We start from the raw sequence: 670,004 nt of genomic DNA, 5'->3' as shown, positions 1-670,004 counted from the left end.
GCTTTCCGGCGGAAGGAACCGAATCCGGCTGGTGGGTCAGCCCCTATCATTTCGGCATCGACCAAGGCCCCGTGGTGCTGATGATCGAGAACTACAGGACCGGCCTGCTGTGGAACATCATGCGCCGCTGCGAGCCGATGGTGGTAGGATTGCGACGGGCAGGCTTCTCCGGCGGCTGGCTCTGACGGCCAAAGCAACAAAGGTACTCTGATGGACAGCCAGCCAGTGCCGATCAGAACAACCGCACTTCGCTTCGCACGGGCTGTCCGGATGCTGCTGACCTCCGAGGTCGGAGGCCGTGCCAAGTTGATGTTTGCCGGGCTTATTGCGCTGCTTTTCGGTCTGAACGGCCTCAACGTCGTCAACAACTACGTCGGCCGAAACTTTATGACGGCGATCGCCGAGCGCCAGATGAACGAGTTCATTCGGCAAGCGGTTTTCTACGTCTGCGTCTTTGCCGTTCTCACCGTCACCGGTGTTATCGCACGTTTTGTCGAAGAACGGCTGGCGCTGCTGTGGCGTGAATTCATGACGAGACGCGCCGTCGATCTCTATTTGGAGGAGGAGACCTATTATCGCGTGGAAGTCTCGGGGACGCTAAGCAATCCGGACCAGCGGATATCGGAGGACATCCAGGCGTTCACCGTCACCACGCTTTCCTACATCATCATGCTGTTCAGCAGCACGCTGACGGTGGTGACGTTCTCAGGCGTGCTCTGGTCGATCAGCCCGCTGCTCTTTGTCGTCGCTGTTTTCTATGCCGCCTGCGGCTCGTATATGACGATCGTGCTCGGTCGGCCGCTGATCGGCCTGAACTATGAGCGGCTCGACAGGGAGGCGAACTTGAGGTCGAGCCTCATGCACCTGCGCGAAAACGCAGAAGCGGTGATGGTGACCAGCGTCGAGGGGCAGCAGAAGACGCGATTGCTAGATCGCCTCGATGCCTTGGTCGTCAACATCTTGACGATTACCGCCGTCAATCGCAACCTGGCCTTTTTTACCAGCGGCTACAACTGGATGATCCAGATCATCCCGGATTTGATCATCGCTCCGGCTTTCATGCGCGGCGAAATCGAGTTTGGGGTGATTACCCAATCAGGTGCAGCCTTCGCCATGCTTGTCGGCGCATTCTCGCTGATCGTCAGGCAGTTCAACTCGATCTCGAATTTCGCCGTCGTCGTTTCTCGACTGAGCGCCTTGCTGGAGGCGATCGAGGAAAGCCGAAAAAGCAGCGTCTCGAGCATCGAACTGGTGAAGCAAGACGGCGATCTGGCCTTTGACCAGGTAACGCTGGGATCGGCAGTCACCCACCCATTGCTTCGCGATCTGTCGCTGTCGATCCCAATGGGAACGCCTGTGCTGATCTCAGGGCCGCATGCGGCCGCGGGGGCTGCGCTCTTCCGGGCCACCGCGGGAATTCCGACCGCCGGCACCGGGCGGATCGAGCGCCCGGAAAGTCTGATGTTTCTGCCGCAACGACCCTATCTGCCGCCGGGTCCTCTTCGGCAATATCTTCTGCCGCCTGGAAGTTCCGAAGGCATCTCCGATAGCCAGGTGCTCAATGTCTTGCGCAGCCTCGGTCTCGATGGGCTCGCCGATGGTGCCGAGGGGCTGGAGAAGGAACAGGATCGGGATATGTCCTTGGGCGACCAGCAGCTCCTGGCCCTCGCCAAGGTGCTTCTCGCCAGGCCACGGTATGTGTTTCTCGACCGGATCGAGGCAACGCTTGGTCGTGAGGCCTTGCGCAACACCCTGCGCCTTCTCCGCCAGAGTTCGATCACCTGCATCAACAACGGCGAGGAAGGCGATACACGCGACCTTTACGGCGCCTTCCTGGATTGCCGGGAGGATGGCAGCTGGACGTGGAAAGCCGATCGGACTTGATCAGCCCCATCCCGGCACGCAGTCAAGGCCGAGACCTGACCGGCATGCCCCGCCTGAGCGATCGCCCGATGACCGATTCTGACGCCGGCACTTACCGCGGCGCGACGATGCCCTGGTAGTAGTCGCCATCACCGCCGACGACCCGCGGCGGACCATTGTAGGTTTGTGAACAGGCGGCCAGCGTGGTGAGCGCAAGCAACAATACGATCGTTCTCATGAAGTCCCCTTCTGGCCTGCATGCCGGCTATGTCCTTGAGACTTGGGAGAATCTGAGGCGGAGCCGGTTAGAAAACAAGTACTGAAATGGTGGTATAACAAAATCTATGATCGTTGAAGATGCAATCTTCAACGATTGCCGCCCGCTATGGGGCGGCAATCCGGACACGGTCAACAATGGATGAATAGCCCGCCTAGATCGGGCGCTGCCGGTCGGTCTGTTCGCGCTCTCTCCAGTACTGCAGCCGAAGTCGCGGCGCCATGATCCAGGCGATGAACGGCGTGACGAGGAAACAGCTGACGACCACGATCGGGATCGCATATTTGGCGTTGGCCGTGAGGGCCGGTACCGACAGAACGATCAGGATCCCGATGGCGAACAGGATGGCGTTGATCATCAGGCCGACCATGATCGCGAGTTGCAGGCGGACGGACATTTCGACCTCCCGAAGCTTCGGGGCGCTACGCCCCTTAAGCGTGCATTTGCGCGGCGGATTGTAGCAGACCGCTCTCATTCGCGAAATGGTGGAGTTCGCGCGGCGTCTCGCCCCTGTCGCGGGCGCAAATCTGCTCTATGCTTTTAGGCGAGCGATTGAAGACGCACGCGCCGGCCCGGCAAGGCTCGGGGAACGTGGTCGATCCGCGCTCGCCCAAAGGAGATCGCATGACGAGCCCATACGAAACGCTCGGTGTCAGCCGCGACGCGACGCAAAAGGACATCCAGAGCGCCTATCGCAAGCTTGCCAAGAAGCTGCACCCGGATCTCAATCCGGGAGACAAGGGCGCGGAGGACCGCTTCAAGGCGGTTTCAGCGGCCTATTCCTTGCTTGGAGACGAAGACAAACGCGGAAAATACGATCGCGGAGAGATCGACGAGACCGGAGCGGAAACGCCGCCCCGGCACTACTACCGCGACTATGCCCAATCAGGCGATGCAGGGGCACGTTACGAAAGCGCGCATGGCTTTTCTGATTTTGCCGAAGCGGACGATATCTTTTCGAGCTTCTTTTCACGGCGCGCGGGCGGGCAGCAGCAGCGCCAGCGCGGTCGCGATACCCATTTCTCGATGGAGATCGCATTTCTCGACGCGGCCAACGGCACCAAGACCCAGATCACCCTGCCCGGCGGCGGACCGGCGCTCGACCTGACCATTCCGCCCGGCACGCGCGATGGCCAGACGCTGAGGCTGCGCGGCAAGGGAGAACCGGGTCGCGACGGCGCACCGGCTGGCGACGCGCTGATCGACATTCGCGTCCGCCCGCATCCGCTCTTTGCCACGGATGGTGACGACGTGCGCTACGAGGTGCCGATATCGCTGAGCGAGGCCGTGCTCGGCGGCAAGATCCGCGTTCCGACGATCGATGGTGCCGTGAACGTTTCGATCGCTCCGCACACCAACACGGGCAAGACGCTGCGGCTGAAGGGCAAGGGACTGCACAAGCCGGGCGGTGGCCATGGCGATGCCTATGTCAGCCTGAAGATCGTGCTGCCGCAGGCCCCCGACCCGGCGCTTTCCGCCTTCGTCGAAGGCTGGGCCGCCGGCAAGACGGAAGATCCGCGCAAGGGCATGGGAGGATGACCTATGAACGACCGTGAATTTTGCGAACATCTCGATATCGAGGTCAAGGTTCTGCGCATCTGGGTCGAGCAGCGCTGGCTGATGCCCCAGGAGGCTGACGCCGGCTGGCTGTTCGAGGATGCCGACCTTGCGCGCGCGCGTCTGATCCAGGATCTGACGGGCCCCATGGGGGTCAATGACAACGGCGTCGACGTGGCCATGCAACTGCTCGACCAGGTCCACAGCCTACGGGGTCGCCTAGCGGTGTTGATGAACGCCATTCGCTCCCAGGAGCCGGCGGTTCAAAAGCTCATCTTGTCGAGCGCCGAGGAGGATTAGGCAACGGCCGGCTCGTTCAGCAGCCCGATCGTTTCGGCGACAAACAGGGTATCGACGAACTCCGTAAGGTCGACGATCCGATCGTCCCGGAACGTGAACTTGTCGATGATTTCGGTTCGCTCGCGGGTCTGCGACGGGATGAAGCGAACAAAGCCGGCGCGGTGGACGATGACGGTATCGCCATCGGCATAGCAGCCGACCATCTCCATCTCGCTCAGGTCCCAGTTCTTGACGAGCGTCGAGAAACTGTCGCGCACTGTTTCCGGCGTGTTGACGGCCAGTGCCAACGTGCCGAGCCTGCCGCTTCCCACGATGCGGAAGCTGAAGTTCGGATCGAGTTGCGCCATCATGGTGTCGAGGTCGTTGACATCGCGGGCGAGATAAAGGGCCCGCACCCTGAATTCCAGCATGCTTCGCTCAGTCATGACAGCCTCCCCGTTTCTATTAGAACGAGTGTGTTTTAACTTTAGCGATCGCGCAAGTATTAGTGGTGTTCCGCCCCGCTTCGCACCGCTCGCAGTGACCATCGTTAGAGTTTTCCTAAAATGCAACCACCAGTTTTTACCCGCCTTCAGGTGAAACTGAGCGACAAGAATGGATTGCTAACGGGAAGGCAGAGAAAACGTGACACAGGTCGTCACAGTATCCGCAACGACGGCGGCTTATGCGGCGGAAGCGCTGAAGCCGTCTGCACGTGTGCGTGGCGACGGTCCGACCGATGAAGCGATCACGTTGCTCTCGGCGCGGCGCACCGAAGAGCCCAAGTTGACGCCGGTCTCGATCCCGAAGACCAAAGGCGCCCTGCCCCTCTCCTTCATGCTGGCCACGGCCGACGGCCGTCTGCCGGAGCGCTCGGAAGCCGAAGCCCTGCGCCGCTATCTCGAATTCATGCGCGATGACGACGGTGGTTCCGAGAAGCAGGAAAACGAAGGCCGGCAGGATGAGCCTGCCGGCCAGGAGGATGAAAGCGACGCCGCCTGAGGCGGAATCGCGATTTCTCGGGTCAATGATGCTTTTGGCCGCCGGCTGCCTCACCGCCCTTTGCCGAGCCGACCGGGAACGTTGCATCGACCTTGCCGGCCTTTTCGAAGACGAGCGTGACGGGAACCGTATCGCCTTCCTTGAAGGGCGTCTTCACGTCCATGAACATCAGGTGCAGGCCGCCGGCCTTGAGCTCCACCGTTTCGCCGGCCGGCAATGCCACGCCGTCGTCGAGCTTGCGCATCCGCATCACGTCGTTTTCCATCTTCATCTCGTGGATCTCGACACGCGCGGCCGCAGGGCTCTCGACAGCAACGAGCCGGTCTTCACCTGCCCCACCGTTCTTGATCGTCAGGAAGCCGCCGCCGACCTTGGCGCCCGGCAGCATGGCCTTCACCGAGCCACCGGAGATATCGAGATCGCCGACCCTCGCCGAGCCGCCGGCCGCAGCCATATGTCCGCCATGGCCGGCGTGCGGATCGGCGGCATCGGCCATCGTCACCGTTACGGTCGGTGCCGGGCTTTTCAGGTCATGTGCGTTCTGGCCCTCGGCAGCCACCTGGTCCCAGACGACCTTGCCTTCGGTGCCGCAAAGCTGCGTGGTCGGGAAGGCCAGCACAGTCTCCTTGTCGAAGCCCGAGACTTTACCGCGCACGACAAAGGTGTCGTAGTATTCGTTGGGAAGATTGCCGCCCTTCCACCGGATCTCCAGTGGGCCGGACGAGACCTTCTTGCCGTGATTGTCATAGGTCTTCTGGTAATCGCCCTTGATGATCTCGATTTCCCAGCCGGGCTTCGGCTGCGGTTGGGCGAAGACGAAGCCTTCCGGCAGCTTGATCTGTACTTCCGTCGTCGGCTTGCCGTCGCAGCCATGCGGAACCTGCAGCACCGCCTTGAAGGTGGTTTCCACCGGCGCCGTGTCTTTCTCGAAGGTGGCATGGGCGTGGGCGATGCCGCTTGCGGCAAGGGTAAGGCCGAGCGAAAGCGAAACGATCCTGGTCTTTGTCATGTCGTAATCTCCTGACCACGCGCCGGGCTTTGCCCGATGTCCGGTGGTCCAAGCCGCTTGAACGCGGCAAATTGTATTGGGATGCGAGAGGAGAATTACGAACGCGCCGGAGGCCCGCGCGAAGGCGGCAGCAACCGCAGATGCTGATGGGGCGTCGCGTATTCAGCGACAGCTGTCGAAACCTGCCAGGCGCCCGTTTCGGCGCGAACGTTCTCGGTTGGCGGAGCCGGCAGCAGGATAGAGCCCGAAAGACGGCAGGCCTCGCAGACCGGGGCCATCGCCTGGCCCTTGCCGCTTTCATGGTCGACGCCATCCATGCCGAAGCAGATTTCGGCGATCGTTCCGTCAGGCAGCTGATAGGCGGAAATTTCGGCCGGGCTGAGCGTCTTGGCGCTGAGCGGCTTGTGGGCAAAGGTCAGGAAAACGAGCGCAAAGACGGCGATCAGCCGCACTGCTATCCCGAATTTTCCGTCGCGCCCTGTCATGGTTATCCCCGGTATCTGTCTTGGGTTATCCTCAACCGGAGAAGAATGCAAAGGCAGAATTGCCGCACCCTGCCCGGCTGCGTCTTTTGGTCATGCGACAAAAATGTGTTTCGGCGCGACACCGCCCCCTTGCCAAGCTCTGGCCTTCGCCGTTATCTGGAGACGATCTTGTTGGGAGAAGCCGGTTCACTCCGGTGCCGAAGGAGCAACCGCCCCGGAAACTCTCAGGCCAAAGGACCAGCAAGGTGCCGGTAGGACTCTGGAGAGAAGCGTTTTTACGCTCGCCGAAGGGATAACAATCTCAGGCAAAGGGACAGAGGGGGCTCGAATCGACGGCGATTGACGCCGGAAGTGTGAGCCGGCGCGGGAGCGCCAGACCTGGAGGCCGGATTTGGAAAACAATCCTCATTTGAAACAGACGCCGCTGCATGCGCTGCACCTTTCGCTGGGCGCGCGCATGGTACCCTTTGCCGGTTACGACATGCCGGTGCAGTACCCCGATGGCGTGATGAAGGAACACCAGCACACCCGTGTTGCTGCCGGTCTCTTCGATGTATCGCATATGGGCCAGGTCATCGTTCGGCCGAAGTCCGGCAAGATCGAGGACGCGGCCCTGGCGCTCGAAAAGCTGGTGCCGGTCGATGTGCTCGGCCTTGCCGAGGGCCGCCAGCGTTATGGCCTCTTCACCAATGCCGAAGGCGGCATCCTCGACGACCTGATGATCACCAACCGCGGCGACCATCTCTTCCTCGTCGTCAACGCCGCCTGCAAGGACGCCGACTTCGAGCTCCTGAAGGCCGGTCTCTCCGATACCTGCGACGTGACGATGCTCGACGATCGCGCGCTGATCGCGCTTCAGGGCCCGCACGCCGAAGCCGTGCTCGGAGAACTCTGGGCTGATGTCTCCGCCATGCGCTTCATGGACGTCGCCGAAGCCGACCTGCATGACGTCACGTGCATCATTTCCCGCTCGGGCTATACCGGCGAAGACGGTTTCGAGATCTCCATTCCCGTTGCCTCCGCCGTCGATGTCACCCAGCGCCTGCTCGAACATCCCGATGTGAAGCCGATCGGCCTTGGCGCCCGCGATTCGCTGCGCCTTGAAGCCGGTCTTTGTCTCTATGGCAACGACATCGACACCACCACGACCCCGGTCGAAGGGGCGCTCGAATGGGCACTGCAGAAGGCGCGCCGCGCCGGTGGCGCCCGCGAAGGTGGTTTTCCCGGTGCCGATCGTATCCTCGGCCAGTTCGCCACTGGCGCGTCGCGCCGCCGCGTCGGCCTGAAGCCCGAGGGACGCGCGCCGGTTCGCGGCGGCGCTAACCTCTTTGCCGATGCCGAGGGCAAGACCCCGGTCGGCCAGGTGACCTCGGGTGGCTTCGGCCCCTCGGTCGATGGCCCGGTCGCCATGGGCTATGTCGATGCCGGCCATATCGAGAACGGCACCACCCTTTTTGCGGAAGTGCGCGGCAAGTACCTGCCGGTGGCGGTCGCCGCCCTTCCCTTCGTCAAACAAACCTACAAACGCTGATCAGGAGAGAGCGCACATGTTGAAGTTCACTGAGGAACACGAGTGGCTGAAAATCGAAGCTGGTGTCGCAACCGTCGGCATCACCGAGCATGCCGCCGGCCAGCTCGGCGATCTCGTCTTCGTTGAACTGCCGGAAACCGGCTCGAACTTTGCCAAGGGCGATAGCGCCGCCACCGTCGAATCCGTCAAGGCAGCTTCCGACGTCTATTGTCCGCTTGACGGCGAAATCGTCGAAGTGAACCAGGCGATCGTCGACGACCCGTCGCTCGTCAACAGCGACCCGCAGGGTGCTGCCTGGTTCTTCAAGCTGAAGCTTGCCAACCCCAGCGATGCCGATGCCCTCCTTGAGGAAGCGGCCTACAAGGAGCTCGTCGCCTGATGAGCATGCCCAAGGATTTCACGTTTACGGACTACAAGCCGTATGACTTCGCCAATCGGCGTCATATCGGTCCGTCGCCGGCCGAAATGGACGAGATGCTGAAGGTCGTCGGTTACCCGACGCTCGATGCGCTGATCGACGACACCGTGCCGCCGTCGATCCGCCAGAAAACGCCGCTTGCCTGGGGCGCGCCGATGACCGAGCGCGAGGCGCTCGACAAGATGCGCGAAACGGCCAACCGCAACCAGAAGCTCGTGTCGCTGATCGGCCAGGGCTACTACGGCACGATCACGCCGCCAGTCATCCAGCGCAACATCCTGGAAAACCCGGCCTGGTACACGGCCTATACGCCCTACCAGCCGGAAATCAGCCAGGGCCGCCTCGAAGCGCTGCTCAACTACCAGACCATGGTCTGCGACCTGACTGGCCTCGACGTTGCCAACGCGTCGCTTCTCGATGAAGCGACCGCAGCCGCTGAAGCGATGGCGATGGCCGAGCGCGTTTCGAAGTCGAAGGCCAAGACCTTCTTCGTCGACGAAAACTGCCATCCGCAGACGATCGCGCTTCTGAAGACCCGCGCCGAGCCGCTCGGCTGGCAGATTGTCATCGGCAATCCCTTCGCCGATCTCGATCCGGTCGACGTCTTCGGCGCGATCTTCCAGTATCCGGGCACCTACGGCCATGTGAACGACTTCACCGGCCTGATTGCCCGTCTGCACCAGACTGGCGCTATCGCGACCGTTGCCGCCGATCCGCTGGCGCTGGCGCTTCTGAAGTCGCCTGGCGAAATGGGCGCCGATATCGCCATCGGCTGCACTCAGCGCTTCGGCGTTCCGGTCGGCTATGGGGGTCCGCATGCGGCCTATATGGCCGTCAAGGATGCACACAAGCGCTCGATGCCCGGCCGTCTCGTCGGCGTCTCGGTCGATGCGCGCGGCAACCGCGCCTATCGCCTGTCGCTGCAGACCCGCGAACAGCACATCCGCCGCGAAAAGGCGACGTCGAACATCTGCACCGCGCAGGTTTTGCTCGCCGTCATGGCCTCGATGTACGCCGTCTTCCATGGACCGAAGGGCATCAAGGCGATCGCCCAGAGCGTTCACCAGAAGACCGTTCGTCTCGCCATGGGCCTCGAAAAGCTCGGCTACACGGTCGAGCCCGATGTGTTTTTCGACACGATCACCGTCGAAGTCGGCAAGCTGCAGGGCATCATCCTCAAGACCGCAGTCGCCGAGGAAGTGAACCTGCGCAAGATCGGCGAGACCAAGATCGGCATCAGCCTCGACGAGCGCTCGCGCCCCGTCACGCTCGAAGCCGTCTGGCGCGCCTTCGGTGGCGACTTCAAGGTGGAAGAGTTCGAGCCGGGGTACCGCCTGCCGCAGCCGCTGCTGCGCACCAGCGAATACCTGATGCACCCGATCTTCCACATGAACCGCGCCGAGAGCGAGATGACGCGCTACATCCGCCGTCTGTCGGACCGCGACCTGGCGCTCGATCGGGCGATGATCCCGCTCGGCTCGTGCACGATGAAGCTGAACGCGACCGCCGAGATGCTGCCGATCACCTGGCCGGAATTCTCGGAGATCCATCCCTTCGTGCCGAAGGATCAGGCGGCTGGCTACCAGCACATGATCGAGGACCTGTCGGAGAAGCTCTGCGCCGTCACCGGCTATGACGCGATCTCCATGCAGCCGAACTCCGGTGCACAGGGCGAATATGCCGGTCTCCTGACGATCCGTGCATACCACCTTGCGCAGGGCAACGCCCATCGCGACGTCTGCCTCATCCCGACCTCGGCGCACGGCACCAACCCCGCGTCGGCCCAGATGGCCGGCATGAAGGTGGTCGTCATCAAGGTCAGCGAAAACGGCGACATCGACATGGATGATTTCCGTGCGAAAGCCGAGCAGTATGCCGAAAATCTCTCGTGCTGCATGATCACTTACCCCTCGACGCACGGCGTGTTCGAGGAGAACGTGCGTGAGGTCTGCGAGATCGTGCACAAGCACGGTGGCCAGGTCTACATGGACGGCGCCAACATGAACGCCATGGTCGGCCTTGCCCGCCCCGGCGACATCGGTTCCGACGTCAGCCATCTCAACCTGCACAAGACCTTCTGCATTCCGCACGGCGGCGGCGGTCCCGGCATGGGCCCGATCGGCGTGAAGGCGCATTTGGCGCCATACCTGCCCGGCCACCCGGAAACGGACGGCCAGGACGGCGCGGTTTCGGCTGCTCCCTTCGGCTCGGCCTCGATCCTGCCGATCTCCTGGAGCTACTGCCTGATGATGGGTGGCGAAGGCCTGACCCAGGCGACGAAGGTGGCGATCCTCAACGCCAACTACATCGCAGCAAGGCTGAAGGGCGCCTACGAGGTGCTCTACAAGTCGTCGAAGGGGCGTGTCGCGCATGAATGCATCATCGACACCCGTCCGCTGGTCGAAAGCGCCGGCGTGACCGTTGACGACGTCGCCAAGCGCCTGATCGACTGCGGTTTTCACGCCCCGACCATGAGCTGGCCGGTTGCCGGAACTCTGATGATCGAGCCGACCGAATCGGAAACCAAGGCCGAGATCGACCGATTCTGCGAGGCAATGCTTGCCATCCGCGAGGAAGCCCGTGCGATCGAGGAAGGTCGCATGGACAAGACCAATAACCCGCTGAAGAACGCTCCGCACACGGTCGAAGACCTGGTCGGCGAATGGGATCGCCCCTATTCGCGTGAGCAGGCCTGCTACCCGCCGGGCGCCTTCCGGGTCGACAAGTACTGGTCGCCGGTCAATCGTGTCGACAACGTCTTCGGTGACCGCAACCTCGTCTGCACCTGCCCGCCGCTCGAAAGCTACGCGGAAGCCGCAGAGTAACGACATCGACCGGCGGAGCAGCAATGCTCCGCCGGTTGTTTTCTCCGGCGCGGCTGCGCCCGGACGGATGCGCGCCTGTGCGCTCGACCCCATTCCCCAAAAAACGTGGCGTGTAATACGACGGCGTGAAGACAGCTGACCTATCGGCGCGCGCTCATGCCCGGTGGCAGGATTGTACTTTCGACCCAGAAGCGAATGAACGCCTCGGCGAAGCGACGATATGCGATGACCGAGGACGGCTTTGCCGCATAGGCATTGGCGCCGGCACTGTAGCAGTGAAGCACGTCGGCCGGATTGATCGAGGACGTCAGCACGATGATCGGGATGAGCGCAGTGGCACGGCTCTTGCGCACGCGCCTTAGGAGCTCGATCCCATCGCTGCCGGGCAGCTTGATATCCATCAGCATGTAGTCGAAGTGCCCGCTGGAGAGCTGTTCCACGGCCTCGTCCGCGTCGGTCACCAGGACGAGTTCGATCGATTTGTCGATCTGGGCAAAGGCGCGCATCACGAAACGCGCATCGTGCGCGTCGTCTTCCACCAAGAGCAATCGCTTTGGCGTCGAGGTCACCTTGTTCCGCCCTACTTCGCCTTCCTCAGCCACCTCGGAAGCAACACGATGAAACGTGCGCCTTCTCGGAAGCTCGTGTCAAGGCAGATCGAACCGCCATGGCTTTCGGCGATGCGTTTGGCGAGCGACAAGCCGATTCCCGTGCCGCCATAGACCGTCTCATCCTTGTGCAGCCGCTGGAACACTTCGAAGATGCGCGTCGCAAACCGCGGATCGATGCCGATGCCGTTGTCCTCTACGACCAGTTCCACCGTTTGGTGCAAAACGCTGCCGTGGATGCGGATGACCGGGGGGCGGTCGGCGTGCCGGTACTTGATCGCATTGCCGACGAGGTTCTGGACCAGGCGGCGCAGCAGCTCGGGATCCCCTTCCAGTTCCGGCAGTGGGCCTACCTCGAAGGTTGCGTTTGCGTCGTTTGCGTCACCGGCGAGAATCGTCAACGTCTCCGAGACGACGTCGCTCAGCCGCACCTGGGTCCAGTCGGTGATGCGATGCGCGATCTGCGCATAGTCGAGCAGGCTGTCGACCACGCGGTTCATCCGCCGGACGCTGTCGCGCAGGTGCCGGGCATTTTCCGCAAGTTCGGTCTGATTGCCTGCCTTGATGTCGTCTTCGATCATCTCGGAGAACATCGAGATGTGCCGAAGCGGCGCCTTGAGATCGTGGGAAACGGTGGCGGTGAACTGATCGAGTGCCTCGTTCTTGTGTTCCAGTTCCTGCCGTTGCCGCTCGAGCGCGAGCTCGGCGCGCTTCAGATCCGTGACATCGACACGCGCGACGACCGTGTTGCCATCCTTGGCCTTGATGTTCTCCACCCTCAGCCAGCGGTCGTCGGCATAGCGGTGAATCTTCGGCTTTCCGTCCGGATAGCGGAAATCGCGCAGACGCGAGGCGATCCATTCGTTGCCTTCGCGCGTCCCCGGCAAGGCGTCCGGGTAGTGACCGCCCTGGCGCGCCAAGAGCAGGATTTCCTCGGCGGTGATGCCGGGCTTGAGTGCTGGACCGGCAGGCCCGCAGATCGCCTGATAGGCCCTGTTATAGACGACCAGCCGTTCCTCCCTGTCGAAGATGGCAAAGCCTTCAGGCATTGCTTCGAGGGCCGCATTCAGCATCTCGGAAGCCTTCTGCCGTTCGCTCACCGCTTCGGTCAGGTCCGAAACGTCTCTGATGATACCGATAAGCGCCAGTTCCTCGCCTTGGTCGTTGATCAGGGGCGTGGTGCGCAGATGTCCGGAAAATGTCGAGCCGTCACGCCTGATATAAAGATAGTTCGAAGTCCGGGGGGCGGTTTCGTCCACGCGCGCCGCCCGGTTCTGCAGGCGCTTGGCATATTCCGCATCGGTCGCGTAGATCAGGCGCACGGATCTGTCGATGAACTCCGCGGCCGGATAACCGAACTGGCGAAGTGCTGCATTGTTCGCGGAACGGATGATCCGCTCGGCGTCGATGATGATCACGGGATCGGGAAACGTTTCGTAGAGCGCCTTGAAGACGAGATCTTCGTTCAACGCCGCCATGTCCCTCTCCCTATTCCATAGATGTGTATCTCAGCAGAAAAAAGGCCCGGCGAAAACCGGGCCGACCTATTCAATTGAAGGAATGGTAAAACTCAGTTGGCGCGCACTACGGCGTCACCCTGTGCCGCAAGCGCGGCCAGATCGGCCGGCTTCAGCTCGACCGATTCGCCGCATCCGCAGGCGGATGTCTGGTTGGGATTGTGGAAGGTGAATCCGGAGCGCAGCGTCGTCACTTCGAAATCCATCTGCGTGCCGAGCAGATAGAGCACGGCTTCCGGCGCAATCCAGACCTTGGCGCCCTGATGCTCGATCAGGTCGTCCTTGGGGTTCGGCTCGGTCACGAGATCGACGGCATACTCCATGCCGGCGCAGCCACCCTTCTTGATGCCGACGCGAATGCCCTTGGCATCGGCGCCGGAATTCTCGACGATCGCGCGCACGCGGCCGGCAGCGGCATCGGTCAGGCTCATCACGGCAAAGCCCATGGGCTCATTCTCCTTGTCGTCACCGGGGTAAAGGCCCGGCGCCTTACAGAATCAAATGTAGTATCCGTGCCTTAACGGATCAATACGCGAGGCTCAGTACCACCCGACGGCGACCTGTGCTTCCTCTGACATGCGGTCCGGCGTCCACGGCGGATCGAAGGTCATTTTGACCTCCACACCCGAGACGCCCTCGACGGCGCCGACGGCGTTCTCGACCCAGCCCGGCATCTCGCCCGCCACCGGGCAGCCGGGTGCTGTCAGCGTCATGTCGATCTTGACCATGCGGTCGTCTTCGATGTCGATCTTGTAGATGAGACCGAGTTCGAAGATGTCGGCCGGGATTTCCGGGTCGTAGACGGTCTTCAGCGCCGCGATGATGTCGTCGCTGAGGCGCGCAATCTCTTCGGTTGGGATCGCCGAATGCACGATGCCCTCGCGGACGTCGACCTTTTCTTCCGTTGCATCAAGGCTCATGTCGGCCTCCTGGACTTTCTCTAGTGGTTCAGCAGATTGGGATAAATCCCTGAACCTTTTACAAACTTCTTAGGCGAAGAACTTTCGTGCATGCTCCAGCGCGTCGACCAGCGCATCGACCTCGGCCCGTGTGTTGTAGAGCCCGAAGGATGCACGGCATGTGGAGGTCACGCCGAAACGTTTCAAGAGCGGCTGGGCGCAATGGGTACCGGCGCGAACAGCGACACCGGCACGGTCGATCACCATCGACACATCGTGCGAATGAATGCCGGCAAGCTCGAAGGCGAAAATGCTGCCCTTGTCGGGCGTGTTGCCGAAGACCCGCAGCGAATTGACCGACGAGAGGCGCTCGCGCGCATAGGCCGTCAGATCGGCTTCATGCGCCTGGATCGCTGCACGACCAAGCTTGTCCATGTAATCAAGCGCATAGCCAAGGCCGATTGCCTGCACGATCGGGGGCGTGCCGGCCTCGAAGCGGTGCGGCGGATCGTTGTAGGTAACATAATCCTCGGTCACCACCTCGATCATCTCACCGCCGCCGAGGAACGGTCGCATCTCCTTCAGCCGGTCCGTCTTGCCGTAGAGCACACCGACACCGGAGGGGCCGTAGAGCTTGTGGCCGGTCATCACGTACCAGTCGCAATCGATGTCCTGGACGTCGACCGGCATGTGCACGGCGCCCTGGCTGCCGTCGACGAGTACAGGGATGCCGCGCTCGCGGGCGATGCGGCAGATTTCCTTGACCGGAACAACGGTTCCGAGCGCATTCGACATATGGGTGATGGCGATGAGCTTGGTCTTGTCCGTCAGGCACTTGACGAAATCTTCGACGTGCAACGCGCCGTCGTCATCGACCGGGATCCAGACGAGCTTGGCGCCCTGGCGTTCGCGGATGAAATGCCAGGGAACGATGTTGGAGTGGTGCTCCATGATCGACAGCACGATCTCGTCGCCCTCGCCGAGCTTCGGCATGCCGTAGCCATAGGCGACCGTGTTGATCGCCTCGGTCGAAGACTTGGTGAAGATGACGTTGTCGACCGACGGGGCATTGAGGAAGCGGCGCACCTTTTCGCGTGCCGCCTCATAGGCTTCCGTCGCGGCATTCGACAGGAAATGCAGGCCGCGATGGACGTTGGCGTATTCGTTGGAATAGGCATGGGAGATCGCATCGATCACGACCTGTGGCTTCTGTGCCGATGCGCCGTTGTCGAGATAGACGAGCGGCTTGCCGTAGACGGTTTTCGACAGGATCGGAAAATCCTTGCGGATCGTTTCGACGTCGTAGGCGGGCACCGGTACAGAGTGTTCCATGTCTTCAATCCAATTTCGCCACGTCGCCGCGCGTCCCTGAGGACGCGCTAAGCGCACTGCAACATGTTGAAGTCCTGCGCAATTTTACCCCAAATCGACGCCGATTTAAGGAATTACGCAGACAGCCCGTCAGGCGTGCTTGTCGAGCCAGGTCGAGATGACCTCTTCCAGCGCCTCGACCAGCGCCTCGTCATCTTCCAGCTCTTCGACGATCTCGGCAACAAAGGCATTGACGAGCATGGCCCGAGCCTTGTTTTCCGGAACACCGCGCGCCATCAGGTAGAAGAGCTGCGTGTGGTCGATATCGGCAACCGTCGCACCGTGGCCGCACTGCACGTCGTCGGCGAAGATCTCCAGCTCAGGCTTCGCCGAGAGATCGGCGTCGTCGGACAGAAGCAGCGTGTTGCATGCCATCTTCGCATCGGTCTTCTGCGCGTCCTTGGCAACCAGGATCTTGCCCTGGAACACGCCCTTGGCACGATCGAACACGACGTTGCGGATGATCTCCGTCGACGTGGTGTGCGGTACGTTGTGGCCGAGCGTGAAGGTCACGTCCGTGTGGCTCTCGCCGCCGAGCAGGTTGATGCCGCGCAGTTTGAAATCCGCACCCTCGCCGCTCGTCTTGCCATGGATCTCCTGGCGCACCAGCTTGCCGCCGGCGTTGATCACGAAGAGATGCAGCTTGGCATTCTTGCCGAGGTCGAAGCGGATCTGGCCGAGATGGGTATCGGCAGCGCCCTGCTGCTGCAGGATGATCCAGATGACATCGGCACCGTCGGCGAGCGTAATGTCGCTAACGGAGGAGACGAAGCTCTCGCCGTCTTTGGTCGACAGATGCCGCTCGATCAAGGTTGCCTTGGCGTTGGCGCCGAACGTCACCGGGAAGCGCGTATGCGCCTGGCCGACACTCTGTACCAGCTGAATTTCCAGCGGATTTTCGACCGTTGCATCATCGCCGACGGCGATTTCGAGACCGCCGCGCACGAGACCGCCGTTGATGCGGCCGATCGCGTCGTCAAAGCCGAGCACGGCGAGGCCGGCCGTGGCCGAACCGTCGAGCAGGCTGTCGACATAGGAGCGCACCGTCACGCCCTCGGGAAGGTTGCCCTTGACCTCGGCCTGGCCGTTTCGGACCGAAAACACCGTCGAGCCCGGAACCAGCGCGTCGACGCGATCGGCAAAAGCCGTCGGATCGGTAGCCGGCACCGCGCGCAGCAGCGTGCGCAGGTCGGTGTAGTGCCAGGATTCGACACGGCGGGTCGGCAGACCCGCAGTCCTCAGTTCGTGCACCAGCGTGTCGCGAACCGAAAGCACCGAACCGTCACCCGGCAGATCGCCGATCTGCGCGGTATAGGCGTCGACGAGCGCCGTCTCGGCCGCCGTCATCTTGATTGCCTGTTGCATATTCATTCGAACACTCCTTCAACAGGCTCTAAGCTGCGGCCTCGATGATATCCGCGTAGCCGTTGGCTTCGAGTTCGTGCGCCAGCGTCTTGTCGCCCGACTTGATCACCTGGCCCTTGTAGAGGACGTGCACCGTGTCGGGCACGATGTAGTCGAGCAGGCGCTGGTAGTGGGTGATGACGACGACGGCGCGATCCGGCGAACGCAGGGCGTTGACGCCGTCGGCGACGATCTTCAGCGCATCGATGTCGAGGCCGGAGTCGGTTTCGTCGAGCACGCAAAGCTTCGGCTGGAGCAGCGACATCTGCAGGATTTCGGCGCGCTTCTTCTCACCGCCGGAGAAGCCGACGTTGAGCGGGCGACGCAGCATTTCCGGTGCGATCTTCAGCTCGGCAGCGGCTTCCTTGACGCGGCGCATGAATTCCGGCGTCGTCAGCTCGTCTTCACCGCGATACTTGCGCTGTTCGTTCATCGCCACCTTCAGGAACTGCATGGTGGCAACGCCCGGGATTTCGACCGGGTACTGGAAGGCAAGGAAGATGCCCTTGGCCGCACGCTCGGACGCGTCGAGTTCCAGGATGCTTTCGCCGTTGTAGAGGATGTCGCCTTCGGTGACTTCGTAATCTTCGCGGCCCGACAGGATGTAGGAGAGCGTCGACTTGCCGGAGCCGTTCGGGCCCATGATGGCGGCAACTTCGCCGGCCTTCACGGTCAGGTTCAGGCCACGGATGATCTCGGTGCCGTCTTCGGCGATGCGGGCGTGCAGGTTCTTGATTTCAAGCATTTCTATCGTCCTCTTGGGAAACGAACGTTCGTTCGCGCGCAAACTCTCGGTGCGCGCCATTCAATTTTCAGTCCAGGGCCTTAGCCCACCGAGCCTTCAAGCGAGATGCCGATCAGCTTCTGCGCTTCGACGGCGAATTCCATCGGCAGTTCCTGGATGACTTCCTTGACGAAGCCGTTGACGATCAGCGCGATCGCCGCTTCGGTCGGGATGCCGCGCTGCAGGCAGTAGAACAGCTGGTCCTCGGAAATCTTCGACGTCGTGGCTTCGTGCTCGAACTGTGCCGTCGAGTTCTTCGCCTCGATGTAAGGAACGGTATGCGCGCCGCACTTGTCGCCGATCAGCAGCGAATCGCACTGGGTGAAGTTGCGGGCATTCTCGGCCTTGCGGTGGGCCGAAACCTGGCCGCGATAGGTGTTTTCCGAGACGCCGGCAGCAATACCCTTGGAGACGATGCGGCTCGACGTGTTCTTGCCGAGGTGGATCATCTTGGTGCCACTGTCGATCTGCTGGTGACCGTTGGACACCGCGATCGAGTAGAACTCGCCGCGCGAACCGTCGCCGCGCAGGATGCAGGACGGATACTTCCAGGTGATCGCCGAACCGGTTTCGACCTGCGTCCAGGAGATCTTGGAGTTCTTGCCACGGCAATCGCCACGCTTGGTGACGAAGTTGTAGATGCCGCCCTTGCCTTCCTTGTCGCCCGGATACCAGTTCTGGACCGTCGAGTACTTGATCTCTGCGTCATCGAGCGCAACGAGTTCGACGACGGCGGCATGAAGCTGGTTCTCGTCGCGCTGCGGTGCGGTGCAGCCTTCGAGATAGGACACGTAGGCGCCCTCTTCGCAGATGATCAGCGTGCGCTCGAACTGGCCGGTGTTCTTCTCGTTGATACGGAAGTAGGTGGACAGTTCCATCGGGCAACGAACGCCCTTCGGCACGTAGACGAAGGAGCCGTCGGTGAAGACTGCGGAGTTCAGCGTCGCATAGTAGTTGTCGGTCGTCGGAACGACGGAACCGAGATACTTCTTGACGAGATCAGGGTGCTCGCGGATCGCCTCGGAGATCGACATGAAGATCACGCCGGCCTTCTTCAGCTCTTCCTTGAAGGTGGTGACGACCGAGACGCTGTCGAAGACGGCATCGACCGCGATCTTCGACTTCTGCACGCCCGCGAGGATTTCCTGTTCCTTCAGCGGAATGCCGAGCTTTTCGTAGACCTTGAGGATCTCGGGGTCGACTTCGTCGAGCGACTTCGGGCCCGTCACGCCCTTGGGAGCGGCGTAATAGTAGATCTCGTTGAAGTCGATCTTCGGATAGCTGACGCGCGCCCAGGTCGGCTCGTCGAGCGTCAGCCAGCGGCGATAGGCCTCAAGACGCCATTCCAGCATCCATTCCGGCTCGTTCTTCTTCTCGGAGATGAAGCGAATGATGTCTTCCGAGAGACCCTTCGGGGCCTTCTCGACTTCGATGGTCGTCTCAAAACCGTATTTGTACTGGTCAACGTCGATCTGACGGACCTGATCAATGGTCTCCTGCACGGCAGGCATGTCGTTCTCCAATCTTGCCGGATCCAAGGTCCGGCAGCTTGTCAACACGATGCGCTTGGCACACCGCTTATGTAATGGCTAAAAGGCGCTTTTCACCCTGTTTGCCAAGCGGAAAATTGCTTTTCCGCAATTTCGTCCGGTCGTTCCGCTCAGGCTGCTTGCCCGGGCGCCCGTCTCCTTGCTGCTACCTTTGCAAAGACCGCGGCGCAACGGTCGATATCAGCCTGTGTCGTGCCCTCGCCGATCGAGATCCGAAGTGCGCCCTGGCGCGGATCGTAACCCATCGCCGTCAGCACGTGGCTCTGCCCGACCTTGCCCGAGGAGCAGGCGGAACCCGCCGACAACGCCACACCTTCGAGATCGAAGGCAATCTGCCCGGTCTCGGCCTTGAGGCCAGGAAGCGTGAAGAAGATCGTGTTGCCAACGCGCGAAACGTCGCGGCCGTGAATAACCACGTCGGTTGCCGCGGCCAGCATCTCGCCTTCGAGCATGTCGCGCAACGCGCTGACCACGCCCATTCGTTGGCCGACATCTTCGCCGACCTTCCGGGCGGCCGCTGCAAAGCCGGCAATCGCCACCGGATTTTCAGTCCCGGAACGGTGCCCCTTTTCCTGTCCGCCGCCGCGGATCAGCGGTGCGGGCATCATAACCTCGCCGCGCGCCACCAGCGCGCCGGCGCCCTTCGGGCCGCCGATCTTGTGCGAAGAGACGATCAGGAAATCGGCGCCGAGGTCTTCAATCGAAAGCGGCACGCGGCCGGCGGCCTGCACCGCGTCGACGACGAGAATGCCGCCATGGGCGCGAACGATCTCGGTGATCTCGGCGATCGGCTGGATGATGCCCGTCTCGTTGTTGACCAGCATGACGGCAACCATCGGCAAGCCGAGCTGGCGATCATGCGCGGATAACAGCCCCCTCAGCACCGGGAGATCGACGACGCCGTCTGAAATCACCGGGATTTCGCTGAGGGCTTCGCGCGGAAAGCGTCCGCCTTCGCGCACAGCCGGGTGCTCGATCGCCGAGGCATAGAGCCGGCCGATCTTCAGCGGCGTGCGGCCCATGCGGAAATCGGGCGTAAGCACCAGGTTGGCCGCTTCCGTGGCGCCGCTGGTAAAGATGACGCTGCCAGGCTTGGCGCCGCAGAGCGCTGCCACGTCGCGACGGGCGTTTTCGATCAGCGTGCGCAACGCGCGGCCCTCTCCGTGAACGGAAGAAGGGTTGCCAAGGAGGTCGAGCGCCGACAGGCAAGCCTCGCGCGCTTCGGGCAGAAGCGGCGCCGTGGCGTTCCAGTCCATATAGATGCGTGAACTCGACATGATTTCCTTCGCTAGATCAACAGGACACAGGCCCGCAACCTCTGGCGATGCATTTTCCTTGAATTTTCCGCGCCGCTTGCCTTATGAGACGAAGCACAAGGCGGAATGCCCGCACAGAAGTTTTGAACGGTTCTAAACTAGGTTTTAGAAAAGCTGACTGCTTTCGTCAAGACTCATCGCGATCTGAACCCAAGATTCGAACCAGGAACACTCCCGGAGAGCCAATGCCCGAAATCATCTTCAACGGACCCGCCGGCCGCCTCGAAGGCCGTTATCAGCCTTCGAAGCAGAAGAGCGCGCCGATCGCCATCATCCTGCACCCGCACCCGCAGTTCGGCGGCACGATGAACAACCAGATCGTCTACCAGCTCTTCTATATGTTCCAGAAGCGCGGCTTCACCACGCTCCGGTTCAACTTCCGCGGCATCGGTCGCAGCCAGGGCGAATTCGACCACGGCGCCGGCGAGCTTTCGGATGCGGCATCGGCGCTCGACTGGGTGCAGAGCCTGCATCCGGATTCGAAGAGCTGCTGGGTTGCCGGCTATTCCTTCGGTGCCTGGATTGGTATGCAGCTCCTGATGCGCCGCCCGGAAATCGAAGGCTTCATGGCCGTCGCGCCACAGCCGAACATCTACGACTTCTCGTTCCTCGCGCCCTGCCCGTCCTCGGGCCTGATCATCAATGGTGATTCCGACAAGGTCGCGCCGGAAAAGGACGTCAACGGCCTCGTCGAGAAGCTGAAGGCGCAGAAGGGCATTCTCATCACCCACAAGACGGTGCCCGGCGCCAACCACTTCTTCAACGGCCAGGTCGAAGGCCTGATGACGGAATGCGAGGACTACCTCGACCGTCGCCTCAACGGCGAACTGACACCGGAGCCGGCCGCCAAGCGTATTCGCTGAACACCCGGGCCACGTACAGGAGCGCCGCGTACCCCTTCGGGTGCGCGGCGTTTTTTATGGACAAATGCGCCCCATGGTCGTGCGCCCGAAGGCTGCAACAACTCTCACCCGATAGGATGAGTTTCAGCGCCGTGTGATCGGCGTATAGTGCAAGTCTAGGCTGTCTGGGTGGGGCAGAGCCGAGCAGCATTCACGGGAGGGAGCCATGCCGCAGGTGTCGAATGTGTCGGCGTGCGAGCCGAGGTGGCTAACCCTGCCAGCCACTCCGCAGCCTCCTGCTGGCGGACGAGAGGGTGTTGTCGAGCGCGCGGACGCCAGGATCTGGCACGCGGTGTATGGTTCAGGTGCTCCCGTCATTTTGCTACATGGCGGGCTCGGCAATTCCGACTATTGGGGGCTTCAGGTCACGGAGCTCGCCAAAACCTGTCAGGTCATCGTGATGGACAGCCGGGGTCACGGACGCAGCTCCCGAGGTAGTGGGAGCATGAGCTATGATCTCATGGCAGGCGATGTCATGGCACTGATGGCTCACCTGAGGTTGCCAAAGGCGGTTATCATCGGCTGGAGCGACGGCGCGATTATCGGGCTCCTGCTGGCGATGCGGCATCCCGATCTCATAGCCGGTGTCTTTTCCTTCGGGGCGAACAGCAATCCATCCGGAACACACGATTTTACCAAGAGCGTCGTCTTCAACGCCTATATCGCGCGAACGGGCGAAGAGTACACCCTGCTGTCGTCGACGCCAGGCGGATTTAAGCGCTTCTTCGACGAGATGATGGCGATGTGGACTTCGCAGCCGAACATCACGGCCGACGACCTTCAGAAAATCCGGGTCCCTGTCTGGGTGGTGGATGGCGACCATGAGGAAGCCATCAAACGGGACGACACGCTGTTCATCGCCGACAACATTCCGGGGGCCGGCCTGTTGATCCAGCCTGAGGTCAGCCATTTTTCGATACTGCAGAACCCGCACCAGTTCACCGAAGACATCCTCCGGTTTCTCCGAGAGAAATGCATCACCTAGACGCCGGTCGTCTATGACCGCCCGATCCAGTGTGGAACGCTTGGGTTGACGACCGTGGTCGGTGCTTCGGCACATTCGACACGGTTGCGACCGTTGGCCTTGGCTGTATAGAGCGCCTCGTCGGCGCGCTGTATCACCGGATCGAGCGCCTCGCCGATGCCGACGGCCGTGACGCCGAAGCTCGCCGTCACCCTTGCTGCTTCCGGAAGTCCGCCGATCTGCTGGGACATGATCGCCGCACGCATGCCGTGGGCGACGACGCGCGCTTCGGATAGATCCGTGCAGGGCAGAAACACCGCGAACTCTTCGCCGCCGAGACGGCCGGCGACGGCGCGGTTGGGCATCACGTCCATCAGCACCCGGGCGAATCGGCGAATGACTTCGTCGCCCGTGAGGTGGCCATAGGTGTCGTTGACCAACTTGAAGCGATCGAGGTCGGCGAGAATGACTGTTCCCGGCGTCTGGGTGGTGCGGGCGTGCAGGAGCGGCATGACCCGTTCGATGAAGCCACGGCGATTGTAGAGGCCGGAGAGCAGGTCGATTTCCGAGCGCGCCTGCGCGTCGTCGACAATCTCCTTGACCATCACGCCGAGCATGGCAAGGCCGGCGCCGACGATGAGGATCGCACCGAGCGCCTGCGAGATGAGCGCAAACGGGCTGGAAACATAGTCCTGGGCCGTTACGCCCGAGCCTGCGACGACCGCGGCATAGATCTTTACGAGGTAGTAGGCGGCCGAGAGCGCCAGCAGGCCGAACAACAGCCAGTCAAAGAAGGTGCGACGGCCGGAGCGAAGGACGACCGATGCCGTCCACGCCTGGATCACGACAAAGGGCGCCTGGTACGGGATCGCATGCTCCCAGGTGCCTCTCGGCAGGTCGTAGATCGCCAGGTCCAGGGAAACGCCGGCGACGAAGAAGGCGCCGAGCAACGGCACGCGCACCGGCACTTGATAGAAAAGGCCGAGGCCAAAACGCAGAAGACAGAAGCCGCCGAGCACGCAGGCAAAGGCGCTGACGGCAAAGAGCCGCGGGGTCGAGGAAAAGGGAACGATCGTTTCGCAGACGGCTGCAAGCGAGGCGACGGCAAATCCGGCAGCGCACCAGAGCGCCGCACGCCGCTGCCGGCTCTTTGCGGCAATGATGAGAAATGCGGCCGTGAAGATCTGCGCGATGATGAAATTCACGGCCAGCAGAGAAATCGCACCACCCATCGACGAACCCGAAACCCTCGTGCGGCACCAAGCCGCTCCTCGCCACCTCCAGTGGCAGCGGCTGAGATCCTAATTCGCTGTTGCGAAAATTTGATTAATCCGTTGGGATGACGGACTTATGGCGAAACGCGAGATCAACTTCAAGTTCTTGCCGCGCGCCGGCCGCCGCTGACCGGTTGCCGCACGCCCGTCGTTCCCGGATAGGTAAGCGGCAGGCCTCGCAAGGCACGCACGGCGAGGTAGGCCCAGGCCTCGGCCTCCATCGAATCGCCGTTGAAGCCCACCGCCTCCGCCGCAAGCACTGTCGCGCCCTCTACTTCGGCAAGCGAAGCGAGGTCACGCATGATCACGGGATTGAGCCGGCCGCCGCCGCAGACGACATAGGTGACTGGCCGCTGTGGCAAGTGCCCCGCCGATTTGATGATCGCTGCCGCCGTGACATGGGCAAGCGTACGTGCGCCGTCGGCAAGGCCGGCATCGCTTCCGGCCGGTGGTGCAAAATCGTTCCGGTCCAGCGAGCGGCGCGTGGCCGCGGTGAAGAAGGCATTGGTGAGATAGCGTTCGGCAAGCGCCGGCAGCACCGTTCCCTCGCTGGCGATCATGCCGCCCTGGTCGAAGGGAATGCCGGCATGCGCTTCGACCCACTGGTCGATCAGCGTGTTGCCGGGACCGCTGTCATAGGCAATGAGCGTCTCGCCTTCGCCAATGAAGGTCAGGTTGGAAATGCCGCCGATGTTGACGAAGACAACCGGTGCTGGAAGGCCGGCCGCGCCTCGCGCCAGTGCTGCGTGGTAGGCGGGGATCAGCGGCGCACCCTGCCCTCCATATTCCATGTCGTTGGCGCGCATGTCGTAGACGACATCGATGCCCGTTTCTCCGGCAAGGAGCGCGCCGTCGCCGATCTGCACCGTCAGGGCCTCGTCTGGGCGGTGCAGCACGGTCTGTCCGTGAAAGCCGAGCACGTCGATATCAGCCGCCGACAGGTTGTTCTGTTTGAGGAAGGTCCTGACCGCTTCTGCGTGTCGCAGCGTCAGGTCGCGCTCAAGCGGATCAAGGGCGCCCGGCCTTTGGTCGCGTTGCGTGATCGCCTTCGCTTCGACCAGTCCCTGCTTCAAACGATCCCGAAATTGCGCGTCGTAGGGAAAGCTGGCAGATGGTCCGCGCTCGACGACGGTCTCCCCGTCGGTTCGCAACAGGGCCACGTCGATGCCGTCCATGCTCGTGCCACTCATCAGGCCGATTGCGGTTCTTGTCTGTGTCATGCGGGTCAATATTTCCAGAATCACTTTTGAAGTGATTATGCGCAAAAACAGTGCTAAACGCCCGTTCGTTCAAAAACTCCCCCCGCAAGAGAGACAGATCATGTCCGGTTTCAAGTCCGATTTCCTTCACACCCTCAGCGAGCGTGGCTTCATCCACCAGATCTCCGACGAGACTGGCCTGGACGAACTGTTCCGGAAGGAAACCGTGACGGCCTATATCGGCTTCGACCCGACGGCGCCGAGCCTGCATGCCGGCGGCCTGATCCAGATCATGATGCTGCACTGGATGCAGGCGACCGGCCACCGGCCGATCTCGCTGATGGGCGGCGGCACCGGCATGGTCGGCGACCCGTCCTTCAAGGACGAGGCTCGCCAGCTGATGACGCCGGCGACGATCGACGCCAACATCGCCAGCATCAAGACGGTGTTCTCCAACTACCTCAGCTATGGCGAAGGCCCCAAGGACGCGTTGATGATCAACAACGCCGACTGGCTGCTCGGCATCAACTACCTCGAATTCCTGCGCGACGTCGGCCGTCATTTCTCGGTCAACCGCATGCTGTCCTTCGACAGTGTCAAGACGCGGCTTGATCGCGAGCAGTCGCTGTCCTTCCTCGAATTCAACTACATGATCCTGCAGGCCTACGACTTCGTCGAGCTGCACAAGCGCACCGGCTGCCGCCTGCAGATGGGCGGCTCGGACCAGTGGGGCAACATCATCAACGGCATCGACCTCGGCCACCGCATGGGCACCGAGCAGCTCTATGCCCTGACCTCGCCGCTTCTGACCACCTCGTCGGGCGCAAAGATGGGCAAGTCGGTCAACGGCGCCATCTGGCTGAACCCGGACATGCTGTCGGCCTATGACTTCTGGCAGTACTGGCGCAACACCGAGGATGCGGACGTCACCCGCTTCCTGAAGCTCTACACGACCCTGCCTATGGCCGAGATCGATCGGCTCTCCGAGCTTGGCGGCTCTGAGATCAACGAGGTCAAGAAGATCCTGGCAACCGAGATCACCGCCATGCTGCACGGCCGACCGGCCGCCGAGCAGGCGGCGGAGACCGCTCGGAAGACTTTCGAGGAAGGCGCGCTCGCCGCCGACCTGCCCTCGGTCGAGATCCCGACTGCTGAGCTTGAAGCCGGCCTCGGCCTGCTGACGCTGATCGTACGCGCCGGTCTTGCCGCTTCCAACGGCGAGGCTCGTCGCCATGTCCAGGGCGGTGCCGTCAGGATCAACGACGAGGCCGTCAGCGACGAGCGTCGGATCATCGGCACCGGCGACGTGACCGCCGACAATGTCGTCAAGCTGTCGCTCGGCAAGAAGAAGCACATTCTGGTGCGCCCGGCCTGAACCGGAGCGCCACTCAAGAATTTGAAGGGCCGGCCCGACAGCGCCGCGCGTCTGTTAAGACGCGCAAAGGTCGCTGTAGAACTTTGAAGTGCTGCATGTTTTGTCCTTAAATCGGCGACGATTTAAGGACATGCAGTGCGTCGGCCTTCTTCATTGGAACTCGAAGATGCTGCGGAAGACGCCCGGCGCGATGATCGACAAAGGATTGATCGTCAGCTTCGGCTGGTTGAACGGGCCGTTGAGCTTGAAGGTGATGCCGAGCAGGCCGCGGTCGCGGCCGTTGCCGAGCAGTACGCCGATCAGCGGCAGTTCGCCGAAGATGCGGTTCAGCCCATAGGCCGGCATGAAAGTGCCAGTCATGTCCATGATGCCATTGTTGTCGCGCACCGTTCCCTGGAAGGTCGCGCCGACATCGGTGCCGCGCAGTACACCGCCTTCGACGCGAATCGCGCCGCGATCGAGCGCCAGTTGCGCGAAGCCGCGTTCGAAGCGGGCCGAGCTGACGTCGATGTCACGGCGCACGGCCTGGTTCAGGCTTCGGCCGTCGGCACCGGTGGGCGTCGACACCATCGATTGCAGGCGCTGCTCGCCGACCAGCTGGAACTTTCGGATATCGACGCTGCCGCGCCAGGAGCGTCCGCCACGGTCACGCAGTTTGAGATTGAGCAGGCCGCCGCGCATGTTCTGGTAGATGTCGGCAAACCGCGCCAGCGCGCCGGCATCGCCCGTGGTCAGCTCTAGCGTGTTGTCGGCACCGGCCTTGGCGAGCCGGGCCACCAGCGCCTGACCGCTGCTCGTCACGGCCGAGAGGTTGACGTCCTCGATCTGACGTCCGCGCTCGCCGTAGACCAGATTGACGTTCGAGAGCGATTCGCCATTGAAACCGGTGACGCGATCGAGCTGGGCCTTGATGGCAATGTCGTCGCCACCACCCTGGTTCTGGTCGCTTCCGGTCTTCAATTGCGCCAGGATCGGCCTGATATCGGCTGCAGCGCCGCTGAGCGACGCCGTGTAGCCGCCCCTGGTGCGGTCGATGGAGACCTTGAAGTCGTCGCCCTGCGCCAGGCGGACATTGTCGAGATCCGCCGAGAGCAGACCGCCATCGTCGATCTGCAGCTTGCCGCGCGCACCAAAGCCGTCGCCGGCAACCGCGAAATTGCTGATTGTTGCGATCTTGCCGTCCATCGAGGACGTGAACTGCGCCTCGGCCGGAATCCCGACGCCCTTGCTCCAGCCGATCCAGGGAAGCGAGAGCTGGGCTTTCGTGAGGGCGATCTCTGCCGTCTGCCGGCTCGCCTCGTCGATTGCAACATCGATCGTGATCGGTCCGGAAACGATCCGAGAAAGCCCAGGTATCAGTTTCTGCCAGACACCCTGCTCCAGCGAGCCCGAAATCTCGCGCGAGCGCTTGACGGTCGAACCGGAATCGACCGGTTCCGTCAGCGCGACCTTGACCTTCGCGCCTTCGATACGGGCATCCGCATCGAGGACCGCCTGCTGGTTATCGACCCGAAATGTGCCGACGAGATCCTCTACGGCGCGCCCGAACATGGCCTTCTGGACCGTGACCTTATCGAGCTGCATCTGTACCTGATAGAGCGGCTTCGGCGGCTTCTGATCCGAGATCAGGCCGAAACGGGCGCCCACGACGGCCGACAGAGGACCGCTGAAATCTTCCGGCAGCAGCGGGGTCTTTTGCAGCGCCTGAATCGGCTTGTAGCTCACGAGCTCGGCGATCGCATCGGCATCGCCGCCAACCTCGATCTTCATCTCCGCCATCAGTGGTTTCGTGTAGACGTCGGGAAGGATGAAGTCGCCGCCGTTGAGCGCGACCGCGCGTCCAGACGGGAAGAAGGCAGTCCCCTTCTCGATCTCGGCTGTCATGCGCTGGCCGCTCAGCTTGAACTTGCCGGAGGTGTCGCGCAGCGGGGGTATCTCGCCGGTGATGTTGATGCGCGTGTCGTCGATATCGAAGTTGATATTGAGCTCCTGCTCGTTGAGCTTGAGCTCGCCTTCGTTGGTGGCGATCCGCCCCTCGGCGACCGATACTTCGATGCGGGCATTGGTGACCGTGCCGCCGAAGAGGTTGGCGATCGCCCAGCGCCGCGCGCCCTTGGCCAACCACCACGGCCACAATTGCTTGACGGCGGTCGCCTCCATGCGATCGCTGACCGAGGCGAAGCTGATCTGCGGTGATGTCTTGCCGAAGGCGACGGAAAGCGATCCGAACATCGAACCGAGCGGGGTCGACACGGCGAGCTGGTCGAAGATCAGTTGGCGCTTGTCCGACACAAACCGGCCATTTGCCTTGGCATCGAAGATCAGTGGCGCGTCGGCGACGTCTTCCGGGGCGGAGCTTGCGTTCTTGAGCAGGAGGTCGATGGCAAACCCCTTCTCCGTTGCGCCGGCAATCTTGTCGAGGTCGATAATCGCCCCGGTAAACGGAAAGGTCGAACGGCCGATCTTGACGGCCGACGGCAGAATTTCGACGGACGAGCGCTCGAAGTCATAGGCGACGTCCATTTGCGAGGCATTGAGCGTCGAGACGAGGTTGCCCGCGTGGAACTCGCCCTTGGACGTGCGCACTGTCACGCGCAGATCCGGTTTCGCATTGCCCGCGGCCCGCGTCGCCTTCAGCGACAGCCCGGCCGATGCGACGACGCCGAAGGGCGGCTCCGAGCCGACTTTACCGTGGTAGAAGAACGGTGCGAGCGGCAGATTGGTGATCGACGCTTCGAAGCCGGTCATGTGCCCCTTGTCGCCAAGGGCGTCGGCGCTGAGATCGACGTCCACCCCGTCGACGGTGACGCTGCCCTTGACGCTCATCGAGCCGCCGGCGTCACGGTTGAACTCGAGCGCGTTGGCGACGACGGGCACGACGCGATCGCGGGAGCCGATGACGGAGAAGCTGAAATCCGACAGCGTGACCTTCTGGCTGCCGCGGCCGGCCGCCATCTGCGATATGCGGTCGACGTGGGAGAAGATTGCCTCCAGCGTATCGCCAACGTCGGCAATGCGGATCTTGGTGAGATCGAGCGGTTCGCCGCGCGGCAGCAACCCGGAATCGAAATCGCCGCCTTCCGCTTCGAGGTTGGAGACGGCGATGCGTCCGGTCATCAACGCCAGCGGGTCGAGCGCGATCGAGATCGCGCGGAGCTTGGCGACCGGCTGGCCTGAGGACGCTTCGCTGAGCGCCACTTCGCGGGCTCTGAGCGCAATCGCGCCGCCCGCGGTCATGCGCACCACAGTGCTGCCGACCTCTACGCGGTAGGCATCGCCGAGCGCTGCATTGAGTGCGGTGCGGGCGCGCGCGTTAAGCGTGCTGTCCATCACCCCGCTTTCGATGACGACAATGAGGATCGCCGCGATGGAAAGTGCGAGCAGCGATGTCAGCAGTGCGATCTTGGCACAGAAGCGCGCGGCTTTGTTCTTGCGCGGCGCGTGCACGATCATGGGTTCGTGCGCCTGCGCCGAAGGCAACGCATGCAACGCGACGATGTCTTTCTTGCGAAAGCCGACTTTTTCGCCGCGGATCTCACTCATCAGCGCGGGCGTCCTCCATACGATACGAGCTTCGTCGTCGCCCTCCGTCTCTGTCATTTCGGGGCGACCACTTCTCGCTTCTTGTAGACCACATGTCATCGTGCCGAGTCACCAAGGGACGCGGGACCATGCTGTGGAAAGCGACCACCTGCGATGGAATTCGCGCGCGCAGGCGACTGCAACGTTTCGTAGCGGCCCATGCCGTCCGAAACCTGTCGAATCTAGCACAAATGCGCTGGACGGCAGTCGACGATTTTCGCTATGCCCAAGAGCGCCGCGTGCCTTGTGGCGCGCAAATGTCGCTCGACTAGCTTGAGCACTGCACGTTTTGCCCTCTGGTCGGCAAAGACCAATGAAAACATGCAGTAGCGCCCGATTGTCTGCAAAACTTGGCGGAAGGAAGGTTTAATCATGGCAAGACCCGGTCCCGGAGATGTCGCTCCCGACTTCACCCTGCCGCGTGACGGCGGCGGTACGATTTCGCTCTCGGCCCTGCGCGGCCGCCCGGTTGTTCTGTTCTTCTATCCGAAGGACGATACGCAGGCCTGCACGCTTGAGGCGATCTCGTTTTCGGAATTTGCCGACGACTTCGCCGCAGCCGGCATCGCCCTGATCGGGCTTTCGCCCGACTCGGTGAAGAAGCACGACCGCTTCGCCAAGAAGCACAACCTGACGGTGCCGCTCGCTGCCGACGAGGAGAAGTCGGTCGTCGAAGCCTATGGCGTCTGGGTCGAGAAGATGATGTACGGGCGCAAGTACATGGGTGTCGAGCGCAGTACCTTCCTGATCGGCGCCGACGGTGTCGTCGTCAGAGTTTGGGAAAAGGTGAAGGTGGACGGCCACGCCCGCGAGGTCCTTGACGCCGCAAAGGCGATCTGAGGGCGCCGATGACGGAGTTGCCCGTGCTCCACAGCCTGCGGGGCGGTGCAGTCGAAGCGATCCGCGCCGCCGACCTCGAGGTCAAGACGGCGCTCGCGCAGGAAGCCGCCCGGCGCTGGCAGCGCCGCACGCTGTCGCTGCGCTCGCCGCTCGACCGGCCGGTGCCGGTGCGCCCGGGCCGACCGGACAAGCCGGTGCTGACGCCACCGACGCAGGTCAAGCGCCGGTCTCTCGGTTCGCTGAAGGGCCGAATCGCACTTCTGCACTCCATCGCCCATATCGAATTGAACGCCGTCGATCTCGCCCTTGATATCGTCGCCCGCTTTGCAACCGAGCCGGTGCCCAATTCCTTCTTCGACGGCTGGATGCGTGTCGCCTTCGAAGAGGCGAAGCACTTCCGCATGGTCCGCCAGCGCCTGAACGACCTCGGCGCCGACTATGGCGACCTGCCTGCCCATGACGGCCTCTGGCAGGCGGCGCACGATACGCGCAACGACCTGACGGCGCGGCTCGCCGTCGTGCCGCTCATTCTCGAAGCGCGCGGTCTCGACGTGACGCCAGCGCTTCAGGCCAAGATGCGCGAAACCGGCGACTTCGAGAGTGCGGCCGTGCTCGACGTCATCTACGAGGACGAGAAGGGCCACGTCGCCGTTGGCGCCAAATGGTTCCGCTTTCTCTGCGCCCGCGAGAAGAAGGACCCGGCAGCGACCTTCCAGCAGCTGGTGCGCGCCAATTTCCGCGGTCCCCTGAAGGCGCCGTTCAACGATATCGCCCGCGCCGAGGCCGGCCTGACGCCGTCGTTCTACCGCTCGATGACCGCTTCGACCAATCGATAGCGGACATCACCTTCCCGCAATCTTGCTTACCGATTGTTAACCCTAACAAAGTGTAATGATCCCCAGGTGATGCGAGGCAACGCGCACATGGCGGGAGAGAACGGGTGTCTGGACATCAGGCAAATCGTACCTTTGGAAAACGCAAGCAGAATCACGTCCTGATCCTGGCCAGCGGCGACAAGGTCCGGCACATGACCGTGCGCCCGTGGATGGCGGCGATCGCTGTCTCCTTTGCAGGCGTCTGCAGCATCGGCTATCTCGCGGCCACTTCCTATCTGGTTTTGCGCGACGACCTGATCGGCGGCACGATTGCCCGCCAGGCCCGCATGCAGCATGAATACGAGGATCGGATCACCGCGCTGCGGGCGCAGGTCGATCGGGTCACCAGCCGGCAACTGCTCGACCAGCAAGTGGTCGAGGAAAAGGTCGAGAAGCTGCTGCGCCAGCAGATGGCGCTGACCTCGCGCAACGGAAAGCTCGGCGCCCTGGTCGAAAGGGCCGAAAATTCCGGCGTGACGACCGCAACCGATGCGCCTGCGGCCGTCGAGCCGCTTGCCTATGAAAAACGCGCCGATGCGAGCAGCAGCGGCAGTGTCAAGGCAATTGAGAAGCTGATGGGACTGAACGTTGCGCCGGTCAGTGCTGCAGCTGTCCCCGCCCTCGCCTATGCAGCACCCGATGCCGGCGAATCAAGTTCCGACCGCGCCGACCGGATTTTCTCAAAAGTGACGCTCTCGCTGAAAGATGTCGAGCGCGAGCAGATGACGCGGGTCCAGCGACTGACGGACGGCGCGGCGAAGACGTCGGATGCGATTCGCTCGATCGTCGGGCGCACCGGTGTCGACCTGCCCGTTGACGATGTCGCCGAGTTGATTCCGGCCAACGACATATCCGGCTCCGCCGAGACGGCGATCGGCGGCCCCTTCGTCGAGCCTGTGAACGATGACGATTTCGGCCGTTCGCTTGCCGCGCTCGATACAGCACTCCTGGAGCTAGACCGCACGCGCGCCGAGGTCCGCAAGCTGCCCTTCGGCAACCCCTCGCCGGCCAGCGACATCACCAGCGATTTCGGCAACCGGCTTGATCCGTTTCTCGGGCGTCTGGCGCTGCATGCCGGCATCGACTTTCGCGCAACGGTCGGCACGCGCATCCGCTCGGCAGCGCCTGGAACGGTGACCAATGCAGGGTTGACGGGCGGCTATGGAAACATGGTCGAGATCGACCACGGCAATGGTGTCGCGACGCGCTACGCCCACCTTTCCACCGTGCTGGTGAAAGCCGGCGACCGGGTGAAGGCTGGCGAAGTCATTGCCAAGTCCGGCAACACCGGGCGCTCCACCGGACCGCACCTGCACTATGAAATCCGGCTGAACGGCAATGCCGTGGATCCCATGCGGTTTCTGGATGCGAGCACCAAGCTTGCAAGCTATATGAACTGACGCTACCGCGCGGTTCCGCTTGACAAGAAATGCGACAGATTCGCCACTATTTACCTTTTACTGCTTCAACGTGCTGGATTTCTTGACTTTCGGCGGCGTTCAGCTTAAGAGCGCGGCCACGTGCTCGTGCGTTTTCCATCGATCGATCAGTGTTCTATTGAACCGGAACGGAAACAGATTTCCCTTTGACCAATTTTGCTGACCTTGGCCTGAGCCAAAAAGTTCTCTCCGCTGTCACCGATGCGGGCTACACAATCCCGACCCCGATCCAGACAGGCGCTATCCCGCCGGCGCTGCAGCGTCGTGATATTCTGGGCATCGCCCAGACGGGCACGGGCAAGACCGCTTCGTTCGTGCTGCCGATGCTGACGCTGCTCGAAAAGGGCCGCGCCCGCGCGCGCATGCCGCGTACGCTCATTCTGGAGCCGACGCGCGAACTCGCCGCACAGGTCGCAGAGAACTTCGACAAGTACGGCAAGAACCACAAACTCAACATCGCGCTTCTGATCGGCGGCGTGTCCTTCGACGAGCAGGACCGCAAGCTTGAGCGTGGCGCTGACGTGCTGATCTGCACGCCCGGCCGCCTGCTCGACCACTTCGAGCGCGGCAAGCTGCTGATGAGCGGCGTGGAAATCCTGGTCATCGACGAAGCCGACCGTATGCTCGACATGGGCTTCATTCCCGATATCGAGCGCATCGCCAAGCTGATCCCGTTCACGCGCCAGACGTTGTTCTTCTCGGCGACGATGCCGCCGGAAATCCAGAAGCTTGCCGACCGCTTCCTGCAGAACCCGGAGCGCGTCGAAGTCGCCCGCCCGGCTTCCACGGCTCAGACGGTGACGCAGCGCTTCGTTGCGGCGCATGCCAAGGATTACGAGAAGCGCGCGGTACTGCGTGATCTGATTCGCGCCCAGGACGAACTGAAGAACGCGATCATCTTCTGCAATCGCAAGAAGGATGTCGCCGACCTCTTCCGTTCGCTCGACCGCCACGGCTTCTCCGTCGGTGCGCTGCATGGCGACATGGACCAGCGGTCGCGCATGACGATGCTGGCCAACTTCAAGGACGGCAACATCAAGCTGCTCGTCGCCTCCGACGTTGCGGCCCGCGGCCTCGATATCCCTGATGTCAGCCACGTCTTCAACTTCGACGTTCCGATCCATGCGGAAGACTACGTCCACCGCATCGGCCGTACCGGCCGTGCCGGCCGCTCGGGCGCGTCCTTCACGCTGGTGACCAAGCGCGACACGAAATTCTCCGACGCCATCGAAAAGCTGATCGGCCAGAAGGTCGAATGGCTGAACGGCGACCTTTCCAATCTGCCTGAGCCGATGGAAAGCCACGATACCGGCCGCCGTGAACGCGGTCGTGATGGCCGCAAGGACCGGAAAAAAGATGGGGATCGCGGCTCCAAGGCCCGTTCCGATCATAAATCCGATACCGTGCGCGCCGATAGTGAGGCCGAAATTGAAACAGTCGTGGAAAGGGCGGAATCGGTGAAACCGGCACGCAGCGCAGAGAACAAGCAGGCACAGAACAACCGTGGCGATCGTCCGGTGCGTGCATCGAACCCTGCCAACGACGACAATCGCGACCGCCGCAACCGTCACCGCCGCGACTATGACGACGGCCCGACGCCCGTCGGCTTCGGCGACGAAATCCCTGCCTTCATGCTGATTGCCGGCAAGGCCTGATCCGAAAGGATGGGCCAGCCGGGCATCGATTTTCCGGGCTTCGGCTGCGGACTTGTCATCGTGCGCGATGGCAAGATTCTGCTCTACAGGCGCGTCAATGCGCCTGAGGCCGGGCATTGGAACATCGTTGGCGGCAAGGTAGATCACATGGAGCGTTCGCAGGCTGCGGCCTGCCGCGAGGCCGAAGAAGAATCCGGCCTCAAGATTGGCTCGACCGAATTCCTCTGCCTCAGCGAACAGGTGATCGACGCCGACCGCCAGCACTGGATCTCTATGATCTATGTGACCCGGGATTTCTCAGGTGAACCTCAACTCACCGAACCGGACAAGCTTTCCGAATTCGGCTGGTTTAGCCTCGACGCCCTGCCCCAACCGCTATCCCGCTTTACCGCCGATGCCGCCGAAGCCTTGCGCAGGCATGAACAGGGCGTCGCCGCATAGCAGCCGCCCACCGGGGCCGGTGTTCTTCGTGCGTCCCTCGTTCTGTGCATTGCTGGTGCCGCTGTCGGCGGCGTTCCGCGGGCACCAACGGATCCGGCCGATGTCACTTAGGCGCGACGATGGGAAACGTGGTGATCGTGTCAATATTTTCATCTGAGGCGCAGCTGCCGCGCATAGGCTGGACGGCCTACTTCCTGGAGCGTAGCGCCGCCTCATAGGCAAGCCGCACCCACCGCGCCATCTCGTCGGGATCGTCGAATGCGTCGTCCGGAATGCTCCAATAGGGCATCTTCACCGGCTTGCCCTTGCCGTCATAGGCCCATTGCCGCGAACCGGCCGCCTCCAGCGCCGGCGCTGTTTGCTCGTCGCCCTTCAGCAGAATTTCGCCATCGACCTCAAGGGCGAAGATCACACCCTGGCAATAAATGCCCTTGCCGCCGAACATCCGCTTGATGGTCACCGGCCCGAGGACTGCGAACATGTCTTCGATTGCGGCATTATCCACGCGTCTGTTCCTCCAAGATACCGCCGGCGGCGACGATCTGTTCCGGCGTGTCGAGATCGAGGCGCGCCGCCGCGCCGAGTTCGACATCGATGACCGGCAGCCCGCTCTTTTCGATAATGTGCCTTGCACCAACGTCTCCGACCAGTTGCTTGATCGCCGAAAATGTCTGTCGCGGCAGGATCACCGGATTGCCGCGCTGTCCGCCTGCGGTCGCGCGGATGATGGAGCGGCCACCTTCGGCGACGAAACGTTCGATGAGACGGCGCAGATCGTCGCCGGTAATCCCGGGCATGTCTGCAAGCATCACCAGCATGCCCGGCGCCCGCACCCCGACTGCCGAAAGCCCGGCCGTCAGCGAAGAGGCCATGCCCGAAATGTAGTCGGGGTTGGAAACGAACGTCACCGGCAGCCCTTGCAGCGCGTGGCGGATATCGGCCTCGCGGTGGCCGGTCACGACGCTGACCTTGCCCGGAGCGGCCTTAAGCGCGGCTTCGACGCTGCGGCGCACGAGCGGCACGCCATCGAATGTTGCGAGAAGTTTGTGCCCGCCGTCAGCGCCCATACGGCTGGCCCGGCCAGCGGCCAGAACGACGACTGAAACCGAGCCGGATGGCAACTCCGTTGCATGTTCGCGTGGCTGCGGCCGGGTCGAGATCTCACTCAACAAGCCGCCGACGCCAAGGCCGGTAATATCGTCGAAACTCGGCCACTCGCCGGCAAGGATCCGGTCGAGGATCCAGTCGAAACCATTCTCGCGCGGGCTGCGGGCGCAGCCGGGTGCACCGATGACCGGCGTTTCGCCGACGCGGCCGAGAACGAGAAGATTACCGGGGTCAACAGGCATTCCCACATGATCGACCACGCCGCCGGCCCGCCGGATCGCCGCCGGAATGACGTCTTCGGGATCGGCGACCGCCGAGGCGCCGAAGACGATCAGCAGGTCGTGCGTTGATCGCATTTCGGCGATCGCCGCCCCCACGGCGTCTTCCCTATGCGCGACGCGCCGTTCGGTGAAGAGTTCGCTTCCGGCCTGTCGCAGCCGTGCTGCGAGGATGGCATGGGTCTTGTCCATGACCTGGGATTTGAGATTCGGCAACTCCGTTGCTATCAAGGCCGCGCGGCGCGGCGCAAACGGCTTGACCTCGAAGGCGCGATGGTCGCGCAGAAGCCTCTCCGCCTGCTCGACGAAGGCGCCGGCGACCGCAAGCGGGATGATCTTGATCGTTGCGACCATATCGCCGGGCTGCACCGGCATATGGTCGTCGAGACAGGCGAAGGTGATGGAGGGATCTAGGCGGTTCAAGCGATCGACAATTTCGCGGCTCGCAACGAAGAGGCCGGCGACCTCGGAATAGACGTTGACGCGGCCGGTCGCTGCCCGCGAAAACCGGAGATGATCGGGGGCTACGGCCGCGGCAATGCGCGTGGCTGCCTCGTCTTCCGGGAGGTCACCGGCATCAAGGCGGGCGGCCACCACCTGCTCGACGCCTGCAGCGGTCAAAGCGACGATGTCGGCGGCTGTGACCCGGTGCCCCTTCGGCAGCCTGGCATCACCGACCTTCACCGCATGTGCGAGCATCGCGCCCTCTGCTTCTGCGACCTTGATCGGGCCGAACCTCATACTCCACTCCCTGCGGAAGCAACGTCCCGCCGTCGCAGCGCCTCGATGATTTCGGCGAGGATCGCAACCGCGATTTCGGCGGGACTTGCCGCGCCGATATCGAGACCGATCGGCGCACGGATGCGGGCCATGTCGGCATCGGCGACACCCGCATGCCGCAGTCTTTCGATCCGTGTGGCATGTGTCTTGCAGCTGCCGAGCGCACCGACATAGAAACAACCGGCCGACAGTGCCGCCCGGATCGGTTCGTCGTCGATCTTCGGGTCATGCGTCACGGCGGCAAGTGCTGTGAAGCGGTCGAGCGGTCTGAGTTTCAGGGCGTCCTCCGGCCAATCGGCGATGAGGTCGACGCCGGCAAAACGTTCCGGCGTGGCAAAGGCCGTACGCGGATCGATGATGGTCATGTCGAAGCCGGCAACGGGCGCAAGCTGCGCCAGGGCCTGTGAAATATGCACCGCGCCGATGACGAGGATGCGCGGCGGCGGCAGGTAGACATTGAGGAAGAAGGAGCCCTGCCCGGTTTCGACGATCCCGGCCCGGCCGGACCGCAAGGCACGGGCAACGGCTTCGCGCCAGGGTTCTGGACAGTCGTCGCCTTCGAGGTAGACGCGGACACCACCGGTAAGATCGCTGACGGTGACGGCGGCGCGGCGGGCTGCGCGCGCAAGATTGAGTGTTTCCAGGATCGCCTGTTCCATCGTCAGCCGTTAACCCGTTCCACGAGGACCCGGATCCGGCCGCCGCAGGAAAGCCCGACGCGCCAGGCGGTCTCGTCCGCGACGCCGAAGTCGAGAACGCGCGAGGTGCCAGAGGCGATCACGTCGGCCGCTTCGGTGATGACCGCGCCCTCGACGCATCCTCCCGAAACAGAGCCCTGAAAATTGCCCTCACTATCGATCACCAGATGGCTGCCGACCGGCCGTGGCGCCGAGCCCCAGGTCTCGATCACCGTTGCGATCGCCACCCGGCGTCCTTCCTTCAGCCAGGCTTCGGCGATGTCGAGCGGATCGAGAACATTGACTGCCTGCCTCATGCCTGCCACCTCCCATGCGCGCCGGTCACCGTGGCCCGGCCAGGATCAAGGAACCGCCGCGGGTCCGCCTGGCGGGAGCGCTGCCCGGACAGCGCCTTCACCAGTTCGCCAATCGATTCAAGATTGTGCACGGCCCGGAATTCGTCAACATGCGGCAGTATCGCCCGCACACCGCGCGCCCGCGCCTCGAAGCCGTCGAAGCGCAGCAGCGGGTTCAGCCAGATCAGCCGCCGACAGGATCGGTGCAGGCGGTCGATTTCGATTTCGAGATCGGCGACATCATCGCGCTCCAGACCGTCGGTGATCAGAAGCACGATCGCGCCCTGCCCGAGCACGCGCCGCGACCAGCGCCGGTTGAACTCATGCAAGGTCTCGCCGATGCGCGTGCCGCCGGACCAGTCCTTGACCGCAGTGACGCAGTCGTCGATCGCCGCATCGGGATCACGATTGCGCAATTGGCGCGAGACATTGGTCAGCCGGGTTCCGAAGAGGAAGGTATGAACGCGCCGCCGTTCCTCGGTCAGCGCATGCAGAAAGTGCAGAAAGATGCGGGTGTACTGGCTCATCGATCCGGAGATGTCGGCGAGCACGACAAGCGGCGGATGGACGACGCGCCGCTCCCGAAACCTCGGAAGGATCAGTTCGCCGCCAAAGCGCATGGCGTCGCGCATGGTGGCGCGCGGGTCGATGCGGATTTGACGCTTCGAGGGGCGGAAGCGCCGCGTGACGACGCGGTCCATCGGTAGCGTCAATGCCGAAAGCGCGCGCTTGGCCTCGGCGAGCTCGGCAACGCTCATCTGCGCGAAGTCAGCCCGGCGCAGAAGCTCGCGACCGGAGACCGTGAAACGTGCATCGACTTCGATCTCCGGCTCGTCGCGCGGCGGTCGATCGGCCTCGTGACCAGAAAGCAGCGCGTCGCTGACGCGGGTCTCGCCTGCCCGGCGCTGCTGCCGTTCGCTCTCGCGTTCCGGCGCCAGCGGCGACATCATCGCGATCATTTTTTCGACGAGACCGCGCGACCGCCAGAACAAGCGAAACGCCTCGTCGAAGACCGGCTGGTCCTCGTGACGTTTGACGAAGACGCATTGCAGCGCGGCGTAGAACGCGTCCCGTCCACCGATCCCGATCAGCGCCACCGCATCGATGGCGTCGGCGATGGCGCCTGGCCCGATCTTGATGCCGGCGCGCCGGAGCGCGCGCGCGAAGAAGACAATATTGTCGGCAAGCCGTCCGTCGCCTGCCGCGATTTGCGGGGGAACATCGTCCCTGTGCTGTTCCCGCGCCTCCGTCATCAGCTTGCCGCCAGCAATTCCGCCTTGACCTCGGAGAGCAGCTTTCGCCCCTCTGCCCCCTCTATCCTGGCGATGTCGTCCTGGTATTTGAGTAGGGTGCCAAGCGTATCGGCGATCGTCTCTGGATCGAGCGCCAGCCGGTCGAGTTCCGTCAGCGCCGTTGCCCAGTCGATGGTTTCGGCAACGCCCGGGTTCTTGAAGAGGTCGATCGTGCGCAGCCGCTGCACATAGGCGATGACTTCCCGTGACAAGGTGGCATTGCAGCCGGGAACCTTGCGGCGAATGATCTCCAGTTCCTGTGCCGCCTTGGGATAATCGACCCAATGATAGAGGCACCGGCGCTTCAGTGCGTCATGGATCTCGCGGGTGCGATTGGTGGTGATGATGACAACAGGCGGTTCGTGCGCCCGGATCGTACCAAGTTCCGGAATTGTCACCTGGAAATCGGACAAAACTTCCAGCAGGAACGCCTCGAAGGCTTCATCTGTCCGGTCGAGCTCGTCGATCAGGAAAACGGGCGCGCGCACCGAATTGGAGGAAATGGCCTGCAGAACAGGACGGCGGATCAGGAAACGTTCGGAGAAGATGTCGCTTTCGACCCGCTTGCGGTCGACCTTGCCGGATGCTTCCGACAGGCGGATTTCGAGCATCTGCGCCGGATAGTTCCACTCGTAGACCGCCGAGGCGACGTCGAGCCCCTCGTAGCATTGCAGCCGGATCAACGGCCGGTCGAGCGCCTTGGCCAGAACCTTGGCGATCTCCGTCTTGCCGACGCCGGCTTCGCCCTCAAGAAAAAGCGGGCGCTTCATCCGGAGTGCAAGAAACAGCACCGTCGCCAGCGCCGTGCCGGCGAGATAATCATGTGCCTCCAGCAGTGCCATCGTCTCTTCGATGGACTGTGGCAGGCCCGTTGCCGCCTGTGCCATGTCTCCTCCACCACGGCCCGAATCGATCGCTGGATGCTGGAAGGGGGCAAAATCCACCGGCCAACTCAACGACTTAGAGCGATCTTCTCATGTTGCGATGAGCAGTCGACCGCTGAGCAAAAAACTTATAGCGAGTGGTATCCGCGGTCCACATAAATGAGCGGCGGGCGGGACGGCCCGATCGCGACGTCGACGACCTCGCCAAATAGCACCAGATGCGTGGCGATCGTCTTCACCTCGACCAGACGGCAATCGAAAGCGGCGGTGGCATTGACGAGGATTGGCGCACCGGTCCTAAGCCGCGTCCACTGTCCGAGCGCAAAACGCAGATCCATGTCGAGCTGGTCGCGGCCGGAGAAGCCATGGGCAAGCGCCCGGTGCTCGTCGCCGAGCAGGTTGAGTGCAAAGCTGTCGCTGCGCGTGAAGATATCGTTGCGCGGATTGGCGCCGTTCAGGCAGACGAGAACCGTCGGCGGGCTATCGGAAACCGAGCAGGCCGCAGTCACAGTGACGCCGCGCCGCTCGCTGCCGTCAGCGGCGGTGATGATCTGCACGTGACCGGCCAGGCGGCTCATCGCGTCGCGATAACTGATAGGGTCCAGCCGGGTCTTCTCCAACACATCTTTCTCCGGGCGATGTCAGGCACATACATAGACGCTGGCGGAAAATATGAAACCCGCCGGAGGGAGAATCTTGCACATCTGCGACGTGGCCGTGACGCAGATTGAACCTTCTTCGCCAGGAGCGGCATCTTTTCCTTTGACGCCGGGAGGCACATCCTTAAAACATGCGGCAACGACCGTGCCTCGCGTCTGACGCGAGCGGCAACGGAACAGGAAGCTGTGGTGGCTCGCCGTAGGACTTTGCCCCGGATCGGTTCGGTCGGGAAAGCTTGCGGCGGCGGAGTAAGTGAATGCGTCGATCCATTGTCAGCAGCCTTATCCTTGCCGGACTGGTACAGGCAACGCCGGCTTTGGCGGCCGGCATCAAGGTGGCGGTCGTGGCGCCTGTGGAAGGTCCGTTCGCGCCGCTCGGCAAGCAGATTGTCGACGGCGCCGGCTTCAAGGCCGGTGATCGCGGCAGCGAGATCGTCGTCATTCCCGAGACCTGCGATACCGCCGGCAGCGAGGCACTGACCAAAGCGCTGCTTGCCGCAGGTGCGGAGGCCGCAGTCGGCTTTCTCTGCACCGAAAGCCTGGATGCGGCGCTTCCGGCACTGACCGAGGCGGGCTTGCCGGCGATCACGCTCAGCGTGCGCTCCGATATCCTGATGGAAGACGCGCTCAAGAACAAATGGCCGCTCTTCCGCCTCGCACCGAGCGGCAATGCCGAGGCTACGGCGATCGTCGATGCCATCGTCAACCGCTGGAAGGACAAGCCCATCGCGCTCGTCGACGATGGGACAATCCACAGCCGGGAACTGGTCGAGGCGGTGCGCGCAGCACTCGCCGAAATCGGCATGACGCCGGTCTTCAGCGACACCTACCGGCCGGCGCAGGAGCAGCAGATCAACCTCGTGCGGCGCCTGGTGAAAAGCGGTGCAACCCACGTCTTCACTGGCGGCGACCGGCAGGATACCGCCGTGATCGCCCGCGATGCCATTGGCGAAGGCGCGAGCCTTACCTTGCTTGGCGGCGATGCCTTGAATGCGGCCGATCTCACTGTCCCGCTTGCCGATGGCGTGCTTGCGGTAACGCTGCCGGATGCGGCGCAGTCGCCGGAGGGCAAGCCCTTTGCCGACGAAATGCGCGCCGCCGGCATCGAGCCGGAAGGCTATGTGATGCCGGCTTTCGCCGTGATGGCTTTGCTGGAGGAAGCCAAGGACCGGGCAGCACAGGACGACAAGTCGCTGATCGAAGCGATCGCCGGCAAGGGGCCCTACCCGACCGTTCTCGGCCTCACCGCCTTCAACGCTGGGCACGAGCGCGCCGACAATCCCTACCGTTTGATGCAGTGGCAAGGCGGCCATTTCGCGCCCGCGGCCGCTGAAGGAGCCGCCCCATGATGCGTCCCGGACCGCTGAACCTGATCACCGATGTCAAAGGTCTGACGGTCGGCAACGCCGAGGACCATCGCCTGAAATCGGGCGTCACCGCGATCGTCTGCGACCCGCCGGCGACGGCTGCGGTCCAGGTCCTGGGCGGTGCGCCGGGAACCCGGGAGACCGACCTGCTCGATCCGCACAATACGGTACAGACGGTCGATGCGCTCGTTCTTTCCGGCGGTTCGGCCTTCGGGCTCGATGCGGCGTCCGGTGCTCAGGCGGCGCTCAGGGAAATGGGTCGCGGCTTCGCCGTCGGCCCACACCGGATACCGATCGTACCGACGGCGATCCTCTTCGACCTCATCAACGGTGGCGACAAGGATTGGGGCCGCTTCCCGCCCTATCGCGAACTCGGCTTCGAGGCCGTCGGGCGGGCCGGCGCGACATTTTCGACCGGTTCGGCAGGCGCCGGCACAGGCGCGCTGACCGCGAGCCTGAAGGGCGGTCTCGGTTCGGCATCCACGGTTCTGCCGAACGGTATCACCATCGGCGCCCTCGTCGCCGTCAATGCGCTTGGATCCGCCACCGTCGGCAACACCGGGCATTTCTGGTCTGCGCCCTTCGAACTGGAGAGCGAGTTCGGCGGACTTGGCCTGCCCCACCCGATGCCGGCCGATGCGGCCGACATCCGCATCAAGTTCCGCGACCGCCAGGCCGCCGTCGCCAACACGACGATCGCGGTCATAGCGACGGACGCCGTGCTGACGAAGGCCGAAGCCAAGCGCCTGGCGATTGCCGCCCATGACGGCTTCGCCCGCGGGCTCTGGCCGGCGCACACGCCGCTCGACGGCGATCTGATCTTCGCGCTTGCGACCGGCGCCAGCGGCAAGACGCCTACAACAGAGGATTTCATCGATCTCGGCGCCGTTGCAGCCTCGACCATGGCGCGCGCGATCGCCCGCGGCGTCCACGACGCAACGCCGGCGGAAAACGATCTCATGCCCTGCTGGTCAGAGCGTAGCTGACGCAGCTTTGATCGCAGGCATGTTGTTTGCGAGGCTCGGCGGTGCTATTCCCGCGGAAAACACGCTGGAGTGCGCCATGACCCACCCTATCCGCATTGCCCCGTCGATCCTGGCGGCCGATTTCTCCAAGCTCGGCCAGGAGGTTCGCGATGTCGTCGATGCCGGCGCGGACTGGATCCATCTCGATGTCATGGACGGTCATTTCGTGCCGAACATCACCTTCGGCCCGGATGTCATCAAGTCTCTGCGCCGCTACACCGATGCGACGTTCGACTGCCACCTGATGATTTCGCCGGCCGACCCGTTCCTCGAAGCCTTCGCCAAGGCCGGCTGCGATATCCTGACGGTGCACGCGGAAGCCGGTCCGCACCTGCACCGCTCGCTGCAGACGGTCCGGTCGCTCGGCAAGAAGGCCGGCGTGTCGCTCAATCCGGCAACGCCAGAAAGCGCGATCGAATACGTGCTCGATCAGCTTGACCTGATCCTCGTCATGACCGTCAATCCGGGCTTCGGTGGGCAGAAGTTCATCGACGCCACCGCGGAAAAGATCCGTCGCATCAAGGCGATGATCGGCGATCGACCGATCGAGATCGAAGTCGACGGTGGCATTGCGCCTGAAACGGCAGCCATTGCCACCGGCGCCGGCGCCAATGTTCTCGTTGCCGGCTCGGCGATCTTCAAGGGCGGCTCGGTCGAGGCCTATCGCTCGGCGATCGAAGCGATCCGTGCGCCGGCCGAGAAGGCTTATCGATGACGACACGCGCGGCAATTTCCGGCCTTTGTTGCCTGGCCGCGGCCGCCGCTGCATCGCCGGCGCTTGCTGGCGACTATGCCGCGCTGCAGCCGATAGGCTTTTCCGCCGATGGCAATGTCTTTGCCTTCGAGGAATATGGCGTTCAGGACGGCTCCGGCTTTCCCTATTCGACCATCTATGTGATCGACACGCGCAATGACAGCTTCCTGCCGGGTGCACCGGTGCGCGCTGTCAGTCGCGAAGATGGCAGCCCGCTGTCGAAGGCGCGCCATGAAGCCCGCCGTCGGGCTGCGCCCCTGATCGATGCCTATCGCCTGGCCGATGCACCCGGGTTGCTCGCAGCCTTCAACCCGATCACGGAAACCAACGCCAAGCCGCACTCGCTGACCTACGATGCCTTTGCAGCCGATGAAGCGTTCCGCGAGACCTATACGGTAACGCTCGAGGAAAAAACCTTCGAGCCGGACGGCATCTGCAAAGACTTCCTGAAGGAAGCCAAGGGTTTCCGTCTGTCGATGACGATGAAGGCGGGCGCACCGGCAAGCGACATGCTTCAGGACGACAGTCGCATACCGGAAAGCCGCCGTTGCCCCACCGGCTACCAGGTGGGTGGCGCCATCACCCACCGCAACGACGACGGTTCGGAAACCCATGTGATCATGGTGCTTGTGAAGTCGCTCGGCTTTGAAGGCACGACGGACGGGCGCTGGATCGCGGTCCCGACGCGGATCGCGAAATGAACGAAGCGGCCGCCAGCGTCGAAGCGAAAGCAGGGCGTGCGGCGGTCGGTGCCCGGAAGCGGACCCGCGTTGCCCGGTCCGTGCCGAGCGTTCCGTTGCTGCTCCTTGGCGCACCCTTGTGGAGCGCGTCGATGACGCTATCGGCGTGGTTTGCGCTGTGGCTGCGGGAACGGGACGTGACCTTTCATCTGGCCGAACTTCTTTGGGTCTTCGGGGCCGGCGCTTTGCTCGCCTGGCCGCCGGCGCTGTTTCTCGCCCGCTTCGCGGCGATCGGACGCGGAATAGAAACGCGTTTCGCCGCCTATCTCTTCTTCCTTTCGCTCGGCACGATCGGGATGACGGCATTGCTCTTTGCGCTCGACTACCGCGAGTTCTATGCGCAGTGGCACGCCCCGATCGGAACCACGACCTGGCTCTTCCAGTTCGCCTTTACGACGCTGATCGCCTTCTACCAGTTTCTCGTCATGGGCCTTCGCCTCTATTTGCCGATCGGCGGTGTTATATTGCTCGCCGTCTGCCTGTGGCTGGCGAGCGATCGCCGTGCGCAACGGCGTTGAGCTTCGCGGCTATCTTTGCTAGAGGCACGACCATCCCTCCACTGACGACGAAAGCTTAAGCCCATGATCCCCCGTTACTCCCGACCGGAAATGGTGGCCATCTGGTCGCCGGAAACGAAATTCCGCATCTGGTTCGAGATCGAGGCCCACGCCTGCGATGCGCTTGCCGAAATCGGCGTGATCCCGAAGGATGCTGCGCGCACGATCTGGGAAAAAGGCGGCGCTGCCACTTTCGACGTCGCCCGCATCGACGAGATCGAGGCCGTCACCAAGCATGACGTCATTGCCTTCCTGACGCATCTCGCCGAATTCGTCGGCCCGGACAGCCGCTTCATCCACCAGGGCATGACCTCGTCCGACGTTCTGGATACCTGCTTCAACGTGCAGCTGGTCCGCGCGACCGACCTGCTGCTGGCCGACCTCGACAAGCTGCTCGAAGCGCTGAAACGCCGCGCTTTTGAACACAAGGATACTGTGACGATCGGCCGTTCGCATGGCATCCATGCCGAGCCGACCACCTTCGGCGTCAAGCTGGCGCTCGCCTATGCCGAGTTCGACCGCTGCAAGCAGCGCCTGCTGGCCGCACGCGAAGAAGTCGCCACCTGCGCGATCTCCGGCGCCGTCGGCACTTTCGCCAACATCGACCCGCGCGTTGAAGAACACGTAGCCGAGGCGCTCGGGCTGAAGCCGGAACCGGTTTCGACCCAGGTCATCCCGCGCGACCGCCATGCCATGTACTTCGCCACCCTCGGCGTCATTGCCTCGTCGATCGAGCGCCTGGCGACGGAAGTCCGTCACCTGCAGCGCACCGAAGTGCTCGAAGCGGAGGAGTATTTCTCGCCGGGCCAGAAGGGCTCGTCGGCGATGCCGCACAAGCGGAACCCGGTTCTGACCGAAAACCTCACGGGTCTCGCCCGTATGGTTCGCGCCTTCTCGATCCCGGCCATGGAAAACGTTGCGCTTTGGCATGAGCGCGACATCTCGCACTCCTCGGTCGAGCGCATGATCGGCCCGGATGCGACGGTGACGCTCGACTTCGCGCTCGCTCGTCTGACCAGCGTCATCGACAAGCTGCTCGTCTACCCCGAGAACATGATCAACAACATGAACAAGTTCCGTGGGCTCGTGCATTCGCAGCGCGTGCTGCTGGCACTGACGCAGGCCGGCGTGTCGCGTGAGGACGCCTACCGCCTCGTGCAGCGCAACGCCATGAAGGTCTGGGAACAGGGCAAGGACTTCCTCGAAGAACTGCTCGCCGACGCGGAAGTTCGCGCGGCCCTTTCCGAGGAAGATATCCGCGAAAAGTTCGATCTCGGCTATCACACCAAGCACGTCGACACGATCTTCAAGCGCGTCTTCGGCTGAGGTTCCGCGCTGAGCGGACGGCCGTAGGCCTTTGGTTTTGTTGCCATGCCCGCATTTGGAGCACCTCGCTCAAATGCGGGCATTTGCGTTAGCAGGAAATTCACGCATTGCGTGCAAAGCTCAGGGTCTGTCAATCCAGGTTCTGAGGATCACATGGCCTACAAGGACAGTGTCGAGCGGGCGACGCAGCGCACGCAAACGAAAATTACAGGTACGGTGACCGTCAAGTCCGGCTCCAGCAGCGGCATCGTCAAGGACCTTTCAGCCGAGGGCATCTGCTTTCAGCTGCTCTTCGACATCGGCGCCAAGACGGGACAGGAAGTGACGATCAGAAGCGAGGAACTCGGCTTCCTGACCGGCATGGTGCGCTGGTATCGCGGCGACAAGATCGGCATCAAGCTCAACCTGTCGTCCAACACCGCGGCGCAGATCTCATCTTACTACAAGCATTTTCGCTAGGCCGGACTTCTCGGCGACACGCCACAAGCGCCGCAGGTCGATCGACATGCGGCGCTTTTTTTATGAGCGGTTACATTCGCCTTCGGCTGTCGGCGATCAGTGTGAACGCGCGCGCGGACCGGGCTCCACCATCTTGCGATAAAGGTGCCAGGTGGCGTGTCCGAAGATCGGCATGATGACGGCGAGGCCGACGAAGACCGGGATCGAGCCGATAACCAGACCGGCGGCGATAATGAAGCCCCAGACGGCGACGGGCACCGGGTTGACGAGCGTTGCGCGAATGGAAGTCTCGACCGCCGATACGGCGCCGACGTCCCGATCGATCAGCAACGGAAACGACACGACGGATGTCGCCAGAACGATGACGGCGAAGACGAAGCCGACAGCGTTGCCGACGAGGATCAGGTTCCAGCCCTGGTCAGTACCGATGATACCGTTCCAGAAGGCTGCAATCGAATCCGGCGGTTCCGCCCCGAAGATCTGCACATAGAGCGCCTGGGCGACCAGCAGCCAGATGATGAAGACAACGAACAGCATGGCGGCGACAGCCATGATCGACGGCAGCGCCGGAGAGCGGTGCAGGCGAAGGGCGTGCGGCCAGGAGTAGTCCATGCCGAGTTCTCGCCGTCGGCTGATTTCATAAAGCCCGATCGCAGCGACTGGGCCGATCAGAGCGAAGCCGGAGACAAGAGGATAAAGCAGCGGCAGCATGTTGGCGCCCGCGCTCCAGGTGATCAGAACGACACCGGCGATCGGGTAGATCAGGCAAAGAAAGACGTAGTGCGATGGTTTCTCGCGAAAATCGTCAAAGCCCAAGCGTAAGGCGTCGAATACATCCGCGACGCCAATCTTTTTTATTCCGGGATGGGCGACACTCGCGTCCGCTCCCGACAGGACATGGAATGTTGTCATGGCTCACACTCCTCAACGAACCAGAGCGGCCACGGAACAAAGATGCGACGAACCAAGCCGCACCATCCGCGACCGTCCCTTCGATTATACAGAAAATGCGACCGCTGTCGCCTGCCGCCTCTCGCCACGTTAAGCGGCCTATTGGAACGCGAACATCGGGCTCGTCGGGCAGGCTCCCATGGGTGGCTTCGAGGCCCTGACGCACGGGTAATGCTGAAGGTCTTGACTTCCGCGCCTTTCAGCGCCACATCGCGGCCACCATGAAAGTATCCGACGCTCATATCCTCATCGTTCCAGGCTACACCAACTCCGGACCGGAGCACTGGCAGACCCGCTGGGAGCGCAAGATGTCGACCGCACGCCGCGTCGAGCAGGCGGAGTGGGCAAAGCCTGTCCGCGAGGATTGGGTGGCGCGCATGATCGAAGAGGTCAATGCGGCGGAAAAGCCTGTGGTCATCGTCGCCCATTCGCTTGGCGTCGCAACCGCCGTGCACGCCCTACCCCATTTCACCAAGCCGATCGCCGGCGCCTTCCTGGTGGCGCCTCCTGATGTTGCCAACCCGGCGATCCGTCCGAAGCATCTGATGACCTTCGGTCCTTACCCGCGCGATCCGCTTCCCTTCCCGTCGCTGATGGTCGCCAGCCGCAACGATCCGTTCGGTTCCTACGAGCATGCGGACGACATCGCCAACGCCTGGGGTTCGCTGCTCGTCGATGCCGGAGAGTCCGGCCACATCAACACCGAGTCCGGCCACGGGCCATGGCCGGAGGGAACGATGGTGTTCGCCCAGTTCTTGAGCCGGCTTAAACCCTGACGCGCCCGATCAACCTGTCGACGCCTTATTAATCCGACGTTCATTGTCCGCGGTCATCATCGCCGGCACGACGCGACTCGTCTCATGATGGTGCCGAGCGCTGTCGAACCTTGATCTGCGCCGGCATTGACCGGATCGTTCCGCTTGGTTGCCCGGCCGCAGATACTGGACATGGGAAGTGGCCGTAAACGAACGTCTCACCAAAGGTGCGCAAGGCGCACCGGCGCATCCGGATGCTCTGACGCAGGCCACCTTGGAACGGTTGCCGGCAGGCGCTGTCGTTGTCGATGCGCACGGACGGATCCTGGCCGCTAACGTCCTTGCCGGCGAAGTGTTCGGCCGCACGCTTGTACAATTGCGACACGCCTTTCTGAATGACTTCGTGGCGGAAGAGGACCGGTCGCGCGTGCCGCCGCGCGCCACATCGACGGTCGCCGAGACGATCCATTTCCTTGGTCCCGACCGCTGCGTGCCGATGCTCGTTGCCTGTTCGCCGGTACGGTTCGCGGATGAAGCCGCCTCGCTGCTGCTGATGTTGCCGGCCGATGACTTCGTCAACGAGATCGCCGGATTGCGCAACGACGAGACCCGCTGGAAATATGCCCTCGACGGCGCGCTTGAGGGTGTCTGGGATCACGACTTCGAAACCGGAGACCTGTTTTACTCGGCCACCTGGAGGCGGCTTCGTGGCCTGTCCGAAGACGCCCAGGTGGATGGTACCCTTGAAAACTGGATCCAGAACGTTCACCCCGACGATCATGCGCATGTGCGCGCCGCGATCGAGCGGCAGGATTCCGGCGAGGCGATCTTCAACACTTTCGAGTATCGAGAGCGTCACGCCGACGGTCACTGGATCTGGATCGAAAGCCGCGGCGCCTCGGTTGCCTACTGGCCGGATGGCAGGCCGAGCCGCATCATCGGGACGGATACCGACATCACCGCCCGCAAGGAGGCGGAGGCCCGGCTCGAGGAGGTCTCCCGCCGACTGAGGCTGGCGCTCGGCGTCTCGAAGATCGGCGTGTTCGACTTCAATCTCGATGCACTGCGCGACGACTGGGACGAGCGCATGTTCGAGATTTATGGTCTCGACCCCGCCGATGGCGCACCAAGCTCTGAGACCTGGGAAAACTCCCTTCACCCCGACGATCGCGATGCCGTGGTTCTCAGAACCAACGAAGGCATCGCCTCGGGTAAACCCTACAGCAATGCTTTCCGTATCGTGCGCCCGGACGGTTCCGTCCGCCACATCCGCTCCAATGCCGCGACCTATGTCGATCATCTCGGAACGCGCAAGCTCATCGGCGCCAACTGGGACGTTACCGAGGACATCGCGCTCCAGGAAGAACTGCGCCAGGCGAAAGCCTCGGCCGAAGCGCGCAACCGTGAACTCGAGCAGGCGCGGATCAGGATCGAGTACAACGCGCTGCACGATTACCTGACCGACCTGCCCAACCGTCGCTACCTGGATCAGATGCTGACGGAGAATGTCGCAGTCAACGCGATTCTGCATATCGATCTCGACCGCTTCAAGCAGATCAACGATACGCTTGGACACCAGGCCGGAGACGCGATGTTGACGCATGCAGCCGCGATCCTGCGTGCCCACGCCCGTCACGACGATTTTATCGCCCGCATCGGCGGCGACGAGTTCGTCATCCTCTGCCGCCGGGACCGCGACCTGCCTCAGCTGACCGAGCTTGCCGAGCGCATCGTCCATGCCTTCCGCCGCCCCATTCCCTATGACGGTCAGCTCTGCCGCCTGGGCGCAAGCATCGGCATCGCCTTCAAGGGGGGCGAAGACATCGACGCCAAACAGCTGCTGATGAATGCCGACATCGCCCTCTATCGGGCAAAGAGCGTCGGGCGCGATCGCGTCGAGGTGTTCTCCGAGCTCATTCAAACCCAGATCCTCAACGCCAAGCGCATCGGCGACGATATTCGCCAGGCGATCGAGGAAGGGCAGTTCACCGTCTATTACCAGCCGCAGTTCCATGCGCGCTCGCTGGAGATATCCGGCGTCGAGGCGTTGGTGCGGTGGAACCACCCGGAGCGCGGCATCCTCACCCCCTTCCATTTCCTGAAGGTGGCCGAAGAGATCAACGTCCTGCCGGCGATCGACAGGAAGGTGGTCGAGCTCGCCTATCGCGACTTTCAGTCCTGGCAAAAGGAAGGGCTCGGCGTTCCCAAGATCTCGGTCAACATGTCGTCGCCGCGGCTGCGCGACCCAGGATTGATCGCCGATCTGCGCGACATGCGGATCCCGCCGGGCATCCTTTCCTTCGAGCTGCTCGAGTCCATCTTCCTCGATGACCCGGAAGACGAAATCGCCGGGACCATTTCAGCTCTCGGCGACCTCGGCATCGAAATCGAGATTGACGATTTCGGCACCGGGCATGCCTCGATCATCGGCCTGCTCAACCTCAATCCGGCCCGGCTCAAGATCGACCGGGCGCTCGTTGGACCGATGACCGAAGGTGCCAAGCAGGCAAAGCTGGTGCGGGCGATCGTCGACATCGGCCACTCGCTCAACATCGCTGTCGTCGGCGAAGGCGTGGAGACCTGGGAGCACGCGGCGATGCTGCGGGATCTCGGCTGCGACGTGCTGCAGGGCTATGCGCTTGCGCGGCCGATGGATCGGCTGGAGCTGGAGCAGCGTTTGCGTCGCGGCTGGAAGCCGGTGTTCGGCGGTCCGGACAAATAAAAACCGCCCGGCCAGATGGACGGGCGGCGCTTCAATGAATGCGGCAACAGCCTTTCGGCTTACTTGCTCTGGAGCTGCTGGACGGCTTCGCCGAGCAGTTCGAGCATCCGCACGCGGATCTGCTCTTCGGTCTGGGCAACGCCTGCCGCGTCGAAATCCGCCTTGATCTTGCGAACGACGTCTTCATGGCCGGCTTCTTCGAAATCGGCAGCCACCACTTCGCTGGCATAGGCGTCGGCGTCGGCCTTGCCGAGCAGGCCGGCGGCCCACAGACCGAGCAGCTTGTTGCGACGCGCTTCAGCCTTGAACCTAAGCTCTTCGTCCATCGCAAACTTTGCTTCGAAGGCCTTTTCGCGATCCTGCATCGACGTCATCAATCAATCTCCCTGAGAATTCCATGTCTGAAATCAGTTTATCGCCATAAATCAAAACGCGGGTCAAACTGCAATGTGAACTTTTCCGGTTTGATGACTTTCATGTTACCCTTTGTGCGGTTCCTCAGATCGCATTTGATCAAGGATCAGGACATCGCCGCTTCGTGAGGCGGCAACAACCTTGGCGCACTTTGAGAAGGCGCGCGGCGCCCCATGCAAATCAGGGGAACGGGCAGATACGCCGATTGTGAAATCGGTTCTTTTCGGCTATGGACCCCGAGAGATGTTCCACGCGCGTCCCGAGAGCGCCAACAACTACAGAGACAAAATCCATGAATCGTCGCCGCCGTATCTACGAGGGCAAGGCCAAGATCCTCTATGAGGGTCCAGAGCCGGGCACGCTCATCCAGTTTTTCAAGGACGACGCGACCGCCTTCAACAAGAAAAAGCACGACGTCATTGACGGCAAGGGTGTGCTGAACAACCGGATTTCCGAGTACATATTCACGCACCTCAACAAGATCGGCATCCCCACGCACTTCATCCGCCGCCTCAACATGCGCGAGCAGTTGATCAAGGAAGTCGAGATCATCCCGCTTGAGATCGTCGTGCGCAACGTCGCCGCCGGCTCGCTGGCCAAGCGTCTCGGCATCGAGGAAGGCACGGTCCTTCCCCGCTCGATCATCGAGTTCTACTACAAGGCCGATGCGCTCGAAGACCCGATGGTCTCCGAAGAGCACATCACCGCGTTCGGCTGGGCAAGCCCGCAGGAACTCGACGACATCATGGCGCTCGCCATCCGCATCAACGACTTCCTCTCGGGCCTGTTCCTCGGCGTCGGCATCCAGCTCGTCGATTTCAAGATCGAGTGCGGCCGGCTGTTCGAAGGCGACATGATGCGCATCGTGCTTGCCGACGAGATCTCGCCGGACAGCTGCCGTCTCTGGGACATCGAGACGCGCGAGAAGCTCGACAAGGATCGTTTCCGCCGCGACCTCGGCGGCCTCGTCGAGGCCTACCAGGAAGTCGCCCGCCGTCTCGGCATCATGAATGAGAACGAACCCGTGCGCGGCACCGGTCCGGTTCTCGTGAAGTAACTTCGGGGAAAATCAAAGTGATAAAGGCACGTGTAACCGTGACGCTGAAGAACGGCGTTCTCGATCCGCAGGGCAAGGCAATCGAAGGTGCGCTCGGCGCACTCGGCTTCGACGGCATCGGCCAGGTTCGCCAGGGCAAGGTCTTCGACCTGCAGATCGAATCCGCAGACAAGGCCAAGGCCGAGGAAGACCTCAAGGCCATGTGCGAAAAGCTGCTCGCCAACACGGTGATCGAGAACTACAGCATCTCCTTCGCCTGATCCTGCAGGCGACGGAATCGTTCCGCGTCTTCGGGCGCGGAACCAGACGTTACGAAATGCCGGAGCAGCCGCTGGTCCCATCGGGAACGCCGCTGCCATAGTTGCAGCAGATGCCAGGCTCTTCGGAGCGCGCCATCAAGATTGATCTCGCCGTATCGGAGACAGAGATATGAAGTCAGCCGTCGTCCAGCTTCCGGGCCTCAACCGCGACCGCGACATGATCGCGGCCCTCACCAAGATCTCCGGCAAGGCGCCTGTCACCGTCTGGCAGACCGAGACCGATATTCCGGATGTCGACCTGATCGTCATTCCCGGCGGTTTCTCCTATGGCGACTACCTTCGCTGCGGTGCGATCGCTGCGCGCATGCCGGTCTTGCAGGCGATCAAGGCCAAGGCGGAAAAGGGCGTGAAGGTTCTCGGCGTCTGCAACGGCTTCCAGATCCTCGTCGAGGCCGGCCTCCTGCCCGGCGCGCTGATGCGCAATGCCTCGCTGAAATTCGTCTGCCGCGAGATCAAGCTCGAAGTTGTCAACGCCGACACCGACTTTACCCGCGCCTATTCCAAGGGCCAGGTCATCCGTTCGCCGGTCGCCCATCACGACGGCAACTACTTTGCCGATGCCGAGACGCTGAAGACGATCGAAGGCAATGGCCAGGTGGTCTTCCGTTACGCCGAAGGCACCAATCCGAACGGTTCGATGAACGATATCGCCGGCGTCATGAACGCTACGGGCAACGTTCTCGGCATGATGCCTCATCCGGAAAACCTGATCGAAGCCGCCCATGGCGGTTCCGACGGCCGCGGCCTCTTCGCGTCTGCGCTCGAAGTAATCGCCGCTTAACCATCCGGCTGTAGAAGGCATCCGACCCATCCCCATTTGCGAGCGAGACCGTCGATGCCTTCATTTGCCCCTGCACGCCTGACCGGCCTTGTCTGCACGGCCTTCGGCCTAATGCTTCTGGCCTCGTGCCAATCGCCGAAGCCGCCGGCCCCGAGCCCGAACACGGCGGCGCTGCCGACCATGGAGCGCGTGGCGCTCGGCGCCAACAGCTGCTGGTTCAAGTCGGGCGATGCGGAATTCAAGTCTTATCGCCTGGCGCCCGAGCTCAATTCCTTCTCCGGCCGTCCGCGCATCTTGATCGTGCCGCGCAAGTCGCCGGAGGCACGCCCCCTCGCCGTCGTTCAGGCCGAGGGCAATCCGGCCCGCCTGCAGGCCTTCGGGCCGCTGATGAGCGAGCCGACGGGAACGCGCATGGCCGCAGACATCAAGCGCTGGGCCGCTGGCGGACAGGGCTGCAAATAGCCCCAAGCTGAACTTGTCGAATTGATTAAAGGGCCGGTTGACCTCAAGGTTGCCGGCCCTTTGCATTTCGGACAGTCGGTCCTATCCGATTAGCGCCAGAATGGGACAGTCGATTCCTGACGCGCGTCCTTCTCCGAAACGCCGATATCCTTGAGCTGCCACTCGCTCATCTCCCCGAGCGCCAACCGGCCGCGTCGCTTCGCCGCCAGCTCGCAATAGCGGGTCCAAAGCCGCTTCAGCAGACCCTCGCGTTCGTCCGAATAGTCGCCGCCCAGTAATGTGCCGGTGCAGCCCACGGACGTCGCTTCCGGGCGGGACAAACAAATTGTATCTATTGTACTCATTGACAACCCCAATGCAGCGATTGCTATCGTTGTCTTGGTGATAATTGACATATTTTCCGCTGTAATCTAAAGAATTGTCACTATGACAAATTGGCTCCCCGACATTCAGCAGGGTCACGGTCCGCTCTACGCACGGATCGCCGATCAAATCGAATTGGCAATTGGCAACGGGGCCTTGCCCGTCGGTGCCAAATTGCCACCGCAACGCAACCTCGCCTACGATATCGGGGTGACAATCGGCACGATCGGGCGCGCCTACAATATTGTCCGCGAGCGCGGGCTTGTGAGCGGCGAAGTCGGGCGCGGCACCTATGTGCTCGACCATCCCGAAAGCCGGCCGCCGGAGCAGGCGGACCCGCTGACGACGTCCCTTGCCGGCACCCGGCCCCTGGTCGCGCCCGTTGGCAAGCTCAGGTTCGACAGCACCGCCGCGCCGGATATCGGCCAGGGAACGGTGCTGAGCGAAGTGTTGAGCGAAATCAGTCACGAGCATCACGCCGATATTGCCAGCTACGCGCGGAACTTCCCGGATCACTGGTTCGAGGCAGGCTGCCAATGGCTAGCGCGCGGAGGGTTTCGTCCTAAGCCCGAAAACATCGTGCCGACGCTCGGTGCGCATGCGGCCGTCGTTGCCGTAATCGCGGCGGTGACGGCCCCAGGCGACCGCATCGCCTTCGAGACGCTCACCTATTCGCAGGTCAGCCGCAGCGCCGGCCTGATTGGTCGCCGCACGACGCTGGTCGAATCCGACGCCTTCGGCATGATCCCCGACGACTTCGAGCGCGTCTGCGCGCAGCAGCATCCGAAGCTCGCCTTCCTGATGCCGAGCGCGCAGAACCCGACAGTGGCCGTCATGCCGCTCGCCCGCCGCCAGGCGATCGCCGATATCGCCCGCAAATACGGCGTCTGGCTGGTGGAGGATGATCTTTACGGCGCCATGACCGGCGATCAAACGCCGCTGCTCGCCGAGCTTGCGCCCGAACGTACCTTCCTCGTCGGCGGTCTTTCGAAGTCGGTTGCCGCAGGCGTTCGCGGTGGCTGGGTCGCCTGCCCTCCGCATTTCGGCCAGCGCATCCGCATCGCCCACAAGATGGTCAGCGGCGGCCTGCCGTTCATCCTGGCGGAACTCTGCGCCCGGCTGGTGCTCTCCGGCTCGGCTGCAGCCTTGCGCAGCCAGGGCATCGAGGAGGTTCGCGCCCGCGAAGCAATGGCGCGCGAGGTCTTTGAGGGTATCGAGTTCGCGTCCCATCCCTGCATTCCGTTCCTCTGGATGAAGTTGCCTGACCCCTGGCTGTCAGGAACCTTCAAGCAGGCGGCTCTTCAGGATGGCGTCCTCGTCGACGACGAGGACGAGTTCAAGGCCGGCCGTACCGATCGCGTCTTCCATCGGATCCGCATCGGCTTTTCCTCGCCACCGCAGCGCGCCGAGGTGAGAGCCGGATTCCAGACGCTGAAGCGGCTGCTCGACAGCGGCCGAGCCGGCTACGACAGTTTCGAGTGACTATCGAAATCGACGGGGTGACTTTCGCGCAAGCTTCCGCATCATACTGTTTTAGCAGTCTTGCGTAGATGATTCGCCCTCAAGGATTTCGCATGCCGCTATCGCTTCGCCCGGTTCCGTCCCGCCTGATTGCATCCCTTCTTTTCGTCACGACCACCTCCGTCATCGCCGCGCCGGCGGCGGCTCAAGATGGTGTCTTCGACGAAATGCGCTTCGGCGTGACGACATCGATCGCCAGCGGCGGCAAGCAGGAAGACGGCGTGTTTCCGTCGTTCACGCTCTACTTCGATCCGTTCAATGCGGACGGCGCCGCGGATCTCGGCGAAAAGCTGCTGCGTCCACGCGTCTATACCGGTGCTGCCGTGGCCACGTCGTCGAACGGCGTCAACCAGGCCTATGCCGGCCTGAGCTGGACCTTCGACATGACGCAACGCCTCTTCGTGGAGTTCGGCGCGGGCGGCACGGTTCACGACGGCGATCTCGACGATCCCAACGGTTCCGGTCCGCAACTCGGCTGCCGCGTCCTCTTCCGCGAATACGCCGCCGCGGGCGTGCGCCTCGACGAACACTGGAACGTCTCGGCGACCGTTGAACATGCGTCGCATGCCAATCTCTGCGACGGTCCCAACAACGGCCTGACACGCGCCGGCCTCGCCCTCGGCTACAAGTTCTGACGCAGGCCTGCGCAGTCGCGCTCAACAAAGCTTCATACGGCATCAACCGCTGTTGATCGCCCGTATTTTTCTGTCGCGCCGCGCCGCAGCATAGGTTAAAGAAGCCGCAAAGCGCCCCCTGTTTCTGTTGCGGTTCGCACGCGCCATATTCCTCATTAGTGGATTGCGCGCCGCCCGAAGGATTTGACGGTCGACGATGACGATTTCCAACACCCGCCCCATCACCCCGGACCTCATCGCATCGCACGGGCTGAAGCCTGACGAATACGAGCGCATCCTCGGCCTGATCGGGCGCGAGCCGACCTTCACCGAGCTCGGCATCTTCTCGGCCATGTGGAACGAGCACTGCTCCTACAAGTCTTCCAAGAAGTGGCTGCGCACGCTGCCGACCAAGGGGCCGCGCGTCATCCAGGGCCCGGGCGAAAACGCCGGCGTGGTCGACATCGATGACGGCGACTGCGTCGTCTTCAAGATGGAGAGCCACAACCACCCGTCCTATATCGAGCCCTACCAGGGCGCGGCAACGGGCGTCGGCGGCATCCTGCGCGACGTCTTCACCATGGGCGCCCGTCCCGTCGCAGCGATGAACGCGCTGCGCTTCGGTTCGCCCGACCACCCGAAGACCCGCCACCTCGTTTCCGGCGTCGTTGCCGGTGTCGGCGGCTACGGCAACTCCTTCGGCGTTCCGACCGTCGGCGGCGAAGTCGAGTTTGATGCCCGCTATAACGGCAACATTCTGGTCAACGCCTTTGCCGCCGGCCTCGCCAAGAGCGATGCCATCTTCTACTCCAAGGCCGAAGGCGTCGGCCTTCCGGTCGTTTATCTCGGTGCGAAGACCGGCCGCGACGGCGTCGGTGGTGCGACCATGGCGTCCGCCGAGTTCGACGAGTCGATCGAAGAGAAGCGCCCGACCGTTCAGGTCGGCGACCCCTTCACCGAAAAGTGCCTGCTCGAAGCTTGCCTCGAGCTGATGACGACCGGCGCCGTCATCGCCATCCAGGACATGGGTGCAGCCGGCCTCACCTGCTCGGCCGTCGAAATGGGCGCCAAGGGCGACCTCGGTATCGAGCTCGACCTCGACACCGTTCCGGTGCGCGAAGAGCGCATGACCGCCTATGAAATGATGCTGTCGGAAAGCCAGGAGCGCATGCTCATGGTGCTCGAACCCGCCAAGGAAGAGGTCGCCAAAGCGATCTTCGTCAAGTGGGGCCTCGATTTCGCAATCGTCGGCAAGACGACCGACGACCTGCGCTTCCGTATCCTGCACCAGGGCGAAGAGGTCGCGAACCTGCCGATCAAGGAACTGGGCGACGAAGCGCCGGAATATGATCGTCCCTGGACCCCGGCCAAGACCGCGGCACCGCTCGCAACCAACGACATTCCGGCAGCCGACGTCGCCGACGCGCTCGTCAAGCTCGTCGGTTCGGCCAACAATTCGTCGCGCCGCTGGGTCTACGAGCAGTACGACACGCTGATCCAGGGCAACTCGCTGCAGCTGCCGGGCGGCGACGCCGGTGTCGTGCGCGTCGAAGGTCATGCCTCCAAGGCGCTTGCCTTCTCCTCCGACGTGACGCCGCGCTACGTCGAAGCCGATCCTTACGAAGGCGGCAAGCAGGCGGTCGCCGAATGCTGGCGCAACCTGACGGCAACCGGATCGCTGCCGCTGGCAGCCACCGACAACCTCAACTTCGGCAATCCGGAACGCCCTGAGATCATGAGCCAGCTGGTTCATGCCATCAAGGGCATCGGAGAAGCCTGCACCGCACTCGACTTCCCGATCGTGTCGGGCAACGTCTCGCTCTACAACGAGACCAACGGCCAGGCGATCCTGCCGACCCCGACCATCGGCGGTGTCGGCCTCATCAAGGACTGGTCGAAGATGGCGCGCATCCGCTTTGCCACTGAAGGCGAAACGATCCTCGTCGCCGGCGCGCCGGCCGGTCTCGGCTCGCACATCGCCCAGTCGGTCTATATGCGCGACGTTCACGGCCGGACCGATGGCCCGGCGCCCCATGTCGATCTGGCGCATGAGCGCAAGGTTGGCGACTTCGTCCGCGGCCTGATCGTCGACGGTCTTGTAACCGCCGTGCACGATTGCTCGTCGGGCGGCCTGGCACTTGCCGTTGCCGAAATGGCGATGGCTTCGGGCATCGGCGCCTCGGTCGACGCTGTTGTCGGCCATGATCCGATCGCGACCTTCTACGGCGAAGACCAGGGTCGCTACGTCGTGACGGTTGCCGCCGGCGCGCTCGACGCGGTTGCCGCTCGTGCCAAGGCTGCCGGCGTCTCGCTCCCCGTCATCGGCAAGACCGGCGGCGACGCCGTCAAGCTTGGCGACGCCAGGGCCGTCTCGGTTGCGGATCTCCGCGCCGCCCATGAAGGCTGGTTCCCGGACTTCATGCAGGGCGACCTCGCGCCTGAAAACTGAGAGATCGATGACGGGAGCCGCACTTTCTGCGGCTCCCGTTATCCCTATTGCGTGCCTGCTTGCAGGCGCTGCCGAGGGCGATCATTTGATCGTGTCGGCGCTGGCAACTGCCCTCCCTCACCCAATTCAGCAATTGCGTTCCGCCCCTGAATCGTGGTTCCCTTGTTTCATGGACAACGTCGGCAGGCTGCTGACGTTGCAGAATAAAAAGGGAGTTGGCGTATCATGCCCATGACACCAGGCGACATCGAAGACATGATCAAGGCGGGGATTCCCGGAGCCAAGGTCACGATCCGCGATCTGGCCGGTGACGGCGACCACTATGCCGCCGAAGTCGTGGCCGAGGCGTTTCGTGGCAAAAGCCGCGTGCAGCAGCACCAGATGGTCTACAACGCACTGAAGGGCAATATGGGCGGCGTGCTGCATGCCCTGGCACTTCAGACGAGCGCGCCGGAGTAAGCTGGCGTGGCTGACCTGATCAAGGAACTCGTCAGCGGCGTCGTTGACAGCGCGCTCAAGGAAATTCTGAGGAAGACCGGCGTCAAGCGCACGACCACCAAGCGGACGAAGCGCCGGACGCGGCCGGCGGCCTCTGGCGGCGGCATCCTCGCGGATATCCTTGAAGCCGCCATCCGCAAGCCGGCGAAGAAACAGGTCAGCCGGCGGAAAACCTCGGCGGCGCGCAGCAAGACGCGGCGCCGCACGGCTTGAGTGGTATTAAAACCACATCTTGAGGCCCATCAATATTTGTTGCGATTGGGTGGTGAAAATCACCAATATGCATGCTATCTAAGACCCGATCGATATCCGGCCCTTGAAGCCGGCGCAGGAAGGAAGACAGGATGAGCGGAATTCACGAATTCATCGACAACGAAGTCAAGACGAACGATGTGGTGCTCTTCATGAAGGGTACGCCGCAGTTCCCGCAGTGTGGCTTCTCCGGTCAGGTGGTCCAGATTCTCGACTACATCGGCGTCGACTACAAGGGCATCAACGTGCTCGCCGACGCGGACCTGCGCCAGGGCATCAAGGACTATTCCAACTGGCCGACGATCCCGCAGCTCTACGTCAAGGGCGAATTCGTCGGCGGTTGCGACATCGTGCGTGAGATGTTCCAGGCCGGCGAACTTCAGTCCCACCTTTCGGAGCAGGGTATCGCCGTCAAGGGCGCTGTCGCCTAACTCAAGGACGCCTTGTCCCGATCCATCGGAGAAGGCGGGCAACCGCCTTTTTTGATTCGGACGTCTCGTCCGGATCTCGATTTTCGTTGTCTTCCCAAAGGCTTTGCGCGCTTGGTTCGCGCAATGACCGTTTGAATGTTTGTGAAAGCAGGCTTCCTTCCTGAAACGTTTCCGGCGTTCTGCAGCGAGGCCTGGGGCCGCATTTTCGGCCTGTCATGAAGCAGTCGCGATCGTTCGGCATAAGCAGCAGCGGTTCCCGCTCCGGCCTCCCGGCACGGAAATGACCCCGTCGCTGCCGATCGATGCTCCCGCCGCTTCCTGCAGGCCCGGTCCATGTGGTGCGGCTTCTCGGTCGCTCCCGCCTGACATCCCTGTGCCGACCGGCATTTAGCCAGCCGACATCCTTCTTTTTCCGGAGCGGTCCGGACCCAGACCTGTTTCGCTTGGCGCCCACCGCGCCGCTAGGACTTTTGAAATGACAAGCACGACCAACGACGATGCCCTGCCCGGCCTCACGAAATTCCAGTTCATCGCGCTGATGGCCACACTGATGGCGACGAACGCGATTTCGATCGACATCATGCTGCCGGGCCTCCAGGAAATCGGGGCCAGCCTGGGCGTGGCGTCGGAAAACGAGCGGCAATACATCATCACCGCCTACCTGCTCGGCATGGGGGTGGCGCAGCTGTTCTTCGGCCCACTGTCGGACCGGTTCGGGCGCAAGCCGCCGCTTCTGGCGGGCCTTGCCCTTTATGCCGTCTGTGCGGTGGCAATTGCCATGGTGCCGACCTTCGGCCTCATGCTCGCCCTTCGCTTCGTGCAGGGCGCGGGTGCGGCTGCTACGCGCGTCATCACCATCTCGATCGTCCGCGACGTCTATGGCGGCCGGCAGATGGCCGAGGTGATGTCGCTGGTCATGATGGTGTTCATGATCGTGCCTGTGATCGCCCCGTCGATCGGCCAGCTCATCATCAGCTTTGCCGAGTGGCATATGATCTTTGTCATCGTCGCGCTTTATGCGGTGATGAACATCGCGATCGTGCTGTCGAAGCTCGGCGAAACGCTTGATCCGGCCCACCGCCGCGCCTTCACGCCGTCGGTAATCCTCAGCGGTTTCCGCATCGTGCTGACCAACCGGTTGTCGCTGCTTTATACGCTCGCGACCTCGGTTATCCTTGGCGCGCTCTTCGGCTTCATCAACTCGGCGCAGCAGGTGCTGGTCGGCGTCTACGATCTGGGCGTGTGGTTTCCGCTTGTCTTTGCGGCTTTTGCGAGTATGATGGCAGTCGCTTCCTTTACCAACTCCCGCCTCGTCCGCCGCTTCGGCATGCGGCCGTTGTCCCATGCGGCCCTCTGCGGCTTTACGCTCGCAAGCTTCATCTGGATGTCGGCCTCGCTCTATGCGCCGCTGCCCTTCCCGGTCTTCGTGGTCCTCTATTGCGCCACGATGTTCCAGTTCGGGCTGATCGCGCCAAACTTCAACGCCATGGCCATGGAGCCGCTCGGCCATGTCGCCGGTACGGCCTCTTCGGTTCTCGGCTTCATGCAGACGATCGGCGGGAGCGTGATCGGAGCCTTCATCGGCCAGTCCTTCGACGGAACGGCCACCCCGCTTGCCACCGGCTACTTCACCGTCGCGGCCATCGGCCTCGTCTTCGTGCTCATCGCCGAACGCGGCAAGCTGTTCAAACCGCACCATCAACCGGCCGGCTGATCTCTAAAGCGCCAACTGTCGCTGTCGCGCTCTAAACCGCCGGCCAGCCTTTTCCAAAAATTGAATTTACGGGTTTTCCCAATGTCCACCATCACCAATCAATCCGAACATGTCGACGGGGTCTCGGGGGCCGAGCGCCTCAACATGGGCATCGTCGAATTCATCATCACCATCGCCGTCATGACGGCGAGCGTCGCCATCGCCATCGACAGCATGCTGCCGGCTCTGCCGGCAATCGGCCAGTCGCTGAACGTCGCCAACACCAACGACAGCCAGCTGGTGATCGGCGTCTTCTTCCTCGGCTTCGGCATCTCGCAGATCTTCTTCGGCAGCCTGTCTGATGCCTTCGGCCGCCGCAAGGTGCTGCTCGGCGGCCTCGCCTTCTTCACGGTGTCGATGTTTGCCGCCGCCCTCACCCAGAGCTTCGAGACGCTGCTGATCCTGCGCTTCATCCAGGGCATCGGTGCTGCGGCCATCCGCATCACCACCATGGCGATCGTGCGCGACTGCTTCGGCGGCCGCGAAATGGCGCGCGTCATGTCCTATGTGATGATCGTCTTCATGATCGTACCGATCGTCGCTCCGTCGATCGGCCAGCTCGTCATCCTCTATGCCAACTGGCACTGGATCTTCATCCTGATCGGCGTCATCGGCGCAATCCTCTTCGTCTGGGCCTTTTCCCGCATGAAGGAGTCCCTGCCGCGCGAAGAGCGCATGCCGCTCTCCGTCGGTGCGGTCGCGTCGGGTTTCAAGACCGTTCTCACCAACCGCATCACTTGCGGCTACATGATCGGCATGACGATGTTTACCGCCGTCATCTGCGCCTACATCGTCACGGTCCAGCAGATCTTCGGCGAGGTCTACGGCCTCGGTGACTGGCTGCCGATCGCCTTTGCAGGTACGGCCGGCGGGATTGCTGTCGCCAACTTCGCCAACGGCTTCTTCGTCCGCAGCTTCGGCATGCGCCGCATCTCGCATGTCTCGATGATCCTGTTTACGCTGATCTCGGTCGCGGGCTTCGTGATGTCGCTCTCCGGCACGCCGGCCTTCGTCGTCAGCTATCTGATGTTCTCGGTGCTCCTGATGTTCTTCGCGGTCATCGCGACGAACTTCACCGCGATCAGCCTGGAGCCGATGGGTCACCTTGCCGGCACCGCTACGGCGATCACCGGCTTCGTCTCGACGACCGGTGGCGCGCTCATCGGCGGCGCCGTCGGCCAGCTCTTCAACGGCACGCTGCAGCCGCTGTTCGGCGGCTTCGCCCTCTTCGGGGCCCTGACCATCCTGGCAACGCTCTGGGCCGAGAAGGGCAAGCTCTTCACCCATCCTGGCGACAAGGACGTCAGCATGGATCACGGCGGCGGCCATATGTAACCGGCCGCCGTAAGGCAAACAAAAAGCCCGCCCGGAGCGATCCGGGCGGGCTTTGTATTTTGGGCTGCTTCGAACGGCTCAGACCGTGAAGACCTCGCGGCGCAGCGTCTCCCAGCTCTCCTTGTCGGTGGCAAGCAGCAGGCCACCATTGAGATGCGACGGCAGATAGGGCGAGCCGTCGAAGCGGGCGGCATAGGCGCCGGCTTCCTGCGAAATCAGCGTGCCGGCCAGGTGGTCCCACGGCATCAGCTTCTGGTACATCAGGAAGTGGATGTGACCGCCGGCAAGCATGCGATATTCATGCGCGGCGCAGCGGTAGCTGGTGGCGATGCGAACCTTGGCCATGTTGGCCATGACTTCGCGGCGTGCTTCCTGCTTGTAAAAACCGGTCGAGGCACCGCCGACCATGGCCTCGAGCGGCACGCCTGCGGTGACCGACAGGCGCTCCTGCGATCCATTGGCGCGGCACATCCAGGCGCCGGAGCCCTTCTCGGCGATCACCCAGTCGTTGCCGAGCGGATCATAGATGATGCCGGCAACCGTCTCGCCCTTGGCGACGACGCTTGCCATAACGCCGAAGAGCGGCACGCCGGCGGCGAAATTGAAGGTGCCGTCGATCGGGTCGACGACGACGGCGAGATCGGCATCGGCGAGCTTGTCGAGCAGCGCCGGGTCGGCCGCAACCGATTCTTCGCCGACGAAAAGTGCGCCCGGCGCGACGTCTTCGATGCGTGCCTTGATCAGCCGTTCGGCCGCTTCGTCGCCTTCGGTCACGAGGTCGATCGCTTCCGATTTCACCCTGACGTCGCCGGCTTCAAGATTGCGGAACCGCGGCAGGATCTCTTTGACCGCCGCTTCCTGCAGCAGATTGGCAAGGCCGGCAATGTCGACGGAATGGCTCATTCTTTGGGCTCCGGTGTGAGGGACTGGAAATCGAACAGCTTGGGATCGAGCAGGTGCGACGGGTTCACGTGGCCAAGCGCGCGCAGCATCGTGTCCTTGCGGCCCGGCATGCGTCGCTCAATATCGGCCAGCATCACCTTCATCGCATTGCGCTCGAGGCCGTCCTGCGAGCCGCAGAGGTCGCACGGGATGATCGGAAACTCCATGGCCGCCGCGAACTTGGCGAGATCGTCCTCGGCCGCATAGGCGAGTGGCCGAAGCAGCATCAGGTCGCCCTCGTCGTTCAAGAGCTTTGCCGGCATCGAAGCCAGCCGGCCGCCGTGGAAGAAGTTCATGAAGAAGGTTTCGAGAATGTCCTCGCGGTGGTGGCCGAGCACCAGCGCGTCGCAGCCCTCTTCACGGGCGATGCGATAGAGGTTGCCGCGGCGCAGCCGCGAACAGAGCGAACAGTAGGTCGCCCCCGTCGGCACCTTCTCTTTCACGATCGAGTAGGTGTCGCGATACTCGATGCGATGCTTGACGCCGATCGATGCCAGGTATTCCGGCAGGATGTGCTTGGGGAAGTTCGGCTGGCCCTGGTCGAGGTTGCAGGCAATGAGCTCCACCGGCAGCAGCCCGCGCCATTGCAGGTCCATGAGCAGCGCCAGCAGGCTGTAGCTGTCCTTGCCGCCGGAAAGGCCGATCAGCCAGCGCTTGGCGCCCTTCAGCATGCCGAAGTCGTCGAGCGCCTGGCGGGTCTGGCGAAGAAGGCGCTTGCGCAGCTTGTTAAACGAGACGGAGGACGGCATACGGCTGAACAACGGATGCGCGCCGGCGTCGATTTCGGTCTCAAAAATGGTTTCGGCCTGGTCTTGCGACGCGTTGAGCGAAAGGTCCATGGCGGGGATCCTGTGCGGCAGGCAGGCGCAACCGGCGCCCGGCTAATCTTGGGCCAGCACTTGCCTGCTCCAGCCGTCAAGATCAAGGGAAATCGGCCGCACCGTGCAGATCGCCCTAGTCGGAGGAGTTCAGGGACCGAAGACCGACCAGCCAGTGCGCGCCGCGAGCATTTCGAGCGCCAGCGATCCGAGCAGCGAATTGCCGTTTTCGTTGAGGCCAGGCGACCAGACGGCAACCGACGCCTTGCCAGGCGCCACCGCCAGAATGCCGCCGCCAACGCCGCTCTTTCCCGGCAGGCCGACGCGATAGGCAAAATCGCCCGAGCCGTCATAGTGGCCGCAGGTCAGCATCAGTGCGTTGATGCGCCGCGCCCGCTGGCGCGAGACGACGTTATGGCCGGTCAGCGGATTGCTGCCGCCGGCGGCCAGAAACAGCCCGGCTTTCGCAAGCTGGCTGCAGGTCATGGAAAGCGCGCAGTGATGGAAATAGACGCCGAGCACGTGGTCGACGGGGTGGTCGAGCTTGCCGAAGGAGCGCATGAAATTGGCAAGCGCGAAGTTCCGATAACCGGTGGCCGTCTCCGAACGCGCGACCTCATGGTCGATGACGATCTGGTCGTCGTCGGCGAGATAACGGACGAACTGCACGATCTCGCCGATCAGTTCCCGCGGCGTATGGCCGGCAAGGATCAGGTCGCTGATGGTGATGGCGCCGGCATTGATGAAGGGGTTGCGCGGCTTTCCGCCCTCTTGCTCGAGCTGGACGATCGAGTTGAAGGCGGAGCCTGAGGGCTCGCGGCCGACACGGTGCCAGATGTTCTCGCCGTGCTTGCCGAGCGCCAGCGTCAGCGTGAAAACCTTGGAAACGCTCTGGATCGAGAACGGCACCTCGGCATCGCCGACGCGATAGATCTGGCCGCCTGTGGTCACGATCGCCATGCCGAAATGCTTGGCGTCGACGCGCGCGAGCTGCGGAATGTAGTCGGCGACCTTGCCCTGGCCGAACCGGGGGCTCAGCTCCCGATGAATGTCGTCGATGATCGCCTGCAGATCCTGCGGCTTCTGCTCTTCGGGCATCGGGCTTCCCTCTTGGTCATCGCTTTCGGATCGAGGCGACGATAAGGCGCTTATTCGCTGGGGTCCGCGGTAGCGCGGATGCTGATCGGCACTGACAAAAAAGCCGCCCGTTTCCGGGCGGCTTTCGAAGTATCACAAGGCGAGAGCCTCGGATTAACGCGAATAGAATTCGACGACCAGGTGCGGTTCCATGACGACGGCGTAAGGCACGTCGGAGAGAACCGGTACGCGGACGAAGGTCGCGACCATCTTGTTGTGATCAGCTTCGATGTAATCCGGAACGTCGCGTTCAGCGAGCGAAACCGATTCGAGAACGGTTACGAGCTGCTTGGACTTTTCCTTGACTTCGATGACGTCGCCCGGCTTGCAACGGTAGGAACCGATGTTGACGCGGACGCCGTTGACCTTGACGTGGCCGTGGTTGACGAACTGACGGGCAGCAAAGACCGTCGGAACGAACTTGGCGCGGTAGACGATCGCGTCGAGGCGCGATTCGAGCAGGCCGATCAGGTTTTCCGGGGTGTCACCCTTGCGGCGGTCAGCTTCGGCGAAGATCGCGCGGAACTGCTTCTCGCGGATGTCGCCGTAGTAGCCCTTGAGCTTCTGCTTGGCGCGCAGCTGTACACCGAAGTCCGAGAGCTTGGACTTGCGGCGCTGGCCGTGCTGGCCCGGGCCGTATTCGCGGCGGTTTACCGGGGACTTCGGACGGCCCCAGATGTTTTCGCCCATACGGCGGTCAATTTTGTACTTGGACGATTCGCGCTTGCTCATCGCATTTCCTTTCAAATAGTTACACCGGCCTGTTTCCAAACCGGATCAAGGAAACACGCCCTCCTCTGAACCCATTTTCGGGGCTCTGACAGGTTTCTCACGATCACGCAGACGGAGAAGCCACGGGACATGTCAAATGAAACACCGGACATTTCTGCCCGGCGTTGGGGCGGCTTTAGTGGGTCCAGCCCCTGTTGTCAAACAAAATCGTGACAAACAGCCGTTGATCAGGCCGGACCACTCGGTGGCGCTTGCTCCAACGAAATCAGCAGTTTCCTGAGGAGCGCCGCCAGCGCCGTGCGGTCTTGCTTGCTCAGCACCTCGAGGTAGCGCGACTCGCTCGCCATGTCGGCGCGAAAGGCGGTTTCCGCAAGGGCTATTCCCTTTTCCGTCAGCCCGACGACGCTGCTGCGGCCGTCGGACGCCGAGCGTTCCCGCTGGATCAATCCTGCCTTCTGCAACCGGTCGAGCCGGTGCGTCAGTCCACCGGACGAAATCATCAGCAGCGTATAGAGATCCGTCGGCGTCAGCCGGTAAGGCGGGCCGGATCGCCGCAGCGTCGAGATCACGTCGAACTCGCCGCGGTCGATGCCGAAAGAGGCGAAGGTCTCCTCGATCGAGGGGCGCACCAGATTGGAAAGCCGGTAGGCGCGCCCGAGGATGGCCATAGGCTCGGTATTCAGGTCGGGCAGTTCGGCCGCCCACTGCGCTTGCAGACGGTCCACATGGTCCCTTCCCTCATTCTCATTCTGCATCGTTCACCTCGGCATCGGTCAATATATCTTGACGAGAAGATAGTTTCGGGTAATATCTTCTCGTGAAGATAATTCATTCCCATTGGGAAGCCAACCCGGACGACGATGGAGGCCAGCATGTTTCATGTCATTCCCCTTACAGAACAGAAGCAGAGCCCAAACCGCACGATCCTGTTTGAAGGTGGGCAATTCGGCACGCCGATCTCGCTGTTCCTGATGGATGCCGAGCCTGGCCAGGGGCCTGCCCTTCACGTTCATCCCTATCCGGAAACATGGATCGTGCACTCGGGCGAAGCGGAGTTCACCGTCGGAGAGCAGAAGATCATGGGTAAGGCCGGCGATATCATCGTCGTCGATCCGGAGACGCCGCACCGCTTCGTCAATACCGGCACCGGCCGCCTGCAGATGACCTGCATCCACGCGTCCGATCACGTCATCCAGGAATGGGTCTGACGCCACGACACCGTAACGCGCCAGCGCCGTCTGAGCGTGGTCGGAATAGCTGATGCCTTTACGCGAAAGGTCGAGGTTCACTCAGCCGCAGCGGCAGCCGCAGCCGTCACATCCGGCCCGTTGGCGTCGCCTGGAGCGGTCTCGCTGCCAAGGTCCGGGAACGCGACGATACGCTTTCCAGCAAAATCCGCATGGATGACGATCAACCCATGCTCCTCGAAGTAGCCGAGCAGACGGCGGGCCCGCCTTGCGGAGTGCGTGCCATAGGCGCGCGCGATCATCGCGTCGGAAGGGCACGGCAGGCCGCGGACGGCCGCCTGCGCCATCATCAGGAACACGGCCTGCAAGTCCTCGGTAACGCGATCGGCAAGCTGCAAGGCCTGCGCCCAGGATTCTGTTCCCGCCGTCTCCGCGTCGATGCCGGAGCGCGCGACGGCCATCTTGCGGCGGAAGGCGCTCAGCGACAGGGCTGCACCGGATGGCAGCCGACGAATGCGGCATCGCACCAGAAAATCCTGGAACAGTTCTGCATCGGGGCGGAAGGCTGCTTCCGGATTGCTGAGGATTTCGACAAAGACGCTGTCGAGCAGGCTCTCTTTTTCCTCGGCGGAAAGTTCCGGCTGCGCCTGCCTTGCCTCGACCGGCGCGGCAGGCTCGGGCCGCGGGCGGGAGAGCTCGGCCAGGATGTCGGTCGTCGGGCGCGGCGGCGCAACGGCGCGGCGCATGATCGGCCGCGTCAGCTCCTCCGGATCCGGCGTGAAGATCAGATCCTCGACGTCCTGCGGCGCCTCGGGCAGCGGCATCAGCTTCGGGCTCGTCGAGCGCGCCGAGGTCTCGACCGCGCCGATCGTCACCTTGAGCGGCCGGCGCGACAGCGCCGGGCCAAGCGCGACGAAGGAACCGCGCTTGAGGTCGCGGAACATTTCCGCCGTGCGCCGGTCCATACCGAGCAGATCGGCGGCGCGCAGCATGTCGATGTCGAGGAAGGTGCGGCCCATCAGGAAGTTCGAGGCTTCCGCCGCCACGTTCTTGGCGAGCTTCGCCAGGCGCTGCGTGGCGATCACTCCGGCAAGGCCGCGTTTGCGGCCGCGGCACATCAGGTTGGTCATGGCGCCGAGCGAAATCTTGCGCACCTCTTCGGTGACGTCGCCGGCAACCGACGGCGCAAACATCTGCGCCTCGTCGACGACGACCAGCACCGGATACCAGAACTCGCGATCCGCATCGAACATGGCGTTCAGGAACACGCCGGCATTGCGCATCTGCTGCTCGATATCGAGACCTTCAAGCGAGAGCACGCAGGAAACACGATGCTGGCGAATGCGGTTGGCAATGCCGATCAGCTCGGCGTCGGTGCGTTCACCCTCGACCACGACATGGCCGAACTTGTCGGCGAGCGTGACGAAATCACCCTCAGGGTCGATGATGCACTGCTGCACCCAGGGCGCGGACTGTTCCAGCAGCCGGCGCAACAGATGCGACTTGCCCGAACCGGAATTGCCCTGCACCAAGAGACGGGTGGCCAGAAGCTCCTCGATATCGAGCGAGGCCGATGTCCCTTCGGACGTCGCTCCCATGTCGATGCCGACCTTCATTTCCACCTCGTCATGTTAAATCTTACGCAGGTCCGGATGCGATACCGTTGCGCACTGTGCCTGAATACTCTTGATTGATTCTCGATCACGCGGAGACCGCCTATCGGGCGACACCTAGCACGGATTTCCCGGAAATCCTGCCGTCGGCGCACATAACCCACAGGGAATACGCTTAGGAAAGTCTCCTTGGAAGAGGACCGGATGTAGAATTTGGCGGTCACAATATAAAGTTGAATATCGTACTTTTGCGAGAAGGCACGGACGCCCATATGCGATTTGGTCGAAGCGATTTGCCGTGGCAGGTATGCAGCACCACGAAACAGCGCAGCAGATGGAACTGAACAATCTCGATCGCCGTATGCGCGATGCTTACAAGGACACGCAACGGGTCGCCGCGAAAGACGACGCCGAACGCGCCAGCCGCATGCGCTTTCGCGCCGCCTGCGTGCTAGCTGTTCTGATTGGCCTGTTGCTGGCGATCTTCTTTTAACCGTGCCGGCCATAGGAACGCATGAACGGGGCACTACCCGATCGCTTCGGCATGCCCTGCTCGCTTTTCCCCGATGGCATCAAGTGCCACCGTCAGGCCAAAGCCCTGCATCAGCCGCCGGGTGGCGAAATCCGGTTTGCCGGAGGTGAAGATCGCCGGGTCCTGGCCGTTCAGCGGCTCGAAGCCGTTTGGCTGCGGCACGAGCGAGCGCGCCCGTCTGGCAATCGCTTCGGCCGGATCCAGCCAGTCGACCGGCCAGGGTGCCAGCCTGCGGAAGACGTTCGCCATGAAGGGATAGTGGGTGCAGGCAAGCACGACGATATCGGTCTTCCTGCCGTCCATGTCGACAAAACACGGTGCGATCTCGGCTAGTACCGTTTCGTCGTCCAGTTTCTCGCCGCGGATATAGGCCTCCGCCATCTTGGCGAGGTTTTCGGAGCCGACGAGCCGCACATGGCATTGGCTGGCAAAGGACTGGATGAGATCGCGCGTATAGGCCCGCTTGACGGTACCCGGGGTCGCAAGCACCGAAACGAGGCCGGAGCGTGTGCGCTCTGCCGCCGGCTTGATCGCGGGCACCGTGCCCACAAAGGTCATCTGAGGAAAGGCCGCGCGAAGATCTGCGCCGACCAGCGTGAAGGCGGTGTTGCAGGCGATCACGCAAATTTCCGGATCATGCTCGGAAAGCAGCCGGCCGAAGAGCGCGATCACGCGCTCTTTCAGCGCCGCCTCTTCCCAGCCGCCATAGGGAAAGCCGGCATCGTCGGCGACATAGATGAAATGCCGCTCGGGCATCAGCACCCTCGCCTCACGCAGCACGGTCAAGCCACCGATGCCGCTGTCGAAGACGAGGATGGGTTTCAGTTCACTCGCTGTCACCTTTGTCTCGCGCTTTCCTGCTGTGTTCGCCCGGAGCGCCGGAGCCGCGCGGGTTTTCCCGCGTGAACCGGTCGAGCGAAGAAATGACGCCGCGCAGCACCTGGATTTCGGATTCGGTGAAGGACGGCCTGGTCAGAACCGCGCGCAGGTTCTCGACCAATTTCGGCTTTTTGTCGGCGGAGCGGAAGTAGTTGCGCGCCTCAAGCGCTTCCTCGACATGCTCGAACAGACCCTGCAGGTGTTCCTTGGTCGCCGGCCGCTGCTCGATCGCCTGGAACGAGGTCTGGTCCTCAGACTCCATGCCGGTCTTCAGCCACTCATAGGACATCAGAAGCACGGCCTGGGCGAGATTGAGCGAGGCGAAAGCGGGATTGACCGGAAAGGTCACGATCTCGTCGGCCAGAGCCACCTCTTCGTTGGTGAGGCCCGTGCGCTCGCGTCCGAACAGGATGCCGGTTTTCTCTCCGGTCTGGAAGCGCTGGCGGAGCGTGCGCGCCGCGACGATCGGCGAACGCACCGGCTTGTAGCCATCGCGGTCGCGGGCGGTCGTGGCATAGACGAAGTTGAGATCGGCGATCGCCTCTTCGACCGAACCATAGAGCTTGGCAGCGTCGATCACGTGGTCGGCACGGCTTGCGGCTGATCGTGCCTTTTCGCTCGGCCAGCCGTCGCGCGGATTGACGAGCCGAAGCTCCGCCAGGCCGAAATTCGCCATCGCGCGGGCGACCATACCAATGTTTTCGCCGAGCTGCGGATAGGCGAGAATGATCGCCGGTCCTTCCGCCAGAAGTTCGCGCTCGCTGTTCGTTCCTGCCATTTCCTTAGCCTTCGCCTTTCGTTCGGCGTTTCCCTTGCACAAATGCCGGCGAAATTAAAGTCCACTACAAATGAAGCCGGTTGAGAGACACCCCGATCATTTCCAGACCAAGCTCCGCATCATCCTTTGAAATCGGCAGGTGGCGATCGACCGGCGCACCGATCCGGCCGACCTGGTAGAAATAGGCCGAGGCCTTGTCGCGCACCGTCTGGACGAGCGCGAGATTGGCGTCGATGTCCGCCTTGAAATCGGTTCCTTCCAGCTCCGCATCCGTGCCGACACGCCGCGCGAAAACTCGTGCCCAGTAGGTGCACGCCATGAAGATCGCCAGCGCCTGTCGCACATGACCGGGACGCGTCACCAACTGCCAGGGAAGCCCGAGCGGCTTTGCGGCGGCGGCCAGGTCACGATAGGCGCGGTCGAGCGCCTGCGAGCGGGTAATGAGCACCAGACCCGATGCCCCGTCCCGCGCCGCCTGCAGCAGGCCCTTGAGTTCGTCGCACCAGGTTGCGACGGCGGCATCGAGCGTCGTGCGGGTGCGCGTCGGAAACACGACGAAGGCGACCGCCGCACCGGCGATCGAGCCTATCATGGTTTCCTCCAGGCGCAGTTGCAGCAGATGCGGGCTCAGCACGCCCATCAGGCTATAGACCAGCGACAGAACGACGGAGATGAAGAAGGTCATCGTCGCATAGGAGACAGCGAGGAAATAGAAGGCGAGAAAGACGCAAAGTGCGCTGAGCGGCAGCACCAGGTAGATATTGCCGGCTACCAGCGTGCCGACGATGATGCCGACCACAATGCCAAACAGGGTGCCGGCCGAGCGCTGCAGCGCCTTGACCGCCGTATCGCCGCGCGAGCGCGTGTTGGTGAAGACGAGAAACGCCGCAAGCACCGCCCAGAACCAACGTTCCCGCGACAGCATCAACCCGAACACCATGGCGATGCCCGAAGCGAGCGTGATCTGGATCGCCGCCTTCAAGGCGGGATCGTTCAGCGACGGCCTCCAGCGGGCGGCAACGCCGCTCAAGTGCAGTGGCGGCTCTTCCAGATCGGCCGGCGTCAGCTTTGCAAGGCTTCGGGCGAGCCTTTGCCGGACGTTGCGCAGCCACAGCAGCGCCTTCACCGTTTCTTCGCGGCGCGGAGCGGCATCGCCGAGCCGCGCGATCTCCGCGTCGATCCGCCCGCCGTCGCGCGCCACCATCGCCTCCACCAGTGCCGGCGGCGGCATCGATTGGAAGCTGACGACCATCACGCTTTCGGCCGCAAGATGCAGGTCGAAGAGGTTGATGACGAGGTCGGAGGTCGTAAGGCCGGGCTGCGGTTCCGGCCGCCGGTTTTCCGTCGGAATGAAGCTTTCGGCCATCAGCACCGCTTCCTTCAGCCGCTCTTCGGCCGCATGCAGCTGACGACGATCGGCCGGTGACAGAACGGGCTTGCGGGCGATCTCCGCCAGTTGCAGCAGCATCTGGTCGACGCGACGCTGCACGCTTGCGGTGGCGCGCAGGAGGTCGCGATAGCGATCATCCGGCAACAGCCGCGTGCGGACGAGATGCGCGACGGTGGCCGAGACCGCCGCCCCGAAGAACAGGGCCGGCAACTGATCGAGCGTTGGCCTCAGATAGGCGCCGGTGAAATAGGACATGAAGGCGAACATGCCGACGGCAAAACCTCGGGGGCCGAAGGAGCGGCCATAGACCGCGAGAAAGATGATCAGCAGGAAGACGACGTCGGAAACGTAGCGGTGATTCTCGAGAACCGACGCAAGCCCGACCATCGAAACGCCGACGAGGACCGCGATGATGCGGGTGAGCCGCTGGCCGGCAATGGTGCGATCGCGCACCGCCAGTCCCCCTTCGATCGACAGCGACGCCGCAAGCCCGAAGGCGGCCGGCGGCAGCGGTGCGACGAGGTAATGAAACGCCATCAGCAGCAGGATGGAAACGACGATCGTCGCGGTGATGCGCGAGGCCTGCCGCAGGCGGGAGAAGGCCGGATCGTTGGCAAGAAGCCAATCGCGCATACGGGAACGAAGTGCCATCGGAAGCCTTTGCCTGTCCCGCGGCCGCCTGTGGACGCGCGCCGCTTTCGCCGGTTCTTCCTGCATAGCGGCAGACGCGATCTTTGCAAGGCCGGCGCGACGAAAGCAGGCGTCGAAAAGCGGTGGCGAAGAGCCGTCCGAGGTGCGTCTCCACCTCCATCCAAAGTTTCAGCCAAGCATGCTTTGCCTTGTCGGTTCTGAGTGCTATAGGGCACAGGATTTTTCAGAGAGGAAGGGACATCGCTCCCGCTGTCCCGCATAAGCTACGAGGCATATTCATGGCAAAGATCAAGGTCGCCAATCCGGTCGTCGAACTCGACGGCGATGAGATGACCCGCATCATCTGGCAGTTCATCAAGGACAAGCTGATCCATCCCTACCTCGACGTCGATCTGGAATATTACGACCTCAGCGTCGAAAACCGCGATGCTACTGAAGACCAGGTAACGATCGACGCCGCCAACGCGATCAAGAAGCACGGCGTCGGCGTCAAGTGCGCCACGATCACGCCGGATGAAGCCCGCGTCGAGGAGTTCAAGCTGAAGAAGATGTGGAAGTCGCCGAACGGCACGATCCGCAACATCCTCGGCGGCGTCATCTTCCGCGAGCCGATCATCTGCAAGAACGTTCCGCGCCTGGTTCCGGGCTGGACCAAGCCGATCATCGTCGGCCGTCACGCCTTCGGCGACCAGTACCGCGCCACCGACTTCAAGTTCCCGGGCAAGGGCAAGCTGACGATGAAGTTCGTCGGCGAAGACGGCAAGGAAATCGAATACGACGTCTTCGACGCACCGTCGGCCGGCGTTGCCATGGGTATGTACAACCTGGACGATTCGATCACCGAATTCGCGCGCGCTTCGTTCAACTACGGTATCCAGCGCAAGGTTCCGGTGTACCTGTCGACCAAGAACACCATCCTCAAGGTCTATGACGGTCGCTTCAAGGACATCTTCCAGCAGGTCTTCGACGCCGAATTCGCCGAGAAGTTCAAGGAACTGAAGATCTGGTACGAACACCGCCTGATCGACGACATGGTCGCCTCGGCCCTGAAGTGGTCCGGCGGCTACGTCTGGGCATGCAAGAACTACGACGGCGACGTGCAGTCGGACATCGTCGCCCAGGGCTTCGGCTCGCTCGGCCTGATGACCTCGGTCCTGATGACGCCGGATGGCAAGACGGTTGAAGCCGAAGCCGCGCACGGCACCGTTACCCGCCACTACCGCCAGCACCAGAAGGGTGAAGAAACCTCGACCAACTCGATCGCCTCGATCTTTGCCTGGACCCGTGGGCTCGCTCATCGCGCCAAGCTCGACGGCAATGCCGAACTCGCAAAGTTCTCCGAAACGCTTGAGAAGGTCTGCGTCGACACCGTCGAAGCCGGCTTCATGACCAAGGACCTGGCGCTCCTCATCGGTCCCGATCAGCCGTGGCTCTCGACCACCGGCTTCCTCGACAAGATCGACGAGAACCTGCAGAAGGCCATGGCTGCCTGATAGGCTCCAGTCGAAGAGACAACGAAACCCGGCCTCGCGCCGGGTTTCTTTTTTGGACCAATCAAAATTCCGGAACGCGGATCGGCGCCGGACTGCAGCCGGTACGCGCACGACCTCAAGGCGAGCACGGCCATGCTACCGGCAGCGACTGCTAGAACATGTCGCGGCTGCTGCTGCGCGGATCGTCGCTGACGATATGCGGGTCGTAGATCCCGCCTCTCGCGCTCCGGCGCCATGGCCGGGCCGGATCGACGGGGTCCCTGCCGATATCCGCCACGACGATCGATGGTCCATCCCCGCTGCATCGGGCCGCCCATTGCCCGTCGGGCGAAACAATCCCTGAAGGAGCCGTCAGGCCGGGCTGCGCGAGAACCGCAAAACTCGCCCAATAGCGATTGATCGAAGCGTGCCCCTGCACCTCGGCGGCAAAGGCAATGTCGTTCGCCAGAGCGCCGCCGGAGGTCGAAAACAGCACGCAATCGACGTTCAGCTGTTCGTATTCGCCGAAAATCTCGGGAAAGTGGCACTCGATGCCGAGCGCGCAGCCGAAGCGGACGCCGTCGACCTCGAACGTCAAAGGGATCGTTCCGGGCGTGTACATGAACGAGACCTTGGTGTTCGACAGCATGCGCTCGTCGTAGCGTGTCGCGACCGCCCCCTTGTCCGAGATCACATAGAGGCTGTTGTGCGGGCGATGCGGTTCGGTGAGCTTGTGAACGGATCCAAGGACCGTCCATAGGCCGAGGTCCCGCGCCAACGTCCGTATGGCATCAAGCTCTTTGCGCAGAACCGTCCACTCGAAACGGCGCCAATCGGACTGGCCTATTTCGCGCGGACCGATCGTCGACATGATGCGCTTGTTCGGAAAGCACGTTGCGCCCTCCGGGAAATGCAGCACCCGCGCGCCGGCCCGATGCGCCTCCCGCATCAGGTGTCGGATCCCTTCGCCGGCGTGGTGAAGGGCCGCCGCATCGCGGGGATCGTCGAAATAGCCGGATTGCGCCACGGCCAGGCGCAGCAATCTTGGTTGCGCCACCAAGTCTTCCGCCGAAGCCTGGCGAAGATGCATGAGTGCAGTCGTATAGGATTCGCCGGTCTTGGCGGCACGGGCGCGCACGCGCCGTTTGAAATTTCGGTTTTCAGTCATCACAGGGCCTTTCGCGTCTCGGGCAAGTTCCCCAGCAACCGGACCCGAAACGGTGGGACCGAGATTGCGACCCGAGACTGAAGTCCCTTTGCCTCCGTGAAAGGATCGTGCTGGGGACGATCTTTGGAGGTTCGGCGCAGGCCACGCCGAACCAAAAGGTGCCGCCCGGACACTGATTCGTCAATTGCGGGTGTGTGCTCGGGTGTCTGTCACTTCAAAGGCAGATAGATCTCGCTCAAGAGTTCGGTCGGCGCAACTTCGCGGGGATTGTTGAGATATTTCTCGAACATCAGGCTGTCGCGGATATCGCGGCCGGACTGCGGCAGCCATGTGCCGTAGAGCCATTGGTAGGCCTTCGGCATATCCGCGTAAGGGCCTTTGTGGCGAAGCACCGCATAGCGGCCGCCGTCGAGATGCTGCGGGGTCAACGGCGCCTCCGCCGGCATCGGTCCGCGCGCGCTGACGCAGGCAAAGGAGCGCAGTTTTTCCGCCGGCACCAGTTCCGGATCGTCGAGGTAGATGCCGATCATCTCCATGTCCGGCCGGAACAATTGCCGTGAAAAGAGGGTGCCATAGAGCGTCTCGAACGCCTTGCCGATCTCCATATAGGAGCCGGTGTGGGCGACGCCGACGAGGTCGAAGGCTTCGACGTCCTTCAGGGTGACTTCATACATGTCTGGAATTCCTTCCGTTGAAGCGGTTTCAAAGGCGACATGGCTCCCCTCCTTGCGGTATCGCGCCGGCGGCAGCCCATAGGCGGCCTTGAAGGTGCGGTTGAAGGATTGCAGATTGGGATAGCCAGAGCGCTGCGCGATCGTTTCGACAGGAAGATCGGTCTGGGCGAGATCGGCCGCTGCCCGCTGCAGCCGCAGCCGCTTCACCGTTCCTGCCAGCGTCTCGCGGTGAACGGCCCGGTAGATCCGGTGCCAATGGTGCGGCGACAGACAGGCAATCTCGGAAAGGCGATCGAGGTCGAGATCGCCGTCGAGATGACCGTAGATGTAGTCGCTGACCCGGTGCAGACGCCGTTCATAGGTCGCCCACGCTACCCGCTCTTCCATGTCCAACCTTTCGCGCTTTGCTCACGGATGGGTAGACCATAGATCAATTTGACAAATCCTGCGGAGTTGCGGGCGTGCTTCGACAGAGATTTGTACGAGCCTTCCGCGATATAGGACCCCAGAACGGTGCCTTGGCCAGCAATCACGTTTCGGTTTGACCGTCAGAGGCGCCGAGGCTCTGTTCGTGTGGGCTGGTGATCCGGCGGGGTATGACACGCACGGCCGGAGGGGGCTCGCGGGACCGCGAGCGTGAAGCTACACAAGCCCTGCCCGATGCAAACAAAAAGGGCGCCGCAACGGACGCCCCTTTTCCTATTCTGCTGCGGGTACCAATCAGCCGGCGAGTGCGACGGCCACCGCTTCGATCGCTTCGGCCGCCTTGTCGCCATCCGGACCGCCGGCCTGGGCCATGTCGGGACGGCCGCCGCCGCCCTTGCCGCCGAGAGCGGCGGATGCGACGCGAACCAGGTCAACGGCGCTGAGCTTCGAGGTCAAGTCGTCGGTCACGGCAACGACCGCGCTTGCCTTGCCATCGCCGGAAACGCCGACGAAGGCAACGACGCCGGAGCCGAGGCTCTTCTTGCCGTCATCGGCCAGGCTCTTCAGATCCTTGGGCTCGACGCCCGAAACGACCTTGCCGAGGAAGCGAACGCCGGCGATTTCGCGGGCGGCATCGGCCGAACCCGCTTCGCCGCCACCACCGAGTGCCAGCTTCTTCTTGGCCTCAGTCAGCTCGCGTTCCAGCTTGCGGCGCTCGTCGAGCAGCGCCTCGACGCGGCCGAGCACGTCGCCCGGCTGAACCTTCAGGGTGTTGGCGAGCGTCTTCACGCGCTCGTCCTGCTCGTTCAGATAAGCGCGTGCCGCTTCACCGGTCAGCGCCTCGAGGCGACGAACGCCGGCGCCGACGGCGCTTTCCGAGACGACGCGCACCAGGCCGATGTCACCGGTGGCAGACACGTGCGTGCCGCCGCAGAGTTCGACGGAATAAGCGCGGTTGGCCTTGGAGCCGTGAATGCCGCGGCCCATCGAGACGACGCGAACCTCGTCGCCGTACTTCTCGCCGAAGAGCGCCATCGCACCTTCGGCAATCGCATCATCGACGCTCATCAGGCGCGTGGTCACCGGCGTGTTCTGGACGATGATCTCGTTGGCCATCTCTTCAACGACCTTCAGCTCCTCGGCCGTCATCGGCTTCGGATGAGAAACATCAAAGCGCAGGCGTTCCGGCGCTACCAGCGAGCCCTTCTGGGCCACGTGGGTGCCAAGCACTTCGCGAAGCGCCTCGTGCAGTAGGTGCGTTGCCGAATGGTTGGCGCGCAGGCGCGAGCGGCGGGCGTGATCGACGTCGAGCTGGGCGGCTTCGCCGGTCTTGACCGTGCCTTCGGCCACGGTCGCGAAGTGGACGAAGAGCCCCTCGCCGCGCTTCTGCGTGTCGGTGACGGTGAGCTTGCCGCTTTCCGTCGTGATCGTGCCGGTATCGCCCATCTGGCCGCCCGACTCGCCGTAGAACGGCGTCTGGTTGAGCACCACCTGGACGGTGTCGCCCTTGGCGGCGGTTGCTACGACAGCGCCATCGCGCACGATCGCCTGGATCACGCCCTCGGCGGTCTCTGTGTCATAGCCGAGGAAATCGGTCGCGCCGTGCTTTTCCTTGAGCTCGAACCAGATGGTCTCGGTCGCAGCTTCACCGGAACCGGCCCAGTTGGCGCGGGCTTCGGCCTTCTGGCGCTCCATGGCAACCGAGAAGGCGTCGGTATCGACGGTGATGCCCTTGGCGCGCAGCGCGTCCTGGGTCAGGTCGAGCGGGAAGCCGTAGGTGTCGTAGAGCTTGAAGGCGGTTTCACCGTTGAACTGGTCGCCTTCAGACAGATCGGCAGATGCGTCGGACAGCAGATTGAGACCGCGCTCCAGCGTCTTGCGGAAACGGGTTTCCTCAAGCTTCAGCGTCTCGGAGATCAGCGCTTCGGCGCGCACCAGTTCCGGATAGGCGCGGCCCATCTGGCCGACGAGTGCCGGCAGCAGCTTCCACATCAACGGATCCTGGGCGCCGAGCAGCTGCGCGTGACGCATCGCACGACGCATGATGCGGCGAAGCACGTAGCCGCGGCCTTCGTTCGACGGCAGCACGCCGTCGGCGATCAGGAAGGCAGACGAACGCAGGTGGTCGGCAATGACGCGATGGCTGGCGCGACGGTCGCCCTCAGCCTTGACACCGGTCGCTTCTTCCGAAGCCGCGATGAGCGCGCGGAAGAGGTCGATGTCGTAGTTGTCGTGTTCGCCCTGGAGAACGGCTGCGAGACGCTCGAGGCCCATGCCGGTATCGATCGACGGACGCGGCAGGTTGACCCGCTCTTCCTTGGTGATCTGCTCGTACTGCATGAAGACGAGGTTCCAGATCTCGATGAAGCGGTCGCCGTCTTCGTCGGCCGAGCCCGGGGGGCCGCCCCAGATATGGTCGCCGTGGTCGTAGAAGATTTCCGAGCACGGACCGCAGGGACCGGTATCGCCCATGGCCCAGAAGTTGTCACTGGTCGGGATGCGGATGATGCGATCGTCGGAGAAACCGGCGATCTTCTTCCAGAGATCGAAGGCCTCGTCGTCGGTGTGGTAAACCGTGACCAGCAGGCGCTTGGCGTCGAGGCCATACTCCTTGGTGATCAGGTTCCAGGCGAGCTCGATCGCGTTCTCCTTGAAGTAATCGCCGAAGGAGAAGTTGCCGAGCATTTCGAAGAAGGTGTGGTGACGCGCGGTGTAGCCGACATTGTCGAGGTCGTTGTGCTTGCCGCCGGCGCGAACGCACTTCTGCGCCGTAACGGCCGTCGAATAGGGACGCTGCTCCAGGCCGGTGAAGACGTTCTTGAACTGCACCATGCCGGCATTGGTGAACATCAATGTCGGGTCGTTGCGCGGCACCAACGGGCTCGACGACACGACCTCGTGACCGTTCCTGCGGAAATAGTCGAGAAAGGTCGACCGGATTTCATTCACGCCGCTCATCTTGCGTCCTATTCTTAAGCACCGATTCCGGCCCGCGTCCGGCCCACGCCGCGCCACTAAGCCATTGTCCCTAAACCCTGCGGCCACCCGTGGTGACCGCACCCTCCAACGCGCTGGGTCGCCGGAACCAAAGGCTTTTATCGCTCACATATCCGACTGTCCAGACGCCAGCAAAAAACCGGCCGCCCACGGGACGACCGGTTTTCTGGTAACCTCAGTGGGCCGAGCGGCTTATGCTTCCGGCGGCTCGTCACCGTCGTCCGCTTCCGGACCGCCATTCTCGAGGAACCGATCAGCGATCAGGCCGGCGTTCTGGCGCAGCGCCGTCTCGATTTCGCGCGCGAGATCCGGATTGTCGCGCAGGAACGTCTTGGCGTTCTCGCGGCCCTGGCCGAGACGCTGGCTGTTGTAGGAGAACCAGGCGCCAGACTTTTCGACGATGCCGGCCTTGACGCCGAGGTCGACCAGTTCGCCGGTCTTCGATACGCCCTCGCCATACATGATGTCGAATTCGACCTGCTTGAAGGGAGGCGCCATCTTGTTCTTGACGACCTTGACGCGGGTCTGGTTGCCGACGACCTCTTCGCGCTCCTTGACCGAGCCGATGCGGCGGATGTCGAGGCGAACCGAGGCGTAGAACTTCAGCGCGTTGCCGCCGGTGGTGGTTTCCGGCGAACCGAACATCACGCCGATCTTCATGCGGATCTGGTTGATGAAGATGACCATGCAGTTCGACTTGGAGATCGACGCCGTCAGCTTGCGCAGCGCCTGGCTCATCAGGCGGGCCTGCATGCCCGGCAGGCTGTCGCCCATTTCGCCTTCGATTTCGGCGCGCGGCACGAGCGCGGCGACCGAGTCGACGACCAGCACGTCGATCGCGCCGGAACGCACCAGCGTATCGGTGATCTCAAGCGCCTGCTCTCCGGTGTCGGGCTGCGAGATCAGGAGGTTTTCGAGGTCGACGCCGAGCTTGCGGGCATAGACCGGATCGAGCGCGTGTTCGGCGTCGACGAAGGCGCAGATGCCGCCCTTCTTCTGTGCTTCGGCGACGGTCTGCAGCGCCAGCGTCGTCTTACCCGAGCTTTCCGGGCCGTAAATTTCAACAATGCGGCCCTTCGGCAGGCCGCCAATGCCGAGCGCGATGTCGAGGCTGAGAGAGCCGGTCGAAACCGTCTCGATCTCAATGATGCTGTCCTTCCCACCGAGCTTCATGATCGATCCCTTACCGAACGAACGTTCGATCTGGGAAAGTGCCGCTTCAAGTGCCTTGCTTTTATCCACCGATTTGTCCTCTACGAGCCGCAAAGAGTTTTGTGCCATTTGGTCCACCTTTAGGTTATTGAAGCTACCGAGGCAATGAAGCCGCCGCAGGAGTTTTTGTACATGTTTTGTTCCGTATTTGCAAGAGCGCGACAACACATTGAAAAACAATAGCTTTCAACGATACGTTCGATTCTTGTTCACGGAACGAAACCAGAGTTTTCGAATGTTGGCGCCAGCCCTTCGAACCTGCCCGGCAAGGCTCGGCCGATTCGCCTGCGCATGAGACTTTGAGCAGGTCGGGCGCGTGGCGCTTTGCGACGCGGCATTGCAGGATGCCAACAGATATTCGGCCGATCGGCCAAGCAGAGGAACATTCATGACGCAAGCTGACATCGCCGTTTTCGGTGGCGCGCATATCGACAGGCGCGGCCGTATATCGGGAACGACAGCGCCCGGATCGAGCAATCCGGGAAGCTGGTTCGAAGAAGCGGGCGGCGGTGGTTTCAATGCCGCGCGCAACCTGGCGCGGCTTGGCCACAGCGTGCGCATGATCAGCACCCGCGGCGGTGATGCGGCCGGCGAGATGGTGACCGTAGCCGCGGCCGCCGCTGGCGTCATCGACAGTCCCCTCACCTTTCTTGACCGCCAGACGCCGAGCTATACGGCGATCCTCGAAAACGACGGCAATCTGGTGATTGCGCTCGCCGACATGGAACTCTACCGGCTGTTCTCGCCACGGCAGTTGCAGCGGCGGGCGCTCCGCGAGGTCATCGCCGCGAGCAAGCTGGTGCTGACCGACGCCAACCTGCCGGAAGAAACGATCGCCGCACTTGCCCAGTCGGCTGCCGGCAACGGCCGCCTCGTCGCCGGCATCGCTGTTTCGCCGGCCAAGGTCATCCGCTACCGGCCGTGCCTCTCGCATCTCTCGTTCCTGTTCATGAACGAATCCGAGGCGCGGGCGCTGACCGGCAAGGAGGCGGCCGAGGCGGAAGAATGGCCGGCCCTGTTGCGCGGTCTCGGCATCAACGGAGGCGTCGTGACCCGGGGCGGCCGTACGGTCGTTGCCTTCGAGGGCGACAGCGCCTGTGTCGTCGTGCCGCCGGCCCTGCCCGCCCTTGCCGACGTCACCGGCGCCGGCGACGCGCTCGCCTCCGGCTTCCTTTCCGCCCGCCTTGCCGGCCGCAACATCGCCGATTGCCTGCGGCACGGCATCGCAGCCGCCGGTTTGACGTTGCGTTCTCCCTTGGCCGCATCCGAAGAGATGTCCGCGGCCAATCTCGAACAGGCGCTGGCCCTTGTGCCCACGCCCCAAATGCTGTCATGACATTTGCCAGCAGAACTCCCAAGGAAAGACCATGACCAAACCCGCTTCCCCCTTCCTGCCGATGGAATATTCCGACGAGGTCGCAGCCGCCAAGGCGCGTGGCGCGCCGATCGTGGCACTGGAATCGACCATCATCACCCATGGCATGCCCTACCCGGGCAACCTGAACATGGCCCGCAGCGTTGAAGCGATCATCCGCGAACAGGGTGCCGTGCCGGCGACCATCGCCGTCATTCATGGCGTACTGCATATCGGCCTTGACGATGCCAAGCTCGAAGAACTGGCCAAGACCCAGGGCGCGATGAAGGTCTCGCGCGCCGATCTCGCCTTCGCGATCGCCGAGCGCCGCACCGGCGCGACCACCGTCGCCGCGACGATGATCGCTGCTGCCCGCGCCGGCATCCGCGTCTTTGCGACCGGCGGCATCGGCGGCGTGCACCGTGGAGCGGAGCTCTCCTTTGACATCTCCGCCGACCTCGATGAACTCGCCCGCACCGGTGTCATCGTCGTCTGCGCCGGCGCGAAGGCGATCCTCGACATTCCGAAGACGCTCGAAGTGCTCGAGACCCGCGGCGTTCCGGTCGTCACCTATGACAGCGAAATCTTCCCGGCCTTCTGGTCACGCGACAGCGGCCTCAAGAGCCCGCTGATGCTGAACAGCCCGGCCGCGATCGCCAACTTCCAGACCATGCGCGAGCTGCTCGGCGTCGAAGGCGGCATGCTGGTTGCCAATCCGGTTCCGGAAGCTGCCGAGATCCCGCGCGAAGAGATGGAAATCTATATCGCCCGCGCGCTCGACAATGCCGAGAACGACGAGATCACCGGCAAGGCGGTCACGCCCTATCTGCTCAGCAACCTCTTCGAAATGACCGAGGGCCGCAGCCTCGAGACCAACATCGCGCTGGTCGAGAACAATGCCCGGCTTGCCGGCGAGATCGCCGTCGCGTTGAACGTGAAGTAATCCGGTAAGAAACGGCGAGAAATAGAGAAGCCCGGCCCGCAAGCGCCGGGCTTTTTACATTGGCGAAGGCTGACGATGCGTTGGAAGTTTGATCAAGCACCTGATGTTGCCTGCGTTACCTGCCGTTCGGTGCTCGCGGGGCACCCGGTTCTCGTCGCAACACATGGCGAAAGTGCTGGTGGTCGCGACGGCGGAGGTCGTCAAGCGCCACACCGACCTTGACGAGATCGCCGATCTTCCTCCCGGCTGGTCGGCAACGCGCGCCTCGGCCAATGATCCTTGGTCAAGGCAGCAGAACGACTAGGGGCGGAAGCCTAACGTACCCAGCGCCGGACCCCGGTCGATATTCCCTGGCGTTCAATGGCCCTAGGAATCGAGCATTTCGCGCACGGATACCGCCAGCTGCTTCAGCGAGAACGGTTTGGGCAGGAAGCCGAACTTGGCATCCGCCGGCAGGTTGCGGGCAAAGGCGTCTTCGGCATAGCCCGAGACGAAGATGAACTTCAGGTCCGGGTATTTCTTGCGCAGTTCGGTCAGGAGCGTCGGTCCGTCCATTTCCGGCATCACCACGTCGGATACGACGATATCGACGGCGCCGTTGAGCTCGTCCATGATGTCGAGCGCCTCGACGCCGGAGCCCGCTTCGTAGACGGTGTAGCCGCGCGTTTCCAGCATGCGCTTGCCGCCGCGGCGAACAGCCTCCTCGTCCTCGACGAGCAGCACGACTGCCGAATCGCCGGTGAGATCGGTCGGCTCCTCGTTCTTGACCACGGGAGCCGCTATCGTCTGCACCACCGGCGCAGCAACGGTTCCGGTGCCTGCCTGCGCGGGCTCCTCGGGCGCAACCGGCACCTCGATATGGCGCGGCAAGAGGATGCGGAAGGTCGTGCCCTTGCCCACTTCCGATTCCGGATAGATGTAGCCGCCCGACTGCTTGACGATGCCATAGACCATCGACAGGCCGAGACCAGTTCCCTTACCCACTTCCTTGGTCGTGAAGAACGGCTCGAAGATTTTGTCGAGGATTTCGGGCGCAATACCTGTTCCCTGGTCGGAAACTTCCACCATCACGAAGTCTTCGTCCGGCAGCTCACGGCGTCCGAAGGCCGAAACCTCCGCCGCCGGCAGATTGCGGGTGCGAAGTGTAATGATGCCGCCTTGGGGCATCGCGTCGCGGGCGTTGACCGCGAGGTTCAAAAGCACCTGTTCGAACTGGCCGAGATCGGTCCGGACCGGCCAGAGATCGCGGCCATAGTCGACCTCGACCTTGACGTTCGTTCCGGTCATGCGGTCGACCAGCATGCGCAGGTCGCCGATCACGTCGGTCATGTTGAGCACCGTCGGCCGCATCGTCTGCTTGCGCGAGAAAGCAAGCAGCTGCCGCACGAGAACAGCGGCACGGTTGGCGTTGCGCTTGATCTCCATCAGGTCGGCGAAGCTCGGGTCGGCCGGCCGGGCAGACAGAAGCAGGTGGTCGGAGGACAGCAGGATCGCCGTCAGCACGTTGTTGAAGTCGTGCGCGATGCCGCCGGCAAGCGTGCCCACGGCGTTCATCTTCTGCGTCTGCGCCATCTGGTTTTCGAGCGCTTTCTGCTCGGTAATCTCCAGCGCATAGATGATCGCCGCTTCCTCCGGCGCCTGATCGGTCTGGTCGATCACGGCATTGACGTAGAAGCGGAAATGGCGCTCGCCATCGGTCGGGTGCAGCGCGTCGATCGGCGCGATGTCGCCCTGCCGGTCCTTGGCGGCCGCCAGCGCGTCGTGCAGGCGAAGCTTCTCGGTTTCGTGCACCACGGCATCGATCAGCGCGCCGCGCTCGACGTCGTCCTGCGAGACGAGACCGGAAAACAGCTTCAGGAACGGCGCGTTGGTGCGCAGGATCCGGCCATTGCCGTCGACCGAGGCGATCGCCATCGGCGTATTGTTGAAGAAGCGGGTAAAGCGCATCGCTGCGCTCGACGCCGACTGGTCGCTGTCCTCGCCGCCCTCGCGCGACATGACGATGGTGCGGCTTTCGCCGGGCGCGCCGTCGCGGGTCGAGGAGACACGGTGGATCATGCGCACCGGCAGGCTCTGGCCGTTCAACTTGCGCAGGTCGAGGTCGAGCATCTTGGTCTTCTTCAGACCCGGTTCGGCCTGCACCGCCTGGACGAGCGTCAGCCCCTCACCGGCCACCAGATCGCCAATACTTATCGAGCCCGGCTGGAACTTGGTGAGATCAATGCCGAGCCAGTCGGCAAGCGTGGCGTTGATATAGAAGATCTCGCCCTTGCGGCCGGCGGAGAAGAAGCCCGCGGGTGCGTGATCAAGATAATCAATCGCGTTCTGCAATTCCTTGAAGAAGCGCTCCTGGTCATCGCGTTCGGCGGTGATGTCGGCGATCTGCCAGAGATAGAGCGGATTGCGCTCGCTGTCTTCGAGCGGCAGCACGCGTGCCTTCAGCCGGAACCAATGGGCGCCGGAGCCGGTGGCCGCACCGGTCGCAAGCGGCTTCAGCAGGCGGAATTCCTCATGCCCCTGCTTGCCCTCGTGCAGGCCGTTGGTCAGCCGGTAGATTGCTTCCGTCGCCTCGCGATTGCGCGACAGGATCGTTTCGAGTGACTGGATGCCGGCAGCGTTCCTCGCGCCCGTGAGCGCGCCATAGGCGGCGTTGGCGTAGATGATCCGGCCCTTCCGGTCCGTGACGATCGTGCCGTCCTCATGCGCATCGAGAAAGGCGCGCGCCAGTTCGTCCGGGCGCGATTGCGGCATCACCTCGATGAAGCCGATGACCGAGGACACGAGAAAGAAGATGCCGACCATGGCGAGAACGCCGAGGATGCCGAGCACGATCTCGTTTTCCATCTGGTTCCGGAAGATCACGAAGGCGATGGCCGAGACGGTGAGGACGATCGCGAGCAGCACGATCCGCAGCACGGTTCCGGGCCTGACGCCACGGTCAACAACCGGCATCTGGTAGTCGCCTGACTGCCGCAATTTCGTCATCGGGTCCTCTTACGCGGCCGGCGCCGCGCGCGGCGCGGCCCAGCCCTTCCGGCCGGCATCCGCTCAAACCGCCGGGCAAAATCGGCCATAGCCGACACGCCCTCGATCATTCGGACAAGAATCATCTTTAACAATCAGAGATAACAGCAAAAAGCACCTGTGCGGAAGCATTCGAGCCAATTCACAGGGAATGTCGGCGAAGTGCTTGTCCGAGCCCGAAAAAAGCCGTCAAATACTGCCACTCGAAAGGCAGAAGGAGTTCACCCTATGATGGAAACGATCATCGCCGACAACGGCAGCCGGTTCGTCGTCGCCGCTGCAGCGGTCGCGATTGGACTTTTGTGCCTCGTGGCCGTGCTCTGGATCATGCGCAACCGTCCTTCCTCGCCATTCATCCGTGGCGGCAAGAACCGCCAGCCGCGCCTGGCCGTGCTCGATGCTGCCGCTGTGGACACCCGGCGCCGTCTCGTGCTCGTGCGCCGCGACGATGTCGAGCACCTGATCATGATCGGCGGGCCGACGGATATCGTCATCGAAAGCCGGATCGTCGCCGGCGGCGACGAGCGCCCGGCCGTCAGCGAACGCTCTGCTGTCATCGAACGCAAGGTGGCCGAACCGGTGGCTGAAAGCCGTCCGGCAGTCAGGGAACCCGTTCAGCAGCCCGCGCCGACAATGCAGGCCGAACCCGTCGTCGCGACGCCGGTTCGCCCCATCACCCGGACAGAGGAACAGCCGGTCGCTCGCGTCGAGCCGGTGGCGCCCATGCGCGTTACGGCCGAACAGCGCCCGGTGGCAGCACCTGCCCTTGCTGCAGAGCAGCGCCCTCTCGCTCGCCCTGTCGCCCAGCCCGCACCCGAGAGCCCGTCTATCACCTCCGTCGCAGCACCCGCGGTCAACGTCGATGCAGCCATGAACCGCCCTGTGGCAATGGCGCAGGCTGTACAGCCGCAACCCATTCAGATGCAGCCGGCCCAGCAGCTTCAGCGCCCCGCAGCGATCATCCAGTCGCAGCCTCAGCTCCAACCGCAGCCGGCTCCTGCGACCGCCCTTTCTGATTTCGAGCGCCTTCTCGACGCGGAGATCACCGGCGACCTGCAGCGCCTGGGTCCGGCAACATCGGTCACTCCGGAAAACCGTGCGCCGGCCCATTCCGGCCGTCAGGAGCCGACGCTTGGCGCGCCTGTCGCCGACGGCGGTCATAAGGAGCCGACAATCGAAGAAGAGATGAACCGCATGCTGGCCGACATCTCCGCCGGGCGGAAGCCCTGATTGCCGCATTGGCCTGACGGCGACGTCAGGCATCGCGACGGCAGCGAGATACTTGTCTGAGCCCAGGCATCGAAGCGAAGAGCCGCTTCGTTGCTTCGGAAGAAATTCGGGACAACGGAAAAAGGCGCGGTTTGACCCGCGCCTTTTTTCAGACTGTTACGAAAGCCCGAAAGCTTATTCGTCCCGGTAGACCTTTTCCCGCCGCTCGTGGCGCTCCTGCGCCTCGATCGAGAGGGTCGCGATCGGACGGGCGTCCAGTCGCTTCAGGCCGATCGGCTCGCCTGTTTCTTCGCAGTAGCCGTAGGTACCTTCGTCGAGACGCTGCAACGCCGCATCGATCTTGGAGATCAGCTTGCGCTGGCGGTCCCTGGCTCTGAGCTCGATTGCCCGATCAGTTTCGGAAGAAGCCCTGTCTGCGAGATCCGGATGATTGGCGCTCTCCTCTGCCAGGTGATCCAGTGTCTCGCGTGCCTCGCGAAGGATGTCGTTTTTCCAAGCGTTCAACTTGGCCCGGAAGTACGCCCGGTGGTTGGCATTCATGAATTCATCGTCCTCGGAAAGGACGAAGGTACTAAGATCGATCTTCTCACTCAACGCGATTCTCCTGAAGAACATCTCATTGCGGCGGTGTATAGACCTATGGAAGCTGTGATTCAAGCCTCGCAACAGACACTCAACCGTATTTTAATGTTGCTAGCGTTTCAGGCTAACTGACGAATATTTCATCAAAATTACACATCGGATCTTGATTTCCAACTTGCGCCCACCGAAGCCGCCTCCTCTGCTCGCTGAAAAGTGACAATGACGTGTTTGCGCCATTTTACCGTCCATTCACGACCGCGGCAAAGCGCAGCACCGGCAGTCCCCGAAAAAATCACGGCGGCCAGCTTGATCTTTATTGTGCGTGCGGGGAAAGGTGACGGTCTGCCGGCCGACATGAAAGCCGGCAAAATTCTACCCTGTCGCTGCAACCGGCAGGCAACGCCGGAACCGATCGATGCAAGACAGCGCCCCCAAGGCTCTCCGCCTCTACCTCCTGCGGCACGCCCGTTCCGGCTGGGCACTGCCGGGCCAACGCGATTTCGATCGGTCGCTGGACGAGGTCGGCTACATCGATGCGGAGCGGCTTGCCCAGACGGCCGCAGACCAGGGCATCCGCCCCGACCGCATCCTCTGTTCGACGGCGGTGCGCTGCCGCGAAACGGCCGAGCCGTTCTTCCGCACGGTCAGCGAAGAGCTGGATATCCGCTACATCGATGCGCTCTACTCCGGTCCGACGAGCGTCTATCTCGACCTCATCGATGCGCACCGGCATGTAAACGCGCTGATGCTCGTCGGCCACAATCCGATGATCGAACAATTGCTCTGCAGCCTGGTGGGCGACGAGGCCGCCCGCGAGGCGCTTCCCGATGGATATCCGCCGGCTGGCCTGGCCATTCTGGATCTGCCGTCTGACGCTACCTCCGCCCGCCTGGTATCGCTGCTGTTGCCGACGCCATGAAGGCGCACCGTAAGAAGAAATGACACGTGCGCGTTGCGGCGCCGCAATTAGTGCCTATATCGCGGAGGCAGCCCGCAGCCGATCGTCGTTCGGCGGGCCTGACGATGCGAACGACCCCGGGAAACACGCCGCAAGAAAGACCAAGACTTGGCGCCTAACCTGACCAGCTTCAAAGACGACGCGCTGATCGCGCTCGACAACCTCACCGACCGCGCCTCCGGCCTCGTCAATCCCTCGATCCGGCTCGGCGTCACCGGCCTGTCCCGTTCGGGAAAGACCGTCTTCATCTCGTCCCTGGTGCACAATCTGCTGAACGGCGGGCGCCTGCCGGTGTTCGAGGCGGTGCGTTCGGGCCGGGTCTCGAAGGTCAGGCTCGAGCCGCAGCCCGACGATGCCGTGCCGCGTTTCCAGTATGAGGATCATATCGCAGCCCTGGTGCGCGATCGCATCTGGCCAGACTCTACGCGCGCCATCTCGCAGCTGCGCATCACCCTTGAATATGAGAGCGCCAGCGGCTGGAACCGGCTGTTCTCGCCGGGCCGGCTGTCGCTCGACATCGTCGACTATCCCGGCGAATGGCTGCTCGACCTGCCCCTGCTCGCGCAGGACTTCCGCGAGTTCAGCAACAATTCGGTGGCGCGCGCCCGTGCACCTGGCCGTGCGAAGTTGTCGGCCGAATGGCTGACGCTTGCGTCGTCGGCTGGCTCGACGGCGACCGCCGACGAAAGCAGCGCCCGCCGGCTCGCCGAGAGCTTCACCGGCTATCTCAGGGCCTGCAAGGCGGACGAACGCTCGCCCTCAACTCTGCCGCCTGGACGTTTCCTGATGCCGGGCGACCTCGAAGGTTCGCCGGCGCTCACCTTCTCGCCGCTTCCGGACCTACCCGAGGGCCGTGCACCAAAGGGTTCGCTCTGGGCGATGATGGAGCGGCGCTACGAAGCCTATAAGAAACATGTCGTCAGCCCGTTCTTTCGCGAGCATTTCGCGCGCCTGGACCGGCAGATCGTGCTCGTCGATGCCCTGCAGGCGATCAACAACGGCCCGGAGGCGCTGCTCGATCTCGAGCAGGCGTTGGCCGACGTGCTTGCCTGCTTCCGTCCGGGGACCAACAGCTGGCTTTCGTCCTTGCTGACGCGACGGATCGACAAGGTGCTGATCGCAGCAACCAAGGCGGATCACCTGCATCACGAAAGCCACGACCGGCTGGAGCGCATCGCCGCGCGCCTCGTCGATCGCGCCGCCGAAAGCATCGGATTGAGCGGCGCCGGCCTCGAGGTCATGGCGCTCGCATCGGTCCGGGCCACCCGCGAAGCGACCGTCAACCACGACGGCCATGCGCTGCCGGTCATCGTCGGCACCCCGATTGCCGGCGAGAAGATCAACGGCGAAATCTTCGATGGAGAAAGGAAAACAGCGATATTTCCCGGTGACTTGCCGGAAGATCCTGAAGTTCTTTTCAAGACGATGGGGACCCGGTCCGGCGCGAGGACCTATCTCGAAAGCGCTCATCCGCTGCCGGAACTCAGCTTTGTTCGCTTCCGCCCGCCACATCTTGAGGAAACCGGCGGCGGCTTGAAACTGTCGGTGCCGCATATCCGCCTCGACCGGGCCATGCAATTCCTGTTCGGAGACCGGCTCGCATGAGTGACGACAGCAACGGTCGCAGCCGCCGTCCCGGCGCCTTTTCAGTTGGCGAAGACAAGCCCGCCGAGGCCCGTCCGCAGCTGCGCGCGCGGCGCGCGCCCGCAAGTTTCGACGACAATGTGGTGCTGACACCCGATGCGGAAGACCCTTTCCGTGAGACCACGCTTGCGGTGGAGGCCCTCGCCTTGCCCGAAGCAAGTCCTCGCAAGCGCCGCCTGTCAGTTGGCAAGATCGCGACCGGCGCACTCGGCATCATCCTGTCACTGGCTGCCGGCCTCTGGGTCGACCGCCTGCTTCGCGATCTCTTCGCGCGTGCCGATTGGCTCGGTTACGCCGCACTTGCCGTCGTCGCGATCGGACTGCTGGCGCTGCTGATCGTCGTTGGCCGCGAATTTTCGGGGCTAATGCAGCTCACGGCGATCCAGAAGCTGAAAGCGGAAACGGAAGCGGCGGCCGCTTCGGCCAGTGCGAAACCCGCGCGCGCGGCGCAGGCAAAGCTCGTCCATCTGCTGGCCAGCAATCCGCGGACGGCGCGCGGGCGCACACGGCTGAAGGAAAGCGAAGGCGAGATCATCGACGGTCCGCACGTGATCGAACTCACCGAGCGCGAGCTGCTCAGCCCACTCGACCGCGAGGCGCGGCGCCTCATTCTCGCGGCTTCCAAGCGCGTGTCGATCGTCACGGCGGTCAGCCCGCGGGCGCTCGTCGACCTCGGCTACGTCCTCTACGAATCCGCCCGTCTGATCCGCGCCATGGCCGAACTTTACGGCGGTCGCCCCGGCACGCTCGGTCTGCTGCGGCTGATGCGTGACGTCATCGCTCATCTGGCCGTCACCGGCTCGATTGCCGCCGGCGACAGCCTGATCCAGCAGGTGCTCGGCCACGGGCTGGCTTCGAAGCTCTCGGCGCGCCTGGGCGAAGGCGTCATCAATGGCCTGATGACCGCACGCATCGGCATCGCCGCGATGGACCTTTGCCGCCCGATGCCGTTTCGCGCGCTGAAGCGTCCCGGGATCGGTGATTTTCTCGCCGACCTCAGCCCCGGCGCCGGACGCGTGATTGGCGAAAGCGGCGAGAAATAGCGCGGTCGCGAAACTAGATCCCCGCATACCAGTCGTAGCCGAGATCCTCCCAATAGCCGCCGCGCCCTCGACCGAAGGGCGCGAGATCGGCAACGACTTCGATCGCCTTGATGTACTTCGCCATCTTGTAACCCAGCTGGCGTTCGACCCGGACGCGCAGTGGAGCGCCGTTGGCAACCGGCAAAGCCGCACCGTTCAGGGCATAAGCGAGGATCGTTTGCGGGTGTCGCGCATCGAGCATATCGATCGATTCGTAATAGGCGACGGAGCCGCCAAGGCCGAGCGGCATGCTGTCGAAGCAATGAAAGACCACGTAACGCGCCTCGGGCTTCACCCGGGCTTCATCGAGGACGCGAGTAACGGCAACGCCGCTCCACTTGGCGATGCAGCTCCAGCCCTCGACACAGTCGTGTCGGGTGATCTGGGTGCGCGACGGCATGTTGCGCAACTCTGCAAGCGTCAGGTGAAGCGGTCGCTCGACCAGGCCGGAAACGCGAAGCCGGTATCCGGCAAAGCCGTCCTGCTTCAGCGCGAGATAGGTCGCATCACCCGGGTCGGTGGAGCCGTTCGGTCGTTGCCCCTGCCGGATCTCGCTCTCGGCAAATTCCGGCGCCAGCCGCTCAGCCGGCACCAGCAGCCGCTGTGCTCGGTAAGTAAGGCTGTTGGCGGATGCGAGAAAGTCGCGCACGCGACTGCCGCCGCCAACGAAGCCGTCGAGCGCGTCGCACCCGGCAAGCGGCAACGACGAGACCGTAGCCCCCGCCGCCGCCAGGAAGCGCCGGCGACTGAGGAGGAACGTGCTCATGTTCTTCCTCCCCGGTCCATCGAACGCCTGATGCGATAACGCCCAGTAATCATCGACCGCATCTCGTTGATCGGACCGGCGGCAAAAACCATGGCGATGTGCACAGTGAAGAAGCCGACGAGCAGAAGCATCATGACGAAATGGATCGTGCGGGCCGACTGCCTGCCGCCAAAGAGTTGAACCAGCCAGGGCCAGCCGGCGTCCATGCCCGGCGACATCGTCAGCCCTGTCGCGATCATGAGAGGAAAAAAGACCAGGAGAACAATGCCGTAGGAGAGTTTCTGCAAGCTGTTGTAACGCCCGTGATGTTCGAAGCGAAACTGCAGATGCGCGATGAAGGTCGCGGGCAAGGCGCGGATGTCGGCCAAAGCGGGAAGAATGTCCCGCCGCAGGTGACCGTTGATCGCGCTTGCGACCAGCCAGATGGAATAGACGACGGCAAACATCCAGGCGAAGAAGAAGTGCACGACGCGGCCGGTGGCGAGGTCCTGGTAGGACGGCAAGGTCAACCAGGCCGGAAAAGCCCGATAGGCCCGCTCCTGTTCCGGCCCGCTGACGCCCAGGACACCAGTGGTGTCAACGCTCAGCCCCAAGACTGTCGTCAGGCCGCGAACCTCGCCGCTTCGTTCACGCACAGGCCCAATCGACAGGATGCTGATGTCGAAGGCAAAACCCGACTGCTGCCCGACATAGAGTGCCGGGTGCGCGTTGAAGATCTGCAGGCCGCTGAGAAACAGAAAGAACAGCGCGCCGGCCCATCCCCAATGGGTAAGCCGGGTTGTCAGCCGGTGCCGCGATATCACCAGGCTCTGCTGTGCGTCTGACGCGGTCGATTCGGAATCATGTCCTGCTGTAACCATGGGAAATCTCCCGTTTCCCATGGTTATACGTAGCGCGATTGGGGCAAGTTTCATGTCCCCGCACAATGCTCGCCGAAATCCGCCAACCCACTGTATTTCCTAAGCCAAAAATGCTGTGGTCAATCCGCTTTTCGGCCACAAAGAAGCCGCGCCGCGCACCGCGCAGAAACTGTCCGTTAACCATTTGCGCGCAAATGTGGCTTTCAGTTTCGGACGTTGACCCATCAAGGATCGTTTATGTTCTCGCGCCCTTCTTTGATCGCTCGCGGCGCTGCCGCCTTCGCGCTTGCAGCCACCGTCGGCCTTGCGACACCGGCTTTTTCCGGCGCCAAGGACAAGGTCTTTTTCGAGAAGGTCGCGGGCCAGTGGAAGGGCCCGGGCGAGATCGTCGCGGGCAAGTACAAGGGCACCAAGTTCACCTGCGATCTCTCGGGCGAACCGGTTGCGGGCGATGACACCGGCATCAAGCTCGACGGCTTCTGCCGCGTCGGCGTGTTCAAGCAGCCGATGTCGGCGCTGATCACACAGAAGGGCAACACCTATACCGGCAAGTTTCTCGACGGCGCCGAGGGCAAGGGCCTGGATATCATTTCCGGCAACGTCGCCAAGGACAAGGTCGTCGTCGGCATCAATCGCAAGAAGCTGAATGGCGCCATGATCGCCCGTCTGCAGGACGACCAGACGATGAACATCACCATTTCGGTCAAGGTCGAAGAAACGATGGTGCCGGTCATCGGCGTCAGCCTCAACCGCCAGATCGACGCGATCGCTGTCGGCTCGATCAAGTAACGTTCAACACCCGAATAAACGACGAAGCCCCGGCATCGACCGGGGCTTTGTCGTTTGTGGATTATGTTGCGGTCCTGTTCAGGCGCCTGCGCGCCACCAGCTCATGTCACCATCCGCAACCTCGATGCCTGCGACGTCAGCCTGCTGCAGCCAGTCGCCGACCGGACGGCCGCCAACAGCCATGTCGGCGGCGAAATCGGCAAGCGGCATCAGTACGAAACCGCGCTCGGTCATCCTCGGATGTGGCAACTCCAGCCGCCCGCCCGCTTGCGCCACGCCCTCGAAGGTCAGCACATCGATGTCGAGCGTGCGCGGCCCCCAGCGCTCGTCGCGAACCCTCTTCATCGACCGTTCGATATCAAGGCAGGCGTCGAGCAGGGCTTCGGGCTCGAGCGTCGTGTCGACCTTGGCGCAGGCATTGTAGAACCAGGCCTGGTCCGTCTTGCCCCAGGGCGGCGTGCGATAAAGGCGCGAGACGGCCTTGACCACGCAGTCGTCGCGGGCATCGAGCAGGCGAAGCGCTTCGGCCATCGCCTTGCGGGGATCGCCGAGATTGCCGCCAAGCCCGAGTGTCGCTGCCCGCCAACTCACCTCAGACGACATGCTCGACCGTCACTTCGACATAATCGAGCACACCCGGAACCGGCGCATTCGGCTTGCGGATCGACACCTTGGCGCGCTTGATCTGCGGGAAGCGCACGCAGAGCGTCTTGGCCACTTCCAGCGCCAGCGCCTCGATCAGATAGCGGCGGCGGCCGGTGACGATGCGCTCGATCTCCTGGAAGGCGATGCCGTAATGCACGGTGTCTTCGATCGAGTCGTCGACCAGCGCCGTTCCCTGTTCGACTTCGAGCTCGGCATCGACGAAGAAGCGCTGACCGAGAAGCTCCTCCTCGTCGAAGACGCCGTGGCGCGCGAAGAAGGCGCAGTTCTTGAGGGTGATGATATAGGTCGCGCTCATGCTTCTCAGTCCCATCGGCTTTCTTGGATCGCCATGATTGCGCGGTCGAGCCGCTCAGCAGTCATGCGCGTGATTGGTAGTCACAGGTTCAGGCGGAATGCGGACGAGATAATCTCACCTCGCTCTGGCGTGCAGCATAGCATCCGCCATCGCCAGTGCATCCTTGCTGTTTGCGACATCGTGTACGCGGAAAATTGAGGCGCCGGCAACGCGCAAAAGAGCCGTTGTCGCGGCCGTCGCCATGTCGCGATCGGCCGCCTCTCGGCCGCTGACCGCGCCGACGAAGCGCTTGCGCGACGTTCCGACCAGGAATGGCAGCTCGAAACGGTGCAACTCTGCGAAGCGCGCCATCAATTCCAGGTTCTCATCCGTGTCCTTGGCGAAGCCGAAGCCCGGATCGAGAATGATGCGATCCCGCTCCACGCCGGCAGCAGCCGCGATCTCGAGCGACCGGTCGAGAAAATGAAACTGATCGGCGATCACGTCTGCGAGTTTTTCACGGCCCCGGCCCGTATGCATGACGCAGATGCCAGCGCCGCTCTTGGCGGCGACAGCGGCAATGTCGGGTTCGCGCTGAAGGCCGTGCACATCGTTGACGATATGCGCGCCGGCGTCGACCGCAAGCTGGGCGGTCGAGGCTCTGTAAGTGTCGACGGAAATCAGCGCATCGGTATCACGGGCAAGCGCTGCGATGACAGGCAGGATCCGCGCCTGTTCTTCCTCGGCGCTGACGGGCGCCGCATCGGGGCGTGTGGATTCACCGCCGATATCGAGGATCAAGGCGCCCTCCTCCAGGCAGCGCATCCCTTGCGCCACCGCGGCAACGGCATCGATAAAACGGCCGCCATCGGAAAAAGAATCCGGGGTAACATTGACGATCGCCATCAAAACGCCACGCGGCCCCAGTTCGAGGCTGCGTCCATGCGCCAGCTTCCAGCTAAATTTCTGAAATGGATTGTAAGTCATTTTCCCTCACCATCCGCATACGGCCGGGAGCCATCGTTTTGCTGTTGCGCCAGCGCTGGCTATGCCCCAAGCTTGATTGAAGTTCAACCGAAGAGAACCACGCATTGATGTCCCGAGTACGCGTCCCGTTCAAAGTCGCCCTTCTTGCTCTCCTGGTTGCCGCCCCGCTTGGCACGGCCTCGGGCGAAACCGTGGTGAACAAGAGCTTCTCCTATTTTTCGATCGGCGGCCGGACTGCGGAAGAACTGGACAAGGCACTCTCGGCCAGCGGCCCGATGATGAAATCGACCGGCGCACGGCATCCGGGCGCGACCCGCATCAAGTTCGGCGGCTCGATCACCTATGTCAGCCGCAACGGACGCTGCGCCGTCGGCTCGGCCCGCGTCACGCTCAACACGCGCATCATTCTGCCCAAATGGAAGTATCGCCGCCAGGCCGGACGTGACCTCGCCCTCGTGTGGGACACGCTGTCGAGCGACATCAAACGCCACGAGGAGCGCCACGCGGAAATCGCCCGCAATCACGCGCGGCGGATGGAGAAGATGTTCCTGGCGCTGAAGCCGCAGGACACGTGCGAAGAGATGCAGGAAAGCGTTGCCCGCGTCAGCGCAACCGCGATAGAGGCGCATGACAAGGATCAGGCTCGCTTCGACCGCACCGAAGCCGCCAACTTCGACAAGCGCATGATCCGTCTTCTGCAATACAGGCTGGAGACGCTGAAGAAAGCGCAACAGTAGATAGCAAAGCCGGAACCCAGAAGAAGAGCCTGACTATAGTCACGGCTCGGGCCATTTCGGCGGCAATACCCACAGTATTTTATTGGTGAAATATAACGATGGCTGCCGGCCGGCGACTCATCTATATTCAAACCAATGAGAGAGGGGCCGGGACAAAGACTAGCCCCACAAATTGAATAGGTTATGCGCGACGCGATTGCGGCGCGAAAAGCTTAGATGTTGCCTTTACTTTGAATTGCGCAACGTTGTTCACTTGAAAAGAAAAAAAGAAATCGAACAGCGGAGCCGGAACGGGTTCTCCTGGCGTGTCTTGGTGCAGCAGATGTTCCCTCCCTCATCTGTATGCGATGCGCCCTCCTCGCCTCGCTTGTCCAACGACCGGCGAGGCGCTTTTTTTGTGCGGAGGTCTGAAAGAAGGGGCGTGGGACGCAGGCGTTAGGCCTGGCGCTCCGGCACGTGCACGACGAGACCGTCGAGCGCATCGCTCATCTTGATCTGACAGGAAAGCCGCGACGTCGGGCGGACGTCGTAGGCAAAGTCCAGCATGTCTTCTTCCATGGCTTCCGGAGCGCCGACGGTCTGAGCCCAGGCATCGTCGACGTAGACATGACAGGTCGCACAGGCGCAGGCTCCGCCGCATTCCGCTTCGATGCCGGGAACCGAATTGCGAACGGCGTTTTCCATGACCGTCGAGCCGTTCTCGACATCAAGTTCGTGGCGCGCGCCATCAAAGGCAACGATCGTAAGTTTTGTCATGTCTCTTTCCGGAATGTACTGGTGGATTGGCCGGGCGCAAGGCCTGTTGAGAAAAGAACCCCCGCGGGCGCAAATTCAGGGAAAGTTCTTCCAACAAATCGGCCGGCCAGTCAACAACGGCCGTCATTCTGTGCGTCGCCGCGGATCGCGCCGGTAGCAATGGCTGCCGGCACGGCGCCCTCTATGCGAGGCGCGGGCATCGTGCGGCAGACAGGGGTCGGTTAGGCCCCCTGTCTGCTCGGGAGCCGCTAGCGGCAGAGCTTCAGAATGAAGAGCTCGGCTTCGAGCACGGCCGATGCGAGCTGGTCGCAGAGCGAGGCTTCGGCCGGATTGTGTTCGATCGCGCCGGCAACGCTTGCAACGTCGACGGCACCAACCGCAAGGGCTGCGCCCTTTAGCCGGTGGGCTGCCTGGGCACGGGGCGTGCCCTCGCCTTCGGCGATTTCCTTCAAGACCTGGCGCGCCTGGCGCGCAAAGAGTTGCAGCACTTCGATTTCGAGCGCCTTGTCACCCATCGTCTGGACGGCGAGGTGAGCAAAGTCGATCGGCTTTTTGCCTGACGCAGAAGAGTTTCCCGGACTATCCGGGGCTTCAAAGGCAATCCTGAGGGCCGCCATGAGCCAATTTTCCTATTGTTTGTTTGATGTTGGCCTGTTTCCGGCATCGCTTCATCGGGAGCGGTGCCGCCGCCCGCACTGTTCAGACTTCCATCTTCGGCGGGCTCCGGCACCTATTGGCTCAAATCCGGGCGCAATATAGGCAGTATTTTGGGAAAATGGTTAACGTCCGTTAAACTCTCTGATTTCCTTATCTTTTCCGGCTTTTAGACCTGCATCGCATTAAGATTTCATTAGGATTTTAATCAACCCCAAGCGCTCTTAATTGTAAGAACCCAGCTAATGTGTCACTACGATACGCTTAGGAACGGACCCGCGTACGAAAATGGCAACCGTTCCGGTGGATAAGCTCGACGCGTGGTCCCATTCGGCCACAAATGCGACTATCCGTCGAGGCAATGCAGTGGGTGATCAGTAGGGTATTGCGTAGATCCGATGCGCGTATCTTGCCGTCACCGCCCATGAGGAAGAGACCCTGCCCGCTAACGGGCCAGAGGCGCTTTCCATTCTGGGCAAAAGGTAATGAGGCGTATCCCTATGGCGACGAAAAAGAGCAATGAGTCGATCGACGAAAAGGCGTTCCAGGCTCTGGAAGCTGCCCTGAAGATTGATTTCGACGAGCTTGCATCGAGCCCGAATGACAAGACTTCCTTGGATGATCCGGAGGAAAATGTGTCTCAGCCCACCAATCAGGCGGCGACGCCCGATCAGAATAAGAAAGCACGGCCTCAGCCGGAACAGTCCCGCGGGGCACGTGCTGCAGAAGCGGCCAAGACGCTCGCTCCGGAACCTGCGCCCAAGTCCCCGTCCCTTTCCGCCGCCAACGACGATGGTCGCCGTTCGCCGGCTGCGATGCTGCGTGCGCTCGACGTGCGCTCCAATCGCGCCGCGATCCGCGTTGCTGCGCTGGTGTCCGTCATCTGGGCGGTTGCCGGCCTCGGTGTCGCCAACCTTCTTTACGGGCCGCAGATCTGGCAGATCCGTTCGCTGAGCGACCTTGCCGCCACCCCTGGCGCCGTCGGCGTCGCGATCGGCATCGTGCTGCCGATCATGCTTTTCTTCTCCTTTGCCATCATGATCGCCCGCGCGCAGGAACTGCGCAACGCCGCGCGCTCGATGGCGGAAGTCGCCCTGCGCCTTGCCGAGCCGGAAACGGCTGCTGCCGATCGCGTCATGACGGTCGGCCAGGCCGTCCGTCGCGAAGTCTCGGCGATGAACGAAGGCATCGAACGCACGATTGCCCGCGCCACCGAACTCGAAACGCTGGTTCATTCCGAGGTCAACGCGCTCGAACGCAGCTACAGCGAAAACGAACTGCGCGTGCGCACGCTGGTGCAGGAACTCGGGCTTGAGCGCGAAGCCATCATCGGCCATTCGGAGCGTATCCGTTCGGCCATCTCCGGTGCGCATGGCAAGCTGAAGGACGACCTGGAACAGGCAAGCGAAGACATTGCTTCGCGCATTGCAATTTCGGGCGAAGCCTTTGCCTCGCTTATCGACACCCGCGCGGCTGCCCTCAGCGAGAAGTCGGACGGCGCCTTGCAGTCGATCGGCAGCATGCTGACGACCCGCACCGATGCGCTGCTTTCGGGCCTGACCGCTGCCGGCCTTGGTCTCAGCACTGAATTTGACACCCGGCTTGACCAGCTCAGCGACACGCTGACGAAGCGCGGCGAAGACCTGCTCAGCCAGTTCGAAACGCGCGCCTCCTCGCTTGACGCCAGCACCGAGAAGCTGAATGCGGCGCTCAACGAACGCGCCCGCCAGCTCAACGAAACACTGATCGCCCGCACCCGCGACCTCAACGAAAGCCTGAGCGTCGGCCAGCACGCCATCACCGGTGGTCTCGACCACGTGCTCGCCTCGCTCAACGCCACGCTCGACGAAAAGGGCGCGAGCTTCCGCCAGAGCCTGCGCTCCAGCGCCGACGACGCGATCATGGACCTCGACCTTCGCGGCGGCTTCTTTGAAGAGAAGCTGCAGACGACCGTCGGCCAGCTCGCAACCGCCTTCGACGAGCGGTTCCACGAGTTTGCCTCCGCCTTCGACAAGCGTGCGAGCCTGCTCGACACCAAGCTCATGGAAAGCCTGCACCGCATCAACGAGACCGTCTCCGGCGGTTCGGAAGCGATCGGCGGCGCGCTCGACAGCAGCATCGAGAAGATCGGCTCGGCGCTTTCCGACCAGTCGCTGACGCTTGCGACCACGCTCGGCGCGACCCAGGACTTCATCGAAGAGACGATTGCGAGCCGTACCACGGAACTCGGCAACATGATCGGCGATGCGCACACCCGCATCGACAGCGTGCTCTCCGAAAAGACCAGCGGCCTCATGGGTGCCCTCACCCAGGCACAGGACCGCATCGAAAACGGCTTCGGCCAGCGTGCGGACGCACTTTCGAGCGCACTGACGACGAGCGAACAGCGCCTGACCGAAGGTCTCGACAGCCGTACCGCTGCCTTCGTCGACGGCCTGCAGGCCGCGCACGCCCGCATCGAGCAGACCCTGCACGGCTCGACCGACGAGATCACCAGCGCCATCGCTGCCAGCCAGCACCGCCTCGACAACACCCTGTCGGAACGCACGCTCGCGCTTTCGACGATCCTCTCCATGGGCGCGGACTCGATCGACACCGCCGTCAGCGGCACGGCTGACCGGCTGGAGCGCGTCCTTTCCGAACGCGGCGAAGCGATCTCCGACGCGCTCACCAACCAGACGACGGCGCTTGACGGCGTACTCGCCGAGCGCGCCGCCGCCATCACCTCGACGATGTCGTCGCGTGCCAACGAGATGGCCAATACGCTGAGCCGTCACGCCGAAGACGTGGCCGACAGCCTGACCTTCCGGGCAACCGCCGTCGCCGAAACCATGACCGACCGCGTCGGTGATATCGAGCAGAAGCTCTCCGAGAGCGTCAACACGATCGCCGAAAACCTCGGCGGCCGCGTCAGCCTGATCTCCGATACGCTCACCCAGACGAGTGCCCGCATCGCCGAGGATCTGAGCGGCCGTGTCAGCAAGATCTCCGATACGCTGACCGAGACCAGCGCGCACATCGCCGATGCGCTGACGGCGCGCACCACCGAAGCGACCGCGTCGCTTGCCGGCAAGGCAGCGGAAATCGAGGAGACGCTGAGCGGCCGCGCCGAGCACCTGCGCGATACGCTCTCGTCCACGCACGAACAGATCCGCGTCACGCTCGACGACCGCATCAACGCCATCAACCTTGCCGTCGGCCAGGGCCGCGAGCAGCTCGAAGGCATGCTTGCCGATCAGTCGACCGCGATCGCCACGACGCTCGCCACCAGCGCCGGCATGCTGGAAATGTCGCTCGAAGAGCGTCAGTCGGCACTCGCCAGCGCCATCGACCGCAGCGGCGAAGTGCTCGACAGCCGTATGCGCTCGACCACGGGCCATATTGCCGAGCGCCTGGCCGAAACCGCCAACCAGATCAGCCTGGCGGCCGACAGCCTCACCAACCGCGTTGACCTGTCGATCAACGGCCTCAACGATCGCCTTGACGATACCGGCATGCGCGTCGAAACCACCCTCGGCGCACTCGAAGAGCGCATGCGCGAGAGCGCCGGCAACATCAGCTCGATCGTCGATGAAACCGGCATGCATCTCGAGACCCGCGTTGGCGTCCTCGAAGACCGTATTCGTGGCACCGTCGGCAACGTCGGCGCCGTGGTCGACGACACCGGCGCACGGATCGAGAGCAATCTCGGTGCCCTCGAAAACCGCATTCGCGGCAGCGTCACCAATGTCGGCTCCGTCGTTGATGATGCGGCGGCCCGTGTCGAAGGTGGCCTCAGCGCGCTCGAAGACCGTATCCGTGGCAGCGTCAGCGGCGTCAATGCGATCGTCGGCGAGACCGGTGCACTGATCGAAAACAGCCTCGGCGTCCTTCAGGACCGCATCCGCGGCAGCGTCAACGACGTCAACACTCTGGTCGACGATACCGGCCTGCGCCTGGAAGTCAGCCTCAGCTCGCTGGAAGACCGGGTTCGCGACAGCGTCGGCAGCGTCAACCAGATCGTCGACGGCGCCGGACAGCGGATCGCCGACAGCCTTGGTGACCGCGCTGGCGACATCGACCGCATGAGCGAAGTTGCGGCAACCCGGATCACCGGCGCCATCGAGTCCGGTGCGGAACGCATCGCCGAACGCCTCGGCACCATGGATCGTGCCCTCAACATCGGCCTAGATAACGTCAACCGCACGATCGAGGGCAAGGCGGCCGTTCTGGTCACCAGCCTGCGCGGCGCCGTTCACGAGGCAACGCAGGATATCGACGCTGAAGCCAATCGCCTGGAAGGCAAGACGTCCGACATCGTCGCCAATCTGCGCAGCGCAGTCGGCGGCGTGGCTGAGGACTTCGATGCCGAAGCCGTGCGCCTGGAAGACAAGGCAGCCGGTCTCGCAAACACGCTCCGCAGCGCCGTTGGCGATGTCGCGCAGGAACTCGACGCAGAAACGCTGCGCATGGAAGACAAGGCTGCCGGCCTCGTCAACACGCTTCGCAGCGCCGTTGGCGACGTCGCCCAGGAACTCGACGCAGAGGCACTGCGCATGGAAGACAAGGCCGCCGGCCTTGTGAACAGCCTGCGCGGCGCCATCAGCGGTGCAGCTCAGGAAATCGACGCGGAAGCTGTCCGCTCGGCCGGGCTGCTGTCGAAGGCAGGCGACGATTTCGCCTCCGCGCTTGCCGCTCGCCAGGCAGACTTCGCCAACACGATCGACCAGACGGCAGCCGCCACCGCCGCGCGCCACGCCGAGCTTGCCAACTCGATCGAGCAGAAGGCGGCAGCGACCGCTGCACGTCATGCCGAGCTTGCCCGCTCGATCGCCGACGCGGCCGACACCGCAAGCGCACGGCTGGCCGCAACGCACAGCCAGATCGCCAACCACGCCGACAACATCCACCAGGGCCTCAGCAATACGGAGAAGGCGCTGGAAGCCCGTGGCGAAGCAATCCGCACCACGCTCGACGAGCGCACCCGCGAACTCAACTCGATGCTCGCCGGCCGCTCGATGGAGCTGTCGCGCCTGATCGACGAGCAGGCACGCCCGGTCATCGACCAGTATGCCGCCACCGGCCGCGAGGCAGCCGAGCGCATCGCTGCCGTGACCCAGGAAAGCGCCGACCGCCTGCGTGCGGAAAACGCCGCCCTCGTCAACGCCATCGCCGAGCGCACGGGCGAGACGCTGAACGCGATCTCCTACCGCGCCGAAGAGACGGCAAAGGCGATGAAGATGGTCGAAAACCGTCTGCAGTCGACCGCCCTTGGCCTGATCGACCAGCTCGCCAACAACAATGCGGCCATCGCCACGGTCATCGACCAGGCGAGCAGCAACCTCGGCGAAATGGACCAGCGTCTGGAATCGACGATCGCCCGCGTGTCGGAATCGACCCGTCAGGCCTCCGACATGCTGTCGACCTCCACCCGCCTCATCGAAGGCAAGGTCGACAAGCTCTCCGATATCTCCGCCTCGACCCTGTCGCAGATCGGCGGCATTGTCGGCCGGTTCGAAGACCACTCGCGCGTTCTCGGCCAGGCCTCTGACCTGCTCGGCGCGGCCCAGTCGAACCTCGTCAGCACGCTCGAGGAACGCCAGGATGCGCTTCGCACCCTGTCGGTCGGCCTCGTGCAGCGCTCGGAAGAGATCGAACGCACGATGCGTGCGCTCGAAGGCTTCGTCGACGGCGCCTTCCAGCGGGCCGAAGAACGCTCGGGCCACGTTGCCGGCAACCTGCGCAGCGGTATCCAGCAGTCCTTCGCCGATGTCGGTCGCCTGCTGACGAGCGCCGAACAGCGCGCGGCAGAAGCTGCTGAATCGATGCGCAACACGCTCGCCCAGGCCGGTGACGAAGCCGGCGCCTCGGTCGAGCAGGTCTTCAGCCGTGCCGAAGAGCGTTCGCGCCAGATCGCCAACACGCTTCGCTCTGGCGTCGAGACCTCGTTTGCCGACGTCAACAAGACGCTCTCCTCCGTCGAAGGCCGTGCGCTCGGCGCATCGGAAGCCCTTCGCCAGGCGATCGCCAAGGTCGGTGAAGATGCCGGTGCCTCGATCGAGGGTGCCTTTGCCAATGCCGAGGAGCGCTCCAAGGAAGTCGCCTCGCGTCTGCGCGGCAGCGTTGCGGCCTCGGTGTCCGACATCGAGCGCATGCTTGCCGAAAGCGGCAAGAAGTCCGATGGCGTCGCAGACCAGCTGCGTGACGCCGTTCGCGTCGCGATCGACGAGGCGATCGGCCGCTTCAGCGGCGCGACTGACGAAATCCGTCGCTCGGCTGGCGAGATCCGCAAGGAACTCGACATGACCCGCGAAGAGCTGAAGCGCGGTGCCTTCGACCTGCCGGAAGAAGCCAAGGAAAATGCGGCCGTCATGCGCCGTGCCGTCGGCGAGCAGATCAAGGCGCTGCAGGAACTGTCCGACATCATCGGCAAGTCCTCGACGCAGCTCGAAGTGGCCCAGCCGCTGCGCCAGCAGCCGGCCGCCACTCCGGTCGCCCGTCCCGTGCAGCAGCAGGCAGCCCCGCAGCCGCAACCGGTCGCACAGCCGCAGCCCCAGCCAGTGGCACAGCAGCCGGTGGCACAGCAGCCGGTAGCGCAGCAGCCCGTCATCGAGCAGCCGCGCCGTCAGGAACCGGCGCCGGCGCTGCGCGGCAGCCTCGGTATCGAGCAGCCCGCCGTTCGCCAGCCGGCGCCGACGCAGGCTGTGAGCAACGAGGTCGCCGAAGGTGGTGGCTGGATGCGCGACCTGCTCCGTGCGGCGTCGCGCGAAGAAGCACCCTCGCCCGCGCCGCAGCGTCCGGCCGAGGCTCAGCCGACCGCACGGGCCGGCGACAGCCGCAACCCGCGCCACGTGGTTGAATCGCTGAACTCGCTTTCGGTCGATATCGCCCGCGCCATCGATCATGATGCGTCGGTCGATCTGTGGCGCCGCTACCAGCGCGGCGAGCGCGACGTCTTTACGCGTCGCCTCTACACGCTGAAGGGCCAGCAGACCTTCGACGAGATCAAGCGCAAGTACGACCGCGAGCCGGAATTCCGCACCGCTGTCGACCGCTACATCGCAGATTTCGAAAAGCTGCTCGCCGATGTCGCCCGCAACGACCCGGACAAGCGCATCACCCAGACCTACCTGACGTCGGATACCGGCAAGGTCTATACTATGCTCGCCCACGCCGCCGGCCGCTTCAGCTAAGCGAGCCCCGATAGAAACAATCAAAACGGCCCCGTCTTGCGACGGGGCCGTTTTCGTTTGCAGGGATATCAGAGAAGAAAAGCGACGGATCACTTCCGCTAAGATACTAGCGATCCCTTGTGATGCAGAGCGCTCCTTAAGGCGCTCCCGGCACGCGTACGACCGGACTCCGCCCCTTCTCGCAAGTTCGGGCCACTACCCGCTAATCATGGCTGCGCGAGCGGGATTTGGGTTCGTAGGCGGGTGTCGTGAACAACGGGCTGTCGACATGCTTTAGCCGCGCCTGGCGACGCGTGCTGACTGGACCGGCTCAACGCAGTGGCGAACAGCCGCCGACATTGGCGGGCTTGACCCGGCCCGCCTGCAGATCCTTCAGGTAAGGCTTGTTCGGGTCCGGTCCGCCGAGCACGCCGTCGTAGGTCGCACGGTCGATGTTGAGCATGCGGCCGGTTGCGGTGAAGCTGACCATCTCCTTCTTGTTGACATAGGCCGAAGCGACGTTCAGCCGGCAAAAGAACGTCTTCTCGCCGTTTCCGACCACCCAGCCCCAGGCGCCGGACTTGCCCCTGGAGAGCTTGCCGGTGGCGTAGCCTTGCTTGGTGAGCGTCGCGTAACTCTCGGCCTGTGCAATACCGGGAACAAAGGCAAGGGCTACCGCGGCGACCGCCGCCAGGCGCTTGAAAGAAATAGACATCGAGATTCAACCCCCTTGAAGAAACAATAACGCAGCCTTCTAGGCGGGCGCCAAGGGTCGATGCAACCATAACATGCGGTCGTCCTTAACGTGCATCCGGACGGCCAGACACTCAGCCGCAGGAATGGATGTTGACATCATCGCGCTCTGCATCTGAAGTTCGTCCGATGGATAGGGAACTGCCTTGCACGACACAGCCGATTGAAATCTGCGATTGGTCCTCCGATTGGGCGGAGCGGTTTGCCACCAAGGCGAAGACGATCCGCCAGGTTTTGGGCGATCATGCCTTGCGTATCGACCATATCGGCTCCACCGCAATCCGTGGTCTGGCTGCCAAGCCGATCATCGATGTTCAGATTTCAGTTGCCGATCTGGAGTCCCTCGACGTGCTGGCGGAAAAAATGGCGGCGATCGGCTACCTGTGGCGGCCGCAGAATACCGATCTGACGAAACGCTACTTTCGTGAGCGCCCTGCCGACGAACGCACGCACATCCACGTGCGCCGAGCGGGAAGCTGGCAGGAACAATGGTCGCTGCTGTTTCGCGACTACATGCGCGCCCATGCCGAGGAACACGGCCCATACGTCGAGCTGAAGCGGGCATTGGCATGCCGACATCGCCACGACCGGGCAGCCTATACCGAGGGCAAGTCGGAACACTTGTGGCAGGTCATTCGACGCGCGGATCGGTGGGCTGCGGCAAGGGGCTGGAGACCAGGTCCTTCCGATGCATAGGAGCTGCGGATCGACAGGCCGGTCTTCCGCTGCCCCGGCACAGCCTTAATCCGAGATCGGTGCGGTGGCCAATGATCGGCCGAATACGGTAGCGGCTGTCTGCATCGCAAGCCTGTCCTGCGAGCGACTGGTCTTTAGCCGCCTGCCCTTCGCCAAAGGAATGCGTGAAGCATCGCGAACTTGCTGCAGGTCCGGCCAAATTCCTCGCCCAAGGTCAACGGTGTCGAGATGCACGGTGGCAAACGAAAAAGGCCCCGGACGAACCGGGGCCTTTTTCGTTGGGTCTTGGTCGTACCGGCCTGAGCCGGAGCCGATCAATGTTCCTTGTTGGCGTAGACCGACTTCTTGGTGAGGTACACCAGGCCGGTGAAGATCAGCAGGAACACCATGACCATGAAGCCGGTGCGCTTGCGCTCTTCGAGGTGCGGCTCGGCGGCCCACATCAGGAACGCCGAAACGTCCTTTGCGTACTGGTCGACCGTCTGCGGCGTGCCATCGTCATAGGTGACCTGGTCGGCGGAGATCGGCTGAGCCATCGCCAGCGCGGCAGCGTTGGCGAAGTACGGGTTGTAGTGCGTGTCTTCAGCCACTTCGATGCCCTGCGGCGGATCCTGGTAGCCGGTCAGCAGCGCGTGGATGTAGTCCGGGCCGCCTTCCTGGTAGGGCCAGAACATGTCGAAGATGAACTGCGGGAAGCCGCGCTCGATGCCGCGAGCCTTGGCGATCAACGAGAAGTCCGGCGGAGCTGCACCGTTGTTCGATGCGGCAGCCGCTTCCTTGTTCGCGTAAGGCGACGGGAAGTGGTCGGAGGCGACAGCCTTGCGGGTGAACATCTCGCCGTCGGCGTTCGGGCCGTCCTGAACTTCGTAGTTCGCCGCAAAGGCCTTTACCTGGCCTTCCGAATAGCCCAGGCCTTCCAGCGTGCGGAAGGAAACCAGGTTCATCGAGTGGCAGGCAGAACAGACTTCGGCGTAGACCTTCAGGCCGCGCTGAAGCTGACCCTTGTCGTAGTGACCGAAGGGACCGGCAAAGCTCCAGTCCTGCTGTTCCGGCTTGTGGATCGGATAGTGGGGCGTACCGCCGCCATGCTCCTCGCCGCCCTTCGCCTCTTCGGCAACAGCCGTACCGAGACCGAGACCAGCGACGACAGCGAGTGACAGAATGCCTGTAACAAGCTTTTTCATTGTTGTGGGTTCCTTATCAATCGCTGTTCTGATCAGGCGCGCGCGGCAGCCGGCTGCGCCTTGGCATTCTGCTTTTCCAGCACCGCTTCGGTGATAGAGTTCGGAATGCGCTTCGGCGTCTCGATCAGACCGAGGACCGGCAAGATGACGAGGAAGAAGCCGAAGTAGTACAGCGTGCCGATCTGCGACATCACGACGTACAGGCCTTCCGCCGGACGCGAGCCGAGCCAGCCGAGCAGGATGGCGTTGGCCACGAAGACCCAGAAGAACAGCTTGTACCACGGACGGTAGACGGCCGAGCGGACCTTGGACGTGTCGAGCCAGGGCAGGAAGAACAGGATGATGATCGAGCCGAACATCACCAGAACGCCACCGAGCTTGGAGTCGATCGGGCCGACATTGAAGGTGATGGCGCGCAGCATCGCGTAGAACGGCAGGTAGTACCATTCCGGAACGATGTGAGCGGGCGTCTTCAGCGCGTCAGCCGGAATGTAGTTGTCCGGGTGGCCGAGGAAGTTCGGCTGGTAGAAGACGAACCAGGCATAGATGATCAGGAAGACGGAAACGCCGAGTGCGTCCTTCAGCGTCGCATAGGGCGTGAAGGGCACGGTGTCGGTCTTGGACTTGACTTCAACGCCGGTCGGGTTGGTCTGACCTGTTACGTGCAGGGCCCAGATGTGCAGGACGACGACGCCGGCGATCATGAAGGGCAGCAGGTAGTGCAGCGAGAAGAAGCGGTTCAGCGTCGGCTGATCAACGGCGAAGCCGCCGAGCAGGAACTGCTGGATCCACTCACCCACCAGCGGGAAGGCGGTGAAGAAGCCGGTGATAACGGTCGCGCCCCAGAAGGACATCTGACCCCAGGGCAGAACGTAGCCCATGAAGCCGGTCGCCATCATCAGCAGGTAGATGACCACGCCGAGGATCCAGAGGATTTCGCGCGGAGCCTTGTACGAGCCGTAGTAGAGACCACGGGCGATGTGCAGGTAGACGGCGATGAAGAAGAAGGATGCGCCGTTGGCGTGCATGTAGCGCAGCAGCCAGCCGTGATTGACGTCGCGCATGATCTTCTCGACCGAGTTGAAGGCGACGGTCGTTTCAGCGGCGTAGTGCATGGCCAGCACGATACCGGTCAGGATCTGGACGATCAGCATGACCGAGAGCATGGCACCGAAGGTGTAGGCGTAGTTCAGGTTCCGGGGAACCGGGTAGCTGATGAAGCTATCGTGAACGAGACGCGGCAACGGCAGACGGGAATCAACCCATTTCTCAATGCCAGTCGTCGGCGTGTAGGTTGAATGTTCAGCACTCATTATCAGTAGTCCCCTCAACCGATCTTGATAACTGTGTCGGATACGAACGAGAAGGTCGGCACGTGAAGGTTCTCCGGCGCCGGACCCTTACGGATGCGGCCGGCCGTATCGTAGTGCGAACCGTGGCAGGGACAGAACCAGCCACCGAAATCACCGGCCTGGCCAAGCGGCACGCAACCGAGATGGGTGCAGGAACCGATCATGACGATCCAGTTTTCCTTGCCTTCGCCGGCGGAACGATCGAGGTCGCTCGCGGAAGCGTCGGCCGGAAGGTTGGCGTTGCGCGCAACCTGGTCCTTAAGTTCGTCCAGCTTGACGGCCTTTGCCTCCTCGACTTCCTTCTCCGTACGGTTGCGGATGAAGATCGGCTTGCCGCGCCATTTCGCCGTCAGCGACATACCGGGCTGAAGGCTCGATACGTCAACCTCGATCGAGGCGAGCGCGAGCGTCGATGCGTCCGGACGCATCTGGTCGATGAACGGCCAGGCGACGGCACCAGCGCCGACGACGCCTGCCATACCGGTAGCCAGATAAAGGAAGTCGCGGCGAGTGGGCTCGCCCAAGGCCTCGCTTGAAGTGTCGTGTTCGCTCACGGCTAAACCATCCTCTCACGCAATATTGCGGAAACCGCATCCGCCCCCGGCGAAATTCCTGCCCCTTGCGGTTTGATCCAGGTCAAGGAACCACGCCCTATTCATAGTGCTGTCGCCCCATCGCCTTGCAGTTGCAAATGCGACATCGGCACAGAATCCGAAAAGAATCGGCGCGCGCACAGCACGCAGAATCCCCGTCAATCCGGCGCGTTCTATGCTTGATCGCAAATTATGTCCAGCCTTGACAAGGGCATGTGGGCAGATTGTCGCGGGGAAAAGCGCGGCCAATTGGCACAAGGACTTGACGGCCATCAGTTGGGCGGAATTTGCGCCCGCCGGATGGGCTTGAAGGCGTCCGTAAAGCGCCCTACTCCGCCGCCTCTTCCCGGGCGAGAAATCCGCCGGACTGGCGTGACCAGAGCCCGGCGTAAAGCCCGCCGCGGGCGACAAGTTCGGCGTGCGTTCCCTGTTCGACGATCCGCCCCTTGTCCATTACCACCAGCCGGTCGAGCGCGGCGATCGTCGACAGCCGATGCGCGATCGCGAGCACCGTCTTGCCCTGCATCAGGCGGTCGAGATTGGACTGGATCGCCGCTTCGACTTCGGAATCGAGCGCCGAGGTCGCCTCGTCGAGCACGAGGATCGGCGCATCCTTTAGCATCACCCGGGCGATCGCGATGCGCTGCCGCTGTCCGCCCGAAAGCTTGACGCCGCGCTCGCCGACATGGGCGTCGAGCCCCTTGTGGCCGCGCTGGTCCTGAAGGTCGGCGATAAAGTCGTAGGCTTCGGCTTTCCGCGCCGCAGCGATCAGTTGCTCCTCGTTCGCGTCGGGACGGCCGAAGAGGATGTTGTCGCGGATCGAGCGGTGCAGAAGTGAAGTATCCTGGCTGACCATGCCGACCTGGGCGCGCAGCGACTCTTGCCTGACGGACGCGATATCCTGGCCGTCGATCAGAATGCGCCCGCTTTCAAGATCGTAGAAGCGCAGCAGGAGGTTGACGAGCGTCGACTTGCCGGCTCCGGAACGGCCGACGATGCCCACCTTCTCGCCCGGGCGCACCACGAGCGAGAAATCGTCGATGACGCGGTCGCCCTTGCCGTAGTGGAAGCGGACGTGCTCGAAGCGGATTTCCGGCTTGCTCACGGCCAGTTCCGTCGCGTCGGGCCGATCGACGAGACCGATCGGCTGAGAGACCAGTTCGGCCGAGTTCTGGATCGTGCCGATGTTGCGCATGATCGAGTTGAACTGCGTCATCATGCGGCCAAGCAGCATGTTGAGCCGGAGCACCAGTGCCAGCGTGAAGGCGACCGCGCCGGAACTGATCGAGCCTGCGAGCCAGAGATGGATGGCGTAGACCGCGATCGCCGTGATCATCAAGCCGGAAAGCAGTGCCAGCGAGGCGCGCACGGCCGTCAAGAGCCGCGTGAACGGGATGACCGCGCGCTGGAACCGGTCGAAGCCGCCGCGGATATAGCGGTCGTTCTCCTCGTCGCGCCCGAAGAGCTTCAATGTCTGGATGTTGGAATAGGCATCGACCATGCGGCCGTTCAGCATCGACGCCATTTCGGCGGTATCGCGGGCGTGCTTGCGGATGCGTGGAACGAAAAAGCGCGCCAGCACCAGGAAGACGACGATCCAGAAGCCGACCATCGCGGCCAGACGCCAGTCGAGCTGCGCCACCAGCGCCATGGTGGACGCCGTGTAGATGACGATGAACCAGACGACCTGCAGCAGCGAGACGAGCAGGTCGCTCGTTGCCTGCGCGCCGGCCCAGACCTTGGTGACGATGCGGCCGGAAAAGTCGTTCTGAAAGAAGGTCAGCGACTGCCTGGCGACGTGCACGTAGGATTGCCAACGCACCAGGTTCAAAAAGCCTGTCGTGATCGCCTGTTCTTCGACGAGCGCCGCCAACGACACCGCGATGAAACGGAAGACCATGACCGTCAGGAGCATGAACAGAAGCTCCGGGCCATTGGCGGCGATCAACCCGCTCCAGCCAGCTTCCGGCTTCACGGTGTCGAGCAGATCGACGAGCCGCCCGACGAAGTAGAAAAGACCCGCCTCCAGCATGGCGACGAGGCCGCCGAGCACAGCCATAGCGATGAACGGTCCCTTGGCCTGTCTGGCGTAGAACCAGGCAAACCCCCAGAGCGATTTCGGCGGCTGCAGGCGCTCGCGCGGTGCGAAGGGCTTGATCCAGTTCTCGAAGAGGCTGACGATGGCGCTGAGCATGGTTCCGATATAGGCGGTTCGGCAGGAACAGCAATCGGTTTCGACACAATTGCAGATTACAAATGCGTAACGTCTAACAAAGAGGCCCGCCGCTCTTTCGAACGGCGGGCCTCAGGTTGCTTACTCTGCGGCCTCTTCCTTCTCGACGTCGTCGGCGATGAAGCCACCCGACTGGCGAGACCAGAGGTCGGCGTAGAGACCGCCATGGGCAACGAGCTCGGCATGCGAGCCGGTCTCGACGATGCGGCCGGCCTCGAGGATCACCAGTCGGTCCATCTCCGTCAGCGTCGACAGGCGGTGGGCGATCGCGATCACCGTCTTGCCGGCCATCAGCGCGAACAGGTTCTCCTGGATCGCCTGTTCGACTTCGGAATCGAGCGCCGAGGTCGCCTCGTCGAGGATCAGGATCGGCGCGTCCTTCAAGAACACGCGCGCGATCGCGATACGCTGGCGCTGGCCGCCGGAGAGCTTGACGCCGCGTTCGCCGACCTGCGCGTCCAGGCCCTTGCGGCCCTGGTTGTCCTCGAGCCCCTGGACGAAGTCCCAGGCGTTCGCCTTCTTGGCCGCCGCAATGATCGCCTCGTCGTCCGCTTCCGGATGGCCATAGGCGATGTTGTCGCGAATGGAGCGGTGCAAGAGCGAGGTGTCTTGCGTCACAACGCCGATCTGCGAGCGCAGGCTGTCCTGCGTGACGGTGGAGATATCCTTGCCGTCGATCCGGATCGCACCGTCCTCCAGGTCGTAGAAGCGCAACAGCAGGTTCATCAGCGTCGTCTTGCCCGCACCCGAGCGACCGACGAGGCCGATCTTCTCACCCGGCTTGATGTCGAGCGACAGGTGATCGATGACGCCCTTGGCCTTGCCGTAGTGGAAGCGGATGTTGTCGAAGGCAATCGCCCCCTTGTCCGCTGTCAGCGCCTTGGCGTCCGGCTCGTCGACGATGTCGTGCGCCTTGGTCATCATGCCGATGCCGTCATAGACCGTGCCGATATTCTCGAACAGCGCCGAGACTTCCCACATGATCCACTGCGACATGCCGTTGATGCGCATCGCAAGGCCGACGGCGATCGCGATCGCGCCGACGGAGATCGCACTCGTCAGCCACAGATGGATGCCAAGCGCTGCGATCGCAAAGAGCGCGATACTGTTGTTGGCATAGACCAGCACATGGAACAGCGTCACCTTGCGCATCTGGCGATGCACGGTGTCAAGGAAGCCGTCCATGCCGTCGCGCGCATAGCCTTCCTCGCGGCCGGCATGCGAGAACAGCTTGACCGTACCGATATTGGTGTAGCTGTCGACGATCCGGCCGGTCATCATCGAGCGCGCGTCCGCCTGCTCCTTGGAGATCTTCTGCAGCCGCGGCACAAAATAGCTGACGATGCAGATGTAGATCGCCAGCCAGATGCCGAGCGGGATCACCAGCCGCCAGTCGGCGGTGGCGACGACGGCGAGCATCGTGATGAAGTAGCTGACGACATAGACGAAGACGTCGAGGATCTTCATCACGGTTTCGCGCACGGCTAGCGACGTCTGCATGACTTTCGTTGCCACGCGTCCGGCGAACTCGTTGGCAAAGAAGGTCATGCTCTGGCGCAGCAGGTAGCGGTGCATCTGCCAGCGGGCGATCATCGGATAGTTGCCGAGCAGCACCTGATGCATGATCAGCGAATCGATCGCCACGAGGCCCGGCAGGCCGATGAGGACGAGCGCACCCATCCAGAACAGCCGTCCGCCTTCGGCGGCGAGGAAGCTCTCGCGGTCGGCGCTCGACAGCCAGTCCACCATGTTGCCGAGGAACTGGAACAGCGCCACTTCGCCAATGGCGATCAGCGCCGTACAGACGGACATGATGATGAGCCACGGCGCAGCCGGCTTGGAGTAGTGCCAGCAGAAGCCGAACAGAGTCTTCGGCGGAACCGTCGGCTCCTCCGGCGGATAGGGATTGAGGCGGGATTCAAACCAGCCAAACATAACATTGCTCCTTCAGAGTATTTTGAAGGAAAGCGGGATTTCGCCCCGCATTCTTATGATGAAAAAGTCAGTCCGGAAATGCAGCCCGCAAAGGGCTTCGTCTTCCGGAGTCCCGGAAGCGCGTCGATCTCGGTTAAAAGATAGGTCGCGGAACCGGTCAGGCCAAACGGTGGCCCACTACTCCAGGAAGGCGTGTCAACATCAATACATTCATGTTTGCCTCCGTCGGTTCGCGTTGAAGAGGTCCGATCTCTACCCTTATTCGCGCTCGCATGCCAGATTGTCGCAGGCACTTTCTTGCCCAATTTTTCATCGCTCCGACCGCTGTTGCCGTTTCGGCACAGATTAGCGCAGGCAATATGAGCGACCTCAAAAGCAAGCAGCGCCGGATGTTTCGCAGCGGAGAACAAGGATGATCGCTTCATCGGACGCGCCTCCTGACCTTCAAGGTGTCGGCTTTCTCCTGCGGCGCCCCGCGAGGGTGACGCAGACGCGCGCCTGAGGCTCGGCCGCCATCCGGATATCTACCGGATGTTCGGTTCGGGCAGGTCGTTTCCCGGCCTCTTCGGCCACGGTGAAGCGGCCGCCTGGGTAACGCGCATCGCCGAACATCCGGCCGCCTGGATCATCGATCAGGACGGCCTTGTCGGCGAAGTGCGGCTCGACAACATCAACCGCGCCGATCGCCGCGCGAACTTCGCCATCGGCATTTTCGATCCGGATCGCCTTGGCAAGGGTCTTGGCACGGCGGTCATCAAGCGGGTATTGGCCTATGCCTTCGACGAACTTGCCCTCCATCGGGTCTCGCTGAGGGTCCTCGCCTTCAACGAGCGGGCGATTGCGGCCTATCTCAAGTCCGGTTTCTCGATCGAGGGCCGCGAACGCGAATCGGCGTTGATCGACGGTGAGTGGCACGACGACATCATGATGGGCATCCTGGCTGCGGATTTCGATACGCGGCGCAACGCCCCTGCAAACGAGTAACCTGACGTGAGCAATCTGCGCATCGCCCTCTACCAGCCCGATATTCCCGGCAATACCGGCACGATCCTGCGCATGGCCGCCTGTCTCGGGCTTTCGGTCGATGTGATCGAGCCGGCCGGCTTCGACCTCTCCGACCGAAACCTGAAGCGCGCCGGCATGGACTACATCGCGTCGGTGGCGCTCACTCGTCACGTCAACTGGGAGCGCTTCGAAGAGTGGCGCTCGGCGAGCGGACGTCGGCTGGTGCTCGCCTCCACCAAGGCTGCCCTGCCCTATACGCGCTATGATTTCCGCCCAGACGACATCCTGCTTTTCGGGCGGGAAAGCGCCGGCGTGCCCGATCACGTGCACGAGCGCGCCGATGGCCGCATCCTCATTCCGATGGCCGACGGCCAGCGCTCGCTGAACATCGCGATCTCCGCCGCGATGATTGCGGGCGAAGCGATCCGGCAGGTTTCGCCGATTTGATACCGTCTCCATAGCCGTCTCCTTGGCGGCAGGCCGAGCCTTTGAGAGCCCGGCCGAGAGCCCTCGTTTCCAACGTTACGCCGCGACTTCGTTGTAAGGTTTGCTCTTGCGCGCCTGCTTCAGCACCCGCGCCCACCAGGTCAGGCGATCCATCATCAAAAACAGCGGCGCGCGGAGCTCCTCCGGTTTATAGAGGTTGCCGGCAGCATCGAACTTCGACCACGCCTTCGGGAAGGCCACGCCGTCGCGCAGTGTCACCGTGTGCAACTCTCCAAACACCTGGCGCAATTGCTCGACCGCGCGAATGCCGCCCGAGGCGCCGCCGTAAGAGACGAAGGCGACCGGCTTTGCGTGCCAGGGCTCGTAGACAGAGTCGATCAGTTCCTTCAGCGCCGCCGGGTAGCCGTGGTTGTATTCGGGCGTAACGACGATGAAGGCATCCGCCTCGGCGATCTTGCGCTCCAGCCATTCGCCGGGATTGACCGCCGCGCCAAGGCCGCGCGACGTTCTGAGCCGCGCCGGGTCGATGATCGTCAGCGAGAAGGTGTCGGAAGCCGATAGTTCCCGGATCAGCCAATTGGCGACCGTGTCGCAGAAGCGACCCTGCCGCGCGCTGCCATAGATCACGGCGAGGGTCATTTTCTCAGTCATGGGGATCAAGCTCCTGTTGTCTCAGTCAGGGAGCCAATGCTATAAAACCTCAAGATTAGTTGAGGTCAATAGCCGTTATGACGATTGTGAAACAAAGCGAACTGCGCCGCGAACTGACCGTGGGCGAAGTGGCGGAGCGCAGCGGCGTCGCCGTCTCCACCCTGCATTTCTACGAGGCCAAGGGCCTGATCCGCAGCAACCGCACCCGCGGCAACCAGCGCCGCTATCCGCGCGGCGTGCTCAGGCGCGTCGCCGTCATCAAGGTGGCGCAGCGCACCGGCATTCCATTGTCGGAAATCCAGGACGCTTTGTCGGTTTTGCCGGACGATCGTCCGCTGACGGTCGAGGATTGGGGCAGATTGTCCGAAAACTGGCGCGAACAGCTGAACGAACGCATCGCCAGCCTGATGGCGTTGCGCGACCATCTGACGAGCTGCATCGGCTGCGGCTGCCTGTCGCTGCGCGAATGTCCTCTGCGCAATCCGCACGACGTGCTGTCGATGGAAGGCGCCGGCCCAAGGCTCATGGATGAAGACAGCCACCCTTGAGCGGCCGCCACGACCAAAGGTGCCTACGCATCGTCATTGTGCGGAAAAGAAGATGAAGAACTAAGAGGTCGAGTTGCGATAGTCCTTCCTCTTCTCGCTCTCATCCTGTTCTCATGGTTCTATTATCTTGACGATCGCGCATGCGCCGCAGGGGATCAGCAATGCGTCGTCAATACATTCCTGGCGCTTGCCCTGGGGACCATGATACTCGGGCTTGTAGCCATCATTAATCTATTGATTCTTCTCGGAAAAACTCTGATTTATATTCAGGATCGAAATCGAGGTTGAGCGCTGTGCTACCTTGGCTCGCAGGGAATCTGGCGCGTTTGTTGACGTGACCGGTGATCTCTGAAAAAGCGGCAGGGCGATGCATCAATCCGCGGTCGGCAGGCGGCGCATCGTAAACTCGATCTCGTCGCCCTCGAGCTGGCGCCAGCTTTCCACCTCGGTCCAGTAGGCGGCCTTCGGCCAGGTGTCGAACCATTCCCGCGCTTTTGCACGGGCAGCACTGCGATTGAGCCGAAAGGTTTCCCGCACGAAAAGGCCGTCGCCTCGTGTCGGATTGTCCCGGCGATGCCGGGCGATCTGCCGCCGCAATCCATCGAGCGGCGGGCCTGCAGGTATTCTTGCCATGGGCTATACCTCTGGATTGTAAGATAGTGAGGCAAGCCTGCCTTTGCCAGAGCTTTGTGTAGGCGGGTTTCGCCGGGGCCAAGGACACGCCGCGACCGAGTGGCCGAAGCGCTGGACCGCCGTTGCCATCAGCGCCAAAGTGTGAACTGTGGCGACTTCAATCGAATCGGCGGCATCTCATCGGGAAATCCCGCCAACAGGACGTAATTTCATGGAACGACCGCAGCTACCCCAGGGGCTCCCCGCAGACATCGAAGATAAGAAGGCGGAGGCGCGTGCATGGTTCGAAGGGCTGCGCGACACCATCTGCGCCGCCTTCGAGGCGGTGGAGGATGAGCTGACCGGGCCGCTATCTGACCGCGCCCCCGGCCGCTTCGTTGCCAAGGACTGGAGCCGTGAGGATGGCAAGGGCGGCGGTGGCCGCATGTCGATGATGGAAGGCCGCGTCTTCGAAAAGGTCGGCGTGCACACCTCGACCGTCTACGGCGAGTTCTCGCCCGAATTCCGCAGCCAGATCCCGGGTGCAGCCGAAGATCCCCGTTTCTGGGCTTCGGGCATTTCGCTGATCGCCCATCCGGTCAATCCCAACGTGCCGGCCGTTCACATGAACACCCGCATGGTGGTGACGACCAGCAACTGGTTCGGCGGCGGCGCCGACCTCACTCCGGTGCTCGATCGCCGTCGCGTCATGACGGATCCCGACACGCAGCTCTTCCACCGCGCGATGGAGATCACTTGCGGGCGCCATGCGGTCGCCGACCATGCCAAGTTCAAGAAGTGGTGTGACGACTACTTCTTCCTGCCCCATCGCAACGAGGCGCGCGGAACCGGTGGCATCTTCTACGACTGGCTGCATTCCTCGGAAGAGCAAGGCGGCTGGGACGCCGATTTCGCCTTCACCCGTGATGTCGGCAAGGCGTTCGCCATCGTCTATCCGAAGATCGTGCGCACCAATTTCAATGCGCCCTGGACCGAAAACGACCGCGACGAACAGCTGGTGCGCCGCGGCCGCTATGTCGAGTTCAACCTGCTCTACGATCGCGGCACCATCTTCGGCCTGAAGACCGGCGGCAATGTCGAGTCGATCCTGTCGTCCCTGCCCCCGGTGGTCCGCTGGCCGTAATCTCGCCGGCAGTCCACAAAATGAGAGAAGCGCTCCACCGCGCAGACGCGCTTCTCTCCGGACCATTCACAGCGTGTCCGAACCTATGAGTGGCTCACTGACCACGGTCGTTCCGAACGAAGATCTTTGGACCTTCCCTGACGTCACTTGCAGATCCGCACCTTCTTCCAGAAGACCTTACCGTCGGCGCCATAAGCCCGTTCGGTTTTGACGACGCAGCTCGGTTTGCAGCCGTAGCTATAGTTCGCGGCCTTCGCCGGCATGGCCAAGGCAAGTGCCATCGTCGTCGCCAGAGCCATGGCGAAGCAAGAACTGCGCATTGTGTATATCCCCGTGTAATCCGACCGCGACGGAGCCGCCCGTCGCCTGAAACGAGCCATCGCACGGATCAGTCCCACCCCGCTGTTTCGAATGAAACAGGCGAACAAAGCCCGCTATCAGGCGTTTCACCTTCGTCGAGCGAGGTGAAAACAATGATCTTCAAGAAACGGACATTCTACGGCGATGAACCGGAGCGGCAGGTGGCCGATCACCCGGCCGAACTGGAGCGCCGCGTCGCCCATCTCCTGGCGGTCACGCCCGGCCTCGATGCAGCCGATGTCACTGTTACCGCCAAAGGCAACACCATTGTGCTTGCCGGTTTCGTGGCGACCGAAGGCGAAGTTTTCCGCGCCGAAGAGGCAGCAAAACAGGTGCAAGGCGTCGCGGAAGTGATCAACCGGATCGAGACGGTCACCGCGAGATAGAAGCGTCCTCGGTTCCTCAGATGGAGCCGAGCGTCCAGCTGACGATTTCTGCCGAAACATTGGCGAAGGCCTGATCCATGGCCTTGATGAAGGCCGTGTTGCCCGTGCCCCTGACCGCGGCCGTGGCGCGAAACGCCTTTTGCGCCAGCACCGTGCCGTTGCGATCGTTGAGGATCTTGGCGAAGATTTCGACATTGGCCGTGTCGGCGCCCTCGGTCGAAATCTCGAAGGCGCGGATTTCGGTGATGACCTGGTAGTCGATCGCCAGGCCCTGGCCGGGCTTGCCGACGCCGCCGATCTTGCCTGTGTCCTCGAAGGCCTGCACGAGCTTCGCCTGTACCAGCTTCGGCAGGCGGTCGCTCCACTGAGCCTTGGCGAGATATTGCAGTTCCGCGCCGGAGAGGCGGATGACGACCTGATCGCTGTCGAGTGCCTTCAGAGCCGTCGGCTCCGGCACGAGGATCTGCTTGCCGGTCGATGCGCGACCTTCGACGGCTGGCCTCGCCGAAAGACTGTAGGTGTCGTTGGCCGCTTTGGTACCGCAGCCAGCAAGTCCTGCTGCCAGCATGATCATCAGGGCGGAGCGCCACGCTCCCGCTACTCGCACGCCCACCAGCCCTGGAAAACTCATACTGCCGTTACCTTTGTCCCACACAACTTCGGCGCATTCCGGATCGAAACACACCACCCGGCCCCACGCCGGCTGTGCCCACCGACTCAGCGTCGGGTGCGGCCATCATATTGCTTTACCGTCTCGCCGCCAAAGAGAAGGCGTTGCGGATCCTTGTCGAACGTCGAGATCGTGTTCTCGAGGCTCTGCACCGTGCGGCGCGTATCTGTGACGAGCGCCTCGACGTCGCGCAGCCCCGAATTCGAGAAGCGCTTGAGGTTCTCCGCAATCGGGCCGATCTGGGCGTTCAGATTGTCCGCCATCTTGCGGAACGAGGCGAGCGTCGCGCGGGCGTCAGCCGAAAGCGACGGCGCGTCCGCATCGCCGAGGAAACCGTCGACCTTGACGAGAATGCTGTCGACCCGGTTGGCCGAAGCGTTCAACTTGCTTGCCAGCTGCGTGACGTCGGTGATCGTGCGGTCGATGTCCTGCTGGCGCGCCGTGATCTTGTCGGCGAACTGCGAGATGTTGGCCACCGTCTTGCGGGCGTCCGCCGTCGCCGCTGTGATGTCGTTGACGACGAGCTCCACCTTCTGCTTGTCGACCGAGGCGACCAGCGTATCGACCCGCTCCAGCGTTTTCTGGGCGTTCTTGCCGAATTGCTCGTAGGTTTCGACCGTGCGCCGGAAGGCAGCGATGGTTTCGGAAACGCCGCCCGAGGCAGCCTTCAGGTCGGTGCTGATCTGCTCGACGTTCGAGACGATCTGATCGATCTTCTTCGGATCCACCGATTTCACCAGAGTTTCGGCAGATTCCAGAGTCGAATCGAGCTTCTTGGACGCAGCACTCACCGAACCGGAGAGTTCCGTCACGCTCTTCAGGAAGTCATCGATCGCGCCGGAATTGTTCGCGAGCGCATTCGAAAACGTCTCGGCATTGCCGATCGTCTTGGTCAGCGGACCGCGCACGTCGGTGACGAAGCCCTGGATGTCGGTGATGGCGCTGTTGGCGCGGTCCATAATCTGGTCGGCCGTCGCGAGCAGGCTGGTGACGCTCGACTGGTCCGCAAGGATACGCGCCTGCGTACCCTTCTCGATCGCGGTCTTCAGGATGTTTTCGTCGCCCTTGTGGCCACCGCTGAGTTCGATATAGGCCGCACCGGTCAGGCCTTGCACTTCCAGCGTCGCCTTGGTTGACTTGAGCACCGGCGCGTCGACCGAAACCTCGGTCAGCGCGATCGAATAACGCGGATCGTTGGCATCGATCGCGAGGTTGCGAACCGTGCCGACGGGAATGCCGTTGAAGCGCACCGGAGAGCCGACCGAAAGGCCGTTGGCCGACCCCGGAATGTTGACCACCAGCTCGATCATCTCGCCGCTACGGCCATACTGCGACATCCAGTAGACGAAGCCGAATGCGGCTGCGACCACGAACACCGTGAAGAAACCGACAATGGCGTAGTTCGCTTTCGTTTCCATTCGTACCGACTACCTTCGTGGCCGCTTCACCGGCTCTACCTCCGATCTCGACGCCTGGGCATCAAAATCGGCTTCTCAAGATTCATTGATCGTTCCGCACGATCGATCGTGCCCGCTTGCCACGGAAATAGGACTGCACCCACGGATCGTCGCAGGCCAGCATGTCTTCCACCGTGCCTTCGACCAGGACCTTCTTCTTGCCGAGAACCGCGATGCGGTCGCAGACCGAAAAGAGGCTGTCGAGGTCGTGAGTCACCATATACACGGTCAATCCCAGCGTGTCGCGCAGCTTGGCGATCAACTCGTCGAACTCCGCCGCCCCGATCGGATCGAGCCCCGAGGTCGGCTCGTCGAGGAAGACCAGGTCCGGATCGAGCGCCAGCGCGCGCGCAAGTGCGGCGCGCTTGATCATGCCGCCCGAAAGCTCGGACGGGTACTTTTCCGCCGCCTCCGGCGCAAGGCCGACCAGCTCGATCTTCACCCGCGCCAGCTCGTCCATGAGGCTCTGCGGCAGGTCGAGATATTCGCGCATGGGCACCTGGATGTTCTCGCGCACCGTCAGCGCCGAAAACAGCGCTCCGTGCTGGAAGAGAACGCCAAGACGCATGTCGAGCGCGATGCGTTCGCCCTCGGTGATGTTGTCGTAGTCCGCGCCGAGGATTTCGATCTTGCCGGACCGCTTCGCAAGCAACCGCAGAACCGTGCGCATCAGCACCGACTTGCCGGTGCCGGACGCTCCGACGAAGCCGAGGATTTCGCCGCGGTAGATCTCGAGGTTCAGCTTGTCGAGCACGATGTTGGAGCCGAAACCGACCGTCAGGTCGCGAACGGAAAGCACGGGCTCGCGCCCGTTCGCCTCGGTCGGCTGGTACCCCTCGCGACTCTTTTCGATTGGGTTCACGCTGTTCTCCGCATCAGAAATCAATGGCCGCGTAGAACATGGCGAAGAGCCCGTCGATCAGGATCACGACGAAGATCGACTTGACCACCGAAGACGTCACGTGGCGGCCGAGCGACTCCGCGCTGCCGCCAACCTTCAAGCCCTCGACGGCTGCCACGACCCCGATGATGAGCGCCATGAACGGCGCCTTGATCATGCCGGCGGCGATCGACGAAAAATCGATGGCTTCCTGCAATCGGGCGAGGAAGGTTGGGATCGTGATGCCGGAATAGCCCCAGGCAACGAGCGCCGCGCCGACGAGCGCCGCGAAGTTTGCGATGATCGTCAAGAGCGGCAGCGCGACGGTCAGCGCCACGAGGCGCGGAAATACGAGTACGCCGACCGGGCTCAGCCCCATCACCTTCAGCGCATCCACCTCTTCACGCATCTTCATCGAGCCGATTTCGGCGGTGATCGCGCTGCCGGAGCGGCCAGCGATCATGATCGCGGTCAGCAGCACCCCGATTTCACGGAGCTGCAGGATGCCGACGAGATCGACGACGAAGACCTCGGCGCCGAAATAGCGCAGCTGGAACGCGCCCTGCTGAGCGATGATGGCGCCGATCAGGAACGACATCAGCGTGATGATCGGCACTGCCTTCACGCCCATGCGGTCGATCTGGTGAACGATCGCCGCCGGCGAGACGCCGCTGTGCCGTCCAAGCTTAAGCTGGGCGCCGCGCACCGCGGACCCCAGGATGTACATCGCAGCGACGATATCTTCCCACGTCGCCGCCATGACCTCGCCGACCGGGGCGAAGATGCGCTGAAACAGCGGCAGCCGTTCGCCGTTCTTTTCCGGCGAACGCAGTTCAGCCGGCAGGGCGTCGATCAGCTCGACATAGCGCTGTCCGCCTTCGGCGAAGTGAACGTTGTCGCGCGACGGGCCGACGACACGGGTCATGAAGCGGCGGATGATCCAGGCGCCTGCGGTATCCATCGCCGTCACGCCGGACAGATCGAACTGCGCGGCCCCGTCGCCCTTGCGCGCAAGGCCGTCGAGCTTTGCCGCCATCGCTTCGGCCGTCTCGTGCCGCCAGGTGCCGGTGAAGACATAGCTTCGCCCGCCGCCACTCTCGGACAGCGCGACATCGGCGGTCATCTTGCGGGTGGCTTGCGACACGTGTCTTCTGTTATCCCGATTTGCCTCTGCAAAACTCGTCCAATCTCGATAGATTTGAGGACAAGATTGTGCAGCAGACCTAAAGTGTTACCACGACTGTTGCGCGTCCGACCGGAGGCAACGACTGTGTAAAGATTCGTAAATCCTTCCACCGTCATAACGGCTCGCACCTTTGCTGTCACCCGAACGTTGCGGCGCTATGACGCCGGGCCAACAGATTACCTGCCGGAGACGCTTTCATGTCACTTTCCCTCGATGCCACCGTGGAACATTTCCCGATTGCGGGCACGTTTACGATCTCGCGCGGCTCCAAGACGACGGCAAGCGTCGTCACTTGCCGCATCGGAGACGGTGTCCATACGGGCTCCGGCGAATGCGTTCCCTACGGCCGCTACGGCGAGACGATCGACACGGTGCTCGCCGAAATCGCCGCCATCCGCCACCACATCGAGGCCGGGCTCAGCCGCGCCGATCTGCAGCGCGCGATGAAGCCGGGTGCTGCCCGCAACGCCGTCGATTGCGCGCTGTGGGATCTGGAAGCAAAGCAGAAAAACAAGTCGGCCCATGTTCTTGCCGGCATTTCTTCACCGGAAGCATTGACCACGGCCTATACGCTTTCGCTTGCCGAGCCCGACGCGATGCGCGAGCAGGCCGCCAAATATGCCCACCGCGCGCTCCTCAAGGTCAAGGTCGGCACGTCGGATGATGCTGCCCGCATCCGTGCGGTGCGCGCCGGCGCACCGGAAAGCCGCATCATCCTCGACGCCAACGAGGGCTGGACGCCCGAAACGCTTGCCTATCACTTTGCGATCTGCGCCGAGGAACGGATCGACCTGATCGAGCAGCCGCTTCCCGCCGGCCGCGACGAGGCGTTGGCAACGATCGCCCGTCCCGTTCCGATCTGCGCTGATGAAAGCGTGCACGCGACCGGCGACCTCGCTGCTCTCGTCGGGCGTTACGACGCCGTCAACATCAAGCTCGACAAGACCGGCGGCCTGACCGAGGCACTGCGCATGCGCGATGAGGCGGTCTCGCTCGGGCTCAAGGTCATGGTCGGCTGCATGGTCGGCAGTTCGCTCGCGATGGCGCCGGCGATCCTGGTGGCTCAAGGCGCGGATTTCGTCGATCTCGACGGGCCGCTGCTGCTGGCGCAGGATCGCGAGCCCGGCCTGCGCTACGAGGCCTCGCTTGTCTTCCCGCCGGAGCCGCGCCTCTGGGGTTGAAGATACCAGGCAGCGACGGCAAAGCAGCAGCCGGCAAAGGCGACGACCGACATCGAATAGAAGCCGTTCACCCCGTACCAAGCGTAGAAATAGCCGGACAGGAACGTGAAGATCGCGGTGAAGATACCGGTATAGAAGAAGTAGAGCCCCTGCGCCGACGCTTCCTGTGATTCCACCACCCGCTCGACCAGCTTGTGCTGCATGCCGGTGTGCATGATCGCATAGGTGAAGGCGTGGAAGCACTGCAGGATGAAATAGCCGCTGAAGCCGAGATCCATCGGGAAGATGATCCAGCGCACCACGGCGAGAAAGCAGCCGGACAGGATCATCACCCAGACGCTGAAACGGCGGCTGATCGCCTTGGCGAAGATGAACATCGTCACTTCCGCCGCGACGCCCGCGCTCCAGAGCAGGCCGATCTCGGTACCGCTGTAGCCGATGTGCTGCCAATAGATCGCCGAGAAGGCAAAGAGCATCGCGTGGCTGGCGTTGACCAGCGTCACCCCGATCAGAAGCAGCTGCAGGTCGAGCTGCCGCAGCGACTTCGGCGGCGGCTCCGTCAATGCCGTGATCGGTGACGGCCGCCGCGGCTTGCCGACCCGTGGCGCGGCATAGGCCATGATGATCGTCAGGCCGAAGCCGATCGCCATCGCCGGCAGCACCATGTCGCTGCCGAAGATGCCCACCATCCAGCCGCCGAGCATCGTCGCGCCGATGAAGGCGACCGAGCCCCAGAGCCGCATATGGGCGTAGTCGAAGCCCCAGCGCCGCACGCCTGAAAGCGCGATCGCCTCGACGATCGGCACATAGGGAGAATAGACGGCCGACTGCAGCGTATAGATCAGCAGCACCGGCCAGAATTCGCGGAAATAGAACAGAACCACGGCCGTTGCGAGCGACAGGAAACCGGACCAGATCAGGACGATCGCCCGCTCGCCGAGCCTATCGGCAATGACGCCGGCGATCGGCGCCGTGATGACGCGCACGAACATCGGCAACGCCAGAACGACGCCGATCTCGAAGTCGCTCATCGACAGCGTGCTCAGCCACATCGGGAAGTATGGCATCGCGAAGCCGTTGACGATCAGCGGCGCACAGAAGAGCAAAGCAATGCGAAGCGCAAAATGGCGCGGCGGAGGGCCCACATAGGCGGGCGCTTGGAAGGGAATCATCGTCTGACCTGATGGCTGTGCCCGATCTCTAGCACGAGCCGGGCGCCCCTCGCCATAACCTAGTTTTCGCGACAGGAATATCGCTGCGCCGCGAAGGTCAGGCCGCGCGCTGGGTCAGCAGTTGGGCGAGCAGTTTGTCCGCTTCGCCAGAGGCTTCGCCCTCGCTGGCGCCACCGCGCATCTGGTGCCAGGTGATCAGTTCCATCGTGCCGTCGTGGTGCTCGGCAATCGCCGTGCAGCTTTCCACCCAGTCGCCGGTGTTGATGTAGCGGATGTCGCCGATCTCCTCGATGACAGCATGGTGGATATGACCACAGATCACGCCCTGCGCATCGTGACGGCGCGCCTCATCGGCGACCACCTTCTGGAACTCGCCGATGAAGTTGACGGCGTGCTTGACCTGGAGCTTCGCCCAGGACGAGAACGACCAATAGGGCATGCCGAGACGTCGGCGGACCGCAGCAAGCCCGATATTGATGGCGATCGCCGTGTCGTAGGCCCAATCGCCGAGATAGGCGAGCACGCGAGCGTTGCGCACGACGACGTCGAATTCGTCGCCGTGCAGCACGAGATATTTACGGCCGTCGGCCCCCTCGTGCATGTAGCGTTGCGCCACCTCGATGCCGCCGAAATGCACGCCCGGAAAGTCGCGCAGGAATTCATCGTGATTACCGGGGATGTAAACGATGCGGGCGCCCTTGCGCGCCTTGCGCAGGAGCTTTTGCACCACGTCGTTGCAGTTCTGCGGCCAGTACCAGCTGCGCTTCAACCGCCAGCCGTCGACGATGTCGCCGACCAGAACGATCGTCTCCGCTTCATGATGCCGCAGGAAGTCGAGCAGGTAGTCGGTCTTGGCGGCCTTCGAGCCGAGATGGACGTCCGAGATGAACAACGTCCTGAGCTTTCGTGCGGAGTTGTCTTGCTGCGCCGCCATCATGCGAGCCTCGTCTTCAGGTTATGCTTTCTGCCTTCGTGAAACCAGACTCGTGTTTCAGGAAGATGACATCAACATTGCGTCACCGGTCCCCCCGCTGAAATCAGCACTGCAAAACTGTACCTCGCTTCGAATTCATGCCAAAAGGCACGACCACGAATGAGGAATGTGAGAGCATGAATACGGGCGACAAGACGAAATCCCATACCGGTCCGGCCAGCGGCGACATCGACCAGCAGGCCCTTTTCTTCCACCGTTACCCACGCCCGGGAAAGCTCGAAATCCAGCCCACCAAGCCGCTTGGCAACCAGCGCGACCTGGCGCTTGCCTATTCGCCAGGGGTTGCAGCCCCCTGCATCGCCATTCGTGACAATCCGGAAACAGCCGCCGATTACACAGCGCGCGCCAACCTGGTCGCGGTCATCTCCAACGGCACGGCCGTCCTCGGTCTCGGCAATATCGGTCCGCTGGCTTCCAAGCCCGTCATGGAGGGCAAGGCCGTCCTCTTCAAGAAGTTTGCCGGCATCGACGTCTTCGACATCGAAATCGACGCGTCGAGCATCGAGCGCATGGTCGACGTAATCTCGGCGCTCGAGCCGACCTTCGGCGGCATCAACCTTGAAGACATCAAGGCGCCCGAATGTTTCGAGGTGGAGCGGCGCCTGCGTGAAAAGATGCAGATCCCGGTCTTCCACGACGACCAGCACGGAACCGCGATCATCGTCGCCGCCGCCATCCTCAACGGCCTCGAACTCGCCGGCAAGGACATCGCGACCGCCAAGATCGTCACCTCGGGCGCAGGTGCCGCCGCACTCGCCTGTCTCAACCTTCTCGTGACGCTCGGCGCCAAGCGCCAAAACATCTGGGTCCATGACCTCGAAGGCCTCGTCTACAAGGGCCGCGAGGTGCTGATGGACGAATGGAAGTCCGTCTACGAGCAGGATAGCAGCAACCGCGTGCTTGCCGACAGCATCGGCGGCGCTGACGTCTTCCTCGGCCTTTCGGCCGCCGGCGTCCTGAAGCCGGAACTGCTGGCGCAGATGGCCGAAAAGCCGCTGATCATGGCGCTCGCCAATCCGACGCCGGAAATCATGCCGGAAGCCGCCCGCCAAGCCCGTCCGGACGCGATGATCTGCACCGGCCGCTCGGACTTCCCGAACCAGGTCAACAACGTTCTCTGCTTCCCGCATATCTTCCGCGGCGCGCTCGACTGCGGCGCAAGCACGATCAACGAAGAAATGAAGATGGCGGCCGTACGCGCCATCGCCGGTCTTGCCCGCGAAGAGCCCTCCGATGTTGCCGCCCGCGCCTATTCCGGCGAGACCCCGGTCTTCGGCCCGGACTACCTGATCCCCTCGCCGTTCGATCAGCGCCTTATCCTGCGCATCGCGCCGGCGGTTGCGAAGGCAGCCGAGGAAAGCGGCGTCGCCACCCGTCCGATCCAGGACTATGACGCCTATCTCGACAAGCTGAACCGCTTCGTCTTCCGCTCGGGCTTCATCATGAAGCCGGTCTTTGCCGCCGCCAAGAACGCCCAGAAGAACCGGGTTATCTTTGCCGAAGGCGAAGACGAACGCGTGCTGCGCGCCGCCCAGGTGTTGCTCGAAGAAGGCACGGCCCGCCCGATCCTGATCGGCCGTCCGCAGATCATCGAGACGCGCCTGCGTCGCTATGGCCTGCGCATCCGTCCGGATGTCGATTTCGAGGTGGTCAACCCCGAAGGCGATCCGCGCTACCGCGACTATGTCGAGGACTATTTTGCCCTCGTCGGCCGTCTCGGCGTCATCCCGGAAGCCGCCCGCACGATCGTGCGCACCAACACGACCGTCATCGGCGCGCTCTCGGTCAAGCGCGGCGAAGCCGATGCGTTGATCTGCGGCGTCGAAGGGCGCTACAGCAAGCACCTGCGCGACGTATCGCAGATCATCGGCAAGCGCGACGGCGTGCTCGATTTCTCGGCCTTGAGCCTGCTGATCTCGCAGCGCGGCGCAACTTTCTTCACCGACACCTATGTGAGCTACTGCCCGAGCGCCGAAGAGATCGCCCAGACGACGGTCATGGCGGCACAGGAAATCCGCCGCTTCGGCATCACCCCGCGCGCCGCCCTCGTCTCGCATTCGAACTTCGGTTCGCGCGATTCGGAGAGCGCCACCAAGATGCGCACGGCGCTGCAGCTCGTGCGGGAACTCGCGCCGGATCTCGAGGTCGACGGCGAAATGCACGGCGATGCCGCGATCTCGGAAGCGTTGCGCCAGCGCGTCATGCCGGACAGCAGCCTGTCGAGCGAAGCCAACCTGCTGGTCTTCCCCAATCTCGATGCCGCCAACATCACGCTCGGTGTCGTCAAGACCATGACCGACAGCCTGCATGTCGGCCCGATCCTGCTCGGCTCGGCGCTTCCCGCCCATATCCTGTCGCCGTCGGTCACCTCACGCGGCGTCGTCAACATGGCGGCCCTGGCGGTGGTCGAAGCCAGCCATCCGGGTTGAGATGGCAACGCGGAGATCGCCACCGGTCTTCGCTGCATTCGGGCGCCATGCCGGCGCCGGCAAAACCGTATCCGGATGTCGCACCTGCTTCAGGCGCGGCATCGCTGGTTTTGCAGATCACCCGCGAATCAGCCCCTGTCACGCGGCCGATCGACAACTACAATCAAGGCGTGCGCAATTGGTCTTATACACCAATCGGGAAAGTTTGCGCTGGACAAAAGGTGAACCTCTAACCATGCTGGGGCCTCGGACGAGATTCGGTGTTGTGGCATGACTGAGCAGCAGGCTGTCCTCGACATGCTGGAAATCCTGGAATGTGGCGGCTGCGTCGAGCCCGCTCATTTCTTCACATTGATGCGTCGAACCTTCCGCATTGCCCATCTTCTCTATCTCGAAGCCGAGCCCTATGCGGACGAGCTCAAGGTTTGCCGGCTGCATCACACCTTCGGCGCCTACGCTGCCGAGATTTACCATGCCCGCAGCCTTCACCGGATCGATCCGATCCTGAAGCTGGCGCTTGGCGGCGTGCGGCCGGTGGAATGGACGATGGCGCGGCATCGCTTCCCGGAATGCGAACCGTTGTTCCAGGCAGCCCAGGAAATCGGCATATCCACTGAGGGCGTCGCCTTGCCATTGCCCTCGCCCGCCGGGCGCATGGCGTTGCTCGCAATCAACGTCAACATGACAGCCGGCGAATGGACGACCTATCGCCGCCATCACCTGCGCGATTTCCAGCTGGCCGCCAATCTCTTCCATGCCGCCATGCTGGAGCACGGCGCCATGGCCGGCAGCATTTCGACCCGAGAGATGCGGTTGACCGGCCGCGAGACCGAGGTCCTGACCTGGGCCGCCGCCGGCAAGAGCTATTGGGAAATCGCCACGATCCTCGGTATTTCCGAGCGCACCGTGCGCTTCTTCATGACCAATGCGCGACGCAAGCTGAATGTCGTTTCCAACACTCAGGCTGTGGCACAGGCCGTACGACACGCTCTGATACCCTCCGTTTGACACCCGACAATACGCCTCCACCGAAACCCCTCGAAATCTAGTGGCAAATATCGCGCATTTGAACTGTCGCTAGCGACAGTTACGCAACCGCCGCGAGCCTGACAGCATCGCCCCATCCCCAAACTCGGATGGAGAAAACGATGATCAGGATCCTGAACGGAAAGACCCGCGCACAACACCCGGCGGCCGTCGACGACATGTTCCGGTTGCGCAAGCGCGTCTTCCACGACTTCCTGAAATGGGACGTGCAGACCGAAGGCGACTGGGAAATCGACAACTACGACCAGGCAAACCCGCTCTACGTCCTGTCCTATGCGCCCGATACCGGCCGGCTGCGCGGCGCGCTTCGCCTCCTGCCGACACTCGGCCCAAACATGCTGGACGATACCTTCCCGATCCTGCTTGGCGATAATCCGGAAATCCGCAGCGCTTCGGTCTGGGAATCCAGCCGCTTCTGCATCGAGCCCGAGATCTCGCAGGACCGCGCGTCGAACCAGGTGACGGTCGCGGCCGCCGAACTGATGTGCGGCGTCGGCGAGCTGGGCCTTGCTTCCGGCATCAGCCACATCGTCACGGTGACGGATGTGTTCCTGGAGCGCATGTTCCGGCGCATGGGATGCCCGGGCGAGCGTATCGCCGAACCGCATCGCATCGGCTCCGTTTTCGCGGTTGCCGTCGCCTGGGAAGTAACGCCGGATCTGCTCACGCGGATGAAGGCGGTCGCTGCCATCGAAGGTACCGTGCTCGAACGTCCGATGTCGCTGGAAACCGCCCGCGCCGCCTAAGCGCGTCAGTCGATCTGCGCTGTTAACGCAAACCGTCGCTTGTCGTTGCACGATCACCGACAAGCTCTATGATGGAGGCGAAACAGGAATGCCGCTGGCAGCCACCCGCAGAAGGTCGGCGCCGACCTGGCAACAGGAAGAGACTTTCGCCCGTGTTCACGCGCATGAAACACGTCGCTGCGGCCCTTGTGCCTCTGGTTCTGATCGGTGCCGGTCCGTCACTGGCATCGACGGCCTGCGACCGACTGAACGCGCGGCTCGCGCAACTGCCTGACTACGTCGCCAGCAATGCCGATGCGCGCGACTACGCAAGCGCGATCTCGCGGCAGAATATCGAGCTGCGGCGGGCAAAGAACGACCGCCGCCGCGCGGGTTGCGGTGGCGGCAACGCCATTGGCTTCGACGGCGGCGACCCCGACACCTGCTACGGCCTCAACAGCCTGATCGCCGAGATGGAAGACAATCTGCGCATGCTGAAGTCCGAGCGCGAGCAGATCGTCGCCGGCGGCAGCGACGACAGCCGGCGCCGCATCCTCGCCGCGCTGGAGATCAACGGTTGCTATGGTGACCGCGAGGAGTTCGCAAGCGTGGAACCGGACGTGCCGGAAAGCCACCGCAACATCGTTGCCGACCTGCCGCCGGAAGACGCCTACGGCCCGATGCTCGGCCGAGGCGAAGACGGCTACGCACCGCAGGAGCGCTACTATAGCGGCACGCTCAGAACCATGTGCGTGCGTACCTGCGACGGCGCCTTTTTCCCGGTTTCTTCAGATGCGACGCCGGCCGATTTCCCGCGCGACGAGCAGGCCTGTCGGGCGCGCTGTCCGGGGGCTGAGACCGAGCTCTATTTTCACGACCTCAACACGGAAGAGAGCGACAAGATGGTCTCGGCCGTGACCGGCCGTCCCTATACCGAAATGCCCAACGCCTTTGCCTATCGCACCCGCGCCGTCGGAAAACCCGGCCAGTGCGGCTGCCAGATACCCCAGACCGCCTCGACCACACCGAAGGCAAACGGAACGAAGATCGGTGACGACCAGTCGTCGATCATCGTCATCGAGACCAAGAAGCCGGAAGCGGCGAGCAATACCGCCAAGGCGCCGGCCGAAGAGCGGCCTTATGATCCGTCGAAGAACAAGGTTCGCGTCGTCGGCCCGACCTACCTGCCGCAGGAAGAAACCGCCATCGACCTCAAGCATCCGAAGGGACCGGCCTATCAGCCGGTCCAGAATTGATCGGACGAGGCCTTACGCCTTCTCCTTGCTGCGTCCCCATCCGTCTTCGAAAACCAGCTCGTCGAGCGGCAGGCGCTGGCGCCAGCCCTTCACGGCGAGTTCCGGCTGCTGATAGAGGCGATCGACATAGCCGAGGCAGAGCCAGGCAACGATCTCGATATGATCTGGGATGCCGAGAATCGCCTTGATCTCGGCCTCGTGGAAAATGCTCACCCAGCCGACGCCCACCCCTTCGACCCGCGCCGCAAGCCAGAGGTTTTGCACGGCGCAGACCGTGGAATAGACGTCCATCTGCGGATTGTGGGTGCGCCCGAGTACGACGGCACCGCCGCGCGTGCGGTCGCAGGTGACACAAATGCTGAGCGGCGCCTTGCGGATGCCTTCGAGCTTCAGCGCACGGTACTTGGCCTGTTGTTCCGCCTCGAACATCAGCGCGGCCTCGTCATTGGCGCGGCGAAACGCCTGCCAGACGCGCTCACGCGTTTCTTCCGCCCGCACCAGCACGAAGTTCCACGGCTGCATGAAGCCCACGGACGGGGCGCTGTGCGCAGCGGCCAGCAGGCGCCCGATCAGATCATCCGGCAATGGCGCGGGCAGGAATTCATCGCGCACGTCGCGACGTGTCTCGATGGCACGGTAGACGGCCTCCCGCTCTGGCAGCGAAAAGGCGCCGGCAGCCGCAAGGCCGCCCTTCGGTTCAGTCAGCATCGTTCGATCCCCAACAATGCGAAAACCTCCCGCCGTCCACGCGGGGTTCGGTCTATCTCGCCAGGCCGGTCTTCTGACTTCGGTTCAACCGATCACCTCGCCTTCCCAGATCGCTTGAAGATCCAGTGGCAAAACCTTGAATCAATTCAAGGCTCTCTTAGACGCGATCGTCCCCGTCACAGCGTTGGGCACGTTCCGGAATGACACCGGATTCCCGATTCTCCCGCTTTCGCGGGCACCTGACGACGGCACTAAGTGCACAGCCGTTTGAGAAAGACAAGCGGCGCCAACCCGGCCGAGACATGGCACGCCACTTTCCGCCGGCTACTGTCGAGCTTAGTCGTTTGCCTCCACCTCAAAGCGGAGCGACCGGATGTGGCGAACCGTCATAGGCGCCCCAGACCGACTGATCGAAGCAAATCACCGATCCGGTCATCAGCCCGGACTCGGCCGACGACAGATAGGCGCAGGCCCGCGCCACTTCGGCCGGATCGACGAGCCGACCGAAGGGCTGGCCGGCCGCCGCCTTTTCGAGCCAATCGGCAGCCGCGCCATGAAACTCGCGCTGGATGCGGTCTTCGCCTTCGGACGCCATCCAGCCGATATTCAGCCCGTTGACGCGAATGCGGTTGCGAAGAAGCGCATAGGCCGTGTTTTTGGTCAGCGTTTCGAGGGCGCCTTTCGACGAACAATAGGCGGCAATGAACGGCTGGCCGGCCATCGCCGACATCGAGCCGATGTTGACGATCGTGCCCTCGGTCTTCTCCCGCCGCATGATCTTCACCGCCTCCTGCATCAGGAAGAACGGCGCGCGCACATTGATCGCGAACATGCGGTCGAAGAGTTCGGGCGTGGTGTCGAGGATCGTGCCACGGTCGGTAATAGCTGCGGCGTTGACCAGCGCATCGACCCGGCCGAATTCCGCGTCGCAAGCGGCGACCACCTTGCGGGCGTCCTCTACTTTTTCCAGATCGGCCTCGACATAGACGACTTTCGCGCCACTTGCCTTGCCGATCTGCTCGGCCTTCGCCCGCCCCTTGGCGGCGTTGCGGCCGCAGATGACGATGCCTTCAGCGCCGCGTTCGGCGAAAAGGCCAGCAATCGTCGCGCCCAGTCCCTGCGTACCACCGGTGACGATGGCGATCTTGCCTTGCAATTGTCCACTCATCGAATTCCTCCCTCGGAAATGATCGTTTGAAACGGCTGCGGCTCCCGGCTGAAACACACCGGGAGCCTGTCAAATTGTAACTCGCTCGTCAGCTCAGCTTGCGCTTCGCCTGCGCCTCCAGCACCGAGAGAAACTCTTGTTCGCCCGTCCCCGCAGTGAGAGCCTCGCGCATCAACTGCGCCTGCGTCTTCGGCGCCAACCCGCCGAGTGGCGGATCCCGGTCGAGATTGGTAGGGAACGAATAGCCTTCGGCACAGGAGGAGATCGCGTTGGCCGCTTCCGCCTGCGTCAGCGTCCCGTCCGCCAGCAAGGCCCGCAAGGCCGGATAGAGCGTCGCGCTCATGGTCAGTCGGTCAACGGTTTCCATTGCGCGACCGAAGGCCGAAGACACCTGCAGCAGGTTGGCCACGCGGCGGATATCCCGGGAGCGGTTGGTGCCGGCGGCATGGAAGAGCGCCGGGTTGAAGAACACAACGTCGCCCTTTTCGAGCGGAAGCTGCACATGGTGTGCGTCGAAATAGGCGCGGAATTCCGGCCGGTTGAGCGCCAGATAGCCCGGCACATAGGTTTGGCTATAGGGCAAGAACAGCGTCGGTCCGCTTTCGAGCGGCATGTCGCAATGGGCAACCGCCCCCTGCAGCGTCAGCACCGGTGAAAGCCTGTGCACATGCGCCGGATACTGCTCGATCACGGCCGCGGTCTGGAAGCCGAGGTGATAATCGCGGTGCGCCGATTGCGCCGCACCGCCAGGATTGACGCGATTGACCTGCGCCGTCATCTGGTAGTTCGGCCCGAGCCAAGCCTCGCTGACGAGCGCTATGACGGCATTGCCGTAATAGGAGGCGAAATTCTCCGGCGCGTTCAGGCAGTGCTTTTCCAGCGAGTTCCAGATGCGGTCATTGGCGCCGGGTTTGGCGAAGTGATCGCCGCCGCCGCTGTTGCTACGATGTTGCTCGTCGATGATGGCGTCAAAGACCCCGCTTGCGACGTCGATTGCTGTCGTATCGGCAAAGGCGCGCTTGAAAACCGCCACGCCAGGCCCGGTCACCAGTACCTCGCAGATCTCCGCCAAAACAGAACGCCGCGCCTCGGCATCGCCGCACGCCGCAATCAGCGCGGCGCTGTCATAAATCAGGATATTCTTTTCGCAGCCGGCAGCATGGGGGTAGTCGGACAGACTGGTTTGGCGTTCGACTTCCGTCCGGAACGATTCGAGATCGCAAGCCTCTTCGGTGAGCCAGACGCGGTCGATCCGCTGGCGCGCTTTGTTGTCGGTCTTCATCGCGTTTCCTCCTCTGGAACATCCTGATGAACACCACTATAGGCGGCGGCAAAACATGATATAGAGCAAGAATCCATCAAAAATCCATCAGGAGAGCAAGGCGATGGCCCATCCGTTTCTGGTCAAGGACATCGCCTTTCAGGCCGGGCTCAGCACCGCGACCGTCGATCGCGTGCTCAACGAGCGGCCGGGCGTGCGCCGCCAGACGGAGGCCCGGGTTCGCGCAGCCATCGAGGAATTGGAGAAGCAGCAGGCCGGCCTCGACATCCAGGGGCGCAAGTTTGCGATCGATATCGTCATGGAGTCGCCACAACGCTTCACCGATGCGGTGCGTCGCGCCTTCGAGAGCGAGGCGATGACCTTCGCGCCCACCGTCTTTCGCTGCCGGTTCCACTTCGCCGAGACGATGCGCCCACAGGAGATCGTGCAACTGCTCGACCGAATCCGGCTGCGCGGGACCGACGGCCTGGTGTTGAAGGCGCCGGACGTGCCCGAGATCGTCGCCGCAGTCGCCCGTTTCGAGATGGGCGGCACGCCCGTCGTGACGCTGGTAACCGACCTGCCCCATTCCCAGCGGACGGCCTATGCCGGCGCCGACAACCGGGCGGCGGGCGAAACGGCCGCCTACCTCCTCGGGGAGCGCTTTTCCGGCGCGCCGGCAACTGTGCTGGTGACCCTTTCGAGCGGCCGCTTTCGTGGTGAGGAGGAACGCGAGATCGGCTTTCGCCGGGTGTTGCGCGAGCGCTATCCGGCAATCCGGATCGTCGAGATCAGCGAAGGCCACGGCCGCGACAGCGAAACCGGCCGCCTGGCTCACGCGGCGCTCTCGGCCAATCCCGATATCAACGCGGCCTATTCGATCGGTGGCGGCAACCGCTCCGTCCTTGCAGCCTTCGAGCGCCTCGAGCGTCACTGCGCGCTCTACATCGCCCATGATCTCGACGAGGACAATCTGGCGCTGTTGCGGGAACGGCGCATTCACTTCGTGCTGCATCACGACCTCAGGACCGATGCGCGCACCGCCTTTCGCACGATGATGCTGCCGCCCGGCGCCCAGGCGCCGGCAATCGGCCCGCAGCTCTCCGCCGTGGTGGTGATCACGCCCTACAATGTTCCGGAGTAACGCTGCTGCCGATCCGCGGGTAGCGTTCAGGCCGCCGACTGGCCGTCGTTCTTCTCGGCCGGTAACACCATGTCGTCCGCCGTTTCGAAGCGGTTGCGGCCGCGCCGCTTGGCCAGATAGAGCGCTTCGTCCGCAGCCAGCAGCAACTGGCGTGCCGTCAGGCCATGCCGCGGCGCAAAGGCGATGCCGGCGCTGCCGCCGACAACGAGCATTTGGCCCTCGAAAGCGACCGGCGTCTGCGCGTCGGCGATCAGGCCGGCCGTCAGGCTGCAGGCGTCGGCCTCGCTGCAATCGCCGAGAATGACCGCGAATTCGTCACCCCCAAGCCGCGCGACCGTGCCCTTCGGGCCAGCCCGGTTGCGAAAGCGTTCGGCCATGGCCACCAGCACGGCATCGCCGGCGGCGTGGCCGTGGCGGTCGTTGACCTCCTTGAATTCATCGAGGTCGGCATAGACGAGCGTGAACGGATGCGTCGATGCCCGCAACAGGGCCGCCGCCAGCATGTCGTCGAAGCCGCTGCGGTTCATCAGCCCCGTCAGGCGATCGTGCTTGGCAAGGTGCCGGTTCAGCGCCTCGCTCTGCTGCAGGGCGGCAAAGAGCGTCGAGAACCGCAGCGCCACGAAGGCCATCAGCAGTGCTGCGACGATCGCCATGATAATGACGCTCGGCAACAGCTCCGCGCGGACGAACCCACCGGGCGATTTCGGCACCCAGGCGGCCACGAGACAGGACGAATCGGAGCAGCGCCCGACAGACGCATAGGCAGTGCCTGCAGGCCGCTCGTTGAGCGGAACAAAGGCCAGCCCGCGAATACCCAGCCGTGCCGCGATCTCGCGCGTCATTTTCGGCGTGACCGGCCGAACGGCGACCATCAGCACCGGATCGCGCCGTTCCGCCGGAACCACCAATGTCTCGGGGACGACCGCCTGCACCACGGCAACGCTCATGCGCCCACCGATCTCGCGCAGGTCCACCGCGTGGATGCCGGGCACGGCCGGCATCACGGACTGCGCATCCGGCGTCGTGACATCGAGATTGTAGGTGCCGTCGTTGTTCCTGAGCGCATTGTCGTAGCGGCGCTTGGCTTCGTCTACGAGATCGTCGACCTCGTCGAGCGGCACGCGGGCCACCTCTGCCGGAACCGATGCGCCGTCCTTGAGCGCCGTCGAAACGGTGCGGGCCGGATCCGTGAAGATGATCCAGGAGAAGCCGTAGTCTTCCCAAAGCCAGCCCGAAAGCTCGTCGGCGACGAAACTCTCGCTGACATGCCCCGTCGCCAGCTCCTCGTAGGTCTTGTCCCAGAAGGACACCTGCGCCTGGAACTGAACGACCGCATCCATCTGGTGGCGCAGCTCGTTTGCGACAAGCCGACGCTCGGCCGAAAGGCCGAAGCGATCGGCCTCCGTGACGGACCGGTCGAGGACATAGATGAGGCTTGCAATGACCAGGACCGCGACCAAGGTACAGGCGGCATGGATCGCCCAGACCGTCTTGTCCCGTTTTGCCTGCCGCAACGCCTTTTCCACCACGCCAGTCCCCCTCGTCCGTACCGGCCCTGCCGGGCATACTAGCACTTGTGGAGGTGCGATGCGCAACGATGGCAGCCGATACTGCCGGCACCCTAGCGACCAAAATCGAAGTTTGGCTTAAATAAGCTGGTGATAAAATACTTAACGATTTCAACCGACTGAATCGCCCGACAATCAGCGGTCGCAGCGGGGATCAGGAGAACGCGGGCGACTGCCCGCGCCTCCCTGTGCGCATCCTATTGCGAGGCGGCCGCCGAAGCGCGCAGCAAGGCGACGATCTCCGCATTGCCTTGCTCCAGGGCAAGATCGCGTATCGACGGGCCGGCGGCGCCATCGCGCACGCGTGCATTCGCGCCCCTTTCGAGAAGCAGCCGCACCGTTCCTGCCTGCCCGTTGATCACGGCAACGGCAAGCGGTGTCATCCAGTCGTGCTGTGGCTCCGGCCTGCCGCGCCCGCGGAACGTGCCGAACGGCGTTTCGATCAGATCCGGCTGCCGGTCGAGGATGTCGGCGAGGCGCGCGGCCACGCCAAAGGACGCAGCTGCGAAGATGTCGAGCGGCTGATCCTTCAGGAAAGTGACCATCGCGTCCTTGCCGTTGTATTTGGCCCAGCCGATCGGCGGTGCATGATGGTAGGGGTCGCGCGCCAATGGATCGGCGCCGTGATCGAGCAGGCGCCTCGCCATCGCGACATGCCCATGCAACGCCGCCTCGTGCAACGGCGTGCGCGAGGTCATGCGGTTGACGTCGAAGCCGAGCGAGAGCATCAGCGCCACGGCGTCATGCCGGTCCTCACCCGCCGCCTCGTGCAGAATGGCGGGGTGTGCAGCCTGGGTTCGAGCGACAAGTGTCGGATCCCTATCGACAAGTTCCCTCGCCTCGTCGGCCTTCACTTCCCCAACGGCACGGGCCAGCCGGTCGACATCCTCCAGCGGCGCTTCGGTCGCGCCGCGCGACACGAGGTATTGTGCCAGTGCCGGATCGCCGCCGAGCTCCGCCCATTGATAGGGCGTGCGCCCCTTGATCGGGCGATTGACGTCGGCGCCGTGCGCAACAAGCAGCCGGACGCGATCGGACATGCGTTTTTCCAGTGCCCAGGCAAGGTGATAGTCGAAGACGCGTTCGCCATTTTCGACCAGGCCGCCATCGTTGCGCACCAGCCAGTTGTTGCGGTCGTCGGCATTAAGGCCATGGTCGAGAAGCAGCTGGAGGCAGGAATTGTCCGGTTCGAACATCCGGTTGTAGAGCGCCTGGCTGTCATTGGCTCGGGCACCGGCATTAAGCAGCAGCCGCGCAAAGACAAGGCAATCCGGGTGCGGTGGCTGCCGCTCCGGTCCCGCCTCGCCCTCGCCGAAGACGCCGGTCAAAGCCGTGAAACGATACTGGCCGTCGTCGAGCCAGTAAACGTTCGGATCGGCCCCGCGCGCAATCAGGCGGGCGCCCGCCGGCAGCGACGAGCGGCCGGGAACGCGGGCATATGCGGCGTAGAGCAACGGCTCCCAGTCGAACGGACCGCCGCGCTTCTCTGCGAGTTTCGGGTCGCGATCGAGAAAGCGGTCGATCGCCGCGGCGTCGCCGAGCGCAGCGGCCACGTGAATGTTGTCCCCGGCAATCTCAGGATGGTCCTTGAGAAGGTCGAGTGCCTGAGCGAACCGCTCGGGATCGGCAGCGACGTCGCCGAAATAGGAGACTGTCGCCAGAGCGAGAAAGCGGTTTGCGACCTGTTCGGTCGACGGCGTGCCGGCCTCGGCTTTCTCCAGATGCCGCTTCAGCCGCGTCCAGCTGGCAAAGCCGAATTCGCGGGCAAGCACCAGCTGGGCATCCTGAAGGCCCATTGCGGTCGGTTCGGAGAAATAGGGAAGCGCCCGCTGCCTTGCACTGGCATCGCCAGCCTTGACGGCCTTCAAAAAGGCCTTGGCCTGCTTGCGGATCGCATCGAGGGTAATCTTCGCGGAAAGATCGCGCGTGATCATGAAAGACCTCCTTTCATTCACGTCCGGTATCCGCGCCCACAGACTGAAAAGAGGTGTGGCAACCAAGTTCAGTGAAACAGGTGGGCCTTGCCCTTCCCGCGGATCGGATGCGCCCTGCGAACGACCTCATCGCTAGCATGGCCTCGATATACTTGTCCAGCGCGGTCAGCTTTCCGGTTCGTAGCGGACGAAGGCGAAACGATCACCCGCGGGCGCCCAGTTGGGAACGTTGATCGTTCCCTGCCCGCCGAAGAGCTCGAACAGGATGCGGGCATTGCCGCCGTCCAGGTCCATCAGCCGCAACCGGACATCGAGATCCCTCGGATGATCGAAGACGTCGCCGTCATAGGAAAGCACGAGCAGGTGCTTACCGTCAGGCGACGGATGCGGAAACCAGTCGCCATAGGGGCTGTCGGTGATGCGCGTGACTTCGCTGCCGTCCGGGCGGATCCGCCAGATCTGCATCTGGCCGGTACGGCTCGAGTTGAAATAGATCCATTCGCCGTCTGCCGACCAATCGGGCCCGTCGTTGCGGCCCTCCCCATGGGTGAGCCTTCGCTCCTCGCCGCCGTCGACGGAGATCGTATAGATGTCGAAGACCTGGTCGCGGATGCCGCAATAGGTCACCGTGTTCCCGTCGGGCGACCAGCCGTGCCAATAGGAAGGCAGGTTGCGGGTGACGAGCCGCGGCGTGCCGCCTTCGACCGGCAGCAGGTAGATCGCCGATTTCCCGAACTCGGTCTTGTCGCTGATCGCGATCGTCGTGCCATCCGGGGAGAGGCCGTGGTCGTTGTTGCAGAGCGTCGCAAAACCGGTATCGATCTCCACCGGTTCGGAACCATCAAGGCCAAGCCGATAGAGCCTGCCGTCACCGTTGATGATCAGATGTGAGCCGTCCCGCGACCAGTTCGGTGCCTCGACCAGCCGGTCCGTCTGCCAGACAACCCGCGTTTCACCTGTTGCGATGTCATGGATCTCGACGGAACTCCGCATGCTCTTCTCTCCCGGACGAGGCCGCTATTTCTTGTCTTCACCCGCCGGCAGAGTCGCCAGAACCTTGGAACAGACCGATTGCATCAGAACGGAATCGCGTCGGTCCCGCAAGGTGGTGACCAGACCCCAGGCCAGCAGGAGCAGGATGCAGATGAAGGCAACGCCGACGACGGTGAGGCTTCCGGTCGCAAGGCCATAGACCCCAAAGATCGCAGGCGTCGCGAAATAGCCGATCTGCGCCGATAGCTGCCGGCCGGCGGAAACGTCGCTTGCCGACCACAGTCGCAGGAGCCGGATCTCCTCGTCCGTAAAATCTGGACGGCCCTGTCGGCCGTCCGTCTCTTCGGCGAGGATATCCATCGCCTAGCCCCGGTCGCGGAAGCGGTTGGTGATCGGGTAGCGGCGGTCGCGTCCGAAGTTCTTCTTGGTGATCTTGACGCCCGGCGCCGATTGCCGGCGCTTGTATTCGGCGATGTAGAGCAGATGCTCGACCCGGTGAACGGTCACCTCGTCATGGCCGCGGGCGACGATCTCGTCCGTCCCCATTTCCTTTTCCACCAGGCATTCGAGAATGTCGTCGAGCACCGGATAGGGCGGCAGCGAATCCTGGTCCGTCTGGTTGGGACGAAGCTCGGCCGAAGGCGCCTTGTCGATAATGTTCTGCGGAATGACGATCCCGGAGGGACCAAGCGCGCCCGGAGGAACCGTGGTATTGCGCCAGCTCGAGATGGCATAGACCTGCATCTTGTAGAGGTCCTTGATCGGGTTGAAGCCGCCGTTCATGTCGCCATAGAGCGTGGCATAGCCGACCGACATCTCCGACTTGTTGCCCGTGGTCACAACCATCGAGCCGAACTTGTTGGAGATCGCCATCAGGATCGTGCCGCGGGTGCGGCTCTGCAGGTTCTCCTCGGTGATGCCGGATTCCGTGCCTTCGAACGTATCGGAGAGTGCGCTGAGGAACCCTTCGACCGGCTCGGAGATCGGCACGATGTCGTAACGGCAGCCGAGGGCCTCGGCGCATTCCTTGGCGTCCTTCAGCGATTCCTGCGAGGTGTAGCGGTAGGGCAGCATGATCGTGCGCACCCGCTCTTCGCCGAGCGCATCGACGGCGAGCGCTGCGCAAATGGCGGAATCGATACCGCCGGAGAGGCCAAGCACGACATTCTTGAAGCCGTTCTTGTTCACATAATCGCGGAAGCCGAGCATGCAGGCGCGGTAATCCGCCTCCTCCCGCTCCGGCAGGCGCGACTTCAGGCCGAGCTCGCAATGCCAGCCGCTCTCGCCCTTCTTCCACTCCACGATCGAGATCGCCTCTTCGAACTGGCTCATCTGGAAGGCGAGCGACTTGTCGGTGTTGAAGGCGAAGCTGGCGCCGTCGAAGACCAGTTCGTCCTGGCCGCCGAGCTGGTTGGCATAGATCATCGGCAGGCCGGTCTCGATCACCTGCTTCAGCACGACCTGATGGCGCACGTCGACCTTGCCGCGATAATAGGGCGAACCATTCGGCGACAGCAGGATTTCAGCACCGCTTTCGGCCAGCGTCTCGCAGACGCCGAGATCGCCCCAGATGTCCTCGCAGATCGGAATGCCGATGCGCACACCGCGGAAATTGACCGGTCCCGGCATCTCGCCCGGATCGAAGACGCGCTTCTCGTCGAACTCGCCGTAGTTCGGAAGATCGACCTTGTCGCGGATCGCGATCACCTTGCCATCGTCGAGTACTGCCACGGCGTTATGTCGGCCGGTCTTCGACAGGCGCGGGAAGCCGATGATGACGCCCGGGCCGCCATCGGCCGTTTCGGCGGCCAGCTTTTCGACGGCCTGGAGGCAGGCCTTGAGAAAGGCCGGCTTCAGAACAAGGTCTTCCGGCGGATAGCCCGAAATGAACAGCTCCGTCAAAAGCAGGAGATCGGCGCCCTGTCGCGCCGCATCGGCGCGCGCCTCACGCGCCTTGGCCAGGTTTCCGGCGATGTCGCCCACGGTCGGATTGAGCTGGGCAACGGCGATACGAAGGAGCGAGGGGGCGTTTTTATGGGCGGTCATGAGCGGGCCTGTCGGTCTGTCCTGAACGATTGCATCTGACTTTCGCAATGTTCTTTAGCGCAATCTGCGGGAAAATACCCACAGCCAATCGCAGCCACGCGAAAAAAACCGAAAACTTCTGTTTTTCCCGGTCCTTATACTGGGCCGTTCGTGCGGCTTCACGCCACGAAAAGCCACCCTCCATTCCCGTTAAGAAACCATTCATCCCCTGTTCAAAATGACGGGCGTATGACAGTTACACGACGCATTTATGAAATTGGAGAATATGTTGGCCAGTATCGATTCCGCTGTCGCGCGAGGCTCACGTGTCTATGCCGACCGACCCGGCTTCGCCGCACGGCACGCCAAGACGCTCGCTTCCACGCGCAGCGCCCTGTTCTCCCTGTTCGTTGCAACTGCCCTTGTCTTCGCCGTTGAACTGATCGTCCGTCAGTCGCTGACCGACACCCTTTCCTATGTCCTCGACCCGACGCGCCCGGCGCTGACGACCATCGGCATATTTTTTCTCATTCTGCTCGCTGTCGACGGTATTTTCGGCCGCGAGCACAAGTCCGCCGTGGTGATCGCGCCGCTGGCACTTCTTCCGGCCGTCATCTGCCAGCAGAAGCAGGTGTTCCTGTCCGATCCGCTCTATCCGACCGACTTCCTGTTCGGCCGCCAGATCATGGAGCTGATGCCCGTGCTGGTGAAGGACCGTCCGTGGACGGCGGTCGGCATCGCGGTCGGCCTGGTTGCCACCGTCGTCGCCATCGCCCTCCTGTTGCGCTTTGCCTGGCGGACCTTCCCGAAGCTGACGACCCGCGAGCGTGTCGCCCGCCTCGCCTTCGCGCTGCCGCTGCTCGTCGCCTTCTGGAACATCATGGATTACAACCAGTTCTCCTGGATCCGTGATCGCCTGAAGGTCATCCCGATCATGTGGGACCAGACCGAGAACTATAAGCACAACGGCTTTGCGCTCGCCTTTGCGATCAACCTGCCGATGGCCAATGTCAGCGCGCCCGCCGGCTACATGGCCGACGCGATCGACCGCATTCCGGTGAAGCCGCTTCCCGCCGGCACCTCGCACCGCGGCAAGCCCGACGTCATCGTGCTGATGAGCGAATCCTTCTGGGATCCGACCCGCCTGCCGAACGTCAAGCTGTCGCCCGACCCGATGCCGACGATCCGCGAAATGCAGTCGGGCAACGTCTTCTCGCCGGAGTTCGGCGGCATGACCGCCAACGTCGAGTTCGAGGCGCTGACCGGCTTCTCCAACGCGTTCCTGCCCTATGGCAGCATCCCGTACCAGCAGTACATCCGCAATCCGATCCCGTCGCTTGCCACTTTCTTCCGTGGCGAAGGCTACGTCTCGCGCGCCATCCATCCGTTCCAGAGCTGGTTCTGGAACCGCACCGCCGTCTACAAGGCCTTCGGCTTCGACATGTTCAAGTCGGAAGAGAACATGCCACCGATGCAGAAGCGCGGCATCTTCGCCTCGGACGACTCGCTGACCAACGAGATCATCCGCCAGGCCGACGCGATGGACGACCCGTTCTTCTTCTTCGCCGTCACACTCCAGGGCCATGGCCCCTATGAGGCCAACCGCTACGCCAACAACACCATCAAGGTCGAAGGCGACCTGCCCGAGGCCGACCGCCAGGTGCTTGCCACCTACGCGCAGGGCATCAAGGAGGCTGACGACAGCCTGAAGAAGCTGATGGACTGGGCCAAGAACCGCGATCGCGAAACGGTTATCGTGCTTTTTGGCGATCATCTGCCGCCGCTTAACACCGTCTATACCAGCACCGGTTTCATGAAGGGTGTGACGGCGGAGCGCAAAGGTTCGAAGGAACAGATGAAGGCGCAGCATGAAACGCCGCTCGTCGTCTGGTCGAACAAGACTGGCCCGAAGAAGAACGTCGGCACCATCAGCCCGGCCTTCCTCTCCTACCAGATCCTCAAGCAGTCCGGTTACGAGCATCCCTACTACACCGGCTTCCTCGGCAAGGTGTATGACCAGTACCGCGTCGTCGACCGCTACATGCTGATCCGCAAGAATGGCAAGGAAGTCGCCGAGTGGTCGCGCCAGCCGAAGGTGCCGGCACTCCTGCGTGACTACCGCTTCCTGCAGCACGACATGATGTTCGGCGACCGCTTCTCGACCGACCGGTTCTTCAAGTCACACGCTGATCTCTTCGCCAGCGTCGAGACCCACTGATCGAAGACCGGAGCGGACAGCAACCGCTCCGGTCTTTGCGGCATTTTCGCGTACCGCCTGATTTCCTTGCGGCGCTGACGCGCTAGATTGTCTCCGGCCAACTCCGGAGATCGCCATGCCGCACTTCAATGACATATCGAAACAGCTTTTCGGCAAGCCGCTCAGCGAGCTCGGAGAGATCGAGCGCCGCATTCTTACCCATGCCCGGGACCGACGCACGCTCGCCACCGATTCACATGCCGCCTTCACGGCACGGCTCTCCTTCGGCGACAGGCTCGCAGACAACATCGCCCGCGTCGGCGGCTCCTGGAGCTTCATCATCGGCTTCTGCGGCTTACTCGTCTTCTGGGTTTTGCTGAACACCATTCTGCTCGCCACCGGCGCCTTCGATCCCTACCCCTATATCTTCCTCAACCTGATGCTTTCGATGCTCGCCGCGCTGCAGGCTCCGGTCATCATGATGTCGCAGAACCGCCAGGCGGAGCGCGACCGCTTCGCTGCCTCGAAGGATTACGAAGTCAATCTCAAGTCGGAAGTCGAACTGATCGCGCTGCATCACAAGGTCGACGACGTGTTGCTGCGCGAGATCTCCGAATTGCGCGCGGACCTGGCGACGCTCAACCGGCAGCTCGAACGCTATCGCACGCCCCCAGGACAGGAGTGACCGGACCCGGGCCGAACCGGGACGATGCGCTGGCGATAGGCAAGCCTGCCCTCGCGCGGATCCGGCGCCCGGACGCGGGCGCGCAGCCGCCGCGACAGGGCGAAAACTAGCTCATTTTCATAAATACTAATTCAACTGTGAATACACATTTTGCAACATTCGCGAAATGCATGGGGATTCAACAACTTATCGGAGTATGAAAAAATTAATATTTGAGGATCACGTTATGGGTGCAGGGACATTCAAGAAATACAGCAACGTGGGTACGCGGAGATGCTGCAATGTCCAACTTCAAGCGCCTGATAGGCGGCCGGGACGGGGCCGCTGCGATCGAATTTGCAATAATAGCACCACTCTTCTTCATGTGCGTGCTGACCCTGATCGCCTATGGCGTCTATCTCAGTGCCGCCCATTCCATTCAGCAGATTGCTGCCGATGCCGCCCGCACAGCCATCGCCGGCCTCTCCCAAACCGAGCGTGAACGGCTCGCGACCGACTATATCCGTCGCACGACGATGGATCAGGCCTTCATCAAGTCGTCGCGCATGACCGTCACCGTCAGGGACGACGCCAACAACGCAAACCAGTTCACCGTCCGGATCAAATACGACGCCGGCGACCTGCCGATCTTCAACCTGTTCACATTCGCCATGCCGAGCGAACAGATCGAGCGCTTCGCAACCATTCGCATCGGAGGGGTCTGATATGCTGTGGAAACCCATACGCTCCCTCGCCCGAGCCCGTAGCGGCAACATCGGTATCTCGGCCGCCCTGGCCATGCCGTTGGTGATCACGTCCATGGCCCTTGCGATCGACTACGGCTACCTAACCGTCCAGAAGCGTGAAATGCAGTCTTCGGTCGATCTCGCTGCGATCGCGGCAGCGGCCAACGTCTCCGCCGCCGAGAAGGCCGTGCTCAACCACTTCGCCAACAATGGCCTGAACTACGGCGTGTCGACGCCGAACGGTTTGTTGACCATCGACGGCAAGACCCTGCCGCCCGGTGACATCAGCACCGCCAAGCTTGATGGCGTCGCGACCGTAACGCGCGGGCGCTACGTCCCCGATCCGTCGGTCGATGCCGGCCAGCGCTTCATCAAGGACGCCACGCCCACGGACGCCGTGCAGGTGATGCTCGAAAGGAAGGGAGACATCTTCCTCGCCTCGATCTTCAGCGCCCCGCCGGACCTCAGCGTCTACGGCACGGCGGCGAGTTCGAAGATCGCGGCCTTCTCCGTAGGCTCCCGTCTTGCAAGCCTCAATGATGGGCTGCTCAACTCCATCCTCGGGCAGATGCTCGGAACGACGATCTCGCTCAAGGTCATGGATTACCAGGCGCTCATCGACGCCGATATCGATATCCAGCCCTTCCTGAAGATCATTGCGACCAGGCTCAACCTGACGGCTGCCTCCTATGAAGACGTGCTCAAGGCAAACCTGACGATGCCGCAGCTGCTTGCCTCCATGCGGCTGGTCCAGGGCCTGTCCGGAACGGTCACGACCGCACTCAAGAGCATCGAGCTTTCGACCTCGAACGACAAGCGCACCTTCACCTTGGCGCAGATCCTCAACCTCGATCCGAAGAAGAGCCTGCAGGTCGACGCCGGCTCCGATTGGGCGATGCGCGTAAGCGTGCTGCAGATCGTGTCGGCGGCTGCAGCCATCGCCAACGGCGAAAACCAGATCGCCCTCAATGCCGTGGCCGGCCTTCCCGGCATCGCATCTGCCAAGGTCAAGCTTGCGATCGGCGAGCCGCCCGTCGAAACGCCAAGCCACCGCCTCGGCACGCCCGGCGCAGCAATACGCACCGCCCAGACCCGCCTTGCCGTCGAAGTCAACGTCGATGGCCTGGCCGCCCTTGCCGGCATTCGCATCCGCCTGCCGATCTATGTCGAACTCGCCTATGCGGAAGCCAAGCTCGCCGACATCAGGTGCTATGGCGGCACGCCCGAAAATGCTTCGGTCAGCGTCGATGCGGTGCCCGGCATTGCCGAAATCGCCATCGGCGACGTCGATCCGGCGGTCCTGTCCAACTTCTCGTCAGACGCGCGGGTACAAAGAGCCAAGCTCGTGGACGCCCTGGTGGTCAAGATCGATGCGCTAGCCCATGTCGAGGCGCAAAACCTCAAGCCGACGCGCCTGAGCTTCAGCCCGTCCGAGGTCGCGGCCCGGTCGATCAAGACGGTCTCGACCAAGGACATCCTGACCTCGACGACGCAAACGCTCCTCAACAATCTCGACCTGAACATACAGGTCCTGTTCCTGACGCTCGGCAGCCCGACCATCGTGCAGCAGGCATTGGCCCAAACGCTCGGAGCCGTCACCAAGCCGGTCGACGATCTGCTCTACAACCTTCTGCTGCTCGTCGGCGTACGGGTCGGCGAGGCCGATGTCCGCGTCACCGGCGTCAAGTGCCAGTCGCCGGTCCTCGTGCAGTAGACCCGTTCAAACGGGGCGTTCGACGGCCACCGTCAACGCCCCGTTGAACAAATTCGGTTGCTGACACGTTATGCACAAGGTAGCCCTAGTAAAAGGAATGCAGCTGAGCGCGGCTGGCCGGCGGGGCACCGAGAATGCCCTTCACTTGGCGGGCCGCGCAAGCATTGGGGGTGTGCGCAGCAGATGCATGTGATGGCAGAGCAGGAAGGCGCAGCGCGGGATGGCTCGCTCGCCTTCACCGCGGAAGGTTTTCTTTGTCATCCGGAGTTACGCAACGTGCTCCAGGCGAGCGCGCGCGATCTGATGGCGGCCTACGACATGTTTCCCCGCATCGCTCGCCTTGTCGCCTCCCACCAGAAATGGACCCTCAGCCAGGCCGTCTACGCCCTGCACCTCGAGCGTGAGCCCGGCAATCCCGAAACGGGGGTTACGACCGCCCGCCTTCTCAAGTTCATCCATGAGACCGGCGGCGCCAGCCGCAATACCGCTGCTGCCTTCATCGCCGAACTGCTGACCTACAAGCTTTTGCGCGACGCGGAGGGCGGCCGGGGTCGCAAGAAGATCCGTCCGCTAGAGCCGACGGAAATCAGCGAAGGCGCCATGCTGCGCTGGTTCATGAGCCAGATGGGAACGCTCGATCGCTTCGACGGCCAAGGCCGTGTCGCCCGCGTCGAAGCCGACCGCACGGTTTTCGAACGGGCTCAGCCGATCGCCGCCCGCCTGCTGCTTTCGGATCGCCGGTGGACCCAGCCGCCGGAAGGTGTCGCGGCTTTCGTCTGGACCGAGTGCGGTGGCCTCCTGCTCGACGATCTCATGGCGCGGCCGAAGAGCCTTGAGCCTGTGGATGGTAAAGTCTGGCTGGAGGCGAACCTCTCGGATCTCGCCACGCATTACATGATCTCGAACACCCATATCCGGCGCATCTTCACGCGGGCCCAGGATCTCGGCTTGCTTGGAAGAGCCGATGAGGGGCAGCGCGGCCTGTTCTGGTTGAGTGAGCGGCTGATCGAGGAATATTGCCAATGGCAGGCAGTTAAGCTTGCCGGCCTTGCCAACGGCTTCGAGCAGGCCGAGCGACAGGCGGCAAACCCGCCGGCCTGAACCTCAGACGCGGCCGGCTGCGAATTTCGGCAGGTCGTCCTTGATCTCGTAGAAATCGCCCTGATCTTCGCAGAAGATATGGTAGCCCGGCTTCAGCACCGTCGGCTTGTCAAAGGCGCCCGCGAGGATCGAGGTGTAATCCGAACCGTCCGCCTTCCAGAACAGCGCTGACCCGCATTGACGGCAAAAGCCCCGGCTGGCGCTGTCACTGGCCCTGTACCAGGTTACGTTTTCCGCGCCCTTCAGCTCGAAGTCCTGGTCCTGCACGTTGGTGGCGGCGTAATAGAGCCCGGTCTGCTTCCGGCATTGGCTGCAGTGGCAGAAGATCAGCTCGCGCAGCTCGCCGCGCGCTTTGAAGCGAATGGTGCCACAAAGGCAGCCCCCGTGATGAATGTCCTGCATTGCCCCTCCCCAGGTTCATGACCCCTCGATCCTGCCATGGAGCGTGCCGCCGCAAGCGACAGCCCGCGCCGCGCCCTGCTCCAGACACGAAAATGCCGGGCCAGCTTCCAGAGCCGGCCCGGCATTGTCAAATTCAAAACATCCAAGCGACGTTCAGAAAACCTGAACAATGCCAGAGATTTAGATCAGCCGTTGACGACCATCTTCTTCTCGTCGCGGCCGCCCTTCATGCGTTCGGCGAGCAGGAAGGCGAGTTCCAGCGCCTGGTCCGCGTTGAGGCGCGGGTCGCAATGGGTGTGGTAACGGTCGGCGAGATCGTCGCCCGAAAGCGCACGCGCACCGCCGGTGCATTCCGTCACGTCGTTGCCGGTCATCTCGATATGGATGCCGCCCGGGTGCGAACCCTCGGCGCGGTGGATCTGGAAGAAGCTCTCCACTTCCGACAGGATCCGCTCGAACGGACGGGTCTTGTAGTTGTTGAGCGTAATCGTGTTGCCGTGCATCGGGTCGCAGGACCAGACCACCTTCTTGCCTTCGCGCTCGACCGCACGGATGAGGCGCGGCAGATGCTCGGCCACCTTGTCATGGCCGAAACGGCAGATGAGCGTCAGGCGGCCGGCTTCGTTGGCCGGGTTCAGAAGGTCGATCAGCTCCAGCAGGCCATCGGCCGTCAGCGACGGACCGCACTTGAGGCCGAGCGGGTTCTTGATGCCGCGGCAGTATTCGATATGCGCATGGTCGGGCTGGCGGGTACGGTCGCCGATCCAGATCATGTGGCCGGACGTGGCGTACCAGTCGCCCGAGGTCGAGTCGACGCGCGTCAACGCCTGCTCGTAGCCGAGCAGCAGCGCCTCGTGGCTGGTGAAGAAATCGGTCTCGCGCAGGCTCGGGTGGTTTTCCGAGGTGATGCCGATCGCCTTCATGAAGTCCATGGTCTCGGAGATGCGGTCCGCAAGCTTGCGGTAGCGTTCCGCCTGCGGGCTGTCCTTGACGAAGCCGAGCATCCACTGGTGCACGTTGTCGAGGTTGGCATAGCCGCCCATTGCAAACGCGCGCAGAAGGTTCAGCGTCGCAGCCGACTGGCGGTAAGCCATGATCTGGCGTTCCGGGTTCGGAATGCGCGCTTCCTCGGTGAACTCGATGCCGTTGATGATGTCACCGCGGTAGGACGGAAGCGTCACGTCACCCTGCTTCTCGATACCCGAGGAACGGGGCTTGGCGAACTGGCCGGCGATACGGCCGACCTTGACCACCGGCTGCTGCGCGCCGAACGTCAGAACGACGGCCATCTGCAGGAAGGCGCGGAAAAAGTCGCGGATCGTGTCAGCGCCGTGCTCGGCAAAGCTCTCGGCGCAGTCGCCGCCCTGCAGCAGGAAGCCGCGGCCTTCGGCGACATTGGCGAGGGCACTCTTCAGACGACGGGCTTCGCCCGCAAACACCAGCGGCGGATACTTCGCGAGGCGCGCTTCGGTCGCCTCAAGCGCTGCCAGGTCCGGATATTCCGGCACCTGCTGGATGGGTTTCTGCCGCCAGCTGTTTGGAGTCCAAGTCTGTGCCATTTCGATCACCTGTTGTCTGCCGCGGATCCAACCGCGCGGGTCACGCCCTGACGGCCAATGGCGGCCGCCCGGTATTCTGAAATTTCACTCAACATCCGCTCGCCCTGCCCCGGTCACTTGGCCGAGCCTCGTGCCCGCCCAGCCGGAAACGCCGCGGAATGCGGGCTTATAGACGTTAAGGAAACGCTTGGAAAGCCATCCTACCAGAATTCATTGCTTTGCAGGGCGCCCGGGGCGCAACGATATTTCCGCGGAGCGCACGATCCCGAAAGTCTTACTCCCTATATCGAAAGAACGATGCGCAGTTTCAATGGGATAGTGGCATCCCTGATGCTACAGCCGCCGCCAAGATAGGCGACAGATTGTTCAGCGATCGTGCCCGGCGGCTTGCGGCCGGCAATGGCTGGCCCTCACGTCCCAGCGCGCGCCTGTGCGTTCGGTGAGTGGCGCATCGGAACGCGTCAAGCGCGCGTCCGATCTGCGCCGGTTAAGCAGAAAAGAGAAGGCCGGCAGCACCCAGTGCAGGCCACGCCACTCCGGTCCGTCGAGCGGATCATCCAAGCCGTTGCGTGACCCGCGGCGACGTTCACGCTGCAGAACCGTCCACATGACCGCCCAATGTTCAAACATGGTCTCGCCTCCTTTGCCTTGAGACAATGGGAGACCTAATGTCTTCGCCGGCAGCGTTGTAGGCGCACCGTTGAAAGACGTCTTTCATCCGCGAACGGAAGTCAGGGCGGACGACCCGCGCTACTACGAGACAATGACCGCCATGGAGTGCTTATGGCCGAGGCAGCCTGGGACGATTTGAAACTGTTTTATCACGTTGCGACCGAGGGTGGCTTGAGCGGGGCTGCCACGCGAACGGGGTTGAGCGCGCCGACCATCGGCCGCCGCATGCTCGCGCTCGAGCGAGCGACCGGCAGGGCACTCTTCATCCGCAGCCAGCAAGGCTATCGCCTCGCCCACGATGGCCAGATCCTGCTCGAACATGTCCGTGCCATGCGGAATGCCGCCGCAAATATCTCCGACTGGCACCGCGACGCCTTCGCCCTGCCGATCGTCTCGGTCGCAAGCGACGCCTGGGTCGCAGGTTTCGTCGCCGATCATTCAACCGATATCCGCGCCGCTGGCGACAGTTTTCGCTTCTGCTGCAAGCATGCGCATCGCGGCCTCGACTTGACCTTCAGAGAGGCCGATGTGGCCGTCCTGTACGAACAGCCCCGCTCCGGCAACGTGGCAGTGCGCCGCTCGGTGAACATCGCCTATGCCGTCTATCGCGCCGGCAACATGCCGGAGCGCGAGGACTTTCCCTGGATATCGATTGGCACCGAAGTTGCCAGCTCGCCGGCTGAAAAATGGGTCTTTGAAAACCGCGAGCAGCAGATCCATACCTGGACCGACAGTGCCGCCCTTCTCGTGCGGCTGATCCGCAATGGCGCCGGCCGCGGCGTCCTGCCCGCCTTCGTCGGCGAAGGTGATCCATTCCTGAAGCGCGAAGGCGAATTGATCGAGGGCCTGACGCATCCGTTGTGGATCGCGGCAAACGACGACGACCGGCGCCGTCCGGAAGTCCGGACGGTCATCGATCGCCTCGCCGATCTTTTCAAACGCGAGGAGGCGCGGTTTGCAGGAGCTTCCGCCTGAGGCGGCTCAGACCCGCTCGCCCTTGCGGATGCGATAGGACGGCGAATACATCGTTACCAGCTCTTCCGCCGCCGTCGGGTGCACCGCCATCGTCCGATCGAAATCGTCCTTGGTGCAGCCGGCCTTCAGCGAAATACCGAGCAGCTGCGCCATTTCGCCAGCGTCATGGCCAAGGATGTGAGCTCCGAGCACCTTGCGGTCGGCGGCATTGACGATCAGTTTCATGATCATCTTTTCCTTGCGACCCGAAAGCGTCGCCTTCATCGGCCTGAACTCGGCGCGGTAGACTTCGAGTTCGTCGAACCGGCGCGCCGCTTCCTCTTCGGTCAGACCGACGGTACCGATTTCCGGCTGCGAGAAGACGGCAGTCGCGATCAGATCGTGGTCCGGCGACACCGGATTGCTCTTGTACTCGGTCTCGATGAAGCACATCGCCTCATGGATCGCGACCGGCGTCAGCTGAACGCGGTCCGTCACATCGCCAAGCGCATAGATGCCGGGCGCGCTGGTGCGCGAGAAGGCGTCGACGATGATGGCGCCGCGCTCGTCCGTCTTGACGCCGGCGGCCTCCAGGCCGAGACCTCTGGTGTTCGGCACACGCCCGAGCGCCAGCATGACCTGGTCGGCGACGATGTCGCCGTGTTTCATCGTGTGCGCGACGCGCTTGCCGTCGGCGTCGAGCGCAACGGACTGGATGATGTCCTCGCAAAGGATGCGGATGCCCTTCTCCTCCATCGCGACGTGCAGCCCGCGGCGCAGGTCATGGTCGAACCGCGAGAGAATTTCCTTGCCGCGATAGATCAGCGTCGTCTCGACGCCGAGGCCGTGGAAGACATTGGCGAACTCGACGGCGATGTAGCCGCCGCCGGCGATCAGGATCGACTTCGGCAGTTCCGCAAGGTCGAAGGCTTCGTTGGAGGAAATGCAGTGCTCGTGGCCGGGCAGCGCGTCATGCGGGGTCGGATGACCTCCGACGGCAATGACGATGCGTTCGGCCGTTACCGTCTTGCCGCTGTCGAGCAGGCGAACCGTGTTCGGGCCGACGAGCTCGGCGCGCGTATGCAGGATTTCGGCGCCCGCATTGTTGAGGCCCTTCTGGTAGAGCCCTTCGAGCCGGGTGATTTCCTGCTCCTTGGCGGCGACCAGCTTCTTCCAGTCGAACGTGCTTTCGCCGACCGTCCAGCCGAAGCCCGCTGCATCTTCGAAGTGCTCGGAAAACTGCGACGCGTAGACATAAAGCTTCTTCGGAACGCAGCCGCGGATAACGCAGGTGCCGCCATAGCGAAACTCTTCCGCGATCGCGACCTTCTTGCCGAGGCTTGCCGCCAGGCGCCCGCTGCGCACGCCGCCCGAACCGCCGCCGATTACGAAAAGGTCATAGTCGAAAGCGGGCATGGGCAGTCTCCTGAAAGCAAGCGGGCCGAAATGGCGATCTGAAAAGCGCGCCGAACGATCCTGGGCCGACACGCAACCGGGCGCAGCCGATGGCCGCGTCGCAGGCACATATAGTGGAGCCTCCGGGCAAAAGAAAAGCCCGGATCGCTCCGGGCTCCTCGAAACGTGATGAAGGCGCTCGGCGCCGCAGCTTATTGTGCCGGCGCCTGAACTGCACCTTCGGCTGCTGCCGGCTGGGTGGAGCCGACCTTCTCGTCGAGCGACTTGGTCGCTTCCTGGGTCAGGTCGCGCGATACGCCCGATGCCCAGATGTCTGCGGCCTTCAGGAGTTCGCGGGATGCGATCGGGCCGTCGTTCAGGAGCTTCTTGCCGGCGGCCGAGTTGTAGAACTCGGTGATCGCGTTCAGCTCTTCGAGCGAAAAGGTCTTGGCGTAGATCGTCGCGGCTTCGTTCTCGAGATCGGCGCGGCGGGCGGCAAGGCTCAGCGCCTTGTCGTCGACGGTCGCGGTGATCAGTTCCTGATGGTTCGGCGATGCCTGGATCAGCGTGTTCTTCAGACGCTCGGCAAGGTTCGGCAGAATGTTGTCGAAGCTGTTGGTTACGCCGAGAGCAGCGATCGTCGCGCGCGCCGCCTTGATCTGGTCTTCGGAGACGTCTTGGGCCTTAACCGCCGGAACGGACGCGGACAGCAGAACCGCGGTGGCAGCGAAAGTGCGGACAAGACCTGCGAGTTTGTTCATTTTTACCCTTGCTCCTGTGTTTGTCGCATGCTGCCCGGGCGATTGCCGCCGCCAGGCCCGCATGTATGGAAACCTGTTGTCTTCACCGCTCCTGCCCCTGACGGGGCAGCGAAGCCGGCTCAGGACGCAGTCAGCGTGCGTGCCCCTTGCGGCCCGGCAATGATTGCCAGCGAAGCGATGCCGATGAAAAGCCCGTGCTCGACGACGCCGGGAATGGCATTCAGCTCCCCGGCGAGCGCATCTGCATCAGGAATACGGCCAAAAGATGCATCGAGAATGAGGTGCCCGCCGTCCGTCAGGAAGGGGCCGTCATGGGACTGGCGCACAGTGATATCGCCGGAAAGTCCGAGGCGCGAGGCAACCTTTTCGATCGCGATCCGGGTTGCCACCTGACCGAAAGGATTGACCTCGATCGGAAGCTTGAAGGCGCCGAGAACGTCGACCACTTTCGTCTCGTCGGCAATCACGATCATGCGCTTGGACGCAGCCGCAACGATCTTTTCGCGCAGCAGCGCGCCGCCGCCGCCCTTAATCAGACGCAGCTGACCATCGACCTCGTCGGCGCCGTCGATCGTCAGGTCCAGTTCGGGCAGCTCGTCGAGCGACTTCAGCGAAACACCGAGTTCGAGGCAGAGCCGCGCCGTGCGCTCCGAGGTGGGAACGCCTTCGATGCGAAAGCCCGCTGCAACCTTCTCGGCCAGGAGCCGCACAAACTCCTCGGCCGTGGAACCCGTGCCGATGCCGAGACGCATGCCGTCTTCGACATATTCCAGCGCCGCGGCCGCGGCTTTGATCTTCATTTCGCGGGCGTCCATGCGCCGATCGCTCCCTTGTGATTCGCACGGGCAGCAGGCCGCAATCAGCGAACGGCCGCCCGTTTTCCGCTGTGACACTTACACGCCCGACGACGCAAACAAAAGTCAAAATGAAATCGGCACTCAGGATTCCGTGTGCTTGCCGGCGTCGCTTGCCATTGCAATCGCCGATGAGTTCGCCTACCCGATCAACAACGGTTTTCAGCGCCAAGAGGTTTTCTCCTTGTCTTCTCCCATTGTCGTCTTCGACCTCGACGGAACGCTCGTCGACACGGCGCCAGACCTGGTCGCCAGCCTCAACCATGCGGTTACCCAGGCCGGCGTCGAGCCGGTCACCTACGGCGACCTCACCCATCTCGTCGGCCACGGTGCCCGCGCCATGATCGAGCGCACCTTTGCGATGCGGCAAAAGCCGCTGGCCGAAGACATGCTGGAATGGCAGCTGAAGGAATTCGTCGATTTCTACCACGGCTCGATGCCGGGCGATTCGCTGCCCTATCCGGGCCTGGTCGACGCGCTCGACCGCCTATCCGGCGCCGGCTTCAAGCTCGCGGTCTGCACCAACAAGCCGGAAAAGCTCGCCACGCGTCTGCTCGAACGGCTCGGCCTGATCGAGCGCTTCGCCGCGATATCGGGTGGCGATACCTTCGAAGTGCGCAAACCGGATGCCGCCCACCTGCTGCGCACGGTCTCCAATGCCGGGGGCCTGGCGACCCGCGCCGTGATGGTCGGCGACAGCCTCAACGACTTCCTCGTCGCCCGCAATGCTCAGGTGCCCTCGATCGCCGTTCCCTTCGGCTATTCCGATGTTCCGGTCGAAAGCCTCGACCCCACCGTTGTCATCAGCCACTTCGACGAACTGACCCCGGATCTGGTCTCGGGCCTGTTTTCCAAATAGCAGACAAGAAAAAGGCCGCTCGAAGCGGCCTTTTTCTTGCTTATCCTTCCGCCCGGCGTGCGCCGCGCGTCGCCTCGAAGGCCCGGTTCATATACATGTCGCGCTCATAGACGTCGTTGAAGTACTCGACCACGCCGTCCTTGTTCGGCCAAGCCGTGAAGTAGGCGACGTAGACGGGAACCTTCACCGGGACCTGCAGCGCCTTGTTGCGGCCGCCGGCGATCTCCTTGCCGACATCGTCGACGCTCGTGCCGAGCACGGCTGCCGCCATAAGGCGCGGATCGGCAAGCCGCACGCAGCCATGGCTGAGCGCGCGATTGTCACGCTTGAAGAAGCTCTTCGACGGCGTGTCGTGCATGTAGATCGCGTGACTGTTGGGGAACAGGATCTTCAACTCGCCAAGCGCATTGTCGCTGCTCGGCGGCTGACGCACGGCAACAGATGCGGTCGAGCCGTTCCAGTTGACCGATGCGGACGGGACCGGGCGACCGCCGACCTCGACCTGGTAGCCCATCCGGTCGAGATAGTTCGGGTCGCTCCTGAGCTTCGGCAGCATCTCGTTGACGATGATCGACTGCGGCACGCCCCAGTAGGGGTTGACCTCGACCGTCTGGATCTCGTCCTGGAAGAAGTAGGTCTGGTTCGCCTTGGACCCGACGACGACGCGCATGGAGAACTGCTCGGCGCCCTTGTCGGCGTAGGTGGCGGTAAAGGCCGGCTGGTTGATGAAGACGTAGCGGTCGCCGAGACCATCCGGCAGCCAGCGCGCCTGCTCCATGGCGATTTCGAGCTTGTTGATCTTGGAGGCGACCGTGTCGCCGCCCGTCAGGATGCGAAGCGACGCCTGGCCGACGACACCGTCGGCCTTGAGCCCGTGCTCCTGCTGGAAGGCCTCCACCACAGCAACCAGCTCCGGCGTGTATTCCGGGGTGCCCTGGTAGGCGGCAAGAACCGTGGCATGATCGGCCTTCAGCTTCTCCGAGCCCTTGAGGCGGATACCTGCGATGATGTTGGCGAGCTCGGGATTGCTCTGACCCGGCTTCAGCAGCGTGCCGGGCGCGATTTCGACGCGCTGCTCGACGCTCTGCTCGGAGCGCAGCTTCACCAGTTCGGCAGAGAGAGCGGCAAATTGCGCGCTCTTCGGGTTCTGCTCATTGAGAAGCGCGGTCATGTCGCTGCTTGCCGACATCTTGTCGAGAAGCGGCAGCAGATCCACCGTCTTGCGCTTGAAGTCGTGGTAGCCGGAGATCTTGTTCGGGTCGATGCGACCGCGCACCGTGTCCTGCACGTAGCTGAGCGTCGCTGCCGAAAGCGCGATCTCGAACTGCACAAGCTCTTTCTCGCGGGCGATCATGTCGCCGCGATCGAACGTGTCGGAGGGCACGCTGACGGCATAATCCTGCGGATCGAGGCCGACCTTGGCGGCGTCGGCAAGAACGGCAACCGCCGCCTTCGCCTTGGCGTTGACGCCTTCGGCGCCAATCCAGATGTAATCCATGCGGGCGCCGTAATGGGCTTCGACCGCCTTTGCGACGTCACCCGAGGCGCGCACATTGATGCCGGGAAGGAACTGCCGCGCGTCAGCCAGCGGCATGCGCAGCACCGGCGGCAGCGCGTCGTTGCGCACGGAGCCGGTGACCAAGGGATCGAGCAGCTTGTCGGTTGCGATCCGACGCAGCGGCTCCGCCTTGTAGGTATAGTATTTCGGACCGGTGATCTTCGGCAGCGGCTTGGCCGCCTGCTGCGGGTCAGCCATCGTGCCGACGCCGGGGAGCGGCTGGGTCGGTTGCACCTGCTGTGCCTCGGGCTTTTTTCTGCCTGCCCGAATGAAATCGCCGAACGTGAAGGCCGAAGCCGGCCGCGCGTCCATGGTCGCGATCGCACAGCCGCTCATGAGCGCCACGATCGCTGCCGTCTTAAGAACTCTCATATGAAACTACGTCCCCGTATCGCGTTGTCGCCGAATTCGGCTGAAGCCAGATTCTCGCCACGCCCTCGTGCGCTAAAAGTTATAGAAAAGGATGGTGAATGAAAAGGAAACGCGCCGATAACGATCGTCCTCGAACCTCCGTTTAGAATCTCCCCAACGCCTCATTTGCAGGACGTTCAGCGAGCGATAAAAATTTGATCCCACTGGATTTTATTTCGCTGCGCAAGTTGGCACGGGCGGCGGCCGGCGATCGGCGCTGGAAAAGAAGATGGCGTCTGTGACCGAAACATCACAACGCCGCCAAACGCCCGGCAAGGGCCGAATCACGGTGACGCGGCATGCACCCGCCACGCCCAAGGGGTTTCAAACGATTGTAGCATAGCCAGCCATGGACCGCCCCTTTACAAGCTCCAGCCGTCGGGGCAGAGAGAGGCCCGGCACCCTGGAGAGATCGGCCACACGGCCCCTCGCCCAGGCTTGATGAACCGCATGATCAAGGCAGGTATCACGATGACATCGACGCGCACGGAAACAGATACGTTCGGCCCCATCGAAGTGGCAAATGACCGCTATTGGGGCGCCCAGGCCCAGCGTTCGCTCGGCAACTTCAAGATCGGCTGGGAAAAACAGCCGGCCTCGATCGTCCGGGCGCTCGGCATCGTCAAGCAGGCGGCCGCCCGCACCAACCAGGCGCTCGGCCGGCTGGATTCGACCGTCGCCGACGCCATCGTCAAGGCTTCCCAGGAAGTGATCGACGGCAAGCTCAACGACCACTTCCCGCTCGTCGTCTGGCAGACCGGCTCCGGCACGCAGTCGAACATGAACGCCAACGAGGTGATCTCGAACCGAGCCATCGAACTGCTCGGCGGCGTCATGGGCTCGAAGAAGCCGGTGCATCCGAACGACCACGTCAATATGAGCCAGTCGTCGAACGACACCTATCCGACGGCCATGCACATCGCCTGCGCCGAGCGCGTCATCCATGACCTGCTGCCGGCGCTGAAGCACCTGCACAAGGCGCTCGAAGCCAAGGTCAAGGCGTTCGACCACATCATCAAGATCGGCCGCACCCACACCCAGGACGCAACGCCGCTGACGCTCGGCCAGGAGTTCTCCGGCTACGCGGCGCAGGTCGCCTCCTCGATCAAGCGCATCGAAATGACGCTGCCGGGCCTTTGCGAGCTCGCCCAGGGCGGCACGGCCGTCGGTACCGGCCTCAACGCGCCTGTCGGCTTTGCCGAAAAGGTCGCCGAAGAGATCGCCAAGATCACCGGGATCGCGTTCACCTCGGCGCCGAACAAGTTCGAAGCGCTCGCCGCCCATGATTCCATGGTCTTCAGCCATGGCGCGATCAATGCGACAGCCGCCGCCCTCTTCAAGATCGCCAATGACATCCGCTTCCTCGGCTCCGGCCCGCGCTCGGGTCTTGGCGAACTGTCGCTGCCCGAAAACGAGCCTGGCTCGTCGATCATGCCCGGCAAGGTCAACCCGACCCAGTGCGAAGCCCTGACCCAGGTCTGCGTCCAGGTGTTCGGCAACCACGCCGCACTCACCTTCGCCGGCAGCCAGGGCCATTTCGAGCTCAACGTCTTCAACCCGCTGATGGCCTACAACTTCCTGCAGTCGGTGCAGCTGCTGGCCGATGCGGCCGTGTCCTTCACCGACAATTGCGTCGTCGGCATCGAGGCACGCGAAGACAACATCAAGGCGGCACTCGACCGCTCGCTGATGCTGGTGACGGCGCTTGCTCCGAAGATCGGCTACGACAACGCCGCCAAGATCGCCAAGACCGCCCACAAGAACGGCACGACGCTGCGCGAAGAAGCAGTCGGCGGCGGCTATGTGACGAACGAAGAGTTCGACGCGGTCGTTCGTCCGGAAACAATGATCAGCCCGGCCTGATCCATTTTGATACACCACGGCGCCTCCAAGGCGCCGTGGCTTTGATGTCGCGAACGCACTGTCGATCGGCAAAATCTGCCGTGATCGGTCATGATGCGGTGGCGCAACGGCGGCAAATATTAAGACTTCGCAAATCATTTGCCCCTAAAAATAATGACCGATAAGCAGCGTTTCATATTAGGGGGTTTGCAGATGCAAACGGCAAGCTCGGGCAAGGCTCAGACGCCCGATATCGCAGCGCAGGTAACCCATGCGATGCGCATGATGGGCGTGGCCCCCATCCCCCGCAACTACGAGCTCTATTACGAAGCCTATCTCGGCTCCAACCCGCAATTGTCGAAGGAGCTGGCAGCGCTCGGCAGCCGCGCGACCCAGGAAGAACTGGATGCAATCGGCGCGCAGTACTTCAGCCACATCCATCGCTCCACCGGCATCGAACGCGCCCACACCACGCTTGCGGCCAAGCTTGCCGAACTCGTCACCCTGTTGCGCGACGAGCAATATGCGCTCGAGAACTACAACAAGGTTCTCGACGAGGCCTATGTCAACATCGTCAGCAAGAGCGCGTCGAGCGCCGATATCCTGCGCAACGCAATCGGCATCCTGACCGACGCCACGGCCGAGACGATGAGCCAGGGCAAGGAACGCGTCGAGACTGTCGTGCAGAAGTCCTTCGAGATGGAGGTCATTCGGCAGGAACTCGACGAGTACAAGCGTATCGCCAACACCGACTCGCTGACGCGGCTCGCCAACCGCCGTGCCTTCGACGACAATCTGGCGGCCGTCTACAATAACGAGCACCTGCGAAACTTCACCGGCCTGCTCGTTGCCGACATCGACCATTTCAAGAAGGTCAACGACACCTTCGGCCATCCGGTCGGCGACAAGATCCTTGCGACCGTCGGCGGCGTACTGCGTGCCAACCTGCGCCGCGAAGCCTTCGTCGCGCGCACCGGCGGCGAGGAGTTCGCCATCATCCTCGGCGACAGCAGCCAGGAAGAATGCCTCCAGATCGCCGACCGCATCCGCACCGTGCTGGCCGCAACGCCCTTCCGCAACTCCAAGACCGGCGTCAATTACGGCCCGATCACGCTGTCCGTCGGCGTCTGCATGGCGACGGCCGCCGAAGACCCGGTCGACCTCTACAACAAGGCCGACATCGCGCTCTACTCGGCCAAGAACGCCGGCCGCAACAAGACGGTTCTCTTCGAAGACGGCATGCGCAAGGAATCCGGCCGCAACTGGCTGATCTACCGCCGCTGAGACCGCAGTGCCTACCTGAAATGAAACCGACAACGGGCGCCTTCACGGGCGCCTTTTGCGTTTCATGGGCGCCCGCTTTCCGCTCAAATGCGTTACCGGCGGCAGGAATCGGCGCCTGCGGCGCGAGCGATTGCGATGATCTCCGGCCGGTACTCGAAGTGCATCGTGTCGAAGTGATACCAGCGGCCGCCCCAGATGAAGCCGTGTTTCTCGAAGGCTTGGACGATGTCCAGCGGATAGCGGTTGCGATAGCCGCCCCTGGCTTTTCCCGCCCAACGCCAATAGTCGGCAAAGCGCGTGTTGATATCGATGGCCGCACCGAAGCTGTGGACCGACAGCGTCGCAGCGCCGGCAATTGGCCGCCAGTTGAAGGTACCGGCACTCGGGCTGAGATACCGCTTGAGTTCGGCTTGCCGCGAAAGGTCCGCAATAACAGCCTTCAGCGCCGCCGCCATCCCGTGCTTCCTCGTCACTTGCAGCCGTTCGCCGAACCAGTCCACGCTCACGAGATCCCGCCGGACGGCTGCAGCGCTGCCGCCATAGAGCCGTTTCAGCAGCGCTTCGCTGCGGATGCGCCCCGGGTCGAAATCGACCGCCGGTGGCGTCGCACAGGCGCCGAGCGGATAGATCTGCGACAGGCTGTCCTCGACGTCTCCTGCCGCGAGTTTCTCGGCATGCCTTTTCGCTCGGCCGTCGTCGATGATGATCGGCGGTCCGCCATCCCTGAGGACCAGGGCATTATTCTCGATGCGCTCGATGGCATCAGGGTAGCGGGCTGCCAGCAGCCTGAGCTTCTCCGACAGCAACGGCTCGGTGGCAGACGCCTTGCCGATTAGGAGAGCGAGCAGGAGTGCACCTGTCATTGCTTGCCGCAGCACCCTCGCCTCCAGCCTCTGTGCTTGGCCAATCGTGCCGATCAGCCGGGACGCAGCCTACCACATGGTCTTGGCGGCGCGCTCCGGCCATTCGCGGTCATAGGTGTCACGGTCGAAATCCGCCTTGGCGGCCTTCAGAAGCGTGCCAGGCGTCGGCAGCGATGCCGGATCGAGGAAGCGGTCTGGGTTCCAGAGCTGGGCGCGCATGACGGCGCGGGCGCATTGGAAATAGACCTCACCGATCGTCACGACGATAACGCTGCGCGGATGTTTGCCGTCGACCTCGAAGCTTTCCGTCAAGCCAGGATCGACACTGAGGACCGCCGTGCCGTTGATTCGCATCGTCGTGTTCGAGCCGGGGATCAGGAACATCAGCGCCAAGCGCGGATCGCGCACGATATTGGCGAGCGAATCGACGCGGTTGTTGCCGCGCCAGTCCGGAATCAGCACCGTCCTGTCATCGGCAATCCGCACGACGCAATCATCGTCCCCGCGCGGCGAGCAATCCAGGCCCTCCGGACCGACGGTCGCGAGCGCGCAGAAAGGCGATGCCTCGATCATCAGCCGGTATTCAGCCGTCAGCGTCTTGGTGACCTTGGCCACCGATGCTTCGCTGACGCCGCCGTAGAGCGCGTTGAGTTCCTCGACCGAGGCGATGATCGACATACCGTCCTCCAATGCTGCCAGATTTCCCCGGGGAACGATCAGGGCGCTGATTTGCGCGCCGAATCCCAGGCCAGTGACCCTTCGGCCGATAGCATGACAGACTGATGACGAGGTCAACGAAAAATAGTCAGGCGGCGGCTTTTTGATCTTCCGCGTGTATGAAGGCGTTGATCCGCGCAATCACCGGTGCGGCCGAAACAATGCGCCTGTGGCCAAAACCGTTTGCCCAGTGCATCTCGACATTCGGCCCGGCCGCCGCATAACGGCGCGCATGGTCGGCGGAGACTTCCTTGTCGTCTTCCGCATGGATGATGAGCGTCGGCACGGCACGCGCCTGGATCACGCGCGCGGCATCGAAATCATCAAGGCGCCGTCCGGACAGACGCTCGACCACGCCTTCGAAAGCCGCCTGCGCCTTTGGCGACAGGCGAAGAATTTTTCCGAACCCTTTGAAAAGCCAAGTCATCTCGCTCGGCGCGCCGATCAGCACCAGCTTTCTCGGCATATGGCTGTGCACGTCGCAGACGATGCCGCCGGCCGCACAGGCCAGGCTGCCGCCGCCGAAGGAATGGCCGACACAGACGTCGAAATTGCCGAAATGCCGCCAGGCCGCGTCGATCGCTCGAACCGCCGCCGGCATCGTCAGCGTGCGCCCCGGCGAAGCGCCGTGCCCTGGCCAATCGAGCGTCACCACCTCGGCGCCGCCCTTGACCAGGCCGTCGATCATCGCCGCCAGATAGTCGCTGCGCGATCCCCAGCCGTGCACGAGGAGAATGCGCTTGGTGTTGGCAGCCTCGCGCGGTGCGGCGAACTTGCGCGCCAGCACCCAGCCGCCGGCATAGGAGAGCGTCACCGGCTGCCCCCTGGCGATCACCGGAGCTGCAGCCGCAAGCGCCGCCCTTTCCTTGGCATTCTTCGGCCTTCTGCCGGGCGTGAGGGTGAACAGCCTGAAAGCGAGCCGCCCGGCCGCCTCGGGTGAAAACGCGTCGACGCCTTTCAGCGCGTTGCGGATGACCTTGATCGCAAAGGATGCCATAGTGAGAATCTCTAAAAATGTTCAATGCTGAACATAATTGTACAACGATGAACAAAAATCAAGTGACCACAGAACATCATTTTCCCTGGGACCACCCTCGCTTCCGCAGCTGGATCGCGGTTGCCCGTGCCTGCCAATTGATGCAGCAGACGGTAACCCGCGAGATCGCCCATCTCGATATCAAGCCCCCGCATCTCGACATCCTGATCAATCTCTACCGGTTCGACGGCATCTCGCAGCAGGAACTGGCGCGCAAGCTCCTGGTCGGCCGCTCCAACATGAGCATGCTGCTGCCGCATCTGGAAAAACGCGGCCTGATCCTGCGTCGCGGTGACGAGAAGGACAAACGGGTGCTCAGGCTATCGCTGACGCCCGAGGGCCGCACGCTGACGGAGGCCGCGATGGAGATCCACACGGCGCTGATCGAAAGATTGCTCGACGATGAGTCGATCGATGACTGCCTGGTGGTCACCCGCTCCATGGAGCGGCTGATCGGCCTGCTCTTGCGGGAGGAAGGCGAATTGGCCTGAGGTGGGCGCCACGCGGCCGTAGCGCCCCTGAAACCACACGCGGGCGCACGGTCGTCGTCAGCGAGGCTTCTCGGCCTTGTCCCGTGACATGCCCTTCTCCACGAGCTCCTGCTCGTAGCCGGCAAACAGTTCCGCACCCTTTTCGCCGAGTTCGCGCAGGTAGTTCCAGGTGAAGATGCCGGTGTCGTGGAAGTCGTCAAAACCGATGCGCACCGCATAGTTGCCGGTCGGCTGCACCGAAATGATCTGCACGTTGCGCTTGCCGGGCACGGTCACCCGCTGACCGGGACCATGGCCCTGCACTTCGGCCGACGGCGAAAGCACCCGCAGCATCTCGGCCGAGAGATCGAAGGAGGCTCCGTCGTTGAACGTCACCACAAGCCGGTGGCGATCCTTCGACACCCGCAATTCCGTCGGCCAGACTTCGCTCATTTCGCTGCTTCCTTTCGCGTACGACAAACCGGATGCCGGCCATTCGCCGTAATCTGCGTCCCCCGATGCGGCATTGCTCTGAAGGACAGCAATGCACTAGCGCAGAAATCGGCGCGCGAGAATTACCCGTCTCTTCCGATCAACACTTTGCGACAGTATGCGCCTTGACGCGACGATCTTCGACGACGACATTGAAGGGGCTGGGAGAAAGACGCTTGAACACAGCAACGATAGACAGATCTGGCGCTCTGCCGCTGGAGCAGAAGACAGCCCCGATGATCGACCCCTTCGGCCGGGCGATCACCTATCTGCGCGTGTCCGTTACCGACCGCTGCGATTTCCGCTGCACCTATTGCATGGCCGAGCACATGACCTTCCTGCCGAAGAAGGATCTGCTGACGCTCGAAGAATTGCAGCGTCTCTGTTCCGCCTTCATCGAGAAGGGTGTCCGCAAGCTCAGGCTCACCGGCGGCGAGCCGCTGGTGCGCAAGAACATCATGTTTCTGGTGCGCGAACTCGGTCGCGAGATCGAGGCCGGCCGGCTCGACGAGCTGACGCTGACGACCAACGGCTCGCAGCTTGCGAAATATGCCGCCGAGCTTGCAGACTGCGGCGTCAAGCGCATCAACGTCTCGCTCGACACGCTCGACCCGGCAAAGTTTCATCAGATCACCCGCTGGGGCGATCTCTCCAAGGTTCTGGAAGGCATCGACGCAGCCCAGGCCGCCGGCCTGAAGATCAAGATCAATGCCGTTGCGTTGAAAGGCTTCAACGACGCAGAGATTCCCGATCTCATGCGCTGGGCCCATGGCCGCGGCATGGACCTGACCTTGATCGAGACCATGCCGATGGGCGAGATCGAAGAAGATCGGACCGACCACTACATGCCGCTGTCGGAAATGCGCCGGCAACTGGAAGAGCAGTTTACCTTCTCGGAGATTCCCTATCGCACCGGCGGCCCTGCCCGTTACCTCGAGGTGGCGGAAACCGGCGGAAGGCTCGGCCTGATCACGCCGATGACGCATAATTTCTGCGAGAGCTGCAACCGCGTCCGTCTCACCTGCACCGGCACGCTCTATATGTGCCTCGGGCAGAACGACGCGGCCGACCTGCGCACAGCGCTGCGCGCTTCCGAAGACGATGCCTATCTCAGCCAGGTGATCGACGAGGCGATCGGCCGCAAGCCGAAGGGCCACGACTTCATCATCGACCGCGAGCACAACCGCCCGGCGGTTGCCCGCCACATGAGCGTCACCGGCGGCTGATCTTTCATCAGGATACCAATTTGGAAGAACAACCGGCAGGCGGCCCCTCAACCGCCTGCCGGCACCTTCTCCGCGCAGGTGGGGAGAAGGGAATGTGGGGCACATCTTCGTGTCCCCACGTATTCCGCGTGTAAGTGGATAGCGCCTGTATGGGCGCGCTTGACCGTCCGGCACGTTCCCTCGCCCCGCCTGCGGGGAGAGGTTTGGTCAGCGGGTGCCCAAGCCGCCCGCCCGGACACTCAAGCCGCATAGCTTCGATGCCCCTGTCCGCGGGCGCCGATACCGTCCGTCCCGGTACGGAAGCGTTCGATCTTGTCGTTGAGCGCTTCCACCTGCCGGCGCAGGCCATGGATCTCGGCGGTGTTTTCCTCGACCATCGCGGCGTTCTGCTGGGTGATCATCTCGACCTGATGCACCGCCGAGTTCACCTCGTTGAGACCGGTGTACTGGTCGGCGGCCGAAGCCTCAATGTTGCTGACGAGGTCGTGGATCGTGCCGATGTGACTGTTGATCACTGTCAGCGCGTCGCCGGTTTCCTGGACGAGAGCGACGCCACTTCTCACCTGTGCCGAGCTTTCGGAAATCAGCCCCTTGATCTCGCGGGCAGCCCCGGCACAGCGCTGGGCGAGTTCGCGCACCTCCTGCGCCACCACCGCAAAGCCGCGGCCCGCCTCGCCTGCCCGCGCCGCCTCGACGCCGGCGTTGAGCGCAAGCAGGTTCGTTTGGAAGGCGATCTCGTCGATGACGCCGATGATCGTGCTGATCTTCTCCGAGGAGCGGTTGATCTCGGCCATGGCATCGATCGCCTTGGCGACCACCTGGCCGGAATGCTTGGCGTAGGAGTTGGTCTCGCCGACCGAAACCGTCGTCTTGCGGGCGCTTTCGGCCGTCGCGCGGACGATATCGGTCAATTGACGCAGCGCCCGCGAGCTTTCCTCGAGGGCTGCCGCCTGCTGCTCGGTCCGGCGCGCCAGATCGTCAGCCGACGCGGCGAGATTGCCGGTGCCACCGGTGATCTCGCCGGTGACAACGCGCACGTCGGCAAGCGTCGCCCGCAGCGCCTCGACCGCATTGTTGTAGGTGCGGGCCATGATCACGTAATCGGCGGGCAGATCCTCGGACATGCCCTCTTCGAGATCGCCATCGGCAAGTGCTGCTAGTACGTCGGAGAGCGCGTTCAGCGCCTGCATCTGCTCGGCCTCGATGCGGGCGCGCTCAGCAGCCCGGCGCGTTTCCTCTTCTGCAGAAAGCGCGCGCGCGGCCTCGGCCTCACGACCAAGCCGGACATTCTCGACCGCATTGTCGCGGAAGACGGCAACCGAGCGCACCATGTCGCCGATCTCGTCGCCGCGGTTGCGGCCTTCGATGGCAACGTCGAGGTCACCATTGGCAAGCCGCGTCATCGTTTCGGTCACGCGCTTCAGCGGACCGCGCAGCGTCTCGACCAGCATCAGGCCACCGATGATGGCGAGCAGCGTGCCGGCGATCATCGCCACGATCGAAACGTCGGCCGAACGCTGGCTGTCGACCTTGCCGGCCTCCTGGGCGCTGCTGACGAAGCTTTCGAGCGTCGTGCTGGCGGCTGCGACCATCGTCGCCGCTTCGGTCTTTGCCGTTTGCCAGCGGCCGCCGACGTCAATCAATGCAGCGGTGTCCTTGTCGATGTTGTCGAGCGACGGGCCGAGCTTACCCGGAAGGTCGCGAAGGGCAGCGTTCTTGCCGCCGAGTTCGCCGAGCTTGGCTGAGGTTTCGCGAACCGCCAGGATGTCGGCCATGACAGGCTCGCGGCCGGCGGCATCGAGCTTGCGATGCAGTTCGCTGATGTGCAGCCGCGTGCTGTCGAGGCCCTTGAAGGTGTCGCCCATCAGCGCGATCAGGGTCTTCAGCTGCGAGATCTCGGCATCCATGCCGACGAAGCGCTTCGCGGCCGTGTCGGAATTCTTTGCGGCCTCCTTGGCAAAGTCCGCTTCGTATTTCGAGAACTTGCTGAGGATCGGCACCAGCGCGTTCTTCTTCGCCTCGTTGTCATCGCCGCCGGCAAGGGTCGCCTGCACCTTCGTTGCCTGATCCTTCAGTTCGGCAATCGGCGCCTGCACCTTTTCCGAGGCGATCTTTTCCGCCTCTTCGATCTGCTTCATGAGATGCGGCAGAAGCTTGTTCGCCTGGTCGATCTTGGCGTCGGGGTTGACGGCCATGGTTACCGGCAGGCGGAATTTCTTGATGCGCTCCGCAAGGCCCTGATAGGCGGCGGCATCGAACAGCAACGCCTTGGCAAAAGCTTCCTTCTCACCCGATTCCTTGCGGATGATGTCGATCTGCTTGTAGGCGCCATTGCCCTGTTCGGTCATGTCGGCAAGAGCCTTGTCGAGCGACGCCGTCACCTGGTCGCGCTCGAGCTTGGTCGCCCAGAGCTTGTCCGTCTGGCTGCGCATGGCTTGACCAAGCGTAAGCACCGAAGCGATTTCCGCCTTGTCCTCGGCACGGGTCAACAGGCCGTCGAGCGTCTTCACGCCGCTTTCCTGTTCGTCGATCTGGGCCGACAGTGCCGTGCGCGTCTCCTCGCTCGGCGCATCGGCAAAAGCCTGCAGCGCGCCGCGCAGCGCCTGGAAATCCGAGAGATTGTTGATGGTTTCCCGCGTCACGGTCATATGGCCGTTGAGCGTGCGGGCAGTGAAGAAGCCGATGAGACCAATGCCGGCGATAAGCGCCACGAGCGGAACCACGAAAAGCAGCACCTTGGTGACGATACGCAGCCGTTGCAGCAAGCGATCGATGAAAGACATTGCGCACCCCTGATTATTCTTATGGGAAGCAGGCCCGCGCGGCGGTTTTTCTTGGTGGAAACACCGATGGGCCATCGGCCGGAAGCTCTCCCAAGCCTCAAGCAAACGTCCCTGGAATGGCCACCCTGCAAGGTTTATTGCGGCGCCACCCCGCCGATCGCGTCATGCGAATGGATGCGGAATTGTGGCGACGATAGGCAGCGAAACTTAAGATTCCGCGAATAAGCTTATGTTCGAGCACACCGGCTTTACCGGCATGCGACAGTCTTTCCGGCAATGGTTCTCCCTCGAAGGCAATCCTTCTACTTGTCGGACAAGAAAAGTCGGAGCGGCATGCGATCCCGTTTGCACAACCCGGCAGCCAATGCTTAAACATTAGGCGATCCATTCACGGATTCGCCTCCCCATCCGCCGGCAGCGCAGGCCGCTTGCCCGGCGTCGCAGGACAGCCAGCATGCAAGCCTCCACCAATTTCCGCGGCATTCTTTTCATGTGCCTGGCGATGGTCACGTTCTCGTGCAACGACGCGCTCGTCAAATCCGTCACCGGCGCAATGAATGTGGGGCAGATCATCTTCGTGCGCGGTTTGCTGACGACGCTGATGGTCGTGCTCGCCGCCTGGCATTTTCGCGCCTTCCGGCCGATCGGAACGCTGATGCGGCCGGTGATCCTGCTGCGAATAGCCATGGAGGCGCTGGCCTCGGTCACCTATATCTCGGCCCTCGGCCAGATCCCGCTCGCCAACGCCTCGGCAATCATGCAGGCGCTTCCGCTGGCCGTCACGCTCGGCGCCGCACTCTTCCTCGGCGAACCGGTCGGCTGGCGCCGCTGGACCGCGATCATCGCCGGCTTCATCGGCGTGCTCATCGTGCTCCGGCCGGGCCCCGAGGGCTTCACGCCGGCGGCGCTGACCGTGGTTGGGTGCGTCTTCGTCACCGCCACCCGCGACCTCTGTACCCGCCGCATCGGCCACGACGTGCCGGCGCTCTACATCACCGTATCGACTTCGCTCGTCACCACCCTCGTCGGCGCCTTGCTCATCCAGCCGATGGGCGGCTGGCAGCCGATGTCGACGACGACCTTCAGCCATATCGCTGCGGCAAGCGTTCTGCTGATGCTCGGATACCAGACGATCGTGCTGGCGATGCGGGCCGGCGACATTTCGGTGATCGCCCCCTTCCGCTACACCAGCCTGATCTGGTCGATTGCGATCGGCATCTTCTTCTTTGCCGAGGTGCCGGATCACTGGATGCTGGTCGGCGTCGCGATCATCATCGGTTCGGGTCTCTACACCTTCTATCGCGAGACGCTGCGCGGTCGCAAAGCCGTCGCCCAGCGCTCGCTGACCGGCCCACTGGAATAGGAGCCGACAATGCCCGGAAGCCGTCCCTCGCCCCTGATCAGCGCATCCCTGCCCGCCGTCGTCCTTGGCGGCGGATTGTCGCGCCGTATGGGCAGCCCGAAGTTCGGCCTTCAGCTGGGCGGCCAGACGATGTTGACGCGCATCGTCGCCCGGCTCCGGCCTCAGGTGACGAGCGTCGCCGTCAACCTCAACGTCGATCCGGCCGGCGCCATCGACAGAGGCGTGCTCGTCATCGCCGACACAGTCCCCGGTTTTCTCGGCCCGCTTGCCGGCGTGCTGACAGCCATGCGCCATGTCGCGGCGACCAATCCGACGGCAAGCCACGTCGTCGTTGTTCCGACCGATACGCCGTTCTTTCCGGATGATCTCGTCACCCGAATGGTTGCCGGCCTGACAGAGCACCAGCAGATTGCCGTTGCGGCATCCAACGGGCAGATGCATCCGTTGTTCGGGCTCTGGCCGGTCGCCCTTGCGGACGAGCTTGAGACCTTTCTGACCAGTGACCCGAAGCGCCGCGTCCGCGCCTTCATCGAACGCCACCCTTCGGTAACGGTCGATTTTCCGCTTATCGCGACGGCAGAAGGCGCATTCGATCCGTTCTTCAACGTCAACACGCCCGAGGATCTGACCGACGCGGCGCAATGGTTGCGTTTCTTCGAGGATGACAAAACATGAGCGCCATGAAGATCTTCGGCATCGCCGGCTGGAAGAATTCGGGCAAGACCGGCCTGATGGTACGGCTCGTCACCGAGCTAACGCGGCGCGGCTACATCGTCTCCACCGTCAAGCACGCCCACCACGACTTCGATATCGACAAGGTCGGGGCCGACAGCTACCGTCACCGCGAGGCCGGCGCCCATGAGGTGACGATCGTCTCCGGCACGCGATTTGCCATCATGCACGAATTGCGCGGCGCCCCGGAGCCAAGCTTCAAGGAGATCCTGGCGCGGCTCGCGCCTTGCGATCTCGTCCTCATCGAAGGCTACAAGCGCGAACCGATCCCGAAGGTCGAGGCTCGTCGTCTGGAGTCAGCGAACCGCGAGCCGCTGGCGCCCACCGACCCCCACATCTGCGCAATCGCTGCCGATCATCCGGTAGAAGGCTCCGATCTGCCAGTGTTCGAGCTCGACGACACGGCGGCAATTGCCGATTTCGTCGAGAAGGTCACAGGGCTACAGCGCAAAGGCGTCTGAAATGCGCGAAGGCGCTGCAGGCTCAACGCTGTGAGGCACGGCGATACTCTTCAGGCAGCTTCGCCAGCAACTCCTGCGCTTTCTGCATCCCTTGCGCGGCCGCCTTGGCATACCACTCGGCCGCGGCTGAAAGATCCTGCTCCACCCCATCGCCTCTCGCATAGGCGATACCGAGAAAGAATTGGGCGTCGGCATTTCCTTGCTCCGCCGCCTTGCGGAACCACCTGACGGCAGCCGGAGCGTCAATCTCCACGCCGATGCCATTGAGATAGGCGATGGCGAGATTGAACTGCGCCAAGGCATAACCCTGGTCAGCCGAAAGCTTGTAGAGCCGCGCCGCCTCCTTCGCGTTCTTCTCGATACCTTGGCCATTCGCATACATGACCGCCAGGTTGAATTGCCCTTTGGGATCTCCGCGATCGGCAAGCATCAGGAACCAGCGGTGCGCCTCGGCGTAGTTTTCATCGACGCCGGCACCCGTCAGGTACATGGCGCCGACATTCATCTGCGCTTGCGGGTTTCCCTGTTCTGCCGCCTTCAGGAACAACTCGAATGCCTGAGCCTCGTCCTTCTCGACCCCGCGACCCAGCATGTAGAAGATTGCCAGATCCACCTGCGCCGAGACCATGCCCCGGTCCGCCGCCATGCGGCACCACTTCACCGCCTCCCGATCGTCACGCCCGACGCCGAAGGCGCGCGCGTAGATCGTGCAGAGGAGATTCTGTGCCTGCCCGTTTCCGGCATTCGCAGCAAGCCGCAGCCAGCGATCACCCTCCTTGGTATCGACCCGCCCCGCCTCGCTGTTGAAATAGAGCCTGCCGGCATTCACCTGCCCTTCGATGTTTCCCTGCTCGGCTGCTCGCACATACCAGTTGAGCGCCTCGGGAACGCTGCGTTCGACACCGGTGCCTCTCTCATACATAACGCCGAGATTGTACTGGGCGCGGGGTTCCCCGCCGATCGCGGCGCGCGACTCCCAGCGATAGGCCTCCGCGTCATTCCTCAGCGTACCGTTGCCCCGCAAATAGGCGACGGCAAGATTGTGCATGGCCGCAACCAGCCCCTGGTCCGCAGCCTTCCGATACCATTCGAAGGCCGCGGCCGGATCGCGCGCCGTTCCGCGCCCCTCCTGAAGCATGTAGCCGAGATTGTATTGGGCCGCGGCATAGCCCTGCTCCGCTGCCAGCCGGTAGTAGGCGATGGCCTGCGCGTCATCCTTGGCGACACCCAATCCCTGTTCGTAGTGAACGCCGATATTGTACTGGGCGGCCGGCGTCTTCTGATCGGCTGAAAGCCGAAACCAGCGTAGCGCCTCGACATAGTTCTGCTTCACACCTTCGGCACCGTTGAAGTAGATCGAGCCGAGCAGGAACTGGGCTTTCGCGTTGCCCTTCGCTGCAGCCCTCCCGTACCAGCCGATGGCTTTCATGACATCGTGGGCAACACCTTCGCCGGTCTGATAGCGCATGCCGAGATCGACCTCGGCCTCAACGTCACCGGCCTCGGCGCGCTCCAGCACCTGCTCGAATGGTGGCAGAGCCGTGCCTGCGCCATAGGCACGCGTAGGCAAGGAAGCCTCCACGAGCAGTGCGATAACGAGCCCGAAGACGACACGTTTCATCCACCCCTCCAGAACCAGTCGCATAGGGAGAGAAGCCTAGGGGGAGGAACCGGCAACGGAAAACGGATTTCGACGGGCCGCTACTTTGCGTCGAGCAGCGGCCTCGTGGTCGACGAGACATGAACCGCCGCGGAGGGCGCGCCGCATTCACGGCCCACACTTGCGGCTTACGCCAACGGCCTCGGCGTGCGGATATTTTCCAGAATCAGCCGTTGCTGGCGGTCAGTTCGTCGCGCCGACGGTCATTTCGTCCGGAATGTCGTTCAGTCGCACGAAGCTGTAGCCCTTCGCCTTGAGGTCGAGGATGCCGCGGGCAACGCCGGCGCCGGCGGAATGGGTCGGTTGGTTGATATGGGCGATGATGACGTCGCCGTCCTTGGCGGCGCGAATGCGCTTCTCCGCCATCGCCGCACCCAGCAGCGAGCCACCGTCGCCGTTCACCGAGTAGCCGGCTATGCGGTAGCCCATGGCGCGGATCTGGCTCATCGACGAATGGGTGTATTTGGCCGTCGCGCCGCGAAACCACTTCGGCGCCGGCAGGCCATGGGCCTTGATAGCGACAGCACCGCCACCGACTTCGGCGGCGACTGCCGCCTCGGAGCCGGCTGCCGCGATGCCATAGACGGAAATCTTCACGTCGATCGGCGGCACGTGCATGGCGCCGTGGTCCTCGATCTCGAACAAATCCGGATGCGCTTTCATCACCTCGACGACGAGGCCGTTGCGCTTCAGCCAGCGCGCGGTGACGAAGATCGTCGCGGGGATGCGGTTTTCGATCAGTGTGCCGAGGATGCGCATGTCGGTGGTGCCGCTGCAGGCGTCAAGCGTCAGCGCCACCCGCGGCGCTCCGCCCTTTCCCTCGGGATTGGCGGGCAGACGCAGATCCGGCTCGACGAGCCCGGGCGCGGCGATGGCCGAATGGGCCAGCGTGGTGGCGGCAACAAGCGCGAGAACGAAGGCTTTCATGGCAATCCGAGGAAGAAAAATCTGGGAAGGAATGTCAAACGACGGAAACCCGCCTTTTACGAGGCGGGTTTCCTGCTCTTATCCGGGCAGTCCTGCCCGAAGCTTGATCCGCACAGCGCCAATCATTTTGGCGCTGCGCGCGCCTTGTTAGCGCTGCGCGAAGCCCTGTTAGCGCTGTGCGACCGGGCGAACCAGCGGGGTCACACGGCGAATGGTGACGCGACGGTTCTGCTGCTCGGCGTCCTGGGTGCGAACCTTCAGGAAGCGCTCGCCATAGCCCTGGGTCGCCAGGTTTTCCGGCGGAATGCCGTAGACCTCGGTCAGCAGCGAGGCAACCGATTCGGCGCGCTTGTCGGAGAGCACCAGGTTTGAGCGGTCCGAGCCAACGGCATCGGTGTGGCCTTCGATGAAGAAGGTTTCACCCGGGTCCTTGGCGAGGATCTTCTCCATCGCGGCTGCGACCTTGCGCATGGTCTTGGCCTGCGACATCGACACTTCGGCGCTGCCCGTCGGGAAGGTGATCGTGTCGAGGTCGACGCGGCGCACCTTGTCGCGCAGGCGGGCGGAGTGGCGGACTTCGTCCATGGTGTAGACGCGCTCGACACGCTCGACCGGCGGCTCGGCCAGGAACTCGTAGTAGTCGCGATCCGGATCGTCGGAAACGTCGGCGATGTAGTCACGAACCGGAATGCGCAGGCGCATCGGCGGCAGTTCGTAGCCGACGTCGATGATCGCCGGACGCGGACCCTCGTCACGCTCGGGCGCATAGATCATCAGGTATTCGTTGCCGTCGCGGTCGACACGCGAGCGCTGCAGGATGTCGCCGTAACGGTTGTAGACGGTGACGATCCGGTAGCCGCCCGGACGCACGATGGTTTCGCGGGTACGACCACGCGGAAGCTGATCATAGTAAGTCTCTTCCGCATCGTAACGCAGGCGCGGACGGTCGTCGCCACGCACGAAGATCTGGTCGCCGACACCGAGGATCACCCGGTTGTCGACCTGCTCGACGATCTTTACCTCGGTGATGTTGTTGGTGATGTTGTTGACCGTCGTGTTGTTGTTGATCACCGTGTTGTTGATAACAGTGTTGTTGACGATGTTGGTCGTCTCCGGAACCACGAAGACCGGAGCCTCATCGACGCGCGTCCCCTTTTCGTTGAGGTTCGCTTCGATCTTCTGCGGTAGGTCGGCCGGCATCTCGGCAGCGATCGCAGCCTGCGCTGCGGCATCGTCGGCGGGTGGCGGGGCGTCCTCTTCCTTGGCGCGCAGTTCTTCACGCAGCTTCTGGCGCTCTTCGCGCGCCTGGTTGCCGCCGGCATTGTCGGCGTCCTTGTCGCTGTCGAGCACGGCAGCACCGTTTTCGACCGGCAGCACGACGGTTTCGTCGGTCGCGGCCGGATCATCGGCGATCTTCACCTTCTCTTCTTCGGTGCGGGTGTCGACCACTTCCGGAGCCGGCTGCTGCACCTGCGGCTGCTCGGCTGTTACCGGCTGCTCCGTGCCGGGCACGGGCTGACCTTCGCCGGTCTGCGGCTGCTCGGTACCCGGGACTGGCTGTCCCTCGCCCGTCTGCGGCTGTTCGGCACCAGGCACCGGCTGTCCCTCGCCCGTCTGCGGCTGTTCTGCACCAGGCACCGGCTGTCCCTCGCCCGTCTGCGGCTGTTCTGCACCAGGCACCGGCTGGCCTTCGCCGGTCTGCGGTTGTTCCGCGCCAGGCACAGGCTGGCCCTCGCCAGTCTGCGGCTGCGGCTCGACGGCGGGAGCGGTTTCGCCACCAGCCTTCGGCTCTTCGGCAGCCTTCTGCTCTTCGGCAGCCTTCTGCTCTTCGGCAGCCTTCTGCTCGTCAGCAGCCTTCTGCTCGTCAGCGGCCTTCTGTTCGTCAGCAGCCTTCTGTTCGTCAGCGGCCTTCTGCTCTTCAGCGGCCTTCTGCTCGTCGGCGGCCTTCTGCTCTTCAGCGGCCTTCTGCTCTTCAGCGGCCTTCTGCTCTTCGGCAGCCTTCTGTTCGTCAGCGGCCTTCTGCTCGTCGGCGGCCTTCTGTTCCTCTGCAGCCTTCTGCTCTTCGGCCGCCTTCTGCTCTTCAGCAGCCTTGCGGGCAGCCTCTTCCTCAGCAGCCTTCTGCTGCTCGGCAGCCTGACGTGCGGCTTCTTCTTCAGCAGCCTTCTGCTGTTCGGCAGCCTGGCGCGCAGCTTCTTCCTCAGCGGCCTTCTGCTGCTCGGCGGCCTGGCGCGCTGCCTCTTCTTCAGCGGCACGCTGCTGCTCGGCGGCCTGACGGGCAGCCTCTTCTTCAGCAGCACGCTGCTGCTCGGCGGCCTGGCGTGCGGCTTCTTCTTCAGCGGCGCGCTGCTGTTCGGCAGCCTGGCGCGCGGCTTCTTCTTCCGCCTGGCGCTGCTTCTGCAGCAGCAGTTCCTCGTCGGATTGGCCACCGCCCTCCTGTGCAACCTCGAATGGCTTCATCAGGCTGTCGGCCACCGCGGGCGGAACCGCCACGGACACCGACAGCACCGGCAGCGCGACGGTCGCGAACAGCTTGGATCGAATCGACATTTTGTCTTCCTTCCTCTTCCTGGGAGGTCCTGGCCCGCATCCTCTCGTCAACCTGTGACACGCTGAAGAAGAGAATGCGAACACGAATACTTACGGGGCCTTGACCCAAGGTTTCGGCTTTTTTGTGTTGGCCACGAGACGCGCGGTCCAACGCAACGCCCAAACCGCGAACCGGTTCCTTGACAAGGGCTAGCGGAGGCAAGATTAACCGCCGCTGAACGCCCCGTTCATGTTTCTCCCGCGCGGAAAACCACAATCATCGGTCGAAACTTGATTCCCGTTGAGCGCCTTCGCTTTCCTGTTGATTTTTAGTGGAAAAGAGTACGAATATCGCCACAACCGGCGGCAGACGCCCCGGCTGAAATTGGCATCCGCGAAAAACAACAATGCCGGATGTCGACCAACAGAGAGGACTATCATGCGTATTTCCAAGCGGCTGGCAGCCGCCGCATCGGCTGCCGTTTTCGTGCTCATGGCAGGCTCGGCCATGGCCGACGGCGAAAAGGTCGTGATCGGCACGGAAGGCGCCTACCCGCCCTTCAACAACCTGGAAGCGGACGGCACGCTGACGGGCTTCGACATCGACATCGCCAAGGCGCTGTGCGTGGAAATGAAGGCCGAGTGCACTTTCGTGACGCAGGACTGGGACGGCATCATTCCGGCGCTCATCGCCAAGAAGTTCGACGCCATCATCGCGTCCATGTCGATCACCGCCGAGCGCAAGGAAAAGGTCGACTTCACCAACAAGTACTACAACACCCCGCCGGCAATCGTCGTGCCGAAGGATTCGCCGATCACCGAGGCAACCGCAGCCGCCCTTCAGGGCAAGGCGCTCGGCGCGCAAGGCTCGACCACCCATTCCAACTATGCCGAAGCGCATATGAAGGGTGCCGAAATCAAGCTCTATCCGACGGCTGATGAGTACAAGCTCGACATCGCCAACGGCCGTATCGACGCAGTCATCGACGACGTCGTCGTGCTCTCGGAATGGCTGAAGACCGCTGACGGCGCCTGCTGCAAGCTGCTCGGCACCCTGCCGATCGACCCCGTTATCAACGGCGACGGCGCCGGTATCGCGGTCCGCAAGGGCGACGATGCGCTGCGCGAGAAGTTCAACAAGGCGATCGAAGCGATCCGCGCCAACGGCAAGTACAAGGAAATCAACGAAAAGTACTTCCCATTCGACGTTTATGGCAGCTGATTGACGGTTTCCGGTGCGATTTCCTAGTGAATCATGCCGGAAAAACGTCGGTTGATGCGAAAATTGCAACGGCGGATGGCTTGCCCTTCCGCCGTTTTTGTTTGACAAGTGCCTAAAACAAAGCGCGATCGATACGCATAAAAACAGCGCAAAAGGGGAAATCTCTGACATGAGCGGGTTGTTTGCCGGCTTCTATTCCATCCTCTCCTGGATCGGATCGATCGTCGATCCATTCTGCGGCCCGGTCGGGGTCTTTACCTGGCTCGCACCTGGCACGCTTCTCGCCTGCGGTGACACCGGATGGGGCGACGATATCGCCCACGGCTTCGTCATTACCGCGAGCCTTGCCATCGCAACGCTGCCCGTCGGCCTGTTGATCGGCTTCTTCATCGCGCTGGGCAAGCAGTCCGAAGAGCGCACGGTTCGGCTCGCGTCGAACATTTACACGACGATCTTCCGCGGCCTGCCCGAACTGCTGACGCTCTTCATCGTCTATTACGGCTTGCAGATCCTCGTTCAACAACTGCTGGCATCGCTCGGCTACGACGGTCCGGTCGAGATCAATGCCTTCTTCGCCGGCATGATCGCACTCGGCGTCGTCTTCTCCGCCTATTGCTCGGAGGTGCTGCTGTCGGCTTTCAAGGCCATCCCGCATGGACAATACGAAGCCGGTGACGCCCTTGGCTTGCATCGCGGCCGCACCATGCGCCTCATCATCCTGCCGCAGCTCGTGCGCATCGCCCTGCCCGGTCTCGGCAATCTCTGGATGGCGCTGCTCAAGGACACCGCCCTCGTCTCGGTCGTCGGCCTGACCGACATCCTGCGCCAGACCGGCATTGCCGCCCGCGTGACCAAGCAGGCCTTCGAATTCTACGGTGTTGCCTGCGTGCTCTTCCTGATCCTCGCGATGATTTCCTCGATCGTCTTCTCCTACATTGAACGGCGAACCAAACGTGCGGAGATGGGCCGATGAGTGTCGTTGCAACGATGATCCCGCCGCAGGCGCCGCCGCCGGTTCCGCCGAAGCCCTACACGCTCACCCGCTTCGTCGGCAGCGTTGCGCTCGGCATCTGGCTGGCACTCGGCGTCGGTATCTTCCTGACCGTGGTCGGCGGCTGGGATCCGGACAAGTTTGCCAAATACGGCCCGCGCTTCATCAACGGCCTCGGCGTCACGTTGATGCTGGTCGGCCTTTCGATCGTCATGGGCGCCATCCTGTCGCTGCCGATCGCCTTTGCCCGCATGTCGAAGAACAAGGTCCTGTCGTGGTTCGCCTACGGATACGTCTACTTCTTCCGCGGCACGCCGCTGCTGGCACAGCTCTTCCTCATCTACTACGGCCTCGGCAGCTTTCGCCCGCAGCTGGAAGCGGTCGGCCTGTGGTGGTTCTTCCGCGACGCGTGGAACTGCGCGATCTTCGCTTTCACGCTCAACACTGCGGCCTACCAGGCGGAAATCCTGCGCGGCGCGATCGAGAGCGTGCCGCGCGGCCAGCGCGAAGGCGCTGACGCGCTTGGCCTTCCCCAGCGCGTCGCCTTCTGGAAGATCATCCTGCCGCAGGCAATGATCGTGGCGCTGCGCCCCTACGGCAACGAGATCATCCTGATGATCAAGGGCTCGGCGATCATCGCGATCGTCACCGTCTTCGATCTCATGGGCGAAACCCGCTATGCCTTCTCGCGTACCTTCGACTTCCAGATGTATATCTGGGCAGCCATTCTCTACCTCATCATGGTCGAGATCCTGCGCAACATCTGGAGCCTGCTGGAAGCGCGGCTGACCCGCCATCTGAAGCGATAGGCTTTCTACGTCGGTTTCGAACAAAGCTTGGCAGCACTCCCTAAGAGAGGCTGCCAAGCTTTTGTTATTTCACGAGAAAGTTTCACTTCGGGACAAATATTAGCCCTTGATTAACAAATCAGGCGTTTCATCATAGGGACCAACCTTTGCGAGAAGTGAGGTCCACATGACGAACGAGATGGAACTTCAGCTCAAGGGCTACGGACTGACGACGGCGCAGATCCTCTACCACCTGCCCGACCATCCGGCCTTCCTGCAAACCTATATCTGGCAGCACTACGACATTGCGCCGGACTTCCCCGAAATGCGCAGCTTCCTGAAATTCTGGGAAGAGAAACTGGACGGGCCGCTGCATTCGGTGCGCTACGTGCACCGCAAGCTGATCTCGGCCACCGAATGGCGCGCACTGAAGGGCGAGCTCATTCTGCACTGAGAGCCGCCGACGGCGACCGCTCTCTGTCACCAGGGACCCTGGATCGGCGAGGCGTGACGCCCGGCGCCCTCAGACATGCACCTCCCCATGCGCGAGTTCGCCTTCGCGCGGCTCCTTGTGCAGCGAGCCGTAGAGCACCAGCCCGTAAAACACGATGACACCAACAATCACCGGCCAGCCGGGCAAGGGACCGAGGGCCGCATTCTGGGCGACGTCCATCCAGGAGCGCACGTGGCCGAAGGGCTCGCCATTGGTGGAGATCTTCGGCGAGGAAATCTTCAGCGCCCACGCGAGCAGCAGGATCAGATACATCCAGCAATAATTGCGCTGCAGCCGGCGGCAAAGCGCCTCGCGGTAGCTCATCAGGAAAGCGGGCTTGCGCAGGCTCTTGGCGATCGACGCCGCCCAATTGAGGTTCGGCGTGCCATCGGGCGCCAGGATCTGGGCGAAGTAGCCGCGCTCCAATTGCCGTACCCGGGCGCGATAGACGTCGAAGAAGCGATAGCGCCGGGCTTCGATCAGGAGCAAGAGCGTAATCAGCAGCATGGCGAAGAGCAGCACGCCATGATGCGACGACGGTGTCGACAGCGAGACCGAGAGCAGCGCCGCAACGACGGTGATTGCCCAGTTGGAGGTCCGGTCGATGCGGTCGCGCCAGCCGGCCATGCGCCCCATTTCGCCGCGATAATAGTGTACCACCGCGTTGATCTGCTCCTGCGACGTCTGCGGCAAGGGCGGGCCTTTCGGCTCCTTCGTTTCGGCGCTCAAGATCAGCGGCCCAAGCTCGGCGGACATCGGCATTCCTCCCGTCTTTTCTTATGCTTGCGATGATGACTCCTTTCCTGTCGCCGATAAATCCCGATGGCGCCGCATGGCGACGTTTTTCGTCCGGAAGGCCAAGGAAATCCTGCCACTGACCGCCAAAACGCCAGATCCACGCCCGCAAACCTTTCGCCGACGGCGATTGCCAAAAACCGGCTGCGGACGTAAGAAGCGCCCATGACCCAGAAAAGCACGAAAATCGACGAGGAAGCGCTGGCCGAGGCCTATAACCGCGCCCTCTCCCTGGAAAAGTCCGGCAAGTTCGATGCCGCGGCGCAAGCCTATGCCGAAGTGCTGGCGCTCGATCCGGAAGACCACGGCGGCGCTGCCGTGCGACTGGCTTCGATGGGACGCGGCGAAACGCCGGTGAAGGCGCCCGATGCCTATGTCGCCACGCTCTTCGACCAGCATGCCGAAGTCTTCGACAACGTGCTCGTCGACCAGCTCGGCTACTGCGTGCCGCTCCTCGTCCGCCAACGCCTGCAGGCGCTTGAACTCGGGCCCTTCGACCGCGTGCTGGATCTCGGCTGTGGCACGGGCCTGACCGGCGGCGCGCTCCGCGACATGGCCGAAGACATCACCGGCGTCGACCTCTCCGAGAACATGGTCGAGATCGCCCACGAAAAAGACCTCTACGAGACGCTTTACGTTGCAGAGGCGGTCGACTTTCTCGACGACAACGACGACGAGCCCTTCGACCTGATCGTCGCCACCGACGTGCTTCCCTATATGGGCGCGCTCGAAGCGCTGTTTTTCGGCGCGGTCGACAACCTCGTCCCGGGCGGCCTGCTAATCTTCTCCAGCGAAACCCTGCCCGCAGAGACCTTCGCCGGCCGCAATTTCATGGTCGGCCCGCACCAGCGCTTTGCCCATGCCGAGAGCTACCTGCGCGACCGTCTCGCCGCCACCGGCTTCGAGATCGTCGAGGTCGGCGACATCACGGTGCGCCTGGAAGAAGGTGAGCCGATCGCCGGACATCTGGTGGTCGCGCGCTTCAAGCCCTGATCGGGCCATGACAGCATCATGAGAAGGGAGCATCGCACGATGCTCCCTTCTCTCTTTTCCGCACCCGCGCCATCGGCTACACCAAGGCGAAAGCAATGGGAGTATTCGGAAAATGGCAAAGGTTGCATTCATCGGTCTCGGCGTCATGGGCTACCCCATGGCCGGTCACCTCAAGGTCCGCGGCGGTCACGAGCTGACGGTCTATAACCGCACCTTCGCCAAGGCCGAAAAGTGGGCGGCCGAGTTCGGTGGTCGCGCGGCGCGCACCCCGGCAGAGGCGGCCGATGGCGCCGATTTCGTCTTCTGCTGCGTCGGCAACGACGACGACCTGCGCTCTGTAACGACGGCCAAGGACGGCGCCTTCGAAAAGCTGAAGGCCAACGCCGTCTTCATCGACAACACCACAGCCTCCGCTGAGGTCGCCCGCGAACTCTACGAAGCGGCCAAGGCCCGCAATGCCCACTTCGTCGATGCCCCGGTCTCCGGCGGCCAGGCAGGCGCCGAAAACGGCGTTCTGACGGTGATGTGCGGCGGCGACGAAGCCGCCTTCGATCGCGCCAAGCCGATCATCGAAGCCTTTGCCCGCATGGTCGGCCTGATGGGTCCGGCCGGTGCCGGCCAGATCACCAAGATGATCAACCAGATCTGCATTGCCGGCCTCGTCCAGGGGCTCGCCGAAGGCATCCACTTCGGCAAGAAGGCGGGTCTCGACATCGAGAAGGTCGTCGACGTCATCTCCAAGGGGGCAGCCGGATCCTGGCAGATGGAAAACCGTCACAAGACGATGAATGCCGGCAAGTACGACTTCGGCTTCGCCGTCGACTGGATGCGCAAGGACCTCGACATCGTGCTCGCCGAAGCCCGCCGCAACGGCGCCAAGCTGCCGGTGACCGCGCTGGTCGACCAGTTCTACGGCGATGTGCAGGAAATGGGCGGCAACCGTTGGGATACGTCCTCGCTGCTCGCCCGCCTCGAAAAGTGAGCCTTAGCCCGTCCTCGACCGCGGGCGAGATCATCGCTCACCTGCGGTCTCTCGGCTCTGAAGACAATCTCGCCGGCATGGCGCGTTTCGGTATCGTCACCGACACTGCCATCGGGCTTTCCAACGTCGAGCTGCACAAGATCACCCGGCTGGTGAAGACCGATCACCGCCGGGCGCTGGCGCTCTGGCAATCCGGCATTCGCGAGGCGCGGATCCTGGCCGCCTTCACCGCCGATCCGAAAGTACTGACGCTCGACGAGGCGCGCCTTTGGGCGGAAGATTGCAATTCCTGGGAAGTGGTCGATACCGTCGCCGACCTTTTTATTGCCGCGCGCTTCGAGCGCGAACTGATTCCGGAATTTTCAGCCGACGAACGGGAATTCGTCCGCCGCATCGCCTTTGCGATGATGGCGATGGCAGCGGTTCACCTGAAGAAAGAACCGGACGCAGCGCTTCTCGCCTGGCTGCCGTTGATCGAGCAGCATTCCGGCGACGAGCGTAACTTCGTGAAGAAAGCGGTCAACTGGGCGCTCCGGCAGATCGGCAAGCGCAACGCCGCCTGCCACGGCCCGGCCCTTGCGCTTGCGAAGCGACTGGCGGAAAGCTCGAACCGCGCCGCCCGCTGGACGGGCAAGGACGCGGTTCGCGAACTGTCGAACGACAAGATCCTGGCAAGGCTTGGCCTCCCCTGAGTCTGCTAGCTGAGGTCAGTCCTCGCTGGACTTCGCCTGGTCGATCATCATGTAGTCGAGCGGCAGCTCGGTCGTATACTTGATCTGCTCCATGGCGAAGACGGAGGAAACGTCGCGGATCTCGATCTTGGCGATCATGCGCTTGTAGAAGGCGTCATAAGCGGCGATGTCAGGCACGACGACACGCAGCAGATAGTCCACGTCGCCACTCATGCGGTAGAACTCGACGACTTCCGGAAATTCGGACACGACCTCGGAGAAGCGGCGCAACCACTCCATCGAATGGGAGTTCGTACGGATCGACACGAAGACCGTGACCTTGGTGTTGATCTTCACCGGATCGAGCAGCGCGACGCGGCGGCGGATGACGCCGTCCTCTTCCATCTTCTGGATACGCCGCCAGCACGGCGTGGTCGAAAGCCCGACCTTCTTGGCGAGGTCGGCAACGGCCAGCGTGGAATCCTCCTGCAGCAGGCGCAGGATTTTGCGGTCTAGGCGATCCATAAAAGTCCCTCTCGAATTATTTTTCCCTCTATAGCGCGAAATTGATGAAGATAAAGAAAATTGTTTCAGTTCGTGAGAACGAAAACACGTTCACGCAAGAAGGGCAGCACGTCCGTTTCGAACCAGGGATTTCGCTTCAGCCAGCCGGTGTTGCGCCAGCTCGGATGCGGCAACGGCAGGATCGCCGGCACGGCGTTGCGCATCGCGTAGCGCCGCCAGTTCCTCACCGTCTCGGTCATCGATTTCGGACAGTCCGGGCCGATATGCCAGCGTTGCGCATAGTGGCCGATTGCCAGCACCAGCTCCACCTGCGGCATCTGCTCCATCACCCGGTGGCGCCAGAGCGGCGCGCATTCGCGCCGCGGAGGCAAGTCGCTGCCATGGGCGTCATAGCCCGGAAAGCAAAAACCCATCGGCACGATCGCGAATTTCTCCGGATCGTAGAAGCTCTCGCGATCGACAGCCAGCCATTGCCGCAGCCGATCGCCGGACGCATCGTTGAACGGCAGACCGCTGTCATGCACGCGCAGTCCGGGCGCCTGCCCGGCGATCAGGATGCGCGCCGCAGTGGAGATCACCGCCACAGGCCGCGGCTCGTGCGGCAGCCGGTCGGCCTCGCCGCGCAGCGGGCTGTCGCGACAGATGCGACAGGCCGAAATTTCCGCCCGCAACCGATCGAGTTGAGCAATGCGGTCGTCAGGCATCGGCGATACCGGAAAAAAGTGCGGTCAGGCGTTCGAGCAGCCAGCTGCGGATCGCCGCAAGCCAGCCATCGATGAGGTGCGGCCCCTCGTCGGGATGACCGTTCGTCCGGCGCCACTCCTGCGGTTTCACGAATTCGCCGGCCCAGAGCCCGTGCTGCTCCCGTTCTGCCCTTGCCTCCTCAGCCTCATAGCGCCCGTAGCTCACCGCATAGCCCGAAAGCACCATCTCGCGCCCGACATCGCGGTTGGCCGCATCGCAAACACCGAGCTCGCGGCCGTATTTGTCGCGGCCGTGAAACCGACAGCGCACATCACCCGCCGAGACGAGCGCCCGCAATCTGTCGCGCGCCTCGCGGCCGCAGTCCCAGGCGACGCCGTCGCGCTTGCAGGTCTGGTCGAGCTCCGGCGCGTCGATGCCCTCGATGCGGACGCGTTTACCGTCGATCCGCAGGCTGTCGCCGTCGCTCGCGATCGCCGCGCCCCGTGCCGAACCGGTCGCAGATCGCTCTCCGACGGGCAGCCTGTCGGCGACAAACGCGCCGATCGCCAAGAGGATGAGAATGATCCATCCGCCGGCCATGCCGCCACGTCCGCCGGACGGCGCATGACCGCGGGACCTGCCGCGGCCCTTGGGAAACCGATATGTCGTCCGTCCGAATTTCACGCCTGCCCTAACCTCGATTGCCGCGGGACTGCCTCGCAGACCAGCGCGTCATAAACATGGTCGATTCCAAAAGATTAGAGAAGGAACCTCACATGCAGCGCGATCCATCACGACCTGAACACGGCTGCGCCACAATGGTTGTCGAATCCTTCACGCACCGCAGCAACTTCTTAAGGATTGCTCACTAGACTGCAACGCAATCGCAACCGTCGCATATGAGCATGAGTATCGCTGCCAGCACATCGACCGATAAGATTATCGTCGACAAATCGCGTAGCCATCGAAACAAGGCCGTTTCGAGGACGGTCCGCGCGACGCGCGAGCGGCTGCAGACAGGCTCGTCGGTGCCCTCGGGCTTCGAGCGCGAGATGCTCAATCTCTACATCGACAGTGCTCTGCATGGCGCGATCGCCATTCCGGTGCTTGTTACGCTGATTGCGGCGGTCGGCATCTATCTCTCCGGCAATTTCGGTTTCGTCCTCTGGGCGGTCATGACGCTCTCGGCCCATGCCGTCACGCTCTTCTTTGCGCGCAAGGCACGCCGGGAAGACATCAGCGCCGAGAAGGTTCCGGTCTGGCGCCGCCGCTTCCTGCTCGGCCAGGTGCTGATGGGCCTCTGCTGGGCGACCTTCGTCGCACAGGATTGCGCGAGCTGCGGCAACGTGCGCTTCGGCTTCTTCGAGGGCACGGTGCTGCTGGTCGCGCTTGCTGCGACCGCTATGGGCACGTTCCTGCTGCGCAATGCGCTCCTTTACACTTTCGCCCCGGTCGTGGCAGCCCTCGCCTTTGCATCGCTCACGACCGGCGACGTGATCTATATGGGGCTCACCGGCGTCATCTCGCTGTCGCTGCTCTTTCTGGTGCTGATGACGGACCGCATGAACCGCGCAAGCGTGCACATCCTCTCCGTTCAATCGGAAAAGGACGACCTGATCGCGGAACTTGAAGTTGCAAAGTCGATGTCCGACGAAGCCCGCCGGCGTGCCGAAGAAGCAAACCTCGCCAAGTCGCGCTTCCTCGCATCCATGTCGCACGAGCTGCGCACGCCGCTGAACGCCATTCTCGGCTTCTCCGAGGTGATGTCGACAGAGGTTCTGGGCCCGCTCAGCAACCCGACCTACAAGGAATACACCAACGACATCCACCGCTCTGGCGAGCACCTGCTGAACCTCATCAACGAGATCCTCGACCTGTCGCGCATCGAGGCCGGCCGCTACGACCTCAACGAGGATTCGGTCAGCCTGGTCGATATCGCCGAGGATTGCATCGGCATGGTGCAACTGAAGGCGCGCGCCAAGAACATCACCATCCACCAGCAGTTCGAACACGGCATGCCCTCGGTCTGGATCGACGAAAAGTCGATGCGCCAGGTCATTCTCAATCTGCTGTCGAATGCCGTGAAGTTCACCAATACCGGCGGCGAAGTCACCTTCAAGGTCGGTTGGACCGCGGGCGGCGGCCAGTATCTCTCGATCAAGGACAACGGCCCCGGCATTCCCGAGGAAGAAATCCCGATCGTGCTCTCGGCCTTCGGCCAGGGCTCGATTGCCATCAAGAGCGCCGAACAGGGCACGGGTCTCGGCCTGCCGATCGTCCAGGCCATCCTCGCCAAGCACAATGGCGAATTCATCCTGCGCTCGAAGCTGCGCGAAGGTACAGAGGCGATCGCCATCCTGCCGGCGCGCCGCGTGCTCGAAAGCCTGCCGGCGATCGAGGATGTCGCAGCCCCGGTTCGCCGCCGCAAGAGCTTCGCCTGATCCATGCACATCGAAACGCAGCGCCTGAGGCTTCGGCCCTGGGAAGAACGCGATATCGCGCCTTTCGCGCTTGCCAATGCCGATCCTGAAGTCCGGCGCTACTATTATCCGGCCATTCTGACGCGCGACGAAACGGCAACGATGATTGCCGACTGCGCCCGCCATCTCGCCGACCGCGGCTTCGGCTTCCTCGCCGTTGAACGCAAATCCGATGGCGCGCTGATCGGCGGTCTCGGCCTTTCTGAGGCTGGAGACGAAATCCCCGGCGGACCGCAGGTCGAAATCGGCTGGATCCTTGCCCGCCCCTACTGGCGGCAAGGATACGCGCTGGAAGCGGCGAGCGCCTGCCTGGACCATGCATGGCGCACACTCGGCCTTGCCGAGGTTATCGGCTATACCTCGCGCATCAACCAGCCTTCGCGGGCGCTGATGGAAAGATTGGGCATGCGCTCGGATCCGGCCGATGATTTCGACGACGTCACGGTACCCGGGGGCAACCCGCTGCGTCCGCATGTGCTTTATCGGGTGAAGGCGCCGGCCCGTTAGCCGGTCAGTTCATGAAGCCGTCGAAGATCACGACATAGGCGGCATAGACACCGTTGGCGACAATCAGGCAGAGGCAGGCGAAGGAGCCGAGATCCTTGGCGTTCTTACCCATTTCCGAGATTTCGGGAGAAACGCGATCGACAATTTCCTCGATTGCCGTGTTGATCGCCTCGAAGGCCATCATCAGCAGGAACAGGATCGCCATCGCCACATATTGGAAGAAGGTTGCGCCGACGATGATGAAAGCGATCATCGCGGCGGCAAAGGCGATCAGCTCGTGGCGAAAGGCAGCCTCGCCGATCAGCCGCTTGGCGCCGCCGAGCGAATAGCTCGCAGCGGCAAAGAGATGCCGAATGCCGGTCTGCTTCTCGACAGGACCCGTCTGTCCAATGCGGTGCGTGGTGTTCTTGGCGTCCATTTCGTCTCGACAGGGCTTGAAACTGTGCTTGCTTCGACATCGTGATTGAGGCGAATGCAAGGCGGTCTCGGTTGCAGGCACCCAAGACTATAGCTAGGGCGCGCATTTGCGCTTTGGATAGGCGAGAAGGACGCATCCATCAAGGCCCGGCACGCGACAGCTTCGCGCCCGTGACAGGCCTTGGACAGAACCCGGCCGGCCTTCCTGCAAAGCCCGGCCGGAACTTCACTATTCCTTGTTGCTGACGCCGGCCTGGGCAAAGGTCGCCATGCCGCTGTGGCAAGCGGCCGCCGCCTTGACGATACCGGCGGCAAGGGCCGCGCCCGTGCCTTCGCCAAGCCGCATGCCGAGTGCCAGCAGCGGCGTCTTGCCGAGCTTCTCGATCGCGCGCAGATGCCCCGGTTCGCCCGAAACATGGCCGATCAGGCAATGGTCGAGGGCCGACGGGTTGGCCGCCTTCAGGATCGAAGCCGCAGCGGTCGCCACGTAGCCGTCAATGATGACAGGTACCTTCTGGACGCGGGCGGCCAGGATGGCGCCAGCCATGGCCGCGATCTCACGACCGCCGAGGCGACGCATCAGTTCGAGCGGATCGGACAGGTGATCGCGATGCAACGCCACGGCCTTTTCGACCGCGGCGATCTTGCGCTTCAGCACCTCGCCTTCGGAGCCGGTACCCGGACCGACCCATTCTTCGGCCGTGCCACCATAAAGGCCGAGATTGATCGCGGCCGCGATCGTGGTGTTGCCGATGCCCATTTCGCCGATGCACAGAAGATCCGTGCCGCCAGCAATCGCCTCCATGCCAAAGGCCATGGTCGCGGCGCAATCGCGCTCGGACAGCGCGGCTTCCTCGGTGATATCACCGGTCGGGTATTCGAGTGCGAGGTCGAAGACCTTCAGCCCGAGGTCGTGGCTGACGCAGATCTGGTTGATCGCAGCGCCACCGGCGGCAAAATTCTCGACCATCTGTGCGGTGACGGATGACGGGAACGGGGTCACGCCCTGGCGGGTGACGCCGTGGTTGCCGGCAAAGATCGCCACCAGCGGCCGGTTGACCACCGGCGCCTTGCCCGTCCAGGCGGCGAGCCAGAAGGCGATTTCCTCGAGGCGGCCGAGCGCGCCCGGCGGCTTCGTCAGCTGGGCGTCCCGCTCCCGCGCGGCAACAAGGGCTGCCGCATCCGGGCCCGGCAGGTTGCGCAACAATTCGCGAAAATCATCAAACGGCAGGCCGCTAGCACTCATGGGAGGAATCCTTGCATCATCGTGAAGCTCTATCTACGCCCCTCATAGAGGGCGCCGAAAATTCGGGCAACGACATTTGCGCCAATCGGCGTCGCCGTCTCGATCCGCGAACGGTCGCAGACGGCCTATGAAAGGTCTGGGAAAAGTGTGCGCGGCCCTCGCGGGTGCGCCCGACCGGCTTGCGAGACTCGCCGCAGTCGGCGAGTTTGGCAGCGGCCGGGTCAATGGCCGCAACCTTGGAGGAGCCATGGGCTTCGTTGGCGATTTCTGTGACGATGTGGCGCGGTCGATCGGCTTTCTCAGCCGCATCCCGATGCCTGCGCGCCATTTCGAAGGTTATGACGGGCGCTTGAGCCGTGCCGTGCGCGCCTTCCCGTTCGCCGGCCTGGCGATCGCACTGCCATCGGCGGCCGTCGCCATGGCCCTCATGGCGCTGCAGGTGAGCTCGCTCTTTGTCGCCTTTGTCGTCGTCGCCATCCAGGCGCTTGTCACCGGCGCGTTGCACGAAGACGGGCTTTGCGACACGGCCGATGGCTTTGGCGGCGGTCGCGACCGCGAAACGGCGCTTGCGATCATGAAGGACAGCCGCATCGGCACCTATGCGGCCGTCGCCCTCATCCTCTCCTTCGGCCTGCGCGTCTCGGCGCTCGCCTCGATCCTGCCGCTCTTTTCGCCGCTGGGCGCCGCCATGGCGATCCTTGGCGCAGCGTGCCTCAGCCGCGCCGCCATGGTCTGGCACTGGTCGTCGCTTCCGCCGGCGCGCAGCGGCGGCGTCGCGGCCTCGGCTGGCGAGCCGGAACCGGCGGCCACGCGCTTCGCGATTGCCTTCGGACTTCTTGTCGCAATGCTGCTCTTCTATCTCGCGCAGGTCCCGGCGCTCGGCGTCATCGCGGCGCTCGTCGCATTCCTTGCCACGGTCAAGGGCTTCGCTCGGCTGGCGATGCGCAAGATCGGCGGACAAACGGGCGACACGATCGGGGCGACGCAGCAACTGACCGAAATCGCCGTGCTCGGTGCCCTTGCGCTGACGGTTTGAAACATCGATATATCAAGGGAAAACTGAGCACGCCCATGGAATCTCCCTGCATTCTCGTCTGTTCGATCGATGACAAGACCGGCTACTGTTTCGGCTGCGGCCGTACCCGCGACGAAGTCGGACGCTGGACGCTCTATACCGATGCCGAACGCCGCGCGATCATGAGCGCGTTGCCTGCGCGGCTTGAGACCGTCGAACGCAAGCCGCGGCGCGAAACCCGACGCACGCGCATGGCGAGGGAACGCGGCGAAGCATGACCCGTCTTGCCATCCTGCTCTCGATCCTGGCCATTGGCCTCATCCTGCTGATCATCAACCACGACACCGGCCGCACCATGGGGCTTGCCAATGACCAGTTCGGGCAACTGGTCTCGCTCGGCGCCATCGCCACGCTGATCGGCGCCGGCATCCTGCAGAGCCGCCACCGCTTCGGCGAAGGCCTGCGTCAGATCGCCATCTGGCTCTTCGTCGTTCTGGCGCTGGTCTCGGCCTATGTCTACCGTTTCGAGTTGGAGGGCTTCGGCAACCGCCTGCTCGCCGGCCTCATCCCCGGCCGCGCCACCATCATCACCGACAGCGAGGGACAGCAGGAAGTGGTGCTGCAGAAGATGCTGAACGGTCATTTCGAGACCACTGCGACGGTCGACGGCAAGGACATCAGCATGCTGGTCGATACCGGCGCCAGCAACATCGCGCTCACCTATGAAGATGCGGAAAAGATCGGCCTCGACCCGGCCAACCTCAACTTTATCGTCACGGTCATGACAGCCAATGGCCGGGCCCAGGCAGCCCCCGTGATGCTTCAGGAGATCTCGATCGGCCCGATCACCCGCCGCAACATCGGCGCAACGGTCGCAGCCAAGGGCAAGCTCGATCAGAGCCTGCTCGGCATGAGCTTCCTGTCGACGCTGGAGATGCTGCAGATGCGTACCGACGAGCTGCGTCTGCGCGACTGACCGGCATCGGCCCCGGCGCGCGGTCGTGCCACGCATAGAAGCAAGGGGAGCACGGCATGGATTTCATGCGACTGCTGAAGTCGATCGAGGAACTGCTCTATGAGCTCGTCTGCTGGCTGCTGTTTTATCCGCTCACCCTGTGGCGCACGCTGCGCCACCCGCAGGCGATGATGCGCTATGCCGACGTCGAGCTCGGCGACGACCTGCCGGAGCAGTACTCGGATGCGCTGAGCCCGCCGCTTTTTCTGCTGATCACGCTGCTCTTGGCGCATGGGCTGGAGCTCGGCCTCGTCAGCCGCGCAGTTCCCTGGGCGCCGACGTCGCTGCTTGCCTCCGACTCCAACCTGCTGATGTTTCGGGCTGTCGCCTTCAGTATTCTGCCTCTGCTGATGGCCGTGAAGCTCTTGCGCAACAAGGGTGCCAAGCTGACACGCGAGACGCTGCGTCCGCCCTTCTTCAGCCAGTGCTACGTCACGGCACCCTTCGCTTTTGCCATCAGCCTCGGTGGCCAATTGCTCTTGGCCGGGCACAACGCCTTCACCACCGTCGGCGCCGCCTTCGTGGTCGCTTCGATCGTCTGGTACATCGTTGCCGAAACGCGCTGGTTCATGGCCGACCTCGGGCTCTCCGCCGTGCGGTCGCTCCTCCACGTCGTGGTCACGATTCTTCAGGCGCTGCTCGCGATGGCCGTCGCCAGCACGATCATCGCCTATGCCAGCGGAGCCGTGCCGGCGCTAGTACCCTGACGACCGATGGAAGTCAGTTACGCAGGCGGTAGCCGGTGCGGAAGATCCAGGCGAGCACCGACATGCAGACAGTCAGGAAGGCAATGATGATCACCGCGCTGAAGATCGGGTTGACGTCCGACACCTCGAAGAAGCTCCAGCGGAAACCGCTGATGAGGTACAGCACCGGGTTGAAATGGCTGACGGCCTGCCAGAAGGGCGGCAGCATCTTCACCGAATAGAAGCTGCCGCCGAGGAAGACGAGCGGCGGGATCACCAGCATGGGGATCAGGTTCAGTTGCTCGAAATCCTTGGCCCAGATGCCGATGATGAAGCCGAACAGGCTGAAGGAAATCGCCGTCAGCACGAAGAAGAAGACCATGACGAAGGGATGAGCGATCGTCAGATCGACGAAGAGCGATGCCGTCAGGAGAATGATCGTGCCGATCATCATCCCCTTGGTCGCCGCGGCGCCGACATAGCCGAGCACGATCTCCACCATCGAGACCGGCGAGGAAAGCACCTCGTAGATCGTGCCGGTGAATTTCGGGAAATAGATGCCGAAGGACCCGTTGCCGATGCACTGAGTCAGAAGCGTCAGCATCATCAGGCCGGGCGTGATGAAGGCGCCATAGGAAACGCCGTCGATCTCCTGGATGCGGCCGCCGATCGCCGCGCCGAAGACGATGAAATAGAGCGACGTGGAGATAACGGGCGACACCACGCTCTGCAGAAGTGTGCGGCGTGTGCGGGCCATCTCGAAGAAATAAATCGATTTGATCGCTTCGATGTTCATCGCCCTGCCCCCACGATTTCGACGAAAATGTCTTCCAGCGAGCTCTGTCGCGTGGAAATGTCCTTGAGCCTGATGCCGGCTTCGGCCAAGGCGGCGAGCAAGGTGGTGATCCCGGTCCGCTCGGCGCTGGTGTCATAATCGTAGATCAGACAATGGCCGTCGCCTTCGAGCGTCAGGTTGTAACCCGAGAGCACGTCAGGCACGCCATCCAGCGGATGGGCGAGATCGACGCGCAACTGCTTGCGCCCGAGCTTCGACATCAGCGCCGCCTTGTCCTCGACCAGCAGGATCTCGCCGCCGTTGATGACGCCGATGCGGTCGGCGATTTCTTCCGCCTCTTCGATGTAGTGTGTCGTCAGGATGATCGTCACGCCCGAGGCGCGCAGCCGCTCGACCACGTCCCACATGCTCTTGCGCAGGTTGACGTCGACGCCGGCCGTCGGCTCGTCGAGGAAGAGGACCCGCGGCTCATGCGACAGCGCCTTGGCGATCAGCACGCGCCGCTTCATGCCGCCCGAAAGCTCGCGCAGCATGTTGTCCTTCTTGTCCCAGAGCGACAGGTCCTTCAGCACCTTTTCGATATGGGCGGGGTTCGGCTTCTTGCCGTGCAGCCCGCGGGAGAAGGTGACCGTGTTCCAGACGGTTTCGAAAGCGTCGGTGGTCAGCTCCTGCGGCACGAGCCCGATCATCGCGCGGGTCTCGCGGAAATCGCGCACCACGTCGTGCCCCCCGACCATCACCGTTCCGCCGCTCGGATTGACGATACCGCAGATGATCGAGATCAGCGTCGTCTTGCCGGCGCCGTTCGGCCCGAGCAACGCCAGGATCTCGCCTTCCTCGATATCGAGGCTGACGCCCTTCAGCGCCTTGAAGCCGGAGGCATAAGTCTTCGACAGATTGGAAACGGAAACGATTGGCGCCATGAAAACTGATCCGGAAGGAGGGGCAGAGTCTTGAGGTCCCGCCCTATATGGGACAATTCATTCCGATTTGCAGCCGGCTGGAATGAAAAAACAAGATGACTGTGCGTCAACGCGGCTGAGACAGTCCCGTATCGGCGCCCGCTCCGGCCGATGTCTGCCTCGGGAGCTTGCGGTCAACCAGCCGGTCATGGATCAGCATCCCGGCCAGCATTGCCACCACGAAGAGGGTGGTTGCCGGCAAGCCAAGCGACAGCGAGGCGAGCGCCGGGCCCGGGCAAAGCCCGACCAGCCCCCAGCCGACGCCGAAGATCGCCGAGCCGACGATCAGTCGCCGGTCGATGACCTGATTGTTGGGCAGATGAAAGCTCCCGTCGAACAGCGGATGTTTCAACCGGCGCGTCACCAGAACTCCGAGCGCCGAAACGAAGACAGCGCCGCCGAGCACGAAGGCAAGGCTTGGGTTCCAGTTGCCGGTTATGTCAAGAAAAGCCCGCACGCGGGCCGGATCGAGCATTCCCGACAGCGAAAGACCGAACCCGAATACGACGCCGGAGACGAGCGTCGCGGCAAGGCGGAGCAAGGCGCTGTTCATCCGAAGAAACCCGCAACGAAGACCGTGACGATCGCCGCTCCCATGAAGGTGGCGACCGCGGCGATCGATCGGCGCGACAGCCTTGCAAGCCCGACAACGCCATGACCGCTGGTGCAGCCCGAGCCCATGCGCGAGCCGAAGCCCACCAGCAGGCCCCCAACCACGAGAAGCGGCCAGGAGGCCGTCACAGTCACCGACGGCCAGGCATCGAAAATGAGGCGGTACAACACCGGTCCGGCAATCAGCCCCAGTACGAACAATGCGCCCGACGAAGCCTGTACGCCCTGCAGCAGGCGCCCTGCGATGCCACTGATGCCGGCCACCCGGCCAGTGGCCACCATCAGGATCGCCGCCGACAGGCCAATCAACAGCCCGCCTACCAGCGCATTCCCGTATTCATTCATGCTTTTGAACCATCTCGACAGAAGATCTGATAGAGCGAGCCGACGAGGCGCGCCACCTTGTCGTGGCTGAGCCGATAGAAAACCTGCTTGGCCTGCCGACGGGTCGCGACAATGCCGGCATCCCGCAACACCGTCAATTGCTGTGAAAGCGTGGGCTGGCGAATGCCCAGCATTTCCTCGAGCGCCGCGACAGAATGCTCGCCTTCGAGCAGCGCGCTCACGATCAGCAACCTGTTGCGGTTGGCAAGTGTCCTGAGGATTTTAGAAACTTCGGCGGCATGCACAGCCATATCGCTGCGCATCCCCGGAAATTGCATGACCGTTCCCATTTCGTCCTCCTGTGGCGTCAAGGAGTGAGTAGGGCCCCCAATGCTTGTAGCGGCCAACCAGACACTATCCAAGATTGTTATACGAAATAATATAATATCGTATTACTTATTACAAAACCAGACGAAACGGAGAGATCGGCACGGCCTCGCCAACCCGAGGTTTTCTCATCTGCAGAAAAACATATAGAAAATTCAGTCTGTTACAATTGGATCCGAAAATGCCGAGAATCGCCATATTTGGGGCAACCGATCGGAACGCGACCCGGACGAGTAAAACCTAAAGTATAATACTACTTATTTAGAGAATCAGGTCGATTCGCAGATCTTCGCCGACAGCCGGCCAGGAACGCACTCGAACGAAAAGCCGGCGCAAGATTTGCTCGGCCGACCACAGCAATCACGCCCAGCTGTCACGAAACCGTGACGCTCTTCGATCAGTTTGCATCGCGCGGGCCGCAACATCGCCCTTTGATTTGCGCTCGTGATTTGCAGGCCGGAGCCTCCCCCTTTTGCTCCGGTCGTTGGGCCGGCCTCCCCGCCGGCCTCTTTTTTTGCCGGCTTCCGAGCTTCGATAGCCGGCAGCTGGAAACCACTGGTGCCAACCGGCTGAACACCTAATCGCAGTGCCGATAGCCGGTCTTGCGCGTCCTCAGGTCGAAGTGGAAATGGTCCTTGTGGAACGGGTCGCTGCCCGGGCCGAGTACGGTGTTGAAGTACTTGCAGCTGTCGGAACGCACGGCCTTCAGCAACGCCTTCTCGCGGAAGGCGAAGAAGCCCTTCTTGCGCACGTCGATTTCCTTGCCGTTCTTCAGCACGAACTTGCCGACATCGATGGCGTTGCCGCGCGCATGTTCCGACATCGGATTGCCGCGACGCGAATTCATCGTACGGCAGGAGTAGCCGCCAAGCGGTTTGATCGTCTTGATGCCGGACCAGTAGCGGTAGCGTGACGACGGGGCGAGTTCGTACTTCACCCACTTCGCGAAAGCCTCGGTCACCTCGCAATTGAGCTTGACCGCCGGCTTCACACCGATGCCGCCGGACAGCCCGCTGAGTTCGATCGGATAGTCGATGCCGCAGGACGGACCGTTGCTGATGCGCGGAATGTCGCGGAAGGTGACGCCGAGCTTTTTCAGGCGCTGGCGGCAAGCAATCTCGGAACCGGGCATCGCGCCGGTATATTCGGGCGTCGACATCGGATTGTTGGCGCGCGGCAGGAAGGCGACCTGCTGCGGCTCCTGCGTGCGCTGAAGGCGCTGCTGTTCCATGGCGCGGGCGCGCTGCGCCTGTTCGGCGGCCATCTTGTCCGGCGACAGCGGCGGCAGATCCGGGTCATAGCCAAGGTTCGCTTCGGCCGGCGCGGCGCTGTTTGCACCGCCGAGTTGGCGCACATTCTCGTCACCAATGCCGCCGACCACCGGCTGGCTGGCATTGCCCTCGGCAATGTCGTTGCTCTGCTCTTCCGCAAGCCCCACCACCGGCTGCTCCACGCCGAGCATCGCATCCATGTTGACGCCCTCTTGGGGAATAGCGCTCGAGCCGGCGCTTGCCGGCTGCGCGCCCGTCGCCACCGCCTCGTCGCTATCGAGCATCGGAAGCGCGCGGCGCGTCTGCTGAGGCGCCGCGTGCTGCGGATTGGTCTGGAAGGTCGAGGGCTGCGTGGCGGCCGGATAGGCGGCCACCTCCTCTGCCGGCACGGCATCGACAGGAACCGGCCCGATCGACCCGACCCGCGCCCCGCCATCGATGCGGCCGGGCGGCGAAAGCGCGTCATCGGTCGAGCAGGTGACGAGCGAAAACGAAAGAACGAGCGCCGTCAGCGGGCGATGGAGACGAGTAACATAGGCCATACCGAACTGCGCCTTCCTCCAGGCGGCCCGAAAAAGACCACCGTCATCGCCCCGCTGCCCCTGCCGCCGCCACCGCGTTCAATTGGCACGCAATGGTTGCTACAGCACCTGCAATTGCTGCCTTTTGCCTGTGTCGCAAACCGGGCACAGCGGACAAAAAGCCTGATTTGCCTGGCATTTTATTCAAATACGGTAAACGAAGGCTTGCGCGCCAACCGCTGGAAATGGGGTGTCCGCGCTGCGAATGGTCCATCCATACCGACAAAAAAGAGTCCTCGTCGGACGCGGGCTCGCATGCTGAAGGCGTGATCGCTTAGGCCTTAGCGGCACTCGCCGCGATGGACGATCTGGAAACCGGCACCGCCCGCCTCGCAGGCGTTGGAGAAGGTTTCGATGCGGCTGCCACGCTGGCCGCAGACCGGGGCATATTCGCGGGTGCAGAACTGGCCCTCGGATGGACGGTCGTCCTCCCTGCGGCATTCGCCGCGGCCGATCACCTGGAAGCCCTCGGAACGCGCCTGGCAGGCGTTCGAGAAGGTCTGCGTGCGGCGGCCGCGCTGGCCACACACCGGATTGTATTCCATCGTGCAGGCCTGCGGCTCGCGATCCGGCGGGCGATAGTCCGGACGGCACTCGCCGCGGTGGATGACGTTGAAGCCGTCGGCGCGCGCCTGGCAGGAGTTCGGGAAGCTGCGCATACGATTGCCGCGCTCGCCACAAACCGGCGCATATTCCATCGTGCAGGCCTGCGGGCGCGTGGGCCTCGGCCCCGGCCGCGGCTCGTCGACGACGACGGTACAGGCGGAAAGAAACCCGAGCGCCAGCATCATGAGCGCGATCGGCCGGGTCAGAAGTAGTTTGAGAAGTGCCATGGTGTCCCCTCTGGTGCAGCGGCCGGCAACCGGAGCGACGCCCCGTCGAACACCTCCCGCTTCTCGCGTATCTATCCCCGGCGGTGCTGAGGTCAAGACGGAGAATGTCTCCGTGCACGACAACCGGTGTGACGACGGCGGCACCTAAACGCGTATCCTTGCGACAGCATTGCGGCCGACCCCGAATGGAAAACCCGCGCGGCGTAGCGCGCGGGTCGCAATCGACAAACCTGTGGCGTCAGGCGGCGCGGCCGTAACCCGCGTGCGAGCCTGAAGGCTGCAGCCGGAACTTCGTCAGCAGCGACTTCAGCTCGCGGCTTTCGGCCGCCAGCGTCTGGCTCGCCGCCGTGGTTTCCTCCACCATCGCCGCGTTCTGCTGGGTCATCTGGTCCATGCTGTTGACGGCGACATTGACCTCCTGCAGCCCGGTCGCCTGCTCCCGCGCGGCCGTGGCGATCGACGCCACCTGCTCGTTGACCCGGTTGACCTGCGCCTCGATCTCCGAGAGCGCCTCGCCTGTGGAGCGAACCAGATCGACGCCGGCGCCGACCTCGCGCACCGAGGCGCCGATCAGTTCCTTGATCTCCTTGGCGGCTCCGGCCGAACGCTGCGCCAACTCGCGCACTTCCTGTGCGACGACGGCAAAGCCGCGGCCCGCCTCGCCGGCGCGCGCTGCCTCGACCCCGGCGTTGAGCGCCAGCAGATTCGTCTGGAAGGCGATCTCGTCGATGACGCCGATGATCTGGCCGATGCGACCGGACGAGCTTTCGATGCGCCCCATGGCGTCGATGGCATTGCGCACGATGCCGCCGGACTTTGCGGCGCTGGTCCTGGTCCGGTCGACCATCTCACGCGCTTCGTTTGCCCGTTCGGAGGCATGGCGAACCGTCGAGGTGATTTCGTCCAATGCCGCGGCCGTCTCTTCAAGGGCGGCTGCCTGCTGCTCCGTCCGGCGGGAAAGATTGTTTGCCGCTTCGGAAATATCGCCGGCGCTGGCGGTGACGATCTCGGTCGAATGCGAGATCGAGCCGATGACATCACGAAGGGCTGCGACGGCCGTGTTGAAGTCGTCCCGCAGCTTGCCGTATTCCGGCGCGATATGGCTGATCTCGGCGGTGAGGTCGCCACTCGCCAGGAGTTCGAGCGCCGCACCAACGGTTTCCATCGTCTCGGCCTGCGCCTCAGCCGTCGCCCGCTGGCGCTGCTCGTTGCCGCGCCGCTCGGAACTCAGTCGCTCCTGCTGTTCTGCCTCACGCGAGCGCAACTCCAGCCGTTCGCGCACCGAGTCACGCAGGACAACGAGGACCTTGGCCATCTGGCCGATCTCGTCGCCACGGTCGGTTTCCGGCACCTCCGAGGACAGATCTTCGTCGGCGATCGCCCGCATCGACGCCTTCAGCTTTTCGACCGGCTTGACGACGCTGCGCACGATCGCCAGTGCCGCCATCAGGATGGCAAGAGCGGCGGCGGCAAGAATGCCGGCAACCTGCCAGGCGCGGTCGCGGAACATCGCCGCCAGGTCGTCGGCATAGACGCCGGTCCCGACCACCCAGCCCCAGGGCTTGAAGCCGGCAACGTGCGAATACTTCAGCACCGGCGCGTCTGCACCCGGCTTCGGCCAGTAATAGTCGACGAAACCCTGGCCGCTCTTTTCGACGGTCTTTACGAACTCGACGAAGAGCTGCTTGCCGTTGGGATCCTTGTTTTCGGTGAGGTCCTTGCCGTCGAGCTCCGGCTTGATCGGATGCATGATCATGGTCGGATGCATGTCGTTGACCCAGAAATAGCCGCTGCCCTGGTAGCGCATCGCCTTGATCGCTTCGAGCGCGCGCTTCTGCGCCTCCTCGCGCGGCAGCGTGCCGGCCACTTCCAGCTTGTGATAGGCGTCGAACACGGCGATCGCGTTCTCGTCCATCGCCGCAAGCATCGCCTTTCGTTCGCCGACGAGCTTTTCCTGCGCCTGGAACAGACCGAAGGTCAGCGCCGCCGCCATGGTCAAAAGCGCGAATGCCACCAGCGCGTAGAGACGCGCCGAAATCCTGAATTTCTTCATTGCCAATCCCCTGCCCCTCGGCGCTCCCCGCGCCGCCCCAAATCCTGGCGCCGCGGCATAGCCGGCAGGCACTCCCAGAACCTGCAGGTTAGGATGAGGTCTTTGCAAAGCTCCTAACGAGGAACCCCTAAATTTGGCATTCCTCATTCACCCCCTGCGAAAGTATAACGAGCCGGCACCTCAAGGACGTTGCCGGCATTTGTGCGGCAGCGGGGTCTTCCCTCCACAAGTGCGCTCGGGTTACATCTTGTCTCCAACAGGGAGACAGGCTGCATGACCGAACAGACGAGACCGACCGGCGAACTCACCTTGCGCACGCTCGCCATGCCGGGCGATGCCAATGCGGCGGGCGACATCTTCGGCGGCTGGGTGATGGCGCAGATGGACCTGTCCTGCGGCATCCGCGCGGCAGAACGCGCCCGCGGCCGCGTCGTGACGGCGGCGGTCAAGGAAATGGCCTTCGCGCTGCCCGTCAAGATCGGCGACACGCTCTGCATCTATACGGACGTGGTCAAGGTTGGCCGCACCTCGATGACGCTCAAGGTCGAAGCCTGGGCGCAGCGTTATCTCTCGCATCTGATGGAAAAGGTGACGGACGCGATCTTCGTGATGGTCGCGCTCGACGAGAACGGCAAACCGAAGCCGGTGCCGGCGGAAGAATAGGAGCGCGGCGCATGGAGCCTGCCCATACCGACCCGGAGATCTTCTCGCATATCCGCGTCGTCATGGGCATGATCGTCAGCCTGAGTCTCGCTCGGCTCTTGAGCGGCATTGCACTCTTCGTCCAGCATCCCGGCAAGACGCGCGTCTACTGGATCCACCTTGGCTGGGTCCTGTTCATGTTCGTCTTCCTCGTGCACTTCTGGTGGTGGGAGTTCCACCTGCACTCGCTGGCGGTGATCGATGTCAGCGTCTACCTCTTCGTCGTCCTCTATTGCTGCGTCTTCTTCTTTCTCTGCGTCATGCTGTTTCCAACGACGCTCGACGACTACAGCGACTACGAACACTATTTCATGTCGCGCCGGGCCTGGTTCTTTGGTGCCCTGGCGCTTGCCTTTGCGGTCGATCTCGTCGACACCGCGTTGAAGGGAAAGGCCTATTTCGCGTCCTACGGCTTTGAGTACCCGGCGCGCAACGCCGCCTACATCCTGCTCTGCATTGCCGCCGCCTGGACCCCGAGCCGCCGCTTTCACGCGGTCTTCGTCGTCGCAGCCGTCGCCTACCAGCTCGTCTGGATGTACCGGGCTTTCGATCTTCTCGATTGAGACGCGGCAGGGCCGTCGTTGAGGATTTCCGTCCAGTGGTCTTGATCCAGCGGCACGGCAGTGCTTTATCCGTTAGTCATATCTATATCTCGCATATGCAGGTCGGGGGACTGTTGCATCATGGAAATCTTTACCGCTGCCGGCCTGGCGGCGCTTCTTCAAGTCATCGTCATTGACCTCGTTCTCGCCGGCGACAACGCCGTCGTGATCGGTCTTGCCGCCGCTGGCCTGCCGACGGACCAACGCAAGAAGGTCATTCTCGTCGGCATCATCGCCGCCACGGTGCTGCGCATCGCGCTTGCCAGCGTCACGGTGCAACTGCTCGAAATCATCGGCCTGCTGCTCGCCGGCGGCATCCTGCTGCTTTGGGTCTGCTGGAAGATGTGGCGCGAAATTCGCGAACAGCAGGCAGCAAACGCTGCGGGCGACAGCGGACAAGGCTCCGAGGCGCCCAGGAAAACCTTCATGCAGGCGGCCATCCAGATTGTCGTCGCCGACGTCTCGATGTCGCTCGACAACGTGCTCGCTGTTGCCGGCGCTGCCCGCGAACATCCGACGATCCTGGTAATCGGCCTTGCGCTTTCGATCGCCATGATGGGCATCGCCGCCGGCTTTATCGCCCGGCTGCTCAACCGCTATCACTGGATCGCCTATATCGGTCTCGTGATCATCCTCTATGTCGCGCTCGACATGATCTATCGCGGCGCAGTCGAAGTCTGGCCGCATCTGGCCCCGGCCGTGGCGGCGGTGATGTAGTTACCGCAACGCCGACGACAAACCGCTTTTCGCTGAAAAGGCAGGGTTTACGCCCTGCCTTTTTCTTTGTGTCCGTTGGGGGTGCGTCAGCCCTTGAAGATGAAGGAAGCACCGGCCGCGATCAGCGCGAAGCCGACCAGATGGTTCCAGCCGATCGACTCCTTCAGCCAGAAGACGGAGAAGGCTGCAAAGACGATCAGCGTGATCACCTCCTGCATCGTCTTCAACTGGGCCGCCGAATAGACCTGGTGGCCGATGCGGTTTGCCGGCACCGCCAGGCAATATTCGAAGAAGGCAATGCCCCAGCTGGCGACGATCGCCATGTAAAGCGGCGACGACGTGTACTTCAGGTGCCCGTACCAGGCAAAGGTCATGAAGACGTTGGAGATCAGGAGCAGAAGAACGGGCCAGAGATAGGCCGGAGAAAGGGTGAACGACATGAAGAACCTCGGCGTGCGAATCACGCTGTGACGATGCGCCGCCGCCCCGTAGGCGCGCAAGTGCCGCCGCTTCTCCGGCGTAAAGACCTGCCTTGGAAGGCACCGACCCACTATTTTTTTGATGTCTGATGCGGCGAATCGCCGTTTCGCATCAGCTATTTCGGCGATTAGCAATCCCTGCCCTAATATTTTACGGGTTTTGCCACAATTTTGCACCGGCGCATGGTGAATGAAGCTTTGCTGCCCGACGGGGCAGACAGGGGAATACCACACTTCGAAACGGCAGTTGCCGTGAAGCTGGCTCCGCGTTTTGCCGCGGTTCGCCGACGTGCCCGATGCGGCGTTTTTCAACGCCTGCACGCGCGCGTCCGCTGATATCTCCCCGCCCAACATTGGAAACCGTTGAGCAACCGGGTGCCATGCCGGCGATTGCCAGGCCGCCCCGACCGTTCGCACCAAGCAACTTGTCAAGGAGACCTGACCATGAAGGTCCTGGCGTTTCTTGCGGCTGCCTATGTCGCGCTACTGACACCTGATTTCGCCAATGCGGGCATGCTTGCCCAGGCGCAGCAATACAAGGGCCTGCACGAGGTCAAGAACAACAAGACCCTTCGTGCAGCGCTCGGCATCAACCCGGCCCGCACCCCCTGGTGCGGCCATTTCATGGGCATGGTCGCCCGCAAGGCCGGGCGCAGTCCGCCGCAGAGTTTCGGCATCGCCCGTTCCTGGCTGCGTTTTGGCGCGCCCGTGAAGCTCTCCTATGCCCGTCCCGGCGACGTCGTCGTCGTGCGCACCGGCCGCGGCTATCACGTCGGCATCCTGTCCATGCTGTCGAAATCGACGGCCCAGCTGATCGGCGGCAACCAGTCCGGCGGCGTCAGGGTCTCGCAGTTCGCACGCGGCCAGGTGGTCGCCATCAGACGGTAGCGCGGCCACAACCGCGCCCGAGCGAGCTTCTTTCAGCGCCGGCTTTCCGGAATGCTGGCTTGCGCCCTCAGACGAACTTCAGCCGCATGGCACAGCGCCGCTCTGCCGGCAGCCCGTGCGCCGCCTCGTTGGCAAGGATTTCGGCAAGACGCGGATCGAGTTCGCCCGCATCGAGCGTCACAAAGCCGAGCTTGCGATAGAAGTGCTCGTTCCAGGCAAGATCGCGGAACGTCGTCAGCGTGACGGCGGCGCGTGACGTCACGCGCGCATGCGCGATTGCCGCCAGCATCAGCGTGCGCCCAAGCCCCTGCCCCTGACGTTCCGCCTCGACGGCAAGCTGCCAGATGTGCATGGCATCGTCGGCAACCGTAGCGCAAAGAAAACCGATCGGCCGATCGGAGGCGTCGACCATTACCACCGATAGTCCGGTGCGCAGGAATTCGCGATGAGCTTCTGCCGATTGCACGTCGTCGTCGGCAATCCAGGCAAGCTCGGGGACGGTGCGGAACACCTCGCCGGAGGAGCGCTCGATGGCGGGCAGAAGAGAAAGGTCGCTTTCGCGTGTGGGTCGAATCAGCGGCATGGTGGCGCCATCCTACCGCTGCACAGCGCCGCGTCGACCCCGCTGCGTGTTCCCTGGCTGACCGCCACGCCGCTTAAAGCGGCAACGCCATCAACATCTCGTCGAAATAGGCATCGTCGACCCGCAGCGCGCGCTGTTCCAGGCCGTATTCGACAAATCCCGCCTTCCGGTAGAGGCTGAGGGCAGCGGCGTTCGACGAGACGACTGTCAGCAACAGCCGCTCCACCTTGCCCCGCGCTTCGGCGATAATCCCGTCGACGAGCAAACGCGATAGCCCGGTTCCTCGTGCCTCCGGCAAGACGTACATGCCCCAGAGGGTCCCCTTGTGCTTTGCCTTTGTCGCCGTCTGGATCGCGAGGCCAGCAACACCCATGAGCTTTTCATCGCTATCGAAGGCGCCGAGGACGAAGCCGCTATCAAGCCGTTCCGCTGTGACCTCGATCGGCCGGCTGGCCTCATCCTCGTAAGATGAACCGAAGGCTTCAGGATGCTTCAGCAGGCCGTCTAGCCGAACTGCCCGATAGGCCTCGGCATCACTGGAGGTGAGCCGGCGAATGGAAAAAGGCGCCATCACTGTTGATCCCGAGCGCGATAGAGGTTGCCGGCCTGAACCAAGCGCGGCGGCATGAAGGCCGCGAACCTTGCACAATCGGCCGCTCCGCGGAAGCACCGGCGAGTACAATCTCGCGTAGAAGCCGCGTGGAGCATTTTTACGCATTGAGCAGCGTCTTCAGGCCCGATCAGGGCGATTTACGCTTCTCGGACTTTCTAATTTAAGTTACGCTTAATTTCCTTCTGACCAGATGCCGCAGGAGGGGCCCGCCGCCTTGGAACGGAAGCTCGCCGTGATCCTTGCTGCCGATGTCGCTAGTTACAGTCGCCTTGTCGCGACCGACGAGGAAGGCACGCTTGCGACCCTGGCCACCTACTGCGAGACGATTTCCGGCCTTGCTGCGGAGCACGGGGGCCGCGTCTTCGGCGCGGCCGGCGACAGCTTGGTCGCGGAATTCCAGAGCGCCGTGCAGGCCGTGCGGGCGGCGGTCGCCATCCAGCGAACCCTTCAGCGCCGCAATGCCGACCTACCGCCAGAAAGGCGCATGGAGTTCCGCATCGGCCTCAATCTCGGCGACGTGGTTGTCGACGGCGGCAATCTGCTCGGCGACGGGGTCAATGTCGCCGCCCGGCTCCAGCAGGTGGCGCAGCCGAACGACATCTGCATTTCCGGCGCGCTCCACGACCAGATCGAAGGCAAGCTCGAGTTTCCGATGCAGCGCCTCGGCGAGCGCGCGCTGAAGAACATACCGCGTCCGGTCCTGGTCCACCGCGTCGAGTGGCGCGAGAACCCGGCGGGCGGCGACTTGCCCGGCATGCCGCTTTCCCTGCCCGACAAGCCATCGATTGCGGTGCTGCCCTTCGTCAACATGTCCGGCGATCCCGAGCAGGATTTCTTCGCCGACGGACTGACTGAGGACATCATCACCGCACTGTCGCTTTACCGATGGTTCTTCGTCATCGCGCGCAACTCCTCCTTCGCCTACAAAGGCCGCGCCGTCGACGTCAAACAGATCGGCCGGGATCTCGGCGTGCGCTACATCGTCGAAGGCAGCGTGCGCCGGTCCGGCTCCCGCGTGCGCGTTACCGGCCAGCTGATCGAGGCCGAGACCGGCAACCACCTCTGGGCACAGCGCTACGAGCGTGAATTCGCCGACCTCTTCGCCATTCAGGACGAAATCACCCAGCATGTGGTCGCGGCAATCGAGCCGGAGATCCTGATCGGCGAAAACCGGCGCGCGCAATTGCGGGGCACCGACAATCTCGGCGCCTATGAATGCCACATGCGCGGCACCCTGCTGCACAACGCGCAGGATTCCGCCGCGCATTTCGACGAGGCGATCGAATGGCAGCGCCGCGCCATCGCCCTCGATCCGGAATTCGGCCGCGCGCACATGATGCTCGCCCGCTCGCTCTTTGCCCGCTGCTTCTTCGGCTTCAGCAAGGACATCGACCGCGACAGCGCCGAGCTGCAGGCGGAGGCCGCGCGCGCGGTGGTGATCGACGATCACGACCCCTATTGTCACTATGTCATGTGTCTCGCCAACTTCGCGGCCCAGCGGCCGCACGCCGCGGTCGAGGAAGCGCAACAGGCGATCGACATCAACTCCAACTTCGCGCTCGCCCACATGGCGCTCGGCTGGGCGCGCATCTATATCGGCCGCTTCGCCGAGTCGCTGGACCCGCTGCACAAGGCGCTGCGGCTGAGCCCGCACGATCCGCTCACCTATCTCTTCCTCAACCGCATGGCGCTCGCCCACTACCATCTCGGCAACTACGACGAAGCCCTGCGCTGCGCCGAACGGGCGCTGCTTTTGCGCCGCACCTATTTCAACCTGGTGATGCTGATCACCTGTCTCGGCCAGCTCGACCGCATCGATGAGGCGCGCAAGCTTCTTCCGGAAGCGATCGCCAACGCACCGAACGACGTGCCGCGCTACTGGCGCTTCTTTACCGCCTATGTCGATCCTGCCGACCACGCGCATTTCAATGACGGGCTCGTCAAGGCGGGCCTGCCCATGGTTCCGTAGGCCGCCATGACACGATCGCAACTGTTCGGGGTTCTGATCGGCATGACGGTGGTGGCGTTCTTCACCATTCTGCGCGCCCAGGATCCGCAGTTGCTGCGCCAGGCGCGCGACGTCACCTTCGACGAATACCAGCGCATTGCGCCGCGCCGCTTCGAGCCCATGCCGGTCAAGATTATCGACATCGACGAGGCGTCGCTGCGCGAGCTCGGCCAATGGCCCTGGCCGCGCGATCGGCTGGCGAAGCTGACCGACCGCTTGAGCGAGATGGGTGCGGCCGCGATCGCCTTCGACGTGCTCTTTGCCGAGCCGGACAGATTGTCGCCGCGCACCGTGGTGCGCGATGTCGGCGGTGTCGATCCGTCCTTCCTTGCCGCCCTGCCGGACAATGACGAGATCTTCGCCGAGGCGATCCGCGACAAGCCCGTGGTTCTCGGCTTCGGCCTGACCAACGAGGGCAGCTACCTGCCGCCGGTCAAGGCCGGCTTTGCCCTGACCGGCGAAAGCGCCAACGAAGCGCCGCCACGCCTGCGGGCCGCGACGCCGCTCAGGCCGCAGCTCGAGGCCAATGCCGCCGGCCTCGGCCACATCAGCCTCAATCCCGGCTCGTCCTCGGCGGTGGTGCGCACCGCCCCGCTATTCCTGAGCGACGGCCAGCAGTTCTATCCGAGCCTGGCCATGGAGGCCCTGCGGGTGGCCCAGGGTGCTTCGACCTATGTGCTGGCAGCCGCACCCGACGTCGCCAACACGCTGACCGCCGTCAAGATCGGCGACTTCGTCGTACCGCTGATGTCGACCGGCGAGGTCTGGCTCTATGTCACGCCGGACACGACGGAACGCTATATCTCGGCGCGCCGCATTCTCGCCGACGGCGAGCCTTCGCCGGATATCCGCGCCGGCATCGAAGGCAGCATCGTCTTTATCGGCACTTCGGCGGCCGGACTGCAGGATGTGCGCACCACCGCGCTCGGCCAGAACGTGCCCGGTGTTTCGATCCACGCGCAGATCGTCGAGCAGATCCTGTCGGGTCGCTATCTTTCGCGCCCGGATTGGGCGAACGGGCTCGAAATCCTCTCGATCGCGCTCGCCGGAACGTTGCTGGTGCTGCTCACCACCTTCGTCAGCCCCGTGGTCGCACTCGTCTGCGGCATGGCGGTGACGGCGCTGGCGCTCGTCGCCTCCTGGATCGCCTTCTACTATGGCGGACGGCTTTTCGATCCGCTGGCGCCGATCCTCGCCGCCTCGATCACCCATTTCGCGGCCACCGCCTACCGCTTCCTGGTGACCGATCGCGAACGCCGCGAGGTGCGGCAGGCCTTCGGCCGCTATCTCTCGCCGTCGCTGCTCTACCGCATCGAGCATACGCGCAATGCCCTCAGCCTCGGCGGCGACGATCGCGAACTCACCGTGATGTTCGTCGACGTGCGCAGCTTCACCGAAATGAGCGAGCGCATGACGCCGACCGAGGTCGTCGCCTTTCTCAACACGCTGCTCGATGCGCTGAGCCGGCATGTGCTGGCCAACGAGGGCACGCTCGACAAGTTCATCGGCGATTCGATCATGGCCTTCTGGAATGCGCCGGTCGACGTCGCCAACCATCCGCAAAAGGCAGTGCGTGCAGCGCTTGGCATGCGCGAGACGCTGGCGCGGCTGAATGCCGACAATGCCTTCGGCTTCGGCGCCGATCAGGAAGTGCGCATCGGCATCGGCATCCACACCGGGCTTGCCTGCGTCGGCAACATGGGCGCCGAGACGCGGTTCAACTATTCCGCCGTCGGCGACACCGTGAACATCGCCGCGCGCATCGAAGCGGCCTGCAAGGACGTCAACATCGACATTCTGGTGTCCGAGGCGACCGCCCAGGCTCTGCCGGACCATGCCATGCTCGACGCCGGCTCCCTCGGGCTCAAGGGCAAGACGACGCGAACGCGGGTCTATGCCGTCGCCGGCGACGAAAACCTCGCTGCCTCGCCCGCCTTCGCGGATCTGCGCGGCCTGCACGATCGGCTGGTCGCCGCACTCGGCGCTCGGACGCAGACCAGCCGCAGCATCATCAACGCCGCCAAGCTGAAGGCAGCGGCGCTGACGCCGGCACTCGCCGGTTTCTACGCCCGGATCGGCCGCCGCGCCGACCATTTCGCCCAGACGACCGACGAGAATACCAAGCGTCCTGCCGAATGAGCTTGCCAACGGCAGCCGAAAGCCACCTCACGGAGCACATGCGGAAACGACCGCAGCCTTCTGATTCAGAGCAGTTTTCAAGAAACACGGCTCACCAGAGGAAGGCGGCGAGGCGCACCGGCTCGGCTTTGAGATCAGGCGCGCGCCAGCAAAGCCTTCGCCGCCCCTTCAATCGTGGCTTGGGGCCTGATCCTGCGTCCCCTGATCCTGGCTCGGTTGATCGCCGCCACCGCCATCTTGCGGTCCTGGGTCGCCGGGGTTGTTCGGCTGCGGCCCGGGATCACCCGGGTTTTGCGGCTGCGGGCCGGGATCGCCCGGGTTCTGGGGCTGCGGTCCGGGATCGCCGGGGTTCTCCGGCTGCGGGCCCGGATCCCGGGGCTTTTCTTCCGGCGGCGGCTTCTCTTCACGCGGCTTTTCTTCAACGCGAGCCGGTTGCTCTGGGATGGTACGGGTGGTGCCCTCGAACTGCGCCGCGCGCAGCCCGCAACCGCCGCCCACCCAGCCGATCGCTCCGGACAGGCGTTGACCTCCGGAGAGGAACGGCAGCGCCTGGGCATTGCCCAGGGATTTCAACGTCGTGCGGCTGACCCGTTTCGGTTCGGTGGCCCTCCGGCCAGGCTTGGCGACAACGCAATCGCAGCGCTGCGTCAGCTGCCGGCAGCCGCCTGGACCGCAGAAATCCGCCGCGCCGCTGAGCAGCACCACCGCGGTGGTGCCATCCGGGCCGACAAAGAAGTCGAAGGCGGTGCCGCGCACCCCGATGGTGCCGGCCGGCGTGACGATTTCATAGGCGGAATGGCCGGATTTGCCGCTGATCCAGCGGAACGTGCCCTTGGCGGCCATGATGGTCAGCTTCTTCACCGACTTCTTGTCGTCATAGACGAACTTGTCGATGACGACGGAAGACCCCCAGCCGACGGCAAGCTTGGTGCCGTCCTCGAAGACGAACTGCCCGAGCCCGGACTTCGATGTCGATATCCGTTCGTTCTTGTAGACAGGGTCTCTGACCGCAATCGCACCCCGCGCACCGTTGACCGCTGTCCGGATCTCCACTGCCTTGCCGACCGGTTCGGCGGCAAACAGGGACATCGGACCAAGGACCACGGCACAAAGCCCAAGTGCGGCACCACGCAAGCAGAACATGGCACCCTCCAAAGAACTATTGTTATCACGCGGCAGGCTTGGCTGTCTTCTCGCCCAATCGGGGTAACGCTGCGTCAGGCGCGCAACCGTAAGGGTTACAATGCGACAGGAATCCGACCCGCCTCGGTTGAAGCCCGCGATTCAAGGCGCAAACGGCGCCGGAATCGACTTCGGCAACCGGGGCGAAATGTTGCCCTTTTGTACTCCCTCGCCTCTTCACTTTCGGCCGGACTCTCTCCATATTCCCCGCCATGACCAAAGCTCCGAAGAATGCCCCGCCGAAGCCCTCCACCCCGTCCGGTTTCGAAGAAGCGCCGCAGGCGCCTTTGTCAGGCACGCCGCTTTCCGGCAATGTTTCCGACTGGGTGAAGCAGCTTGAGGCGGACGCGGAAGCCTCGGCCTTCGAAACCCAACGCCAGATCGCCTCCAAGGCCGGCAAGCACCGCAAGACGGTGGAGATCGCCGCCTCCAAGGCGGCGCGCAAGGCAGCAGGCGCCGATGACGAGGCGGTGCCGAAGAAGGCGGGCAAGAAAGGCAAGGTCGAGATCGTTGGCAGCAAGTCGGCGCGCGGCACCTCCATGGGCGGTTCGACCGACCCGAAGACCCGCGCCGCCGCCGGCCTCAATCCGGTGGCCGGCCTCGACGTCTCGCTGGAAGACGCCGCCAAACTGACCTCCACCTCGGGCGTCACCGCCACCGTCGAGGCGCTTTCGGCGCTGATCGAAAGCGGCAACCCGCTGTTCAAGGACGGCAAGCTCTGGACGCCACATCGCCCTGCCCGGCCGCCGAAATCCGAGGGCGGCGTCGAAATCCGCATGGCGTCGGACTACCAGCCGGCCGGCGACCAGCCAACGGCGATCGCCGATCTGGTCGAGGGCCTGAACTCCGGCGAGCGCAGCCAGGTGCTGCTCGGCGTCACCGGCTCGGGCAAGACCTTCACCATGGCCAAGGTGATCGAGGCGACGCAGCGCCCCGCCGTCATCCTCGCGCCGAACAAGACGCTCGCCGCCCAGCTCTATTCCGAGTTCAAGAACTTCTTCCCGGATAACGCGGTCGAGTACTTCGTCTCCTACTACGACTATTACCAGCCGGAAGCCTACGTGCCGCGCTCGGATACCTTCATCGAGAAGGAATCCTCGATCAACGAGCAGATCGACCGCATGCGCCACTCGGCCACCCGCTCGCTGCTCGAGCGCGACGACTGCATCATCGTCGCCTCGGTCTCCTGCATCTACGGTATCGGCTCGGTCGAGACCTATACCGCCATGACATTCCAGATGAGCGTCGGCGACCGGCTCGACCAGCGGCAATTGCTCGCCGACCTGGTGGCGCAGCAGTACAAGCGCCGCGACATGGACTTCCAGCGCGGCTCTTTTCGCGTGCGCGGGGATACCATCGAGATCTTCCCGGCCCACCTGGAGGATGCCGCCTGGCGCATCTCCATGTTCGGCGACGAGATCGACGCGATCACCGAGTTCGATCCGCTGACCGGCCAGAAGACCGGCGACCTGAAATCGGTAAAAATCTACGCCAACTCGCACTATGTCACCCCGCGCCCGACGCTGAACGGCGCCATCAAGGCGATCAAGGAAGAGCTGGTGCATCGCCTCGCCGAGCTGGAAAAGGGCGGACGCTTGCTCGAAGCGCAGCGGCTGGAGCAGCGCACCCGCTACGACATCGAGATGCTGGAGGCGACCGGCTCCTGTGCCGGCATCGAGAACTATTCGCGCTACTTGACCGGCCGCAATCCCGGCGAGCCGCCGCCGACGCTGTTCGAATATATCCCCGACAACGCGCTGCTGTTCATCGACGAGAGCCACGTCTCCGTCAGCCAGATCGGCGGCATGTATCGCGGCGACTTCCGCCGCAAGGCGACGCTGGCCGAATACGGCTTCCGCCTGCCCTCCTGCATGGACAACCGCCCCTTGCGCTTCGAGGAATGGGACGCAATGCGCCCCGACACGATCGCCGTTTCGGCGACGCCCGGCAGCTGGGAGTTGGAGCAATCCGGCGGCGTCTTTGCCGAACAGGTCATCCGCCCGACCGGCCTGATCGACCCGCCGGTCGAAGTGCGCTCGGCGAAAACCCAGGTCGACGACGTGCTTGGCGAAATCCGCGAGACGGCCGCCGCCGGCTACCGCACGCTCGTCACCGTGCTCACCAAGCGCATGGCCGAAGACCTCACCGAATACCTGCACGAACAGGGCATTCGCGTGCGCTACATGCACTCCGACATCGACACGCTGGAGCGCATCGAGATCATCCGAGACCTGCGCCTCGGCGCTTTCGACGTGCTCGTCGGCATCAACCTGCTGCGTGAAGGCCTCGACATCCCCGAATGCGGCTTCGTCGCCATTCTCGATGCCGACAAGGAAGGTTTCCTGCGCTCCGAGACCTCGTTGGTCCAGACCATCGGCCGTGCCGCCCGTAACGTCGACGGCAAGGTCATCCTCTACGCCGACCAGATCACCGGTTCGATGCAGCGCGCCATGGACGAAACCAGCCGCCGCCGCGAAAAGCAGATGGCCTATAACGAGGCCAACGGCATCACCCCGGAATCGGTGAAGGCGAAGATCTCCGACATCCTCGATAGCGTCTACGAGAAGGACCACGTCCGCGCCGACATTTCCGGCGTCGCCGGCAAGGGTTTCGCCGACGGCGGCCACCTCGTCGGCAACAACCTGCAGGCGCACCTCAACGCGCTGGAAAAACAGATGCGCGACGCCGCCGCCGACCTCGACTTCGAAAAGGCCGCGCGCCTGCGCGACGAGATCAAACGCCTCAAGGCCGCCGAGCTGGCCGCGATGGACGACCCGATGGCACGGGAAGAGGCACGGTCGCAGGAGGGTGGCAAGCGGTCCGGCTCCTCGACGTCATCTTCGGGCTCGACCCGAGGATCCAAATCCACCGACGACAAATCCCTATTTCAGAAGCCGTCCCTCGACGACATGGGCCCAGGCACGGACACGGAGACCCCACTGTTCCGCAAGCCCGACCTCGACGAAATGGGCCGCGACGTCGCGACACCCGCCGGCGCGGACAAATCGCTGTTCCGCCGGAACACCCTCGACGAAATGACCGTCGGCCGCACCGAAAAGCCTGTCATCGGCCACGTCCCGGAAAAACCGATCCTGACGCGGGCGAAACCGGGTGTCGGGTCGTATGAGGACCCGGCAGACCAAAAGCGGCAGAAGGGTCGGACGAAGGGGAAGACCGGGCGCCCGGGGCGGTGAGGTAGAACTTCGATGGAGTGGTTTGCATGACGAACGCTGAGAACAATCTCCGCGAACTGATCGATGGGGAAGCGCCGCTGCCGTTGTCGGCATGTTGTTAATCGGGCCAGTCTTCGCCGGCTTTGTGATATCGCGTTTCATCGCAGGTGAACTGCCCGGCCACCACACGCTTACCGTCGCCGAACACCAAATCCTGTTTTATTTGATAATCTCGGCGCTAGGTTATGGCGCCTTCAAGACGATGCAGCTCAGCCTGTTGTTCGTTGTCGCTCACTTCGGCGGCCGGTGGAAGCTTTAGAAAAAGTTGATTGAGATGACGGTCGGCCGGGCACAATACTCTGCGATCGTCAAGACTCTCGGAGAGCGCCCCGGCCAACTCCGACGTACTCACGGTGGCGCAGGGAACCTTGGCCTTGCCGCCTCCCCCAATCCCCGCTACAACCACCGCATGATCAAGACCGCGCTCATCGCTGCCACCTATTATGCGACGTCTCCATAGGGAGCGGCGCGTTTCGATCATGCCTTGAAACAAGCCGCCGTCAGGCGGCTTTGTTTTGTTCAGTGCTCCCTGGCGGCATAGCCATGGAGAGTACCGATGACCCATTCCGACAGCCCCACCGATGCCTTTGAGCCGCGTTCGGCGATCGCCCGGACGCTGGTCGAGCGCGGTTATATCAACCAGGTGACCGATCTTGCGGGCGTCGACGGCGCCTTTGCGGCCGGCGTCGTGCCGGTCTATGCCGGTTTCGATGCGACGGCGGACAGTCTGCATGTCGGCCATCTCATGCCGATCATGGCGCTGCGGCGGATGCAGCAGGCCGGTCACAAGCCGATCGTGCTGATCGGCGGCGGCACCACGCGCATCGGTGATCCGAGTTTTCGCTCGGCGGCGCGGCCGATGCTGTCGGAGGAGGAAATCGCGGCCAATGTCGCCGGCATAAGGAAAGTGTTCGAGCGGCTGCTGACCTTCGGCGACGGCCCGACCGATGCTGTCATGGTCAACAATGCCGACTGGCTCGACCGGATGGCCTGGATCGACATGCTGCGGGATGTCGGCAAACATTTCTCCGTCAACCGCATGCTCTCCTTCGACAGCGTCAAGTCGCGGCTGGAGCACCAGGAGAACCTGAGCTTTCTCGAGTTCAACTACATGATCCTGCAGGCGGTCGATTTCCTCGAGCTGTTTCGCCGCACCGGTTGCCGGCTGCAGCTTGGCGGCGGCGATCAGTGGGGCAATATCGTCGGCGGCGTCGATCTGTTGCGCCGGATCGAGGGCGCGGAGGTCTTCGGCATGACGACGCCGCTTCTGACCACCGCCTCGGGCGTCAAGATGGGCAAGACGGCGGCAGGCGCGGTCTGGGTCAACGAAGACCGCCTGTCGCACTACGACTACTGGCAGTTCTGGCGCAACGCCGAGGATGCCGACGTGGTGCGCTTCCTCAAGCTGTTCACCGAACTGCCGCTCGACGAGATCGAAAGGCTCGGTCGCGCCGAGGGGGCGGAACTGAATGCGGTGAAGGAGCGGCTTGCCAACGAGGCGACGGCACTGGTGCATGGGCGGCAAGCGGCCGATCATGCACAGCAGACGGCGCGGCAGGCTTTCGGGCAAGGCGAAGCCGCCGCGGGCTTGCCGACCGTCGAACTCGACGACGCCGAGCGCACTGCCGGCGTGATGCTGATCGACCTGCTCGTCCGGGCCGGGCTGGCGGCATCGAAGAGCGAAGCGCGGCGGGCGATCTCAGGCCGCGGTGTCCGCATCGACGGCGAGGTCATCGAGGATGGCGACGGACTGCTGACCGTCGACGGGCGCCCGCTGCGGCTCTCGCTCGGCAAGAAGCGCCATGTGGTGGTGAAGTAGCGGTTCTCCGCTACGACCACAGCCTCACCGCCCTCGACCCGGCGCTTGTTTTGGACCCTCCTCGCGCCACATCTGCGGCGCGAGGGGATGCGTCGGCAAACCAAAGCGCCTGTGTGCGCTGGCTCGGCATCTCCTGCCGCGCCGACGCGCGGCAGCTGGATCTCTGTGACACGCACAGAGATGCGGGTGGAGATGATGCAGCCGCAGAAATCGTGGCTTGGGCGTGACGACGGTAACCGGCGGCGCTCTTATGAAATCGGCTCGCAGCGAACCACCTTGGCCGAAGACGTGCCGGGATTACCCGACCGCCCTCATTGCTGTGCCTGTCACAGGAGTCCAGCAGCGCCGCGTCTGCGGCGCGAAGGGCCTACTGCCAAAAAGTTTGCCGGAACGAGCCACCGCAGTTTTCCGCCGTGCGGCCGCATTGGTACGGGATCCCTGTGACGAGCAGAGATGGACGGGGCTGCAGCCGCCAAGATCGCGGCTCCAACGGCCCGGACAACACATCGGGGCTGTGGCGGGCGGCATCATGGCGCCAACGCCGCTCGAAAGTGAGCCCGCCCACGGCCACGCCGACGTCGCGGCGATCAGCCCACCGCAACCGCCCTCGCCTCGACCTGCCCTGCGTCGTCGCCAAACTCCTCGCCCCACTTGCAGAGCGCATCCGCCGCCACGTTCAGCGCGGCACCGCGTTTGGTCAGCGAATAGACCACCTTTGGCGGCGTTTCCGGATAGGTGGTGCGGCTGACGAGGCCATCGGCTTCCAGTTCGCGCAGTTGCTGCGCCAGCATCTTCTCGCTGATGGCGGGCATCGCCTGACGCAGGCGGCCGAAGCGGCGCGCGGCCTTGCCGAGTTCGCAGAGGATATCGACCTTCCACTTGCCCTCGATCGCCCGCAGCGCGGTCATGAAACCGCAGTTTTCCATGGCATCCGTCACGTCATCCTCCCTTACGCCGGGGTAACCACTTACCCGCGCGTGCGTATTGCGACCCGATGGTCCCACCTTACGTCTCAGCCGCGACGACAAATGCGTCGCCTCGAACAAGCGAAGCGGGATGCGCGTAGGGAGCGCCGATCCCGCACCAAGGATATGGAGACTGGATATGCAACCTGCAATCAGCGTTTTGGGAATGGGGCGGATGGGGTCGGCATTGGCGCATGCGCTGCTCAAGGCCGGGCACCCGACGACGGTGTGGAACCGTACGCCGGCAAAGACCGCGCCGCTCGCCGCAGCCGGAGCCGAAGTGGCGGCCAGCGTACGCAACGCCGTCGCAGCCTCCGACATCGTCATCGTCAATGTCAGCGACTACCTGGCGACGCAGAGCCTGCTGCGCGACCCTGACGTCACTGGCACCCTCAAGGGCAAGCTGATCATCGAGCTGACCTCCGGCACGCCCGACGGCGCCCGCGAGGTGCAGGATTGGGCCGGGCGACATGGCATCCGCTACCTCGACGGTGCGATCCTGGCGACGCCCGATTTCATCGGCACCGAAGCGGGCACGCTGCTCATCTCCGGCCCGGCCGCAGCGTTTGAGGAAAGCCGCGCAGTGCTCGGCGCGCTCGGCGGCAATGTGCAGCATATCGGCGCTGATCCGGGCCTTGCCAACGCGCTCGACAGCGCGGTGCTCGCCCTGATGTGGGGCGCGCTGTTCGGCGCGCTGCAATCGATCGCCGTCTGCCGCGCCGAGGCGATCGATCTCGAAACGCTTGGCAAGCAATGGTCGGCGACGGCGCCTGTCATCGATGGCCTCGTCGCCGACCTGATCGAGCGTAGCGCCGCCGGGCGCTATACGGCCGACGACGACACGCTTTCCTCGGTCTCGCCGCACTATGGCGCCTTCCACCATCTGGTCGAGCTGATGGCCGCCCGCGGCATCGACCGGACGATCACCGACGGCTACGAGGCGATCTTCCGCCGTGCCATCGCCGCCGGCCACCTGCACGACGATTTTGCATCGTTGTCGCTGTTCATGGGGCGTCCGTAACGCGTAGGTGACGGGGCGCGCGCCGTCCGCTGTGCCGCCCCGCGCCACAATCTTTCAGATTTGCGCTTTAAGCCTTTGATCCATCGCCGCGTTCTGCGCCTGCCGCGTCCTTGCTCCGCGTGCGGCGGTGCGCACTCACTTCGCGGCCTCCGCACCGCCCCCTTCGCCTGCCGGCTTGAGTACTCCGACCAAGGTCTTGCCGTCGGTGAAGTAAGGATCGCCGCCGCCGTTGCGACCCGATGTGGTGGCGCCGATGCCGGGGATCTCATAGGTCGATGCCACCTGCCCGGCCTTGTCGAGGTCGTCGATGACCAGATTGCGTTCGGCATCGAGATCGGGGCCGATGTGGTGGGTGATCTGGCCGGTATCGTGGCTGAGGCCGACGCCGCGGTCGAAGCTGGCCGAACCGAGCCAGAGCGGGCCGCTGCCCTCCACAGGCTTGGTCGTCTGCCAAAAGCGCACATGGTTGCGCTGGTCGGCGCTGTGGCCGACCGGCTTCTCGAAGGCCAGGTCCTGCTTGCGCCCCTCATAGAACAGCGGGCTGACGGGCGCGTCGAGATCCGGCCGGTCGAGCACGACGCTGAGGCCGATATCGACCGAGGAACTGAGCGTCACCTTGTCGGCGGCGTCCCATCCGGCCGCGGCGAAGGCGCGGATGATCTGCTCCTTGGAGCCGACCAGCCCGACATTGATCGGGTCGCCGGGAATGCCCTGCTCCGTGGAAGTTACCATGGGATTGAGCGGAGCCCTGCGCCTGGAATCATGGAAGACCCAGAGTTCTGGGACGAGAAAATAGCTGACCGCGAGATAGGCGGCGAGCATGGTCGCCAGCAGGAAAACGGCTGCACGCATGTGTGAGCGGCTCATGCCACTCTCCTTCGCTCCAGACGATGGCAGAGGTCCCGGCTATCGGACACAGACGAAGACTATGGCACCGATGGAGGCGACTGCACAGCGGTGCCACAAAGGCGAAGGCCGGTGATATCAACGCCGCCGAACGCGCCGGCCGACAGCCAGGTGTTCGGATCACGGGTGTCGTCGTCGTCCCGGCGTACTTACCACAGGCAAAGTCGAGACGGCGCCGCCTACTCCGCCGCGTGCGCCTTCACCTCCAGCGCCTCAAGCTCGTAGGAATACCCCTCCAGCATTTCATAGGCCTGCTCGATCGTCTTGATCTGCTCGTCGGTGCTCTTGATCGCCTCGGCGATCGAGCGCGAGCGGGCGCGCAGCATCGAGCCGAGCACGTCGGTCTCCGGCCGGCGGCCGAGGCGGTCGAGGTGCTTGCGCACGCGGGCCCGGTGGCGCTCGAGTTCGAGGATATGGAAGCGGCTCTTGACGATATCGTCCGAAAGCTTGCGCCGCATCGCGGCGACAGGATCGAAGCTGCCGGGCTCGCGCTCGTCGAGGATGAACTCGTTGACCAGCGTTTCGAGCATCATCAGGCCCTTGAGATCGCGCGCGTCGGCCAGCTGCGGATCGTAACCGGTGTCGTCATAGACCTTGCGGCGCACCGGATCCTTGAGCAGCTCATAGGCCACCTGCAGTCGCGCGAACTGTTCGGGATCGCCGCCGGAATCCGGATGCGCGGATTTCGCCGCCTTGCGATAGGCGTTGCGGATCGCCTGATTGTCGGCGTCGCGTTCCAGTCCAAGCAGTTCGTAAGGGTCGATCACGCTGTCCCTCTCCGTATGTCACTCTCGCCACCAGCAAGACCTGGCCGGCGCACTCTCACCAATTCAGCCCCGGCGATACTTCGTCCGCACGGCGACACCTCGTCCGCACGGCGATACTTCGTCCGTCCTCGCGGCCGCCCGTCTGCGCCACTGGCTACGCCATCGGCGGTCAAGACGGAACCAACCTTCGGTAAAACCTGCGCGTTATCCCGGGGATGCGCAAGTGTTATGGAGAGGCGCAAGCCTTCCCCCCGGCAGTCCGCCCCCAAAACGCAAACGCCCGTTGGCGGCGCGCACGTTCCGTCGAGGTCGGGACGAAATTGTGTCCGGAAACCGTCCGTCCCCGATTTTTCTCCCTGCCCGGAAAGCGACGGTCGAGAACCGGCCAAAGCCCTGCAAAGACAGAGGCTGGACGGCTTCCCGCGGCGCACAAGGCGCTTGCCTTTTTCTGCAAATCCTGTCACTTCTTGCCCCGTTCGGGCGATTTCTATCCCGGAGACTGGACTTTCAACTGCGCCCGGCCTTGTGTCGGGACCGCCGGCAGCGGCACCGTAGACGTCTTTTCCCCGATATCGTGACCACTCGACGCCTTTCCGCTTGCAAGCGGAAGACGAGATGCCCACATCCCCCAGGGGGCGCGGGCAACGCAAATTGACTGAAGGAAAAGGACTTCTTCCATGGCCACCAAGGGCATCGTAAAATTCTTCAACCAGGACAAGGGCTTCGGCTTCATCACGCCGGATGGCGGCGCGAAGGACGTGTTCGTACACATCTCCGCCGTTCAGGCCGCTGGCCTCGCTACGCTCAAGGACGGCCAGCAGGTCACCTTCGACACCGAGCCGGATCGCATGGGCAAGGGCCCGAAGGCCGTCAACATCCAGGCTGCCTAAGCCGGATCGTCCAGTCGGACACTCATTTGGAAACGGCGCTCCGCAAGGGGCGCCGTTTTCGTTTGGGGCGCGCCTCAACCCCCACGGATCCGTTCCTAAACCCGGCCTTATAGGCAGCGCGTCTCCAGACGCAGCTCCAGCCCCTCCGTCATGCTTGCGCTCGACCCGAGCATCCAGAACCAGAGGCGCCATCTTCTCTCGACGCAGCAAAGCCTGCGCCGGACGCGCGGCCCAATGAGCGCTCGGGCAAACTCGAGGACGACAAACCGAGAGGTCTGCGGCACTTACCCTCGAACGCCCCGCGGGCGCCCGCACACTCGACGACCGCCTACTCCGCCGCCTGCTTGGCCGCCGTCGCCTCGAAGACCGCGTCGAAGGCCGCGTGGATTACGTCCGGCCCCGCGCCCTGGCGGGTCGCATCGGAGGACAGGATCTGGCGATAGCGTCGCGCACCCGCCCAGCCCTGGAACAGGCCGACCATGTGGCGGGTCACGTGGATCAGCCGGCCGCCATTGGCGATATGCGCGGCGGCGTAATCGGCCATGGCGTCACGGACCTCCGCCCAGAAATCAAGATCGAGACGATGGCCGCGCTCTGAGAAGGTGGCGCCGTCTTCGACGATTGGCTTGGCGCCAGTCAGCGGATGCGAGAAATGGCGATCGGCCGCTGTCAGCATGGCGCTGTCGTGATAGGCAGCGCGGCCGAGCATGACGCCGTCCAGATGCGGAAGCTGCTCACGCGCCTGATTCAGGGTCTGAAGACCGCCGTTGATACCGATGAAAAGATTGGGATTTTCCTGCTTCAGCCGATACACGAGGCCATAGTCGAGCGGCGGGACCTCGCGGTTCTCCTTGGGGCTCAGGCCCTGTAGCCAGGCTTTGCGGGCATGCACCCAGACGGCGTCCGTGCCGGCATCGATCACCTGCGCGACGAGCGTGCGCAACGCCACTTCCGGATCCTGGTCGTCCACCCCGATACGGCACTTGACCGTAACCGGGATTTTTACCGCCGCCTTCATCGCCGCAACGCAGGCGGCAACCGTTTGCGGCTCCTGCATCAGACAGGCGCCAAACGTGCCGGATTGCACCCGGTCCGACGGGCAGCCGACATTCATGTTGATCTCGTCATAGCCGAAGCCTTCGGCGATCCGTGCCGCCTCCGCCATCTTCGCCGGATCGTTACCGCCGAGCTGCAGCACCACCGGATGCTCGGATACGTCAAAGCCGAGCAGCCTCTGCCTGTCCCCCCGCAGGATCGCCTCGGCGACGATCATTTCCGTATAGAGCAGCGCATGCTTCGATAGCTGCCGCGCGAAAAACCGATAGTGCCTGTCTGTCCAGTCGATCATGGGCGCAACGGCGAAGACCGGTGCGTTGAAATACGCCTTTGTGCGCGCAGCTTTTCCTGCGGTCTCAGTCATCTTTCGTGCGTCTCTTGTTCAATGGCCGCGGCAAGGGCAGCGCCGAAAATTCGCGCATGCCGCCAGCAAGCATTATCTAGTGTTGCCGGGCTTATATAACGCGACGCCGAAGAAAGCGAGCTTTAGACACCTACGGCAATGAGAGGCAACGAGGAGGCTTCAGCAACGCGACCCGTCACCCAAAGGGAACGATCGTCCAGCGGTAGCGAATGCTGCGCAAGAGGAACGGCGGCAACGCCGCCACCTGCAGTGACAGTCGCTTGCACTCGCGCCAGAATTTCTGATGTATCTTGAGCTTCAACTTCACGCGAGCCGCTGCTCCGGCCGGCTTGCGGATCGTGCTTCCATGCGCCGGGTCGGCGCTGTCGAGAAGCATGCCCTGGATGCAGACGGCCGGATAGAGCTGATGAATGCGGCAGTCGTCCGGCCGCGGCACCTCATCGTCGAACATGAAATGATCGACAGGGCATGGAAACGCCCCTTCCGAAAGCTCAAGCAGTCTTTTTGCATAGTCCCGAGAGATGACATAGCCGCCCGTGCCGACATGGCATCCCCGCAATGCATGGATCGTGCGCCCGGCATCGGCGAGCACACGGGCACGGCTGAGAAACACCTTCTGCCGGAAAGTTTCGATCTTCAGCAGGCCCACCTCGGCCGGGATCCAATCCGATGACGACAGCGCCTGGGTTGCGCTCGGCGAAAAGAAGACATCGTCCTCGATCACCGCGCCATAGGCATCGCTCCCTTCCGCGATGATGGCCCAGCACTTCCGATGGCTCATGAAGCAGGCGATTTCAGCCTTGTTCATCCTCTTCCACTGCTTCGACACCGGCTGCATCGCGAACACGGCGTCATCGAGCTCTCGCCCGTCAACGGCAGCCACGCGCTCAAAATTCAGGCCGAAGGTGGAAAACTGGCTTCCGATGTGGATCAGTCGCTCAGGGGAACGGTCGAGATTGATCACCAGGCAGCGCATGGATACCCTTGCTTCCTTCCATCTTGACGTGTGTCGGCCGAAGGCGCACGCCGCTTGGTCAGCCTATCGCGCCCGATCCAAGGAACTGCGAAAAAACGCTCCGAAATCAACGGCAGGGTAACCGAACGCATCATCGGGATTCGTACAACTGCGCGACGAGCTACCACGGATTGCACCGCGTCACAACGATCAGCGCTGCAGCGACAAGCGCCTGCGTTGCGACAACTCCCCTGAGCTCCTCGCGATACGGCACGGACGAGGCCTCCAGCAAGGTGCCGGCAACACGGCCGGCGTGAATAGCGTCCTGCCGACGGCGGCTCCGCGCCGGGCATGGTTTCCACTTTGTTAAGAAGAATCGCACATCTTGCCGCCTCGACTGGATCGTCATCGGAGCGAAACATGAGCTACGATTGGAGCGGCGCACGGCGCCGACGGACAATAGCGACCGTCATCGGCGCCGCATTTCTGCTGCTGGCGCTGGCGGCCACGGTCGCTGCCGCGGTTGGCACGAGCCTTTTTTGAGCGACAGGCGCTTTTTGCGCCTTCGTTTCACAAAAGACGAAACTCGCGATTGCCAACGGAAAGAAGGCAGATGATCAGCTCGCTTCAGCCCCGCCGCTACGCACAGCACGGGGTTGACGGCGACCGCGGACAGGACTAGGGCAGCGTTCCTGTATCGTTACCGGTCACAGGAATAAGGACAGACGGCATGAAACGCGCGATCGCGGCACTTCTCACGCTTCTCTTGGCCGGGTGCCAATCGATGGAGTTGGAGGCGCCTGAGGTCGCAAAACCCCGGCCGACCGCCCCATCCGTTCCGACGCTTTCGGGCGATGCGCTCCAGGCCTTCCTCGTCGGCAAGACGCTGCGGTACAATCTCAACGGCGTCAACTCCACCTTCTTCCCCGACGGCCGCTACGGTTATCGTGACTACGAGGTGCGCGATGGCGGCAGCTACACGATCACCGGCGACGAGGTCTGCATCACCTTCGAGGATGGCGGCCGGCGCTGCGACCAGTATGCGCAGATCGGCTCCGACTATTACCGGATCGAGGAAGGCGGTCGCCGAACCAAGGTGGACCGCGTCGTCCCGGCGGCCTGACAATCCCGACGGCAACGGGCGTGCCCGTATAACCCCTCATTCCCGAGGGGTTCAATTCGCCGGCCTTCTGCCATAGTGCGCGCGGGAATGCGGCCTTGTGGGAGGGACGGGTGGCCCCATTGCGAGCGACACAATGCCTGGCGCTGTCGAAGGCCGACATGGAGCGGTTGCAGCGCGTCTTTGACGCGCTTTGCATCGAACAGGGCTGGGCGCGAGACGGGGAGCCTGCGCGGCGGCATGCCAGGATGCTGATCGACGACTATCTCGCAGGCAATACCAGCGAAGGACGCCTGCTTATTGCCGGTCGCGCCTTCGCCGAAAGCTTGCAGCGTGGCATCGCCAGATAACGCCAATCGTGGCACTCGCGCCAGGCGGAGCGGCCGCCGGCGGCAGCCTGTCCTGCCATAACCGAAAAGCTGCTTACAAAAGCGAACTCCTGCGCTACATTAGCAAGATCGACTGCCGACCTTCTCGAGAGGAGCCAGAGGCCGGCGGTCGCAAATGCCGATGTTCATTGAGATGATCTCGAGGAGGAGACGCATGCAATTAGTCTGGAAACAGCCGATCGAACTCGACTTCGTTAGCGGCGATTGCCGCACCGTCAAAGGCCCCTCAGACGCCCTCGCCTGCCTTGCAGACCACTGGCCTCGCCGCGGACCATTCTATGTCGCCGCCCGCAGTGCCTGCCGCGCCGCCATCGACGGCCGTCGCACCGCAGAAGAGGCCCGATCGCTGTTCATCTCGGCCGCCGAAGAAGCCGAGTTGCCTACGCACTAACGCGCCTACCGGCGCTGAACGAAAGGTGCCGCTGGAAGGCGGCGAGCGTTTGCCATCGAGCAAGCGACACGATGACTTTTTTGATTGAAAGCTTCGGCCATTGACGGCCGCGTACGATTATTCAGGCTCCGGGCATTCGCCCAGCAAACGCATCATTTCAGCACATTACTGCCCAATCTCGGGTGATTTTTCCAGAAATGGCCCGATTTCTGTCGTGAAGCATTCATTTCTTTCTACTATATTCTGAGGTGCCTCACAAAAACCAATTTCGGAGCGCCTTAGTCCCATTAAGGGAATTCAAGAAAAACGATATACGGGAGAGAACATATGAGCGAGAGCAATCTCTATCGCATCGTTGAAGTCACCGTGAAGCGTGAAGGTGGCCGTCGTGATCTCGGCATCATGACCGTGCGCCAGGCCCTTGAGCTTCCCCAGGTCCCCAGCCTCGAATACAGCCATCCTGAACTCAACTCGCGTTCGGACGGTCGGTTCCTGACCCGAGACCAGCTTCAGGCCTACGCTCATTGCGCCTGACTTTGCCGATGATGGCAACCTTTCGGATGCCGTGATCGCGCGCGCCCAGGTGGGCGCGCCTTAATCACAATCTTCGTCCCCAATCCTTGTTCTTAATTTTTCTGCGGATCGATTCCGATTCGCGGATTTATGCAGTAACGTCCGGATTCTCTCTTGCCTCGCCTCAACCGAAATCGGCCAACGGCGAACGCCCAACAAACGCGCGGTGCTCTTCCTGTCGGTTGCGACAGGCGGACGCCCAAGACCGGACGATCATGGAAACAATCATCCCCCCACCGCTTCCCGTGCTGCTGCCGATTTCCGGCAGCCTCGTCGGCTTTCCGGTTCGCCGGGTCTATTGCGTCGGCCGCAACTATGCCGCCCACGCGATCGAAATGGGCCACGACCCGGACCGCGAGCCGCCGTTCTTCTTCCAGAAGAACCCGGACAACCTGCTTGCAGCCGGTAGCGCCTTCCCCTACCCGCCCTTGACCACCGACGTTCATCACGAGGTCGAACTGGTCGTCGCCCTGAAACGTGGCGGCAGCAACATCGCCGTCGAGGACGCGCTCGATTGCGTCTACGGCTATGCCGTCGGCATCGATTTCACCCGCCGCGACCTGCAGGCGGAGGCGAAGAAGGCTGGCAAGCCCTGGGCTGCAGCCAAGGCGTTCGAGCATTCCGCCCCGCTCTCGGCGATCGCATCGGCCGAAACGATCGGCCATCCGCTCAACGGCAATATCTGGCTGAAGGTCAACGGTGAACTCCGCCAGCAGGGCGATCTCGACCAGATGATCTGGAAAGTGCCGGAAATCATCGCCGAACTCTCCAAACTCTTCACGCTGGCCCCCGGCGACGTCATCATGACCGGCACGCCCTCGGGCGTCGGACCGGTCGCGCGCGGTGACGAGGTCACCTGCGGCGTCGATGGGGTTGCGGCGCTCGCCGTCAGCGTCGTCTAACCGGCTCACTTCCGGCAGGCGGCCCGCCGCCTGCCGGCCGGCCCCGATCGGGCATGTTGCGAAAGGACAGAATGGATGCCGCTTTACGCCCTTGGATCACTTCGCCCACAGACGCCGCCGAAGGGCAGCTATTGGGTGGCCCCGGACGCCAATGTCATCGGCCAGATCGAGATCGGCGAAGAGGTCGGCATCTGGTTCGGCGTAACCCTGCGCGGCGACAACGAGCCCATCCGGCTCGGGGCGCGCACCAACATCCAGGAAAACGTCGTCATCCATGTCGATCCCGGTTTCCCGGTGACGATCGGCGAAGGCTGCACCATCGGGCACGGCGCCATCATCCATGGCTGCACCATCGGCGAAAACTCGCTGATCGGCATGGGCGCGACCGTGCTTAACGGCGCCAAGATCGGCCGCAACTGCCTGGTCGGCGCCAATGCGCTCGTCACCGAAGGCAAGGAATTTCCGGATAATTCGTTGATCGTCGGCGCGCCGGCCAAGGCGATCCGCACGCTGGATGATGCGGCGGTCGAAGGCTTGAAACGCTCGGCAGCGCATTACGTCAAGAACTGGCGGCGTTACGCCGCCGACCTCACCCGGCTGGACTGAGCGCCAAACACCTCAAGGTAAGCTTTCCACGGGCCCTGAAGGAGTTGCCCTTATGCGCAGCTCTGGCAATGGCCGCGGATCTCGATCGTCGTCTTCTCGGTCTTGAAGTTCTGCGCCCGCGTCAGCGTCGAAAGCCGCTGCTCGATCGCCTCGTCATGAAACTCGGTCACCTGGCCACAGCCTTCGCAGATGGTGAAGGCGGTGACGCCGTGATCGTGTTCGTGGTCATGCGGGCAAGAACAGGCGACGAAGGCATTCAGGCTTTCCAGCCGATGCACGAGGCCATATTCGAGCAGTTTGTCGAGTGCGCGGTAAACCTGCAGCGGGGCGCGGAAGCCGTGATCGCGCAGCTTGTCGAGAATGGTGTAGGCGCTCATCGGCCCTTCGGAGTGGCTGAGCGCATCCATCACCAACGTCTGGTTCTTGGTCAGTTGCGGCGTAGCCATTAGTGGTGCCCTCCAGGCGTGGAATGATGCGCCGCCTCGAGCGGGCGGCGGCCGATCGGTAGCAGACTCAGAACGAAAAGCCCAACCGCGGCAACAACGATAGACGGTCCCGACGGGGTATCCCAGTGAAGCGAGCCGAAAAGTCCGCCGGTGACGGCGAGCGCGCCGATGACCGATGCGAGTACCGCCATCACTTCCGGCGAGGTCGAGAAGCGCCGTGCCGTTGCCGCCGGGATGATCAGCAGCGAGGTGATGAGCAGAATGCCGACGATCTTCATGGCGATCGCAATCACCAGCGCCATCAAGAGCATGAAAAAGAGCCGCGTGCGTTCGGGCTTCAGCCCCTCGGCTTCCGCCAGTTCCGGATTGACGGTGGAGGCGAGGAGCGGCCGCCAGAGATAGACAATCGCGAATATGACGAGGATGCCGCCACCCCAGATGATGTCGATGTCGGACTCGGAGACCGCCAGAATGTCGCCGAAGAGGAAGCCGACGAGATCGATGCGCACCCAGGTCATGAAGGCAACGATGACGAGGCCGAAGGAAAGTGCTGAATGGGAGAGGATGCCGAGCAGCGCATCGGTCGACAGCGCCCCGCGCCGCTGCAGGAAGAGAAGCAGCACCGAGACGACGGCAGCAACGATGAAGACGCTGAGCATCAGGTTGAGCTCGAGCAGCAGCGACAGCGCCACGCCGAGCAGCGCCGAATGGGCCATGGTGTCGCCGAAATAGGCCATGCGCCGCCAGATGACGAAGCAGCCGAGCGGCCCGGCCATGACGGCAATGCCGATGCCGGCGATCAGCGCGCGCACGAAGAAATCGTCAAGCATCGCGCTTCTCCTTCACGTCATAGCCGTGCAGCCGCGAATGGTGGCCGCAGCCGCAATCCTCGCCGTGGTCGTGCACGTTTTCCTCGTCGTCGTGGTGATGGCCGTCACCGGGATAGCAATGTTCGGTGATCGAACCGTCCGCATGCAGCACCCGGCCGTCGGGCAAATGGGTGTGGTCGTGGTGGTGGCTGTAGACCGCAAGCGTATTGGCGGCCCGCCTGCCGAAAAGCTTCTGGTATTCCGGGCTCTGGCTGACCGCCTGCGGCGTGCCGCGGCAGCAGACATGGCCGTTGAGACAAACGACCGTATCGGTCTCGGCCATGACGATATGCAGGTCGTGCGAGATCAGGAGAATGCCGCAGCCTGTGCGGTTGCGGATCTGCTTGATCAGTTCGTAGAGCGCAATCTCGCCGCTGAAATCGACGCCCTGCACCGGCTCGTCGAGCACCAGCAGGTCCGGCTTGCGGGCAATCGCGCGGGCGAGCAGCGCGCGCTGGAACTCGCCGCCGGAGAGATGCTGCACCTCGGATTTCGCCAGATGCAGCACGCCCGTCGCCGACAGCGCCTCTTCGATCTCCCGCCCCTTCAAGGGGCCGGTCAGCGTCATCAGTCGCTCGACCGTCAAAGGCAGCGTCCAGTCGACGGCAAGCTTCTGCGGCACGTAGCCTACTTTCAGGCCCGGCTTGCGCTCGACATAGCCCTCGTCCGGTTTCAGCACTCCGATCGCCGCCTTCGCGGTCGTCGATTTGCCCGAGCCGTTCGGGCCGATCAGCGTGACGATCTCGCCCGGGCTGATCGAGAATTCGACGCCACGCACCAGCCAGCGACCGTTGCGGCGCACGCCGGCATTGCTGAGATTGACCAGCGGCAGCGCTTCTGGGGAACGGAAATTCAGCATGAAAAAATTCCGGATTGCATGGTTGCCACTGGCTATCGCACACGTTATAGCATAACGCAATTGATGTAATAACATTACATGACAACTTCAAGGCCGGCAACGGCCCGTTGGAGTAACAGTTTTGCATGCCCGAAGCGCGCCTGGCCGATGTGGCAGGCACGCCAATCAAGCCCGGAGAACCCGATGAAATCGACATCCGCCCTGCTTTTTGCCTCTACCATGCTTCTTGCGGCACCCGCCGCAGCGGACAGCCCCAATGTGGTGGTTTCGATCAAGCCGATCCACTCCCTTGTCGCCTCGATCATGCAGGGTGTGGGCGAGCCGTCGCTAATCGTCGAGGGCGCCGCCTCGCCGCACACCTACAACATGAAGCCTTCGAACGCCTCGGCCCTGCAGGCGGCAAAGGTGGTCTTCTGGGTCGGTCCCGGCCTCGAAGCCTTCCTCGACAAGCCGCTCGACGCCTTGAGCAGCGGCGCAAAAGTGGTGGAGCTCAGCGAAGCGCCAGGCATCGAGAAGCTGAAATTCCGCGAAGGCGGTGCATTCGAGGCGCATGACCACGGCGACGAAGGCCACAGTGAAGAAGGCCATAGTGAGGAAGGCCACAAGCATGCCGAGGGCGAAGCGGGGCACGATCACGGCCATGACCATGACCACGATCACGGCCACGGCGATGCCGATCTGCACATGTGGCTCGATCCTATGAATGCCAAGGCGATGGCCGCCGAGATCGAAAAGACGCTCACTGAGGCCGATCCTGCCAATGCCAGCGCCTACAAGGCCAATCTGGACGCTCTGAACAAGCGCCTGGATGCGCTCGACGCCAAGCTCACGGAAACCGTGGCACCAGTGAAGGACAAGCCCTTCGTCGTCTTCCACGACGCCTACCAGTATTTCGAGCACCGCTATAAGGTTCGCGTCGCCGGCTCGATCACCGTCAGCCCTGAGGTCCTGCCCGGTGCGGATCGGGTGTCGCAGATCCATGCCAAGATCAAGGAACTCGGTGCCACCTGCGTCTTTGCCGAGCCGCAGTTCGAGCCGAAGCTGATCAATGTGGTGATCGAGGGAACGCCGGCGAAATCCGGTACGCTCGACCCGGAAGCCGGCACGCTGGAGGCCGGCCCGGATCTCTATTTCCAGATGATGGAAGGGATCGGCACCTCGCTGAAGACCTGCCTCGCCTCGGCAAGCTGACCCGTCCTCCCAAGGCGGTATCGGTGGGCGTTCGCTTGGCTCGGCTATACGGGCGCCCGCCCCTCTCTCTATCATTCTCGGGATTGGCCATCCTCGGCGAGATGGGTGCAGAACCGGGCCGCCTGCTGGAACCTCGGGTCAAGGAGGATTGACGGAAAGACTAGCCACAGGCGACCGAGAGATTGGAACGACGACCTGCCGGCAAGTTGGGTTCAGCCCAGAGGTCCGGTGCCAAACTTCGCACTCGTATCAGGCGAGCAATCGCGCTCGCCTTTTTTACCGGCATTATTCGTAACGATATAACATACAGGAACCAATCGATGGAAAAGCTCCCTGTCACCGTTCTCTCCGGCTTTCTTGGCGCCGGCAAGACGACACTGCTCAACCACGTGCTTTCCAACCGCGACGGGCTGCGCGTCGCCGTCATCGTCAACGACATGAGTGAGGTCAACATCGATGCGGCGCTGGTGCGTGATGGTGGTGCCAGTCTGTCGCGCACGGAAGAGCAACTGGTGGAAATGACCAATGGCTGCATCTGTTGCACGCTGCGCGACGATCTCCTGAAGGAAGTCCGCAACCTCGCCGAACAGAACCGCTTCGACTATCTGCTGATCGAATCGAGTGGCATTTCCGAGCCCCTGCCCGTCGCCACCACCTTCGATTTTCGCGACGAGGACGGTGAAAGCCTGGCCGATGTCGCGCGGCTCGACACGATGGTGACGGTGGTCGATGCCGCGAACCTGCTGGCCGACTATTCCTCGCTCGATTTCCTCGCCGACCGTGGCGAAACGGCGGGCGAAGGCGATACACGCACCCTCGTCGACCTCCTGGTCGAGCAGATCGAGTTCGCCGATGTGGTGGTCTTGAACAAGGTCGGCACTGCGACGCCCGAGCAGGTGGATGCCGCGCGCAAGATCATCGTCGGGCTCAATCCCGATGCGCGGCTGATCGAAACCGATTTTGGCAAGGTGAACCTGCGCGAGGTGCTTGGAACCGGCCGCTTCGATCTCGCCAAGGCCGAAGAACATCCGCTCTGGTACAAGGAACTTCACGGCTTCAAGGACCATATCCCGGAGACCGAGGAATACGGCATCCGCTCCTTCGTCTACCGCGCCCGCCGCCCGCTCGATCCCATGCGCTTCCAGGCCTTCCTCAACCGTTCCTGGCCGGGCGTGCTTCGCGCCAAGGGCTTCTTCTGGCTCGCCACCCGACCGCATTATGTCGGCGAGATCAGCCAGGCCGGCCCGCTTGTGCGGACCGGCAAGATGGGGCTCTGGTGGTCGGCCGTGCCTCAGGAGCAATGGCCGCGCGAACCAGGTTTCCTGAAGGCGGTCGGTCCCTACCTGGACCCGGTCTGGGGTGATCGTCGCCAGGAGATCGTCTTCATCGGCGCCGACCCGATGGACGAGGCGGAGCTTCGTGCCGAACTCGATGCCTGCCTGATCGCCGACGAGCGCTTTCGTCCGGAACGTTGGCGCGATCTTGCCGACCCCTTCGCCAGCTGGTCGCCACGGGCCGCCTGATGGCAGACCCCGCGCGCGTACCGCGCCGACCACGCTTCACCTGCATGGCGCTCAACGCCGCCGGGCGGCCGGTGCCGATGTTCGATCCGTTTCTGGGAGATGAACCCGCAGATGGGGACGCGCCGGAAGCGGCAGGCGCTATCGAACTCCTGCTTTTTGGCGACCGGCAAAACCCACGCGCCGGTTACCGAAAAGGCGAAGGGGCGGCGTGAAAACGCCGCCCCTTCGCTGAACCCAGAGTGCCTTATCAGCGTGCTGCCGCCAGGCCGACAATGACGCCGGTGGCAAGGCTGATCAGCAGGAAGTCGTTGCCGGACCGTACCCATTGCTGGCCGCGCGGCGGCTGGCGAAGCTTGTAGTAACGGTAGTCGCGCACCTGCGCCATGTGGCGGCGCTCGGCCGGCGACAGGCGATGGCCGCGCGCCCAGCGCTCCTTCTTCTTGACGATCACCCGCTTTTCGATCGTGACGTGCTTGTCGACGTGACGATCCACGCGGCGGTCCATGTGACGATCGTAATCGCGATCGACGGGTCGACGCGAACGATCATAGTTCTGCGCCACCTCGAAGGATCCTGCCGGCTGGGCAAGGGCTGCGACCGGCGTAATCAGAACGGAGCTGGCGACGAGCGCGATCAGGAGACGTTTCATTCGGGTGTCCTTTCATTGTCTGCACCCGAAAATTAGACCCCGCTTCCTGAACCGAATATGAAACTCTACATTACAAATGCGTAATGATATCCATCACTTATTCCATAATTCTAATGTTTACGGATCAACTTGCCGCAAGGCTGACGTAGCGGAAGCGGTCGAAATCGGCAGCCTTGCCCGCGCCTGAGGTGTCGAAGGCGAACATGCCGGCGAAGGCCCCGGTGAAGGATCCATGCTCGCCGCGGCCGCCCTCGTCGGAGACCACGCCCGCATCGAGAACCGGGCCGATCGGCTGCCAATCCACCGCTGCGGTCGCCCGCCAGAAGAACTGCAGGTCATTGTCGCGAACGTCCATGGCAAGGTCGATCGGACCATCGGGAATGGCGATGCCGCTGCCGACGGGGAACTGCAGCCGGCCGTGCGGAAAATCGCCGGGGCATGAGAGGATCGTCAGCGCCCGGCCCAACGTTTCGTGCCAGGTGATGCCGAGCGCATGGAACTTGTGGCGATTGTAGTAATGCGTCACACCTGCAACCTGTTGGTAGGTTACGGCCGTGAAATCGACCGTCGTCTCGGCGCGGAAGGAATGATGCTCTTGCCGCCGCGCGACCAGCGCCTGCTCGAACCAGCTGCCGATGCTCTCTCTGCCGAACAGCCTGAGGTGGCCCGGCCGCCATTCGAGCGAGAAGATCCGCTCCGGTTCCGGCGTACGCAGCCATTGGAACTCGACGGGCAATGCCTGGCCGTCGAAATGCGTTTCCGTAACCACCGGTGTCGCCACCTGCCCCGCCGGTCCCGGCGCCGGCACGAGCACCTCCGGCACCGGGCCGCCGTTTTCGAGATAGAGCCAGCCATCATCGCGCCAGACACATTTTTGCAGGGCCGTCTCGCGACCGAGCGTACAGCGGCGTCCGGGAGGCAGCGGTCGGCCGGTCAGATGCGTATGATAGGCCTGCCCATCTGGCGTCTCGACATATTGGCCGTGGCCCGCGCGCTGCAACGGCGCTTCGGGGTGGTCCTTCGACGTGATCAGATAGATATCCGGATGCATCTCATAGGGGCCGTCGATCGCGCGTGAGCGGGCCATGGTGACGGCGTGGTCGTAGCCGGTTCCGCCTTCCGCCGTCGTCAGATAATACCAGCCGTTTCGCTTGAACAGATGCGGCCCCTCGACGAGGCCGAGCGGTGAGCCGGCAAAGATGTTCTTCACTGGGCCGACGAGCCTGCGTGTCCGTTCGTCCCACTCCTGCAGCAGGATGCCGTCAAAGGCCGGATGTTTCGGCGAGCCGCCGAAGCTTTCGGTGCGGTGGTTCCACTGCATGTTGAGGAACCACTTGCGGCCGTCGTCATCATGGAAGAGCGACGGGTCGAAGCCGGAGGAATTGACGTAGACCGGATCCGACCAGGTCGCCTCGATCGCCTCAGCCGTGACGATGTAGTTGTGCGCGTCCTTGAAGTTGCCGTCGAAGCGCTTGACGTCGGTGTAGACCAGCCAGAACAGGCCATCGTCATAGGAAAGACACGGCGCCCAGACGCCGCAGCTATCCGGGTTGCCGCGCATGTCGAGCTGGCTTGCCCGCTCCAGCGGCCGGCGGACGAGTCGCCAGTTCACCAGATCCCGCGAATGGTGGATCTGCACACCCGGGTACCATTCGAAGGTGGAGGTCGCGATGTAGTAGTCGTCTCCGACACGGCAGATCGAAGGGTCCGGGTTGAAGCCCGGCAGAATGGGGTTTCGGATCATGGCAGTCATGGTTCAGGCGTCCTCCCTTGGCGGCGCCATCCGACCTCAAAAATCATACAAATTCAAGCCTGCAACGTTGCAGTAATTCGCGCGTCGTATCGCCTGTGCCCGGCTTTCCACATCGATTCGCTTGGCGATGTGCACCTTAAGGCGGCTGACGATCGCCGTGCCTCGCCGTCTGCAACCGGATTGCACAAACAATGGGCAAAGCGCTGGATCACCCTATTCTACTTTAGTCGGAGGCGGCCGAACTACACGGGAAAATCGCACCTCAGACTTGAACGTGCGCTTGAAATCGGCACTCTGGCTATGCTTGGCACAAGAACCATAAAAGCCATCGCGGGGAGGAAATCGATGAGAGCTTTGCTCGGCTTTAGCCGACTTATAGACACGATCACGGAATTTATCGGAAAGAGCGTTTCATGGCTGATCCTGGCCGCTGTTCTCGTCAGCGCCGGCAACGCAGTGATCCGCAAGATCTTCAACATGTCGTCGAATGCCTGGCTCGAGGCGCAATGGTATCTGTTCGGCGCCGCCTTCATGTTTGCGGCCGCCTATACCCTGAGCCAGAACGAGCACATCCGCATCGACGTGGTCTACGGTCAGTTCTCGCGCCGCGTGCAGCATTGGATCGACCTTCTTGGGCACCTCCTCTTCCTGATGCCCTTCGTGCTGCTCGTGCTCTATTACCTCTTCCCCTATGTGAAGATGTCCTACGTCTCGGGCGAGGTCTCATCATCCGCCGGCGGCCTGATCATCTGGCCGGCCAAGGCCATCCTGCTCTTCGGCTTCCTGCTGCTGGCCTTCCAGGGCGTGTCGGAGATCATCAAGAAAATCGCGATCATGACCGGAAACATGGAAGACCCGACACCCTATGTGCCGACCCATGCGCCGCTTGACGATGTCCTGTCTCCGGAGACCCGTCCATGATCGAATTCATTGCTGAAAACCTGGCGCCGATCATGTTCGCGTCACTGATCGTGTTCCTGCTTTTGGGATACCCGGTCGCCTTCTCGCTCGCCGCCAACGGCCTGCTTTTCTTCATCATCGGCGTCGAACTTGCGCCGCTGTCGGATTCGATCAATCTCTCCTGGCCGTTGCTCAACGCACTGCCTGACCGGTTCTGGGGGGTGATGTCGAACGACACATTGCTCGCCATCCCCTTCTTTACCTTCATGGGGATCGTGCTCGAGAAATCGGGCATGGCGGAAGACCTGCTCGACACGATCGGCCAGCTCTTCGGCCCGATCCGCGGCGGTCTTGCCTATGCGGTCATCTTCGTCGGCGCGCTGCTTGCAGCCACGACAGGCGTCGTTGCCGCCTCGGTCATCGCCATGGGCCTGATCTCGCTGCCGATCATGCTGCGCTACGGCTATGACCGGAAGGTCGCCTCGGGCGTTATCGCGGCTTCCGGCACGCTCGCCCAGATCATCCCGCCGTCACTCGTGCTCATCGTTCTTGCCGACCAGCTCGGCCGTTCGGTCGGCGACATGTATGCCGGCGCGCTGATCCCGGGCCTGGTGCTGACCGGACTGTACATGGTCTACATCCTGATCATGACGATCCTGAAGCGTGATTCCATGCCGGCCCTGCCGCTGGAAGCCCGCACGCTGGGCTCCGGCGTTACCTCGCTGTTCATCGCGCTCGCGGTCGCAGCCGGCATTGCCTATGCCGCCCACGTCTATCTCTACCCGACCCAGGGCGAGAACGCCGATATTCTCGGCGGCACAGTGGGCGTTGCCTTCATCTATATCGTCGCCCTGCTCGACCGCGGCCTGAAGATCAATGCGATGTCGAGGCTTGCCCAGCAGGTCATCATCGTGCTGATCCCGCCGCTGGCGCTGATCTTCCTCGTCCTCGGCACCATCTTCCTCGGCATCGCAACGCCGACCGAAGGCGGCGCCATGGGTGCAGTCGGCGCGCTGATCATGGCGGCCGCCAAGGGTCGTCTCAATCTGGACGTCGTGCGCGGCGCACTGACGGCAACGACAAGGCTTTCCGCCTTTGTGCTGTTCATCCTGATCGGTGCGCGCGTCTTCTCGCTCACCTTCTATGGCGTCAACGGCCATATCTGGGTCGAGCACCTGCTGACGGCGATGCCGGGCGGCGAGACCGGCTTCCTGATTGCCGTCAACCTGCTCGTCTTCTTCCTGGCGTTCTTCCTCGATTTCTTCGAGCTCGCCTTCATCATCGTGCCGCTGCTTGCGCCCGCTGCCGACAAGCTTGGCATCGACCTCATCTGGTTCGGCGTGCTCCTCGGCATCAACATGCAGACGAGCTTCATGCATCCGCCCTTCGGCTTTGCGCTGTTCTACCTGCGCTCGGTCGCCGCCAAGGTGCCCTATCTCGACAAGATCACCGGCAAGTCGATCCAGCCCGTTACGACCGGCCAGATCTACTGGGGTGCCGTACCCTTCGTCGGTATCCAGATCGTGATGGTGGGCCTGACGATCATGTTCCCGCAGATGGTAATGCACTACAAGGGAACCGGAACGGGCGTCGATCCGAACACCATCAAGATCGAGGTGCCCGGCTTCGGCGCCGGCGGTGGCGGTCTCGGCCTGCCCGGCGGCCTGCAGCTTCCAGGCGGCAGCCCGCTCGACCAAAAGCCGGCCGATCAGGGTGGCGCCCAGCCGCAGACCGCTCCGTCGAACGACCTCAGCCAGCCTCCGTCGTTTGGCAGCCCGGGTGCCCAGCCACAACCGGCCCCCTCAAACGACCTCAGCCAGCCGCCGTCGTTCAAGTAGGACCGCTGGCAGACAGAAAAGCAAAGGGCGGCCGATAAGCCGCCCTTTCCATTTCTACAATCGCTGAGACGACGACCGAACTCGTTCAATCCAGCCGCTTGGCCGGATTGTCGCGGTACCAGTCGACGATCATCGGCATCGCCTCCTCGAATGGACCGCAGACATAAACGTTGAGCAGCCCCATGCGCGCTTCGCTCTCGTTCTTGAAGTCATGCATCGTCCCGCGCGGGATGACGAACAGCGAGCCCTTCGGCTTCTGGTGCCAGATGTCGCCGACGAGCACGCTCGCCGTGCCCTCGATCACGTAGAAGATCTCGTCGTTGTCGTCGTGCTTGTGGGCGCCCGGTCCCTCGTGCCTGGCATCGAGCCACCATTCCGAGACCGAAAATCGACCAGCGGTTTCAGCGCCGTCGGCTTTGAAGACGGCCTGGATGGCGCCCATGTCGTAGCGGCGGCCCTCGTTAGGGCCGAGCACGATCGATTGGCCTTCGATTGGCATTGCACCTTCTCCCCTTTGCTCGAGGGCGCAACCATACCACGAAAGTGCATGGGCTCCGGCTGCCGCTTTTCGGGCTCGCCCGGCGCAGGCCATGCGCGATTGCTTGCAGGAGTGGCAGCCGAAACGCAAAGGCCGCCCGCGACGGATGTCGCGAGCGGCCGGGATCGTCTGCAACAGGCGAAAGCTTAGAGCTTGCCGCCGCGCTGCTGGATCATCATGAAGGTGTCGTAATTGTATTCGGCGATCTGGGCGTTGAGGTAGTACTCGCCGCGGAAGGCCTTGATCGAGTCCCAGATCTTCTTGAAGGTCGGGTTCGAGGCTTCCATCTCGGCATAGACCTCGTTGGCCTTGTCGAAGCAGGCTGACAGGATTTCGGCGCTGAACGGGCTGAGCTTGGCACCCGAAGCCACCAGGCGCTTGATCGCCGAGGGGTTCAGGTAATCGTACTTCTGCAGCATGTTCGCGTCAGTGGCGTGGCAGGCGGTGCGCAGCAGCGACTGGTAGTTCTTCGGCAGTCCTTCGAACGCCGCCTTGTTGAACATGGCGTGGACCGTCGGACCACCTTCCCACCAGCCGGGATAGTAGTAGTAGGGCGCAACCTTGTAGAAGCCGAGCTTCTCGTCGTCATAGGGGCCGACCCATTCGGCAGCGTCGATGGTGCCCTTTTCGAGCGCCGGGTAGATGTCGCCGCCGGCGATCTGCTGCGGCACGACGCCGAGCTTCTCGACGACCTTGCCGGCGAAACCACCGATGCGCATCTTCAGGCCCTGCATGTCGGCAACCGTCTTGATTTCCTTGCGGAACCAGCCGCCCATCTGCACACCGGTGTTGCCGCCCGGGAAGCCGACGAGGCCTTGCGTGCCGAGGAACTCGTTGAAGAGGTCGATACCGCCGCCATGGTAGTGCCAGGCGTTCATCCCGCGCGCGTTGAGCGCGAAGGGAACGGCTGCACCGAGCGCCCAGGTCGGGTCCTTGCCCCAGTAATAGTATGCGACCGTGTGGCAGGCTTCGACCGTACCGGCAGCAGCCGCGTCAGCGGCCTGCAGGCCTGGAACGATTTCGCCGGCAGCGAAGACCTGGATCTGGAAAGCACCGTCGGTTGCCTCCGAGACGTATTTCGACAGCACTTCGCCGCCGCCATAGATCGTGTCGAGCGACTTCGGGAACGACGACGCCAGGCGCCAGTTCACCTTCGGGTTTGCCTGCGCGATGGCCGGCGTCGCAAGCGCGGCTGCACCTGCGGCCGCCAAGCCGCCGAGGCTTGCGTTTTTAATGAATGAACGGCGATCCATGGTTCCTCCCCTAGTTCTCGCCAAAGGGCGGGCGCAGCGCGCCTCTACCCATCAATCCACCCTGCCCCTTCCCGGACAAACGGTGGCTCTCCTCCTCGTTACCCGCCGAAAGCGACTGAGATCAGCACCGCAACCGGCAGGCATTGTCGCACCTTACAGAAACACCGGACCATGTCCAGAAGCCGCTTTCCGGCGTTTATTCGACTTTTGTCTAATATGCCGGAAAGCGATGTGCTTTGCCTAAAATGCAGGCAAATCAATATTTTCGGTCGAAATCAGAGCTCGGCCGACTTGGCCCAGAGGTTGATGTCCGCCTCGCGCGCATAGAGATCGATCTCGGCCAGTTCGTTGGCCGTGAACGTGTCGTTTTCGAGCGCCTTGACGCAATCGACGATCTGCTCGGAACGGCTGGCGCCGATCAATGCCGAGGTGATCCGGCCGTTGCGCAGCACCCAGGCAAGCGCCATCTGCGCCAGCGTCTGGCCGCGCTTTTCGGCGATACCGTTCAGCTTGCGGATGTTGTCGATGATCTCGGGGCGGATGAAGTCCTTCTTCAGGAAGTGGTTCTGCGCCGCGCGGCTATCAGACGGGATGCCGCCAAGATACTTCGTCGTCAGCATGCCCTGGGCGAGCGGCGAGAAAACGATCGAGCCGATGCCGAGATCTTCGAGCGTATGGATCAGCCCATCGTCCTCGATCCAGCGGTTGAGCATGGAGTAGCTCGGCTGGTGGATGAGGCAAGGCGTGCCGAGATCCTTAAGGATCGCGGCGGCTTCGCGGGTGCGCTGCGAGTTGTAGGAGGAAATCCCCACATAGAGCGCCCGGCCCGAACGCACGATATGGTCGAGCGCACCGCAGGTTTCTTCGAGCGGCGTCTCCGGGTCGAAACGGTGCGAATAGAAGATGTCAACATAGTCGAGGCCCATGCGCTTCAGGCTCTGGTCGCAGGATGCGATCATGTACTTGCGGCTGCCCCATTCGCCGTAGGGGCCGGCCCACATGTCGTAGCCGGCCTTGGACGAGATGATCAGTTCGTCGCGCAAGTGCGCGAAGTCCGTGCGCATGATTTCGCCGAAGGCAGTCTCGGCCGAGCCCGGAGGCGGGCCGTAATTGTTGGCGAGGTCGAAATGGGTGATGCCCAGATCGAACGCCGTGCGGCACATGTCGACCTTGCGGTCATGCGGTGTGTCGCCACCGAAATTGTGCCAGAGCCCCAGCGAGATCGCCGGCAACTTCAGGCCGGAACGGCCGAGACGGTTATATTTCATGGTGTCGTAGCGGTTTTCCGCCGGTAGCCAGGTCATCGCACAATCCTCCGCGATCGATCTCCGGATGGCGAACCCGTCCGCCACCCGCAAAAATGAAACGGTTTCCGTAGCGGTTGGCCGCCACGGAAACCTCAGTTCACAAAGGTCTAAACCTCTCCGGTGTCGCTATGAAGCGGCAGCGACGCGATTTCCCGACATTTCTTCTTCGGTCTCGCGCAAGAGCGCCCGAGCTTCCTCGATGCCGAGGGCGGCCGGCTGGGTGCAGGTGGTGGAGAGTTCGATGAAACGTCCCTCCTCGCCAGATTTCAGGATCGACACCATGACGTCGACGCCGTGCAGCGCGCGGTCGAGCGAGCAGCGGGCATCGCGGCCTTCGAGGATGGCGAGCGCCATGTCGGCAAGGCCGGCGGTGCGGTAATTCGCCATCGGCCCCTGCGGATGCTCCTGGTTGGCAACACCGAAAGGATGATCCCAGGGCTCCAGCGGCTCGATTTTCTTGTCGCGGCCGCTTGCTTCCACCGTGCCGCCGAAGAAGTTCGGGTCGGGCACGTAGAGCGAGCCTTCGGTGCCGTAAAGCTCCATGTTGGCATGGCGGTGCGACCAGACATCCCAGCTGGCCGACAGCGTGATCGTCGCGCCGTTCTCAAATTCGAGCAGCGCGTGGATGTTGGTCGGCGTCTTGACCGGGATCACCTCGCCCTTGCGCGGTTCGCTGGTGATCGTGCGGGTCGGGTTGGCCATGGTGGCGAGCGCCGCCACGCGCTTCACCGGGCCGATCAGGTTGATCAGGTTGGCGATGTAGTAGGGACCGAGATCGAGGATCGGGCCGCCGCCGGGCAGGAAGAAGAAGTCCGGGTTCGGATGCCACATCTCCATGCCCGGGCTCATGACGTGGCAGGTGCCCGAGGTCACCCGGCCGATCTTGCCCGCGTCAACATAGCTACGGGCAAGCTGATGCGCGCCGCCGAGGAAGGTGTCCGGCGCGCAGCCGACGGAAAGGCCCTTCGCCTTGGCGATCGCCCTCAACTCCTCGCCCTGCTCCAGGGAGAGCACCAGCGGCTTTTCCGAATAGACGTGTTTGCCGGCTTCGAGGATTGCCTTGGAGACCGGATAGTGCGCGTCCGGAATGGTCAGGTTGACGACGATGTCGACATCGGGATTGGCGAGCAGCGCCTCGATGCTCTCAGCTTTAACGCCGTATTCGGCCGCCCGCGCCTCGGCTGCCGCCGGATTGATGTCGGCGCAGGCGACAACCTTGATGCCCCGGAAAAGCGGGGCAAGCTTGAAGTAGGTGGTGGAGATGTTGCCGCATCCGATGATGCCGACGCCAAGTTCCTTGGTCATGGATAAACCTGCTTCTCAATAGGATTGGATGGAGGCGAGCGAACGCTTGGCGAAGCGCTTGAAATCACTCGGGTTGTCGTGCTCGGCGATGAAGTAGCGGGCCTTCGTGCCGGAAAGTGCCGCAAACAGGCCTTTCCAGTCGACCGTGCCCTCGCCGACATCGGCCCAGCCGTCCTCGTCCTTCTTCTCGCCTGTCGGCGCGATGTCCTTCACATGCACGGCGGTGATGCGGTCGCCATACTTCTTGATCCAGGCGATCGGATCGGCGCCGCCGCGGATGATCCAGGCGATATCGGCCTCCCAGGAGAGGTCCGGTCCGCCCGCAAAGATCAGGTCCTGCGGAATATTGCCATCCGGAAGGGCCGCGAACTCGAAGTCGTGGTTGTGCCAGCCGAAGATCAGCCCGGCATCACGATAGGGCTTGCCGGCCTTCTGCAGCCGCTCGCCGAAGGCGCGCCAGCCGGCGGCATCGGTCGGGCGCTGGTCGGGCATCAGGTAGGGGCAATAGATCGCCTTGATGCCGAGCGCCTTGGCGATTTCGAGCACGCGGGCCGGATCGCTTTCGAGCATGTCCAGGCCAAAGTGCGCGGTCGGCATGGCGAGACCATTGTCGTCGAGACCTTCCTTGAAGCTGGCGATCTCGGCGTCGCTGAGCGCTGCGTAAAGCGCGCCGTAACCTTCGACCTGGCTGTAGCCGGCGTCGCCGAGTGCTTTCAGCACATTGGCGAAAGGCGGGAAATTGCGAGCGCTATAAAGCTGGAAACTGACGTCCTTCATGAAATCCTCCTCGATTTCGTCCTGGGGGTCTTGGGATAGTGGGATCTTGGGGTTGTTGGGGTCTCGGTATCACCTGAGCCAGGTATCGTAGTCCGACACCAAGAGGTGGGCGGGGCCTGCGTCCTCCTCGATCGCCGAGAAGCGACCGACCGGCTCGCGGAAATAGTTGTCGGTGAGATCGTCGTTGACGGTCGATACTTCGCCCATCAGCACGTCGGCGCCCTCGGCCCAGAAGGCGTGCCAGTTGCCAGGGAGAAGCGTGATGCTTTCACCGGCCTTGAGCTTCAGCAGGTCGCCAGCTTTCAGCGTGCGCAGCCGTGCATCGGTCGCCACAACGACGTCGCTCTCCTCGTCAACCGAGCCGTCCGGTTTGGAATTGTACATCTGCAGCACCAGCGAACCGCCGCCACGGTTGATGATGTCCTCGGTCTTGACCGCGTGACGGTGCAGCGGGTTGACCTGGTCCTTGGCGGTGATCATCAGTTTCTCGGCGTAAACCATGCCCTGCCCGGTCTTCAGATTGGCGGCATTGCCGTTGCGCAGCGTGAAGAGCACCAGCCCGAACTCCTCGAAGCGGCCCTTGCCATAGTCGGTAATGTCCCAGCCGAGCCGGGCATCAAAGATCGTCGGACTGTCGGAAGCGACGCGCGCCTTCAGTTGCTCCGGCGACCAGTAGGCAAAGGGTGGCAGGGTGAAGCCGAAGCTCTTCATGAAGGCATCGCTCTCGGCGATGATGTCGTTGACGTGGCTGCGTTTCATGGCGGTCAACCCTTTCCCTGGCAGGATTCGAGATCGAAGGCGGAAAAGCGCGGCAGCGCACCTGCGTCAAACGGCACCTTCGGGGTAAAACGGATGACCTTCGTCTCGCCGGCCAAGAGGTCGAAGGCGTTGTCGGAATAGCGCCCGGCGACATCCGCCTCGATCATCACATGCAGCGCCAAACCGCTCGCCTTGACCGTGACGTCGAAGGCGCCTTCGCCTGCGGGCGCGACATCGAGTGTCAGGCCGGACGGCTTGAGGTCGAGCGCCTTATAGGTGCCGTTGACGTGGTGCCCCTCACCGCGCATGCCGTTCGATGCCTCGAACGACCAGAACAGCAGGTCGCCTTCCGGAATGTCGAAAGCCGCGATCGTCGCCAGCGTTGCTGCCCGGTCCGGGCTGCAGGTACCGGCGACCGCCGCGAGCGGCGTGCGCTGGCCATCGAGCGAAACCAGGAAGGTCTGCAGCTCGACGGTCACCGGCTCTGCCGTATCGTTGACCATCGAGAAGGCGATTTCCTTTCCATCTGCCGATGGGATCGCTGCGACCGAGACCGGCTGGAAGAAGCGACGGACCATGTAGTGCATCGCCTTCCAGCTGCCGCCATAGTCGAGGCTCGACCAGGAGGCGACCGGCCAGGTGTCGTTGAGCTGCCAGTAGAGCGTGCCCATGCAATGGGGCTTCAGCGAGCGCCAGTAGTCGACGGCCGTGCGGATCGCCAGCCCCTGCTGCACCTGGCTGAGATAGACGAAGGCCGGAAAATCCTTGGGGAAGCGGAAGTAGCGGAACATCGTGCCGGCGATGCGCTCGTTGCCGCCGACATTCTTCTGGTGGCTCTCGATCACGGGCGACGCGATATTGAGGTCCTTCTCGGCCGCAAACTGCCGGATGACCGGCATCGACGTATAGGACTGGAAGCCGAACTCCGAGCAGAAGCGCGGCCGCACGGTGCGGTAATTGTCGAAGGACTTGTTTTCGTGCCAGACCGACCAATAGTGCATGTCGCCGGAACCATCGGCATGCCAGGCGTCGCCGAAGTCGAGATATCCCGACGCCGGGCTCGACGGCCACCAGATCGCTTCGGGCAGCGCCGCCTTCAGCGCCACCTCGATGGTGCGGTTCAGCCGGTCATAGGAGACGAGATAACGGTCGCGATCCTTGCGCGGCTCTTCGAACCAGGTGAGCGCGCCGACGAGCTCGTTGTCGCCACACCAGACCGCGATCGACGGATGCGACGACAGGCGCTTGGCCTGGTAGTCCACCTCGGCTGCGACATTCTCCAGGAAATCCGGCGTCGAGGGATAGAGGTTGCAGGCGAACATGAAGTCCTGCCAGACCATGAGGCCCAGCCGGTCGCACAGATCGTAGAACCAGTCCGGCTCGTAGAAGCCGCCGCCCCAGACGCGGATCATGTTCATGTTGGCATCGACAGCCGAGGTCAAAAGGTCCTCGACGCCTTCGCGCGTCACCCGCGACGCCAGCGCATCGGCCGGGATCCAGTTGGCGCCCTTGCAGAAGATCTCGCGGCCGTTGACGCGGAAGGCGAAGCGGCTGCCGGCCTCGTCCTTGTCGGTCAGAAGCTCGACGGTGCGGAAACCGATCTGACACGTCACCTGCTCCTGCGGCACCTCGACGGTCAGCCGCGACAGGTCCTGCTCGCCGCTTCCAGCCGGCCACCAGCGCTTGGGCTCGCTTACGGTGAAGACATGGGTGATGCGGGTCTCGCCCTTGCCGACGGCGCAATCGAGCCGTTCGCGGTCCTCGTCGAGCGAGAAGTGCACCGGCACAATGCCCGGCCCATAGGCAAAGAGCGTCAGCGTCACCACCAGATCGACGCTGCCATCCTCCAGCCAGACCTGCTTGCTCGTCACATGCTCGATGCGGGCGATCTCCAGCCGGCAAAGGGCGATCTTTCCGTAGACGCCGAGCGGCGCGATCGCGAGGTTCCAGTCCCAGCCGAAATGGCACTGGGGTTTGCGCAGCATATTGCCGTTGGCGATCGGTGAATTGCCAGGGTGATAGGGCACGTAGAAGGGCTGCTCCGCCTGCCGCCGCGCGCCTTCGGCAATCGAGGAATGCAACACGATGCGGATGCGGTTCTCGCCTGCAACCAGCATCTTCGAGACATCCGGGCGATAGCGGCGGAAGCAATTCTCCGCTTCAAGCACCAGCTTGTCATTGACGAACACCGAGGCAACCGTGTCGAGGTATTCAAGGTCGAGATACCAGTAGCCGGCAATGTCGTCGGCACCGACCGTGACCGTGCGCTCGATCACCCAGTCCTTGTGCGCCACCCACTGCACGTCGTTCTCGTTGCGCCCCACATACGGGTCGTCGATCACGCCGGCCTTCAGCAGCGCCGAATGCACATCGCCCGGCAACTCCATTGCCAGCGCATGGCTATTGTCGACGGAAGAAAGTTGCCAATCCCCTGCGAGATCGAGACGAATGGCGGTGCGGGTGAAATCCTCAGAGAGCATGCGCATGGTTCCATAGATCGACCGGCCACGCCGGCACAGTCATTGCTGGGAGGTGCCGGGCAGAAGTGGCCGCCCGGCATCTCCTTATTTCAGAGTCGGTTCTCGCTTGTCGCATCGAAGATCGAGGCGACGCCCATGTCGAAGGAGAGCGTGACCGCCGTGCCCGGCGCATAGCGCCGCTGGCCGGCGATACGAACCGACATCGACTGTCCGGCAAGCTTCAGCCACAGCAGATTGTCGGCGCCCATCGGCTCCTCGATATCGACGACCGCCCGGTGCGAGGCCGGCGCGCCACTTGCCGCTTCGTCGACGCGCACATGCTCGGGCCTCAAGCCCAGCACCACCTTCTGGCCATGCACGAAGGGCGCGCGCGACGGATAGGCCGACACGTCGAAATCGACGCCGTTGGCGTGGACGTAGGCGCGCTGGTCGCGCAGCTGCAGTTCGCCGCGAAAGAAGTTCATCGACGGCGAACCGATGAAGCCGGCGACGAACAGGTTTTCCGGCGCGTTGTAGATCGTCATCGGATCGGCAAGCTGCTGGATCACGCCGCTCTTCATGACCGCGATGCGGTCGGCAAGCGTCAAGGCCTCGATCTGGTCATGGGTGACGTAGATCATCGTGTTCTTCAGCGACTGGTGCAGCCGCTTGATCTCGACGCGCAGTTCCGAGCGCAGCTTGGCGTCGAGGTTGGAGAGCGGCTCGTCGAACAGGAACACGTCGACATCGCGCACCAGCGCCCGGCCGATCGCCACACGCTGGCGCTGGCCGCCCGAGAGTTCCGAAGGCTTGCGCTTCAAGAGCGGCTGGATCTGCAGGATCTCGGCGGCGCGGCTGACGCGCTTGTCGATCTCTTCCTTCGGCACCTTGGCGACCTGCAGGCCGAAGGAGAGGTTCTTCTCCACCGACATCTGCGGATAGAGCGCGTAGGACTGGAACACCATGCCGATGCCGCGGTCCTTGGGCTCCTCCCAGGTGACGTTCTTGTTCTTGATGAAGATCTGCCCGTCGCTGACATCGAGCAGACCGGCGATGCAGTTGAGCAGGGTCGACTTGCCGCAGCCGGACGAGCCGAGCAGCACCAGGAACTCGCCGTCCTTGATGTCGAGGTTGAGCGTGTCGAGCACAGTGACGGCACCGAAGCTCAACGACAGGTCTTTGACCGATACGCTGACGTTTTGCATGTTGTTACCCTTTCACTGCGCCGGCGGCGATGCCGCGGACAAAAAGCCGTCCGGAGACGAAGTAGACGAAGAGCGGAACCGCCCCGGTCAGGATCGTCGCCGCCATGTTGACGTTGTATTCCTTCACGCCCTGGACCGAGTTGACGATGTTGTTGAGCTGAACCGTCATCGGGTAGTATTCCGGCCGGGTGAACACGACGCCGAACAGGAAGTCGTTCCAGATGCCGGTGACCTGCAGGATCATCGCCACGACGAAGATCGGCAGTGACATCGGCAGCATGATCTTGAAATAGATCGTCCAGAAGCCGGCGCCATCGACGCGCGCGGCCTTGAACAGTTCCTCCGGCAGGCCGGCGAAATAGTTGCGGAAGAGCAGCGTCAGGATCGGCATGCCGAAGATGGTGTGCACGAGGATGAGGCCGGTGAGCGTGCCGTAGATGCCCATTTCCCGCAGTACGATGACGATCGGATAGATCATCACCTGATAGGGAATGAAGGCGCCGACAATCAGGATGGTGAAGAACAGCTCCGCCCCCTTGAAGCGCCAGTTGGCGAGCGCATAACCGTTGACCGAGGCGATCGCGATCGAGACGATCGTCGAAGGAACGGTGATGCGCACCGAGTTCCAGAAGCCGCGCGAAAGGCCGTCGCAGTTGAGCCCCGTGCAGGCGCTCGCCCAGGCCTTTGCCCAAGGCTCGAAGGTGATTTCAACCGGCGGGGCAAAGATGTTGCCGAGCCGGATTTCCGGCATGCCCTTGAGCGAAGTCATGACCATCACGTAGAGCGGCAGCAGGTAGTACAGCGCCACGACGATCAGCGTGCCGTAGATCATGATGTTGCGGCCAGACAACGCCCGGCGGGGCTTGGCGCCGCGGGGGCCGGCGACGACCCGGTTTGTCTGCGCCTGCAGTGCGGCCTCTTCAGTCACCGAATTGAAAGCAACGATATCAGACACGCTTGCGCCCTCCCCCGAATTCCAGATAGGCCCAAGGCACGATGATGATGGCGACGGTGATGAGCATCATCGTCGAGGCGGCAAAGCCCTGACCGAGGTTCTGCGCCTGGAACATGTAGTCGTAGACATACTTTGCAGGCACTTCCGACGCGATGCCGGGACCGCCGCTCGTCTGCGCCACCACCAGGTCGTAAACCTTGACGATGCCGCTGGCGATGATCACCAGCGTGGTGATGAAGACGCCGCGCATCATCGGAATGACGACGAAGATGTAGGTCTTCCACATGGGTATGCCGTCGACGCGCGCGGCCTTCCAGATGTCCTCGTCGATGCCGCGAAGACCTGCGAGCATCAGGCACATGACGAGCCCGGTGCCCTGCCAGAGGGCTGCGATCAGGATGCCGTAGATGACGATGTCGGCATTATAGAGCGGGTCGAAGGTGAAGCTTTCCCAGCCGAGCGAGCGCACCACCGACTGGATGCCGAATTCCGGATTGAGCAGCCATTGCCAGACCAGGCCCGTCACGATGAAGGACAGGGCGAAGGGATAGAGCATGATGGTGCGGAAGGTATTTTCGAAGCGGATCTTCTGGTCCATCAATGCGGCCAGCACGAAGCCGATCAGCAGGCTGAAGATCAGCGAGAAGATGCCGTAGATTGCCAGATTCTGCACCGAAATCAGCCAACGCGGCGCCGCCCAGAGGCGCTCGTACTGATCGAGGCCGACGAATGAGAGCCGCGGCAACAGCTTGGAATTGGTGAAGGAATAGACGACCGTCCAGATCGTGCCGCCGAGGAAGATCACCACGGCCGTCAAGATCATCGGGACGGAGGCAATCTTCGCGTTCAGGTTCCGCAGCCACTGGTTCGGTCGGCCCGAACCTTGTGTGTAACCCGCCATGTTTCGTTCCTCCGGAACTGCATTGGGTTTCGGACGATGGGCAGCCCCGCGCACTCAGCGCGTAGCGCTCTGCCACATCAGGGCGACAACCACTCCCATGGGGCCCGCAAACGCATCACGCGCGGACGACCGGCACATCCTGCCGAATGGGAGGCTTTGACCGGCCTCGTTTTCAAAGAGGCCGGCCAAGGCAGTTGCGGTTACTCCGCGTTCGCGATGATGTCGGCGAAGCGCTTCTGCGCGTCTTCCGGCGTGATCGACGGGTTGGCGAAGAATTCGGAGAACAGGTCTTCCTTCTGCTTCTGGCTGTCGGCCGAAAGCAGCTGGTCAGTACCCTGGATCACGTTGCCCTTGGCAAGAATGTCCAGCCCCTTCTTCATGCAGTCGTTGGCAGCCGCCAGATCGACGTCGCCGCGCACCGGCAGCGAACCCTTCTTGAGGTTGAAGGCGACCTGCGTCTTCGGATCGAGCAGCGTCGAGGCCAGCGCTTCCTGCGCCTTCGACTTTTCCTCGTCCTTCAGAAGCGGGAAGTAGAAGGCGTCGCCACCGGTCGAGATGATCTCGTTGACGCCGAGGCCCGGCAGGCAGGTGTAGTCGGTTCCGGCCTTCTGACCGGCAAGCGCGAATTCACCTTGCGCCCAGTCGCCCATGATCTGGCCGCCGGCCTTGCCGGTGATGACCATGTTGGTCGCCTGGTTCCAGTCCTGGACGTTGGAGCCCTTCGACATGCGGCGGGCATCGTCGGCAGCCTTGAAGACCTTGGCGATCTCAGGACCCGCTGCCACTTCCTCGTCCTTGTCGCCGAACACCTTCTGGAAGGTGTCCTTGCCGGCGATCGCCACCATCAGCACGTCGAAGGCGCCGGCTGCCTGCCACGGCTGACCGCCGACGGCGAGCGGCACGATGCCTGCCTTTTCGAGCGCGGGCGCCGCGGCCACGAATTCATCCCAGTTCTTCGGAACCTCGACGCCGGCCGTCTTGAAGGCCGCATTCGACAGCCACAGCCACTGCCAGGAGTGGATGTTGACCGGGGCGCAATAGATCTTGCCGTCGATCGTGCAGGAATCGAGCAGGCTCGCCGGCTTGATGATGTCCTTCCACTTCTCGCGGGTTGCGACATCGGTGAGATCACGCATCAGCCCGGCCTGAACCAGTTCCTCGGCCTGGCGACCATGGTTGAACTGCGTGGCGCCCATCGGGTCGCCACCGGTGATGCGGCTGATCATGATCGGACGGGCGGTACCGCCAGAACCGGCGATCGCGCCGTCGACCCAGCGATTGCCTGTCGCATCGAAGGCCTTGGCGAGTTCCGCGACCGCGGCAGCTTCGCCGCCCGAGGTCCACCAATGGGTCACTTCAAGATCGACAGCGTTGGCTGCGCTGAGCGGCAGGGCCACGGCGGCTGAAAGCACGGCGGCGAAAGAACGTAAATTCATGAGTCTCCTCCCTCACTGTAACGTTACCGTAAAAAACTTAGTGCAATCGATTACAGGACGCAACACCCACCACAATCGATTTAAACAGAATTTTAAAAAACACCCATTGCGTGCATACGGCAGCCGCGTTCCAAAGCGCTTTGCGCGCAATGGCGGCACCCACGCGGCCAGCAGGAATCCCTTACATCGCGCTGAAATACATATATTTTCCGCAACAATGGCGCACCGGCATCGGAGGCGCCATCTCGCAAGTGCAAAAAGCATGCGCCAAAACTTCCGATTCAACCAGTCCGCTCCATCTTTCGCAGCGCAGCAACGAAAACGCTCGACATCGCAACTGTATCGTTACAGATTTGAAGCAAATTGAGCCATCCAAAGCAGCATAGCCGCCACCGACTTTTCGTATATAACGCGATGACGTGACAGGGCGACGGCGCGGCGGATGGAACTGAACCGACGCGTTTCGCTGCCGGACGGGCAATCTGGCGGCGGGCGGCAAGAGAGTGGGCGGGTGACGGCAATGGACAACAAGACGAAAAACAGGCCGCAGACACTGCCGGATGGAGCCCGTCCGACACTGAAGACGATCGCCTTCATGACCGGGCTCGGCATCACTACGGTTTCGCGGGCGTTGAAGGATGCGCCCGATATCGGTGCGGAAACCAAGGAGCGTGTGCGGCTCGTCGCCAAACAGATCGGCTACCAGCCGAACCGCGCCGGCGTGCGCCTGAGAACCGGCAAGACCAATGTCATCAGTCTCGTATTGACGCTGGAAGAAGAGATCATGGGCATCACCAGCCCGATGGTCGTCGGCATCACCGAGATCCTTGCCGGCACGCCCTACCACCTGGTCGTCACCCCCTATAGCGCCGTCAAGGACGCGCTGGCGCCGATCCGCTATATCCTCGACACGGGTGCCGCAGACGGCGTGATCATTTCGCGCACCGAGCCGCACGATCCGCGCGTGGCGCTGCTCACCGAACGCGGGCTGCCCTTCGTCACGCACGGCCGCACCGAAATGGGGATCGTTCACCCCTATCACGACTTCGACAACGAGCGTTTCGCCTACGAGGCGGTACGCAAACTGGTGGCGCGCGGCCGGCGGAAGCTGGTGCTGCTCGAGCCGCCGCCGCACCTCACCTTCTATTCACACATGCGCGCCGGTTTCGAGCGTGGGCTTCGCGATTTCCAGGCGGATGCAGTCGGCTTCCACCAGACCAACATTGACCATTCGCTGGTCGAGATCCGCGACGCCTTCGAGCCCCTGATGCGCTCGGCGGACGCGCCCGACGGCATCGTTTCGGGCAGCGGCTCCGGTGCGATCGCTTTGATTGCCGGCCTGGAAATGGCCAAGAAGAAGCTCGGCGAAGACTGCGACATGGTCTCGAAGTCACCGAGCGACTTCCTGCGCTGGCTGCGCCCGGAAGTCATGACCATGTACGAGGACATCCGCGTGGCCGGTCGGGAACTGGCCAAGGCAGTCATCGGCCACATCGACGGCCAGCCGCCAGAAACGCTGCAGAGCCTCAGCCAGCCCGAGTTCCAGCCGCCGATCACGCGTGGCTTGCGCGCCTAGGAACGGCTGAAAACAGCCCTCAAGTCTTGCTTGTGACGCAGAAACCTGCGACAGGCCGGGGCAACAATTGGGCGCGACTGCGCCCCGCTCCTCCCTTCAGGCTACCGCAGACATGATCCGTATCGAAAACATCAGCAAGCAGCTCAGCCACCGCATCCTTTTCATCGAAGCCTCCGCCGCGCTTAACCGCGGTGAAAAGGTCGGCCTCGTCGGCCCGAACGGCGCCGGCAAGTCCTCGCTCTTTCGCATGATCACCGGCGAGGAAATACCGGACGAAGGCCAGGTCGCCGTCGATAAGGGCGTCACCATCGGCTACTTCAACCAGGACGTCGGCGAGATGTCCGGCAACAGCGCTGTTTCCGAAGTGATGAACGGCGCCGGACCGGTGAGCGAAGTCGCCGCCGAGCTGCGCGAGCTCGAAGCCGCCATGGTCGATCCGGATCGCCTCGATGAAATGGACGCGATTATCGAGCGCTACGGCGAGGTGCAGGCGCGCTACGAAGAACTCGACGGCTACGCGCTCGAGGGCCGCGCCCGCGAAGTGCTGGCGGGCCTGAGCTTTTCCCAGGAGATGATGGACGGCGACGTCGGCAAGCTCTCGGGCGGCTGGAAGATGCGCGTGGCGCTTGCCCGTATCCTGCTGATGCGGCCCGACGTGATGCTGCTCGACGAACCGAGCAACCATCTCGATCTCGAAAGCCTGATCTGGCTCGAAGACTTCCTCAAGAACTACGACGGCGCACTGATGATGACCTCGCACGACCGCGAGTTCATGAACCGCATCATCACCAAGATCATCGAGATCGACGCAGGCCAGCTCAACGCGTATTCGGGCGACTACGGCTTCTACGAGCAGCAGCGCGCCCAGAACGAGAAGCAGCAGCAGGCGCAGTTCGAGCGCCAGCAGGCGATGCTCGCAAAGGAGATCAAGTTCATCGAGCGCTTCAAGGCGCGCGCCTCGCACGCCTCGCAGGTCCAGAGCCGCGTAAAGAAGCTCGAGAAGATCGACCGGGTCGAGCCGCCGAAGCGCCGCCAGACGGTCAACTTCGAATTCCGCCCGGCGCCGCGCTCCGGCGAAGACGTCATCAACATCAAGGGCGTGCACAAGAAATATGGCAGCCGCAGCATCTATGAAGGGCTCGACTTCATGGTGCGCCGCCGGGAGCGCTGGTGCATCATGGGCATCAATGGTGCCGGCAAGTCGACGCTGTTGAAGCTCGTCGCCGGTTCCACCGAGCCGGACGAGGGCAACGTCGCGCTCGGCGCCAGCGTCAAGATGGGCTACTTCGCCCAGCATGCGATGGACGTGCTCGATGGCGACCGCACGGTGCTGCAGCAGCTCGAAGACACCTTCCCGCAGGCCGGCCAGGCGCCGCTGCGCGCGCTTGCCGGCTGCTTCGGCTTTTCGGGTGACGATGTCGAGAAGAAGTGCCGGGTGCTTTCCGGCGGCGAGAAGGCGCGCCTGGTGATGGCGATCATGCTCTTCGACCCGCCGAATCTGCTTGTTCTCGACGAACCGACCAACCACCTCGACCTCGACACCAAGGAAATGCTGATCAAGGCGCTCGCGGACTACGAAGGCACGATGCTGTTCGTTTCGCACGACCGCCACTTCCTCGCAGCCCTTTCCAACCGTGTGCTGGAGCTGACGCCCGAGGGCATCCATCAGTATGGCGGCGGTTACACGGAATATGTCGAGCGGACCGGCCAAGAAGCGCCGGGTCTTCGCAGCTGAAGCAAAGCAAGCTGGGCGTCGCGCGCCGGCGCCCAGCATTTCGCAGTCACCGCCTTCCTCGGCGGGACCGAGGACCTGCAAGCAGAACCCAAACGCATAACGCGACCCTGCTCTAAATCGGTACTGAAAAAACTAGGTTCTTGTGGCGCTGCCGTGGCAACGCCCACCGATCCTAACTTATCGCGCCGTGAAATCGATGGGACTTTGGTCCGACTCTTGCTGCCAAAGGTCTGAGTGTCATTGCCGCGCCATGCACCGGTCACATATTGCACGGGCTGGGGCGCCATCGCAGCAAACAAAAAAGCTGCCAATCACTTCAGACAGGTGATGTTCGGCATGACATCGAGAATTGCATGGAAAGACAGGCTGACTGACCGCGCGTGGGCCTTCCTGTCCAATCCCTTGACCATCGGCATCTATCTTGCGTTCGCCATGCTTTGCGCCTTCGTCGGCAGCGCAACGACCGGTGTCCCGGCCTATCTGCTTATGGCCATCGGCTTTCTGCTGGTGATCTTTGTCGATCCGCCAAAGAGGCTGGGTAGGCTGCGGCAACGGCGCCGCCGCTCGTCACCGGCAAACACGGTTACGCCATTCCCGCGTCGCACGGATGAGCGCGAAACGATGCGGGGTTCGCAGCGCCCTGGCGAACGCAGCCGAACCCGCGACGACCGCCACGCTTCTCGGCGCTAGCCGCGCCCGCCAGGGGTCTTTGGGACAACTGGCGTCACGCGGTGCACAAGCCTCAGCCCGCAACAATCGGCCCTTTCGGCCGTTTTCCGTCTGACGTACATTCCCATGAACGGACGCATGACGTCCACGGTGCAGCCAAGCCATCCAGCATGAGATGGCGATGAAAGCGCGTGGGCACGATGAAGACGAAACACTACGTGCTGCAAATCTTTCGCGCCGCCTTCACCGACAGGCTGGTGCTGATCATCGTTGTGCTGATGATTGCCTCGCTTTTCGCCGTCCTGCCGATCAAGTCCTGTTCCAATCCCACCGCGTCAGGCGGCGGGGGAACCACAGAACGATCTGTACCCGTCTCGATGACAGGCTAGCACCCCGTCCAGGCAAAACGAGACCCAAACGAAAACGGGGCGACCCGAAGGCCGCCCCGCATTGATCTGTTTACCCGAACGGTCAGGCGTTGAGGCCGCTGCCCCACGGGCCATGATGGCTGTCGGCACCGTCGACGCGGTCAAAGCCATGGGCGCCGAAGAAGTCGCGCTGCGCCTGGATGACATTGGCCGTGCCGCGGCCGCGGCGGTAGCTGTCGAAGTAGCCGAGTGCGGAAGCGAGTGCCGGAACCGGCAGGCCGCCGAGAACGGCGGCCGAGACGACGCGGCGCAGTGCCCCGTCGGTGTCCTTCACCATGGCGGCAAAGGCCGGCGTCACGATCAGGTTGGCGGCGTCAGGCGCCTTGGTGAAGGCGGTGGTGATCTCGTCCAGGAACTGCGAGCGGATGATGCAGCCGGCGCGCCAGATCTTGGCGATCGTCGGCATCGGCAGGTTCCAGTTGAACTCCTTGGACGCGGCCGACATCACGGCAAAGCCTTGCGCATAGGCGCCGATCTTGGCGGCAAGCAGCGCGCTTTCGAGATCCTTGATGAAGGCTGCCTTGTCGGCAACCTTGAACTCGCCGACTTGGGGAAGGCCGAGGATCTTTTCGGCGGCTTCGCGCTCGTCCTTCATCGAGGAGATGCTGCGGGCTGCAACCGCCGCCTCGATGCCGGTTGCCGGCACGCCCATGTTCTGCGCCTCGATCACCGACCACTTGCCGGTGCCCTTCTGGCCGGCCTTGTCGAGGATCAGGTCGACGATCGGCTTGCCGGTCAAAGGATCGGCAGCCTTCAGCACCTTCTCGGTGATCTCGATCAGGTAGGAATTGAGGCGGCCCTTGTTCCAGGTGCCGAAGACTTCGCCAATCTCGCTCGCCGACATCTTCAGGCCGTCGCGCAGGATGCCGTAGATTTCGGCGATCATCTGCATGTCGGCATATTCGATGCCGTTGTGGATGGTCTTGACGAAGTGGCCGGCGCCGTTTTCGCCGAGCCAGGCGACGCAAGGCACGTTGTCATACTTGGCGGCGATCGAGGTCAGCACGGTCTCGACGCGCTTCCAGGACTCTTCCTTGCCGCCGACCATGATCGACGGGCCGTGGCGCGCACCTTCCTCACCGCCGGAAACACCCATGCCGATGAAGGTAAGACCCGAATCCTTCAGCGCCTCGAAGCGGCGCATCGTGTCGCGGAAGTTGGCGTTGCCGGCATCGATCATGATGTCGCCCTTGGCGAGATACGGCTTCAGGATTTCCATCTGCTGGTCGACCGGCTCGCCGGCCTTGATCATGATGATGATCGGACGCGGCGGGCGGATGGCGGCGACAAACTCTTCAATGGTTTCGCAGGGCACGATCTGGCCCTGGAGGTCGCCGGCCTCCGCGTAGAATTTGTGCGTCGCTTCGACGGTGCGGTTGAACACCGCGATCTTGTTGCCTTTTTCAGCGATGTTGAGCGCCAGGTTCGAGCCCATGACACCGAGACCGATTAGGCCGATTTCCGCCTGTGACACGTGATTGCCTCCATTGGACAGAAGTGCCGGGCGCGATCGGGATAAACGCGTCTGTGCCGGCCCTTCGAATTGAACTTCGCCCCCTCGCGCGGGGCTCTGTCGAAGGCCCAGGCGCGAGAAGCGACGGCGGAGGTTGTTTTGGCATTCAAATCGATTAAGGACAAGTGATTACTGACGAAATCACTTCTTTTCAGGCTTGCCATCGCCATCGTCGAGCACCCGCCAGGAGGCGCCTTCGAGGTCTTCGTATTGGCCGCTCTTCAGTGCCCAAAGGAAGGCGACGAGGCCAATCCCACCGAGAAACAGCGCGATGGGAATGAGATAGATCAGCGTGTTCATGAGGCGCTCCCTACCGGCCGCAGCGTGACAGGTGCCTTCTGTTCGGCGACCTCCGTGACATTGCCGGTCGCCGCGCGCAGGCGCAAGGCGTTGGCAACGACGATCACCGACGAGGTTGACATGGCGACGGCCGCGATCAGCGGTGTGGCATAGCCGAGGATCGCGATCGGGACGGCGATGACGTTGTAGCCAATCGCCAGGGCAAAGTTCTGGCGGATCAGCCGCCCGGCCCGGCGCGACGTATCGATCGCCATCGGCACGGCGTTCAGCCCCTGGTGCAGGAAGACGAAGTCTGCCGCCTGGCGGCCAACATCGGCGGCCGTTGCCGGCGCCATCGAGACGTGCGCGGCGCGCAGCGCCGGCGCGTCGTTGATGCCGTCACCGACCATCAGCACGCGGTGACCACCCTCAGCGGCGGCCGCACATTCATCGACCTTGCCGCGTGGCGTCAGTTCCGCCTTGAAGCGCTCGATGCCGGCCCGCTTGGCAAGGGCGGCGACGACCGGCGCACGGTCGCCCGAAAGAATGCCCGTCGAAAGGCCGAGCCGTCCAAGTTCCTCGATGCTCTCGCGGGCGAACGGCCTGAGCCGGTCCTCGAAGCGGAAGCAGGCGAGTTCGCGGCCATCGAGCGACAGGATCACTTCCGACTGGCCGGTCGCCTCGCCGGCATCGCCGCAGGCAAAGGCGCGGCTGCCAAGCCGGTAGAGACCGGTTTGCGTCTGCGCTTCAATGCCGGCACCGGGGATTTCGCGGATGTCGCCATTGACGACGGGCGCGATCGCCGCCGCATCATGAATGGCCATCGCCAGCGGATGGCGCGAATGCACGGCGAGCCCCGCCGCCGTCGCGAGGATCGATGGCTGAATGTCCCCGCCATTGACGAGCCGCGGCTCGCCAACCGTGAGTGTTCCGGTCTTGTCGAGCAGCACCGTATCGATCTCGGCAAGCCGCTCCATCGCCGAGCCGTCCTTGACCATGACGCCGTTCTGGAAGAGCCGTCCGGCGGCAATCACCTGCACGACAGGTACCGCAAGCCCGAGCGCGCAGGGGCAGGTGATGATCAGGACCGCGACGGCGACCAGCATCGCATGATGGAAATCGCCGTTGACGAACATCCAGCCGATGAAGCTGAGCAGAGCCAGCAGATGCACCGCCGGCGAATAGTATTGTGCCGCGCGGTCGGCGATGCGGCGGTAGCGCGCCCTGCCCCCTTCGGCGGCTTCCATCAGCCCCATGATCTCGGCAAGCAGCGAGTCGCGTGCCGCCGCCGTCGCCTCGATCGTCAGCGGTCCTGTGAGGTTCAGCGTACCCGCCTCGACGGCGTCGCCGACCTTGACCGGCGCCGGCGCGCTCTCGCCATTGACGATCGAGCGATCGAGATCGCTGGCGCCCATGAGGATGCGGCCGTCAACGGGTATGCGCTCGCCGGCAGCGATCGCCAGTTTCTCGCCGGGCTTGATCTCGTCGACAGGGCGATACTCGCGTCCGCCCTCGGCATCCACCACCATGGCGCCGCGCGGCGAGAGCCTCGCCAGGCTGCTGATCGCCGAGCGGGCGCGCCCGCGCATCATATGGTCGAGCGTGCGGCCGATCAGCAGGAAGAAGAGCAGCATCACCGTGCCGTCGAACCAGGCATGGGTGCCGTGAGTGATCGTCTCGTAGAGCGAGATCGAATAGGAGAGCGTTATCGCCAGCGCAATCGGCACGTCCATGTTGGTACGGCCGTGCTTCACCGCGTTCCAGGCGGACGCATAGAAGAAGCGTCCGGCATAGATCAGCGTCGGGGCGGCAATCAGCGCCGAGATCCAGTGAAAGAGATCGCGGGTCGCCGCCTCCGCCCCCGACCACACCGAGACCGAAAGCAGCATGATGTTGGCCGAGGCAAAACCCGAGACGGCAACGGCGCGCACGAGCTTCTTCAGCGTCTGATCGCCGTCTTCCTCGCCCGGCGCGAAAAGATGGGTCTCGTAGCCGCGCGAACGGATGGCCCGCGCCAGTTCCCGCGGATCGGTACGGGCGCCATTTACCTGTTCCTTCCAGATGATCGACACGCGCCGGGACGAAAGGTTCACGCGCGCCCGGTCAACCTCCGGCCGTGTCTTCAAGGCGCCCTCGAGCGTAGTAATGCAGGCGCCGCAATGCACGCCGGGCACGCTCAAATCCGTCTGGCGCAGGCCGCCGCCGAGCGACCGGCTCATCAACCACAGCTCTTCCGTTGTCGGCAGTCCCTGCCCGGCCCTGTCGATCTCCAGAGCCATTTCGGTTCCGGGAGCACAGCAGCTCATTTCGCAGCTCCCGGCACCATGAAGCGGATGGCCTGGCGGTAGACGACGGTCTCGCCTGATGTCGCGGTGATATCGGCGATCCACTGGCCGCGCTTCAGCGCGGTTTCGGCAACGAAGACGCCCTCGCCCTGATGCGCCATCTCGACCGTGACGTCCTCATGCTCCTCGACCGGGCGTTTCAGCACAGCCACCACCTTGTCGGCAGTCATCTCCGGGTTGCCCCGGCGCGTCAGCGTGTAGCGCAGCGCCTCGTTTTCGACGCTGAGCTTGCCGTCGAGGCCATCGGCGACAAAGGCCTTCGCTTCCTTCACCTTGCCGTTGAACTGTTGGCTCGCGACATAGGTGTTTTGCACCACCAATCCGCTCCAGCTATGGCTGGCGTTCCAGGCCATGATCAGATTGACGGTGATGATCGTGCCGAAGAACAGCACCATGACGCCGAGCATGTGCCAGCCGGTGAAGGGCCGCGGTGCCTTTGCCTGTTTTGCCCCTGCCTGGTTTATCGTCATTTTGCGGCTCCCGGGCTGTTGAAGTTGGCCTTGTAGACGTCGCGCTCATGGCTCGACGGATCCTCGACGATCAGGCTGAAACCGTCGTCCGCCTCGCCAAGCTTGTCCTTTGGCAGCGTCACGAACACCTTGACTGCCGTCACCTTGTCCGGATCGACACCGAGGGCGAAGGTGCGGCCGTCGCCCGCTGCCTGGCCGGCGATGCGCATCGTAGCAGAGGGCATCCCGTCGATTGCGAGCGTGATCGTGCGTTGTTCCGGGATCATGTTCAAGAGCTTGACCATGTAGCCGTTGCGCACCGAACCATCGGATTCGACGACGAATTGCGGGTTGCGGTCGTGCAGCACGTTGAGTTCCAGCCGGTCGCGCGACAGGAGCGCATAGAGCAGACCGATACCGACCAGCGTCCAGACGCCGAGATAGACGAGCACACGGGGCCGGAAGACGATCTTCCAGTTGAAGTGGCGAACCTTGTCCGAAAATGCGCCGTCGGCGTTGCGCACCCGACCCGGATCGATCGCCGCCGTACCGCCATTGGTAGCAAGCGCCATATTGGCGGCATAATCGTTGAGCGTCGCGTAGGAAATCAGCCCGCGTTCACGGCCGAGCTTGTCCATGACACCGTCGCAGGCATCGATGCAGAGCGCGCAGGTGATGCATTCGAGTTGCTGGCCGTCGCGAATGTCGATGCCCATGGGACAGACGACGACGCAGGCGTTGCAATCGACGCAATCGCCGACGGCCTCCCCGGCAGCGACGGCCTTTTTCTGGTGGCGCGAGCGCGGCTCGCCGCGCCAGTCGTTATAGGTCACGACCAGCGAGTTTTCGTCGAGCATTGCCGCCTGGATGCGCGGCCACGGGCACATATAGGTGCAGACCTGCTCGCGCATCAGTCCACCGAAGACATAGGTCGTCGCCGTGAGAATCGCGACGGTCATGTAGGCGACCATGGGCGCTTCCAGCGAAACGAAGCTTTTCAAAAGCGTCGGCGCATCGGCGAAATAAAAGATCCAGGCGCCGCCCGTGGCAATGCCGATCATGATCCAGATCGAGTGCTTCGACACGCGCTTGACGATCTTGTCGAACGTCCAGGGACCGGCATCGAGCTTCATGCGGGCATTGCGGTCGCCTTCGATATAGCGTTCGACCACCAGGAAGAGATCGACCCATACCGTCTGCGGACAGGTATAGCCGCACCAGGCGCGGCCGACGGCAGACGTCACCAGGAACAGGCCGAAGCCGGCCATGACGAGCAGGCCTGCGACGAAGAAGAACTCCTGCGGCCAGATCTCGATGAAGAAGAAATAGAAGCGCCGGGCGGCGATATCGACGAGCACCGCCTGGTCCGGCGCGTGCTCGCCACGATCCCAACGGATCCAGGGCGTCAGATAGTAGATGCCGAGGGTCACCAGCATCACCAGCCACTTGAAGCGGCGGAAGCTGCCTTCGGCACGCTTCGGGAAGATCTTCTTGCGCTTTTCGTAGAGCGGCTTGCGCACATGCGCCGCATTGACCGGTTCGGCCTCGTGACGTTCGACGGAGGCTGGATTTGCGGCGGATTGTGGGCTCATTTGTGGGAAATCCCCGGATATGTCATGTATTGCACCACGTTTTGCCTGATTTGGCGGCCGAAAACGTTGATCTGTGTCAAGTTTGCGGGCTAAAGCGCCAGCATGCGGCGAAAGGTCCAGGCGCTCGAAAGAGATGCCAGGCTCAAAAGTAGTAAACGGCCTTTCCCATCCGATCCGCACCGCGGTTCGCCACATCACCACACCTTGCAATACCAATGAGGAACCGCATGGACACGATCATCGGCTTTCTGAACACGATCTTTTGGGGCTACGTGCTGATCTACGGCCTGCTCGCCGTCGGCATCTACTTCACCCTGCGCCTCGGCTTTCCGCAGATCGTGCATTTCGGCGAGATGTTCCGGGTCTTAAGCAGCGGCGGCTCGAAGGATGCGGCCGGTATCAGCCCGTTCCAGGCGCTGACCGTCAGCCTCGCCTCGCGCGTCGGCACCGGCAACCTCGCCGGCGTTGCCGTTGCGCTCTATCTCGGTGGTCCCGGTGCCACCTTCTGGATGTGGATGGTGGCGCTCGTCGGCATGGCGACGGCCTATGCGGAAAGCGCGCTGGCGCAGCTCTACAAGGTGCGCAACGAAAACGGTCAATATCGCGGCGGTCCCGCCTTCTACATCGCCCGCGGCCTCAACGCGCCCTGGGCGGCGACGATCTTCTCCGTCTGCCTGATCCTTTCCTTCGGCCTCGTCTTCAACGCCGTGCAGGCCAATTCCATCGCGGACGCCGTCCAGGGTGCGTTCGGTGTGCCTAAGATCGCCGTCGGTATCGCGGTTGCGACCATCTCCGGCATCGTCATCTTCGGCGGCATCCGCCAGATCGCCCGCGTCGCCGAAATCGTCGTGCCCTTCATGGCGATCGCCTATCTCCTGACCGCGATCTACGTGCTCGTCGTCAACGCGTCGATTGTGCCGAGCGTGCTGTGGACGATCATCTCCAGCGCCTTTGGCCTGCAGGAAGCGGCAGGCGGTGTCGCCGGCGGCGTCACGGCTGCGATGATGAACGGCGTCAAGCGTGGCTTGTTTTCCAACGAAGCCGGGATGGGCTCGGCCCCGAACATCGCGGCCGTCGCCACGCCCGTGCCGCACCACCCGGCGTCGCAGGGCTTCGTGCAGTCGCTCGGCGTCTTCATCGATACGATCCTGATCTGCACCGCGACCTCGGTCATGATCCTGCTGTCGGGCACCTTGGAACCCGGTTCCGGCGTCACCGGAACGCAGCTGACGCAAGCGGCCATGAACGTGCATATCGGCTGGGCTGGCAGCTACTTCATTGCCATCGCGATCTTCTTCTTCGCCTTCACCTCGATCATCGGCAACTATTCCTATGCGGAGAATGCGCTCACCTATCTCGGCGGCGCCAATCGCGTCGGCGTTCTGGTCATGCGCTGCGCCGTGCTCGTCATGGTCGTCTGGGGTGCGTCCGAAAGCATTACCACCGTGTTCGACGCGGCAGACGCCTCGATGGGGCTGATGGCGACGATCAACCTCATTGCCATCGTGCTCCTCTCCGGTACCATTGCCAAACTGACGAAGGACTATTTCGCCCAGCGCCGGCAGGGTCTCGACCCGGTGTTCCATGCGGCCGACTATCCGGAGCTGCAGGGCCAGATCGACGGCGAGATCTGGTCGCGCCAAGAGGCGGCCGGCACGGTCCGAAGCGTGGAGGACAAGGCATGGACGGCGCCCACGGGCCGCTGAGACAGACGGAGCCGGCTCCGGCAGAGCCGACACTGGCCAAGCGGCGCGGTATCTATCGAGAGTATGCCGCGCCCGGCGCACTCGGCGGCCATGTCGAATGCCTCTGGCGCCACCAATTGCCGGAGGGGACGGCCGGCCCCATCGCGGTCGTACCCGACGGCTGTGTCGATATCCTCTGGTCCAGGCACGGCCTGGCGGTTGCCGGGCCCGACCGGGTGGCCGCCTTCCCCGTCTTCGCGCCGGGCACCGACATCATCGGCCTGCGCTTCCGCCCGGGCATCGCGGCGTCCTTCCTGCACACATCGCTTTCGCAGATCATCGGCGCGGTCGTTCCGCTCGACGCCTTCTGGGGTCCAGCCGCGCGCAAACTCGAAACCAGGATTGAGGACGCGCCCGATGCGGTCCGCCGCGCCGAGATGCTCACGGAAGCGGTGCTTGAGCGCCTGCCGGCCGTCTCGCCGCCATCAGGCGATATCGCCGCCACCCTCGCCCATCTGCGGCAGAGCCATGGCTCGTCCGACAACAACCCCATCCGCGCCCTCGCTGCCGTCACCGGCACCAGTGAAAGGACGCTGAGGCGCCGCTGCCACGAGCATTTCGGCTACGGCGCCAAGACGCTCGACCGCATCCTGCGCCTACAGCGCTTCCTCGGGGCATGCCAAAGGGAACCATTTGCCACGCTCGGCCTGCTTGCGCTCGATGCCGGCTATGCCGACCAGGCGCATCTGTCGCGCGAGGCCAGGCAGCTGACCTCGCTCTCACCCGCCGGAATCCGCCGCCAGCTCGTCGGTGACCGGCGGGCGGCCTGACTGGCCGTTTCGTTCAAGACCGGTCGGGCGACCCGTGCTACTCCGTCATGCAGGAGAACAAAGCATGGCAACACTTGAAGCAAAGATCGTTCACATCACCATCGACCGCGACTGGCGCGACGTCTATGCCTTCATGGCAAAGCCCGAGAACATGCCGCGCTGGGCGTCCGGCCTGTCGTCGGGCTTGACCCGCGAGGGTGATCACTGGCTGGCGCCGGGTCCGCTCGGTAATGCCCGCGTGCGCTTTGCGCCTGACAACGCCTTCGGCGTCACCGACCATCTCGTCACGCTGGAAGACGGCACAGAGGTCCACAATGCGCTGCGCGTCGTGTCGAACGGCGACGGCGCGGAGGTGATGTTCACGCTGCTGCGGCAGCCGGGCATGAGCGCCGAACAATTTGCCGGCGATGCCGGCTGGGTGGCGAAGGATCTCGCCACCTTGAAATCGATCATGGAATCCGGAGAAGACAGGTAGAAAAATGGGTAACAAGGGCAACGACAGCCGCATCGACTATGTCGAGTTCAATGTCTCCGACATCGCCGCCACCAAGGCCTTCTACGGCAGCGCCTTCGGCTGGACCTTCACCGACTACGGCCCGGAATATTGCGAATTCCAGGACGGCCGACTGACCGGCGGCTTTACCACCACCGGCCCCGTCGGCAGCGGCGGACCGCTGATCATCCTCTATGCCGACAAGCTCGAGGATATGCTCGCCCGCGTCGAAAAGGCCGGCGGCAGGATCGTCAAGCCGATCTTCACCTTCCCTGGCGGAAGGCGCTTTCATTTCGCCGACCCGGATGGTTACAAACTGGCGGTCTGGTCTGCGCAGTAAGCAGGCCCATGAAGGCGCGGCACTGAAACGACCCTTAGACACTGGCGAACGGCCGCTCCCCTCTCGTCCCTCATCTCTGTGCTCGTCACAGAGATCAGCGGCCGTGCGTCTGCAGGGCAGAGATGCCAAATAAAAATGCCGGCACCCGCCCTTCTCGCGCCGCCGACGCGGCGCGACCGGATTTCTGTGACGAGCACAGAAATGAGGGAGATGTTGGTGAGGCCGTCACATTGGCTGACCAGCAGCTAGTCGGTCCATTGCAACCGCACCGATTCCCTGTGGACACGCCCTCCCGCTTTACGCCGGTTTAATCTCTACACGTCAGAATTGCGCGAGACGAACACGAGGGTGCGCAAGAGCATGGCAGACACGCATGGTTTTCTGAAGAACTCCGTCATCATCGGCGCGCATCCCGATGACGAGTTGCTGTGGTTCACCTCGATCCTCCGAAAAGTCGACGAGGTGATCATCCTTTACCGCGATATCTGGTCGGAGCCGCAGATGGGCGACGCACGCGCCGCTGCGATCAAGGCCTACCCCCGCGGCAACGTGCGCTTTCTGGAAATGGAAGAAACCGGCTCCTTCGATTGCGCCGACTGGACGAACCCGAAGCCCGGTCCCTTCGGCATGGAGTTCGGCACCGAAGGCACACGCCGCGAAGCCAAGCGCATCGTCAAGAAATCGCTGTCGCAGATCATGCCCGGCAGCTTCCGCCACTCCACCCGGCCGATCGCTCAGGCTTACCGGGACAATTACGAAACGCTCTATCGCACGCTGCTGCCGCTCCTGAAGCCCGACATGAACGTCTTCACCCACAATCCCTGGGGCGAATACGGCCATGAGGATCACGTCCAGGTCTTCCGGGTGCTGGACCGGCTGCGCGACGAGATCGGCTTCAAGCTCTGGATGTCGAACTATTGCACCGAGCGCTCCATGCCGCTCGCCATGCAGTATTTCAGCCGCAGGCCGCAAGACTATATCCGTCTGCCCGCCGACAAGGGCTTCGCCGAGCAGGTGGCAAACATCTATCGCCAGCACGGCTGCTGGACCTGGCGCGACGACTGGATCTGGTTCGACGACGAGTGCTTCATGGAAGCGCCGTCGAGCAAGCCGGAAAGCGGCGGTTTTCACCTCCTGCCGATGAACCTTTTCAACTTCGGCACGGTCGTGAGAAAGCCGGTCAACACCTCGCTGCTGCTCGGCACGGCGCTATCGAGCGTCGTGGTCGGCGCTACCATCGCCGCAGCCCTCGAATAAGAAGGCCCGGCGCCTGCCGCTTCGGGCGTCGCCATCAGGCAAGCGCCGGCTCGGCGAAGTAAACCACCATCCGCAGATGCCGGTGCTCGTCCACAACCAACGTCTCGTGGCGAAAACGCAGGCGCTCGCTCCCGGCATCGATCAGAGACCCGATCCCGCGACGGACCTCGTCAACGCCAGGCGCTGCCCACCAGCGCCTGAAATCGGCCGACAGGTCCTTCAGGCTTTCGACCAGGGCCAGCATCGACGGATCATCCGGCGCCACGGCAAAATCGTATCGGAACTGGGCAAGCAGCTTCGGCGCGTCCTCGCGCCAGGCAGGCATGCGCCTCCGTATCTCGGGATCGGCAAACACCATTTGCAGGATATTGCCAAGCTCCGGCTGCCGGGCGCTAAAGCCGAACAGAGCGTCTGCCGCAGCGTTCCAGGCAACGACATCCCAGCGCAGGTTGATCACATGGGCCGGCCGGACCGTGAGCTCGTCCAGCAACGTCTGGATCAGCGGCGAAACGGTGACGCGATGATGTGCCTCCGGCGGTGGCGGCCGCTTGTGGGCAAGCAGGAACAGATGGCTGCATTCGGCGTCGTCGAGCTTCAGCGCTCGCGCCACATTCAGCAGGAACGCCTCCGACACTTTGATGTCGCGCCCTTGCTCGAACCACGTGTACCAGGTGAGCCCGACACCGGCGAGCGCTGCCACCTCCTCCCGCCTGAGGCCCGGGGTGCGCCGCCGCCCGGTGAAGGCAAGGCCGGCATCGGCCGGCGTCAGCTTCGCCCTGTGTCTCGTCAAAAACTCCGACAGCTCGTTCTTGCTTCGCTCAAGACTTCGTTCGTTCACGCTATTGCTCTCAGTAATAGGATAACTACTTAAATTGTAACAGGATGATTGTGCCCTGAAGATGTGGTCTCCGCAACCAGCCCAAGCGAAGACGGAGGCCACTTTTGACAATTCTCAGCGACCGACCATCCCACCTCACCGACCATGCCGATCCCGGTGAAACGCGTGCGGGCCTGCGAGAATGGGCCGGGCTCGCCCTGCTCGCGCTCCCCACCATCCTGCTCGGGCTCGACCTGACGCTGCTGCATCTCGCTTTTCCGGCGCTCGCGGCGGATCTGAAGCCCACCAGCACCCAGGCGCTCTGGATCGTCGATGCCTACGGCTTCATGATCGCCGGCTTTCTGATCACGATGGGAACGCTCGGCGACCGCATCGGTCGCCGCAAGCTCCTGATGCTGGGCGCGGCCGCCTTCGCAGTCGCCTCGGTGCTTTCGGCCTATTCCACCAGCGCCACCATGCTGATCACTGCACGCGCGGCACTCGGCGTTGCCGGCGCAACGCTGATGCCGCCGACCCTGGCGCTGATCAGCAACATGTTCCTGAACCCGCACCAGCGCGCGCTTGCGATCGGCGTCTGGGCGACCATGTTCGCGCTCGGCATGGCCGCGGGGCCGATCGTCGGCGGCATCCTGCTCGAACGGTACTGGTGGGGGGCTGCCTTCCTCGTCGCACTGCCGATCGTCGGGCTGCTGCTCATCGTCGCGCCGTTTCTGCTGCCGGAATATCGTGCCCCGCAATCGGACCGCCTGGACATGGCCAGTGCGGCGCTGTCGCTGGCGGGGCTGCTGCCCATCGTCTACGGCATCAAGCAGATCGCCAAGAATGGCCTTGGGCTCGGCGCCACGCTCGGCCTGACCATCGGCCTCGTCGCCACGCTCCTCTTCATCCGGCGACAACGCCGGCTTCGAAGCCCGCTGATCGACCTCGAGCTCTTCTCCGACCGCGCCTTCCGCACCGCGCTGTTGATCCTCCTGATCGGCCTGACGGCTGTCGGCGGCACGATGCTGCTCGTCACCCAGTATCTGCAGCTTGTCGTCGGGCTTTCTCCGCTGTCGGCGGGCCTGAGAATGGGCCCCTCGGCGCTCGCCATGCTTTTGGCCGGCATCACCGCACCGCTCATCGCCAGGCGCTTCGGCCCCGGCCCCGTGATCGCAGCGGCGCTGGCGCTATCCGTGGTCGGCTACCTCCTGCTCGCCCAGCTCGGCCATACGCCATACGGGGTCGGGCTGGTAACCGCCGCATTTGCGCTCGTCTATCTCGGCCTTGGAACCATTGCCGCGCTTGGCACCGATCTCGTCGTCAGCGCCGCGCCGGCCGAAAAGGCGGGCTCGGCCTCGGCTCTCTCCGAGGTGGTGCAGGAACTGGGCCTTGCAGTCGGTATCGCCACGCTCGGCAGCCTGACGACGGCCGTCTATCGCGCCGAAATGGCCGGGCAGACGCTGATCCCCGGCGAGATCGGCAACAGGCTGTCGGACAGCCTCGCCGGCGCCGTATCCGTCGCGACCGAGCTACCGGCGGGCATGCTGGAGCAAGCGCAGGCCGCCTTCATGACCGGCTTCAACGCAGCCGCCGCCGTTTGCGCCGTCGCCATCGCGATCATGGCGACGCTGGCCGTGGTTTCGTTGCGAAGGCGTGTCGGCGAAAAGGCGAGATCTTGAGAGGACACGTCGGCCATTTCATTGACATCTCCCCTCAATGGCGAAACGTCTCCAGATGAAAAAGGCCGCGCCCTTTGGCGCGGCCTTTTCGACTGGATGGATGAGAGCTGCCCCTCACTGTCCTGCCGGACATCTCTCCCCGCCTGGCGGGGAGAGAAACGCTGGGGGCACCCGCCCGGCATCAAGCCTGAAAAGTCTGAGCGGTAGCCCACTCAAGAACGTGATGGGCGGCTCCATCGCCAACCTTGCTTTTAACCTGGCGAGGCTAGCGCGGCTTGCGCCCTTCTCCCCGCCTGGCGGGGAGAAGGTGCCGGCAGGCGAATGAGGGGCGCCACCATCACCTACGGATGCGTGGCAGGTCCGCAAGCCCCTCGTTCCTCTTACTCGCCGCCACCCAGCGAATGCACGAAGATGGCGAGCTGCTTGACGGTGGTGTCGCCGAGGCGCGGCAGCCAGGCGGGCATGACGCCGTGCTTGGGCGCCTTCATCTGGGCGACGATCGCCTGTTCGCTCGAGCCGTTGAGCCACAGCGCATCGGCAAGGTTGGGCGCGCCGAACTCACGGTTGCCCTTGGCGTCGGCACCGTGGCAGGAGGCGCAGTTTGCCTCAAACAGCGCCTTGCCCGGCTCTACCATGGAGGCATTCGACGGCGTGCCGGTGAGGCTGACGACATAGGCCGCCGCCTGCTTGATCTCTTCCGGCTGCAGGATTTCCGCGAAGGACGGCATTTCCGAGACGCGGGTGTCGTCGTCGCCGTTATAGCGGATGCCGTGGGCGATCGTCTGGTAGATCTCTTCGGGCTTGCCACCCCAGAGCCAGTCGTCGTCGTTCAGGTTCGGGAAGCCGGCAGAACCGGCCGCACCCGAGCCGTGGCACTGGGCGCAGTTGACCTTGAAGGCCGAGGCACCGCCGGAAACGGCGAAGTGCTGCAGCTGCGGATCGGCCATGATGTCGGCGAGCGAGCTCGACGCGATCTTCTCGATGTTGCCGGCCTGCGCCGCCTTGGCGCTGGCAAGCTCCGCACTCACCTCGGCGCGGCTCGAATAGCCGAGCACGCCCTTGGTGGCGTCGGTCAGAAGCGGCACGGCCGGATAGACGATCATGTAGCCGACCGCCCAGACGATGGTCGCGTAGAAGGTATAGACCCACCAGCGCGGCATCGGGTTGTTAAGCTCGCGGATACCGTCCCATTCGTGGCCGGTGGTCTCGACGCCGCTGATTTCGTCGACGTGTTTGTCCGCCATTCTATTAATCCTCCTTCAGGGGGATGGCTGCGGCATCATCGGCGGCCTTCTTGGCGCCGGGCCGGAAGATAAAGGCGACGACGCCCAGGAAAAAGAGCGTCATGGCAAGGAGCGCCCAGCTATCGGCGAACTGGCGCATGGCCGTGTAGGTTTCCATGGTGCGGTCTCCTTAGCGATAGCCGGTGGTGTCGTCGTAGGTGGAGAAGTCGACCAGCGTGCCGAGCATCTGCAGATAAGCGATGAGCGCGTCCATCTCCGTCAGCTTCTGCGGATCGCCGTCGAAGTCGCCGAGCTTGGCCTTCGGATAGCGGCCCTCGACGCCGGACGTGTCGGCGTTCGGATCTGCCTGCGCCTTGATGTCGGCAAGCGCGTTGTCGATCATCTCGTCCGTGTAGGGCACACCGACCGCCTTGTTGGCCTTGAGGTTCGCGGCGATGTTGTTCACATCGAGCGGCGTCGCCTTGAGGAAGGCGTAGCTCGGCATCACCGATTCCGGCACCACCGAGCGCGGCTCGATCATGTGCTGCACGTGCCACTCGTTGGAGTAGCGGTCGCCGACGCGCGCCAGGTCCGGCCCAGTGCGCTTCGAGCCCCACTGGAACGGATGGTCGTACATGGATTCCGCCGCCAGCGAGTAGTGACCGTAGCGCTCCACTTCGTCGCGGAACGGGCGGATCATCTGGCTGTGACAGACATAGCAGCCTTCACGCACATAGATGTCGCGGCCGGCAAGCTCCAGCGGCGAATAGGGACGCATGCCCTCCACCTTCTCGATGGTGTTTTCGAGGTAGAAGAGCGGCGCGATTTCCACGATGCCGCCGACGGAGACGACGAGCAGCGAGCCGACGAGCAGCAGGGTCGCGTTGCGTTCGAGCGTCGCGTGTTTGTCGAGAATGGACATTCTCTATGCCCTCCTATTCCGCAGCCTTGAGCGCGGGCGTCGCACCGAAGATCGGGGCTTCATCGCGCACGCGGCCGAGGATGGTCATGGTTACGTTGAAGGCCATGAGCAGAGCTCCGGCGAGGAAGAGTGCGCCGCCAAGGGCACGCAGCACGTAGTAGGGAACCATGGCCGCGACCGATTCCGCGAAGGAATAGACGAGGAAGCCCTGGTCGTCGTACTCGCGCCACATCAACCCCTGCTGGATGCCGGCAACCCACATGACCGCCGCGTAGACGACGATGCCGAGGGTGGCGAGCCAGAAGTGCCAGTTGACCATGCGCACGCTGTAGAGGCGATCGCGGTTCCACAGCTTCGGAACGAGATAGTAGATCGCGCCGAAGGTGATGAGGCCGTTCCAGCCGAGCGCGCCGGAATGCACGTGGCCGATGGTCCAGTCGGTGTAGTGGCTGAGCGAGTTGACCGTCTTGATCGACATCATCGGACCTTCGAAGGTCGCCATGCCGTAGAAGGCAACGGCCATGACCATCATGCGGATGATCGGGTCGGTACGGATCTTGTCCCAGGCGCCCGAGAGCGTCATCAGGCCGTTGATCATGCCGCCCCAGGAGGGCATCCAGAGCATGACCGAGAACACCATGCCGAGCGTCTGCGCCCAGTCGGGCAGCGCGGTGTAGTGGAGGTGGTGCGGACCCGCCCAGATGTACATGAAGATCAGCGACCAGAAGTGGATGATCGACAGGCGGTAGGAGTAAACAGGGCGATTGGCCTGCTTCGGAATGAAGTAATACATCATGCCCAGGAAGCCGGCCGTCAGGAAGAAGCCGACGGCATTATGCCCGTACCACCATTGCGTCAGCGCATCCTGCACCCCGGCAAAGGCCGAGTAGCTCTTGGAGCCGAGGAAGGAGACCGGAACCGCCAGGTTGTTGACGATGTGCAGCATCGCGATCGTGACGATGAAGGCGAGGTAGAACCAGTTGGCCACATAGATATGCGGCTCCTTGCGCGTCAGCAGCGTGCCGAGAAAGACGGCGAGATAGGCGACCCAGACGATCGTCAGCCACAGGTCCACATACCATTCCGGCTCCGCGTATTCCTTCGACTGGGTGATGCCCAGCAGATAGCCGGTGGCGGCCATGATGATGAAGAGCTGGTAGCCCCAGAACACGAACCAGCCGAGATTGCCGCCGAAAAGGCGGGCACGGCTGGTGCGCTGGACGATGTAGAAGGACGTTGCGATCAGCGCGTTGCCGCCGAAGGCGAAGATCACCGCCGAGGTGTGCAACGGCCGCATGCGGCCGAAGTTGAACCAGGGCTCGATGTTGAGGTCCGGGAAGGCAAGCTGGAGTGCAACCACAACACCGACGAGAAAGCCGACGACGCCCCAAAAGACGGTGGCGATCACGCCGTACTTGACCACCTCGTCAAAATACTCCGACTGGGGTGGCGGCGGTGACGCCCTGCCCGCGGAAGCCGGGCTGAACTCGATGCGGCGCATCAGGAGGATGGTGCCGGCAAGAAGCGTGAAGAACAGCACCCACATATGGGCTTCGAAGTGCCGGTCCTGGGCAAACCCGGCGCCGACAAGCGCCAGGAATGCACCGACCCCGAGCAGGATCATCTCGAATGTGTATTTCATGGTTGGGTCCCCAACTTTATCCGAACGCACGCGACAACACCCCGAAACGAGGGGTGTCACCGCAGCTTGCCCGAAAGTGTCAGAATCGGGGCAGCCCGGCCTTGATTCAGATCAAGGCTTTGTCACCTCGTTTGGATCATCCTCGGCAAACAATAGGGAGCGCCGTGGGAGCTGGCGTCTGAAGCCGATGAAAAAGACTTTTGAAGACGGACGAATCCGCAGCCGGCTGGACCCGGCCCCCCGGCGAGAGTCCGTGGCCGAGCCGTTTGCCTGGCTTGCCCGCGCCCACGAGGAGCAGCTTGCGCTCTGCAATTGCCTGGAGGAAATCGCCGACAGCCTGCCTGCGGAAATCGACCGGCAGAAATGCCTCTATGCCGCAAAGGTGCTGGAGCCGCTGATCCGCGAGATGCATTCGGGCGAAGAAAACCTCGTCTTCTCCTGGATCGAGCGCACCTACCGCGGCGATCCGACCCTCGGCGCGACGCTGGAGCGGCTGAAATACGAACACTGCGAGGACGAGTGCTTCGCCGAGGAGTTGACCGAAATGCTGGAGCGCCTCGGCGCTGCCGACCAAACGGTCAATGCCGAGACCGCCGGCTACATGCTGCGCGGCTTCTTCACGAGCCTCAGGCGGCACGTCGGCTTCGAGCAGGAATGTCTGCGCAGCATCACCGCGCCGGTCGGATAAACCGGCCTTTGGGGGCAGCGCGCCGCAAAACGGACACGTCAGGCGGCCGTTATCCGGCCGCGCATCCCTCATGCATTTTCGATTGATACCGCCGGAACCGGCGCCTCAGGCCGCGATCGCGCGGCGGCGGTCGGCATGTTCCTGGATCACTAGAATAGCGCCGATGAGCTTGCCGGTGCTCGACATGCACGGCGTCAGCCGGCAGCGCACGACGACCGTGCGCGCGTCGACCGTCTTGGCGAAGGTGTAGTCCACCACCTCGCCGGCGAAACACCGGTCGAGATAGGATTTCACCCGAAGCTCGAACCGCTGGATGCCGATGAACTCGACAATATGCCGGCCGATCAGGTCCATCGGGCGGCTTTCCAGATGCTCGGCATTGCGCGGATTGGTGTAAAGATAGCGGTAGTCGGGCGTGATCACCGCAAGCCGGTCCGGGAAGCTGTCGAGGATCGCCTCGTTGAGCAATCCTTCGTCCGCCCTGCCCTTGTTCGGCTGCGCCGGCAGGCGCTCCAGTTGCAGGTCGGCGAGGTTCTCCGCACCGGTCGCCGCGAAGTAGCGATTGATCAGCGATTGCAGCAACTGCGAATGGCGCAGCACGCAGGAAATGTCGTCGGCTTCGACGCGCAGAATGTCGATCAGGAACTGGAACTGAAGCCGGGCATCTTCGACGCTCACCGCCTTCTCGTCGTAGACGGATCTCAAGATCGGATCCAATTCGCGATCCAGAATGCTGATCAAATGCTCGTCTGCCGTACGAACGGCATACTGCAGCTGCGAATATTTGAACCAGAACAGCTCAATCAGTGCGTTCAATTCGAAACCCCAATTCCCCCACGGCAAAACCGCTTCGATGCACTTACAAAACAGGCGTAGATGCTCAGGACACTGATCTGGTTCTTGACGTTTCCCCCACCACTTCCGCGTAAAACCGCACTGCTCGGGTCATCCAAAGCGCTTGCAGGCATTTTCTCACGCGACAGGCATAAGTTTACACTCATTGCGATAGCGTTCAACAGCAGAAAGAAAAACTTAACGTTTACGCACGTTTTCGAGGGAAGATCGGCGCCGATGCCCCCGCGTACTTGGCAAAACGCAAAGCCCGGCACACGGGGTGCCGGGCTTGCAGGAAGATCAAGCCTGCTTGCGCAAGACGCAATCTGGCTGGGGTCGCGGGCGAAGGAGAATCAGTCTTTCAGGTAGCGCTTGATGTGCCAGCGGTCGTGATACCAGAGCCATTGGCCGGGATACTCCCTCACCCAGCTTTCCACCTTGTCGTTCAGAACCTGCGCCGTAGCGGTCACGTCGACGCTGCCGTCGGCCTTGCGTGGGATGGCGATCGCCGGTTCGATCTCCAGGCGGAAACGGCCACCCGGCAAGCGGATGCAGCGGGCCGGATAGACCTCGCAGTTGAACTGGCGGACGAGCTTGGCGAGCAGCGGGTTGGTCTGCACATCCTGGCCGAAGAACTTGGTCTTTAGACCCTTGCGGAATTTCTGGTCGACGAGAACCCCGACGCCCTGGCCGCGCTCCAGCTGGCGGGCGAGCGCAAAGGACGAGCCCGCATGCGACGGCACGAGCTTGCCCATGCGTTCTGCGCGGAAGTTGAAGACCTTCTCGGCCACGTATGGGTTGTTCGGCGGCCGGAACAGCACCGTCACGTCGAGCCCGAAGGCTGAGCCGGCGACCGGCAGCATTTCGAAATTGCCGCTATGCGCGGTAAAGACGATGAAGGGGCGCGGATTGTCGCGAAGCTCGAGGAACAAGGGAATGCCCGAGACTTCGATGCGCCCGGGCGTCGTGCGCTCCGGGTCGAAATCGAAGAGACGGTCGAGGAACACGTATTCGGCCGCCATGCGGCCCATGTTGCCCCAACTTTCGAGCGCGATCTGCTCGATCTCCGCTTCGCTCTTTTCCGGGAATGCATTGCGCAGGTTCGTCAGCGTCAGCTTCTGACGGCTGGTCTTCGGGCCGATGAACCGCAGGGCGCGATCCATGAAGTTGATCGCGCCGTCAGCGGGAAACATCTTCAGGATCGTCAGAAGCAGAAACACGAACTGCGCAATCAGCCACTGGCGGAAACGATCCGCCGCCAGCACCAGCCGTGTGATCAGCATGCGCACGTCGATCAATCCATCTTCAGGATGATCTTGCCGAAGATCTGGCGCGATTCCATGCGCTCCAGCGCGCGGTCGATCTCGTCGAGGCCGATTTCGGTGTCGATGACCGGATGTACGAGGCCGCGCGCCATCTTCTGCATGGCGTTCGCCATGTTTTCCATGCGGCAGCCGAAGGAGCCGAGCAGCTTCAGCTGCTGCTGGAACAGCATCATCAGGTTCATGTCGGTGGACACGCCCGAGGTCGAGCCGCAGGTGACCAAGCGGCCGCCGCGCTTCATGCAGAGCATCGAGCCCGCCCAGGTGTCCTTGCCGACGTGTTCGAACACGACGTCGACGCCCTTCTTCTTGGTAAGCTTGCGCACCACGCCCTCGAAGCGGTCGGTGCGGTAGTTGATGACGTGATCGGCGCCGAGCGCCTTGGCCTTCTCGATCTTGTCGTCGGAGCCGACGGTGGTGATCACGGTGCAGCCGATCTTCTTGGCAAGCTGGATCGCCGCCGAGCCGATGCCGGAACCGCCAGCATGCACGAGGATGGTTTCGCCGGGCTCAAGCTTGGCGTTGTCGAACAGCATGTGCTCGACGGTACCGAAGGTGACCGGAGCAAGGGCTGCAGCGACCGCGTCGACGCCCGGAGGTGCCGGTACCAGCAGGCGCGCCGGCAGGTTGATCTTTTCCTGCGCGAAGCCGTCGAGGTGGAAGCCGTGAACGCCGCCGACATGTTCGCAGAGGTTGTCGCGGCCTTCCTTGCACGGACGGCAGAGGCCGCAGGTGCGCGCGCCGTAGATCGAGACGAGCTGGCCCGGAAGCACGCTTGAAACACCGGGACCGATGCTGTCGACGACGCCTGCTGCCTCGGCGCCGATGACGAGCGGCATCTTGCGCTTGGCGAATGCCATGCCGCGCCAGCCCCAGACGTCGATATGGTTGAGCGCAACCGCCTTGACGCGCAACGTCACCTCGCCCGGGCCGGGTGCTTCCGGTTCCGGAATGTCGGTGATTTCGAGCTTGCGGTCATCGAGCAGTTGCAGGGCGCGCATGGTTCTTCCTTTAAATGTTCAGATCGACAGGCGGCATATACACGTCTTGTGGGCATGTCGCCATTCTACAGAGAGCGGCGCGTTAGCCCCCTCTGCCCTGCCGGGCATCTCCTCCACAAGGAGGAGATTGGATGTGGCACCCCTTTGCCCTTCACGAAAAGCACCGAAATCGGGCCTTGTTATTGGAGCGATCGGCCGGCCGCGCGTCGATCTCCCCCTTGTTGGGGGAGATGGCCGGCAGGCCAGAGGGGGTATTTCGTTTCACCAGGTCGGCTCAAGCGGGCTCGGCCGTCATCACCAGGCTGGCGTTCTGGCCGCCGAAACCGAAGGAGTTCGACAACACCGCAGACACCTGCTGGCTGCGTTTCACGTTCGGCACCACGTCGAGCACGATCGCCGGATCGGGGTTCTGGTAGTTGATCGTCGGCGGCAGCGTGCCCGTCAGCATCGTCTGAATCGAGAACACCGCCTCGACCGCGCCGGCGGCCGTCAGGGTGTGGCCGATCATCGACTTGTTCGACGAGACCGGGATCGACGGCAGATGCTCACCGAAGACGGCAGACATCGACAGATATTCCATCTTGTCGTTTTCAGGCGTCGAGGTGCCGTGCGCGTTGATGTAGCCGATGCCGCCTTCGTCGATGCCGGCGTCGGCAAGGGCCGCGCGGATCGTCGCAATCGCCGGGCCGCCGTCGGGCGACGAGCGCGTGCGATGGAAGAGATCGGCCTTCTCGCCGCAGCCCTTCAGGATGCCGTAGACGCGGGCGCCGCGGGCAACGGCAGCTTCCAGCGATTCGAGCACCAGGGTCGCAGCGCCTTCGGCGATGACGAAGCCGTCCCGATCCTTTGTGAAGGGCTTGGAGGCCTTCTCCGGCGGATCGTTCTGGGTGGAGAGCGCGGAAAGCAGCGCAAAGCGGATGAGTGCTTCGGCGCTGACCGAACCATCGGTCGCTACCGTCAGCGCACGATCGGTGCGGCCCTGGCGGATCGCCTCGACGCCGAGCTGGATCGCGGTCGCGCCCGAGGCACAGGCCGTCGAGAGCGTCACCGGCAGGCCGCGCGTGCCGAAGCGATCGGCAAGGCGCTCGGAGATCGAGCCGAAGAGCACGGCCTCATGGAACACCGGATCGGCCTTCTGGCGCATCGCGGCGAGGAAACGGTTGTACGCATCGCCCGGCTGTTCGGAAGGCGGCGAGCGGTCGGCAAGCTCGAAGCGCGCGCTCCATTCCGGCTCGATCGGCGGGGCGGCCAGAAACAGCGGACCGTTGAAGTCGCCGGAAAGCCCGGCCTGCGCCAGCGCTTCCAGCGTCGTCTCGCGCGCCATGGCGTAGGAGCGCTCGACGGAGTTGGCCGCCGGCACCTCGATGAAATCGACCATGCCGGAGATGCGGGTGTTGAGACCCTCCGTCGGGAAACGGGTGATCTTGCGGATGCCGGAGACGCCGCCGGTCAGCGCTGACCAGTTGTCTTCCAGGCCCTGCCCGAGCGAGGTGATGACGCCCATGCCAGTGACGGCGACGATCGGACGACCGAGATGATCCTTGTAAGCGTTGCTCATCAATCGTTCCTCTTATTCGGCCGAAAGGACCGCGACGCCTTCGCCGCGTGAATGACCGACGGTGGTCACGACCGCCGACCGGGCAGCAGCCGTCATCGGCTTTTCGAAGCTGCCGTCGAAGGCCGGTACCTTGGCGCCGTGGCCAAGCGTGAGTGCAGCAAGCGCGAGGCCCGCCGGAAACTGCGCCTCGATGCTGTGCCCGACGACGCCGCCATAGGCACGCACCGGCGCGCCGGCCAGCTTGGCCTGCAGGAACGCCTTTTCGCTGGCGACGAGATCATGAAAGCCTGACGTGCCGGAAAAGACCACGGTGCCTGCCGGGTCGAGCTTTTCGGCCGGTTTCGCAAGGTCCGCAAGGCGTGCTTCGAGCTTGCCGTCAGCGCGGCTGCCGCGGTCGCTGCCGATCGCGTCGATCGTCGCATAGATGCGGGCACCACGGGCTTCGGCGTACTCGCGTGATTCCAGCACCAGGAAGGCTCCGACCGACCCGGGGATCATGCCGCCGCCGTTGTCGCGGCTGCGCGACCAGATCGGGTGCCAGTCACCGGTCGCCTGGCCCTGGATCGCCTCGATCATCAGCATGATGTCGAGGCGCTCGGCCGAAAACGCGCCGCCGACGAGCGTATGGGTCGACTGGCCGGCCTTGATCCGGGCAAAGGCGGTTTCGATCGCCGAGATGCCGGCCGCTTCCTCGCCCATGAAGGTGCGCGACGAACCGGTGACCTTGTGCACGATCGAGATGTTGCCGGCGAGCAGGTTCGAAAGCTGGGCCAGGAACAGCGTGGGGCGCAGTTCGGTCGTCAGCTTTTCATTGAGGAGCTGTTCGCGGTCGTTGCGCTTCAGCGCCTCGTCGACGATCAGCGAATCGACGTTGATGTCACGCTCGCCGCCGCCGGCAGCGACGATCATGTCCATGCTGCCGCAGGCTTCGAGATTGTCCTTGAGACCGGCGTCATCGAGAGCCAGGCCCGCGGAAAAAACGCCGAGACGCTGCCAGTTTTCCATCTGCCGCTGGTCGCCACGCTTGGCGATCTGCTGCGACCAGTCGATCTCCGGCAGCGGGTGCACCGGATAGGGGCTGAACTTTTCGGTCTCGACGCGCACGGCCGGCGACGTGCCGGCGGTAAGCAGCGCCAGATGCGGCTCGACGCCGACGCCCTGACTGGTGACGATACCGACGCCGGTAATGACAACGTCGTTTGCAGATTTGCTCATCTTACTTCTCCGAACCGGCTGCCGCCGAAAGCGCCGCCATCAGACCCACTTCTCCAGCCCGCTTGCGCACGATATCGCCGAGCGGAACCTGATCGAACGGCATCGTTCTCAGTTTCAGCTGGGCATCGCAGACCTTCTTGCCGCCAGAGGTGATCTTCGCCTTGGTGACGGCGAAGCCCGAACCTTCATGCTCGAGGAAAGCCTCGATCTCGAGTTCGGCCGAGGGCTCGACGAAGGTCCGCATCTTGGCGCCGTCGACCGACATCAGGAAGGGCATGGCGGCGAAATTGGTGGCGGCGAGCACCAGGAAACCGGAGGCCTGCGCCATGGTCTCGATCAGAAGCACGCCGGGCACCAGCGGGTAGCCTGGGAAATGGCCTTCGAACACCGGGCTCTTCTCCGGCACGACGGACCGCGCCGTCAGCCGGCCAGCCGAAAGATCGACCGTTTCGACACGGTCGATCATCTGGAAGTATTCAAGGAGCATTGAGGCTCACCCTGTTGGTTTCGGGCTCAAGTAAAAACGCCAATGCCGCCTGTCAAGCGCGGGGCGCGACGGGCGGCATTGGAAATCGAGTGGCAAGGCTCGGGCGAAAGCCCGATCAGCCCTTGGCAGCCCGCAGTTCGTCGATCTTGGCGCAGAGGTTCTTCAGAACGAAGTATTCTTCGGTCGAAACCTTGCCTTCGTTGACTTCCTGCGTCCACTGCTCGAGCGGAATCTTGATGCCGAATTCCTTGTCGATCGCAAACACGATGTCGAGGAAGTCCAGGCTGTCGATGCCGAGATCGTCGATCGTGTGGCTTTCCGGCGTAATCGTCTCGCGATCGATCTCGCTCGTTTCCGCGATAATGTCGGCAACCTTGTCGAATGTAGCTGTCACGCGCATACCTCTAATATTTTAAGTCGAGTCTCGGCGATCCTATAGGTAAATGCGCCGCAAAAGCCAATGGCCTTGATGGCAAAGGCTTTCGAATTGGAAAACGGTGTTGCGACAGAGCATGGGGTCAGACGGCCACCGAATGCCGGCCCCGGCCGTTGCCGAGATAGGCGTCGAAGGTGGCTGCAACCGAGCGGGCAAAGGGCCTGCCGCGTTCAGTCAGGCGGAAAACCCCGTTTTCGATCGTCGTCAGCCCATCCACGTCGCGCGCCCGAAACAGCCGTGCCTCCTCGATCACAGCCCCTGCCAGCCCGGGAAACGCTTCCTCAACCTCAGCAAAGGAGAAGGCAAAACGGCACATGACGTCGGCAATCACTTTTGCTCTCAAAGTGTCGTCCGGTGTGAAGCGATAACCGCGGACCGCAGCGAGCCCCGTGTTTTCAACATGGCGCAGATACTCACCGGTCGCCGGCATGTTCTGGACATAACCTTGACGAAACTGGCCGATCGCGGAGGCGCCAAGCCCAACGAGCGTTTCGGCGGCATCGTCGGTATAGCCCTGGAAATTGCGACGGAGACGCCCTTCCCGGCTGGCCCGCGCCAGGCTGTCGTCGGGCTTCGCAAAATGATCGATACCGATGGCCTCGTAGCCGGCGGCATCCAGCATTTCGGCCGCGCGGCTCATCTGCGCGAAGCGCTCGACGATGCCGGGCAGGCTTTCGTCCGGGATCATCTTCTGATGCGTCTTCATCCACGGCACATGGGCGTAGCCGAATAGTGCGACGCGATCGGGGTCGAGCGAAAGCACTGCCTCCATGGTGCGCTCAAGCGACTGCAGGCTTTGATAGGGCAAACCATAGAGCACGTCGCAATTGACCGAATGCACGCCCCTTAACCGTGACGCCTCGATCGCGTCACGCGTCTGCTCGAAGGTCTGGATGCGGTTGATCGCCTTCTGCACGACGGGGTCGAAATCCTGGATGCCGAAGCTCGCCCGCGTCATACCGATCTCGGCCAACGCATCATGGCGCGCTTCGTCGAGATCGTTCGGATCCATCTCGACGCTGATCTCGCAATCAGCCGCGAAGGTGAAGTGATCGGTAAAGGCGCGTTTCAGCGCGATCAGGTCGTCGGGCCTGACGAGCGTCGGCGAGCCGCCGCCGAAATGCAGGGCCGTTACCTTGGCTTCGCGGCTCACCCGCCCGCCAATCTCTGCAATCTCCCGATGCAGGCCCGTGAGGTAGGTTGCCACCGGATCATACCGCAGCGTCTGCTTGGTATGGCAAGCACAGAACCAACAGAGCCGGTCGCAATAGGGCACGTGAGCATAGAGCGAGATCGCCTCATCCGGACCGATCGCCCCGAGCCAGCTTTGATAGTCAACCGGCCTCACCGCTTCGGAAAAATGCGGCGCGGTCGGGTAGCTGGTGTAGCGTGGCACGGGGTTCGCATGCTTGAGGATTAGCGCGTCGTCCATCAGTCTCTCCGCTGTCATGAAAACGGCTTAGGACGGATCGGCAATGAGGCCTTTGATTTTGATCAAGCCGGCGAATTAACACGTTAAAATTGACAATGCTCAAGCCAGCATGAGACATTGTTTCGCGCTTTCGGAATTAGCACCTGTCAACTCTTGATTTAACGACCCGCATCCTCTTTGGTCATCCAGGGAGCAATGGAATGCAGGTAGAAAGAATTGCAGATCGTGAACGAACATCGCCGCAAGGATATCCATAATTCGGACGTTCCAGCCGTCTGCTCCGCCTGCGAGGCGCGCCATGGCGGCGTTTGCGGTACGCTCTCTCCGGATCAGCTTCTCGACCTCAGCCGTCACTCCACCCGCCGCAGCATCGAGCCCGGCCGCGAGGTCATCGGCCAGGGAGAAACCACCGACAGCTACGCAAATATCATCTCCGGCGTCGTCAAGCTCAGCAAGGTGCTGGCCGACGGCCGCCAGCAGATCGTCGGCCTGCAGTTCGCCCCTGATTTCATGGGCCGGCCCTTCACCCGCGAAAGCGCGCTGACGGCGGAAGCGGCTGTCGACACCGACATCTGTTGCTTCCCGCGCAACGTCATCGAGCGGCTGGTCTCCGAGGCTCCCGGGCTGGAACACCGGCTGCACGAGCAGGCGCTGAAGGAACTGGACGAAGCGCGCGACTGGATGCTCACCCTTGGCCGCAAGACCGCGCAGGAGAAGGTCGCAAGCTTCCTCTACATCATCGCGACTCACGTCGACCCAGAAAACGGCACCTCGAACGTGTTCGACCTGCCGCTGTCGCGCGCCGACATCGCCGACTATCTCGGCCTCACCATCGAGACCGTCAGCCGCCAGATCACCAAGCTCCGCAAGGAGAACGTCATCCGCATCGAAAACAGCCGCCACGTCACCGTGCCGAGCCTCGACCGGCTGATGCATGTGGCAGGCATCGACTGACGGTCGCCAGCGGCTCTTGGCTGCCTCATCAAGTGCCCGACAGAATTGCCCTCTCCTCGGGTTTAACCCGAGGAAAGCCAAGCGATCACGTTGAAGATGGGGACGCGTGTTCTACCGTTCACTTCTTACGAAACGCTCGACGATGAAGCGGAAACGGTGCCTCGGATCCCTTCTCCCCTTCAAAACAGAGAGAAGGTCCCGGCAGGGGGATGAGGGGCTGGCTAGGCAGGCGTCACCGCGTAATTACGATCCGCGTGTTCTTCAGCCCATGTTCCCGCGTCAGCGCAAAAAACTCCGCCGCGTTGTTTGGATGCAGCCGCACGCAGCCGTGCGATGCCGGGCGGCCGAGCCGCTTGATGTCGTAGGTGGCGTGGATGGCGTAGCCGCCGTTGAAGAACACGGCATATGGCATCGGCGCGTCGTCGTATTTGCGTGAACGGTGATTGCGAGAGAGCCATTTGGCGCTCCAGCTGCCGCGTGGCGTCACATAGCCCTTGCGCGCCGTCGACACCTTCCAGCGATACATGACGACGCCGTATTGCCGCACGGTCATCGTCTGCGACGACAGGCTGATATCGGCAATGAGATTGGCGGCGTTCGCGGGTTGAACGGCAAACTGCAGCAGAGCGGCAATCAGCGCAGTCAGAAAGCTTTTGCGCATGCTTCTCTCTCCGGGAAGACGAACACGTACCGGTGGAACCAAACGTTCCAGGAGAATAACTGATCGAATATGATACGATCTTAATACATATGGAAAGCAGAGTCTTAATGCGAAGGTCAACTTCCGCGATCAAATCATTGCGATTGCAAGAACAAACCCGGCCATGACCGTGCAGGCGCCATAAAATACAGCAATACCGGCGTCGATGTCCTCGCTTGTTGCAACCGCTCGGCCCGGACCGTTGATCATCGGTTCGCTGACCTTGACGCCGCCATAGATCCGCGGACCGGCAAGCTGCAGATCGAGCGCGCCGGCCATGGCCGCTTCCGGCCAGCCGGAGTTCGGCGAGCGGTGCAGACCATGGTCGCGAAGGGCCACGGTCAGCGCATCCTTGGCGGCGCTTACGCCACGATGGATCAGCGCACCGGCTGAGATCAAAAGGATCGAGAGCCTCGCTGCCGGCAGGTTGGCGAGATCGTCGAGTCGGGCCGAGGCCCAGCCGAAGTGCAGATATTTTGGCGACTTGTGGCCGATCATCGAATCGGCGGTGTTCAGCATCTTGTAGGCAAGAAGCCCCGGCAGGCCGGCAACCGCGTACCAGAAGGCCGGCGCCACGACGCCGTCGGAGAAATTCTCGGCAAGGCTTTCGATCGCGGCACGGCAGACCGCCGGCTCGTCGAGCGTCTTTGGATCGCGACCAACGATCATCGACACGGCGGCACGCCCGCCTTCCAGCCCGCCCTGTCGCAAGCCCCCGGCCACGCGACGCACGTGATCGGCGAGGCTCTTCTGTGCCAGGAAGATCGCGACCACAACCGCCTCGAGCAGAAAGCCGAGCGGTCCGAGGACGGCGAACAGGCGATGCAGCAGATGGCCGAACCAGGCGCTGATGCCAAGCAACAAAAGGATCGCGACGACGCCACGAAATTTGCGCGCGCTATCCTCGAGGTCCTCCCGGTTCAGCCGCGCGTCGAAAAAGCCGATGGCCTTGCCGAAAAACACGACCGGATGCGGCACGCGCGCCCAGAGCCAGTCCGGATCGCCGACAACGCGGTCGATCACCAGCGCCAGCGCGAGAATGAGCAGGATCGTCTCCGACACCTCAGAGCTCCATACGGGCAAGCGCGTCCGCCAGCCGTCGGTCACCGGCCGCGTCAGGCGCAAGACCGATCCTGAGCCAGGTCGGGGCATAGTCGAACTTGCGCGCGAGAATATGGGCCTCGCAGAGCCGCTCCTGCAGCAGAGCCGCCCTGGGATGCTCGACCAGCACGAATAGCCCCGTGCCGCCGATACGGTTGAGCCCTGCCCCATCGAGAGCTGCATCGAGGCCGGCGCGACGCTCGAGGATGCCCGCCGCGATCGCTTTCGTATCGCCCTGCATCAGCGCTTTCGAGATCGTCAACGCCGGGCCGGAGACAGCCCAGGGGCCGAGCCAATCGGCAAAGGACGCAAGCACTGGCTCGGTCGCAACGACGAAGCCGAGGCGCAGGCCCGCAAGGCCGAAGAACTTGCCGAAGGAGCGGAAGACGATGAGGTTGCCTTGCCCTGACGCGTGACCAGCGACACTCAGTTGCGGCTCAAGATCGCCGAAGGCCTCATCGACCAGCAGCAGTCCGCCGCTCGCCTTCTGCCTTGCGGCGATCGCCAGAAGCTCCGCCGGCGCCAAGGCGCGGCCGGTCGGGTTGTTGGGGTTGACGACGATGACAAGCCCATGTTCGGCCGTGAGCGCGTCGGCATCCGCGACGCGATCGACAGCAAAGCCGGCCGCTTCAAGCACGCGGGCATACTCGCCATAGGTCGGCCCGAAGATCGCGACTTGCCTGTTGGCCGGAGCAAGACGTGGCAGGAGCTGGATGACCGACTGGGTGCCCGGCACCGGCAAAGGCAGCACGCCGTTGGTGCGGTAGTAGTCGGCGGCGGCGCTCCGTGCATCATCCACCGTCTGCCGATCCGGCAGCCGGTGCCAGGCGCGCTCAGGGACCGCTGGCAAGGCCACGGGGCATGGATTGATGCCGGTCGACAGATCGAGCCAATCTTCGGGCCGGCCGCCATAGCGCGTAGAGGCCTCGGTGATGCCGCCACCATGAACGATCGGTGCGCTCATGCAGCACCTGCGACGTCGATCAGATGCATGAAGGAACCGGCGACAGGGCCGCGCCGGAGGCCCGCCTGGCCGAGATCCTCGCCGGCGGCGTCGCTGACCGCAAACAGCCGATCGGCCGCCCCTTCGGCGACGATGGTCGCATAGTGGAATTCGTGCGCCGTCATGGGTCCATCGAAGAAGGCGTTGTCGACAGGCACGACGCGGCGATAGCCGAGGTGCCGCCTGCGCTCGGCAAAACTGGTTACGAGCGGCAGCAGGCCGAGCATGTCGTAGCGTGTGCCATCGGCAGCGACAAGCCCTTCACCGAGCACCATATAGCCGCCGCACTCGCCGAAGATGCGGGCGCTGCGTTCCGCCGCGGAATGCATGCCGGAACGGAATCGGGCGGCGGCGCTCAGCTGCCCCGCATGCAGCTCCGGATAGCCCCCCGGAAGATAGACGGCATCCGCTGCCGCATCCGGCGCCTCGTCGGCGAGCGGCGAGAAGAAGGAAATCTCCGCGCCGCCTTGCCGCCAGCCGTAAAGCAGGTGCTCGTAGCAGAAGGCAAAGGCGATATCGCGCGCGACCGCGATGCGCTGACCCAGCGGCTGCAAACGCTCGGCATCGGCCGCCGCGGGCACCTGCGGGAAAATCGTCGCGATCAGGCGGATGGCGTCGAGATCGCAGGCAGCCTCGACCCGCGCGGCCGCCGCCTCGATGAAGCCCTCAAGCGCTGAGTGTTCGCCCGCCTGCACGAGCCCGAGATGGCGCTCCGGCAGTTGCAATGCGCTGTCCTGCCGGAGCACGCCGAAGACAGGCATGCGCACCTTGCCGAGCGCATCGCGCAACATCATTTCATGCCGGTCGCTGCCGACCTTGTTGAGGATGACGCCGACCACCCGGATATCGTCGCGATGATCCGCATAGCCGCGCACGAGGGCGGCAACCGACTGGGACATGCGGGCGCAATCGACCACCAGAATGACCGCAAGGTTCAGCGTCGCGGCGAGGTCCGCTGGCGTTCCCGAGCCGTCGGCAGCACCGTCATGCAGTCCCATCATCGCCTCGACGATCAATGTGCACCCGCCGGAGGCGGCATGCGACGCATTGGCAAGCAGCAGTTCCGGGCGCATCGCCCAGGGGTCGTAGTTGAAGCAGGGCTCGCCGGTCGCTGCCGCGTGGAAAGCGGGATCGATATAGTCCGGCCCCGCCTTGCCGGGCGCGATCGCCACGCCGCGCCTCTTCAGGGCGCGCATCAGCCCGAGCGTCACCGTCGTCTTGCCGGAGCCGGACGCGGGCGCGGCAATCAGCAATCCGCTCATGCCGGGTTCCTGAGAATGCGATTGGCGAACGGGTCGGCGGCAAGCTTGCGCCCGTCGAGCGCGCCGATCCAGTCGAGTGCTGCGCGCAGCCGCACCACCTCGCCGACGACGACGATCGCCGGCGGCTCCAGCCCTGCCGCCGCAACATCGGCCTCTGCACGCGCAAGCGTCGTTTCCAGCACCGCCTGCTGCGGTGTCGCGGCGTTGCAGACGAAGGCGACCGGTTCGTCCGGCGAGCGGCCGCCGGCAATGAGGTTGGCGGTGATCGCGCCGATATGCTTCATCGCCATGTACATGACGATGACAGGCGAGCCGCTGGCGATGCCCTGCCAGTTGATGCGATCCGGCACCAGGCCGGAGGAATCATGGCCAGTCAGGAAAGTGACCGCGTGGTTGACCTCGCGATGGGTCACGGGAATGCCGGCATAGGCAAGCCCGCCGATACCGGCGGTGATGCCGGGCACGATTCGGAACGGCACCTGGTGCTCGACCAGCGTCAGCGCCTCCTCGCCACCGCGACCGAAGACGAAGGGATCGCCGCCTTTGAGGCGCAGCACCCGGTTGCCGGCGCGCGCGAGTTCGACGAGGCGAAGCGAGATGTCGCGCTGCTTTGGCGACGGCTTGCCGCCACGCTTGCCCGCAAACTCCAGCACGGCGCCCGGCCGCGCGAGCTTCAGGCAATCCTCGTTGACCAGCGCATCATGCACGATCACATCCGCCTGGCGCAGCGCATTGGCCGCATGCAGCGTCAACAGGCCGGGATCGCCGGGGCCGGCGCCGACCAGCCAGACCGAACCTTTTTCGAGCGCCGGCAATCCGGCAAAGAGGTCGTCGATCATGCGTGCTGTCCCACCTGTATTTCGGCGCCACCCAAAGGCACGCCTGACGCGCTATCTAAAGAACCGGATTCCACTTGAGAGAAACCCCGGGCAAAAGATTGATTCAATTCAACAACATAAGAACGCATCAGACAGCCTCCGCCGCCTGGATGCGCTTTTCGGCGCGCAAGGTCGCCGGCCCGGCAAGTGCGGCCGTCGCATGGGCGGAGACGATCTTCTGCACAATCAGCACGGCTTCGCGACCGGCGCCGACCAGCGCTGCGCCCTCGGCAACGCCATGACAACCCGTGTAGGCAAAGACGATCTCGGAGGGGTTGGCGAGCCGGGAAGCTTCGGCTTCGAGCGTGGCGGCATCGTAGAACGCGGCCGGAACCGCGAAATGCTGAGCGGCCGCCAGGATCGCCGGCTCCTCGGCGCGAGCATCGAGCGAGGCGACCAGCCGCAGATCGCCGGGCGCAGCACCGGCATCGGCAAGCGCACGCTCGGCAAGGGCGATCACCTCTTCAGCCGGCGTGCGACGCTCGCAGCCGAGCCCGAGCACCAGCCTGGCTCCTGCTTTCGTCGTCTGTGCAGAGTGTTGGCCCGATGGCATCGGCGGCCGGCTCCCTTCGTTGTTCTCCTTAACGAAGCGCCGGCTGGGACGATCCGTCCCGGCCGATCTGGACAGCACCGGCTGATGGCCCCCTGACTGGGTCGGCCGCACCGGACGCTCTTTCAGTCCGCCAAAGCGGACGCCGTCGCATATCCTTCATTTTTACCGGAGCGCGGAAGGCCGGTCAAACCGGATTGCGCCATCGCCATGTCGCGTTTGAGGAAGATCGTCATCCGCCTGCCGTATCGCAAGGACAGCCCTTCTTCGGCACCATGCGGGCGAGAGCGCCTCCATCCAGAAAGACAGCGAGCCGGAACAAGGCTTTGAATCTTTGTCGGTTTTTCAATTTCGACACCTGCATGGACAGCAACACCGCGACGGAAGGCTTTGCAAATCGCGCCGGGCTCTGACACAAGGCGGAAAATCCCGCCTGACAGCTCTCCTCTCGAGTCCCCGCCGTGCAAGATCTCGCCTTCCACCTGCTCGCCTTCCTGTTCGTCGCCGCCTTCATCGCAGGCTTCATCGATTCGATCGCCGGCGGCGGTGGCATGATCACCATTCCGGCCATGCTCATTGCGGGGATCCCGCCCTTGCAGACGCTCGGCACCAACAAGCTGCAGGGATTGTTCGGCTCCGGCTCGGCCACGCTGTCCTATGCCCGGCGCGGCCACGTGAACCTGAAAGAGCAGCTGCCGATGGCGCTGATGTCGGCCGCCGGCGCCGTGCTCGGCGCCCTGCTCGCAACCATCGTTCCCGGCGACGTGCTGAAGGCGATCCTGCCCTTTCTGCTGATCGCCATTGCGCTTTATTTCGGCCTGAAGCCGAACATGGGCGACGTCGACCAGCACAGCCGCGTCACCCCCTTCGTCTTCACGCTGACGCTGGTGCCGCTAATCGGCTTTTATGACGGCGTCTTCGGCCCCGGCACCGGCTCGTTCTTCATGCTCGGCTTCGTTACCCTCGCCGGCTTCGGCGTGTTGAAGGCGACGGCGCACACGAAGTTCCTCAACTTCGGCTCCAACGTCGGCGCCTTCGGCGTCTTCCTCTTCTTCGGCGCCATCCTCTGGAAGGTCGGCCTGTTGATGGGCCTCGGCCAGTTCCTCGGCGCCCAGGTCGGCTCGCGCTATGCCATGGCCAAAGGCGCCAAGATCATCAAGCCGCTGCTCGTCATCGTCTCGATCGCGCTCGCGATCCGGCTGCTCGCAGATCCGACGCATCCCTTGAGGATCTGGCTGGGGCATTGAGGCGCGGCGCGCTCGGCAAATTCTGCGCTGTCCTAACGGCCGCAACCGCGCAGCCTGTGAGGCGTGGCTGGGCCACACCGGCGGGCAAAACCGCACATGCATGTCCGTTCTGCGATCGTGGATGACCGGTTGACCGGGTCGACATGGCGCAGACATGCTTGCCGATAGACGGCAGCACTCTCATTCCGGCGCCAATGCACGGGCCTTTGCGAGAAGGGTCTCGTCGCCGTCGCCCAAGACCTCCAGCAAGCGCTTCATCTCGGCGCCGAACACTTTCCAGAAATTCGGATCGCCGGCTTTGATCGCTATCGCATTGTCGATCAGGTCGGCGAGCTTGACGGTTTTCGCCGCGGCGGGCGCCGATGCGAGGTGCTGGCGATCCAGTTCCTTGCGCACCTGTCGGTTGCCGTGGAACGGAGTGGATATGTCGGTGAGCCACGCAACCAGTGTTGCGACCTTGGGGCCGAACGCTTCCTTGATCTCCAGCAGCGTCGCGTCGGTATCTTCGACCGTATCGTGAAGCAGCGCTGCGGCGATCATTTCGGGCGTATGGGGCACGCTTCGAACAATCTCCGCCACCGCAATCGGATGAACGATATAGGGCCGACCGTCATACTTACGCTTCTGTTCGCCGTGTGCTCGGGTTGCAAACTGGAGCGCGCTGTTCTCGAGATCGGTCATTATTTTGCGTTCAACGCCGGCTTCCATCACCTAAACCCAATCCCAAGCTTTCAGAACGAACCAGGCGACCCGTGATTTCTATCGCCGTCAGGCGTCGCTTCGAGCGACGCACGCTTGCCTGCCCGCGCGAAGGTCGCGGGCGGTCAACGCCTGACAGTTATGCCAAGATCAGGCGCACCGGATTTCGACCAGCACGAGCACTGCTCTCCGACCGGACCTGCGCCATAGCTGCATTCGTTCTCCCGCGTCTTGCAAATCCGTGGACGGCGCGCTTCGGCGAGCGCCTTGGCCTTGGCTTCATCCGCAGCCCTTTGCTTGCGCGTCGTTTTAGTTTTCGGTTTCGCCTTCTGGCTGGTCGTCGTTTCTTGAGCTCGTGACGCCCCGCTCTTCACGGTTTGCGCCTGCCCCGCCACACCTGATGACAAGAACAGCAAGACCGATGCGACACCAACCGCAGCTCTGAGAGTATTCTTCAAGGTTCACCCGTATTTAGCCTGTCGACGGTCTAACATGGGTGCGGCCTCCTGCCTATGCAATCGCTCGGCGGAAGGAGCAGCCGTCAAGACTCGAATTTTGCCGACCTTCCGACACGGCGGGGGCGACGATGACAGCCTCCAACGCTTGGCAATAAGATCCGGTAACCACGACGAAAGTCGGACAGCTCCGGCGCTTGAACCTCTAGTTACTAGAGATTGCAAGGTGATCAGAATGCTTCGCCGGGTAGACGCTCAAATGGGCCGCCTACCCGTCGTGCGCTCCTGTCTTGTCAGCTCGCTCCAGAGGTTTCCATGTCCACCACCCTTCCCGCCATCCTGATGCTCGTCGTGGGATTGTCCACGCTCGCGCTGGCGATCCTCCGCCGTGTGCAATCCGGCCGCTCGCCGGTCGTGCTGACCTATGGCGACGATGCGGAAGGGTTTGCGGGCAGGCTTTTCCGCCTGATCGTCGCAGCGCTGGTGATCCACCTGCTGGCGGTCGCCATGCTCCCGGCCTCCGTCGATGCTGCCCTCGGCCGGATCCCGGCGCTCGACACCCCCATCCTTCACGCCGTCGGCCTGGCGCTGATGACGCTCGGCGGCGGGCTGACGATGCTGTCGCAATGGGCGATGCGTCATTCCTGGAAGATCGGCATCCCTGAAAAGCAGGACGCGCCGCTTGTGACCTCAGGCCTCTATGCCTTCTCGCGCAACCCGATCTATGTCGGCATGGTGACCGCGCTGATCGGCACGGTGCTGGCGGTGCCCAACGTCATCTCGGTGGCGCTGGCGCTCTCCGCCTGGATCTCGATTTCCTACCAGATCCGCATGGAGGAAACTCACCTCGCCAAGGTCTTCGGCGACGCCTACGGTGCCTATTGCAGGCGTGTCCGCCGGTGGGTCTGAAGCAGGGTTCACCCTCAGGCTGCGACGCTTCCAGCGTCTGCCGAACTGCGCGACTTGGCCCGACGGATCAGGAAGGCGCTCGCTCCAATTGCCGTCAACCTCCATCCCGTCCTCCCGCTCGTCACAACCACTGCATGTGTCGGGATTACGGATTGATTGAGGCGAGCATTCAGTGAACAGGCACCAGAGCAGGCGCGCTCAAAACACCGCCAGCAACAGCGCCCCGGCGGCAATGAAGGCGACGCCGAGCCAGTTCATCAGGTTGAGCTTTTCACCGAGGAAGAGCACGCCGAAGATTGCGACCATGACGATCGAGAGCTTGTCGATCGGCGCCACGCGGGCGGCGTCGCCGAGCTTGAGCGCGCGGAAATAGGCAAGCCAGGAGGCGCCGGTGGCAAGACCGGACAGCGCGAGAAACAGCCAGGTGCGTCCGGAGATTTCCGATGGCTTTTGCCACTGCCCTGTCGCCGCCACGATGGCGGCGATCACGCAGAGGATGACGACGGTGCGGATCAGCGTTGCGAAGTCGGAGTTGATCTGCGCAACCCCGACCTTGGCAAACACCGCCGTGAGCGCAGCGAAGGCGGCCGAAAGCAGCGCCCAGAACTGCCAGCTCTGGCTCATCAAAACTCCACGCCCTGCTGCGCCTTGATGCCGGAACGGAACGGATGCTTGATCAGCTCCATCTCAGTGACGAGATCGGCGATTTCGATCAGGTCTTCTTTCGCGTTGCGGCCGGTGAGCACCACATGCGTCATGTGCGGCTTTTCTTCCTTCAGGAAGCGAACCACTTCGGCGACGTCGATGTAGTCGTAGCGCAGAGCAATGTTGATCTCGTCGAGCAGCACCATCGAGTTGCGCTCGTCACGGATCAGTTCCTTCGCCTTCTCCCAGGCCTTTTCAGCCATCGCAACATCGCGGGCGCGATCCTGCGTTTCCCAGGTGAAGCCCTCGCCGAGCGTATAGAACTGGCAGACATCGCCGAAATGCTTCTCGATCAACTCGCGCTCGCCGGTTGCCATCGCACCCTTGATGAACTGCACGACGGCGCAGGGCATGCCGTGGGCGATATGGCGGAAGATCATGCCGAAGCCGGCGGTCGACTTGCCCTTGCCCTTGCCGGTGTTGACGATGATCAGACCCTTCTCGTCGGTCTTCGTCGCCATGATCTTTTCGCGCGCTGCCTTCTTCTTCGCCATCTTCATGGCGTGGCGGGCATCGTCCTTCTCGGCCGGGGCTTCGCCGCCTACTGTCGTCTCGTCGCTCATGATCACTCCCTCAGTTCTCAAGTTCGGGATGGGCAGACGCCCTCGTCCCGCTTCGGTTCCTTTTCGCACTTCACTGAGCAGCGAAACGGAACCAGGTCCTTGTTTGCAAGCAATTCCGGACGGATTACCGCCAGCCCGGAACCGCTCTATTCATTGCCGGCACGAAGCCGGGTTGCTGCCGTGCCGATGCCGGCAAGTTCAAACCGCGCCGAATTCGAGCGCGGCGTCCAGAGATTGCGGTCGATTGCTTCAAGCAGGCGTTCGGCAAGCTCGGCAAAGGCGGCCGGGTTCTTGTCGCGCATGAAGTCAGCCACGCGCTCGTCGACAATGAACGCCTGATAGGCGGCCTCGAAATGATGTTCGCGCACCGCACCCGTGGTCGCGGCAAAGGCGAACATGTAGTCGACCGTGGCAGCGATCTCGAAGGCGCCCTTGTATCCGTGGCGCATGACGCCATCGATCCACTTGGGATTGACGACGCGGGCCCGGACCACGCGGCCGATCTCTTCTTCGAGCGACCGGATCACAGGCTTTTCCGGACGGGAATGGTCGTTGTGGTAGATCGCCGGACGGTGACCGCCGAGCTGTTCGGCGGCAGCGCTCATGCCGCCTTCGAACTGGTAGTAGTCGTCGCTGTCGAGCAGATCGTGCTCGCGGTTGTCCTGGTTCTGCACCACCGCCTCTATCGTGCGCAGGCGCTCCTCGAAAAGATCGCGCTCGGCCTTGCCCTCCTCGCCGGCGCCATAGGCATAGGCGCCCCAGGTAAGATAGGCCTCGGCGAGATCGGCTTTGGTTTCCCAGCCCTTCTCGTCGATCAGCGCCTGCAGGCCGGCGCCATAGGCACCGGGCTTTGCGCCGAAGACGCGGTAGGAGGCTCGACGCGCGGCCTCGGCAGCCTCGACACCTTCCGCTTCCAACCGTCGGCTTTCCGCCCGCATGCGTGCGGCGATCATGTTGTCGGCATCGTCTTCCTCGAGCGCGCCGACGGCGCGGATCGCCTTGTCGAAGAGCGCGATCTGGTCCGGGAAGGCATCGCGGAAGAAGCCGGAAATGCGCAAGGTCACGTCGACGCGTGGGCGGCCGAGGACTGCGAGCGGCACGATCTCGTAGCCCATCACCCGGCGAGAGACCATGTCCCAGGTGGGCTTGGCGCCGATCAGCGCCAGGGCCTGGGCGATGTCGTCGCCGCCGGTGCGCATGTTCGCCGTACCCCAGGCGGTCAGGCCAAAGGAGGACGGCCATTCGCCATGGTCCTGCAGGTAGCGGCGGATCAGAAGCTCGGCCGATTTCTTGCCGAGCTCATAGGCAGCCGGCGTCGGCACCGCGCGGCTATCCACAGAGTAGAAATTGCGCCCCGTCGGCAACACATCTGGCCGGCCACGCGTCGGCGCGCCCGATGGACCGGGGGCGACGAAGCGGCCGCTGAGACCGGTGAGGAAGCCGGTCATCTCGGCGGCACCCGAGTTTGAAATCGACGGCTTCAGGCGCGTTTCGATTTCGCCGAGCACGGCGCGGGTGTTGGCCCAGTGGTCCGGGCAAGCCAGTTCACCCGACACGAGATTTGCGGCAAGCAACTCGATGCGCTCAACCGTATCGCCGGCGGTGCGCCAGGGGGTGTTCAAGAGGTCAGCGAGGATGGACGGTTTCGGGCCTGACCAGGTGTCGGACATTACGCAGTCGAGCGGGTCGAAGGGTTGGGCGTCGCGTGCGGGGTTGCCCCCCGCCGAGGTGGGAATAGCAAACCCACGCAGCCCCGCATCCGCTGCGATCGCCCGCTGCAGGCTCTGGTCGCCGCCCTCGCCGAGACCGCGGGGCACGCGCGCCAGCGCTACGGTGAGGTCCGTCAACAACCGCCCTTCCGGCGCGACGCCGAAGATGTGCAGGCCGTCGCGGATCTGCATTTCCTTGAGGTCGCAGAGATAGGCGTCGAGCTTTTCCAGCGCCTTGTCGTCGCTGTCGCCCCTGTCGATGCCGGCGTCGCTGTCGAGGCCGATGTCGCGCACGAGGTCGAGGATCTGGCGGCTGAGCAGCCTGAGGCGGCGCGGATCACCGCCGGCGGCGTCGTAATATTCGTCGACGAGCGCTTCCAGATCCTTGAGCGGGCCGTAGGATTCGGCGCGCGTCAAGGGCGGGGTCAGGTGGTCGATGATGACGGCGCTGGTGCGGCGCTTGGCCTGTGTACCTTCGCCTGGATCGTTGACGATGAAGGGATAGATGTGCGGCAGCGGCCCGAAGATCGCTTCGGGATAGCAGGTTTCCGCCAGCGCCAGGGCCTTGCCCGGCAGCCATTCGAGGTTGCCATGCTTGCCCATGTGGACGATCGCCTGCGCTCCGAACTGCTGGCGCAGGAAGGCGTAGAAGGCGAGATAGCCATGCGGCGGCACGAGGTCCGGCGAATGGTAGCTTTCCTTCGGATCGATGTTGTAGCCGCGCGCCGGTTGGATGCCGACGATCACCTCGCCGAAGCGGGCGAGCGGCAGCGCGAAGGCGCCATCGAGGAAGAAGGGATCGGCCTCCGGCACGCCCCAGCGACCGGTAACTTCATCCTTTATCTGTTTCGGAAGCGAATCGAAGAACGTTTTGTAATCGTTCAGCGAAATACGCTCGCGGATTTCGCGGTCATGGCTCGCCGCATTGGTCGGCCCGGCCATCAGATAGCGGATCAGCGCGTCGCCATCGGCGGGAACCTCACCGACCGCATAGCCTTCCCGCGCCATGGCGCTAAGCACCTCGACGGTACCGGCCGGCGTGTCGAGCCCGACACCGTTGCCGAGGCGACCGTCGCGGTTCGGATAGTTGGCCATGACGATGGCAATGCGGCGCTCGGGGGGCTCTGCCCGGCGCAGCTTCGCCCAGTTGACGGCAAGATCAGCGGCAAAGCGCACCCGGTCTTCGAGCGGCTCATGGCCGACGATATTGGCCTCCACCTTGGCGTCATAGATCGACGCCGCCTTGAAGGAGACGGCGCGCGCAAGGATGCGGCCATCGACTTCGGGTAGTGCCACGTTCATGGCGAGGTCGCGCGCCATCAGCCCCTGCGGCGACGTTTCCCATTGCGCCCGCGACGAGCCGGAGAAAATCACCTGCAGCACCGGCGCACCGGTCGATTCCAGCACCGTCGGCTGACGGTCGGCACCGGGCGACGAGACCGCAAAGCCAGTGGCGTTCATCACCACGTCGGGTGCGGCCTCGGAAAAAATCGCCTGCAGCGTGCCGACGGAAACGGCATCCTTGAGGCTTGACACGAACACCGGCAGTGCCCGCACACCTTCAGCCTCCAGCGCATCGATCAGCGCCTCCACCGGCCGTGTCTCGCCACTCTGCACGAGCGCGCGGTAAAAGCAGATCCCAACCGTCGGGGGTTCGAATCCCTCCCTCGCTACCATCCGTCCCTGAACAAGGGACTGCCATTCGCTGACGCCGATCACGCCAGCACCCGGCCACCAGATGCCGGCCTTCAACAGGGGCTTTGCCGGCTGCGGCTTCTCCGCACCTGTGACCAGTGCGGCCGCATAGTCGAGAAACAGCCCGGCATTGTCCGAGCCGCCTTCGGTGAAGTAAGCCCAAAGGCGCTGGCGGTCGTCGGCTGCGACGGTGGAGAAAGGCTCCAGCCCCGGATCCGGCTTGTCGTCACCCGGCAGAACCGCGATCTCGAAACGATGGGTGACGGCAGCCGCATGCAGGGCTTCCAGCAGATAACGGAAATAGCTGGCGCCACCGAGCGGCCGGACGACGATCAGCTTGGCGTGACGCGCCGTGCGCTCGACGTATGTGTCGACCGACATCGGGTGCATCAGGCTCATCAGGCTGGCGATGCGCAGGCTCAAGCCTCCGTCGCGTCGGCCGTGAGCCGCGGCGATCGAGGAGAGCTCGGTGTCGGCGGCCGAGAGGAAAAGGATATCGGCCGGCGTTTGCCCAAGGTCGATCGCCTCGTTGCCGTCGGCGATCGTTCCTTTCTGGGCGAGAAGCAGATGCATTCGTCTTGTCCGGTGGGGCAATTCCGAACGAAAACGCTAAAAGCGTTTTCCATCCGGAACTGCATCATTTCAATGCGTTAGATCATTTCACTCAAAGAACGATCTAGACGAGCGCGGTAATCGCAGCGCGCACCGCCGCCTCGTCCATGTCGTGCAGGCCGATGACGACGAGGCGCGTACCGCGCTTTTCGCCGGCGCCCCAGGCGCGGTCGTAATATTGGTCGATGCGGGCGCCGACCGCCTGGATCAGGAGGCGCATCGGCTTGCCGGGCACGTCGGCAAAGCCCTTGAGGCGCAGAACGTCGTGCTCCGCGATCACGCCCTTCAGGCGATCGATGAACGCCGAGGGATCGGCGATCGAACCGAGCTCGACGACGAAGCTGTCGAACTCGTCGTGATCGTGCTCCTCACCTGCCTCGTCCATCTCGTGATGCGACTTGCGGTTGGCGATATCGCTTTCCGTGCCGACACCGAGGCCAAGCAGGATGGCAGCGGCGACTTCGCCGTTCTTCGCCTCGATCATCGTCGGCTTGCGGCTGGTGCGCGAAGACACCTCGTCGCGTACGGCCTTGAGGCCGGAGGCATCGATCAGATCGGTCTTGTTGAGAACGATGAGATCGGCAGCCGTCAGTTGGTCCTCGAACAGCTCCTCGATCGGGCTTTCGTGATCGAGATTGTCGTCCTCGACGCGCAGCGCATCGACCTTGTCGTGGTCGTCGGCAAAGCGGCCAGCGGCAACGGCGGCGCTGTCGACCACGGTGACGACGCCATCGACGGTCACTTCGCTGCGGATATCCGGCCAGTTGAAAGCGGCGATCAGCGGCTGCGGCAGGGCAAGGCCCGAGGTTTCGATGATGATGTGGTCAGGGCGGTTTTCACGCTCGAGCAGCTTCGTCATGGTCGGGATGAAATCGTCAGCCACGGTGCAGCAGATGCAGCCATTGGTAAGCTCGATGATGTCGTCCTCGGTGCAGGCCTCGGCACCGCAGCCCTTCAAGACATCGCCGTCGACGCCGAGATCGCCGAACTCGTTGATGATCAGCGCGATGCGCTTGCCGTCGGCGTTCTGCAGCAGGTTGCGGATCATCGTCGTCTTGCCGGCGCCGAGGAAGCCGGTGATGACGGTCGCCGGGATCTTGCCCTGGTTGGCTCTCGCAGTGGTCATGGATCAACCCTTCATTTTCAGCGGCAAACCGGCCGCGACAAAGTAAACTTCAGCGGATTTCTCCGCAACGATCTGGTGAAGCCGGCCGGCATGGTCGCGAAACTCGCGGGCCATGCGGTTCTCGGGCACGATGCCGAGGCCGACCTCGTTGGAAACAAAGACGAGGCGCGCCCGCGCCTCAGGCAGATACGCAACAAGGGCGGCGAACTCCGCCGTCATGTCGCGCTCTTCCAGCATGAGATTGGTGACCCATAGCGTCAGGCAGTCGATCAGGACCACATGGCTGGGATCATCGATGCGTCTGAGGATGCCGACGAGATCGAGCGGCTCCTCATGCGTCGTCCAGCCCTCGCCGCGGCGCGTCCGGTGATGGTCGATGCGCTCGCGCATTTCGTCGTCCCAGGCGCGGCCCGTGGCGACATAATGCATGGTGAGGCCGGACGCTTCGACGAGCCTCTCGGAAAAGCTGGACTTGCCGGAACGGGCGCCGCCAAGGACCAGCACGGGCCCGGCGCTGAGACTGCTCATCGTGGCTGCCTCAACATTCCCAAATCAGCCGTCGGTGGCAAAAGCCATCGGACGCGCCACGGGCGCGTTCTTGAAAGCATCTGCGAGCCAAAACAACCTCCGTGATGGCGTTGGAGACAAAAGTCCCCTCGGGCGGAATGCCCATGCCGGATGGCAGGTCTCCTGGCTCACGGCGTCACGGGCCGAACATCGCCTCGCCCTTAAAGGGCAAGGTTCCGATGTCAGGGCCCGAGCGGCCCGCCTCACCTTCCCGGCGTCTTTCCGGTGCCACAGCGAACCTTTGCGCGTCGTCTCCGACGCATGGGTGCTGTGAGGGACATCGTGAAAGGCGGACGATTCGTAGAAGAAGAGGCGTCCAAACCCGGCTGATCACGATGCCACGCCAGTGGCTTTTCCGGCTTGATCCCCGACCTGCCCCGATTGCCCGTGCAACCGGCCGACAGCCCGGCACCAAACCCGATGGCGAACCCTGACCGTTCTACAGTCGCGGGGTCGGCTGCGATAAGGATGCCCGATTTGGGTCCATCCGTCACATTCCCAATTATTCCCCCAGATCGCCACGACAAGGGGGAACCATCCAACGCCTGATGATTAGGAAGCGGGCAGCCCAAAGTCAATCGACGCATGCGACGCCTCCCCGGCCGAGTTGCGCCACGCGACGATTTGTCGGGCGTCAGGCACGACGGCGGTGTGAAGGGAACCGATGTCGAAACCTAGTGCTATGGATAGCAAACTGCTGCTAACACCTGTGTCAAGATGCCGAGGGCGAATCTCGCCAGAAAGGGAACCTTTCGAGTGGATACCGAGCTGCGCCGCGTCGTCCTCATCGTCTCCCTGTTGAACCTCGGCTATTTCGGGGTGGAACTCCTTGTCGCGCTTTCGATCGGCTCGGTGTCCCTGATGGCCGACAGCGTCGACTTCCTCGAAGACGCCTCCGTCAACATGCTGATTTTCTTTGCTCTGGCCTGGACGGCGCGAACCCGCGCGCGGGTCGGCATGGCGATGGCGTTCATTCTACTGGTACCGGCGCTGGCCTTCCTTTGGACGGCCTGGGCGAAGTTCATGGATCCGGTCCCGCCAGAGCCCTTTGCCCTTTCCCTGACCGGACTTGGGGCGCTGGTGGTCAACCTCTTCTGCGCCTATCTGCTCGTCGCCTACCGTCACACGAGCGGCAGCCTCACGCGGGCAGCATTTCTCTCGGCCCGCAACGATGCCTTCGCCAATGTGGCCATCATCGCCGCGGGTCTGGCGACAGCCTATCTGTGGCAGTCGGCCTGGCCGGACCTGATCGTCGGCTTGGGGATTGCCCTGATGAACCTGGATGCCGCGCGGGAAGTCTGGGAAGCCGCAAGCGAGGAGCACGATGTCGCAGCGTAGTTCCGTCGGATAAGCTCGTTGCTCCTGTTGGGCCCGACGTACCGGACCTGCTGGCTGACCGTTGCCGCGTCCCTAGTGCCTGAGCAACTCGTCCAGCCAGCGACGATCGAGCACAGCCTCCAGTTCGTTCGCGACATCGTCGAGCGCCGCATCGACCGATTGGCGGTAGTTGTTGGCGCCGCCTTCGATGCCGAAACTCTTGAGCAGCGCGCCACGATAGGCGTCGCTGGTGAAGAGCCCATGCAGGTAGGTGCCCATCACGCGGCCATCGGCCGAAAGCGCGCCGTCGGCGCGATTGTCGATGCGCACCGATGGCCGGCCACAGTCTGCACCTTGCGTCTTGCCAAGATGGATTTCGTAGCCTTCGAGCGCCACATCATGCTCCAGCGACCAGGCGCGGCTGTTGCGCACCGTCTTTTCCGGCGCCATCTCGGTCTCGACCTCGAGCAGCCCGAGACCCTCGACCGCACGTTCGCCGCCCTCGATGCCGAGCGGATCGGTGACGCGCCGGCCGAGCATCTGGTAGCCGCCGCAGATGCCGATGACCCGGCCGCCCCGGCGCACATGACGTTCGAGGTCACGGTCCCACCCTTGCGCGCGGAAATCGATGAGGTCGCCGATGGTCGATTTCGACCCGGGAATGACGACGAGGCCAGCGTCGACCGGAATGGGACTGCCAGGCCGCACGAAGACGAGATCAATCTCCGGTTCGGCGGCGAGCGGATCGAGGTCGTCGAAATTGGCGATGCGCGACAGTACCGGGACGGCAACCTTCAGCGCCCGCCCCTCGCCGCGCGTCAGCTTCTCCAGCACGACGGAATCTTCCGCCGGCAGGCGTGCCGCCGCCTTCAACCACGGCACGACGCCGAAGCAGGGCCAGCCGGTGTAGCGGTTGACGGCAGCAATGCCGTCGTCGAACAGCGTGACGTCGCCGCGGAACTTGTTGATGAGATAGCCGGTCACCATGCGCCGGTCTTCCTCGGGCAGGATCGCATGCGTGCCGACCAGCGAGGCGATCACCCCGCCGCGGTCGATGTCGCCGACCAGCACGACCGGCACGTCGGCCCGTGTCGCAAAGCCCATATTGGCGATGTCGCCGGGCCTGAGGTTGATTTCGGCCGGCGAGCCGGCGCCTTCGACCACCACGAGATCGGCACCGGCCGATATTTGTTCGAAACTCTCCATGACGGCGCCCAGCAGCTTGGGCTTGAGCGCCTGATATTCCCGCCCCCTAGCCTGCCCGGCGACCTTGCCCTGAACGACGATCTGGCTGCCCACGTCCGACTGCGGCTTCAGGAGCACCGGGTTCATGTGCACCGACGACGGCACGCGCGCGGCCAGCGCCTGCAGCCATTGCGCGCGGCCGATCTCGCCACCGTCGTCGGAAACGGCGGCGTTGTTCGACATGTTCTGCGGCTTGAACGGCCGGACCTTCAGGCCCTGATTGGCGGCAAGCCGGCAGAGCCCCGCCACCAATACCGATTTTCCGACATCCGAGCCGGTTCCCTGCAACATGATCCTGCGTGTCATGCGGCCATCGGTAACACTGAAACGGGCAGCGGCAAAGGTCTGTTTCGACACGATTTCGCCGCAATTGACAAAGCCTTTTCACGCATTGTTTCGCGCTTTCGCAAGGCTTGTCGAAAATGTCGCGGCCGATAGCCAGAATGCGACATGGCGTGGCGAGTTTGGCATTCAATTTTTTGCAGCGCACACCTATATCAGCGGCATAGCAACACGCCCCGGAGGATAGGCCTCCGGCCTCTCAAGGTTCATGTCCATGCTGTATATTTTCAGCAAGCCCAATTTCGTCCAGATCGCCTGGAACTCGAAGGTTCCGTCCAGCCAGTCGCGCGTGCGCAACCTCGTCGTCGACGCGCCCTTCGGCCCGCTCGGCGTCATCCGCACGTCGAACGTCGGCTAAGGCCAGCGATCGGGGCGGAAGCCCCTTCGAGCTCTCCTCCCAGAGCCTCCTCCACCGCCCCTCCGGGGCGGTTTTTTTATGTCCGGCATTGGCCCTGAAATGCGAAGGCCGCATCAACCTCTTCAGGAGGGATGCGGCCGCCAAAAAACGCCTGGTCACTTCGGAAAAACACACCGAAGGTTCGCTCAAAGTCCGGGACGCACAAACCTGATCCGGACCGGCGGCAGTCCCCCGCCGCGAGAAGAACAATTAGCTGGACATCGTTACCGGATGGTTAGTGAGGATTTAACCAAAGATGAATTCCGGACTTTTTTGTAAATTTTTCGCGACATGCGCGCCATTTGGCGTGACGCAATCACGACAGGAAACGTCAGGATCTCGACAGGGTTCTGAGGTCCGTGGCGCCCAGCGCCATTTTTTGCGGCAAGAATTGTCGCTATTGCTTAAATTCGGGGTCTCTCACGCACAAAATACGCGCTTCGGCGATGTCGCAGACAGAACGCACGAGACCCCGTCCTTCCCGGTCAACCGATTGAAGAGGTTGATTTCTCAGCGAGAAACCTTAGGCTTGGTTTGCGGTATAAGAGGAGATTGGCTGGCGACAGGGTTCCGCGGCCAGGGCTGAATACGAACTCCCGCACCGTCCGCAGCAAGGGTGAACCCTGGCTTGTTTGATGCCGAACCCCCGGCTGCATCGTTGTTTCGGGTGACGGAGGATGTCGCGTCCGCCGTGGATTCCCGTTTGGATCTTGGCTGCAAAATAAGACTGGGAGGTCTTGCAACATGAAGAAACTCCTCGCTTCCACCATTCTCGCCGCTGGCCTCTATGCCATGGCGGGTTCCGCGCAGGCCGCGGAATGCGGTGAAGTCAGCATTGCCGAAATGAACTGGGCTTCTGCCGGCGTCGCCGCCCAGGTGGACAAGTTCATTCTGGAGAACGGCTACGGCTGCACGGTGACGCTGGTCACCGGCGACACCATGCCGACCTTCGCTTCCATGAACGAAAAGGCGCAGCCCGACATGGCGCCGGAACTCTGGGTCAACGCCGTGCGCACGCCGCTCGACGCTGCGATCAAGGAAGGCCGTCTCATCGAAGCCGCCAAGATCCTGAGCGAAGGCGGCGTCGAAGGATGGTGGATCCCGAAATTCCTCGCCGACGCGCACCCGGACATCAAGACGGTGCAGGACGCGCTGAAGCACCCGGAGCTCTTCCCGGCACCGGAAGACTCGTCGAAGGCCGCCGTTCACAATTGCCCGTCCGGCTGGAACTGCCAGGTCTCGACCGCCAATCTCTATCGCGCGCTGAACGCGGAGAAGGACGGCTTCCTGCTGGTTGATACTGGCTCGGCTGCCGGCCTCGACGGCTCGATCGCCAACGCGTTCGAAAAGAAGACCGGCTGGCTCGGCTACTACTGGGCACCGACCGCCATCCTCGGCAAATACGAGATGACCCGCCTCTCCTTCGGCGTCGATCACGACAAGGCCGATTGGGACGCCTGCACCGCCGTGCCGGATTGCCCGAGCCCGAAAGTCAATTCCTACCCGGTTTCCGACGTTTACACCGTCGTGACCAAGTCCTTCGCCGACAAGGCGAGCGTCGCCATGGACTACGTCAAGGCGCGCAAGTGGGACAATGGCACCGTCAACAAGGTTCTCGCCTGGATGGACCAGAACCAGGGCACCAACGAGGACGGCGCCAAGCACTTCCTCGCCGAGTTCCCGGATATGTGGACACAGTGGGTGAGCCCGGAAGTGGCCGAAAAGGTCAAGGCAGCGCTCTGACCGAAAATGACGGCAGGCGGACCGTGGAATCGGCCGCCTGCCCGTTCCGGTTTTGATGCCGGGACAGGGAACGATGGGGCGTCCTTGCGGGTTTCGTTTGAACGTTCATCGTCTCAGAGGCGGCGAACCGGGAGCCTTCGCGTCGCTATCAGGTAAGCGGGCGACACATTTCGCTGCCACAGTTTAAGTGCCGGGACCCAAAGAGGTCACCCAAGTGTGCGCCGTCACCGACCCGTTCGATGCCGAGACGCGGCCGGCTTAAAAAAAACTTCCGGCCAAGAAGGGGAAACAAATGGCCTCCATCTGCAGTGTCTTGCCAGCGTTGCTCTGCAAGTTCCCTGCCATTGACGAGAGCACGATCCGGCTCGCCCGCAAGGCTGTCGATGATAGCTTCAAGGGCTTCGTGCGATCCTATGGTAACGCCATCGACACGGTGGTCCAGCCGCTTCAATGGTTCCTGAACTACCTCGAAAGCCTGTTCGTCGGCTCCCCCTGGATTGTGATCCTGGCGGCGATGACCGCGATCGTCTATTTCGGCAGCCGCAACATCAACGTCACCATCGGCACCGCGCTGTCGATGATCGCCATCGGTCTTGTCGGGCTTTGGAATGACACCATGGTCACGCTCGCCATGGTCACCGTCTGCACACTGATCTCCATCCTCATCGGCATTCCGATCGGTATCCTGATGGCGCGCTCGGACCGGGTGCAGTCCTTCGTCAATCCGATCCTCGACGTCATGCAGACGATGCCGAGCTTCGTCTACCTGATCCCGGTCGTCATGATCTTCGGCATCGGCAAGGTGCCGGGGCTGATCGCCGTCGTCATCTACGCGGTGCCGCCGATGATCAGGCTCACCAATCTCGGCATCCGCCTCGTCGACAAGGAAGTGCTGGAAGCGGCCGACGCCTTCGGCTCCTCGACCTGGCAGAAGCTGAAGAACGTGCAGATGCCGCTGGCGTTGCCGACCATCATGGCCGGCATCAACCAGACGATCATGATGTCGCTGGCGATGGTCGTCGTCGCATCGATGATCGGCGTCGGCGGCCTCGGCAAGAACGTGCTGCAGGCGATCGCCAACCAGTTCTTCACCGTCGGCTTCCTCAACGGCTTTGCCCTTGTCGGTATCGCCATCATTTTCGACCGTACCAGCCAGGCCTTCGGCAAGCGGCTGCAAAAGCACTCGGAGGTTATCCATGGCTAGTCACGCGATCGAGGTGAAGAACCTCTACAAGATCTTCGGCCCCCGCGGCGTCGACTTCGTCGATGCCGTCAAGAAAGGCATGGGCAAGGCCGAGCTCAACGAGCAGCACGGCCACGTGCTCGGCCTGCAGGACATCAACATTTCCATGCCCGCCGGCAGCGTCATGGTGGTCATGGGTCTCTCGGGCTCCGGCAAGTCGACGCTGATCCGCCACATCAACCGGCTGATCGACCCGACCGCCGGCGAAGTGCTCTATGACGGCGTCGACGTCTGCAAGATGAACGACAACGATCTGCGCGAATTCCGCCGCCACAAGACGGCGATGGTGTTCCAGAAGTTCGCGCTGCTGCCGCACCGCACCGTGCTCGACAACACGGTCTACGGTCTCGAAATTCAGGGTGTGGAACGCAAGGAGAGCGAGAAGCGCGCCCGCGGCTGGATCGAGCGCGTCGGTCTCAAGGGCTTCGAGAACCATTACCCGAACCAGCTGTCGGGCGGCATGCAGCAGCGCGTCGGTCTTGCCCGCGCGCTGACCAACGATGCCGACATTCTCTTGATGGACGAAGCCTATTCGGCGCTCGACCCGCTGATCCGCGTCGACATGCAGACGGTGCTTCTCGACCTGCAGAAGGAACTGAAGAAGACCGTCGTCTTCATCACTCACGACCTCGACGAGGCGCTGCGCCTCGGCGACAAGATCGCGATCCTGCGCGATGGCCGCGTGGTGCAGCAGGGCACCGGCCAGGAAATCGTGCTGTCGCCGGCCGACGACTACATCACCGCCTTCGTCAAGGAAGTGAACCGCGGCCGGGTGATCAATGTCGAGACCATCATGCGGCCGATCTCCGGCAATGCCGAAGGCGTGCCGCTTGCAACCGGCACTGTACTGGAATCGGCGGCGCGCACGATGACCGCTGCCCGTGTGGGAACCGCCCACGTGGTCGATGAAAACGGCCGCCCGATCGGCGCCCTCGACCTTTCGACGGTCATCGCCGCGATGGTCACGCCGGTCAGCCACGAGGATCGCGCTGCGGCTTGAGACAAGCGATGATTGGGGCAGCGACCGACGCGGCCCCTCATCCGCCAGTCGGAACCTTCTCCCCGTCATGACGGGAAGAAGGGACTCGTAGCGCCCGCTCGCCTGGACACGAACGCCGTCGTATCCCGTCCGACTGGACGTCGTCGCGGATGGTGGCCCGATGTGAAACGCGGCCGTAGCCCTCGTCCCCTCGCCCCGCCCGCGGGGAGAGGGTTAGAGTGAAGGGCAAATCCCAGTGGTCTGAGAGATCAGTTCGTGGTGGTCGTCGCCGCTGAAGCAGCCGGTTCGGTAACGCTGGCAGCGCTTGCGTCTTCCTTCGGTGGCAGGAACTTGTCGAGCAGCGCGATCATGTCGTCGTCGCGCGACTGCGCCGTCTTGCCGCCCATGACGACGGCGACGAGGCGGGTGTCGCCGCGCTTGGCCGAGGTCACGAGATTGTAGCCGGAGGCGTCGGTGTAGCCGGTCTTGATGCCGTCGACGCCTTCGTAGCGCTTCATCACGCCGTTGTGGCCGCGCAGCTTCATGCCACGAAACTCGATCGTCTTGTTGGCAAAGAGCTGGAATTCCTGCGGAAAGTCGCGCATCAGCGCGAGGCCGAGCGTCGCCATGTCGCGCGCCGTCGTCACCTGGGCCGGGTCCGGCAGGCCGTTGGCGTTCTTGAAGACAGTGCTGGTCATGCCGAGTGTCCTCGCCTTGCGGGTCATCATCTGGCCAAAGGCGGTCTCGTTGCCGGCGAGCGTCTCACCGATAACGACGGCTGCGTCATTGGCCGAAAGCACGACCATGCCCATGACCGCTTCGCGCACGGTGATCTGGCGACCGGCGCCGACGGCAAGCTTGAACGGCTCCAGGCTGTTTGCGTGCTCGGAAACCGTCAGCTTCTGGTCCCATTGCAGGGTGCCGCTGCGCAGCGCTTCGAAGGCGAGATAGATCGTCATCATCTTCGTCAGCGACGCCGGGAAGTTCAACTCGTCGGCATTGTCGGCCTCAAGGATCGAGCCAGTGTCGGCGTTGACGACAAAATGGGCCTGCCCGGCGGCGGCAAAGGATGCGCTGCCAAGCAGCAGGCTTACGGAGACCGCCGCGGACGCGACCATACGGATAAGGGACTGCATATCGTGTTTTCTCGTTTCGACGCTATCGAACGACCTCGGAACGAAAATCGAGATCGAATTATGGAAGACGGACCGCGAAATACGGCAAGGGCCGCGTTTTCCACACGGCCAATATACCCTAGCCTTTTAAGGGCATGGCGACCGGGCGGCAAGCACCTGCGGCAATCGGCGCGCAAATATCGGGACCGGCGATGCCGCGACTGCCGATCCCGCCCGGGCGGCCCGTCCACCGTTTCACCGAGGTTTAACCTGATTGCGCCAAGGTGCGGATCTCCCAAGGCCGGCCCTGTCCGAACGACAGGACCGCCCGGGGTCATGATCACCGATGCCGAACCGCGTCCCAGTCATTCGTTTTTTAAGCCGCCATGCACCCGAACACAGCCACGGCAGACACCTCCACCGCGCGCCAGCGCGTGCCGGAGGCGTTCGATGCCGGGCTGGCGGAACTCGTCAACGGCCTTGCCGCGCTGCTTTCGGGCCTTGGTCTGTTCCTCATCGTCTTCACGCTGATCCCGTTTCAGGGCGCGGTGACGACGGATCCGAACGCGGCGAACGAAGGCAACATCATCAACCAGGTCGGCTACCTGGTGCTCGGCGCGGTCTATCTCTTCTCCATGCTGCTCACCGTCGACCGGCGGGTGCTCGCCCGCCTCGTCTCTCCGGCCTGGATCGCGATCTTCGCCATCGCCTACCTCTCCTGCCTGCAGTCCTATGACCCGGCCGCCTCCGCCCGCGGCCTGACGCTGAGCCTCGTCGCCATGATCATGGTGGCGGGCGTGCTGGTGCTGCCGAAGAGCGAGCGCGATTTCGTCAACGCCGGCGCCAATGCGATCCTGCTTCTGATCCTGATCGACTACGCCGCTCTCTTCGTGGCACCCGACCGCGCCATCCATTCGGCCTTCGGCGACGAGCCCTGGCATGCCGGTTTCTGGCGCGGCCACCTCCTGCACAAGAACGTCTCGGCGCCGGTCTTTTCCATCCTCTGCATGTTCGGCATTTATTGCCTGCGCGCCGGCGCGCCGCTTCGCGGCTGGGCGATCACGCTGCTGGCGGCCAATTTCGTGCTGCACACGGGATCGAAGACGACGATCGGATTCCTGCCGATCGCGATCGGCCTCGTCTTTGCCGGCCGCGCGGTGCGCAGCCCCGGGCTGATGATCCTTGCCCATCTCGCCATGTCAGTGCTGGTCTTCGGCCTGACGCTCGGTACCATCTATTCCGACATGCTGCTTTCGATCACCAAGGGGCTGATCGACGATGCGACCTTCACCGGCCGCGACGACATCTGGAAATTCGCGAGCGCCAGCATCGCCGAGCGCCCCTGGCTCGGCCAGGGCTATGCGAGTTTCTGGCTGTCGCCCGTGATCATGGGCATGGAGGCGAATTTCGAGGCGAGCTGGGACGTGCGCGGCATCGTCACCGGCCACAACAGCTATCTCGACGCGGTGCTGATGTTCGGCCTGCCCGGCGGCATCCTCATGACCACCCTGCTTTTCGTCAAACCGCTCTTCGACTACGCACGGGCCTATCGCCGACCGCAGGGACGCATCTTCGCCGATTTCTGCGTCATGGTGGTGATCTTCATGACCTACAACGCCATGCTCGAAAGCTTCTTCCTCAATCGCGCCGATCCGATGTGGCTGCTGACAGCACTTGCCGTCTTCGGCCTTGGGCTCGCCGGCCGCATGAGCATGCGCGCCGAACCGGAAGCCTCCCGTCGCTGAACGCTTGCCAAGACATAAAGATATCTTTATATCTTGTTGCAATCTATTCTAGCCGGGAAAAACCGATGACCGCAGCCTCCAATGCCCTCTCCGCTCTCATCGCCGAAAAAGGCGTTCTTCTCGCCGACGGCGCCACCGGCACATCGCTCTTTGCCATGGGCCTCGAAGCAGGCGAAGCGCCGGAACTCTGGAACGAAACGAAGCCGGAGAACATCACCAAGCTGCACCAGGATTTCGTCGACGCCGGCGCCGACATCATCCTCACCAACACCTTCGGCGGCACCCGTCACCGGCTGAAACTGCACCAGGCCGACGACCGCGTGCATGCGCTGAACAAGCGCGCCGCCGAGATCGCCCGTGCGGTTGCCGACAAGGCATCGCGCAAGGTCATCACCGCCGGCTCCGTCGGCCCGACCGGCGAACTGCTGATCCCGCTTGGCGCACTTTCCTATGAAGATGCGGTTGCCGCCTTCGTCGAGCAGATCGAAGGCCTGAAGGCGGGCGGCGCCGAAGTCGCCTGGATCGAGACCATGTCTTCGCCGGATGAGATCCGTGCGGCCGCCGAAGCGGCCGCCAAGGTCGGCCTTCCCTACGTCTATACCGGCTCGTTCGATACCGCCGGCAAGACGATGATGGGGCTGCACCCGAAAGATATCCATGGCGTTGCCACCGAGTTCGGCGACGGCCCGGTCGCCGTTGGCGCCAATTGCGGCGTCGGTGCTTCCGACATTCTCTCCTCGCTGCTCGACATGACGGAGGCAGCACCCGAGGCGACCGTGATCGTCAAGGGCAATTGCGGCATTCCGGAATTCCGCGGCTCCGAGATCCACTATTCCGGCACGCCGCCGCTGATGGCCGAATATGTGCGCCTTGCGGCCGATGCCGGCGCCAAGATCATCGGCGGCTGCTGCGGCACCACCTGCGGCCATCTCGCCGCCATGCGCGTCGCACTCGACGAACATGTGCGCCGCGAACGCCCGACGCTCGACCTGATCATCGAAAAGATCGGCCCGCTGCGCAACAAGACCGCCAACGAAACGGCGGCCGCGCCTGCCCGCGAGCGCCGCAGCCGCCGCGCCTGATCAAGCCAGGCAAGGCAAATCGACAAGCAAACGCCCCGGCATCGAAAGATCCGGGGCGTTTTCGTTTATGCGTCGATGTGGCGGCTGTCTTAAAGCGCGGCGTTGTCGAAGGCCTTGGCGTCCGTTGCCCGCTCAGCCACGGGCCTGCCCTTCGCCGCCTCGATGAAAGCTCGGTAGAAATCGAAGGCGCGTCCCATCTGGCGGGACCCTTCCTTGGAGAAGTGCCCGAAGTCCTCGAAGAGCGCGACGCCCTTGTCCTCGATCTTGCAGGTGTCGTCGTCGCAGAGATAGTCCATGAAGCTGACGACGGGATATTCGTCGGCGATATCCGCAACCACGTTCAGGACATCGCGGTCATATTCGCGAACGGTTTTTAGCACCGGCTCGCAGTGCCGGTCCGACAGGCCGAGCAGACGGGCTCTCGCAACGCAGAGCCCGGTATCGCGGCCGTCATGCGGCGTCGGCGCGACGAAGACGGGTTCGAAGCCGTTCGAGCGCAGCCAGGCAAAGGTTCCCCGCAGGCCGTCGATGAGAAGCTTCGTCTCGGTCGTCACCTCGCTGCGGCCATCGACCAGCACCTTCTCCTCCTTCAGGTACTGGCTGAGCTGCGAGGACAGAACGACGTAGCGGATCGACCGGTTGGCAAGCAGGAAACGGCGGACCTCTTCGTTGTAGCGGGCGCAATCGTCGGACCAGTCGCGACTGAGCCGCGGCATGATCGGCGACAGGTTCAAAAACGGCCCGCAATTATTCTTGGCAAGCTGCACCAGCCGCACGTCCGGCTTCGACGCGATAATGCCGTCGACGAGGTGCCGGGCGAAGGAATCGCCCCAGACGGCGACCTCGGGTTTCGGGTTAGAGGCGCAGCGCAGGTCGGCGACGGCATCGCATTTCTTGCCGAGGCCGACGCTCGGCTCCGAAAGCTGCGCAAGTTCGCGGTTCCGGGCGGCGAGACCGTCCGAACCGTCGAGCGTGAAGCCGAAGGCGATCGCCGCCGATCCGGCAGCAAGCGTGGCGCCAAACACCGCGCGACGGCTGAAGCGGCCCGGCTTGCGGAAGGGCTGCTCGACGAGACGCCAGCTGAGATAGGCAAGTACGAAGCAGAGCGCGATCAGGAGCGCGTAGCCTTCGGCCGGAATGTCCTCGATCGACCGCAAGCGCGCGAAGGCAAAGACCGGCTGATGCCAGAGGTAGAGGCTGTAACTGATGAGCCCGATCGCGACCAGCGGCTTCAGCGACAGCAGCCGGCCAACGACGGTATCGCTGCGACCGAAGGCGAGAACCAGCGCCGTGCCCAGCACCACCGGCACGGTCGTCGAGCCGGGATAGAAGGCCGATTCCACCACGAACAAATAACTCGCGACGATCGCCAGCAGACCGAGGGCTGACAGAAGCTCGCGGCTGCCTTTCGAAAGATCGAGCTTTTCGACGCCGACGAGCGCAAGCAGCGCACCGACGCCGAGTTCCCAGAACCGGCTTGGCAGCAGGTAGAAATTCGCAGCCCGGTCCAGGTTCGCAAAGACCTGGGTCGCCGCAAAACTCAGGAGCACGAGCGCCGCCACCACCTTCAACAGCGTTGCCCGCGAGAAGCGGTGAAGCAGCAAAAGCAGCAGCGGGAAGACCAGATAGAACTGTTCTTCGACCGCCAGCGACCAGGTGTGCAGCAGCGGCAGCAGCGCCGTGCTCGGCGCGAAATAGCCGGTCTGGTCCCAGAAGAAGAAATTCGAGGCGAACAGGTTCACCGCATAGAGGCTCTTGCCGAAGCTGTTGAGTTCCTCCGGCAGCATCCACATCAGCGCGAATGGAATGCAGACGGCGCAGACCAGGAGCAGCGCCGGTGCAAGGCGACGGGCACGCCGCTCGTAGAAACGGGCGATGCTGAAGTTCCCGTCGCTGATCTCGCGGTGGATGATCGCGGTGATGAGATAGCCGCTGATGACGAAGAAGACATCGACGCCGGAAAAGCCGCCAGAGACAAGGCCGAAACCGGCATGGAACAGGAGGACCGGGACGACGGCAAGCGCGCGCAGTCCATCGATTTCGGGTCTGTATTGCATCAGCAGAGGAAACACTCGGTGGCGGGGGCCGCTCGTTAACACAATCTTGACAATGGAACCATTGTCGCGCGGTCCGTATCCACATGCGTGCGTTCCAAGGTTCCCGGGGCATACGCCCGGGAGCGGGACCTGCGGGTAACTAGCAGGTCGAAGATGGCGACACTGGGGCTATCGCCGAATATGTCGGCGCCAGGCATCGAGCCCGACCTCGATATCCTTGCGGCCGAAACCGACGCGGAAGCGATCGGTGGCGACCGGCAGCAGATCGGATACAAAGAGGCTCGACGGCAAGAGCAGAACGCCAGCCTCCTCCACCAGCCCCCGGCAATGGCTCTCGACGCCATCGGCACCGAGATAGCGGGCAAAGCCGACGCAGCCCCCGTCAGGTGCCCGCCACTCATAGAGATCCGGGAATTCCGCAAAGAAGGCGCCGAGCCTCTCGAGATTGGCGGCAACGAGCGCCCGGTTGCGATCGAGGATAACGGCACGCCCCTTGAGCGCGATTGTCGCCAGCACTTCCGACGGCCGCGAATTGCAGATCGACAGATAGTGCTTCATCTTCTCCATGCGTTCGAGAAGCGCATGGTCGCGGCAGGCGATCCAGCCGATTCTCAGGCCCGGCAGGCCATAGGCCTTGGACATGACATTCAGCGAGATTCCACGGTCAAAAAGTTCGGCCGCCTGCGGCAGGCGCAGCGAGGCGTCACGCTCGAGCCCGCGATAGACCTCGTCGCTGAAGAGATGAATGCCGCGCTCCGCGCAGAGCTTGGCGAGCGCCGCGAAGGTTTCCTGGTCGGCAATGGCGCCGGTCGGATTGTTGGGGAAATTCACACAGATCAGCTTCGTGTTGGGTTTCAACGCCGCACGCACGTCGGCGATATCGAGCCGCCAATTGTTCTCGGGGCGAAGCGGCACGCCGGTCACCGCGCCGGCGATCGTCACCGGAAGGGTCTCCATCGACTGGTAGTTCGGCACCGTCACGATCGCGTGGTCGGCCGGCCCGAGCAGCGCCAGCATGGCGCAATAAAGCCCCTCCTCCGCGCCGGCAAAGCAGAGGATATCGGCAGCCGTCAGCCCTTCATAGGTCGCAGCGATCGCTGCCCTCAGCGCCGGTGCGCCATAGGTCTCGGTATAGCCGAGCGTGATGTTGTCCCAGGCGGCGCGGTCCTCCGCGTCGGCAAGCGCCAGAAGATCGCTCATGCTGGTCGTCTGGCTGTCGCTCGCGGTCATATGGTGGCGGGCGCTGAACTCCCAGCGGGAGAAATGGGTTTCGAGCCGGAAATCGGGCAACGTCGTCATGGATATTTCCTCCTCTCGCGGCTGAGGCGCACGCGAACGGTTATGGGTCAGGCAAGTCCGAAGAGCCGCGAAGCGGTCTCTGTCCGAAATATTGCGCGCAGCAATCAGGGCGCCTCGCCGCGGGCCGCAGCGAGATAGTTGTAGATCGACGCGCGCGAGGCGCCGATGAGGCTGGCAAGGTGATCGACCGCGTTGCGCGTCTGGAAGAGGCCGCGTTCGTCGAGCGCTGCCACCAGCGCCACGCGATCGACGCGCTTGAGCGCCGAGAGCGCCAGCCCCCGCTCCTTCAGCCAGCCATGCAGAGTCGCGTTGATCTCCTCGCGCCAGTCGCGCGAAAACAGCGCCTGCGGCTTCGGCTGCTCGGCGCCGGCGAAAGCCGAGAGCAGCTTCACCGCCTGATCGATCATCGACATGTCGAGATTGATGCAAAGCAGGCCGACCGCGTCGCCCGTCCCGTCGCGCAGAACGGCTGAGATCGACTTGAAGCGCCGGCCATCCCCGCCGGTCTTCTCATAGGGACCAAGCACTGCGTCAGTGCTGCCGAGGGCTGAAAATTCCTCTTCGATCAGCGAGTCTTCGCCGACCGCGCGACCGGAGAAACAGTTCCAGATCCCCGCGATCGTACCGGTTCGGAGATCGTGCAGCACAACCTCCCCATGCGGATAAAGAAGCGCGCTGATCGCAGCCGCCGTCGGCGCGTGCGTTGCAAGGATCGAGGTGAAGGCGGGTGCTATGGTCATGGCTCGCATATGCCCATACCTGGACTATTTGTCAATATTAGACTATATGTTCAAGACCTGCATATTCGCCACCGCTTGCGCACCCGTGACCGCTGGCCTATCCCCGATGAAAGAGAGATTCGCTGCTTTGCAGCGGTTCAACGTGCCACACCGCGCCTTGCGTCCCGCAGAACGCACCGCGCGGCCGCAGACGGGAGACAGTGACATGAACGCCGGCCCAGCCTCCTTTCCCGACCGGGACACAGTCGCCGAAAAATTCGGGAGTTTCAGCGAAGCCGACCAGTCCTTCCTGCGCCTGCTGATGGAAAACCCCGAGCAGGACGAGCGCCTGATGGACGGCCTCTACCGCCACCTCGACATCGCCTCGGAGGCGAAGTTCCTGAATTCGCTGAAACTCGAAAAGCTCGGCCAGTGGCTCGGCAGCCATGCACCGGCGCGGCTGCAGATGCGCCTGATGGAAGCCGGCCGCTCCAGCCAGCATGCAGCCTACCAGGCGTTCAAGGCGGGCCTGTCGAAGGCCGGTGGGCTGGAACGCGCCTTTCCGAAGGCGTGAGGCGACAGGGGATCGACGCTCGCGCGTGACGGGTGCCCCCTCACTGTCCTGCCGGACATCTCTCCCCGCAGGCAGGGAGAGAGCCGCTAGGCGCACCCTCCGGTGCCAGGCCTCAACGTCAGCGACAATCTCAGCCTTCACGGTGAGCGAAACGGTTGCCACTTGTTCCCCTCTCCCCGTCATAACGGAGAGAAGGTGCCGGCAGGCGGATGAGGGGCAAACCCTGACCACGCGGTTGAGGGCTGCCCCCACCCGACATCACTTGCCGGAACCGCCGAGCCCCTTGGAGAGCCGCACCAGATTGACGAATTCGCTGCGATAGCCGAACGGATCGGCGCCCTTGGCGGCTGCGGCGAGATCGATGACTGCGTCATAGGAATAGTCAGCGAGCGCCGTCACGCCTGCAAGCTTCTGCCCGAAGGCCGCCACTGCCACCGAGAAGCGCACGTCATTGGACGCCTCGGCGAGCGACGGCACCGCATTCGCCTCGGTCACCGGCGTGGTGATCAGCTCGCTCTTGTCTCCATCCGGCTTCTTGTAGCGGATCTTCAGGAAGGCGAGTTCGCCGCTGCTTGCGCTCACCTCTGCCGCCGGCTTTTCCGCCTCTGCATAGCGCAGGTCGTCGTTGAGCACCGCCGGGCTGCCCTTCGGCGTCACCTCGTAGATCGCCGTCACGCTGTGACCGGAACCGATGTCGCCGGCGTCCACCTTGTCGTTGTTGAAGTCCTCGCGCTTCAAGGCGCGTGTCTCGTAGCCGATCAGCCGGTATTCGGCGATCGCGGCCGGATTGAACTCCACCTGCAGCTTGACGTCCTTGGCGATCGGGAAGAGCGAGGACCCCGCCTCCTCCACTAGCGTCTTCTGCGCCTCGGCCAGAGTATCGATATAGGCGGCCGTGCCGTTGCCGTTCTGGGCGATCGTCTGCATCAGCGCGTCGTTATAATTGCCGCGGCCGAAGCCGAGCACGGAGAGGAAGATGCCGCTTTTGCGCTTCTCCTCGATCAGCCGCTTCAGGTCCTCGTCGCTCGACGGGCCGACATTGAAGTCACCATCCGTCGCCAGCATGATGCGGTTGACCCCGCCCTTGACGAAGGCCTTCTCGGCAAGCCCGTAGGCCGCGTCGATGCCTTCCGCACCGGCGGTCGAGCCGCCGGGCTGCAAGGTATCGATCGCAGCGAGGATCTTTGCCTTGTCCTTGACCGCCGTCGGCTCCAGCACGGTTCCGGCGTTGCCTGCGTAGGTGACGATCGAGACCGTATCCTCGGGCTTCAGCTTCTCGACCAGCAGCCGGAAAGCGCCTTTCAAGAGCGGCAGCTTGTCGGGCTCGTCCATCGAGCCCGATACGTCGATCAGGAAGACGAGGTTCGCCTTCGGCGCTTCCGCCGGCACGACGTCGTAACCCTTGATCGCCACATGCAGCAGCCGCGTGCCACCATTCCACGGCGTCGGCGTCAGCGTCACCGTCGCCTTGAAGGGTTCGGCAGCGCTTGCCGGCCGCGGCCAGTCATAGGGAAAGTAGTTGACCATCTCCTCGACCCGCACGGCGTCGCGCTCGGGCATCTGCCCTTCCATCAACGAACGGCGCACGAAAGCATAGGATGCCGTGTCGACGTCGACCGAGAAGGTCGAGACCGGATCGGTCGCAACGCTCTTCACCGGATTGGCGTCGGCCTTGCCGAAGCGCTCGCGGTTTTCCACGGGTGCCGGCTGCATCTCATCCTGAATCGTGGGCGCCGGCAGGTATGTCATCTGCGGCTGCGCACCGCCGACTGCCGAGAGCGGAGCGACGCTGTCGCGCGCAACACTGTTGGCCATCGCATCGGCCTGCGCGGCAGGAGCCGCAGCCTCGCTCTCGGCCTCTACGGTCGCGGGCACCTCCACGGTTTTCGCTTCCTGCTGGCGCGCGCGTTCGTCGGCGGCCGCCTTCCTGGCGGCGACCTGGGGCTCCGGCTTTTGCCGCGCCTCTTCCTTGGTGAGTTCACCCTTCAGCGCGATCTCCTGCGCAGGCTCGCCGAAGGGCGCACCGTCGCGCGTGAGTTCAAACGTCAGGAAAGCGGCGGCGGGCACGACGAGAAGGGTTGCCAGTGCCGATCCTGCAAGCAGTTTCCGGTTCATGATGGGGCTCCATATCCGGTTGAAGATGGAGCTTTGACGAACCGGCCGAACCGATCCTTGGGTGGCATTCGAATTTTCTTGCGGCTCGTCGAAGGCCTGCATGGCCAAGGCGAGCGCACGGGCGCGCGCTTCCGCAGAAGCCTTCGGCGGGTTCATCCGGCCAAGCTTTTCGAAATCGTCGCTCATGGTCACACTGCCTCCTTGCCGAGCAATGTCTTCAGACGCTTGCGCGCTTCATGCACATGCCAGGATATGGTTGCCTCCGAACAGCCAAGCACGTCGGCGGCCGCCGCATGGCTCAAGCCTTCGGCATAAACGAGCAGCACCGCATCGCACTGCTTTTCCGGCAGTTCCCGGACCGCGGCCCAGAGCGCCTCGCGCTGCTCTTCGTCGGGATCCTGAGGGGGCGCTGCCGTCGCCTGCTCGCTGGCATAGGCCCGCATGCGGCTGTTGTCGCGCACCTGCCGCCGCCTATGGTCGCGCGCGGCGTTCAGCGTCAGCGTATAGAGCCAGGTGCGAAACCGGCTGGTGCCGCGAAAGCCGCGAATGGCGGCACCCAGCCGCAGGCAGACATCCTGGGCGATGTCCTCTGCGTCAGAGACGTTTCCGGACCATCGCCAGGCGACCGCATGGACAAAATCATAGTGTCGCTCGACCAGCTGGCCGAAAGCCTGTCGGTCTCCACCTACCGCCTTCTCGACGAGTTCAGCGTCCAAATCCGTGCCCGCCCTCACCTCATTTGAACCTTAGACGTTGCAGGCTGCCCGTTCCTTGGGTGGGCGGCACATTTTTTTTCGGGGGAGGAGGAAAAGTGTGCGGTTTTCCGCCCGAATCCGCGCCCAAGGAAAGTCAGCGTGGAAATTTTCCGACGACGGCGATGATCGGCCCCATCGGAAACAGCCGATCGTGGCGGTTGATATCAGGCGCATAGACGCTCGAAATCGTGCCGTCGAGGAAGAGCGCATTGGGGCAATCCAATGTATCGCGAAACAGCGTCGCGAAATCGTGGAACCGCACCGGGCGCTTCGAGACGACGAAAACCACCTCGCCCTCGGCCGTCACGCCGACGCCGTTGCGGGTCTTGTAACTGGTGCTGTCGGGCAGGAAGCGAGGATGCAGCGTGCCGTCGATGACCAGCATCGGCCCGGATTGCGTGGCAAATCGCGGCGTGAGCCTGGCGTCGCGATAGGCGTCCGCCGCCATTACCCCCGCTTTGCCGTCGTCGACATAAAACACCCCGTTCGGCAAAAGGTGGAAATTGCCCCAGCCGGAATTGGTGTTGAGCGGCGCCTGCTCGCGCCCCTCCTCGATATGCAGGCCGACCGGCGACAGATCGTCGTGATACATGCCGCCGTTCATGGCGAAGCGCATATATTCTTCGCGATGGCGCAGTTCGAGCGACAGCGCCCGGAAGGAGCGGAAGGGCACGCCCGCCTGATCCTTGTTGTAGAGGCGGATATCGGTTGTCGCCGGATCGAAGCTGCAGGCGACATAGTCCTGGCCAAGGTGGCTGACATCGCGGCAGGCGCCGAGCGCAGGCCCGGCAAGACCGGCCGAAAGAACGGCACCGACGAGAAAGGGTTTTGGAAAAAGCGGCATGGCGAAAGGTCCAATCGAATCAGCCGCCAAGCATGCCTGAGATTGCGGCTTATTCTGGCGCGGGCACAGGCGAAATCATACGCTTGGCGACTAGCCGCCGACGATCGCCGCCATGGTGGTGACGAGACCGGCGATGCCGGCGAGACTTGCAAGGCCGAAGATCGCGCAAAGGCAGGCAAAGCCGCCGACGCCTGCAAGCAGATAGGATTTGGGATCGCGGTTCAGCACATCCTGCGACAGCGACAAAAGCAGCCGCTTCTCTCTGAGCGTCGTTGCCACCTTCACCGCATGGCGCCTCGCTTCTTTCTGGACCTCGCCGTAATTGTTGCCGATCGCCCAGAACGTGAGGAACAGGCCGAGCGCGCTGACGGTCAGCGCAAATTTCCTGAGGATGTCGATGGCATCGGGCAGAAGATCGCCGGTGAGAACCGATCGGTCCACCAGCGCATCGAAGCCGGCAATGCAGGCGGTGATGACGGCCGCATGGCCGGCGCCGATCGCCAGCAGGCGCTTGAAAGCGTCCCCCAAAACCTGGCTGTTGGCCGCGTGAATACTGTCAAGCCGAGATATCTGCGCTTGCACGTCCTCGCGCGACAGGTGCGGAGGATAGTTGCTCACGGATACGACTGGGCTACCTCTCATACGATGGACTCCAACGCCACGCCGTCCAGATCGTTATAAATTCGATAATATTACCTTTCCACGACACCTCCAATTTTAGTCATTTTGGAGATTTGCACCATCTTTGCGCGCCAGAGTGGAGACCGGCGCTCACACTTCAAGCGCAGACATATGGAAGCGCAACTGCTCGGGCGGGTAGCGATATTGGCTCCCGATGGGACAGGCAGCGCGCGATAGACAGCCATTCGCAAGGCAGCCCGCCCTGCCCGCGTCCGTGCGCAGATGGCCGCGACAACGCCCGACATCGAAGCGTTCCCCTGCAAGCGCCGACGCCGGACAGCCCGAGATGCACGGCTTTTCGAGACAGTGGTCGCAAGGGTGGCTGGCGCTCGCTTCACCTGTCTCGCCAAGCGGGATACCGAAAGCAAGTGCGCCGCGGTAACCGTGCCACAGGCCGAAACGCGAATGGATGAGAATGCCCAGCGGTGACGGTTTCAGGCCTTCGGCCCTCATCGCCCACTGCTGGAACGGCTGCCACGGGGGATCCGACGGAAAGAAGGCGGTCGCCCCCTGCTCGCCGGCGACCGGATTGATGACGGCCTTCGACCAATTGTCGAGCGGATCGGCGCCGCCGCCATCCGACCGGGCTTGCCGCCACGCGCTGAACGGCTGCCACAGCGAACCGCCGATATTGCCAATCAGCACCACGCTTGCCGCAAGGCGGCCATCGACGAGCAGCGGTGCGGCCTCACCGGAGGCGAAATTCACGGTTCCGCGCAAAAAAAGACCGTGCGGCGCCAGCGCCGCACGGATCGTTTCGATTGTCTTGTCCGCTGTCGCGGAAGGCGCCGTCATTTCGGTTTCGGCCCCTGGTGTTCGTAATGCGGGCGCCAGACCTCCTTCTGGATCATGTCGGCCACCTGCGCCGCGCCGCCTTGCTCCCTGGCTCGCTCGGGACCCTTTCAGGTGAACGCGTCGGGCATCGAGTCCTTGCGGCTGGCGATGAAGGCCTTGAGCTTTTCGTCGATCTCAGGATCGAGGTAAGGCGCCTCGTAATGTTCCAGCCAGCTGCGGCACAGCGCATTGGCGCGCTGTTCGATGCGCTTTTCGCCTTCCACTTCCCACTGTTCGAAGGAGTTGTTGTCGGCAAGCGGCGAACGGTAGAACGCCGTCTGGAAGTTGGCCTGGGTATGCGCGCAGCCGAGATAGTGGCTGCCCGGACCGACTTCGCGGATCGCGTCCAGCGCCTGGGCGTTTTCCGAGAGGTCCACGCCTTCGGCCATCTTCTGCATCATGCCGAGCTGGTCCTGGTCGATCATGAACTTCTCGTAGGACGAGATCAGACCGCCTTCGAGCCAGCCGGCAGCGTGCAGCACGAAGTTGGTGCCGGCAAGAAGCGTCATGTTCAGCGTGTTGGCCGATTCGTGCGCTGCCTGCGCGTCCGGAACCTTGGAGCCGCAGAGCGAACCACCGGTACGGAACGGAAGCTTCAGGCGACGCGCGAGCTGGGCTGCGCCATAGGAGACGAGCGACGGCTCCGGCGTGCCGAAGGTCGGCGCGCCCGACTGCATCGAGATCGAGGCGGCAAACGTGCCGAAGAGCACCGGCGCGCCCTTGCGGATGAGCTGGGTGAAGGAGGCACCAGCGAGAACTTCTGCAAGGATCTGCGTCAGCGTGCCGGCGACCGTCACCGGGCTCATGGCGCCCGACAGGATGAACGGCGACAGCACGCAGGCCTGGTTATGGCGGGCGTAAACCTTGAGCGCGCCCACCATGGTCTCGTCGAAGACCATCGGCGAGTTGGCGTTGATGAGGTTCAGCGTAACGCAGTTGTTTTCGACGAAGTCGTCGCCGAAGACGATCTTCGCCATGGCAATCGTGTCTTCCGCCCGCTCCGGCGCCGTCACCGAGCCCATGAAGGGTTTGTCGGAATATTTGATATGGCTGTAGACCATATCGAGGTGGCGCTTGTTGACGGGGATGTCGACCGGCTCGCAGACCGTGCCGCCGGACGAGTGCATCGACGGCGCCATATAGGCGAGCTTCACGAAGTTGCGGAAATCCTCGATCGTCGCATAGCGGCGATTGCCTTCCAGATCGCGCACGAAGGGCGGGCCGTAGACCGGCGCGAAGATCGTCGCCTTGCCGCCGACCTGGGCGCTGCGCTCCGGATTGCGGGCATGCCAGGTGAATTCGGACGGTGCCGTTTTCAGAAGCTCGCGGCAGAGACCCTTGGGGAAATGCACGCGCTGGCCGCGCACGTCGGCGCCGGCCTGTTTCCAGAGTTCGAGCGCCTCGGCGTCGTCACGGAACTCGATGCCGATTTCCTCGAGGATCGTATCGGCATTGCGCTCGATCAGCTGCAGGCCTTCCTCGTCGAGCACCTCGTATTCGCGAATCTTGCGCTGGATATAGGGCAAAGACGGCCCCGGGCCGCCGCCGGTGCGCGATGCGCGCCTTGCTGCTGCTCCCCGTCCCTCGCCGCGTGCGCGGCGACCGCCGCCTTCAACCGCGCCCTGATCTGTCACGTCGCTCATTCGCTTTTCCTCTCCCGCGCATCACTTTTTGCGCCTTCAAGCATCATTTGACCTTAATGCTACCAAGCATCAGGGGCCTTGCGGGTCTCAATGCGCCAAGGCGTGGCGCAACTCGAACACTGCCGAGCGGCGACAAGGGGGCGTAAAAACCGCGTGGCGCGAATATATTGTTTTTGTTAAGAATATACAGGCGGCAAAAGAAGCCGCCCTCCCGTCGCTTTTTGTCATATGCGACGTCGCTTTCGAAAACAGATTTTTAGACATCGACCGCTATGGATTGATGGACGCGTCCGAAAATTTCGCGCGACCGTGCCAGGAACCGAGGAACCCCAATATGGCAGACGATGAAATCATTCTCGAGGACCTTTCCGACGAAGAACTCGTGCAGCAGATGCACGACGACCTCTATGACGGCCTGAAGGAGGAAATCGAGGACGGGACCAACATCCTGCTCAAGCGCGGCTGGACGCCTTACGACGTCCTGACCCAGGCGCTGGTCGAAGGCATGCGCATCGTCGGCATCGACTTCCGCGATGGCATCCTGTTCGTGCCGGAAGTGCTGCTCTCGGCCAACGCCATGAAGGCCGGCATGACCATCCTGCGCCCGCTTCTCGCCGAAACCGGCGCGCCGAAGCTCGGCAAGATGGTGATCGGCACCGTCAAGGGCGACATTCACGACATCGGCAAGAACCTCGTCGGCATGATGATGGAAGGTGCGGGCTTCGACGTCGTCGACCTCGGCATCAACAACCCGGTCGAAAACTATCTCGAAGCGATCGAGCGCGAGCAGCCGGATATTCTCGGCATGTCCGCGCTTCTGACCACCACCATGCCCTACATGAAGGTCGTCATCGACACGCTCAAGGAAAAGGGCCTGCGCGACGACTACGTCGTTCTCGTCGGCGGTGCGCCGCTCAACGAGGAATTCGGCAAGGCCGTCGGTGCCGATGCCTATTGCCGCGATGCGGCGATTGCGGTCGAAACCGCCAAGGACTTCATGAAGCGCAAGCACAACCGCCTGGCCGGCTGAGCTTCGGACAATCCGAAATGACAAAGCCGGCCGCGTGGGTGAAATCCGCGGCCGGCTTTCCTATGTCTGGCGAGCGTGCCTGGCAGGTTTGCCGGGTTAGTTGACGGAGTTTGCCACCTTCTTGCCGGCCGACTGTGTCGCGTTGACCGTGTTTGCGGTATCCTGTCCGATGCCGCGGATGGTGTTGCCGCAGGCGGTAAGCGTCGAAAGGGCGACGAGAACGGCGCCGACGGTTGCAAGGGTCTTTACTGTCATGGTCAGGGTCCTTCCCGCTGATAGCCACATGGAATCAAGATGGAAAAAGTATCGCCCGCAATAGAACGTGCACAACCGGAAAAAGTTCACGTGATCGGTTGCGGCGCCATCGCCCGCGAAATCCTGGCGATCTGCGAGGCGAACGGGCTTGGCCATATCGACCTCAACTGTCTGCCCGCCATCTGGCACAACACGCCCGACAAGATCACCCCGGGCATTCGCGACGCCATTGCCAAGGCCCGCGCCGAAGGCTTCGAGCGCATCTTCGTCGCCTATGCCGACTGCGGCACCGGCGGCCAGCTCGACCGACTTCTGGAGGAGGAAAAGGTCGAGCGTATCCCCGGTCCGCACTGTTACTCCTTCTTTGCCGGCAACGATGATTTCGCCCGCCGTTGGGACGACGACCTCACCGCCTTCTTCCTCACCGACTTTCTCGCCCGCCAGTTCGAGGCCTTCGTCATCGAACCGCTCGGCCTCAACCGGCACCCGGAGCTCCGGGACATGTATTTCGGCCACTACCGCAAGCTCGTCTATCTCTCGCAGCAGGAGGATGAAGGCTTGCAGGAGAAGGCGAGGAAGGCCGCCGAGCGGCTCGGGCTCGAATACGAATATCGGTTTACCGGTTACGGCGATCTGACGACGTCGCTGCTGACGGCGTGAATTAGCGACATCATCAAGCTGAAATCGCAGACCCGAAACAGAGACTTTACGTCGAATCCAATATAGGGTACCCCCCTATATAATATTGGAGGCATCGACATGGGCAATCACGACCGCGACCATCATCACCACCACGGACACCACGGGCATTCGCATGACGACGCGCGCGTGCTCGCGGCCAGCCATGATCACGTCTTCCTCGGCGGCAATCACGAGCGTAACGAGCGGCGGACCTGGATTGTCATCGCGGTGACCGCAACGATGATGGTGATCGAGATCGCAGCAGGTCAGATCTTCGGCTCGATGGCGCTGGTTGCCGATGGCTGGCACATGTCGACCCATGCGGCCGCGATGCTGATCGCAGCGCTTGCCTATCTCTATGCACGCAAGCATTCGAACAATCGCCGCTTTACCTTCGGCACGGGAAAGCTCGGGGACCTCGCCGGCTTTTCGAGCGCCATCGTGCTGGCCCTGATCGCGCTTCTGATCGGCTGGGAGAGCCTGCGCCGCCTCAACGCTCCGGTGACGATCGATTTCAGCGAGGCGATCCTCGTCGCTGTTGCCGGCCTCATCGTCAATCTCGTCTGCGCCTGGCTCTTGAAGGACGATCACGACCATCATCACCACGATCATCACGGCCACCACCATGGGCACCATGGTGGGCAGGATCGCAACCTGCGCGCCGCCTATCTGCACGTCCTTGCCGACGCGCTGACCTCGGTGCTCGCCATCGTCGCCCTTGGTCTCGGCGCAATCTATGGCTGGCTGTGGCTCGATCCCGCCATGGGCGTCGTCGGCGCACTTGTCATTGCGCGCTGGTCGTTCGGCCTCCTTCGCGATACCGGCGCGACATTGCTCGACTATATCCCCGATGGCGAAGACCTGCCGGACGAGATCGGCGAGATCGTCGCCAGGGAAGACGCCGAGATCGTCGATCTGCACGTCTGGCAACTCGGGCCCGGCCACCACGGTGCAATCGTCTCGCTCGTCGCCGACAACCCGCGGGCACCGTCCTATTATCGCGAAAAGCTTGCCGCCATTCACGATTTGTCGCATGTGACCGTGGAGGTGGAACCACGGGCCGCATAGCGGCGGCGCCCGAAACCGGAGTTTGCGATGACCCATACCATCCGCGAGAAGCAGAAGCTCATCAACAGGGTCCGGCGCCTGCGCGGCCAGATGGAGGCGGTCGAGCGGATGCTGGAGGAGGAGAAGGGCTGCGCCGAGGTCATGCAGGTGATCGCCGGCATCCGCGGCGCGGTCAACGGGCTGATGGCGGAAGTGGTCGAAGACCATATCCACATGCATGTCGCCGCAGCCGAGCTGTCGCAGAAGGACCGGCAGGAAGCGGCGGCCGAACTGGTGGATGTGGTGCGCGCCTACCTGAAATAGCGTCGCTGCCGCGCACTTTGTTTAAGGTCACACCGTTGCCGCCGAGAACCATGCTGTGCTCGGCGATGGCGACCGGTCATGCTTTCTGCCAGCTCACAGACTGACCGCGAAGTCCTGCCGGTCGCACGCTTCCGGCCGCAACAGCACGTCGTCCGCCTGATCGCCGGTGATCGCGTTCCGTCAGGGGCCGACGATCCGGCTTCCGCCCGGGCCCCCTCATTGCCGGGCCCCTTGCGAGGTCCCCTCCTTCGCCGTCTGAACTCTTAATTTGAAACCATGTTCGCGCCAGCCCGTTTAGCTGGCGTAACTCATCCCTGTCGCTTCCTCAGCCGCCTGACAATTGGCCGTCTTTGCGCCAAGCACGGAGCCAGAACGCGGGAGCGTCCCATGACCAAGAATTTCACGAACGACAAAAAGAGACTGCTTCACGGCTGGGATGCGGTCTACGATCTCGAAGAGTTCATTCTGGCCTATCACTTGGCACCGCTGGCAGCGCGCGACATCTTCGCAAAAGTCGGCCCGCGCAGGCTCGATCTGGCGAATGCGATGGATGCGCGCAGCACAGCGACGGGCGACGAAGCGAAACGCGCGCTCCGCCAAAACATACCTCCCGGTGCTTGAGTGAAGTTCGTTGCGCTGGCGCGACAACGCGTGCAGGGTGCTTCATCGACGGCGATTGAAGCGGGCGCCGTCGCCTACGGGCCTTCGTGCCTGGGCCCCAACCAAAGGAGGACGCAATGTCTTCCAGCAATCCAGAACATTATCTTCACTCCGACGACCTCAGCCTTCTGGTCGAGGTACTCGCCGCTGCCGGCTACTACGGAACGACCACGACGGCAGACCCGGGCGGACGGCTTGCCGCCACGCGCTTCCTGATTGCGGCACTCGAAAGCGGCGTCGACAGCCACGCCACTCCGGAGGCGGCGCTGGCCGAGCCGGGCACTGCCGCGGAGTTTCCGAGGGCCCCTTCCCGTCCGGCGCCTTATGAGCAATTCAGACAGGCTGCAGTTGATCGAAAGACCGGCAGCGTGCCCCGCTGAGCCACCATCGTGGGTTTCCAGCCCACCCATCTAACCCCTATCTTCCGGCGGCCGGGGCGGAAGCTGGATCGTGCCCCTGCGTATGCGGTCTTTGAGATTGAGAATATCGAGAAGATCATCCGCTTCGTCGCGCGGCAAGTTGGACATCAGATAACCGTCAACAACAACCGGTTGCCCGGTGAAGACATCGACAACCGCCCAAACATTGTTGGCTTCGACCTTGAGACCGTACCTTAGTGTTGTCATCAGCCCAGTCCGTAATCGGGGTTTACCGCCTGCCCTTGCTCAGCCACATGCGGCATGGCGGGGCGATCGCTCGCATTGCCCTGAGGTGGCCTGAAGGCCCAGACAAGAAAAACCGACAGGGCGACCAGAAACAGTGAGAAGACCAAACGGGAGGACATCGCGCCTCTCCTTCATCGAATGAGGCCATCGCGGCTGGGGGGTGTCACGCGGCTGGGGAAAGAAAGCGCGCAATAACCTTCTGCAGGGTCTCGGCAGCCGCTCGGTTCAGCGCGACCTCGATCTGGCCGTCGTCGCATTCCAGGCAGAGAGTGCCGATCAGCGGCGCCTTGTGCAGGGTGATGATTTCGCTCTGGTAGAGTTTGTTCGGCTCGGACATGACAGTCTCCAGTTCCAAGCGACGAGCTTAACACATCCTCGATCGGCACGTGGCTTTTATCACGCGAGCAGCGAGAAACTCGGGAGAAACACCGGCGTCGCGCCAAAAACACTTTAAATCTGCGTCGGCAGACACACGCGCCTCAATTGAAACTCAATCGACGCGCAATAGTATATCCAAGTAAATTTGGCCGATGTGGCTTTCGCGGTATCAGAATTTCTAACCGCACCTATTCTCCTAAATTTTCGAACGACACGCAAGCTTCGGATCCAGTGCTTGGTCCATGCTTCGCCTCGAAGCACATCGCGCATTGTAACGTCTGTTCGTTCCCCGAACCTTGGTTGATCGGTCGATAACCGGCTCATCGCAGCCGACCGACCGTGCCTGCCCACACCTAAAAGGACTGAGACCACTATGAACGCTTTATCTTTTACGAAACGCATCATCCGCGGCCCCCGCGACCAGTCGCCGGTTCACCGCTTCCAGGTCGGCCAGCTTGTTCGGTCGAAGGGAGCGCTGACCAGAGAGTCGATCATCGGGGACACCTACCGCATAACCGCCACGCTCCCCATCCGCGACAATGCGCCCCAGTACCGCATACGCAGCAGCGACGAATGCCATGAGCGCGTGACCGATGAAGGCAATCTCGAACTGATTCGTCCCGCCGATGAGCGAATGGCCCTGGCCGAACGGGCCTTCAAGTCCAGACACGCCCTTTAGATCCAAACCATCTTCCTAACAGATCAGCTGCAGGAGGCGATCATGAAGTACCACATACCGGCTCAGATCTATCTATTCGACTACCGCGGCCTGCTTGCCTGGATCGCCCTTTCGCTGGCGGTCGCCGTCGTCGTGACCACGATCCTTTTCGGGCGGATCTTGTGACGGCCCGTCTCTGGCCGGCCTGGCTTACCGCCAAAAGGATTACGACCATGCCGCTGACCTTTCCGAACCCATGCCGAAGCTTCGATGAAGCGCGCAAGGCCGTACGTTTCCTTGGCCACGATGGCATGTTCGAAGTGCCCTTCTATGTTGAGGCGGCCGCCCTCTCCCGTGGCGCGCCCACCCGGACGACCGAAGCAGCCTGCTTGCTGGCCTTCGATGCCGCGCGCAACGCAATCCACGAGGCCGCGACGGCAGCCTATGCCAAGGGGCGCCGGACGATCTATGTCCTCACCGCCGATGACTTTCGCTAGGTCCCGGGCCAAAACGCAGCACCCGTTCGACCAACACCCCTTGGCCTAGCAGGGGTCTCCGCCTTATGCGCAACGCCCCGCAGCGGCCGAAAGGGCGTGGCAATCTCAACCGCACTGTTGAAATGCGTCCTGCTCTCCTGTGGGCGACGCCATGGCGAGCGCTTGTCGCCGGCGCCTTTGCTATTATTATTCCGCCAATTCCAAACCCGTACCCGTGCATGCCACACCCGGCAGTTTCACGGACCTTCTGAAATCACCAGGCGACAGAACTTTCATGAAACTTGGATTCATCGGCACCGGCGCACTCTCCTCGGCGATCGTCACCGGCCTCAAGACGCTTCCCGGCGAGATCACCACCGTCGTCCTTTCGCCGCGCAACGAAGAGATCGCTGCGGGCCTTGCCGCCCGCTTTCCTGACGTGACTGTCGCTGCCGACAATCAGGCGGTGCTCGACGCCTCAGACACGGTCATGCTCGGCGTCCGGCCGCAAATCGCCCGCGACGTGCTGCCGACCTTGCGCTTTCGCCCGGATCACCATGTCGTCAGCCTGATCGCGACCTTCTCCTGCGCCGAGATCGCCGCCATGGTCGGCCAAGTGAAGCGGGTGACCAAGGCCTTGCCAATGCCGATGATCGCGATCCGCCAGGGCCCGACGATCATCTTCCCGCCGGATCCGGATATGGCGGCGTTTTTCGGCCGGCTCGGCACGGCGATCGAAGTAACAAGCGAGAGCGAATTCGATGCGCTAAGTGTGGCGACCGCCACCTATGCCAGCTACTTCAAGTACCTGGAAACGATCCATAGCTGGCTAAAGGACAACGGCGTCGACGAAGCGAAGGGCCGCGCGTATATCGCCAGCCTGTTTGGCGCGCTCGGCCAGGCGCCGGAAACGACCCCGGACGCGAGCTTCGCGCATCTGGCGCAGGACTACGCGACACGCGGCGGCATCAATGAGCAGGTGCTGCGGGAGTTGACGGAGCACGGCACCTTCGAAAAATTCAGGGAAAGTCTCGGCGGCATCCACCGGCGGATTACCGCAGCGTCGTGAGCCACTGGCGCAACGGAAAAGCCCCTCATCCGGCCTGCCGGCCACCTTTCTCCCCGCAAGCGGGGCGGAGGAAATTCGCGGCACCCACTCCGCCAACAATAAACACCACGATTTCCGCCTCGCTGCGGCTCCGCTCGGCGAAACTAAGATCGGGGCACGTCCCCTCTCCCCGCCTGCGTGGAGAGGATTAGGGTGAGGGGCAATCCGGTTTGCAAGGACTCCGGCTAGCCTCGTCCACCGATGCTGACCGAAGCGCAGCGGCTTACGTGAGCGCTCGCCCCTGCAACGAAAAATAAGCTCTTCCTAATCCCTATATCTGCGCTACCCTGCGTTACATCTCAGTGCGCGACGGCTGCGTCTTGGGACGGGAGGCGCCAGTGAAAATCCTCGACTATCTGCCCTACGCCATCGGCTGCGCCGCCGGGCTGCTGCTGTCGCTGGTCGTCGGCGCGGTCTGCAGCCTCTCGGATGACGTGAAGATGGTCGAATCCGTCGCCCTCGTCGTGCTCGGTGGCGGTGTCGCCGAATGGTACTGGAACCAGTTAAGCCGGCGGTAACGGGCAAGCCTTCATAACTCGGCCCTGTTCATCCGCGGGGCCGCCATGACCGACATCGCCAGCCAAAATCAAGCCGCAGGCGGACGCCCCGGCCGCGTCGTCGTGGTGACCGCGGGCGGCGAGAACCCCTGGATCATGATCAACGCGTTCTCCGCGCATTTCGCCGACGTTGCAGTCGTCGAGGAGCAGCCGGAATCGAAGGGCCTGTTCCTGCGCCGCCGCGCACACAAGCTCGGCTGGCTGACGGCGCTGGGGCAGCTTGCGACCATGATCGCCTCGCGCTTCGGCAAGCGTTTTACCCGCAAGCGCGCGGACGAGATCTTCGCGACTTACAGGGTCTCGGGAAAACCCGATCCGTCGATCCCGGTCAAATCCATCGCCTCCATCAACGACACGGACGCCATCGCCCAAGTGCGCGCGCTCAAACCCGATGTCGTCTTCCTCATCAGCTGCCGCATGCTGAAGGCCGAAACACTGACCGCCATCCCCTGCCCGGTCCTCAACTTCCACGCCGGCATCAACCCGGCCTATCGCGGCCTGATGGGCGGTTACTGGGCGCGGGCCAACAACGACCTCGAAAACTTCGGAGCGACCGTGCATCTGGTCGATGCGGGCGTCGATACCGGCGGCGTGCTCTACCAGTCGCGCCAGAAGCCTGCCCCTCACGATACGATGCACACCTATCCGCTGCTGCAGACGGCGGCTTCCACGGATATTGCGATTGCCGCCGTCGGCGATGCGCTCGCCGGAAAGCTGCAGGTCATCGATGTCGCAGGCCCGTCACGGCAATGGTATCATCCGCCGATCTGGACCTGGATATGGAACGGCCTGAAGCGCGGCATCTGGTAGGCTGACAAGCCGCCCCTTACCTCCTTCCGACATCGGCTAAAAGCCTGAAACTGCGGGTAATCCGTGCCGATGGTTCCTGGCTGCAACAAGCGCCTCAACTGCGACTTGCGCATCACCGCCAAGACGTCTGATATGGCATCCGCGCCAGCGTCGTTTTTGGACATATCCGACGTCGTGGCGAGATGAGCCCGGACGCCGGTACATGCGCATTGTCGCAGAACGAGGAGAACAACACCCCATGGCAGATCGCATTATCGTCTACTGGCGCGACATTCCGGCTCAGGTCATCATTAAGAAGGGCCGCACGACGGCGAAGCGCGAGCTGTCTCTGCGCTTCACCGAAGCGATCGACATGTGCGCCATGCGCACCGGTGCGGCTGAAACCGACGACTACCTCGCCGAATGGCGCAAGGCCGATCCGGTGCCGGTCTCCGACGATCTGGAAACGGAAGCCGACCAGGCCGCCGCCGAGCTCGAAGCCGCCTATGACCGCGAACGCCTCGTCGCCCTCGTCAAAGCCGGAGGCCGCGACAATGGCTGACGCCAAACCGCCGAGCGAGCCGAAGGTCATGAAGGGCAACGCCGCCCCGGCCGCCAAGGCCGCAACCGGCGCGTTTACGCCGTCTGGCGTTTCGCCGAGCCGCCGCTCGCGCCACAAATATACGGTCCGCCTCTGGGCGGTCCGCAACTCCCGCTTCCTCGAATGGTTCTACCACCGCTTCGCCGATCTGTTCCTGCTGCTTCACCCGCTGTGGAACGCCATCGGTTATGGCCGGGTCGAGCGTCCGGTGACCTTCGTCGAGCGCCACGTGAAAGGCTTCCTCTTCGACTGTCGCATGTGCGGCCAGTGCGCGCTGTCCTCGACCGGCATGTCCTGCCCGATGAACTGTCCGAAGCAGCTGCGCAACGGCCCCTGCGGCGGCGTGCGCGCCAACGGCAATTGCGAGGTCGAGCCGGACATGCCCTGCGTCTGGGTGCAGGCCTGGAAGGGCTCGCAGAACATGGAGAAGGGCAACGCCATCATGAACGTGCAGAAGCCGGTCAACCAGTCGCTGCGCGAAACCTCGTCCTGGCTGCGCGTGACGGCGGAAGCCGCAGCGCGCCGTGAAGCGGCATCCAAGGAAGGCCAGGCATGAGCCCCGACATCAATCCCTTCGATCCCGGCGCGCCGCTCGAGCCCCTGCCCGGCCATTCCTCCCGCGGCCGTCTTGAGCGGGTTTTGCGCCGCGGCGAGTTCGCCGTCACCGCCGAACTCAACCCGCCTGACAGTGCAAACCCGCAGGACGTCTACGAGCGCGCCGCGATCTTCGACGGCTGGGTCGACGGCATCAACGCGGTCGATGCCTCCGGCGCCAACTGCCACATGTCCTCGGTCGGCATCTGCGCCCTTTTGACCCGCATGGGCTACGCCCCGATTATGCAGATCGCCTGCCGCGACAAGAACCGCATCGCCATCCAGGGCGACGTGCTCGGCGCCTCCGCCATGGGCGTGCAGAACATCATGTGCCTGACCGGCGACGGCGTGCAGGCCGGCGACCAGCCAGGCGCCAAGCCCGTCTTCGACCTCGACTGCATGTCGCTGCTCGAAACCGTCCGCATCATGCGCGACAACTCGAAGTTCCTTTCCGGCCGCAAGCTGACGACACCGCCGCAGGTATTCCTCGGCGCTGCGATCAACCCCTTTGCCCCGCCTTACGATTTCCGCCCCTATCGTCTCGCCAAGAAGATCGAGGCCGGCGCGCAGTTCGTCCAGAGCCAGTACTGCTTCGACGTGCCGATGTTCCGCGAATACATGAAGAAGGTGCGCGACCTCGGTCTGCACGAGAAGTGCTATATCCTCGTCGGCGTCGGGCCGATGGCATCGGCCAAGACCGCCCGCTGGATCCGCTCCAACGTGCCGGGCATCCATATTCCGGACAGCGTGATTACCCGCCTTGAGGGCGCGCAGGACCAGAAGAAGGAAGGCAAGCAGCTCTGCATCGACATCATCAACGAGGTGAAGGAGATCGAAGGCGTCTCCGGCATTCACGTCATGGCCTACCGCCAGGAAGAATATGTCGCAGAAATCGTGCATGAATCGGGCGTCCTGAAGGGCCGCCGCCCCTGGAAGCACGAGACGCTGCCGGAGGATGCGATGGTTGCCGAGCGCCTGGAGCACATTCGCGAGGGCAAGGAAGAAAACCAGCAACAGATGGCCGAAGCCGCGGCCCATCACCCGCACTGACCGCAGACAAACTGGCGCCGGCCACAAGGCGCCTATCATCGACTTCACGGGCGTGATTACATAGACGCCAAATGACAAAGGACCCTGCATGACCCGGACCATCGTCGCTTCCGCCACCCGCGAGATCATCATCGGCTTCGACCAGCCGTTCTGCGTCATCGGCGAACGCATCAACCCGACCGGCCGCAAGAAGCTGGCCGCCGAAATGATCGAGGGCAACTTCGACACCGTCATCAAGGACGCGCTGGAACAGGTCGCCGCCGGTGCGACGATGCTCGACGTCAACGCCGGCGTGACCGCCGTCAACCCGAACGAGACCGAGCCGCCGCTCTTGGTCAAGACACTCGAAATCGTCCAGGGCCTCGTCGACGTGCCGTTGTCGATCGACAGTTCGGTGACGGCCGCGATCGAGGCGGCACTGCGCGTCGCCAAGGGCCGCCCGCTGGTCAACTCCGTGACCGGCGAAGAGGAAAAGCTCGAAGCGATCCTGCCGCTCTGCAAGAAGTATGACGTTCCGGTCGTTGCCATCTCCAACGACGAAACCGGCATTTCCGAAGATCCGGACGTGCGTTTTGCCGTCGCCAAGAAGATCGTCGAGCGCGCCGCCGACTTCGGCATCAAGCCGCACGACATCGTCGTCGACCCGCTGGTCATGCCGATCGGCGCCATGGGCACCGCCGGCCAGCAGGTCTTCGCACTTCTGCGGCGTCTGCGCGAAGAGTTGAAGGTCAACACCACCTGCGGCCTGTCCAACATCTCCTTCGGCCTGCCGCACCGCCACGGCATCAATGCCGGCTTCATTCCGATGGTCATCGGCGCCGGCATGACGTCGGCGATCATGAACCCCTGCCGCCCGCAGGAAATGGAAGCCGTGCGTGCGGCAAACGTGCTGAACGGCACCGACCCGAACTGCACCCACTGGATCAAGACCTACCGCGACCACAAGCCGGCCGAAGGTGGCCACGTGGTTGCGGCAGCACCAGTGGCAGCCGCCGGTGGCGGACGTCGCGGTGGCCGCGCGGCCCGCACGGGTGGTGCGGCTGCCAGCGAGTAGTTCCTGGATCGGCGCTGATACGCTCGAGGGAGAAGGACGATGAGAAGCCAGTTGCGCCTCCTTGCCGTCGTTCTCCCTCTGGTCGTTATCGCCAGGTACACACTGTTTGACGATGCGGCCGAGTTTCAGCGGTTCTACGCCGCGCTCCGCACCTATGGTGCGCCCGTGATCATCGTGACGGCTGCCGTACTTGGAACAATAATGATCGCCACCGTCACCAGGAAGGTCTATCTCGGTCCGCAGGAGCAGGTGATCAAGGCTTGCCTCTGGGGCAGTTCGGCCGTGCTGGCCGCGACTCTTGCCTATACATTCGCAGTCGTAAAACTTGCCGGGGCGCCGTAGCAACGCACGTCGGTTCATCCATCCGCCAACGCAAAGTGGAGATCACCATGACACGCAGCCTACGCCTGGATGCCGCCACCCTCTGGTTCGAGGCCCCCTTCGTCATCGCCGTCCGACTGCAGGAGATGCAGATGGCGGCGCTCACCGGCAAGACCCAGGACGTGACCGAGCTTCATCGCATGGTCTCCGAGAAGATCGCCGCCACGGCCGAAAGCGTCATGGCCGTGAACATGGCCCTTTGGAAGGCCGCCTTCGACAACACCTTGCGCCTGATGACCGGCGGCACGGCGTCTGGCCACGGAACGGCGATTGCGTCCGCAGCCCTCAGGCCCTATGGCAAGCGCGTGCGCAGCAACGCCCGGCGGCTGTCGCGCAAGTAAGCCTGACGCGCCGCCGTGCCCCACGCCTAACTGTTTGAAACAGAAGCTTCCATGTCGGGATTGGACAACTGTCGGGCATTGTTCCGGTGCAGTCTGAAGCCGTTTACCCGTGCTTCGCTTGACCCATTGAAGCGGACCTGACGAAAGACCACAGAGCATGCGCATTGAAGGTACCTCCGAGATCGAGACCAACATGACCGAAGCCGCGCAAAAGGACCCTCTCGTGCTGTTCATGCCTTCGGGCAAGCGCGGCCGCTTCCCGGTCGGCACGCCGGTTCTCGATGCGGCGCGCAAGCTCGGCGTCTATGTCGAAAGCGTGTGCGGCGGGCGCGCCACCTGCGGACGCTGTCAGATCGTGGTGCAGGAAGGCAACTTCGCCAAGCACAAGATCGTCTCGTCCAACGACCACATTTCTGAAAAGGGCGCCAAGGAAGATCGCTACGAGAAGATCCGCGGCCTGCCCGACGGCCGCCGCCTCTCCTGTTCCGCCCAGATCCTCGGCGATCTCGTCATCGACGTGCCGCAGGATACCGTCATCAACGCCCAGGTCGTGCGCAAGGCCGCAACCGACCGGGTGATCGAGCGCAACGCCGCCGTTCAGCTCTGCTATGTCGAGGTGGACGAGCCCGACATGCACAAGCCGCTCGGCGATCTCGACCGGCTGAAGGTGATGCTGGAGAAGGACTGGGGCTGGAAGGATCTGCTGATTGCGCCGCACCTGATCCCGCAAGTGCAAGGCATCCTGCGCAAGGGCAACTGGGCCGTCACCGCTGCCATCCACCGCGACATGGATAGTTCGCGCCCCTTCATCGTCGGCCTGTGGCCGGGCCTCAAGAACGAGGCCTACGGCGTTGCCTGTGACATCGGCTCGACGACGATCGCCATGCATCTGGTGTCGCTGCTCTCGGGTCGCATCGCCGCCTCGTCCGGCGCCTCCAACCCGCAGATCCGGTTCGGCGAGGACCTGATGAGCCGCGTCTCCTATGTGATGATGAATCCTGATGGCCGCGAGGCGATGACCAAGGCCGTGCGCGAGGCGGTCAATGGTCTCATCGGCAAGGTCTGCGCCGAGGGTGAAGTCGACCGCCACGACATTCTCGACATGGTCTTCGTCGCGAACCCGATCATGCACCACCTCTTCCTCGGCATCGACCCGACGGAACTCGGCCAGGCGCCGTTCGCGCTCGCCGTGTCAGGCGCGCTGCAATATTGGGCGCATGAGATCGATATCGACGTCAACCGCGGCGCGCGCCTCTACATGCTGCCCTGCATCGCCGGCCATGTGGGCGCTGATGCGGCGGGAGCAACCCTCGCCGAGGGGCCCTATCGCCAGGACAAGATGATGCTGCTCGTCGATGTCGGCACCAATGCCGAAATCGTGCTCGGCAACAAGGACCGCGTCGTCGCCGCTTCCTCGCCCACGGGCCCGGCCTTCGAAGGTGCGGAAATTTCGTCGGGCCAGCGCGCCGCCCCCGGCGCGATCGAGCGCGTGCGCATCGATCCCGTAACGCTGGAGCCGCGCTTCCGCGTCATCGGCGTCGAAAAATGGTCTGACGAGGAAGGCTTTGCCGAGGCGGCCGCATCAGTCGGCGTCACCGGCATCTGCGGCTCGGCGATCATCGAGATCGTCGCCGAGATGTATCTTTCCGGCATCATCTCCGAGGACGGTGTCGTCGATGGAGCCATGGCGGCAAAAAGCCCGCGCATCATCCCGAACGGCCGCACCTTCTCCTACCTCCTGCACGAGGGTGAGCAGCGCATCACCGTGACGCAGAACGACATCCGCGCCATCCAGCTCGCCAAGGCAGCGCTCTATGCCGGCATCAAGCTGCTCATGGAAAAGCAGGGCGTCGACCACGTCGACACCATCCGCTTTGCCGGCGCCTTCGGCTCCTTCATCGATCCCAAATATGCGATGGTGCTGGGCCTCATCCCGGACTGCGATCTCGACGACGTAAAGGCCGTCGGCAACGCCGCCGGTACCGGCGCACTGATGGCGCTCTTGAACCGCGGCCACCGCCGCGAGATCGAGCAAACTGTCAGCAAAATCGAGAAGATAGAGACGGCGCTTGAATCAAAATTTCAGGAGCATTTCGTCAACGCCATGGCGATGCCGAACAAGGTCGACAGCTTCCCGAAGCTTTCGACCGTGGTCACCTTGCCGGAGCGCAAGGTGAGTAGCGATGACGGTGAAGGCGGCGGACGGCGGCGGAGGAGGAGCCGGGAGTAGTCCGGTAACCATTCCGAGCTCTCACAAGTCTCTGACGTGTCGAAATACGACAACCGCCGTATGTCTTCGTTCTCACAGCAGGTCTACGCCGAGGTTGGCGCGCTTTTGCGCGTGCTTTGAACCAAGGAGAGACCAATGAAAATCATCATCGCAGTCGCGGCATCGCTCGCATTTGCCGGCTCCGCCTTCGCAGCGAGTTCGCTGGGGGCCGCTGAAAATCAGCCGACCGCCAAAGCCATTGAAGCAATAGAGTTGGCGGGCGGTAGCGGGAAACCCAACACGACGCCGGGCACGGGCAGGTCCAACCTCACGCGCGGCAAAACATCGTACTTTGGTTGACGCAAACGAAGGGCGGCACCAGCCGCCCTCTCGCCATGAACGTGGCGGCCGACCGCACAAGCGAAAGTCCTCGTTTGGTCGCGCATCGGGCTATTATGCTGTTTGGTGAATGTGGACACTGGAGATTTCAGCTTGCCTTAATTCCGGCGGCGGGCGACGGTCTGATGAAACCTATTCCTTAAACTGGCATCCAGAACCCATGAACGACAAAATTCTCGATACCCTGACCGGCATGTACTTCACAGTCGACGATCCCGATGGCACCTATGGCACCGGTCAGATCATCCGGCTTGCCGCCGAGGGGATCTACTTCATTCGCTACGACGGCAACGAGGTGGAATTGCCGATGGAGCTCGTTTCGATCGGCGAAATGCTGCAGACCACCGAAGAAGACTACAAGCTCTGGCGGTTCTTCGACACGACCGAGGAACGGGACAAGTGGATCGAGTGGCTGGACGCCCCCTCGAAGCCGCGCGTCGTCTCGCTGGTGCGGCCGACGCCTGCTCCGACGAAATAGGGCATCGTTGGAAGGTGACCGGGGCGGCTTTGCCGCGCCGGATTGGGCTTGGCGCGGTGGCTGCCGCGCCTCCCTCAAGGCTGGATCGAGGAAGGTTTTCTTAAGCCCTTCCATGAACCGACCATAGTCCGGCCGGAACAGGGCATAGGCGGTGGCTGCGGCATCGAACCAGTTTCTGGTCCCGACTTCAGCGGCCACCGGAAGCCTCCTTCTCCTGACGATGGGGGCGGCCCTTCAGGCGGCTCGCGAACCCTTCCCGCTCCAGCGCCGCCCCGAGCGCCTGTAGCACCGCAAGAACCGGATATCCGATTTCCAGCTCGAGGCTCCGGATCGCCAGGAATGTCATCTGCCGGTGCGGCTCCAGAGTTGTCAGGAGCGCGACGCCCTTTTTCGTCAGCCGCAGGCCGGTCTTCCTGCCGTCGCCGAGGCCGCGCCGGGCAAGGAGCCCGCCCTTCAGGCACCCTGATCGACGCGTTCGCTGACATATCGCAGGAGTTCGCCGAGGTGCCGAGGTCTGGCACTGGCAAACACCCAGGGGCTCTCCCTCACCGAAATGGCCTAACCCATTTGGATCATGACGAAATCAGCGAATGATCCTATAGGCCTAGACGGCCGTTCACCGCCCTTTGTGTTATGCTTTAAGGGAGGGAGTAGATCCATGGCACCCACACGATCCGATGTTTCCGAACGCGTAAAGGCGATCCTCGTCGAGCTGCTCGGCGTGAAGGCTTCCGAAGTGAAAGACGATGCCGAGATCGAAGAGGATCTGGGCGCCGACTCGCTCGAAGTGTCTCAATTGGCGATGTTGGTGGAGGAAGAGTTCGAGATCTATCTGACCGACGACTCTGTCGAAAAGCTCGTCACGGTCGGCGACCTGATCGACTTTGTGCTCGCGTCGAAAACGCTGAAGTGATCATCCGGCAATAAAAAAGGCCGGGGCGAAACCGCACCGACCTTCCTCACCATCGCTCTTACACCAGTGCCAGTACATCCGTGGTCAAAAGTCTAAAGCGACGCGACAGTTGCGAGCGGCGAACACATTCAGCGCTCATAAGCAAATGTCGACAGATGGGCTTATACGAAGCGATTGTGTTCGAAAGATGTCCACACGCGCTGCGCGTCGCTATTAAATAAACAGCCCTGCCAACCGCCTCGCAAGCGCGCGAGGAAGCGCCGGGCATTCCAAACACAGAAAGCACCGCGCGTTCGACGGAACGCGCGGTGCTTTGGTTGAGAGGGCGAACCGACCCGCATTACTGCGGCGTCAGGTCGAAGCCGAACCACTTCTCCGACAGGCGCTTGATGGTACCATCGGCCTTGGCAGCGGCAATTGCGTCGTCGAACAGCGCCTTCAATTCGGGGTCGCTCTTGCGCAGGCCAACGGAGCTGCCGGCGCCGAGAAAGCCGCCCTGGAAGCGGGGGCCGGTGATGACCATGTCGCTGTTGGCGGGCTTTTCGACGGTCGTCTTCAGGTAGCCCATGGACGCCATGACGAAATCGACGCGGCCGGCGACGAGATCGAGATCGTGCTGCTCGGTCGTCTTGTATTCGCGCACCTCGACGACGTCCTTCAGATATTCGTCGATGAAGCGCGCCGCGATCGAGGCGGTCTGGACGCCGATGGTCTTGCCTTCGATCAGCGGCTTCAGCTCGTCGACCGCCTTGCGCGCGCCGGCCTCGTTGGAGGCAAGCGAGAAGAGCTCGCCCTTCATCGGCAGCGTTTCGAGATCACCGCCCTTCAGCGTCGCGAAGGCCTGGCCGGTGCTGCCGTAGGACATCGAGAAGTCGATGACTTCCTTGCGCTTCTCGGTGGCCGACATGCCGGCCATGATCGCGTCGAACTTGCCGGCGTTGAGCGCTGGGATTATGCCATCGAAGGACTGCGCGATGACGGTGCATTCGACCTTCATGTGGTCGCAGAGGATCTTGCTGAGCTCGATCTCGTAGCCGTCGAGCGTGCCGTCCGCCTTGGTCAGGTTATAGGGCGGAAAGGCACCTTCGGTGGCGATCGTCACCTTCGTCCATTTCTTGTCTTCGGCCTGCGCCGGCATGGACATCAGCCCCGCGGCAACGGCAAGTGCCGATGCCATGATTGCGGTGGTCTTTTTCATTGCAGCATTCCCCTTTTGTGGATGTTGATTGCTTTGTTTTTCGGCCCGCCGATCACGACAGGCTTCAACTCTTGATGAACTGGCGGAAGCGTTCGGACTTCGAATGGGTGAAGACCTCGTGCGGCGGCCCCTCCTCCTCGATCGTGCCCTTGTGTACGAAGACGACGCGGCTCGAGACGTCGCGGGCAAAGCCCATCTCGTGGGTGACGACCAGCATGGTGCGCCCCTCCTCCGCCAGACCGCGCATGACGCGCAGCACCTCGCCGACCAGTTCCGGGTCGAGCGCCGAGGTCGGTTCGTCGAAGAGCATCGCCTTCGGGCGCATGGCAAGCGCACGGGCGATCGCGGCGCGCTGCTGCTGGCCGCCGGAGAGATGCGAGGGATAACGGTTGCGCTTGTCGGCGATGCCGACCTTGGCAAGCAGGGCTTCGGCCTCCTCGATCGCCTCGACGCGCGGGCGCTTCAGCACATGCACCGGCGCCTCGATGACGTTTTCAAGCACGGTCTTGTGGGACCAGAGATTGAAGCTCTGAAACACCATGCCGAGTTCGGAGCGGATGCGGTCCACCTGTTTCTGGTCGGCCGGGCGGCTGCGCCCATCGTTCGATGTCTTCAGCCGGATCGCCTCGCCGGCGACCTCGATCGTGCCCGAATTCGGAACCTCCAGCATGTTGATGCAGCGAAGCAGCGTCGACTTGCCGGAGCCGGAGGATCCGAGGATGGAAATCACCTCGCCCTCGCGCGCGTCGAGCGACACGCCTTTCAGCACCTCGACCGGGCCGAAACTCTTGTGAAGGTCGTGCACGCGGATCGCGACCGGTGCGGTGACGGCGGCGGACATGTTCAATGGGCTTCTCCCTTGAGTTCGGCGGAGATCGGCAATGGCGCGCGCAGCTGCGGGTTAAACCGGTGTTCGGCAAACGCAACGAGCCGGGTCAGCGCGAAGTTGATGGCGAGATAGATGAGACCGGCGACGACGAAGACCTCGATCACCCGGTAGCTCTCCGAGATCAGCTTGGCGGCGACGCCGGTGATTTCCATCAGCGTGATGATCGAGGCGAGCGAGGTCGCCTTGACCATGGAGATCATCTCGTTGCCGTAACCGGGCAGTGCCTGGCGCAGCGCCTGCGGCATGACGATGCGGCGAAAGATCATGAAGCGTCCCATGCCGCAGGCCCGCGCTGCCTCGACCTGGCCGTGCGGAACCGAAAGGAGGCCGCCGCGGATGATTTCGCTCGCATAGGCGGCCGTGTTCAGCATCAGCGCCAGCACGGCGCACCAGTAGGGTTCGCGCAGAAGCGGCCAGAAGATGCTGTGGCGGACGGCGGGAAACTGGCTGAGGCCGTAATAGATCAGGAAGATCTGCACGAGCAGCGGCGTTCCGCGAAACAGGAACACGTAAGTGCGGGCAAAGAGATCGAGCGCAAGAATGCCCGACAGACGGGAGAGCGCCAGCCCAAGAGCCAGCACCGAGCCGAGCGCGATCGATGTCGCGGCAAGCTCCAGCGTCAGCGGCAGCGCCGCCGCCAAGCTCCAGAAGGTTTCGAGGGCAAATTTGATATCCATCAGCCCCTCCTGACGCCGCGCGAGAACCGGCGCTCGGTAACCTGAAGAACGAGGCCCGACACGGTCGAAATCGCGAGATAGATCATGGCTGCGATGAAGAAGAAGTCGAAGGGACGGCTGGTCGATCCGGCGCCGATCTGCGCCTGACGCAAGAGTTCGACGACACCCGTGACCGAGACCAGTGCTGACTCCTTCAACACCACCTGCCAGACATTGCCGAGACCGGGCAGCGCATAACGCAGCGTCAAGGGTGCAATGATGCGGCGAAACTTGAGGAGCCGGCCCATGCCGCAGGCGGTTGCCGCCTCCAACTCGCCCGGATGCACGGCGCGGAAGGCGCCGCGATAGACCTCGGTCTGCTGGGCGCCTGAGGTGATGCCGACCGCAAGCGCGCCGGCGATGAAACCGGGGAAGCTGACGAAACCCTCCGCACCGAACAATTGGCCGACGGCCGTCACCACGGCGCTGCCGCCGAAATAGAAGAGATAGATGACCAGGAGGTCGGGAATGCCGCGAAGGACAGTCGTGTAGGCCTCGGCGCATCCACGGACGACCGGGCCGCCGGAGATCTTCGCCCAGGCGCCGAAGGTGCCGATGAGGCCGCCGATCGCAAAACCGGCAATCGCGATCAGGATCGTCATCCAGGCGCCGGCGGCAAGCGCCGGCCCCCAGCCGTCCGGCCCGAAGCTGATGATGTCGAGGAAACCGGGCTCAGTCATCGCAGCGCCTCCCTTCGCTTGTCGATCGATGACTTAACCATGGCTCACCCCGGGGATCGGCGGGTCGACATCGTCAGGAATGGGATTGACGAAGGGCGTGCCCTCGAGCCGCGAGGCATGGTCGGCCTTGGCGGCGGCAATGAGCGCGGGATCGAGGATGAGCTCCACCGCCGTGCTCGCCATCACCTTGGCCGCGTGCTCCATGCCCTTGTGGGCAGCCGGCAGCTTGCCTTGCGCCACCAGCTGCCAGGAATGGCCGGGCGTGCCGATCGCGTAGGTCGCGCCGCGCATCTGCACGGTCGGCACCACCCAGCTCACCGTTCCGACATCGGTGGAGCCGACAAGCGTGCCGGCGCCGTTTTCCGGCGGAAAGATCGTGTCGCAGAGCGAAACGCCCCGTCGCAGCTTGAGCCCGAAACGCTCGAAGGCAGAGGCGATTTCCTCGCCGGTAAAGGTCTCCTGGAACGTTGCCGCCGTCCGCCGATCATCCTCGTCGAACTGCGGCGGTCCCAGATGCTCAAGCTGGCGGTGCATCAGCGCTTCGAGCGGGGTGTTTCCGACGAGGTTGGCGTCGCCGCTGACGATCTCGTCCGTGACCGTGGTGCCCGTCATCAGCGCCGCGCCCTTGGCAACGCTGCGGACACGTTCCACGAGATCGAGCAGTTCCGGCAGGCTGCGGGCGCGCACGAGATAGCGCGCCTTGGCGCGGGCCTGCACCACGTTCGGCGCGTTGCCGCCGGTGTCCGTCACCGCATAGTGGATGCGCGCCGACGATGGCATGTGTTCGCGAAGATAGTTGACGCCGACATTCATCAGTTCGAGCGCATCGAGCGCGCTGCGGCCGAGATGGGGAGCAGCCGATGCATGCGACGCCCGGCCGCTGAAGCGGAAGTCGAGCTCGTTGCAGGCAAGCGAAATGGGGTTGTTGACGCCGGCAAAGGGTGCGGGGTGCCAGGAAATCGCGATATCGACATCGTCGAACACGCCAGCGCGCACCATGAAGCCCTTGGACGAGCCGCCCTCTTCCGCCGGGCACCCGTAATAGCGCACCCGCCCCTTGATGCCGCTGGCCGTGAGGTAATCCTTGACGGCGGTCGCCGCCATCATCGCGCCGGCGCCGAGCAGATTGTGGCCGCAGCCATGGCCATTGCCGCCGTCGACCAGAGGCCGCTCCTCGGCAATGCCGGCCTCCTGGCTGAGGCCCGGCAGCGCATCGAACTCGCCGAGAATGGCGATAACCGGTCCGCCCTCGCCCGCCTCGCCCATCACCGCCGTCGGCATGCCGGCGATGCCGCGCGATACGCGAAAGCCCTCGGCCTCCAGCAGTGCGGCGTGTTCGGCCGACGAGGAAAACTCCTCGTAGTTGGTTTCCGGCGTATCCCAGACCCGGTCGCTGAGCACGAAGAACCGCTCGCGCTTGGCTTCGAGGAGGTCCCAGACGGCATCGGCATTTTTCATCGTTTCTTGACTTCCGCAACAATAGTAACCAGCATTGGCGCCAATTTATGATAACATTTTTGGATACACAAGAGGGTCCTGAAACATTTCGAGCGATGTGCACAACGGCGAGAGGCAGGCAGGGAACGCCGCTCTCCCGCATTGAATTGTTCAGGACGGCATCATAGTTTCTCCAAAAATGGAGCCAATTCCGCTGCGGCGGGCGATGCGAGGCACGGCCGGGGACCTGGGACATGCACCAGCAACGTGCGTCAGAGGCCGGTGACAGGCGGAAAGAGAGTGTAAGGCAGGAATGAGCGACGATCTGACGGAAATGCTGGCGCCCGAGGAAAAGCCCGGGGACAAGAAGGACGTTACCGACCTCCTGCTGCACGACATTCTGACCGGGACCCTGCCGGCCGGCGCCTGGCTGAAGCAGATCGACCTGGAGCGCCGCTACGACTGCACGCGGCCGGAGGTGCGCCGGGCGCTCGACCGGCTGTCGCAGCGCAGGCTGGTGCAGCACAATCCCAACCGCGGCTACCAGGTCTATGAACTCGACGACCAGCGCACGCAGGAAATCAGCGATATCCGCGTGATTCTCGAAACCGGCGTCGCCGACCGCATGGTTGCCAATGCAACGCCCGCCACCATCGCCGAACTGAGGCAACTCGCCCGGCAGTTCGACGAGATGTCGTTTCGCGGCTCCATCATGGAGCACTATGACGCCAACCTCGCCTTCCACCGCGCCCTTCTCATGCTCTCGGGCAATTCCGAACTCGTCGACGTCGTTGCCGAAATCCGCCAGCGCACCGTATCGGCCCCGGTATCGCAATGGCGCACCCGCGCCCGCATCGAGCAATCGGCCCGCGAGCACCACCTGATGGTCGACGCGCTGGAAGCCCGGGATCTGCCCGAACTGAAACGGCTGATCGAAATCCACATCCGCCAGGCACCGATCAAGGTGTGAGCGAACCCTCGTCGCTCAAGGGCGAAAGTTATCCGCCAAAGAGGATCGTCACCGCCACCAGAACCGCGCCGATCGCAGCCATCGCAAAGGCCATCGGCCAGGGGCTTCGGCCCATGTAGCGGCCGAGGCGCGCGCCGATGACGAAGAGCATGACGAGCGCAATGGCGTTGGAGGCGCGCATGGCGAGCGCGACATTGTCCGTCAGCAGGAAGGGAATGCTTGGCGGCAACGTCGAGGCGACGACCAGCAGAAAGATCGCGACGGCTGCCTTAAGGTCGTGTGCGGTCACAACCCGGTGCCGGGGGTCGGCGGAGAGCGCCCTCACCCGGACAAGCAGCGCTTCCGTTTCCTTGGGCGAAGAGACGCGGCGCACATCGTCCGGCAGGCTTTCGAGAAACAGTTCGCGGGCGCGATCGAGCCGCTCAGACCTGAGCCTGTCGAGAAAACCGCGCCGTCGCACACGCTCCACCACCGTCGTCAGCACATACATGACGCCGTCGACGATGCCCCAGGCGATGTTGCAGCCGAGGGCGGCGACGAGCACGGCATTGACGCCGCCCTCGCCGGCCGTGACCGTGCTCATGGTTCCCGTGAAGGACAGCGCCATCAAGAGGCCGAAGATGATCTCCGACAGGCGGTCGATCGGATCGAGGACGCGCGACCGTTCACTCATGGCCGGGCACCCGACGAAAGTGGCCGGGACGACATGAAGGCGGCGGGCAGCGACCGGGAAGAGCGCAACCGCGATATCTCCCCTTACTGGACCTGCAGATCGGCGAAGGCGTCGCGCACATGGTCGGCGACCGCCAGTACAGGCGCCGGCGCATCGCTGATCACCTGCAGGCCGATATTGTAGTGGCCGAGATCCGGCAGGCCGTCGCGCTCGCCGAGTTGCACCATTTCCCCCTGGACGAGGTAACGCGGCAGCGGCGCGATCGCGAGACCGGCAAGCACGGCGGCGCGCTGCCCGGTGGTATAGGCGCTGAGGAACGCAATGCGGAACTTGCGACCGGCGCGCGCGAGTTTTTCTACCGCATCCGCCCGCCAGACGCAGCCGTCCTCCCACATCGACACCGGCAGCGGATCCTTCAGATGCGCGCTGCCGCATTTTGCGCCGGCCCAGACCAGCTTTTCCTGCATCAGAATTTCGCCATTGCGGGGCGTTCCCTCGGTCAGGCTGTTGAAGATGGCGATATCGAGCCGGTGCTCATCCACCTTCTTGCGCATGGCGTTGCTCATGCCGATCGACACATCGACCGTGACGTTCGGATAGGATTCGGCGAAACGCTTCAGCACCTCGGGCAGGATGCGCTCGCCAACGTCCTCAGGCGCGCCGACGCGCACGACGCCGTTCATATCCGGCAAGAGAAAGCGGGAAACCGTTTCGTTGTTGAGCGACAGCAGGCGGCGGGCAAAGCCGAGCAGCAACTCGCCCTTCGGCGTCAAGGTGACCGAGCGCGCGTCACGCAGGAACAGCGTACAGCCGAGCATCTCTTCGAGCTTCTTGATCTGCATCGAGACAGCCGACGGCGTGCGGTAGACGGTTTCGGCGGCGGTGGTGAAGTTGCCGGTCTCGGCAATCGCGATGAAAGTCTTCAGCACGTCCATTTCGAGAAGCGGAAGCGCATGGCGCATCAGCATGTTCATGGCGTCAACCTCATTCAAAAAAACTGAAAGATAGCTTCACTTCATTTCGTTTGATTGAACATCAGCAATAGCCGATAGTCAAGCTCAAGGACGACGCAGGAAGGAGAAACGCATGTCCACCGCAGCCCTTGTTATCGCCGCTTCGAAGAGTTCCCTCCGTAACAGCCGCCTGCCGCAGGCAGTGGTAAAAAAAGAGCATAGCAGGAGCAACGACATGGTCCTCAACGCCCTCAATCAAATGATCGCCGTCCTCGACGGTGTTGCAAGGCAACGACGCGAAAAACAGATCGCGCGGAATCGGGTGGAAGCCCGGCGCGAACTCGCCAAACTGCCACAGAGAGTCCGTGACGACGTGATGTTTGCGGACCCGCTAATCAATCACCATGTTTGATGAAAGGCATCAAACATATTCGTTGGAATGATAAGTCAGGTTAGGCCATAAATACCATCATGGTCGCGACCGGCTGAGACACTCAGAAGGAGCCATGAAATGTCCAACACTCAGTTTTCATCGGCCTCGGAACGGGCATCCTCCCACTCGTCCCTTCCGGGTCTCTTCAATCTGCAGGTTCGTGCCTGGGCAGTATGGAAGCGTTATCGCCAGGAACGGGCCCTCGAGAACCTGTCCTATGACACGCTGAAGGACATCGGCTTCCCGTCGGTGGACGATGCGGTGCATAAGACCGAACAATGAATGACGGCGTGATCTGTCCCTTCTGAGGGCGTCACGAACCGGATGAATCGAAGGGCATCGCCGACAAGGCGGTGCCCTTTTCCTTTGCGTTCGAACGTGTCGTCGCGCAATCCGAAACGCAATGCGGCCTAGGTCAGCAACTCTGCGAGAAGCGACGGCCGACTGAGGAAACAGCCGGCGACAAGCCCCACGAACCCGAGCGCCAACGACCCCACGATGCCGTGGCCCAACCATCCGGCGTGGGCACCGATGGCGGTTGTCGCGACGATGACCGAAACAGTCCACAGGGCCTTCAGCAGCGAAACGGCGCGCCTCAAAGCTGTCGGCTGATTCCGCCCCACGCAACGTACCCTTCCAAAGAGACCGTCGCATCGCAGGTAGTGTCGAAAGCACGAGCCGCCAATGGTGTGTGATCATCGGCCGATTTGGCTCGCACCTCTACTCGCGGTGCCGTTAATCAGGCTAGCGAGCGATCGCACGAGGTTCACTTGTCTTTTACCGACACCCGCGCCAGCCGTGTGAAGCGTCGCAATCGGCAAACACAACCTTGGAGAGCGCTTTGCGAATGTTGCGTATCTCTGGCAGTTCTTGTCCGATAGCGTCAACAGCGCTGTAAAAACTGTCGCTTTCCTTACAAAAGCCTGAAAGCGGGGCCGAGCCGCCTTTCACCGCGCGATGTCGCAATGCGAAATCTCTTTGCGGTCGCTGCTATCCATGCGAATGTCGCAAACAGACAAGCCGAAGAGTATCTTCCAAGCGACGAATATACCGCATCGCCAAGCATGGGAAGCCTCATGAACAAGCCACTGACCAAAAAGCGTTCTCTCGTCTTCTTCCTGGTGCCGAACTTTTCCATGCTGCCCTTTTCGGCGGCGATCGAAACGCTCCGCATCGCCAACCGCATGCTCGGCTACGAGGCCTATTCCTGGCGCCTCGCTTCGTCCGACGGCGAAAAGGTCCTGTCGTCGAGCGGTATCGCGCTCGAGGTCAACTCGTCGCTTGCAGACGAGCGCAAGTTTCTCGGCGGCGAAAACCGCCCCTCGATGGTGCTGGTCTGTTCCGGCATCTATGTCGAGGACTTCAACAACAAGTCGGTCAATGCCTGGCTGCGCGAGGTCTATAACCGCGGCGTCGCCGTCGGCAGCCTCTGTACCGGCGCCCATGTGCTGGCGTCGGCCGGTCTTCTGACCGGCAAGCGCTGCGCCATCCACTGGGAAAACCTGCCGGGCTTTTCCGAAAGCTTCCCGCAGGTCGACGTCTATGCCGACCTCTACGAAATCGACAGCAACATCTACACCTGCGCCGGCGGCACCGCCTCGCTCGACATGATGCTGAACCTGATCGACCAGGATTTCGGCGAGAGCCTCGTCAACCGCGTCTGCGAACAGGCGCTGACCGATCGCGTGCGCGGGCCCCATGACCGCCAGCGCCTGCCGCTGCGCGCCCGTCTCGGCGTGCAGAACGCCAAGGTGCTGTCCATCATCGAACTGATGGAGGCAAACCTCGCCGAGCCGCTTTCGCTGCTCGAAATCGCTGAGGGCGCCGATCTCTCCCGCCGCCAGATCGAGCGCCTCTTCCGCCAGGAAATGGGCCGCTCGCCTGCGCGCTACTATCTCGAAATCCGCCTCGATCGCGCAAGGCACCTCTTGATCCAGTCGTCGATGCCGGTGGTCGAAGTGGCCGTAGCCTGCGGCTTCGTCTCCGCCTCGCACTTCTCCAAGTGTTATCGCGAACTCTACAACCGCTCGCCGCAGCAGGAGCGCGCCGACCGCAAGCTGACGCTGCAGATGGCGCGATAAGCGGCAGATCATATGGATCAGACAAGGGCGGAGCTTCTCCGCCCTTTTTCGTTGGTGACACTTTCCGCTTGTGCCGTCATGACGCTTGCACGCGCCGCTGTTTTGGATTGAATGGTCGGCGTTTCAGCGGAGCGAGGAGCACAACGAACGATGGCCCCCGTGGAGATCGATCCCGCCAAGGTTCACGAATTCAAGGACTTCCAGAGCTTCTACGACTGGCTCGCCGCTCACCACCAGAGCGAAACCGAAGTGTGGATCAAGACCCACAAGGTCAGCTCCGGCCTCGCCTCGGTCACGCCCAAGGAGGCGATCGACGCGGTGCTCTGCTGGGGTTGGATCGACGGCGTGCGCAAGGGGCACGACGACAGGAGTTTCCTCCAGCGCTATTCGCCGCGCGGCAAGAAGAGCATCTGGAGCCAGATCAATGTCGACAATGTCTCGCGCCTGATTGCCGAGGGCCGTATGACCGAGCACGGGCTCAAACAGGTCGATGCCGCCAAGGCCGACGGCCGCTGGGACCGCGCCTATGCCAGCGGCAAGGACATGCAGATCCCCGACGACCTGCAGGCGGCGATCGACGCTGAGCCCGAAGCCCGCGAAATGCTTGGCAAGCTCAGCGCACAGAACCGCTTCGCGCTCGCCTTCCGCACCCACAACATGAAGACCGAAGCCGGGCGCAAAAAGAAGATCGAGACCTTCGTCGAGATGCTGAAGCGCGGCGAAACGATCTATCCGCAGAAGAGCAAGTAAAGCGATTGCGGGGCACGACCGAAAGGTCGGCCTTCGTCCTGGCGGACCGGCATAGCCCGAGACCGATCCGGCACCGGCAAGGCTCGACGCCCGACGGCCCAAAGCTGTTTGCACGCTCAATCTTGGCAATATCCGGCTTGATCATGCCCGGCATCGCCACCGTCACGCGCTTGGCACGTGCAGGCGCGAAAAATGAACGCCGAAGGCGACACGCGTTCTGTCGGACGCACACAAACGTCGCCTTAGCCCTTTGACTTACAGCCCGGCGTCACTGACCGGCGCGGCCGAAGCGCGCGGCACCACCTCCGACGAAGCGTAGGACCGGCGGACCAAAGCGGTTGTCACCCTCCTCGCTCGCGAGGAAGCCCAACATGACGAGGCCCAAGAGCGGCCCGACGACCGGGACGAACAGCGCAAGGTTCCACCACCCGGGACGGCCATGGTCGTGCCAGCGCTTGGTGTTGACCGTGAAGCCGAAATAGAAACTCGCGGCGATGATGAGGATGACAAGCATATGCATAAGGCTGAAGCCCGCGGCATAATTGTCGACGCCCGAAAGCGCCAACAACGCCCCGCCGGCGAACATCGCGGCTATCGCCGCAATGCAGATAACGATCTGCGCCAACCACCAGGCCTGACGTCCGATACGGCCATGAACACTCGTAAACATCTGTAAATTCACGTCGTCTTCCCCCCCAACAGCCAGTGCGTTTCCAAGTGCCCCCGCGCCGGCCAGCCTTGTCATCCTATAAAAGGTTCCCTCATAAACGGGTAGATGTCTTCGCGACAAAAAGCGCCCCATGGTTGCGCAGGGAGGCGGCCTTGTGCCTGGCATCTCGAGCGTCGCTGGAGGCGGGGCATGGCCCGCCTGCGGCATCCACAACTTGCGGGTCCTGCACCCACGAGACAGCCGGCTTCTAGCCGTGAAACGCCCGCTCCAGTTCGGCGATATCGAGCTTGATCATACCGAGCATCGCCTCCGTGACGCGCTTGGCGCGCGCACGGTCGGAATGGGCGACCATGTCGCCGAGCACCCTTGGCACGATCTGCCAGCACAACCCCCAGCGGTCGCGGATCCAACCGCATTGTTCGATCTGTCCGCCGTTTTCGCTGATCGCGTTCCAAATCCGGTCGATCTCCTCCTGGGTATCGCACTGGATCATGATCGAGAAGGAATGGTTGAACGGATCGAGGGGCCCGGCTTCGAGCGCCAGGAATTCCTGGTTGCCGAGCGTGAACTCGATGGTCGTCACGCTGCCGGGCGGTCCGCTCGGGCTTTCCGCCGGCAAGGTGGTGACGCGGATGATTGCCGAATTGGGAACGAGCGAAACATAGAAGTCGACGGCCTGGCGCGCCTCCTTCGCAAACCAGAGATTGGAAACGACATTGGTCATGATTTGGTCCTCCTCGTGCCGCCTGATCATGTGCGGTAACCGAAGGACGATCGACTTCGTTCCAAGCCGACAGGTGACGGATCATTATTTCCGAGGGTGGGCCTGCCGGTCTGGCCCGGCAGTTTACGAGGCCAGCGCGTCGAGCAGCGCCAACTCGGAAATCACCCGGTTCCGGCCGGCATGCTTGGCCATGTAGAGAAACTGGTCGGCGGCATGCAGGTAGTTCTCGAAGGCCTCCGAGGTCTCGATCGTGGCAAGCCCGATCGAGACGGTAATCGTCAGCTCCTCGTCGTCGGCGACGATGCGGGATTTTGCGAGTTCCAGGCGCAGCGCGTCGCAAAAGGCGAAGGCGCGCCGCACGTCGCAGCCGTTGAAGAGGATGCCGAACTCCTCGCCGCCGAGGCGGGCGAGCAGATGGTCCTCGCCAACGAGCACGGAGAGGCGCTTGGCCACATGCTTCAGCACGATGTCGCCGATCTCGTGGCCATAGGTGTCGTTGAGGCGCTTGAAATGATCGATATCAAGCACGGCGATCGCCGTCGGCTCGCCGCGCCTGAGGCACTGCTCGACCAGCCGCGGCCCCGCCACGAAGAAGTGACGGCGGTTGTAGAGGTCGGTGAGGTAGTCGCTGGCCGCCTGCCGCTGCAGCGTCTGCAGCCGCTTCTGCACACCGGCCGCCTGCGCAATGCGCCCATTGAACTCCGCTTCGAGGAAGGGCTTCTGAATGAAATCCGTACCGCCCGCTTCGAGGAAGCGGGCACCGGCACGCCGGTCGCCGCTGTCAGAGAGACCGATGACCGGCACCGCGCCGTCGCCCCGCCGCCGTTCCACCTCGGCAAGCAACGCTGCGCCGGACATGTCGGAGAGATCAAGGTCGGTGACGACGAGATCGACGGCCTCGCCGCTATCAAGTACCTGCAGCGCATCGGCGGCAGATGCGACCTCGCAGACGGAAATCCGCTTGCGCCTCAAGATGCCGGCCAGTTCGCTGCGCGAGGCGGCATCGGAATCAGCAAGCAACACCGTCGTCTTGCCGTTGGTCAGCGCCCGATCAACGGCGCCAATCAAGAGATTGATCGATTCCGGCTGGTGCTTGATGACACAATCGAGCGCGCCCCGCCTGAGGATTTCCTCGCGCGTATGGTCGTTGAAGGCCGCGGTGAAGACGACGGCCGGCACCTGGTTGTCGAGGATGAATTCGAGCGCCTCGCAATTGGGCGCATCCGGCAGGTTGAGATCGAGAACGGCGAGCGAGAAGCTCTCCGGCGCCTGCTCCAGCGCTTCCTTCAGCGCCGCCAGCGAGTTGCAATGGGTAACGCGAATGCCGTGGACGGACTCAAGCCCGTACTTCAGCGCCGTCGCAAACATCCGGGAATCTTCGACAAGCAGCATGCGCTTGTCACTGTGCTTCTGCACAGAATTCACCCGGCCTGGCGTGCGGCGCAATCTCACGTCCCTGCAACCCCTCTCGAGCCACAGGCGTGCTTCCCTCAAGGGGTGACGCTGGCTCCCGAAATCTTCAACCCGGCCACTTGCCGCGCCTGGCCTTTCGGCCGGCGTGATCCGTGTGACCGGATTCCCCGCTCCTGCTGCGGCGGATTGAAGACCGTTCGGATTGCAATTTCGTTAATACGGCAACCTGTGCGCGGCGTTTTTGGTGCGCCCACCCAATAATTCTTAGGGGTTTTTACCCATCCTGCTTTGATGGTTAAGCAGGAACCCTAACTTTTTCACTGAGTGTGCGGATCTTGGTCAGCGTATCCAGGTTCTGGTTGACGCGGCAGTAGAATTCCTCGTTGACGAAGGGACGAACGACGAAGTCGTTGCCGCCCGCCTTGAGGAAGCGCGCCGACAGAAGCCGGTTGGTCGACGACGAAACACCGATGATGCGCAGCTGGTGCGGCCCGTAGGAACTGCGAATGCGCCGCGTCAGCTCGAAGCCGTCGATATCAGGCATGTTGTAGTCGGTGATGACGAGGCCGATATCCGGATTGTTCTTGAGGAGCTCCAGCGCCATCGCGCCGTTTTCGGCCGAGCTGGTGCGGAAGTTGTAGCGCTTGAGCTGCGTCGTCAGCAGCGCGCGTGCGGTCGGGCTGTCGTCGACGATCAGCACATGGTGCTTGTGGTTGGTGAGGAACCGGCAGACCGATTCCGCCAGCATGTCGACGGCAAAGACGCTGTCCTTGATGACGTAGTCGACGATCTCCTTGGCCAGGATCTTCTCGCGCGTCGATTCCTGGAACGAGCCGGTGAAGACGACGGTCGGCACGCTCATCTCGATCAGGTAGTTGAGCGCCTCGCCGTTTTCGGCCCCCGGCAGGTTGATGTTGGAGATGGCGAGCGAGGCCGGGAATGTCGCGTTTTCGACGGCGAACTGCAGATCGTCATAGTCGCGGCAGACGATGACATCGATGTCGAACAGCTCTTTCAGCCGCTTCGAGACCATCGAGGAAAAGAGGTTGGAGTCCTCGGCAAGCACGATGCGGTGCTCGGCAAGGGATTCGCCGGAATAATACATTCCGGAAACGCCAAAAAATGACATTGAACGCCTATGTGAAAGAGTGTCCCCCTACAGCTCCGCGCGTTCTTCATGCCCGCCTAGTCGCTGTAACTTGCAGGCGCCATGCTAGAGGAGAAAGGCTTTCTTCGGTGTTAATAAGCGGCCGGCGAATTAACGAGACCGGCGTGCCGGCTTGAGACGTCCGGCCGCCGTGACGCCGGCTTTTCTCATGCCTCCGGGGCTCGGCCACGCCGCGTCTCGGCGGTCCGGCGGATGACCTCGGCGATCTCCGGATTGCTGCTCGACAGCATCTGGAAATCCTCCGAATAGAGCGACAGCAAAGAGACCTCTGTGGCAGCCGTGACGGTCGCAGAGCGCGGCTCACCCGATATCAGCGCCATCTCGCCGAAGAAACTGCCGGGCCCCAGCTCGACCGGCGTCGGTGACGGCGTTGCAATCGTCACGCGCCCCTCGACGATGAAGTACATCTGGTCGCCCGGCTCGCCCTTGCGGCAGATGATGCTACCTGCCGGCACCGCCCGCGGCCGCAATGCCCTGACGATCTCGACGAAGGCGGCCGAGCCGAGCTTTTCGAACAGCGGCACCGCCGCGACCAGCTGCCAGTTGCGCACGAAATCCTGGCGGCGCACTTCTTCGAAAAACCCGGTGGCGAGAATGCCCGCCCAGAGCGCAAAGATGCCGATACCGCTCATCATCACCAGACCGGCAAGCACCCGGCCGGCCAGCGTCTGCGGGATCTCGTCGCCATAGCCGGTGGTCGACAGCGTCACCACCGCCCACCACATGGCCTGCGGAATGCTGCCGAACTTGTCCGGCTGGATGTCGCGCTCGATCAGATAGGCGACCAACGATGCGCCGAAGAGCACGATGCCGAAGAGCGAGGTGACGCCGACGAGATTGGGCGCGGCGCGCGCCACCACCCGGCCGAGCAGCCGGAAGAAGGTGGAATGGCGCAAGGGCTTCAAGAGCCAGACTCCGCAATAAAGGCTCTGGTCGCGCGGATCGGCGAACAGGAAGGCGGCCAGCGGAACGACGACGGCCACCATATCGATCACGAGATGCGGCATCAGCGCGCGACGATCCGCCGTGGGCCAGGCGGCGAGCGTATCGGCCAGCTGCAGCACATAGAAAAGCCAGAGGCCGCCAAGCACCACCTCCAGCGACAACCGCGCCGTCGCGCCGATATTGCGCGTCGTCAGCGCCGCGACGGCGGCAAGCCCGAGCGCTGCCAGCAATCCGTTGAGTGGCGTGGAAATTCGTAAGGAAGGCCGTGCCGACATTCACTCCCCCAGCGTCCGCTCGCCGACGACGCCTCGGCCGGACGGGGGCGGCAACGCTTTGATCTAAAGCACAATTCACTGCATGAATCGATGCTCATTTAAGGGGATTCAAATTTGTAGCGAAACGGGCCTAGTAGCGGGTGTCGGCCGGCTCCTCGTCGCCGGTGCGTTCGCGATCTTCCTGGTACTGCGCGGCACCCTCCACTGGCCGCAGCCAAGGCTCCCGGCGCTTGATCCAGAGTTCGTAGTTCGGCTTCAGCGGCGTCGGCGCCTGGGACAGGATCCCGAGCTTGACCTCCGCCTCGCGCGCGTCGACCGAAAAGACGCGCGAGCCGCAATGCGAACAGAAGCACCGACCCTGGAAATCCGAAATTTCGCCCGAATATTCAAACTGTTCCGCGGGCCAGATGCCATAAAAGGTGAAGGCGGATCCGCTCTCCTTGCGGCAGTCCATGCAATGGCAGATGCCGACCCGGATCGGTTCGCCGCGCACCGAGAGCGCGACCCGACCGCAAAGGCATTTTCCCGATAGCGCCGTCATTGATCCTATCCTCTGTCGCAACCACTGATGCCAGACCAGGGAAACGACGTGGTCGGTTGTTCGGTTCCCGCGCTTGTTGCCGGCATCAAGATGCGCTCTGAGATCGCCTGAACCCGACTGTCTTGGCGGAACCTTTCGCCGTTTGACGTCTTCTGCCGGTATGCCAAACGGAGGTACGAACCATGGCACATGCCGACGAACAGGAGATTATCGACCTCGAACAGGAATTCTGGCGAACCATTGTGGAGAAGGACACCGAGGCATCCGTGGCCATGCTGCCCGAACGGTCGATCGTCGTCGGCGCGCAAGGCGCAGCGGTGCTCACGCCGGACGACTATCGCAGAATGGCAGAACAGGCCGAGCGTTCCTGGAAGCTCAAATCGTTCCGCCTCGACGACGTCAGCGTGGTCTTTCCGCGCGAGGACGTCGCCGTCATCGCCTATACGGTGACGGAAGAGATGGATGTGGACGGGCAGCCTTTGACACTGAAAGCCGCCGACGCCACCACCTGGATACGCGAGAACAGCGGTTGGCAGGCCTGCCTGCACACGGAGTCAGTGCTTGGCGATCCCTTCGGTCGCGACCGCAAGGTAGCCTGAGGAGTGCTGGCGAGGTGGAGCGTAGCGAATGACGGGAAGGCGGTCGGCCGCTTTCCCCTCCACCAATCCTCACCGATAAACCGTCTGCCCCGGCGCCCGTTTTCGGTGTAGGATGCCGGCATGAGTGAAGCCCAGCCTCTGTTCGATATGCTGCGCCAGACCGTGCAGCCTGAAATCGCCGGCGTATTGGAGCGATTTGTCCGGGAAGCGCCGGACCGCAAACTCGGCCGCATCAACGCACTCGCCTTTGCCGCCGAGCACGGGCTCGACGAGGAGAAGGCGATCGCCGCCTTCCTGCATGCTTCCCGCCTCGGCCTTTTCGAGCTTTCCTGGAATGTGCTTTGCCCCGGCTGCGGCGGCGTGCTCGATGCCAACACCTCGCTGAAGACCGTGCAGAGCGACACCTATACCTGCTCGCTCTGCGCCGCCGGCTATGAGCCGACGCTGGACGAGATGGTGGAGGTGACCTTCACCGTGAACCCGCGCATACGCCACATCGAGGCCCACAGCCCGCACGAACTGACGCCGCTCGAATATTTCCGGCAGATCTACTGGGGCTCCGGCATCGAGTTGCCCGAGGAGGGCTACGAGGCCCAGGTCGACGATTTCATGATCGAGGCGCTGGAATTGCCGCCCGGCGAAAAGGCGGTGATCTCGCTGCAGATGCCGGCGGAATTCATCATCATCTTCGAGCCGGTCACCCATGCCGCGCAGTTCATCGACGTCAAGGGCGAGCCGACCAAGGAGCGGCGCACGCTGTCGCTCGTCTTCGATCGCGGCCATCGCCACGACGAAGCGCTGACCATGCAGCCCGGTCCCTTGCGCATCCAGGTGGAAAACCACACGGATGTCCGCACCCTGCCCTCGGTCTGCATCGCCAACGACGCGCTGCACGATATCCTCGGCCGCCGCCGGCCGTTCCTGACCGCCAAGCGGCTGCTCTCCAACCAGACCTTCCGCGACATCTACCGCACCGACACGATCGACGTGGACCAGCGGCTGAAGATCACCAGCCTCACCTTTCTCTTCTCCGACCTGCGCGGCTCGACCGAGCTTTACGAGCGGGTCGGCGACCTCGCCGCCTTCGATCTGGTGAAGACCCATTTCAGCGTCGTCAACGAGATCGTTGCGGCGGAAGCCGGCGCGGTCGTCAAGACGATCGGCGACGCCGTCATGGCCACCTTCCCGACGCCGGACCGGGCGGTTGCGGCCGCCATGCGCATGCGCGATGCCATGCGACAGCTGAACGAGGACCGCGGCTCGGAAGACCTGCTGCTGAAGATCGGCATCCACGAGGGACCGTGCATCGCCGTCAGCCTCAACGAGCGGCAGGACTATTTCGGCCAGACGGTCAACATCGCCTCTCGGGTCCAGCACCTCGCCAGCTCGCGCGAAATCTTTGCGACCGGTTCGGTGCTCGACGATCCGCGCGCCTCGAGCCTGCTCAGCGATCGCGGCCTCAACCCGCAATCGCACAATGTCGCGCTCAGAGGCATCACGAACGAGATCAGCATTTTCTCGATCCCGTGAGGCTGGCCGGGAACGCCCATATCCCGCGAGCGGCGATCAGCGTTCGGGCAAGCCGGCTTGCCGTAGCGCCTCGGCCATCTGATGCTGCCACTGCGGTATCCTCTGAAACCAGGGCAGTGCCCGATACCGTTCGATCGTGAACCCCGGCTCTGCTGCCAGCAGCTTCTGCGCCGCCCATCGGGCGGTCTCCATGTCCCCGGTCATCGCCGACCAGGCCGCGAGGTGGCGATAGGACCAGGTCACGTCAGGATAGTTGTTGACGACGTCCTGGGCGATCGCGATGGCTTCTGAGAGAGCCCCTTGCATGGCCATGGAAAAAGCCATCCCCAGTCTCATGTTGAATGCGAGCGGGTCTCTCGGGCTCAGCGTCATCCCACGCCGGAACCGCTCCGTTGCGCGTGCGGGATCGTCCGTGAAGATCGCGATCCAGCCGAGCCGAGCCCATGCCCAGGCATTGTTCGGATCAAGCGCCAGCGCCTTTTCGATAAAGGTGGCGGCGCGATCCTGATCGCCGCAGATGCTCATTGCCGCGCCAGCCGCAGTCAAAGCGGTCGGATCGTCGCTGATCGAGCCTGCACCTTCGATCGCTGAACGCGCCTGATCCAGTTCCTGCTCCGGCCGGTCGGTCCATAGGTAGGAGGCGCTCGAGGCATGGCACCACGCCAGAAGCGCATGCGCGCGGCCGTAGCCGGGATCGACCAGGATCGCCTGCCGAAGCAGTTCGATCGCCTGGTTGTTGCTATCCCTGCGGCGCCCCCATAGATTGGGGAAGGCGCGCATGACGAAATCATAGGCGCGCAGACTGGCCGGCGGCTTGCGCTTGGCAAGCTCGATCTCGGCATCGCGGATGGCCGGATGAATGGCGCCTGCCACCTGCGCGGCGATCCGATCCTGGAACTCGAAAATATCCTCGATTGCGCCCTCGTAGCGATCCGACCAGGATTGGGTCCGCGTCTCGGCGTCGACCAGTTGCACGGAAATGCGCAGCCGGTCGCCACCGCGGCGCACGGTGCCTTCAACCACATAGGTGACACCGAGCTCCCTGCCGACGTCACGCACGTCGACGAAGCGCCCCTTGTAGGTGAAGGCGGACTGGCGCGCGATGACGAAGAAATCCCGGACGCGCGAGAGCGCCGCAGTGATCTCCTCCACGACACCGTCGACGAAGTACTCGTCGCCTGGACCGCTCAGATTGTCGAAGGGCATGACGACGAGCGACGGCTGGTCCTTGCTGCGACCGGCCAGCGGCGCCCCGTCGAGGACGCCACCTCCGACAGCGATCTCGTCTTGCCAGTCGACCCGGAAAACCAGAATGGGCCGGGGGATGTTCTTCAAGGTCCGTTCGCCGAGGCTGGTCAGCGCGAAGGGCACCTTGCCGTCGAGATGTTCGCGCACCGCCCCGGAAATACAGATGCCCGACGGGACGGCGATCTCCTGCAGGCGCGCGGCGATATTGACTCCGTCGCCAAGCAGATCGTCTCCCGACACGACGATGTCGCCGAGATTGACACCAATGCGAAACTGCAGGTGGCGTTCGGGGGGCAGATCCTGCGCATCGAGAAGACCGCGCTGGATTTCCACCGCGCAGCGGACGGCCTGAACAGCGCTTGGAAACTCGGCGACGAGACCATCGCCGGCACTGCCGAAGATGCGGCCGCCATGGTCATCCACCAATTCGGCAATCCGCCCCCGGCAAAGGTCGAGCGCGCGAAGCGTGTTCTCTTCGTCGAGCGCTGCGAGGCGACTGAAGCCGGCGACATCGGCCGCAAGGATGGCTGCGAGCTTTCGATCCACAACGGTGACCGCTCCTGCGGCGGAGGATTTCGTTGTGTTTAATATGCGCGAATTTTCGAATATTCACAGATACCTGTGGCAAGCGAGAGCGGATCAAGACCGCAGCCGGTCAAGAAGGGCCCCCGGCAGCCGTGCCGCGTAACAGCTTGTCCTACTGCGACCTGTCGGCCGCCTAGACCACGGGCGGTATCAAGGTCAACACGTCGCCATCATCCGGAATGAGCAGCCTGGGCAAGGCGATGCCGTGGGCGCTGGCGGCGGCGCGGAGATCACCTCGGCTGACCGTCGCATGGTCGAGCGCCTCCATGTGCGTTGCAACCACGATGCTCTTCTTGGAGGCCTCGCAGACCGCGATCGTCTGTGCCGCATCCATCACGATCAGGGCGCCGTCCCAGCGTGCGCCGCAGGAATGGGTGACGATCACATCCGGCTTCGTATCGTGGATGGTCTTTTCGATGGCCGGATAGAGCACCGTGTCGCCGGCCCAGTAAACCGTCGGCTCGCCCTTGGCCTCAAGGCTGAAACCCATGACCGGCCCCATGTCCTGAACGACAGGACCAAGGCCGTGGCTGCCGTCACGTCGGGTGAGCTTCAGGCCCTGCCACTGCGCCTTGCCGAGAAGGGGCGTGACGTCGCGAAAACCAGCGCCACGGATCGCCTCCTCGTCGCCCGGCTGGCAGAAGATCGGCAGCCCCTTCGGCAAGCGATGCTTGGCGGTGTCGTCGAAGTGGTCCTCGTGCAGATGCGAGATAATGACGAGTTCGACCCCGGCAAGAATGGTATCGGTGTCGAACGGCAGCCCGACCAGCGGATTGGGCGCCCGCCCCGCAAAGGACGGCAGGCTGTCCTTCGGCCCTAGAAAGGGATCGATCAGCACCGTGTGACCGGCATAGTCGAGCTTGAGTGTCGCGTTGCGGATAAGCTGGAGCTTCATGGGGTGTCCTCCCTTGCCGGAACCGGCCTTGACCATCGCGGCGATCCTTGCGCATGCGGCAGCGAAATCAAGCCCTGAAATGACGCGCGAGGGTTGAGAAACGCCGCCGCCCTTCACGCCAACCCCGTTCGATGGCGCCAGCATGCGCTGTCCGCTTTACCGCCAGCCGCAATCCCACGGCTGGCCCCTTGCGGTGCGATGACAGGCAAAGGCCCGGCCGCAGGAATGGGTGGCGGAAATCGTCATGCGGCCCCGGCCCGAGCCGCGGGCAAACATCTGCCGGAACGCGACATCGGCATTTGCGGGGCAATTGGCAAAGCTCTTTTTCTGCAGTTCGGCCGGTGGGCTGATCGCGCGGGTGCCGGTGTTTTTCTGCGGTGCCTTGATCGTGCCTTGCGTCTCGCCTGGTTGCGGCAGCTTCGCCTCGCGCCGGATCGTGACGCAGCGCCCATCCTTCGCCTCTTCGTTACGGCCGCAAGCAAGCGGGCAGATCCGCACCTTCTCCGACTTCAGGCGACCGAGCACGTCGCTGGAGGGTTCGAGCGTCGCAAGGTCGACCTTTGCGAACTTGCCGAAGGCTTCGAGCGCCTTGCGGCTGCCGGCACCCCAGACGCCATCCTCGCTGCCGGCGCGACAGCCCAGCCGGTTGAGCTCAACCTGTACGGAACGGGCCAATGTCGTGTCGTCGGCATTGGGCGCGGCCAGCGCCGGATCGATGGCCGCCACGGCCTGGCCACCCGATCCGCCGGGCACGCCTTCGGATGTAGGCACTGAAGCCCGCTCGATGATCTTGATCTTTGCCTTGGCGAGCGATGCGAACGCACCGTCGGGATATTGCTGCAGATAGGCGTCGAAGAGGTCGCGGTCGGTCGCATCCTTGATCGTTTCCCAATAGGCAAGCTCGGCGGCCTCACCCGTCGCGGGCGCCTCGGCCGGCGCCGGCTTGCCGTCAACGACGGGCTTCAGCACCACTTCGCCGGTCAGCGAGGAATTGTCCCAGGGCACCTGCTTGCCGCCGGTTGCCGCCAGCACGTCGCGGCGCACGTCGATCAGTTCGCGGGTAATGTCGCGCCCCGGCTGGCCGAGATGTTTCAAGAGCGCCGATGTGAACGGCGAATTGCGCCCCGATCCGTCGAGGGCAACATTGCCGGGCTGGGTGGAGAAAGCGATCAGCGTGCCGATGCCGGTGCCGACCTTGGCCAGACCGCGGCCGACCGAGGCGGAGCGCGTGCCCATCGAGCGGGCGAGATTGACCGCTAGCGGATTGTCGCGGCAGGCGTCGAGCAGGATGATATTGACCCGTGTACTGCGCTCCATCGCCGACAGGATCAGGTTCATCGGCACCGCCTCGAATTCGAGATCGACAGAGGAAGCGAGCGTGGCATCGACGGGGGCGAGATAGTTTTCGCCGTTCACCTGCAGGCCGTGGCCGGCATAGAAGAACAGCGCGAGGTCGGCGCCGTCGAGCCGGCCGACGAAGTCCCGCACCGCACGGCGCACGCCCGAGAGGTCGAGATCGGCGCCCGTCACCACCTCGAAGCCCAGCCCTTCGAGCTTTGCCGCCATGTCGCGCGCGTCATTGCCGGGATTGGGCAAGGTGGCCACATGCTGATAGGCGGAATTGCCGATGACCAGCGCCACACGCTTTTCGGCCAGCGCCTCCGATGCGAAAAGCACCAGCAGAACGGACAAGGCGATGCGAAGGAATGGCATGGCTCCCCCCGGCAATGCGCGGATGATCGCGACCACGCGCGTCACCCCAACGCCCAAGCGTGCTACCGGCAATGCAGCCTGTCAATGCAAGGAGAGTGTCCGGCAGGCCCGAGGCGGGCTTGCCCGCCCGAACGAATGAGAGCTTCGGCGCCCGCGCCCATCCCTTGGGATTAGGCTTGGAGCGAAGAAAGCACCGCGACCGTTACTAGAGGGGTTGCCGGCGCCATCAGCGACGGCACCTGCCGAGCTATCGAGCGAATGGAGTGCCGCCCGACAGCGGCGCGCCTGCCGCGCCGCTGTCGCGGAATGAAAGGTTACTTGACGACGACGTTGCCGTTGACGATCTCGACGTTCTCATCGCCCTGCAGGCCGATGCGGTCACCGCTCGGCGCGGTGACGAAACAGCCGCTGGGGCAGATCATTTCGGTCGCTCCGGATGCGATCGCCACTTCCACACGGCTTTCACCCTCGACGACGATCAGAACGGCGGTCTCGCTGTCCTTGTTCGTGACAGTCGCGGCACTGGCAGCACCGGCCATCGGCGCGCCGGCTATCAGCAAACCGGAAAGCAAAGCAATCACAAATTTCTTCATCGCCCATCGACGCCAGACGCGCCGCCCTCTTGCCGAGCCGGCCGCCCCGTCGGTTACGCGACGCTGCGCCGGCCACCTCTTCAGCCGATGACCAGCGTAATCGGTCACCAGAAGAATTGCATGCTTTTTATGGCAGGCCGGCTGAATAGTGGCTGAACGGTCCGTTTATCAGCGGTTTGGGTTTGCCCGGCGGCTGGCGCTCCGGCGGCTGCTTGCCCCCTCCACTTCGCGCTCCTCGTCGAGCGGCGCCGCAGCGGCAGTTTTCTTGTCCGAAGCGGCAGACTTGGCTGCGGCCCTTTCCTCGGCGGAGGTGGCGCCCTTCGGCTCGCCGACCTCTTCCGGGTGGTGGCTTTCGATGCCGGTCTGGTCCTCGACCGGCACGTCCTCGATCTTGACCGGGAACGGCGCACCGATGCCCTCGTCGCGGAAGCGTTCGTAGATCGACACACGCAGGTCGTTGCGCACGCCGCCGCCGGTCAGGACGTCGGCCACGTAGATGCGCAATTCGAAGGTCATGCGGTCATCGCCAAAGGCGGTGAAGCCGACGCTCGGCGACGGGTTCTTCAAGACCATGGGATGGGCGGCCGCGATCTCGGCGAGCAGCTCCATGATCCGGCGCGGCTCGCTGGCATAGGTGACGGTGATGGCGATTTCGGAGCGGCCGAGCTTGTTGCGGTGCGTCCAGTTGCCGACCGAGGCGTTGATGAGCAGCGAGTTCGGCATCATGATCGACTGGTGCTGGAAGGTCTCGATCTCGGTCGCGCGAACAGAGATGCGCTTGACGAAACCTTCCGTCGTGCCGCTGACGATCCAGTCCCCCACCTTGAACGGGCGCTCGACGAGCAGGATGAGCCCCGAAACGAAGTTCGAGACAATGTTCTGCAGGCCGAAACCGACACCGAGCGAGAGAGCACCGGCAACGAGCGCGAGGTTGGAGAGGTCGATGCCGGCCGCCGACAGGCCGATCAGCCCCGCAAGCCCGACGCCGGTATAGCCGATGCCGGTGCGGATCGAATTGCGCACGCCCGCATCGACCCGGCTGCGTGCCATGATGTTGCCGTCGATCCAGCGCTGCACGAAACGGGTGACGGCGTAGCCGAGCGCGAAGAACAGGATGCCGGCGAGGATGCCAACCAGCGAAATCGTGATCGAGCCGATCTTGATCTCGGTCACCATCCGGTAGGCCCAGGACTCGATGTCGGCGACCTGGAAGCCCCACTGCAAGAGGATCAGCGGGATGAAGAACATCACGACCAGCGCGTAGATGCTGAGGCCCGCGGCAAGGCCGATCTGGTCGAGCGCCACCTGTTCGAGATTATAGCGCCGCTCGAGATAACGCCCGGCGGTGGTCTCGGCAAAGGCGCCCTGCTTGGCAACCGCCCGGCCGGTGAGGATGCCGATATACATCGTGACGAGGATCGCGCCCGTAATGATGATCTGCGTGGCGATGAAGCGGGCAAGACCGACATAGCCCGACACAGCGGCAATGATGAGCAAGGCGCCGGTCGCGAGCAGCACGAAAGACACCACCCGCGGCCAGGCGCGGCCATGGGCGTCGAAGGATTCATCCTTCCTGAGCGTCGGCTTGATCCAGGCCGAAGCCATGATGATCAGGCCGATGACGATGGAGGCAATGTAGCTCTTGACGACGGTCAGGACGACAGGCGAACCGAGCGCCTCGCTGACGCCGCCGAAGAGGTAGTCGAGGCCGTTGACCAGCGCCATGGCGAAGATCGCGATCATCAGCATCCGCGCGCCGCGATCGGAAACCCGGACGAGCCGCCAGCGCGAATCGCGCGGCGACAACACGGCCTGAGCGAGCCTCGTCACGAAGAAGACGACGACGGCGACCCCGAGCGTGATTGCAATGATCGGTGCGATATCGGAACGCAGCACGTTGAAGCCGCGCAGGAACAGGAAGCTCGAGACCGCGAAGGCTGCCGACGCGATGGTCGGGATCAGTGTCGACCAGAATGCGACGGAGAGCCGCCGGAAGTAGCTCGGCTCCTCATCGGTAATGTCATGCTCGATCAGCGGGCGAAAGAGCCTGCGGCTGCCGGAAAGGAACACGAGCGCCGCCAGCAGCGACAGGAACAGCGCCGTCAGGAGCGGCACGCGCTTGTAGTTCCAGGCAAAGCTCAGCCAGCTCCCGACGCTGCGCGACAGCACCCGGGTCTCGTCCGCCGTCGCCGTCAGCGCGTCGTCGAACATTCCGGTCGACACTTCGGTGTTCTTCAGGAGCGTATTGGAAAACAGCGCGCGCCTTGTCGCGGTAATGGCGTTGGACAGCTTCGTCGCCTGCACCGACAGGCCTTCCGCCTCGCCGGTCAGCGCATTGATGGCACCACGTTCGGCCATCAGCCGCTTGCGCTCGGCCGTCACAATGTCGGCTTCGGGCGGTTGCCCCTCGGCCGGCGGATCGCCAAGTTCGGTCAGCCGCGCCTTGATTTCGTCCAGGCGCGGGCGGGTCGAAACCGAAACGCCGATGATCTGTTTGGCGAGCGCGTCGACCTGAACCTTGAGGTCGGCAAGCACGATGTCGTCGTCCTTGGCTTTCTCGACCCGTTCGGTCAGTCCCTTCAGTTCCTCGTCGGCCTTGGTCAGCTGCTCGGCCGCCTGGCTCTGGGCCGGCGGCGTCGCATCCGCCGGCAAGGCATCGGCCGCCGGCTGGGCATTCTGGGCAGGCTGTGTGGTTGTCGCCGCAGGTTCCGTGGCACCGGGGGTCGCCCCGTTCTCCGCTGGCTGCGCCTCCTGCGCCGGCTTGCCGGCAGCAGGCTGGGCGGCGGTCTGGGACGATTGTGCCCCTTGCGGCGATTGCGCCGGCTGTGCCGATTTCTGGCCCGCCTGCCCGTTTGCCTGTGCGGTTTGTTGCGCTGTCGGCTGCGCCGCCTTCTGGGCCATGACCGGGCCGCCCACGGCAAGCGCCAGCAGGCAGACGAGAATGGCGGGCAGTTTTCCGACAGAACGCAATTTCATGATCCTTGCAGATTGAGACCGTGGTCCGGAATCGCTCCGGCCGTCTTCATGTTTCGATGTGAATACGAAAGACGGCGGAAAGATGCAAAGAACGGCGATAAATCCCCGTCAGCGCCCGCTTTCCCGTTAAAAACCGGCGCCGGGCTGCGCCAGATAGGCAAGTTCGGCCTCCGTCGAGGGCCGCGCCAGGAAGGCGTTGCGATGCGGGAAACGACCGAACTGCTCGATCACCTCGCGGTGCCGGATGGCATAGTCGAGATAATCGGCATCGCCGAGCTCGGTAAAGAGCTTCACCGACATGGTCTGGTCGGTAAGGTTTTCCGAATGCTCGAAGGGCAGATAGACGAAGGCGCGCCATTCCGGCTTGATCGCCATGTCGGCACCGGCGCCAACGGCGAGCTTGGCCTCGTGCAGTGCCAGGCAATCGGTGGCAAAGGCGAGCGGCGTGCCGCGAAACATGTTGCGCGGCATCTGGTCCAAAAGCACGATCGCCGCCAGCCGGTTTTCCGGGCTCGCGCGCCAGATCTCGTCGACACCACGGGCCAGCGCCAGGTGCGACGCCTGGAAGCGGCGGATACAGGCCTGGTCGAGTTCGTGGCTCGTCCCGAACCAGTCGTCATAGGTGAGTTCGCCAAACCAGAAATTCAGAACGTCCTGCGGCGTGCAGATGTCAGCTTCGTTCGCCATATGCTCCTCATGCGGGCCAATCGCCGATCCCTCGGCTGCGCTAACACATAGGCCGGAACCGGCCCTTGTCCATAACGTGTTCCTACCCGCCTTACGCGCGTCGCTTCAGGATGGCAATGAAGGCGATGCCGCCGACGAGCCCGGTGACGACGCCGATCGGCATGTCCTCCGGCGCCATGATGACGCGGGCGGCCAGATCCGCAAGGATGAGCGTCAGCGCCCCGAAGAAGGCCGAGAGCGGAATGACCCGCACGTTGTCGCTGCCGGCCAGAAGCCGCACGAAATGTGGCACCATCAGCCCGACGAAACCAATCGCGCCGGAAAAGGCGACCATCACCCCGGTCAGAAGTGCGGTGACGACGAACAGCGTCAGCCGGAAGCGGCGCACGGGAATGCCGAGCGTCATCGCGGTTTCGTCGCCCATGGCGAGCGCATTGATTTCGCGCGCCCGGATCATCAGCCAGCCGAGGGAGGCGAAAAGCACCACGCCGGGATAGACGAGCTGCGACCATTGCGCCAGGCCAAGACCGCCGAGCATCCAGAAGATGACCGTATGGGTCGCCCTCGGGTCCCCAAGGAAAATCATGAGGTTGCCGACGGATGTCAAGACGAAGGCGACCGCGACGCCGGCCAGCACGAGACGGTCGGCGCTGCTGCCGAGCACGCGGGAGACGAAGGCGACGAGCACGGTTGCGAGCAGCGCGCCGGCAAAGGCAAAGAGCGGCACCGTGGCAAGACCGAGGATCATGCCGGTGTGCAGCAGCGCCACGATCGCGCCGAGCGCGCCGCCGGAGGAAACGCCGAGCAGATGCGGATCGGCAAGTGGATTGCGCGTGACCGCCTGCAGCACGGCGCCAGTCAGCCCCAGCCCGGCGCCGACGAGGCCCGCCAGCATGACGCGCGGCAGGCGCACGTCCCAGACGATGCTCTCGCGCCCCGCCGACCAGAAAGCCTCGACGCTGCCCGGCGAAATCTTGCTGGCGATGATCGACCAGACGGTCGCAACCGGGATCGGCGCCGAGCCGAGCGATACGCCGGCCGTGACGGTCAAGGCCAGCAGCAAAAGCGCCGTCATGAGACCGGCACCCGCCTTCAGCGCCCGTGCCGGCGCTAGGCGTGAAACGGCGACGGGACCAGGCGACGCATCCTCAGCCAGCATCGCTTACAGGCCCTCGCCCTGAAAGGCCTTGGCAAGCCTGGCAATGGCGTCGATGTTGCGCGGGCCTGGCGTCGCCTCGACATAATCGAGCACGACGAAGCGATCGTTCTTGACGGCATCGACATTCTTGAAGGCCGCATTGTTCTTCATGAAGGCGATCTTGTCCTCGGCCTTCACCTCGCCGTAGTTGACGATGACCACCACTTCCGGGTTGCGCTCGATCACCGGTTCCCAGGAGATTTCCACCCAGCTCTTTTCCACGTCGTCCATGATGTTGGCGCCGCCGGCGGCCTCGATCATCGCCGTCGGAATGCCGAAGCGGCCGGAAGTAAACGGCTTCTCTTCGCCGGAATCATAGACGAAGACCCGCGTCGGGTTAGCCTTGCCGGCGGTCGCCTTGGTGATTTCGGCAAGCTGGCGGCGATAGCCGTCAACCAGCGTCTCGGCGCGATCCTCGACGCCGAAGATGCGGCCGAGATTGAGAAGATCGACGAACATGTCGTTCATATCAGGCTTCTGCTTGGCCATCACGTGGATGCAGGATTCGGTCAGCTCGTAGACGCCGATCTTGAAGGGCGCCAATGTCTCGGGCGTGACCTCGCCGCCGACCTTCATGCCGTAGTTCCAGCCGGCAAAGAGGAAATCGGCATCGGCGTTGAGCAGCACTTCCTTGGTCGGATATTTCTCCGAAAGCTCCGGCAGTTCCTTGACGCCTTCGCGCAGCTTCTCGTCCAGCGTCTTCCAGCCGGAAACGCCGGTATAGCCGACCATGCGGTCCTGGAGCCTCAGCGCCAGCATCATCTCCACCAGGTTGACGTCGTTGGCGATCGCGCGCTTCGGCGCCGCGTCGAAGGTCACCTCGCGGTTGCAGCTCTTGACGGTGACCGGATAGGCGAGCGCCGGCGTGGCGGCGGCAAGCACGAAAAGAAGGGAAAATGGGGCAATATTGATCTTCATGAAATCGATCCCTGTCGAGGAAGTGAAAAGGAAAAGCGGGCGCCGCCGGCAGCGGCATTGTGAACGGTGGCGGTGACGCCGAAGGCGGCCGAAAGCTCGCTGGGGCTGAGCACCTCTTCGGGCGGGCCGAAGGCCGTCAGCCGCCCGGCGGTCAAGATCGCGACATCTGTCGCAAACTCGGCGGCGAGGTTGATGTCGTGCAGCGTCGAGACGATCGTCAGCTTCAGCGTTTGCAAGAGCTCGAGGATTTCGAGCTGGTGGCGGATGTCGAGATGGTTCGTCGGCTCGTCGAGGATGATGATGCGCGGTTCCTGTGCCAGCGCGCGGGCGATCAGCACCCGCTGCTTCTCACCGCCCGAAAGCGTCGAGAACTGGCGACCGGCAAGATGGGCGAGATCGAGATGCGCGAGCGCGTGCTGCACCCGCTCGCGGTCGAAATCGTTCCAGCCGCTCAAGCCCTCCCGCCGCGGAATGCGTCCCATCATCACGACGTCGCGCACGCTGAAGGGAAAATCGCCGGGCATCTCCTGCAAGACGACGGCGATTGTCCTTGCCGCCTCGCGGGCCGAGATCGACCAGAGATCGACGCCATCGACCGAAACACGGCCGGCATTCGGCTGCACCGCCCGGTAGAGGCAGCGCAGAAGCGAGGTCTTGCCGGCGCCATTCGGCCCGAGGATCGCAAGCCGGCTGCCGGCCGCGATCGCAAAGCCGATGTCGTTGACCAGCGTCAGGCCCGAACGCGGCCCCCAGCGAAGGCCCTCGACCGTGAGGGCTGCACCCGTTGCGTTGCAGCTCATGGGTTCGTTCCTCTGCGCGACCTCATTGGAAGTGCCCGCCGAGATCTTCGGAGACGAGCATCGCCGCGGGAATGCGGGCAAGCGTCTTGCCTTTCAGCCCGCGCGGCCGTTCCGCCGCCCGCGTCATGCCATCGCCACGCTCGGCATAGGTTGTGGCAAAGCGCACGAGATCGTCGATGTCCTCTTCCGGCGAGACGTCGCCGAAGAGATAGGTCGCCTTCCCCGTCGCCTGGAAGGCGATGGTGCAGGGCCGCGTGCAGGCCGCCATGCAGACCGTTCCGGCGATCGAGAAATCGCGATCGAGCGGTGCGCCGAGCGCTGCGATGCTCAGGTTGAGCCGCTTGATCAGCTCGGCACCGGGCACGCATGGGCCGCCGGTGAAGCGGCAATCGGTGCAGACCGTTATCTTGTGCTGTCGGAAATTCGGCTCAGCCATTCCTGCCCTCCGCCGGACTGACGGCAAGAGATGGCGAAACGGCAAGAGGACGGAAAACCGTCGTATGAAAGCCAGTTCTTTTCCATCGGAACACCCCGTCCGTTGTGGTTGATCGGTTCGATGGCAGGTCTCCTGGCTCGCGGGTCGTGGCGCATCCACGTCTTCCCGGTCTTCGACCAGTGACATGGTGTGAATGCGCTTTCCGCTCACAGTTGCGGGGGCAGCCACGGTCTCGGCCCCATCAGGGTCGTCCGTTCCGTGTTCCCTTTTCAGCCGCTTCCGCATTGTCGCGGACGCAGCACCATCAACGCCTTCCTCGCATGAATCGGCGGATGAGACAACCGCACGACACAGGCGGGAGGGATCTATCAACATGCGGCGTTTCGTCATGCGAGGTTTGTTATAAAATAACATTACGTAGCGCAAGTCGAAAATTGGGCGCCGGACACAATCCGACGCCCGCGATAGCGACCACGCTAAAAGACGTGCCGTGCTACCTCAGAACTCCGGCGGCAAGAGTTCGGCCGTCAGCGTCACCGCGACAGAGGCGTTGCCCGGCAGGTTGCGCACGCCGCAGACGGAGCGAACATGGCCAGCCCTTTCGCCAAAGGCGGCCGCCAGAAGCTCGGAAGCACCGTCGAGTACCTTCGGGTGCTCCAGGAAATCCTCAGTGCAGGCGACATGTCCCTCCAGCCGGACGATCTGGCGAATACGCTCGAAACGGCCGAGATGCTCATGGATCTGCGCCAGCGCGTTGAGCACTGCCAACTCTGCGGCCTTGCGCCCCTCGTCGATGGTCACATCGCGCCCGAGCAGCCCCGTATGCACGAAGCGCCCGTCCAGCAATGGCCCCTGCATCGAAACATGAAGCATCTCACCCGCCTCGATCACCGCGCGATAGGCGCCGAGCGGCCTCGGCGGCGTCGGGAGCTGAACGCCAAGTGCGCCGAGCCTTCGGATAACCTCGTCCATCATTGCTTCCCCTCCTCGTCACCTTACGAACCGGCCGCCTTGCGGAGACGACACCGCTTTTTTCTCAAGCCCACGAAATTCTGCCGCCCCTATCGCAAGCAGCAAGACGCGCCGTTCCGTGCCCAGCAACTTTTCCAAGCATAACCAAGAGAAAACGCCTCATGCCTCACGTTGGGAGATAACGTTACGAATTACAACACCAGAGTTGAAGTGCCATCGCGATCCGGGCCAGTGCCGCGGTCTTGCGATCGAATGCGACCGACACATCGCGGCGGCCTCGATCCCCAACCCCAAGTAAAAACGCTGAAATGTAACATACGTTACGCTCACGTAACCCTATGCCCGTTGAGAATTTCGACGACCGAAGCGACAATTGCCGGGATTAAGATTGGGCATCGACAAGCCTCGGAAACAAGCTCAACTTAGCCGCGCAGATCCCGAAATGAAGTGACGGCAACTCAACTTTCAGAAGGGAATAGCATCAGTGAATCCCATTGATTTCTTCGTCGACACGCTTCGGACCTATCCGCCTGTCGCCGTCTTCCTCGCCCTCGGCATCGGCTTCCTCATCGGTCCGATCAAGGTCGCGGGGTTCAATCTTGGAAATGTCACCGCCACGCTGCTTGCGGGCGTTCTCATCGGACAGCTGGGTATCCAGGTTTCCGGCGACCTGAAATCCACCCTGTTTTTGATTTTCCTCTTCGCCGTCGGCTACGGCGTCGGGCCGCAATTCGTGCGGGGCTTGAGCACCGATGGACCGAAACAGATCGCCTTTGCGCTCTCCGTGCTGGTGCTGTGCCTCGTCGTTCCCTATCTCTGCGCGCTGATTGCCGGGCTGCCGCTCGGCTATGGCGCCGGCATGTATGCCGGCTCGCAGACGATCTCGGCTGCAATCGGGGTTGCGACCGACCAGATCAATTCGCTCGGGCTGACGCCGGAGCAGGCCAAGACCTTTGCCGACCAGATCCCGATCGCCTATGCGGTGACCTATATCTGGGGCACGATCGGCTCGGCGATCATCCTCGCCCAGCTCGGTCCCAAGCTTCTTGGCATCGACCTTCCGGCGGCCTGCCGCGAATACGAGGCCAAGCTCGGCGGTGGCAGCGAAAGCAGCGAGCCCGGCATTACCCGCGCCTATCACGACTTCGGCCTCCGGGCCTATCGCGTCGACGCGGCAAGCGGGCTCACCGGGAAACCGGTCAAGGACATCCTTCCCGGGATCCGCGTCTTCGTCGAGCGCCTGCGGCGCGGCGACCAGATCATCGAGGCCGATGGCAACACCGTGCTGCAGCCGGGCGACGTCGTCGCCTTTTCGGGCCGGCGTTCGCTGCTCGTCGAAAACCTCGACAACAAGCTGCTCGAGGTCGAGGACAAGGAGCTGCTCAACGCGGAAGCCGAAGTCCTCGATGTCTACGTGACCAGCAAGGCGCTCGCCGGCAAGACGCTGGCGGAAGTCAGCACCATGGATTGGGCGCGCGGCGTCTATGCCCGCAAGATCATCCGCTCGCTGGTCGAGATCCCGGTGCTGCCCGGGACGACGGTCGAGCGCGGCGACATCGTCACCATCGGTGGCGCGAAACGCCATGTCGAAGCGGCGATCAAGGCGCTCGGCTTTGCCGACCGGCCTGTCGAGACGACCGACATCGCCTTTCTGGGCTGGGGGCTTTTCATCGGCGCGATGATCGGTGCGCTGACGATCACGATCGGCGGCATCCCGATCGGCCTTTCGACCTCCGGCGGCGCGCTTCTGGCGGGCCTCGTGCTCGGCTGGCTGCGCACCACCTACCCCGCCTTCGGCCGCATCCCGTCACCGGCGCTGTGGCTGATGAACACGCTCGGCCTCAACATCTTCATCGCCGTCGTCGGGATCGGCGCCGGCCCGGGCTTTGTCGCGGGCCTGCAGGAGGTCGGCATTTCGCTGTTCATCTGGGGCGTGGTCGCCACGTCGATCCCGATGATCGCTTCGGTGCTCCTCGGCCACTATGTCTTCAAGTTCCACCCGGCGATCCTGTTTGGCGCCTGCGCCGGTGTGCGAACGACGACGGCAGCGCTCGGCATGATCCAGGAGGCGGCCAAGAGCAAGGTGCCGGCGCTCGGCTACGGCATGCCCTACGCCATCGGAAACACGCTGCTGACCATCTTCGGCCTCGTCATCGTCATCATGCTCGCCTGAGGCGAACGGGCGAAGCCGACCATCGTTCAAAATGCATAGATCACAGGGAGTGTGGACCATGTTGGACAGAAATTTCTACGACAGCCTATCCGATCTCAGCCCGTTCGAAATCAAGGACGAACTGATCAAGCTCGCCAAGTCGAGCTCACAGAAATCCGCCAAGGCTTTCCTCAATGCCGGCCGCGGCAACCCGAACTGGACGGCGACACGCGCTCGCGAAGCCTTCTTCCTGCTCGGCCAGTTTGCGCTGACGGAAGCCAAGCGCGCCTATTACGACCCGAAGGCCGGTGTGGCCGGCATGCCGCCGAAGGACGGCGCCCACGCGCGGTTCGAAAAGTGGACGAAGAAGCTGCTGCAAAACACGGCCGACTGGGACGAAGAGGATGAAGGCATCCCGCCGGCAAAGACGCTTTCCGACGCCGTCAACTACGCCATCACCACCTTCCGCTTCGATGCGGACGCCTTCGTGCACGAGCTCACGGACTCGATCATCGGCGACAACTATCCGGTTCCCGATCGGGCGCTGCACCACAACGAGATCATCACCCACGAATACCTGATGTGGGCGATGTGCGCCGGCCACCGACCGAAGGCAAAGTTCGACCTTTACCCGGTCGAAGGCGGCACCGCCGCCATGTGCTACATCTTCAAGGCACTGAAGAACGCCCGCCTGCTTAACGCCGGCGACACGATCGCGCTCGGAACGCCGATCTTCACGCCCTATCTCGAAATGCCGGAGCTGGAGGACTACGATCTCAAGACCATCAACGTCAGCGCCGAGCAGGAGGACCGGTTCCAGTTCACCGACGAAGACATCAAGGCGCTGGAGAACCCCAAGGTGAAGGCGTTGTTCCTGGTCAACCCCGGCAACCCGTCCGCCGTGGCGATGGATCCGGATTCGATCAAGCGCCTTGTCGACCTCGTCAACAAGAAGCGCCCCGACCTGATCGTGCTGACGGACGACGTCTACGGCACCTTCGTTCCGGGCTTCCAGTCGCTGCTTGGGCATCTGCCGCGCAACACGATCGGCGTCTACTCCTATTCGAAGTACTTCGGCTGCACCGGCTGGCGCCTCGGCGTCATTGCCGTCGCCGAGGACAACATCTTCGACGAGAAGATCAAGGCCCATGGTGAACCGATCCAGAAGCTCCTCGAAAAACGCTACAAGGCGATGACGCCGAAGCCGCGCGAGGTGAAGTTCATCGACCGCATCGTCGCCGACAGCCGCGACGTGGCGCTGAACCACACCGCCGGCCTGTCGCTGCCCCAGCAGGTGATGATGACGCTCTTCGGCCTGGTCGAGCTGATGGACGTCGAGAAGGCTTACCAGAAGGCCTGCATCGCCATCTGCACCAAGCGCTTCTGGAACCTGATCGAGGGCATGGGGGTCGAGTCCAATCCGGGCATCTATTTCGACCACTATTACGGCATCATCGACTTCGAGTTCTGGCTGCGCAAATATGTCGGCGAGGATGTCGTCACCTGGGTGAAGGACAACATCCACCCGCTCGACATTCCCTTCCGGCTTGCCGAGGACCACGGCATCGTGCTGCTCAACGGCTCGGGTTTCGATGCGCCGAGCTGGTCGGCACGCGTCTCCTTCGCCAACCTCAATGACGAAGCCTATTCGCAGATCGGCCGCGCCGTGCGCTCGGTGGCGCGCGGTTACGTCCAGACCTACCAGGCCGCCAAAGGCCTGAAGATCAGCTAGCCGATCGGGCGGCCGGCAGCCATGCCGACCGCCCTTCCCCAACGCCTGGCCAGTGTTTCCTTCGGCCGACAAGCATCCCCGCATCTCCGGCTGGCGACTTTCTTTCCGCCGGCTCAGCGACCAGCGCATCATCCAGCTGAAGCGGCTTTCTTCGGCTTGGCACCGGGAGGAACCGCCGCGTGATCGACCACCTGTTCAGCATCCTGCGGGCGCATCCGGAGCTTGCCCTGTTCCTCGCGCTCGGCATCGGCTACGCGGTCGGCAAGATCACCATCTTCGGCGTCACCATCGGCGCGGTCACCGGCTGCCTGCTGGCGGGCGTGCTGATCGGCCAGACGGGCGCCGTGCTCTCCAACGACGTCAAGCAGGCGTTTTTCCTGCTCTTCCTCTTTGCCATCGGCTACCGCACCGGCCCGCAATTCTTCCAGAGCCTCAACGCCGACGCGCTGCCGCAGATCGCCGTCACCGTCACGCTCTGCGTCGTCGCGCTCGCCGTTGCGATCGTGCTCTCGATGCTCTTTGGCTTCGATCTTGGAACCGCAGCCGGCGTGCTCGCCGGCGGCGCGACGGAATCGGCGACCGTCGGCGTGGCGATCGACACCTTCCGCAAGACGGCACCGACGCCGGAAGCGGCGAGCCAGTTCGAATCCGCCGTGGCGACCGGCTTTGCCGTCGCCTATCTCGTCGGTGTCGTGACCGCCATCCTCGTCCAGTCGCAACTGGCGCCACGGATGTTCGGCCGCAGCCTCAAGGAGGCCTGCGCCGAGCTAGAAGCCGAACTGAAGATCGCGCCGCAGACGAGCGGCGACACCGCACGGCGCGAAATCGAGGCGCGCGCCTTCGTCATCGCCGACGCCCTCGTGGGGCTGACGGTCGCGGAAGCCGAAGCGCGCGTTCCCGAAAACCAGAAGGCCTATATCGAGCAGATCCGCCGGGGCGAGGAGATCATCACCCCAACGCCCAAGGAGCGCCTGCAGGCTGGAGACATCATCGCCGTTGCCGGTCTTCGCGGCTTCCTCGTCGAATATTCCAGCCGGATCGGCACCGAGATCGACGACCGCACGCTGCTCGATATCCCGGTTGAAGTGCTCGATATCGTGGTGACGAACAAGGAGGTTGCGGGAAAACGCCTGTGGCAGCTGAGGCAGCAGCCGGAAGCGCGCTCGGTGTTCCTGCGCGGCATCCTGCGCGCCGGCCAGCCGATCCCGATCTTCCCTGGCCTCACCGTCCGCCGTGGCGACGTGATGTCGATTGCCGGCGCCAGACGCCATGTCGAGGAGGTGGCGAAGCTACTCGGCTATGCCGACCGTGAGACCACCGCAACCGACATGGTCTTTGTCGGCGTCTTCATCTTCCTCGGCGGCCTCATCGGCATCCCTGCCCTGAAACTCGGCGCGCTCGAAATCGGCCTCGGCGTCGCCGTCGGCGTGCTGATCGCGGGCCTTTGCGCCGGCTGGCTGCGCTCGGTCCGGCGCACCTTCGGTTTCGTGCCGGAGGCAACCCTCTGGTTCTTCGACAGCGTCGGGCTGTGCGCCTTCATCGCCTGCGTCGGAATCTCGGCCGGCCCGAGCTTTGTCGCCGGCCTCGTCCAGTCCGGCCCGGCGCTGGTCATCGCCAGCCTGCTGATCTGCCTGATCTCGCATCTGGCCGCACTTGCGCTCGGCCGCTGGGTCTTCGGCATGAACGAAGGCGTGCTCGCCGGCACCTGCTGTGGCGCCGGAACCTCAGCCCCGGCGCTTGCCGCCGTGCAGGAAGCGGCCGGAAGCAAGGTCCCGACACTCGGCTACGGTCTCGGTTACGCGATCGGCAACGTGCTGCTGGCGCTCTGGGGCGCGGTTCTCGTCACCGTTCTGGCGTAGCGCAGCGAGGCACCGCTCGGTGTCGAACTGCGAGAAGGTGCGGTTGCGAGGGGGCCAGCCGACCCCGGCAACGCCGCCGCGGCGCGCCCTCTCGTTACGACACAAGAACGCGGGGCCCAAAGCTGCAGCGCCCGCAAATTGTGTCGAACGCGCCCGTCCGACTGCCGACCTCCAGGGGCTAGACGCCTTCCAGAAAGTGCGCTTTCTGCGCCGGATAATAGTCCGAAAATGACGGCAAAGCCTTGCCGGCGCGCGCGGCGACCAGCATATCGAGGTAATATTCCCAGCCCGGCCCGACGTCGCCTGCGAGTTTCGGGTCGCTCAAATGTTGAACCAGGCGCAGCTCCGTCGTGCCCCCCGTCTGCGTAAACGTCAACGCGATGCGCCACTCGCCGGCGTCATCCTTCATCACCACGACCAGGCGGCGCGGCGCGGCGCACTCCTCGATCAGGACATCCGTCCATGGCTGGCTTTTCTCATGGAGCAGTTGCAGCCGCACGGTCTTGCCGGGCCCCGCTTCGCCTTCCCAGCGGCCGAACCAGAGCGCGGTGCTCTCGGACTTTGTCACGCTCGTCCAAACGTCGGCGATGGGTGCATGAAACGTGCGCGTCAGGATCAGGTCATTGCCACTGACGTGGCCGGTGGGCTTGGGGCTCATGCCATCTTCTCCCTGCACGGATAGGCAAATCTGCGGCGGGCGCTACCGCGCGTCTACCTGTACACGGTAGCGGCTATTTATGCGAGCACCCCTGCCGGCGAGGCGCCAGTCGCACCAGACCTAGCGCAGCGGCCACACCAGCATCAGTGTCGGGATGCTGACGATCACGATCACCACCGACAGCGGAAGGCCGAGACGCGGATAGTCGCTGAACTTGTAGCCGCCCGGCCCCATGACCAGCGTGTTGCACTGGTGGCCGATGGGGGTGAGGAAATCGCAGCCGGCGCCGATGGCAACTGCCATCAGGAAGGCTTCCGGCTTGTAGCCGAGCGCGCCGGCGAAACTCGCGGCGATCGGCGCCATAACGAGCACGGTGGCGGCATTGTTGAGGAAAGGCGTCACCGCCATGGCGGCGAGCAGGATGATCGTCAGCGCGCCGGCCGGCGGCAGGCCTGCGGCAACCGTGCCGAGCCAGGCCGCAATGACATCGGTGCCCCCGGTCGTGCGCAAGGAATCGCTCACCGGGATCAGCGCCGCCAGCATCACCAGGATCGGCCCATCGACCGAGCGATAAAAATCGCGCAAGGGGATGATACGGAAGACGACCATGGCGAGGGCTGCCGCGAAAAAGGCGATCGGCACCGGTACAAGTCCAACTGCCGTTGAGCCCATCGCGGCCGCCAGAACCAGAAGCGGCAGCGGTGCCTTTCGCGTCGTGCCAAGCAGGATCTCGCGCTGCGCCAGCGGCAGGCAGCCGAACTCCTGCAGGAAGAGCGTCAGTTCGCGCCGCGCGCCCTGCAGCACGATTATGTCGCCTGCCCTCAAGCGAATGCTGCCGAGCCGCTGCTTCAGCCTCTCGCCCTGGCGGCTGACGGCGAGCAGGTTGATGTTGTGGGTGTTGAACAGCGCCAGGCGCTGTGCCGACATGCCCTCGAGCGGCGAACCGCTGCCGACGACAGCTTCGATCGCCTCGATCTCGTCCCCGGCCTTTTCCCGCCCATGCGGCGCGCGGTCGCCGGCAATCTTCAGCTTGCCTTGCGAGACGATGCGATCGAGCGCTCCCGGACCGCCTTCAAAAATCAGGATGTCCTCGGCTTCGAGGGTAACGTCGGGAAGCGGCGCCAGATGCAGGCCGCGGCGAAAGATGGCGATGACGACAGCGCCGCCGTCGCCCAGTTTCACCAGATTGCTGAGCGCCTTGCCGATCGCCGGCGAACCGGCGGCAACAACCGCCTCGGACGTATAATCGGTGATCTCGATCGCCGAATGGACGGAGACCTGGCTGCTGGAGCGCTGCGGCACCAGCTTGTAGGCAAAGAGCAGGAAGATGCAGCCGACCAGCGCCAGCGTCGCGCCGACGGGCGTGAAGTCGAACATCGTGAAGCTCTCGCCGGTCAGCTCCTGGCGCACGCGTGAGACGACGATGTTCGGCGACGTGCCGACTTGGGTCATCAGCCCACCGATCAGCGAGCCGAAGGCCATCGGCATCAGGAAAACCGAAGGCTGGACATTCGACCGCCGGGCAAACTGGAAGGCGACCGGCAGCATGATTGCCAGCGCCCCGATGTTCTTGATGAAGGCGGAAAGCACTGTCACAGTGATGACCAGCAGTGCGAGCTGGGCCCGGACCGACGAGATGTTCGGCAGGAACCGCTGGATGGCGGCGTCGACGATCCCCGAGCGCGCCACCCCGGCGCTGACGATCAGGGCGCTGCCGACGATGATGACGATGTCGTCGCTGAAACCATCGAAGGCATGATCGTAAGGCACGATGCCTACGGCGACCGCCAGCATCAGCGCCGAACAGGCGATCACGTCGTATCGAAACCGCCCCCAGATAAAGAAGACCATCATGGCGCCGATGACGAGAAACGCGAGAGACTGTTCGGCGGTCATGCAATATCCGGGTTCAGCAAAGAGACTGGGCGGGACGGAACGTGCGGCCGACACAAGCCGAAACGCGCAATCCGCGCAGAAGTTCACAGCAGAAGTTCACATAAGACGTAACCCATGTTTCGGCAAATCGGAATTCATCTCAGCGACAAATCTGGGCATGAGTGCGAAGCGCATGGACCGCCGGCCGCGCCCGGCGGCGAGGCGACAGCCCCTGCCGCCCGCTACTCGATGGTCCCGAATACGGCCGTCTCCAGCGTATCGATCGCCTCGTCCCGCTTCTTGCCCTTCATCAGAAATCTAACCATCCGCCAGGCGTCTCGCCCGCGCAGCGCAATGGTTATCTCGGCGGTGGCGTCCGGTTCCTTGAGCGACTTCATCGCCAGGCGCCCCTTGGCCGTTGATCATAACCGGCGTCCAGTCCGCGCTCGCCTCGTATCCCGCCCTCGCCTGCAGTTCGGCGAGCACAGCGTGGCACTATGTGATCGGGTCGAGCGACACGGGCCCGTGAGCGACAACATTTTGCTGGTGATGATCGCGCGGGACGAGCTTTCACCGGATGTGCTGGTTTGGCGGCAGGGACACGGGGAGTGGATCCCGGCCTGCGACATGGCCGAAATCAAAGCGGCCGTCCGCCGCGCGACGCCAGGACCTGGGCCGTCCGCCGACGCGCCGCCGCCATCGCCCGAATATCCGCTTGCCCGGCCATGGCCCCGTTTTCTGGCGCGCATTTTCGAAATGCTGCTGCTTTACATACCGGCTGCCTTGGTGGCCCGCCGCCCCTGATGCAGACCTTCGTCAATCCGGTGACCAGCAGGCAGACGACGTTCGAGGCCGCCTGGCTCGTCGAGGATCTCTCGCGGGACAACATGCTCTTTGCGATCAGCTCGGACCAGGCAAGCGGCGGCGTCTATTTCGGGCACGAGCAGGTCCCGGCAACAATGAGCGAACGGCTATATGCGGAGGTGCCATTTCGCCCCCAAAGGCGCGTCCAAAAAACCTCGGAACGCACCCGAACGCTAGGTTGCGCGCAAGCCAGCCGCAACTATCGCAATCAGGCATTCCACAACTGGGACAAGCCGTGAACATTTGCAAGCATTGCTTGCCGGAATCCGCATGACAGAACTTGGAAATTTCCGTTTAAGCGCTACATTTTAGAAGAGAGTGCTGGACCGCACCGGCAACGATCGTCCAAGGCGTTTCCGCCTGACGCTTGACGCCGTGTGGGCCAGGCTCAGCCATTCTGAGGATCGCCGACATGAAACACGCTTTTGCCGCCCTCTCCGTCGTGCTGCTTCTCAGTGGCTGCACGGCGACCACCGGCCCCGACATCAGCTACGGTTACTCGCCGAACATGCAACCGATTCCTGGCAGCATCACCTATGGCGGGCAACCGCGCACCAAGCTGAAGAAGGCACCCGTCGGCAGCATCGTCCCGCACCAGTTCATCGATTCCTACGGCCGCAAGGTCTACGAGACCTATATCATCGAGCCCGACCGTTCGTTGCGCCTCACCAGTCGCCGTTGGGCGCCGGACTTCCTCGGCTTCGACGACTGATCGAGATCACCTCACGGATCAGGCATCGCCGCTGAACTGCGCGTGCACCCAATCGCGAAGCACGCGGGTCGCTGGCCGGTCCGCCATGCGCGGACTGTAGACCAGGTCGTATCGGTCGCTTTCCAGCGTCAGGTCGAACGGCTGGACGAGAATGCCGGAGGCAAGCTCCTCGGCGACCAGCGTGAGGCTCAAGAGGGCAATTCCCTGCCCGGCGATGGCCGACTGCACGGCATGGATCTCGTCGGTAAAGGAAAGCCCCGCGCCGGCCTCGACATCGGTGGCGCCAGCCCGTTCCAGCCATTGCCGCCAGACCGGCGCGCGCGCATCGTGGCGGCGCAGCGTGCCCCAATCGTAGTGGATGAGCGTCGCGTGCTTGAGGTCCGCGGCACTGGCCGGCGCCAGTCGCGGCACGCAAACCGGGGCGAAACGATCGGCGAACAGCGGTTCGGTTACGAGGCCCGGATAATCACCGCCGCCAAGGCGGATCGCAGCATCCGCATCCACCTCCAGATCGACCATCCGGTGGGAGGCGTCCAGCCTCAGCGTCCACTCGGGATAGGCTTCGCGGAAGGAACCGGCAAGCGGCGCCAGGCGCTTGGCGACGAAGGCGACGGTGGACGTCAACCGCGCCACCTTGCTCGCCTCCTGCCGGCGCATGTCGGCGATCGCCTGCTCGAAACGGTCGAGGCCATCACGCAGCACCGGAAAGAGCACCTTTCCCGCAGTGGTCAGCCGGACCTGCCGCGTCCCTCGTTCGAAGAGCTTGGTCTCCAGCATCTCCTCCAGCTGGCGGATCTGGTGGCTGACGGCAGTGGCCGAGACGTTCAGTTCCTCGGCCGCCAGCTTGAAGCTCATCCGCCGGGCGGCCGCTTCAAAGACCCTGAGTGCGCCGAGCGGCGGCAACTTCCTCATGATTTCCTCAATGGATGAACTCAGCTCATCTGTTGGCTGAGAAATCACTCTTTGTCAGCCGCCGAATGCCCCAGCATATTAGGATCAACAGCCAAGGCAACAGCGCCAAGCTGAGAAAATCTCAAGCATGAAAGGACATCTTATGTCTCTCGAACAGGTCGTCACCCAGCCGGATCCCTACGCGCCCTTCCTGCTTTCCCAGGCGATCAAGGCCAATGGCTTCGTCTTCGTCTCCGGTCAGGCGGCAATCGGCGACGACGGCAAGCTCGTCGGCGTCGGCGACTTCGACCGCCAGGCCGAACAGGCGTTCCGCAATCTCGACCGGGCGCTCAAGGCGGCGGACTCTGGGTTAGACAAGATCGTCAAGGTCACGATCTTCCTGCGCTCCATGGAGAATTTCGCCAAGATCATCGAGCTGCGCCGCACGTGGTTTTCCGCCCCCTATCCCGCCGACAGCATCATCGAGGTCTCCTCGCTCTATTCACCGGACGCGCTGATCGAGATCGAAGCGATCGCGCTCGATGGAGGCAAGTGACATGAACGCACCGTTTGGCATCGCGTCCCCCGCCTTCACCGGCACCCGTCTCAAGCGGCTTGATTTCGCCAATCGCCTGTCCGTGGCGCCGATGACCCGCATCAGCGCCACGGCGGCCGGCGCGCCCAGCGAGCGCATGCAGCACTATTACCAGCGCTTCGCCCGCGGCGGCTTCAGCCTGATCACGACCGAGGGCATCTACACCGACAAGGCCTATTCCCAAACCTACAAGGACCAGCCGGGCCTGACCGACCGGGAACAGGCTCTCGCCTGGCGGCCGATCGTCGAGACGGTCCATGCGGAGGGCGGGCGAATCTTCGCACAACTGATGCACGGCGGCGCGCTGGCGCAGGGCAACCCGCACAGGCCCGAGACGGTGGGCCCCTCCGCCGTCCGGCCGAAGGGCAGCCAGTTGACCGGTTATCACGGCGACGGCCCCTATGCCCTGCCGCGCGAAATCAGCGATGCCGAAATCGCCGAGGCGATCGAAGGGTTCGCCAGTGCCGCCCGGTTTGCAATCGAGGTTGCCGGTTTCGACGGCATCGAGATCCACGGCGCCAACGGCTATCTGCTCGATCAGTTCTTCACGGACTTTTCGAACCGGCGGGCGGATCGTTGGGGTGGAGATATCGTTGAGCGGCTCGGCCTGTCGCTCGAAGTGCTGAAGGCAGTGCGCGTGGCGATCGGCCCCGACGTCCCGCTGGGGCTGCGGCTCTCCCAGGGTAAGGTCAACGACTTCAGGCACAAATGGGCAGAACGCGAACAAGGTGCAGCCCGCGTGTTCGAGGCGCTCGCCGAAAGCCCGGCAGACTTCGTGCACTTGACCGAGTTCGAAGCCTGGAAGCCGGCCTTCGAGGGCGGCGACGCCTCGCTCGTTTCCCTCGCCCGCCGCCACGCGCCGCGCCTGTTCATCATCGCCAACGGCAGCCTGCACGATCTCGCCCGCGCCGAGGAGGTGATGGAAGCCGGTGCCGACATGATCGCGCTTGGCCGCGGCGCGCTCGTCAATCCCGACTGGCCACAGCTCACCGCGAAACGCACCGCTCTGCGTCCGTTCGACCTGCCGTTCCTTGCGCCGATCAGCGATATCAAGGACAGCGAACTGGCTCTCTGAATGCAGAGAAACGGGCGCGCCCCGCAGGAGGCGCGCCCGTCAACTGTCCTAGTGATTGCCGGCTCCAGGCGGTCACCCCGCCGCCACGAAGCGATAGGCCGCCCCGTTGCGCTCCGCCCGCCCGATCCCCGGATAGGCCCAATGATAGCCAAGCAGCGCCAGCCGCTCCGACGCGGCCCGGTCGATCAGGGCCTTGCGGTTCTTCAAGGCCAGCTCCGCATCCGTGTCGAAGCCGAAATGCCAGTCGGGGTGCTCAAAGAAGACGATGTTGCTGGTGACCGCATCGCCCGTGATCACCAAGCCCTCATGTCCGGCGCCGTCACCGCCGGAAAGCTGAAGCGAGATATGACCGGGTGTGTGGCCCCGCGTGTCGAGCACCTGCATGCCGCTGACGATTTCGTCGCCGGGCTTCAACAGGGTCAGCCGGTCCTTGACCGCAAAGAGATCGCGCTGCGCACCCTTGGCAAAGCCATGAAGCACCTGCGGCATGGTCTTTTCGAAGTTGGGATCGGTCCAGAACCGCCATTCCCCCTCCGAAACGAAGTACTGCGCATTCGGAAAGGCGAGCGTGCCGTCGGCGCCAACGGTGCCGCCCGCATGGTCAGGATGGGCATGCGTCAGCACCACCTTCGTCACCGCACTCGGGTCGATGCCGGCCGCAAGCAGATTGGCGTGAAGCTTGCCGGCGCTCTCCTGGAAACGTGTGCCCGAGCCGTCGTCGACCACGATCAGATCGTCGCCAGTGCGAATGACCGGAATATTGGTATGAAACGGCGCCTTTTCGGGAGTGCCGCCAAGCCGGCGCATGATCTCCGGCCGCTCTTCCGCCGTTGCATCCGGCAGCACGATGCTGACCGGCAGCATGATGAAGCCGTCGCTGACGACGGAAATATCGAAGCCGCCATGCCGGAAACGTTTGATATCTGCGGCATGGGCACCTTTCGGCAGCAGGGCGGAGGCTGCAAGCGCACTGGTGCCTGCAAGGAATTCACGACGGCCGGGGCCGGAGACGTCGGTGGGATTGTGGGAAGAGGTCATGGCTCTGATCCTTGGCTGAAGCGTTTGACATAGGGTGCCAGCGCCACCTGTGAGGTGGCACCGGCGAACAACCATCAGGCCTTGGCGAAGGCGAGCAGGTCGGCGTTGAGCTGGTCCTTGTGGGTGTCGGTGATGCCGTGCGGTGCGCCGGCGTAGACCTTGAGCTCCGCATGCGGCACCAGCGTCTTCGAGGCCCGTGCCGCCGCATCGATCGGCACGATCTGGTCGTCGTCGCCATGGATGATCAAGGTCGGCACGTCGAACTTCTTCAGGTCCTCGGTAAAGTCGGTCTGCGAGAAGGCGACGATCGAGTCATAGGTGTTCTTGTGTCCCCCCATCATGCCCTGCAGCCAGAAACTGTCGATCATGCCCTGAGAGGCGACCGCGCCCGGGCGGTTGAAGCCGAAGAACGGACCGGACGCGATGTCGCGGTAGAGCTTCGAGCGATCCTTCAGGCTTGCCGCCTGCAGGCCGTCGAAGACTTCCTTCGGCAGGCCGCCGGGGTTCCTGTCGGTCTTGAGCATCAGCGGCGGCACGGCCGAGATCAAACCGGCCCTGGCGATCCGGCTGGTGCCGTGGCGGCCGATATAGCGGCTGATTTCGCCGCCGCCAGTCGAAAACCCGGCAAGGAAGATACCCTTCAGATCGAGCGCGTTGATCAGATCCGCGAGGTCGTCGGCATAATGGTCCATGTCGTTGCCGTCCCAGGGCTGCGACGAGCGGCCGTGGCCGCGGCGGTCATGGGTGACGACGCGGAAGCCGTTGGCGGCAAGGTGGAAGGCCTGCGCTTCCCAGCTGTCGGACGACAGCGGCCAGCCGTGGCTGAGCACGACGACCGGGCCATCCTTCGGACCCCAGTCCTTGTAATAGATCTCGACGCCATCGCGGGTGATGATGCGACTGCCCATGGTGTTTTCTCCCTTAGTGCCGGAGGCGCCGGCGGTTGCTGCGGTGGTGGATGCGGCCTTGGCCGACGTGTTCATGGCATTGACCGCGGCTGCCGTGGCGGCAGCGCCAAAGGCGGCCGAGAGAACCGTGCGGCGGGAGATGCCGTTGGAAACGCTTGCGGAAATTGCTTTTGCCTGTGTCATTGTCCTCACCTCTTTGATCTCTGTTGCTCGGGCTTCCATTCGGCGGAAGCGATGGTTGAATTGATAAATCGGTGGGCCTAACCTCTCGACCGGCAAAGCTGACAACGATGGGGGCAGAAGTGACAAAACGACCCGAAAACGAGCCGGCGGAGATCGGCATCGTCGTCTATCCCCGCGCCCTGATGTCGGCGATCCATGGGCTGACCGACATGTTCCAGGTGGCGAGCATGCAGTCGGTGGAGCAAAGCGGCAGAGACGCGCCGCAAATCCGCATCAGTCACTGGAAACTTCAGGAAGATGGCTCGGTGTCGAAATCGCGCGACACCCACGAAGGCCCCTCCTCGGGCCTTGTGGCCCTGATCCTGCCGCCGACGCTCTCCGATCTGCCGATCGGCGATCGCATCGGTGCCCTGCCCGCCTTCGTGCGCGAACAGCATCAACGCGGCGCGACGATCTGCTCCGTCTGCGGCGGCGCCTATCTGCTGGCAGAGTCCGGCCTCGCCACCGGTCGCACCATCACCACCCATTGGTCGCATCAGGACCTGATCTCCAACCGCTACAGCGACATCCGCGTCGACACCGACAGGCTGCTGATCGACGAAGGCGACATCATCACCGCCGGCGGCATGATGGCCTGGATCGACCTCGGCCTGAAACTCGTCGACCGGTTCCTCGGAACCGACGTCATGCTGGCAACCGCACGCTACATGATCATCGACCCCGGCGCGCGCGAGCAGAGCTATTACAGCGTCTTCGCCCCGAAGCTCGATCACGGCGACACGATCATCCTGAAGATCCAGCACTGGCTGCACGGCGCCAACACCAAGGGCGTGACGCTGCAGATGATGGCCGACCGCGCCGGTCTCGGCGACCGCACCTTCCTGCGCCGTTTCCAGAAGGCGACCGGCTTCAACCCGACCGAATATTGCCAGCGGCTACGGATCGCCAAATCCCGCGATCTGCTGGAGCGCTCACATCTCTCGATCGAGCAGGTTGCCTGGCAAAGCGGCTATGACGACACCAACGCCTATCGCAAGATCTTCCGCAAGATCCTGGGTCTCTCACCGAAGGAGTATCGCCTTCGCTTCTCGGTTTCGGAGAGCGTCCGCACTTTGGGCGCTCCGGCAAATCCGATACCGGCCGTGTGATCATCGACGGGCGAAACCCTTTAGAGCACCAAACGCAAAAAGCGCCGCGCACCCTTTCGGGTGCGCGGCGCTTTGATTAAAAGACGTAGGTCAAGCAGCCCTGAGCGCTAGGCTCTTCCGGCAATCACGAACACGATCCGCCGGATCGCTTCGGCAAAACTGACACCGAGAGCCATCGCAGCAATTCCCGTCACTCCTAGTGCGCCAATACCCATGAGCTTCCACCGCCTGACGTCATCGGTCACCGGCTTCATATCGGAGATTTCGGCACCGATAGCGGAAGCCGACGCTTCCAGTTCGTTGACCCGCTCGGCGAGTTCATCCATGCGCCGGTGGACGCTGGCTTGACTGGCGGCAGATTTATCCTCCGCCCGCCTGGCGCCATCCTCGATCCGATGAATGGACTCCTGCAGGCCGCGCATGCCGGCAACCAGTTCTCCCAACTGGCGATGAACAACGATATCGATTTCAGCCAGCGACATGATGGTCTCCCCCGTGCTTCGCGCATTCGGCCTTCGTCCAGATATCCGCGGCACAAAGGCCGACGACCGTGCGATCGATCCGGCGCTGATCCGCTGGCGATGCTCCGCGCGCGCCGACAAGATCAGTTCCGACCACGGCGCGCAGCCCGGGAGCACTGGCCGGACGCGAAGTCCCACACCCTGCCAGCATCAAGGCAGGAATCGTAATCAAGGCGCTTCCCACGAGCGCGGCTCTGAGCGTCATTGTTCTGCCTTTCGATGGCATTGGCGTAGGATCGTGCGCCGTCTGCGCGGATTTCATGAATGAGCCAGACGAGACCCGAGACGATGAGGCCGGCGATGAGAAGCTTCGGCCAGGCAAACATCATTTCGCCCAACCAAGGCGTCGCGCCAGCACGTACCAGCACTCCGAGAGAATGCCCGCACCAAGGCCGATACCTACCTCCATCAGCATCTGCACGTCGGGATCATCGGCAAGCACCAGCCCCGCCTCCGGCGCCAGCAGCCCTTTAGCCACGAGCAGCCCCGCGCCGTAGCGCAGCAGGATACGGATGACGACAGCACTCATTTCGTCCACCGCGCAAGAAACCCGGCAACCGCCTCAATGAGACGGCGCAGGCGATTGAATTTGGCCCCGTGCGAAGCGTTGACGCTTTCCATGTCGGGCGCCCTTTCGACCGAGCCTGGCCGCAGCACGACAACAACGGAGGGATCGGCCGAAGCGCTCTCGCGACCATATCCGGCCGCACGCAGCGCCGCCTCGAAGGCGCGGCCGTAGGCCTCGATCTTCGGCCCGTTCTGCCTGATATCGCCGTTGATAATCGCGCGTGAGGCGGCATAACGATAGCCGGTCGCCGCCGCCGAACGGCTATCGTCCGTGTCGAAATCAGTCAGTCGCTTGCCCGTGAAAAGCCCGTGCACCATGCCGTCGAAAAGAATGCGAATGGCCGTTGCCGGATCACAGGCACGATCCGGCATCTCCACCAGACCAAACTTGCCATAGTTCGCGCGACCGGTAATTTGCGCCAGCCCTCGCCCGCGAAAGACCCACCCGTCGTCGTCTTCGACATTGCCAAGCCGCCCGCCATAGACCCGGTTCGCAAGCTTGCGCGGATTGCCCGCGTAGGGTTCCGCGCTAGCAAGCGTCGGAAATCGCGCCGGCCATACTTGCATGAGCCGCCTTGCCGAGTAGTTCAGATTCTCCTCGACCGACCGCATTGTACCGCCGGTTTCGTGATGGACCTCGGCGAGAATTGCGGCCAGATGGCAGAGGCCTACCGCACGCCGGCGCCCCTCCAGGACGACCGCGTCCAGGCTTTCGAACTGCTTTGCAGAATAGGACTTGAATACACCCGACGCGGGATCGCGCAGGGCCGCGTAAAACGCTGCTCTGTTCATGGATTCACCTCTTGGAGATCTTCCGATTAAAGCGCGGTGGCCGCCACCCACAGGGCATCGATCTGGGTGTCAGAAAGACCAAGCGCCGTACCAACGGTCCCGATCAGCGGATGCAACCGGTTGAACGTGGTCGCATACTCCCACTCGATCTGAGCCTTGTCCTGATCCGAACCAGCGGGCATCCCCGCGATTGCTGCGGTCACGGTCGACGGCGAGATGTCGGCATTCACCAGTCCCAGGCGGAATTGGCGGGCGGTCAGACTGGGCATCCGCTGCCGCAATTCGTCTTCCGTCGGTGGATCGGGGGGGATGTACGGCTCGATCTGGAAGCCGGAATTATCGAGCAACCACTGGCGGATCAGGGGATTAACCATGACGACTCCTACTGTTGATATTGAAGGCAACGGGCCCCGTTCCACGGTCGTGGAAGCAGGCTCCTGGAAGGTCTGATCGATTTTCGTTCGCCGGCCCGCGGTTCGGGCCTCGAGGCCGCGACGGGCCTCGCTGGCGTTAGGTTTCACCACCGCGGCTAGAGAACCTTCCGATCGGTAAAGGCCCAGGCGGCGTTATCCGCCTTCACCCGGGCAAAGCGTTTCATCATCAGCGCATAGCGAGATGCCGAAATCACGTCGTCGCGTTCCTTGACGATCCGGCCGTCCTTGCGGTGGTAGAGCCTGAACTCCTCGAACCAGTCGCCACAGGTCGAAAACACCTTGAAGCGACCGGTCTGCATGCGCTGCAGCATGTCGGAGACCCCCGCCTCGACACCGTTGGTGCCGTCGTCGAAGGTCGCGCGCTCGGGCAGCATCACGAGCCCCTGCCCGCGATATTGCGCCGCCAGTTGCTCGCCCGAGCCCTTGTCGTGCTGCAGCCCGTCATGCGGCCAGGCCCAGGGCAGCCAGGGCCCCCAGGGCTTCAGGCTCGCCGCATGGATGATCGGCGTCGCCTCGCGCTCGCGGTAGCAGCGGGTGACGTAAAAGACATCCGCATCCCGGTCCCAGGCGCAAAGCGCTGCGGCAAACGGGTGATCCCAGCCGAAATCGAGCCCGCCGATCTGCACCCAGTGCCTGGGAACCTCGAATGGCTCGACCCGGATCTGCTCTTCCGTCACCGGGAAGATTCTTCCCGACCCGAGCGTCGGCACCCCCTTGGTGCGCGCTTCCTTCTCATGCGCGGGGTAGCTGGCGATGATCTTCGCGCGCTCCTCGGCCGAATAATGTTCGGCATCGTCGATCGTCATCGTCACCACGGTCCGGTCGTCTGATGGTTCCAGCAGATAGCGGCTGACGACCGAGCTCATGCCTTTCAGCGGCGTAAACGTCACGGCGACCGAGCCACCGGTCGCATTGGTGCGGGTGATGCCTTCGAAATAGACGTCTTCCGGCGGCTCCTCGTCGAACCAGAGATAGTCGACGGTGTTCGCCTGCCATTTCGCCCGGCCCTGCTCGTAAGCCTTCAAGAGCAGCGTCGAGGTGCCGCCCGAAGTGTGCCGCACGGTCACGCTGTCGAGCGCGCCGGAAGCGCTGGAGCGCCGGGTCCAGCCTGAGATCGCCGCCTTCGGCAGATAGCCGGTGCCCCAGTCCTCCTCGCTCATCGGCGGGCCGACGAGCAGCCGCTGCACGCCATCGCGTGTCAGCTCGTGCGATTCCGAACCGCCGATCATCGTGATCGGCCGGTCGAACCGTCGGCCCGCCCACCAAGAGGGATAGTCGCCTGTCAGATGCATTGCCGCTTCCGCGGCGCCGGCAAGCGTCTTGCCGAGCTGGTTGCCGGCCATGAACAGCCGCTCGCGAAAGGTAGCGCCTGCCTCATGAAATGCCGTCTGCTTCGTGTAGGGCTGGTAATAGCGCAGCCTATTCGTGTTCTGCCTGCGCCCGATCTCCATCGTCAGTTCCATCCGCTCCCGAAGCAGCAAGGAAAGGCCTGATGGTCTGGTCGAGCTTGCGGATCCGCTCGAGGAGTTGTTCATCCGTCATCTCGCCCATCTGGTTTGGATTGATGGTCACGTCCTTCGGCATCAGCGCCGCTATCGTCTTCAGGAAGTCGTTTGGGTTCTTCTCGATCAGCGCGTGGATCGCGGCCGCCCCTCGGCTCTCCCAGGCCGAAAGCATGTCCTCGAGAAAGAGTTCGCCGAGCTTGGTGCGCACTGCCTTGCGCGTCCGCGCCCGGGGGACGGCCCCACCCCCTCCGGCGCGCGGCAGAAAGCGCCCGGTCTTCGGGTCCTTTGCGGGTTTCACTGTCATGGGATTTGCTCCGGGGCACGAGGCGATTGCTCCTCCTGCGCACGTTGGATCGGCCGCCGCTTGACCAAAAGTTGCATTCTGCCATCAAAGCCGACCGGTAGCGGCGGGCTTTGGAGGCGATCGCAGGTGATCCGGCGTTTGTGGACGAAACTGCTTGGCATGTTCGCGAGGCCGGCTCCGGCCCTGGCCGAAGTCGACGAGCCGACATCTCCGAAGGTCTCGGCGCCCAAGCTGGGAACGCCAATGCCTGCGGGAGACACCATCGTGTCGCCGCGGCTGTTCAAGCTAGCAAGCGTGACAGCCGATCACAGAAAAATGCGTGTGTCACGCCGGATGTCACGCTTGCAACCTTGACTTCAGGTTGCATTCGGTCATCAATACCGCTCACCGGGTTGCCCCACATCGGGTGCTTCTGGCGCAATGCATCGCAAGCGCTCCTGCTCTACCGGCAGTGGCCAGGGAAAAGTCAAATTAGTTCAAGATTTTAAGCAGTTTTTCAGCCTAGCAGTCCAGCCGCGGGAACCATGCAATGAATGCAACAGGTGCCAGATGATCCGCAACACGTTCAGCAAGTTGAAGACCATTTTCACCCCGCGGCCGTCCGCAACGAATATCTCGCCCAGGTTGCTTGAACTGGCGACGTCAGGAAATGTCGATGCCCAGGCGAAACTCGCCGAAATCTATTTCAACGATGGCGGCGCGGAACACTATGCCGCCTCGCTTCATTGGAACCGCCAGGCCGCCCGCCAGGGTCATCCGGCTGCCCAGGCCCGCCTCGTGACCATCTATCAGAGAGGCCTCGGCGTCGAGCGCGATCCGAAGGAAGCCTCGCGCTGGCTGCGCAGCATCGGGCAGCCCCGCCCGCGACATGAGACCGGCGCCTCCGTCACCGGCAAGATCGCCAAGCAGGAAGCCTAAGGCTTTTCGCGTAAAAGTGGGCAGCGGTATTGCCGCAACGACATGCATAAAAACAAGATCTTAAAACCTGTCGCGTGAGCCCTTTCCACGCGACCAGCTTTAGGGCTTTCGCACCAGAACATGCAGCGATCTTGCGACAGCAGCATGCGGGCGCCGAGGACGTGAAGCCCAAGTGCGGATCCGAAAAATCGCGAAGCGCCGTGACGCCGTAGCGGCCGTCGTCACCCGCGTCTCAGCGGTCGCAGCCGGCGCCGGCGCGGATTTGAGTTTTTTGGATATCGGCATCAGCGCCCAGGCAAGGCCGCGCCAATCCGCCGGAATCAAAAAGGCCGCTTCAATGACGAAACGGCCAGCCTGTAATATCCTTAGCCCGCTTCCGTTCGCTTGGCAAGCCCCTTTGCCAAAATTTGTTTCCGTTTTGTTCGTTTTCTTCCTTTACCCCCGCCCCGCCTCTTTGCCAGCCCATGTGCGCGATCGGTGGTACAATCGCGAGCGCCATGCAAGGCCGCTGGCGCCATGTCTCCTTCCTCAACGGATCCGGGGCCGGCGGCGGCATGGTTGATCCGTTTCGATGCGGAAGCGGTTGATGCCGCTCCCACGACCACGGGAGGTACCCATGACACGACAATACCTGATCGCCGCTCTTTGCGCGGCGCTTCTTGCGGCTGCCGGCTGCACCACCGACCAGGCGAGTCGCACCAGCACTCCTGCTCCGAGCCCCAGTTACCAGGGCATGCAAGGCGTCCAGGGCATGAGTCAGGGCGGCGGCGGTGCTGGCGGTTATTGAGGTCGCTGATGCTTCGTAGACGGCGAAGCTGGCGGGGCTCGTCGTTGGTCCAGATCGCCCGCCCGCAGTGTCGCTCCCGTGCAAAGCCTCGGCCGAACGCACCGCGCACCGAAGCCAATCGGATTGAACATCTTGGGCCGACATGCGTTGAGTAACCATGACGCGCATTCTCGCTGCCGCGCCATTTGTTTGCGCGCATTCTGTGTTAAGCTTCCCCTCGGGAGGAAAATGCCATGGAGAATTTCTTCGCACTCGCCGCCATCGTCGTCGGCTCCGCAATCCTGGGGCTCGCGCTCGCCTACGGGTTTCGTCGCAAGGACGCGCACCGCCCTCCCGAACATGACGACGCCCGGTTGAAGTTCTAAAAGACGTTGACGTTCTGGAAGACCGGGCTTTTCCGACCTGCCGGTCCGCGGCCGCTCCGCTTGTCTGCCTCTTCGCGGGGTTGCCGCAATGAGCGATTCCTAGCAGACGCCTCCCCTGCAAACGCGCGACCGGTTTTTACAATTCCCGCTAGAATGGACGCGGCAGAGTTCGCCCCGATATCATCGACAGGATGTCTGGCTCGATAGCGCGTGCTTGGGATGCCGATTGCATCGCGGACCAAGACTTGAAAAACGACAGGAGCCGGATGCGATGTCCCCCAATCCGCACGGCCACGCCCCGTCATTGAGCCACCTTCAATCTTGAGATCTTGAACGCCCAGACCGGAACCTTTTCCGCTCGCCTCGGCTTATTCCTGGCAAACCGCCAGCAAGGAGATGCGACGATGAACAAGGCAAACCCGAAATCCCGCGACCGAGAGACACCGGAAGACGTGCCCCCGTCTGGCGAAACACGCGCAGTGCCGATCGGTAAGATCCCGCCGCTCCCCGTCGACCAGCTTCCCGCGGGAGACCATCCGACGCCGGTCGATCAGGGTCGCGTGTCGCCCGTTCCGAGCCGCGACGAAGCCAATGTCGATCCGGACGATGCACTGCCTGACGACCGCGAAGAGAAAATCCTCGAGGATGATCCGGGGCGCGAGAAAACCCGCTTCGACGAGGAGATGCCGCGCAGCAGTCGATAGAGGCTGCGTTCCCACCCATGCCGGGCCGCGTTCCCTCAGCGCATGTGAATGCCAGAAAACAAAAAAGAGGCCCGCCGGTCAGCGACCGGCGGCCTCCTTAAAACACGCTCGCCTCAGAAGTAGGGCGAATAGCACTGCTGGCGCGGGCCACCATAGGGTTGGAACGAGTTGTCCCAGGCGCGGTAGGAGCGATAGCGCGCATAGCACCAGTCGGCATGGCGCGGGTTGACGCCGGTCTCGTAGCGACGCGCTGGCGGAGCGGCGATCGCGCCACCGATGATGACTCCGGTGCCGAAGGCCGCCAGCGGATACCACCAGCCGTCATTGTGGCGGCGATAGCCGTAGCGCTCGTAGCGATAGCCGCGGTGGCCGTTATAGTAGCCATAGCGGTAGCCGCCGTCCCAACCCGGACGCGGACGATAGCCGCCATGCCAGCCTGGCCGCGGGCGGTAACCGCCATCCCAGCCGGGGCGCGGGCGATAGCCGCCGTGCCAGCCCGGCGGACGCCGGCGATGGTGACCGCCGTTCCATTCCCGGTGCTGCACCAGTTGAACGTCGCTCTTCTGCACCCGCTCGATGGCAACAGCCGGCAGGGCGTTTGCCGGCGTGATGCCCGAAAGAGCCGTTATCGCCGCAAGCACGACGATGCCAATCTTCTTCATTTCATCACCTGTCCGTTTGTAACAGGTGCGAGTTTTGGCCGGGGCGACGTGAACCCACAATGAATGCGACAATCCTAATATGGACCGCAACTCATAGGTAGCATCGCAATACTCCAGGGTGACACTGCCGCCCGGCAAGCCCGCCATCCCCGGCGATGGCCTGCCATACCCGGGTTGCCCCTGTCATCCCCTCAGGTGCGCGCGCCCGCCTTGCCGCGCAGCTTCAGCGCATGGGCGATCAGCGTCTCCACCACCTGGCCGTAGGCGATGCCGTCGGCTGCCAGCGCCTTGGCATACATGCTGATATTGGTGAAGCCGGGAATGGTGTTGATTTCGTTGATCATGAGGCTTCCATCGGCGCGCAGGAAGAAGTCCACCCGCGCCATCCCCGCGCAGTCAAGCGCCCGGAATGCCCGCGCGGCCATGTCCTTGGCCTCGGCGATCACCTCCTCGGAGAGTTTGGCGGGCGCCTGAACGACTGCGCCGCCGGCATCGACATATTTGGCGTCGTAGCTGTAGAAACCGTGGCTCGCAGCCGGAATGATTTCGCCCGGTCGCGAGACGGTGAGCTGTCCCTTCGCATCCTCCAGCACCGAGCACTCGATCTCGCGGGCCTGAACGAACTCCTCGATCAGCACCTTGTCGTCGTGCCGGAACGCCTCGTTAAGCGCCGCCTGAAGCGCGTCCAGACTGTCGACGCGGCTGACGCCGACGGAAGATCCCTGCCGCGCCGGCTTGACGAAAACCGGCAGTCCCAGGCTTTCGAGGATGGTCTCGCTTGAATAGGCGTCGCCCGCATGAAGGCCGATCGCCCGCGCAACGGCAATGCCTTCGGCCACCAGCAGGCGCTTGGCGAGCGCCTTGTCCATGGCGACCGCCGAAGCCGCGACACCGCAGCCGACATAGGCGACATCGGCTGTTTCCGCATAGCCTTGCACCGTCCCGTCTTCGCCGAAGGGACCATGCAGAACCGGAAAGATCAGGTCGATCGCCGGCAGCAGCCCTTGGCGGCCGTCGGCCGCGATGGTGACCGCCCGCCCCCGCCCGCCGGGGATTAGCGCCACCTGCGTTCCCGACGCGGGGATCGCCTTCGGCAGTTCCCCGTCTTCGAGATCGACCAGCATCCAGCGGCCATCCCTGGCGATCCCGATCGGCACGATCTCGTAGCGCGTCCGATCGAGCGCCGCGACGGCGTTGCGCGCCGACATCAGCGAAACCTCATGCTCCGCCGACCGGCCACCGAACAGCACGGCAATGCGCAACTTACCTGTCATGATCCTTTTCCCTCCAGAATCGTGGTGCATCGTGCGCAACCAAGCGAGCGAAGATGGCAAGAAAAGGTCGAGAGAGGCGGCATCAGCGTGGAAGGAATATTTTCCTTAAGGGCACCCTTGCCGCTTGAATTCCGCCGAACGAAATACAATTGATGCGCGAACACTGGTTTGAAGGAGAAGCTGCCGATGGCCGAGGTCCTCGTATTCCACCATGCCCAGGGGCTGACACCCGGCATGCACGCTTTTGCCGGCGACCTGCGCGCGGCCGGGCACGTCGTCCACCTGCCCGATCTCTTCGAAGGACGTACATTCGCGAGCATCGAGGAGGGCGTTGCCCATATCGAGGCGGTCGGCTTTGAAGAGATGCGCGAGCGCGGCGTGCGCCTCGCCGATGCCCTCCCCGAAAACCTCGTCTATGCCGGCTTCTCCTTCGGTGTCCTGCCGGCTCAGAAACTCGCCCAGACCCGCCCCGGCGCCCGCGGCGCCCTGCTCTTTTACTCCTGCATCCCGATCATTGGCCAGTGGTCCTTCGGCCCCTGGCCGGCAGGCGTACCCGTTCAAATCCACGGCATGGACAACGACCCGATCTTCGTCGGCGAAGGTGATGTCGACGCCGCCCGCGAGATCGTCGAGAAGGCAGAGGACGCCGAACTGTTCCTCTATCCGGGCGACCAGCACTACTTCGCCGACAGCTCGCTGCCCTCCTATGACGCGGCGGCAACTGCGCTGGCGATGAAACGGGTACTTGCCTTCCTCGAGCGGATCTGACCGGCGCCTCGAAAGCCCGACGATCGAGCGGCGCTGCCGTGATCAGACAGCGCCGCTCCTCATTTTCCGGTTCAGTTGCCGGTCGGCATCGGCAGACTGAAGCCTTCCTTGCCGAGCTCATCGCGCAGCCACTGGAACTGCTGATACTTCGAGATTTCGATCGGACCGGTATAGGTCCCGCTTTGAAGCTTGCGCGGTGGATATTTGACGTAGGTCATCATCAATTGCTTGATGGAGTCGCTGATGGTCACCATCGTCCAGGTGCGCTCGGTGTAGTTGTTCATGAAGATGTCGTAGCGCTCCTGCGGGTCCTGCCAGAGGTCGAAGATCTGCGGCACCGTCGCCACATATTTGTTCGGACCCTTCCAGCCCTGATTGCTGTCGACGGCAAGGCCGCCGGTCGCCTGTCCATTGTCGCCACGCAGGTTGAACACCGCCTTGTAATTGCCGACGCGGGCAGCGCCGGGAGACAGTTCGTTCTCGGTGAAATAGAACCATGAGTTCCGTTCCGACTTGCCGGTTCCCAGAAGCACTGGCGACATGTCGAAGCTGTCGAAGATGATCGGCTGGCCCTCGCGGTCCTTGTCCGGCAGAGCGACACCGGCAACTGAAGCAAATGTGGCCATCAGGTCGAGGCCGCCGACGATGTCATGGTTCTTGGAGCCGGCCTTGATCTTGCCCGGCCAGACGGCGATGGCGGGAACGCGGTTGCCACCCTCGCGCACCGTGCCCTTGGTGCCACGAAACGGCGTATAGCCGGCGTCGGGATAGACATCCTGCCAGGCGCCATTGTCGGTCGTGTAGAAGACCAGCGTATTCTTGTCGAGGCCGGTCTCGCGCAGCTTGTCCATGATGCGGCCGATGCGGGTGTCCAGCTCGACGATGCTGTCGGCATATTTCGACTTCGACAGCGATTTATGCTCGAACTCGGGCGCCGGCATGTTCGGCTGGTGCACCTTCATGAAGTTGACGTCGATGAAGAACGGCTTGTCGGATTTCGCCGCGTCGTCGAGAAACTCGATGGCCGCCTTTTCGACGTAGCTGTCGAAATAGGGGATGCCGACGACCCCTGCCGCGCCATTGACCGTGGGCGTGTCGATATACTGGCCGTTGATCTTGAAGTCCTCGACCGCCGTTTCGCCGGCCTTACCGGAGAGCGCGCCCTTGGTGACCTTCTGGAACATGGCCCTGAGCTTGGGGTCCATATCCGGGAACCAGGTCGGGTCGGCGTAGGTGTAGGCGTTGAGGTGGTAAAGGCCGCAATACTTCATGACGTCGAAGCCATGGGCGTTCGGCAAGGCATAGTCCGCCTCGCCCAAATGCCATTTGCCGGTGAAATAGGTCTGGTACCCGCCGAGCTTCAACACGGAGGCGAGCGTCCATTCGGCCGCCGGAAGACCGCCGCCTTCCCCCTGGAATGCAACCGTCGTCATGCCGCTGCGGTTGGGAATACGCCCGGTGATCATGGCGGCGCGACCCGGCGTGCAGCTCGGCTGGGCATAGAAATCATAAAACAGCATGCCCTGTTCGGCCAGCTTGTCGATGTTGGGTGTCGGCATGCCTCGTCCTTCACCGCCGCCATAGGGGCCGAGGTCTCCGTAGCCGGTGTCATCGGAAACGATCAGAAGGATGTTGGGTTTTGGTGTCGCTTGCTGCGCACGCGCCGGGGTTGACAGGCCAGCGACAATGCTCAGCCCTGCCACGCACGACGCCAGAAGTTTCATCGGAAAAGTCCTCGACACGCAGCGGGACGAATTTGAATGATCAGATGCCTTTATCATTGTCAGGTTCCTTCCTGCGATGAGCCATCGCGCGAAAAACTGATCTGGGAAGAAGCACGTCTCCATTGAGGTTCGACGCGCAAAGCCATGCCTGAATTTTCAAACAAATTTCGGCTGCCAAAACGGCAACTCACGACCGATTGCGAAAGGCCGTTGCCGTCTGCGCGGGCATGCTGCTCCTTTCGCGCGGGCAATCAAGTACGTAACTGTAACGAACGCCATAAACGTGGGCGCTCAACCGGTGGCGCAGTGACCGCATCGGGCCGAAATCGACCGGAAACGAGCCTCCCTTGAGCCGCGAACGGACCTCATTCTTGGATTTGCCTTGCAGAAAGATCCAGGCACTGGAAATCTGATACAAATACGCAATACTGAAGAAATCCGAGGTGACCGCAAATCATTCTCGAACTTTCAAATAATATTGCTGCAAGAATTGAAATTGTTTTGGAGTAACCGTGCTGATCTACTCGGACGAAAATCTTGAAGTCATCCATCGACCGGGTTCATCCCCCTATCTGCTGGTGACCTTCAACGAGATGGAGATCCAGGCAAACGGCAGCCGCTACTGGGGCCAGCGCTTTTGCGAGAAGGCCGACATCTCAGCCCTCGGCTTCATCAGTAGGCGGCCCAACTGGTTTCCGGCGGCAAGCGTGGTCAAGGCGGTCGAAGCCGCAGCACCCATTCTGAATGCAGCTCCCGAGCGCATTCTGTACGGCCATTCGCAGGGTGGTTATGCGGCGCTTCGCTATCGCCGGCGCTTCAATGCCACCACGGCCATCGCCTTTTGCCCGCAGGTCTCGATCGACCCGAAATCCGTCCCCTACGACAATCGCTTCCTCCGGCATTTTTCGCCCGATCTGCACGCCAATATGGGCATTTCGGCCGATCAGGCCGCCGGCCGCGCCTTCATTTTTTATGATCCCTTCCACGCGATAGATCGCCGCCACGCCGAGCGCATCGCAGCACTTCAGGCCGAAACGCATCTCGTGCGCGTTCACATGACCGGCCACGGCACCGTCCGTGTCTTTACCGGCACCGAGCGTGCCCTTTCGCTGATCGCCGCCTGCAGAACCCATGACGTTTCGCGCCTACGGGGTCTTGCCCGCGCCGCCCGGGTCGATGCGCCCATGCGTCCCTATCAGGTCGCCGTCGCCGCCATGGCCCGGCATCCCGCCTGGTCCGACGCGCTCGACGCCCGCTTCGGCGACCGTTTTGCGCCAACGGAGCGGGTCAACTTCCTTTATCACCGCGCCAATCGCCACATCCGCGACGGCGATCTCGTCACCGCACGCAATATGCTGGCGAAGGCTCTCGCCCTCCTGCCCGGCGATCCCGCCCTCACGCACCGGCTGAAGGAACTCGACGCTCGCATCCTGCGCGAACGGAAGGTTGCGAGGAGCCTCGTAGGGTAGGATAGGCGATGTTATTCGGCCGGCTGCGCGTTGCTTAGCTTTCCTCGTGGGGCGGCGGAGATAGACCTCATCGACGGCTGCCAGGAGAGAGCTTTCGGTTGAGGTAGACAAATTGAACTCGAACATAAGAAACCGGGCAAGATGTTCGGCGCAGCTTCCCTCCCGCGGTATCTGGTGCTCCGCGCAGGTCGCCTCGAACACACACCGCAGCAGCTCGATTTCCGCGACGCTCATCAAGACATTTCCATTCGCGTCAGACACGGGCGTTTACCTCGCCTTCTTCAGGCCCGCTGTGGTGCGTTGAGAAGCACAGCGGAGGCCAAATTGCTGGTCGAGGCCGGCCATAGTCCAGGAGCCGATATACAACCGCGCTCCCGTCCAGGACCCGTCACGTTCCACACGCCTGCCATATTGATCGAGTTCGCCCGTGTTGCCGGTTGCCCCACCGTTTCGCAGCCAAAGCGCGAGGCCAATCTGATGTGTGCGATGGAGCGGTTTCATTGGCGTCTATCTCCTTGTCTTGACGCAGATCAGTTGCTCTACAAAAGCCGGTGGCGCTCCTGCGTATCCCGGCTGCGCTTCAATATGCCGGAGCTGTCATGACGTTCCTGCGGCCTTTCGCATGCCTTTTGACTGGCCGGCTTTGCGACCGTCAGCACAAGACCACGGTGACGGATTTCAGGTTTAACCCGGAATAGTCGCTTCAATGTTTCGACATAGCGCATGGCATTCCTCAGTGGCTGCGGGTCATTCCCCAGTCGATCGGTTCCAGATTGCTTTCAGCGCTGACCCGCTCCTGTCCGAGTTCATCGTTGCGAATTCGATATTGAGGGGCGTTGTCGCGTAGCGGCATCTTTGCGGTGATGCGATAGGTTTCGGCGGTTCTCGGTGAGAGATGATGACGGTCTCGCAGGCGAACGGACAGTCCGACGGGATAGCGATGTTCGGACATGGTTTTATCCTCACTGTCCGGGCGCATCTGATATCTCGGCGCCGCTGAGCGCGACCAAACGCGCCAACTCGTCGGGTTCGATTTGTATCAACCGCATTCGGTAGTGGTTCTCGACTGTCGCGGGCAACTTGATGAAGGTGGCAACACGGCGGTAGGCGAGCCAGGAAAGCCCTTCGATCGGCACCTCGTCGTCATCGATTTCGTAGGCGCCGGCGACGATCGTCTCATCGACGCCCGGCAATCTGAACGGTCGGTCGAAATGGATTGTCCGGTGAATCGTTCGGTCGAACATGACATCTCCTCCCGATACCGGCAGTCGCCGGCACGCGATCTCGTTTGATACCGCTGCGTGCGGCAGCGCTACGACGCGGCGATCTAAGGGGGAAATGGCGGGTCGAGGTTCTGACGCCGCGAGAAGCCAAGCAGGCTTAAATCGATTTAATCAGGGTGCGCGTCAATTGAGGTCTATTCAAGGCCAAGATGAGGCAGACCCTTCGTGGCCTGGATACCCGGGCGCAGGCGGCTGGCGACCGCTGACGAAGCAATCGGCCGCATCAATGACGCGAAAGTCTCGCATGCGGTCAACGAGAAAGCCCGGGGCGAAATCGCACCGACCTTCCTCATCATCGCTCTTACACCAGTGCCAGTACATCCGTGGTCAAAAGCCTAAAGCGACACGGCAATTGCGAGCAGCGAAACGTTCAGCGCTCACCTGCATGATGTTTTCCTACGAACCGGAGGTGGCCGCCACGACTGAGGGAAGAGCCTTCCGGGGATAATCGTTACCGTGCCTGAGAGACCGGCGCGCGCCCCATCCACACGGCTCCGGTCGCGTCCGCCCGCCCCTCAGGCCGGTTCGAGCGTCGCGTGTTCAGCCGAACATGCGACGCTCGTCGCGGTGCGCAGCCGCGCTGACGCGAGGGCATTCGAACCCGCCATCGCGGCAAGCGGCGCGGCGAAGCGCGAGCCGGGCTTGAAACCGCGCCACTGGCAGCGGCCGATCCGCGCCGCTCGCTTTCACGCCCCTTCCTTTTCCCGCGAAAGCCCCAGCTGCCAGTGCAGCTCCATCAGTCCGCGCTTCAGCCAGGCGAGCTGCGGTTCCGGCATGGTGCGCAGCATCTCGTAGTCCATGATGCAGACGTTGAAGACAGTGGTCTTCACCTGCGGCCCGTCCGGCAGTTTCAAGAGCACGCCTTCCAGCTCCATCATCCGGTTCGCCGCCTGGCGGGCGCCGCGGGCGCGCTCGGCGCTCGTCTCGCCGGCAAAACCCTTCACGTCGAACAGCGATTGGGCCCGCACGCTCGGGAAAGGAATGCCGGTGAGGCTGTAGTAGCGCGCCATCTGCCGGCTGTATTCGTCGCCCGCCTCGCGCTCATGCGCCGTCAGCTTGCCGTCGAGGAACATGCGACCGAGCGTGTAGCCGGCAAAGGGGCTGGCAACATCGGCATCGCGTCGGCCGGAAAAATGCATGCGCCGGCGCGCGTCCAGCGCCACGGAGCAGACCTCGCGCTCGCTTTCGCCATGCTTGATCTGCCCGCCCGGATAGCGCGCCACATTGGCCTTGCGCGGCCGGCCCGCCCGGCTGGCGCGCTTGATGCGGATGCGCTCTGCCTTGGATGTCATGGTCTCTTCTCCTTTTGCAATCTGCATGTGCCCTCGCCCGCTGCATGTGTCTGCGGCCGCGGGCGGGACTGAAATTCGTCGGAAAATTAAAATGCCGGCGCGCCGATCCCGTCGGCACCGGCATTCGCGGGCAAGCGGCCCGGCTGCTGGGTCCGTCCGCGCCGCCGCGCATTGCCGGGCTCGCGCTTGTTGACGGCGTGCAGCACCGAGGTGTGGTCGCGCCGAAAGATCCGCCCGAGCGCCGGCAGCGATAGATCCGGGCGCTCGTCGTAAACGGCGGTCATGCAGCGGTGCCGCGGCTCGACCAGCCGTCGCTCGCGGCCAACCCCGATGATGTCCTCGAAGCTGATCCCAGGATAGGCGCCAAGCACCTCCTCGATGATCGCCCGCACCGGCCGGCGGTTGAACAGATCGCTGTTTGCCGCGGCCGTGGCACCGCAGATCAGCCGCGCCTGAGATAGGATGCGCGCCTCGGCATCGGCAAGCGCCAGTTCCAACTCCTGGATCCGGCTCGCCTGCGCCCGAACCTGAACGGCGACGATGCCGACGAGATCGTCGAGCGTCGCCGGTTTTGCAGCGGCGCTCCCCGCTTCGTCCCCCGAGAGCATCCTTTCCGCCGACCCTTCCGCTGCGCGGCCCGGTGCCTGTCCTGTCGTCAATTCAGTGCCTTCAGACCGCATGGAAAGCCTCCCTCGAAACGGCTGGATTGAGATTTGCACGCTCGACGCCGGACACGAGCCAGTCGCGAAACGCATTCCGCGCCGCCGGATTTTGCGGGGCCGTATCATCCGGCTGCCTATCAGCTGCGCTTTCGGTCGGGACGTTCGCGCCTTGCGCCCGCCCGTCGGTGGAAACTGCATCGCGCCCGGCCTTCGCTGCCGCATGCGCCTGACGGAAGCTTTCGACCATCGCCCGCACCCGGCTGCGGCTTGCCGGCGATCGCAGATCGTCGGCCGGGCGCGGCGTCAGCGCCGCAACCATCTCGCGTTTGCGGGCAAGATCCGCCCTGAGACCCAGCGCCTCCGCCTTGGCGAGCGCTGCCAGCACCGGCGGCTTGGGAATCGTGCCGAGAAGCACGTTGGGATTGGCGGCATAGTCGCCGCGGATCAGTTTCTGCGTCGCCGCCGAAAGCCCCGAGGCCGGCACGCCCGAAAGCGCATAGTGGTAGACCGCAATGATCTTCCTCGGCTCGATCGTCGGGGGCATGGTCATGCCGGCCGTCTGCATCGCATCGAGGCTGCGCAGCACCGCCGCCTCGTTGACGCAAGCCAGCCGCTCAGTGAGCGCGGTAATCTCCCGGCCCAAGGTCGAAAGCCGGGCCTCCGCCGGCGAAATCATCATCTCTGAACAGGTCATTGTTCTCGTTTCCGTTCAGTTGGTTTTCGATTGTCTGCCTGCATTCCCGCTGATGGCGGGCAAAGGCGGTCTCGTGCGGCGGCGCCTGGGGGTGATGGCCGCGACGAGCCTGTCCGCCACCGCGCAACCCGCGGCCGCCGGCATTGCGCATCCAGTTTCGCCAGGTGGCGGCCCAGTCGAGCTTGGTCGCATCGCGTCCGGATTTGGCGCGCCAGTAGTCGCGGAACTTGTCGAACTCGACGCCGGCCTCGGCCCGGCCGAAGCCGAGGCCGGCGGCAAAGCCCCAGTCAGGCTCGAAATCTTCAGGCAGCCGCATCGCCCGGCCGCTCCCGTTGCGCCGCGAGCCTGCCGGATCCGGAACGGCTGCAGCCGGAACCGGCCGGTCGGCGTCCCCACCCGGATTCGGGTCGGGAGAGTTAGTTTCTTTAGGGGGTGTGGGGGAGCTTTCTTTATCAGAGAGGGCACCGTCGGCCGTCACCGTGACATCGCGTGACGTCACGCGGGCCCGACGGCGCTGCTGCCTTTCGCGGTCGCCCGCCCGGCGGCGCTCGATCTCGGATACGTGCCCCGCCTCGGCAGCGCGCACGGCAGAAAGGATCATCTCGGGCGACGCGCCCGATTGAACCAGGGCTTCGACGATTGCGGTAATGCGCATGCGCTCAAGCCCTCGCCGGCCGGCGGAAAGGAGAGCGCACCACCTGGCGGGAGAAGACGCCCGCCACCCCGCTAAGACGACGAATCCCGGCCTTGAAACCGACGTCCCCGGTCGCCAGCCGCCCCGGAGTTTCACGTGTCGGCAAGACCCCGCGCCCTCCCGGCGCCTTCCCTGTCAAATCATTGTCAGCCATGCCGCTTCCCATGCCTTCCCCTTTGGCCGTGCCCATTGGCACGGCCATTCGTCGCGCCTGCCGCGCGCCCGCTTCCGATTGTTCTTCCCGTCACCGGCCAGTCGCCTCGCCGCCCACCGTCAGGCAAGCAGCCGGTCGCCTTCGCCGTCCCCTCCCGGTGTCAGGGGCCACGCCTCCGCCGAAGGAGGCACTTCAACGGCCGAAACCCGTGACCTTGGCGCCGCCGGCGCGCACTGGCTGCGCGCCGGCTGCTCGACACCGACGTGGCGCACGTCATCGACCACGGACCGTCATCGGCCCGCGTGGCAACCATGCGCCGGCGCGCCGGCATCGATTGGAAAAGCGAGAGGTCGCCGGGGAGGAAACGACGGCCTCTCGCCTGGACCACCGCACAAGATGCGGCGATCGATGCTGAATGCGCCCCCTGGTCGGCATCGGCTGAGACGGATCGATCATCCGCATCCAGTCCGCTTGCTGCCCACTGGGCGCCGTGACGGTTGCTGCAGCGGTTTCTGCCGCTCATTTCCGTTGACATCCTATTCATAGTAGGATTTCTTATTGCCATCAAGAGGAAAAATCCTATTGGACGACGGAAACGGAATCTGGGATGCCAGTGCCATGGACGAATTGCGCCACCTCATCCGGGAAGCAGTCGACGCGAAGAAGACGACCTATAAGGATCTGTCGATCGCGATCGGGAAGAACCATGCCTATATCCAGCAGTTCGTGGAGCGGGAGACGCCGCGGGAACTGCGCGAGCGCGACGCCCGCGCGATCGTCGAGCTGATCCAGGGGGCTGCCGCCGCCGGCGAAGCCGCGCCCAGACGCGCGCCGGGTTTTGCGCCGCAGATCGTGCCCGGCGAGCAGCTCGTCGGCCATCGCGACCTGCCGATCTTTGCGGCCGCGCAAGGCGGCGACGGCCATGTGATCGTCACCTTCGATGCGGTCGAATATGTCAAGCGCCCGTCCGTGCTCGAGGGCGTCAAGGGCGCCTACGGCATCTACCTCACGGGCAGCTCGATGATCCCGGCCTATGAGCCGGGCGACATGGCGCTCGTCCACCCGCACCTGCCACCCACGCGCGACAAGGACGTGGTGCTCTACCACGTTCCCCCCGCCAACGATGCCGAGGCAATCATCAAGCGGCTCGTCTCGTTCAACGACCGCGAATGGACGCTGAGGCAATACAACCCCTTCCTGGAGTTCACCGAAAGCCGGGTCGAATGGTCCTTCTGCCACCGGGTCGTCGGCAAATACAGCGCGCGGTAAGCGGGGCGAGCACCACAAACAATCACAGGATTTTAAAGAGATTGAGCAGCAATCCGGTCGGGATCGCCGAGCAGCCGCCCGTTAAGGCACGCCGCAATCTTCCGGGCCCCTCGTCGCGCTTTAAGTCTTTGATTTCTCGCCCATCGCCGCCGCAACAGCACAAATAAGCGAGTTGCCTTAGTCGGAACACCGATCGACCAAGGCCTGAAAAGCAGCGTCAACCGCTGTCCGAGGGCTGCTTGCGACCACCCAGATCGGATCGGCCGCAGCGACGACCCTATCACCGGAACCACCAAGGTCAGCCGCCCGAACCGCCTCGAAAATGGCGCAGGCGCGCTTGCTCCTGCGATTGTACGCAAGCTCGAACATGGCCTCTGGAGGCCCGGCAGGATCGGCAAACACCTGCACGACATAGGCCCGAAATCCGCGCCTGTCGTCGCAAAAATTGATCTGTCGCAGGAGAACGGGGCTCAACTCGGCCTCGTCAACCGGAATGGGCGAAGACCAATATTGACCGGTAGACGGCTCGCCGGTTGCACGACTGTCGACGGACATCATTTCACGCCTCCCAACATTGCACGACGACATTACCACGGCGCGCCCGGCTCGTAACCAATGAACATTGAGTGGCTCCCAAGCGGTGAGCGCCTTCTTCGACCGCTCACGGATGTGACCGTTACGGGCCACCCCTGCCCGGCGACAGCCGTCACGCCGCCATCGCCTCCTCGATCTCCGTGGGCAGGTCGCCGATCGTAAAGAGCACCCTGGCATCCTCGAACTCACCGGTCGCCAGGTCGCCCGAGCGGCTGAAGGCGATCACCCCCACCTTGGTCGCCGCGAGCCTTTCGGCCAGCCGCTGGGCATGCTCGGGTCCGGTCGCCTGCACCGGATCGTCGGCGAGAAATGCGCCGCGGCTCCCCAGTGTGAAGCTCTGAACGACGAAGTAGGTGATCATCCCATGCTCCTTTTCCGCCACCTGGAATGGCGGCCCCACAGTGGCGCAATCACCCGAACAAAACAAGAACAAACAGTGCGTCATCGACAACTTGAACAAGGCAATTCCTGCCGGCAGTGTTTTTCCTATTGACTGGAAGATAGGATTTTTCCTATATCTACATCAGAAACACAGCCGGAGGGGCCGACAGGAAACCCGCGAAGGGTGTTCCAGTGCGCACCTCGAACAGACGAGGTGAACGATGTCGGATGCGATCTCCGTGGGCGCCGCAACGGCGATGAGCGCAGCACCCTTTCTAAAGCGCCGAGAAATCATTCTCGCCATGATGACGCTCGGTGCCGGCACCTTCTGCGACGAGACCGACACGACGGGCACCACCTACCGAACCGCAGCCGACTGGCTCGATGTGCATGACGGCGAGCATGTGGAGCGGCTAATCCGCTTCGATCTCGACGCGCTTCACGGCGAAGATGTTACCGAGACCGTCGCCGATGCCTGGCTGAACGGTTTCGACCAGAGCCCCGAGCAGGAACACAGACTGCCCGCTTTCGTGCGAACGTCGCAAGCATGGGAACGCTGGTGCGCCGATTTCAGCGCGCAGTGCGCGCCTTTCGGCCAAACCGCCCACGGCACCCTCAACCACCGCCAGCAGTTCGGAACCAGCCTGCGATGACCGTCACGCTCGACAGATCCGCCCTCTTTGCAGCCATCGAAGCCTTCTGGGAAACCGAAGGCGGCAACGATCGCGGCATCGAGGCGGCGATTTCGGCTTACCTGCAGCGCCAGGGGCTCACCACCTTCGACGGCATGGCGACGCGCAAACGCGCCGCGCTCGCCGCCGCCGCCGCCCGGCCCGCCTGACCTTCGCCTGCCCGGACGCCCCACACGCCCAATATTGGCAATCTCCAATCATTTGCGAACATGCTAATAGACAGCAGAGGCATCGCGGAGGAGACAGTCCATGCCAAGGCTTGCGCAACTCTATTTCAAGACCGCAATCATCTTCCTGATCATCGGCCTCTGCATGGGCCTGCACATGGCGATCAGCCAGGACCATGCAGCAACGCCGGCCCATGCCCATACGAACCTGCTCGGCTGGGCGACGATGGCGATCTTCGGCATCTATTACGCGCTCAACCCGGCCAAGGCCGAGCGGCGGCTCGCGCTGATCCAGTATTATGTCTACACGTCAGGCGTCGCGGTACTCGTGCCCTCGCTCTATCTGATGACGACAGGCAGGCCCGAGATCGAGCCCATCGTTGCCGCCGCGTCTATCGTCGCCTTCCTCGGCGTGCTGCTGTTTGCCGTGGTGATCTTCAGCAGCGCTGAAAGTCCCGCGCGCGCCAGCACCGCCCCATCGCGGTAGGCAGCCCGGGGCGCCTCGTCTCGCGTCACTTCGATGTCGATTTCAGCACGCGATGGGTCGCATCGTCCAGCGCGTGGCCGGTTTCGACACCGTCCTGCCGAAAGCCGCGCGCCGTGTTGGCGCAAGCCGAAAGCACAAGCACCGCCAGGCACAGGAACGTCAGCATCGCCTTTGACATGATCGTCTCCGTCTTTTCCTCCAATCGGAAATGAAGCGCCGACCGGCAAAGTCAATCGATAGCCATGAAAACCGACCAGTGAAGCGACCACAGGGGCGCGCCTGCCCGCCCGTGCGCGGGCCACTTTATTTTGGCAACCGTACCAGAATCAGCGAATCCGGCCTTTCCCGCTCCGGCGGATGCACGTTAGCTTCCGTACCGCGCAGTACGTTCTTTCTGGACTGCGCTTCCCCGCACCCCGAGCCATTTTGGGTGCCTGCTTGCCCCGCCCTCGTGCGGGGCTCTTTCTTTCTAGGGACCTGCCGGGTCGTTACCAACCGGTCTCAATCAACCTTGAACACTGCGTCGCCGACAAAGACGATGACATATTGCCCGCCCTCACCCTCGCGCGCCCAGCCCTGCAGCACCGCTGCATAGGGTGCGCGCTTCCATGCGTCCGGATGATCCGGATCGACGAGAACCGTGACCTGCGGTCCCTGGCGATAGATCATCATATGCGAACGCGCCGGATCCCACGCCTCGCCCAAGGTCTCGTCCGTACGCCAGAGACAGAGAAAGTCACGGCAAAGCTGCGGCCGGTCCTCATAGATCCGGCATCCAGCACCCGTGCAATGCCGACACCAGGCATTGGCCGGCTTCTCCAGCGCATCGATATCCGGCAGGCGACAGCAGAGCGTACAGGTGCCGCAGGCGCGCTCGGCGAGCGGGGTGGCGTGGGAGGGCGCAGTCATGGGCCGACACCTATCACCTTCACGCCCCACAGGCGAATGGCATTTGCCGTCAAAGCGCGCGTGCGCCTCGCGAGCAGAAGCATCACTGGCTCAAGGCGCAGCCCTCAAAGGCTTTCATAAGCCTTGCGCTACCGTCAAGGCGGACTCTGCAACCCGGAGAGTACCGTCAGCCGATGCGCGGGCAACCACTGCGATTGGCAAGATACAGCCTAGCGTATTCTCCGCGCCGGCCTATGCCTTCGACGATGATGCGGTTGCGGGTCATGGCTGCAATCGCGGGATCGCGCATGCCATAGCCATAAGCGCGGCGGATGGCCTGTCGTGGGCTGCAGCCACGCCGCTCGCGATAATATTCACCCTCATCATCGTAGCGACGATCCTGGCGATAACCATCATCGTCGCGACCAGGCCCGATATAAAGATCGAGCGATTGAGCCGACGAAACCGATGGCAACGCGGTCACTGCGCTAACGCCTATCAGGGTCGCTACCAAAAATCTGCTGATCACGTGTCGCATATTATCCTCCTGCACTCGCCCGTCGTTGAGTCGTTCCTCAAGCTAGCTGAGTGAACATGAATGGAAGAGTAACAAACGACTGCTCGAAAAGTTGCGCCCCGACCCGCGAAGTGTGGCAGCCGGCGGTCTTTTAGTACTTCGGCGGTGATCATCCGCCGCCGCGATGGAAGTGAAAGGTCTTCCGGTCAGTTTCGCCCTGACGGAAGCCCTGGACCAAGAGCGCCTGCTTCAGTTCTTCGACCTTCGCCTCGCCAATGACATGCGGATGAAGTTCGACGAGGATGTCCTTGACCGTTCCGAAGTCGCCGATGCGCAACAGTTCATCCTCGGTTCCCTCGACGTCCATGATGAGAACATCGGGTTGGTAGCGCTTAATAACCTCGGAAAACACGTCGCTTTCGATCTCGACCTTCGCTCCGGCCAGCTTGCGGTCGTAGGCGCTGGAGGAAATGATGTTCTCGCTCTGGAAGAACGAAATTGTCCGCCCGTCGACCGTCATCGCCTTCAGCCGCAAGGTGGGTTCAAGCCCGTTGAGCCGGAAATTCTCGCGTATGAGCGACTCCAGTGTTGCATTGGCCTCGTAGGTCACCACGTTCGCGCCGCCGCAGACCTTTGTCGCAAGCAGCGCGATGAAGCCAACGCCGGTGCCGACCTCCAGCACCTTGGAGCCCGGCTTCAGGATCCTCAGAAGGATGTTTCGTTCAGTGTCCTCGTAAACCTCGCGAAACATCAGATCGCGCACGACCGCGGGAACGCGCGCCGAGTCGGACACCAGCCTGATACCATCGATTGTCACCGTCCGCGCATTGGTGAGGTAACGGAATTTCTTTCGAATCGAACGAAAAAGACGCTTCATGCTCTGCCCCAGGACTTTTCATCGCCACATAGTACGATTTGGCGCGAAACGTAAGAGACCTTGCACAAACCGCCGGCCAGCATTTCGTTCACAACCTCGCGTCCAACGAAAGTATGACATTGTGCGGTTGCCTCACTGGTGTTTTTCACCCAAGCCGCCTTATATTATGCGTGAAAAATACATAGCGGAATGTGAATGACAGACATTACCTATCCTTTCAGGGATCGATCCGACGCAGAGAAAATCGCGGACCGAAGCATTTTTGATCGTCTTATCACCCTGTACGAAACGACGAAGGTCGAGCGACGCGAGCGAACCAAGAGCCGCGAAATCGACTTGCGATGTGTCAGCCCGCAGGGCCAGACCTCGCTTTATCCCGACGATCTACCGCTGGTGTTCCTTACCCGCAACGATGCCAAGCTGATGCCAGGATTTCTCGCGCACTACCGCGCCCTCGGTGTCACCCGCTTCATCTGTGTCGATGACGCTTCGACAGATGGCACACGCGAGTTTCTGCTAGATCAGCCCGACGTCGACCTGTGGGCCTCGGCGCTGCGCTACAAGGAAGCTCGGCGTGGTCGGCTCTGGAGGGAGGCGCTATTTGCGCTTTATGGCGATGACCGCTGGTATGTGAATGTCGATTCCGACGAATTCCTGATCTTTGACGATTGCGAAAACCGCACGCTGTGGTCGATCATCCACGCGCTTGAAGAACTCAAGATCACACGCCTGCCGGCACCGATGCTGGACATGTATCCGGTGGATTTGGCTGCCGCCGACATCAATCAGCTGAAGACCCATGCGCCGTGGGAAGTCGCCGATCACTTCGACAGCCTAGGCTACACGTTGGCAACGACCAAGCGCGCCATAACCGTCAAGGGTGGCGCCCGTCACCGCGAGTTCGATTCCGACCTGGAACTGATCAAGTATCCGCTGATCTTCTGGGACGAGCACTGTCGATTCGGCCCCAGCATCCACCAGCCGCTTCCCTATCAGCGCAACTTCTCGTCAGTTCTCGGCGCTTTGTTGCACTTCAAGTTCTTTGCAGACTACCAGAAGGTCATCACCGATGCGGTCGCCGACGGCCAGTATTTCGACGGTTCGGCGGCCTACGCCAAGATGACGGATGCGCTTGCAGGGACCGGTGCGCTGCAGCTCGTCTCCGCCTCGTCGGTGAAGTTCGAAGGTTCCGGACAATTGCTGCGTCTCGGCTTCATCACCCCAGTCCCCAAGGGCACGCCCGCCAAGGCGCCTCGCGGTTAGTCGCCAGCGTAGGCCCGGCTCTTTTTTTGCGCGGCTGCATGTCTTTGCGTCAGTAGCCGCCGGCGGATGTCGGCGGCTACTGACGGAGCGTGCGTTGCATTCACGGACGCGCGTGATCGGCTTCTTCGGATGGACGCATCTTCTTCTCGCCACGGACCGCGACCTTGCGCGCCGGGGAACCGACATAGATTCCAAGCGGATCCGTGCGCCCTTTGACAACGCTCCCAGCGCCGATCACACAGCCGCGCGAAATATGCGCACCATCGAGGATTACGGCACCGGCACCGATCCAGACATCATCCTCAATGACGATGCCGAGGCGCGTTTCCGGCTGCACCTTGATGGGCCGATCGGGATCATCAAAACCGTGGTTGGCGGGGATGACGACGACATGGGCTGCGATGCGCACCCAGTTGCCGATCGTCAGGCCACCGGAACCGTAGAGGATCGAATAGGGGTTGAGGCTGAAATGATCGCCGATGGTCACGAAACCATCATTGCCCTCGATGATCGCCCCGCGCTTGATATCTGCGTGCTCGCCGATCGAAATCCGCCCCCGGCCGGGGTCGATGGTCGCGCCCCGGATCCGGCATCGCGCGCCAATGTTCAGGCGGTTTCGATGGCGCAGCCGAAGCCAGATCGCCTTCAGTTCGTTCAGTGTCATTTCGCTCCAATCGCGATGCATCAAGGCTCTGCTGCCTGTCTTCTTAAATCGCCCTTAAGTGAAGGCAAAGACATGCAGCATTCAAAAATGCCCTTTGCGCACCCGACAGGATACGGCAGTACCGCAAAGGCCGGCGTTTCCCACAGGGCGCCTGCAACCACCGCCGATCCGCCTGCACGTGCGACATGGCTAAAATATGCTCGATTGCGTCCATGCGACGCCGTTTCATCAAATTCAACCGAACGGCGAAGGTCGCCCGTTGATAATTCGACCGACCGCTCCATTTACCCTCGTGAAGGCACTTAACCTAAGGAGAAGTCTGCATGAACCGAAACACAGTCATCGGTATCGTGGTTGTGGTCGTGCTCATTGTTCTTGCGGTCATGTTCCTCAAGCCGGGGGCAAACCAGCAAGCAACCGAGACCGCGCCGGCAACAACGACGACACAGCCCGCGACGACCGATCAGCCGGCAACCACGACACAGCCACCGGCAACGACTGACCAGTCGACGCAACCCGCGACCACGCAGCCGTCAACGACGCAGCCGTCGACCAGCCAGTAACCGAGAACCACGACCACCCGTGCCGAACCGGCGGCCAGCGGGTGGCCGCACCACAAGGCCAAGAGGCACCGTGGCACAGCCACGGTCGGGCGGCCATTTGCCGCCCTTGATAGCCGCGACACCGGCGGTGCTGCGGCCTACACGGTTTGGTGGGGTCCGTATTCCCAAAGAGAGAGTCGGCACAGTTTCAGGCTTTCGTCCCAGGTCTCGCGCTGGCAAGCGGCGATCGTCTTGGTCACGTGATCCCTAAGGACGGCGAAACTGTAGCGCGGAGCCTCAATGTACCGGGTGTCCGGGGCTCGCCGTCGCCTGTTGTTCGGGGTGACGACCAGAACCGAAAAACACCCCGCCCAGCTGTCCTCCTTCGTGCCGATATCCAGCTGCAGCAGGAAGCACACGTCATCGGGCATCGGCCGTTCCGGACCGGCGTCGGCATCGAAGTCGAATAGCGTGCCACACTCCAGGTCGCTGCTGAAGGCCCACTTCAGGTCCAGTTCCCTAAACATCAGTCGCTGCCCGGACGGCCGTCGGGCTTAGAAACAAAAACAACGCCAGCGCCACAGGGGCGACTGCTCCCCAGGCGCCAAGTGCCCTGCCAAGTCCGCCGGCTGCAACCGAATATCCATAGAGAAACAGGAAGGCGAGCCCCGAATTGGCAACGCCGAGATCGACCAGTCGTCGCAACGTCAGGAAAACCGCATAGCCGCCGCCGAAAATCAACGCCGATTTCGCTGGCCACCCTACTTCGTCAGCCGCCGCGAACGGAAACAGGGCTGCCACGAGCAAGGCGCACAGCGCGATGCCGAGCAGATAGTCCAATCGACCAAGCGGGACCGTGGAGAGCAATATTCTTCTGACCCTTGCAAATCGCATCCGCCACGCCCGCACTAATTGAATGCAGGCGATATACACATCGCAGCCGCAAGGTTCTACTTCGATGTCCCACCGAGCTCGGAAACGCCGGGGGACGCGGCGCACCGATCGACAATTCCAAAGCCGCTCGACCTTTTCGGCCAAGCCATTGCCGTCTGTTCCCCTATCGCCCGCCAATGCTATCAATTCGGAACCCACCCATGGAGCCCCCGAATGCGCGTCGTCTTCCTCTCTTCGCTGCTGCTTCTGTCCTCCTGCATACCGCACATCCCGGAGGACGTTCTCGACGCCGGCTGGTGCAGGGAGATGGCGGCGGCAAGGGCGAAGGCGACCGGCAAGGGGCGGGAAAACCTTGCCGCGGCGATGATCAAGCATGACTGCGCGGCCAAGCTCGCCGCGCCAGTCCCCCAGTGAGCCGATTGCCCTCTGAGCCGTTGTTCATCGGCCACCGGTTGCTGCGGGAAAAGAGGCCCGCTTGACGCGGGCCTCAGTTGTGTCTCGTCACCGGATAGCCCACCGGCATCTGCCAGAGCGAGATGTCGGCGATCTCCGGCTTCTTCACGCCCTCTCCCGTCTCTGCGCCGATATCGCGCAGCATACGGTCGGAGAGGTGGCTGAGCTGGTTGAGCGTCCGCCGACGCCCCCAGGCAGCAAGCAGGAAAGCGCCGACCGTGCGGCGGAAGCCGAACGTTCGAAAAAGGTCGTCCATGATCGCCGGCAAGGCGCCAGCGGTGGTCAGTTGCAATTCGCGCATGATTTTTCCCGCCGCGCAAAGCGGTCGGGTCCTCTAGATTATGGATGCGCGCGGACACGGAACTACGTTCCGGAAGCCGGTCACATCAAGTCAAAATGGAAGATACGAAAAGGCGGAACTCAGGACGCAATTATGCGCCGAAGTAATACACAGGATTACGGCACACTCGTCGTGACGGGTGAACCATTCCACCAGAGGCGCGCATCTGAACAAAATTGATATTCATCGTATGCCTCCTCTAGTTTGAGCTCCGATTTGGCGAAAATTACACAGGATTACTTTGTCGGCAAGAGGACAATCTGCAGACGCAGGATTGAGGATGCGCCTGTTGCATGACGGCAACACCAGCAATGCTGCGGCCGGCTTTGTGAGCCTCGCCACCACCCCTGGTTCGGGCGTGACCGTCGTCAACGGAAACGATCCCAATTGCACCGCCAATTGAACGGAGCCTGCTGATCTCGAAAACATAGGGGCGGCCGACGCCGAACGGTGCCGGCGGCACAACCGGCCGAGGGTCGGTCGCGCCGGCCGCGACGCCTTGTGGCCCGCACTTGAGGATCCGTGATCCAGCCCTTATGGAACAGACATCAATTCGGCTCAGACCAGACGGATGTTTCCATGAATTTCGACGTTCAGGACCTCAAGGGCGCCTGCCACTGCAAAACGGTTCGCTTCAATGTTCGGCTGAGGAATGGCCTCCATACGGCCCGCCGCTGCACCTGCTCATACTGCCAACTGAAGGGCGCGGTTGCCGTCTCGGCGGCCAAAGACGGCGTGACTGTGCTTTCGGGCGGCGAGGCGCTGACCAAGTATCAGTTCAACACAAATGCAGCAGAACACTTCTTTTGCTCGAAATGCGGCATCTACACCTTTCACAAGCCGCGCTCCAACCCCGATTTCTACGGCGTTAACGCAGCCTGCCTGGAGGGCGTGAGCCCCTTTGATTTTGAAGAATTGCCGGTCAACGACGGCATCAATCATCCGATGGACACCAAGGGCTCAACCGGCCCCCGGCTCGCCGGAACCCTTCGATATTTTCCGGCCAAGTGATTCACGAGCCCTGCAAGACACGGTTCGACGGCGGCCCGGCCGTCGCGCGTGCTTGGCGACTGATCGCCGGAGGACCAATCACGCTGGCCCAGCCCTGTCTTTGCGATCCTCATCCGCCGCCCGTCCCACGGTTCAGCGGAATGCGCGCCACCCACTGGGGTCGCAACATCGAACCGGTATATTTTGCAGCGGAAACGGGGCGTGACTTCTGCCCAGAAGCCCGGACACATGCGATCGGCGTAAATATAGGAATTGTAATCTAATCAGCGCTTTAGGAGAAGTTTTGGTGGGTGATCACGGGCTCGAACCGTGGACCCGCTGATTAAGAGTCAGCTGCTCTACCAACTGAGCTAATCACCCATCCGTGGCGTCGCTTTAGCGCACGACCTCATCACACTCAAGAGGGTATTTGCATCTCGCAATGATAAACTCACAGCCGTTTCCGCCGGAGCGGTCGGAAACGGCTAGATTCTTGCCTTCAATCATCCCCGTCGTCAGCGCACGTCGATGAAGTTGCCCCTGAGGTCGAAGCGGCAGTTGAAGAAGGTGACGCCGCGGCCGCCATCGTAGTTGCCCTGCACCCAATAGTAGCGGCCGCTTCGGAAGGCCATATTGACGGTGATCCGGTTGGGACGCACGCCGAAGGCGGCAGACGCTTCGCCCTGGCAGAAGCGCGGCATCATTCTTGCGTCGACACGATCCGGCTGCTGCGTGTCGTCGTATTGCGGCGGGCGTTCCGGGCGTGGCCGTGTGTTGCCGCCGGCAGACGTGACACGGCAGACGCCGTTGCCGGCGCCCCGGCGCGTATAGCTGATTGAAGGCGAACCATCGCGGTTGACGCTGATCGAGATCGTGGTTCGTCCCTGGCTCGCCTCGTAATAATCGCTGCTGAACCGCTTCAGACGGGCCTGGCTGCCATTGATGAAGACGGGACCGCCCTGATCGGCGTGGACCCCGATACGGCCGGGGCAGGTGGCGTTGAAGAACGGCACTTCGGCCCTCGCCTCGGTGGCGAAGCCGGCAAGGATACCGACGAGCATTCCTGTGGCGATCGTGCTGCGCATGGGGATACCTCTCCAATCATCGCTCGTTTCGTGTGCCCGGCTCGCTGCAGTATGCCGACCATGCGCCTCGCGTCAAACGGGTCTTTTGTCGCGTTTCCCCTGTGGCCTGTATCCGCAGGGATGCGCGAGGGGTGGCCGGAACGCGCCCGGTTGATAGCGGGCGAGTTCTCCACAGGGGTTGCTCTAGCCCCACGAGATTTTTCAAAAGATTTTCACAAAGGCGCTGGACAACCAAACCGAACGCCTTTATACGCCCCCTCACGACAGCAGCGGGACACACCGCAGCGGTCGCGGATGGGTGATTAGCTCAGTTGGTAGAGCAGCTGACTCTTAATCAGCGGGTCCACGGTTCGAGCCCGTGATCACCCACCAAAACTTCTCTTAAGACGCTGATTAAGCTGAATTTCCCAAGTCTTATGCCGACGCCTCAGACGTAGAGTTCGCCGGCCGCAATCTTCACCGCATGGCCGCCGATGCGGGCGTTGCTGATTTCGCCGCCCGAGATGTCGAGATGCAGATGGATGAAGGACGGCCGTCCCATTTCCACGCCCTGCTCGACCAGCACCGGATGATGGCCGTCGACGAACTGGTCGAAATAGTGGATCGCGCCGGAAAGGGCGGCAACGGCCGAGCCGGTTGCCGGATCCTCCAGATTGCCGGCACCAGGGCCGAACTTGCGGGCGTGAAAGCGCGCCGTGTGGTTCACGCCGCCGCGACAATAGACGTAAGCCGCGGCCAGCCGTCCCTCGGCCATCGGCGTCAGTTGCTCCCAGCGCAGCGAATCGAACTCGATCGACGAAGCCGCCGCCACATCATGCACCGGCACCATGACGAAGGGTGCGCCCGCGCTCCAGAACGACGGCACGTGATTCTCGAAACCGATCTGCGAGAGTTTCAGGCTTAGCGCATCGGCGATCGCCTGCCGGTCGAAGCGTGCGTCGAGCCTGACCGATTTTCGCGGCAGGTCGAATTCGGCAAAGCTCGCCTGCCCGGGCTTGAGCCGCACGGCGCAGCGCACCGGCCCAACCTTCTCCTCCAGCACCTGCACGAGGTCGAAACCTTCCTCGGTCGCGCCACGCTGGGCCTCGGCGATCGCAATTGCCGCACCGACGGTCGGATGGCCGGCAAAGGGCAGTTCCTGGGCAGGCGTGAAGATCCGGAGCTTCGCCGTGTGCGCCGCACCGCCGGGCCTGCGGATAAACACCGTCTCCGACAGGTTGAATTCCTGCGCGATCGCCTGCATCGCTTCATCGTCGAGCCAGTCGGCACCGAAGACCACGGCCAGCGGATTGCCTTCCAGTCGCCTGTCGGTGAAGACGTCGTAGATCGCGTAGCTGAGCGCCATTCATGTCCCCTTGCGAATATGCGCGAACTTTGCAGCGTCGGGACGCGGGCGGCAAGGCTTAAAAGCGCCGGTACACAGCTCGGCGCGGATCACGTTTTCTTTAGCTCCGGCTCCGGCAGCACGCTTCGCCGCTCACGCGGCCAAAAACCCTCCCGGCCGCAACCGGCGCGCATCCGCCGCCGCGCGGCCGCGTGGCGACTCCCGCTAAAACGCACAAATACAAGGAGATGCGACGTCCCGTTGATTCGAAATCAGAGCGGCTTCTCGCGCCGAAACAGCCAGTCGAGGATCGGCGGTATGAAGGGTGGATAGTTGTGCGCCACGGGATCCGGGCCGAAAACCGCGATCGCCTCGTCAATCTCCGGCTCCGGGTCCGCGGCAATGTGCTCCGCCACGCGCGCAACCAGCGCTGCCGCCTTCTCCGGATAGCGATAGACGCGGATGAGCGTCACGGCGCGGCCCATATGCAGCAGGTGATAGCCGGGCTCCACCGTCGCGAGCGAAAGGTCTATGCCGGTTTCTTCCATCGCCTCGCGGCGGATATTGCCGTCGATGTCGCAGCCGCCATCGACGATATCCTCGGGCTCGAGCGAACCGGAGGGGCTGTAGACCCGGCCCGGATTGGCCGTGTGCCCGCCCATGCGCACGAGGATCAGCGCACCGTCGGAAGAAAGGATCGCCGGCATGGCAAAGAGATGAAAGGCACTCTTTGCTCGCGTCTTCCGCCACCAGAGAAAGGTCGAATAGGGCACCACATGCCCCTCGCCCCGCAGCCGGCCGTCCGCGATGCGAAGCGCCCTGAGCAACACCATCCGCCCGTCGAAGAGGTGCGGGTTGGCGGTAATCTCCCGTTGCCAGTTTTCCTGCGCGCGCTCCACCTGCTCCTGATGAAACGGATGCGCCGCGCCGGTGACGCGGACATCCACCGCATCGATCGGGATGATGACGCCTTCATCCGGCCAGGCGTCCGTGTTGCTTTCAAGCGCGCTCATGCTCACACATCCAGGGTGATGGCCACGGGGCAATGGTCGGACGCCTTCGGCCGGTCCCAGCCGGTGCGCGGATAGCGCTCCACCTCCAGATCAGGCGGAAAGATCGTGCGGAACGGCTGGCCGCCGCGAATGACCTCGGGCACCTGGTGCGCGTTGCGCTTGGCAAGCGCCGGCGAAAGCCAGATATAGTCGAGCTGGCAGAGATGCCGCTCCTGCGGCCCGCGGCTGTGGAACAGCGTCCAGCGATCCATCACCGGACGGCGCAGCATCGGGTTCTCGACAAAGCCGTCGCGGGTGAAGACGTCAAGCGAACTCGTCTCCTCCTCATGCGGCACGAACTGGTAGCCGGTGCGCCGGTCGCCGAGGATGTTCACCTTCTCCTGGTAATCGTTCATGTCGCCGCAGATCGCGAACATCTTGTCGGCCGTCTTCCCGCGGCCGAAGCGGCTTTCGATGATGTGGCGCACGGCCGAGGCTTCGGCCACGCGCAGCGGCATCGTCGCCTGCCGGCCGTCGAGCCCTTCGCGCGCCGGCCCCATCGACTTGAAATGCACCACGTAGAGCGTCAGCGGCCGCCCGCCGATCCTTAAGTCCAGCTCCAGGCAGTCGCGCTTGAAGATCCGGTCGGCCGGCCGGTTGGTAAGCGCTATTCTGTCGTTGAAGAGGTCGAGGTCCTCATAGGTCAGCCCCGCATGGCTCTTCACGTCGAGGCATTCGATCGGCTGGCCGTCGCGCGTCTCCTCGCGCATCAGCACGGCGACGTCGATCCCGCGCGAATCATTGCCCTCGATCAGGTACTTCTGGCGATAGCCGTTGCCGACCATGCGAAAAAGGTAGTTGTATTCGAAGGCCTGCAGCGAGGCCATGTTGTCGGCTTCCTGCAGGCAGAGGATATCGGCATCGCAATCGGCGATCGCCAGCGCCGACATCTGCCGCGTATCGTCCGTATGCGCAATCGTGCGCGCCTCCTCCAGCCGCTGGTACTCGGCTTCCGTCTTCACGTCGAAGAGCCGGAGCACGCGGTCCTGTTTCAGCTGGTTGCGAAAGCCGGAAAAATCGAAGCGGCTCAAAAGGTTTTCGATGTTGAAGGTGGCAAGGCGAAGCGACATTTATCAATTCCGTGGCATGAAATGCGGGGAGCTTAAGCAATTCCAGGAAAAGTGTGAAACGGTTTTCCGTCCGGAATCGCGCCATCTCAAAAAGCAATTCCAGGAAAAGTGTGAAACGGTTTTCCGTTCGGAATTGCGTCATCTCAAAAAGCAATTCCAGGAAAAGTGCGAAGCGGTTTTCCGTCCGGAATCGCGCCATCTCAAAAAGCAATTCCAGGAAAAGTGCGACGCGGTTTTCCGTTCGGAATTGCGTCGCCTCAAAAGCAATTCGAGGAAAAGTGCGAAGCGGTTTTCCGTCCGGAATCCATTGAAATCCCGTACACACCGGCGGCCTCCAGCTTCGAGCGCGACCTATCGCGTGGGACCGCCGCCGCAAATATGATCCATGTCATCCAGAACACGAACCAATGTGCTCATATGGCATTATCGCGTTGTCTCTTGCACTTGTTGGAGGATGGGGTTGAACACGGAAATCGAAATCAAGCTCGAGCTTCTCCCTGAAGATCTCGATCGCTTCGCCGCATCCGGGCTTCTGGGTGAGCCGGCGCGCGTCGAAAGCCAGCGGTCCGTCTATTTCGATACGCGCGCCCGCGACCTGTTCCAGTCGGGTTTCACGCTGCGCATCCGCACGGTCGGTTCTGCCCGCACCCAGACGATCAAGGCGACGGGAGCGAGCGCCTCGGTTTTCGCCCGGCCGGAATGGGAGCAGCCGCTGGACAGCGACGAGCCGGTGGTCGACCACACCACGCCGCTTGCCGCCCAGTTCGACCTCGAGCCAGGCGATCTGCAGGCGCATTTTGCCGTCGATGTCGAGCGCACCACCTGGAAAGTGAAACAGGATGGCGCCGACGTCGAGGTCGTGCTCGACCGCGGCCTGATCACCGCGGGCACCCGCCAGACCGCGATCGGCGAGATCGAACTTGAGCTCAAGGACGGCGCGCCCGAGGCGCTCTTCACGCTCGCCCGCCGTATCGAGGCGATCGTTCCCATCCGCTTCGGCGTCATGTCCAAGGCGGAGCGCGGCTTCCGTCTCATCGATGCCGAGCAGATGGTCTTCAAGGCCGAGCCGGTCGAACTCGACCGCGAGATGCGGGTGGCAAAGAGCTTCCGCACGGTCGCCCTTGCCTGTCTTCGCCACCACCGCCTGAACGAAGACGTGCTGCGCGTGCGCCAGAACCCGGAGGCCCTGCACCAGGCTCGCGTTGCCCTTCGGCGCCTGCGATCGGCCTTCTCGCTCTACAGGGATTTGCTTCAGGACGACGAAAGTACGCGCCTGAAAGGCGAGCTGAAGTGGCTGGCGGGCGTCTTCGGCAAGGCCCGCGACGTCGACGTTCTCCTGGCCCGCGCATCCCAGCCGGAACTTGTCGAGTGGCTGAAGACGGCCCGCGCCGCCCGCTATCGGGAGGTGTTCGCGGCGCTCGATGACGGACGCGGCCGCGCCCTCATGCTCGATCTCCACCAGTGGCTGCACTGCGGCGCCTATCTTTCATCGCCGCCCGCCGAACTTCACGATAGGCCCGTGACCGATTTTGCCGAGGCCGTGCTCGACCGCGAGCGCCGGAAGCTGAAGAAGCACGGCCGCGCGCTCGCCAAGATCAACGACGAGGAGCGGCACGAGGCCCGCAAGGACGCCAAGAAGCTGCGCTATGCCGCCGAATTCTTTGCGACACTGTTCGACGACAAGCGTGGCGCCAGGCGCCACAAGCGCTTCACGGCCGCAATGGCCGCACTGCAGGATGAACTCGGCACGCTCAACGATCTGGTTTCGGCGCCGCATGTGCTCGGCGAGATCGGCCTCGAAGATCACCCGGACGCCGGAACGCTCGTCGTTCAGGCCAACAAGGACAAGCTCATCGACCGCGCGCAGGCTGCGCTCGACGACGTGATCGACGTCAAGCGCTTCTGGCGTTGAGCACGCCGGGCAAACCGACGTCGGTTTATCCCGGCACCTTGGCCCCCCTCATGCCGCAACCGTGATCTTCGGCGGCTGCCAGGTGCCGTCGAGGATCGCGTCCTTGCCCCAATAGGCGCGAATGTAGAGCGAGAAGATTCCGTGCGGCGCCGGCAACCAGTTGCTGTCCTTCTCCCCGCCGGGGCGCTCGGCGCTCACATAAAGCGTCAGCGAGCCGTCGGCATTGCGCTTCAGCCTGTCGCTCTTGGTGCCCAGCGAATAGCGCTTGAAGTCGTTGGTGTGGAAGAGGTGCTTGTCGTCATAAAGGGTCAGCGACCAGAAGCCGTTGACCGGCGGTTCCTGGCCGGGCGCAAAGGTGATCTCGTAGAGTTTCACGCCGGTCAGCTGGTCGCCGGCGCCGTCGAAGTCGGTATAGAAATACTGCGTCTCGCTCGGCCGGTTGTTGAACATGTTCGACTTGGCGGTGCCGGTCCGGTTGAAGTAGTCGATCCCCCATTGCGCATTGTTGACCGAGCGGTTCCAGCCATTGCCGGCCGGCAGCCCGTTGCGCTGCCATTCCAAGAAGGGGTGGATGACCTTGTTCTCGGTCTCGATCGCGGTGTCGACGAGCATGCCCCGAAGCTCGGGATCCCGCTCGGCCGCGTCGAGCAACAGGCGGAACTGGGCAAAAAGCGCCTCCTCCCCCGGCAGCGGATCGACCGCGGCGATGGCGTCGCCGAACTGGTCGAAGAACGTCTCCGGCGTCACCCATTTGGTTTCGGCGTCGGTCGCGCCGCCGTTTAAGGGCGGAGCCGGAATGTCGGTCAGCTTTGCCCATTCGATCGTCTTCGCCTCGCCGGTAAACTCTTTCAGCGGATAGAAAACCACCTGGTTGATCAGCGGCTGGACCGCCTGGTTGTCGTCGCTCACATCGGTCTGGAAGATGCGGGGAATGGCGCTCGCAAGCGATGTCGGGGAGCGGATGATGTCGGTGATGCCGGCGGGCTTCAGCCCGTCCCAGTCGGGGCCGACAAGAAGATAGAAGCCGGGCCGCGTGCCATAGGGCTTGCCGAGCTGGCCGAACTGATCGGTGCGGGCATCGTAGAGCGAATAGAGCCAGAAGCGGTCGCCGAAGTCGGGCACCTGCGCGACGACGGGCTCATCGTCGAGCTCGAAGAAACCGAGGCCATAGACGACGTCCTGGTTGGGGCATGTGACGAAGGTTTCCGACGGCTCGATATAGTCGTGCAGCATGCCCACCTGGCCGCGCGGGGCCACCGGCGAAAGGCCACCGAGCAGACCCGCATAAGGCGCCTGGGTGACCTTGGCCCTGCGGTTCAGCATGTTGACGATCGGCCAGCCCCAGATATAGGCCATCTGCCCGATCGTACGGGCATAGCCTGGATGCATGGCAACGCCGGTCACCGGCAGCGTCGGCGCTCCCGGCCCGAGCGCTTGCTGCGCCTCGGCGGGCGTGGCCGAGGTAACGACCGAGGCGGCGGTCAAAGCCGCCGGAACGGCCGCGCCGGCACCGATCGCGGCAAGCGAGGCTGCTCCGATCCCGCCTTTCATCATGTCGCGTCGAGTGATTTCAAGATTGCTGCCGGATGTTTTCATCATCGTCTCCAGGCGTCCTGATCAATCAGCTTTCGAAAGGCACCCGCACAGGCGCCCCGTTTTTGGCACACCGTCCATCTCGCCCGGCTTCGTCCTCGCGCCGGAAAACCGGCCTTTCGCCCTCACCCGTGACGGTTCAGGACACGGATCGCTCGCAAGAATGGTTCTCTGTTTTTTTTCCTCAACTGCGGCATTTCAATGCCCAGCAGCACGGATCCGCACAGGGCCGTCGGACACCGCGCGTGAGGACCGCTATCCTGCCGAAACAAGCCGTTCGGCGAAAGTACGTAACTGTTAAAATACGATGCAAACGATCACGCAAAGCAGGGCGATCTTCCTTTCACCGATCGCCCCGCCTTGAGGAACCGTCGCAGGCTCAGCGGCAGCCGTCCTGCGCCGCTATCGCCCTTTCGATCCTCAGCGCCAGGTCATCACTCACCGGCACCATCGGTAGCCGCATCTCCGGGCTGTCGATCAGCCCCGCGCGCCACAGCCAGTGCTTGATCGGCCCGGGGCTCGGCTCGGCAAAGAGCAGCCGCGGCAGGTCGGCAAGGCGCTGCCATGCGGAAAGCGCCCCCGCCTGGTCGCCGGCAAGCAGCCTGTTGCGAACATCGGCGAAGGCTGCCGTCTGGACATGGGCGGACGCCGTGATCCCGCCTTCGGCCCCTTGCGTCAGCGCCGTGTAGAACAACGGGTCCTCGCCGGTCAGTACGGCGAAATCGCGCGGCTTGTGGCGCAGCAGATCGAAGGATTGCGTCGCATCCGCCGAACAATCCTTTACGCCGACGATGTTTCTCCGTTCCGCCAGTTGCAGCATCGTCTCGTTGCCGAGGTTGACGCCCGTCCGGTAGGGAATGTTGTAGATCAGGATCGGCCGGTCCGTGGCATCAGCAAGGGCCGAGAAATGCGCAAACAGCCCCCGCTGCGACGGCCGCGTGTAATAGGGGCAGGCAATCAGATAGCCATCGACGCCCCAAGCGGCCATCCGCTCCAGCGCCCTCACCGACTTCCGCGTATCGCTGCCGGAAAGCCCGAAATAGACCGGGATGCGCCGGCCGGATCCAGCCAGGGTCTGATTGGTGATCGCAACCACCCGCTCGCACTCCGCCTCGTCGAGCGCCATGCCCTCGCCCGTGGTCGCGCCGAGAATGAATCCATCGATCGGCTCGGCCGCATAGTGGACGACCAGCCGGCGGAGCGAGCGCTCGTCCAGTTCACCATCGCGAAAGGGCGTGATCAGCGGCAGCCAGAGGCCGCCAAGGCCCGGCGATTGTGTTGAAGCTGTGCTTTCCATGAAACTCCATCTCCTTGAAGAAACCGGAGACGGAGAGCGCAAGCGAAAACCCCGTCCGAACCGGCGGGGTCGATCTGATCCTTGTGCTTGCTATGCTCTGCGCGCAACGACCGACAGCCCCGGGTGCGGGGCTTTTTTCGCAGTCGTCAGTTTGGCGAGGCGGCAGGTCATGAGCGCGAAGGTCGAACAGTCCGGCTGCATTGTCAAGGAGGACCCGCTCCTAGCGACGACGTGCCTGCGCTCCCCGATCGTCGCAGCAACGCCTCGATCTTGAAATTTTCAGTTGTTTACAGTTACTTGGCCGCATCAAATCCAATCTTGCAGCAGGCCTGGCGAAGGCTGCTAAAGATTGCATGACGCCGTGCGCGGCACGCGCTTCGACAGGCTGATACAGCGCTCGCCGGCAATCCAATCCGCTTAGCCCAAACTTGAGCTTCCGCTCAGTCCGGACATGAGCTTCCGCTCAGTCCGGACATTCCGCGCCGGTATCCACCCAGGCTGTGATCAGCGCGGCGAACTCCGGTTGCGAACCGGGCGGCGCACTGCGGCCCTCACCCGGATGCCAGGCCCAGCCGACCAGGTGATCCTCGCCCATGTGCTTGATGAGATCGGCATGGGAGCGGTTGCCGTTACGCTCGGTGTCCTTCACCTGTTCGCAGATCTCGCGAACGGTGAGGCCCTGCCAGGCCATGCTTTCGGGCGCCAGCTGCCAATGGGCGTTGCCGGGGATGGACTTCAGCCGGCTGCCGACGATCGCCCGGTTCTCCGCGCCGTGGCAGGTGCTGCAGGCAAGGCCGGCCGGCCCCATCGAACTGTCGGCGGCGATCATCAGTGGCACATGCGGATGCATGTCCTCGCCCTGCGTCGGGCTGCGCGTTGCCGGGTGACAGTTGATGCAGCGCGGATGGGTGAGCACCCGGCTCGCCTCGGCAAAGATCGCCTTAGAGCGCTGGCGCGCATCGGTGATCGAGGCAAAGTCGGCCGCGCCTTTCAAGGCGCCGCCGCTGGCGGTTTCGGCAAAACCGCTGACCGGCTCGAAAGTGGCGATGAGACCTGCCGCCACGAGCGCGGATGCAAGCGAAAGAGCAAGGGCGGGCCTGTTCATGGTCACACCCTCCTCAGGTCGCCCTGGTCGATCGGCAGGGTTCTGAGCCGCTTGCCGGTCGCCATGAAGATCGCGTTCAGAAGCGCCGGCGCCACGCCGGGCGTGCCCACTTCGCCGATGCCGCCGGGCGCCTCGGCGCTCGGCACGATATGCACCTCGATCGGCGGCGTCTCGTGAATGCGCAGGACAGGCGCATCGTCGAAATTCCCTTCGACCACCGCGCCGTTTTCGACGGTGATGCGCCCGTAAAGTGCCGCACTCAGGCCGTAGACGACACCGCTCTGGATCTGTGCTTCGACCGTGTCCGGGTTGATCACCTGGCCGCAATCGACCGCGCAGACGATACGCTCGGTCTTGAACCTGCCGTTCCCGTCGAGGCTGACTTCGGCGACCATCGCCGCGAAGCTGCCGAAATCCTCGGCAACCGCGATACCCCGCCCCCTGCCCTTGGCAAGCGGGGTCGACCAGCCGGCCTTCTCGGCTGCAAGGTCGAGCGCGCCGAGCAGCCGCGGCTTGTGCTGCAGCAGCCGCCGTCGGTATTCGAGCGGATCGATGCCCGCCAGTTCCGCCAGTTCGTCGATTCCGCATTCGACCGGGGGAATGTTGCGGGTGGCGCCGACACCACGCCAGTTACCGGTGAGCATGCCATCCGGCGCCTCCTGGCGGGCAAAATCGGTCTGCCTGTTTTCGATCGCATAGGGCGTTTCGGCCCCCGCCATCTGGTCGAGGTCGACACCGTCCTTGGTAAAGCCCGGGAACCAGCGCGCCATGACCGACGGGCCGATGACCCGGTGCCGCCAGGAGACCGGCATGCCGTCGGCCCCGAGCGTCGCCGTCACCTTGCTGTAGTTGAGGTAACGATAGCAGTCGTGACGGATGTCCTCCTCCCGGCTCCAGGTCACTTTCACCGGGCCCTTCACCTGCTTGGCGATCTTCGTCGCGAGGATCACGCCGTCGACATCGAGCCTGCGGCCAAAGCCGCCGCCGAGCAAGTGGTTGTGCACCAGCACCTTTTCGACCGGCAGGCCGGTAACGTCGGCCGCCGCCTGCCGTGCCCGGCTCATGATCTGCGTCCCCACCCAGACCTCGCAGCCATCGGGGCGCACATGCACGGTGCAATTCATCGGCTCCATGGCGGAATGGGTCAGGATCGGCATGCGGTAGACGAATTCGTGCACCGGCCCATGCTCGGCCTCGGCCTTGGCGACATCGCCTTCGCTGACATGCGGCAGGGCCTTGCCGTCGATCGCCGCATCCATGAGGTGCTCGAGTTCGGCTTGCGAAACCGAGGCGCTCGGCCCCGGATCCCATTCGATCGAAAGGGCCGCGAGCCCCTTCCGCGCAGCGCCGGTATTGTTGGCGACGACCGCGACGGCCTCCTCGATGCGGACCACCTGGCTGACGCCCTTGATCGCCATGGCCGGGGCCTCGTCGACTGAGCGCAGCTTGCCGTTGAAGTGCGGACAGATCGCGATCGCCGCATAGGAGACGCCATCCGGGCGGGCATCGATGCCGAATTTCGCGGTGCCGTTCACCTTCTCCGGGCTGTCGAGACGATGCACCGGCTTGCCGATCACCCGGTAGCTGGACGCCGGCTTCAGCGGGACCTCCTGCGGCACGACTTCAGAGGCCGCAGCCGCAATCAGGCTGCCATAGGCGGCGCGCCGGCTGCCGGCGGTCTCGACCACATGTCCCGCCTCGGCCTTGCAGGCGTCGGGCGAAACGCCCCAGTCGCGCGCCGCAGCACCGATGAGCATGATGCGGGCCGCCGCACCCGCCTTGCGCATCTGCTCGTAGACACCGCGGATCGCAAAGGAACCGCCGGTGATCTGGTCGCCCAGCAGCGGATTGGCATATTGCTTGGGGTCGGCCGGCGCATGTTCCAGCACCACCTGGTCGAGCCCGACCTCCAGCTCTTCGGCAAGCATCATCGCGACCGCCGTATAGATGCCCTGCCCCATTTCCACCGAGGGCATGACGAAGGTGATCTTGCCTTCCTGGGGAATGCGGATGAAGGCGTTCGGCGAAAAGGGCTCGCCCGCTGCGACGGCCGCCTGCGGCCTGAAGCTGATCACCAGCCCCGCACCGGTCAGCGATGCGCCGATCAGAAGCTGGCGGCGCGATAAGGAAAGGTTCGTTCTGTCGAAGATGGACATGGCATCACCCCCGCGCCGCAAGCTTGATGGCTGCACGAATGCGCGGATAGGTGCCGCAACGACAGATGTTTCCGGCCATGACCGCATCGATGTCGTCGTCGGTCGGCGTGGGATTGGCGGCAATGAGCGCGGTCGCCGACATGATCTGCCCGGATTGACAGTAGCCGCACTGCACCACGTCGATGTCGAGCCAGGCCTGCTGCACCCGTTTGCCCTCGGGCGTGTCGCCGATCGCCTCGATCGTGGTGATCGATTTCTCCGCCGCCTCGGACACCGGCATCACGCAGGAGCGCGCCGCCTGCCCGTCGACATGCACCGTGCAGGCGCCGCACATGGCGATGCCGCAGCCGAATTTGGTTCCGGTAAGCCCTATCGTGTCGCGCAGGACCCAGAGCAGAGGGATATCGCCGTCCACATCGACGGCATAGCTCTTTCCATTGACCGTGAGGTTGTAAGGCATGCGACCATCGGCCCCTCAGGGCCGCTCCCCTGTACATGCGAAGGCGCGAAAATACCAACAAGGCGGACGATCGGCCAAATTACATTCTTGTGAGGTCCCGTCGGGAAAATCCCTCCGCCACCGCCGCCGGACGCCATGCGTAGAGGAACGAGCGCTGCTGAAACGAAATCGGGATGCGCCGCGGCTGGTGACCAGCTCAGGCACATCCCGATGATATCAATAGGTTTTTTTAAGCGGAAATCAGAGGAGATTGGTCTCGACGTCGATGTTGCCGCGCACTGCCTTGGAGTAAGGGCAGATATCATGGGCGGCGTGGATGATGTCGTGCGCAACGTCGCGGTCGAGACCATCCAGGCGAACGTTCAGGCGGGCACGCAGGAAATAGGAGCCGTCGTTGACGTTGAGATCGATCTCGGTATCGACCTGCGGCCCGGCCGGGAGCTTCACCTTGCGCTGCAGCGCTGCGAGCTCGATCGCGCCCAGGTAACAGGCCGACCAGGCGGCGCCGAACAGGTTTTCCGCGGCCGGATGCGGCTGGGTGAGCTTGAGTTCCAAAGTGCCGTCTTGGCTGATGGTGCCGCCGTCGCGGCCGCTGGTGTTGTGGGTCTTGCCGGTGAAAAGAAGCTTCTCGGTCATGTCATTTCCTCTCTGTTTGATTTTTTATCGGATCCGCTTTAATCGGATGCGATGTTTATAGATGAAGCGTGAGGCACCGTCAACACCATTGCGATTTAATCGGATACGATTTATATTAAGTGCAGACAACGAAAAGGAAAAAAGATTCCCATGTCCACGTCCAAGACTGCCAAGGACCCTGGCACTGCATCGGCCAAGGGCGGCAAGAAGCTTTCGAACTTCCTGTGCTTTGCGATCTACTCGGCAAATCTTGCCTTCGGCCGCGCCTACAAGCCCCTGCTCGACAAGCTGGGCCTCACCTATACCCAATACGTGACTCTCGTGGCGCTGTCGGAAGAGGACGACCAGACGGTGAGCACGCTTGGTGAAAAGCTCTTTCTGGAATCGAACACGCTGACGCCGATCCTGAAGAAGCTCGAGGCTGACGGTTACCTTCAGCGGCGCCGCGATCCCGCAGACGAACGCCAGGTGCGGCTGACGCTGACGCCGGCCGGCCAGGCGGTGGTGGATGCCGAGCCGGGTGCTGCGCTGACCGACGTGATCGGCCTCGGTGACGACTTTGAGACGGTGCAGCGGTCGGTGGCAAAGCTACGCGACAACCTGCTAGGCGCTGGTCAGCCCGGAAACCGGAAATAGTGAAGGTCGCTGAAACGCCCGCCTGCCGCTGCCGCGATTATCGCTCGCGCAAAGGCCGGCACGGCGATTGGAGCGGCCAGCATCACACGCAAGGGCGGCTCTCCGCCGTCCTTGCCGCTTGGCCGGATCAGGCACTCAAGCGCTCACGCGGCACCATCATTTCCGCCGCTTTGGCGTAACCGCCGTCCATGCCGTCGAGAAAATGTAAGTGCGCATCCGGTCGCGCCGACGGCACAAGGCAGGTCATCAGCGCGTGGCTCTGCCGATGCAGCCCGAAGATCACCTCGCCCCGCGCCTTGGCGGCCGCAAGGATCGCCTCGATGCGGTCGATCTGCTCCGTCGTGCAATCCACCGTCAGGCGCAGACCGTCGTCATATTTGCGAAAATCGGAACTGGCGGCCACTCCCGCCCAGCGCTCGGGCGCAACCCGCACCCGCGCGTCCTTCGGCACACCCATTTCCTCCGGCAGAGGATGCGACTGCCGCGGCCCTTGATCGAAGACAGCGATCACCGCGCGCGCCACCGCGGCAAAGCGCTCGGGCGTCACGTCGTCGGCGGGTTCGGCCAGCAGCGACAGGATCTGCCCCTGCCGGCTTGGAAACGGCCGCCATTCGCAGGCAAGGCCGGTCAGATCCGGTTCGGCACCATGGCTTTCCGGCGAAAGCAGGTAGTGCCCCTCTTTCAGCTGCCGCTCCGCCCATTTAAGCCCACCGCCGGCAAACATCGCATAGGTCGCGTTTTCCGATGCGGCATAGCGGGCGATGCGCACATCCTGGCCATGTTCCCTGATATCCCGGACCGTCAGCAGGCCGACGCGCAAATCGAGACCAAACCGGTCCCTTGCGAAGGCGGCGAGCTGCCGCAGCGCCGAAGCTGCCATTGCCGCCCCGCCGGGCGCCAGCGCAAAGGCCGCGCCATCGCCGCGAAACACGAAGGGAAAATCAAAATCGCCGCGCGCATTGCCGATGGCGGCAATCGCCGAAGCGCCGACATAGTTGACGTCCTCGTAGCGCCCGGCCCGGATCGCGCCGGTGGAATTCACGACGTCGGTGATGCCGATCAGCCAGTCATCGGGCAGCGGCTCGTAGACATCGGGATCGAGCACGCGGGAAAACTCGCGATAGGCGCGAACGGGCGTAGCGTCACCAGTGTTGTGCATGTCCATTCTCCGTACCGACGAACCGAGCAAACCTCTTGGCCGCCTGCCTCCGGCAAGCGCCTCCGATCATCCGGCACCGCCAAATTAGATCGGACGCGATATAAATACCGAGCAACAGCGGAATGTCAAGATGACACTATTAAATCGGATACGATAATAATAGCCATTAATCCACGCGATCAAGCCGATACGCTAAAGGTCAGGAAATCGCCACGACCTCGAGCTCCTGGTCGCCGACCGTGACGAGGTCGCCCACTGCCTTGCCCATGAGGATGCGTGCCACCGGCGAGACATAGGAGATCGATCCCGCCTTGGGGTCTGCCTCGTCCTCGCCGACGATCCGGTATTTTTGTACCCGCCCGTCGTCCCGGCTGAAGGTCACCGTGCTGCCAAAGGCGACGATCTCGTTGGAGGCAGGTTCGGGCATCAGCTGTGCGGTGCGCAGCCGTTCGGAGAGATAGCGCACGTCCCGCAAGGGTCCCGCCTGCTGCCGCCGCTTTTCGTTCACGTCGTCGATCGTGGCTGCCGCTTCATAGGCGACCCGCGCCTCCTGCATCTGGGCCTCCAGCGCCGTCAGCCCCGCCTTTGTCACCAGGTTCGGATGCGGCGAAACCGCCCGGTCCGGCAGCAACGTTTCGGCGGCGGTTTCGGCACTTTCTTCCTTGGTGAAGGCAACGCTCAATCTTCAAAACTCCGTATCGCGGGCAAGAGGCCGGCTTCATATCGGCCCCGGACCGGCCTATCAACACTATAAGCCGCTTGCCCGCCCGCCGGCCACCGGAATGTCCATCTGCTGCCGCGTGGCCGAAGCCGGGCCGCGATTGCACCACGCGTGCATCCTGCCCTCTCCTAGTCGCCGCCGGAGACCACCAGCTTTTGCTTGGCGCCGCCGCCCGAACGCGCAATCGCATCCACCACCCGCACACGGAACTCCGCGGGTTCGGCTTCGACCGCCTCGAGTGCCGCACGCACGCCCAGTTCGACGGCAGCGTGGACGGCGGCCGCATCGGCGCCTTCAAACACGGCGATCGCGATTTCCAGACCATCCGGCAGTTGCACGAACTGGAATTGCCGCACCCCGGCCGCACCCGTCAGCGGCGAGCGAAGCCGGTGGGCGTGCACATTGACCGTTCCGCCACCGCGCCTGGGCAGCCGCAGCGTCTCTTCCCTCCGCCCGGCAATCGACCCGATCCGCCAGAACGGCAGGCCGCAGCGGCACGGCTCGGTCGCCATCGCCACGATGTCGGAGATCTCGTAGCGCACCAGCGGCAGCGCGCGATTGGCAAGGGTCGTCACCAGCAGCTTCGCGCCCTCCACGCCGTCGGGTACCGGGCGGTCGTCTCCGTCCACCACCTCGAAGACGAAACTGTCTTCGGCGAGATGCAGCCCGTCGCCAAGCAAGCATTCGTGGCCCATGGGTCCCGCCTCGGTGCAGACGTAGCTGTCGGCGATGGCCGCCTGCCAGGTCTCGGCCGCAAGCTCGCGCACCTCCTCCGTCAGCGTCTCGGCGCTGGTTCGGAAAAGCCGCGGCCTGATCTTCAGCCGCCCCGCCTGCTGCTCGCCCACCAGGACACGCACGAAGGACGGATAGGTCGAGATCACCTCGGGCTGGTTCAGGTTGAGGCCCTCCACGATCTCCTCGATCGGCATCAGCACGTTGAACCGGGGCGCCGGCGGCCTCAACGCCCGAAGCTCCACGCCGATATGGTAGGAAATATGGACCGGCGACGAGGCGAATATGGCAACACTGCGCGTCGTCTCGTCGATGCCGACGATCGCCTGGAAACGCACCATGTTGGCGATGGCCGATAGCCAGGCTGCGGGATCGAAGACCGCGACCCCACGCTCGCCGGTCGTGCCGCCCGTGGCAACGGCTCTGTATTCACCAAGCAGAAGCGAGCCGGAAGACTGTCCGCCGAGATGCCCCTCGACCAGTTGCCGGCTCAGCCTCGGGTCGGTAACGATCCGGTCGAAATTCTCCATAAGCGCCCGCTTCGTCAGCACGGGCAGATCCTTGAGTGCGGCCCCCTTCGCCAAGCGGTCGCCAATGGTTTCGCGATAGTAGGGTGACGCATTGACCGCATGCTTCAGGGCGGATTGCAGCGCGCCGCCTTGAAACGATCGCAACTGCTCCCGCGACCATTCCGAGCGCAGCAGACGCTCCTGTGCCGTCTTCAGCAGAAGGTCGCGATCGAGCGTCGGAGACGCGGCGGTGACTGGCGACATCGGATCAATCCTCGTGTCCTGCTTCAGCCTGGAACCGCGCCAACTGCAACCGGGCACGGTCAAAAGGTCGGCATGCGGACGAACCGTCGCTCCGGCAGATGGAACCGGAGCCCCTTGCCGCGGAAAGAGGAAACGGTCCGCCTGCCCGCTGCAACCGGGATTTGCGGCGAAACGTCCAATTGCACCTCAGGGCCTTGATTGTATCGCGAAAGCGGGGATCTATGCGACTGCAACGCGGAATACCCGCCCCGCCCCCAGTCTCGACGCAGGGCGACCAGGCTTCGGCCGGATTCGTCGCGGCACGATCAGGAGGAGAAAAGCAGTTGGCCGAGCCGTTTGTCGTCTACGGAGCCTCAGGCTCAGGATCGGTTCCGATCGGGGCCGTTTTGAGCCTCATCGGCGTGCCCTACCGCGTCGAGGAACACGCCCCCTGGGAAGGAAAGCAGGAGGCGGACAGGCTGGCGCGCATCAATCCCCTGCGCCAGGTTCCGGCCCTCGCACTCCCGACCGGCGAACTGATGACCGAAAGTGCCGCGATCCTGATCTGGCTTGCCGACGCACACCCTCAGAGCCGTCTGGCCCCGGCGATAACCGACCCAAAACGGCCGGCGTTTCTCCGATGGATGACCTTCGTATCCGCCGCCACCTACGCGCTCTACTGGATCACCGACGACCCGTCCCGCATCGCCGAACGGGAAGAGGACCACGCAACCGTCAAGGCCCGCGTGTTCGACCGCGTCGCCCATTGCTGGCAGCGAATGGGCGCGGAACTGCAACCGGGCAAATATCTTCTCGGCGATGAACTGTCGGTCCTCGACCTCTACGTCGCCACCGCCTCGCGCTGGTCACCCGGCCGCCGCCGCTTCTACGAGGTCGCCCCGACCCTTGCCGACATCGTCCGCCGCGTCGATACCGATCCGAAGCTCGTGACGCTCTGGACGGAACGCTTTCCGTTTACCGAGGGCTGGGAGCGTTGAGGGCAGGAAACCTCGTTGATGTCGTCGCTGCAGCCGCAGCGCGATGGACATCCGGCCGCGACCGCTCAGAGCGGCATTCTGCCCTCCACGATGGCCCTGAAATAGGCCACGCCGAAAGGAATGGCATCGTCATTGAAATCGAACCGCGCGTCATGCACCGACGCGCTGTCGCCATTACCGATCAGCATGATGTTGCCGGGGCGCGCTTCGAGCATGAAGGCAAAGTCCTCCGAGCCCATCAGCGGCTCCAGGGCGTCGTTGACGTGCGCGTCTCCGACCAGGGATCGCGCCACGCTGACGGCAAAGGCGGTCTCTCTTCCATGGTTCACGGTCGGCGGAAACATGCGTTTGTAGGTGACCGTGGCGCTGGCTCCGTAGGCCTCGGCAATCCGTTGCGCGATGGAGGTAACGCGCGCCTCTATCAGATCTCTCGTGCCGGGATCGTAGGTCCTGGTCGTCCCGCCCATCTCGGCCGATTGGGGGATGACGTTGCCGGCCTTGCCTCCTGCCATCCAGCCGACCGTGACCACGGCGCACTGACGCGGATGGACGTTGCGGGAGACGATCGTCTGCAAGGCCAGAAGTATATTGGCGCCGACCACCAGCGGATCGACGCTGACGTGCGGGGAAGCGCCATGCGCGCCCTTGCCGTCGACCCTGATCCTGAAGCCATCGGCCGAAGCGGCCAGAGGTCCACAAGCGGTGGCAAACTGCCCGATCGGCAAACCGGGCTCCGTGTGCATGGCATAGATCTCGTTGATTCCGAAACGCTCCATAAGGCCATCGTCGACCATGGCCTTGCCACCGCCGCCGCCCTCTTCGGCCGGCTGAAAGACGACCACGGCCGTGCCGTCAAATGCTCGCGCCTCGGCCAATTCCCGCGCGGCCCCCAGCAGCATCGCCGTGTGGCCGTCATGACCGCAGGCGTGCATGACGCCCGTTGTCCTTGACGCCCAGGCGGCCCCGGTCGCCTCCTCGATTGGCAAGGCATCCATATCCGCCCGCAGGCCAATCACCCTGCCGCTTGACCGCTTCTGGCCGTGGATAACGCCCACGACGCCCGTCCGACCGATGCCGGTCACGACCTCGTCGCATCCGAACGCGGCGAGTTTGGAACGCACGAACTCCGCCGTCCTGTGGACGTCGAACTGCAACTCCGGATGGGCATGAATGTCGCGCCGCCAGGCAACGACATCGCCATAATCGGAACCGACGGCCGGCATGGAGCCTCCCTTTTCCTGAGTTTGCGGCTGCAAATGGCTCGGCGGTGAAAGATATGGCGTTTATGAAGGGATGCAACCTGCGCCCTCTATACAACCGATCGGCTTGTCACGTGGCGACCGCATGATATGCATTCGGCCTGTTCACCATGAGCACCCCATGACCGACGAAGCCCCACCACCGCTCCTGACCGAAGACGACCTGCGCCATATTACCCGCTGGGCGGTCCTGTGCGCCGCGCGCGCGCTGCCGGTCTTCGAGGCGGCGGTGCCGGGCGATACCCGGCCGCGCGAGGCGATCGCCGCGGCTGTCGCCTTTGCCGAGGGTGGTCCGCGCACGGCCGTCTTGCGCAAAGCCGCCTGGGGCGCCCAGGCAGCGACGCGCGCGGTTGACGATCCCGCCGCCAAGGCTGCCGCCCGCGCGGCCATTGCTGCGGCCGGTGCGCCCTATACCCATCCGATCGAAACGCCGCACCAGATCAACCATGTGCTCGGCCCGGCTGCCTACGCCATCCAGGCGCTCTCGATCGGCGCGGCGGACGAGGCCGCCACCATCGAAGCCGACCTTCGGCAACTGATCGCCGCCGCGTCGCCGGAGATCCATCGCATCGTCGGCAAGTTGCCGGGACGAAAGCCCAGCAAAGGCGCGTTTCACGCCCTGCTCTACCGGCTCGACACGGCGCTGCGTCGCTGATCGCGGATCAGGAACCCTCGCTCCGCCACCCATTTGCAGGCCCCCGATCCGTCGGGTCTCCCCGCTCCTTTTTCGCCTCGTCACTGAGCCAGGCGATCACAGTTTGAAGGCTGAGCGACTTTCGGTAGCGCGGCCAGACCAGATAGAAATCCGAGGGCCCGGTCATCGAGCCCTCGAACAACCGGATGAGCCGCCCCTCGGCGAGATCGCGCGCGACGAAATCGCGGTTGGCAAGAACGATCCCCTGGCCTGCCGTCGCCGCCTCGATCGCGTGCGAGGTCTGGTTGAAGCTGATGCCCTTGAACGAGGCCTGCCGGCTGCCACCGAAATGCCGCTCGATGAACTCCGGCCAGAAATTATGGGCGTCGTGCAGCAGCGTGTAGCCGGCCAGTTCCTCGGCGGTTTTCGGCGCCGGCCGCCCGGCAAGCAGCATCGGGCTGCAGACCGCGACGATCTCCTGCTCGAACAGCAGTTCCACCGCAAGCCCCGGCCCGAAGGGTGGCCGCCCGTAGCGCACGGCGAGATCAACGCCATCGGCCTGGAAGCTCGACATGCGGTCGGTCGCCAGAATATGCAGGTCGAGATCCGGATGCCGCGCGGTGAAATCCGGCAGGCGCGGGATCAGCCAGCGCGACGCGAAGGACGGGGTGGTGCTGATCGTCAGCCGCACCGGCTGGGGCTTCAGCCCGTCGGTCGCCCGCGCGATGATCTCCAGCGCCCGCCTGACATCGGCGATATAGGCGCGTCCCTCGCCGGTCAGCGCCAGCGCGCGCGGCAACCGCTCGAAGAGCTTGACCCCAAGCTCGGCCTCGAGCCCGCGGATCTGCTGGGCGACGGCCCCTGGCGTCACGCCCAGTTCCTCGGCTGCCAGCCGAAAGTTCAGGTGGCGCGCGGCCACCTCGAACACTTTCACCCCATTCAGCGAAGGGAGCTTTCCCGGTGCATCACTCATCGGATAGTTTTTCTACTGCCATATGAAAGCGAAATTGCTTCGTCGTCGCATGGAGGAGATGGTATTTCAATGGCAGCACCCGCGAAAGCGGCATTCCACGGATATGGATGAGGAGATTGGTAAAATGGCAGTAGAAAAAGTGGCCGTAATCACCGCCGGCGGCTCAGGCATGGGTGCCGAGAGCGCCAGGCGTCTGGCAGCCGACGGCTACAAGGTTGCGATCCTCTCCTCCTCCGGCAAGGGCGAGGCGCTCGCCGCCGAGCTCGGCGGCATCGGTATCACCGGCTCCAACCAGTCGAACGATGACCTGAAGCGTCTTGTCGATGCGGCCATGGAAAAATGGGGCCGGATCGACGTGCTGGTCAACAGCGCCGGCCATGGCCCGCGCGCCCAGATCCTCGAAATCACCGACGAGCAATGGCACACCGGCCTCGACGTCTACCTGATGAACGTCATCCGCCCGGTCCGCCTCGTCACGCCGATCATGCAGAAGCAGAAGGCGGGCGCGATCATCAACATCTCCACCGCCTGGGCCTTCGAGCCCTCGCCGATGTTCCCGACCTCCGCCGTCTTCCGCGCCGGTCTTGCCTCCTACACCAAGATCTTCGCCGACACCTATGCGGCCGACAATGTGCGCATGAACAACGTTTTGCCCGGCTGGATCGACAGCCTGCCGGCGACCGAAGAGCGCCGCGATGCCGTGCCGATGAAGCGCTACGGCACCAGCGCCGAGATCGCCGCCACCGTCGCCTTCCTCGCCTCTGATGGTGCCGCCTACATCACCGGCCAGAACCTGAAGGTGGATGGCGGCCTGACGCGTTCGGTCTGAACGCGAGCCACCTCTTTTACTCCCGTCGCGCGCCTCTCAGGGGCGCGCGCCAGCCATTGTCGCACCCCGCTCAGGCCGTCACGGCCGGCGCGGCGTTGATGGCAGCATCGGCAAGCCGATCGCCGGCGGGTGCCCTCAACGGCATCGTCAGGGTCACGCGGAAATGGGCCGGGGAGACCGGTCCGGCGATGAGCGAACCGCCCTCGGGGAAGCGCGCCTTGACACGCTCTTCGACATTCGCAAGCCCCACACCGAGCCCGGATCGCTTGACCATCGGCAGGACTTCGCCGGCATCGGACACGTTGTCGACCGAAAGCTGCAGCCGGTCTTCCTCCTGCGACGCGCTGATCGTGATCTTCAGATCGCCGGACGAGTGCCCGAGCCCATGCTTCACGGCATTCTCGACGAGCGGCTGCAGGATCAGGCTCGGCACCAGCGCCGTTCTCAGCTCCTGCGGAATGTCGAGCGTGACGCTGATGCGATCGGAGAACCGCTCTTTCTCGATCGCCAGATATTCCGATTGCAGCGCCAGTTCCTCCGAAAGCGCCAGATCCCGCAGAGGATCCATCTCCAGCGTCTTTCGCAGAAACGACGACAGCGAAAGCACCACGCGGCTCGCCTGAGAGGAGGCGCCCTCCTCGATCAGACCGACGATCGAGTTCAGCGTGTTGAACAGGAAGTGCGGATTGATCTGGTAGTAGAGCGCCTGCATCTTCGCGGTCAGCGCCTCTTCGCGCGAGATCGCCAGCCGGCGCTCCTGCGCCCGGACCTTCAGATTGTACATGTAGGCGATGAAGAAGCAGGACCAGCCGAAGAACAGCGAGACGCCGTAAAACAGCGTGTAGCAGAAGTTCTCGATCGTATAGTCGACACCGACTGCGGGCTTCACATAGGTGAACAGGTGATAGTCGATGGTGGTCGCAACCGTCGACGCCAGAATGGACAGGACGGCCGACACGAAAACCTGGGCTGCGATGTTCCGCGCGCGCATCATCGCCACGATGTGCGAAATCATCAGCGTGATCAGCACGCAAACCAGCGACACGACGAGCTTGATCGGCGCGTAGTCGACCGGATTGACGCCCAGCACCACCCAGAGCCCGCCGGTCATGAAGAACTCGGCCGCCCAGAAGGAGAGCACGAGCTTGATCACGCGTGAGAAGAACGCCGCGGCGCTCGTGTCCGAATGGTCCATGTCGAAGGTTTTTCGGTAGAAACTTCCAAGCACCATTATTCCGGCCACCATCCGCATTCGGTCATTCGCGTCGTTCAATCTATTTGCCTCAATTAGCGAAAATCAACCAATGCAGGCAAATCAACCTTTGTACGCCACAGGAATAGAAGGCGCTGCGGGCGCGCTGAGGTTCCCCTGCGCGGCCACACAGACGCCAGCATAGTGGTCAAATCGGCCCCCTCAGTCGCTTGGCCGGGCCACCCTCCGTGCGCATGTTCGTCGCTATCCCGTTGTCTTTCCTTGAGAAGCTCCTATTTCCCTGACGAAACCGCGAAAAAGGAGTTCCGCATGAACCGAAACGGCCTCTATCTCGTCATCGCCCTGCTTGCCGTCGCCGTCGTCGGCCTCGGCATCTATGTCTACCAGGAAGAGACGAAGCCGGGCGTCGAGATCAAGATCGGCCAGGACGGCGTTTCGGTTCAGGAAAACTAGGACGCAGGCAACAGGCGCGAACGACGAAGCGGGAACGGACCTCAACCGGCCGCCGCGTGAACGCGTTGCGCTGCCAGAGCCGCCTGTTGACCATGGCAAACGCCTCGCCCTATACCGAACCTGCTCGCCTGAACTGAGCAGAGGAATTGTCGATGCTGGAGCTTGTTCTCACCCACTGAGCGTCTCGATCGGTCGAGACGCGAAACCGCGCCACCGGCGAACGATACCCGTCGTTCGCGGTCGACAGCGCGCGACTGAAGGGTTTCAAGAACAGGTTTTTGACAATGACCACCATCGACATACGCTCCGAACGAGCGACTGACATCGCAACCATCCGGCAGATCACCAAGGCCGCTTTTGCGCCGATGGCCTATAGCAGCCAGACGGAGGCCGAAATCATCGACGCGCTGCGCAACGCCGGCGCCTTGACGATCTCGCTGGTCGCCCTCGACCAGGGCGAAATCATCGGTCACGTCGCCTTCTCCCCGGTCACGATCGACGGGAAGGACAAGGGCTGGTTCGGTCTCGGCCCCGTCTCCGTCAGGCCCGACCACCAGAAGAGCGGCACCGGCGGCAGGCTGATCCGCGAGGGCCTTGCGCGCCTTGCAAAGACCGGCGCCAAGGGCTGCGTCGTCCTCGGCGAGCCCGACTACTACAAACGCTTCGGCTTCGAGAACCACGCCGCCCTGCGCCTTGAAGGCGTACCGGCCGAATACTTCATGGCAAAGGCGTTCGAAGGTCCGGTACCGTCAGGGCGCGTCAGCTTCCACGCGGGCTTTGATGCAAGCTGATTGACCTGACGACATGCCTCGGAGCGCGATGTGGAAGCACATCGCGCTCCGATACTCGCCTGCTTCCTCGTCGCCGAGAAGGGACGCCTGTTCGGCGACGCCAGCGTCAGCACCGCGCCGGCGCTGGACGCATGAGCATCTTGATTTTGCATCCCGAATGACTGTCCATGGCGACACCCGTCGCGACTCGCTGCTGCCAGGCGATCACGAGAGACCGCGACATCCCGAAACGCCAAAGGTGCCGCGTTGACTGCAAGCCCTTCCTTCACCGCCGCGCTGCTGCTTGCGGCCGCATCCGCCTCTGCGGCGATGGCAGGCGAGACGAGCACCGCGCCCTCGGGCACCTATTGCGGCCAGCTTTCCTCCGCCGGCGTGCTCTCGGACGCCGAGACGCATTTCGAAACCGCTGCCGATGGCACGGTCGTCGGCAAATACGTGTTTTCCGATCAGGGCCAGTCCGTCGACGGTGAACTCGCCGAAACCGGCGACGATGGCGACGGCAGCGATCTCACCCGAAGCTTCATGTGGCGCGACAAATACGGCTACGGCCAGTTGATCGTCACCTTCACGCCGGATTTCTCCGAATTCGACGGCAAGTGGAATGCCGGCGGATCCGAGTTCCTGCCGTGGAACGGCCGGCGGTGTCATCAGACGATCAGCTAGAGCGCGCCAACAAAGCGAGCCCAAACCGCATCGCCGCCTCACGCCGCAATCACCGCCCGCATCAGCCCCTCCAGCCAGTCGGCAAACACCTTGAGCCGGCGCGACAGATGCTGGCGGTGCGGGTAGAGCAAAGCCATCGGCATCGGCGCGGCGACGTGATGCGGCATCACCTCGACCAGCCGGCCCTCTCGGATGTGATCGATCACGTCATAGGCCGGGATCTGGATGAGGCCGAGGCCGGCGAGGCAGCAGGCGATGCTGCCTTCGGCGCTGTTGACGCTGACCCGGCCGGCAACCGAAACCGTGCGCGCCTCGCCGTTCTCCATCCATTCCCAGTCCTCCACCCGGCCGCTCGAGGGTGAAGCGTAGTTGACCGCGACGTGGGCGCTGAGATCGTCGGGCGTCTCCGGCGTGCCGTGGCGCTCGAGATAGTCGGGGCTTGCGACATTGATCAGACGCAGCGCGCCGAACGGCCGGGCAATCAGGCTCGAATCCTCGCGCGGTCCGACACGCAGCGCGCAGTCGACGCTTTCCTCGATCAGGTGCACCGCCCGGTCGGTCATGCCGAGATCGATGTCGATGCCGGGGTACCGCGCCAGGAACTCCGGCAGCGCCGGCGCCACGATCAGCCGGCCGATGCGGCTCGGCAGGTCGACCCGCAGTCGTCCGGTCGGGCCGGAGGTGTCGCGGCGAAACAGGTTCTCCGCCTCGTCCATATCGGAAATCAGCCGCAGGCAGCGCTCGTAGAAGGCTGCCCCATCCTGCGTCGGCGCAACCTTGCGCGTGGTACGATGGAGAAGTCGCGTGCCGAGCCGGGTTTCGAGCGTCTGCACCGCCGCCGAAACCGAGGAGCGCGGCAGGCCCAGCGTGTCGGCCGCGCGGGTAAAACTCGCGCTTTCGACGACACGGGTGAAGATGCGGAAAAGCTCGATCCTGTCCATGCCGGCGCGCGACGCCTCACTCCCATTGTTCGTAATTCCTGACAAGTCATGTCACGTTCGGGGACTTTATGCCAGCAGCGCCGACGATATTCTCCTGGTCGCGATGCCGGTCGCATCACCGACCGCTCACGTCGGCGGCGATAAGGCCCGCACCCTATGAAGCAAGAGACACGACGTTCGCAACGAGCGGCGGTCGCACAGGCGGCCCGTACTGGAGAGCGGGGCGATTTCGGGCAAATGCGTAGCCCCGCCGCCGAACGAAAGCATCCGCCATCCGGCGCACAACAGGAGAAACCCATGGCAGACCACAGCATCAACGGCAAAACCGCCCTCATCGCCGGCGGCGCGAAGAACCTCGGCGGCCTGCTCGCACGCGATTTTGCCGCACACGGCGCCCGTGGCGTCGCGATCCATTACAACAGCGCGGCGACGAAGGCGGCAGCCGATGAAACCGTGGCGGCGATCAAGGCGACCGGTGCCGCGGCCCACGCCTTCTCCGGCGATCTCACCAGCGCCGCCAATGTCGAAAAGCTCTTTGCCGACGCCAAGGCGGCGCTCGGCAGCATCGACATCGCCGTCAACACCGTCGGCAAGGTGCTGAAAAAGCCCTTCGTCGAGATCACCGAGGCCGAATACGACGAGATGAGCGCGGTCAATTCGAAGTCCGCATTCTTCTTCCTGCGCGAGGCCGGCAGGCACGTCAGCGACAACGGCAAGGTCTGCACGCTGGTCACCTCGCTGCTCGGCGCCTTCACGCCCTTCTATGCGGCCTATGCCGGCACCAAGGCGCCGGTGGAGCACTTCACCCGGGCAGCCGCCAAGGAGTTCGGCGCGCGCGGCATCTCCGTGACCGCGATTGGACCCGGCCCGATGGATACGCCCTTCTTCTACCCGGCCGAAGGCGCCGACGCCGTCGCCTATCACAAAACCGCATCGGCCCTTTCGGCCTTCTCCAGGACCGGCCTCACCGACATCGAGGACATCGTCCCCTACATCCGCTTCCTCGTCTCGGACGGCTGGTGGATGACCGGCCAGACGATCCTGGTGAATGGCGGCTACACGACGAAGTAGGCCGGAGGACCTGGCACCGGAGCATCCCGCCCAGTGTCTCTCTCCCCGCTTGGCGGGGAGAGATGTCCGGCAGGACAGTGAGGGGGCAGCTTCGGCGCAGGGCAACCCTTGGTGAGCGGCGGCCCTGGCGCGGCCCAGTCCCCATCCCGCCCCACAAAATTCGATTGGAATTTTAGAACGTTATGTAATGTGATGGACAAGGCCGCAGGGCGGACAACCGATTTTGATGGATGAATTTCATGCTGCGTTTCCACTTCCTCTGCCGCCATCTGCTGGCGGCCCTCGTTCTCGTCCTGACCCTCGCCCTGCCCGCACTCGCCGAGACGACGCCTCCGCCGGTCACCGTGATCCTTACACCCGGCCAGAGTGCTGCCGAGATCGAGGAGACCTTGCGCGCCGCCGCCAAGGCCGGCGGGTCGGTGACCGTCGAGTGGCGCGACGCTGCGGCGCAGGCCTCGGGCGAAACGACGACGCCCGCTGGCGCTGGCGTCGCGGCACCGGCGCCCGCGTCGGGGGGCGCGGCCACGCATCAGGCTGCACCCGCAACCACGACGCCTGAACCAACGTCCTCGCCCGATCAGCCGGACACGCTCGACACGCTTTCCGCTCGTTTTGTCAATGGCTTGCAGATGGGCGTTGCCGGTATGTCCGGCATCGCCGGGGTGATGGCTGACGTTGCGGCAGGCATCCGCGCCGAGGGCTGGTCGGTGGTTTCGGTAACAGCCGTGGCCCTGCTCGCCGTCGCAGCCGGCCTTGCCGCCGCCTTTGCCAGCCGGCTCCTCATCCACCGGCTGTTCGGCGCCTCGTTCGAAGTGGTCGATCTGCTCCACCGCATGCGCGCCTCGCTGATCCGGCTTGGCTTCGACATCGCCTATCTGGCGATCATCGCCGTGGCCGCGCATGCCGTTGCCCGCCTGTTCCTGACGCCGGCCACTGCCTCTGCCGAACTCGCCCACGCCCTCATCACCATCGCCCTCGCCTCCGTGGTCTATGCAGTCGGCGCCCGCTTCCTGTTTGCGCCGACGCGGCCCGAGATCCGCCTGCTCGATATCGCCCACCCGCGCTTCCACGCCAACATGCTGACCGCCTATGGGGCGATCGGCGCCATCCTCGGCGCCAGCCTGCGCTTTGCCCACCAGCGCGGACTGGAGAATGCTGCAACCGATGGCTGGCTGTTGATCGGCGTGACCCTGTTGACGCTGTTGAAACTCTATTGGTTCATCGCCGGCGCCGGCGATATCCGCACGGTGTTTGCCGGTGAAAACCCAGGCCCGGTGCGCCGCGCCATCGCCTTCGGCGTGCCCGAATTCTATGCGGCAAGCGCCATCGTGCTCTGGCTGATGAGCGTCATCGTTGCCGGCAGCCCGAACAGCGCCGCCTGGAGCTTTGCCGGCGGCACGACACAGATCATCCTGCTCGCGCTTCCGATCCTTGCCTTCGGCATCCATTCGCTGGCGGGGGCTGCCGCCGAGCGCCGGCGCACGCCGGCCTCCCACGCGCTGCACGCGGCGATTTCGGGCAGCGTCCAGACGGCGCTTGCCGGCGCCATCTGGCTGATCGGCCTGCATCTGATCATCACGCTCTGGCGCCCGGTGCTCGTCCAGCATGATACGGCCGGTGCCATCGGCTGGATCGTCATCCTCGAGCGCATCAGCCTTGCGGTGGTCGCGAGCTGGGTGATCTGCAGTTTCCTCTGGAAGAGCTTCGAGGCCTTCGCGCCCACCGCCCGCCTCGCTTTGCCCGGCGACAGCGAGGACGATACGGTGGTCCACCAGCAAAGCCGGATTTCGACCATCCTGCCGCTCGTCCGCAACCTCATCTTCGGCGGTATCTTCGCCGTCACCAGCCTCGTCATCCTTTCCGCACTCGGCATCAATATTGCGCCGCTGATCGCCGGCTTCGGCGTGCTGGGTCTCGCCCTTTCCTTCGGCTCGCAGACGCTGGTGAAGGACGTCGTCTCCGGCATCTTCTTCATCGCCGACGATGCCTTCCGCGTCGGCGAATATGTCGATACCGGCAAGCTCAAGGGCACGGTCGAGCGCATCTCGCTGCGCTCGCTCCGGCTGCGCCACCAGAACGGCCAGATCCACACGATCCCCTATGGCCAGCTTCAGGCGGTCACCAATTTCAGCCGCGACTGGAGCACGGTGAAGTTCGAGTTGAAATTCGAGCGCGATGCCGACCCCGAGAAAATCCGCAAGACCATCAAGAAGGTCGGCCTTGCCATGCTGGAGGATCCCGAGATCGGCGGCGAATTCCTGGTGCCCTTGAAGATGCAAGGCATCCAGGACGTCACCGAAAACTCGCTCGTCGTGCGCCTCAAGTTCACCGCCCGCCCCGGCAACCCCAGTATCCTGCAGCGCGAGTCGATGAAGCGCCTGCTGCCGGCGCTGCGCGAAGCCGGCCTCGACCTCGCCTCCAACGCCGTCACCGTGCGCTCCGGCGCTGCCGGTGCAGCCGAGGCGGAAGCGGCCGCCGCCAACCTGGCGCTGGCGAAAAAGCCGCCAGCGGCCGAAACGGCGGAGGCGGAGGGATAAGCAGGCAGTCGATGGCGACAGCGGCATGGACATGCCGTGTCCGCCAACGGCACGCGTCCTCCACCGATCTCGGTCCGGCGACGAGGACACGCAATCATTCAAGTGCCGCGACGACCTTTGCGTGTATGGTGGGTCGCGCGGGCGCGGCAGCAGCGCCTTTCGATGGAGCGTCAGGAATGGATAACGATCACCTCTGGTACTGTCTCGTCGGCACGAAGGACACCAACACCGGCATGGCCCGCTTCCTGCTGGCCGTCGGCGCATTCATCGTGCTGTTCGGCGTCGTCTTCTGGATCCTCGGCCTGTAGAGCCGTTCGGCGGCCATCTCTTCAAATCGACATCGAAGGTCCAGAAGCCCGAGGAGATGCGAAGCGCTCCTCACGCGTCCGAATTCACGCGGCTACGCCCCTTCAGCCGCTCGTTGAACTTCTCGGTGGCCGGCCGCAACTCCGATCCGTCGTTCTCGCGTAACCGCTTCAACACGGCCTGTAGCTCCCCGGGGAAATCTCCGGCCTAGGACGGGCTGGAGCACACCGAAAAGCTGCATGCCTCCCCGATTTCCCGCTGTCCCCACGGGAACAATAGTCGGCCCCGCCCATTTGCTAGAACAGGTTCAACAAAAGGCCGGAAGGCCTTTGACCGGAAAGCACAGGGCTTCCGGATCGATCACCGCCCGGCGCAACGAAGGATCAAGGCCAGGCAAGAAGGAAGTCGGAGCAACGCCATGCGCATCATCCTGGTAGCCCTTGTCGCCTCAGTCATGAGCATCCTGGTGTTCAAATATGCCGATCATTCGCTTGGCAACACGCAGATCGTTGCAACAGCCGAACAGCTCGCCGCCCTTTAAGAACCTCCCCCTGATCGTGCTGCCGGTAGCAGAACGATGCTCCGGCCCGGCGCCACAGCTCTCCATCCTCCCCATCTCTGGCTGAAGACGGCACTCGCACTCGAAGCGCCACCACAGGGATTGCTTTGTCCAGTCGGCGCGAAGGACATCGGTCGCGGCCCGCCGACCCTTACCGTTTCCATCCCAGGCGTCTCTGGCAGCTGCCCCGCAGGCGCAGCGACATAACCCCGCCACCGATCGTGCCCTGCCCGCCCTTCCCCGCTCCGGCCGAGGGCGCAATTGGGAGCGCCCAATTTCGCAACCTCTAATAGACACCGAACGATGGGAGAACGGTCCAAGCACGAAAGTGGTTTTCCCGTAGCCTCCTCCCCCAAATGGGGGAGGAACATTTCGTGAAACCACTCGACGCGTAAGCGCGCCTCTTGCTAACCGCTAAAGTTGTCTTACATAGGCATGGGCAACAATTTATACGATTGAATAAATGGACTTTCGTCTCGTCGCCGGCGGCATGTTTGTCGCTCTGCTGTGCGCAATCGCCATCGTCCTGTTCGCGCCGCGAACCGAGCAATATTTGAGCTATTCCAAATATGAGTGGACGATCTCCGCGTTGCGCAAGCGCCCGGGCGCGCAGCGGCAATATGTAGAGGCATGCGTATCGGAGTACCTGCCCGACCTGAAGGACAATGCGCTTGAGGGAACGCCCTATTCCAGCCGGAAGGAAATGGCGGAGGACGTCTGCCGGCGCTACTTCAAAGTGTTCATCGATGGCAGGCTGACCTTCGCCGAGTTCAACCGCTCGATGTACGAGGAGCTTCCATTCTCCGTGGTCGAGGAGGCTGAGCGCCGGGAGCCACGCCCTCCGCGCAGCAAGTGAAGGCCAAAGGCCTCGCCTCTGCACTCGCCGTAGCTGTTGGCTAACCCAGAACTTGGCGGCCGTCAGCCATGCGGGCGCCGGCGCTCGTGTTGAAGCGTCCCGGCGGTTTCTCGCAAACGGATCATGTCCCGATCCGCGCCCAAGGCATCGGAGGCGGCCATCCCACAAGCCGGCGCATTCACTGCGCGAGAAGACTAGGACGCCGGGCATCCGGCGGCGCCGTCCGACGGTCGCCGGCAAACAACGGCCCGCCATGCGGCGCCAGTTCCAGCTCGGCAAGCCGGATCAGCTCTGCTGCCTGTCCTGCGCCCGCGTGGCGCAATGCCGTGTCGAAGCGTTCGGCAAGCGACGCGTCCGCCCGGACGAGCAACCGCGGCAGCCATTTGCCGCGCCCAGACCATTGCCCGCGGCCAAGCAGCATCAGATCGGCGAGCGGCTTCGTCAGTTCGGCGGCAATGGCGCGGATCTCGGCGGCCGGGCGTGCATCGCGCAGATCATCCACCAGATCGGTGATCTGGTAGCGTAGTCCGTCGCGTATCTCAGGCGTCAGCGGCGCCGGCCCTCGTTCCAGGCGCTGTTGCGCCCCGGCCTGAAGCGCTTCGGCACGCGCCCGCTCAGGCCCGATAGCAACGCCGCCCGCCACCATGTCCGCAAGCACCGGGCAACCGCCCGCCATATCCTGGTCGACAAACCAGTTGAGCGTCTCGAAGTCGTGCACGAAGGCCTCGATCGGAAAACCGTCGAAATGGAAGCTTTCCCGCCAGGCGGCCGGCAGGGCCTCGTGCAGCACCACCAGGTCGATATCCGAGGTCTGCGTACCCTCGCCGCGCAGGATCGAGCCCGCGACGATCGCAAAGATCGCCTGCGGAAAGCGTTCCGCAAGCACCGCCTCAGCCGCCATCACCGCTCTCGCCGCACGGCCTGGTGCCGCTGGCGCGTGCTTTGCCGCCTCATGGGCGGGCACACCCTCGTCGCTCATTCGAGCCTCCAAACGCAAGGACCCTCCCGATATGGCGTCATCACATCGGGAGCGTCCTTGAAGCAGGCGATGGATGCGTATGCTATTGCAGCGTGCGGGTCGGTGCAGGTTCTGCCGCCGGCTGGCCGACGGCGGCACCGGCCGGGTTGGCGGATGAGCGCGCGCCGTCGAGGCCGGTCGCAACGACGGACACGCGGAAGGTACCGTCGAGCGTACGGTCGAAGATCGAACCGACGACGATGTCGGCTTCGTCATAGACCTCTTCGCGGATGCGGGTCGCGGCTTCGTCCACCTCGAACAGCGTCATGTCCATGCCGCCGGAGATCGAGATCAGCACGCCGCGGGCGCCGCGCATCGACACTTCGTCGAGCAGCGGGTTGGCGATGGCGGCTTCGGCCGCCTTCAGCGCGCGGCCCTCGCCGGTCGCCTCGCCGGTGCCCATCATCGCCCGGCCCATGCCCTTCATGACAGATTTCACGTCGGCGAAGTCGAGGTTGATCAGGCCTTCCTTGACGATCAGGTCGGTTATGCAGCCAACGCCCGAATAGAGCACCCGGTCGGCAATCACGAAGGCATCGGCAAAGGTGGTCTTGGCGTCAGCGATGCGGAAGAGGTTCTGGTTGGGGATGACGATGACGGTATCGGCCGCCTCGCGCAGCCGCTCGATGCCCTGCTCGGCCGTTTCCATGCGGCGCTTGCCTTCGAAGCTGAAGGGCTTGGTGACGACGCCGACCGTGAGGATGCCGGCCTTGCGTGCCGCCGCCGCAATTACTGGGGCCGCGCCCGTGCCGGTACCGCCGCCCATGCCGGCGGTGACGAAGCACATATGCGTGCCGCCGAGGTGATCCATGATCTCGTCGATCGATTCTTCCGCCGCCGCCCGGCCGACATCCGGCAGCGAGCCCGCGCCGAGGCCTTCGGTCACGGCGGCGCCGAGCTGGATGATGCGCGACGACTTCGACATGGCGAGCGCCTGCGCGTCGGTGTTGGCGACCACGAAATCGACGCCCTGAAGCCCTTCGTTGATCATGTTGTTGATGGCGTTGCCGCCACCGCCGCCGACCCCGATCACGGTGATCTTCGGGCGCATTTCGGTGATCGTGGGCTTCTTGAAATCGGTCATGGCTTGTCTCCTAGAGCCAGCGCCTTGCAGGCGCCCGGCAGCGGCGAATCGGGCAGCTTGTATTTTAGGAATTGAAAAAAGCCATGGAGAAGGCAAGCAAAAAGGGCGACGCGCCTATCCACATATGAATTTTAGCGGGGGCGCAGAGGCGAGAATTCGGCCGTCGGGTTTCGTCGGCACAATGGAGAAATCTACAAAATAATCAATGCTATGGCATATGCCATCCCCTCACCCTGACCCTCTCCCCGCCTGCAGGGAGAGGGAACGCGGACGACGGCCGGCTCCCAGGTCGAGACCTGCCGACGGGCAACGCGGCTGCCACATTGGCCGAAGGAACGAGCGGCCGCCACGTCCCTCCTTCTCCCCGCGACAACGGGGAGAAGGTGGTCGGCAGGCCGGATGAGGGGCCGATCTCGCCACCCTAAGACTGCGCGAAACCGCCCCTGCCACAGGCTATCCCTTAAGCCTCAAAACTCGGCCGCGAACGCACCCGCTCGAGCCAGCGCTGGACGTTTTTTGCAGAAGCCGGGATTTCCATGCCGAAGACCTCGCAGAGCCAGGCGGTGACCCCTGCGGTGATGTCGGCGATCGAGAATTCGTCGCCTGCCAGGAACGGCCTTCCATCCGAGAGCTCATCGTCGAGCCAGCCCCATTTCTGCGGCACCGCCGCCCGCTCGGTCTCGGCAAAGGCCGGAAACTGCGTCAGCCGCTCGGCAAAGAACGCGTCCGAATGCAGCGCCACATTGCCGACGGTACCGAGGATCACCAGTTCGGCGCGCCGGTTCCACATCTCCACCTTGGCGCGGCTGACGGCGTCATGGCCGAAGAGCTGCGGCTCGCGCGTGGTCTCTTCGAGATAGCGGCAGATCGCGACGCTCTCGGTGATAACAGTGCCGTCGTCGAGTTCCAGCACCGGGATCTGACCGAGCGAATTGACGGCGAGAAACTCCGGCGCCTTGTGCTCGCCCTTGGCGAAATCGACATCCACCATCGGCAGCGAGATCCCCTTCTCCGCCATGAAGATGCGCACGCGATACGAATTCGGTCCCATGCCCTGATAAAGCTTCATCTTATCCTCCTGTCGATGAGGCGACCGCCCCGTTCCTCCTCAACCGCATAAAAGCGGAACACCGGTTGTTTATAACAACCAGTTTCATTTAACTCAATGGTTTATTTCAGTAGGCAAGAATTCTTTTTCGCGAACGCTATCGGCTTGTACCGCCGCTTCGCCGGTCGTCAGACAAGGTTTCGGGACAATAGCGTCCTATAGCGCTCGAAGGCGTCCCGCTTTCGCCGCCAGTGATCGAGATGCCCGTCCCGTTTCAGCCGCTCGGTCGCGGCCGCGCCGATCATTGCCAGCATCGCCGCCTCGTCGCCCATATGCCCGAGCACATCGGCGACCATCCCAAGCAACGCATCGTCTAAGGCAAGACCGTAGGTCGCGCACAGCCGTTTCAGCCGCCGGCTGCCATCATCGAGATCCGCCAGCGCCGCGGCCTTCAAGTCATCGGAATGGAAGGAAAGCGGCACGGTCCAATAGGCGAGATAGGCAAGGTCGCGCAGCCGCGGCCCGGGACCGGCGAGATCGAAGTCGATGATCCCCACCGGTTCGCCGGCCCGAAAAACGAGATTGTACGGCGCAAAATCATTGTGGCAAATGACCTCCCATCGACGCCGATCCGGATATCTAAAGGCCCAGCGATCCGCCGCGCCGAAGTCGAATTCGGCCGTCGCGTCATGATAGGCGCGAAGCAGCCGCCCTGCGGCAATCAGCGCATCCTCGCAAAGCCAGATGTCGGAAGAGACACCGGCATCGCCTTCAACAAAGCTCAGCATCTCTCGTCCCTGGCCGTCGAGGCCCAGGAACCGCGGCGATCCCGCAAAACCCTTTGCCTCGAGACGGAGGAGCAGCCGGTGAACGGTCGCGCTCTCAGGGCGCGTGGCGCGGCGCACCGTATCGCCCACGCGCACGACGCCGGCATTGACGTTCCCGCCCGCAAGCGGCGTTTCCTGTATCGGCGTTTCGGATGTCATCGGACCGTTCGAGAGGCTGGAGGCGAAGCTGGTCGAGGATCGTCTTCGGATCACCCCCTGTCAACGAACCGTTCCCATCGACGGCCCGGCCGATCGCTGTCCTTGAATCTGCCGGGCGATCATGCTTGCCTCTTCCAAACAGGAGCTTGCCATGTTCGCCCGATCCGCCGTCGCCTGCCTCGTCCTCGTCCTTGCCACTGGTCAGGCCAATGCCGCCCTTGCGCCGAATTTTCAGCGTGCCCGCGAACTGAACGCGGTCATCAACGCGGTCGCCGTCGCCGTTCCCAAACACCCGATCGACAAGGTCATCAGCCAGGGCCGCGACCGTTATGCCGTCGTCGCCGGCAAATGCACGGTGATCGCAAGGATCGTCGGTCTGCCGGCAAAGCCTGGCGTTGTCGGCCCGCGCCAGTTCGAGGTCGAACTCGACAAACCCGATTGCGACTGACGCCAACCCGACCTAGAGCCGCCACCCCTGGCTCATCACGAAGCGCGCCATGTCTCCCGGCATGATCGCCCTGTCGCCATAGGCCTTCAATGACTGACCGTCCGGCAAAGCCAAGGTCAGGGCAAAACGCTCGCCCTCGAACACGCAGGAGACGACGCGAAGCGCCATCCCCTCGTCGTCGCGGCGCACATGTTCCGGGCGCACGAGGACGTCGCGCACGGCGCCATCGCCTGCGCCTTCCATGCCGACGCCGGCAAGCGCTGACCGCAGCGTTGGCCAATCCATCGCCCGCGGCATGCCCTCCGGCACGGCGAGCTTGAGCACCGAGCCGCGGCCGATCAGGCCGCCGACGACGGCGCCTTCGGGTCTTGCGTAGATCTCGGCCGGCGGCGCCATCTGCATCAGCCGCCCCTCGGACATGACGGCGACATCGGTTGCGAGCGCCATGGCTTCCGCCTGGTCGTGCGTGACATAGATCATCGTCGCGCCCGAGCGCTCGTGGAAGATGCGGAAGGTCTCCTCCATCGACTTGCGTAAGTGCTGGTCGAGATTGGCGAGCGGCTCGTCGAGCAGCACGACGTCCGGTGAGGTCACCAGGCAGCGGGCAAGCGCCACGCGCTGGCGCTGACCGCCGGAAAGGGCTGCCGGCCGGCGGTCGGCATAGTCGGTGAGCTTTACCAGCGCCAGAGCATCGGCGACGCTCCTTTGCCACGCCGAGCCTGAAATGCCGCGGACCTTCAGCGGATAGCCGACATTTTCGGCCACCGTCATATGCGGCCAGAGCGCATAGGACTGGAACACCATCGCCATGTTGCGCCGCTCCGGCGGCAGCGCCCGTGCAGCATCCGAAAGCCGTCTTTCGCCAAAATCGATCGATCCGTCGCTGGGCTGCTCGAAGCCGGCGATCATGCGCAGCACCGTCGTCTTGCCGCAGCCGGAAGGCCCGAGCAGCGCCAGGAAGCCGCCTTCCCGCACGGTCAGCGACACATCGGAAACCGCCGGTCGGCCGCCGCCGAAATGCTTGGTGAGGTGATTGAGGATCAGTTGCGCCACGGCAGCACGCCTTCCGGGAGATAGTTTGCGAGAGCCTCGAGCGCGGCCATCAGCACGACGACCATGACGACCACGAGCACGGAAAGGGCTGCGGCCAGGTCCGACGAGCCGCTGTCGTCGAGATTGAAGATGGCGACGCCGAGCGTCTGGGTGCCGGCCGACCAGAGCAGCGCCGAGACCGTCAGCTCATTGGCGGCAATCAGGAAGACGAGGATGATCGCCGCACCCGCGGCCGGCGCTACCAAGGGCAGGATCACGTCGGACATCCGCCTGAAGAAGCCAGCACCGGCGAGACGCGCCGCCTCTTCCAGCGATGGGTCCATCTGCAGGAAAGCACTCATCACCGGCTTGAGGCTGACGGCGAGGAACGAGGAGAAGTAGGCAACCAGGATGATCCAGATGGTGCCATAGAGCGAGACCTTGAGGATCGGCAGAGGTGCGGCAAAGGTAAGGATGAAGGCGACGGCCAACACGATGCCCGGCAGCGCATAGGGGATCTCGATGAGGATGCCGAGCGTATTGGCAAGCCACCCCTTGCGCCGCGTCATGAGATAGGCCGCGGGCACCGAGACGGCGAGCAGGCCGAATGCGGCCGTTGCTGCAAGGAACATCGAATTGCCAAGCGCCTTCAGCGTCATCGACTGGCGGAAGAGAATTTCTTCGTAAGCGCGCAGCGACACCGTCTGAAGGTTGAGCGGCACGCCATAGGCCGGCACCAGCGAGCTCGCGACAAGAGCGGCGAGCGGTGCGACCAGCACGAGAAGCAGGATCGCCACGAGGACCAGCTCGACGACCGGGCGGAAGCGGCCGAGCGAAAAGGCGGCATTCGACCCGGAAAGGCCGATGATGCGGTAATCCCTGCCGACAAGCGCCTTCTGCTGCAGGATCAGCCCGGCAGCCGCGATCATGGCGATGAGGCTGGAGAGCAGCGCGATCTCGCCGAAGGTGCCGGCGCCAAAGCTGGCGAGCCGCGTATAGATCAGGGTCGGCAGCACCTCGATGCCCGCGGGAATGCCGAGGATCGCCGGAATGCCAAAATTGCCGACGCCGGAGACGAAGGCGATCGCCGCACCGGCAATCAGTCCCGGCAGCGACAGCGGCGCGACGATGTCGCGAAAGACACGGAATGGCGTGGCCCCGGCAAGCCGTGCCGCCTCCACCCCGTCGCGCGGCGTGGCGGAAAGCCCGGCTTTCAGCGCCAGGAAAACCAGCGGCGCATGCTGGACGCCGAGAAGCAGCGAAATGCCTGCCAGCGAATAGAGCGGCTGCGGGCTGCCGAGCGGCGGCGCAATCCCGAGCGTCTTTAACAGCGGGCTCGCCGGCCCGGTCATCTCCACCCAGGCAAGCGCCGTCACCTGCGGCGGGATCATCATCGGCAGCATGAAGGCAAAGCTGAGCGCAAGCTTGCCGCGCACATCCGTCAGCGCCACCGAGAAGGCGAAGAGCGCGCCGATGACAACGGAGACGACCATGCCGCCGGTCGCGGTTATCAGCGTGTTGCGGATGGCGGCAAAGGTTGCAGGTTCCGTGAGCACGCCAATCGACCGGCCCGAAATAAGCCCGGCAAAGCCGGCCTTCGCCAGGCTGAAGAGCGGCAGCAGGCAGAGGAGAAACAGGCAGCCGAGAACGAAGGGCACCAGCCAGCGCGGCTCGGCGGCGGGGCTCGCCCCTGCCCGCACCTTGGGCGCGCCCATCGTCCGGCCGTGAAAGGAAAGGCGCAGCCAGCGGGGCCGGCTGCGCGCATCGTTGCGTTCAAGCATTCCCGGGATCAGTTCGTACCGAAGATGCCGGAGAAGGTTTTGAGATCCGCGTCGGAGTTCTTCACGGCCTCGGCCGCATTGACCGGCAGCACCTTGATCGTCTCGCGGGCCGGATAGCCCGCAGGCAGCGCCACGCCGTTGCGGGCCGGGATATAGCCCATCTTCACCGCCGTCTTCTGGCCCTCCTCGGACAGCAGGAAGTCGACGAACTTCTTCGCCGCCTCGACGTTCTTGGCGGTCTTCAGGATGCCGACGGGCTCGGTCACGGCAGACACGCCCTCGGCCGGGAAGACGAATTCCACCGGCGCGCCCTTGGCCTTCTCGCGGATCGCCATGAAATCGACGAGCATGCCATAGGCCTTCTCGCCGGTCGCAACCGCCTTCAAGACGCCGCCATTGCCGCCGGCAGCCGTAGCACCGTTCTCGGCGAGCGCCTTGTAATAGTCCCAGCCGAGGCCATCAATGCCGGTCAGGGTCTGAGCGTGAATGAGAGCCGCACCCGAGGTCAGCGGGCTCGGCATGGTGACGAGGCCCTTGGCCTCCGGCTTGCTGAGATCCTGCCAGCCTTCAGGCTTCATGGCGGCGGAGGTGTTATAGACGATGCCGGTCGTGATCATCTTGGTGGAGTAATAGGCGCCGTCGGCATCATAGAGCGCCGCGTCGTAGCTTGCCGCTTCAGGCGACTTGTAGTCGGCGAGATGGCCTGCTTCCTTCAGCCGCTGCATGGTCACGGTGTCGGCGATGAGCAGCACGTCGGCCACCGGATTGCCGGCCTCGATCTCTGCCATCAGCTTGGCCATGATCTTGGTCGTGCCCTCGCGCACCCATTCCACCTCGATGCCGGGATTGGCGGCCTGGAACGCGTCGACCGTCGCCTGCGCATCCTCGTTCGGCTGGCTGGTATAGAGCACCAGGCTCTCGGCATAGGCCGCGGTCGAAAGCAGGCCTGCGACAACAGCGCCGGCAAGGACGGAGACAAACGATTTCATGGATACACCCTCGTGTTGAAACTGGCGCCGAGGGATAGGGCCACCCTTTTACAGGGGTATGACAGAACCGGGGGACGCGCGATCTGTGGGTCCCGATGCAGGTCGCGCAAATGTGCGCAGCGGTTTTGCGGCGACGACGTGCATAAAAACAAGAGCTTCACGCGATGAGCTTTAGCGCGCGCCCGTCGACATCTGGCTGCGGTGGAGCACATAGGCATTGGCCAGTGTGTAGAGGAACTCGCGGTCACTGTAGTGCGCATAGTGGTCCAGCCTGTAGACGCGCGCGAAATTTCGGGCAGCGACCTCGAACTCCGGTCCGAGCGCATTGTCGACATCGCCAAAATAGAAGCCGATGGCCTTCAGGTATTTCTGAATGAGGCGAAGGTCGCCCTCCGCCGACTGGATGGTCAGCTTGTTGAATTCGTTGGTGGTGAAGATCGACAGGTCGTCATTGGTGTTGCGGTGCTCGAAGGTCATGACATAGCCGAGGTTCTCCGCAGCGATGAAGGCGTGCATCGTCTTCAGGATGACGTTGTACTCGACCGGCCGGCCGCTCAAGGGCGCCATGCCACGGTTGAAGAGCAGCATCATCGAGGCGATCCTCGACGTCATGGAAAAGGGACTGCTCGGCGAATAGCCGAGCACCTCGAAGACGCAGCCGGCGGCCTGATAGTCCTCGGCCGGATCGAGCACCCGGCGCAGATACTCGTTGTCCACACCGATAATCCGGTTGTCCTTGCCATAGTGAAGCCGGCCCTTGATGGGAGCGCCCTCTTGGGTCGCGGCCTGGCCCGCCTCGACGGCCAGCTCGCGAATGGCCATGCCGAGTCGGCCCATCAGCATTGTCGCGATTAGCGCCTCGACAGCGGCCTTTTCCATGCCGTTTCGGGGAATGACCGCACTGCCGTGGCCGACATAGGCATCGAGCGCGCCGAAGCTTGCTGCGAATTCTCCCTGGAGTTGGCCATACCAGTTAGGCAAAAGCGCCTTCAGCGCAAAGCTTCGCCTCTCCAGCTTCCGCCACAGCGCCGCAAAGTCGTTAATGGTGATCTCGAAGACATACGGAATATCGAGTGCGGCATTGAATTCGTCTGCCATTGAGTACCTCCCGAAGCACTCGGCACCACCACCTGCAATAAAGGATCCCCCAGGCTACACTCACATATCGGCCGAATGCGGCATAGTCATCCAAACGGGTTAGTGCGGCGCGGCATGCGCTGGCTCCGCACAAAACAATCCACACTGGAGTTTTCAAAAAAAATTCGCGGCCATGTCACACCGGCCGTCGCTCGCTCGTCATGGTATCGGAACCAACGAAAGGAAACGGAACCATGACTGCCAAGATCGACCTTTTCGCCGCTGCCCCGCAACTGATGAAGAGCTGGACCAGTGTCTCGATGGCCGTTGCCGCGAGCCTTGACGCCACTATTATCGAACTCGTGAAAATCCGCGCCTCGCAGATCAACGGCTGCGCCAACTGCATCAACATGCACACCCAGGAAGCCCGCGAAAAGGGCGAGACGGAACAGCGCATCTACCTGCTTTCCGCCTGGCGCGAAGCGCCCTGCTATTCCGATCGCGAGCGCGCCGCGCTAGGCTGGACAGAATCGCTGACGCGGCTTTCGGAAGGCCACGGCCATGAAGCGGCCTATCAGGCGCTGAAGGACCATTTCACCGAGGAGGAACAGGTGAAGCTCACGCTGATGATCAACGTCATCAACGGCTGGAACCGTCTGGCCGTCGGCTTCGGCCTCTGGGTCGATCCGGCCGCCGCCAAGGCCGCCGCGCAGGCTGCCGCCTGATGGCGGAAAGCGCCCATGAGGACGCAGCGGCGGTTTTCGACCCGCTGCGTCCGAAGCTCGTCCGCGTCGCCTACCGCATGCTCGGCTCGGTCGCCGATGCGGAGGACATGGTGCAGGAGGCCTTCATCCGCTGGATGGGGGCCGACCGCACATCCGTGCGCGAGCCGGAGGCGTTCCTGCGTCGCACCGTCACGCGGCTCTGCCTCGACCAATTGAAATCCGCGCGGCTGAAGCGCGAGACCTATGTCGGCCCCTGGCTTCCCGATCCGGTCGTCGAGGAGGAGCCGGAGGACGACGTCACCCTGCCCCTGATGCTGGCACTCGAACGGCTCTCGCCGCTTGAGCGCGCCGCCTTCCTGCTGCACGACGTCTTCGGCCAGAGCTTCGATGAGGTAGCGGCAACGATCGAGCGCGACGCCGCCGCTTGCCGCCAGCTTGCCGCTCGTGCCCGCACCCATGTGCGCGAGGAACGCCCCCGCTTCCAGATCGAGCAGCAGCGCGGCCTGGAACTCGCCAACGCCTTCTTTGCCGCCTCCCGCCACGGCGATATGAAAACGCTCGGCTCCATGCTCGCAGCCGATGTCAGCGTACATTCCGACGGTGGCGGCAAGCGCCCGGCCGCCCTGCAGCCGATCCTCGGCTTCGACGCCGTGATGAAGGTGCACGCGCAACTGGCCGCCCTCTTTGCCAAGCACGGCTCGACGCTCGTGCGCGCCGGCTTCATCAACGGCCTGCCCGGCTTTGTCACCCGGGAGGCCGATGGCGAACTGCAGACGACTGCGCTGGAGATCGAGAACGGCAAGGTCGTGGCGATCTACGTCGTGCGCAACCCGGACAAGCTGGTGCATTTGCACTAGGGTCGGTATTGCCCGTCGAAGCTCTCCTGCGCTTCGGCACAAGGCGACCGGCTCAAGGCGGCCGTCTCAATCGGCCCGCCGAAGGCCCTCTGCATAGAGGCCTAAGCTGGTGCCGCGACCAATGACTATGATGCGCCCACCCGGTTCGAGACCTCTCCTGAGCTCGTCGGGAACGCGGCAAAGGCTGTTGAAGAGAAACGGGACGTCTCGCAATTCGACCGGTGAACGGCATTCGCTAGTGCCGTAGCGACCCGGGTCCACCACCGTATACGGGAGTTCGACCTGATGGCCCGCGATAATGGCAAGAATCATCGGGCCCGCGAACACCACCGTGTTGTTTCCAAAGAAGTAGCCAATAAACGGCCATCCAAGGAGCGCGGCGGCTTTCTTTATTTCACTGCCCCGAATCCTGTATTTGCTTTTGCAGGTGAGCCACAGCATTCCCGCCGCAAATGCCACGCCCCCGAAAATTCCGGGAATGGTTGTCGTTGCTAGCCAATCTGCCGATGGCAAAAATTGATAGCCAACCATTTTCGCAAGTACAGGCAGTGCGCCGAGTGTCACCAGGACTGTGCCCAGGAAGCGGGCCGTACCTGGCAGCTTCTGCTGCACCATCTCTTCGTTCGCCAAAGCCATTAGCCGGACCGCATTTTTCGAGAGGGTTCCATCGTTCCTTCGCACGCCAAGGGTTGTGACTTCAAGGTCAACAACCAGCAGCAAACCCTTTCTGCCGATATGGCTGGTGGGCCAACTTCGTAAGGCAGGTGGTCGCCACATGGAATGCGACGCCACGCTGCTCCAGAACCAAAAATCAGGCCGCTTGCTCGGCCCCGGCACCCGCGCTCACAGGAATCCGCGCGATCACCTTGATCTCGAAATCGAAACCGGCGAGCCAGTTGACGCCGATGGCGGTCCAGTTGGGATAGGGCTTTTCGCTGAAGATCCGGTTCTTGACGGCCATGATCGTCTCGAACTGGTGTTCGGGGTCGGTGTGGAAGGTCGTCACATCGACGATGTCGTCGAAGCTGCAGCCGGCTGCCGCGAGCGTCGCTTCGAGATTGTCGAAGGCGCGTTCGACCTGGCGTTCGAAATCCGGCTCCGGGGTGCCATCCTCACGGCTCCCCACCTGCCCCGAGACGAACAGCAGGTCCTGCGACCGGATGGCCGCGGAGTAGCCGTGCGCCTCGTAGAGCGCATGACGATTTGCCGGAAAGATTGCGTTGCGTTTGGTCATCGGTCTGATCCTTCTCGTAAATTGAGGACGCGCAAACGGGCGCGCGCTGCCGTTTCAGGCAGAACTTCACAAAACCCGCTTCATTTGATATACGGAACGTATCTGAAATAGCGAAATACGACGCGTATGTCAAATCCATATACGCGCCGTATCTGAATTTGAGGTCAATGATGGCCAGAAGCCGCCAGGAAACGATGGAGGAAAACCGCGCGAAGCTGATTTCGGCCGGCCGAAAGGCCTTTGCCGAAAAGGGCTATGCGGCGGCCTCGATGGATGAGTTGACCGCCGATGTCGGGCTGACGCGCGGCGCGCTCTATCACAATTTCGGCGACAAGCGCGGGCTCCTGGCCGCGGTCGTAACGCAGATCGACGGCGAGATGGCCGCCCGCGCCAAGGCGATCGGGGCAGATGCGGCAGCCGGTGACCACTGGCAGGCGATGCTTGCCGAAGGGGCGGCCTATATCGAGATGGCGCTCGATCCCGAAGTCCAGCGCATCGTTCTGCTCGATGGCCCGGCCGTGCTCGGCGACCCCTCGAAATGGCCGAGCCAGAACAGTTGCCTGCTGGCGACGAAGCGATCGGTAGAGCAACTGCTGGACAAGGGCGTGCTGAAGCCGGTCGATCCGGAAGCGGCCGCGCGGCTCTTGAGCGGTGCCGCCCTCAACGCTGCCCTCTGGGTCGCCGCCAGCGACGAGCCGAAAGCGGTCTTGCCGAAGGCGATCGAGGCCTTCCGCGCCATGGCCACCGGCCTGCTGGCGGAGCGCTGATCCGCCGCGCATGCCGTTGAATGGTCGTCGCGGCGGCAAGGACTAACGGGCGTTCGCGCCCACCAGCTCCCAGAGGTCGATGCCTCCCGAGCGCCCCTTCACGTGCACCATCCCCATCGCGCGGAAGTCGAAGAGGTCGGCAACCGCAGACTGCACCGCCCCGCTCACCAGGATCGACGTGTTGAACTCCTTGTTCAGCCCCTCGAGCCGCGAGGCGACGTTGATCGTGTCGCCCATGGCCGTGTATTGCTGCCGCGCGATCGCGCCGAAGCTGCCGACGACCGCCGGCCCCGTATGCACGCCAAAGCGCGTGAACAGCTCCGGCCGGCCGCCTTTGCGGTTGGTCTCGTTCAGGCGATCGACCGCCGCCTTCATCGCCAGCGCGCAATGACAGCCATTCTCGATGTGCTGCGGATCGGCAACCGGCGCGTTCCAGATGACGAAGATGCTGTCGCCCAGATACTGGATCACGGTCCCGTGGTACTGCTCGGCCACCGTGTTCAGCATCTCGAAATAGGCCGAGAGAATATCGACGACTTCCTCCGGCGAATGCTGTTCGGAGATGGTGGTGAAGTCGCGCACGTCGGTGAAAAGCGCCGTCACCTCCTGCCGCCTGCCCCGGACCGCCGCCCCGCCTTCGGGGTCGATGATCCGGCGCACCACCTCGCGCGGAACATAGAGCGCAAACTGGACGATAGCGCGCCGGCTGGCGGAAAGCGCGCCGCCAAGCGTATTGATCTCGGTGATCCAGGAATGCGGGGCGTCCGTGCCGGCAAAGTTCAGGTCACCGATCCGCCGCGCCTCGTCGGCGAGGTGATAGAGCTTGCGGCTGATCACGCGTGACAACATGAGCGAGCCGACCACGCCGGCCACCAGCACGGCTGCGGCAATCATGAGGTTGCGCACCAGGAGCCGGTTTGCCTGCACCACCAGATCCTGCAGCGGCACGACGATCGCGACCGAGCTGCCCTTGAAGAGGCCGGATACGCTGACGGGTGCCATCTGGACCAGATAGCGCTCGCCGGCAAAATCGGCTTCGGCAAGACCACCGCCCGCATAGGCGGGATCCTTGCGCAGCCCGGCGACGACGTCGAGGCTGGGATCCAGGCTGCGCATGCCGGCGCCGCCACCACCCGACCAGGCGCCGAGGATTGTGCTCATGACCGCGGGATCGGAATGGGCGACGAGGTTGTTGTCGCTGCCGATGACATAGGACCGGGCCCGCGGTGAGATCTCGCGCGCATCGAGAAGGCGGCTGATGGTCTGAAGGTGGATGTTGGTGCCGACCACGATCCCCTCCTTGCCCTTCAGCGGAACGGCGAGCGCCAGCGTCGGAACCTTCAGCGTTCCCGTGACATAGGGCCCGACGGAAACCGGACCGCCGGCTCGCAACGCCGTCTGATACCAGGGGCTCTGCCGCGGGTCGAAATTGGTGCGCTCGAACGGACGCTCCCCGATCGTCTGCGCCGCAGCGTCGAGGAACCGAAGGGTCGAGACGGTGCCCGCGTCCTTGGCATGCGCAAGCAACCGAACGGCAAAGGCGGTGCCTGCCGGTGCCGCCAGACTTTGGCGAACATAGTCCCGCCCCGTGTTGATCACCTGCAGGTAGGATCCATCAGGATAGCCGGCATAGACGCTCGTCGCGTTGGAAACGCTTCTGAGCACCTCCAGGAAGAACTGCTCCTTCGGCTGCAGGTCGCCCGGCGGCGCGACGGCCAGCTGCGGCACGGTGGACGCAAGCGCGACCGCCTCGTGGCCGCCCTCGAGCGCATTCCTGTAGCTCTCGATCAGCCTCAGGCTCATCTCGCGCATGTGCTTTTCGCCGGCAAGGATCGCCGCCTGCCGCCCCTGGCTGAACGCCATCCAGATGATCGGCGTCGCCGTTAAGATGAGCAGCGCCACGACGAGCACGCTGAGATGCACCCTGAGAGGCCTGGACCAGTTCACGCAATTCCCCCGAAACGCGACTGTATGGAGGCGACCCTAGCACCTGCCCTGGCGAGGAGGAATGCATATTCTTTCAAAGAAATAGGCCATTTCAATCTCTGATGAGAGAATGAAACGGCCCGGTACAGGTGACGGCTTTTCGAGCGTCAGTTCAGCGGAATGGCGTTGCCGTCCTTGCTGTCCTGATAGACGGAGGAGAGATCGTCGTATTTCGCCCGGATCGCCTCGGCGCGGGCCTTGAGTTCCTGGCGTTGCGGCTCGGGCAGAGCGTCGATCAGCGCGTGGATCGACTGGCCCTTCCAGAAGGCATTGGTGCGGTTGTAGCCGCCCGGCTCCAGCGTGAAGACCTCCTTCAGGATCTTCAGGTCATGCGGAATGGAGAAACTGTCGCGGGAATCCTCGTGGCTGAAGAAGTAGAAGAAATTATCGAAACCCGCCCAGGTGATCGCCGAAAGGCACATCGAGCACGGCTCATGCGTCGAGAGGAAGATGAGGTCGCGGCTGTCCGGCCGCTTCTCGCCCTCGATCTCGTAGAACCGCTTCAGCGTGTGCACTTCGCCGTGCCAGAGCGGGTTTTCCGTCTCGTTGTTGGTTTCGACAAGCACGGTCGAAAGATCGGATTTGCGCATCAGCGCCGCGCCGAAGATCTTGTTGCCGGCGGCAACGCCCGCTTCCGTGGCCGGAATGATGCCCTTCTCCATCGTGTGAAGCAGCGCATCGAGCAGCGCGTAATTGTCGGTCTCACGTGTCATTCCCAATGTCCTTTCGTTGGGTTTTTCAATCAACGCCAGGAAAAACAGGAAGCGGTTTCCTGCCCGGAATGGCGGGTTTCACAAGCAACTCCAGAAAAAGTGCGAAGCGGTTTTTCGTCCGGAGTTGCGTGTCTCAAAACAATCCCAGGAAAAGTGCGAAACGGTTTTCGTCCGGGATTGCGTAATTCAAAGCAACCCCAGGGAAAGCAGTCTGGGATTGCATCATTTCAGGGAGCTTGCCGGTTCAGTGCGCCTCCGCCGCAATCAGCGGCACCTCGGTGCCCTTGGCATCGTAGAGCTTGCCGTTGAGGAAGTAGTCGCCGTCGTGCAGCCTTGCGATGTCCTGGTAGCGGATCGTGCGTTCGGTTGCAGCCACGAAGACCGACTGCTGGTCGGAATTGCCTGCGGTGAAGTGATTGAACAGGAGGTTGAGCAGGATCGCCATGACGGCCGCCGACGAGATGCCCGAATGGAAGATCGTGGCGACCCAGGCCGGGAAATGCTCGTAGAAGCCGGGGGCCGCAATCGGGATCATGCCGAAGCCGATCGAGGTCGCGACGATCACCAGGTTCATGTTGTTGTTGTACTCGACCTTGGACAGCGTGCGGATGCCGCTTGCCGCAACCGTGCCGAAGAGCACGATGCCGGCGCCACCAAGCACCGAGGTCGGCACCGAGGCGACGACGCGACCCATGATCGGCAAGAGGCCGAGCGTTACCAGGAACAGGCCGCCCGTTGCCACCACGTAACGGCTCTTCACGCCCGTCACCGCCACGAGGCCGACATTCTGGGCAAAGGCGCTCTGGGTGAAGGAGCCGACGACCGGCGCGAGAATGCTCGACAGCATGTCGGCACGAAGGCCGTCACCAAGCCGGCGCGAATCCACCTTGGTTTCGACGATCTCACCGACGGCGAGAATGTCGGCCGAGGTCTCGACCAGCGTCACCATGATGACGATCAGCATCGAGATAACAGCCGCAAGTTCGAAGGTCGGATAGCCGAAATGGAAGATCCTCGGCAATGCGAAGACCGGGCCGTTTGCAACTTGCGAGAAATCGGTCATGCCGGCGACATAGGCAATGCCGGTACCGATAACGATCGACAGCAGGATCGAAAGCCTGGAGATCGAAGCGTTGCCGAGTTTGCTCAAGAGCAGCACGATGATGAGCGTGACCGCCGCAAGCTGGATATTGGCGGTACTGCCGAAGTCCGGCGCCGCCTTGTTGCCGCCCATCGCCCAGAATGCCGCAACCGGCATCAGCGTCAGGCCGATGGTGGTAATGACGATGCCGGTGACGAGCGGCGGGAAGAAGCGGGTGATGCGCGAAAACACCGGCGTGATCAGAAGGCCGATCAATGAAGCCGCGATGACCGCGCCAAGGATCGCCGGAATGCCGCCATTGCCGGAAATGGCGATCATCGTGGCGACACCCGAGAACGAGACGCCCTGCACCAGCGGCAGGCGGCTGCCGAAGAACGGCACGCCGATCGTCTGCAGGATGGTGGCGAGGCCACCGGCGAAAAGCGAGGCGGTGACGAGCAGGCCGACATCGCTGGAATTCAAGCCCGCCGCCTGGCCGAGGATCAGCGGAACGGCGACGATGCCGCCATACATGGTCAAGACGTGCTGCAGGCCATAGGCCAGATTGGCACCAATGCTCAGCCGTTCGTCTTCCGGATTTTGCGCCGGATTCTGGGTATGCGTAGTGTCCTCTGAAATGCTTGCCAAGGGTATCTCCTCCATACCTTCGCGATATGTCCCGTCTCCAGCGGGACAACCAAAAGGGTACTGAAGGTAGGCAAATCTCGCTTTCCTAAAAAAGGCGAAACACCTTTCGGGTTTTGGGCGGGAATGGTTGGGGCGGGAATATCTGCCGCAATCGGCCTTTTTTAAGCGGTTTCCGACGCTTTCAACCGCAAAATCCGATCGCCAGGGGCAATCTGCTCCACCGATAGGCCATTCAAAGGAGAGCAGAGATCATCGCATTGCGCAATGGTCGCGGCGCTCTCGTACCGCTTTCCCCGCCGATCGAAGGGGCACAATGAAGCCGAGGCGGCCGCCGGCGTTCACCGCCCGTGTCACCGTTGCCTTCACTGCGAAAGTTCCAGCCCAGCACCAGTTGGACGCGACGGCCCCTAGAGGCTGCAGCCCGGATGCTTGTAGAGATCGGCCTGCGACAGATCCGGCGGGCATGGCGTGCTCTTGCCGCTCCCTTGGCCGCAAGCCGAGGGCTTGATCTGCGAGATCGCCGAGTAGTGTCCCTGGGAAACATGCACCCGGACGCAGGTCTTGGTGCCGGCATTCCACCAGGTATTGTTGCCGCCGACGTCGACATAGCCCCTGGACTGCATCTCGCTCTCGGCGCCAGGCGCGCGTGCGCCGACGAGATCGGCGATATCGGCCGGCGATTTGGCAAGGGTTGCTGTCGGAAGGGACATCAATGCTGCTGCTGCGATTGCGACTGTGAAACGCATCGGACGAATTCCTTCTGAGCAAGAAGAGGCTGTTCGCATGCTAGCGCGACTGTATTAGCAGAGGAGAAAATGGATGGCGAGAACAATCACGCAACCTGCGAATGCGCGGCGACAACCACCGGCCGTCGCCGCTCGACGGCAGGCAAAGGCCGCCGCTCAGCCTGATATCGGAGGCAACGCGGGCGCATCAAGCCCGCGGAACGGATCGCGCCAGGCGTCGACCGCCTCGAGCTGCCCGGCCCAGCGCGCAAGTGCCGGATAGTCCGCGAGCGGCAGCCTTGCCACATCATTGTAGGGCAGGAATGTCGCCATGCGAAAATCGGCGTAGGAGACCGCCTCGCCGACCAGCCAGGCGTGAGCGGAGAGTTCGGCATCGAGCAGCCGGGCCGCCTTGTGGAACGCCTTCATCCCCTCCTCCACCATGGCCTCGTCACAAGTGCCGATGCCGTAGCGCAGCTTGGTGCCGCGCTCCCAATGCACCATGTCACAGGCCTTCACGAAGTTCTCCTTGCCCCAGCTGATCCAGCGGATCATCTCCGGCTCGTCGTCATCCCTTCGCCAGAGGTTGGAGCCGACCTGGCGAGAGAGAAAGCAGGCGATCGCATCCGCCTCCCACAGCGCCCGGCCGGGACGCTCCAGGATCGGCAAAAGCAGGTTGGGATTGAGCGGCCGATAGCGGTCCGCCTGCCCCGGCGCCAGCGGCTCGGCATATTCGAACGCGACCTCTGCCTTCAGAAATCGGGCCGTGGCGACCGCCAGGCGCGGATTGGGGTTGCGGCTGAAATAGAGCTTCATGCGGCTTGGTCCTCCGTGTGCACATCCTGAAGACGCACGAATGCTGCGTTTGCCGACAGAGACCGAGACAAAATCGACCGGGACTCTAGCCGGCGCCGGGCGTGTGACGTCCGCGCCAGAGCAAGACCGACAGCACCGCATGAACTGCGATCGCAGGCCACAGAAGGACGCCGGTGGAGCCATCCGTCAGTCCGAACCAGGCCAGATAGAGCGTGACGGCCGCACTGTAGATCAGCATGCCGATGAGGCTTGAGTTCTTCCAGCAGGCAACGCCGAGTGCGATCAGGGCAATTCCCGCCACCCGGGCCGTCGGGATCGCCGGCCCGGTGAGTAGCTCGCCAAGCAGCATCTGCCCCACGAGCGAAGGCGCCACCACCAGTGCGAGCCCTGTTGCCATCTCCCCGAAGGCGGCGAGATCAAGCACGCGTATCATCGGAACGCACCTCTGCCAGTCGTTTGTGTCCGGGCCTTGCGATGCAAGGTCGCCAGAGCGTCCCATGTGCGTTCACGTGAACGCACCGCGCTCTAGGGCGTTGCGTTTGGCTTCAATTCGAAAGTCAGTTTGTCGATCTTGCCCGTAAAGCGGAAGGGCGTGTCGTAGCGGTGTTCCAGAAGGGCGACGCCGGTGCGCGTGTCGAGACCGACGTCGAAGGTCTCATCCTCGGGGAAAGTGACCGGGATGCCATGATCGATGCTGTTCCTGGCGACCTCCTTGCCGTCCACCGACAGAACGCCGGTGCCCCCGGCGCCAAGTCCCTTTCCATCCGACTTGAAGTCGAAGACGATCCTGTGTTTGCCGGGTTCGAGTTCCGGTCCTTCCCACAGGGTGCGCTTGAGGTCGAGGAGATTGTAGAGGAACACGACCTTCCCACTGCCGACACCGAAGTCGCCCTGGCTGAGGAAGAGGCCGTAACCGCCAAAGCGGCCACCCTCGGTGACGATCATGCCTTGCGCACCGTCGTCGGGTATCTCGACATCGGCCGTAATCGTATAGGACTTGTTCAAGGTGCTCGGCGCAGCGCTGGCCGGCACACCACTCAGTTCGCCGCGGTAGGTGAATTCCGTACGGCCGGCCGTCAGGTTCGGCCGCAGGGCGTTCCAGCGTGCGAGCGTCGAATTGTCGAGCGGCAGCACGTTGTACTTCTTCGCTTCGGCATAGAAGAGGTCCTGCAATTCCTTGAGCTTGTCAGGCATTTTGGCGGCAAGATCGGTGAATTGCGTCGGGTCTTCATCGACGTTGTAGAGTTCCCAGTTGTAGCCGGTGATCACGTCGGGCGGCGTCTTGGTGCTGAGTTCCCACGGCAATGTCGCGGGCGTCGTCGCGGCGACCCATCCGTCGTGGTAGATCGCGCGGTTTCCCAGCATCTCGAAGTACTGGGTCTTGTGTTCGGTCGGCGCAGCGGCATTCGCCTTGTCCCATGTGTAGGCCATGCTGACGCCTTCGATCGGCTCCTGTTTGATGCCGTTGATCGTCTCCGGTTGCGGGATGCCTGTCGCCTCCAGGATCGTCGGCACGATGTCGATGAAGTGGTGAAACTGCGCGCGGACACCGCCAGCGTCGTTGATATGGCCGGGCCACGACATGACCATGCCCTGCGCCGTCCCGCCGAAGTGCGATGGCACCTGCTTGACCCACTTGAACGGTGTCCCCATCGCCCAGGCCCAGCCGGCTGCGAAATGCGGGAATGTCCGCTCCGAACCCCAGAACGGATACCAGAGAAACTGGTCCTTCACCGGAACGTCGACGCCGTTGAATGTGGTGAACTCATTCGGCGTGCCGTTGAGCATGCCCTCGGCGCTCGCGCCGTTGTCGCCGCCGATGTAGATGATCAGGGTGTTGTCGAGCTCGCCGATATCTTCCACCGCCTGGATGACGCGCCCGATCTCGTTGTCGGCATAGGCAAGGTAGGCGGCGTACACATCGGCCTGCCTGATGAACAGTTTCTTCGCCTCCAAACTGAGGGAATCCCATTGCGGCAACCCCTCCGGCCACGGCGTGAGCTTCGCGTTCTCAGGCATGATGCCGAGCCGCTTCTGATTGGCGAAGATCGTCTCGCGCACCTTGTTCCAGCCCTCGTCGAAGAGGTGCATGTCGCTGATCTTCTTGATCCATTCGGGCGTCGGGTGGTGCGGTGCATGGGTGGCACCGGGCACGTAATAGACGAGCCAGGGCTTGCCCGGGGCGATCTCGCTCAACTGCCTGATGTGCTGGATCGCCTCGTCGGCCATGGCCGTTTCCAGGTTCCACTTGGGATTGCCTTCAAACGGATAGATGGCCGTGGTGTTGCGGAACAGGTTCGGCTGCCACTGGCTCGCGTCGCCGCCGACGAAGCCATAGAAATAATCGAAGCCCATGCCCGTCGGCCACTGGTTGAAGGGCCCCGCCTGGCTCGATTGATAGGACGGCGTGTTGTGGTTCTTGCCGAACCACGCGGTGGCGTAGCCATTTTCCTTGAGGATCGTGCCAACAGTTCCTTTCTCGATCGGAATGATCGAATCGTAGCCCGGATATCCGGTCGCGATCTCCCCGACGACCCCGTAGCCAACCGAATGGTGATTGCGCCCGGTGATCAGCGCCGCACGAGACGGCGAGCAGAGCGATGTCGAGTGGAAGTTCGTGAAGCGCAACCCCTCCTTGGCGATGCGGTCCATGGCCGGTGTCGGAATGACCCCGCCAAAGGTGCTGGGCGCGCCGAAGCCTTGATCATCCGTCATGATCAGCAGCACATTGGGCGCGCCTTTCGGAGGCACGACACGCGGTGCCCACCAGGGCGTCGATTCCGAGGCCTTTTCCTTGATTACACCGCCAAAAGCCGGACTTGGTGACGGAAGCTGCTTACCCGTAATTGTTGTCGTCGCTCCCGGGGCGCCGAGCGTCCCTGAAACCTGCTGTGCCCATGCGGACGTAAAACCAAGCGCGAAGAAGGCTGCACCCGCAAGCATGCTCTGGCCAATGGTCATGGCGAACACCCCTATTGCAGATCGTTGAATCTCCACCGATTTAGGCTAGTCTAATATACGCAAACCAGACCCGAGACGCGAGAAGTTTACGACCGGTGTTCTCCATCCGATCCGTCGCAGACGGTCTGCCCGATGGCTTCCCCGGAACACTTCACCAGTTATCCGGCTCCGAACATCGCATCTGTGAATTCGTTTCCCATATCCTGCGAAGCGTAGCCCGCTACCGGGACTCCGCTCGCTGACCTATTTTTCCAAACAACGGCGATGCACCGCATCACCTGCCCCATCGATCAGCAAAGGACAGGACACATGACACTCAAGGATATTCTGCCCGGCAAGCTCGGTTTCGGCGCAGCCCCGCTCGGCAACATGTTCCGCGAAATCCCCGAAAAGGAAGCGCTTGCCACCGTCGAGGCCGCCTGGAACGACGGCATCCGCTATTTCGACAACGCCCCGTTCTACGGCGCCGGCCTTGCCGAGATCCGCATGGGCGAAGCGCTCGGCGGTCGCCCGCGTGACGAATACGTCATCAGCACCAAGGTCGGCCGGGTCATCCTCGACGAGATCGAGGACGTCAGCGCCCGCGACCTTGGGGAAAAGGGCGACGTCTTCCGCTATGGCCGCCCCAACAAGATCGTCAACGACTACTCCCATGACGCCACCCTGCGGTCGATCGAGGACAGCCTCAAGCGCCTGAGGACCGACCGTATCGAGATCGCCTTCGTCCACGACGTTGCCCAGGATTTCTACGGCGACGAATGGCTCGACGTTTTCGAGACGGCGCGCAAGGGCGCCTTCAGGGCGCTTGACCGGCTGCGCGACGAAGGCGTGATCAAGGCCTGGGGGCTCGGCGTCAACCGGGTGGAGCCGATCGAACTGCTGCTCGCGCTCGAGGGTCCGCGTCCCGATGGCTTCCTGCTTGCCGGCCGCTATACCCTGCTTGACCATGACCGCGCACTCCAGCGCGTCATGCCCGAGGTCACCAAGCGCGGCCTCGGCATCGTCGTCGGCGGCCCCTATAGCTCCGGCGCGCTCGTCGGTGGCCCGAACTTCGAGTATGCCCCGGCCACGCCGGCAATTCTCGACAAGGTCGCGCGTATCAAGTCGATCGCCGACCGTCACGGCATCTCGATGAAGGCGGCCGGCCTGCAGTTCTCGCTCGCCAACCCCGCAGTTGCCGCCGTCATCCCCGGCGCCAGCCAGCCGAGCCGCATCGCCGAAGACCGCGCCGCCCTGAACGAAGCCGTGCCGGCCGACTTTTGGCGGGACTTGAGGACAGCCGGTCTCGTCAACCCGGAGGCGCCGCTACCGATTGCCGGCTAAGCAATTCCAGGAAAAGTGCGCAGCGGTTTTCCGTCCGGAATTGCGTCGTTTGGCCAAGCAATTCCAGGAAAAGTGTGAAACGGTTTTCCGCCAGGAATTGCGACATTTGGCCAAGCAATTCCAGGAAAAGTGCGCAGCGGTATTCCGTCCGGAATTGCGTCATTTGGCCAAGAAATTCCAGGAAAAGCGCGCAGCAGTTTTCCGTCCGGAATTGCGAGAAACCGTCCTATCCTCGCCCGTCTTCCAGCGGGCGGGGCAGCCGGTGGCACACCGCCGCGCAGCCGATCAGAACGGATTGACGTAGTTGGTGATCGCGATCTGGCGCAAAAGCACCCGGCGGATCACGTGCGCCACCTTCACCCGGTCGGTGAAGATGGCCGCGTCCCCCGTGGCGCCGGCTGGCAGCCGTGCGGCGAAAGCCTGGTCGTCGAGTTTCACCCGCACGATGAAGGGCGCGGCGGAGACTGCCTCCGGTGTCACCGCCGTGCCGGACACGCGGGCTTGCCCGGAGGCGATCGCCTGCAGCACGCCCTCGACCTCACCGGTATAGGTCTCACCGGGCGCAAACTTGAAGGTCGCCTCCACCATCTGGCCAGGCTCTATATAGCGCGCATCGATCTGGTTGATCTCGACCCCGATGATCGTCTCGGAGGTGTCGATAAAGGCCATGGCCGGCGACAGCGGCAGCGTCGTCACGCGCGCGCCCTTGCGCAGCGCAAGGTTGGTCACGTAGCCATCGGCAGGCGCCCGCACCGTCGTCTTGCCGAGTTCCCACTCGGCATTGCTGATCTGGGCTCTCAGATTGGCGACGTCCGCCTGGCGTTGCTGCACGTCGAATTCTGTTGCGGCATCGCGCGACTGCAGCTTCGTCATCTGCGCAAGTCGCAGTTCCTGCAGCGAAAGCTGCGCCTGCAACGCGTCTACCTTCGCCTGGTAGGGCACGGGGTCGATGCGGAAGAGCACGTCACCGGCTTTCAGCGGGCTGTTGGAGGCGACCTGCACCTCCGTGACCTCGCCGGCGACATCGGGCACGATCGCCACCGAATTGCGTACCACCAGCGCCTTGCCCTGCGGCGCGCCCCAGTTCATCGGGATGAACAGACCGACGAGAAGCAGCAGGAACACGATCGCCGGCGAAATCTTCCAGAACAGGTTGAAAGGCACGATCCTGAATTTCACCAGGCAGAAGAGAATCGCCAGATAGACATTGAAGAGAAAGACGATCATGGCTGGCCCGCCTCGCTCGGATGAACCTCGCCTGCAGGGGTCGCCGCCGGATGCGCGCCGCTCGGGCGCGGCACGTCGACATAGGCCCAGATGAGCGCGATCGGCCACAGCGCGAAGCCGAGAAACAGCGTCACCCAGCCCGCCACATTGACCGCCTCGCTCCAGGGATGATTGCGCCTTTTCGCGATCGACCCCGGCAGCATGGCGAGAAAGATCAGCACGGCGACCGTGCTCACCACGAGCACGATCAGCACGATCCAGGCGAAGAGATCGATAAAACTCATGAAGTTGCGCTCCCCTTCACGACGGGGACGCTAGACCCAAAGCCGGGCACTGCGGAAGTACGTAACGGTTACCGCGCCATACGGCTGCCCCTTTAGAGGGCGCAGCATGAACCTTGGCCCGTGAACGGCAGCCCGCCTCAGCCGAGTTCGCCGTGATCCAGCGGATAGACCGGCCGCCGCACCCGCTGGAATTTGCGCGCGCCGATATTGGCACTGCTGAGGCCCGTGCCGTCGATCTCGACGATCTCGGACGCGATCGGACCGAAGGCGGCGCGGAAGTGCTGCTGCGATTTGACGACGACGATCTGATAGTCGGACGGCTCGATGCCGACGGCGCGGAAGAGGTTGCGATCGAGCATCTGCTGACGTTCGCTGCAGATGAGGATGTCGATGCCTTCGACATGAAAGCGCACGCTCGGCCCCATCGTCGCCGGCAGCCCTTGAAACATCGGCCCCTCGAAGACGATCCTGCCGTCCGAAATCGCCTCCACCCTGCCCTTGATCGTGATCGGCCCGCCGCCGACTTCAGGGTCGATCTTGCAGCCGAGAGTAACCTCGCGTGTCGCACCGATGCCGGCAGCGATCAACTCGGCCACGACTTCCGGATCGCAGAGCGCGCCGAAAGCCGCGTTTCGGACGCCGGTATCGAGCAGCCTGGCGAGCACGCAGGTGGAATCGCTATAGGCACCGCAGCCGGGATTGTCGGAGAAGTCGGCAATGACCAGCGGCGTCCCGGCCCCATCTTTCGCAAGATGCGCCGCGACGATGCCGGGCAGCGCGTCGAGCGGCAGCTGCACATCCTGGTGCTCGCGCCGGTCCCAGATCCCGCGGCAGAGACGCTCGGCCTCGGCTTCCGCGTCTTCGGCCGCCACCCGGTTGCGGTCGTAGCAGATAACCGCCGATGGGCCGGTATTGAAGATATCGGCATCGTAGAAGCCGGCATTGATCGAGGTCGCCAGCATGCCGTCGCGCGCCGCGATCCCGTCGGCAATTTCGAGCAGCTCGGTCATGGCGCAGGCATGGGTCGTGCGCCCGTCGTTGCAGCCGTTCAGCATCGGCGGCTGGCGGATGGCGAGCGCCGGCCGGATTTCGCCGCGCATGGCGCGCTCGAGCAATGCGCCCGCCTTGTGAGCGCATTCGGCCATGTCCACATGCGGATAGGTGCGGAACGAGACGGCAATATCGAGCAGGCCGGCCATTTCGGGCGCCGAATTGGCGTGCAGGTCGAACGTCGCGGCGATGGGAAGTTCCGACCCGACGATGCCACGCACCACCTCCAGAAGCTGGATCTGCGCATCGTCAGCGGTTTCCGTGCACATAGCCCCATGGAAGACGATAAACACGCCGTCGAGCCTTTCGCCGTCGAGCGCGCTTTGGAGATCCGCGACGAAGCGCTGCCGCATCGCCTCCTCGATCCTGCCGCCGGGTTCGGCCCGCGCCGCCACGGTATAGACCGGCTGCCAGCCGTACGTGTCGCAACAATCGATGAAGCCGCCGATCTCCGAATTGGTGCCGCGGCAATGGGTTTCTATCTCGGCGCCAACGAAATAGTGGCAGGCCTCGAAGTCCCTGAACCCGGTCTTGAGCTTCGAAAACGTGTTGGTTTCCTGGTTGAATTCGAGAACGGCGACCCGGAAGCTCATCCTATGCACTTTCATTTTGCTGACTGGAAAAATCGAGAAGACGGGCGCCGGGGAAAACGCGAAACCCCGACGCCGCGCCTGTTCTCCTGCCGCGCGATGCGTTGAACGCAGGGCGCGACAGGCGAATTCTGGATGGTTGGAGTTGAACCTTGGATCCGCGGCGGCCCCTCTCGGCAGCTTAGAAGAGACGCCCTCGCGCATCTTTCGAGGAGTTGCCCCTCACCCTAACCTTCTCCCCGCAGGCGGGGAGAAGGTGGCCGGCGGGCCGGATGAGGGATAGAGCCACAAACCTCAGCGGAAATACTCGCTCGTGGTCTTCGGCTTTGCCATGATGTCGAAATCGAAATACTGCTTGCGGATCTTGTCGTAGGTGCGGTTTTCCATGATCGTCTTCAGGCCGGCATTGAGCTTGGAGAGCAGCGCCTCGTCGCCCTTGCGTACCGCCATGGCGTTGCCCTCGGCCGTGTCGAGCACGAAGCTCTCGCCGACAAAGGCGCAGCAGCCGCTTTCTTCCTTGGCCAGCCACTCCGTAAAGGCCATCTGCCCTTCGAGGATCAGGTCCAGCCGGCCGTTTTCCATGTCGAGAAACACTTCGCTCATCGTCGGATAGAGCTTCACTTCGCTATCGGGAAAAAACTCCTGCAGCGCCTCGACCGCGACTGAGCCGGACTGCGTGCCGATCACCTTGCCCTTCAGCGCCTCGGGCGAGATGTCCTTGAGGCCGAGATCCTTGCGGGCGACGAAGCGCATGGCGTTGAAGTAGTAAGGGGTTGTGAAGTCGACCTGCGTCTTGCGATCCGGATTGATCGCCATCGAGGCGATCATCACGTCGAACTTCTTGGCCTGCAGGGCCGGGATGATGCCCGCCCACTCATTGGTGCTCCAGACACAGTCTACCTTGATTTCGGCGCAGACCGCCTGGCCGATATCGTAGTCGAAGCCTTTGATTTCGCCGGCTGCGGTCACATAGTTGAACGGCGCGTAATCGCCCTCGGTGCCGATCGCCAGCGTCTCGGCATTGGCGGTGCCGGTCGCAAACAGCGCGGCGATGACCGATGCGGTCATGAACTTCTTTTTCATCTCGTTCCCTCTGTCCTTCCTGTCGGCCACCCACGAAGTTCCGGTCGCAAGCGTGACCATTGGCCTGACCAAAGGAGCAACTTGCTTGAAACTATCTGGATTTTCGGCCGATTTCAGTTTTCGTTTTGCTTTATTATGCTTCGACAATGCGGGAGGTCTCCAGCCTTCGCAATGTGAAAGAAATCATTCCAGCTATCGAAAAAATTCATGTAGGCTGCAACCGATCCAGACCCGGAGCAACGGATGCGTGACCTGCCGAGCCTCAAATCCTTGCGCGCCTTCGAGGCGGCCGCGCGCAACGGCAGCCTGACGGCCGCCGCCGACGAGCTCTGCATCGGCCAGGGTGCGATCAGCCACCAGATCCGGAATCTGGAACTCAATCTCGGCCTTCGGGTCTTCGTCAGAAAACAGCACGGTGTCGAACTGACGCCGGAGGGCGGGTTGCTCTACGCCTCCTGCCAGCGCGCCTTCGACGATCTCGAAGGCGTGGTCCAGCACATCCGCCCACGCACGAGCGACAAGATCCTGCGCGTCCGGGTCGGCCCGTTCTTTTCGATGAAAGTGATCGCGCCCCGCATCTCCGAGTTTCTCGCCGCCAATCCCGGCGTGCAGATCCACCTCTCCCACCTCGAAACGATCACCGCCGGCACCGGCCCGGCCGACGTCACCATCGCCTATTGCCTGCAGCCCCCACCCGGACGCTTCACCCGCAAGCTCTTGCGCGAGCGCCTGGTTCCCGTCTGCGGCCGCGACCTCTGGCAGGGCGACAGGCAGGCACTGCTTTCCGGCAACCGGCTGCACTATCGCGGCCTTCAGGAGTGGCAAAGCTGGATCGCCTCCTCCGGCCTCGCCCTTCCGCGCAGCCGCCAGGACCTGATCTTCGACGACCAGCACATCATTCTCGAAGCGGTGAGAGAAGGCCAGGGCGTGGCGTTGATCGACCGCACCATGGTCGAACACGAACTCAAATCCGGCCAGATCCGCCTCGCCCACGACCATTTCTACGAGCCGCCCGAAACCTACCAGTTCGTCTGCCAGGAAGACCTCCTGCGCACCAAGCCGGTAACAAAGGCCTTTCTCAACTGGCTGATCGCCGAGATCGAGGAGCGCGAGCGGCAGAGCGCAGAGGCAGTGCAAACATCTGGCACAAGCTAGCCGTCGGCGGCCGGCGAGCGTCCCTCCTCCCCACCCAACACAAGAACCGGCCGCCGCACGCCCGTCGCGCACGGCGGTCGCACCCTTAGACGGCGGCTCCTTGCACAGCCCCGGCGAGCGGATCGAGCATGGCCGTTACATCATCGGGGAGGATGATGGACGCCGCCGCGACGTTCTCCTCAAGGCGGCTGCGCCTGCGTGTTCCGGGGATTGGCACCACCTTCGCATTCAACTTGCGGCCCTGCGTGTGCAGCCAGGCTAGTGCCAGCTGGGCCGAGGTAATGCCGAGGCCACGCGCGGCTTCCTCGACCTTTGCCACCACCTGCATGTTCGCCTGGTGGTGCTGCGATGCAAAGCGCGGGAAATTCCTGCGTGCATCTCCCTCCGTCAGGGATTGGGCAAAGGCCTGGCCGGTCAGCATGCCACGTCCGAGCGGGGAGTAAGGCACGAGCGTCACGCCGAGTTCGAATGCAGCGGGAACGACATCTTCCTCGATCTCACGCGTGAAAACAGACCATTCCGACTGCAGCGCTGCAATCGGATGGATGGCATGCGCGGCCCGCAGCTCCGCCGCGGACACCGCCGAGAGGCCGAGCCAACGGACCTTTCCGGCCGCGACCAAATCGGCCATCGCGCCAATGGATTCTTCGAGTGGTACGGCATCGGTGCGGCGATGCATGTAATACAGGTCGATGACATCGACACCCAGGCGCTTCAGCGAGCGGTCAGCGGCAGCACGAAGGAACTCGGGCCGGTTGTCTATGCTCCAGTCCTCTGGGCTTTGCGGCGTGCGCGCATAGCCGAACTTGGTGGCGATCAGGACCGCTTCACGATGCGTCCTGACGAAGGACGCAAGAAAGGCCTCGTTGGCGCCGATACCGTACATGTCCGCCGTGTCGAACAGGGTGACGCCGAGTTCGAGCGCCCGTTCCAGAGTGGCGCGAGATTCGGCCTCGTCCGTCGTGCCGTAGAACTCGCTCATGCCCATACAGCCGAGGCCCTGGGCTCCGATCGGCGGGCCATCCGAGCCGAGTTGGACGCGGTGTAGAATCTTTTCCTTGCTTGTCATCATGGGTCTCCAATTCCAGACAAGCAGCTCTTATAAGTATTGACCATACTCTATGGTCAAGGGTTTGCTGCATGCTGATTTCGGAATTTGCGAAGGCCACGGAACTGCCGGTCGATACGATCCGCTTTTACATTTCCAAGGGGCTGCTGAAGCCGGAGCGCAGCGCCAAGGGCGGCTCTAATCCCTATCAGCTGTTCAGCCAGGAAGACGTTACCGCCGCGCGGATGATCCGGCTGCAACAGACGCTGGGTTACTCGCTGCGGGAGATTCAGGCCCTCAATGACGCCTATCGCGCCGGCGAAAATTCGCCCGCACGAACGGTCGAGATCCTGCAAACGCAGATCGCGCGACTAGAAGAGCGGAAGGCCGCGCTGGACGCGGCTCTCTCGTTCCTGCGCGGCAAGGTGGACTGGATCAAGGCAGGCAAGCCGGACACGGCGCCGCAACTGGAGGACTACCGGTGCTGACGGTCCGAAGCTCGTCCAGCCCCTGCTCCCGCGAGATGACAGGAACATAGCCCAGCGCCAGCTTTGCCTTGCCGATATCAAGCGAGATCTCGACGGCCGACGTCGCATAGGCCTGTGATGTCAGCGGAACGCTGATCCTCCCCCTGGAGAGGGCAGCGAGCACATCGCCGCCCCAGGCAACGGCTCTGACGACGGCGCGGGGAACGGATTTTTCCGGCGGGACGATCCCTTGCGTTTCCAGAAGCTGCGAGACGAACGTCCTGAACGGCACGGCATCGCCATCGGTGATGAAATAGACCTCCCCGCCCCGCCCGTTTGCAAGCGCAAGCGCCACGGCCTGGCACAGGTTGGCGATATGCGTGGTCGAGGTCAGGTAGGTGCCTCCCGCGATCCAGGCGAGCTTGCCGGAGCGGGCAGCCTCGACCAGTGCCGGCAACGCCGTGGTATCGTCACGCCCCCAGACGAAGCGCGGCCGAAGGGCAACGACCGGGAAAGCCGGACTGCTGGCCGCAAGGGCTACACGCTCGGCCGCCGCCTTGCTGCGCGAATAGCTGCCGGCCGGGCGGCGCGGAAACGGCGCCGTCTCGTCCACCTGCACCAGCGGGTGCCCATCGGCAAGCACGGATTCGGTGCTGATATGGATCGCTTTGCGGATACCGGCGGCGCGGGCCGCCTCCATGACGATCCGTGTGCCATCCTCGTTCACCCGGCGCTGCTGCGGCGTGCCTGGTCCATGATCGGTATCGGCCGCCGCATGGACAAGCGCGTCGCAGCCCGCCATTCCCGCGGCGATGTCTGGACTGAGCAGGTCGCCCATAAAGGCCGTCGCACCGAGTTGGCGGACGCGGTCGGCCGCCTTCTGGCTGCGCGCCAGAGCGACAACAGAAACGCCCGTCGTGACGAAATGGCGGATGAGGTTGCGGCCGACATAGCCGCTGCCACCGGTGATGAAGATGCGCCGGAACGGGGCGCGTTCGCCCGTGGCCACGGCGGATGTGGCATCGCATGCTTGGTTCATTTCACTGCACCTATGAGGTTTGGACGCTTAGCGCTCGTCCGGAAGATCGGCTGCCTGCGGGGTTGCAGTCACGAGCCAGTTGATTTCGCGCAGCACCTCGTCGCGGTCCGCACGCGCAAAATGGTGAAAGTCGAGATATTCGAGGAACTTGAGACCCTCGAGCGCGAGATAGGCAAGCAACGCCCCGCGCGGCGACTGGGAGTTCTGAAGAATTCTCGCGATCGTCGTATCCTGGCTTGCCTGCATCTTCCGGCGCAAACCGGCATCGAGCGTAAGCGCCGCGCTGAGGTTCAGTGCCACCGCCCGGAATTCCTCGGGCGGCGGTTCGGCCGCAGCAACGATGCGCCCCCTGACCGCTCGATCCTGAATGTCTCCGATCTTCTGCTCGACCTGCGCATGGTGTGCGTTGTCGCGCTCAAACGCCCGGTCGACGACGGCCTCGATCAGCGCCTGCTTGGACTTATAGTCATAAAGCACACTCGCCTTGCTGACGCCGGCTTCCCTGGCGACGGCATCGACAGTCAGGTTGGCAGCGCCATCACGACCGACGACCCGTTCGGCGGCATCCAGCACCTGCTGTTGATCAATTGCGCGTTTCCGGCCCATGGCTCCATCCGATTTATTTCCGACCGGATGGTTATAAATAATTTATCGGCGCCTTTGTCAAGCGCGTCGGATCCCTCAGAAAGCTGGATCGCCTCCTCCGGCCCCACCCCATGCGCGCAGCGCCACGACCTGATCTTCGATGACCAGCACACCATTCTGAAGTAGTGAAAACGCAGCCGAACCCAGGACCGATCAGCGGTTGCTCGCGGACTACCGCGCCGATCCGCCTTTACACGAAGTTGAGAGAGCGTGATGTCGGAGACTGCATCCGCAGAACGGCGATGCCGGGTTACGGCCTTGAAAACAACCTCACGGAAGGCGACCCGCGCACTTGACCTTGCCCGTCGGCGGTCCGGGCAATCGGCGAGACCTATCGATACGACAAATACGGTCCGTGATTGCGCGGCAATGAATTCGCCACCGAAGAGACATTGATGCGCGACTAAAATTGCTCGGCGCGGTCATGGTGCATCGCGCCAAGCCGCTGCTCTCATAGACGATCACCCCGCCTGCTGTGTCCCATGCGCGTGGATCACCGCATCCGCCTCCTTGCCGTAGAGCTCCTCGAAATGGTCGAAGCTCTTGGAGAAGTAGCCGATGCCTTGCGTCGCGGCCCTTAGTGTCCGGGCGAGATCGTCGAGCGCCGATCCCGGCACCAGGGCGCGAAAGATGTCCCAGCCCTTGGCGGTCTCGTCGCGGTCGAAGCCGAGCACCTGGCCCTTGTAGGTGGAGACGATCGGCACCAGGCTGCCGGAATAGATCGAGGGGATGTGGATCTCGACGCGGATGATCGGCTGCATCAGAACCGCCGAGGCCTGAGACAGCGCCTGGCGCACGCCCATCTTGGCGGCCGCGCGGAAGGCGAAGTCGTTGCTGTCGACCGCATGGTGCTGGCCGTCGGTCAGGGTTACGCCGACATCGATCACCTGAAAGCCGAGCGGCCCCTTCTCCATCGCTTCGCGCGCGCCGGCCTCGATCGCCGGGATGAAGTTGCGCGGCACCGCCCCGCCCTTCACCGTCTCGGCGAAAGAGAAGCCGGCGCCGCGCTCGTTCGGGTGCACGCTGAGCTTGACGTCGGCGAACTGCCCGGCTCCGCCCGTCTGCTTGCGGTGGCGGTAGTGCACGTCGGAGGGTTTCAGCACGGTCTCGCGATAGGTCGGGCTCGGCGGCCGGTCGGTGACGCCGACATGGAAGACGTCGGCGAGCGTCTTGCAGAGGTCGCGCAGGTGCATCGGCCCCTGCACGCAGACGAGCTGCGCGCCGCTGCCTTCCTCCTGCATGACCGCGAGTGCGCGGTCGGTCTCGGCGAGCTTGGCAAGCGTGCCCGAGAGCTTGGTCTCGTCGCGCTCGCTGTCGGGCACCAATATGCGCACCAGCATCGGCGTCGGCGGCAGCGTCCAGTCCGGCGCCTCGGCGGTGCTGCTGGCGGCGAGCAGCGCCGGCACCGGCAGATGGTCGGCCTTGACAGCGGCAAAGATCGCGCCCGCCTCCGGCGTGGCATTCGGCAGCGGCTTGCCGGTCGCCGGATCCTGCAGCGAGCCGAGGCTGCCGCCACCGAGTGTCGCGCCCTGCTTGATACCGGATGTCAGCGCCCTGACCAGCACCGTCTTGCCGACATTCGCCTTGTGATAGGCGTGGAAGCTGACGGCCGAAAGCGCCGTCTCGGCGATCGGTCCGGCCTCAGCCAGTCTCTTTCGAAGCGCGTCGACCTGAGGCGCCTCGTGGCGCAGCGCCTTCATCAGCCGCAGAATGCCGTTGGCGTGGCTTGCAGCGCCCACCAGCACCGGGATGATGCGGTTTTCCTTCAAGAGCCGCGTGGAGATCGCATAGATCGTGTCGTTGGCCGGCGCCCGGTCCTCGATCAGCTCTTCGAGCAGCCAGTCGTCGAATTCCGAGAAATGCTCGAGCAGCTCGGCCCGCGCCTCCTTTTCCCGATCCATCACCGTGTCGGGGATTTCGATCAGCGCCGAGGTCTGTCCCTCGCGGTAGCGCCAGGCGCGCTCGGAGATCAGGTCGCAGGTGCCGACGATCTTGTCGCCTTCGCGGATCGGCACCTGGCGCAGGAGCAGCATGTGGCCGGAATAGTCCTGAAGCGCGGCGATCACGTCGCGCAGCCGCCCCTGCGGCTCGTCCATGCGGTTGATGAAGAGAATGCAGGGCGTGCCCGACGCCTCGATTGCCTTCAGATAGGGCGCGGCCAGCACCGCCTCCTCCGGCACCGGCGAAACGCAGAGCACGCAGGCGTCGCTGGCGATCAGTGCGTGCTGGGCGTGTCCCAGCGCCTCGGTGCCGCCGGGTGCGTCGAGCGCACACCAGGCTTCGCCGCCAAATTCGAATTCCGTGAGGTTCAATCCGTAGGGTGAAGCAGCTTTTCTGGAGGCCCCCTCCAGACCGGCCAGCTTGTCTGCCAGCGTGGTCTTTCCGGTCTGCGAGGGCCCAAGTACCGTGAAGCAGCGCATCGGCAATCCTCCCCTGTCGCGATGACGACGGGCGCCGAGCGTTGCGACGCCCTTGTTCTATTAATTCTAGGGCAGCTTTTGCGCTTTCAATGGTAGCCGGGCACGATGGCGGCAAGTCTTTACGCGTGCGCGTCCTTTTCCGGCGCTAACCGCTTGGAATCGATCAGCATGGCGTCCCCAAAAAATCGGCGCGTGTCCGGCGCGGCTGCCGCCGTTCTGCGCCACGGGCCCCGATCTTTTGGCCCTGAACCCCGAAAACCGATTGCGAAACAGGACCGGTTTTGCGATAAACGGGCACGTAAAGACCTGACGACCGATCCGCAAGCGTCCCTTCCGCACTGGAGAATACGCGCATGTCCCTCACGCTTTACCAGCATCCACTCGCTTCCTTCTGCCACAAGGTGCTCATCGCGCTTTACGAAAACGAGACCCCGTTCAAAAGCAGCCTGGTCGACCTGCTCGACCCGGAAGAAGCGGCCCGCTTCGCGGCGCTGTGGCCGGTCGGCAAGATGCCGGTCTTGACGGACAGCGCTCGCGACGTGGTGATGCCAGAGACGTCGATCATCATCGAATATCTCGACCGCCATTATCCGGGACGCCAGCGGCTGATCCCCGATGACCCCGATATGGCTCTGAAAGCCCGGCTCTGGGATCGCTTCTTCGACAACTACATCCACGTGCCGATGCAGAAGATCGTCACTGACACGCTGCGGGCGCCAGGTGAAAGCGACCACCGCGGCGTTGCCGACGCCCGCGCCGCGCTTGGCTTGGCCTATGGCATGGCCGACGCGCACTTCGCCACGCATGAATTTGCCGCGGGCGATACCTTCAGCCTTGCCGATTGCGCCGCCACCCCGGCTCTCTTTTATGGCGGCATCGTCGAGCCCTTCGATGAGACCCATCCGCATCTTGCGGTCTATTTCGAACGGCTGCTCGAACGCGCGTCCGTCCGCCGGGTGCTCGCCGAGGCGCGTCCGTATTTCCATATGTTCCCCTACCGGAACCTGATGCCGGAGCGGTTCTTCGAGATCTAGAGAATGTCGCGCAAAAGGGCGCAGCGGTTTGCGATAGACAACTCAATCTGAAAATCGCGATGTGCTTTAGGCGCCGCCGGCGTCAATTTTCGGCGCGATGCCGCGTTGAACCACCCTGCTGCTCCAGCCACATGGCGTTTTCGAACAGCACGCGCTCGTCGGCAATGCCCCTGCGGAACTGGCCCGTGATGTGGCGGGCCAGCCGGTCGGCACGTTTGCCGTAGCGCGGGATGTCGCACCAGATGCAGACCCGGTCGAAGGTGCGTTGCAGCATATCAAGATCGTCGGGGCCGATCGGGCCGTCCGGTTCGCGTGCAAACTCCTGCATTGAAACCTCCTGGCTGCCAAGGGCCGGCGCGCCGCTATCCGCGTACGCCGCCAACCGCGGGTCGAAACCAATTGTGCCTTTCAGGGCGGACGCTCTTACGAATGCCCGCCGGCTGCGACGGAAGTGACGCGTGGCACTTGCTTCCGCCCAATCGCCGTTGCACGGACACCCGATCTCGGCGAAGGCCTGATCGATCCGGTCCCTTGCGTGCAGGAGAAGCGCCTGTGGCCTGGCCGTCCGAGACATTCCGCGACCGCCTGTATCGGGACGAAAACGCGAACGATCTTACAGCCGCCGGAGCCGCATCCTGCCCAGCGAAGGCGGCAGTATGCGCCGATCGGGAGATAAAGCAACGTCGCCGCACGCGAACCCTGCCGCGATCGGTCGTTTCCAGACCGGCACGAAGGTCACGCGTCATCCATGCCTCCGCCGGTCGAAAACGGCGCCGGCGGGGCATGCGAGGCTTGGCTCAAGCCTATTTCACCTGGGCCGGCGGCGTGCCGATCGGGAAAGCGATGGTGACGAAACCGGCCGTGCCTTCTGGCCGGTTCTTGGCGCCAAATTCCTGGAAGACCTTGAGCGTCAGCGATACCGGCGTCTCGGCCATCTTGAAATTGTAGCCCATGGTGCCGCCGATCGCGGCAATACGGCCCTTGAACGGGCCGAGCCTTGCGCCGGCGCCACTGTCGCCGGTCACCTGCTGGTAGAAGTAGCCTGCAACGCCGGCGGAGAACTCCTGGCCGAAGTGCTTGGTAACGGCCCATTCCGCGTGGAATTCCGTACCCGTGCGGTAGTCCGTCGCCGGGTTCTCGCCGTTGAAGGTGAAGCCCGCGGCGCCCGAGATGTCGAAGCCCGTTTCCGGATTGAACCAAGTGCCGGCGAGCGTGAAGTCGCCAGCCCAGCGGTTGAACGAGAGATTGGCGAGTTGCCCCTTCTGGTAGTCGCCGATCGGCACGTTGACCGAGGCGTTCGCCGTCCAGTGGAAATCGCCCTCGTGCCAGCCGAGAACCGCGCCCAACACGGGGTCGCCGATAGTGAAGACAGAATCGCTGACCGAGGCCGAGCGACCGGCCCTTGGCGCCGAAAGCGTAGCGTCGATATCCGGCCCCCCGAAGGGCACGATCGCGGTGAAGCCGAGATTGCCGCCGAGCACTTCTTCGGGCATCACCCAGAGGCCGGTGCCGAAGATGCCGATCAGCGTCGCATCGACCTCGCCGACGATCTCGCCACCGAGCGGAAGCTGCTTGTTGCCCTTGAGCTCGCCCACATAGAAGTAGGTGTCGTTCTGGAAGTAGGTTCCGGGCGGCGCCAAAAGGCCGGCCATCGGGCCACGTGCGCCGAGCAGATAGAAGCCGGCACCGTTTTCGGCCGCATTCGCCGTCAAAGGCGCAACAATGCAACCCAGACCGGCAGCGATCGCCGATGTGGACAGCAGACGCTTTACAACGCTCATCCAGTGATTCCCCTTAATCTCTCGACGAAACGATAACATTTTGCCGTGTTCAAGCCAGCCCTAAGAAACCGGAGCTGCAACCACCGCAACATCCGATTGCAGAGTGTTGCAGGCCTGCACACTGGGCCCGCGCCGCGGACGCGGCCTCTTTGAGCGCCACTTGACCGCCGCTGTCGCCTTCGGCTTTCATCCGGTGAAGCTTGCGTTCCCGTTCCCCACCAGCAAAGGACCAGAGACCATGGAATACCGGCTGCTCGGCCGTTCCGGCCTGAAAATCTCTGTCATCACCATGGGCACAATGACGATCGGCGGCCGCGGCAAGTTCGCCGAGGTCGGCAATGTCGGGCTGAAGGAGGCGCGCCGCTATGTCGACCTCTGCCTCGATGCCGGCGTCAACCTGATCGACACGGCCGACATCTATTCGACCGGCCATTGCGAGGAGATCATCGGCGAGGTCCTCGGCGGTCAGCGCAAAGGCGGTGTGCTCGTCGCCACCAAGGCGCGCTTTTCGATGGGGCCGGGGCCGAACGACGGCGGGCTCTCGCGCCAGCACCTGATTGCCGCCTGCGAGGCGAGCCTGAAGCGACTGAACACCGACGTCATCGATCTCTACCAGGTGCATGAATGGGACGGCCTAACACCGCTCGAAGAAACGATGGAGGCGCTCGACAGCCTCGTTCGCAGCGGCAAGGTCCGCTATATCGGCTGCTCCAACTATTCCGGCTGGCACATCATGAAGGCGCTCGGCGTCAGCGCGCTTGAAGGCCGCCAGCGCTTCATCAGCCAGCAAATCCACTACACGCTCGAGGCCCGCGAGGCTGAATACGAGCTGATGCCGATCGCCATCGACCAGGGGCTCGGCGTGCTCGTCTGGAGCCCGCTTGCCGGCGGACTTCTCTCCGGCAAGCACCGGCGAAACGAGACACCGGAAGGCACCCGCCAGTTCGCCGGCTGGAAGGAGCCGCCGATCCGCGACGAGGAGCGGCTCTGGAAGATCGTCGACATGCTCGTTGCCATCGCCGCCGAGCGCGGCGTGTCGCCGGCGCAAGTTGCGCTCGCCTGGCTGATCGGCCGCAAGGGCGTCACGTCCGTCATCATCGGCGGGCGGACCGAGGCGCAGTTCTCAGACAACCTCGCCGCCGCAAATCTGAAGCTCTCCGACGAGGAGCGCGAACTGCTCGACGCCGTCAGCCTGCCGCCGGTGATCTACCCCTACTGGCACCAGCTCTGGACCGCCAGGGACAGGCTCGGCGAGGCCGACCTGTCGTTGCTCGGGCCGCATGTCTGACGCACGTGAGAACGGACCTGCGACCCGGGCCGAGTGTCCGGGCCGTCAGGATGAAACCAAGGCGTGTCCCTTGCGCGTTACGATAAGCTGAAAGCGCCCTATTGCGCAGCGAAGCAATAGAACAGCCCCTCGCCGCCGGTGCCCTTGAAGGCCTCGACGGTGCAGCCGCCCCGCGTTGCGTGCGAAGAGTTCCAGGATTTGGCCTCCGCGGAATCGTTCAATCCCGTGCGGTCGCTGTGGCCGACGATCGCCGCGCCGTCGGCGCCGCCCATCGTCCAGTTGCCGCAGGTGTCCGGTGCCGCCGTGCCATCGGCTTTCGAGCCCGTCAGAATGTCGTGGCGGTTGGGCGTATCGCCGCGCCCGTTGATCACCTCGCCCTTTTCATTGAGCGCCGTCTGCTTCGTCAGGTTGTTCTTGTCGCTGTGGAGCGATGCGACGTCATCGGCGATCTTCTCGCCCTTGGCGTTGTACCAGGGGCCCGCGCCGATCCGGTCCTTGGCGTTCTCCCCATCCGTCGACAGATAGGCCTTCCAGGTCTTGCCCGTCGCTCCCGCGGCTTTGGCGAGCGTATCGCAATAGGCGTCCGCCCCGGTGAGGCCGCCCAGATCGCCGCCCTTTCCGGGGTTCACGCTGGTGACGAAGAAACTCATGCTGGTGTCCTGCGCATAGGCCGCGCCGGAACAGGCCAAGGCGAATGCGATTGCTGCTAATGCGCGCTTCATGGCTCTCTCTCCCATCAACTGTGCCGAAAAGCCTATCGGCCGCCGCCAACCGAGTAAAATCGAATTGCCGTGATGGAGACCGCGCCCTCTCAACGGGTGGCGACGCAACGCGCGGCGACCTCTGCGCCACGTCAGGTGAAGGGCGATCCAAGCGGCAAGAGCCCCGACCGGGGTGAGGATGGCCCCTTTGCAGCAAAAGCGCTGCCCCTCACCCCCTGCCGGGACCTTCTCCCCGTCACGACAGCGAGAAGGAGACGTGGTCACCCGCTCCCCCCACAGAAACCTGGCCTACCTTGGGTTTGTGAGATCAGCCGCCGAGTGACGGTGCCCCGTCGTCCATGTCCCCTCTCCCCGCGTGGCGGGCAGAGCGTTAGGGTGAGGGGCAGAGCCGGGCGCGTTCGCTCGGCAGTGCAAACAGGCATCAGCCGGCTAACCCTTGACTTTCCGCCCAACATCGCCATTTCATATCATATGATACACTCAGTCACCGCATAGGAGACATTCATGGCGCTGGCGCAACCGGCTTTCGCACCCGCCCGGCAGGAAGAAGCTGTGATCGTAAAGGCGGTGGTGAAAGCCTGCGACCTCTGGAACCTCACCAATAGGGAGGCGGCCCAGCTCTTCGACGTGCCGATCGCCACCTGGAACCGCATGAAGGCCGGCGACTTCAAAGGCAGGCTCGACCAGGACAAGCGCATGCGCGCGAGCCTGATCGTCGGCATCTTCAAGGGCCTGCGGCTGTTCTTCAACGGGCCGCTTACCTATCAATGGCCGAAGGCGGTCAACACCGGCCCGCTGTTTTCCGGCCGCTCGCCGGTCGACCTGATGATCGAGGGCGGCATTCCCGTGATGATGAAGGTCAGGCGCTATCTCGACGGGTTGCGCGGCGGCCTATGATCGCGCTGCCGGAAATCGACTTCAACGAGCCGGCAACCGTCCGGCTGATCTCGACCGCCTATATCGACGAGCCCGCGGTCAAGCCGCTCGCCGACGATGACGACGAGATCGAGATCCTCAACCGGCTGGAGGCGATGACCTCGGCGCGGCTGAGCCCGCTCGCTCTGCCCATCGGCGTCGATCCTGCCGAACTCCTGAACGAGACCTTCGGCTACGGCTGGTCGCTGATCAATGCCGCCTTCTGCCATGCCCGGCCTCCAGGCAACCGCTTCAACGGCGAGGAGCGCGGCGCCTGGTATTGTGCCTTCGGCCCGCGCGCACTCCAGACCTGCCAGGCGGAGATCGTCTATCACCGCACCCGGGCGCTTCGCGAGGCCGGCAGCTTTCATGACATCGGTCGCTACCGCGAACTGATCGCCGGCTTCACCTGCCGCTTCCATGACGTGCGCGGCGAAGTGGACGCCGCCTATCTCTCCCCCGACACCGCCGTGGCCTACCCCGCCGGCCAGGCGCTCGCCGCCACCATTCTTGCCGAAGGCGGCAACGGCCTGATCTATCCGTCGGCCCGTGATCCCGAGGGCACGTGCCTCGCCGTCTTCCGCCCCTCGGTCATCCAGAACGTCCGCCAGGGCCACACCATCACCTTTGAATGGACGGGCAAAGCAGAGCCACGCATCATCGAAGAAACCTGAGCGGCTGGCGCAAAGGCGTTTCTTTCTTGCCATCGCAATGTTGCGGTAATGCGCCCGTTGGAGAAGGGCTCGCTTTCCGGATTTCGGCGCCTCGAGCGGCCCGGCCGGTACGGCAGAAACTGAAAACGTATAAATCAGATTGTTATTGACGCTTTGCCAGGCTGGACGCGTGTCCCCGTCCCTCCGGTTCCTTGCCCCCAACTCCCTCGCCCGCTGATCGGGAAAGGGAACGGCAGCGGCCCGGCTCCGCCTACCCTTCGGTTCCCCTGCCCGCCCCGCAGAGGGAACCGCTCGCGCCCAGGCGCAGGATGTGGACGCCGAGAGCGCTGCAAGGTCCCTTCTCCCCGCTCGCCCCGCGGGGAGAAGGTGACCGCAGACGGGATTAGACAGAGACTGCCGCCCAGGCCACAGCGTGACCACGAGGACCGCATGACGATTACACTCCTGCCCGTCGATACCGTCGATGCCGATGTCATCCGAAGGCTCGACGTTCACGAAAACCAGATGGATTTCATCGCCAGCAACGACGAATCTCTCGAAGAACTCGGCGAACGCCCCGAATGCGTCGGTTTTGCCGTGATGGCCGAAGGCGCGCCGGTGGGTTTCGCCATGTATGCGCTCGACCCCGATGACGGCAACCACTGGATCTACCGACTGATGATCGATGCCCGCCACCAGGGCAAGGGCTATGGCGCCAAGGCGCTCGCAGCCCTCCTGGACCACATGGCCAAGATCCCTGAATGCGGCGACATCTATCTCGGCGTCTACCCGGAAAACACCCGCGCCCACGCCCTCTACCACCGCTTTGGTTTCCGCGAGACCGGCATGGTCCTCGGCGATGAAAAGGTCATGCGGCTCGACCGCAACTAGGCGGTGGCACGATCCGACCAAACAACCTCCTCCGTCCAGGCGGGGGAAGGTCCATGAATTCGTTCCGGGTGCTACCATGACACCACCGTCAAGAACCCGGAGCAAGCCGCCGTGCCGCTGACCAGCCAGATTTCAGTCTATGATCCGCGATGGCCCGATCTGTTTCTCTCCGAGCAGCAGCGCATCCGCAGCGTATTCGCAAATGCGCTCGTCACGATCCACCATGTCGGCAGCACCGCCGTCCCCGGTCTCGCCGCGAAGCCGGAAATCGACCTTCTGGTCGAGGTGTCCGAGCATCGCGACGTGGGCGATGTGACGGAGCGTATGAAATCGCTTGGATATGTTCGCGGCACGGACCTTTCGCAGGACCACCACTTCTATCGGCGCGACGTCAATGGCGTTCGAACCCACAAGGTCCATGTGTGCCGGTCAGGACATTGGCAGATTGCAAGAATGCTGCGGTTTCGCGATCTTCTGCGGCAGGATCCGGACCTCAGCGCCCGCTATCAGGCGCTGAAGCTGCACCTCGAAGCCACGAACCAGCGTGGCATCGGCGAGTACCTCGCCTCGAAGGCTCCCTTCATCGACGCTGTCTTGGCGCACAAGCGCGAGCGAGATTGATATCCGGCCCCGATTGCGGACATCCCGCCATCGGGGCACTATGCCGCCTCGGTACAATAGCGGGAGCGGCTCATGCTTGACGGCTCATGTCACTGCGGCAATGCGAAGTGGACGCTCAAAGGCGACCCCGGCCCGATCACCGCCTGCAACTGCACGCTCTGCCACCGCTACGGCACGCTTTGGGCCTATGACTACGAAGGCGAGCGCATCGCAGTCAGCGGCGAACTCACCGCCTATACCCGCGCCGACGAGAAGGACCCGACGCTCGAAATCCTCTTCTGCCCGACCTGCGCCGGCGTCGTCGCCTGGCGCAGCCTCAACCTCGACGCACGAGGCCGCCGGCGCATCGCCGTCAATGTCAGACTGGCCGCGCTGGACCGGGTCGCAAACCTTCCCATCGACCATTTCGATGGCCTGGTCACCTTCGAAGACCTACCATCCGACAGCCGCTGCGTGCGCGACCTTTGGGCGTAGGAGCTCGCACCACCACGAGATGGCAACCCCAAGGCAAGAAACAGTCTGGCGGCTCCAGCCTGCACAACGGCTGCAATCAAAGTAGATCGGTTCCAAGAAAGTAGATGAATATGCTCGAGCAAGCGAAGCCGTCACGGGGTTCCAAAATGTCGGGCTGCCTCTTCCTCTCCTTTGTCGGCGTTGCTGTCTCGCCGGTCTTGCCGGAACTGTTCGGACATCCCTACGTCCCCACAGCCAGTTGGATTGACTGGAGCGGGTCGGCGGCTATCGTGATCGGCATTCTCGCGGCAGTCTATTTCTTATGGTTGATCACGCTGGGGGCTGCGGGTCGCTTTCAGCGCCTGGGTGCAAAGACAGTTTTGCTCACTTTTGCCGCGCCATTTATTGGCTTCTGGCTCGGGTACAGGGTCGTGGTGCTCGGCGGACCGATGCTCGTTGCTCTCGCCATCGGCAGCGGTATCGAACACACCTTCACAGTCAAGTCGAGTGAATCGGACTTCAGATGCTCGAGCAGTATCACGGTCGCCGAACTCCCCGTGCTGGCTAACAGGTTCTGTGGTCTTGCTAAGGAATTGGCAGGCCCGCTCGGCCCTGGCTCGCGCGTTTCAATCACGGGGCGGGGCTGGCGATGGGGCGTGTTTGCGGGCAGTGTCAGACGGATCGATTGAGCCTCGGCCGCCTTCATGAAAAATTGAAGCAATCAGGCGTTGATCCGCACGCCGCCGCCAGATGGAGAGAGAACGTCCATGCGACATTTGACTTACGCGACCGCGTCACTTCTCGCTCTCCTCAGCCTGTCGGCCTGCTCCCAGTCATCCTCGTCGTCGCCTCCACGTCCCTCGACATCGGAGGCGACCGCAGCGGCGCTTCGCGGCGGAAACCCGACCGACGAGCGCGCCTGCGAACAGGCCGTCGTCAAGCAGACCAACAACCCCGACATTGCGACGCTGAGCTCAGAGATGTCGCAGGCCAACACGCAAGTCATCATCGGCGTCGGCCCCGAGCGCGCCAAGTGGCGCTGCCTCGTCTCCCGCGGCAAGGTCGCCGAGGTGATGTCGTTGACCGACGAAGGTGCGATGTAGGTAGGCGATCCGTGGACGGAAGCCACATCGCGCCCGGCGGGCAGTTCGCCCTGCCTCGCTCGGTCGCGCTTTCCCGGATCGACAATAACCGAACGTTGCGACGATATTGATGCACAATCGAAAACAGCTTATGTCTTGAGTTGCCGGATGGTGAGGGACGTCTTGGTCCGCAATCGCACGGTTGCCGCCCACCGACCTGCCCCATATCCGGAACACCCCATGGACGCACCTGAGCCTGCGAAAGAGCCACTCTTCACCAAGCTTCTGCGTTATGTCGTCGTAACCTGCTTCTTGCTCTTTGCACTCCCTATGCTTGGCGCGTTTGTCGGATACCTCTATATCCCCTCACCTGAATGGATGGAGTTGACCCGGACAGCCGCTCTGATCGGCGGCGCCTGTGGCTCCGCGCTGATCCTGTTGGCGGTCGCGACCAGCCCGGACTCCATGAATTATGCCTACGCCGATCCAAAGACAGCCTTGTTTGTCGCCATAGTGCCGTTCCTCGGCTTCGCGATGGGGTACATCATCGTAACGATGGGCGTTCCGATGGCCGGCGCATTGGTCGCGGGCAACCACGTCGAGCGCATCTACACCGTCGCCTCGATGGCCCGTTCCAAAAAATGCTGGAACTCCATCGAACTCATCGAGCCGCCGTTTCAGGCAGATCAGCTCTGCGGGTACTCGTCCGAACTTCGAGATAGTCTTTGGCCCCGTGATCGGGTGGCGATCAGCGGACGCGGCTGGAAATGGGGCCTCATCGCCAGCGACGTCAGGAAGATCAAATGAGCCTCAGCTCTGCTTTGCGATGACCCGCGCCGCGACCGGCTGATCGATGCCCTTTAGCGTCAGCAGCCGCGTCGCCGCTCCTGACGCCAGCTCCCCGGCCTGGCCCGCCGTTTCGGTCGAGACGATAATCTCCCCCGCCTCGGCCTGGGATTCGAGCCTCGAGGCCAAGTTGACCGTGCCGCCGATCGCGGTGAAATCGCTGCGGAATGTCGAGAACTCGCCGATCTCGACCTCGCCCGAATGAATGCCGACGCCCACGCCGAGCGGCCGTTCGCCGAGGTCGTCGAGGTCGAGGCGGCCGAGTGCATCGGCGCAGAGACGCTGGATATCGCGTGCTGCCATGATCGCCGCTTGCGCATGGTCTTTCCGGATGATCGGAAAGTTGAAGATCGCCATCAGCCCGTCGCCCATCTGCTTGTTGACGATGCCGTCATGCGCCCAGATCGCCTGGGCGCAGCGATCCTGGAACAGGCTGACGATCTGGCTCAAGCGCACCCGCTCGATCCGCTCCGAAAGATGCGTGAATCCGCGGATGTCGGCAAACAGGATTGTGGCGCTTGCCGCAACGTGACTCTGCTTCTTCACGTAACGGAAGGAGCGCTCGCAGATCGTACAGATATTCGGGTTCATCTTGCTGCGGGTAATACCGAAGGCGCGGAACGGCAGCGCCAAGGGCCCGCGGATCGGGATCGGCACATGCATCTGGTCCCAGCATCCCCGGCAGATGCGGGCGTCATGGCTGGCGGCAGGCTGAATGGAAGAGGCGTCTGTCATGGTGCGCATCTGCTCCGGCTCGCATGACCCGATGGCGTCAGCGAAGCTTCGGACATTTGCAGCACTTTAGCAACGGCTGGATCGACGCCGGGGGAACGTTCCGTGCCGCCCGGCCGTCACGCGGCAAACAGGTTCTCCGCCATGAAATCGACGAAGGCACGCACCTTTGGCGAAAGATAGCGATTGGTCGGCCAAAGCACGCGGAACGTGCCGGTTTCGCGAAGGTAATCTTCCAGCAGCGAGACCAGCTTGCCTTCCGCCAGTTCAGGCGACACGGCAAAGGGCGGCAGGCAGGTGATGCCGAAGGAGCGCTCCGCAAGAAAGATCAAGGGGTCGAGCGTACTCGCCACCGTGGTCACAGGCAGGTCCAGCTTCACCTCACGCCCGTCACGAACGAGCGGCCAGGGTTCAAGGCGGCCGGAATTGGCGTAGCGGTGATGAAGGCAGCGGTGCCCAAGCAGGTCCTCCGGCACCTCCGGCCGCCCATGAGCCGCGAGATATTCCGGCGAAGCGACGATCCGGTGCCGGAACGTCCCGAGCTTGCGGCTCATCAGGCGTGTATCCTTCACGTCGCCGGTGCGGATGACCGCATCGAAGCCCTCCTCGATCACATCGACCAGCCGATCGGTGAAATCGAGATCAAGATTGATCAGCGGATAGGCGCGCATGAAGTCCGATATGGTCGGCATCAGCAGCATGCCGGCGAGCGGCAGGCTGACGCGCAATTGCCCGCGCGGCGTCGCATGCGAGCGTGACAGTTGCGCCTGGGCCGTTTCGAATTCGGACTGGATGCGGCGGCAGGTGTCGAGAAAGAAGCTGCCGTCCTCGGTCAGCGCCATGCTTCTCGTCGACCGGTTGAAGAGGCGCACGCCCATCTCGTCTTCGAGCCGCGCGATCGCCTTGCCGACGGCCGAACCTGAAAGCCCTAGGCGATGCCCGGCGGCCACGAAGCTGCCCGCCTCTGCCACCTGAATGAAAATGCTGAGCGTTCCGAGCTTGTCCATCGCGCACCGATTACGGAATGTTTTTCCGAAGTGATGAGAATACGCGCTCGTTTATCCGCTATTTCTCTCCCGATATCCAGATGCCGTCGCGGTCGATACGCCGCGGCGTTTAAATGGAGAGAAGCATGACAACGATCCCTACCCCCACTTTCTCGGCGTCCCCCGTTCCGACGACCTTCGTCGTCAACGTCATCCACGCCCATCCCGGCAAGCAGGAAGAAGCCTTCGCCGTCATCCAGGACGTCGTGCACTACGTTGCCGAACGGAAGGAAGGTTTTCTGTGGAGCACGCTGTCGAAGAGCACCGACGGCGAGACCGTCGTCAATGTCGAGGCGATCCAGGGCACCGGAAATGTCGATGAGTTCTTCTCCGATCCGGTGTTCGCGGAGAAGTTCCGCAAGCTGGACGAAGTCTCCCGCAGCGAGTTTCACATCTATACGGTCGGCGATCTCGTGCTGCCTAAGCGCTGAGCCGCCGCCTGATCGCCACGCCCTGCGCCTTCACGCGAAGACGCAGGGACTCTTTCGCCTCTGTCATCCCGCCTTCTTCACCGGCGGGATGAGCCACGACCCGTCGAGAATGGAAGGCGGGCTGTCGTCGGGCCAATAGAGCCGCATCATCAGGATGAACTTGCCCTTCGGCGCCGGCAACCAGTTGTTTTCCTTGTCCTTGCCGGGTGATTCATTCTGGATGTAGATCTCCGTCGAACCGTCGGCATTGGCCTTGGGGCTGACGCGCGCGCTGATCGAATAGCGGTTGAGCGGATTGTCGACGAAGAAATAGTTCTCGTCGTACATGGTGATCGACCAGAAGCCGCGCACCGGCGGCAATTGCCCCTTGGGGAAGGTGACGACGTATTTGTTGGAGCCGTGATAGGCGCGGGAAACCAGGCCGTCCCTGGACTTCAGCGACGTCGGATAGATCGCATCCTGCGGACGATTGGCGCCAAGCCCGATCGCCGTGATCAGCGCCCGCTGCAGATAGTTGGTGCCGTAGATGCCGGTCTTGGTGGTGAAGCCCCAGCCGTTGACGTTCTGGATGTCACCATCGCTGAACTTGAAGTGCAGCATGATGCGATGGAACGCCATGACGGGGATGCGCGACACGAAGGCGGCATCGAGCTTGCTCTTGTCGAAGTCCTGGCCCGGCACGATGCCGATTTCGGCAAATTTGGCGATCGCCTCGCCATCCGCCGCCGTCGGCGGATTGGTCTTCATCAACTCGCAAAGAAGCGTGAAATATTCGACCGCATCCATGCGATTGACCTGCTCGCGCACCGCCGTCTTCATGTCGATCGACGGATCGACCTTGCCGACCGGCGGCGTCCAGTCCTTGCCATAGGCGCTGAGCGGACAAAGCTTGCACTCGTCCTGAAGTGCATGCACCGCCGCATAGTCCTCCGGCGTGCCATCGCAATAGATGCGCCCGAGGATCCAGACGATGCCGGTTGAGGATTTGTATTCGGTCACGCCGTCGGGAAGGCTTCCCTGCCAGCCCGGCCCGGTAATGGCATAGGCCTGCGCCCCGCCGCCGGTCGTGCGCTTGCCCGGCACCTGAAACACCGTCGTCCAGCCGTCGAGCATCGGAAACAGGAAGAAGCGATCCTTCATGTCGGGGATCGACAGCACCCACGGCTCCTTGCCCACATCGACGAAGGCTGTCGTGTACAGCGTATCGGCATTCGGCGCGGTGACATCCTTGAAGGATGCGTTCGGATATTCACGCAGCTTGATGACGTGGCCCATCGGCCCCTTGCTGCCTTCGGGCTTGGCCACATTGGTCACCACCCGGCGGGTCATTTCCGTCGTCACCAGCGGATAGCCGTAGATATAGGCTTCCACCGCCAGCCAGAAATCATCGGCAGCCTCGACCGGATCGAAAAGCGGCGATTCCAGCGCGTTCGCAGGTAAGAACGATGCTGATGCAAGCAGGCCGGCGCCGCCCAATGCGACGGCGCGACGGGTCATGTCCATGTTTGCCTCCCCCTTTTTCTTTGGCGGGAGGAAGTTAGCATATACTAATAAGTACGACCAGACATTGTGTTCGGCCTGTCCTCGCGTGACCGCCCGAAGCGGGAGCGTCGCCATTTTTCGATGGCCCCGACCACACCAGCAAATCTGCAACACCGCGTCGGAGTTGTCAGGCGGCGCTTGACGCCCTTCCTGTGGCGTCCTTAGATTTCACGAGCACCCTCGCCTGCCGTGGGTTGCGCGATCCGCAAGAAGCTCAAGTCTGGAGGCCCCGATGCGCCGAGTCACTTCTCAAGAAACCCAGATCCGAATTTTTGAGAAGCTGATGGGATATGCGCACATTGAATCTGGGCATCCTCGCCCACGTGGATGCAGGCAAGACTAGCATTACGGAAAGACTCCTTTTTGACACCGGCGCGATCGACAGGCTCGGCAGCGTCGATAGCGGCAATACCCAGACCGACAGCCTTGAACTCGAACGGCAGCGTGGCATCACCATTGCCGCCTCCGTCGTGTCATTCAGGCTTGGCGATCTGGTCGTAAACCTCATCGACACCCCCGGGCATCCGGACTTCATCGCCGAGGTCGAGCGCGTGCTGCAATCGCTCGGTGCCGCCGTGGTGGTCGTTTCGGCGGTGGAAGGCGTGCAGGCGCAGACCCGCGTGCTGGTGCGCGCCTTGCGCCGCCTCGGCGTCCCCTTCCTGTTCTTCGTCAACAAGATCGATCGCCTCGGGGCGCGTCCCGCCGAAGTGGTCGAAGAGATCGCCAGCCAACTCTCGGTCCGCCCCGTCATCATGTCGGCGGCGGTCGAGGCCGGCAGCCGACACACGAGAGCCGAGCCGATCGACTTTGCGCAGGAACCGCATTTTTCGGCACTTTCGGAAGCGCTTGCCGCCAATGATGAAGCCTTGCTCGACGATTATGTGCTGGCACCGCAGCGTCTGACTGTCGAGCGGCTGCGGAAGGCCTTGGCGACGCAGCTTGCCGAAGGCCTTCTGCACCCGGTCTATTGCGGCATCGCCATGACCGGCGTCGGCGTGCCGGGCCTGATCACCGCGATCGAGACGCTGTTGCCGGCGAAGGCGCCCGCCCCGGATGCACCGGTCGAAGGCCGGATCTTCAAGATCGAGCGCGGCTGGGGCGGTGAAAAGCTCGCCTTTCTCAACCTGACGTCCGGCACCGTCGCCATGCGCGACTATCTCGTCCTTCCCGGCGGCGCGGCGAAGGTGACCAGCATCCAGCTCTTCGACCAGGGCCGGCTGGAAAAGGTGGACCAGGTGACAGCCGGCCGCATCGCCAAGGTGGGCGGGCTTGCCCATGCCCGCATCGGTGATTGGGTCGGCGTCGACGGAAGGCGTGCCGGAGCGTTTCACTTCGCCCCGCCGACGCTCGAAACCCTCGTGCGGCCGAGGCGCCCTTCGGACAACACGGCGCTGTGGCTTGCCCTTCAGCAACTGGCCGAACAGGACCCGTTCATCAACCTGCGCACCAGCGACGATGCCAGCGAGATGTTCGTTTCGCTCTATGGCGAGGTGCAGAAGGAGGTGATCGAGGCCACCCTGTCGGCCGATTTCGGGCTGGAGGCGCATTTCGAGGAAAGCACGGTCATCTGCGTCGAACGGCCCCTTGGCACCGGAACCGGCATCGAGATCATCTTCCGCGAGCCGAACCCCTTCCTTGCGACCGTCGGCCTCAGGATCGAACCGCGGCCGGCGGCAGCGGGCAACAGTTTTGCCCTCGAAGTGGATGTCGGCCAGATGCCTGCGAGCTTTTACCGGGCGGTCGAAGAGGCCGTTGCCGAAACGCTGAAGGCCGGGCTCTTCGGCTGGCAGGTGATCGATTGCCACGTCGCCATGACAGCGGCGCGCCAGACCTCGCCGGCCAGCACCGCCGTCGATTTTCGCCGGCTGACGCCGCTGGTGCTCGCCGAGGCGTTGTCTTCGGCCGGAACGGTCGTCTGCGAGCCGATCGACAGCTTCCGCCTTGAAGCGCCCGCGTCCGTCCTGACGGCCATTCACACGCTGCTCGCCAAGTCAGGCGCGTCGACGACGGATTCGATCATCGAAGGTGGCGTCGCCCGGCTTGCCGGAACGATCGCATCGGCCAACGTCCAAGGCGTCCAGCGGCAGTTGCCGGGGCTCACCAGCGGCGCCGGCGTGCTCGAAAACAGCTTCGATCACTACGCGCCGATCGCAGGCACGCAGCCTTCCCGGCCCCGGTTGGGTGCGAACCCGTTCGATCGGGCCAATTATCTCCGGAGCCTGCGATAACATAAGAACACCGCGCGCCTCTTCAGACGCGCGGTGCCACCATGCTCTTGCTTGATGATTGTACCTGGCTGGCAGCGGCGCAAAATGCTGCCGCCTGCCAAGCCGATCAGAACGCCAGGCGATTGCTGGACCAGACCGGGCCGAGGCGCTCTTCTTCCTTGAGCGTCGTCGAACCGTAGGAGAAGCGCAGGCCACCGAAGAGGGTGCTGGTGTCGCCGGAAACCGAAGCGCTCAGCCCTGAAAGCTCTTCGTTGGTGTATTTGTAGCCGGCAAAGAGCGTAACGGGGAAAGCGTCCAGCCGGTAGTTGGCCGTCAGCTTGACGCTGCGCAGGTCGTAATCCAGGTCGTTTTCGCTCATGCGATGCAGCGAGCCATCAACGTCGAAGCGCAGGTTGTCGGTCGCGTAGATGCGCGCGCCGAGCGAGCCCATGTAATGATCGGCATCGATGTCGTCGAAGTCTTCCACACTCGCCTGGCCGTAGCCGATCGCGCCATGCAGCGTCCAGGTATCAAGGAAGTAGGCCGCTTCGACGCCACCCATGTAATCGTTGAGGTCGAGGCCGATGCCCGGGTCGAGGCGTGCGCCTTGCACGAAAACGCCTGCCGCAAAGAGATCATTGCGGTAGTAGCCGTGCAGCGCGCCGTCATAGCTGTTCGTGTCGATATCCTCAAAGGAGGCGCGCGTGTAGCCGAGATCGACCTGCAGGTTGAAGCCGGCGCCGGCGTCGAAGTTCACCGCACCGCGCAGGTCCCATGCATCCGCATCGATATCGCCGGGCGAGTCCACGGCAGCGCCGTAGGACGTCTCGACGTAGCCGACGATGCCGCCCGACGCCTGCTCCACCGGCACCTCATAGGCGTCCTGCGGCCCCACCAACGGACCATCGATATCAGCAGCCGCCGCGATCGAAACACTTGAAAGAAGAAAAATGACGAAACTGCTCGTCCTGACCATTGCCCCACTCCGGTTCAAACCCCGGAAATAAGGTAAACGAACACGGTTAATACAATCTCTACGGGAAGCAGAGCGGACGTCCTGCCAACGTCGACACGATCCGGACACCGTGGCAGCCGTTCATCCCGCGAACGGCCTTCGTCCCGCTCGCCGCACAACACCTTGTCACCGCGCAACACCGGCGGCTGCCCCTCATCCCGCGGTGAGGACTTGCCCCTCATCCTGCCGGCACCTTCTCCCCGCTTGGCGGGGAGAAGGACATGCGTGGCACTCACTCCCTCGGCGACAAGCACCGCAATCCGGCCCCCCGACCAAACACATTTGACCGTGACGGCGCTGCGTTCGAAATCACCGAGAACCGGGCTCGTACCCTCTCCCCGCCTGCGGGGAGAGGGTTAGGGTGAGGGGCAAGCAGAGTTGCTCCCGGGTTAAACCTGGGGAGATGGGCAAGGCCACCCCAAGGTTCGGCTAACAGCCCTTACTGGTTGGCGATCTTCTCGCGCAGGCGCTCGTCCTGGGCGGCGATCTCCGGCGTCACCAAGTCGCCGAAATCTTCCATCTCGAAGACCGGGCGGATTTCGATTTCGCTCGGGCCCGGCATCGGGTTCGGGCAGCGCTTCACCCAGGCGATTGCCTCGGCCATGTCCTTGACGGTCCAGATCCAGAAGCCGGCGACCAGTTCCTTGGTCTCGGCAAAGGGGCCATCGATGACCATGCGGTCGGCGCCGTCGAAGGCGACGCGGGCGCCACGCGACGAGGGATGCAGCCCCTCGCCCGCCTGCATGATGCCGGCATTGACCAGTTCCTCGTTGTATTTGCCCATGGCTTCCAAGAGCTCGGTCGAGGGCATGTTGCCCGCTTCGCTGTCCTTGGTCGCCTTTACAAAAACCACTACGCGCATTGTCCATTCTCCTCTGTCACGCCAGTCCCGGTCCTCGTGACCTCTGGGGGTGCCGGCGTGGTGAAACCCAAATAGTGAGAGCAGGCTGCGGGCGAAAGACCCGCGCGGATTTTTTTCCTATCCCGCTCCGGTGGAGGAAGCCAGATTGCCTCCCTGCCTAAATGACGAACGGGAAATGGCGGCGCCGACAGCGGTGTCGAATTTTTTCCGAAAAAAGATTGGCGGGGGGAAATGAAGAGAGAAAAGCACTGCTCGACAAGACCATCGCCGCAGATCCGAATGTGCGCCTTTGGTTCAAGAACCCCCAAGCCACTCCCCTCATCTGGCGGCTTGGTACGATGCCGGCCCCCACCCACCCTCATCTCTGTGCTCGTCACAGAGATCCAGCAGCCGTGCGTCGGCACGGCGGGAAGTACGGTCTTGGCACGACGCCTCTTGGGAACCAGGTCCCTCGCGCCGCCGACGCGACGCGGCTGAATTCCTGTGACAAGCACAGGAATGAAGGACGCACTGCCCAAGAACCGTAAAAAAGAGGGCCACACCGCACCGGCATGGCCCTGGAGAATTCAATGCGGCTCAGGCGGGCCGGCGCGTCTTACTGCGCCTGCATATGCAGATCCGCCATCGCCTGCCGGAGATCATCGATCGGCGTCTGATTGGCCATCTTCTTGCCCTCCAGTTCCGGCGGCATCTTCCAGCCTGGATCGATGCCTTCCATGTTGGGCAGCTCGTGGGCGATGCCCTTATGGCAATCGATGCAGGTGGCCTTGCCCGAGAGCAGATAGCGGGTGTGGATCTCGGCCGCCCGCTGCGTCTGCTTCTGCAGGTCCATGGCGACGGAGGAATGGCAGTTGCGGCATTCCAGGCTGTCATTGGCCTTCATGCGCGCCCATTCGTGCTGCGCCAGTTCCAGCCGCTTCTCGAGGAACTTCGGCCTGGTATTGATCGTGCCGAAGATCTTGCCCCAGACTTCCTTCGAAGCCTGCATCTTGCGGGCGATCTTGTCGGTCCATTCATGCGGCACGTGGCAGTCCGGGCAACTGGCGCGCACGCCCGAGCGGTTGGAGAAGTGGATGGTGCGCGTCAGCTCCTGATAGACGTTGTCGTGCATCTCATGGCACGAGGTGCAGAACTTTTCGGTGTTGGTGAGTTCCAGCGCCGTGTTGAATGCACCCCAGAACATGACGCCGCCGATGAAGCCGCCGAGCGTGAGGAAGCCAAGGCCGAGCGTGCCGGCCGGCGTCTTCATGATGCCCCAGGCCCAAAGGATGATTTTCCTGATCCATGCGATCATGTCGTCACTCGCTTCCGGCCGGCTTGAAGCCCAGTTCGCTCATGTCCTTGAAATTGCTCGGCACCAGCGGGCTGGTATCGGCCTGCGGGACGTGGCAGGCGGTGCAGAAGTAACGCCGGGGCGAAACGTCGGCGATCATCTGCCCGTCGCGCGTCATGTAATGGGTGACGCTGATCATCGGCGCACCCGAATCCTGGGTGAACTCGCGCTTGTGACAGGACAGGCACCGGTTGGCATTGACCGAAAGCTCATAGCCCTCGATCGAATGCGGAATGACCGGCGGCTGGTCGGGATAGGCGCGCATCTTGCGCTTGTCGTCGACCACCCATTTCGGCAGCGGTGCCGCCGCCTCCGTCGCCATCTGCGGCGTCGGCCCTTCGAGCTGCGGCACCAGTTTTTCCGCCACTTGGGCGACGGCCGCCGTCGTGACGAACATCAGAAGGCCAGCCGCAAGGGCCATCCATGCGGGCCGTTTGGCAACGGCCCGAACCAGCCGTGACCACCCTAGAGGGTGACGGGAAGAATCTTGACCGCGCATTTTTTGAAATCCGTCTGTTTGGAGATGGGATCGGTGGCGTCGAGGGTAACCTTGTTGATCAGCTGGCTGGCATCGAACCAGGGAACGAAGACGACGCCGGGCGGCATGCGGTTGCGGCCGCGGATGTCGACGCGCGAGCGGATCTCGCCGCGGCGCGAGACGATGCGCACTTCCATGCCCTGGTTGATGCCGCGCTTGCGGGCATCCTCCGCGTTCATGAAGACGCGCGCGCCCGGAAACGCCTTGTAGAGTTCCGGCACCCGCATGGTCATCGATCCCGAGTGCCAGTGTTCCAGCACGCGGCCGGTCACCAGCCAGGTATCGTATTCGTCGTCGGGGGATTCGGCCGGCGGCTCGTAGGGCACCGCAAGGATGATCGCCTTGCCGTCCTTGTTGCCATAGAACTTCACGCCCTCGCCCGGCTTCACATAGGGGTCGAAGCCCTCGCGGTAGCGCCAGCGCGTCTCCTGGCCGTTGACCACAGGCCAGCGCAGCCCGCGCACCTCGTGATAGGTGTCATAGGGCGCCAGATCATGGCCATGGCCGCGTCCGAAAGTGGCATACTCCTCGAACAGCCCCTTCTGGATGTAGAAGCCGAAATCCTTGGCTTCGTTGTTGTCGTATTCGGCGCTGACATCGGTCAGCGGGAAACGATCGACTTCGCCGTTCTTGAACAGAACCTCGAACAGCGTCTTGCCGCGATATTCGGGGCTGGCGTCGAGGATCTCCTTCGGCCACACCTCGTCGGTGGTGAAGCGCTTGGAAAACTCCACCATCTGCCAGAGGTCCGAGCGCGCCTCGCCGCCCGCTTGCACCAGCTGGTGCCAGACATGGGTGCGACGCTCGGCATTGCCGTAGGCCCCTTCCTTCTCCACCCACATGGCGGCGGGCAGGATCAGGTCGGCGCTCATCGCCGTGATCGTCGGATAGGCATCGGAAACGACGATGAAATTGTCCGGGTTGCGATAGCCCTGCCAGGTCTCGTTGGCGGTGTTCGGCCCCGCCTGGACGTTGTTGTTGACCTGCACCCAGTAGAAATTGAGCTTGCCGTCCTTCAGCATCCGGTCCTGCTGCACGGCGTGGTAGCCGGGCTTTTCCGGAATGATACCGTGCGGAATGCGCCAGATTTCTTCGGCGTGCTTGCGGTGCTCGGGATTGGTCACCACCATGTCGGCAGGCAGGCGATGGGCGAAGGTGCCGACCTCGCGCGCCGTCCCGCAGGCAGACGGCTGCCCGGTCAGCGAGAACGGGCTGTTGCCGGGCTCGGAGATCTTTCCGGTCAGAAGATGCAGATTGTAGACCATCTGGTTGGCCCACACACCGCGCACATGCTGGTTGAAGCCCATGGTCCAGAGCGACATGACCTTGCGGCTCGGGTCGGCATAAAGCTCGGCCAGCTGCTCCAGGAACTCCGGATCGACGCCGGTCATCTCGGCGGTCTTCTTCAGCGTATATTCGGAAACGAACTCCTTGAACGCCTCGAAATCCATCGGCTCGGTCTTGCCGGGGTCCTTGGAGTTTGCGGCATTCACCTCGACCGGGTTGTCGGGCCGGAGACCATAGCCAATGTCGGTGACCCCGCGAGCAAACTTCGTGTGCTTGTTGACGAAGTCCTCGTTGACCTTGCCGGTCGTGATGATGTGGTTGGCGATGTAGTTGAGGATGACGAGGTCGGTGCCTGGCTTGAAGACGATCGGGATATCGGCCAGGTCCATGCTGCGATGGGTGAAGGTCGAAAGCACCGCGACGCGCACATGCGGCTGGCCGAGACGCCGGTCGGCGACACGGGTCCAGAGGATCGGGTGCATCTCCGCCATGTTCGAGCCCCAGAGCACGAAGGCATCGGCGTTCTCGAAGTCGTCGTAGCAGCCCATCGGCTCGTCCATGCCGAAGGTGCGCATGAAGGCGACGGCGGCGGACGCCATGCAGTGGCGGGCATTGGGATCGAGATTGTTGGAGCGGAAACCCGCCCGCATCAGCTTGGTCGCCGCATAACCCTCGAAGATCGTCCATTGACCGGAGCCGAACATGCCGACGGCCGTCGGGCCTTTCTCCTTCAGCACCTTCTTTGCCTGCTCGGCCATGACGTTGAAGGCCTCGTCCCAGCTGACGGGCTCGAACTCGCCGTCCTTGGCGTAAGTGCCGCCGCGCTTCCTCAAGAGCGGCGTCGTCAGGCGGTCCTTGCCGTACATGATCTTGGAAAGGAAATAGCCCTTGATGCAGTTGAGACCGCGGTTGACCTCGGCCTGCATGTCGCCGTGGGTGGCGACAACTTGGCCTTCCTTCACGCCCACCATCACGCCGCAGCCCGTGCCGCAGAAGCGACACGGCGCCTTGGACCACTTGATTTCCAGCGCGTTGACGCCGCCCGGCACCGGCTGTGCGGCGGCAGGCAGCGCAATGCCGGCCGTGGCGGCGGCGATGCCGGCCGCATGGGCCTTCAGAATGTCACGCCGCGTCAGTTCTCCGCTCATGGCTCCTGCCCTTCCTCTTCCATTTCCACATGCTCGAAAACCATGTTGGCCGAGATCACCCCGTCGAGCAGCGAGATCTGTGTCAGCCGTTCGCCGAGCGCGCCCGTGCTTCTGCCTTCGATGACGACGACGATCTTGCCGCCGCCATGGCCATGGATTTCGACGTTTTCCATTCCCGCGAGCGTCGCCAGGATCGCTTCGGTGCTCTGCGGCATCGTGGCGACCACGGCGCTCGAAATGTGATAGGGCGTACCCGCCTTTGCCGCTGCGGCCTCAGACATGCGCCACCTCCACTTCCAATGCCTTCACTGCAATCGCACTCACCGGGCAGCCACTGAGGCAGGCGCCGCAGCCGGTGCATCGGTCTTCGTTGATCTCAGGCAGAAACGGCCCGCCGATACGCGGGCGAAAACGGATCGCCTGCTCCGGGCAGCTTTCACCGCAGGACTGGCAGGCAATGTATCGGCGCGCGAGACAGGTATCGGTGACCGCGGCGACATGCGGGAAACGGCGCACGGCCTTCTCGGTGAATACCGGCTCGGGACAGGCTTCCTCGCACGCACCACAGAAGGTGCATTCGCCGCCCGAAAAGTCGACGAAGGGAAGACCGTCAGAAAGACGGATTATGGCGGTGGGACATCGCTCCGCACAGGCGCCGCAACCGGTGCAGGCGGCAAGGCTGAGCTCCGAAACGCCCGGCGGGCGGATGCGGACGGGCTTTGCGGCAGCGCGGCCGGTAAAGAGTTCACGGCGTGAGAGAGGTTCGACCTTCATGGCTCGACCTCAATGCCCGGGCGGGCCCGGCGGGCCAAAGATGATCTGCAGCATCCAGACGAGGAAACCATAGCCGCCGACAATGCCGACGGCGACGATCGGCCAGATGCCGAAGGCGAGCACGAAGAAGGTAATCAGCTCCGCGCGTCGCGAGCGCGGCGGCTTTTCGATCGGCTGTGCCTGAACGACTTCCGGCATTCCTGCGTCCCCCAACACAATCCAAGGTAAGATGCGCCACCGGAAATAAAAATCAATCCCGTGACCGGCCGATGACAGCTTTTCACCGTGCCTCAGAGTAAATGCCGAACAGAAGGGGTCATTGATCTGTGTCAAATTGACAGAAAACTGGCACCGGAATTCCCGAGAAATTCTCACGCGTCGTTCCGGCATAACTTGCGGACGCCAATCAGTTTTTGCGAATATCGATATATTTCTAGAAATACATCGCCTTATGCCCGCTCGGCCGAACCGGCCGGACATGCGGATACGGGACCAATCCGGCCGGCGGCGAGCGCAACCTGCCCCGACGGCAGAACCCGAGGCAACAGCCTTGCAACCCTGGGCTTTGCAGCCTACTTCTTGGCGCATGACACAGCTGATCGAAATCGGAACCGCGCGCGTGCTGCAATGCGCTGTCGATGGCCCCCTGCTTGCGGCACCGGGCGACGCCAATGATTTTCTTGGCGACGGCTGGGCGCATGAGGCCGACTTGCTGGCAGTCCCGGTCGAACGGCTGGGTCCCCATTTCCTCGATCTTTCGACCCGCGTCGCCGGCGAGGTGTTCCAGAAATTCGTCAACTACCGCATGCGGCTCGCCATCGTCGGCGATATCAGCACCAGGCTCGAAGCCAGCAAGGCGCTGACCGATTTCGTGCGCGAAACGAACAAGGGTGATTCGATCTGGTTCGTGCCGGATTTCGAAACGCTTCGCGCCCGGCTCGAGCGTTTGCCGACCGCCTGAACGCGGTAGTGTCTGACGATCAGTGCGGATCGATGGGGAAACCTCTGACAATGCGCCCATCCGCAGCGAACACTGGAAATCGCCCTGCGGTCACGCTGACGACCGATCGACTCGCGCTGCGCCCGACAACGCCCGCCGATGCGCAGCGCGCCTTTGAGATCCAGTCGGATTGGGACGTCACGCGGATGCTACGCATGGCGCAGTTTCCACCCGATCCCGACGACATGACCGGCTGGTTCGGTGAGCACCGGCAGGAATGGATCGCCGGCACGGCCTTTCGATTTGCCATCGATCGCAGAGGCCGCATGATCGGCCTGGTCGATCTCGACGAGATCGACGGCGAAGAAGGCGAACTCGGCTACTGGCTGGAGAAGCCAAGCTGGGGCCAGAGCTATGCCTTCGAGGCAGCGCAGGCAGTGGTGTCCTTCGCCTTCGAGCAGCTCGGGCTCGCGAGGCTGAAATCAGGCCACGCGGCCGACAATCCGGCCTCCGGCAAGGTCCTGCTCAAGCTCGGCTTTCGCCCTGAGAAAACCATGCGGAAGGCCTCCCGCTCGAGGGGCGAAGAGATCCTCCACCAGAGCTACAGCCTCGCGTCAGAGGCGTGGCGCAATCGGTCGGGTGCCGATCGCTGAGCGGCGGCGTGTCGGTGCGGTCCGCCTCTTGCGGGATCAACGCTCTCCAGCTGGCTCCGCGGCGACGGCCCGTTGTGCGCGCCTGAACGCCCTGCCCGCAACGGCGATCGCCAGCGCGGTCACGGTCAACAGCCCAGCCACCGCAAAGGTCACCTGCATGCCCCTGGCGACCAAGGCTGGCGCCGCCCCGGCCATGTCGCTTGCCGCCACGGCTGAGGCAAAGACCGCGCCCATGACCGATGCGCCGGTGACGAGGCCGAGATTGCGCGAAAGGTTGAGCAGGCCGGAAACGACGCCGCGCCGGTCCGCGCTCACCTCCGCCATGACCGCCGTGTTGTTGGCCGCCTGGAACAGCTGGTAGCCGGGCGTCAAAAGCGCGATCGCCGCGACATAACCGGCAACGCCAAAAAGCCCCGGCAGCAGCACAAGCGCCGCGCAGCCCGCAACCATCGCGGCAAGACCGATCGTGACTACGAAGCCCGCGCCCAGCCGATCGACGATACGGCCGGCGACCACGCCACCGAAGGCCGAGATGACGGGACCGACCGACAGGACGAGCCCGACCATCGCCGCATCGAGCCCCAGCCCGCGCGACAGATAAAACGGCCCGACCACCAGCGTCGCCATCATCACGGTCGAGACCAGCGCATTGGTCGGAAGCCCGCGGCTGAAAACCGGATCACGCAACATCGCCGGCCGGATCAGCGGCGAGGCTACCTTGGTCTCGACCCGCAGGAACAGTGCAAGACCCAAAACGGCGGCCGAAAGCAGCGCGACATTGAGCATGCCGAAACTGCCGCGGCCCACCGTCATCGCCAATGCATAGGCGCCCAGCGAAAGCGCAAGCAGCAAGGTGCCGGCGACGTCGAAGCGTGGGCGTTCCCTGCCCTCATACCCCTTGTCCGCCGGCAGATACCGATGGGCGAGCACGAGCGCCAGAAGCCCCAACGGCACGTTGACGAGAAAGATCGCCCGCCAACCGGGCCCGGCAATCAGCGCGCCGCCGAGCGACGGCCCGAGCGCTGTGCCGATGGCCGACATGGTGCCGAGCAAGCCCATGGCGCTGCCGGTCTTCTCCTTCGCCACCGTCTCGCCGACAAACGCCATGGTCAGCGCCATCATGATCGCAGCCCCGATGCCCTGCATCGCTCGCGCCGCGACGAGCAGCGGGAAAGCGGGCGTCAGGCCGCAAAGCACCGAGGCTGCGATAAAGAGCGCGATGCCGGCAAGCAGAAGCCGCCGCCGGCCGACGATATCGCCAAGCCGCCCGACGCTGACGATCAGCGTGGTGATGGCAAGCAGATAGGCAAGCACCACCCATTGCACCGCCTGGAACGAGACACCAAAAGCGTCCGCCAGCGCCGGAAGCGCCACATTGGCGCTGCTGGTGCCGAGCGAGGAGAGCAGCATCGACAGCGACAGGCTGGTGAGCACCCAGCGAACCGAGGCGGAGGCGGGAGCGTTTGCAGTCTTCGTCGCGCTCATCGGCCACACGCCGCGCGCGAGGTTTCGCGCCGATCTTTTGCAGCACGGGAAATCGCGGGGAAGCAAGGCGATAGCGCGCTTTCATGATTCAAAATATGCGGCAACGACTTCCGATCAGACAGGGAAATCGGGGCGGGCATCAGTGGGCATGGGATCATCGAAAAACCCTCCAAGGTCGGTTCTCCGAAAAATTAGACCTCGGCTTCATATGGCGGAAGCCGCAGCATTTGCACTTCATTCGTGCGTTTGACGCCACATCATGAGCCAACTGTGTTATGGATGGGCATGACCAGACCGGATCTCAACCTGCTCGTGACCCTCGACGTGCTGCTTGCGGAAGGCAGCGTCGCCCGCGCCGCCAGGCGCCTGCGGCTCAGCCCCTCGGCCATGAGCCGGGCGCTGGCAAGGCTGCGCGAGGCGGCCGGCGATCCGCTGCTGGTGCGCGCCGGCCGCGGCCTCGTTCCAACGCCGAGAGCGCTGGAACTGCGCGATCGCATCGGCCCCATCGTCGAAGCGGCCGAAGCCTGCCTTCGCCCGGCCGAGAGCCTGGACCTGAAGACGCTTTCCCGCACCTTCACGCTCAGGAACCGCGAGGGTTTCGTCGAGAATTTCGGCGCCGCGCTGATTGCCCGTGTGGCAAGCGAAGCACCTGGTGTACGCCTGCGCTTCGTGCAGAAGCTCGACCGGGAAAGCAGTCCGCTTCGCGAAGGAACCGTCGATCTCGAAACTGCCGTTGTCGGCGACATGACGGGCCCGGAGCTTCGCGCCCAGGCCCTCTTCCACGACCGTTTCGTCGCCGTGGTCCGCCCGGGCCATCCGCTGACATCAGGCGAAGTGACGCCCGCCCGCTACGCCGAAGGCCCCCACATCCATGTCTCGCGCCGCGGCAACGACGTCGGCCCGATCGACACTGCCCTCCAGGTCCTCGGCCTTAGCCGCAAGATCACCGCTTCCGTCGGCAGCTTCTCCGAGGCCCTGGCGCTTGTCCGCGCCACCGACCTCGTCGCCAGCGTGCCTGAGCGCTACACCGGAAGCCTGCGCGAAAACCTCGTCACCTTCCCTTTGCCCGTCGCCCTGCCCGAAATCACCATCTCGTTGCTCTGGCACCCCCGCCTCGACGCCGACCCGGCGCACCGCTGGTTGCGGGCCTGCGTGCGGGAGGTCTGCACCGTGTGACGCGCCGCGCGGCAAGAGGCCAGGCCCCCGAGCGCATACCGATGCGCCCCCAAGGACCTACGGTTGCCTGCAACAGGCCATCGGGGTATCAGCCCAATCCCGGCCGCAAATGCGCCGCCTCGCCAGCGCACCTCAAACCCGCACACAGGAGAACGCGATGTTCGACCACGTCAAATTCGGTGTCCGCGACTATGCGGCAAGCCTCGACTTCTACCTGAAGGCGCTCGAACCGCTCGGCGTTCCGGTGGTCGATCACGGCGCGCATGGCGTGGAGATGAGCACGGACGGCAAGTCGTCGCTGTGCCTCTACCAAACCGAGGAAACGCCGGCGCATCTTCACCTCGCCTTCATGGCCACGACCCGTGAGCAGGTCGACGCCTTCTACAGCGCAGCCCTTGCGGCCGGCGGCAGGGACAACGGCGCGCCGGGCCTGCGCCCGCGCTACCACGCCAACTACTACGCCGCCTTCGTTTTCGATCCGGATGGCCACAACATCGAGGCTGTCTGCCACGAGCCTGAGGCCTGATCCGACCAAGATCGCAGCAAGGAGCCGCCATCGATGCCCGGCAAGCGAGCTGGGCCTTGATGGCGACAGGCTGAAGTCTATGTCGCGTTGCGCCCCGCTTCAGGGCGGACGGCGCGACGCTCAAAACCAATAGCGTCTCATCCGCGCCAGGAATTCGACCGTCGTCACGGGAAAGCCTGAGCCACTGCCGATGACGGAATCGATGCCGCAACGGGGACAGATCGCCGTTGAGTCATCGTCGATCCATTCGTTTATCTCGGCCGCCGGAAAGATCTCGCAACAATAGAAGCATCCGCAGGACGGGCTCGCTTCGATTTCGGCTCGATGGTTGGCGCTATGCTTGTGCGCCTGAATGATTGTCTCGTCCATACCGCAATCATTGGCGCGCGCATAACCGGTTGTCCAGTGACCGCTGCACGCAACGCACGGGCGTGTAGGCCGCCTTGGTGACCTTTGGCAGCGAATGACGTGACGGCGCAGCCAACGCCTGGCGGAATGACAGAGGCGCTTCGAGCTACGTCCTCTTGAGGTTAAGCTGCCCCGCAGCGATCTTTAAATTGCTGCCTGTCTTTGTCCTAAAGTCGAGCGCGATTTGAGGAGACGGGCAGTCGGCTTCGATCGAACGGGGACCGGACAGGCACTGTCGGCTGATGGACGCAACGGTGCTCAAGGCGCCCGAGGGTTCGGCCGCTTGCTACTTGCCGACCTCGATCACGAGCGGGTAGCCCTCGTCATCCCACTCCAGAAATCCGCCGGCGAAATAGTAGACGCGGGTGTAGCCCCAGGCGATCGCCTTGGCCGACGCATAGGCGGCATGGGTGCAGTTTCTGCCCTGACAATAGAAGGCGACCTCGTCTGCCTTTCCCACCACCTTGGCGAGGCTTTCCTTCGATAGCGCGGTCAGCAGCGACAGATTGACGGCCTTGGGGAGATGGCCAATGTCATAGGTGAGCGGCGCCCGCACATCGATGAAGGTGACGCCGCGCGCAAGCAGCGCTTTCACTTCCGCAACGTCGACCTTTATCGTTCGCTCGACGCTGAGCTCGCCCTTCGTCAGCGAAATGAACTTGGCATAGTCGTCGAAGGCAAGGTCCGTGCCGGCCCCTTCCGGCAATCCGGCCTTGCGAAGTCCCTCCTGCAGCCGCGCGATATAGGGCCTGTGGTAGCTGAAGGCGCTGCCATACCAGTCATAGGCGCTTTCCTGGACGGTGAGTGGATCTCCCAGCGAGGACGTCGCCAGTTTGTTGTACTGGTCGACCAGCCTCTGAATGTCGCCCGTGCGACCGAGATGTCCATAGCTCGAAGTCAGCGTGGCGTAATCCCCCAAGAGTTCGGAGCTTTTCTCGAGCACCCGCTCGTAAGTGGCGGCGGCCTCGTCGTATTTGCCTTGAGAAAACAGCGAGACGGCGAGCATGCGCAGCGTTGCCCGCGTCGGGTGAGGATCGAACCGCATCGCCAGGCGCGCCTCCTGTTCCGCCTCCGTCGCGCGTCCCGTCGCATTGAGGATCCGCGCCATGCCGACATGGTTGTCGGGATCGTTGGGCGCAAGCGTCATCGCTCGGTCGATGGCGGCGAAGGCTTCGTCGTAACGCCCCTGCTGCGCAAGCACCTGCGCCGAGACGGCATAGGCAAGCGGCGTCGGCCTCTCCATCGCCTTTGCGAGATTTCTGGCGAGGTTCCTGGACGCGGCCTCCCTGCGGGAATAATCCCAGGAGAGGGTGCTCGCCCGCCAGTTTGCCGCCGCCAGCGACGCGTAGGCACGGCTATAGTGCGGGTCGAGCACGATCGCCTTCTGGAAAAATGCGGAAGCTGCGACCGTTTCCGCTTCGCTGTCGCGGCGAAGATGCTCCCAGCCGCGCAACAGGGTATCGTAGGCCTTCGGGTTCGTCGTTTCCGGCACCGCCGCCACGTTCTTTTCGGCACTCGTCAGCTTCACGGAGAGCGTCGAGACGATCTGTCCGATCACCTTGTCCTGCAGCCCGAACACGCCGCTCATTTCCCCATCATAGCGCTCGGCCCACAGGTGGTGCCCGTCGATCGCGTCGATCAATTGGGCATTGACCCGAACCTGGTTTCCCTCCCGACGGACACTCCCTTCGAGGATATAGTGGACGCCCAGTTCCGCCCCCACCTGCTGCGCCTTGGTGGGCTTGCCCTTGTAGGCAAAGGTCGAGTTGCGCGCGATGACGAAGATGCCCGACAGTTTCGACAGTTCGGTGATCAGGTCGTCGGTCATGCCGTCGGCGAAGTAGCTTTGCGCTGAATCGGAGCTGAGATTTTCGAAAGGCAGCACCGCGATCGAGGGCGTCTGCGGCAGCGGCAAGGCGGTCTGCGCAACGGACGCGGGCTCGACGCTCTCGCGCCTCTGCACCAGCCACGTCGCGGCAAGGCCGGTCGCAACGATCACGGCCAGCGCAGCCGCAATGCGCCAGCCGCGAAGGGTCTCGAAGGTGAAGCGCCGACTTTTGAGATCTCCGTCGAACTGCACCCGGTAGACGCGGACGGGCCGCTGGATGTTCTTCACGTGATGCTCGCCGATGAACTCCAGCGGCAGTTCGAACTTGCCCTGCAGGTGGTCGAAGGCGGTGCCGGAGACGAACAGGCCCCCTGGCTCGCACATCTGCTCGAGGCGGGCTGCGACGTTGACGCCGTCGCCGAGCAGATCATCCCCCTCGACGACGACATCGCCGAGGTTGATGCCCATGCGCAGCAGCAGCCGATGCTCGCGCGGGATATCCGCCTGGCGCGCCGCAACCCTGTTTTGCGACGCGACCGCACAGGCGACGGCATCGACGACGGAGCCGAATTCGACGATCGCACCGTCGCCCATCAGTTTGACGATGCGGCCGTGGTAGTCCTGCATGAGGGGATCGAAGATGTCGCAACGCCACGCCTTGATGGCTGCGAGCGTACGGGCCTCGTCGGCCTCCATCAGCCGCGAGTAGCCGACAACGTCGACGGCAAGAATGGCCACCAGCCGCCGTTCTGCGCGAACTGCTTCCATAGCCACCTCTCCCGACGGTGCAGCAGGCTCCGCAATTGCGTTGTCAGGGGCGGAAACGCATCCTCCTCGCCTCCGGATCCGTGCTTGCGTCCACGCGCACGCCTTGAGCGCGCGGGCCCGCTTTTCACCCCGCCCCCGCCTTCACCAGCCCCTCGCGCAGATGCTGCAGGTCCTCTTCCTGCGCATAGTGCATGGTCGCCAGAAAGGTCTCGATCTCGAAGCTCGGCGCCAGCGCCTTGACCTTGCCGATATGCGCGCCCGCCGCAATCGCATCACCGCGCCAGCCGTGGCAGGCGGCGACGAAGGCGTGCTGGGTCTCGTCCATCGAGGTCAGGTGCATGAAGGCCTCGATCGCCTCGCCATATCGGCGCGCGGCGAAATGCGCCTTGCCGAGGTGGCTCCAGAAGCGTTCCGGGTGGTGCGGGTTGAGGCGCATCGCCTTCAGGATCCATTCCGCTCCCTCCTCCGGCCGGCCGAGCCAGGTCAGGAGTTCGCCCTGCTGCACCACGACGAGGTCGTAATTGGGGTTGAGGAACAGCGCCCGCTCCTGGTGATAGCGCGCCGTCGTCAGTTCGTTGGTGTTGACGTTGACGGCGGCAAGGATTCGATGCACGTCGGCATCGTTGTCGTCCAGCGCAAGCGCCCGTTCGAGCTCGGCGTTGACCTCGGCCCAGGTCGCCTCCTTGTCGGCACACCAGCCGTAGACCCAGGATTGCCCGAGGATGCAGGCCCGCCAGGCATGCGCGTGGGCATAGCCGGGATCGAGCGAAACGGCACGGTCGATCAACGCCTGCGCCTGCCTGTTGTCGTCGGCACTGCTGCGGTGATGCAGCACCTTGGCGGCAAGCGCACATTCATAGGCCGCCATGTTGGCCGGCTTGGTGCGCGAAAGCTGGTCGCGCTGGGCGGCCTCCAGCCGACCGGGCACGGTCGCGGCGATCGCCGCCGTCACCTCGTCCTGAATGGCGAAGATGTCGTCGAGCTGCCGGTCGTATTTGTCGGCCCAGATGTGCGCGTCGTTGACCGCGTCGATCAACTGGACGGTGACGCGCACCCGCTCGCCGATCTTGCGCACGCTGCCTTCCACCAGATATTGCGCCCCGAGGCTGGCAGCCACCTCGCGCACGTTGACCGACTGGTTCTTGTAGACGAAGGAGGAGTTGCGCGAGATGACGAAGAGCTCATGCCTTCGCGAAAGCTCGGTGATGATGTCCTCGGTCAGCCCGTCGGCGAAGAACTCCTGGTCGGGATCGCCGCTCATATTGTCGAAGGGCAAGACGACGATCGTCGGTTTGCAGACGCCTTTTTTCGCTTCGCTCCCTCCCGTCGAGGCCGGAAGGTCCAGACCCTCGAGACCTACGCGGTAGAGGCGCACCGGCCGGCTGATGTTCTTCAGCGTCTTCTCTCCGAGATCTTCGATCGGCAATTCCAGCCGGTCGGCCACTTGCGTTGCCACCGCCGCCGTCACGCAGATGCCGCCGACTTCGGCCAGCTGCTCGGCGCGCGCGGCAATGTTGACGCCGTCGCCGAAGATGTCGTCGTCCTCGAAGATGATGTCGCCGAGATTGATGCCGATGCGGAATTCGATCCGCCGGTCCTCCGGCACATCGGAGTTCCGCCTCTTCATGCGCTGCTGGATCTCGACCGCGCATTTGACCGCATCGGTCACGCTCTGGAATTCCACCAGCAGCCCGTCGCCGGTGGTCTTGATCAGCCGCCCCTTGTTTTTGGCGATCGCGGGATCGATGAGCTCGATGCGGTGGGTGCGGAGCCGCGCAAGCGTGCCCGCTTCGTCGGCCTCCATCAGCCTGGAGTAGCCGGCCATATCGGCCGCCAGCACTGCGGCTAATCTCTGCTCCATGGGCTTGCCAAACACGTTGAAAAGCGGCCCGTTCCGGATTTCCGGACCTAAGAGATATCCGATCCGATATTATCGCAGCCTGAAACGATCTCCTACCTAAATTAGCAAATGCAAAAACCAAAAGGGGGCGCACATGCGCCGGCGCTCGGCAGCGGGCGGTCCCGCAGGCCTTGGCGCATTCCTGCTTGACAATACTTGCCTTAGGCAACTAATTATCTGATCAAGGCAAATTCATAAAGGCATCCCATGTCTCCGCAGCAAATCGATGACCGCGCCCAGACGGTGCGGCGCTTCAACCGCTTTTACACCCGACTGATGGGCCTGCTGCACGAGCATCTGCTCGCCAGCGCCTTCTCGCTGACCGAAGTCCGGATTCTCTATGAGTTGGCGCATCGCTCCGGTCTGACGGGGAGCGACCTTTGCCGCGAACTCGGCCTCGATGCGGGATATCTCAGCCGCGTCATTACCGGCTTCGAGAAGAAGGGGCTGATCGAAAAGACCCGTTCGCCGGCCGACGGCCGGGTCACGCAACTCGAGCTGACGGACGCGGGGCGCGCGATCTTCCAGCCCCTGGAGGATGCATCACAGCGCGAAGTCGTCGCCATGCTGGAAAAGCTTTCGGTGCCGGAACAGAAGCAGCTGGTGGGCGCCATGGGCGAGATCGAAAGCCTGCTTGCCGAGGAGCGCACGCCGGGCTTCATCCTGCGCGATCCGCAGCCGGGCGACATGGGCTGGGTGATCCACCGGCAGGGCGCGCTCTATGCGCAGGAATATGGCTGGACCACCGCGTTCGAAGCGCTGGTCGCCGAGATCGTCGTCAAATACATGCACGACTACGATCCGAAGTCGGATCGATGCTGGATCGCCGAAAAAGACGGCAAGGTCGTCGGCTCGGTATTTCTCGTCCGCCACGATGAAACGACGGCGAAGCTGCGCCTGCTCTATGTCGAGCCCACCGCCCGGGGCCTCGGCATCGGCCGTCGGCTGGTCGAGGAATGCATGCGCCACGCCCGCCTTCTGGGCTACCACCGCATGATCCTGTGGACCAATGCCGGCCTCGACGCCGCCCGCCACATCTACGAGAAGGCCGGCTTCGCGCTGATCGAGGAAGAACAACACCACAGCTTCGGCAAGGATCTCACCGGCCAGATTTTCGCGCGGGACCTGTAGGAACGGCAGGCACGCCATCCGCTGGAAGATCGAGAAGGCCATTAAGGGGCGTCTTCTGCTGGCCTCGCAGGAAAGCGGCGGTCCGCCGGTCACGCCCCCCCGACGACGTCGGGCTTCGGCACCAGGCTTATCGAATTCTCCGTGAGAAGCGAATTGGGCGCGCGCGTGGAACTGAACTATGCACCAAAGGGTTTGGCAGTAGAGATCGCTACGCCCCTGTCACCGGTCTCCAAAGACAGAGACTGGTTTCATGTCCAAGTCCGTGCTTCTCGTCGAGGATGAGTTCCTGATCGCCATGGACCTCGAGCTGCTGCTGGAAAGGCACGGCTGGCATGTCTTGGGACCCGCCGCGACGGTAAAGCAGGCCCTGCAGCTCTTGCGAAGCGCCGAGCCGGCGGTGGCCATTCTGGACGTTACCCTGAAAGACGGCACCGTGACGCCGGTGGCGGAGGCGCTTCGGGCGCAGAGCGTGCCCTTCGTGCTTGCCAGCGCCTATGAAAAACCGGAGCAGGTCGGCGGAGAGGTTCTGGCGGGGGCAGTCAATGTCGGCAAGCCAGCGGATACGCGGGCGTTGCTGAGCGCTCTGGAGCAGGCGATGCAAACGTGATGCTTCCGCAGTCCGCGCCTGCCTTTGGCCGATAGCCCTCCAACCGCGAAGAAACGTCGATCCACCGCGGCGGCCACTGGAAAAGCCCGGGAGCCGACCGAGGTGCCGCGCTGGTGCTTTCACTCGGTAGCGGACGCCAGTTGCCGGCCGGTCGATATGCCGGTGACGAGGCTGAACGTCCCTTCGCCGAGACGATAAAATCCATCCTGCGGCACCGGCAGCTCCAGCATTTCCCGCCTGGAGAGGCCGGCATAGACGCCGCGCAGCAACCGGCCGAACAGCCCATGGGAAATCGCGACCGTCGGCCGCCGGATATCCGCAAGCCAGCTTTCCGCCCGCGCACAGGCGGCATCGAAACTCTCCCCATCCGGCGAACGGAAATACCAGTCGAAGACATCGGAACCATCGAGTTTGCCCGGATACTCCATGTCGATCTCGAACTTGGTCATGCCATCCCAGCAGCCGACCGAAACCTCCATCAACCGCGCATCCTCGCGGCTCGCAAGCGGCAGCACCCGCTGCACCCTTTCGGCGGTTTCGCGGGTCCGTCCGAGCGGGCTGACATGCATCTCGAACGACGGCACATCATCACCAATCTCGGCGCGAAGGAGGTTGGCGACAGCATCAGCCTGCTCGGCGCCAAGCCTCGTCAGCGGCGAATCCAGCTGCCCCTGGAACCGACCGAGCGTGTTCCAGACGGTTTCGCCATGGCGGAGAAGATAGATCAAGAGATGGCCTTTCCATGAGCCTGCGGCTGGCGCAGGCAGCTAGATCAGGTCGCCAAGACAATGTCGAGCACTGAGCTTGCGCTCCCGTCAGGCGATACGACGCTTTTCCAGGCCACCCCTCTCGCACAACACAAAGGATCGTGTTCAGTTTCAGCCGCAATCAAGGAAGGCATCGATGTCGCAACGGTACATATGGACGTTAGCTGCTCACATTGGGCGCAAGCTCCAGCGTGCCTCTTCCGGCGTCCGCTGAGCCGGAAATGGCGGCGAACTGTGCGCTTCTCCGCCATGAAGACGTCGCGGGTATCGCTGCTACGGTCTATCGATATGAGCGACAGATCCAAAAGGACTATAATGTCCGTGTCGAAATGTGGATTTCCAAGGAAACCGGGTTGCCGCTAAAATCCCATTTCAGGGCGCTGCCTCTCGATAACATCTCTGAGCGCCGTCTGACCTACACCTACGGCGATGACGTAAAGGCACCGATTTGAGACGGCAAAGCTCCAGCGGGAGGATCGTGAAGGTTGCCAAAACAATCGTTCACGATATCGCCTTTATCATCATCGCGTACATCGTGTTTCAGGCGGTTATGGCACTTGCGATCGTGCCGTCATTGCTTTGGGCTCAATGGACGAAGTGAAGCGCTTCCCCTTCAATCCACCGGATCCAAGATATCCGGCGTATCGTTCTTCGGCGAGCCGACCTTGCTGCCGATCTTCCACATCGTCATGAGCTCAGGCGGAAACGGCTTCATCAGGTCAGGCGCTTCCGGCTCCGGCGAAAGCCAGCGCTCGTAATCGTCGGGATGCAGGATGACAGGCATGCGGTCGTGGATGTCGGCCATCATCGCGTTGGCGTCGGTGGTGACGATCGCAAAGGTGCGGATATCCTCGTCGGTATCGGGGTTGCGCCAGCTCTCCCAGATGCCGGCAAGGCAGAAGGGTTCGCCGGTCTTCATCGCGATCGCGTAGGGCTGCTTGTTCTTGCCGGTGCCGTGAATGTCCTTCCACTCGAAGAAGCCGTCGATCGGCACAAGGCAACGCCGGCGCTGGTAGGACGAGCGGAATTTCGTCGCGATCGTGTCGCTCCTGACATTGACGAGCGGCCTGCCCGCCTTCGGGTCCTTGGTCCAGCTCGGGATCAGTCCCCAGCGCGCCGAGACGAAGACCGGGCCGAAGAGATCGGGATCGCGGATCACGTCGCGGATGATGATCGGGTAGATCAGCGTCGGCGCGCCGTTATAGCGCGGAAACTGGTTGGCGATCGCTTCGACGCCGCCGCGCTCCGCAAAGCCGAAGGCGCGCAGCAGCCCCTCCAGATTGGTCTTCAGATAGACGCGTCCGCACATGGTGGCTCCTTCACCCACAGCTGCCAGGCATAGGTATGGCTCCGCCGGAATGCGTCAACACCGACACTTTGCAAGTACCGCTTTGCTGGCGCTACGGCGTCTTCTCGACGTCAGGCAGTTTCCAGGTCTTGTCGAACAGCGGCTTTTGCGGCCCGTAGAGCCGGAAGAGCAGTTCGAACTTGCGGGCGCGATCAACCGGCACGAAGTTCGCCTCCTTGCCCGCAGGCGCCTTGGCGCCGAAATAGACGTCGACCGAGCCGTCGGCATTTTTCTTCACCCCCTCGCCGATCGAGGCGACGCTCGCCTTGTCCATGTTGCGGATCAGCGCATGGGTCTCGCGGTCGTAAGCGGTCACCGACCAGTATTGCTCGACCGGTGCATCCTTCGGCACGACGAGGCGATAATTGGCGCCGCCATCGAAGGCATTGCCGTCCTTGTCCTTGTTGGCCATCAGGTAAAACTGCGCCGTGCCCAGCCGCTTGATGCCGGTGAAGCCGAGCGTATAGGTCACGCCACGGGCATCGACCGGATAGAGACCGGGATCGGCAAAGGCGTCCGAGGCGGCCTTCACCATTTCCGGCAGCGCGGCGGGAAACCAGCGGATGCCTTCGTTGATCACGGGAAAACCGGCGTCATAGCGCGCCGAAAGCTCGGCCCTGGCTTCGGCCGCCGCCTTGTCGAGCAGCGCCTTGGTTTCGACGCTTGGCTCGTAGGGTTTGCCCTTCTCGATGCCGAGCGTCTTCAACTGGTCGATCATCACCCGGTCACGCTCGAGCCAAGGCTCGGTCTGGACGACCCGGTTGAGGTTGTCGAAGAAGCTGGCGTCGAAGCGGATGGTGCTGTCGAACAGCACGTCATAGGCATCGGTGAAGATCGTTTCCGGCGGCTTGTCGGTCACGGGCATCGGGTAGATCTTGACCCTCTTGCCATAGGCGACCGACTTTTCGATATCGGCGTCGCCGTGGCTCTCCAGGTTGGAGCGCAGCAGCGCGAAGCCGGTGAACGTATCCGAGCGCAGCGGGATGACGCCCTCCGGCACCTCGCCCATATAGTCCGGCGGCAGGATCAGATACTTGCCGCCCTTGCCCTCGTCGGCGCCATGCGGGCCGGCATCTTCGAGCGGCATCTGCCAGGCATTGACGATGTTGCCGGCGATCGATCCGCCCTCGGCCGGCGGGATCTCGATGACGATGGGCCCGTCCTTCACGTTCCAGAACGACATGAAGTAGATCGCGTCCGGGTTCGGCGTCAGCGTCTGGTTCTTCCAGTTGACCGGCTTCGACCAGTAGACGATCTCGTTGACCTTGGCCTTCGTCGTCGAAAGCATCGTCTGCAGCATCAGGTCGGCATTGACCGCCGGTATGCCCCAGATCACCGCCTCCGTCGCCCGGCGCTCGATCGCGCGGTTCTGGAGTTCGGCCGGCAACATATCCTGCGCCGCGACGTTCGTCGCGCCGGCCAGAAGCACCACGCCTGTGAGTATAAATCGCAGCATGCCGAATCTCCCTCATACGCCGCGGCCGGCGGCCTTGAAATCTCTCGACCGCCGCTGCCTCGCAAACTCCATTGCGGGCCACCAATGCGAAATTTAGTGCGAATGCATGCCGAGCAGTAGACCCGTTGCGTGCGACGCGCGGAAGTACGTTACGGTTACAGCCGCAAACACAAACGGCGGCGATCGGCCGGCGCATCACCGCATCCTCATCCCCTTTGAAAAACACCGCGTCACTTGACATCGGACCAAAATAGGTAGATCGGTCTACCTAATAGATTGGAGAAAGCGATGAGCGACAAGGCGCCGGCGCGCGAGCGGCTTTTGAAGGCGGCAGCCGAACTGTTCTACCGGGATGGGGTCGGTGCCACGGGCATCGATGCGATCACCGCGCATGCGGGCGTCGCCAAGATGAGCCTCTACAACAACTTCTCGTCCAAGACCGATCTGGTGAACGCCTATATCGAGGCGCGCCACCGGGAATGGCAGGAGCTTTACCGCGAGCGCCTGGCCCATGCGGCAACGCCGAGAGACCGTGTGCTGGCGATCTTCGACAGCTATGTCGACCACGCTGAAATGGCCTATTCCTGGGGCTTCCGCGGCTGCGGCCTCCTGAATGCCGCAGCCGAGCTTTCGGTCGGCGATCCCGCCCGCGACATCGTCGCCTCGCAGAAGGACGAGGTGGAAACGCTCTTCAAGCAATATCTCGCCGAGATGAAGCCCGACGCGGGTGCCGCCATCGACGAGACGGCGGAGCACCTCTCCTTCCTGCTCGAAGGCGCGATGTCGCGTGCCGGGCTCGACGGACATGACGCACGGCTGAAGACCGCGCGCCGGATCGCCATCTCGATCATGGACCAGCTATGACCTCCCGAAATTCCGCTTCTCTCGTCGGCTTTGCCTGCGTGCTCACCGCCTCCGCGCTCTGGGGCACGACCGGCACCACCGCCACCTTTGCTCCAGGGGTCAGCCCGCTTGGCATCGGCGCCGTCGCCATGGGCCTCGGCGGCCTGCTCCTGGCGCTGACGGCGCTGCATTCGATCGTCAAAAGCAGGGCGAAGATCGCCGCGCAGTGGCCGATGCTGATCCTCGGCTCGCTCTCGGTCGCGATCTATCCGCTCGCCTTCTACTCTTCCATGCATCTCGCCGGCGTCGCCATTGGCACCGTCATCTCCATCGGCTCGGCGCCACTCGCCGCTTCGCTGATCGAGCGCATCTTCGACGGTCAGAAGCTCACCACTCGCTGGTTGCTGGGTGCCGCCGCCGGCCTTGGCGGCGCCGTGCTTCTCACCTTTTCGGAAAGCCACGGCAGCGCCGGTGCTGCCGACGCGACGGCCGTCCTCTACGGCATCCTGCTCGGCCTCGTCTCCGGCCTGCTCTACGCGCTCTATTCCTGGGTCGCGCGGCGGCTGATGCAGGCGGGCATTCCGCCACGCGCCGCCATGGGCTCGATCTTCGGTGTCGGCGGCACTCTGCTGTTGCCGGTGCTCGCCTTCACCGGCGCGCCGCTTTTAGCGTCGTGGACCAATGTCGCCGTCGGTATCTACATGGCGCTGGTGCCGGTGCTGGTCGCCTACGTGCTCTTCGCCTATGGCCTCGCCCGCGTGTCGGCCACCATGGCGACCACGCTGTCGCTGCTTGAACCGGTCATCGCCGCCGTGCTTGCCGTCGTCATCGTCGGCGAGCGCCTGCCGGCCGAGGGCTGGGCGGGCATCGGGCTGATCGTCGGCTCGCTCTTCATCCTTACCCTGCCGATGCCGGGCCGGCGCCGCCGCGCCGAACGCCCGCGATCCGCCGCCGCCATCGACGCGGCCCTCCCCAGCCGCTAGAGCCGGAACCCTTGATATGAGCGACGTCGCTGCGCTGCCTTCCCGCCAGCCAAACCGGATGTGGGCCGTCGTCATCCTGATCCTGCTTGAGGCCGCGCTGGTGATCTCCTGGAGCGCCGGCTTCGTCGGCATCCGCTTCGCCATCGATCACGCGCCGCTCTTCCTGATCCTCTTCTGGCGCAGCCTCGTCTCCGGTCTCATACTGCTGCCCTTCGCCCTGACGGTCGGGCCAAAGATCTGGTTGCAGGACGCCGTGCCGCAGATGCTCTTCGGCGCGCTTGCCATGTCCGGCTATCTCGCGGGCTTTGCGCTGGCGATCTCCTATGGCGTGCCCACTGGCCTCGTGGCGCTGATCACCGACATGCTGCCGCTTGCCGTCGCCATCCTCTCCTGGCCGGTCCTCGGCCAGGCCTTGACCGCCCGCCAATGGCTCGGCTCCTTCATCGGGCTGACCGGTGTCTTGATCGCCTCCGGCTGGTCGCTCGATATCGGCAACGTTCCGCTCTGGGCCTATGGCCTGCCGGTTCTCGGCACCCTGTCGCTGGCGCTGGCGACCCTGCTGCAGAAGCGCAGCCCAGCGGGCGCCATGCCGGTGCATCAAAGCCTCTCGATCCAGTGCCTGTCGGCGGCAGCGATCTTCGCGCTCTTTGCCTGGCATGAGGGCAGCGTTCTGCCGGTGCTCGATCCGGGCTTTGTCGGCGGTATCCTCTGGCTCGTTTTCGTCGCCACCTTCGGCGCCTGGAGCCTCTATTATCTGGCGCTGAAAAAATCCTCGCCCGCCCGCGTCACCGCCATCCTCTATTTGAGCCCGCCCGTGACGATGATCTGGGCCTTTATCATGTTCGGCGAGCCCCTCTCCTGGGCCATGGCCGCCGGCCTCGTCGTCTCGCTCATCGGCATCGTCATCGTCGCGAGGGCACGGCAGCCGGCCCGGGGGCAAAGTCCGGAGCACGTCTAGGAAAGCCATCCACTGACCGCTTGCATCTTGTGGTGGTGTCTGCGACAGCTTCGCCCAAACCACCGGGGGACAGCGACCATGAGCTTTTCCGAAGTCAAACCACGTCACGTGCTCTGCCTGCTCGGCGGAGAACGCCCCTTCTCCGACCTTTGCGAGATGATCCAGTCGGCGATCGAGAGTCTCGCGCCAGGCTTCGAGATCGACGACACCTTTTCCGAGGACGCCCCGGACGACCGCATGCCGATGTCCTTCGAGGTCTGCCGGGATCGCGTCAAGAAGGGTGCCTGGACCGAAGCCGACGAAGAGGCCGTCAGCGACCATCGCTCGGTCATCTATGTGCTCGGCCCGCCGATGACGGCAGAGGATGCGGTCAAACATTCAGCCATCGCACTTCGGCTGGTCGCCCACACCCTCGATAACGGCATCGTCGCCGCCAAGGGCGAGAGCGCCGGCGTCGCCCACGGCGTTGAGAGGTGGAAAGAGCTTGCTCGCGACGCCGAAGGCCAAACAGGCGCTGCACTTGCCCACCCCTGCCGCCTCGCCTTTGCCAAGCGGCCGATCGGCACCGACGAACATCTCTACAGCATCGGCTTCCATCTGGTCGGGATACCCGAAGTCTACGCGCCGAAAACCCTCTCCGACGACGAACTGGCCTTGAGCGCGTTGATCGACACCGTTGCCGACGAAGTCTTCAGCGACGGCGTCGAGACGGTGCTGAAGCACCGCGGCGCCCAATTGCTGCCCGTCGACGCCTATGACGAGGACGAGTTCAAGTACAATCCCTTTGGGGCCATCCATCTGGCGTCATAGATTCGAACCGCCCCAGCAATGAAGGTACTTATGCCAGCGTCAGATCGCGAGAAACGACTGCTCCTCAGCGTGCAACGCGCCTTGCTCGGAACAGTCCCGCCGACGATATCGGCCGTAACGTGCGGCTGGAACAACGACAATATCGTCCTCGAGTTCTTAGTAGACTCAGCTTTTGACGATGAAGATCGAGAACGTTGTGAAGTTGTTGCAACTGAGGTGGTCGCGGATTTCAGCTATGAAACGATAACGTCTGTCTTCACGGTACAAGCTTCCGGCGGACCGAAGACCCCAGTCGAAGAGCGGTGGTGGGCATACCGGCGATCTTAGCCGAATGCGCTGACAACAGGAGTGGCACCTCGTCAGGCAAGCCTCTGTCGCTTGGCACTTTTAGGCGTGAGCTAGAGGTACCGCTTGCATCGTACTTCGATTCGTAATAATTGAAGTTACATGAAAAAAGACAGCCGCCTTTCCTCCGTCCTGCACGCGCTCCTGCACATGGCCGAGCGCGGCGAGCCCTTGACCTCGGACGAGCTTGCCATGTGCATGCGCACCAATCCGGTGGTCGTACGCCGCACCATGGGTTTCCTGCGCGATGCCGGCATCGTTTCCTCCGCTCGCGGCCATGCGGGCGGCTGGGCGATCACTGCCGATCTCAAGACCGTGACGCTCAGGCAGTTGCACGAAACACTCGGCGAACCCGCGATCTTTGCCATCGGCAACCGGCAGGAAATGCCGGAATGCCTCGTCGAACAGGCGGTCAACGCCGCCCTCGATACCGCCTTTGCGGAGGCCGAGGCGCTGCTGCTCGACCGGTTCGCCCACGTGACCCTTGCCGACCTCGCCGAGGACTTTGCCCGACGGCACCGGCTCCGATCGCACTGACAGCAGCCGATCGATCCGTCCTGACGTGATCGATCCCGACACATCCGATTACACCGGGACCGCATAAGCGGTTTCCGGCCGGAACCCTATTGCCCAAAGCCCGGGTCGAGACACTGGTTCAAGAAACCGGTGGGCTGGCCTGCGCCCAACCGAAAGGAAGACCCATGCAACAGGACGTCATCATCATCGGCGGCAGTTATGCCGGCGTGGCCGCCGCCCTCCAGCTTCTGCGCGCCCGCCGGCGCGTGACGATCATCGACGAGGGCATTCGCCGCAACCGTTTCGCCAGCCATTCCCATGGCTTCCTCGGTCAGGACGGCATCGACCCGTCAGAGATTGCCGCAACCGCGCGGGCGCAGCTCTCCAAATACCCCACGCTCACCTGGATCGACGGCCGTGCCGAGAAAGCCAGCGGCAAGCAGGATGCCTTCTTCGTTACCACCGCTGACGGCGCCTCCTTCGAAGGCCGGCGCCTGCTCTTTGCAACCGGCGTCAAGGACGGCCTGCCGCAGATCGAGGGGCTGACCGAGCGCTGGGGCAAGAGCGCCTTCCATTGCCCCTATTGCCACGGCTACGAGCTGAACCAGGGCGAGATCGCCGTCATCGCGGCAAGCCCCATGTCGATCCACCAGGCGCAGCTCATTCCGGAATGGGGCAAGGTGACCTTCTTCACCAATGGCGCCATCACCCTCGACGCCGAAGGCCGTGCCGATCTCGTCAGGCGCGGCGTAACCATCGACGAAACCCCGGTCGCACGGCTCGAAGGCCATGCCGACGTCGTGCTGACGGATGGCCGCCGCCTGCCCTTCGCAGGCCTTTTCGTCGCCACCCGCACCACGCCCTCATGCGACATCGCCGAGCGCTTCGGCTGCGAGATCGAGGAGACCCCGATGGGCCTGCAGATCCGGGCGACGGCCGCCAAGGAAACCACCATTCCCGGCGCCTATGCCTGCGGCGACGTCGGCCGCGTTCCCCACTCCGTCTCGCTTGCCGTCGGCGACGGCGCCTGGGCCGGCGCGCAACTGCACCGCTCGCTGGTGTTCGGATAGAAGGCACACCGAGCAAGGACGCTGGCATGAAGGAATACCGAACGGACGCAACCGCATTGCGCCGTTCGGCTTCCAGCCTTGCCAAATCGACGGCCTCTGTGCTTCGTTCGCTGCAAACGCGAGTTGGAGCCGCCATCGATGCCCATTGCCCTCACCTGCTTTCAGGGTCGCGCCGGCGATCACAACGACCTCGGCATTCCCGGCGCGAAGTCCGTTGCCGCCCATCTCGCCCGAAAACTCGGCCTCGAAACGGTCACGGTCGGAGATCCGGAACCGGCGCTGAACGGCCACTGGGCGGTCGAGCTCGAAGCCGCGATGCCGGCTCTGAAGCGCATGCGAGATCGCTTCGATGTGGTCTACGCCGAGGGATCGTTTTCGCTGGCAGCGACCAGCCGCTGTGCCGTCTCGCTCGCAACCCTGCCTGCCCTTGCGAGGCACCACGGCAATGCGGTCGTCGTCTGGTTCGACGCCCATGCCGACCTCAATACGCCCGAGGCCAGCAGCACCGGCTATCTCGGCGGGCTGGCGCTGTCCGGGCCCTGCGGCCTCTGGCAGTCCGGTCTGGGCGGCGGGCTTTCCATCGAAAATATCGTGCTCGTCGGCCAGCGCGACCTCGATCCCTTCGAGGCCGAACTCATCGAGGCGAAGCGCATTCCGCATATTCGTCCCGGTGCCAATCTCCCGCGAAGGCTGGCCGAAGCCGTCGCCGGCCGACCGGTCTATATCCACCTCGACTGCGACGTGCTGAACCCCGGCATCGTGCCCACCGACTACCAGCATGAAAACGGGCTGTCGCTCGATGACCTGCGTGCAGCCTGTGCGGTCCTTGCCAGGAGCGAAGTCGTCGGGCTTGAAATCGCCGAGTTTCAGAATGTTTGGGAGGAAGGCGGCGATCCGGTTTCGCCCGAACCGCTGATCGAGGCGCTGGAACCGCTTTTGCAGAAGCTGCGCCGCTGACCCGACCAGAGCCTGCCGGCAGGTTTGCCTAACCGCAGGGGGCCTAGCCGGCCAATCCATCGCCGGACCCCGCATTGCGCTAGGTCGGTTTGGGCGTAGCATGGATATCCCGCTCGCCTTCGGTATCGGCTACCATGAAGCTCGGATCGATCCTTCTTGCCTACGTCTGCCTTTTCTGCGGGAGTGCTTCCGCCGAACCGCTCCGGGTCGATCTCGAGCTGGTGCTCGCCGTCGACGTTTCCTATTCCATGGAACTCGACGAGCAGCGGCTGCAGCGGCAGGGCTATGTCGCGGCCTTCCTGGAGCCCGCCCTCATCGAGGCGATCGAGAATGGTCCCGTCGGCCGCATCGCCGTCACCTATGTCGAATGGGGCGGCTCGGCGGTGCAGGTCACGCCCTGGACGCTGATCGACGGCCGCGGCACGGCCTCGCAATATTCCGAGCTGCTGCGGCGGCAGCCGATCCGGCGGATCGCCTTCACCTCGATCTCCAACACGCTGGCCTTCACCCGACGGCTGTTCGACTACAGCCCCTTTGAGGGCAGCCGCCGCGTCATCGACATCTCGGGCGACGGTCCCAACAATTCCGGCGTCCCCGCCCCTGTCGCCCGCAATTCCACCGTTGCCCGCGGCATCACCATCGACGGCCTGCCGATCATGCTGAAGACGCACGCCGCCTCGGACTCCGCCGCGATCCCCGATCTCGACGCCTATTACCGCGAATGCGTGATCGGCGGCGACGGCGCCTTTCTGGTGGAGGTGACGGACAGCGGCGAGTTCGCCCGCGCCATCCTGCGCAAGCTGATCATCGAAATCTCCGGCCTGGAGATAAGCCGTCTGTCGCCCGAAACGGTGCGCGCAGCCCGGTTCGGTGAGGGCTACAATTGCTTCATCGGCGAAGAAATGCAGGAGCGGATGATCGGGCGGTAGGGCAGGTCTGCCGCCCCATCCACAGCCGACAACGAAGAAGCCGTTGACTCTAATTAGGCGCCTTATTATCTGTCGCCTTATGACAATGCTGGAACAAAAACACCGGGCCATGTTGCAGGAAGCCGAGCGTCGTGCGGTCGCCGAGACCGGCAACATGCGCGCCTGCTTCGAACTGCTGGCGCTGTCAGGCGCGATCGACCGGGATTGCGCCACAAGACTGGCGCCCCACCGGCTTTCGGAAGGCAAGTTCGTTATCCTCTTCCTGCTCAACGATCAACCCGAGGGCCTGTCACCGCATGAGCTTGCCGATCGCGCCGGCGTGACGCGCGCCACCATCACCGGGCTCCTCGACGGCCTGGAGCGCGATCGCTTCGTCGAGCGCCGCTCGGGCCTTAATGACCGGCGCAAGATCGCGGTAATGCTCACCGAAACCGGCCGCAGGACTGCCCGCGATCTGCTGGGCGAACACAGCGCCTGGATCGCCTCGCTGTTTGCCGGTTTCAGCGCCGATGAACACCAGACGTTCCAACGGCTGCTCAAGCGCATCTGGCAAAATCTGGAGACCGGCGCCACGCCCAAGAACACGCCGGAAACACAGACGTGAGCGAGAGCAAGAAACGCGGCGCCAGCGGCATTGGCGCCGAGCGCCTGGCGCAGCTGAACGCCGGAGCGCAAGCCATCACCTTGACCGAATGCCTCGCGGTCGACTTCGCAGCGCTGATGGGCAACATCCTGCCCGGCATCGACGACGATGCCCTTGCCGAGATGACATCGGCCGCGTCGGCCGGCATCTCCCGGCGCATGCCGCTTGCCGCCCGGCTGATCGGAGAGGGCCTCGGCCCCTCGACTTTCGAGACGCTCAAGCAGCATTCCTCGGACACGGTGCGCGGCTGGGCCTGTTTCATGGTGGCGGCCAGAGAAAACATGACCCTCGCCGAGCGGCTGGCCGCGATCCGGCCGCTGGCCGACGATAGCCATTTCGGTGTTCGCGAATGGGCCTGGATCGCCGTTCGCCCGCATCTCGCGGCCGATCTGGATCAAGCGATCGCCCTGCTGGCGGCAGAGTGGACATCAGATCCATCCGAGCGCATCCGCCGTTTCGCCTCGGAATCCATCCGCCCGCGCGGCGTGTGGTGCGCCCATCTCTCAGTGCTCAAGAAAGAACCCGAACGCGCGCTGCCCGTGCTCGAGCCGTTGCGCGCCGATCCCTCACCTTACGTGCAGGATTCGGTCGGCAACTGGCTGAACGATGCGGCCAAGGATCGGCCCGAGTGGGTCCAGGCGCTGGCGGCACGCTGGTCCGCCGAAAGCTCAGGACCCGCGACATCGCGCATCTGTCGCCGCGCGCTTCGATCCATCCCCACCAGATCCAGTTCCGGAAACGCTTGAGAGCGCCCGGAATGGCATAACCTCAGACTGACAACAAGAAAGCAGACTATGCCTCACTACCTGACCGAACTTTACAGCGCCAAGCCGGCGTGGCTCGCCCTTCCCCGTCAGGGGCGCCAGCAGTTCCTGGCCGCGATCGGCTCCGCCATGCCGGGCCTGTCGGCGCTCGGCGTCGAGCTCATCACCTTCGGCAAGGTCGACCAGTCGAAGCTGCATGCGGCATCGCAGACCTTCTTCGCCGTCTGGCGCTGCCCGGACGCGACAGCACTCGAAGCCCTCGTCGCCGGCATCGCCCAATCCGGCTGGCACGAATATTTCGACACGATCAACGCCGCCGGTCGGGGCACCGACCTCGCCGGCCACCTCGCCGAGCTCGGCGCGGCCGCCTGAGCCCCACGCTATCCAGCCCCTCAGGTCACGCTCGACTTGGGGGGCTGTAGAACACGATCTCCGGATCGTTCTCGTCGAGATTGTCGATGTAGCCGCTCGGCCGGAACCCCGCCTTGACCAACAGGTCCTGCATCGGACGGTTCGACATGTTGGTCGAGCTGAAGAGTTTCGCGCCCGACGACATGGATTGAAAGTGGGCGATCAGCGTCCCAGCCAGACCACGCCGGCGCCAGGACGTCCCCACCATCAGCATTTCGATGAAGGCCTGGCCAAAGAAGTGGTGGGTCAGCACGCCATAGGCGGCAGCCTCCCCCTCGATCTCGATGAGATGGCAGCAGCCCTGCTGGATCCAGTCGGCAATGTCGGCGCGTCGCTTCAGATCGTCGGCCGCAACGCTGTCGATCGCGCAAAGCGCCGGATGGTCGTCCTTGACCGCAGGTCGAATTCGCATGGTTCAGCTCCCGGCAGATTTGGCGGGAAACTAGGATGTGGTGTCGCTGGGCGCAATCGCGAAAGCGCTATCTCAACTGCCCCTCTCACGGCGGCAAGACGAAGTCGCGATCGGACCTCACGGCGACGGCGCGGCGCCTGAAAGTCCCCGCCGCGTCCACTGAAAATCCACGACGTCTGCCGTTATGTACCGGATCGCTCACTGCCCGAGCCCGATGTTCTTCGCCGGGTATTTCTTGAAGGTGGCGGCATGCGCCTTCATCTCGGCCAGCATCGAGGCGAGGAAGGCGTTCATTCGGTGGCCGACGGGATATTCCTCCTTCGGATCGATGTAGAGATTGAACAGCCAGGGCGCGAGGCCGACGTCGCTCACCGTCGTCATGTCGATGTTCAGCCACTGGGCCTTGGTTTCCACCACCTTCACGTGGATCTTGTACTCGTACATGCGCATCGCCATCAGGTTCTGCTCGTTCCAGACGAACACCTTCTCGCGGTTCGAACGGCCGTCATCGGCAAGCAGGAACGAGGTCTGGTCGATGCCGTCGATGTAGCGGTCGACCGGCACCTTGTCTCTGATGCCGCCAAGGCTCAGCGACGTGTTGAAGAGGTCCATCAGGTCGAAGAGCTCGTCGCTTTCGCGGCCGGGCTTGATCATGCCCTTCCAGTAGGCGATCGCCGGGATGCGGATGCCGCCCTCCCAGGCCGATCCCTTGGCGCCGCGAAACGGCGTATAGCCGCTGTCCGGCCAGCTATCGAGCTGCGGGCCGTTGTCGGAGGTGACGAAGATGAAGGTATTGTCGAGGACGCCGGCCTGATCGAGCGCATCGACGATCTCGCCGATATAGGCATCCACCTCCACCACGTCGTCCTTGTAGGGGTACTTGCTGCCGCTCTTGCCTTCGAAGGCCTTGGAGGCGAAATTGTCGGCGTGCACTTTCATGAAGCAGTGTTCGAGGAAGAACGGCGCCGTTCCCGACGCAAGCTCCTTGATCTTCTTCACCGTGAATTCCTTGAGCATCCGATCGCCTTCGGCCATCTTCTCGATGCTGTCGATCTCTTCGACCTTCTTGACTGGCCCGCCCTTTACCGCCTGTACCAGCGCCGTGCTCGATCCGGTCTTCCTCAGCATCGCCAGCCGCTCGGGGTTCAGCACCAGATCGGGGTAACGCCGCTTGTCGACCCCTTGGGTGATTTCCTTCTCGGCCTCGTAGAAGCCGTAGAACTCGTCAAACCCGACCTCGTGCGGCCGCATGCCTTCGCTTTCGCCCACATGCCACTTGCCCGAGAGCACGCTCTTGTACCCTGCCCCGCCAAGCAGCGTCGGCAGGGAAATCTCGTCGGCCCAGGGGTTCTTGGTGATCTTGTCGCCGGCAAGGATCGGTCGCGTCAGGCCGGTGCGAACCGGCAACCGGCCCGTCAGGATCGCCGAGCGCGTCGGCGTGCAGGTGGGTTGCGAATAGGCCGAGGTGAGCCTCAGGCCCTCGCGCGCCAACCTGTCCATGTTGGGTGTCGCAGCGCCGATCGCCGCTCCACCGCCATAGGCGCCGGGGTCGCCATAGCCCATGTCATCAACCACGAGCCAGACGATGTTCGGCCTCTTGCCCAGCCTGGCATAAAGCGTATCGAGCTTCTGTTGCGCCGCGGACTGCTGGTCGGCATGGATCAGCGCTGGCTCCTGCGCCTCGCTCGTGCGTATGGCCTGAGTCAGCACCGATTGTGCCGGCGCCACTGTCGGCAACGCCACCAGGATCGCCGTGTGTAGGGCAAGGGCACGCAGACTCCGCAGGCACATCGCACGCTCCTTTTTGCGATCGAACGCAAGGAATTACGCAAGGGATGCCGCCGGACCTTGACCCGCGGCAAGAGGTGGCGGCCTTTTTACAAGCCGCCGGCGCTTTGCGTCCCGCCGCCAGCGGTCGCCGGCGGCGGAGTCTTTCCGCTCTTTACCGCGGCGCCAGGCTTTCCAGTTCGCCCAGCCGCTTCATCGCTGCCTGCTGCGCCAGCCAGCCATAGTTGATGCCGCTGGCGTTCAGCGTGCTGCCGGCCTGGTACGGATAATCGTTGAAGTCGGCGAAGAACTCCTTGATCTTGCCCTGGATCGGCACCAGCAGCCACATGTTGCGGGCGAGGAACTCGATCGCCCCGCCGCCGTCTTCCATGCCGCGCTCGTAGGGGTCCATGCGCAGGTTGGCGATGACGGCCCAGCTCGGCACCTCACGGGTGGCCGTCGCGATGTTGCCGTGGCTCGCCTGGGCGAAGCTCAGCTTCCAGTCGTTCCAGCGGATAGCGTTGAGGTTGCCGCCCTGGTCGAAGTAATAGACCGAGTCACGCGGCGGCTCCTTCGCCTCGCCCTTCAACAGCCCCGTCAGGTCGTAGCCGTCGAGATGCACCTTGAAGGTCTTCGACGTGCCCTTGAAGCCCTTCTTCATCTCTTCCTTGACGTCGGCGATGCCGGCGGCGGTCGCAAAGGTCGGCAGCCAGTCCATCAGCGTCACCGGGTCGTTGATCTGCGTGCCCGGCTTTACCACGCCCGGCCAACGCACCATCATCGGAATGCGGAAGCCGCCTTCCCAGGTCGTGCCTTTCTCGCCGTGGAACATCGTCTGCGCGCCGTCCGGCCACAGCGCCAGTTCCGCGCCGTTGTCGGTGGTGTAGAGCACGATGGTGTTCTCGGCGATGCCGAGATCGTCGAGCTGTTTCAGGAGCTGGCCGACGTGACCGTCATGCTCCACCATGCCGTCGGCATGGATGCCCTTGCCGGTCTTGCCGAGCGAGTCCGGCTTCAGGTGGGTGAAGACATGCATACGGGTCGAGTTGAACCAGCAGAAGAACGGTTTGTCGGCCTTCACCTGCCGGTCGATGTAATCCTTGGCAGCCGTCAGGAATTCCTCGTCGATCGTTTCCATGCGCTTGGTGTTGAGCGCACCGGTGTCCTCGATCTTGCCGTCGGCGCTCGACTTGATGACGCCGCGCGGGCCGAACTTCTTCTTGAACTCCGGGTCCTTTGGATAGAAGTAGCCTTCCGGCTCTTCCTCGGCGTTGAGGTGGTAGAGGTTGCCGAAGAACTCGTCGAAGCCGTGTGCGGTCGGCAGATGCTCGTCGCGGTCGCCGAGGTGGTTCTTGCCGAACTGGCCGGTCGAATAGCCCTTGGTCTTCAACACGTCGGCGATTGTCGGCATCCAGTCCTGGATGCCGTGCGGGTCGCCCGGCATGCCGATCGTCAAGAGCCCGGTGCGGAAAGGCTCCTGGCCGAGGATGAAGGAGGCGCGGCCCGCCGTACAACTGTTCTGGCCGTAGCTGTCGGTAAAGATCGCGCCTTCGGCGGCGATACGGTCGATGTTGGGCGTGCGATAGCCCATCAGCCCCATCGTGTAGGCGCTGATCTGCGGAATGCCGATATCGTCGCCGAAGATGACGAGGATGTTTGGCGGCTTGCCGCTCGCGGAAGAAGAGGATTGCGCCTTGGCAGGGCTTACCGAAGCAGCGCCTGCCACCAGCGACGCGGCTGCAAAAATTGTTCCACTGAGAAGGAGATCGCGGCGGCTGACATCCGTTACCCCATTCTCGGCCATCGCTGGCGCAGCCTTGTTATCGTCATGCATGCTCATCGTACTCTCCTAGTTAAGGCGATCGGAAATGCACTGCTGTCGAGGACCGGGCGGATGATGCGCGTGCGGGGGTGGGTGTCCAAGTACGTAACAGTTACGACGTGCCGGCTCGCAACCGTTACTGAGACGCGCGACGCGGGCAATCCGTTGCAAGCCCGGGTAGAACAGCACTGGCAAAACTCACCCAGCGTAACCTCTGACAGATTGACGCAATCGCCCCTTCGGCCTCTGGCGCGACGCCCCCGCATGCCTATATGCAAGACGCCAAAGATAAGGGCCTGGGCCTGAGACATGGGCATTGAGACAGGGACATCGGGATGGACGACAACGACTTGCAGGGCCGCGCCGCTCATGTCGCAGCAATCCGCGAACGAGCGGAAGCCGAGATGAAGGCGATCGGCATCGATGCGGCCTTCATCGATCGTCTCGTCGAGACCTTCTACGCCCGCGTGCTCGCCCATCCCGAACTCGGCCCCGTCTTCGACGCCAGGCTTTCCGGCCGCTGGCCGGAGCACATGGACAAGATGAAGAGCTTCTGGTCGGCCGTCGCCTTCCGCAACGGCGCCTATGGCGGCAAGCCGGTGCAGGCGCATGTCGGCGTCGCCAACATGACGCCGGATCTCTTTCCGAAATGGCTTGATCTCTTTTCCACGACGCTCGACGACATCGCCCCGAACGGCGAGGCCAAGGCCTGGTTCATGGCCACGGCCGAACGCATCGCCCGCAGCCTGACGCTTTCGCTATTCTACAATCCGGCGATGGACGATCCGGCGCTGAAGCGCGGGTAACGTTTCCTGCCGCTCTTCCGCCGTCGCTTCCTTTATCCCCTCGCCCGCATCCACGTCACTTCCGGGCGACCTGCGACGCGACGGCAACCGATGCGACGATGATGAGCATGCCGATCGCCTGTCACGGCGTCACCGCTTCGCCGAGGAAAAACGCCGCGCCGCCGATGCCGAAGACGGGCGTCAGGGTCAGGAACAGCGCAGCCGTGCTCGCCGGCAGGCGCTTGAGGCCGATCAGGTAGAGCCAGAAGGCAAGCGCGTACTGGACGATGCCGGAGATCAGGGCGAGCGCCAGCATGCCCGCCCCCGCGGCCGCAAGGTCCTTGCCGATCGCCTGAGGCCTGACCCAGGCGAACAGGAAGACCAATCAGACAACACGACCTGCCCCCTTGGGTCAGAGCGAGCGGCCTGCAAACAAAATGTCCTCGGCCTCGTCGACCGACATCGCAAAGACCCGCTTGCCCAGTTCGAAGCTGAAGCCGCCCCGGGCAAAGGCGGAGAGCTCTTTGGCCGTACGCTTCTCGTCGAGCGCCGCTTTGCGGAACGGCCCGAAGGCGCGCTTTCGCGCCAAGACGACGGCCGCATAGAGATCGTCGGCTTCCGCCACCGCCGCAGCGACGGCGTCCCGCGCGACGCCCTTTTCCGACAGCTTCTGGGCGATCGCCCGCTTCGACTTGCCACCGCGCATGGCCGAGCGGGTCTTGATCTCGGCATAAGCTTTGTCGTTGAGCGCGCCATTGTCATACGCAAAGGTCACGGCCGCAGCCGCCAGCAGCTCCACCTGGTTCACGCTGATATCCTCGAACTTCTCCCGCGCCTTGCGCGAGATGGCGTCGAAGAGCTGCTTTTCCGTCAGCATCTGCCGCGCCAGCCGATAGGCCGCTGAATTGCGCGCCCAGGCATACATGCGCGGCGTCGGTTGATCGGATTGCGCTTGATCGTCGATGAGGTCCAAGCCTGCCCTGCCCTCGAAGTGAACCATTGATGGCACCAGTCGATCCGCGTGATCGGATCGACGTCGCCCAAAGATGCGAAATGACCTGACTCTCCGCGACAAGGCAATTGCGCACCCGAGCCCACGACATGTTTTCCCGGCCTTGTTCCGCCGGCATGAGGGCGGCGGGCGCCCCTCAAGAGAGGCGCGCCTGAGGTAACCGCAGCAGGGCCTGCGCGGATCTTTTGATCCGCCGGCCGAGCGTTCCCGTCGTGATGCCCGAGCAAAGGCACCGGAAAGCGTGATGTCTATTCGAACTTCTCGGTGCTGTCGGCCTTGCCCTTCACCCAGTAGCCGGAGGCTTTCAGCCAGCTGAGCGGCAAGCCGCGCTCCTCGACGAGATGGGTGCGGATCGCCCGGGTGACTGCGGCTTCGGCCGCGATCCAGACGAAGGTGCCGGGCTCGAGCGCCACTTGACGCACGACGGCAAGCAGCGCTGCCGGATCGTGCGCTTGATCGAGCGGGCGATAGGCCCAATGGGTGGTGAGCGCCGCCTTGGTGCGGAATTTCTGCCGCTCGTCCAGCCCGGTGACCGCGACGACGCTGGTGATCTGATGCCCCGCCGGCGTCTCCTCGATCCGCCGCCCGATCGCCGGCAGCGCCGTCTCGTCGCCGATCAGCAGCCATCGCGTGAAATCTCCAGACACGACCGCCGAACCACGCGGCCCGCCGATCTCGAGCTTGTCCCCCACGGAGGCCGCCATTGCCCAGGCGGTCACGGGGCCAGCCTCGTGCAACGCGAAATCGAGCGCCAGAACGCGCGCGTCTGTGTCGTAGCGCCGTGGCGTATAGTCCCGGCGCTCTTCGGTGCCGTTTGCGCCGGGCACGAAGATCTTGATGTGGTCATCCGCCCCGAGGCTGACGAAGTCGGCGAGATCCTCACCGGAAAGCGTGATCCGGAGCATGCCCGGCGTCACCCGCTCGATGCCGGAAACGACGAGCGAGCGGCGCTTCAGCTCATGGCGAACACGCTCGATGCGCGGCGTCGGGAGATGGGAATAGTTGGGAGAATTGTCCATTTGCATCCTTTGGAGGGCCTAGAAAAGCTCGATCCGCAGGACACAGTCGCGCAGATCGAAGCCGCTTCTGGCCGTTCGATCATACGCGTTGAGTGACGTTAACGCTTACGTGGCCGGGGGTGGCCCGGTCATGTCACGTTCTAACTATCGGAAGGCCCCGCTTCGATCAATGCGTCATCTTGACTAAAACACGAAGGTTTTACCAGCCAAAAGAAAAACGCGCCCGCAGGGGCAAGCGCGTTTCTCAAAATGAAGAAGGTCTGACGAAGCCTTAAGCCGCCAGAGCCGCAACTTCGCCACGGATGAGGTCGCCGAGCCGGCGGATGCCCTCGTCGATCATCTGATCGTTGGCGCAGGAGAAGGAAACGCGCAGGGTGTTTTCGCCCGAGCCATCGGCAAAGAAGGCGCGACCGGGAACGAAGGCGACCTTGGCGGTCTCGATCGATTTTGCAAGCAGTGCGGCGCCGTCCATGCCCTTTGGCAGCGTCACCCAGACGAACATCCCGCCTTCCGGCTTCGTCCAGGACACGCCCTCGGGCATGTACTTTTCAAGCGCTGCGAGCATGGCGTTGCGGCGCTGCTTGTAGACCCGGTGGATCTTCGCCACCTGCTCATCGAAGCCGCGCTCGGCAACGGTGCAGATCGCCATCTGGTTGATTGTCGAGGAATGCAGATCGGCTGCCTGCTTCAAGAGCACGAGCTTGCGGATCACCTTTTCCGAGGCGCAGACCCAGCCGACGCGAAGGCCGGGAGCGAGCGTCTTCGAGAACGAGCCGCAATAGATCGTGCGGGTGTTGTTGATGTCGCCCTTCTTGGCGATTTCGAGCGCCAGGATCGGCGGCACCGGCTCGCCGTCATAGCGCAGCGACTGGTAGGCCGCGTCTTCGATGACGGCAATGTCGAGCTCTTCGGCGAGCGTCAGCACGCGCTCGCGGCCGGCCCGGTCGACGGTCTCGCCGGTCGGGTTGGCGAAGTCGGCCGAGAGATAGGCAAACTTGACGCGGCCGCCCGCCTCGCCCGCCGCCTGACGGTAGGCTTCCGGCGTGCGGTTGCCGTTGGGGTTCAGCTGGTCGTAGGTCGGCTCATAGGCGTTGAAGGCCTGCAGCGCGCCGAGATAGGTCGGCCAGGTGACAAGTGCGGTATCGTTCGGCGACAGGAACAGCTTGCCGAGATAGTCGAGGCCCTGCTGCGAACCGGACGTGATGAAGATGTTGTCGGCGCCGGCGGGAATGCCGAGATCGGCCATCTGCTTGGCAAGCCATTCGCGCAGCGGCTTGTAGCCTTCGCTGACCGAATACTGCAGTGCGGCACTCACGGCCGGGCCGGAAAAGATCTCCGCATAGGCGTCCTTGAATTCCGCATCCGGAAACAGCGCGGGATCGGGAATGCCGCCGGCAAACGAGATGATGTCGGGGCGATCGAGCAGCTTCAACAGTTCGCGGATTTCCGAAGCGCGCATCCGGTTCGAGCGCGTCGCGAAGATATGTTCCCAATCCAGCATGGGGTGTTTCCTCAGAGATTATAAGCGGAAAGCGGTTCTCCGCTTCCTCCCGCGTCATTCTAGAGCGCCGTGCGTTCGCATGAACGCACAAAGCACGCTCTGGTTTTTTGTTTAGAGCATCTTTCCGCTTCGGGCGATCCCCCTGGAAGGAAGGATGCACTGGACGGTGATGCGACAGGACCATGACGACCGATTTATGTCAATATTATTGACCTAATTCCGTGCGCTTTTCGGGCTTTTGGGGCTCCGCGCACGTTACGTCTAGGACCTGACGTTACGTCAGCTTGAGCCGAATGCCACGCGCCATGAGGTTAAGCAAGCCATCTGCTCAACCGCTACGCTCGCGCCGCTTGGCCCCAATCGCACAGACGCCCGTCGTCCGCTTGTCCTTGCGCCGGCAGCGGCACCCGGCGCCTGATAACCCAAAGTGGCAAATTGCCGGAGAAGGAGGCGAAGCGTAAAATTTCTCCCCTCAATTCGACCGGAGGGACTAGGCCATGAGCAGACTGTTTATCCTGTCGGCTGGCGCCGCCCTGGCGCTGGCACAAGCGGCGCCGGCGGCACCCGCAGCGCCGGAGACGCAACCCCTCAAGATCGCCAAGGAGTGCAGCCAGTTCACCGGCGACACCCCGAGCTTCTGCACCATTACGGAATCGAACCTCGAAGCGATCCCGGCTGGCAGCAAAATCCTCTACTATGGACCGGTGGTCGCCAATCCCCTCTTCTCCAGCAGCACCGCCGTCATCGCTGTCGGAAACGGCGATTCGGCGCTCGGATACTGCGTCGTCTACGATACGGCCAAGCCGCCGCTCGGCACCTGTGCGTTCCACGCCGGCAGCGGCACGCTAGCTGGCTTCCAGGCGATCGTGAAGGTCACGGTTGACGACAAGCAGATCTGGCACTGGGACGGAGACTACGTGCTCGGCACGACCCAGGCAGCCAAGTAAGACCGTAGGCATTGCCGGCTCCAGACCCGGCCAATCGACACGACGCGGCAGAAGACCTAGGCACTCTGCCGTCAAGCAACGTCTTTCAAGTGCTGTCCCCGCCCAGCGGGGACAGCACCGCCTTACGTTTTGACCGCCGGCGCGCCGGCGTTGCCTGCAAACAGGAGGCGGAAGCCGAGCCCCAGCATGACGGCGCCGGTAAAACGCTGCTGCCAGACGAGCAGCCGCGGAAAACGATAAAGCGCCTGCCCGACCGTTCCCGAAGCAAGCGCTACCGAACCGAGCGAAAGGATGCCGGCAAGCTTCTGCACGATGCCGAGCACGGCAAGCTGCAGCCAAACGGGGCCGGCGGTCGGGTCCACGAACTGCGGCAGGAAGGCGAACATGAAGAGCAGCGACTTCGGGTTCGTCAGGCTGTTGATCGTTCCCTCGCGGACCGCGCGCCAGTCCGACACCTCGGTCGCCGCCAGCCGCTTGCTTTCGGCCGCATCGCCGAAACTCGACCAGACCATGCGCGCGCCGAGATAGAGCATGTAGGCGGCCCCCACCCACTGCAGAAGCATGAGCCCGGCGGGATAGGCCTTCAGCAGCGAGGCGACGCCGAGGACCAGCAGGCCTACCTGCACGACGCCGGCGACGAAGATCATGCCGACCACCGTTAGCAGCGCCACCCGGCGCCCCTGCCCGATCCCGCGGGCGAGCACCAGCATCATGTCCGGACCGGGCGTGATCTCCAGAACGAAGAGTGCAGCAACGAAGGTCAGGAGAATGGGGAGATCGGCCATTGAAGGTTCCGGCTGAGGACAACTGCCACATGCTTATCCGGAAGCGTCAGGCCTGTCGATCAGCCCGCTTTAACCGCAGCATGCCGATATTTTTTGCTCCGCCTGCCGCCATCTTCGTCTAATCTGCTCTCGGGCTTCGAACGGAGAAAAACGACCCATGGCGAAACGCTGACGGAACGGATTTCGCAGCCCAAGGCAATCGCCCTTCCCACGCCGGCGCCAACGCCCAGAAAGCATCGATGACAAAACCCGACGACGACACCCTCGCCTTCTATCGCGACAATGCCGCCACCTATGCGGCGCGCGAACGCAAGCCGCCGGCAACCCGTCTCGCGGCCTTCATGGCCCGTCTCGCCCCCGGCGCCTCGGTGCTCGATCTCGGCTGCGGCGGCGGGCATGACAGCCTTGTTCTGCTGGACCATGGCTTCGACGTCAGCGCCTGCGACGGTTCGGCGGAACTGGCGCGGGAAGCCGAAGTGCGCATCGGCCGCAAGGTCGAGGTCATCACGTTTCAGGAGATCGTTTGGGAAGGACGGTTCGACGGCATCTGGGCCGAGGCCTCGCTTCTGCATGTGCCGCGCACGGAGCTTGCCGACGTGCTCACACGCATTCGCCGGACGCTGAAGCCGGGCGGTCTTCTGCAGGCGAGTTTCAAGGCCGGCGAGACGGAAGGCCACGACCGCTTCGGCCGCTACTTCAACTACCCCTCAGCCGAATGGCTGCGCGCCTGCTTCGAAGACGCCGGCTGGCCCGAGCCTGACATCAGCGAGGCCGATGGAAGCGGCTATGACGGCGAACCAACCCGCTGGCTGCATGTCTCGGCAAGGCGCACGGCTTGAGCCGGTTCAGCGCTACGACCGTAAAGCCATGCAGATCGAAGTGCACGACGCCACGTGTTGTCGCGGTTCAGCGACGGCAAGCTTGAAGCGCCCGCGCCATTGGAACCCCTCCGGGTCGTCCACGGATCCCGTTTTGCTTCCCCGCGCCCTCAGGCCTCGCGGCTGAAGTAACTCAGGATCAGAAGCGTGCAGATCGCCGCAACGATCAAGGCGTCGAAAAGTGCAAAGTGCTCGAAGAACGAGAGCATGGCATGTCCTCCTTCCAACTAAACCTATGAGAGCACATATTTTCCAAACTTGGAAGAAGTTCTGGAAAATATACTGACCAAACAACGCAATTCGCCCGAATAATATTTGCACTGCAGCATTATTTATTTGCACTGCACAAAGCTTAATTCCATGAAAATTATCGTTGACAGTGCCGCGACAGCTCAACGATACAGCCGTCGATAGGCCGTCAACGACGCGCCATTTGACCCCTTTGCCACCACGACAATGTTAATTGACGGCGCTACCGGAAGGTGCAGATATTAGAAAAATCGAATAAAAGATCCGCTGTCCGGTCGGGTCGCATTTCCAGGGGTGCGCATGTCTGAACTGCAAGCGAACAACGCCCGTGCAAACGCATGCGGCGGCAAGACGGCTGAGGCGGATCCGGAAGTCGGCCTGACCCGGCGCGACATTCTCATGAGCAGTGCGGCGATCGCCGTTGCCGCCGGGCTGCCGGCGAGCCTTGCGGCTCTTGCCCCGAATGCGGCGCAAGCAGCCGGCGCGACGGCGCCGAACATCGTCTACATCATCGCTGACGATCTCGGCTGGGGCGATGTCGGCTTCCGCGGCTCGGACATCAACACACCCAATCTCGACAGGCTGGCGGCGACCGGCGTAACCTTCGACCAGTTCTACACCCAGCCGATGTGCACGCCGACGCGCGCAGCCTTCCTCACCGGCCGCTACCCGCTGCGCTATGGCCTGCAGACGGGCGTGATCCCCTCGCCCGGCTCCTACGGGCTGGCGCTCGACGAATACCTGCTTTCCCAGGTCATGAAGGATGCCGGCTACAGAACCGCACTGGTCGGCAAGTGGCATCTCGGCCATGCCAAGCCGGAATATTGGCCCAAGCAGCGCGGCTTCGACACCTTCTACGGCGCGCTGGTCGGCGAGATCGACCACTTCAAGCACGCCTCCCATGGGGTGAAGGACTGGTACCGTGGCAACAGGCCGCTCGAGGAGACCGGTTTCGACAACACGCTGATCGGCGACGAGGCAGCCCGGGTGGTCGAAAGCCACGACCCCTCAAGCCCGCTGTTCCTCTACCTCGCCTTCACCGCGCCGCACACGCCCTTCCAGGCGCCTGATGACTATCTCGAGCGCTACAAGCACATCGCCGACAAGAACCGCCGTGCCTATGCGGCGATGATCTCCGTGCTCGACGACGGTATCGGCAAGCTGCTGGCGTCGCTCGAAAAACGCGGCATGCGCGACAACACGATGATCGTCTTTCACAGCGACAATGGCGGTGTGACGAGTTCGCTCTTTGCCGGCGACAGCAAGGTGAGCGGCGGGCTGCCGGCCGACAACGGCCCCTATCGCGACGGCAAGGGCACGCTCTACGAGGGCGGCACCCGCGTGGTCGCGCTTGCCAACTGGCCGAAGAAGATCAAGCCCGGCAAGGTCGCAGGCATGGTCCATGTGGTCGACATGTATCCGACGCTGGCAGCGATCGTCGGCGCGACGCTCGACAAGAACCAGCCGCTCGACGGCATCAACCTCTGGCCCTCTTTGAGCGAGGGCAAGCCGACGCCGCGCACCGAGGTTGTCTACAACGTCGACCCCATGGGCGGCGCCGTGCGCCGGGACAACTGGAAGCTCGTCTGGAAGGCGACGCTGCCGCAAAAGGTCGAACTCTTCGATCTTGGCGCCGACCCGTCCGAAGCACACGATGTTTCGGCCGATTACGCCGACCGCGTGCGCGACTTCCAGGACTGGATCACCAGCCTTGCGGTCGAGATGGACCAGCCGCTGCTGCTGATGGACGCGGCGCGCCTGACCTTCTACGCAGCGCCCGTCGTTGCCGATCCTTCGACGCTGTTCAATATTGGTGATTGACGGCCGGCAGCATGGCCGCGGCCGGGTTGTCTGCTAGACCGGCGTGACCGACTTCACGCTGCCGGCGGTGTCGACGATGCACGTGAACTTGCGGCCGGCGGCGTCGAGGTCGACGCTGTAGGAGGCGGCATCGAGCGCCCGCGAACTGGTCGGCAAGACCTTGGCGCTGTCGACCTGGGCAGCACCGGCGGCCGCATGGGCACACAGAAGCTGCAGATCAGCCGGCGCCGTCTGCAGGCTGGTGCGCGCCATATCCTCGGGCTTGGGTGCGGACTGGCAACCGCTGATCGCAGCCGTGGCCGCCAGCGCCAGAACAAGGCCTTTCATACGCAATATCCCCTCGCTCACCACGTATCCTCCCCTTCGCATCTTCTGTCCCTGTTTCTTCGCGCGATCGGCCACGCGTGTCCCCGGCGGCCGATCGGTTCTTTCCTGGCGCCCGCAAGGTGCCTGCGCCGACGCGCCGCTCTCAAGCGACCCGTCTTGCCTATACTGCCTCAAACGCCCTTGTAGAGCGCTGCCCCCTGCATCAGCACGATCACCTTGGCGCCGATCTCGATGCGCGAATGCAGATCGATGACGTCGTCATTGTTCATGCGGATGCAGCCGGAGGAAACGTCGAGCCCGATCGTCCAGGGCTCCACCGTGCCGTGGATGCGGTAGATCGTGTCCTGGTCGCCCTCGTAGAGATAGAGCGCGCGGGCGCCGAGCGGATTGTCCGGCCCGCCGGGCATGCCGGCCGCCCATTTCGCCGCATTCGGGTCGCGCGCCACCATCTCGGCCGGCGGCGTCCAGGTCGGCCATTCGGCCGTGCGCCCGACGCGCACGATGCCGGCCCAGCCGAAGCCCTCCCGCCCGACGCCGATGCCGTAGCGGATCGCCTGGCCGCCGGGTTGCACCAGGTAGAGGAAGTGCTGATTGCCGTCGATGATGATCGTGCCCGGCTGTTCCGCCGTTCGGAAGGTCACCACCTGGCGGCGGAACGCCTCTGGCAGCTGATTGTTGCGGGCGAAATACTGCCGCGCTTTCTTCTTGTCGTAGTTCACCCATTTCTTGGTGCGGGCGTCGTAGATCTGCGTCTGAGCCCATGCGGCGAGCGGCCCGAGCGTAAGGGCGGCGGCAAGCACCGCGACACCGAGCCTGCGCCGCGTCCACAGGGGCCGTTCCGTGCCGGCAAGGCGATTGTCGTCAGAACGTCCGCTCATGGCTTGGCCCACCCGTCGATGCGCGCCGCGTTGTCCTCGGCCCATTTCTTCGCGTAATCGGCCGGCGCCTGCCGCTCGACCTCCAGCGCGTAGCTCATCTTCGTCACTTCCTCCGGCGAGAAATCCACCTTCTCCAGGAACTTCGCGACATCGGGGTGTTTCTTGCCGAAGGCAGTGGCATAGGCGATCTGGAAATGTGCCGCTTGCCAGGCGGTCGAGGCGCTGGATTTCGACACCCAGAGCGGGTCGCTCGGCGGCAAGATCTTCCACTTGGCGGCATCGTGCGGCGGCTCTTCGAGCCGTGCGATCGGGTGCAGCTCGAACACGTGATGCGGCGCGTAGCAGTAGAACACCATCGGCCTCTCGGTCGCGACGGCCGCATCGACGGCAGCCATCGCCACCTCCTCTTCCGCCTCGAACAGCGTCAGCGTCTTGTCGTAGCCGTAGCCGGCCGCCCGCGCCCGCTCGATGCCGGTCGAAAGCCAGGTGGCGGCGCCGATCCACATCTCGCCCTTGCCGTCGCCGTCGGTGTCGAGGACCTTGGTCTTTTCGGGGTCGCTGAGATCGGCGGCCGACTTGATCGTCTTGGCCGCTTCCGGCGTGGCGCAAAGGCCCTGCCAGGCCGGCACGCTGCGTTCGGTCAGCTGGCCGACCCCCTTTTCGGTCACGTATTTGCGCACGACGTCTTCGAAGTTCGGTCGCCAGACCTCAGGCTGAATGTCGACCGTGCCCGCCTCGAAACCGACGAAGGCATTGAGCGTGCCGAGTTCCTTGACCTCGGCATCGAGCCCGAATTTCTTGGCGATGCCCACTTTCAGGATATTGGCCGTCGCCTGGCCCGACGGCCAGTTCGGCATGGCGATCACCAGATCGGCGGCAGTGGCAGGCAGCGCCACGGATGCGGCCAGCATGGCAGCCAGCACCGCTGGCAGTAACCTCGACTTTTCCTTCACAATCCCCTCCGGCCTCGAGCAATCGATGCGAATGACGTCGTGAATGCGTATGTCGTGCTCAAGCGACGCTGAAACGCGTCGCAACTCTGCAGGTTTCCCTTGATCGCGAGCCCCTGCAGCTCTTCAGAATGCCATGGCGACCTGGCGAGACGCACGGGCGCCGTTGGCGAATGCGAAGCTTATCAATGCCTTGGGCCTTTGGCCCTGCTCTTCCCGTGCCGTATCCGGCATCTTCGTTCGTTGGCCGGCAGGATGCATAGAACCGTGGGCTTCGTCAACGTATCAGCGATACCACACGTTGCACGGACACGTCTGCCGATCGTCTATCACGCGGCAATGCCACGGGAGACCTCGGAGACAGCGCAGTCGCAATTTCGTTGCTGCGTTCGGGCTCTCGAACACTCGTATGGTTGCCTTGGAGGGGATGAGGCGGGCCGCACCCCCGGCCCGCCCGCCCGCGAACGGCAGGGCATGATCGCCCCGCACGTCCCGCTTTGTTCCCTCAGGCGGCCCGCGCGTCGGCCGCGCGGCGACGGTCACCCATGCCGCCCGTTGCCGCTGCCGTGCCCGCCTCGCGCCGCTCGGCACGGCGGTTGAGCTGGAAGCGGTTGACCAGTTCCGTCAGCCGCTGCGCGCCTTCGGCCAGCCGGACGCTGACGTCGGCGGTGCGCTCCACCATGCCCGCATTCTTCTGCGTCATGACGTCGATGTCGTTGACCGCAGCATTGATTTCGCCGAGGCCCGCCGTCTGCTCGGTCGCAGCCGTCGCGATCGCCGCGATCCGCGTGTCGATCGCCGCGACGAAGTCCTCGATTTCCTTCAGCGCGCTGCCGGTATCGCCGACGAGGCGCACGCCTTCGGCGACTTCGGCGACCGAATTCTGGATCAGCGCCTTGATCTCCTTGGCGGCCTTGGCCGAGCGCTGGGCGAGCTCGCGCACCTCCGAGGCAACGACCGCAAAGCCCTTGCCGGCATCGCCGGCGCGCGCCGCCTCGACCCCGGCGTTGAGCGCCAAAAGGTTGGTCTGGAAAGCGATCTCGTCGATCACGCCGATGATCTGGCTGATCTCCTCGGAGGCCGCCTTGATGCGTTGCATCGCCGTCACCGCATCGCGCACGACGCCGGAAGAGCTGTGCGCCGATTGCCGCGCATTTTGCACCAGTGCGCGGGTCTGCTGGGTGTTCTCGGTTGAGGTGCGCACCGTCGCCGTCGCCTGTTCCAGCGCCGCCGAGGTCTGCTCCAGGGCTGCCGCCTGCTGGCGCGTGCGGTCGGCAAGATGCTCGGCGGCATCCTTCATCTCGTGGCTGTTGCTGTTGAGGTCGCGGGTCTGGCTGAGCACGGCCGACAGCGTTTCCTGGAACATGCCGATCGAGGTGTTGAAGTCGCGCCGAAGGATTTCGAGCTCGCCGACGAAGGGCTCGTCCAGCGTCATGCGGATGTTGCACTCGGCTAGGCGGCCGAGCCCGGCGCCGATCTCCTGGACCGCAAGCACGCGGTCGGAAACGTCGACGGCGAATTTCACCACCTTCGACACGCGACCGGCATCGTCGAGGATCGGATTGTAGGACGCCTGGATGAAGACCGTCTTGCCACCCTTGCCGATACGCTTGAACTGGTCGGTGACGAAGCGCCCGGCCGCAAGATCGCGCCAGAAGCCGGCATAGGCGGGCGAATGGACATCGTCAGGCTCGCAGAACATGGAATGGTGCCGGCCGACGATCTCGGGAAGCGCGTAGCCCATGGCCGAAAGGAAGTTTTCGTTGGCGGTGATGATCTCGCCCGAAGGCGTGAATTCGATGATCGCCTGGGCCCGCGACAGGGCGTCGATCTTGCCCTGATCGTCGGTGCTCTTTGCCTTCGACGCGGTGATGTCCGTCGCGAACTTCACCACCTTGTAGGGCTTGCGGCCGCGAAACACCGGATTATAGGAGGCCTCGATCCAGATCTCCCGCCCGCCCTTACCGATGCGCCGGTACTGCTGGCTGTCATATTCGCCGCGGGCAAGGCGTGCCCAAAAGTCGGCATAGGCAGCGGATGCCGCCTCCTCCGGCTGCACGAACATGCGGTGATGCCGGCCGACAATCTCGTGGAGATCGTAACCCATCGCGCGGCAGAAATTCTCGTTGGCGGTCAGGATCGTGCCGGAAAGATCGAATTCGATGATCGCCTGCGACCGGTTGATCGCATCGAGCATGGCTTTGGCATCGGACGAAAAAAGAAACGGCAGGCCAGTCATGAGGGCGGGACCTATAGCTAACAAATCGAAAAGGGATACATGCGAATTGTAGCTATTCGTATGATAAATTTCTTAAGCGATTCTTTTCGCGCCCCCTAGAATTGCTCTGCTTTTGCTCTCATGCAGCCTCGGTCCCGATCGTGCGCCGCGCTCTCAAATCGTGCAAAGCGAAATGGCCGGCCAGCAGCCAGATCAAAACTTCCAGCGCAAAGGTCCAGTGCAAGAGGAAGTTCAGGTACCAGGGTTTGTAGACCGCCTGCACATGCACAAGGTTCACCCTGAGATCCACAAAAGGAAAGAACCAGCGGATATCAGCCGCGACAGAATCCATCACCAGATGCAGGAGCACGCTCGAAAGCCCGACACCGACAAGGACGAGCTGTTTGCGCCGCCCGGTGGCGATGAGAACAAGCGCAACCGTCGCCGCCAGCACCAGCCAGAAGATCGGCGTGTGCACCCAGTAGTCGTGATGCGGCGTGCGGCGCTGGTCGATCAGGTAGAAATAGGCGAGATCGAAATCCGGCAGGACGGAACAGACAAGCCCGACCCCGAAGATGGCGCGGGCCTGCGACGGGTTGCGGCGCGCAAACGGGCGGCACAGCAGATACCCGGCCGGCAGATGTGCAATGAACAAGCAGGTTTCCTCCCGAAGCGCGGCGATACCCGCGCCCAACCGGCGCAGTCTTGACGCGAACGCCGGAGAATTGCAACCGAACTTGTCGCTTTGATGGCTTCCACCCACAGGCATCGCTGCCAGCGGACGTTACCAGTTGCCCGGATCTGCCGTGTGGTCGACGCTCGCGAATTCGTCCGCCTTGTCGCGCTCGAGCGTCAGCCTGGTGATGTTCTTCGCCTCGTCGGTGACGGCGTAGGAAAGCGGCGCCGGCTCGCGGGTCAGATACTGGTACATCAAAAGGGCCGCCTCCTCGGCGCTATCGGCCTCGAATTCCTTGGCGACGCTGACGAAGAACCTTTGCATGGCCTGCCCCTGCCCGTTTGACTGCGCTGAACGCCTGGATATGACATCTGGATATGACATGGAGCGCTCGCGCCGGGCGTCAATGCGTCGCCCGCCTGTCGGCCGTATTCCAGGCGGCAGGCCGGACGCTCGGCGTCCCTCAAAAACTTCCGGCGAGAGCGGCGGCAGCCAGCAGCCCGCCGGTCAGGATATTCGCCAGAAACAGTCGATAGCTGATTTCGGGGCGATCGAGGTCGAAACGCCGGGCCTGCCACGCGAGATGGGCCGCGATCACCACCATGCCGATGGCATACAGGCTCGACATGCCGAGCATCCAGCCGCCGACAGACCAGGCGGCCAGCGTCAGGCCGTAGAACAGGGCGATACAGGCCTTGCCGTGAGAGCCGAACAGGATCGCCGTCGACTTGAGACCGAGACGCGTGTCGTCCCGCACATCGACATAGGCGTAGGCCGTATCATAGCCGATCTGCCACGCAACGGCGCCGGCCCACATCAGCACAGCGCCCGCCGGAACATGTCCGGCAACCTGCGACCAGGCCATCAGCATGCCCCAGTTGAAGGCAGCGCCCAAGACCGCTTGCGGCCAATGGGTGAACCTCTTGCAGAAGGGGTAGAGGAACACGAGCGGCACGACGCACACCGCAAGCACACGGGTCGCGGGGCTCAGGAAGACAAGGAGCGAAGCGGCGAGTGCAAGTTGCGCAATCAGGAAGACAACGGCCCGGGACATACCGATCTCACCATTTGCAAGCGGACGAAACCGCGTGCGCTCGACATGCCCGTCGAAATTGCGGTCGGCCATGTCATTGATGGTGGAGCCGGCACTGCGCATCAGAAATGCGCCGAGCGTGAAAACCAGAATATCCCGGATCTCGGGAAGGCCATGCGCCGCCTGGAAAAGCGCCGCCCAACAGGGAAAGAGCGTCAGCCAGATACCGACCGGCCTGTCGAGCCGCGCAAGACGGGTATAGGGCCGCACCGTCCGCGGTAACCAGCGATCCACCCAGTCGCCGCGGTGAATGTCTGTCAGGTCGGGGCGGCTTGCTGCGGTCATGGGGCGGGTCATCCAGTCAGCGTGCGGCGCGCTCCGGCGGCGGCCACAAACAGCGGCACTATAGGCGCGGGCGTGCTCAGATAAAGGAGGGTTTCTGTCGCAGAGGAAGCAGGCTTCCGGCGCGGGGTTCGCCGCTCCGGCAACCATGGGTCGTGGGAATGGAAGCTAAACGGCCTCTCCGCCGCCCCCCAGAGGCGGGAAAAGGAAACGCGGAAGGCACGCCAACGTCCCTTCTCCCCGCATGCGGGGAGAAGGCGCCGGCACGCGGGTGAGGGTCAGCTCCCTCACCGCGAGATGAGGGGCAGCCCCCTCGTCACGGAATGCGGATAAACCCTCACCCCCAGCAACGAAGGACGAACCCGTAACGCGGGCGCTTCCGCGCCCTGGCGAAATGTCAGCCCCGCCTCAGCCCTTCGGCTGCGGCACGATGCGGATATAGGGCTTCGGCGCGCGCCAGCCCTCCGGATAGACCTTGCGGGCATCCTCATCCGTGACGGAGCCGGCGATGATCACGTCGTCGCCCTGCTGCCAGTTCACCGGCGTTGCCACCTTGTGCTTGGCCGTCAGCTGCAGCGAGTCGATGACGCGCAGCACCTCGTCGAAGTTGCGGCCAGTCGTCATCGGATAGATGAGGATCAGCTTGATCTTCTTGTCCGGGCCGACGACGAAGACGTTGCGCACCGTCTGGTTGTCAGCGGGCGTGCGCTTGGTCGGATCGCCGGAAACCGGCGCCGGCAGCATGCCGTAGAGCTTCGAGACGGTGTAGTCGACATCGGCGATCATCGGGAAGTTCGGCGCATAGCCCTGTGTCTCCTCGATATCGGCGGCCCAGCCGGCATGGCGGTCGAGCGGATCGACCGAAAGGCCGATGATCTTGACGCCGCGCCGGTCGAATTCCGGCTTGATGCGCGCCATGTAGCCGAGCTCGGTGGTGCAGACGGGCGTAAAGTCCTTCGGGTGCGAAAACAGCACCGCCCAGGAGTCGCCGATCCAGTCGTGAAACCGGATCGTGCCGTCGGTTGTCCCGACCTCGAAGTCCGGTGCGAGGTCATTGATTGCAAGCGTCACGATACCCTCCAGTTGTGTATGCACCGCGCCCATCCGGAGCGGTGGCAGCGCTTAGATTTTTGGCAACGCGGCGTCCGAAAAGGCGCTCAAAAAGCCCGCTGTATTCCTCTGGCTTTTTCCAACATGTGTTTTCCGACGGAAATCGGCCGGAGAGAAATCCATTTAGAAAAACAAAATATTACAGTGGCCTCCGCCCTGTCATTCAGACGCTTGGCGCCGTCGCGCGAGGCTCAGTGTGCCACTTTTGCCGGTTAAGGCAACTGGAAAGACGGGCGTCGCCAACGGCCCGGTCGAGCCCCGGGAAAATGCCCGCAACGGGGGCCTGGCCGCTGCCCGCCGGAAGCGTCCCTTGCAACCTTCGTCAGGCGAGCAACTTCGCCGCCCAGGCCGAAACATCATCGCCGCTGCTCACGTCCGGCCGCACGATCCCGTCGATCATGAAGGTCGGGGAGACGTGGATGCCGTTCTGGCGGGCGTACCGGCAATGCCATTTGATCTCCCGATCGAGATCGGGGATCGCAAAGGCCGCCTTCAGTTGCACGCCGCTATAACCTTCCAGTCGCTCGATGATCGTGTTGGGGGTCACGTCCATGTTGGGCCCACCGGCGTGGTGGGTGAACTCGAACTCCTCCCGATGCGCAGCGACGGCCGCGATGACGGTCTTTGCGGTCTCCTTGCCGCCCGCCAGCGTCGAGGCCGCAAGAATACAGCGAACGACGACGCCGGAATACATGTGCCAGGGCTGCGACTGCAGCCGGATCTTGATGGTGATCCTGTCCGCGCCGGCGCGGGCGAGAAGGGCATCGAGCTTGCCGAATGCCTTGGCCGAGTAAGGATCCGTCGGTTCCAGAAAGACCTCGAAGAGGTGCGGACCGGTGCCCCAGGTGAGTGGATCGGCGTGCCAAGGTGCGTCTGTCATGTGATGTCCCCTTCTTCAAGCCGACTGGTCTGTTCGATGAACGTCGAGAGCCATGCGTGCGGTCTGCAAGGCTTCGACGAAATGGCGGGCACCAGGACGGCGGTCCGGGTAAAGTTCACGTCGCCTGCAGCAGCGCGCCGTAGGTCGCCAGATCGACATTGCCGCCGCTCAGGACGATGCCGACGCGCTTGCCGCCGCAGGCAAGCACCCCCTCGAGCACGGCGGCCGCCGCAAGGCAGCCGGTCGGCTCGACCACGATCTTCATGCGCTCGCCGAAGAAACGCATGGTTTCGACCAGTTGTGCGTCGCTCACCGTGACGATGTCGGCGACCGCGCGCTGGATGATCGGAAAATTGTGGGCGCCGATGCTGGGGGTGAGCGCGCCGTCGGCGATCGACTTCGGGATGGCGATTTCGACGATTCGGCCCTGGCGCAGCGACTGCTGGCCGTCATTGCCGGCCTCGGGCTCGACGCCGACGATGGTCGCGCCGGGCGAGCGCTCCCTGGCGGCGAGCGCGGTGCCGCCAAGCAGCCCGCCGCCGCCGAGCGGCGTGACGATCAGGTCGAGTTCACCCACCTCCTCGATCAGTTCGAGAATTGCCGTCCCCTGTCCCGCGATCACGTCCGCATGGTCGAAGGGAGGGATCAGCACGGCGCCGCGCTCGGCCGCCAACCGGGCGCTGATGGCCGAGCGGTCTTCCTTGTAGCGGTCGTAGAACACGACGTCGGCGCCATAGCCGCGCGTTGCCGCCACCTTCATGTCGGGCGCATCGGCGGGCATGACGATCGTCGCTGCGACGCCCTGCAGGCGCGCGGCATAGGCGATCGCCTGGGCATGATTGCCGGAGGAAAAGGCGACGACGCCCTGCCTCGATCCCTTTTCCCTGAGCGCGGCGATGGCGTTATAGGCACCGCGGAACTTGAAGGCGCCGCCGCGCTGGAAGTTTTCCGCCTTGAAGAACAGCCGGGCGCCGGTGGCGGCATCGGCCGTGCGCGAGGTCAGGACCGGCGTTCGGTGCGCGATCCCGGCGATCCGGTTTCGGGCCATCTGCACGTCGTCGAATGTCGGAATGCGCAATGCCTCGTCCGCCGCTGAAACTGCCATCGAGCCTCTCCCCTGAGCCTGCTTTCCGGAGGCTAGTAAAGACCGCCATGCAAGGCAAGGACGTCAGTCGTGTCCCCCATTTTTGGACGCCTGCCCATCTTGGGGCGGGACCGTGCGGTAATGGTTGACGGCGAAGCTGAAGAGCACCTTGAGCATGAAGAGGCCTGAGACCGCCATCATCGCCGGCGTCAGACCGGGCAGAAGCGGCAGGCCGGCAAGGCCAATCGCAGTGAGCAGCCCGCCGACAAAGGTCTGTGCCTCCCGCCCCGCCAGCCGGTTGACGAGCGCGGCCGCTGCGATCGTATAGGCCCAGACGACAACCGCGGCCGCGATCCCGCTGCCAAGAAGCAGCGCGACGAGGACGATGTGGAAATGGATGGCGATGAATATCCAGCGGTTGCGCGGCCGGGCTGCGTAGAAATCATTGGTCGACGGCGTGAAATTGGCGACGCAGCCGGCGGCGATGTCGAGCACGAGAACAAGCGCCAGCGCCGCCCGCCACCAGGCAAGATCGGCAAGCATCGACCCCGCAGACAGCGCAAAGACGACGGCAACGCCGGCTCCGAACAGGAGTATGGCGGCGAGATAGGCGAGTGGTTGCTCTTCACCGAAAACGTCGTGCAGGTGGGGATGGATGCGAAGAGATCTCATGGAGGTCGCCTGGGCAAACGCGGAATGGCCGCCACTATGAAGGGACGTTGGCCGGGCGCAAGCGGCTAACCGTAACGTGCCGCCGGGATGCCCAGCCGCGCACGGGCTCCGTTCCGCCCACTCCCGACCTATGACGGCTTCGCCTCCGCCTTCTCGTCGCCCCAGGACCGCAACAGCTGCGCAAGTGCTGCCACGCCCTTGCCGATCTCGGCTGCCTCGAGGCTCGAATAGCCCATGACGATGCCGGCCCGGTCCGGCCGGTGGCCGGCATCACCTGCCGCATAGAGCGGCGAAACCGGATAGAGGCCGACGCCAGCCGCCCGCGCTCGCGCGATCAGCATGTCTTCCTGCGCCTTTTCCAACTGCTCGAACCAGACGACCACATGCAGGCCGGCATCGGCGCCGGATATGGTCACCGCGTCGCCGAGCTCCGCCTTGAGCGCCGTCAACAGGGCCTCCCGCCGGCGGCCATTGTTGCGCCGGCTGCGGCGGATGTGGCGCTCATAGGCGCCGCTTGCAATCATCGCCGCCAGTGCTTCCTGCTCGAGGCTTGGCGAATGGCGGTCGATCAGTTGTTTGGCGGCGGCAAAGGCCGGGACAAGCGGCGGCGGCACGACGAGATAGCCGAGCCGGAGCATCGGCGACAGGCTCTTGGAAATCGTGCCGAGATAAAGCACGTTTTCCGCCTGTCCCATGGTCTGGAGCGGCGGGATCGGCCGGATGTCGTATCGATATTCGCCGTCGTAATCATCTTCGAGCACATAGGCCCCGGTTCGCCTGGACCAGGCCAGAAGCGCCTGCCGCCGCCGGGCCGAAAGCACGCTGCCGAGCGGGAACTGATGCGAGGGCGTGACATAGGCGAGCCTGGCATCCTCCAATTGTTCGAGGATGTCGGTCCTCAGCCCTTCCGCGTCGACCGCGAGGGGAACCACCGCGGCGCCGGCGGCGGCAAAGACCCGGCGCGCCATCACATAGCCGGGATCCTCCATCGCCACCCGGTCGCCAGCATCGACGAGCACGCGCGCCGCAAGGTCCAGCCCCTGCTGCGAGCCGTTGACGACGACGATCTGATCCGGATCGCAACTGAGCCCCCGCGCGCGCCAGAGATAGGCCTGCAGGGCCATGCGCAGGGCAGACGAACCGGCGGGGTGATCATAGGCAAGCCGCGGCCTTCGCCGGCGGAGCGCCGCGTTGACCGACTGCCGCCACGCCTCCTCCGGAAAATCCGCGGCCGACAGGTCGCCGTAACGAAAGTCGGCAATCAGCCGAGCAGAAACCGGCGGCGTCCAGATCGGCCCGTCGCAAAGGGCAGCCCCCAGGCGTGACAGGCGAACCGCCGCCGCACCCTTGTCCCGATGCTTCTGGCTCGCTGGACGCCCGGGCGCGGCCACCGAGCCGGGACCCTGCCGGGCCGCAAGCAACGCGACCCGCGAGCGCGCGCCCTGCCGGCTTTCCAGATACCCCTCGGACAGAAGCTGCTCATAGGCGGCCGTCACCGTCGTGCGCGAAACGCCAAGCTCGGCGGCGAGCGTCCGCGTCGACGGCAGCAGCGCCTCGGCGCCATAGGTGCCGTCAAGGACCTGTGCCTTCAGCGCCTCATAGATCCGCCGGGCGGTCCCGACCGTCGCCTCTTCTTTCATCGTTACAAACTGGCCCACGCATTTATACGGAAACTGGATATTCTTGGCCGTCCAGTTTGCCTCTATGACGGGGCGAGCACAAGGAGCGAGATCATGTACACACCGCCTGCCTTCAAGGAAGAAACGCTGAGCGTGTTGCACGACATCATCGAGGCGGCTTCGCTTTCGACCCTCGTCACCGCCACGGCCGATGGGCTGCTTGCGACCCCGCTGCCGCTGCTGCTTGATCGCAACGAGGGGCCGAACGGCACGCTCTACGGCCACGTCGCCCGCGCCAACCCGCAAGGAACGACGCCGGTCATCGGCGCGGCTATGGCGACCTTCATGGGGCCGGACGCCTATGTCACGCCCTCCTGGTATGCCTCCAAGCGCGAACACGGCAAGGTCGTGCCGACCTGGAACTATGTCGCCGTGCACGCCTATGGCGCGGCCCAATTCTTCACCGACGAGGACCGGCTGCTCGACATCGTCACGCGGCTGACCAACCGGCATGAGGCCGGACGAGCCGAGCCCTGGCAGGTCAGCGACGCGCCCGCCGCCTTCGTCAAGGCGCAGCTTCGCGGCATCATCGGCCTCAGGCTGCCGATCGAGCGTCTCGACGGCAAGCGCAAGATGAGCCAGAACCGCAGCGCCGAGGACCGCACCGGCGTCGCGGCAGGGCTTGCCGCAAGCGCCCGCCGCGAGGATCGCCTCGTCGCTGAGGAAATACCGGTCTGACCACGGACGAAGGGACCGCCGGCGGCTGACCCGCCGGCCCGAGCACTTGTGATTTTCCTTCAACTTTCCCGCGCAAGCCCTTACAACGACTCCCGCAAGAGGCCACGCAGCAGCAGACGAGGTATAACCGCATGCCATCGCTCGACATTCTCCTCACCTTCTTCGTCACCACGGCGATCTTCGCCTATATCCCGGGCCCGGCCATGCTCTACGCCGCCGCGCAAACCGTGGCGCGCGGCCGCTCTGCCGGAATGATGGCCTCGCTCGGCATTCATCTCGGCTGTTACGTGCACGTCATTGCCGCAGCTGCCGGCCTTTCGATCCTGTTTCATGCGGTGCCGACGCTGTATCTGGCAGTGAAGCTTGCAGGGGCCGCCTATCTCGTCTGGCTCGGCTTCACGCTGATGCGCACCAAGGCGACGGGCGACGGCAGCCTGCCCCTGACCGAGGCGAAATCGGCACGCCGCGCCTTCTTCGAGAGCATCACTGTCGAAGTACTGAACCCGAAGACCGCGATCTTCTTCGTCGCCTTCCTGCCGCAGTTCACTGATGCGTCTGCCGCCTTCCCGATCTGGGTGCAGTTCCTGCTGCTCGGCGCCCTCGCCAACCTGATGTTCTCCTCGGCCGATATCGTCTGCGTGTTCCTCGCCGGCGCCGTCATCTCACGGATGCGCCGCTCCGGCAGGGCGCAGCGCCTGATGCAGCGCGCCGGCGGCACAGTGCTGATCGGGCTTGGCGCCCACCTCGCCTGGCAGCGGACCTGATGCCCGTCCGTTGAGCCGGCGCAGCGCTGGCCGATTGGCGCTGGCCGACTGGTGCTGCGCCGGGCGGCTCGCCGGTTGCACCGGCGCAAGTTGCCGCTATCATGGCCCTTGAGGGCCATCGAGGGATACGCGCATGGGAGAAGGCGGCCAGGGATTTCGCACCACCGGCGCGGATGTGCTTGTCGATACGCTGCTTGCAAACGGCGTCGACGTCTGCTTCGCCAATCCCGGCACCTCGGAAATGCACTTCGTCGCGGCACTCGACCGCAAGCCGGAGCTGCGCTGCATCCTCGGCCTCAGCGAAGGCCTCGTGACCGGCGCCGCCGATGGCTATGCGCGCATGGCCGGGCGCCCGGCAGCGACCCTTCTGCACACCGGCCCTGGCCTTTCCAACGGCCTTGCCAACCTGCACAACGCCCGCCGCGCCCGGGCGGCTGTCGTCAACATCGTTGGCGACCACGCCTCCCATCACCTCCCGCTCGACGCACCGCTGACGACCGACATCGAGAGCTTGGCCGCGCCGATGTCGAACTGGGTCCGGCGCGTGAAGGATCCGGCTGACGTCGGTCCCACCGTTGCCGCCGCCGTTCAGGCCGCGCTGACGCCGCCGGGTGTCGCCACCATGATCCTGCCCGCCGACGCCGCCTGGGGAACGCTTGCCCTTGCCACCGCGCCACAAAAGGCGCCCATCGAAGCGCCGCGGCCGGCCAGCGCCGAGACGGTGCGCGAGGTGGCCCGCCTGATACGTTCGAATCCTCAAGGGGTCGCCATGGTCGTCAGCGGCGCTGCGGCGCAGGCCGATGGCCTTGCCGTTGCCGGGCGGATCGCGGCTGCGTGCGGCATCCAGCTTTTCAACGAGGTTCTGGTCGCCCACACCCAGCGCGGCCGCGGACGGGTCGCGCCGGCGCGCATCCCCTACCCGATCGACATGGCGCTCGCCACGCTCAAGGACGTCCGCGTTCTCATCCTTGTCGGCGCGCCCGAGCCGGTCGCCTTCTTCGCCTATCCCGGCATGCCGGGCCGGCTGGTGCCGGAGGGCTGCACGGTCGCAACCCTTGCCCGCCATGGCGAAGACCTGAAGGCGACGCTGGAGGCGCTTGGCGACGAACTCGGCGTCAGCCCGACCGGGCCGCTGCCGACGGCAGGCACCCCCACCGACACCGGCGAGCCCTCGGGCCCGCTCACCGAAGACGCGATCGCCGTCATCGTCGCGCACAAGGTGCCGGAAGACGCAATCGTCTGCGACGAAGGGGTCACCTCGGCGCGGCGCTTCTTCGCCCTGTCCGCCTTCTCCGCGCCGCATGACCTCATCATGCAGACCGGCGGCGCGATCGGCGACGGTATCCCGCTTGCGACCGGCGCGGCCATCGCCTGCCCCGATCGGAAAGTGATCTGCCTGCAGGCCGACGGCAGCGCCATGTACAACATTCAAGGCTTGTGGACCCAGGCGCGCGAAAACCTCGACATCGTCACCGTCATCTTCTCCAACCGCACCTATGCCATCCTGCATGCCGAGATGCGCAATGTCGGCGTCGGGGAGATCGGCATCAATGCGCGGCAGATGCTGAACCTCGACAACCCCGCGCTCGACTGGGTGTCGCTTGCCCGCGGCCTTGGCGTCGAAGCTGCCGTTGCCACTTCCTGCGAGGCCTTCGCCGCGCTCTTTTCCGCAGCGCTGTCGCGGCGCGGACCGTTCCTGATCGAGGCGCGCCTGGCGTGAGTTTCGGCGCCGTTTTCGCAGTCCTTGGGACGGCGATTGGCGAGCAGCCGCGGTACCCCGGATCGCCTGGAAAAGGATCGTCCAGAACCCGATAATCACAGGGTAAGATATTGATATAAGTAGTCTTTTTACAAAGATTCGGGCGCAAACTTGCGCCTGCGGACTTCTCGCTTATATTAGCGACGCCCTAGGTTCGCACTCATCTGCCTTGAGTCGCATTTCAGTTTTGGGCCCCCTTCAACCGGCAGCGTTCTTTGCCGGTGGACCAACGAAGGAGACACTTCATGTCCTTTAAGAAAGACCTAACCAAGGCTCCAGGCGCATCTCTGTCCCGCGTCAAAATCGGAGCCGCCATCAAGCGTTCGCGTGAAACCGCCGGTTATTCGGTTGACGATCTGTCGGTCACGACAGGCCTGACGGAAACTGAAATATCCAAGATCGAGCTCGGCGCCGATACCGATCCCGCCAAGCTGCAGCGCATCGCCGCCGCACTGCAGGTCTCGCCGCAGACCTTCACCTGAAAAGCGGGGGCGGTGCGCGACAGATACGCGTACCGCCGCCTGACCTCCCCTGCCACCGCTGTCCGGCGTGTTTCCTTTACCCCGTAGCCGATTAAAGGACAAAAGCATGCAGGATTTCAGAGTTCTGCAGCGACCTTCGCCCGTCTGACAAGACGCCCGGCGCTGTCGGGCGCGATGCGGAAGGCCAAGCCAGACTTCTCCCGACAGCAATCACGCAAATGCACTGCCTCCAAAGCGGTCGCGCTGTCGGCTGACCCATGCGCCATATTCAGTCTCCATCGGCAGGGACCGAGCGTTCAATAGAAAGAAAAATAGCGGCACGAAAACCCGCATTTTCAGGCCTTTGACAAGGCTTATACAAGGACGGGAAAATAGATAATTTAATATTTTCATTGAGTTTCAAAAAGTATCGTCTATATATCAACTCATCGAATATTGCTTGTGACCTTTGACACAGCGCTTATGCGCGGCCAGATCTCCTCTCAAATATCGATCACCGCCAGAGAAATATTTTCTGGCAAACTCCACGATTGAAAGGAAATCGTCATGGCTTCGGGCACTGTAAAGTGGTTCAACAGCACCAAGGGCTTCGGCTTTATTCAACCGGATGACGGCAGCACCGACGTGTTTGTCCATATCTCCGCAGTAGAACGCGCTGGTCTGCGCTCGCTCGCCGACGGTCAGAAGGTGACCTTCGACGTCGTCGCCGACCGCAAGTCGGGCAAGAGCTCGGCCGACAATCTGCGCGCCGAATAATTTGTCATTCGCCCTTCTCTGACCACGGATGTACTGGCAGGAAAGGCTTGAATGACGGGAAGAGGTCGGGGAACAACCCGGCCTTTTTGCATCTTTGGCCCCTTCACTTCCGATATGGAGCTCGTCATGAGCCGCACGGCCTGCGAGATCGGCGACAGGGTCAAACTGAGGGCATCCGCCACACAGTCGGCCTTGGTCAGCCCCTTCGGCGTCATCGTCGGCCTTTTGCCCACGGAAGATCGCGGCGAGCCCCGCTTTCGCGTACGGGTCGACGGTGAGACATTTGAACGCTCGGTCCTTGCGACCGACATCGAACACGCCGAGACCGCCACACCGGACCCCGCTCAGGCGGAAGCTACCGGCCCCTGGCTCAAGAAACTGAGCGCCAAGCGCGGCAGATAGGCGCATGCGCCTCGCCCGCGCTGCAATCGACAACAGGAGAACATGTTTTGCAGGTACTCGTTAGAGACAACAACATCGACCAGGCTTTGCGCATTCTGAAGAAGAAGATGCAGCGCGAAGGGCTTTTCCGCGAGTTCAAGGCCCGCAGCAGCTATGAAAAGCCGTCGGAAAAGCGCGTGCGGGAAAAGGCGGAAGCCGTCCGACGCCAGCGCAAGTTAGCGCGCAAGAAGCTGCAGCGCGAAGGCCTGCTGCCCAGCCCCAAGAAGGCGGCGCGCACGCGCTGACCCCTCTGGGTCGGCAGCACCCGCCCGTTTCAGGAGACAGGTCATGACGCCCAACGCTAACGCAGCATTCAAGCCGGCCAAGACCTCCGCGAGCGACAAGGCGGCCGCAACCGATCATACGGCGAGAGCCATCGTTGCGGCTGAAAAGATCGCCCGCGACAAGAAGACCGAAAAGCTCAAGGCGCAACGCCTTGAGCGCGCCGCCGCCGAACCGGCCGCGGAGGTGTCCGCAAGCAAGCCGACCCGGAAATCGCGCCGGTCCTGACTGACACAGAAACACACCCTCCTGGCCGCCGGCAACGGGCGTCAACCCTGAGGTCATCCCAGCACTGTCCACCCGAGACGGAAAGACGCTCCGGGGGTAGAATTCCTGGAAGAGCGCCTTGCGCGCTCGCACGCATGCGCCACGCAAACGACAGTTCCCATCAACAGGAGGGGCCTATGTCATCCGCAGAGCAGCATCCACTGATTCCCTCGGACCTTGCCATGCTCGACGGCGTGCTGCGGCGCGCGGGCTTTCACCAGCATGTCGACCTTGATGACCAGGAAAGCCTCCGTCTTGCCGCCGTCTTTCTGATCGGCAGGTTCCAGGCGGGCGTTACCACTGCCGATGCCCTGCTTTGCGAGCTTCAGGGCCGGAGCGGGCAGCGCACTCCGCGTCAGATTGAAACCGCAAATCTCGAACAGTGGGAGAACGATGGCGGCGCGCCGCAAAGGCGCAGCGCCGTTACCCGCTACACCGGCGCCCGACGCCTCCCCTGGCCGGAGGCCATGCCGCCCCGGGACCTGGCCTCGTTTGCTCGCAAAGGCCCAAAATCGGGATGAGGCTTGTGTGCTGGAACGCAAAAGGGTGCCGCCAAGGGGATCTTCCTTGTGCCGGACACTTTTGAGGCGCATGGTTTGACGATCGACACGGGCCGACTTGGCTTATCGCGGTGTGAGGGGCTCTCGAGCCGCCATATCCTCCTTTATCGACAGCAGCGCATGCGCGCGTTCGCGCCAAGGCGAGCCGCCGTCTGGCCAATTTCGCGGGCTGGGTAGCCATTGTCGTCACTGCCGAATTGCGGGCACGGCATTTCGCTCGAACGAACGGCGACGAGCCACCGCTTACTCACGATTGGACGAACCCATGTTCCACACGCTGACACACAGACTTCGCCGATACGACTATACTCTGGCGGCAATCAAGGCGTCGCTCGTCCTGTCCCTGCTCTTCGTCGCGTTCGTGACGCTGAGCGGCCTCTTGTGGTGACGGCCGCCGCAAATCCATGATGTTCCGTGAGATGACACGCAGCCATCCGCGGCGGAGTGCTTCCCCATATTGCGCCGACGTGGCGATCGGGGGCAAATTGCCTCACGATTCTCCCTGAGCTCCGTCACACCGGGGCACCCATCGGCATCGCGCCCGCAACGGAACATCTCATGCCACTTCACCTCGAAACTCCGCTGATCGAATCCCTGCCGCTGGGGCTTGCCTCGGGCCGCTCAATCTTTCTGAAGATGGACGCGCTGCAGCCACCGGGTTCGTTCAAGATCCGCGGCGTTGGCGCTGCCTGCGAGCACCACGCGCGCGCCGGCAAGCGGCGCTTCGTCTCCTCCTCCGGCGGCAATGCCGGCATGGCGGTCGCCTATGCCGGGCGCATGCTTTCGATCCCTGTATCCGTCTTCGTTCCCGAAACGACGACCGAGCGCGCGAAGGGCCTGATCCGCCAGCAGGGCGCCGACGTCATCGTGCACGGCGCCGCCTGGGATGAGGCGAATGCCGCCGCCCTCGCCTCCCTCGATGCCGACACCGCCTTCATCCATCCCTTCGACGACCCGCTGCTGTGGACCGGTCACGCGACGATGATCGACGAGGTCGCGCGATCCGGCCTCGCCTTCGATGCCGTGGTGCTGTCGGTCGGCGGCGGCGGACTGTTTGCCGGCGTTGCCGAGGGGCTCGCGCGCAACGGGCTTGGCCACGTGCCGATCCTTGCCGTCGAGACCGAAGGCACCGCTTCGCTGGCCGCCTCGATGGACGCGGGCTCGCTGACGGAACTCCCCTCCGTCAGCGGCATCGCAACGTCGCTCGCCGCCCGCAAGGTCAGCAAGCGCGCCTTCGAGCTGAGCCAGACGCGCCCAGTCGGGAGCGTCGTCGTCAGCGACACGGACGCCGCGCAAGCCTGCATCCGCTTCCTCGACGACCACCGCGTGCTGGTCGAGCCCGCCTGCGGCGCCGCCCTCGCCGTCGCCTACGCCCACGCCGACCGGCTGGCGCGCTTCGAGCGCATCCTGATGATCGTCTGCGGCGGCGCGACGACGACGGTCGAAAGGCTGCAGGCCTGGCAGGAGTTTTGAACCTCCTGGCCGCCATCGCGGAGACCGTCGACCAAGCCGCTGGCGGCAACCTCAAGAGGTAACGGCAGCGTCGATAAATGCCATCAGCATGCGAGGAATCCTGGATGAGGCATCGATCAAGAACGACAAGTCGGCGTCGCTTCCCTTGCCGGCCGCGATGCGGTCCGCAGCCTCCTTCGCCTCTACCGTGAGCGCCAGTAGCTGCACCAGAAGATCGTTCTGCGTGAGGAGCGGATCGGTGAACAACTGCGTTTGAACCAGCCAGGCGAGCGTCTTGGCGCTGATCTTTTTCGAAAAGCGCTTGTTTTTCGTCAGCAGTGTCAGCGAGTCGATAGCGGTTTTGTAGCTGGAAGCCGCTGATTTCATTGCCTCAAGCAGCTGCTCGTTTCCGCCCGAGACGATCGCCACCAGTGCTTTGCCTACCTGGCAATTGCCTTCCGCAAGGCCGCTGGTCGCTTTCCCGATCTCATTTCCTTCGTCGACCTTCCGCGCTTCCTCCTGGAACTTTTCGCGCTTGAACCCGATCAGGTCAAACTGGTCCTTCGCCGGCTCCTCTTTGGCGGCGTCCTGCGTGGCTTCCTGTGCGAGGGCAAACCGAGGATCCGGCAACGCGTTTAAGGCCATAGAGAGCAAGAACGTCACGCAGCACAGCGACCACGCTCTTCTGGAGCTACGAGTCCTCGACATCATTCCTCTCCCTCAAGAAGCTGGACGGAATTACTGGGTGTTTTTCTGACAAATGCTTCGTGTGTCCGCGAGCGGATCGTCGTCGCCTTTATAGAAGTTCTTGTCCTTCAACGGTCCGCAATATCTGTCGATGAACTCCTGCCATCCCTTCACAAAGCCGCCGTCCTCATGGAGGTCGTTGGCGATCACAAATGCGCTGTTGAAATCAAACAATCTGTTTGTCACTTCGCCCGCGGGCGCCGATGCGGTCTCTGTAAGCTTGTTTGCCACCAGAATCTGGACCTCATACCGGTTCTTCGCATCCAGTTGATCGCCTGCCACTTTGGTGGAGCACATCGTCAATCCCGTCGCGAGGCAGGCGGCAACCGCGGATATGGCGGCAGTCACGGTCGCCGCCTTCACATGCCACATGGATGGCTTGGCCTCGGCCAGCTCGGCTTGGGTGGCGCTCAGCTGGGAACGGAGCGGGCCCAGCTGCTTCAGCTCGTCTTCCGCAGCGAACAATTGATCGAGCGTGTCGGCCGCAACCGTTTCGCCTGCCGCGCTCGGCTGGACATCCAGTTTGTACTTGGCAACAAGCGCCCTGACCTCGCCTTCAACGCGAGTTGCCGCGTATTCCCTGATCGGTACGCGTGGCATCTGCCCTGCCCCCAGGATGTAGCAAATCACCCCACCCAACATATCAGCACTACCGAATATTCACAATTCCTAATTGACTTCTGCTGATTTTGCACGCCGCAGGCAGGAACGGGGCCATGGTGCGCGCGCCCTGCACGTGAACGGCCGTAGCGTCGATGGGCCAAGGATCGTCATGGTCGACTGCCCCAGGAGGCGCAGTCGGCTGCGAGGGGACCCTTGCTTCACCAAACGAAAAAAGCCGGAGCTTGCGCCCCGGCTTTCCTCATTCAACCGTTCGATAAGGCTTAGTTCTTCGCCTTGTCGACCAGCTTGTTCTTGCCGATCCAGGGCATCATGCCGCGGAGCTTGGCGCCGACTTCTTCGATCTGGTGGCTGTCGTTGACGCGGCGGATGCCCTTGAAGCGAGCCGCACCCGACTTGTATTCCTGCATCCACTCGGAGGTGAACTTGCCGGTCTGGATGTCCTTGAGGACGCGCTTCATTTCGGCCTTGGTTTCTTCGGTGATGATGCGCGGACCCGTGACGTATTCGCCCCACTCGGCCGTGTTCGAGATCGAGTAGTTCATGTTGGCGATGCCGCCTTCATAGATCAGGTCGACGATCAGTTTTACTTCGTGCAAGCACTCGAAATAGGCCATTTCCGGGGCGTAGCCGCCTTCGACCAGCGTTTCGAAACCGGCGCGGATGAGCTCGACGAGACCGCCGCACAGAACGACCTGTTCGCCGAAGAGGTCGGTTTCGCACTCTTCCTTGAAGTTGGTCTCGATGATGCCCGAACGGCCGCCGCCGACGCCGCAGGCGTAGGAGAGAGCGAGGTCAAGGGCGTTGCCCGAAGCGTCCTGGTGAACGGCAACGAGGCAGGGAACGCCGCCGCCCTTCTGGTATTCGCCGCGAACCGTGTGGCCGGGGCCCTTCGGCGCGATCATGACGACGTCGAGCGAAGCCTTCGGCTCGATCAGGCCGAAGTGAACGTTGAGGCCGTGGGCGAAAGCGATCGCAGCGCCGTCACGGATGTTGCCGGCGATTTCGGCCTTGTAGATTTCGGCCTGGAGTTCGTCCGGGGTCGCCATCATGATGAGGTCGGCCCACTTGGCGGCTTCTGCTACCGAGAGAACCTGGAGACCGTCGGCCTCGACCTTGGCAGCCGTTGCCGAACCCGGCTTCAGAGCGATGCGGATTTCCTTGGCGCCGGAATCCTTGAGGTTCAGCGCATGGGCGCGGCCCTGGCTGCCGTAGCCGACGATGGCGACCTTCTTCGACTTGATCAGGTTGATATCGGCATCACGATCGTAATAGACGCGCATTGTTGTGGTCCTTCCCGTTGTTTGTCAGTTGCTTCCGCTGCATTACCCGGGAGCTCCGGAGCCCTGCAGCAATTCCTGGTGTCGCAGCGACCTTTGCGCTTCTTTCGAAGCGCGGCGCTGTGACTTTTCTTTGCCGCAGCGACCTTTACGCTTCTTTCGAAGCGCGACGCTGCGGGCCGTTACCTTTTCGTGCCGTAAAGCGAAAGGAAGGCGGATACCGCCTGCTCCGCCTTGCGGCCAAAACTTTGTCTCATCTCGCCGGCCTCTTCGCCGAGCAGCATCTTCAGATGCCAGTCGGAGACGATCAGCCCATAAAGCGCGCCATAGGCCTCGTCGGCATCGTCGAACATCAAGAGGCCTGCCTTGCGGCCGGCTTCGAGCAGCGCTGCGGCCCGGCGGCCGATCTGCCGACGCCCGCGTTCCTGCAGCATGTGGCCGAGCTTGGAGCCGTCGCGGCTCGCCTGGCCGATCGCCAGACGGTTGAGCGCCAGCGACACGTCACCGGCGAGAACCTCAAGCAGATCCTTGGCAAAAACGATCAGATGCCGCTGCAGGCTCTCGGCATCGAGCGCGCGGGCGGCAACGTCCTGCGTGCGCACCTTGCTCGCCTGGAAGCCGATCATCGCCGAAATCAGCCCGTCACGATCGCCGAACCACTTGTAGAGGCTTTCCTTGGAGCAATTGGCAGCACGCGCGATGCCGGCCGTCGTCAGCGCCTTTTCGCCGCCGTCGACGAGAAGTCGCAATGCCTGCTCGAGAACGGCGCCCTGACGTTCCGTCAGCCCCTCCCCGGCATTCGCCTCTCTCATCGCCACAGTCATCTGCACGCTGCCTCGCCCTCGATCAGTACCGTACGGTACGGTTCGCATTCTTCTAGTGAAGCCTCTCCAGAGCGTCAAGACGATTCTTGCAAAGGGGCGAAATTTCGACGGTGACGGCGCAGAAGCAGCGCCATAGGGTGCGAACCGACGGAATGGAGGTCGACCTGCCCTCGTCAGACGCAGGTGTTTGATCGTGGCGCGGTCGATCACGCGATCGATGGAATGGAGTCCAACGCATGCAGCAGCCGGCCCTCGGGATCCTGATTGGAGGAAGCTCGCATGTCGGGAAGTCGACACTCGCCAGGGCTCTCGCAAGTTCGCTCGGGCGGGAGCTGATCTCGACGGACGATCTGGGCCGCCATCCCGGCAGGCCCTGGCCGTCGGTCCGTCCTCAGGTCGCCGAGTACTATGCAAGCCTGACCGACGAGACCATCCATTGGTTCCTGAAGGTGCACCACGAAAACATGTGGCCGCGCATCCGCCAGATCATCGAAAGCCGCCTAAAACACGCTCAACCCTTCGTGCTTGAAGGTGCCGCGCTCCGGCCGGAGTATATGGCTCAATTCGAACAAGAGGACATCCTCCCCCTGTTTCTCTACGCGGATGACGCTTTCCTGCGCCGGCGTATGCTGGAAGAATCTCGGCGCGCAGATGCTGACGGGACGAAGGCCGCGATCATCGACAAGTTCATCGAGCGCTCGATCCGCGAAAACAGAGAGATGCTGGAGGCTGCCGGAACCGCCGACATCCGGTGTATCGATGTCGCGGCGCCCGGGACGCTCGACGCCTTGGTGAAAGAGTTTTCGGCGGCCTGATCACCGAGGTCGGCCAACCGAACGTTACATGCGCCGCACCGGCTCCATTCCAAGAAGCTCCAGACATTTCCCGATGACCTGTGCGACGAGCCTGCATGTGGCAAGCCGACCCGACGGATCATCTGCCTTCAGCACCGGGCAATCCGCGTAGAAGCGGCTGAACGCATCTGCCACCTGGTAGGCCCGGTCGGCGATCTCGAAGGATTCGAGCTGTTGCGCCGCCTGCGAAAGCGCATGCGGATACCAGAGACATTCCATCAGCACGGCCCGCTCGGACGGATGGCTGATCGAGACCATCTCGGCTGGAACCATGCCCGCCTCCTCGGCCTTGTCCAGGATCGATGAGATCCGGGCGTAGGCATATTGAAGATACGGACCCGTCCGCCCCTCGAAGGAGGTCATCTTGTCGATGTCAAAAACATAACCTGTGTTTCGCGGCGTGGAGAGGTCGGTAAACTTCAGGGCGCCGAGACCGACGGCCGTGGCCGCCTCGCCGTCAGTCACCTTTTCCGACGACTTGGCAAGCGCCAGATCGATCATGTCGCCGAGCGAGGCGGCCGACCCGTCGCGGGTCTTGAAGGGCTTGCCGTCGCTGCCACGAACGGTGCCGAAGGTCGCGTGCCGCAGTTCGACGCCGTCGGCATAGCCTGCCGTCCGCGCCGCCGAAAACACGCTGGCAATATGCAGCGCCTGCCGGTCGTCGGTGCAATAGACGATCTGCTCTGCACCGAGATCGCGCACCCGCTGGCGCAGCGTCGCGAGATCCGTCGTGCCGTAAAGCGCAGCGCCGTCGCTCTTCTGAAGAAGCAGAGGTGGTGCATTGTCTGAAAGTCCGTCACCGGCGACATCGATGACAAGAGCACCGTCGCTCTCCCGAGCGAGCTTGCGGGCAACGAGGTCGGCAAGCATGGGCGCGACTTCGGCATGCGCATCGCTTTCTCCTTTGAACAGGTCGAAATGCGCCCCTAGCACTTGTGCTGTGGCCGAGATCGCGACCAGGGAACTGGCCCGCATGCGCCCCCAGGCCGCGGTCAGGAGTGGATCTCCGTCCTGCAGTCTCGTGGTCAGCATCCGCGCCTGCGCAAGCGACGTCTCGTCCTCGCAGGCCGCATTGCCCGACCTGTAGAGAATGCCAAGTTCATCGACGGTCATGGCATCGAATGCGCGGGGATCGATGAAGGGCGCGGGATCGCCGACTTTCCATCCGGCGGCCAGGGCCGCACCCAACAGAAGCTTGCCCATCTGCAGGCCCCAGTCGCCGAGATGGATATCGGACAGCACGTCGTGGCCGATCTCAAGCAGGATGCGCCGCAGGCTTTCGCCGATGACGAAGGAACGCAGGTGCCCGACATGCAACGCCTTGGCGACGTTGGGTCCGCCGAAATCGATGATGGTGCGCAGCGGCTGCACCTTCTCGGCGGCAAGCGATCCATCGGCTAGCATCGCCGTCGCCTCCGCGGCAACCGCCGCATCCGTCAGCCGGACGTTGATGAAACCCGGCCCGGCGACGGACACTTCCGCGAATTCTTCGCCGCGCGCCGCCTCGGCAACCTCAGCGGCAAGTTCGCGCGGATTCCGGCCGGCGGATTTTGCCAACCGCATCATGTCGTTGCATTGGAGATCGCCGAACTCGGGCCGTGTCGACCGGGCGATGGAGGGTTCGGCTTTAAGGCCGTTCAGTTCATAGGCGCGAGCAAGGGCTGCGAGTGCTGCCGATTTGACGGACATGGATCATTTCCTGAAATTGCATGAAAAGGAGCGCAAAAGCGTTGAGAGCTTCAGCGTCGTCGTTCTGCAATTTTCGGAACCATGTTCATGGCAAACCTCGAGATTGGAGCCCTTCAATAGTCCGTTCGGTGACCGCTGGCAATGTTATGATCGCCTGCGCCGTCACTACGATGGTGTGGCTCAGAAGGGGCCCTTCTTCCGCCTGGCGGCACCCACTCGCCCAACAAGGCCCGCCCGATTTCCCGCTAATCGCGGACTTCGTTCGCAGCGCCGGCAGCATGGCACGTCCCCTATCCCCGCCCGCGGGGAGAGCGTTATTCCTCGGGTTAAACCCGATGAGCGGGGCAATGCCTCTGGACACGCGAACACCACGCCTCAACCAACACCTACTTCCACCCCCGAACCGCCTCTTCGATGAAAGCCGCGACCGCCGCCACGCTCGGCACGCGCGCCCGTTCCGGGTGCATCATCAGATAGACCGGGCGCTCGGCGGCCGCCCCCGGTTCGTCCACCGCCTCGAAACGCGGATCGCGTGAGGCCGAAACCTCCGGCAGCATCAGTTCGGCGCCGAGCGAAAGGGCCGCCTCCATCAGGATCTCCAGCTTGTCGGCCGTCAGCGCCACGCGGGCATCCGGTCTGAGCCGGTCAAGCGCCTGCATCTCCGGCACATGGGCGAGTGCCGGGCCGTAGCGCACGACCGGGCATGGGCCCTCTCCCTGCCCCCTCGGCCGGAACAGACGGAAACGCAGCGTGCCGAGGCTCTTCACCCGCACACTGTCTTCGCCGGTGCGCGCCATGCGGATGGCGATGTCGGCCTCGCGCCGCTCGATGCTCAGCATCTGGTTGTCGGCAACGAGATCGAGGGTGAGGCCCGGATGGCGCTGTTCGAGGCGGGCAAGCGCCGGCGCCAGGATGGCGCTCAAGACGAAGCCGATGCTGGTCACCCGTACCTGGCCCTGCAGTTCCGCCGTGCGCCGCAGCAGCGTCGCCAGCGACAGCGACGCCTCCTCCGAGATCGTCCGAAGCCGCTCGACGACGGGGGAAAGCACCGGCGTCGGCGTCAGCCGGCCGTCGATGCGGTCGAAGAGCGCCGCCCCCACCCGCCGCTCCAGCGCCGCAAGCCGGCGCGACACCGTGGTCTGGTCGACACCAAGCGAGCGCGCCGCCTGGCTGAGCGTCGCACCGCGCACCAGATGATCGAGCAGTTCGAGATCCGCCCATCCCCCTGCATTCATGCAGATAGTCCTCCGAAAAATTCGGATCACTCTGCGCCAACGCAGCCGCTAAGATCAAGCCCATAGACCGACCGCTTCGACGAACCAACGCCAGGGCTACGGCCCCGAAACCACCGCCCGGCCAGGGCTGCCTTCCACCGCCCCCCCTGCGCCGTCCGCACAAACAAGGAGCCTTCCCATGTCCGATTCCGCGCCCGCAGCAACCCTTTTCACACTTGCCGGCGTCACGCTCGCCCCGCCGCCGCTTGGCGAAGCGACGCTGGTGCTGATCGACTACCAGAACGAATATCTGGCCGGCCCCGTGCGCCTGGTCGAGCCGGAAGCGGCGATCGAAAAGGCGCGGCAGTTGCTGGTCGCCGCTCGCGCCGCCGGCGCGAAGATCATCCACGTCGCTCATAAGGGGGCCGCCGGCGGCATGTTCGACCGGGGGGCGCACCGCGGCGCGATCGTCGATGCGCTGACGCCAATCGCCGGCGAAGCGGTGGTCGAGAAGATCCGGCCCAACGGCTTTTCGGACACCAACCTTGCCGAAATCATTGGGCCGGCCGGCACGCCGGTGATCTTCGCCGGCTTCATGACCCACAATTGCGTGTCGTCGACCGCCCGCGCGGCCAAGGACCTCGGCTACGGCATCACCATCGCAGCCGATGCCTGCACCACACGCGACCTACCATCGGCAAGCGGCACCATCTCCGCCCGTGCCCTGCATGAGGCCGAACTTGCCGGCCTTGCAGACCACCACGGCGCGGTCGTCAATGTCGTCGCGCTGATGGCGGCACGCAGCTGAGAGACCCGTCGTTCCCTTCGAAAACGGGGCGTCCGAAGCCGCGGGCGCCTTTCTCTTGCCATGCAGATGGCGAAGATTACGAAAATATAATGATCTCAATGCTTTTCGCCGGGTCCATTCGCTTCTATTTTTGAACCTATCCATTTTGGCATCGGCGATGCCGGTTAGGCGCAAGCGATGATCAAGACAGCCAAGACGGCGCGAGCCGACACCACGCCCCGAGACGATGCGGCGCCCAACGTCACCTTCATTCCCGGTGCGGTGAAGACGGTGAAGCGCAGGCGCCGCTCGCGAGCCTGGCTGTGGCTGCCGGTCATCCTCGCCGTCGCCGGCGCCGGCTATTACGGCTGGACGCGCTATGGAGAGAACCCGGCCTCGACCGCAATGGTGACCGAGGTGGTGACCCGCGGCGACATCGAAAACAGCGTGACCGCCGTCGGTACGCTCGACGCGGTCAATTCCGTCGATGCCGGCGCCCAGGTCTCCGGCCAGTTGAAGGCGCTGCATGTGGCGATCGGCGACACGGTCACGCAAGACCAGCTCGTCGCCGAGATCGATCCGGCCACCATCGAGAACCGCATAGAGATCGACCAGGCGGAGCTTGCCAACCTTCAGGCCCAGCTCATTTCCAAGAGGGCGCAGCTCGTCCTCAAGCAGGCCAATATCGACCGCCAGCGCAATCTCGTCGAAACCCGGAGCGTGGCGCAATCGACGCTCGACCAGGCGATTGCCGATCTCGCCGCCGCCGAGGCCGACGTCAACGCCATCGAGGCGCAGATCCGCAAGCAGCAGGCGACCCTTGCCGGCGACAAGGTCGATCTCGGTTACACCAAGATCTACGCGCCGATCTCGGGCACCATCGTCGCCAACCCGGCCAAGGCCGGCCAGACGCTGAATGCCAACCAGACGACGCCGACCATCGTCACCATCGCTGACCTCTCGACCATGACCGTCAAGGCGCAGGTGTCGGAAGCAGACGTCACCCGGCTGAAGGTCGGCATGGATGCCTATTTCACCCTGCTCGGCCAGCCCGGCAAACATTTTGCCGGCAAGCTTCGCCAGATCCAGCCGATGCCGGACACGGCCAACAACGTCGTGCTCTATTACGCACTCTTTGACGTGCCCAATCCCGAAGGCGAACTGATGATGTCGATGAGCGCCCAGGTGTTCTTCGTGCAAGCCGCCGCCAAGGACGTATTGATCGTGCCGAGCGGCGCCTTGAGCCATCCGGCCAAGGGTACGGGAGATGCAACGGGTGAGAGCAACGGCCGACGCGACGGCCAGAGAAACGGAACCGGAAGCGGGCCCCGCAAGGCGCAGGTGACCGTGGTTACGGCTTCCGGCGCGCTCGAAACCCGCGACGTCGAAATCGGCATTCGCAACCGCGTCAGCGCCGAGATCAGAAGCGGCCTCCAGGAGGGCGAGAAGGTGGTCGTCAGCACCGGATCGACAGGGAGCGGCAACGCCCGCGACAACCGAAACCAGCGTGGCATGCGCATGCCGCCGATGTTCTGATCCAAGCTCGATAGTGGCCATGACCCCGCTTCTCTCACTCAGGCACGTCAGCAAGACCTATTTCAACGGCGACCTCGCCGTCGAGGTCCTGCACGGCCTGTCGCTCGATATCGAGGCGGGCGAGTTCGTGGCGATCGTCGGCCAGTCGGGTTCCGGCAAGTCGACGCTGATGAACATACTCGGCTGCCTCGACCAGCCGACCGGCGGCGACTACCTGATCGATGGCGAGAGCGTCGCTACCCTCGACAGTGACGAGCTCGCGGCCCTTCGCCGCCGCACCTTCGGCTTCGTCTTCCAAAGCTACAACCTCATCCCGACAGCAAGCGCCAAGGAAAATGTCGAGGTACCGGCCGTCTACGCCGGCATGTCCGCCCGCGACCGGCACGACCGCGCCGAGGCGCTGCTTGAAGCGCTGAAGCTCGGCGAGCGCCTCGACCACCGGCCGGGCCAGCTGTCGGGCGGCCAGCAGCAACGCGTCTCCATCGCCCGCGCGCTGATGAACGGCGGCCGGGTGATCCTGGCCGACGAGCCGACCGGCGCGCTCGACAGCCAGAGCGGCTCGGATGTGATGGCGCTGTTGCGCGACATGAACGATCAGGGCCATACGGTCATCGTCATCACCCATTCGCGGGAGGTCGCCGAACAGGCCGACCGGCTGATCGAGATCCATGACGGCCGCATCGTCGCCGACCGCGCCAAGAAGGCCCGCGTCAACGCCGAAGGGGCGGCCGCCCTCGCCCGCCATGTCAGCGAAGGCTCGGCCGCGATCGCCGATGTCACCGAAGCCGTCAAGATGGCGTTCCGGGCGCTGAAGGCCAATCTGTTCCGCACCATCCTGACCCTGCTCGGCATCGTCATCGGCGTCGGCTCGGTGGTCGCGATGCTCGCGATCGGCACCGGCGCGCAGGATTCTGTTCTGAGCCGCATCTCGTCGATGGGCTCGGACCTGCTGGTGGTGCGGCCGAGCATGGCGAATTTCCGCGGCAGCGCGGGCGGCAGCAACGTGACGCTGGTGCCCGCGGATGCGGACGCGATCCTGGAGGTGCCGAATGTCGCCTTCGCCGTGCCGGAGATGACCAGCTCCGTCACGCTTCGCCGCGGCAATGTCGACTATCAGACCACCGCCAACGGCACCGTACCGCAGTTTACCACCGCCAAATCCTGGAAGATGGCCAAGGGCGAGTTCATCAACCAGAACGACATGGACACCTACGCACCTGTGGCCGTACTCGGCCAGACGGTCGTGAAAACGCTCTTTCCAGACGGCGACAACCCGATCGGGCAGTATGTGCTGGTCAACAAGATCCCCTTCCAGGTGATCGGCGTGATGGCGGAAATGGGCGCCACCTCCTTCGGCAACGACCAGGACGACGTGGTGCTGGTGCCGCTTTCGACCGGCAGCATCCGCCTCTTCGGCCAACGCAACATCCGCACCATCACCGTTCAGGTGAAGGACGGTTCGGCGATCGACATCACGCAGCAGACGATCCAGGCGCTGCTCGACCAGCGCCACAAGCGCCAGGACACGCAGATCACCAACATGTCCTCCGTGCGCGAAGCCTTCACCGAGACCTCGAACACGCTGAAACTGTTCCTCGCCTCGGTCGCCGCGATCTCGCTGCTCGTTGGCGGCATCGGCGTGATGAACATCATGCTCGTCTCGGTCAGCGAGCGTACCCGCGAAATCGGCGTGCGCATGGCGACCGGCGCCCGCCAGCGCGATATCCTGTTGCAGTTCATCATCGAGGCGCTGGTCGTCTCGGCGATCGGCGGCACGCTCGGTGTGGCGCTCGGGCTTGGCACCGGCGCGCTTGCCGGCCAGTTCGGCATGCCCGTTTCCTTCACCCTCGGCCCGGTGGCACTCGCCTTTGCCTGCGCCTTCCTGACCGGCCTCGTCTTCGGCTTCCTGCCCGCCCGCAACGCCTCGCGCCTGCAGCCGGCGGTGGCGCTGAGCGCGGATTAGGCAAAAGCCACGCTCCTGCCCGCCAGACGATAGACAAGTGTCGCGACACGACCCAAGATGGCAGGCATTGCATGCTTGGGGGATAATTCGCGATGTGGAAGGCGTTTGCTGTTTTTTACTGCCTGTTGGCGACGTTCGGCGTCCTGCTTGGCGGCTACATCATGGCGGGCCGGTCAGTGCCGATGTCGACTATCGGCCTTGGCCTGGCTTCCGTGGCCTTCGTGATGGCGTTTTTGACCGCCGTCGGGCTCGTCGCCTACGCCTTCAACCTGAATGCCCCACCCTATGGGCTCTGGCGGCCGCTGAGCTGGCTCATCGGCGTCTATCAGTTGCTGGTGTCGCTGCTCAGCGTCGTGCGGTTCGCACAGATGTTCGCCACCATCCCGGCCGGAAGCGACGTGGGCGTCACGAACCTCATCTGGCTGGTGCTCGGCCTGGCTCTCAACTATTTCAGCTGGCTCGGCGTCTGGCGCTATGGACGGCGCATGGCGCAGCAACCGGCGCAAGCGCGGTGGAGGCAAGCGTTGCAGGATCTATTCCAGGCTGGTGCGGATCCTGCGGCAAAACCCCGTTCCTTCTGAGGACGGACGAAGCATTCTGGTTGGGAGATAGGCGTCGCGATGTGGAAGGCGTTTGCAGTTCTCTATGGGCTGCTTTTCATTTTCATGCTGTCATCGGCTTTCGTCACGCTACCCCCTGAAATCGCGGTGCAGCTGTCGTCCGCCGACCGAGCCCTGTTCTATGCTGGCCTGGCCGTGGAATTTGCTGCCATGATAGGCGTCTTTGCCTATGCCTTCGGCCTGAGGGTCCCGCCCTTGCCATTTTGGCGGCCATTCAGCTGGGTTCTCGCCTGCTGGTGTCTCTACACGTTGATGGCCGATGCCTGGGATCTCGTCACGCTCATTTCCAGCCCCCAGGCCGGAGACGAAGGCCTGCTGTCGGCCTCCCTCGGTTTGCTGTTCCTGCTCCTTCTCAGCTATTTCGGCTGGCTCGGCGTCTGGCGCTATGGCCGCCGCATAGAGCAGCAGCCGGCCGCGATGGGCTGACAGCGGAACGTCAGCGCGCCAAGCACTCCGGTGAAAGAATGAGAGAGCGGGCGGCATGCAGGCCGTTTGAGGCGTAAGGCCTTGCGACAACCTCGCCCGCCGAACGATAGACAAGGCGCCCATCACCGCCGAAGCTGCCACCAACGCAGATACAGGATGATTCGCGATGTGGAAGGCATTTGCAATTTTCTACGTGCTCAGCCTTGCTTTCGGCCTGGTCATAGGCGCGACGCTGCTCCTGAGCTTTTGGGACGAGATGGCATACGGGATCAAGATCCTCGGCGGCGTCAGCCTGGTCATGGCGCTGGCAACGGCGATCGGTCTCGTCGCTTACGCCTTTAATCTGCAGGTCCCGCCGTTCGGGTTCTGGCGGCCCTACAGCTGGCTGCTCGGCATCCTTCTCGGCGGCCTGTCGCTGATCAGCGTCGTGCGATTTGCCGGTCAGTTCGAAGGCGGTGACGACCTCACCACTCTGCTCTGGCTTTGCCTGTCGCTTCTCGTCAACTATTTCAGCTGGCTCGGGATCTGGCGTTACGGCCGCCGGGTGAAGGCGATCGCGGGCTAGCCCGAGCGAACCGGGCTATAGCCCTTCGTCACGACAGGAAAGACATGCTCAACCTCGTCCTCTACAGCGACCAGATCGTCTCCGCCTGCTCGGCGATCGACCTCAGGCTTGTGGAGATGTTGGCGGCAGGCGGCGCTGGAAAACGCATCGCCTATGTCGCCTCCGGTCCGGAACGGGACCGCGGCTTCTTCCTTGCCGGGCAGGCCTATTACGGCAGGCTGGGTCTCGATCTCGCGCTGTTCTTCGATCTCGACGAACCGCATTCGGCAGACGACATTGCAGCGCTCTTCGCCTCAGACGCCATTCACCTTGCAGGCGGTCACACCGGCGGCTTTCTCGAACGGCTGAAGCGAAGCGGCATGCTCGGGCCGCTTCGCGACTGGGCACAGTCCGGCGGCATCCTCATCGGCGTCAGCGCCGGCGCCATTCTCATGGCGCCGACGATCGCGACCGATGCGCTCTTCATCGGGCTGGAGCCGGAGGAAATCACCGACGGCGATGCGCTTGATCTCGTGCCCTTCGAGTTCTTCCCGCACCTGAGCGACGACAAGAGCTACCTGCCCGCTCTCTTGCGCTACAGCCTGTCGACGCCGCGACCGATCCTTGCCTGCAACGACGGCGACGGCATCGTCGTTGCAGACGGGCGGATCGAGTGTCTTGGAGATCCTCTATGGATCTCGGCGGGAGCCGCGCGAGCACCGGCGGAAAGCATGCTTCAAGGCTTCATGCCGATGCAGATTTGATGGCGGACCTGCAGACTAACATCCTGAAGAGCCCGCTCTTGGCTCCGATCCTCGATCGCTGGGACCGGATTGCCCTGCCCGATGGCTGGCTGGCAGCCGGCGCGATAGCGCAGACCGTCTGGAACCATGCCTTCGCCCTGCCGCCGACGCACGGCATCAGCGATATCGACATCGTCTATTTCGACGGTGACGACCTCTCGCAAGAGGCGGAGGCCACGCATGCGAAGCGGATCGAAGGCCTGTTTGCGGATCTGCCCGTGCGGATCGACGTCAAGAACGAGGCGCGCGTTCACCTCTGGTACGAGGACAAGTTCGGCACGCCGATCAGGCCCTATCTATCGGCGGAAGAGGCGATCGCGACATTTCCGACGACAGCGACCGCTATCGGCCTTCGCCCGTCCCGGGGCGGACTGGAGATCTGCGCCCCTTTCGGCCTTGAGGACCTGCTCGCACCGATCGTGCGGGCCAACAAGAGCCAGATCACCCGCGCCATCTACGAGCGCAAAGTGGAACGGTGGCGCGCCCTTTGGCCGGGCCTTGCGATCGAAAGGTGGGACGTGAGGCCGGCTTGAGACGAGACGCTCCTGTCACTGCCGCCCCACCAGTTGTGGTCGGGAACGGCACGCGCGCCGAAACCGCTACATCGCGCCCGCCCGTGCGGCCTCCGCATGCCGAACGACGACGGCCCCTTCGCGCGCCGGAACCGGCGCAACCTTGCGCCTTCCCAGCTGAGCTTCCGCCTCCGTCAGGCCGATATCGGCCAGATGCTCAGCATCCAGTTCGCGCAGTTGCTGCAATTGCCAGTACCGCGAGCGCGGCGAAGCGACGAGATAAAGACCGAGTTCCCGGATCATGTCGAACATCCATGTTTCGTTTCCAACCATGGACACAGTCTGCGCCTCGACATCTCCTAAAAGAAGCTTAGCATTCCTATTCCACGCATAAGAGAAACTTTGACAATAAGAGAAACCTGGGCATGAGTGCGCTTGACCTCGATTATCTCAAAACCTTCGCGCTGGTCGCCGAACTCGGCAGCTTCTCGGCCGCCGCCGAGCGCTTGGGCCTGACCCAGCCGGCGGTCAGCCTGCAGGTGCGGGTGCTGGAGAAGCAGCTCGGCGTGCGCCTGGTCGAGCGGGTCGGCCGCAGGGCGCGGCCGAGTGCGGCCGGCGAGGAGCTGCTGGCCCATGCCGGCAGCATCGAGGCTGCCACCAGCCGGGCGATCGAGGCCGTCGCCCGCCACGCCAAAGGCGTTCTCGGGCGCGTCCGGCTCGGCACCGGCGCCACCCCGTGCGCCTTCCTGCTGCCGCCGCTTCTGGCCGATCTCAAGCGCCGCTTTCCTGATCTAGACATCACCGTGACAACCGGCAACAGCGCCGACATCGTCCGCGCGGTCGACGAGAACCTCATCGACATCGGCCTCGTCAGCCTGCCCGTTTCCGGCCGCATCTTCGATATCACGCCGCTCTTCGACGAGCGCTTCGTGGCGATTGCGCCGCTCGGAAGCGCCCTGCCCGATACCGTCACGCCCGCGATCCTGGCTGAACGGCCGCTGATCCTCTACGAGCCCGGCGCCAACACGCGAAGGATCACCGACGAATGGCTGGCCACCACAGGCACGACCGTCAAGCCGGTGATGGCGCTCGGCAGCGTCGACGCGATCAAGGAGATGGTCGCCGTCGGCCTCGGCTCAGCCCTCGTTCCGGAAATCGCCCTTCGCCCCGGCGACCGGGAGCGGCTGGTGGTGCGGCCCGTCACCCCAACGCTCTTCCGCCGCTTCGCCCTGGTGCTTCGAAGCGACAAGCGGCTCGACCGGGCGCTGCGCGAAACGCTCGCCGCGCTGAAGACAACGGCGACTGGACTAGATACGCCCGAGGGCCGGACGCAGGGCCGCTAAAGACGCCGCAGCGACGACGGGCGGGCTGTCGAACCATGCCAGAGCCTGCACGATGTAGGTCTTGACCTCATCGCTTAGTTTTGGTTTGGCCATTGATCTGTCAAAGTGCAGTCAAAGGAGCAAGCAGTGACGAAGTACGATCCCGACAGATTGAAACTCCGCATCCAGGGACGCGGCCTGAACACATGGAACTGGCAGCTACTGCTTGATGGCAAGCAGCTCATAAAATCCGGAACCATCTCGGGCTCAAGACGCAATGCCGAAGTCGCGGCTGAGGCAGTGTTGCGCGATATGTCAACTGCGCCGGATAAAGACTAAGCGAATAGAAGCTGGCAGGTGCCGCAGGCATGGGCGATCTGCACTCTGGCGATCTCGGGTTTCTGGTTGGCTGTATCGACCATGGCCCGGACGCCGGCAGCATCTGCACCATTATGTCTGACCACGCCGGCGAACGCCTCGGACGTCGTGTGCACGGATGACGAAGACTGGGCGGCCGGGTCGCGGCCGCGATAGTCGGTCAGTGCCGCCTCCGCGGAGATCAGCCGGAAGGCGTCAGGCTTCGCCACCATCGACCAGAGCCGCCTCTTCATGCAGGCCGTGCAGTTGCATTCTCCGTGCCGACGCTGAAGTCGAGGTCCGTCTCGATCCGCGCCGCGCCGCAATGGCGGCTGCCGCCATAGGTCCTCAGCATCCCTTCTTCCCTGCCCTCGTTGTCGGCCCGGACTATGCCACCGGGGCGATTGAGAATCTGCGCCGTCACAATCACCGATCGGAAATCGGGTGGGCGCTGATGCCCGCCGGCAGTAGTCAGGGCGCCTCAATCAAGAGAAGGGAAAAGTCCATGACCATGCTGCAAGACAAGATCGTGATCGTCACCGGCGCCTCCTCCGGCATCGGCCGTGCGGTCGCCAGGCTCTTTGCCGCCGAGGGTGCGAAGATCGTCGCCAACGCCCGCGGCGAAGAGCAGCTCGACGCCGTCGTCGAAGCGATCCGCGAGGACGGCGGCGAAGCGATCGCGGTTGGCGGCGACGTCACCGCGGAAGAAACCCATATCCGGCTGGTGGAAGCGGCGCTCAAGCATTTCGGCGGCCTCGACATCGCCGTCAACAATGCCGGCGCGGTCAACGTCATGAAGCCGGTCGCCGAGATCACGCTCAAGGAATGGCAGCAATCGCTTGCCACCAACCTCACCTCCGCCTTCCTCGGCGCCCGCCACCAGATCCCGGCAATGCTCGCGCGTGACGGCGGCTCGCTGGTCTTCACCTCCACCTTCGTCGGCACCAGCGTCGGTATTCCCGGCATGGCCGCCTATGGCGCGGCAAAGGCCGGCCTGATGGGCCTCGTCAAGGGCATCACTGCCGACTATGGCGCAAAGGGCATCCGCGCCAATGCGCTCCTGCCCGGCGGCGTCGACACGCCGGCGGCCGGCAGCAAGGAAAACAAGGAATGGGCGGCCGGCCTGCACGCCATGAAGCGCATCGCCCAGCCGGAAGAAATCGCCCAGGCCGCCCTCTTCCTCTCAGGCCCGATGGCAAGCTTCGTCTCCGGTGCGGCGCTCTTTGCCGATGGAGGGAACGCTGCGGTGAAGTAACGGCAGCTCAAGCGCCGGGGGCAGATTTCCAGTCATGCTCCCGGTCAACCGGCCTTTTCGGTCCAGATAAGACGACGCCTGTCAGGATGGTAACCCGAAAACGCCGGGTTGTGTCACACCAGAAACAATCATTGCGAGCGTTGCCAAATTGCAAGATCTTCGGCTTTGCAAAAAATCGGGATTCATCGAAGACGAGAGTTGAGCTTCGCTCAGCAAGCGCAGGGTTTCGCAAATGGCCTTCATCCCCTTCAAGGGCGCAAAAATCGCATTGCTCTTTCAGGGGCTTTTGATTGCCTACCAGCGTGATCAAAAGCCGGAAATCCCCTTCCCCGGCATGTGGGATCTTCCGGGGGGCGGACGAGAGGATGATGAGAGCCCGGTCGAGTGCGCAATCAGGGAGACCCGCGAGGAGTTCGATATCGCGGTCGATCCGGCGTGGATCGTGTGGACGCGGTATTATCCGGCGCAGAATACGATCACCCCTGGAAGTTACTTCCTTGTTGGCAAGCTCGAAGAGGGTTTCGGGCCTGTAAGGTTTGGCGACGAGGGCCAGCAGTGGGCAATGATGTCGATCGCTGACTTCCTGAAACACCCTGAAGTCGTCGAGAGTTTGAAGAGTAGATTGCGCGATTATCTCGTCGAAAACACTTGATCGGGATCCCGTCGGGACCGCCGGCCCGCCAGCGCCTGTCGTTTCGGGTCGTTCCCCACGGTTCGGTGTCTTCTCACACCGGTATCTCCGTCGTCTCCTTGCCGGTACGGATCACGAAGGCGGTGTAGTAGCGCGCGACATTGGTTTCCTCGCGAAACAGCCGCTCGGTCAGCGCGTCGAGCTCGTCCATGTCTTTCAGCCGCAGCATCAAAATGGCGTCGGTCTCGCCGCTGACGCTGTAGGCCTGGATCACTGCCGGCTCCTTTTCCGCCATGTCGAGGAAGCGGCGGATATATTGCTCGCCGTGGCGCTCGAGCTCGACTGTGATGATCGCCTTCATGGTGCGACCAGCCTTTGCGGGATTAAGCACCGCGACGATCCGGTCGATGACGCCGGTCTCGTGTAGCCGCCTGATGCGGCGCAGGCAGCTCGATGGCGAAAGGCCGACCTCTTCCGCAAGCTCGGCATTGGTGCGCGAGGCATCCACCTGCAAGAGCCTCAAGAGCTTGCTGTCGATCTTGTCCATCCCCGTCCGTCCCCCTGTTGCGGTCATTTGCAATTTTATTGCACAAAGGTGCATATTTTGACCACAACTGCGAACGGCCTGGCGTTAGTCCTTGGACAACATCCCAAGGAGAGACCGCCATGACCGTCCTGATCATCCTCTACCGCAAGACCCTTGCCACCCTCGAAGTCTACTTCGATCTGGTGCGCATCATCGTGCCCGTCACCATCGTCACCCATGTGCTGCAGGAACTCGGCGTGATCCGCGCGGTCGCACCCGCCTTTGAGCCGGTCATGACGGTGATCGGCCTGCCGCCCGAGTTTGCCTTCGCGTGGCTCACCGGCCTGCTCGTCGGCATCTGGGGCGCCGTCGTCGTGGTCTTCGCGCTGGTGCCGGTCTCGGAGCTGACGACTGCCGACATGACGGTGTTTTCAGCGCTGATGCTGGTGGCCCATGCCATCCCGATCGAACAGCGCATCATCCAGAAGGCGGGCCCAAGCTTCCTCGTCACCGCCGCGATAAGGATCGGCGGCGGCCTCATCTTCGCAGCCCTCCTGCATCAGCTCTTCGCCGTCACCGGATGGCTTGCAACCCCGCTCGCCCCCACCTGGATCCCGGCCAACGAGGGCTCCGGCTGGGTCGCCTTCGCCTTCGGCACGCTGAAGACGCTTCTGACCATGCTCGTCGTGCTGCTCGTGCTCAGTTGGACGATCGAGATCCTCAAGCTCGTCGGCATCCTCGCATGGCTGAACCGGGGCATGGCGCCGCTCTTTCGCCTTGCGGGCGTCAAGACCGAGACCGTGCCCTTTGCCGCCGTCGGCGTGCTGCTTGGCATTTCCTATGGTGGCGCGCTTCTGATCCGCGAGGCGCGCGAGGCCAAGGTCGAGCCGCGCCAGGTGTTCCTCGCCTGCGTCTTCATGGGCTTTGGCCATAGCCTCATCGAGGACACGCTGGTGGTCGTGGCGCTGGGGGCGGATTTCACCAGCGTCTTCTTCGGCCGGCTGGTCTTTGCCATCGTCGCCACGGCCATCGTCGCCAGAGCGATCGCCGCAGCACCCGACGCCGTGTTCTTCCGGTCGTTCTTCCGCAAGGACGGCGGCGAGCCTGCCTTGTCGGAGGCGTAGCGGCCAGCGGCTAAGGTCGGCTTGGGGATGTCAGGCGCGAGGTGTCGATTTTCAACGCCTCCACCCATCGGTTCGGCCGCCCCGCCGCATGATCGCGTAGTCGGTCAACGACGTGCCCCGGTTCCCACACCGCGGCACGTTCGAGGCCCTCACATTCGGCAAGGGAGGCCGGGCGCTCAAAACTCTGGTCGGCGAAGGTGGAATGATAGAGAAACAGGCGGCCGTTGATGACGTCCTGCTTGAAGAAGAACGGCTCCCGCGCACTTTCTGGCGTCAACGGTCGCGAAGCGATCACTGGCCAGAGCCCACTGGTCACCGCATGCCTGGACACACCAAGTGTAAACGCGACGGGCAGAGCGGGAATTTCCTCGACTGAGAGGTCTGCTGTGAACACGCCTTCGAAGAAGACGATCAACGGCTCGCTCGCAACCTGCGCATAGGCGTGCCCACCAGAGCCCAAATCGACGCGCAGGATATCACCCACCTTGCGCTTCACTCGCTGTGACTTTGAAGTCGTTGTCACAATCGCCTCGTGCCTACCTATAACGTCCACTCGCCCGCATCACATACCGGATCAACGTTCCGCGAAGGTTACTCCGCAGCCACGTTTGTGGCCGGCCCCGCCATCCGCCCGAAGGCGGCACGGTAGGCGGCGGGTGTCGTCGAAAGCTGCTGGCGGAAGTGATGACGCAGCGTCTGGGTGGAGCCGAAGCCGGAGGCTTCCGCCACCTGCTCCATGCCGAGCGCGGTCTCCTCCAGCAATTGCCGGGCGCGCGACAGCCGCTCGGACAAAAGCCAGCGCGCCGGCGTCGTGCCGGTCGCCGCCTCGAAGCGGCGCAGGAAGGTGCGCTCGCTCATGCCCGCAGCCTTTGCCAGCGCCGCAATCGAAAAGTCCTCACCGAGCCGTTCGCGCATACGGTCAAGCAGCGGCCCGAGCCGGGCGCTCTCATGCACGTCGGGCACCGCCCGCTCGATGAACTGCGCCTGGCCGCCATCGCGATGCGGCGGCACGACGAGACGGCGGGCGACGCGGTTGGCCGCCTCGCTGCCGAAATCGCGGCGGATCAGGTGCAGGCAGAGATCGATGCCGGCCGCACTGCCAGCCGAGGTCAGAACCTCGCCGCCATCGACATAGAGCACATCCGGCACCACCTCGATGTCTGGATAAAGCGCTTTCAGCTTGTCGGTATAGCGCCAGTGGGTCGTCGCCCGCCGGCCCGATAGCAGCCCGGCAGCCGCCAGCACGAAGACGCCGGAGCAGATGGAAAGCACGCGCGCGCCCCGCGCGCAGGCGTCCCTCAGCGCCTGGCACACCGCCTCCGGCACGGGCTGATCGGCGCCGCGCCAGCCGGGCACGATGATCGTGCCGGCGTGGCCCAAAAGCTCGATGCCGCCGTCGGCGACAAAGCGAACGCCGCCGGTCGCCCTAAGCTCACCCGGATCGACCGAGGCGACGGCAAAGCGGTACCAGCCCTCGCCCATTTCCGGCCGCGGCAGGCCGAACATCTCGACGGCGACGCCGAACTCGAAGGTACAGAGCCCGTCATAGGCGAGCGCCACGACGAGCGGGTTTGTGAGTGGTGCGGCAACGGAAAACGACTTTGGCATGATCTTGAGCATATATGGCAATGTTGCCAACTGCCAGCCCTGATCCAGCGCTGCTACACATATCCTCGTCAACGCGCACCGAGCCAAGGAGAACCCCGATGAGCACCGTCACCGAAATTCCCGCCGCATCGCCTGAGATCGCCATTGCCCATTTTGCCGGGCGGCTCAGCGTCGAGACCGATTGCTCCGACGTCGCCCAGGCGCTGAAGAGCGGCGAGCAGGACTTCGTGCTGCTGCACGTCGTCGGCTCGGATGCGGCCTATGCGCGCCGCCACGTGCCGGGCGCGATCCACCTGCCCCACCGGCAGATCACTGCGGAGCGTTTGGCCGAGTGGCCGGCCGATACCCTCTTCGTCGCCTATTGCGCCGGCCCCCATTGCAACGGCGCCGACCAGGCCGCACTCAAGCTCGCCAGGCTCGGCCGGCCGGTGAAGATCATGATCGGCGGCATCACCGGCTGGGAAGACGAAGGCCTCGCCTTTGCGACCGGCGCTACCCCCGGCGAAGCGCAGGCTCTGCTCGCCGCTTAAGCCGGCGCCAAACGCCCTTTGCAGCGCCGCACGCCTTGCCGGATGCGCGGCACTGCAGCATTTTGGATCGCGATCGATTTCAGCCTGAAATCGATCGCGATTGCGGCAAATGATGCCGCAAGTTCGGCCTTCCACCGGCCCTCGGTAACCCGCCCCGGACAGCTAACCCCTTTGCACGAGATATCGCGATGCCCGCGTCACCCGTTATCGTCCGCCCATTTAAACGAGATGACGTCGCCTGCGTGCTGCGGCTGATGCGCGGCCTTGCAGTCTTCGAAGCTTATATTGACGCGTTCCGCGTGACCGAGAGCGATCTGATCGAGCATGGGCTTGGCGACAACCCACGCTTTGGCGTGCTGGTCGCGGAGTTTGGCGGCCGTGTCATCGGCATCGCTGTGCATTACGTCATCCCCTGGACCTACGATCTGAAGCCGACGCTGGTGCTGAAGGAACTTTTCGTCGATGAAACAGCACGTTCCCTGGGGGCCGGCGCGGCGCTGATCGACGCCTTGAAACGTCATGCCGCAGCGATCGGGGCGCCGCGCATCGAATGGTCGGTGCTTGCGAGCAACGAAAATGCCAAGCGCTTCTACCTGCGCCAGGGCGCGATACACGATGCGATATGGGAGCCCTGGACGCTGCCGATCGGGACCGACGAGACCTAAAAGGGAGTGTGGGGGATTTGTCTTTGTCCATGCGGGCTACCGTCAGGAAAATCCTGACCCGATTGGGTGAAAAAGCTGGGGATTTTCCCGTAACCCAAATTGACTATTAAAATCCCCTTAAAATCCATTGCTTTCAGATCACGCTTTTGCCACACTGTACTTGCGATTGCGCCCCGGAAGTATGCAATCCCCGGAAGAGTATGCATGCTTGTGGTTATATTGCAGTGCAGTTGCTTTATTAATTTTATTGCGCGCTTGAGCCTCCGTCCCCACGGGGGCTCAATCATTTTTGGACACCCCTTTTCCCTCCGTGACGGCCCGGCGCTCTCGGGACCTTCCAGAGATGGAGGCAAGGCATAGACGCAACGGAAGATAGCGCCACATAGATCTCTCCCGCAAAAATTGCGGCCTTTCAGGTGGGAAGCTGTCCGTTGAATTCCACGCCCTTGAAACCATCGATCCCGGCAAGATCGACGATGCAGCCGAGGCGATCTTGCCGGGCGAAGATGCGCTGTCTCGCATCGCAATTCGACGGCACACCCGACCGCTTCAACCGCGAGGACCCGGCGCGGGCTTTGGCGCTGGAGGATTGGCCCCGTTGGCAAGGACGGGGTTCAACGTTTGGAGGGCGATCGGACGAGGCTGAAGGAAGCGGTGGCCCGCCTGAAGGGAATATCTGCAGGCGGCAGGCGCCGGCCGGGATCGGAAACCCCGGCCGCGTGTCTTCGTGCTTAATGCCCGCCGAGCACCAGCGTCTGCACCGGCAGCATCAGCGCCTGAATGCGCAGGATCGCCGCATGCACGAGGCCAACGGCATCGACACCGTGCAGATAGGCCCACTGCAGCGTGCTGATCCCCGGCTTGTCCAGTTCGTCGTGGTTGCTGGTGTAGGCATTGGCGATGCAACTGCTGCCGGGCGGAACGTCGTCGAGCACGCCGGGATAAAGCGGCTCCATGACCACGGTCAGCGTGCCGGGTTGCGAGATCTGCGTAACGTCGATCAGCTGGTCGCTGGCGCGCACCTGACCGGAGGCAATCACGTCCTGCACCTCTGTGACGACGAGCGGAATGATGGTGAACGGCTTGCCGACGCAGGTCGCCTCGCCGATCATGCCGGGCTTCATCACCTGAGCCTCGATCTGCCCGAAGCCGGCCACCAGCCGCGCCCGGCCCGCGTCTTCCGGCACGAGCACGCCCGCTGGCCTCAGCAGCGGGTTGACGATTTCGCCGACCCGAAGCGTGAACTGCTGCAGCGTGCCGGACACGCCGGCGCGCACGGTGGTCTTGGTAATATCGACCTCCGCCTGCTTCAGCGCCGCTTCGGCGCTGGCCTTCTGCGACGGCAGCAGCGATTGCAGCTTCGTCTCCAGCGTCTGCTTGTTGGAAAGCACAGCGGTCAGCGCGCCCTTGCGCCCTTCGAGAAGCACCTGCTTGCGCTCGATTTCGCGGCGGGCAACGACGTTCGGGTTGAGCCGGTTAAGCTCCACCTGTGTGTTGTATTCGTCCTCGGCCTGCTTCACGTCGGCCTGTGCCTGGACGATCGCGCCATCAGCGGCAACAAGCTCGGTGCGACCGACAGCCAATTCGGCGTCAACCTCGGCGATCTGGCGGCGGGCGACTTCGGCGGCCGCTTCCTCCTCCGAACTGTCGAGCTTGAACAGCGGCTGGCCGGCCTTCACCTTCTCAAAGCGCGTGGCATAGATCTCGGTGACGCGCCCGTTGGTCTCCGGCAGCACGGCGACCGTACGGAAAGCCGCGGTTACGTTCTTCGTCGACGGGTGGAAGTAGAAAATCAGCGTGATCAGCGAGATCGTCAGCACGATGCAGGCGGTGATGCCCCAGCGCAGCTCGAACCAGACCGAATAGATGGTGATCTCGCGCCCGATGCGTTTTCCCTGGCCGTAACGCCGGAAGAGATAGTCGGGCAGGATGGTCAGCATCGAGCAAAGGATAAACTCGAACATGGCTTATGCCTTCCCTTCCGTCGATGGCTGAGCGGGCGATGCGTGGCCGTGGCCGGGCAACGCGTGCGGCTGTGGATGGCTTGCTGCAGGCTCGGCCTCCACGTCCCTCGCCTCCGGCACGGTCGGCTGGTCCACCTTACCGGCAATCCGCTCCAGCGAACCGGCGATCGATGAAAGCGGCGAGGAGAAATCGGGAAGGTCGATCAGGGCGAGAAGCAGAGCTGCGCCCCACAGGAGGTTGTTGTGGGTGAGCAGCGACAGGAGCGCCAGGACCGCCACCAGCTCCAGCTGGATCTTGTTGGTCTTGTGCGCCATGACCTCCGGCAGCGAATGCAGCCTGAGATAGAGTGTACCGAGCGCGAAAATCGCCACGATCAGAAAAACGGCAACCGCATTCAAAAGCCAGTCGGACTGGCCCGGGGCTGTAATAAAGCCCGGCAGGTGATGGATGGCTGCAGGATGGATGGCTTCGGACATTACGCCTCCGCAAATCGGACTGGACCACGAGAATCGAACATTAGCACCCCTCAAAAAAAACGAAATAGAAGCTTGCACTTCAGCCGCAACTTGACCTTGCGGCGCCACGCGCCCTATCAATCGACGCGCCGGCACTTCGAGCGCCGCCGGTTTCGAGCAGGATCGAAAGGCACATGCTGTTCCCGCGGTAACGGCACCGGATGCCCACTCGCCCTAACGCGCGCAGACGCCCGCGCCTCTCGCGCGGCGCGTGCCGGCACAAGCACAGCCAGAAGGAGAGACCGCCATGGCCCAGAACATCTATGATCGTCAGGAGTTTTTCGAGGGCTACAGCCAGCTCGGGCGCTCGGTGCATGGTCTTGCCGGGGCCGCGGAATGGCCGGCGATTCGCGCGCTCCTACCGGATCTTTCCGGAAGCCGCGTCGTCGATCTCGGGTGCGGCTATGGCTGGTTTTCGCGCCACGCCCGCGAGGCCGGTGCCGCCCATGTGCTCGGGCTCGATCTCTCCGAGAAGATGATCGCCCGCGCCAAGGCCGACACATCAGATCCAGCAATCGACTACAAGATTGCCGATCTCGACCAGCTCGACCTGCCCGAAACGAGCTTTGACTTCGCCTACAGCTCGCTTGCCTTCCACTATGTCGAGGATTTCGGCCGGCTGGTCGCGACCATCCACAAGGCGCTGGTACCCGGCGCCCATTTCGTCTTCACCATCGAGCACCCGATCTACATGGCCTCGCACAATCCCGGCTGGCGCCTCACCGATAGCGAGCGCACCTGGCCCGTTGATCACTACTCAGCCGAAGGCCCGCGCACGACGAACTGGCTGGCCAAGGGCGTGATCAAACACCACCGCACCATCGGCACGACGCTGAACACACTGATTGGCGCAGGCTTCGCCATCCGCCACGTCGAGGAATGGCGGCCGACGCAAGAGCAGATCGCCGAGATCCCGGCTCTGGCCGAAGAGATGGACCGGCCGATGATCCTGATCGTGAAGGTGCAGAAGTAAGCGACGACGACGGCCGTTACATTGGCCGCCTCTCGCCCTTACCCCTTCTCCTTCAGCGTCTCCTTCTGGGTGATCAGCCGGGCACTGTGCTGTCCGCTCAGATACGTCCAGAACCAGCTCCAGGCGACGGCGAAGCGGCTGCGCGTGCCGATCAGGAAGTAGATGTGGGCGATGCCCCAGATCCACCAGGCAAGCGCGCCCTTGATCTTGAAGCGGCCGAAATCGATGATCGCCGCGCGCCGGCCGATGGTGGCAAGGCTGCCCTGGTGGCGATAGCGGAAGTCTCCGGGCGGCTTGTCGCCTGAAAGCCGTGCGCGGATGACGTCGGCCACATAGGCGCCCTGCTGCTTGGCGGCGGGCGCAATGCCCGGCACCGGCTTGCCGCCGTCATAGGTGACGGCAGCCGTGTCGCCGATGACGAAGACGTCGGCATGGCCGGGAGCCGTGAGGTCAGCGCCGACGATCGCCCGGCCGGCGCGGTCGGCCGGGATTTCCAGCCAGCGGGCAGCGGGCGAGGCCTGCACACCGGCGGCCCAGACGAGCGTACGGCTGCCGACGAACTGGTCGCCGATGACAACGCCCTCTTCCGTGCAGGATGTCACGGGTGTACCGGTGCGAACCTCGACGCCGAGCCGCTCCAGTTCCTTGACCGCATAGGCCGAAAGATCCTCGCTGAAGGCGGCGAGAATGCGCGGCCCCGCTTCCACCAGGATCACACGGGCCTGCCGCGTGTCGATGCGGCGAAATTCGTCGGGAAGCGTGCGGTGCGCCATCTCGGCGATGATGCCGGCAAGCTCGACGCCGGTCGGGCCGGCACCGATGACGGTGAAGGTCAGGAGGGCGGCACGGAGATCAGGATCCTCTTCGAGCTCGGCGCGCTCGAAGGCGAGCAGCACCCGCCGCCGGATCGTCGTCGCGTCTTCCAGGGTCTTCAGGCCGGGGGCAAAGGGCTCCCATTCGTCATGGCCGAAATAGGCGTGCGTCGCCCCGGTCGCCAGCACCAGCGTGTCGTAGCCGATCCGCTTGCCGTCCCTGAGCACCACGGCCTTTCCGGCCTCGTCGACATCGCTCACCTCGCCAAGCAGCGTCGTCACCTCGGGCCGGTCGCGCCAGAGGCTGCGGATCGGCCAGGCGATTTCGGAGGTCGCGATCAGCGTTGTTGCCACCTGGTAGAGCAAGGGCTGGAAGAGATGATGGTTGCGCCGGTCGATGAGGGTGATCCTCACCGGCGCGCCGGCAAGCCCCTTGACGAGTTGCAATCCGCCAAACCCGCCGCCGACAACGACCACGTGATGCCTGTCCTGCATGTTCTTTCCAGTCGGCTTTGCGACCGGCCTTCCGTTGGACATGCCACAACATTGGGGTTGTGACCGCCAAGGACAAGCGCAACCACCTCATGTCACCCTTGCAAAAAATCAAGAACAGCCCGCAACCATCAGCGCTCGTCCGGCGCGAGATGCCGGATCCGCGCCACATGCGCCGCAGTATCCTCAGCCGTAAACGGTGAATGGCGACGTACGTCGCTGGCGGGATCAAAGCCGAGACCCAACCGCTTTTCCGGGCGAAAGGACCGCTGGGGCCGGATCGGCCTTGGCGCAAATCCGCCGCCGCAGGTCGGGCAGACATTGTGAAGCACCGTTTCCACGCAGCTTGCGCAATAGGTGCATTCGTAAGAGCAGATGCGCGCATCCGCGGACGCCGGCGGCAGGTCGCGGTCGCACAGTTCGCAGTTCGGTCTGAGTTCAAGCATGGTCGGCTCCAAGGGTGGCGGGTGATGTCCCCGCTTGCTCCCATGAAAAGCCTTTGGCATAAATGACAATATGCCCTCGTTTTATGCCAACCCCGAGAATGCCGCGCGAACCGTCGCGATCGTGCTCTTCGATCGCACCAAGCTGATCGACGTGACCGGGCCGCTGCAGGTCTTCAACGACGCCCGCACCGCGTCGGGTGCGCGGGCCTATTCTATTTCCCTGCTCTCCGAGTGCGGCGGACCGGTCGCAACCGACACAGGCTTTGCGCTCGATACCCGCCCCTTTTCCGATTCCGCCGCGCCCGACACGCTCATCGTCTCGGGCGGGCAAAGCGCGCTCGAAGCGGCGAATTCGGAAGGGCTCCGGGCATTCCTGGCGGCCATGGCCGGCAAATGTCGGCGCCTCGGCTCCATCTGCCTCGGCGCCTTCATTCTCGCGCGCGGCGGCCATCTTGATGGGCGGCGCGCAACGACCCATTGGGAAGATTGCGCCCAGCTGCAGCAGGATTTCCCAGATATCGACGTGCGCGAGGATTCGATCTACGAGCAGGATCACGGCATCTGGACCTCCGCCGGCGTGACCGCTGGCATCGACATGGCGCTTGCGATGGTCGAAGAGGACCTCGGCCGCAGCGAGGCCCTGCGGCTCGCGCGCTCCCTGGTGCTCTACGTCAAGCGCACGGGCGGCCAGCGCCAGTTCAGCGCCGCCCTGCACCAGCAGATGACGAGCCGAGGCGACCGCTTCGATGCGCTGGTGGCCGAGATCCGCTCCGATCTTGCAGCCGACCTCTCCGTGCCGCGGCTTGCGGACATGGCGCGCATGAGCGAACGGAGTTTCTCCCGCCTGTTCACGCAGGAGGTCGGGACAAGCCCGGCGCAGTTCGTCGAGGAATTGCGGGTCGATGCGGCCTGCGAGGCGCTCCAGCGCGGGGACGTGCCCGTCTCGCAAGCGCCGTTTCTCTTCGGCTTCGGAAACGCCGAGCGCATGCGCCGCGCCTTTCAGCGCCGCAAGGGCATCGCGCCCTCGGACTATGCGGCCCGCTTCGGCCCGCCCTGACGGACGAAACCCGGAGGGGAAGCTTAAGAGGACGGAGACGCGACGGCGAAGGTGATGTCTTCCACCGCATCCGTGAGCACGATCTCGTCACCGAGCGACCATTCGGCCGCGCGTGCGGCGAGACGCGCAGGCACCATCGGCGAGCGGCCAGGCCCGGGCGGCACGTCATAGGTGGCGTGTGCGTCATTGGCGAGGATCACGGTGAAGTCCTTAGCCATGGCCGTGCGGGCTGTCGCCGCCAGGCACATTTCCGAAAGCATGCCGCAGATCGCGATCGTCTCGACCTTGCGCGCCCGGAGCTGGTCTTCGAGATCGGTGCCGTCGAAGCCGTCGTCGTTCCGTTTGCGCACCACCACCTCGCCTGACTTGGCGGCAAAGAACAACTGCCAGCCATCGGTCTCCGGTTCGTCGACGGCGCCCTTGGGCCCATCGTTCTGCAGGAAGATCACCGGCACGCCGGCCGAACGCGCCTTCTGCAGAAGCAGGCCAACGGCCCGTTGCAGATCGACATGGCCGGGCACGGCTTCAGGCCCGGAAATAAAGGCCCGCTGCACATCGACAATCACCAGCGCATCGGCAACGTCGCCACCGACCGCCTTGCTCACAGCGTCATTCGTCATTTCGCCTCACACCGCATAATCGACCGGCACCGCCGTGCCGCTCTTCAGGATTTCCATCGAGATCGAGGCGGAGACGTCGAAGAGTTCGACCTTGCGCACGATCTGCTTGTAGACCACGTCGTAGTGCTCGACACGCGGCAGCACGACCTTGACGATATAGTCATGATTTCCCGTCAAACGATGGGCCTCGACGATTTCGGGGATATCGCTGATCGCCCGGCGGAAGGTTTCGATCCATTCGTCCGAGTGGTGCGCCGTCTTGATCAGGGCAAACACGGTCGTCGGCACGCCCATGCGCTCGCGGTCGAGCACGACGATGCGCCTGGCGATGTAACCCGCCTCCTCCAGCCGCTGGATGCGGCGCGAACAGGCTGAAAGCGACAGGTTCACCCGCTCCGCCAATTCGCCGACGGCCACACTCGCATCCTGCTGCAGCAGCGCCAGCAGCTTCCTGTCTCTATCGTCGAGCACGCCGATCCCTCCCATGATCAGAAATTCATACGCTACATAATTGCACATTCACTTCAGCATGCGCAAACCATTCGCGCGCATGGCCGCTTTTGCTCCCATCAAAGCGAACCATTGCTGCCGACCCTGCGGCATAGTTCAGCCCATCAAACGACGGTCGCCACGGACGGCGGCAGTAGCGGACAGAGAGGAATGGTTATGCGCAAGATCGGTTTTATCGGCGGCATGAGCTTCGAAAGCTCGGCGGTCTACTATCGCATGGTCAACGAGGCCGTTCGCGACCACCTGGGCGGGCTGCATTCGGCCGAGGTGCTTTTGCATTCCGTCGACTTCCAGTCGATCGTCGACCTGCAGAAGGCCGGCCGCTGGGAAGACGCTGCCAAGCGGCTTGCCGATGTCGCCCAGGGCGTCGAAGCGGCCGGTGCGGACTGCGTGCTGATCTGCACCAACACCATGCACCTGATCGCCGATCAGGTTCAGGCAGCAATCGACATCCCCCTCATCAACATCATCGACGAGACGGCAGCGCGCCTGAAGGCCGCAGGCAGCCGCCGGCCGCTGCTGCTTGCCACCCGCTACACCATGGAGCACGGCTTTTATGCCGAGCGTATGAGAAGCCACGGCATCGACATCCTGGTGCCGGATGCGGACGGCCGCACCCTCGTGCACGATGTCATCTTCGACGAGCTTTGCGCCGGCAAGGTGCTGCGCTCGTCCCGCCGGGCGCTGATCGAATTGATCGACAAGGCCGAAGCGGAAGGCGCGGACGCCGTCATCCTCGGCTGCACCGAAATCTGTCTGACCCTCGACCCGAGAGCCTTGCCGCTGCCGGGCTTCGATTCCACCGCGATCCACGCGGAAGCTGCCGTCGAATTCGCACTAGATGGGGTTTGCCTCAAGCGGGCCGCGTAGTTAGCCGAGGGCTAGGCTAGGCTGCCCAATCGCGCCACATGGATCAGCCGCCACAAAGACGGCTATCGGCGGCGCGCAAGCGGCTGCAGGAAGACGCGCTCGTAGCTCACGAACGGCGGATCGTCGGCGTAAAGCGCGTTCGCTGCCATCCCATCGGGATCCGCGGCCACATCGCTGCGATAGCGCAGATACGCCGCCTCGTCCGCAAAGGTGAAGAGCGCGACGGCGATGTCGCCGGCTCCATCTTCGCCCACCCCCGGAAAAATGGCGCCAACGCCCTCAGGTTTTTCGCGCGGCACGAAATAGCCGTGATGCGTCCCGCCATGCCGCTCGATCAGCGTCATCCAGGTTTGCGCATAGGCCTCGAATTCCGCCAGGCGGCCCGGTTTCAGCCGGTAGCGGATCTCGCAAGTGACTGTTGCTTGCACCATAGCGGACCGATCTCCTGTCATCCGGTCTTCGCGGTCGACGATCGCGTCGACGAAGCGCGTCTTCTCAGCGGTGTAGCGATCGCCGTCATATCGATAGGCCTCGGCGAGGCGTGCCTTCAGCGCCGCGTAGGCCAAGGCGGTGTCCGCATGGCTGCGCAGATGGTCGCGGAAGACAAGACGCCGTCGATGGGTCTCGTTGTCCGGCGGGCAGAGATAGACGCGCCGCTTCGGCTCGACCCCCTGCAGCATAAAGGCCCAGACATCGTCGTCGTACCGGTTGCCGCGCGCCTGGTAGCCGGCCGCAACGAGCAAGGCGCTGGCAGCCGCAATGTCGGGAAGCCCCCTCAAGGTGACATCGATGTCGATGACGGCCTTTGCCGCCATGCCGGGAACGGCCGTGCTGCCGATATGATCGACGGCGATGACCAGCGCATCCAGGATGCGCCTGAGATCCTGCGCGATCTCCCGGTAACGCTGCGGCCAGTTGGGATCATAGGCAACGATTTCCACCCGTGTCGCCATTCAGAACTCCGTCTCGTGGTCGATGCCACCCTTTCCCGGACGCGGCCCACGAAGGCCGATACAATTGCCCCAGGGGTCGCGCACCTGGCACATCCACAGCCCCTCCTGGATCGCCATCGGCCCGCGATAGAGAACCGCGCCGAGCGCCTCGAAATGGGCGAGCGCCCGATCGAGGTTCGCGACCGCCCAGTAGACGACGGAACCGGCAGCACCGCTCGCCACCTTCTCGTCGGCCTGGACGATTTCGAGATCGATGGTGCCGATCCGCAGATAGGAAAAATCAAAGGCGGCAAGAAAACGATGTTCAGCGTCGGGAAATGCGCGCTGATACCAGGCAAGACCCGCCTGCGTATCGGCCACATGCACCAGAATGGCCGCCACGCCGTCCGCCATCAACCCCTCCATCCGCCATCCGGATCGCCTTGATACAGGATTCGCGGCCGTCTCAGGTGGAAATCGCCGGAGCGGCCGCTTGGCCGCGCCCGTCCGCGCCGCCCCGCACCGCCTGCCAATCGCATTCGGCAAGCCCCGCCGGCTTGAACGGGTCGATCAGCGTGCCCGAGACGATCGAGGCGAGCAGCCCCTGCATCGGCGGGGTGCGCGCAACTGTGGCTACCAGCCTGTCGCGCAGCCAGGCGAGAGCCGTCGAGTCCGACTGGTAGAACGGCGTGAAGAGAAGCGACAGCAACTGGAACAGCGCGACGTGGTTGCGGCGTGCGGCGGCATAGGCGGCAAGTGCGGCATCGAGATCGCCAGCCGTCTCCAGCGCATGCGAAAGTGCTGCGACGTCGAGCAGCGCCATATTCGCCCCCTGCCCGAGCTGCGGGCTCGTCGAATGGGCGCTGTCGCCGACAAAGGCGATGCGGCCGGCGACCGGCCGGCGCATCGTGCGGTGCGCATAGCGCGCCAGCGTCAGTTGCTCCCAGTCACTGATCTGATCCAGCAACGGCGCACAATCCGGCCAGTAATCGAGAATGCGCGCCTTCCAGCGATCGAGCCCGGCCTGCCGTATCACGTCTGCGTCCGCTACCCGGAGGCTCCAGAAGAAGGCGACCCGGTCGCGCTCGCCCATCCGCGCGCGGCCCGCCGGCAGGATGCCGATCATCACCTTCGCCCGGTCGTAGCGCTGCACCAAAGCTTGCGCATCATGATTGAGGCCGTCGCTGTCGAGCGTCGCCCAGAAGGCGCCATAGGCAAGCTCGCGCACCTTGGGCGCGGCGGTCGAACCGGCTGCCAGCGCCGAGCGTGCGCCGCTTGCATCGATCACCAGATCATAGGCGCCCGCCTCATGCCCTTGCGCGTCCAGCATCACCGCCTTGCCGCCAGCCATTCGAACCTCGGTCAGCGTGACGCCGGTCTTGACCGGCAGCCCGGCCGCGGCCACGGCATCGTGAAGCGTATTGAAGAGGGCCGCGCGCTGCACCGCCAGCCCGAAGCGCCCACCGGCGAGCGCATCATAGCGCACGTCGAGCACGGTGCGCCCGGATTTGGCATCGGCGCCATAGAGCCGGTCGATCCGGCTGCCGAGGACCAGCATCGGCTGCAACAGGCCGAGTGTGTTCAGGACCGTCAGCCCCGTCGGCTGCAGCATCAACCCGGAACCGACAGGTGAAGCTGCGTCGAACCGCTCGAGGATCTCCACCCGATGACCGCGCCGCGACAGCATCAGTGCCGCTGCCAGCCCCGCCGGGCCGGCGCCCGCTATGCCGATATGAAGTCTCTTCATGGTTCCCCGACGCAGATGATCGGCGAAACTATAGGGAAAATCAAAGTGCTAGGGCAAGGTCACGCCACCGGGACACGACGTCGCGCGTGGCGCTTGACGTTGCGTCATGCTGCAATGAAGTGGCCGCGCCTCATCCGGCCTGCCGGCCATCCTCTCCCCGCAGGCGGGCGAAGGGTACGCGTGGCACCCGCTCGTTCCATCGTCGCTCCCGCCAATTGTGTCACCGTGGCAACGATCGGCGCGCCTTCGGTCTCATCTGACGGCTGCCCCACTCGGCAACGCTCCGACCGGGCGCGTCCCCTCTCCCCGCCTGCGGGGAGAGGGTTAGGGTGAGGGGCAAGCCCCACGAAACGATCACCGGACACGAAAATAGCAGGCGCGCCACAGCGCAACCAACCCGCGACTAAGGGGCATCATCGCCGCTACGAAACGCCCTACCCCTGCGCGTCATACACCTCGCGCGCGGCCCGAATGGCGCCGTGGTTTTCCACAGACCAGTCGACGAAGTGCTTGAGCAGGCCGAGCAGCGAGCGCCCGAGATCGGTCAGCGCATATTCGACGCTCGGCGGCTGTGTGGGGTAGACGGTGCGGTGGATGTAGCCGTCGCGCTGCAGGTCCCGCAGCGTCTGGGTCAACATGCGCTGGGAGATGTCGGGGATCAGCCGGCGGAGCTGCGAGAAGCGCAAGGGGCCGTCGGCGAGCGACAGGATCATCAGCGAGTTCCACTTGCCGCCGATATTGTCCATGACGTCGCGGACCGGGCAGTTTTCCATATCCATCGGCACGCCGCAGACGATCGCCACGCGCTTGCCCTTCATGTCCCCGGTCGGCTTGTTCATCGGCGGTACCCTTTTTGTAACCACAGCAGAAAAAACTGCCTCCTTTACAGCCCTACTGCGATTACGCGATAAGAGCAAGTCTCAAAAAGAGACCATGTGCCGAAGCATCTCCCAGGCAACGGCAGGAAGAGCCGGCGAGGCCTGCGCCGCGGCGTTCTGCGCGCGTTTCCGTCTCGGCCAAAACAGAAAAGGTAAAGACCATGTCCGATACATTGCTCGTCACCGGCGCAACCGGCCAACTCGGCAAGCTCGTGCTCGACCAGTTGCTTGCGTCCGGCATCGCACCGGCCCGGATCATCGCCACCAGCCGCGATACGGCGAAGCTCGCCGATTATATCGCCAGGGGTGTTCAGGCCCGCGTCGCCGATTTCGACGATCCCGCTTCGCTCGACCAGGCCTTTGCCGGCGCCGACCGGATCCTGATTATCTCGACCGACGCGCTGGACCAGCCCGGCAAGCGGCTGAAGCAACATCTGGCCGCCGTCGCGGCTGCGAAGAAGGCCGGCGCCAAGCACATCGTCTACACTTCGATGCCGAGCCCGGAAACCTCGGTCATTCCCTTCGCACCCGATCATCTCGGCACTGAAAACGCCATCAAGGCGACCGGCATTCCCTATACGATCCTGCGCAACGGCTGGTACATGGAGAACCTGTTCATGGCGCTGCCGCATGCCCTTGAGACCGGGCAATGGTATTCTTCTTCGGGCGAAGGCCGCCTCGCCCACATCGCCCGCGGTGATGCCGCCAAGGCCGCAGCCGCAGCCCTTGCCGCCTCCACAAGCGAGAGCCACACCTATACGCTGACGGGCGGCGAGCTGCGCTCGACGGACGAGATCGCAGCCCTCGTCGCCAAGGCGACCGGCAAGTCCCTCAACGTCGTGCACATCTCCGACGAGGCGCTCGCAGGCGGCCTGAAGAGCGCCGGCCTGCCGGACTTCCTGATCCCGATCGTCGTTTCCTTCGACGCCAACACCCGCGGGGGCCACATCGACATGGTGACGGGCGATGTCACCGCGCTGACCGGCGCGACGCCGGTGACGCTCGCCGCCTTTCTCGAAGCGAGCAAGGCGCGACTTGCCAGCTAAGCGGTAAGCCAGGCAGCGGGAGCCCGGCCGTTGGCGTCGGGCTCTCGAAACGACCTTTGCTATGCTGTCGGCACCGGGAGGGCACGAGCTGCCCGCCCTGCCGGCCAGACAATCTTCGCCATGGTCGTCACTGCCATTTGTTCTTGCTTTGTTCACGTTTTCGCTCTATGAATTCTCCTGGCTTCACCGCTTAAAAAAAGGGAAATCATGAGCGTTTATCTGACCGTCGGTACATTGGATTCCGCCAGATCCAATGCCTTCTACGATGCCACCCTGGCGACGATCGGCTGGAAGGCGCACACGGACTTTCCGGACTGGCGCGCCTATTCCGAAGGCGGAACCGGCAATGGTCCCGTGCTGTGGGTCTGCAAGCCCTTCAACAATGAACCGGCAAGCGCTGGAAATGGTTCGATGGTCGGCTTCATGGTCCAGTCCCGTCAGGACGTCGATGCCTTCTACCAGGCAGGCATGGCCAATGGCGGAACGGATGAGGGCGCCCCCAATCCGCGGCCGCATTATGGGCCGCACTGGTACGCGGCCTACATGCGCGATCCCTCCGGAAACAAGATTTCCGTCGTCTATAACGGTTAGCCCATCGCTGCCTTGGCCGGGCACGGTAACCGGGCATCCGAAGCACCGCGCTCGCCGGCATGGGAAGGCTGATGCCTGGCACGCAGGCTTGGCAGCTTTTGCCGTCGCCTACCGGATGGCCTCCACCGGCGAAGCATCGGCCCTCAGCGCAAGCTCGGCCAGAACGAGCGCGCCGACGCCAGCGAGAAAGAAGCCGGCCGAGAGATTGAGCGTCGTGCCATCGTAGAAAGCGCCCACCGCGATCGAAAACACCGTCGCCACGAGGCTGGAGCCGGAGGCGATCAGCGATGCGCCGAGCCCGGCCACCTGCCCGAGCGAACGCATGGCCATGGCGTTGAGATTGCCGAACAGCACGCCGACCGCAAAGAAGGCGGCAAAGCCGAGCACCAGCAGCATCGCAAGCGGTGGCCGCCCGCCCCAATAGAGCGATGCCGCAAGCATCGCCAGCCCTGCCGCGGCCAGGCCCACAAAACCCCGGCGCGCCATCGCCTCCGCGCCGAAGCGCTGCACGAGCTTGGCATTGAGAAACGAGGCAAGCCCGATGCCCATCGCCAGCATGGCAAAATAGAGCGGGAAGGTCTCACCGATCCCGTAGGCGTCGAAAAAGAGATCGGCGGCCGTGCTCAGATAGAGAAGCTGCGCGCCGAAGACGAGCCCGGTCGCGACGATCAGCAACGTCACCCGCCGATGCGACAGGATGCGCCGCCCGTTCGATAAGAGCAGACCCAGGCGAAAGGGGATGCGTTTGTCGGCCGGCAATGTTTCCGGCTGCCGCATCACCAGCCACAGGCCGAGAACGCCCGCCGCCGCGAGATAGACGGCAAAGATGCTGCGCCAGCCGGCTACAGTGATGATCCCCTGCGCCAGTGTCGGCGCCAGCATCGGCACCAGAATGAACAGCGTGAACATGAACGACATGACGCGGGCCATGGCGTCACCCTCGAACTGGTCGCGGATCATCGCCCTCGTCGCGATCTTCGGCCCGGAGACGCCGACACCCTGAAGAAACCGGCCGAGGATGACCATTTCGAGCGAGTTCGCCACCATGGCGATGACCGTTCCGAGCCCATAGACGCCAAGGCCCAGGACCAGCGCCCTCTTCCGCCCCATCGCATCGGAAAGCGGCCCGAGCAGCAGTTCGCCGAACGCCATGCCGAGAATGAACAGCGAAATCACATGCTGGGTGGAAAGCGGCGGCGCGACGCCGACGTCGGCGCCGATCTGGCGCAGACCCGGCAACAGCGCGTCGATGCTGATCGAGGTCAGCGATGTGAGAAGCGCATAGAGAACGATGCGCTCGCGAAAACTGGTCTGAATGATCATGGGCCGGAGATGGGCGAGAGGACGGGCTTACTCTATAGCAGCCCCCGTTGCAGATTGCATTGCGTTCGCGCCTGCGTTGCCCTGAGTATTTTCAGGATGTTACGGCGTCTCATTTGCCAGATGCGCGGCATCCGCCAGACGGACGACGGCGCGATTCCTGAAAAAATCATCCTCGCGCAGATGGGTGATGCTTCCGGATTTCGCCGTGAAGCTCAAGAAACCTGCGGCCTCGATTGGAACCTTCATCCAGGCCGCCATCACCAGCGTCAGCGTGAAACCGTGGGTGACGATGATCTGCGCCTGACATGGCCTGGCGACGATCGCCTCGACGCAAGGGTAGACCCGAAGCGCCACGTCGCGGCGGGTTTCCGCACCCTCTATGCCGCAATCATGATCCAGCCGATTGTCGTCCGGCGCCGCGGTATAGCGCGCGTCGAGCCAGGCCTGCGGCCTGCCGCCGGCCACGCCATAGCTGATTTCGCGAAGAGCGGCGGTTTCCGTCACGGGCGCGGCAAGGCGCGCGGCGATCGCCGCCGCCGTTTCAGCGGTGCGCAAAAGGTCGGAGCTGAAGATCTCGACCTGTCTCCCGCCGACAAGGGTCGCAAGACGCTCGGCCGTGGCCGCCGCATCCTTTCGGCCGCGCTCGCTCAGGCCGGTATCGTACCAGCCGCCCACCCTGCCCTCGACATGGTGGACGGATTGCGTGTGGGTGACGACGAAGAGTTCCTTCATGGCGAAGGCGCCTCAGACCTCCTGCCCGCAGGCGCGACGGAAGCGGCGCACGGTCTCGGCCATGCCGTATTCCAGCGCATCGGCGGTCAGGCCGTGGCCGATCGACACTTCGGCAAGGTTCGGAATGTGCCTGGCAAGCAGCGGCAGGTTGGCGACCGTCAGGTCGTGGCCGGCATTGACGTCGAGACCGAGCTCGGCCGCCAGCGCCGCCGTGCGGCCAAGCTCGCCGGCGATCTTCTCGGCCTTTTCCGGATCGTCATAGCAGCCGCCATAGGGGCCGGTGTAGAGTTCGATGCGGTCCGCACCCGTTTCCTTGGCGATGCGCAGCGCCTCCATGTCCTCGTCGCCATCGGCAAACAGCGAAACGCGAAAACCCTTCTTCTTCAGCCGGCCGACCACATGGCCGAGCAGATTGTGGTTCTTGCGGAAATCCCAACCGTGGTCGGAGGTCGCCTGCGCCGGATCGTCGGGCACCAGCGTCACCTGTTCCGGCCGGTGCGCTTCGACGAGACCGAGAAACTCCTCGTTCGGGTAGCCTTCCATGTTGAATTCCGTCTCCGGGAATGCGCCGTCGATCAGGTCGCGGATCGGCTGCAGGTCGGAAAAGCGGACATGGCGCTGATCCGGCCGGGGATGCACCGTCAGGCCGGCGGCGCCGGCTTCGAGCGCAATGCGCCCGAGTGCGGTGACGGAGGGCCAGGGTAGATCGCGCCGGTTGCGAAGCATTGCGACGGCATTCAGATTCACGGACAGTTTTGCAGGCATGTCTGAACTTTCCAGAGGCGGGGCCGCTCACGGCCCGATGCGGGCAATGTGGATGCAATGTTCTACTGCATATTTAACGAAAGCAGAAACGGTTTGAGGTCGGGATTATGCAGCAATTCCAAGGAGTACCAATGCAATATCCGCGTCAATGGCGCGCAGTGCGTTTGCCCGCCTTGTCTTGATCAAATCTTGACAATCGATCTCTCTAATATGCAGGAAAGCTCAATCACCGGAACGAGACCTTCGGGCCGCCGGCACGCCGGCACCGGGCGAGCGAGCACCGCTACGATCTGTCACAGGGATTGAGGACGCAATTTTTACGTTTATTTCAGAAAAAACTCAAATTTGGCGTCTATCACCCCTGACAACCACTTCTTTTGGCCTTAAATTTCCGAATCAGATCGAATGGCCCTGGCCTACGCCGCGATCGCCTTCATAGATTTTTAGATCACATGACCCTGGAGCAAGCACCGATGACGACGGTCGAAAGACCCTGCGATGAGACGATACGGCGGACGCTCCGTCGCATCCTCGAAAGCAAGGCTTTCGCGCGCTCCGAGCGCTTGCGGGCGTTCCTCGCCTATGTCGTCGAAAAGGAGATGATCGGCGAAGGCCATCAGCTCAAGGGGTACTCGATCGCCATCGACGTCTTCGACCGGCCACAGGCCTTCAACGCCGACAGCGACCCGCTGGTGCGCGTGCATGCCGGCAAGCTGCGCAAGCTGCTCAAGGCCTTCTACGAGGGCGACGGCGCCGACGAGGATTGGCGCATTGCCATTCCCAAGGGAACCTACGTTCCGGAATACCGCCACGCGCGGACGGAAGTGGCCGAAACTGCCGCCCCCGCGCCGCGTCAGCCGAAGCCGGCCAAGCGGCGCTTTGCCGGGCATCGCCCCGCCTGGCCGCCAGCCCCGCTCTCCTCGCCGCTCTCCGTTCTGAGCGTCCTGCCGCTGTTGCTCTTTGCACCGATGCCGTCGCAGGAAATGACGCTGGACCTCGACGCCCAGGCCAAGCTCTTCAACGCCCGCCACGCAACCGAGCGGGTGCTGCCCGCCGTTACCGTGAAGCTCAGCGGCGCCGAAAACAGCGATGCGAAGGCCTTCGCCACGGCGCTGCGGCTTGCCGCCCAGCGCCACAAGACGCTGGCGCGCGCCACCGATGGCGACACCGGCCGACCGGTCTCGCGCAACTCAGCACTTTCCTTCACAGTCCAGGTGACCTGGTACGACGCACCGGCCCAGGGCATTCGCGTCACCCTCTCCCATGACGGCGAGAACGTGCCGATGCGCCAGGACTTCATCACCTGGAAGCGGCTCGAGACCGAGCCTGACCTGCTTTTCGAGAGCATGTCGCTCGCCGCCGAACTGTTTTCGCTCGATGGCGAGATCTATAATCACGCCCGCGAAGAGCAGATCGAAAGCCCGCTGATGGGCTGCATGGCCGCCACCCAGCGCTATCGCAAGCACCTCACCCGCGACACCTTCGAGACCGCCTGGTCCTGCCAGCAAAAACTCTCGCCGCTGCGCGGCGACGAGCCGCTGTTCATCCTCAGCGCCAACAGCCCGCTCAAGGTCATCGGACACTGAGCCTGCCCGGCGGGGCGGGCAAAGGCCGGTCCGCATGAAGCGGCTGCGACCCCCGGTCCGCCACATTCGCCTGCCATACTGGGACTGGTCATATTAGCGATTCGCGTATACGGTACACGCATGCGTTGGGAATGGGTGCCTGGGTGCTCGTCAGGCAAGCATCGATGTCCTGAGTAAACCGTGCCTTGCGCGCGGAGGTGCCCCAACCGAGCAGCAGGTATTGTCGTTGACGATCAACGAGTGCCTCACCGCGCGGATCCGTCCGCACCTTTGAGACCCGACGATCGCCACCGCTTCCGGACGCGGATTGCGCGCGCCCCTGGGTCGGTCTCGATTCAGGAAATTGCAGAAACAGCGCGTCGAAAGACGCGCAGGCTGTAGACCGGGGACCTTCGACATGCCGCGAGACCACTGGAAATTCGAGGGCGTGCTGGCCGCGCCCGATCGTGTCGGCTTTCTGCCCGACCTGCCGCTTCCCCACCACGACCCCACGACGCCGCTGGCGATCGCCGACATGGCCGACGCTTTCGGCGTCACCCATCGCACGCTGCACTTCTACGAGGAAAAGGGGCTCCTGACCGCCGCCCGCATGGGGCCGATGCGGGTCTACAACGAAGATCACATTCGCCGCATGGCCGTCATCAACGCCTGCCGCGAGATCGACATGCCGATCTCGACCATCCTGGAACTGCTGACCGGACTTGCGGGCACCGAGGAGCAGGCCGAAGCCGACAAGCTGTTTCGCGACGCCCTGCTGGCCCGACGGCGTGAGCTTGCCGCCCAGCAGGCAAACCTGCGCCGGCAGATGCAGCGCATCACCGAGCTGCTCGAAGCCACCGACGGAGGCGAAGCCACCGATGAGGACGGCCATGTCCATCTCTCGCCGATCGAAAGCGAGTGCCTGACCTTCATGGCCGACGGCTATCCGGCGGCGCGCATCGCCGGCCTGATGGACATGGACGTGGCAGCAGCGCTTACCCTTGAAGCCGGCATCATCCGCAAGTTCGGCGCTAACAACCGCTTCCAGGCGATCGCCAAGGCGGTGCTTTCAGGCATGATCTCGCCGGAATAGCGAGGACACGGCAGCCTCCCCCGATGCCTTGCCGTCCGCATCCTCGTGCGTGAAGAGGACGAGGTCGCGTTGCGCCTCGCCTCGGTCACGACGCTCTCCTGCAGCCCCCTGCCCGCAGGCCTGCCACAGTAAGGCGCGCCGAACAGTTTGCAGGTCCACGCGGCACAATTCTCTTGAACGGCAGACATTGCGGTGTCGCCATTATCCCGCACGTGTTACGAGGGCGCCTGAACAAATACGGACGAGAGACCCCGATGCTTCCCTGGATAGAGCTGGACCGCGCAACCATTCCCGGTGACGGCGACGAGCTGCGCCTGAAGCAGCGCGGGCAGGAATTCTCGATCATGCTCGGCTCGAACGAGCTGATGAACAGCCGGTTGAGCGGCTCGGAAGAAGCGCTGGCGACGCTCGCCCATGAGCGCATCGCCGGCGGCAAGAACCTGAGCATGCTGATCGGCGGCCTGGGCATGGGCTTTACCTTGCGCGCGGCCCTTGCCGTGCTGCCAGGCGATGCCCGCGTGACCGTCGCCGAACTGGTTCCGGCCGTCGTCGACTGGGCTCGCGGCCCCATGGCCGAGCTGCACAAGGGCACGCTCGACGATCCCCGCGTCGATATCCATGTCGGCGATGTCGGCGCACTGATCCGCTCGAAGAAGGCCGCCTACGACGCCATCCTGCTCGATGTCGACAATGGCCCGGATGGCCTGACGCGCCCCTCCAACGACAGCCTCTACAGCCACACCGGCCTTCGCGCCGCGCAAGCCGCCCTTCGGGCTGGCGGCGTGCTTTCCGTCTGGTCGTCGGCACCCGACAGCGCCTTCACCCGCCGCCTGCGCGAAGTCGGCTTTGCCGCCGACGAGGTGAACGTGCGCGCCAACGGCAAACGCGGCGGCGCCCGCCATATGATTTGGATGGCAACGAAGCGGTAACAGCTCAAGACGGCTGCACCTCAGATCTTGCGGAAGGCGCGGCTCGATATCGAGATCGGATTGCCTGATGGGTCCTTCGCATTGGCGAACTGATAGCCATCGGCCTGATGGATGGCCCCGAATACCAGCCCTTCCTGAGCGCACCCTCGGCTGAAGGCTTCGACATCCCTGACATCGAACACTAGCTTGATGAGGGATTGGCCTTTCCGCGCGCCCTTGGCGGTCGGATGGACCATCAGGCTGGCGCCACCGTCTTGCGGGATCAGCTCGACGATACGGTCGCCCGCCTCGCGCGATGCCTGGAAGCCGAAGTGTTTTTCGTAGAAGCGAACCGTCGCTTCCACGTCATGGGCGTAGAGAATGATCCTGTTGATCGGCACGTCCGCATCCCTTCCGGCAGTGCGGTCTAGCGAACGATGGTCAGCCGCTCCGCAGCGCGAGTGATCGCGGTATAGAGCCAGCGCTCGCGGGTATCGCGGAAGGCCCAGCTTTCGTCGAACAGCACGACATTGTTCCACTGCGAGCCCTGCGCCTTGTGCACCGTCAGCGCGTAGCCGTAGTCGAACTCGTCGTAGCGCTTGCGCGTCGTCCAGGGGATCTCGCCCTCGACATCCTCGAAGGCCGCCTTCAACAGCTTGATCTTGGCGGCACCGCGATCCATGTCGTCGTCTTCGGGCCGGATCATCAGGTTGATCCCCGGCTTCACCGTCTCCTTCGAAGAACTCATCACCTGCCACAGCGAGCCGTTGAGCAGGCCCTTGGCCGGATCGTTCCTCAGGCACACGAGCTTGTCGCCCGATTGCGGATACTCGCTGGTAAAGCCTTTCAGTTCGCGCAGACGCTGGTTGTAGCGCCGGCGGGTCTTGTTGGTGCCGACCAGCACCTGGTCGGCCTCGAGCACCAGTTCCTGGTTCACCTGAGAGCGACCGATCACATGCGTCGTGCCATAGTCGCCATGCATGATTTCCTTGCCTTCGCGCACCTGCATGGCGAGCTGGATGATCGGATTGTCGCGCGCCTGGCGGTGAATGTCCGTCAGCAGGTAGTCCGGCTCTTGATTGGTGAAATAGCCGCCGCCCGTAACCGGCGGCAGCTGGCCGGGGTCGCCAAGCACCAGGATCGGCGTGCCGAAGCTCATCAGGTCCTTGCCGAGTGCCTCGTCCACCATCGAGCATTCGTCGACGATGATCAGCGCCGCCTTGGCGACCGGGCTCTGGCGGTTGATCGCAAACATCGGCGCGATCGAGGTCTTGCCGGTTTCCTCGTCGGAAACCTCCTCTTCGCCGCGCGGCCGGTAGATCAGCGAGTGAATGGTCTTGGCGTTGCTCGCGCCCTTGGAGCGCAGCACCTGCGCCGCCTTGCCGGTAAAGGCGGCAAACAGCACGTCGCCATCGACATGCTCGGCAAAATGCCGGGCCAGCGTCGTCTTGCCGGTACCGGCATAGCCGAACAGCCTAAAGAGCGGCGAGCGGCCCTCTTTCAGCCATTGCGAAACGGCCTTCAGGGCCTCGTCCTGTTGCGGTGCGAATTGCATGAGGTTGAGTGTCAGGATTCGGGCCGCACACGCAAGCCCGGAATTGCGGCCCCACCGGAGGACCAGGAGCCGCCAGCTTCGCGAGCGTCACCGCCGTGCGCAAAATTACCCCGTAAAATCAAGGCCGCGCCTCGTCACCGCTCCTTCCGGCGCGGCTTACGCCCGGCCGAATCTGTTCACGTTTTTTTCTCATTTCGCCTCCTGCCCGCACGGTGCTCGCATTGCCCGCTGGCAATCCTGTGGCACTTTCTTGCTCTGCCCCTTGAACGCAACGCCGCATTGTTGCTAACGAGCGTGACGTGATGGCGCCCGCGCTTCTGCTGGCGAAGACCATCGCTCAAAGCCCGTCAAGGCCGGCCCCGGTGGCCGTTCCCGCCTTTCCGGGTCATGCCGGAGAGTGCCCGTGAAAACCGACAAGCCAGCTGCGCCGCCCACCCCGGACAAGGTCGGCATCGGACGGTTCGCGCCCTGGCTGCAATGGAGCCTGCTGCTTGCGGTCTCCATCGTCCTTGCCTCGTTTTTCGAATTCATCGGCCTTCCGGCCGGGCTGCTCATGGGCCCGATGCTGGCCGCCGTGCTCGTCGGCATGAACGGCGGCACGATACGCCTGCCGCGCCAGCTGTTCTTCTGCGTGCAGTTCATCCTGGCAATGATGATTGCCGGTGCCATGACGCCGGGCATGCTCGCCACCTTCTCCGGCAACTGGCCGCTGTTTCTCGCCGTCATCCTCTCGGTCATCGCCGTCAGCACGCTCTGCGGCTGGGTCATCACCCGCATGCGCATCCTGCCGGGCACAACCGCGATCTGGGGATCGTCGGCAGGCGCCGCCTCGACCATGCTGCTGATGGCTGACGCCTATGGGGCCGATGCACGCCTCGTCGCCTTCATGCAGTATCTGCGCGTGATCTTCGTCGCCAGCACCGCGACCGTGGTTGCGCATATGTGGGTCACCGGCGCCGAAGCCGAGCAGACCACCCACTGGTTCGCACCGATCGACGGCCTGCTTTTCCTCGAGACAATCGCCGTCGGCCTTGGCGCAGCGCTCGCCGGCCGCTTCCTGCGCGTGCCCGCCGGTGCCTTCCTGCTGCCCTTCCTTCTCGGCGCCGTGCTGAACGTCTCAGGCGTCATGACCACCGCGCTGCCGCAATGGCTGCTGGCGATCTGTTTTGCCATGCTCGGCTGGAACATCGGCCTCGGCTTCACCCGCCAGATCCTCATCCATGCCCGCCGCGCGCTGGTGCCGACGATCATCTCGATCGTCGTGCTGATCTCGTTCTCCGGCCTGCTTGCCCTGCTTTTGATCAAGGTGGTCGGCATCGATCCGCTGACCGCCTATCTCGCCACCAGCCCCGGCGGCCTCGACTCGATCGCCGTCATTGCCGCCTCGAGCAATGTCGACCTCTCCTTCGTCATGGCCCTGCAGACAGCCCGCCTGCTGATCATCACCATGATCGGGCCGGCGCTCGCCCGCTTCGTCGCCGACCGGGCTTGACGATGTTCTCCCGGCACGTTTCCAATGCGCTGCCGGGAGAACACTCGTGAAGACGCTCAGAATCTATGGACCTCCGGAAGCCGCGCTTCCCTTCGACCTGCGCGACATCCTGCAGCGCCTCGCACCCCGCTCGCTGAGAGCGTCGTGGAGAGTTTCCGCCGTCGACGCAGGTTATCAATGGTTCGATGCCACCGGCCCCGGCGGCGACGTTCTGGAGAGTTGGGCCCAGTCCGGGAGCATGATCGAGGGCCGGCACCTGGCCGCCGCTGTGCAAGACGTTCTCCAGATCATCTGGGGAGAGTTTACCGGTTTCCTGCCCGGCACCCCGAACAGCCCCTGGATCGTCATTCGCGCCATCGACAGCACGTTTTACGAAATCACCACGGACGACGAGACGGTTCTGCAACGGGTGGAGACCGGTTTCCAGGGCGCTCGCCGTTCTGATGCCCCGTGGAAACCGGCCGACTAGCACCATCGGCTGCTCCCTCACGAAAGCGTCTGCAATCCTCAGGCGCTTTCCGCCAATCGCGCAGCGAAGCGCGCCATCACGGTGGAGACCGCCTCCTTGGTGAGCCGCACGCGCGGCAGTTCGGCCGATTGTTCATGGACCAGCAACCAGAGATCCGGGGCCAATGGCGGCGCCTCCGGCAGCAGCGGAGTGAAGCCTGCCGCCTCGGCCGCAAAGGCCGGAAGCACGGCAAAGCCGAGCCCGTTTTTCACCGCCGCCATCTGCGCGCCGAGCGAGGAGAAGCGCATCGCCGGCTGCAGGCCGGGGCATAGGGTTTCCAGCCAGGCGACCATAATCAGGTAGCTCAGCTCCTCGCTCCAGCCGATCAGCCGGTGGCGGTAGAGGTCGGCAGGTGCGCTCGGCATGCCGTGACGCGCGATGTAGCCAGGCATCGCATAAAGGCCGAAGGCGAGTTGGCCGAGCCTGCGCTGGCGATAGTTGCCCTGCTGCGGCCGCACCAGGCGCAGAACGATGTCGGCCTCTTCGCCGGCAAGCCGCACCGGGCGCACGCTCGAATGCATCTCCAGGCGGATTTCCGGATGCTCCAGCAGGAAACCGGCGAGGCCCGGCAACAGGACCTCCTGCCCCAACAGTTCAGGCACGTCGATGCGCACCGGGCCGGCAAGGTCGTTGTCCTTCTCCCGCGCCGTCCGCTCGAAGACCCGCATCTGCGCCTCGGCCCGTTCGGCCGGCGCCAAAAGCGCCTCGCCCGCCGGCGTCAGGTCGTAACCGTCGCGGTGCGGCCGGAAAAGCCTGACCTGCAACGCCGCCTCCAGCACCTCGATCCGGCGTGACACGGTCGATGCGCTGACACCAAGCCTGACGGAGGCCGCAGTCAGCGAGCGCGCATTGGCAACGGCAAGAAAGAATTTGAGATCGTTCCAGTCCATATTGCTTTCCATTTTTGGAAATCAGAATTGCGGAATGGTTTCTCGACCGAAGCCAGGAAATCAAGCAGTTTCTTCTGAAATCCGGAGAGAAACCAGCATGACGCCCAACATCGATACCTTTCGATTTTCCGAATTTGGCGAGCCGTCAGTGCTCGCCTTCAAGGCCGAGACGCTGGGCGAGCCCGGGCGCGGCGAAATCCAGATCCGCCATCTCGCCATCGGCGTGAACTACATCGACATTTATCACCGTCGGGGTTCGGCACCCCTGCCCCTGCCGAGCGGGATCGGCGTCGAAGGCGTCGGCGTGATCACCGCGCTTGGCGAAGGCGTCGAAGGCTTCTCGATTGGCGCACGCGTCGCCTATGTGGGCGGCCCGCCCGGCGCTTATGCCACCCACCGCAACCTGCCCGCCGCCCGGGCGCTGGCGCTGCCGGAGGAACTGGACAGCCGAGAGGTCGCAGCCCTCGTCTTCAAGGGACTGACCGTCGAATACCTGATCCGTCGCTGCATCGAGGTGAAGCCCGGCGACACGGTGCTCTTCCATGCGGCGGCCGGCGGTGTCGGCTCGATTGCCTGCCAGTGGCTGAGCCACATCGGCGCGACCGTCATCGGCACCGTCAGCTCCACAGAGAAAGCCGAAATCGCCCGGGCCAATGGCTGCCATCATGTCATCCTCTACAGCCAGGAGGATTTCCGGGTCCGCGTCGGCGAAATCACCGGTGGCAAGGGTGTCGGCGTCGTCTATGATTCCGTTGGCGCCGACACCTTCGCCAGGTCGCTCGACTGCCTGCGCCCGCGCGGCACGCTGGTTTCCTTCGGCGCCTCCTCCGGTCCGGTTCCCCCGCTCGACGTCGCCTCGCTCTCGGCCAAGGGCTCGCTCTATGTCACTCGTCCCTCGATCGCCCACTACACTGCCGAGCGAGGCGAGTACGAAGCGGCGGCGCGAGAGTTGTTCGGCGCCATGCAGGCAGGTGTCGTTCGTGCCCCAGCCATCACCACCTATCCGCTTCACGACGCCCGCAGGGCTCACGAAGACCTGGAGGCCCGGCGGACGACCGGATCCGTGGTCCTGCTGCCCTGAACGGCTGTCGCCTCCAACTGGTCAGCGCCCTATTCCCCCTCTCGTCGGCCGCGCGATGAACGTCGCGTGGCCGGATGCGTCCTGTGGCCGACCTGCAAGAACCGAACCGAAACTTCCGCCAGTTCTCCGGGAATAAATCCTGTGCTTGCCGTGTCTTACGGTTGGATCTGCACCATGCGGCTCCCGCGGAAACGGGACGAGGAGGCTTTTCGCCCGTTTCCGGACAGGAAAACCATCTTGAGGAAGGACAACTGCCATGAGAACGTTTCCACTGACGATCGCCATGCTGCTTGCGGCCAGCGTTACGGCTTTCGCCGCGCCGCCGGTCAAGGAAGTCGAGACCGCCAAGGGCAAGGTGCTGGCCGGAGAAAACGGCATGACGCTCTACACCTACAAGGACGATCATGGCGGCGTGTCCATGTGCTACGATGATTGCGCCAAGAACTGGCCGCCCTTCTTCGCGGAAGCCAGCGCCAAGGCAGATGGTGCCTATACGGTCGTCGAGCGCAAGGACGGCAAGAAGCAATGGGCCAAGGACGGTATGCCGCTCTACTTCTTCATCAAGGACAAGAAGATGGGTGACATGACCGGCGACGGCATGAAGAAGGGCGAATGGAATGTCGCCAAGCCGTAACGGCGGCAACGAGGATGCGGGGGCACCCCCCGCCTCCGACCGGTTCGAAGAGGATGTGCTGGCCCTGGTGCCGGCACTGCGGCGCTATGCCCGCAGCCTGGTGCGCTCGGACCCGGATGGCGAGGACCTGTTGCAGGATTGCGTGGAGAAGGTGCTTTCGCGCCGCGCGCAGTGGCGCGGCGTGAACCTGCGCGCCTGGGCCTTCACCATCATGACCAATCTCGGCCGCAACCGGCACCGCTATGTGGCGATGCACCCGCAGGTGGCGCTGGACGAGGACCTGGGCCTTGAGGCCGAGACCCACGAGAGCGACCCGCTGGAGCGCTCGCGGCTCGAACGGGCGCTGAACGGGCTTTCCACGGAGAACCGCTCGGTGCTGATGCTCGTGGTGATCGAAGGATACCGCTACCAGGACGTGGCCGAGATGATGGCCATACCGATCGGCACCGTGATGTCGCGCCTGTCGCGCGCGCGGCGCCAGCTTGCAGAAGCCATGAAGGACGACAATGTGATCAGCATGCGGAGACCGAAATGACGGAAGGCCACAACACCGTCTCCGAAGACGACCTGCACGCGTATGTCGACGGCGCCCTTGGCCCGCGCGAGCGGTTGCGGATCGAGCAATGGCTTGAGCAAAACCCCACGCAGGCCGAAGAGGTCCGGCAATGGCGGGCGCAGGCGGTCGAGTTGCGCGCGCTCTTTGCCGGCTATGCCCGCAGCAACGCCGATGACCGGGCTCTGCTTCTGAGCAACGGCAGCGAACGCCCGCAACCGGATCCCGGCAAGGACACCCGATCGTTTGCCATCATCGCCCGCGCCGTCGCCGCCGGCCTGGTGCTCTTTGCGGCCGGCGGCCTCACCGGCCTTTACGCGCCCTCCTTGCTCTCACCCGAGCAAAGCCCCCGGCTGACGCAGACGGCCGACAGCCTGCCGCGCCAGGCGCAATCGGCCTTCCTGGTCTATGCCAGCGAAGTGCGCCATGCCGTCGAGGTCGGCGCCGACGACCAGACCCATCTCGCGACCTGGCTTGGCAAGCGCCTCGATCATCCGCTCTCGATCCCTGATCTCTCCTCGCTCGGCTTCTCGCTGGTCGGCGGCCGGCTGCTGCCGGTCAACGGCAAGGCAGGCGCGATGTTCATGTATGAGGATGGCACCGGCCGACGGCTGACGGTGCTGCTCGGCCGCAACGACGACAACCGCGAAACCAGCTTCCGCATCGACGAGAACGACGGCGTCGAGACCTTCTACTGGATCGACGGCCCGCTCGGCTACGCCGTCACCGGCGAGGTGCCGCGCGATCTGCTGCAGCAGGTGGCGGATGAATGCTACCGGCAGTTCGAAAAGAGCGAGGCGACGAAGAGCTGAGGGGTGACCCAGCCAACGCCGATCAGGCTTTGTTGGCATGGTATTTCAAAGAGTTACAGTCGAGCCCGCACATTCGTCTCACCCTGCGTGACCCGAGACGCCCTGCGCTCAAAATCGCCGGGACGCTCACAATTTTCGGGATGCATCAGGTGCCGGCGCCCTTCGCCACGAGATAGGCCGAGAACATGTCGGCCATCGCATCCGCATAGGCCTCGATCTCCGCATCGCTGCGCGCCGTTCCCGAAAAGTCCTTCCCCACCGTCGTCATCGTCGTCATGATCAGGTCACCGGCAAGTTCCCTGAGGTCGGTGGGTGCGTTCGGAAGAAGCTCGATCATGAACTGGTCGATGAGCGGATCGTTGGCCTCCTTGGCTTCCCGGGCTTCGGGCGCATCGCGATAAAGGGGTGCCGCGTCGCCCAGGGCAACCCGAACGGCCGCTTCCTCGCATTCCGAGCGCAGGAAGGCGTGAACCAGCGACCGCAGCCGATCGAGCGGCGACCGCGACCCGTCACTGAGGATCGTCGCCAGCAGCCCCGACGTCTGCCGCCATTCGTCGCTTTGCAGGCGGAACAGGATCGCGCCCTTGTTGGGAAAATACTGGTACAGCGACCCGACGCTGACGCCCGCCCGTTCCGCGACGCGGGCCGTGGTAAATCGCTGCGCGCCCTCCTCCTCCAAAACCTGAACAGCAGCCTGGAGAATGGCCTTCACCAGCTCGTTCGAACGCGCCTGCTTGGGCGCTTTTCGTGAAGAAATACGGGCACTTGATCTGTTGGGCATTGGCACCGTCCGCAATGCGATTAGCGAATGCGACGAATTATTCGTATTTTCCTCGTGAACGCAAGCCCATCGAAAACGAAGGAACATCCGATGACCACGCTCACCAGCCAGCCTCTCAAGGGCCTTCTCGACCGCCTGTTCGACGAGGCCGATGCCGCGACCAGCCCCGCAGTCGCGCAACTGCCCGCAAGCGAACGCGAACGATTGCTGCACAGCAAGACCGAATATCTGCAGCTCTACGGGCTCTTGAAGGATCTGTGGCTTCCGGTTTCGCGTGAGACCGGCAACCTCCTCTACATGCTCGCCTGCGCAAGCCGCGCCCGCCGGATCGTCGAGTTCGGAACGTCCTTCGGCATTTCGACGCTCTTTCTCGCAGCGGCGCTGCGCGACAACGGCGGCGGCGAGCTGATCACCAGCGAATTCGAACCGGCGAAGGTGGCGCGGTCCGGACAGAACCTCACGGCAGCCGGTCTCGAGGATCTCGTCGAGATCCGGCAGGGTGACGCGCTGACGACTTTCACCGACCTTCCCGACGCGATCGATCTGGTGCTGCTCGACGGGGCAAAACCGATCTATCTCGACGTCTTCAAGCTGATCGAGCCTCGCCTGCGTCCAGGCGCCCTGATCATCGCCGACGACGCCGACAGTTGCCCGGAATATCTCGACTACATCCGTTCGGCCCCCGGCACCTACCTGTCGACACCGTTTGCCGAGGACATCGAAGTGACGATGCGCCTCGCCTGATCGGCGCCATCGTTTCGGTTGAGCGCCGGCGCTTACGCCCACGCAAGGGCACCACATCAAGGAGAACTGCAATGCATGTATTCGTAACGGGCGCGACCGGCTGGGTCGGGTCGGCCGTGGTCAAGGACCTGATCGCGGCGGGGCACAGCGTGTCCGGCCTGGCACGCTCCAGGGAAAAGGCCGCAACCCTCGCCGCAACCGGGGCTTCGGTCGTCGAAGGCGGGCTTGAGTCCGCGGCGATCCTGCAGCGGGCCGCAGGGCAAGCCGATGCCGTCATTCACACGGCCTTCAGGCATGACTTCGTCCATGGCCCGCTCGACCAGGACTTTTCCAGTTTCCTGGAAAGTGCGGCCGAGGATCAGCGCGTCATCGCGCTTCTGGGTGAGGGTCTCGCCGGATCGGATCGGCCGCTACTCGTAACCTCGGGTCTCGCCGGGCTACCGCTCGGTGCCACGGAAACCGATCGGCCCAATGTCGCCGCGCCGCGCAAATCCGAAGCCGCTGCCCGTGCCCTTTCCGAGCGCGGCATTCGGGCGGCAACGGTCCGGCTCGCGCCTTCGGTCCACGGCCTGGGTGATTATGGCTTCGTCCCGATCCTCGTGCGTCTTGCGCACCAGACGGGCGTTTCGGCGTATCTGGATGATGGCGCCAATTGCTGGTCGAGCGTCTACCGGGATGATGCAGCACGGGTCTATCGGCTTGCGCTTGAAAGCGGCACGAGCGAGAGCGTCTACCACGCTGTGGCGGACGAAAAGATCCCGTTCCGACAGATCGCCGAGATCATCGGCCGAAATCTCGGCCTGCCGGTCGAAGCCCGCCCGCCCGCGCATTTCGGCTGGTTTGCCGGCATGGCCGGCGGCAACATGGCCGCGTCCAGCGCCCGGACGCGAGCCTTGCTCGGGTGGAAACCTGTTGGGCCTGACCTGCTCACCGATCTGGATCAGGCGGTCTACTACGGCACCAGACAAACACGTCCCTGCCGATGACGTCTCGGCAGTTCCCGCGCCTCGACAGTGTCCGTGCACGACTGCAGCCACCGAATGCCACATATTCCAAACTGCTTGTTTACGGTTGCAGGGAGCGTAATCTCAATCCATCCAGTCTGGGCCAGAGCGTGGCAACTTTGGCTGTGGCCGACTAGAGAGCAACTTTGGGGGTCTGGGCAATGTTCACGCTTCTCGCTGTCGTCGCGCGGGTCGAATTGGCGCGCGCCTTTTTTATCCTTTCCGCCCTAGGTCTTGCAGGCCTTTCGCCCGGCAACTCTCGGGCCCAGGAGCAGACACCCGGCTACCGCGCCTGGACTGGCGATTTCGACGGCATGCAGCAACGCCGCCTGATCCGCATTCTCGTCCCCTTCAGCAAGACGATCTACTTCATCGACCGCGGCGAGCAATTGGGCACAGCGGTGGAGACCGGCAATGCGCTCGCAGAGGAACTCAACAAGGACCAGAAAAAGGAGATCGACAGGATCAAGGTCGTCTATGTGCCAACCAGCCGGGATCTGTTGCTTCCGGCCCTTGTCGAGGGACGCGGCGACATCGTTGCCGCCAACCTGACGATCACGTCCTCGCGCAAGGAGGTCGTCGACTTTACCGATCCGCTGGCAACGGGCGTCAACGAAATACTAGTGACGGGTCCGTCGGCCCAGTCGATCGCAACGCTTGACGACCTCGGCGGAAAGACGGTGTTTGCGCGGCAGAGCAGCAGCTACTTCGAACACCTCGGCGCGCTGAACGCCCGCCTGAAGGCATCCGGCAATACCGGGATCGATATCCGGCCGATCGACGAAAACCTGGAAGACGAGGACCTGATGGAGATGGTCAATGCTGGCCTTCTTCCCTGGTGCGTCGTCGATGATCACAAGGCGCGCATATGGGCAACCGTGTTCGATCGCGTCGTTCTGCATGAGGATATCGCCATTGCTGCGGAAGGCGAGATCGCTTGGGCCATCCGCAGGGACAGCCCGAAGCTCGCGGCCACCTTGAATGCCTTCATCAAGACCCACAAGGTCGGTACCGCCTTCGGCAACGTTCTGAAGAAGCGCTATTACCAGAGCGAGAAGATGGTGCGTGCCGCCTACGAGCGCTCCGAGCTTGAAAAGTATCGCACCCTGCGTGGCTTCTTCGAGACACACGCCACCACCTACGACTTCAACATGCTGCTGCTTGCCGCGCAGGGCTATCAGGAATCGCAACTCGACCAGAGCAAGCGCAGCCCGCGCGGCGCCGTTGGCATCATGCAATTGCTGCCGACAACGGCCGCCGACAAGTCGGTCGGCATTAACGGCGTAGAAAAGGATCCGAACCGCAACATCGAAGCCGGCGCCAAATACATGCGCTATCTGATCACCACCTATCTCAATGAGCCGGGCCTCGATCCCGTCAACCGGACATTGCTTGCTTTCGCCGCCTACAATGCCGGCCCCGGAAACCTGCGCAAGATCCGCCGGATCACCAATGAAATGGGGCTCGATCCGAACATCTGGTTCGGCAATGTCGAGAACGGGGCGGCGAAGGTGATCGGCCGCGAGACCGTGCAGTATGTCGGCAACATCTACAAATATTATGTCGCCTACTCACTCTTCACCGATCTGGAAGCCCGCAGGGCCGAGAGCGCCGCACAGTCACCGCAATGATGCGATGCCTTTGCAGCGCACCGAGTTGCCATATGATGGAAGCGGCAGGCCGCCTCACCGCAGCGGATCGTTCTCTCTGACGATCGGTTGCCCGTGCGGCGTTGCCTCCGCCGCGCGCTGCCAGCTCAGCGTCAGGTCTTCCAGCTCTCGACCGGAGGCGAGCGAAAGCTCCGTGACGAGGCGCGAGAGTGCCGCCACCCAGCAGTCGTAATAGTCGCTGGCATCGGCCTTGCGGCCGGGTCTGTAAAGTTCGGCCGAAAGCGCTTCTGCCCATTCGGGCCAGGAGAACACACCCTTTTCGTGCAGGCGCACGGTCATGGCGAAGGCGTTCGCCTGCCAGGGCTCGGCAAAGACCGGATCGCCCTCCGGCGACTTCGGCAGTTCGGCCGAGGCAATCAGCGGCGATGTCACCTTACACGTGCTCAAGATAGCTCTCCCAGGCATCGATCGAGACGGTCAGTGTCGGGTCGGCGCCCTCGCCCCAGATCTCCGGCCCATCGAAAACGACCGTGTAGACCCACTGTGGATTTTCGCCGCGGCCATGGGCGTTGTCGTCAGGAAAGACGAAAGAGCCCTGCACCGCCTCGACCCGGCCGCGCTTGGCACGGGCATAGCGTGGCAGGCGCGTATGGGTCTCCGGATTGAAGTTTTTCGTGCGCACCCGGTCGCCGGCGGCAAAGCGTGGGCGCCCCTCGACCGGACGATCGCAGGGGCCGCCTTTGGCGAGCACGCCCGCCACCATGTCGGCCTTCAGCACCCGTTTCGGCGCCGCACCCTGTTCCAGCCTGTGGCCGCCGTCGAGTTCGGCCTGGGTTACGAAGCCGTGGCGCTTCAACAGGGTTTCGAGCGCCCGCGTCCAGATCTCGTAATAGCTCGCCGAGAGATAGGTCGCCGGGGCCAAGTTTTCGCGCGCATGCCGGCTTTCGTCGATCGTCCAGGCGCCAAAGGCGCCGCAGGAAAGCGTGACGCCGAGCGCCCGCTTTTCCCACTCCGCATGGAAGTAGGGCTCGTCCTTTTCAGGCGCCACCGGGCCGAGGCCGTGGGCGCCGCCGAGATCGTGTGGACCGTTCATCGAAGCACCTCCGCGGAAAGTGCCAGGCCCGTGCCGATCATCGCGTCGCGGGTGACGAGGGCAGCAAGCTCGTCCTCGCTGAACCCTTCCGTCCCTGCCGGGCGCTCGGGGATCACGAGATAACGCAGTTCCGCCGTCGAATCCCAAACGCGAATGCGCGTCGTCTCGGGAAGCGTCAGGCCGAATTCCTGGAGCACACCGCGCGGATCGATGACGGCGCGCGAACGGTAGGGCGGCGCCTTGTACCAGACCGGCGGCAGACCGAGCACCGACCAGGGGTAACAGGAACAGAGCGTGCAGACGACGAGGTTATGGGTTTCGGGCGTGTTGAACACGGCGCGCATATGCTCGCCCTGCCGGCCGGTATAACTGAGGCTGGCGATCGCTTCCGTCGCATCGCGCTTCAGCCACTCGGCAAATTCCGGATCCACCCAGGCCTTGGCGACCACACGCGCGCCGTTGCGCGGACCGATCTTCGTCTCATAGGTCTCGACGATCGCATCGATCGCCGCCGGGTCGATCAACCCCTTCTCTGTCAGCACCGTCTCCAGCGCCTTCACCCGCGCTTCCATGTCGGTGAAATGGTTGTCGTGGTGATGGTCGTGATCGTGGTGATCGTGATGGTGTTCGGACATTGCCTGGCTCCTCGCAACGCCGTGCCATCACAGGCACAAAGATGGCGCTGCCTCCTCATAAAGTCGTAGCGCATAAACCCCGGATTCGAAATCGATTTCAACGCCCGCGGGTACCCGCAATTGTCACCATAACAAGTCTGGCCCGATGCGGTTCGTACCAGGCCACCGAGCAAGCCGACTTCCGCTGCCGGCGATCATTTGCCACGCAGCTCCGAATGTATCATGTCCGCCATCTAGGCATGCTCGCACTGTCGGTCGCCTATCTCGCCTCCGCTCCCCTCGTCGAACCCCAACTTTGGGCCGATCCGCTCGGGCCGCTCGTCAAGGTGCTGCCGTCGCTGCTTCTCACGCTGGCGACGCTGACCATACTGGATGAACGCTGATGATGCTCGAAGATCTGCTGCGCCTTGCCCATGTTATCGGTGCCGCGGTGCTCTTCGGCACCGGCGCTGGTATCGCCTTCTTCATGCTGATGGCCAGGCGCACGCGCGATGCCCGGCTGATCGCGCACGTCGCCGCAACGGTGGTCGTCGCCGACACGGTCTTCACCGCGACAGCGGTGCTGCTCCAGCCGATCACCGGTTACCTGCTGGCGACGAGCATCGGCTGGTCGCTGACGGAAGGATGGATCGCGCTGTCGCTGATCCTCTATGTCGTCACCGGCCTCTTCTGGCTGCCGGTCGTTTGGATCCAGTTGCGGCTGCGCGATCTCGCCCGGCTTGCAACGGCCAACGGTGCGCCGCTACCGCCGGAGTTCGACCGGCTCTATGCCATCTGGTTTGCCTGCGGCTTCCCGGCCTTCTTCGCCGTCACCGGCATCTTCTGGCTGATGCTGATGAAACCACAATTCGCACTATTTTAGCATCGGCCAGAGGCTGATGACGAGAAGCACCGCCATGGTGATGTTGAACCATTTCAGCCGCGACGGTTCCGAGAGCCATTGGCGCAGCGCCGAACCGAAGCCCGCCCATGTGGAAACGCTCGGCACGTTGACGAGCGCAAAGACGACGCCGACGACGAGCACGCTGAAGAGGTAGCTTTCGCTGCTGGTATAGGTCGCCATCGCTGACACCGCCATGACCCACGCCTTGGGATTGACCCATTGGAAGGCGGCAGCCCCGATGAAGGTCATCGGCTGTGCGCTGGCCTTGCCTTCGGACAGCGAACGCGAGGTGCCGATCTTCCAGGCGATCCAGATGAGATAGGCACCGCCTGCGAACTTCAGCGCCGTGTAGACGACCGGCACGGAATGGAGCAGCGCACCGAGGCCGAAACCGACGGCGATCAGCAGCAGGAAGAAGCCGGCGCCGATGCCCAGCATATGCGGAATGGTGCGCACGAAACCGAAATTCACGCCCGACGCGAACAGCATCATGTTGTTCGGCCCCGGCGTGATCGAAGTGGTGAATGCGAACAAAAACAGCGCCAGCAGCGTATCGGCCTGCATGGTTTCCTCCCGGTCAATTGGGTCAGCATAATTGACCTATTAGCCGGCATCAGCCGCGAACTTGTCATGGTGACAAGTTTCCCCTCGCCGAGAAATTGGCAAAAAAAACGTTATAATACAGCTATTTGGCTACAACGTTCGTGCGACTTTGGACCTAGGGCAGCGCTAGGGTACCCGCCTGGGCCCTGCGTCCCTCAGACCCCGTTATGTCGTGCCGGGCCCCGGTGGGATGGGCCTGGCGGAATCTTACTTGAGGCCGTCAGGGTCCCTACACGCCTCTCGGGCTCCGGCTCAACGGTAGATGGTCGGAGCAAGGAAGCGACCAGTCGGGTTGATTGAGCGGCCTGCCGAGAGGCCTCGGTTGATGGGGTGGGAATGCGATGACAATGCGCCCAAGCCCGTCGTTGTCCAGCCTCAGCCGTGTGTGTACTCTCGCTGTCATACACGTTCGTAGGAGGCCACAATGAGGAGGACGATTATTGCCGCTCTCGCCACTTTCGTGTTCACGGCCCCAGCCATGGCGCGATCAGAGGAGAGGCAGTCTATGACAACGCCATCCTTCACCGAATGTCAGAAGGTGCAGCAGGAGGTCATGCGTCTCGTCACAGGTGGAAGGGACTGGAAGCTGGTGCCGTGGGACGGTGGCGCAGTCGCTCTATTTCTCCAAATCGACGGCACAATCGCCATCACATGCAGCAGCGACGGCACAGCCGAAATCTACGCGACGGGCGTCGCTACCAATGCGTTTCCGGGATTTGTTCGCGCCTTTGAACTCCTAAAGTAACAGTGTCCTTGGTCTTGGTGCGCACCGTTTTCAGCATCCGTACATTCATGTGACCGGTCGCCGCCTCGCCTGTGCAGGAACGGTGGTCGGCCTCAGCCCCACTTCATCTCGCCCTTGGCGACCTTGGCGCCGAGCTCGAGCGTCGAGACGCCGGGCAGATCCGGATAGCGCTTTGTCATCGCTGCGATCAGCTCGCCGCTGTCCTTGGCGGCGGCCGCCGCCTCGTTGAAGGCTGCGAGATAATCGCGGGTGAAGCGGATGGCCTCGACGCCCTCCGGCCCGCCAGCACTCTTGTGCGCCGGCACGACGATCGCGGGCTTGCGCGTCGCCATGGCATCGAGCGCCTCGATCCATTTCTGCCGCCCTTCCGCCGTCGCCTCGTCGGCCACCCAGACATGCGAGCCGGAATAGACGAGCACGCCACCGAAAATCGCCTGCAGTTCCGGCACGAAGAGATAGCGCCGGTCCATCATCCCCTCGATCGTGACGATCTCGATCGTGCTGCCTTCGAGCGTCAACGCGGTGCGGTCGTCGGGCGTCGGCATCACCACATCGGCGAGCGTCTGCGGGCCATTGTCCTTCAACTGCGCCCCCCAGGTTTCAAGCTTTCCTTCAACATTGGCCCTGATCGCCTCGACGGTCGCTGAAGCGGCGATGACCTTCGCATCCGGAAAGGCTTCGACGATCGGCTTGAGGCTGAAATAGAAATCCGGGTCGTTGCAGCTGACATAGATGGTCGTCAGCCGCTTGCCCGTTGCCTTGATTGCCTCGGCCACCGCCCGGCCGTCGGAAAACGTGAAGCCGCCATCGATCAGGATCGCCTCGCTCTTTCCGGTCAGCAGCACCGGTGTACGGTTGAAGCCGGCATCATCCGCCTGGAAATAGCGCCATTCGAGCGCTGCGGCCGCATTGGCAAAGCGGCCACCGACCGGCTGAATGAGGATGGCGGCGCCGGCCGCCGCTGCCGTCTTGAGTGCGGTCCGCCGGGTCAACTGGATCTGCATGGGGTCTCCTTGGGCTTTTGTCGTGCCCGGCAGGATGACGGCACGGGCGCTCTTGAAAAAGCCCGGCAGTCCGAACAGACTGTCTGACAACCTCAGACAATCGCGAAGAATTTCGAATGACTGTAAATTTAAATCGCCTCTCGCATTTTGTTGCCGTGGTCGAGTGCGGCTCTTTCACCGCGGCTGCCGAACGGCTCGGGCTTGCCAAAGCCGCCGTCAGCCATCAGGTCGCCCAACTCGAAAAGGAGCTGGGCACCACCCTGCTCGTGCGCACCACACGGCGGCTAAGCCCGACCGCCACCGGCCAGCGCTTCTACGAGCGCTGCGCGCTGATCCTGCGCGATGCCGATGAGGCCGTCGGCGCGGTCTCGGCTGAAACCGAGATCCCGAGCGGCACGCTGACACTGACGGCACCGCTCGACTATGGCGCCAAGGTCGTAACCAACGCCGTCGCCGCCTATCTCGCGGCCTATCCCGCCATGCGGGTGGAGCTGAGCTTCAACGACACGGTTCTCGACATGATCGAGAAGCGCCTCGATCTCGCCATTCGCGCCGGCTGGCTGGTGGATTCCAGCGAACGGGCAAAACGCATCGGCACGTTTCAGCAGCACCTCGTCGCAGCGCCCGCCTATGCCGCAAAGCTCGGGGACATCACGCACCCCAATCAATTGATGGAGGCAGACTGGATCGCCAACGGCGCGCTGAAGGCGCCGCTGGAATGGACCTTCACGCATGCTTCCGGCAACGGGGCGGCAATCCACGGCAAGGCGCTGGTGACCGCCGACAGCACCGATTCCGCCCACTGCTGCGCTGTCGCCGGCATCGGGCTTGCCGTGCTGCCGGACTATCAGGTGCGAACCGACATCGCCGAGGGCCGGCTGGTGCGGTTGCTTTCCGACTGGTCGCTGCCCTCGGGCGGTATCCATGTCGTCTATCCGCCCTCCCATTTCCGCCCGGCGCGCGTGCGCGCCTTCGTCGAGATCCTGCAGCGCATGGAAAAGGAGCGCGGGCGGCTTGCCGGATGAAGGCTCGAAAGACCGGCGGGATGCGCTAGATTGCCCGCTACCCGCCGATTTCCTGAAAGCGTTTCCGCTTTTACGGATAGCAACGGGGCGCACGTCTAAGTGCTACAGCGTGAGAGGCGCATCTTGAAAGCTGCGGCCGCTGTGGGCAATTTCGGCCGCGAGGAGAAAAGCATGCACGATCCGATCCCGACGACGACACTTCCCGACGGCCGCTCGATCCCGGTTCTTGGCCAAGGCACCTGGCGCATGGGCGACAGCGCAGCACGCAAGACCGATGAGGTGAAGAGCCTGCAGCTCGGCCTCGATCTCGGCCTGACGCTGATCGACACGGCCGAAATGTATGGCAACGGCGCCTCGGAGCGCGTGGTCGGCGAAGCGGTGCGCGGGCGCCGCGACGAGGCCTTCATCGTCAGCAAGGTGCTGCCGTCCAACGCCAGCCGCATTGGCACCGAGGCCGCCTGCGCGCGCAGCCTGAAGCATCTCGGCGTCGACCATATCGATCTCTACCTCCTGCACTGGCGCGGCGGCTATCCGCTGGCGGAAACGGTTGCCGCCTTCGAGGCGCTGAAGAAATCAGGCAAGATCGGCGCCTGGGGCGTCTCGAACTTCGATGTCGACGACATGGAGGAGCTGCTGGACGTGCCGGATGGCAAAAACGTCGCCGTCAACCAGGTGCTCTACAACCTGTCGCGCCGCGGCATCGAATACGACCTCTTGCCCTGGTGCCAGAGCCAAGGCATCGCCATCATGGCCTATTCTCCGCTCGACGAGGGTCGCCTCTTGCGCCACCCCGATCTCATTCACATCGCCAAGGCGCATCAGGCGACGCCCTCCCAGATCGCCCTTGCCTTCCTCAAGACCCGCCCCGGCGTCATCTCGATCCCCAAGACCGGTTCGGCCGACCGCCTCCGCGAAAACCGCGACGCAATGGACATCCACCTGACCGCCGAAGACCTCGCCGCCCTCGACCACGCCTTCCCGCCTCCGAAGCGCAAGCGGTCACTAGAGATGATTTGAGAGAAGCCTCGCGATAACGTTGACCGCGCCCTCAGCCGCTCAGCCCGACTGCGCGCCGGACGCGCAGTCGGTGCAACATCGATGACGGTTCAATCAAACGCCCTCGCTGCTGTTCGGCGACATCCGCTATCCGTCAGACAAGCAACATTCCGCCGTCGACGTGGAGTTCGATGCCGTTGACGAAGCGACCGGCATCCGAAGCGAGGAAGAGTGCCGCACTGGCAAGCTCCCCGGACGTGCCCAGCCGGCCAGCCGGGATCGTCTCGGCCATGTGCTCGAGAAATGGTCCGCGTTCAGCCTCGGAGATTCCGAGCTTTCCAAGGATCTCCGTGTCCGTCGGCCCCGGGCTGAGAACATTCACGCGAATGCGGCGCGACTTGAACTCGATCGCCCAGTTGCGCGCGAACGCCGCTGCGGCAGCTTTGGAACCGGCATAGACGCTATGGTTCGGGAGAACCTTGGTCGCCGCCAGCGAACTGGTGATGATGATGCTCCCGCCCTCGTTCATGATGGGAGCGATGGCTTGAACGCCGAAGAAGACGCCCTTGGTGTTGATGGAAAAATGCCGGTCATAGGCTTCTTCGGAGATTGCGTCGGTCGGTTTGAGGTCGATCACGCCCGCGTTGGCAAGGTAGATATCGACCGCGCCAAATCGTTCCGCAACTGTGCCCGCGACCGCCCGATGATGGGCGAGATCAGCCACGTCACCCTGAATGCCGATCGCGCCGAAGCCGATTTCCTGAACGGCTTGATCTAGAAGGTCCTGGCGTCGAGCCGTGATGACGACCTGGGCGCCTTCTTCGGCAAAGAGCTTGGCGGTCGCCTTTCCGATGCCGCTGTTGCCGCCAGTAATGACGGCGACCTTTCCTTGAAGTGTCTTCATTTTCGTCTCCATGTTAGGTGTCATGGAGATAGAGATGCCTTGGACGGCGCATTAGCGGGTTCATGAGCACATGACATGTGCCTGCGAGGTGTAGATGCCCAATCTGCTGAACGAGACGCCTGGCTTGATCGCGTTCGTCAGGACCGTGGAGAGCGGTTCGTTCAGCGCTGCGGCCAAGATCCTGAGGACATCGCCGTCTGCCGTCTCGAGGAGCGTCGGAAGGTTGGAGACCTTGGTCAGGGCCCGCCTGTTTCTGAGGTCAACGCGAGCATTGGTTCTAACCTTCGAAGGGCAATCCTTGTTCGACAAGGTTGCTCCTCTCCTGCGCCAGCTTGATACGTCGGACGAGGTCGCCAGCCGTGAGGACACGCTCGCCGGCAGAATTCGGTTCAGCATGCCAAGCGATCTTGCCCGCTACTTCTTGACCCCGATATTTCGAGATTTCGCATCGGCCTTTCCCGCCATCAAGCTGGAGGTGGGGCTCGCAGACCGGCAAGTTGATTTGATCCGGGAGGATTACGACGTGGCCTTCCGCGTGGGCGGCGGTGGCCAAGGCGAACTGCGCGTACGAAAGCTAGCGAATGTCAACATGGTGATCGTCGCGTCTCCAGCTTACCTCGAGAAACACGGCAAGCCGCGTTCAGTAGACGAGGCCTCGGCTCTTCCCTTCGCCCGGTACATCGTGCGTGGTCATCCGAGCCCGATGGTCTTTGCGGGCGGCAAGCAGTTTTCACCGCAGGGCCGCGTGGATTGCGATACCGGGCAGGCACTGCGGGCAGCGGCACTCCACGGTCTGGGGGCGGCACTGCTCATGAAGTGTGTGGTTCAGGACGAGTTGAACGACGGCCGGCTGATCGATATCTCCACTGAACTGGACCTGCCGCCGCAGCCTCTCAACGTGGTGCACGCCTTCGGCTCGATGATACCGCTTCGCGTTCGGCGATTTTGCGATTTCATCGCCGACCAAACCAAGAGCATTCCGGGTCTTTGACGGCATCAGGCAGACGATGCCCGGAACGCCGGAAAGAATCTGGGGGGGCGACACTAGCGCCGAAGCGTGCTCACGACCGGACAGATTTTTCGCTGAGCATCGGGGCCTGCGACCACTTTGGCGACGCGCTTGAGACCGGCGCGCCGGTTCGTGTTGGTCGGCAGCTTGATCTCTGAGGCCAGCCCGAGGTGCGAAAGCAGGCGGATGAACCACCAGCCGAGATCGACCTGCCCGGCCTCGATGCCAAGCCGGGCGGATTCCGGAAAGGCATGGTGATTGCCGTGGTAGGCCTCGCCGAAGGTTACCAGACCGAAACGCGGCAGATTGTAGCCCTGCACGGCAACGTGATCCACACGCCACCCCTGCTCGCCGCCACGATGGGCGAAATGACCGACGAGCCAGTGACCGGTGAGAGAAACGGCAACGCGCACCGCCACGCCCCAGACGACCCACGAGACGCCTCCAAAGGCGAAAAGCAAAAGCGCCAATGGCACCTGCTGCAGCATCCAGGTCGCCTCAAGGAAGCGATAGAAGGGGTCGCGCGCAACCCGATTCTCGATGGTGAACCGTGGCGGATGATCAAGCGCGACGGCGCAATGCATCTGCCAGAACGCGTCCTGAAGGAATGGGCGCCGGTGCGCGAAGAGATCGTGGCAAGCCTGTTGGCGTTGCGCCCAGTCGCGAATGTCGTGGGCGTGGATCATGCCGAAAGGTCCGGCCATGCCGACGAGCGTGCCGAAGTAGACGAGCGTCCGTTCAAGCCAAAGCGGCGTTTCGAAGGAGCGATGGATCAGCAGGCGATGCATGCCGACCGAATGACCAAGACAGATCGTCAGAGCCGTCAGAACGGCGAACATGACAAGAACGTCCACTGAGACAGTCATCGGCCCGCCGATAACGGTCACCAGCGTCATTCCGGCAATCCAGAGCGACTTGCCCGGAATCCAGACGACCTTGCCGCTCACCGGGTCACTATCAGGCTCCGATATCATTCGGCCCGTCGACACAAGATCCATGGCACCCTCCGCGATCATATTTCGAGCAACACTGAAGGACCCGGTTGAAAACAACCGGCACAGAAGGTATTTAGGAAATAAACTAATTACATATTTAGCTGCGAAAAAGTATTTAGGCAATATCCTAATTGCCTAACAGAACGATGATCGGTGCCAGCCCGGCAAAGGAGACGCTGTGAACGACGATACGCTCAACCATGACGCAGGCGGACCGGCGCAACGCATCTTCAACGCGCTTTCTTCGCTGCATCGGCGCAAGATACTGGCCTACCTGTCAGCCTCGAGCCTGACAGCGGGCGAAATTGCCGAGCGCTTCAACATGAGCAAGCCCTCGGTGTCGCAACATCTGACGGTACTGGAAAACGCCGGCCTTATCGCCAAGGAAAAGCGCGGCCAGTTCGTCCACTACACGATCGTGACCAACAATCTGATCAACACGCTGAACGGCTTTGCCCAGGAGGTTTGCCCCGTCAGCCGCCCTCTCAAGCGGGAGAGCGAAGCGAAGGCGAAGGACGGTTGAGGGCGACGCCCCTCAGCGGCTCGCCGGCCACCTTCCCCGCCTGCGCTGAGAAGGAAATCTGCGGCTTATGTAGCAATGCCACCAGCCTTGCCCCGCGGTCCGGCGAACGATTTGCACCCGTTCGTGAACCGCGCCAAATTCCTGTATGTTTATCGGAGCGTTTCACGTCATATGCGGTCTGGCAAAGAGGCGAAATGTCTATGCAAGTGCTGCTGATAGTGCATGCCGAGGTTCCGAATGAAGTGGACCGAACTCCCTTCGACCAATGGTTCGATCGCCATATGCCGGAGGCATTGCGCGCGTTTGGTGCAGTCCGGGCGTGGCGCACCTGGAGCCGAACCGATCCCTCCAAGCACACCGCCTTCTACGAGTTCTCCAATTTAGAGACCGCGAACGCTGCCATTCAATCACCGGGCAATGAATTTGATGCCAAATGGAGCGGGCGGGCGACCCGCACGCGCGACGTGGTTGAGGTTGTTCAGCGACTACCCGATTAAGCTGACCACGCCGGCGCACGTCATCGCAGGGATGCCGGTGCAGACGACTTCGATCACGCGGACGAGCCTTCGATCTCCACCACCACCTTGCCCTTGGCGCGACCGGATTCCAGATAGGCGAAGGCTTCGGCGACATCGTTCAGTGCAAACACGCGGTCGATCACCGGCCTGACCGTCCCGGCGTCGATGAGGCCTGCGAGTTCGGCAAGCTCGGCACCATCAGGATGCATGAAGAGGTAGCGGTAGGAGACGCCGTGTTTCCGGGCGACGGCGCGTATCTTATAGGACGCAAGCCAGAACAGCGCCCTGAGGAACAGCCCGCGGCCGAGATCCTTTCGCGCGGTTTCGGGCTCGGGCATGCCGGCGATGGAAACCACCTTGCCGCCGCGCTTGACGACGCCGAAGGATTTTAGGAGCGTCTCGCCGCCCAGCAGATCGAAGGCGCCGTCCATGTCGCGCAAGCGCTCCTCGAAGCGCTCCTTCGTGTAGTCGATCACCACGTCGGCGCCGAGCGCCTCGACCAGCGCGCGGCCGCGGGGCGATGCGGTCGTCGTGACCTCCGCGCCCAGCCATTTCGCCAGCTGAATGGCGAAAGTACCGACACCGCCGGCGCCACCGGGGATGAAGATCCGGCTGCCCCGCCCCACATGAAGCTCGTCGCGCAGCGCCTGCAAGGCGGTAAGGCCGGCAAGCGGCACGCCGGCTGCCGTGTTGAAGTCGATCGATGCAGGCATCTTCGCCAGGAATTGTTCGGGCACAACGGCATACTCAGCAAGGCCCCCCATGGTGTCTTTGGGCATGCGCGCAAAGACCCGGTCGCCCGGCGCAAACGACGCGACGCCTTCTCCCAGTTCCTCGACGACGCCTGAGAGTTCGTTGCCCATGACGACAGGCAAGGGATAGCGCTGGACGACTTTCAGCATGCCGTCGCGCGTCTTGTAGTCGACCGGATTGAGGCCGGCGGCATGCACTCGGACAAGCACCTCGCCGCGCGCTGCGCGTGGGCGCCGCACGTCGCGCAACTCCGCGGCATCGGAACCACGATATCTCGTAAGGACCAAGGCCTTCATCTTGGTAGAATTCATCGGGCACCTGCGATCATGAGAAATCTTCTGAGGGAATACTCGGCGAGAAATGCCGTGCGAAGTCAACCACGCGCGTGACGTCTGGCGGCTTCGGTCGCAAGCGCCTGCACCGATCATCCGGCCGGCCGGGAGGTTTCGGCTGCAACTGCGGCGGCCCCTCATCCTGCCTGCCGGCCACCTTCTCCCCGCAAGCGGGGAGAAGGAAACGTGCAGCGGGCGCCCGGTTCCCTTGAACCGCGAGCGCTTAGCATCTTCAGCAGAAGCGTGCCTTTGATGGACGGTCATCATGAAGGAGGAAAGAAGCGGCTCGCTCGGTGCGAGCGCCCCCTCTCCCCGCCTGCGGGGAGAGGGCTGAGGTGAGGGGCAGCCTCCGCACAAAGCGCGAGGGGCAATCCCGCTCGGAAAATCTCGCGCGCAAGAATGCACGCGAGCCCCCTCACCTCGGCAAAATCACATGCCCTGCGGGCCGCGGTTCATCGCTGCGATGCCGGTGCGGCAGACCTCGATGAGGCCGAGCGGCTTCATGATGGCGATGAACTGCTCGATCTTCGACGGCTTGCCGGTGATTTCGAAGACGAAGTGATCGATGTTGGCGTCGATGACCGAGGCGCGGAAGGCGTCGGCAAGGCGCAGAGCCTCGACGCGGTGGTCGCCCGAGCCGTGTACCTTGACGAGCGCCAGTTCGCGCTCGATCGGCCGGTCGTGGCCCAGGCTGGCGGCGCGCACGGTCAGGTCGACGACGCGGTGGACCGGAACCAGCCGTTCCAGCTGGTTCTTGATCTGGTCGAGCACGTGAGGCGTGCCGCGCGTCACGATGGTGATGCGCGACAGGTGCGCCTCGTGTTCCGTTTCCGAAACCGTGAGGCTCTCGATGTTGTAGCCGCGGCCGGAGAACAGGCCGATGACGCGGGCAAGGACGCCCGGTTCGTTGTCGACGAGAACCGAAAGCGTGTGGGTTTCGGCGACTTCGGTCTCCTTGGCGATGAAGTAGGCGGAGCCGGTCGGTTGAAGGTGTGCGTTCATGTGAGTGGTTCCTCTACCTATCTCAGACCAGCTGACGGCCCTTGGCGTCGATCGCGTTGGCGACCGCTTCGTCCGTGGCTTCGTCGGGCAACAGCATCTCGTTGTGGGCCTTGCCCGAGGGGATCATCGGGAAGCAGTTGGCGAGGTTGGCGACGCGGCAATCGAAGATAACCGGCGCCGGCGTGTCGATCATCTTGCGGATCGCTGCATCGAGCTCGCTCGGCTTGTCGCAACGGATGCCGACGCCGCCATAGGCTTCCGCCAGCTTGACGAAGTCAGGCATCGCTTCGGTGTAGGAATGCGACAGGCGGTTGCCGTGAAGCAGCTGCTGCCACTGGCGCACCATGCCCATGTACTGGTTGTTGAGGATGAAGATCTTGACCGGCAGGCCGTACTGGACCGCGCAGGACATTTCCTGGATGCACATCTGGATCGAGGCGTCACCGGCGATGTCGACGACGAGGCTGTTCGGGTGCGCGACCTGCACGCCGATCGCCGCGGGGAAGCCGTAGCCCATGGTGCCGAGGCCGCCCGAGGTCATCCAGCGGTTCGGCTGCTCGAAGCCGAAGAACTGGGCTGCCCACATCTGATGCTGGCCGACTTCCGTGGTGATGTAGGTGTCGCGGTCCTTGCTCAGCTCATAGAGCCGCTGGATCGCATATTGCGGCATGATGACGTCGTCGTTCGGCGCATAGGCGAGCGAATTGCGGGCGCGCCACTTCGTGATCATCTCCCACCAGTCCGAGAGACGTGCCTTGTCGGTCGACTTGGAAGCGGCGCGCCAGAGGCGAACCATGTCTTCCAGAACCGTGCCGACATCGCCGAGGATCGGCACGTCGACGCGGACGTTCTTGTTGATCGACGACGGGTCGATGTCGATGTGGATCTTCTTGGAGTTCGGCGAAAACGCGTTGAGGCGGCCGGTGATGCGGTCGTCGAAGCGGGCGCCGATGCAGATCATGACGTCGCAGTCATGCATCGCCATGTTGGCCTCATAGGTGCCGTGCATGCCGAGCATGCCGAGCCAGGCCTTGCCGGAGGCCGGATAGGCGCCAAGCCCCATCAGCGTCGAGGTGATCGGGAAACCGGTGAGCTCGACCAATTCGCGCAGCAGATGCGAGGCTTCAGGGCCGGAGTTGATGACGCCGCCGCCGGAATAGATGATCGGCTGGCGCGCATTGCGCATCAGTTCGACCGCTTCCTCGATCTTCTTCAGATCGCCCTGCTTCTTCGGCTGGTAGCTCTTTTGGGTCGGGACGGCAGACGGCGGCGTGTAGGTGCCGGTCGCAAACTGGACGTCCTTCGGGATATCGACAACGACCGGGCCCGGACGGCCGGACTGGGCGACGCGGAAGGCCTCATGGATGATGCGGGCGAGATCGTTGACGTCGCGAACCAGCCAGTTGTGCTTGGTGCAAGGCCGGGTGATGCCGATCGTGTCGCATTCCTGGAAGGCGTCCGAGCCGATCAGCGAGGTCGGAACCTGGCCGGAGATGCAGACGAGCGGGATCGAATCCATCAGCGCGTCCTGCAGCGGCGTCACCGCATTGGTAGCACCTGGGCCGGAGGTGACCAGCATGACGCCGACCTTGCCGGTGGAGCGGGCATAGCCTTCGGCCATGTGGCCGGCGCCCTGCTCGTGGCGAACGAGGATGTGCTGGATATCGTCCTGCTGGTGGATTTCGTCGTAGATCGGAAGCACGGCGCCACCGGGATAGCCGAAGATATGCTCGACGCCATTGTCCTTCAGTGCCTGGAGAACGATCTCCGCGCCTGTCATCTGGTTTTCTGTACCGCTCATTGACTTGCTTCCGTCCCTTTTCCCAGTTGGGTGCTTAGCTTGTTTGAAGGCATAAAAAAAGGCCCCGTCAGGAGCCTCGTTCAGCGCATGGGTGGCTACCGCCGGATGGTTACACCATCCTGCCCATGCGCCGTCCCACCACAAGAATAACCGCAAAATTTTTCATGGGCCGAGTTGATAAACACAAATGCCTGAGGCGTCAACGGCTTTTCGTTACACGATCCGGCGCTTTCTCGGAACATTGTTGCGCAAACCGTCCGAGAAAGCTGCGCGAACAGGCCCATAGCGACCACGGCAAGGCACCGCTTGTCTCATGACGCGCAAGGGTCATCGTCCCCCGGCTTGACGGCGATGCGGCTTGGCGCTACCTCCCTTTCCGGGCTTCATATCCCCGCCGCTCGCAGGCCTCCAGTCTCGGTGAAATCTGACTTCTGACGATATCCTCTCGCCCCGATCGCATTTCGTGTGGCAGGCAATGCGAGCCCCTCCTCTTCCCAATCGAAATGCGAGAACAGGAGTGCGGGATGTCCAAGGACACCTCCAAGCCGAATGCCTACTTGACCGCGCCGCTCGGCGCGATCTTCTTGAAAACGGCGCTGCCGATCATCTTCGTCATGGGCATGAACGGGCTGTTGACGGTGGCCGATGCCATCATGCTCGGCATCTATATCGGCGCCGAAGCCGTCGGCGCCGTGACCACGGTGTTTCCGATCTTCATTCTCACCGTGGCGCTGGCCACCCTCGTCGTCAGCGGCATGGCGAGCCTGCTTGCCAGCCATCTCGGCGCCGGCCGCTTTGCTGAAGCCCGCGGCGTCTTCGCCGGCGCGCACATGCTGGCGCTGACGATCGCTGTTGCACTGATCGCGCTGTTCGCAGCCTTTGGCGACCGCCTGGTGCTGACGCTCACCAATGGTCCGGGGCCGCTCGCCGGCATGGCCGAGCGCTATATCGCGATCATCATCTTTGGCGCGCCCGTCCAGTTCCTGCTGGCGGTGCAATCGGATGCGCTCCGATGCGAGGGACGCGCCGGGCTGATGGCCGGCCTCAGCCTGCTGGTCTCGCTCGCAAACCTTGCCCTCAACTATGTGCTGATCGCGCTGCTGGACATGGGTGTCGCGGGGTCCGCGACCGGCACCGTGCTGGCGCAACTCCTCGCGCTCGGCCTCATCGCCCTCTTCCGCCTGTTCGGACGCACGGAAATGCGGCTCTCCGGCCTCCTCCGGCATAATCCGCTGACGGGATGGAGCCGCATGATCGCGCTGGGCAGCCCCCAGAGCCTCGGCTTCATCGGCATGGCGCTGGTGTCGGTGACGATCATGGCGGCGCTGCAGAAGACGGCGGCCGAAAACTACGCCACCACGGTCGCCGCCTACGGCATCATTACCCGCATCATGACCTTCGCGCTGCTGCCGCTCTTGGGCCTGAGCCAGGCGATGCAGGCGATCGTCGGCAACAATGTCGGCGCCGGCCTCGCGGACCGGGCAGAAAGGATGCTGCGGCTTGGCATGCTTGTGGCGTTCTTCTACTGCCTCGCCGTCGAGGTGCTGCTCCTCGGCTTTGCCAGGCCGATTGGCGCGACCTTCGTCGACAGCGATGCGGTCATCGCCGACGTCGCGCGCATCATGCCGGTGATGGTCGCGATGTACGTCTTCTCCGGACCGCTGATCATGCTCGGCAGCTATTTCCAGGCGATCGGCGATGCGCGCCGGGCGGCGATCCTGGGGCTTGCCAAGCCCTATCTCTTCACCATGCCGCTGGTCGCACTCTACGCGTCGACCTTTGGCGAACCCGGCATCTGGTTCGCCATGCCGACTGCAGACGCGCTGCTTCTCGCGGTCGCGCTGCTGGTGTTGTGGCAGGCCTCGCGGCAACGACGCGCAATGGCTCCGTCAGGCTGATCTGCGCGCGACGCGCCGGCTCTCCGGCGCGTCGCAGTCCCTATCGCTAGAACCGCGAGAACCCGACAAGCGACGGCATGATGGAACCGCGGCCATCGTTGATGAACGGCGCCAGCCCCGCGGCCACCTCTTTGCTCGGATTGCCATAGACCTCGAGCCGCTCCACCGTGCAGTGGGCGGAGACGTCGTTGATGTGTGCATCCGACATTTGCCAGTGCCGGAGCACGTCCTCAGAATTGCGGTAGAGCTGGATGCTCACCGCCTGCATCTCTTTCTCGTCGATGAACGTCTGCACCATCAACTGCGGCGCATGCTCTTCGACGAAGGCGATCGCGCTGCGCACCGCCTCGCGGAACGGTTCGAGATGGCCGGGAGTAATCCTCATCAGATTTCGGAAAAGCAGTTGCTCGGTCATGCATCCTCCATGTCGCGTATTGTTGGCTCCTCGGGCCGGATCCGAGCCGGAGATGGCGTTCGGGCGAACGCCGATGGAGAGGTTTGTAAGAGCTCAAGCATGGTTGAGGTCAAGCGGCAGATACCAGAGCAATTTTGGAGGTCGGCCGCGTCCGCATGCACCGGCCATTAACATTTGCCGTGGCAAATTAGCTTGGCTGCATGATGCAGCTTAAAAACAAAGGCAATGAGATGCTTGACCTTTCCGTGCTCACACCTCTCCTCCTCAGTTTCGGCGCGATCTACCTGTTCTTCCGCTGGGTCGTGTTCGATATGAACGCCCCGAAATAGACCCCCGCGCTCCAAGCCTGCCTCCGTGAGAGGCCTGCGATCCCTGCCGGAGCGCACGGAGGCACCCCCTATTCATCGACAAGCCTGGCGACGAGATCACCGAGCAGGCGCTCGAGCTCGGCGTCATGCCCCTTGTTCAGCGCTTCCAGCCCCACCACCTGGCGCATGATCTGCACGCCGGCGACGAGCGACATCAGCAGCGCCGCGCGCTGACCTGCATCCGGGCCTGAAAGCGCCTCAGTGACGTTCTTCTGGTGGTGGCTTTCGACCACCTGTCGCGCGATATCGACCGCACGCTCGTTGGAGATCGAGCGGAGCATGATGAGGAAGCCGTCGAGCGCGGTTGCCTCCGGCTCCGTCACCTTCAAAAGCGCGCTTGCGATGCGCGCTGCCCGGTCCGGTGCGCTGAGCGTCTCCGGCGTGGCGATGATCGGCCGTTGGTTGGCAGTCGAAAGCACTTCGGCAAAGAGCCCCTCCTTTGAACCGAAATAGCGGTTGATCAGCATCGCCGTAACCCCGGCCCCTTCAGCGATCTCGCGCACACCGGCGCCTTCATATCCCGAGGCGATGAAGGCGGAGCGTGCGGACTCAAGAATTGCGGCGCGCGTGGCGTTCGCGTCGCGGCGGCGCCCGTCCTTTTCGGCAGGCCGCTTTTCTGCGCCCCCTTTTTCAGCAGCCCCCTTTTTGGCAGGCATGGCCCCTCCTTAGTATACACCTGTAGACATGATCATGAATCGGAAGTATACAGACGTAGACTTGCCGCTGCAACGCGCCTTGCGAGACAGCCCTCATTCCATCCACGGAGCCTCACGTGACCAGCATTTGCGCCTATGGCGACCTGCATTTCTTCCGCTCCTGGCTCGCAGATCCATTGCGCGTCGCCTCGGTCACGCCGTCCTCCCGGTCGCTTGCCCGGTTGATCACGCGCGAGATCGACCCTCGCTATGGCCCGGTGCTCGAACTCGGTCCCGGCACCGGTGTCTTCACGCGCGCGTTGATCGAGCGGGGCGTGCGCGAGGAAGACATTGTGCTGGTCGAATCCGGCCCTGACTTTGCTGCCGTCCTGAAGGCGCGTTTCCCGGCCTCCACCATTCTTTCGATCGACGCGGCGCGGCTTGCCGATGGTCATTCCGAAATTCCGGCAGGCATCGGCGCTGCGGTCAGCGGCCTGCCGCTGCTCTCCATGCCCACCCGCAAGGTTATGGCAATCCTTTCCGGTATTTTCCTGCACATGCGGCCGGGTGGCCATCTCTACCAGTTCACCTACGGTCCGCGCTGCCCCATCCCGCGGCCGCTGCTCGACCGGCTCGGCCTTCGCGCCCGGCGCATCGGCGGCACCATCAGAAACTTCCCGCCCGCCTCCGTCTACCGGATCAGCCGGCGCAAGCCCTTCGCGGCCATGCACAGGACCTGCGACTGACGCAACGAAAGAAGATGAAAACCAATGAATGAATGTGTTCTTGTCACCGGCGGCACCGGCTTCGTCGCCCGCTGGTGCATCGTCTCTCTGCTCGAAGGCGGATACCACGTTCGCGCCACCTTGCGCGATCTCGCAAAGGCCGACGCCGTCTGGCGCTCGATCGCCGCCGTCAGCGACGCGACAGACCGACTGTCCTTCGCCAGGGCCGATCTGACCGGAAATGACGGCTGGGCCGAGGCGATGGAGGGCTGCACCTATGTCCTGCACGTCGCTTCACCGCTCGGCGGCGTTTCCGGCGGCGGTCGCGACGCCTATGTTACGCCGGCCCGCGAAGGCACGCTGCGGGTGCTTTCCGCCGCCGTCGATGCCGGCGTCCGGCGTGTGGTGATGACTTCGGCGGCCGCCACGACCCGGCCGCCGCTGGACTCAGGCCTTGCTAGCGACGAGACGCGCTGGGCCGACCCCGCCGACCCGCAATTCGACAATTACCGGGTCTCCAAGATCCTCGCCGAACGTGCCGCCTGGAAGTTCATGGAGGGCAAGGCGACGGAGTTCGCCACGGTACTGCCCGGCGCCGTCTTCGGTCCGGTGCTTTCGAGCGAAAATCTCGGCTCGGTGAAGATCTTCGGGGGCCTCGTTGGCGGCCGGCCGCGGTTCCTGCCGCGCCTCGGTTTCTGGGTGGTGGACGTACGCGATCTCGCCGACCTGCACGTCACCGCCATGACCGCGCCTGAGGCCGCAGGCGAACGCTTTCTCGCCGCCGGCGAATTCCAATGGATGGAGGAGATCGCCGCCACGCTGCGCCTGGGCCTCGGCGTCGATGGCCGCAAGGTGCCGACGCGACGGCTGCCGACGGCGCTCGTGCGGCTGCTGGCCCCGCTCAGCGCCGATTTGAAGCCGCTGGCCCCGCTGCTCGGTCGCAAGTTTGCGCTGTCATCCGACAAAGCCCGGCGCCTGCTTGGCTTTGCGCCGAGGCCCGTGAACGCCACCATCCTCGACTGCGCCCGCAGCCTGATTGCGGCCGGCGGGCGCTGATTTCAGCCGACCGCAGGGCTACACCTGCGGCGGCAGCAGGAACAGCGTCATGGCGAAGATCACGTAGACGGTGAGTGCCAGCACGCCCATGTACCAGGCAGACCGCCCGCCGTTGGAAAGCAGCGTCGCGGCCATGGTCGCGACCAGCATCATCACGATCGCCCCCGGCCAGAACTGCAGGTCCATCGGCTGCGGCCCGAGCACGTAGCTCAGAAGCACCAGCAGCGGCGCGACGAAGAGCGCAATCTGCACAGCGCTGCCGAGCGCTATGCCGACGCTCAGGTCCAGCCGATCCTTGCGCGCAGCGGAGAAAGCCGTCGCCATCTCGGCCGCAGCACCGACGAGCGCGACGACGACGAAGCCGACGAAGGCCGGCGTCATGCCAAGCTCTTCGGCCGCGACCTGCACCGAGCCGACGAAAACTTCGCTGACGAGCGCCACAAGAACGGTCACCACCAGCAGAACGATGATGCCCGTCGCCAGCGGCCAGTGCGGTTCATCACCGCCATGCTCGGAAGTGGCCGAGACGAACAGCTCGCGATGGGTCTTCAGCGAAAACAGCATCCAGAGCCCATAGGTGATGATGAGAAGGACGGAGAGGCCGGCGCTCAGCTGTTGGGTGAAAGCCGTCTGCGGCTGGCCGTCGGCAGCACCGATCAGCGAAGGCACGAGTACGGCGATCGTCGCCATGAACAGGAGGCTCGCCAGAAAGCGCGCATTCACCCGGTTGAACTCCTGCAGGTGAAACTTGAGCCCACCGAGCAGAAACGAACCACCCAGCATGAACAGCGTGTTGGTGACGATCGCGCCGGCGATCGAGGCCTTGACCAGCAGATACTGGCCGGCAGCAAGCGCCATCAGGGCGATGACGAGCTCGGTCAGGTTGCCGAGCGTTGCATTCAAGAGCGCGCCGACCGTGTCGCCGGTGCGGGCCGCAACCGCCTCCGTCGCCTGGCTCAGGAGCGCCGCCAGCGGCACGATCGCCGCCACCGACAGCAGGAAGAGCAGCGTATGGGCGTCCGGCCAGATGTGCTCGCCGGCGATCGCGATCGGCACGAAGACGATCAGCCAGAGTATGGGTGTCCGACGAAAATAGGCAATTGCATCGCTCATGGCTTCCCCTCGCCCGCTTCCCGCTCGCCCTTCGAGCGTCCGTGGCCGGCAACGCCCCCGACGGTCACCCGAGCGGACGTGCCTGGCCTATGGTTGAATTATCCCGCGTCCTCTCGCGTTCTGCATTGACTTTCATCAAGTCGGAGCGTGCCCGGCGCTCAGTCTCAGACCCGCTGGATCAGCGCCCGCCCGATCGGCTTTTCCGGCTCGCCGCTCAAGACAAGCGACGTCGTCACGGCGCCATAGCGCGCGATCGTGTCGACGATCGTTTCAAGCTCGCCCGGCGTCGGCACCAGCACCTTGAGAAGGAAACAGTCCTCGCCGGTCAGCCGCAGCACCTCGATCACCTGCGGCATCTCGGAAAACTGCTTGAGGCAGGCACGGATATGTTCGTGCGTCGTCTTCAGGCGGATCACCGCCATCATGCCAAGCCCGAGGCGTGCCGCATCGATGCGTGCGCCATAACCGGAAATGATGCCGCGCTCCTCCAGCCGCTTGACCCGCTCCGAGGTCGCCGGCTGCGACAGACCGATACGCCGCCCGAGCTCCGAGATCGCGATGCGTCCGTCTTCCTGCAATACCTCGATGATCGCGATATCGGTCGGGTCGAGGGCAGAACGGTCAACCGCCATGTTTCACCTTTAAATCCATCGGCAAGCGGCCGCACTTTCCGATGATTGCGCATTCAGATGGTCAAGGGAAGCTGGCAGTCTCCCCAATGTTCAAGATGAGAGGACGACATGAACGATATCATCATCCTGCCCGGCATCGGCGGTTCAGGCGAGGCGCACTGGCAAACCCGATGGGAGTATGCAGACCCTCACATGCGCCGTTTCCAACCCGGCGATTGGGATCGTCCGCAGCTTGCCGACTGGATCCAGGCGCTCGACAGCGCCATTGCCTCAGCAAGCGAGCCACCCCTTCTCGTCGCCCACAGCCTTGCCTGTCTGCTCGTCGCCCATTGGCATGCGGTCCGCACCCGTCCGATCGCCGGCGCTTTTCTCGTGGCGGTTCCCGATCCGACGTCTGCGGCCTTCCCGGCGGAGGCTGCCAGCTTCGCCAAGGTCCCGACGGAACGCTTCCGTTTTCCCTCCCTTATCGTCGCGAGTTCCAACGACCCCTTCGGCACCATCGGCTACGCGCAGATGCGGGCGGCCCAATGGGGCAGCCGGCTCGCCGAAGCCGGCGCCGTCGGCCATATCAACGGCAAGAGCGGGTTGAGCGACTGGCCGGAAGGGCGGGCGCTGTTCCGGTCGTTTGCTCAGGGCATCAAACCATCGGAGGGCTGAGGCGTCACACAGTCCGGCCAACGTCGGCGAACTTTCCCGACAGTTTGCTCAGGGAGAGCGCACAATCTTGCAAGTTATGCGCTAATCATGCCAAGTGGCCCCACAACCGCCCGCCAGGAACCACGCATGACGCCGACCGTGTCGCTGACGCCATATTATCGCTACTTCGCCCTCGTTTGCCTGGCGTTGACGGGAGTCTGCGTGGCCGGGATGTTCGCCTACGAGACCCTTGTTGGCCCGATACCGAAGGGAACTGCATACGGCGTCTGGTTTGCGCAGACATTGTCATCGGCTACCGCCACAGCCAGCCGTTTCGTGCAAAGGCATCGCCGATGCCCGACGGAAGAAGAGAAAGCGAAACTGGCCCGCGTCTCCTTGGGCTTAGCCACGGCAATTAGCATTCTGCCGGGTGTTGCAATTGCTGCTTGGGTCTACGTCATGGCGTTTGTATTCGGCGACCCAGGCTATGAGATCGCCTACTACGTCAACCGGCAGCAGTTCGTCTCCCTGCTGATGTCTCTGGACATGGTTCTCTGTCTCGTGATCGCAGGCGGTATGGCCCTCCTCCTGACCGTCTCGTACTTCATGATGCGCTGGCAGTACGGTAGCTCGGCGAGGAGGATGGCCGGCCGGCTATCGCTCTGACAGGGAACTAACCGGATCGCGCAAGTCGCCATGCCGCTGCCCGTGCCCCGCGTGCTCGAGCGTGCAACATCTCGAAACCACTTGTTAAATCCCCATGGCTAACATGAAGCGCCGTATTGCCGGGGTTTCTCGCGTTGCTGAACAATGAACTTCATTCCTCGATCCGTGCCGGAGAGCAGGATCGCCGTGACGGCCTGAAGCCCGGCAACCGGTTCCTCGGACGGGTGGTTGCCTGCAACGGCGCGCGCGCGACGATCGCTGCGATCGCAGAGAGCGGCGAGACGTCGCTGACCGAACTCTGGTCCGTCGGCCGGCTGATTTCCATTTCCGTCGGCAGGAACCGCGTGGTGGCGCTGGTCTATTCGATGCAAACCGCCTCCAGCGAATGGGGCGAAGAGACCAACAACACCTTCCGCATCGAAGTCGAACTGATGGGCGAGGTCCATAGGGGACCCGACGGTCGTGAAGAGTTTTCCGCCGGTATCAGCCAATATCCCTATCTCGGTGCCATCGCCCACCGCATCCGCGCCGCCGACCTTGCGCGCATCTACGATTCCGGCCGCAACGACAGCTGCATCATCGGCAAGCTGACCCAGGACGAGAGCCTCGACGCAACCATTCACGTGCCCTCGATGCTCGCCAAGCATTTCGCCATCGTCGGCACGACCGGCGTCGGCAAGTCGACCGCGGTCACGCTGCTGCTCAACAAGGCGATCATTGCCGATCCGAAGCTGCGCGTGCTGATCCTCGACCCGCACAACGAGTTCGCCGCCGCCTTCCCCGACCTTGCCGTCGTCATCGACACCGATACGCTCGACCTGCCCTTCTGGTTCTTCCGACTGGAGGAGTTCGCAGAGGTGATCTTCCGCGGCCGCCCGGCGCCGCCGGACGAGCTCGACATGCTGCGCGACATCATCCCCGAGGCGAAGAAGGCCTTCCGCGGCGGCGGCGACGCCGGCATCGTGCGGCGCCAGACGGAAAAGAGCTCGATCACCGCCGACACGCCGGTGCCTTACCGCATCGCCGACCTCTTGGCGCTGATCGACGAGCGCATCGGCCGGCTCGAAGGGCGCAACGACAAGCCGCATCTGCGCTCGCTCAAGGTCAAGATCGTCTCGGCGATCAACGATCCGCGCTATCATTTCATGTTCTCGTCGAACACCATCACCGACACGATCCAGGACACGATCGCCCGGGTGTTCCGCATTCCAGGCGACGGCCGGCCGATCGCCACCTTCCAGCTGGCCGGCATCCCCTCGGAAGTCGTTAATTCCGTCGCCTCGGTGCTTTGCCGCATGGCGTTTGAAATCGGGCTCTGGAGCAATGGCGGCATCCATATGCTGGTCGTCTGCGAAGAGGCGCACCGCTACGTGCCGGCCGATCCGTCGCTCGGCTTCCTGCCGACGCGGCAGGCGATCGCCCGCATCGCCAAGGAAGGCCGCAAATACGGCGTCTCGCTCGGCATCATCACCCAGCGCCCCGGCGAACTCGATCCGACGATCCTGTCGCAGTGCTCGACGGTCTTTGCCATGCGGCTTGCCAACGACCGTGACCAGGACATCATCCGCTCGGCCATTCCGAACTCGTCGACATCGACGACCAGCTTCATTTCCTCGATCGGCAATGGCGAGGCAATCGCATTCGGCGAGGCGGTGGCCGTGCCGATGCGCATGCGCTTTTCTCGCATCGCCGAGGAGCGCCTGCCGCGCGCCCACGGGATCATCGACCGGATCGACGAGGACCATCCGCCGACCGTTGACCTGCGCGCGATCGTCAGCCGCATGCGCGCCATCAACGGGCCGGATATTTCGAACTTCCAGCAGAGCTACATGGCGGCGCAGACCGTGAGCGAAGAGCAGCGCTGGGAGACCGAACTGGGCGCCACGGCAGAAGCCGAGCCGCAACCGGGCCTCAGCGAGCCGCAGGTCGAGATCGAGCCCTATCGTCCGGACATGCTTCCGCGCGCGCCTGCCCCCGTCAATCCGGAGCTGGAGCGCTTCAATCAGATCCGCCAGCAGCTCTTGAACGAGCCATCCCCGGCCGATCAGGCCCAACGCCGTTCGCAAACGGCTGACCCGGCGTCCGGCGAGCGGCCGCGCCAGGGCTCGCTGCGCGAAAGCCTGTTGAAGCGGCCCCTCGGCAGCATCATCCGCAAGACCTAGGCAGCGAACGCGTGAAACTGCGGGCGCCCCATTTGCCCGATGACAACCAGAGATGTAAAAGCGTTTTGTCCAGACATGCGCTGCGGGCCGCAGTGCGTGAACAACTCTGGAGGGGAATAGCGGCTCGCTGGGTGGTCGCACGCGTCCTTGCGACCGAAGGGCCTCCAGGGGCCGCTCCACGTTAACGCGATTGGCATGCTTCGGCCCGCCCCAATGCGGCCGTGGCTCCGGGCACCCGAACAGAACGGCACAAGCAGCGTTGCCCGATGGCGTCGCAGACCGATAGAATAGAAGTTTCAAGCGCTTCGACATCTGATCGCGCACGCCTTTCGGTGGCAGCGGAGAAAAGACCTTGCCAGAGAACGACTACGATGCCTTTGCGGCAGCCTATGATGCCGACAACGAGAACAACGCCTGGAACGCCTATTACGAGCGGCCGGCGACTTTGGCACTCGCCGGCGACGTCGCCGGGCTTCGGGTGCTCGACGCCGGTTGCGGCGGCGGAGCGCACGCGGCAGCGCTCATCGAGCGCGGCGCCGCGGTGACCGGCATCGATCGCAGCGCCGGTCTTCTGGACATCGCCCGTCGACGCCTCGACGGGCGTGCGCAATTGCTGATGGCCGATCTGAGCGAACCCTTGCCGTTCGACGACGGTGCCTTCGACCTCATCGTGGCATCCCTCGTCATGCATTATCTGGAGGACTGGTCGCTCCCGCTTTCCGAGTTCAACCGGGTGCTACGAAAGGGCGGCCGTCTGGTGTTTTCCACGCACCATCCGTTCATGGATCATTCCCTTTCCGGTCACGACAACTATTTCGAGACCTATCGCTTCGACGATACCTGGGAACGGGGCGGCAGGACCATCCACATGCGCTTCTGGCACCGCCCGCTGCACGCCATGTTCGATGCGCTCAAATCAGCCGGATTTGCCACCGAGACGGTGAGCGAACCGGAGCCCGATCCGCGTGCCAGCACGCTCTTTCCGGACGCCTACAGGAGCCTGACGACCAAACCGCGCTTCCTCTTCTTCTCGGCCGTGAAAGCGTGAGCGCGACAGCCTTCTCGACGTTTTGAAGGGCCGAGCAGGAGGAAGTCATATCCCGAGGATTTGCTCGTGCGCGCCCGTTGCGCCCCAGCGGACGATTTCGGCAAGGATCGGCAGCAGCGCCTGCCCCTGGGCGGTCAGGCTGTACTCCACCTTGCGCGGCACCACGGGATAGTCCCGGCGGCTGATCAGGCCCCGCTCCTCCAGTTCCCGCAGTTCGCGGCTGAGAATACGCGGGGTGATCGGCTTACCGAGTCCGCCACGAAGCAGCGACCGTCCGATTTCGCCATAGCGGTGCGTCCCGCCTTCGAGCACGCAAAGAATGTGCAGCTTGTAGCGCCCGCCGACGATCTGGTTGAAGGCGATGGCGGGGCAGAGCCGGATATGGCTCATGTCGAGACCGGTCAGGCTGGACACTTTCGGCCCGATACCTCGGTCCGATGCCACGGCTTGTTCCGTCATGTCGGCGCCCCCCGTACTATCCTTTTTGTCCGTATTTACGATATCGTACCAGAGAGTTAGCGTGCTTTCAGTAAAAAATGCGGGAGGAAAGCACGATGGCTGACATGGCGCAGGCACACGCGACAGTAAAGTTCGAGACGGCTTTCGGAGCGCGGCCATGAGCATGGAGATGACCGTGCTGGCGCTCGGCTGCATCTTCGGCATCATCCAGGTTTTTGTCGCGGCGCAACTCCAGACGCGCCAGAACGGACTGGCCTGGTCGCTCTCTTCGCGCGAAGCGGCCGGGCCGCCGCCAACGCCGCTCGTCGGACGGCTGAAACGCGCGCAGGCAAACTTCCTCGAGACTTTTCCCTTCGCCGCGTCCGCGCTGCTTGCGGTCGAAGTCACCGGCGCAAACAACACGACGACGGAACTCGGCGCGATCGTCTGGCTTTCGGCACGGCTCGCCTTTTGGCTCGCCTATGCGATCGGCATTCCCGTGCTGCGCTCGGCCCTGTTTGCGACCAGCATCATCGGGATCGGACTGGTGCTGTGGCCGCTGCTGGCGTGACTGGTGTGAGCCGATCGAGCGCAGGCACAAGCAAGTAAATCACCCCCTGAGGTCAGGGTAATCCCACGATGGCGCCAGACGGCGGCGTGCCGCTTTCACCGCTTCGGCGTAGTCTTCGCGAAAGGGTGCGACCAACTGCTTTTGAAGGTCTGCCAGCACTGCGAGCAGCACCGCGCATTCGGCCGTGCTTTCGAAACAGGAGGCGTCCGGCGTTGGAACTGTGTTCTCCTCGCTCCAACGCGACAGAAGTTCAAAGAGCACCAGGGCTTCATCGGGAGACAGACGGATTTCCGCGCTGTCAGGAGACGTTTTCTGCTCGTCTGTCATGATCGGGACATGGCATGCGCCGCCCGAACCTGCGGGGCCGCCCCGCTCACAGCAAGGCATCAGCGCCTATCCTGCAAGGGAACTTTGCCGCGGGCCGACCGTTGTCGTGGCGACATCCTGGGGTAGGATCAGTCAGCCGGTTTTGTTGACACCGACGGCAACGGGAGCGCGCCATGGTCACAAGCATCACGCCCTTTCTGATGTTCCAGGATGGCGTCGCCGACGACGCCATGGCCTTCTACGTCTCGCTGTTCCCGAATGCCGAGGTGCTGGAAGTCGAGCGCTATGGACCGGATGAGCAAGGTCCCGAAGGCAGCGTCAAGGTGGCGCTTTTCCGGCTCGGCGCGCAGCGGGTCAAGTGCATCGACAGCCCGGTCCGGCACGCCTTCGATTTCACCCCGTCGTTCTCGTTCTTCGTGGAATGCCAGAGCGAGGATGAGATCATCACGCTTTATGGCATGCTCGCCGAAGGCGGGGCAGTGCTGATGCCACTCGACAATTACGGCTTCAGCCAGCGCTTCAGCTGGGTCACCGACCGCTTCGGCGTGTCCTGGCAGCTGAACCTCGCCGACTGATCCGCGGCAACGGCGCTCGTCAAAGCACCTCCTCGGCGCTCGAAATGCGCTGCCAGCTGTCGTCGAGCTGGTTACGGAACCAGGTCATCTGCCGCTTGGCATATTGTCGCGTTGCCGCAGCGCCCATCTCGATCACTTCGGCCTCGTCGAGTTCGCCCTTCAGAAGGGCTGCGATCTGGCTGACGCCGATCGCCTTCATGATGGGCATTTCCGACGGCAGCTGGAGCGCAAGCAGCGCCCGCACTTCGTCGATCGCGCCGCCGGCAAGCATCAACTGGAAGCGACGGTTGATGCGGTCGTGCAGGAGCTTTCGCTCCGGCAGCACGACATATTTTGTAGCCCGATCCGGGTCGACGATCATGGGGCCGGTCTGCCGTTGGAAGAAGCGGATCGGCTTGCCGGTGGCCTCCACCACTTCGAGCGCCCGCACGATCCGCTGGCCGTCACCGGGCTTCAGTGTCACCGCCGTTGCCGGATCCCTGGCTTCGAGGTCGCGATGCAGCGCCTCCGCCCCTTCCGCCTTCAGCCGCTCGCGCAGCCTTTCCCGGATCGCCGCCGGGATCTCCGGCATGTCCGAGAGACCACCGGTCAGCGCCTTGAAATAGAGCCCGGTGCCGCCGACAAAAACCGGCAAGCGTCCCTCGCCCTTGAGCTGAGCGACCAATGCCTGCGCTTCGCGCGCCCAGGCACCGGTGGAATAGGCGGATGCCGCCGGCACATGGCCGTAAAGACAGTGCCCGATGCCGCCCATGTCGGCCTCGTCCGGCCGCGCCGTCAACAGCCGCAGCGTGTCATAGACCTGCATGCTGTCGGCATTGACGACCACGCCGCCATGTCGGCGCGCCAGTTCGACGGCAAGCGCGGACTTGCCGCTGGCGGTCGGCCCGGTTATCAGGATCGCGTCGCTCTCGGTATCAAGGTTGTTGTCCATGGCTCTCGTTGCCACGCTTATCGCCAATCCGTCAAATCCTGTTCTGACGCCAGCACTGGCGGAAGCAGCCGCTGACGCCGTGAAGGCATCCGGCCTCTATTGGCTCGCCGATGGCATCGCCTGCGATATCGCGCTGACCGACGGCACCGATCCGGATGCCGCCGAAACCCTGCTGCGCGGCGTGATCGGCGATGTGCCAGTCGATGTCGCCGTGCAAGACGCCGAGAGCCGCCGCAAGAAGCTGCTCATCGCCGACATGGACTCGACCATGATCGGCCAGGAATGCATCGACGAACTCGCCGCCGAAGTCGGCCTGAAAGACAAGGTGGCGGCGATCACCGCCCGCGCCATGAACGGCGAGATCGCCTTCGAGCCGGCGCTGATCGAACGCGTAGGACTTCTGAAGGGCCTGCCACTTGGCGTCGTCGACGAGGTCATCGCCAAGCGCATCACGCTGACGCCGGGCGGAAAACAACTGATCGCAACGATGAAGAGCAAGGGCCACTATACCGCGCTCGTCTCCGGGGGTTTCACCGTCTTTACCGGCCCGATCGCCGAGATGCTCGGCTTTGACGAGAACCGCGCCAATACGCTGATCGCCGAAGACGGCATCCTCACTGGCGAAGTCGCCAATCCCATCCTCGGCAAGCAGGCCAAGGTCGATTCGCTGATGGAGATCGCCGACCGCCTCGGCATCTCGACGGACGATGCCCTTGCTGTCGGCGACGGTGCCAACGATCTCGGCATGATCCAGCTTGCCGGCACCGGCGTGGCGCTGCACGCCAAGCCCGTCGTTGCCGAGCAGGCCAAGGTCCGCATCGACCACGGCGACCTCACCGCCCTTCTCTATCTGCAGGGCTATCGCAAGACGGATTTCGCCGGATGATCATTGCCGAGACTGAGCGGCTGCGCATCCGCGCCTGGAAGGAAAGCGATCGCAATCTCTTCTTCGCGATCAACAGCGATCCCAAGGTGATGGAATTCTTTCCCTTCCGCCGCAGCCGCGCGGAATCAGACGCGCTGTTCGATCGCGTCGGCAAGGGCATCGCCGAAACCGGCTTCGGCTTCTTCGCCGTGGCGCTCAAGGCCGACGACAACCCAATCGGCTTCTGCGGCCTCGCGCTCACGGATTTGGAGCCGCACCTGCCCAAAGGAATCGTCGAAATCGGCTGGCGACTGGCCCCGCCCTACTGGGGCAAGGGCTACGTCACCGAAGCGGCCAACGCCCTGCTGCGCTACGGCTTCGAGGAAAAGGGCTTGAGCGAGGTCGTCTCCTTCGCGGTTCCCGCCAACACCCGCTCGACCGCTGTCATGCAACGGATCGGCATGCACCGCGACCCAAGCCGCGACTTCGACCACCCCCGCGTCCCAACCGATCAGCCGACCCTGGTTCGGCATGTGCTCTATGCGATCAGCGCCGAGGAATGGCGCGCGCATCGTTCAAAGGCCGGGAAATAAGCTGCCGCTTCGTGAGTTGCCCTCTCTGTCTGCCGGACATCTCTCTCCGCAGACGGGAAGAGAGACGCCAGCCGCACTGGCACTACCCAACCACCTCTGAAGAATGGCGGGCGTTCGCCATATCTTTCCTTCTCCCCGCGTGCGGAGAGACGGTGCCGGCAGGCGGATGAGGGGCAAGCGCTCGCCCTGAGGATAAGGGCCGCCTCACCGCTTTCGCCCCGCCCCCGGGTAGCTCCGTTCGATCCAGTCGACAAAGGCTCTGGCCGCCTCCGACAGCGCCTCGAAGCGCCGCGCCACAATAAAGAACGCGCCATAGGGCACAGAGGCGTCGAACGGCTGGATCAGCCGGCCGGCGGCGATGTCGTCGCGCGCATGGTCGCGGTCGATGAGGCCGACGCCGCTGCCGCGCAGCGTCGCCTGCAGCACCATCGAGCCATCGGCGAAGATCGCGCCGCGTGCAAGCTTCACCGGCGCGGTGCCGGCCGCCGCAAACCATTGTTCCCAGAGTTGCCGGTTATCCTCATGCAACAATGGATGCTGCAACAGGTCTTCGGGTCGGTCGAGCGGCGGCCCGGCGCCGGCAAGCGCAGGCGTGATCACCGGGACCATCTCCACCTCGGCAAGGGGCCGCGCCTCCACCCGCGACCAGGCGCGGGCGGTCAAGCTGTGGCGGATGGCGATATCGGCCTCGCCGCTTCGAAACTCGGCGAGCCGCGACTCCGCATCGATCACCAGATCGATCTCCGGATGCGCCTCCTGAAATTCCTGCAAATGCGGCACCAGCCAGCAGCCGGCAAAGGATGGCTCGGCGCTGACCTTCAGCGTCTGCGACAACCGCCGCCCCGAGAGCGCGTCGAGGCTTTCGCCCACCATGTCGAAGGCGGACGTCAGCGTGCCGAGCAGCGCCTGACCATCAGCCGTCAACCGCACACCGCGGTGGAGCCTCTCAAAAAGCGGCCGGCCGATCAGCTCTTCGAGTTCGCGCACCTGCCGGCTGATGGCCGCCTGCGAGACGAAAAGCTCCGATGCAGCCAGTGTGAAACTCTCCAGCCGCCCGGCCGCCTCGAAACTCCGCAATGCTGTCAGGGGCAGTCGGCCGCGCTTCATGCATAACCTCAAGTTATCCGAAGGCGACTGTAAACTCGTTTGAGGGGTGCCGGCAAGTGGAGTGAAATGCTTGCAAGAAAGGAGGTGCGGCAATGCATACGATTATCGAAATTCTGTTCGAAGCCCTCAGGCTGATGACCTTCCAGCCGGCGCGCAAGCCGTCCCCGCACCCCAGGCAAGCGAGCGAGGACTGCTGAAAGAAGGGCACCTCACCGCTTCTCGAATGCCCCTCACCCTAACCCTCTCCCCGCAAGCGGGGAGAAGGTCGCGGCAGCGGGACCGTGTCTGTGCCCATCATGAGCGCGCTGCGGCCCGTCGGCCGAACCGCAGCCTTGAATCAAAACCTGAGGACGTGGATTCAGCCTCTCAGCCCCAGAGGCGATAGCACTGAAAAGATTCAGACAATCGGCCTCGACCGAAAGCGGCGCTGCGGCATCGATCCGATGCCGCAATCGCAACTGCCGAAAGGCGCGATGCGTCCTACTCCACCCGAACGGTGACGAAGCGCAATTCGCCGGACTTGTTGGAGATCAGAAGGGCGGCGTGGCGACGGCCGCTGGATTTCAGCTCCTCGACCCGGTCGGCCACGTCGGCGGGCGTCTCCATCGCCTCCTGACCGACCTCGACGATGACGTCGCCCGCCTCTACGCGCCGCTCTGCCGCGACCGAATTCGGCGCGACCTCGGTGATGACAACGCCGTCCACGTCTTCGGCAATGCCGTATTTCTTGCGCGCCTCTTCGTTGAGCGTCGCAAGCTTCATGCCGAGCACGACGTCGGTCGCTGGAAGCGGCGCAGCCTCCGGCTTGTCAGCCTTCGACCCCTCGTCGCCGGTTGCCGCGTCGGCACTTGCAAGCGCGCCATCCTCGAGGCGTCCGAGCGTCACCTTGACTGTCTGTTCCTTGCCGTCGCGGATCACCACGACATCGACCGCCTTACCGACGGGGCTTTCGGCGACCACGCGCTTCAGGTCGCGCACCTCGCCGACATCATGGCCGTCGAATTTGACGATGACGTCGCCGGCCTTGATCTCGCCGTGCGTGATCGGCCCGCCTTCGATGATGCCGGAGACGAGCGCGCCGCGCGGCGCGTCCATCTTCAGGCTCTCGGCGATATCGTCGTTCACCGGCTGGACGCGCACGCCGAGCCAGCCGCGACGCGTCTCGCCGAAGTCCTTGAGCTGAAGTACCACATTGGCGGCAAGTTCGGTCGGCACGGAGAAGCCGATGCCGATCGAGCCGCCCGTTGGCGAGATGATCGCCGTGTTGATGCCGATCACTTCGCCGGCCATATTGAACAGCGGCCCGCCGGAATTGCCGCGGTTGATCGCAGCGTCCGTCTGGATGAAATTGTCATAGGGGCCGGCGTTGATGTTGCGGCCACGCGCCGAGATGATGCCGACCGAAACGGAACCGCCAAGGCCGAACGGGTTGCCGATCGCCATCACCCAGTCGCCGATGCGCATCTTGCGCGAGTCCCCGAAAGGCACGGCCTTCAGCGGCGCCTTCGGCTCGACCTTCAGCAGCGCGAGATCGGTCTGGGTGTCTTTGCCGACGAGCTTCGCCTTCAGCTTGCTGCCATTGGCGAAGTTGATCTCGATGTCGTCGGCGCCCTCGATCACGTGGTTGTTGGTAACGATGTAGCCAGAGGGATCGATGACGAAGCCGGAGCCGAGCGATTCGACCGTGCGCTGGCGGTTACCGCCCTGATTGCCCTGGCCCTTGAAGAATTCGTCGAAATAGCGCTGGTAGGGCGAGCCCTCCGGCACCTGCGGCGCCGGCGCATCATCGTCGTTCTTGACCTTCTGCGAAGTCGCGATGTTGACGACGGCATCCAGCAGTCCGGCGGCCAGATCGGCGACGGAGGCCGGGCCATTGCTCGGCGGCCGGATCGCCGTGTTCTGGGCGAGTGCGGTGCTGCTGAAGGCAAGCGCGCCTGCGAGCGCCAGAACGCCGAGGGAGGCGCCAAGCGAGTGTACTCGGGATTTTGATCGCGTGGACAATTCGCTTCAGCTCCTCTGGCTGTGTGCGGTGACACCGGCACACCATAGCACTTTGATTCTTCGCATAATTCCGCCTCGACCGAAACCGCCGGCCGGGCTTATGCGGCAGATTTGACAAACGCAAGCCGCAAGACCGCGACGTCCGACTTTCCTCTGAAGATAAGGCGGAATTCGGAAGGGTCCAAACACGATTTCCTGATCCTTGCGCGCAAGGGTGCGAAAGGACGGACGTTCCCTGCCAAGCCTTTACGTCGAGGCCGGGCGTGGCTGATCAGGTGGTGAGCTCGTGACCGTGGTCTTTCAGCGCCTGGACCGCCTTGTCGAGATCGGAGCCGGCAACGAAGATGTAGTCGGTGCTGAAGGTCGAATTGGCAAAGACGCCGACGCCGGCATCCGAAAGCGGCCGGAGCACCGAGGCGAGCACGCCGGGCACGTCAAAGGCAAAATGCTGCTCGACACGGAAGCAGCGCCAGCCGAGCGAACTCTGGACGCTGGACGGCACGCGGGCGGCCCTGCAGACCAGCGTCATCTCCTCGCGCGAGCTCGACACGGTCCAGAAGCCCGGCCCCGGCAGCCATTCCGGCATGCTGGAGCCGATATTAAGGCGGGTGATGGCGTATTCGGCATCGACCAGCCGGATCAGCAGTTTATGTGGCATTTCGCATTATCCTCGAAGCAACCATACAAGTCCGACCCCGGCAGCCACGCAAACGAGCCCCGCCAGTCGAAGCTGATGTTCGGGGACATACGGCAAACGCTTCGCCATTTCCACCAAAACCAAAGGGGCCAGTGCGTACACCAGCCCCTCGATGATCAGGAAGAAAGCGAATCCTGTCAGAAAGTCTGACATCGCCCGCCTAGTTTCCGGTCGCTGCTTGAGGTGCCGCGGCCGGCGGAGTGCCTTCCGAGTTATTGAAGTAACGGAAGAATTCCGAATGCGGCGAAAGCACCAGCGTCGTGTCCGGGCTACCGATCGACTGCGTGTAAGCGGTCATGGAGCGATAGAACTCGAAGAACTTCGGATCGCGCGCAAAGGCGTCAGCAAAGGTCCTTGTGCGTTCGGCTTCGCCTTCACCGCGCAGGATTTCCGAATCACGCTGGGCCTCGGCGACGATTTCGACGACCTGACGGTCGGCAATCGCGCGGCGGCGCTGGCCTTCTTCGTTACCGCGGGCGCGGATCAGTTCCGCTTCCGCCAGACGCTCGGCCTTCATGCGGTCGTAGGTCTGTTGCGAGACCTCCTGCGTCAGGTCGGTGCGACGGATACGGACGTCCTCGATGTTGAGGCCGAGCGACTCGGCGTCGGTTTTGAGGTCGGCGCGCACTTCGCGCATCATCGACGCACGCTCGTCCGAAAGGGCAGCCTCGAAGCCACGCAGACCGTAGACACGGCGCAGCGATGCGTCGAGACGGGTCCTGAGACGCGATTCCGCCGAGTCGCGATCGCCCGAGACCGTCTCGCGGAAGCGGCGGGGATCGGAGATCTTGTAGACGACGAAGGCATCAACTTCATAGAACTTGCCGCCCGAGACCTGGACACGGATGTTGTCGAGGTCGAAGCGCAGTGCCTGGTCTTCGACGTACTGGACGCGGTCGGCATCCATGAAGGCGAAGGGCAGCTTGAAGTAGAGGCCCGGCTGGCTCTTGACGTCCTTGATCTGACCGAAGCGAACGACGATCGCCTGCTGGCGCTCGTTGACGACGAAGACCGAGGAATAGATGCCGACGAAGACGACGGCGAGCAGGATCAGGATAACGGAGGTACGATTGTTGATCACTGGCCTGCTCCCGAAACTGCTGCGGCACCCGACGTCGTCGGACGACCGATTTCATTCAGCGGCAGATATGGCAGTACGCCCTGCCCGTTCTTCTCGTCGATGATGACCTTCTTCGACTTGCCGAGAACGCCCTGCATGGTTTCGAGATAGAGACGCTTGCGGGTAACGTCAGGCGCCTTGGAGTACTCGTCATAGACGGAGATGAAGCGCTGCGCCTCACCCTGTGCTTCCTTGACGACACGGTCCTTGTAGGCGGCCGCCTCTTCGCGGATCTGCGCACCCTGACCGCGTGCCTTACCGAGCACCTGGTTGGCATACTGGTTGGCTTCTTCGACGAAGCGGTCCTCGTCCTGTTCGGCGCGCTGCACTTCGTCGAACGCATCGGCCACTTCGCGCGGCGGTGCGGCGTCCTCGATGGCGACCGTGTTGACGGAAACGCCGGTGCCGTAGGTGTCCATCGTTGCCTGAATCGTGCTCTTCACGTCCGCGGCGATCGCCTGACGGTTGTCACGGAAGATGTCCTGCGCCGGACGGCGACCGACGACTTCGCGCATCGCGCTTTCGGCCACCTGCTGCAGCGTGTCGGACGGGTTCTCGACGTTGAAGAGGTAAGCCTTCGGATCAGTGACCGAGTAAAGAACCGAGAACTGGACGTTGACGATGTTCTGGTCGCCGGTGAGCATCAGGCCGGAATTCGACTGGCCGCTAGAGCGCCCGCCGATGTTCTGCTGCTGCTCGGTGATCTTGACGAATTCGACGGTCTCGAATGGCCAGAAATGATAGTGCAGGCCAGGCATCGAGATCTCGTCCTTCGGCTTGCCGAAGCGCATCTCGACGCCGCGCTCGTCCGGCTGCACCGTGTAGATCGAATTGATCAGGACAAAACCGACGATCAGCAGGCCGATAATGGCGAAGACGCCACCATTGAAGCCGCCGGGAACGACGTTCTTGAGCTGGTCCTGGCCACGGCGAATGATCTCTTCCAGATCCGGCGGGCCGCCCTTGCCGCCACGCGGCCGGTTTGGCCCCTGGCCCCAGGGACCCCCCTGATTGCCGCCGCCACCGCCGCCGCCCCATGGGCCACCGCCGCCGCCATTCTGATTGCTCCAGGGCATCAAAACCTCTCTTTTGAATACTTCCCACGCTGAACGGCCGCGCCACCGCACGGTCGTTCATGATGTGAAACCGTTATAGGTATCACCCGCACCGCTTTCAACGCGATAGACCCGAGTTCACCGTAAATGGTTCAAAATAGTTGACGATCCGCCGCGTCAGGCTGTCGCACGCCGCTTAAAGGTGACGAAATGCATGGCGTGGCTGTCCTTTTCACCCTGCGGCAGGTCCTCTTCGAAGACCTTCTCGAAAATGCCGGGATCGATATCGGGGAAGCGCGTATCGCCATCCACGGTCGCCTGCACCTCGGTCACATGCAAGATATCGGCACGCGCGATCGACTGGCGGTAGATCTCGCCGCCACCGATCACGCAGATCTCGTCCACGCCCGCGGCCTCCGCCTCTCGGCCGGCAAGCGCTACCGCCGCATCGAGCGACGGGACGACGCTTGCCCCTTCCGCCACAAAATCCGCGTTGCGGGTGATGACGATGTTGGCGCGGCCGGGAAGCGGACGCCCGAGCGACGCCCAGGTCTTGCGCCCCATGATCACGGGCTTGCCGATCGTCAGCGCCTTGAAGCGCTTGAGATCGGTCGAAAGCCGCCAGGGCAGATCGCCGTCGCGGCCGATGACGCCGTTTGCGGCAACGGCGACGACGATCGATATCTTCGGGTGGGTGGTCTTCGTTTCAGTCATGGAACCCGTTCGGTTTGCTGTCGATTTCTCTGGCGCGGTCATAGGCTGCCCGGTCCGTTACCACGCGGATGTAGCGATCGACGACCGTGCTTTCCGGCAGGATCTTGCGCATCCACTGCAGCGCGCTTGCCAAAAGCAGATCGGCGGCACTCATCGTTTCGCCGAGCAGATAGGTCCGTCGGGTGAGCACGTCGATCACATGGGCGCACATTTCGCTGTAGAGCCGCGCCTGCGCCGGGTTGTTGATGGTCGCGCCGGAAATGTGGGCAAGCGCCGTCGGCTCGATCACCCCCGCGTAATAGGCAAGCCAGGAGAGATAGGCGCCACGCTCCTTGTGGCCGGGCGGCCGGCCGAGGCTGCAATCGGGATAGAGGTCGGTGAGATACTGCACGACGGCGGCCGACTCCCAGATCACCGCGCCATTATGGATGAGCGCCGGCACCTGCTTGTGCGGATGCGGGTTGTTGTCGTCGGGCTCGCCCGAGCCGTCCCAGCGGCGGATCGAGACGTAGCGGATCTCGTATTCCGCGCCCAGCTCCTCAAGCAGCCAGACGATGCGCGAGGATCGCGACAGCGGCGCATGAACGAGTGTGAGCATCGATACCTCCCTTGGACGACAGCCCTCCCCGGCCGCCCCTCACCTTGGATTGCCGGCCCCTGCGCGTGCGGGCGACCGAAGCTCCTGCCCCGCCCGAAGAGTGGCGCGGCATCGGCATCGGCATCGAGAAGAATTCAGAAATGCGGACCGGCCACCCGCAGCCTCAGGATATGTCAGACGGCGATCGGCGCCTTGATGGATGAATCGGCTTCGTAGCCGACGAGCGTAAAGTCTTCGAAACGGAAGGAAAAGAGATCTTTCACGTCTGGATTGATTTCCATCCGCGGCAGCGCCTTCGGCGTGCGGGTGAGCTGCAGCCGGGCCTGCTCAAAATGATTGTGGTAGATGTGCGCGTCGCCAAGCGTGTGCACGAAATCACCCGGCTTCAGGCCCGTCACCTGCGCCACCATCATCGTCAAGAGCGCATAGGAAGCGATGTTGAAGGGCACGCCGAGGAAGATGTCGGCCGAGCGCTGGTAGAGCTGGCAGGAGAGCTTGCCGTCGGAGACGTAGAACTGGAAAAGGCAATGGCAGGGCGGCAGCGCCATTTCGTCGACCAGCGCCGGGTTCCAGGCCGAAACGATGTGCCGGCGCGAATTGGGGTTGGTCTTCAGGCTCTCGACGAGGCCTTCGATCTGGTCGATATGGCGCCCGTCCGGCGCCGGCCAGGAGCGCCACTGGTAGCCATAGACCGGGCCGAGGTCGCCGTTCTCGTCTGCCCATTCGTCCCAGATGGTGACGCCGTTTTCCTTGAGATAGCGGATATTGGTGTCGCCCTTCAAAAACCACAGCAGCTCATGGATGATGGAGCGCAGGTGCAGCTTCTTGGTCGTCAGCACCGGGAAGCCCTCGGAGAGGTCGAAGCGCATCTGGTGGCCGAAGACCGAGCGCGTGCCCGTTCCCGTCCGGTCGCCGCGGTCGGATCCGTTGGTCATCACATGGTCGAGAAGGTCGAGATATTGCTGCATGGTCTGGCGCCGCCGATTCGTACTTTCGCTAAATTTAGGACGAAGCCGGCGGCGAACCAATGACCACGGGACGATTATCCCGGATAATTCGGCGGGGAGCTACAAGGTCTGTAGCTTGCCGAGGTTCTTGGCCACCAGATAATAGAAGGTGACGCGCGATTTCGACCGGTCCGCCGACATCGCCTTGACGGTGGCGTCGATCGCGCTGTCCGCATCGGCGCCGCTGATGCCGAGCTTCTTCTCGCACCATTTCTCCTTGACCCGCTCGAGCTCCTTCGGATCCGACGCCGAAACGAGCGAGGAATCCCGGTTGCGAAGCGCAATGCCAAGGTGACGCACGATCTTGTTCACGATCGCTTCGTCGGCGCCGCTGTCGTATTTCTGCACATCTGCGAGGTAGTCCGTCATGAGGCCTCCAGCTTGCTTTGCTTTTCGAAACTGCGGCCGGAGATTGCCGGCCGCATGGCAGCAGCGGGAGTTTTTCATGGATGCCGGTCAAGTCAAGGCGGTTCGGCACCGGGCAGTCCGGGAGAAAGTCATATATCCGACACATCCCCCTTTTCTTGGGGCCCGGAAAGACCTATATGAACTCTGCCGTCTTCGGGCGGCTATGGCAATAAACGGGCGATGAAATAAACCCATTGGACCCGGGGGCGGTACCCGGCGCCTCCACCAAAAACCGATCAGAATCGATCGGCTTTTGATGGGGGCGAAATAGGATCGACAAGGGCGTAAAGATCGACTTTTTGCTCGGCATTGTACCACCGTTATCGGGCTAAACTTATAGTTGCAAACGACAACTATGCTGAAGCACGTCTCGCTGCTTAATCGCGGTGCGACACTTCAAATCAAGTCCTTCCGGGTAGCACCGTAAGGCGGGGTCCGAAGGCACCTGGCAACAGAAGCCTTCACCTTCTCCCCCGCTTCGAAATGGTCTATAGATGCTTGAATAATTGACTCGTCTGCTTCAGACGGGCAATGAAAAGCCGACGGCTTGACCTCCAAGCCGACAGCAGACAGTAGATTGAGTTCGAGGAAAGACGGGACGCTCATGGGCCAGGACCACATCCGCTACGACATTCTGGCACAGGACGCACTGCGCAGCGTCATCCGAAAGGTCCTGACGGAGGTTGCCACCACCGGTCACTTGCCGGGAGAGCATCACTTCTTCATCACCTTTCTGACCGGCGCGCCGGGCGTGCGCATCTCGCAGCACCTGAAAGCCAAGTATCCCGAACAGATGACCATCGTGGTCCAGCACCAGTTCTGGGAGCTGAAAGTCACCGAAATCGGCTTCGAAATCGGCCTCTCCTTCTCCGACACGCCCGAACGGCTGGTGATCCCGTTCAACGCCATCCGTGGCTTCTACGACCCGTCGGTCAATTTCGAACTGGAGTTCGACGTGGCGGCCGGCGAGGAAGAAGAACAGGAATCGGCGGAGATCACCGCCTATCCCGTTCCGGAAGAAAATGCCGAGACCTCGGCCAAGGACGACAAGCCCACCGAGCCGAAGAATGGCGGCGGCTCCGTCGTCTCGCTCGATTCCTTCCGCAAGAAGAACTGATCCGAGGAGCCGAGGCTCATGACCGGAGACGTCGTCAATCTACGCCAGTTCCGCAAGCGTCGCGAGCGCACGGAAAAGGACAAGCAGGCCGAGCAGAACCGCATCTCCTTCGGCCGCACCAAGGCCGAGAAATCCCTGACGAAAGCGCTGAACGACAAGGCGGAGACCCGCCTTGACCAGGGCCGCATCGAGCGCCCTGCCGAAGGCGACGTCGACAAGGACTGAGCCCGCAAAAGCGATCCCGGAGCAAGGACTTGCGGCAGCTTCCGGACTCGAAATGCCAATTCCTTGAATCAGTCTCTAAGGCCGGGCGATGATCCGTAAGCATTCCGCAACGCTCCACGGCCACCGCACCAGCTTCTCGCTCGAAGACGCCTTCTGGCAGGAGCTGAAGACGATCGCCGAAACGCGGGCGGTGCCGCTTGCCCAGCTGATCGCCGAAATCGACGACCAGCGCACGCCCGATAGCAACCTCTCCTCGGCACTGCGCGTCCATGTGCTCGAATGGCTGAAATCGCAACGCTCGACGCTCTTGCCCGACGAGACCTGAGCTCCCGCCGTCGATGGCCAGCACGGCCAGAACTCGCGGCCAGAATTCGCCCAAGGCCTTTCACATCAAAGGGCTAGTCGCGAGACATTGAGCCCTTGTTCTCACGCGCCGTTGCCGCACGAGCGCTGTACAGTGTCGGGCGACAGGCATTGGCGGATCCAAGGCAACTGTGTGGCCGATGCAACAGCGCGCGGCATTTGGCATGCCCCGCTTCGCCGTTTCGGGCCAAAACAGTTGTATTCGAATAAACTTATATAACAATACCCACATCGGGAGGCGGCGACTTTCCGCTGCCCTTGTGTTCGAGAGTCTGTAGTGCGCAATTCCAGACGGGCCCGTCTCTCGTTTCAGGGATTGTCTCAAGCGGGAGGCGTTTCATGAGTATCCCTACACGACTGGGCCTCACGGCCTGCCTTGGCCTGTTGTTCGCCCTGCCGACCCACGCGGCCGACATCACGCCGCTGATGGCGCCCGCGGCCCCCGTGGAAGAAACCGAGAGCGGCTGGCAATTCACCTTCGCGCCCTATTTCTGGATGGCGGGCCTCTCCGGCGACACAGCGCAATTCGGGCTCCCGACCGTTCACATCGACTCCAGCTTCAGCGACATCTGGAGCAATCTCGACTTCGCCGCCATGGCCACCGTCGAAGCGCGCAAGGACCGCTTCAGCGTCTTTGGTGACTTGATCTATACGAAGCTCTCCGGCGACGGCAAAGCGCGCGGCGTCTTCACCGATACGGTCGATGTGGAATCGGAGACCTTCGCCGGCCTCATCGGCGTCGGTTACACGGTGTTTGAGGATCAGAACTCGCATCTCGACGTGGTCGGCGGCGCCAGGATCTGGTCGGTCAACACCACCATATCCTTTCAGGGCGGCCCGCTCGACGGTATCAGCCGCGATGACCGCAAGACTTGGGTCGACGGCATGGTGGGTGTGCGCGGCAACTACTTCTTCACCCCGGAGATCTACCTGACCGGCTGGGGCCTGGTCGGCGCCGGCGGCGCCGCCATCGACTGGGACGTCGGCCTTGGCCTCGGCTACCGTTTCAACGACACGATCTCGGCGATCGCCGGTTATCGTGCGCTGGGCGTCAACTACGACAATGACGGCTTCATCTTCGACGTGGTCCAGCAAGGTCCAATCCTCGGACTGTCCATCCGCTTCTGAAGGCAAGGCGCGCCTGGACACCGGCAAGCGATCCGCCGCCGGCCCAACGGCCGGTGGCAAGACGCGTCCGTCGTTATCGCACCAGCCGGATCGCGCCGGGGTTGTTGATCGTGGTGTTGGCCAGCACCGCCTTGCAATCCAGCTTGAAGCTGCTGTTGCCGATCATGGTGATTTCCTGGGCGACGATGCGCACGCATTCACCGCCGGTCGATCCGTTGCCAGCATACTGGATCTCGCGCGACGCCGGCATGTAGATGATGCCGGCGAGCGACGAGGCGCTGTTGCCGTTGATGGTGGCGCTGACCGTGTTGTTGCGCCCGGCGACGATCGAGAAGCCGGCCCAGTCGCCGGTCGTCGGCGCGCTGACCTGGAAGGTCGCCCCGCCGTGAATGTCGAGCTGGGCGCCGTTCAGGAGGAAGAAGGTTACCCCTTCGGCGCTCACCACCGACTGGCTGGTGAACTTCAGGCTACCGCCGTCGATGATGTAGTTGCCGGGTCTCAGAAGAACCTTGCCCTTGATTTCGAGATCGCCATAGGTGCCAGGCTTCAGCTCGACGCGGTAGGTGTCGGGCGCGTTGTTCGGCGTCTTGCCGGTGCCGTTGCAGTCGCCGTTGCCGCCACCGCCGCCGACGAAATTCTGCCCGCAGCCAGCAAGGCTCACCCAGCCTGCCGTGGTCGGCATTTTCTTCGACCGGAAGGGGTCGGCAATTGGCGTCACCTCCTCTACCGCCTTGCCGCAGGCAAGCTGCAGGTTGGCGAGCGTCGCGGACACCTTGCCGGCGGCGTAGAGACACTCGGCCTTGAGCGTGGCCGAGCCGCTGAGGTAGATCGACTGCGCGTCGGTCGAGTTCGACGTGATCGTACAGCCGGATGTGTCGACGCTCGCCCCGCCGCTGACCTCGAAGGCCCGGCTCGCCGTCGGGTGCAGCGCCAGAATGCAGGCCTCTCCCCCGGGCATGCGCGCGGCAACACTTTCCCGGTCGATCGTATAGGGCTGCAGCCCGAAGAAGAGCGGATTGTATTTCAACGCATAGGCCGCGGTCGCCGTGGTCTCGACGCCGGCGGCGCCGAAGGCGATCTGCACCGGCGTGGCCGCCACCGCCACACCGCTCTCCGGGCCGAGCTGATCGACGATCTCCGGCTGGCCGAAATTCGCAAAGAAGACGTTGTTGGCGAGATCCCTGGCACTGGCCTCGGTCTCGCCCTCGCCGTAGGATTTGACCGCCGAGAAGGCAGCGGCATCGAGCGCCGTCTGCATCTTCGCGGCCTCGAGATTGATCCGCGCCAGGTTGATGGCGATCGACGCGGCACTCAACAACGGCACCGCTATCAGCGCGGTCAGAACGGTAAAGTTGCCGCGTTCGTCCGCAAATATACGGGCGGCTCTCTTCCTCAAATTGTAGCGCATCTCTGATCGTTGCCCCCTCAGCAGACGGCGACGCGCCGCTCGGGTCAATCCGGAGCGATCGACGTCGTCCTTCCCATGCGCCGATTAAAGACGCGGCCCGCAAGCCGCACCCCCTGCCCCATCCAACGCAACTTGCTAATTTAGCGATCAATAGTGGAGGATGTGCTTCAGAATTCGTTAAAACTCTGCCGATCCCGTTCGCGCGCCACGATGCGCCGGAAACCAAGAGAATGCCCGCCCGATAAAGGCATGTTCAAAATCTGAAGCCAGAGCATGTCGCGCAAAAGCGCGCAGTGGTCTTGGGATAACGGCATGCGAAAAATCAAAAGCGCAGAGAGCGAAGCTGAAAGATCGCGACGCTCTTCAGGGCGCACAAGCCAAGGATGGGATCATGGCCGGATGCGAAATTGGAAGCGCATCCCCGGCCCCGAAAGCCAGGGAGCGTCGTGCTCCGGCATAGTCGCCGGCTACTGTACGGTAACGTCGGGCAGGACGTCGAAGTTGAGCCTCTGTCCGGGAGGGGTGCCGGTGGCACCGTCCGGCACGGTCTGGGGGGTCGGTCCCGTCTGCGGGATCGGCTGGCCCTGTCCGGCGCTGCGCGCTGCCTCTGCCGCCCGACGCGCGGCTTCCGCCTGTCGCTCCGCTTCGGCCTTGCGTTCGGCCTCTGCTCGCGCATCTGCTTCCGCCTTGAGGCGGGCGGCCTCGGCAGCGCCGGCTGCGCGCCGGCGTTCCTCGGCAACGGCGCGTTTGCGCTCCAGTTCCCTTGCCTCCGCCCGCGCCTTGTAAAGCGCAAGTTCGCGGCGCAGACGCTGCTTCTCCAGCACGTTCGCCTGCAGGATCTCGACCCGCCGGCGCTCGCGCTCGAAGGCGCGAAGCGACAGGAAGTTCGCGAGATCGGCAACGTTGAGATCGACGCCCGGTGCTTCCAGCAGGCCGGCATAGCCGATGCGCACACGCGGCTCGGCACCGGCAAGCGCCTCGTCACCCGGCCGGAAGGTCAGATCGATGCCGGCGTCGATCCGGCCCGCCGCAAGGTCCAGCGAAGCCTCGCCGGTCATCGCGGCATTGCCGTCGCCAGCCGTCACGTTCTGCGCCCGGAGCACCCCGCCGGCGATGCTGAAGGGTGCCTTGACGACGCCGACCAGCGATTGACCCGAGAAGATCGTCGCCTCCGCCGCACTTCTGATCGCGTCCGCCGAGATCTGCGTCTTCAGCGCATCGGCTGCCGCGATCAGCTGCGGCAAAGCTGCGCTGTTGATGCCGGCGAGCGTCATGCCGTTGAAGGTTGTGGTACCCGAACCGCTTGCCGAATGCGCCATCGCGTCGGGCGTCGCACCCGATGCCTCAAGTGCTACCGAAAGATCGAAAGTCCCGGTCGCGACCGGCGTGCCCGCATGGGCCCAGCCCGCCTGGGCAAGGTCGCCGCCCTTGACGTCCAGGCGCGAGCGCAGGAAGCCCGAGCCGTTGGCATTGCCGATCTGCACCCGCCCGGCGAGCTTGCCGCCCAGCCAGTCGCCGGCCGCATCGGTCAGCGCGACCTCGTCGCCCTTCCATTCCATCTTGCCGGCAAAGCTCGTGACCGCGCCATAGACGCCCGGCCAGAATTTCTGCGCCTGCACGTCCAGCGCCACGTTGAGCCCGGTCCAGGCAGGCTGCGCCAGAGCCCCCTTCGAGAAGGCCCCGTTCGTATCCTCGATCGGTCCGAGGACGCCCTCGCCGAGCCAGGCGAGATCGAGTGTGTCGAGCGTCAGCTGTCCGCTGGCCGCCCCCGGCGTCTTGCGGTCGATCGTCAGATTGCCGGTAAAGCCGTTGTGGTCGGCCTTGCCCTCGACAGTGGTCAGCGCAATTGTTTCGGGCGTCGTCGCGATATCGGCAGAGACGGTCAGCGGCAGGCCGCTGCCCATCTGCGGCAAGGCCACGCCCTGGAGCAGAAGATAGGGCTCCAGGTCCTGGGTCTGCAGCGTCACCTTGGCCTGACCTTCGAGGAAATGATCGCGGGAAAGATCGACGCTGCCCTTGGCGGCGAGCGACGTCTTCTCGGTCGTAAAGGTCACCGTGCCGTTCGCCGTCGGTCCGTCGGTGCTTTGCAGCTTGACGGAGAGAATGCCGTTGGCATCCGCATCGAAGGGCAAGGGATCGAAACCCGTCTGGCCGAGCAGCAGCCGCGTCTCGGGATTTTCGAGCGTCGCTTCCAAAAGCATGGCCTTGCCGGTCAGCGCCTGCGCCATGTCGGGCGCCTGGTAGCTGGCGGCGATCTTGGTACCGTTCGCGGTCCCGAAGATGCCGAAGGTCGCGGGCGCGTTGCCTTCCTTGTTGCCGGCCGTCAGCGTCACGTCGAAGGCCGTGTCGCTGTAATAGGGACCGGCCTTGATCAACTGCCGGAGCGCTGGATGATTGACCGCGTGGCGGCCGATCATTTCCAGGAACGGCGTCAGGTTCTTGGCGGCAAGCTTCATCTTGGCCGAGACGACGGGCTTTTCGAGGTCGCCGCTGGCCCGGCCGGAAAAGGCGAGCTGTGCGCCGGCGAGCGAGCCGATCGCCACGCGTTCGGCCTGGAGCTGGCCGTTCTTCAGTGTCAGCACCGCCTGCACGTCCTGCGCTTGCTCGCCGAAGGCGGAAAACTCGTCAGCCGAAAGATCGGCGGCAATCGCGTGCTGCAGCAAGGTGTCGGTGGAAGCGTCGCCCGCCACCAGCCCGGTCAGCGCCTGCAAGGCTTCGAAGTCGATGCGATTACCCTTCAGCTGCAGCGAAAGGTTCGGCTGCTGGTCGGCGAAGGACTGTCGCTCCAGCCGCCCCTTGAGGCTCGCCTCGTCGGCCGCCACTTCGAGGTTCTCGAACTGCTGCAATGTATCGGTGAGGTTCACCTTGGCGGAAAAGCCGGCGGTCCTCAGCTTGCGGATCGCCGGATCGACCGAGCCCGCCAGCCAGTTGGCAAGGCCGGAAGGCTGGTTGGAGGCCAGCAGAAGGTCGCCGCGGAAAGTGCGCTGTCCCTTGAGGTTCAGCCGCCCCTTGGCTTCGAGCTGCGTGCGCCCCGGCAGCAGCGCCACGACATTGTCGATCACCCAGCCGGCGCCATCGGGCTGTACGTCGATCCGCACGTCGCGGACCGTCGTATCGCCGACGACGATCGCCGGCAGCTTCAGGCTGGCGCGGCCGGGCACCTGCGGGATGGGAATTTCGGCGGCGATCGCCAGCATGGCTTCGAGCCGCTGGCGCATCGAGATCGCCGGATCGCGGCCGGTCTTGTTGTTGCGGCTCGGGCCGATGCGGCTGACGTCGATCTGCTGGCCGTCGGCGATCAGCAGGAACTTCTGGTCCTTGCCGGTATCGAGCGTTGCCTCGCCGGTGACCACATAGGGATCATCCGACGGGCCGATTTCGAAGCGATATTCCGGGACGCGGATGCTCTCGTTGGTCAGCTGGAAGTTGCCGTTGATGCGCAGCGGCGCCCGCCCATCCGCATCCTTCGTCTCGGCCTGCGGGCGGTTCTCCGTCAGCGTGAAGCGGCCGCTATAGACCGGCCTGAAATCGACGATGCGCAGCGAACCGTCGGTCTCGACGCCGAAGGGACGCTTGTCGGGCGTTACCCGCGCCTTCAGGCTGAGCGTACCCGCCTCGTCCACTTCGTTGCTGGTAAAGGAGAAACTGCCGGCTTCGCCATCGAGCGCGGCGCGCCCCTCAACCTTCCAGGGCCCGGCGAGCGTGCGGGCCGAAATGTCTGCGGCAAGGCCGCTCACGCGGCGGGTGCGGCCGGTCTGTTCGTCGACGAATTCGACCTGGCCATTGGTGATCTCGACATTTTCAAGCGCGACGGTCTTGGCCGGGATCGAGGCCCGGCGGCCCCTCGCCCAGTCGAGCGTACCGTCGGGCAACAGGCGCACTTTGGCCCGCGGACGATCGAGCTTCATGTCGAAGATCAATGCCTCGCCGCTCAGGAACGGCGCAAGCTCGGCGCTCATCGAGAACTGCGCCACCTGGATCAGCGGGTCGCCGTCCTCGGCGGCGCCGACGCGCACGTCGTTGAGCGTCACGGTTGGGAATGGGATCAGCCGCGCATCGACGCTGCCATGCACGACGACGGGCTTGCCCATGATGCGGCTTGCCTCGCGCTCGAACTCCTTGCGGAAACCCGTCCAGTCGATGAACCACGGGGCGATCAGCGCCGCAAAGAGCGCAACGACCACAAGTCCGCCGACGGCAAGAAGAATTCGCGAAAGCACCGTGCCTATATTCCCATTCCGTTCATCGGCGCATCCGCGCCGCAAATCGATTTAAGCGCCAGAAACCGGCGCCCGGCTGCAGCGCCGCTGATGGCGCCGTAGCATCCTTGATTTGCCGCATAATTCCCTAGGGGTCGATTCCGACTTTGAGAATTATGCAGTATCACACTTTGTCGCCGGCGCATTGTCCCAAAAAACGGCCCGTCGCGCGTCTCACCTCAAGCGAAAATCTTGCCCGGGTTGAAGATATTGTCCAGATCAAGCGAGTGCTTGATCTGGCGCATCAGATCGAGCGCGTCGCCGAGTTCGGCCTCAAGGAACGGCATCTTGCCCTGGCCGATGCCGTGCTCGCCGGTGCAGGTGCCGTCCATGGCGAGCGCCCGCGCGTTCAGCCGCTCGACAAAGGCCTCGGCCCGCGCCACGTCCGCCGGATCCTTGTCGTCAAACAGCAAGCCGACATGAAAGTTTCCGTCGCCGGCATGGCCGACGATCGGCGCCGTCAGCCCGTGGGCGGCGCTATCTTCCTGCGTTGCCGCCACGCATTCCGCCAGCCGCGAGATCGGGACGCAGACATCGGTCGACAGGATCGCCGCGCCCGGGATCAGGCTTTTTTGCGCCCAATAGGCATTGTGCCGCGCCTTCCAGAGCCGCGCCCGCTCCTCCGGATTGGTGGTCCAGAGGAAGTCGCTGGCGCCGAACTCCGAAGCGATCTCGCCAAACTGGCGCGCCTGTAATTCGACACTCTCGGGGCTGCCGTGGAATTCGACGAAGAGCGTCGGCGTCTCCTGATAGGAAAGGCCGGAATAGCCGTTGCAGGCCTTCATCTGCAGCGCATCGAGCAGTTCGATGCGCGCGACCGGAATGCCCGACTGGATGGTGAGGATCACCGCGTTGCAGGCGTCCTCGATCGTCGGGAACGGGCAGACGCCGCCGGAAATGACCTCCGGAATACCCTGCAGCCTGAGCGTGATCGAGGTGATGATGCCGAGCGTGCCTTCGGCGCCGACGAAAAGCCGCGTCAGGTCGTAGCCGGCAGAGGACTTGCGCGCCCGATGCGCCGTGCGGATCTCGCGCCCGTCAGCGGTCACCACCGTCAGCGCCAGCACATTGTCTTTCATCGTGCCGTAGCGCACCGCATTGGTGCCCGACGCCCGCGTCGAGGCCATGCCGCCGATCGAGGCGTTGGCGCCGGGATCGATCGGGAAGAACAGGCCGGTGTCGCGCAGGTAGGTGTTGAGCTCCTCGCGGGTGATGCCCGGCTCGACGCGGCAGTCGAGGTCCTCGGCATTGACCTCGAGCACCTTGTTCATACGCGAGAGATCGACCGAGATGCCGCCATGGGGGGCGTTGATATGCCCTTCGAGCGAGGAGCCGGTGCCGAACGGGATCAGCGGCACCTTGTGTCGCGCAGCGATCTGGACGATCGCGCGCACGTCCCCGGCGCTTTCCGCAAATAGCACGCCGTCGGGAAGCTGTGCCGGAATATAGGTGGTGGTGTGGGCATGCTGGGCGCGGATCGCCTCGCCCGTCTGGAACCGGTCGCCGAAGCGGGCGGAAAGGTCCGCCTTCGCCGCCGCAATCCCCGCCTCGTTTCTCGCGCCAGCCCTGATCGCCTTCAATGCCACGGAAAACGCCCTTCCTCTTGCATTCGCCACGCTGCCTTTTCGATGTTCGGGAAGCGCAGTCATTTCAAGGCGCTACTGTGCAAATCGGAATCACTTTGTCCAGACGCTCGCGCACTTCCCGGTCACAGTAGCGCAGGAAAACGCCTGACGTGAGACCGGAGTGTCACAAGACTGTATGACAGCGTGGAAAACACCAACGCTGAAAAGCCGACACGATATGTCCCCGTTTGCCGAAATGTCATCTCCACACCGCGCCGCGCGGTGATCCGTTCGGGAAGTCCTTGCGTATAAAGGCCGAGCGGAAGGACGTGTGACGTGCTTGGAGAGATCGGCAGAAAGCGACTGATGATGCGGTTGCCGCACCTGAGAGGCAGCATCGCGTCGGCATCGTCAGATTGCATGATTGAGCTGTTCTGCAGTTATGAACTCGCGGTCAACATGCGGGACGCACTCGTGTTGGGCGGCGGCCGCCCGGATCTCGTTGACGAGTACCGGCAGATCTGCCTCGAACTCGAAGAAGAGGTGGAGGTCGTGCTCTGCGCGACGGCGCTGGCCGTGCGGCGTGACGGCACATAGGGCGGGCGGGCCCGTAGACAGAGGGCCTTGCAAACGGGCAAGCCGCGTCGCACCACATTTGCTGCTGGCAAAAGTCACGCCTCAGACCGACCGAACTCCGGTACTGCTACGTATGAGAGCGAAACGGCAGAAAACACCTGCCGTTTCGTGAGCCTTGGATTATGATGGAGGCGTGAAGGAAGGAGAGGCAAATGCTGGGTCTAACCGCTTTGCTCACCGCGTCGGTTTTCTTCGGCGCCGCCATCTACATCACCTGGGCAGAACAGCCCGCACGGCTGCATCTCGACGATCGCGCCGCACTCGTGCAGTGGGTGCCGTCCTATCGGCGCGGCTTCGAGATGCAGGCGACGCTCGCGCTCGTCTCGGGCCTGTTCGGCGCCGGTGCCTGGGGACAGACCGGCCATGTGCTGTGGGGGCTGGGGGCCGCGATCATCATCCTGAACTGGCCCTATACGCTGCTCTTCGTGATGCCGGTCAATCGCCAGCTGGAGGCAGTCCGGCCGGACGACGCCGGCCCGGAAAGCCGAGATCTCCTCGGTCTCTGGGGCAGGCTTCACGCCGGGCGCAGCGCGCTCGGCGGGCTGGCGGCAGCGATCTTTCTCGTTGCCGCCGGGCTAGAATAATAAGCCGTCGCGCGACGGCCGTTCCGGCTAGCGCACCTCCAGCGCTGCCGCCGCATCCATTTCCTCGTGCAGCTTGCGCTCCTCGTCCGCATGCGGCTTGGTGAAGCGCGCGATCACCAGATAGGCGACCGGCGTCAGGTAGAGGGTGACGATCACCGCAAGACCGAGACCGCCGACGAGCACCCAGCCCAGCGCGATGCGCGCCTCGGCGCCCGCGCCGCTGGCAAGCACCAGCGGCACCGCGCCGACGATGGTGGCGATCATCGTCATCATGACAGGGCGCAGGCGGATGTTGGCGGCATTCTCGATCGCCGAGCGCACGTCCTGGCCGCGGTCGCGCAGCTGGTTGGCGAATTCGACGATCAGGATGCCGTTCTTCGCCATGATGCCGACAAGCATCACGAGGCCGATCTGGCTGTAGATGTTGAGCGTGTTGCCGGTCATGATCATCGCAAAGACCGCGCAGGCAAGCCCCAGCGGCACCGTCGACATGATGATCAGGCCGCTGACGAAGCTTTCGAACTGGGCCGCCAGCACCAGGAAGATGATAACGAGCGCAAAGCCGAAGGTGACGAAGAGGCCGTTGGCGTTTTCGTTGAGCGTTGCGGCTTCGGCAAGCGGCATGATGCGCGAGCCCGGCGGCAGAAGCGGCTCTGCCATCTGCTCCACCATGGTCAGTGCCTCGCCGAGCGCGAGGTCGGACTTGAGGCCGGCCGAAAGCGAAACGGCGCGAAGTTGCGATTCCCGCGACAGCTGCGGCGCCACCGCCATCTCCTCGACGCTGGCGATCGTCGACATCGGCACGATCTTGCCGTCACCGGCCTTGAGGAAAATGTTCTGCAAATCGGTCGGGTCGTTGACCGGGTTGGTCGAGGACAGAAGCTTCACCGGATAGGATTCGCCGTCGACATAGACGTCGACGACGCTGTTGCCGTCGAGCATGGCCTGCAGCGCCCAGGCAAGGCCGCCGATATCGACGCCCATGTCGGAGGCGCGCTCGCGGTCGATGGTGATCGAAAGCTGCGCCTGGTTGGCCTCGTAGTTGAGGCGGACGTTTTCGAAGCGGCCGGTGTCTTCCATCTGGCGCACCAGCTTTGCCGCGGCATCACCGAGCTTGTTGTAGTCGTTGCCGACGAGCGCCACCTGCAGGCCGCTGCCGGCGCCGCGAATGCCGAGACTGTTCGGTTGCATCGCAAAGACGCGAACCGAGGGGATGCGCCCGGTCACCTTGTTGATGTCGGTGACGATCTCCTGCTGGGTGCGGTCACGCTTGTCCCAGGGAGCGAGCGTCAGCACCATGAAGCCGCTGTTGACCGAACCGCCCTGCCCGGAGATCGAGAAGATGTTGTCGATCTCGCCGGATTTCACCAACGGCTGCAAACCGTCCTCGATGCGGCGCATCTGGGCCTGGGCGTATTCGAGCGAAACGCCCTGCGGCGCGTTGATGCGCATCATGATCTGCGAGCGGTCTTCCGTCGGCGTCAGCTCCGATTTCAGCGTCAGGAAGCCGGCAGCCCCCATGGCGGTGAAGAAGCCCGCGACGACGAAGACGATCAGCGGCGAGTTGAGGCAGGCGCGCAGCGTCACCCGGTAGAACCCGGCCGCCCGCGCACCGAACCGCGCCATCGGCCCCGGCACCGTATGCGTATCCTTCGTCAGCATGCGCGAGGCGAGCATCGGGCAAAGCGTCAGCGACACGAAGGAGGACAGGAGGATCGCGAAGGCAAGCACGAAGCCGAACTCGCGGAAGAGACCGCCGGTCTGGCCCGGAAGGAACGAGAGCGGCACGAAGACGGCGGCAAGCGTCGCGGTCGTCGCCAACACCGCGAAGAACACTTCGAGCGTGCCGTGAACGGCCGCCGCGCGCGGTCCAAGCCCCTCGGCGCGCCTTCGCACGATGTTTTCGAGCACCACGATGGCGTCGTCGACGACAAGCCCGGTCGCAAGCACGATCGCGAGCAGCGTCAGGATGTTGATCGAGAAGCCCGCGAGATAGATCGCCGCCACCGTGCCGATCAGCGCGATCGGCATCGAGATCGTCGGGATCAGCGTCGCCCGCCAGTCGAGCAGGAACATGTAGATGACCAGCGTCACAATGAAGACCGCAACGATCAGCGCGATTTCCACCTCGTGGATAGCGCCGTTGATGAAGACGGCGTCATCGCTGGTAATGCGGAGCTGCGTGCCCTCGGGCAGGATCTGCGTCTGGATCGTCTCGACGACCTTGCGCACGCCCTCGGAGATATCGACGGTGTTGGACTGCGCCTGGCGCACGATGCCAAGGCCGATGCCCTGGCGGCCGTTGGAGCGCAGCGCCGTCGTGCCGGTGTCGGGACCGAGCGTGACGGTCGCCACGTCGCGCAGGCGCACATTGTTGACGAGGATCAGGTTTTCGAACTGCTCCGGCGTCTGCAGGTCGGCCGTGGCGCGCACCGAAATGTCCTGGCTGGCGCTCGTCAGCTTGCCGGCCGGCACGTCGTAGGAGGCGTTGGCAAGCGCGGTCCTGAGGTTGGCGACCGTTACCCCGCGCCCGGCGAGCTTCGCCTGGTCGAGGTCGATGCGGAAGATCTTCTCCTGGTCGCCATAGACGGCAACGTCGGCCACGCCTTCAACGGCGGCGAGCCGGTCGCTGATCTCGTTTTCGACGAGCAGCGTCATGTCTTCCATCGACATCGTATCGGAGGTCAGCGCCAGCCGCATGATCGGCTGGCTGTCGGCATCGGCTTTCACGATGCTCGGCTCGTCGACATTGTCGGGAAGCTGGTTGCGCACCCGGCCGAGCGCGTCGCGAATGTCGTTGGAGGCCTGGCCGATATCGGTCGTGTCGGAGAACTGCAGCGTGACGCGGCTGCGGCCGAAGGACGAGGTCGAGGAAATGTCGCGAATGCCCTGCACGCGCGACACGGCCCCTTCGACCACCGAGGTCACCTCGCGGTCCATGGTCTCGGGTGCGGCGCCATCAAGCGTCGTCGTCACCGAAATCACCGGCTGGTCGACCTGCGGCAGCTCGCGGATCTCGATGCCGTTCCAGGCCGCAAGGCCGGCAACGACGATCAGCGTGTTGACCACCAGCGCGAAGATCGGCCGGCGGATGAAGAGTGCGGTAAAGCCGGTCTTGCCGCGTTCGCGGGCCGACATCTGGCCGCCGGCGCTGCCTTGGCCGGCACCATGGCCGCTTGCCTGACTGTCGCCGCCGCTCACTTGGTTTCCTCCGCAACCTTCTGCGGTTCCTGCTTGTTCTCGCGACCGGCGATGCGCACGGCGCCGCCGTCGCGCAGGCGCTGCACGCCTTCGGTGACGATCTCGTCGCCTTCCGACAGTGCGGCGTCCACCAGCACCTTGTCCGGGTTGCGCTGAATGATCTTCACCGGCACCTTCTCGCTCTTGTCGCTGGAGACGCGCCAGATATAGGAGCCTTCCGAACTCCACTGGATCGCCAGCGGATCGACCGTCGGATAGGTGTCGCCGTCAAAGGCCACGGTGACCGAGAAGGACATGCCCGCCCTCAGCTTGTCGTCGGGGTTTTCAAGCCGTGCGCGCACGCGCAGCGTCCGGCTCGCCTGATCGAGGCGGTTGTCGATCGCGTGGATCGCACCGTCGAGCTGGTTGCCCGGCTGGGCGATGGCGAAGGCGGTGACGGGCTGGCCGACGAAGATCTTGTTGGCGAAGCGCTCGGGCACCCAGAAATCGACGAGGATTTCCGAGCGGTCGTCGACGACGGCAATCGGCGTCGTGGTCGTGACGTAGTCGCCGACATTGACGGTGATGATGCCGACGACGCCCTTCGACGGCGCCACGATGTCGCGGCGCTTGAGGTCGAGCTCTGCGGTCTTCAGCGCCAGCTCGGCGGTCTGCATGGCGATTTCGGCGTCACGCACGTCCACGGCTGTCACCGCGCGGGCGGTGCTCAGGTTGCGGTAGCGCTCGACCTTTTCGCGTGCGCTGTCACGTGTCAGCCTCGCCTGGTCGGCAGCAATCTTCTGGTCGTCGCTGTCGAGCTTGGCAATGACCTGACCCTGCGACACCTTTTCGCCGGAGCGCACGAGGATTTCGGTGAGGTTGCCGGTTGCCGTCGGCGTCACGGTGACGGAATGGATCGCCTCGCCGTTGCCGATCGCGTTCAGCCGGTCGTTGACAACAGACGTGCCCGAAGGCCGGACCATGACGAGAATGGCGTTGTTGCCGCCCTGCCCGCGGCCATTGCCGCGTTCGCCGCCCTCGCCGCCACCGGCGCCCGGCTTGGACAAGGCATCAATCAGCGGATGCGAAACACCAATCGCCGCCAGCGTTTCACCAGCACCAGGCACAAAACGCACCCAGACGGCTGCGCCCACGAGAAGCACAGCGGCGCTCACCGCAAGCTGTTTCCAAACCCGCATTCAAGTCTCCGAATTAAACATAAAACACGCCCCAGCGCGGCGCGGCCGGCGGTTCGTTCCGATTGTGCGCGGAGTATCCCTGTTCGCGCGTGTCGGGGCAACGACAGAATACCATCATTACGCAATTGTAATAAAAGCGAATTTGTTGGCGGGATGATGACGCACGGGGGCTTCGCTCGACGCCTCGCAGCTTTGTCCAGAAATTCACTAGAGAATTACCATTTACAGCCGCCGACACTGCGCTATCCTGCAACCGCCGGCAGCGTGTTTCGGCCGGCTTTGCGCCTGTCTTCAGGCCTCTTGGGGGAGAGAAGTCGATGTGCGATGCCTGTGTCATGGAAACGGTGAAAGAGCGCATGCTCTCGCGCCGCAGCTTCTTCAAAGCCGCCGCGGTCGGAACCGCGGGTCTTGCCGCCGCAAGCGTGGGCGCGGCCCCGCCGGCGCTGGCGCAGGGGCATTCAAGCGTCACCGACCTGACCCACGAGTTGCACGAAGATTTCCCGACCTTCTTCGGCCAGCAGCAGTTCTTCCGCGAGGAGAAGTTCAACTACGCAAAAGACAAGTTCAACATGTTCGAGCTCCGGGTGAACGAACACACCGGCACCCATGTCGACGCGCCCCTGCACTTTTCCGCCGATGGCCTCTCGGTCGCCGAACTGCCGGTCGACAAGCTGGTGGTGCCGCTGGTGATTGTCGATATCAGAAAGAAGGCTGAGGCCGATGCCGATGCGCAGGTGACGCCCGACGACCTCAAGGCCTGGGTCGCCGCCAATGGCGAGATCCCGGAAAACGCCTGCGTCGCCATGCTGTCGGGCTGGGGCGCGCATCTGGGCACGGACAAGTTCCGCAATGCCGATGGCGGCGGCAAGCTGCATTTCCCCGGCTTCCACGTCGAGGCGGCCAAATATCTGATCGAGGAAAGCAAGGCAGCCGGTATCGCCGTCGATACGCTGTCGCTCGACCATGGCCCCTCGCCCGATTTCGCCACGCATTACGCCTGGCTGCCGGAGGGTCGCTGGGGGCTGGAGGCAGCAGCCAATCTCGACAAGCTGCCGGTCAAGGGCGCAACCCTCATCCTCGGCGCACCGAAGCACCGCGGCGGCACCGGCGGCCCGGCCCGCGTCTTCGCGCTGGCCTAGGTCACCAACCTATAGAGCACAACCAGGTTTTGGCTGAAGCGAGACTGACGAGAGCAAGGTCGTTTACGCTTCGACGGCAACCACATGTCCCCGACCGTCAACCGGTTCTGCACCGGCTGCGCCACCATGGGTCATGGTGCGCCAAAGCACCCTACCCTCCAACGACTTCGCTGATCTGCACGATGGGCGCGATGTCCGTATAGTTGGCGACGTCCGCGGCAATCTCGGCGCGGTGGGGACCTAACGCCTCCTGGAATGTCTCGAGGCTCGGCGAGTAGACGTGGCACGCCGCGACGAACCCCGGCGCGCTTCCAGGCTCGCGACCCGCAAGGCCCTTATCGATCTCGTAGCGCAGGCAGGCATCGCCGAGCCGTTCCTGGATCAGTGGCATGTGGCGGGTGCGGTAGTAGTCGTGATCGAACTTCGAGCCGCCATCGGCCGGATAGTAGACGCTCATCTTGATCATGGTCGGGCTCCTGCCTGAACG

The 670,004-nt window shown here is 63.4% G+C and carries 685 protein-coding genes, 2 tRNA genes, 1 other RNA gene, 3 pseudogenes and 4 riboswitches; of the genes and pseudogenes, 314 read left to right on the top strand and 377 right to left on the bottom strand.

What is annotated here, in order from left to right:
- Together IB272_RS09980 and IB272_RS09975 are read left to right on the top strand one after the other, a co-directional pair.
- Nucleotides 1-185, top strand: a 185-nt coding sequence (locus tag IB272_RS09980; protein WP_281435506.1) for a glucoamylase family protein, incomplete at its 5' end; no start/stop codon positions are given.
- A 40-nt stretch (nucleotides 186-225) separates the two neighbouring features.
- Nucleotides 226-1,884, top strand: a complete 1,659-nt coding sequence (locus IB272_RS09975; protein ID WP_348646780.1) for an SbmA/BacA-like family transporter — start codon at nucleotides 226-228, stop codon at nucleotides 1,882-1,884.
- A 91-nt stretch (nucleotides 1,885-1,975) separates the two neighbouring features.
- On the opposite strand, the gene IB272_RS35365 is transcribed toward IB272_RS09975, so the two are convergent.
- A complete protein-coding gene (locus tag IB272_RS35365) occupies nucleotides 1,976-2,101 on the bottom strand; it encodes a hypothetical protein (protein WP_255380881.1) in 126 nt (41 codons plus the stop codon).
- A gap of 193 nt (nucleotides 2,102-2,294) precedes the next feature.
- On the bottom strand, nucleotides 2,295-2,537 hold the full coding sequence (locus tag IB272_RS09970; RefSeq protein WP_113135730.1) for a hypothetical protein: 243 nt from the start codon (nucleotides 2,535-2,537) through the stop codon (nucleotides 2,295-2,297).
- A gap of 227 nt (nucleotides 2,538-2,764) precedes the next feature.
- Here IB272_RS09970 and IB272_RS09965 point away from each other — a divergent pair, with 227 nt between their 5' ends.
- Together IB272_RS09965 and IB272_RS09960 are read left to right on the top strand one after the other, a co-directional pair.
- The gene (locus IB272_RS09965; protein ID WP_060585138.1) at nucleotides 2,765-3,679 is read left to right on the top strand and encodes a J domain-containing protein; all 915 of its coding nucleotides are present in this window, start codon (nucleotides 2,765-2,767) and stop codon (nucleotides 3,677-3,679) included.
- A gap of 3 nt (nucleotides 3,680-3,682) precedes the next feature.
- Nucleotides 3,683-3,997 carry a chaperone modulator CbpM gene (locus IB272_RS09960; RefSeq protein WP_060520771.1) on the top strand — a complete coding sequence of 105 codons (315 nt, stop codon included), beginning with the start codon at nucleotides 3,683-3,685 and terminating at the stop codon, nucleotides 3,995-3,997.
- Here the strand turns inward: IB272_RS09960 and IB272_RS09955 are convergent.
- Nucleotides 3,994-4,422: a nuclear transport factor 2 family protein gene (locus IB272_RS09955; RefSeq protein ID WP_060585136.1), complete on the bottom strand. Its 429-nt coding sequence runs from the start codon at nucleotides 4,420-4,422 to the stop codon at nucleotides 3,994-3,996. The two genes, IB272_RS09960 and IB272_RS09955, sit on opposite strands and share 4 nt — an antisense overlap.
- 199 nt (nucleotides 4,423-4,621) lie before the next feature.
- Here IB272_RS09955 and IB272_RS09950 point away from each other — a divergent pair, with 199 nt between their 5' ends.
- A complete protein-coding gene (locus IB272_RS09950) occupies nucleotides 4,622-4,978 on the top strand; it encodes a hypothetical protein (RefSeq protein WP_034794298.1) in 357 nt (118 codons plus the stop codon).
- A 22-nt stretch (nucleotides 4,979-5,000) separates the two neighbouring features.
- Here the strand turns inward: IB272_RS09950 and IB272_RS09945 are convergent, their stop codons facing one another.
- Both IB272_RS09945 and IB272_RS09940 read right to left on the bottom strand, forming a co-directional pair.
- On the bottom strand, nucleotides 5,001-5,987 hold the full coding sequence (locus IB272_RS09945) for a copper chaperone PCu(A)C (RefSeq protein WP_060585134.1): 987 nt from the start codon (nucleotides 5,985-5,987) through the stop codon (nucleotides 5,001-5,003).
- 95 nt (nucleotides 5,988-6,082) lie between these two features.
- On the bottom strand, nucleotides 6,083-6,472 hold the full coding sequence (locus IB272_RS09940) for a hypothetical protein (RefSeq protein ID WP_060585131.1): 390 nt from the start codon (nucleotides 6,470-6,472) through the stop codon (nucleotides 6,083-6,085).
- Between the two features lie 162 nt (nucleotides 6,473-6,634).
- A riboswitch (glycine riboswitch) is annotated at nucleotides 6,635-6,722 on the top strand.
- A 141-nt stretch (nucleotides 6,723-6,863) separates the two neighbouring features.
- On the opposite strand from IB272_RS09940, the gene gcvT reads away from it, so the two are divergent.
- From gcvT to gcvP, 3 genes are read left to right on the top strand one after another with little or no spacing between them, the layout of a single operon-like run.
- The gene (gene gcvT, locus IB272_RS09935; RefSeq protein ID WP_060585129.1) at nucleotides 6,864-8,003 is read left to right on the top strand and encodes a glycine cleavage system aminomethyltransferase GcvT; all 1,140 of its coding nucleotides are present in this window, start codon (nucleotides 6,864-6,866) and stop codon (nucleotides 8,001-8,003) included.
- A gap of 16 nt (nucleotides 8,004-8,019) precedes the next feature.
- A complete protein-coding gene (gene gcvH, locus IB272_RS09930) occupies nucleotides 8,020-8,382 on the top strand; it encodes a glycine cleavage system protein GcvH (RefSeq protein ID WP_034794310.1) in 363 nt (120 codons plus the stop codon).
- Nucleotides 8,382-11,246, top strand: a complete 2,865-nt coding sequence (gene gcvP / locus IB272_RS09925; protein ID WP_060520767.1) for an aminomethyl-transferring glycine dehydrogenase — start codon at nucleotides 8,382-8,384, stop codon at nucleotides 11,244-11,246. Before gcvH ends, gcvP begins: the two co-directional genes overlap by 1 nt.
- A 140-nt stretch (nucleotides 11,247-11,386) precedes the next feature.
- On the opposite strand, the gene IB272_RS09920 is transcribed toward gcvP, so the two are convergent.
- The 9 genes from IB272_RS09920 to IB272_RS09880 all read right to left on the bottom strand — a co-directional run bounded on the left by IB272_RS09920 (nucleotide 11,387) and on the right by IB272_RS09880 (nucleotide 20,656).
- The gene (locus tag IB272_RS09920; RefSeq protein WP_162733011.1) at nucleotides 11,387-11,815 is read right to left on the bottom strand and encodes a response regulator; all 429 of its coding nucleotides are present in this window, start codon (nucleotides 11,813-11,815) and stop codon (nucleotides 11,387-11,389) included.
- Nucleotides 11,816-11,826: 11 nt separating this feature from the next.
- Complete coding sequence (locus IB272_RS09915; RefSeq protein ID WP_060585124.1) at nucleotides 11,827-13,332, bottom strand: ATP-binding protein; 1,506 nt, start codon at nucleotides 13,330-13,332, stop codon at nucleotides 11,827-11,829.
- Nucleotides 13,333-13,424: 92 nt separating this feature from the next.
- Nucleotides 13,425-13,817 (bottom strand): Fe-S cluster assembly scaffold SufA, encoded by a 393-nt coding sequence (gene sufA, locus IB272_RS09910; protein WP_034794319.1) that lies wholly within the window; start codon nucleotides 13,815-13,817, stop codon nucleotides 13,425-13,427.
- 93 nt (nucleotides 13,818-13,910) lie between these two features.
- The gene (locus IB272_RS09905) at nucleotides 13,911-14,291 is read right to left on the bottom strand and encodes an SUF system Fe-S cluster assembly protein (protein ID WP_034794321.1); all 381 of its coding nucleotides are present in this window, start codon (nucleotides 14,289-14,291) and stop codon (nucleotides 13,911-13,913) included.
- Between the two features lie 69 nt (nucleotides 14,292-14,360).
- Nucleotides 14,361-15,602: a cysteine desulfurase gene (locus IB272_RS09900; RefSeq protein ID WP_034794323.1), complete on the bottom strand. Its 1,242-nt coding sequence runs from the start codon at nucleotides 15,600-15,602 to the stop codon at nucleotides 14,361-14,363.
- Between the two features lie 129 nt (nucleotides 15,603-15,731).
- Nucleotides 15,732-17,012 carry a Fe-S cluster assembly protein SufD gene (gene sufD / locus IB272_RS09895; RefSeq protein WP_060585122.1) on the bottom strand — a complete coding sequence of 427 codons (1,281 nt, stop codon included), beginning with the start codon at nucleotides 17,010-17,012 and terminating at the stop codon, nucleotides 15,732-15,734.
- A 22-nt stretch (nucleotides 17,013-17,034) separates the two neighbouring features.
- A complete protein-coding gene (gene sufC / locus IB272_RS09890; RefSeq protein WP_034794631.1) occupies nucleotides 17,035-17,790 on the bottom strand; it encodes a Fe-S cluster assembly ATPase SufC in 756 nt (251 codons plus the stop codon).
- An 80-nt stretch (nucleotides 17,791-17,870) separates the two neighbouring features.
- Nucleotides 17,871-19,340, bottom strand: coding sequence for a Fe-S cluster assembly protein SufB (sufB, locus tag IB272_RS09885; RefSeq protein WP_060585120.1), 1,470 nt, complete (start codon nucleotides 19,338-19,340; stop codon nucleotides 17,871-17,873).
- 149 nt (nucleotides 19,341-19,489) lie between these two features.
- A complete protein-coding gene (locus tag IB272_RS09880; RefSeq protein ID WP_060585119.1) occupies nucleotides 19,490-20,656 on the bottom strand; it encodes a cysteine desulfurase family protein in 1,167 nt (388 codons plus the stop codon).
- Between the two features lie 224 nt (nucleotides 20,657-20,880).
- Between IB272_RS09880 and IB272_RS09875 the strand changes: the two genes are divergently transcribed.
- Nucleotides 20,881-21,558 (top strand): alpha/beta hydrolase, encoded by a 678-nt coding sequence (locus IB272_RS09875; RefSeq protein WP_034794344.1) that lies wholly within the window; start codon nucleotides 20,881-20,883, stop codon nucleotides 21,556-21,558.
- 205 nt (nucleotides 21,559-21,763) lie between these two features.
- On the top strand, nucleotides 21,764-22,582 hold the full coding sequence (locus tag IB272_RS09870; protein WP_060585117.1) for an alpha/beta hydrolase: 819 nt from the start codon (nucleotides 21,764-21,766) through the stop codon (nucleotides 22,580-22,582).
- An 11-nt stretch (nucleotides 22,583-22,593) separates the two neighbouring features.
- Here the strand turns inward: IB272_RS09870 and IB272_RS09865 are convergent, their stop codons facing one another.
- Together IB272_RS09865 and IB272_RS09860 are read right to left on the bottom strand one after the other, a co-directional pair.
- The gene (locus IB272_RS09865) at nucleotides 22,594-23,793 is read right to left on the bottom strand and encodes a GGDEF domain-containing protein (protein ID WP_060585115.1); all 1,200 of its coding nucleotides are present in this window, start codon (nucleotides 23,791-23,793) and stop codon (nucleotides 22,594-22,596) included.
- Between the two features lie 140 nt (nucleotides 23,794-23,933).
- Nucleotides 23,934-25,055 (bottom strand): anhydro-N-acetylmuramic acid kinase, encoded by a 1,122-nt coding sequence (locus tag IB272_RS09860; RefSeq protein WP_113135731.1) that lies wholly within the window; start codon nucleotides 25,053-25,055, stop codon nucleotides 23,934-23,936.
- A 100-nt stretch (nucleotides 25,056-25,155) separates the two neighbouring features.
- Between IB272_RS09860 and tyrS (IB272_RS09855) the strand changes: the two genes are divergently transcribed.
- Nucleotides 25,156-26,409 carry a tyrosine--tRNA ligase gene (gene tyrS, locus IB272_RS09855; protein WP_034794357.1) on the top strand — a complete coding sequence of 418 codons (1,254 nt, stop codon included), beginning with the start codon at nucleotides 25,156-25,158 and terminating at the stop codon, nucleotides 26,407-26,409.
- A 150-nt stretch (nucleotides 26,410-26,559) separates the two neighbouring features.
- Here tyrS (IB272_RS09855) and IB272_RS09850 read toward each other — a convergent pair whose 3' ends face one another.
- Nucleotides 26,560-29,952 (bottom strand): DUF3971 domain-containing protein, encoded by a 3,393-nt coding sequence (locus tag IB272_RS09850; protein WP_192444360.1) that lies wholly within the window; start codon nucleotides 29,950-29,952, stop codon nucleotides 26,560-26,562.
- Between the two features lie 411 nt (nucleotides 29,953-30,363).
- Between IB272_RS09850 and IB272_RS09845 the strand changes: the two genes are divergently transcribed.
- From IB272_RS09845 to IB272_RS09825, 5 genes are all read left to right on the top strand, one after another.
- Nucleotides 30,364-30,831 carry a peroxiredoxin gene (locus IB272_RS09845; protein ID WP_060585113.1) on the top strand — a complete coding sequence of 156 codons (468 nt, stop codon included), beginning with the start codon at nucleotides 30,364-30,366 and terminating at the stop codon, nucleotides 30,829-30,831.
- Nucleotides 30,832-30,839: 8 nt separating this feature from the next.
- Nucleotides 30,840-31,667 (top strand): ferritin-like domain-containing protein, encoded by an 828-nt coding sequence (locus IB272_RS09840; protein ID WP_113135732.1) that lies wholly within the window; start codon nucleotides 30,840-30,842, stop codon nucleotides 31,665-31,667.
- Between the two features lie 104 nt (nucleotides 31,668-31,771).
- A complete protein-coding gene (locus IB272_RS09835) occupies nucleotides 31,772-33,106 on the top strand; it encodes a M23 family metallopeptidase (protein ID WP_060585112.1) in 1,335 nt (444 codons plus the stop codon).
- A gap of 185 nt (nucleotides 33,107-33,291) precedes the next feature.
- Nucleotides 33,292-34,800, top strand: a complete 1,509-nt coding sequence (locus tag IB272_RS09830) for a DEAD/DEAH box helicase (RefSeq protein ID WP_034794369.1) — start codon at nucleotides 33,292-33,294, stop codon at nucleotides 34,798-34,800.
- Nucleotides 34,801-34,809: 9 nt separating this feature from the next.
- Nucleotides 34,810-35,241 (top strand): NUDIX domain-containing protein, encoded by a 432-nt coding sequence (locus IB272_RS09825; protein WP_060585110.1) that lies wholly within the window; start codon nucleotides 34,810-34,812, stop codon nucleotides 35,239-35,241.
- 187 nt (nucleotides 35,242-35,428) lie between these two features.
- Here the strand turns inward: IB272_RS09825 and IB272_RS09820 are convergent, their stop codons facing one another.
- The 7 genes from IB272_RS09820 to IB272_RS09790 all read right to left on the bottom strand — a co-directional run bounded on the left by IB272_RS09820 (nucleotide 35,429) and on the right by IB272_RS09790 (nucleotide 41,193).
- Nucleotides 35,429-35,746, bottom strand: coding sequence for a TfoX/Sxy family protein (locus IB272_RS09820; protein ID WP_034794374.1), 318 nt, complete (start codon nucleotides 35,744-35,746; stop codon nucleotides 35,429-35,431).
- The gene (locus IB272_RS09815; RefSeq protein WP_060585109.1) at nucleotides 35,739-37,367 is read right to left on the bottom strand and encodes a molybdopterin-binding/glycosyltransferase family 2 protein; all 1,629 of its coding nucleotides are present in this window, start codon (nucleotides 37,365-37,367) and stop codon (nucleotides 35,739-35,741) included. The genes IB272_RS09820 and IB272_RS09815 overlap by 8 nt, the downstream gene beginning before the upstream one ends.
- Nucleotides 37,364-38,065: an XdhC family protein gene (locus IB272_RS09810; RefSeq protein ID WP_113135733.1), complete on the bottom strand. Its 702-nt coding sequence runs from the start codon at nucleotides 38,063-38,065 to the stop codon at nucleotides 37,364-37,366. The genes IB272_RS09815 and IB272_RS09810 overlap by 4 nt, the downstream gene beginning before the upstream one ends.
- A gap of 2 nt (nucleotides 38,066-38,067) precedes the next feature.
- Complete coding sequence (locus IB272_RS09805; RefSeq protein ID WP_034794382.1) at nucleotides 38,068-38,400, bottom strand: XdhC family protein; 333 nt, start codon at nucleotides 38,398-38,400, stop codon at nucleotides 38,068-38,070.
- On the bottom strand, nucleotides 38,397-39,692 hold the full coding sequence (locus IB272_RS09800) for a VWA domain-containing protein (RefSeq protein ID WP_060585105.1): 1,296 nt from the start codon (nucleotides 39,690-39,692) through the stop codon (nucleotides 38,397-38,399). The genes IB272_RS09805 and IB272_RS09800 overlap by 4 nt, the downstream gene beginning before the upstream one ends.
- Nucleotides 39,692-40,618 carry a MoxR family ATPase gene (locus tag IB272_RS09795; RefSeq protein WP_060585103.1) on the bottom strand — a complete coding sequence of 309 codons (927 nt, stop codon included), beginning with the start codon at nucleotides 40,616-40,618 and terminating at the stop codon, nucleotides 39,692-39,694. The genes IB272_RS09800 and IB272_RS09795 overlap by 1 nt, the downstream gene beginning before the upstream one ends.
- 125 nt (nucleotides 40,619-40,743) lie before the next feature.
- On the bottom strand, nucleotides 40,744-41,193 hold the full coding sequence (locus IB272_RS09790; protein WP_082572787.1) for a flavin reductase family protein: 450 nt from the start codon (nucleotides 41,191-41,193) through the stop codon (nucleotides 40,744-40,746).
- A gap of 338 nt (nucleotides 41,194-41,531) precedes the next feature.
- On the opposite strand from IB272_RS09790, the gene IB272_RS09785 reads away from it, so the two are divergent.
- The 7 genes from IB272_RS09785 (at nucleotide 41,532) to IB272_RS09755 (ending at nucleotide 47,502) form a co-directional block, all read left to right on the top strand.
- Nucleotides 41,532-42,623, top strand: coding sequence for an ABC transporter substrate-binding protein (locus IB272_RS09785; protein ID WP_034794390.1), 1,092 nt, complete (start codon nucleotides 41,532-41,534; stop codon nucleotides 42,621-42,623).
- Entirely contained in the window at nucleotides 42,620-43,627 is a 1,008-nt protein-coding gene (locus tag IB272_RS09780) for a P1 family peptidase (RefSeq protein ID WP_060520749.1), read from the top strand. Before IB272_RS09785 ends, IB272_RS09780 begins: the two co-directional genes overlap by 4 nt.
- Nucleotides 43,628-43,703: 76 nt before the next feature.
- Nucleotides 43,704-44,381, top strand: a complete 678-nt coding sequence (rpe, locus tag IB272_RS09775) for a ribulose-phosphate 3-epimerase (protein ID WP_034794395.1) — start codon at nucleotides 43,704-43,706, stop codon at nucleotides 44,379-44,381.
- Nucleotides 44,378-45,121: a DUF2259 domain-containing protein gene (locus IB272_RS09770; protein ID WP_060585102.1), complete on the top strand. Its 744-nt coding sequence runs from the start codon at nucleotides 44,378-44,380 to the stop codon at nucleotides 45,119-45,121. Before rpe ends, IB272_RS09770 begins: the two co-directional genes overlap by 4 nt.
- The gene (locus IB272_RS09765) at nucleotides 45,118-45,678 is read left to right on the top strand and encodes a hypothetical protein (RefSeq protein WP_060585100.1); all 561 of its coding nucleotides are present in this window, start codon (nucleotides 45,118-45,120) and stop codon (nucleotides 45,676-45,678) included. The genes IB272_RS09770 and IB272_RS09765 overlap by 4 nt, the downstream gene beginning before the upstream one ends.
- A 63-nt stretch (nucleotides 45,679-45,741) precedes the next feature.
- Complete coding sequence (gene purB / locus IB272_RS09760) at nucleotides 45,742-47,043, top strand: adenylosuccinate lyase (protein ID WP_060585098.1); 1,302 nt, start codon at nucleotides 45,742-45,744, stop codon at nucleotides 47,041-47,043.
- A 153-nt stretch (nucleotides 47,044-47,196) separates the two neighbouring features.
- Nucleotides 47,197-47,502: a PilZ domain-containing protein gene (locus tag IB272_RS09755; RefSeq protein WP_034794416.1), complete on the top strand. Its 306-nt coding sequence runs from the start codon at nucleotides 47,197-47,199 to the stop codon at nucleotides 47,500-47,502.
- A 96-nt stretch (nucleotides 47,503-47,598) separates the two neighbouring features.
- On the opposite strand, the gene IB272_RS09750 is transcribed toward IB272_RS09755, so the two are convergent.
- Nucleotides 47,599-48,414: a DUF2189 domain-containing protein gene (locus IB272_RS09750; protein WP_034794419.1), complete on the bottom strand. Its 816-nt coding sequence runs from the start codon at nucleotides 48,412-48,414 to the stop codon at nucleotides 47,599-47,601.
- Between the two features lie 260 nt (nucleotides 48,415-48,674).
- Here IB272_RS09750 and IB272_RS09745 point away from each other — a divergent pair, with 260 nt between their 5' ends.
- On the top strand, nucleotides 48,675-49,229 hold the full coding sequence (locus IB272_RS09745) for an alpha/beta hydrolase (protein WP_034794640.1): 555 nt from the start codon (nucleotides 48,675-48,677) through the stop codon (nucleotides 49,227-49,229).
- A 178-nt stretch (nucleotides 49,230-49,407) separates the two neighbouring features.
- Nucleotides 49,408-51,930 carry an EAL domain-containing protein gene (locus IB272_RS09740; RefSeq protein ID WP_060585096.1) on the top strand — a complete coding sequence of 841 codons (2,523 nt, stop codon included), beginning with the start codon at nucleotides 49,408-49,410 and terminating at the stop codon, nucleotides 51,928-51,930.
- A 59-nt stretch (nucleotides 51,931-51,989) separates the two neighbouring features.
- Here the strand turns inward: IB272_RS09740 and IB272_RS09735 are convergent, their stop codons facing one another.
- A complete protein-coding gene (locus IB272_RS09735; protein ID WP_034794424.1) occupies nucleotides 51,990-52,304 on the bottom strand; it encodes an ATPase inhibitor subunit zeta in 315 nt (104 codons plus the stop codon).
- A gap of 332 nt (nucleotides 52,305-52,636) precedes the next feature.
- Here IB272_RS09735 and purC point away from each other — a divergent pair, with 332 nt between their 5' ends.
- The 4 genes from purC (at nucleotide 52,637) to IB272_RS09715 (ending at nucleotide 54,964) form a co-directional block, all read left to right on the top strand.
- Nucleotides 52,637-53,401, top strand: a complete 765-nt coding sequence (gene purC / locus IB272_RS09730; protein WP_034794646.1) for a phosphoribosylaminoimidazolesuccinocarboxamide synthase — start codon at nucleotides 52,637-52,639, stop codon at nucleotides 53,399-53,401.
- A 17-nt stretch (nucleotides 53,402-53,418) separates the two neighbouring features.
- The gene (gene purS / locus IB272_RS09725) at nucleotides 53,419-53,661 is read left to right on the top strand and encodes a phosphoribosylformylglycinamidine synthase subunit PurS (protein ID WP_034794427.1); all 243 of its coding nucleotides are present in this window, start codon (nucleotides 53,419-53,421) and stop codon (nucleotides 53,659-53,661) included.
- A gap of 169 nt (nucleotides 53,662-53,830) precedes the next feature.
- Nucleotides 53,831-54,502 carry a phosphoribosylformylglycinamidine synthase subunit PurQ gene (gene purQ / locus IB272_RS09720; protein WP_060585094.1) on the top strand — a complete coding sequence of 224 codons (672 nt, stop codon included), beginning with the start codon at nucleotides 53,831-53,833 and terminating at the stop codon, nucleotides 54,500-54,502.
- A 54-nt stretch (nucleotides 54,503-54,556) separates the two neighbouring features.
- Nucleotides 54,557-54,964 (top strand): hypothetical protein, encoded by a 408-nt coding sequence (locus IB272_RS09715; protein WP_060585091.1) that lies wholly within the window; start codon nucleotides 54,557-54,559, stop codon nucleotides 54,962-54,964.
- A gap of 89 nt (nucleotides 54,965-55,053) precedes the next feature.
- On the opposite strand, the gene IB272_RS09710 is transcribed toward IB272_RS09715, so the two are convergent.
- Complete coding sequence (locus IB272_RS09710; RefSeq protein WP_192444359.1) at nucleotides 55,054-55,308, bottom strand: DUF1127 domain-containing protein; 255 nt, start codon at nucleotides 55,306-55,308, stop codon at nucleotides 55,054-55,056.
- Nucleotides 55,309-55,390: 82 nt separating this feature from the next.
- Here IB272_RS09710 and IB272_RS09705 point away from each other — a divergent pair, with 82 nt between their 5' ends.
- Entirely contained in the window at nucleotides 55,391-56,809 is a 1,419-nt protein-coding gene (locus IB272_RS09705) for a PLP-dependent aminotransferase family protein (RefSeq protein ID WP_060585088.1), read from the top strand.
- Nucleotides 56,810-56,901: 92 nt separating this feature from the next.
- Nucleotides 56,902-57,483 (top strand): acyloxyacyl hydrolase, encoded by a 582-nt coding sequence (locus IB272_RS09700; protein ID WP_034794442.1) that lies wholly within the window; start codon nucleotides 56,902-56,904, stop codon nucleotides 57,481-57,483.
- Between the two features lie 42 nt (nucleotides 57,484-57,525).
- On the opposite strand, the gene IB272_RS09695 is transcribed toward IB272_RS09700, so the two are convergent.
- Entirely contained in the window at nucleotides 57,526-57,693 is a 168-nt protein-coding gene (locus IB272_RS09695; RefSeq protein WP_156400741.1) for a hypothetical protein, read from the bottom strand.
- On the opposite strand from IB272_RS09695, the gene purL reads away from it, so the two are divergent.
- The 6 genes from purL to IB272_RS09665 all read left to right on the top strand — a co-directional run bounded on the left by purL (nucleotide 57,680) and on the right by IB272_RS09665 (nucleotide 64,180).
- Nucleotides 57,680-59,911, top strand: coding sequence for a phosphoribosylformylglycinamidine synthase subunit PurL (gene purL / locus IB272_RS09690; protein ID WP_113135735.1), 2,232 nt, complete (start codon nucleotides 57,680-57,682; stop codon nucleotides 59,909-59,911). The genes IB272_RS09695 and purL overlap by 14 nt on opposite strands.
- 225 nt (nucleotides 59,912-60,136) lie before the next feature.
- A complete protein-coding gene (locus IB272_RS09685; protein ID WP_034794447.1) occupies nucleotides 60,137-60,370 on the top strand; it encodes a BolA family transcriptional regulator in 234 nt (77 codons plus the stop codon).
- Nucleotides 60,371-60,376: 6 nt separating this feature from the next.
- Nucleotides 60,377-60,622: a hypothetical protein gene (locus IB272_RS09680; protein ID WP_060520740.1), complete on the top strand. Its 246-nt coding sequence runs from the start codon at nucleotides 60,377-60,379 to the stop codon at nucleotides 60,620-60,622.
- 131 nt (nucleotides 60,623-60,753) lie between these two features.
- On the top strand, nucleotides 60,754-61,092 hold the full coding sequence (gene grxD, locus IB272_RS09675) for a Grx4 family monothiol glutaredoxin (RefSeq protein WP_034794485.1): 339 nt from the start codon (nucleotides 60,754-60,756) through the stop codon (nucleotides 61,090-61,092).
- A 475-nt stretch (nucleotides 61,093-61,567) separates the two neighbouring features.
- On the top strand, nucleotides 61,568-62,806 hold the full coding sequence (locus tag IB272_RS09670) for a multidrug effflux MFS transporter (RefSeq protein WP_060520739.1): 1,239 nt from the start codon (nucleotides 61,568-61,570) through the stop codon (nucleotides 62,804-62,806).
- 81 nt (nucleotides 62,807-62,887) lie between these two features.
- Nucleotides 62,888-64,180: a multidrug effflux MFS transporter gene (locus tag IB272_RS09665; RefSeq protein WP_034794494.1), complete on the top strand. Its 1,293-nt coding sequence runs from the start codon at nucleotides 62,888-62,890 to the stop codon at nucleotides 64,178-64,180.
- Nucleotides 64,181-64,258: 78 nt separating this feature from the next.
- On the opposite strand, the gene IB272_RS09660 is transcribed toward IB272_RS09665, so the two are convergent.
- The 5 genes from IB272_RS09660 to IB272_RS09640 all read right to left on the bottom strand — a co-directional run bounded on the left by IB272_RS09660 (nucleotide 64,259) and on the right by IB272_RS09640 (nucleotide 68,564).
- Nucleotides 64,259-65,083, bottom strand: a complete 825-nt coding sequence (locus IB272_RS09660; protein WP_034794509.1) for an inositol monophosphatase family protein — start codon at nucleotides 65,081-65,083, stop codon at nucleotides 64,259-64,261.
- Entirely contained in the window at nucleotides 65,080-65,961 is an 882-nt protein-coding gene (gene ttcA / locus IB272_RS09655; protein WP_113135736.1) for a tRNA 2-thiocytidine(32) synthetase TtcA, read from the bottom strand. Before ttcA ends, IB272_RS09660 begins: the two co-directional genes overlap by 4 nt.
- A gap of 129 nt (nucleotides 65,962-66,090) precedes the next feature.
- Nucleotides 66,091-67,038 (bottom strand): glutaminase, encoded by a 948-nt coding sequence (locus tag IB272_RS09650; protein ID WP_034794526.1) that lies wholly within the window; start codon nucleotides 67,036-67,038, stop codon nucleotides 66,091-66,093.
- A 153-nt stretch (nucleotides 67,039-67,191) separates the two neighbouring features.
- A complete protein-coding gene (gene rpsD, locus IB272_RS09645) occupies nucleotides 67,192-67,809 on the bottom strand; it encodes a 30S ribosomal protein S4 (RefSeq protein ID WP_034794529.1) in 618 nt (205 codons plus the stop codon).
- Nucleotides 67,810-68,036: 227 nt separating this feature from the next.
- Nucleotides 68,037-68,564, bottom strand: a complete 528-nt coding sequence (locus IB272_RS09640) for a MarR family transcriptional regulator (protein ID WP_060585083.1) — start codon at nucleotides 68,562-68,564, stop codon at nucleotides 68,037-68,039.
- A 117-nt stretch (nucleotides 68,565-68,681) separates the two neighbouring features.
- Between IB272_RS09640 and IB272_RS09635 the strand changes: the two genes are divergently transcribed.
- Nucleotides 68,682-69,017, top strand: a complete 336-nt coding sequence (locus IB272_RS09635) for a cupin domain-containing protein (RefSeq protein ID WP_034794649.1) — start codon at nucleotides 68,682-68,684, stop codon at nucleotides 69,015-69,017.
- Between the two features lie 77 nt (nucleotides 69,018-69,094).
- Here the strand turns inward: IB272_RS09635 and IB272_RS09630 are convergent, their stop codons facing one another.
- Nucleotides 69,095-70,612 (bottom strand): ATP-binding protein, encoded by a 1,518-nt coding sequence (locus IB272_RS09630; protein ID WP_060585081.1) that lies wholly within the window; start codon nucleotides 70,610-70,612, stop codon nucleotides 69,095-69,097.
- A 295-nt stretch (nucleotides 70,613-70,907) separates the two neighbouring features.
- Between IB272_RS09630 and IB272_RS09625 the strand changes: the two genes are divergently transcribed.
- A complete protein-coding gene (locus tag IB272_RS09625; RefSeq protein WP_162733012.1) occupies nucleotides 70,908-71,102 on the top strand; it encodes a hypothetical protein in 195 nt (64 codons plus the stop codon).
- A gap of 33 nt (nucleotides 71,103-71,135) precedes the next feature.
- On the opposite strand, the gene murI is transcribed toward IB272_RS09625, so the two are convergent.
- The 3 genes from murI to IB272_RS09610 all read right to left on the bottom strand — a co-directional run bounded on the left by murI (nucleotide 71,136) and on the right by IB272_RS09610 (nucleotide 74,839).
- Entirely contained in the window at nucleotides 71,136-71,981 is an 846-nt protein-coding gene (gene murI / locus IB272_RS09620; RefSeq protein ID WP_060585077.1) for a glutamate racemase, read from the bottom strand.
- The gene (locus IB272_RS09615; RefSeq protein WP_060520734.1) at nucleotides 71,968-72,798 is read right to left on the bottom strand and encodes an RNA methyltransferase; all 831 of its coding nucleotides are present in this window, start codon (nucleotides 72,796-72,798) and stop codon (nucleotides 71,968-71,970) included. Before IB272_RS09615 ends, murI begins: the two co-directional genes overlap by 14 nt.
- Nucleotides 72,799-72,862: 64 nt before the next feature.
- Entirely contained in the window at nucleotides 72,863-74,839 is a 1,977-nt protein-coding gene (locus tag IB272_RS09610) for an FUSC family protein (protein ID WP_060585075.1), read from the bottom strand.
- A gap of 278 nt (nucleotides 74,840-75,117) precedes the next feature.
- Here IB272_RS09610 and IB272_RS09605 point away from each other — a divergent pair, with 278 nt between their 5' ends.
- Nucleotides 75,118-76,332: an NADP-dependent isocitrate dehydrogenase gene (locus IB272_RS09605; protein WP_034794552.1), complete on the top strand. Its 1,215-nt coding sequence runs from the start codon at nucleotides 75,118-75,120 to the stop codon at nucleotides 76,330-76,332.
- A gap of 151 nt (nucleotides 76,333-76,483) precedes the next feature.
- Here the strand turns inward: IB272_RS09605 and IB272_RS09600 are convergent, their stop codons facing one another.
- From IB272_RS09600 to recA, 4 genes are all read right to left on the bottom strand, one after another.
- Nucleotides 76,484-77,479, bottom strand: coding sequence for a carbon-nitrogen hydrolase family protein (locus IB272_RS09600; protein WP_060585073.1), 996 nt, complete (start codon nucleotides 77,477-77,479; stop codon nucleotides 76,484-76,486).
- Between the two features lie 209 nt (nucleotides 77,480-77,688).
- On the bottom strand, nucleotides 77,689-78,540 hold the full coding sequence (locus IB272_RS09595; protein ID WP_060585072.1) for a GyrI-like domain-containing protein: 852 nt from the start codon (nucleotides 78,538-78,540) through the stop codon (nucleotides 77,689-77,691).
- A gap of 333 nt (nucleotides 78,541-78,873) precedes the next feature.
- Nucleotides 78,874-81,537, bottom strand: a complete 2,664-nt coding sequence (gene alaS, locus IB272_RS09590) for an alanine--tRNA ligase (protein ID WP_060585071.1) — start codon at nucleotides 81,535-81,537, stop codon at nucleotides 78,874-78,876.
- 231 nt (nucleotides 81,538-81,768) lie between these two features.
- Nucleotides 81,769-82,857: a recombinase RecA gene (recA, locus tag IB272_RS09585; RefSeq protein ID WP_043614579.1), complete on the bottom strand. Its 1,089-nt coding sequence runs from the start codon at nucleotides 82,855-82,857 to the stop codon at nucleotides 81,769-81,771.
- A 319-nt stretch (nucleotides 82,858-83,176) separates the two neighbouring features.
- On the opposite strand from recA, the gene IB272_RS09580 reads away from it, so the two are divergent.
- The 3 genes from IB272_RS09580 to IB272_RS09570 all read left to right on the top strand — a co-directional run bounded on the left by IB272_RS09580 (nucleotide 83,177) and on the right by IB272_RS09570 (nucleotide 85,389).
- The gene (locus tag IB272_RS09580; protein WP_060585069.1) at nucleotides 83,177-84,124 is read left to right on the top strand and encodes a carbohydrate kinase family protein; all 948 of its coding nucleotides are present in this window, start codon (nucleotides 83,177-83,179) and stop codon (nucleotides 84,122-84,124) included.
- A 31-nt stretch (nucleotides 84,125-84,155) separates the two neighbouring features.
- Nucleotides 84,156-85,085, top strand: coding sequence for a pseudouridine-5'-phosphate glycosidase (locus tag IB272_RS09575; RefSeq protein ID WP_034794581.1), 930 nt, complete (start codon nucleotides 84,156-84,158; stop codon nucleotides 85,083-85,085).
- 163 nt (nucleotides 85,086-85,248) lie between these two features.
- Nucleotides 85,249-85,389 (top strand): hypothetical protein, encoded by a 141-nt coding sequence (locus tag IB272_RS09570; RefSeq protein WP_162733013.1) that lies wholly within the window; start codon nucleotides 85,249-85,251, stop codon nucleotides 85,387-85,389.
- Nucleotides 85,390-85,451: 62 nt separating this feature from the next.
- Here IB272_RS09570 and IB272_RS09565 read toward each other — a convergent pair whose 3' ends face one another.
- The gene (locus IB272_RS09565) at nucleotides 85,452-88,070 is read right to left on the bottom strand and encodes a PAS domain-containing sensor histidine kinase (RefSeq protein ID WP_060585067.1); all 2,619 of its coding nucleotides are present in this window, start codon (nucleotides 88,068-88,070) and stop codon (nucleotides 85,452-85,454) included.
- A gap of 267 nt (nucleotides 88,071-88,337) precedes the next feature.
- On the opposite strand from IB272_RS09565, the gene IB272_RS09560 reads away from it, so the two are divergent.
- Nucleotides 88,338-89,339 (top strand): flagellar biosynthetic protein FliO, encoded by a 1,002-nt coding sequence (locus tag IB272_RS09560; protein ID WP_060585065.1) that lies wholly within the window; start codon nucleotides 88,338-88,340, stop codon nucleotides 89,337-89,339.
- 174 nt (nucleotides 89,340-89,513) lie between these two features.
- Here the strand turns inward: IB272_RS09560 and dksA are convergent, their stop codons facing one another.
- Nucleotides 89,514-89,933 (bottom strand): RNA polymerase-binding protein DksA, encoded by a 420-nt coding sequence (gene dksA, locus IB272_RS09555; RefSeq protein WP_034794589.1) that lies wholly within the window; start codon nucleotides 89,931-89,933, stop codon nucleotides 89,514-89,516.
- Between the two features lie 403 nt (nucleotides 89,934-90,336).
- Here dksA and IB272_RS09550 point away from each other — a divergent pair, with 403 nt between their 5' ends.
- The 3 genes from IB272_RS09550 (at nucleotide 90,337) to IB272_RS09540 (ending at nucleotide 93,566) form a co-directional block, all read left to right on the top strand.
- Nucleotides 90,337-90,840 carry a histidine phosphatase family protein gene (locus IB272_RS09550; RefSeq protein ID WP_060585061.1) on the top strand — a complete coding sequence of 168 codons (504 nt, stop codon included), beginning with the start codon at nucleotides 90,337-90,339 and terminating at the stop codon, nucleotides 90,838-90,840.
- Nucleotides 90,841-90,987: 147 nt separating this feature from the next.
- A complete protein-coding gene (locus IB272_RS09545; protein ID WP_113554784.1) occupies nucleotides 90,988-92,484 on the top strand; it encodes a YcjX family protein in 1,497 nt (498 codons plus the stop codon).
- Entirely contained in the window at nucleotides 92,481-93,566 is a 1,086-nt protein-coding gene (locus tag IB272_RS09540; RefSeq protein ID WP_034794598.1) for a TIGR01620 family protein, read from the top strand. Before IB272_RS09545 ends, IB272_RS09540 begins: the two co-directional genes overlap by 4 nt.
- A gap of 13 nt (nucleotides 93,567-93,579) precedes the next feature.
- Here the strand turns inward: IB272_RS09540 and IB272_RS09535 are convergent, their stop codons facing one another.
- Nucleotides 93,580-94,371, bottom strand: coding sequence for a molybdopterin-binding protein (locus tag IB272_RS09535; RefSeq protein ID WP_192444358.1), 792 nt, complete (start codon nucleotides 94,369-94,371; stop codon nucleotides 93,580-93,582).
- Complete coding sequence (locus IB272_RS09530) at nucleotides 94,368-95,231, bottom strand: cytochrome b/b6 domain-containing protein (protein ID WP_113505057.1); 864 nt, start codon at nucleotides 95,229-95,231, stop codon at nucleotides 94,368-94,370. The genes IB272_RS09535 and IB272_RS09530 overlap by 4 nt, the downstream gene beginning before the upstream one ends.
- Nucleotides 95,232-95,468: 237 nt before the next feature.
- Here IB272_RS09530 and IB272_RS09525 point away from each other — a divergent pair, with 237 nt between their 5' ends.
- A complete protein-coding gene (locus tag IB272_RS09525; protein ID WP_034794604.1) occupies nucleotides 95,469-96,020 on the top strand; it encodes a hypothetical protein in 552 nt (183 codons plus the stop codon).
- A 78-nt stretch (nucleotides 96,021-96,098) separates the two neighbouring features.
- On the opposite strand, the gene folK is transcribed toward IB272_RS09525, so the two are convergent.
- The 3 genes from folK to folP all read right to left on the bottom strand — a co-directional run bounded on the left by folK (nucleotide 96,099) and on the right by folP (nucleotide 97,947).
- Nucleotides 96,099-96,623 (bottom strand): 2-amino-4-hydroxy-6-hydroxymethyldihydropteridine diphosphokinase, encoded by a 525-nt coding sequence (gene folK, locus IB272_RS09520; RefSeq protein ID WP_112976759.1) that lies wholly within the window; start codon nucleotides 96,621-96,623, stop codon nucleotides 96,099-96,101.
- A complete protein-coding gene (folB, locus tag IB272_RS09515) occupies nucleotides 96,613-96,981 on the bottom strand; it encodes a dihydroneopterin aldolase (RefSeq protein ID WP_034794609.1) in 369 nt (122 codons plus the stop codon). Before folB ends, folK begins: the two co-directional genes overlap by 11 nt.
- 114 nt (nucleotides 96,982-97,095) lie before the next feature.
- Nucleotides 97,096-97,947 carry a dihydropteroate synthase gene (gene folP, locus IB272_RS09510; RefSeq protein ID WP_060520719.1) on the bottom strand — a complete coding sequence of 284 codons (852 nt, stop codon included), beginning with the start codon at nucleotides 97,945-97,947 and terminating at the stop codon, nucleotides 97,096-97,098.
- Nucleotides 97,948-98,054: 107 nt separating this feature from the next.
- Between folP and IB272_RS09505 the strand changes: the two genes are divergently transcribed.
- Nucleotides 98,055-98,684 carry a DUF922 domain-containing protein gene (locus IB272_RS09505; RefSeq protein WP_034794616.1) on the top strand — a complete coding sequence of 210 codons (630 nt, stop codon included), beginning with the start codon at nucleotides 98,055-98,057 and terminating at the stop codon, nucleotides 98,682-98,684.
- A gap of 435 nt (nucleotides 98,685-99,119) precedes the next feature.
- Here IB272_RS09505 and IB272_RS09500 read toward each other — a convergent pair whose 3' ends face one another.
- Entirely contained in the window at nucleotides 99,120-99,440 is a 321-nt protein-coding gene (locus IB272_RS09500) for a 2Fe-2S iron-sulfur cluster-binding protein (RefSeq protein ID WP_034794619.1), read from the bottom strand.
- Between the two features lie 248 nt (nucleotides 99,441-99,688).
- Nucleotides 99,689-100,057 carry an Hpt domain-containing protein gene (locus tag IB272_RS09495; RefSeq protein WP_034794621.1) on the bottom strand — a complete coding sequence of 123 codons (369 nt, stop codon included), beginning with the start codon at nucleotides 100,055-100,057 and terminating at the stop codon, nucleotides 99,689-99,691.
- A 537-nt stretch (nucleotides 100,058-100,594) separates the two neighbouring features.
- Here IB272_RS09495 and IB272_RS09490 point away from each other — a divergent pair.
- Nucleotides 100,595-107,266 carry a kinesin gene (locus IB272_RS09490; protein ID WP_192444357.1) on the top strand — a complete coding sequence of 2,224 codons (6,672 nt, stop codon included), beginning with the start codon at nucleotides 100,595-100,597 and terminating at the stop codon, nucleotides 107,264-107,266.
- A gap of 310 nt (nucleotides 107,267-107,576) precedes the next feature.
- On the opposite strand, the gene IB272_RS09485 is transcribed toward IB272_RS09490, so the two are convergent.
- Entirely contained in the window at nucleotides 107,577-107,960 is a 384-nt protein-coding gene (locus IB272_RS09485) for a hypothetical protein (RefSeq protein ID WP_192444356.1), read from the bottom strand.
- A gap of 167 nt (nucleotides 107,961-108,127) precedes the next feature.
- Here IB272_RS09485 and IB272_RS09480 point away from each other — a divergent pair, with 167 nt between their 5' ends.
- Nucleotides 108,128-108,694, top strand: a complete 567-nt coding sequence (locus IB272_RS09480; protein WP_192444355.1) for a GrpB family protein — start codon at nucleotides 108,128-108,130, stop codon at nucleotides 108,692-108,694.
- Nucleotides 108,695-109,008: 314 nt separating this feature from the next.
- Here the strand turns inward: IB272_RS09480 and IB272_RS09475 are convergent, their stop codons facing one another.
- The 6 genes from IB272_RS09475 to IB272_RS09450 all read right to left on the bottom strand — a co-directional run bounded on the left by IB272_RS09475 (nucleotide 109,009) and on the right by IB272_RS09450 (nucleotide 116,416).
- Nucleotides 109,009-109,878 (bottom strand): cytochrome c1, encoded by an 870-nt coding sequence (locus tag IB272_RS09475; RefSeq protein WP_192444354.1) that lies wholly within the window; start codon nucleotides 109,876-109,878, stop codon nucleotides 109,009-109,011.
- Between the two features lie 32 nt (nucleotides 109,879-109,910).
- Nucleotides 109,911-111,191 (bottom strand): cytochrome b N-terminal domain-containing protein, encoded by a 1,281-nt coding sequence (locus tag IB272_RS09470; protein ID WP_034794990.1) that lies wholly within the window; start codon nucleotides 111,189-111,191, stop codon nucleotides 109,911-109,913.
- Between the two features lie 14 nt (nucleotides 111,192-111,205).
- Nucleotides 111,206-111,784, bottom strand: a complete 579-nt coding sequence (gene petA / locus IB272_RS09465) for a ubiquinol-cytochrome c reductase iron-sulfur subunit (protein WP_034794992.1) — start codon at nucleotides 111,782-111,784, stop codon at nucleotides 111,206-111,208.
- Between the two features lie 367 nt (nucleotides 111,785-112,151).
- Nucleotides 112,152-114,017 (bottom strand): ABC transporter ATP-binding protein, encoded by a 1,866-nt coding sequence (locus IB272_RS09460; RefSeq protein ID WP_034794995.1) that lies wholly within the window; start codon nucleotides 114,015-114,017, stop codon nucleotides 112,152-112,154.
- A gap of 120 nt (nucleotides 114,018-114,137) precedes the next feature.
- Nucleotides 114,138-115,991, bottom strand: coding sequence for an ABC transporter ATP-binding protein (locus tag IB272_RS09455; protein ID WP_192444353.1), 1,854 nt, complete (start codon nucleotides 115,989-115,991; stop codon nucleotides 114,138-114,140).
- 53 nt (nucleotides 115,992-116,044) lie between these two features.
- The gene (locus IB272_RS09450; protein ID WP_192444352.1) at nucleotides 116,045-116,416 is read right to left on the bottom strand and encodes a hypothetical protein; all 372 of its coding nucleotides are present in this window, start codon (nucleotides 116,414-116,416) and stop codon (nucleotides 116,045-116,047) included.
- A gap of 73 nt (nucleotides 116,417-116,489) precedes the next feature.
- Here IB272_RS09450 and IB272_RS09445 point away from each other — a divergent pair, with 73 nt between their 5' ends.
- Nucleotides 116,490-116,975 (top strand): GNAT family protein, encoded by a 486-nt coding sequence (locus tag IB272_RS09445; protein WP_192444368.1) that lies wholly within the window; start codon nucleotides 116,490-116,492, stop codon nucleotides 116,973-116,975.
- Nucleotides 116,976-116,981: 6 nt separating this feature from the next.
- Nucleotides 116,982-117,443, top strand: coding sequence for a tRNA (cytidine(34)-2'-O)-methyltransferase (locus tag IB272_RS09440; RefSeq protein ID WP_034795003.1), 462 nt, complete (start codon nucleotides 116,982-116,984; stop codon nucleotides 117,441-117,443).
- A gap of 75 nt (nucleotides 117,444-117,518) precedes the next feature.
- Here IB272_RS09440 and IB272_RS09435 read toward each other — a convergent pair whose 3' ends face one another.
- On the bottom strand, nucleotides 117,519-118,094 hold the full coding sequence (locus IB272_RS09435; protein ID WP_034795007.1) for an NADPH-dependent FMN reductase: 576 nt from the start codon (nucleotides 118,092-118,094) through the stop codon (nucleotides 117,519-117,521).
- 77 nt (nucleotides 118,095-118,171) lie between these two features.
- Between IB272_RS09435 and soxR the strand changes: the two genes are divergently transcribed.
- The gene (gene soxR / locus IB272_RS09430; RefSeq protein ID WP_034795010.1) at nucleotides 118,172-118,642 is read left to right on the top strand and encodes a redox-sensitive transcriptional activator SoxR; all 471 of its coding nucleotides are present in this window, start codon (nucleotides 118,172-118,174) and stop codon (nucleotides 118,640-118,642) included.
- 372 nt (nucleotides 118,643-119,014) lie between these two features.
- Here soxR and IB272_RS09425 read toward each other — a convergent pair whose 3' ends face one another.
- Complete coding sequence (locus IB272_RS09425) at nucleotides 119,015-119,275, bottom strand: hypothetical protein (RefSeq protein WP_134887424.1); 261 nt, start codon at nucleotides 119,273-119,275, stop codon at nucleotides 119,015-119,017.
- Between the two features lie 211 nt (nucleotides 119,276-119,486).
- Here IB272_RS09425 and hemF point away from each other — a divergent pair, with 211 nt between their 5' ends.
- Entirely contained in the window at nucleotides 119,487-120,398 is a 912-nt protein-coding gene (gene hemF / locus IB272_RS09420; protein WP_060585032.1) for an oxygen-dependent coproporphyrinogen oxidase, read from the top strand.
- Between the two features lie 143 nt (nucleotides 120,399-120,541).
- Here hemF and IB272_RS09415 read toward each other — a convergent pair whose 3' ends face one another.
- Entirely contained in the window at nucleotides 120,542-120,718 is a 177-nt protein-coding gene (locus IB272_RS09415) for a hypothetical protein (RefSeq protein WP_156400740.1), read from the bottom strand.
- A gap of 153 nt (nucleotides 120,719-120,871) precedes the next feature.
- Here IB272_RS09415 and IB272_RS09410 point away from each other — a divergent pair, with 153 nt between their 5' ends.
- Nucleotides 120,872-121,144, top strand: a complete 273-nt coding sequence (locus IB272_RS09410) for a BON domain-containing protein (protein ID WP_060585030.1) — start codon at nucleotides 120,872-120,874, stop codon at nucleotides 121,142-121,144.
- A gap of 16 nt (nucleotides 121,145-121,160) precedes the next feature.
- On the opposite strand, the gene IB272_RS09405 is transcribed toward IB272_RS09410, so the two are convergent.
- From IB272_RS09405 to IB272_RS09390, 4 genes are all read right to left on the bottom strand, one after another.
- A complete protein-coding gene (locus IB272_RS09405; protein ID WP_192438118.1) occupies nucleotides 121,161-121,775 on the bottom strand; it encodes an ABC-type transport auxiliary lipoprotein family protein in 615 nt (204 codons plus the stop codon).
- Nucleotides 121,776-121,861: 86 nt separating this feature from the next.
- Complete coding sequence (locus IB272_RS09400) at nucleotides 121,862-123,232, bottom strand: MlaD family protein (protein ID WP_034795040.1); 1,371 nt, start codon at nucleotides 123,230-123,232, stop codon at nucleotides 121,862-121,864.
- A gap of 82 nt (nucleotides 123,233-123,314) precedes the next feature.
- Nucleotides 123,315-124,124, bottom strand: coding sequence for an ABC transporter ATP-binding protein (locus tag IB272_RS09395; RefSeq protein WP_060585249.1), 810 nt, complete (start codon nucleotides 124,122-124,124; stop codon nucleotides 123,315-123,317).
- Between the two features lie 22 nt (nucleotides 124,125-124,146).
- Nucleotides 124,147-125,295: an ABC transporter permease gene (locus IB272_RS09390; protein WP_192444351.1), complete on the bottom strand. Its 1,149-nt coding sequence runs from the start codon at nucleotides 125,293-125,295 to the stop codon at nucleotides 124,147-124,149.
- Between the two features lie 239 nt (nucleotides 125,296-125,534).
- On the opposite strand from IB272_RS09390, the gene dgcA reads away from it, so the two are divergent.
- Nucleotides 125,535-126,518, top strand: a complete 984-nt coding sequence (dgcA, locus tag IB272_RS09385) for an N-acetyl-D-Glu racemase DgcA (RefSeq protein ID WP_034795044.1) — start codon at nucleotides 125,535-125,537, stop codon at nucleotides 126,516-126,518.
- On the opposite strand, the gene IB272_RS09380 is transcribed toward dgcA, so the two are convergent.
- Nucleotides 126,470-127,690: an MFS transporter gene (locus IB272_RS09380; RefSeq protein WP_090293891.1), complete on the bottom strand. Its 1,221-nt coding sequence runs from the start codon at nucleotides 127,688-127,690 to the stop codon at nucleotides 126,470-126,472. The two genes, dgcA and IB272_RS09380, sit on opposite strands and share 49 nt — an antisense overlap.
- Before the next feature lie 97 nt (nucleotides 127,691-127,787).
- Entirely contained in the window at nucleotides 127,788-128,627 is an 840-nt protein-coding gene (locus IB272_RS09375) for a UDP-2,3-diacylglucosamine diphosphatase (RefSeq protein ID WP_192444350.1), read from the bottom strand.
- Between the two features lie 173 nt (nucleotides 128,628-128,800).
- Here IB272_RS09375 and IB272_RS09370 point away from each other — a divergent pair, with 173 nt between their 5' ends.
- The 4 genes from IB272_RS09370 to IB272_RS09355 all read left to right on the top strand — a co-directional run bounded on the left by IB272_RS09370 (nucleotide 128,801) and on the right by IB272_RS09355 (nucleotide 134,141).
- Entirely contained in the window at nucleotides 128,801-131,113 is a 2,313-nt protein-coding gene (locus IB272_RS09370; protein WP_113294062.1) for an NADP-dependent malic enzyme, read from the top strand.
- 270 nt (nucleotides 131,114-131,383) lie between these two features.
- A complete protein-coding gene (locus IB272_RS09365; protein ID WP_034795050.1) occupies nucleotides 131,384-132,121 on the top strand; it encodes a LuxR family transcriptional regulator in 738 nt (245 codons plus the stop codon).
- 140 nt (nucleotides 132,122-132,261) lie between these two features.
- Nucleotides 132,262-132,906 carry an acyl-homoserine-lactone synthase gene (locus tag IB272_RS09360; protein ID WP_034795052.1) on the top strand — a complete coding sequence of 215 codons (645 nt, stop codon included), beginning with the start codon at nucleotides 132,262-132,264 and terminating at the stop codon, nucleotides 132,904-132,906.
- A 164-nt stretch (nucleotides 132,907-133,070) separates the two neighbouring features.
- On the top strand, nucleotides 133,071-134,141 hold the full coding sequence (locus IB272_RS09355) for a DUF2865 domain-containing protein (RefSeq protein WP_034795054.1): 1,071 nt from the start codon (nucleotides 133,071-133,073) through the stop codon (nucleotides 134,139-134,141).
- A 12-nt stretch (nucleotides 134,142-134,153) separates the two neighbouring features.
- On the opposite strand, the gene bluB is transcribed toward IB272_RS09355, so the two are convergent.
- The 3 genes from bluB to IB272_RS09340 form a co-directional block, all read right to left on the bottom strand.
- Nucleotides 134,154-134,849 (bottom strand): 5,6-dimethylbenzimidazole synthase, encoded by a 696-nt coding sequence (gene bluB, locus IB272_RS09350; RefSeq protein ID WP_192444349.1) that lies wholly within the window; start codon nucleotides 134,847-134,849, stop codon nucleotides 134,154-134,156.
- 45 nt (nucleotides 134,850-134,894) lie between these two features.
- Nucleotides 134,895-135,107, bottom strand: a riboswitch (cobalamin riboswitch).
- A gap of 97 nt (nucleotides 135,108-135,204) precedes the next feature.
- Nucleotides 135,205-136,017, bottom strand: coding sequence for an SDR family oxidoreductase (locus tag IB272_RS09345; protein ID WP_060528794.1), 813 nt, complete (start codon nucleotides 136,015-136,017; stop codon nucleotides 135,205-135,207).
- 88 nt (nucleotides 136,018-136,105) lie between these two features.
- Nucleotides 136,106-137,299 carry a phytanoyl-CoA dioxygenase family protein gene (locus IB272_RS09340; protein ID WP_192444348.1) on the bottom strand — a complete coding sequence of 398 codons (1,194 nt, stop codon included), beginning with the start codon at nucleotides 137,297-137,299 and terminating at the stop codon, nucleotides 136,106-136,108.
- A 103-nt stretch (nucleotides 137,300-137,402) separates the two neighbouring features.
- On the opposite strand from IB272_RS09340, the gene IB272_RS09335 reads away from it, so the two are divergent.
- Entirely contained in the window at nucleotides 137,403-138,422 is a 1,020-nt protein-coding gene (locus tag IB272_RS09335) for a LacI family DNA-binding transcriptional regulator (protein WP_192444347.1), read from the top strand.
- A 26-nt stretch (nucleotides 138,423-138,448) separates the two neighbouring features.
- On the opposite strand, the gene IB272_RS09330 is transcribed toward IB272_RS09335, so the two are convergent.
- The 5 genes from IB272_RS09330 to IB272_RS09310 all read right to left on the bottom strand — a co-directional run bounded on the left by IB272_RS09330 (nucleotide 138,449) and on the right by IB272_RS09310 (nucleotide 144,963).
- Entirely contained in the window at nucleotides 138,449-139,951 is a 1,503-nt protein-coding gene (locus IB272_RS09330; protein WP_192444346.1) for a diguanylate cyclase, read from the bottom strand.
- A 236-nt stretch (nucleotides 139,952-140,187) separates the two neighbouring features.
- On the bottom strand, nucleotides 140,188-141,924 hold the full coding sequence (locus tag IB272_RS09325; RefSeq protein WP_192444345.1) for an ankyrin repeat domain-containing protein: 1,737 nt from the start codon (nucleotides 141,922-141,924) through the stop codon (nucleotides 140,188-140,190).
- Between the two features lie 165 nt (nucleotides 141,925-142,089).
- Entirely contained in the window at nucleotides 142,090-142,917 is an 828-nt protein-coding gene (locus IB272_RS09320) for a TolB family protein (RefSeq protein ID WP_192444344.1), read from the bottom strand.
- 24 nt (nucleotides 142,918-142,941) lie between these two features.
- Complete coding sequence (locus IB272_RS09315) at nucleotides 142,942-143,277, bottom strand: hypothetical protein (protein ID WP_192444343.1); 336 nt, start codon at nucleotides 143,275-143,277, stop codon at nucleotides 142,942-142,944.
- Between the two features lie 3 nt (nucleotides 143,278-143,280).
- Entirely contained in the window at nucleotides 143,281-144,963 is a 1,683-nt protein-coding gene (locus tag IB272_RS09310) for an NAD+ synthase (protein ID WP_192444342.1), read from the bottom strand.
- A gap of 268 nt (nucleotides 144,964-145,231) precedes the next feature.
- Here IB272_RS09310 and IB272_RS09305 point away from each other — a divergent pair, with 268 nt between their 5' ends.
- The 5 genes from IB272_RS09305 (at nucleotide 145,232) to IB272_RS09285 (ending at nucleotide 151,364) form a co-directional block, all read left to right on the top strand.
- A complete protein-coding gene (locus IB272_RS09305) occupies nucleotides 145,232-147,160 on the top strand; it encodes an LTA synthase family protein (RefSeq protein ID WP_082572785.1) in 1,929 nt (642 codons plus the stop codon).
- Nucleotides 147,161-147,275: 115 nt separating this feature from the next.
- Complete coding sequence (locus tag IB272_RS09300) at nucleotides 147,276-147,824, top strand: DUF1003 domain-containing protein (RefSeq protein ID WP_192444341.1); 549 nt, start codon at nucleotides 147,276-147,278, stop codon at nucleotides 147,822-147,824.
- A gap of 281 nt (nucleotides 147,825-148,105) precedes the next feature.
- Complete coding sequence (locus IB272_RS09295; protein ID WP_060600829.1) at nucleotides 148,106-148,528, top strand: TadE/TadG family type IV pilus assembly protein; 423 nt, start codon at nucleotides 148,106-148,108, stop codon at nucleotides 148,526-148,528.
- Nucleotide 148,529: 1 nt separating this feature from the next.
- The gene (locus tag IB272_RS09290) at nucleotides 148,530-150,263 is read left to right on the top strand and encodes a TadG family pilus assembly protein (protein ID WP_192444340.1); all 1,734 of its coding nucleotides are present in this window, start codon (nucleotides 148,530-148,532) and stop codon (nucleotides 150,261-150,263) included.
- Nucleotides 150,264-150,455: 192 nt separating this feature from the next.
- A complete protein-coding gene (locus tag IB272_RS09285) occupies nucleotides 150,456-151,364 on the top strand; it encodes a hypothetical protein (RefSeq protein WP_226020685.1) in 909 nt (302 codons plus the stop codon).
- 3 nt (nucleotides 151,365-151,367) lie between these two features.
- Here the strand turns inward: IB272_RS09285 and IB272_RS09280 are convergent, their stop codons facing one another.
- The 3 genes from IB272_RS09280 to IB272_RS09270 all read right to left on the bottom strand — a co-directional run bounded on the left by IB272_RS09280 (nucleotide 151,368) and on the right by IB272_RS09270 (nucleotide 153,955).
- Nucleotides 151,368-151,766, bottom strand: coding sequence for a GFA family protein (locus IB272_RS09280; RefSeq protein WP_060520690.1), 399 nt, complete (start codon nucleotides 151,764-151,766; stop codon nucleotides 151,368-151,370).
- Between the two features lie 185 nt (nucleotides 151,767-151,951).
- Entirely contained in the window at nucleotides 151,952-153,325 is a 1,374-nt protein-coding gene (locus tag IB272_RS09275) for a 3-deoxy-7-phosphoheptulonate synthase class II (RefSeq protein WP_034795289.1), read from the bottom strand.
- 366 nt (nucleotides 153,326-153,691) lie between these two features.
- Nucleotides 153,692-153,955, bottom strand: coding sequence for a hypothetical protein (locus tag IB272_RS09270; RefSeq protein ID WP_060585013.1), 264 nt, complete (start codon nucleotides 153,953-153,955; stop codon nucleotides 153,692-153,694).
- 153 nt (nucleotides 153,956-154,108) lie between these two features.
- On the opposite strand from IB272_RS09270, the gene IB272_RS09265 reads away from it, so the two are divergent.
- Nucleotides 154,109-154,972: a LysR family transcriptional regulator gene (locus IB272_RS09265; protein WP_060600832.1), complete on the top strand. Its 864-nt coding sequence runs from the start codon at nucleotides 154,109-154,111 to the stop codon at nucleotides 154,970-154,972.
- 6 nt (nucleotides 154,973-154,978) lie between these two features.
- Here the strand turns inward: IB272_RS09265 and gor are convergent, their stop codons facing one another.
- The 3 genes from gor to rpiA all read right to left on the bottom strand — a co-directional run bounded on the left by gor (nucleotide 154,979) and on the right by rpiA (nucleotide 157,922).
- Entirely contained in the window at nucleotides 154,979-156,367 is a 1,389-nt protein-coding gene (gor, locus tag IB272_RS09260) for a glutathione-disulfide reductase (RefSeq protein ID WP_192444339.1), read from the bottom strand.
- A gap of 191 nt (nucleotides 156,368-156,558) precedes the next feature.
- Nucleotides 156,559-157,107, bottom strand: coding sequence for a DUF2059 domain-containing protein (locus IB272_RS09255; protein ID WP_034795099.1), 549 nt, complete (start codon nucleotides 157,105-157,107; stop codon nucleotides 156,559-156,561).
- A gap of 119 nt (nucleotides 157,108-157,226) precedes the next feature.
- Nucleotides 157,227-157,922, bottom strand: a complete 696-nt coding sequence (gene rpiA / locus IB272_RS09250) for a ribose-5-phosphate isomerase RpiA (RefSeq protein WP_192444338.1) — start codon at nucleotides 157,920-157,922, stop codon at nucleotides 157,227-157,229.
- A gap of 223 nt (nucleotides 157,923-158,145) precedes the next feature.
- Here rpiA and IB272_RS09245 point away from each other — a divergent pair, with 223 nt between their 5' ends.
- Entirely contained in the window at nucleotides 158,146-158,820 is a 675-nt protein-coding gene (locus IB272_RS09245) for an HAD family hydrolase (RefSeq protein WP_034795292.1), read from the top strand.
- 40 nt (nucleotides 158,821-158,860) lie between these two features.
- Here the strand turns inward: IB272_RS09245 and IB272_RS09240 are convergent, their stop codons facing one another.
- Nucleotides 158,861-160,750, bottom strand: coding sequence for a murein L,D-transpeptidase (locus IB272_RS09240; RefSeq protein WP_113189312.1), 1,890 nt, complete (start codon nucleotides 160,748-160,750; stop codon nucleotides 158,861-158,863).
- 510 nt (nucleotides 160,751-161,260) lie between these two features.
- On the opposite strand from IB272_RS09240, the gene fumC reads away from it, so the two are divergent.
- Nucleotides 161,261-162,652: a class II fumarate hydratase gene (fumC, locus tag IB272_RS09235; RefSeq protein WP_034795294.1), complete on the top strand. Its 1,392-nt coding sequence runs from the start codon at nucleotides 161,261-161,263 to the stop codon at nucleotides 162,650-162,652.
- A 192-nt stretch (nucleotides 162,653-162,844) separates the two neighbouring features.
- Nucleotides 162,845-163,915, top strand: coding sequence for a GGDEF domain-containing protein (locus IB272_RS09230; protein WP_060585010.1), 1,071 nt, complete (start codon nucleotides 162,845-162,847; stop codon nucleotides 163,913-163,915).
- A gap of 92 nt (nucleotides 163,916-164,007) precedes the next feature.
- Here the strand turns inward: IB272_RS09230 and IB272_RS09225 are convergent, their stop codons facing one another.
- The 3 genes from IB272_RS09225 to IB272_RS09215 form a co-directional block, all read right to left on the bottom strand.
- Complete coding sequence (locus IB272_RS09225; RefSeq protein WP_192444337.1) at nucleotides 164,008-164,778, bottom strand: M15 family metallopeptidase; 771 nt, start codon at nucleotides 164,776-164,778, stop codon at nucleotides 164,008-164,010.
- A 69-nt stretch (nucleotides 164,779-164,847) separates the two neighbouring features.
- The gene (locus tag IB272_RS09220) at nucleotides 164,848-165,456 is read right to left on the bottom strand and encodes a pyridoxamine 5'-phosphate oxidase family protein (RefSeq protein ID WP_192444336.1); all 609 of its coding nucleotides are present in this window, start codon (nucleotides 165,454-165,456) and stop codon (nucleotides 164,848-164,850) included.
- A gap of 127 nt (nucleotides 165,457-165,583) precedes the next feature.
- Nucleotides 165,584-166,492 carry an alpha/beta fold hydrolase gene (locus tag IB272_RS09215; RefSeq protein WP_060520681.1) on the bottom strand — a complete coding sequence of 303 codons (909 nt, stop codon included), beginning with the start codon at nucleotides 166,490-166,492 and terminating at the stop codon, nucleotides 165,584-165,586.
- Between the two features lie 47 nt (nucleotides 166,493-166,539).
- On the opposite strand from IB272_RS09215, the gene IB272_RS09210 reads away from it, so the two are divergent.
- Nucleotides 166,540-167,022: a MarR family transcriptional regulator gene (locus IB272_RS09210; RefSeq protein ID WP_034795119.1), complete on the top strand. Its 483-nt coding sequence runs from the start codon at nucleotides 166,540-166,542 to the stop codon at nucleotides 167,020-167,022.
- A 57-nt stretch (nucleotides 167,023-167,079) separates the two neighbouring features.
- Here the strand turns inward: IB272_RS09210 and IB272_RS09205 are convergent, their stop codons facing one another.
- Complete coding sequence (locus IB272_RS09205) at nucleotides 167,080-167,454, bottom strand: DUF971 domain-containing protein (RefSeq protein ID WP_034795121.1); 375 nt, start codon at nucleotides 167,452-167,454, stop codon at nucleotides 167,080-167,082.
- 215 nt (nucleotides 167,455-167,669) lie between these two features.
- Here IB272_RS09205 and moaA point away from each other — a divergent pair, with 215 nt between their 5' ends.
- Complete coding sequence (moaA, locus tag IB272_RS09200) at nucleotides 167,670-168,719, top strand: GTP 3',8-cyclase MoaA (protein ID WP_082572764.1); 1,050 nt, start codon at nucleotides 167,670-167,672, stop codon at nucleotides 168,717-168,719.
- 239 nt (nucleotides 168,720-168,958) lie between these two features.
- Here moaA and IB272_RS09195 read toward each other — a convergent pair whose 3' ends face one another.
- A complete protein-coding gene (locus IB272_RS09195) occupies nucleotides 168,959-171,502 on the bottom strand; it encodes a methyl-accepting chemotaxis protein (protein ID WP_060520679.1) in 2,544 nt (847 codons plus the stop codon).
- Nucleotides 171,503-171,956: 454 nt separating this feature from the next.
- On the opposite strand from IB272_RS09195, the gene IB272_RS09190 reads away from it, so the two are divergent.
- From IB272_RS09190 to mobB, 3 genes are read left to right on the top strand one after another with little or no spacing between them, the layout of a single operon-like run.
- Nucleotides 171,957-172,865, top strand: coding sequence for a DMT family transporter (locus tag IB272_RS09190; protein ID WP_060520678.1), 909 nt, complete (start codon nucleotides 171,957-171,959; stop codon nucleotides 172,863-172,865).
- A 9-nt stretch (nucleotides 172,866-172,874) separates the two neighbouring features.
- A complete protein-coding gene (gene mobA / locus IB272_RS09185; protein WP_060585002.1) occupies nucleotides 172,875-173,540 on the top strand; it encodes a molybdenum cofactor guanylyltransferase MobA in 666 nt (221 codons plus the stop codon).
- The gene (gene mobB, locus IB272_RS09180) at nucleotides 173,537-174,058 is read left to right on the top strand and encodes a molybdopterin-guanine dinucleotide biosynthesis protein B (RefSeq protein ID WP_034795131.1); all 522 of its coding nucleotides are present in this window, start codon (nucleotides 173,537-173,539) and stop codon (nucleotides 174,056-174,058) included. Before mobA ends, mobB begins: the two co-directional genes overlap by 4 nt.
- Before the next feature lie 22 nt (nucleotides 174,059-174,080).
- On the opposite strand, the gene IB272_RS09175 is transcribed toward mobB, so the two are convergent.
- The 3 genes from IB272_RS09175 to IB272_RS09165 form a co-directional block, all read right to left on the bottom strand.
- Nucleotides 174,081-175,679, bottom strand: coding sequence for a tetratricopeptide repeat protein (locus IB272_RS09175; protein WP_192444335.1), 1,599 nt, complete (start codon nucleotides 175,677-175,679; stop codon nucleotides 174,081-174,083).
- Nucleotides 175,680-175,901: 222 nt separating this feature from the next.
- Nucleotides 175,902-176,645, bottom strand: a complete 744-nt coding sequence (locus tag IB272_RS09170) for a polysaccharide deacetylase family protein (RefSeq protein WP_192444334.1) — start codon at nucleotides 176,643-176,645, stop codon at nucleotides 175,902-175,904.
- Between the two features lie 168 nt (nucleotides 176,646-176,813).
- Nucleotides 176,814-179,192, bottom strand: coding sequence for an OmpA family protein (locus IB272_RS09165; protein ID WP_192444333.1), 2,379 nt, complete (start codon nucleotides 179,190-179,192; stop codon nucleotides 176,814-176,816).
- 418 nt (nucleotides 179,193-179,610) lie between these two features.
- Here IB272_RS09165 and IB272_RS09160 point away from each other — a divergent pair, with 418 nt between their 5' ends.
- The 4 genes from IB272_RS09160 to IB272_RS09145 all read left to right on the top strand — a co-directional run bounded on the left by IB272_RS09160 (nucleotide 179,611) and on the right by IB272_RS09145 (nucleotide 182,626).
- Nucleotides 179,611-180,393 (top strand): ABC transporter substrate-binding protein, encoded by a 783-nt coding sequence (locus IB272_RS09160; RefSeq protein WP_034795139.1) that lies wholly within the window; start codon nucleotides 179,611-179,613, stop codon nucleotides 180,391-180,393.
- Nucleotides 180,394-180,562: 169 nt separating this feature from the next.
- Nucleotides 180,563-181,366: an ABC transporter permease gene (locus IB272_RS09155; protein ID WP_034795142.1), complete on the top strand. Its 804-nt coding sequence runs from the start codon at nucleotides 180,563-180,565 to the stop codon at nucleotides 181,364-181,366.
- On the top strand, nucleotides 181,363-182,193 hold the full coding sequence (locus IB272_RS09150) for an ABC transporter permease (protein WP_192444332.1): 831 nt from the start codon (nucleotides 181,363-181,365) through the stop codon (nucleotides 182,191-182,193). Before IB272_RS09155 ends, IB272_RS09150 begins: the two co-directional genes overlap by 4 nt.
- 166 nt (nucleotides 182,194-182,359) lie before the next feature.
- A complete protein-coding gene (locus tag IB272_RS09145; RefSeq protein ID WP_034795148.1) occupies nucleotides 182,360-182,626 on the top strand; it encodes an usg protein in 267 nt (88 codons plus the stop codon).
- Nucleotides 182,627-182,695: 69 nt separating this feature from the next.
- Here the strand turns inward: IB272_RS09145 and IB272_RS09140 are convergent, their stop codons facing one another.
- The gene (locus IB272_RS09140) at nucleotides 182,696-183,421 is read right to left on the bottom strand and encodes a DUF2270 domain-containing protein (protein WP_034795151.1); all 726 of its coding nucleotides are present in this window, start codon (nucleotides 183,419-183,421) and stop codon (nucleotides 182,696-182,698) included.
- A 204-nt stretch (nucleotides 183,422-183,625) separates the two neighbouring features.
- On the opposite strand from IB272_RS09140, the gene IB272_RS09135 reads away from it, so the two are divergent.
- From IB272_RS09135 to IB272_RS09125, 3 genes are all read left to right on the top strand, one after another.
- On the top strand, nucleotides 183,626-184,453 hold the full coding sequence (locus IB272_RS09135; RefSeq protein WP_034795154.1) for a class I SAM-dependent methyltransferase: 828 nt from the start codon (nucleotides 183,626-183,628) through the stop codon (nucleotides 184,451-184,453).
- A gap of 112 nt (nucleotides 184,454-184,565) precedes the next feature.
- Nucleotides 184,566-185,435 (top strand): NAD(P)-dependent oxidoreductase, encoded by an 870-nt coding sequence (locus tag IB272_RS09130; protein ID WP_112984323.1) that lies wholly within the window; start codon nucleotides 184,566-184,568, stop codon nucleotides 185,433-185,435.
- On the top strand, nucleotides 185,432-186,127 hold the full coding sequence (locus IB272_RS09125) for a DNA alkylation repair protein (RefSeq protein ID WP_192444331.1): 696 nt from the start codon (nucleotides 185,432-185,434) through the stop codon (nucleotides 186,125-186,127). Before IB272_RS09130 ends, IB272_RS09125 begins: the two co-directional genes overlap by 4 nt.
- A 15-nt stretch (nucleotides 186,128-186,142) precedes the next feature.
- On the opposite strand, the gene IB272_RS09120 is transcribed toward IB272_RS09125, so the two are convergent.
- The 3 genes from IB272_RS09120 to IB272_RS09110 form a co-directional block, all read right to left on the bottom strand.
- Nucleotides 186,143-186,631 (bottom strand): Lrp/AsnC family transcriptional regulator, encoded by a 489-nt coding sequence (locus IB272_RS09120; protein ID WP_034795162.1) that lies wholly within the window; start codon nucleotides 186,629-186,631, stop codon nucleotides 186,143-186,145.
- Between the two features lie 65 nt (nucleotides 186,632-186,696).
- Nucleotides 186,697-187,335 carry a uracil-DNA glycosylase family protein gene (locus IB272_RS09115; protein ID WP_192444330.1) on the bottom strand — a complete coding sequence of 213 codons (639 nt, stop codon included), beginning with the start codon at nucleotides 187,333-187,335 and terminating at the stop codon, nucleotides 186,697-186,699.
- Complete coding sequence (locus IB272_RS09110) at nucleotides 187,328-187,915, bottom strand: thermonuclease family protein (RefSeq protein WP_192444329.1); 588 nt, start codon at nucleotides 187,913-187,915, stop codon at nucleotides 187,328-187,330. The genes IB272_RS09115 and IB272_RS09110 overlap by 8 nt, the downstream gene beginning before the upstream one ends.
- A gap of 305 nt (nucleotides 187,916-188,220) precedes the next feature.
- Here IB272_RS09110 and IB272_RS09105 point away from each other — a divergent pair, with 305 nt between their 5' ends.
- A complete protein-coding gene (locus IB272_RS09105) occupies nucleotides 188,221-189,756 on the top strand; it encodes a HAMP domain-containing sensor histidine kinase (protein WP_192444328.1) in 1,536 nt (511 codons plus the stop codon).
- A gap of 3 nt (nucleotides 189,757-189,759) precedes the next feature.
- Nucleotides 189,760-190,302 (top strand): GNAT family N-acetyltransferase, encoded by a 543-nt coding sequence (locus IB272_RS09100; protein ID WP_112976787.1) that lies wholly within the window; start codon nucleotides 189,760-189,762, stop codon nucleotides 190,300-190,302.
- Nucleotides 190,303-190,306: 4 nt separating this feature from the next.
- Here IB272_RS09100 and IB272_RS09095 read toward each other — a convergent pair whose 3' ends face one another.
- Both IB272_RS09095 and cobT read right to left on the bottom strand, forming a co-directional pair.
- Nucleotides 190,307-190,720, bottom strand: coding sequence for a diacylglycerol kinase (locus IB272_RS09095; protein WP_034795175.1), 414 nt, complete (start codon nucleotides 190,718-190,720; stop codon nucleotides 190,307-190,309).
- Nucleotides 190,721-190,948: 228 nt separating this feature from the next.
- Nucleotides 190,949-191,965 (bottom strand): nicotinate-nucleotide--dimethylbenzimidazole phosphoribosyltransferase, encoded by a 1,017-nt coding sequence (gene cobT, locus IB272_RS09090; RefSeq protein WP_034795180.1) that lies wholly within the window; start codon nucleotides 191,963-191,965, stop codon nucleotides 190,949-190,951.
- 247 nt (nucleotides 191,966-192,212) lie between these two features.
- Between cobT and IB272_RS09085 the strand changes: the two genes are divergently transcribed.
- From IB272_RS09085 to IB272_RS09070, 4 genes are read left to right on the top strand one after another with little or no spacing between them, the layout of a single operon-like run.
- Nucleotides 192,213-193,001, top strand: coding sequence for an adenosylcobinamide-GDP ribazoletransferase (locus tag IB272_RS09085; RefSeq protein ID WP_192444327.1), 789 nt, complete (start codon nucleotides 192,213-192,215; stop codon nucleotides 192,999-193,001).
- A 35-nt stretch (nucleotides 193,002-193,036) separates the two neighbouring features.
- Nucleotides 193,037-193,258 carry a DUF1289 domain-containing protein gene (locus IB272_RS09080; RefSeq protein WP_034795186.1) on the top strand — a complete coding sequence of 74 codons (222 nt, stop codon included), beginning with the start codon at nucleotides 193,037-193,039 and terminating at the stop codon, nucleotides 193,256-193,258.
- Nucleotides 193,255-193,956 (top strand): TIGR02281 family clan AA aspartic protease, encoded by a 702-nt coding sequence (locus IB272_RS09075; protein ID WP_034795190.1) that lies wholly within the window; start codon nucleotides 193,255-193,257, stop codon nucleotides 193,954-193,956. Before IB272_RS09080 ends, IB272_RS09075 begins: the two co-directional genes overlap by 4 nt.
- Nucleotides 193,957-194,012: 56 nt before the next feature.
- Nucleotides 194,013-194,702 carry a hypothetical protein gene (locus tag IB272_RS09070; protein ID WP_034795206.1) on the top strand — a complete coding sequence of 230 codons (690 nt, stop codon included), beginning with the start codon at nucleotides 194,013-194,015 and terminating at the stop codon, nucleotides 194,700-194,702.
- A 13-nt stretch (nucleotides 194,703-194,715) separates the two neighbouring features.
- Here IB272_RS09070 and IB272_RS09065 read toward each other — a convergent pair whose 3' ends face one another.
- The 8 genes from IB272_RS09065 to IB272_RS09030 all read right to left on the bottom strand — a co-directional run bounded on the left by IB272_RS09065 (nucleotide 194,716) and on the right by IB272_RS09030 (nucleotide 202,500).
- On the bottom strand, nucleotides 194,716-195,477 hold the full coding sequence (locus IB272_RS09065; RefSeq protein ID WP_034795209.1) for an ABC transporter permease: 762 nt from the start codon (nucleotides 195,475-195,477) through the stop codon (nucleotides 194,716-194,718).
- Nucleotides 195,474-196,400 carry an ABC transporter ATP-binding protein gene (locus tag IB272_RS09060; protein ID WP_034795212.1) on the bottom strand — a complete coding sequence of 309 codons (927 nt, stop codon included), beginning with the start codon at nucleotides 196,398-196,400 and terminating at the stop codon, nucleotides 195,474-195,476. Before IB272_RS09060 ends, IB272_RS09065 begins: the two co-directional genes overlap by 4 nt.
- Nucleotides 196,401-196,506: 106 nt before the next feature.
- Complete coding sequence (locus tag IB272_RS09055; protein WP_060600895.1) at nucleotides 196,507-196,992, bottom strand: YeeE/YedE family protein; 486 nt, start codon at nucleotides 196,990-196,992, stop codon at nucleotides 196,507-196,509.
- Complete coding sequence (locus tag IB272_RS09050) at nucleotides 196,989-197,396, bottom strand: YeeE/YedE thiosulfate transporter family protein (protein ID WP_089044156.1); 408 nt, start codon at nucleotides 197,394-197,396, stop codon at nucleotides 196,989-196,991. The genes IB272_RS09055 and IB272_RS09050 overlap by 4 nt, the downstream gene beginning before the upstream one ends.
- Nucleotides 197,393-197,725, bottom strand: coding sequence for a metalloregulator ArsR/SmtB family transcription factor (locus IB272_RS09045; RefSeq protein WP_034795232.1), 333 nt, complete (start codon nucleotides 197,723-197,725; stop codon nucleotides 197,393-197,395). The genes IB272_RS09050 and IB272_RS09045 overlap by 4 nt, the downstream gene beginning before the upstream one ends.
- A gap of 614 nt (nucleotides 197,726-198,339) precedes the next feature.
- On the bottom strand, nucleotides 198,340-199,575 hold the full coding sequence (locus IB272_RS09040) for an extensin family protein (RefSeq protein ID WP_192444326.1): 1,236 nt from the start codon (nucleotides 199,573-199,575) through the stop codon (nucleotides 198,340-198,342).
- Between the two features lie 320 nt (nucleotides 199,576-199,895).
- Nucleotides 199,896-200,447, bottom strand: coding sequence for a Kazal-type serine protease inhibitor domain-containing protein (locus IB272_RS09035; protein WP_034795236.1), 552 nt, complete (start codon nucleotides 200,445-200,447; stop codon nucleotides 199,896-199,898).
- 238 nt (nucleotides 200,448-200,685) lie between these two features.
- The gene (locus IB272_RS09030) at nucleotides 200,686-202,500 is read right to left on the bottom strand and encodes a methyl-accepting chemotaxis protein (RefSeq protein WP_060520659.1); all 1,815 of its coding nucleotides are present in this window, start codon (nucleotides 202,498-202,500) and stop codon (nucleotides 200,686-200,688) included.
- 273 nt (nucleotides 202,501-202,773) lie between these two features.
- Here IB272_RS09030 and IB272_RS09025 point away from each other — a divergent pair, with 273 nt between their 5' ends.
- The 3 genes from IB272_RS09025 to IB272_RS09015 all read left to right on the top strand — a co-directional run bounded on the left by IB272_RS09025 (nucleotide 202,774) and on the right by IB272_RS09015 (nucleotide 204,521).
- Nucleotides 202,774-203,163, top strand: coding sequence for an acyl-CoA thioesterase (locus IB272_RS09025; protein WP_043626011.1), 390 nt, complete (start codon nucleotides 202,774-202,776; stop codon nucleotides 203,161-203,163).
- Nucleotides 203,164-203,174: 11 nt separating this feature from the next.
- Nucleotides 203,175-203,765, top strand: coding sequence for a hypothetical protein (locus IB272_RS09020; RefSeq protein ID WP_060600902.1), 591 nt, complete (start codon nucleotides 203,175-203,177; stop codon nucleotides 203,763-203,765).
- Nucleotides 203,766-203,885: 120 nt separating this feature from the next.
- Complete coding sequence (locus IB272_RS09015; protein WP_060600905.1) at nucleotides 203,886-204,521, top strand: TerC family protein; 636 nt, start codon at nucleotides 203,886-203,888, stop codon at nucleotides 204,519-204,521.
- 86 nt (nucleotides 204,522-204,607) lie between these two features.
- Here the strand turns inward: IB272_RS09015 and IB272_RS09010 are convergent, their stop codons facing one another.
- Nucleotides 204,608-204,961, bottom strand: a complete 354-nt coding sequence (locus IB272_RS09010) for a DMT family protein (protein WP_034795307.1) — start codon at nucleotides 204,959-204,961, stop codon at nucleotides 204,608-204,610.
- A 483-nt stretch (nucleotides 204,962-205,444) separates the two neighbouring features.
- On the opposite strand from IB272_RS09010, the gene IB272_RS09005 reads away from it, so the two are divergent.
- The gene (locus tag IB272_RS09005) at nucleotides 205,445-205,888 is read left to right on the top strand and encodes a TIGR02594 family protein (protein WP_034795245.1); all 444 of its coding nucleotides are present in this window, start codon (nucleotides 205,445-205,447) and stop codon (nucleotides 205,886-205,888) included.
- Nucleotides 205,889-205,955: 67 nt separating this feature from the next.
- On the opposite strand, the gene IB272_RS09000 is transcribed toward IB272_RS09005, so the two are convergent.
- Both IB272_RS09000 and IB272_RS08995 read right to left on the bottom strand, forming a co-directional pair.
- Nucleotides 205,956-206,471: a GNAT family N-acetyltransferase gene (locus tag IB272_RS09000; protein ID WP_113294158.1), complete on the bottom strand. Its 516-nt coding sequence runs from the start codon at nucleotides 206,469-206,471 to the stop codon at nucleotides 205,956-205,958.
- 73 nt (nucleotides 206,472-206,544) lie between these two features.
- Nucleotides 206,545-207,042: a GNAT family N-acetyltransferase gene (locus tag IB272_RS08995; RefSeq protein WP_113294157.1), complete on the bottom strand. Its 498-nt coding sequence runs from the start codon at nucleotides 207,040-207,042 to the stop codon at nucleotides 206,545-206,547.
- A gap of 256 nt (nucleotides 207,043-207,298) precedes the next feature.
- On the opposite strand from IB272_RS08995, the gene IB272_RS08990 reads away from it, so the two are divergent.
- Nucleotides 207,299-209,053 (top strand): adenylate/guanylate cyclase domain-containing protein, encoded by a 1,755-nt coding sequence (locus tag IB272_RS08990; RefSeq protein WP_192444325.1) that lies wholly within the window; start codon nucleotides 207,299-207,301, stop codon nucleotides 209,051-209,053.
- 6 nt (nucleotides 209,054-209,059) lie between these two features.
- Nucleotides 209,060-211,231, top strand: coding sequence for an adenylate/guanylate cyclase domain-containing protein (locus IB272_RS08985; RefSeq protein ID WP_060600916.1), 2,172 nt, complete (start codon nucleotides 209,060-209,062; stop codon nucleotides 211,229-211,231).
- 168 nt (nucleotides 211,232-211,399) lie between these two features.
- On the opposite strand, the gene IB272_RS08980 is transcribed toward IB272_RS08985, so the two are convergent.
- Nucleotides 211,400-212,320 carry a FecR domain-containing protein gene (locus tag IB272_RS08980; RefSeq protein WP_246713209.1) on the bottom strand — a complete coding sequence of 307 codons (921 nt, stop codon included), beginning with the start codon at nucleotides 212,318-212,320 and terminating at the stop codon, nucleotides 211,400-211,402.
- Nucleotides 212,321-212,625: 305 nt separating this feature from the next.
- Here IB272_RS08980 and uvrB point away from each other — a divergent pair, with 305 nt between their 5' ends.
- Together uvrB and tyrS (IB272_RS08970) are read left to right on the top strand one after the other, a co-directional pair.
- A complete protein-coding gene (gene uvrB, locus IB272_RS08975) occupies nucleotides 212,626-215,607 on the top strand; it encodes an excinuclease ABC subunit UvrB (RefSeq protein ID WP_192444324.1) in 2,982 nt (993 codons plus the stop codon).
- 595 nt (nucleotides 215,608-216,202) lie between these two features.
- Entirely contained in the window at nucleotides 216,203-217,465 is a 1,263-nt protein-coding gene (tyrS, locus tag IB272_RS08970; protein WP_192444323.1) for a tyrosine--tRNA ligase, read from the top strand.
- A 587-nt stretch (nucleotides 217,466-218,052) separates the two neighbouring features.
- On the opposite strand, the gene IB272_RS08965 is transcribed toward tyrS (IB272_RS08970), so the two are convergent.
- On the bottom strand, nucleotides 218,053-218,403 hold the full coding sequence (locus tag IB272_RS08965) for a helix-turn-helix domain-containing protein (protein ID WP_226020687.1): 351 nt from the start codon (nucleotides 218,401-218,403) through the stop codon (nucleotides 218,053-218,055).
- A 166-nt stretch (nucleotides 218,404-218,569) separates the two neighbouring features.
- Between IB272_RS08965 and IB272_RS08960 the strand changes: the two genes are divergently transcribed.
- Nucleotides 218,570-219,451 (top strand): NAD(P)-binding domain-containing protein, encoded by an 882-nt coding sequence (locus IB272_RS08960; protein ID WP_192444322.1) that lies wholly within the window; start codon nucleotides 218,570-218,572, stop codon nucleotides 219,449-219,451.
- A gap of 135 nt (nucleotides 219,452-219,586) precedes the next feature.
- On the opposite strand, the gene IB272_RS08955 is transcribed toward IB272_RS08960, so the two are convergent.
- Nucleotides 219,587-220,318, bottom strand: coding sequence for an LssY C-terminal domain-containing protein (locus tag IB272_RS08955; RefSeq protein WP_192444321.1), 732 nt, complete (start codon nucleotides 220,316-220,318; stop codon nucleotides 219,587-219,589).
- Between the two features lie 218 nt (nucleotides 220,319-220,536).
- Nucleotides 220,537-221,124 (bottom strand): J domain-containing protein, encoded by a 588-nt coding sequence (locus tag IB272_RS08950; protein WP_034788490.1) that lies wholly within the window; start codon nucleotides 221,122-221,124, stop codon nucleotides 220,537-220,539.
- 677 nt (nucleotides 221,125-221,801) lie between these two features.
- Between IB272_RS08950 and IB272_RS08945 the strand changes: the two genes are divergently transcribed.
- Nucleotides 221,802-222,014: a cold-shock protein gene (locus IB272_RS08945; RefSeq protein WP_034788487.1), complete on the top strand. Its 213-nt coding sequence runs from the start codon at nucleotides 221,802-221,804 to the stop codon at nucleotides 222,012-222,014.
- A 328-nt stretch (nucleotides 222,015-222,342) separates the two neighbouring features.
- Here the strand turns inward: IB272_RS08945 and dusA are convergent, their stop codons facing one another.
- Together dusA and IB272_RS08935 are read right to left on the bottom strand one after the other, a co-directional pair.
- Nucleotides 222,343-223,434, bottom strand: a complete 1,092-nt coding sequence (dusA, locus tag IB272_RS08940) for a tRNA dihydrouridine(20/20a) synthase DusA (RefSeq protein ID WP_192444320.1) — start codon at nucleotides 223,432-223,434, stop codon at nucleotides 222,343-222,345.
- Nucleotides 223,435-223,609: 175 nt separating this feature from the next.
- Complete coding sequence (locus IB272_RS08935; RefSeq protein WP_192444319.1) at nucleotides 223,610-224,410, bottom strand: glycosyltransferase family 25 protein; 801 nt, start codon at nucleotides 224,408-224,410, stop codon at nucleotides 223,610-223,612.
- Between the two features lie 399 nt (nucleotides 224,411-224,809).
- Here IB272_RS08935 and IB272_RS35360 point away from each other — a divergent pair, with 399 nt between their 5' ends.
- The 7 genes from IB272_RS35360 to IB272_RS08905 all read left to right on the top strand — a co-directional run bounded on the left by IB272_RS35360 (nucleotide 224,810) and on the right by IB272_RS08905 (nucleotide 228,370).
- Nucleotides 224,810-224,932 carry a hypothetical protein gene (locus IB272_RS35360; RefSeq protein WP_255380892.1) on the top strand — a complete coding sequence of 41 codons (123 nt, stop codon included), beginning with the start codon at nucleotides 224,810-224,812 and terminating at the stop codon, nucleotides 224,930-224,932.
- Between the two features lie 187 nt (nucleotides 224,933-225,119).
- The gene (locus tag IB272_RS08930) at nucleotides 225,120-225,512 is read left to right on the top strand and encodes a hypothetical protein (protein WP_060584956.1); all 393 of its coding nucleotides are present in this window, start codon (nucleotides 225,120-225,122) and stop codon (nucleotides 225,510-225,512) included.
- Nucleotides 225,513-225,622: 110 nt separating this feature from the next.
- The gene (locus IB272_RS08925) at nucleotides 225,623-225,859 is read left to right on the top strand and encodes a hypothetical protein (RefSeq protein WP_226020688.1); all 237 of its coding nucleotides are present in this window, start codon (nucleotides 225,623-225,625) and stop codon (nucleotides 225,857-225,859) included.
- 193 nt (nucleotides 225,860-226,052) lie between these two features.
- Entirely contained in the window at nucleotides 226,053-226,289 is a 237-nt protein-coding gene (locus IB272_RS08920; protein WP_082566472.1) for a DUF982 domain-containing protein, read from the top strand.
- Between the two features lie 327 nt (nucleotides 226,290-226,616).
- Nucleotides 226,617-226,823 (top strand): hypothetical protein, encoded by a 207-nt coding sequence (locus tag IB272_RS08915; RefSeq protein ID WP_034788476.1) that lies wholly within the window; start codon nucleotides 226,617-226,619, stop codon nucleotides 226,821-226,823.
- A gap of 254 nt (nucleotides 226,824-227,077) precedes the next feature.
- Nucleotides 227,078-227,764 carry a fumarylacetoacetate hydrolase family protein gene (locus IB272_RS08910; protein ID WP_060520644.1) on the top strand — a complete coding sequence of 229 codons (687 nt, stop codon included), beginning with the start codon at nucleotides 227,078-227,080 and terminating at the stop codon, nucleotides 227,762-227,764.
- A 75-nt stretch (nucleotides 227,765-227,839) separates the two neighbouring features.
- Nucleotides 227,840-228,370, top strand: a complete 531-nt coding sequence (locus IB272_RS08905) for a gamma carbonic anhydrase family protein (protein WP_034788469.1) — start codon at nucleotides 227,840-227,842, stop codon at nucleotides 228,368-228,370.
- A gap of 50 nt (nucleotides 228,371-228,420) precedes the next feature.
- Here IB272_RS08905 and IB272_RS08900 read toward each other — a convergent pair whose 3' ends face one another.
- The 3 genes from IB272_RS08900 to IB272_RS08890 are packed head-to-tail and all read right to left on the bottom strand — an operon-like array spanning nucleotide 228,421 to nucleotide 230,544.
- A complete protein-coding gene (locus IB272_RS08900; RefSeq protein WP_034788467.1) occupies nucleotides 228,421-228,816 on the bottom strand; it encodes a Fur family transcriptional regulator in 396 nt (131 codons plus the stop codon).
- Entirely contained in the window at nucleotides 228,816-229,646 is an 831-nt protein-coding gene (gene znuB, locus IB272_RS08895; protein WP_034788464.1) for a zinc ABC transporter permease subunit ZnuB, read from the bottom strand. The genes IB272_RS08900 and znuB overlap by 1 nt, the downstream gene beginning before the upstream one ends.
- Nucleotides 229,639-230,544 carry a metal ABC transporter ATP-binding protein gene (locus IB272_RS08890; RefSeq protein ID WP_060584952.1) on the bottom strand — a complete coding sequence of 302 codons (906 nt, stop codon included), beginning with the start codon at nucleotides 230,542-230,544 and terminating at the stop codon, nucleotides 229,639-229,641. The genes znuB and IB272_RS08890 overlap by 8 nt, the downstream gene beginning before the upstream one ends.
- Nucleotides 230,545-230,727: 183 nt before the next feature.
- Here IB272_RS08890 and znuA point away from each other — a divergent pair, with 183 nt between their 5' ends.
- The 3 genes from znuA to IB272_RS08875 all read left to right on the top strand — a co-directional run bounded on the left by znuA (nucleotide 230,728) and on the right by IB272_RS08875 (nucleotide 233,470).
- Entirely contained in the window at nucleotides 230,728-231,735 is a 1,008-nt protein-coding gene (znuA, locus tag IB272_RS08885) for a zinc ABC transporter substrate-binding protein ZnuA (protein ID WP_060584950.1), read from the top strand.
- A gap of 320 nt (nucleotides 231,736-232,055) precedes the next feature.
- Nucleotides 232,056-233,258, top strand: a complete 1,203-nt coding sequence (zigA, locus tag IB272_RS08880) for a zinc metallochaperone GTPase ZigA (protein WP_060584948.1) — start codon at nucleotides 232,056-232,058, stop codon at nucleotides 233,256-233,258.
- A 44-nt stretch (nucleotides 233,259-233,302) separates the two neighbouring features.
- Entirely contained in the window at nucleotides 233,303-233,470 is a 168-nt protein-coding gene (locus IB272_RS08875; protein WP_162733016.1) for a hypothetical protein, read from the top strand.
- 35 nt (nucleotides 233,471-233,505) lie between these two features.
- On the opposite strand, the gene IB272_RS08870 is transcribed toward IB272_RS08875, so the two are convergent.
- Both IB272_RS08870 and IB272_RS08865 read right to left on the bottom strand, forming a co-directional pair.
- Nucleotides 233,506-233,907: an RcnB family protein gene (locus tag IB272_RS08870; RefSeq protein ID WP_034788451.1), complete on the bottom strand. Its 402-nt coding sequence runs from the start codon at nucleotides 233,905-233,907 to the stop codon at nucleotides 233,506-233,508.
- A gap of 124 nt (nucleotides 233,908-234,031) precedes the next feature.
- A complete protein-coding gene (locus IB272_RS08865) occupies nucleotides 234,032-235,660 on the bottom strand; it encodes a glycoside hydrolase family 43 protein (RefSeq protein WP_060584946.1) in 1,629 nt (542 codons plus the stop codon).
- A gap of 345 nt (nucleotides 235,661-236,005) precedes the next feature.
- Between IB272_RS08865 and IB272_RS08860 the strand changes: the two genes are divergently transcribed.
- The gene (locus IB272_RS08860; protein ID WP_060584944.1) at nucleotides 236,006-236,581 is read left to right on the top strand and encodes a TRAP transporter small permease subunit; all 576 of its coding nucleotides are present in this window, start codon (nucleotides 236,006-236,008) and stop codon (nucleotides 236,579-236,581) included.
- Nucleotides 236,578-238,398 carry a TRAP transporter large permease subunit gene (locus tag IB272_RS08855; RefSeq protein ID WP_034788443.1) on the top strand — a complete coding sequence of 607 codons (1,821 nt, stop codon included), beginning with the start codon at nucleotides 236,578-236,580 and terminating at the stop codon, nucleotides 238,396-238,398. The genes IB272_RS08860 and IB272_RS08855 overlap by 4 nt, the downstream gene beginning before the upstream one ends.
- An 85-nt stretch (nucleotides 238,399-238,483) precedes the next feature.
- On the opposite strand, the gene IB272_RS08850 is transcribed toward IB272_RS08855, so the two are convergent.
- The 11 genes from IB272_RS08850 to IB272_RS08800 form a co-directional block, all read right to left on the bottom strand.
- The gene (locus IB272_RS08850) at nucleotides 238,484-238,897 is read right to left on the bottom strand and encodes a cupin domain-containing protein (protein ID WP_192444318.1); all 414 of its coding nucleotides are present in this window, start codon (nucleotides 238,895-238,897) and stop codon (nucleotides 238,484-238,486) included.
- Between the two features lie 185 nt (nucleotides 238,898-239,082).
- The gene (locus tag IB272_RS08845) at nucleotides 239,083-240,189 is read right to left on the bottom strand and encodes a TRAP transporter substrate-binding protein (RefSeq protein ID WP_034788435.1); all 1,107 of its coding nucleotides are present in this window, start codon (nucleotides 240,187-240,189) and stop codon (nucleotides 239,083-239,085) included.
- A gap of 275 nt (nucleotides 240,190-240,464) precedes the next feature.
- Nucleotides 240,465-241,493 carry an L-glyceraldehyde 3-phosphate reductase gene (gene mgrA, locus IB272_RS08840; RefSeq protein WP_060584940.1) on the bottom strand — a complete coding sequence of 343 codons (1,029 nt, stop codon included), beginning with the start codon at nucleotides 241,491-241,493 and terminating at the stop codon, nucleotides 240,465-240,467.
- A gap of 129 nt (nucleotides 241,494-241,622) precedes the next feature.
- Nucleotides 241,623-242,801, bottom strand: a complete 1,179-nt coding sequence (locus IB272_RS08835) for a Gfo/Idh/MocA family oxidoreductase (RefSeq protein ID WP_060584938.1) — start codon at nucleotides 242,799-242,801, stop codon at nucleotides 241,623-241,625.
- 15 nt (nucleotides 242,802-242,816) lie between these two features.
- Nucleotides 242,817-243,578 (bottom strand): sugar phosphate isomerase/epimerase, encoded by a 762-nt coding sequence (locus IB272_RS08830; protein WP_060584935.1) that lies wholly within the window; start codon nucleotides 243,576-243,578, stop codon nucleotides 242,817-242,819.
- A gap of 69 nt (nucleotides 243,579-243,647) precedes the next feature.
- Entirely contained in the window at nucleotides 243,648-244,337 is a 690-nt protein-coding gene (locus IB272_RS08825; RefSeq protein WP_060584934.1) for a D-lyxose/D-mannose family sugar isomerase, read from the bottom strand.
- Nucleotides 244,338-244,342: 5 nt separating this feature from the next.
- Nucleotides 244,343-246,823: a glycoside hydrolase family 2 protein gene (locus IB272_RS08820; RefSeq protein ID WP_192444317.1), complete on the bottom strand. Its 2,481-nt coding sequence runs from the start codon at nucleotides 246,821-246,823 to the stop codon at nucleotides 244,343-244,345.
- Nucleotides 246,824-246,906: 83 nt separating this feature from the next.
- Nucleotides 246,907-248,001: an ABC transporter ATP-binding protein gene (locus IB272_RS08815; RefSeq protein WP_034788421.1), complete on the bottom strand. Its 1,095-nt coding sequence runs from the start codon at nucleotides 247,999-248,001 to the stop codon at nucleotides 246,907-246,909.
- Nucleotides 248,002-248,005: 4 nt separating this feature from the next.
- Nucleotides 248,006-248,947, bottom strand: a complete 942-nt coding sequence (locus tag IB272_RS08810) for a carbohydrate ABC transporter permease (protein ID WP_089044240.1) — start codon at nucleotides 248,945-248,947, stop codon at nucleotides 248,006-248,008.
- Between the two features lies 1 nt (nucleotide 248,948).
- Nucleotides 248,949-249,857 (bottom strand): sugar ABC transporter permease, encoded by a 909-nt coding sequence (locus tag IB272_RS08805; protein WP_034788417.1) that lies wholly within the window; start codon nucleotides 249,855-249,857, stop codon nucleotides 248,949-248,951.
- 200 nt (nucleotides 249,858-250,057) lie between these two features.
- Nucleotides 250,058-251,293: an ABC transporter substrate-binding protein gene (locus tag IB272_RS08800; RefSeq protein ID WP_113135749.1), complete on the bottom strand. Its 1,236-nt coding sequence runs from the start codon at nucleotides 251,291-251,293 to the stop codon at nucleotides 250,058-250,060.
- A 520-nt stretch (nucleotides 251,294-251,813) separates the two neighbouring features.
- Here IB272_RS08800 and IB272_RS08795 point away from each other — a divergent pair.
- From IB272_RS08795 to IB272_RS08780, 4 genes are all read left to right on the top strand, one after another.
- Nucleotides 251,814-252,869 (top strand): LacI family transcriptional regulator, encoded by a 1,056-nt coding sequence (locus tag IB272_RS08795; protein WP_060520634.1) that lies wholly within the window; start codon nucleotides 251,814-251,816, stop codon nucleotides 252,867-252,869.
- Nucleotides 252,870-252,981: 112 nt separating this feature from the next.
- Nucleotides 252,982-254,604 (top strand): ABC-F family ATP-binding cassette domain-containing protein, encoded by a 1,623-nt coding sequence (locus IB272_RS08790; protein WP_060584925.1) that lies wholly within the window; start codon nucleotides 252,982-252,984, stop codon nucleotides 254,602-254,604.
- Nucleotides 254,605-254,838: 234 nt separating this feature from the next.
- Complete coding sequence (locus tag IB272_RS08785; protein ID WP_162733017.1) at nucleotides 254,839-255,294, top strand: hypothetical protein; 456 nt, start codon at nucleotides 254,839-254,841, stop codon at nucleotides 255,292-255,294.
- Nucleotides 255,295-255,464: 170 nt separating this feature from the next.
- Nucleotides 255,465-255,662, top strand: coding sequence for a hypothetical protein (locus IB272_RS08780; RefSeq protein WP_112770915.1), 198 nt, complete (start codon nucleotides 255,465-255,467; stop codon nucleotides 255,660-255,662).
- An 82-nt stretch (nucleotides 255,663-255,744) separates the two neighbouring features.
- Here the strand turns inward: IB272_RS08780 and gndA are convergent, their stop codons facing one another.
- The 5 genes from gndA to ccoG all read right to left on the bottom strand — a co-directional run bounded on the left by gndA (nucleotide 255,745) and on the right by ccoG (nucleotide 261,879).
- On the bottom strand, nucleotides 255,745-257,175 hold the full coding sequence (gene gndA, locus IB272_RS08775; protein ID WP_060584920.1) for an NADP-dependent phosphogluconate dehydrogenase: 1,431 nt from the start codon (nucleotides 257,173-257,175) through the stop codon (nucleotides 255,745-255,747).
- Between the two features lie 180 nt (nucleotides 257,176-257,355).
- Nucleotides 257,356-257,514 carry a cbb3-type cytochrome oxidase assembly protein CcoS gene (gene ccoS, locus IB272_RS08770; protein WP_043615060.1) on the bottom strand — a complete coding sequence of 53 codons (159 nt, stop codon included), beginning with the start codon at nucleotides 257,512-257,514 and terminating at the stop codon, nucleotides 257,356-257,358.
- Nucleotides 257,511-259,799: a cation-translocating P-type ATPase gene (locus IB272_RS08765; protein ID WP_192444316.1), complete on the bottom strand. Its 2,289-nt coding sequence runs from the start codon at nucleotides 259,797-259,799 to the stop codon at nucleotides 257,511-257,513. The genes ccoS and IB272_RS08765 overlap by 4 nt, the downstream gene beginning before the upstream one ends.
- A complete protein-coding gene (locus tag IB272_RS08760; protein WP_060584916.1) occupies nucleotides 259,796-260,308 on the bottom strand; it encodes a FixH family protein in 513 nt (170 codons plus the stop codon). The genes IB272_RS08765 and IB272_RS08760 overlap by 4 nt, the downstream gene beginning before the upstream one ends.
- Nucleotides 260,305-261,879 (bottom strand): cytochrome c oxidase accessory protein CcoG, encoded by a 1,575-nt coding sequence (gene ccoG, locus IB272_RS08755; RefSeq protein WP_034788396.1) that lies wholly within the window; start codon nucleotides 261,877-261,879, stop codon nucleotides 260,305-260,307. The genes IB272_RS08760 and ccoG overlap by 4 nt, the downstream gene beginning before the upstream one ends.
- A 227-nt stretch (nucleotides 261,880-262,106) precedes the next feature.
- Here ccoG and IB272_RS08750 point away from each other — a divergent pair, with 227 nt between their 5' ends.
- The 5 genes from IB272_RS08750 (at nucleotide 262,107) to IB272_RS08730 (ending at nucleotide 266,484) form a co-directional block, all read left to right on the top strand.
- Nucleotides 262,107-263,585: a sodium:alanine symporter family protein gene (locus IB272_RS08750; protein WP_089044184.1), complete on the top strand. Its 1,479-nt coding sequence runs from the start codon at nucleotides 262,107-262,109 to the stop codon at nucleotides 263,583-263,585.
- The gene (locus tag IB272_RS08745; RefSeq protein WP_246810324.1) at nucleotides 263,561-264,394 is read left to right on the top strand and encodes a helix-turn-helix domain-containing protein; all 834 of its coding nucleotides are present in this window, start codon (nucleotides 263,561-263,563) and stop codon (nucleotides 264,392-264,394) included. Before IB272_RS08750 ends, IB272_RS08745 begins: the two co-directional genes overlap by 25 nt.
- 64 nt (nucleotides 264,395-264,458) lie before the next feature.
- Nucleotides 264,459-264,869: a polyketide cyclase gene (locus tag IB272_RS08740; protein WP_060584914.1), complete on the top strand. Its 411-nt coding sequence runs from the start codon at nucleotides 264,459-264,461 to the stop codon at nucleotides 264,867-264,869.
- Between the two features lie 4 nt (nucleotides 264,870-264,873).
- Nucleotides 264,874-265,227: a VOC family protein gene (locus IB272_RS08735; RefSeq protein WP_060584912.1), complete on the top strand. Its 354-nt coding sequence runs from the start codon at nucleotides 264,874-264,876 to the stop codon at nucleotides 265,225-265,227.
- Nucleotides 265,228-265,587: 360 nt separating this feature from the next.
- Nucleotides 265,588-266,484, top strand: coding sequence for a hypothetical protein (locus IB272_RS08730; protein WP_060585239.1), 897 nt, complete (start codon nucleotides 265,588-265,590; stop codon nucleotides 266,482-266,484).
- Nucleotides 266,485-266,518: 34 nt separating this feature from the next.
- Here the strand turns inward: IB272_RS08730 and IB272_RS08725 are convergent, their stop codons facing one another.
- Nucleotides 266,519-267,322, bottom strand: a complete 804-nt coding sequence (locus IB272_RS08725; protein WP_060584910.1) for a helix-turn-helix transcriptional regulator — start codon at nucleotides 267,320-267,322, stop codon at nucleotides 266,519-266,521.
- 104 nt (nucleotides 267,323-267,426) lie between these two features.
- Here IB272_RS08725 and IB272_RS08720 point away from each other — a divergent pair, with 104 nt between their 5' ends.
- Nucleotides 267,427-268,980: an MFS transporter gene (locus IB272_RS08720; RefSeq protein ID WP_113135751.1), complete on the top strand. Its 1,554-nt coding sequence runs from the start codon at nucleotides 267,427-267,429 to the stop codon at nucleotides 268,978-268,980.
- Between the two features lie 380 nt (nucleotides 268,981-269,360).
- Here the strand turns inward: IB272_RS08720 and ccoP are convergent, their stop codons facing one another.
- From ccoP to ccoN, 4 genes are read right to left on the bottom strand one after another with little or no spacing between them, the layout of a single operon-like run.
- The gene (gene ccoP, locus IB272_RS08715; protein WP_060584908.1) at nucleotides 269,361-270,224 is read right to left on the bottom strand and encodes a cytochrome-c oxidase, cbb3-type subunit III; all 864 of its coding nucleotides are present in this window, start codon (nucleotides 270,222-270,224) and stop codon (nucleotides 269,361-269,363) included.
- 4 nt (nucleotides 270,225-270,228) lie between these two features.
- Entirely contained in the window at nucleotides 270,229-270,381 is a 153-nt protein-coding gene (locus IB272_RS08710; protein ID WP_034788377.1) for a CcoQ/FixQ family Cbb3-type cytochrome c oxidase assembly chaperone, read from the bottom strand.
- Between the two features lie 12 nt (nucleotides 270,382-270,393).
- The gene (ccoO, locus tag IB272_RS08705; RefSeq protein WP_034788367.1) at nucleotides 270,394-271,125 is read right to left on the bottom strand and encodes a cytochrome-c oxidase, cbb3-type subunit II; all 732 of its coding nucleotides are present in this window, start codon (nucleotides 271,123-271,125) and stop codon (nucleotides 270,394-270,396) included.
- A gap of 13 nt (nucleotides 271,126-271,138) precedes the next feature.
- Nucleotides 271,139-272,767 (bottom strand): cytochrome-c oxidase, cbb3-type subunit I, encoded by a 1,629-nt coding sequence (gene ccoN / locus IB272_RS08700; protein WP_060584907.1) that lies wholly within the window; start codon nucleotides 272,765-272,767, stop codon nucleotides 271,139-271,141.
- A 253-nt stretch (nucleotides 272,768-273,020) separates the two neighbouring features.
- On the opposite strand from ccoN, the gene IB272_RS08695 reads away from it, so the two are divergent.
- The gene (locus IB272_RS08695; RefSeq protein ID WP_234852497.1) at nucleotides 273,021-273,455 is read left to right on the top strand and encodes a hemerythrin domain-containing protein; all 435 of its coding nucleotides are present in this window, start codon (nucleotides 273,021-273,023) and stop codon (nucleotides 273,453-273,455) included.
- 105 nt (nucleotides 273,456-273,560) lie between these two features.
- Here the strand turns inward: IB272_RS08695 and IB272_RS08690 are convergent, their stop codons facing one another.
- From IB272_RS08690 to hemN, 8 genes are all read right to left on the bottom strand, one after another.
- The gene (locus tag IB272_RS08690; protein WP_034788334.1) at nucleotides 273,561-274,271 is read right to left on the bottom strand and encodes a PAS domain-containing protein; all 711 of its coding nucleotides are present in this window, start codon (nucleotides 274,269-274,271) and stop codon (nucleotides 273,561-273,563) included.
- A gap of 371 nt (nucleotides 274,272-274,642) precedes the next feature.
- Complete coding sequence (locus IB272_RS08685) at nucleotides 274,643-275,572, bottom strand: lipid A biosynthesis lauroyl acyltransferase (RefSeq protein WP_034788563.1); 930 nt, start codon at nucleotides 275,570-275,572, stop codon at nucleotides 274,643-274,645.
- Between the two features lie 11 nt (nucleotides 275,573-275,583).
- Nucleotides 275,584-276,612, bottom strand: a complete 1,029-nt coding sequence (locus IB272_RS08680) for a zinc-binding dehydrogenase (RefSeq protein WP_034788322.1) — start codon at nucleotides 276,610-276,612, stop codon at nucleotides 275,584-275,586.
- A 274-nt stretch (nucleotides 276,613-276,886) separates the two neighbouring features.
- Nucleotides 276,887-278,170 (bottom strand): beta-ketoacyl-ACP synthase, encoded by a 1,284-nt coding sequence (locus IB272_RS08675; protein ID WP_060520623.1) that lies wholly within the window; start codon nucleotides 278,168-278,170, stop codon nucleotides 276,887-276,889.
- Nucleotides 278,171-278,182: 12 nt separating this feature from the next.
- A complete protein-coding gene (locus tag IB272_RS08670) occupies nucleotides 278,183-279,385 on the bottom strand; it encodes a beta-ketoacyl-ACP synthase (RefSeq protein ID WP_060520622.1) in 1,203 nt (400 codons plus the stop codon).
- Nucleotide 279,386: 1 nt separating this feature from the next.
- On the bottom strand, nucleotides 279,387-279,872 hold the full coding sequence (locus IB272_RS08665; RefSeq protein ID WP_034788315.1) for a 3-hydroxyacyl-ACP dehydratase FabZ family protein: 486 nt from the start codon (nucleotides 279,870-279,872) through the stop codon (nucleotides 279,387-279,389).
- 115 nt (nucleotides 279,873-279,987) lie between these two features.
- Complete coding sequence (locus IB272_RS08660; protein ID WP_089044188.1) at nucleotides 279,988-280,272, bottom strand: acyl carrier protein; 285 nt, start codon at nucleotides 280,270-280,272, stop codon at nucleotides 279,988-279,990.
- 118 nt (nucleotides 280,273-280,390) lie between these two features.
- A complete protein-coding gene (hemN, locus tag IB272_RS08655) occupies nucleotides 280,391-281,740 on the bottom strand; it encodes an oxygen-independent coproporphyrinogen III oxidase (protein ID WP_060584905.1) in 1,350 nt (449 codons plus the stop codon).
- 216 nt (nucleotides 281,741-281,956) lie between these two features.
- On the opposite strand from hemN, the gene IB272_RS08650 reads away from it, so the two are divergent.
- Nucleotides 281,957-282,694: a Crp/Fnr family transcriptional regulator gene (locus IB272_RS08650; RefSeq protein WP_060584904.1), complete on the top strand. Its 738-nt coding sequence runs from the start codon at nucleotides 281,957-281,959 to the stop codon at nucleotides 282,692-282,694.
- Nucleotides 282,695-282,926: 232 nt separating this feature from the next.
- Here IB272_RS08650 and IB272_RS08645 read toward each other — a convergent pair whose 3' ends face one another.
- The 7 genes from IB272_RS08645 to IB272_RS08615 all read right to left on the bottom strand — a co-directional run bounded on the left by IB272_RS08645 (nucleotide 282,927) and on the right by IB272_RS08615 (nucleotide 288,670).
- The gene (locus IB272_RS08645; protein ID WP_034788308.1) at nucleotides 282,927-283,355 is read right to left on the bottom strand and encodes a L,D-transpeptidase; all 429 of its coding nucleotides are present in this window, start codon (nucleotides 283,353-283,355) and stop codon (nucleotides 282,927-282,929) included.
- A gap of 129 nt (nucleotides 283,356-283,484) precedes the next feature.
- Complete coding sequence (gene cbiB / locus IB272_RS08640; RefSeq protein WP_060584902.1) at nucleotides 283,485-284,456, bottom strand: adenosylcobinamide-phosphate synthase CbiB; 972 nt, start codon at nucleotides 284,454-284,456, stop codon at nucleotides 283,485-283,487.
- Between the two features lies 1 nt (nucleotide 284,457).
- Nucleotides 284,458-285,459 (bottom strand): threonine-phosphate decarboxylase CobD, encoded by a 1,002-nt coding sequence (gene cobD / locus IB272_RS08635; RefSeq protein WP_113135752.1) that lies wholly within the window; start codon nucleotides 285,457-285,459, stop codon nucleotides 284,458-284,460.
- On the bottom strand, nucleotides 285,456-286,760 hold the full coding sequence (locus IB272_RS08630; RefSeq protein WP_060584900.1) for a cobyrinate a,c-diamide synthase: 1,305 nt from the start codon (nucleotides 286,758-286,760) through the stop codon (nucleotides 285,456-285,458). The genes cobD and IB272_RS08630 overlap by 4 nt, the downstream gene beginning before the upstream one ends.
- Nucleotides 286,757-287,596: a uroporphyrinogen-III C-methyltransferase gene (gene cobA, locus IB272_RS08625; RefSeq protein ID WP_176960267.1), complete on the bottom strand. Its 840-nt coding sequence runs from the start codon at nucleotides 287,594-287,596 to the stop codon at nucleotides 286,757-286,759. The genes IB272_RS08630 and cobA overlap by 4 nt, the downstream gene beginning before the upstream one ends.
- 130 nt (nucleotides 287,597-287,726) lie before the next feature.
- A complete protein-coding gene (locus tag IB272_RS08620) occupies nucleotides 287,727-288,191 on the bottom strand; it encodes a cobalamin biosynthesis protein (protein ID WP_060584898.1) in 465 nt (154 codons plus the stop codon).
- Between the two features lie 122 nt (nucleotides 288,192-288,313).
- Nucleotides 288,314-288,670 (bottom strand): hypothetical protein, encoded by a 357-nt coding sequence (locus IB272_RS08615; protein ID WP_162733018.1) that lies wholly within the window; start codon nucleotides 288,668-288,670, stop codon nucleotides 288,314-288,316.
- Between IB272_RS08615 and IB272_RS08610 the strand changes: the two genes are divergently transcribed.
- Complete coding sequence (locus IB272_RS08610; protein ID WP_060584895.1) at nucleotides 288,650-289,435, top strand: TSUP family transporter; 786 nt, start codon at nucleotides 288,650-288,652, stop codon at nucleotides 289,433-289,435. The two genes, IB272_RS08615 and IB272_RS08610, sit on opposite strands and share 21 nt — an antisense overlap.
- Before the next feature lie 180 nt (nucleotides 289,436-289,615).
- Here IB272_RS08610 and IB272_RS08605 read toward each other — a convergent pair whose 3' ends face one another.
- Together IB272_RS08605 and IB272_RS08600 are read right to left on the bottom strand one after the other, a co-directional pair.
- Nucleotides 289,616-290,143 carry an HD domain-containing protein gene (locus IB272_RS08605; protein ID WP_060584891.1) on the bottom strand — a complete coding sequence of 176 codons (528 nt, stop codon included), beginning with the start codon at nucleotides 290,141-290,143 and terminating at the stop codon, nucleotides 289,616-289,618.
- A 116-nt stretch (nucleotides 290,144-290,259) separates the two neighbouring features.
- Complete coding sequence (locus IB272_RS08600; RefSeq protein WP_162727427.1) at nucleotides 290,260-290,592, bottom strand: hypothetical protein; 333 nt, start codon at nucleotides 290,590-290,592, stop codon at nucleotides 290,260-290,262.
- Nucleotides 290,593-290,904: 312 nt separating this feature from the next.
- On the opposite strand from IB272_RS08600, the gene IB272_RS08595 reads away from it, so the two are divergent.
- A complete protein-coding gene (locus IB272_RS08595) occupies nucleotides 290,905-291,498 on the top strand; it encodes an isoprenylcysteine carboxylmethyltransferase family protein (RefSeq protein WP_060520613.1) in 594 nt (197 codons plus the stop codon).
- Between the two features lie 198 nt (nucleotides 291,499-291,696).
- On the opposite strand, the gene IB272_RS08590 is transcribed toward IB272_RS08595, so the two are convergent.
- The 5 genes from IB272_RS08590 to cobU all read right to left on the bottom strand — a co-directional run bounded on the left by IB272_RS08590 (nucleotide 291,697) and on the right by cobU (nucleotide 298,436).
- Nucleotides 291,697-292,122 (bottom strand): EamA family transporter, encoded by a 426-nt coding sequence (locus IB272_RS08590; RefSeq protein WP_060520612.1) that lies wholly within the window; start codon nucleotides 292,120-292,122, stop codon nucleotides 291,697-291,699.
- On the bottom strand, nucleotides 292,122-292,766 hold the full coding sequence (cobO, locus tag IB272_RS08585) for a cob(I)yrinic acid a,c-diamide adenosyltransferase (protein WP_043617391.1): 645 nt from the start codon (nucleotides 292,764-292,766) through the stop codon (nucleotides 292,122-292,124). Before cobO ends, IB272_RS08590 begins: the two co-directional genes overlap by 1 nt.
- Nucleotides 292,767-292,912: 146 nt before the next feature.
- On the bottom strand, nucleotides 292,913-296,743 hold the full coding sequence (gene cobN / locus IB272_RS08580; protein WP_060584889.1) for a cobaltochelatase subunit CobN: 3,831 nt from the start codon (nucleotides 296,741-296,743) through the stop codon (nucleotides 292,913-292,915).
- A gap of 103 nt (nucleotides 296,744-296,846) precedes the next feature.
- On the bottom strand, nucleotides 296,847-297,908 hold the full coding sequence (gene cobW / locus IB272_RS08575) for a cobalamin biosynthesis protein CobW (protein WP_192444315.1): 1,062 nt from the start codon (nucleotides 297,906-297,908) through the stop codon (nucleotides 296,847-296,849).
- 3 nt (nucleotides 297,909-297,911) lie between these two features.
- Complete coding sequence (cobU, locus tag IB272_RS08570; RefSeq protein WP_060520781.1) at nucleotides 297,912-298,436, bottom strand: bifunctional adenosylcobinamide kinase/adenosylcobinamide-phosphate guanylyltransferase; 525 nt, start codon at nucleotides 298,434-298,436, stop codon at nucleotides 297,912-297,914.
- A 134-nt stretch (nucleotides 298,437-298,570) separates the two neighbouring features.
- Nucleotides 298,571-299,029: riboswitch (cobalamin riboswitch) on the bottom strand.
- Nucleotides 299,030-299,192: 163 nt separating this feature from the next.
- On the opposite strand from cobU, the gene IB272_RS08565 reads away from it, so the two are divergent.
- Nucleotides 299,193-299,813 (top strand): cation diffusion facilitator family transporter, encoded by a 621-nt coding sequence (locus tag IB272_RS08565; RefSeq protein WP_060584888.1) that lies wholly within the window; start codon nucleotides 299,193-299,195, stop codon nucleotides 299,811-299,813.
- Between the two features lie 72 nt (nucleotides 299,814-299,885).
- Here the strand turns inward: IB272_RS08565 and IB272_RS08560 are convergent, their stop codons facing one another.
- Nucleotides 299,886-301,343: a cobyric acid synthase gene (locus tag IB272_RS08560; protein ID WP_060585233.1), complete on the bottom strand. Its 1,458-nt coding sequence runs from the start codon at nucleotides 301,341-301,343 to the stop codon at nucleotides 299,886-299,888.
- A gap of 250 nt (nucleotides 301,344-301,593) precedes the next feature.
- Between IB272_RS08560 and IB272_RS08555 the strand changes: the two genes are divergently transcribed.
- The 4 genes from IB272_RS08555 to IB272_RS08540 all read left to right on the top strand — a co-directional run bounded on the left by IB272_RS08555 (nucleotide 301,594) and on the right by IB272_RS08540 (nucleotide 305,762).
- Nucleotides 301,594-301,737, top strand: a complete 144-nt coding sequence (locus IB272_RS08555) for a hypothetical protein (protein WP_089044242.1) — start codon at nucleotides 301,594-301,596, stop codon at nucleotides 301,735-301,737.
- Nucleotides 301,738-302,520: 783 nt separating this feature from the next.
- Complete coding sequence (locus tag IB272_RS08550; RefSeq protein WP_034788254.1) at nucleotides 302,521-303,519, top strand: ABC transporter substrate-binding protein; 999 nt, start codon at nucleotides 302,521-302,523, stop codon at nucleotides 303,517-303,519.
- A 292-nt stretch (nucleotides 303,520-303,811) separates the two neighbouring features.
- Nucleotides 303,812-304,723: a proline/glycine betaine ABC transporter permease gene (locus IB272_RS08545; RefSeq protein WP_034788251.1), complete on the top strand. Its 912-nt coding sequence runs from the start codon at nucleotides 303,812-303,814 to the stop codon at nucleotides 304,721-304,723.
- Complete coding sequence (locus IB272_RS08540) at nucleotides 304,716-305,762, top strand: glycine betaine/L-proline ABC transporter ATP-binding protein (RefSeq protein ID WP_060520608.1); 1,047 nt, start codon at nucleotides 304,716-304,718, stop codon at nucleotides 305,760-305,762. Before IB272_RS08545 ends, IB272_RS08540 begins: the two co-directional genes overlap by 8 nt.
- A 248-nt stretch (nucleotides 305,763-306,010) precedes the next feature.
- On the opposite strand, the gene IB272_RS08535 is transcribed toward IB272_RS08540, so the two are convergent.
- Nucleotides 306,011-306,877, bottom strand: a complete 867-nt coding sequence (locus tag IB272_RS08535) for a D-alanyl-D-alanine carboxypeptidase family protein (protein WP_034788245.1) — start codon at nucleotides 306,875-306,877, stop codon at nucleotides 306,011-306,013.
- 365 nt (nucleotides 306,878-307,242) lie between these two features.
- Between IB272_RS08535 and IB272_RS08530 the strand changes: the two genes are divergently transcribed.
- Together IB272_RS08530 and bmt are read left to right on the top strand one after the other, a co-directional pair.
- Complete coding sequence (locus tag IB272_RS08530) at nucleotides 307,243-308,601, top strand: O-antigen ligase (RefSeq protein WP_192444314.1); 1,359 nt, start codon at nucleotides 307,243-307,245, stop codon at nucleotides 308,599-308,601.
- Nucleotides 308,602-308,666: 65 nt separating this feature from the next.
- A complete protein-coding gene (bmt, locus tag IB272_RS08525; protein ID WP_060520605.1) occupies nucleotides 308,667-309,683 on the top strand; it encodes a betaine--homocysteine S-methyltransferase in 1,017 nt (338 codons plus the stop codon).
- A gap of 89 nt (nucleotides 309,684-309,772) precedes the next feature.
- Here the strand turns inward: bmt and IB272_RS08520 are convergent, their stop codons facing one another.
- From IB272_RS08520 to IB272_RS08510, 3 genes are all read right to left on the bottom strand, one after another.
- Nucleotides 309,773-311,740, bottom strand: a complete 1,968-nt coding sequence (locus tag IB272_RS08520) for an acyltransferase family protein (RefSeq protein WP_113135773.1) — start codon at nucleotides 311,738-311,740, stop codon at nucleotides 309,773-309,775.
- A gap of 168 nt (nucleotides 311,741-311,908) precedes the next feature.
- The gene (locus IB272_RS08515) at nucleotides 311,909-313,039 is read right to left on the bottom strand and encodes a pyridoxal phosphate-dependent aminotransferase (RefSeq protein ID WP_060584884.1); all 1,131 of its coding nucleotides are present in this window, start codon (nucleotides 313,037-313,039) and stop codon (nucleotides 311,909-311,911) included.
- Between the two features lie 104 nt (nucleotides 313,040-313,143).
- Nucleotides 313,144-313,779, bottom strand: coding sequence for a PAS domain-containing protein (locus IB272_RS08510; protein ID WP_060584882.1), 636 nt, complete (start codon nucleotides 313,777-313,779; stop codon nucleotides 313,144-313,146).
- 205 nt (nucleotides 313,780-313,984) lie between these two features.
- Between IB272_RS08510 and IB272_RS08505 the strand changes: the two genes are divergently transcribed.
- Nucleotides 313,985-314,332: a hypothetical protein gene (locus IB272_RS08505; RefSeq protein WP_034788228.1), complete on the top strand. Its 348-nt coding sequence runs from the start codon at nucleotides 313,985-313,987 to the stop codon at nucleotides 314,330-314,332.
- Nucleotides 314,333-314,590: 258 nt separating this feature from the next.
- Here the strand turns inward: IB272_RS08505 and IB272_RS08500 are convergent, their stop codons facing one another.
- The 6 genes from IB272_RS08500 to IB272_RS08475 form a co-directional block, all read right to left on the bottom strand.
- Nucleotides 314,591-316,639, bottom strand: coding sequence for a VWA domain-containing protein (locus IB272_RS08500; RefSeq protein ID WP_060584880.1), 2,049 nt, complete (start codon nucleotides 316,637-316,639; stop codon nucleotides 314,591-314,593).
- Entirely contained in the window at nucleotides 316,636-317,163 is a 528-nt protein-coding gene (locus IB272_RS08495; RefSeq protein WP_192444313.1) for an RNA polymerase sigma factor, read from the bottom strand. The genes IB272_RS08500 and IB272_RS08495 overlap by 4 nt, the downstream gene beginning before the upstream one ends.
- 133 nt (nucleotides 317,164-317,296) lie before the next feature.
- Nucleotides 317,297-318,046, bottom strand: a complete 750-nt coding sequence (locus tag IB272_RS08490; RefSeq protein WP_113135775.1) for a phosphodiester glycosidase family protein — start codon at nucleotides 318,044-318,046, stop codon at nucleotides 317,297-317,299.
- Nucleotides 318,047-318,136: 90 nt separating this feature from the next.
- Nucleotides 318,137-318,688: a hypothetical protein gene (locus IB272_RS08485; protein WP_134886575.1), complete on the bottom strand. Its 552-nt coding sequence runs from the start codon at nucleotides 318,686-318,688 to the stop codon at nucleotides 318,137-318,139.
- A gap of 129 nt (nucleotides 318,689-318,817) precedes the next feature.
- Nucleotides 318,818-319,522: a 4Fe-4S dicluster domain-containing protein gene (locus IB272_RS08480; protein ID WP_060584876.1), complete on the bottom strand. Its 705-nt coding sequence runs from the start codon at nucleotides 319,520-319,522 to the stop codon at nucleotides 318,818-318,820.
- 107 nt (nucleotides 319,523-319,629) lie between these two features.
- Complete coding sequence (locus IB272_RS08475; RefSeq protein WP_034788211.1) at nucleotides 319,630-321,204, bottom strand: trimethylamine methyltransferase family protein; 1,575 nt, start codon at nucleotides 321,202-321,204, stop codon at nucleotides 319,630-319,632.
- A 334-nt stretch (nucleotides 321,205-321,538) separates the two neighbouring features.
- Here IB272_RS08475 and IB272_RS08470 point away from each other — a divergent pair, with 334 nt between their 5' ends.
- Nucleotides 321,539-322,234: a B12-binding domain-containing protein gene (locus IB272_RS08470; protein WP_034788208.1), complete on the top strand. Its 696-nt coding sequence runs from the start codon at nucleotides 321,539-321,541 to the stop codon at nucleotides 322,232-322,234.
- A 96-nt stretch (nucleotides 322,235-322,330) separates the two neighbouring features.
- Here the strand turns inward: IB272_RS08470 and IB272_RS08465 are convergent, their stop codons facing one another.
- The gene (locus IB272_RS08465) at nucleotides 322,331-322,489 is read right to left on the bottom strand and encodes a hypothetical protein (protein WP_034788206.1); all 159 of its coding nucleotides are present in this window, start codon (nucleotides 322,487-322,489) and stop codon (nucleotides 322,331-322,333) included.
- 39 nt (nucleotides 322,490-322,528) lie between these two features.
- Between IB272_RS08465 and IB272_RS08460 the strand changes: the two genes are divergently transcribed.
- The 5 genes from IB272_RS08460 to IB272_RS08440 all read left to right on the top strand — a co-directional run bounded on the left by IB272_RS08460 (nucleotide 322,529) and on the right by IB272_RS08440 (nucleotide 325,581).
- Nucleotides 322,529-323,149, top strand: a complete 621-nt coding sequence (locus IB272_RS08460; RefSeq protein ID WP_060520597.1) for a DUF1638 domain-containing protein — start codon at nucleotides 322,529-322,531, stop codon at nucleotides 323,147-323,149.
- Nucleotides 323,150-323,248: 99 nt separating this feature from the next.
- Nucleotides 323,249-324,238, top strand: coding sequence for a CDF family Co(II)/Ni(II) efflux transporter DmeF (dmeF, locus tag IB272_RS08455; protein ID WP_113135755.1), 990 nt, complete (start codon nucleotides 323,249-323,251; stop codon nucleotides 324,236-324,238).
- Between the two features lie 27 nt (nucleotides 324,239-324,265).
- Entirely contained in the window at nucleotides 324,266-324,541 is a 276-nt protein-coding gene (locus tag IB272_RS08450) for a metal/formaldehyde-sensitive transcriptional repressor (protein WP_060584874.1), read from the top strand.
- Nucleotides 324,542-324,928: 387 nt separating this feature from the next.
- Nucleotides 324,929-325,162, top strand: coding sequence for a hypothetical protein (locus tag IB272_RS08445; RefSeq protein ID WP_192444312.1), 234 nt, complete (start codon nucleotides 324,929-324,931; stop codon nucleotides 325,160-325,162).
- 116 nt (nucleotides 325,163-325,278) lie between these two features.
- Nucleotides 325,279-325,581 carry a hypothetical protein gene (locus IB272_RS08440; protein ID WP_034788544.1) on the top strand — a complete coding sequence of 101 codons (303 nt, stop codon included), beginning with the start codon at nucleotides 325,279-325,281 and terminating at the stop codon, nucleotides 325,579-325,581.
- Nucleotides 325,582-325,611: 30 nt separating this feature from the next.
- On the opposite strand, the gene IB272_RS08435 is transcribed toward IB272_RS08440, so the two are convergent.
- Genes IB272_RS08435 through IB272_RS08425 form a run of 3 tightly spaced genes read right to left on the bottom strand, consistent with a single transcriptional unit; the run spans nucleotide 325,612 to nucleotide 326,203 of the window.
- Entirely contained in the window at nucleotides 325,612-325,827 is a 216-nt protein-coding gene (locus IB272_RS08435) for a hypothetical protein (protein WP_034788194.1), read from the bottom strand.
- The gene (locus IB272_RS08430; protein ID WP_156400735.1) at nucleotides 325,827-325,985 is read right to left on the bottom strand and encodes a hypothetical protein; all 159 of its coding nucleotides are present in this window, start codon (nucleotides 325,983-325,985) and stop codon (nucleotides 325,827-325,829) included. The genes IB272_RS08435 and IB272_RS08430 overlap by 1 nt, the downstream gene beginning before the upstream one ends.
- Nucleotides 325,986-326,029: 44 nt before the next feature.
- Nucleotides 326,030-326,203, bottom strand: coding sequence for a hypothetical protein (locus IB272_RS08425; RefSeq protein WP_156552966.1), 174 nt, complete (start codon nucleotides 326,201-326,203; stop codon nucleotides 326,030-326,032).
- A gap of 414 nt (nucleotides 326,204-326,617) precedes the next feature.
- Here IB272_RS08425 and IB272_RS08420 point away from each other — a divergent pair, with 414 nt between their 5' ends.
- From IB272_RS08420 to IB272_RS08355, 15 genes are all read left to right on the top strand, one after another.
- The gene (locus IB272_RS08420) at nucleotides 326,618-326,923 is read left to right on the top strand and encodes a hypothetical protein (protein ID WP_060584872.1); all 306 of its coding nucleotides are present in this window, start codon (nucleotides 326,618-326,620) and stop codon (nucleotides 326,921-326,923) included.
- A 42-nt stretch (nucleotides 326,924-326,965) separates the two neighbouring features.
- A complete protein-coding gene (locus tag IB272_RS35355) occupies nucleotides 326,966-327,088 on the top strand; it encodes a hypothetical protein (RefSeq protein WP_034788190.1) in 123 nt (40 codons plus the stop codon).
- Between the two features lie 47 nt (nucleotides 327,089-327,135).
- Nucleotides 327,136-327,399 carry a DUF1488 domain-containing protein gene (locus IB272_RS08415; RefSeq protein ID WP_034788542.1) on the top strand — a complete coding sequence of 88 codons (264 nt, stop codon included), beginning with the start codon at nucleotides 327,136-327,138 and terminating at the stop codon, nucleotides 327,397-327,399.
- 274 nt (nucleotides 327,400-327,673) lie between these two features.
- Complete coding sequence (locus tag IB272_RS08410; RefSeq protein ID WP_034788187.1) at nucleotides 327,674-328,447, top strand: pyrroline-5-carboxylate reductase; 774 nt, start codon at nucleotides 327,674-327,676, stop codon at nucleotides 328,445-328,447.
- Nucleotides 328,448-328,824: 377 nt separating this feature from the next.
- The gene (locus IB272_RS08405) at nucleotides 328,825-329,004 is read left to right on the top strand and encodes a hypothetical protein (protein WP_034788185.1); all 180 of its coding nucleotides are present in this window, start codon (nucleotides 328,825-328,827) and stop codon (nucleotides 329,002-329,004) included.
- 45 nt (nucleotides 329,005-329,049) lie between these two features.
- Nucleotides 329,050-329,853, top strand: a complete 804-nt coding sequence (locus IB272_RS08400) for a formyl transferase (RefSeq protein WP_060584870.1) — start codon at nucleotides 329,050-329,052, stop codon at nucleotides 329,851-329,853.
- A 238-nt stretch (nucleotides 329,854-330,091) separates the two neighbouring features.
- Nucleotides 330,092-330,394 (top strand): virulence factor, encoded by a 303-nt coding sequence (locus tag IB272_RS08395; RefSeq protein WP_060520592.1) that lies wholly within the window; start codon nucleotides 330,092-330,094, stop codon nucleotides 330,392-330,394.
- A complete protein-coding gene (locus tag IB272_RS08390; protein WP_034788176.1) occupies nucleotides 330,387-330,989 on the top strand; it encodes a methylenetetrahydrofolate reductase C-terminal domain-containing protein in 603 nt (200 codons plus the stop codon). The genes IB272_RS08395 and IB272_RS08390 overlap by 8 nt, the downstream gene beginning before the upstream one ends.
- Nucleotides 330,986-332,077, top strand: coding sequence for a methylenetetrahydrofolate reductase (locus IB272_RS08385; protein ID WP_034788174.1), 1,092 nt, complete (start codon nucleotides 330,986-330,988; stop codon nucleotides 332,075-332,077). The genes IB272_RS08390 and IB272_RS08385 overlap by 4 nt, the downstream gene beginning before the upstream one ends.
- 88 nt (nucleotides 332,078-332,165) lie before the next feature.
- Nucleotides 332,166-333,131, top strand: a complete 966-nt coding sequence (locus IB272_RS08380) for a methyltetrahydrofolate cobalamin methyltransferase (RefSeq protein WP_034788171.1) — start codon at nucleotides 332,166-332,168, stop codon at nucleotides 333,129-333,131.
- Nucleotides 333,132-333,170: 39 nt separating this feature from the next.
- The gene (locus IB272_RS08375) at nucleotides 333,171-333,473 is read left to right on the top strand and encodes a hypothetical protein (RefSeq protein WP_034788169.1); all 303 of its coding nucleotides are present in this window, start codon (nucleotides 333,171-333,173) and stop codon (nucleotides 333,471-333,473) included.
- 47 nt (nucleotides 333,474-333,520) lie between these two features.
- Nucleotides 333,521-333,853, top strand: coding sequence for a hypothetical protein (locus IB272_RS08370; RefSeq protein WP_060584867.1), 333 nt, complete (start codon nucleotides 333,521-333,523; stop codon nucleotides 333,851-333,853).
- Between the two features lie 157 nt (nucleotides 333,854-334,010).
- Nucleotides 334,011-336,083, top strand: coding sequence for an ASKHA domain-containing protein (locus IB272_RS08365; RefSeq protein WP_051659127.1), 2,073 nt, complete (start codon nucleotides 334,011-334,013; stop codon nucleotides 336,081-336,083).
- 135 nt (nucleotides 336,084-336,218) lie between these two features.
- Entirely contained in the window at nucleotides 336,219-336,422 is a 204-nt protein-coding gene (locus IB272_RS08360; RefSeq protein WP_060584865.1) for a hypothetical protein, read from the top strand.
- A gap of 199 nt (nucleotides 336,423-336,621) precedes the next feature.
- The gene (locus IB272_RS08355; protein WP_034788160.1) at nucleotides 336,622-336,939 is read left to right on the top strand and encodes a hypothetical protein; all 318 of its coding nucleotides are present in this window, start codon (nucleotides 336,622-336,624) and stop codon (nucleotides 336,937-336,939) included.
- A 187-nt stretch (nucleotides 336,940-337,126) separates the two neighbouring features.
- Here the strand turns inward: IB272_RS08355 and IB272_RS08350 are convergent, their stop codons facing one another.
- The gene (locus IB272_RS08350) at nucleotides 337,127-337,285 is read right to left on the bottom strand and encodes a hypothetical protein (protein ID WP_162733020.1); all 159 of its coding nucleotides are present in this window, start codon (nucleotides 337,283-337,285) and stop codon (nucleotides 337,127-337,129) included.
- A gap of 312 nt (nucleotides 337,286-337,597) precedes the next feature.
- Here IB272_RS08350 and IB272_RS08345 point away from each other — a divergent pair, with 312 nt between their 5' ends.
- Nucleotides 337,598-337,852 (top strand): acyl carrier protein, encoded by a 255-nt coding sequence (locus IB272_RS08345; RefSeq protein WP_034788158.1) that lies wholly within the window; start codon nucleotides 337,598-337,600, stop codon nucleotides 337,850-337,852.
- Nucleotides 337,853-338,192: 340 nt separating this feature from the next.
- Here the strand turns inward: IB272_RS08345 and IB272_RS08340 are convergent, their stop codons facing one another.
- The 5 genes from IB272_RS08340 to IB272_RS08320 form a co-directional block, all read right to left on the bottom strand.
- The gene (locus IB272_RS08340; RefSeq protein WP_060584863.1) at nucleotides 338,193-339,050 is read right to left on the bottom strand and encodes a transporter substrate-binding domain-containing protein; all 858 of its coding nucleotides are present in this window, start codon (nucleotides 339,048-339,050) and stop codon (nucleotides 338,193-338,195) included.
- A gap of 64 nt (nucleotides 339,051-339,114) precedes the next feature.
- Nucleotides 339,115-339,891, bottom strand: a complete 777-nt coding sequence (locus IB272_RS08335; RefSeq protein ID WP_060584861.1) for an ATP-binding cassette domain-containing protein — start codon at nucleotides 339,889-339,891, stop codon at nucleotides 339,115-339,117.
- A 2-nt stretch (nucleotides 339,892-339,893) separates the two neighbouring features.
- Entirely contained in the window at nucleotides 339,894-340,616 is a 723-nt protein-coding gene (locus IB272_RS08330; RefSeq protein ID WP_060584860.1) for an ABC transporter permease, read from the bottom strand.
- Nucleotides 340,616-341,335, bottom strand: a complete 720-nt coding sequence (locus tag IB272_RS08325) for an ABC transporter permease subunit (RefSeq protein WP_089044217.1) — start codon at nucleotides 341,333-341,335, stop codon at nucleotides 340,616-340,618. The genes IB272_RS08330 and IB272_RS08325 overlap by 1 nt, the downstream gene beginning before the upstream one ends.
- Before the next feature lie 33 nt (nucleotides 341,336-341,368).
- Complete coding sequence (locus IB272_RS08320; protein ID WP_192444311.1) at nucleotides 341,369-342,793, bottom strand: M20 family metallopeptidase; 1,425 nt, start codon at nucleotides 342,791-342,793, stop codon at nucleotides 341,369-341,371.
- Nucleotides 342,794-343,085: 292 nt separating this feature from the next.
- Between IB272_RS08320 and IB272_RS08315 the strand changes: the two genes are divergently transcribed.
- Nucleotides 343,086-343,742 carry a GntR family transcriptional regulator gene (locus IB272_RS08315; protein WP_060584849.1) on the top strand — a complete coding sequence of 219 codons (657 nt, stop codon included), beginning with the start codon at nucleotides 343,086-343,088 and terminating at the stop codon, nucleotides 343,740-343,742.
- A 28-nt stretch (nucleotides 343,743-343,770) separates the two neighbouring features.
- On the opposite strand, the gene IB272_RS08310 is transcribed toward IB272_RS08315, so the two are convergent.
- Both IB272_RS08310 and IB272_RS08305 read right to left on the bottom strand, forming a co-directional pair.
- A complete protein-coding gene (locus IB272_RS08310) occupies nucleotides 343,771-344,415 on the bottom strand; it encodes a VIT1/CCC1 transporter family protein (protein ID WP_060520584.1) in 645 nt (214 codons plus the stop codon).
- Nucleotides 344,416-344,498: 83 nt separating this feature from the next.
- Entirely contained in the window at nucleotides 344,499-345,389 is an 891-nt protein-coding gene (locus tag IB272_RS08305) for a LysR substrate-binding domain-containing protein (RefSeq protein ID WP_034788138.1), read from the bottom strand.
- A gap of 112 nt (nucleotides 345,390-345,501) precedes the next feature.
- On the opposite strand from IB272_RS08305, the gene IB272_RS08300 reads away from it, so the two are divergent.
- The 4 genes from IB272_RS08300 to IB272_RS08285 all read left to right on the top strand — a co-directional run bounded on the left by IB272_RS08300 (nucleotide 345,502) and on the right by IB272_RS08285 (nucleotide 348,632).
- On the top strand, nucleotides 345,502-345,780 hold the full coding sequence (locus IB272_RS08300) for a hypothetical protein (protein WP_051659126.1): 279 nt from the start codon (nucleotides 345,502-345,504) through the stop codon (nucleotides 345,778-345,780).
- Nucleotides 345,781-345,879: 99 nt separating this feature from the next.
- The gene (locus tag IB272_RS08295) at nucleotides 345,880-346,083 is read left to right on the top strand and encodes a DUF1127 domain-containing protein (protein WP_034788135.1); all 204 of its coding nucleotides are present in this window, start codon (nucleotides 345,880-345,882) and stop codon (nucleotides 346,081-346,083) included.
- A 794-nt stretch (nucleotides 346,084-346,877) separates the two neighbouring features.
- Nucleotides 346,878-347,882, top strand: a complete 1,005-nt coding sequence (locus IB272_RS08290; protein WP_034788530.1) for a GlxA family transcriptional regulator — start codon at nucleotides 346,878-346,880, stop codon at nucleotides 347,880-347,882.
- A 150-nt stretch (nucleotides 347,883-348,032) separates the two neighbouring features.
- Entirely contained in the window at nucleotides 348,033-348,632 is a 600-nt protein-coding gene (locus tag IB272_RS08285) for a YdeI/OmpD-associated family protein (RefSeq protein WP_060520583.1), read from the top strand.
- A gap of 268 nt (nucleotides 348,633-348,900) precedes the next feature.
- Here IB272_RS08285 and IB272_RS08280 read toward each other — a convergent pair whose 3' ends face one another.
- The 6 genes from IB272_RS08280 to IB272_RS08255 all read right to left on the bottom strand — a co-directional run bounded on the left by IB272_RS08280 (nucleotide 348,901) and on the right by IB272_RS08255 (nucleotide 354,368).
- On the bottom strand, nucleotides 348,901-349,377 hold the full coding sequence (locus tag IB272_RS08280) for a DUF805 domain-containing protein (protein ID WP_192444310.1): 477 nt from the start codon (nucleotides 349,375-349,377) through the stop codon (nucleotides 348,901-348,903).
- A gap of 172 nt (nucleotides 349,378-349,549) precedes the next feature.
- Nucleotides 349,550-350,026 (bottom strand): VOC family protein, encoded by a 477-nt coding sequence (locus IB272_RS08275; RefSeq protein ID WP_034788525.1) that lies wholly within the window; start codon nucleotides 350,024-350,026, stop codon nucleotides 349,550-349,552.
- 123 nt (nucleotides 350,027-350,149) lie between these two features.
- Complete coding sequence (locus IB272_RS08270; RefSeq protein WP_226020692.1) at nucleotides 350,150-351,442, bottom strand: diguanylate cyclase; 1,293 nt, start codon at nucleotides 351,440-351,442, stop codon at nucleotides 350,150-350,152.
- A gap of 292 nt (nucleotides 351,443-351,734) precedes the next feature.
- Nucleotides 351,735-352,568 carry a response regulator gene (locus tag IB272_RS08265; protein WP_034788121.1) on the bottom strand — a complete coding sequence of 278 codons (834 nt, stop codon included), beginning with the start codon at nucleotides 352,566-352,568 and terminating at the stop codon, nucleotides 351,735-351,737.
- 185 nt (nucleotides 352,569-352,753) lie between these two features.
- Nucleotides 352,754-353,827, bottom strand: coding sequence for a cyclic nucleotide-gated ion channel (locus tag IB272_RS08260; RefSeq protein WP_113506215.1), 1,074 nt, complete (start codon nucleotides 353,825-353,827; stop codon nucleotides 352,754-352,756).
- Between the two features lie 130 nt (nucleotides 353,828-353,957).
- Nucleotides 353,958-354,368 (bottom strand): GFA family protein, encoded by a 411-nt coding sequence (locus tag IB272_RS08255; protein ID WP_192444309.1) that lies wholly within the window; start codon nucleotides 354,366-354,368, stop codon nucleotides 353,958-353,960.
- A 182-nt stretch (nucleotides 354,369-354,550) separates the two neighbouring features.
- Here IB272_RS08255 and IB272_RS08250 point away from each other — a divergent pair, with 182 nt between their 5' ends.
- Together IB272_RS08250 and IB272_RS08245 are read left to right on the top strand one after the other, a co-directional pair.
- Complete coding sequence (locus tag IB272_RS08250) at nucleotides 354,551-354,967, top strand: nuclear transport factor 2 family protein (RefSeq protein WP_192444308.1); 417 nt, start codon at nucleotides 354,551-354,553, stop codon at nucleotides 354,965-354,967.
- Nucleotides 354,968-355,087: 120 nt separating this feature from the next.
- The gene (locus tag IB272_RS08245) at nucleotides 355,088-356,497 is read left to right on the top strand and encodes an adenylate/guanylate cyclase domain-containing protein (protein WP_034788105.1); all 1,410 of its coding nucleotides are present in this window, start codon (nucleotides 355,088-355,090) and stop codon (nucleotides 356,495-356,497) included.
- Nucleotides 356,498-356,533: 36 nt separating this feature from the next.
- Here the strand turns inward: IB272_RS08245 and IB272_RS08240 are convergent, their stop codons facing one another.
- The 11 genes from IB272_RS08240 to IB272_RS08190 form a co-directional block, all read right to left on the bottom strand.
- A complete protein-coding gene (locus IB272_RS08240; protein ID WP_192444307.1) occupies nucleotides 356,534-358,291 on the bottom strand; it encodes an adenylate/guanylate cyclase domain-containing protein in 1,758 nt (585 codons plus the stop codon).
- Nucleotides 358,292-358,463: 172 nt separating this feature from the next.
- Complete coding sequence (locus IB272_RS08235) at nucleotides 358,464-359,225, bottom strand: MBL fold metallo-hydrolase (RefSeq protein WP_034788518.1); 762 nt, start codon at nucleotides 359,223-359,225, stop codon at nucleotides 358,464-358,466.
- A 156-nt stretch (nucleotides 359,226-359,381) separates the two neighbouring features.
- Complete coding sequence (locus tag IB272_RS08230) at nucleotides 359,382-360,938, bottom strand: caspase domain-containing protein (protein ID WP_112770956.1); 1,557 nt, start codon at nucleotides 360,936-360,938, stop codon at nucleotides 359,382-359,384.
- Nucleotides 360,939-361,252: 314 nt separating this feature from the next.
- Nucleotides 361,253-361,531, bottom strand: coding sequence for a hypothetical protein (locus IB272_RS08225; protein ID WP_192444306.1), 279 nt, complete (start codon nucleotides 361,529-361,531; stop codon nucleotides 361,253-361,255).
- A 168-nt stretch (nucleotides 361,532-361,699) separates the two neighbouring features.
- Entirely contained in the window at nucleotides 361,700-364,507 is a 2,808-nt protein-coding gene (locus tag IB272_RS08220) for a mechanosensitive ion channel family protein (RefSeq protein ID WP_192444305.1), read from the bottom strand.
- A gap of 126 nt (nucleotides 364,508-364,633) precedes the next feature.
- A complete protein-coding gene (locus tag IB272_RS08215; protein WP_034788096.1) occupies nucleotides 364,634-365,194 on the bottom strand; it encodes a DUF924 family protein in 561 nt (186 codons plus the stop codon).
- A gap of 91 nt (nucleotides 365,195-365,285) precedes the next feature.
- Nucleotides 365,286-366,269 (bottom strand): iron ABC transporter permease, encoded by a 984-nt coding sequence (locus tag IB272_RS08210; protein WP_060520775.1) that lies wholly within the window; start codon nucleotides 366,267-366,269, stop codon nucleotides 365,286-365,288.
- Nucleotides 366,270-366,356: 87 nt separating this feature from the next.
- Nucleotides 366,357-367,310 (bottom strand): ABC transporter substrate-binding protein, encoded by a 954-nt coding sequence (locus IB272_RS08205; RefSeq protein ID WP_060601113.1) that lies wholly within the window; start codon nucleotides 367,308-367,310, stop codon nucleotides 366,357-366,359.
- On the bottom strand, nucleotides 367,307-368,110 hold the full coding sequence (locus IB272_RS08200; RefSeq protein ID WP_034788088.1) for an ABC transporter ATP-binding protein: 804 nt from the start codon (nucleotides 368,108-368,110) through the stop codon (nucleotides 367,307-367,309). Before IB272_RS08200 ends, IB272_RS08205 begins: the two co-directional genes overlap by 4 nt.
- 22 nt (nucleotides 368,111-368,132) lie before the next feature.
- Nucleotides 368,133-368,546 (bottom strand): DUF1636 domain-containing protein, encoded by a 414-nt coding sequence (locus tag IB272_RS08195; protein ID WP_034788085.1) that lies wholly within the window; start codon nucleotides 368,544-368,546, stop codon nucleotides 368,133-368,135.
- 104 nt (nucleotides 368,547-368,650) lie between these two features.
- Nucleotides 368,651-368,867: riboswitch (cobalamin riboswitch) on the bottom strand.
- Nucleotides 368,868-369,044: 177 nt separating this feature from the next.
- Entirely contained in the window at nucleotides 369,045-369,521 is a 477-nt protein-coding gene (locus IB272_RS08190; protein ID WP_200949942.1) for a RidA family protein, read from the bottom strand.
- Nucleotides 369,522-370,002: 481 nt separating this feature from the next.
- On the opposite strand from IB272_RS08190, the gene aspT reads away from it, so the two are divergent.
- The 3 genes from aspT (at nucleotide 370,003) to IB272_RS08175 (ending at nucleotide 375,261) form a co-directional block, all read left to right on the top strand.
- Nucleotides 370,003-371,691: an aspartate-alanine antiporter gene (gene aspT / locus IB272_RS08185; protein WP_226020693.1), complete on the top strand. Its 1,689-nt coding sequence runs from the start codon at nucleotides 370,003-370,005 to the stop codon at nucleotides 371,689-371,691.
- 58 nt (nucleotides 371,692-371,749) lie between these two features.
- Nucleotides 371,750-373,402: a bifunctional aspartate transaminase/aspartate 4-decarboxylase gene (locus IB272_RS08180; RefSeq protein ID WP_051659121.1), complete on the top strand. Its 1,653-nt coding sequence runs from the start codon at nucleotides 371,750-371,752 to the stop codon at nucleotides 373,400-373,402.
- 179 nt (nucleotides 373,403-373,581) lie between these two features.
- Nucleotides 373,582-375,261 carry a TrkA C-terminal domain-containing protein gene (locus IB272_RS08175; RefSeq protein WP_051659120.1) on the top strand — a complete coding sequence of 560 codons (1,680 nt, stop codon included), beginning with the start codon at nucleotides 373,582-373,584 and terminating at the stop codon, nucleotides 375,259-375,261.
- A 178-nt stretch (nucleotides 375,262-375,439) separates the two neighbouring features.
- On the opposite strand, the gene IB272_RS08170 is transcribed toward IB272_RS08175, so the two are convergent.
- The 3 genes from IB272_RS08170 to IB272_RS08160 form a co-directional block, all read right to left on the bottom strand.
- Entirely contained in the window at nucleotides 375,440-375,919 is a 480-nt protein-coding gene (locus IB272_RS08170) for an SRPBCC family protein (RefSeq protein ID WP_192444304.1), read from the bottom strand.
- 120 nt (nucleotides 375,920-376,039) lie between these two features.
- Nucleotides 376,040-377,815 (bottom strand): SLC13 family permease, encoded by a 1,776-nt coding sequence (locus IB272_RS08165; protein WP_034788081.1) that lies wholly within the window; start codon nucleotides 377,813-377,815, stop codon nucleotides 376,040-376,042.
- Between the two features lie 221 nt (nucleotides 377,816-378,036).
- Complete coding sequence (locus IB272_RS08160; RefSeq protein ID WP_156400733.1) at nucleotides 378,037-378,192, bottom strand: hypothetical protein; 156 nt, start codon at nucleotides 378,190-378,192, stop codon at nucleotides 378,037-378,039.
- Here IB272_RS08160 and IB272_RS35350 point away from each other — a divergent pair.
- From IB272_RS35350 to IB272_RS08145, 3 genes are all read left to right on the top strand, one after another.
- Nucleotides 378,149-378,598, top strand: a complete 450-nt coding sequence (locus IB272_RS35350; RefSeq protein ID WP_281435714.1) for a DUF4339 domain-containing protein — start codon at nucleotides 378,149-378,151, stop codon at nucleotides 378,596-378,598. The genes IB272_RS08160 and IB272_RS35350 overlap by 44 nt on opposite strands.
- Nucleotides 378,598-378,897 carry a hypothetical protein gene (locus tag IB272_RS08150; RefSeq protein ID WP_192444303.1) on the top strand — a complete coding sequence of 100 codons (300 nt, stop codon included), beginning with the start codon at nucleotides 378,598-378,600 and terminating at the stop codon, nucleotides 378,895-378,897. Before IB272_RS35350 ends, IB272_RS08150 begins: the two co-directional genes overlap by 1 nt.
- Before the next feature lie 173 nt (nucleotides 378,898-379,070).
- Nucleotides 379,071-379,370: a hypothetical protein gene (locus tag IB272_RS08145; RefSeq protein ID WP_034788071.1), complete on the top strand. Its 300-nt coding sequence runs from the start codon at nucleotides 379,071-379,073 to the stop codon at nucleotides 379,368-379,370.
- Nucleotides 379,371-379,388: 18 nt separating this feature from the next.
- Here the strand turns inward: IB272_RS08145 and IB272_RS08140 are convergent, their stop codons facing one another.
- On the bottom strand, nucleotides 379,389-380,282 hold the full coding sequence (locus IB272_RS08140; RefSeq protein WP_060520570.1) for a LysR substrate-binding domain-containing protein: 894 nt from the start codon (nucleotides 380,280-380,282) through the stop codon (nucleotides 379,389-379,391).
- A 142-nt stretch (nucleotides 380,283-380,424) separates the two neighbouring features.
- Between IB272_RS08140 and IB272_RS08135 the strand changes: the two genes are divergently transcribed.
- Complete coding sequence (locus IB272_RS08135) at nucleotides 380,425-380,817, top strand: RidA family protein (RefSeq protein ID WP_060584830.1); 393 nt, start codon at nucleotides 380,425-380,427, stop codon at nucleotides 380,815-380,817.
- Nucleotide 380,818: 1 nt separating this feature from the next.
- Nucleotides 380,819-381,931: an NADH:flavin oxidoreductase gene (locus IB272_RS08130; RefSeq protein WP_192444302.1), complete on the top strand. Its 1,113-nt coding sequence runs from the start codon at nucleotides 380,819-380,821 to the stop codon at nucleotides 381,929-381,931.
- Nucleotides 381,932-382,003: 72 nt separating this feature from the next.
- Here the strand turns inward: IB272_RS08130 and IB272_RS08125 are convergent, their stop codons facing one another.
- Nucleotides 382,004-382,969, bottom strand: a complete 966-nt coding sequence (locus IB272_RS08125; protein ID WP_192444301.1) for an MBL fold metallo-hydrolase — start codon at nucleotides 382,967-382,969, stop codon at nucleotides 382,004-382,006.
- A 74-nt stretch (nucleotides 382,970-383,043) separates the two neighbouring features.
- The gene (locus IB272_RS08120; RefSeq protein ID WP_192444300.1) at nucleotides 383,044-384,060 is read right to left on the bottom strand and encodes an alpha/beta hydrolase; all 1,017 of its coding nucleotides are present in this window, start codon (nucleotides 384,058-384,060) and stop codon (nucleotides 383,044-383,046) included.
- Nucleotides 384,061-384,179: 119 nt separating this feature from the next.
- On the opposite strand from IB272_RS08120, the gene IB272_RS08115 reads away from it, so the two are divergent.
- A complete protein-coding gene (locus tag IB272_RS08115) occupies nucleotides 384,180-385,208 on the top strand; it encodes a helix-turn-helix domain-containing protein (protein WP_348646779.1) in 1,029 nt (342 codons plus the stop codon).
- 107 nt (nucleotides 385,209-385,315) lie between these two features.
- Here IB272_RS08115 and IB272_RS08110 read toward each other — a convergent pair whose 3' ends face one another.
- The 7 genes from IB272_RS08110 to IB272_RS08085 all read right to left on the bottom strand — a co-directional run bounded on the left by IB272_RS08110 (nucleotide 385,316) and on the right by IB272_RS08085 (nucleotide 389,331).
- A complete protein-coding gene (locus tag IB272_RS08110) occupies nucleotides 385,316-385,690 on the bottom strand; it encodes a DUF1515 family protein (RefSeq protein ID WP_034793518.1) in 375 nt (124 codons plus the stop codon).
- Nucleotides 385,677-385,934 carry a hypothetical protein gene (locus IB272_RS34865; RefSeq protein WP_082566485.1) on the bottom strand — a complete coding sequence of 86 codons (258 nt, stop codon included), beginning with the start codon at nucleotides 385,932-385,934 and terminating at the stop codon, nucleotides 385,677-385,679. Before IB272_RS34865 ends, IB272_RS08110 begins: the two co-directional genes overlap by 14 nt.
- A gap of 120 nt (nucleotides 385,935-386,054) precedes the next feature.
- Entirely contained in the window at nucleotides 386,055-386,258 is a 204-nt protein-coding gene (locus tag IB272_RS08105; RefSeq protein WP_034793500.1) for a hypothetical protein, read from the bottom strand.
- Complete coding sequence (locus tag IB272_RS08100; RefSeq protein ID WP_060520930.1) at nucleotides 386,255-387,088, bottom strand: hypothetical protein; 834 nt, start codon at nucleotides 387,086-387,088, stop codon at nucleotides 386,255-386,257. The genes IB272_RS08105 and IB272_RS08100 overlap by 4 nt, the downstream gene beginning before the upstream one ends.
- A gap of 26 nt (nucleotides 387,089-387,114) precedes the next feature.
- Entirely contained in the window at nucleotides 387,115-387,462 is a 348-nt protein-coding gene (locus tag IB272_RS08095; RefSeq protein WP_192444298.1) for a hypothetical protein, read from the bottom strand.
- Between the two features lie 155 nt (nucleotides 387,463-387,617).
- Nucleotides 387,618-389,057: a terminase large subunit gene (locus tag IB272_RS08090; RefSeq protein WP_192444297.1), complete on the bottom strand. Its 1,440-nt coding sequence runs from the start codon at nucleotides 389,055-389,057 to the stop codon at nucleotides 387,618-387,620.
- Nucleotides 388,942-389,331 carry a hypothetical protein gene (locus tag IB272_RS08085; protein ID WP_134887784.1) on the bottom strand — a complete coding sequence of 130 codons (390 nt, stop codon included), beginning with the start codon at nucleotides 389,329-389,331 and terminating at the stop codon, nucleotides 388,942-388,944. Before IB272_RS08085 ends, IB272_RS08090 begins: the two co-directional genes overlap by 116 nt.
- Before the next feature lie 549 nt (nucleotides 389,332-389,880).
- Here IB272_RS08085 and IB272_RS08080 point away from each other — a divergent pair.
- The 4 genes from IB272_RS08080 to IB272_RS08070 all read left to right on the top strand — a co-directional run bounded on the left by IB272_RS08080 (nucleotide 389,881) and on the right by IB272_RS08070 (nucleotide 392,105).
- Nucleotides 389,881-390,249, top strand: coding sequence for a tetratricopeptide repeat protein (locus IB272_RS08080; protein WP_051659282.1), 369 nt, complete (start codon nucleotides 389,881-389,883; stop codon nucleotides 390,247-390,249).
- Between the two features lie 616 nt (nucleotides 390,250-390,865).
- On the top strand, nucleotides 390,866-391,036 hold the full coding sequence (locus tag IB272_RS08075) for a hypothetical protein (RefSeq protein WP_156400691.1): 171 nt from the start codon (nucleotides 390,866-390,868) through the stop codon (nucleotides 391,034-391,036).
- 233 nt (nucleotides 391,037-391,269) lie between these two features.
- Nucleotides 391,270-391,401: a hypothetical protein gene (locus IB272_RS35345; protein ID WP_255380915.1), complete on the top strand. Its 132-nt coding sequence runs from the start codon at nucleotides 391,270-391,272 to the stop codon at nucleotides 391,399-391,401.
- A 404-nt stretch (nucleotides 391,402-391,805) separates the two neighbouring features.
- Nucleotides 391,806-392,105: a hypothetical protein gene (locus IB272_RS08070; RefSeq protein ID WP_090425664.1), complete on the top strand. Its 300-nt coding sequence runs from the start codon at nucleotides 391,806-391,808 to the stop codon at nucleotides 392,103-392,105.
- A gap of 113 nt (nucleotides 392,106-392,218) precedes the next feature.
- On the opposite strand, the gene IB272_RS08065 is transcribed toward IB272_RS08070, so the two are convergent.
- Nucleotides 392,219-392,767: a BA14K family protein gene (locus IB272_RS08065; protein WP_034793472.1), complete on the bottom strand. Its 549-nt coding sequence runs from the start codon at nucleotides 392,765-392,767 to the stop codon at nucleotides 392,219-392,221.
- 191 nt (nucleotides 392,768-392,958) lie between these two features.
- Nucleotides 392,959-394,041 carry a D-alanine--D-alanine ligase family protein gene (locus IB272_RS08060; protein WP_112977127.1) on the bottom strand — a complete coding sequence of 361 codons (1,083 nt, stop codon included), beginning with the start codon at nucleotides 394,039-394,041 and terminating at the stop codon, nucleotides 392,959-392,961.
- Nucleotides 394,042-394,227: 186 nt separating this feature from the next.
- On the opposite strand from IB272_RS08060, the gene IB272_RS08055 reads away from it, so the two are divergent.
- The gene (locus IB272_RS08055; RefSeq protein ID WP_192444296.1) at nucleotides 394,228-394,809 is read left to right on the top strand and encodes a dienelactone hydrolase family protein; all 582 of its coding nucleotides are present in this window, start codon (nucleotides 394,228-394,230) and stop codon (nucleotides 394,807-394,809) included.
- Between the two features lie 71 nt (nucleotides 394,810-394,880).
- On the opposite strand, the gene IB272_RS08050 is transcribed toward IB272_RS08055, so the two are convergent.
- The gene (locus IB272_RS08050; protein WP_051659281.1) at nucleotides 394,881-396,533 is read right to left on the bottom strand and encodes an arylsulfatase; all 1,653 of its coding nucleotides are present in this window, start codon (nucleotides 396,531-396,533) and stop codon (nucleotides 394,881-394,883) included.
- Between the two features lie 512 nt (nucleotides 396,534-397,045).
- Here IB272_RS08050 and IB272_RS08045 point away from each other — a divergent pair.
- Nucleotides 397,046-398,002, top strand: coding sequence for a hypothetical protein (locus IB272_RS08045; RefSeq protein ID WP_034793464.1), 957 nt, complete (start codon nucleotides 397,046-397,048; stop codon nucleotides 398,000-398,002).
- Nucleotides 398,003-398,541: 539 nt separating this feature from the next.
- On the opposite strand, the gene IB272_RS08040 is transcribed toward IB272_RS08045, so the two are convergent.
- From IB272_RS08040 to IB272_RS08010, 7 genes are all read right to left on the bottom strand, one after another.
- Nucleotides 398,542-398,727, bottom strand: coding sequence for a hypothetical protein (locus IB272_RS08040; protein WP_143556319.1), 186 nt, complete (start codon nucleotides 398,725-398,727; stop codon nucleotides 398,542-398,544).
- An 8-nt stretch (nucleotides 398,728-398,735) separates the two neighbouring features.
- Nucleotides 398,736-398,954 carry a hypothetical protein gene (locus IB272_RS08035; RefSeq protein ID WP_089043603.1) on the bottom strand — a complete coding sequence of 73 codons (219 nt, stop codon included), beginning with the start codon at nucleotides 398,952-398,954 and terminating at the stop codon, nucleotides 398,736-398,738.
- 10 nt (nucleotides 398,955-398,964) lie between these two features.
- Nucleotides 398,965-399,246 carry a hypothetical protein gene (locus IB272_RS08030; protein ID WP_034793452.1) on the bottom strand — a complete coding sequence of 94 codons (282 nt, stop codon included), beginning with the start codon at nucleotides 399,244-399,246 and terminating at the stop codon, nucleotides 398,965-398,967.
- Nucleotides 399,247-399,971: 725 nt separating this feature from the next.
- Nucleotides 399,972-400,577 (bottom strand): hypothetical protein, encoded by a 606-nt coding sequence (locus tag IB272_RS08025; RefSeq protein ID WP_060583349.1) that lies wholly within the window; start codon nucleotides 400,575-400,577, stop codon nucleotides 399,972-399,974.
- 86 nt (nucleotides 400,578-400,663) lie between these two features.
- The gene (locus IB272_RS08020) at nucleotides 400,664-401,257 is read right to left on the bottom strand and encodes a helix-turn-helix domain-containing protein (protein WP_060643541.1); all 594 of its coding nucleotides are present in this window, start codon (nucleotides 401,255-401,257) and stop codon (nucleotides 400,664-400,666) included.
- A complete protein-coding gene (locus IB272_RS08015) occupies nucleotides 401,247-401,882 on the bottom strand; it encodes a hypothetical protein (RefSeq protein WP_192444295.1) in 636 nt (211 codons plus the stop codon). The genes IB272_RS08020 and IB272_RS08015 overlap by 11 nt, the downstream gene beginning before the upstream one ends.
- The gene (locus IB272_RS08010) at nucleotides 401,854-402,588 is read right to left on the bottom strand and encodes a hypothetical protein (RefSeq protein WP_192444369.1); all 735 of its coding nucleotides are present in this window, start codon (nucleotides 402,586-402,588) and stop codon (nucleotides 401,854-401,856) included. The genes IB272_RS08015 and IB272_RS08010 overlap by 29 nt, the downstream gene beginning before the upstream one ends.
- An 811-nt stretch (nucleotides 402,589-403,399) precedes the next feature.
- On the opposite strand from IB272_RS08010, the gene IB272_RS08005 reads away from it, so the two are divergent.
- Nucleotides 403,400-404,050, top strand: a complete 651-nt coding sequence (locus tag IB272_RS08005) for a S24 family peptidase (RefSeq protein ID WP_082566246.1) — start codon at nucleotides 403,400-403,402, stop codon at nucleotides 404,048-404,050.
- A 706-nt stretch (nucleotides 404,051-404,756) separates the two neighbouring features.
- On the opposite strand, the gene IB272_RS08000 is transcribed toward IB272_RS08005, so the two are convergent.
- Nucleotides 404,757-405,005, bottom strand: coding sequence for a hypothetical protein (locus IB272_RS08000; RefSeq protein ID WP_034793442.1), 249 nt, complete (start codon nucleotides 405,003-405,005; stop codon nucleotides 404,757-404,759).
- A gap of 241 nt (nucleotides 405,006-405,246) precedes the next feature.
- Here IB272_RS08000 and IB272_RS07995 point away from each other — a divergent pair, with 241 nt between their 5' ends.
- From IB272_RS07995 to IB272_RS07985, 3 genes are all read left to right on the top strand, one after another.
- A complete protein-coding gene (locus IB272_RS07995; protein ID WP_060516136.1) occupies nucleotides 405,247-405,678 on the top strand; it encodes a hypothetical protein in 432 nt (143 codons plus the stop codon).
- Nucleotides 405,675-405,866: a hypothetical protein gene (locus IB272_RS07990; protein ID WP_192444294.1), complete on the top strand. Its 192-nt coding sequence runs from the start codon at nucleotides 405,675-405,677 to the stop codon at nucleotides 405,864-405,866. Before IB272_RS07995 ends, IB272_RS07990 begins: the two co-directional genes overlap by 4 nt.
- A gap of 100 nt (nucleotides 405,867-405,966) precedes the next feature.
- Nucleotides 405,967-406,371 carry a hypothetical protein gene (locus IB272_RS07985; protein ID WP_192444293.1) on the top strand — a complete coding sequence of 135 codons (405 nt, stop codon included), beginning with the start codon at nucleotides 405,967-405,969 and terminating at the stop codon, nucleotides 406,369-406,371.
- 25 nt (nucleotides 406,372-406,396) lie between these two features.
- On the opposite strand, the gene IB272_RS07980 is transcribed toward IB272_RS07985, so the two are convergent.
- The 4 genes from IB272_RS07980 to IB272_RS07965 all read right to left on the bottom strand — a co-directional run bounded on the left by IB272_RS07980 (nucleotide 406,397) and on the right by IB272_RS07965 (nucleotide 408,653).
- The gene (locus tag IB272_RS07980; protein WP_034793400.1) at nucleotides 406,397-406,549 is read right to left on the bottom strand and encodes a hypothetical protein; all 153 of its coding nucleotides are present in this window, start codon (nucleotides 406,547-406,549) and stop codon (nucleotides 406,397-406,399) included.
- Between the two features lie 323 nt (nucleotides 406,550-406,872).
- The gene (locus IB272_RS07975) at nucleotides 406,873-407,280 is read right to left on the bottom strand and encodes a hypothetical protein (protein WP_060583338.1); all 408 of its coding nucleotides are present in this window, start codon (nucleotides 407,278-407,280) and stop codon (nucleotides 406,873-406,875) included.
- A gap of 166 nt (nucleotides 407,281-407,446) precedes the next feature.
- Nucleotides 407,447-407,797, bottom strand: coding sequence for a hypothetical protein (locus IB272_RS07970; protein ID WP_060583337.1), 351 nt, complete (start codon nucleotides 407,795-407,797; stop codon nucleotides 407,447-407,449).
- A gap of 148 nt (nucleotides 407,798-407,945) precedes the next feature.
- Entirely contained in the window at nucleotides 407,946-408,653 is a 708-nt protein-coding gene (locus IB272_RS07965) for an FkbM family methyltransferase (protein WP_060583336.1), read from the bottom strand.
- A gap of 195 nt (nucleotides 408,654-408,848) precedes the next feature.
- Here IB272_RS07965 and IB272_RS07960 point away from each other — a divergent pair, with 195 nt between their 5' ends.
- On the top strand, nucleotides 408,849-409,916 hold the full coding sequence (locus IB272_RS07960; protein ID WP_113135765.1) for a glycosyltransferase family 2 protein: 1,068 nt from the start codon (nucleotides 408,849-408,851) through the stop codon (nucleotides 409,914-409,916).
- A gap of 100 nt (nucleotides 409,917-410,016) precedes the next feature.
- Here IB272_RS07960 and IB272_RS07955 read toward each other — a convergent pair whose 3' ends face one another.
- Nucleotides 410,017-410,580, bottom strand: coding sequence for an acyltransferase (locus IB272_RS07955; protein ID WP_192444292.1), 564 nt, complete (start codon nucleotides 410,578-410,580; stop codon nucleotides 410,017-410,019).
- A gap of 323 nt (nucleotides 410,581-410,903) precedes the next feature.
- Here IB272_RS07955 and IB272_RS07950 point away from each other — a divergent pair, with 323 nt between their 5' ends.
- Nucleotides 410,904-411,143, top strand: coding sequence for a hypothetical protein (locus IB272_RS07950; RefSeq protein WP_060583335.1), 240 nt, complete (start codon nucleotides 410,904-410,906; stop codon nucleotides 411,141-411,143).
- A 137-nt stretch (nucleotides 411,144-411,280) separates the two neighbouring features.
- Here the strand turns inward: IB272_RS07950 and IB272_RS07945 are convergent, their stop codons facing one another.
- The gene (locus IB272_RS07945) at nucleotides 411,281-411,649 is read right to left on the bottom strand and encodes an Imm8 family immunity protein (protein WP_192444291.1); all 369 of its coding nucleotides are present in this window, start codon (nucleotides 411,647-411,649) and stop codon (nucleotides 411,281-411,283) included.
- A complete protein-coding gene (locus IB272_RS07940; protein ID WP_192444290.1) occupies nucleotides 411,642-412,160 on the bottom strand; it encodes a hypothetical protein in 519 nt (172 codons plus the stop codon). The genes IB272_RS07945 and IB272_RS07940 overlap by 8 nt, the downstream gene beginning before the upstream one ends.
- A gap of 69 nt (nucleotides 412,161-412,229) precedes the next feature.
- Here IB272_RS07940 and IB272_RS07935 point away from each other — a divergent pair, with 69 nt between their 5' ends.
- Nucleotides 412,230-412,430, top strand: a complete 201-nt coding sequence (locus IB272_RS07935; protein WP_060516129.1) for a hypothetical protein — start codon at nucleotides 412,230-412,232, stop codon at nucleotides 412,428-412,430.
- 73 nt (nucleotides 412,431-412,503) lie between these two features.
- On the opposite strand, the gene IB272_RS07930 is transcribed toward IB272_RS07935, so the two are convergent.
- A complete protein-coding gene (locus tag IB272_RS07930; protein ID WP_192444289.1) occupies nucleotides 412,504-412,770 on the bottom strand; it encodes a DUF1127 domain-containing protein in 267 nt (88 codons plus the stop codon).
- Between the two features lie 319 nt (nucleotides 412,771-413,089).
- Between IB272_RS07930 and IB272_RS35340 the strand changes: the two genes are divergently transcribed.
- Nucleotides 413,090-413,212: a hypothetical protein gene (locus IB272_RS35340; protein ID WP_281436391.1), complete on the top strand. Its 123-nt coding sequence runs from the start codon at nucleotides 413,090-413,092 to the stop codon at nucleotides 413,210-413,212.
- A gap of 176 nt (nucleotides 413,213-413,388) precedes the next feature.
- On the top strand, nucleotides 413,389-413,820 hold the full coding sequence (locus IB272_RS07925) for a GFA family protein (protein ID WP_192444367.1): 432 nt from the start codon (nucleotides 413,389-413,391) through the stop codon (nucleotides 413,818-413,820).
- Between the two features lie 284 nt (nucleotides 413,821-414,104).
- Here the strand turns inward: IB272_RS07925 and IB272_RS07920 are convergent.
- Nucleotides 414,105-414,180, bottom strand: a tRNA-Lys gene (locus tag IB272_RS07920).
- Nucleotides 414,181-414,314: 134 nt separating this feature from the next.
- Entirely contained in the window at nucleotides 414,315-414,884 is a 570-nt protein-coding gene (locus IB272_RS34725; RefSeq protein ID WP_210339423.1) for a hypothetical protein, read from the bottom strand.
- Between the two features lie 296 nt (nucleotides 414,885-415,180).
- Between IB272_RS34725 and IB272_RS07910 the strand changes: the two genes are divergently transcribed.
- Nucleotides 415,181-415,256, top strand: a tRNA-Lys gene (locus tag IB272_RS07910).
- Between the two features lie 55 nt (nucleotides 415,257-415,311).
- Here the strand turns inward: IB272_RS07910 and IB272_RS07905 are convergent.
- The 3 genes from IB272_RS07905 to IB272_RS07895 all read right to left on the bottom strand — a co-directional run bounded on the left by IB272_RS07905 (nucleotide 415,312) and on the right by IB272_RS07895 (nucleotide 418,330).
- A complete protein-coding gene (locus IB272_RS07905) occupies nucleotides 415,312-416,229 on the bottom strand; it encodes a PhzF family phenazine biosynthesis protein (protein ID WP_034793378.1) in 918 nt (305 codons plus the stop codon).
- 251 nt (nucleotides 416,230-416,480) lie between these two features.
- Nucleotides 416,481-417,221 carry an NUDIX hydrolase gene (locus tag IB272_RS07900; protein ID WP_034793376.1) on the bottom strand — a complete coding sequence of 247 codons (741 nt, stop codon included), beginning with the start codon at nucleotides 417,219-417,221 and terminating at the stop codon, nucleotides 416,481-416,483.
- Between the two features lie 2 nt (nucleotides 417,222-417,223).
- Nucleotides 417,224-418,330: an endonuclease/exonuclease/phosphatase family protein gene (locus IB272_RS07895; RefSeq protein ID WP_034793373.1), complete on the bottom strand. Its 1,107-nt coding sequence runs from the start codon at nucleotides 418,328-418,330 to the stop codon at nucleotides 417,224-417,226.
- Here IB272_RS07895 and IB272_RS07890 point away from each other — a divergent pair.
- Together IB272_RS07890 and IB272_RS07885 are read left to right on the top strand one after the other, a co-directional pair.
- Nucleotides 418,302-418,712, top strand: coding sequence for a hypothetical protein (locus IB272_RS07890; protein ID WP_192444288.1), 411 nt, complete (start codon nucleotides 418,302-418,304; stop codon nucleotides 418,710-418,712). The two genes, IB272_RS07895 and IB272_RS07890, sit on opposite strands and share 29 nt — an antisense overlap.
- 72 nt (nucleotides 418,713-418,784) lie before the next feature.
- Nucleotides 418,785-420,242, top strand: a complete 1,458-nt coding sequence (locus IB272_RS07885; RefSeq protein WP_246810322.1) for a CYTH and CHAD domain-containing protein — start codon at nucleotides 418,785-418,787, stop codon at nucleotides 420,240-420,242.
- A 48-nt stretch (nucleotides 420,243-420,290) separates the two neighbouring features.
- Here the strand turns inward: IB272_RS07885 and IB272_RS07880 are convergent, their stop codons facing one another.
- From IB272_RS07880 to IB272_RS07855, 6 genes are all read right to left on the bottom strand, one after another.
- Nucleotides 420,291-421,838, bottom strand: a complete 1,548-nt coding sequence (locus IB272_RS07880) for a DUF1254 domain-containing protein (RefSeq protein WP_082566244.1) — start codon at nucleotides 421,836-421,838, stop codon at nucleotides 420,291-420,293.
- A 376-nt stretch (nucleotides 421,839-422,214) separates the two neighbouring features.
- Nucleotides 422,215-423,132: a 4-hydroxy-tetrahydrodipicolinate synthase gene (gene dapA / locus IB272_RS07875; protein ID WP_192444287.1), complete on the bottom strand. Its 918-nt coding sequence runs from the start codon at nucleotides 423,130-423,132 to the stop codon at nucleotides 422,215-422,217.
- Between the two features lie 463 nt (nucleotides 423,133-423,595).
- On the bottom strand, nucleotides 423,596-424,237 hold the full coding sequence (locus IB272_RS07870; RefSeq protein ID WP_060583317.1) for a hypothetical protein: 642 nt from the start codon (nucleotides 424,235-424,237) through the stop codon (nucleotides 423,596-423,598).
- Nucleotides 424,238-424,239: 2 nt separating this feature from the next.
- On the bottom strand, nucleotides 424,240-426,393 hold the full coding sequence (locus tag IB272_RS07865; RefSeq protein WP_192444286.1) for a molybdopterin cofactor-binding domain-containing protein: 2,154 nt from the start codon (nucleotides 426,391-426,393) through the stop codon (nucleotides 424,240-424,242).
- Between the two features lie 4 nt (nucleotides 426,394-426,397).
- Nucleotides 426,398-426,853 (bottom strand): (2Fe-2S)-binding protein, encoded by a 456-nt coding sequence (locus IB272_RS07860; protein WP_089043588.1) that lies wholly within the window; start codon nucleotides 426,851-426,853, stop codon nucleotides 426,398-426,400.
- 240 nt (nucleotides 426,854-427,093) lie between these two features.
- The gene (locus tag IB272_RS07855) at nucleotides 427,094-427,489 is read right to left on the bottom strand and encodes an Ohr family peroxiredoxin (protein ID WP_034793353.1); all 396 of its coding nucleotides are present in this window, start codon (nucleotides 427,487-427,489) and stop codon (nucleotides 427,094-427,096) included.
- A gap of 150 nt (nucleotides 427,490-427,639) precedes the next feature.
- Here IB272_RS07855 and IB272_RS07850 point away from each other — a divergent pair, with 150 nt between their 5' ends.
- Entirely contained in the window at nucleotides 427,640-428,125 is a 486-nt protein-coding gene (locus IB272_RS07850) for a MarR family transcriptional regulator (protein WP_034793351.1), read from the top strand.
- Nucleotides 428,126-428,252: 127 nt separating this feature from the next.
- On the opposite strand, the gene IB272_RS07845 is transcribed toward IB272_RS07850, so the two are convergent.
- The 3 genes from IB272_RS07845 to IB272_RS07835 form a co-directional block, all read right to left on the bottom strand.
- Nucleotides 428,253-429,284, bottom strand: coding sequence for a DUF3095 family protein (locus tag IB272_RS07845; RefSeq protein ID WP_192444285.1), 1,032 nt, complete (start codon nucleotides 429,282-429,284; stop codon nucleotides 428,253-428,255).
- 199 nt (nucleotides 429,285-429,483) lie between these two features.
- The gene (greA, locus tag IB272_RS07840) at nucleotides 429,484-429,966 is read right to left on the bottom strand and encodes a transcription elongation factor GreA (RefSeq protein WP_060583309.1); all 483 of its coding nucleotides are present in this window, start codon (nucleotides 429,964-429,966) and stop codon (nucleotides 429,484-429,486) included.
- Between the two features lie 167 nt (nucleotides 429,967-430,133).
- Nucleotides 430,134-431,510 carry a phenylacetate--CoA ligase family protein gene (locus IB272_RS07835; RefSeq protein ID WP_246810321.1) on the bottom strand — a complete coding sequence of 459 codons (1,377 nt, stop codon included), beginning with the start codon at nucleotides 431,508-431,510 and terminating at the stop codon, nucleotides 430,134-430,136.
- 323 nt (nucleotides 431,511-431,833) lie between these two features.
- Here IB272_RS07835 and IB272_RS07830 point away from each other — a divergent pair, with 323 nt between their 5' ends.
- The gene (locus IB272_RS07830) at nucleotides 431,834-432,487 is read left to right on the top strand and encodes a glutathione S-transferase family protein (RefSeq protein ID WP_192444284.1); all 654 of its coding nucleotides are present in this window, start codon (nucleotides 431,834-431,836) and stop codon (nucleotides 432,485-432,487) included.
- Nucleotides 432,488-432,552: 65 nt separating this feature from the next.
- On the opposite strand, the gene IB272_RS07825 is transcribed toward IB272_RS07830, so the two are convergent.
- Nucleotides 432,553-433,710, bottom strand: coding sequence for a M20 aminoacylase family protein (locus IB272_RS07825; protein WP_060516119.1), 1,158 nt, complete (start codon nucleotides 433,708-433,710; stop codon nucleotides 432,553-432,555).
- A gap of 157 nt (nucleotides 433,711-433,867) precedes the next feature.
- Here IB272_RS07825 and IB272_RS07820 point away from each other — a divergent pair, with 157 nt between their 5' ends.
- Nucleotides 433,868-434,401: a putative immunity protein gene (locus IB272_RS07820; protein WP_192444283.1), complete on the top strand. Its 534-nt coding sequence runs from the start codon at nucleotides 433,868-433,870 to the stop codon at nucleotides 434,399-434,401.
- A 7-nt stretch (nucleotides 434,402-434,408) separates the two neighbouring features.
- On the opposite strand, the gene gcvA is transcribed toward IB272_RS07820, so the two are convergent.
- The gene (gene gcvA, locus IB272_RS07815; RefSeq protein WP_192444282.1) at nucleotides 434,409-435,353 is read right to left on the bottom strand and encodes a transcriptional regulator GcvA; all 945 of its coding nucleotides are present in this window, start codon (nucleotides 435,351-435,353) and stop codon (nucleotides 434,409-434,411) included.
- Between the two features lie 124 nt (nucleotides 435,354-435,477).
- On the opposite strand from gcvA, the gene IB272_RS07810 reads away from it, so the two are divergent.
- Entirely contained in the window at nucleotides 435,478-436,182 is a 705-nt protein-coding gene (locus IB272_RS07810; protein WP_034793321.1) for an SDR family oxidoreductase, read from the top strand.
- A gap of 70 nt (nucleotides 436,183-436,252) precedes the next feature.
- On the opposite strand, the gene IB272_RS07805 is transcribed toward IB272_RS07810, so the two are convergent.
- Complete coding sequence (locus IB272_RS07805) at nucleotides 436,253-437,413, bottom strand: histidine kinase (RefSeq protein ID WP_192444281.1); 1,161 nt, start codon at nucleotides 437,411-437,413, stop codon at nucleotides 436,253-436,255.
- Between the two features lie 291 nt (nucleotides 437,414-437,704).
- Between IB272_RS07805 and IB272_RS07800 the strand changes: the two genes are divergently transcribed.
- The 3 genes from IB272_RS07800 to IB272_RS07790 all read left to right on the top strand — a co-directional run bounded on the left by IB272_RS07800 (nucleotide 437,705) and on the right by IB272_RS07790 (nucleotide 439,302).
- Nucleotides 437,705-437,848, top strand: coding sequence for a hypothetical protein (locus IB272_RS07800; protein ID WP_034793319.1), 144 nt, complete (start codon nucleotides 437,705-437,707; stop codon nucleotides 437,846-437,848).
- A 293-nt stretch (nucleotides 437,849-438,141) separates the two neighbouring features.
- Nucleotides 438,142-438,639: an N-acetyltransferase gene (locus IB272_RS07795; RefSeq protein ID WP_034793767.1), complete on the top strand. Its 498-nt coding sequence runs from the start codon at nucleotides 438,142-438,144 to the stop codon at nucleotides 438,637-438,639.
- 246 nt (nucleotides 438,640-438,885) lie between these two features.
- Nucleotides 438,886-439,302, top strand: coding sequence for a hypothetical protein (locus IB272_RS07790; protein ID WP_246810320.1), 417 nt, complete (start codon nucleotides 438,886-438,888; stop codon nucleotides 439,300-439,302).
- A gap of 38 nt (nucleotides 439,303-439,340) precedes the next feature.
- On the opposite strand, the gene IB272_RS07785 is transcribed toward IB272_RS07790, so the two are convergent.
- Nucleotides 439,341-440,243: a LysR family transcriptional regulator gene (locus tag IB272_RS07785; protein WP_192444280.1), complete on the bottom strand. Its 903-nt coding sequence runs from the start codon at nucleotides 440,241-440,243 to the stop codon at nucleotides 439,341-439,343.
- Between the two features lie 297 nt (nucleotides 440,244-440,540).
- Between IB272_RS07785 and IB272_RS07780 the strand changes: the two genes are divergently transcribed.
- The 5 genes from IB272_RS07780 to IB272_RS07770 all read left to right on the top strand — a co-directional run bounded on the left by IB272_RS07780 (nucleotide 440,541) and on the right by IB272_RS07770 (nucleotide 445,572).
- Nucleotides 440,541-441,314 carry an SDR family oxidoreductase gene (locus tag IB272_RS07780; RefSeq protein ID WP_192444279.1) on the top strand — a complete coding sequence of 258 codons (774 nt, stop codon included), beginning with the start codon at nucleotides 440,541-440,543 and terminating at the stop codon, nucleotides 441,312-441,314.
- A 239-nt stretch (nucleotides 441,315-441,553) separates the two neighbouring features.
- Nucleotides 441,554-443,851, top strand: coding sequence for a mechanosensitive ion channel family protein (locus IB272_RS07775; RefSeq protein ID WP_192444278.1), 2,298 nt, complete (start codon nucleotides 441,554-441,556; stop codon nucleotides 443,849-443,851).
- Between the two features lie 176 nt (nucleotides 443,852-444,027).
- Complete coding sequence (locus IB272_RS35335; protein ID WP_255380500.1) at nucleotides 444,028-444,159, top strand: hypothetical protein; 132 nt, start codon at nucleotides 444,028-444,030, stop codon at nucleotides 444,157-444,159.
- Nucleotides 444,160-444,575: 416 nt separating this feature from the next.
- Nucleotides 444,576-444,698, top strand: coding sequence for a hypothetical protein (locus tag IB272_RS35330; protein WP_255380501.1), 123 nt, complete (start codon nucleotides 444,576-444,578; stop codon nucleotides 444,696-444,698).
- A 481-nt stretch (nucleotides 444,699-445,179) separates the two neighbouring features.
- Complete coding sequence (locus tag IB272_RS07770; protein WP_192444277.1) at nucleotides 445,180-445,572, top strand: hypothetical protein; 393 nt, start codon at nucleotides 445,180-445,182, stop codon at nucleotides 445,570-445,572.
- 178 nt (nucleotides 445,573-445,750) lie between these two features.
- Here the strand turns inward: IB272_RS07770 and IB272_RS07765 are convergent, their stop codons facing one another.
- The 4 genes from IB272_RS07765 to IB272_RS07750 all read right to left on the bottom strand — a co-directional run bounded on the left by IB272_RS07765 (nucleotide 445,751) and on the right by IB272_RS07750 (nucleotide 449,708).
- Nucleotides 445,751-446,551 (bottom strand): nucleotidyltransferase domain-containing protein, encoded by an 801-nt coding sequence (locus tag IB272_RS07765; RefSeq protein ID WP_348646778.1) that lies wholly within the window; start codon nucleotides 446,549-446,551, stop codon nucleotides 445,751-445,753.
- 82 nt (nucleotides 446,552-446,633) lie between these two features.
- Nucleotides 446,634-447,674 (bottom strand): cell division protein FtsZ, encoded by a 1,041-nt coding sequence (gene ftsZ / locus IB272_RS07760; RefSeq protein WP_034793296.1) that lies wholly within the window; start codon nucleotides 447,672-447,674, stop codon nucleotides 446,634-446,636.
- 460 nt (nucleotides 447,675-448,134) lie between these two features.
- A complete protein-coding gene (locus tag IB272_RS07755) occupies nucleotides 448,135-448,743 on the bottom strand; it encodes a glutathione S-transferase family protein (protein ID WP_034793282.1) in 609 nt (202 codons plus the stop codon).
- A gap of 167 nt (nucleotides 448,744-448,910) precedes the next feature.
- Nucleotides 448,911-449,708 carry an aminoglycoside phosphotransferase family protein gene (locus tag IB272_RS07750; RefSeq protein ID WP_192444276.1) on the bottom strand — a complete coding sequence of 266 codons (798 nt, stop codon included), beginning with the start codon at nucleotides 449,706-449,708 and terminating at the stop codon, nucleotides 448,911-448,913.
- A 151-nt stretch (nucleotides 449,709-449,859) separates the two neighbouring features.
- On the opposite strand from IB272_RS07750, the gene IB272_RS07745 reads away from it, so the two are divergent.
- A complete protein-coding gene (locus tag IB272_RS07745; RefSeq protein WP_063891143.1) occupies nucleotides 449,860-450,156 on the top strand; it encodes a hypothetical protein in 297 nt (98 codons plus the stop codon).
- 12 nt (nucleotides 450,157-450,168) lie between these two features.
- On the opposite strand, the gene IB272_RS07740 is transcribed toward IB272_RS07745, so the two are convergent.
- From IB272_RS07740 to IB272_RS07725, 4 genes are all read right to left on the bottom strand, one after another.
- Complete coding sequence (locus IB272_RS07740) at nucleotides 450,169-451,209, bottom strand: ABC transporter ATP-binding protein (RefSeq protein WP_192444275.1); 1,041 nt, start codon at nucleotides 451,207-451,209, stop codon at nucleotides 450,169-450,171.
- Nucleotides 451,197-452,903, bottom strand: coding sequence for an iron ABC transporter permease (locus tag IB272_RS07735; protein WP_192444364.1), 1,707 nt, complete (start codon nucleotides 452,901-452,903; stop codon nucleotides 451,197-451,199). The genes IB272_RS07740 and IB272_RS07735 overlap by 13 nt, the downstream gene beginning before the upstream one ends.
- Before the next feature lie 74 nt (nucleotides 452,904-452,977).
- Nucleotides 452,978-453,958 carry an ABC transporter substrate-binding protein gene (locus IB272_RS07730; RefSeq protein ID WP_192444274.1) on the bottom strand — a complete coding sequence of 327 codons (981 nt, stop codon included), beginning with the start codon at nucleotides 453,956-453,958 and terminating at the stop codon, nucleotides 452,978-452,980.
- 171 nt (nucleotides 453,959-454,129) lie between these two features.
- Nucleotides 454,130-455,056, bottom strand: a complete 927-nt coding sequence (locus IB272_RS07725) for a peptidoglycan-binding domain-containing protein (protein ID WP_134887851.1) — start codon at nucleotides 455,054-455,056, stop codon at nucleotides 454,130-454,132.
- Nucleotides 455,057-455,289: 233 nt separating this feature from the next.
- Here IB272_RS07725 and IB272_RS07720 point away from each other — a divergent pair, with 233 nt between their 5' ends.
- Nucleotides 455,290-455,760, top strand: a complete 471-nt coding sequence (locus tag IB272_RS07720) for a carboxymuconolactone decarboxylase family protein (RefSeq protein WP_034793267.1) — start codon at nucleotides 455,290-455,292, stop codon at nucleotides 455,758-455,760.
- Nucleotides 455,760-456,617 carry a sigma-70 family RNA polymerase sigma factor gene (locus IB272_RS07715; protein ID WP_060583273.1) on the top strand — a complete coding sequence of 286 codons (858 nt, stop codon included), beginning with the start codon at nucleotides 455,760-455,762 and terminating at the stop codon, nucleotides 456,615-456,617. Before IB272_RS07720 ends, IB272_RS07715 begins: the two co-directional genes overlap by 1 nt.
- Before the next feature lie 66 nt (nucleotides 456,618-456,683).
- Here the strand turns inward: IB272_RS07715 and IB272_RS07710 are convergent, their stop codons facing one another.
- Together IB272_RS07710 and IB272_RS07705 are read right to left on the bottom strand one after the other, a co-directional pair.
- On the bottom strand, nucleotides 456,684-457,337 hold the full coding sequence (locus IB272_RS07710; RefSeq protein WP_192444273.1) for a hypothetical protein: 654 nt from the start codon (nucleotides 457,335-457,337) through the stop codon (nucleotides 456,684-456,686).
- Nucleotides 457,338-457,428: 91 nt separating this feature from the next.
- Nucleotides 457,429-457,851, bottom strand: a complete 423-nt coding sequence (locus IB272_RS07705) for a RidA family protein (RefSeq protein ID WP_060516102.1) — start codon at nucleotides 457,849-457,851, stop codon at nucleotides 457,429-457,431.
- A 170-nt stretch (nucleotides 457,852-458,021) separates the two neighbouring features.
- Between IB272_RS07705 and IB272_RS07700 the strand changes: the two genes are divergently transcribed.
- Entirely contained in the window at nucleotides 458,022-458,618 is a 597-nt protein-coding gene (locus IB272_RS07700) for a TetR/AcrR family transcriptional regulator (protein ID WP_192444272.1), read from the top strand.
- 42 nt (nucleotides 458,619-458,660) lie between these two features.
- Here the strand turns inward: IB272_RS07700 and IB272_RS07695 are convergent, their stop codons facing one another.
- From IB272_RS07695 to IB272_RS07665, 7 genes are all read right to left on the bottom strand, one after another.
- Nucleotides 458,661-460,565 (bottom strand): adenylate/guanylate cyclase domain-containing protein, encoded by a 1,905-nt coding sequence (locus tag IB272_RS07695; protein WP_192444271.1) that lies wholly within the window; start codon nucleotides 460,563-460,565, stop codon nucleotides 458,661-458,663.
- A gap of 146 nt (nucleotides 460,566-460,711) precedes the next feature.
- Nucleotides 460,712-461,317 carry a nucleoside deaminase gene (locus IB272_RS07690; RefSeq protein WP_034793244.1) on the bottom strand — a complete coding sequence of 202 codons (606 nt, stop codon included), beginning with the start codon at nucleotides 461,315-461,317 and terminating at the stop codon, nucleotides 460,712-460,714.
- A gap of 244 nt (nucleotides 461,318-461,561) precedes the next feature.
- The gene (locus IB272_RS07685; RefSeq protein ID WP_060516100.1) at nucleotides 461,562-463,046 is read right to left on the bottom strand and encodes a nucleobase:cation symporter-2 family protein; all 1,485 of its coding nucleotides are present in this window, start codon (nucleotides 463,044-463,046) and stop codon (nucleotides 461,562-461,564) included.
- A 407-nt stretch (nucleotides 463,047-463,453) separates the two neighbouring features.
- The gene (locus tag IB272_RS07680) at nucleotides 463,454-463,792 is read right to left on the bottom strand and encodes a hypothetical protein (protein WP_060516099.1); all 339 of its coding nucleotides are present in this window, start codon (nucleotides 463,790-463,792) and stop codon (nucleotides 463,454-463,456) included.
- A 156-nt stretch (nucleotides 463,793-463,948) separates the two neighbouring features.
- A complete protein-coding gene (locus IB272_RS07675; protein ID WP_112977164.1) occupies nucleotides 463,949-464,587 on the bottom strand; it encodes a glutathione S-transferase family protein in 639 nt (212 codons plus the stop codon).
- A gap of 85 nt (nucleotides 464,588-464,672) precedes the next feature.
- Nucleotides 464,673-465,020 carry a hypothetical protein gene (locus IB272_RS07670; protein WP_127889129.1) on the bottom strand — a complete coding sequence of 116 codons (348 nt, stop codon included), beginning with the start codon at nucleotides 465,018-465,020 and terminating at the stop codon, nucleotides 464,673-464,675.
- Between the two features lie 92 nt (nucleotides 465,021-465,112).
- Nucleotides 465,113-467,548 (bottom strand): arylsulfatase, encoded by a 2,436-nt coding sequence (locus IB272_RS07665; protein WP_192444270.1) that lies wholly within the window; start codon nucleotides 467,546-467,548, stop codon nucleotides 465,113-465,115.
- 309 nt (nucleotides 467,549-467,857) lie between these two features.
- Here IB272_RS07665 and IB272_RS07660 point away from each other — a divergent pair, with 309 nt between their 5' ends.
- Nucleotides 467,858-468,871, top strand: a complete 1,014-nt coding sequence (locus tag IB272_RS07660) for an aldo/keto reductase (protein WP_113294735.1) — start codon at nucleotides 467,858-467,860, stop codon at nucleotides 468,869-468,871.
- Between the two features lie 49 nt (nucleotides 468,872-468,920).
- Nucleotides 468,921-469,175, top strand: coding sequence for a hypothetical protein (locus IB272_RS07655; RefSeq protein WP_192444269.1), 255 nt, complete (start codon nucleotides 468,921-468,923; stop codon nucleotides 469,173-469,175).
- On the opposite strand, the gene IB272_RS07650 is transcribed toward IB272_RS07655, so the two are convergent.
- The 4 genes from IB272_RS07650 to IB272_RS07635 form a co-directional block, all read right to left on the bottom strand.
- On the bottom strand, nucleotides 469,157-470,098 hold the full coding sequence (locus IB272_RS07650) for an efflux RND transporter periplasmic adaptor subunit (RefSeq protein WP_113294734.1): 942 nt from the start codon (nucleotides 470,096-470,098) through the stop codon (nucleotides 469,157-469,159). The genes IB272_RS07655 and IB272_RS07650 overlap by 19 nt on opposite strands.
- Entirely contained in the window at nucleotides 470,095-470,382 is a 288-nt protein-coding gene (locus IB272_RS07645) for a DUF3302 domain-containing protein (protein ID WP_112977167.1), read from the bottom strand. The genes IB272_RS07650 and IB272_RS07645 overlap by 4 nt, the downstream gene beginning before the upstream one ends.
- 137 nt (nucleotides 470,383-470,519) lie before the next feature.
- Entirely contained in the window at nucleotides 470,520-472,025 is a 1,506-nt protein-coding gene (locus tag IB272_RS07640; protein ID WP_113294733.1) for a M81 family metallopeptidase, read from the bottom strand.
- Nucleotides 472,026-472,316: 291 nt separating this feature from the next.
- Nucleotides 472,317-473,105 carry a transporter substrate-binding domain-containing protein gene (locus IB272_RS07635; protein WP_246810319.1) on the bottom strand — a complete coding sequence of 263 codons (789 nt, stop codon included), beginning with the start codon at nucleotides 473,103-473,105 and terminating at the stop codon, nucleotides 472,317-472,319.
- Nucleotides 473,106-473,348: 243 nt separating this feature from the next.
- Between IB272_RS07635 and IB272_RS07630 the strand changes: the two genes are divergently transcribed.
- Nucleotides 473,349-474,260, top strand: coding sequence for a LysR substrate-binding domain-containing protein (locus IB272_RS07630; RefSeq protein WP_051659269.1), 912 nt, complete (start codon nucleotides 473,349-473,351; stop codon nucleotides 474,258-474,260).
- A gap of 85 nt (nucleotides 474,261-474,345) precedes the next feature.
- Here IB272_RS07630 and IB272_RS07625 read toward each other — a convergent pair whose 3' ends face one another.
- On the bottom strand, nucleotides 474,346-475,329 hold the full coding sequence (locus IB272_RS07625; RefSeq protein WP_192438340.1) for an aldo/keto reductase: 984 nt from the start codon (nucleotides 475,327-475,329) through the stop codon (nucleotides 474,346-474,348).
- 71 nt (nucleotides 475,330-475,400) lie between these two features.
- Here IB272_RS07625 and IB272_RS07620 point away from each other — a divergent pair, with 71 nt between their 5' ends.
- Nucleotides 475,401-475,796 (top strand): MerR family transcriptional regulator, encoded by a 396-nt coding sequence (locus IB272_RS07620; RefSeq protein WP_060528767.1) that lies wholly within the window; start codon nucleotides 475,401-475,403, stop codon nucleotides 475,794-475,796.
- Here the strand turns inward: IB272_RS07620 and IB272_RS07615 are convergent.
- The 3 genes from IB272_RS07615 to IB272_RS07605 form a co-directional block, all read right to left on the bottom strand.
- The gene (locus IB272_RS07615) at nucleotides 475,744-476,814 is read right to left on the bottom strand and encodes an NAD-dependent epimerase/dehydratase family protein (RefSeq protein WP_051659268.1); all 1,071 of its coding nucleotides are present in this window, start codon (nucleotides 476,812-476,814) and stop codon (nucleotides 475,744-475,746) included. The genes IB272_RS07620 and IB272_RS07615 overlap by 53 nt on opposite strands.
- A gap of 27 nt (nucleotides 476,815-476,841) precedes the next feature.
- Nucleotides 476,842-477,420: a TetR/AcrR family transcriptional regulator gene (locus tag IB272_RS07610; protein WP_034793213.1), complete on the bottom strand. Its 579-nt coding sequence runs from the start codon at nucleotides 477,418-477,420 to the stop codon at nucleotides 476,842-476,844.
- A 500-nt stretch (nucleotides 477,421-477,920) separates the two neighbouring features.
- Nucleotides 477,921-479,879, bottom strand: coding sequence for an elongation factor G (locus IB272_RS07605; RefSeq protein WP_192444268.1), 1,959 nt, complete (start codon nucleotides 479,877-479,879; stop codon nucleotides 477,921-477,923).
- A gap of 353 nt (nucleotides 479,880-480,232) precedes the next feature.
- Here IB272_RS07605 and IB272_RS07600 point away from each other — a divergent pair, with 353 nt between their 5' ends.
- Nucleotides 480,233-480,913 (top strand): glutathione S-transferase family protein, encoded by a 681-nt coding sequence (locus tag IB272_RS07600; protein ID WP_192444267.1) that lies wholly within the window; start codon nucleotides 480,233-480,235, stop codon nucleotides 480,911-480,913.
- 82 nt (nucleotides 480,914-480,995) lie between these two features.
- Here IB272_RS07600 and IB272_RS07595 read toward each other — a convergent pair whose 3' ends face one another.
- Complete coding sequence (locus IB272_RS07595) at nucleotides 480,996-481,241, bottom strand: hypothetical protein (RefSeq protein WP_192444266.1); 246 nt, start codon at nucleotides 481,239-481,241, stop codon at nucleotides 480,996-480,998.
- 475 nt (nucleotides 481,242-481,716) lie between these two features.
- Complete coding sequence (locus tag IB272_RS07590) at nucleotides 481,717-482,694, bottom strand: transporter (RefSeq protein ID WP_112975886.1); 978 nt, start codon at nucleotides 482,692-482,694, stop codon at nucleotides 481,717-481,719.
- Nucleotides 482,695-482,932: 238 nt separating this feature from the next.
- On the opposite strand from IB272_RS07590, the gene IB272_RS07585 reads away from it, so the two are divergent.
- Entirely contained in the window at nucleotides 482,933-483,982 is a 1,050-nt protein-coding gene (locus IB272_RS07585) for an aldo/keto reductase (RefSeq protein ID WP_192444362.1), read from the top strand.
- A gap of 98 nt (nucleotides 483,983-484,080) precedes the next feature.
- Here IB272_RS07585 and IB272_RS07580 read toward each other — a convergent pair whose 3' ends face one another.
- Entirely contained in the window at nucleotides 484,081-484,704 is a 624-nt protein-coding gene (locus IB272_RS07580; RefSeq protein ID WP_192444265.1) for a hypothetical protein, read from the bottom strand.
- A 504-nt stretch (nucleotides 484,705-485,208) separates the two neighbouring features.
- On the opposite strand from IB272_RS07580, the gene IB272_RS34860 reads away from it, so the two are divergent.
- From IB272_RS34860 to IB272_RS07540, 8 genes are all read left to right on the top strand, one after another.
- On the top strand, nucleotides 485,209-485,601 hold the full coding sequence (locus tag IB272_RS34860; RefSeq protein ID WP_034793180.1) for an antitoxin Xre-like helix-turn-helix domain-containing protein: 393 nt from the start codon (nucleotides 485,209-485,211) through the stop codon (nucleotides 485,599-485,601).
- Entirely contained in the window at nucleotides 485,598-486,293 is a 696-nt protein-coding gene (locus tag IB272_RS07570) for an RES family NAD+ phosphorylase (protein WP_060603575.1), read from the top strand. The genes IB272_RS34860 and IB272_RS07570 overlap by 4 nt, the downstream gene beginning before the upstream one ends.
- A 429-nt stretch (nucleotides 486,294-486,722) precedes the next feature.
- Nucleotides 486,723-487,163: a GNAT family N-acetyltransferase gene (locus IB272_RS07565; protein WP_060516081.1), complete on the top strand. Its 441-nt coding sequence runs from the start codon at nucleotides 486,723-486,725 to the stop codon at nucleotides 487,161-487,163.
- 111 nt (nucleotides 487,164-487,274) lie between these two features.
- Nucleotides 487,275-487,784 (top strand): GrpB family protein, encoded by a 510-nt coding sequence (locus IB272_RS07560; protein WP_192444264.1) that lies wholly within the window; start codon nucleotides 487,275-487,277, stop codon nucleotides 487,782-487,784.
- Between the two features lie 72 nt (nucleotides 487,785-487,856).
- Nucleotides 487,857-488,258 carry a GFA family protein gene (locus tag IB272_RS07555; RefSeq protein WP_192444263.1) on the top strand — a complete coding sequence of 134 codons (402 nt, stop codon included), beginning with the start codon at nucleotides 487,857-487,859 and terminating at the stop codon, nucleotides 488,256-488,258.
- Nucleotides 488,259-488,362: 104 nt separating this feature from the next.
- Entirely contained in the window at nucleotides 488,363-488,926 is a 564-nt protein-coding gene (locus tag IB272_RS07550; RefSeq protein WP_060516078.1) for a hypothetical protein, read from the top strand.
- Nucleotides 488,927-489,004: 78 nt separating this feature from the next.
- Entirely contained in the window at nucleotides 489,005-489,340 is a 336-nt protein-coding gene (locus IB272_RS07545) for a hypothetical protein (protein ID WP_060516077.1), read from the top strand.
- 219 nt (nucleotides 489,341-489,559) lie between these two features.
- Nucleotides 489,560-490,126: a hypothetical protein gene (locus IB272_RS07540; protein ID WP_060516076.1), complete on the top strand. Its 567-nt coding sequence runs from the start codon at nucleotides 489,560-489,562 to the stop codon at nucleotides 490,124-490,126.
- A 3-nt stretch (nucleotides 490,127-490,129) separates the two neighbouring features.
- Here the strand turns inward: IB272_RS07540 and IB272_RS07535 are convergent, their stop codons facing one another.
- Together IB272_RS07535 and IB272_RS07530 are read right to left on the bottom strand one after the other, a co-directional pair.
- Complete coding sequence (locus tag IB272_RS07535; RefSeq protein WP_060516188.1) at nucleotides 490,130-490,900, bottom strand: adenylate/guanylate cyclase domain-containing protein; 771 nt, start codon at nucleotides 490,898-490,900, stop codon at nucleotides 490,130-490,132.
- A 116-nt stretch (nucleotides 490,901-491,016) separates the two neighbouring features.
- Nucleotides 491,017-491,904: a LysR family transcriptional regulator gene (locus IB272_RS07530; protein ID WP_060583237.1), complete on the bottom strand. Its 888-nt coding sequence runs from the start codon at nucleotides 491,902-491,904 to the stop codon at nucleotides 491,017-491,019.
- Nucleotides 491,905-492,029: 125 nt separating this feature from the next.
- Between IB272_RS07530 and IB272_RS07525 the strand changes: the two genes are divergently transcribed.
- Nucleotides 492,030-492,374 carry an antibiotic biosynthesis monooxygenase gene (locus tag IB272_RS07525; protein ID WP_034793159.1) on the top strand — a complete coding sequence of 115 codons (345 nt, stop codon included), beginning with the start codon at nucleotides 492,030-492,032 and terminating at the stop codon, nucleotides 492,372-492,374.
- A 63-nt stretch (nucleotides 492,375-492,437) separates the two neighbouring features.
- Here the strand turns inward: IB272_RS07525 and IB272_RS07520 are convergent, their stop codons facing one another.
- Nucleotides 492,438-493,877: a DUF1254 domain-containing protein gene (locus IB272_RS07520; protein ID WP_060583235.1), complete on the bottom strand. Its 1,440-nt coding sequence runs from the start codon at nucleotides 493,875-493,877 to the stop codon at nucleotides 492,438-492,440.
- A 329-nt stretch (nucleotides 493,878-494,206) separates the two neighbouring features.
- Between IB272_RS07520 and IB272_RS07515 the strand changes: the two genes are divergently transcribed.
- The gene (locus IB272_RS07515; protein WP_192444262.1) at nucleotides 494,207-496,144 is read left to right on the top strand and encodes a TetM/TetW/TetO/TetS family tetracycline resistance ribosomal protection protein; all 1,938 of its coding nucleotides are present in this window, start codon (nucleotides 494,207-494,209) and stop codon (nucleotides 496,142-496,144) included.
- A gap of 106 nt (nucleotides 496,145-496,250) precedes the next feature.
- Here the strand turns inward: IB272_RS07515 and IB272_RS07510 are convergent, their stop codons facing one another.
- From IB272_RS07510 to napE, 8 genes and pseudogenes are all read right to left on the bottom strand, one after another.
- Entirely contained in the window at nucleotides 496,251-497,099 is an 849-nt protein-coding gene (locus IB272_RS07510) for a hypothetical protein (protein WP_034793150.1), read from the bottom strand.
- 478 nt (nucleotides 497,100-497,577) lie between these two features.
- Nucleotides 497,578-498,000 carry a YciI family protein gene (locus IB272_RS07505; RefSeq protein ID WP_060516071.1) on the bottom strand — a complete coding sequence of 141 codons (423 nt, stop codon included), beginning with the start codon at nucleotides 497,998-498,000 and terminating at the stop codon, nucleotides 497,578-497,580.
- 595 nt (nucleotides 498,001-498,595) lie between these two features.
- Nucleotides 498,596-499,294 (bottom strand): NapC/NirT family cytochrome c, encoded by a 699-nt coding sequence (locus tag IB272_RS07500; RefSeq protein ID WP_034793141.1) that lies wholly within the window; start codon nucleotides 499,292-499,294, stop codon nucleotides 498,596-498,598.
- Nucleotides 499,295-499,298: 4 nt separating this feature from the next.
- Entirely contained in the window at nucleotides 499,299-499,754 is a 456-nt protein-coding gene (locus IB272_RS07495; RefSeq protein ID WP_089043553.1) for a nitrate reductase cytochrome c-type subunit, read from the bottom strand.
- 44 nt (nucleotides 499,755-499,798) lie between these two features.
- On the bottom strand, nucleotides 499,799-502,306 hold the full coding sequence (napA, locus tag IB272_RS07490; RefSeq protein ID WP_060603598.1) for a periplasmic nitrate reductase subunit alpha: 2,508 nt from the start codon (nucleotides 502,304-502,306) through the stop codon (nucleotides 499,799-499,801).
- Nucleotides 502,281-502,587, bottom strand: a pseudogene (locus IB272_RS07485) (chaperone NapD). Before IB272_RS07485 ends, napA begins: the two are co-directional and overlap by 26 nt.
- Nucleotides 502,580-503,080, bottom strand: a complete 501-nt coding sequence (gene napF, locus IB272_RS07480; RefSeq protein ID WP_089043552.1) for a ferredoxin-type protein NapF — start codon at nucleotides 503,078-503,080, stop codon at nucleotides 502,580-502,582. Before napF ends, IB272_RS07485 begins: the two are co-directional and overlap by 8 nt.
- 9 nt (nucleotides 503,081-503,089) lie before the next feature.
- On the bottom strand, nucleotides 503,090-503,278 hold the full coding sequence (gene napE / locus IB272_RS07475; protein WP_034793129.1) for a periplasmic nitrate reductase, NapE protein: 189 nt from the start codon (nucleotides 503,276-503,278) through the stop codon (nucleotides 503,090-503,092).
- Nucleotides 503,279-503,666: 388 nt separating this feature from the next.
- Between napE and IB272_RS07470 the strand changes: the two genes are divergently transcribed.
- Together IB272_RS07470 and IB272_RS07465 are read left to right on the top strand one after the other, a co-directional pair.
- Nucleotides 503,667-504,041: a DUF4180 domain-containing protein gene (locus tag IB272_RS07470; RefSeq protein ID WP_034793127.1), complete on the top strand. Its 375-nt coding sequence runs from the start codon at nucleotides 503,667-503,669 to the stop codon at nucleotides 504,039-504,041.
- Nucleotides 504,042-504,091: 50 nt separating this feature from the next.
- Nucleotides 504,092-504,673 carry a GNAT family N-acetyltransferase gene (locus tag IB272_RS07465; protein ID WP_192444261.1) on the top strand — a complete coding sequence of 194 codons (582 nt, stop codon included), beginning with the start codon at nucleotides 504,092-504,094 and terminating at the stop codon, nucleotides 504,671-504,673.
- Nucleotides 504,674-504,709: 36 nt separating this feature from the next.
- Here IB272_RS07465 and IB272_RS07460 read toward each other — a convergent pair whose 3' ends face one another.
- Complete coding sequence (locus IB272_RS07460) at nucleotides 504,710-506,158, bottom strand: MFS transporter (RefSeq protein WP_192444260.1); 1,449 nt, start codon at nucleotides 506,156-506,158, stop codon at nucleotides 504,710-504,712.
- Nucleotides 506,159-506,443: 285 nt separating this feature from the next.
- On the opposite strand from IB272_RS07460, the gene IB272_RS07455 reads away from it, so the two are divergent.
- Entirely contained in the window at nucleotides 506,444-507,334 is an 891-nt protein-coding gene (locus IB272_RS07455; protein WP_192444259.1) for a LysR family transcriptional regulator, read from the top strand.
- Nucleotides 507,335-507,491: 157 nt separating this feature from the next.
- Nucleotides 507,492-507,860, top strand: coding sequence for a VOC family protein (locus IB272_RS07450; RefSeq protein WP_192444258.1), 369 nt, complete (start codon nucleotides 507,492-507,494; stop codon nucleotides 507,858-507,860).
- A gap of 694 nt (nucleotides 507,861-508,554) precedes the next feature.
- Here IB272_RS07450 and IB272_RS07445 read toward each other — a convergent pair.
- Nucleotides 508,555-510,864: a rhodanese-like domain-containing protein gene (locus IB272_RS07445; protein ID WP_192444257.1), complete on the bottom strand. Its 2,310-nt coding sequence runs from the start codon at nucleotides 510,862-510,864 to the stop codon at nucleotides 508,555-508,557.
- Between the two features lie 124 nt (nucleotides 510,865-510,988).
- The gene (locus IB272_RS07440; RefSeq protein WP_060516063.1) at nucleotides 510,989-512,725 is read right to left on the bottom strand and encodes an adenylate/guanylate cyclase domain-containing protein; all 1,737 of its coding nucleotides are present in this window, start codon (nucleotides 512,723-512,725) and stop codon (nucleotides 510,989-510,991) included.
- A 246-nt stretch (nucleotides 512,726-512,971) separates the two neighbouring features.
- Between IB272_RS07440 and IB272_RS07435 the strand changes: the two genes are divergently transcribed.
- Complete coding sequence (locus IB272_RS07435) at nucleotides 512,972-513,895, top strand: bifunctional helix-turn-helix transcriptional regulator/GNAT family N-acetyltransferase (protein WP_060516062.1); 924 nt, start codon at nucleotides 512,972-512,974, stop codon at nucleotides 513,893-513,895.
- 250 nt (nucleotides 513,896-514,145) lie between these two features.
- Nucleotides 514,146-514,502, top strand: coding sequence for a response regulator (locus tag IB272_RS07430; RefSeq protein ID WP_060516061.1), 357 nt, complete (start codon nucleotides 514,146-514,148; stop codon nucleotides 514,500-514,502).
- A gap of 119 nt (nucleotides 514,503-514,621) precedes the next feature.
- On the opposite strand, the gene IB272_RS07425 is transcribed toward IB272_RS07430, so the two are convergent.
- A complete protein-coding gene (locus IB272_RS07425; protein WP_192444256.1) occupies nucleotides 514,622-515,230 on the bottom strand; it encodes a histidine phosphatase family protein in 609 nt (202 codons plus the stop codon).
- 260 nt (nucleotides 515,231-515,490) lie between these two features.
- Here IB272_RS07425 and IB272_RS07420 point away from each other — a divergent pair, with 260 nt between their 5' ends.
- Nucleotides 515,491-515,721, top strand: coding sequence for a hypothetical protein (locus tag IB272_RS07420; protein WP_060583220.1), 231 nt, complete (start codon nucleotides 515,491-515,493; stop codon nucleotides 515,719-515,721).
- A gap of 161 nt (nucleotides 515,722-515,882) precedes the next feature.
- On the opposite strand, the gene IB272_RS07415 is transcribed toward IB272_RS07420, so the two are convergent.
- Together IB272_RS07415 and IB272_RS07410 are read right to left on the bottom strand one after the other, a co-directional pair.
- Nucleotides 515,883-516,578 carry an SOS response-associated peptidase gene (locus tag IB272_RS07415; protein ID WP_113136382.1) on the bottom strand — a complete coding sequence of 232 codons (696 nt, stop codon included), beginning with the start codon at nucleotides 516,576-516,578 and terminating at the stop codon, nucleotides 515,883-515,885.
- Nucleotides 516,579-516,669: 91 nt separating this feature from the next.
- Entirely contained in the window at nucleotides 516,670-518,073 is a 1,404-nt protein-coding gene (locus tag IB272_RS07410) for a DUF1254 domain-containing protein (RefSeq protein ID WP_192444255.1), read from the bottom strand.
- A 288-nt stretch (nucleotides 518,074-518,361) separates the two neighbouring features.
- On the opposite strand from IB272_RS07410, the gene IB272_RS07405 reads away from it, so the two are divergent.
- The 11 genes from IB272_RS07405 (at nucleotide 518,362) to IB272_RS07355 (ending at nucleotide 527,263) form a co-directional block, all read left to right on the top strand.
- Nucleotides 518,362-518,937: a TetR/AcrR family transcriptional regulator gene (locus IB272_RS07405; RefSeq protein ID WP_060516055.1), complete on the top strand. Its 576-nt coding sequence runs from the start codon at nucleotides 518,362-518,364 to the stop codon at nucleotides 518,935-518,937.
- Entirely contained in the window at nucleotides 518,934-519,899 is a 966-nt protein-coding gene (locus IB272_RS07400) for an EamA family transporter (protein WP_060583217.1), read from the top strand. The genes IB272_RS07405 and IB272_RS07400 overlap by 4 nt, the downstream gene beginning before the upstream one ends.
- 16 nt (nucleotides 519,900-519,915) lie before the next feature.
- Complete coding sequence (locus tag IB272_RS07395; RefSeq protein WP_113136383.1) at nucleotides 519,916-520,857, top strand: DMT family transporter; 942 nt, start codon at nucleotides 519,916-519,918, stop codon at nucleotides 520,855-520,857.
- Between the two features lie 78 nt (nucleotides 520,858-520,935).
- On the top strand, nucleotides 520,936-521,667 hold the full coding sequence (locus IB272_RS07390; RefSeq protein ID WP_192444254.1) for a hypothetical protein: 732 nt from the start codon (nucleotides 520,936-520,938) through the stop codon (nucleotides 521,665-521,667).
- A 447-nt stretch (nucleotides 521,668-522,114) separates the two neighbouring features.
- Nucleotides 522,115-522,549, top strand: a complete 435-nt coding sequence (locus tag IB272_RS07385) for an Rrf2 family transcriptional regulator (RefSeq protein ID WP_034793085.1) — start codon at nucleotides 522,115-522,117, stop codon at nucleotides 522,547-522,549.
- A gap of 164 nt (nucleotides 522,550-522,713) precedes the next feature.
- Nucleotides 522,714-523,598: an NAD(P)/FAD-dependent oxidoreductase gene (locus IB272_RS07380; RefSeq protein ID WP_192444253.1), complete on the top strand. Its 885-nt coding sequence runs from the start codon at nucleotides 522,714-522,716 to the stop codon at nucleotides 523,596-523,598.
- A 138-nt stretch (nucleotides 523,599-523,736) separates the two neighbouring features.
- Nucleotides 523,737-524,555, top strand: a complete 819-nt coding sequence (locus IB272_RS07375) for an arginase family protein (protein WP_192444252.1) — start codon at nucleotides 523,737-523,739, stop codon at nucleotides 524,553-524,555.
- Nucleotides 524,556-524,689: 134 nt separating this feature from the next.
- Nucleotides 524,690-525,484, top strand: a complete 795-nt coding sequence (locus tag IB272_RS07370; RefSeq protein ID WP_060583212.1) for a DUF1194 domain-containing protein — start codon at nucleotides 524,690-524,692, stop codon at nucleotides 525,482-525,484.
- Between the two features lie 79 nt (nucleotides 525,485-525,563).
- Nucleotides 525,564-526,088, top strand: a complete 525-nt coding sequence (locus IB272_RS07365; protein ID WP_060583211.1) for a MarR family transcriptional regulator — start codon at nucleotides 525,564-525,566, stop codon at nucleotides 526,086-526,088.
- Nucleotides 526,085-526,873 (top strand): DNA alkylation repair protein, encoded by a 789-nt coding sequence (locus IB272_RS07360; RefSeq protein ID WP_192444251.1) that lies wholly within the window; start codon nucleotides 526,085-526,087, stop codon nucleotides 526,871-526,873. The genes IB272_RS07365 and IB272_RS07360 overlap by 4 nt, the downstream gene beginning before the upstream one ends.
- A 48-nt stretch (nucleotides 526,874-526,921) precedes the next feature.
- The gene (locus IB272_RS07355; RefSeq protein ID WP_034793040.1) at nucleotides 526,922-527,263 is read left to right on the top strand and encodes a DUF6616 family protein; all 342 of its coding nucleotides are present in this window, start codon (nucleotides 526,922-526,924) and stop codon (nucleotides 527,261-527,263) included.
- Between the two features lie 25 nt (nucleotides 527,264-527,288).
- Here IB272_RS07355 and IB272_RS07350 read toward each other — a convergent pair whose 3' ends face one another.
- The 3 genes from IB272_RS07350 to IB272_RS07340 all read right to left on the bottom strand — a co-directional run bounded on the left by IB272_RS07350 (nucleotide 527,289) and on the right by IB272_RS07340 (nucleotide 531,321).
- Nucleotides 527,289-527,714, bottom strand: coding sequence for a GNAT family N-acetyltransferase (locus tag IB272_RS07350; RefSeq protein ID WP_090294191.1), 426 nt, complete (start codon nucleotides 527,712-527,714; stop codon nucleotides 527,289-527,291).
- A 198-nt stretch (nucleotides 527,715-527,912) separates the two neighbouring features.
- Nucleotides 527,913-529,505: an arylsulfatase gene (locus IB272_RS07345; protein ID WP_192444250.1), complete on the bottom strand. Its 1,593-nt coding sequence runs from the start codon at nucleotides 529,503-529,505 to the stop codon at nucleotides 527,913-527,915.
- A 151-nt stretch (nucleotides 529,506-529,656) separates the two neighbouring features.
- Nucleotides 529,657-531,321 carry an arylsulfatase gene (locus tag IB272_RS07340; protein ID WP_034793006.1) on the bottom strand — a complete coding sequence of 555 codons (1,665 nt, stop codon included), beginning with the start codon at nucleotides 531,319-531,321 and terminating at the stop codon, nucleotides 529,657-529,659.
- Between the two features lie 317 nt (nucleotides 531,322-531,638).
- Between IB272_RS07340 and IB272_RS07335 the strand changes: the two genes are divergently transcribed.
- On the top strand, nucleotides 531,639-532,109 hold the full coding sequence (locus IB272_RS07335; protein WP_034793003.1) for a truncated hemoglobin: 471 nt from the start codon (nucleotides 531,639-531,641) through the stop codon (nucleotides 532,107-532,109).
- A gap of 121 nt (nucleotides 532,110-532,230) precedes the next feature.
- On the opposite strand, the gene IB272_RS07330 is transcribed toward IB272_RS07335, so the two are convergent.
- The 4 genes from IB272_RS07330 to IB272_RS07315 form a co-directional block, all read right to left on the bottom strand.
- Nucleotides 532,231-532,473: an EamA family transporter gene (locus tag IB272_RS07330; protein WP_192444249.1), complete on the bottom strand. Its 243-nt coding sequence runs from the start codon at nucleotides 532,471-532,473 to the stop codon at nucleotides 532,231-532,233.
- 27 nt (nucleotides 532,474-532,500) lie between these two features.
- The gene (gene recX / locus IB272_RS07325; RefSeq protein WP_060603666.1) at nucleotides 532,501-533,088 is read right to left on the bottom strand and encodes a recombination regulator RecX; all 588 of its coding nucleotides are present in this window, start codon (nucleotides 533,086-533,088) and stop codon (nucleotides 532,501-532,503) included.
- Between the two features lie 260 nt (nucleotides 533,089-533,348).
- Entirely contained in the window at nucleotides 533,349-534,119 is a 771-nt protein-coding gene (locus tag IB272_RS07320) for a siderophore-interacting protein (RefSeq protein WP_113554290.1), read from the bottom strand.
- Nucleotides 534,120-534,390: 271 nt separating this feature from the next.
- Nucleotides 534,391-535,620: a PLP-dependent aminotransferase family protein gene (locus tag IB272_RS07315; RefSeq protein ID WP_034792987.1), complete on the bottom strand. Its 1,230-nt coding sequence runs from the start codon at nucleotides 535,618-535,620 to the stop codon at nucleotides 534,391-534,393.
- A 497-nt stretch (nucleotides 535,621-536,117) separates the two neighbouring features.
- Between IB272_RS07315 and IB272_RS07310 the strand changes: the two genes are divergently transcribed.
- A complete protein-coding gene (locus tag IB272_RS07310) occupies nucleotides 536,118-536,567 on the top strand; it encodes a hypothetical protein (protein ID WP_127889166.1) in 450 nt (149 codons plus the stop codon).
- Between the two features lie 122 nt (nucleotides 536,568-536,689).
- On the opposite strand, the gene IB272_RS07305 is transcribed toward IB272_RS07310, so the two are convergent.
- Entirely contained in the window at nucleotides 536,690-537,352 is a 663-nt protein-coding gene (locus IB272_RS07305; protein ID WP_113081063.1) for a LysE family translocator, read from the bottom strand.
- A gap of 239 nt (nucleotides 537,353-537,591) precedes the next feature.
- Between IB272_RS07305 and IB272_RS07300 the strand changes: the two genes are divergently transcribed.
- Entirely contained in the window at nucleotides 537,592-538,191 is a 600-nt protein-coding gene (locus IB272_RS07300; protein ID WP_034792981.1) for a class I SAM-dependent methyltransferase, read from the top strand.
- A 588-nt stretch (nucleotides 538,192-538,779) separates the two neighbouring features.
- Nucleotides 538,780-540,300 carry an arylsulfatase gene (locus tag IB272_RS07295; RefSeq protein ID WP_192444248.1) on the top strand — a complete coding sequence of 507 codons (1,521 nt, stop codon included), beginning with the start codon at nucleotides 538,780-538,782 and terminating at the stop codon, nucleotides 540,298-540,300.
- A 33-nt stretch (nucleotides 540,301-540,333) separates the two neighbouring features.
- Here the strand turns inward: IB272_RS07295 and IB272_RS07290 are convergent, their stop codons facing one another.
- From IB272_RS07290 to IB272_RS07235, 12 genes are all read right to left on the bottom strand, one after another.
- Nucleotides 540,334-540,627: a hypothetical protein gene (locus IB272_RS07290; RefSeq protein ID WP_226020593.1), complete on the bottom strand. Its 294-nt coding sequence runs from the start codon at nucleotides 540,625-540,627 to the stop codon at nucleotides 540,334-540,336.
- 170 nt (nucleotides 540,628-540,797) lie between these two features.
- Entirely contained in the window at nucleotides 540,798-541,505 is a 708-nt protein-coding gene (locus IB272_RS07285; RefSeq protein ID WP_060582772.1) for a L,D-transpeptidase, read from the bottom strand.
- The gene (locus tag IB272_RS07280; protein WP_034793684.1) at nucleotides 541,502-542,416 is read right to left on the bottom strand and encodes a glycine betaine ABC transporter substrate-binding protein; all 915 of its coding nucleotides are present in this window, start codon (nucleotides 542,414-542,416) and stop codon (nucleotides 541,502-541,504) included. Before IB272_RS07280 ends, IB272_RS07285 begins: the two co-directional genes overlap by 4 nt.
- A gap of 544 nt (nucleotides 542,417-542,960) precedes the next feature.
- Nucleotides 542,961-544,694, bottom strand: coding sequence for a PAS domain-containing methyl-accepting chemotaxis protein (locus IB272_RS07275; protein ID WP_060582771.1), 1,734 nt, complete (start codon nucleotides 544,692-544,694; stop codon nucleotides 542,961-542,963).
- Nucleotides 544,695-544,812: 118 nt separating this feature from the next.
- Complete coding sequence (locus IB272_RS07270; protein WP_060582795.1) at nucleotides 544,813-545,328, bottom strand: metal-dependent hydrolase; 516 nt, start codon at nucleotides 545,326-545,328, stop codon at nucleotides 544,813-544,815.
- A 129-nt stretch (nucleotides 545,329-545,457) separates the two neighbouring features.
- Nucleotides 545,458-545,673 carry a hypothetical protein gene (locus IB272_RS07265; RefSeq protein WP_034792977.1) on the bottom strand — a complete coding sequence of 72 codons (216 nt, stop codon included), beginning with the start codon at nucleotides 545,671-545,673 and terminating at the stop codon, nucleotides 545,458-545,460.
- A 139-nt stretch (nucleotides 545,674-545,812) separates the two neighbouring features.
- Nucleotides 545,813-546,727 (bottom strand): 4-hydroxybenzoate octaprenyltransferase, encoded by a 915-nt coding sequence (gene ubiA / locus IB272_RS07260; protein WP_060582770.1) that lies wholly within the window; start codon nucleotides 546,725-546,727, stop codon nucleotides 545,813-545,815.
- 405 nt (nucleotides 546,728-547,132) lie between these two features.
- On the bottom strand, nucleotides 547,133-547,795 hold the full coding sequence (locus IB272_RS07255; RefSeq protein WP_060582794.1) for a peroxiredoxin: 663 nt from the start codon (nucleotides 547,793-547,795) through the stop codon (nucleotides 547,133-547,135).
- 361 nt (nucleotides 547,796-548,156) lie between these two features.
- A complete protein-coding gene (locus tag IB272_RS07250) occupies nucleotides 548,157-548,714 on the bottom strand; it encodes a thioredoxin (protein WP_034792975.1) in 558 nt (185 codons plus the stop codon).
- Nucleotides 548,715-548,829: 115 nt separating this feature from the next.
- Nucleotides 548,830-549,819 carry a threo-3-hydroxy-L-aspartate ammonia-lyase gene (locus tag IB272_RS07245; protein ID WP_060516036.1) on the bottom strand — a complete coding sequence of 330 codons (990 nt, stop codon included), beginning with the start codon at nucleotides 549,817-549,819 and terminating at the stop codon, nucleotides 548,830-548,832.
- A 63-nt stretch (nucleotides 549,820-549,882) separates the two neighbouring features.
- Nucleotides 549,883-550,470 (bottom strand): hypothetical protein, encoded by a 588-nt coding sequence (locus tag IB272_RS07240; RefSeq protein ID WP_060582769.1) that lies wholly within the window; start codon nucleotides 550,468-550,470, stop codon nucleotides 549,883-549,885.
- 128 nt (nucleotides 550,471-550,598) lie between these two features.
- On the bottom strand, nucleotides 550,599-552,110 hold the full coding sequence (locus IB272_RS07235) for a PLP-dependent aminotransferase family protein (RefSeq protein WP_060582768.1): 1,512 nt from the start codon (nucleotides 552,108-552,110) through the stop codon (nucleotides 550,599-550,601).
- 93 nt (nucleotides 552,111-552,203) lie between these two features.
- Between IB272_RS07235 and IB272_RS07230 the strand changes: the two genes are divergently transcribed.
- From IB272_RS07230 to IB272_RS07185, 11 genes are all read left to right on the top strand, one after another.
- The gene (locus tag IB272_RS07230; protein ID WP_060582767.1) at nucleotides 552,204-552,827 is read left to right on the top strand and encodes an FMN-binding negative transcriptional regulator; all 624 of its coding nucleotides are present in this window, start codon (nucleotides 552,204-552,206) and stop codon (nucleotides 552,825-552,827) included.
- A gap of 131 nt (nucleotides 552,828-552,958) precedes the next feature.
- Nucleotides 552,959-553,591, top strand: coding sequence for a LysE family translocator (locus IB272_RS07225; RefSeq protein ID WP_060582766.1), 633 nt, complete (start codon nucleotides 552,959-552,961; stop codon nucleotides 553,589-553,591).
- A gap of 133 nt (nucleotides 553,592-553,724) precedes the next feature.
- Nucleotides 553,725-555,311: an acetolactate synthase large subunit gene (locus IB272_RS07220; RefSeq protein ID WP_192444247.1), complete on the top strand. Its 1,587-nt coding sequence runs from the start codon at nucleotides 553,725-553,727 to the stop codon at nucleotides 555,309-555,311.
- 284 nt (nucleotides 555,312-555,595) lie between these two features.
- Nucleotides 555,596-555,832, top strand: a complete 237-nt coding sequence (locus tag IB272_RS07215; protein WP_192444246.1) for a helix-turn-helix transcriptional regulator — start codon at nucleotides 555,596-555,598, stop codon at nucleotides 555,830-555,832.
- 546 nt (nucleotides 555,833-556,378) lie between these two features.
- The gene (locus IB272_RS07210; RefSeq protein WP_034792962.1) at nucleotides 556,379-556,588 is read left to right on the top strand and encodes a cold-shock protein; all 210 of its coding nucleotides are present in this window, start codon (nucleotides 556,379-556,381) and stop codon (nucleotides 556,586-556,588) included.
- Nucleotides 556,589-556,714: 126 nt separating this feature from the next.
- Entirely contained in the window at nucleotides 556,715-556,990 is a 276-nt protein-coding gene (locus tag IB272_RS07205) for a hypothetical protein (protein WP_034792960.1), read from the top strand.
- A 47-nt stretch (nucleotides 556,991-557,037) separates the two neighbouring features.
- On the top strand, nucleotides 557,038-557,274 hold the full coding sequence (rpsU, locus tag IB272_RS07200; RefSeq protein WP_034792958.1) for a 30S ribosomal protein S21: 237 nt from the start codon (nucleotides 557,038-557,040) through the stop codon (nucleotides 557,272-557,274).
- A gap of 43 nt (nucleotides 557,275-557,317) precedes the next feature.
- Nucleotides 557,318-557,539, top strand: coding sequence for a hypothetical protein (locus IB272_RS07195; protein ID WP_060516031.1), 222 nt, complete (start codon nucleotides 557,318-557,320; stop codon nucleotides 557,537-557,539).
- A gap of 176 nt (nucleotides 557,540-557,715) precedes the next feature.
- The gene (locus IB272_RS07190) at nucleotides 557,716-558,099 is read left to right on the top strand and encodes a hypothetical protein (RefSeq protein ID WP_060582765.1); all 384 of its coding nucleotides are present in this window, start codon (nucleotides 557,716-557,718) and stop codon (nucleotides 558,097-558,099) included.
- A 304-nt stretch (nucleotides 558,100-558,403) separates the two neighbouring features.
- Complete coding sequence (locus IB272_RS35325; RefSeq protein WP_255380515.1) at nucleotides 558,404-558,526, top strand: hypothetical protein; 123 nt, start codon at nucleotides 558,404-558,406, stop codon at nucleotides 558,524-558,526.
- Nucleotides 558,527-558,696: 170 nt separating this feature from the next.
- Nucleotides 558,697-559,611 carry a pyridoxal-phosphate dependent enzyme gene (locus IB272_RS07185; RefSeq protein WP_060582764.1) on the top strand — a complete coding sequence of 305 codons (915 nt, stop codon included), beginning with the start codon at nucleotides 558,697-558,699 and terminating at the stop codon, nucleotides 559,609-559,611.
- A 51-nt stretch (nucleotides 559,612-559,662) separates the two neighbouring features.
- Here IB272_RS07185 and IB272_RS07180 read toward each other — a convergent pair whose 3' ends face one another.
- The 4 genes from IB272_RS07180 to IB272_RS07165 all read right to left on the bottom strand — a co-directional run bounded on the left by IB272_RS07180 (nucleotide 559,663) and on the right by IB272_RS07165 (nucleotide 563,068).
- Nucleotides 559,663-560,298 (bottom strand): hypothetical protein, encoded by a 636-nt coding sequence (locus tag IB272_RS07180; RefSeq protein WP_127889174.1) that lies wholly within the window; start codon nucleotides 560,296-560,298, stop codon nucleotides 559,663-559,665.
- 30 nt (nucleotides 560,299-560,328) lie between these two features.
- Entirely contained in the window at nucleotides 560,329-560,937 is a 609-nt protein-coding gene (locus IB272_RS07175) for a hypothetical protein (RefSeq protein WP_127889175.1), read from the bottom strand.
- A gap of 284 nt (nucleotides 560,938-561,221) precedes the next feature.
- The gene (ilvC, locus tag IB272_RS07170) at nucleotides 561,222-562,241 is read right to left on the bottom strand and encodes a ketol-acid reductoisomerase (RefSeq protein WP_034792899.1); all 1,020 of its coding nucleotides are present in this window, start codon (nucleotides 562,239-562,241) and stop codon (nucleotides 561,222-561,224) included.
- 179 nt (nucleotides 562,242-562,420) lie between these two features.
- Nucleotides 562,421-563,068, bottom strand: a complete 648-nt coding sequence (locus tag IB272_RS07165) for a TetR/AcrR family transcriptional regulator (RefSeq protein ID WP_060582761.1) — start codon at nucleotides 563,066-563,068, stop codon at nucleotides 562,421-562,423.
- Nucleotides 563,069-563,298: 230 nt separating this feature from the next.
- On the opposite strand from IB272_RS07165, the gene IB272_RS07160 reads away from it, so the two are divergent.
- Nucleotides 563,299-563,877 (top strand): AAA family ATPase, encoded by a 579-nt coding sequence (locus IB272_RS07160; RefSeq protein WP_034792881.1) that lies wholly within the window; start codon nucleotides 563,299-563,301, stop codon nucleotides 563,875-563,877.
- Nucleotides 563,878-563,901: 24 nt separating this feature from the next.
- Here IB272_RS07160 and argS read toward each other — a convergent pair whose 3' ends face one another.
- Nucleotides 563,902-565,605 carry an arginine--tRNA ligase gene (gene argS / locus IB272_RS07155; RefSeq protein ID WP_060582760.1) on the bottom strand — a complete coding sequence of 568 codons (1,704 nt, stop codon included), beginning with the start codon at nucleotides 565,603-565,605 and terminating at the stop codon, nucleotides 563,902-563,904.
- Between the two features lie 386 nt (nucleotides 565,606-565,991).
- Nucleotides 565,992-566,840, bottom strand: a complete 849-nt coding sequence (locus tag IB272_RS07150) for a LysR family transcriptional regulator (protein ID WP_034792878.1) — start codon at nucleotides 566,838-566,840, stop codon at nucleotides 565,992-565,994.
- 178 nt (nucleotides 566,841-567,018) lie between these two features.
- On the opposite strand from IB272_RS07150, the gene IB272_RS07145 reads away from it, so the two are divergent.
- The 8 genes from IB272_RS07145 to IB272_RS07110 all read left to right on the top strand — a co-directional run bounded on the left by IB272_RS07145 (nucleotide 567,019) and on the right by IB272_RS07110 (nucleotide 574,031).
- Nucleotides 567,019-567,627, top strand: a complete 609-nt coding sequence (locus IB272_RS07145) for a cysteine hydrolase family protein (protein WP_060582759.1) — start codon at nucleotides 567,019-567,021, stop codon at nucleotides 567,625-567,627.
- A 177-nt stretch (nucleotides 567,628-567,804) separates the two neighbouring features.
- Complete coding sequence (locus tag IB272_RS07140; RefSeq protein WP_060582758.1) at nucleotides 567,805-569,142, top strand: efflux RND transporter periplasmic adaptor subunit; 1,338 nt, start codon at nucleotides 567,805-567,807, stop codon at nucleotides 569,140-569,142.
- Nucleotides 569,143-569,161: 19 nt separating this feature from the next.
- Nucleotides 569,162-571,105, top strand: coding sequence for a MacB family efflux pump subunit (locus IB272_RS07135; protein WP_034792868.1), 1,944 nt, complete (start codon nucleotides 569,162-569,164; stop codon nucleotides 571,103-571,105).
- Between the two features lie 92 nt (nucleotides 571,106-571,197).
- Nucleotides 571,198-571,686 (top strand): hypothetical protein, encoded by a 489-nt coding sequence (locus tag IB272_RS07130; RefSeq protein WP_060582757.1) that lies wholly within the window; start codon nucleotides 571,198-571,200, stop codon nucleotides 571,684-571,686.
- 39 nt (nucleotides 571,687-571,725) lie between these two features.
- Nucleotides 571,726-572,151: a hypothetical protein gene (locus IB272_RS07125; protein WP_060582756.1), complete on the top strand. Its 426-nt coding sequence runs from the start codon at nucleotides 571,726-571,728 to the stop codon at nucleotides 572,149-572,151.
- A gap of 166 nt (nucleotides 572,152-572,317) precedes the next feature.
- Nucleotides 572,318-572,716 carry a hypothetical protein gene (locus tag IB272_RS07120; RefSeq protein WP_034792862.1) on the top strand — a complete coding sequence of 133 codons (399 nt, stop codon included), beginning with the start codon at nucleotides 572,318-572,320 and terminating at the stop codon, nucleotides 572,714-572,716.
- A 44-nt stretch (nucleotides 572,717-572,760) separates the two neighbouring features.
- Nucleotides 572,761-573,459 (top strand): Type 1 glutamine amidotransferase-like domain-containing protein, encoded by a 699-nt coding sequence (locus tag IB272_RS07115; RefSeq protein WP_060582755.1) that lies wholly within the window; start codon nucleotides 572,761-572,763, stop codon nucleotides 573,457-573,459.
- Complete coding sequence (locus IB272_RS07110; protein ID WP_060582754.1) at nucleotides 573,459-574,031, top strand: nucleotidyltransferase family protein; 573 nt, start codon at nucleotides 573,459-573,461, stop codon at nucleotides 574,029-574,031. Before IB272_RS07115 ends, IB272_RS07110 begins: the two co-directional genes overlap by 1 nt.
- 66 nt (nucleotides 574,032-574,097) lie before the next feature.
- Here the strand turns inward: IB272_RS07110 and IB272_RS07105 are convergent, their stop codons facing one another.
- Complete coding sequence (locus IB272_RS07105; protein WP_060582753.1) at nucleotides 574,098-574,322, bottom strand: DUF1127 domain-containing protein; 225 nt, start codon at nucleotides 574,320-574,322, stop codon at nucleotides 574,098-574,100.
- A 113-nt stretch (nucleotides 574,323-574,435) separates the two neighbouring features.
- Here IB272_RS07105 and IB272_RS07100 point away from each other — a divergent pair, with 113 nt between their 5' ends.
- Nucleotides 574,436-575,353, top strand: a complete 918-nt coding sequence (locus tag IB272_RS07100; RefSeq protein WP_060582752.1) for a LysR family transcriptional regulator — start codon at nucleotides 574,436-574,438, stop codon at nucleotides 575,351-575,353.
- Between the two features lie 3 nt (nucleotides 575,354-575,356).
- Here IB272_RS07100 and IB272_RS07095 read toward each other — a convergent pair.
- Nucleotides 575,357-575,446, bottom strand: a pseudogene (locus IB272_RS07095) (DUF2280 domain-containing protein); the annotation flags it as partial.
- A gap of 33 nt (nucleotides 575,447-575,479) precedes the next feature.
- Here IB272_RS07095 and IB272_RS07090 point away from each other — a divergent pair.
- Entirely contained in the window at nucleotides 575,480-575,671 is a 192-nt protein-coding gene (locus IB272_RS07090; protein ID WP_060582751.1) for a hypothetical protein, read from the top strand.
- On the opposite strand, the gene IB272_RS07085 is transcribed toward IB272_RS07090, so the two are convergent.
- On the bottom strand, nucleotides 575,668-575,943 hold the full coding sequence (locus IB272_RS07085) for a hypothetical protein (RefSeq protein ID WP_060582750.1): 276 nt from the start codon (nucleotides 575,941-575,943) through the stop codon (nucleotides 575,668-575,670). The two genes, IB272_RS07090 and IB272_RS07085, sit on opposite strands and share 4 nt — an antisense overlap.
- 251 nt (nucleotides 575,944-576,194) lie before the next feature.
- Between IB272_RS07085 and IB272_RS07080 the strand changes: the two genes are divergently transcribed.
- Both IB272_RS07080 and IB272_RS07075 read left to right on the top strand, forming a co-directional pair.
- Entirely contained in the window at nucleotides 576,195-576,944 is a 750-nt protein-coding gene (locus IB272_RS07080) for an SDR family oxidoreductase (RefSeq protein WP_060582749.1), read from the top strand.
- Nucleotides 576,945-577,176: 232 nt separating this feature from the next.
- Nucleotides 577,177-577,596 (top strand): NUDIX hydrolase, encoded by a 420-nt coding sequence (locus IB272_RS07075; protein WP_192444245.1) that lies wholly within the window; start codon nucleotides 577,177-577,179, stop codon nucleotides 577,594-577,596.
- A gap of 73 nt (nucleotides 577,597-577,669) precedes the next feature.
- On the opposite strand, the gene IB272_RS07070 is transcribed toward IB272_RS07075, so the two are convergent.
- Entirely contained in the window at nucleotides 577,670-578,122 is a 453-nt protein-coding gene (locus IB272_RS07070) for an Lrp/AsnC family transcriptional regulator (protein ID WP_034792802.1), read from the bottom strand.
- 119 nt (nucleotides 578,123-578,241) lie between these two features.
- On the opposite strand from IB272_RS07070, the gene IB272_RS07065 reads away from it, so the two are divergent.
- Nucleotides 578,242-579,225, top strand: a complete 984-nt coding sequence (locus IB272_RS07065) for a nucleoside recognition domain-containing protein (RefSeq protein WP_060582748.1) — start codon at nucleotides 578,242-578,244, stop codon at nucleotides 579,223-579,225.
- A gap of 10 nt (nucleotides 579,226-579,235) precedes the next feature.
- Here the strand turns inward: IB272_RS07065 and IB272_RS07060 are convergent, their stop codons facing one another.
- Both IB272_RS07060 and ftrA read right to left on the bottom strand, forming a co-directional pair.
- Nucleotides 579,236-579,709, bottom strand: a complete 474-nt coding sequence (locus IB272_RS07060) for an immunity 26/phosphotriesterase HocA family protein (RefSeq protein WP_162733042.1) — start codon at nucleotides 579,707-579,709, stop codon at nucleotides 579,236-579,238.
- A gap of 107 nt (nucleotides 579,710-579,816) precedes the next feature.
- A complete protein-coding gene (ftrA, locus tag IB272_RS07055; protein ID WP_089043500.1) occupies nucleotides 579,817-580,845 on the bottom strand; it encodes a transcriptional regulator FtrA in 1,029 nt (342 codons plus the stop codon).
- A gap of 86 nt (nucleotides 580,846-580,931) precedes the next feature.
- Between ftrA and IB272_RS07050 the strand changes: the two genes are divergently transcribed.
- Together IB272_RS07050 and IB272_RS07045 are read left to right on the top strand one after the other, a co-directional pair.
- The gene (locus tag IB272_RS07050; RefSeq protein ID WP_060582746.1) at nucleotides 580,932-581,363 is read left to right on the top strand and encodes a rhodanese-like domain-containing protein; all 432 of its coding nucleotides are present in this window, start codon (nucleotides 580,932-580,934) and stop codon (nucleotides 581,361-581,363) included.
- A gap of 188 nt (nucleotides 581,364-581,551) precedes the next feature.
- Complete coding sequence (locus tag IB272_RS07045; protein ID WP_113080968.1) at nucleotides 581,552-582,028, top strand: GNAT family N-acetyltransferase; 477 nt, start codon at nucleotides 581,552-581,554, stop codon at nucleotides 582,026-582,028.
- A gap of 731 nt (nucleotides 582,029-582,759) precedes the next feature.
- Here IB272_RS07045 and IB272_RS07040 read toward each other — a convergent pair.
- Nucleotides 582,760-583,992 (bottom strand): HlyD family secretion protein, encoded by a 1,233-nt coding sequence (locus IB272_RS07040; RefSeq protein WP_034792791.1) that lies wholly within the window; start codon nucleotides 583,990-583,992, stop codon nucleotides 582,760-582,762.
- A gap of 3 nt (nucleotides 583,993-583,995) precedes the next feature.
- Nucleotides 583,996-584,469, bottom strand: a complete 474-nt coding sequence (locus IB272_RS07035) for a hypothetical protein (RefSeq protein WP_051659258.1) — start codon at nucleotides 584,467-584,469, stop codon at nucleotides 583,996-583,998.
- Between the two features lie 286 nt (nucleotides 584,470-584,755).
- Here IB272_RS07035 and IB272_RS07030 point away from each other — a divergent pair, with 286 nt between their 5' ends.
- Nucleotides 584,756-585,481, top strand: coding sequence for a class I SAM-dependent methyltransferase (locus IB272_RS07030; protein WP_060582744.1), 726 nt, complete (start codon nucleotides 584,756-584,758; stop codon nucleotides 585,479-585,481).
- 38 nt (nucleotides 585,482-585,519) lie between these two features.
- On the opposite strand, the gene IB272_RS07025 is transcribed toward IB272_RS07030, so the two are convergent.
- Together IB272_RS07025 and IB272_RS07020 are read right to left on the bottom strand one after the other, a co-directional pair.
- Nucleotides 585,520-586,788 (bottom strand): NAD(P)/FAD-dependent oxidoreductase, encoded by a 1,269-nt coding sequence (locus tag IB272_RS07025; RefSeq protein ID WP_060582743.1) that lies wholly within the window; start codon nucleotides 586,786-586,788, stop codon nucleotides 585,520-585,522.
- 128 nt (nucleotides 586,789-586,916) lie between these two features.
- Nucleotides 586,917-587,231 carry a DUF1272 domain-containing protein gene (locus tag IB272_RS07020; RefSeq protein ID WP_060582792.1) on the bottom strand — a complete coding sequence of 105 codons (315 nt, stop codon included), beginning with the start codon at nucleotides 587,229-587,231 and terminating at the stop codon, nucleotides 586,917-586,919.
- A gap of 70 nt (nucleotides 587,232-587,301) precedes the next feature.
- On the opposite strand from IB272_RS07020, the gene IB272_RS07015 reads away from it, so the two are divergent.
- Nucleotides 587,302-588,288, top strand: coding sequence for a helix-turn-helix domain-containing protein (locus tag IB272_RS07015; RefSeq protein ID WP_113135897.1), 987 nt, complete (start codon nucleotides 587,302-587,304; stop codon nucleotides 588,286-588,288).
- A gap of 23 nt (nucleotides 588,289-588,311) precedes the next feature.
- On the opposite strand, the gene IB272_RS07010 is transcribed toward IB272_RS07015, so the two are convergent.
- Both IB272_RS07010 and IB272_RS07005 read right to left on the bottom strand, forming a co-directional pair.
- The gene (locus IB272_RS07010; protein WP_060582741.1) at nucleotides 588,312-588,908 is read right to left on the bottom strand and encodes an isochorismatase family protein; all 597 of its coding nucleotides are present in this window, start codon (nucleotides 588,906-588,908) and stop codon (nucleotides 588,312-588,314) included.
- A 6-nt stretch (nucleotides 588,909-588,914) separates the two neighbouring features.
- Nucleotides 588,915-589,379 (bottom strand): Lrp/AsnC family transcriptional regulator, encoded by a 465-nt coding sequence (locus IB272_RS07005; protein ID WP_043622517.1) that lies wholly within the window; start codon nucleotides 589,377-589,379, stop codon nucleotides 588,915-588,917.
- A gap of 189 nt (nucleotides 589,380-589,568) precedes the next feature.
- On the opposite strand from IB272_RS07005, the gene IB272_RS07000 reads away from it, so the two are divergent.
- Nucleotides 589,569-590,288 carry an aspartate/glutamate racemase family protein gene (locus tag IB272_RS07000; RefSeq protein ID WP_113135896.1) on the top strand — a complete coding sequence of 240 codons (720 nt, stop codon included), beginning with the start codon at nucleotides 589,569-589,571 and terminating at the stop codon, nucleotides 590,286-590,288.
- Between the two features lie 62 nt (nucleotides 590,289-590,350).
- On the opposite strand, the gene IB272_RS35570 is transcribed toward IB272_RS07000, so the two are convergent.
- From IB272_RS35570 to IB272_RS06980, 4 genes are all read right to left on the bottom strand, one after another.
- Complete coding sequence (locus IB272_RS35570; protein ID WP_113135895.1) at nucleotides 590,351-591,241, bottom strand: GrpB family protein; 891 nt, start codon at nucleotides 591,239-591,241, stop codon at nucleotides 590,351-590,353.
- A complete protein-coding gene (locus IB272_RS06990) occupies nucleotides 591,242-591,634 on the bottom strand; it encodes a glyoxalase/bleomycin resistance/dioxygenase family protein (protein WP_060582740.1) in 393 nt (130 codons plus the stop codon).
- A 52-nt stretch (nucleotides 591,635-591,686) separates the two neighbouring features.
- The gene (locus tag IB272_RS06985) at nucleotides 591,687-592,967 is read right to left on the bottom strand and encodes an NAD(P)/FAD-dependent oxidoreductase (RefSeq protein WP_060582739.1); all 1,281 of its coding nucleotides are present in this window, start codon (nucleotides 592,965-592,967) and stop codon (nucleotides 591,687-591,689) included.
- Between the two features lie 434 nt (nucleotides 592,968-593,401).
- Entirely contained in the window at nucleotides 593,402-593,806 is a 405-nt protein-coding gene (locus IB272_RS06980) for a helix-turn-helix domain-containing protein (protein ID WP_034792759.1), read from the bottom strand.
- A 200-nt stretch (nucleotides 593,807-594,006) separates the two neighbouring features.
- On the opposite strand from IB272_RS06980, the gene IB272_RS06975 reads away from it, so the two are divergent.
- Nucleotides 594,007-594,891: an SDR family oxidoreductase gene (locus IB272_RS06975; RefSeq protein WP_060516005.1), complete on the top strand. Its 885-nt coding sequence runs from the start codon at nucleotides 594,007-594,009 to the stop codon at nucleotides 594,889-594,891.
- 207 nt (nucleotides 594,892-595,098) lie between these two features.
- A complete protein-coding gene (locus tag IB272_RS06970; protein WP_060516004.1) occupies nucleotides 595,099-595,482 on the top strand; it encodes a VOC family protein in 384 nt (127 codons plus the stop codon).
- A 108-nt stretch (nucleotides 595,483-595,590) separates the two neighbouring features.
- Here the strand turns inward: IB272_RS06970 and IB272_RS06965 are convergent, their stop codons facing one another.
- From IB272_RS06965 to IB272_RS06955, 3 genes are all read right to left on the bottom strand, one after another.
- Nucleotides 595,591-596,805: a multidrug effflux MFS transporter gene (locus IB272_RS06965; protein ID WP_060582738.1), complete on the bottom strand. Its 1,215-nt coding sequence runs from the start codon at nucleotides 596,803-596,805 to the stop codon at nucleotides 595,591-595,593.
- Nucleotides 596,806-596,904: 99 nt separating this feature from the next.
- Nucleotides 596,905-597,537: a histidine phosphatase family protein gene (locus IB272_RS06960; RefSeq protein ID WP_060582737.1), complete on the bottom strand. Its 633-nt coding sequence runs from the start codon at nucleotides 597,535-597,537 to the stop codon at nucleotides 596,905-596,907.
- A gap of 12 nt (nucleotides 597,538-597,549) precedes the next feature.
- On the bottom strand, nucleotides 597,550-598,302 hold the full coding sequence (locus IB272_RS06955) for a pyridoxine 5'-phosphate synthase (protein WP_034792749.1): 753 nt from the start codon (nucleotides 598,300-598,302) through the stop codon (nucleotides 597,550-597,552).
- Between the two features lie 473 nt (nucleotides 598,303-598,775).
- Between IB272_RS06955 and IB272_RS06950 the strand changes: the two genes are divergently transcribed.
- The 3 genes from IB272_RS06950 to IB272_RS06940 all read left to right on the top strand — a co-directional run bounded on the left by IB272_RS06950 (nucleotide 598,776) and on the right by IB272_RS06940 (nucleotide 601,889).
- On the top strand, nucleotides 598,776-599,888 hold the full coding sequence (locus IB272_RS06950) for a hypothetical protein (protein WP_034792748.1): 1,113 nt from the start codon (nucleotides 598,776-598,778) through the stop codon (nucleotides 599,886-599,888).
- Nucleotides 599,889-600,285: 397 nt separating this feature from the next.
- Nucleotides 600,286-600,960 carry a MerR family transcriptional regulator gene (locus IB272_RS06945; RefSeq protein ID WP_060582736.1) on the top strand — a complete coding sequence of 225 codons (675 nt, stop codon included), beginning with the start codon at nucleotides 600,286-600,288 and terminating at the stop codon, nucleotides 600,958-600,960.
- Between the two features lie 254 nt (nucleotides 600,961-601,214).
- The gene (locus IB272_RS06940) at nucleotides 601,215-601,889 is read left to right on the top strand and encodes a hypothetical protein (protein WP_034792746.1); all 675 of its coding nucleotides are present in this window, start codon (nucleotides 601,215-601,217) and stop codon (nucleotides 601,887-601,889) included.
- Nucleotides 601,890-601,909: 20 nt separating this feature from the next.
- On the opposite strand, the gene IB272_RS06935 is transcribed toward IB272_RS06940, so the two are convergent.
- Complete coding sequence (locus tag IB272_RS06935) at nucleotides 601,910-602,269, bottom strand: VOC family protein (protein WP_034792745.1); 360 nt, start codon at nucleotides 602,267-602,269, stop codon at nucleotides 601,910-601,912.
- A gap of 26 nt (nucleotides 602,270-602,295) precedes the next feature.
- On the bottom strand, nucleotides 602,296-603,423 hold the full coding sequence (locus tag IB272_RS06930) for an ATP-dependent RecD-like DNA helicase (RefSeq protein WP_034792744.1): 1,128 nt from the start codon (nucleotides 603,421-603,423) through the stop codon (nucleotides 602,296-602,298).
- A 403-nt stretch (nucleotides 603,424-603,826) separates the two neighbouring features.
- Between IB272_RS06930 and IB272_RS06925 the strand changes: the two genes are divergently transcribed.
- Together IB272_RS06925 and IB272_RS06920 are read left to right on the top strand one after the other, a co-directional pair.
- Nucleotides 603,827-604,915: an AbrB family transcriptional regulator gene (locus tag IB272_RS06925; protein ID WP_034792742.1), complete on the top strand. Its 1,089-nt coding sequence runs from the start codon at nucleotides 603,827-603,829 to the stop codon at nucleotides 604,913-604,915.
- 46 nt (nucleotides 604,916-604,961) lie between these two features.
- The gene (locus IB272_RS06920; RefSeq protein WP_051659255.1) at nucleotides 604,962-605,384 is read left to right on the top strand and encodes a hypothetical protein; all 423 of its coding nucleotides are present in this window, start codon (nucleotides 604,962-604,964) and stop codon (nucleotides 605,382-605,384) included.
- Nucleotides 605,385-605,422: 38 nt separating this feature from the next.
- Here IB272_RS06920 and IB272_RS06915 read toward each other — a convergent pair whose 3' ends face one another.
- On the bottom strand, nucleotides 605,423-606,313 hold the full coding sequence (locus tag IB272_RS06915; RefSeq protein WP_034792740.1) for a LysR family transcriptional regulator: 891 nt from the start codon (nucleotides 606,311-606,313) through the stop codon (nucleotides 605,423-605,425).
- A gap of 97 nt (nucleotides 606,314-606,410) precedes the next feature.
- Between IB272_RS06915 and IB272_RS06910 the strand changes: the two genes are divergently transcribed.
- The 4 genes from IB272_RS06910 (at nucleotide 606,411) to IB272_RS06895 (ending at nucleotide 609,393) form a co-directional block, all read left to right on the top strand.
- Entirely contained in the window at nucleotides 606,411-607,394 is a 984-nt protein-coding gene (locus IB272_RS06910) for a quinone oxidoreductase (RefSeq protein ID WP_034792738.1), read from the top strand.
- A 256-nt stretch (nucleotides 607,395-607,650) separates the two neighbouring features.
- On the top strand, nucleotides 607,651-608,028 hold the full coding sequence (locus IB272_RS06905; RefSeq protein WP_034792736.1) for a lipoprotein: 378 nt from the start codon (nucleotides 607,651-607,653) through the stop codon (nucleotides 608,026-608,028).
- On the top strand, nucleotides 608,012-608,563 hold the full coding sequence (locus IB272_RS06900; RefSeq protein WP_034792734.1) for an RNA polymerase sigma factor: 552 nt from the start codon (nucleotides 608,012-608,014) through the stop codon (nucleotides 608,561-608,563). The genes IB272_RS06905 and IB272_RS06900 overlap by 17 nt, the downstream gene beginning before the upstream one ends.
- Entirely contained in the window at nucleotides 608,560-609,393 is an 834-nt protein-coding gene (locus IB272_RS06895; protein WP_060582734.1) for an anti-sigma factor, read from the top strand. The genes IB272_RS06900 and IB272_RS06895 overlap by 4 nt, the downstream gene beginning before the upstream one ends.
- A 145-nt stretch (nucleotides 609,394-609,538) precedes the next feature.
- On the opposite strand, the gene IB272_RS06890 is transcribed toward IB272_RS06895, so the two are convergent.
- A complete protein-coding gene (locus IB272_RS06890) occupies nucleotides 609,539-610,174 on the bottom strand; it encodes a TetR family transcriptional regulator (RefSeq protein WP_060515992.1) in 636 nt (211 codons plus the stop codon).
- A 90-nt stretch (nucleotides 610,175-610,264) separates the two neighbouring features.
- Between IB272_RS06890 and IB272_RS06885 the strand changes: the two genes are divergently transcribed.
- The 3 genes from IB272_RS06885 (at nucleotide 610,265) to IB272_RS06875 (ending at nucleotide 613,553) form a co-directional block, all read left to right on the top strand.
- Nucleotides 610,265-610,918 carry a class I SAM-dependent methyltransferase gene (locus IB272_RS06885; protein WP_060515991.1) on the top strand — a complete coding sequence of 218 codons (654 nt, stop codon included), beginning with the start codon at nucleotides 610,265-610,267 and terminating at the stop codon, nucleotides 610,916-610,918.
- Nucleotides 610,919-610,989: 71 nt separating this feature from the next.
- A complete protein-coding gene (locus tag IB272_RS06880; protein ID WP_060582733.1) occupies nucleotides 610,990-611,904 on the top strand; it encodes an SDR family oxidoreductase in 915 nt (304 codons plus the stop codon).
- Nucleotides 611,905-612,083: 179 nt separating this feature from the next.
- Nucleotides 612,084-613,553, top strand: coding sequence for a lytic transglycosylase F (locus tag IB272_RS06875; RefSeq protein ID WP_060515989.1), 1,470 nt, complete (start codon nucleotides 612,084-612,086; stop codon nucleotides 613,551-613,553).
- Between the two features lie 54 nt (nucleotides 613,554-613,607).
- On the opposite strand, the gene IB272_RS06870 is transcribed toward IB272_RS06875, so the two are convergent.
- From IB272_RS06870 to nthA, 3 genes are read right to left on the bottom strand one after another with little or no spacing between them, the layout of a single operon-like run.
- Entirely contained in the window at nucleotides 613,608-613,997 is a 390-nt protein-coding gene (locus IB272_RS06870) for a nitrile hydratase accessory protein (protein ID WP_113135902.1), read from the bottom strand.
- Nucleotides 613,966-614,625: a nitrile hydratase subunit beta gene (gene nthB / locus IB272_RS06865; protein WP_060582731.1), complete on the bottom strand. Its 660-nt coding sequence runs from the start codon at nucleotides 614,623-614,625 to the stop codon at nucleotides 613,966-613,968. The genes IB272_RS06870 and nthB overlap by 32 nt, the downstream gene beginning before the upstream one ends.
- Nucleotides 614,622-615,260 (bottom strand): nitrile hydratase subunit alpha, encoded by a 639-nt coding sequence (nthA, locus tag IB272_RS06860; RefSeq protein WP_060582730.1) that lies wholly within the window; start codon nucleotides 615,258-615,260, stop codon nucleotides 614,622-614,624. Before nthA ends, nthB begins: the two co-directional genes overlap by 4 nt.
- Before the next feature lie 227 nt (nucleotides 615,261-615,487).
- Here nthA and IB272_RS34855 point away from each other — a divergent pair.
- Nucleotides 615,488-615,643 (top strand): annotated as a pseudogene (locus IB272_RS34855) (DoxX-like family protein); the annotation flags it as partial.
- Between the two features lie 2 nt (nucleotides 615,644-615,645).
- Nucleotides 615,646-616,122, top strand: a complete 477-nt coding sequence (locus tag IB272_RS06850) for a DUF2269 domain-containing protein (protein WP_060582790.1) — start codon at nucleotides 615,646-615,648, stop codon at nucleotides 616,120-616,122.
- On the opposite strand, the gene IB272_RS06845 is transcribed toward IB272_RS06850, so the two are convergent.
- Complete coding sequence (locus IB272_RS06845) at nucleotides 616,114-616,707, bottom strand: LysE family translocator (RefSeq protein WP_034792716.1); 594 nt, start codon at nucleotides 616,705-616,707, stop codon at nucleotides 616,114-616,116. The two genes, IB272_RS06850 and IB272_RS06845, sit on opposite strands and share 9 nt — an antisense overlap.
- 544 nt (nucleotides 616,708-617,251) lie before the next feature.
- Between IB272_RS06845 and IB272_RS06840 the strand changes: the two genes are divergently transcribed.
- The gene (locus IB272_RS06840) at nucleotides 617,252-617,491 is read left to right on the top strand and encodes a hypothetical protein (protein ID WP_127889203.1); all 240 of its coding nucleotides are present in this window, start codon (nucleotides 617,252-617,254) and stop codon (nucleotides 617,489-617,491) included.
- Between the two features lie 92 nt (nucleotides 617,492-617,583).
- On the opposite strand, the gene IB272_RS06835 is transcribed toward IB272_RS06840, so the two are convergent.
- Nucleotides 617,584-618,495: an MBL fold metallo-hydrolase gene (locus IB272_RS06835; RefSeq protein ID WP_060582728.1), complete on the bottom strand. Its 912-nt coding sequence runs from the start codon at nucleotides 618,493-618,495 to the stop codon at nucleotides 617,584-617,586.
- A gap of 116 nt (nucleotides 618,496-618,611) precedes the next feature.
- On the opposite strand from IB272_RS06835, the gene IB272_RS06830 reads away from it, so the two are divergent.
- Nucleotides 618,612-619,520, top strand: a complete 909-nt coding sequence (locus IB272_RS06830; RefSeq protein WP_060582727.1) for a LysR family transcriptional regulator — start codon at nucleotides 618,612-618,614, stop codon at nucleotides 619,518-619,520.
- A 171-nt stretch (nucleotides 619,521-619,691) separates the two neighbouring features.
- Nucleotides 619,692-620,537, top strand: a complete 846-nt coding sequence (locus tag IB272_RS06825; RefSeq protein WP_090294459.1) for an aldo/keto reductase — start codon at nucleotides 619,692-619,694, stop codon at nucleotides 620,535-620,537.
- Between the two features lie 133 nt (nucleotides 620,538-620,670).
- On the opposite strand, the gene IB272_RS06820 is transcribed toward IB272_RS06825, so the two are convergent.
- Complete coding sequence (locus IB272_RS06820; RefSeq protein WP_060582726.1) at nucleotides 620,671-621,420, bottom strand: glucose 1-dehydrogenase; 750 nt, start codon at nucleotides 621,418-621,420, stop codon at nucleotides 620,671-620,673.
- 94 nt (nucleotides 621,421-621,514) lie between these two features.
- Between IB272_RS06820 and IB272_RS06815 the strand changes: the two genes are divergently transcribed.
- Nucleotides 621,515-622,411 (top strand): LysR family transcriptional regulator, encoded by an 897-nt coding sequence (locus IB272_RS06815; protein WP_034792690.1) that lies wholly within the window; start codon nucleotides 621,515-621,517, stop codon nucleotides 622,409-622,411.
- 53 nt (nucleotides 622,412-622,464) lie between these two features.
- Here the strand turns inward: IB272_RS06815 and IB272_RS06810 are convergent, their stop codons facing one another.
- On the bottom strand, nucleotides 622,465-623,427 hold the full coding sequence (locus tag IB272_RS06810; RefSeq protein WP_246810318.1) for an acyl-CoA desaturase: 963 nt from the start codon (nucleotides 623,425-623,427) through the stop codon (nucleotides 622,465-622,467).
- 175 nt (nucleotides 623,428-623,602) lie between these two features.
- Here IB272_RS06810 and IB272_RS06805 point away from each other — a divergent pair, with 175 nt between their 5' ends.
- Both IB272_RS06805 and IB272_RS06800 read left to right on the top strand, forming a co-directional pair.
- Nucleotides 623,603-623,947, top strand: coding sequence for a metalloregulator ArsR/SmtB family transcription factor (locus tag IB272_RS06805; protein WP_060515980.1), 345 nt, complete (start codon nucleotides 623,603-623,605; stop codon nucleotides 623,945-623,947).
- 200 nt (nucleotides 623,948-624,147) lie between these two features.
- Nucleotides 624,148-624,444, top strand: coding sequence for a hypothetical protein (locus IB272_RS06800; protein WP_246810317.1), 297 nt, complete (start codon nucleotides 624,148-624,150; stop codon nucleotides 624,442-624,444).
- Nucleotides 624,445-624,497: 53 nt separating this feature from the next.
- Here the strand turns inward: IB272_RS06800 and IB272_RS06795 are convergent, their stop codons facing one another.
- From IB272_RS06795 to IB272_RS06785, 3 genes are all read right to left on the bottom strand, one after another.
- Entirely contained in the window at nucleotides 624,498-625,529 is a 1,032-nt protein-coding gene (locus IB272_RS06795; protein ID WP_246801900.1) for an NADP-dependent oxidoreductase, read from the bottom strand.
- A 450-nt stretch (nucleotides 625,530-625,979) separates the two neighbouring features.
- Nucleotides 625,980-626,552, bottom strand: a complete 573-nt coding sequence (gene ilvN / locus IB272_RS06790; RefSeq protein WP_034792687.1) for an acetolactate synthase small subunit — start codon at nucleotides 626,550-626,552, stop codon at nucleotides 625,980-625,982.
- A gap of 22 nt (nucleotides 626,553-626,574) precedes the next feature.
- Nucleotides 626,575-628,353: an acetolactate synthase 3 large subunit gene (locus tag IB272_RS06785; protein ID WP_034792684.1), complete on the bottom strand. Its 1,779-nt coding sequence runs from the start codon at nucleotides 628,351-628,353 to the stop codon at nucleotides 626,575-626,577.
- Nucleotides 628,354-628,877: 524 nt separating this feature from the next.
- Between IB272_RS06785 and IB272_RS06780 the strand changes: the two genes are divergently transcribed.
- Nucleotides 628,878-630,251, top strand: a complete 1,374-nt coding sequence (locus IB272_RS06780) for an MATE family efflux transporter (protein WP_060582724.1) — start codon at nucleotides 628,878-628,880, stop codon at nucleotides 630,249-630,251.
- A 46-nt stretch (nucleotides 630,252-630,297) separates the two neighbouring features.
- On the opposite strand, the gene IB272_RS06775 is transcribed toward IB272_RS06780, so the two are convergent.
- Both IB272_RS06775 and IB272_RS06770 read right to left on the bottom strand, forming a co-directional pair.
- Nucleotides 630,298-630,666 carry a hypothetical protein gene (locus IB272_RS06775; RefSeq protein ID WP_060515977.1) on the bottom strand — a complete coding sequence of 123 codons (369 nt, stop codon included), beginning with the start codon at nucleotides 630,664-630,666 and terminating at the stop codon, nucleotides 630,298-630,300.
- Nucleotides 630,667-631,063: 397 nt separating this feature from the next.
- Nucleotides 631,064-631,690, bottom strand: coding sequence for a TetR/AcrR family transcriptional regulator (locus tag IB272_RS06770; RefSeq protein ID WP_063979478.1), 627 nt, complete (start codon nucleotides 631,688-631,690; stop codon nucleotides 631,064-631,066).
- Nucleotides 631,691-631,806: 116 nt separating this feature from the next.
- On the opposite strand from IB272_RS06770, the gene IB272_RS06765 reads away from it, so the two are divergent.
- Together IB272_RS06765 and IB272_RS06760 are read left to right on the top strand one after the other, a co-directional pair.
- Nucleotides 631,807-632,415: an rRNA adenine N-6-methyltransferase family protein gene (locus IB272_RS06765; protein ID WP_060582723.1), complete on the top strand. Its 609-nt coding sequence runs from the start codon at nucleotides 631,807-631,809 to the stop codon at nucleotides 632,413-632,415.
- A gap of 24 nt (nucleotides 632,416-632,439) precedes the next feature.
- Entirely contained in the window at nucleotides 632,440-633,450 is a 1,011-nt protein-coding gene (locus IB272_RS06760; RefSeq protein WP_192444244.1) for an NAD-dependent epimerase/dehydratase family protein, read from the top strand.
- 18 nt (nucleotides 633,451-633,468) lie between these two features.
- Here the strand turns inward: IB272_RS06760 and cax are convergent, their stop codons facing one another.
- Nucleotides 633,469-634,563, bottom strand: a complete 1,095-nt coding sequence (gene cax / locus IB272_RS06755; protein WP_034792668.1) for a calcium/proton exchanger — start codon at nucleotides 634,561-634,563, stop codon at nucleotides 633,469-633,471.
- Between the two features lie 164 nt (nucleotides 634,564-634,727).
- Nucleotides 634,728-635,195 (bottom strand): Lrp/AsnC family transcriptional regulator, encoded by a 468-nt coding sequence (locus tag IB272_RS06750; protein ID WP_034792656.1) that lies wholly within the window; start codon nucleotides 635,193-635,195, stop codon nucleotides 634,728-634,730.
- A 108-nt stretch (nucleotides 635,196-635,303) separates the two neighbouring features.
- On the opposite strand from IB272_RS06750, the gene IB272_RS06745 reads away from it, so the two are divergent.
- The 4 genes from IB272_RS06745 to IB272_RS06730 all read left to right on the top strand — a co-directional run bounded on the left by IB272_RS06745 (nucleotide 635,304) and on the right by IB272_RS06730 (nucleotide 639,707).
- Nucleotides 635,304-635,852: an alpha/beta fold hydrolase gene (locus IB272_RS06745; protein WP_060582721.1), complete on the top strand. Its 549-nt coding sequence runs from the start codon at nucleotides 635,304-635,306 to the stop codon at nucleotides 635,850-635,852.
- 126 nt (nucleotides 635,853-635,978) lie between these two features.
- The gene (locus IB272_RS06740; RefSeq protein ID WP_034792648.1) at nucleotides 635,979-636,497 is read left to right on the top strand and encodes an ABZJ_00895 family protein; all 519 of its coding nucleotides are present in this window, start codon (nucleotides 635,979-635,981) and stop codon (nucleotides 636,495-636,497) included.
- A 134-nt stretch (nucleotides 636,498-636,631) separates the two neighbouring features.
- A complete protein-coding gene (locus IB272_RS06735) occupies nucleotides 636,632-638,659 on the top strand; it encodes an ATP-binding protein (protein ID WP_060582788.1) in 2,028 nt (675 codons plus the stop codon).
- Between the two features lie 352 nt (nucleotides 638,660-639,011).
- Entirely contained in the window at nucleotides 639,012-639,707 is a 696-nt protein-coding gene (locus IB272_RS06730) for a class I SAM-dependent methyltransferase (RefSeq protein ID WP_034792645.1), read from the top strand.
- Nucleotides 639,708-639,752: 45 nt separating this feature from the next.
- Here IB272_RS06730 and IB272_RS06725 read toward each other — a convergent pair whose 3' ends face one another.
- On the bottom strand, nucleotides 639,753-640,166 hold the full coding sequence (locus IB272_RS06725; RefSeq protein WP_244496814.1) for a helix-turn-helix domain-containing protein: 414 nt from the start codon (nucleotides 640,164-640,166) through the stop codon (nucleotides 639,753-639,755).
- A 157-nt stretch (nucleotides 640,167-640,323) separates the two neighbouring features.
- On the opposite strand from IB272_RS06725, the gene IB272_RS06720 reads away from it, so the two are divergent.
- Nucleotides 640,324-640,716 (top strand): MAPEG family protein, encoded by a 393-nt coding sequence (locus IB272_RS06720; RefSeq protein ID WP_034792642.1) that lies wholly within the window; start codon nucleotides 640,324-640,326, stop codon nucleotides 640,714-640,716.
- A 39-nt stretch (nucleotides 640,717-640,755) separates the two neighbouring features.
- On the opposite strand, the gene IB272_RS06715 is transcribed toward IB272_RS06720, so the two are convergent.
- A complete protein-coding gene (locus IB272_RS06715; RefSeq protein ID WP_060582720.1) occupies nucleotides 640,756-641,043 on the bottom strand; it encodes a hypothetical protein in 288 nt (95 codons plus the stop codon).
- Nucleotides 641,044-641,216: 173 nt separating this feature from the next.
- On the opposite strand from IB272_RS06715, the gene IB272_RS06710 reads away from it, so the two are divergent.
- Nucleotides 641,217-641,618: a VOC family protein gene (locus IB272_RS06710; protein WP_060515969.1), complete on the top strand. Its 402-nt coding sequence runs from the start codon at nucleotides 641,217-641,219 to the stop codon at nucleotides 641,616-641,618.
- Between the two features lie 19 nt (nucleotides 641,619-641,637).
- On the opposite strand, the gene miaA is transcribed toward IB272_RS06710, so the two are convergent.
- Nucleotides 641,638-642,549: a tRNA (adenosine(37)-N6)-dimethylallyltransferase MiaA gene (gene miaA / locus IB272_RS06705; RefSeq protein WP_060582719.1), complete on the bottom strand. Its 912-nt coding sequence runs from the start codon at nucleotides 642,547-642,549 to the stop codon at nucleotides 641,638-641,640.
- Here miaA and serB point away from each other — a divergent pair.
- Together serB and IB272_RS06695 are read left to right on the top strand one after the other, a co-directional pair.
- Nucleotides 642,548-643,435, top strand: coding sequence for a phosphoserine phosphatase SerB (serB, locus tag IB272_RS06700; RefSeq protein WP_060582718.1), 888 nt, complete (start codon nucleotides 642,548-642,550; stop codon nucleotides 643,433-643,435). The two genes, miaA and serB, sit on opposite strands and share 2 nt — an antisense overlap.
- Entirely contained in the window at nucleotides 643,432-644,007 is a 576-nt protein-coding gene (locus IB272_RS06695) for a GNAT family N-acetyltransferase (RefSeq protein WP_060582717.1), read from the top strand. Before serB ends, IB272_RS06695 begins: the two co-directional genes overlap by 4 nt.
- Nucleotides 644,008-644,211: 204 nt before the next feature.
- On the opposite strand, the gene IB272_RS06690 is transcribed toward IB272_RS06695, so the two are convergent.
- The 10 genes from IB272_RS06690 to IB272_RS06645 form a co-directional block, all read right to left on the bottom strand.
- Entirely contained in the window at nucleotides 644,212-645,114 is a 903-nt protein-coding gene (locus IB272_RS06690) for a LysR substrate-binding domain-containing protein (protein WP_034792628.1), read from the bottom strand.
- A 480-nt stretch (nucleotides 645,115-645,594) separates the two neighbouring features.
- Nucleotides 645,595-647,115 (bottom strand): DegQ family serine endoprotease, encoded by a 1,521-nt coding sequence (locus IB272_RS06685; protein WP_051659253.1) that lies wholly within the window; start codon nucleotides 647,113-647,115, stop codon nucleotides 645,595-645,597.
- A gap of 271 nt (nucleotides 647,116-647,386) precedes the next feature.
- Nucleotides 647,387-647,773 (bottom strand): ACT domain-containing protein, encoded by a 387-nt coding sequence (locus IB272_RS06680; protein WP_034792627.1) that lies wholly within the window; start codon nucleotides 647,771-647,773, stop codon nucleotides 647,387-647,389.
- A gap of 6 nt (nucleotides 647,774-647,779) precedes the next feature.
- On the bottom strand, nucleotides 647,780-647,965 hold the full coding sequence (locus tag IB272_RS06675) for a DUF2065 domain-containing protein (protein ID WP_034792618.1): 186 nt from the start codon (nucleotides 647,963-647,965) through the stop codon (nucleotides 647,780-647,782).
- Nucleotides 647,966-647,972: 7 nt separating this feature from the next.
- Nucleotides 647,973-648,893, bottom strand: a complete 921-nt coding sequence (locus tag IB272_RS06670; RefSeq protein WP_060515963.1) for a protease modulator HflC — start codon at nucleotides 648,891-648,893, stop codon at nucleotides 647,973-647,975.
- Entirely contained in the window at nucleotides 648,890-650,008 is a 1,119-nt protein-coding gene (gene hflK / locus IB272_RS06665; RefSeq protein WP_034792611.1) for an FtsH protease activity modulator HflK, read from the bottom strand. The genes IB272_RS06670 and hflK overlap by 4 nt, the downstream gene beginning before the upstream one ends.
- A gap of 156 nt (nucleotides 650,009-650,164) precedes the next feature.
- Nucleotides 650,165-650,701 carry a dihydrofolate reductase gene (locus IB272_RS06660; RefSeq protein ID WP_034792608.1) on the bottom strand — a complete coding sequence of 179 codons (537 nt, stop codon included), beginning with the start codon at nucleotides 650,699-650,701 and terminating at the stop codon, nucleotides 650,165-650,167.
- A complete protein-coding gene (locus IB272_RS06655) occupies nucleotides 650,694-651,299 on the bottom strand; it encodes a glutathione S-transferase (RefSeq protein WP_060515961.1) in 606 nt (201 codons plus the stop codon). The genes IB272_RS06660 and IB272_RS06655 overlap by 8 nt, the downstream gene beginning before the upstream one ends.
- A gap of 173 nt (nucleotides 651,300-651,472) precedes the next feature.
- Complete coding sequence (locus IB272_RS06650; protein ID WP_060582716.1) at nucleotides 651,473-652,267, bottom strand: thymidylate synthase; 795 nt, start codon at nucleotides 652,265-652,267, stop codon at nucleotides 651,473-651,475.
- A gap of 99 nt (nucleotides 652,268-652,366) precedes the next feature.
- Nucleotides 652,367-652,675: a DUF2853 family protein gene (locus IB272_RS06645; protein ID WP_034792600.1), complete on the bottom strand. Its 309-nt coding sequence runs from the start codon at nucleotides 652,673-652,675 to the stop codon at nucleotides 652,367-652,369.
- Between the two features lie 146 nt (nucleotides 652,676-652,821).
- Here IB272_RS06645 and ssrA point away from each other — a divergent pair.
- The 5 genes from ssrA to IB272_RS06620 all read left to right on the top strand — a co-directional run bounded on the left by ssrA (nucleotide 652,822) and on the right by IB272_RS06620 (nucleotide 655,547).
- Nucleotides 652,822-653,180, top strand: a transfer-messenger RNA (tmRNA) gene (ssrA, locus tag IB272_RS06640).
- Nucleotides 653,181-653,318: 138 nt separating this feature from the next.
- Nucleotides 653,319-653,831 carry an SspB family protein gene (locus IB272_RS06635; RefSeq protein ID WP_034792598.1) on the top strand — a complete coding sequence of 171 codons (513 nt, stop codon included), beginning with the start codon at nucleotides 653,319-653,321 and terminating at the stop codon, nucleotides 653,829-653,831.
- Nucleotides 653,832-653,849: 18 nt separating this feature from the next.
- Nucleotides 653,850-654,056, top strand: a complete 207-nt coding sequence (locus tag IB272_RS06630; RefSeq protein WP_034792596.1) for a DUF4169 family protein — start codon at nucleotides 653,850-653,852, stop codon at nucleotides 654,054-654,056.
- Between the two features lie 88 nt (nucleotides 654,057-654,144).
- Nucleotides 654,145-654,381: a ribbon-helix-helix domain-containing protein gene (locus tag IB272_RS06625; RefSeq protein ID WP_034792594.1), complete on the top strand. Its 237-nt coding sequence runs from the start codon at nucleotides 654,145-654,147 to the stop codon at nucleotides 654,379-654,381.
- 377 nt (nucleotides 654,382-654,758) lie between these two features.
- Nucleotides 654,759-655,547 carry a hypothetical protein gene (locus IB272_RS06620; protein ID WP_113135693.1) on the top strand — a complete coding sequence of 263 codons (789 nt, stop codon included), beginning with the start codon at nucleotides 654,759-654,761 and terminating at the stop codon, nucleotides 655,545-655,547.
- Nucleotides 655,548-655,620: 73 nt separating this feature from the next.
- On the opposite strand, the gene IB272_RS06615 is transcribed toward IB272_RS06620, so the two are convergent.
- The 3 genes from IB272_RS06615 to IB272_RS06605 all read right to left on the bottom strand — a co-directional run bounded on the left by IB272_RS06615 (nucleotide 655,621) and on the right by IB272_RS06605 (nucleotide 662,800).
- Nucleotides 655,621-656,955 carry a TadE/TadG family type IV pilus assembly protein gene (locus IB272_RS06615; protein ID WP_060582715.1) on the bottom strand — a complete coding sequence of 445 codons (1,335 nt, stop codon included), beginning with the start codon at nucleotides 656,953-656,955 and terminating at the stop codon, nucleotides 655,621-655,623.
- A 467-nt stretch (nucleotides 656,956-657,422) separates the two neighbouring features.
- Nucleotides 657,423-661,175 (bottom strand): AsmA-like C-terminal region-containing protein, encoded by a 3,753-nt coding sequence (locus IB272_RS06610; RefSeq protein ID WP_192444243.1) that lies wholly within the window; start codon nucleotides 661,173-661,175, stop codon nucleotides 657,423-657,425.
- Between the two features lie 218 nt (nucleotides 661,176-661,393).
- Complete coding sequence (locus IB272_RS06605; protein WP_060582714.1) at nucleotides 661,394-662,800, bottom strand: FAD-linked oxidase C-terminal domain-containing protein; 1,407 nt, start codon at nucleotides 662,798-662,800, stop codon at nucleotides 661,394-661,396.
- A gap of 315 nt (nucleotides 662,801-663,115) precedes the next feature.
- Here IB272_RS06605 and IB272_RS06600 point away from each other — a divergent pair, with 315 nt between their 5' ends.
- Complete coding sequence (locus IB272_RS06600) at nucleotides 663,116-663,376, top strand: hypothetical protein (RefSeq protein WP_348646777.1); 261 nt, start codon at nucleotides 663,116-663,118, stop codon at nucleotides 663,374-663,376.
- A gap of 191 nt (nucleotides 663,377-663,567) precedes the next feature.
- Nucleotides 663,568-663,999, top strand: coding sequence for a DUF1772 domain-containing protein (locus IB272_RS06595; protein WP_034792578.1), 432 nt, complete (start codon nucleotides 663,568-663,570; stop codon nucleotides 663,997-663,999).
- Between the two features lie 27 nt (nucleotides 664,000-664,026).
- On the opposite strand, the gene IB272_RS06590 is transcribed toward IB272_RS06595, so the two are convergent.
- Both IB272_RS06590 and IB272_RS06585 read right to left on the bottom strand, forming a co-directional pair.
- Nucleotides 664,027-667,137, bottom strand: coding sequence for an efflux RND transporter permease subunit (locus IB272_RS06590; RefSeq protein WP_060516170.1), 3,111 nt, complete (start codon nucleotides 667,135-667,137; stop codon nucleotides 664,027-664,029).
- A 59-nt stretch (nucleotides 667,138-667,196) separates the two neighbouring features.
- The gene (locus tag IB272_RS06585) at nucleotides 667,197-668,378 is read right to left on the bottom strand and encodes an efflux RND transporter periplasmic adaptor subunit (protein WP_060582713.1); all 1,182 of its coding nucleotides are present in this window, start codon (nucleotides 668,376-668,378) and stop codon (nucleotides 667,197-667,199) included.
- Nucleotides 668,379-668,695: 317 nt separating this feature from the next.
- On the opposite strand from IB272_RS06585, the gene IB272_RS06580 reads away from it, so the two are divergent.
- On the top strand, nucleotides 668,696-669,517 hold the full coding sequence (locus IB272_RS06580) for a cyclase family protein (protein WP_034792573.1): 822 nt from the start codon (nucleotides 668,696-668,698) through the stop codon (nucleotides 669,515-669,517).
- Nucleotides 669,518-669,668: 151 nt separating this feature from the next.
- Here the strand turns inward: IB272_RS06580 and IB272_RS06575 are convergent, their stop codons facing one another.
- Nucleotides 669,669-669,983 (bottom strand): EthD family reductase, encoded by a 315-nt coding sequence (locus IB272_RS06575; protein WP_034792570.1) that lies wholly within the window; start codon nucleotides 669,981-669,983, stop codon nucleotides 669,669-669,671.
- Between the last annotated feature and the right edge of the window lie 21 nt (nucleotides 669,984-670,004).

The organism is Ensifer sp. ENS08 (assembly GCF_014852195.1).
In the GTDB taxonomy this organism is placed as follows: Bacteria; Pseudomonadota; Alphaproteobacteria; order Rhizobiales; family Rhizobiaceae; genus Ensifer; species Ensifer adhaerens.
Note: the sequence above shows the minus strand (reverse complement) of the source record. Positions and strands in the feature narration are given on the sequence as shown.

Bases quoted from the DNA above. Each gene is read 5' to 3' on its own strand.
- recX (WP_060603666.1), bottom strand. From the start codon at position 533,088: ATGGTTCACTTCGAGGGCAGGGCAGGCTTGGACCTCATCGACGATCAA.
- IB272_RS09145 (WP_034795148.1), top strand. From the start codon at position 182,360: ATGACGAACGAGATGGAACTTCAGCTCAAGGGCTACGGACTGACGACG.
- IB272_RS09400 (WP_034795040.1), bottom strand. From the start codon at position 123,232: ATGGAAACGAAAGCGAACTACGCCATTGTCGGTTTCTTCACGGTGTTC.
- IB272_RS07965 (WP_060583336.1), bottom strand. From the start codon at position 408,653: ATGAAGCGTCTTTTTCGTTCGATTCGAAAGAAATTCCGTTACCTCACC.
- IB272_RS06740 (WP_034792648.1), top strand. From the start codon at position 635,979: ATGACGCCGACCGTGTCGCTGACGCCATATTATCGCTACTTCGCCCTC.
- IB272_RS07030 (WP_060582744.1), top strand. From the start codon at position 584,756: ATGGCCCAGAACATCTATGATCGTCAGGAGTTTTTCGAGGGCTACAGC.
- IB272_RS09475 (WP_192444354.1), bottom strand. From the start codon at position 109,878: ATGAAAAAGCTTGTTACAGGCATTCTGTCACTCGCTGTCGTCGCTGGT.
- IB272_RS07465 (WP_192444261.1), top strand. From the start codon at position 504,092: ATGCGCCCATCCGCAGCGAACACTGGAAATCGCCCTGCGGTCACGCTG.
- IB272_RS07025 (WP_060582743.1), bottom strand. From the start codon at position 586,788: ATGCAGGACAGGCATCACGTGGTCGTTGTCGGCGGCGGGTTTGGCGGA.
- IB272_RS06820 (WP_060582726.1), bottom strand. From the start codon at position 621,420: ATGAAGACACTTCAAGGAAAGGTCGCCGTCATTACTGGCGGCAACAGC.
- znuB (WP_034788464.1), bottom strand. From the start codon at position 229,646: ATGCTTGACGATTTCTTCGTGCGCGCGCTGATCGCCGGCATCGGCATT.
- IB272_RS07345 (WP_192444250.1), bottom strand. From the start codon at position 529,505: ATGTGCCTGCGGAGTCTGCGTGCCCTTGCCCTACACACGGCGATCCTG.
- IB272_RS07315 (WP_034792987.1), bottom strand. From the start codon at position 535,620: ATGCTGGATTGGGAACATATCTTCGCGACGCGCTCGAACCGGATGCGC.
- IB272_RS09290 (WP_192444340.1), top strand. From the start codon at position 148,530: ATGCTGTGGAAACCCATACGCTCCCTCGCCCGAGCCCGTAGCGGCAAC.
- argS (WP_060582760.1), bottom strand. From the start codon at position 565,605: ATGTCCGTCAAATCGGCAGCACTCGCAGCCCTTGCTCGCGCCTATGAA.
- IB272_RS06710 (WP_060515969.1), top strand. From the start codon at position 641,217: ATGGTCACAAGCATCACGCCCTTTCTGATGTTCCAGGATGGCGTCGCC.
- IB272_RS09660 (WP_034794509.1), bottom strand. From the start codon at position 65,083: ATGAGCCATTCCGTCGACATTGCCGGCCTTGCCAATCTGCTGCAGGAA.
- IB272_RS09530 (WP_113505057.1), bottom strand. From the start codon at position 95,231: ATGGTTACAGCAGGACATGATTCCGAATCGACCGCGTCAGACGCACAG.
- purC (WP_034794646.1), top strand. From the start codon at position 52,637: ATGAATCGTCGCCGCCGTATCTACGAGGGCAAGGCCAAGATCCTCTAT.
- IB272_RS06675 (WP_034792618.1), bottom strand. From the start codon at position 647,965: ATGTCAGACTTTCTGACAGGATTCGCTTTCTTCCTGATCATCGAGGGG.
- IB272_RS06715 (WP_060582720.1), bottom strand. From the start codon at position 641,043: ATGACAGACGAGCAGAAAACGTCTCCTGACAGCGCGGAAATCCGTCTG.
- IB272_RS09795 (WP_060585103.1), bottom strand. From the start codon at position 40,618: ATGGCACAGGCGGCAACGGGCCTGCCACAGTCCATCGAAGAGACGATG.
- IB272_RS07320 (WP_113554290.1), bottom strand. From the start codon at position 534,119: ATGGACAATTCTCCCAACTATTCCCATCTCCCGACGCCGCGCATCGAG.
- IB272_RS07505 (WP_060516071.1), bottom strand. From the start codon at position 498,000: ATGCGCGTAGTGGTTTTTGTAAAGGCGACCAAGGACAGCGAAGCGGGC.
- IB272_RS09205 (WP_034795121.1), bottom strand. From the start codon at position 167,454: ATGAGCGAAGTCTGGCCGACGGAATTGCGGGTGTCGAAGGATCGCCAC.
- IB272_RS06875 (WP_060515989.1), top strand. From the start codon at position 612,084: ATGTTCACGCTTCTCGCTGTCGTCGCGCGGGTCGAATTGGCGCGCGCC.
- IB272_RS07395 (WP_113136383.1), top strand. From the start codon at position 519,916: ATGAGCGACGTCGCTGCGCTGCCTTCCCGCCAGCCAAACCGGATGTGG.
- IB272_RS09615 (WP_060520734.1), bottom strand. From the start codon at position 72,798: ATGGCAGGAACGAACAGCGAGCGCGAACTTCTGGCGGAAGGACCGGCG.
- IB272_RS09750 (WP_034794419.1), bottom strand. From the start codon at position 48,414: ATGACAACATTCCATGTCCTGTCGGGAGCGGACGCGAGTGTCGCCCAT.
- IB272_RS07500 (WP_034793141.1), bottom strand. From the start codon at position 499,294: ATGATCGCATGGATCAGGAAAATCATCCTTTGGGCCTGGGGCATCATG.
- IB272_RS09055 (WP_060600895.1), bottom strand. From the start codon at position 196,992: ATGAACAGCGCCTTGCTCCGCCTTGCCGCGACGCTCGTCTCCGGCGTC.
- IB272_RS07900 (WP_034793376.1), bottom strand. From the start codon at position 417,221: ATGAGCGCGCTTGAAAGCAACACGGACGCCTGGCCGGATGAAGGCGTC.
- IB272_RS06810 (WP_246810318.1), bottom strand. From the start codon at position 623,427: ATGGATCTTGTGTCGACGGGCCGAATGATATCGGAGCCTGATAGTGAC.
- IB272_RS06680 (WP_034792627.1), bottom strand. From the start codon at position 647,773: ATGCCACATAAACTGCTGATCCGGCTGGTCGATGCCGAATACGCCATC.
- IB272_RS07550 (WP_060516078.1), top strand. From the start codon at position 488,363: ATGAATATGCTCGAGCAAGCGAAGCCGTCACGGGGTTCCAAAATGTCG.
- IB272_RS07670 (WP_127889129.1), bottom strand. From the start codon at position 465,020: ATGATACGCGTGCTTGATCTCGCCGCCTTCGGGGAGATGGCAACAGGG.
- folB (WP_034794609.1), bottom strand. From the start codon at position 96,981: ATGAGCGCGACCTATATCATCACCCTCAAGAACTGCGCCTTCTTCGCG.
- IB272_RS07645 (WP_112977167.1), bottom strand. From the start codon at position 470,382: ATGAGTTTTATCGATCTCTTCGCCTGGATCGTGCTGATCGTGCTCGTG.
- IB272_RS07930 (WP_192444289.1), bottom strand. From the start codon at position 412,770: ATGCGCGAATTGCAACTGACCACCGCTGGCGCCTTGCCGGCGATCATG.
- napE (WP_034793129.1), bottom strand. From the start codon at position 503,278: ATGCCGGAAGTCGTTCAGGCACAGCCGATCGAAAAGCCGCCGCGCTCG.
- IB272_RS09015 (WP_060600905.1), top strand. From the start codon at position 203,886: ATGGAAATCTTTACCGCTGCCGGCCTGGCGGCGCTTCTTCAAGTCATC.
- IB272_RS09435 (WP_034795007.1), bottom strand. From the start codon at position 118,094: ATGACTGAGAAAATGACCCTCGCCGTGATCTATGGCAGCGCGCGGCAG.
- IB272_RS09410 (WP_060585030.1), top strand. From the start codon at position 120,872: ATGATCTTCAAGAAACGGACATTCTACGGCGATGAACCGGAGCGGCAG.
- IB272_RS07050 (WP_060582746.1), top strand. From the start codon at position 580,932: ATGAGCACCGTCACCGAAATTCCCGCCGCATCGCCTGAGATCGCCATT.
- IB272_RS08915 (WP_034788476.1), top strand. From the start codon at position 226,617: ATGAGCGAGAGCAATCTCTATCGCATCGTTGAAGTCACCGTGAAGCGT.
- IB272_RS09595 (WP_060585072.1), bottom strand. From the start codon at position 78,540: ATGGAAGAGCGGGTAGCGTGGGCGACCTATGAACGGCGTCTGCACCGG.
- IB272_RS08130 (WP_192444302.1), top strand. From the start codon at position 380,819: ATGAACGCACCGTTTGGCATCGCGTCCCCCGCCTTCACCGGCACCCGT.
- IB272_RS08000 (WP_034793442.1), bottom strand. From the start codon at position 405,005: ATGATCACCTACTTCGTCGTTCAGAGCTTCACACTGGGGAGCCGCGGC.
- IB272_RS09800 (WP_060585105.1), bottom strand. From the start codon at position 39,692: ATGACGGAGGCGCGGGAACAGCACAGGGACGATGTTCCCCCGCAAATC.
- IB272_RS08125 (WP_192444301.1), bottom strand. From the start codon at position 382,969: ATGACCTCTTCCCACAATCCCACCGACGTCTCCGGCCCCGGCCGTCGT.
- IB272_RS07450 (WP_192444258.1), top strand. From the start codon at position 507,492: ATGTTCGACCACGTCAAATTCGGTGTCCGCGACTATGCGGCAAGCCTC.
- IB272_RS07310 (WP_127889166.1), top strand. From the start codon at position 536,118: ATGAGCAGACTGTTTATCCTGTCGGCTGGCGCCGCCCTGGCGCTGGCA.
- IB272_RS09140 (WP_034795151.1), bottom strand. From the start codon at position 183,421: ATGTCCGCCGAGCTTGGGCCGCTGATCTTGAGCGCCGAAACGAAGGAG.
- IB272_RS07555 (WP_192444263.1), top strand. From the start codon at position 487,857: ATGCTTGACGGCTCATGTCACTGCGGCAATGCGAAGTGGACGCTCAAA.
- IB272_RS09490 (WP_192444357.1), top strand. From the start codon at position 100,595: ATGGCGACGAAAAAGAGCAATGAGTCGATCGACGAAAAGGCGTTCCAG.
- IB272_RS07355 (WP_034793040.1), top strand. From the start codon at position 526,922: ATGCCTCACTACCTGACCGAACTTTACAGCGCCAAGCCGGCGTGGCTC.
- IB272_RS07860 (WP_089043588.1), bottom strand. From the start codon at position 426,853: ATGCCTTACAACCTCACGGTCAATGGAAAGAGCTATGCCGTCGATGTG.
- IB272_RS08535 (WP_034788245.1), bottom strand. From the start codon at position 306,877: ATGCAGTCCCTTATCCGTATGGTCGCGTCCGCGGCGGTCTCCGTAAGC.
- IB272_RS07460 (WP_192444260.1), bottom strand. From the start codon at position 506,158: ATGAGCGCGACGAAGACTGCAAACGCTCCCGCCTCCGCCTCGGTTCGC.
- IB272_RS06885 (WP_060515991.1), top strand. From the start codon at position 610,265: ATGACCACGCTCACCAGCCAGCCTCTCAAGGGCCTTCTCGACCGCCTG.
- ccoN (WP_060584907.1), bottom strand. From the start codon at position 272,767: ATGAAATACACATTCGAGATGATCCTGCTCGGGGTCGGTGCATTCCTG.
- IB272_RS09845 (WP_060585113.1), top strand. From the start codon at position 30,364: ATGGCAAGACCCGGTCCCGGAGATGTCGCTCCCGACTTCACCCTGCCG.
- IB272_RS08470 (WP_034788208.1), top strand. From the start codon at position 321,539: ATGGCAGACGATGAAATCATTCTCGAGGACCTTTCCGACGAAGAACTC.
- IB272_RS08360 (WP_060584865.1), top strand. From the start codon at position 336,219: ATGAAAATCATCATCGCAGTCGCGGCATCGCTCGCATTTGCCGGCTCC.
- IB272_RS08400 (WP_060584870.1), top strand. From the start codon at position 329,050: ATGACCGACATCGCCAGCCAAAATCAAGCCGCAGGCGGACGCCCCGGC.
- IB272_RS07755 (WP_034793282.1), bottom strand. From the start codon at position 448,743: ATGAAGCTTTATCAGGGCATGGGACCGAATTCGTATCGCGTGCGCATC.
- IB272_RS06750 (WP_034792656.1), bottom strand. From the start codon at position 635,195: ATGGCGGTTGACCGTTCTGCCCTCGACCCGACCGATATCGCGATCATC.
- IB272_RS07495 (WP_089043553.1), bottom strand. From the start codon at position 499,754: ATGGCCCTTGCGGCTGGCCTTCTGATGTTCGTCACGACGGCGGCCGTC.
- IB272_RS08100 (WP_060520930.1), bottom strand. From the start codon at position 387,088: ATGAACAGAGCAGCGTTTTACGCGGCCCTGCGCGATCCCGCGTCGGGT.
- IB272_RS08865 (WP_060584946.1), bottom strand. From the start codon at position 235,660: ATGACTGCCATGATCCGAAACCCCATTCTGCCGGGCTTCAACCCGGAC.
- IB272_RS07895 (WP_034793373.1), bottom strand. From the start codon at position 418,330: ATGTCGCTTCGCCTTGCCACCTTCAACATCGAAAACCTTTTGAGCCGC.
- IB272_RS07595 (WP_192444266.1), bottom strand. From the start codon at position 481,241: ATGCAGGAGTTTGCACGCGAACCGGACGGCCCGATCGGCCCCGACGAT.
- napF (WP_089043552.1), bottom strand. From the start codon at position 503,080: ATGAAGGTCGAACCTCTCTCACGCCGTGAACTCTTTACCGGCCGCGCT.
- IB272_RS06780 (WP_060582724.1), top strand. From the start codon at position 628,878: ATGTCCAAGGACACCTCCAAGCCGAATGCCTACTTGACCGCGCCGCTC.
- IB272_RS08255 (WP_192444309.1), bottom strand. From the start codon at position 354,368: ATGACGGCGCTATCGGGAAAATGCCTTTGCGGTCGGGTCGCGCTCTCG.
- IB272_RS07135 (WP_034792868.1), top strand. From the start codon at position 569,162: ATGACCCCGCTTCTCTCACTCAGGCACGTCAGCAAGACCTATTTCAAC.
- IB272_RS09095 (WP_034795175.1), bottom strand. From the start codon at position 190,720: ATGGACGCCAAGAACACCACGCACCGCATTGGACAGACGGGTCCTGTC.
- IB272_RS09120 (WP_034795162.1), bottom strand. From the start codon at position 186,631: ATGGATCGCCTAGACCGCAAAATCCTGCGCCTGCTGCAGGAGGATTCC.
- IB272_RS09190 (WP_060520678.1), top strand. From the start codon at position 171,957: ATGCAAGCCTCCACCAATTTCCGCGGCATTCTTTTCATGTGCCTGGCG.
- IB272_RS08190 (WP_200949942.1), bottom strand. From the start codon at position 369,521: ATGATGGACGAGGTTATCCGAAGGCTCGGCGCACTTGGCGTTCAGCTC.
- IB272_RS09005 (WP_034795245.1), top strand. From the start codon at position 205,445: ATGAAGGTCCTGGCGTTTCTTGCGGCTGCCTATGTCGCGCTACTGACA.
- IB272_RS08845 (WP_034788435.1), bottom strand. From the start codon at position 240,189: ATGGATCGCCGTTCATTCATTAAAAACGCAAGCCTCGGCGGCTTGGCG.
- IB272_RS08285 (WP_060520583.1), top strand. From the start codon at position 348,033: ATGGCCCCCGTGGAGATCGATCCCGCCAAGGTTCACGAATTCAAGGAC.
- IB272_RS09810 (WP_113135733.1), bottom strand. From the start codon at position 38,065: ATGGAACAGGCGATCCTGGAAACACTCAATCTTGCGCGCGCAGCCCGC.
- serB (WP_060582718.1), top strand. From the start codon at position 642,548: ATGGCTCTCGTTGCCACGCTTATCGCCAATCCGTCAAATCCTGTTCTG.
- IB272_RS06965 (WP_060582738.1), bottom strand. From the start codon at position 596,805: ATGATCATTCAGACCAGTTTTCGCGAGCGCATCGTTCTCTATGCGCTT.
- IB272_RS09875 (WP_034794344.1), top strand. From the start codon at position 20,881: ATGCCCGAAATCATCTTCAACGGACCCGCCGGCCGCCTCGAAGGCCGT.
- IB272_RS35325 (WP_255380515.1), top strand. From the start codon at position 558,404: ATGTTCCACACGCTGACACACAGACTTCGCCGATACGACTATACTCTG.
- IB272_RS06815 (WP_034792690.1), top strand. From the start codon at position 621,515: ATGCCCAATCTGCTGAACGAGACGCCTGGCTTGATCGCGTTCGTCAGG.
- sufC (WP_034794631.1), bottom strand. From the start codon at position 17,790: ATGCTTGAAATCAAGAACCTGCACGCCCGCATCGCCGAAGACGGCACC.
- IB272_RS08550 (WP_034788254.1), top strand. From the start codon at position 302,521: ATGAAGAAACTCCTCGCTTCCACCATTCTCGCCGCTGGCCTCTATGCC.
- IB272_RS08475 (WP_034788211.1), bottom strand. From the start codon at position 321,204: ATGAGCGACGTGACAGATCAGGGCGCGGTTGAAGGCGGCGGTCGCCGC.
- ftsZ (WP_034793296.1), bottom strand. From the start codon at position 447,674: ATGACCGATTTCAAGAAGCCCACGATCACCGAAATGCGCCCGAAGATC.
- IB272_RS06870 (WP_113135902.1), bottom strand. From the start codon at position 613,997: ATGCCTGGGAGAGCTATCTTGAGCACGTGTAAGGTGACATCGCCGCTG.
- IB272_RS06830 (WP_060582727.1), top strand. From the start codon at position 618,612: ATGACTGTAAATTTAAATCGCCTCTCGCATTTTGTTGCCGTGGTCGAG.
- IB272_RS07015 (WP_113135897.1), top strand. From the start codon at position 587,302: ATGCCCTCGTTTTATGCCAACCCCGAGAATGCCGCGCGAACCGTCGCG.
- IB272_RS09905 (WP_034794321.1), bottom strand. From the start codon at position 14,291: ATGAGCCTTGATGCAACGGAAGAAAAGGTCGACGTCCGCGAGGGCATC.
- IB272_RS08565 (WP_060584888.1), top strand. From the start codon at position 299,193: ATGCCGAGGGCGAATCTCGCCAGAAAGGGAACCTTTCGAGTGGATACC.
- IB272_RS08205 (WP_060601113.1), bottom strand. From the start codon at position 367,310: ATGAAGATCAATATTGCCCCATTTTCCCTTCTTTTCGTGCTTGCCGCC.
- IB272_RS07825 (WP_060516119.1), bottom strand. From the start codon at position 433,710: ATGCCGGCCGTCGGTTCCGATTATGGCGATGTCGTTGCCTGGCGGCGC.
- IB272_RS07990 (WP_192444294.1), top strand. From the start codon at position 405,675: ATGACCGTCACGCTCGACAGATCCGCCCTCTTTGCAGCCATCGAAGCC.
- IB272_RS07985 (WP_192444293.1), top strand. From the start codon at position 405,967: ATGCCAAGGCTTGCGCAACTCTATTTCAAGACCGCAATCATCTTCCTG.
- IB272_RS09075 (WP_034795190.1), top strand. From the start codon at position 193,255: ATGACCCGTCTTGCCATCCTGCTCTCGATCCTGGCCATTGGCCTCATC.
- IB272_RS08590 (WP_060520612.1), bottom strand. From the start codon at position 292,122: ATGAGCCAGAGCTGGCAGTTCTGGGCGCTGCTTTCGGCCGCCTTCGCT.
- IB272_RS07390 (WP_192444254.1), top strand. From the start codon at position 520,936: ATGAGCTTTTCCGAAGTCAAACCACGTCACGTGCTCTGCCTGCTCGGC.
- IB272_RS06645 (WP_034792600.1), bottom strand. From the start codon at position 652,675: ATGACGGACTACCTCGCAGATGTGCAGAAATACGACAGCGGCGCCGAC.
- IB272_RS07295 (WP_192444248.1), top strand. From the start codon at position 538,780: ATGTCTGAACTGCAAGCGAACAACGCCCGTGCAAACGCATGCGGCGGC.
- IB272_RS08080 (WP_051659282.1), top strand. From the start codon at position 389,881: ATGATCCGCAACACGTTCAGCAAGTTGAAGACCATTTTCACCCCGCGG.
- IB272_RS08095 (WP_192444298.1), bottom strand. From the start codon at position 387,462: ATGGTTAATCCCCTGATCCGCCAGTGGTTGCTCGATAATTCCGGCTTC.
- IB272_RS09135 (WP_034795154.1), top strand. From the start codon at position 183,626: ATGACCCAGAAAAGCACGAAAATCGACGAGGAAGCGCTGGCCGAGGCC.
- IB272_RS08415 (WP_034788542.1), top strand. From the start codon at position 327,136: ATGCCGCTGACCTTTCCGAACCCATGCCGAAGCTTCGATGAAGCGCGC.
- IB272_RS06910 (WP_034792738.1), top strand. From the start codon at position 606,411: ATGACGCCCAACATCGATACCTTTCGATTTTCCGAATTTGGCGAGCCG.
- IB272_RS06745 (WP_060582721.1), top strand. From the start codon at position 635,304: ATGAACGATATCATCATCCTGCCCGGCATCGGCGGTTCAGGCGAGGCG.
- hemN (WP_060584905.1), bottom strand. From the start codon at position 281,740: ATGGACGACGCGCTAATCCTCAAGCATGCGAACCCCGTGCCACGCTAC.
- IB272_RS07750 (WP_192444276.1), bottom strand. From the start codon at position 449,708: ATGACATCCGAAACGCCGATACAGGAAACGCCGCTTGCGGGCGGGAAC.
- ftrA (WP_089043500.1), bottom strand. From the start codon at position 580,845: ATGCTCAAGATCATGCCAAAGTCGTTTTCCGTTGCCGCACCACTCACA.
- IB272_RS08665 (WP_034788315.1), bottom strand. From the start codon at position 279,872: ATGCTCCTTGAATACTTCCAGATGATCGACCGTGTCGAAACGGTCGAT.
- cobW (WP_192444315.1), bottom strand. From the start codon at position 297,908: ATGACCACTGCGAGAGCCAACCAGGGCAAGATCCCGGCGACCGTCATC.
- IB272_RS09340 (WP_192444348.1), bottom strand. From the start codon at position 137,299: ATGAAGACCGACAACAAAGCGCGCCAGCGGATCGACCGCGTCTGGCTC.
- IB272_RS08050 (WP_051659281.1), bottom strand. From the start codon at position 396,533: ATGAAACTTCTGGCGTCGTGCGTGGCAGGGCTGAGCATTGTCGCTGGC.
- IB272_RS07850 (WP_034793351.1), top strand. From the start codon at position 427,640: ATGTCCACGTCCAAGACTGCCAAGGACCCTGGCACTGCATCGGCCAAG.
- IB272_RS09000 (WP_113294158.1), bottom strand. From the start codon at position 206,471: ATGCCGCTGATTCGACCCACACGCGAAAGCGACCTTTCTCTTCTGCCC.
- IB272_RS08515 (WP_060584884.1), bottom strand. From the start codon at position 313,039: ATGACGACGTTGCCCGATTTCCGGCTCGAAACCCATTTCTCCCGCTGG.
- hemF (WP_060585032.1), top strand. From the start codon at position 119,487: ATGGAACGACCGCAGCTACCCCAGGGGCTCCCCGCAGACATCGAAGAT.
- IB272_RS07035 (WP_051659258.1), bottom strand. From the start codon at position 584,469: ATGTCCGAAGCCATCCATCCTGCAGCCATCCATCACCTGCCGGGCTTT.
- IB272_RS06770 (WP_063979478.1), bottom strand. From the start codon at position 631,690: ATGCCTGCCAAAAAGGGGGCTGCTGAAAAAGGGGGCGCAGAAAAGCGG.
- IB272_RS09315 (WP_192444343.1), bottom strand. From the start codon at position 143,277: ATGGATATCCTCGCCGAAGAGACGGACGGCCGACAGGGCCGTCCAGAT.
- IB272_RS07565 (WP_060516081.1), top strand. From the start codon at position 486,723: ATGACGATTACACTCCTGCCCGTCGATACCGTCGATGCCGATGTCATC.
- IB272_RS08910 (WP_060520644.1), top strand. From the start codon at position 227,078: ATGGAAACAATCATCCCCCCACCGCTTCCCGTGCTGCTGCCGATTTCC.
- nthA (WP_060582730.1), bottom strand. From the start codon at position 615,260: ATGTCCGAACACCATCACGATCACCACGATCACGACCATCACCACGAC.
- IB272_RS08105 (WP_034793500.1), bottom strand. From the start codon at position 386,258: ATGAGTGCTGTCGTCATCCGTATCCTGCTGCGCTACGGCGCGGGGCTG.
- IB272_RS09870 (WP_060585117.1), top strand. From the start codon at position 21,764: ATGCCGCAGGTGTCGAATGTGTCGGCGTGCGAGCCGAGGTGGCTAACC.
- IB272_RS08520 (WP_113135773.1), bottom strand. From the start codon at position 311,740: ATGCAATACAGACCCGAAATCGATGGACTGCGCGCGCTTGCCGTCGTC.
- IB272_RS06880 (WP_060582733.1), top strand. From the start codon at position 610,990: ATGCATGTATTCGTAACGGGCGCGACCGGCTGGGTCGGGTCGGCCGTG.
- IB272_RS08315 (WP_060584849.1), top strand. From the start codon at position 343,086: ATGAGCGACGATCTGACGGAAATGCTGGCGCCCGAGGAAAAGCCCGGG.
- IB272_RS06775 (WP_060515977.1), bottom strand. From the start codon at position 630,666: ATGACCGAGCAACTGCTTTTCCGAAATCTGATGAGGATTACTCCCGGC.
- miaA (WP_060582719.1), bottom strand. From the start codon at position 642,549: ATGGACAACAACCTTGATACCGAGAGCGACGCGATCCTGATAACCGGG.
- IB272_RS07340 (WP_034793006.1), bottom strand. From the start codon at position 531,321: ATGAGCATGCATGACGATAACAAGGCTGCGCCAGCGATGGCCGAGAAT.
- IB272_RS08995 (WP_113294157.1), bottom strand. From the start codon at position 207,042: ATGGCGCCTTTTTCCATTCGCCGGCTCACCTCCAGTGATGCCGAGGCC.
- IB272_RS07120 (WP_034792862.1), top strand. From the start codon at position 572,318: ATGTGGAAGGCATTTGCAATTTTCTACGTGCTCAGCCTTGCTTTCGGC.
- IB272_RS09470 (WP_034794990.1), bottom strand. From the start codon at position 111,191: ATGAGTGCTGAACATTCAACCTACACGCCGACGACTGGCATTGAGAAA.
- IB272_RS06725 (WP_244496814.1), bottom strand. From the start codon at position 640,166: ATGACGGAACAAGCCGTGGCATCGGACCGAGGTATCGGGCCGAAAGTG.
- IB272_RS09355 (WP_034795054.1), top strand. From the start codon at position 133,071: ATGAAACACGTCGCTGCGGCCCTTGTGCCTCTGGTTCTGATCGGTGCC.
- IB272_RS06930 (WP_034792744.1), bottom strand. From the start codon at position 603,423: ATGCAATTCGCACCGCAACAGGACGAGGCCCTGAAGGCCGTTTCGCAA.
- IB272_RS07105 (WP_060582753.1), bottom strand. From the start codon at position 574,322: ATGTTCGACATGATCCGGGAACTCGGTCTTTATCTCGTCGCTTCGCCG.
- IB272_RS08920 (WP_082566472.1), top strand. From the start codon at position 226,053: ATGCAATTAGTCTGGAAACAGCCGATCGAACTCGACTTCGTTAGCGGC.
- hflK (WP_034792611.1), bottom strand. From the start codon at position 650,008: ATGCCCTGGAGCAATCAGAATGGCGGCGGCGGTGGCCCATGGGGCGGC.
- IB272_RS08870 (WP_034788451.1), bottom strand. From the start codon at position 233,907: ATGAAACGTCTCCTGATCGCGCTCGTCGCCAGCTCCGTTCTGATTACG.
- IB272_RS07385 (WP_034793085.1), top strand. From the start codon at position 522,115: ATGAAAAAAGACAGCCGCCTTTCCTCCGTCCTGCACGCGCTCCTGCAC.
- IB272_RS08490 (WP_113135775.1), bottom strand. From the start codon at position 318,046: ATGCCGCTTTTTCCAAAACCCTTTCTCGTCGGTGCCGTTCTTTCGGCC.
- IB272_RS06985 (WP_060582739.1), bottom strand. From the start codon at position 592,967: ATGAAGAGACTTCATATCGGCATAGCGGGCGCCGGCCCGGCGGGGCTG.
- IB272_RS07335 (WP_034793003.1), top strand. From the start codon at position 531,639: ATGGACGACAACGACTTGCAGGGCCGCGCCGCTCATGTCGCAGCAATC.
- IB272_RS35355 (WP_034788190.1), top strand. From the start codon at position 326,966: ATGAAGTACCACATACCGGCTCAGATCTATCTATTCGACTACCGCGGC.
- IB272_RS08510 (WP_060584882.1), bottom strand. From the start codon at position 313,779: ATGACCATAGCACCCGCCTTCACCTCGATCCTTGCAACGCACGCGCCG.
- IB272_RS35345 (WP_255380915.1), top strand. From the start codon at position 391,270: ATGGAGAATTTCTTCGCACTCGCCGCCATCGTCGTCGGCTCCGCAATC.
- IB272_RS07805 (WP_192444281.1), bottom strand. From the start codon at position 437,413: ATGGTGCTTGGAAGTTTCTACCGAAAAACCTTCGACATGGACCATTCG.
- IB272_RS08505 (WP_034788228.1), top strand. From the start codon at position 313,985: ATGAACGCCGGCCCAGCCTCCTTTCCCGACCGGGACACAGTCGCCGAA.
- IB272_RS07070 (WP_034792802.1), bottom strand. From the start codon at position 578,122: ATGGACAAGATCGACAGCAAGCTCTTGAGGCTCTTGCAGGTGGATGCC.
- IB272_RS08075 (WP_156400691.1), top strand. From the start codon at position 390,866: ATGACACGACAATACCTGATCGCCGCTCTTTGCGCGGCGCTTCTTGCG.
- IB272_RS07080 (WP_060582749.1), top strand. From the start codon at position 576,195: ATGACCATGCTGCAAGACAAGATCGTGATCGTCACCGGCGCCTCCTCC.
- ccoO (WP_034788367.1), bottom strand. From the start codon at position 271,125: ATGTCCATTCTCGACAAACACGCGACGCTCGAACGCAACGCGACCCTG.
- IB272_RS09345 (WP_060528794.1), bottom strand. From the start codon at position 136,017: ATGAGTGGACAATTGCAAGGCAAGATCGCCATCGTCACCGGTGGTACG.
- IB272_RS07625 (WP_192438340.1), bottom strand. From the start codon at position 475,329: ATGACAAGCAAGGAAAAGATTCTACACCGCGTCCAACTCGGCTCGGAT.
- IB272_RS07525 (WP_034793159.1), top strand. From the start codon at position 492,030: ATGACAACGATCCCTACCCCCACTTTCTCGGCGTCCCCCGTTCCGACG.
- IB272_RS08350 (WP_162733020.1), bottom strand. From the start codon at position 337,285: ATGACATTCCTGGCGATCCGGAGCCTCGAGCTGGAAATCGGATATCCG.
- IB272_RS09130 (WP_112984323.1), top strand. From the start codon at position 184,566: ATGGCAAAGGTTGCATTCATCGGTCTCGGCGTCATGGGCTACCCCATG.
- IB272_RS08295 (WP_034788135.1), top strand. From the start codon at position 345,880: ATGTCCAACACTCAGTTTTCATCGGCCTCGGAACGGGCATCCTCCCAC.
- grxD (WP_034794485.1), top strand. From the start codon at position 60,754: ATGAGCGGAATTCACGAATTCATCGACAACGAAGTCAAGACGAACGAT.
- IB272_RS06690 (WP_034792628.1), bottom strand. From the start codon at position 645,114: ATGAAGCGCGGCCGACTGCCCCTGACAGCATTGCGGAGTTTCGAGGCG.
- IB272_RS08300 (WP_051659126.1), top strand. From the start codon at position 345,502: ATGTCCACCGCAGCCCTTGTTATCGCCGCTTCGAAGAGTTCCCTCCGT.
- IB272_RS08265 (WP_034788121.1), bottom strand. From the start codon at position 352,568: ATGTCATTTTTTGGCGTTTCCGGAATGTATTATTCCGGCGAATCCCTT.
- IB272_RS09255 (WP_034795099.1), bottom strand. From the start codon at position 157,107: ATGAACAAACTCGCAGGTCTTGTCCGCACTTTCGCTGCCACCGCGGTT.
- IB272_RS08390 (WP_034788176.1), top strand. From the start codon at position 330,387: ATGGCTGACGCCAAACCGCCGAGCGAGCCGAAGGTCATGAAGGGCAAC.
- IB272_RS06620 (WP_113135693.1), top strand. From the start codon at position 654,759: ATGAGTATCCCTACACGACTGGGCCTCACGGCCTGCCTTGGCCTGTTG.
- IB272_RS08825 (WP_060584934.1), bottom strand. From the start codon at position 244,337: ATGAAACGCAGCCACGTCAACGACATCATCGCCGAGAGCGATGCCTTC.
- IB272_RS09550 (WP_060585061.1), top strand. From the start codon at position 90,337: ATGCAAGACAGCGCCCCCAAGGCTCTCCGCCTCTACCTCCTGCGGCAC.
- IB272_RS35330 (WP_255380501.1), top strand. From the start codon at position 444,576: ATGCGCATCATCCTGGTAGCCCTTGTCGCCTCAGTCATGAGCATCCTG.
- IB272_RS08430 (WP_156400735.1), bottom strand. From the start codon at position 325,985: ATGTCCTCCCGTTTGGTCTTCTCACTGTTTCTGGTCGCCCTGTCGGTT.
- cobD (WP_113135752.1), bottom strand. From the start codon at position 285,459: ATGAGCGCACCGATCGTTCATGGTGGCGGCATCACCGAGGCCTCTACG.
- IB272_RS08675 (WP_060520623.1), bottom strand. From the start codon at position 278,170: ATGAGCAACGCTTACAAGGATCATCTCGGTCGTCCGATCGTCGCCGTC.
- IB272_RS07800 (WP_034793319.1), top strand. From the start codon at position 437,705: ATGAACCGAAACGGCCTCTATCTCGTCATCGCCCTGCTTGCCGTCGCC.
- IB272_RS07650 (WP_113294734.1), bottom strand. From the start codon at position 470,098: ATGATCGTCTTTCTCTTCAATGTCTATCTGGCGATTCTCTTCTGCCTG.
- IB272_RS07955 (WP_192444292.1), bottom strand. From the start codon at position 410,580: ATGACACTGAACGAACTGAAGGCGATCTGGCTTCGGCTGCGCCATCGA.
- IB272_RS08605 (WP_060584891.1), bottom strand. From the start codon at position 290,143: ATGGAAGCCGGCGTTGAACGCAAAATAATGACCGATCTCGAGAACAGC.
- IB272_RS07180 (WP_127889174.1), bottom strand. From the start codon at position 560,298: ATGTCGAGGACTCGTAGCTCCAGAAGAGCGTGGTCGCTGTGCTGCGTG.
- IB272_RS07785 (WP_192444280.1), bottom strand. From the start codon at position 440,243: ATGGACAGGATCGAGCTTTTCCGCATCTTCACCCGTGTCGTCGAAAGC.
- IB272_RS08660 (WP_089044188.1), bottom strand. From the start codon at position 280,272: ATGCGCGTGACAGCTACATTCGACAAGGTTGCCGACATTATCGCGGAA.
- IB272_RS06890 (WP_060515992.1), bottom strand. From the start codon at position 610,174: ATGCCCAACAGATCAAGTGCCCGTATTTCTTCACGAAAAGCGCCCAAG.
- IB272_RS07665 (WP_192444270.1), bottom strand. From the start codon at position 467,548: ATGACCATTGGCCAGAGCATGCTTGCGGGTGCAGCCTTCTTCGCGCTT.
- IB272_RS07220 (WP_192444247.1), top strand. From the start codon at position 553,725: ATGGGAGAAGGCGGCCAGGGATTTCGCACCACCGGCGCGGATGTGCTT.
- ilvN (WP_034792687.1), bottom strand. From the start codon at position 626,552: ATGAACGCACACCTTCAACCGACCGGCTCCGCCTACTTCATCGCCAAG.
- IB272_RS08765 (WP_192444316.1), bottom strand. From the start codon at position 259,799: ATGAGCTGCTGTGCTCCCGGAACCGAAATGGCTCTGGAGATCGACAGG.
- IB272_RS08900 (WP_034788467.1), bottom strand. From the start codon at position 228,816: ATGGCTACGCCGCAACTGACCAAGAACCAGACGTTGGTGATGGATGCG.
- IB272_RS07110 (WP_060582754.1), top strand. From the start codon at position 573,459: ATGGCGGACCTGCAGACTAACATCCTGAAGAGCCCGCTCTTGGCTCCG.
- IB272_RS07980 (WP_034793400.1), bottom strand. From the start codon at position 406,549: ATGTCAAAGGCGATGCTGACGTTCCTGTGCCTGGCGGTGCTTGTGCTT.
- IB272_RS08800 (WP_113135749.1), bottom strand. From the start codon at position 251,293: ATGAATTTACGTTCTTTCGCCGCCGTGCTTTCAGCCGCCGTGGCCCTG.
- IB272_RS08395 (WP_060520592.1), top strand. From the start codon at position 330,092: ATGGCAGATCGCATTATCGTCTACTGGCGCGACATTCCGGCTCAGGTC.
- IB272_RS09685 (WP_034794447.1), top strand. From the start codon at position 60,137: ATGCCCATGACACCAGGCGACATCGAAGACATGATCAAGGCGGGGATT.
- IB272_RS09010 (WP_034795307.1), bottom strand. From the start codon at position 204,961: ATGTCGTTCACCCTTTCTCCGGCCTATCTCTGGCCCGTTCTTCTGCTC.
- IB272_RS09670 (WP_060520739.1), top strand. From the start codon at position 61,568: ATGACAAGCACGACCAACGACGATGCCCTGCCCGGCCTCACGAAATTC.
- ccoP (WP_060584908.1), bottom strand. From the start codon at position 270,224: ATGGCGGACAAACACGTCGACGAAATCAGCGGCGTCGAGACCACCGGC.
- IB272_RS09360 (WP_034795052.1), top strand. From the start codon at position 132,262: ATGATCAGGATCCTGAACGGAAAGACCCGCGCACAACACCCGGCGGCC.
- folP (WP_060520719.1), bottom strand. From the start codon at position 97,947: ATGACTTACAATCCATTTCAGAAATTTAGCTGGAAGCTGGCGCATGGA.
- IB272_RS09225 (WP_192444337.1), bottom strand. From the start codon at position 164,778: ATGACAGGTGCACTCCTGCTCGCTCTCCTAATCGGCAAGGCGTCTGCC.
- rpsD (WP_034794529.1), bottom strand. From the start codon at position 67,809: ATGAGCAAGCGCGAATCGTCCAAGTACAAAATTGACCGCCGTATGGGC.
- IB272_RS09065 (WP_034795209.1), bottom strand. From the start codon at position 195,477: ATGAACATCGAAGCGATCAAATCGATTTATTTCTTCGAGATGGCCCGC.
- IB272_RS07100 (WP_060582752.1), top strand. From the start codon at position 574,436: ATGAGTGCGCTTGACCTCGATTATCTCAAAACCTTCGCGCTGGTCGCC.
- IB272_RS08250 (WP_192444308.1), top strand. From the start codon at position 354,551: ATGGCACATGCCGACGAACAGGAGATTATCGACCTCGAACAGGAATTC.
- IB272_RS08245 (WP_034788105.1), top strand. From the start codon at position 355,088: ATGAGTGAAGCCCAGCCTCTGTTCGATATGCTGCGCCAGACCGTGCAG.
- IB272_RS09080 (WP_034795186.1), top strand. From the start codon at position 193,037: ATGGAATCTCCCTGCATTCTCGTCTGTTCGATCGATGACAAGACCGGC.
- IB272_RS06990 (WP_060582740.1), bottom strand. From the start codon at position 591,634: ATGGCGGACGGCGTGGCGGCCATTCTGGTGCATGTGGCCGATACGCAG.
- IB272_RS07905 (WP_034793378.1), bottom strand. From the start codon at position 416,229: ATGGCGCTCAGCTACGCGATCTACGACGTCTTCACCGACAGGCGACTG.
- IB272_RS09450 (WP_192444352.1), bottom strand. From the start codon at position 116,416: ATGAAGCGATCATCCTTGTTCTCCGCTGCGAAACATCCGGCGCTGCTT.
- IB272_RS08860 (WP_060584944.1), top strand. From the start codon at position 236,006: ATGAGAGCTTTGCTCGGCTTTAGCCGACTTATAGACACGATCACGGAA.
- IB272_RS07855 (WP_034793353.1), bottom strand. From the start codon at position 427,489: ATGACCGAGAAGCTTCTTTTCACCGGCAAGACCCACAACACCAGCGGC.
- IB272_RS07835 (WP_246810321.1), bottom strand. From the start codon at position 431,510: ATGTCGCCAGTCACCGCCGCGTCTCCGACGCTCGATCGCGACCTTCTG.
- IB272_RS08085 (WP_134887784.1), bottom strand. From the start codon at position 389,331: ATGACAGTGAAACCCGCAAAGGACCCGAAGACCGGGCGCTTTCTGCCG.
- IB272_RS08485 (WP_134886575.1), bottom strand. From the start codon at position 318,688: ATGAGAGGTAGCCCAGTCGTATCCGTGAGCAACTATCCTCCGCACCTG.
- IB272_RS07400 (WP_060583217.1), top strand. From the start codon at position 518,934: ATGACCTCCCGAAATTCCGCTTCTCTCGTCGGCTTTGCCTGCGTGCTC.
- IB272_RS06585 (WP_060582713.1), bottom strand. From the start codon at position 668,378: ATGCGGGTTTGGAAACAGCTTGCGGTGAGCGCCGCTGTGCTTCTCGTG.
- IB272_RS07635 (WP_246810319.1), bottom strand. From the start codon at position 473,105: ATGAAAAAGAAGTTCATGACCGCATCGGTCATCGCCGCGCTGTTTGCG.
- IB272_RS09560 (WP_060585065.1), top strand. From the start codon at position 88,338: ATGATGGAAACGATCATCGCCGACAACGGCAGCCGGTTCGTCGTCGCC.
- IB272_RS07075 (WP_192444245.1), top strand. From the start codon at position 577,177: ATGGCCTTCATCCCCTTCAAGGGCGCAAAAATCGCATTGCTCTTTCAG.
- IB272_RS07610 (WP_034793213.1), bottom strand. From the start codon at position 477,420: ATGGGCCGGAAACGCGCAATTGATCAACAGCAGGTGCTGGATGCCGCC.
- IB272_RS34725 (WP_210339423.1), bottom strand. From the start codon at position 414,884: ATGCGCAGCACGATCGCCACAGGAATGCTCGTCGGTATCCTTGCCGGC.
- IB272_RS08890 (WP_060584952.1), bottom strand. From the start codon at position 230,544: ATGCTGAATTTCCGTTCCCCAGAAGCGCTGCCGCTGGTCAATCTCAGC.
- IB272_RS07275 (WP_060582771.1), bottom strand. From the start codon at position 544,694: ATGACTGGCCTGCCGTTTCTTTTTTCGTCCGATGCCAAAGCCATGCTC.
- IB272_RS09460 (WP_034794995.1), bottom strand. From the start codon at position 114,017: ATGCTCAGCGCCATCGTCAGCCTCTTCGAGAACTGGATCAAGCCCTTC.
- IB272_RS08740 (WP_060584914.1), top strand. From the start codon at position 264,459: ATGGCAACACTTGAAGCAAAGATCGTTCACATCACCATCGACCGCGAC.
- IB272_RS09280 (WP_060520690.1), bottom strand. From the start codon at position 151,766: ATGCAGGACATTCATCACGGGGGCTGCCTTTGTGGCACCATTCGCTTC.
- IB272_RS08445 (WP_192444312.1), top strand. From the start codon at position 324,929: ATGACCAAGAATTTCACGAACGACAAAAAGAGACTGCTTCACGGCTGG.
- IB272_RS35350 (WP_281435714.1), top strand. From the start codon at position 378,149: ATGGTTATCTCGGCGGTGGCGTCCGGTTCCTTGAGCGACTTCATCGCC.
- IB272_RS09020 (WP_060600902.1), top strand. From the start codon at position 203,175: ATGGAGCCTGCCCATACCGACCCGGAGATCTTCTCGCATATCCGCGTC.
- IB272_RS06850 (WP_060582790.1), top strand. From the start codon at position 615,646: ATGCTCGAAGATCTGCTGCGCCTTGCCCATGTTATCGGTGCCGCGGTG.
- IB272_RS09575 (WP_034794581.1), top strand. From the start codon at position 84,156: ATGACCAAACCCGCTTCCCCCTTCCTGCCGATGGAATATTCCGACGAG.
- IB272_RS07630 (WP_051659269.1), top strand. From the start codon at position 473,349: ATGCGTGACCTGCCGAGCCTCAAATCCTTGCGCGCCTTCGAGGCGGCC.
- IB272_RS07020 (WP_060582792.1), bottom strand. From the start codon at position 587,231: ATGCTTGAACTCAGACCGAACTGCGAACTGTGCGACCGCGACCTGCCG.
- IB272_RS08210 (WP_060520775.1), bottom strand. From the start codon at position 366,269: ATGACGGCGCTTTTGCTGCTGGCCTTGACCGTCACGGCCGGCGTATCG.
- IB272_RS09540 (WP_034794598.1), top strand. From the start codon at position 92,481: ATGAGTGACGACAGCAACGGTCGCAGCCGCCGTCCCGGCGCCTTTTCA.
- IB272_RS09380 (WP_090293891.1), bottom strand. From the start codon at position 127,690: ATGATTCCCTTCCAAGCGCCCGCCTATGTGGGCCCTCCGCCGCGCCAT.
- IB272_RS07440 (WP_060516063.1), bottom strand. From the start codon at position 512,725: ATGGAGCAGAGATTAGCCGCAGTGCTGGCGGCCGATATGGCCGGCTAC.
- IB272_RS08335 (WP_060584861.1), bottom strand. From the start codon at position 339,891: ATGTCCGCCGCCGTCACCGCACCGGTCGCGATCCGCGTGCACGACCTT.
- IB272_RS07305 (WP_113081063.1), bottom strand. From the start codon at position 537,352: ATGGCCGATCTCCCCATTCTCCTGACCTTCGTTGCTGCACTCTTCGTT.
- IB272_RS07065 (WP_060582748.1), top strand. From the start codon at position 578,242: ATGACCGTCCTGATCATCCTCTACCGCAAGACCCTTGCCACCCTCGAA.
- nthB (WP_060582731.1), bottom strand. From the start codon at position 614,625: ATGAACGGTCCACACGATCTCGGCGGCGCCCACGGCCTCGGCCCGGTG.
- IB272_RS07290 (WP_226020593.1), bottom strand. From the start codon at position 540,627: ATGAAAGGCCTTGTTCTGGCGCTGGCGGCCACGGCTGCGATCAGCGGT.
- IB272_RS08165 (WP_034788081.1), bottom strand. From the start codon at position 377,815: ATGACCGCCGAACAGTCTCTCGCGTTTCTCGTCATCGGCGCCATGATG.
- IB272_RS09960 (WP_060520771.1), top strand. From the start codon at position 3,683: ATGAACGACCGTGAATTTTGCGAACATCTCGATATCGAGGTCAAGGTT.
- IB272_RS09100 (WP_112976787.1), top strand. From the start codon at position 189,760: ATGCACATCGAAACGCAGCGCCTGAGGCTTCGGCCCTGGGAAGAACGC.
- IB272_RS07580 (WP_192444265.1), bottom strand. From the start codon at position 484,704: ATGAAGCGCGCATTAGCAGCAATCGCATTCGCCTTGGCCTGTTCCGGC.
- IB272_RS08850 (WP_192444318.1), bottom strand. From the start codon at position 238,897: ATGCCAATCGAAGGCCAATCGATCGTGCTCGGCCCTAACGAGGGCCGC.
- IB272_RS09640 (WP_060585083.1), bottom strand. From the start codon at position 68,564: ATGCAGAATGAGAATGAGGGAAGGGACCATGTGGACCGTCTGCAAGCG.
- IB272_RS07045 (WP_113080968.1), top strand. From the start codon at position 581,552: ATGCCCGCGTCACCCGTTATCGTCCGCCCATTTAAACGAGATGACGTC.
- IB272_RS08540 (WP_060520608.1), top strand. From the start codon at position 304,716: ATGGCTAGTCACGCGATCGAGGTGAAGAACCTCTACAAGATCTTCGGC.
- ccoS (WP_043615060.1), bottom strand. From the start codon at position 257,514: ATGAACACGCTGATCTATCTCATTCCCATCGCGCTGTTTCTCGGTGGG.
- IB272_RS35340 (WP_281436391.1), top strand. From the start codon at position 413,090: ATGCGCCTGTTGCATGACGGCAACACCAGCAATGCTGCGGCCGGCTTT.
- IB272_RS08220 (WP_192444305.1), bottom strand. From the start codon at position 364,507: ATGAAATTGCGTTCTGTCGGAAAACTGCCCGCCATTCTCGTCTGCCTG.
- IB272_RS06720 (WP_034792642.1), top strand. From the start codon at position 640,324: ATGAGCATGGAGATGACCGTGCTGGCGCTCGGCTGCATCTTCGGCATC.
- IB272_RS07145 (WP_060582759.1), top strand. From the start codon at position 567,019: ATGTCCGATTCCGCGCCCGCAGCAACCCTTTTCACACTTGCCGGCGTC.
- IB272_RS07535 (WP_060516188.1), bottom strand. From the start codon at position 490,900: ATGACAGACGCCTCTTCCATTCAGCCTGCCGCCAGCCATGACGCCCGC.
- IB272_RS07380 (WP_192444253.1), top strand. From the start codon at position 522,714: ATGCAACAGGACGTCATCATCATCGGCGGCAGTTATGCCGGCGTGGCC.
- IB272_RS08735 (WP_060584912.1), top strand. From the start codon at position 264,874: ATGGGTAACAAGGGCAACGACAGCCGCATCGACTATGTCGAGTTCAAT.
- IB272_RS09335 (WP_192444347.1), top strand. From the start codon at position 137,403: ATGGCCCATCCGTTTCTGGTCAAGGACATCGCCTTTCAGGCCGGGCTC.
- IB272_RS07570 (WP_060603575.1), top strand. From the start codon at position 485,598: ATGATCGCGCTGCCGGAAATCGACTTCAACGAGCCGGCAACCGTCCGG.
- IB272_RS09175 (WP_192444335.1), bottom strand. From the start codon at position 175,679: ATGAAACGTGTCGTCTTCGGGCTCGTTATCGCACTGCTCGTGGAGGCT.
- rpiA (WP_192444338.1), bottom strand. From the start codon at position 157,922: ATGGACGCCCGCGAAATGAAGATCAAAGCCGCGGCCGCGGCGCTGGAA.
- IB272_RS09035 (WP_034795236.1), bottom strand. From the start codon at position 200,447: ATGGCACTTCTCAAACTACTTCTGACCCGGCCGATCGCGCTCATGATG.
- IB272_RS08815 (WP_034788421.1), bottom strand. From the start codon at position 248,001: ATGCAAAACGTCAGCGTATCGGTCAAAGACCTGTCGTTGAGCTTCGGT.
- IB272_RS07810 (WP_034793321.1), top strand. From the start codon at position 435,478: ATGGCAGTAGAAAAAGTGGCCGTAATCACCGCCGGCGGCTCAGGCATG.
- IB272_RS07925 (WP_192444367.1), top strand. From the start codon at position 413,389: ATGAATTTCGACGTTCAGGACCTCAAGGGCGCCTGCCACTGCAAAACG.
- IB272_RS09310 (WP_192444342.1), bottom strand. From the start codon at position 144,963: ATGACCGCCCATAAAAACGCCCCCTCGCTCCTTCGTATCGCCGTTGCC.
- IB272_RS09635 (WP_034794649.1), top strand. From the start codon at position 68,682: ATGTTTCATGTCATTCCCCTTACAGAACAGAAGCAGAGCCCAAACCGC.
- IB272_RS07190 (WP_060582765.1), top strand. From the start codon at position 557,716: ATGTCATCCGCAGAGCAGCATCCACTGATTCCCTCGGACCTTGCCATG.
- bluB (WP_192444349.1), bottom strand. From the start codon at position 134,849: ATGCTGACTGAACCGAAGGGCGGCCTTGCGGCTGCCGGCGCCTTTTCG.
- IB272_RS06840 (WP_127889203.1), top strand. From the start codon at position 617,252: ATGACAACGCCATCCTTCACCGAATGTCAGAAGGTGCAGCAGGAGGTC.
- IB272_RS06575 (WP_034792570.1), bottom strand. From the start codon at position 669,983: ATGATCAAGATGAGCGTCTACTATCCGGCCGATGGCGGCTCGAAGTTC.
- IB272_RS07125 (WP_060582756.1), top strand. From the start codon at position 571,726: ATGTGGAAGGCGTTTGCAGTTCTCTATGGGCTGCTTTTCATTTTCATG.
- IB272_RS08200 (WP_034788088.1), bottom strand. From the start codon at position 368,110: ATGAGCTGCAACGCAACGGGTGCAGCCCTCACGGTCGAGGGCCTTCGC.
- IB272_RS08980 (WP_246713209.1), bottom strand. From the start codon at position 212,320: ATGTCCCTGTTTGCCGCCGAACCGGTCGGCAAGGCAGTGGAGATCCGG.
- IB272_RS35365 (WP_255380881.1), bottom strand. From the start codon at position 2,101: ATGAGAACGATCGTATTGTTGCTTGCGCTCACCACGCTGGCCGCCTGT.
- IB272_RS09070 (WP_034795206.1), top strand. From the start codon at position 194,013: ATGGATTTCATGCGACTGCTGAAGTCGATCGAGGAACTGCTCTATGAG.
- IB272_RS07515 (WP_192444262.1), top strand. From the start codon at position 494,207: ATGCGCACATTGAATCTGGGCATCCTCGCCCACGTGGATGCAGGCAAG.
- IB272_RS09275 (WP_034795289.1), bottom strand. From the start codon at position 153,325: ATGGCACAGACTTGGACTCCAAACAGCTGGCGGCAGAAACCCATCCAG.
- IB272_RS08435 (WP_034788194.1), bottom strand. From the start codon at position 325,827: ATGACAACACTAAGGTACGGTCTCAAGGTCGAAGCCAACAATGTTTGG.
- IB272_RS08225 (WP_192444306.1), bottom strand. From the start codon at position 361,531: ATGAAGAAATTTGTGATTGCTTTGCTTTCCGGTTTGCTGATAGCCGGC.
- IB272_RS09295 (WP_060600829.1), top strand. From the start codon at position 148,106: ATGTCCAACTTCAAGCGCCTGATAGGCGGCCGGGACGGGGCCGCTGCG.
- IB272_RS07225 (WP_060582766.1), top strand. From the start codon at position 552,959: ATGCCATCGCTCGACATTCTCCTCACCTTCTTCGTCACCACGGCGATC.
- napA (WP_060603598.1), bottom strand. From the start codon at position 502,306: ATGAGCGGAGAACTGACGCGGCGTGACATTCTGAAGGCCCATGCGGCC.
- IB272_RS08005 (WP_082566246.1), top strand. From the start codon at position 403,400: ATGGACGAATTGCGCCACCTCATCCGGGAAGCAGTCGACGCGAAGAAG.
- rpe (WP_034794395.1), top strand. From the start codon at position 43,704: ATGACCCACCCTATCCGCATTGCCCCGTCGATCCTGGCGGCCGATTTC.
- cobO (WP_043617391.1), bottom strand. From the start codon at position 292,766: ATGAGCGACGAGACGACAGTAGGCGGCGAAGCCCCGGCCGAGAAGGAC.
- cobN (WP_060584889.1), bottom strand. From the start codon at position 296,743: ATGCATCTGCTTCTCGCCCAGAAAGGAACGATCGCCGACGGCAACGAG.
- IB272_RS08025 (WP_060583349.1), bottom strand. From the start codon at position 400,577: ATGACATCCAAGGCAGAGCGCATCCGCATCAAGCGCGCCAGCCGGGCG.
- IB272_RS07185 (WP_060582764.1), top strand. From the start codon at position 558,697: ATGCCACTTCACCTCGAAACTCCGCTGATCGAATCCCTGCCGCTGGGG.
- znuA (WP_060584950.1), top strand. From the start codon at position 230,728: ATGAAATCGACATCCGCCCTGCTTTTTGCCTCTACCATGCTTCTTGCG.
- IB272_RS35570 (WP_113135895.1), bottom strand. From the start codon at position 591,241: ATGGCGACACGGGTGGAAATCGTTGCCTATGATCCCAACTGGCCGCAG.
- IB272_RS07880 (WP_082566244.1), bottom strand. From the start codon at position 421,838: ATGAAAACATCCGGCAGCAATCTTGAAATCACTCGACGCGACATGATG.
- dusA (WP_192444320.1), bottom strand. From the start codon at position 223,434: ATGACTGAGACCGCAGGAAAAGCTGCGCGCACAAAGGCGTATTTCAAC.
- IB272_RS09815 (WP_060585109.1), bottom strand. From the start codon at position 37,367: ATGAGGTTCGGCCCGATCAAGGTCGCAGAAGCAGAGGGCGCGATGCTC.
- IB272_RS09370 (WP_113294062.1), top strand. From the start codon at position 128,801: ATGAATACGGGCGACAAGACGAAATCCCATACCGGTCCGGCCAGCGGC.
- IB272_RS09710 (WP_192444359.1), bottom strand. From the start codon at position 55,308: ATGAGTACAATAGATACAATTTGTTTGTCCCGCCCGGAAGCGACGTCC.
- IB272_RS08835 (WP_060584938.1), bottom strand. From the start codon at position 242,801: ATGACCAAGGAACTTGGCGTCGGCATCATCGGATGCGGCAACATCTCC.
- IB272_RS09050 (WP_089044156.1), bottom strand. From the start codon at position 197,396: ATGAATGAATACGGGAATGCGCTGGTAGGCGGGCTGTTGATTGGCCTG.
- IB272_RS08960 (WP_192444322.1), top strand. From the start codon at position 218,570: ATGCAACCTGCAATCAGCGTTTTGGGAATGGGGCGGATGGGGTCGGCA.
- mgrA (WP_060584940.1), bottom strand. From the start codon at position 241,493: ATGACCTGGCTACCGGCGGAAAACCGCTACGACACCATGAAATATAAC.
- IB272_RS06825 (WP_090294459.1), top strand. From the start codon at position 619,692: ATGCACGATCCGATCCCGACGACGACACTTCCCGACGGCCGCTCGATC.
- IB272_RS08280 (WP_192444310.1), bottom strand. From the start codon at position 349,377: ATGACAAGGCTGGCCGGCGCGGGGGCACTTGGAAACGCACTGGCTGTT.
- IB272_RS07375 (WP_192444252.1), top strand. From the start codon at position 523,737: ATGCCCATTGCCCTCACCTGCTTTCAGGGTCGCGCCGGCGATCACAAC.
- IB272_RS07130 (WP_060582757.1), top strand. From the start codon at position 571,198: ATGTGGAAGGCGTTTGCTGTTTTTTACTGCCTGTTGGCGACGTTCGGC.
- IB272_RS08645 (WP_034788308.1), bottom strand. From the start codon at position 283,355: ATGCGCAAAAGCTTTCTGACTGCGCTGATTGCCGCTCTGCTGCAGTTT.
- IB272_RS06635 (WP_034792598.1), top strand. From the start codon at position 653,319: ATGGGCCAGGACCACATCCGCTACGACATTCTGGCACAGGACGCACTG.
- IB272_RS06785 (WP_034792684.1), bottom strand. From the start codon at position 628,353: ATGAGCGGTACAGAAAACCAGATGACAGGCGCGGAGATCGTTCTCCAG.
- IB272_RS08930 (WP_060584956.1), top strand. From the start codon at position 225,120: ATGAAACGCGCGATCGCGGCACTTCTCACGCTTCTCTTGGCCGGGTGC.
- IB272_RS07605 (WP_192444268.1), bottom strand. From the start codon at position 479,879: ATGCGCTGCTTCACGGTACTTGGGCCCTCGCAGACCGGAAAGACCACG.
- purQ (WP_060585094.1), top strand. From the start codon at position 53,831: ATGAAGTCAGCCGTCGTCCAGCTTCCGGGCCTCAACCGCGACCGCGAC.
- IB272_RS07040 (WP_034792791.1), bottom strand. From the start codon at position 583,992: ATGTTCGAGTTTATCCTTTGCTCGATGCTGACCATCCTGCCCGACTAT.
- IB272_RS08160 (WP_156400733.1), bottom strand. From the start codon at position 378,192: ATGAAGTCGCTCAAGGAACCGGACGCCACCGCCGAGATAACCATTGCG.
- IB272_RS07660 (WP_113294735.1), top strand. From the start codon at position 467,858: ATGACACTCAAGGATATTCTGCCCGGCAAGCTCGGTTTCGGCGCAGCC.
- IB272_RS06945 (WP_060582736.1), top strand. From the start codon at position 600,286: ATGCCGCGAGACCACTGGAAATTCGAGGGCGTGCTGGCCGCGCCCGAT.
- IB272_RS09040 (WP_192444326.1), bottom strand. From the start codon at position 199,575: ATGGCCTATGTTACTCGTCTCCATCGCCCGCTGACGGCGCTCGTTCTT.
- IB272_RS09085 (WP_192444327.1), top strand. From the start codon at position 192,213: ATGGGCTTCGTTGGCGATTTCTGTGACGATGTGGCGCGGTCGATCGGC.
- IB272_RS09525 (WP_034794604.1), top strand. From the start codon at position 95,469: ATGTTCTCGCGCCCTTCTTTGATCGCTCGCGGCGCTGCCGCCTTCGCG.
- IB272_RS06580 (WP_034792573.1), top strand. From the start codon at position 668,696: ATGTGCGATGCCTGTGTCATGGAAACGGTGAAAGAGCGCATGCTCTCG.
- ubiA (WP_060582770.1), bottom strand. From the start codon at position 546,727: ATGACCGCAGCAAGCCGCCCCGACCTGACAGACATTCACCGCGGCGAC.
- IB272_RS07700 (WP_192444272.1), top strand. From the start codon at position 458,022: ATGGCCAGAAGCCGCCAGGAAACGATGGAGGAAAACCGCGCGAAGCTG.
- IB272_RS07845 (WP_192444285.1), bottom strand. From the start codon at position 429,284: ATGCACAACACTGGTGACGCTACGCCCGTTCGCGCCTATCGCGAGTTT.
- IB272_RS07365 (WP_060583211.1), top strand. From the start codon at position 525,564: ATGACAATGCTGGAACAAAAACACCGGGCCATGTTGCAGGAAGCCGAG.
- IB272_RS09570 (WP_162733013.1), top strand. From the start codon at position 85,249: ATGGCGAAAGTGCTGGTGGTCGCGACGGCGGAGGTCGTCAAGCGCCAC.
- bmt (WP_060520605.1), top strand. From the start codon at position 308,667: ATGACCGCAGCCTCCAATGCCCTCTCCGCTCTCATCGCCGAAAAAGGC.
- IB272_RS07445 (WP_192444257.1), bottom strand. From the start codon at position 510,864: ATGGAAGCAGTTCGCGCAGAACGGCGGCTGGTGGCCATTCTTGCCGTC.
- IB272_RS09755 (WP_034794416.1), top strand. From the start codon at position 47,197: ATGGCCTACAAGGACAGTGTCGAGCGGGCGACGCAGCGCACGCAAACG.
- IB272_RS08985 (WP_060600916.1), top strand. From the start codon at position 209,060: ATGACACGATCGCAACTGTTCGGGGTTCTGATCGGCATGACGGTGGTG.
- IB272_RS08790 (WP_060584925.1), top strand. From the start codon at position 252,982: ATGATCCGTATCGAAAACATCAGCAAGCAGCTCAGCCACCGCATCCTT.
- IB272_RS08135 (WP_060584830.1), top strand. From the start codon at position 380,425: ATGTCTCTCGAACAGGTCGTCACCCAGCCGGATCCCTACGCGCCCTTC.
- IB272_RS06845 (WP_034792716.1), bottom strand. From the start codon at position 616,707: ATGCAGGCCGATACGCTGCTGGCGCTGTTTTTGTTCGCATTCACCACT.
- IB272_RS08375 (WP_034788169.1), top strand. From the start codon at position 333,171: ATGAGAAGCCAGTTGCGCCTCCTTGCCGTCGTTCTCCCTCTGGTCGTT.
- IB272_RS09500 (WP_034794619.1), bottom strand. From the start codon at position 99,440: ATGACAAAACTTACGATCGTTGCCTTTGATGGCGCGCGCCACGAACTT.
- IB272_RS08555 (WP_089044242.1), top strand. From the start codon at position 301,594: ATGCTGTATATTTTCAGCAAGCCCAATTTCGTCCAGATCGCCTGGAAC.
- IB272_RS07725 (WP_134887851.1), bottom strand. From the start codon at position 455,056: ATGGCAGACGAATTCAATGCCGCACTCGATATTCCGTATGTCTTCGAG.
- IB272_RS07520 (WP_060583235.1), bottom strand. From the start codon at position 493,877: ATGGACATGACCCGTCGCGCCGTCGCATTGGGCGGCGCCGGCCTGCTT.
- IB272_RS08060 (WP_112977127.1), bottom strand. From the start codon at position 394,041: ATGACAGGTAAGTTGCGCATTGCCGTGCTGTTCGGTGGCCGGTCGGCG.
- IB272_RS08065 (WP_034793472.1), bottom strand. From the start codon at position 392,767: ATGAAGAAGATTGGCATCGTCGTGCTTGCGGCGATAACGGCTCTTTCG.
- IB272_RS07970 (WP_060583337.1), bottom strand. From the start codon at position 407,797: ATGCGACACGTGATCAGCAGATTTTTGGTAGCGACCCTGATAGGCGTT.
- IB272_RS06835 (WP_060582728.1), bottom strand. From the start codon at position 618,495: ATGCAGATCCAGTTGACCCGGCGGACCGCACTCAAGACGGCAGCGGCG.
- IB272_RS09425 (WP_134887424.1), bottom strand. From the start codon at position 119,275: ATGGCAAGAATACCTGCAGGCCCGCCGCTCGATGGATTGCGGCGGCAG.
- IB272_RS07085 (WP_060582750.1), bottom strand. From the start codon at position 575,943: ATGAAGAGGCGGCTCTGGTCGATGGTGGCGAAGCCTGACGCCTTCCGG.
- folK (WP_112976759.1), bottom strand. From the start codon at position 96,623: ATGTCGTCTGAGGTGAGTTGGCGGGCAGCGACACTCGGGCTTGGCGGC.
- IB272_RS09325 (WP_192444345.1), bottom strand. From the start codon at position 141,924: ATGATCACGCGCGATCTTTCCGCGAAGATTACCCTCGATGCGATCCGC.
- IB272_RS09850 (WP_192444360.1), bottom strand. From the start codon at position 29,952: ATGAGTGAGATCCGCGGCGAAAAAGTCGGCTTTCGCAAGAAAGACATC.
- IB272_RS07945 (WP_192444291.1), bottom strand. From the start codon at position 411,649: ATGTTTAGGGAACTGGACCTGAAGTGGGCCTTCAGCAGCGACCTGGAG.
- cobT (WP_034795180.1), bottom strand. From the start codon at position 191,965: ATGAGTGCTAGCGGCCTGCCGTTTGATGATTTTCGCGAATTGTTGCGC.
- IB272_RS08010 (WP_192444369.1), bottom strand. From the start codon at position 402,588: ATGCGCATTACCGCAATCGTCGAAGCCCTGGTTCAATCGGGCGCGTCG.
- IB272_RS09780 (WP_060520749.1), top strand. From the start codon at position 42,620: ATGATGCGTCCCGGACCGCTGAACCTGATCACCGATGTCAAAGGTCTG.
- IB272_RS08730 (WP_060585239.1), top strand. From the start codon at position 265,588: ATGGCAGACACGCATGGTTTTCTGAAGAACTCCGTCATCATCGGCGCG.
- ccoG (WP_034788396.1), bottom strand. From the start codon at position 261,879: ATGAGCCCACAATCCGCCGCAAATCCAGCCTCCGTCGAACGTCACGAG.
- IB272_RS08830 (WP_060584935.1), bottom strand. From the start codon at position 243,578: ATGAAGGACGTCAGTTTCCAGCTTTATAGCGCTCGCAATTTCCCGCCT.
- IB272_RS07415 (WP_113136382.1), bottom strand. From the start codon at position 516,578: ATGTGCGGACGCGTCTATCTGAAGACCAATCTGGAGGGGCTGCTGCGC.
- IB272_RS06895 (WP_060582734.1), top strand. From the start codon at position 608,560: ATGACGGAAGGCCACAACACCGTCTCCGAAGACGACCTGCACGCGTAT.
- IB272_RS07690 (WP_034793244.1), bottom strand. From the start codon at position 461,317: ATGACACGTGAGACCGACAATTACGCGCTGCTCGATGCGCTGCTTCAC.
- IB272_RS08030 (WP_034793452.1), bottom strand. From the start codon at position 399,246: ATGTTCGACCGAACGATTCACCGGACAATCCATTTCGACCGACCGTTC.
- IB272_RS08340 (WP_060584863.1), bottom strand. From the start codon at position 339,050: ATGAAAAAGACCACCGCAATCATGGCATCGGCACTTGCCGTTGCCGCG.
- IB272_RS07590 (WP_112975886.1), bottom strand. From the start codon at position 482,694: ATGAGCGTTGTAAAGCGTCTGCTGTCCACATCGGCGATCGCTGCCGGT.
- IB272_RS07935 (WP_060516129.1), top strand. From the start codon at position 412,230: ATGCGCGTCGTCTTCCTCTCTTCGCTGCTGCTTCTGTCCTCCTGCATA.
- IB272_RS07420 (WP_060583220.1), top strand. From the start codon at position 515,491: ATGGCGGCGAACTGTGCGCTTCTCCGCCATGAAGACGTCGCGGGTATC.
- IB272_RS09915 (WP_060585124.1), bottom strand. From the start codon at position 13,332: ATGGCGGCGTTGAACGAAGATCTCGTCTTCAAGGCGCTCTACGAAACG.
- IB272_RS08320 (WP_192444311.1), bottom strand. From the start codon at position 342,793: ATGAAAAATGCCGATGCCGTCTGGGACCTCCTCGAAGCCAAGCGCGAG.
- sufB (WP_060585120.1), bottom strand. From the start codon at position 19,340: ATGCCTGCCGTGCAGGAGACCATTGATCAGGTCCGTCAGATCGACGTT.
- IB272_RS08055 (WP_192444296.1), top strand. From the start codon at position 394,228: ATGGCCGAGGTCCTCGTATTCCACCATGCCCAGGGGCTGACACCCGGC.
- IB272_RS07950 (WP_060583335.1), top strand. From the start codon at position 410,904: ATGAACCGAAACACAGTCATCGGTATCGTGGTTGTGGTCGTGCTCATT.
- IB272_RS08330 (WP_060584860.1), bottom strand. From the start codon at position 340,616: ATGGATATCAAATTTGCCCTCGAAACCTTCTGGAGCTTGGCGGCGGCG.
- IB272_RS09955 (WP_060585136.1), bottom strand. From the start codon at position 4,422: ATGACTGAGCGAAGCATGCTGGAATTCAGGGTGCGGGCCCTTTATCTC.
- IB272_RS09240 (WP_113189312.1), bottom strand. From the start codon at position 160,750: ATGAGAGTTCTTAAGACGGCAGCGATCGTGGCGCTCATGAGCGGCTGT.
- IB272_RS09790 (WP_082572787.1), bottom strand. From the start codon at position 41,193: ATGAGCCGCCTGGCCGGTCACGTGCAGATCATCACCGCCGCTGACGGC.
- IB272_RS07370 (WP_060583212.1), top strand. From the start codon at position 524,690: ATGAAGCTCGGATCGATCCTTCTTGCCTACGTCTGCCTTTTCTGCGGG.
- IB272_RS07160 (WP_034792881.1), top strand. From the start codon at position 563,299: ATGCAGCAGCCGGCCCTCGGGATCCTGATTGGAGGAAGCTCGCATGTC.
- recA (WP_043614579.1), bottom strand. From the start codon at position 82,857: ATGGCACAAAACTCTTTGCGGCTCGTAGAGGACAAATCGGTGGATAAA.
- zigA (WP_060584948.1), top strand. From the start codon at position 232,056: ATGGAAAAGCTCCCTGTCACCGTTCTCTCCGGCTTTCTTGGCGCCGGC.
- IB272_RS06900 (WP_034792734.1), top strand. From the start codon at position 608,012: ATGTCGCCAAGCCGTAACGGCGGCAACGAGGATGCGGGGGCACCCCCC.
- IB272_RS09110 (WP_192444329.1), bottom strand. From the start codon at position 187,915: ATGGCCGGCGGATGGATCATTCTCATCCTCTTGGCGATCGGCGCGTTT.
- IB272_RS09300 (WP_192444341.1), top strand. From the start codon at position 147,276: ATGCCGCACTTCAATGACATATCGAAACAGCTTTTCGGCAAGCCGCTC.
- IB272_RS09485 (WP_192444356.1), bottom strand. From the start codon at position 107,960: ATGTCTATTTCTTTCAAGCGCCTGGCGGCGGTCGCCGCGGTAGCCCTT.
- mobB (WP_034795131.1), top strand. From the start codon at position 173,537: ATGAGCGCCATGAAGATCTTCGGCATCGCCGGCTGGAAGAATTCGGGC.
- IB272_RS08345 (WP_034788158.1), top strand. From the start codon at position 337,598: ATGGCACCCACACGATCCGATGTTTCCGAACGCGTAAAGGCGATCCTC.
- IB272_RS06595 (WP_034792578.1), top strand. From the start codon at position 663,568: ATGCTGGGTCTAACCGCTTTGCTCACCGCGTCGGTTTTCTTCGGCGCC.
- IB272_RS34865 (WP_082566485.1), bottom strand. From the start codon at position 385,934: ATGACGCTCAGAGCCGCGCTCGTGGGAAGCGCCTTGATTACGATTCCT.
- IB272_RS06795 (WP_246801900.1), bottom strand. From the start codon at position 625,529: ATGAATTCTACCAAGATGAAGGCCTTGGTCCTTACGAGATATCGTGGT.
- IB272_RS06625 (WP_034792594.1), top strand. From the start codon at position 654,145: ATGATCCGTAAGCATTCCGCAACGCTCCACGGCCACCGCACCAGCTTC.
- IB272_RS08230 (WP_112770956.1), bottom strand. From the start codon at position 360,938: ATGCCATTCCTTCGCATCGCCTTGTCCGTTCTGCTGGTGCTTTTCGCA.
- IB272_RS08420 (WP_060584872.1), top strand. From the start codon at position 326,618: ATGAACGCTTTATCTTTTACGAAACGCATCATCCGCGGCCCCCGCGAC.
- IB272_RS08855 (WP_034788443.1), top strand. From the start codon at position 236,578: ATGATCGAATTCATTGCTGAAAACCTGGCGCCGATCATGTTCGCGTCA.
- IB272_RS08875 (WP_162733016.1), top strand. From the start codon at position 233,303: ATGGCGCTCAACGCCGCCGGGCGGCCGGTGCCGATGTTCGATCCGTTT.
- IB272_RS06970 (WP_060516004.1), top strand. From the start codon at position 595,099: ATGAGCGTTTATCTGACCGTCGGTACATTGGATTCCGCCAGATCCAAT.
- IB272_RS08260 (WP_113506215.1), bottom strand. From the start codon at position 353,827: ATGTCGGCACGGCCTTCCTTACGAATTTCCACGCCACTCAACGGATTG.
- purL (WP_113135735.1), top strand. From the start codon at position 57,680: ATGACGATTTCCAACACCCGCCCCATCACCCCGGACCTCATCGCATCG.
- IB272_RS06695 (WP_060582717.1), top strand. From the start codon at position 643,432: ATGATCATTGCCGAGACTGAGCGGCTGCGCATCCGCGCCTGGAAGGAA.
- IB272_RS09785 (WP_034794390.1), top strand. From the start codon at position 41,532: ATGCGTCGATCCATTGTCAGCAGCCTTATCCTTGCCGGACTGGTACAG.
- IB272_RS09170 (WP_192444334.1), bottom strand. From the start codon at position 176,645: ATGAAAGCCTTCGTTCTCGCGCTTGTTGCCGCCACCACGCTGGCCCAT.
- IB272_RS08290 (WP_034788530.1), top strand. From the start codon at position 346,878: ATGAACAAGCCACTGACCAAAAAGCGTTCTCTCGTCTTCTTCCTGGTG.
- IB272_RS07585 (WP_192444362.1), top strand. From the start codon at position 482,933: ATGGAATACCGGCTGCTCGGCCGTTCCGGCCTGAAAATCTCTGTCATC.
- IB272_RS07300 (WP_034792981.1), top strand. From the start codon at position 537,592: ATGACAAAACCCGACGACGACACCCTCGCCTTCTATCGCGACAATGCC.
- IB272_RS09965 (WP_060585138.1), top strand. From the start codon at position 2,765: ATGACGAGCCCATACGAAACGCTCGGTGTCAGCCGCGACGCGACGCAA.
- IB272_RS07150 (WP_034792878.1), bottom strand. From the start codon at position 566,840: ATGAATGCAGGGGGATGGGCGGATCTCGAACTGCTCGATCATCTGGTG.
- IB272_RS09210 (WP_034795119.1), top strand. From the start codon at position 166,540: ATGAACAAAAATCAAGTGACCACAGAACATCATTTTCCCTGGGACCAC.
- IB272_RS08425 (WP_156552966.1), bottom strand. From the start codon at position 326,203: ATGTCCGAGCCGAACAAACTCTACCAGAGCGAAATCATCACCCTGCAC.
- IB272_RS09505 (WP_034794616.1), top strand. From the start codon at position 98,055: ATGTCCCGAGTACGCGTCCCGTTCAAAGTCGCCCTTCTTGCTCTCCTG.
- IB272_RS09605 (WP_034794552.1), top strand. From the start codon at position 75,118: ATGGCAAAGATCAAGGTCGCCAATCCGGTCGTCGAACTCGACGGCGAT.
- IB272_RS07705 (WP_060516102.1), bottom strand. From the start codon at position 457,851: ATGACCAAACGCAACGCAATCTTTCCGGCAAATCGTCATGCGCTCTAC.
- IB272_RS09220 (WP_192444336.1), bottom strand. From the start codon at position 165,456: ATGTCGATCATCGCCTCGGTCGAGGAACTCAACGCGCTCTACGGCGGC.
- IB272_RS09160 (WP_034795139.1), top strand. From the start codon at position 179,611: ATGCGTATTTCCAAGCGGCTGGCAGCCGCCGCATCGGCTGCCGTTTTC.
- IB272_RS08150 (WP_192444303.1), top strand. From the start codon at position 378,598: ATGCAGACCTTCGTCAATCCGGTGACCAGCAGGCAGACGACGTTCGAG.
- IB272_RS08355 (WP_034788160.1), top strand. From the start codon at position 336,622: ATGAACGACAAAATTCTCGATACCCTGACCGGCATGTACTTCACAGTC.
- IB272_RS07600 (WP_192444267.1), top strand. From the start codon at position 480,233: ATGTCCCTCACGCTTTACCAGCATCCACTCGCTTCCTTCTGCCACAAG.
- IB272_RS09115 (WP_192444330.1), bottom strand. From the start codon at position 187,335: ATGCCTGACGACCGCATTGCTCAACTCGATCGGTTGCGGGCGGAAATT.
- IB272_RS08195 (WP_034788085.1), bottom strand. From the start codon at position 368,546: ATGGCTGAGCCGAATTTCCGACAGCACAAGATAACGGTCTGCACCGAT.
- IB272_RS06915 (WP_034792740.1), bottom strand. From the start codon at position 606,313: ATGGACTGGAACGATCTCAAATTCTTTCTTGCCGTTGCCAATGCGCGC.
- IB272_RS09970 (WP_113135730.1), bottom strand. From the start codon at position 2,537: ATGTCCGTCCGCCTGCAACTCGCGATCATGGTCGGCCTGATGATCAAC.
- IB272_RS08215 (WP_034788096.1), bottom strand. From the start codon at position 365,194: ATGGCGAACGAAGCTGACATCTGCACGCCGCAGGACGTTCTGAATTTC.
- mobA (WP_060585002.1), top strand. From the start codon at position 172,875: ATGCCCGGAAGCCGTCCCTCGCCCCTGATCAGCGCATCCCTGCCCGCC.
- IB272_RS07245 (WP_060516036.1), bottom strand. From the start codon at position 549,819: ATGGCAGTTTCAGCGGCGGACGAGGCATTGCGCATTCCGACATTCGAC.
- IB272_RS07430 (WP_060516061.1), top strand. From the start codon at position 514,146: ATGTCCAAGTCCGTGCTTCTCGTCGAGGATGAGTTCCTGATCGCCATG.
- IB272_RS09665 (WP_034794494.1), top strand. From the start codon at position 62,888: ATGTCCACCATCACCAATCAATCCGAACATGTCGACGGGGTCTCGGGG.
- IB272_RS07735 (WP_192444364.1), bottom strand. From the start codon at position 452,903: ATGGGCGCGCCCAAGGTGCGGGCAGGGGCGAGCCCCGCCGCCGAGCCG.
- IB272_RS07820 (WP_192444283.1), top strand. From the start codon at position 433,868: ATGACCGACGAAGCCCCACCACCGCTCCTGACCGAAGACGACCTGCGC.
- IB272_RS06660 (WP_034792608.1), bottom strand. From the start codon at position 650,701: ATGACTGAAACGAAGACCACCCACCCGAAGATATCGATCGTCGTCGCC.
- IB272_RS09030 (WP_060520659.1), bottom strand. From the start codon at position 202,500: ATGAAGAAATTCAGGATTTCGGCGCGTCTCTACGCGCTGGTGGCATTC.
- IB272_RS08760 (WP_060584916.1), bottom strand. From the start codon at position 260,308: ATGACGATAAACCAGGCAGGGGCAAAACAGGCAAAGGCACCGCGGCCC.
- IB272_RS08465 (WP_034788206.1), bottom strand. From the start codon at position 322,489: ATGACAGTAAAGACCCTTGCAACCGTCGGCGCCGTTCTCGTCGCCCTT.
- IB272_RS09320 (WP_192444344.1), bottom strand. From the start codon at position 142,917: ATGCGGAGTTCCGTCGAGATCCATGACATCGCAACAGGTGAAACGCGG.
- IB272_RS07250 (WP_034792975.1), bottom strand. From the start codon at position 548,714: ATGACAGACGCACCTTGGCACGCCGATCCACTCACCTGGGGCACCGGT.
- tyrS (WP_192444323.1), top strand. From the start codon at position 216,203: ATGACCCATTCCGACAGCCCCACCGATGCCTTTGAGCCGCGTTCGGCG.
- IB272_RS07410 (WP_192444255.1), bottom strand. From the start codon at position 518,073: ATGCTGCGATTTATACTCACAGGCGTGGTGCTTCTGGCCGGCGCGACG.
- cax (WP_034792668.1), bottom strand. From the start codon at position 634,563: ATGAGCGATGCAATTGCCTATTTTCGTCGGACACCCATACTCTGGCTG.
- IB272_RS09480 (WP_192444355.1), top strand. From the start codon at position 108,128: ATGGATAGGGAACTGCCTTGCACGACACAGCCGATTGAAATCTGCGAT.
- IB272_RS09880 (WP_060585119.1), bottom strand. From the start codon at position 20,656: ATGTCGAGTTCACGCATCTATATGGACTGGAACGCCACGGCGCCGCTT.
- gor (WP_192444339.1), bottom strand. From the start codon at position 156,367: ATGCCCGCTTTCGACTATGACCTTTTCGTAATCGGCGGCGGTTCGGGC.
- IB272_RS07780 (WP_192444279.1), top strand. From the start codon at position 440,541: ATGGCAGACCACAGCATCAACGGCAAAACCGCCCTCATCGCCGGCGGC.
- IB272_RS08595 (WP_060520613.1), top strand. From the start codon at position 290,905: ATGTCCACCACCCTTCCCGCCATCCTGATGCTCGTCGTGGGATTGTCC.
- IB272_RS07885 (WP_246810322.1), top strand. From the start codon at position 418,785: ATGGGGTTGAACACGGAAATCGAAATCAAGCTCGAGCTTCTCCCTGAA.
- IB272_RS09840 (WP_113135732.1), top strand. From the start codon at position 30,840: ATGACGGAGTTGCCCGTGCTCCACAGCCTGCGGGGCGGTGCAGTCGAA.
- IB272_RS08020 (WP_060643541.1), bottom strand. From the start codon at position 401,257: ATGCGGTCTGAAGGCACTGAATTGACGACAGGACAGGCACCGGGCCGC.
- IB272_RS34860 (WP_034793180.1), top strand. From the start codon at position 485,209: ATGGCGCTGGCGCAACCGGCTTTCGCACCCGCCCGGCAGGAAGAAGCT.
- IB272_RS08440 (WP_034788544.1), top strand. From the start codon at position 325,279: ATGTCTTCCAGCAATCCAGAACATTATCTTCACTCCGACGACCTCAGC.
- IB272_RS09195 (WP_060520679.1), bottom strand. From the start codon at position 171,502: ATGTCTTTCATCGATCGCTTGCTGCAACGGCTGCGTATCGTCACCAAG.
- IB272_RS08945 (WP_034788487.1), top strand. From the start codon at position 221,802: ATGGCCACCAAGGGCATCGTAAAATTCTTCAACCAGGACAAGGGCTTC.
- IB272_RS08480 (WP_060584876.1), bottom strand. From the start codon at position 319,522: ATGACGGCGCCTTCCGCGACAGCGGACAAGACAATCGAAACGATCCGT.
- sufA (WP_034794319.1), bottom strand. From the start codon at position 13,817: ATGGGCTTTGCCGTGATGAGCCTGACCGATGCCGCTGCCGGCCGCGTG.
- IB272_RS09700 (WP_034794442.1), top strand. From the start codon at position 56,902: ATGCCGCTATCGCTTCGCCCGGTTCCGTCCCGCCTGATTGCATCCCTT.
- IB272_RS07675 (WP_112977164.1), bottom strand. From the start codon at position 464,587: ATGAAGCTCTATTTCAGCCGCAACCCCAATCCGCGCCTGGCGGTCGCC.
- IB272_RS09825 (WP_060585110.1), top strand. From the start codon at position 34,810: ATGGGCCAGCCGGGCATCGATTTTCCGGGCTTCGGCTGCGGACTTGTC.
- fumC (WP_034795294.1), top strand. From the start codon at position 161,261: ATGACATCGACGCGCACGGAAACAGATACGTTCGGCCCCATCGAAGTG.
- IB272_RS09265 (WP_060600832.1), top strand. From the start codon at position 154,109: ATGGCCGAGGCAGCCTGGGACGATTTGAAACTGTTTTATCACGTTGCG.
- IB272_RS08365 (WP_051659127.1), top strand. From the start codon at position 334,011: ATGCGCATTGAAGGTACCTCCGAGATCGAGACCAACATGACCGAAGCC.
- IB272_RS09745 (WP_034794640.1), top strand. From the start codon at position 48,675: ATGAAAGTATCCGACGCTCATATCCTCATCGTTCCAGGCTACACCAAC.
- IB272_RS09610 (WP_060585075.1), bottom strand. From the start codon at position 74,839: ATGGCACTTCGTTCCCGTATGCGCGATTGGCTTCTTGCCAACGATCCG.
- IB272_RS07615 (WP_051659268.1), bottom strand. From the start codon at position 476,814: ATGAACCAAGCATGCGATGCCACATCCGCCGTGGCCACGGGCGAACGC.
- IB272_RS09155 (WP_034795142.1), top strand. From the start codon at position 180,563: ATGAGCGGGTTGTTTGCCGGCTTCTATTCCATCCTCTCCTGGATCGGA.
- IB272_RS08710 (WP_034788377.1), bottom strand. From the start codon at position 270,381: ATGGAAACCTACACGGCCATGCGCCAGTTCGCCGATAGCTGGGCGCTC.
- IB272_RS06630 (WP_034792596.1), top strand. From the start codon at position 653,850: ATGACCGGAGACGTCGTCAATCTACGCCAGTTCCGCAAGCGTCGCGAG.
- IB272_RS08805 (WP_034788417.1), bottom strand. From the start codon at position 249,857: ATGGCGGGTTACACACAAGGTTCGGGCCGACCGAACCAGTGGCTGCGG.
- IB272_RS08955 (WP_192444321.1), bottom strand. From the start codon at position 220,318: ATGAGCCGCTCACACATGCGTGCAGCCGTTTTCCTGCTGGCGACCATG.
- IB272_RS06590 (WP_060516170.1), bottom strand. From the start codon at position 667,137: ATGTCGGCCCGCGAACGCGGCAAGACCGGCTTTACCGCACTCTTCATC.
- IB272_RS06615 (WP_060582715.1), bottom strand. From the start codon at position 656,955: ATGCGCTACAATTTGAGGAAGAGAGCCGCCCGTATATTTGCGGACGAA.
- IB272_RS07265 (WP_034792977.1), bottom strand. From the start codon at position 545,673: ATGCAAAGGTTCTTCGTCAGCGTCGCCAAGGAATTCGAGGCCGATAGC.
- IB272_RS09230 (WP_060585010.1), top strand. From the start codon at position 162,845: ATGCAAACGGCAAGCTCGGGCAAGGCTCAGACGCCCGATATCGCAGCG.
- IB272_RS09860 (WP_113135731.1), bottom strand. From the start codon at position 25,055: ATGACACAGACAAGAACCGCAATCGGCCTGATGAGTGGCACGAGCATG.
- gcvP (WP_060520767.1), top strand. From the start codon at position 8,382: ATGAGCATGCCCAAGGATTTCACGTTTACGGACTACAAGCCGTATGAC.
- ttcA (WP_113135736.1), bottom strand. From the start codon at position 65,961: ATGGACCTTTCGCTCAACGCGTCGCAAGACCAGGCCGAAACCATTTTT.
- uvrB (WP_192444324.1), top strand. From the start codon at position 212,626: ATGACCAAAGCTCCGAAGAATGCCCCGCCGAAGCCCTCCACCCCGTCC.
- dmeF (WP_113135755.1), top strand. From the start codon at position 323,249: ATGGGCAATCACGACCGCGACCATCATCACCACCACGGACACCACGGG.
- IB272_RS07770 (WP_192444277.1), top strand. From the start codon at position 445,180: ATGGACTTTCGTCTCGTCGCCGGCGGCATGTTTGTCGCTCTGCTGTGC.
- IB272_RS07995 (WP_060516136.1), top strand. From the start codon at position 405,247: ATGTCGGATGCGATCTCCGTGGGCGCCGCAACGGCGATGAGCGCAGCA.
- IB272_RS06975 (WP_060516005.1), top strand. From the start codon at position 594,007: ATGTCCGATACATTGCTCGTCACCGGCGCAACCGGCCAACTCGGCAAG.
- IB272_RS09060 (WP_034795212.1), bottom strand. From the start codon at position 196,400: ATGGCGCCAATCGTTTCCGTTTCCAATCTGTCGAAGACTTATGCCTCC.
- ilvC (WP_034792899.1), bottom strand. From the start codon at position 562,241: ATGCGCGTCTATTACGATCGTGATGCCGATATCAACCTGATCAAGTCG.
- IB272_RS08235 (WP_034788518.1), bottom strand. From the start codon at position 359,225: ATGAAGCTCCAGCTTATCCGCAACGCGACACTCAAGCTCGACTATGCC.
- IB272_RS35360 (WP_255380892.1), top strand. From the start codon at position 224,810: ATGAGCTACGATTGGAGCGGCGCACGGCGCCGACGGACAATAGCGACC.
- IB272_RS08750 (WP_089044184.1), top strand. From the start codon at position 262,107: ATGGACACGATCATCGGCTTTCTGAACACGATCTTTTGGGGCTACGTG.
- IB272_RS07545 (WP_060516077.1), top strand. From the start codon at position 489,005: ATGCGACATTTGACTTACGCGACCGCGTCACTTCTCGCTCTCCTCAGC.
- IB272_RS09630 (WP_060585081.1), bottom strand. From the start codon at position 70,612: ATGAAGGTCGGCATCGACATGGGAGCGACGTCCGAAGGGACATCGGCC.
- dapA (WP_192444287.1), bottom strand. From the start codon at position 423,132: ATGGAAAGCACAGCTTCAACACAATCGCCGGGCCTTGGCGGCCTCTGG.
- IB272_RS09165 (WP_192444333.1), bottom strand. From the start codon at position 179,192: ATGTCGATTCGATCCAAGCTGTTCGCGACCGTCGCGCTGCCGGTGCTG.
- IB272_RS08170 (WP_192444304.1), bottom strand. From the start codon at position 375,919: ATGAGCCCCAAGCCCACCGGCCACGTCAGTGGCAATGACCTGATCCTG.
- IB272_RS07870 (WP_060583317.1), bottom strand. From the start codon at position 424,237: ATGAACAGGCCCGCCCTTGCTCTTTCGCTTGCATCCGCGCTCGTGGCG.
- IB272_RS07195 (WP_060516031.1), top strand. From the start codon at position 557,318: ATGACGCCCAACGCTAACGCAGCATTCAAGCCGGCCAAGACCTCCGCG.
- IB272_RS06940 (WP_034792746.1), top strand. From the start codon at position 601,215: ATGCTTCCCTGGATAGAGCTGGACCGCGCAACCATTCCCGGTGACGGC.
- IB272_RS08110 (WP_034793518.1), bottom strand. From the start codon at position 385,690: ATGTCGCTGGCTGAAATCGATATCGTTGTTCATCGCCAGTTGGGAGAA.
- IB272_RS08380 (WP_034788171.1), top strand. From the start codon at position 332,166: ATGACCCGGACCATCGTCGCTTCCGCCACCCGCGAGATCATCATCGGC.
- IB272_RS07350 (WP_090294191.1), bottom strand. From the start codon at position 527,714: ATGCGAATTCGACCTGCGGTCAAGGACGACCATCCGGCGCTTTGCGCG.
- IB272_RS07470 (WP_034793127.1), top strand. From the start codon at position 503,667: ATGACACAGCTGATCGAAATCGGAACCGCGCGCGTGCTGCAATGCGCT.
- IB272_RS08460 (WP_060520597.1), top strand. From the start codon at position 322,529: ATGGAAAAAGTATCGCCCGCAATAGAACGTGCACAACCGGAAAAAGTT.
- IB272_RS09365 (WP_034795050.1), top strand. From the start codon at position 131,384: ATGACTGAGCAGCAGGCTGTCCTCGACATGCTGGAAATCCTGGAATGT.
- IB272_RS09715 (WP_060585091.1), top strand. From the start codon at position 54,557: ATGCCTTCATTTGCCCCTGCACGCCTGACCGGCCTTGTCTGCACGGCC.
- cobU (WP_060520781.1), bottom strand. From the start codon at position 298,436: ATGAGCAGTCTCAGCGCCGGGCCCGTGCTGGTCCTTGGCGGCGCCCGT.
- IB272_RS07715 (WP_060583273.1), top strand. From the start codon at position 455,760: ATGGCGGAAAGCGCCCATGAGGACGCAGCGGCGGTTTTCGACCCGCTG.
- IB272_RS09270 (WP_060585013.1), bottom strand. From the start codon at position 153,955: ATGTTTGAACATTGGGCGGTCATGTGGACGGTTCTGCAGCGTGAACGT.
- IB272_RS08450 (WP_060584874.1), top strand. From the start codon at position 324,266: ATGACCCATACCATCCGCGAGAAGCAGAAGCTCATCAACAGGGTCCGG.
- IB272_RS09865 (WP_060585115.1), bottom strand. From the start codon at position 23,793: ATGGGTGGTGCGATTTCTCTGCTGGCCGTGAATTTCATCATCGCGCAG.
- purB (WP_060585098.1), top strand. From the start codon at position 45,742: ATGATCCCCCGTTACTCCCGACCGGAAATGGTGGCCATCTGGTCGCCG.
- IB272_RS09150 (WP_192444332.1), top strand. From the start codon at position 181,363: ATGAGTGTCGTTGCAACGATGATCCCGCCGCAGGCGCCGCCGCCGGTT.
- IB272_RS08385 (WP_034788174.1), top strand. From the start codon at position 330,986: ATGAGCCCCGACATCAATCCCTTCGATCCCGGCGCGCCGCTCGAGCCC.
- IB272_RS08140 (WP_060520570.1), bottom strand. From the start codon at position 380,282: ATGAGGAAGTTGCCGCCGCTCGGCGCACTCAGGGTCTTTGAAGCGGCC.
- IB272_RS07730 (WP_192444274.1), bottom strand. From the start codon at position 453,958: ATGAAATCGTTTGTCTCCGTCCTTGCCGGCGCTGTTGTCGCAGGCCTG.
- IB272_RS08305 (WP_034788138.1), bottom strand. From the start codon at position 345,389: ATGAACATGCTGATGCGCCATGCGCTTCCGCTTCTCGAAATGGACGTG.
- IB272_RS06655 (WP_060515961.1), bottom strand. From the start codon at position 651,299: ATGCTCACACTCGTTCATGCGCCGCTGTCGCGATCCTCGCGCATCGTC.
- IB272_RS08325 (WP_089044217.1), bottom strand. From the start codon at position 341,335: ATGACTGAGCCCGGTTTCCTCGACATCATCAGCTTCGGGCCGGACGGC.
- IB272_RS07510 (WP_034793150.1), bottom strand. From the start codon at position 497,099: ATGGTCAGGACGAGCAGTTTCGTCATTTTTCTTCTTTCAAGTGTTTCG.
- IB272_RS07280 (WP_034793684.1), bottom strand. From the start codon at position 542,416: ATGCTGGCCGCATCCGTGGCGCTGCCTGCCACTGCCGCCGATCTGGTG.
- IB272_RS09535 (WP_192444358.1), bottom strand. From the start codon at position 94,371: ATGAGCACGTTCCTCCTCAGTCGCCGGCGCTTCCTGGCGGCGGCGGGG.
- IB272_RS08070 (WP_090425664.1), top strand. From the start codon at position 391,806: ATGAACAAGGCAAACCCGAAATCCCGCGACCGAGAGACACCGGAAGAC.
- IB272_RS08620 (WP_060584898.1), bottom strand. From the start codon at position 288,191: ATGCCATCGGGCCAACACTCTGCACAGACGACGAAAGCAGGAGCCAGG.
- IB272_RS07240 (WP_060582769.1), bottom strand. From the start codon at position 550,470: ATGAGATCTCTTCGCATCCATCCCCACCTGCACGACGTTTTCGGTGAA.
- tyrS (WP_034794357.1), top strand. From the start codon at position 25,156: ATGTCCGGTTTCAAGTCCGATTTCCTTCACACCCTCAGCGAGCGTGGC.
- IB272_RS08745 (WP_246810324.1), top strand. From the start codon at position 263,561: ATGGACGGCGCCCACGGGCCGCTGAGACAGACGGAGCCGGCTCCGGCA.
- IB272_RS07010 (WP_060582741.1), bottom strand. From the start codon at position 588,908: ATGACGAATGACGCTGTGAGCAAGGCGGTCGGTGGCGACGTTGCCGAT.
- IB272_RS09415 (WP_156400740.1), bottom strand. From the start codon at position 120,718: ATGCGCAGTTCTTGCTTCGCCATGGCTCTGGCGACGACGATGGCACTT.
- IB272_RS09650 (WP_034794526.1), bottom strand. From the start codon at position 67,038: ATGCCCGAAGAGCAGAAGCCGCAGGATCTGCAGGCGATCATCGACGAC.
- alaS (WP_060585071.1), bottom strand. From the start codon at position 81,537: ATGAGCGGCGTGAATGAAATCCGGTCGACCTTTCTCGACTATTTCCGC.
- IB272_RS08905 (WP_034788469.1), top strand. From the start codon at position 227,840: ATGCCGCTTTACGCCCTTGGATCACTTCGCCCACAGACGCCGCCGAAG.
- IB272_RS08820 (WP_192444317.1), bottom strand. From the start codon at position 246,823: ATGCGCATGCTCTCTGAGGATTTCACCCGCACCGCCATTCGTCTCGAT.
- IB272_RS09405 (WP_192438118.1), bottom strand. From the start codon at position 121,775: ATGAGTTTTCCAGGGCTGGTGGGCGTGCGAGTAGCGGGAGCGTGGCGC.
- IB272_RS07215 (WP_192444246.1), top strand. From the start codon at position 555,596: ATGTCCTTTAAGAAAGACCTAACCAAGGCTCCAGGCGCATCTCTGTCC.
- IB272_RS09805 (WP_034794382.1), bottom strand. From the start codon at position 38,400: ATGAGGCAGGCAGTCAATGTTCTCGATCCGCTCGACATCGCCGAAGCC.
- gcvH (WP_034794310.1), top strand. From the start codon at position 8,020: ATGTTGAAGTTCACTGAGGAACACGAGTGGCTGAAAATCGAAGCTGGT.
- IB272_RS07720 (WP_034793267.1), top strand. From the start codon at position 455,290: ATGACTGCCAAGATCGACCTTTTCGCCGCTGCCCCGCAACTGATGAAG.
- IB272_RS07405 (WP_060516055.1), top strand. From the start codon at position 518,362: ATGAGCGACAAGGCGCCGGCGCGCGAGCGGCTTTTGAAGGCGGCAGCC.
- IB272_RS09705 (WP_060585088.1), top strand. From the start codon at position 55,391: ATGACAAATTGGCTCCCCGACATTCAGCAGGGTCACGGTCCGCTCTAC.
- IB272_RS08145 (WP_034788071.1), top strand. From the start codon at position 379,071: ATGAAACACGCTTTTGCCGCCCTCTCCGTCGTGCTGCTTCTCAGTGGC.
- IB272_RS07435 (WP_060516062.1), top strand. From the start codon at position 512,972: ATGTCTCCGCAGCAAATCGATGACCGCGCCCAGACGGTGCGGCGCTTC.
- IB272_RS07115 (WP_060582755.1), top strand. From the start codon at position 572,761: ATGCTCAACCTCGTCCTCTACAGCGACCAGATCGTCTCCGCCTGCTCG.
- IB272_RS07960 (WP_113135765.1), top strand. From the start codon at position 408,849: ATGACAGACATTACCTATCCTTTCAGGGATCGATCCGACGCAGAGAAA.
- IB272_RS08685 (WP_034788563.1), bottom strand. From the start codon at position 275,572: ATGCTGATCACACGGCTGGTGCTGGCGGCGGATCGTTTCCGCCAGTGG.
- IB272_RS07775 (WP_192444278.1), top strand. From the start codon at position 441,554: ATGCTGCGTTTCCACTTCCTCTGCCGCCATCTGCTGGCGGCCCTCGTT.
- IB272_RS06950 (WP_034792748.1), top strand. From the start codon at position 598,776: ATGACGACGGTCGAAAGACCCTGCGATGAGACGATACGGCGGACGCTC.
- IB272_RS07890 (WP_192444288.1), top strand. From the start codon at position 418,302: ATGTTGAAGGTGGCAAGGCGAAGCGACATTTATCAATTCCGTGGCATG.
- gcvA (WP_192444282.1), bottom strand. From the start codon at position 435,353: ATGAGTGATGCACCGGGAAAGCTCCCTTCGCTGAATGGGGTGAAAGTG.
- IB272_RS07000 (WP_113135896.1), top strand. From the start codon at position 589,569: ATGGTTATGCGCAAGATCGGTTTTATCGGCGGCATGAGCTTCGAAAGC.
- IB272_RS06650 (WP_060582716.1), bottom strand. From the start codon at position 652,267: ATGCAGCAATATCTCGACCTTCTCGACCATGTGATGACCAACGGATCC.
- IB272_RS09770 (WP_060585102.1), top strand. From the start codon at position 44,378: ATGACGACACGCGCGGCAATTTCCGGCCTTTGTTGCCTGGCCGCGGCC.
- IB272_RS06980 (WP_034792759.1), bottom strand. From the start codon at position 593,806: ATGAACAAGCCGACCGGGGACATGAAGGGCAAGCGCGTGGCGATCGTC.
- IB272_RS08410 (WP_034788187.1), top strand. From the start codon at position 327,674: ATGAAACTTGGATTCATCGGCACCGGCGCACTCTCCTCGGCGATCGTC.
- soxR (WP_034795010.1), top strand. From the start codon at position 118,172: ATGACGATTGTGAAACAAAGCGAACTGCGCCGCGAACTGACCGTGGGC.
- IB272_RS07205 (WP_034792960.1), top strand. From the start codon at position 556,715: ATGAGCCGCACGGCCTGCGAGATCGGCGACAGGGTCAAACTGAGGGCA.
- IB272_RS08180 (WP_051659121.1), top strand. From the start codon at position 371,750: ATGTTGGACAGAAATTTCTACGACAGCCTATCCGATCTCAGCCCGTTC.
- IB272_RS09600 (WP_060585073.1), bottom strand. From the start codon at position 77,479: ATGACTGAAAACCGAAATTTCAAACGGCGCGTGCGCGCCCGTGCCGCC.
- IB272_RS08275 (WP_034788525.1), bottom strand. From the start codon at position 350,026: ATGACCAATGTCGTTTCCAATCTCTGGTTTGCGAAGGAGGCGCGCCAG.
- IB272_RS08630 (WP_060584900.1), bottom strand. From the start codon at position 286,760: ATGAGCGGATTGCTGATTGCCGCGCCCGCGTCCGGCTCCGGCAAGACG.
- IB272_RS07640 (WP_113294733.1), bottom strand. From the start codon at position 472,025: ATGAGCTTCCGGGTCGCCGTTCTCGAATTCAACCAGGAAACCAACACG.
- IB272_RS09735 (WP_034794424.1), bottom strand. From the start codon at position 52,304: ATGACGTCGATGCAGGATCGCGAAAAGGCCTTCGAAGCAAAGTTTGCG.
- IB272_RS08670 (WP_060520622.1), bottom strand. From the start codon at position 279,385: ATGAGCAAATCTGCAAACGACGTTGTCATTACCGGCGTCGGTATCGTC.
- dgcA (WP_034795044.1), top strand. From the start codon at position 125,535: ATGTCACTTTCCCTCGATGCCACCGTGGAACATTTCCCGATTGCGGGC.
- IB272_RS08795 (WP_060520634.1), top strand. From the start codon at position 251,814: ATGGACAACAAGACGAAAAACAGGCCGCAGACACTGCCGGATGGAGCC.
- IB272_RS06955 (WP_034792749.1), bottom strand. From the start codon at position 598,302: ATGCCTGCAAAACTGTCCGTGAATCTGAATGCCGTCGCAATGCTTCGC.
- IB272_RS09945 (WP_060585134.1), bottom strand. From the start codon at position 5,987: ATGACAAAGACCAGGATCGTTTCGCTTTCGCTCGGCCTTACCCTTGCC.
- IB272_RS06760 (WP_192444244.1), top strand. From the start codon at position 632,440: ATGAATGAATGTGTTCTTGTCACCGGCGGCACCGGCTTCGTCGCCCGC.
- IB272_RS09455 (WP_192444353.1), bottom strand. From the start codon at position 115,991: ATGTTTGGCTGGTTTGAATCCCGCCTCAATCCCTATCCGCCGGAGGAG.
- IB272_RS07745 (WP_063891143.1), top strand. From the start codon at position 449,860: ATGTTCGCCCGATCCGCCGTCGCCTGCCTCGTCCTCGTCCTTGCCACT.
- IB272_RS07865 (WP_192444286.1), bottom strand. From the start codon at position 426,393: ATGTCCATCTTCGACAGAACGAACCTTTCCTTATCGCGCCGCCAGCTT.
- IB272_RS09045 (WP_034795232.1), bottom strand. From the start codon at position 197,725: ATGGGAACGGTCATGCAATTTCCGGGGATGCGCAGCGATATGGCTGTG.
- IB272_RS06905 (WP_034792736.1), top strand. From the start codon at position 607,651: ATGAGAACGTTTCCACTGACGATCGCCATGCTGCTTGCGGCCAGCGTT.
- IB272_RS09940 (WP_060585131.1), bottom strand. From the start codon at position 6,472: ATGACAGGGCGCGACGGAAAATTCGGGATAGCAGTGCGGCTGATCGCC.
- IB272_RS07620 (WP_060528767.1), top strand. From the start codon at position 475,401: ATGCTGATTTCGGAATTTGCGAAGGCCACGGAACTGCCGGTCGATACG.
- IB272_RS07765 (WP_348646778.1), bottom strand. From the start codon at position 446,551: ATGAGCGACGAGGGTGTGCCCGCCCATGAGGCGGCAAAGCACGCGCCA.
- IB272_RS08040 (WP_143556319.1), bottom strand. From the start codon at position 398,727: ATGCGCTATGTCGAAACATTGAAGCGACTATTCCGGGTTAAACCTGAA.
- IB272_RS07975 (WP_060583338.1), bottom strand. From the start codon at position 407,280: ATGACTGCGCCCTCCCACGCCACCCCGCTCGCCGAGCGCGCCTGCGGC.
- IB272_RS09105 (WP_192444328.1), top strand. From the start codon at position 188,221: ATGAGTATCGCTGCCAGCACATCGACCGATAAGATTATCGTCGACAAA.
- sufD (WP_060585122.1), bottom strand. From the start codon at position 17,012: ATGAATATGCAACAGGCAATCAAGATGACGGCGGCCGAGACGGCGCTC.
- IB272_RS08090 (WP_192444297.1), bottom strand. From the start codon at position 389,057: ATGAACAACTCCTCGAGCGGATCCGCAAGCTCGACCAGACCATCAGGC.
- IB272_RS08370 (WP_060584867.1), top strand. From the start codon at position 333,521: ATGACACGCAGCCTACGCCTGGATGCCGCCACCCTCTGGTTCGAGGCC.
- IB272_RS08035 (WP_089043603.1), bottom strand. From the start codon at position 398,954: ATGTCCGAACATCGCTATCCCGTCGGACTGTCCGTTCGCCTGCGAGAC.
- IB272_RS09375 (WP_192444350.1), bottom strand. From the start codon at position 128,627: ATGATGGCGGCGCAGCAAGACAACTCCGCACGAAAGCTCAGGACGTTG.
- IB272_RS09900 (WP_034794323.1), bottom strand. From the start codon at position 15,602: ATGGAACACTCTGTACCGGTGCCCGCCTACGACGTCGAAACGATCCGC.
- IB272_RS07235 (WP_060582768.1), bottom strand. From the start codon at position 552,110: ATGAAAGAAGAGGCGACGGTCGGGACCGCCCGGCGGATCTATGAGGCG.
- IB272_RS08935 (WP_192444319.1), bottom strand. From the start codon at position 224,410: ATGCGCTGCCTGGTGATCAATCTCGACCGTTCCCCTGAGCGACTGATC.
- IB272_RS08310 (WP_060520584.1), bottom strand. From the start codon at position 344,415: ATGAGTGAACGGTCGCGCGTCCTCGATCCGATCGACCGCCTGTCGGAG.
- IB272_RS09565 (WP_060585067.1), bottom strand. From the start codon at position 88,070: ATGACGAAATTGCGGCAGTCAGGCGACTACCAGATGCCGGTTGTTGAC.
- IB272_RS08120 (WP_192444300.1), bottom strand. From the start codon at position 384,060: ATGACACAGGCAAAAGCAATTTCCGCAAGCGTTTCCAACGGCATCTCC.
- IB272_RS08680 (WP_034788322.1), bottom strand. From the start codon at position 276,612: ATGCGCGCCCTGCAACTGCTCGATGACCGCAAGCTCGAAATCACCGAC.
- IB272_RS07540 (WP_060516076.1), top strand. From the start codon at position 489,560: ATGGACGCACCTGAGCCTGCGAAAGAGCCACTCTTCACCAAGCTTCTG.
- IB272_RS07230 (WP_060582767.1), top strand. From the start codon at position 552,204: ATGTACACACCGCCTGCCTTCAAGGAAGAAACGCTGAGCGTGTTGCAC.
- IB272_RS09215 (WP_060520681.1), bottom strand. From the start codon at position 166,492: ATGGCATCCTTTGCGATCAAGGTCATCCGCAACGCGCTGAAAGGCGTC.
- IB272_RS08560 (WP_060585233.1), bottom strand. From the start codon at position 301,343: ATGACACGCAGGATCATGTTGCAGGGAACCGGCTCGGATGTCGGAAAA.
- IB272_RS09580 (WP_060585069.1), top strand. From the start codon at position 83,177: ATGACGCAAGCTGACATCGCCGTTTTCGGTGGCGCGCATATCGACAGG.
- IB272_RS09025 (WP_043626011.1), top strand. From the start codon at position 202,774: ATGACCGAACAGACGAGACCGACCGGCGAACTCACCTTGCGCACGCTC.
- IB272_RS09285 (WP_226020685.1), top strand. From the start codon at position 150,456: ATGGCAGAGCAGGAAGGCGCAGCGCGGGATGGCTCGCTCGCCTTCACC.
- IB272_RS07455 (WP_192444259.1), top strand. From the start codon at position 506,444: ATGACCAGACCGGATCTCAACCTGCTCGTGACCCTCGACGTGCTGCTT.
- IB272_RS06800 (WP_246810317.1), top strand. From the start codon at position 624,148: ATGCAAGTGCTGCTGATAGTGCATGCCGAGGTTCCGAATGAAGTGGAC.
- IB272_RS07210 (WP_034792962.1), top strand. From the start codon at position 556,379: ATGGCTTCGGGCACTGTAAAGTGGTTCAACAGCACCAAGGGCTTCGGC.
- IB272_RS07285 (WP_060582772.1), bottom strand. From the start codon at position 541,505: ATGAGCGGACGTTCTGACGACAATCGCCTTGCCGGCACGGAACGGCCC.
- IB272_RS07140 (WP_060582758.1), top strand. From the start codon at position 567,805: ATGATCAAGACAGCCAAGACGGCGCGAGCCGACACCACGCCCCGAGAC.
- IB272_RS06960 (WP_060582737.1), bottom strand. From the start codon at position 597,537: ATGAAGGAACTCTTCGTCGTCACCCACACGCAATCCGTCCACCATGTC.
- IB272_RS09765 (WP_060585100.1), top strand. From the start codon at position 45,118: ATGAACGAAGCGGCCGCCAGCGTCGAAGCGAAAGCAGGGCGTGCGGCG.
- IB272_RS07530 (WP_060583237.1), bottom strand. From the start codon at position 491,904: ATGGACAAGCTCGGAACGCTCAGCATTTTCATTCAGGTGGCAGAGGCG.
- IB272_RS07175 (WP_127889175.1), bottom strand. From the start codon at position 560,937: ATGCCACGCGTACCGATCAGGGAATACGCGGCAACTCGCGTTGAAGGC.
- IB272_RS08530 (WP_192444314.1), top strand. From the start codon at position 307,243: ATGCACCCGAACACAGCCACGGCAGACACCTCCACCGCGCGCCAGCGC.
- IB272_RS35335 (WP_255380500.1), top strand. From the start codon at position 444,028: ATGGATAACGATCACCTCTGGTACTGTCTCGTCGGCACGAAGGACACC.
- IB272_RS08545 (WP_034788251.1), top strand. From the start codon at position 303,812: ATGGCCTCCATCTGCAGTGTCTTGCCAGCGTTGCTCTGCAAGTTCCCT.
- IB272_RS07680 (WP_060516099.1), bottom strand. From the start codon at position 463,792: ATGCGTTTCACAGTCGCAATCGCAGCAGCAGCATTGATGTCCCTTCCG.
- IB272_RS09495 (WP_034794621.1), bottom strand. From the start codon at position 100,057: ATGGCGGCCCTCAGGATTGCCTTTGAAGCCCCGGATAGTCCGGGAAAC.